We start from the raw sequence: 893,077 nt of genomic DNA, 5'->3' as shown, positions 1-893,077 counted from the left end.
GCCACGGTCTATGCGGCCTACGACGCCGCCCGGCGCGCCGGCACGGCCGAGGCGTACCGCGACTTCGCCCGGACCTATGCGAACCATCCGCTCGCGGCGGAAGCGAACCGGCAGATCCGCGCGCCGCAATAGCGGTCAGAGGTCCTTCTCGGCGAGTTCGCGGAATGCGTCGGGGACGGATCGCGACGGTCCCAGCACGACCGAACCGTAGCCGACCGCCTGCCAGCCGAACCGCTCGCGGATCGCGTCGACGGCCCGGTCCGCCTTCCAGCGCGCCAGCCCTCTCCCGGTGCCGGGCCGGCGCCGCTCGTCGGCGAGCCCGAGCGGCAGTTCCAGCTGCAGCTGCGGCCGGTCCTGGAGATGCGACACCGAGATCGCGAGCAACGAGATCGTCTTCTCCTCGGGATGCTGCGCCAGCACCCCGCGCACCAGCTCCTCGGCGATCTCAGCCAGGATCGTGGTCGCCGAGACCGGCGCGTCGAGCGTCACCGCGCGCGTGACCGAGCGCAGATCGGCGAAACGGACGCGGACGGTGACGGTCCGGCCGGGCCGGGACTTGGCCCGCAGCCGGGTGGCGACCCGGTCGGCGAGATGGCGCAGCGCGGGCACGAACACCCGCTCCTCGGCCGGCTTCCGGCCGAGCGCGGATTGCGCCCCGGCCGACCGCGACCGCCGCCGCGTCTCGATCGCCCGCGGATCGCGGTTCCGGGACAGCGCCGACAGCTTCTCTCCGGCCGCGCGGCCGAGCAGCCGCTCCAGCGACCAGCCCGGCATCGTCGCCAGCTGGCCGATGGTGCGGACGCCGCTCTCCGCCAGCCGCGCCCGCGTCACCGGGCCCACGCCCCACATCAGCTCGACCGGCAGGTCATGCAGGAAGGCAGGCTCCGCCTCGGGATCGACGACGACCAGCCCGTCCGGCTTGGCCACCTGCGAAGCGATCTTCGCCAGATGCTTGGTGCGCGCCACGCCGATCGAGATCGGCAGGCCGAGCTCCGTCCGCACCCGCCGCCGGATGGTCCGGGCGATCTCGGCCGGCGGGCCGAACAGATGGGTGCATCCGGCGACGTCGGCGAAGGCCTCGTCGATGGAGATCCGCTCGACCAGCGGCGTGAAGTCGCCGAGCACCCCGATCGCCGCATCGCCCAGCCGCTGATACTCCCGGAAATGGCCGGCGACGAAGACCAGCTGCGGGCACAACTCGCGCGCCTGTCGCCCCGGCATGCCGCCGCGAACGCCGAAGGCCTTGGCCTCGTAGGAAGCGGCCAGCACCACCCCGCCACCGACCGCGACCGGCCTGCCGCGCAGCGACGGATCGAGCAGCTGCTCGACCGACGCGTAAAAGGCGTCGAGATCCGCATGGAGGATGGTGGCCGTCGAGTCGATCCCAACCGTCACCTGCGGGCTCCGAAGCGGGTGGATGGCAGTCGATCTGCCGAGGATGGAACATATAGCGAACATTCGCTTGAAATTGTCAAGCTGCGGGCATCATTGCCGGCGCCCAAGCCCTTGCATTTGCGCGAAATAGGCGCACCATCCTGTGATGTGGCCAAGGAGGAGGCTGCGATGGGAAACGCTCATCTGGAGAAGTGGCGGTCCCTGGTCGACGAGTTCCGGCAGAAGGCCGGCGAGCTCGAGCGGGAGGAGCGCGACGCGTGCCTCGCCTGCACCGCGGCCGATCGGGCCAAGGTCGCCGAGGCGCAGCAATTCATGGAGAGCAGCGGCATCGGGGAGGCGCTGTGCGCGCTGGTCTGGGACGTCCGCCGCTACGCCGCCTGGTCGGGCCATGGCAAGCCGGTCCCGCCCGGATTCACCGATCTCGCCCTGGTCGCGGATCACATGAAGGATTTCGCCGTCGACTTCGCCTATCGCGGGCGGCGATACGGCGTCACCTTCAAGGAGCGGTCGCTGCATCCGGACCCGCGCGGGGACAGTCAGGGCGAGGTCTATCTCTCGGCGGCCGGCGAGACGGTGCTCGGCGTGTCGATGGTGAACCGGGCGGGCGCCGCCTATGACGACTGGCACCCGACCACGATCGAGGCCTTCCGCCCGGGCGGCTGGATCGCCGACCTGCTGGAGATGCACCGGGAGCACCGGCGCGCCAAGGCGGCCGCCGAGGCCAGGGCGCGGGATGAGGTCATCAGCCGGCGCGCCGCGATGATCTCGCTGGAGTGAGGCGGCGGCGCTCGCCCCTCAGCGCTGCCGCAGGACGGCCGCCAGGTCGACCGGTCCGGCCTCGGCCGGGGCCAGGTCGAGGTCCTGCTCGATATGGGTCAGATGGGCCAGCATGGCGGCGCCGGCGCGCTCCGCGTCGTGCCGCGCCAGGGCCTGCAGGATGGCCCCGTGCTCGGCGTTGCCGCAGGCCGAGGCGCCGCTGCGGCCGTAGAGGGCGATGACCAGCGAGGCGCGCGACACCAGCTCGCGCAGGAACCGCTCCATCACCCGCTGCCGGGCGATCTCGGCGATGCCGAGGTGGAACAGGCCGGAAAGCTGGATGGCGCGCGGCCGGTCGCCCCGGCGCAGCGCCTCCGCCTCCTCGGCCAGGTGCCGCTCCAGCCGGCCGATATCGGCCGGCATCGTCCGCTCCGCGGCGCGGCGGGCGATCGTGGCCTCCAGCGTGCGCCGGGCCTCGAACACCTCGCGCGCCTCCTCGACCGACGGCGCCGCGACGAAGGCGCCGCGGTTCTTCTCGATCACCACCATGTGCTGATGCGCCAGTGCCTGCAGGGCGGAGCGGACGATGGTGCGGCTGACGCCGAAGGCGGTGCCGATCTCGTCCTCCGACAGCTTGGTGCGCGGCGGCAGCCGGTGCTCGACGATGGCGTCCAGGATCGAGCGGTAGATCGCCGCCGCCCGGGCGCCGCGGTCGGGGATGTCGCGGCTTCCGGCCAGGGTGCCGACGGTCTCGATCGTGTCCATGTTTCCGCTCCGGCGCGGCGCGGCCGCGACTTGTCCGTCCCACCATCCCATGCGGCCCGGCGACGCTCAAGATTGTATTCTTGTGAAATCGCGATTGTGCACAATCTTCGGGCTGGGTGTATGCGGTTGCCCAAAGCATAGGCGGTTGCCGGCCCGCGGCGCGTCTCTGCACGGGCGAAGCCGCGCCATCCGGCGCTTGGCACGGCGCTTGCTCCTCCCTCGTCCGAAAGGGAGAGCGGATGCGCGGCGCAGATCTTGAGCTGGTAAAGGTGACCAAGCGCTACGGCGGCACCGTTGCCGTGGACGGCATCGACCTGAGGATTCCGGCCGGCACCTATTGCTGCCTGCTGGGCCCGTCCGGCTGCGGCAAGACCTCGACCCTGCGCATGGTCGCGGGGCACGAGGCGGTGTCGGACGGCGATATCATCCTAGGCGCCACCAACGTCACCGACCGGCCGCCGGCCAAGCGCGGCACGGCGATGATGTTCCAGTCCTACGCCCTGTTCCCGCATCTCACGGTCGTCGACAACGTCGCCTTCAGCCTGAAGATGCGCGGCGCGGCGAAGGCCGAGCGCCGGGCCAAAGCGGCGAATCTCCTGGCCCTGGTGGCGATGGAGGCCTATGGCGAGCGCCTGCCGGCCCAGCTGTCGGGCGGGCAGCAGCAGCGCGTGGCGCTGGCCCGGGCGTTGATCACCCAGCCGCAGATCCTGCTGCTGGATGAGCCGCTCTCCGCCCTAGACCCCTTCCTCCGCATCAAGATGCGGGCCGAGCTGAAGCGGCTGCAGGCCGAACTCGGCATCAGCTTCATCCACGTCACCCACAGCCAGGAGGAGGCGATGGCGCTGGCCGACCTCGCCGTGGTGATGAAGGGCGGGCGGATCGAGCAGGCGGGCCCGCCGCAGGATCTCTTCGCCCGGCCGGCCACCGAATTCGTCGCCCGCTTCATCGGCGGCCACAACGTCGTCACCCTCGGCGGCCGCCTGGCCACCCTGCGCGCCGACCGGCTGCGGCTGTCGCGGCTGAGCGGCGGCCCGGCGCCGGGCCAAGTCGAGGCGGTGGTGCAGGGGGTGGAGTATCAGGGCGCCACCGTCCATGTCGCCTTCGCCTGCGACCTGGCGCCCGACATGCTGGCCTGGCTGCCCGAGGCCGACTTCTTCGCCGACCCGGTGACGCCGGGCGACCGCGTCGCCGTCGCCTGGGCCGACCGGGACATCCATCCCCTCGACGCCGCGGGGCGCGGCGACCATCGCCCCCAACCCTAAGGAGGCTCACCATGGCGGATACCACGAACACTAAGCCCCCGCGCGGCCTCTCCCGCCGCGCCCTGCTGAAGACCACGGCGGCGACGGCCGGCGCGCTGGTCGGCAGCCGCGCCATCACCGGCTTCCCGGCGATCATCGCGGCCGAGCCTGTGACGCTGCGCTATCTCGGCACCGCGGTGAACCAGAGCGCCGACATCGCCCGGAAGGCGAAGGAGGATCTCGGCATCACCATCGAATACGTGCCGGTGACGACCGACGAGGTGACCAAGCGCATCGTCACCCAGCCGAACTCCTTCGATCTCGTCGACAGCGAATACTTCTCGCTGAAGAAGCTGCTGCCCTCCGGCAACCTGCAGGGCATGGACGCGAAGCGGATCAAATATGTCGACCAGATCTCGCCGGTCTTCACCAAGGGCGAGCTGAACGGCAAGAAGATCGGCGACCAGGGCACCGCGCCGAAGAAGGTGTTCTACCTGACCGAGAAGAACGGCAAGACCTTCGCCGCCGAGCCGACCGAGTGGATCACCCTGATCCCGACCACCTACAACGCCGACACGCTCGGCATCCGCCCCGACCTGATCGGCCGTCCGGTCGAGAGCTGGAAGGAGCTGCTGAACCCCGAGTTCAAGGGCAAGGCCTCGATCCTGAACATCCCGTCGATCGGCATCATGGACGCGGCGATGGTGGTTGAGTCGGCCGGCCTCCACACCTATGCCGACAAGGGCAACATGACGAAAGAGGAGATCGACCTGACCATGAAGGTGCTGACCGAGGCCAAGCAGGCCGGCCAGTTCCGCGCCTTCTGGCAGGATTTCAACGAGAGCGTGAACCTGATGGCCTCGGGCGAGACGGTGATCCAGTCGATGTGGTCGCCGGCCGTGACCAAGGTGCGCTCGATGGGCATCCCCTGCACCTTCCAGCCGCTGAAGGAGGGCTACCGCGCCTGGGCCTCCGGCTTCGGCCTGCCGAAGACGCTGAAGGACCGGAAGCTCGACGCCGCCTACGAGTTCATCAATTGGTTCCTGTCCGGCTGGGCCGGCGCCTATCTCAACCGCCAGGGCTACTACTCGGCGGTGCTGGAGACAGCCAAGGCCAATATGGAGCCGTATGAGTGGGCCTATTGGATGGAGGGCAAGCCGGCGGCCCAGGACATCAAGGCGCCGGACGGCACGGTGATGGAGAAGGCCGGCGCGGTGCGCGACGGCGGCTCCTACGACCAGCGCATGGGCGGCGTCGCCTGCTGGAACGCGGTGATGGACGAGAACGACTACATGGTCCGCAAGTGGAACGCCTTCATCGCCGCATAGCATGATCGTCCGCGTAGGTTGGGTTCGCGGTCCGCGAACCCAACAGCGTCGATCGCCCTTGCCGTTGGATGTCGGGTTCGCCTCGGCGAACCCGACCTACGCCGCAGAGAGACGCCTTCGATGACCGCCATCCCCGCGGAAGACGCACCCGCCCGCACCGCCGCGGCGCCCCGGGCCCCATCCTCCGGCCGGCTGGCGGCGTTCCTGCAGGCGGCGCCGATGATGCTGGTGTTCCTGCTGTTCTTCGTGCTGCCGCTGGCGGTGACGGTGGTGGTCAGCTTCTGGGACTACACCGAATACTCGATCGTCCCGGACTTCACGGTCCGCAACTATGTCGAGGCCTTCGACGGCTGCCTGACGTCGCTGCCGGAGCTGTGCACCACCTTCAAGACCTATCTCTCGACCCTGAAGATCGGGGCGATGGTCTGGGCCATCACCCTCGTGCTCGGCTTCACCATCGCCTATTTCCTGGTGTTCCACGTGCGCAGCACGGCGATGCAGATCGTGCTGTGCCTGCTCTGCACCATCCCGTTCTGGACCTCGAACGTGATCCGGATGATCTCCTGGATCCCGCTGCTCGGCCGCAACGGGCTGGTCAACCAGGGGCTCATCGGCCTCGGCCTGATCGACCGGCCGATCGACGGGCTGCTCTATTCCGAATTCTCGGTGGTGCTGGCCTTCGTCCATCTGTTCACCGTGTTCATGATCGTGCCGATCCTGAACTCGATGCTGCGCATCGACCGGTCGCTGATCGAGGCCGCGACCGACGCCGGGGCCAGCGGCTGGCAGATCCTGTGGAACGTGATCGTGCCGCTGTGCAAGCCCGGCATCGTCATCGGCTCGATCTTCGTCGTCACCATCGTGATGGGCGACTTCGTCACCGTCGGCGTCATGGGCGGCCAGCAGATCGCCTCGGTCGGCAAGGTGATCCAGGTCCAGCTCAGCTACCTGCAGTTCCCGGCTGCGGCGGCCAACGCCGTGATCCTGCTGGCTGTCGTCATCATGATCATCGTCGCCCTGACCCGGCTGGTCGACATCCGCAAGGAACTGTGATGCGCGAAGGCCGTCCTCTCTCCTTCTACGTGCTGGCCGCCGTGTTCGGCCTGTTCGTGCTGTTCCTTTACGGCCCGACGCTGACCATCTTCGTGCTGTCCTTCCAGGGTCCGCAGGGCGGGCTGACCTTCCCGATGAACGGCGTCTCGACCTACTGGTTCAGCAGACTGTGGGACGGGATGGGGGTGGTCGACATCGGCGCCGCCTTCTGGCGCTCGCTCAAGCTCGGCCTGGTGGTCATGGTGCTGACCATGGCCTTCTCGGTCTCGGCGGGCCTGGCCTTCCGCCGGCGCTTCCCGGGCCAGTCGGCGCTGTTCTACACCGCCATCGCCAGCCTGATCATGCCGTCGATCGTGGTCTCGCTCGGCATCGCGCTGGAGTTCCGGCTGCTCGACGAGGCGATCAAGAGCCTGGGCGAGAGCTGGGACATCGCCTGGATCAACGACGAGTTCACCACCGCGATGGGGCTGTTCCGCTCCGGCCTCGGCGCGCATCTGACCTGGACCATGCCCTTCGGCCTCCTGATCATGTTCGCGGTCTTCAACCGCTTCGACCGCCGCTACGAGGAGGCCGCGCGGGATCTGGGGGCTTCATCCTGGCAGAGCTTCCGCCACGTCGTGCTGCCGATCATCGGCGCCAGCGTGGTCGGAGTCGGGCTGTTCGGCTTCACCTTGTCCTGGGACGAAATCGCCCGGTCCTCCCAGGCGATCGGCGAGCAGAACACGCTGCCGCTGGAGCTGCAGGGCCTGACCACCACGGTGACGACGCCGGAGATCTACGCCCTCGGCACGGTGACCACGGCGGTGTCGCTGGCGGTGGTGCTGACCGCGCTCGGCCTGATCGCGCTCTTGCGCCGCCGCCGCGGCCGCCACGCCTCCGACGCCGGCCAGGGGCTGGTGTGAGGATGATGCAGAAGACCGGCTTTCTCTCATTGTCATTGCCGGGCTTGACCCGGCAATCCAGAAGGTCTCGACGCTCTCTGGATGCCCGGGTCAAGCCCGGGCATGACAAGGTCGGGAAGGTTGCCGCTCCCACACGCGCTGCGGCCTGACCCATGGAAATCCTCGTCGTCAACCCGAACACCACGGCCGGCATGACCGCCAAGATCGGGGCCGCCGCCGCGGCCGCCGCGGTGCCGGGCACGCGCGTCACCGCGGTGAATCCGGAGATGGGGCCGGCCTCGATCGAGGGCTGGGTCGACGGCGCCCTGGCCGTGCCCGGCCTGCTGCAGGAGATCGCCCGCGGCGAGGCGCGCGGAGTCGCGGGGCACGTCATCGCCTGCTTCGACGACACCGGGCTCGACGCCGCCCGCAGCCTCGCCATGGCGCCGGTGGTCGGCATCGGCGAGGCCGGCTTCCATGTCGCCTCGCTGCTGGCCGGCCGCTTCTCGGTGGTGACCACGCTGGCGCGCTCGATCCCGGTGATCGAGGCCAATCTCCAACGGTACGGCCTTGCTGCCCGCTGCACCCGGGTGCGGGCGGCGGAGATCCCGGTGCTGGACCTGGAGCGCCCGGGCTCGGATGCCGAGCAGCGGATCTCGGCCGAGATCGCGGCGGCGCTTGAACTCGATCGGGCCGAGGCGATCGTGCTGGGCTGCGCCGGCATGGCCGACTTGGCGGCGCGGCTGTCGGCCCGCCACGGCGTGCCGGTGGTCGACGGCGTCGCCGCCGCGGTCACGCTGGTCGAGGGTCTGGCCCGGCTCGGCCTGCGCACCGCCAAGACCGGCGGCTACGCCCCGCCGCGGCCGAAGCCCTATGCCGGTGTCCTGGCGTCTTTCGCTCCGGCCACATCGGGAAACACCTCGATGACATAGCGGCTCAGCTTGTGCCGTTGGGGCAGCCCCATAACGTGGAATGCCACTTCATAGGCGGCCTTCCAGGCCTCGGGAGTGGTTGGCCCGTCCATCTCGGCGTCGTTGAGAAAGTTCACCAGGACCAGATAGGCGGGCTGGCCCTGGTTTCTCAAGAACTGGAGATGCGCGAGCCGGTTGGCCAGTTGGTAGAAGAAATCGGTCCAGGCCGCGCCTGTGCTCCGGACGCCGAGTGTGCCGGCAACCTCTTTCAATCGAGCTGTGATCCGTTCCTTGGAAGCCGCGGCCGCGGCCGTGCCAGGGGAGCACATCTCGGCGACATGCGATTTGGCTTCGAGGAGAAGCAGGTCCCCGGTATCAGTTCGGCCGAGTGCATCCCATTGCGGGCCGCGGTTGGGCCAGAAATCGCGCAACTCCGCGGCGAGATGGACGATGTCCAATCGCGTGAGAAAGTCTTCGTCTCGATACTCCGCGTAGTCGTCCGCCGCGAGAGGCGACCGCCAGTCGATCGACCGGGCGCCCGGGATCCCGGCCAGGATCGGATCATCGAGGCTGGGCCAGCGTTCCCCGACCGCCCGCTGGATCCACTTGAGGCTGCCTTTCGAGCCCGGCTTCTGCACGATCCGCGACATGCGACACTGCTCCGAGTGATCCACGGACGCCGTGGATAGCCGGTTTGCCTGGCTCAAAGCGGATCACAAATGCCGCCGCACATCCATCCGCCCGTACAGAACCCGAACCACGACGATCCCGGCGTCGATCTCCCGGAAATACACGACATGGGCTCCGACGGCATATTTCAGGTAACCGGGACGCACATCTACCGTGCGTCCGAGCTTCCGGCCCGTCGCAAGCCCCTCGATTGCCGCAACAAGATCACGGTGGTAGCTGTCCGCCTGCTCGATTGACCAGTTGCGAAGCGTGTAGAGCCAGATTTCCTCCAGATCGGCTTCCGCCAGCGGCGTGAGCTGGTAGAGCCTACCCCGCATGCTTTGCCCGCATCCGGGCTAGAAACGCCTCGCTATCGAAGGGCTGAGGTTCGCCTGACGCCTCGCCCGCGACCAGCGCATCCTGCAACGCCTTCACTCTCGCTTCATGTTCTTCCAGCAGTCGCAGCCCGGCGCGGACAACGTCGCTAGCCGAGCCGTACCGGCCGCTCTGCACTTGCGCGTCGATGAAGCTGGCGAAGTGATCGCCGAGTGAAATCGACGTGTTCCGTGCCACCTGGGATCTCCCGAAGCCTATTACCAATATCTACCATAAAACAATATCCTGGGCGCGTCTCCACCTCCGTCTACGCGTCGCCTTTAAAGCCGATATCACGGCCGCGCGATCCGCAGATGGGCGAACCGCGCCTCGTAGCCGGCGTCCTTCGGGCTGCAGGCGTAAAGGCCGGCCAGCACCGGGCCGGCGCCGTCATCGGCGTGCAGCCGGGCGATGCGCAGCTGCACCCAGCGGTCGTCGCCCTCCGGCGCCGCCTCGACGATGTAGTCGGCGCCGGTGCGGCGGATGCGGAAACCGGTGGTGCCGCCCGGCCGGGTCGGCACGTCCTGGGTCGACCAGTCGGACCAGCCGGCATTGGTGACCACGGCGCCGAGACGGCTGTGCGCCGCCGTCTCGAACTCGACCGAGGTCTTGATCCAGCTCTCCGGCGACTGGCGCACGATCAGCCCGGCCTGGTCGTACTGGTGCAGGGGGGTGCCGCGCACCACCGTCTCCATCACGAAGTCGCCGGCCACCGGCAGCGCCAGCACATGGCCGTTGTCGACCCGGAAGCCGTAATGCGTGCCCTGCCAGAAATCGGTCCCGGCGGCGGTGCGCAGCCTCAAGCCCTCCGGCCCGATCGACCAGTCCGGCGGCGGGTTGGTCCAGGCCAGGCGCGGGTCGAGGGCAGGGGACAGGAAGGTCTCGTCCAGGATCTTCATTGCCTCTCTCCCCTTTGCCATGCTTGCCGCCATGAGACGCGAGGCCGGCGAGCCGGGCAAGGGTGGATTCAGGAGGCAGAGGCCTTGCCGAGCCCGAGCCAGATCTCCAGGATTCCGAGCCGCGGCTTGGGCGAATAGCTGAGAAGCGGGCGGATCGTGACCGCGATGTCGCCATAGCCGAGCTGCGCGAGAGCCGCTTCGGTGTCGGTCTCCAACGCCTTCGCCCGCTCGCAATCCTCTTCGTAATAGCACCGGATCTCGCTCAACCCGGCCGCACTGTCGATCCGCTCCTCCCCGGGAATGCGCCAGCCGCGCGCCTGAAGCTGGGCGCTGACGGCCTTGGCGCTGTCCCGGCTCAGTCTCGCGAATTGGAGATAGACGGTCTGGGTCGAGGCGGCTTCCTGGACTTTTGCGGCATTTTCACCGGTGCTCTGCTGCAATGTGGAAAGCTGCACCGCCCGGCTTTCTTCATCGACTGTCATCGGCTGGGAGCCGCTCTGCTGGGCTATCGTCTTCACGGTGAGGTCGAGCTGCTTCACCTGCTCGACCACCACGTTGAGGTCGTGGGCCAGGGACGCGACCACGCCGGCGTCCGGGATCGCCGTGCGCAGACGGTCGGACAGGGCCTGTGCCTGGTCACGAGCCTCGTCCAGCCTCTGCTTTACCTGATCGAGCTGCGCTGCCATCTCCTCCGACCGCGCCTGCATCTCGCCGCGCAACGTGCCGAGCCTCTCGGCCGCGCCGCTCGACTTCGCCTGGATATCCTCCAGGTCGGCCGCGAGCGCGGCGCGCTTGACGTCGATCTCGGTCAGAGCCTTGTCCACGTCCCGCCGCGCGCTTTCGGCGATCTGTCGCGCCTGGTCGGTGACTGCCTTTGTCTCCGCAACCCTCTGTTCGACGGCGTTCTGGATTTTGTCGTCGATGTATGAGACTGCCCAGGGAAAGCCGATGATCCCGACGCCACCGAGGAAAGCGGCGCCGATGATCGTGTAGAGCTTGAATAGTCGCGATTCGAGGTTCTGCTTTATTTCGTTTTCTATGTTCTGTCGCAGGTAGACGAGAGTATCCCTATCGATCGTCATATAAGCCCCCAGGGGGAGAAGTGAAATCGATATGAAAAAGAAAAGTTAACGCGCCTTTGATGGCAGGAATGGGGCCAAGGTCCATCGCCTCCGATTGATGCATGCAGGGCATCGATCGATGCCGTCTTGGACATGGAGTCGGATCGGTCTCCTCCGTACCGTCCGCCTAAGCCCGCCGCAAGACGAGCGACCGGACGATTCATCAGGGGGAGGACCAACCATGATCACCAGACGCAGCGCGCTCGCGCTCGCCGCCGGCCTCGCCGTGCTCGGGACCGCCGTCGGCCCGGCCGCAGCACAGAATTTCGAACGCACCGTCCGCATCATCGTCCCCTACGCGCCGGGCGGCACCTCAGACACGCTGGCGCGCATCATCGCGCCGAAGCTGTCCGAGGCCATCGGCCAGACCGTGGTGGTCGAGAACAAGCCGGGCGCGGCCGGCAATATCGGCGCCGACGCGGTGGCCAAGGCCGACCCGGACGCGCACACGCTGCTCCTGGCCGATGTCGGCTCGATCGCCACCGCGCCGGGCCTGTTCAGCGACCTGTCCTACGATCCGCTCAAGGATTTGGCGCCGGTCGGCATGATCATGTTCGTGCCCTATGTGCTGGCGGTGAACAAGGACCTGCCGGTGACCAATGCGGCCGAGCTGGTCGACTACGCCAAGGCCAACCCCGGCAAGCTGGCGGTGGCCAATTCCGGCATCGGCGGCGTCAACCACATCACCGCCGTCGCCATGGCGAAGGATCTCGGCATCCAGTGGAAGACCGTGCCCTATCGCGGCGGCTCCGCGGCCACCCAGGCCGTGGTCTCGGGCGAGAGCAAGGTGATCATCAACGGCGCCACCGCGACCCTGCCCTTCGTCGCCAACGGGCAGCTGCGCGGCATTGCGGTGACCGGGAAGGACCGGATCGCCAGCGCGCCCGACATCCCGACCTTCACCGAGGCCAAGCTGCCCTCCGCCGATGTCGGGTCCTGGCAGGGCCTGCTGACCACCGCCGGCTCGCCGCCCGCTTTGGTCGACAGGCTGAACCAGGCGCTCGGCGAGATCCTGAAGCAGCCGGAGGTGGCGGAGCGGATCGCCCAGCAGGGCGGCCGGGTCGTCGCCGGCCCGCCGGCGGATCTCGGCTCCTGGCTCGCCACCAACACCGCGGCCTGGGGCAAGGTGATCGCCGACGCCGGCATCAAGGGCGAGTGACGGGGTGACGCGCATCAACTGGCCGGACCTGCTGTTCGGCCTTTTCCTCTGCGCCGTGGCGGCCGTCGTCCTGGTCGCCACCCGCAAGCTCGGCTTCGGCAGCCCGGCCGATATGGGGCCGGGCTTCATGCCGCGGGTGCTGTCGGTCGGCGCCGCCGGCTTCGGCCTCGTCTTCGCCCTGCGCAGCCTGGCGATCGGCGGAGAAGGGATCGAGGCGCCGAAGCTGCGGCCGATCCTCGGCATTCTCGCCGCCGTCGCCGTCTTCGCCCTGCTCGCCGCCAAGGCCGGCCTGGCCATCGCCGCCTTCGCGACCGTCATCGTCGCCGGCCTCGCCAGCCGCGAGACGCGGCTGCGCGAGACCGCGGTCTTCGCCGTCGCACTCGCCGCCGCTGCGGTGATCCTGTTCATCGTGCTGCTGGACCTGCCGGTGCCGGTCTGGCCGCGTTTCTAGGCCGCACCATGGACCTGTTCGACAACCTGCTTCTCGGCCTGGCCACGGCGCTGCAGTGGCAGAACCTGCTGTACTGCCTGTTCGGCGTGCTGATCGGCACGGCGATCGGCGTGCTGCCCGGCATCGGGCCGATCCCGACCGTGGCGCTGCTGCTGCCCTTCACCTTCGGGCTCGAGCCGGCCTCGGCCTTCATCATGCTCGCCGGCATCTTCTACGGCGCGCAGTACGGCGGCTCGACCACGGCGATCCTGGTCAATGTGCCGGGCGAGACCTCGTCGGTCGTCACCTGCCTCGACGGCCACCAGATGGCGCGCCAGGGCAAGGCCGGGCTGGCGCTGGCCATCGCCGCCATCTCCTCCTTCTTCGCCGGCTCGGTGGCGACGGTGGTGATCGCCGTCCTTGCCCTGCCGCTCGCCGCCCTGGCGCTCGAGTTCACCGCGGTCGAGTATTTCAGCCTGCTGGTGCTCGGCCTGATCGCGGCGGTGATCCTGGCGCACGGCTCGGTGGCCAAGGCGCTGGCCATGGTGGTGCTGGGCCTGCTGCTCGGCACCGTCGGCATCGACGTCTCCTCCGGCGCCTCGCGCCTGACCTTCGGCATCCCGGAGCTGGGCGACGGGCTCGACTTCGTGCCGATCGCCATGGGCCTGTTCGGGCTCGGCGAGATCATGGCCAATCTCGACCGGCCGCAATCGCGCCAGCTGGTCAGCCGGAAAGTGCGGGACCTGATGCCCCGCCGGGCCGATCTGCGCCAGGCTTTCCCGGCGATGCTGCGCGGCACCGCCATCGGCTCCTTCCTCGGCGTGCTGCCCGGGGGCGGGGCGGCGCTGCCGCCCTTCACCGCCTATGCCATGGAGAAGAAGCTGGCGCGCGACCCCGGCCGCTTCGGCAAGGGCGCGATCGAGGGCGTGGCGGGGCCGGAGGCGGCGAACAACGCCGGGGCGCAGACCAGCTTCATCCCGCTGCTGACGCTGGGCATCCCGTCCAACGCCCTGATGGCGCTGATGATCGGGGCGCTGATGATGCACGGCATCCAGCCCGGCCCCCAGATCATGACCGAGCAGCCGCAGCTGGTCTGGGGCGTGGTCGCCAGCATGTGGGTCGGCAACCTGATGCTGCTGGTGATCAACCTGCCGCTGATCGGCATCTGGATCTCGATGCTGAAGATCCCCTACCGGCTGATGTTCCCGGCCATCGTGCTGTTCTGCTGCATCGGCACCTACGGCATCGCCAACAGCATGTTCAATGTCTGGCTGATGCTGGGCTTCGCCGTGGTCGGCTATGTCTTCGTCAAGGTGAAGGCCGAGCCGGCGCCGCTGCTGCTCGGCCTGGTGCTGGGGCCGCAGCTGGAGGAGAACTTCCGCCGCGCCATGCTGCTGTCGGACGGCGACTTCACCGTGTTCCTGACCCATCCGATCAGCGCGGTGCTGCTGGCCATCGTGGCGATCCTGCTGCTGGCGATGCTGGTCCCGGCGGTCACGCGCAAGCGCGAGCAGGCGCTGGCGGAGTAGGCTTCCCAACGGCGGGGCAGGGCGGCATCGTGATCCGTCTCGCCTCTCGCCGAAGGGTCAACATGCGCCTTGCCGTCCTCGCCGACATCCACGGCAATCTCCCGGCCCTCGAGGCCGTGCTGGCCGATCTCGGCCGCCGCGGCGCCGACGCCGTCGTCAATCTGGGCGACTGCGTCTCCGGCCCCCTCTGGCCGCGCGAGACGCTCGACCTGCTGATGGCCAAGGGCTGGCCGACCGTGCGCGGCAACCACGACCGCTGGGTGTGGGAGGACCGGGACGAGCCGACGAGCACCTCCGACGGCTATGCCCGCCGCGCGCTCGACGCCGCCGGCCGGGCCTGGCTCGGCGCCCTGCCGATGCGGCTCGACCTGCCGGGCGGCATTGTCGCCTTCCATGCGAGGCCGGAGGACGACAACGCCTATCTGCTGGAGGATGTCGAGGCCGGCCGGCTGGTGCGCGCCCCGGCCGCCGCCATCGCCGCGCGGCTGGACGGCGTCGCCGGCCCGGTCATCCTGTGCGGCCACAGCCACCTGCCGTGGCTGCTGCGCCTGCCGGACGGGCGCTGGGTGCTCAACCCCGGCAGCATCGGCGCCCCGGCCTATGACGATCCCACTCCGCCGGCCCATGTCTCCGAATCGGGATCCCCAGCCGCCCGCTACGCGATGCTGGAATTGAGCGGCGACACGGTGGCGGCCGAGCTGATCGCCATCCCCTACGACCACGATCGCGCGGTCCGAAGGGCGGCGGAGAACGGCCGTCCGGACTGGGCGCATCAATTGGCGACCGGCTTCGCGCGGCGGCCTGAGATTTGAAGCAACGATCGATCATCTAAACCGACACATGTTTTCCACTCTCCCCCTCCCGTCGCGGGAGGGGGTAGGGGGAGGGGGCTGCGCGCGTCCGCGCGCGAATGGGTAGGTACTGAACTCGCGTCCGTGCCGGTTTGTGGCAGTCTAGGCCGGCTCGATCCGAGAGAACCCCCTCCCCCTTGCCCCCTCCCGCAAGGGGAGGGGGAGGATAGAAGAGATAGGCCGGCACAACGGCGGTGTTTTGAAAAGGCTCGTAAGTGGGGAGAGGCAACGCAAGAACTGTCTGTTCTGTGCGATCGATCGTGCTATCCCGGCGATGAGTATGTCCTGACCAGCTGCGGAGCCGGGTGCCCATGTCGCGTGCAAATGTCGTGTCGTTCCGTCGGGCGGCGCCGTGGTGGACCGCGTCGGCGGCCGGCCGGCTGGAGATCGACGGCGGCGTGCCCCTCAGGGGCGAGATCGCCGTCGCCGGCGCCAAGAACGCGGCGCTGCCGCTGATGGTCTGCGCCGCCCTGACCGACGAGCGGCTGACGCTGCGCAACCTGCCGCGCATCCTCGACGTCGCCATTCTGGCCGGCATCCTGGCCGAGCTCGGCTGCGAGGTCTCGTGGGACGAGAGCGGCCCGGCCCTGTCCGGCACCATGGGCGGCGCCGGCTTCGGCACCGGCCGGGTCGACTCGGCGCTGGTCGCCCGCATGCGCGCCTCCTTCCTGATCGCCGGCGCGGCGCTGGCCCGGCTGGGCCGTATCGCCCTGCCGCTGCCGGGCGGCGACGCCATCGGCCTGCGGCCGGTCGACTTCCATCTCGCCGGCTTCCGCCAGATGGGGGCGGCCGCCGAGATCGAGGGCGGCGAGGTGGTGCTGAACGCGCCGGGCGGGCTGCGCGGCGCCGCCATCGTGCTGCCGTTCCCGTCGGTCGGCGCCACCCAGAACCTGATGCTGGCGGCGACGCTGGCCAAGGGCGAGACCAGCATCACCAACGCCGCGCGCGAGCCGGAGGTGACCGACCTGGCCCGCTGCCTCGCGGCGATGGGCGCTCGCATCGACGGCATCGGCACCGACACGCTGCATATCACGGGCGTCGACCGGCTGCACGGCGCCGACTACGACGTGCTGCCGGACCGGATCGAGCTGGGCACCCTGATCTGCGCCGCCGCGGCCACTGGCGGCGAGCTGCGCCTGGCCGGGGCCTCCACCGAGCTGCTGAGCGCCGCCCTGCCGGTGTTCGAGGAGGCGGGGATCGACATCGCGGCGGCCGACGGTGCCATCATCGCCCGGCGCGGCGCCGGCGGCCTCGTCGGCGTCGACATCATGACCCAGCCCTATCCCGGTTTCGCCACCGACCTGCAGCCCCAGGCCATGGCGCTGCTGTCCTGCGCCGAGGGCGCGGCCATGGTCACCGAGACCCTGTTCGAGAACCGCTTCCGCCATGTGCCGGAATTGCAGCGCATGGGCGCCAACATCCGGGTGGTGCGCAACCACGCCGTGATCCGCGGCGTCCCGGCGCTGCACGGGGCGGAGGTGACGGCGACCGACATCCGCGCCGGCGCCGGCCTGCTGATCGCGGCGCTGGGCGCCGGGGGCACCAGCACGCTGCACGGGGTCGAGCATGTCGACCGCGGCTATGACAGCCTGGTCGACCGGCTGCGCCGCTGCGGCGCCCGGATCCGGCGTGTCGACCTCTGATACCGGCAGCCTTCGAGATCGACTCTTCGGTCCCTTCCCCGTCATGGCGCTGCGCGCCTCGCCATGACGGATCAATGTTTCGGGCGGCTGGCTTGACGTAGCGGAACGCATCGCCCCGGGGTCTCGTTGCCATAACGAGCGCCACGGGAGCGATGGGATGATCGTCAAGCAGCTGCACGCGGCCGACGGCCAGAGGGTCTTCGCCGTCATCCTCGAGACCGGGGAGGCGGTGATGGAGAACCTGCAGCGCTTCGCCGAGGCGGAGCGGCTGACCGCGGCCCAGATCACCGGCATCGGCGCCTTCAGCGAGGCCGGGCTGCGCTATTTCGACTGGGAGCGGAAGGAGTACCTGCCGATCCCGGTGAAGGAGCAGGTCGAGGTGGCGTCGCTAATCGGCGACGTCGCGGTGTCGCCCGAAGGCAAGCCGGCGCTGCATGTGCATCTGGTGCTCGGCCGCCGTGACGGCACGGCCCTGGCCGGCCACCTGGCCGAGGCCCGGGTGCGGCCGACGCTGGAGCTGATCGTGACCGAGGCACCGGCCCATCTGCGCAAGGCGCTCGACCCGGACAGCGGGCTCGCTTTGATCCGGGCGTGACCACCTCACGACAGGAGATCGCGATGAACTGGGATCAGATTTCGGGACAGTGGAAGCAGATGAAGGGCAAGGCCAAGGAGCAGTGGGGCAAGCTGACCGACGACGACCTCGACGTCCTCGACGGCCAGCGCGACCAGCTGGTCGGGCGGATCCAGGAACGCTACGGCATTGCCAGGGACGAGGCCGACCGGCAGGTCGACGCCTGGTCGCGCAACCTGCACTGATCCACGCCGCAAGCGCGAAGGACCTGGGGCCGGCTTTCGCCGGCCCTTGCTTTGTCAGGCAACCGGCTTCGCCCGCTCCGGCCGGGCGGCGTTGACCCGGCGCAGCACCAGATCGCGGTCCTCGCGCACCTGGATCTCGCGGCCGCGGGCCAGAAGGATCGTCCGGGCCTTCGGATGGTGCCAGCTCTGGGCCGCCCGCACCGCCTCGACCCGGGCGGCGACGACGTGCACCGGGGTGCCGGACGGCGTGGTCAGACGGGCGACGGAGACGCCGTTGCCGAGCTTCTTCAGCACCGTCGTCAGCGAGTCGACCAGATAGGCCTCCTGCTCGTCGGCGGCGGCGGTGCCGAAATCGATCTTGGTGCGGCCGGGGATCTCGCCCGACCGGTAGGATTCGCGGATGAAGACGATGTCGCCCTTCGGGATCGACACGGCGCCGCCCTGGTCGTCCGTCCCGGTCAATACGGCCTTGACCATGGGTTCCCTCCCAGCTTGCGGTTGGCTCCTTGCGGAACCTGTTGCCGGCAGGATGGAATCAACTCGCGGCGGGATGCAAGCCTTTGTGGCCTCAGGCAAAACCCCGCACCGGCATCTCCGGCCCGCGGCGCAGCCAGTTGCGCGGCGAATAGGCAGTGCGGCCGTCGGTGACGTGCAGCGTATAGGCGTGGCGCGACACCGGCGACCGGTTCGGCGCGCTGTAATGCGGCAGCTTGCCGTGGAAGCAGACCAGGGCGCCGGCCTTGACCTCGACCGGCACGGCGGTGGCGTCGGTCGGCCAGGGCGTCGTGTCCAGCGTCTCCATCCGCGTCGCGCCGTCCTCCAGCAGGAAGCGCTCGCGCAAGGGGCTGCGGTGCCCGCCCGGCTCCACCCACAGGCAGCCGTTCGACCGGTCGGCATCCTCCAGCGCGAACCAGAAGGTGGTGACGCTGATCGGGGTGGTCTCGAAGAAGCTGGCGTCCTGGTGCCAGCGCACCTCGCCGCCGATGCCGGGCTGCTTGAAGATGTACATCGACTGCCAGATCTGCGGCTCGGCCAGGCCGAGATCGGCGGCGAGGTCGGCCAGCTTCGGGTCGCGCGAGAAGCGGTCGAACACCGGGTCCAAATCGTGCAGCGCATGGCCGATCTTGTTGATCGACAGCGCCTTGGCCTGGCGCAGCCGGCCGGCTTCGTCGAACGCCTCCTCCTCGAAGAAGCAGCGGATCTTGTCGCCCGAGGTCAGGAAATACTCGTCGGATTTCCGTTCCTGGTCCCTGGTGGTGAAGATCGAGACGGTGTCGCCGGGGTCGAAGGCCTCGACGATCGCCTCCGCCCGGGCGCGGACGACGCGGATCTCCTCGATCGGCTTGAAGCCCTCCAGCACCAGATAGCCGTCGCTCTCGTACTGCGCCTTCTGCGTCCCGCTCAACATCGCCGGTCCTCGCTCCCGATTCCGCGGGCAGTCTAGCGCGATCCGAGCTCCTGGCACCGGTCTTGCTTGCAATCGAACTGAAACAATGCTCGGACAGCGGCGGGACCGGGGCAGGGGACGGCGATGGCGACGACCGAAATCGGAATGGCGGCAGGCGGCGTGGCGGCGGACCGGCCGGATGCGACGGCGCGGCGGGCGCTGATCGCCTCGGCGGTCGGATACGCCATGGACGGGTTCGACCTGCTGATCCTGGGATTCATGCTGTCGGCCGTGGCCGCCGGGCTGGCGCTGAGCCCGGCCGAATCGGGGTCGCTGGTGACCGCGACGCTGATCGGCGCGGTGGCCGGCGGCATCCTGTTCGGCATGCTCAGCGACCGCCTCGGCCGGGTGCGGGTGCTGACCTGGACCATCCTGCTCTTCGCCGTCTTCACCGGCCTCTGCGCCCTGGCCCAAGGCTACTGGGACCTGCTGGCTTACCGGACCATCGCCGGGCTCGGCCTGGGCGGTGAGTTCGGCATCGGCATGGCCCTGGTGGCGGAGACCTGGCCCGCCCGTTACCGGGCCCGCGCCTCCTCCTATGTCGGGCTCGGCTGGCAGGCCGGCGTGCTGGCTGCGGCCCTGGCCACGCCACTGCTGCTGCCGCTGATCGGCTGGCGCGGCATGTTCGCGATCGGCCTGCTGCCGGCCATCGTGTCCTTCATCGTCCGCCGCACCATCGGCGAGCCGGCGCTGTTCCTCGACCGCGCCGCCCGGCCACGCCAGGGCAATGCGCTGCGCCTCCTGGTCAAGGACGCCCGCACCGCCCGGATCAGCTTCGCCGTCTTCATCCTCTGCTCGGTGCAGAACTTCGGCTATTACGGGCTGATGATCTGGCTGCCGAGCTACCTGTCGACGGCCATGGGCTATTCCCTGACCAAGTCGGCGCTGTGGACGGTGGTGACCATCCTCGGCATGTGCGTCGGCATCGGCGCCTTCGGCCATCTCGCCGACCGGATCGGCCGGCGCCCGACCTTCATCCTGTTCCAGGCTGGCGCCGCGATCATGGTCCTGGCCTACGCCCAGCTCGACTCGCCGGCGGCGCTGCTGGTCGGCGGCGCTGTGATGGGGCTGTTCGTCAACGGCATGATCGGCGGCTACGGCGCGCTGATGTCGGAGCTGTACCCGACCGAGGCGCGCGCCACGGCCCAGAGTGTGCTGTTCAACCTCGGCCGCGGCGTCGGCGGCTTCGGCCCGCTGGTGGTCGGCGCGCTGGCCTCGCAATACTCCTTCAGCCTGGCGATCGCGCTGCTGGCGGTGATCTATGTGCTCGACATCGGCGCCACGCTGCTGCTGCCGGAGACCAAGGGCGTGGAGCTGGAGTAGGGCGGCGCTGCCGGCACCCACCCCCATCTGTCGTTGCCGGGCTTGACAGAAAAGCTATCCGACCGGCCTTGTCGCCTGCTCCAGCCAGGCGCGGTCCTCGCCCTCCAGCTGCGGGCCGACGATGTCGCGCACCTGGGCGTGGTAGGCGTCCAGCCAGGCGCGCTCCTCCGCGGTCAGCAGCGCCGGGTCGACCAGGTTCAGGTCGATCGGGGCGAAGGTGATGGTCTCGAACTCGTAGAAAGTCCGGGTGTCGTCGCTCAGCTCCGCGCAGGGCTGCACCACCACCAGCGTCTCGGTGCGGATGCCGTAGCGGCCGGCGGCGTAGTAGCCGGGCTCGTTCGACAGGATCATGCCCGGCTCCAGCGCGATCGTGTTCGGCGTCTTGGCGATCCGCGCCGGCCCCTCGTGAACGCTGAGATAGCTGCCGACGCCGTGGCCGGTGCCGTGGTCGTAGTCGAGGCCATGCTCCCACAGCGGCCGGCGGGCGAAGGCGTCGATCTGCGAGCCGGTGGTGCCCTTCGGGAAGCGCAGGGTCGAGATCGCGATATGGCCCTTCAGCACCAAGGTGAAGTTGCGCCGCATCTCCTCCGTCGGCGATCCCACGATGATGGTGCGGGTGATGTCGGTGGTGCCGTCGCGGTACTGCCCGCCGCTGTCGACCAGATAGACGTTGCCGGGCTCGATCCGCCGGTTGCTCTCGGCGCTGAAGCGGTAGTGGGGCAGGGCGGCGTTCGGCCCGGCGGCGGAGATGGTGTCGAAGCTGAGGTCGCGCAGCGCGCCGGTGGCCACCCGGAACTCCAGCAGCTTCGCCGCGGCGCCGGCCTCGTCCAGTTTGCCGGACGGCGCCTCGCGCGCCAGCCAGGCCAGGAAGCGGCTGACCGCGGCGGCGTCGCGGCGATGGGCTTCGCGGGTGCCCTCCAGCTCCACCGCGTTCTTGCGGGCGCGGGGCAGGGCGCAGGGGTCGGCGCCGACATCGACCTTGGCGCCCTTCAGCCGGTCCTGCACCCAGGCGCTGGCCGAGGCGGCGTCGATCCGCACCGCCTTGCCGGCGCGGCCCAGGCCTTCCAGCGCCTGGCCGAGGCTGGACGGCGGCTGAATCGCCACCTCGTTGCCGAGATGGGTGTCGACGCCCGGCACCAGCTTGCGCCGGTCGATGAACAGGTCGACCAGCCCGTCGGAATGCAGCACGGCGAAGGACAGGGGCAGCGGCGTGTGCGGCACGTCGGCGCCGCGCAGGTTCAACAGCCAGGCGACGCTCTCCGGCGCGGTCAGCACCACCGCGTCAAGCCGGTCGCGCCGCAGCGCCTCGGCGATCTCGGCCCGCTTGTCGCGCGCGTCCTTGCCGGCCACATCCAGCGCCTGGACGATGGTGGGGGAAATCGGGGCCGGCGGCTGGTCGGTCCACAGCGTGTCGATCGGGTTCTCCTCGACCGCCACCAGAGAGCCGCCCGCGGCCTCCACCGCCTTGCGCGCCTTCTCGACCCAGGAGACCGTGACCAGGCGCGGGTCGTAGCCGGCGCGGCCGCCCTTCGGCAGCGCCTCGGCCAGCCAAGCCTCGTGCGGCTCCTGGTGCAGGTGCCGCCGCTCCCACAGCGCCGGGTCGGTCTGCTGCTCGGCCTGGATGGTGTAGCGGCCGTCGATGAAGATCGCCGCGCGCTCGGCGGTGACGACGGCGATGCCGGCGGAGCCGGTGAAGCCGGTCAGCCAGGCCAAGCGCTCGGCCCGGGCCGGCAGGTACTCGCCCTGATGCTCGTCGGCATGCGGCACGACATAGGCGTCAAGGCCGAGGCGCGCCAGCACGCCGCGCAGCGCGGCCAGCCGCTCCGCCGGCTTCGGCCCGGCCGGCCGGCGGGCGGCGGCGACCGCGGCTTTTGCGGCGCGCAGCCGCTTGGCCTGGGCCTCGGTCGCGCCCGGCACCGCCAGCTCCATCCACTCCCGGTCGTCCAGCGCCGCGGGCGCGGCGATCACGCCCTCCAGCAGCTCCTGCAGCCCGGCGGCGTCGTAGCGGCCGCCGGTGTCGGCAGCCGCGGCGGCGAGGGCATCGGCGAGATCGGTGGTCATCGGCAGCGCGTCCGTCAGCGGGGGCGGCCCGGTCGTCGGCGCGCCGGGCGGGATGACTCCTTATCGCGCATCGGGCGGGGCGGGGGAAGCGGCGGGCACCGTCCCGTTCAACCTCCAGACGGCCGCGTAAACGGATATGTTGCTATGCACAAATTCGATGTTGCGATGCACAAGAAAGCGCGCATTCTATCAAAGTGAGATCGCCGTCCTGGTGATCCCTCCATCAACGACAATCTCGGAAACGTCTCCCGGAAGCAGCGTTCCTCCACGCCGTCACGGCAGGGCCGCGGCGGATGTTGCAACGCAATAACCTGCGCCAGCAGGAAGCGGAAACACGGGACACACGATCATGGGATACCAGCTTCTCGCCACTCTCATCCGCGGCTTCTTCCGGATCCGCGGTGGCATCGACCGCAGCCTGACCTATCACGAGCTGATGGAGCTGACCGACCGGCAGCTCGAGGACATCGGCTTGACCCGCAACCTGATCGAGACGGTGCTGGTGCAGGGCGACGACGATGTCGCCGCCATGCTGCCGGAAGGCGCCGTGCGCGCCTCGCTGCAGCGCGCCGCCAACACCAACCGGCTCGCCAGCGTGGCCTGACCGGGCCGGCTGATCAGCGTTCGGCGGCCTCGGCGGCGGGCGTCTCCGGCGCCCGCGGGTCGAGCCCGATGGCGCCCTGGGTCGCCGGCTGCACCGACACGAAGCCCGGCCGTGCTTCGGCCGGGGCGCGGGCCCGCCGCCCCATCCGGTACAGGGTGAAGGCGACCAGCGCCAGGTTCACCGCGCCGACGAAGGCGAACAGCGTCGGGTATCCCAGCTGCACCATCAGCAGGCTGGCCGGCACCGGCCCGACCACGGCGCCGACGGCGTAGATCAGCAGCAGGCCGCTCGAGGTCTCGACGAACTCCCCGGCCTTGACCTGGTCGAAGGTGTGCGCCAGCGCCAGCGGATACAGCGGCAGCGAGAAGGCGCCGTACAGGAAGGCGAGGCCGATCACCGCCGTCTCCGGCAGCCCGTCGACCGCCAGCAGCGCCGCGCCGGCCGCGGCGGTGCCGATCCCCGAGATCACGATCGTCCAGCGCCGGTCGACCCGGTCGGACAGCCGGCCCAGCGGCCATTGCCCGACGGCGCCGCCCAGCACCCCCACGCTCATGAACAGCGCCACGGTCGCGGCGTCGAAGCCGCGCGCCTGGGCGAAGACCGGCCCCAGCGACCAGAAGGCGGCGTTGGCGATGCCGACCACCAGGCAGGCCGCGGCGCCGACCGGCGAGGTCGCGGCCAGCCGGGCCAGCCGCAGCCGCACCGTCTGCGGCGGGGGCGGTGCGGCGACGCGGGTCATCGCGATCGGCAGCACCGCCAGGCAGATCATGATCGCGATCCAGGTGAAGGCGGCCATCGGGTTGCCGGCCTCCACCCCCAGCAGCATCTGGCCGATGGTGATCGCGACCAGGGTGACGATGGTGTAGAGCGACAGCACGGTGCCGCGGGTGCGGCTGGTCGCCTGCTCGTTCAGCCAGCTCTCGATCACCATGAACACCACGGCGAAGCAGAAGCCGGTGCCGCCGCGCAGCACGATCCAGGGCGCCGGATGGACCAGCTGCGGGAAGGACAGGGCGACCGCCGCCGCCAGCGCCGCCACCGCCGCGAAGGTGCGGACATGGCCGGCGCGGCGCACCAGATGGGGCCCGAAGAGGCAGCCCAGCACGAAGCCGGCATAGTAGCCGGAGCCGAGCAGGCCGGTGACCACGGTGCCGAAGCCGGCGTCGGTCGCCCGCACCGCCACCAGCACCGCCTGCAAGCCATTGCCGCACAGCATCAGCCCGACCCCGGCCAGGAGCGCGGCGACGGAAGAGAGGACGGCGGTCATCGGGGAACCTCGGCGGCACCGGCGGCGGACGATCCCGCAGCCGGAACCCCAGCCTAGGCCGGCCGCGGGCCGCGATTTTGTCCAGGAGCGACGGCCGCTGCAGCGGGCGCGCTGTGCGGCCTCAACCCAGGATCAGCGTCGGCCAGCCGCGGATCGAGATCTTGTCCTGCAGCGTCAGCCGCTGCAGCCGGTGCGCGGCCAGCACCTGGGGTGCCTGGCGGTCCAGCAGCCCGGCCAGGATCGCCACCCCGCCCGGCGCCAGGTGGCGGCGCAGGTCGTCGGCCATGGCCATCAGCGGCCGGGCCAGGATGTTGGCGATGATCAGGTCGTAGGGGCCGTGCTCGGCCACCACCCGGCTGGCATAGCCGTTCGAGACCACGGCGGTGATCCGGTCCGACAGCCGGTTGATCCGGGCGTTGATCCGGGTGACGCGGATCGATTCCGGGTCGATGTCGGCGGCCAGAACCGGGGCGTGGAACAGCCGCGCGGCGGCGAAGGACAGGATGCCGGTGCCGCAGCCCATGTCGAGGATGCGGCGGAAGCGGCGGCGGCGCGACAGCCGGTCCAGCGCCCGCAGGCAGCCCTCGGTGGTCGGGTGCTCGCCGGAGCCGAAGGCGGTGGCGGCGTCGATGCACAGCGGGATGGTGCCGGGCGGCGGCGCCTCCTCGATATGCGAGCCGTGGATGAAGAAGCGGCCGATGCGCAGCGGCGGGAAGGCCTGGTAGGTCGCGGCCAGCCAGTCGGTCGGCGGCACCTTCTCCACCACCGGCGCCGGCAGGGCCACGCCCAGCATGACCTCGACCAACGCCAGCCGCGCGGCCAGCGCCGCCTCGTCCGGCGGGGTGCGGTCGATCCCCTCGATCACCCAGTCGCCGCCCTCCTCGATCTCGAAGGCGGCGACCGAGGCGAAGATGTCGTCGAAGGCGGTCTGCACCTCGTCGCCGATCTCGGGGCTGACGACGATGCTGGTGCGCCAGGCGGCGGCGGCTTCGGAGGGGACGGTGCGGCTCATCGAGGGTCCGGAGGGCAGGGGTCTGTGCTCGGCCGCACAGTATCGGGCCGGCCGCCGGATTGCATCCGCGATGTCGCTCCCGTCCGTTCCGGCGATTTGATTGATATTTCCCACAACTTATAGGTGTTGACGACGAGCGGCCGTGCGAGCGGTCATGGATGCGCCCGGCCCGCTTCGCCGCGCAGGCGGAAGACCGGCGCCCCAAGACCCGCGCGGACATCAGGAGGCGTCATGACACCGGAGCAGATCAGGCAGGGTGCCACCGGCCAGGCCGGCACCTCGCCCACGCCCTTCGCGATCAGCTATCTGCAGCTGTGCCAGATCTCATACTTCTCGACCGACCAGATCGCCGAGGCGGTCCCCGGGGTGCCGCCGCCGGGGGAGAACGCGCCGGACTCCTCGATCGGCAGCTGGAGCGTCGTCTGGGGCCCGGCCAAGGACTGGGACGACAGCAACCTCGCCTACGCCGCCGCCTACACCGACGCGGCGTCGAACCTGCCGGTGCTGCTGGTCGTCTGCCTGCGTGGCACCGATGTCCATGTCGACGACCCCTGGGGCATCCTCAAGCAGCTGTTCGAGGACCTGCGGGTGCCCGACCAGGTGGCGCTGCCCTGGGCGTCGACGAGCTCGGCGCGGATCGCCAAGGGCACCCTCTCGGCGCTCGAGGTGATCCAGAAGCTCAGCTCGAACGGCCAGACCCTGTCGGACTTCGTGCCCGGCTATCTGAACGACAACCAGCAGCCGGTGCTGGTCGTCACCGGCCACAGCCTGGGCGGGGCGCTGACCACCGTCGTCGCGCCCTGGCTGCAGAGCCTCGGCACCATCTCCACGCCGGTCGTCCCCGCCACCTTCGCGGCGCCGACAGCCGGCAACGAGGATTTCGCCGCGCTGTTCGCCCAGGACTTCACCTATTCGATGCGCTACTGGAACGACTACGACATCGTCCCGAACGCATGGTGGAACCTGCCGGGCATCGCCACGATCTACCAGCCCTGCAACCTGGCGCCGCCCGGCTATGTCACCGACGGGCTGACACATTTCGAGAACGAGCTGCAGGGCGTCAGCTATACCCAGCCGGCCTTGAACACTCAGCTCTCCGGCTCCTGCAGCAGCCTGGCCAAGACCTGGATCGACCAGGCCGGCGTGCAGCACAGCACCCACACCTACATGGCCCCGCTGGGCGGTACCAACATCATGCCGCCGGGCGGAACGGGGGTGCCGCCGATCGTCGACTACAAGCCGGGCTGAGCGGGCTGATTGGGATCGCTTACACAGTGATGGGCCGTCATCCCGTGCGCGCTGCGGCGCGAAGTGCCGCTGCGCAGACACGGGATCTCGGCGTCAGTCCCGAGAGATCCCGGTTCTGCGGCGCACCGCTTCGTGCTGCGCCGCGCCCGGGATGACGAGATGGAGTCGCTGATATCAGGAACTGCTGGCGGCCGCCGTCACAGTCGCCGGCGTGCCCTGATCCTCGGTATCGCTTGGTCCGAAGGCCTCGTCGAAGAAGGCGATCAGCCGCTCGTACAGCGCCCGGCAGTTGCCGGGCTTGACGATGCCGTGGCCCTCGTCCGGGAACAGCAGCGTCTCATAGGGGATGCCGCGGGCGTCCAGCTCCGCCCGCATGATCTCGACATGCTCCGGCGTCACGTTGGGGTCGGTCAGGCCCTGGACGATCAGCAGGCGCCCCTCGATCCGGCCGACGGCATGGATCGGCGACCGCTCGCGGTACTTCTCCGGCAGCTCGTCGGGCGTGCCGCCCATCATCGCCTCGGAATAGGGGCGCAGGTCCGGCCGGGTGGTCCAGTAGTCGGTGACCAGGTCGGTCATGCCGCAGATCGGGGCAGAGGCGGCGGTCACCGCGCGCGGGAAATGGGTGATCGCCCACCAGGCGGAATAGCCGCCATAGGACAGGCCGGTGATGCCGACCCGGCCCGGCTGCGCCAGGCCGGCATTCATCAGCGCCAGGATGCCGGTGCGGATGTCCTCCTGCTCGCGCCCGCCCCAGCCGTCTTCCTTGATCGCCTCCTGGAAGGCGAGGCCGAGGCCGGTGCTGCCGCGGTAATTCGGCTGCAGCACGTGAAAGCCGGCGCGGCACAGCGCCTGCGGGATGGGATCGAAGCGGCCGTCATAGTGGGCGGTCGGCCCGCCATGGACATGGACCACGGCGCCACGGGCCTCGCCTCGGGCGCGGTAGAGCCAGCCCTGGATTCGCAGCCCGTCGACCGAATGCCACCAGAAGGGCTCGGCCGGGCTCAGCTCCGCCGGGTCGGGCAGGGTGCCTTCGGGCAGCGGCGACAGCATATGCGCGGTCAGCTGGTCGGGCGCCTCGGCCGCCAGGGTGACGATATCGGTCGGCGCCGTGGCCCGGCCGCGCTCCAGCACCCAGCGGCCGTCGGGCAGCGGCGCGATCGGGCGCAGGATGTCGCCGCCGCGGAACACCGGGGCATAGGCGCCGGTCGAGACCATCAGGAACCCGGCCTCGTCCCGCGCGGCGCGGGATTCGATCACCACCAGCAGGTCCTGGCCGCCATCGGCCTGGCGCGGCCATCGCACATGCTCGACCGGGATCGCCGGGGTGTCGATCAGCCAGCGCAGATCGTCGGTCGCCGGGTCGATCAGCCCCAGCCGCTTGTGCGACGGCCCCTCGGCGACGAAGGCCACGCGGGACCCGTCCGGCGACCACACGCCCTCGGCCTTGGCCGGGCCGCCGGGGCTGTACAGCTCGCGGTCCGCGCCGGTCTCCAGGTCGTACACCCACAGCGACCGGCCGCTCGGATGGTGGTCGTTGCGCAGATACAGGATCCGGCGCCCGGTCGGGTCCAGCTTCGGCATCAGCTTGCAGGAGCGCAGCGGCGAGGCCAGGACGCGCTGCACTCCGGTCGCGATGTCGTGCTCGTACAGGTGCAGGATGTCGCCGCCCAGCCCGGTGGCCGGGTCGCGGCTGGCGGCATAGACCAGCCGCCGCCCGTCCGGATGCTGCTGCGCGGAGTAGACGTAATAGCCCGGCCGGTCCGGCAGCAGCGCCTCGGCGGGGCGCGCCGGGTCCAGCCAGACCCGCTGCAGCCCGACCTGCTCCTCGCCGTCGCGGCGGCGGGCGACGATCAGCGCCTGGCTGTCCGGGGCCCAGCTGAAGCTCTCGCAATCCCAGCCGGAGAACGGCTCCAGCAGCAGGCGCAGCGGCGCGTCGCCCGCGGTCGGGGCGACCCAGGGGCCGTTGCCCTCCTCCTTGCCGTTCCACAGCCAGGCCACCCAGCGCCCGTCCGGCGACACGGCCGGGAACAGCAGCCGCGGCGCGGCGATCAGGCGGTCCAGGAAGCCGGGATCGATGCTCATGACGGAAATCTTACCCCAGCACCGCTTCGGTGTGATCCGCCGCCGGCGCATAGCCCAGCTCCTCGACCCGGTGACAGGCGGCGCGGTGGCCGGGGCCGAAGTCGCGCAGCACCGGCACGGCGCGGGCGCACAGCTCCGCCGCATGCGGGCAGCGGGTGCGGAAGGCGCAGCCGGAGGGCGGGCCGATCGGCGACGGCGTGTCGCCCTGCAGCACCATCCGCCGGCGCTGCCGCGCCCGCACCGGGTCCGGCACCGGCACGGCGGAGAGCAGCGCCTGGGCATAGGGGTGCAGCGGCCGGGCGAAGAAGGCGTCGCGCCCGGCGATCTCCGCCTCGCGCCCCAGATACAGCACCATCACCCGGTCGCTGATGTGCCGCACCACGCTCATGTTGTGGGAGATGAAGATCAGCGCCATGCCCATCTCCTGCCGCAGCCGCATCAGCAGGTTCACGATCTGCGCCTGGATCGAGACGTCCAGCGCCGACACCGGCTCGTCGCAGACGATCAGCTTCGGCCGCAGGATGATGGCGCGGGCGATGCCGATGCGCTGGCACTGGCCGCCGGAGAATTCGTGCGGATAGCGATGGGCCAGGGCCGGGGACAGGCCGACCTGGCGCATCGCCTCGTTCACCCGGGCCGCGACCTCGGCCCGCTTCAGCTCCGGGTGGAAGGTGCGCAGCGGCCGGCCGATGATCTGGGCCACGGTCATGCGCGGGTCCAGCGAGGCCAGCGGGTCCTGGAAGATGATCTGCATGTCCCGCCGCCGCGGCCGCAGCGCGTCCTCGGGCAGGCCGGTGACGTCGCTGCCGTTCCAGGCGACGGTGCCGGCGGTGGGCGGGATCAGCTTCAGCACCGCCCGACCCAGGGTGGACTTGCCGCAGCCGGATTCGCCGACCACCGCCAGCACCTCGCCGGGGGCGAGGTCGAAGGACACGTCGTCCACCGCCTTCACCACCAGGGGCGGCCCGCCCAGCAGCCCGGCCGACAGCGGGAAATGGACCTTCAGGTTGCGGACCGACAGCACCGGGGTCATGGCACCAGCTCCGGCACGGCGGCTTGCTGCGGCAGCGGCCGGTGACAGGCGACCACGCGGCCGCTCCCGTCCCGGGCCGGCAGCAGCGGCGGCATCTGGGCGGTGCAGGCCTCGACCCTCCGCTCGCAGCGCGGCGCGAAGGGGCAGCCCGGCAGGTCGCCGGCGGCGGCGCGCGGCTGGCCCGGGATCACCCGCAGCTCGCCTTCGCGGCCCTCCAGGTCGGGCGTCGAATCCAGCAGGCCGCGGGTGTAGGGGTGTGCCGGGTCGGCGAACAGGGGCTCGACCGGCGCCGCCTCCATCACCTTGCCGCCATACAGCACCAGCACCCGGTCGCACATCTCGGCGACGACGCCGAGGTCGTGGGTCACCAGGATCACCGCCGTTCCCAGCTCGCGCACCAGGCCGCGCAGCAGGTCCAGCACCTGGGCCTGGACGGTGACGTCCAGCGCCGTGGTCGGCTCGTCGGCCAGGAGGATGCGGGGATTGCACAACAGCGCCATGGCGATCATGACGCGCTGCCGCATGCCGCCCGACAGCTGGTGCGGATACTGCCGCATGCGGCGCTCCGCATCGGGGATCTTCACCCGGTCCAGCATCCGCGCCGCCGTCTCCCAGGCGTCCTTCTTCTTCAACCCCTGGTGCCTGATCAGCACCTCGGTCAGCTGCGTCCCGACCCGGTGATAGGGGTTCAGCGAGGTCATCGGGTCCTGGAAGATCATGGTCATGGCCGACCCGCGCAGCCGGTCCAGCCCGCGCCGGTCCAGCGCCAGCAAATCCTGCCCCTCGAAACGGATCCGGCCGGTCGCGGTGCCGTTGCCGGCCAGCAGGCCCATGATCGACAGCAGGATCTGGCTCTTGCCCGACCCGCTCTCGCCGACGATGCCCAGCACCTCGCCGCGACGAACGGTGAAGTCGACGCCGTCCACCGCCACGGCCTCGCCCCGGCGCGTCCGGAAGCGGATCGCCAGGTTCTCGACGGCGAGCAGCGGGTCAGCGCTCATTGGGGTCGAAGGCATCGCGCAGCCCGTCGGCGACGAAGTTCATGCAGAACAGGGTCAGGGCCAGGGCCAGGCCCGGCAGGATCAGCATGTGCGGGTCGGTCTCGATCTTGGCCTGGCCCTCGCTGATCAGCACGCCCCAGCTGGTCTCCGGCGCCTGCACGCCGAGGCCGAGGAAGCTGAGCAGGGATTCGCTCAGGATCACGTCGGGGATCAGCAGGCTGGAATAGACGATCACCACGCCGACGCAGTTCGGCATGATGTGCTTCAGCACGATCTGGCGCTTGGTCATGCCGCCGGCCCGCGCCGCCTCGATGAACTCGCGGTTGCGCAGGGCGATCGCCTGGGCGCGGACGATGCGCGACGGCGTCAGCCACAGCGACAGCACCACGGCGATGATCACGGCGGTGCTGCCGCGCCCCAGCGCCATGCTGATCAGGATGACCTGGAAGATGTAGGGGATGCCGTACAGCACGTCGACGATGCGCATCATCACCTGGTCGACCACGCCGCCGAGAAAGCCCGCGACCGACCCCCAGGTGACGCCGATGGCGACCGCGATCAGCGTCGCCACCAGGCCGATGATCAGCGACACCTGGCCGCCGGCCATGATCCGTAGCAGCAGGTCGCGGCCCAGATCGTCGGTGCCGAAGGGATGCGCCGAGAACAGGTCCAAGGGCGCGTTCATCGCCTCGAAATTGGCGTCGTCCGGCTCGTAGCCGTACAGCAGCGGCCCGCCGAAGCAGAAGACCACGATCAGCACCAGCATGACCAGGCTGGCCACGGCGGCCCGGTTGGCACGGAACCGGCGCAGCGCCTCGCGCAGCGGGCTGACGCCCTCGGCGCCGTCTTCCTGTGGCGCGGCGAGATCGGCAGGGACGTCGGTCATGTGCGCGACCTCGGGTCCAGCAGCATCTGCGCCACGTCGGTCACCATGTTGAACAGGATGATGCAGCTGCCGTAGACCAGCGTGACCCCCATCACCATGGTGTAGTCGCGGCTGATCGCGCTCTCGACGAAGTAGCGGCCGATGCCGGGCACGGCGAAGATGGTCTCGATCACCATCGACCCGGTGATCAGCCCGGCGGTGGCGGGACCCAGATAGGCCACCACCGGGATCATGGCGCCGCGGATGGCGTGGTGGGTCAGCACCCGCCACTCGCCCACGCCCTTGGCCCGGGCGGTGCGGATGTAGTTGCTGCGCAGCGTCTCGATCATCGCGCCGCGGGTCAGCCGGGCGACATAGGCGATGTTGGGCAGCGCCATCGCCACCACCGGCAGCACCATCGACCGCCAGCCATTGTCCCAGCCGGCCACCGGCACCAGGCTCAGCATCAGGGCGAAGACGATCTGCAGGATCGGCGCCATCACGAAGGTCGGCACCACGATGCCGCCCATGGCGACGGCGCTGACCAGGTTGTCCAGGATGCCGTTGCGCCGCAGCGCCGCGACCACGCCCAGGGTGACGCCGGCGACGGCGTAGAGCAGCGTGGCCCACAGCCCGATCTGCAGCGAGATCGGCAGGCCGTGGCCGATCAGCTGCGTCACCGTGTATTCGCGGTAGTACATCGACTGGCCGAAATCCAGCCGCGCGACGTCGCCCAGGAAGCGCAGATACTGCTGCCACAGCGGCTCGTTCAGGTGGAACTGCGCCTCCATCCGGGCGATCAGGGCCGGCGGCAGCTTCTTGTCGTCGTCGAAAGGACCTCCCGGCGCGAAGCGGATGACGAAGAAGGTGATCGTCGCCAGCGCGAACAGCGTCGGCACGCTGCCCAGCATGCGGCGAAGGACGGACAAGACCATCGGCCCTGGTGGCTCCCCTACGGCCTGTTTTCCCGCGCTATCCTATTAAAATCCTCCCCCTCCCCCCGCGGGAGGGGGAGAGTGAAACAGCAGGCCCCGCCTCCGACTACTTCTCGATGCTCAGATATTTCGACATCGGGTGGCCGATCGGGTTGGCGCCCCAGCCCTTGACGTAGGTCTGGACCAGCAGGTTGTCGCTCGACACCGTGATCGGGATGAACACGTACTGGTCCAGCATCCGCTGCTCGGCGCGGCCCAGGATCTCGTAGAACTTGGCCTTGTCCGCCGCGTTGGCGTTGGCCTCGTCCATCAGCTTCTCGTACTCGTCGTCCTTCCAGTGATAGCTGGGCGTGCCGGTGTAGCGCAGCGAGTCCAGCCAGGTCTTGGCCTGCGGATAGTCGCCGCCGTAGCTGTCCATGCAGACCTGCCAGGTGCCGGTGTGCAGCTTCTCCAGCCAGGTCTTCACCTCGGTCAGGTCCAGCTTGGTGCGGACGCCCAGGTTCTGCTTCCACATCGCGACGATGCCCTCGACCCGCCGCTTGCTGGCGGCGCTGGACGGGCCGATGATCTCCAGCTCCAGCGGCTTGTCCGGGCCGTAGCCCGCCTCGGCCAGCAGCTTCTTCGCCTCGGCCAGGCGCTCCTCCCTGCTCAGCCCCGCCTCCTGGACCTTGCCGGGCTTGTAGCTGGGGTCCTGGTTGATCGAGAAGGTGTACATCGGCACGTTGCCGGCCTTCTCGATCTTCTCCTGCAGGAAGTCGCGGTCGATGGCATAGGCCAGCGCCTTGCGCACGCGGATGTCGGACAGCGGGCCGGCATCGGGCTGGAAGCTCAGGTACTTCATGCCCAGCGTCGGGTTCTGGTGCAGCTCCTGCGGCCGCTCGGCCTTCAGCTTCTCCAGCTGCTCGACCGGCACCGTCATGGTCGTGTCCAGCTCGCCCGCCAGATAGCGCTTCAGCTCGGTCGAGGCATCCTCGGTGACGTGGTAGACGACCGTGTCGATCTTGACGTTGGCCGCGTCCCAGTAATGCGGGTTCTTGACCAGCACCACCTTCGACTGCGGCACGTATTCCTTCAGCATATAGGCGCCGTTGCCGACGAACAGCTCGGGCCGGGTGTAGTCCAGCTTGTTGCCGGCGGCCTTCAGGCTCGGCTCGTGCACCGGCGCCGTGGTGTGGAAGTCGAGGATGTAGGGCGCGTCCGGCATCGGGTAGTCGAGCGTCAGCACGACCGTGCGGTCGTCCGGCGCCGCGGCGCCCAGCTGGCCCGCATCCTTCAGATTGCCCTCGTTGAACGCCTTGCCGTTCTTGATCGGCAGGACCGAGGTCAGATAGTAGGCGTGGTTCGAGGCCATCTCCGGATCCAGCGCGCGGACGATGCCGCGCACGAAATCGGCCGCCACCATCGGGTCGCCGTTCGACCATTTGAGGCCGGGCCGCAGATGGAAGGTCCAGGTCAGGCCGTCGGCGCTGGTCTCCCATTTCTCGGCCGCGCCCGGCTGCGGGTTGCCCTGCGGGTCCAGCACCAGCAGCGCCTCGAACAGGTCGGCGACGATGTAGTTCTCGCGCGCGCCGGTGTTCAGCTGCGGGTCGAGGGTGGAGGGCGCGCTGCCGAAGCCGCGGTTCAGCACCGTCTCCGCCGCCGCCGGGCCGGCCAGCGCGCCCACCCCGGACACCGCCAGGCACAGGGCCAGGGCCATGGCCGATTTGTTCAGAAAGCTCATGCGATCCCCCAGATCCGTGATCCCCCTCCGCCGAGGCAGCTTTGACGGTCCCGGCTTGGCCGGCCCGATGCTTGTGTGCCTTCCTGCCTCATGCGTGCGCGGGAACGTTCCGCCCCGCCGGTCGCGATTTGGGCAGGCCCCCGTCGCTCCTGACAAGGCACGAAAGCGACGGAGGCCTGAACTTCAGGTTATCGGGCGAAGCCGCGGCATGTCGGGCCTGGGACTGGGGCGACCTGTCCGCTAGGGTTTCGCCGGACGATTCGCGAGGAGCCGGGAAGATGAAGACGCGTGCCGCCGTAGCCGTCGCCGCGGGGAAGCCTCTGGAGATCATGGAGGTGGACCTGGAGGGCCCGAAGTTCGGTGAGGTTCTGGTCGAGATCAAGGCGACGGGGATCTGCCACACGGACGAGTTCACGCTGTCGGGGGCGGATCCGGAAGGTCTGTTCCCGTCGATCCTGGGGCATGAGGGCGCGGGGGTGGTGGTCGATGTCGGGCTGGGGGTGACCAGCCTCTCGAAGGGCGACCATGTGATCCCGCTGTACACGCCGGAATGCCGGCAGTGCCCGTCCTGCCTGTCGCGCAAGACCAATCTGTGCACGGCGATCCGGTCGACCCAGGGTCAGGGGCTGATGCCGGACGGCACCAGCCGGTTCTCGGTCGGCGGCGAGCGGATCTTCCACTACATGGGCTGCTCGACCTTCTCGAACTTCACGGTGCTGCCGGAGATCGCGCTGGCCAAGGTCAACCCGGACGCGCCGTTCGACAAGATCTGCTACATCGGCTGCGGCGTGACCACCGGCATCGGCGCCGTGATCAACACGGCGAAGGTGGAGGAGGGCGCGACCGCGATCGTGTTCGGGCTCGGCGGCATCGGGCTGAACGTGATCCAGGGACTGCGGCTGGCCGGGGCCGACATGATCATCGGCGTCGACCTGAACAATGCGAAGAAGGAGTGGGGCGAGCGCTTCGGCATGACCCATTTCGTCAACCCCAGCGAGGTCGAGGGCGACCTGGTGCCCTATCTGGTGAACCTGACCAAGCGGGGGGCGGACCAGATCGGGGGTGCGGACTACACCTTCGACTGCACCGGCAACGTCAAGGTGATGCGGGCGGCCTTGGAGAGCGCGCATCGCGGCTGGGGCCAGAGCATCGTGATCGGCGTGGCGGGGGCGGGGCAGGAGATCTCGACCCGTCCGTTCCAGCTGGTCACCGGGCGGGTGTGGAAGGGCACGGCCTTCGGCGGCGCCCGCGGCCGGACCGACGTGCCGAAGATCGTCGACTGGTACATGTCGGGGAAGATCGAGATCGACCCGATGATCACGCACAAGCTGCCGCTGGAGCGGATCAACGAGGGCTTCGACCTGATGCATGAGGGCAAGTCGATCCGCACGGTGGTGGAGTTCTGATGTCGGGCGAGATCACCACCCGGAGCAGGCACCGGGCCTTCGCGGGCGAGGTCGGGTTCTACAGCCACGCCTCGGCCGAGATCGGCGGCGAGATGCGCTTCGCGGTCTACGTGCCGCCGCAGGCGCAGGAGCGTCCGGTGCCGGTGCTGGTCTACCTCGCCGGGCTGACCTGCACCGAGGAGACCTTCATCATCAAGGCGGGCGCGCTGCAGCATGCGGCGGAGTTCGGGCTGATGCTGGTGGCGCCGGACACCAGCCCGCGCGACCGGCGGCACCCGGGCGACGACGAGAGCTGGGATTTCGGGCTCGGGGCCGGGTTCTACCTCGACGCGACCGAGGCGCCCTGGCGCGACGGCTACCGGATGCATGCCTATGTGACGCGGGAGCTGCCGGAGGTGATCGGCAAGCACTTCCCGGCGCGGCGCAGCGCGATGGGGATCTTCGGGCATTCGATGGGCGGGCACGGGGCGCTGGTGGCGGCCTTGCGCAATCCGGGGCTCTATCGCTCCGTCTCGGCCTTCGCGCCGATCGCGGCGCCGTCGCAGTGTCCCTGGGGGCAGAAGGCGTTCTCGCGCTATCTCGGCCCGGACCAGTCCACATGGGCGCAATGGGACGCGACGGCGCTGGTGGAGGGCGGGGCGCGCTGTCCGGACCTGCTGATCGACCAGGGCGAGGCGGACCAGTTCCTGGAGCGCGAGCTGCCCCCGCATCTCCTGGAGGCCGCCTGCCGCAAGGCCGGCCAGCCGCTGACCCTGCGCCGCCACCCCGGCTATGACCACGGCTACTACTTCATCTCCACCTTCATCGCCGACCACATCCGCCACCACGCCGGGGTGCTGAACGGGTAGGCCGGAGCCGCCCCCTCACCCGAAATCGCTGCGTGATTTCGACCTCTCGCCGAGGGAGAGGTGAACCACCCCTCTCCTCGGGGAGAGGGAGGGGCCCGATGCGAAGCAGCGGGAGGGTGAGGGGGAGAACCGGCCCAGGGGACTTGACCAGGCCGGGCAGACGGTGTCGACAGTCTTCTCTCCACCATGACCCAGGGAGTCCCGCCATGACCGAACCGGTGCGCGTCCTCGTCGTCGGAATCGGCCATATGGGCCTGTCGCACGCCCTGGCCTATCACCGGCTGGAGGGGTTCGAGATCGTCGGCCTCGTCGCCCGCTCGATCGCCAAGGCCGACCTGCCGGCCGAGCTGGCGGACTATCCGCGCTTCGCCGATTACGGCGCGGCCCTGGCCGAGACCCGGCCGGACGCCGTGTCGATCAACACCTGGTCCGACACCCATGCCGCCTTCGCGCTGCAGGCGTTGGATGCCGGCGCCCATGTGTTCATGGAGAAGCCGATCGCCACTACGGTCGAGGATGCCGAGCGCGTCGTCGCCCGGGCGAAGGAGACCGGCCGCAAGCTGGTGGTCGGCTACATCCTGCGCGTGCACCCGTCCTGGATGAAGTTCATCGAGGTGGCGAAGACGCTCGGCAAGCCGCTGGTGATGCGGATGAACCTGAACCAGCAGAGCTCCGGCCCCTCCTGGACCTGGCACAAGAACCTGCTGCAGTCGCTGTCGCCGGTGGTCGATTGCGGCGTCCACTATGTCGACGTGATGTGCCAGATGACCGGGGCCAAGCCTGTGCGGGTGCACGGCATCGGCGCCCGCCTGTCCAGCGAGGTGGCGATCCACAATTACGGCCATCTGCACGTCGTCTTCGACGACGGCTCGGTCGGCTGGTACGAGGCCGGCTGGGGCCCGATGATGAGCGAGGTGGCCTATTTCGTGAAGGACGTGGTCGGGCCGAAGGGCTGCGTCTCGATCGTGGTGCCGCAGGACGGGCAGGGCGAGGCCAGAACCGACGCCATCTCCGATTCCGCCGACATCGACCGGCACACCAAGACCAACGCGCTGAAGCTGCACTCCGCCGCGATCGACGCTGACAACCACTTCGTCGACAAGGACCGCTGGATCACCATGGCCGACGAGCCCGGCCACCAGGAGCTGTGCGACCGCGAGCAGGAATTCTTCCTGCGTGCGATCCGCGAGGACCTGGACCTGACCGACTCCATGCAGGCGGCGATCGACAGCCTGCGCATCGTGCTGGCGGCGGATGAAAGCTTCCGTACCGGCGAAGTCGTGAAGCTCAGCTGAGGACATGCCCATGCCGGCCGCGGACGCGACCCAAATTTCGGACTCCGGCCGCGGCGGCCCGCCCGGCGTGGTCATCGTCATGGGCGTCTCCGGCTCGGGCAAGACCACGATCGGCAAGCAGCTGGCCCGGCGCATGGGCGGGGTCTTCGCCGATGCCGACAGCTTCCACCCGCCGGCCAACATCGAGAAGATGAAGGCCGGCCACCCGCTGACCGATGACGACCGCTGGCCCTGGCTCGACGCCATGGCGGCGCAGATCGGGCAGTGGCTGGCGGATGGCCAGCCGGCGGCGCTGGCCTGCTCCGCCCTCAAGCGGGTCTATCGCGACCGGCTGGTGGCCGGCCGCCCGGGCGTCGCCTTCCTCTACCTCTCGGGGTCGGAGGCGGTGATCGCCACGCGCCTGGCCAACCGCAAGGGCCATTTCATGCCGCCCTCGCTGCTGCGCAGCCAGTTCGAGACGCTGGAGCCGCCGGGCGACGGCGAGCGGGTGGTCACGGTCGACATCCGCCACCCGCCGCGCCGCATCGTCGACATCGCCGCCCGCAGGCTGGGGCTGGGGGCGCAGGTTTCCCGCTTGGCCGACGGGGCGTGATCTCTTTGCCGAATGCGGCCTCTTCGAAAACGTGCGAGCCCACATCTTTAATCCTCCCCCTCCCCTTGCGGGAGGGGGCAGGGGGAGGGGCTGCGCGCGTCCGCGCGCGAATGGGCAGGGCGCCGAACTCGCCGTCCGTGCCGGTTTGAGACAGTCTGTGCCCGCTCCAGCCGAGAGAACCCCCTCCCCCTAGCCCCTCCCGCAAGGGGAGGGGGAGAGTGATATGTTGCGGTGTGGCAAGCTGAGGAAGTATCGGCCGTCACCCCGCCGCCATCGGCACCACCTCCGGCGCCAGCCGCTGCCGCAGTTCGTCCTCCAGATGATCGACCGCGCGGTCCAGCCGGCCGAGATGCGGCGCCCGCACCACGCTGATGGCGAAGTCGAAGCGGAAGCCGGGCAGGTCGATGCGGCGCAACTCGTCCCGCGCGGTGAAGGGGGCGCTGCGCCGCGCCGGCAGCACGCCGAGGCCGAAGCCGGAGCGGATCAGCGACTGCTGGATCGCCAGGTCGTGCACCTCGGCCGAGATCCGCAGCTCCAGCCCCTCCCGCGCGAACAGCGCCTCCAGCGCCGGCCGCACGTCGCAGGATTCGCGCGGGCTGACCACCCAGTCGCAGGCGGCCAGGTCGGCCAGCGACGGCCGGCGCGGCAGGGCCAGGCCGCGGGCGCCGACCACCACCAGCTTCTCCTGACCCACCACCCGGCCGGGATAGGGGGCGGCACTCTCCTGCAGCAGCACCACCGCGGCGTCCAGCCGGCCGCGGTCGAGATCGGCCAGCAGGGTGTGCGCCAGCCCGCCGGTCAGGCGCAGCGACAGGCGCGGCCAGCGCTGGCGCAGGCCGCGCAGCAGCGCCGTGAAATCCGCCTCGGCGAAGGCGTGCAGCACGCCGACGCCGAGCCGCAGATCCCCCTCCGGCTCGGCCGCCTCGCCGGCGCTGTCCTTGAGCTCCTGCACCGCCGCCAGGATGGCGCGGCAGCGCTCCAGAGCCGCCAGGCCGGCCGGGGTCAGCCGCGGCGGCTTCACCCGCCGGTCCAGCAGGGTGGTGCCGAGATGCTGCTCCAGCCGCTGAATCTGCCGGGTCACCGCCGGCTGGGTCAGGGGCAGCCGCTCCGCCACCCGCTGGATCGAGCCGGTCTCGGCCAGCAGCACGAAGGCACGCATCTCGTCCAACATCATGCCGCTCCGTCATGAAGTTTCTGAAAACAATGAATTTGAAGATTAGCGAAGGCCGGGCGATCTCTCCAGCGCAACATCCTGGAGCGAAGCGATGAAGGCATTCGTGATCGAAGAGGGCGAGGGCATCGACCGGCTGCGCCCGGTGGAGCGGCCGGTGCCGGAACCGCGGCGGGGCGAGGTGCTGCTGCGGATGCGCGCGGCCTCGCTGAACTACCGAGACCTGGAGATCGTGCGCGGCAACTACCATGCCGGCTTCGAGCTGCCGATGGTGCCGCTGTCCGACGGCGTCGGCGAGGTCGCGGCGGTGGGCGAGGGCGTCACCCGCGTCAAGCCCGGCGACCGGGTGGCCTCGACCTTCTGGCAGGGCTGGATCGCCGGCGATTTCGAGGGCATCGAGCGGGCGGTGCCGCTCGGCGGACCCGGTCCCGGCATGCTGGCGGAATATGCCGGGCTCGACGCCGAGGGCGTGGTCCCGGTGCCGGCGCACCTGACCGACGAGGAGGCGGCGACGCTGCCCTGCGCCGCCCTGACCGCCTGGACCTCTCTCGTGACTGAAGGCGGGATCAAGCCCGGCGACACCGTGCTGGTCCAGGGCACCGGCGGTGTCGCGGTGTTCGCCCTGCAATTCGCCGTCGCCGCGGGCGCCCGGGCGATCGTCACCTCCTCCAGCGACGAGAAGCTGCAGCGGGCGCGGGCGCTCGGCGCCGCCGGCACGGTGAACTACCGGACGACTCCGGGCTGGGATGCGGCGGTGCGCGACCTGACCGGCGGCCGCGGCGTCGACCATGTGATCGAGGTCGGCGGCCCCGGCACCTTCGCCCGCTCGCTGGCGGCGATCCGCATCGGCGGCCAGATCAATGTGATCGGCTATCTCGGCGGCAAGTCGGCGGAGATCAACCCGGTCGAGATCATGTTCCGCCGCGCCCGCATCCGCGGCATCCCGGTCGGCTCGCGCGACAGCTTCGAGGCGATGAACCGGGCCGTCGCCGCCACCGGGCTGCGGCCGGTGATCGACCGCAGCTTCCCCTGGACCGAGGCGCGCGAGGCCCTGCGACATCTGGAATCAGGCCGGCATTTCGGCAAGGTGGTGCTGGCGTTCTGAGCGGCCGGCCGCGCCCAGGCGGAAATTGTCACAATTCAAGGGGTTGGCAGACACAGCCGGATCCCTCCTCTGGGGGGGAAGCCCCCATCCCCCCAGGGAGAGACAGCCCGCCGATGCCGCGGACCTGCCACCCCTTTTTGCTGCGTGCCGCAGCCGCCGTCGCGCTGATCCCGACGGCGATGCCGGCCGCCCAGGCCCGGCCGGACGAGGATTTCGGCGCGGCCGCGGTGCCGCAATCGCCGATGCCGGGCTTCGTCTCCGGCGCCGGCGTGACCTTCGACATCCCCGCCGATGCCCTCCCGGTTCCGCGCCGGGACCGACCGGGCACGGGGCGCGGCTCGTCGCGGGTGTCGACCGCCTATGTCGGCCTCGATCCCGGCGTCTCCACGGTCACCGGGCAGCGCGACGTGACCGGCGCCGGCTCGGTCGGCGCGACGCTGCAGTCCCAGGCCCCCGGCTTCATCGTCAAGACCGGCGTCACCTTCGACATCCCGGCTGACCCCTATCCCGGCTTCGCCCAGCGCTGGGACCGGCTGGAGATGGCGCGGCGCACCGCCACCGGCAAGGCGCAGGCCAGCATCGGCCTGACCGAGCTGCCCTGGTTCGTGCCGTTCTGGCAGTCGGCCCGGATCGAGGCCAGCTTCGAGCCGCAATCGGGCGAAGGCACCGGGCAGCTGGCGGCGGTGCTGTCGCGCGCCTGGTCCTTCCTCGGCCTGTCGGGATCGTCGGAGGACCGCTACGCCGTGACCCGCGGCGGGCTGCTCGGCCCCGAGGCGCCGGTGACCAGCTGGGAGATCGACCGCAACGCCCGGCTGGAGCTGCCCTGGCACACCACCGCCCTGCTGGTCGGCAGCCAGTTCACCAGCACCGACCGGCACCTGACCGGCAGCGTCGGCGCCGAGCAGACGCTGCTCGGTCCGCTCAAGGCCAGCGCCTCGCTGGTCGACCTCGGCACCGACCAGCCGGGCGTCAAGTTCACCGCCGGCTTCTCCTTCAGCTGGTAGCGGCCGGTCCCGGCCGCGGCGCCGGTTGCCTCGAACCGTCCTTCCGGCGGGCCGGACAGGATCATCTTGCGCTGCGCGGGCAACTCTGAGAGAGTGGTCTAGACCACTCATCCAGGCCAGCGATCGAGACGCATGGGAACCGAGACCGCATCACGCCGCTTCAGGGGCATCGACGCCTGGGAGGATGCGGAGATCCTCGACGCGCTGCTCGAATCCCAGCTCGCCGCCGTCGCCTCGGTGCGGCCGGCCCTGCCGGCCCTGGCCGCCGCCGCCGCCGATGCGGCGCCGCGGCTGCGCCGCGGCGGCCGCCTGGTCTATGCCGGCGCCGGCACCTCCGGCCGGGTCGCGGCCCAGGACGGGTCGGAGCTGTTCCCGACCTTCGGCCACCCGCAGGACAAGCTGGCCTATCTGATCGCCGGCGGCGCCACGGCGCTGAGCCGGCCGGTGGAGAACGCCGAGGACGACGCCGACGCCGGCCGGTCCGAGGCCGCGGCCCTCCGGCTCGGCCCCGACGACGTGGTGATCGGCATCGCCGCCAGCGGCGGCACCCCCTACACCCGCGCCGTGCTGCAGGAGGCCGCCCGCGCCGGCGCGCTGACCATCGCCGTCGCCTCCAACCCCGGCGCGCCGATCTTCGGCGACGCCGCCCATGCCGTGCTGCTGGCGACGGGGGAGGAGCCGATCGCCGGCTCCACCCGGCTGAAGGCCGGCACGGCGCAGAAGGTGGCGCTCAACCTGTTCTCGACCCTGGTGATGACCCGGCTCGGCCATGTCTATGACGGGCTGATGGTCGACATGCAGCCGACCAACGCCAAGCTGAACGACCGCTCGGTGCGCATGCTGCGCGCCATCGTGCCGGTCGACGAGGCGGCGGCGCGGGCGGCGCTGGACGCGTCGGGGCAGAACGTCAAGCTGGCCGCCCTGGTGGCGCTGGGCGACAGCGCCGAGGACGGGCGCCGGCGCCTGGCCGCCGTCGGCGGCGATCTCCGCCGCGCCCTGGCGGCGAAGCAGGGTTCCTAGAGAGACAGCGGGCGGGCTGCCGCCCGCGGGCAACGGCGAAACGCCGAACAGAGGAGGCCATTGCACATGTCCCATTCGTTCCTGCGCGGCGCGTTCCTGGCCGGGGCGGCGCTCTTCGCCCTGGCGGGCCAGGCGGCCGCCGCCGATGTGACCCTGACCATCGAGAGCTGGCGCAACGACGACCTGAAGGTGTGGCAGGACACCATCATCCCGGCCTTCGAGAAGAGCCATCCGGGGATCAAGGTCGTGTTCTCGCCGTCGACGCCGACCGAGTACAACGCGGCCCTCAACGCCAAGCTCGAAGGCGGCACCGCGGGCGACCTGATCAGCTGCCGGCCGTTCGACGCCTCGCTGGCGCTGTTCCAGAAGGGCTACCTCACCCCGGTCACCGACCTGAAGGGCATGGACACCTTCTCCGAGGTCGCCAAGAGCGCCTGGATCACCGATGACGGCAAGACGCTGTTCTGCGTGCCGATGGCCTCGGTGATCCACGGCTTCCTCTACAACAAGGACATCTTCGACGCCGAAGGGCTGACCCCGCCGAAGACTGAGGCCGAGTTCTTCGCCCTGCTCGACAAGATCAAGGAGAAGGGCGAGGTGGCGCCGCTCGACATCGGCACCAAGGACCAGTGGGAGGCCGCGACGATGGGCTTCCAGAACATCGGTCCGAACCTGTGGAAGGGCGAGGAGGGCCGCAAGGCGCTGATCGCCGGCACGCAGAAGTTCACCGACAAGCCCTATGTCGAGGCGTTCGAGGAGCTGGCGAAGTGGAAGCCGTATCTGCCGGACGGCTATGAGGCCCAGGCCTATCCGGACAGTCAGAACCTGTTCACCCTCGGCCGCGCGGCGATCTACCCAGCCGGGTCCTGGGACATCGCGGTGTTCAACCAGCAGGCCGATTTCAAGATGGGCGCCTTCCCGCCGCCGGTCGAGAAGGCCGGCGACAAGTGCTACATCAGCGACCACACCGACATCGCCCTCGGCATGAACGCCAAGACGAAGAACCCGGAGGCCGCCAAGGCCTTCCTGGAATGGCTGGCGACGCCGGAATTCGCGGACATCTACTCGAACGCCCTGCCGGGCTTCTACTCGCTGTCGAACCACCCGGTCACGATCAAGGACCCGGTGGCGGCGGAGTTCGCGGCCTGGCGCAAGAGCTGCGAGTCGACCATCCGCAACTCGTACCAGATCCTGTCGCGCGGCACGCCGAACCTGGAGAACGAGCTGTGGAACGTCTCGGCCCAGGTGCTGAACGGCACCATGACCGCGCAGCAGGCGGCGGAGAGCATCCAGAAGGGGCTCGACTCCTGGTACAAGCCGGCCGCCAAGTAACGTGATCCCCGGCGCGGGACGCGCGGCCCGGCCGTCCCGGACCGCGCGGTCCCGCGCCCGTATCGATAGGCTGCTCCCATGGCCAGCACCCAGACCGCCGAGCTGCCCCGCGCCCAGATCGCGGGCCGCCGCGGCCGCTTTCCCTGGCACGTCGTCGTCTTCCTGGCGCCGGCGACGCTGATCTACACCGTGTTCATGATCTACCCGCTGCTTGACAGCCTGCGGCTCAGCCTGTTCACGCGGGACGAGGCGGGGGCGGAGAGCTTTGCCGGGCTGGCCAACTACGCGGCCCTGTTCTTCGACCCGCAATGGGCCGACCGGTTCTGGAACGCGCTCGGCAACAACGTGCTGTTCTTCGCCGTGCACATGCTGGTGCAGAACCCGATCGCGATCGGCCTGGCGGCGCTCTTGGCCCTGCCCAATCTGCGCTTCACCAACACCTACCGCACCCTGATGTTCACCCCGACGCTGCTGTCGGTGGTGATCATCGGCTTCATCTGGAAGCTGATCCTGTCGCCGACCTGGGGCGTCGCCAAGTCGATGCTGGGCACGGTCGGCCTCGGCTCGCTCTTCGCCCCCTGGCTGGGGCAGGAGGGCTCGGCCCTGTTCACCCTGGCCCTGGTCTCGGTCTGGCAGTGGGTGGGCATGCCGCTGCTGCTGACCTATGCCGCGCTGCTGAACATCCCGGAGAGCCTGACCGAGGCGGCGCGGGTCGACGGCGCCGGCCAGATGACGATCTTCTGGCGCATCAAGCTGCCGCTGATCTGGCCGACCATCGGCATGGTCACGATCCTGACCTTCGTCGGCAACTTCAACGCCTTCGACCTGATCTACGTCTCCCAGGGGGCGCTGGCCGGGCCGAACTTCGCGACCGACATCCTCGGCACCTTCTTCTACCGCACCTTCTTCGGCTTCCAGTTGCAGCTGGGCGATCCGACCATGGGGGCCGCGGTGGCGACGATCATGTTCCTGATCATCCTGGCCGGCGTCATGACCTATTTCTACCTGGTCCAGCGCCGCCTGCAGCGCTACGAGCTCTGACCATGGCCGCCAACCGTTCTCCCCGCATCTCGACCGCGGCCGTGCACGCGGTGCTGCTGGCCTACACCGTGATCGCGCTGTTCCCGATCGTCCTGGTGCTGTTCAACGCCTTCAAGTCGCGCAAGGCGATCTTCAGCCAGCCGCTGGCGCCGCCGATGTCCGACACCTTCAGCCTGATCGGCTTCGACACGGTGCTGACCCGGTCCGATTTCGGCCTGTATTTCGGCAACAGCCTAACGGTGACGCTGGCGACCCTGTTCCTGGTGGTGTTCCTCGGTGCCATGGCCGCCTGGGCCCTGTCGGAATACAGCTTCAAGGGCAACGCCGTGCTGGCGCTGTACCTCGCCGTCGGCATCATGATCCCGATCCGGCTCGGCACCGTCTCGATCCTGCGCCTGGTCGTGTCGCTCGACCTGATCAACACCCTGGCGGCGCTGATCCTGGTCTACACCGCGATGGGCCTGCCGCTGTCGATCTTCATCCTGTCGGAGTTCATGCGCCAGATCCCGAAGGAGCTGAAGGATTCCGCGCGCTGCGACGGCGTCGGCGAATACCGCATCTTCTTCCGCATCATCCTGCCGCTGGTGCGGCCGGCGCTGGCGACGGTGGCGGTGTTCACCATGGTGCCGATCTGGAACGACCTGTGGTTCCCGCTGATCCTGGCGCCGGGCGACAGCACCCGCACCATCACCCTCGGCGTGCAGCAATTCGTCGGCCAGTACGTCACCGACTGGAACGCGGTGCTGGCCTCGCTGACGCTGGCCATCATCCCGGTGCTGGTGCTCTACGCCTTCTTCTCCCGCCAGCTGATCGCCGGCCTGACCCAGGGCGCGGTGAAGGGATAGGGGCGGGCGGCATCCGCGCCCGGCGCGGGCGGGCTCCCGAATTTTCGCAACGCTCGCGGCTTGTCGCTGGGGCCGGGCCGGGTCTACCGTCCCCCGCTTCCAACTTTCCGGGATCCGGACCCATGGTCTTCCTCGCCGCCTCGCTCGCTCGCGTCAAGCCGTCCCCGACCATCGCCGTCACCACCAAGGCGGCCGAGTTGAAGGCCGCCGGCCGCGACGTCATCGGCCTCGGCGCCGGCGAGCCGGATTTCGACACGCCGGACAACATCAAGCAGGCGGCGATCGCGGCGATCCAGGCCGGCAAGACCAAATACACCGCGGTCGACGGCACGCCGGAGCTGAAGAAGGCCATCGCCGCCAAGTTCCTGCGCGAGAACGGCCTGAAATACGAGACCAGCCAGGTCACCGTCGGCACCGGCGGCAAGCAGGTGCTGTACAACGCGCTGCTGGCCACGCTGGACCCGGGCGACGAGGTGATCATCCCCGCCCCCTACTGGGTCAGCTACCCCGACATAGTGCTGCTGTGCGGCGGCACGCCGGTGCCGGTGGTCTGCCCGGCGGAGCAGGGCTTCAAGCTGCAGCCGGCCGATCTCGAGGCCGCGATCACGCCGAAGACCAAGTGGCTGATCCTGAACTCGCCGTCGAACCCGACCGGCGCCGCCTACAGCTTCGCCGAGATGAAGGCGCTGACCGACGTGCTGCTGCGCCACCCGCATGTGCATGTCCTGACCGACGACATGTACGAGCACCTGGTCTATGACGACTTCAAGTTCGTCACCCCGGCCCAGGTCGAGCCGAAGCTGTACGACCGCACCCTGACCCTGAACGGCGTGTCCAAGGCCTATTGCATGACCGGCTGGCGCATCGGCTACGCCGCCGGGCGGCCGGACCTGATCAAGGCCATCGCCAAGGTGCAGAGCCAGTCGACCTCCAACCCCTCCTCGATCAGCCAGGCCGCGGCGGTCGAGGCGCTGAACGGCCCGCAGGACTTCATCCCGCGCCACAACGTGGTGTTCCAGCAGCGCCGAGACCTGATCGTGTCGATGCTGAACCAGTCGGCCGGGCTGACCTGCCACCGGCCGGAGGGCGCCTTCTACGTCTTCCCGTCCTGCGAGGGGACGCTCGGCAAGAGGACCCCGGACGGCAAGGTGATCGAGACCGACGAGGATTTCGTCACCTATCTGCTGGAATCCGAGGGCGTGGCGGTGGTGCAGGGCTCGGCCTTCGGCCTGGCGCCCTTCTTCCGCATCTCCTATGCGACGGCCACCGAGGCGCTGCAGGACGCCGGCGAGCGCATCCAGCGCGCCTGCGCCGCGCTGCGCTGAGTTGAGCGAGAAGCGGCGCCGGGTGCGTCCCGGCGCCGCTGGCCGCTGCCGAAGGGCCGCCGTAACGTCGGCCTGTCCCGCCGCGAACTACAGGTGAGACCGCCTCGCGGTCGGATGGTTCGGGTCAAGGAGGACAGGCCGATGCTGATCAAGCGCAATCCGGGGTGGCGGATCCCCGAAAGCCGGGCGACGCCGGAATCGGTGTATCTGGACCGGCGGCGGCTGCTGCAGGCGATGGGCCTCGGCGCCGGCCTGCTGGCCACCGCCGGCGCGGCGCTGGAGCTGCGCCCGGCCCGGGCGGCGGATCCGGACCCGACCGCCGATCTCTACCCGGCCAGGCGCAACGACCGCTACGCGCTCGACCGGCCGCTGACGCCCGAGCAGGACGTCACCACCTACAACAACTTCTACGAGTTCGGCTCCGACAAGGACATCTGGGAGGCGGCGCAGGCGCTGAAGATCCGCCCCTGGACCGTCAGGTTCGAGGGCATGGTCGAACAGGAGCGGGAGGTCGACATCGACACCCTGATCCGCGCCATGCCGCTGGAGGAGCGGCTGTACCGGCACCGCTGTGTCGAGGCCTGGTCGATGGCGGTGCCCTGGACCGGCTTCCCGCTGAAGGCGCTGGTCGACTACGCCCGGCCGCTGTCCTCGGCGAAATATGTACGCATGCAAACATTCCAGGACGACGAGGCGCCGGGCTTCGGCCAGGTCTTCTACCCCTGGCCCTATGTCGAGGGCCTGACCATGGCCGAGGCGACCAACGAGCTCGCCTTCATGGTCACCGGCCTCTACGGCAAGCCGGTGCCGCGGCAGAACGGCGCGCCGCTGCGGCTGGTGACGCCGTGGAAATACGGCTTCAAATCGATCAAGAGCATCGTCCGCATCGCCTTCACCGACGAGCGGCCGGTCAGCTTCTGGGAGCAGCTGCAGAGCAGCGAGTACGGCTTCTGGGCCAATGTGAACCCGGAGGTGCCGCATCCGCGCTGGAGCCAGGCGATGGAGCGGGTGCTGGGCACCGGCGAGCGGGTGCCGACGCAGCTCTACAATGGCTACGGCGAATACGTCGCCGACCTCTACAAGGGGCTGCAGAACGAGCGCCTCTTCGCCTGACCGGCGCGGGCGTTCCCGGCAGGGGGGACGCCACCCCCTTTATGCGATGGGATCATGGCACCGGCCGCAGCCGGACCATGGTCCCGCGGCCGCGCCCCGGATTCTGCACAAAAAAAGGGCCGGAAACGCGTTCCGGCCCGAGTCAAACAGGGAGGCTTCACGTCTGGGAGACGCAAGGAGCCGGCAGTGCCGGACCCTTGTTCTGCTGCGCTGCAGCACGAACGCTCTTAAGATAGGCATTCTGTGAGCGATTGGTAACCAGTTTCTGCCATTGCTTTTATGCGCGCATTGCATAGCTCGCTGTGGCGCATGCAACCCCCAGGAAATCCGCCATTTTTCCGTGGGGTTTTGCACAGATTTCGGACATTTGCCGTCTTTTTCGCGGTTTCAAGGCCTGGAAATGCGGGTGGGGAGCCCTAAAGGCAGCCCGCGCGCTCCTCGCAGTGCCATTTTCCGGCAAGCCCGCAGACCCCAATCGCGCCTTCTCAAGCCGTCATGGCAGGAGGCGAAGCCGCTCTTTGCGTTCAGAGGAGGCCGTCCAGGGGCCGGTGCGAGCGGCCCTGGATGGCCACAGAGTGTCAGAGACCGTTTTGGAAATGCGCTGGCGTGAGTCGGCTGGCGGTGGTTTCGAGAACCGGAGCGCAGCGCACATTGGTGCGTGAGCACCGGAAGCGCTCGAGCCCGCCGTCAGACGGCCGCACCAGGTGCATTTACAAACGGTCTCTCAGAACTTGCTCTCGGCCACCTTGCGCACGAGGAAGTCGCGGAACACCGAGATGCGCTTGGAATGGCGCAGCTCCTCGGCATAGACGAAATAGGCCTCCGTGGTCGGGCCGGTCACCTCGGGCAGCACCCGCACCACGTTCAGGGTCGGGTCGACCATGAAGTCGGGCAGGGCGGCGAGGCCGAGGCCGCTGCGCACCGCGCGGTAGATGGCGTACTGGTTGTTGACCCGGAGCGCGATCTTGCGGCCGCCCGGCGGCGGGCTGCCGACATGGGCCAGCCAGTTGATGTCGGCGATCGGCCCGCGCGCATCCTCGCCGTAGATGATGATCGAATGCTTGTTCAGGTCGTCCAGCGTCTGCGGGATGCCGTTGCGCTTCAGGTAGTCGACCGACCCGAAGATGTGGATCTTCACCGTCATCAGGTGGCGCTGGATCAGGTCCGGCTGGCGCGGCGGCGTCATGCGGATCGCCACATCGGCCTCGCGCATGCCCAGGTCCAGCTCCTCGTCGTCGATCAGGACGGTCAGATCTATGTCCGGATAGGCGGTCAGGAACTCGCGCACCCGCGGCGTCAGCCAGGTCGAGCCGAAGGCGACGGTGGTGGTGATCTTCAGCGGGCCGCGAGCGTGGTCCTTGCTCTCGCTCAGCTGCGCCTCGGTCATCGACAGCTTGGCGAAGACCTCGCGCGCGGTGCGGAACAGCAGCTCGCCCTGCTCGGTCAGGATCAGGCCGCGGGCATGGCGGTGGAACAGCGGGACCTTGAGGCTCTCCTCCAGCGCGCTGATCTGGCGGCTGACCGCCGACTGGCTGAGGTTCAGCTTCTCGCCCGCATGGGTAAAGCTGCCCGCGTCAGCGACGGCGTGGAAAACGCGCAGCTTGTCCCAGTCCATTCTCCGGCACCCGTTCGTTTCTTGCGCGGGCGACAAGGGCGGGATGGTCGATATACCAGCGCTCGGCGTCGCGCCTGCGAATCACACTATATACACTATGAGGGGCACCCCCGATCCAACGCAAGCAAAGCTTGGGCCGGCCGGGAACAATATTTCATCCGGATTTCACCGATAGGGGGGACGGCCCCCCTATCGTCATCGTCCTTATGAAAGGGATGCCGGTGCCTCGCCCGCACGGGCGGGCTCAGCCCGCGGCTGCGGCGGGCTCGGCGACCGGGCGGGTGTCGCGGTCGGCGATCCGGGCCAGATGGCCGGTGCCGGCGTGCTCGGACAGGAAGCGCTCGGCCTCCAGCGCCGCCATGCAGCCCATGCCGGCCGCGGTCACCGCCTGGCGGTACACCCGGTCCTTGACGTCGCCGGCGGCGAACACGCCGGGCACGTCGGTCGCGGTCGAATCCGGCGCGGTCAGGATGTAGCCGTCGGCATCCATGCGGACATGGCCCTTGAACACCGCGGTCGCCGGGTCATGGCCGATGGCGACGAAGACGCCGTCGACCGGCAGCACGCGCTCGGCCCCGGTCTTCGTGTCCCGCAGCCGGGCGCCGGTCACGGCCTCGGGCGTGCCGCCTCCGACGATCTCCTCGACCGTGTGGTTCCACACCACCTCGATCTTGGGATGGGCGAACAGCCGGTCCTGCAGGATGCGCTCGGCGCGCAGCTGGTCGCGGCGGTGCACCAGCGTCACCTTGGTGGCGTGGTTGGTCAGGTACAGCGCCTCCTCGACCGCGGAGTTGCCGCCGCCGATCACCGCCACCTCCTTGCCGCGGAAGAAGAAGCCGTCGCAGGTGGCGCAGGCGGAGACGCCGCGGCCCTGGAACTGCTGCTCGCTGGGCAGGCCCAGCCAGCGCGCCTGGGCGCCGGTGGCGATGATCACCGAATCGGCCTCGTAGACCGTGCCGGAATCGGCGGTGCAGACGAAGGGCCGGCGCGAGAAGTCGACCTGGGTGATCAGGTCGAACTCGAGGCGCGTGCCGCAGTGCCGGGCCTGGGCCTCCATCTGCTCCATCAGCCAGGGGCCCTGGATCACGTCGGCGAAACCGGGATAGTTCTCGACATCGGTGGTGATGGTCAGCTGCCCGCCGGGCTGCAGCCCCTGCACCAGGATCGGCTCCAGATTGGCGCGCGCGGCATAGATCGCGGCGGTGTAGCCGGCCGGGCCGGAACCGATGATCAGGACCTTGGTGCGATGGGTGGCCGGCATGGGGCGACAATCCGCTCGAGGGGAAGTGTCATCGATAGATAGCCACCGCCGGCGGCCGGGGCAAGGCGACGCGGACCAGGGCTGCAGGCGAGGCGTCAGCCCGTGGCGAACAAAGCCCGCACCCGCTCCGCCGCCCGGGCGGTGTCGTCCAGCGGCGCGTAGGACCACTGCTCCAGCCGGCCGGCGAAGGGGCGGGTGATGCCCGCGGCCGCCAGCGCGTCGTGGAAGCGGCGGTGTTTCGGCGCCAGCTGCGCCCATTCGACGACATGCACCGGCTTGCCGGTGGTCGCCGCCTCCGAGGTCATGTTGATGCTGTCATGGGTGACGATCACGGCGTCGGCCAGGGCCAGGAAGCCGAAATAGGGGTTCGGGCCGGCGCCGTCCCAGATCCAGGCCGGCAGCCCCTCCAGCGCCCGGCGCAGCGCCGCCGCCTCGCCCTCCGGCGTGCGCCGGCTGGTGGTGACCATCAGCCCCGTCCCGCCGCGCGCCAGATCGGCCAACTGGCCGGCGAGTCGGGCGACCGCGCCTTCCGGCACCGCCACCGACTTGCTGCTGCCGCCGATCAGCACCGCGGCGCGTGGTCGCGGCAGGCCGCCCAGCACCGGCTCCCACTCCGCCGCCGCGGCGGCGAGGCGGGCCGGGGTGACGAGGTTCAAGGCGCCGCTGGTGGCGCAGACGTTGGATCCTTTCAGGCCGTCATGCCGGGGCGTGACGATCAGATCGAAACGCCGCGGGTTGACGCCGGGACGAAATATTTGCACAAGGCGCGTCCGATGACCGCTGGCCCGCTTCACCGCAAGGGCGGGATACACGCTCTGCCGGCCGGCTGCGATCAGCAGGTCGGGCCAGGGCGGCCCGTCCAGGCCGAAGCCGGCGGCGGGCCGAACGGGATCGAGAAGCCGATGCCAGCCTTGCCGTGCGCCGAGTCGGACCACCTCCGGGACGATGCCGAGCGCTTCCGCCAGGCCCAGGCATTGGTTCTCGTTCGCCGGACGGCCGTCCGACACCACCCACACCCGCAGGGAGCCGATGCCGCTCGTCCCCGCGCGCGCCGTCGCGCTCATCCTGCCAAACCCTCCCCGCGAAACAGGATTGCGCTTGCGCCCGGCGAAAGTCCGGCAATATCCTTGCGCGTAATCACGGAAGCCCTTTCATGAGAGAACCCATGCGCCGTGTGAAGCTCGACCGCATCGACCGCCGTATCCTCCGCGACCTCCAGGACGACGGTCGGATGACGAATGTCGAGCTGGCGCGCCGTGCCGGCATCTCCGCCCCGCCCTGCCTTCGCCGCGTCCGGGCGCTGGAGGAGGCACATTACATCCGCGGTTACCACGCCGACATCAACCCCGAGGCGCTGGGCTTCGGCGTCACCGTCTTCGCCCAGGTCGGTCTGACCAGCCAGGCCGAGGCCGATCTGCGCAAATTCGAGGATCTGGTCGGCAGCTGGCCGCTGGTCCGCGAATGCCACATGCTGGCCGGCGAGACCGACTTCCTCCTGAAGATCGTGGCCGAGGACTGGGACAGCTACCAGCGCTTCCTTACCACCCAGCTGACCTCGGCGCCGAACGTCAACCACGTCAAGTCGGCGCTCGCGATACGCACCGCCAAGCACCTGCCGGGCGTGCCGATCGACGTCGACGCCAAGGACCATCATCGCGAGGAGTGATCCGCGGCGCCGCCGCTCCCCCCTCACCCTCCCGCCGCCTTCGGCGTCGGCCCTCTCCCTCTCCCCGAGGAGAGGGGATTTTCACCTCTCCTCGGGGAGAGGTCGAAATCGCGACAGCGATTTCGGGTGAGGGGGCGGCTCCGACCCATCCGGTCAGCTGCGCATTGAAAGTTCCAACGGGGGCCGGCCTCACGCCGTGCCCCCGTTTTTCATGGGCCCACCCTCCGCCGCCACCCTTGTGCCGGGCGGCGGGTGGTCGAGCAGGACGCGGCGCAGCGACTCGAACTGCTCGGCCCGCGGGTCGCTCTGGCGCCAGGCCAGGCCGACCATGCGGCCCGGCGCCGTGCCGTCGAAGCCGGCATAGCTGACCAGGCCGCCGACGCTGGCCTCACCCAGCGTCGCCAGCCGCGGGAACAGGCTGTAGCCGGCGCCGGCCGCGATCATCTGGCGCAAGGTCTCCAGGCTGGTGCTGTGGCGCTTGCCGCCGGCGCCCAGCGTGCCGCAGACCTCCAGCGCCTGGTCGCGCAGGCAGTGCCCGTCCTCCAGCAGCAGCAGACCGTCGCGCGGCAGCTCGGCGACCCGTGCGGCGCCGTCGGCCGCCACCGGCCGGTCGGCCGGCTGGGCCAGCACGAAGGGCTCGAAGAACAGCGGCGCCGTCGCGATCTGCGGGTCGGCCACCGGCAGCGACAGGAACACCAGGTCCAGCGCGCCGTGCCGCAGCGCCTCGACCAGCTGGTAGGTGCGGCCCTCGTGCAGCACCAGCTCCAGCTTCGGGAAGGCCCGGCGCAGCGGCCGCAGCATGTGCGGGAACAGGTAGGGGCCCAGCGTCTCGATCGCGCCCACCGCCAGCGGGCCGGACAGCGGCGCATCCAGCTCCTGGGCCAGCGCCATCAGCCGCCGCGCCTCCAGCAGCACGCGGCGGGCCTGCGCGAGGATGACCTCGCCCTTGGCCGTCACCAGCACCGTCTTCGGCCCGCGCTCGAACACCGCCAGCCCCAGAGTCTCCTCCAGCTTGCGGATCTGCATGCTCAGCGCCGGCTGGCTGACGCCGCAGCGCTCCGCCGCCTGGCCGAAATGGCGCAGCTCGGCCACGGCGACGAGATATTCGAGATCGCGGAGGGAGAGGCCGGAGAGGGTCATGCCGAAAAGATAGGATAAGGCCTGTGTATTTCCCAGCGAGGATCAATCAGTGATGTTTATCGTCCGCCAAGCTTGCCGGCTTGTCCGGCGCGTTCGGCGATCGCGGCGTGCACGGCCTCGAAGCTGGCCCGGTCGGGGAGCATCTTCTCCATGATGTTGAGCGCACCGCCACGGTGCCGGACCAGCAGCATGCGCTGCCCGGAAATCGTCCGCAGTCGGATCTCGCTGATGTCGGAGATCGAAACGACGATCGGCGCGCTGGCCCAGAGATAGCTCGGCGCCGACAGCTCGGAGTCGGACACCTGCAGCGACCGTTGGCTGAACAACCCCACGGCGATGCTGAACAGGCCCGCCGCCACGAACGCGGCAGAGAGCCCGGCAAGGACCCAATAGAAGGTCCGGGCCCCGCCCGCCGAGAGCTCCACCAAGCCGTTCAGCACAACTCCGTGGTCGGCGGTGGCGGCCTTGCTCCCGAGAACCGCGGCACAGACCGCAAAGAACAGGGTGGCGAGCACCATTAGCCCTATTCTCGGCTTGTACGGGTAGCTCAGCGGCATCGAAGCTCGCTCCATCGGCAGAGCTCGATCGTATCATCGCGGCGCCGGGCGGCCGGAGACGAAAAGCGGCTGCTGCCGCGAGGCGCGATAAGATTTCTCTATCTTTAGAATAGTTCTAATCGATTGGATCTTATCGAAGCGGTGCGAGAGGCTCGGGCCAGCCACAGGAGCCAGCCATGCCGCCTTTGCCCGTCCTCGTCGCCCGCCGCCGGATCGCCCTGGTGCTGCTGCAGATCGGCGGCCCGGACCGGCTCGAGGCCGTCGGCCCGTTCCTGCGCAACTTCTTCTCCGACCCCGAGATCATCCGCCTGCCGCGCCTGCCGCGGGCGGTGGTGGCGCGGCTGATTGCCCGGCGCCGCACGCCGGTCGCGACCGAAATCTACCGACAGCTCGGCGGCGCCTCGCCGATCCTGGCCCAGACCCGGGCGCAGGGCCGGGCGGTGGCGGCGCGCCTCGGGGACCTCGGCGAGGTCCGGTCCTTCGTGGCGATGCGCTATTGGCACCCCTTCGCGGCCGAGACGGCGGCGCAGCTGCGGGCGTGGCGGCCGGACGAGATCGTGCTGCTGCCGCTGTATCCGCAATATTCGACCACCACCACCCGGTCGGCCCTGACCGACTGGGCCGCGGCCGCCCGCGCCGCCGGCCTGTCCGCCCCGACCTGGGCGGTCGAGGCGGCGCCGGCGGAGCCCGGCTTCATCGCCGCCCAGGCCGACCTGATCCGGCGCGCCTGGCCGGCCGCTGGCGGGCTGCACCGGCTGCTGTTCACCGCCCATGGCCTGCCGCTGCCGATCGTCCAGGCCGGCGACCCGTATCCCGGCCAGGTCCGCGCCTCGGCCGAGGCGGTGGTGGCGGCGCTCGGCATTCCCGGCCTCGACTGGCGCATCGCCTTCCAGAGCCGGGTGACGCCGCAGGAATGGCTGAAGCCGGACACGGAGGAGGAGGTGAAGCAGGCCGGGCGCGACGGCGTCGGCCTGGTGCTGGTGCCGATCGCCTTCGTGTCCGAGCATTCCGAGACACTGGTCGAGCTTGATCGCGAATACCGGGCCGTGGCCGGAGCATCCGGCGTGCCGTCCTTCGTCCGCGTCCCGACCGTCGGCGTGCACCCGGCCTATGTCGCCGGCTTGGCGGCCCAGGTACGGCAAGCCCTCGGCGCCGGGCCGATGCGGAGGGCGGCCTGATGCGTCCTTCCCTGAACGCGCTGCTCGCCGATCTCGCCCGCCACGGCGCCAGCCTCACCCTCGAGAACGGCCGCGTCGGCGTGCAGGGCGACCTGCCGCCGGAGCTGCTGCTGCGGCTGCACCGGCATCGCCGCGACCTGCTGCCCCTGGTCGAACGCGGCGTTCACTTATCGCGCCGATAAGAACGATCGATTTCCCTGATCGAAGCGCAACGGCGACCCTCTCCCCACGGCGGAATTCCCGCCCCGACAGGAGCCCTCGATGACCACCCTGACGACGACCTTCGGCGCCCCGGTTCCGGACAACCAGAACTCCCTGACCGCCGGCCCGCGCGGCCCGGTGCTGATCCAGGACTTCCACCTGATCGAGAAGCTGGCGCATTTCAACCGCGAGCGGATCCCGGAGCGGGTGGTGCACGCCAAGGGCGCCGGCGCCTACGGCACCTTCCGCGTCACCGCCGACGTCACGAAATGGACCAAGGCGCGGTTCCTGTCCGAGGTGGGCAAGGAGACCGAGGTGTTCCTGCGCTTCTCCACCGTCGGCGGCGAGAAGGGCTCGGCCGATGCGGAGCGCGACCCGCGCGGCTTCGCCCTGAAGCTGTACACCGAGGACGGCAACTACGACATCGTCGGCAACAACACGCCGATCTTCTTCATCCGCGACCCGCTGAAGTTCCCGGACTTCATCCACACCCAGAAGCGCAACCCGGCCCCCAACCTGAAGGACCCGACGGCGGTGTGGGACTTCGCGTCCCTGTCGCCGGAGACGCGGCACCAGTTCACCATCCTGTTCAGCGCCCGCGGCACGCCGCGCAGCTACCGCCACATGGACGGCTTCTCCAGCCACACCTTCAGCTGGATCAACGCCGCTGGCGAGCGGGTGTGGGTGAAGTATCATTTCAAGACCAGGCAGGGGATCCAGAACTTCACCGCCGAGCAGGCGCAGGCGATGACCGGCATCGATCCCGACCATGCCACCCGCGACCTGTTCGCTTCGATCGAGGACGGCGATTTCCCGGCCTGGACGGTGTCGGTGCAGATCATGACCGAGGCGGAGGCCGAGGCCTTCCCGATCGACCCGTTCGACCTGACCAAGGTCTGGCCGCATGCGGCGCACCCGCTGATCGAGATCGGCGAGCTGGTGCTGAACCGCAACCCGCAGAACTACTTCGCCGAGGTCGAGCAGTCGGCCTTCAGCCCGGCCAATGTGGTGCCCGGCATCTCCTTCAGCCCGGACAAGATGCTGCAGGGCCGGCTCTTCGCCTATGGCGACGCGCATCGCTACCGCCTGGGCGGCAACCACGGCCTCTTGCCGGTCAACCGGCCGCACGCCGCCGTGGCCAGCAACTACCAGCGCGACGGGGCGATGCGCTTCGACGACAACGGCAAGGGTGCGGTGAACTACGAGCCGAACAGCTTCGGCGGGCCGCGGCAGGACCCGGCGGCGGCCGAGCCGGCGCTGCCGCTGCGCGGCGCGGCCGACCGTTACGACCACCGCGCCGGCAACGACGACTACAGCCAGGCCGGCGACCTGTTCCGGCTGCTGGATGACGGCGCCCGCGCCCGGCTGATGGACAACATCGCCGGCTCGATGCGCTCGGTGCCGGAAGCGATCCAGCGCCGCCAGATCGCGCATTTCGCCAAGGCCGACCCGGCCTATGGCGCCGGCGTCGCCGAGCGGCTGGGTCTGAGCATCGCGGCCGCAGCCTAAGCGTCCGACCCGATCCGAAAGGGCGGCGGCCATTGCTCTGTGGGGCCGCCGTCCGGACTGGCCCGCCATCCTCCGGGATGGCGGGTCTTTTCGTGTCGGCTCCGGCGCGCGCGTGATCGCAGTAGTATTATCGGCCGTCTGTGTTCATGCTATGTTCCATGGACGCGACGCAGACCGACCAGGACCTGGACCCGGCGGCCGCTCCCGCAGGGGAGCGGACGGCGGATCTGCGCGTGCTCGACCGGCTGGTCGAGATGGGCATGGAGATCGCCGAAGCCACCCGCACCGAGGCGGTCGAGGCGCCGCAGCCCGGCATCGACTACTGCCAGAGATTCGCCGTCGCCGCCCGCGCCGTGCGGCTGACCCTGCTGCTGAAGGACAAGCTGTCGCGGCAGGCGGAGGAGAAGCGCAAGGCGGCGGCGCAGCGCGAGGCGGCGCAGGAGGACTGGCACGGGCTGCGGGTGCAGCTGGCGATGATGGCGGCGGCCTATGAGGTGTCCGAGGACGGCGAGGAGGCCGACCGCCGTGAAGCCGAGATGCATGAGCGGCTGGAGCGGCCGGAGGTGGTGGAGCTGATCGAGGCCAGCCGTCCGGAGGTGGCGGTGGCGGCGCTGTGCCGGCGCTGGGGCTATCCGGTGCGGGTGGAGCAGTGGCTGGAGATGGCCGACGAGGCGATGGAGGAGCTCGGCTTCCTGCCGCCACAGGACGGCGAGGACGCCGCGGACCCGCCCAAGCCCCGCTCGGCCGCCCCCGCCCGCCGCAAGCCGCCGGACACGGGCTGACCGCGTCGGTCGGGTTCGCCCGTGGCGAACCCGACATCCCGCCGCCCTCGCGGCCCCGAACCTGTTGGGTTCGCGTGCCGCGAACCCAACCTGCGAAACCGACCGCCGCAGCCTTCCATTCTCCCCCTCCCCTTGCGGGAGGGGGCAGGGGGAGAGGTCTGCGCGCGTCCGCGCGAGTGGCCGTGGGCACAACTCGCCATCCGCGACGGCTTGCGACGATCAAGGTCGGATCGAGCCGAGAGAGACCCGCAAGGGGAGGGGGCGGATCAAAGGGCAGAGTCGAGGGAGCGGCAGGGTTCCGAACGCGCCTCGCAAGCGGGAGAGGCAACGAAAAGGACGTATGGCGTTCCTGCGATCCGTCTCAGTCCCGGAACCGCAGCACCGGCAGGAAGCGGTGCAGCGTCTCGAACACGCAGAATTCCGGCGGGCCGAGCTCCAGCACCGGATGGGCCTGGATGAAGGCCTCGCCGAGGCGCTGATGTGCGGCCAGATGCTGCTCCGCCTCCGCCGCGCTCAGCCATTCCAGCAGGTAGCTCAGCGTGATGTGGAAGCGGTAGGCGTCATGGTTCGGCTTGCGCAGGCCCAGGATCAGGGCGAAGGCTTCGCGCAGGCCGCGGATCTGGCGGGCGGCGTCCTCGTCGGCCGGCTCCAGCCCCACCACCGTGCCGCCGGTTCCCATCGGCACCAGCCCCACCGGGCGCATGGCGAAGCGCTGCGGCACCGAAAGGCCGCGCAGCCGGTCGATGAAACGGCGGGTGATCTCCTCCAGCGGCGCGTCGGGCGCGACGCCCTCCGGCCAGCGCTCGGGCGACCGCTCGGCATAGGTCACGCCCTCGAACACGGTCATGTGGTAGCTGGAGGCCGGCAGATAGGCGAAACGGCCGCCCCAGGGCAGGTCGCGCAGCCGGCCCGCCAGCTCGGCCAAAGCCGGCAGCTCCGGCGCGGTCGCCGGGATATGGCAGATGATGGTGTTGCCGCGGAAGGGCAGGGGCGACCCGTCGCGCGCGAATTTGTAGCCCAGCGTCGGGTTCGGCGCGCCTTCCGAGGGCGCGATCAGGCGCGAGGCCAGGTCGGTCCGGTCCAAGTCACTCTCCGTAGATGATTCCGCGCCGGGGCGTAGCAGCCGGATCGCGACAGGATGATGACGGTCTCACCCGCCCGGCAACACCTTCTCCATGAACACGCTCAGCGGGTCGGGGCCGTAGGCGCCGAAGGGACCGATCTCGCGATAGCCGAAGCGGCGGTAGAGGCCGAGCGCCTCGGCCGACTTTACCCCGGTCTCCAGCCGCAGCAGCCGGATGCCGGCACGGGCTGCGTCCGCCTCGAGGGCTTCCAGCAGGGCGCGGCCGATGCCGAGGCCGCGGGCCTCGGCGGCGACGAAGATCCGCTTCAGCTCGGCCGTGCCGTCGCCCTCCGGCGCATAGCCGCCGCAGCCGACCGCGCGCCCGTCGAGGCGGGCGACCAGGAAATGCACGCGCGCCGCCAGCAGCGCGACGACACTTAGCCCGTGCCGGCTCTCCGCCGGATAGAGGCCGGCCGAGCGGCGGTCGGCCTGCTCCAGCAAGGCATGGACCTCAGGCTGGTCCGGCGTCTCCCGGGCGATCGTCAGGGCTATCTCAATCATCGTCCTTCCAGCAGCGCCGGACCGTGCCGGCAGGGTCGATGTGGAACACGTCGGGGTTGCTCAGGGCCGCCCAGGCGGCGAAGCCGTCGCGGCCGTCCAGGCTGTGCAGCAGCAGGGCCAGCAGGTTGCCGTGGCTGACGACAGCCGCCGGCCCGTCCGCGCCGGCCGCGGCATCGGCCAGCGCCGCCAGACCGCGCCGGGTCGCCGCAGCGCCGGATTCGCCGCCGGGCCAGGCCAGGGCCGGGTCGGCGAAGGAGCGACGCAACCGGTCCCGCCAGTCCTCGGCCGGTTCTCCCGCCAGCACCCGCTCCGCCAGCCGGTCGTCGATCCGGACCGTCAGCCCCAGCCGCTCCGCCAGCGGGGCAACGCTGTCGCCGGCGCGGCGGAAGGGGCTGGAGACGATGCGTACGATCGGCAGCCCGGCCAGCCGGTCGCGCAACCGCAGCGCCTGGTCGCGGCCTTCCGCCGTCAACGGCGCCTCCGGCTCCTGGCCGGCGGCCCGGCAGTGGCGGATCAGGTAGAGCTCCGCGGTCACGATCGTCCCTTCCGCTGTGTCCGTCCAGTCTAGCCCGCCGCCGGATTGACCGGCTCGCGGGACAGCGATGCGCCGATGGCGGCCTCGGGGCGGCGCGACTCGTGCTAGGGGAACGGAAACCGAACGCTTCCCGCCGCCCTGGCGAGGCCCCATGCCCTTCGATGCCTGCCCCGACCGCGCCACCCCGGCGCGGCGCGCCGCCCGCCTCGCCGCGCTCAGCCTCGGCGTCGTGGTGGTCCAGATCGACGTCACCGTCGTCAATGTCGCGCTCGACCAGATCCAGGCCCTGATGCAGGGCGGTGTCGCCGCGCTGCAATGGGTGGTGAACGGCTACACCCTGGCCTTCGCCAGCCTGCTGCTGACCGGCGGCGCGCTGGGCGACCGCTTCGGCGCGCGGCGGCTGTACCTGGCTGGCTTCGCCCTGTTCACCCTGGCGTCGGTGGCCTGCGGCCTGGCGCCGACCGGCACGGTGCTGATCGCGGCGCGCGTCGCCCAGGGGCTGGGCGGGGCGCTGCTGATGCCCTGCTCCCTGGCCCTGGTCGCCCATGCCTATCACGATCCGGCGGAACGCATGCGGGCGATCGGCGTCTGGGCCGGGGCCGGCGGCATGGCAATGGTGGCCGGGCCGGTGGTCGGCGGCGTGCTGATCGCGCTGCTCGGCTGGCGCAGCATCTTCCTGATCAACCTGCCGATCGGCGTGATCGGCCTCTGGCTGACCCTGCGCTTCACCACCGAGACCGAGGGCCGGCCCAACCGCGCGCTCGACCTGCCGGGCCAGTTCCTGGCCATCGTCGCGCTGGTGGCGCTGACCGGGTCGATCATCGAGGGCGAGCCGCTGGGCTGGACCCACCCGCTGGTGCTGGGCGGGGCGGCGCTGTTCGTGCTGGCCGGCGCCGGCTTCTTACTGGTCGAATCCCGCAGCCCGGCGCCGATGATGCCGCTCGGCCTGTTCCGCCACCCGGTGTTCTCGGCCATCTCGCTGATCGGCTTCCTGCTGAACGCCGGCTATTACGGCGCGACCTTCCTGCTCAGCCTCTATTTCCAGGGGCCGCTCGGTCTGTCGCCGCTGCTCACCGGCCTCGCCTTCGTGCCGATGACCGGGCTGATCGCCGTCGTCAACGTCTTCGCCGGCCGCATCGCCTCGCGCCATGGGGCGCGGCTGCCGATGGTGTCGGGGCTGTGCATCGCCGTCGCCGGCTTCGGCGCCCTGGCTCTGGCGCTGACCCCGTCGACCGATTACGGCGGCCTCTGGTGGACGCTGCTGCTGATCGGCTGCGGCACGGCGCTGACCGTGCCGCCGATGACCGCGGCGCTGCTGGCGACGGTCGACCGCGCCCGCTCCGGCATCGCCTCGGGCGTGCTCAACTCGCTGCGCCAGACCGGCGGCGCCCTCGGGGTCGCCGTGCTCGGCGCGATCGGCGGCGGCGGGATGTCGGTCGAAGGCATGCGGCTGGCGATAGGGCTCGGCGGCGGCGTGCTGATCCTCGCCCTGCTGGCCGCGGTGATCTGGGTCCGGAAGCCCGCCTAGGCCAGGGCGGGGCGGCGCGCCTTGCTCTTCTGCAGCCGGCGTAGCGTCGCCAGCAGGGTGACGGCCAGGCCGGCGCCCAGCACGATCCAGGCCGGGCGTGGGCCGAAGGCGAAGCTCAGATCGGCGCGCAGCACCCGCATCGGGTCGACGCCGGTGAACAGCCCGTACATCGCCGCCTCGCCGCCGGCCGTGACCAGGGCGACGGTCACCGATAGCACGGCCAGCGACCACGGCGGCAGCCCGTCGCCGCGGCCGAAGCGGCTGTCCAGCACCCGCCAGGCCAGCAGCCAGATGGTGAAGCCGGCCAGCGTGGTCGGGATGGCGACATCGACCTTGGACTGCATCACACCGTGGATCAGCCCCAGCACCACGATCGGATAGACCAGCCGGTGCAGCCGCTGCCAGGTCTTGCCGCCCAGGCGCTTGACCATGGCGTCGGTCGAGGTGGCCAGGAGCGGCATCAGCCCCAACAGCGCCAGGAAGCCGATGGTCAGGTACAGGCGCTTCACGATCTCCGACGCCACGAAGCCCAGGTCGAAATGCTGGGTGGCGGTGTAGCCGGTCAGGTGGATCAGGACATAGGTGGCTGTGGCGACGCCGATCATGCGCCGCACCTGGATCAGCTGCGGCCAGCGCAGCGCCCGCTTCAGCGGCGTGATCGCCAGGCCGATGACCAGGAAGTACAGCGTCCACAGGCCGATGGCGCGCTGGAAGGTCTGCACCGGGTCGGCGCCCAGGTCGCCGGCCACGAGGCGCCCGCCATACCACAGGCCGGGCAGGAGCAGCAGGACGAAGACCACGGTCTTCAGCCAGGAGAAGCGGCCGGCACGGTCGGTGAAAGGCGAACGCATCAGATCCTCGGTGGACGCGGTCGGGGTCGCGGCCACGAAGAGAATAGCGCGGCCATCCCTCTATACGGAGCGGATGGCCGGGACGTTTCATGACAACGGGTTTATGTGGGCTGGTCGTTCCGATGCTATTCGGATAACCGGCACCGCCAACGATCGAGCAGCCCGATCGCAGTCTGGCGCGACTCCTCGTCGCCGATCCAAGTGATTTCCGCCCGACTCAGGCCACAGACCGGCAACATATCTTCGACGATCTCCGGGGCTCCATGCATGGCGACATCGTGACCGTCGGCACAAGCTTCGAAGCTCGGCGGATATAACCCATGGAGAGAGTGGTGGAACTCTCTCAGGAGCAGAAGGCGTCCGGATGGCAGGCGCAGGAACAGCCCCGTGACGTCGCCGAGCCCATCCTCCTCCCAGACTTGCAGCTCAAGGCCCAAATGTTCGGCGACCACGGACACGTGAAGGCCGAACTGGGCCACTCTCCAGTCTAGTCCGCTGGGGAAGCGATGTTCGAAAAGCTGTTCGACCCGGGCCATGCTTCAGCATCCCGCAGCGGCACCAATTCCGTCCAGCAGACTTTCGGAAGGCTAAGCCTCAGCCCCGGCCGCGACCACCCGCTCCGCCGCCGCGCCGGTCAGCACCGTCGCCGCCACCACGTCGTGGTCGGAGATCGCGGCGCCGGCAGCGTCGACCGCGGCGATGGTCTCCGGCGCCTCGGCCGCGACATGGCGGGTGAACAGCCAGTCCAGCCTGGCGAAGGGCGGAAGCGGCGTGCCGTCCGGGCGGGTGCGTTGGGTCGGGCCGGGCGCGTTGCAGCGGCGCCAGTCGAAGCCGGCGTCGCGCAGCACGGCGAACAGCGGCTCCTCCGGCGCCTCCAGGGACCCCGACGCCTCCTTGGTGTTGAAGTCGCCGCCCAGCACCACCCCGGCGCCAGCCGGCACCAGCCGGTCGACCGCGGCGACAAGCCGCTCGCCCTGGCGGCAGCGGTCGGCGGCGTCGCTGTGGCTCTCGAGATGGGCCGCGACCAGCCACAGCGGCCGCGGCGCGTCGAGCCGGGCGGCGATCGCCATGCGCCCGCCCAGCCGGCGCTGGTTGCCGCTGCGGCCGGCGAACCAGGTGCCGCCGGCGTCCAGCGGGATGACCACCGGGTCCAGCAGCGGGTGGCGGCTGAGGATGGCGTTGCCGTGCAGCCCGACGCGGTTGTCCTCGTCGGCATGCCACTCGGATTCGCGGGCGTCGCCGAGGCCGAGCTCGACGAACTCGACGCCATAGGCCCAGCCCATGCCCAGCGCCTCGGCCAGGTCGCGCACCGTGTGCCGGTTGCCGGACCGGGCCATGCCGATATCGGCCTCGGTCAGCAGCACGACGTCGGCGTCCCGCAGCAGGGCGGCGGAGGGGGCATGGTACTTCAGCCGCTCGGCGTTCCAGGCGGCGACGCGCAGCCGGGCCCCGACCGGCCGGTGCACCGGCGCCGGGCGCTGCTCGATCGCGCCGAGCGCCGGCACCTGGGCGGCGAAGCGGTCATGCGCATCGTCCGGCGCCAGGGCGGCGTCGGCCAGCAGGATCGGGTCGGGGGCCGGCAGCACGCCGGCCCGCCGCGTGATCATGTCCCGCATCGGTCCGGTCAGGCCGCGAGCGCGCGCTGGTTGACCAGATCGGCCAGGCGGCGGGCGCGGGCCAGGCTGTCGGCCAGCTCGCCGTCGTAGCGGTCGCCGTTCAGCTCCAGGATCATCACCGTGTCGGGCTGGAAGCGCAGCTCGGTGAAGATCTCGTCCCAGGGGATGTCGCCCCAGCCCAGCGGCAGGTGCAGGTCGCCGATGCCCAGCGCCACGGCCTCGGACGGCTCGTAGAACCTGGTCATGGTGTAGGGGCGGCCGAAGCTGTCATGGACGTGCAGATGGCCGGTGGCCGGGGCCATGCTGCGGATCTGGGCGCGCCAGTCCAGGCCGCGGCGGGTGCATTCGATATAGGCGTGGCTGAAATCGATCAGCGTGCACAGGTTCGGGTGGCCCACCGCCCGCACCGTGTCGGCGACCTCGGCCGGGGTCTGGCGGTACTCGTTGTCGTCCATGGCGAAGATGTTCTCGAAGGCCAGCTTGACGCCGTAGCCGCGGGCGGCCTCGGCCAGCTCGGCCAGCGCCTCGCGCTCCATCGCGTCCAGCCGGTCGCGGCCGGCCTGGTCGGTCATCGCGGCCTTGCCGGCGTGGTGCACCAGCACACCGGCGCCGACCTGGTCGCACAGCTCCAGCATCGCCCGCACCACCGCCTTCTGCAGATGCAGGTTCTGCTCGTCCATGAAGTTGGAGACGATCTGGCCGTGCACGGTGTAGCGCAGGTCGTGGCGGCGGACGATCTGCTCCAGCTTGTGCACCCGCTCGGGCAGCAGCCGCCCGCCGGCGATCAGGTCCTCGCCGTACAGCGACAGTTCGGCCGCGTCGGCGCCGATCTCGGCGATGCGGCCCAGGCTGGCGTCCAGCCGCGACAGGTCGCCCTTGCCGCTGACGCCGGTGGAGAAGCCGATGGCGGTGATGATCTCGGTCATGATGGTCTCTCGATCTCAGGCGGCGGTGGCGACGGCGAAGCGATGCTCGGCCGGCAGGTCGGCATCGAGCCGCAGCCCGGTGTGCGGGTCGAAGAAATGCAGCTGCGACGGCGGCAGATACAGGCCCAGCGGCTGGCCGGGGGTGTAGTCGGCCCCGTCGCCGGTGGTGACGGCGAAGGACAGGCCGTCGATGTCGGTGTGGATCACCCGGCCGGCGCCCAGCTCCTCGATGAAGTCGACGGTGGCGACCAGCGCGCCCGGATGGTCGACCGGCACGATCTCCACCAGCTCGGGCCGGATGCCCAGCGCGGCGGAGCGCTCGACGAAGCGGCCGCCATAGGCGGGGTCGATCGCGACCGTCTTGGTCTCGTCGAAGCCGAACTGGCCGGGGGCGAAGATGCGGCCCTCGATGAAGTTCATCGCCGGCGAGCCGATGAAGCTGGCGACGTAGCGGGTGCGCGGGTGGTTGTAGATCTCCGCCGGCCGGCCGATCTGCTCGACCACGCCCTTGTTCATCACGATCAGCACGTCGGCCAGGGTCATCGCCTCGACCTGGTCGTGGGTGACGAAGACCGAGGTGGCGCCCAGGCGCCGGTGCAGGCGGCGGATCTCGACCCGCATCTGCACCCGCAGCTTGGCGTCCAGGTTGGACAGCGGCTCGTCGAACAGGAACACCTCGGGCTCGCGGATGATGGCGCGGCCCATGGCGACGCGCTGGCGCTGGCCGCCGGACAGGGCCGCCGGCTTGCGGTCCAGGAAATCCTCGAGCCCGACCAGCTTCGCCACCTCGCGCACCTTGGCCATCCGCTCGGCCTTCGGCACGCCCGCCACCTTCAGCGCATAGCCCATGTTCTGGGCCACGGTCATGTGCGGGTACAGGGCGTAGTTCTGGAACACCATGGCGCAGCCGCGCTCGCGCGGCTCCAGCTGGTTCACCACCCGGCCGCCGATCGCGATCTCGCCGGCGGTGATCTCCTCGAGGCCGGCGATCATGCGCAGCAGGGTCGACTTGCCGCAGCCGGACGGGCCGAGGATCACGGCGAAGGTGCCCGACGGCAGGTCCAGGTCGACGCCGTGCACCACCGGCGTCTTGCCGTAGCTCTTGCGCACGCCGCGGATGGCGATGTGGGCCATGGGGTCTCTCCTTACTTGTCGGTGGCGATCAGGCCGCGCACGAACCAGCGCTGCATCAGCGCGACGACCAGCAGCGGGGGGATCATCACGATCAGGGTGCCGGCCATGGCGATGTTCCATTCCGGCAGGCCGCCCTGGTTGGTCGGGATCAGGCGCTTCAGCTCGACCACCGCGGTGCTGAAGGACTGGTCGGTGGTGACCAGCAGCGGCCAGAGATACTGGTTCCAGCTGTAGACGAAGAGGATCGCGGCCAGCGCCAGCATGTTGGTGCGCGACAGCGGCATCAGGATCTCGGCGAAGAACCGCATGGCGCCGGCGCCGTCCATCTTCGACGCCTCCAGCAGCTCGTCCGGCACGGTCAGGAAGAACTGGCGGTAGAGGAAGGTGCCGGTGGCCGTGGCGATCAGCGGCAGGATCAGGCCGGTGTAGGAGTTCAGCAGGTTCCACTGCAGGTCGACCTGCAGCCCGATGGCCGCAACGATGCTCTGGAACGGCGACAGCGCGTTGGCCGCGATCGAATAGGTCGGCACGATGCGGACCTCCAGCGGCAGCATCAGCGTGGTGAAGATCAGCCAGAACACCACCATCCGCGCGCGGTAGCGGAAGAACACGATCGAGAAGGCGGTCAGCGCCGCCAGCACGATCTTGCCGACGGTGACGCCGACCGCGACGATCAGGCTGTTCAGCAGCTTCGGGCCGAACTCCGCCTGGTCCCACGCGGCGGCGAGGTTGTCGATCAGGTGGCCGCCGGGGATCAGGCTCATCGGCACCTGGTTGACGCCCTGGATGTCCTTGGTCGCGGCGGCCAGCACGATGGCGAAGGGCAGCAGCACGAGGACCAGCCCGACGATCAGGATCAGATGCGTCAGCGCGTTCAGGATCGGGGTGCGTTCGATCATCGCATCCTCCCTCAGCTGTAGTGGACGCGGCGTTCGACCCAGCGGAACTGGACGAAGGTGAGGACCATGACCAGCAGCATCAGCACGATGCTCTGGGCGGCGGCGCCGGAGTAGTCGAGGCCTTTGAAGCCGTCGAAATAGATCTTGTAGACCATGACCTCGGTGCCACGGGCCGGGCCGCCCTCGGTCATGATGTCGACGATGCCGAAGCTGTCGGTGAAGCTGCCGGTGAGGTTGATCACCATCAGGAAGAACAGGGTCGGCGCGATCAGCGGCAGCTGGATGTCGCGCATCCGGCGCAGGGCGCCCGACCCGTCCATGGCGCTGGCCTCGATCAGGCTCTTCGGGATCGACTGCAGCGCCGCCAGGAAGAAGATGAAGTTGTAGCCGATCCAGATCCAGGCGTGGCACAGCACGACCATGATCAGGGCCTGGGTGGCGTTCAGCACCGGGTCCCACAGGCCGGGCCACAGGGCGTTCAGCGCGCCGATCATCCCGCTCTCGGGCGCGAAGATGAAGCGGAAGGCGATGGCCGCGGCGGGCGCCGCGATGGCGTAGGGCCAGACGAAGATCGAGCGGTAGGCCTGGAAGCCACGCAGCTGCCGGTCGACGAACAGGGCCAGGACCAGGGCGCCGGCCATGGCGATGCCGGTGGCCAGGACGGCATAGGCGAAGCTGACGCCGACCGAGCCCCAATAGGCGCTGTCGCCCAGGAGCGCCCGGAAGTTCTCCAGCCCCACCCATTCATTGCCGCCGCCCCAGGGCTGCTCCAGCGTGAAGGCCCAGTACAGCGCCTCGCCGGCCGGCCAGTAGAAGAACAGGAACACCAGCAGCAGCTGCGGCGTGATCAGGAGCCAGGCCAGCGTCCGGTTCTTGAAGAAGGCGCGTTTTTCCATCGGGTCCGAGGCGGCTGGTGAGGAAGGACGGGACCCCCTCGCCCTCCCGTGGGCCGGGAGGGCGAGGGGCTGCGCCGGGTCAGAGCAGCTGCTTGCCGGCGTAGGTCTTCTCGAAGCGGCGCAGGATCGCGTTGCCGCGCTCCACCGCCTGGTCGAGGCCGTCCTGCACCGACACCTTGCCGCTGATGATCGCCTGCAGCGCGTCCTGGACTTCCTTGCGGATCTGGATGTAGCCGCCGAGGCGGATGCCGCGGGAGATCGGGGTGGTCGGGGTGAAGGTCAGGCTCTCGATCGCCAGCTCGCGGCCCTTGTAGGGCGCCTTGTCGTAGAAGCCCTCGGCCTTCATCGCCTGGAAGCCGGAATTGGTCACCGGGATGTAGCCGGTGACGGTCGACCACCACTCCACCGAGGAGGGCTGAGCCAGGAAGTTCAGGAACGCCGCGGCGCCCTTGTACTCGGCGCCGGACTTGCCGGCGAGGACCCACAGCGAGGCGCCGCCGACCAGCGAGTTCTTGCGCTCGGTACCGGCCCAGACCGGCAGCTTGACCACGTCCCAGTGCATGTCCGGGGCGGCCAGCTTGCCGATGGTACCGTGATCGGCGACCGAGGACTGCGTCATCTGGCAGGTGCCGGAGGCGAAGGCCGGGACGACATCCTGGCCGCCTTCCTTGGTCTTCAGCACGAACAGGCCTTCGTCGTACATCTTCTTGATGAAGGCGACATGGTCGACGAATTTGGTCTTGTTGAAGACCAGCTCGGCGTCGAGCCCGTCATAGCCGTTGTTCTTGCTGGCGATCGGCTGGTTGTGGATGGCCGAGAACTGCTCCAGCGTCGGCCAGGGATCGAAGTTGAAGGCCAGCGGGCAGTCGTAGCCGGCGGCCTTCAGCTGCCGGGCGATCTGCTCGACGTCTTCCCAAGTCTCCGGGCCCTTGTCGCGGCCGATCTTGGCGAAGGCATCCTTGTTCCAGTAGAACAGCGCCGTCGAGGAGTTGTAGGGGAACGACATCAGCTCGCCCTTCGACGTCGCGTAGTAGTTCGCGATGCCGCCGAAATAGTCGTCCCACTTGATGTCGTAGCCGTTGTCGGCCATCAGCTTGCGGGCCGGGACATAGGCGCCGGACAGCATCAGATCCAGCGTGCCGGCGTCGAACACCTGCACCACGGTCGGCTGCTTCTGGGCGCGGTAGGCGGCGATGGCGTTCTGCACCGCGTTCGGATAGCCGCCCTGGCCGACGCAGACGATCTCGTAATCGGCCTGGCTGTCGTTGAAGCGCTTGCAGGTGTCCTGCACCCGCTGCTCCAGGTCGCCCGTCAGCCCGTACCAGAACTCGAACTTGGTGCGCTCGGCCTGGGCCGGCTGTGCGAATGCCGCGGCGGCGGCCAGCGCGAAGGCGGCCGCCGACAGCTTGGTCACGACGGTCATGTGTGTCTCCCGTTTGGCCGCCCCTGCACGCCCCACGGCGGCGGCGACGGGATCGTTCCCTACAAGGGGAAGATGACGGTTCGGTTTAACATCGGTATCGCCGGGATGACATTTGCTCCTCCAGCCTGTGGATTCCGGCGACAACCGCAAGGAATTAGACGAAAATCCGATAGGTCCGTACCAGCCGAAGCCTTGTATCGATCCCATATTTCTGCAATTCTAGAAATATGGATGAGATGACAGCGATCGAAGGTCTTGGAGCGCTTGCCCAGTCGACCCGGCTGACGGTGTTCCGCCTGCTGGTCCAGGCCGGGCCGGACGGGGTGCCGGCCGGAACCGTGGCGGAGCGGGTCGGCGTGCCCGCCACCACGCTGTCGACCCATCTCGGCATCCTCAGCCGCGCCGGCCTGATCCGGCCCCGGCGGGACGGCCGGTCGATCCTCTACTCCGCCGATCTCGACGGCGTGCGGGCGCTGCTGTCCTTCCTGGTCCAGGACTGCTGCAGCGGCCGGCCGGAGATCTGCGCGCCGCTGATGGACATCATCGAACAGGCGGGCTGCGGCTGCCAGCCACCCGCCCGAAGCCAGGGAGAACCGGCATCCTCATGAGCGCGGTCACGATCTACCACAACCCGGCCTGCGGCACGTCGCGCAACGTCCTCGGCCTGATCCGCAACGCCGGCATTGAGCCGACGGTCATCGAATACCTGAAGACACCGCCGAGCCGGGCCGAGCTGGCCGATCTGATCCGGCGCATGGGCGTCCCGGTGCGGGCGGTGCTGCGCGAGAAGGGCACGCCCTATCACGAGCTCGGCCTGGACGACCCGGCCCTGACCGACGGCCAGCTGCTCGACGCCATGATCGCGCACCCGATCCTGATCAACCGGCCGATCGTCGTCACCGAGCGGGGCGTGACGCTGGCCCGCCCATCGGAGACGGTGCTGGATATTCTGCCGGCGCCGCAGCGCGGCGAGTTCCGCAAGGAGGACGGCGAACTGGTCGTCGACGCCTCGGGCAAGCGCGCCTGATCCTCCCCTCCGACCGATCGGATCCGTGATGACCGCCGAAACCACTGTGGCCAGGCTCGCGCCGGCAGCCCCGGCCATGGGACTCTTCGAACGCTATCTCAGCCTCTGGGTCGCGCTCTGCATCGTCGCCGGCATCGGCCTCGGCGCGGTGGCGCCGGGCTTCTTCGCGCTCGTCGCCTCGGCGGAGGTCGCGAAGGTCAACCTGCCGGTGGCGGTGCTGATCTGGGCGATGATCGTGCCGATGCTGCTGAAAATCGACTTCGCCGCGCTCGGCGAGGTGAGGGCGCATTGGCGCGGCGTCGGCGTCACCCTGTTCGTCAACTGGGGTGTCAAGCCGTTCTCGATGGCGCTGCTCGGCAGCGTCTTCATCGGCTGGCTGTTCGCGCCCTGGCTGGCAGCGGACCAAGTCCCGTCCTATATCGCGGGGCTGATCCTGCTGGCCGCCGCGCCCTGCACGGCCATGGTGTTCGTCTGGTCGAACCTGTGCGAGGGCGAGCCGCATTTCACCCTGAGCCAGGTGGCGCTGAACGATCTGATCATGGTCTTCGCCTTCGCGCCGCTGGTCGGCCTGCTGCTCGGCGTCGCCTCGATCACCGTGCCCTGGGACACGCTGCTGCTGTCGGTCGTGCTGTACATCGTCGTGCCGGTGGCGGCGGCGCAGCTGTGGCGCCGGTCGCTCCTGGCCGCGGGCGGCGAGCCGGCGCTGCGGCGGACCCTAGCCGTGCTGCAGCCGCTCTCCCTTACCGCTCTGCTGGCGACGCTAGTATTGCTGTTCGGTTTCCAGGGCGAGCGCATCCTGGCCCAGCCGCTGGTGATCCTGCTGCTGGCCGTGCCGATCCTGATCCAGGTCTATCTCAACGCCGGCATCGCTTATTGGCTGTCCCGGCGCCTCGGCGTCGTCTGGTGCGTCGCGGCGCCGGCGGCGCTTATCGGCGCCTCGAACTTCTTCGAGCTGGCGGTGGCGGCCGCGATCAGCCTGTTCGGCCTTGATTCCGGCGCCGCCCTGGCCACCGTGGTCGGGGTGCTGGTGGAGGTACCGGTCATGCTGTCCGTCGTGCGCCTGGTGAAGGCGTCGCGCGGCTGGTACGAGCGCCGGCCGATCTGATCAATCGAACACCTCGGTGACCGGCCGCGGCTCGGCCGGGTGGTCCGGGCGGCCGCCGATCGGGCGCTGCCACCAGCCGACATCGTGCCAGGCGCCATGCTTGAAGCCGACGTCGCGGTACACGCCGAGCGGCACGAACCCGACCGCCTCGTGCAAGGCGACGCTGGCCGGGTTCGGCAGGGCGATGCCGGCAAAGGCGGCGTGGTAACCCTGCCGCAGCAGCAGCACGAACAGCCGCTCGTACAGCGCGCGGCCGATGCCCTGCCGCCGCCCGGCCTCGGCGACATAGACGCTGACATCGACCGACCAGCGATAGGCCGGCCGGGCCCGGTGCGGGCCGGCATAAGCATAGCCCAGGATCCGGCCGTCCCGCTCCAGCACCAGCCAGGGATAAGCCGGAATGGTCTTGCGGATCCGGTCGGCCATCTCCGCCGCCGTAGGCGGCGCCAGCTCGAAGGAGATCACGGTGCCGGCGACGATCGGGGCGTAGATGGCCTGGAGGGCTGGGGCGTCCTCCGGCGTGGCGAGGCGGATCATCGGGTCTTCCGGCAGTTGGGCTGTCGATACATTATCCCTTGACTCATCGACCATCAAGGTATGAGGATCGGGCGATGACCGAAGCCCGCAAGCTCTCCGCCATCGCCCGACCCGCGGTCGACTACACCAGCCGCTCCTACTGGGCCGGCACGATCAAGATGAGCCTGTCCAAGTTCTTCATCCTGCGCGTGCTGCACGACCGGCCGATGCATGGCTACGACATCGCCCGCGCGGTGGAGCTGACGACGAATGGCTGCTGCTCCCCGACCGAGGGCACGATCTACCCGGTGCTGCGCGAGTTCGAGGAGGGCGGCTACGTCACGGTCGAGAGCAGCGTCGTCTCCGGCCGCCCGCGCAAGACCTACACCCTGACCGACAAGGGACGGGAAGCCTTCCGGGTCGGCGTCGAGGCCTGGCTCGAGGTCACGCAGGTGCTGACCGAGACCGGCCAGGTGATCGAGCGGCAGGGCAGCGGCGGAGAGTGCTGCGGATAGCAGCCTCTCTTTTTTGCCCCAATGCATCGACCATCAATGCCTAGAAGCTAGAGGAGATGCGAGATGAATCGTCCCCTTGTCTCGTCGGACCGTATGGCGCTCGAGACCGCCGCGCCGTCGGAGCTGCCGGCCGCCATCATCGGCGCGGGACCGGTGGGCCTGGCCGCCGCAGTCCATCTGCTCGGCTACGGGATCGAGCCCGTGATCCTGGAGGCTGGCGCAGTGGTCGGCGCCGCGGTGCGCGACTGGGGCCATGTGCCGATGTTCTCGCCCTGGGCCTACAGCACCGACCGGACGGCGGTGGCGCTGCTGCAGCGGCACGGCTGGATTCATCCGGACGGGGCCGGCTATCCGACCGGTCTTGACCTGGCCGAACGCTATCTCGATCCGCTGGCGGCAACGCCGGAGATCGCCGGCCGCCTTCGCCTCGGAACCCGTGTCACCGGTATCGCCCGCGCCGGCCACGGCAAGGTCCGCACCGCCGGGCGGGATGGCCGGCCCTTCGAGGTCCGATATGTTGACGGCGGCGGGCGGGAAGGCCGGATCTTCGCACGGGCAGTGATCGACGCCTCCGGCACCTGGTCCTCGCCGAATCCGGCCGGCGCCGGCGGCCTGCCGGCGGTCGGCGAGCGCGCGGCCGCATCCCGCATCCGCTACGGCATGCCCGATGTTCTGGGCCGCGAGCGTTACCGTTATGCCGGCCGCCGTATCCTCGTCCTCGGCAGCGGCCATTCCGCCACGGGCACGCTGCTCGACCTCGCCGATCTGGCCCGGGAGGCGCCGGGCACGAGCATCGTCTGGGCCTTCCGCAATACCGACCGGGCGAGGCTGTTCGGCGGCGGCGAGGCCGACCAGCTGCCGCGCCGCGGCGCCCTCGGCCTGCGCCTGCGGGCGCTCGCGGAGGCAGGGGCCTATGAGATCGTCGCGCCCTTCGCGGTCGATGCGATCGAGGCGGCCGGGAACGGCCTGCGCGTCCTCGGCGACCAGGACGGGGCCGTGCGCGGCATCGAGGTGGATGAGATGGTCGTGGCGACCGGACTGCGGCCGGACCTGTCGATCCTCGGCGAGCTGCGCCTCGACCTCGACCCGGCGCTCGACTGCCCGCGGGCGCTGGCGCCGCTGATCGATCCCAACGAGCACAGCTGCGGCACGGTCCGCCCGCATGGCGCGGCCGAGCTGGCGCAGCCGGAGCCCGGGCTGTTCATCATCGGCATGAAGGCCTATGGCCGTGCCCCGACCTTCCTGCTGGCCACCGGCTATGAGCAGGCCCGGTCGGTCGCTGCCCATCTCGCCGGAGATCACGAGGCGGCACGGCGGGTCGAGCTGGTGCTGCCCGAAACCGGCGTCTGCAGCGGCCCGGGGCGCCGGGAGGCACAGCCGACATCCTGCTGCGATCCCGCCGCCCGGGCCGTTTCCGCCGAGGCTTCCGCCTGCTGCTGAGCGACGGGAAAGACATCATCATGGCTGAGGCGACCGGCGCGGCCGGTCCGGTCTCCGGACGGTGCCTCCTCGGGGTCATCGCCGGGCTCGGGCTGACCCAGATCATCGGCTACGGCACGCTCTACTACAGCTTCAGCATCCTGGCCGCCGGGATGGCCGCCGATATCGGCTGGTCGCAGGACGCCGTGTACGGCGCCTTCTCGGCGGCGCTCCTGGCGGGGGCGTTGCTCGGCCCGCGCTGCGGCCGCTGGGTCGACCGTCACGGCGCCGGCCGGGTCATGGCCCTGGGCTCGGTCGCCGCGGCCGCCGCGCTCGTCGCCTGCACCGCGGCACCCGGGCCGCTGGGCCTGGCCCTGGGGCTGGTCGCGATCCAGCTGGCCGCGTCCTTCGTCCTCTACGAGGTTGCCTTCCCGGCACTGGTCCAGGTCGTCGGCTTCGGCGCCCAGCGCAGTATCACCCATCTGACCCTGATCGCCGGCTTCGCCTCGACCCTGTTCTGGCCGGCCACCGCCGCGCTGCAGGACCACCTGACCTGGCGCGAGGTCTATCTGGTCTTCGCCGCGCTGCATCTGCTGCTGTGCCTGCCGATCCATCTCTGGCTCCGCAGCCTGGCCCGGACGGTCGTTCCGACGGTGCATCCGGCCGCCGCCGTGGCCCTCGAGGACGCCGGAGATCGGCGTCAGGACCGCCGCGCCCTCCTGGTGCTGGCCACGATCGGCTTCTCCCTGGCCGGCTTCGTCTCCTCGGCCGTGCTGGTACACATGGTCCCGCTGCTCGGGGCGCTCGGCCTCGGCGCCGGCAGCCTTCTGGTCGGCAGCCTGTTCGGCCCGGCCCAGGTGCTGAGCCGGTTCCTGACCATGACGGCCGGCCGCCGCGCCAGCCCGGTCGGCCTCGCTACCGTCGCCGTCGGTCTGCCGTCCTTGGCGCTCGGGCTGCTGCTGCTCGGCGCGCCCGCCCTGGCGGCGGCGATCGGTTTCGCAATCCTGTTCGGCCTGGGATCCGGCCTGAACAGCATCGTCCGCGGCACGGTGCCGCTGGCGCTGTTCGGGCGCGCCGGCTACGCCGAGCGGCTCGGCTGGATCTCCAGCGTCGTCCACATCGTGTCCGCCCTGGCGCCGTTCCTGTTCGCCGCGCTGCTGGGCCGGCTGGGGCCTGCGCCGGCCCTCTGGCTGACGGCCGGTCTCGGCAGTCTGGCGGGTCTGGTGTTTCTGGAGATCCTGCGGCGGACGGGCACCGCGACTGGCCGCATCACAGCTGTCGTCAAGGCAACCGACCCCGCCGAAGCGGGGCACAGGTGATGCGGTGCAGACGGCCGGGTCGAACGGCGCGTCAAGGTTCCGGCGCGCCGCCCTTACGGCCTGCCTGCACCGCCGATGACGACAAGGGACGGCGCGACGTCCCTCGACGGTGTCGCCGCGCCGGAATTCGCCATCGATCCTGTCCTGTCGGATCCGCCAGGCGGATCCGGGAGGTCTGGTCCACGGGGATGGAGTCGAACCACCACAGCGCGAGCGGGGCGTTTACAGCGCCTTGCCTTCACCGGTGGGCGAGCCCGTGGGCCGCGGAAGGCTGGCGGAGAAGTCGGAGCCGGCCCGGCGGCCGCACCCTTCCCGGACAGGGAAAGGGCATCGGATTCTCGCTGGGGCTGAATGTTAACTACGGCTTGGAAAACCGACACACGACCGCTCTGCCACCCTTCCGATCAGAAGGTGGATTTTTCGCATGGATATCGCAGAGCGTGGGTCATGCGCGCCGTATAGCACAGGCCCCGTCCGGTGGGAATGGCGGGTCGCCCGCATCGGCGCAGCGTGAAGGCGAACGGCCCCGCCGAGAGGCGGGGCCGTCGCGAAATCTGGAGAAAATCGGGGGTCAGACGAACTGGACCGCGACGATCTCGTAGCTCTTGGAACCGCCGGGGGTGGTGACCTCGACCTGGTCGCCCTCGGCCTTACCGATCAGCGAGCGCGCCAGCGGGGCGGTGATCGACAGGCGGCCTTCCTTGATGTCGGACTCGTCCTGTCCGACGATCTGATAGGTGATCTCCTCGTCGGTGTCCTCATCCGCCAGCGTCACGGTGGCGCCGAACTTGACGGTGTCGCCCGACAGCTTGGAGGTGTCGATGATCTCGGCCCGGCTGATCCGGTCCTCCAACTCCATCACCCGGCCTTCGATGAAGCTCTGGCGCTCGCGCGCCGCGTGGTATTCCGCGTTTTCGGACAGGTCACCATGCTCGCGCGCCTCCGCGATCGCCTTGATCACCTCGGGCCGCGCCACGCTCTTCAGATGCTTCAACTCTTCCTGCAGCCGGTTGTATCCCGCCGCGGTCATCGGCACCTTTTCCATCGCGCTCCAGTCCCAAAAAGCCAAAAAGCGGTACGCCCGGCGTCAAGGACGCCGGCCTCCAGACCTGCTCGTATCCCTGCCCCCGGTGCTACCGCGCCGAACCTAGGTAGGATTGCAGCGGGGCGACTTCAAGCGCCCCGGCCTTCAGCGCGGCGATCGCCTCCACGGTCGCGCGTGCCCCGGCCACGGTCGTCGAGTAGGGGATGTTATTGACCAGCGCGGCGCGGCGCAAGCCGAAGCTGTCGCGCACCGTCTGGGCGCCGTCGGTGGTGTTGAACACCAGCTGGACCTCGCCGTTCAGGATGGCGTCGACGATATGCGGCTGGCCCTCCATCACCTTGTTGATGCGCCGGACCTTGAGGCCGCCCTCCTCCAGCGCCTTGGCGGTACCGGTCGAGGCCAGGATCTCGAAGCCCAGCTCGGCGATGCGGCGCGCGACGGCAAGGATCGCCGGCTTGTCCCGGTCCTTGACCGAGACGAAGACGGTGCCGGACAGCGGCACCTTCTGGTTGGCGCCCAGCTGGCTCTTGGCGAAGGCGCGTCCGAAGTCACGGTCCAGGCCCATGACCTCGCCGGTCGACTTCATCTCCGGCCCGAGGATGACGTCGACGCCGGGGAAGCGGTTGAACGGGAACACCGCCTCCTTCACCGCCGTGTAGGGCGGGGTCGGGCCGGTCAGGGGGAAGTCGGCCAGCTTCTCGCCGGCCATTACCCGCGCCGCGATCTTGGCGATCGGCGTGCCGGTGGCCTTGGCCACGAAGGGCACGGTGCGGCTGGCGCGCGGATTGACCTCGATGACGTAGACCTCGTTGTCCTTGACCGCGAACTGGGTGTTCATCAGGCCGATGACGCCGAGCCCGTCGGCCAGCATCCGGGTCTGGCGCTCGATCTCGCGCACCACGAAGGCGGGCAGGGAATAAGGCGGCAGGGCGCAGGCGCTGTCGCCGGAATGGATCCCGGCCTCCTCGATATGCTCCATGATGCCGGCGACATAGACCTGCTCGCCGTCGCGCACGGCATCGACGTCGACCTCGATCGCATCCTGCAGGTAGCGGTCGATCAGCACCGGGTTGCGGCCGGAGACCTTCACGGCCGTGGTGATGTAGCGACGCAGGCCCTGCAGGTCGTGCACGATCTCCATCGCCCGGCCGCCCAGCACGTAGGACGGGCGCATCAGGCAGGGGAAGCCGACCTCCTGGGCGATCGCCTCCGCCTCCTCGGCGGAGCGGGCGATGCCGCTCTTCGGCTGGCGCAGGCCCAGCTTGTCCAGCAGGTCGCGGAAGCGCTCGCGGTCCTCGGCCAGGTCGATCGCATCCTTCGGCGTGCCCAGGATCGGGATGCCGGCCGCCTCCAGGTCGTGCGCCAGCTTCAGCGGGGTCTGGCCGCCGAACTGGACGATCACGCCCTTGACCGTGCCGCGCTCCTGCTCGACCCGGATCAGCTCGATCACGTCCTCGGCGGTCAGCGGCTCGAAGTAGAGGCGGTCCGAGGTGTCGTAGTCGGTCGACACCGTCTCCGGGTTGCAGTTGACCATGATGGTCTCGTAGCCGGCCTCCTTCAGCGCATAGGCGGCGTGGACGCAGCAATAGTCGAACTCGATGCCCTGGCCGATCCGGTTCGGGCCGCCGCCGAGGATGACGATCTTCTCGCGGTCGGTCGGGTCGGATTCGCACTCGCCCTCGTCGAAGCCGGCCTCATGCGTCGAGTACATGTAGGGCGTGGCCGACGCGAACTCGCCGGCGCAGGTGTCGATCCGCTTGTAGACCGGGGCCACGCCCAGGCCGCGGCGGGCCGAGGCGGCCTCTGCCTCGGACACCCCCGCCAGCCTGGCGAGGCGGGCGTCGGAGAAGCCGAGGCGCTTCAGCCGGGCGAAGCCCTGCGCGTCCTCGGGCAGGCCGTAGCGCCGCACCTCCTCCTCCGCCGCGACGATCCGCTCGATCTCGCGCAGGAACCAGGGGTCGAACTTGCAGGCGGCGCGGATCTCCTCGACACCGAGGCCGAGGCGCATCGCCTGGGCGATGACCAGCAGCCGGTCATGGGTCGGGCGGGCGAGGGCGGCGCGGATCACCTGCGGGTCCGGCGCGTCCATGGCCAGGCCCGGGATCTCGATCTCGTCCAGGCCGGACAGGCCGGTCTCCATCGACCGCAGCGCCTTCTGCAGCGCCTCGGGGAAGCTGCGGCCGATCGACATCGCCTCGCCGACCGACTTCATGCTGGTGGTCAGGGTCGGCTCGGCGCCCGGGAACTTCTCGAAGGTGAAGCGCGGCATCTTGACGACGATGTAGTCGATCGTCGGCTCGAAGCTGGCCGGGGTCACCTTGGTGATGTCGTTGGCCAGCTCGTCGAGGGTGTAGCCGACCGCCAGCTTGGCCGCGACCTTGGCGATCGGGAAGCCGGTCGCCTTCGACGCCAGGGCGGAGGACCGGCTGACCCGCGGGTTCATCTCGATCACGACCATGCGGCCGGTCTCGGGGTCGACCGCGAACTGCACGTTCGACCCGCCGGTGTCGACGCCGATCGCGCGCAGCACCGCGATCGAGGCGTCGCGCATCCGCTGGTATTCCTTGTCGGTCAGCGTCAGGGCCGGGGCCACGGTGACGCTGTCGCCGGTGTGGATGCCCATCGGATCGACGTTCTCGATCGAGCAGATGATGATGCAGTTGTCCGCGCGGTCGCGGACCACCTCCATCTCGTATTCCTTCCAGCCGAGGACGGATTCCTCGATCAGCACCTCGCGGGTCGGGCTGGCGGCCAGGCCGGAGCGGACGATCTCCTCGAACTCGACCCGGTTGTAGGCAATGCCGCCGCCGGTGCCGCCGAGGGTGAAGGATGGGCGGATGATCGCCGGCAGGCCGACATTGGGCAGCGCGTCGAGCGCCTCGGACAGGCTGTGCACCACCGCGCTCTTCGGCGATTCCAGGCCTATCTCGTCCATGGTCTCGCGGAACTTGGCGCGGTCCTCGGCCTTCTCGATGCTCTCGCGCTTGGCCCCGATCAGCTCGATCCCCAGCCGTGCCAGCGTGCCGTTCTCGGCCAGCGCCATGGCGGTGTTCAGCGCCGTCTGCCCGCCCATGGTCGGCAGCAGCGCGTCCGGCTTCTCCTGCTCCAGGATCCGGGCCACGATCTCCGGCGTGATCGGCTCGATATAGGTCGCGTCCGCCAGCTCCGGATCGGTCATGATCGTCGCCGGGTTGGAGTTGACCAGGATGACGCGGTAGCCCTCCTGCTTCAGCGCCTTGCAGGCCTGGGCGCCGGAATAGTCGAACTCGCAGGCCTGGCCGATGACGATCGGTCCGGCGCCGATGATGCAGATCGAGCGGATGTCGGTGCGCTTGGGCATGGGGGCGGCCTGCTGGGTACGGGGGGCACGCTCCCGAAGGAGCGCGCTCTTATAAGGAAGGAACGCGCGCGGGGAAAGCCCCGGGGCGACCGCATGGCGCAGGGCAGGGGCGACCTGTCGTCATCCGGACCCTGGCGAAATCCACAGGGAGGCCCCATTTCCTGCGCATCATCGGGTGGAGGGCGGCATGGCGAAACCGGCGCAGGCGGCGCCCGTTGGCATCCGGGGGGCCATGGAGCGGGAGGAGCGGGACGGCCTGTCCTACGTCTTCTACGGCCGCGTCCTGGTGCTGGCGCTGCTGGCCGTCTATGTCGCGATATGGATCCCGGTCGAGCGGTCGTTGGCCTATATCGCGCTCATGGCCGTCTTCCTCGTGCTCGGCCTGATCCCCTATCTGCTGCAGCGACGTGGCAGCATCGGCGTCTGGGGTGTCGGCGCCTTCCTGGTGCTGGACGCGGCGGTGCTGACCTTCGTCATGGTGGCGCCGAACCCGCTGTTCAGCTCCGACCTGCCGGTCCAGTTCACCCAGCGGATCCCGAACTTCCTGTTCCTGCTGCTGTTCCTGTGCGGCGTGGCGCTGAGCTATTCGCCCAAGCTGGTGCTGCTGGTCGGCGGGGCGCTGACGGTCTCCTGGTCGCTCGGCTTCGCCTGGCTGGCGACGCGGCCCGACAGCATCGTCACCAGCGCCAACGACGTGGTCGACGGTCCGAACCCCGACGTCATGCGCATCGCCATGTCGCTCGACCCGCACGCCGTCAGCAGCACGCTGTGGATGATCCAGACCGTCGTCCTGGTGCTGATGACGCTGGTGCTGGCGCTGGCCGTGTGGCGGTCGCGCCGGCTGGTCGGGCGGGCGGCGCGGATGGAGGCGGCCAAGGCGTCGCTGTCGCGCTACTTCTCGCCCAACCTGGTCGGCCGGCTGGCCGCTTCGGCCACGCCGCTCGGCGAGATCCAGCGCCAGCCGGCGGTGATCCTGTTCGTCGACATCGTCGGGTTCTCCGGCCAGGCCGAGGGGCTGGCGCCGGAGCGGGTGGTGGCGCTGCTGCGCAGCTTCCACCGCCGCATGGCCGAGCAGGTCTTCGCCCATGAGGGCACGATCGACAAGTATATCGGCGACTGCGTCATGGCGACCTTCGGCACGCCGCAGCCCGGCCCGCGCGACGCTTCCAACGCGCTCAGCTGCGCCCGGGCGATGTGCGCCGAGGTGGAGCGCTGGAACGCCAAGCGGCAGGCCCGCGGTGCGGCGCCGGTCGAGGTCGGCATCGGCCTGCATTACGGGCTGGTGGTGATGGGCAATATCGGCGACGAGCGGCGCCTCGAATTCGGCGTCGTCGGCGACACCGTCAACGTTGCCAGCCGGCTGGAGCGGCTGAGCCGCCGCCTGGCCGCCCGGGTGGTCGCCAGCGACGCCGCGGTGTCCCAGGCAGGCCGCGAGGGCTGCCCGCGGGAGGTGCTGGACGCCTTCGGCCCGGCCGGCGAGGCGGAGATCCGCGGGCGGCAGGGCGCGCTGGCGATCTGGACGCTGGCCGGCGCGGTGCCGCAGGATCGGATGGCGATCGCGGAATAGGAGGCATGGAATGACCGGCACAGACGGGCTGCGCCGCCGGCCGGCGGGCGAGACCACGGTGGCGCTGCCCTCCGGCGCCGCCATGCCGATCCTGGGGCAGGGCACCTGGGGCATGGGCGAGGACCGGCGCCGGGCGAAGGAGGAGGCGGCGGCGCTGGCCGCTGGCCTCGATCTCGGCCTGACCCTGATCGACACTGCCGAGATGTATGGCGAGGGCGGGGCCGAGGAGGTGGTGGGCCAGGCCATCCGCGGCCGCCGCGACGGCGTGTTCCTGGTCAGCAAGGTCTATCCGCACAATGCCGGCCGCACCGCGGCGATCGAGGCCTGCGAGCGCAGCCTGCGCCGGCTCGGCACCGACCGGGTCGACCTGTACCTGCTGCACTGGCAGGGCCGCACGCCCTATGCCGAGACCATCGAGGCGTTCGAGCGGCTGCGGCAGGACGGCAAGGTGGTCGACTGGGGCGTCAGCAACTTCGACCTCGACGACATGCAGGCCTGGACCGGCCAGGCGGATGGCGAGCGCACGGCGACGAACCAGGTCTGCTACAGCCTGTCCGCCCGCGGCATTGAATGGGACCTGCTGCCCTGGTGCCAGGGCCGGGGCCTGCCGGTGATGGCCTATTCGCCGCTCGGCCAGGGCCGGCTGCTTGGCAACGCCGCCCTCGGCAGCGTCTCCCGCCGGCACGGCGCGGCGCCGGCCACGGTGGCGTTGGCTTGGCTCCTGACCCGGCAGGGCATCGTCGCCATCCCGAAATCCAGCCGGGTCGAGCGGCTGCGCGACCATCGCAAGGCGTTGGACGTCGTCCTCGACGAGGCCGATCTGACGGCGCTGGACCAGGCTTTCCCGCCGCCACGGCGGAAGATGCCGCTCGCCATCCTCTGACCGCTCCGGGGCCGGCTCATCCGTGCCTTTCCGGTGAACATGCCGGCCGGGTTCGTTTCCGCGCCGGTGCCTGCTCGTCCATATTCGTCTATTGATAATTGAGTCCCGGATTGGAATTGCAATTGGAGACAAGATCGGATTGTGACTTCATTGTGATCTCTTCGTGTTCGAAAAGGAATTCTGCGGCTCGACAGCTCGGGTTTTTGATGCAGGCTTTCGGGGACTGTCCGGGAGGGCGACGGAATCTTCAGTGTGGGGCGTGAAGTGTGGGAGCCGGCTGTTCCCCAGGGAGCATCGCCGGTTGATGGAAGAGGGATCAGCCCTATGTTGTCTCGTATGAAGCGTGTTCTCGTGGCCGCTTCGGCGGCTCTGCTGCTCGGCGCCTCCGGCGCCGCCATCGCCCAGGACCGGGCGCCCGCGCCCGTGGCCGCGCCGGCGGTGTGGCACGGGGACGCGACTCTCAACACCAAGGTGGACTGGCGTGACCATCGCAACTGGCGCGACCGCCGCGACTGGCGGCGCGATCATCGCGACTGGCGACGGGACTGGCGCCACGACCGCCGGCACTGGTACCGCGACAGCTGGCGCCGCGACCACCGGTACTGGTACCGCGACGACTGGCGCTGGCGCGACGGCCGTCGCCCCTACCGGTACGACTGGCGCTACTGACCGCGCCACGATCTGAGGACGATGAAGGCCGGCACTCGCGGGTGCCGGCCTTTTTCATGCCCGGAACCGGACCGGATCCGGCAGGGGCGGTTCGGCCGGGCCGTCCGGCGGTACCTCGGGCGGCGGCTGGCCCGGCTCGTTCGGCGGCGTGTCCGGCCGCGGATTGGGCATCGGCGGGCGGGTGGGATCGTCGGGGGGCGGCTTCGGATCGCTCATCGTCGCGGCCTCGCATCTGCGGGATCGGCAGTCTCCTGGTCAATTGCCCGCCGCCGCCTCCGGTTCCGGGGAACCCGCGGCCCGTCCGGGCCATTTCCTGGATGAGACCACCATTGTGGGAGAGCGACATGCAGGCCCAGGCAGCCCGCGATCTCAGCGCGCGCGAGACCGAGCGGCTGATCGCCAGCGACAAGGTCGAGAACACCCCGGTGCGGCGGCCGAACGGCGACCGGATCGGCACCATCCAGCGGGTGATGATCGACAAGCGGACCGGCCGCGTCGGCTATGCGGTAATGACCTTCGGCGGCTTCCTCGGCATCGGCGAGGACTACTACGCCCTGCCGTGGTCGATGCTGACCTACAACGAGGCGCTCGACGCCTATGAGCTGGACATCACCGAGGATCAGCTGCGCGGCGCCCCGGCGCATGAGGCCGGCGACAGCTTCGACTGGGACGACCGGCAATGGGCGCGGCAGGTGCACGACTACTACCGCGTGCCGCCCTATTGGCTGTAGCGGCGACATCAGGCTGGGAAGACTCGGGGCGGCCCCGCGGCCGCCCCTTCTTTGTGTCCGTCAGAACACCCACCAGAGCAGGATGATGGCGAAGGCCACGACCACGAGGCCCATCGAGGCGTGAAGCACCCAGCGCATGCGGCCGCTGGTCTCGCCCTGGCGGGCCTCGGGCTTGTTGAGCGTGGGCGGGCGCCCCTGGGGGCTGTCCTCCGGCATGTCGCCTCCTCGCTGCGATGGGCCTGGTGAAAAGGCAACGGCGGGGAGGGGAGGCAGGTTCCGGGCTACGCCGTCGGCGGGTCGACCGGATCGGGGTTGGTCAGCGCCGTCAGCACGTGGTCGCGCCAGGCACCGCCGATGAACAGATAGTCCTTGGCATAGCCCTCGCGGACGAAGCCCAGGCGCTGCAGCAGCGCCGCGCTGCGGGCGTTCTCCGGCAGGTGGTTGGCCATCAGCCGGTGCAGGCCCAGGGGGCCGAAGGCGTAGGAGATCGCCATCTCCAGCGCCTCGCGCATCAGCCCCTGACCCTGCTGCGCCGCCGCCATGTGATAGCCCAGCGTCGCAGCCTGGAAGGCGCCGCGCGCCAGCATGTTCAGGTTCAGCTGCCCGACGATGCCGGCCTCCGGCCGGTCGACCCGGCGCAGTACCAGCCGCACGCCCCGGTCCTCGAGGAACAGGTCCTCCGCCTCGGCGCCCCAGCGGCGCCAATGGGCCTCGGTGCGCCAGGCGGCGCTGCGCGGCGGCATCCAGGGACCGAGATGATCCCATTCCCGGTCGTGGAAGACAGCGAGGTCCGCGCCATCGGCCGGCCCGGCCAGGGTCAGGAAGACCCTGGGGCCGAGCAGGCGCGGCGGCTCACGCTGCGGCATCAGCGCTTGTGCGCGTCGATCAGGTCGACGAAGCGCTGGAACAGGTAATGGCTGTCCTGCGGCCCGGGGCTGGCCTCGGGGTGGTACTGCACCGAGAACACCGGCCGGTCCTTCAGCCGCAGCCCTTCGTTCGAGCCGTCGAACAGGCTGACATGGGTGACCTCGACCGTGTCCGGCAGGCTCTCCGGCAGCACCTGGAAGCCGTGGTTCTGGCTGGTGATCTCGACCTTGCCGGTGGTCAGGTCCTTGACCGGGTGGTTGGCGCCGCGGTGGCCGCGGGCCATCTTGCCGGTGGTGCCGCCCAGCGCCAGGGCCAGCATCTGGTGGCCGAGGCAGATGCCGAACATGGGCAGGCCGGTGTCGAGCAGCGCCTTGATCGTCGGCACGGCGTAGGTGCCGGTCGCCGCCGGGTCGCCCGGGCCGTTGGCCAGGAACACCCCGTCCGGCTTGTGGCTCAGAACGTCCTCGGCGGTCGCCGTCGCCGGCACCACGGTGACCTCGCAGCCGGTCGAAGCCAGGCAGCGCAGGATGTTGCGCTTGGCGCCGAAATCGATCGCCACGACCTTGCGCTTCGGGCTCTCCAGCGTGCCGTAGCCGGTGCCCAGCGCCCAGCGGGTCTGGTCCCAGCGATAGGTCTGGGTGCAGGACACCTCCTTCGCCAGGTCCATGCCCTCCAGCCCCGGCCAGGCCTGGGCCTCGGCCAGGGCGGCGCCGATGTCGAAGGCGCCGTCGGGGGCGTGGATCACCACCCCGGTCGGGGCGCCGGCGTCGCGGATCCGGCGGGTCAGGGCGCGGGTGTCGACCCCGGCGATGCCGATCAGGCCGAAGGACTGCAGCCAGTCGTCGAAGTCGCGCACCGCGCGCCAGTTCGACGGCTCGGTGATGTCGTCGCGCAGCACCAGGCCGCGCGCCGCGGTGGTCCCGGTCTCCACGTCCTCCGGATTGGCGCCGACATTGCCGATATGCGGGAAGGTGAAGGTGACGATCTGCCCGGCATAGGACGGATCGGTCATGATCTCCTGGTAGCCGGTCATCGAGGTGTTGAAGCAGACCTCGCCGATCGCCCGGCCGGTGGCGCCGATGCCTCGGCCCCACAGCACCGTGCCGTCGGCGAGCACGAGCGCCGCAGTGGCGCCGGGAGGCGGAGCGGTGTGGGTCATGGCAACCTCGGAATGAATTTCCAGGCATAAAGCACGGACGGCCGACGGATTCCAGCCCCTCTTGCCCGCGCTGGCGGAATGGCGGCCTCCATCTCTTGCCTATCTCGGCCGGATGGCGGACAGTCCGCGCCGCTTCTGTCAGGAGGATCCGACCATGCTGCGCGCCCAGTTCACCGACACGCTGAAAGAGGCGATGAAGGCCAAGGACGAGCGCACGCTCTCGACCGTGCGGATGATCATCGCCGCGCTCAAGACCAAGGACATCGACGCCCGCGGCAAGGGCAACGCCGACGGCATCCCGGAGGAGGAGATCCTGTCGATGCTGCAGACCATGGTGAAGCAGCGGCGTGAGAGCATCGCCCTCTACCAGCAGGGCAACCGGCAGGATCTGGTCGACAAGGAGCAGGCCGAGATCGCGGTGATCGAGCGCTTCCTGCCCAAGGCGATGGACGAGGCCGAGACTGCGGCGGCGATCGGCACGGTGATCCAGGATCTCGGCGCCGCCGGCATGAAGGACATGGGCAAGGTGATGGCCGAGCTGAAGTCGCGCTACGCCGGCCGGATGGACTTCTCGAAGGTCTCGGCGGCGGTGAAGGCGCAGCTGAGCTGAGGCGGGTGGTCCGTCGACCCAAAGATGCCTATATTGGCGTCTATGAGAAAGACAGCGCCCGTCCAGATCCCCGATGATCCAGAGACCGCCGCCAAACGAGCCGCGATCCGGGAGGGCATAGCCTCCGCCGATGCGGGGCGGATGGTCCCTCATGAGGAGGTGCGGCGTTGGCTGCTCTCCTGGGGAACCGGCAAGCGGTTGCCCAAGCCCGAGTGCAAGTAGCCTGGACGCCCGAGGCGCTGGATGATCTCGACCGGGTCGTGACCTATGTCGAAGCGGCCAACCCTTGGGCCGCTTCGCGCCTTGCCGTGCAATTGATCGCGGCTGCGGACAGCTTAGAACGGCTGCCGCGACGCGGACGGCCGGGGCTGGAGCTTGCGACGCGGGAGCTCGTCGTCGCGCCCTACGTGATCGTCTACCGGGTGACCGGACAGGTCGAAATCCTGCGCATCTGGCACGGTGCTCAGAACCGCTGAGCCGACGACGGGAATCGCGCTAAGCTGATTTGTTTCCCGCCCGCCAGAACCGTTGCATGTCCCTTCCTCCCGGTTTCCTCGAAGAGCTGCGCACCCGCCTCCAGGTGTCCGATGTGGTCGGCAAGCGGGTGCCGCTGCAGCGCAGCACCAAGGGCGAGTTCAAGGCCTGCTGCCCGTTCCACAAGGAGAAGACGCCCAGCTTCACGGTCAACGACCAGAAGGGCTTCTTCTACTGCTTCGGCTGCGGCGCCACCGGCGACGTCATCAGCTTCGTCATGCAGCACGACCGCCTGTCCTTCATGGAGGCGATCGAGACGCTGGCATCCCAGGCCGGGCTGGAGGTGCCGAAGGCCGCGCCGGAGGATCGGGCCCGGTTCGAGCGGCAGAAGACGCTGTACGACGTGGTCGAGGCGGCCTGCGCCTTCTTCGAGGCCGAGCTGCGCGGCGCCGCCGGTCGGGCGGCGCGAGAATACCTCAAGGGCCGCGGCCTGGACGGCGACACGGTCTCCCGCTTCCGCCTCGGCTTCGCCCCCGGCGACGGCGGCAAGCTGATCAAGCATCTGCGCGGCCAGGGCTTCCAGGACGCGATGATCGAGGAGGTCGGGCTGGCCCGCCGGCCGGATGACGGTCGCGACCTCTATTCCTTCTTCCGCAACCGGGTGATCTTCCCGGTCGCCGACAAGCGCGGCCGCATCGTCGCCTTCGGCGGCCGGATCATGGAAGGGGACGGGCCGAAATACATCAACAGCCCGGACAATCCGCTGTTCCACAAGGGGAGCCTTCTCTACGGCATGTCCCGCGCCCGGCAGGCGGCCTCGCAGGGCCAGACCGTGATCGTGGCCGAAGGCTACATGGACGTGATCGCCCTGGTCCGGGCCGGCTTCGAGGCGGCGGTGGCGCCGCTCGGCACCGCTTTGACTGAGGAGCAGATCGTCGAGCTGTGGAAGATGGCGCCGGTGCCGGTGCTGTGCTTCGACGGCGACGAGGCCGGGCGACGGGCGGCCTGGCGGGCGATGGACCGGATCCTGCCGCAGCTGAAGCCCGACCATTCCGCCCGCATCGCCTTCCTGCCCCAAGGCGAGGACCCGGACAGCCTGATCCGCGGCTCCGGCGGCGGCGCGGCCATGCAGGCGGTGCTGGAGGGGGCGCTGCCGCTGGCCCGGGTGCTGTTCGACCGCCAGACCACGATGCACCGGCTGGATACGCCGGAGGGGCGGGCAGGCTTGCGTGCCGGGGTCGAGGCCCAGGCCCGGCGGATCGCCGACCCGGCGGTGCAGGGGCAGTACCTGGCCGAGCTGCGGGCCCGGTTCGAGGAAGCGTTTCCCTGGAGGCCGAAGCGGCAGGAGTGGCGGCCGGGCGGCAAGCCGCCGGCGCCGGCCGGGCCCAAGCCGCAATCGATCCGCGACGAGCAGGACGACCGCCTGGCGATCTGCGTCCTGTTGTGCCTTCTCGCCGCTCATCCCGCCCTCGGCGAGGAGGTCGGCGAGGGCTTCGCCATGATCGAGATCCCCGATTCGGGCCTCGATTCGCTGCGCCAGTCCCTGCTGGCGCGACTCGGCGATTCGCAAGACCCCGACTCGGACTCCGACTCGGCCGGGCTTGATTCGCAGCGGTCTCGGCCCTACCTGACTGTTCCCGAAGCCGATGGATTGCCGCCGGCATTGGTCGACCGCATTCGCAGGAAATGGCCCTTCACCCGGCCGGAGGCCCCTCTGGAGGAGGCGCGTGCCGGCTGGGCCATGGTCATGGGGCATCTCGAGTTGCGCGCCCTCCGGCGCGAATTCGCGGATGCGGCGCGCGACTTGGCCCGGCAGGGCAGCGAAGCCGCGCTGGAGCGCTGGCGCGGGCTGCGGCAGGAGATCGAGCGTCGGCAGGCGGTGCCGGGTGGGTTCTGACCCGGCGGCCGGAATGGAATCGAGGCCGCGGCGCGGTCGGGGCAGGCATGATTCGAGTCGTGGCCCTTCCTTGCGCGCGGAAGCTTAGGTATGAGAGCCAACTTCGGGTCACTCCCGACGGCGGCGGGTGAAGGGGCACGGGTGCAGATGGCAACCAAGACAGCGACGGCGGCGGGCGAGGCCGAGACGCGCGAGGACAGCGCGGACGGCGCCATGATGGATGTCACCGTCCAGGCGGTGAAGAAGCTCATCGCCAAGGGCAAGGAGCGCGGCTACGTCACCATCGACGAGCTGAACGCCGCCCTGCCGCCGGACCTGACCTCGTCCGAGCAGATCGAGGACGTGACCTCGAACCTGTCCGAGATGGGCATCAACGTCGTCGAGAACGAGGAGTCGGACGACACTGCGGCGGCCGGCGGCGATGCCGACGGCGAGGGCCGCAACGCCGGCAACCTCGATGACGACGATGTCGGCCGCACCGACGACCCCGTGCGCATGTATCTGCGCGAGATGGGGTCGGTCGAGCTCTTGTCGCGCGAGGGCGAGATCGCCATCGCCAAGCGCATCGAGGCCGGCCGGGAGATGATGATCGGCGGCATCTGCGAGAGCCCGCTGACCATCCGCGCGATGATCGAGTGGCATTCCGCCCTGAAGGACGGGAAGATGCTGCTGCGCGACATCATCGACCTCGACGCCACCTACGGCGCCAGCCCGGAGGGCGAGGCGCTGGCCATGAGCGAAGGCGAGAGCGAGGCCGAAGAGGAGGCCGAGGCCGAGCCGGAGGGCGAAGGCGAGGCCGCGTCCGGTGGCTCCGGCGAGGACGACGACGGCGGCATCTCCCTCTCCGCCATGGAGGAGGCGCTGAAGCCGCAGGTGCTCGAGACCTTCGAGGCGATCGAGCAGACCTACCAGAAGATGCACAAGCTGCAGGAGCAGCGCCTGACCCATATCCAGAAGGGCGAGGCGATCTCCAAGCAGGCGGATTCGAAGTACGACAAGCTGAAGGAGGACATGGTCCGCCTGATGGAGGGCGTGCACCTCAACAATGTCCGGATCGAGCAGCTGGTCGAGCAACTCTACGCCCAGAACCGCAAGCTGATGGGCCTGGAAGGCCAGCTCATGCGCCTGGTCGTCGAGGGCGGGGTTAGCCGCGAGTCCTTCCTGCAGAATTATTTCGGCCATGAGCTCGACCCGAACTGGATCGAGCGGGTGCGCGGCCTGGACAAGAAGTGGGCCAAGTTCGTCGAGAAGAACGGCGCCGCGGCCCAGCGGGTGCGGGCCCAGATCAGCCAGATCTCGGACGAGGTCGGCCTGCCGATCTCGGAGTACCGCCGCATCGTCTCGACCGTGCAGAAGGGCGAGAAGGAGGCCGGGCGCGCCAAGAAGGAGATGGTCGAGGCCAATCTCCGCCTGGTGATCTCGATCGCCAAGAAGTACACCAACCGCGGGCTGCAGTTCCTGGACCTGATCCAGGAGGGCAACATCGGGCTGATGAAGGCGGTCGACAAGTTCGAATACCGCCGCGGCTACAAGTTCTCGACCTATGCCACCTGGTGGATCCGGCAGGCGATCACCCGCTCGATCGCCGACCAGGCGCGGACCATCCGCATCCCGGTGCACATGATCGAGACGATCAACAAGCTGGTCCGCACCAGCCGGCAGATGCTGCACGAGATCGGCCGCGAGCCGACCCCGGAGGAGCTGGCCGAGCGGCTGCTGATGCCGCTGGAGAAGGTGCGCAAGGTCCTGAAGATCGCCAAGGAGCCGATCAGCCTCGAGACGCCGATCGGCGACGAGGAGGACAGCCATCTCGGCGACTTCATCGAGGACAAGAACGCGGTCCAGCCGCTGGACGCCGCGATCCAGGCCAATCTGCGCGAGACCACCACGCGCGTCCTGGCCTCGCTGACGCCGCGCGAGGAGCGGGTGCTGCGCATGCGCTTCGGCATCGGCATGAACACCGACCACACGCTGGAGGAGGTCGGCCAGCAGTTCTCGGTGACGCGCGAGCGTATCCGCCAGATCGAGGCGAAGGCGCTGCGCAAGCTGAAGCACCCGAGCCGCAGCCGCAAGCTGCGCAGCTTCCTGGATACCTGAGCAAACGCCAGGCTTCGGCGGTGGACGGGCAGCCTTCGGGCTGCCCGTTTTCGTTTGGGTCCGGGTTGCCGCGCCGTAAGCTGCCATACTAGGATCGCAGCGGATTCGAGAGGTTGTGTCCGGCATCGATCGGCGCACCCGCAGGGAAGACGAGGGAGAGGGCGCCGTCGATGCTGCTTTGGGATCACTCCGGTCGCCGGGGGCGCGGCGCATGACCAAATCCTCACGGCGCCTCGGCACGGCAGCCCTGGCCGGGCTGCCTGCATCTGTGGCGCGGCCGGGCTATGACCGCGACGCGGTCGCCACCGGCATCGTCCATCTCGGCATCGGGGCCTTCCACCGCGCCCGTCAGGCGGTCTGCACCGACGATGTGCTGGCGACAGGCGACCGGCGCTGGGGCATTCTCGGCGCCAGCCTGCGCAGCCCGGACACGCGCGACGCGCTGGTGCCGCAGGACGGGCTCTACACCCTGTCGGTCCGCGACAGCGACGGCGAGGCGCTGCGCGTGATCGGCGCCGTCCGCGACGTGCTGGTGGCGCCGGAGAGCCCGGCGGCGCTGCTCGACGCGCTGTGCCGGCCCTCGGTCGCCATCGTCAGCCTGACCGTGACCGAGAAGGGCTATTGCCACGACCCGGCCACCGGCCGGCTGGACGAGGGCCACCCCGACATCGTCCACGACCTCGCCCACCCCGAGGCGCCGCGCTCGGCCATCGGCATCCTGGCCCGGGCGATCGCCCGCCGCCGGGCGGAGGGGCTGGCGCCCTTCACCCCGCTGTGCTGCGACAACCTGCCGGCCAACGGCCGTACCCTGCATCGCATCCTGTCGCGCTTCGCAGCACTGGTCTCGCCCGATCTCGGCGCCTATGTCCAGGGCGAGATCGCCTGTCCCGAGACCATGGTCGACCGCATCGTGCCGGCCACCACCGACGAGGATCGCGGCCGGATCGCCGCCGCGCTCGGGGTCCAGGATGCCTGGCCGATCGTCACCGAGCCCTTCCTGCAATGGGTGATCGAGGACCGCTTCCTGTCCGGCCGCCCGGCCTGGGAGGCGGCGGGGGCGACGCTGGTGTCCGAAGTCGCGCCCTATGAGACGATGAAGCTGCGGCTGCTCAACGGCAGCCACTCCTCGCTCGCCTATCTCGGCTACCTCTCCGGCTGCGAAACGGTGGCGGCGGCGATGGCGGAGCCGGGCATCGCCGCCTTCGTCGAGGCGCTGATGGAAGATTCCACCCCGACCCTGACCCTCCCGCCCGGTGCCGATGTCCCGGGCTACAGGCGCTCGCTGATCGACCGCTTCCGCAACAAGGCTTTGAAGCACCGCACCTGGCAGATCGCCATGGACGGGTCGCAGAAGCTGCCGCAGCGGCTTCTCGGCACCGTGCGCGACCGGCTGGCGCGCGGCCTGGCGGTCGACCGTCACGCCCTCGGCGTCGCCGCCTGGATGCGTTATGTCGCCGGCACTGACGAGGCCGGCAAGCCGATCGATGTGCGCGACCCGCTGGCCGCCGATCTCGCCGCCATCGCGCGCGAGGCGGGGCCGGTGGCGGAACGGCTGGCGCCGGCGCTGCTCGGCATGCGGGCGGTGTTCGGCGACGACCTGCCGGGCCAGCAGCAGTTCCGCGCTGCCGTGACCCGTGCGCTCGACGCCCTGTACCGCGACGGCGCCAAGGCGACCGCCGCGGCCTATGCACGCCTGGAGGGCTGAAATCCGGGCGTGACACATCCCGCGGGCACACGCTCCGCGGAATGGTTTACCGGGAGGTAAAATTTTTTTGGCCGGGATGTCGATTCCCGGCCGGCCCGTTCGTCTTCAGCATGAGAGCCGGCGCTGCGGGGCGGGATGGTCCCGTCCGCGATGTGGCCGGCGCCATGCGGAAGAGGCCCCTATGTCGCAACCGCGGACGGAAAATCCCTATCGCTGGGTCATCATCGGTGTCGGCGCGCTCATGACCTGCGTCGGCATCGGCGCGATGTTCTCGCTGGCGATCTTCCTGCAGCCGATGTCGGCCGACACCGGCTGGAGCCGCGCCGGCATCTCCAGCGCCATGACCCTCAACTTCCTGGTCATGGGCGCCGCCGGCTTCGCCTGGGGCGCGATCAGCGACCGGCTCGGCGCCCGGATCGTGGTGCTCAGCGGCGCGGCGCTGCTGGGCCTAGCCCTGGTCCTGGCCAGCCACGCCACCACGCTCGCCGCGTTCCAGCTGATCTACGGCACGCTGGTCGGGCTGGCGGCCGGGGCCTTCTTCGCGCCGATGGTGGCTGCGGCGACCGGCTGGTTCGAGACCAACCGCGCGCTGGCCGTGTCGCTGGTCTCGGCGGGCATCGGCGTGGCGCCGATGACGGTCTCGCCCTTCGCCGCCTGGCTGGTGGCGGCCTATGACTGGCGGACGGCGATGATGGTCATCGGCATCGCCGCCTGGGTCCTGCTGCTGCCGGCCGGGCTGCTGGTGCGCCGGCCGCCCGCCGCGGCCGAAGCCGGGGCTCCGTCGCCGGCCGGCGAGATCGGCAACCTGTCCGCCGGCCGGGCCTTCCGCACCCCGCAATTCGCGATCCTGGCGGGGACCTTCTTCCTGTGCTGCGCCGCCCATTCCGGGCCGATCTTCCATATGGTCAGCTATGCCATCACCTGCGGGGTCGCGCCGCTGGCCGCCGTCACCATCTACAGCGTCGAGGGGCTGGCCGGGCTGGGCGGGCGGCTGCTGCTCGGCGTCCTGGCAGACCGGCTCGGCGTCAAGCGCGTGCTGGTCGCGGGCCTGCTGGTGCAGGCGGTCGTGATCGGCGCCTACCTCTTCGTCGCCAATCTCGGCGAGTTCTACCTGCTGGCCGTGATCTTCGGCACCGCCTATGGCGGGGTGATGCCGCTCTATGCCGTGCTGGCGCGCGACTATTTCGGCCAGGCGGCCATGGGCACCGTGTTCGGCGCCGCGACCATGGCCTCCAGCATCGGCATGGCGCTGGGCCCCTGGGCCGGCGGCTGGGTGTTCGACACCTTCAGCGTCTACAGCTGGATGTTCATCGGATCGTTCGGCATCGGGCTCGCGGCCGTCGCCATCGCGCTGGCCTTCCCGCCCCTGCCGTCGCGGCAGAGCCGGCAGCTCCAGCCGGCGTGAGCGCTCGGCGCGCCGTCCCCGCCCTGCCGCGGCGGGGACGGCGCAGCCGTCGTCAGGCCGCCGCCCGGTCCCGCGGGCCGATCGGCCGGTCGCCCTTCACCGTGGTGCGGTACAGGGTGCGGGCCAGATGCGGCGGGCAGCCGGTGGCCAGGTGGATGGTGGCGCGGTTGTCCCAGAACACCAGGTCGTGCGCCTGCCAGCGGTGCCGGTACTGGAACTGCGGCTGGATCATGTGCTCGAACAGCCGGCGCAGCAGCGCGTCGCTCTGCGGCCGCGGCAGCTCGACGATATGGGTGGTGAAGCCCTCGTTGACGAACAGCGCGCGGCGGCCGGTCGCCGGGTGGATCCGCACCACCGGATGGGTCACCGGCGGCACCGTCTTCGCCTGGTCCGCGGTCAGGCCCGGCCGCAGCGAACTCTTGGCCTGCTGCGCCACATTGCGGGCGCTGTAGTCGTGCACGGCCGTGAGGCCCTCGATCTGCGCCTTGGTGGCGTCGTCCAGCGCGTCATAGGCCGCGGCCATGCTGACGAACAGCGTGTCGCCCTCGACCGGCGGCAGCGTCTGCGCGTGCAGCAGCGACCCCAGGCTCGGCTCCGCCTTGTAGGACAGGTCGGAATGCCAGTAGCGGCCGGCATCGGCCAGGCCGATCGGCTTGCCGTCCCGCATCTCGTTCGAGACGATCAGGATCTCCGGGTGCCCGGCCAGGTGGAAATGGTGCTGCACATGGATCTCCAGCTCGCCGAAGCGGCGGCTGAAGTCGATGTGCTGCTGCGGCGTGATGCGCTGGTCGCGGAACACGACCAGGGAATGCGCCTCGAACAGCGACCTGATCCGGGCGAAGGTGGCCTCGTCCGGCGGGGTGGCGAGGTCGAGCCCGGTGATCTCGACGCCCAGCAGCTCGGACAGGGGACGGGTGGTGAAGGACATGGCGGCGTTTCCGTTTCCGTCGATCTCAGGGGTTCTGCGTGCCCCAGCGCTCGACGGTGAGCCGGGACAGGGTGCGGAACAAGAGGCTTTCGACCAGCAGGCCAATCAGGATGATGGCCAGCAGGCCGGCGAAGACGTTGGCCGTCTCCAGCTGGTTGCGGTTGACGTAGATGAACCAGCCGAGCCCGCCGGAGCGGGATGAGACGCCGAACACCAGCTCGGCCGCGATCAGGGTGCGCCAGGCGAAGGCCCAGCCGATCTTCAGCCCGGCCAGGATCGCCGGGAAGGCGGCCGGCACCAGGATCCGGGCGACATAGGCGATGCCGCCGAGGCCGAGATTCTGCCCGACCATCGCCAGCGGCCGCGGCACGGCGCGGAAGCCGGAATGGGCGGCCAGGGCCAGCGGCCACAGCACCGAATGGACGATGACGAACAGCAGGCTGGGCGTGCCCAGGCCGAACCATAGAAGGGCGATCGGCAGCAGCGCGATGGCCGGCAGCGGGTTGAACATCGCGGTCAGCGTCGACAGCAGCTCGGCGCCCAGGCGGCTGGCCGTGGCCAGCCCGGCCAGGATCGCCGCCGCGACGACGCCGATCGCGTATCCCGCGACCAGCACCTGCAGCGAGGCCAGGGTGCGCAGCGGCAGCTCGCCGCTGGCCACGCCCTGGCCGAAGGCGGCGAGGGTGGTCAGGAAACCCGGCAGCAGCAGCGGGCTGCCGACGATCCGCGCCGCGGCCTCCCACACCGCGGCCAGCGCCGCCAGGATCAGCAGGCGGCGCCAGGCGCCGGTGCCGATCCAGCGCCGCGCCGGCGCCTCGGCCCTGGCCGGGCGCAGCGGCGACCCGGCCTGCAGCAGGCCCTGATAGTCAACCATCGGCGCTCTCCGCCTCTGCGCGGCCGATCTGGTCGGCGATCAGCCCGCCGATCCGGGCCTCCAGCGCGGCGAAGGCCGGGTCGCCCCGGTCCGGGCCGCGGCTCTCCGGCAGGTCGATCACGGCACGGATCCGGCCGGGATGCGCGGTCATCACCACGATCCGGCTGCCGACCACGATCGCCTCGTCGATCGCATGGGTGACGAACAGGGTGGTGACGCCGGTCGCCTCGCACAGCGCCAGCAGCTCCTCCTGCATCCGCCGCCGGGTCATGGCGTCCAGCGCGGCGAAGGGCTCGTCCATCAGCAGCACCTCGGGCCGCAGCGCCAGGGCGCGGGCGATGGCCACGCGCTGCTTCATGCCGCCCGACAGCGTGCTCGGATACTGGTCGGCCACCCGCGCCAGGCCGACCCGCTGCAGCATGTCGTCGGCGATGGCCTCGGCCTCGCCCCGGCGGGCGCGCTTCGCCCAGGACAGGGCCGCGACCAGGTTGCGCCGCACCGTCAGCCAGGGCAGCAGCTGCTCGAAATCCTGCAGCACCATCATCCGGTCGGGCCCGGGGCGCGACACCGGCCGTCCGTCCAGCAGCACCCGGCCGGATGCCGGCGGCAGGAAGCCGCCGACGCTCTTCAGCAGGCTCGACTTGCCGCAGCCGGACGGGCCCAGCAGCACCAGCCGCTCGCCGCGGCGGACGTCCAGGCTGACATTCTCGACCGCCGTCACCGTCCGGCCGTCGACGGCGTAGGACAGGGTGACGCCCTCGACCCGCAGCGCCAATGGCGTCGCCGTCTCGGGATCTAGGGCCAGGGCCGGGACGCTCATCTCAGCTGCCCTGCCGGTCGTGCAGCGGCGGGAAGAACAGGTCGCGCCAGTCCGAGGTGCTGGTCGCGATCTGGCCGATGCGGTGCTGGAAGTCGACGAATTTCAGGATGTTCTCGGGCGCCACGGTGTAGCGCGTGTCCGGGGCGGTGATCAGCGCCTCGACGAAGGGCTCCGGCAGCTTCGAGGATTCGGCGGCGATGTACAGCTTCGCCGCCTCGGCCGGATGCGCCTGGATGAACTGGTCGGCGCGGTCCAGCGCGGTGACGATCGCCGCCACCGTCTTCGGGTTCTCGGCATAGAAGGCGCCGGTCGCGTAGATCACGTTGAAGGTGTGCGGGCCGCCCAGCACGTCATAGCTGCTCAGCACCCGGTGGATCTTCGGGTCCTGCAGCTGCTGGTTCTGGAACGGCGGGGCGCCGAAATTGGCGGTGACCTCGGAGCTGCCGGACAGCAGGGCCGCGGTCGCGTCCGGATGCGACATGCTGACGGTCAGGTCGTCCAGCTTCGTCGCCTCGTCTTCGCCGAAGGCCTGGGCCGCCGCCATCTGCAGCACCACCGCCTGGAACCCGACCTTCACCGCCGGCAGCGCGATCCGGTCCCTGTCGGTGAAGTCGGCCAGCGACTTCACCTGCGGGTTGGTGGTGGTCAGGTAGATCGGCATCGAGCCGAGCGCGGCGATGCCCTTCACGTCGATCGAGCCGCGGGTCTTGGCCCACAGCGTGATCGCCGGCGGCGCCCCGGCCGCGGCCACGTCCAGGCTGCCGGACAGGAGGGCCTCGTTCATCGCCGCGCCGCCGCTGACCTGGATCCATTCGATCTCCGGCGCCGGCAGCCCGGCTTCGGTCACCGCCGCCTCGATCAGCTTCTGCTGCTTGGCCACGATCATCGGCAGGTAGGAGATGCCGAATTGCTGCGCGATCCGCAGCGTCGCCGTCTCGGCCTGCGCCGGCTCGGCGAGGGCGAGCAGCGTCGCCGCGGCGACGAGGAGGGAAAGGCGGGGACGCATGGCGATGGTCTCTGGCTGGGCGGCAATAGGACAAAGATTCGGAGGAAAGACGGAAATATCAATCCAATTAGTTTGTGTTATATGGTTTATAGCAAAATTAAGACGTTATTTCCTTTCTGCCCAACCCGGTGTCCGGACTCCTCTGGGCCCGAACCGATACCGTCCGGTTCCGTAACGAGGGTGTAAATCCGACAATAGAATCGCCGAAATCCTTCGTAGACGACACGGCGTCTTCTTCGGCTGCAAGACGGCAGTCTCCGTCCGTTCCCAAATATCTCTTGAGGCGGGACGGGTCGAAGCGCATCATTATTTATGCGGTGCCGATGATTCGGCGAGTCGGTTGTCTCATGCGCCGCACCGCCCGACGGCGCTCCATCGATCGGAAGGAGATCCGATGGACATCGTGACCCTGATTATCCAGCTCGTGGCAGGTGCGGTCGGCGGCAATGTGGCCGGCGCCGCGGTCAAGCAGTACAGCCTCGGCACGGTCGGCAACTCCATCGCCGGGATCGTCGGCGGCGGCATCGGCGGCCAGATCCTGACCGCGATCATCCCCGCCCTCGGCGCGGCGGCGGCCGGCGGCGGCCTCGACATCGGCGCGATCATCGGCCAGATCGTCGGGGGCGGCGTCGGCGGCGGCGTGCTGATGGTCATCGTCGGCATCATCAAGCAGATGATGGCCGGCGGGCAGAAGGCGCAGTAACCGGGGCGCAGTAACCGGGGGGCGGTGCCCGGCGGCCCACGCCGGGCACCGCAACCCGCTTTTCCCCGCCGGCGCCGCTTGCTAGAAGAGGCGCCGGACGGGCCTGTAGTTCAGCGGTTAGAACCCGCCGCTCATAACGGTGTTGTCGCAGGTTCGAATCCTGCCGGGCCCACCACGCTTCGCCCTTCGGGCTTCGCGTGGCGCAGCCACGCGGAGGCCGTTTAGGGCGAAGCAGTGTCCGGCGTAGCTGGAGCGAAGCGAAAGCGAAGACGGACTGGCGCCGTGTGATACGTCGATCGCGATCGCGCCCGACATAGTTTGGGATCAGGTGTCCACATCCCGGACTGACGGGGACCGAGCGGCAGGTCCTGATTCGCTGTACATGCGCTTCCATAGGTCGACACCTGAGGCCCACATCCCGATCCACTCGTCGAGTCCGCAGAATTCTTCGGAGAAGGCGTCGCTCCAGTCGCCCTCGCGGTGGGCGTTGGGGTCGAAGATGCGCATGCGGAAATGCGGATCCGCGCAGTCGACGCAAGACAGGATGGCGCATCCCCAATGGCAGATGGGCAGCAGACCTGCCGGCCATTGCCAATATGGATCTTCGGGATCCGTGTGGCGGAGTTCCTCGTAGATGGTGGGACTAGTCTTGCCGGTGTCGTCTGGTGCGCCGCCGGTCAGGCCGATCAGCCCATAGCCTGGGCCGAAGCCCCCGTTGCCGATCTCTGTGTAGAGGCGCTTCAGCAGATCTGGCAGCGAGAAGCCCAGTTGCCGCTCATCATTCGCCACCCGCTCTGGATCAGCGGGCTGCAATCGGATCGGCGAGACGTTCCCCAGATCCGTGGGTTTCGTCCTGATCCGTCGTCGAACCGCGGCAAGCAGGAGATCGTTCATCGAGTTCGGGTCCTCCTGCCTTCCCATCCACTTCAGTTCCGCGCCGCCTCGTACAGCGCGATGGCGGCGGCGTTGGAGACGTTCAGGCTGCCGATCGGGCCCTGGGTCGGCAGGCGGGCCAGCACGTCGCAGGTCTCGCGCGTCAGGTGGCGCAGGCCTTCGCCCTCGGCCCCCAGCACCAGCGCCACCTTGTCGCCCTGCATCGCCTCGGCCAGCGTCGCCTCGCCCTCCTCGGCCAGGCCGATCCGGCGGAAGCCCCATTGCCCGAGCGATTCGAGGGCGCGGGCCAGGTTCTTCACCCGCACCAGCGGCACATGCTCGACCGCGCCCGACGCGGTCTTGGCCATCACCCCGGTGATCTCCGGCGCGTGCCGGTCGGTGACCACCACCGCCAGCGCCCCGAAGGCGGCGGCGGACCGCAGGATCGCGCCGATATTGTGCGGGTCGGTCACCTGGTCCAGCACCACGACGATGCTGCGCGCCGCCGCGCCCGGCTCGCCCTCAGGCTCGCGCAGCGAGGCCTGGCGGCCGATATCGTCGATGTCCGGCGCCTCCAGCGGCTTGATCTCCAGTGCGATGCCCTGGTGGACGGCGCCCTTCAGGAACCGGTCCATCAGCGCGCGGTCGACGATCTCCGGCTGCGGCCGGTCGAGGCCGGCCTGCGCGGCCTCGGCCAGCGCCTCGGACAGATTCGCGAGGCCGGCCTCGGTGCACTGGACGCGGGTGATCACCCGTTCGGGGTTCAGGATCGCGGCTACGGCGGCGTGCACGCCGTAGAGGTAGCGGTCGGGCTCGCGCGCCGGCGGGCGCCCGGCGGGCGGGCGGCCGCCGGGGCCGCGCTGATCCGGGCGCTGGCCCTGGTATGGGCCGGGCCGCGGGCCGTGGGGCGGGGCGGCGCGGGGCGGGCGGTTCTGGGGTGTGCGGGTCATCGCCGTCCTGTGCGCTGTGCGGCGGGCGGGGTCAAGTTTACGATTTTCGCATCACGCATGCTTGACTTCCTCGCCGGGATGTCGATATTCCGCCCCGCCATTCGCCGAGCCGTGCGGCGAAGCCCTGTGGAGGGGTGGCCGAGTGGTTAAAGGCAGCAGACTGTAAATCTGCCCGCATTGCGTACGCTGGTTCGAATCCAGCCCCCTCCACCATAGCCCGCCTGGCTTCGTGGTCACGGTCAAGGACATGGCGCGTCCCGGACCACGGGCGGGTGTAGCTCAATGGTAGAGCAGCAGCCTTCCAAGCTGAATACGAGGGTTCGATTCCCTTCACCCGCTCCATCCGGGATCCACTGGTCCCAACCGCGAACGGATTAAGGTCTTAAGGAATGGCGAAGGCGAAGTTTGAGCGGACGAAGCCGCACTGCAACATCGGCACGATCGGTCACGTGGACCATGGGAAGACGTCGCTGACGGCGGCGATCACGAAGGTGCTGGCGGAGAAGGGCGGGGCGACGTTCACGGCGTACGACCAGATCGACAAGGCGCCGGAAGAGAAGGCGCGCGGGATCACGATCTCGACGGCGCATGTGGAGTACGAGACGGACAACCGTCACTACGCGCATGTGGACTGCCCGGGCCACGCGGACTACGTGAAGAACATGATCACGGGCGCGGCGCAGATGGACGGTGCGATCCTGGTGGTGTCGGCGGCGGACGGCCCGATGCCGCAGACGCGCGAGCACATCCTCTTGGCGCGTCAGGTGGGCGTTCCGGCGCTGGTGGTGTTCCTGAACAAGGTCGACATGGTCGACGATCCGGAGCTCCTGGAGCTGGTGGAGCTCGAGGTCCGGGAGCTGCTGTCGAGCTACGACTTCCCGGGGGACGACATTCCGATCGTGCCGGGCTCGGCGCTGGTGGCGCTGGAGGACGGCGACGCGAAGCTGGGGCGTGACGCGATCCTGGAGCTGATGAAGCAGGTGGACGCGTACATCCCGCAGCCGGAGCGTCCGAAGGACAAGCCGTTCCTGATGCCGATCGAGGACGTGTTCTCGATCTCGGGGCGCGGCACGGTGGTGACGGGTCGCGTGGAGCGCGGCGTGGTGAAGGTGGGCGAGGAAATCGAGATCGTCGGGCTGCGTCCGACGGTGAAGACGACCTGCACCGGCGTGGAGATGTTCCGCAAGCTGCTGGACCAGGGCGAGGCGGGCGACAACATCGGGGCGCTGCTGCGCGGCACCAAGCGCGAGGAGGTCGAGCGCGGCCAGGTTCTGGCCAAGCCCGGCTCGATCACGCCGCACACCGAGTTCAAGGCCGAGGCGTACATCCTGACGAAGGAAGAGGGCGGCCGTCACACGCCGTTCTTCACCAACTACCGGCCGCAGTTCTACTTCCGGACGACGGACGTGACCGGCGTGGTGGAGCTGCCGGAGGGCACCGAGATGGTGATGCCCGGCGACAACATCTCGATGACGGTCAAGCTGATCGCCCCGATCGCCATGGACGAAGGCCTGCGCTTCGCCATCCGCGAGGGCGGCCGCACCGTCGGCGCCGGCGTCGTCGCCTCCATCATCAAGTAACTCGGGCGCCGCGACTGCGGCATCCGATCGCGACAAGCGGAAGGGCGGGGATCTCTCCCCGCCCTTTCGTCGTCTAGGATGGGCCCATGGTGATCCGTCTCGACCGCGACGCCCCGCTGCAGACCCAGATCTACGACCAGCTCAAGGCCTCGATCCTGAGCGGCGACGCCGCGCCCGGCAGCCGGCTGCCCTCGTCCCGCGCCCTGGCCGACCAGTTCGCGATCTCGCGCAACACCGTGCTGCTGGCCTATGAGCAGCTGCTGGCCGAGGGCTATCTCGAGAGCCGGCCGGGCGCCGGCACCTTCGTCGGCGCGGCCCTGCCGGCCGGCGCCGCGCCGCGTCCGCCCGCCGCGGCGGTCCCGGCCGAGACTCATCGCGCGCCCCGGCTGTCGCGGTACAGCGAGCGGCTTCGCGGCCTCGACATCGACAGCCTGACCCGCCGCGGCGGGCTGCGCTACAGCTTCCACTACGGCACCGTCAGCGCCGCCGACTTCCCGGCCGACATCTGGCGCCGCCTGCTGCTGCGCGAGATCCGCCGCCGCGCCGGCAAGCCCTATCTCTACGAGAACCCGCAAGGCCTGCCGGAGCTGCGGGCCGCTCTCTCCGACTATCTGGCCCGGGCCCGCGCGGTGCGGGCGCGGCCGGAGCAGATCCTGATCGTCAACGGCTCGCAGCAGGCGGTCGACCTGGCGCTGCGCGTGCTGGTCGACCCCGGCGACACGGTGGTGGTCGAGGATCCGGGCTACAGCGGCGCCCGCCTGGCGGCGGAGGCGATCGGCGCCCGGCTGCTGCCGGTGCCGGTCGACGCCGACGGGCTCGACACCGCCCGGCTGCCTCCGCCCGAGGCCGGGGCGCGGCTGGCTCATGTCACGCCAGGCCACCAGTTCCCGACCGGCGGGGTGATGCCGGCGGCGCGCCGCCTGGCCCTCCTGGACTGGGCCGAATGCGGCGGCACCTACGTGTTCGAGGACGATTACGACAGCGAGTACCGCTACGAGGGCCGTCCGGTCGAATCGCTGCAGGCGCTCGACCGGGCCGGGCTGGTGATCTACTCCGGCACCGTCTCCAAGGTGCTGTCGCCCGGCCTGCGCCTCGGCTACATGGTGCTGCCGCCGGAGCTGGTGGAGCCCTTCCTGCGGGCCAAGCAGCTGACCGACCGCCACACCGCCTCGCTCGACCAGGCGGTGTTCGCCCATCTCATCCGCGACGGCCATTTCGAGCGCCACATCCGCCGCACCCGCCGGCGCAACCAGCGCCGCCGCGACGCGCTGGCGGCGGCGCTGACATCGGCCTTCGGCGCGGCGGTGGCGATCGAGGGGGCGAAGGCCGGCCTGCATCTCGTGGTCCGCTTCCGCGACATCCCGGCCGGCCTGGCCGGCAGCGTCGCCGAGGCCGCGGCGCTGCGGTCGGTCGGCATCGTCCCGGCCGAGACCGGTGCGGCGGGAACGGAGGGCGGTGCCGGCTTCCTGATGGGCTACGCCGCGCTGGATGAGGCGGACATCCGCCAGGGCGTCGCGCTGCTGCGGGAGGTGGTGCAGTCCTTCCGCCGCGGCGGTGCGGCCTGACTGGATCCATCGTTTCTGCAGAAATCCGAATCCACTGCCCTGGAGACCGCACTCTCTCGGCGGAGAACTGGATCCATCAAATTGCCGGTTCAGTGGATCTTATCCGACCAGTGCCGAGCGCCTAGCTTCTCCAGCGAATTCGATTGGAGAGGATCATGACCACCAACGGCCCCAACGGACTCCATTCCCCGCAGGCCCTGCGCCTGAAGACCGGCCTGGCCGAGATGCTCAAGGGCGGCGTCATCATGGACGTCACCGATGCGCGCCAAGCCGAGATCGCCGAGCGCGCCGGCGCCGTCGCGGTGATGGCGCTGGAACGGGTGCCGGCCCAGATTCGGGCCGAGGGCGGTGTCGCCCGCATGGCCTCGCCGGTGAAGATCCGTGAGATCATGGGCGCGGTGTCGATCCCGGTCATGGCCAAGTGCCGCATCGGTCATTTCGCCGAGGCCCAGGTGCTGCAGTCGCTCGGCGTCGACTTCATCGACGAATCCGAGGTGCTGACCCCGGCGGACGAGGCGCACCACGTCGACAAGCAGGCCTTCGTCACCCCCTTCGTCTGCGGCGCCCGCAACCTGGGCGAGGCGCTGCGCCGGATCGCCGAGGGCGCGGCCATGATCCGCACCAAGGGCGAGGCCGGCACCGGCGACGTGGTTCATGCCGTGCAGCATCTGCGCCAGATCAGCCGGGACATCCGCGGCCTGACCGTGCTGCGGCCCGAGGAGCTGTACACCACGGCCAAGGAGCTGGGCGCGCCCTATGAGCTGGTGCGGCTGGTGGCCGAGACCGGCCGGCTGCCGGTGCCGAATTTTTCCGCCGGCGGCATCGCCACCCCGGCCGACGCCGCGCTGGTGCGGCAGCTGGGGGCGGAGGCGGTGTTCGTCGGCTCCGGCATCTTCATGCAGGATTCGCACAACTTCGCCGAGCCGGAGGAGGCGGAGCGCCGCGCCCGCGCCATCGTCCGCGCCACCACCCATTTCGAGGACGCGGCGATCCTGGCGGAGGCCAGCGCCGAGTGCCAGGGCGCCATGAAGGGGCTGGCGGTGGCGGCGCTGGAGCCCGCCCAGATGCTGCAGACCCGCGGATGGTGAGCGGGCGCAACGAGGCCGCCGGCGCGCCGCGCATCGGCGTGCTGGCGCTGCAGGGCGATGTCGAGGCCCACGCCCGGGCGCTGCGCGAAGCCGGGGCGGAGCCCGTCCCGGTGCGCCTGCCGGCCCATCTCGACGGCCTCGCCGGGCTGGTGATCCCGGGCGGCGAATCCACCGCCCTGCTGAAGCTGGCGGCGCGCGACGGGCTGCTCGACCCGCTCAAGCGCTTCGCCGGGACCAGGCCGGTCTTCGGCACCTGCGCCGGCTGCATCCTGCTGGCCCGCCGGGTGCGGCATCCGGAGCAGGAGAGCCTCGGCGTGCTCGACGCCACGGTCGAGCGCAACGCCTATGGCCGGCAGAACGATTCGGCGATCCTGGAGACGCCGACGGCGCTGCCGGGCGGGCCGCTGGAAGCGGTCTACATCCGGGCGCCGCGCATCGCCGCGATCGGCCCCGGCGTCGAGGTCCTGGCCGAGCGGGGCGGCGACCCGGTGCTGGTGCGCCAGGGGCGGCTCCTGGCCGCGACCTTCCACCCCGAGCTGTCCGCCGACCGGCGGGTGCACCGGCTGTTCCTGGACATCGCGGCCGCCGCGGGAAACGGGGCGGACCAGGCGGCCTGAGAGAAATCCGACGAGGGCCCCGAACAGGGTGTTGATTCTGTCCGGCGCTTCCGCTAAAAGGCCGTTCGCTCCGCGGTCAGGGCGGCGAGCGTGCCTCGTCGCGTTTCCTGAAGGCAGGGCGGTCCCCGGAGGAGTGTAGCTCAACTGGTAGAGCGTCGGTCTCCAAAACCGAAGGTTGGGGGTTCGAAACCCTCCACTCCTGCCACGCCCGCCTGACCGGCGATTTGATTGGTAGACATGGCCAAGACCAGCCCCGTCCAGTTCTTCAGGCAGGTCCGCCAGGAGACCGCGAAGGTCACCTGGCCGACACGGAAGGAGACCGCGATCACCACCGGCATGGTGTTCGTGTTCGTCACCCTCATGTCGATCTTCTTCCTGCTGGTGGACTGGGTCGCCGGCTGGGCGGTGACGTCCATCATCGGCATGGGGAGCTGACCCATGGCGATGCGTTGGTACGTGCTGCACGTCTATTCGAATTTCGAGAAGAAGGTCGCGGAGTCGATCCGCGAGCAGGCCGAGCAGAAGGGCCTGTCCGACCATTTCGAGCAGATCGTCGTGCCGACCGAGGAGGTCGTCGAGATCCGCCGCGGTCAGAAGGTCAACACCGAGCGCAAGTTCTTCCCGGGCTACGTGCTGCTCAAGATGGAGCTGTCCGACCGGGCCTGGCATCTGGTCAAGAACACGCCGAAGGTCACCGGCTTCCTCGGGTCCGGCAACAGGCCGATCCCGATCAGCGAGACCGAGGCGATGCGGATCATGCAGCAGGTCCAGGAAGGGGTGGAGCGGCCGAAGCCCTCCATCAGCTTCGAGGTCGGCGAGACGGTGCGCGTGGCCGACGGTCCCTTCACCAGCTTCAACGGCGTGGTGGAGGAGGTGGACGAGGAGCGCTCGCGGCTCAAGGTCGCGGTGTCGATCTTCGGCCGTGCGACTCCGGTGGAGCTGGAGTACACGCAGGTCGAGAAGGTTTCGTGACGATCCGTTGATCGTCGCCGATACCCCGCGCTCCAGGGCGCGGGGGTGCGGCGCGGGAGACCCTCCCGGGAAGTCCTCCGGGGGTCGTGACCGCGCTTCCCAATCCCTCCGGTTCCGCCGGAGGGATCAGTTGTTGAGGGATATGAGATGGCAAAGAAGGTCGTAGGACAGATCAAGCTGCAGGTGCCCGCGGGCGCCGCCAACCCGTCGCCGCCGATCGGTCCGGCGCTGGGTCAGCGCGGTCTGAACATCATGGAGTTCTGCAAGGCGTTCAACGCCCAGACGCAGAACCTGGAGAAGGGGATGCCGATCCCGGTCGTGATCACGGCCTATGCGGACCGGACCTTCACCTTCGTCACCAAGACGCCGCCGAACACCTACTTCATCAAGAAGGCCGCGGGGCTCGACAAGGGCAGCCAGACGCCCGGCAAGGGCGCCACGGTCGGCAAGATCACGATGAAGCAGGTCCGCGAGATCGCCGAGATCAAGATGAAGGATCTCAACGCGAACGACGTCGAGGCGGCTGCCCAGATGATCAAGGGCTCGGCCCGGTCGATGGGCATCGAGGTGGTGGAGTAATCGGGATGGCCAAGATTTCCAAGCGCCTGCGCGCCGCGACCAAGGGGCTGAACCCCGAGGCGTCCTATGACCTGACCCAGGCGGTCAAGCTGCTGAAGGCCTCGGCCACGGCGAAGTTCGACGAGACCGTCGAGATCGCGATGAATCTCGGCGTCGACCCGCGCCATGCCGACCAGATGGTCCGCGGCGTGGTCCAGCTGCCGAACGGCACCGGCAAGACCGTCCGCGTCCTGGTGTTCGCCAAGGGCGACAAGGCCGAGCAGGCCCTGGCCGCCGGGGCCGACATCGTCGGCGCCGACGAGCTGGCCAAGGAGATCCAGGACGGCCGCAGCGACTTCGACCGCTGCATCGCCACCCCGGACATGATGGGCGTGGTCGGCCGTCTCGGTAAGGTGCTGGGCCCCCGCGGCCTGATGCCGAACCCGAAGCTGGGCACCGTCACCCCCGACGTCGCCGGCGCCATCAAGGCGGCCAAGGGCGGCGCGGTGGAGTTCCGGGCCGAGAAGGCGGGCATCGTCCATGCCGGCGTCGGCAAGGCCAGCTTCACGGAAGAGGCGCTGATCGGCAACATCCGCGCTTTCGTCGAGGCGATCCAGCGCGCCAAGCCCAGCGGGGCGAAGGGCACCTACCTCAAGAAGGTGACCGTCACCTCGACCATGGGCCCGGGCTACAAGCTGGACCTGGCGAAGCTGCACGAGGGCGCCGGCGCCTAAAGGAATACGCTGCTCGTGAGAGCGGCGGACAGGGTGGGGCCTCGGCCCTGCCCGAACCTGTCCGAGACTGCAGGGGCGTCGCGAGGCGCTTAAAACCCACCTGCATAGACGGGAGTCGAACCCAATCAACGGCGGCGGCCGGGCCTCGGCCCGGGTGCCGTACGGGGCTTGGACTTCTGGGACAGGAGAGCGGATCGGTACCGGATCTTCGGATCCAAGGGCCGGTCCAATGTGGACTGGGGCTCCATCCCCGGCTTCGGCCGGGCGGGGCCCCGACAACGGAGGCGATCCGTGAACCGTACACAAAAGACCGAGAAGATCGCCGCGCTGCAGGAGTCGTTCCGGACGGCGAACATGGTCGTCGTCACCCGCCAAGGCGGGATGACGGTGGCCGAGTCGACCGATCTCCGGCGGCAAATGCTCGCGGCGGGCGCCTCGTTCCGCGTGACCAAGAACCGGCTCGCCCGCATCGCCCTTCAGGGCACCCAGTTCGAGCATCTGGCCGACCTGTTCACCGGCCCGACCGCCATCGCGTTCTCCCAGGACCCGGTGGCTGCGGCGAAGGTGGCGGTCGATTACGCCAAGAAGAACGAGAAGCTGCAGATCATCGGCGGCGGTCTCGGGACTCAAACGCTCGATCCCAAGGGTGTCGAGGCTCTCGCCACGCTGCCGTCGCTCGACGAGCTGCGGGCGAAGCTGGTGGGCATGATCCAGACCCCGGCGACCCGTATCGCCGGTGTTCTGCAGGCTCCGGCCGGGCAGCTCGCCCGCGTCTTCGGGGCCTATGCCAAGAAGGACGAGGCGGCATAGAGCCGCACCTGTTGAAACCGTACCCAGAAGACCCAAGTCTTAGGAGAACGAAATGGCTGATCTTGCAAAGCTTGTCGACGAGCTGTCGAGCCTGACGGTCCTCGAGGCCGCCGAGCTCTCGAAGCTGCTCGAGGAGAAGTGGGGCGTTTCCGCCGCCGCTCCGGTCGCGGTTGCCGCGGCTCCGGGCGCGGCCGGTGGCGCTGCTGCCGCCGCTCCGGCTGAGGAGCAGACCGAGTTCACCGTCGTCCTGGCGGACGCCGGCGACAAGAAGATCAACGTGATCAAGGAGGTCCGTGCGATCACCGGCCTCGGCCTCAAGGAGGCCAAGGACCTCGTCGAAGGCGCGCCGAAGCCCGTCAAGGAAGGCGTGTCGAAGGACGAGGCCGCCAAGATCAAGAAGCAGCTCGAAGAAGCCGGCGCCAAGGTCGACGTCAAGTAAGACCCGCGTGGCACTTCAAGCTGTTTTGTCACTGTAGTCCGGGCGCGGCCGATCCCCAGGGGTCGGCCGCGAACGGGCGTTTGTGTTCCGTACCTGTTCGGCATTTGTTGGAAACGAGGGGCTCACATGGCTCAGACCTTCACCGGCCGTAAGCGCGTCCGCAAGAGTTTCGGGCGGATCCCCGAGGTCGCCCAAATGCCAAACCTGATCGAGGTGCAGCGCAGCTCCTACGATCAGTTCCTGCAGATGAACGTCAAGCCGGCGGCCCGGGCCGTGGTCGGCCTGCAGGAGGTGTTCCGGTCGGTGTTCCCGATCAAGGACTTTTCTGAACGCGCCGAGCTCGATTTTGTTTCCTACGAGCTGGAAGAGCCGAAATACGACGTCGAGGAGTGCCAGCAGCGGGGCATGACCTTCGCCGCGCCGCTCAAGGTGACGCTGCGCCTGACCGTGTTCGATGTCGAGGAGGACACGGGCCTGCGCTCGATCCGCGACATCAAGGAGCAGGACGTCTACATGGGCGACATGCCGCTCATGACGGCGAACGGCACCTTCATCATCAACGGCACCGAGCGCGTCATCGTCTCCCAGATGCACCGCAGCCCGGGCGTGTTCTTCGACCACGACCGCGGCAAGACCCATTCCTCGGGCAAGTACCTGTTCGCCGCCCGCGTGATCCCCTATCGCGGCTCCTGGCTCGACTTCGAGTTCGACGCCAAGGACCACCTCTATGTCCGCATCGACCGCCGCCGCAAGCTGCCGACCACGACGCTGCTGATGGCGCTGGATTCGGCCGAGACCGCCGCGCTGCGCGAGGCCCGGGCGAAGGAGGGCCGCGGCCTGCAGCCCTATGAGGCGCAGGGCATGAGCCGGGAGGAGATCCTCGGCTTCTTCTACGACAGCGTCACCTACAAGCGCGCCAAGGACGGCTGGAAGACCGCCTTCGACGGCGAGCGCCTGAAGGGCGTCAAGCTGACGGCCGACCTGGTCGACGCCGCCTCGGGCGAGGTGGTGGCCCAGGCCGACACCAAGATGACCCCGCGCGTCATCAAGAAGCTGGCCGAGCAGGGCGTCACCGAGATCCTGGTCCCGGCCGAGGACCTAGCCGGCCGCTACCTGGCCGGCGACGTGATCGACGAGCAGACCGGCGAGGTCTTCTTCGAGGCCGGTGACGAGGTCACCCAGGCCGTGCTCGACCTGTTCGAGGAGAAGGGCTTCGACACCCTGACCGTGCTCGCCATCGATCACGTCAATGTCGGCCCCTATCTGCGCAGCACCCTGGCGATCGACCGCAACGCCAGCCGTGAGGACGCGCTGATCGACATCTACCGCGTCATGCGCCCGGGCGAGCCGCCGACGCTGGAGAGCGCCGAGGCGCTGTTCAACGGCCTGTTCTTCGACCAGGAGCGCTACGACCTCTCGGCCGTCGGCCGGGTGAAGATGAACGCGCGCCTGGGCTTCGAGACCGACGACCAGCTCCGCGTCCTGCGCAAGCTCGACATCCTCGAGATCCTCAAGATCCTGGTGGAGCTGAAGGACGGCCGCGGCGAGATCGACGACATCGACAATCTCGGCAACCGTCGCGTCCGCTCGGTCGGCGAGCTGATGGAGAACCAGTACCGCGTCGGCCTGCTGCGCATGGAGCGCGCGATCCGCGAGCGCATGTCGTCGGTCGATATCGACACGATCATGCCGCACGACCTGATCAACGCGAAGCCGGCGGCGGCGGCGGTGCGGGAGTTCTTCGGCTCCTCGCAGCTCAGCCAGTTCATGGACCAGACCAACCCGCTGTCCGAGATCACGCACAAGCGGCGCCTCTCGGCCCTCGGGCCGGGCGGTCTGACCCGTGAGCGCGCCGGCTTCGAGGTGCGCGACGTGCACCCGACCCATTACGGCCGGATCTGCCCGATCGAGACGCCGGAAGGCCCGAACATCGGCCTGATCAACTCGCTCGCCACCTATGCCCGGGTGAACAAGTACGGCTTCATCGAGAGCCCGTATCGCCGCGTGGTAGAAGGCCGCGTCAGCGACGAGGTGATCTATCTCTCGGCGATGGAGGAGAGCCGCTACACCATCGCCCAGGCGAATGCCGAGCTGGACGGGGAGGGCCGCTTCGTCGGCGACCTCGTCTCCTGCCGGCAGGGCGGCGACTACATCATGTCGAAGCCGGAATCGATCGACCTGGTCGACGTCTCGCCGAAGCAGATCGTCTCGGTGGCCGCGGCGCTGATCCCGTTCCTCGAGAACGACGACGCCAACCGCGCGCTGATGGGCTCGAACATGCAGCGCCAGGCGGTGCCGCTGGTGCGCGCCGACGCGCCCCTGGTCGGCACCGGCATGGAGGGCACGGTGGCTCGGGATTCCGGCGTCACCATCGTCGCCCGCCGCGCCGGCATCGTCGACACGGTCGACGCCACCCGCATCGTGGTGCGGGTGACCGACACCGAGGGCGCCGCCTCGACCGTCGACATCTACAACCTGCTGAAGTTCCAGCGCTCGAACCAGAGCACCTGCATCACCCAGCGGCCGCTGGTGAAGGTCGGCGACCGGGTGCGCAAGGGCGACATCGTGGCCGACGGCCCGTCGACCGAGCTCGGCGAGCTCGCGCTCGGCCGCAACGTGCTCGTCGCCTTCATGCCCTGGAACGGCTACAACTTCGAGGACTCGATCCTCATCTCCGAGCGCATCGTCAAGGACGACGTCTTCACCTCGATCCACATCGAGGAATTCGAGGTGATGGCGCGCGACACCAAGCTCGGCCAGGAGGAGATCACCCGCGACATCCCGAATGTCGGTGAAGAGGCGCTGCGCCATCTCGACGAGGCGGGCATCGTCTATATCGGCGCCGAGGTGAAGCCGGGCGACATCCTGGTCGGCAAGGTCACGCCGAAGGGCGAGAGCCCGATGACGCCGGAGGAGAAGCTGCTCCGCGCCATCTTCGGCGAGAAGGCGTCCGACGTCCGCGACACCTCGCTGCGCCTGCCGCCGGGCGTCACCGGCACGATCGTCGAGGTGCGGGTGTTCTCGCGCCGCGGCGTCGACAAGGACGAGCGTGCGCTGGCGATCGAGCGGGCCGAGATCGAGCGGCTGGCCAAGGACCGCGACAGCGAGCGCGCGATCCTGGAGCGCAGCTTCTTCGCCCGCCTCAAGGAGCTGCTGCTGGGCCAGACCTCGGTCTCCGGGCCGAAGGGCTTCGCCACCGGCGGCGAGATCACCGAGGCGCAGCTGAAGGACTTCAGCCGCGGCCAGTGGCGCCAGATCACCATCGCCGACGAGGCGCGCATGGCCGACATCGAGGCCATGGGCCGTCACTTCGACGACCAGGTGAAGGGCCTCGAGGCGCGGTTCGACAACAAGGTCGAGAAGCTGCAGCGCGGCGACGAGCTGCCGCCCGGCGTGATGAAGATGGTCAAGATCTTCGTCGCGGTGAAGCGCAAGCTGCAGCCGGGCGACAAGATGGCCGGCCGCCACGGCAACAAGGGCGTCGTGTCCAAGATCATGCCGATCGAGGACATGCCGTATCTGGAGGACGGCACCCATGTCGACCTGGTGCTGAACCCGCTCGGCGTGCCCAGCCGCATGAATGTCGGCCAGATCCTGGAGACCCATCTCGGCTGGGCCGCCGCCGGCATCGGCCGCCAGATCGGCGAGGTCGTCGACCAGTACCAGGCCCAGGCCCGGCGCGGCGAGGACACCGCCAAGACGGTGAAGGCGCTGCAGGGCAAGCTGCAGGACGTGTACGGCGCCGCCCAGTACGGCGAGGACATCGAGAACATGTCCGAGGAGGAGCTGGTCGAGATGGCCGGCAACCTGCGCAAGGGCGTGCCGATGGCGACGCCGGTGTTCGACGGCGCCCGCGAGGACGATATCGTCCACATGCTGGAGAAGGCCGGCCTGGCCTCCTCGGGCCAGGTCACGCTGCATGACGGCCGCACCGGCGAGCAGTTCGCCCGCAAGGTGACCGTCGGCTACATCTACATGCTGAAGCTGCACCACCTGGTGGACGACAAGATCCACGCCCGGTCGATCGGCCCGTACAGCCTGGTCACCCAGCAGCCGCTGGGCGGCAAGGCCCAGTTCGGCGGCCAGCGCTTCGGTGAGATGGAGGTGTGGGCGCTCGAGGCCTATGGCGCGGCGTACACGCTGCAGGAGATGCTGACGGTGAAGTCGGACGACGTGTCCGGCCGCACCAAGGTCTACGAGGCGATCGTCCGCGGCGACGACAACTTCGAGGCCGGCATCCCCGAATCCTTCAACGTGCTGATGAAGGAACTGCGGTCGCTGGGCCTCAATGTCGAGCTCGAGCAGCGCACCTACTGATCCGTCTCCGGCGGCCGGTCCGACAGGGCCGGCCGCCGCTGAACCCTATTTGTCCGTCCCTACCCCCGGGGGAGCAGGTACATGAACGAGTTGATGAATCTCGTCGGCCAGGTCTCGACGCCGCAGAGCTTCGACCAGATCAAGATCCAGATCGCCAGCCCGGAGCGCATCCGCTCCTGGTCCTATGGCGAGATCAAGAAGCCCGAGACGATCAACTACCGGACCTTCAAGCCGGAGCGGGACGGCCTGTTCTGCGCCCGGATCTTCGGTCCGATCAAGGACTACGAGTGCTTGTGCGGCAAGTACAAGCGCATGAAGTACCGCGGCATCATCTGCGAGAAGTGCGGCGTCGAGGTCACGCTGTCGAAGGTCCGGCGCGAGCGCATGGGCCATATCGAGCTGGCCTCGCCGGTGGCGCATATCTGGTTCCTGAAGTCGCTGCCGTCGCGCATCGGCCTGATGGTCGACATGACGCTGAAGGATCTCGAGAAGGTCCTGTACTTCGAGAGCTTCGTGGTGGTCGAGCCCGGCCTGACCGCGCTGAAGAAGAACCAGCTCCTCACCGAGGACGAGTATCTTCGCGCCCAGGACGAGTACGGCGAGGACGCCTTCACCGCCAAGATCGGCGCCGAGGCGCTGAAGGGCATGCTCTCGGGCATGGACCTGGAGGAGGAGCGCGTCAAGGTCCGTGAGGAGCTGCGCGAGACCGGCTCCGAGGCCAAGCGCAAGAAGCTGGTCAAGCGGCTGAAGCTGATCGACGCCTTCCTGGAGTCCGGCTCGCATCCGGAGTGGATGGTGCTCGACGTCGTTCCGGTGATCCCGCCGGAGCTGCGCCCGCTCGTTCCCCTGGACGGCGGCCGCTTCGCGACGTCCGACCTGAACGACCTGTACCGCCGCGTCATCAACCGCAACAACCGCCTGAAGCGGCTGATCGAGCTGCGCGCGCCCGACATCATCGTGCGCAACGAGAAGCGCATGCTGCAGGAGGCGGTCGACGCGCTGTTCGACAACGGCCGCCGCGGCCGCGTCATCACCGGCGCCAACAAGCGCCCGCTGAAGTCGATCAGCGACATGCTGAAGGGCAAGCAGGGCCGGTTCCGCCAGAACCTGCTCGGCAAGCGCGTCGACTATTCGGGCCGTTCGGTCATCGTCGTCGGGCCGGAGCTCAAGCTCCACCAGTGCGGCCTGCCGAAGAAGATGGCGCTCGAGCTGTTCAAGCCGTTCATCTACCACAAGCTCGAGCTGTACGGCATGGCGTCCACCATCAAGGCCGCGAAGCGGATGGTGGAGAAGGAGCGGCCGGAGGTCTGGGACATCCTCGAGGAGGTGATCCGCGAGCACCCGGTCCTGCTGAACCGCGCCCCGACGCTGCACCGCCTGGGCATCCAGGCCTTCGAGCCGACCCTGATCGAGGGCAAGGCGATCCAGCTGCACCCGCTGGTCTGCACCGCCTTCAACGCCGATTTCGACGGCGACCAGATGGCCGTGCACGTGCCGCTCGCGCTCGAGGCCCAGCTCGAGGCCCGCGTGCTGATGATGTCGACCAACAACATCCTCAGCCCGGCCAACGGCAAGCCGATCATCGTGCCGTCGCAGGACATCGTCCTCGGCATCTACTACCTGTCGATGGAGCGCAACGACCGTCTGGGGCCGGCGATCTCGATCGACGGGATCGAGGCGCTGACCGCCGCGATCGGCAACGACGACATCATCCTGCAGAACCCGGACAAGCCGGCGGAGGTGGTCGACGCCTCCGACGTCAAGGCGGTGTTCGAGAAGCTGAAGGCCGGCAAGCTGACCGCCCATCAGGTGCCCCGTTTCGCCTCGATCGGCGAGATGGAGCAGGCGATGGCGGCCGGCGTGATCGGCATGCACAGCCGGATCAAGACCCGCTTCAAGACCGTCGACGAGAACGGCCAGGAGATCATCCAGCGCGTCACCACGACGCCGGGCCGGATGCTCCTGTCCGAGATCCTGCCGCGGCACCCGGCGGTGCCGTTCTCGCTGGTCAACCGGCTGCTGACGAAGAAGGACGTCACCAACGTCATCGACATCGTCTACCGCCACTGCGGCCAGAAGGAGACGGTGATCTTCTGCGACCGGCTGATGGGCCTGGGCTTCGCCCATGCCTGCCGCGCCGGCATCTCCTTCGGCAAGGACGACATGGTCATCCCGCAGGCCAAGGAGAAGCTGATCGCCAAGGCGTCGGAGCTGGTGAAGGAGTACGAGAACCAGTATCTCGACGGCCTGATCACCCGCGGCGAGAAGTACAACAAGGTGGTCGACGTGTGGTCGAACACCACCGACGAGGTGGCGCGTGAGATGATGGCCGAGATCCAGGCCACCCTCACCGACCCGAGCCGGCAGGTGAACTCGGTCTACATGATGGCCCATTCCGGCGCCCGCGGTTCGGCGGCACAGATCCGGCAGCTCGCCGGCATGCGCGGCCTGATGGCGAAGCCGGACGGCTCGATCATCGAGACGCCGATCATCTCGAACTTCAAGGAAGGCCTGACCGTTCTCGAGTACTTCAACTCGACGCACGGCGCCCGCAAGGGCCTGGCCGACACCGCGCTGAAGACCGCGAACTCCGGCTACCTCACCCGCCGCCTGGTCGACGTCGCCCAGGACTGCGTGGTGATCGAGGAGGATTGCGGCACCAAGAACGGCATCACCACCGGCGCCGTGATCGACGGCGGCGAGGTGATCGTGCCGCTGGGCGAGCGCATCCTCGGCCGCTGCGCCGGCGAGGACGTGCTGCACCCGCTGACCGGCGACGTGGTGGTCAAGCAGGGCGAGCTGATCGACGAGGCGCTGGTCGAGGCGGTCGAGGCGGCCGGCATCGACCGGGTGCTGATCCGGTCGGCCCTGACCTGCGAGACCAAGGGCGGCATCTGCGGCAAGTGCTACGGCCGCGACCTGGCCCGCGGCACCACCGTGAACATCGGCGAGGCCGTCGGCGTCATCGCGGCGCAGTCGATCGGCGAGCCGGGCACGCAGCTGACGATGCGGACCTTCCACATCGGCGGCGCCGCCCAGCGCGGTGCGGAGCAGTCGGCGATCGAGGCGGCGTTCGACGCCAAGGTCCAGATCAAGAACCGCAACGTCGTGAAGAACAGCCAGGGCATCCTGGTGGTGATGAGCCGGAACTGCGAGCTCCAGCTCGTCGACGAGCAGGGCCGCGAGAAGGCGCGCCACCGCCTGCCCTACGGCGCCAAGCTGCTGGTCGATGACGGCGAGCGGATCGAGCGCGGCCGCAAGATGGCCGAGTGGGATCCGTACACCATGCCGATCATCACCGAGAAGGCGGGCACGGCGACCTACATGGACCTGGTCGAAGGCGTCTCGATGCGCGAGGTCGTCGACGAGCAGACCGGCATCTCGGCCAAGGTGGTGGTCGACTGGCGGCAGCAGCCGCGCGGCGACCAGCTGAAGCCCCGCATCGTCCTGCGCGACGAGAAGGGCGAGGTCATCCGCCTGCCGAACGGCCTGGAGGCGCGCTACTTCCTCTCGGTCGACGCCATCCTGCAGGTCGAGAACGGCGCGCAGGTCCAGGCCGGCGACGTGCTGGCCCGTATCCCGCGCGAAGGCTCGAAGACGCGTGACATCACCGGCGGTCTGCCGCGCGTCGCCGAGCTGTTCGAGGCCCGCAAGCCGAAGGACTACGCCATCATCTCGGACCTCGATGGCCGGGTCGAGTTCGGCAAGGACTACAAGACCAAGCGGCGCATCGTCGTGCGGAACGAGGAGTCGGGCGAGGAGCGCGAATACCTCATTCCGAAGGGCAAGCACATCTCGGTGCAGGAAGGCGACTACGTCCTCAAGGGCGACCAACTGCTGGACGGCAACCCGGTGCCGCACGACATCCTGTCGGTCCTCGGCGTCGAGGCGCTGGCGGACTACCTGGTCAATGAGATCCAGGACGTCTACCGGCTCCAGGGCGTGAAGATCAACGACAAGCACATCGAGGTGATCGTCCGCCAGATGCTGCAGAAGGTCGAGGTGACGGAGGTGGGCGACACCACCCTCCTGATCGGCGACCAGATCGACCGCGAGGACTTCGAGGAGGAGAACGAGAAGACGATCCGCGAGAACCTGCGGCCGGCCAAGGGCGTCTCGGTGCTCCAGGGTATCACCAAGGCCTCGCTGCAGACCAAGTCGTTCATCTCGGCGGCCTCGTTCCAGGAGACCACCCGCGTCCTCACCGAGGCGGCGGTCTCCGGCAAGGTCGACGACCTGGCCGGCCTCAAGGAGAACGTCATCGTCGGCCGCCTGATCCCGGCGGGCACCGGCTCGGTGGTCAACCGCCTGCGGCAGATCGCCGGCGAGCGCGACCGCCAGGCCCGGCTGCAGCACGAGGAGCAGACGGGCGAGGAGCCGGCGCTGCCCTCGGGCGAAGCGGCCGCCTGATCAAGGCGTAGCGTTTCCGATCCAACCCCCTCCGGTCCGCCGGAGGGGGTTTTTCTTTGGTCGAACCTCAACAGCTCCTGTCATGCCCGGGCTTGACCCGGGCATCCAGTCTGTCGAAACCCACTGGATTGCCGGGTCAAGCCCGGCAATGACAGATTGGGGTACGGCAAGCCATGCGGGTCCTGTTCAGCTTCGCCGGCGGCAGCGGCCACTTCCTGCCGTTGGTGCCGCTCGCCCGGGCGGTGCGGGCCGCCGGCCACGAGATCGCTTTCGCCGGCCAGCCGGCGATGACCGAAACGGTCGGGACCGCCGGCTTCGCCGCCTTCGCCACGGGCGGGGAGACGCTGCGGACGGCCCCGGCCCGAACGCCGCTGCTCGCCTACGACGCGGCGCGCGAGGATCGGGCGGTGCGCGACGGCTTCGCCGGAACGGTGGCGCGCGACCGGGCCGGCGCTCTTCTGGATCTCTGCGGCCGGTGGCGGCCGGATCTGCTGGTCTGCGACGAGATGGATTTCGGCGCCATGGTCGCGGCCGAGCGCCTGGGCCTGCCGCATGCCTCCGTGCTGGTCATCGCCGCCGGCGCGCTGGTCCGGCCCGATCTGGTGGCGGCGCCGCTGAACGCCCTGCGCGCGGCCCACGGCCTCGCGCCCGATCCCGATCTGGCGATGCTCCATCGGCACCTGGTGCTGTCGCCGGTGCCGCCGTCGTTCCGCAACCCGGCCCATCCGCTGCCGGCCGCGGCGCGGCTGATCCGCCCTGCGGCGGAACAGGCCGTCGCGGACGGGTCGACCTGGCTCGCCGCCCTTCTGACGGACCGGCCGGTCGTCTACGCCACGCTCGGCACCGTGTTCCACCTCGAATCCGGGGACCTGCTCGAGCGGGTGGTTGCGGGGCTTCGCGATCTGCCGGTCAATCTGATCGTGACCGTCGGGCGCGAGATCGACCCGGCCGCCTTCGGCCCGCAGCCGGCGCATGTCCGGATCGAGCGCTATGTGCCGCAGTCGCTGCTGCTGCCGCGCTGCAGCCTGATGGTCTCGCAGGCCGGGTCGGGCGGTGTGATCGGGGCGCTGGCGCATGGCGTGCCGATGGTCCTGCTGCCGATCGGGGCGGACCAGCCGGCGAATGCCGAGCGCTGCGCCGCGCTCGGCGTCGCCCGGGTGCTCGACCCGGTCGGCTGCTCGCCGGAGGCGGTGCGCGAGGCGGCACGGGCGGTGCTGGCCGACCCGGCCTGCCGGCTGGCGGCAGCGCGGGTGGCGCGGGAGATCGCCGCCATGCCGGACCCGGCGCAGGCGGTGCCGCTGCTGGAAGGTCTCGCCGCCGGGGATCATGGAAATGCCGCAAAGCGGCAATAGTGCTTGACCCTGCCGGGCACGGCTGGGCCGTGCTGGGAGGGGGACGGGAATGCGGAAGCAGTGGATCCTCGGCGCGCTCGCCATGCTCTCGGTGGCTCTCGGAGCCGGAACCGCGTCGGCGCAGCGGCAGGCCCAGTATGACTCGGCCGGCCGCCTGATCGGATATGATCTCCAGGACGGCAACCGCACCGTCCACTACGACTCCGCGGGTCGGATGAAGGGGTATGACCGGCAGGACGGGTCCCGCGTCGTCCGCCACGATTCCGTCGGCCGCACCACCGGCTATGACCGGCAGCAGGGCAACCGGACGTTTCACTACGACTCGATCGGCCGCTTCATCGGCACCAGCGAGAAGGAAGACTAGGCGCCGGGCCTCAGCCGGCCGGCGGCAGCACCGCGCCGTCGCGGGCGTAGACGAGGGAGATGCGGCACGAGGTCGGCTCGAACTGCACCACGACATTGCCGCCGCCGGCCATCTTGAGCCAGGCCTGGCGCTGCAGGTTCCGCCGGGTGCCGCCGCTCCGCCGGCCGCCCGTCGCCGCCGGCGCCAGGTCGTAGTCGCTGATCCGGTCGGCCGTAATCCCCGCCGCGGTCAATGCCCCCGCGATCCGGTCGCTGCAGGCGTTGTTGTCCGAGAGCTGCCGAACCTTCGCCGCCAGCGCCGGGTCGGGCGTGGCCTCAGGCGGTGCCGCGCCGATGCAGCCGGTCAGGACGAAACCGGCGACGACAAGGGTTCTGATCGGATGCATGGCCGTCTCCCGTCGATCGAGCGGCCGGTCCACCGGCCACGCTCCCGATGCGATATGGGACGCCGGCCGCCCTGCTCAATGCTCGGATCAGGCGGCCGTGGGAAGCACCGCGCCGTCGCGCGCGTTGACGTCCGTCACCCAGCACTGGTCTGCGTCGTAACCCAGCACCAGGCTGCCGCCGCTGGACAGCTTGAACCAGGCCTGGCGCAGCAGCGGCAGGCCGGGATGGTCATGCGCCACCGTCGGCAACACGAAGCCGGTGAGGTTGTTCGGCGGGATGCGGAAGGCCGTCAGCACCCCGGCGAAGGCGTCGCTGCAGGGATCGTCGCCCGACAGCGATCTCACCCTGGCCGCCACCGCCGGATCCGGCGGGGCCGATGGCGGCACGCCACCGCCGCAGGCGGACAGCAGCACGGTACAGGCAAAGATGGATCGGATCGCGGTCATGGCCGCCTCTCCAGAGGATCGCGCGGCCGGCGGAGGATCGGGCCGGCGCCCCCGCGATATGGGGCGCCGGCCGCTCCGCTCAATGTTTCTTGCCGAAGGAGAACAGCTTCTTCAGGAAGCTGGACTGGCCGTGACGCTTGCGCTTGCGGGCGATCGCCTCCTCGTTGACGCACCAGGCGATCTGCAGCACCCGGCGCTCGCCCTTGAACGGCAGGTGGCCGTGCCAGGAATGGTCGGAACGCTGGAACGCCAGGAAGTTGCCGAAGGTCGGCGCCACTTCCCGGGCGCCCGGGCTGTTGATGTCCTGGCTCGGCAGGATGCGCAGGCAGCCTTCGGTCGAGGCCCATTCCTGGTTCAGATAGACCAGCGCGGTGACGATCTTGTCCGGCCCGTCGGTGTGCGGCCGCCCGGCCGCCGGCTCGGACCATTTGCGCACCGTCACCAGGGTCGGCTTCGACGCCAGGTCGAGGCCGAACTTGGCGCCCAGCATGGTGGCGAATTCCTTGCTGGTGACGTCCGACACCAGCTCCTTGAACGCGGCGCCGGCCGGGTACTCGTCCGGCGGCACGAAGCCGGTGATCGGGATGTCGGGGAAATCCTTCTCCAGCTCGGCGCGCCGCGCCTCGGGCAGCACGTCCCCGGAAATCACATGCGGGAACGGCGTCCGGTCCACCGTCGCCTGTTCGAGCACATCGTAGCGAAGCATCACACCGTTCTCCTGCAGCGCGGCCCGCGGCCCCGAGCAAGGCCGGCCGCGCGATCTCGCGGCGGAGAATAGGCCCGGGGCCGGCTGCGATCAACTCGCAGCGCGGTCGCAGCCCAGCAGAACCCTGGCGTCGGGGGCGCCGCATCGTCATAAAGGGCGCCCGGAGGTATCCATGGGTCCCATCGTCATCGTCCTGCCGCGCAAGATGAAGTTCGGCGCCGTCGGCGCCAGCCCGGTCGATCTCTATGCGCGCGACACCGTCACCTTCAGCCGCTACGCGCAGGACATCGTCGTGGTCGGGCAGGATGCGGGCGAGCCCTTTCCAGGCATCCGCTTCCACCCGATCCCGCTGGAGGAGGGGGAGCCGCACCGCCGCTGGATGAAGCGGGCGCTGCCGCAGATCGCGGCGCTGAACCCGTCGCTGATCGAGGTCCACGCCCACCGGGTGACGGCCTCGGCCCTGGCCCGGGCGCTGCCGCGGGTGCCGCTGCTGTACTTCCGGCACAACTTCATCCGCTTCCACAAGGGCCTGCTGTGGCGGCTGCACTACCGCGCGGCGGTGTCCCGCTTCGCCGGCTTCGTCTTCGTGTCCGAGGCGCTGCGCCGGCACTTCCGCGAGCACGCGCCCTGGTACAAGGGCACGCTCGACGTGGTCTACAACGGCCTCGACATGGACGCGCCGGCGCCGCCGCCCGAGGCCAAGGAGAACATCATCATCCAGGTCGGGCGGGTGATCCCGGACAAGGGGCCGCTGGAATTCGCCCGGGCGATGAAGCCGGTGCTGGCGGCGCATCCCGACTGGCGGGCGGTGATGATCGGCCGTGGCCGCGACCCGGCCTTCGTCGAGCAGGTTAAGGCCACCCTCGCCGAGGCCGGCGACCGGGCGCAGTTCCTGCCCTTCATGCCGCATGACGAGGTGATGGGCTGGGTCCGCCGCGCGGCCATCGCCTCGGTGCCTTCGGTCTATGAGGAGCCGTTCGGCCGCACCGCGCTGGAGGCGCTGACCTGGGGCGCTGCCCTGATCTGCTCAGGCACCGGAGGTTTGCGAGAGATCACGGCCGATAAGGCTGTGATCCTGCCCAGGGTGACGGCGGAGGCGATCCAGGCCGCGGCCGAGACCCTGATCGGCGACCCGGTGCTGCGCCGCCGGTTGCAGATCGAGGGGCCGGTCCGGGCGAGGGCGCATTTCGACGCCCGCAGCATCGTCGCCGGGCTCGACGAGATCCGTGCCCGCCATTTGGCGGCCGTGCGCTGAGTCACATTTGCAGACGCTGTTCCGTCTTGTCTTCGTCACCCTTCGCCACCGGGACGCAGATGGACCACGCCCATGCCCGCTCCGACGCCGCGGATTTCGAAGCCAGCCGCCGGGTTCTCTGGGGGCTGGCCTACCGCATGCTCGGCTCGCGCGCTGACGCCGAGGACGCAGTGCAGGAGACCTGGCTGCGCTGGCAGGCGGCCGACCGCGGCAAGATCGACAACGCCCGGGCCTGGCTGGTCACCGCCTGCACCCGGCTGTGCATCGACCAGCTCAGATCGGCCCGGCACCGGCGCGAGACCTATGTCGGCCCCTGGCTGCCGGAGCCGCTGGTGACCGAGACCGCCCCCTCCGCCGCCGATGAGCTGGAGCGCAGCGAGACCCTGACCACCGCCTTCCTGCTGCTGCTGGAGAAGCTGACCCCGGTCGAGCGTGCGGCCTATCTGCTGCAGCATGTCTTCGGCCTGGAGCATGCGGCCGTGGCGACGGCGCTCGACCGCAGCGACGCGGCCACCCGGCAGCTGGTCAGCCGGGCCCGGCGCAAGCTGGAGGGCGGCGGCCTCGCCGCCGAGCCGGTGCCGCAGCCGCAGCACGAGGCGATGGTGGCGGCCTTCCGCGACGCGCTGCGTTCCGGCGACCTGGCGCGGCTGACCGCGCTCCTGGCCCGCGACGCCAAGCTCTACAGCGACGGCGGCGGCAAGGTGCGCGCGGCGATGAACGTGATCGAAGGCGCCGAGAGGGTGGCGCAGTTCCTGCGCGGTATCTGGCGCAAGTTCGGCCGCGACTTCGTGTATCTGCCGCGCTGGATCAACGGCCAGCCGGGCTGGCTGGTGATGAAGGACGACGAGGTGATGGGCACCATCGATCTCGCCGTCGGACCCTCCGGCATCACCGGCGTGTTCTGGACCCGCAACCCCGACAAGCTGGGCTCGGTTTCGCTGCCGGAACGCGGTGGGGAGTAATCGTTCCGGAGGCGATCGATGCGGCTTGACGGGGCAGGGGGGCATCCGTATAGTCCGCGCGCTTTTCCGGGAGCCGGCTGTAATCCGTCGCAGGGCGGGTTAGACGCGCTTTCCGCAGAGACAGACGACCGCGGATGCATCTGGGATGCGGCCGCGACAAGCGAAGGACTCCGGTTGGCCCCGCAGGTGTGGGCGCCTCGGGGTCCTGTATCGTTTGCGTCATCCTTCTCTCGGAATGGGTGTCTGACGGTGGAACCCGGAGGGGTGGGCCGCTTTGCCGGGCCGTTTTTGTCGAAGAACCAAGAAGGGCAGATATGCCGACGATCAACCAGTTGATCCGTAAGCCGCGCCAGCCGCAGCGGGCGCGCAACAAGGTGCCGGCTCTCCAGGCCTGCCCGCAGAAGCGTGGCGTTTGCACCCGTGTCTACACCACGACCCCGAAGAAGCCGAACTCGGCGCTTCGTAAGGTGGCGCGCGTGCGCCTGACCAACGGGTTCGAGGTCACCAGCTACATCCCGGGTGAAGGCCACAACCTGCAGGAGCACTCGGTCGTCATGATCCGCGGCGGCCGCGTGAAGGACTTGCCGGGCGTGCGCTACCACATCATTCGCGGCACGCTCGATACGCAGGGTGTCAAGGATCGTCGCCAGCGCCGGTCGAAGTACGGCGCCAAGCGTCCGAAGTAAGGAGGTCTCCCATGTCCCGTCGCCATCGCGCCGAGAAGCGTGAGATCCTGCCGGACCCGAAATTCGGCGATGTCATCCTGTCGAAGTTCATGAACAACCTCATGTACGACGGCAAGAAGTCGGCCACCGAGAGCATCGTCTACGGCGCCCTCGACAAGCTGCAGGCCCGCACCAAGGGCGACCCGATCGTGGCCTTCCACGAGGCGTTGGCGAATGTCCGCCCGCATGTCGAGGTCCGGTCGCGCCGCGTCGGCGGCGCCACCTACCAGGTGCCGGTCGAGGTTCGTGCCGAGCGTGGCCAGGCCCTGGCCATCCGCTGGTTGATCCAGGCCGCGCGCAAGCGTTCCGAGACCACCATGGTCGACCGCCTCTCGAACGAGCTGCTGGACGCCGCCAACCAGCGCGGCGCCGCGGTGAAGAAGCGCGAGGACACCCACAAGATGGCGGACGCCAACAAGGCGTTCTCGCACTACCGCTGGTAACCCAGCCTCCGGCCCGAGAGACCGATCATGCCGCGTAGCCACGCGATCGAGAAGTACCGCAACATCGGCATCATGGCGCACATCGATGCCGGTAAGACGACCACGACCGAGCGAATCCTGTACTACACCGGAAAGTCGTACAAGATCGGCGAGGTGCATGAAGGCACCGCGACGATGGACTGGATGGAGCAGGAGCAGGAGCGCGGCATCACCATCACTTCGGCTGCCACGACCGCGTTCTGGCGCGACTACCGCATCAACATCATCGACACGCCCGGCCACGTCGACTTCACCATCGAGGTGGAGCGCAGCCTGCGCGTGCTCGATGGCGCGGTGACGGTGTTCGACTCGGTCGCCGGCGTTGAGCCGCAGTCAGAGACCGTCTGGCGCCAGGCCGACAAGTACCACGTGCCGCGGATCTGCTTCGTCAACAAGATGGACCGGATCGGCGCCAACTTCTATCGCTGCGTCGACATGATCAAGGACCGGCTGGGCGCGACCCCGCTGGTGCTGAACATGCCGATCGGCATCGAGAGCGACTACGCCGGCATCGTCGACCTGGTGGAGAACCGGGCGGTGATCTGGGAGGACGACAGCCTCGGCGCCAAGTTCCACTTCGAGGACATCCCGGCCGACCTGAAGGACCGGGCGGCCGAGCTGCGCCAGATCCTGATCGACACTGCGGTCGAGCAGGACGACGCGGTGATGGAGGCCTATCTCGAGGGCAACGAGCCGACGCCGGAGCAGCTGCGCGCCTGCATCCGCAAGGGCACGCTGTCGTTCAAGTTCGTGCCGGTGCTCTGCGGCTCCGCCTTCAAGAACAAGGGCGTGCAGACCCTGCTCGACGCCGTGGTCGACTTCCTGCCGTCGCCGCTCGACGTCGCCGAGGTCCAGGGCCACAAGGTCGATTCGGACGAGGTCGACACCCGGCCGACCAATGACGAGGCGCCGTTCTCGGCGCTCGCCTTCAAGATCATGACCGACCCGTTCGTCGGCTCGCTGACCTTCGCCCGCATCTATTCGGGCACGCTCCTGGCCGGCTCCTACGTCCAGAACTCGGTCAAGAACCAGAAGGAGCGGGTGGGCCGCATGCTGCTGATGCATGCGAACAACCGCGAGGAGATCAAGGAAGCCAGCGCCGGCGACATCGTCGCGCTGGTCGGCCTGAAGTCGACCACCACCGGCGATACGCTGTGCGACCCGGCCAAGCCGATCGTGCTCGAGCGCATGGAGTTCCCGGAGCCGGTCATCGAGGTCGCGGTCGAGCCGAAGTCGAAGGCCGACCAGGAGAAGATGTCGACCGCGCTGCAGCGCCTGGCGCAGGAGGACCCGTCCTTCCGCGTCGCCGTCGACGCCGAGAGCGGCCAGACCGTGATCAAGGGGATGGGCGAGCTCCATCTCGAGATCCTGGTCGACCGCATGAAGCGCGAGTTCAAGGTCGACGCCAATGTCGGCGCGCCGCAGGTCGCGTATCGCGAGACGATCACGCAGAAGGCCGAGATCGACTACACGCACAAGAAGCAGACCGGCGGTTCGGGCCAGTTCGCCCGCGTCAAGCTGACCTTCGAGCCGCTGCCGGCGGGCTCGGGCTATCAGTTCGAGAGCGCCATCATCGGCGGCTCGGTGCCGAAGGAATACATCCCCGGCGTCGAAAAGGGCCTGAACTCGGCCAAGGACACCGGCGTGATCGCCGGCTTCCCGGTGATCGACTTCAAGGCCACCCTGACGGACGGCGCCTTCCACGACGTCGACTCCTCGGTGCTGGCCTTCGAAATCGCCTCCCGCGCGGCGTTCCGCGAGGGCCTGCCGAAGGCCCGGCCGGCGCTGCTCGAGCCGATCATGAAGGTCGAGGTGGTGACGCCCGAGGACTACATGGGCGATGTCATCGGCGACCTGAACAGCCGGCGCGGCCAGATCCAGGGCATGGACAGCCGGGGCAACGCCCAGGTCATCTCCGCGATGGTGCCGCTGGCCAACATGTTCGGCTACGTCAACACCCTGCGGTCGATGAGCCAGGGCCGCGCCCAGTACACCATGCATTTCGATCACTACGAGCCTGTGCCCCAGGCGATCGCCGACGAAGTCCGCGCCAAGCTGGCTTGATGCGCGCGTAAGAAGAACGGAGAGAGAGAATGGCGAAGGCGAAGTTTGAGCGGACGAAGCCGCACTGCAACATCGGCACGATCGGTCACGTGGACCATGGTAAGACGTCGCTGACGGCGGCGATCACGAAGGTGCTGGCGGAGAAGGGCGGGGCGACGTTCACGGCGTACGACCAGATCGACAAGGCGCCGGAAGAGAAGGCGCGCGGGATCACGATCTCGACGGCGCATGTGGAGTACGAGACGGACAACCGTCACTACGCGCATGTGGACTGCCCGGGCCACGCGGACTACGTGAAGAACATGATCACGGGCGCGGCGCAGATGGACGGTGCGATCCTGGTGGTGTCGGCGGCCGATGGCCCGATGCCGCAGACGCGCGAGCACATCCTCTTGGCGCGGCAGGTGGGCGTTCCGGCGCTGGTGGTGTTCCTGAACAAGGTCGACATGGTCGACGATCCGGAGCTCCTGGAGCTGGTGGAGCTCGAGGTCCGGGAGCTGCTGTCGAGCTACGACTTCCCGGGGGACGACATTCCGATCGTGCCGGGCTCGGCGCTGGTGGCGCTGGAGGACGGCGACGCGAAGCTGGGGCGTGACGCGATCCTGGAGCTGATGAAGCAGGTGGACGCGTACATCCCGCAGCCGGAGCGTCCGAAGGACAAGCCGTTCCTGATGCCGATCGAGGACGTGTTCTCGATCTCGGGGCGCGGCACGGTGGTGACGGGTCGCGTGGAGCGCGGCGTGGTGAAGGTGGGCGAGGAAATCGAGATCGTCGGTCTGCGTCCGACGGTGAAGACGACCTGCACCGGCGTGGAGATGTTCCGCAAGCTGCTGGACCAGGGCGAGGCGGGCGACAACATCGGCGCGCTGCTGCGCGGCACCAAGCGTGAGGAGGTCGAGCGCGGCCAGGTTCTGGCGAAGCCCGGCTCGATCACGCCGCACACCGAGTTCAAGGCCGAGGCGTACATCCTGACGAAGGAAGAGGGCGGCCGTCACACGCCGTTCTTCACCAACTACCGGCCGCAGTTCTACTTCCGGACGACGGACGTGACCGGCGTGGTGGAGCTGCCGGAGGGCACCGAGATGGTGATGCCCGGCGACAACATCTCGATGACGGTCAAGCTGATCGCCCCGATCGCCATGGACGAAGGCCTGCGCTTCGCCATCCGCGAGGGCGGCCGCACCGTCGGCGCCGGCGTCGTCGCCTCCATCATCAAGTGATGATGGCGTGAAGGATCATGGGGCGGGGGCTTCGGCTCCCGGCTCGTGAAGGACCAAGGACCGTACCTCCGTGACCCGCCGAGAGGCGAAGCGGAAAGGGCGGCCCGGGATGAGAGGGGCGACGGGCCACGAGCCTTGAGCCCCGCGCATGGCGGGCCCGATCACGAAATCGTCACAACCCGGATTCCGGGCGTGACATTCGGGGCGGGCTCGGTTATGAAACGCGCCTCACCCGAGCCCCCTCGCGGCTTGGGTGAGTTTTTTTTTGGACTGTTCGCGATGTGGGGGCCGGAATGAGCCGGTTTTCCACCTCTCGGCAAGAACACTCGGATACAGAACGATGGACAGTCAGAACATCCGTATCCGCCTCAAGGCGTTCGATCATCGCGTACTCGACCAGTCGACCAGCGAGATCGTCAACACCGCGAAGCGGACCGGTGCTCGGGTGCGCGGGCCGATCCCGCTGCCGACGAACATCGAGCGCTACACCGTCAACCGCTCGCCGCATGTCGACAAGAAGTCGCGCGAGCAGTTCGAGATCCGCACCCACAAGCGTCTGCTCGACATCGTCGACCCGACGCCGCAGACCGTCGACGCTCTGATGAAGCTCGACCTCGCGGCCGGCGTCGACGTCGAGATCAAGCTCTGAGGCGGTGACGATGCGCTCCGGATTGATCGCCCAGAAGCTGGGCATGACACGAATTTTCGACGCCGAGGGCCAGCACGTCCCGGTCACGGTCCTCAAGCTCGATGGCGTCCAGGTCGTCGCGGTGAAGACCGAGGAGACCGACGGCTACACCGCGGTGCAGCTCGGTGCCGGCAAGGCCAAGGTCAAGAACGTCTCCAAGGCGGTTCGCGGCCACTACGCCAAGGCCCAGGTCGAGCCGAAGAAGAAGCTGGTCGAGTTCCGCGTCAGCGCCGATGCGCTGCTGGCCGTGGGTGACGAGCTGACCGCCGACCATTTCCTGGCCGGCCAGATCGTCGACGTCACCGGCACCTCGATCGGCAAGGGCTACGCCGGCGTCATGAAGCGCTGGAACTTCGGCGGCCTGCGCGCCTCGCACGGCGTGTCCGTCTCGCACCGATCGCATGGTTCGACCGGCCAGCGGCAGGACCCCGGCAAGGTGTTCAAGAACAAGAAGATGGCCGGCCATCTCGGTGATGAGCGGGTGACGGTGCAGAACCTCACCGTCGTCACCACTGATGTCGAGCGCGGCCTGATCATGGTCAAGGGTGCGGTCCCGGGCGCCGAGGGCGGCTGGGTGCTGATCCGCGACGCGGCCAAGCGGCCGGCGCCGAAGGACGTCCCGTTCCCGGGCGCGGTCCGCAAGGCTGCCGCTGCGGCGACCGAGGCGCCTGCTGCCGAGGCTCCGGCTGCTGACGCGCCCGCGGCCGACACCGCCGGCCAGGAGGGTTAAGCGATGAAGATCGCCGTCAAGACGTTCGACAACACCAGCGCCGGTGAGATCGACCTCGACGATTCCGTGTTCGGTCTCGAGGTGCGCACCGATCTGCTCTTCCGCATGGTGAACTGGCAGCTGGCCAAGCGCCGCTCCGGCAACCACAAGACCAAGGGCATCAGCGAGATCAGCGGCACGACCAAGAAGCCCTACAAGCAGAAGGGCACGGGTCACGCCCGCCAGGGCTCGATGCGGTCGCCGCAGTTCCGCGGCGGCGCCCGGATCTTCGGGCCAGTCGTCCGCAGCCATGCGCATGACCTGCCGAAGAAGGTCCGCAAGCTGGCCCTGCGCCACGCGCTGTCCTCCAAGGCGGCCGAAGGCAAGCTGGTGGTGGTCGATGCGGTCGTGGCCGACAGCCACAAGACCAAGGGCCTCGCCGCCAAGCTGTCCGCGCTGGGTCTCGACTCCGCGCTGATCCTGGCCGGCGAGCAGATCGACACCAACTTCGCGCTCGCCGCCCGGAACCTGCCGTTCATCGACGTGCTGCCCAGCCAGGGCGCCAACGTCTACGACATCCTGCGCCGTGACACCCTCGTGCTGTCGCGCCAGGCGGTCGAGCAGCTCGAGGCTCGCCTGAAATGATCCGCTCCCGCAAGAAGAAGGCCGACACGGCCGTCACCCCGCGGATGTACGACATCATCCGCGCGCCGGTGATCACCGAGAAGGCGACGCTGGCCGCCGGCCACAACCAGGTCGTGTTCAAGGTGCCGCTCGACGCCACCAAGCCCGAGATCCGCAGCGCGGTCGAGGGTGTGTTCGGCGTCAAGGTCACCGCGGTGAACACCCTGATCGCCAAGGGCAAGACCAAGCGCTTCCGGGGTCTCCCGGGCAAGCGCTCGGACGTGAAGAAGGCCGTCGTGACGCTCGCCGAAGGGCAGCAGATCGACGTGACCACGGGGGTTTGATCCGATGGCCTTGAAGACCTTCAATCCCATCACCCCGGGCCTGCGCCAGCTGGTCCAGGTGGATCGCTCCGACCTGTGGAAGGGCAAGCCGGTCAAGACCCTGACCGAAGGCCTGACCAAGAAGGGCGGTCGCAACAACACCGGCCGGATCACCGCCTACCATCAGGGCGGCGGTCACAAGCGCACCTACCGGATCATCGACTTCAAGCGCCGCAAGCTCGACGTCGTCGGCACGGTGGAGCGCCTGGAGTACGACCCGAACCGGACCGCCTTCATCGCCCTCGTGACCTACGAGGACGGCGAGCAGGCCTACATCCTGGCGCCGCAGCGCCTGGCCGCGGGCGACAAGGTCGTCGCCGGCGAGAAGGTGGACATCAAGCCGGGCAACGCCATGCCGCTGCGCAGCATGCCGGTCGGCACGATCGTCCACAATGTCGAGCTGAAGGTGGGCAAGGGCGGCCAGCTGGCCCGCTCCGCCGGCACCTACGCCCAGCTCGTCGGCCGCGACATGGGCTACGCCCAGCTGAAGCTGGCCTCGGGCGAGCTGCGCGTCGTGCGCGGCGAGTGCTTCGCCACGGTCGGCGCGGTCTCGAACCCGGACCAGTCGAACGTCTCGATCGGCAAGGCCGGCCGCAACCGCTGGCTCGGCAAGAAGCCGGTCACCCGCGGCGTCGCCATGAACCCGGTCGACCACCCGCATGGTGGTGGTGAGGGCCGGACCTCGGGTGGCCGTCATCCGGTCACCCCGTGGGGCAAGCCGACAAAGGGCCGCAAGACCCGCAGCAACAAGGCGACGGATAAGCTCATTATCCGCCGTCGCAAGAAGTAAGGGAGAGCGACGGTGGCACGCTCCGTTTGGAAGGGCCCGTTCGTCGACGGCTATCTGCTGAAGAAGGCGGACAAGTCGCGCGCGTCGGGCCGGAACGAGATCATCAAGATCTGGTCGCGTCGCTCGACCATCCTGCCGCAGTTCGTCGGCCTGACCTTCGGTGTCTACAACGGGCAGAAGTTCCTGCCGGTCGTGGTCAACGAGAACATGGTCGGCCACAAGTTCGGCGAGTTCTCGCCGACGCGGACCTACTACGGTCACGCGTCGGACAAGAAGGCGAAGAGGAAGTAAGCGATGGGACAGGAGAAGAACCCCCCTCGCCTTGCGGAGAACGAGGCGCGCGCGTTCGCCAAGACGCTGCGCACCAGCCCCCGCAAGCTGAACCTCGTCGCCCAGTCGATCCGCGGCAAGGACGCGGCCAAGGCGCTGGCCGAGCTCACCTTCTCCCGCCGTCGCATCGCCGACGATGTGAAGAAGGTGCTGCAGTCGGCGATCGCCAATGCCGAGAACAATCATCAGCTGGACGTCGACAGGCTCTACGTGGCCGAGGCCTATGTCGGGCGGCAGATCGTCATGAAGCGGTTCCACGCCCGCGCCCGCGGCCGTGCGTCCCGCATCGAGAAGCTCTGGTCGAACCTGACGGTCATCGTCCGGGAGCGGGAGACGGCGTAATGGGTCAGAAAGTCAATCCGATCGGCCTTCGGGTCGGCATCAACCGGACCTGGGATTCGCGCTGGTTCGCGACCAAGGACTACGCCGGCCTGCTGCATGCCGACCTGAAGATCCGCGAGTTCCTCGAGAAGCGCTTGGCCCAGGCGGGCATCAGCCGCATCGTCATCGAGCGGCCGGCGAAGAAGGCGCGCGTCACGGTCTACACCGCCCGTCCGGGCGTGGTGATCGGCAAGAAGGGCGCCGACATCGAGAAGCTTCGCCAGGAGCTGGCGAAGATGGCCGGCAGCGAGGTCAGCCTGAACATCGTCGAGATCCGCAAGCCGGAGATCGACGCCAAGCTGGTCGCCGAGAACATCGCCAGCCAGCTGGAGCGCCGCGTCGCGTTCCGCCGCGCCATGAAGCGCGCGGTGCAGAACGCGATGCGCCTGGGCGCCCAGGGCATCCGCATCAACTGCGGCGGCCGCCTCGGCGGCGCCGAGATCGCGCGCACCGAGTGGTACCGCGAGGGCCGCGTGCCCCTGCACACGCTGCGCGCCGATGTCGACTACGGCACGGCGACGGCGAAGACCACCTACGGCACCTGCGGCGTCAAGGTCTGGGTGTTCAAGGGCGAGATCCTCGCCCATGACCCGATGGCCCAGGACAAGCGGGCGGCCGAGGCGGCCACCGGCCCGTCTTCGGCCCGGCCGGAGCGTGGCGAGCGTCGTGACGACCGTCGTGGCCGCGATCGCGATCGCGACTCGCGCCGGGAGGGCTGAGGATCATGCTGAGTCCCAAGCGCACCAAGTACCGTAAGCAGCACAAGGGCCGGATCCATGGCGTCGCCAAGGGCGGCACCACGCTGAACTTCGGCGCCTACGGCCTGAAGGCCCAGGAGCCGGCCCGCCTGACGGCGCGGCAGATCGAGGCGGCCCGCCGCGCGATCACCCGCCACATCAAGCGTCAGGGCCGCGTCTGGATCCGCATCTTCCCGGACGTGCCGGTCTCGACCAAGCCCGCCGAGGTCCGCATGGGCTCGGGCAAGGGCTCGCCCGAGTTCTGGGCGGCCAAGGTGAAGCCCGGCCGCGTCATGTTCGAGCTCGACGGCGTGCCCGGCGACCTGGCGAAGGAAGCCTTCGCGCTTGCCGCCGCCAAGCTGCCGATCGCCTGCAAGTTCATTGCCCGCCTTGGAGAGGAGGTCTGACCATGGATATCGAAGACGTCCGCGCCAAGACGCCGGACCAGCTGAAGGACGATCTGCTGGCGCTGAAGAAGGAGCAGTTCAACCTGCGCTTCCAGGCGGCCTCGGGGCAGCTCGAGAACACGGCGCGGGTCCGCGTCGTGCGCCGCGACATCGCGCGCATCAAGACCGTCATGGGCGAACGCGGCAAGTCTGCCGCGTCCGCCAAGTAAGAGGATAGTGAGCCATGCCGCGGCGCGTGCTCATCGGGACGGTTGTGTCCGACAAGACTGACAAGACCGTCACGGTCCTCGTCGAACGCAACCTGATGCACCCGGTCTACAAGAAGTTCATCAAGCGGACCAAGCGGTACCTCGCCCATGACGAGGCCAACGCTTGCAAGGTCGGCGACCGCGTCTCGATCATCGAGACCCGCCCGATCAGCAAGCGGAAGTCCTGGCTCGTCCTGTCCGAGTCCGAGGCCAGCGCCCTGGGCGTGTCGGCCGACCCCGCTGTTTCGGGAGCGTAAACCATGATTCAGATGCAGACGAACCTGGACGTCGCCGACAATTCCGGCGCCCGTCGGGTGATGTGCATCAAGGTGCTGGGCGGTTCCCACCGCCGGACCGCCACTGTCGGCGACGTCATCGTCGTGTCGATCAAGGAGGCGATTCCGCGGGGCCGCGTGAAGAAGGGTGACGTGCACCGCGCCGTCATCGTTCGGACCGCCAAGGAACTGCGCCGCCCGGATGGCTCGACGATCAAGTTCGACCGCAACGCGGCCGTGCTGATCAACAAGCAGGGCGAGCCGGTCGGCACCCGCATCTTCGGGCCCGTGACGCGCGAGCTGCGGGCCAAGAAGTTCATGAAGATCATCTCGCTCGCTCCCGAGGTGCTGTGATGGCTGCGAAGATCAAGAAGGGCGACCAGGTCGTCGTCCTCGCCGGCCGTGACAAGGGCAAGAAGGGCGAGGTCATCGAGGTTCGTCCGGCCGACGATCGTGTCGTCGTCCGCGGCGTGAACATCGTGAAGCGCCACACCCGCCAGTCCGCGAAGACGCAGGGCGGGATCGTGGAGCAGGAGGCTGCGCTGCACGTCTCGAACGTGGCGCATGTCGACCCGAAGAGCGGCCAGCCGACCCGCGTCGGCTTCAAGACGCTCGAGGACGGCCGCAAGGTCCGGGTCGCCAAGGCCTCCGGCGAAGTGATTGATCGGTGAGGATGGCCATGCCCCGTCTCAAGGACCATTACGACAAGGTCGTCCGGCCGAAGCTGAAGCAGGACTTCGCCTACAAGAACGACCTGCAGGTGCCCCGGATCGAGAAGATCGTCATCAACATGGGTGTCGGCGACGCCGTTGCCGACAGCAAGAAGATCCAGGCGGCCGTGTCCGAGCTGACCGCGATCTCCGGCCAGAAGCCGGTGACGACCAAGGCCCGGAAGTCGATCGCGACCTTCAAGCTGCGTGAAGGCATGTCGATCGGCACCAAGGTGACTCTGCGCCGCGACCGGATGTACGAGTTCCTCGACCGTCTGGTGAACATCGCCCTGCCGCGCGTCCGCGACTTCCGCGGGCTGTCGCCGAAGGCGTTCGACGGCCGGGGCAACTATGCCCTCGGCATCAAGGAGCAGATCGTGTTCCCCGAGATCGACTACGACAAGATCGAGACGGTCCGGGGAATGGACATCGTTATCGTGACGACCGCGAAGACCGACGACGAGGCGCGTGCGCTCCTCAAGGGCTTCGATTTCCCGTTCGTCAGCTGAACGAGCAAGGATTAGATCATGGCCAAGAAGAGCTCGGTCGAGAAGAACAAGCGCCGCGAGAAGCTGGCGAAGGCGTTCGCCGGCCGCCGCGAGCGCCTGAAGGCGGTCGCCAACGACCAAAGCCTGCCGATGGAAGACCGTTTCGCCGCCCGCCTGAAGCTGGCGGAGCTGCCGCGGAACTCCTCCCCGGTGCGCATCCACAACCGGTGCGAGCTGACCGGTCGTCCGAAGGCGTTCTACCGCCGCTTCAAGCTGAGCCGTATCGCGCTGCGTGAGCTGGCCTCGCGCGGGCAGATCCCCGGCATGGTCAAGTCGAGCTGGTAAGGAGTACGGACCATGTCGCTGAGTGATCCGTTGGGCGATCTGCTCACCCGCATCCGCAATGGCCAGCGGTCCGGCAAGTCCGTGATCGAGACGCCGGCGTCGAAGCTGCGGGCCAATGTCCTCGACGTGCTGAAGCGCGAAGGCTACATCCGCGGCTACGAGACCCACGAGGTCCAGCCCGGCATCGCGCAGATCAAGGTCGAGCTGAAATATGCCGAGGGCCAGCCGGCCATCAAGCGCATCGACCGCGTGTCGAAGCCGGGCCGCCGCGTCTACTCCGGCATCAAGGACCTGCCGAAGGTGTACAACGGGCTGGGCATCTCCATCCTGTCGACGCCGCGCGGCGTGATGTCCGATGTCGAGGCCCGCGCCGCCAATGTCGGCGGCGAGATCCTCGCCCGCGTGTTCTGAGGAGACCGGCGATGTCACGAATCGGCAAGCACGCGGTCAAGGTCCCGGCGGGGGTCCAGGCCGCCGTCCAGGGCCAGGACGTCTCGGTCAAGGGCAAGCTCGGCCAGCTCAAGCTCGTCGTCAACGACGAGATCAAGGTCACGATGGAAGACGGCGCGATCAAGGTCGAGCCGAAGAGCCAGTCGCGCCTGGCGCAGACCATGTGGGCCACCAGCCGCACCCTGATCAACAACATGGTCGTGGGTGTCAGCGAGGGCTTCACCACCAACCTCGAGATCAACGGCGTCGGTTACCGCGCCGCGGTCCAGGGGAAGGAGCTGGTGCTGACCCTCGGCTTCAGCCATGAGGTGCGCTATCCGATCCCCGAGGGGATCGCGATCAAGTGCGAGAAGCCGACCTCGATCTCGATCACCGGCTTCGACAAGCAGCGCGTTGGCCAGGTCGCCGCGGAGATCCGCGGGTACAAGAAGCCCGAGCCGTTCAAGGGCAAGGGCATCAAGTACGAGACCGAGACCATCCTGCGCAAAGAAGGCAAGAAGAAGTAAGGACGGCCGGGATGACCACCAAGACCAACGAGCTGCGCGAGCGCCGCAAGGGGCGTCTCCGCCACAAGCTGAGCCAGGCCCGCTATGGCCGGGTTCGCCTGTCCGTGTTCCGGTCCTCCAAGCAGATCTACGCCCAGGTCATCGACGACCAGGCCGGCAAGACCCTTGCCGCCGCCTCGTCGATCGAGAAGGACCTGCGCGGGTCGCTGAAGACCGGCGCCACCATCGAGGCCGCCGCCGCGGTCGGCAAGCTCCTGGCGGAGCGCGCCAAGGCCGCCGGGGTCGACAAGGTCGTGTTCGATCGTGGGCACTACCTGTATCACGGCCGGGTCAAGGCCCTAGCCGATGCCGCCCGTGAGGGCGGCCTGGACTTCTGAGGAGGACGCGCATGGCACGCGAAAGCAGAGACACGCGCGGTCCGCGGGATCGTGGCGACAAGCGCCCGAGCGAGCGCGAGGCGGGTGAGGAGCTGATCGAGAAGCTCGTCTCCATCAACCGCGTCGCGAAGGTGGTGAAGGGCGGGCGGCGCTTCGGCTTCGCCGCGCTGGTCGTGACCGGCGACGGCCGCGGCCGGGTCGGCTACGGCTCGGGCAAGGCCCGCGAGGTGCCGGAGGCGATCCGCAAGGCGACCGAGCAGGCGAAGCGCAGCATGATCCGCGTTCCGCTGCGCGAGGGCCGGACGCTGCATCATGACATCCTGGGTCACTTCGGCGCCGGCAAGGTCCAGCTCCGCAGCGCCACCCAGGGCACCGGCATCATCGCCGGCGGTCCGATGCGCGCGATCTTCGAGGCGCTGGGCGTCCAGGACGTCGTCGCCAAGTCGATCGGCACGTCGAACCCGCACAACATGATCAAGGCGACCTTCGAGGCGCTGCGGACGATCGAGGGCCCGCGGGCCGTCGCCGCCCGGCGCGGCAAGCGCGTCGCCGACATCATCGGCACCCCGGGCAAGCGCGAGGGTGGCGTCGAGGTGGTGGAGGCCGCGAATGGCTGAGAAGGCGACCGTGATCGTCACCCAGATCGGCAGCCCGATCGGCCGTCGCGAGGATCAGCGCCAGACGCTGATCGGCCTCGGCCTCAACAAGCTGCATCGCACGCGCGAGCTGGAGGACACTCCGGCGGTGCGCGGGATGATCGAGAAGGTCAAGCACCTGGTGCGGGTCGAGCAGGCGGGCTGAGGCCCGCCGCTCACGGCTTAGATGTCACGAGCGGCGCCGGTCCCTCCGAGGGACCGGGATCGCTCTAGGAGCGAACATGACGAAACTCAACGATCTCCGCGACAATGCGGGCGCGCGCAAGTCGCGCATCCGCGTCGGCCGCGGCATCGGCTCCGGCAAGGGCAAGACCGGCGGCCGTGGTGTGAAGGGACAGAAGAGCCGTACCGGCGTCGCCCTCAAGGGCTTCGAGGGCGGCCAGATGCCGATCTACATGCGGCTGCCGAAGCGGGGCTTCAACAACAAGAAGTTCCGGTCGAACTACGCCGTGGTCAATCTCGGCCGCCTGCAGAAGGCGATCGAGGCCGGGCGCATCGACGCGGCCAAGCCGGTCGACGCCGAGGCGCTGGTCGCCGGCGGCCTGATCGCCAAGTCGCTGGACGGCGTCCGGCTGCTGGCCAAGGGCGAACTCTCGGCCAAGGTCACCCTGCACGTCCACAGCGCCTCGGCGGCTGCGGTCGCGGCGGTGGAGAAGGCCGGCGGCTCGGTGGTCCAGACCAGCCCGGCCCCGGCCGAGGCTGTCGACAGTGACGCAGGGGCGTCGTCCCAGGCTTAACGCCGCCGTCCAACGCGGGTAAAACAGGGGCGGGGACCGCGCATGTTCGCAGTCCCCGCCTTTTTTCATTCGAGGCCTTGCATGGCATCTGCTGCAGAACAGCTCGCTGCGAACCTGAACTTCGGCGCCTTCGCCAAGGCGACGGAGCTCCGCAAGCGCATCTGGTTCACCCTTGGCGCGCTGATCATCTACCGCATCGGCACTTATGTGCCGATTCCGGGCATCGATCCCCGCGTGCTGTCGGAGATCTTCACCCAGCAGGGCGGCGGCCTCCTCGGCATCCTCAACATGTTCGCCGGCGGCGCGCTGGGTCGCATGACGATCTTCGCGCTGAACATCATGCCGTACATCTCGGCCTCCATCATCATCCAGCTCCTGACGGCGGTGTCGCCGACGCTCGAGGCGCTGAAGAAGGAGGGCGAGGCCGGGCGCAAGAAGATCAACCAGTACACCCGCTACTTCACCGTGGTCCTGGCCACGGCCCAGGCCTATGCGCTGGCGGTCGGGCTCGAGAGCGTGCACGGCTCGATGGGCGCGGCGGTGGTGGACCCCGGCTGGTACTTCCGCTTCACCACGGTGGTCACCATCGTCGGCGGCACCATGTTCCTGATGTGGCTGGGCGAGCAGATCACCTCGCGCGGCGTCGGCAACGGCATCTCACTGATCATCTTCACCGGCATCGTCGCCTCGCTGCCGCACGCCCTGGTACAGATGCTGGAGCTGGGCCGGACGGGCGCACTGTCGCCCTTCGTTATCCTGGTGCTGCTGGTGCTGTGCGTGGCGGTGATCTTCTTCATCGTCTACATGGAGCGGGCGCAGCGCCGCCTGCTGGTGCAGTACCCCAAGCGCCAGGTCGGCAACCGCATGTTCGGCGGCGAGAGCTCGCACCTGCCGCTCAAGCTCAACACCTCGGGCGTGATCCCGCCGATCTTCGCCTCGTCGCTGCTGCTGCTGCCGGCGACGCTGATCGGCTTTGCCGGCAACCAGGCCGAGGGCGCCGGTGGCTGGGTGTCCTGGATCGCGACGCAGCTGGCGCATGGCCAGCCGCTGTTCATGGCGCTCTATGCCGCGCTGATCATCTTCTTCTGCTTCTTCTACACCGCGATCGTCTTCAACCCGGAGGAGACGGCCGACAACCTGAAGAAGTATGGCGGCTTCATCCCCGGCATCCGCCCGGGCAAGTCGACCGCCGACTACATCGACTATGTGCTGACCCGGATCACCGTGATCGGCGCCGCCTATCTGACGGTGGTCTGCCTGCTGCCGGAGTTCCTGACGTCGCAATACGCGGTGCCGTTCTACTTCGGCGGCACCAGCCTGCTGATCGTGGTCACGGTCACCATGGATACGGTGGCCCAGGTCCATTCCCATCTCCTGGCCCATCAGTATGAAGGGCTGATCAAGAAATCGAAGCTGCGGGGGAGCCGTCGATGAATTTGATCCTGTTGGGCCCGCCCGGGGCAGGGAAGGGGACGCAGGCGAAACGGCTGGAGGATCGGTACGGGCTGAAGCAGCTCTCGACCGGCGACATGCTGCGGGCGGCGATCGCCGCCGGCACGCCGCTGGGCCGGCAGGTGAAGGAGGTCCTGGACCGCGGCGATCTGGTCACCGACGAGACCATGCTCGACATGATCGCGGAGCGGATCGCGCAGCCCGACTGCGACCGCGGCTTCATCCTCGACGGCTTCCCGCGCACCGTGCGCCAGGCCCAGGGGCTGGACGAGATGCTGGGCCGGCACGGCAAGTCCCTGGCCGTGGTGATCGAGATGAAGGTCGACGAAGCGGCGCTGTTCGCCCGCGTCGCCAACCGCGCCGCCCAGTCGGCCGAGAAGCGCTCCGACGACACCGAGGAGACGCTGCGCAAGCGCCTCGCCGTCTATCGCGAGCAGACCGCGCCGATCATCCCCTATTACCGTGACAAGGGGCTCCTGAAGGCGGTCGACGGCATGGCCGACATCGATACGGTGACGCGGGAGATCGAGACCATCCTCGGCCTGCAGCCGGCAGACGCCTCGGCGTCCTGACCGGAACGCCGGCGAAGGATCGGGGCGGCCTTGGGGCCGCCCTTTTTTCATGGCCTCGAACCCGCGGCGGCTGCTGCGACGATCCAGTCTCGGAAGGCGCGGATCTTGGGCCGATGACGCTGGTCCGCGGCGTAGACCAGCCAGTAACCCTTGGCGCGGTCGACCAGAAGCGGAAAGGGCGCGACCAGCCGTCCAGTGGCCAGATCCTCGGCGAAGAAGTCGGGCGTGACCAGGGCCGCGCCCAGCCCGCCCGCGGCGGCCTGCGCCGAGGCCGCCTGGTTGTCGAAGCGCGGCGCCGGCTTCCGAATGGCCGTCGGGGCCTCGACGCCGGCCGCCTCGAACCAGGCGTCCCAGCTCATGCTCATGCCGATCAGCGGTAGCGACAGCACATCCGCCGGTTCGCGCAGCCCGGCCGCGAGCCGCGGCGCCACCACGCAGGCGAGGCGAACCTCCAGCAGTTGGTGGGCGATGAAGCGCGGCGGAAAGCCGCTTGGCCCGGCACGGATCTCGATATCGGCGGTCAGCTCGCCTTCGATGCTGTCGCCGAGCTCGGTGCTGGTGGCGAGCTTGACCGTCAGCTCCGGATGCGCGGCCTGGAAGGCGCCCCGGCGCGGCGCCAGCCAATGGGTGGTGAAGGTGGGCACCGAAACGATCGTCAGGGTGCGACCCGCCGCATCCACCTCGCTGCCGACCGCGGCGCGCAGCCGGCCGAAAGCGTCGACCACCTCGGCCGCCAGCCGCTCCCCGGTCTCAGTCAAGGCTAGGCTGCGGCCGCGGCGGGCGAACAGCGGCGCGCCCAGCCGTTCCTCCAGCCGCTTGACGTGGTAGCTGACGGCCGCCTGGGTCAGCCCCAACTCCTCCGCCGCGCGGGTGAAGCTGACATGCCGCGCCGCTGCCTCGAAGGCGTGCAGGGCGGGCAGGGGCAGGCTGTCGGTCGTCATGGCTCAGTATAAGCCGGGCTTATGATTTGCCGCGAGGCCCTGCGTGGTTCGGCCGAGCGGAGCGGCGCATCGTCCGCCCATCCCTTCCAGACGGATGGCCACGATGTCTTCAAATCTTCCTATCTTCTTCAACCCCGAGACCATGCCGGCGCCGAACGGCTATTCGCAGGTGGCTATGATCCCGGCCGGCGCCCGGCTGGTCCAACTCGCCGGCCAGGTCGGCATCCGCCCGGACGGGACGATCACCGGACCGGATTTCGCCGCCCAGGCCGAACAGGCCTTCGAGAACGTCAAGGCCGGCCTGGCCGCCGCCGGCAGCGGCTTCGAGCATGTGATCCGGCTCGGCATGTTCGTCACCGACTTCGCCGCCCAGGGGCCGGCCCTGCGCGCGGTGCGTGACCGCTACGTCAACATCGCGGCGCCGCCGGTCAGCACGACGCTGCAAGTGTCGCGATTCTTCCGTGAAGGGCTGCTGTTCGAGCTCGACGTGCTCGCCGTGGTGCCGGGGTGAGCGCCGTGCCGGCCGTCCTTCCGGCACGGCTGCCGATGGCGCTGCGCCGCCTCGCCGGAACGATTCTGTCGTTCGCGTCGCTGCTGCGGCGCCGTCGTCCCGTGCTTCGCCCGGGCGACCTCTCTGAGCATGTCCGGGCCGATCTGGGGCTCGAGAGGTGGCGGGGCTGGCAAAAGCCGCCCCGGGGCTTCCTCTGAGGTCACCCGATCGCGAGGACGTCCAATCGTTGCGTCTGGACGACCTATCCGCCCAGCTGCAGGCCGATCTGGCTTCGAGAAGACGCACTTGCAGCTCCTTAGACGCCAGCCGACATCCTGGCTGATCGAAACCGGCGTGATACCCTTCTCCGACCGGTTGCGCCGATAGGCCCGCCAGCCGGAATTTCGAGGAGGATTTCATGAAGCTTTTGGAAAAGGGCGCCGGTCTGGCCGTCGCGCTCCTGCTTGCCGCATGCAACACCGCAACGCCTAAGGCCCAGTCGTCGGCATCGGCTGCCGACGCCGGCGTGGTGGCGTCCTCGGCTCAGCCGGCGACCGGGACGGTCCGGGGACGCGGCTATGTTATCCTGCCCACCGGCGACATGGTCACTTGTGCCCGGCTGAAGGTACTGGCCGTCGGGCCGAACGCTCCCAAGGATCGGGGAGTTCAGCGGGACGCCATATGCAATTCACAGGGATATTTCGAGTTCACCGACTTGCCGGCCGGGGTGTGGGATCTGAAGACGGTCGCCTTGTGGCGGATCCGGGACACGGACACAGCGCAGGGGATCGAGCTGTGGGAGGACGGTGTGCGGGTCAAGGCGGGTCAGGAAACGAATGCGACCGTCGCCCGAATCCTGTGCTGCAGCCGTGATGCCAGCAATGTCGGTTGGGTAGATTTCTTCACGGTCGACTTGAAGACTGGAAAGGTCGGCGGGTCGCTCTGGTGAGTTGAACTGGCGGCCGGACTGGCCCGTTGCGGGTCAGGCCCGACCGCCGCTTCGTCACCCGATTGCGATCACGATCTTGCCGACATGGCCGGCCGCTTCGAGGTGGCGGTAGGCGTCCTTGGCCTGCTCGAACGGGAAGACCCGGTCGATCACCGGGCGGATGCCGGCCTGCGCGATGTGCCGGTTCATCGCCTCGAACATCTGGCGCGAGCCGACATAGAGGCCGCGCAGCGTCACCGACCGGCCGATCAGGGGCGTCGGCTCGAACGGGCTGCCGGCGGTCAGCACGCCGATCAGCTGCACGAAGCCGCCGATCCGGGTGGCGGCGATCGACTTCGGCACCGTGCCGGCGCCGCCGACCTCGATGACATGGTCGACGCCGCGCCCGCCGGTCAGGCGCAGCACCTCCTTCTCCCACTCCGGATGGCGGCGGTAGTTGATCAGCTCGGCTGCGCCCAGCGCCTTCGCCTGCTCCAGCTTGGCGTCGCTGGAGGAGGTGGCGATCACCCGGGCCCCGGCGGCATGGGCGAATTGCAACGCCAGGATCGAGACGCCGCCGGTGCCCAGCACCAGCACGGTCTCGCCCGGCTGCAGCGGATGCTGGCCGCCATAGAGCGCGTTCCAGGCGGTCACCCCGGCGCAGGGCAGGGCCGCGCCCTCTTCGAAGGACAGATGGTCGGGCAGGTGCACCAGCCCGTCCTGGTCGAAGACCCGGTATTCGGCCAGCACGCCATGGGCCGCGCCGCCCAGGGCGCTGGCGTGATCGGCGGCGTCGATCTCGCCGCCGATCCAGCTCTGCATGAAGATGCCGGCGACGCGGTCGCCGACCTTGACCCGGGTCACGTCCGGGCCGACCGCCACCACCTCGCCGGCGCCGTCGGACAGCGGCACCAGGTCGGGCAGCGCCGGGCCGCGGCTGTAGCGGCCGGTGGCGACCATCAGGTCGCGGTAGTTCAGCGACGCCGCGCGCAGCCGGACCAGCGCCTGGCCGCGGCCGGGGACCGGCGTCTCGGTCTCGGCGAGGGTGAGGTCGTCGATGCTGCCGATGCGGGGGAAGCGGTACTGGCGCATGGCTCGAATCTCTCCGATGAGGGCTCGGGATCGCCGCCGGACCGGCGGCATGGACGCCATGTTGCGGCTTGCAGGCCTTTGCGCAAGAAGGCAACATTTCTTGCCATAGGATACTCTTTTGCACCTATGGAGACGAAATGCCGCCACGAGAACAGGCCCGCCGGCCCTATGGCTGTGCGGTCGAGGTCACGCTCGCCGTCATGGGCGGCAAGTGGAAGCCGGTGATCCTGTACCAGTTGCTGGAAGGGCCGAAGCGCTTCGGCGAGCTGCGGAAGACCGTCGGCGGCGCGACGCAGCGCTCGCTGACGCTGCAGCTGCGCGAGCTGGAGGCGGACGGCATCCTGCACCGGCAGGTCTTCGCCGAGGTGCCGCCGCGGGTGGAGTATTCGCTGACCGAATACGGCCGCACCCTGGCCCCGGTGCTCGACGCCATGAAGGCCTGGGGCCAGAGCTTCCGGGACCGGGTGGAGGGAACGGGGGAGACAGGAAGGACTGCTGTCAGGCCCTTGGCCGAGGCAGCGGCCTGACGGGTCCCTCAGCCCCAGACACTGTCATTGGGGGCGGCGCGGCCCTCGTACAGCCCGAAGCGCAGATAGTGCTCGAGAGGGTCGATCCGGGCGGCGGCGATGTCCGGGTTCGCCGCCAGATAGGCCTGGGTGTCGAAGGCGGCCGATGGGTCCCGCCCCTCCTTCCATCCGAAGAGATGGTAGTGCTCGAGCGGATTGATTCTCGCCGCCGCGACGTCCGGATTGTGCGCGAGATAGCCGTCCGTGTCGAAAAACGCATTCGGGTCGCGGCCTTCGCGCCAGCCATTCCGCGCATAGTGCGTGTCCGCGTCGGCCCGTGCCGCCCAGACATCGGGATTCCTGCTGTAGTAGAACAGGTCGTCGACCTCGTAGTTGCCGTCGCGCTGGTCGATCGAGCCATCCCGGAACTTGTACTGCTCCAGCCCGGCGCCATCGTGAGACCCGGTCGAATCCCGAAGAGTCACCTCTGGCCCGGAGAAGGAGATGGTGACGGCGCGAAGATTGCTGGCGCTGGCGAACACCTTGTAGCTGCGCCCTTCGGATGCCCCGGCGCTGAGATAGTGCTCGAGCGGGTCGATACGGGCCGCCGCGACATCGGTGTTGATGGCCCGATAGGCGCTGCTGTCGAACTGCGCCGAGGGATCGCGGCCCTCTTTCCAGCCGAAGAGATGGTAGTGCTCGAGCGGATTGATCTTCGCTGCCGCGATGTCCGGATTGTGGGCCAGATAGTAGTCCGTGTCGAACAGGGCGTTGGGGTTGCGCCCCTCCTTCCAGCCGGACCGGGCGTAATGGATCTCCGGGTCGACATGGGCGTTCCAGACGTCGCGATTCGCGTCGTAGTAGAACAGGTCGTCGACCTCGACATTGCCGTCGGCCTGGACGACGGTCCCGTCGTCGAACCTGTACTGCTCGACGTCGACCAGGGTGTCGTGCCCCTGGGGCCCGTCGAGGACGGGGCGGCCCTGGCTGGAGGATACGGCGGTCTGCGTCAGCCGGGCATGGATCACCGCCGTGTCGGTGCCGGTGCCGCCGTTCAGGACGTCGCTGCCGGCGCCGCCGTCGAGCGTGTCGTTTCCGGCCCCGCCGAAGAGCTGGTTGTTCGCTTGGTTGCCGACGATCGTGTCGTTGCCGCCGCCGCCGCGAGCGTTCTCGATCAGCGATCGCGGGTCGTTGTCATGCAGGAGGGCGTTGTAGACGTTGCCTTTCGCCCGATGGTCGTTTCCCAGGTCGGCGATTTGCTCCGACGACAACCTCGAATAGCTCCCCGGCCGCAGATCCACCGTCAGATTGGTGCCATAGTTCGAGAAGTCATAGGTGTCGTTGCCGCCGCCGTCCCAAACCGTCAGGAAGATGCGGTTGCCGGCCGGCGTGCCCTGGCTGCGCCCGTCGATGAACATCGTGCCGCTGGTCGGCGAGAAGGTGTAGACATTGTTTCCGGAATTGGTGTTGTAGTCTGCGCCGTACATCTCCTGCAGTGCAGCGATGTCGTACATCATGTAAGTTTGCGCGAAGCTGTGATCTTCGTTGTAGACGTAGTCCGTCGGAGCGCCGACATAGCTCCGATACGTCATCAGGGAATATTCCTGCGCGTCATAGGCGTACTGCATCGCGACGCCCGCCACGCCGCCGGCCTCATTGCCATGCTTCAGGCCGAGCGCGTGCCCGATCTCGTGCAGCATGGTGAACCAGGCATAGTTTCCGCGGGCTGGGGCGTCATAGTCCGTGCCGGAAAACCAGATGTCGCCCGCCTTGGTGCCGGTGCCTGGGTAATAGGCATAGGCGGTGGGTTCGGCATCGGACGAATGCGCCAGCCGGATATTGGCCGTCGAATGCTGGCTGGTCTCGGAGATGCCGAGATTGGTGAAGGTCATCACTTGGCCGAAGACGACACGGGCCGCGTTGACCATCGCGCTCGTCACCGGCCGGAACTCGTGAAGGGCCTCCGAGTACCCCGATCCGTAGGCGCTGGCCGTGCCGGGAAACGAGACGGTGATCGTGCTGGCGCTCCATTTGACGCCGGACAGCAAGGCGTCGATGTTCTGCACGCCGGTCGCGCTCACCGTCGTGCTTCGTCCCCAGCCGCCGGTGGACACCGGCATTTCGGATATGCTGTCGCCGATACCGGCCGCTTGGCTTGACGACATCGGATGGTCTCCCCCAGGCGCGACCGCGACAGGGTCGCAAGCATAAGTGTGTCGGAAAATTTCCCTAAATATTTATCGAATGTATCGGATCTTGTAATGCCTGGGAAGACCTGCCGCTCGCTGCGTCGGGACGGGGGTGGCCCGCCCCGACGCAGCGTCTCAGTACATATGCTGGCCGCCGTTGATCGACAGGGTCGAGCCGGTGATGAAGCCGGCCTCGTCGTCGACCAGGAACAGCACGCCGCGGGCGATCTCCGACGCCTTGCCCAGGCGGCCGACCGGCACCTTGGCGACGATCTTCTCCAGCACGTTCGGCGGCACGGCGCGGACCATGTCGGTGTCGATATAGCCCGGCGCAATGGCGTTGACGGTGATGCCCTTGCCGGCGCCTTCCTGCGCCAGCGCCTTGGTGAAGCCGTGGATGCCGGACTTCGCCGCGGCGTAGTTCACCTGGCCGTACTGTCCGGCCTGGCCGTTGATCGAGCCGATGTTGACGATCCGGCCGAAATTGCGGGCGCGCATGCCGTCGATGACGCAGCGGCACATGTTGAAGCAGGAGCCGAGATTGGTGTCGATCACCGCATCCCAGGCGTTCCGGTCCATCTTGTGGATGGTGCCGTCGCGGGTGATGCCGGCGTTGTTGACCAGCACCTCGACTGGCCCGAGATCGGCCTCGATCTTCGCGATCGCGGCCTGGCACTGCTCGAAATCGGCGACGTCGAACTTGTAGACGCTGATGCCGTGCCGCTCGCTGAAGGCGCGGGCGGCGTCATCGTTGCCGGCATAGGTCGCGGCGACCTTGTAGCCCTTCTCCTTCAGGGCCAGCGAGATCGCCTCGCCAATCCCTCTCGTCCCGCCGGTCACAACCGCTACACGTCCCATAGCGTCCTCCCAGGGTTGGATTGAAGGGCCGCCGGCCGCGACGAGAGAGATCGGCGGGCGGCCCCGGAAACGGCGCCTCGGCAGGGAGGCGCCGGGCTCAGCGCTCGACGCAGAGGGCGATGCCCATGCCGCCGCCGATGCACAGGGTGGCCAGGCCCTTCTTCGCGTCCCGCCGGCCCATCTCGTAGAGCAGGGTGGTCAGGATCCGGGCGCCCGAGGCGCCGATCGGGTGGCCAATGGCGATGGCACCGCCATTGACGTTCACCTTGGCCGGATCCCAGCCCATGTCCTTGTTCACCGCGCAGGCCTGGGCGGCGAAGGCCTCGTTGGCTTCGACCAGGTCCAACTGCTCGGCGGTCCAGCCGGCCTTCTTCAGCGCCGCGCGGCTGGCCGGGATCGGGCCCGACCCCATCACCGCCGGGTCGACGCCGGCCGTGGCCCAGGAGGCGATGCGGGCGAGCGGGGTGATGCCCCGACGCGCCGCTTCCTCCTCGGTCATCAGCACCAGCGCCGCGGCGCCGTCATTGAGGCCGGAGGCGTTGCCGGCGGTCACCGTGCCCTCCTTGTCGAAGGCCGGGCGCAGCTTGGCCAGCACCTCGATCGTGGTGTCCGGCTTCAGGTACTCGTCGGCATCGATCACGGTGTCGCCCTTGCGGCCCTTGACCGTGACCGGGGTGATCTCGTCCTTGAACCGGCCCTCGCGCTGCGCCGCCGCCGCCTTCTGCTGCGACGCCAGGGCGAAGCGGTCCTGCTCGTCGCGGGTGATCTGCCACTTCCGGGCCACGTTCTCCGCCGTGTTGCCCATGTGGTAGCCGTTGAAGGCGTCCCACAGCCCGTCGCGGATCATGGTGTCGACCATCTTGGCGTCGCCCATCTTGGTGCCGGCGCGCAGATGCAGCGCGTGCGGCGCCAGCGACATGCTCTCCTGCCCGCCGGCGACGACGATGCGGGCGTCGCCCAGCGCGATCGACTGGCTGCCGAGGGCGACGGTGCGCAGGCCGGAGCCGCAGACCTGGTTGATGCCGTAGGCCGTGGCCTCCTGCGGGACGCCGGCGGCGATCGCGGCCTGGCGGGCCGGGTTCTGGCCGGCGGCGGCGGTCAGCACCTGGCCCAGCACCACCTCGTCGACCTCGGTGGCCTCGACCTTGGCCCGGCCCAGCGCCGCGGTGATCGCGGCGGTGCCCAGCTCATGCGCCGGCACGGCGGCGAAGGCGCCGCTGAAGGCCCCGACCGGCGTGCGCGCGGCTGCGGCGATGACGACATTGGCCATAAGGCGTTTCCCTATGCTGTTCGGCGCGGCCGGGCCGCACCGGTCGAATTGCGCTAAGGTGACGATAGCCACTGCCCTTCCGCCTGTGCAACCGCGACGGGAGGGGCTGGCCAAAGGGGGGAGGGATCGATGCGCAAGTCGTTGTTGCGGGCCGTCGTGCTGGCCGCGCTGGTGGGAACGATGCCAGCGCTGGCGGCCGAGGATTGCGCGGTCATTGCCGCCCGCGCGGCCGCGGCCTGGCGGGCGAAGACGGTCGTGACCGGCCTCGCCGGCATCGACGGCGCCACCGCCGCCTGCGTCCAGAAGACGCTGGTCCGGGATCTCGCCCCGGATGCCGGTCCGCCGGTCGGCTACAAGGTCGGCCTGACCGGCAAGGCGATGCAGGAACGGCTGGGCGTCAGCCACCCGGTCTCGGGCGTGCTGCTGCAGCGGATGTTGCTCGAAATCGGGGCGCCGGTCCCGGCCGGCTTCGCCGCCAGGCCGCTGGTCGAGGCCGACCTGATCGCCGTGATCGGCGACGCCGGCGTCAACCAGGCGAAGACGCCGGCCGAGGTGCTGGCGCATCTTTCGGCCCTCCGACCCTTCATCGAACTGGCCGACCTCGCTTTGGCGCCGGACGAGAAGCCGACCGCGGCCTTGATCGCCGCGATCAATGTCGGCGCCCGCCTCGGCGTGCTGGGACAGCCGATCGCGGTCGAGCCCGGCTTCGCCGAGCGGCTGGCGACCATGCAGGTCTCGCTCACCGACGGCTCCGGCAAGGTGCTGGCCGAGGCGCCGGGCGCCGCCATCCTCGGACACCCGCTGAACGCGGTGATCTGGCTGGCCCAGGACCTCGCGGCGCGGGGCGAAGCGCTGCAGCCCGGCCAGCTGGTCAGCCTCGGCTCCTTCGGCCCGCCGGCGCAGCCGGTGCCCGGCGGGACCGTGACGGTGCGCTACGACGGGCTCTCGGCCGCGCCGGTGTCCCTGTCCGTCCGGTTCGAATAGCGCCTTCCAGCCATCCCGCCAGCGGCCGCCACACCTGCGCCTCGGCGCCGCCGGCCACCACCATGCCGATATGGCCGAGCGTCGGCTCGATCCGCTCGGCGCCCGGCATGCGCTCGGACAGGGCGCGGGCGCTGGCCGGCGGCACGATGCGGTCGCGGGCCGGGATCAGGTGCAGGCTGGGCCGGCGGATCGTTTCCGGCCGCACCGCAGCGCCGTCGATCCGCCAGGCGCCGCGGCCGGGCATGTTCTCGCCGTACCAGCCGGCCAGGCATTCCAGCGCCACCGGCCCCGGCAGCGGGATGCCGTCGTTCAGCCAGTCTTCCAGCGCCACGAAGCGCGCCGCCTCCGCCGAGCCGGGGTCCAGCCGGCCGAAGGCGCTGAACTTGCGCAGCGCGGTCAGCGGGTCGAGCGTGGTGAACAGCGCCTGGATGCCGTCGACCGGCAGCACGCCCAGCGAGGCGACGACGGGCAGGCTGGCCGCCGCCGCCATCCGGCCGATCTCGGCCTGGTGCGGGGCGTCGGCATGGAAATCCCAAGGGGCGGCCATGAGGGCGATGCCGGCGATGTCGTCCGGCCGCCGCGCCGCCAGCGCCGCCGCCAGCGTGCCGCCCATGCAGTAGCCCAGCAGCCCGATCGGTCCTTTCGCAGCCGCGAGAACGGCGTCCAGCGCCGGCTCCAGCCGCCGCAGGATCACATCGGTCAGGGTGACGTCGCGCTCGGCCGCGTCCGGCACGTCCCATTCCAGCAGCAGCGGCCGCACGCCCTGCGCCGACAGGAAGCGCAGCAGGCTTCGCTCCGCCGTCAGGTCCAGCACATAGGCGCGGTTGACCATCGACGGCACCACCAGCAGCGGCAGCCCGTCGGCGGGGCCGTAATCGCGCAGCTTGGCGGATCCGCCCCGCCATAGCACCGGCGGTACCGGCAGGTCGCGGCGATAGGGATGGCGGATGTAGCGCTCCAGCCCGGTCAGGAAGGCGCCGGCGCGCCGCGTCGCCTCCCGCGCCAGGGCCGCGCCGGCGGCGTCAGGGGGCAGGCTTGCGAGGCGTTCGGCGGCGCGGCGCAGCGGTTCCGGCCACAGCGGCTTCGAGCCGGGCGACGCGCTCCTCGAGAGCGGCAATGCGGCGATCCCGCTCGTCAGGCTCGCCGCCGCCGCGGCCAGATGTAGCGGCAGAGGCCGGGGGCCGAGGCGCAGCGTCATCGCCGGCCCTCCCGCCCAGGCCCGCCACGATCCGCGACACATGGCCGGGATCCAGCAGGGCGGCCCAGCCGCGCAGCGTCTCGGGATCGGTCAGGGTTGCGGTCCAATGCTCTTGCCAGAGATCGAGGAAGCGGCGGGCCAGGTCGTCCGGGGTGTCGCCGTCGCCGGGCGGCGGGTCATGGGGCGGTTTCGGCGCAGTCATCGGCGGCGATCATAGTCGGCCCCGCCGGGCCTGCCTATGCCCGGCGCGTGTTGCGATGCGAAAGGATCGTGACATGCCGCGCCGGTCGGACCAGTATAGGCCCCAATTCAGTGAAAGCGGCCGTGAGCCCGCGGCCGGAAGAAGCGATAGGGACACCCATGCCGACCAGTCAGGCCGCCCCTGGAACCGCCCCGTCGGCCGAGGAGCCGAAGAGCGCTCCCATCACCATCAAGAAGTACGCCAACCGCCGGCTCTACAACACCGCGACGTCGAGCTATGTGACGCTCGAGAACCTGGCCCAGATGGTCAAGGACGGCACGGAATTCGTGGTCTACGACGCCAAGACCGGCGAGGACATCACCCGCTCGGTGCTGACCCAGATCATCGTCGAGGAGGAAGGCAAGGGCCAGAACATGCTGCCGATCGGCTTCCTGCGGCAGCTGATCAGCCTGTACGGCGACAACCTGCAGTTCATGGTGCCGCGCTACCTCGAATCCTCGATGGAGGCCTTCGCCCGCAATCAGGACCAGATGCGCCAGTACTTCAAGGACGTCAGCGGGGTCTTCCCCTTCGGCGCCTTCGAGGAGATGGGCAAGCAGAACATGGCGCTGTTCGAGCGGGCGATGCAGATGTTCACCCCCTTCGCCGCCGGCAAGGGGGGCAAGCCGCCCGCCGCCAACCCGGCCGAGGCCGCGGCCGGACCAGCGCCGTCGGAGCAGGGATCGATCGACACGCTGCGCCAGAAGCTGGACGACCTGCAGCGCCAGATCGAGGAGATCACCAAGCCGAAGCGGTGACCTGACCGGACCGGCTTCAGCCGTAGGCGATCAGCCGGCCGAGCGCGCCGGCGAAGAACCACAGCACGATCGACCCCGCCGCCTGGATCCGCCCGAGCAGCGGCGGGGTATGGTCCCAGTCGGGCAGCGAGCGCTGCCACAGCCAGCGGAAGGCGATCGCATTGGCCAGCGCCGCCGCGATCACCAGGATCTTCAGCTGGAAGATGTCGGTCGCGGCCAGCGGCCCGGCATCGGCGGCGAACAGCATCGCGCCGGTCGCGGCCATCAGCACCAGGCCGGCCAGCGCGACCCGGGTCAGCAGGCGCGACACGATGCGGACCGGCAGGGCGCGGCCGAAGCCGACGAGGCGGAGGTCGAGCAGCCCGATGCCGCCGACCAGCAGCACCAGCCCGAGCAGATGCAGCAGGTTGGCGGCCGGGTAGAGCCACAGCGAATCGCGCATCAGCGCGCCGAAGGCGGAATGCTCGAGCAGCGCCGCGCCCTCGGCGAGAAGGCCGCTGCCCCTGGGGCCGTGCTCCATCGGCTCAGCGCAGCTCGACGGTGCGGCCGCCGATGGTGATCCGCTCGGCCCGCATCTCGTCCGCGACCACCCGGCTGGGATAGCCGACCACGGTCACGGGCGTGCCGACGGTCAGGTCCTCGCGCGGCAGGCCGCGCCGGTCCATGCGCGACGGCGGCGACAGCACCACCTGCCAGGTCTTGCCGTCCTGGGTCAGGGTGATCAGGCCGTGCGGGTTCTGGTAGCTCGCGGTCTCGATCGGGCCCGAGAGCGTGAGCGTGGTGTTGGCGTCGTAGGAGCTCCAGCCGTGATGGGCCAGGGCCGTGGCGGGCACCAGCGCCGCCAGCAGGACGATCGGCACGCTACGGGGCATCGGTCTTCTCCCGGCGCTGACGAACCTCCGTATCAGGTTGGGTGCCGGGCCCGCGATGCAATCACCCGGGCAGAAAAAAGCCCCGCCGAAGCGGGGCCGTGGAAGCGGGAAGAGACGATCCCGTCACTCCTCGTCGGTCGACACCAGCTGGATGTAGTTCTGCAGGCCCATCTGGCTGATCAGGTATTGCTGCGATTCGAGCCAGTCGATGTGCTCCTCGGTGTCGCCGAGGATCTTCAGCAGGATGTCCTTGGAGACGAAGTCGCGCACCGATTCGCAATGCGCCATCGCCTCCTTCACCGTCTTCTGGTTGAAGGTCTCGAGGCCGAGGTCGGATTCCAGCATCTCCGGCACGTTCTCGCCGATGCCGAGCTTGCCGAGATCCTGCAGGTTCGGCAGGCCCTCCAGCACCAGGATGCGCTCGATCAGCAGATCGGCGTGCTTCATCTCGCCGATCGATTCCTCATACACCTTCTTGGCCAGGCGCTTGATGTCCCAGTTCTTGAGCATCCGCGCATGCAGGAAATACTGGTTGATCGCGGTCAGCTCGTTCTTCAGCACCGCGTTCAGGTGGGTGATGACTTTCTTGTCGCCCTGCATCGTCGCCTCGGCCGGTGTTCGTCAATTCGCGGAGCGCACCTTAGAACGATTACAGGAATCCGTAAAGTTTTACTTCTGTGATTGAGAAACAGTCGCAGCTTTATTGCAAGTCATTCTTGATCTCCGCCGGCGAGGCGGCTCCGAGCGCCAGGAGAGCCAGGCTTTCCGCCATCAGCGGATAGGTCGCCGCATCCAGCCGCGGCACGGCAGGCGTCCGCGCCGTGTCGAGCCAGGGGTGCCAGGCGCCGAGGGACGGCAGGGCGAAAGGGATGTCCGCCGGCCCGGGGTTGAGCAGCAGCAGCAGCGGCGGCGTGCCCGGCTCGCTCAGCAGCACGCCGAGGGCGAAACCGGCCGGATCGTCCCAGTCGGCCGGGGCCATGGCCTCGCCGTCCGGCCGCAGCCAGGCGATGTCGGGCAGGCCGTCCTTGCCGTTCGGCGCGCCGTGCAGGAACTGCGGCTGGCGCAGGGCCGGATGCGCCCGGCGCAGCGCCACGACCCGGGCCGCGAAGTCGAGGAAGCCGGGGTCGGCGGCGTCCCAGTCCAGCCAGGTCAGTGTCCCGTCCTGGCAATAGGCGTTGTTGTTGCCCTGCTGGCTGTGGCCCAGCTCGTCGCCGCCCAGCAGCATCGGCACGCCCTGGCTGAACAGCAGCGTGGCCAGCAGGTTGCGCCGCCGGCGCAGCCGCCGCGCCAGGATCGCCGGGTCGTCGGTCGGCCCTTCGGCGCCGAGGTTGTCGGAATGGTTGTCGCCGGTGCCGTCGCGGTTGCCCTCGCCGTTGGCCTCGTTGTGCTTCCGCGCATAGGAGGCGAGGTCGGCCAGGGTGAAGCCGTCATGGGCGGTGACGAAGTTGACGCTGGCCCGGGCGCCGCGGCCGCCATGGTCGAACAGGTCGGCGGAGGCGGAGAGGCGCCTTGCCAGCTCCGGCCGCTGGCCCGGATCGCGGCGCCAGGTTCGGCGGACGCCGCCGCGGTACCGGTCGTTCCACCCCGACCAGCCCGCGGGGAACTCGCCGACGCGCCAGCCGCCCGGCCCGATGTCCCAGGGCTCGGCGATCAGCTTGCACGGCGCCAGCACCGGATCCTGCGCCACCGCCTGCAGGAAGGGAGCGGCGGGGGTGAATTCGCCGTCCACCCGGGCCAGGGTGGGGGCGAGGGCGAAGCGGGAGCCGCCGACATGCGCCGCCTCGACCCACCAGCGCAGGCTGTCCATCACCATCTGCAGCACCCGCGGATGGCCGAGGTCGAGGGCATTGCCGGTGCCGGTGGGGTTGAACGGCTCGCGCCGGTCATGCGGCGCGTGCTGGTAGTAGGACAGGTTGTCGATGCCGCGGAAGTTCAGGGTCGGGCCGAAGACGTCGCTCTCCGCCGTGTGATTGTACACGACGTCGAGGATCACCTCGATGCCGGCCCGGTGCAGCGCCTTGACCGCGTTGCGCAGCGCCTCCAGGGGCGGCAGGGCGCCGGCATAGGCGGGGTGGACGGCGAAGAAGGCGGCGGTGTTGTAGCCCCAGTAGTTCCTCAGGCCGCGTTCGACCAGCGCCCGCTCGTCCAGGAAGGCGTGCACCGGCATCAGCTCGACCGCGGTGACGCCCAGCCGGCGCAGATGGTCGACCATCACCGGATGGGCCAGCCCGCCCAGCGTGCCGCGCAGCGGTTCCGGCACGCCCGGATGGCGCATGGTCAGGCCGCGGACATGGGCCTCATAGATCACGGTGTCGGCCCAGGGCGTGCGCGGCGCCTCGTCGCCCTCCCAGTCATGGGCCGGGTCGACCACCACCGATTTCGGCACGAAGGGGGCGCTGTCGCGCGGGTCGAAGGACAGGTCGGCCGCCGGGTCGCCGCGGGTGTAGCCATGCACCGAATCATCCCAGCGGAAGCCGCCGGCCAGGCCGCGGGCATAGGGGTCCAGCAGCAGCTTGTTCGGGTTGAAGCGGTGGCCGTCCAGGGGCGCGTAGGGGCCGTGGACGCGGAAGCCGTAGACCGTGCCGGCCCCGGCGCCGGGCAGGAAGCCGTGCCAGACCTGGTCGGTGCGGGCCGGCAGGTCGCGGCGCGCGACCTCCTGTCGCCCCTCGGCGTCGAACAGGCACAGCTCGACCCGCTCGGCATGGGCGGAGAACAGGGCGAAGTTCACCCCGTCCTCCGTCAGCGTGGCGCCGAGCGGCCAGGGGCGGCCGGCCGGAATCCGATCGGGCAGCGGCATTGCGGGGTTCCTTCGATCCTGTCCCGCGGGCAGGATGGGGCGCGTGGGCGGCGGTCGTCCACCGGCCATCGTGCCGCCCCGACCGCCGACACGTTTTCACCAAGTTTCGCCGCTAGGCGTTGCCCAGCCGACCCGCCGAAAGGACCGACCGCGTGACGACCCTCGCCGATCCCGATCACAGCCCGGCCGCGCCGACCGATCCGCACCCGGTTCCTTCGCGCGATCCGGAAGGGCCGCGAATCGCCGTCATCGCCGCGATCATCGTCGCCTTCGTCGCCCTGGTCGCGGCGATCTATCTCGGCGTCGAAAGCCGCAGCGCCGGCCAGTCCCGCGACGGGCTGCAGGCACGGCTGGAGGCGGCGGAGCAGGAGCTGGCGGCGCTGAAGCGGGCCGGCGCCGACCGCGACGCGCTGAAGGCCGAATCGGAACAGCTGCAGGCTCTGCTGCAGCAGGGCCGGGCCGCCCTGGCCGAGGCCACCCAGCGCCGCGACCAGGCCGCGCAGGAGGCCGACGCGGCCGCGGCGCGGGTCCAGGCGACGCAGGACCAGGCGAAGGCAGCCGATTCGCAGCTCGCCGCGAAGCAGGGCGAGATCGCCGATGCCAGCGGCCGGCTGGAGCAGCTGCGCGCGCAGGAGGCGGCGCAGCGCGACAGCTACGGCAAGCTCAACGCCGACGCCGCGGCGGTGAACGGCCAGCTGGCGCAGGCGACCGAGCAGCTGGGCAAGACCCAGGGCGACCTCGCCGCGGCCCGCCAGCAGCTCGCCGACCTGCAGGCCCAGATCGCCCGTACGCAGGAGGAGCTGAAGCGCCAGGCCGAGGCGCAGAAGCCGTAGCGGCGGGGCGGCCTCACCGCCCATTCGACCGAGCATCGTAGGTTGGGTTCGCCTTGGCGAACCCAACGCGCGACCTGTGTCTGTTGGATTCGCGACCGCGAACCCAACCTACCTCGGATGGGACCGCCGCCTCACCCCGCCCATTCGAACAGCACGGTCGCCAGCGGCGGCAGGGTCAGCAGCATCGAGCAGGGGCGGCCGTGCCAGGGTGAGGCCTCGGCCTCGACCCCGCCGAAATTGCCCATGCCGGAGCCGCCGTAGATCTGGGCGTCGGTGTTCAGCCGCTCGACCCAGCGGCCGCCCTGGGGCACGCCGATGCGGTAGCCCTGGCGCGGCACCGGGGTGAAGTTCGACACCGCCAGCACCGGCCGGTCGCCCTCCTTGCCGCGGCGCAGCCAGACCAGGATAGAATCGGCGCTGTTGCTGGCGTCGACCCAGTCGAAGCCCTGCGGCTCGCAGTCATGCACATGCAGGGCCGGCAACTCGCGGTACAGGCGGTTCAGGTCGCCGATCAGCCGCTGCACCCCGGCATGGCGTTCGGCGTCCAGCAGGTGCCAGTCCAGGCTGCGGTCGTGGCTCCATTCGTTGCGCTGGGCGAACTCGCCGCCCATGAACAGCAGCTTCTTGCCCGGATGGGCCCACATGAAGCCGTAATAGGCGCGAAGGTTGGCGAATTGCTGCCAGTCGTCGCCCGGCATCTTGCCCAGGAGCGACCCCTTGCCGTGCACCACCTCGTCATGGCTCAGCGGCAGCACGAAGTTCTCGCTGAAGGCGTAGAGCAGGCCGAAGGTGAGGTCGGAATGGTGCCAGGGACGGTGCACCGGGTCCTTCTGCATGTAACGCAGGGTGTCGTTCATCCACCCCATGTTCCACTTGTAGCCGAAGCCCAGGCCCCCGAGATGGGCCGGGCGCGACACCGCCGGCCAGGCGGTCGATTCCTCGGCCACGGTGGTCACGCCCTCGTGCCGGCCGAACGCCTCGATGTTGGTCTGGCGCAGGAACTCCACCGCCTCCAGGTTCTCGCGGCCGCCGAAGCGGTTCTGCACCCATTCCCCGGCCTTGCGGCTGTAGTCGAGGTACAGCATCGAGGCCACGGCATCGACCCGCAGCCCGTCGACATGGAAACGGTCGAGCCAGTAAAGGGCGTTGCCGAGCAGGAAGTTGCGCACCTCGGCCCGGCCGTAATTGTAGATCAGCGTGCCCCAGTCCTGGTGCATGCCCTGGCGCGGGTCCGCGTGCTCGTAGAGCGCGGTGCCGTCGAACCAGGCCAGTCCGTGCTCGTCCTTGGGGAAATGCCCGGGCACCCAGTCCAGCAGCACGCCCAGCCCGGCGCGGTGGCAGCGGTCGACGAAGGCGGCGAAATCCTCCGGCGGGCCGAAGCGGCTGGTCGGGGCGTAGAGGCCGATCGGCTGGTAGCCCCAGGATCCGTCGAACGGATATTCGCTGACCGGCAGCAGCTCGATATGGGTGAAGCCGAGGCCGGCGGCGTAGGGGACCAGCTGGTCGCCCAGCTCGCGCCAGGACAGCGGCCGGCCGCCTTCCTCCGGCACGCGGCGCCACGAGCCGGGATGGACCTCGTAGATGCTGATCGGGGCGTCGCGCCGCTGCGCCGCCGCGCGCCCGGCCAGCCATTCGCCGTCGTCCCAGCCGTGCTCCGGCAAGCCGTGCACGATCGAGGCGGTCTTCGGCGGATGCTCGGCCCGGAAGGCGAAGGGATCGGTCTTCAGCGGCAGCAGCTCGCCGCCGCGGCCGCGGATCTCGAACTTATAGGCCGCGCCGGGCCCGACGCCCGGCAGGAAGATCTCCCACACGCCGATGCCGGGGTGCAGCCGCATCGGGTGCAGCCGCCCGTCCCAGCTGTTGAAGTCGCCGACCACGGCGACGCGGCGGGCGTTCGGCGCCCAGACGGCGAAGACGGTGCCGCCCACCCCCCCCAGCGTCCGCGGATGGGCGCCGAGCCGCCGGTAGAGCTCCAGATGGGTGCCCTCGCCGAGCAGATGCAGGTCGATCTCGCCGAAGCTGGAGGGGAAGCGGTAGGGGTCCTCGATCTCCCAACCCCCGCCGGCCGTGCCGTAGTCGATGCGCAGCCGGTAGCGCTGCGGGAAGGGGCGGTCGATCCGGCCGTCGAACACCCCGTCGGGATGCCGCCGGGCCAGCCGCGCCAGCACCGCGCCGCTGTCCGGGTCGATCGCCTCGACCGCCACGGCGTCCGGGCGGAAGCAGCGCAGCACCGTGCCGCTTCCGGCGGGATGGGGGCCGAGCACGCCGAACGGGTCGCGGTGGTCGGACGCGACCAGCGCCGCGATGTCGGCCGGCTCGGTCAGGCTGTCCCGGGCATCCGTCTCGGCCGTGGAGCGAGGGGGCACGGCATGGGTCATGAAGCCTCCATCCTCCCGTGATCTTGACCGGTTCCTGCCCGAAACAACAAGGGCGGATCCGGGATGGATCCGCCCTCGCGTCGTGCCGTGGTGGTTTCGGTCAGCCGCCGGAGCCGGGTGCGGCCGCTGGCGGCTGCGTACCCTCGGCCGGCGGCGTCGCCGGCGCGGCGGGCGCCGCCGGGGCGGTCTGGCCGGCGTCCGGCGCCGTGCCCTGCGGGGCCGCCTGGCCGTTCTCCTGCTTCTGCCGCTCCGCCTCGACCGCCGCCATCTGCGTCTGGATGAAGGTGGCCAGCTTGCCCGAGGCGTCGTCCGCCAGTGCCTTGTCGGTCTGCAGTGCCTGGTGGAAGAAGGCGCTGTAGTAGTTGTCGTCGAGGGTGAAGACCAGCGAGGCGGCGATCTTCTGCTGGTTCATCGTGCAGCTCAGCTCGGCCCGCTTGACGGCGTAGGGACCTTCGATCACGGCCGGCTGGTCGCTGCTCTGCCAGTCGGTGCCGCAGACCGACTTCATGATCTCCAGATAGCGCTTGGCGAACTGGTCGATCTCGACCGCGTCGCCGCGCGGCTCCTGGTGCAGGCCGCCGACGACCTTGCCGTCGGTGCCCACCTGCCAGGCCTGGTTGATCTGCAGCGGGTCGCGCGGCAGCTTGCGCGGATCGGCGATGCCGACATCCTTCAGCCCGGCGCCGACCAGGATGTCCTGCAGCGCGCCAACCGGCATGCCGAAGCCCTGCGCGCCGATCAGGGTGCGGGGGTCGGCCGGTGGATTGTTCGCCCGCGCCTGGGTCAGCAGCTTGCGCGCGGCGTCGATGCAGCTCTTCAGCGCGCCGAGGCCGGCTCCCGTGCCGGTGAGCGCGAAGGTGTACTCGCCCTTCGGGGTGGTCACGATCGCCTTGTTGCCCTTGGCCAGCGCCTGGAACAGGTCCCCACTCTGCGCCGCGGCCGGCAGGACGAAGGCCTCGGGGTTGACCGGCAGCGCCTCGAAGCTCTTGTCGAAGCTGCCGTCGACCCGGATGCGGCCCTGGCCCTTATCGCCTTCCTTCAGCCCCCAGTCCTTCCGGATCACGGCCACGTTGAAGGCGTAGTCCGGCGCCATCTGGAAGGACAGCAGCTGGTTGCCGTCATAGGGCTTCTGGATGCCGCAATAGGCGAACTGCCCGTTGCTCGGGTTGGGAACGGCGCCGCCCTTCCAGCCGCCCGCATCGATCTTGAATTCCTTCGGCAGCGGGACCTGCTGTCCCTGCGGCGCGGCCTGCGCCGGCTGGCCTTGCGCCGGCGCCGGCTGGGCGGCCGGGGCCGCGGGTGCCTCCGCCGGCTTGGCGGGCGGTGCCGGGGGCGCGGCCTGCTGCGCGATCGCCGGGGCGGCGAACAGAAGCGGGAGCAGCGCCACGCCGGCGCGGAGGATCGAAAGATTCATACCAGGACGCGTCCGTTCAGTTCTCCGGGCGGGACGTCTCGAGCCTTTCCCGCAGGGCGGGCCACACTCGTCCAAGGCGGCGCGGCTTGTCAATCCGCGAGAACGCAGCGCAGCGGCAGCGGCTACCAGCGCAGCCACAGGGCCAGGAACATGTAGGCGGCGAACAGCAGCAGCAGCACCCCGGCGACACGGTCGATCCACAGCAGCGTCCGCGGCGTCAGGCGGCCGCCGGTGGCGGAGACGACGAAGCTCAGCGTCGTGAACCAGGAGGCGGAGCCGAGCAGCACGCCGGCGACCAGGATCAGGCCGGAGGCGAAGGACAGCGTTTCCGCCAGCCCGACCGCGGTGAAGGCGGTGGCGAAGGTCAGGATCGTCATCGGGTTGCTGAGGGTCAGCAGGAAGGCGGTGACCACCGCGGTGATCTCGCTGCCCTCGGTCCGCCCGGTCTCGGGGTCGCGCTCGATATGGCCGGCATGCAGCAGGGTGCGCACGGCCAGCACGGCCAGCACGGTGCCGCCGATCAGGTGCAGCGCGTCCTTCAGCGTGATCAGCCAGGCGCTCAGCGCCACCATGCCGAAGGCGGCGATCAGGCCGAACAGCCCGTCCGCGAAGGCGGCGCCGATGCCGGTCAGGATGCCGAAGCGGGGGCCGTGGATCAGCGTCCTGCGGATGCAGAGGACGCCGATCGGGCCGACCGGCGCGGCAATGGCGATACCGAGCGCGACGCCTTTGGCGAACAGGAAGGGATCGGTCATCACGTGTTGGGTGCCGCCGGCCTCGTGTCAGAAACAGAACGATCGCGAATGGTGGTTCGCCGGCCCTTCGATTAAACCAATGCGGGATTGAAACCAACGGGGGCGATTCGGATGGATGCGAAACTCCGCCTCGATGCCATCGGTCGCACCCTGGTGCTGGCGCTGCAGGAGAATGCCCGCGCCAGCTATGCCGAGCTCGGCCGGCTGGTCGGCCTGTCGCCGCCGGCGGTGGCCGAACGGGTGAAGCGGCTGGAGGACCAGGGCGTGATCAAGGGCTTCCGGGCCGAGATCGACCGCGCCCGGCTCGGCTACGGCCTGTCCGCCTTCGTCCGCCTGCGCTGCCGGGCCGAGACGTTCCCGGCGGTCGAGGCCTTCGCCCGCACCGTGCCCGAGGTGGTGGAGTGTCACGAGGTCGCGGGCGAGGACGCCTATGTGTTCAAGGTCGTCGCCCGATCGATCCAGCATCTCGACGAGATCCTGCTGCGCCTGGCCGCCTTCGGCGCCACCACCTCCTCCCTGATCCTGTCGTCGCCGGTCGCCGGCCGCGTGCTGCCGCCGGCGGGGGAATAGGCGGAAGCGGGGCGCCCCACCGCTTTCCTGTTGCGGCGCGGCACGGCTGGGACGCAATCTTGCGCCCATGGCCCGACCGCCTCCGAAGGGACGATGTTCGACAAGATCCTGATCGCCAATCGCGGCGAGATCGCCTGCCGCGTCATCCGCACCGCGCGGCGCATGGGCATCAAGACCGTGGCCGTCTATTCCGAGGCCGACGCCGACGCGGTGCATGTCCGCATGGCCGATGAGGCCGTGCCGATCGGCCCGGCGCCCTCGGCCCAGTCCTATCTGGTGATCGACCGCATCGTCGAGGCGTGCCGCGCCACCGGCGCCCAGGCGGTGCATCCCGGCTACGGCTTCCTGTCCGAGAACCCGCGCTTCTGCGCGGCGCTGGAGGCCGCGGGCATCGCCTTCATCGGTCCGGGCGTCCACGCCATCGAGGCGATGGGCGACAAGATCGAATCGAAGAAGCTGGCCCAGGCCGCAGGCGTCTCGACCGTGCCCGGCCACCTGGCGCCGATCGCCGACGAGGAGGAAGCGGTCGAAGTCTGCCGCCGCATCGGCTACCCGGTGATGCTGAAGGCCTCGGCCGGCGGCGGCGGCAAGGGCATGCGCGTCGCCGGCAACGACGACGAGGCGCGCGAGGGCTTCCGCTCCGCCCGCAACGAGGCGCGCTCCGCCTTCGGCGACGACCGGGTCTTCGCTGAGAAATTCATCGAGGAGCCGCGGCACATCGAGATCCAGGTGCTGGCCGACGCCCACGGCAACACCGTCTATCTCGGCGAGCGCGAATGCTCGATCCAGCGCCGCCACCAGAAGGTGATCGAGGAGGCGCCGTCGCCCTTCCTCGACGAGGCGACCCGGCGGGCGATGGGGGCCGAGGCCTGCGCTCTGGCCCGGGCCGTCGGCTACCGCTCGGCCGGCACGGTCGAGTTCATCGTCGGCGCCGACCGGTCCTTCTATTTCCTGGAGATGAACACGAGGCTGCAGGTCGAGCATCCGGTGACCGAGGCGGTGACCGGATTCGACCTGGTCGAGCTGATGATCCGCATCGCCGCGGGCGAGGGGCTGCCGTTCCGGCAGGAGGATGTGCGGCTGGACGGCTGGGCGATCGAGGCCCGGGTCTATGCCGAGGACCCGCTGCGCGGCTTCCTGCCCTCGATCGGCCGGCTGACCCGCTACCGCGCGCCGGAGGAAGGGCCGCAGGTCCGCGTCGACACCGGCGTCGACGAGGGCGGCGAGATCTCGATGCATTACGACCCGATGATCGCCAAGCTGATCGGCATCGGGGCGAACCGGACCGGGGCCATCGCCTCGATCCGCAGCGCGCTGGACGGCTTCGTGATCCGCGGCGTCAACCACAACATCCCGTTCCTGGCGGCGCTGATGCACCACCCGCGCTTCGTCGAGGGGCGGCTGACCACCCGCTTCATCGCCGAGGAATTCCCGGACGGCTTCCATGGCACCGCCCCGTCGGGGGAGGCCGCCGACCGGGTCGCCGCGCTCGGCGCCGCCATGCTGCACCGCCAGGCGCTGCGCGGCGCGGCCCACGGCGCGCGCGACTGGGTGCTGCGCGCCGGCCGGCAGAACCGGCCGGTGACGGTGGCGGAGGATGCCGGCGGCTGGCGGGTGACGCTGGACGGCCGGTCCTTCGCCGTCCAGGGCCATTGGCGGCCGGGCGCGCTGCTGTTCGACGGCACGGTGGACGGCGCGCGGATGGTGGCGCAGGTCGACCGCCGCCCGGTGGGGCTGCGCCTGACCCATGCCGGCGGTGAGGCCGACCTGGTGCTGCTGACGCCGCGCGCCGCGGCGCTGGCCGAGCTGATGCCGGTCAAGGCGCCGCCCGACATGTCCCGTTTCCTGCTGTCGCCGATGCCCGGGCTCCTGGTCTCGGTCGCGGTCGCCGCGGGCGACCCGGTGCGCGCCGGGCAGGAGCTGGCGGTGGTCGAGGCGATGAAGATGGAGAACATCCTGCGGGCCGAGCGCGACGGCGTGGTCGGGGCCCTGCATGCCAAGCCGGGCGACAGCTTGGCGGTCGACCAGAAGATCCTGGAATTCGCAGCGGCCTGAGGGCCGGGAGAACGCCATGAACCGAGTCCTCCGTATCGTCCTGCCGGTGCTGCTCCTGGCGGGCTGCGGCGACGGCTTCACCCCGCCGGAGAATCCGGGGCCGCCGCCGCCGATCGCCCAGATTCGCGACGACGACCTGCATCCGCCGCCCGGCCCGACCGATCCCTTCATGATCCGGGTCGACGACCGGGCGCTGGGCGCCTGGGCCGACTACTGCACCCGGATCAAGGACCTGGCCGGCCCGAACCGCCCGCCCAGCGCGGAGAAGACGCGGATCGAGGGCGACCTGAAGAAGTGCGAGGAGATCTTCGCCCAGTGAAAGCCGCCGGCGACGAGAGCGAGGTTCGCACCCGCTGGTTCGCCGACGTCATGGCCGGCCGCGGGGCCGGGGAACGGCGGGATCCTGCCGTTGCGGTGGGTGACCACACCCAGGCGCTGCTGGTCGAGCTCGAGACCGTGTTCGGCGCTGGCGCCTGGGTCGCGACCGTGATCCTCGCCGTCGCCGTGATCGAGGCGCATCTGCGCGAGCAGGCGATGGCATCCGGCCGCGCCGTCGACCCTTATCTCAACGCCGGGACGCTGTTCGCCGAGGCCGGGCTGGACGAACGCTTCGACCTGCTGCGCCGGGCCCGCAACCGGGCGCTGCACGTCTCCGACCCGCCGACGCTGACGGTCGACATGCACTGGTTCGAGGCCGAGCGGCTGGAAACCGAGGCGCGCTATGCCGTCCGCCTCGTCGCCGCCGCTCTCTACGGCGGCGATCTGCCGGAGGAACCGGAGGAGGAGGAATGAGCGGGGATCGCAAGACGCTGTCGCTGCGCATCACCGGCCGGGTCCAGGGCGTCGGCTACCGCGCCTGGCTGGCCGGCCAGGCCGCTTCGGCCGGGTTGGACGGCTGGGTGCGCAACCGCCGCGACGGCTCGGTCGAGGCGCTGCTGTCCGGCCCGGCCGACGCGGTCGACCGGGTGGTGGCCGCCTGCCGCCGCGGGCCGAGCGTGGCGCTGGTCGACCGGGTGCAGGCGGAGGAGGCCGAGCCGCCGGACCATCCCGGCTTCGCCCAGTGGCCGACGCTGTGACCGGAGAGCCCGCCCCGCGGCTCGGCGTCGGCGCCTTCATCCGCGACGATGCCGGCCGGCTGCTGCTGGTGCAGCGGCGGCGGGAGCCTGAGGCCGGGCATTGGGGCCTGCCCGGCGGCAAGGTTGATTTCGGCGAGACCGTCGAGGCCGCGGTGGTGCGCGAGATCGAGGAGGAACTCGGCGTCGCGCTGCGGCTCGACGGTCTGCTCTGCCTGGTCGACCAGATCGACCGCGCCGCCGGCAGCCACTGGGTGGCGCCGGTGTACCGCGCCGCCATCGCCGCCGGCGAGCCGGTCAACCGCGAGCCGGCGGCGCTGGCCGCGATCGGCTGGTTCGCCCTCGACGCCCTGCCGAAGCCGCTGACCCTGGCCACCCGGGTGGCGGTGGAGGCGGCGAGGTCGGCCTAGACCTCGCCGATACGGTTCAGAACACGACACGCTGCGGGAATCGGGCCATCACCCCGTCGAGGTGCTCCCTGGCGCAGCGCCGGATGTCGTCCGGGTCGCTCACCGTCCGGTCGGCCCGTCTGAACGACAGGTCGCCCTTCGCGACACAGTCGACGAGCCGATCGACCAGCTCCTCTTCCCCCTGCGTCCCGTCGAGATGCGCGATCAGGCAGCGTTCCACCACGTCAAGGACGACCGACTCGTGCCAGGCGTTGGTGATCCGGGCCGTGCCTGCCTCCGTCGTGCAGGCCGCATAGCGCCGCCAAGCTTCTGGCACCGCGGCCGTGGACCCGGGCTTCGCCACCGGGCTCAGCCGGATCTTCCCGCGATCGAGCATTACCAGCAATTCGATGAGATCGGTCACCTCGGCTTCCGCTTCGGCCGGCATCTCGCCCGGGAGGGCGGCCTCGACCGCTGCCATCAGCGACCGGAAATCCAGCGTCCCCGGCCAGGCCGCGGTCAGCGCCGCAGCCGCGGCCTTGACCGATCGCCGCGGCAGTATCACGGGACGGAGGCTCGGCGGGCCGTAGGGCCGCGGCGCATCGTCCAGCAAGGCCTCTCCCTGGGGCGGAAGGAAGGCGGCGACATGGAGCGCCCGCAGCCGCTCGCCGTCGAGCCGGTAGCGGATATCCCCGGCCCGATCGGCATGGACCAGGAGGGTCTGGCGGAACGTCCGGTTGCTGACGAAATCGAGATACTGCTCGAGCCGGACTTGGCTGTCGCCGCATTCCCGCAGCAGCGGACCGGCGACGGATTCGCCGAAATTGGCGGCGAACATCGACGCAGGCACCGCATCGCCGAGATAGGCCAGCCCGGTCTTCTCCGCCGCCGCGACGAAATCCCCGAAATAGCAGGGCGCGTTGTAGAGCTCGAGGAACTCGTGCTGGAGGTAGGATTCGTGGAACGATTTCAGGGCGCCGCTCTGCTCGGCCACGATGCGGCCCATCAGGCTGTCGGGGGCGGTGACGCCGGAGAGGAAATCGATCATCCCCCGGGCGTAGGCCAGCGGCTGTTCCTTCGATCCCGCATGGCGGCCGCGCAGGATCATGGCGTCGCGGACGACCTCCTTCGCCTTCCAGCCGGGATAGCAGTTGTAGCTGACGAAGGCGACGCCGTCGGGGGCGAGGTTCTCGCGGCAGACGCGAAGGATCGCCTCCCGCACCTCCGGCGGCACCCAGCTGTAGACGCCGTGGCAGATGATGTAGTCGAAGACCCCGAGCGCCGGGGCGATCTCGCTCAGATCGCCCTGGTGCAGCTCGATGTTGGTCAGCCCGAGTGCGGCGATGGCTCTCCGTCCCGCGTCGATCTGGACCGGCGACAGGTCGATGCCGACCACGCGGCTCTCCGGATAGCGCAGCGCGAGCGGCAGGATGTTGCCGCCGGACGCGCAGCCCAGCTCCAGCACCCGGCTGGTCGCGACCTTCGGGGCCGACAGGCCGAAGAGATGCGCGACCGTCTCGAGGTGGTCGGGGGACGTGGTCGGGAAGGAATGGGACTCGTACGGGACCGTGTCGTAGGCGTCCCTGATCTGATCGATGATGTCGGACATGCGCACTCCGTCGGCTCGAAATCGCCGGCGGGTTTCCCCGCCCGGCAGGTTCAGGCTGGCAGCCGTTCGGTGGCCCGTCCGAAAGGATGGTCGCCCCTCAAATGACCCTATCCTAACAGCAGGGCGGAGATCCTTCCTAGCCGGCACATGCGGTGGGCGACGGCAGCGTTCGGGGACGTCTCTCCCGCCGAATCAGGCCGCGGCCGCCGCGCGCTCCAGGAACTCGTCCGGGCCGTCGACCTCGACCAGCCGGCGGTTGCGGATCTCCAGATAGCGAGTGCCGATGCCGCGCAGCATGCGCCGGTCGTGGGTGACGAAGACGCAGGTCGTGTCGTCGCGCGACAGCAGGTCCTCCAGCCGCTCCCGCCCGGCGATGTCCAGGTGGTTGGTCGGCTCGTCCAGCAGGTAGATGTTGGGCTGGCGCAGCCGCAGCAGCAGGAAGGTGACGCGCAGCTGCTCGCCGTAGCTGAGATGGGCGATCGGCGTCGCCTGCTTCTCGATCGGGATGCCGATGTTGTGCAGCTCGCGCACCAGCTCGGCGTCGCGCAGGGTCGAGGCCGCCTGCAACGCCCGGTTCACCGGCATCTGCCGCGGCAGGTCGGCCAAGTGCTGGTCGAGATAGCCGGGCCGCAGCTGCGGGTTGGCGGTGATCGGCTGGCCGATCGGCGCGTCGCCCGCCGCCGCCAGCGTGATCGCCGCCATCAGGTCGCGGATCAGATGCGACTTGCCGGTGCCGTTCAGGCCCAGGAGGGCGATGCGGTCGCCGCGGCGGATGAACTCCTGCTCGATGCGCAGCAGCTCGCGCCCGGTCTCGGTGCGCACGACGTGGTCCTTCAGCCGCACCAGCGTCTCGCGCTGCACCGCGCCGGTGTCGAGGTTGATGTCTCGCCGCGCCTCGCGATGGGCCACCGTGGCGCGCGCCCGCTGCTGCTCGGCCCGGGCCGCCACCGCCTTGGCGCGCCGGGCCATATCGGGATTATGCCCCTTCAGGTTGGACCAGATCGCCAGCCGTTTGGCCGCGCGCTCCAGCCGCTCGACTTCCTTCTCGTCGCGCTCGGCCTGCTGCAGCGCCGCCAGGTCCTCGCGGATCAGCTCCTGCCGCGCCTGGGAGAAGGAGGTGCCGTAGACCCGCACCCGGTCGCCGCGCAGGATGATGGTGCGGTCGGTCACCCGGTCCAGGAACTCGCGGTCGTGCGACACCAGGATGAAGGGCAGGCGCAGATGCTCGGTCAGCCACCGCTCCAGCCGCATCACCTTGCCGACGTCGAGATGGTTGGTCGGCTCGTCCAGGATCAGCAGGTCGGGGTCGGCCAGCGTCGCCCGCGCCACCAGCAGCAGCCGCTGCCAGCCGCCGGACAGCTCTGCCACGGTCTGGGCGTGCCACAGCTCGGGGGCGAGGCCCAGCTCGTCCAGCACCACGTCGGCGCGCCAGGCCTGGTCGTCGCGCGTGGCTTCGGGCAGGGCCCGCACCATCGCCTCATGCAGCGTCAGCGGCAGGATGTCGGCCGGCACCGCCTGCGGCACATGGCCGATCAGCAGGCCACGCCGGCGCACGATGCGGCCGCGGTCCAGCTCGATCTCGCCCAGCAGCGCCTGGATCAGCGTCGACTTGCCGCTGCCGTTGTCGCCGACCAGGCCGATCCGGTCGTCGGGATGGACGGCGAAGCTGGCGTCCTGGAACAGCGCCCGGCCGCCGATCCTGAGGGTGATGGCTTCGGCCTGGAGGAGCATGATGGGACTCGGATTCGGCGATCGGACCGGGGAGGGTACCAGATGCCCGATCGGAACAAGACGAAAGATCGTGACTCGCAGGATGCGGCCGACGAGGCCAAGCGCCGGGACGAAGCGGCCCGCTGGAAGGAGGAGAACGCCGAGGCGATCAAGGCTTACAACGAATGGGTTGAGCGGGACGGCCTTCCCTTCGCGAGGTTTCGGCAGTTCTGATGCGATCCATCGCGGGCGGAAGCGTTGAGCTTGCAATGCGCATCTTGAATGCGCATATTGTGTCTATGGCAATGATCGATGAAGGGCGCACTCCGCGCCGGGCAACCAATCTCACCCTCTCGGCGGAGGCGACCCGCCGGGCGAAGGAATACGGCCTGAACATCTCCAGGATTGCCGAGGACGCCATCATCGAGGCGGTGCGCCGCCACGAGGGCGAGCTCTGGAAGCAGCGAAACGCCGAGGCGATCAAGAGCCACAACGAATGGGTCGAGCAACACGGGCTGACCCTGGAATCGCTGCGACTCTTCTGATGCGGTTCGACGTGCACCGGGTGAGCAGGCTCGGCGGCACCTTGGTGCTGAATGTGCAATCGGAATTCCACGACCATCTGGCCACACGGGTCGTGGTGCCGTTGATCCCGCTATCTGCCTATCCGGGCGGGCAGCAGGAGCGGCTGGAGCCGATCTTCTCGATCGATGGCCGACGATACTTTCTGCAGACGACCCATATGGCGGCGGTTCAAGCTTCCGAACTTGGTGACCGCATCGCCTCACTGGCCGATCAGCACTCGATCATCGTCGACGCCCTGGATTTCCTGTTCCAAGGCTTCTGAGGCTTACCCCTCGAACACCTCGTCCCAGGCCTCGCGCAGGGCCAGGTCGACATCCGCCATGGTCACCGGCAGGCCGAGATCGACCAGCGAGGTGACGCCGTATTGCGCCAGGCCGCAGGGCACGATGCCGGCGAAATGCGACAGGTCGGGGTCGACGTTCAGCGCCACGCCGTGGAAGGTCACCCATTGCCGCACCCGCACCCCGATCGCGGCGATCTTCTTCTCGAACCCGTCGCGCTCGACCCAGATGCCGACCCGGCCCTCGCGCCGCTCGCCCTTCACCTGGAACCGCGCCAGGGTGCGGATCAGCCACTCCTCCAGGGAATGGACATAGGCGCGGACGTCCGGGTTGCGCCGCTTCAGGTCGACCATGACGTAGCCGACCCGCTGCCCCGGCCCGTGATAGGTGTACTGGCCGCCGCGGCCGGTGCGGTAGACCGGGAAGCGGTCGGGCGCCAGCAGGTCGCCGTCCTGGGCGCTGGTGCCGGCGGTGTAGAGCGGCGGGTGCTCCAGCAGCCACACCAGCTCCGGCGCGGTGCCGGCGCGAATCGCCGCGACCCGGGCCTCCATCGCCGCCAGCGCCTCGGGATAGGGCACGGCGCCGTCGTCGATGCGCCAGTCGGGCACGGGCCGCGCCAAGGCGCCCGGCACGGCGGTTTCGGCGACGGCGGGGGACGGAATCGCGATCATCTCATCGGGCTGCTTGATCGGGCGCATGCGATCTGCTAATCCCCCCGCACCTCGGAAGGCAAGGCCCCTCGTGGGCACGCCTGCCGTGCGGTCGTGGCGGAATTGGTAGACGCGCAGCGTTGAGGTCGCTGTGGGCTAACCCCCGTGGAAGTTCGAGTCTTCTCGACCGCACCATTCTTCGCAAGGCCCGCCCTCACCGGCGGGCCTTTCGCGTTTCGGGAGGCAGCCTCCCGCGCCGGCCCTTCCGCCCGGGCGGAACGCTGCCTATAACGGCTCGACCCGTAACGCTGTCCGGATCCCCTGATGTCCAGCGATCTGCGCGAAGCTGCCCTCGACTACCACCGCCTGCCGACCCCCGGAAAGATCGCGGTGGCCCCGACCAAGCCGCTGGCCACGCAGCGCGACCTGGCCCTGGCCTATTCCCCCGGCGTCGCCGCGGCCTGCGAGGCGATCGTCGCCGACCCGCAGGAAGCCTCCCGCGTCACCAGCCGGGCCAACCTCGTCGCCGTGATCTCGAACGGCACCGCCGTGCTCGGCCTCGGCAACATCGGCCCGCTGGCGTCCAAGCCGGTGATGGAAGGCAAGGGCGTCCTGTTCAAGAAGTTTGCCGGCATCGACGTCTTCGACATCGAGGTCAACGAGACCGACCCGGACAAGCTGGTCGACATCATCGTGGCGCTGGAGCCGACCTTCGGCGGCGTCAACCTCGAGGACATCAAGGCGCCGGAGTGCTTCGAGGTCGAATCCAAGGCCCGGGCGCGGATGAAGATCCCGGTCTTCCATGACGACCAGCACGGCACGGCCATCATCGTCGCCGCCGCCATCACCAACGGACTGCGCGTCGTCGGCAAGGACCTGAAATCGGTCAAGCTGGTCACCTCCGGCGCCGGCGCCGCGGCGCTGGCCTGCCTCGACCTGCTGGTCGATATGGGCCTGCCGATCGAGAACATCTGGGTCACCGACATCGCCGGCGTGGTCTGGGACGGCCGCAACGAGCTGATGGACCCGCGCAAGCAGCGCTACGCCCGGAAGACCGAGGCGCGGACCCTGGCCGAGGTGATCGGCGGCGCCGACATCTTCCTCGGCCTCTCCGCGCCGCGGGTGCTGACCGGCGAGATGGTGCAGCGCATGGCCGACCGGCCGATCATCATGGCGCTGGCCAACCCGACGCCGGAGATCATGCCGGAGGAGGTCAAGGCCATCCGCCCCGACGCGGTGATGGCGACCGGCCGGTCGGACTATCCGAACCAGGTCAACAACGTCCTCTGCTTCCCCTTCATCTTCCGCGGCGCGCTCGACGTCGGCGCCACCGCGATCAACGAGGCGATGAAGATCGCCGCGGTGCAGGCCATCGCCGACCTGGCGATGCAGGAGGGGTCGGACATCGTCGCCACCGCCTATGGCGACCAGCAGCTCAGCTTCGGCCCGGACTACCTGATCCCGAAGCCCTTCGACCCGCGGCTGATCATCAAGATCGCGCCGGCGGTGGCGAAGGCGGCGATGGAGTCCGGCGTCGCCACCCGGCCGATCGAGGATTTCGACGCCTATGTCGGCAAGCTGGAGGAGTTCGTCTTCCGCTCCGGCCTGGTGATGCGGCCGGTGTTCAACCTGGCGAAGGCGGAGCCGAAGCGCGTCGTCTACGCCGAGGGCGAGGACGAGCGGGTGCTGCGCGCGGTCCAGGTCGTGCTCGACGACCAGCTGGCCAGGCCGATCCTGATCGGCCGCCGCGGCGTGGTCGAGCGCCGGATCGAGAAGCTGGGCCTGCGCCTCAAGCTCGACCGCGACGTCGAACTGGTCGATCCCGAGGACGATCCCCGCTACACAGAATACTGGCGCCTGTACCACCAGCTGCTGGCCCGGCGCGGCGTCTCGCCCGACGTCGCCCGCACGGTGGTGCGCACCAACTCGACCGTGATCGCGGCGCTGATGGTGCAGAAGCAGGAGGCCGACGCCATGGTCTGCGGCAGCTACGGCCCGTACCGGCCGCATCTGCGCGACGTGCTCAGCGTCATCGGCCTGGCGCCGGGGGTCACCACCCCGGCGGCGCTCAGCGCGCTGGTGCTGCCGCGCGGCACCTTCTTCCTGGCCGACACCTACATCACCCCGGACCCGACGCCGGAGCAGATCGCCGAGACCACGCTGCTGGCGGCGGAGGAGATCAAGCGCCTCGGCATCGTGCCGAAGGTGGCGCTGCTGTCGCATTCCAACTTCGGCACCATGGACGGGCCGTCGCCGGTGAAGATGCGGCACGCCCTGTCACTGATCCGCGAGCAGGCGCCGGACCTCGAGGTCGAGGGCGAGATGCATGCCGATGCCGCGCTGTCGGAGGAGATCCGCCAGCGGATCTTCCCGGACAGCAAGCTGACCGGCAGCGCCAACCTCCTGGTGCTGCCCTCGCTCGACGCCGCCAACATCGCCTTCAACATGCTGAAGGTGCTGGGTGAGGCGATCTCGATCGGCCCGATGCTGCTCGGCGTCGCCCGGCCGGCCCATATCGTCACCCCGTCGGTGACCGTGCGCGGCCTGGTCAACGTCACCGCGATCGCCACGGTCGACGCCCAGCTGGCGGGGGCGGTCTGCCCGATCGACGCCCATGCCCGGCAGGCGTCGCATCTGGCGCTCGAAGCCCTGTCGGTGTGAGGTGACGGCGGCGCCCGAAGGCGACAAGGCGCCGGCCGAGGCCCAGGAATACGGCCTGCCGCCCGGCTTCGTGCAGGAGATCGAGGAGGCGCTGGACGACCATCGTCTGGCCGAGGTGGAGGAGCGGCTGGCGCCGCTCCACTCCGCCGACCTGGCGGCGCTGCTCGAGGCGCTGCACCCGGACGACCGCCGCGTCGTCGTCGGGCTGATCCGGGTGCAGCTGACCACCGACGCCGAGGCGCTGGCCTGGCTGAACGAGGACGTCCGGCAGGAGGTGCTCGACCTGCTCGGGCCGCAGGATGTCGCGGCGGCGCTGCAGGAGCTCGATTCCGACGACGCCCTGGCCCTGATCGAGACCCTCGACGAGGGCGGGCGCGACGCGGTCCTGGCCAACATCCCGGCCGAGGAGCGGCGGCTCCTGCTCGAAGGGCTCGACTTCCCGGAATACTCCGCCGGCCGGCTGATGCAGCGCGAGCTGGTGGCGGTGCCGGACTACTGGACCGTCGGCAAGACCATCGACTGGCTGCGCACCGCCGAGGACCTGCCGGACGAGTTCTACAGCCTGTTCCTGGTCGACGCGCACGGCCTGCCGACCGGCCAGCTGCCGCTGTCGCGCTTCCTGCGCGGCCGCCGTCCGGCCAAGCTGGCGGAGCTGGGGCTGGAGGACATCCATCCGATCCCGGCGGAGATGGACCAGGAGGAGGTGGCCCTCCTGTTCCGGCGCTACGGCATGGTCTCGGCGCCGGTGGTCGACCGCAACGGCAAGCTGCTCGGCGTCATCACCCTCGACGACGTGGTCGACGTCATCGACGAGGAGGCGGAGGAGGACATCTTCCGCCTCGGCGGCATCGGCGAGCAGAGCGATCTCTACCGCGACGTCGCCGCCACCACCCGCTCGCGCTTCTCCTGGCTGTTCGTCAACCTGCTGACTGCGGTCCTGGCCTCGTCGGTGATCGGCCTGTTTGAGGACACGATCAGCAAGGTGGTGGCGCTGGCCGTGCTGATGCCGATCGTCGCCTCGATGGGCGGCAATGCCGGCACCCAGACCCTGACCGTCGCGGTGCGCGCCCTGGCGATGCGCGAGCTGACCGACAGCAACGCCGTCCGCATCCTGTGGAAGGAGGTGCTGGTCGGCACCATCAACGGCCTGCTGTTCGCGGCCATCGCCGGCGGGGTGGTGTGGCTGTGGTTCGCGGACCCGCGGCTGGCGGTGGTGATCGGCGCGGCCATGATCATCAACCTGCTGGCCGCCGCCTTCTCGGGCACGGTGATCCCCTTGGCGCTGCAGCGCTTCGGGGTCGACCCGGCAGTGTCCAGCGGCGTGTTCCTGACCACCGTCACCGACGTGGTCGGATTCTTCGCCTTCCTCGGCCTGGCCGCCCTGATCCTGCTCTGACCGCCGCAAGCCTGCGGCCTGATCATCTCTCAGCTGTCATGCCCGGGCTTGACCCGGGCATCCAGGTGGCGTCGACAACCTCTGGATTGCCGGGCCTGACCCGGCAACGACAGAACAGAAATCCTCGACTCTCAGGCGGTGCCGGAGCTCTTGGCCTCGGCGGCGGCGGTGATCACGTTGCGGGCGATGTTGATCGCCGGGATCTTCAGGTTCTGGCCGCCGGGCACGCCGCGGGTCAGCCGCTCGACCACCGCCTCGACCTTCTCGACGGGGATCGACTCGACGCCCGGCAGCAGCGCCACCACGGCCGCCAGCCCGACCACCTGGCCGAAGCGCAGGTCGCTCGCCACCGCCAGCTTCTTCAGCGCCTCGCGCAGATCGGCTTCGCTGATGCCTGTGGATTCTACGCTCAATATGCCCTCCCTCACCGGTTCGGGGGCCACTGCTCAATTGCAGTGAATATCCCGTCATGAATACCCTGGGTTGTACGAGGCGATCCCGGCCGCTGTCCAGCCGTTCTCACGGAGTCTCGCGAGTCTACCCCTTCGGCGGCGGCAATGCGACCGCCGCTCACGGCTCCGTTCCGGTCCGTCGCCGCCTGTCCGGCGTGCCGGCCTGATGGCGGTCCTGTCCAAGGCCCGCAGTCGTCGCGGCCGGACCGGCCGGTCGCCGTTCTCCTGTCTTCACCCGTCAAGCAAGGCCGGGGGCGCGCAGCCTATTCACGCGCGGCCGCCAAGCAATCGGTGGTTCAATCCTTGCGCGAATGCCTGCCGATCCGGTCCTCGGCCTGCCGGTCCGGCCGCCGAAGGCGGGAGCCGCCGCGCCCGGATCATGTGATTCGGACGGTGCCGCGGCCCGGCGCCACCGGCTCGGCCTATCCTGTTGAGGCAGGAGGCATATTTCGCGTACCAAACGAACATATCGAAGTTTTTGATGAAAATTAAATTTCCGCATTCTAGTAATGAAATATCATTATTGGTGAAATTATAAAACCTTATAAGCTGAATGAACTTATATAGGGCAAAATTCATCCGTCTATTTCGTCATTGAAAAGTAAAAAACGGGAATTTCCATGGACAGATCTATCGTTTTTTGCCTGAATGCCGGCTGCTTCGCCCGGTGGGCGGCGGCCGGGCTGTCGGCTTGGCAAGTGTTTCTTGGAGGAGGAAAACATGGGTCTTCTTGACGGCCTGCTCGGGGATGACGGATTGCTCGGCGGTCTGCTGGGCAATGACGGTCTCCTTGGCGGCCTGCTTGGCAGCGACGGCCTTCTCGGCGGGCTGCTCGGCGATGACGGTCTGCTCGGGAACCTGCTCAGCGAGGATCTCCTCAGCGGCGTGATCGGCACGGTGAAGAGCGTCCTGGGCTCGCTGGACGGCCTGGTCTTCGGCGGCGGCGAGGGCGAAGGGCTCCTCGGCGGCGTCTTCGGCCTGGTCGACGGTCTGCTCAACGGCCTGCTCGGCGGCGCGCTCGGCGGCGATCTCACCGGCGGCCTGCTCGGCTCGGTCGAGGATCTGCTCGGCAACCTGCTGCATGGCGACCTGCTGGGCGGCGTCCTCGGCGGCGTGCTCGAGACGGTCAGCGGCCTGCTCGGCGGCATCCTCGATGGCGATCTGCTCGGCGGGGTGCTGGGCGGCAACGCCGGCGGCATTCTCGGCGGCCTGCTGGAGACCGTCGACGGCCTGCTTGGCGGCATCCTGGGCGGCAGCGACCTGCTCGGCGGCCTGCTGGACGGCGGCCTGCTCGGCGGCGTGCTCGGCACGGTCGGCAGCCTGCTGGAGGGCGTGCTCGGCGGCGACCTGCTGGGTGGCGACCTGCTTGGCGGCCTGCTGGGCGGCGACCTGCTCGACGGTCTGCTCGTCTCGGTGAACGGCCTGCTGGGCGGCATCCTCGGCGGCGACCTGCTGGGTGGCGACCTGCTCGGCGGCGTGCTCGACCTGGTCCAGGGCCTGCTCGGCGGTGTTCTGGGTGGCGACGACCTGCTCGGCGGCCTGCTGGGCGGCATCCTCGGCGGCGACGACCTGCTCGGCGGCCTGATCGGCGCGGTCGAAGGCATCGTCGGCGGCCTGCTCGGCGGCGACCTGCTGGGCGGCGACCTGCTGGGCGGCCTGCTCGGCTCGGTCGGCGACCTGCTGAACGGCCTGCTGGGCGGCGACCTGCTCGGTGGCATCGGCGGCGGCATCCTCGACGGCGATCTGCTGGGCGGTCTGCTCGGCACCGTCACCGGTCTGCTGGACAACATCCTCAGCGGCGACCTGCTGGGCGGCGACCTGCTGGGCTCCATCACCGACACGCTGGGCGACCTGCTGGGCGGCCTGCCGATCGGCGGCGACCTGCTGGGCGGCATCCTGACCCCGGTGGAAGGCCTGCTGGGCGGCCTGCTCGGCGGCGATCTGCTGGGCGGCGACCTGGTCGGCGGCCTGCTCGGCACCGTCACCGGCCTGCTGGACGGCCTGCTCGGCGGCGACGTGCTGGGCGGCGGCCTCGGCGGCATCGACCTCGGCAGCGTCGGCGGCGTGGTCGAGGGCATCCTCGGCGGCGTCCTGGCGACGGTCGAGGGCGTGCTCGGCGGCCTGCTGGGCGGCGACGGTCTGGGCGGCATCATCGACCTCGATGGCGTGCTGGGCAGCCTGCTCGGCGGCGGCGTCAGCCTCGAGGCTGCGCTCGACACCATCCTGTCCTCGCTCGGCGACGCGGTGTTCAGCATCGATGTCAGCGGCCTGACCAATGTCGGTCCGCTCAGCGTCGTCGGCGGCCTGCTCGGCTCGGTCCTGAACGTCGTCGGCCTGGGGGCGAATTCCCTGGCCAACATCGTGGGCGACGTGGCCGGCTCGGCCGACAACGTCAACGGCACCGCCAATGCCGACATCCTGAACGGCTATCTCGGCAACGACCGGATCCACGGCAATGCCGGGGACGACCGCATCGACGGCGGCACGGGCAACGACACCGTCTACGGCGATGCCGGCAATGACATCGTCACCGGTGGCATCGGCAACGACGTGATCGTCGGTGGCACCGGCGCCGACATCATGATCGGCGGCGTCGGCAACGACACCTACTACGTCGACAACTTCGGCGACCGGACCCAGGAACAGGCCAATGGCGGGACCGATTGGGTGGTCGCGACCAAGAGCTGGACCCTGGCCGACAACGTCGAGAACCTGATGCTGGCGCAGGGCGCGGGCTCGCTCGGCACCGGCAATGCCGCGAACAACAGGATCCAGGGCAACGAGCTCGCCAACGGCCTGCTCGGCATGGCCGGGAACGACGTGCTCGACGGCAAGGCCGGGAACGACACCCTCGACGGCGGCTGGGGCACCGACGCCCTGACCGGCGGCGCGGGCGCCGACACCTTCCGGTTCATGGCGATCGGGCAGTCGACGGTCGGCTCGGGCCGGGACGTGATCGCCGATTTCAGCCATGCCCAGGGCGACAAGATCGACCTGCACTACATCGACGCCAGCACCAAGGTGGCCGGTGACCAGGCCTTCACCTTCATCGGGTCGGCCAACTTCACCGGCGTGGCCGGGCAGCTGCACTTCCAGGGCGGGATCCTGAGCGGCGACGTCAATGGCGACGGCCGTGCCGACTTCGAGATCCAGGTCAAGGGCGCAGCGCAGCTGCTGGTGAACGACTTCGTGCTCTGACCGGCTTCGGCCGGTCGGGGGGATCGGCCCGGACGCTTGGCCCACGGGCGTCCGGGACACCGATCCGCCAGTGAGGGCAGCCCCGCGGTGCTTCGGCATCGCGGGGCTTTTCTTTTGCGGCGACGGCTGCCGTAGCCCGGATATCTCACACCCCCTGCGTCCTGCGCCGGTTCAAAATGCCGACGGGGCAGGAGAGCGGCCTTTGCATCGGGCAAGCCGTTCGACGCACCCTGTCGGCATTTTCAACCGGCCCGAAGGGTCGCCTTGCGGCCGCCTGCGGGGACGGGCCGCTCGACCGTATGTCCCGATACGCTTTTCGCGCCCCGCCCCGCATCCGACTCACCGAAAGGCGACGCAGGGCGTAGGGGGTATGAGATTTCCGGGCTAGAGTGCCGGAAACATGCCACCGGGAGCGACGCCCATGATCCCCAATGAGCCGCAGGGCCTCGATTTCATGCTCGGCGACACCGCCGACATGCTGCGCGATTCGGTGCGCGGCTTCGCCGAGGCCGAGATCGCGCCGCGCGCCGCCACGATCGACCGCGACAACCAGTTCCCGATGGATCTCTGGCGCAAGATGGGCGATCTCGGCGTCCTCGGCGTGACGGTCGAGGAGGAGTACGGCGGCGCCGGGATGGGCTATCTCGAGCATATGGTGGCGATGGAGGAGATCTCCCGCGCCTCGGCCTCGGTCGGCCTGTCCTACGGCGCCCATTCCAACCTCTGCGTCAACCAGATCCGGCTGAACGGCACCGAGGGCCAGAAGCGCCGCTACCTGCCGAAGCTGGTGGCGGGCGAGCATGTCGGCGCCCTGGCGATGTCCGAGCCGGGGGCCGGCTCCGACGTCGTCGGCATGAAGCTCAGGGCCGAGAAGAAGGGCGACCGCTGGGTCCTCAACGGCAACAAGATGTGGATCACCAACGGGCCGGACGCCGACACGCTGGTGGTCTACGCCAAGACCGACCCCGCGGCCGGCCCGCGCGGCATCACCGCCTTCCTGGTGGAGAAGGGGTTCAAGGGCTTCTCCACCGCGCAGAAGCTCGACAAACTCGGCATGCGCGGCTCCAACACCTGCGAGCTGGTGTTCCAGGACTGCGAGGTGCCGGAGGAGAACGTGCTCGGCCGGGTCGGCGAAGGCGTGCGCGTGCTGATGAGCGGCCTCGACTACGAACGCGCGGTGCTGGCCGGCGGCCCGCTCGGCATCATGCAGGCCTGCCTCGACATCGTCCTGCCCTATGTCCGCGACCGGCAGCAGTTCGGCCGGCCGATCGGCGAGTTCCAGCTGATGCAGGGCAAGGTCGCCGACATGTATGTCGCGCTGAACGCCAGCCGTGCCTATGTCTACGCCGTCGGCCGGGCCTGCGACCGGGGGCGGGTGACGCGGCAGGACGCGGCCGGTGCCATCCTCTACGCCGCCGAGAAGGCGACCTGGATGGCGCTGCAGGCGATCCAGGCGCTCGGCGGCAACGGCTACATCAACGAGTTCGCGACCGGCCGCCTGCTGCGCGACGCCAAGCTCTACGAGATCGGCGCCGGCACCTCCGAGATCCGGCGCATGCTGATCGGCCGCGAGGTGATCGGGCTGAAGAGCTAGGGCGGCCGGCGGCCTTCGGGCCCTATTTGTCGTAGGTCGTCAGCGTGGCGCCCGTATCGCCGACCGCGACCACCACCAGCTTCGCCGGCTCGGTCGCGCTGGCGTTCCCGCTCACACCATGGGTGGAGCCCGGCGGTTCGACCCAGAACTGGCCGGCCTTGAACACCTCGGTCGGGCCGCCATTGACCTGCGACCGGATGGCGCCCGAGACGACATAGGCGAACAGCGTTGCCGAGGCGTGGTGGCGATGCGCCGGCGAGGTGCCGCCGGGCGCGTAGTCGACGGTCAGCGCGGTCAGCGACTTGCCGGGGATGTTGGCCAGCGCCTGCACCATCAGCGGCGTGACGCTGTCGCCCTGTCCCGCCGCCCGGTCGGCCGTCCAGGCTTGGCCGCCGGCGAAGCCGAAGGCCAGCGTTCCGGCCAGGACCGCAACCGCGGCGATCTTCCTGGAAACGTAGGTCATGGTGCTTCTCCATCTCGGCGGCCGATCCCATGCGGGGCCGCCCCGGAGACAGGACGAGGCAGCCGCCGCGGATGTGACGGCCGGTTGCGTCTTCATCCGTCGCTGCAGCAGGCCCTAAGAGACCATGGTTTCGAGAATCGGAGCATGAAGGTCCGTGAGCACCGAAATAGAGCCCTGCGCTCCGAAATTCTTCCGCCGGTTGCTGTTGATCCTTAACCGGACAGCCGTGGGCTTGACCCGAGGATCCAGGGGCCGCCGGAGCGGCTCTCGGTGGCCCCTGGATTGCCCGGTCAAGCCGGGCAATGACAGAAAAGGGAGCGACGTTCTGGTCTCTGAAACTTGATTCGGAGCCCTGGATCATTCCGCCTCTTGCTTAACTCGAAACGAATGTTCATGATATGTTCCATGACCATGGCGCAGACCGATGCTGATTCCGGCGAGGCCCGGCCGTCCGATCCCGATCTGAACTGGACGGGATGGGCGCTGGAGAAGCTGCGCGAGGTGGTCGAGATCGATGCCCGCTGCAAGCGGCTGACCGAGCGGCAGCAGCAGGCGACCCCGGCAGGGTCGGAGACGCCGTCCGATTTCCCGCTGATGCAGTCGCGCCTGTCGCGCTCGATCCGGCTGTCGATCGCCATGGCCGAGCGGATCCGGGGCGACTACCTGCACCGCCGGGCCGAAGGCGAGGCGTCCGGGGCGCTGGAGCGCCGCCGCCGGCGGCGCGAGCAGGCCGTGCAGGCGGTGGTCGAGGCGGTCGGGGCGGCCGAGGCGGCCGAGGCCGCGGATCCTGCTGCGGCCGTCGATCCCGAGGAGACCGAGCGCCTGCGGTCCGAGGTGTGGGAGCGGCTGACCGAGGACGAGGTGCTGGACGTGCAGCTCGACACCCTGCCGGCCGGCGAGTTCGTGCGGGAGGTCTGCCGCTGGCTCGGCCGCCGGCTGGACCCGAGCCGGCTGCCGCAGGGCTGGGACGACGTCCTCGGGGCCAACGACAATGCCGGCTCGTCCGGTGACGGCATGGCTGCCGTCGCCATGGCTTCCGACGCCGGGGATGGCTGGCCCGAGCAGCCGGACGAGTCCGAAGACGGCCGCCCGCCGCCCGGTCTCCCGAAGCCGGACAGCAGTTGAGCCCTGGCACGGGTTGCATCAGCCATTCCATCTTTCTGCCGGCCTTCCACTCTCCCTTCCTTGCCGGAGGGGGAGGGGGCTGCGCGCGTCCGCGCGCGAATGGCGGCCTCGCTCTCCGGCCTGTTGCGCCGCGCGCCGCTTTCTGCACATTTGACCGGCGAGCCAAATCACAAGAAGGGGGCATTCATGCTGGGACGTTGGAGTCGCCGGGCGCTGCTCGGCGCGGCGGCGGCGATGCTGGGCGCGGCGGCGCTGCCGCAGGCCCAGGCGGCGGAGAAGCTGGCGGTGGCGGCGGTCTACACCGTGCCGGTCGAGCAGCAATGGGTCAGCCGCATCCACAAGGCGCTGAAGGCCGCGCAGGAGCGCGGCGAGATCGACTACGTCTATTCCGAGAACACGTCGAACACCGACTATGAGCGCGTCATGCGCGAATACGCCGAGGCCGGCAAGAAGCTGATCATCGGCGAGGCCTTCGGGGTCGAGCGCGGCGCCCGGGCGGTGGCCAAGGACTATCCAGACACGGCCTTCCTGATGGGCTCCAGCCTGCCGCCGGCGGAGCCGAACTTCTCGGTCTTCGACAACTACATCCAGGACGCCTCCTACCTCACCGGCATGGTCGCCGGGCTGAAGACGAAGTCGAACAGGATCGGCATGGTCGGCGGCTACCCGATCCCGGAGGTCAACCGGCTGATGCACGCCTTCATGGCCGGGGCGCTGGAGGTCAACCCGCAGGTCAAGTTCTCGATCACCTTCATCGGCTCCTGGTACGACCCGCCCAAGGCCAAGGAGGCGGCCTTCGCCATGGTCGATGCCGGCGCCGACGTGCTGTATGCCGAGCGCTACGGCGTCTCCGATGCGGCCAAGGAGCGCAAGGTGCTGGCCATCGGTAACGTCATCGACACCCAGTCGGAATATCCCGGCACGGTGGTGGCCAGCGCCCTGTGGCATATGGAGCCGACCATCGACCGGGCGCTCAAGGCGGTGGCCGACGGAAGCTTCAAGGCCGAGGATTACGGCCCCTACAGCGCCATGAAGGCGGGCGGCGCCACGCTGGCCCCGCTCGACCCGAAGCTGGTCGACCAGGCGATCATCGACAAGGTGGCCGCCCGGCAGAAGGAGATCGAGAGCGGCGCCTTCACGGTCAAGGTCGACGACAGCGAGCCGAAGCCGACGCTGTGACGCCGAGCTTCGATTCGACCGGCTCCGCGGATGCCGCGCCGGCTTCGCAGGCCGCGCCGGCCTTGCGCCTGCGCGGCATCACCAAGCGCTTCGGCGCGCTCCTCGCCAATGACGGCATCGATCTCGACCTCGCCCGCGGCGAGGTGCTGGCGCTGCTGGGCGAGAACGGCGCCGGCAAGACCACGCTGATGAACATCCTGTTCGGCCATTACGTGGCCGATGCCGGGACGGTCGAGGCGGCGGGGCCGGACGGCGGCCTCGTGCCGCTGCGCCCGGGCTCGCCCCAGGCGGCGCTGGCCGCCGGCATCGGCATGGTGCATCAGCACTTCGCCCTGGCCGACAACCTCAGCGTCTTCGACAACATCGTGCTCGGCTCGCAGCCGCTGTGGCGCCCGGCGCTGCGGCGGCGCGAGGCGCGGGCGAAGCTGGCGGCGCTGATCCAGGCCTCGGGCCTCGCCGTGCCGCTCGACGCGATGGTGTCCGGCCTGTCGGTCGGCGAGCGGCAGCGGGTCGAGATCCTGAAGGCGCTCTACCGCGACGCCCGGATCCTGATCCTGGACGAGCCGACGGCGGTGCTGACCCCGCAGGAGGCCGACGGGCTGTTCGCAGTGCTGCGCCGGCTGGCGGGGCAGGGGCTGGCGATCGTCTTCATCTCCCACAAGCTGGCCGAGGTGCTGGCGATCAGCCGCCGCGTCGTGGTGCTGCGCGCCGGCCGGGTGGTGGCGGAGATGGCGACGGCCGGGGTCGACCGCGCCGCCCTGGCCGAGGCGATGGTCGGCCGCGCCGTGCCGGAGACACACAGGCGCCCGGCAGCACCCCGCGGCCCGGTGCTGGCGCTGGAGGGCGTCACCCTCGGCGGCCCCGGAGGCCGGAAGCGGCTCGACGGCGTGTCGCTCGAGCTTCGCGGCGGCGAGGTGATCGGCATCGCCGGCGTCTCCGGCAACGGCCAGGCGGCGCTGGCCGAGCTGGTCTCGGGCCTGGCCGCGCCGGAGGCAGGCCGTGTCACCCTGTTCGATCGCCCGGCGCCGCTCGGCTCCCCCGCCGCCATGGTCGCGGCCGGGGTCGGCCGCATCCCGGAGGACCGCCATCGCGACGGCGTGGTCGGCGACATGGCGGTGTGGGAGAACGCGGCGCTGGAGGATTACCGCCGGCCGGAGGCGCAGCGAAACGGCCTGCTGCGCCGCGCCGCCCTGCGCGACCGGGCGCGGCGGCTGATCGGCGCCTATGACGTGCGCTGCCCGGGGCCGGAGGCGCGCACCCGGCTGCTCTCCGGCGGCAACATGCAGAAGCTGATCCTCGGCCGGGTGCTGGAGCGGTCGCCCGGCCTGGTCCTGGCGTGCCAGCCGACCCGCGGCCTCGATGTCGGCGCGGTGGCGGAGATCCACGGCAGGCTGCTGGCCGCGCGCGACCGAGGCGCCGGGGTGCTGCTGGTGTCGGAAGATCTCGACGAGTTGTTCGCTTTGTCCGACCGCATCGCCGTGATCTATCGCGGCCGCCTCACCCAGCCCTGGCCGGCGGAGCGGCTGACCATCCGTGCGCTCGGCCTGATGATGGCGGGGCAGGAGCCGGCCGATGCGGCTTGAACCCCGGGAGCGGGCCTCGCCGCTGCTGATGATCGGCGCCTCGGCCGGCGCCGCCTTGTTGGCGCTGCTGCTCTGCGCCGTCCCGCTGCTGTGGGCGGGGGCACCGGTGCTGCAGGCCTATGGCGTGATGATCCAGGGCGCCTTCGGCTCGCGCTTCGCCATCGCCGAGACGCTGTCCCGCGCCACGCCCTTGGTGCTGACCGGCCTGGCCGCCACGGTCGCCTTCCGGGCCAAGCTGTGGAACATCGGGGCGGAGGGGCAGCTTTATCTCGGCGCCCTGGCCGCGACAGCGCTGGGCTCCGGCGCCCTCGACTGGCCGGCCTGGGCCCTGCTGCCGCTGATCCTGCTGGCCGGGGCACTGGCCGGCGGGCTGTGGATGGCGGGGCCGACCCTGCTCAAGACCCGGCTCGGCGTCGACGAGGTGGTGACGACGCTGCTGCTCAACTTCATCGTGCTGCTCTTCGTCTCGATGATGCTGGAAGGGCCGATGAAGGACCCGATGGGCATGGGCTGGCCGCAATCGGCGCCGATCCTCGACGCCGCGGCGCTGCCGAAGCTGATCCCGCGCACCCGCATCCATGCCGGGCTGGTCATCGCCGTCGTCGCTGCCGTCCTGGTCTGGCTGATGCTGGCACGCACCACCTGGGGCTTCGAGATGCGGGCCACCGGCGCCAACCCGTCCGCCGCGCGCTTCGCCGGCATGCCGGTCGGCCGGGTGATGCTGCGCGTCGGCCTGATCTCCGGCGCCCTGGCCGGCCTGGCCGGGGTGGGGGAGGTGGCGGGGCTGAAGGGCTATCTCACCCAGGACCTGTCGCCCGGCTACGGCTATGCCGGCATCGTCGTCGCCATGCTGGCGCAGCTGCACGCGCTCGGGGTGCTGCTGGCGGCGCTGTTCGTGGCCGCGGTCTTCGTCGGCGCCGACAGCATGAGCCGGGCGATCGGCGTCTCCAGCTACATCGCCAACCTGGTGGTCGCCACCTCCCTGCTGACGGTGCTGCTCTCCGGCATCGTCCTGCGCTACCGGGTGAGGTGGCGATGAGCGAGATCCTCGACATCCTGCTGGCCGCCAGCTTCTGGGCGGCAGCGCTGCGCATCGCCACGCCGCTGGTCTTCGGCACGCTGGGCGAGCTGATCTGCGAGCGCGCCGGGGTGCTGAACCTGGGCATCGAGGGCATCTTCACGGCCGGCGCCATGGCCGGCTGGATGTGGGTGTACCAGGGCGGCGACCTGTGGACCGGAGTGCTGTTCGCCGCCGGCGTCGGGGCCGCCTTCGGCCTGCTGCACGCGCTCCTGACCGTGCCGCTCGGCCTGTCGCAGCACGTCACCGGCATCGGCGTCACGCTGCTGGCCACCAGCCTGTCCTATTTCACCTACCGCATGGTGCTGCCGAACGCCTCGACCCCGCCGCGGATCGATCCGTTCCAGCCGGTGTCGCTGCCCGGCCTGTCCGACCTGCCCTGGATCGGGCCGGTGCTGTTCCAGCAGTCGCCGCTGACCTACCTGGCCCTGGCCGCCGTCGCCGTCACCGCCTGGGTCCTGTACCGCACGCCGCTCGGCCTGGCCCTGCGCGCGGTCGGCGAGAACCCGGCAGCGGCCGAGGCGCAGGGGCTCGACGTCGTCGCCATCCGCCTCGGCGCGGTGATGGCCGGGTCGGCGCTGATGGCGGTCGGCGGCGCTTTCCTGACCATGTCGGCCTTCAACGCCTTCTTCTTCGAGATGGTGGCCGGGCGCGGCTGGGTGTGCATCGCCCTGGTGGTCTTCGCCTCCTGGCGGCCGGGCAAGGCGCTGCTCGGCGCCCTGCTGTTCGGCGCCTTCGACGCCTTCCAAGTGCGGCTGCAGCAGCTGGCCGGCGGGGCCGTGCCCTACCAGATCTTCCTGATGCTGCCCTATCTGCTCAGCATCCTCGCCCTGATCGCCATGTCACGCCGCGCCGCGGTGCCGAAGGCGCTGATGGTGCCGTACCGGAAGGGCGAGCGTTAGACTGCGGCCCGCGCCCGTGCTAGGGAAGGGGCGTTGCGAGCCGGTCGCAAATCGGGAGCATGGGAATGAGCGAAGCGCTGCGCCTCTATGTCGGTTACGATTCGCGCGAGGACATCGCGTGGCAGGTCTGCCGTCATTCGGTGCTGCAGCACGCGTCGAAACCGGTCGAGGTCACGCCGCTGAAGCTGCCGGAGCTGCGGGCGCAGGGCATCTACACCCGCCCGGTCGACACGCTGGGCTCGACCGAGTTCACCTTCAGCCGCTTCCTGGTGCCGGCGCTGGCCGGATACAAGGGCTGGGCGGTGTTCTGCGACTGCGACTTCCTGTGGTTCGCCGACATCGCCGACCTCTTTGCCCAGGCGCAGGACCGCTACGCGGTGATGGTCGTGCAGCACGACTATCAGCCGAAGGAGGCGGTGAAGATGGATGGCAAGCCGCAGACAGCATATCCGCGCAAGAACTGGTCCAGCCTGATGCTGTTCAACTGCGCCCATCCGGCGAACGCGACGCTGACGCCGGAGGTGGTGAACCGCGAGACCGGCGCCTTCCTGCACCGCTTCCAGTGGCTGACCGACGACCAGATCGGCTCGCTCGACACCGGCTGGAACTGGCTCGAGGGCTGGTACCCGAAGCCGGAGACGGGCTATCCGCAGGCGGTGCACTACACCCGCGGCGGTCCGTGGTTCGAGAACTACCAGGATGTCGACTACGCCCAGGAATGGCGCGACGCCGCGGCGGAGGTGCAGCGGCTGGGGATTCACGCCTGACGGGCGCGGCTATTCCACCACGCTCCGCCAGCCCTCGGTGATCGGCAGCAGCAGCGCCGCGGCCTGGGGCAGGTACTGCTCGGCGAAGAAGCGGGCATGGGCCAGCTTGGTCGCGCGGAACGCGGCGTCGTCGTCCTCGGCCAGCGCCGCCCGGGCCATCAGCCAGCCGCCGGCCACCAGGCCGAACATGCGCAGGTAGTGGACCGAACTGGCGGCGACGGCGGCGGGGTTCCCGGCCGCGGTCTCGACCACCCAGTCGGTCGCCGCCATCAGCGCCGCCAGGCTCTCCACCAGCCGGTCGCGGATCGGCGCCGCGCCCGGGTGGGCGGCCAGCTCCGCCTGGGTCCGCGCCATCTCCTCGAACAGCTGCCGGGCGGCGACGCCGCCGTCCCGCGCCACCTTGCGGAACGCCAGGTCGTTGGCCTGGATGCCGTTGGTGCCCTCATAGATCGGGGTGATCCGGGCGTCGCGCAGGAACTGGGCGGCGCCGGTCTCCTCGATATAGCCCATGCCGCCATGCACCTGGATGCCGGTCGAGGCGACCTCGCAGCCGACATCCGTGCTCCAGCCCTTCACCACCGGGGTCAGCAGGTCGACCCGGGCCTGGGCGCGGGCACGCTCGATCGGGTCGGGATGGCCGCGAGCGAGGTCCAGTGCCGCGCCGGCGCTGTAGGTCAGGGCCCGCGCCGCCTCGGTCAGGCTGCGCATCGACAGCAGCATGCGGCGGACATCGGGATGGGCCGAGATCGGCGCACCGTTGTCCGCGCCGATCGGCTTGCCTTGGATCCGGGTGGCGGCATAGGCCTCGGCCGCCTGGGTGGCGCGCTCGGCGATCGCCACGCCCTGCAGCCCGACGGTCAGCCGGGCGTTGTTCATCATCGTGAACATGTACTCGATGCCGCGGTTCTCCTGGCCGATCAGGAAGCCGGTGGCGCCGCCCTTGTCGCCATAGGCCATGACGCAGGTCGGGCTGGCATGGATGCCCAGCTTGTGCTCGAGGCTGACGCAGCGCAGGTCGTTGCGCTCGCCCGGGTTTCCGTCGGCGTCGGGCAGCAGCTTCGGCACCAGGAACAGGCTGATGCCCTTGATCCCGGCCGGCGCGTCCGGCGTGCGGGCCAGCACGAGATGGACGATGTTCTCGGCCATGTCGTGGTCGCCATAGGTGATGAAGATCTTCTGGCCGGTGATCCGGTAGCTGCCGTCCGCCTGCCGTTCCGCCTTGGTCCGCACCGCGCCGACGTCCGATCCCGCCTGCGGCTCGGTCAGGTTCATGGTGCCGGTCCAGACGCCGGAGACCAGCTTCGGCAGGTAGGTGCGCTTCTGCTCGTCGGAGCCGTGCGCCTGCAGCGCCTCGACCGCGCCCTGGTTCAGGACCGGGCACAGGCCGAAGGCCAGGCTGGCCGACTGCCACATCTCCGACACCGCCATCGCCACCGCCCAGGGCAGGTCCTGGCCGCCCCATTCCGCCTCGAAGGGCAGCGCGTTCCAGCCGCCGTCGCGATACCGGGCATAGGCCTCACGGAAGCCGGGGGCGGTGCGCACCACGCCGTTCTCCAGCCGCGCGCCCTCGCGGTCGCCGATCGCGTTGAGGGGGGCGATGACCTCGGCCGCCAGCCTGCCCGCCTCCTCCAGCACCGCCTCGACCAGCTCCGGCGTGGTCTCGCCTTTACCGGGCAAGGCGGCGATACTGTCGAGTCCGACCAGATGCCGCAGCACGAAGCGCATGTCGGAGATCGGCGCGGCATAGGCGGTCATCGGACGACTCCCTGGCTTCCGGTCTGGTTCGAGTTTCCGTTTACGTAAAGGGGAGATTTCACCGAACCGGCGCCCAAATCAAGCCCCAGCCGCTTGTCGAGGAAGCTCAGGGCGCGCAGCTCGGCGTCGTCGACCGGGGTCCAGCTCGGGCTCAGCGCCGGCGGATCGGCGATCGGCTGGGTCCGGTCCAGCATCGCCGTGGTCGGGGCGGTGAAGTCGAAGTTGTGCTGCATGCCGGGATAGACGATCAGGCTGACCGCGGCGCCCTTGGACAGCCAGGCGTCGAACAGCGTGTCGCAGGCTGCGGCCGGGGTCACGCTGTCGGCCGCCCCCATCAGCACCAGAAGCGGCGTGTCGCCGACCGGCTGGGCGTCGGTCATGTACTGGTTGCAGCGGGGGTACAGCGCGATCGCCGCGGCGAAATGCGGCGCCGTCTTGGCGATCAGGGACTGCCGCATCGTCGCCGCGGTGGCGACCGCGGTGGTGCCGCCCTGGGACCAGCCGAGGACGGCGATCTGCTTGGGATTGATTTCCTTGCGGGTCTGCAGGTATTCCAGGGCGCCGACCGCGTCCTTGACGCGCAGCTCGACCGGGATCGTCGACAGGCCGACCGAGACGATCTCGCGATAGCCGCGCGGCGTGTAGCTGTCGACCAGGAACATGGCGTAGCCGCTGGCGGTCAGCCGGGTCGCCCAGCGGTCATGCGCCGGGGCGTAGCCGCCGGATCCGTGCAGCCCGACCACGGCCGGGAAGGGGCCCGTGCCCTTGGGCAGGAACAGGCGTCCGGTGATCACCTCGCCGGACAGGCTCTTGAACATCACGGTCTCGGCCGGCGCCATGCCCTGGGCCCGGGCAGGCCGGTGCAGGACCGGCCCGACCGCCAGCAGCAGGATCGCGATGCACAGGCGAAACATGCTCAATCCGCCCCTCCGTGCGGCAGTGTTTCACGACTCGGTTTTCGAGGGAACCTCGTCCTGTATGAAGCGTTCCCCAATTGCATCGCCTCGTCGGGTTGATGCAGTCGGAGAGATGAAATGACCGCACAGACGCCGGTGCGGGACGTTCGGATCGATTTCTTCCGTGGTCTCGCGCTGATCATCATTTTCATCAACCATACGCCCGGGAACATTGCAGGAATGTTCACGCCGCGGATGTATGGGCTGAGCGACGCGGCGGAGATCTTCATCTTCCTGGCCGGCCTGTCCTCGGCGATGGCGTTCGGCCGCAGCTTCGGCCGGGCCGGGTTCCTGGCCGGGCTCGGCCGGGTGGCGCAGCGCGTCTGGCAGCTCTATCGCGCCCATATCGGCCTGTTCATCCTCATCTGCGGCGTCATCGTCGTGGCAAACCGGATGTTCGCCGAGCCGAACTACATCTCCCGCCTCGGCATCGACCGGTTCTTCCAGGATCCTGGCGCGTCGCTGGTCGCCCTGCTGTCGCTGCACTATGTGCCGAACTACTTCGACATCCTGCCGCTCTACATGGTGCTGCTGGCTGCGATCCCGGCGATGGTGCTGCTGGCGCGCCTATCGCCGGCCATCGTGGTCGCGACCTCGGCGGTGCTCTATGTCGGCGCGATCGTGGGCGACTGGAACCTGATCGCGGATTCCACCACCGGCCGCAGCTGGTTCTTCAATCCCTTCGCCTGGCAGGTCCTGTTCGTCGCCGGCTACGGCTACGGTGCCGGCTGGTTCGACGTGCCACAGGCGACGCGCGGCCGCATCACCGCGGCGGTGGTCTATCTCGTCTTCTGCGCCGCGCTGGCGCTGTCGCTGGTCCGGCTGGACGGCGGCCTGTTCGCCGGCATGCGCGACATCCTGGAGCCGCTGGCGCGCAAGACCGATGTCGGCCCCCTGCGGCTGCTGCATTTCTTCGCCCTGGCCTATGTCGTGGTGTCGCTGCTGCGCGCCGCGCCGGGCCTGATCACCCCGCGGGGGGCGGAGCCGGTGGCGATCATGGGCCGGCACTCGCTGTCGGTGTTCCTGCTCGGCATGGCCCTGTCCTTCGTCGGCGGCATCGTCCTCGACCAGACGGGCGCCGGGTTGCTGCCGCATCTCGTGGTCAATCTCGGCGGCATCGCCCTGCTCTGGGTCTGGGCCCGCGGCGCCGCCTGGTTCAACGGTCAGCCCTGGAAGCGCGGCCGCGATGGCGCGCCCCGGCCGGTCCTGGCCCATCGGGTCCGGCCCGCCCGCACGCAGCCGATGCCGGCCCCGGCAATGGTCCGGCTGCGCCTGGCCCCGCGGCGGGCGCTGTAGCCGGACCCGCGGCGCCGAACGGCGACAGCCGTCGGGTTCCGCTCAGTCGATCGACGGAATGATCCAAGTCGCCCGTGTATTGGGATGGAAGGGGCGTTGGGTCCGGTAAGTCATCCCGCCGCCCTGTGGGTAATTCCAAGGTTCGCCGTGAAGTTGCCATGGAATTGCCTCAATTGGAAAACGGCGTGCCGACTGGAGAAGGCCTGGTCGGCTGGAGATGAATATGGTTGCCGGTTCGTTGGGGTCTCGACTCTCGCGGGTTGGTATCGTTGGACTCTTGGTCGCCCTGGCGGCCTGCGGGCCGACCCCGAGCGAGATGCAGCTGAACTACGCCTCGCAGCAATGCTCCTACGGCGATCCCTATGCCTGCGACTCCGTCGGCCCGCTGTCGTACCAGGCCCAGGCGGAGCGGCAGCAGCAGGACACCAACGCCGCTCTGGCGGCCGGCCTGCTGGCGGTCGGCGGCATCGCCCTCGGCGCGGCGCTGGCCGATGACGATGACGGCTATCGCCATCACCGCCATTACCGCGGCGGCTGGGGGCGTCGCGGGCACTGGTGAGGCGGGCGCGGCCGGAGCGGCCGCGCCCGGCCGCTCTTCTCAGTCGTAGCTCAGCTTCGGGTACCAGTCGGCGCCCCGGCCCTCCGGCGTGCAGTCCAGCACCATCCACAGCGGCGCCGGGTCGGGGGCGCCGCGTGGGTCCTGGCCGGGATCGGCGGTGGCGCCGGTCATCTCGCCGGCCCAGAAATGGCGGATCGTGCCGTCGCGCCGGGTGAACACGTTCAGCGCAGGGATGTCCGAGCCGTCGGGCGCGACGCCGAAATAGTCGCGCGAATAGGCCCCGTTCAGGTCGCTGTAGAGGCGCAGGTCGCGCCAGCCGCGCTCGCGCTTCCATGCGGCCAGCCGTGCGAAGGGCGAGCGCGCGACCACGGCCAGCGAGACGCGCTGGCCGATATCGGCGGCGTTGCCCTCCCACGCCCCCAGCAGGTTGGTGCACATCGGGCAGGGGCGCTCGCGCTGCGGCCCGAACATGTAGCTGTAGACCACCAAGGTCTGCTTGTCGCCGAACAGCCCGGCCAGATCGGTCAGACCGTCGGCGCCTTCGAAGCGATAGTCGCCGGTTACCGCGCCGCCGGGCGGCAGGGCGCGGCGCTGGGCGGCGACCCGCTCGATATGGCGCCGCAGCTCGATCTCCTCGGCCAGCAGCGCGGTGCGGGCGGCGCGGTACTCGGCGCTCTCGTTGGGGATGCGGACGGGGTTGGCGCGGGCCAGCTCGGCCGCGGGAGTAAGGGTGTCGCTCTTGGCCATCGGGCGGTCCTCCTCATGGGTCGACACACCTAGTCGCCTGCGCGATGCCGGATTCGACAGCGGTGGAGGTTTTTGTCGACGCGCTGTCCCAATTTCCTGTCATGCCCGGGCTTGACCCGGGCATCCAGAGAATGTCGACGCTCTCTGGATTGCCGGGTCAAGCCCGGCAATGACAGAATTGGGAAGTTAGAGCAAGCGACCGCGAATCCAGACTAAGCCTCGATCACCTTGCCCGGATTCATGATCCCGGCCGGGTCGATCGCCCGCTTGATCCGGCGCATCAGCTCGATTTCGACCGGCGATTTGCGCTCGGCGATCTCGTCGCGCTTCAACAGGCCGACCCCGTGCTCGGCGCTGATCGACCCGTCCAGGGCGACCACGATGTCGTGCACCCGGTGGGCGATCTCCTCCCAGCGCGCCATGAAGGCGTCACGGTCGGCGCCCACCGGCTGGTTCAGGTTGAAGTGGATGTTGCCGTCGCCGAGATGGCCGAACCCCACCACACGCACGCCCGGCACCATGGTTTCGGCCAAGGCCGTCGCATGCTCCAGGAACTCCGGCACCTTCGCCACAGGCACGGCGATGTCGTGCTTGATCGCCCCGCCCTCGAAGCGCTGGCCTTCGACGATCGCCTCGCGCAGGTGCCAGAACGCCTTGCGCTGCGCCTCGCTCGACGCGATCGCGGCGTCCGCCACCAGCCCGGCCTCGAAGCCCTCGGCCAGGATCGCCTCCAGCTGATCCGCCAGCTTCGCGTCGGCGGCGGGGGAGGACAGCTCCAGCAGCACGTACCAGGGATGCGGCTCCGCCATCGGGTCAACCACGCCCGCGACATGGCGCAGCGCGAAGTCGATCGCCAGGCGCGGCATCAGCTCGACCCCGGTGACCGACCCGCCGGCCTCGGCCCGGGCGCGGCCGAACAGGGCCACGGCGGCGGCCGGGTCCGGCACCGCCACCAGCGCCGCGGCGACGCTGCGCGGACGCGGGAACAGCTTCAGCACCGCGGCGGTGATCACGCCCAGCGTGCCTTCGGCGCCGATGAACAGCTGCTTCAGGTCGTAGCCGGTGTTGTCCTTGCGCAAAGCCCGCAGCCCGTCCCAGACCCGGCCGTCGGGCAGCACAACCTCGAGGCCCAGCACCAGGTCGCGGGTGTTGCCGTAGCGCAGCACCGCGGTGCCGCCGGCATTGGTCGACAGGTTGCCGCCGATCCGGCAGCTGCCTTCGGCGCCGAGGCTCAGCGGGAACAGCCGGTCGGCCGCCTCCGCCGCCGCCTGCACCTGGGCCAGGATCACGCCGGCCTCGACCGTGATGTGGTCGCCCTCGGCGTCGATCTCGCGGATCCGGGTCAGACGGTCGGTCGACAGCAGGACCTGCCCGGCCGCGGCCACGGCGCCGCCGCACAGGCCGGTGTTGCCGCCCTGCGGCACCACGCCGATGCCGCGTTCGGCGCACAGCCTGACCACCGCGGCCACCTCGGCGGTCGATCCCGGCCGCACCACGACACCGGCCGTGCTCCGGTACTTGCCGCGCCACTCCTTCAGATAGGGCGCGATGTCCGCCGCCTCGTGCAGCACGCCCTGCGGGCCGGTGATGGCGGTCAGGGCGTCCAGCAGCGCGGCGTCGGTCATCGTTCGCTCCCTAGGGTCGTGGGGCCGCGGCGCGGCGCAGCCGGTCGTTGATCGCGGCGCCCAGGCCGGATTCGGGGATCGGCGCCACGGCGATGGTGCCGGCGCCGGTCTTGTCCAGGGCCCGCAGCATGGCGAACAGGTTGGCGGCCGCCTCGGCCAGGTTGCCCTTCTCGCTCAGGTTCATCACCTTCGGCCCGCTGCGCAGGTCGGGGCCGAAGGTCAGCAGCACCTCGTCCGGCCCGATCGCGCCGGCGTTCAGCCGCACCTGCGCCCGCGGCGCGTAGTGGCTGGCCAGCTGGCCGGGCGAGGCTGGCCGCTCCGGATCCTTCTCCGGCAGGGCGATGGGGCCCAGCAGGGCGGTCAGCTCCTCGACCGTCACCCCGCCGGGGCGCAGCAGAACCGGCCGCTCGCCGGTCAGGTCCAGCACCGTCGATTCCAGCCCGACGGCGCAGCGCCCACCGGCCACCACCAGCGACACCCGGCCGGACAGCCCGTCCAGCACGTGCTGCGGCGTTGTCGGGCTGACGGCGCCGGAGACATTGGCGCTGGGCGCCGCCACCGGCCGGCCGACCGCGGCCAGCAGGCGCCGGGCCGCCGGATGCGCCGGCACCCGGATCGCCAGGCTGTCCAGCCCGGCCGAGGCCAGCAGCGACACTGGGCAGCCCTCGCGCCGCGGCAGCACCAGGGTCAGCGGCCCCGGCCACAGCGTCTCGGCGACGCGGCGGGCACGCTCGTCGAACAGCACCAGATCCTCGGCCTGCCCGGCGTCGGCCAGGTGGCAGATCAGCGGGTTGAAGCTGGGCCGCCGCTTGGCTTCGAAGATCGCGGCCACGGCGCGGTCGTTGGTGGCATCGCCGCCCAGGCCGTAGACAGTCTCGGTCGGGAAGGCGACCAGCTTGCCCTCGCGCAGCAGCGCCGCGGCGCGGGCGATGCCGGCGGGGCCGTCATCGACGATCTCGGGCTTGATCGGGGCGGTGTCCATGCCCGCTCTAATAGCTCGATCCGCCGTCGGGGGGCCAATGCGCTCAGGGGAAGGCCGCCATCTCCCGGCCGGACATCTCATGTTGCGCTGCAGCAAAAGCCGGGCGACACTTCCGCGAAACGGAGGGTGCGAAATGGCCGGTCGAACGATCACCGTGGCGCAGCAGAAGGGCGGGGCGGGGGAGACCACGCTGGGAGCGCCTCTCGCCGCCGCCCTCGTCCACTCCGGCCTCCCGGTCGCGACCGTCGACATCGATCCGCAGGGCAGCCTCAGCCGCTGGGTCGAGGCGCGCGGCGACGATCCCGGCTTCACCCATCTGCGCATCACCGGATGGCGGGTGCCGGCCGAGGTCGACCGGGCACGGGCGAAGCACGACCTGGTGCTGATCGACAGTCCGCCGCATGCCGCCTCCGACGCCCGCATCGCGGTACGGGCGGCGCAGCTGGTCCTGGTGCCGATCCAACCCAGCCCGATGGACCTCTGGGCCACACAGCCGACGCTGGACCTGGCGGCGGAGGAGAAGGTGCCGGCCCGCATCGTGCTGAACCGGGTGCCGTCGCGCTCCAAGGTCGCCGACGCGCTGGAGGTCGAGATCGGCCGGCTCGGCATCCCGGTGCTGCCGGCGCGGATCGGCAACCGAACCGGCTTCGCCGCGGCGATGCTGTCCGGCCGCACCCTGGTCGAGACCGCGCCGAGCACGAAGGGGGCGGAGGAGATCGCGGCATTGGCGGCGGCGCTGCGGACGTAGGCTTGCCTGCCGGCTCGTTTCCGGCGAGGCTGCGGCCCCGCCCGTCGTTCCGAGCCCTCGCCATGACCGCCAATTCCCTCGTCGCCTTCGCCGAAAGCCTGGCCGACGCCGCCCGCCCGGCGGCGATGCGCTGGTTCCGCACCGGGCTCGCGGTCGAGGACAAGGCCGACGACTCGCCGGTCACCATGGCCGACCGCTCGGTCGAGCAGCTGATGCGACAGATGATCAACGGCCGCTACCCCGATCACGGCATCCTCGGCGAGGAGCATGGTCGCGAGGGCCTCGACCGCGACCTGGTCTGGGTGCTGGACCCGATCGACGGCACCCGCGCCTTCATCGCCGGCGTGCCGACATTCGGTTCGCTGATCGCCCTGGTCGAGAAGGGGCGGCCCCTGGTTGGCGTGATCGAGATGCCGGCGCTGGGCGAGCGTTTCGTCGGCCATGCCGGCCACCCGTCGCTGGCCGGCGGCAAGCCCTGCCGCACCCGCGACTGCGGCGGCCTCGGCAACGCCATCCTTACCACCACCTCGCCGGAGGTGTTCTCCGGCGACTCCCTCGAGGCCTTTGGGCGGCTGGCCGGGGCGGTGAGGCATCGCCGCTACGGCCTCGACTGCTACGGCTATGCCCTGGTCGCGCTGGGCTGCATCGACCTGGTGATGGAGCGCGGCCTGCAGCCCTACGACTACATGGCGCTGGTGCCGGTGATCGAGGGCGCCGGCGGCGTCGTCACCGACTGGCAAGGCCGGCCGCTCGGCCTCGATTCCTCCGGCGAGGTCCTGGCGGCCGCCACCCCGGCGCTGCACCAGGCGGCGCTGGACGTGATCGGCCGCGGCTGATGCCGCGCCTGTACTTCGCCGGGCCGCTGTTCTCGGCCGCCGAGCAGGTGTTCAACGCCGTGCTGGCCGAGCGGATCGAGGCGCTGGGCTTCACCGTCTTCCTGCCGCAGCGCGACGGGGTGGAGAGCAGCCGCGAGCCCTGGGCGGCGATGACGCCGGAGCAGCGGCGCCGCGCCATCTTCGAGCTCGACCGCGACCAGGTCTTCGCCTGCGACGTGCTGCTGTTCGTGCTCGACGGCCGGGTGCCGGACGAGGGCGCGGCGCTGGAGCTCGGCATGGCCTATGCCCATCGCCAGCTGGCCAAGCCCGGGCGCCGGCTGGTCGGGCTGCACACCGATTCCCGCGCCGCCTTCCTCGGCGCCCGGCTGAACCCGATGCTGGCGGTGCCGCTCGACGCCGTGTTCGACGACGCGGATTCGCTGCTGGGCTATCTCGCCGGCATCCGCTGACCGGCCTTTGACAGGCTGGGGCCGACGCGCGAAGGTTCCGCGCCACTGCCGCGGGAGGCCCCATGCGCATCCCCCGGATCGCCGTCCCCCAGGTGGACCTGCCGCTGCACGAGGGCAGCTACAGATGGTCGGGCGGCAACGCCGTCACCGTGTTCGACAGCACGCTGGTGCGGATCGACACCGATGCCGGCCTGACCGGCTGGGGCGAGGTCTGCCCGCTCGGCCCCGCCTATCTGCCGGCCTATGCCGAGGGGGCGCGGACCGGGCTGCGCGAGCTGGCGGCGGGGCTGATCGGGCTCGACCCGCGGCAGCTCGGCGTGCTTGACCGCCATCTCGACCGGTCGATGCGCGGCCACCCCTACGTCAAGTCGGCGGTCGACATCGCCTGCTGGGACATCCTCGGCAAGGCCGCCGGCCTGCCGGTCTGCGATCTGCTGGGCGGCCGGTACGGCGACGACTTCGCCCTCTACCGCGCCATCAGCCAGGAAAGCCCGGAGGCGATGGCCGCGCGGGTCGCGGAATACCGCGCCCAGGGCTACACCAAGTTCCAGCTCAAGGTCGGCGGCGACCCGGACACCGACATCGCCCGCATCCATGCCGTGGCGGCAAAGCTGCAGCCGGGCGACGTGCTGATCGCCGACGCCAACACCGGCTGGCTGATGCACCAGGCGGCGCGGGTGGTCGACGCCGTGCGCGATGTCGACGTGTATATCGAGCAGCCCTGCCGCAGCTACGAGGAGTGCCTGACGATCCGCCGCCGCACCGCCCGGCCCTTCGTGCTGGACGAGGTGATCGACGGGCTGCCCGCGGTGCTGCGCGGCGCGGCGGACGGCGCCATGGACGTGATCAACCTGAAGATCTCCAAGGTCGGCGGCCTGACCCGGGCGCGGCAGATCCGCGACCTCTGCGCCGCCCTCGGCATCGCCATGACGATCGAGGACACCTGGGGCGGCGACGTCGCCACCGCGGCGATCGCCCATCTCGCCCATTCGACCCCGCCGGAGCTCCTGTTCTCGGCGACCGACTTCAACTCCTACGTCACCGTCTCGACCGCGCCCGACGCGCCGCGCCGCAAGCACGGCCGGATGGCCGCCGGCACCGCCCCGGGCCTGGGGGTGACCCCGGACCCGGCGGTGATCGGCGACCCGGTCTTCGTGGTCGGGTAAGAGACCATTTGGAAATGCGCTGGCGTGAGTCGGCTGGTGGTGGTTTCGAGAACCGGAGCGCAGCGCACGTTTGATGCGTGAGCACCGGAAGCGGAAAAACCGCCATCAGACGGCCGCGCCAGGTGCATTTCCAAACGGTCTCTCAGGCCCCGCTCACCAGACGTGATAGTACGGATGATAGTAGTACGAGTGGTAATAGACCGGGTGCGGATAGGCGGGATAGACGACGCAGCTGGCCAGTGAGGCGGCTGCGATCAGGGCCGCACCGGTCTTGAGCAGGCGGGCGGAGAGACGCGACATGGCGAACATCCTCTGCTGACGTCCGCGTCCGGTCGGGACGCGGTGTCGTTTCCACGCCCCCGAGATTTCGTCCCGTCGCCAGTATCTGTCATCTTACGATAAGTTCATTCGAAGGATAGTGCCGCCGTATGGCCGTTCGATCTCCGGATGGTTTGAGATTGATGAATAATTTGAAAGGTGGAAGCGGTTGAGAATTACGGTTGTTCTGTATGAGCTTTCGAATACCCGTTTCTGATTTGGGTGGAATTGAGGCGATCAGCTCTTGATCGTCTTCGGCGTCTCGAACGCCACCAGCCGCCCGCCCGGGCCGGCCTCGGCCCAGCGATCGACCGGCAGCTCGATCACCGCCAGGCCGGCGGTCGGATATTTCTCCGCCAGCCGGGTCCGCGCCGCCTCGTCGCCCGTCGCCGCCAGCCGGCGCGCCAGCTGCTCCAGGTCCGGGTTGTGGCCGACCAGCAGCACCGTTTCCGCCTCGTCCGGCGCCCGGCGCAGCCGGGCCAGCACCCCGGCGCCGCCGGCCAGGTACAGGCCGCGATCGAAGCGGGTCTCGGGGGCGGCGCCCAGCGCCTCCAGCGCCAGCGCCAGCGTCTGCCGGGCGCGGGTGGCGGTCGAGCACAGCGCCAGATCGGGCATCGGGCCGTGCGCCTTCAGCCAGGCGCCCATCCGGGGCGCGGCGTCGCGGCCGCGCGCCGCCAGCGGCCGGTCGTGGTCGGCCAGGGTCGGGTCGGCCCAGTCGGATTTCGCGTGCCGCAGCAGGATCAGGGTCTTCATCGTACCTCTCAGCGGACATACCCTGCGCAACATCTGGCGCCGCGTCCAGGCGCGAGGCACCATGCGGATGATGCGCCCGTTATGCCGGGCTGCGGGCCGAGGAGACGGACATGACCGACGGACTCTACTTTGCCAAGGGCCAGCGCGAGCACCGGCTGCTGCTCGGCCTCGGCAACCGCCACGGACTGATCGCCGGCGCCACCGGCACCGGCAAGACGGTGTCGCTGAAGGTCCTGGCCGAGGGCTTCAGCCAGGCCGGCGTGCCGGTCTTCGTCGCGGATGTGAAGGGCGACATCGCCGGCATCAGCCAGCCCGGCGCGGCCAATCCGAAGATCGAGGAGCGCGCCAAGACGCTCGGCCTCGGCGAGCTCAAGTACCAGGGCTTCCCGACCGTGTTCTGGGACCTGTACGGCAAGCAGGGCACGCCGGTCCGCGCCACGGTGGCGGAGATGGGGCCGCTCCTGTTGTCCCGCCTGCTGCAGCTCAACGACACGCAGGAGGGCGTGCTCAACATCGCCTTCAAGGCGGCGGACGAGGAAGGGCTGCTGCTGCTCGACCTCAAGGACCTGCAGGCGCTGCTGGCCCATATGGCCGAGAACGCGTCGAAGTTCACCGGCGTGTACGGCAACGTCTCCAAGGCTTCGGTCGGCAGCATCCAGCGCCAGCTGCTGGTGCTGGAGCAGCAGGGGGCGGAGGCCTTCTTCGGCGAGCCGGCGCTCGACCTCACGGACCTGATCCGCACCGGTCCCGACGGACGCGGCGTGATCAACGTGCTGGCGGCGGAGACGCTGATCCAGGCGCCGCGGCTCTACGCCACCTTCCTGCTTTGGCTCCTCTCCGAGCTGTTCGAGCGCCTGCCCGAGGTCGGCGACCCGGACAAGCCGAAGCTGGTGTTCTTCTTCGACGAGGCGCATCTGCTGTTCGACGACGCGCCCAAGGCGCTGGTCGAGAAGGTCGAACAGGTGGTGCGGCTGATCCGCTCCAAGGGCGTCGGCGTCTACTTCGTCACCCAGAATCCGATCGACGTGCCGGACAAGGTGCTGGCCCAGCTCGGCAACCGGGCGCAGCACGCGCTGCGCGCCTTCACCCCGCGCGACCAGAAGGCGCTGAAGGCCAGCGCCGACACCTTCCGCACCGAAGCCGGCCTCGACGTCGCCCGCGCGTTGCAGGAGCTGGCGGTGGGCGAGGCGCTGGTCTCCTTCCTCGACCCCAAGGGCATCCCCGAGGTGGTCGAGCGGGCGCTGGTCTGCCCGCCGGTCTCGCGCCTCGGCCCGATCACCGATGCCGAGCGCCAGGCGGCGATCGCGGCCGGCGGGATGAGCACGAAATACAGCACCGCGGTCGACCGCGACTCCGCCTATGAGAAGCTGAGCGCCAAGGCGGCCGAGGCGCAGCAGCAGGCGGCGGAGGCCGCCGAGACCAAGGTCGAGGCGAAGGCCGAGGCCAGGGAAGGCCCCAGCATGGCGGAGACCATCTTCCGCGACGTCATCCGCAACGCCGGCAGCTCGGTCGGCACCCAGCTGGGCCGCAGCCTCGGCCGCAGCGTCGGCGGTTCGGGCGCCAGCACGCTCGGCGGCACCATCGGCCGCGCCGTGGTCCGCGGCATCCTCGGCTCGCTCTTCGGCGGGAGGCGCTGAGGCGAAGCGTCCGGACGAGGGGCACGGGGAGCGCGACCGGCGGCGCTGTCACCAAACTGCATAAGCTTCCGGGTACACGGGTGGGGCAGCAGGAGACAGGCACATGGCTGAGCTGAAAGACACCGAGACCCGCAGCTGGCTCGAGATCGAACTCGAGGACGACATCGACGAGGAGCTGGAGCAGGCGGTCGACGACGCCCGCGTCCCGCCCGAGCTGCGCGCCCTGCTCGAGACGCGCCGGAAGAACACCCTCGACCGACGCACCTATTTCAACGAGCTGCTGCGCCTTCAGGGCGAGCTCGTGAAGCTGCAGGACTGGGTGCAGTACAACGGCCTCAAGATGGTTGTCCTGTTCGAGGGCCGTGACAGCGCCGGCAAGGGCGGCGCCATCAAGCGCATCACGCAGCGCGTCAATCCGCGCACCTGCCGGGTGGTGGCGCTGCCGGCCCCTTCGGACCGCGAGAAGACCCAGTGGTACTTCCAGCGCTACGTGCCGCACCTGCCGGCGGCCGGGGAGATCGTGCTGTTCGACCGCAGCTGGTACAACCGCGCCGGCGTCGAGCGCGTCATGGGCTTCGCCAGCGAAAGCCAGGTGGAGGATTTCTTCCGCGACGTGCCGGAGTTCGAGCGCATGCTGGTGCGCTCCGGCATCATCCTGGTGAAGTACTGGTTCTCCATCACCGACGAGGAGCAGCAGCTGCGCTTCCTCATGCGTATCCACGACCCGATCAAGCAGTGGAAGCTCTCGCCCATGGACCTGCAGTCCCGGGTGCGCTGGGAGCAGTACACCAAGGCCAAGGAGGACATGTTCGAGCGCACCAGCATCCCCGAGGCGCCGTGGCACATCGTGGAGGGCAACGACAAGAAGCGGGCGCGCCTGAACTGCATCTCCCACCTGCTCTCGATGGTGCCTTACGGCGAGGTGCCGCACGAGGAGATCACGCTGCCGGAGCGGATGTTCGACCCGAACTACGAGCGCCGCACGCTGCCGGCCGAGCTCTATGTGCCCCAGCGCTACTGAGGGGCGGGGACCGGGCGCGGCAACCCGCGCCCGGCCATGGCGTTTCCGGTTCGGGCTTGTGTATAGTGGCGCCGACATCGGGCTTGGTAAGGGCTTGATATTACAGTTTTGTTACGATCGATGAAGGTGAGGCGATCCGTGAGCATGTTGCAGAGCACCGCCGAGGCTGTTCCCGCCGAGGCGCCGGAGGCCGTCCGCGCTCCCGCCCTGCCTGCGATCCCCGCGGATTCGCCCGACCGCTTCATCAACCGGGAGCTGTCCTGGCTGGCCTTCAACCAGCGCGTGCTGGAGGAGGCCTACAACACCCGCTACCCGCTCCTGGAGCGGCTGCGCTTCCTGTCGATCTCGGCCTCGAACCTTGACGAGTTCTACATGGTCCGCGTCGCCGGGCTGAAGGCGCAGGTGGCGCTCGGCGTCGTCTCGCCCAGCCAGGACGGGCTCAGCCCGGCGCAGCAGCTCGGCGAGATCACCGCCCGGGTGCAGGAGCTGATGCGCGACCAGCAGCATTGCTGGCGCGCCCTGAGCGAGGAGCTGCGCGCTGCCGGCATCGCCGTGGTCGGGCAGGACGAGCTGACCAGATCGGAGAAGGCCTGGCTGGAGGAACGGTTCCTCAGCGAGATGTTCCCGGTGTTGACGCCGCTCGCGATCGATCCGGCGCATCCCTTCCCCTTCATCCCCAATCTCGGCCTCTGCCTGGCCCTGACCCTGGTCAACACCGGGGAGGAGACGCAGGACGAGATGGAAGCGATCGTGCCGCTGCCGCCGCAGCTCGACCGCTTCACCCGGCTGCCCGGATCGCCGATCCGCTTCGTGCTGATCGAGGACATCGTCAAGCTGTTCCTCGACCGCCTCTTCCCCGGCTACACGCCGCGCGCCAGCGGCGTGTTCCGGGTCATCCGCGACAGCGAGATGGAGATCGATGAAGAGGCGGAGGACCTGGTCAAGACCTTCGAGAGCGCTCTGAAGCGCCGGCGCAAGGGCGTCGTCATCCGCCTTGCCGTCTCCTCCGACGTGCCGGAATCGCTGCGCCGCTTCGTCTGCGAGAAGCTGAAGGTGAAGGAGGACGACGTCTTCGCCATGGACCGGCTGCTCGGCCTCAGCGACACGAGGAAGCTGATCGTCGACGAGCGGCCGGAGCTGCTGTTCCCGCCCTACAACGCCCGGTTCCCGGAGCGGGTGCGGGATTTCGGTGGCGACAGCTTCGCCGCGATCCGGGCCAAGGACATCATCGTCCATCATCCCTATGAGAGCTTCGACATCGTCGTCCAGTTCCTGCGCCAGGCGGCGCGCGACCCCGACGTCGTGGCGATCAAGCAGACGCTCTACCGCACCTCGAAGGACTCGCCGATCGTCCAGGCCCTGGTTGAGGCGGCGGAGGCCGGCAAATCGGTCACCGCGATGGTCGAGCTGAAGGCCCGCTTCGACGAGGAGGCCAACATCCGCTGGGCCCGCGACCTGGAGCGGGCGGGCGCGCAGGTGGTCTACGGCATCATTCACCTGAAGACCCACGCCAAGGTCTCGATGGTGGTGCGGCGCGAGCAGGGCGGCCTGCGCACCTATACCCATTTCGGGACCGGCAACTACCACCCGATCACCGCCAAGATCTACACCGACCTGAGCTTCTTCACCTGCGACCCGGCGCTCGGCCGCGACGCCGCGGCGATGTTCAATTACATGACCGGCTACGCCAAGCCGGCGAAGCTGGACAAGCTGTCGATCGCGCCCCTGTTCCTGCGCGACCGGATCATGGAGCTGATCGAGGCCGAGATCGAGAACGCCAAGGCCGGCAAGCCGGCCCAGATCTGGGTCAAGCTGAACGCCCTGGTCGACGCCACCATCATCGACAAGCTGTACCAGGCCTCCCAGGCCGGGGTGGAGATCGACCTGGTGATCCGCGGCATCTGCTGCCTGCGCCCCGGCGTGCCCGGCCTGTCGGAGAACATCCGGGTGCATTCGATCGTCGGCCGATTCCTGGAGCACGCCCGCATCCTGTGCGTCGCCAACGGCCAGCGGCTGCCCTCACGCCAGGCCAAGGTGTTCCTGTCCTCGGCCGACTGGATGCCGCGCAACCTCGACGGCCGGATCGAGAGCCTGGTGCCGCTCGAGAACGCCACCGTCCGCCAGCAGGTGATGGAGCAGATCATGCTGGCCAATCTGAAGGATGAATCGAACACCTGGATGCTCGCCCCCGATGGCCGCTATCATCGGATCGACGCGCCTGAGGACGCTTTCAGCGCGCATATGTACTTCATGACCAACCCCAGCCTGTCCGGCCGGGGCAGCGCCTTGAAGGATGCGAAACGGGCGCCGCGTCGCCTGGTCAAGCCCGCGGAATGAGGATCTGAGGCTAGGTGTTCCGTATCGGACCGATCGTGCCGTCCCGGCCGGGGCGGGTGGGCGTCATCGACATCGGCTCGAACTCGATCCGTCTCGTCGTCTATGACCGGGTCACCCGGTCGCCCGTCCCGGTGTTCAACGAGAAGGTGATGTGCGGGCTCGGCCGCGGCCTGGGCCAGGCCGGCCGGCTGTCGCCCGAGGGCGTCGTCCAGGCGCTCGACAACCTCTCCCGCTTCACCCGGCTGCTCGAGGGCATGGGCGTCGACCGGGTCGACGTGCTGGCCACCGCGGCGGTGCGCGAGGCCGAGGACGGCGCCGATTTCGTCGCCGAGGTCGAGCGCCGCTGCGGCCTGCCGGTCACCGTGATCAGCGGGGTGGAGGAGGCGCGGCTGTCCGCGCTCGGCGTCCTCTCCGGCATCCGCGACGTCGACGGCGTGATGGGCGATCTCGGCGGCGGCTCGCTCGAGCTGGTCGGCCTCGACCGCGGCGAGATCGACGAGCAGGTGACCCTGCCGCTCGGGCCCTTCCGGCTGATGGACGAGACCGGCGCGCGCAAGGAGGCGCGCAGCGTCGTGCTCGATACGCTGGGCCAGCAGGACTGGCTGCCGGCCTATGCCGGCCGCAGCTTCTACCCGGTCGGCGGCGCCTGGCGCGCCATCGCCAAGCTGTACATGGAGCGGGTGAACCACCCGCTGCACATCATTCATCAGTACACGGTGCCGACCGGGCCGCTCGCCGAGTTCGTCGGGCTGGTGGCGAAGCAGAGCAAGGGGGCCCTGTCCGGCGCCTCGATCTCGCGCCGCCGGATCGAGATGCTCCCGATGGCGGCGCTGGTGCTGGAAGGCGTGCTGAAGACGCTGAAGCCGGCGCGGGTGGTGTTCTCCGCCCTCGGCCTGCGCGAGGGGCACCTGTTCGACCTGCTGCCGCCGGAGGACCAGGCGCGCGACCCGCTGATCTTCGCCGCCGCCGAGCTGGCGCACCGGCTCGACCGCTTCGGCCATGCCGAGGTGGTGGCGGAATGGACCCGGTCGGTGTTCCCGGACGAGACCGCCGACGACGCGCGGCTGCGCCAGGCGGCCAGCCTGCTCTCCGACATCGGCTGGTTCGAGCATCCCGACTATCGCGCCGAGCACGCCTGGCTGCGGGTGCTGCGCATGCCGGTCGCAGGCCTCGATCATGCCGAGCGCGTGTTCCTGGCGGCCGCCGTCTATGTCCGCTACGGCGGCAGCCTCGGCGACGCGCTGACCGGGCCGGTGCTCGAGTTGCTGACCGAGGCGATGCGCGGCCGGGCGCTGCTGCTCGGCCAGGCCCTGCGCCTGGCCCATACCCTGACCGGCGGCGCCACCTCGCTGCTCGAGCGCACCAGCCTCTCGGTGTCGGGGGAGGCGGTGGTGCTGACCCTGCCGGCCGACGAGGAGGCGCTGACCGGCCTCGCCGTCGACCGCCGGCTCGATGCCGTGGCCAAGGCGCTGGGCAAGCCGGGCCGCGTCGTGATCGAGGAAACGCGCCGGGCGGCGGGGTAGGGAGGCCGGCTCAGGCCTCCACCACCTCGAACGCCCGGTCGTGCCTCAGCGTCGGCAGGGCCGCGCGGGCGGCGCGGACCCGGTCGAGGTCGAGATCGGCCAGCACCAGCCCGACCTCGGTCCTGGCGTCGGCCAGCACCTCGCCCCAGGGCGACACGATCAGCGAATGGCCCCAGGTGCGGCGGCCCAGGTGATGCGTGCCGGTCTGGGCCGGGGCCAGGACGAAGCAGCCGGTCTCGATCGCCCGGGCCCGCAGCAGCACCTCCCAATGCGCGGCGCCCGTGGCGCAGGCGAAGGCGGCAGGCACCGCCAGGATCTCCGCCCCCGCCTTGGCCAGGGCGCGATGCAGCTGCGGGAAGCGCAGGTCGTAGCAGATGGTCAGGCCCAGCCGGACGCCGCCCGGCAGCCGCGCCACCACCCCGGTGCCGCCGGGCGCGAACTGCGCGCTTTCGCGATGCACCTCGCCGTCCGGCAAATCGGCGTCGTAGAGGTGGATCTTGTCGTAGCGCGCCAGGATCGCCCCGTCGGGGCCGAGCAGGTAGGAGCGGTTGGCGAAGCGCGGCTCCTCCGTGCGGACGACGGCGGAACCCAGCAGCAGCGCCGTCCCGGTCTCCCGCGCCAGGGCGCGGTAGGCGGCCAGCGCCTCGTGCCGGTCCTCGGGCTGCGCGCGCTCCCGCAGCAGCGCCGGGTCCTCGATGATCGCATCCGCCACCTCCGGCAGGGCGATCAGCGTTGCCCCGCGGGAAGCGGCGTCGCGGACCAGGGCGCCGGCGGCGGCGATGTTGGGGCCGACCTCCGGCCCGACATTCAGCTGGATGCAGGCGGCGCGGATCACGGTCATTTCGCCACCGACACGTTCCAGTAGCGCGGCGCATCGGCCGGCCACACCTTGAAGCCCTGAATCCGTTTGGCCACGGCGTAGTCCGAGGCGTGCAGATACAGGCTGGCGGCCGGCGCCTCCTCGGTGAACAGCCGGCCGATCCGGTCCAGCACCGACTGCATCTGCGCCCGGTCGGTGGTGGCGTTGGCCTGGGCCAGCAGGTCGATGGCGCGCGGGTCCTTCCAGATCTTGCGCGGCTGCAGGCCGATGATCCGCTCCCACTGGCCCAGCGGGTCGAGCCGCGGCGAGTAGGAGAAGGACTGGGTCTGGAACTTGCCGGTCTGGTAGGCGTCGAGCTGGGCGGTCCATTCCAGTACCTCAAGCTCGACGTTCAGCCCGACGCCGCGCAGCATGTCCTGCATCAGCACGCCGCAATCATACATCTCGGCGTAGCGCTTGTTCGCGGTCATGACGATGCGCTGGCCCTTGTAGCCGGCCTCGGCCAGCAGGGCCTTGGCCCGCTCCGGGTCGTAGGGCAGGGCGTCGGTCTGGGCCTGGGAATGGTAGGGGCTGAACTCCGGCACCGGCGTCGCCTGGAACTTGGAGCCGCCGAAGGTGACGGCCTCGGCGATGGCGGCGCGGTCCAGCGCCATCACGATCGCCTGCCGCACCCGCTTGTCCTGCAGGATCGGGTCCTCGGACTGCAGGATCAGCGCCTCCCAGCCCGGGGTGATGCTGGACTCGACCGTGAAGGCCGGGTTGTCCTGGATCTGGATCCGGTCCTGCGATTCCAGGGGCGCGGTGTCCAGCGCGCCGGCCTGCAGCGCGGTCAGCTTCGCCGTGGAATCGGGCATGATGTTGAAGCGGACCTTGTCGACGAACACCTCCTTGCGCCCGACATAGCCGCTCATCGCGTCGTCGCGCGGGGTGTAGCCGTCGAAGCGGGCCAGCTCGATGTACTGCCCCGGCCGCCAGTCGGACAGGATGAAGGGGCCGGTGCCGACCGGCTTGTCCCAGCTGCCGTCCGGCTTCACCGAGGTCGGGTGCAGCACCGGCGTGCCGCCGCAATCCATCCGCGCCAGGTTGTACAGGAAGCCGGCGCTCGGCCGGTCCAGCACATAGACCACGGTGTCCGGGTCGGGCGCCGTCACGCTCTCGACCTTCAGCCCGTTGTCGCCGGCGTAGACGTCGCGGCAGCGCCATTTCGTCGCCGGGTCCATCAGCCGGTCCCACGACCATTTCACCTCGGCCGAGGTCATGGTCGCGCCGTTCTGGAACCTGACGCCGCGGCGCAGCTGAAAGGTGTAGGTGCGGCCGTCCGGCGACACGTCCCAGCGGTCGGCCAGCATCGGCCCGACCTCCAGGTCCTCGCGGAAGCCGACGAGCCCCTCGACGATGTGCTGATGCACGATGTCGGTGGCGCCGTCGCGGTCGACGCCGGGATTGGTGCTGCGGATGTCGGCTGACAGCACGGTGTTGATGGTGCCGCCACGCGGCGTCTCGGCCGCGGCGGGAACCGCGACCAGCACCGCCGCCGTAGCCAGAAGCATGAGCCGGTTCATTCTGCCCCCTGTCTGTTCGTGGTTATGCGCCGAAGGCGGTGGCCCGGCCGGGGCCGAGCACGTCGTGGAAGAAGTCGCGCGCCCGCTCCGCCACCGCCGCGAAATCGTGGGCGGCGCCGGGGATGATGTCGTGCCGCACCGCCAGGCCATGCGCCTGCAGGTTGCGGCGCAGGCTGGTCAGCCGGGTGATCCGATTGGCTCCGGCCCGGTTGGCGTCCTCCATCCAGTGCCGGCTGCCGGGGCGATGGGTGATCGACACCGTCTCCAGGTCGCTGTCGCCGACCGCCAGATGCACCGGCACGCGGCGCAGCGCCTCCAGGTCCGGGGTGCGGCCGAAGATCCGTTCCATGTCCCGCGTGCCCACCCACCAGCTGCGCTTCGGGTCGATCAGCGTGACCGACCCCGGAGCGCCGATCGACACGGCGCGCAGCCGCTCCGGATGCAGCAGCAGGAAGCGATGGGCGAAATGGGCGCCGCCGGAGAATCCCGCCAGGCAGAAGCGGTCAAAGCCCAGTCCGGTGCGCGCCTCGGCCTCCGCCACCATTGCCAGCAGCAGCCGGTCGTACCGGATGTCGCCCTCGGCCAGGTATTTGTAGCCGTCCTCGTTGCCGTCGCCGAGCGGATCGGCCGGGAACAGCGGCGCCAGCACCACGGCGCCGTGCCAGCGGGCGAAATCGGCGAAGGCGTCGCGGCTCGACTCCACGCCCCGCAGGCTGCCATGCACCGACACCAGCAGCGGCACCCGCTCGGTCCCGCGCAGCTGGGGCGGCACGAACAGGCTGTAGCCGAAGCGCGGATCGGCCCGGCAGGAGAGCAGGGGTGTGGTGCCGGTGCGGCGCGGAACTGCCGACGCCGGCTGCGCCGCCGTTCCGGAGGCTGCCATAGAAGCTGATTCCAAATCCGCCTTCAGCACGCCGCCGTCCGCCATTTGGCTTTCTCCAAAATTGGCGCCAATTTTTCCATGACGATAGACGTCAAAATCGCGGACGGCAACCCGGCATGCTACAACGGCGGCTGGCGCGCCGGAGCGCGCACGGAACAAGACACCGAAGGGCGATGAAGCGGCAGGACACGGATCAAGGGCGGGTCGGGACGCTGGTCGAGGCGATCCGGGACGACATCCTCTACGGCGTCTACCGGGCGGGGGAGTGGCTGAAGCAGATCGATCTGCAGGAGCGCTACGAGGCCAACCGCTTCGAGGTGCGGCAGGCGCTGGTCGAGCTGAAGAATCGCCGGCTGGTGGAGCACAAGGTCAACAGCGGCTTCCGGGTGGCGGCGCCCGATCCGGAGGAGCTGCTGCATCTGAAAGCGGTGCGGACGATCCTCGAGACCGGCGCGGCGGAGCCGGTGGTGGCGCGGGCGACGGCGGCCGACCTGGCCGAGCTCGACGACATCGCGGCGCGGTTCGAGCAGGCGATCGAGACCGGCGATCCGCCGACCCGGACCGAGCTGAACTACGCCTTCCACCGCCGGCTCTACGACATCGCCGGCAATCCGGTGCTGGCGGCGCTGATCCACGACATGCGCGAGCGTGGCCAGTCCGGCACCACCGGCCGCTGGTTCACCCTGGCCGGCTTGCGCCTGAGCGCGCAGGAGCACCACGCCATGATCGCCGCCATCCGCGCCCGCGACGCGGCGGCGCTGAGGCAGCTGATCGACCACCACATCAACCGGCGATAGCGCTAGCGGCCCGGCAGCTTGTAGCCCTCCTGCTTCGCCCAGGCCAGGAAGTCGTCGATCGATTCGATCTCGCTGCGCTGGATGCCGGGGGCGTCGAAACCGCCGCCGGCATAGGGGTTATAGCCGCTCGATTTCCGCTTCGTCCGCTCGACGGGGTAGTTCCCGTCCTTGTCCGGCTTCACCTGCAGGGCATAGTCGATGAACCTGTCCCGCTCATCGACCTTCAGCCCGGCGACGTAGTTGGTCATGGCCGCCGGATCGATGCCGAGCCGCCGGGCGATCTCGGGCTGCAGCGCCAGGTAGGGCCGGCCGTCCTCGTCGCAGTTGGCGAAGCTCTCCGGCTTCTCCACTCCCGGCAGCGCGCCCTTCATGTAGGCACCGAACATCGGCTCGCGCCGGTTCGCCTCCTGGACGTGGCGGTACTGCGAGATCGCGGTCACCAGCACCGCGGTCAGGAGCCACCCCGCGGCGCCGGCCATCGGCCCGCCCAGGCCGGTGATGCGGCCGACCGCCGCCGCCGGCCCCGAGAAGCTCATCACCGTGCCCGGCACCCAGGCCGCCGCCATGGCGACGTCGCCCTTCCGCAGCTCGTTGGCGACGTACAGGACCGACAGCGCCTGGAAGCTGTAGGTCAGCCCGCGCGTTACCCATTCGTAGCGGGGCAGGCCCTGGATCGCCGAGAAGCTCGGCTCCTTCCGCAGGCTGTCGGCGAAATGCAGCATCTGGTCCGCCGCCGAGGCCGAGAACCACCAGCCCCAGGCCTGGTCCAGGATCGGGTATTTCTGGTCGGTGTACATGACGCCCCAGGCCTGCAGCCCGGCGGTCAGCAGATGCGACCCCGGCCCGACCAGGCCGGGGCGCGCCACGATCTCCATCGGCGGATTGATCGTCTGCCAAGTGCCGCGGGCCATGTCGGCCAGCCGCGCCCAGTTGCCGGTGCGGTTGGGGTCGAAGCCGCGCGCATATTCCGACAGCGCCTGCCGGGTGGCCTGGTTGGACGCGGCCGCCTCGGCGGCGGCGACGGCGCCCGGCTTGGGCTCCAGCGGCAGCCCGGGGGCGAAGCCCCTGCCGTTCTCCTTGCGCGACCCGATGATCTCGTAGATCGCCCAGCGGCCCATGCGCGAGACGAAGCCGAGGTCCGGCGCCCCCGGGACCTGGGGCGACCCCTCCGTCGGCGGCTGCTGGGTCTGGGCGACATGCTGGAACAGCGCCAGCGTCGTCACCGCGTCCTCGCGCAGCGCCTGCCGCGCCGGTTCGCCCGTGCCCAGGCGCCGGGCGATCTCCGAGACCGGGTCCGAGGGCGGCAGCTGGCCCAGCCGGTCGATCAGCTTGTCCAAATCCTCGTCCGGGATCTTCTCCAGCAGGGCATGCTCGCGGTCGCTGTCGATCCGGTTCAGCTGGATCGCCGCCTTGGGGCTGGCCATCAGCAGGACGGAGATGTCGCCATCCTCCTGCTTCAGGCTGTCCTGCAGCTCGTCGCGGGCGTGGAACAGGCGGCCGCCGCCCGGCTGCTTGCGCCACTCCTCCGGCAGATCCTTCAGGGCGTCGAGCGTCAGCACCGTCAGCTCGCCGGTCCGGTCGACCTTGTCCAGAAGACCCTTGTGATGCTCGGACAGCGCCTTCACGCCGTCGGCATGGGCTTCCGGCGAGACGTTCTGACCGCCGGTGCCGGCGACGCCGAGGAAGTCGGTCTTCAGGGACTTTCCGGTGTCGCCGGCCGACGCCATGATCTTCTCGACCCCCTGCCCGGCGAGGTCGAGGATCTTGTCGGCCTCCGCGGTCCGGCCCATGCCGCGCAGCTTCTCGGCCAGCGCCACCGCCAGCTTGGGCGAGCTGCGCATCTCCTTCATCGATTCGCGCAGGGCCACGCCGGTTTCGCCGGCCAGCCGCATGCCGGCGTCGCCGGATTTGCGGGCCACCTCGTCGATCGGCTTGGCCAGGATCTCGGCCATGCGGTCGACCGCGGGCTCGCCGCTGCCGTTCTTCGCCTGGGCCAGCCGATCGGTGACGACGGCCAGGGTGTCGACCGCGCGGTTGAACTTGACCTCGCCCGGCATGGTCCGGGTCGACATTCCCTGCTCGGTGGTGAAATGCAGCATGTCGGCCACCGCGCGGTCGGCGATGTCGCCGGCGCCCGGGATGGCGCGCTCACCGGGCGCCGCCTCCTTGCCCATGACCACCCGCACGGCCAGCTCGGGCGACAGCTTGGCGGTCTCGGCGTCCAGCGCCGTCAGCACCGGCACGCCGTCGGGGTCCTTCAGGGCCTCGTCGATGTTGTTTTCCTTGCCCTGGATCGCCTGGACATGCGGCAGGGTCAGGACGCTGTCAGCGGCATCGCGGATGGCGGCGGAGTAGGGGCTGCCCGCGTCGGCGCCGCCGGCCGTGATCAGGATGTCGCCGATGTCGCGCACGGCCCTCTCGCGGTCGGGGCTGTCCTTGGTCAGCGCTTGCATCTGCCGGATCGCGGCGTCGCGCAGCGGCGCCCAGTCGTTGCTCTGCTTCGCCCTGGCATAGCTGTCGCGCAGCGGCCCGAAGATGCGGTCCAGCTCGTCCAGCGTGTCCTGGCGGGCGCCGTCCACGATCTCGGCGAAGCCGGGCTGGCCCCGGCCCGTGGCCTTCACCGGCGCGGCATGCGCATCCAGCGCAGCGGGCAGGGCGGACGGGTCCAGGGCCACCGGCAGGCCGGCCTCCAGGAAGCCCTGCTTCAGCAGGTCCTTCGCCTCGCTCTCCTTGGCGCTGGCGTTGTTCTGCACGTTCGGCAATTCCATCTGGTACTGCTTGCGTTCGCCCGGCTCCATCGGCCCGGCCAGACTCCGCTGCATGTCCGCCGCAGAGTTGCGGGACGCCAACGCCTCCTGCGTCGTGGCCACGGCCTTCTGGACGGTGTCGAACAGCGGCTTCTCCAGGAACTCCAGCGTGTCGCCGGCCTGGATCAGGTTCGGATTGTCCTTCAGCCGCGGCAGCATCAGCAGCATCTGCTCGCGGGTGAAGCCGTGCTCGCCGCCGATGCCGATCACGGTGTCGCCGTAGCGGATCTGGCGGACGATGACCCCGCCCGGATTGGTCTGTTCGGCCGGGCCCTGAACGTCGCGCCGCGCCCGGTCGACCGCCGCGGTGAAGCCCGCTCCCTGCGCGGGTTGCACCGGCGCAGCCTTGGCGGGCTGCGGGGTTCTACGATGGCCGGACAGCGGCGTCAGCATGGCGGACCTCTCCCTCAAAGAGAAAGCGCATCCACGCCGCCTGGGTCACGGTCCTTAGCGACGTTGGGTTACCAGAAACACTCTATCAGCACGCTGCTTATTCCGGTCACGAAAGCGTCATCAACAATCGGCGCGACGACATCCGGCCTGTCGACAGGCCGGTGAAGGCGATCAACTCACGCGCATCGGGCCGGTCGGGAGCGGCATGGCCGGCCCGCCCGTCCGGTAGGCTTCCGGGGCCTCACGATGTCGGCGCGCAAAAGAAAAGGGCCCAGCGCTGCCGGCTGGGCCCTTGATTTGGTGGAGCCAAGGAGGATCGAACTCCTGACCTCTACAATGCCATTGGGGAACAATGGCAAGAAGACCAAAGGCTTGACCTAGCAAAGCACCGCAATTCGACGCACGAAATCGCAGGAGTCTGCGAGTGTTGCGTGCGAATAGCGTGTTAGCACAGACCCGGCCCGCCGGCCAGAGGGACGGCGAGTCCGTGCCCGACCGCCTGCGCTCGATCGCCCGGCAGGTGGACCGGCTGAGCCGGCTCTACGGCGGCGATCCCGAAACCCTGTTCGCGGAGAAGGAGGACGCCGTCCGTGAGCTGCGCCGGCTCGCCGCCGCTATCGAGCGGAGGGCGGCATGAAGGGCCGCGGCGTCAACGCGACCGGCCGCAGCAAGGCCGAGCCGTTCGTCCGGCTGCCGATCTGGATGCTGAAGTCCGAGGCTTGGCGGACCCTGACCCCGAACGCGGTCAAGTTGCTGATCGACCTGTGGTCGCGCCACAACGGCCAGAACAACGGCGAGATCGCCTATGCCGTGCGCGACGCCGAGGGGATCGGCTTGGCGAAGTCGCCCGCGGCACGCGCCTTCGAGGAGCTGGTGGAGCGCGGCTTCCTGAAGGTCCGGCGGGCCTCGACCTTCGACCAGAAGAACATGGCTCGTACTTGGGAGCTCACGGCGGAGCCGGTGGGCGGGAAGCTGGCGACGAAGGATTTCATGCGATCCGCGTCCCCCCAGCGGGACACGAACGGTAAGATGAAATCCAAAAGCCAGTCCCCCCAGCGGGACACCCAGTCCCCCCAGGAGGACACGGAACGGCCGAACCTTCGAAACGAAGGGTCTATAGTCCCCCCAGAGGGACTGTCAGGGCCGAATTCGCCCCCGTCACAGTCCCCCCAGAGGGACACTTCTAATATACCAGGGAGTGTTGAGCCGGCCGCAGTGCGCGGCGACGGCGTCGGCCCCCGACAGCCAGAGCCGGCGACGCGCACGGATGCAGCAGAGCCGAGGCACGTCGGCGGCCATGTCGACCTGATCGTCGAGCGGCTGGCCGCGTCGTCGTCGTCCCTCCCGCCGTTTGGGTCCCCTCTGTCGTCGCCGCCGGCCAACCCACACGACAAGCAATATTGTTACCCTCCGGCGGCCGATTGCGAACGGCTCGCAACAAGCGTCTCCAACCCTGAGACGTTGGACGGCGCGACGTTCGCACACTGGCTGAGCGATCTGCTCGACGCCGGCATCGACATCGAGGCGCTGGGAACCGCATCCGGGCTCGGCACTGGCGGCATCCGCAACATCGCGACCGGCAAGGCGCGTGGGACCCGGCCGAGCCAGAAGCGGATCGTCGGCGCCGTCATGGCAGTGATCGGCAGGAGGGCGGCATGAGCGGCGATCCCTACTACAAGACGGCCGAATGGAAGGCGCTGCGGGCGGCGGTGCTGAAGCGCGACCCGATCTGCCGGATGCCGGGCTGCACGGCGCGCTCGACCATCCCGGATCACATCGTGCCGCGGCGCAGGGGAGGGGCCGACAGCATGTCGAACCTGCGCGGCGTCTGCCATGCCTGCCACAACCGGATCACGGCGCACGGCCAAGCGATGCGGCCGAAGGGGTGCGATGCCCAAGGCTGGCCGATCGACCCCGACCATGCATGGAACCGCAACGGAGGGGCATCGTGACGGTCCGGCTCGGACGAAAAATGTCTCACGGCTGGGCCTTGGGACCGGCGCGGGCACTCTTTCGAGAGTTAGTTACTGAAGGTAACCAGCCATGGGCCTGAGGGGACCGGGCGCCAAGCCGGTGAAGTCTCGGCTGAAGGGCGGCAAGCCGGCGAAGAAGGCGGCGCAACCCTGGACCAAACGGGGCCTGTCCCGCTCGGATCGGGTGACCGTCTTCATTGAGAGCCTGCCGATCACCTCGGGCGTGCTCGCGGGCGAGCGCATGCGCCTGCGCGAGTGGCAGCGGGCGATCATCCGGGCGATCTATGACCCGGTGCGCGACGACGGCCTGAGAGTGGTCAGGACGGCTCTGCTGACGATGCCGCGGAAGAACGGCAAGACCGGGCTGGCGGCAGCGCTGGCGCTCTGCCACCTGTGCGGGCCGGAGGCCGAGGCGCGCGGCCAGGTCTATTCGGCGGCGGCGGACAAGAACCAAGCCGCGCTGCTCTACGCCGAGATGAAGGCGATCATCGAGGCGGTGCCCTGGATGGCCGAGCGCATCGTGGTCCGCGACTTCAACAAGCACCTCGAGGACGCCGAGACCGGCTCGATCTATCAGGCGCTGTCGGCCGAGGTGCGGAGCAAGCACGGCTTCTCGGCCAGCTTCATCGTTTACGACGAGCTGGCGCAGGCGCCCGACCGGCACCTCTACGACGTGCTGACGACCTCGACGGCGGCGCGGGCCGAACCCCTGACGGTGGTGATCAGCACGATGTCGCCGGACCCGCTGCACATCATGTCGGAGCTGGTCGCCTACGGGCGCCAGGTGCTCGACGGCGTGATCGTCGACCCGACCTTCCACGCCTCGATCTTCTCGGCGCCGATGGAGGCGGACCCGTGGTCGGAAGACACGTGGCGGGCCTGCAACCCGGCGCTGGGAGATTTCCGGTCGCTGGACGAGATGCGGACCAGCGCCATGCAGGCGCGGCGCATCCCCGCGCGCGAGACGGCGTTCCGGAGCCTGTACCTGAACCAGCCGGTGAACGACGAGAAGGGGCTGATCAAGCGGGCCGACTGGCTGGTCTGCCAGGTCGAGGCGATCGACGCCACGGCGCTACGCGGCCGGCCCTGCTGGGGCGGGCTGGACCTGTCGAGCACGACGGACCTCACGGCGCTGGTGCTCTATTTCCCGGACGATGGCGGGGCCGTCCTGCCGTGGTTCTGGCTGCCGGGCGACAACCTCCAGGATCGGGCCGACCGGGACAAGGTGCCCTATGTCGAGTGGCGGGACGCCGGCTACCTGGAGACGCCGGCGGGCCGGGCTGTGAACAAGCTCGCGGTGGCGCAGCGACTGGCCGAGATCGCGGCCGAGTTCGACCTGCAGGGCATCGCCTTCGACCGCTGGAGGATGAAGGACCTGCAGCAGATCCTCGATGGCGAGGGCATCGACCTGCCGCTGGTGGAGTGGGGGCAAGGGTACGTCAGCATGGGGCCGGCGCTGGACGCCTTCGAGACAGCGATCTTGAACGGCAACCTGAAGCACGCCGGGCACCCGGTGCTCACCTGGAACATCGCCAATGCCGTCGTGACCAGCGACCCGGCCGGTAACCGGAAGCTGGACAAGGACAAGGCCCGGACCCGCATCGATGGCGCCGTCGCGCTGGCGATGGCCTGCGGCCTGCACGCCAAGACGCCGCCGGTCCCGGTCTTCGAGTTCGGCGGCGATCGCGTGCTGGTGGCTTAGGCCGACAGAGATGTTATTCTCACGATGGCGAACCGTGGCAATTACAGCTGCGGAGCCATTCTAGGGAGATATTTTATGGCGACTCTTTTGATAAGCTATGATTTGGTCAGAGAAGGATCAAATTACGAAAAGAAGAGGGATGCAGTCGTTAAGGAGATTGAGGGTATTGGTACAGAACGATGGCATATGTTGACTACTACATGGTTGGTGGTCACGTCCGAAACACCAGAGCAGGTTCGGAACAAAATCGGAAAACATCTCGACTCAAACGATAAGCTCATTGTGTTGACGGCGAATGCGCCGGCGGCCTGGAAGGGATTTAACGACGCAGGATCTGCTTGGCTCAAAAAAGTCCTGAAATGATCCTCGGGGGACGGGCGGCGGCGCCGCCCCTCCTTCTAATTCGTGCACCGATCGCCTAGCCAACCCATGCCATCGTGCTGTCATAACCACTATCCGGCTCGTCCTTGCCCTCGGCGATCACGGCCTCGATTGCCTGAATTGCCACCTGCAGTTTGGAAAGCTTCTCCAGCTGTGTTTCATGGTGAGGTCCAGCAAGCCGATAGGCTTCGATTGCCCTCTGCTCAATCAATGCGCTATGCAAATTCTTAAGATCTTCAATCGTCTTCTTCGGCATTAGCTTTTTTCCTGCGGTTGGGTGAAATTTGGTACCCACGCTCGACCAATTGCCGGATGGCATTCGGTCGCGTCGGTTTCGGCTCCGGCTGGCCCTCGATCCAGGCATCGAGCCGGGCCAGATCTTCCGGCGGCATGCGGACGCCAACCAGTATCGCGTCGACGCGCGGTCGACCTCTCGATTTTCTGTTAACAGATATTGTCTTGGCCATGAATATCTGATAACAGAAAAGTCGGGCCGGAACAAGGGTGGCACCCCTCGCTCCGGTCCTGACCACCAACCTCACGCATGGAGTGAAGGCAATGGCTGACACCATTCATACCACGCATCAGGACGATCACATCTGCACGGCCGAGGAGGCGGCGGCGCTGGAATTCGAGCCGTGGCGGGAGGAGGAGACGCCCGACATGCCGCGCAGCGCGATGGAGTGGCTGGAGTTTCTCCGTACTCATGCGCCAATTCTCACCCTAGCCGGGGCGATGATGTTCCGGACGAAGACGCAGTTGATCGATGCTGCAAGGGAGATCGACGGAGGGCATTTCGATGATTTCCACGACGCGTTGCGTCGGACCATCGGTTCGTTTGAGGCCATCGTCGAGATGCTAAACGCGACCGAGGCACGATTTCTTGTAGCCGGATCGGCAGCGGTGCTGCAGGCGGAGGGGCGGCGATGAGCCCGTTGCACGACGCCGTTTCGGCGCTGGAGGGCGACCTGCTCGCCACCAGAGAGCTGGTCCATGCTCTAGCGATGATGACCGAGGCTATGGTCGCCGCCGACGACAGCGACCGAGGCGCCATCGGACAGGTGGTGAATTGCGCCGAGATGCGGGTGGACGCCTTGATGGAGCACTGGAAGCGGCTGTTTGATCTGTCGCGTCAGACCATGAGCTGAGCAGCTCCGGGGAGCAGCGAGGAGGGCGGCCGGGGCAACTCGGCCGCTTTTGTTCTTTCCTGCATCAACCGATTAAGGTATACCTTCATCATCTGATGGAGGTGCGAATGAGCGTCAGCGAGACCGAAACCCTTCTGAGCGACCCGCGGTTCACGATCTCGCAAGCCGCTGCGGTGGCGGGCGTCGAACCGGGCGCTGTGAGGAACTGGTTCCAGCGTGGGCACCTGATCCTCGCCGACGAGGACCGCAAGGCCATGGAGGCCGGATACGCCCACAAGCTGACGCTGCGGCGGGTGCTGCAAATCGCAATCGCGGCCGAGCTTGTCGCATTCGGGATTTCGCCAAGCAAAGCCGGATGGTTCGCGGCGAAGTTCACGGATCTCGGGGAAGGAGATGCCGGGTGGGAAGGTGAACCTTCGTTTCACCGTCCGGTCATCACCCGGCGGCCCGGCCATCTGTTCAATGATGGCATGACAGTGCTTCAGATTTCCCGAACCGCCCTGGAGCTCAGGGCAGAAGTCGTCAACATCCACTCGAAGACGAATGCGTTGAGTTTCTTCACCAAAGGTGGCGCCGTCCTTCTTCTGGACCTCACCGATCTCGTCTTTCAGGTGCGGGCCAAACTCGGGTTGCCGCGCTGATGAATCCCCTCTCGTCCGGTTCCTGGCGGCTGCGCGGTCCAGCCGGGCGTCCCAAGCCCCGTCCCCTGGGCGAGAGGGCTCGAAGCTTTGGTCTTGGGCTTCGGGATGCTCATTGGGGGAAACGGGGCAAGGCCGCACCTATTCACCAATCGGGTCCGCGCCGCGACGGGCGACCATCGGACCCGACGCCCCCGCCGCCGCGTCTGGCACTGGCGGGGGCTCCTATCCCGCGCTGATGGCGCAACCCGGATTGAGCGTCGGACGACGGCCAGTCCCTTAGATGGAGCATCTTCATGACCCTTCGAGAGCTGCGAGCCAAGTTGGAAGGCACCACCACCAAGCTGAAGGAGATCCGCGACGCGGCCCTCGCGCGCGGCGGCGACCTGACCGAGGACGAGACCCGGCAGGCCGAGCAGCTGGAGACCGACTATCGCTCGACCGAGCGGCTGATCCGCGTGCAGGAGATGACGGACGAGCACGACCGTCGCGCCGCCGGCCAGCCGATCGGCGGCACCGGCGACGACCGGCTCGACGCCGAGCTGCGCGGCTTCAGCCTGACCCGCGCCATCGCCTCCCAGGTGCCGAACCTCGGCGTTGATGCCGGCCGTGAGCGCGAGCTGTCGGCCGAGCTGGCACGCCGCGCCGGCCGGTCCTTCCAGGGCATGGCGGTGCCGCTGTCGGTTTTCCACCAGCCGATGGAACAGCGGGTCATCACCACGACGGCGCCGGCCGGCGGCCCTGGGTCCAACCTGATCGCGACCGATCACCGGGGCGACCTCTACATCGACCGGCTGCGCGCCGCCCTGCGGGTCCGCCAGCTCGGCGCGACCGTCCTGTCGGGCCTGACCGGCAACGTCGATATCCCGAAGCTGAAGGCCAGCGCCACGGCCGGCTGGGTGGCCGAGAACTCGGCCCTGACGCCGAGCGATCAGCAGTTCGCGAGCGTCGGCCTCCTGCCGAAGCACGCCGGCGCGATCACCGAGTTTTCGCGGAACATGCTGATGCAGTCGTCGCCGGACATCGAGCAGCTGATCCGCGCCGACTTCGCCGCCATCCTGGCCGAGGCGGTGGACCGCGTGGCGATCCTTGGCGGCGGCACCAACGAGCCAACCGGCATCCTGGCGACCTCCGGCATCGGCAACGTGGCGATCGGCACCAACGGCGGCCCGATCACCTGGAGCGCGGTCATCGACCTCATCGCCCAGATCGAGGTGGCCAATGCCTCGGCGACGGCCTTCCTGACCAACCCGAAGGTGGTGAAATCGGCCCGCAAGACGCCGAAGGTGTCGAGCACCGACTCGGTGATGGTCATGGAGGCGCCCAACAGCCTCGCCGGCTATCCGCTGGCCAGCACCAACCTCGTCCCGTCGAACCTCGACAAGGGCACCTCGGCGGATGTCTGCTCGGCCCTGATCTTCGGCAACTGGGCTGACCTGCTGCTCGGCTACTGGTCCGAGTTCGACCTGTTGGTCAACCCGTATGAGAGCACTGCCTACAGCAAGGGCAACGTGCAGGTTCGCGGCATGCTGACGATGGACGTGGCGGTTCGGCACCCCGAGTCGTTCGCCGCGATCCAGGACCTGACCACGCCGTGAGCGCGACGCTGGAGAGGCGGCGGGCCATCGAGTTCCGCTCGGACGGGCGGAAGCTGGTCGGCTATGCCGCGACCTTCGGCACGGAGGCGAAGCTGGGCTCGATCGTCGAGACGATCCGGCCCGGCGCCTTCCGGGCCTCGCTGGTGGCGGGTCGGGACATCCTGGCCCTCGCCGATCACGACCCGTCCAAGGTCCTGGCGCGGACGCGCAGCGGCACCCTGCGGCTGTCGGAGGACGCGCGGGGCCTCGCCTTCGAGCTGACCCTGCCGGACACGCAGGCCGGCCGCGACGTGCTCACGTTGGCCGAGCGCGGCGACCTCGGCGGCATGTCGTTCGGCTTCGTCGCCACCGACGCCGCCTGGCCGGAGAAGAACCGGCGCGAGCTGCGGGCGGTGGAGCTGCACGAGATCAGCGTGGTGAGCGCCTGGCCGGCCTATCAGGGCACCGAGGTGCAGGCGAGGGCCGCGAGGCCGTCTACGCCTCGCCTGGACGCGCTGCGGACCTTCCTGGAGGGCGCGCGATGACGATGCTCACCCGGATCGCTGCGGCCGTCCTGGGCCGCGAGACGCGCGCCGATCCGCCGCCGCCGACCAATGCCGAGGCGCTGGCGCCCTACCTGGGCAACTTCGGCTCGGGCGGGCGCTATGTCTCGGCGCACACGGCAGAGAACCTGTCCGCTGTCCTGGGCGCGGTCGGAGCCATCTCGACGGCGCTGTCGAGCCTGCCGGCAATCGTCTACCGCCAGGAGGGCGCCGACCGCATCGAGGCGCCGACGCATCCCCTGGCACGCCTGATCGCCGCCGGTCCGAATGCATGGCAGGATTGGCCGGACTTCATCGAGTGGACGGCGGCGCAGGCTCTGCTGCACGGCAACGCCCTGGCCGAGATCGTCACCGATGGCCGCGGCGCCGTCGCGCAGCTGGTGCCGATCCCCTGGGGCAATGTGTCGGTGCAGATGCTCCAGAACGGCCGGCTGGTCTACGACGTGGTGGCCTATCAGGGGCCGTTCGGCGGGACCGGCCGCATGCGCCGACTGCTCGACAGCGAGGTGGTCCACATCCGCGACCGCAGCGACGACGGGCTGATCGGACGGTCCCGGCTGAGCCGGGCGCGGGCGACGTTCTCGACCGCGCTGGCGGCGCACGAGTATGCGGCGGCGACCTACGAGAATAAGGCGGCGCCGTCCGGGGCCCTGATGGTCAAGGGCAAGGCCAACGGCGACGCGCTGAAGCGTCTGCGCGAGCAGTTCGAGGCAGCCTTCGCCGGCCCTTCCCGTGCGGCCCGGGCGCTGGTGCTCGACCAGGAAACGAGCTGGAGCCAGTTCCAGATCATGTCTCCGGAGGACGCCGAGCTGCTGGCCAGCCGGAAGTTCTCGACCGAGGAGATCGCGCGGATCTTCAACGTCCCGCCGCCGATCATCCAGGACTATTCGCACAACACCTTCACCAACAGCCAGGCGGCCGGCCGCTGGTTCGCGCAGTTCACCCTGTTGCCCTGGGTCAAGAAGCTGGAGGCCGGGTTCCGGCGGGCGGTGCTGGGGCAGGGCTACAGCATCTCGCTCGACCTGTCGGAGTTCATGCGGGGCGACGACGCTGCGCGGTGGGCGGCACACAAGATCGCCGTCGACGCCGGCATCCTCGAACCCGACGAAATCCGGGAGATCGAAGGCTGGAACCCGCGCGGGAGGGCCGCGGCATGATCACGCTGGCCGAAACGAAAGAGTACCTGCGGGTGGACGGCAGCTATCAGGACGAGATGATCCAGCGGCTGATCGACGCCGCCGAGCAGTTCGTCCGGGACTACACCGACCAGGATTTCGCGGACGGGGCGCCGGAGCCGGTGAAGACCGCGGCGACGCTCTATGTGTCCGCGCTGTTCGACGGCGAGCTGGACCCGGCGATGACGCACATCCGGCTGCTGCTGAACCCGCACCGGCTGTTGGGGCTGGCGTGATGGCAGAGCCGATCCGCCTTCCCCGGCTGCTGAAGGAGCGCGAGGCCGCTGATGCCCTTGGGGTGTCGGTGGACACGTTGCGACGGGAGCGGCGCCGGAACAGGATCGGCTTTACCATGATCGGCGGCAGGGTCCGCTACACCGAGGGGCATCTGGCCCGCTACATCGAAGATCGGAGCATCGAGCCGTGCGGCGGAAGGGACAGGACCAGCGCTTCCAGATCGGAGAATACTGGCTCTCTCGGAGGCCCAACAGCCGCGCCTGGTGCCGGACCTGGTTCGACGAACGGGCTCGACAGACATGCCGCGCATCTCTCGGCACGGATGATCTTGAGCGGGCGAAGCTGATGCTCGCCGGCTGGGTGCAGGAGAACGCCGAGATGCGGCATCAGCGGCCCGAAGCGGTGCCGTTGGCGACGGTGATGCTCCGGTGGTACAGCCAGCACGCGAAGAAGCTGCCGAGCGGCGAGGCGTACCGGTACGCGCTCCTCCGCTGGTCCGACTTCTTCGGCCCGGCTCTGGTCTCCGAGGTGACGCCGGCCCGCATCCGCGAGTTCATCGGCGCCATGCGGGCCGAGAAGCTGTCCCCGAGCTACATCCGCCGGACGCTCGCCGCCGGCAAGGCCGCACTGTCCTGGGCAGTGAAGGAAGGCGAGATCACCGCCGCCCCGTTCATTCAGCTGACCGAGGAGTCGGAGGCGCGCGAGCGGGTGATGACGATTGAGGAGGCGCGCCATCTGCTCCGGGCCGCGGCACTGGAGCCGCTGCACGTTCGCCGGTATCTGATGCTCGCCTTCGCGACCGCCGCGCGGCCGGCGGCGATCCTTGAGCTGACGACCTGGCAGTGCAGCGTCGCCGATCGGACGATCCATCTGAACCCGCGCGGCCGGAAGCAGAACAAGAAGCGCCGGCCGTCGATCCCGATGGCGGAGACGATCGTCCCGATGATCGAGGAGGCCGGGGCTGGCCTGCTGGTCCAATGGAACGGCCAGCCCCTGCAGTCAATCCGCTCGGCCTTCGAGCGCATGGGCCGCCGGGCTCGCACGCTGTTGCGTGTGGAGGCTGCGCCGGCCGTGCTGGCCGCTGTGGAGGGCAGGGGAGCGAGAGGCTGCCATTGCGGCGCTGAAGCGCGCCAAGGCCGCCGGGGACGCGATGCTGGACATCACGGCCTATACCGTTCGCCACACCATGGCGACCGAGATGCGGCGCCGCGGTGCTCCAGTCTGGGAGATCGCCGGCTTCCTCGGTCATTCGAGCGGGTATAAGACGACAGAACGGTACGCAAAGATAAGCCCGGACCACCTGGTGGGGTGTGTCCGGGCTATCGATGCTTACTTCGCGGACCTTGGCCCCGTGGTTGGCGCCCTCGGCCTCGGTCCTTCTATCAACCCCGGTGCGTGCGAGTTGCGTGCTACCCGGGTCAAGTCCGGGGGACTGGAGCCCCCGGTTTCTTTGGTGGAGCCAAGGAGGATCGAACTCCTGACCTCTACAATGCCATTGTAGCGCTCTCCCAGCTGAGCTATGGCCCCGAAACTCTGGGCGACGCACCGTCCGGCGTGTTTTCCGGGGGGCGTCGGCGGGGGCGGATATTATTCAACCGCCCCGCCTATGCAAGAGGTTTTTTGCAGGTTTTTTGCAGAGCCCGCGATCAGCGGTTCCGCTCCTCGCCGTCGTCCTCGATTTCGACGTCGACATCCTCCTCGCCGAGGTCGTCGGCGTCCTCGATCAGGACGTCCTCGTCCTCGCCGAGATCCTCCTCGGCATCGAATTCGTCGGCCGGAGCCTTGTCCTTGCCGGGGACGTCGTCCTCCTCGTCCTCGGTCAGGGTCTCGTCGAGGTCGCCCTCGTCGATCACCTCGACCTCCTCGGCCGCTTCCTCGGCGCCGCTCTCCTCGTCGGACTCCTCCTCGAGCAGCGCGTCGCTGTCGTCGTCATTGACGGCGCGGGCCTTCTCGACCGGCTCGTCGATGATGGTCGAGCGCGACCGGCGCGACTTCAGGAAAGCCTCCGGGTCGAACTCGGTGCCGCATTTCGGGCAGATGATCGGGTCGCGCTGCAGATCGTAGTAGCGGGCCCCGCAATTGTGGCAGATGCGCTTGGCGCCCCATTCAGGCTTCGCCACGCCGAGCCTCCTCGGGTCATGTCGGGATAGAGGGCGCCATCTGCCACGCGAAATGCCGCCTGTCAAAAACAAAACGTCGCCGATCTGGCCGGTCGCCGTTCCACCGTCGTCCCGGCCATGCTATCAGCCCGCGGTTCGGCAGTTCTCGCCCCGGGGCGCAACCCGGGGCCGGTGATGGGGATGGTCGCCTTGCATCTCGTGATCTCGCGCCCGGCGACATCGGGTGCCCGGAATTCGGCGGCATGACCGTCATCGCCATCGACGGCACCGCTGCCTCGGGCAAGGGCACGCTGGCCCGCCGCCTGGCCGCCGCCTACGGCTTCGACCATCTCGACACCGGCCTGCTGTACCGCGCCGTGGGCGTCGCCGTGCTGCGCGCCGGCGGCAGCCCGGACGACCCGATCGCCGGCCTCGCCGCGGTGCTGGCGCTCGATCCGGCGGCGCTCGGCGACCCCGATCTGCGCGGCGACGCCGCGGCCCAGGCGGCCAGCCGGGTCTCCGCCATTCCCGGGGTGCGCACCGCCCTGCTCGACTTCCAGCGCCGCTTCGCCGCGCGCCAGCCGGGGGCGGTCCTCGACGGCCGCGACATCGGCACGGTGATCTGCCCGGACGCCCCGGCCAAGATCTTCGTCACCGCCACTCTCGAAACCCGCGCCGCGCGCCGGTGGAAGGAGTTGCGGGAGCGCGGCCACCAGTCTATATACGACGAGGTTCTCGACGACCTGAGACAGAGAGACGAGCGCGACCGTCGCCGCGCCGTGGCCCCCTTGGTCCCGGCGAGCGACGCTTTTCTGTTGGATACGAGCCAGCTGACGGCGGACCAGGTGTTCGATCAGGCTCTGGCTTATGTGTCCCGCCGGATCGGCCCCCCGCGCGACGCTGTCTGACTTTCGGGCCGTCGTCGAACACATGATGGAGATTCGGGCATCGGGCCCGACCCGGCCATCGCGCTCTCCCAGGCGGGACGACCCGCCGGCGCGGCGACCGGTTTGTCTCTAACGGGAGTTTTCATGGCTACTAGTTCCGCCGCCGTCAAATCGACCGAGAAGGAAAGCTTCGCCGCCCTTCTCGAGGAATCGCTCGGCCAGTCCGAGAGCTTCGAGGGTACCGTCGTCAAGGGTCGGGTGATCTCGATCGACAACGACATGGTGCTGATCGATGTGGGGCTGAAGTCCGAGGGGCGCGTGGCGCTCAAGGAATTCGCCGTCCCCGGCCAGCCGGCCACGCTGGCCGAGGGCGACACCGTCGAGGTGTTCATCGAGCGTATGGAGGACAAGAACGGCGAGGCCGTCCTGTCCCGCGAGAAGGCCAAGCGTGAAGAGGCCTGGACCGCGCTCGAGAAGTCGTTCACCGATCAGCTGCGCGTCACCGGCGTGATCTTCGGCAAGGTCAAGGGCGGCTTCACGGTCGACCTGAACGGCGCCGTCGCCTTCCTGCCGGGCAGCCAGGTTGACATCCGGCCGGTGCGCGACATCAGCCCGCTGATGGGCACGCCGCAGCCGTTCCAGATCCTCAAGATGGACCGCTCGCGCGGCAACATCGTGGTATCGCGCCGCGCCGTGCTCGAGGAGAGCCGCGCCGAGGCCCGCTCCGAGCTGGTCGCGAACCTCAAGGAAGGCCAGGTCCTCGAGGGCGTGGTCAAGAACATCACCGACTACGGCGCCTTCGTCGATCTCGGCGGCGTCGACGGCCTGCTGCACGTCACCGACATCGCGTGGCGCCGCATCAACCACCCGTCCGAGGCGCTGCAGATCGGCCAGGCCGTCAAGGTCCAGGTCGTCCGCTTCAACCCGGAGACCCAGCGCATCAGCCTCGGCATGAAGCAGCTCGAGGCCGATCCGTGGGAGGGCGTGGTCGCCAAGTACCCGGCGGGTGCCCGCTTCCGCGGCCGCGTGACCAACATCACCGACTATGGCGCTTTCGTCGAGCTGGAGCCGGGCATCGAAGGCCTGGTCCATGTCTCGGAGATGAGCTGGACCAAGAAGAACGTCCATCCGGGCAAGATCGTCTCCACCTCCCAGGAGGTCGAGGTGATGGTGCTCGACGTCGATCCGGTGAAGCGCCGCATCAGCCTCGGGCTGAAGCAGTGCCTGCCGAACCCGTGGGAGGTGTTCGCCGAGAAGTACCCGGCCGGCACCGAGCTCGAGGGCGAGGTCAAGAACATCACCGAGTTCGGTCTGTTCGTCGGCCTGCCGGGCGAGATCGACGGCATGGTCCACCTCTCCGACATCGCCTGGGACCGTCCGGGCGAAGAGGCGATCCAGGACTTCAAGAAGGGCGACCAGGTCAAGGTCAAGGTCCTCGACGTCGACGTCGAGAAGGAGCGCATCAGCCTCGGCATGAAGCAGCTCACCGAGGACACCTTCGAGAAGGCGGCCACCACCGGCGGCCTGCGCAAGGGTGAGATCGTCACCGGCACGGTCACGGAAGTGAACGACGGCGGTGTCGAAGTCTCGGTCGGCGACGGCCTCGTCGGCTTCATCCGCAAGTCCGACCTGTCGCGCGACCGGTCGGAGCAGCGCCCGGACCGCTTCGCCGTCGGCGACAAGGTCGACGCCAAGGTGATGCAGGTCGACCGCGCTGCCCGCAAGGTCTCGCTCTCCATCAAGGCCAAGGAGGTCGAGGAGGAGAAGCAGGCGATGGCCGAGTACGGCTCGTCCGACTCGGGCGCCTCGCTGGGCGACATTCTCGGCGCCGCCCTGCGCAAGGCGCGCGAGAACACCGAAGAGAAGTAAGCCGCCGGCCCCACGGCCCCGGCCGGGCCCGCCTCCTCCGGGAGGCGGGCCTTTTCTTTGGGCTTTCGCGGATCGGGCGTGTGTGCGCCCATCCCAATCTGCTCATTGACAACCGGCCTCCACTGGCCGAGGGACGGGGCGGGGGGAAGAGAAAGCGCCGGATCCGATTCAGAAAGGCCCTTCTATGAGCGCTGCCGTGACCTCCCCATCCAAGGCGATGGCCGTCATCCGCGTCTCCAGCGGCAACTTCCTGGAGATGTACGACTTCATGGTCTATGGCTACTACGCCGCGTACATCGCCAAGGTCTTCTTCCCGACCGGCAGCGAGTTCGCCTCGCTGATGCTGTCGCTCGGCACCTTCGGGGCGGGGTTCCTGATGCGGCCGCTCGGCGCGCTGGTGCTCGGCGCCTATATCGACCGGCACGGGCGGCGCGCCGGCCTGCTGCTGACGCTGGCGCTGATGGCGGTCGGCACCCTGACCATCGGCCTTCTGCCGGGCTACGAGACCCTGGGCCTGCTGGCGCCTGTCCTGGTCCTGCTCGGCCGGCTGCTGCAGGGCTTCTCGGCCGGGGTTGAGCTCGGCGGCGTCTCGGTCTACCTGACCGAGATCGCGACCCCGGGGAACAAGGGCTTCTACGCCTCCTGGCAGTCGGGCAGCCAGCAGGTGGCGGTGATCGTCGCCGCCCTGCTCGGCGTGCTGCTCAGCGCGCTGCTGCCGCCGGAGGAGGTCGCGCTGTGGGGCTGGCGGGTGCCGCTCCTGGTCGGCTGCCTGATCGTGCCGCTGATCTTCCTGCTGCGCCGCTCGCTGCAGGAGACCGAGGCTTTCCAGGCGCGGGCGCACCGCCGCCCGACCGTGTCGCAGATCCTGCGCTCGCTGGCCGACAACTGGGCCATCGTCCTGCTCGGCATGATGCTGGTGACGATGACCACGGTCAGCTTCTACCTGATCACCGCCTACACCCCGACCTTCGGCAACCAGGCGCTGCACCTGGCCGGCATCGACAGCCTGGCGGTGACGCTGTGCGTCGGCATCACCAACCTGATCTGGCTGCCGCTCTCGGGCGCGCTGTCCGACCGCGTCGGCCGCCCCCCGATCCTGGTCGCCTGCACCGTGCTGATGCTGGTCACCGCCTATCCGGCGATGCTGTGGCTGGTCGACGCCCCGTCCTTCGGCCGGCTGCTGGAGGTCGAGCTGTGGCTGTCCTTCCTCTACGGCAGCTACAACGGCGCGATGATCCCGTTCCTGACCGAGATCATGCCGGAGGATGTGCGCACCAGCGGCTTCTCGCTGGCCTACAGCCTGGCCACCGCGACCTTCGGCGGCTTCACCCCCGCGGTCTGCACCTGGCTGATCCACGCCACCGGCAATTCGGCGATGCCCGGGCTGTGGGTGTCCTTCGCCGCGCTGTGCGGCCTGGTCGCGACCCTGCTGGTGGTCCGCGGCCGCCGCGGCACGGCCCCGGAGATGCGCCCGGCGGAATGATCCCTCGGGGCGGAAATCCCTTTGTCCAGAAGCACTTGTCCTTGATTTCGGCCGGCCGGGCTGGCACCATCCCGGCTTGCCGTCAACTCAAGCGAGGCGATGCGGCTATCCGTGTCGACAAAAAGGCGGCGGACAGGGATTCGGGAGACATGACCAAGTCCGAACTGATCATGCGGCTTGCCGAGCGCAATCCGCACCTCTACCAGCGTGACGTCGAGCGCATCGTCACCACCATCTTCGACCGGATCACCGCGGCGCTGGCGGAAGGCCAGCGGGTCGAGCTGCGCGGCTTCGGCGCCTTCTCGGTGAAGCGCCGCGACGCCCGCACCGGGCGCAACCCGCGCACCGGCGTGGCGGTCGACGTGTCGGAGAAGCTGGTGCCGTTCTTCAAGACCGGCAAGCAGCTGCGCGAGCGGCTGAACACCGAAGACTGACGGGCCCGCGGCCCGGCCATCACGAGGGATAGCCCGTGCGGTACATCGCCTGGATCGTCACCATCCCCTTCGCCCTGCTGCTGCTGTCCTTCGCGATCAGCAACCGCGAGCTGGTGACGCTCGGCCTCTGGCCGCTGCCGTTCCGGATCGACGCGCCGGTGTATCTGGTGGCGCTGCTGCCGCTGCTGCTCGGCGTGCTGATCGGCGGCCTCGTGCTGTGGTTCGGCCGCTTCGCCACCGGCCTGCGCATGCGCCGGCTGGAGACGCGCCTGGCCGCGACCCAGAAGGATCTGGAAGGGCTGAAGGCGCGGCAGCGCCCCGGCGTCCCGGCGACCGCCAACCGCAACGGCGAGCCCGCGCGCCCGGCCCTGCCCGCCGCCGGCCAGCGCTGAAGACATCATCATGCTAGCGATCGATGCCGCCGCCCTGGATCGGGCGATCGACACGCGCGCCCTGATCGAGGCGCTGCGCCAGGCTTTCCGCCGCGAGGTCGAAGCGCCGCTGCGCCACCACCACACCGTGCCGACCGCGGCCGGCGACGCCACCTTGCTGATCATGCCGGCCTGGGAGCGGGAGCAGGCGATCGGCATCAAGCTGGTGTCGCTGATGCCGGGCAATCCGGCGAAGGACCTGCCCTTCATCGTCGGTTCCTACCTGCTGCTCGACGGCGCCACCGGCGTGCCGCGGGCGATCATGGACGGGCCGACCCTGACCAACCGCCGCACCGCCGCGGCCTCGGCCCTGGCCGCCGACTACCTGGCCCGGCCGGACGCCTCGCGCATGGTGATGGTCGGCGCCGGTGCCCTGGCCCCGCATTTCATCCGCGCCCATGCCGCCGTGCGGCCGCTGTCCGACATCGCCGTCTGGGCCCGACGGCCGGAACAGGCGATGGATCTCGCCGCGCGGCTGGCGGCGGAAGGGCTGCCGGTCCGCGCCGTTGCCGATCTCGAAGCTGCGGTGCGTGAGGCCGACATCGTCTCCTGCGCCACGCAGTCGCGGGCGCCGATCGTGCACGGTGCCTGGCTGAAGCCCGGCGCCCATCTCGACCTCGCCGGCGCCTATATGCCGGCGATGCGCGAGAGCGACGACGAGGCGGGGCGCCGCGCCCGCCTCTTCGTCGATACCCGCGCCGGCGCGCTGGCCGAGGCCGGCGACCTGCTGCAGCCGATCCGGGCCGGGGTGATCGGCGAGGATTCGATCCTGGCCGACCTGCACGACCTGACCCGCGGCACCGCGCCGGGCCGCGGCGCGCCGGACGAGATCACCCTGTTCAAATCGGTCGGCACCGCCCTCGAGGACCTCGCCGCCGCCCGGCTGGCGGTCGCGGCGCTGGAAGGGCAGGGGGCATAGCCCAGGCCTTCCGCTTTCTGTCATTGCCGGGCTTGACCCGGCAATCCAGAGGGTGTCGACAGTCTCTGGATGCCCGGGTCGAGCCCGGGCATGACAGCGTAGGGCGTGAAGGACTCACAGCATGACCAGCATCGTCGTCGGCGCCGGGGTGATGGGGCTGGCCGCCGCCTGGCACCTGGCCCGGGCCGGAGAGGCCGTCACGCTGCTGGAGCGAGGGCCGATCCCCAATCCTTCGGCCGCGTCCTGGGACAATCATCGGCTGATCCGCGCCCTCTATCCCGGCTCGCCCGGCTACACCCGCATGGCGATGGACGCCTATGCCGCCTGGGACGAGGTCTGGGACGCCGCCGGGGTATGCCACTACGAGAATTGCGGCTCGGTCGCCTTCAGCCGGGCCGAGGGCGACTGGGCCGATGGCTGCCGCGCCCCGCTCGACGCGCTCGGCGCCGCCTATGAGCTGCTGCCGCCGGACGAGCTGGCGCGCCGCTTCCCGTTCCTGATCCCGGACGGCATCCGCTGGGGCCTGTTCACGCCCGAGGGCGGCGTGCTGTTCGCCGACCGCATCGTCGCGACCCTGGTCGATCTGTGCCGCGCCGCCGGCGTGACGCTGCGGCCGGACGCGCCGGTCCGGGCGGTCGATGCCGGGGCCGGCACCGTCACCCTGGCCTCTGGCGAGATGCTGCGCGCCGAATCGGTCGTGGTCACGGCCGGCGCCTGGGTCGGCGGACTGTTCCCGGACCTGGCCGGGCGGCTCACCCCCTACCGTCAGCTGGTGGTCTATCTCGACCCGCCGGCGGAGCACGCCGCCGCCTGGGCCGCGGCGCCGGGCATCATCGATTGCGGCTTCCCGGACGACCATTGGGCGATCCCGCCGGTCGGCGGCACCCGGCTGAAGATCGGTGTCGGCGCCTGGAAGCGCCGGGCCGACCCCGAGGCCGATCCCGCCGTGGCTGCGGGGGAGGCGGAGGCCTTCCGCGAGCGCTGGCGCCCGGTGCTGCGCAGCCTTGACGACTATCGCATTCTCGAAGCCCGCCCCTGCCGCTATATCTTCACCGCGGACAGCCGCTTCGTGCTGGAGCGGCGCGGCCGGGCCTGGCTGGTCAGCCCCTGCTCGGGGCACGGCTTCAAGTTCGGGGCGCTGATCGGCCGGGCGGTGGCCGACGGCGTGCTCGGCCGGCGCGCCGTCGACGAGCTGACGTCCTGGGCGGCCGGCCACCTGCCGGCGGAGGGAGATCGAGCATGACCACGAACCCTGTCTACGTCGCCATCGACGCGCCGACGCTGGACGAGGCGAAGCGCCTGACCGGCCTGGTCGCGGGCGCTGTCGGCGGCATCAAGCTCGGTCTCGAATTCTTCATGGCGGAGGGGCCGGACGGGGTGCGGGCGGCCCGGCCCACCGGCGTGCCGCTGTTCCTCGACATCAAGCTGCACGACATCCCCAACACCGTGGCCGGCGCCATCCGCTCGGTGGTGCCGCTGTCCCCGACCTACATCACCATCCATGCGTCCGGCGGCCGGGCGATGATGCAGGCGGCCGCCGAGGCCGCGCGGAGCGAGGCGGACAAGCTGGGTGTTCCCCGGCCGAAGCTGCTCGGCGTCACCGTGCTGACCAGCCTCGACGTCGCCGACCTCGAGGCGGTGGGGCAGGGGGTGGAGGTCTCGGCCCAGGTCGAGCGCCTGGCCCGGCTGGCCGAATCGAGCGGCCTCGACGGCGTGGTCTGCTCGCCGCGGGAGATTGCGCGGCTGCGCCGGGTTCTCAAGCCGTCCTCGGTGCTGATGGTGCCCGGCATCCGCCCGGCCGGGTCGGATGCGGGCGACCAGAAGCGGGTGATGACGCCGAAGGAGGCGATGGAGGCCGGGGCCACCCATCTCGTCATCGGCCGGCCGATCACCGCCGCCCCGGATCCGGCGGCCGCGGCCCGCGACATCGCCGGCCAGCTCGGCCTGGCGCTTGATGCCGAGGCCGCGGCCCCTAAATCTCCGGTATCATGACCATCGAAGCGAAGATCTGCGGCATCCGCACGCCCGAGGTGCTGGAGGCGGCGGCGAAGCACGGGGCCCGCTGGGTCGGCTTCAACTTCTACCCGCCCAGCCCGCGCTCGGTGGCGCCGGATCTGGGCGCCGAGCTGGCCCGGATGGTGCCCACCGGGCTGCGCAGCGTCGGCCTGTTCGTCGACCCGACGGAGGACGAGCTCGGCGCCGTGCTTGGCCGGGTGCCGCTCGATGTCATCCAGCTGCACGGCTCCGAGACGCCGGAGCGGGTGGCGGAGATCCGCGGCCGCTGGGCGATGCCGGTGATGAAGGCGATCAAGATCGCGACCGTCGAGGATCTGGCCGCGGTGCCCGCCTATGAGGCGGCGGCCGACCGCCTGCTGTTCGACGCCAAGCCGCCGCAGGGCGTGACCGCGCTGCCGGGCGGCAACGGCTTGGCCTTCGACTGGTCGATCCTGTCCGGCCGGACCTGGTCGAAGCCCTGGATGCTGGCCGGCGGCCTGACCGAGGCCAATGTCGCCGAGGCCGTCGCCCGCACCGGCGCCACCACGGTCGACGTGGCCTCCAGCATCGAGGAGCGCCCCGGCCACAAGACGCCGGAGCGGGTGGAGCGCTTCCTCGCTGCGGTCCGCGCGCTCACCGACGCCAAGGTCTGATCGTCCGCTCTGCACTCCGTGCGGGTCTGGAATGCGTGCGCGCCGGGCATTCGCGACAAATGTTTGGCGCGCGCCGCGGTCGCCGGTAAGGTCACGGCTCTTCGCCCACATTTCGCCACGATCAGCGCCGGGAGCCGCCCCGCTTGACCGAGACCGCACCCTTCCAGCCCCGTCCGAACAGCTTCCGCACGGGCCCGGACGAGAACGGCCGCTTCGGCCTCTATGGCGGCCGCTTCGTCGCCGAGACGCTGATGCCGCTGATCCTGGAGGTCGAGCGCGCCTACGCCTCGGCCCGCAAGGACGCCGAATTCGCCAGCGAGCTGCGCTATTACCTGACGCATTACGTCGGCCGGCCCAGCCCGCTCTACTTCGCCGAGCGGATCACCGAGCATCTCGGCGGCGCTCGCGTCTACTTCAAGCGCGAGGAGCTGAACCACACCGGCGCGCACAAGATCAACAACTGCATGGGCCAGGTGCTGCTGGCCCGGCGCATGGGCAAGACCCGGATCATCGCCGAGACCGGCGCCGGCCAGCACGGCGTCGCCACCGCCACGGTCTGCGCCCTGTTCGGCCTGCCCTGCACCATCTATATGGGCGAGGTCGACATCGAGCGGCAGAAGCCGAACGTGTTCCGGATGAAGCTCCTGGGCGCTGAGGTGGTGCCCGTCGTCTCCGGCAGCCGCACGCTGAAGGACGCGATGAACGAGGCCCTGCGCGACTGGGTCACCAATGTCGAGGACACCTTCTACATCATCGGCACGGTCGCCGGCCCGCACCCCTATCCGCTGCTGGTGCGCGACTTCCAGTCGGTGATCGGCAACGAGACGCGCGAGCAGATCATGCAGGCCGAAGGCCGCATGCCGGACACGCTGGTGGCGGCGATCGGCGGCGGGTCCAACGCCCTCGGCCTGTTCCACCCCTTCCTCGACATGCCCGAGGTCGCGATCCATGGCGTCGAGGCGGCGGGCCACGGCCTCGAGAGCGGCAAGCACGCGGCGTCGCTGACCGGCGGCCGGCCCGGCGTGCTGCACGGCAACCGCACCTATCTGCTGCAGACCGAGGACGGCCAGATCGAGGAGGCTCATTCGATCTCCGCCGGTCTCGACTATCCCGGCATCGGGCCGGAGCACGCCTGGCTGCACGATGTCGGCCGGGTGAAATACGTCTCGGTGACCGATAAGGAGGCGCTGGAGGCGTTCCAGCTCTGCGCCCGGCTCGAGGGCATCATCCCGGCGCTCGAATCGGCGCATGCGCTGGCGCATGTGATGAAGATCGCGCCCGACCTGCCCCAGGACAACCTGCTCGTCATGTGCCTCAGCGGCCGCGGCGACAAGGACATCTTCACCGTCGCCGACGCGCTCGGAGTGCAGATCTGATGACCCGCATCGCCGCGCGCTTCGCCGAGCTGAAGGCGCAGAACCGGGCCGCCCTGGTCGCCTTCGTCACCGCCGGCGATCCGGACCCGGAGACCAGCTTCAGGATTCTCGAAGGCCTGCCCGAGGCCGGCGCCGACCTGATCGAGATCGGCATGCCCTTCACCGATCCCATGGCCGACGGCCCGGCGATCCAGGCGGCCGGGCTGCGGGCGCTGGCCGCCGGCATGACGCTGGCGAAGACGCTGGACCTGGTCCGCCGCTTCCGTACCGGCGACCGGGCCACGCCGGTGGTGCTGATGGGCTACTACAATCCGATCTACTCCTACGGGGTCGAGCGCTTCCTGGCCGACGCCAAGGCCGCCGGGGTGGACGGGCTGATCGTGGTCGACCTGCCGCCGGAGGAGGATGCCGAGCTGTGCCTGCCGGCGCTCGCGGCGGGGATCGACTTCATCCGCCTGGCGACGCCGACCACCGACGACGCCCGGCTGCCGGCGGTGCTCGCGAACACCTCCGGCTTCATCTACTACGTCTCGGTCACCGGCATCACCGGCGCGGCCGCGGCCAACGCGGCGGCGGTGCAGCCGGCGGTCGACCGGCTGCGGCGCCACACCGACCTGCCGGTGGCGGTGGGCTTCGGCATCCGCACCCCGGAGGCGGCGGCCGCCATCGCCCGCATCGCCGACGCCGCCGTGGTCGGCTCCGCCATCGTCGAGGAGATCCGCCATTCGCTGCATGCCGACGGCCGCCCGACCGCGGCCACGGTCGAATTGCCGCTGGCGCTGGTGCGCCGCCTGGCCGAGGGCGTGCGCGGGGCGCGGTGAATGCCGGACGCCCGCGCACTCGGCGGGCCGTCCTCGTTCAGGCTTCGGATAAAAGCAACGCCGTCGTGCCGGTGGAGTCGATCGTCGCGGCCGCCTTGCGGTCGAAGGTCACGAACACCTCACCGCCCAGACGACGTCCTTCGAAGGCGATAACGCCGTCGGCGAAGTCACCGCCGGTTTCCAGAATGGCCAGGCCGGCATCGACGGCCGGCCTGTCGACTGTCACGCTCGATATCGTCAGTAGCTGGCGTATTGCCCGGCTGACGTCGCTTGACGGCTTCTTGTAGGTGCGTGTGAGGACCCAAGCGAATTCGCAAAGCGTCACGGTCGTGACGGCAACGCTATGAGCTTCGCGAAGCGATGCCTCCGCCAGCGCCGCCTGCGCCGGATCGTCGCGTGTTGCGACTCGGATCAGCAGATTGGTGTCGGCGATGATCTTCACGTCTCACCGGCCCATGCCGCGGCGGTGGCTTCGTTGATCTCCTCGATCGACAGCCTTGGTGTTCCTGGTCCAGCGAGGCATCCGAAGAAGTCTTCGATGGTGCCGGATGCCTTTGCCGACCGAATCTCGGCACGGCCGTCGGGAAGCAGGTCGACAGTGATCTTGTCCCCGGGTGCCACACCGAGATGCTGCAGCAACTCCTTGCGCAAGGTCACTTGGCCTTTTGTCGTGACGGTCAGGAGCGTCATCATGGCGGGCAATCTGTAAGGCTTGACAGCCTTACATATAAGGCACTGTCTCCTTACCCTCAAGCTGCTGCCCTCATCTTGACCTTCCGGTCCGAAAGGCGGACAACCGCGCCATGAACTGGCTGACCAACTACATCCGCCCGAAGATCCGGGCCCTCGTCTCCTCGTCCCGGCCGGAGACGCCGGACAATCTGTGGACGAAGTGCCCGAATTGCGAGGCGATGCTGTTCCACCGCGACCTGGAGGCCAACCTCCATGTCTGCCAGCATTGCGGCCACCACATGCGCCTGTCGCCGACCAAGCGGCTGGCCATGCTGTTCGACGACGGCAAGTACGAGACCATCGAGCTGCCGAAGCCGGCCGTGGACCCGCTCAAGTTCCGCGACACCGAGCGCTACACCGACCGGCTGAAGAAGGCGCAGGCCAAGAGCGGCGCCAGCGACGCCATCGTCGTCGCCCACGGCAAGATGGGCGGCCGCGACGCTGTGATCGCCGCCTTCGACTTCGGCTTCATGGGCGGGTCGATGGGCATGGCGGTGGGCGAGGGGCTGGTCGCCGCCGCGAAGCTGGCGGTGATGCAGCACGCGCCGCTGGTCGTGGTGCCGGCCTCGGGCGGCGCCCGCATGCAGGAAGGCATCCTGTCGCTGATGCAGATGCCGCGCTCGATCATCGCGGTCGAGCAGGTCAAGGAAGCCGGCCTGCCCTATATCGTGGTGCTGACCGACCCGACCACGGGCGGCGTCACCGCCTCCTTCGCCATGGTCGGCGACATCCATATCGCCGAGCGCGGCTCGCAGATCGGCTTCGCCGGCGCCCGGGTGATCGAGGAGACCATCCGCGAGACCCTGCCGGAGGGCTTCCAGCGCGCCGAATACCTGCTCGACCACGGCATGGTCGACGTGGTGGTGACGCGCAAGGAGCTGCGCGAGACGCTGATCCGCACCCTCGGCCACCTGACGGGCGGGCTGCATCCGGCCACGGCCGACATCGTGGTCGACCCGGCCGACATCGCGGCCGCGGCCGCGATCGAGGGCGAGCCCGCCTATCGTGCCGGATGACCGTGCGCAGCAGGTCGAGGCCGCGCTCGACCGGCTGACCCATCTGCATCCGAAGCGGATCGACCTGTCGCTGGGCCGCACCGAAAGGCTGCTGGCGGCGCTGGGCGGCCCGCAGCTGCGCCTGCCGCCGGTCGTCCATGTCGGCGGCACCAACGGCAAGGGGTCGACCACCGCCTTCCTGCGCGCCTTCCTGGAGCAGGCGGGCTATCGCGTCCATGTCTACACCTCGCCGCATCTGGTCCGCTTCCACGAGCGCATCCGCCTGGCCGGATCGCTGATCGAGAGCGGCGCACTGGTCGACCTGCTGGAGCGGGTCGAGACCGCCAATGCCGGCCAGCCGGTGACCTTCTTCGAGGCGACCACCGCCGCCGCCTTCCTGGCCTTCGCCGAGGTGCCGGCCGATGTGGTGCTGCTCGAGGTCGGACTCGGCGGGCGCTACGACAGCACCAATGTGGTGCCGCGCCCGGCCGCGACCGCGGTCACCCGCATCTCCATGGACCACATGCAGTTCCTGGGCGACACGATCGAGGCGATCGCGGCGGAGAAGGCGGCCATCGCCAAGCCCGGCGTGCCGATGGTGGTGGCGCCGCAGCAGAGCCGTGCGGCCGTGTCCGTGCTGACCCGCGAGATCGAATCGGCCGGGGCGCCGCTGCACCTCGCCGGCCGCGACTGGTCGGTCGAGTCGGCCTCCGACGGCTTCGTCCTGCGCACCGCCGGCGGCGAGCGGCACTATCCGCGGCCAGCGCTGCCCGGCGACCATCAGTTCGCCAACGCCGCCACCGCGATCCGCCTGCGCGATCTGCTGGCCGGTTTCGACATCCCGGAGGAGGCGGTGCGCCGCGGCCTCGCCGCGGTCGAATGGCCGGCGCGGCTGCAGCGCCTGACCCGCGGCCCGCTGCCCGCGTCGCTGCCGCCGGGCTGGGAGCTTTGGCTCGACGGCGGCCACAACGACAGCGCCGGCGAGGTGCTCGGGCAGTGGCTCGGCGGGCTCGACCCGCGGCCGCTGCACCTGGTCTGCGGCATGCTGGAAAGCAAGCAGCCGCGGGAGTTCCTGCAACCCCTGGCGCCCTTCGTCCGGTCGATCCGCACCGTGCGGATCCCCGGCGAGGACGCCAGCCTGCCGGCCGAGGCCGTCGCCGGCCACGCCCGCGCCGCCGGCCTGGCCGATGTCGCGGTGGCCGAGGATGTCGAAGCCGCCGTCGCCGCCGCGGCCCGGCCCGGCGACCCGCCCGGCCGGGGGCTGATCTGCGGCTCGCTGTATCTCGCCGGCCGGGTGCTCGCCGCCAACGGCTGAGCCCCCGTTGCCTCTTTCCTTCCCCGCGCCTATTGTCGCCGCCCGAAGCAGAACGGACAGCCCATGGCCGCCCGCCCCACCCCCGCCGACATCGCAGGCCTGAGCTTCGAGGACGCCCTCGCCGAGCTGGAGACGATCGTCCGACAGCTCGAGGCGGGGCAGGGAAAGCTCGACGACAACATATCGGCCTATGAACGTGGTGCCTTGCTTCGCGCCCCTTGCGAGGCGAAGCTGCGCGAGGCGCAGGCGCGGGGCGAGATGGTCTCGCGCGCCGCCGACGGCACCGTCACCGCCCAACCCGCGACTTTCGATTGAGGCCGTGTCTTGTCGATTGATCTGAGCCGAGCCATGGCCGAGACGGGCGCGCAGGTCGAGCGCGTCCTGGACCGCCTGCTGCCCAAGCCCCAGGCCGGGGAGCCGCCGCTGGCCGAGGCCATGCGCTACGCCTCGCTGGGCGGCGGCAAGCGGCTGCGCCCGTTCCTGGTGGTGTCGTCCTCGCGGCTGTTCGGCGTCGCCGAGAGCTGCGCGCTGCGCGTCGGCGCGGCGGTGGAGATGATCCATTGCTACTCGCTGGTCCATGACGACCTGCCGGCGATGGACAATGACGACCTGCGCCGCGGCAAGCCGACCACGCACAAGGCCTATGACGAGGCCACCGCGATCCTGGCCGGCGACGCGCTCCTGACCCAGGCCTTCGAGGTGCTGGCCGACAGCGAGACCCATGCCGACCCGAAGGTCCGCATCGCCCTCGTCGCCGCCCTGGCCCGGGCGGCCGGCGCCGCCGGCATGGTCGGCGGCCAGGCGCTGGACATGCAGGCCGAGCAGACGCCGCTGACCGAGATCGGCTCCATCACCCGGCTGCAGCGGCTGAAGACCGGCGCGCTGTTCGAGTTCTCCTGCGAGGCCGGGGCGATCCTCGGCAAGGTCGAGGATTCGCGGCGCGGCGCGCTGCAGGCCTATGCCCACGACATGGGCCTGGCCTTCCAGATCGCCGACGACCTGCTCGACGTCCGCGGCCGGGCCGAGGAGATCGGCAAGACCCCGGGCAAGGACCAGGCGGCGGGCAAGGCGACCTTCGTCTCGATCCTCGGCCTCGAGCGCGCCGAATCCCAGGCCCGGATGCTGGCCGACCAGGCCTGCCGCCATCTCGACGTGTTCGGCGACCGGGCCGAGGCGCTGCGCGCCGTCGCCCGCTTCGTGGTCGAGCGCAAGGCCTGAGCCGGACTTAGGACCGCCGTCCCGCTTCGCTGCGTTGACGATTCCCTCGAATTTCGGATAACTGCTCCGGGGTTCGAGGGGGGACGGCCATGCCGTATCTCGGCATTCTCATCTATGCCTGCCAGCTCGGCTGCCTGGTCCACGCGCTGCGCACCGGCCGGCCGAACATCTGGTTCTACATCCTGCTGTTCGCCCCGGGGCTGGGCATCGCCGCCTATCTGCTGGTCGAGCTGCTGCCGGAATGGCTGAACCTGCGGCCGGTGCGCGACGCACGCAAGCAGCTGGTCGATTCGGTCGATCCGGAACGGCGGCTGCGCGCCCTGCGCCAACTGCACGAAGATCAGCCCAGCACGGCCAACAAGGTGCCGCTGGCGGAGGAGCTGATGCATCTCGGTCGCCCGGCGGAGGCCCTGCCGCTGCTGGAGGAGGCGATGGTCGGGCTGCATGCCGACGACCCGACCTTCGGCCGGCTGCGGGCCGAGGCGCTGCTGATGCTCGGCCGGCCGCAGGATGCGATCGACGTGCTGGCCGAGGTCGCCGAGACCAATCCGGAGGCCGCGGATTCCAAGCGCCGGCTGATCCGGGCGCGGGCCCTGTGCATGATGGGCCGCTACGACGACGGCGTGACCCTGCTGCGCGCTCTGCTGCCGATCTTCGCCGGCGAGGAGGTCCGCGCCTGGCTGGCCCGGGCCGAGGCGGAGCGCGGCGACCGCGCCGCCGCCGAGACGCTGTGGCGCGAGATCCTGACCCGCGCCGGCAAATCGACGCGCAGCTACCGGGCGATCAACAAGACCTGGATCGACGAGGCACGGGAAGGGCTCGGCCAGCCCGCCTGACCGGCCGAGGCCCCCATACCGACGCATGCCCGGCCCGTGCCCTTACCGCTTCCGTCCGACAAATTCCTCGGGCAGAGAAGGGCGAACGGAACGGGGGAACGCGGGAATGGCGGCGATCGGCGCCCAGAAGCTGGACGGTCGGACGGAAGGCGGGCACGGGCCCGGCATCCTGCTGTTCTTCCTCGGCATGTCGCTGTTCACCTTCAACGACGCGCTGGGCAAGTGGCTGGTCGCCGACTACACGGTCGGCCAGGTGCTGCTGATCCGCAGCATCGGCGCCTTCATCCTGCTGCTGCCCTGGGTGATCCGCGGCTTCCGCGGCCTGCTGACGCCCGACCAGCCCTGGATGAACCTGCTGCGCGTCGTCCTGATGGCGGCCGAGGTCGCGACCTTCTACTTCGCCGTGCGCGGCCTGCCGCTGGCCGACGTGATGACCTTCTACATGGCCGCGCCCCTGATCGTGACCGCGCTGTCGGTGCCGCTGCTGGGCGAGAAGGTCGGGCCCCGGCGCTGGGCGGCGGTGCTGATCGGCTTCGTCGGCGTGCTGATCGTGCTGCGCCCGACAGGGGCGGCGCTGTCCTCCTCGGCCCTGATCGCGCTGGCCGGCGCTACCCTGTTCAGCCTGATCCTGATCGTCCCCCGCCGCGTCCGTCACACCGGCGGGCTGGGCCTGATCACGTACCAGATCGTCGGCACCGGCCTGGCCGGCGCCGCCACCGTGCCCTTCGCCTGGGTGCCGCCGACTCCGTTCGACTGGGCGCTGCTGCTCGGCCTCGGCGTGGTGGCGATGGGCGCCCATCTGTGCATGAACAAGGCGCTGTCGCTGGCCCCGGCCGCGGTGGTGGCGCCCTACCAGTACTCCACCATCGTCATCGCCGCGGCGCTCGGCTGGGCGGTCTGGGGCGACGTGCCGACGACCAACATCGTCGTCGGCAACCTGGTGATCATCGCCTCCGGCCTGTTCATCTACTACCGCGAGCGGCAGCTGAAGGGGGAGTAGGCGTCCCCTTGCCTCCCCCTCACTGTCATGCCCGGGCTTGACCCGGGCATCCAGGGAAATGTCGATGCCGTTCCAGGTGGCCCCTGGATTGCCGGGTCAAGCCCGGCAATGACAAGGAAGGACACCGCCCTCGATCCAGGTGAAGGGCTCGCCGTCCACGCTCAAATCCCCTGCCCGCCGGACACCTCGATCCGCTGGGCGTTGACCCAGCGATTGTCCTCGGTCAGCAGGCTCGCGATCATCGGCCCGATGTCGTCCGGCAGGCCGGCCCGGCCCAGCGCGGTCATGTCGGCAAAGACCTTGTTGATCTCCGGATTGTCGCGGACCGCGCCGCCGCCGAAATCCGTCTCGATCGCGCCGGGCGCCACCGTGTTGACCGCGATCCCGCGGCCGCCCAGCTCCCTGGCCATGTAGCGGGTCAGCACCTCGACCGCGCCCTTCACCGCCGCATAGGCGGCATAGCCGGGGAAGGTCGTCCGGGTCAGGCCGGAGGACAGGTTCACGATGCGGCCGCCATCCGCGATCAGCGGCAGCAGCGTCTGGGTCAGGAAGTAGACGCCTTTGAAGTGGACGTCGACCAGCCTGTCGAACTGCGCCTCGGTGGTCTGGCCGATCAGGGCGTAATCGCCGTGCCCGGCATTGTTCACGAGATGGTCGAAGGTCTCGCGCGACCAGGTCTCGCGCAGGGCTGTCCGCAGCCGCTCGGCGAAGGGCACGAAGGCGGCGACGTCACCGGTGTCGAGCTGCAGGGCGATGGCCTTGCGGCCCAGGGCCTGGATCTCGGCGACCGCGTCCTGCGCGTCGTCGGCCCGGCTCTGGTAGGTGAGGACGACGTCGCCGCCGCGGCGGGCGATGCCGAGCGCAGTGGCGCGGCCGAGCCCGCGGCTGCCGCCGGTCACGAGGGTGATCTTGGTCATGGTCGGTCTCCCGTGGAATGACCGCCCCGATATCGGGCCTGGGAGCCGGCGGTTGTTGCCGGAACCTCGGTGTTCTTTGCCTGATCCTCCAGAAATGGCGCCGCTTTCCCGCCGCGACGGGGTAGGCTCGCCCCATGACTGCTCTGCTCGATGCCGTCCGGCGCCACGCGGAGGCCCATGCCGGCGCGACCGGCACGGCGCAGACCCCGATCCCGGGCCTGACCACCGTGCGCGCGACCGCGCCCAGCGGTCTCGATTATGCGATCTCCCGGCCGCTGGCCTGCCTCGTGGTGCAGGGCAGCAAGCACGTCTCGATGGGGGCCGAGGGCTTTGACTTCACCGCCGGCGATACGCTGCTGATCGCGGCGGACGTCCCGACCGTCAGCCGGATCACGCGGGCAAGCATCGCCGCGCCCTACCTCTCGCTGGTGCTGGAGCTCGACCCGGCGGTCATCGCGGATCTGGTGATCCAGATGGGCGTGGCGGCCGGGGCCGATCTCCCGCCCGTGCGGGTCGAGCCGACCGACGCCGAGGTGGCCGACGCGGCGCTGCGGCTGATGCGGCTGCTCGACCGTCCGGCGGCGGTGCCGGTGCTGCAGGCGCAGCTGGTGCGCGAGCTGCACTACTGGCTGCTGGCCGGCCGGCACGGCCCGGCGATCCGGCGCCTCGGCTGGCCGGACGGCCCCGCCCGGCGCGTGGCGCGCGCGGTCGCGCTGCTGCGGGCCGAGTTCGCGCGGCCGTTGCCGGTCGAGCGGCTGGCGGCCGCGGCCGGGATGAGCCCGTCCTCGTTTCACCATCACTTCCGTGCCGTGACCTCGCTGTCGCCGCTGCAGTTCCAGAAGCAGCTGCGCCTGATCGAGGCACGCCGGCTGATGCTGTCGGAAGGCGCGTCGGCCGGCAGCGCCGCATTTGCGGTCGGCTACGAGAGCGTGTCGCAGTTCACGCGGGAATACGGCCGGATGTTCGGCGCGCCGCCGGTCCGGGATGCCAAGGCGGCGAGGGACAAGGCCCGGGATGCCGAGTCACGACCGGACCCGTGACAGGCCGGCGGGCTCAAAGGTTGCCGGGGTTCCCCGGCTTCAGCTCCCCGACCGCGACCAGCGACCCGTCGTCGCCGAGCAGCTGCACCTTGGTGCCGTCCAGCTGGATCTTGTCGCATTCCTTGGTTTCGCCCAGGTCGAAGCACATCCGGTCGCCCTCGATCGACCACTGCCCGGCATAGGGGCCGTCGTCGCCCAGCCCGTGGATGGTGCCGTCCGCGGCGTAGAACTCGGTGTATTCGACGTCGCCGGCCGTGCCCTCGATGGTGTTGCCGACGATCCGGGCCTGGATCTCGGCGGCGGTCAGCGCATCGGCGGCCAAGGCTGCGGCCGGCAGCAGCAGCGGAAGGACGATCGCCAGGGGTCGAATCATGGGCACGCTCCGCGAAGGACGCGCGATCATAGTCGTGTCGCCGCGGCAGGGGGAGGGCCGTTCGACGGCCGCGGTTGCGTCATGGTTTCGACGCGATCTCGCGTATAGTTTGTCGCAGGGGCCTCGCCTGTCCGGGGCGCCGTGACGGGGGACTCTCATGGCCTTGAAGCTGCGTTTCGCCACCTTTGCCGCGGCGGCGGCGCTCCTGACCGCGACCTTGGCCTTTCCCCCTGCCGCCTCCGCCTACCAGGCGCCCGGCTTCGCCGCCGGCGCCGCGGCCTACGCCAAGAGGCTGGAGCAGCAGGCCAGCGCCGTCCCCGCGGACCAGCGCGAGGATCTGAAGGTGCTGCGGTCCCGCGCCGCCGACGCCGCCCAGGGCGAGCGCTGGGGCGATGCGGTCACGGCGTATCAGCTGATCCTCGGCCAGCGCCCCTCCGATGCCGGCGCCTGGTACGGGCTGGCCCAGGCGCTGCAGCAGACCTCCCCCTATTCGCAGGACGGGCTGAACGCCGCCTTCGCCGCCTACAGCAACGCCGGCACCGACAAGCTGCGCGGCGCCGCCCTGATCCTGCTGGCCCGGGGGCTGGAGCAGCAGGACAAGGGCCGCGAGGCGATCAAGGTCGCGGCCGAGGGCGCGCAGCTGGCGCCGACCGACGACAACACCGAATACGCCGCCAATCTGCGCGAGCAATACGGCTTCCGCGTCACCTCGACCTACGCCCAGAACGACCGCGACGCGCCGCAGCTCTGCGCCGACTTCTCCGACCCGATCGTCGACGGCCGCACCGTCCGCTACTCCGACTATGTCCGGATCGAGCCGGCGGTGCCGGTCGAGGTGATCCCGTCGGACCGGCAGCTCTGCCTCGAGGGCGTGTCCTTCGGCCAGACCTACACCGTCACCCTCCTGGCCGGCATCAAGTCGGTCGACGGCGACACGCTCACCGCCGACGACAGCTTCGACCTGATGGTCGAGGACCGTCCCGCCAGCGTGGTGTTCCGCGGCAGCGCCTATGTCCTGCCCAAGGGCGGCGAGGGCACGGTGCCGCTGACCACGGTCAACGTCTCCGAGGTCAAGCTGCGCCTGCTGCGCATCAACGACCGCAACCTGATCGACCAGGTGGCGCAGGGCCGCATCGGCCAGATGCTGGAGAGCTACGACGTCGAAAGCCTGGCCCAGGATGCAGGCGAGGAGGTGTGGTCCGGCACCATGCCGGTCGAGGGCGAGACCAACAAGGCGGCCATCACCGGCGTGCCGATGGACACGCTGCTGCCGCAGCCGAAGCCGGGCGTCTACCTGCTCTCGGCGCTCGACGCCAAGGCCGACGAGGACAGCTACCAGACCCCGGGCACGCAGTGGATCGTGGTCACCGATCTCGGCCTCGCCACCTTCTCCGGCCAGCAGGGGCTGACCGTGGCGGCACGCTCGCTGTCCTCGGCCAAGGCCCAGCCGGGCGTGAAGCTGGCGCTGCTCGCCCGCAACAACTCGGTGCTGGGCGAGGCGCAGACCGATGCCGGCGGCCTCGCCGTCTTCCCGGCCGGGGTGATGGCCGGGCAGGGCGGCAACCGGCCGGCCGCGGTCTACGCCTACGGCTCCGGCGACTTCACCTTCCTCGAGCTCACCGGCCCGGCCTTCGACCTGTCCGACCGCGGCGTCAGCGGCCGGCCGGAGCCGGGGCCGCTCGACGCCTTCCTGTACCCGGAGCGCGGCGTCTACCGCCCGGGCGAGACGGTGCATCTGACCACGCTGCTGCGCAACGAGCGCGCCGCGGCGATCGACGGCGTGCCGCTGACGGTCAAGATCAGCCGGCCGGACGGGGTCGAGGCCCGGGTCCAGCAGGTGTCGGACCAGGGCGGCGGCTCCTACAGCCTCGACGTGCCGCTGGCCGACAGCGCCTATACCGGCACCTGGACCGCCGAAGCCTATGTCGATCCCAAGGGCCAGGCGATCGGCAGCACTGTCTTCCAGGTCGAGGACTTCGTGCCGGCGCGGATCCGCGTCGACCTGAAGACCGAGGCCAAGGACCTGCGCGTCGCCAAGCCCGCGGTCGTCACCATCGATGCCCAGTTCCTGTACGGCGCCCCGGCGGCCGACCTCGCCACCGAGGCCAGCCTGACCCTGCGCCAGGCGGCGCAGCCCTTCCCGGACTATGCCGACTACCGCTTCGGCCTGGTGCAGGACGCCTTCTCGCCGCGCACCCGTCCGATCACCACCCCGGCCACCGACGCCGCGGGCCAGAGCCGTGTCGACATCCTCCTGGATGGCCTGCCCGACACCACCGTGCCGCTCGAGGCGGAACTGCGCACCGCGGTGTTCGATTCCAGCGGCCGCACCGCCAACGAGACCATGACCCTGCCGGTCCGGCAGGAGCATCCCTGGATCGGCGTCAAGCCGCTGTTCTCGGGCTCGCTGCAGGAGGGCGCCGACGCCCGCTTCGAGGTCATCGGCCTCGACGCCGGAGGCCGCCCGGCCGCCATCAAGGGGCTGCGCTGGGACCTGGTGGAGGAGATCCACGACTACCAGTGGTATTCGACCGACGGCCGCTGGGACTACAAGGTCGTCACCCGCGACCGCAAGGTGGCGGACGGCACCGTCGACGTGGCCCCGAACGCGCCGGCGGCGATCCGCCAGGCGGTCGGCTGGGGCAATTTCCGGCTCGACGTCTACGACCCGAAGGGCGGCGGCGCCACCTCGGCCCGGTTCTATGCCGGCTGGTGGGTGTCGGACGATCCGAACCCGACCCCGGACAAGCTGACCGTCGCCCTCGACCGCACCAGCTACAAGGCCGGCGACACCGCCCGGGTGCGGATCGAGCCGCCCTTCGCCGGCGACGTGCTGCTGTTCATCGCCAATGACCGGGTGCTGGAGACGCGCGACGTCTCGGTCCCGGCCGACGGCGCCACGGTCGAGATCCCGGTCTCGTCCGACTGGGGCGCGGGCGCCTATGTCCTGGCCACCGCCTTCCGCCCGTCGGGCGAGGGCGGGCAGCGCCGCCACGGCCCCGGCCGCGCCGTCGGCGTCGCCTGGTTCGGCATCGACGTCACCGAGCGGATGCTGGGCGTCTCGATCGACGCTCCGGCCGAGATCCGCCCGAACCAGCGGCTCGACCTGCCGCTCACCGTCACCGGCGTGCCGCAGGGGCAGAGCGCCTGGGTCACCCTGGCCGCGGTGGACGAGGGCATCCTGCTGCTCACCGACTTCCAGTCGCCGGACCCGACCGACCATTACTTCGGCCGCCGCGCCCTCGGGGTCGAGATGCGCGACGCCTATGGCCGGCTGATCGTCAGCGACGGCCGACGCGGCCAGGTCCGCACCGGCGGCGACGCCGCGGCCTCGCAGATGTCCGGCCTGCCGAAGCGGTCCACCCGCACCGTCGCGCTCTACAGCGGCATCCTGCCGGTCGGCGCCGACGGCCGCGTCTCCGTGCCGCTCGACCTGCCGGATTTCGACGGCGAGCTGCGGCTGATGGCCGTGGCCTGGACGCCGACCGCGCTCGGTGCCGCCTCCACCGCGATGAAGGTGCGCGACCCGGTGATCGCCGAGATCGGCGTGCCGCGCTTCCTGGCGCCGAAGGACCAGGCGCAGCTGACCTTCTCGCTGCGCAACCTGTCCGGCCCGGCCGGCGATTACGGCGTGCGCGTCTCGACCGAGGGGCCGCTCTCGGTCGCCGCCGACGCCGCCCAGTTCACCCAGGCCGTGGCCCCGGGGGCGGAGGCGCGGCGGGCGATCCCGCTGACCGCGACCGCCGTCGGCGTCGGCAAGATCCGGATCAGCGTCACCGGCCCCGACGGCTTCCGGCGCGACCGCGACTGGGACCTGTCGGTGCGCCCGGCCCAGGCGCTGACCACCGACCGCATCGCCACCATCGTCAAGCCCGGCCAGTCGGCGGTGCTGAACGCCGACCTCGTGAAGGGCTTCCTGCCCGACACGGTGCAGGTCTTCGCCAGCTTCTCCACCCGCCCGACCTTCGACATCCCGGGCCTCTTGAAGTCGCTGGACGAATACCCCTATGGCTGCGTCGAGCAGACCACCAGCCGGGCGCTGCCGCTGCTCTACGTCTCCAAGGTGGCGGAGAAGGTCGACAGCGGCTTCCGGCCGGACGATGTTCGCCGCCGGGTGCAGGGCGCGATCGACCGGATCATGACGGCGCAGCAGCCGGGCGGCGGCTTCGGCATGTGGTCGCCCTTCGGCAACGCCAACCCCTGGCTCTCCGCCTATGCGCTCGACTTCCTGACCCGGGCGCGGGCCGAGGGCGGCTACCGGATCCCGGAGCGCGCCTATCAGCGCGGCATCAAGTTCCTGTCGAACTACCTCGACTGGTACGAGGCGCGCTCGGAATGCACCCCGGCCAGCGCCTACGCGCTCTACGTCGTGGCCCGGGCCGGCGGCGGCGATGTCGGCACCATGCGCTACTACGTCGACAACTGCCTGCCGAAGTACCAGACCCCGGTCTCGCAGGCGCAGATCGCCGCGGCCGCCGCCCAGTTCGGCGACACGGCGCGCACCGCCAAGGCCTTCGCCGCGGCGACCTCGACCGAGCGTCCCGCCAACTTCTATGGCGACTACGGCTCGCCGCTGCGCGACCACGCCGCCACCGCGGCGCTGCTGCACGAGGCCAGGCAGCCGCAGGAGGAGGTGCTGCAGCAGGTCGACATCGCCGCCGACCTGTTCGCCAAGGACAGGTGGTGGAGCACCCAGGACATGACCTGGATGCTGATCGCGGCCGACGCGGCGCTGGACGGCGCCACGCCGCTGTCGCTCGACGTCGCCGGCCGCGCGGTGGCGGATCCCGGCACGGTCTACCGCTTCAACCCGGACGCCACGGCCCTGGCCGCCGGCATCCCGGTGAAGAACACCGGCGACGGGCCGATGCGCCAGGTGCTGACCGTTCGCGGCGTGCCCTCGGCGCCGCTGCCCGCGGGCGGCGACGGCTTCGAGATCACCCGCACCTATCTCGACCGCGACGGCCGTCCCTTCGACCCGGCCAAGACGGCGGTGAAGCAGGGCGACCTCGTCACCGTGCTGCTGCGCGGCCGGGCCACCGACGACCTGGACCACCAGACGCTGATCGTGGACCTGCTGCCGGCGGGGCTGGAGATCGAGAACCCGTCGGTCGGCAAGGGCGCGCAGCTCGGCGACATCGCCGACACGCTGTCGGACACGCAGCATGTCGAGATGCGCGACGACCGCTACGTCGCGGCGATCGACCTCGGCAGCGACAGCCGGTACTTCACGGTGGCCTATCTCGCCCGCGCCGTGACCCCGGGCCGCTTCGCCCTGCCGGCGCCCTATGTCGAGGACATGTACCGGCCCCAGTACAACGCCCGCGGCGGCTTCGGGGCGCTGACCATCGAGGCGCGGAAGTAGCCGGGCCTGCCGTCCATCCTCCCCGTCCCGCGACGGGGAGGATGCGTCAGCGCGAGGGGGGAGGCATGAGCTCAAGCCTCTCGCCGACCGGGACGACGGCCGGCCCGGGACCGAGCTCAGCTTCAAGTTCTATCGCCAGGCGACCAACAAGATCGTCGGCCTCTCGGCCGAGGCGGCCGCGTTCTTGGACGGATTCTTCTTGCGCGGCGCGCGGCATCCGGCGATCCGCCGGCCATGGGGAGTCTGACGTGCTCCAGACTCGACATTTCGCGTCGACTCCGACAAAGATCGTACACGAAATCGGGAGGATCGCGTGTCGGCCACCAGGCTGGACATCGACGGCGGCATGGACGCGCAGGCCATGAGCACCAGTCCCGGCCTGGACCTGCCGGCCTTCCAGGGGCCGGACCGCGAGGCCTCGGTCTATGAGGCGATCCGCGAGGACATCATCTCGGGCCGCATCCCGGCCAATGCCCGGCTGATCGTCGCCGATCTCGCCGAGCGGCACGGCACCTCGACCAACCCGGTGCGAGAGGCGCTGCAGCAGCTGCGCGGCGAGGGCTTCGTCGTGATGACGCCCAACCGCGGCGCGCGCGTGCGGCCGATCGACGAGGACTTCATCCGCGACGTCTACGAGATCGAGGTCCTGATCGAGCCGGCGCTGACGCGCTGGTTCGTCGGCATCGCGACCGAGGCCGACATCGCCATGCTGGAAATGCTCCACGCCGAGATGTTGCGGCTCAACTATTCGGACCCGGCGCGCCACGGGCTGCTCGACACGCAGTTCCACCACACGATGTACGAGCGCCACTACAACCGGCACGCTGTCGATCTGTGGTGGAAGCACCGCGAGATCCTGCGCGCGATCAGCCGGCGGCTGCCGATCTCGCTCGGCCGCCAGGCCGCGGTGATGCGGGAGCATCAGGAGGCGCTGGACGCGATCAAGGCCCATGACGCGGATGCGGCGGCGGCCGTGATCGCCCGCCATGTCGAGGGATCGGGCCGCCACATCATCGAACAGATGCGCGCGTCGCGCCGCAACAGTCGGAAAGAGTTGAGCGGGTCGGGAAACTGACTTAGGCTGTCGCAAAATATACAAGATGCGAATTGCTTGACGAAGGCAATATCGCCGCAGAAGGAGGAAAGCAGGAAGCTGCCGGACATCGCGTTTCCGGATTGGAAACATACCTGGGCTCGATCAATTATTGATGGTCGGGCGGTGAGATCTTTTGGCTTTGTGAAAGGGCGCGCAGGAACGGCGCCGATGAGGTGCAAACACGACCTTGCACCATTCGACAATCACAGGGAGGAGATCTGTCTATGGTCCATCTGAAACGCCTTGCCGGCCTCGTGCTGGCCGCGGCGGCGATCATCGCGCCGGCCGCGGCCTTCGCGCAGGGCGCGGGCCTGCCGGCCGCGCAGGAGATCACGCCCAAGAGCCCGCTGCCGGACGTGCCCCGCAACCGGACGCTGATCCTCGGCTGGGGCGTCGCGGGCGGCACCTCCGTCGGCACCACCAACCCCTGGGTGCTGCCGGGCTACACCCATCAGGAAGGCAACAACCTGCTGTTCGAGCCGCTGATGTATTTCGCCATCTTCAAGGGCGAGTTCATCCCGTGGCTCGCCGACAGCATGGAATACACGCCGGACTTCAAGTCGCTCGAGATCAAGCTCAACAAGGATGCGAAGTGGAGCGACGGCAAGCCGGTCACGTCGAAGGACGTGGTCTACACCTTCGAAGGGCAGATGAAGTATGAGACGCTGCCCTACCACGCGCATTTCGTGCAGTTCGTCGACAGCGTCAGCGCCAAGGACGAGCTGACCGTCGAGGTCAGGTTCAAGCAGCCGGCGCCGCGCTTCAAGTTCGAGGTGCTGACCGAGAAGTTCGACACCGGCCTGCCGATCGTGCCGGCGGAATGGGAATCGGCCCAGCCGAACCCGACCGCGGCCGTGGGGCTCGACCAGATCCCGCATTCCGGGCCCTACGACGTCGTCGCCTGGAACGCGAACCAGAAGATCCTCGACCTCCGTCCCGACTGGTGGGCGGTGAAGGCCGGGCGGATCGCCCAGCCGGCGGTCAAGCGCGTCGTCATCGTCAACGTGCTGAACCAGCCGATCGACACCGTGGCGCAGCGGCTGGTGAACAACGAGTTCGATTCCTCGGTCGACATGCGGGCCCAGGTGATCGGCAACATCGTCGAGCAGAACAAGGACATCCAGTCCTGGACCGGCGCGGAATCGCCCTATGGCTATCTCGACTGGTGGCCGAACTCGCTGTGGATGAACACCCAGCTCGAGCCCTACAGCGACGTGCGGGTGCGCAAGGCGATCAGCCGCGCCATCGACCGCGACCGCATCGACGAGGTGCTTTACGACGGCGCCGAGATCGCCACGATCTACCCGTTCCCGCTCTACCCGAACCTGCAGAAATTCGCCGAATCCCCGGCCGTGAAGGCCGAGGAGGCGAAGTACGAGCCGGGCAAGTTCGACCCGGACGAGAGCGAGAAGCTGATGACCGAGGCCGGCTTCGCCAAGAACGGCGACGGCCTGTGGGAGAAGGACGGCAAGACCTTCGACGCCACCATCCAGGCCTTCGAGACCATCCACGGCGACATCGCCCCGGTGCTGGCGGAGATGCTGCGCCAGGCGGGCTTCGACGCGAACGTCAATTTCGGCACCGACGCCTTCCAGAACATGGTGGACGGCAAGCCCGGCCTCTATCTCTTCGGCCACGGCGCCAGCCTGTACGATCCGTTCGAGGCCATGAACCTCTATCACGGCAAGTACAGCAACACGATCGGGTCGGCGGCCGGCAACAACCGCTTCTCGCGCTATAAGAATCCCGAGCTCGACAAGATCCTCGACGAGATCTCGCCGCTCGACTCCAGCGATCCGAAGTTCCAGGAGGGCGCGGCGAAGGCCCTGGGCATCTACTGGCGCGACGTGATCGACGTGCCGGTCATCCAGTGGCTGCACCGGATCCCCTACAACAACCACTACTGGAAGAACTGGCCCAGCGCCACGAACCTCGCCTCGGGCACCAACGGCGCGTTCTGGGCCCATACCGGCCTGCTGGTGATCGCGTCGCTGCAGCCGACCGGCGCGCAGTAGTCGTCCGACTGTGACGGGTGCGCGCCGCCGGGCGCGCACCTCCCGAACGGCAACAGCACCAGGATCGCCCCCGTGATGCTATCGGCCCGAAATACAAAGCCGTCATGGCGAGCCCCGCCCCTGAGTCCAATTGGGGGGCGTGGCCATCCAGGGCGGCTCGCAGCGGCCCCCGGATGGCCACGGCGCTCCGCGCCTCGCCATGACGAAGGAAGGCCGGAAGGTCGATCCCAAAGGCCGCTGACATGACCCTCAAGCTCGTCATCCGCCGTCTGCTCTTTCTCGTCCTGGTCATCTGGGCGGCCTCGACGATCGTCTTCTTCATCCCGCGCCTGTCCAGCCGCAACGCGCTGCGCGAACGTTTCGGCGAGCTGGCCCGCACCGGCGGCTTCTCGCCGGCCGATCTGGAGAAGATCATCGCCTCGATGCAGCAGCAGTTCGGGCTCGATCAGCCGCTGTACCAGCAGTACTGGCACTTTCTCGGCAACATCCTGCGGATGGATTTCGGCTATTCGCTGTACCGCTACCCGTCGACCGTGGCCGAGGTGATCGCCCAGTCGCTGCCCTGGACCATCGGCCTGCTGCTGGTCACCACGATCCTCAGCTTCGTCATCGGCAACCTGCTGGGCGCCGTCGCCGCCTGGCCGCGGGCCCCGCGCTGGCTGCGGGCCTTTGCGGCGCCCTTCATCCTGCTGACCGGCGTGCCGCCGGTGATCATGGCCATCCTGCTGCTGTTCTTCGTCGGCTTCCGGCTGCAATGGCTGCCGCTCGGCGGCGCCTATTCGGCCGGGGTGGTGCCGAACCTCTCCCTGGATTTCGCCCTCGACATGCTGCGGCACCAGGTGCTGCCGGCGCTGGCCCTGATCCTCGGGTCGGTCGGCGGCTGGGTGCTGTCGATGCGGGGCATGGGCGTCACCATCCAGGGCGAGGACTATGTCAACTTCGCCGAGCACAAAGGCCTGACCGGCGGCCGGATCTTCCGCGATTACTATCTCCGCAACGCGCTGCTGCCGCAGGTGACGGCGCTGGCCTTGGCGCCCGCGGCGGTCGTCACCTCGGCGATCATCGTCGAGGGGCTGTTCGGCCTGCCAGGCATCGGCAGCGTGCTCAACCTCGCCATCCGCGCGAACGACTTCCCGACCATCTACGGCATCGTGCTGTTCATCACCATCGCCGTGGCGGTGCTGATGACGGTGGTCGAGTTCCTCTATCCGCTGCTCGACCCCCGAATCCGCCATTCGTGAGGAGCGAGAGACATGTCGATCGCCGCGCTCTCGCCGCCCGCCGAACCCGGGATCGAACGTCCCGGCAGCCTGGTCCTGGTGCTGCGCTATCTCCGCCGCAACAAGGGGCTGGCCCTCGGCGTCCTGATCCTGCTCGGCCTCGCCGCCTTCACCGTCATCGGGCTGATGACGGTCAACCCGAAGGCCGCTTATCCGCTGTCGGTGGCAGTGAAGAAGCCGCCCAGCCTGCGATATCCCTTCGGCACGGATTTCTTCGGCCGCGACCTGTTCGCCGCCATGGTCGTGGGCATGTGGCAGACGGCCTTCATCGGCTTCGTCGCCGGCGGCCTCGGCACGCTGATCGGCGTCGTGCTCGGCTTCATCGCCGCCTATTTCCGCGGCTGGACCGATGCCGCCATCCGCACGGTCTGCCAGATCCTGACGCCGATTCCGGTGCTGCTGATCCAGGTCGTGATCGCCGGCTCGCTCGACAAGCGCGACGTCACCATCCTCACCATGGCGCTGATCGTGGTGCTGCTGGCCTGGATGGGGCCGACGCTCGTCATCCGCGCCCAGGTGCTGACGATGAAGGAACGGCAGTTCGTCGCCGTCGCCAGGCTGTCCGGCGTCAGCGACCTCGGCATCATCTTCAAGGAGATCCTGCCCTGCCTTCTGCCCTTCATCGCGGCGGCCTTCGTGGCGCAGGTGTTCTCGGCCGTCTTCGCCTCCTTCTACCTCGCCGTGCTGGGGCTCGGGCCGCTGCGTGAGCCGCTGCTGGGCAACATCATCTGGGCGGCGCAGTCGCAGGGCGCCTTCTTCAACGGCTGGTGGTGGTGGCCGATCATCCCGTCGGTGGCGATGATCCTGATCCTCGGCTCGCTGGCCCTGATCAACATGGGCCTCGACGAGCTGGCCAATCCCCGCGTGCGGAGGACGGAGTGACGGCGATGGATGCGACGCTCGCGCCGCCCCTGGAAAGGGCAGGGACCATGAACCGGCCCGCTGCGGCGATGCAGCCGGTCCTCGATGTCCGCAACCTCGCGGTGACCTACTACACCGACTCCGGCCGCGCCCGGGCGCTGGACGATGTCAGCTTCACCCTGAATGCGGGCGAGAAGCTCGGCATGGTCGGCGAATCCGGCTCGGGCAAGAGCACGCTGGCGCTCGCCATGATGCGAATGATCAAGCCGCCGGGCCGGATCGAGGGCGGGGAGGTGATCGTCGGCGGCGCCGACCTGATGGCGCTCGACGCCGAAGGGATGCGCCAGGCGCGGCTGTCCCGCATCGCCTATATCCCGCAGGGCGCCATGAACTCGCTGAACCCGGTGATGCGGATCGGCGCCCAGATGGTCGACGCGGTGAAATCGCATCTGCCGGGCGAATCCCGTGCGTCCATCGAGGCGCGCTGCAAGCGGGCGCTGCAATCGGTCGACCTCGATCCCGGCGTCTTCCGCATGTACGCGCATGAGCTGTCGGGCGGCATGAAGCAGCGCGTCTGCATCGCCATCGGCATCCTGCTCGACCCCCATGTGATCATCGCCGACGAGCCGACCAGCGCGCTCGACGTCGTCACCCAGCGCCAGGTTATGGAGACGATCGACGCCGTCCAGAAGGCGATCAACGCCGCGGTCATCCTGATCGGCCACGACATGGGGCTGATGGCGCAGTTCGTCGACACGGTCGCGGTGATGTATGCCGGCCGGCTGGTCGAGGTCAGCACGGTCCGCGAGATGTTCATGGACCCGAAGCACCCTTATTCCCAGGCGCTGATCGACAGCCTGCCCAGCCTGGAGAACAAGGGCGTGTTCCGCGGCATCCCCGGCCTGGCGCCGTCGCTGCTGCGGCTTCCCGGCGGCTGCGCCTTCCACCCCCGCTGCGCCAGGGCGATGGAGATCTGCGGCACGCTGCGGCCGGAGGAGCGGATCCTGGCCGGCGGCCGCGGCGTGACCTGCCACCTCTATGACGGGGAGGGCTGAGATGGCCGACCTGCTGCGGCTCGAGAACGTCTCGAAGACCTACACGCGCGGCCTAGTCCATGCCCATGTCACCATGGCGCTGCGCGACATCACGCTGACGCTGAAGGAGGATGAGCCGACGATCCTGACCGTGGCGGGGGAGAGCGGCAGCGGCAAGACCACGCTGGCCATGCTGCTGCTCGGCTTCATCGCCCCGACGACCGGCCGGATCGTCTATCGCGGCCGGGACGTCTCAACCCTGCGCGGCCGGGAAAAGATGGCCTATCGCCGCGAGGTGCAGGCGGTGTTCCAGGACCCCTTCGCCGTGTTCAACCCGTTCTACACGGTCGACCACCTGCTGACCGTGCCGATCCGGAAATTCGGGCTGGCGAGATCGAAGGCGGAGGCGCGCGGCAAGATGGAGGAGGCGCTGACCGCCGTCGGGCTGCGGCCGGAGGACATCCTGGGCCGCTTTCCGCACCAGCTGTCCGGCGGGCAGCGCCAGCGCATCAACGTCGCCCGCGCTTTGCTGCTGAAGCCGCGGCTGCTGATCGCCGACGAGCCGGTGTCGATGGTCGACGCCTCGCTCCGCGCGACGATCCTCGAAACGCTGCGCAACCTGCAGCGCGACCACGGCGTCTCGATCATCTACGTCACGCATGACCTGACGACCGCCTATCACATCGCCAGATCGATCATCGTGCTCTATCGCGGCTCGGTGATGGAGGCGGGGGATGTCGACCGGGTGATCAAGGATCCGCAGCACCCCTATACGCAATTGCTGGTGGATTCGATCCCCTGGCCCGATCTCGACCGGCGCTGGGGCGCCCAGCCGATCAAGGCGCGAGACGCTGCCATCGGCACCGGCGGCTGCCGCTTCCGGCCCCGCTGCCCCAGGGCGATGGAGGCCTGCGGGGCGGAGCCGCCGCTGTTCCGCATCGGCGATCGCCAAACCGCCTCATGCTTCCTCTACGATCGGCAGCCCCAGGTGGCGCAGGAGCGCCTGTCCGAGCTGCTGCCCGCCTGAGCTTCGATGACACTCGTGATCAGACTCTCTCCTCCCCCACGAAAGAACCGTCATTGCGAGCGCAGCGAAGCAATCCAGGGGCCAGCGCGAACCGACCCCTGGATTGCTTCGTCGGCTTCGCCTCCTCGCAATGACGATCTTTTCTTAGCCCACCGGACCGCACGGAACGACACGACCATGCTCGAAATCGCCGAATACATCAGCCCCACGCCGACGCCCGTCTGGAAGCTGGCGAAGCAGGCCGGGGTCGACCTCGCCGTCGGCGGCCTGCCGCCCGACGACCTGCTGCAGGGCGAGGCGCCGTGGGATTTCGGGCCGCTGCAGCGCCTGAAGCAGCGCTACGAGGACGCCGGCTTCACCCTGAAGGTGGTCGAGGCGCGGCCGCCGCTGAACAAGGCGAAGCGCGGCCTGCCGGGGCGGGACGAGGAGATCGCGACGGTCTGCACGCTGCTGCGGAACATGGGCCGGCTCGGCATCCCGGTCTGGTGCTACGAGTGGATGACCGACTTCAACTGGGTGCGCACCAACCTGGCCACGCCGTCGCGCGGCGGGTCTGTGGTCACCAGCTTCAACATCGCCGACGTTCCCGAGGATCTGACCGGCAACCCGCCGATCGGCGAGGATGAGCTCTGGGCCAATCTCGACTATTTCCTGAAGAAGGTGCTGCCGGTTGCCGAAGAGGCGAAGGTGAAGATCTCGATGCACCCGGACGACCCGCCGCTGTCGCCGATCCGCGGCGTCGGGCGGATCATGCGCAGCATCGACAACTACCGGCGCCTGGTCGAAAGCGTGCCCAGCCCGATGAACACGATCACGCTGTGCCAGGGCAACTTCACCCTGATGACCGACGACCTGCCCGGCGCCATCCGGTCCTTCGGCAAGGCCATCTCCTTCGTCCATTTCCGCGACGTCGAGGGCACGCCGGAGGCGTTCCGGGAGACATGGCACGACGCCGGCAAGACCGACATGCTGGCCTGCATGCGCGCCTATCGCGACATCGGCTTCGACGGCGTGCTGCGCCCCGACCATGTGCCGACCGTGGAAGGCGACAGCAACGAGAATGCCGGCTACTCCGCCTTCGGCCGGCTCTATGCCATCGGCTACATCCGCGGGCTGCACCAGTCCGTCTACGGCGCTTGAGCGAGGCAACGATGGACACTCTGGAGACCGGCAAGCCCGTCCGCACCCGGACCCGGACGAAGACGATCGCCCTGACCGGCGGCAGCGGCCGGATCGGCCGCGCCATCGCGGCGGCGGCGCTGCGCCGCGGCCATCGCGTCGTCAGCATCGACCGCGCGGCACCGGCGGAGGCGCAGGAGAACCTCCGCTTCGTCCAGGCCGATATCGGCGACTACGACGCGCTGGTCGAAGCCTTCCGCGGCTGCGACGCGCTGATCCACATGGCCGCGATCCCGTCGCCGGGTCACCATCCCGACCATATCGTCCACAACAACAACGTCACCGGCAGCTACAACGCGATGCGCGCCGCGATCGAGGTCGGGATCACCCGGATCGTGCAGGCGTCCAGCGTCAACGCGATCGGCCTGTCCTTCAGCCGCGAGGCGCATTTCGACTATCTCCCGCTGGACGAGGCGCATCCGAACTACACCGAGGAGCCGTACGGGCTGTCGAAATGGATCTGCGAGCAGCAGGCCGACACCTTCGCCCGCCGCTACAGCCGCCTCAGGATCGCCAGCCTGCGCTTCCACCTGGTGGTGGAGGAGCGCGCCCAGGCCGCCGCGGTCTACGGCTTCGTCACCAAGGCGGCGTCGAAGCATCTCTGGGCCTACACCCTCTACGACGCGGCGGCGCGGGCCTGCCTGCTGGCGCTCGACGCGCCGTTCAAGGGCCATGAGGTGTTCTACATCGTCGCGCCGGACACGGTGATGGATATGCCGAGCCTGGAGCTTGCCGGCCGCTTCTTCCCCGACGTGCCGGTGCGCGGCGACCTGAGCGGCAACCGCGCCTTCTTCTCCTCCGCCAAGGCCGAACGGATGCTCGGCTGGCGCCACGATTCCGACTGAGGACGGGTGCCAACCATTTCACCCTGATTGTCATTGCCGGGCTTGACCCGGCAATCCAGGGGCCACCAAGAGCCGCTCTGGCCGCCCCTGGATCCTCGGGTCAAGCCCGAGGATGACAGTCGGAAACAGATGACAGGGCTTTGTTGGTCGCCGAACAGCGATCCCACTTGAGGTGATTTCATGAAGATCCAGGACGTCAAGGTCATCGTCTGCTCGCCGGGGCGGAACTTCGTCACCCTGAAGATCGTCACCGACCAGGGCCTGTACGGCATCGGCGACGGCACGGTGAACGGGCGCGAGCTCGCGGTCGTCAGCTATCTGCAGGACCATGTCGCGCCGCTGCTGATCGGCCGCGACCCGGCGCAGATCGAGGACATCTGGCAGTATCTCTACAAGGGCGCCTATTGGCGGCGCGGGCCGATCACCATGGCCGCGATCTCGGCCGTCGACATGGCGCTGTGGGACATCAAGGCCAAGGCGGCGAACATGCCGCTGTACCAGCTGCTCGGCGGCGCCTCGCGGCAGAAGGCGATGATCTACTCGCACGCCCAGGGCATGACGATCGAGGAGGCCGTCGACGCCGTCGGCCGGAAGCGCGACGAGGGCCATGTCGCGATCCGCTGCCAGGTCGGCATCCCCGGCCTGCCGGCGATCTACGGCACCGGCAAGGGGTCGAAGCAGGGCACCGGCGGCATGGTCGAGGCTTTGCCGCATGAGGAGGTGTGGTCGACCGCGAAATACATGAACCACATCCCGAAGCTGTTCGCGCGGTTGCGGGACGTCTATGGCGACGACCTGCACCTGCTGCACGATACGCATCATCGCCTGACGCCGATCGAGGCGGCGCGCCTGGGCAAGGACCTCGAGCCGTTCCGGCTGTTCTGGCTGGAGGACCCGGTGCCGGCCGAGCTGCAGGAGGGCTATCGCCTGATCCGCCAGCACACGACGACGCCGATCGCGCTGGGCGAGGTGTTCAACACGATCTGGGATGCGCGGCTGCTGATGGAGGAGCAGCTCATCGACTACATCCGCGTCACCTCGGTCCATGCCGGCGGCGTGACCGGGCTGCGGCGCATCTTCGACTTCGCCTCGGTCTACCACATCCGCACCGCTTGCCACGGGCCGATGGACGTGTCGCCGGTGGCGATGGGCGTCAACGCCCATATCGACCTCTGGGTGCCGAATTTCGGCATCCAGGAATTCTCCGGCTACACGCCGCTGATGCACGAGGTCTTCCCGCATTCCTGGACGCAGGAGGGCGGCTATATCCATCCGGGCGAGGCGCCGGGCCACGGCGTCGACATCGACGAGGATCTCGCCGCCAAGCACCCCTATCAGCGCGCCTACCTGCCGGTGAACCGGCTGGAGGACGGCACTCTGTGGCACTGGTGACCGGTATGAAGATCTCAGCCATCCGCGCCTATCCGGTCTGGGTCGGCACGCGCAACCAGCTGATCGTCAAGGTCGAGACCGACGAAGGCCTGTTCGGGTGGGGCGAAAGCGGCCTCTCCGGTCGCGAGAAGGCCGTGGTCGGCGCGATCGACCATTACCGCGAGTTCCTGGTCGGCCGCGATCCGTTCCGGATCGGCGCCCTGTGGCAGGAGATGTATCGCAGCCAGTATTTCGAGGGCGGCCGCGTGCTGCAGGCGGCGATCTCGGCGATCGACATCGCCCTTTACGACATCCTCGGCAAGGCGCTCGGGGTGCCGGTCTACCAGCTGCTGGGCGGCAAGCAGCGGGACCGGATCCCGACCTTCGCCACCACCTCCGCGCCGCCGGGCGAGGAGATGATCGAGCAGGCGCGGGCGCTGATCGCGGCCGGCTGGACCGCGATGCGCCTGTCGCCCTCCGGCCACCGGGACGGCGAGATCTACGAGCCGCGCGAGCACATCGCCACCACAGCGAAATGGTGCGTCCGGGCGCGCGAGGCGCTGGGCGGCGACGTCGTGCTCGGCATCGACCTGCATCACCGCCTGTCGGTGGCGGAGGCGGCGAGCTTCTGCCAGAAGATGCCCTCCGGCACGCTCGATTTCCTGGAGGAGCCGATCCGCGACGAGACGCCGGAGGCCTATGAGGCGTTGCGGCGGATGGTCGACGTGCCCTTCGCGATCGGCGAGGAGTTCGCCTCGAAATGGCAGTTCCTGCCCTACATCGAGCGCGACATCCACCAGTTCAACCGCATCGACATCTGCAATGTCGGAGGATTCACCGAGGCGATGAAGGTCGCGGGGTGGAGCGAGGCGCATTACGTCGACATGATGCCGCACAACCCGCTCGGTCCGATCTGCACGGCGGCGACGGTGCATTTCGCCGCGGCGGTGCCGAACTTCTCCTGGCTCGAGACCCGGACCTCGACGGCCGAGCAGCTCGGCTTCGATGATGCCGAGCTGTTCCCGGTCCAGCCGCGGATCGAGAACGCGCATTATCCGGTCACGAACGCGCCCGGCCTCGGCGTCGAGGTGAACGAGGAAGCGATCAGGAAGCAGAGCTTCAAGTTCTGGGAAGCGCCGCATCTGAAGCGCAAGGACGGATCGGTGACGAACTGGTAGGGACGGCCTTCGCCCGACCTACGTCGCCGGCGCAGCCTCCCCGACCGGCTCGCGGTCCGGCGCTGCGCCGCCAGCCGGGCCAGCTCGGCCCGGCTCGTATGCGTCTCCGGCCGGCGGACGCTGTCACGGCCGGCCGCGGCAGGGCACACAATGTTCATTGCGTGCATCCGCGACTTCTGTTCATGATACGTTCCATGGACGAGGCGCATTCCGAACCGGACCGGCCGACCGATCCCGACATGAACTGGACGGGCTGGGCGCTGCGCCTGCTGCGCGACGCGGCCGAGATCGACATGCGCTGCAAGCGGATGACCGAGCGGCAGCAGGAGCGGGCGCATCCGGACCCGGAGGCGTCGACGGATTTCGGGCCGATCCAGGCGCGGCTGACGCGCTCGCTGCGTCTGACGATCGCCCTGACCGAGCGGATCCGCACCGGCTTCATGGAGCGGCGGCAGGAGCGCACGGCGTCGGGGGAGGAGCAGCGCCGGCGGGAGCGGCGGGAGCGCGCGGCCGGGATGGTGGCCGCGGCGGCGGCGCGGCCCGAGGCGGGGCTGGACGCCGAGTGCATGCGGTCGCTGGCGTGGGAGCGGCTGGTCGAGGACGAGATCCTGGACGCGCAGCTGGACACGCTGTCGGCGGCGGAGTTCGTGCAGGCGGTGTGCCGCAGGATCGGCCACCCGCCGGACCCGATCCGGCTGCCGCGCAGCTGGGACGAGATCCTCGATCCGCCGGCCGCCACGCCGCCGGCCCCGGCGGAGCCCGAGACTGCTGAGCGCGAGACCGTAGAGGATTGGCCTGAGGCATCGGACGCGTCCGACGCCGGCCGGCCCGTGCCGGAGCCGTCCAAGCCGGACAGCAGCTGAGCGCCCGGGTCGCGCATCCCTGCACCGTCATGGCGAGGAGGCGAAGCCGACGAAGCCATCCAGGGGCCACGCCAAACGGCCCTGAATCGCTTCGCTGCGCTCGCGATGACGGCACTGCCCATTGCGAGCGCGTCACCGGCCTGCCCGGCCTTCCACTCTCCCCCTCCCCTTGCGGGAGGGGGGAAGGGGGAGGGGCCTGCGCGCGTCCGCGCGTGAATGGCTTGCCCGACCTCCAATCATCCCCCTGCGGGCTGGCATCCGGCCCGGCGTTTCGTAGGATGTAATCCGGGGCGGGGCCGTGGCGGTCCCGCCGCATGGTGACGGAGAGGGCAGGAGCATGGCCGACATCGCCTATATCGGTCTCGGCCTGATGGGCCGGGGCATGGTGCGCAACCTGCTGAAGGCGGGGCACCGCGTGCAGGCCTGGAACCGCAGCGCCGTGGAGCTGCCGGAGGAGATCACCGCCCATCCCGGCTTCGCCCGCGCCGCGTCGGTGGCGGAGGCCGCCGCCGGCCGTGACCGGGTCATGCTCTGCGTCACCGGCCCCGATGCCCAGCGCGCCGTGCTGCTCGGCCCCGACGGCGTCTTCGTCCATGCCGCGAAGGGCGCGGTGGTCGTCGACAGCACCACCACCGATCCGGCGGTGTCGCGCAACCTGGCGGAGGCGGCGTCGCAGGCCGGACACGCCTATCTCGACGCCCCGGTCTACGGCAGCAAGGACCAGGCCTGGGACGGCAGCATCGGCTTCATCGTCGGCGGCGACGCCGCGGTGCTGCAGGCGGTGCGCCCGATTCTCGAGGCGGTGTCCGGCGGCGTGCACCATCTCGGCCCCAACGGCGCCGGCGCGGTGATGAAGCTGATCGGCAACCTGCTGTCGGCGGCCCAGACCGCGGCGCTCGGCGAAGGCCTGGCGCTGGCCCGCAAGAACGGGCTGGCGGCGGAGGGGATCATCGAGGTGCTGGACCGGTTCGGCGGCTCCTCCGGCGTCATCCGGGGCGCCGCACGCAAGACCCTGGCCAACGACTTCTCGCCGGCCTTCCACCTCAAGAACATGGCCAAGGACATCGGGCTGATGCTCGATCTCGGCCGCGCCAGCGGCGTGCCGATGCCGGGCACCGCCCTGACGGCGGAGCTGTACCGCGCCGCGCTGGTGGCCGGCTATGGCGAGCTGCAGGCCAATGCCGTGCACAAGCTGCAGTTCCGCCTCGCCGGCATCGAGGAATGAGCCTCTCGGGTCCTCCGCATCCGGCGACGGCCGGCGGCGTCCGCACCCAGCTGGCGGTGCTGGCCGACGGCCGCCCGATCCGCTATCGCCGCATGGGCGCGGGCGGCGGCGCCCCGATCGTCATGGTGCACGGCTTCGCCGGCGAGCTGTTGACCTGGGCCGCCAACCAGGTGCCGCTTTCGGCCCGGCGCACGGTCTATGCGCTCGACCTGCCGGGCCATGGCGGCTCGTCGAAGGATCTCGGCGCGGGCGGCGTGCCCGGCCTGGCCGAGGCGCTGCTGGCCTTCCTCGACGCCGTCGGCATCGGCCGCGCCCATCTGGTCGGCCATTCCCTGGGCGGGGCGGTGGTGCTGCAGGCGGCGCTGTCCCGGCCGGGCCGCGCCGCTTCGCTGACCCTGGTCGCCCCCGGCGGGCTGGGTGAGGAGGCCGACACCGGCTTCATCGACCGGCTGCTCGGCGCCGACGATCCGGCGGCGCTGGCGGCGGCGCTGCGGCCGCTCTATGCCGATCCCCGGCTGGTCACCCCGGCGCTGGGCGAGCTGGTGCTGACGGCCCTGCGCGGCCCCGGCGTGCGCGAGACGCTGCGCCGCCTGGCCGACCAGTGCTTCGCCCCGGGCCGCCAGCGCCTGGTGCTGCGCGACCGGCTGGCGGAGCTGGCGGTGCCGGCGCAGGTGCTGTGGGGCACCGACGACGCCATCCTGCCGGCGCGCCAGGCCCGCGGCCTGCCGCCCGCGGTGGCGGTGCATCTGCTCCCCGGCCAGGGCCACATGCTGCCGATCGAGGCGGCGGCCGAGGTCAATCGCCGGATCGAAGGGATCTCGGCGGGCGGGTGATTCTGTCGCGGCAGGCGGCGCTTGCCGCGACCGGCCGGACGGGCTTGAGTCGGACGGCAGTCGGAACGCGGCGGAGGCCGCATGGACACTCTCGAGCAGCTCAACGATCTGATCGGCCGCATCTATGATGCCGGGACCGATCACGCGGCCTGGCGGCATGTCCTCACCGACATCTGCCGCTGGACCGGCGGCGACGTGGCCCAGATCCTGGTGCTGGAATCCACCGCGGCCGTCCCCTTCTTCAACGTCGCCGTCGGCTACGACGCGGCCGCCCATGCCCGCTATCTCCGGGACTATGCGCTGGAGGATCCGCGCCTGCCGGCCTGGCGCCGCTTGCCGCCGACCGTCCATCTCTGCCACGAGGTGGTCGACCCGGCCTGGTTCGACCGCCAGGATTTCGGCGCGTTCCTGGACGAGAACGGCTGCCGCTGGGCGATGGGCGCCATCGACCCCGCCTTCGACGGCGTCGCCGGGATGAGCGTGCGCCGGCCCCGCCGCGCCGGGCCGTTCACGCCGGAGGAGGGGCGCCGCTTCGGCCTGCTGGTGCCGCATATCCGCCGCTCGCTGGCGCTGGTCCAGCGGCTGGACGGGCTCGCGGCCCGGGCCCGGCTCGCCGAGGACGTGCTCGACCGGCTCGACCGGGCCGTGGTCCTGCTGGCCGCCAATGGCCGGGTGGTGCATGTCAACGCCATGGCGGACCGGCTGTTCGAGAGCGGCCGGTTGCAGCTGCGGGGCAACCGGCTCGACTCCGCCGACCCGGCCGAGGCGGCGGCCCTGCGCGGGTTGATCGCGGCGACGCTGGACCCGCGGCCCGGCGGCGGTTCCTTCAAGCTGCTGTCCGGCACCGTCGGGGCGACGCCGCTGATCGCCAGCGGCTGCCGTCTGCCGGATCGGCGTCCCGCCGCCGTCGCCGCGCCGCAGGCCGTGGCGGCGCTGTTCCTGACCCAGCTCGGGGCCAGCCGGGACGATTTCGGCCAGGTGCTGCCGGCGCTGTTCGGCCTCAGCCGGGCCGAGGTACGGCTGGCGGCGGCGCTGCATGAGGGCCTGTCGCTGTCCGAGATCGCGGAGCGGCTGGATCTCAGCCGCGAGACGCTGCGCACCCAGCTGCGGTCGGTCTTCGACAAGACCGGCACCCGGCGTCAGGGGACGCTGATCCGGCTGCTGGGCGATCTCGCCCGCGAGAGCCGGCTGGCGCGCCGCGCCGCAGCTGTGACGGCGGACACGGCGCGGCCACAATGATGCGGTTACCTTGGGGGCATAACGACAGCACAAGCGAACCGTTTCATGTCCTCAACCATGGTCATACGCAACACCGAGCGGAATTCAGGGCTCGACCTCGTCCAGCTCGCCGGGCGCCTCTGCCTGGCGCTGGTGTTCTTTGCCGCCGGCATCTCCAAGGTCCCGGAATGGGACTCGATGGTGGCGATGGTGCAGAGCCGCGGCCTGCCGGAGCCCGAGCTGCTGCTCGCCGCCGCCGCGGCGCTGCAGATCGTCGCCGGCGCCCTCCTGCTGCTTGGCTGGCACACCCGGCTCGCAGCCCTGGCCCTGGCCGGCTTCACCATCGTCGCCACCGTGCTCTTCCACGGCTTCTGGGATGCGCCGCCGGACCGGTTCGAGCTCGACTTCGCGATCTTCATGAGCAACCTCGCCGTGCTCGGCGGGCTGCTGTTCATCGCCGGCACCGGCGGCGGCCGCCACTCCCTCGACAGCGGCCCGGGCGAGGGCTGACCGGCCAAGACAAAGGGCGCGCGACCCGTGGCCGCGCGCCCTTTGTCGGATCTTCTTCGCGCTTACCAGCTGGCGATGACCGCGCCCTTGAACCGTTCGGCCAGGAACTGCTTCACCGCGTCGGTGTGGTAGCTCTCGACCAGGGTCTTGACCCAGGGCTCGTCCTTGCGCGCGGTCTGCACCGCGATGATGTTGACATAGGGACCGTCGGCCGCCTCGCGCAGGATCGCGTCCTTGGCCGGGTCGAGACCGGCCTCGACCGCGTAGTTGGTGTTGATCGCCGAGATGTCGGTGTCGTCCAGCGACCGCGGCAGCTGCGCCGCGTCCAACTCGACGATCTCCAGCTTCTTGGGATTCTCGGTGATGTCGGCCACGCTCGGTTTCAGCCCGACGCCGTCGGCCAGCTTGATCAGGCCGGCGGACTGCAGCAGCAGCAGGACGCGGCCGCCATTGGTCGGGTCGTTGGGGATGCCGACGGCGGCGCCGTCGCGCAGCTCGCCGATCGCCTTGATCTTCTTCGAATAGATGCCGATCGGGAAGGTGACGGTGCTGGCCACCTTGCTGATCTTGTAGCCGCGCTTGTCGATCTCGTTCACGAGATACGGCTCGTGCTGGAAGGAATTGGCGTCGAGCTCGCCGGAATCCAGCGCCGCATTGGGCACGACATAGTCCGAGAACTCGACGATCTCGATGTCCAGGCCCTTCTCATGGGCGATCGGCTTCACCTGCTCCAGGATCTCGGCATGCGGCCCCGGCGTGACGCCGATCTTCACGGTCTCGGCCACGGCCGGCTGCACGGCCAGGGCGAACGCCGCCGCGGCCAGAATCGTCTTCAGGCTCATTGTATCCCCCTCGGATGGAACGGTTCAGGCGGCGCGCTGCCGCTTGTTGACCCGGCGGGCCAGCCGGTCGCCGGCCATCTGCACCGCCTGCACGAACAGGATCAGCACGATCACCACCGCCGCCATCATGTCGGGCATGAAGCGCTGATAGCCGTAGCGGATGCCGAGATCGCCCAGCCCCCCGCCTCCGACCGCGCCGACCATGGCGGAATAGCCGATCAGGCTGACCACGGTCAGGGTCAGGCCCAGCACGATGGCGGGCATCGCCTCCGGCACCAGCACCTTGCGCACGATCTGCAGCGGCGAGGCGCCCATCGCCTTGGCCGCCTCGACCAGGCTCTGGTCGACCTCGCGCACTGCCGCCTCGATGATCCGGGCGATGAAGGGCACGCAGGCGATGGTCAGCGGCACGATCGCCGCGGTGGTGCCGATCGAGGTGCCGGCGATCAGCCGGGTGAAGGGGATGATCGCCACCACCAGGATGATGAAGGGGGTGGAGCGGGTGGCGTTGACCACCAGGCCGACGATGCGGTTGGCCGCCGGCGCCGCGAACAGCTCGCCCTTGCCGCTGGTCGCCAGCCAGATGCCGATCGGGCCGCCCAGGAGGGTGCCGATCGCGGCCGAGACCGCGACCATGTACAGCGTCGCCCAGGCGGCGTCAGCCAGCAGCGCGAAGAGTTGCGGGGACATGGCCCAGGACCTCGACGGAAAGCTTGAGGGAGGAGAGGAAGTCGATCGCCGACCGGGCGGCCTCGGGCCCGCCCGGCACGGCGACGATCAGGGTGCCGAAGGGGGCGCCCTGCACGCTGTCGACCCGGCCGTGCAGCAGCGCCGCGTCGATGCCCAGGCGGCGGGCCAGCTGGCCCAGCGCGGTGGTGCCGGCCTGCGACCCGGCGAAGACGAGGCGCAGCACGGTCTCGCCGCCGGCCAGCGGCGCCTCGGACAGCTTGGCCGCCAGGGTCTCCGGCAGCTCGGCGCCGGTGACGCTGGCGACGAAGGCGCGCGCCGTCGCCGTCTGCGGCCGGGTGAACAGGTCGAACACCCGCGCCTCCTCGATCACCCGGCCCTGCTCCAGCACCGCGACGCGGTGGCAGATCGCCTTGATCACCGCCATCTCATGGGTGATCAGCACGATCGTCAGGCCCAGCTCGCGGTTGATCCGGGCCAGGAGCTGCAGGATCGAAGCCGTGGTCTCGGGGTCGAGGGCGGAGGTCGCCTCGTCGCACAGCAGCACGCTGGGCTCGCTGGCCAGCGCCCGGGCGATGCCGACGCGCTGCTTCTGCCCGCCCGACAGCTCAGCCGGGTAGCGGTCGCGCTTGTCGGCCAGGCCGACCAGCTCCAAGAGCCGGTCGACGCGCGCGGCGATCGTCCGCCGGTCGAGCCCGGCCAACTCCAGCGGCAGCGCCACATTGTCGAACACGGTGCGGGAGGAAAGCAGCGCGAAATGCTGGAAGATCATGCCGATCTTCCGCCGTTCGGCCCGGAGCGCCGTCTCCGGCAGGGCCGTCAGCTCGGTGCCGTCGACGGTGACGGTGCCGCTGGTCGGCCGCTCCAGCAGGTTGATCAGGCGGATCAGGGTCGACTTGCCGGCGCCGCTGGGCCCGATCACGCCGAAGATCTCGCCGCGCTCGATGGTCAGGGAGACGTCGGCCAGTGCCGTCACCTGGGCCTGGCCCGCGCGGGTGAAGGTCTTGGAGATGGAGTCGAGGCGGATCATGGGTGGTGCCGGATCAGTGGATCGGTGCGGGGACGAAGATGGCCGCCGCGGGCAGGGCGGCAAGGGGCCGGAGCCCGGCTCAGGCGCGGCGACAGCGCATCGGCGCCGCGGCCGCCCGCCCTGTGGCAAGCGTCCGGTGCGCGAAAGGGCTGTGAAGGGCCGTCCTGGTCATCGTCGTGTCCTGCCTCGTCTCTTCGAGGGAACCACGACCTGCATCGTGGCGCTTTAGCGGTTGTTGACGCGGGCGCAAGCTGCTTCCCATCAAATCGCCGCGGGCCCGTTGGCGGTGGGCCGGTCCGTCGCCCCTTAAATATCGCGCTGCACCAGGCGGGTCAATAAACTGCGCCATGCGGTCTGTGGATTGCTGATTTTCACAGTGAAATTCAGGATTATCGGGGCGGCGCCGGCCAGACCCTTTGCCTAGGGCGCGGGCAAAGTGGCAAGTTCATGGCATGCATGCTTACCATTGCTGCACTGCAAAAAGGCTGATCCTGGCCTGAAGCGGACGTCTTACATTAGGGGTACATGAGGAAAGCACAGAGAGGCCGGTCTCGCCGGCAGATGAGGTAAGTATGCATATCGACGTTCTGGACTTCGCTCCTGCCACCACCCGTCCCGCCGGCGCCTTCGCCCGCCTCCGCGCGGCCGTCGCCCGCCGCATCGCCGAGCGCCGCGAGTACAAGCGGGTCTATGACGAGCTGCTGAAGCTCGACCGGCGCGAGATGGACGAGCTGGGCATCGGCCCGGGCGATTTCGACGCCATCGCCCGCGGCACCTTCAGCCGCTGAGCCTTCTCATCGGGGCGCGGCCGCCCGTTGCAGGGCAGGCCCCGCCACCGAACGCATCAGGGCGCCCGCCTGCCGCAGCCGCGTGAGACGGCTCTCGGCCGGCCGTGGCGCCCTTTGCATCGGCGCCTGACGCGACTGTCATTTGGCGGATCGGCCGGACGGCGCTATATGAGCACCCCATGAGCAAGAGAGCACGCGCCGAAGGGCAGCCATCCGACTGGCAGATCGCGAAGCGGATGATGCGCGAGCACATGAAGGGCCATTTCTGGCGCTTCGTGCTGGCCTTCCTGTGCCTTGGGGCGACGGCAGCGGCGAGTTCGGCCATCCCGTTCGTCAGCCAGCACATCCTGGACGGCATCTTCACCAACCGGCAGTCGGACCTTCTGGTGCCGATCTCGCTCCTGGTGATCGCCGTCTTCTTCGTGCGCGGCGGGGCCACCTACGGCTTCACCGTGGTGATGAACAGCATCGGTCGCCGCATCGTCGGCGACCTTCAGATGCGCATGTTCCGCAGCAAGATCTGGGACGATCTCGCCAGCTTCCATGCCACGGCGTCGGGTCATCTGGTCAGCCAGTTCACCTTCAACGTGCAGGCGGTGCTCGGCGCGGTGTCGACCAGCGCGGCCGCGATCGGCCGCGACGCGATGACGCTGGTCGGCCTGATCGTGGCCATGTTCTACCAGGACTGGAGGCTGGCGCTGATCGCCTCCGTCACGTTCCCGATCTCCGTCTATCCGCTGATCAAGGTCGGGCGCGACCTGCGCAAGGTCACCCGCAAATCGCAGTTCGGCATGGGCGAGATGACCAGCTATCTCACCCAGGTGTTCCAGGGCATCCGCCATGTGAAGGCGTACAACGCCGAGCAGCGGACCATCGCCGCCACCGAGAAGATCGTCTGGTCGGTGTCGCGCGTGATGCAGCGCATGACCAAGATCAAGTCGTACAACGCACCGTTCATGGAGGCGCTGTCGGGCGTTGCCATCGCCGCCGTGATCTATTACGGCGGCTCGCAGGTGATCGCCGGCAGCCGGACCACCGGCTCTTTCTTCGCGTTCGTCCTGGCCCTGATGCTGACCTACGATCCCTTGAAGCGGGTGGTGAACACCTGGGGGTCGGTGCAGCAGGGGATCACCGCGGCGGAAGGCATCTTCGCCATGATCGACACGCGGCCCAGCATCGTGGATGCGCCGGGCGCCGCCGTGCTCGACCGGGTGTCCGGCGCGATCCGGCTGGAGGACGTGCATTTCTCCTATGGCCCCGCCATTCCGGCCCTGCGCGGCATTTCGGTCGAGATCCCGGCCGGCAAGACGGTGGCTCTGGTCGGTCCCTCCGGCGCCGGCAAGTCGACGCTGCTCAACCTGATTCCGCGATTCTACGACCCGTCCTCCGGCACGGTCCGGATCGACGGTCACGACATCCGCCAGGTCACGCAGCACTCCTTGCGTGAGCAGATCGGCCTGGTCAGCCAGGAGACGACGCTGTTCGACGCGACGGTGCGCGACAACATCGCCTATGCCCGTCCGGGGGCGAGCCAGGAGGAGATCGAAGCGGCGGCCCGGGCCGCGGCGGCGCACGACTTCATCCTCGCCCTGCCGCAGGGTTACGATACCCAGATCGGCGAGCACGGCGTGCGCCTGTCCGGCGGCCAGCGTCAGCGCCTGTCGATCGCCCGCGCCATGCTGAAGAACGCGCCGATCCTGCTGCTCGACGAGGCGACCTCGGCGCTGGACACGGAGAGCGAGCGCCAGGTGCAGGACGCACTGACCCGCCTCATGGTCGGCCGCACCACGCTGATGATCGCGCACCGTCTCTCGACCGTGCGCGGTGCCGACCTGATCTACGTCATGGACCAGGGCCAGGTCGTCGAGACCGGCAGCCACGCCGAGCTGCTGCAGCGCGGCGGCCTCTACGCCCGGCTGTGGACGATGCAGACGGCGGATGACGACCAGACCGAGGTCGAGGCGACACCGGCCGTGGCGGTGGCGGGGTAGGATGGGGGCTCGGGCCCCCGCGGCGGGTAAGCCGTCGCCGCGCCTGTTCTGCGACATGACGCCGGTCCTGGCGCATGCGCGCGGCCACACCACCGTGACCGGCGTGCAGCGCGTGGTGCTGCGGGTGGTGGGCCATCTGGTGGCGACGCATGGGGCGGACGCGATCCGCGGCATCGCCTGGCATCCGAAGCTGCGGCAGGCGGTCGAGATCGACCTGTCCTTCCTCGGCCCGGACTACAGCTTCGAGGCCAACCACGCCGAATTCGTCCGCGACATGGCAATTCCCTACGACGCGGGGGAAGCAGACCGGGCGCCGCTGCGCCGGCTGGCAGCGAAGCTCGGCCGGCTGCGTTGGCGGCTGGGGGCTGCGTCTGGTTTCGGCCGGCGCCTGTCCCGGCCCACCCTGACGCCGTCCGACCGCATCTTCCTGCCGGTGCCGACGCTGCGCAACGACCCCTACATCGCCTTCCTCACCGCGCGCAAGACGGCGGGCAATCCGGTGTTCCAGCTGATCCACGACGTCATTCCGGTGAAGCTGCCGGAGCTGGCGAAGCCGGGGCACGAGGCCGAGTTCCGCCGTTTCCTCGATCGCGTACCGGACTACGTGTCCGTCTTCCTCTGCGTTTCTGACCAGACGGAGGCGGATCTCCGCGAGTTTCTGCCGGCTGCTGGAGCAGCTATCCCGACCAGGGTCACCCCGCTGGCCCATGAGTTCGCCGGCGATGCGGCGGACGACGCTGCGATCGGGCCTGTTGTGCGCGCGATTGCCGAGACGCCGTTCGTGCTGTGCGTCGGCACGATCGAGGTGCGCAAGAACGCCTACGCCCTGGTCCAGGCGTGGGATCGGCTGCGACCGGAACTGGGCGATCGGATGCCCCGTCTGGTGCTGGCAGGCCAGCGCGGCTGGCGGACGGAGGATCTGTTCGACCTCCTGTCGAAGACGAACAACCTCGGCGGCACCGTCGCCGTGGCGGAGACGCCGACGGACGCCGAATTGGCCTTTCTTTACCGACATTGCCTGTTCACGGTTTTTCCAAGCCTCTACGAAGGTTGGGGCCTGCCGATCGGTGAAAGCCTTTGGTTCGGCAAGCATTGCATTGCCTCGAAGACATCCTCCATGCCGCAGGTGGGAGGTGACCTCGTGGATTACGTCGATCCGCATGATCCAGACGATCTGTGTCAGGCGATGACGAAGGCCATCCGACAACCGGATTATGTCCGGACGCGTGAGGGGCGAATTCGTGACACGGCCCGGCGCAGATGGGCCGAAACTGCGCGCGACGTCTACTCTGCTGTCTGGGATGACATGAGCGCGGAGAACCCTTTAGATGGGCTCGCGGCAGTTTTCCCTTCCAGGGGATAAAGAGGTGTCGCGCCGCAAGATCAGCGTCGCTGTTACCTTCCCTATCTGGCCGCCACGGGGGGGAGGACAGAGCCGCATTTTCCATCTCTATCGGCATCTGGCAAAGACCCACCCGATCGAGGTCGTTTGCATCACCAATGCCAACGACCTGCCCTCGGACCGTGAGGTAGCCCCAGGACTTCGAGAAATTCGGGTCCCGAAGTCACGTGCCCATCGCAAGGCGGAATTGGAGTTGACGCGTGCCGTCCCTGGCGTTCCTCTCTCCGATGTAGCCATGCCCAGGCTGGTTCATCTCACCCCGGACTATCGACGGGCTTTGGAAACTTCGGTGGCGGATGCCGGGCTTGTGATCGCATCGCATCCATATCTGTTTCCTCTCCTGCGCGAATTGACCGGCGGACCGATCTGGTACGAGGCGCACAATGTCGAGACGACGCTCAAGCGCATGATGCTGCCCGACACGTCGCAGGCACGTGCGCTGCTGACGGAAACGGAGCGGGTTGAGCGCGCCTGTTGTGACGCGAGCGAGCGCCTGATTGTGTGCGCGGCAGATGATGGCAGGACATTCCATCAGGATTTTGGTGTGCCGCAGCAGCGGATCATTGAAGTTCCGAACGGAGTCGACCTTGAGGCCGCCGAATATGTCGACCAGGAGGCGCGGCTGGCAGCCAAAGCTCGACTCGGATTGGAGAAGACATTCACGGTCCTGTTCATGGGCAGCCGGCACAAGCCGAACTGCGACGCGCTCGATGTTGTCCTTCGGTTCGCGCCGAGTTGCCCCGATATGCGTTTCTTGATCCTCGGGAGCGTCTGCGGACATCTCGAAGGACGATCGGTTCCGTCGAATGTCGGTTTGATGGGCGAGGTCGACGACGTGGTCAAGGTCACGACATTGGGTCTGGTCGACGGTGCCCTGAACCCGATGGCGAGTGGGTCCGGAACCAATCTGAAAATGCTGGACTATTTCGCCGCCGGAGTGCCGGTTATCTCGACCCGGCACGGGGCCCGCGGCCTAGCCGTCGCGGACGGCGTCCATCTGCAACTGAGCGAGATTGACGACTTCCCGGCCGCCCTGCAGCGGCTGCGGGCGGAGATCGGCGGCCTCGAACTGGCGGAACGCGTCGCGGCGTCCCGGCGGCTGGTGCAGGACCTCTATGATTGGGCGAGGCTTGCCGAGCGGTTAGCCGGGCACATTCGCCTCGTCGCAGGGTTGAGAGGATGATGGAGCCGGATCGGCCACTCCAGGTCGATGAGATCATGCGTCGGATCCAGGCGGAAGCCGCTCGCCGGCGACCGCTCGGACACGCCTCGACGATGGAGGTGTTCCCGGCGAAACGGAAATATGCGCTGGAGGAGTTCCTACGGCTCGAAGATGAGGCCTTTGTCCGAGCGGTCCATCAAGGGCTTCTGCGACGAGAAGTCGAGCCGCACCGACGTAACGCCTATGTCGAAGCTCTCAGATCAGGCCATATATCCAAAATCGATCTGCTGATCTCCGTCAGATGGTCAAAGGACGGGCGGCGGAATGCTGTAAAGGTCGCTGGCCTCCACCGCTTGCGCCGTCTCCGATGGCTCGAGAAGGTACCGCTGCTGGGGCGCAGAGGCTGGTGGCACCGGGCGTAGACGGGAACGCTGCTGGCGTTCAGGGATTATAGCGGTGCCGTCATGTTGTGGGAGAAGCTGGACGTCCCACAACTTTGGCGTGATACAGATGACGGCCTGAACCAAGCATGGCCTTCGTCCGACAGCAGGAAACTTCTTAGAGACCCTATGAGCTCGCTTCAACCTGTGACACCCCAGATCCTTGGCCATGCACTGCCTGTGACGCAGCCGGACTACCTTCCGTTCTCGGCCTGGGTCGGTCACCTGCCGTTTGCCTCGTGGCTTGTGGACGTTCTGAGGCCCCGAGTGTTGGTGGAACTTGGGGTTCACAACGGAGCATCGTACTGTGCCTTCTGCGAGGCGGTGGTGCGGCATGGTCTGCCCACGGCATGTTTTGGAGTCGACAGCTGGGCGGGCGATCCCCACGCGGGGCACTATGATGGGGAGGTTTTGGCGCAGCTACGGACCTATCACGACCCGCGATACGGGGCATTTTCCCGTCTGGTCCATTCGACTTTCGATGAAGCGCTGGAGCATTTCGCCGATAGCTCGGTGGATTTGCTGCACATCGACGGTTTTCACACCTATGAGGCCGTGCGGCACGATTTCGAGAGCTGGCGGCCAAAGCTGAGTGATCGGGCAGTAGTGCTGTTTCACGATACCAATGTTCGGGAGGGCAGCTTCGGAGTCTGGCGGTTTTGGGACGAGATACGTCGAGGTCATCCGAATTTCGAGTTTTTGCACGCTCATGGGCTAGGTGTGCTCGGGATTGGGTCTGAGCAGCCGGAAGTGCTACGTCGGCTATTCTCGGCAAGCGACGAGGAAGCGGGGGCGATCCGATCCGTGTTCGGTCATATCGGTCAGCGTCTCGTTGACCTTCACGATTTGCGGCGGACGGTCGAGGCACAAGGGGCAGCACTGGCCAGTCAGGGCGAGGAGTTGCGGCGGCATCAGGAAGCGCTGGTGCGGGCGGAGCAGGCTTTGGAGCAGCGTCAAGCTGACTTGGAGCAGCGTCAGACTGATCTCGCGGGGCTGAAGTCCGAGTTGGAGCAGGCCGCTCGCGAGTTGACGGTCGCGACGACGGCGCGGTCGGCCCTTGAGGATGATCTGCAATTGCAGATGACGGAAGTGGCGCGGGTCCGGGATCTGATTGAAGACAAGGACGCGAAGCTGGCGAGGTTGGAGCATCGGCTAGGGGAGGCGATGGATCTGGCGGAGCGAAGCAAGCGGCTTCTGAACGCGGTGAAGCGATCGCGATCCTGGCGATTGACGGCGCCGTTGCGCCGCGCCGGTCTGTTGGGACGCCGCGACAAGCGCCTCTTCAAACGCCATAAAAGCAAGGCTGGCGCTCCACATTTGCCGAATGCCAGTAGCCGTCACCAGGAGATGACCGATCTGCGAGCGCTGTTCGATCCGGCATGGTACGTTGATCGATACAAGGATGTCGCTGCTTGGGGAGGAGACCCTTGGCAGCATTACCTGGAGAGTGGCGCCGCGGAACGGCGCGATCCGAACCCGTTCTTTGCTGCTCAATGGTATCTTGAGAACAATAAGGACATCGCAGCGGCTGGTATCGATCCATTTGTTCACTATGTTCGGTTCGGTGCCGCCGAGCTGCGCGATCCCCATCCGCAGTTCGATGCACTCTTCTATGTTAAAGAGCATCCTGAAGCACGGGCGAATCCGCTGGCCTTTCATCTGAAGACTGGGGCGGCTCTGGGGTGGCCGACCCAGCCAGATGTGGATATCTCGGAGTATCTTCCCTCGACCGGACGGGTTCCGGTGCTGCCGGTTGGTGTCGAGGTCGACATCGTGATCCCGGCCTACCGCGGGCTCGACGAGACCCGTCGCTGCGTTGAAACCGTCCTCGCCGATCCAGACCGTCCGCCCGGCCGAGTGGTGATCATCGACGATTGTTCGCCGGAGCCTGAACTCTCGACATGGCTCGACGAGATTGCTGCCACGGGAGCGATCGAGCTTCTGCGCAATGAACAGAATCTCGGCTTCGTTGCCTCGGTTAACCGCGGCATGGTCGCTGCCGGGCGCCGGGATGTGGTGCTGCTCAACAGCGACACTGAAGTGCCGCATGGCTGGCTCGCCCGGATGGCCGGTCACGCCTATTCCGATCCTCAGATCGGTACGGTCACGCCGTTCTCCAACAACGCCACGATCTGCAGTTATCCGGTGATCGACGGCGGACCGCTGCCGTTCGGCCGCTCGCTCGCCGAAATCGATAACGCCTGCCGCGCCGCGGGGGCGGGACGGCTGGTCGACGTTCCGACGGCGGTCGGCTTCGCCATGTACATTCGTCGGGATTGCCTCGATGCCGTCGGGTTGTTCGACGTGGAGACGTTCGGCACGGGATATGGCGAGGAGAACGACTTCTGTCTGCGGGCCACGGCAAAGGGCTGGCGTCATGTGCTCGCCTGCGACACCTTCGTCTATCATGCCGGTGAGGTGAGCTTCGGCAAGAACTCGCCGAAACGCGCCAAGGCATGGGATCTCCTTTGCGAGCGCTATCCCTTCTATCCAGCGTTGGTGGAGCGGCACATCCGTCTCGACAAGGCCGGCCCGTATCGCTTCGCCACGACAGCCGCATTGTTCCGCCAGGCCGCCGAACCGGTGATATTGTTCGTCTGCCACCGCCTGGGCGGCGGCACGGAGCGGCACGTGCAGGAGTTGATCCGGTCGGTCGAAGGGAAGGCGAACATCCTGACGCTGCGGCCTGGTTCCGGCGGTGTAACCCTGTCAGTGCCGGCCATTCCGAACCATCCGGAATTATGGCTGCCGAACGGCCGGGTGGAGGACCTCGCGGCCGTGCTCCGCTCCTGCGGGCTTCGCCGAATTCACATTCACCATTGGCACGGGCTCGAGCTGGACTTGCGGTGGCTCGTCCGGCAGTTGAACATCCCGTTCGATATCACTGCGCATGACTATTTCGCCATCTGTCCCCAGATCACGATGCTGCCGCAACCCGACGGCGAATTCTGTGGGGAGCCGGGGCCTGCAGTCTGTAACGCATGCATCGCACGGCGACCGAACTACGGAGCGCGGGACATAGAGACTTGGCGTCGGTCGCACGAATGGCTTCTCGCGGAAGCCGATCGGATCATCTGTCCTTCGAATGACGTAAAGTCGCGGCTGTCCCGCTATGGCTTCGGCACTCGCTGCGTGGTGGTGCCCCATGAGCCCGTTACTGATGTCAAGTGGCCTCTGGCCGTTCCTTCTCTTCAACAGGGAGAGCGGCTCCGGATTGCCCTTATAGGGGGGATCGCCGAGAGCAAAGGTGGGGCGACGCTGCGCGCCTGTCTTGCCGCGATTGAGCCTGGTGCCTATGAGTTCATCATCATCGGCTGGCGCGAAATTGCCTCTCCTCCGCCGCGCGGAACGAAGCTGACGGAGACCGGCGCCTATAAGGAGAAGGACCTGCCGGACCTGATCGCGAAGGCCCGGCCGCATCTGTTATGGTTCCCGGCGCCATGGCCGGAAACCTATAGCTATACCTTGAGCGCCGGGATAGCTTCGGGGCTTCCGATCGTCGCTGCCGATATCGGCGCCTTCCCGGAGCGTCTTGAGGGGCGTCCCTGGACGTGGATCGTGCCGCCAAAGGTGGAAGCAAAGGTCTGGATCGACGCGTTCAAATCGGTCCGGGAGGCTCTTCTCGCCGGACGATCGCCGAATCCGGAGCAGCCGCGGTTCGTCGGTGAATCCGCCTTCTATCCGGATGCCTATCTCGCACCGGCGCTGACTTCCCGGCCGGATGATACGTGGACGAGTTCTACCGCTTCCCGAAGCGGGAATGCAGTTGCCGTATCGGTCGCAGGGGCGCAACAGATCGCTTCGCTTTAGCGACAGACGAGCGCGCGGTTGTCGTGCTCGGCTTCGTGCGAATGCAGGACCGTGGCCGGCTGAAGCGGAAGCTTGCCCGTCCTCATTCCCCGACTGGCGGCAGCCGACTGGCCAACCGCGACTGCAATGTTGTCTCGCTGAAGAAGATGCGGGGGCGATGGCCGAGTTGCCGGGGCTGGTCAAAACATCACCGGCATGCCTATAGGTGAGGGGGCGGCCGGCCAGATTGTCCTTCGAACCAGGAGTTACGCTCAATGAAAGGCATCATCCTCGCCGGTGGCAGCGGCACCCGCCTGCATCCGCTGACGCTCGCCACCTCCAAGCAGCTGATGCCGGTCTACGACAAGCCGATGATCTACTACCCGCTCAGCGTGCTGATGCTGGCCGGGATCAGGGAGGTGCTGGTCATCTCTACCCCGCACGACATGCCGCAGTTCCAGCGGCTGCTCGGCGACGGCTCGCAATGGGGCATGGCCTTCGAATACGCGGTGCAGCCGAGCCCCGACGGGCTGGCCCAGGCCTATATCATCGGTGCCGACTTCGTCGCCGGCGGCCCTTCGGCCCTGATCCTCGGCGACAACATCTATCACGGCCATGGCCTGCCGGAGCTGCTGGCCTCGGCCGCCGGGCAGCCGTCCGGCGCCTCGGTCTTCGCCTATTACGTCGACGATCCCGAGCGTTACGGCGTGGTCAATTTCGGAGCCGACGGCCGGGCCGCGGCGATCGAGGAGAAGCCGCGCAACCCGACCTCGAACTGGGCGGTCACCGGCCTCTACTTCTATGATGCCGACGTGGTCGACATTGCCGCGAATCTCAGGCCCTCCGCCCGCGGCGAGCTCGAGATCACCGACGTCAACCGCGTCTATCTCGAGCGCGGCCGGCTGAACGTCGAGCGGATGGGCCGCGGCTTCGCCTGGTTCGACATGGGCACGCATGACAGCCTGCTCGAGGCCGCCAGCTACGTGCAGACGCTCGAGCGGCGCCAGGGCCTGCGCGTCGCCTGCCCGGAGGAGATCGCCTATCTCCAGGGCTTCATCGACCGTGAGCAGCTGATCGCCCAGGGCCGGAAGCTGGAGAAGAGCGGCTACGGCAAGTACCTGATCAAGGTGGCGGAGACCGAGGCCGTCGGGGCGACCCCGGGCAATCCGTCGGGCTTGTGAGGCGGCCCTGCCGGGCGGTGCAACTGGAAGGGTGTCGGCTTCCCTGAAGGGCAAGGTCCGGCGCGTGCTGCGCTGGGGCCAGGGCGGCGCGGGCGGGCTGAGGATCCTGACGCTGATGGCCCGGCACGGCACGGAGAAATACGCCGAGGCCCTGCCGCGGATTGACGAGATCTTCCGCCGTCGCATGCCCGGTGCTGCCCGCCGAACTGTGGTGATCGACAACGCCATGCCGCAGGGCCAGGTCGAGCCAGGGCCAAGCGGCGTCACGGTGATCGGCGGCGACAACTCGGCCTGGGAATTCTCCGCCTGGGACGAGGGGCTCCGCTTCGTCGGTCCCGAGCTCGACGGCTACGACCTCGTCCACCTCGCCACCTCGGCCTTCGACACGCTCTACACCGGCTACCTCAAGCGCTTCGATGATGCCCTTCTGGCCGAGGTGGCGAGGCTGCGCATGGCCTGCGGCCATATCGACTACTATGACGAGCCGGTGACCTTCCTGGCGGATGTGTCGCAGCACTGGGTTCGTTCCTCCTTCCTGTTCCTGGCTCCGACGGAGCTGCGGCGGCTGGGGTCGCTGGTCTCGGTCGGCCCGGCGCAGCGGGCCGCGCTTTTCTCGGGTGATCCGGCGGCGCCGTTCCGGGCCGATGCGCCTATGTCCGAAAACTACAAGCGCTATGTGGCGGACTGGCTGCTCGGCACTGGCACCGGGCAAGGGACGGAATGGCATTCGCGCTTCGAGCTGACGGCCGGCACGCTCGATTTCTTCGAGCAGAAGGCGATCGCGATCTTCAACGAGCACATGTTGTCGGTCCGGCTGCGGGCCCAGGGCTGTGCCCTGGCCGACACAATCTGGGCCGCTGCCACGCTGGCGCGGGACGGGCGCCTGCCGACCCCGGTGCCGACCTGGCGCCTGCAGCTCGCCGGTCGCGACCGCAACGCCGTGCCGCTGGAGAAAACCGCAGGCCTCGATGGGGAAGGCGGCGTCACGCCTCGGTCGGCGCCGCCGTGACCAGGGCGGCGAGATGGAGGCCGATCCCGAACACTGCATGGGTCATCAGGCTGCGCAGCCTCGCCGCGGCCGGGTTCGGCGTCCTCGACGCCGCGATGCCGGCGCCCAGGGCCGGCTGCATCAGCAGGAAGGGCGCGGCCACGGTGGCGAGGCCGAAGGCCAGCGCCGGCGTCGGCGTCGGATTGCGCGCCCAGCCCAGGCCGCACAGCGCCAGCAGCAGCGCCGCGAAGACGATGCCGGTGCCGTAATGGACGGCCCAGCCGAGGGCGCGCTCGCCCGCGACCGGCGCCGCCCGGCCGATGCCGTCATGCCTGAAGCGGCCGCGCGGGAAATGCCCGACCCAGCGGCCGACCATGGCCCAGTCCAGCCCCGGCACGCCGGTCAGCCGCGCCAGCAGCACCGTCCACAGATCGACGACGGCCGTGGCGCCGGCCCCGATCGCCACCGCCCGCAGCCCGAATTCCAACCCTTCGCCCATCTGGGAGTCCTTCCGTCGGGAATCATTCAATGATTTGCTTGATTGATTGCGCGATGATAGCCTCCTGTCAATGATCGACGCCCAGACCCTGATCTATGCCGAGCTGGCGGAGCTCGCCCGCACCCTCGGCCACGCCCATCGCCTCATGCTGCTGGAGCAGATCGGCCAGGGCGAACGGCCGGTGGAGCGGCTGGCCGAGCTCTCCGGCCTCTCCATCGCCAACGCTTCGCAGCATCTGCAGCATCTGCGGCGGGCCGGGCTGGTCGAATCGCGGCGGGACGGCAAGCGCGTGCTGTACCGGCTGGGCGGCGGCCCGATCGTGCCGCTGCTCGCCGCCCTGCGCCGGCAGGCCGAGCATCGGCGGGCGGAGATCCGGGACGTTCTCGCCGACAGCATCGGCCGGCCGGAGCGGCTGGAGGGCATCTCGCGCGAGGAGCTGGTGGAGCGGCTGCGCGAGGGCGGGGTGACGCTGCTCGACGTGCGGCCGGAGGAGGAGTTCGCGCTGGGCCATCTGCCCGGTGCGCTGAACATCCCGGTCGAGTCGCTGGAGCGCCGCCTGGCCGAGCTGCCGTCCGGGCAGGAGATCGTCGCCTATTGCCGCGGCCCCTATTGCGTCCTGTCGGTCGAGGCGGTCGCCGCGCTGCGCGCCCGCGGCTTCGCGGCCCGGCGGCTGCGCGACGGCTTCCTCGACTGGAAGGCGGCGGGGATGGCGGTCGAGGCGGCGGGGTAGGCCCGGCCGGCCAGAGGTCAGGCGTCCCCGCCCTTGTGATAGGCGTCGGCCTTGATGATCTCCACGCCGCGCCAGCCCCAATAGACGCGGTGCTGGCGGATCAGCCCGTCCTCGATCTCCATCACCTCGAAGAAATCCATCTGCTCGCCGTCGGGCGTGGCCCGCGGGTATTCCCACACCAGCGTCCGGCCGTCGGTGAAATAGCCGCGGCGGTGGAAGCTGCGCCGGTCGGGCTTGCGCGGCGCGGCCTTGTCCAGCAACGCCTTGATCTGGTCGCGGCCGCGCAGCACCCCGTCCGGGCGGCCCAGCAGATGGGCCACCAGTGGGCTCTCCAGCACCGCGTCGGGGGCGTAGAGGGCGATCATGGCCCCGAGGTCGTCCTCGGACCAGGCGCGGTCCCACTCGCGGTAGACATGCTCCAGCATCCCTTCGAGCTCCTTCGGGAGGGATGCGCGGCTCAGATTCTCGCTCACCGTCGTCTCCTCGGTTCCGGGGCCCCTTCCACCCGGGACAACGGCGCCCGCGAAAACGGCGTTCCGCCCGGCGGCTGCGCCGAAATGCCCGGCATGGCCGGCAGTGGCCCGACGCCGATGAAAGAATTCATGGTCGTGAATTCCGAAAATGCATTTTCAATTCCGTCACAGAATATTTTTCAATTGAATTATTTGTTGACAGATTTTTTGAATCCCCCGCTCTTGTCATAGCTCAATTCTGAATTTGGAGGTGCGAAAACATGGCGCATGTCCCCTATATCGGCTCCGGTCCCTATTGCTATGCGAATTCTTTCGCGATGATGTTCGGCGACCGCGCGCCGTCCACCGCGGTGATCGAGTTCGCCGCCGGCGGCCCCTTCGGCATGCAGCTGGTCGGCGGCACCCTGCCGTTCTTCGATCCCTATGGCTGGACGCCGGAGGCCGGCTTCGACGGGGCCCTGGCCGCGCTGGGCTGGGCCTCCTCGGTGCGCCGCGGCGGCACGGCGGAGCAGGCGCTGGCGGCGCTCGCGGCGGCGCTGGCCGACGGCCCCGTCTGGGTCGGCCCGGTGGAGATGGGGCATCTGCGCCACCAGCCCGGCATGACCGGGCCGATCGGCGCCGACCACTATGTCGTCGTCATCGGCGTGGCCGAGGGGCAGGTGCTGATGCACGATCCGCAGGGCTATCCCTACGTCACGCTGCCGGTGGACGATTTCGTCGCCGCCTGGCGGGCCGAATCGGTCGACTACGCCACGCCCTTCACCCTGCGCACGGGCTTCCGGCAGCTGCGGGCGGTGCCGGAGGAGGAGGCGATCGAGGCCTCGCTGCCGGCGGCGCTGCGGTGGCTGGCGATGGTGGAGGGGCGCCACCTGCCCGCCGGCACGGTCGGCAACGCCGAGGCGGCGGAGCGCCTGGCCGGGATGATCGAGGCCGGCTGCGACCGCGGGCTGCGCAGCCATCTGGTCGATTTCGCCGTCCAGGTCGGCGCCCGCCGCGTCGCCGACGCCGCCAGCTGCCTGGCGCGGATCGGGCGAGGGGAGGCGGCGCGGATCATGGACGGCCAGGCCCGGCTGATCGGCGCGCTGCAGCACCCGCTGGTGACCGGCGACGACGCCGCGGCCGCCGCCCTGTTGCGGGCCCTGGCGCCGAGCTACGCCGAGCTGTCGGCGGCGCTGCAGGCGGGCTGAAGCGGTGGCATCTCAGTTCGCGACGCTCGCCCACCGCCTCTCCTGGGCCGACCGTCCGATCGCTTCGCTCACCCGTTCCAGCGCGGCGGCCGCGGCGAAGTCCGGATAGGCAGCCGGGCCGCCTGCGATCGCCTCCAGCAGCTGGGCCACCTCGATCACCTTGAGATCGTTGAAGCCCAGGCCGTGGCCGGCGGCGGGGCTGAAGGCGCCGTAATGCGGGTGGGCCGGGCCGGTCAGCACCGTGCGGAAGCCGTTGCGGTCGCTTGGCACCGCGCCCGGCTGGTACAGCTGCAGCTCGTTCATCCGCTCCTGGTCGAACAGGATCGCGCCCGCGGTGCCGAACACCTCGAAGGCCAGGTGGTTCTTGCGGCCCCAGGCCACCCGGCTGGTCGCCACCGTGCCGATGGTGCCGTCGGCGAAGCGCAGCAGGGCGTGGGTCTGGTCCTCATTCTCCACCCTGGCCATCTCCGCCGTCACCGCGGCGGCGCCGTCGCGGCGCTCGCGGCCCTCGCCGGCAGCGGGCAGGGGGCGCTCGGCGATCACCGTGCGCTGGTCGGCCGAGACCTCGGCGATCGGGCCGATCAGAGCCAGCGCGACGCTCAGGATGTGCGAGCCGATGTCGCCCAGGGCGCCGCTGCCCGCCTGGTCGCGCCGGCAGCGCCAGGACATCGGCACCGCCGGGTCGGCCATGTAATCCTCGTCGCTGACGCCGCGGAAATAGGTGACGCGGCCGATCGCGCCGTCGCGGATCAGCTGGCGGGCGAAAGAGACGGCCGGGCTGCGCAGGTAGTTGTAGCCGACCATGGTGACCGTGCCGGCCTCGGCCGCGGCCGCCGCCATCTTCGCCGCGTCGGCGGCGTTCAGCGCCAGCGGCTTCTCGCAATAGACATGCTTGCCGGCCCTGAGCGCCGCCAGCGCCATCGGCTTGTGCAGCAGGTTGGGGGAGGTGACGGCGACGAGGTCGACCTTCGGGTCGGCGACCAGCGCCTGCCAGTCACCGGTGGCGCGGGCAAAGCCGAAGCGGTCGGCGGCGCGCTGCGCGGCGCCGGCATCGATGTCGGCCACCATCTCGAGCCGGGCGTCGAGCCGGGTGCGGAACACCGCCGGCGCGGCCCGGAAGGCCAGGGCATGGCACTCGCCCATGAAGCCGGTGCCGATCAGCCCGACGCCGATGCTGCTGGTCATTCTGGAACCTCGATCCGCCTTTGTGCCCTGGTGGGGAGCGTTCAAAGAGTGCTGCTTCTGCTGGTTCTTTTCTGTCATGTCCGGGCTTGACCCGGGCATCCAGAAGGCGGCGCCACCCATTGGATTGCCGGGTCAAGCCCGGCAATGACAGGAAAGGGCAAACAGAAAGCCCTACGCCGCCGCGTCGCTGCGTTCGAACTCGGCCAGTTCGGCGGTCAGGCTGGCCAGTTCCTGGCCGCCGGCCATCATCTCCAGCACCTGCTCGCGGCTGATCTCGCTCTTCGGGAAGGTGCCGAGGCAGCGGCCGCGGTTCAGCAGGGTGAAGGTGTCGGCCACCGGATAGGCGTGGTGGACGTTGTGGGTGATGAAGATCACCCCCAGGCCCCGCGCCCGCGCCTGCACGATGTAGCGCAGCACCACCGAGGCCTGCTTGACGCCGAGGGCCGAGGTCGGCTCGTCCAGGATCAGCACCTTGGCGCCGAAATGCACGGCCCGGGCGATGGCGACGCATTGCCGCTCGCCGCCCGACAGGGTGCCGACCGCCTGGCCGGGGTCGCGCACGTCGATGCCGATCTCGCGCATCGCCGCGCGGGCGATGGCGTTGGCCTTGTCCATGTCGATGCGCCGGGTCGGGCCCCAGCCGACCGTCGGCTCGCGGCCCATGAAGAAGTTCCGGGTGATACTCATCAGCGGCACCATCGCCAGGTCCTGGTAGACCGTGGCGATGCCGTGGTCGAGCGCGTGGCGCGGCGAGGTGAAACGCACCTCGCGGCCTTCCACCAGCATCTGGCCTTCGCTGGGCTGGTGCACGCCGGCCAGGGTCTTGATCAGGGTCGATTTGCCGGCGCCATTGTCGCCCAAGAGGGCCAGCACCTCGCCGGGGCGGACCGAGATGGTGATGTCCTTCAGCGCCACCACCGAGCCGAAATACTTGCAGACGCCGCGCAGCTCGACGAGGGGCGCGGCCCCGGCGGGCGGAGTGGATTGGGCGTTCACGACCGGCCTCCCGTCACCTTGCGGCGGATGTAGTTGTTCACGATCACAGCCAGCAGCAGCATCACCCCGAGGAAGACCTTGAACCAGTCGGTGTTCACGCCGGAGTAGAAGATGCCCATCTGCACCACGCCGAAGATCAGCGCGCCGAAGGCGGCGCCAATCACCGAGCCGTAGCCGCCGGTCAGCAGCGTGCCGCCGATCACCACGGCGATGATGGCCTCGAACTCCTTCAACAGGCCGCGGTCGGCGGCGGCGGAGCCGAACTCCATCACCTGGCAGGCGGCGAAGACGGTGGCGCAGAAGGCGGTGCCCATGAACAGCAGAACCTTCACCCGGCCGACCGGCACGCCCATGTTGCGCGCCGCGGTGTTGTCGCCGCCGACGGCGAAGATCCAGTTGCCGAAGCGGGTGCGAAGCAGGATCCAGGCGCCGATCGCGGTCAGCGCCAGCCACCACACCACCAGCACTGGCAGGCCGGGGACGACCGGGCTGCCGTCCGGGAAGGTGTCGATCAGGCCGATGCCGCCGGCCCAGCGGTAGAGCCCGTCCAGCACCGTGCCGGTGAACAGCGGCGCCAGCCAGTCGGCCGCCGCCGGGTCCTTGACGCCGCCGACGATGGTGCGGTTGGTGAACAGGATCGACAGCGCGATGGTCATGCCGCGCAGGATGAACAGGAAAGCCAGGCTGACGATGAAGCTGGGCAGGCCGGTGCGCACCACCAGCCAACCGTTCAGGGCGCCGATGGCGAGGGCGCCGGCGAAGGCGAAGACCAGCGACAGCCAGACCGGCCAGCCGAAGAACACGGTCGGGATCGCGATCATCATGCCGGCGAAGCCGATCATCGAGCCGATCGACAGGTCGAACTCGCCGGCGATCATCAGCAGGCTGGCGCCGACCGCGAGGATGCCGAGTTGGGCCGAGACCACCAGCCAGTTCGAGATGCCGTCGGCGCTGAACATGCCAGAGCCGCCGGCGGTGAGACCGAAGAAGACGAAGACCAGCACGGTGCCGGCCATGGCGCCGAGCTCGGGGCGCGAGAGCAGGCGCGAGGCTAGGGAGACCGAGCGCAGCCGTTCGTCGCCCGCGGGGCGCGGACCGGGCGCCCGGCCCTGCGGCATCCTGGTGTCTGTCTGGAGGGTGGTCATGGCGTCTTCCGGGCTTGGGGCGGGAAGAGGGGGGGCCGGTCGGGGGCCGGGGCGTCTCCGGGAGTCCTCGTTCCTTCCCTGTCATTGCCGGGCTTGACCCGGCAATCCAGAGGGTCTCGACAGTCTCTGGATGCCCGGGTCAAGCCCGGGCATGACAGGAAAAGTTACGGAGTGGGTAGGAGTTCTTGAACTTACCGGTATTCGCCGGCCAGCTTTTCGACCAGGGCGATGTTGTCCTTGGTGATGAAGCCGGGGCCGGAGTTGATGTTGTTGCTGGGGATCACGCCGTAGCGGACGTAGTTCGCCAGCAGCACCACCGGCAGATACCCCTGCAGATAGGGCTGCTGGTCGATGGCGAAAGTCACCGTGCCGTCCTTGATGCCGGCAGCGATCGCGGCGCTCAGGTCGAAAGTGGCGAAGAAGATCTTGCCGGCCTGCTTGTTGGCCTGCAGCACCGCGATGGTCGGCTCGGCCGAGTTCGGGCCGAGGGTCAGGATGCCGTTGGTGTCCGGGTTGGCGCGCAGATAGGCCGAGACCTTGGTTTGCACCTCGCCCGGATCCATGCCCGAATCGATCATCTGGTTGCCCAGCGGCACGCCGAGCGCGTCGGCGAAGCCCTGGCAGCGCTCCACCGAGGCAGGGTTGGTGATGTAGTGGTTGACGCAGAGGAACTTGGTGACGCCGGCGGCCTTGGCCTTCTCGCCCGCGCCCTTGCCGGCGTCGTATTCCGGCTGGCCGATATGCATCAGCGCGCCGAGCTCTTTGCTCTGCTCCGCCGTGCCGGAGTTGATGGTGATGACCGGGATGCCCTTCTTCACCGCATCGGTGATCGGGCCCTTCAGCACGTCGAAATCGGCGATGGTGATGATGATGCCGGCGGGCTTCGACGCGGTGGCCTGCTGCAGGATGCGGGCCATGTCGGCGAGGTCGCCGGTCGACGGGTTCTGGTAGTCCACGGTGGCGCCGACCTGCTGCCCCGCCTCGCGGATCGCGGTCTTGATCGTGTTCCACCAGCTGTCGGAATCGGGCGCGTGGCTGATCAGCACGAAGCGCTCATTGGCCGCCTGCGCCGCCTGGGACGCGGCCGCCAGGCCCAGCACCATGGCGGCGCCCATGGCCGCGCCGCACAGCAATGTCCGAAGCATTCCTGGTCCTCCCTCGGTTTCGTCGCCCGATTCATCGGGGCCGGGGAGGGGCGTCCGCCCGGGTCCGGCGCCGAAGTCGTTCGATCGCTGGAATTGAACAGGATTTTTAATGGCAACGCAATTCAGAATTTCTGTTCTATTTCCGATTCGGCCGTTTCAGGGTGCGCCGGCGCCGCGCAGCCCGGCCTCCAGGATCGCCCCCACCCGGCCGGCCAGCGCGTCCAGCCCGCTGTCGCTCACCAAGTCGTCGGCCAACTGGCCGGAGATGATCAGCAACGCCAAGCCGTGCAACTGAGCCCAGGCGGCCACCACCGCGGCCCGGTCCGCCCCCGGCGCCAGGCTCAGGACAGCCTGGCGCAGCCCGTCATAGGCGCGCTCGCCCACGGTCCACAGGGCCGGGTCGGCCGATTTCCGCAGCCCGCCGTCGAACATCAGCCGGTACAGCCCCGGCTGCTCCCGCGCGAAGCCGAGATAGCCGCGGAACCCCGCCGCCATCCCGGACCCTGCCGGGATCTTCGCCAGCCGGGCGGACAGAATGGCGAATCCGTCCGCCGCCACCGCGGCCAGCAGCGCCTGCCGGGTCGGGAAATGCCGGTAGGGCGCGTTGTGCGAGACGCCGACGCGGCGGGCGACGTCGCGCAGGCTCAGCGATTCCGGCCCGGCCTCTTCCAGGATCTCGCGCGCCGCCGTCACCAGTGCCCGGCGCAGGTCGCCATGATGGTAGGGCTGCCCGCCCCGTTCCGATGTTGACACGGTCCACATCCAACCTTATGTTGCTAATGTCAACATCGACCGGATCGGTCCTGCTGTAAAGGCCGCAACGATGCTTTCCCTCGCCCTCGCCGCGCTGTTCTGGGTGGTGCTGCATCTCGGCGTCGCCGGTCCCCTCCGCCCCGCCCTGGCTGTGCGGCTGGGGGAGATGGGCTATCGCGGCCTGTTCTCGGCGCTCAGCGCCGTCGGCCTGGTCTGGCTGATCCTCGCCTATCGCGGCGCGCCTTACGATCCGCTGTGGGACCCGGCGCCCTTCTGGGTGCCGGCGGTGCTGGTCCTGCTCGGCTTCGTGCTACTGGCTTACAGCCTCGGTCCATCCAACCCGACCCAGGTGGGGGCGGAGCGGCTGGGCAGCGAGCTTCCGGTCGCCGGCATCACCCGCATCACCCGCCACCCGATGCTGTGGGCGTTCACGCTCTGGGCGCTGGCGCATCTGACGGTGAACGGCCATTGGGCCGGGGTGCTGCTGTTCGGCGCCATCCTGGTCACCGCCGTGAACGGCATGGTCTCGATCGACCGCAAGCGGGCGGCGCGGCTGGGGCCTGCCTGGGGCGACTTCGCCCGCCGCACCTCGCGCCTGCCCTTCGCTGCCATTCTGTCCGGCCGCGGCCGGCTCGCGCTTGGCGAGCTGGCGCTGTGGCGGCTCGACCTCGGGGTCCTGCTGTTCGTCGCCGCGCTGTGGCTGCACGGGTTCCTTTAGGACAGCCTAGCCGATCACTTCCCTCAGGGCGCTGACCACGCGTTCGACATCGCCGTCCTGCATGGCCGGGAACAGCGGCAGCGACAGGCAGCGGGCGTAGAAGGACTCGGCACCGGGCAGGGGCCGGCGGCCGTAGAGCTCCTCGTAATAGGGCTGCCGGTTCACCGGAATGTAGTGTACCTGGGTGCCGATCCCCCTGGCGTGCAGGGCGCGCACCACCTGGCCGCGGGTCTGGCCGATCGCGGCGAAGTCGATCAGCACCTCGTAGAGATGCAGCACCGGGTCGCAGCCGGGCGCCTTGGCGATCGGCCGCACCGCCGGGGCCAGTGGCGCCAGCGCGTCGTCGTAGCGCGCGGCCAGCGCCCGGCGCCGGGCCTTGAACCAGTCCAGCTTGCGCAGCTGGCTGATACCGAGCGCCGCCTGGATGTCGGTCAGCCGGTAGTTGAAGCCGATCTCCTGCATCTCGTAATACCAGGGGTTCACCCCGGCCTGGGCAGGGTCGACCGCCAGATCGGTGTTGATGAAGGCGTCCGGGTCCCGGGTCATGCCGTGCGAGCGCTGCCGCGCCAGCTTCTGCTGCAGCGCCGGATCGGCCGAGGTGACCATGCCGCCCTCGCCCAGCGCGATGGTCTTGACCGGATGGAAGGAGAAGCAGGCGAGGTCGGAATGGGTGCAGGTGCCGACCTGGACCCGGCCCCCCGCCATCTCGTATTCGGTGCCCAGCGCGTGGCAGGCATCCTCGATCACGAAGGCGCCATGCCGGCGGGCGATCTCGGAAATCGGCGCCAGGGCCACGGTCTGGCCGGCCAGATGCACCGGCAGGGCGGCACGGAACCGGCCCTCCGGATGGATCTGCGGGATCCGGGCGATCGCCGCCTCCAGGTCCTCCGGCCGCATCAGCCCGGTCTCCGGGTCGACATCGGCGAAGACCACGTCGGCGCCGACATAGCGGGCGCAGTTGGCGGTGGCCAGGAAGGTCACGGCCGGGACGATGCAGACATCGCCGGGCCCGAGACCGAGCGCCAGCGTCGCCAGATGCAGCGCCGCTGTGCCGTTCGAGCAGGCGGCCGCGAAGGGCGCGCCGGTGGCGGCGCAGAAGGCGCGCTCGAACTCGCCGACCGTCGGGCCGGTGGTCAGGTAGTCGGCCTGCAGCGCCCGGGCGACGGCGTCGATGTCGTCCTGGTCGATGTACTGGCGGCCATAGGGCAGGAAGGTCACGATGATCGCCTCCGAACCGCGCGGGCCTCGGGGAAGGGGACGGGGAGACGGCCCCGGCGGGCCGTCAGTTCGCGTGCCGCTCCAGGATCTCCAGCAGCCCGCGGTCGTCCAGCCATTCGGTGTTGTTGTCGCTGCAGTAGCTGAAGCGGTCGGGCACCGGCCGGCCGCCGCCCTCCTCGGTGAAGGAGGTGCGGGTGTATTCGCCGAACTGCGGCTCGATCACGTAGCGGTCCGGCAGCTCCACCGTCGCATGGGCATCGTCGACCGCGATCATCGCCTCGTGCAGCTTCTCGCCCGGCCGGATGCCGACGGTGCGGTGCGGCAGCTTCGGCGCCAGGGCGCGGGCCAGCTCGGTGATCTTCATGCTCGGGATCTTCGGCACGAAGATCTCGCCGCCGCGCATGATCTCGAAGTTCGACAGCACGAAGTTCACGCCCTGCTGCAGCGTGATCCAGAACCGGGTCATGCGGTCGTCGGTGATCGGCAGGTATTCCGCCTTCTGCTCCAGAAGCTGGCGGAAGAACGGCACGACGCTGCCGCGCGAGCCGACGACGTTGCCGTAGCGGACCACGGCGAAGCGGGTGCCGATGTCGCCCGACAGGTTGTTGGCGGCAACGAAGGTCTTGTCCGACGCCAGCTTGGTGGCGCCGTACAGGTTGACCGGATTGCAGGCCTTGTCGGTCGACAGGGCGATGACCTTCTTGACCCGGTTCTGCAGCGCCGCCCAGACCACGTTCTCGGCGCCCATGATGTTGGTGTGGATGCATTCCGACGGGTTGTGCTCCGCCGCCGGAACCTGCTTCAGCGCCGCCGCATGGATGATGTAGTCGACGCCGCGGGTGGCCAGCGCCAGCCGCTCGCGGTCGCGCACGTCGCCGATGAAGAAGCGCATGCAGCTGTGGACCTCGGCCGGGTAGGCGGCCCGCACGGCGTTCTGCATGTCGTACTGCTTCAGCTCGTCGCGCGAGAAGATGATCAGCTTCCGCGGACGATAGCGCTGCAGGATGGTGGAAACGAATTTGCGCCCGAAGGAGCCGGTGCCGCCCGTGACGAATAGGACCTTGCCGTTCAGGTCGACGAGATTGTCGTCAAAAGTACGGTACATGAATCACCAGCGCTGTTGAAAAGGACGGACAGCTACATGAAAGCTTGGGAGGACCGGTCCGAAACCGTTCCGGCCCCGTGCGCGAACACTTCAGCCTATAGCCATATGCATGGTGATTTGCAACGCGGTCCGGCCGGCTGCCGGCCGTGGTTACCGCTTTGGGAAGGCGGCACAATTTTTGACCACAGATCTCCCGTTTGGCGGGTGAGGGCCGACCTCTCAATCCGCCGGCGGGACGGCCGCTCCAGATCGCAGCCGGGGCGGCGTCTCGGCGGCGCGGGCGCCGACGACGCCGGATCCGCCGATGACGAGAACTGGTTTCTGCCGGGTCACGGGCATTACCATGGCTCCCGATGAGGCTCGGACCGGCCCGCCCTTGCAGTCGGCCGAGTGAACTTACATCTGGTAAGTTGCCGGTGGTAATTTCAGGGACGGGGCGAGCAGCCCGGCCGAGGAGCGCGGATCAGGAGATGAGCCCAGCCCCAGCCAGGAAGCTGCCGAAGGCGGAGCGGCGCGACCAGCTGCTCGACACCGCGCTTGCGATCGTGCGCGAGGAGGGGACCGACGCGCTGACCCTCGGCCGTCTCGCCGAGCGCGCCGGCGTCAGCAAGCCGATCGCATATGAGCATTTCGGCACCCGCTCCGGGCTGCTGATCGCCCTCTACGAGCGCATCGATGACCATCAGGTGGCGGCGCTGCTGCAGGCACTCGAGCGCACGCCGCGGCGGCTCGAGGATGTCGCCCGGGTGATGAGCGGCGCCTACATGGCCTGCTATCTCACCGCCGGGCCGGAGGCGCACGCCATCACCGCCGCGCTGAGCGGCGACGGGCAGATGGAGGCGTTCCACCAGCGGCTGCTGGACCGCTACGTCGCCTTCTACCAGGACGCGCTGGCGCCGTATTCGGCCCTGCCGCCCGACGAGTTGCACCTTCGCTGCGTCGGCCTGATCGGCGCGGCGGAGGCGATCTCGCGCGACATGCTGCGCGGGCGGATGGACGAGACGAGGGCCACGGCGGCCCTGGCCGCGCTGATCGTCGGCGGGCTGGCGAAAGCCTGAGCCGCAGCCTCATTCGCTGCTGCGGTCGGCTCCGAGCAGGCGGATGGAGCTGGCCTGCGGGCCCATCGGGCCTTCGCCGGTGGCCCGGGTCAGGTGCACCATCATGCCGACCGCCAGCTCGTCGAAGCGGCCGTCGACCACGGCGTTGCGGGTGAAATAGAGGCTGCCGGCCGCCTTGGCCTCGACGAAGCCATAGCTCTGCTCGGGGAACAGGCGGGTGATCGTCCCGGTCTCGCCCGCCGCCTCATGCGTCTTCACCTCGCCCTGGGCGATGTTGGAGGCTTCGTCCAGCTTCCGCTCCACAACGTCAAAGCTGCGGTTGACCACGGCAGCCTGGTCCCGCGAATTGCGCCGCTCCTCCATATCCTTGACCACGATCTTGGGCTTGCCCGGGATCTCGGCCTCGACCGCGATGCCGAGCGGCGGCCTTGCGCCCCCGCGGGCCGGACGATGGGGGGCTTCGATCACCACGCGGCAGCCGCTCAGGTTGGGATAGAGCCGGTCGAGCCGGTCGACGCGGTCGCGCACCATCGCCTTCATGGCGTCCGATCCTTCGATGTTCTTGAAGGAAAGCTGCAACGGCTTCTGCATTTTTGGCCTCCACCACGTTTATCCGGCGGGCTGCCGCCCTCTCTGGCGAACCGCTCCGGGCGTCCGCGAGTTCCCGGGATGACGCGCGGATGCCGCCGATCAGGCCGGGGCCGCGGCGGGCCAGCGCCAGGCGATGATGAAGCAGGCCGCGGCTGCCGCGCCAGTCGCCGTGCGCACATGGTTCCAGGCGGTCCAGGTCGAGAGATAGCGGGCCCAGACGGCGGCGCCTTCGGTGCTGGCCGGTTCGACCGCCGCCAGGGCATTGTTCAGCGGCACGTTGCCCGCCATCGTCACCGCGATGTTGCCGATGACATAGAGCGCGGCCCCGGCCAGCACCAGGGTCGGGTGGGGCCCGGCCCAGCCGAGCAGGGCTCCGATCGCCACGATGATGCACAGCGCCGCGGTGCCCATGAAGGCACCGAGGAAGACCGGATTCAGCACCACGATGTTGATCGACTGCATGGCGGAGATCCCCTGCGGCGCCGGCAGTCGGGCGAGGGCGCCCATCACGAAGGTCGAGAAGGCGAAGAAGATGCCGCCGACCAGGCCGGAGCCCAGCGCCGACAGCAGCACCAGGACCGACATCAGACGCTCGCCCATTTCAGCTCTCCGTCGTCGGGTGGCAGGGGAGGGATCCGGCGACTCAGCGGCTTGCGTGCTTGCATCACACTCGCCCACGGGGCCATGATCGCTCTTAATGTGAGTGTTTGTCACTTCTTTGAAAGTGATAATTCCTCACATTCGTTGCGTCAAGAGGATTTGCGAGGACCCGTCATGGCCAGTTCTGCCACCACCCAGGCCGCCGATCCGGCGGGCCCGCTGCGCCGCGCGCCGAGCCAGCGCCGCAGCCGCGAGCGGGTGGAGCGGATCCTGGCGGTGGCGACGGAGCTGATCGCGGCGCAGGGCAGCGACGCGCTGCGCATGGCCGAGGTGGCGGCGAAGGCCGGCATCTCGATCGGTTCGCTGTATCAGTACTTCCCGGACAAGGCGGCGATCATCCGCACCCTGGCCGAGCGCATCAACGCCGAGGGGCGGGCCTGCATCGAGGAGGGACTGCGGGGCGTGCGCGACGCTGCCGGGCTGCGCGATGCCTTCGGCCGGCTGATCGATACTTATTACGGGCTGTTCCTGGCCGAACCGGTGATGCGCGACATCTGGTCGGGCCTGCAGGCCGACAAGGGGCTGCGCGAGATCGACCTGGAGGACAGCCGAATCAACGGCAGGGTCCTGGCCGAGGTGCTGGCCCGGATCGACCCCGGCGCCGACCGGGCCGGGCAGTTCATCCGTGCCTTCCTGGCGATGCAGCTGGGCGAGGCGACGATGCGGCTCGCCATCTCGGTCGGCCGCGACGAGGGCGACGCGCTGGTCGAGACCTATAAGCGCATGGCGCTGCGCGAACTGGCGCCGGAACGGGACGCGGATCGCCCGAAATGATCATCGAGACGACAGACCGTCTGTCGGCTGCCGATGTCTCGAACTGTGACTTCTCGCGCTGCGGCACGAGGTGGCGCTGTTCTGGTACCTGGTGTTCCCGAAGGAACCATAAAGCTGGGTGGTGGTGCGGGCGGTCGGGGTCGAACCGACACTCTGTCACCAGAACTGGATTTTGAGTCCAGCGCGTCTGCCAATTCCGCCACGCCCGCGCGGGGCCGCATCATAGGGAGCGGCGGAGTCCCGTCAACGAAATTGCGCGGCTGCTCAACCTTCGGTGCCGGCGGTCGGCAGGGCCAGGCCGGTCTTCACCGCGTCGAACACGAAATGGGTGTCGAAGCGCCGGATGTTCGGATCGGTCATGAACAGCCGGTCGACGGCCTCGCGACTGGCCCGCATGCCGGTGACGGCGATGATCACCAGATAATCCCGGCTGCCGGCCAGGTCGTAGCATTGCTGCACCTCCGGCGCCGCCCGCATGCGGTCCTTGAAGGCGCGGTGCAGGGCAACCGATTCCTGCTCCAGCGTCACGAACACCGCGGCCAGCACCACGCCGCCGAGCCGTCCCGGATCAAGCACAGCGATCTGCCGCAGCAGCAGGCCGTCGGCGCGGTAGCGGGCGATCCGGCGCTGCACCGCGCTGGGCGACAGGCCGACCGTGTGGCCAAGCTCCTCCAGCGTCCGGCCGCTGTCGGCCTGCAGCAGCGCCAGCAGCTTGTGGTCGAGGCGGTCGAGGGCGGGGTTGGTGCTCATGCAAGAATTTTGCGCATCGGCGCATGACATTTCAACAACAGCCGGAGCGGCGGCGGCTAGAGTCCCGGCATCTCAACCGGGAGACGATCCATGGACGCGCAACCACCGATCACGCCGCAGCAGATCCTTGCCGCCCGGGCCGCGATCGACCCCGTCTTCCTCGATTCGCCGGCGATGCGGCACGGCGCGCTGGACGAGGCGCTGGGCTGTGCCTGCCTGCTGAAGGTCGAGACGCTGAACCCGATCCGCTCCTTCAAGGGGCGCGGCACGGAGGCCGTGATGGCGGCCCTCGACCCGCGCCCTGCTGCCGTGGTCGCCACCTCCAGCGGCAATTTCGGCCAGGGGCTGGCGCGGGCGGCCGCCCGGCGCGGCATTGCCGCCACCATCCTGGCGCCGGCCTGGGCCAATCCGCTGAAGCTCGAGGCGATGCGCCGGCTCGGCGCCACGGTGCGGCTGGCCGACCCGGAGGACGGAGCGGGCAAGGACCTGGCCCGCCGCATCGCCGCGGAGACGGGGGCGCTGTTCGTCGAGGACGGCGGCCACCCGGTGATCTCCGCCGGGGCCGGCGTGATCGCGCAGGAGCTGACCGCCGCCGGCCATGAGGTCGACGATGTTGTGGTCCAGATCGGCGACGGCGCGCTGGCGACCGGCATCGGCTCCTGGTTCAAGGCTCATCTGCCCCAGGTGCGGATCGTCGGCGTGGTGGCGCGCGGGGCGCCCGCCATGGCGCAATCCTTCGCGGCGGGCCGCGCGATCGACACGCCGGGCACCGATACCATCGCCGACGGCATGGCCATCGCCCGCCCGGTGCCCTCGGCCGTGGCCCAGCTGCGGGCCTGCGTCGACGAGATCCTGCTGGTGGACGACGACGCCATCCTCGACGCGGCCCGGCTGCTGCTGCGCACCGCCGGGGTGCTGGCGGAACCCTCCGGCGCCGCCGGCCTGGCGGCGGTGATGACCAACCGCGACCGCTTTGCCGGCCGCCGGGTGGCGACGGTGATCACCGGCAGCAATCTCGACGCCGCCTTCCAGGCCCGGCTGCTGGGCGGCTGATCGCGACATTTGGGCGCTAGGCGGCGCACTGGCCGCGCGGCATGATCCGCGCCATGTTGCGCCGCCTCGACCTCCTCTCCTGGCTCACCGCCGCCCTCGGCATCGTGGTGCTGGGCACCGTGCTCGCCTCGCAGTATCTCGGCGGGCTGCAGCCCTGCGAGCTCTGCCTGTACCAGCGCTGGCCCTGGGGGGCCGCGATTGCGCTCGGTGTGCTGGCGGCGGTGATTCGCCCGGCGCGGCGCGTTCTGGTGCTGCTCGCGGGTCTGGTGATCCTGCTCGGCGGCCTGCTCGCGGCCTATCACGCCGGCGTGGAATATGGCTGGTTTCCGGGCTTCACCGCCTGCACCAGCACCATCTCCCTCGGCAATGGCGACGTCGCCTCCCTGCGCGACCAGCTGCTGAACGCGCCGGTGGTGCGCTGCGACGTGCCGGGCTTCGTCCTGTTCGGCATCTCGATGGCGGGATATAACGCCATCCTGTCGGTGGTCGCCGGGCTCGTCCTGCTGGCCGCCGCGATCCGTTCGAGGGCCGCATGACCGTCTCCCGCCGCCGCGCCCTGCCGGGCGATCTTTCCCGCCGCGAGCGGATCGCCCGCATGATCCGGGTCGACCATGCCGGCGAATACGGCGCCAAGCGCATCTATGAAGGCCAGCTCGCCGTGCTCGGCCGCGGCCCCAAGGGGCCGGTGATTGAGCATATGGCGGAGCAGGAGCGCGAGCATCTCGAGACCTTCGACCGGCTGGTGGCGGAGCGCGGCGTGCGCCCGACGCTGCTGCACCCGCTCTGGCATGTCGGCGCCTTCGCGATGGGCGCGGCCACCGCGCTGCTGGGCGACCGCGCGGCCATGGCCTGCACGGTGGCGGTCGAGGAGGTGATCGACGACCACTATGCCCGCCAGGCCGAGGCGCTGGGCGAGGACGAGCCGGAGCTGAAGGCGGTGATCGAGCGCTTCCGGGCGGAGGAGCTGGAGCATCGCGACATCGGCCTGGAGCACGAGGCCGAGCAGGCGCCGGGCTACCGCCTGCTGTCCGGCGCGGTGAAGGCGGCGACGCGCACCGCGATCTGGCTGTCCGAGCGGGTGTGACCATGCGGCTGCCCGCCTTCGTCGTGGCCGCGGCGGCGCTGCTCGCCGCCTCCGGCGCCCGGGCCGAGGATGTCGGCTGCGTCAACACCGCCTTCAAGCTGATCGGCCCGGACCACAAGGTCTGCGTCGAGGCCTTCACCGACCCCGACATCCCGGGCGTCGCCTGCTATCTCAGCCAGGCCCGCACCGGCGGCGTCTCCGGCTGGCTCGGCCTGGCCGAGGACCCGTCGCGCTTCGCGCTCGCCTGCCGCCAGGTCGGCCCGATCACCCTGCCGGACCGCATCGACCGGCAGAAGGAGGTGTTCGACAGCTCGACCTCGATCCTGTTCAAGGAGACGCAGGTGGTGCGGATGTACGACCGGCCGCGCAACACGCTGGTCTACCTGTCCTATTCGACCAAGCTGGTCGACGGCTCGCCGATGAACAGCGTGGCGGCGGTGCCGGTGATGCCGTGGGCACAGGAGCCGGCGCCGGGCAAGTGAGCGTCGGGTTCGCGGCCCGCGAACCCGACGCTCAATGTTCCAGCTCGGTGTCCCAGTACAGGAAGTCGCGCCAGCTCTGGTGCAGAAAATTGGGCGGAAACGCCCGCCCATTCTCCTGCAGCTCATAGGTCGTGGGCTGTTGCGGGGGCGTCAAAGGGTGCATGCCGCAATGGTCGGGCATCTGGTGCCCCTTGCGCAGGTTGCAGGCCGAGCAGGCCGCGACCACGTTGGTCCAGCTGGTGCGCCCGCCGCGGGCGCGCGGCACGACATGGTCGAAGGTCAGCTCCTGCGACGGGAAGCGCCCGCCGCAGTACTGGCAGCTGAACCGGTCGCGCAGGAACACGTTGAACCGGGTGAAGGCGGGGCGCCGCGCCGAGGGGATGTACTCCTTCAGCGAGATCACGCTGGGCAGCCGCATCTCGAAGGACGGGCTGCGCACCACCCGGTCGTATTCGGCGATGATGTTCACCCGGTCGAGGAAGACCGCCTTGATCGCCTCGTACCAGGGCCACAGGGACAGCGGGAAGTAACTCAACGGACGGAAGTCGGCGTTGAGGACGAGAGCCGGGCAGTTGTCGGGTGGGGGAGACACCATCCCACTCCTTCGCCATCACCTCGTGTCCCGCGGGGTCGCGGATGCGCCCATGGATAACCGCAGAAGCGCACTTGACGCAATATCCTGCGCCCAAAGGGCAGGAAATGTCACGATCTCGTCACGCCGCTCCGCTCGCCGCCTGCGGCAGGTGCCGGCGCAGCGCGGCGAGACCGGCGACCAGGCCCTCGGGATCGATGCCGTGGCCCAGGCCGGGCCGGGCCAGGGTCTCCACATCCACCCCGGCGCCGCGCAGCGCCTGGGCCGCCGCGGCCATGGCGGCGAACGGCACCACCGGGTCGTCCTCGCCATGCACCAGAAGCACCGGCGGGCGCGAGACGATGTCGCGGGCCAGGGCCTGGGCGCCCAGCAGCGCGCCGGAATAGCCGATCACCGCGGCGCAGGGTCGCGGCCGCCGCAAGGCGGTGTAGAGCGAGGTCATGGTGCCCTGGCTGAAGCCGACCAGCGCCAGGTCGGCGTCGGTCAGGCCGCGCTCCGCCAGCGCCTGGTCGAGGAAGCCGTTCAGGACCGGCAGCGTCGCCTGCAGCCCGGCCTCCATCACCGAGGCCGTCCGGTCCTGCAGGCTGAACCATTGCCGGCCGTAGGGCGCCATGTCGCAGGGCTCCGGCCCGTCCGGCGCCAGGAACTCGGCCTCGGGCAGGTGGGCGGCCCAATGCGGCGCCAGCCCGATCAGGTCCTGCCCGTCGGCGCCGACACCGTGCAGCAGGACGACCAGGGCCTTGGGCGCGCGGCCGCTGGCCGGGGCGAGGCGGGGGCCGAAGAGGGTGCGGCCGGAGGAGGGGCGGGTCGTATCCATGCGCCATCTGTTCCGGCGCCGCCGTCTCTTGTCAACCGCGGCCGAGGTTCCTTAGTGCTGTCAGCCATGACCGTCGTGACCCGCTTCGCCCCCAGCCCGACCGGCTTCCTGCATCTCGGCCACGCCCATTCGGCGCTGGCCGGCTGGCGCCGCGCGCGTGAGGCGGGCGGGCGTTTCCTGCTGCGGATCGAGGACATCGACCAGGGCCGCTGCCGGCCGGAATTCGAGGCTGCGATCCTGGAGGACCTGGCCTGGCTCGGCCTCGACTGGGACGGGCCGGTGCGGCGCCAGTCGGACCACTGGGACGACTACCGCTCGGCGCTCGCCGTGCTGGAAGGGCAGGGGCTGATCTATCCCTGCTTCTGCACCCGGCGCGAGATCCTGGCCGAGATCGCGGCGATGCAGAGCGCGCCGCACGGCCCGGCGGACACGCCGGACGGATCGCCGCTCTATCCCGGCACCTGCCGCCGCCTGTCGCCGCGGGAACGGGCCGGCCGCCTGGCCGAAGGCCGTCCCTACGCGCTGCGACTCGACATGGCCGAGGCGATTCGGCGCGCCGGGCCGCTATGGTGGACCGACGAGCTGGCCGGCGAGCAGGTGGCGCGGCCGGAACGGCAGGGCGACGTGGTGCTGGCGCGCAAGGAGACGCCGACCAGCTATCACCTGGCAGTGACGGTGGACGACGAGATCCAGGGCGTCACCGTCGTCACCCGCGGCCTTGACCTGTTCGAGGCCACCCATGTCCACCGGCTGCTGCAGGCGCTGCTCGGATACCGGGTGCCGGTGTGGCGCCACCACGCGCTGCTGACCGATGCGGCCGGCAAGCGCCTGGCCAAGCGCAGCGACGCAGCGTCGATCCGCGCCTACCGGGCGCAGGGCAGCTCCGCCGCCGAGGTGCGGGCGCTGGCCGGGTTTCCGGACTAGCATCGGCCGCTGGACCCATCGACTCCGGAGCCGATATGACCGCCGCACCGACGATCCGCTTCGTCCGACCGACAGATTTCGACCAGTGGCTGCCGCTGTGGGACGGCTACAACGAGTTCTACGGCCGCGTCGGTGAGACCGCGCTGCCCGCCGAGATCACGCGGGCCACCTGGGCGCGCTTCTTCGACGCCTATGAGCCGGTGCATGCGCTGGTGGCGGAGGTCGACGGGCAGTTGCTGGGCCTGACCCATTACCTGTTCCACCGCAGCACCACCATGCTGGGCCCGACCTGCTATCTGCAGGACCTGTTCACCAGCGCGGCGGCGCGCGGCCGGGGCATCGGCAAGGCGCTGATCGAAGGCGTGTACGAACAGGCCAGGGCCGCCGGCGTCACCCGCGTCTACTGGCAGACGCACGAGACCAACCAGACCGCGATGCGGCTCTACGAAAATGTGGCCGACCGCTCGGGATTCATCGTCTATCGCGGGCGGCTGTAGAGACCGTCTGCAAATGCTACTGGCGCGGCCACCTGACGGCGGTTTCTGCGCTTCCGGTGCTCACGGACTATAACGTCCGCTGCGCGCCGGTTCTCGAAACCACCGCCAGCCGACTCACGCCAGCGCATTTCCAGACGGTCTCTGACGCCGCCTATCGGTCCAGGATCTTCTCGCGCTGCTCTTCGTACTCGTCCTGGGTGATCGCGCCCTGGCGATAGGCGTTGTCCAGGTCGATCAGCTCCTGCCCCGTCGTCGCGCCGGCGCGGCCGGGCGGCGGCGTGTGGCTGCCGCCGCCGCAGGCGGCAACCGGAAGGGCCAGGGCGAGGGCGAGCGGCAGGAATCGCATGGAGGCTCCAGGGTCGACATTGGCTGTTGAACGCCACGCAACGATGTTTGTTCCGGTCAGCGGGCGCCGCCGCCGGAGGGCGGATCCGTAGGCTCGCGCAGGCCGCGGCACAGCGCCAGATAATCCGGCATGTCCGGCCCCACGACCCCGCGCCGGATCGCCAGATCGATGATCACCAGGGCGACGTTGAACTTGAAGTCCTCGGTGTCGCGCACCCGCTCCAGCACCGTCGCCAGCGGCCAGCGCTCGAAGCTTTCGACCTCGCCGTCGGTGTTGCGCGGCGCGAAGCCGGGCGCCAGCGCCAGGTCGTAGACGAACAGCGTGTCCCGGCGCAGGCCCTCGGCCGTCTCCATCATGTAGGTGATGGCGCCGGTCGGCACCGCCTGCCGTGCCAGCTCCGGCGGGATCGCGGCTTCCTCGGCGCATTCCTTGACCACGTTCTCGGCCAGGCTCAGCCCGTCCGGCTGGCCGCCGGCGACGATGTTGTCGAGCTTGCCGGGCGCCAGCGCCCGGTCGGCCGCGCGCTTCGCGATCCACAGCAGCGGGCCGTCCGGCGCCTCGACCAGGCCGTTGAGATGGATGCCGAAGGACTTGATGCCCAGCGCCACGGCGGCGCCGCGATCGACCGTGGCCAGAAGCGGCGCGCCCCATTCGGCCAGCACCGGATAGCGCTCGTTCCGGCGCTTGCGCACCAGCCCGGCCTCGATCAGCCGGTCGGTGACCTCCTCCAGCGCCTCGGCCCGCGCCTCGGGCCCGGACAGGCGCTCGTCCAGCCGCCAGCCGCGCCCGTCCAGCCGCCAGCCGCGCCCGTCCGGCCGCAGCGGCCCGGGCCGCCGGTCGAGCAGGTCGGCCACGGGCGGGGTGACCCAGCCGGCGACAGCGTCGCCGATCCGCCACGGACGCAGCCGGGCGGGATCATGGGCGGTGCAGGTGCGGATTCGGTCGAGCAGGCTCATGGTCCCGGTCTAGAGCATGTCGGGCGCCCGGGAAACGACGATCCTTCGGCGCCGGGTCCGGGCCGGCACGGGAGGCGTGCAACCGGCGGCGGGAAGGCTTACCTTGGCGCGACCGCGGCCTCGACGGCCGGATCGGGGATGAAAGGAGTTGCGGGTGCGGCAGGTGGGGATCGGTCGGATCGCGACGACAGGCGGCGCGGCGCTGCTGCTGCTGGCCCTGGCCGGGCCGGCTGGGGCGGCAGTCGATCTCGGCAACCTGTCGGCGGACGACATGCGGGCGCTGCAGCGCATCCTCGAGACCGAACGGACCAACGCGCCGAAACGCCTGCCTTCCGGCCTCTCCGTCACCGTGATCAAGACCCAGACCTCGCCGCGCGTCTGCCGCGTCTTCCGCATCGGCCGCCAGGGCCAGGAAGGACAGGCCGTGGGCTGCCGTGTCGGCGCCCAGCGCTGGGCGCTGAACGCCTCGATCGACGCGGCCCAGGCCGCCCCGGTCGACCCGTCGCCGGAGGAACCGGCGGTGCGGCCCAAGGTCGTGGCCCAGTCGCGGCCGGTCCAGAATTCCGAGGACGAGGGGGGGGAGGAGGCCGGGGCGGCGGCCGCGCCGGCGGCGCCGGCCCGCGGCGTGGCGCCCCAGGCCCCCGCGCGCGATGCCGCCGCACCGCCGAAGGAGACCCAGGTGGCGGCGCTGCCGCGGGCGCCGTTCCAGGCGCCGAAGCCGCTGGCCCGGCCGGATGCCCCCGTCGCGCCCGAGCCGGCGGCCGCAGGCCCGACCCAGGCGCCCGTGCCGCGCGCCCGGCCGGCCGCAGGCGGCCCGGCTTCCGCCGCGGCGGCCGCCCCGCAGCCGGCCGCGCCCCTGGTCGGGATCGACCCGAGCCTGCGGGTGCTGACCTCGCCCCCGGCCGTTCCGGCGCCGCGGCCACGCCCGGGCTCGGGCCAGCCGGTCGCCGTCGCTGCGGCGCCGCCCGCAGCGCCCGCACCGGCGGCTGCGCCCGCGGCGCCGGTCGCGTCGGCCGCCCCGACTCCCGCGGCGGCAGCGCCCGCGCCGGCGGGTCCGGAATCGCTGATCAACGTGCCGCCCGCGGCCTTCGTGCAGCCGCCGGCGGTGGAGGCGCTGCTGCCCCGGGCAGACGCCCCGGCGACGGGGCCGGCGCCCATCACCGTGCCGCCGCCGCGGTCCCGGCCGGTCGTGGCCGCGGCCCACCCGGCCCAGGGCGCCGCGACGCCCGCGACCCGGCCGCCGCCGCCCGGTGCCGCGGATGTGCCGGTGCCGCGCCGCCGCCCGGGCTGATCCCCGGTCGATGACGGTTTCGCGCAATCGCTCTGGGCGACGCCCCGGGCGCGCCCTATAGTCCTTGCATGAGCATCGTCTTTCTCGTCCTGGCCGTGGTCTGCATGCTCGGGGTGGTCGCCTCGCTCGCGACCGGCGTGTTCGGGATGGCCCAGAACGGGCCGTTCAACCGGAAGTGGGGCAACAAGCTGATGCAGGCCCGCATCGGCTTCCAGGCCCTGGCCATCCTGTTCTTCGTGCTGGCCCTGTGGACCGCCTGAGCGACCCGGCCCTGCGGCAGCCATGGTCACGCTGACCCGGATCTACACCCGCGGCGGCGACGCCGGGCAGACCTCGCTGGTCGGCGGCCGGCGCGTGGCCAAGCACGACCTGCGGGTCGAGGCCTTCGGCACGGTGGACGAGGCCAATGCCGTGATCGGCCTGGCCCGGCTGCAGACGGCCCGATCCGATCCGGGGGGCGAAGCCGACGCCATGCTCGGCCGGATCCAGAACGATCTGTTCGATCTCGGCGCCGACCTGGCGACGCCGGAGGAGCCGGCGCCGAAATATCCCCCGCTGCGGGTCACGGCGGCGCAGGTGGAGCGGCTGGAGCGCGAGATCGACGCCATGAACGCGTCCCTGGCGCCGCTGAACAGCTTCGTGCTGCCGGGCGGCAGCGCCGCCTCGGCCCATCTGCACCATGCCCGCACCGTGGTACGCCGGGCGGAGCGGCTGGTCTCGGCCCTCGGCGCGGCGGAGCCGGTCAACCCCGAGGCGCTGAAATACGCCAACCGCCTGTCCGACCACCTGTTCGTTCTGGCCCGCCATCTGAACGGCGACGGCAAGGAGGATGTGCTGTGGGTCCCCGGGGCGCACCGATGAGCGCCCGCGCGATAACGCACCTGCTGCGGCCGCCTGACGGCGGTTTCTGCGCTTCCGGTGCTCACGGACCCTCATGTCCGCTGCGCTCCGGTTCTCGAAACCACCGCCATCCGGCTCGCATCAGGCGCGCTCTCGCACGGGCTTCGAGCCGATCTGCCCAGAGCTTGGGCAAGATGCTTGCGCCGGCGGCAGTCGCGTTGACAAGCTCTGTCGGACATCACTATCGTTCGACCTCTTTGCTGCACCGCACCAATGCGGGCGGCCGGCGGGACAGGGACGTTCGGAGCGGAACCCAGGCATGATCCAGACGATCGGCGTCATCGGCGCAGGGCAGATGGGCAGCGGCATTGCCCAGGTCGGCGCCCAGAGCGGCTTCACCATCCGGCTCCTGGACGTCGATCCGAAAGCCCTGGAGCGGGCGCGGGAGTCGATCGAAGGCCATGTCGACCGCCTGATCGGCCGCGGCAAGCTGACCGCCGAGGAGAAGCCGGCGGTGCTGGCCCGGATCCACACGGCGTCGGAGTACCAGGCGTTCAAGGATTGCGACCTGGTGATCGAGGCGGCGACCGAGAGCGAGCCGATCAAGCGCGAGATCTTCAAGCAGCTGGTGCCCCATCTGAACGAGCGGGCGATGGTGGCGACCAACACCAGCTCGATCTCGATCACCCGCCTCGCGGCCACGACCGACCGGCCCGAGCGCTTCATCGGCATGCATTTCATGAACCCCGTGCCGGTGATGAAGCTGGTGGAGATCATCCGCGGCATCGCCACCGACGACGCCACCTACGAGGCGATCCGCGACCTGGCGCTGAAGCTGGGCAAGACCCCGGCGGTGTCCGAGGATTTCCCGGCCTTCATCGTCAACCGCATCCTGCTGCCGATGATCAACGAGGCGGTCTACACCCTCTACGAGGGGGTGGGGTCGGTCGAGGCGATCGACACCTCGATGAAGCTGGGCGCCAACCACCCGATGGGCCCGCTGGAGCTGGCCGACTTCATCGGCCTCGACACCTGCCTGTCGATCATGAACGTGCTCTACGACGGGCTGGCCGACAGCAAGTACCGGCCTTGTCCGCTGCTGGTGAAATACGTCGAGGCCGGCTGGCTCGGCCGCAAGACCAAGCGCGGCTTCTACGACTATTCCAAGGACGTGCCGGTCCCCACGCGGTGAGACCATCCGAGAACACACCCGGCGCGGCCGCCTGACGGCGGACGCGCGCAGACCCCTCCCCCTTGTCCCCTCCCGCAAGGGGAGGGGGAGTGTGGGAAGGCCGGGTGGGGAATGGCAGGCGAGCGTGGGCGGTCGGCGGGTCAGCCGCCGCCGGGCTTGAGCAGCCAGGGGGCGCGGTCGAGGCGTTGGCCGGTTTCGATGTCGTACCAGCCCTGGACCGGGATCTTGTCGCTTTCGTCGAGATGCCAGTAGCGGGCGGTGTCCGGGCCTTCCTCCGGCCACCAAGAGCGGGGGGCTTGTCCTCTCCGTCCTTGGGCTTCTTCCGCCGTCCGAACCAGTCGGCGCCGGAATAGTCCGGGTTGATCCAGGCCGGGTCGGGGCGGATGCCCATGTCGCGGCAGAGGTGGAAGACGATCTCCTCCAGCGCATGCCCGGAACGGGAGAGGTCGGCGTCGATTCCCGGATCGTCGACCAGCCGCCGCCACATCGCGGCGATCTGCGCCTCGCAGGTCTCGGCGTCGAGGTCGCGGTTGGCGGCGACCGAGCAGGCGATGGCGCGGGCTACCCGGAAGCGGCGGGTCTCCTTGGCCGCGGCGCTGTCGCGGGCGTGGACAGCGGCCTTCTCCGCCATTTCCTGGCGCTTGCGGGCGAGGTGGAGCTTGAGCGCCAGCATGTGGCGGACGGCACGGCCGGCGCGGTCGAAGGCCAGACCATACTCCTTGGCCCTGGCGGCGTCGTCGGCCTGGACGGCGGCCATGGTGGCCCGGTGCATCGCCTCCGCCTGCTCCATCGCCATCTCGGCCAGCCGGTCAAGCATGCGCGCGGCCTGCTCGGCCTCGGCCTGAGTGAGGCCCGGTGCGGCGGCAGGCGGGGAGACGGAGTGCGGCTCGTTCATGGAACATATCATGAACTAGCCGCGGCCGGTTAAGCAATGAACATTGTGTTCACCGGGATCGAGTGTCCGGTCGGCACGGTCATCGGCCATAACCGGGATCGCCCCGGCTGACGATGGGCTGCATCGCCACGACGGGAGGCGGCGCGGGGGGCAGGGCCGCGGCGGCCGGCAGTGCGGAGACCGTCGCCACCTTCGGACGGTCGATGATGCACGGGCGGCCGACCCGGGCGAAGGCCGACCGCACCACGTCGTCCTCGCACAGCACCTCGCGCGCCGCGTCGGCTTCGCCCATCTGCTGCAGCACGGCGGCCATGTTCCGGCGTTCGCATCCCTCGTCGACGACGGTGCCGCCCCCGGTCAGGCCGAATCCGGCAACGGCCACGCCCGCGGCGTAGGAGCCGGCGCATGTGTTCAGCCCCGCCGTCAGGCCGGGCGCGACCACGTCCGGCACGTTGTTGACGGTGTAGGCCCCCTTGTATCTCAAGGTGCTGTCGCCCGGCGCGCCGTTGACGATGCTCACGGTGCCGCCGGCCGAGATGGCGCCGGCCGTGGCCCCCGCATTGTTGACGGCGCTGGAATTGGCGCTGCCGGTGGCGTTGGCGCTCGACGTCGATTGCGCCAGGCATGGCCCGGCCGGAACCGCGAGGAGCGAGGCGACGAAGAGGATCCGCAGCATGCTGACTTCTCCTGAACAGGACCGCCCGCGAACGGAAACCCATCTGGAACGCAAACTGGCGCGGCCGACCGGCGGCGGCCTCGAAGCTTCCGGCGTTCGCGGACCTCATATCCGCTGCGCACCGGTTCTCGGACCCACCACCAGCCGACTCGCGCCAGCGTTTTTTTTGAACGTTCATCTACTAACGAACGTGACCGAATGCGCGTTCCCCTCCATCGCCCCGAATTCTCGGCCGTCCGGGCGTAGCGGCCGCACCCGGGTTGGTCCCGCGCCTGGATGTTTCAGCGACGAACGCCGAGGGCGATGGCGGCAGAAACCAGGCAGTATTATCGCGAATCGCGTTGTCGCTTCGCTTGGATGGGAACATTCCACGATAGGACTTGCAGTTGCCAAACGAGGTTGCTGCCATTCATTCGAGGACTCCTGAGAACGCTATTTCGGAATGATTGCGTTCTGCGGGTTCGATCGCATCACGAGTGCCGCTGAAGCCGCGGACTGATTGCAAGGCGGTTCATGAATTTTTGGAGAATCATCCGAAATTTGCGCAGATCGCTCCGTCCGGTTCGTGATCTGCGCAGAACCGGCCGGCCATCGGCTGTCATGATCCGGGCGTGATGAACAATCACCTCACCAGGGGCAGGTGCCCTTGATGAGAGAGTGTATGTGTCAAGAGGAGAGTGAGAATTGAAGAAGCTTCGTATGGCGCTTCTGGCCTCATCGATCCTGATCATCGGCGGCGGCTCTGCCTTCGCCTTCGATTTGAGCAATGCCGGCGCCTCGGGTGACGGCAGCGGGGCGGCTTCCACTGTGTCGAATGCGCTCGGGGCCGCCCAGGGCGAAGGCGTGGGCACCGGCGTGGGCATCGGCACCGCAGGCACCAACACCGCGACCGGCTCGGGCGGGGCCTTCGCGTCCGGCTCCTCCGCGGTGGACAGCGTTCTCGGTGGCACCGCCCGGAGCGTCAGCCACGGCATGGCGGACGGGCTCGGCTTCGGCACCAACGAGAACGACCTGAGCGGTGCGACCCGGTCGACCGAGGCCGGCGGCCTGGGCAGCGCCTTCGGCAACGGCACCGCGGCATCGCAGGGGGCTGCGTCCGCCTTGGGCGAGGGATCCGGCCTTGGGCTGGGTTCGGGCAGCGCCAACGTGGACGGCACCTCGGCGTCCGCCAGCGCCATCGGCGACAGCCGGGCCCAGGCGACGTCCGAGGGCGGCTCGGCTGCGGCCACCGGCCGTGGCGAGGCGACCGGAGAGGGCACGGCGTCGCGGGACTGATGCCGCGGCCGACCGTTCACAAGGGCCGGCGCGCCATGGGCTGCGCCGGCCCCCCCCCGTTCCCGCCGAACCCGTCCCGGACTGCCCGGGCCAGGATCCAGGCGGGGCGGGCCACGCCTTCCACAACTGGAGACCAGGGTCATGAACAGATCCGTCTTCCTGACCTCGGCCGTCGCTCTCTGCCTCGCGGGTGGTCCGGCGGCCGCCTTCGATATCTCGCATTCGATCAGCCGCGGTGGCAGCCTGGGCACCGCCGGAACGGTGAGCAGCGGCGGCGCCGCCGGCACCGCCGAGGGCTTCGGCACCGGGATCGGCGCGAGCACCGCCTCGACCGACAACGCGGCCGGGTTCAGCGGCGCCGCATCGAACGGCTTGGCGACGGCCAGCGGCGACCCCGGCGGCTTCGCGGCCTCGCTGGGCGCCAGCTCCAGCTTCGGCGTCAGCGGCGCGCTGAACGTCAACGACACGTCCGGCCCGGTGCATGTGACCGGCGCCGGGGGCATGAGCGTCTCGACCAGCATGGGCGGCGCCGCGGTCGTCGGCGATGCCGATGCGTCCGGGTCGAATTCCGGCATCACGGTCGGCGGCGGCACCGCCGGGCCGGACGGCACGTCCGCCCTGTCGTCCGGGATCTCGTCGTCGCGCGCCACATCGACCTCGAGGGACGGGACCGGGACCGCGTTCGGCGGCGGCTTCTCCAGGAGCGCCGGCAGCGCCTTCCGCAACTGAGTCCCGGGCAGGTTTGCGCAGATTGCGCCATCCGTTTCGCGATCTGCACAGAACCGGCCGGCATCATCGATCATGATCCACCATGAGAAGAGATGCGGCCGCGATGCCGATCCGGGCCGGTGCCGAACCGTCTCCCGGGCTGGTGGCCGGCGCCGCTCTCGCCGCCGGAGCCAGGCGCTTCGGTCGCGGGCCGCCCTTCGCGGCGGAGCGTCCGGGACAGGCGGCCGGGGCCGGGGCGGCAGGCGAGGCGATGCATGGCGCGCGGCGAGGCCGGGTCCGGGAGGGACGATGAGACACGCGTTCATCACATCCGCGGCGGCCGCCCTGGTTCTGTCGGCCTGCGGCCAGCCCGCGCCGCGGCAGGAGACCGTCGCGGTCGAAACCGCGGGGTCCACCGTGATCGTCCCCGAAGGAACCCCGATCATCACGCCGGGGCCGGGGATCAACCCGGGGACGCAGGTCGTGCTGGTCACGCCCGGGACCCCGGTCTCCGCGGCGGGCAGCCCGGTCTTCGCTCCGGTGCCGTCGACCTCCGCTCCGCGGACCCCGGCTCCCGCCGCGGCGACCCCGGTGTCCGCCGCAGGAACCCCGGTTTCCACCGAGCAGATCGTCTCCCTGCTGTCGAACCGGACGGTCTATGCCCGCTACGCCATCGATACGGGGAGGCTGCGGGCGGGCGACCCGTGGGTCGAGTACTATCGCCCGGACGGCCAGTACTACTACAAGGACGGGCGGCGATCGTTCGTCGGCCGCTGGTCCGTGGCGAACGGGAAGCTGTGCTATTCCGAGAACGCGTCCACGGTCTGCGGCCCGGTCTACACGGCGGGCGGGACGATCTATTTCACCCAGGACGGCAAGGTCGTCGGCAACAGCACCCGGGTCGTGCCCGGCGACGCCGAACGGCTGGCCGGGGGCTTCGGCCAGTCATAGGCGGGGCGGCGACCTCGAAGGCGGACGGCGAGTATTCGCGGATATCCCGATGGTGTCGCCGCGATCCATGTAAGGTCGATCCCGGCCTGGGTGAGAAAATGTCAGTATTCCTAAAATAAAGAATATAGTTCTATCAACTTCACCTGCCCTTTCCTTTGCGGCGATCCGATATAATCTATGTCGTCCGGCCCGCGACGGCGCGGTCGGCGACCCGAAGCCGGGAGAGCATTCGGTCGAACCCAGGTCCAGGATGGTGGCGTTCGAATCCCGTCAACCATCCGCATCCGCCCGGCCCGGCCGGCGATGTGGCCACAAGGGTCAGGACAGCCGATGCTCGATCAGCGGTCACTGCGGGTCTCCGCCAGGAAGGCGGAGGAGATCTGGACGACCGATTCGGTGCCGGAACCGGAGCGGGGGGACTACTGGCGGACGGCGCTCCGCCATCTCTATCCCGGTCTGACGAAGGCGGAGCCGGTCGACGGCGGGGCGGTGCATGGCCGCTTGGTCGTCCGCAGCTTCGCGGACGGGCAGGCGAGCGAGTGCCAGCACAGCGGGGCCCGCCTGATCGGGGCCGGGTGCGACCCCGCCGGGGACGGGTGGGACGGCTACAACCTCACCCTGCAGATCTACGGCGTCGGGCGTGTCAGCCAAGCTGGCCGGACGTTTCACCGGCGGTTCGGGGAGATGACGCTGACGGACGCCGCGCTGCCCTTCGAGGAGGTCGGGCTGGACGACCCGCATGTGCAGGTGTGGAGCCTGCCGCGCCATATCCTCGAGCCGATGCTGGTCGCGCCCGACCTCTCGATCGGGCAGGGGATCGGCAGCCGGCACGGCACCGGCGCCCTGCTGCTGAGCCTGCTGCAGACGACCTGGCGCGAATGCGGCGGCCTGGCGCGGCCGATGCAGCACCGGATCCAGGATTCGATCTGCCGCCTGGTCGCGCTGGCCTTCGGCCCGGCCTCGGCCGCGCGGGCCTCCGGCCGCAACGGCGCGCGCCCCGCATCGCTGCCGGAGGCCTGCGCCTATATCGAGAGCCGGCTGCAGGACCCGCGGCTGAGCGTGGACGAGGTGGCCGAGTGGCTGCACCTGTCGCGCCGCAAGCTGGAGATGCTGTTCGCGGAGACCGGCATCGGGGTGGCCGGCTGGATCGGCCGGCGCCGGGTGGAGGAGTGCCGGAAGATGCTGGCGGCCCCGGCGTGGCGGCCCCTCTCGATCCCCGGGGTGGCCTTCCCCTGGGGGTTCCGCGCCCTGTCCCCCTTCAACCGCCGCTTCCGGGCCCAGTTCGACATGGCGCCGAGAGAGGTGCGGCGGGAGTGCGACGGCGCCGGTCCGGGGCAGGAGCTGGAGGTGCCGCCGGCGGTCTTGACCATCGGCCCGTTTCGTTCGCGGACGCCACAGGGGAGGGGGTGAGGGCAGCGCTCCATTCTCGTAGGTCAGTGCCGAAAACATGCTTTTTGATCATGACTGCGGGCGTCGTCGGTGACGATCTCCGTAACGTCTTCGCCGGCCGCTCGCCGTGATGGCTCAAGCATGATCAACTGCCTTGAGCCGAAAATTCTCCCACGCCCATGTTGCAAATGTAGCCGGCTTCTTGCCTGCCACTTTGTTTGCAAGCGCGATCTCATCGTCGAATGAACGCGGACCGAGGTAGGTATAAGTCTCGAAGTAGGCCAACGTCTCGCCTAGCGCAGCGGCCCCGGGGAAGAAGCCTGCGAAGATCTCCTGAGGGACCCGGGTGAACGAGAGCTCATGGCCCTGCTGTCTCAACGTGCCGACGATGTCGTTGAAGCTCAGGAAGTCGCCGACCAACGGCAGATACGCGCCATTGCCAGTTTCATCCGGGTGAGCGAACGCGCCGGCCACGATGTTGCCGAGCTCGCTGATGTCACCCATGTGAAAGCAACGCACAGCTGGATCTATGGGCAGCACCCAGCCAAAGCTTCCGTCGGGTTGCTTTTGCGGACCGAATTCCCCCGAGAAGTTCTGATAGTAGCAAGGCGGCATGACGAAGGTGTGGTACGGAAATCCAGCATCTTTTACGATCGAATCAACCTTCGCCTTCCCGGCGAACTGGGGGGCGTTGATCTTGCCGCCGCTGATCGCCTCGACATCGGGAAGAGTCGACCAGATCAGATGGTTGATGCCCGCAGCTTTCGCGGCCTGAACTGCCGTTGTCGCCTGCCGGATTTCATCTGTGCCTTCTTGCCAGAAATTGGTGACGAGAAAGACGCCGTGCGCGCCTTCGAGTGCCGCTGCAAGCGTCTCTGGCCGTTCCAGATCCGCTGCGACAACTTCGTCGGCGAGGCCTTGATACTTGCCCGGGGCGCGCGAGAGCGCGCGCACCTTGAATTGGCTCTTGGCCTTCAGGGCGCGCACCACGCCGGCTCCCTGGTTTCCCGTTGCGCCGAACACGGCGATCAGTTTCTTGTCGTTGGATATCATTTTCAGCTCTTTCTGTTTCGGCTTCAGGCGTTCGCGTATACGCGGGAGCGCTCCTGTCGGAATCTTCGAGAGCATCTTGCGCCTGATCGAAATTCGTAACACTGCTTCAACAGTTGGCATCATTCGCTATATTTTGATTCATATGAGCGATCCCGTGGAAACCTCGGAACTCGTCGCCTTCACCAAGACGGTCGACGCCAAATCCCTCTCACGCGCCGCCGCCGAGCTACGCGTCCCGCGCGCGACCGTGAGCCGCCGCCTCGCTCGCCTCGAGGAGCGTCTCGGCACGCGTCTCCTCCGCCGCACCACGCGAAGCCTCGTCCTCACCGATGTCGGTGAGGTGTTCTATCGGCAGGCCTGCATCGCGCTTGAGGCCGTGCGCCTCGCCGAGCAGAGCGTGCGGATAACCGACGATGTCGTGCGCGGCGATTTGCGCGTCTCAGTGCCGCCGATGATGAGCGCCAGCTTCCATGCGATGCTCTGCGAGTTCGCGACGCGCTATCCCGAGCTGCGCGTCCATGTCCACACGTCGAGCCAGCTCGTTGACATCCTCCGCGACGGCTACGACGTCGCGCTCCGCGCTAGCAGCCAGATCCAGCCCGGCCTCATCGCGCGTACGCTCTTCCGCGATCCGATGATCGCCGTCGCATCGCCCGCCTACCTCGCCGATCGCGGTGCGCCGCGCACGCGCCGCGATCTCCGGAACCACCGCTGTCTCCTCGGCTTCGCGCGCGGCGAGCTGCCGGAGACCCACTGGCCCGTTGTCTCCGGAGGCAAGATCCACGTCGACGGCGCATTCTTCTCGAATGACATCGACCTCTTGTGTGACGCTGCCGTGGGCGGGCTCGGCATCGCGCTCCTCCCGCGCGCCCTCGTGGCGCCGCACCTCGAGAGCGGCGCGCTCGTGCAGGTGCTCGCCGGCGTCGTCGGCACCGAATTGCAGATCGCGCTCGTCTACCCTGAGCGCACATTCTTGCCGCCGCAGGTGCGCGCATTCATAGATGCGGTCGCCGCCTGGGTACCGCGCGAACTTGCGGCGAACCAGCGCCCGTCCCTGCCCGAGCCGTCGGGCGCGGTTACGAAGAAGGCCGCGCGTCGCTCTCCGCGCAAGAGGGGGGCTGGCGCTTAGCTGTCATTGGCTAGCGACTGTCGGTACGACCGCTTTCCACAAATCTCAGCCGTTCGCGTTTATGGGGTCACGGCCTGATTGCCTTGTTCCATCGAACGCTTTCTATCCGGCTCCCGACAATCCAGCCCCGCTCCCCGTGCATCGCACCCCTCCTTGTCCCGATTGTCCCGATCGTGCTCTGATACGGATCGAGACAATCGGGACACAATCGCGCCAAGCAAGGAGGCCGCCATGTGGATGCCGTCGCTGGTCGACCGCGCGGGGCCGAAATATCTCCGCATCGCCGACGCCATCGCCGAGGACGTCTATGCCGGCCGGCTGAAGGTCGGCGAACGGCTGCCCACCCATCGCGACCTCGCCTGGCGGCTCGGCGTCACCGTCGGCACCGTCAGCCGCGCCTATGCCGAGGCCGAGCGCCGCGGCCTGGTCGCCGGCGAGGTCGGGCGCGGCAGCTTCGTCAAGGCCGGCGCCCGGTCCCAGGCCACGCTGGACATGCCCGCCGTCGGCGGGCCGCAGACCATCGAGCTGGGCGTCAACCGGCCGCCCACCCATGTCATCGCCCCGGAATACGCCGAGGCCATGCGCCGCATCGCCGGGTCCAACGCGCTGGGCGAGCTGATCAACTACCAGGCCCATACCGGGCGGTGGGAGCACCGCGCCGCCGGGGCGCAATGGATCCGCCGCCGCGGCATCGAGGTCGGGCCCGAGCGGGTGCTGGTCACCAGCGGTGCCGAGCACGCCATCACCGCCGCGCTGATGGCGTTCAGCGACCCCGGCGACCCGATCCTGGTGGAGGAGCTGACCTGGTCCGGCGTCCGCGCCCTGTCCAGCCTGCTGCGCCTGTCGCTGCGGCCGGGGGCGATGGACGGGGAGGGGATGACGCCGGAGGCGCTGGAGGCCGCGGCCCGCGCCTCGGGCGCGCGGCTCCTGTACACCACCCCGACGCTGCACAACCCGACCACCAAGACCATGTCGGTCGAACGCAGGAAGGCGATCGCCGAGCTGTGCCGCGACCTCGGCATCACCATCATCGAGGACGACATCTACGGCACCATCGCCGAGGACCCGCCGCCGGCGCTGTCCAGCTTCGCGCCGGAGCGCAGCATCTACATCACCGCGGCGTCGAAGAGCATGGCGCCGTCGCTGCGCATCGGCTTCGCCGCGATGCCGTCCGACCGGCTGGGGCGCTTCAGCTCCGCCGCTCGCGCCACCAACTGGATGGCGCCGTCGGTGATGGGGCAGATCGTGGCCGACTGGATCGAGGACGGCACCTGCGACGTGCTGGCCGACCGCATCCGGCGCGAGACCAAGGCGCGCCAGGCCGTGGCGGCGCGGGCGCTGGAGGGGCTGACCTGGCACACCAAGCCCGGCTGCTTCCACATATGGCTCGAGCTGCCGGAGCCGTGGCGGGCGCAGGACGTGGTGGCGGCGGCGCGGCAGCGCGGCCTGGCCATGACCTCCACCGAGCTGTTCGTGCCCGGCCGAGCCGAGGCGCCGCACGCCATGCGCATCACCCTGACCGCCGCCGCCGACGCCGAGGAGCTGGAACGGGGGCTGCGCGCGCTGGTGGATCTGCTGCGGAGCGATCCGGATTTGAGCCTGGCCGCGGCGTGATGACACCGCTGTCTGGCATCCTCTCACATTGCCTCTCCCGCCTGGCGGGAGAGGCAAGGGGTATCGTCTCCCGCCGCCTCTTCGCCTATTCCTAGCCGCCCGCAACCAGAAAGCCGCCCCGTGACCGCCATCCTGTCGATCCAGTCCTCCGTCGCCTACGGCCATGTCGGCAACAGCGCCGCGGTGTTCCCGCTCCAGCGCCTCAGCATCGACGTCTGGCCGGTGCTGACCGTGCATTTCTCGAACCACACCGGCTATGGCAGCTTCCGCGGGCCTGTGCTGCCGGCCGACCAGATCGCCGAGGTGCTGCGCGGGGTGGAGGAGCGCGGCGTGCTGCCGGGCTGCGATGCCGTGCTGTCGGGCTATATGGGCGACGTCTCGCTGGGCCATGTCGTGCTCGACGCGGTGGCCAAGGTGAAGGCCGCCAACCCGAAGGCGATCTATTGCTGCGACCCGGTGCTGGGCGATGTCGGCCGCGGCTTCTTCGTCCGCCCCGGCCTGCCGGAGTTCATGCGCGACCGGGCGGTGCCGCAGGCCGACATCATCACCCCGAACCAGTTCGAGCTCGAATACCTGTCCGGCTTCAGCGCGCAGGGGCGCGCGGTGGCGACGCTGGCCGACGCGCTGGAGGCTGCCCGCACGGTGCAGGCGACCGGGCCGAGGATCGTGCTGGTCACCAGCCTGACCCGTGGCGACGCGCCGGAGGGGGTGATCGAGATGCTGGCGGTGGCGCCGGAGGGGGCGTGGATCGTGGCGACGCCGCGGCTGCCGATCACCGTCAACGGTTCGGGCGACATCACCGCGGCGCTGTTCCTGGCGCATTACCTGCGCAGCGGCGACCCGGGCCTCGCGCTGGGCCGCACCGCCGGCACCGTCTATGCGGTGATGGAGGCGACGCATCTGTCGGGTAAGCGCGAGATCCAGCTGGTGGCCGCCCAGGACGCCATCGCCAACCCGCCGGAGAGGTTCGAGGTGACGAAGGTGCAGGGGTAGGGATTCCGACCTCGCCATTCCCCCGACCGTCATCGCGAGGAGGCGAAGCCGACGAAGCGATCCAGGGCCAGGCCAAACGGCCCTGGATTGCTCCCCCGGGCTCAAGGCCGGGGTCGCAATGACGGAGGAGGGGTGGGAGAGGCCGCGTGAAAGCCGCTGCTTTCGCCAACAGTGACCGCCATCACCGGCGACAGGCGGCGCGGGTCGTGTAGTATCGCGGGGCCGGGCGGGGGGACGCCCGACTCTGCCGATGGGAAGCCATGCCCGATATCGCCCTGGCGGTGCTCGCCATATCCGTCCTGATCGTGCTGGTGGCGCTGCTGCAGCCGCTCGCCACACGCCTGTCGCTGCCGCATTCGGTGCTGATCGCCGCGCTCGGCATCGCCATCGGCAGCATCGGCAGCGTCACCGGCGCGATCGGCGGCGGCGGGCCGCTCTCCGAATTCGCCCATGCGGTGACCGGCGGCGAGATCCGGTCCGAGGCCATCCTGCACATCTTCCTGCCGATCCTGCTGTTCGAGGCCGGGCTGCACATGGATGTGCGGCGGATGATGGATGACGGGGCGACGATCCTGACCCTCGCCGTGGTCGCCGTGCTGGTGTGCAGCCTGGTGGTCGGGATCGCGCTGTGGGGCACGTCGAGCCACAGCCTGGTGCTGTGCCTGCTGCTGGGCGCCATCGTCGCAACCACCGACCCGGCGGCGGTGATCGGCATCTTCCGCGACGCCGGCGCGCCGCGGCGCCTGACCATCCTGGTCGAAGGCGAGAGCCTGCTGAACGACGCCGCCGCCATCACCCTCTACATCGTGCTGGTCGGCCTGCTGACCGCCGGCGCCGGCCACGCCGAGGGCGATGCCGCCGGCGCGCCGCTGTTGTTCCTGCGCTTCTTCATCGGCGGCGGGCTGTTCGGCTTCATCGCCGGGCGGCTGGCCTTCATGGTGATGCGGCCGCTGAATCGCTACCCGGTGGCCGAGGTCGCCTTCACCCTGGCGCTGCCCTACATCGCCTATGTCGTGGCCGAGCGCTACCTGCACGTCTCCGGCGTGGTCGCGGTGGTGACGGTGGCGCTGGTGGTGGGCTCCACCGGCCGGGTGCGGATCTCGGCCGAGGGCTGGGAGGGGCTGGAGAAGGTGTGGGCGCTGCTCGGCTTCTGCGCCTCGACCCTGATCTTCATCTTCGCCGCCATGCTGGTGCCGGAGTTCTTGCGCGACGCCACGGTCGAGGACGGCGTCCTGCTGCTGGTGCTGGTCTCCGCCGCCTTCATCGCCCGCGCCATCGTGCTGTGGGGGCTGCTGCCGCTGCTGACCTGGCTCAAGGTGGCGCAGCCGGTCAGCACGCCCTACCGCCTGGTCATCCTGTGGGGCGGCCTGCGCGGCGCCGTCACCCTGGCCCTGGCGCTGGCGGTCAGCGAGAACCCGCTGCTCGGCACCGAGGCGACGCATTTCGTGGTGGTCCTGGCCACCGGCTTCGTGCTGTGGACCCTGCTGATCAACGCCACCACGCTGCGGATGGTGATGCGGTCGCTGGGCCTGAACGCGCTGAGCGCGACCGAACTGGCGCTGCGCGACCGCGCCCTGCACCAGGCGCGCGAGGGCATCGCCGAGCGGATCGAGGAGATCGGCGCGGAGCAGCACCTGTCGCCGGAGGTGGCGAAGGAGGCGGCCGAGGCCTATCGCAGCCGGCTCAGCGGCCTGGCCAGCCGGCCCTTCATGCTCGACCCGAAGGAGCGCGAGCGGATGGGTCTGATGGCGCTGGCCAACCGCGAGCGCGACCTGGTGGTCGAGCATTTCGACCAGAAGCTGATGTCGCGCCGCACCACCGCCGACCTGCTGGCCCAGGTCGGGCGGCTGCACGACGCGGCGATGACCGGCGGCCGCGCCGGCTATCTCGCCGCGGCCTCCCGCAACATCGATTTTGGGCCCGGCTTCCGCCTCGCCATCCTCCTGCAGCGCAGCACCGGCTGGGAGGGGCCGCTGTCCAGCCGCATCGCCGACCGGCTGGAGATGCTGAAGGTGGCGCGGATGATGATCGAGATGCTGAAGCGCCACGCCGAGGCCGAGATGCGCCGGCTGCTGGGCGCCGAGGTGTGGCAGTCGCTCGACGCGGTGCTGACCACGCGGCTCGACGCCATCATCGCCGCGATCGAGGCGCTGCGGCTGCAATATCCTGACTATGAGCGGCGGATGTCCGAGCGCTTCCTGCGCTGGGCGGCGCTGCGGCTGGAATCGGCGGAATACGACGAGCTGCGCAACCAGCAGTTCATCAGCGGCGAGATCTACGAGGACCTGCAGCGCGACGTCGGCCGGCTGTACGAGACGCTGCAGCGCCGGCCGCAGCTGGACCTCGGCCTCGGCACCGCCGAGCTGGTGCGGCGCCTGCCGTTCTTCCAGGGCCTGTCGGAGGAGCGGATCGAGCAGATCTGCAAGCTGCTGAAGCCGATCTTCGCGGTGCCGGGCGAGACCATCGTCCAGGCCGGCGACCGCGGCGACACCATGTATTTCATCTCCTCCGGCGCGGTCGAGATCGGCCGCGGCGGGCGCAAGTTCCGGCTCGGCCGCGGCGACTTCTTCGGCGAGATGGCGCTGCTGATCAGCGGCCGCCGCACCGCCACGGTGACCGCCATCGCCTTCTGCAAGCTCCTGGCCCTGACCGCCCGCGACCTGTCGGTGCTGGCCAGCGCCCATCCCGACCTGCGCCGCACCATCGCCGAGATCGCCCGCGCCCGCAGCGCCGAGACCGAGCGGACCATATCGGCGCTGGGGGAGGAGGAGGCCGTGTGAGGCCGTCCCGAAACTCCACTGCGGCGGCCATCTGACGCGGTTTTCTGCGCTTCCGGTGCTCACGGACTTGAACGTCCGCTGCGCTCCGGTTCTCGAAAACCACGCCAGCTGACTCGTCGCGGCGGGTTTCAAAACGGCCTCAGGACAACTGTTTAATCTTTATCATTCAATTGTTTTATTGAATGATATGTCGACAGATTCCGGCCCGAGGGTCGGGCCCAGCTTCTGGAGACACGGAATGACCGCACATCGATCGTCCGATGACGCCGCCTCGCCATCGAGGACGAGGATCGGCTTCACCATCCTCGCAGTGGTGCAGGGGACGCTGATCTTCACCATCGCCCTGATCATGGTGCCGCTGCCCCGGATCGCCGCCGAGTTCGCCCTGATCCCGGCGGACCTGCTGCTGCTGCAGGTGGCCTACGGCCTGCCGTTCAGCGGGCTGCTGCTGTTCGGCGGACGGCTGGCGGACCGCTACGGCGGGCGGCGCATCTTCGCCCTGGGGCTGACCCTGTTCGGCGCCGCCTCCCTGGCGGCCGCCGCGGCCCCCGGCTTCGCGGTGCTGGTCGGGGCGCGCTTCGCCCAGGGCGTCGGCGGCGCGCTGACGGCGCCTGCCGCGATGGCGGTGCTGCGCGCGCTGTTCCCGGAGTCCGCGGCCTATGGAAGGGCGATGGCGGCCTGGGGCGGCGTGTCGGTCCTCGGCGCGATCCTGGGATTCGTCGCCTCGGGCATCCTGACCACCTGGGTGTCGTGGCGCTGGATGTTCGCCGTCCCGGTCCTGGTCGCCCTGGCCGGGCTGGCGTCGACGCGGGGCCTGCTGCCGGCCGGCCGGGCCGATGCGTCCGCCCACCGGCCGGGCCTGGATCCGGCCGGGGCGCTGCTGGCCACCGCGGGCATCGTGCTGGCGAGCTACGGCCTGATCGCGAGCGGCGAGCATCCTTGGTCGTCCGCCGGCGTGTGGGGACCGCTGGCCGCCGGCGCCGCGCTGCTGGCCGGGTTCCTGGGCGTCGAGCGCATCGTCCGGGACCCGCTGCTGCCGCCTGGCTTCCTGGCGAGCGGCTGCCGCGTCACCGGGCTGCTCGGCATGCTGCTCGCGGCCGCCGGCTCCGCCCTGATCGAGTTCATCCTGTCGCTGTATCTCCAGGGCGCGAGGGCATGGACACCGCTGGCCACAGCGCTCGCCTTCCTGCCCTTCGCCGTCGCCCTGATGGCGACGAACCACGTCGCGCCGGCCCTGGTCGGCCGCTTCGGCCCCGCGCGGGTCACCGTGGCGGGCCTGCTGGTCGCGGCCGGCGGGCTGGGGCTCCTCGCCAGCCTCGGCCACGACACGGGCTATGCCGCCGGCCTGCTGCCGGGCATGGTCCTGCTCGCCGCCGGCCTATCGCTGATGTTCTCCGGCTCCGCCGTGCTGTCGACGATGAACGTGCCGCAGCAGCAGGCCGGCCTCGCCGGCGGCGTGATGAACCCGGCGATGGAGCTGGGGCCGACCGTCGGGCTGGCCGCGCTGATGTCCGTTGCCGCGGCCCGGCCGGATGCCGTCGACGGCTACGCCTGGGCCTTCGGCGCCGGCGGTGCCGCCTTTCTGGTCACGGCCATCGTCGCGGCGCCGCTGCTGTTCCGCGCGGCCTGCGCCGCGCCGCAGGCGGAGCCTTCCCCCTCGTACTGAGCATCTCACCTGCTGTCCCGGCGGTCCGCCTCGGTTAGAGTGGCGGAATGGCGCGATTCCTCCCCCGCCGCCGCTGGGCCATCGGCCTCTCGGCGCTGCTTGCTGCCCTGGTCGGGCTCGCCATCGCCGGGCGGCAGCTGCTGCCCGGCTGGGTGGAGGCGGAGGCGATCGCCCGGCTCCGGGCCGAGGGCGTGCCGGTCGAGCGGCTGACCGTGTCCAGCGTCGATCTCGGCTCGGCCGAGATCGGCGGGATCGCGGTGGCGGAGGGGCGGATCACGATCGACCGCATCTCCCTCGGCTTCAACCCCTGGACGCTGATCCGCGAAGGCCACCTGTCCTCGATCGAGCTGTCCGGCGTGTCGATCCGCCTCGGCATCGACCGGTCCGGCACGCTGGAGCTGCCGCGGATGGAGGTGCTGGAGGGCGGCGGCGGGGAGGAGGCGGGGGCTGGGCGCGATTCCGTTCCAGACCATCTCGGTGCGCGACAGCACGATCGTGATCGACACCCCCTGGGGCCGGATCCAGACCCCGGTCGAGGCCGAAGGCGCGGTGAACGAGCTGGGGCGGCTGGTGTGGAGCGGAAAGCTGCGCCCGGCCGGCGCCGGCGGCGTGGCCCAGGCCAAGTTCGACCTGACCAACACGCCCGAGGGCCAGGTCTATGGCGGCGTGCAGCTGGAGCAGGCGAGCTTCCGGTCGGAAGGGCTGGCGCTGAACGGGGTCAGCGGCTGGATCGCCTATGGCGGCGAGCGCGACAGCAGCGGCGAGATCCAGGGCGCGCTGACGGTCGCCGAGGTCGAGCGCGGCGCCGCCCGGTTCCGCGATTTTGGCGTGCAGGGCAACGGCACGCTGCAGCGGCTGCAGCAGCTGATCATCGGCGCCAAGATCGGCAGCGGCGACGGCAGCCTGGGGCTGCAGCTGCAGGGGGCGAAGCAGGGCGAGGGCACGGACCTGGCGCTGCAGGTCGCCGCCGACAATCTCGGCGCGGTGGCGCCGGCCCTGGGCTTCGAGGGCGGCGTCACCGGCAAGGCCAACGTCAATGCCTGGCTGACGCTGCGCACGCCCGGCCTGCCCAGCCTGGACGAGCTGCCGAAGCTGCTGGCCGACGGCTTCATCCGGGTCTCGACCGACGGAGTCCAGGCGGGCACCGGCGTGGCGCTGCAGACCGGGCAGCTGAGCGCCACCATCGATCTGTCCGGCGGCACGCTGACGCTGGCGGGCAGCCGGCCCTGGAAGGTGGCCGGGCGCTTCGCCTCCGGCAAGCTGTCGGTCGACCTCGACTGGCTGCCCGGCGACGGCGGTCCGCAGCGGCTGGAGTTCAGCCGCGAGGCCGACACCTGGTGGACCCGGCTGGCCGGCGCGACCAGGGGCAATGTCGCCGGCTTCGACGTCGCCGGCTCGATCGACGCCGAGCTCGGGCTGAACGATGCCGGCCAGGCCAAGGTGCGGGTGCCGGAGGCGGTGCTGGACCTCGATCCCTTCGAGGCGATCGGCCTGACCATCGACCCCGGCCCGATGACGGTGTCGGGCGAGACCACTGACACCGGCTGGACCGCGACGCTGTCGGGCAGCTCGGCCATCGGACTGCCGGGCAAGGAGGGCGGCAACGCCACGGCGCAGGGCACCGTTCGCGTCGACACCGTGGGCCAGCACCTGACGGTGCGGCCGGTGCATGGCGAGTGCCTGTCGCTGATCCTGCCGGCGCAGGACTTCACGCCGCGGCTGCGCCTGGCCCAGCCGGCATCGGCGCTGCTGTGCCCGGATGCGGAGGGAAGGCCGCTGCTGGAGACCGATCTCGACAGCGACCGGCCGCCCCTGGTGCGGGCCGCCATGCCGGCCCTGGCCCTGGACCTGTCGATCGGCGCCGGCGCGGACGCCACCCGGCTGACCGCGACCACCCCGGTCCTCGCCATCGCCCCGGCGGCGCAGCCCGAGGGCAGCTACCGCCTGACCGCGTCGGACGGCAAGCTGGCGCTGCCCGATGCCGGGCTGTCGGTCGAGGACGTCGACGCCGAGGCCGCGGTCGTCCCCGGCGCGACAGTCCCGGTCGACGCCACCCTCACCGCGGCGCGGCTGGCGATCGAGGGCAATCCGGTGGTGCCGATGAAGGCGCAGCTGCGCAGCCGGCTCGACGCGTCCACCGACGTCCTGTCATTGGAGGCGGAGCTGACCGATCCGGAGGGCCGGGCCCGCGCTGCCGGTACCGGCCGGCACGACCTGACCACCGGCGACGGCGGGCTCGACCTGGTGCTGGACCCGTTGCGGTTCCGGCGGCGCGGGCTGCAGCCGAAGGACGTGGTGCCGGCCCTGGCCGGGCTGCCGCTGGCCTGTGTCGACGGCCGGATGGAGGGCAGCGGCCGGATCGCCTGGGGCAGCGCCGCCGAGACCTCGCTGGGCCTGCGGCTGCGCAACGCCGCCTTCCGCACGCCCTGGGGACGGGCCGAGGCGGCGGCGGCCGAGCTGCGGCTCGACCGGTTCTCGCCGCTGCGCCTCCCGGCCGGGCAGCGGGTCCGGATCGGCCGCTTCCTCGTCGACGACGAGACGCCGCCCCTGACCGATGTCGACGCCCGCTTCGGCTGGAGCCAGGCCGGCGGCGTCGACCTGCGGCGGCTGGCGCTGGACTGGACCGGGGCGAAGGTCAGTGTCGAAGGCGGCGCCGGCCGGCGGCGGCCCTCGGTGCTGCGGATCGAAGGGCTGGACCTCGCCCGGGCCGTGGCCGCGGCCGGGCTGGACGATGTCCGCGCCACTGGCATTGTCGACGGCACCATCCCGTTCCGCCTCGACCGCGACACGATCGTGGTCGAGAACGGCGTGCTGGCGACGCGCGGCCCGGGCGAGATCCGCTACGGCGGCGCGACGGCGCCGGACGAGATCAAGGCGGCGGCCGCCGCCGAACCGGGCATGGACACGCTGATGACGTCACTGCGCAACTTCCAGTACCAGTCGCTGCGGGCGACGCTGGACGGCCGCAGCGACGGCGAGGCGAATGTCCGGCTGGCGGTGCGCGGCTCCAACCCCGATCTCTATGGCGGCTTCCCGATCGCGCTCAACGTGAACCTGTCGGGCGCGCTCTACGTCATCGCCCGGCGCAGCCTGGCGCTGGCGCGGATCGGCGACCGCATCCGGGACTATTATGTGGAGCGGCTGGGGCGCCGGGCCGGGCCACCGTGTTGAAGGAAAGGGGCCTGATGACCGACCGATCCCGCGCCGCTTGCGCCGGCCTTTCTCTCGCCGCGCTGCTCGGCGCCTGCTCGCCGGTGATCCGGGTCGAGGCGCCGGACAAGCCGATCGAGATCAACCTCAACGTCCGGGTCGAGCAGGACGTCAAGGTCCAGGTCGACCGCGAGCTGCAGAAGGTTGTCGGCAAGAACCCGGCGGCGCCCTAGCCCGGATCTCTCATACCCCCTACGCCCTGCGTCGCCTTGCGGCGAGTCGGATGCGGGGGCGGGACGCGAAAAGCGTATAGGGACATACGGTTGAGCGGCCCGCCCCCGCAGGCGGCCGCCGCAAGACGACCCTTCGGGCCGGTTGAAAATGTCGACAGGGTGCGTCGAACGGCTTGCCCGATGCAAAGGCATCGCGCTGCGCCGCTCTCCTGCCCCGTCGGCATTTTGAACCGGCGCAGGTCGCAGGGGGTGTGAGAGATCCGGGCTGGGGGCGGGTCATCCGCCGCGTCTCCCGGCGGCGTAGGGGAGCACGAACATGTACAGCCCGGTGAACAGCAGCAGGAAGAGCGGCAGCAGCGGCGCGTACACCACCCATGCGGGAGGCTCTCCCAGCCCCATGGCCGCGAAGTTGGCGACGACCGTCGCCGTGAAGGCGATGGACAGCCAGCGGTGAATCTGCCGGACCCACAGGCTCAATGAGACCTCCTGTCGAAGATGGGGCGGATCGGGAACTCTGGCCTTACTCCTGGCGTGCCAGGACCTGCTCCAGCTTGGCGAGGAACTGCTGCCACCCGGCCTTGGCACCGCCATAGGCCTGCTTCTGGTCCGGCCGGAAGCCCGACTGCTCCATACGCAGATGCGTCCCCGTGCTCGTCGGGGTGAGGGTCCAGATCACCACGCTCTTCAGATCGTAAGCCGGATCGTCATGCGCGAAGTCCCAGCTGTAGGACAGCGTCCGGTTCGGCTCGATCGCGAGGACCTTGCAGTCCAGCACGCCGCCCCAGTCGCCGCGAAGATTGAAGCGGTGGCCCACCACGGGGCTGAAGTCGTTCTTCATCAACCACTCCTCGATCAGGTGCGGCTGCGTCAGGGCGCGCCAGATCTTCTCCGGCGGATAAAGGATCTCCCGTTCGACGACGACGGAGCGGGTTTCGGCCGCGGCATTGGTCATTGATCCATCCTCTTGAGCAGATCCTCGAGATCGTCGAACCGGCTTTCCCAGAACCCGGCCATCCGGCTGGTCCAGTCGACCAGGGGGGCCAGGGCGCCGCGCTGCGCGCTGTAATGCGTCTGGCGGCCCTCATGACGGTCCCGCACCAGCCCGGCCTGCTTCAGGACGCCGAGATGCTTCGAGACCGCCGGCTGCGAGATCCCGGCGCCAGCCGTCAGGGTCCCGACGGTCAGCTCTCCTTCACGGCACAGCCGCTCGAAAAGAGCCCGCCGGGTCGGGTCGGCGAGCGTCCTGAAGAGCAGGTCGTGGGCGGTCGACATCCGAACTCATAACTCGTTGGCTATGTTTTTCTTATAACCGGCGAGCTATATGAGTCAAGCGAGGTCCGCGAGGCATGATCGTCCGGACGCGATCTTCAGCCTTGGGGGAGGGGCTCCAGGAACGGTTTTTCGAATGGTCGTGTTCCCGTTCCATGTTCGTTTCGGATGGTGTTCTGACGGAGCATATGGCGGCGCATATCGCCGCGATGAATGTGCTGGCGCCGCTGGGCGCGGCCGCGTGGGATCGCTCGGCCGGCGGCCGCGGGGCGGCGAAGGCCGTGCCGCTGCTTCCCGCGACCGCCGTCCAGGTGGCCCTGATCTGGGGCTGGCATCTGCCGGCCGTGTTCGCGGCCGCCTGCCGCAGCCCGGCGCTGACGGTGGCGATGCATGTCTCGCTGGTCCTGGCCGCCTTCTGGTTCTGGTCCGCGGTGATCAGTGGAGCCCGGCGCGCCGGCTGGACGCCGCTGGCGGCGCTGCTGGCCACCGGCAAGCTGTTCTGCCTTCTCGGCGTTCTCTTCACCTTCGCGCCGCGTGCAATCCTCGCATCGCCGGCGCTGCCGCCGACCTGCTTCGATCCGGACTCGCCGCGTTCACTGGTGGAGGATCAGCAGCTCGCCGGGCTGCTGATGCTGACGGCCTGCCCGCTGGTCTACGGGGGCGCGGCGATCGCCATCGCGCGCCGCCGGCTCGCCGCGGTAGCCCGCGACGGCGGCTGGAGATTCTCCCGGAGGGCGGGCTAGATGCCCGTTCCTGCGGCGGCGCGCCGCCGCGCCATGGCGTTCGGCGCGCTGATCGCGGTGGCCGGCGCCGTGGCTCTCGGTGCGGTTCTGGTTCTCTCAGGGATCTACAATGTCGGCGCGTCGGCCGGGCATCTCCCCCTGACCGACCGGCTGCTCAAGCTGGTGCTCTGGCGCTCGGTTGACACCCACAGCGCCGGCATCGAGGCGCCCGACCTCGCCGATCCCGGCCTCGTCCGCCTGGGCGCCCGGCACTTCGCCGCCGGCTGCGAGCCGTGCCACGCCGGGCCCGGAATCCGCCAGAGTCCCGTCGCCGCCGCCATGGTTCCGGCCCCCCCTGCGCTCGACGACAGCGGCGCGGCCTGGGAGGCGAGGGAGCTGTTCTGGATCGTCCGCCACGGCTTCAAGTTCACCGGCATGCCGCAATGGCCGGGCGACGGCCGCGACGACGAGGTCTGGCCGGTCGTCGCCTTCCTCCGCCGGCTGCCCGGCATGTCGCCCGGCGACTATGCCGCGCTGACCGGACGCGAGACCGCCGGATCCGGCACGGCCGGCTGCGCCCTGTGCCACGGCGATGCCGGCCGGGTCCCGGTGGCGGATCCGGCGCCGGCGCTGCAGGGGCAGAACGAGGCCTATCTTCGGCGGGCGCTGGAGGAATACGCCGTCGGCGCGCGCCAGAGCGGCATGATGGAGGCGATCGCCGCGGGCCTGCCACCCGGCGAACGGGACAGGCTGGCCCGGGACTTCGCGGCCATGCCGCCCCCGGCCGGTGGCGACACGGCACGGGATCCCGAGGCGGTCGAAAGAGGGGCGGCGATCGCCCTCCACGGCGCAGCCCGGCAGGCCGTTCCGCCCTGCCTCGCCTGCCATTCCGGGCAGAGGTCGTCGCAGTTTCCCCGGCTGGACGGGCTGTCCGCCGGGTACGTCGCCGGCCAGCTGCGGCTGTTCCGCGACGGGGTCCGGGGCGGCACCCCCTACGGCGCGATCATGGCGCCGATCGCCGGGCGCCTGACCGACCGGCAGATCGAGGACGCCGCCGCCTATTTCGCCAGCCGCGACAGGCCCGGAATGGCGGCCGGCACCGGCGAGGCGGCGCGATGAGGCGCCGGGCGATACCGGCGGGCGCCGCGCCGCCCGGCGGTTGCGCGGGTGTCCAATCCGCGCTCGTTCCGCGCGGGACGGAGGCGCAGGAGATCGACGCGCTGTTCTGGACCGTCACCGCCATCTCGGCCGCCGTGACGGTCCTCGTCCTCGTCGTCACCGCCGTCGCCCTGCGCGGACCGGGCGGCTGGCGCCGGGTCCTGGCCACGGACCGGATCGTCGTCGGCGGCGGCATCGTGCTGCCGGTCGTGGTGCTGAGCGCCCTCCTGGTCTACGGCCTCCTGGTGATGCAGGCGGGCGCCGCCCGGTCCCGGAGCGCCGAGGGGCCGGGGGTGACGATCACCGGCAAGCGCTGGTGGTGGCAGGTCGTCTACCAGGACCGCGACGGGCGCGAGATCGTCAGCGCCAACGAGCTGCGGCTCCCGGTCGGCCGGCCGGTGGCCGTCCGGCTCGAAACCGACGATGTGATCCACAGCTTCTGGGCGCCGCAGCTGGGCGGCAAGCTCGACATGATCCCGGGCCGCAGCAACACCCTGACGCTGGAAGCCACCGAGGCCGGTGTCAGCCGGGCGCAGTGCGCGGAATATTGCGGCGGCGCCCATGCGCTGATGTCGATGCATGTCGTGGCGCTCGAACCAGACGCCTACGACTCCTGGCTCGCTGCCGAGGCCGCGCCAGCCCGCGAGCCCGCCTTGGAGCCGGCGAGGCGCGGCAGGGATCTGTTCCTGCGGAACGGCTGCGGCGCCTGCCATGCCGTGCGCGGCACGGAGGCGGGCGGCACCATCGGCCCGGACCTGACCCATGTCGGCGGCCGCCTGTCGCTCGGCGCCGCGGCGCTGCCGAACGATGCCGAGGCCTTCGCGCGCTGGATCGCCGACAACCAGCACGTCAAGCCGGGCAATCTGATGCCGCCCTACCACAGCCTGTCGCCCGACGACCTTGCCGCGATCGCCGCCTATCTGGAGGGGCTGGACTAGGTGAAGGACGATGCCCGAACCCAGCTGCCGAACCCGGAGCCGCGCCCCGAGGGCGAGGAGGACCAACTGCTGCGGATCTGGGCACGGCCCCGGGGCTGGCGGATCCTCTCCGACGTCAACAACATCACCGTCGGCATCGCCTATCTGGGGGCGGCCTTCCTGTTCTTCCTGCTGGCCGGGATCCTCGGGCTGCTCATGCGCACCCAGCTGGCCGTGCCCGGGAACGACGTGATCGGCCAGGACCTCTACAACCAGATCTTCACCATGCACGGCACGACGATGATGTTCCTGTTCGCCGTGCCGGCGGTCGAAGCGCTGGGGGTGATGCTGCTGCCGCAGATGCTGGCCGCCCGCGACCTGCCGTTCCCGCGGCTCAGCGCCTTCGCGATCTGGGCCTATGTCGTCGGCGGCCTGGTCTTCTTCTCGACCATCCTCTACGACCTCGCGCCGTCAGGCGGCTGGTTCATGTACACGCCGCTGACGCTCAAGGAGTTCTCGCCGGGCGACAACGCCGATTTCTGGCTGCTCGGCATCGGCTTCATCGAGATCTCGGCGATCGCCGGCGCGGTCGAGATCGTCGTCGGCACGCTGAAGACGCGGCCGCCGGGAATGTCGCTGGCCAAGATGCCGATCTTCGCCTGGGCGATGCTGATCTTCGCGGCGATGATCATCTTCGCCTTTCCGGCCGTCATCCTCGGCACCATGCTGCTCGAGATCGAGCGGTCCTTCGGCTGGCCCTTCTTCACCGCGGCCAAGGGCGGCGACCCGCTGCTGTGGCAGCACCTGTTCTGGTTCTTCGGCCATCCCGAGGTCTACATCATCTTCCTGCCCGCGGCGGGGCTGGTCTCGATGATCGTATCGACCATGGCGCGGCGGCCGCTGGTGGGGCACGACCTGATCGTGGTGGCGCTGATCGGGACCGGCTTCTTCTCCTTCGGCCTGTGGGTCCACCACATGTTCACCACGGGCATCCCGTCGCTCAGCCTGGCCTTCTTCTCCGCCGCCAGCATGGCGGTGGCGATCCCGTCCGGCATCCAGGTCTTCTCCTGGATCGCGACGATCGCGGCGAGCCGGGGCCGGTTCCGCATCACCACGCCGTCGCTGTTCGTGCTCGGCTTCCTCGTCATCTTCACGATGGGCGGGCTGACCGGCGTCATGGTCGCCCTGGTCCCGGTCGACTTCCAGGTGCACGACAGCTATTTCGTCGTCGCCCATCTCCATTACGTGCTGATCGGCGGGATGGTGTTCCCGCTGTTCGCGACCTTCTATTACTGGGCGCCGATGGTGAGCCGGAGGATGCTGTCCGAGCGCCTCGGGCGCTGGGTCTTCGGGCTGATGTTCACCGGCTTCCACATCGCCTTCTTCCCGATGCATCTGGCGGGGCTGCTGGGGATGCCGCGGCGCGTCTGGACCTATCCCGGCGAGCTCGGCTGGAACACGCTGAACCTGGTCTCGACCATCGGCGCCTATGTCCTCGCCGCCGGCGTGCTGCTGTTCCTGATCGATCTCTGCCGCAACCTCCGGCCGTCCGTCGGCGCCTCCGGCGGGCCCGACAATCCCTGGGGCGCGGGCACGCTGGAGTGGCTGCCAAACGACGTCTACTCGACCCGCAGCATCCCGCTGGTGACGAGCCGCGAGCCGCTGTGGGACCAGCCGGACCTGCCTGAGGACGTGAAGGAAGGCCGGCATTTCCTGCCCAATGCCCCGACCGGCGGCCGCGAGACCATCGTCACCAGCGCCGTCGAGGGCCGGCCGCAATATGTCATCCGCATGCCCGGGCCGGGCTTCGCCCATGTCATCGCCGCCGTGTTCACGGCAGCGTTCTTCCTGCTGCTGACCGTCAAGCTGGTCACCATCGCGATCGCCTGCGGCGCCGTCGCCGTCGGCGCCTGCCTGGTCTGGGCCTGGGCGCTCGACAAGCCGCCCGGCCGATCCGTCGACATCGGTGGCGGCATCCGCCTGCCGACCTACCAGACCGGCCCGATGTCCCATTCCTGGTGGGCGACGGTGGTGCTGATCCTCGTCGCCGGCTCGCTCTACCTCGCCTTCGTCTTCTCCTACCTCTATCTCTGGATCGTCTCGCCCGACGTCTGGGCGCCGCGGGGCTCGCCGGAGCTGCCGCATCCCGCCTGGGCCTTCGCCGCCGCCGGCCTCGCCTTGGCGGGGACCGCAGCGACCTTCCTCGCCGGACGGCTGCTTCCCGCACCCGGCCGGCGCGGCTTCGGCGCACCCCTTCTGTTCGCGCTGGCCGCCGCCTGCCTCGCCGGCGCGGTGGCGCTCAATATCGGCAGCCACTGGCAAACCGGGCTGCGCCCCACCGACAACGCCTATGGCGCGATGGTCTATATGGCCGGCGTGCTTGACGCCCAGCTCGCCGTCGCTGTCGCCATGCTCTTCGGGTTCGCCGTCGCCCGCGCGGCGACCCGTCGCCTTGACCGCGAGCGGCGGGTCGGCTTCGAGGTCGCCGCGCTGCTCTCGGCCTACACCGCCGGACAGATCGTGTTCGGCCTCCTGCTCGTGCACGGCTTTCCCAGGGTGGCGGGCTGATGCGGCGGCGCGAACCTTCGACCATCGGCACGCTGGTCTTCGTGATGTGGGGACTGATCGTCTGGGGCCTGCAGTTCACCGCGATCTATCTCGGCCACACCTGGTTCTGCGCGCTCGGCGCCGCGCCGGGGGCGACCACCGCGCTCGCGGCGATCCTGACTGCCGCCGCGACCGTCGCGATGCTGCCGGTGGCGTGGGCGCCGTCCCGGCCGGCCGCGCTCGTCGGGCTCGACGGGCCGGACGACGATCCGCGGCATCTGCTTCTGATCGCCCGCGTCGTCGCGCTGCTGTCGATCGTCGCCGCGCTGTGGACGGGTGCGACCGCGATCGCCGTCGGGGCCTGCGAACTGGCCCGATGATCGGCGTGACTGCGATCCGATGCTCCGGAAGCCCCTGAAAAAAGGGGATGCGCGGCCGGCAGCGCCGCGCATCCCCATCGACCGGACGCGATCTTCAGCCTAGGAGGGAACGAGACAGAGGCCGTTAGGAAGCGGTCTGTCGCGTCCGGGTCGACCCGGAACCTCAGAAGGCCAGATTGATGCCGGTCAGCAGATTGGCGTTCTCGAAATCCTTGCCCTCGCGGAAGTTCTGCTTCTCGTAAATCACTTCCGCATAGGTGTTCAGGCCCGGCGCCAGCGTGTAGGTCAGGTTCACGCCGGCGATGTGGTTGTCCTGCAGGTTGGTGGCGCCGGTGTAGGGCTGCTCCAGGCCGTTGTTGTTGCCGGCCCAGGTATAGGCATAGGACACCGAGGTCAGGAACGGACCCCACTGATAGCTCAGATCGCCGATGACGGTGTCCACCGGCTTGCTCGTCAGGTACAGGCTGGAATAGTGGGTCCAGTTCACGCTGGCGGCGATGCCGCCCGACTTCACCCGGCCGCCGAGGGTATAGGCCTCAAGGTCGTGATGCTCCGGATTGTTGTCGGTGGTGACGCCGTTGCCGTAGGCGGCGGTGGCGGCGAGGCGCAGGCCGACGCCGCCGCCGATGTCGCCGTCATAGCCGACGCCGCCGGTGACGACGTTCTCGTACAGCGTGCTGCTGTCGTTGATCAGGTCGTTGCGGCCGCCTGGGCCGGCATGGGTCGACCCGCCCACGACCGGGGTGAAGTCGACGCCGAAGCTGAAGCCGTTGATCGTCGGCGAGGTGTATTTGATGCGGGTGTCGTCATTCGTGAGGCCGCCGAGATAGGTGGCGTCGATCGAGTAGAAATTGCCGCCGCCCAGGGGGAAGTCGCCGTCCAGCAGGTCGCCGAAATCCATGCCGCCGGCACCGACGGCGCCGGCCAGCTCGTCATGGGCGTAGATATAGCCGAAGTCGTCGGCGACGGTCGGCCCGTCGCCGAAGGTGATGGTGCCGAAGCTGCCCTTCACATAGACATAGGTGCGGTCGACCTGGACGCCGTCCCGCCGATTCACCGAGTCGAAGCGGATTCGGCCGCCATATTCCAGGCCGGAGTCGGTGACATTCTTGACGTCGAACTGCATCCGCGCGTTGGACTGAAAGTCGTAGTCTCGGTCGAAGCCCGAGTGTTGGGTGTCGGTGAGCACCAGCGCGGACTGCGCGGCGATGAACCCGGTGATCTTCAGCTGCAGGCCGGACGTCACATTCGCATCGGCCGCCGACGCCGGCATGGCCCCGATCAACGCAGCAGCGGCCAGCGCCGTGCCCACCAGCAGTACCTGCTTCATTCTGCCTCCCTCTGCCCGCACCGACGCGGGGCGATTCACGCGAGACGCCCGCCCGTTGGCCGAGCCCTGTGTCGTCGAAGGCACAGTCGATCGGGCTTGGTGGCCGCTCTGGCCGGGGCGCCTGAGACAGGAGGGACCCTAGGCCTGCGCAAAAACGTAACATACATACAAAAATGTATAGTTTGCGGTAACGACGCTCTGTTGCGGGCCGGCCACACCCGCTGCCGGCGGCCCAGGCGTGGAATGTCATCGGGGGAGGGCGCGCGGGTCGCGTCTCTCAGGCGCGGCAGCCGCCGAGACTCAGCCGGGCGGCTCCTCGCCGTCCCAGTACTGCCGCAGCCCCGACATGTCGAAGATGTCGTCGCGCGTGCGCAGGGCGCCGACCGCCATCTTGTTCGAATCCGGATAGACGCAGACCTCGTTCGGATTGCGTTCGCCGATCATGAGGTATCTGCAGGGACCGGGGCCGCTGTTCAGGAAGGAATGGCCGACCTTTCGGCCGGCAGGGAAGCAGACATAGTCGCCGGCCCTCAGCTCGTGGCGCTCGTCGCCGAGGATCAGCGTCACTTCCCCTTCGAGGATCAGCGCGTGCTCCTCCTCCAGCATGTGGTAGTGCGTCGGGCACAGGCGCTTGCCGGGCGCCGGCGACTCGATCAGCACGCCGACCCGGTAGCCCGCCCCGACCGCCGCATGGGTCAGGTGCTTCGAGCGGCCGCCGAACCGCGCGCTGCCGGGCACGCCGTCTTCGTGCCACTCGACCGATGCCTCGGCGATCGGCGGTTTCGGCGCCACCGCGGCGTCGGCCACCGCGGCATCGGCGGGCGGGGTGACGCCCGGCGGCAGGCCGGTGTCCTCGCCGTCCCAGTAATTGCGCATCGCCGCCATGTCGAAGATCGCCCGCCGCCCCAGGGGGCGCACCAGCACCTTGTTGGTGTCGGTGTAGACGCAGACCTCGTTCGGGTTCTTCTCGCCCACCACCACATAGCGGCAGGTCGTGTCGCCGGTGTTGACCAGGCAATGCCCGGCCTTCTGCCCGGCCGGGAAGCAGACGTAGTCTCCGGCCTTCATCTCATGGCGGTCGGCGCCGATGCGCGCGGTGACCGTGCCTTCGAGGATATAGACATGCTCCTCTTCGAAGATGTGGTAATGCGCCGGGCAACTCTGCATGCCCGGCCCCAGCTCCTCGATGGCGACGCCGACATGATAGTCGTCGCCGAGCACGGCCCGGGTCAGGTGCCGATAGCGGGTGACGAAGCGGGGGATATCGGACCATTCCTCCCACGCCACGTCGGATGACGAGATCGGCTTCGGCGTTTCCATCGACATCGGCCGGCTCCTCCCTGCGATTGATCTTGGACCAGATGCGGCGGCGGTCAAAGACCGGACGGTCAGCCCCAGGTCAGCGGGTCGAGGCGGAGATAGAAGGCGAGGCGGCCCGCATCCGGCGGGATGGCGAGGACCTCGAACAGGCGGTCATGGGCGGCCTGTTCCTGCTCCGGTCCGGTCCAGGTCTCGCGGGCGTTGGCGAGCATCAGGGCGAGGTCGACATGGCGGTCGGCCGTGCCGAGCCGCCCCAGGTCGATCAGCCCGACGCAGCGCAGCGTCTCCGGATCGACCATCAGGTTCGGCATGCAGGCGTCGCCATGGCAGACGACGCGGTCGGCCGCCTCCTGCGCCAGACGAAGCGGCAGCTCCGCCCGCAGCCGGTCGAGCAGGGCGGAGGAGGGGACGTCCCGATCCTCCTCTGCCAGGAAGTCGGGATTGACCGCGTCGCGCGCCACCACGTCCTCGGCCCTGGCGAACATGCCCACCAAGCCGCGGTCGAACGGGCAGTCGACGGCCGGCAGGGCGTGCAGCGCCCCGATCCGTTCGGCGATCGACGGCCAGATCCGGGCGAGGTCCGGCGCCGCTAGCTCGCTGGCCGGCACGCCGGGCACGGCGCTCATCACCAGGCAGGCGGCGTCGCCGGCCGCGGTCCAGTCGAGCACCGACGGGGAGCCAAGGCCGGATCCCGCCAGCCAGTCGATGCGGCGGCGCTCACCGTCCAGCAGGGCGGCGCCGGGACCGGTGGAGAGCTTGGCGAAGGCGACGCCGTCGCTGCGGCGGTAGACCCGATCGCCGGATTCGCCGTGGCGGACGGGGATCCACTCGCGCCCGGCGGGCAGACGCGGCAGCAGGCGGTCGGGTCCGCTCACGGGAACGCGCAGACCTCGTTGGTGACGCGGACGAAGCTGCGTTCGCCCTCGACCAGGCTGAAGCGGTACTCCTTGTCGCCCATGACGATGGTCTGGAACAGCGGCAGCACGCCGGTGGCGGTGGCCTGCTTGCCGTCGATGCCGCGGAAGTTCACGGTCACGCTCTTGGCCGGATCGAACCAGGCCTGCGCCTTGCCGTTGTCGTCCACCGCGCTCTCGCCGCGGCCGGTCACGGCGATGGTGTTGTTGGCGAAGGCGACGGAGCTGTTGGATCCCGTCGCGTTCTGGGTCGGCAGGATGAAGCGCTTGCTCTCGCCCGGCTTGCAGTCGCGCGGCGCCGAGGCCTGGTCGATGTAGAAAGCGAGGCGCTGCGGGTCGAGCCCGGTCTGCAGCCGCTGCGCCACCTTGTCGGCCAGGTCGCGATAGACCCCGGTGGGCACCTCGCGCTCGAATCGGGTCATCAGCTCTCGGTACTGGATCTGCGCCGTCTGCGCCGCCGCCTGCAGCCGCACCCGGTCCTGCTCCAGCCCGCTCTTGTCCTGGGTCAGCGTGCCGACCTGGGCCTGCAGCGTCGCGATCTGGCCGCGGGTCCGTTCGACCCCGATCTGATAGGCGAAGGCCGCCACCACCACCAGCACGGTGATCGAGAAGAAGACGCGGATGATCGCGCCCCAGACGCGCCGCCGGTAGCGGCGCTCCGGATCGTAGAGACCGAGACCCATGAACCCTATCCTGACCCTTTGCCGGCGAAGCCTGCCGCCGTAGCATGGCCCGACTGTTACGACAGGGGGCCCCCGGCCGCCAAGCCCGTCGCGAGGGGCGCGGCAAATCGGCGACTGCCCGGCCTGTCGGCGAGAAAATTCTGTTCTGGAGGAGCGCAGCGTGGGTTCGATCCATCACTTCATCGACGGCAAGGCCGCGCCCGGCCGCAGCGGCCGGGCCGGGGACGTGTGCAACCCGGCGACGGGCGAGGTCTCGGGCCGCGTCGACTTCGCCTCGGCCGAGGAGGTCGGCGCCGCCATCGCCTCGGCCCAGAAGGCGCTGCCCGGCTGGGCCGCGACGCCGACGGTGATCCGCGCCCGCGTGATGTTCCGCTTCAAGCAACTGATCGAGGAGAACATCGAGGAGCTGGCGCGGATCGTCACCGCCGAGCACGGCAAGGTGCTGTCCGACGCCAAGGGGTCGATCCAGCGCGGCCTCGAGGTGGTGGAGTTCGCCTGCGGCATCCCTCACCTGCTGAAGGGCGAGTTCAGCGAGAATGTCGGACGCGAGATCGACAGCTTCTCGATCCGCCAGCCTGTCGGCGTCTGCGCCGGCATCACGCCGTTCAACTTCCCGGTGATGGTGCCGCTCTGGATGTTCTCGATCGCCATCGCCTGCGGCAACACCTTCGTGCTGAAGCCGTCGGAGAAGGACCCGTCCGCCGCCAACTGGCTGGCGGCGAAGCTGATCGAGGCCGGGGCCCCTCCGGGCGTGCTGAACGTAGTGCATGGCGACAAGGTCGCGGTCGACACGCTGCTGACCCATCCGGGCGTGGCGGCGGTCAGCTTCGTCGGCTCGACCGCGATCGGCGAGTACATCTATGCGACCGCGGCGGTGCACGGGAAGCGGGTGCAGGCGCTGTGCGGCGCCAAGAACCATATGGTGGTAATGCCGGACGCCGACCTGGACAAGGCGGTCGACGCGCTGATGGGCGCGGGCTACGGCTCGGCCGGCGAACGCTGCATGGCGATCTCGGTGGCGGTCGCGGTCGGCGATGTCGGCGACAAGCTGATCCAGAAGCTGGAGCCGAAGGTGCGGGCGCTGAAGGTCGGCCCCGGCACCGATCCGGACGCCGAGATGGGGCCGCTGGTGACGAAGCAGCACTACGACAAGGTGCGCGGCTATGTCGACATCGGCGTCCAGGAGGGCGCCAAGCTGGTGGTCGACGGCCGCGGCCTGAAGCTGCAGGGCTACGAGAACGGCTACTTCATCGGCGGCTGCCTGTTCGACCAGGTGCAGCCGGAGATGCGGATCTACAAAGAGGAGATCTTCGGGCCGGTGCTGTCGGTGGTGCGGACGCCGGATTTCGCCACGGCGCTGGACCTCGTCAACAAGCACGAATACGGCAACGGCACCGCGATCTTCACCCGCGACGGCGACGCGGCGCGGACCTTCGTCAGCAACTGCAATGTCGGCATGGTCGGCGTCAACGTGCCGATCCCGGTGCCGATGGCGTTCCACACCTTCGGCGGCTGGAAGCGCTCGGCCTTCGGCGATCTCGGCATGTACGGGCCGGACGGGGTGCGCTTCTATACCAAGCTGAAGACGGTGACCGAGCGCTGGCCGACCGGCATCAAGGGCGGGGCGGAGTTCACCATGCCGGTCATGAGATAGGCAGTGCAGACGCAGGTTGGGTTCGCTGGCGCGAACCCAACCTGCGAAGCAGGCTTCTCAGGCGGCCGCGGCCAGATCCGGCGAGGCCTTGGCCTGCTGGTGTGCCTCGGCCACCGCGCGGTCGCGATGCTCCGGGCCGTAGCCCAGGCCCTCGGCGCGGACGAAGTCGATGTCGGTGACGCCGATGAAGCCCAGAATGGCGCGTAGATAGGCCTCCTGGTGATCCAGCGCCTCGAGGCCCGCGGTGTAGATGCCGCCGCGCGACGAGACCACGATCACCTTGCGGCCGCCAGCCAGGCCGACCGGGCCGGTCTCGGTGTAGCGGAAGGTGCGGCCGGCCTGGGCCAGGCGGTCGATCCAGGCCTTCAGCTGGGTCGGCACGGTGAAGTTATACATCGGCGCGCCGATCACCACGACGTCGGCCGACAGGAACTCCCCGACGATCGCATCGATCAAGGTGCGCTCCTCGGCCTGCGCCGGCGTCAGGTCGGCATCCTTGCCGAACTTGACCACCGCGGCGCGTTCGGCCGACAGGTGCTCCGGCGGGGCGGCGGCGAGATCGCGGTACACCAGCTCGGCCTGCGGGTAGCGGGCCTTCCAGGCGTCGACGGTTGCCTTGGTCAGCTGGCGCGACACCGAGGCGTCGCCGAGCACGCTGGAATCGATCTGCAGGATCTTCATGGACCCCTCCATGTTGCAAATAACATCGGAATTGCATTTACGGACGAGGGTAATCCGTCTGTAGTCTGGAATTTCGCGATGGATCGTTCTATGAATGGGACAATCCAGTTCGGATGAAAGCCATGCTCGACCTCAACGACCTCCGCCTTTTCGCCAAGGTGGCGCAGCTGGGCGGCTTCACCGCCGCCGGCCGGGCGCTGGGCCTGCCCAAGTCGCGGCTGAGCCGCCGGATCGCGGCGCTGGAGGAGGAGCTGGGCGTGCGGCTGCTGCAGCGCTCCACCCGCCGGCTGTCGCTGACCGATGTCGGCGAGACCTTCCTGCGCCATTGCGAGGCGCTGCTGGCCGAGGCCGAGGCGGCGGAGCAGGCGGTGGCCCAGGCGCGGTCGGAGCCGAGCGGCCTGGTGCGCGTCACCTGCCCGCACATCCTGGCGCAGACCATGATCGCGCCGCTGATCAACAGCTTCCTGGCCGACCATCCGGCGGTGCGGATCTCGATGGAGCTGACCGGCCGCCGCGTCGACGTGATCGAGGAGCGGGTCGACCTCGCCTTCCGCGTGCGCCGGCCGCCGACCGAGCCCTCGGACGTGGTGGTGCGGGTGCTGGCCCACAGCCGGGCCGTGGTGGTGGCCGCGCCGGACCTGCTGGACCGCGTCGGCCGGCCGGTGGAGCCGGTCGACCTGATCCGCCTCGGCACGCTCGACCTGCATCGCGCCGACGGCCGCCATGTCTGGACCCTGGCCGACGCCGCCGGGGCCACCCAGTCGGTGCCGCATGTGCCGCGGCTGGCCAGCGACGACATGTTCACCCTGCGCCAGGCCGCGATCGACGGGCTCGGCGCCGCGCTGCTGCCGGACTATATCTGCCGGCCGGCGGTGCAGGCCGGGCTGCTGGAGCATGTGCTGCTGGACTGGCGTATGCCGGAGGGCGAGGTGCAGGCGGTGTTCGCCTCGCGCCGCGGCTTGGTGCCGGCGGTGCGCGCCCTGGTCGACCACGTCGTCCGCTGGGTGCCGCGGATGGTGGCGATCTGCGACAGCGAGCTGCGCGAGGAGGACCGGCTGCCGCCCTATCGGGATTCCGGCGCCAATGCCGCCGCGCTCGGCCTCGATGCGCTGTTGACGGCGCGGCCGGCGGCCCACTAGCTTCGCCGCGACGGTTCCTTCGGGATCAAATGGGAACGCAGTGCGGGCCTCGGCCCAATGCTGCGGCTGCCCCCGCAACTGTGAGCGGCGAGCGCTCCGCCATCAGGCCACTGGGCCCCTCGGGGCCCGGGAAGGCGGCGGAGAGGCCGTGACCCGCAAGCCAGGAGACCTGCCGTCGGTCGTGGTCACGCGCGAGCACGCCGGGCGGGGTGCCCTGGTGGTTGCCGAACCGGCGAGGCCGGGGAGACAGCGTTCGCGGTGACGTGCCACAGGCGTGTCCCCCGAGGTCTCCATGCCCGTTCCGTCCCGCTGCATCCTGGTCCTGCTCGCGACAGGCGCTGTCGTGCCCGCAGAGGCCCAGGACACCCCTTCGGCCCTGACGCTCGAGCCGATCGTGGTGACCGCCAACCGCATGCCGACGCCGTCGGCGGAGGTCGGCAGCGCCGTCACCATGATCACGCGGCAGGAGCTGGAGGACCGGCAGATCCGCCAGCTCTCCGACGCGCTGCGCCAGGTGCCAGGCGTCGCCGTCAGCCGCACCGGGCCGGCCGGTCAGACGACGCAGATCCGCATCCGCGGCTCCGAGAGCAACCAGACGCTGGTGCTGATCGACGGGGTCGAGGTCAACGACCCGTCATCGGAGTCGGAGTTCGACTTCGCCCATCTGATGGCCGACGACATCGAGCGGATCGAGGTGCTGCGCGGGCCGCAGAGCGCGCTGTACGGATCGGACGCGATCGGCGGCGTGGTCAACATCGTCACCCGGCGCGGCGAGGGGCCGGCCGCCGGGACCGCCTCGGTCGAAGGCGGCGGCTATGGCACGCTGCGCGGCCACGCCTCGGTCAGCGGCGGCAACGACGACATCGACTACCTGATCGGCACCGCCGGGCTGCGCACGGACGGCGCCTCGGCCGCGCGCCGGGGCAGCGAGGCCGACGGCACCCGCAACGGCACGGTCTATGCGAAGATCGGGCTGCATCCGGGCGAGTTGGTCGACATCGACGTGGTCGGCCGCACCACGCGCTTCAACACCGACCTCGATGGCTTCCTGGGCGGCGTCGGCGCGATCGACAGCAAGGACGATGTCGACGGCTCGACCTTCCTGGGCCGCATCCAGGGCAGGCTGAAGCTGCTGGACGGGCGGTGGGAGCACATCGTCGGCCTGTCCTATCTCGACGACAGCCGCGACTATCACGACAGCGACGACGCCATCACCGCCAGCTATCGCGGCAAGACCACGCGGGTCGACTACCAGACCAATCTGACGCTGGACAGCGAGGCGCTGCTGCCGGCCGAGCACCGCCTGACCTTCGCCGTCGACCATGAGGAGCAGCAGGCGGACAGCGATAGCGGCTTCGCCGATTTCAGCCGCCGCATCGGCACGACCGGCCTGGTCGGGCAATATCAGCTGGGGCTGTTCGACAGCCTGTTCCTGACCGGCAGCGTGCGCCGCGACCTGAACGACCTGTTCCGCGACACCACCACCTGGCGCCTGACCGCGGCCTACAAGGTCGACGCCACGGGCACCAAGCTGCGCGCCTCCTACGGCACCGGGGTGAAGAACCCGACCTTGTTCGAGCTGTACGGCTTCACCAACACCTATCGCGGCAACCCCGACCTGAAGCCGGAGCATGCGGAGGGCTGGGATGCCGGCTTCGACCAGGAGATCTGGGGCGACCGTGTGGTGCTGGACGCCACGTATTTCGAGCAGCGGATCGGCGACCTGATCGTCGGCAGCGGGCAGGGTTCGGCCAACCTGCCGGGCACGGCGACGGCGCGCGGGGTGGAGCTGGGCCTGTCGGTGACGCCGGTCGACGACCTGACCATCCGCGCCGCCTACACCTATACCGACGCGGAGGATGCGACGGGGGCGGAGCTGGTGCGCCGGCCGCGCAACATCGCCAGCCTCGACGTCAGCTACCGCTTCCTGGACGGCGCGGCGACCGTCAATCTCGGCGTGGACTATAACGGTCCGCAGAAGGACCTGGCCTTCGACGAGGCTTACAATTCGTCGCCGGTGACGCTGGACGGATATACGCTGGTGAACCTGGCGGCGTCCTACCAGGTGACCGACAGGGTGCAGGTCTATGGCCGGATCGACAACCTGCTGGACGAGGATTATGAGGAGGTCTGGTCCTACGGCTCGCTGCGGCGGGCCGGCTATCTCGGCATGAAGGTCAGCTTCTGATCGCGATGCGCCGCCCTGCCGTGATCCCGCTGCTCCTGGTCCTCGGTCTCGCGGCGATGCCCGCCATGGCCCGGCCGCATCGGGTCGTCTCCCTCAATCTCTGCGCCGACGCGCTGGTGCTGCGCCTGGCCGACCGCGCCGACGTGCAATCGGTGACCTGGCTGGCGCGCGACCCGGAGAACTCGGTGGTCGCGGCCGAGGCGGCCTCGGTGCCGGTCAATCGCGGCCTGGCGGAGGAGGTCGCGGCGTTGGATCCGGACCTGGTCGTGGTCGGGGCCTTCACGCCCCGCGGCACGGTGGCGCTGCTGCGCCGCCTGGGAATGCCGCTGCTGGAGCTGGGCGTGCCGGAAAGCCTGGACGGGATCCGGGCCCAGATCCGCCAGATGGCGGCGGCGCTGGGCCAGGCGGAGCGCGGCGAGCAGATGATCGCGGCGATGGACGGCCGGCTGGCGGCCGTTCGAAGCCCGGCATCGCCGCCCCTGGCAGTGGTGCTGCGCCCGAACGGCTTCACCGCCGGCCGCAGCTCGCTGGTCGACGAGATCCTGCGCCGGGCCGGTGTCCGCAACCTCGCCGCCGAACGGGGGCTGGAGGCTTACGGCGAGATCCCGCTGGAGACCGTGGCCCTGGCCGGGGTGCGGCTCCTGATCCTGAACCAGCCGGAGAACGGGGCGCCATCCCTGGGCGAGGCGATGCTGGACCATCCGATCCTGGCGGCGCTGCCGGGGCTGCGCGTGGTCCGGGTGCCGTCGCGGCTGTGGACCTGCGGCGGGCCGGAGGTGGCCGAGGCCGCCGCCCTGATCGCCGACGCCGCCCGCGAGGCGACGGGAGAGGGGAGGTGACCGCTGTGACCGCAGGCCGCCGCGCCATAGCGCCATCCTACGGGGGTCTGGCCGCCGGCCTGGTGCTGGCGGTGCTGGCCTGCTTCGCCGGGTCGGTCGCCACCGGCTACGCGCCGCTCGACCTGCCGGTCGCGATCGGCGACGTGCTGGCCGGGCGGCAGAGCCTGCCGGCGCTGGTGCTGTTCGAGCTGCGGCTGCCGCGGGCGCTGCTCGGCCTGCTGGTCGGGGTCAGCCTCGGCATCGGCGGCGCCGCGATGCAGGGGCTGCTGCGCAACCCGCTGGCCGAGCCCGGGGTGATCGGCGTCTCGGCGTCGGCGGCGCTCGGCGCGGTGCTGGTGTTCTACACCGGGCTCGCCGGCAGCTTCGCCCTGGCCCTGCCGCTGGGCGGCATCGCCGGGGCGGTGGCGGCCACGCTGCTGCTGCTGGCCCTGGCCCGTCGCGGCGCCGGCACCACGACGGTGATCCTGGCCGGCGTTGCCATCAGCAGCGCCGCCGGCGCCCTGACCGCCCTGGCCCTCAACCTGTCGCCGAACCCTTATGCCGCGCTGGAGATCGTGTTCTGGCTGATGGGATCGCTGGCCGACCGCAGCCTGGACCATGTCTGGCTGGTGCTGCCGCCGATGGCCGTCGGCTGGGCCCTGATCCTGGCCGGGGCGCGGGCGCTGGACGCGCTGACCCTAGGCGAGGACACGGCGGCTAGCCTCGGCTTTGACCTCGGCCGGCTGCGGCTGCAGCTGATCGCCGGCACGGCGCTCGCGGTCGGCAGCGCCGTGGCGGTGACCGGGGCGATCGCCTTCGTCGGCCTCGTGGTGCCGCATCTGCTGCGCCCGCTGGTCGGGCACCGGCCGGGGCGGCTGCTGTTCGTCAGTGGGCTGGGCGGCGCCGTGCTGCTGCTGCTGGCCGATGTCGGCCTCCGGCTGGTGCGGGTGCAGCCGGAGCTGAAGCTGGGCGTGGTCACTGCGGTGATCGGCGCACCCTTCCTGTTCGGCCTGATCTGGCGGCTGCGGCGGAGCGCCTGATGCGGATCGACGCGACGGGCCTTCACCTCGCCCTCGGCGGCCGGCCGGTCCTCGCCGGGATCGACCTGGCGCTGGCGCCGGGCGAGCTGGTCGGACTGATCGGCCCGAACGGGGCCGGCAAGACCACGCTGCTGCGCGTGCTGGCCTCGTTGCAGGCGCCGGATGCGGGCACGGTCCGCTACGACGGCCTGTCGGCGCGCCAGCTCGGCCGCGATCGGCTGGCGCGGGGCCTGGCGGTGCTGATGCAGGGCGACGAGGTGCAATGGCCGCTGCGGGCCGACCACTTGGTGGCGCTGGGGCGGCTGCCGCACCGCCGGTTCCCGGGCGGGATGTCGGCGGCGGACCACGCGGCGGTGGCGCGGGCGCTGGACGCGGCGGACGCGGCGCATCTGCGGCTTCGCACGGTCGCCATGTTGTCGGCCGGCGAGCGCATGCGGGTGCTGTTCGCCCGGGCGCTGGCGGTCGAGGCGCCGCTGCTGTTCGCGGACGAGCCGGTGGCGGCGCTGGATCCGTTCCACCAGCTGCAGATCATGGAGCTGCTGCAGGCCCGCGCCCGGGGCGGCGCCGGCGTGCTGGTGGTGCTGCACGACCTAGCGCTGGCCGGCCGATTCTGCGACCGGCTGGGGCTGCTGCAGGAGGGCCGGGTTCTGGCCGACGGCCCGCCGGTCGAGGTGCTGACCGACGACCATCTCCGCCGCGCCTATGCGGTGGAGGTGCAGCGCGGCGCACGCGACGGGGTCGACTATGTCCTGCCCTGGTCCCGCATCGCGGCGCCGGGGCGGGACGGTTCATGAGACCGGCGGCCGCTCAGGTGCCCGGAGTGCGGCTCTGCTCGCCGCTGAGCTTCAGCGGCACCTCGCCCAGATTCTTCAGGCTCAGCGTCAGGAAGAAGGAATAACCCTCCTTCTGATCCTCGGCGGTGGTGAACCGGCGCTGCGCCGTGACGCCGAAGGTGAAGCACTCGTCCTGGTACTGCGCCCCGAGGCTGTAGGTGAACGGGCGCATGGCCTCGATGTCGTAGGTCATCCCGGTCGACACCGACCAATAGTCCGAGATCTTGGCGGTGCCGCCGGCGCCGAGCTGCTGCTGGTTGAAGATGTTGCCGTCGTCGTCCGGCCCCTTGTCGTCGAGCAGGCTGTAGTTGACGTTCAGGTTCAGCCAATCCGCGGGGGTGGTGCTGGCCTGGATGTATTGCCGGCGGCTGTAGAAATTGTCCTTGTCCAGCCGGAACCGCCAGTCGAGGTTCAGATACGGCCCCGGATGCAGGGTGACGCGGCCGACATAGTCCGACACCTTGTCGCGCAGGCCGGAGCTCTCCGGGAAGTCGTCATCCTCCTCGAAGCGGTAGCTCTGGCCCAGGAAGAAGGTCGCCGAAGCGCCGTCCGGAGCATAGAGGCCGTAGCGGAAGCCGTAGGAGACGTGCTGGCCGCCCTCGACCCGGTCGAGGCCAGGGAAGCGGTTCTCGCTGAACAGGTTGATCTCGTCGAACTCGATGTCGGCGCTGTCGTTGTTCGGGATCTTGTTGCCGTTGCTGATCTTCGGCGCGGCGCTGAAGCTGACGATCGGCTCCAGCAGCTGCTGGTAAGTCCCGATCTGGCCGACGAACGGATAGCGCGCGGTCAGGGTGGCCGTCGGGAACAGGCGGGCGGCGCCGACGCCGTCCTTGGTCAGGACCTCGTCGGGCCCGCCGTTCACCACGTTGATGCCGTCCGGCATGCCGTCCGACTGGTACAGGTCGCCGCGCAGATAGGTGCGCGCGTTCAGCACGATGCCGCTGTCGGTGTAGAACTCGCGCTGCCAGCCCACCTGGGCGGACAAGCGGCGGGTGTCGATGCCGCGGCCCGGATCGCTGGTCACCGCGTCGAAGTCGCGCAGCAGGCTGATGGCGCTGGCATTGGCGAACCACTGGCCGCCGAGAATGGTGTTGGGCTCGCTGACGTAGTTGGCCTGGGCCCAGGGCAGGACGGTGGGCGAGAAGCCCTTGTTGCCGATCCCGGTGCCCGGGGTGCGCAGGTCCTGCCAGTCCAGCGCCTCGATCGAGATGTAGCTCAGGCCGTAGAAGCCCTCGGCATAGGCCCGGCTCTGCAGCACGTCGGCGCCGGAGATGTTGAAGTTGTCGAGATAGGTCCGGTCCGAGGTGCGCTGGATGTCGGCCCCGAACCGCCAGTTCTGGTCGAAGTCGTAGCGGGCCGACCCGAAGAAGTGCCAGCGCACCTGCTGCGAGCGGAAGTCGAGATTGGTGCCGTTGGGTCCCGAATTGTCGTTCAGGATCTTGCTGTAGCCGCTCTGGTTGATGCTGCCTTCGAGGGTCACGAGCCCCTTGTCGAAGCGCTTGCGGTACTGGCCGCTGAACATCGGGCCGGCATCACGCGTGAGCAGGGCGCCGAGCGTGGCGTCCTGGTCCGGCGAGATGTCGAAGTAGTATTGCAGCCCGAAGAACGGCCCGACATCGGAGGTGGCGCCGAAGGTCGGGAACAGGAAGCCCTGGCGCCGGTCGACCGAGGGGTCGGGCATCGAGAAGTAGGGCGTGTAGAACAGCGGCACGCCGAACAGGTCGATGAAGGCGTCGTGATAGATGATGTCCTTCGACACCGCGTCGTTGGTCACCCGTACGGCCCGGATCTGCCACAGCGGTGGCTGGGTCGGATCGTCCTTGCACAGCTCGCAGGGCGAGTAGACGGCGCGGTCGATGGTGGTGACCTCGCCGCGCTCGCGCACCGCGCTGTTGCCGACCATGCGCGAATTGTCCGACAGGATCAGCGACACCTGCTGGATGAAGCCGTCCTTCAGGTCATCGGTCAGCTCGGCATAGTCGCCGAACATCACCTCGCCGCCCGGCTGCACCATGGTGACGTGGCCGCTGGCGGCGACGACCTGGGTCTTCTGGTTGTAGGTGACCTGGTCGGCCCGAACGATCTGGTGATTCTGGTGAATCTCGACCTTGCCGCGGGCGGTGACGAGACCGAGCGTCTGGTCGTAGATCAGCTCGTCGGCGCTGATCACCGGCGGCTGCTGCTGCCCGGCGGGCTGCTGCTGCGCGGCCGGTGCGGCGGGCGGCGTCTGCTGGGGGGCCTGTTCCTGGGCCGAGGCGCCGATCGCCGTGAGCATGGCTGTCACGGAAACGGCGCCGAGAAAGGTCGATAACCGATTGATTCGCTTCACTGCCGCTTCCACGCTCCGACGCGAGCCGTCGCCCCTTGTGCCGAAAGCGAAGGGGCGAAGTCAACGCCGGTTACGGCGGTGCGGTAATTCAGGCGGCGGTTTCGGTGACCTCCGCCGCGCTGCGTTTCCGTTGCGGAACGGGCCGAAGCAGGAAGGCCGGGACATGATCGCCGAGGCCAAGCACCGGCACGTCGTCATGATCTTCGCGGTGCCGCCGCCGGTCGCGCTCGCGATCCTCACGCCGCGGCCGATCGCCGCCGCGCCGCGTTTCGTCGGAACGCGGCCGGTCCTCGACCGGACGCGGCGCCGCCTCGGCGCGCTCCTCGCGGCGCGACTCCGGCGCCGAGTCGCGGTCGCGGCGCCGGGCCGGCTCCGAACGCTCGCCGCGCTTGGCGGCCTCCGGGCGCTCGCCGCGCCGGCGGGCCTTGCCGCGCTGCTTGATCTCGTCCTCGGACAGGAAGCCCTCGACCCCGATCTCCGGCAGCACCAGCAGCGGGATCTGCTTCTTGATCAGGGTCTCGATCGCCTTGACGAAGCGGCCCTCCTCGGGCGTGGCGATCGAATAGGCCTTGCCGGTCTTGCCGGCGCGGCCGGTGCGGCCGACGCGATGGACGTAGTCGTCGGCATGGATCGGCACGTCGAAGTTGAAGACGTGGCCGATGTCGCTGACGTCGATGCCGCGCGCCGCGACGTCGGAGCAGACGAGCGTGGCGATCTCGCCGCGGCGGAACCGGTCTAGCGTCTCGTTGCGCATCGACTGGACCATGTCGCCGTGCAGCTGGCCGACGTTGAAGCCGTGCTTCTGCAGCGACTTGAACACCACCGAGACGTCGCGCTTGCGGTTGCAGAAGACGAAGGCGCTCTTGACGTCCTCCTGCCGCAGCAGGTGGCGCAGCGCCTTGCGCTTGTCCTCAGCCTCGACGATCACGACGCTCTGCTCGACCGTGTCGGCGGTGGTGGCCGGCGGGGCCACCGAGATCTGCTTCGGATTGCTGAGGAAGGCGTCCGACAGGCGCCGGATCTCCGGCGGCATGGTGGCGCTGAAGAACAAGGTCTGCCGCAGCGGCGGCAGCAGGCCGACAATGCGCTCGATATCCGGGATGAAGCCCATGTCGAGCATGCGGTCGGCCTCGTCGATCACCAGGATCTTGACGTCGGCCAGCAGGACCTTGCCGCGCTCGAACAGGTCGAGCATCCGGCCGGGCGTGGCGATCAGCACGTCGACGCCGCGGTCCAGCTTCTTGATCTGGTCCTCGAAGCTCTCGCCGCCGATCAGGAGAGCGTAGGACAGCTTCTCGTACTTGCCGTACAGCTCGAAATTCTCGGCCACCTGGGCGGCCAGCTCGCGCGTCGGCTCCAGGATCAGCGAGCGGGGCATGCGCGCCCGGGCCCTGCCGGACGCGAGGATCTCGATCATCGGCAGGGGGAAGCCGGCGGTCTTGCCGGGTCCGGTCTGCGCAATGCCGAGGACGTCGCGGCCCATCAACACATAGGGTATGGCCTGGGCCTGGATCGGGGGCGGCGTGGTGTAGCCGACATCGTCCACGGCGCGCAGGATTTCGGGCTTCAGCCCAAGATCCGAAAAGAGCATCGTACAGGAATCTTACCTAATGGGGGCGCGCCGAGCGGCCCGCCGCAGGCCCTTTAAATGGGAAAAACCAGCGTCAAGTCAATTGAAACTATCGAGACTCCTGGGCATGGCTCACCCTAGCCGGGCGCGACTCGCAGGGCCGCAGCGACGAATGGGAACGAGGTGACGAATGCTGCTCGATCGGAACGACGGCGTCCTTCTGGTGGTCGACGTGCAGGAGAAGCTGGTGCCGGCGATGCACGATTTCGCCGCGGCGCGGAAGGGCATCGAGACGCTGATCCGCAGCGCGGTGGCGCTGGACGTGCCGGTGCTGTTCGCCGAGCAGTACCCGAAGGGGCTGGGCCCGACGCTGCCGGATCTCACGGCGCTGGCGCCGGATGCGCCGGTGGTGCCGAAGGTCCGGTTCTCCGCCGTCGGGGAGCCGGCGCTGCTGGACCATCTCGAGGGCATCGGCCGCCGCACGATCGTGCTGTGCGGCCTGGAGAGCCATGTCTGCGTATTGCAGACCGCCTTCGACCTGCATGATGCCGGCTTCCGGCCGGTGGTGGCGATCGATGCCACCACGGCGCGGGCGCCGCGCAGCACGGCGGTGGCGGAGCTTCGGCTGGTGCAGGGCGGCATCGAGATCGTGACCGCCGAGATGGTCTGCTTCGAATGGCTGGGCGAGGCCGCGACCGACGATTTCCGCAAAGTCAGCGCCTTTCTGCGATGACCCTGCCGATCCTGTTCCTGCCCGGCCTCCTGTGCGACGCCGATCTGTGGACGGCGCAGCTCAACGCCTTCTCGGCCGAGCGGCCGGTGGCGGTGGCCAGCCTGGCTGGGTCCGACTCCGTGGCCGGGCTGGCCGAGGCCGCCCTGGCCGCAGCGCCGCGGCGCTTCGCCCTGGCCGGGCTGTCGATGGGCGGCTATGTCGCGCTCGAGATCATGCGCCGGGCGCAGGAACGCGTGGCCGGGCTGGCGCTGATCGACACCTCGGCCCGGCCGGATACGGAGGAGCAGAGCCGCCGCCGGCGCGCCCTGATCGCGCTGGCCCGGACCGGCAAGTTCAAAGGGGTGACGCCGCGGCTGCTGCCGCTGCTGCTGCATCCTTCGCGGCTCGAGGACCCGGTGCTGACCGGGCGGGTGATGGCGATGGCCGCGCGGATCGGCCGCGACGCCTTCCTGCGGCAGCAGACCGCGATCCTGGGGCGGCCGGACAGCCGGCCCGACCTGTCGCGGATCGGCTGCCCGGCCGTGGTGGTGTGCGGCCGGCAGGACGAGCTGACGCCGCTGCCGGTGTCAGAGGAGATGGCCGGGCTGATCCCCGGCGCGGATCTCGTCGTGGTCGAGGACAGCGGCCACCTCTCGACCATGGAGCAGCCGGAGGCGGTCAACGCCGCACTGGCCGCGTGGCTTGGGCGTTTGCCGGCCTAGGGGAAGTCCGGCCGGCCGAAGGGCAGGGGCGAGACGTAGGGGAAGAGCTGGATCGTGAGGTGGCGGATCAGGGAGACGAATTGCGGGTCGTCCGGCCCGGTCGCCTGGTCGAGATAGCCCGCCACAGCCGACTGCTCGCGCCCCAGGATGCAGAAGGCAGCGCGCACCACGATCGGCCGCTTGGCCGGCGCCGTGGTCCAGGTCTTGCGGTCGCACAGATCGAACGGGTTGACCTCGGGCTGGGCGTTGAACACCACGGAGACGAAGTAGTTGCGGTTCTCCGTCGGCCCGGGCGTGGTGGTGAAGCGGGTCCTGGGCCCGACATAGGTGCCGGTCATGATCTCCGTCACCCACTGGTCGAAGCCCGGCGCGCCGAAGGGGTTGCCCTGGACCACGGTGCGCAGGTCGCGGCCGTCGGCGGCGGCGAACAGCTCGCCGGTCGAATACATCATGCCGAGATCGCTGCGCACGATCCGCGGCCCGGAACAGGCGGCCAGCGCCAGCACCGCGACGGCGGCGAGAGCGCATCGGAGCAGGACCATGGCGTTCTCCCCTTCAGGCTTGCGCGGAGGGCGCCGGCCCGGCCGGCGCCGCGTCGCGATCAGTACGGGAACATCGCCAGCATCATGTGCTGGATCATGCTGACGAAATTCGGGTCGTCCGGTCCCGTGACGTTGTTGACATAGCCGGTGACGGCCGTGGCCTCGCCGCCGGTGATGCAGAAGGCGGCGCGGGCGGTGATCCGGCCCGGATTCGGCGCTGCGGTCGGGATCGGAGCGCTGTTGCACAGCGCGAAGGGTGTGACGTCCGGGGACGGGTTGAACACCAGCGAGACGAAATAGTCGCGCTTGGCCGTCGGGCCGGGGTTGGTGGTGAAGTTGGTGCGCGGTCCGACATAGGTGCGGTTCATGATCCGGGTCACCGCCTGGTCGAAGCCCGGCGTGCCGAAGGGATTGCCCTGGACCACGGTGCGCAGGTCGCGGCCGTCGGCCGCCGCCGAGAACTCGGCCCGGGAATAGCGGATGCCGATGTCGTCGACCACCACCCGGTCGCCGGCACAGCCGGCCAGGATCGGGACGGTCAGGGCGAAGGCGACGAGAGGCGGGAGGCGATGCTGGGTCATGTCCGTTCTCGATGCGGCCGGTCTCGATGATATGGCGTGAAGCGGAGAGTCGCCAATCGGCAGGCTCCGCCGTTCTACGCTGACCGTTCGGTCCCGCTTGTGCCCCGGGTCACAGCCTGCGGCCGGATGTCCTGGACGACCTTGAACTTCATGCCGATGAAAGGATCGTCATTGCGAGCGCGGCGAAGCAATCCGGGGCCGCTTGGCGTGGCCCCTGGATTGCTTCGTCGGCTTCGCCTCCTCGCAATGACAATTCTCTTGCAGGACAGCCCGCTCGGGCGTCGTCGCCTCAGATGTCGAGCTCGGTCGCCTTGTCCGCGTTCTGCTGGATGAAGCGCAGCCGCAGCTCCGGCTTGCGGCCCATCAGCTGTTCGACCAGGTCGGCGGTGCGGCGGCCGTCGATCTCGTCGTCCGGATCGTCCGCCAGCTCGACCCGCAGCAGCGACCGCTTGGCCGGGTCCATGGTGGTGTCGCGCAGCTGCGCCGGCATCATCTCGCCGAGGCCCTTGAAGCGGCTGATCTCGACCTTCTTGCCGGCGAACTGGGTGGCCAAAACCTCGTCCTTGTGCGCGTCGTCCCGGCAGTAGACGGTGGTGGTGCCGGCCTGCACCCGGTACAGCGGCGGCTGCGCCAGGAACAGGTGGCCGTCGGCGATCAGGCCGCGCATCTCCTTGTAGAAGAAGGTCATCAGCAGCGACGCGATATGGGCGCCGTCGACATCGGCGTCGGTCATGATGATGACCCGCTCGTAGCGCAGCTTGTCGCTGGAATACTGGCTGCGGGTGCCGCAGCCCAGCGCCAGGGTCAAGTCGGCGATTTCCTGGTTGCCGGCCAGCTTGTCGGCCGAAGCGCTGGCCACGTTCAGGATCTTGCCGCGCAGCGGCAGGATCGCCTGGGTCTCGCGGCTGCGCGCCGCCTTGGCCGAGCCGCCGGCGCTGTCGCCCTCGACCAGGAAGATCTCAGTGCCCTCCGGCGCGGTGCGGCTGCAATCGGCCAGCTTGCCGGGCAGGCGGACACGGGCGGTCGGGGTCTTGCGGCCGTTCTCCTTGGCCTGCTTGCGGCGCAGCCGCTCCTCGGCCCGCTCGGTCAGGAACTCCAGCAGCCCCTCGGCCGATTTCGGGTCGGCCGACAGCCAATGGTCGAAGTGGTCCTTGATCGCGCCCTCGACCAGCTTGGCAGCCTCGGGCGAGGCCAGCCGGTCCTTGGTCTGGCTCTGGAACTGCGGGTTCGGGATGAAGATCGACAGCAGCACCGCGACGCCGGACATGACGTCGTCGGCGATGATCTGGCCGGCGCGCTTGTGGTTGGCCAGCTCGGCGAAGCCGCGCAGGCTGCGCAGCAGGCCGCTGCGCAGGCCCTGCTCATGGGTGCCGCCCTGCGGCGTCGGGATGGTGTTGCAATAGGTGTGGACGAAGCCTTCGTCGTCGTCCTCGGGCCAGGCCACCGCCCATTCCAGCTGGCCGCCGCCGTCCGGGAAGGTGGCGGTGCCGGCGAAGGCGGTCGGGGTTCGCATCGGCCGGTCGTTCAGCGCCGCCTTGAGGTAGTCGGACAGGCCGCCCGGGAAATGCAGCACCGCCTCGGCCGGGGTGCGGTCGTCGCCCGCCACCAGCGCCGGGTCGCAGCGCCAGCGGATCTCGACACCGCGGAACAGATAGGCCTTGGACCGGGCCAGCCGGTACAGCCGGCCGGGCTGCAGCCGGGCGTCGGCGCCGAAGATCTCCGGGTCCGGGTGAAAGCTGATGGTGGTGCCGCGCCGGTTCTGCACCGCGCCGCCGCGTTCCAGCGAGCCCTGCGGCAGGCCGCGGGAATAGCGCTGCAGGTACAGCTGGCGGTCGCGCGCGACCTCGATCCGCAGCTCGTCCGACAGGGCGTTGACCACCGACAGGCCGACGCCGTGCAGGCCGCCCGAGGTGGCGTAGATCTTGTTCGAGAACTTGCCGCCGGAATGCAGCGTGGTGAGGATCACCTCCAGCGCCGACTTGCCGGGATATTTCGGGTGCTCGTCGACCGGGATGCCGCGGCCGTTGTCGCGGATGGTGACGAAGCCGTCGGCGTCGAGCGACAGGTCGATCGTGTTGGCATGGCCGGCCACCGCCTCGTCCATGGAGTTGTCCAGCACCTCCGCCACCAGATGGTGCAGGGCACGGTCGTCGGTGCCGCCGATATACATGCCGGGCCGGCGGCGCACCGGCTCCAGACCTTCCAGGACCTCGATGTCGCTGGCGGTGTAGCGGCCGTTGGAGTTGGTGCCGGGCTCGAACAGATCTGCCATGATCCGGATTCGGGGTCTTCTCGTGGATGTGCGGGCTGCCTCCATCATATAGACACTTCCGGCCTCTGCGTAACCAAATCTAGGATTCCCTCCGTGACCACCCTGCTGCTGCCGCCCGGGATGCCGGCCCTCCGCACCATCGCCATGCCGAAGGACGCCAATCCGAACGGCGACATCTTCGGCGGCTGGCTGCTGTCGCAGATGGATCTGGCCGGCGCGGTGGTGGCGCATGAGCGGGCGCGGGGCCGCACGGCGACGGTGGCGGTGGAGGCGATGAGCTTCCTGGCCCCGGTCAGGATCGGCGACACCGTCTCCTGCTATGCCGAGCTGGTGTCGACCGGCCGCAGCTCGATGAAGGTGCGGATCGAGACCTTCGTGCAGCGCCGCACCGACCACAGCGTGGTCAAGGTCACCGACGGCACCTTCACCTATGTCGCGATCGACGGCGAGGGCAAGTCCCGCCCCCTGCCGCCGGAGCAGACCGCGATCGGGTAGGGCGGGCTCACAGGCCCCAGGCGTAGCCGACGACGGCCAGGCCGTAGCAGGCGCCGAACAGCAGGGTGAGGGTCACGGTCTCGCGGATGAAGGTCCAGTCGCTCATGATGTTCCCTTTATGTTCCTTGCGAGGTCAAGAGAACATATGCGGAACATCAGGTCAAGAGGGATCGATGGGCGGTTCAGGCCGTCTGTGCGCGGCGGCTGTGGACGGCGGCGATGCGCTCGGCCAGCAGCGCGGCGGGGGCGACCGCTGCCATGGCGGCGGCGAAAGCACGAAGCCGCCGATCGGCACCGGCCGGCGGCCGAACCGGTCGCTCAGGGGGCCGATCACGATCTGCCCGGCGGCGGAGCCGAGCAGATAGACGCTCATGGTCAGCTGCACCCGGTCCGGCCCGGCCGCGTACTCCGCCCCGATGGTCGGCAGCGCCGGCAGGTACATGTCGACCGCCAGCCCGCCCAGGGCGACCAGGGCGGCGAGCAGGACCAGGAAGGGCAGGCTGCGGGGGCGGATCACGGGTCCCGTGGCTTAACGATCAGCGGCGAGCAGGAGGAACGCCGGGCGCTCGCGCTCGATCGCGTATTCCGGATGCTCGGCGATCTGCTCCGCGGTCGGGCCCCATTCCTCGAGATGCGACAGGGTGAAGCCGGCGCGCAGCAGCAGCCCGGCATAGCTGCCGATGGTGCGGTGCTGCTTGACCACGCCCTTGACCAGCCAGTCGGTGACTCGCGGCCCCTCGTCCAGGTAGCGGTCGACCGGCCAGACGTCGCGCCCGGCCTCGTCCCGCACCCATTTCGGATCGGAGGGGGCGGAATAGATCGGGTGCTCGACCGAGGCCACCAGCCGGCCGCCCGGCGTCAGCGCCCGGTGCAGCCGGGCCAGCAGCCCCTCCAGGTCGGCGATGTAGTGCAGCGCCAGCGAGCTGTACGCGACGTCGAAGGACGCCGGCGGCAGCTCCAGCCGCTCCAGGTCCTCGCGGCGGTACGTCACGGCGGCGTCCGGATCGGCGGCCCGGGCGCGGGCCAGCATGTTCTCCGAGACGTCGAGGCCGAGCACCTCGGCGGCGCCGGCCTGCCGCGCCCAGCGGCAGAACCAGCCGAAGCCGCAGCCGAGATCGACCACGCGGCGGCCCGTGAGATCCGGCACCAGGGCGCGCAGGGCGGGCCATTCCGGGGCGCCGCCGAGACCCTCGACCGACCGGCGAAGGCGGCTGTATTCGGCGAAGAAGGCGGGGTTGTCGTAGATGTTCTGGGTCATCTTGCGGACTCCATCTGAAACGGGCGGACGGGGTGCGCGATGGCCAAGAAAAAGCCCCGTCCGTTTCCGGCGGGGCTGCATGGGATCAGGTGCCGACCAAGGGCCGGCACACGCAGAGTCCGGGCGTCCCGCCGACGGTTATGCGGCTGCGTCTGACGACGATGTGGGACACGATCTCGGACATCGCATCTGTATCGCGGGCAAAAGGCTTCGCGTCAAGGACAGGCTTCGGATGGATGGATAACGATCCTATCACTTGCCTTTTCCCTTGCCCTTGCCTTTGGCCTCGATCGCGGCCGGCTTCACGGCCGCGACGCTGTCCATGGTGACGGAAACCGGCTTGCCGAGGCCTTCGAGCCTGCTCTCACCGGCCTTCGCGGCACCTGCCGCAAGGCCGATCCCGGCCAGGGCGGCCAGCACAAGACATGCGCGCATCATTCGCCCTCCTGCTGTCGGTTGAAATGGGCGCGGCCCGCCGGCGCGGCGGACCGCGCCGGGCGTCCCCAGTAACCCTTGCCCTTGAGATTGCCGGCGATGGCCCCGGCCGCCCCGCCGATCAGGGCGCCGACGCCGGCATTGCCGCCCGCGAGCGCGCTGATCGCGGCGCCGCCGGCGGCGCCGATCGCACCGCCGCTGAGCGTGCTCTGCTCCTCGCGGGTCATGTTGCTGCAGGCCCCGGCGAGCAGCGCGCCGCACAGCGCCGCGGGCAGAAGAATCCGCTTCATCATCGCGCCCTCCCTATTTCCGCCGGGGTTCGATCTTGGCCACGTCGGTGACGATAACCTCGACCACCGCCCGCGACAGCTGGTCCGGATGGGCGGTGTAGTAGTCGTCGATGCCTTTGGAGATGTCGGTCAGCGACATCGGCTGCAGCTTGGTGATCAGGGCGTTGATCATGCCCGGCCGGGTGCGGCGGTCGTCCTTCCGCAGCTCGTATTCGACCGAGATGACGTTGGCGGCGCCGACCAGGAAGGCCTTCTTCTCGGCCTCGGACGCCTTGGTCCAGTGCTCCCCGGTGACCAGCGGGACATCCCCGGCCCGGGCCGGCATCGCCGCCGCGGCGACGATCAGCGCGGCCCCCAGAAGCAGGGGTCTAATGGATATTGATACCATTATTTCCTCCCGACTGAATTGGCGGAACGAGTATTCCGCCTTCTGGGGGGATAATCAAACACTCATTCGCAGGACCGGGAAGGTTACTGGCGGCGAGGATCGAAGCGCCCTGCCGCCGGTCCGGCTACCAATAGCCCTTGCTCTTCAGATTGCCGGCCACGCCGCCGGCCGCGGCGCCGATCACGCCGCCCGCCAGCAGGCTGCCGCCGGTCAGCGCGGTCAGCGCGACGCCGCCCGCCGCGCCGATGCCGGCGCCGCTGAGCGTGCCCTGGGCCTCGCGGCTCATATTGGTGCAGCCGGCGGCGAGCAGGGCGGCGGCGAGGGCGATCGGCAGGAGGCGGCGGGTCATCGGACTCTCGGGACGGGACGGAACGAGGCGGGCAACCCGCGGCGCCCGCGCTTTGTTCCGTCCCGCTGCCGGCGCTACAGCACGAAGTCGTCGGCGACCGGATCCTGGCCGCCGATCAGCGCGATCGACAGGTCGGCCTGGCCGTCGCCGTCGATATCGGCGACGACCGCGGTGAGCCCGCCGGCAGATGCGAAGCGCAGCTCGCCGGCCTGGCCGGAGAAGGCGGCCTCGCCGATGAAGGTGAAGGCGGTGTCGCCGTTGCCGGCATCGCCGTCGGCATCGATCCCGGAGAGGTCGATCTTGTCGCCATCGGCCGATGAGAAGTCGCCGATGACGTCGCGGGTGGTGATATCGGCGCCGGTGTCGCCGGCCGCGGCATAGACGAAGCGGTCGGCGCCGGCGCCGCCGTAGAGGGTGTCGGCGCCGGCGCCGCCCTCGATCCGATCGCTGCCGTCGCCGCCGACCAGGCGGTCGGTGCCGGCATCCCCAGCCAGCGTGTCGTCGCCGCCCAGGCCGCGCAGGATGTTGTCGCCGGCGTCGCCGGTCAGCGTGTCGCCGAAGCGGCTGCCATGGATCGTCTCGATATCGCCGGCGATGACGTCGCCCTCGGCGTTGCCGCCGTGGTTCACATGCGTCGCCAGGTTGATCGAGACCGCGGCGTCGCTTTCGGCATAGCTGGCGATGTCGAGTCCGTCGCCGCCGCTGAGGATGTCGGGCCCGGCGCCGCCGCGCAGCAGGTCGTCGCCCGCGCCGCCGTCCAGCGTATCGGCGCCGTTGCCGCCGGCGATCCTGTCATGGCCTTCGCCGCCGGTGACGACATCGCCGCCATTGCCGCCGCGGAGCCAGTCGGCGTCGCCGCCGCCATCGATGACGTCGAAGCCCTCGCTGCCGTCGATGACGTCGTCGCCGGCGCCGCCGGTGATCACGTCGAAGCCGTTGCCGCCGTTGATGACGTCGTCACCGCCGCCGCCGCTCACCACGTCGTTGCCGTTGCCGGCATCGATGACGTCGTCGCCCGGCGTGCCGATGATGATGTCGGAATTGTCGCTGGTCGCAGTCATGTCCATGTCCCCCTTGCATGTCACACGCGTCGTCCGAAGACGGTGCCCGTCGCGGGGCAAGGGCCTTGGAGGCCGCTGCTCGCCCGGCCGGGATGCGGCCCCACCGAAGGAAAGGCCGCGGGCGACCACGAAGGATGGCGGAGCCGGGGCTGAAAAGATTTCGCCGGCTTCTGGCTGACTTCGTGGCCGATTCGAAGTCTATATAGACTCGATCCCGTCGGAATAGGGAGTGGATTCTATCTATCGAAATCTTGTTCTCCGACATGACAAAATTGAACCAAATGATCTGCATCGGATTTCAAGTTGGATCTTGCATAAACAGGTAATATTTATTTGAGGCAATTTTGGAGAGAATGGGATGTCTTGCGGCAGCGCATCCCGCCGCCCGGGTGGTCACTTCAGGGCGGTGCGGCGGGCGAGGGTCTTGCCGAGGCGCTCGATGGCGAAGTTGACGACGAAGTAGACCACCGCGGCGAACAGGTAGAACTGCAGGCTCATATAGTTGCGGCTGATCACCTCCTTGGTGGTCAGCAGCAGCTCGGTGACGCCGATCACCGACAAGAGGGTCGAGGCCTTGACCATCTCGGTGCCGGTGTTGACCCAGCTGGGCAGGATCTGGCGCAGCGCCTGCGGCAGCAGGACCAGGACGACGGTCTGGCGGAAGCCGAGGCCGAGCGACTTCGCCGCCTCGGTCTGGCCCGGCGGGATCGCCTGCAGCGCGCCGCGCACGATCTCGCCGACATGCGAGCTGCAGAACACGGCCAGCGCGAAGATGCCGGCCTGCACCGCGGTCAGCTGGATGCCGACGACGGAGAGGACGTAGAAGGCGGCCAGCACCAGGACCAGCACCGGCGTGCCGCGGATGAAGTCGACGAACAGCCGCGCCGGCCAGCGCAGGACGCGGCCGCCATAGGTCAGGGCCAGCCCGACCAGCACGCCGAAGACGGTGCCGGCGGCGATCGACACGACGGAGATCTGCACCGTCAGCCAGGCCCCGTCGAGCAGGGCCCAGCGGGCGGCCCAGAGCTGCTGCAGGAAGGCGTCCATCGGCGATCCCTCAGGGCAGCCGCAGCCGCGCCTCGAGCCGGCGCAGCAGGAAGGCGATCAGGGTGCAGGCGCAGACATAGAGCAGGCTGGTCACCAGCCAGGTCTCGATCACGCGGAAGCTCTCGGTGTTGATCTTGCGGGCGTAGAAGGTCAGCTCCGGCACCGCGATGGCGGCGGCCAGCGAGGTGTCCTTGAACAGCGAGATGAAGTTGCTGCCCAGCGCCGGCAGGATGTTGCGCAGCATCAAGGGCGCCACCAGCAGCCGGCGGATCTGCATCGGCCGCAGGCCCAGCGCGGTGCCGGCCTCGACCACGCCCTTCGGCACCGACTGGATGCCGGCGCGGAACACCTCGATCAGATAGGCGCCGGCATAGACCGAGAGCGAAGCGACGAAGCTGTCGATCTTGTCCAGGCGGATCCCGGCCCGCGGCAGGGCGAAGAACACGAACAGCAGGATCACCAGGATCGGCAGGTTGCGGAAGAATGTGACGTAACCGGAGGCGAGGCCGCGGGCGACCCGGCTGCGCGAGGTGGCGGCGAAGGCGCCGACCAGGCCGATGACGCAGCCGATCAGGATCGACACCACGGCGAGGCCGAGCCCGAGCGCCAGGCCGCTCAGCAGCAGGTCGCGGCTGTCCCAGACCGCACCGAAATTGAACTGGTAGTTCACCCTGTATTCTCCGCGGATCCGCCTTCCCGACCCCGTCATCCCCGCGCAAGCAGGGATCTCTTCGCCACAGGAGCGGGACGAGATTCCCGCTTTCGCGGGGATGGCGAGGAAGGTTTGGGCGAGGGCTCAGCGCATCTCGGTGGGAAACCCGATCGCGGGCGCCGGCGGGCGCTGGCCGAACCACTGCTCGAAGGAGGCGGCGTAGGTGTCGAACTCGACCCCGGTCATCGCCTCGTGCAGCGCGGTGTCGACGAAGTTCAGCCAGTCCTGGTCGCCCTTCTTCACGGCGCAGGAATAGGTCTGCGGGTTCCAGCCATAGCCGGCGTCGACATAGCGGTCCGGGTTCTGCTTCATGAACCAGCGCAGCGACGACATGTCGGTGGCGGCGGCGTCGGCGCGGCCGGAGTTCAGCGCCTCGTACATCAGGTCGGTGCTTTCGTACTGGTCGACCGCCGCCTCCGGCAGCGCCGCATGCACCATGGCCTCGGCATAGACGTTCTGCAGCACCGAGACGGTGACGCCGCTGCCCGCCGCCTTCAGCTCGTCATAGCTCTTGTAGCGGCCGTCCTTCATCAGCAGCAGGCCGACGCCTTCCCGGTAGTAGGGGATGGTGAAGTTCACCTGCTGCGCCCGGGCGGCGGTGACGGTGATGAACTGGCAGGTGATGTCGACCTTGTCGGTGGTCAGGTTCGGGATCCGGGCGTCGGAGGACTGGACCACGAACTCGACCTTGCTGGGGTCGTTGAACAGCCCCTTGGCGATGATCCTGGCGATGTCGATGTCGAAGCCGGCGAGGTCGCCCTGCTCGGTCTTGAAATGCCAGGGCGGGTTGGTGCTGCCGGTGCCGACGATCAGCTTGCCGCGGCTCAGCACCTCCTGGAGCTTGTCGGCCGCCAGGGCGCCGCCGGCGGTGCCCAGCAGCAGGGCGGCGGCGCAGACTGACGTCAAAGTGTGGGCGGACAGCAGGGTCCGGGTCACGATGCGCATCTCAGCCTCCACGTTTTCTGTCCGGTATATCGGACAATGATCTTGTATGTCGGACAATCGGTACGATAGGCTCGGCTCGAGGCGAATGCAATCGAGCGCGGCGAAGGGGGGAGCCATGGCAACCAGCCGGGAGCGGGGGATCGACCGGGTGGTGGCGATCCTGGAGCATCTGCAGGCGCGGCGCGGGCCGGTGCGGATGGGCGAGCTGGCCAAGGCGACCGGCGCGCCGCGCTCGACCCTCTACGAGATCGTCGGCCGGCTGACCGCGGCGCGGATCCTGGAGCCGGCGGGCGACGGCGGGGCGGTGTTCTTCGGCCGCGCCGTGCACTACTACGCCCAGACCTATGTCGCCGGCGTCGACCTGCTGAGCCGGGCCCGGCGCGAGGTGCTGGGGCTGGCGACCGAGACCGGCGAGACGGCGCAGTTCTGCATGCTCGACGGCGACAAATACGTGGTGATGCTGAACGAGCCGGGGCGCCGCACCTTCCGCATCACCTCGGAGGTCGGGATCCGGCTGCCGATCCCCTGGACCGCGTCCGGCCGCCTGCTGGTCGCCCACATGACCGCGGCTGAGATCGCCGGCTTCGTCCCGGCCGAGGACTTCACGCTGCCCTCGGGCGAGCGGATCGAGCCGAAGGATTTCGTCGCCGAGACCGAGGCGGCGCGGGCGCGCGGCTATGCCGTGACCCAGGAGCTGGTCGACCGTTTCACCCGCTGCCTGGCGGCGCCGGTGGTGGACCGGGACGGGCGGGCGGTGGCGACGCTGTGCCTGGTCACGCCGCTGGACACGCCGGAAGAGCGGCAGGGCGCGCTGCTCGACACCCTGCTCGCCGCCGCCCGCCGCCTGTCGCTCGCGCCGCCGGGGGCGGTGGGGCTGTAGGGTAGAGGCAGTCGGGGAGACACCTCTGTCGACCCCTTTACAGTCGAGCGTAGGTCGGGTTCGCCGCAAGCGAACCCGACATCCCACCGCTCAGCGGCACCCATTGTTGTTGCGTTCGCATGCCGCGACCCAACCTACGAACTTGGGTGAACGGATCCGCTTATTGGACGATGGGCGCTGATCGGGCCGCTCTACGGCGCTGGGTCGAAACCGGGTCTTTGACGCCATGCTGGGGACATTGGCCGAGATGGCCGGGCGGGACGTTCGTCCGGTTCTGGAGCAAATGCGCACAAATGGTCGATCCTGATCCTCCGCCGGCTGCGCCCGAGGGTGAGCCCGTCAATTGGCGGATGGACAACACGGACGGCTACAACAATCGACCGGGATTGAGAATTCCCCTGGGATCCAGCGTCGACTTGATGACACGCATGAATTCGATCTCTTCCGCTGTGCGGCTGAACTGCAAGTACGGCCGCTTCCAGCGCCCGATTCCATGTTCGGCCGAGATCGTTCCGCCGAGCGAGGCCGTGACCGCGTATACCAGTTCCTCCGCCTCGGCATCGAAGCCGGACGGGTGCCCATTCGCGAAGAGGACGATATGGAGGTTGCCATCCCCGAGATGGCCGAAGAAGAGCGTCGTTGCCTCGGGCCATCGTCCCTGCAATGCGGCCCGCAGCGCGTCGGTGGCCTCGCCCAAGCCGGGCGGCCGAAAACCGATATCAAATGAAGCATGGCCTGGCAGGTACTGGTTGAAGTATGCCGTCGCATCGCGAAATTTCCAAAGCCGCTGGCGCTGCGCCTCCGAGTTGGCGACCACTGCCTCGGCGATCAGATGCTGCTCGTGCAGCTCCATGATCAAGGCGTCGAACGCATCCGAGCTGGTTTCGCCAAGCGGACAGTCGCACTCCACGAGCAGGCACAGTTGATGCTGCGAGGCGAGCGGGAACGTGTTTCCGGTCGCACGCGCCGCAAAGGAGCAAAATTCGGGCCACATTCCTTCAAAAGCGACCAGCGTCCCGGGCAAGCCCTGCTCAATACGCTTGAGCACGGCCATCGCTGCGTCCACGCCAGACACTCCGCACAGCGCCGTTCGCGGCCGCCCCGGCGCCGGATGAAGCTTCAGCACGACTCGCGTGATAACGCCGTGGATGCCCTCGCTGCCGATGAAGACGTGCTTCCAGTCGAAGCCGGCATTGTTCTTGGGGATCTTGTTCAGCGAGCGAAGCACGGTGCCGTCGGCCAACACGGCTTCCAGACCCAGCACGTTTTCGCGCGTCATGCCGTATCGCAGCACCTTGGATCCGCCGGCGTTGGTCGCGACATTCCCGCCGATTGTGCACGCGTCACGCGCGCCGATATCGATGCCGCATTGCCAGCCGGCAGATCGCGCGGCTTCCTGGACCGCGCTCAACGGAGTGCCGGCCAGGGCGACGAGCGTCCCGCCGACGGCATCGACGTCCTCGACGCCGGCCAAGCGCCGCAACGAAAGGACGACGTCGTCCGGGTCGGGCCGAGTTCCGCCCGTTAGTCCGGTCCCTCCCCCCTCCACCGTGACGCACTGGCCGTACTCGTGGCACACCGCCAAGGCTCGGCAGACGTCCTCGACGCTGCGGGGCGACACCAGGGCGCGCGGCAAAATGAAGGGCAATCCATTGTAGTCTCGGCCGTGACGGTTCTCGATGCGATCGCCGAACCGCACGACATCAGGGCCGAGCACATTCGCGAGCGCCTGCAAAGCGTCGCGACTCATTTTGCCTCGATGGCTGGCCACGGATGGTTCACCGCTAGGCGGGTTCATGCGCGCTGTCCGCCGCACTGCGCCGCACCTCGATCCGGCGCCGCTTGCCAATGTTGGTACAGGAAAAGGTCGCAGAGCCTTCGCTTGAGCGTGCGATCAGTTCCAGGATCTGGCCTTCCTCGTTGCGGAGGAACCATTGTTCCAGCACGCCATCCGACACCGGCTCTTCCGACATCGGCTTCCAGCCTTGCGCTGTCAGCGTCTCGGCCAAGGACGTGAGCGAGTCCGTGTGAATCGCGACGTGATGGACGGCGTCGCCGCCGCGCGCAGCCCGCCAGCGATCGAGTTGATCTCCCGCAGCGACGGGCGCTGAGATCACCAGCAGGCCGCCGCTTTCGAGCTTGACGGTCGCGAACCGCATGCTGAGGTCGGGCGAGACATGCTCTAAATGTTCGCAAAAGTCGTCGGGCCAGATTCCCGGCCCCTCTAGGATCACGCCACCATGCGAAACGAGATCGGCAACCAGTTCCTCGTAAGCCGCAGCGCTTCCCAGGACAATGGCGACGTGATCCACGCCGAGCACTTCCGTCCCGATACGGACAACGAACGATGCTTCATTCCAACGCCGTGGGTTGAGGTGGTCTATATTGAATCGGAAAAGACCATCTCGAAGAATGACCGCACTCTCCAAGATGTCGCCGAACGTGACCACGAACTGCTGCACCGCCTGAAGATTCGGTGTCGAAATGCGGAGCCATTGCCGGAGGCGCGGATGAGACGATGCATGGACCAGGACGTTGCGCCGCCCGAGCTCTTCCGCGAGCCTTTTTGCGCCATCGCCCAGCCGTGCCAGGATCCAGTTCCCTGTCGGTCGGGCTATCTCGAAATTCTGCCGCGTCAACTCGGACGACAAGAAATCCCGGGCCTGCTGCTGGCGCTCGACGTTGGCCTCGATCAGCCGGACAAAATCCGGCCGCCCGATCAGCCGCTCCGCCGCGGCCAAACTCGGACCCGCCACGGCGAAGGGCGAAACAAATTTGCGCATGCGTTCGACGAGCTCGGGTGCGCCAATCGCAAATCCTACCCGCAAACCCGGAAATCCGATCTTCGAGAAGGAGCCCAGCATGACCGTATTCGGGGTATGCACAGCCCATTCGTGACAAGTCTTTCCCAGGAAAGCGCCGTAACAGTCGTCGAGGCATATCACGAGATCGGGGTGCAAGCGGCGGAGGGTGACGAGAAAATCGTCCGGTATCGTGTAGCCGGTTGGATTTCCCACCGTGCTGAACATCGCCAATCTTGCATCGGAGGCCGCGGCAATGATCTCCGCTTCCGGGAAACTGTCGCCGCGTACCGCTAGTTCAACCTTCAACAGGGGGATCAGGGCGTTTTCTGCATGTTCGGCGTAACGAGAGAAGTCCGGATCCAGCACCAGAACTGGTCCGTTCACCGAGCGCATTACGCTCTCGATTCGCTGATCGCTACCGGCTGTGATCAACAGGTTTTCTGGATCGAGGTTGAACAGATTCGCCAGCCTGTCTCTCAACGGCTCCGTATCGGGATACGTCGACCAGTCTGAACCCAAATCATCCCATGGCTCATTTAGATGAAGCCGGATACTTACCTCACTTTTATTTGCCATTTTTGTCACAATTCGTCTCTGATTTAGCCAAAGATTCCTATCGCATACAATACGGATATTTAATTTCGATTAAGGCACTATGACAAATTTGAAACCGCAGATCGATCGGGGCGCCAAGTTCGGCTCTGGTGCAGGTTTGATGGAGCTCGGCTCTGTCGTGCCGGTGCCGCGGCCCCAGAGGAGGTCGGACGCAGCCGACGCCGCAGCTCGACCTGGCATAGTTACCTCATCAAGGATGCCTATGCCTTTCCTCGGCGGACGCGCCGAGGATACGACGCCGGTCGGCGGAGCGGCGAGATATCGCCGCTCGCGACGCTTGTCCTCAGCCCGCCATCGTGAGCGCCGCCGGCGGGTTTACATTCGCAGAGACGGCCAGGCCTCTGCCAAGGGCCAGCAGCCGGGCCGGCGTGCCGCCGCAGGTGATCTTGTAGACGAAATCGCGCCGCAGGCGGTGATAGCTCGCCCCCGGATCGTCGAAGGTCGCCTTCATCCGCCGCAGTTCCTCCTCGCGATAGGACTCCAGGGGGCGCCGGGCTTCGTCCGCGGCGCGGTTCCCGGCCTTGGCCGCGAGCCGGCGCCGGAACGTCTCGTCGCCCGCGAGGGTCCGGCAATGCCGGGCCAGCACGTCATGATACTGGCGCCAGTCCTCCGGCAGCACCCGGTCGACGAGACGGAGGCGCAGCGCGTCGTCCGCCAGCACCGGCAGGCAAGACGTGGTCAGCGCCTCGGCGCAGGGGAGGCCGACGCGGCGGGGCAGCAGATAGGTCCAGTATTCGGAGCCGTACAGCCCCATGGTCTGGTAGTGCGGGTTGAGGACCACGCCGCTGCGCGCGACCACGACGTCGCAGGCCAGCGGCAGGATCGCCCCGCCGGCGCCGGCATTCGTGCGCAGCGCCGCGACGGTGATCTTGTCCGGGGTCAGGATGATCTCGCGGACCAGGTCGTTCATCGCATTGATGTTGCGCCACGATTCCAGGGCCGGGCTGTCGGCGACCTCGATGCAGTTGAGATGGATGCCGTTGCTCCAGAAATCCTGCCCGCCCATCAGCACGATCACGCGCACGTCGTCCCGGCGCTTGACCGCCCGCAGCGTTTCGGCCAGCCGGTCGCACTGCTCGGTGCTCATCGCGCCGTTGTAGAAGTCGAACTCGATGTGGGCGACGCCGTCGTCGAGCCAAACGCGGATCTCGTCGGCAGGCGATGGATCGAGCGGCGCAAGAGTGTCGGCCAACCCCGGAACGATCGAGCCGAGGGCGAGCATCGCCGGCAGCTTGGCGAAGCGCCGCCCGTCCCTGGTTGCCTGCCGGAGCTGGCGGATCCACACCGCGCCATCCCGCGTCGCGCGGCAGATCGCGCCGTGGCGCTGGCCGAGCAGCTCGCCCGGCGCCCTGTCGTGCCGGACGCCCGGATCGGCGACGGCACCGAAGAGGTGCACCGCCTCGCCGCCGATCTGGTCGAGCACGCCGGGGAAACCATCGGCCGCCTGGATCTTGGTCACGATCTCGGCGGTCGAATCGCGGCTCCAGTCGATGCGCCGCGACGCCTGGCGGATCGGTTCGTGCAGCCGGCCCTGGACCTGCGGCCGGGCATAGTCCAGCGGCCTCGGCCGGAAGTCCGGGTCGAGGCGGTCCTCGAGCGCCTGGCGGATGAGATCGGCCGCGGCGCCGATCACCTCCCGACGATAGAGGCTGCCCTTGCCGGCCGGGCGCATGTCGAACTCACGCGTCCCCCAGATGTCCCCGGCATCCATCTCCCGGTCGGCCTGGAGCAGGGTGACGCCCCAGCGATGCTCGCCGCGGGTCAGCGCCCAGTCGAGCGATGACGGGCCGCGATCCCCCTCGATCCCGGGATGGACGATCAGGCAGGTATAGGACTGCCAGACGCGGTCCGGCACGCGGTGCTTCAGGAACGGGCAGATGATCAGATCGGGGGCGACCGCCTCCGCCCGCCGGACCATCGTGGCCTCATTGTCGGAGAGCTCGATCGAGACGTCGTGGCCGAGCGCTTCCAGTTCGCAGTGAACGCGCTGGACCATGCCGTTATAGGCCGAGGCGAAGAGCAGGATATCCACGGGGCCCTCTTGTCGGTTGCGGCAGCCGATGCGGCGGCGGGGCTCCTGGAGGCGACGTCCCGAGCCGGACCCATCATGTCCCGGACGGGGCGCGGCAGCGCCATGCGCTTGCGTTATGGAGTCAGGCGTCGGGCGTATGCCGTCCGCGCACGAAACCTGCCTGACACGCGGCGTCTTACCGGCGAGTCAGGATTTCGTCGCCTCCAGCCGGAAGATCTCGATCTCCATCCGGCGTCCCGGGACAGCCCGGGCGCCGAGGCTGCGCAGGTCCGACCGGTCGTCCGCGGCCAGGGCCACGGTCTCGCCGCTGGCCAGCACCACGATCTCGTCGGCCGGCGCCACGGCCTTGCCCAGCTGCTCCAGCCGGTTGCCGAGATTCACCGCGTCGCCGACGATGGTGTAGCCCGACCGGCCGCTCATCCCGATGTTGCCGGCCACCACCCGGCCGCTGTGGATGCCGATGCGCAGGCGCAGTGGGGCCAGGCCGCGACCGCGCCGGGCGGCGTTGTCGGCCGCCACCGCCGCGGCGATGGCGCGGGCGGCGCGCAGGGCCCGGTCGGCGTGGTCCGGCTGGTCGTCCGGCGCGCCCCAGAAAGCCATGACGCAGTCGCCGATGAACTTGTCGATGGTGCCGCCCTCGGCCTCGACGCAGCGGCCCAGCAGGTCGAAATGGGCGTTCAGCATGGACGCGACCTCGGCCGCCGGCATCCGCTCGGCCGTGGCGGTGAAGTCGACGATGTCGGTGAACATCACCGTCACCATCCGTTCCGCCGAGGGCACGGCGCCGCCGCTGCGCAGCAGGCGCCGCACCAGCGCCTTCGGCACATAGGTCTCGAGCCAGCGCAGCCCGGTCAGCATGGTGTTGTAGGCGCGGGCCTGCTCGTTCAGCTCCGAGAACAGGCTGCCGGGCAGGGGGCGCAGGGACGCGAAGTCCAGCGAGCCGACGGCGCGCACCTCCCGCGCCATGGCGCCGACCGGGCGGGCGATGGCGCGGCTGACCAGGATCGCGATTCCGATGGCGATCGCCAGCACGGCCAGCCCGGCCAGCCCGGCGCGCAGCAGGTCCGAGTCCGGCTTGTCCAGCACCGCGACCGGTACCTCGACGCCGACGATCAGCGGCGCCGGGGCGTAGCCGTCGATGGTCCGGGTGAGGATGACGCGGCCGTCGTCGCCGAGGCGCACGACGCGGACCTCCAGGTCGCCCTCGACGGCGTCGGGCCGGTCCTCGGTCCACAGCGCGGCGAGGAACCGGTCGCCGACCTCGTCGAGCGAGGGCAGGGGATGCTCGGGCGACAGCGCCGGGCGCTGCGTCGCCATGGCCGGATGCGCCAGCACCCGGTCGCGGCCGTAAAGGATGAAGGGCGTGGTGCCGGGATTGGCCTCGGCGATCGTGCGCAGATGGTCGGACAGAGCGTCGACCGTGATCGTGGCCCGCAGCACCCCGGCGAAGCGGCCCTCGGCCTGGACCGGCCGGCGCAGATTGGCGACCGAGGTGCGCATCGCCTCCGCCGGCACGAAATAGACCGGGCCCCAGATGGCCTCGTCGCTGCCGCGCGCCGCGTCGATCTCGTGCCGCTCATTGTCGGTGCGGATCGTGTCGGTGAAGGCGAAGACGCCGTGCGGGCCCTGGGTGACGCCGCGGATCTTGCCGTCGGGCGCGGTCAGGGACAGGACCCGGACCTGCGGCGTCCCGGCCAGGGCACCGGTCATCAGCCGTTCCAGCGCCACGCCGTCCGCCGGGTCCACCCGCCCGGACGCGATCTCCCGCGCCAGGAAGGCGAGCTGGTCCTCGACCGGGGTGAAGCGGTCGCCGATCCGGGCCTGGACCGAGTCCAGCCCGAGCTGCGCCGTCCGGACCAGCAGGTCGCGCGTCGTGCCGGCGGTCATGCACCAGAACACCGCCAGCACGTCGATCGTGGTCAGCGCCACCAGCCCAGCCATCACCACGGCCAGCGTGCCGGACAGCGGGATGGTGCGGCGCCGGGCGGGCACGGCGCGCCGATCCGTCGTGGTCTCCGCCTCCGTCGCCAATCCGCTGCCTCCCTCCGCTGGCGGCACCTTACACCACGCCGACGGAAATCCCCGCCGGGGTGTTGATTGCAGGATGACCGACGCCCCGACCCATATCGGCACCGCCGGCTGGAGCGTGCCGTCGCGCTATGCCGGGCAGTTCCCGGCCGAAGGCTCGCATCTCGAGCGCTATGCCCGACGGCTGAACGCGGTCGAGATCAACACCTCCTTCTACCGCCCGCATCGGCGGGAGACCTACGAACGCTGGGCTGCCAGCGTGCCTGACGATTTCCGCTTTGCCGTGAAGGTGCCGCGTACCGTCACCCAGGAGCGGCGTCTGAAGGATTGCGGCGACCTGCTCGACCGCTTCGTCGCCGAGGCCGAAGGGTTGGGACGCAAGCTCGGCGTCCTGCTGGTGCAGTTGCCGCCGAGCCTGGTCTTCGAGGCGGAGGTGGCGGAGGGATTCTTCACGGGGCTGCGCCGCCGGACCGATGCGGCGGTCGTCTGCGAGCCGCGCCATGCCGGCTGGTTCGAGCCGGAGGCGGAGGATCTCCTCGAGAGGCTGCGGGTCGCCCGCGTCGCCGCCGACCCGGTCCGGGCCGCCGGGGCAGGGGAGCCGGGGGCTGGGGCGGGCTGGTCTATTACCGGCTGCACGGGTCGCCGCGGATCTACTACTCCGATTACGACGAGGCCGTGCTGGCGGGGATGCGGCGGCGGCTGCAGGCGCATCGGGCGGCGGGCGTGCCGGCCTGGTGCATCTTCGACAACACCGCCGCCTTCGCCGCCCTCGGCAACGCCCTCACCGTCGCGGGGCTGTAGCAGCATCGGCCACAGCCGTCCCGGCCGCCACCTCCTCCGCCTCCACCAGGTAGCGATAGGGGCCGCGGGTGGTGGCGTCGAAGGGCCAGCAGGTGGCCAGCACCAGGTTGCGGCCGGGCGCCCGCGGGTCGATGCCGGAGACGTCCCAGGTGGCCACCCGCGTGCCGGTCACCTTGAAGGTGACGCGGCGCCCGTCGCGGCGGGTGACGGCGATCTCGTCGCCCACTTTGACGTCGCGCAGCACCCGGAAATGGGTGTCGCGGTGGGCGGCGTAGACCGCGGTGCCGGGGTCGCCGGCCTCCGGCGTGTCCTGGACATGGCCGGGGCCGAAGGCCAGGGCCTGGCCGCTGGCGCCGGCCAAGGCGATGGCGCTCTCGCCCAGCCGCGGCAGCTCGATCCGGGCCACCGGCCAGGTGTCGGCCCAAGGCCAGGGCTTGACCGACCGGCCGGTCGCCAGGGTCTCGGCGAAGGCGCGGTCCAGCAGCACCTGCGCCAGCATCGCCTTGGCATGGATCCAGACGCCCTGTCCGGCCAGCACCAGACCGGCCAGGACGAGGAGGAGGGCGACGAAGCGGGATCTCGACCGGCGCTGCCGCGGCAGGTTCTGCCTGCGGGGCAGGCGCTCGCCGGCCAGCGGATGGGACAGCGGCAGGGTCGCGCTCATGCCTCACCTCTCTTCGACCGGCGGCCGAACCCGAAGGCTGCCAACCCGGCCAGCAGCAGCAGGAGACCGGCGATGATCCGCAGTTCGGCGTCGGTCGCGGTCTGCGGCAGCACCACCTCCTCGACCGGCTGCGGCCTGCCCGCGGCGGCCGGGGCGTCGGAGCGGGCGGCGGCGGGCAGCAGCAGGCCGGCCTGGCGGAACTCGGGCTTCGGCCTGGCCTCGCCGAAGACCTTGTCGAAATCCCAGCCGGCGGGGAGGTTCAGCGGGATGTCGTTGCGGCTCAGCGTCGTCCCCTCGGGCCGGCGCGGCGTCCGGTCGACCGCGACCAGGCTGGTCAGCCGCGTCACCAGATGGTGCTGCAGCGCCAGGAACAGGATGCGCTGGTCGGCCTGCTCAGCGCTGATCTGGCCCAGGGTCTGCGCCACCTCGGCATCGGCGATCCTGCGCCGCGCCCACAGCTTGGACAGGCCTTCGCCCTTCGCCGCCTGCGCCACCGGCAGGGTGACGATCCACGGCCGGTCGCCGATCATGCCCTTGACCTCGATCGTGCCGGACAGCGCGGCCAGCTTCGCCGCCAGAACCACCGGCTCGCCGCAATACAGGTCGGGCAGCGTCTCCGGCGTCGCGTCGGCGCCGCCGGCCGAGAAGCGGGCCGACAGGTTGGTGACGACCGGGCTTTCCAGCTTCTCGAACAGGCTGCGCATCCGCTCCTCCACCTGCTCGGGCGCGCCGATCTGGGTGAAGGTGCCGCGGCCCAGCTCGGCGGCGCGGGTCATCAGATAGGTGTTGGGGGCGGAGCCGATGCCGACCATGAACACCCGCGACCGGCCGCGCATGCCGGCGACGGTGTCGAACAGCTGCTGCTCGTTGCCGATGGCACCGTCGGTCAGGAACACCACCTGGCGCAGGCGCGGCGCACCGTCGGCGCCGTGATCCGTCAGGGCCGCCTGCATCGCCGGCACCATCTCGGTGCCGCCCGAGGCTTCCAGCGCGGAGACGAAGGACTTCGCCCGGCCGACATGCCCGGCATCGGCCGGCACCACGTCGGGGAACAGCACGTCGAGCGTATCGTCGAAGCGCACCACGTTGAAGCGGTCGGCGGGGGACAGGCGGCCCAGGGCGTAGAGCAGGCTGGCCTTGGCCTGGTCCATCGAGGCGCCGCCCATCGAGCCGGAATTGTCGATCACGAAGACCACGTCGCGCGGCCGCTTGTCGTCCGCCTGCTGCAGGGCGGGCGGGGTGACGAAGGCCAGGAGGTAGTCGTCGCCGGCGACCCTCTCGCGGAACAGCCCGACCGAGGGGGCGGCGCCTGCCGCCGGGGTCCAGCTCAGCTCGAAGTCGCGATTGGCCGGGACCGGGCCTTTCATCGTGATGACGCGGCTGTCCGGGCCCTGCGCCTCGGTGTCGACCGCATGGTTGGCGCTGACCACCTCGCCCAGCGGGAAGCCGGCCTGCAGCCGCACCTTCAGGGTCACCGGGTTGACCGGGGCATTCTCGCGCGGGTCCAGCACCGGCGGCGTGATGCGGTCGCGGTCCGGCACCGGGTCGGTGGTCTGGCCCCAGCCGCCCTGGCCGGGGGTGAAGTCGACCGACTGCCGCACCGGCGCCGGGTTGTAGCGCGGCGCGACCACCAGCGGCACGCGCAGCGAGAAGCGGTCGCCCGACTGGTGCACGCTCTCCTGGTACTCGATCTGGATCAGCACGGTCTCGCCCGGGCCGACATTGGCGACCGAGGTGGTGAACAGGTTCGGCCGCTCCTGCTCGACCAGCCCGGCGGTCTGGCCGGCCTGCTTCGCCGCTTCATAGGTGCGGCGGGCCTCCTCGCGGGCGGCGATGTCGCCGGTGATGACGCGGTCGCCGACCACCATCTTCAGCGTGTCGACCGCGCCGTCCTCCGGCAGCGGATAGACATAGACCGCCTCGACCCACTGGTCGGTCGGGTTCTGGAACACCTGGGTGACATGGGCCCGCGCCGTCGGCCCGCTGACCGTCAGGTCGACATCGGTGCCCAGCCGCGGCGCCTCGACGTAGCGGCCCTTCTCATTGGCGCGGAACAGCAGCGCGCCGGACTGCATCTCGCCGGGCGTCACCAGCGCCGGCCCGGCCTCGGCCCGGGCGGTGCGGCCGCCGACGGCCAGGGTCAGAACGGCCAGCAGCAGGGAGAGCAGCAGCGGCGCCGCATGCCAGAACCGGGATCGGAGCGCCGGCCGCAGCCCCGCCGGCGTCTCCCTCGTCATGGAATTCATCGAACCCTCCGTGAACCTCGGCCGGCGTCCGTCCGGCCTGGGTTTTTTGTCGGTCCGAGGGGCTTTGTCCGGCCACGGTGATGATCCGGCTTGTTCCGCAGGCGGCGGCCGGGATAGGTCTTGCTGCGCACCGCCCTGTGCGGATCGGTGCGGATCTGTGCGGAGGAGGGCGCCTTGGTCGGGTTGTCGACGCACCCAGCCGAGCACGAGCTGTCGGAGGAGCAGAGCCACGCCGTCGCTGGGCTGGTGCGGGAGGAGCTGGCGCGCCGCCGCATCTCCCGCCAGTTCCTGGCCGACCAGGCGAAGATCAGCCTGTCGACGCTGGAGAAGGCCTTGTCCGGGCGTCGGCCCTTCACCCTGGCGACGCTGATCCGGCTGGAGGAGGCGCTGGGCGTCAGGCTGCGCCACCCGGAGCCGCGGCCGGTCGCCCCCGTCGTCGCCGCGCCGGCGGCCCTGCCGGTCGGGGTCGCCGCGGCCGATCTCGGCTCCTACGCCCGGCCGGCCGTGTCCTGGATCGAGGGCGTCTACCTGACGCTGCGGCCGTCCTTCGGCGACCGCCGGGCGATCTATGCCTATCGCACCGAAATCCACTGGGACGATGCCGGGTCGCGCCTGGCGTTCCGGGAATCCGAGCGGGTCGACGCGGCCTTCACCCAGCACGGCGTCGTGTCGGTGCCGAACCAGTCCGGCCACATCTATCTGGTGACCAACACCCACGGACAGTACCGGATGGCGATCCTCGGCCGACCGACCATCACCGGCGAGATGCACGGCATCCTGACCACGCTGCAGGCCGGCCCCGGATCGCAGTTGACGCCGGTGGCGTCACCGATCGTGCTGGTGCCGATGGCGGCTGCCGGATCGGCGGCGGAGTTCGGCCGCATCGGGCCGGACCAGCCCTGCCATCCCCGCTACCGCGACATCCTGCGGCGGACGGTGGAGGAGCCCTTCGCCCGCTTCCTGCCGGTGACGGCGGAATAGCCATCCGGCGTTTGCCGCCCCGGCCCCGCGTCCTATCATCGCCCGATCGGCGCCCGAGTCTTCACGGGATCCGCGGGCGCGGGGAACACGGAGCCGACATGCGCTTTCACGCCGATCTGCACGTCCATTCCAAGCATTCGCGGGCGACAAGCCGGGATCTCGACCTGGAGCATCTGGCGCATTGGGCGGCGCGGAAGGGCGTCGGCGTGGTCGGCACCGGCGACTGCGTGCACCCGGCCTGGCTGGCCGAGTTGAAGGACAAGCTGGTGCCGGACACGCCGGGCCTGTTCCGGCTGCGCCCGGACCTCGAGGCCGCGGTGATGGCGACGCTGCCGGCGCCGTGCCGGACGCCCGTGCGCTTCATGCTGTCGACCGAGATCTCGACCATCTACAAGAAGGGCGACCGCACCCGGAAGATCCACCACCTGATCTACGGGCCGGATTTCGACACGATCGACCGGCTGCAGGCCAGCCTGGCGCGGATCGGCAACATCGCCTCCGACGGCCGGCCGATCCTCGGCCTCGATTCCCGCGACCTGCTGGAGATCACGCTGGCCTCAGGCCCCGACGCATACTTGGTGCCGGCCCATATCTGGACCCCCTGGTTCGCCGCGCTGGGGTCGCAGTCGGGCTTCGATTCCATCGCCGAATGCTACGGCGACCTGTCGGACCATATCTTCGCAGTCGAGACCGGCCTGTCCTCCGACCCGGCGATGAACTGGCGGATCTCCTTCCTCGACCGCTACCGCCTGACCTCGAACTCCGACGCGCATTCGCCCGGCAAGCTGGGGCGCGAGGCCACGGCCTTCGACTGCGACCCGGACTACCACGCCATCCGCCGGGCGCTGGAGACCGGCGAGGGCTACGTCGGCACCGTCGAGTTCTTCCCGGAGGAGGGCAAGTACCACGCCGACGGCCACCGCAAATGCGATGTCCGGCTGAGCCCGCAGGAGACGCTGGCGCTGGACGGCCGTTGCCCGGTCTGCAGCCAGCCGGTCACGGTCGGCGTGCTGCACCGGATCGAGACGCTGGCCGACCGCAGCGAGGAAGAGGCGGTGCCGCCGCCGACGGCGGGCGAGATCGCCAGCCTGGTGCCGCTGCCGGAGATCCTGTCGGAGCTGCTGGCGACCGGTCCGTCCAGCAAGGCGGTGGAGCGCAGCTACGACCGCTTGGTCGGCACGCTGGGGTCGGAGCTGGCGATCCTCGGGGAGATCCCGGTCGAGGACATCGCCCGTGCCGAATCCGAGCTGCTGGCCGAGGCGGTGACCCGGCTGCGGAAGGGGCAGGTGATCCGCGACGCCGGCTATGACGGCGAATACGGCGTGATCCGCCTGTTCGAGCCGCAGGAGCTGAAGAGCCGCACCGCCGGCGGGCTGCTGTTCGACCTGCCGCAGAGGCGGACGGAGGCGAAGGTCGAGGTGGCGCCATCGGTTTCCAACCTCGACGAACCAACGCGCAACCTCTCCCGCCTGGCGGGAGAGGTCGGGCGTCCGCAGGACGACCGGGTGAGGGCGGGCCCCGGCCTCGACGAAACCCCCTCACCCGGAGCCGCTGGCGCGGCTCCGACCTCTCCCGCAAGCGGGAGAGGCACACAAACGGCCAGCTCCAGTAACCTCCTCGACCGCCTCGACCCCGACCAGCGGGCGGCGGCTGAGCGGGTCGAGGGGCCGCTGCTGATCGTCGCCGGGCCGGGATCGGGCAAGACCCGGACGCTGACCCATCGCATCGCCCATCTGGTCGCCAGCGGCGCTGCGCCCGAATCCTGCCTCGCCATCACCTTCACCCGACGGGCGGCGGCGGAGATGCGCGAACGGCTGGAGGCGCTGCTGCCCGGCGCGGCGGCGCGGATGCCGATCCACACCTTCCACTCGCTCGGCCTCGCTTTGCTGCGCGAGCATGGCGAGGCGGCCGGGCTGCATCGCGATTTCCGGGTGGCGGGGGAGGCGGAGCGCGCGACCCTGCTGCAGGAGGTGCTGGAGGTGTCCCGCACCAAGGCGGAGCGGCTCTTGCGCGCCATCTCCCGCGCCAAGCGCACCGGGACGCCGGCCGATCTCGACCTCGCCGAGGCGCTGGCCCGCTACGACGAGGCGCTGGCGCTGCGCAACTGGATCGATTTCGACGACCTGGTCGGCCGCAGCATCGCGGCGCTGGAGGGCGATCCCGGCCTGGTCGCCCGCATGCGCGACCGGTTCCGCCATGTCTCGGTCGACGAGTTCCAGGACGTCGACGACAGCCAGGTGCGCCTCCTATCGCTGCTGGTGCCGTCCGGCGGCAACCTCTGCGTCATCGGCGACCCGGACCAGGCGATCTACGGCTTCCGCGGCGCCGACGCCTCCTGCTTCGACCGGTTCCACCAGGACCATCCCGGCGCCGCCATGATCCGGCTGCGGCGCAACTACCGCTCCACCGGCACCATCGTCACCGCCGCCTCGCGCTTCATCTGCGCCGGCCGAAACGCCAATGGGGGCCGTGCGGAGCCGGCGGCAGAGATCGTGCGGGCGATGCAGGACCGCATCTCGGTCCACGCCGCCGCCAGCGACAAGGCCGAGGCCGAGTTCGTGGTGGCGGAGATCGAGGCCCTCCTGGGCGGCCACAGCTTCTTCTCGATCGACAGCGGCCGTTCCGATGGCATGGCGCGCGACCAGCTCGGCTTCGGCGACATCGCCGTGCTGTACCGGACCGACGCCCAGGCCGAGGCGGTTGCGGAGGCTCTGGCCCGCGGCGGCATGCCGTTCAAGAAGAGCTCGCTGGCGCCGCTGTCGGAAGACCCGGCGGTGCGCGCCCTGCTGGCGGCGCTGGAGCCGGAGGCGGGGGAGGGGCCGCTGCCGCGGCAGCTGCAGCGGGCGGCCGAAGCGCTGCGCCGCGACGGCGCCGACCCGGCGGCGACCACGGCGGCGCTGCAGCGCCTGTCGCTGATCGCCTCCCGCCAGGCCGAGGCTTCAGGCATCGACGACCGCGCCGGATTCCTGGCCGCGGTGGCCCTGGCGGCCGAGGCGGATTTCTGGGACCCGCGCGCCGACCGGGTCTCCCTCCTGACCCTGCATGCCGCCAAGGGGCTGGAGTTCCCGGTGGTGTTCATCCTCGGCCTGGAGGACGGCGTGCTGCCGCTGCGCTTCGGCGAGGCGGATCCGGCGGCGACGGCGGAGGAGCGGCGGCTGTTCTATGTCGGCATGACCCGGGCGATGGACCGGCTGTTCCTGTGCCGGGCGCGCGAGCGGCGCTGGCGCGGCGGCACGGTGCGGCTGGAAGCGTCGCCCTTCCTCGGCGAGATCGAGGCCGAGCTCCTGGCCCATCGCCGCCCGGACCCGGCGCCGCGCCGCCCGGCCGAGCGGCAGCTGAGCCTGTTCTAGCCACGAGAAGACCGCAATCCGGCGCGGTCCGGCGCAAATGCGGCCATGATTGCCTGCTGTGATGGCGTCATTCGTGCCGTCCCCGGCAGCCGCTTATTTGAGAAGGTCCATTCGCCGTGCGCACCTCTCCCCGTCAGATGCAGGGACTCGCGCTCTATGCCCTGGGCGTCGGCGCCTTTGCGACGATGGACGCCTTCGCCAAGTATCTCAGCGGCAGCTACCCGGTCGCCGAGATCATCCTGATCCGGGCCCTGTTCGGGTACATCCCGATCCTGGTCCAGTACCGCATGGGCGCCGAGAGGGGGATGCAGGCGGTGCGGTCGCGCAGGCCGCTGCTGCAGCTGCTGCGGGGCGGCTGCGTCCTGGCCGCCGGCGCCACCTTCTTCCTCAGCCTGTCCGGCCTGTCGCTGGCCGATGCGACCGCGATCTCCCTGGCCGCGCCGGTGTTCATGGCGCTGTTCGGCATCACCGTGCTGCGCGAGCCCGCGGGGCGGGAGACCATTGTCGCGATCGCCGTCGCCCTGGCCGGCGGCCTCCTGATCGTGCGGCCGACCGACGGGATCAACCTCTATGCCCTGATCGCCGTGGCGTCGGCGCTGTTCTACGCCCTGGGCGTGGTGGCGACGCGCCGGGCCGGGCAGGCGGACCCGCCGATCGTGACCGCGATCTGGGGCAACACCGTCATGGTGGCGGCCTCCGCGGCCATGATCCTGCATTCGGGATGGGTCTGGCCGACGGCCGAGGACTGGCTGCCCTTCATCGGCGTCGGGCTCGCCGGCGGCCTGGCCAACCTGCTCTATATCGGCGGGCTGCGGCTGAGCGGCGTCTCCGACGTCGCGGCGATCGACTATTCGATCTTCGCCTGGGCGGCGGCCTTCAGCGTCTTCGTCTTCCACGAGGAGATCCCGGCCGCCAGCCTGATCGGGGCGGGGCTGATCGTCTGCGGCGGGGTGTACAGCGCCGTGGCGAAATGGCTACGGTCACGCGACGAGCCGGCGGACGCGCCGCTGGCCCTGGGGATGGGGCCGACCTCCTGACGGTCTGCCGCCTCGCTTGCGTCCGCCGGCCGCTGTAGAGACGCCCATCGAGGTCTGAGTGCGGGCGACCGAAATGCCCGTTTGACTATCGACGACCTCAAATCACCCTTGTTCGAAACGAGCCCTCGTCAGGCCCGATGGGCGTACCATCCGGGTGGATAGCCTGGTCAGCATAGCCGGCCCGCGTGAATCGATCGTGAAATCGTTTCGCGATGGCGTTCGTCAGCGAAAGGATGTTGCGGATGACCTATGAGCTCTACTACTGGCCCGAGATCCAGGGGCGCGGCGAGTTCGTCCGGCTGGCGCTGGAGCAGGCCGGCGCCGACTATGTCGACGTCGCCCGCGAGGAGGATGACGACCGGCCCGGGCTGATGCATTTCCTGCAGGACAGGTCGGTGGCCGAGCCGCCCTTCGCGCCGCCCTATCTCAAGGCCGGCGACCTGCTGATCGGCCAGACCGCCAACATTCTGCTGTTCCTCGGCGACCGGCACGGGCTGGCACCGGCGGAGGAGGCGGGGCGGCTGTGGACGCACCAGCTGCAGCTGACCATCGCCGATTTCCTGGTCGAGGTGCACGACACCCACCACCCGATCGGCAGCGGCCTGTACTACGAGGACCAGAAGGCGGAGGCGAAGCGCCGGACCGAGGATTTCCTGGCCCATCGCCTGCCGAAGTTCCTCGGCTATTTCGAAAGGGTGCTAGCCCGCAACCCCGCCGGCGACACGCATATGGTCGGGGGCCAGGTCACCACCGCCGACCTGTCAATGTTCCAGATGATCGCCGGGCTGCGCTACGCCTTCCCGAAGGCGATGGCACGGGCCGAGCCGAAACATCCGCGCCTCGCCACGCTGCACGACCGCGTGGCGGCGCTGCCGCGCATCAGGGCCTATCTCGCCTCGCCGCGGCGCATCCCGTTCAACCGGATGGGCATCTTCCGCCACTATCCCGAGCTCGATCCCTGACCTATATTGTCAGACAATAGTTCGGCGAGGGAGGAGTGGATGATCATCGTCACCGGCGGCAGCGGCCAGGCGGGGCGCGCCTGCCTGAAGGACCTGATCGCGCATGGCTACGACGTCTGCTCGGTGGACCTGGCTCCGCCGGCGGACCCGTCGGTCCGGCACAGCCGGGTCGACCTGACCGATTTCGGCCAGACCATCGCCGCCTTCTCGGCGATCGACGACCGGGTGTCGCAGGTCACCGGCATCGTCCATCTGGCGGCCATCCGCGCCCCCGGGCTGGCGCCGAACCACGTTATCTTCGAGACCAACACGGTCAGCACCTACAACGTGTTCGAGGCGGCGCGGCAGCTGAAGATCCGCAACATCGTCTGGGCCTCGAGCGAGACCGTGCTGGGCCTGCCCTTCGAAAATCCTCCGCCCTATGTGCCGGTGGACGAGGAGTACCCCGGCCGGCCGGAGACCGCCTATTCCCTGTCCAAGCTGATGGGCGAGGAGATGGCCAAGCAGTTCTGCCGCTGGGATCCCGCGGCCAAGATCATCGGCCTGCGCCTGTCCAACGTCATGGACCCGGAGCGCTACGCCGAGTTCCCGGGCTTCGACGACGATCCGCGCAAGCGGAACTGGAACCTGTGGGCCTATATCGACGCGCGCGACGCAGCTCAGGCGATCCGGCTGGCGCTGGAATCCGGGCTGACCGGGGCCGAGGTCTTCGTCATCGCCAATGCCGACACGGTGATGAGCACGCCGAACGACGCGCTGCTCGATGCCGTCTATCCCGGCGTGCCGCGCAAGCGCGCCTTCGGCCCGAACGAGACCCTGCTGTCGATCGAGAAGGCCCGCCGGGTGCTCGGCTACGAGCCCCGCTACAGCTGGCGTGATCCGCGCCCGGCTTAGAGACGAGCTCAGTTCGCGGGGACGAACCCGTCCTCGGTCAAGGTCATGGCAGCGAGATCCAGGTTCATCCCGCGCGCACCCTGCGACACCGCTGCAGCGAGCTGGCGGCCGAGCTCGGGACTGCTCTTGCTCTGCTCCATTGCCGCCGCGATCAGCGCCGCCTGGATCAGCAGGCTTTCGGCCATCTCCTGCTTGGCGGCGTCGCTCGCTCCGCGCAACGCGCCGGTGGACGCCATCACGCCGGCCACCTGGTTCCTGACCGCCGTCGCCATGCGGCGGCTGACGTCGTCGTCGACGCCGCGGCTGGCCTGCCAGGCATTGATCCAGTAGACGGCATAGGCATCGGCGACATCGTCGATCCGCAGCCCGGCCTCGGCCAGCGGGGCCCGCATGGCCTCGACCACGTCGGTGGAGGCGAACAGCCTTTCGAGATCCGCGGCGCCCTTCGGATCGTTCTGCCGGCTTTTGGCTACGAACTGCGCCAGGTTGGCGGCACGACGCCGGGGCGACGGGGTGTAGCGGAAGGCCGTGGCGGAGGGGGCGGGGGCCGGCTGCGCGCTCTGCCGACTCCCGTCTTGCTGCTCCCTCAGGCTGCGCAGGTGAAGGCCGAGCGTATCGGTGCCGGTGATCGCAGGCAGGGTCGTCGACCAGAACATGTCCTGCGCCTGACCCGCCGCCGGCCAGATCGCGGCCATCCAGATGAAGGCGCACAGTAGGATCCGCTGCATCATTCCCCCCCGATCAGACGAACACTGCCCGCGCAGGCCGGCTCATCCACGGTTCGGGCAGAGCCGCCCCTGCTCACCTGCATCCACCTGTACCATCATTCCATGGCGGTTGTGAGGCTGGCTCCGGCACGCCGGTCGGCTTGCCCCCGTCTATGTTGCGGTGCACAATACCTACGTCGTGAAGGCGATCATCGCGGCCGCGGAGGAAACCAGCCTTCGCGCGGATCGGTTGTCGATCCAGGACCAATGTGCCGGAGGAAGCCCCGGGGTGGTGCGCAACCCAGGGAGCGGAAGCATCATGGACATGTTCACGACCCTCATCCTCGTCTGCGCCACGGCGATGCCGCAGCGCGACTGCAACCGGGACACCGCGGTCGATGTCGTCGCCGGTCCGGCGGCGCCGTCGCCGCTCGGCTGCGGCTTCACCGGCCAAGCGATGCTGGCCGGCACCGCGCTGGGGCCTGAGCTGGGCGAGGGCCGCTATCTCAAGGTCGTCTGCGACCGGCGGCAGGAGAAGGGCTGACGCCGCTACCGCACCTCGGCGGCGAAGGCGGAGGACGGGACCGCGAAGTTCAGGGCCAGCCGGTCGATCGAGCCAGCGACGGCGATGCCCACCACCTGCCAGTCGCCGTCCCGCAGCTCGAGCAGCGGGCTGCCGCTGGTGCCGCGGGTGCCGTTGCAGTCGTGGATCAGCACCGGCCCCTTGGTCGTGCGGTCGGTGCCCAGCACCATGCAGGCGGTGTCGGCGGTGATGATCTGCGCCTTGTCCTGGCTGTAGCCGCCCAGAACGACCGCCGTGCCCGGCTGCGGCATCGCATCCGCGACCAGGAGCGGCGGCGCCTGTGGCGGCGCATCGGCGGCGAGCACCAGGATCGCCCAATCCGCCGCATAGTCCTCGCGCGGCCGCTGCGGGTCATAGGCGTCGGCACGGATCACCCGGGTGACCAGGGCGTGCTCGAGGAACTCCCCGCGCTCGTAGCCGAACAGCACATGCAGCGACGAGGCCGGCAGGAAGCGCTGGGTCCGCGGGTTGAACAGGCAGTGCGCCGCGGTCAGCACGCGGCGGGGGCCGATCAGGGCCCCGGTGCAGCGGCCGCCGATCCCGGTCTGCACCTTGGTCAGGCTGCGCCAGGGGGCGGCGGTGCCGTCCACCGGCACGCGCCGATCGTCGGGACCGAGCCCCGGCAGCAGCGGGGCGGCGGCCGAAGCGGCCAGGGCGGAGAGAGCGAGAAGCGCGCCCGCGAGCAGAGCTGATGTGAGCCGCATCCCCGTTCCGCCTCTCCCGCGACCGGTCCCGGCCGGCCTGCCGAAGCGGAGTATCCGCCACAGCACCGGCCCGGGCCAAGCTGCGCGTACCGCCGCCGGGGAGCAGGACAAAAAAGCCCCACCCTGCCGGAGCAGGGCGGGGCTGTGCCCGAGGGGACTCAGAGCACGAAGTCGCTGGCGGTCAGGGTGTGGTCGGACAGGACGACGATGGCGATGTCGGCGACCTTGTCGCCGTTGGTGTCGCCATAGACCGCCTGGTAGCCGTGGGGGATGGCCACCACCCGCAGCTCTCCGGCCACACCGGTGAAGTTGCCGGTGCCGAAGGTGAAGGCCCCGCCCGAGCCGTTGGCGTCGATCGCGGACAGGTCGATCCGGTCGCCGGTCGAGAAGTCCTCGATCGTGTCGCGGCCTGCCGCGGCGAGGGTGCTGTCGCCGACCGCGGTGTAGACGAAGCTGTCGTTGCCGGCGCCGCCCTTCAGCGTGTCGGCCCCGGCGCCACCCGTCAGCACGTCGTCGCCGCCATTGCCCCAGAGCCGGTTCCTGCCGGTGTCGCCGGTCAGCGTGTCGACGAAGTTCGAGCCGTAGAGCTGCTCGATATTGTCCAGTGTGTCGCCGGTGGCGTCGCCGCCTGAGGCGGTGTCCGCCGTCAGGTTGACGGTCACGCCCGAGGCGCTGTCGATGTAGTAGGCGGTGTCGATGCCGGCGCCGCCGTCGATCGCGTCGGCCCCGGCGCCGCCGTTGACGATGTCGTTGCCGTCCTTGCCGTTGATCGTGTCGGTGCCGGCGCCGCCGGCGCGCGCGTCGGCCCCGGCATCGCCGTTGATGGTGTCGTCGCCGGCGCCGCCGTCGACCGAGTCGGCGTTGGCCCCGCCATTGGCGATGTCGTTGCCGGCGCCGCCGACGAGGCGGTCGTTGCCGTCGCCGCCGTCGAGGTTGTCGTTGCCGTCCTCGCCGGAGAGCGCGTCGTCGCCGCCATTGCCGACGAGCGTGTCGTTGCCGATCTCGCCGCCGAGGATGTTGCGCGCGTTGTCGCCGGTCAGGGTGTCGTCGAAGCTCGACCCGTACAGGTTCTCGATATTGGTCAGCACGTCGCCGGCCGCGTCGCCGCCGCTGGTGGCGCCGGTCAGCAGGTTGACCGAGACCGCGGCCGCCGAGCCCTGGTAGTTGGCGAAGTCCGAGCCGGCCCCGCCGTCGATGGCGTCGCCGCCGCCGCCGCCGCGGAGCGTGTCGTTGCCGTCGAGGCCGAGGATGGTGTTGGCCGACGCGTTGCCGTAGAGGTGGTCGACGAAGTCGGTGCCCGTCAGGTTGCTGATGCCGTTCAGCGTGTCGCCTTCGGCGTCGCCGCCGCTGGCGGTGCCGTTCTGCAGATCGACATCGACGCCGGCGCCGGAGCCGGAGTAGTCGGCCGTGTCGACGCCGCCGCCGCCGGTGAGGGTGTCGGCCCCGGCGCCGCCGACGAGCGTGTCGTTGCCCGCCGATCCGGTGAGGTTGTCGTTCCCGGCCGTCCCGATCACGCGCTCGATGCCGGTCAGGGTGTCGCCCTGGGCGTCGCCGCCGCTGCCGGTGCCGGTGGTCAGGTTCACGGTCACGGGCGTGGCGGAGCCGGAATAATCCGCGGTGTCGTTGGTGCCGGCCCCGCCCTGCAGCGAATCGGCACCGCCGCCGCCGACCAGCAGGTCGTCCCCGACGCCGCCGAGGAGGATGTCGTTGCCGCCCTGGCCGTCGAGAGTGTCGTCGCCGGCCTGGCCGTTCAGCGTGTTCGCCGCGGCGCTGCCGCTGAGATTGTCGCCTCCGGTGTTGGAGCCGATCAAGTTGACGATGCCGACCAGGTAGTCGCCCTGGGCGTCGCCGCCGAAGCCCTGCGAGGCGCCGGTGAGCTGGATGTTGATGCCCAGGATCGGCAGGGTCAGGCTGACCAGCACCGACAGGTCGACCGTCACGCCGTCGACCGAGGTGGTGTAGTCCGCCGCATCGATGCCCGAGAGGGTGATGACGCCGGCGGCGTTGAGCAGACCGCCGATGATCACGTCGGCCCCCGCGCCGCCGCGGATCACGTCGTCGCCGGACCAGCCGATGGCGACGTCGTCGCCGCCGAGCGCGTTGACGAAGTCGTTCCCGATCGCCTGGACGGGTCCGATGACGAGGTTCGGTATGATCTCGGCGTTGTTAGAGCCGTCAAAAGTGGCCATGAAATTCCTCCCCCTATATGAAAATGGGCCCGATATGAAGAGGGCGTCACAGTTGGGCATTTCTTCTCAGGATGTTCAACAAAAATGCGCTTGTGGTGGTTGTTGATCAGTCGTCCGATCGTCGGACATTAACCGGTCGTGTGATCTTGAAATTTAAGTAAAACTTTGTGTGATCGATATCATCATGCGCATACGACATTGATATGTACGATGTATGGCAGAGGTGATGGTAGGAATTGAGCCATGCTCGGCATGGCTTGTTCTTCGATGTCAATTCAGACGGGGTGAATTGAACGAGGATCAGTTCATGCCGATGGCTCGCCGGGATCGGCATCGGACATGATCTGCCTGGGAACACGGTCGCCGTCATGCGCGTTTTCCGATCACCGACGTCGACCGGATGCGGTGTCCCGCATCCCGAACCAGGAGAGATCGCCATGGATCGCGATTTCACGCGCCAGGTGGCGCGGGCCAAGGACGCGGCGCGGGCGACCAGCCGGGCGCGGCAGGCCTTCCGCCACGACGACCCGGCAGCTCCGTCCGGCATCACCGGCGCGGCCTATGTCGCGGAGAAGCGGCGCGCGCTCCGCACCGCGGTGGCCGAGGCGGCGGCCTTCGATCAGATGGTGGATCCGGTCGTCCGCGACCTCGCCGCCCGGCGCCGTTAGGTCAGGGCCTCAGGCGGTCCAGCCGAGCAGCCGCTCGATCCGGCTGGCCGCCTCCTGCACCGCGACACTGTAGGTGCGCTCGCGTTCGCGTGCCTTCTGCTCCGGCAGCACGACGCTGATCGTGGCCTCGCAATCGCCGTTCGGGGTGCAGATCGGCGCGGCGATACAGGCCACGGCGAAGTCGGATTCGCTGAGCTGGATCGCCAGCTTTTCGGCCAGCGCGGTCTCGCCGGCCCGGCACAGCGCCTCCGGGTCGGTCTCGGCCATGCCGGTGGGGGAGGGCTGGGCGGCGCGGCGCATCAGCTCGATCCGCTCGGCCCAGGGCAGGTGGCCGATCAGGAGGCGGCCGGAGGCGGTCCAGTTCAGCGGCACCCGGGTGCCGACCTTGGACGAGACCCGGAAATGCCCCGGCGGCTCGGCCATCGCCAGCACCACCATATGGCCGTCGTCGCGGCCGCAGACCTGGACGGTCTCGCCCAGCAGGCGGCTCAGCTCCCGCATCTCCTGCGACGCCGTTTCCAGGAGGTTCAGGCTGCGGCCATAGGCCAGGCCGTAATGGTAGAGCCGGGGGCCGAACCACAGGAGGCCGTCGCCGTCGCGCGACAGCAGGTCCTGACGCAGCAGCGAATCCACCACGCCGTAGATCGTCGACATCGGCGCGCCCAGCGCCTTCGACACGTCATAGGCGGTGAGGGGGCGACCCACGGCCAGCAGGTGGTCGCAGATCTGCACTGCGCGCTCGATGCCGCTGACCCGGCTGCGCTCGCTCGCCTTCTCGGCCTTGGCCGCCGCTGCTTCCGCCATGATCCCGTCCCGTCTGGTCCCGGCCGGTGCTCCGGCCGAGTGGTATAGCCCTCACAGGCTTGAAGCTAGGCTTTGTCCCGCATTGCGGTCAATCGCCGAGCGATTCCGCCATTCGACCTGATCGGACAGGGTTGACGTCCCGGTCATGATAGCACTAGCGTATTCCGCAACGGAAGATGTTACTTCCTAATAACGGAATATTAGAGACTCACGACAGGGGGAGTCAATGCTGCGAATCCTGTGCTTGGTGGCGCTCGCGATCCTGCCGGTCTCGTCCGGCGCCACGGCCGCCCCGGCCAAGGGCGGGGCGATCACCGTGGCGACGATCGGCGAGCCGCCGACGCTGGACCCGATGGTCAGCACCGCCGATCTGGTCGGCATCATCACCCAGCACATCTTCGAGACGCTCTTCACCTTCGATGCCAACTGGAACGTCACGCCCCTGGTCGCCGATGCGATGCCGGAGATCAGCGCCGACGGCCGCGTCTACACCATCAGGATCCGCCAGGGCCTAACCTTCCACGACGGCTCGGCGCTGGACGCCGACGACGTCGCCGCCTCGCTGAAGCGCTGGACGGAGGTGGCATCGCGCGGGAAGCTGGCCGCCGCCAACATCGAGGCGATCGAGAAGGTCGACGCCTCGACCATCAGGATCTCGCTGAAGCAGCCCTTCGCCCCGCTTTTGGCCCTGCTGGCCTTCAACAACAGCGCCGCGGTGATCCTGCCGTCGGAAAAGATCGCGCCGGAGCTGAAGGACATCGTCGGCAGCGGCCCCTATATGCTGAAGGCGCGGGTGCCCGACCAGTACATCCAGCTGGTCCGCTTCGACGGCTACAAGCCGCGCGAAGGCGACCCGGACGGCTATGGCGGCGCCCGCAAGCAGTATCTCGACGAGATCCGCTTCACCCCGGTGCCGAACGCCAACACCCGGGTCGAGGGCGCGGTGGCCGGGCAGTACGACTACACCGACTCCCTGCCGGTCGAATCCTTCGACAAGGTCAAGGTCGGCGCGTCGGAGCCGATCATCCTGAAGCCCTTCGGCTGGCCCGTCTTCGTCATGAACACCAAGCAGGGCCTGCTCAGCGACGTGAAGCTGCGCCGCGCGGTGCAGCTGGCGCTGAACGAGGAGGACATGCTGGCCGCCGCCTTCGGCAGCACCGACTTCTACGCCCTCGACGCCGCCATGTACCCTGAGGGCTACCCCTGGCGGACCGAGGTCGGCACCGAGGTCTACAACAAGGGCGATGCCGAGGGCGCGCAGAAGCTGCTGGAGGAGGCGGGCTATGACGGTCAGACGCCGATCCGGATCCTGACCAGCCGGCAATACGAGTTCCATTACAAGATGGCGCTGGTCGCGGCGGAATACCTGAAGGCCGCCGGATTCCAGGTCCAGCTCGACGTCACCGACTGGGCGACGCTGACCCAGCGCCGGACCGATCCGGCCCTGTGGGAGATCTATATCAGCCACAGTCCGTTCCTGCCGGAGCCGGCGCTGATCGGCGCCCTGGCCAAGGGCTCGCCCGGCTGGTGGGACACGCCGGCCAAGGATAAGGCGGTCGGCGCCTTCAACCAGGCGCTGACGCAGGAGGAGCGGGTGAAGCTGTGGGCCGGCGTGCAGCAGGTGATGGCCGACGAGGTGCCGCTGATCAAGGTCGGCGACTTCAACGCCCTCTCGGCCAAGGCCAAGACGCTGCAGGGCGTGACCCCGGCCCCCTGGCCGTATTTCTGGAACGCCTATGTGGAGAAGTAGCGGCGGCTGAGACACCCCCTCACCCGAAATCGCTCCGCGATTTCGACCTCTCCCCGGGGGAGAGGTGAATTCCCTCTCCTCGGGGAGAGGGAGGGGCCCGACGCCGAAGGCGGCGGGAGGGTGAGGGGGAGAGCCGCCGTCAACCGAAGGAACCGAAAGCCAGCCGATGCGCCGCCTGCTGCTCTCCCTCCTCGTGGCCGCCGCCCTGGTGCCGGGCGCGGCCATCGCCGACCCGGTGAAGGGCGGCAAGATCGACGTCGCCACCATCGGCGAGCCGCCGACGCTCGACCCGATGGCGAACACCGGCGACCTGCTGGGCATGATCACCCAGCATATCTACGAGACGCTGTTCACCTTCGACGGGGAATGGCGGCTGCAGCCGCTGCTGGCCGAGGCGATGCCGGCGATCTCCGCGGACGGCCGCACCTACGACATCAAGATCCGTTCCGGCGTCACCTTCCATGACGGCGAGAAACTGACCGCGGCCGACGTCGTCGCCTCGCTGGAGCGCTGGATGCGGGTGGCCTCACGCGGCAAGCAGGCGGCGCCGATGATCGAGAGCGTGACGGCGACCGGTGACCTCTCGGTCCGGATCACGCTGAAGCAGGCCTATGCGCCGCTGCTGTCGCTGCTGGCCTTCAACAACAGCGCCGCGGTCATCATGCCCAAGGCGCATATGGACGAGCCGCTGACCGATGTGGTCGGCACCGGCCCCTACAAGCTGGCCGAGCGCAAGCCCGACCAGTACATCCTGCTGACCCGCTTCGACGGCTATGCCGCCCGGACGGAAGAGCCCAGCCGCTATGCCGGCCGGCGCACGGCGTATCTCGACGAGATCCGCTTCCTCCCGGTGCCGAACGCCAACACCCGGATCGAGGGCGCGATTTCCGGCCAGTACGACTTCTCCGACCTGCTGCCGGTCGAATCCTACGACAAGCTGACCGGCCTTTCGACCACCGAGCCGGTGATCCTGAAGTCCTTCGGCTACCCGATCATGATGCTCAACACCAGGCAGGGGCCGCTGGCGAAGCCGGAGCTGCGCCAGGCGGTACAGGCGGCGCTGAGCGAGAGCGACATGATGCTGGCCGCCTTTGGCAAGCCGGAATTCTTCACTGTCGACGGCGCCATGTATCCGGAGGGCTTCCCCTGGCGCAACGACGCCGGGGTCGACACCTACGACCAGGGCAACCCGGAGAAGGCGCAGGCGCTGATGGAGAAGGCCGGCTATGCCGGCGAGCCGATCCGGATCCTGACCAGCCAGCAATACGAGTTCCACTACAAGATGGCGCTGGTGGCGGCGGAGTACCTGAAGGCGGCGGGCTTCAAGGTCGACCTGCAGGTGTCGGACTGGGCGACGCTGACCCAGCGCCGCAACGACCCGGCGCTGTGGGATATCTTCTTCACACACAGCCCGTTCCTGCCGGAGCCGGCGCTGAATCTCGGCATGTCCGAGAGCGGCCCGGGCTGGTGGTCGACCGAGCGCCGCCGCACCGCCTTCGACGCCTTCAACGCGGCGTCCGACCCGGCACAGCGGGCGAAGCTCTACGCGGACGTCCAGGCCGCGATCATGGCCGAGGTGCCGTTCATCAAGGTCGGCGACTTCAACGCCCTCTCGGCCAAGTCGCCGAAGCTGAAGGGCTACGACCCGTCGCCCTGGCCGTCCTTCTGGAACACCTGGGTGGAGAAGTGAGGGCCGTGCCGGTGTCTCAAGGCGCTGTCGGCGGATGGGCCGGTGCCACCCCCTCACCCGGAACCGCTGCCGCGGTTCCGACCTCTCCCCGGGGGAGAGGTGAAGTTCCCCTCTCCTTGGGGAGAGGGAGGGGCCCGGCCCGCTTGGGCCGGGAGGGTGAGGGGGCGGCGCCGGCCGATCCAGGCGCTCGTAGGTTGGGTTCGCCCCGGCGAACCCAACATCCCGCCGCCCCGCATCGCGTTGGGTTCGCTGTCGCGAACCCAACCTACGATTCCTCCTTATTGTCATCCTCGGGCTTGATCCGAGGATCCAGGGCGGCAAGAGCCGCTCTTGGTGGCCCCTGGATTGCCGGGTCAAGCCCGGCAATGACAGGAGAGGAGAGGCCTTCCATGCTCCTCGGAGCGCGCTGACCGCCATGCTCTCCTACATCGTCAATCGCCTGATCGGCATGGTCGCGGTGATGTTCATCGTGGCGACGGTCGTCTTCGTCATCATCCGGGTGACGCCGGGCGACCCCGCCGCGGTGATGCTGGGCCCCGACGCGCGGCCGGAGGACGTGGTCGATCTGCGGGCCAAGCTCGGTCTCGACCAGCCGCTGCCGGTGCAATACGTCACCTGGCTCGGCCAGATCGCGGTCGGCGACCTGGGCCAGTCGATCTTCCTGAACCAGCCGGTCCTGAGCGCCATCGGCGACCGGGCCGAGCCGACGCTGATGCTGACCGTCCTGTCGATCCTGATCGCGGTGGCGATCGCGCTGCCGGTCGGCATCGCCTCCGCGGTCTGGCGCGGCTCGGCGCTGGACCAATCGGTGCTGACCCTGTCGATGTTCACCGCCAGCATCCCCAGCTTCTGGCTAGGGCTGATCCTGATGCAGGTCTTCGCGGTCAAGCTGGGCTGGTTCCCGGTGGCGGGCTATGGCGGGCCGGGCGCCACCTTCCTGGAGCGGATGAGCCACCTGGTGCTGCCCGCGATCGTGCTGGGCCTCGTCAACTCCGCCCTCATCACCCGCTTCACCCGGGCCAGCATGCTGGACGTGCTGAACGACGACTATGTCCGCACCGCCCGGGCCAAAGGCCTGCCGGAGCGGCGGGTGGTGCTGAAGCATGCCCTCAAGAATGCGCTGATCCCGATCCTGACTGTGATCGGCCTGACCACGGCGCTGCTGGTCTCCGGCGCGGTCGTCACCGAGACGGTGTTCGGCCTGCCGGGCGTCGGCAATCTCGTGGTCAACGGCGTGCTGCGGCGCGACTACCCGGTGATCCAGGGGGCGCTGCTGGTGATCGCGGCGCTCTATGTCCTGATCAACCTCGCCATCGATCTCCTCTACCTCTTCGTCGACCCGAGGGTGCGCACCTGATGGCCGCGACCGCCTCCGCCTCCATGGCCGGCGAGCGCATGAAGCTCGCCCGCCTGCTGCTGCGCCGCAAGACCGCGATGATCGGGCTGGCGATCCTGGTCGTGCTGGTCCTGGCCGCGGCCTTCGCGCCCTGGATCACCGGCTACGCGCCGCAGAAGCTGTCGATCGTGAACAGGTTGAAACCACCGAGCGCGGCGCATTGGTTCGGCACCGACGAGTTCGGCCGCGACGTCTTCACCCGCGCCGTCTATGGCGGAAGGCTGTCGCTGTTCGTCGGCTTCGCGGTGGTCGTCCTGTCCTCGGTGCTGGGCATCGTGCTCGGCCTCGTCGCCGGCTTCTTCCGGCCGGCCGACAAGGTGGTGGCCCGGGTGATCGACGCGATGATGGCCTTCCCGGACATCCTGCTGGCGATCTCGCTGGTCGCGGCGCTGGGGCCGTCGCTGGTCAACGTCATCGTCGCGCTCGGCATCGTCTACACGCCGCGGCTGGCCCGCATCGTCCGCGCCTCGACCCTGGTGATCCGGGAGCTGCCCTTCGTCGAGGCGGCGCGGGCGCTCGGCGTCTCCACCTGGCGGATCGTCACCGCCCATGTCCTGCGCAACCTGTGGTCGCCGATCCTGGTGCAGGGCACCTTCATCTTCGCCTACGCCATCCTGGCCGAGGCCGGCCTGTCCTTCCTCGGCGTCGGCGTCTCGCCCGAGATCCCCACCTGGGGGACCATGATCAATGCCGGCCAGCAATATATGGGCACGGCCGACTGGATGATGGTCTTCCCCGGCCTCGCCATCGTGCTGTCGGTGGTGTCGCTGCAGATGGTCGGCGACGGCCTGCGCGACATCCTCGACCCCCGCCTGCGCAAGGAACTGTGATGCCCGTCCTGATCCGCGCCGCCCGCCCGGTCGGCTTCCCCGATCACCCCGGTGACACCCCGATCGACATCCTGATCGCCGATGGCCGGGTGGCCGCGGTGGGGCAGGGGATCAACGCCCCCGCCGGGGCCGAGATCGTCGACGGCCGTGGCGGCTGGGTGTCGCCCGGCTGGGCCGACCTGCACGCCCATGTCTATCACGGCGGCACCGACATCTCGATCCGCCCGTCCCAGGGCGGGCTGGCGCATGGCGTCACCACCATCGTCGATGCCGGCTCCTCCGGAGAAGGCAACTTCGTCGGCTTCCGCGAGTTCATCGCCGAGCCGGCAGCGGAGCGGGTGGTCGCCTTCCTCAACATCGGCTCGATCGGCCTCGTCGCCTGCAACCGGGTCAGCGAGCTGATCGACCAGCGCTCGATCGACATCACCCGCACGCTGAAGGTGATCGAGGCCAACCGCGACATCATCCGCGGCATCAAGTGCCGGGCCTGCAGCACGGTCACCGGCGCCTGGGGCATCACCCCGGTGAAGATCGCCAAGAAGGTGGCCAAGATCAGCGGCCTGCCGCTGATGGTCCATGTCGGCGAGCCGCCGCCGCTGCTGGAGGAGGTGCTGGCGGTGCTGACCCCCGGCGACGTGCTGACCCACTGCTTCCACGGCAAGCCGGGCGGCAACATCCTGGAGGACGAGGAGCTGTTCGGCATCGCCAGGCAGGTGGCCGAGGCCGGCGTGCGGCTCGATGTCGGCCATGGCGGCGCCTCCTTCTCCTTCAAGGTGGCGCGGGCCGGGATTGAGCGCGGCCTCTATCCCTTCTCCATCTCCACCGACCTGCATCTGCGCTCGATCGAAGGTCCGGTCTGGGACATGGCGACGACCATGTCGAAGCTGCTGGCCGTCGGCATGCCCTTCGCCGAGGTGGTGGCCGCCGCCAGCACCCGCCCGCGCTCGGTGATCGGGCTGGCGGGGGAAGGCAACCTGCGGGTGGGGGCAGAGGCGGATTTCACCGTCTTCGGGCTGGAGGATGCGTCGGTGACGCTGCCGGATTCCTCCGGCGACAGCGCCACGCTCGACCGGCTGTTCGCGCCGCGCCACGCCGTGCTCGGCACCAAATCGGTGGCGGCGGCCCGGCTGTTCGACCCGGCGGCGCACGAATGAGTGCGTCCACCCGCGATATCGTCCTCGCGGTCGAGGATCTGCGGACCTGGTTCCACAGCCGGGACGGCGTCGCCAAATCGGTCGACGGCGTGACCTTCGACCTGGCGCGCGGCGAGACGCTGGCGATCGTCGGCGAAAGCGGCTCCGGCAAGTCGGTGACCAGCCTGTCGATCATGGGACTGCTGCCGAAGCCGGCCGGCCGGATCGAGAGCGGCGCCATCCGCTTCCGCGACCGCAAGGGCACGACGCACGACTTGGCGCACGCCTCCCAGGCGCTGCTGCGCCGCTTGCGCGGCGCCGAGATCGCGATGATCTTCCAGGAGCCGATGACCAGCCTGAACCCGCTGTTCACCGTCGGCGACCAGATCGCCGAGGCGGTGCAACTGCATGAGGGCGTCGGCCGCGCCGAGGCGATGGCGCGGGCCAGGCGGATGCTGGAGCTGGTGGAGATCCCGGCGGCGGCGTCGCGCCTCGACGACTATCCGCACCAGATGTCGGGCGGCATGCGCCAGCGGGTGATGATCGCGCTGGCCCTGTCCTGCAACCCGTCGGTGCTGATCGCGGACGAGCCGACCACGGCGCTGGACGTCACCATCCAGGCCCAGATCCTGGACCTGCTGCGCCGGCTGCAGGCCGAGATCGGCATGTCGATCCTGTTCGTCACCCACAATATGGGCGTGGTGGCCGAGATCGCGCACCGCGTGGCGGTGATGTATGCCGGACGGGTGGTGGAGGAGGCGCCGGTGCTCGAGCTGTTCGACCGGCCGCGCCACCCCTATACCAGCGGCCTCCTGTCCTGCATCCCGAACGCCCGCACCGGCGGAAGGCACGACGACGCAAGGCTGCAGCCGATCCCGGGCACCGTGCCCAGCGTCATGGCCTTGCCGCCCGGCTGCGCCTTCGCCCCGCGCTGTCCGCTGACCGAAGCGCCCTGCGAGGCTGCGGTGCCGGACCTCGCCGCGGTGCAGCCGGGCCACCGCTCCCGCTGCCGGAGGACCGACCAGCTGTGACCGCCGCCGCCCTCCGCATTGCTCCTCAAGCCGATCCCGCCGCGCCGCTGCTCGATGTGCAGAACCTGTCGGTGCATTTCCCGATCGGCGGCGGCCGCGTCGTCCGCGCGGTCGACGGCGTCAGCCTGTCGATCCGGCGCGGCAGCATCGTCGGGCTGGTCGGCGAATCCGGCTCCGGCAAGACCACCACCGGCCGTGCCGTGCTGCGGCTGATCGAGCCGACCGGCGGCCGCGTGCTGTTCGACGGCACCGACGTCACGGCGCTGCCGGAGAAGCAGTTCCGCGCCTGGCGCCGGCGCATGCAGATCGTGTTCCAGGACCCCTATGCCAGCCTCAACCCGCGCATGAGCGTGGCCGAGATCCTGGGCGAGGCGCTGGACACGCACGGCCTCGCGAAAGGCCGCCGCAGCCAGCGGATCGGCGAACTCCTGGAGCGCGTCGGCCTCAACGCCGACCATCAGCGCCGCTTCCCGCACGAATTCTCCGGCGGCCAGCGCCAGCGCATCGGCATCGCCCGGGCGCTGGCGGTGGAGCCCGACTTCATCGTGGCGGACGAGCCGGTCTCGGCCCTCGACGTCTCGGTCCAGGCCCAAGTGCTGAACCTGATCCAGGACATCCAGCGCGACCTCGGCCTGACGCTGCTGTTCGTCGCCCATGACCTCGCCGTGGTCGACTATCTCTGCGACGAGATCGTGGTGATGTATCTCGGCCGGATCATGGAGAAGGGGCCGACCCGCCTGGTCTACGACCGGCCGCGCCACCCCTACACCAAGGCCCTGCTGTCGGCCGCGCCGGTGCCGGACCCGCGGGCGAAGCGCGACCGCATCATCCTGAAGGGCGATATCCCGAGCCCGATCGCGCCGCCCTCTGGCTGCGTCTTCCGCACCCGCTGCCCGATGGCGGTCGAAGCCTGCGCCCGGGCGGTGCCACCGCTGGCCGAGCGCGAGCCCGGCCGCTTCGTCGCCTGCATCCGCGATGCCGAACTGAACGACCAAACGACGGACTGACCATGCCCAACGTCTACGACCGCCTTGCCGCGCTCGGCATCACGCTGCCCAAGGCGCCGCCGCCGGTCGCGAATTTCGAGACCCACCGGGTCTCCGGCCAGCTGCTGTTCCTGTCGGGGCAGGGACCATTGGAGGCCGACGGCACCCTGCACCGCGGCAAGGTCGGCGCCACGGTCGACCGCGAGACGGCCTACCGCCACGCCCGGCTGACCGGTATCAACCTGCTGGCGGTGATGCAGGAGGCGTTGGGCGACCTGAACCGCGTCACCGGCATCGTCAAGCTGCTCGGCATGGTCAATGCGGTGCCGGAGTTCGAGCATCATCCGGAGGTGATCAACGGCTGCTCCGACCTCTTCGTCGAGGTGTTCGGGCCCCAGATCGGCCGCCACGCCCGATCGGCCGTCGGCATGGGATCGCTGCCGCGCCAGATCACCGTCGAGATCGAAGCCGTCGTCGAATTCGCGCGGTGATGCCGATGGACTTGACCCGGTTCCGCCTATTGTCATGCCCGGGCTTGACCCGGGCATCCAGAGGGTCTCGACATCTTCTGGATTGCCGGGTCAAGCCCGGCAATGACAGCGGGGGAGTAGCGCCAGAACCCATCCCGTCCGCCAGCCCGTCCGAGGAAGTGCAGCCATGAAGTCGAACGAGGATATCCGCCGCCGCCTGGGCCTGCGCCCGGTGATCAACGTCTCAGGCACCATGACCTCGCTGGGCGCCTCGATCGTGGTGCCGGAGGCGGTGCAGGCCGTATCCGAGATCCTGCCGCAATTCGTCGAGATCACCGACCTGCAGCGCAAGGCCAGCGCCCGGATCGCCAAGTCCTGCGCCGCCGAGGCCGGCTTCGTGACCGCCTCGGCCTCGGCCGGGATCAGCCTGGCCGTGGCCGGCGCCATGACCGGCGACGACCTGCTGGCGATCGAGCGGCTGCCGGACACCACCGGCCTGCCGAGGACCGAGGTGCTGCTGCAGGTTGGCCACATGGTCAGCTACGGCGCCCCGGTCGACCAGGCGGTGCGGCTGGCCGGCGCCAGGGTGGTGCCGGTCGGCACCGCCACCTCGGCCGCGGGCTACCAGCTGGACGGGGCGATCACCGAGCGCACGGCCGCGGCGCTCTACGTCGTCTCGCATCATGTCGTGCAATACGGCCAGATCCCGCTCGAGGAGTTCGCCGAGATCTGCCGTGCCAAGGGCGTGCCGGTGATCGTCGACGCCGCCTCGGAATACGACCTGACCGGCTTCCTGGCCCGGGGCGCGGACCTGGCGATCTACAGCGCGCACAAATTCCTCGGCGGGCCGACCGCCGGCATCGTCGCCGGGCGCGAGGATCTGGTGCGCGCCGCCTTCCTGCAGAACCGCGGCATCGGCCGCGGCATGAAGGTCGGCAAGGAGGGCGTGGTCGGCACCATCGCCGCGCTCGGCGCCTGGGAGACGCGCGACCACGCCGCGGCGCGGGCGCGCGAGGACGGCCATCTGAAGCTGTGGCGCGAGGGCCTGGCCGGGCTGCCCGGCGTGACCGCAGTGGTCGAGCCGGACCCGACCGACAACCCGCTGGACCGGCTGCGGGTCACGATCGACCCCGCCAAGGCGGGGCTGGCTGCCTGGGACGTGGCCGACCGGCTGGCGGCCGGCGACCCGCCGGTGATCGTGCGCGACCACGAGGTCGAGCACGGCTATTTCTACCTCGACCCCTGCAACCAGCATGACGGCGAGGCGCAGGTCGTGCTGGAGCGGCTGCTGGCGGTGCTGCGCGGCGCCGCCGGCGACCCGCCCCAGGGCGACGCCCGCGACCGCCTGCTGGCCCGGGGACGGAAGGGTCTGGAATCGCTGCTGCGGTTCCCGCGATAGGAGACGTAGGTTGGGTTCGCGAATGCGAACCCAACATTCAACCGCCCGAGCCGGTGTTGGGTTCGCCATGGCGAACCCAACCTACGGATCCTGGACGGCCGGTGCCCTTACACCGGATCCTCCAGGCTGAACTGGCCGCTTTCGCCGTCATACGCGAAGAGCTCGGCGTAGCGGCCCCAGGAGATGGCGGCGCGCAGCGTCTCCTCCGCTCGGTCCTCGGACATGAAATCCTCCAGCTCCTCGCTGAAGCGCAGCCGCGGGGCGCGATGGCTCGGCCGCTCGTCCAGCACCCGCCGGATCAGAGCCGCGATCGGCACATGCGCCAGCAGATGCGCGGCGAACAGCCGCTTGCGGTGGTCGACGTCGGAGTCCACGAACAGCCGGCCCTGCTCGGTCAGGTGGATGTCGCCGTCGGCCAGATCGGCGAAGCGCAGCAACTGCAGCGTCTCGGCGATCGGGAACAGCTCGTCCGCCTCCATCTGCAGGGTTGCCGCCAGGTCCGGCAGGTCGGCCCGGCCGTTATAGGGCGGCGCGGCCAGCGCCTCCATCAGGCCCGACATCAGGTTGGTCGAGACATGCGGCAGCTCCATGCCGATGCCGGTGCCGTGGAATCCCGCCTTCGGCCCGGCCTTCTCTGCCGGCCCGCGATTGGTCATGCGGGCATAGATGTCGTCGACCATGCGCCGGAACTCAGGGTCCAGGCGGTTGCGCGGATGCGGCAGGTCGATGCGGATCTCCGCCGCCACCCGGCCGGGGTTGGAGGAGAAGATCAGGACGCGGTCGCACATCAGGATCGCCTCCTCGATGTTGTGCGTCACCATCAGGATCGACTTGATCGGCAGCCGGCCCTCCATCCACAGGTCGATCAGGTCGGTGCGCAGCGTCTCCGCCGTCAGCACGTCCAGCGCCGAGAACGGCTCGTCCATCAGCATCAGACGGGGATGCACGACCAGGGCGCGGGCGAAGCCGACGCGCTGGCGCATGCCGCCCGACAGCTCCTTCGGATAGGCGCTCTCGAACCCGTCCAGGCCGATCAGGTCGATCGCCTCCAGCGCCCGGCGCCGCCGCTCGGTGGCCGGGATGCCCTGGGCCTCCAGCCCGATCTCGACGTTCTGCAGCACGGTCAGCCAGGGGAACAGGGCGAAGCTCTGGAACACCATCGACAGGCCCTCGGACGGACCTTCGACCGGCCGGCCGCACCAGCTGACCTTGCCGGCGCTGGGTGGCACCAGGCCGGCGATGATCCGCAGCAGCGAGGACTTGCCGGAACCGGAGCGGCCGAGCAGCCCGACGATCTCGCCCTCGCGGATGGTCAGAGAGACGTCGTCCAGCACCAGCAGGTCGGCGCTGTCGCCCTTGTGATAGGCCTGGCGGACGCCGGCGATGTCGATCAGGACGGGGTTGTCGTTGGCGACCGAGGTGGTCGGGGCGTGGGCAATGGTCTGGTACATGGTCGTGGCCCTCAGTCGAGGCGCAGCCGGCGGGCGGCGTAGGTGAAGAGCGGCCGCCACAGCAGCCGGTTGAACAGGGTGACGAAGACCGACATCACGGCGATGCCGAGCACGATGCGCGGATAGTCGCCGGCGCTGGTGGCCTGGGCGATGTAGGCGCCGAGGCCGTGGGCGGTCAGGGTGGTGTCGCCCCAGCTCGCCACCTCGGCGACGATGCTGGCGTTCCAGGACCCGCCCGAGGCGGTGATCGCCCCGGTGACGTAGTAGGGGAAGATCCCGGGCAGGATGACCTTGCGCCACCAGTTCCAGCCGCCGATGCGGAAGCTGGCCGCCGCCTCCCTCAGGTCGGTCGGGAAGGCGCTGGCGCCGGCGATGACGTTGAACAGGATGTACCACTGGGTGCCCAGCACCATCAGCGGCGCCAGCCAGACATCCGGGTCCAGGCCCAGCCGGACGATCGCCACCACCGCGAAGGGGAAGGCGATGTTGGCCGGGAAGGCGGCCAGGAACTGGGCCAGCGGCTGCACCCGCTCGGCGACGCGAGGGCGCAGGCCGACCCAGACGCCGACCGGCACCCAGACCAGCGTCGCCAGCGCGATCAGCACCACCACCCGGATCAGGGTGTAGACGCCGAGCAGCAGCACCTCGCCGGCATCGCCCCAGCTCAGCTCCGTCGCGACGAAGCCGATGATTTGCCACAGGGCATAGGCGATCGCCGCCGCCAGCAGGGCGAAGAACCCCCAGTCGGCCCAGCGGCTGGACCAGATGCGGGCGACCATGCCGTCGTCGACGGTCCCGGCCGGGATGAAAGCGAAGCGTCGGCGCGACACGGTGCGCACCAGGACGCCGACCGGCGACAGCGCCAGCTGGAACAGCCGGGTGCGCTGCACCAGGGTCAGCAGCCAGGAGCGGGGGGCGCTGGTGCCGGCCGACTGCTCGAACCGGAACTTCTCGGCCCAGGCCACCAGCGGCCGGAACAGCAGCTGGTCATAGGCCAGAATCACCGCCCCCATCACCAGCACGGCCCAGCCGACGGCGGCCAGGTCGCGCTGGTCGATCGCCCGGGCGACGTAGGAGCCGACGCCGGGCAGGGTGATGGTGGTGTCGCCGACCGAGATCGCCTCCGACGCCACCACGAAGAACCAGCCGCCCGACATCGACATCATGGTGTTCCACACCAGACCGGGCATGGCGAAGGGCACCTCCAGCCGCCAGAAGCGCTGCCAGGACGAAAGGCGGAAGCTGCGGCTGGCCTCGTCCAGGTCGCGCGGCACGGTCTTCAGCGATTGGTAGAAGCTGAAGGTCATGTTCCAGGCCTGGGAGGTGAAGATGGCGAACACCGCGGCACATTCGACGCCCAGCACCTGGCCCGGGAACAGGGCCATGAAGCCGACCACGGTGAAGGACAGGAAGCCCAGCACCGGCACCGACTGCAGGATGTCGAGCAGCGGGATCAGCACCATCTCCGCCCGCCGGCTCTTGGCCGCGGCGGTGGCGTAGACGAAGGTGAAGACCAGCGAGGCGACGATCGCCGCCAGCATGCGCAGGGTGGTGCGCAGCGCGTAGTCGGGCAGGGCCAGCGGGTCGAGCGAGATCGGCGTCTGCTCGAGGCCGGCCAGCGGCGCCAGGGTGGCGCGGCCGCCATGGGCGACCAGCACGATGGCGCCGAAGACGAGAGAGAACGCCACCAGGTCCCAGAGATTGGGCAAGGCGCGGGGACGCTCCGCCGTGAGGGCGGGAGTGTGAAAGGCCATGATGTCCGTCCGGAAGGCAGGCAGTCGCGGTCGCCGCGCGTCGTTGGGACGCGCGGTGCGGAACGGCCGGCGGAGTGCCGGCGTCAGCCTTGCCTTCGGTCGTCACCCTCCAGGGTGGCGCGCCGATAGGACGGACGATGGTTGAAAGACTGGTGCTTCATGGTTCACCTCGCACCGGCGCGGCCCGGCCGCGCGACGGGGTGAACCGGACCCCGGGGGTCAGGCTCGCTGCGTCGGCGCCGGCAAGGTCGCGCTAGGTCGACTGGGCGTGCTCATCGGAGCGGTGGGTCCTTGGTTGCGTCGGGGAGCTTGTCCCGACGAGGGCGATATCGCTCCGCGGAGCGAAACGGTCAAGCCGTTTTCCGGTCCTGTACGATTTGTAAGGAAGGGGTCATGCGCGGCCGGCCGGCGCGGCCTCCAGCCGCTTCAGGAAGCGCAGCAGCGCGGCCTCGCCGCGGCGGCCGTCCGGATCGTCGCCGGGCGGCCAGCGCAGGGTCGCCGCCAGATCGCCGTCGAGGAAGGCGCCGACCACGCCCGGGTGGACGTAGCAGGCTCGGCACACCGCCGGCGTGTTGCCCAGCTGCACCGCCACCTGCTCGATGCAGCGCACCACCGCGACCTTGGTGGGCGGCGCGTCCGGCTCCGACTCCGTGGCCAGGATCTTCGCGGCCAGCAGCGTGCCGGCCCAGGTCCGGAAATCCTTGGCGGTGAAGTCCTGGCCGGAGATCTCGCGCAGATACTCGTTGACGTCGTCCGACCCGACCGAATGCCGCTCGCCCTCGTCGTCGACATACTGGAACAGCCGGTGGCCGGGCAGGTCCTGGCAGGACCGGACGATGCGGGCGATGCGGCGGTCGCGGAAGGCGGCGCGGTGCAGCCGGCCGCTCTTGGCCTTGAACTCGAAGCGCACGGCGCCGCCTTCGACGTCGACATGGCGCTTGCGCAGCGTGGTCAGGCCGAAGCTCTTGTTGGTCCTGGCGTATTCGTCGTTGCCGATGCGGATCAGCGTCGCCTCCAGCAGGCGGACGATCGCGGCCAGCACCTTGGCCCGGGTCAGGCCGCGCTGCGCCAGATCGGCGTCGACCTGCTTGCGGATGCGGGGCAGGGCGCGGCCGAAGGCGACCATGCGGTTGTACTTGGTTTCCGCCCGCGCCTCCTTCCAGCGCGGGTGGTAGCGGTACTGCTTGCGGCCGCGCTGGTCGCGCCCGCTGGCCTGCAGATGGCCGCGCGGGTCGAGGCAGATCCAGACATCGGTGTAGGCCGGCGGGATGGCCAGCTTGCGGATCCGGGCCAGCGTGTCCCGGTCCCGCACCGGCTGCCCGTCCGGCAGGCTATAGGCGAAGCCCTTGCCGGACCGGCGCCGCCGGATCCCCGGATCGGTGTCGGAGACGTAGCGCAGCCCGTGGGCCTTGGCCTCCTCGGGCGGGGACGGGTTGGGCGGCGCGCCCGGGACTGCGGCTGTGTCGGCCATTCGGGGTGGGCGGGTCCTTCGGCGGGGAACAGCGCTTGGACCAACGGCGCCGCCGCCGCTATGGTTCCGGTCCCGACCGCAACCGCGCCGCCGCCTGTGACCGACCCGATCCGCATCCTCGTCGACGCCGATGCCTGCCCGGTGAAGGCCGAGATCTACCGCGTCGCCGAGCGCTACGGGCTCGAGGTGTTCGTTGTCACCAATGGCGGGGTGCTGGTGCCGCGCGACCCGCGCATCCGGCTGGTGATCGTGAGCGACGGCTTCGACGCGGCCGACGACTGGATCGCCGAGCGCGCGGGCCCGGCGGACATCGTCGTCACCGCCGACATCCCGCTGGCCGACCGCTGCCTGAAGGCGGGTGCCACGGTGATCGGCCCGACCGGCCGGCCCTTCACCAGGGATTCGATCGGCATGGCCCTGGCCAGCCGGGCGCTGATGGCCGACCTGCGCGCCATGGGCACCGTCAGCGGCGGCAACAAGCCGATGTCGGGGAAGGACAAATCCGCCTTCCTGTCGGCGCTGGACGCCGCCGTGGTCCGGCTGCGGCGCAGCCCGCCGCCCCGGCCGGCCTGAGGCTCAGGGCGCGTCGTCCCGGCGGTCCGGGACATGGCCGATCGCGGCCAGCGCCGGCTCGTCCAGCATCTCCAGCCGGCCGCGCTTCAGCCGCACCAGGCCTTCGCGCTGCAGCTGCCGCAGCATCCGGTTGACATGGACGACGGACAGGCCCAGCGCGTCGCCGACATGCCGCTGGGTCAGGGGGAAGGGCAGGAGGGCGCCGGACACCAGCCCGGCCTGCACGCCCCGCCGGAACAGCGTCGTCAGCAGGAACGCCACCTTGCCCAGGCCGCCGTCCTGGCCCATGGCCAGCAGCTGGTCCTCGAGGTCGCGCTTCTCGCGCGCCGCCAGAAGGCCGATCTCGTAGCCGAGCTCGGGGATCTGCCGGATCTGGTCGCGCAGCCGGCCGGGGCGGATCTCCACCAGCGACACGTCGGTGATGGCCTGCAACGCGCTGATCGAGGCCCCGAGGAACTGGGAATGGAGCCCGGCGATATCGCCCGGCAGCAGGAAGCGGACGATCTGCCGTGCCCCGCCGGGCAGTCGCCGGATGCGGGCCGCCCAGCCCGCGGTGATGTGGATGACAGGCGGGTTCGGCCGCCCCTCGGGCCAGATCTCCTGGCCGGCCCTGGCCATCGTCTGCCGCGGATCGGCGGCGGAGAGGCGCAGCAGCGAGACCAGATTCCGCGACGGCTCAGGCGAACCCGGATTCCGCGCCCCCAGACTATTCTCCAACGAACGCCCCGTTGCGGCTTGCAGGTCCCGAATATCGTCAGCCGGCGCAGAGCATCCGCTGCGAATTCCTGATTCGAACGCGTCACAATAACGTCACCGCTCTCGGCGCCGCATTGTTTCGGATTATCCGGGATCGATGGCAGGTATGTTGTTGAAGATCCTGTACCTCGCAAGTATAAGGGCGATAGCTGTGGTTTTCAGAAGCAGATTTTCAGAAATTAACTTAGGATAATTTTGGATATCGGCGATCGATATCGACCGATCGCAAGCGGGATGATGAATGAAGATCCGCCCATCGGCGGCCCGGGACGGTGACACGGCGCTCCCGGCGGGCGCGGCGAACAGGGGTGACTGGCCCACGACAAGGGGGGAATGGTGCCGGATGCAGGGGTCGAACCCGCGACCTTCGGTTTACAAAACCGCTGCTCTACCGACTGAGCTAATCCGGCGCCGGCCCATTCCCTATCGAGTCCCGCCGCCTCTGTCCAGCGGCAGCAGGGCCATCCGGCAATTCCGGCGGCCTGCTGCCGCGACAGGACGGTGCCGCCCGGGGGAGAGCTTCCCCGGGCGGCTTCGGAGACGTCATTCCAGCAGGAAATCCGATTGGGCCAGCGTGGTGATGCCGGTCAGGGTGACGACCAGCCCGGCTTCCGCCTCGTTGCCGGCGCCGTCGGCGTCGAACCAGAGCCGGCCGGTGTTGGTCTCGAACAGGAATTGCGGCCCGTTGCCGGTGGCCTGCGGGTCGGCGCCGGTGACCAGCGACAGTTGGTAGCCGGCGTCGAGCCCGAAGCCCGACCGCTCGATCACGATCCGGTCGGTGCCTCGCGTGAAGTCGGTGATCTGGTCGCCCGAGGCGGTGGCGTCCGCGCCGAAGACGAACCAGTCACGGCCGGCGCCGCCGGTCAGCAGGTCGCCGCCGGCGCCGCCCTCGAGAACGTCGTCACCGGCCCGGCCGTCCAGGGTGTCGTCGCCGGCATCGCCCGAGAACGACTCCGCGACCGCGGCGCCGCGGATATCGTCGTCGTTGATGCTGCCGTTGACGATCTCGAAGCCCGACACGGTCAGCCCCTTGGCCAAGCCGTTGTTCTTGCTGCTGTCGGCCAGGTCCAGGATCACCGACAGGAAGATGTCGCCCATGAAGGACAAGGTGTCGATCCCGTCGCCTCCGGCAAAGCGGTCGAGTTCGCCGCTGGTGCTGTAGTCGCGCGTGATGCTGTCATTGCCGGCATCGCCGAACAGCTGGTCGCTGCCGGAGCCGTCGAACATCGTGTCGCCGCCGGCGCCGCCGCGGAGCACGTCGTTTCCGCCGTTGCCCTCGAGCCGATCGTCCAAGGCCCCGGCGGTGACCGTGTCGTTGCCCCGGCTGCCGTCGAATTCCAGCGACTCCATGCCGCTGAAGCGGGTGGTGGCGTCCACGTTGACCGTGCCGGTGGTGAAGGCGAAGGTCACGCCCGCATTCTCGTCCCGAAGATCGATGAAGATGCGGTCGTTCCCGGCGCCGCCGGCGGCGGTGTCGCCCTTGTTGATGTGCAAAGCGTCGTCGCCGGCGCCGCCGTCGAGCGAGTCGGCGAAAGCGTCGCTGAGCCCGTCTCGGCCCCAGAGCACGTCGTTGCCGTCGCCGCCGAGCAGCGTGTCCGCGCCATCGCCGCCGAGCAGCGTGTCGTCGCCGCCGAGCCCGTTCAGGACATCGTTGCCGCCGAAGCTCTTGAACTCGTCGTCCAGCGCGCCGCCGGTCAGCCGGTCGGCGCCCGAGCCCGTTTCGATATGAACACGCTCGACGTTGAGCAGGGTGACGCCACCATTGACCAGGGCCGCATTCGCCGACAGCGTGAAGGTCATGTTCGCCGTGCCGTCGTTGCGGTCGATCCAGGCGTAGTCCGTGCCCGTCCCGCCGTCGGCCCGGAACGTCGCGCTGACGCCGGTTCCGTTGACGCCGAGATAGATCTCATCGTTGCCGGCGCCGGCGACGATGCTGCTGGCATTGGTTCCGGCGGCGGTGACGTCGACCTGGATGTCGTCGTCGCCATTGCCGGCATTGATGGTGTTGGTGCCGCCGGCGTCGCGGATGGTGTCGTCGCCGTCGCCGCCGCCGATGGTGTCGTTGCCCGCGCCGCCGGACAGCCTGTCGTCACCCGTGCCGCCGCCGAGGATATCGTTGCCGGCCCCGCCGGTGAAGTCGACCTGCTGCGCGGTGCCGGCCCTGAGCGTATCGTTGCCGGATCCGGTCGTGATCAGGAAGATCTCGCCGTCGGAGATCACGCTGCCCTCGGACAGGGTCGCGGGGGCGCCCGAGACGGTGAAGGTCAGCGCCGTGGTAAAGGCGCTGCGGTCCAGTTCGATCGTGTCGACGCCTGCGCCGGCACGGATCGTGTCGGCACCGCCGCCGGCGGCGATCAGCCGGTCGTTTCCGTCCGCGCCGTCGAGGACGTCGATGCCGGTCCCGCCGTCGAGCACGTCGTCGCCGGCCCGTCCTGCAAGCGTGTCGTTGCCGCCCAGGCCCTTCAGGACGTCGTCCAGGGCATAGCCGCGGATGGTGTTGGCCCCCGCCGTCCCGCTGATCGTATAGGCTTCGAAGCCGACGAAGCGTGTTCCGTCGGCGAGCTGGCCGGTCACGTTGGACGCCTGTGCCGTGAAGTTCCCGGCCAGGCCGGTCACGACCAGCCGGTCGGTGCCGCCGCCGCCGTTGATCTGGTCGGCGCCCTGGCCGATCGCCCCCGTCGCCGTGTCGTCCCCGCCGCCGGCCGAGATCGTGTCGGCGCCGGCGCCGCCCGTCGGGTCGTCATCGCCGTCGCCCCCGCCCAGCCTGTCGTCCCCGGTGCCGCCGGACAGGGTATCACCCCCGGTGCCGCCATCGAGCAGGTCGGCATCGTCGCCGCCATAGATCCAGTCGGTCCCCGCCTCGCCGTAGAGGCTGTCGGCCCCGGCACCCCCCGTGATGTAGTCCCAGCCGTAGCCGCCGCGGGCGGAATCGGCGCCCCCTCCGCCCGTCAGCACGTCGGCGCCGTTGCCGCCTTCCAGGATGTCGTCGCCCGCCTCGCCGTCGAGCTGGTCGGACCCGCCGCCGCCGCGCAGCGTGTCCCTGGCGTCGCCGCCGAGGAAGATGTCGGTCCAGCGGCCACCCGTCAGCGTGTCGGCGAAATCCGTTCCCGTGATGTTATACTGTTCGATGTTCACGATCCTGGCGCTGCTCGGCAGCGTTCGCGCAGCGACCGGATCGGTCACGGCGAAGGACAGCCCCGCCGAGCGGCCGGAATAGTCGATCATCAGCATGTCGAAGCCGAGGCCGCCGTCGACCTGGTCGCCGACGCCTTCGGCCGGATCGTCGATGATGACGATGTCGTCGCCGGTGCCGGCCCGCACGATGTCGGCGCCTTCGCCGCCCATCAGGGTGTCGACGCCGGAGCCGCCCTGCAGGATATCGGCGCCGGCATCCCCCATCAGGAGGTCGCCCTGGAATCCGCCGTTGAGGGTGTCGTTGCTGTCGCCGCCGAGTGCGGTATCGGACGCCAGACCGCCATTGAGCGTGTCGTTGCCGCCGAGGCCGTAGAGATTGTCGCGAAAGCCGTACAGGGAATCGCCGTCGCCGGTGAGCGTGTCGGCGCCTTCGGTGCCGGTATAGGTGGCCATGGATGAAATCCGCTCCGTTGAAATCGCAGAAGCCGGCGCCCACTCCCGATCCGCAAACGGCACGCGCCGCGATCCGGATGCCCGCCGAGCCGGATCGGCGGGAGCGGCAGGATCGATGCGCGCGCATCCGGGAGTGGACGCGGCCCATGCCGCGGCAACCGCCGCGGTGGCCGCCATACGACCATCGGGCCCGGGGGGTCGTCACCCCCCGATTGGAGGGGCAAATCTAACTTTCTGGGCGGTTAGGGGCTATTTGACGTCGTCGATGAACTCGGACCCCGGCTTCAAGCCGGACACGAGCAGTCGGTCGCGCGCCCGGGTGAAGGCGACGTAGAGGAGATGCCGCTCGGTGTCGTGGACCGCCTCCAGATCCGCACTGTCTCCCACCGCGGCGAGGCGTGCTGGATCGGGGATCACGTCCTCGTCGCAGGCCATCACCGCCACGGCGCGGAACTCCAGCCCCTTGGCGTCGTGCATGGTGGCGATGACGACGCCCGGCTCTCCCGCCCCCTCCGCCGCAGCCCTGGCTCGATCGAGTTGCCCGGGGCCGCGCACCAGCACCCCGATCTCGCCCGGGCGCATGCCGCTCTCGAGACAGCCGCGCAGGAAGCCGGCGACCCGCGCCGTCTCCTCCGCCTCGTCCTCCGCCAGAGCGATCTCCGGCGGCGGGCCGTCGAAGACGGAGACCGTGCCGCGCCGGCCCTCCTCGATCCCGTCCAGGTCGGCGATGGCACTGGGCAGCAGCCGGTCAGCGGCCGTGCGGATCTGGTGCGAGGTGCGGTAGCACACCTTCAGCGTCTGCGACCGGCCGCGGATGTCGATGCCCAGCCGCGCCCAGGAGAAGGGCAGGTGGAAGATGCGCTGGCCCAGATCGCCGGCGAAGAACAGCGCCTCCGCCCCGCCTTGGCCCGCCGCGGCGAGGAAGCGCGCCTGCGCGACCGTCAGGTCCTGCGCCTCGTCGACGACGATGTGGGTGTAGGGGAACGGGCTGCCGCCGGCCAGCCGGTCCGTCAGCCGTCCGTAGAGCGCTGGCCAGGTCAGCAGCGCCTGCTCGGCCAGCCGGGCGCGAAGGAAGGCGAAGACCGCCCAGGCTTCGGCGCGCTGCTTCGCGCCCAGCCGCGTCTTCCGGCCGAGCCGCGGCACGGTGGCATAGCTCTCCTCGTCGGCCAGCGCCCAGGCGTCGACCACCTCCTCCCATTCCTCGAACAGGAATTCGGGCGTGAGTCCGGCGCCGAGACCCTCATCCTTCGCCGCTTTGATCGCGGCGCGGATCTGGTCGGCCGAGGCGAGCGTCGCCGGGCCGAAGGCGCGCTCATGGATCTCCAGCGCCGCCCGGTCGAGCGCGCGCACGGCGATGCGGGCGCGCAGTGCCGGCTCCGCCGCCGTCAGGATCTCGACCTTCGCGGCCAGCGCCGCGGCGAGCGAGTCCGAGAAGGTGGTGAGCAGAACGCTGGCATCCGCATTGCGGCGCGCCAGATGGACGGCGCGGTGCAGCGCCACGATCGTCTTGCCCGTCCCGGCGCTGCCGGACACCCGGACGGGGCCGGACCAGCGCCGCTCGACCGGGGCGCGCTGGGTGGGATGCAGGAACACCGCCCATTGCTCGAACGGCGCGTCCAGCGCGGCCCGCAGCTCCTCCACGCCGTCCACGGCGCGGAAGCGGCGCTGCGCGTCCGGATGGGCGAAGGGGTCGGCATGCGGCAGCGCCATGAAGGCGACATGATCCTCGATCCGGCCGCCGGCGGCATAGTCGAGCAGCGCCTCGGAGGCTTCGGCCGGCAGCGCCTCGAGCAGCGTGAAGAGGTCGTCCTCTGTGGTCTCCCGCACCGCCGCTAGCCACTCGCGCGGCACGCCGACGTCTAGCAGCTGGTCGTCGGTCAGCGCGGCGAAGAGGCGCCGGGCCGGCGCCATCCGGACGGGGGCGGAGACCCGTTCCTCCTCCACCACCTCGCGGATCTCGACGAACTGCATCGCCCCGGTGCGCTCATGCGGCACCAGGCGCCGCCGCTCCGCCCAGCGGTAGGCGGCGTCGTGGTGGTCGACATAGGCGAGCAGCGTGGCGTCGCCCGCCTTGTGCAGGATGATGCGCAGGTCCTGGCTGACCCGCACCGACCAGAAGCCGTCTGTCTTCTCGATCCGGTGCATCTGCAGCCCGTTGCCGCGCGGGTCGAGCATCAGGTCGAACGTGGTGACCTTAACCTGCTTCTGCTCCTGCGCGGTCAGGCGACCCAGCGCGGCCTGGAAGGTGGAGGCGTAAAGGAGGGTCATACTGGCGGCGGTGGAAGTGGAAAGTGCCTGTCCTCGCCGTCATCCTCGGAGGAGCGCGGGCCATATAACTTCAGCGGCAGAAACGGGAGCGCCTCGGGTAGTGTCTCCAGGCTTTCAGCGACGACAATCGGCAGCCGTCCGGGGAATCGTTCCAGGTGGCTGAGCAGATCGGCAAGCCAACCGGCATATCGCCAATCGCTTCCGCACATCGAGCGAATCAGCTCTGGAAAGCGAGCGACAAATTTGTCCGCGAGCTGACGGGCGTTGTCGGCTTCGGCGTCTTTCCATCCAAAGTAGTGATTCTCATCGGCGCTGCTGTATCTGGCGAAGTTTCTCGATGGTCCTTCGTTGAAGTAGGCGCCGTTCATCAGCGAGAACTCGGATCGAGGCGCTATCACAATCCGATACGCCAGCGGATACTCATAGGGCATGATCCTGGCGTGCTGGTAGCCCATGCGATGCAGCTCGCTGACCATCCGGATCAGTCGGCCAGAACGGCGCACCCAGGCCAGGTCGGACTGCATCACACCCCCACCACCTTCATCACCTCGTCGCCGAGATGGTTGATCACCTTCACCGCCACGCGACCGGAGGCCGGCCTGGGGAAGGGGCGCGAGCGGGTGCGCTTCAGGCTGGCCCAGGCGTCCTCATCGATCTCGGCCTTCAGCGTGGTCTTCAGTGCCTTGTAGGGGTCGTTCGCGCCGGGGAAATAGGCGTGGCGGACGAAGAAGCTCTCGTAGTTGTAGTCGGTGTCGAGGAACCACACGGCGATGTCGTCGGCATCGGCGCTCTCGATCTGGCCGCCCTTGTACATGTCGATGCCGGCGACCTCGATCGAGATCAGCCTCTCGCCGTCCGGTCCCTCGCCCTCGTCATGCACCGCGATGTCGGGCTCGCCGAATACGGTGAACAGGTTGCCGGCGCCGGTCGCGGCCAAATCGGGCATGTGCAGGTCGGGGTTGATCCGGGCCTGCAGCACCGGCAGCCGGCCGATCCGCTCGAACTCGCTGGCATGGGCGTCGAAGTTGAAGGCGGTGGCGATCAGCAGGTCGAAGCCGGCATCCGCCGCCTCTCGCGCCGCCTCGACCAGGTCGACGCGGGCGACGGTGCCGTATTCGGGGCCGACCAGGATGGCGGCACGGCGCGGCGGCGTGTCCTCGGCGTCGGAAGCCTGCCGCACCATGCCCTCGGCGCAGATGAACCGGCCGGGCCAGCCCTTCAGCGAGGCGAAGACCAGCCGGTCCTGCCGGTCGCGCTGCTGCACGCCCGATTTGCGCAGGTTCTCCAGCACCATCCCGGCGAAGTCGAAGCTTTCGTTCGCCGTGGACGGGTCGGCCTTCCTCCGCCGCCCCTCCGCGGCCTCCAGCTCGTCGAACAGGCTGTCGTCGGTGTCGACGGCCGGCACGCGGTGGGGCGACAGGCTCTCCACCGTGAACGGCCCGGCGACGCGCACCCGGCCCTTGTCCTCATAGGGCTGGTCGTAGAGGTATTCCGTCTCGGCCTTGGCGGCGATCGAGGCGTCGATCTCCTTCTGCCGGGCGATCCGCGCCTGCCACCAGGCCGCATGCGCCGCCGTCGCCGCTTCCGGCCAGCCGGCGCCGGCCTCGCGCGGGATCTCCCATTCCTGCCAGTCCTGGCCCAGGCTCTGGTTCAGCGCGGCGCGCAGCGGCTCCAGCGTCTGCTGATACCGCTCCCAGATCGTGTCGATCTCGGCGTTGTTGGCGATGGATTTCAGCGTGATGTGCGGCACGCGCCTGTAGACGAAGCCCTGGCGGATGCGGCCATGGGTCGGGGCGTCGCGAGGCGGCGTGCGTGTGACCTCGGCCTCCTTCAGTTGCCCCTCGCGGCTGTCGGCCAGCAGATACCAGGGATAGCGCGCACCCATGATCCGCGCCCGGGCGAGCGCCAGCGCCACCCGGCTGGTGTCGATCGTGATCCACCGCCGCCCCCATTGCTCGGCGACGTAAGCCGTCGTGCCTGACCCACAAGTAGGATCGAGCACGAGGTCGCCGGGATCGGTGGTCATCAGGATACAGCGTTGGATCACCGCCGCTCCAGTCTGGACCACGTATGCCTTATCCCGCCCGGCACCGGCGATTATGTCATCCCAGAAATCAGTCACCACCTGACCTGGCGCGTCGTCCAGATACTTCTTCAATCGAATGTTCGACCCGGACCGTGCAATTCGGCAGGCTAAGTCAAGCCGCTTCATACCTTCCTTGGTCGTCGTCCAACCCCGGCCTTTCGAAGGTCGATAGTCGATGCCTCGAAAGGGAAAGGCATATCCCATTGCCGAAGCTTCAGACGTGTCACGCCCCTGCCGTTGGCTGGTCAGCGTAATGAGCTGTAGTGCCCGACCACTAAGACCATTTGCCTCGGCCTCGGTCGCCGTTGCCCACTGATCGATGCCAAACTCAATAAGTCCATAATCCTCATCCCGACGTGATCCATCAGCCTGATAGATAGTTCTATATTTGAGTTTTGATCTATCTTTCGCAAACCAACACAAGAAATCGGTAATGCCAGGCAAGAAGGAGCTGGTAGCGCCGCCAGACTTTTTCATCTGTATCTGAGAAACAAAGTTTTCATTCCCAAACACCTCATCCATCAGCGCCCGCACGCGATGGACGTTTTCGTCGCCGATCTGGACGAAGATCGAGCCGCTCTCTGACAGCAGGTCGCGCGCCACGGTCAGCCGGTCGCGCAGATAGGTGAGATAGGAGTGGATGCCGTCCGCCCAGGTGTCGCGGAATGCCTTCACCTGCTCAGGCTCGCGCGTCAGGTGGTCGGCCTTGCCGTCCCTTACGTCGCGGCTGGTGGTCGACCACTGGAAGTTGGAGTTGAACTTGATGCCGTAGGGCGGGTCGATATAGATGCACTGCACCTGCCCCTTCAGCCCCTCGCGCTCCGCCAGCGACGCCATCACCTGCAACGAATCGCCCAGGATCATCCGGTTCGACCAGTGCTGGTCGTGCTGGTAGAACTCGGTGCGCTGCTCGGGGTCCAGGCCGTTGAAGTCGGCGAACAGGTCGGCCATCGGCTCCGGTTCGGCCTTGCGCCTGGCGGCACGCTTCAGGTCCTCGATGATCGCCTTGGGGTGGATCTTCTCCTGGATGTAGAGCGGCGGCGCGTTGACCACCAGGTCCGACCAGTCCGCCACATCCTTCCCACGCCAAACCAGCTGGGGGTCGAGATCGGGGTCGCGCCGCCGATAGACCGCCAGGATCGGCCGCTTGATTTCGTCATCGACGAACGGCTCCAGCTCCGCCGTCGGCGCATTGCGGCGGGTCGCCTCCTTGTGGGTCAGCGCCTCGACTTCGAGGGGGGACTTGGCCATCAGGCGACCTCTTCCAGCGATTCTTCTTCGTCGACGGTCATTCCGTCGTCATCGGCGAAGCCTTCGGGCGGCGCAGCATCGACCATCACCGGCTTGCCTTGTGCTTCAGCAGCGAGGCTGGCCAGCGCAGCTTTGCGGGCCTTGTAGAAGGCTTCGAAGTCATCGGCGCGCAACGCAGCGGGATCGATCAGGTGCGATCGCAGAATCTCATCGAGATCATCGGAGGAGATTCCGGACCTGGTCTCGATGCGGGCGAGATACCGGCTGGGTGCATCCCCGCCGATCGTCCGGTTCGATGCGGCCGAAAGGGCGGTCTTGTTGACGATGCTGTTGTAGACAGATGGCGGAATCTTCCGATCCTCGCACCACCGCCGCGGGAAGATGTGGTGGATGTCCAGCGCATCGGCATAGACCGTCATCACCTCCACACCCTTGCCGCTGATGAAGTCCCGGCAGCCGCGCCGCATGAGCAGGGCGTGAAATCCCTTGTAGGCCGCTGAGAGCCGTGACCGCATCGTATCCAGGCGGGAGACCTGGAAGAACGTCTCGGCGATCGTGCGGGGCTGTGGTCCGCCCTCCAGCCACGCCAGAAGGTCGGGTACATCCCGGGCGATCTTGGTTTCCGTCGCCGATCCGTAGAATTCCCCCAGGACGCCCGACCAGTACCATTCGGCGAGGCGAGCATAGGCAACGGCAGTCCTTCGCTCCGCCGGAAGCAGCGCGAACAGCGCCGCCATCGCCACCATCTGCGGCGGATAGGGCAAGTCCCGTCCCCACAGGATCTTCTGCTCGTTGAGGAACTTGGCCGCTTCGACAAACCCCTTCTCGACCGCATCGGCATGCTTGCGATAGGCCAACAAGGGCAGGCCCAGCAGGGCTTCGCGCGTGCAACTGACCGGCGGAAGCTCCTTGCCGGCCTTCCCCTCGGCAATGGCCGTGTTGCGGAGGTCCAGGGTATGAAGAATCGTGCAGGCCTGAAGGAAGTCGGTGCTGGCCAGATCCGCGAAGACGCCCTTAGCAGGGAGATACGCTCTCATGCGGCCCAGGCGTCCGTGCTTTTCTTTCGTGCCGGCCCAGTCTTCCCGAAGGTCGAAGCTGGACGCGGCATAGATCGCCGTCACGAGTTCGAAGGCGTCGAGCTTCTTGCCTCCGACGTTGACCTTCTCGAAGACCGTGCAGATCGCTTCCCGGCTATTCGCCTTGGACAGCCTGATGACCGGCATCGCGTAAGATTGAATTGGGCTGAGGACGGATTTCCGGAAATCCGTCAGCAGCGATCTGACTGTCGAATCCCGGTCGGCCCAATACTCCTGGCAGGCGAAGATCCAATCGACGGGATCGAGAGCCTGGTCGAGGGGAAACAGGAGATTCTCGTATTCACGTTCGATCGAGGAGAGGTCGAGCTCGATCTCCTTGGCGAAGTTGACACGACGGATCCGGTCGGCCGGAACGGTTTCGATCGCACTTTCGAATTCGACCAGGGGGCCGAGCGTGGCAGGAATCCTGAGATAGAAGTGGCGCTCGACCACCTGGCCCTTCGCTGTCCGGACGCGGGCAGGCTCTTTGGAATAGATGGTCTTATACAGGGAGGTCATCCGCTGCTGGCCGTCGAGGAGCAGAAGCTCGGGTTCAATACCCTCGACCTTCGTGCCTTCGATGCCTCGTGGCTTGAACGCAACGTCTCCGCCGCGCTCGAGCATCAGAAGCGCGCCCACCGGGAAGCCCTTCGCGATGCTGGCGATCAGGCTGCAAACATCGTCCTCGTTCCACACGTAATCGCGCTGGAACTCCGGCAGCTGGATTTTGCCCTCGTCGATATCCTCCAGGAGATCCTTGAGGTTCGTCTTCGTCGTATCGAAGCTCACGCCGCCGCCTCCGTCACCGTCACGCCCGTCACCTGATCCAGCCATTTGCGGATCACCGCCTCGAACTCGCTCTGGATCGTCCAGACCTCCTTGAATTCCCTGAACGCCCAGCGGCCATAGGTGCCGAGGCGGTTCACGCCGGGCACCCAATAGGTCTCCATCGTCGCCGCCTTATCCTTGGCGTCTTCCTTGCGATAGCCCTTGGTCTCGATGACGAGGTTCAGCGGATCGTCGGAGCCGCGGCCGTCATCCACCCGGACGATGAAGTCGGGGCGATAGCGCCGCACCTCGCCGCCGCACTGGTAGGGCACCTCGAAGCCGAGATTGTGGTTCTTCACATAGGCCAGGACGCGCGGGTGCAGCTCCGCCACCCGGCAGAACTCGGCCTCCCAGTCGCTGTCCAGGACGCAATAATTGACGTGGCATTTGTCGGGCGCGGTCTGGAACCGGTCGCGCGAGGTCATGAAGCCGACATGCCGGGTCGAGCCGGTCGGGTTATAAGGATCCAGCATCACCTTGACGACCCCGCCGCCCTCCTGGCCGCGGGTGATCGCGGCCATGATGCGCTCCGCCGCCCGGTCGGCGATGTTGTAGTAGAGCAGCTGCGCCGGATAGGTGCCGCCCGAACAGACCAGGTGATCCGTCATCCAGCGGCGGACGATCGACTTCAGCGGCATGATCAGATGCTGCTGCGGCACTTTGTCGGCGTCGGTCAGGTGCCGCTGCAGGATGCGCACGGCAAGCTTGAGGGCGATCGTTGCCGGGCGCTGCTCGGCCAGGTGTTCGAGCGTCAGGTCCGCCTGCTCGCCGATGATGCCGGCGTTGATCGTCTCGGTCGCCCCGACCAGCTCGGGCGTCAGCTCCAGCGTGCTGTCGGCCGTGAATGCGGCGGTCAAGGTGTCCTGCGGCAGCTCGGCGCGATAGCCTTCGACCCGCGGGAAACGGATCTCCAGCGCGTCGCGCTCAGGGCTGACGGCATGGACGCGCACCATGTCGTCCGGCTTCGACGGCTTCGACACCACCGGCTGGGCGGTGAAGTCGAAGGGGATGCCCAGCACGTCGGCGTATTCGACCTTGAACTTGCCGTCCGGTTGCAGGGCGTAGGATTGGCGGCGCAGCGCCCGGCCGATCACCTGCTCGCACAGCAGCTGGGTGCCGAAGGCGCGGACGCCCAGCACATGGGTCACGGTGTTGGCGTCCCACCCCTCGGTCAGCATCGACACCGAGACGACGCAGCGGATGCCTTCGCCCAGCGCGCCCTTGCGGCCGACGGTGTTCATCACCTCGCGCAGGATCGCGTCGTCGCCGACCGCCTCGGCTGCCCTGCGGTCGCCTGTGCGCTGGATCAGCTCCTCCTTGAAGCGGGCGATCTCCTCCTTCGCGGCCTCCTTGAACTCGGCCGAGATCGCCTCGCCCGATTCCAGCTGCTGGCTGTCGATCAGCAGGGTGCGCATGCGCGGCAGAGCGGCGCCGTCCGGATCGAAGTTGCGGAACAGCGGGCAGCGGCCGGCGACCGGCGTCTCGGTGCCGTCGCCGTTGTCGCGGACGTAGCCGGCGATGTAGTCGTGCACCAGCTTGGAGGTGGCGGTGTTGTTGCACACCACGATGAAGACCGGGTCGACGCTGATCCCGGCCTCCCGCCACAGCTTATGGGTCTTCTCGTAATGGCCGTAGAGCGCGTCGATCGCGGTCAGCAGCTGGTTCGGCAGCTTCTGCGGGTCCAGCCCCTTCTCGCTGGCGCGCCCCTTCTTCGGCAGGTGCTTGCCGACATGCTCCCACAGGTTGCGGAACAGGGGCGTGTCGCCGCCCGGCACGTTGTCCATGATCGGCACGCGCGGCAGCTTGACGATGCCGCACTCGATCGCATCCATCAGCGAGAAGTCGCTCATCACCCAGCCGAACAGCGACCCCTCGCGGTAGCCCGAGCCCTTGAGGAAGAAGGGCGTGGCCGACAGGTCGTAGACCATCTGCAGGCCGAGCTCGCGCTTCACTGCCTCGAGGCCGGAGATCCACAGCCGTGCGGCCTCGTTGTTCTGCTTCGCCGCGGCGAGGTCGTCGCCCTTCAGCGCGGCCTGCTCCTCCGGCGTCAGCGGGCGCTCGCGATAGCAGTGATGCGCCTCGTCGTTCAGCACGACGATGTTCTTCAGCCCCATCAGTTCGCCCGCCACGCGGCGGATCATCGCACCATCGCTCTCGGGCCTGGGCGTGGCGCGCAGCGCCGCCTGCTGTACCTTGTTCAGCGGCAGCTCGTCCTTTTTCTTGAAGGCGTGATAATTGATGATGACGATCTTGGCGCGGCCGAGGTCGGGCAGCATGTCCTCGGGCACGATCTCGCGCGACTTGTAGTAGCTGTCGGGATCGTTGGGCAGCAGGACCCGCAGCCGGTCCTTGATCGTGATCCCGGGCGTCACCACCAGGAAGCCCTTGGAGAAGCGCCGCGCATTGGGGTGGCGCACCGCGTTCACCGTCTGCCAGGCGATCAGCATCGCCATGACGGTGGTCTTGCCCGCGCCCGTCGCCAGCTTCAGCGCCAGGCGCAGCAGTTCGGGGTTCGACGCGGCGTTGGCAGCGTCCAGATGCGTCCAGAAGCGGCGCCCCTGGGAGGAGTTGCGCGGCGCCACCTCGGTCAGCCAGATCACCGTCTCGACCGCCTCGATCTGGCAGAAGAAGGGGCGCTGGTTGGCGAACTCGTGGCTGCGCCAGTGACGCAGCAGCCGGGCCGTAGACGGCGTCACCTGCCACTGGCTCTCGGGCAGCGTGCGCCAGCTTTCCACCGCCGAGCGGATGCCGTTGATGACCTCGGTGGGGTTGTATTCCTGGCCGGTGTCGGCATCGGCCAGCAGGTCGGGCTGCACCGCCTTGCCCCTGACCTTCTTCGGCTTCGGGATCGGCGAGACCAGCGCGCTGGGGCGCCGGCGCGGCACGATCAGCGTCGTCGGCTGGCCGTTGGCGTCGAGCTCCCAATGGCGGCCCGGCGCCTCGTAGGGCGAGTTGAGGATCGGTGACTCGAAAAACTGGCTCATGTGCCTGTCGAAGCAGAATCGGAATGGGCTTGCGCAGGCCGTGGGCACCATCGGTGCACGCACCGCCTGCGGCTCCGGGGTCTCGCTCTTACGACGGACGACCGACAGCCGCGCTTATGCGGAAAATAGTCTTCAAGCCGAGCAAATGCATGAACGGAATTCCCCTCCCTCAAATTCGCTCGATTTGTGACACAGGGCGACACGAAGCGCCAGTTCGGCGCCGATCGGTCGCTTCACAATACAGTGGGGGGCTTGTTCCTGCGGAAGGCCGTCCCGAGAATCGGAGCTGGGCCGATACTGGTACTCGAAGGTGGACGCTCTGGATTTCAGCAGCCCACGAATGCGGGTCGATGACACAGAACAAGCCGGATATGGGAAAACCGCAACCTCCGGCTTACAAAACCGCTGTTCCAAGGCCGAGCGAGCCTGCCGGCGTTGGCTGCCGGATCAGATGGCCTGCCATCCGAAGCCGCAGGCATAGGATGGCGGAGGGACCGGGATTCGAACCCGGGCACGGGGTTTCCCCCGTGGACGGTTTAGCAAACCGCTGCCTTCAGCCACTCGGCCACCCCTCCGTCCAGCGGCGGTGCCGCTCGGTCCGGGGTTCTTAAGGGGGCGGGCGGGGCTTGTCAATCACGGCCCGCGGCCTGGACGGATTCGGGCGCCGAACACGATACCAGTTGCTTTAATTTGCAAGTATGTTCATGATATGTTCCATGACCATGGCGCAGACCGATGCTGATTCCGGCGAGGCCCGGCCGTCCGATCCCGATCTGAAGTGGACGGGATGGGCGCTGGAGAAGCTGCGCGAGGTGGTCGAGATCGACGCCCGCTGCAAGCGGCTGACCGAGCGGCAGCAGCAGGCGACCCCGGCGGGGTCGGAGACGCCGTCCGATTTCCCGCTGATGCAGTCGCGCCTGTCGCGCTCGATCCGGCTGTCGATCGCCATGGCCGAGCGGATCCGGGGCGACTACCTGCACCGCCGGGCCGAAGGCGAGGCGTCCGGGGCGCTGGAGCGCCGCCGCCGGCGGCGCGAGCAGGCCGTGCAGGCGGTGGTCGAGGCGGTCGGGGCGGCCGAGGCCGCGGATCTTGCTGCGGCCGTCGATCCCGAGGAGACCGAGCGCCTGCGGTCCGAGGTGTGGGAGCGGCTGACCGAGGACGAGGTGTTGGACGTGCAGCTCGACACCCTGCCGGCCGGCGAGTTCGTGCGGGAGGTCTGCCGCTGGCTCGGCCGCCGGCTGGACCCGAGCCGGCTGCCGCAGGGCTGGGACGACGTCCTCGGGGCCAACGACAACGCCGGCTCGTCCGGTGACGGCACGGCTGCCGTCGCCATGGCTTCCGACGCCGGGGACGACCGGCCCGAACAGCCGGACACGCTCGACGCCGGCCGTCTGCCATCCAGTCCTCCGAAGCCGGACAGCAGTTGAGCGCTGGCGCCGCCACAAGATGCTTCTGCTGACAGGTTCGTATGGCTCTTGCCTTTCCCGCGCGGCGGGAGGGGAGGAGGCGCTTGCGTTTTTGAGGGATCATGTCGAGGACGGAATCGGACTTTATCCGGTTCCACGGGCTCGCGAGCTGCGCCGGCGTCTTCCTGGGCTTGAGCAGAGAGATCGGCGGGACAACAGTGGAAAACAGCATCCGCCGCCACACGTGGCGCAGCCGCCTCAGCCTGTGGCAAATCGGCATCCGGTCATGGGCCCGTCACCGGATTTTCTTGATCGCGCCATCGCTCCCCTATAGTGCTGGAAAGACTACCGGGCAGGAAAATTGTTGGGTGCTTCGGCCGAATGTCTGCCGTCACGGTGCAAGAGAGACCGACGCCGATGCCGCCCGAACCGCTGGATCAAGCCTGCCGAAAGCGAAGCTGAATGAAGCCAGTCACGCCGCTGCTCGACACCATCCATACCCCCGAAGACCTCCGACTCCTGCCGGCTTCCGACGTGAAGCAGGTCGCCGACGAGCTGAGGGCCGAGACCATCGACGCGGTCTCGACCACGGGCGGCCATCTCGGCGCCGGGCTCGGCGTGGTCGAGCTCACCGTCGCCCTGCACCGGGTGTTCGACACGCCGCGGGACAAGCTGATCTGGGATGTCGGCCACCAGGCCTATCCGCACAAGATCCTGACCGGGCGGCGCGATCGCATCCGCACCCTGCGCCAGGGCGGCGGCCTGTCCGGCTTCACCAAGCGGTCGGAGAGCGAGTACGACCCGTTCGGCGCGGCGCACAGCTCGACCTCGATCTCGGCCGGCCTCGGCATGGCCGTGGCGCGGGACCTGAAGGGCGAGGACTTCCGAGTCGTCGCCGTGATCGGCGACGGCGCGATGAGCGCCGGCATGGCCTATGAGGCGATGAACAACGCCGGCGCACTGAAGAGCCGCCTGGTCGTCATCCTCAACGACAACGACATGTCGATCGCCCCGCCGGTCGGCGCCATGAGCGCCTATCTGTCGCGGCTGATCTCCTCGCGCTCCTACCGCTCGCTGCGGCACCTGATGCGCGACGTCACCGCGGTGTTCCCGAAGCCGGTGGCGCGCGCCGCCAAGCGGGCCGAGGAATACGCCCGCGGCTTCGTCACCGGCGGCACCATGTTCGAGGAGCTGGGCTTCTACTATGTCGGCCCGATCGACGGGCACAATCTCGACCACCTGCTGCCGGTGCTCGAGAATGTCCGCGACGCCGATGACGGCCCGGTGCTGGTCCATGTCGTCACCCAGAAGGGCAAGGGCTACGGCCCGGCCGAGGCGGCGCCGGACAAGTATCACGGCGTCACCCGCTTCGACGTCATCACCGGCGCCCAGTCCAAGCCGAAGAGCAACGCGCCGAGCTACACCGGCGTCTTCGCCCAGGCCCTGATCCAGGAGGCGGAGGAGGATGAGCGCATCGTCGCCGTCACCGCCGCCATGCCCTCGGGCACCGGCCTTGACAAGTTCGCCCAGCGCTTCCCGAACCGCAGCTTCGACGTCGGCATCGCCGAGCAGCATGCGGTGACCTTCGCGGCGGGCATGGCGACCGAAGGCTTCAGGCCGTTCTGCGCGATCTATTCGACCTTCCTGCAGCGCGCCTACGACCAGGTGGTGCACGACGTGGCGATCCAGCACCTGCCGGTGCGCTTCGCCATCGACCGGGCCGGGCTGGTCGGCGCCGACGGCGCCACCCATGCCGGCGCCTTCGATATCTCCTATCTCGGCTGCCTGCCCGGCATGGTGCTGATGGCCGCGGCCGACGAGGCCGAGCTGGTGCATATGGTGGCCACCGCTGCCGCGCTGGACGACCGGCCCTCTGCCTTCCGCTACCCCCGCGGCGACGGCGTCGGCGTCGAGCTGCCGGCCCGCGGCCGGCCGCTGGCGCTCGGCAAGGGCCGCGTGCTGCGCGAAGGCACGACCATCGCGCTGCTCAGCTACGGCACCCGGCTGCAGGAATGCCTGGCGGCGGCCGATGCCCTGGGCGGGATGGGCCTGTCGACCACCGTCGCCGACGCCCGCTTCGCCAAGCCGCTCGACACCGAGCTGGTCGGTCAGCTGGCCCGCCACCACGCCGTGCTGATCACGGTGGAGGAGGGGGCCGAAGGCGGCTTCGGCAGCATCGTGCTGCATCACCTGGCCCGCGCCGGCCTGCTGGACAACGGGCTGAAGGTTCGGCCGATGACGCTGCCGGACCGGTTCCAGGACCACGACAAGCCGGAGCTGCAATATGCCGAGGCGGCGCTGTCGGCGCAGGACATCGTCGCCACCGCCGCGGCGGCGCTCGGCCTTGACGCTCCGGCCACGGGCGTCATCCGGGCCTGACGTTCTCCTCCGACGCGCGACAAGCGGCCGTCCCGACCCGTCGGGGCGGCCGTTTTGCTTTGCGGCGGGCCGATTTCCCGTGCGGCAGAGGCGCCGCATCGGCGATGATGGCGGCCGAATCGATCCCGAGGGGACGGGAAGGGGGACAGAATGAGGCTGCGGCACGCCATCCTGGGGGTGGCTGCGATCACGGCGCTGGGCGCCTGCGTTCCGGCATCGGGGGAGACCAGGCCGCCAGCCGCTCCGGTCGCTGCGGCACCGGCGGCCGAGGCCACCGGGATCGCGGCGTTCCGCGGCTCCTGGGTCGGCGCCAGCCAGGGCGAGGGCGACACCCGCCGGGCCGCGGCGCTGGTGATCGACGCCTCGGCCGATGGCGGGCTGTTCCTGCGCTGGCGCAGCGCCGAGGGGCCGCGCGACGGCGAGACCAATGACGACCAGCTCAAGATGCGCGAGAACACAGCGGTTTTCGCACCCGGCAAGACCCCGAATGTCTGGTCGGCCAGGCTGGACAGCGGCGCCCAGGCCAAGGCGCGGCTGGAAGGATCGGTGCTGACCGTCGAGCTGACGGCGAAGGCCGGGGGCAAGACGGAGCTGCAGACCTACCGCCGCACCCTGATCGCGCCCGGCAAGCTGTCGCTGCACTACACGCGGGCGGTGAACGGCAAGATCGAGACCACGATCGACGCGGATTTCGTCAGGCTGCCTTAGACGAAGGGCCGGCTCGTACTTTTGCGTTGCCTCTCCCGCGGGGCGGGAGAGGTCGATAGCGCGCAGCGCTGGCGGGTGAGGGCCGGCACCGGCCTCGACAAAATCCCCTCACCCGGAGCCGCTTCGCGTCTCCGACCTCTCCCGCAAGCGGGAGAGGCAACGCTTGTTGCCTTCGGTATTGCCCAGCCTCATTCTGTCTCTGTCTTGATATGGACTGATCATGACGACCGATCCGGATCTGACGTCGAAGCTCGAAGGCTTTGCCTACAAATCTGCTGAGGAGCGCCGCCGCGCCTTCATGGAGATGCTCCGGCAAGTCGAGAAAGAGACCAATTGCGAGGGGGCGGTGACGCTGGACGAGGCTTTGGCGGAGATAGACGGGATCATCGCTGAAGCCGAGCAGTGCAGCCCCGGCTGACCGACCCCGGACCGCCGCATCCCGCTCACCCCGCTCGTTTCCCGATCGGCTCCGCCCGGTAGTCGTTCGGGTCGATGCCGTGGCGGGTCAGCTTGTCGTAGAAGGTCTTGCGCGGCAGGCCGAGGGCCTCGGTGGGGGCGCGGGCATCGCCCCTGTGCGCCGCCCGCGCCTCGCGCAGCCGGGCGGCCTCGTAGCGCTCGACCCGCTCCGGCAGGCTGGCCGGCGCCTCGGGCGGCGGCGGTGCGTCGATGCCGCCGAGGCCGAGCGCCACCCGGTCGGCGAAATGCGCCAGCTCGCGGACGTTGCCCGGCCAGTCATGGTCCAGCAGGTGCCGCCGCACCGCGTCGCCCAGCGGCGGCGGGTCGCGGCGGAAGCGTTCGGCGGCGCGGGCCAGGAAATGCGCGAACAGCAGCGGGATGTCGGCCCGGCGCTCGCGCAGAGGCGGGATGCGCAGCGTCACCACGTTGAGCCGGTAGTAGAGATCGGCCCGGAACGTCCCCTCCTGCGACGCGGCGGCGAGGTCGGTCTTGGTGGCGGCAACCACGCGCAGGTCCAGCGGCCGGCGCTCATTGGTGCCCAGCGGCTCCACCGCCCGCTCCTCCAGCACCCGCAGCAGCTTCACCTGCAGCGCCGCCGGCATACTCTCGACCTCGTCGAGGAACAAGGTGCCGCCATCGGCGTGCTCGATCCGGCCGATGCGGCGCTTCTGCGCCCCGGTGAAGGCGCCGGCCTCGTGGCCGAACAGCTCGCTCTCGATCACGCTCTCCGGCAGCGCGCCGCAGTTCAGCGCCACCAGCGGCTTCGACCGGCGGCGGCTCCAGCGGTGCAGCGCCTCTGCCACCACCTCCTTGCCCGACCCGGTCTCGCCCAGCACCAGCACGTCGACATCGGCGTCCGCCACGTTGCGCACGGTATCGCGCAGCCGCTCCATCTCGGGCGTGTCGCCCAGGAAGGCGAGGTCGTCGGCCGCTTCCAGCGCCGCGCGCAGCCGCCGGTTCTCGATCACCAGGCGCCGCTTCTCCACCGCCCGGCGGACGCTGTCGACCAGCCGCTCGGCCGGGTAGGGCTTGGCCAGGAAGTCGTAGGCGCCGTCCCGCATCGCGCCGACCGCCATGGCGATGTCGCCGTGGCCGGTGATCAGGATCACGGGCAGGTCGGGGTCGCGCTCACGGAGCTGGCCGAACAGCGCCAGCCCGTCGGTCTCCGGCATGCGGATGTCGGTGACCACGGCGCCCGGGAAGTCGCGGTCGACCGCGGCGAGGGCGGCGCGGGCGGAGTCCAGCGCCGTGACCTCGAAGCCGGCCAGCTCCAGGCTCTGCACATTGGCATGCCGGATCTCGGCCTCGTCGTCGACGAAGACGACCTGCCCCGCGCTCATGCGGCCCGTTTCCCGGGCGCCCTCATTGCGCCCGTCTCAGCGTCACGGTGAACACGGCCCCGCCGCCGTCCCGGTTGGCGGCGGCGATGCTGCCGCCGAACTCGCGCGCGATGTCCTGGCAGATCACCAGGCCGAGGCCCAGCCCGGCCGGCTTGGAGGTGGCGAAGGGGATGAACAGCGCCTTCATCGTGTCGGGGTCGAGGCCCTTGCCCGTGTCGGAAACCGCGATCCTAACCTCCTCGACCCCCCCTGCGTCCACGGTGGCGTCCACTGCGATGCGGATCTCGGGCTCGGGCAGGCCGGCGACGGCATCGAGCGCATTCTGCAGCAGGTTGACCAGGATCTGTTCGAGCCGAACCCGCTCCGCCACCACCCGGACGTCTTCCCGCGGCAGGTCCTGCACCAGCCGCACCGACTGGCGGCGGATCCGCGGCCGGGTCAGGATCAGCGCGCCCTCGACCGCATCGGCGCAGGAGGTGGCCTCGATCCGGTTGGTCGCCTTGCGCGAGAAGGCGCGGAGGTGCTGGGTGATGGTGCCGACCCGCTCGGTCAGCCCGGCGATGGTCGACAGGTTCTCGCGCACCGCCTCCCGCTTGTCGCGGTCGAGGAACACCGACGCGTTGTCCGCATAGGCGCGGATCGCGGCCACTGGCTGGTTGATCTCATGCGCCACGCTGGCCGCGACCTGGCCCAGGATGGCCAGGCGGTTGGCCTGGGTCAGCTCCTCCTGCAGCTGTTGTCGCCGCTGCTCGGCCCGGCGCCGCTCCTCGATCTCCTCGGTCAGGCGCTGGTTGGCGTCGTTCAGCGCCCGGGTGCGCTCGGCGACGCGGCGCTCCAGCTCCGCCCGCGCCGCCGCCTGCCGCGCCGCGTTGGTCAGGGCGCGGTTGCGGCGGTAGAGCAGGGCGGCGGCGGCGGCCAGGGCCAGCAGCGTCACCAGCCCGGCGATCAGCCGCGTGTCCATCACGGCGCGGCCGACGGCGGGCGAGGTCGGCGCCAGCAGATGCAGGCTCCAGCCGGTGGTCGGCACCGGGGCCGAAAGGGCGAGGAAGCGGCCGGGCATGCGCGCGCCCGGCAGCGTCGCGGTCACCGCCCCGGGCCGGGGCGAGGCCGCATCCGGCGTGATCGGCAGCGGATCGAGCGGGGCGGCGCCGTATTGCAGGCTCTCGCGCACCGCCGCGCGCTCCGCCTCCGGCAGCGGGCCGAAGCTGCGGAAGCGCCATTCCGGCACGTCGGTCAGCAGCACGACGTTGCGCTCGTCGGTGACGAAGGCGGTCTCGGCGAAACGGCCCCAGGCCTCCTCCATCTCGTCGAACTCGACCTTGACCACGATCACGCCCAGCAGGCCGGTGGGGCCGTCGATCCGGCGCGACAGGTATGAGCCCGGCTTGCGGCTCATCGTGCCCATGGCGAAGAACTCGGCCGAGCCGGTCTCGACCGCACGCTGGTAATAGGCGCGGAAGGCGTAATGCTGGCCGACGAAGCTGATCGGCTCGCGCCAGTTGCTGGCCGCGATCGCGGTGCCGCCGCGGTCCAGCAGATAGATCACCGCCGCCCGCGTGCCCTGGCTCAGCGCCTCGAACTTGGCGTTGATCCCATCCAGCCGCTGCCGGTCGTTCGACGCGGTCAGCGCGGCGCGGACATCCGGGTCCTGGGCCAGGACGAAGGGCAGGGAGCGCTGTTTCTCCAGCTCGCTGCGCAGCATCGCCACATGCAGGCCCAGCGCCGCCTCGGCCGAGCGCGCGATCTCGCCCAGCGCCCGGTCGCGCCCGACCGGCCCGGCCAGCCAGACCACGGCGGCGAACAGGGCGGCGCCGAACGCCGCGAAGACCGCCCAGCTGCGCCACCGGTGCGGCGCGGCGGGCCGGGCTGCTGGGGCGGCGATCGGGTGGCGCTCAACGGCGGTCATGCCGGGAGTCTAGCACCGCGAGGTCGGGATGACTGCGGCGACGGATGTGCGGATCTCCGCCCGGCTCGGGCCAGACTTGTGCGGGATTCCGCACAGATTGGCGGTCGGCGAGGAGCGCCCTCGGACCCGTAATTCTTTCCGATCAACAAGATGGCGGAACTCAGGCAGGTACACGCTTCGGCTGGCACGGCGATTGCACCCTCTCCGGCGCCGTCCGCAAGAAGGGGCATCCCCGGGGCGGCAGGAAACCCCATGCCGGCGTCGCCGCGGTCATCGCGGTCCACGCCCCGAGGAGTGTGTGCCATGGCCACTGCCGACGCCGCCCCGCGTCCCATCCCCTTCTACCGCCATCTCTACGTCCAGGTCCTGATCGCGGTCGTGATCGGCGTCCTGCTCGGCCATTTCTACCCCGAGACCGGGACGGCGCTGCAGCCGCTCGGTGACGGCTTCATCAAGCTGGTGAAGATGATCATCGCGCCGGTCATCTTCCTGACCGTGGTCACCGGCATCGCCGGCATGCACGACCTGGAGAAGGTCGGCCGGGTCGGCGCCAAGGCGATGATCTATTTCCTGGTGTTCTCGACCCTGGCGCTGATCGTCGGGCTGGTGATCGCCAACCTGGTGCAGCCCGGCTCGGGCCTGCACATCGACCCGGCGACGCTCGACCCGAAGGCGGTGGAGAAATACACCACCCAGGCGCATGACCAGTCGATCCAGGGCTTCCTGCTGAACGTCATCCCGGCGACGATGTTCAGCGCCTTCGTCGGCGGCGACATCCTGCAGGTGCTGTTCGTCTCGGTGCTGTTCGGCGTCGGCCTCGCCATGACCGGCGAGAAGGGCGCGCCGGTGCTGAACTTCCTGAAGGCGGTGTCGGGCGCCGTGTTCAAGGTCGTCGCCATCCTGATGAAGGTGGCCCCGATCGGCGCCTTCGGCGCCATGGCGTTCACCATCGGCAAGTTCGGCATCGGCTCGATCGCCAACCTGGCTTATCTGGTCGGCACCTTCTATGTCACCGCGCTGATCTTCGTGCTGGTCGTGCTCGGCGCCGTGTGCCGCTACAACGGCTTCTCGATCCTGGCGCTGATCCGCTACATCAAGGCCGAACTGCTGCTGGTGCTGGGCACCAGCTCCTCCGAGGCCGCGCTGCCGGCGGTGATGGAGAAGATGGAGCGGGCGGGCTGCGCCAAGCCGGTGGTCGGGCTGGGGATCCCGACCGGCCACTCCTTCAACCTCGACGGCACCAACATCTACATGACCATGGCGGCGCTGTTCATCGCCCAGGCGACGGACACGCATCTGTCGCTCGGCGACGAGATCCTGCTGCTCCTGGTGGCGATGCTCAGCTCCAAGGGCGCGGCCGGCGTCACCGGCTCGGGCTTCATCACCCTGGCGGCGACGTTGTCGGTGGTGCCGACCGTGCCGGTCGCCGGCATGGCGCTGATCCTCGGCATCGACCGTTTCATGTCGGAATGCCGGGCACTGACCAACTTCATCGGCAACGCTGTGGCCGCCGTCGTCGTCGCCCGCTGGGAAGGCGCGCTGGACGAGACCCGGCTGAAGGCCGCCCTGTCCGGCGACCCGCTGCCGGCGCCGGACGAAGGCACGGTCCCCGCCCCGGCGGAGTGAAGCGGCAGGGCGGGCGGCTGCATCATCGCCGTCCGCCCCGCCGGCCGCGGCTTCAGGCGGCGGCCTCCTCGACCTCCTCGATCGTGTCGGCCACGGTGGTTTCCGCCGCTTCGGCCAGGGCCCGGACCCGCGCCTCGGTCGGCTCGATGCCGTGCTCCTCCAGATAGAACCTCGCCGTGGCGAGGGTGGAGGCTGGAAGGTCGGGTGCGGCGTCGTCGGTCGCGCGGTTCACCAGGACGAGGAAGTCGATGGTCTCCTCGAAAGTGACCTTGCCGTCAGCGTGGGCCGCCTCGATGAAGGTGCGGATCTCACGCTCCTGCTTCCGCGTCAGGCCCTTGTATTCATGCCCGTCGAGGCCGCCGAGGACGATCCGGAGCTGGTTGTCGGCGGAACCCGCGTCGGTGGCGGCGGTATCGAGCATGCAGAAGTAGCTCGCCTTGAGGAGGATGGCCCGCACCCGGTCCCGGCGGGTGTCCTCGTCGAGTTCCGGGGGCAGGGACAGCTCGGTTCCCGTGCTCAGGATCCGTGCATATCGGGCGAGATCCGCCCGCACCTTCGCCTGATCGAGCGGCTGGTCGGATTCGATGTCCACAGTCTCGATGATGTCGTCGATCGGGGAACGCTGCGCATCGGTCATCGACTCGGTCTCCTTCGTCTGAGGTCGGGGCGGGTGAAGCGAATATTGCCCGCGCGTCTCCGGACGGCGCATGACGATGTCTGATGAAGATATGTGCAAGGGGCATGGGGCCGCGCCGGCAGCAGGCCGGTCCACCGTGTAAGGGCCGCGTGGCGAGGCGGCGATAGCTGTCTGATTCTGAGAACCAGGTCTTGAAACCGTCTCGTGCGTCTGTGCTTCGAGTTGAGGGTGGCTGGCGAAGGCAGCGCATCAGGGCGGAGATCAGTAGAGCCTCTCCTGCCGTACTTCCGCCCGCGGCGTTGCCGCGCTATGGCTTGGCGGCAGGCAGAGAGGAGAGGCCCGTGACCGCTGCGTCGATCGCCGTGATGACCGAGACCGCGATGGTGGTGCGCTTCGGCGAGACCATCGACGCCGCGATCGCCGACGCGATCCACGCTTTGGCCCTGTCGCTGGAGCGCGATCCGTTCCCCGGCTTCGTCGAGGCCTCGCCCGGCTTCGCCACGCTGGCCGTGTTCTTCGACCCCGACGCCGTGCCGCGCGACCGCGACGAGCCGCCGGCGGCCACGGTGCAGCGCCTGCTGGAGGCGCGGCTCGGCGGCCTCGATCCCGCAGCGCTGGGCGAGCCGCGGCTGGTCGAGATCCCGGTCGCCTATGGCGGCGCCTTCGGTCCGGACCTGGCCGAGCTGGCGCAGCATCACGGCCTGACCGAGGAAGAGGTGATCGCCTTGCATTCCGGCGGCGAGTACCGGGTGCACATGATCGGCTTCAGCCCCGGCTTCCCCTTCCTCGGCGGGCTGGCCGAGCGGCTGGCGACACCGCGCCGGGCCTCGCCGCGGCTGAAGATCCCGGCCGGCTCGGTCGCGATCGGCGGGCCGCAGACCGGGATCTACCCGGTCGAATCCCCGGGCGGCTGGAACCTGATCGGCCGCACGCCGCTGGCGCTGTTCCTGCCGGGGCAGGACCCGCCCTGCCTGCTGCAGGCGGGAGACCGCATCCGCTTCCGCCCGATCGCGGCGGAGGAGTTCGAGGCCCCGGCCGGAGACGCCAAGTGAGCATTGCCGTTCTCGAACCCGGCCTGCTGTCGACGGTGCAGGATCTCGGCCGCTTCGGCCATCGTCGCCACGGCGTGGTGGTGGGCGGGGCGATGGACCGGCGCTCGCACGCCGTGGCCAACATCCTGGTCGGCAACGCCCCCGACGCCGCCACGCTGGAGATGACGCTGATGGGGGCGGCGCTTCGCTTCGAGGCCGACGCGCTGATCGCGCTGGCCGGCGGCGGCATGCGCGGGACGGTGGGCGGCGAGGCGGTGCCGCCGCGCCGGCCGGTGCTGATGCCGAAGGGGGCGGAGCTGCGCTTCACCCCGACCAATATCGGCTGCCGCACCTATCTGGCGGTGGCCGGCGGGCTGGACGTGCCGCCGATGCTGGGCAGCCGCTCGACTTATCTGCGGGCGGGCCTCGGCGGATTTGAGGGGCGGGCGCTCAAGGCGGGCGACCGGCTGCCGGCCGGCGCGCCGACCGCGCTGGGCGAGCGCCTAGCCAGGCTGCTGGCGGCGGAGCGCGGCGACCGGCCCTTCGCCACCACCGGCTGGTCTGCCGCCGCCGATCTCGACCCATCGCTGCGGCGGTCGCCGCATGTCCGGGTGCTGCCCGGGCTGCAGGCGACCGCCTTCGACCGCGACAGCCTGGCCGCCTTCCACGGCGAGCGCTTCACCGTCAGCCCGCGCTCCGACCGCATGGGCTACCGGCTGGACGGACCGGCGCTGACCCTGTCGCAGCCGCGCGACCTGCTGTCCGAGGCGGTGACCACCGGCACGGTCCAGGTGCCGCCCGAGGGCAAGCCGATCGTGTTGATGGCCGATGCCCAGAGCACCGGCGGCTATCCCCGCATCGCCCAGGTGATCGAATCCGACCTGCCGGTGCTGGGCCAGCTGCGCCCGGGGGACGTGCTGCGCTTCGTGCCGGTCGGGCTGGCCGAGGCCGAGGAGCGGCGGCGGCAGGCCCGGCTGGACCTGCGCCGCCTCGCCGCCGGCGTCGCCGTCCACGCAGGGTTGTGAGGAACGGCGGCATGCGCGCGAAGATCCGCGACACCGAGATCTGGTTCGACATCGACGGCGCCGGGCTGGTGCCGGACGGCGGCGCGATGCGGCAGCGGCCGACCGGCTTCCTGGTCCATGGCGGCCCGGGCTCCGACCACAGCGGCTTCAAGCCGAGCATGAGCCTGGTGGCCCAGCACATGCAGCTGGTCTATTTCGACCATCGCGGCCAGGGCCGCTCCGCCCGCGGCGATCCGGCGCGCTACACGCTGGACGAGAATGTCGAGGACATGGAGGCGCTGCGCCGCCATCTCGGGCTCGGGCCGATCGCCAGCATCGGCACCAGCTATGGCGGCATGGTCGCGATGGCGCATGCGGCGCGCTATCCGGAGGCGGTGTCGCATCTGGTGCTGATCGTCACCGCCGCCCATGCCGGCTTCATCCCGCGGGCGCAGCAGATCCTGCGCGAGCGCGGCTCGGCCGAGCAGGTCGCGGCCGGGGAGGTCCTGTGGGCCGGCGGCTTCCGCAGCGAGGCGGATCTCGAGGCCTATTACGAGGCGATGGGTTCGCTCTATTCCCGCCGGTACGACCCGGCGGCGGCCGCGGCGACACGGGGGCGGGCGATCCATTCGCCCGAGGCGATCAACCGCGCCTTCGGCCCCGACGGCTTCCTGCGCCGGCTCGACCTGCGGCCGGAGCTGGCGCGGATCACCGCCCCGACCCTGATCCTGGCCGGCCGCTACGACTGGATCTGTCCGCCGGAATTCTCCGAGGAGATCCACCGCCTGATCCCGGGCTCGACCCTGCGCATCTTCGAGGACAGCAGCCATTCGATCCGCGTGGACGAGCCGGAGGCGCTGCGGGCCGCGATCACGGAGTTCGTGGCGGGCTGAAGGTTCTTCCCCCGCTCCCACTGTCATCCTCGGGCTTGACCCGAGGATCCAGGGGCTTTCAAAACAGTTCTCGGTGGCCCCTGGATTGCCGGGTCAAGCCCGGCAATGACAGCAAGGGAGGTGGTTGGCTAATTTTGCAAAAAATATACGTAGTTGATCCGAATTTCACATGATGGCACGGCTTCGTCCAACAGAAGGAAGGACGATTCGATGCGCCATCACATCCTCATCGGTCTGGCCGCCGCCGCGCTGTGGAGCGGCGCGGCCGGGGCCGAGACCATCCTGTCCCGCGGCAATGGCGGCCAGCCGGAGACGCTGGACGTGCACAAATCCGTCGGCATCCCGGAATCCTGGATCGAGCTCGACCTGTTCGAGGGGCTGCTGGCGCCGGGGCCGAAGGGCGAGCTGGTGCCCGGCGCGGCCGAAAGCTGGACCGTCTCCGACGACGGCAGGACCTACACCTTCAGGCTGCGCGCCGACGGCAAATGGTCGGACGGCAGCCCGGTGACCGCCCAGGACTTCGTCTATTCCTGGCGCCGGCTGGTCGACCCCAAGACCGCCGCGCCCTACGCCTATTTCCTCGACCGCATCGTCGGCGCCAGGGAGGTGCGGCTAGGGCAGAAGCCGCCCGAGGATCTCGGCGTCCGCGCGGCCGACGACCGGACCTTCGAGGTCAGCCTGGTCGGCCCGACCTCCTATTTCCTGTCGATGCTGGTCAACAACTCGACCTTCCCGGTCAACCGGGCGAACGTCGAAAAGTTCGGCGACGCCTTCGCCCGGCCGGGCAACCTGGTCTCGAACGGCGCCTATGTGCTGGCCGAGGACGTGCCGCAGTCGCACATCACACTGCGCCGGAACCCGCAGTTCCACGACGCGGCGAATGTGAAGATCGACGCGGTGCGCTATGTCGTGACCGAGGATGTCGACAGCGAGCTGTCGCGCTTCCAGGCAGGCGAGCTCGACGTCACCACCGAAGTGCCGAGCCAGCAGGTGCCGGCGCTGAGGCAGAGCCATCCCGACGAGCTGCACATCGCGCCCTATCTCGGCATCTACTTCTACGCCATCAACCTGAACCACGAGCCGTGGAAGAGCAGCCCGACGCTGCGCCGCGCCCTGTCGCTGGCGGTCGACCGCGACGTCATCATCGGCAAGGTGGCGCAGGGCAACCAGACTCCGGCCTACAGCTTCGTGCCGCCGGGGACCGAGGGCTTCCCGGCCTGGCAGCCGGAGGAGGCGGGCTGGACCCAGGCGCGCCGTGACGAGGAGGCGAAGGCCCTCCTGGCCCAGGCGGGTTACGGCCGGGACCGGCCGCTGCAGGTGAAGATCACCTACAACACCTCGGAGAACCACAAGAAGATCGCCGTCGCCATCGCCGCGATGTGGAAGCAGAAGCTCGGCGTCGAGACCACGCTCGAGAACCTGGAATGGTCGACCTACCTGACCCAGCACCACCGGAAGGAGTTCCAGGACTTCGCCCGCACCGGCTGGATCGGGCAGTACAACGACGCGAACTTCTTCCTGGAGCTGCAGCGCAGCGGCATCGGCGAGCTCAGCACCTCCGACTATTCCAACCCGGCCTATGACGCGCTGCTGGACCAGGCCTCGGCCGAGACCGACGCGGCCAAGCGGGCCCAGATCCTGCAGCAGGCGGAGCAGCTGATGATCGCCGACACGCCGGTGATCCCGCTGTTCTTCTACACCAGCCGGCACCTGGTCTCGCCGGCGGTGAAGGGCTGGGAGGACAACCTGCGCGACCAGCACCCGACGCGCTGGCTGTCGGTCGAGCGATAAGCGCCGCGGGGGAGGCAGGGCGGCATCCGGCGCGGTTGACACGGGCCCGCTCCGCCGGGTCATCTGCGGGCCATGACTTCGGCCCGTCGCACCACCCTGCCGCGCCTGCTGCACCGCGCCCACAACGCCTATCTGCGCCTGCGCAAGCCGCTGACCCTCGGCGCCCGCATGGTGGTGCGGGACGGGGAGGGGCGCTTCCTGCTGGTGCACCATACCTACCGTCCCGGCTGGTTCTTCCCCGGCGGCGGGGTCAAGAAATGGGAGAGCTTCGAGGCCTGCGCCGTGCGCGAGGCGCGCGAGGAGGCGGCGGTCGAGGTCGAATCGGGCGCCAGGCTGTTCTCGGTCTACGCCCATTTCGACCAGCTGCGCTGCGACCATGTCGCGGTGTTCCTGGCCGACCGCTGGCGCCCTTCCGGCGGCCGGCTGTCCTACGAGATCGCCGAGGCCCGCTTCTTCCCGGCCGACGACCTGCCGCGCGACATCCACGGCGCGACCCACCGCCGGATCCAGGAGATCCTCGGTCAACGCAGCATCGATCCCGTCTGGTGACCTCCATGAGCGAAACGCCCCCGCCCGCCGCCCCGATTCCTGGCGACCGCCTGGCCCGGATCCAGGAGTTCCTGCTGGTCTGCGACCGGTTCAAGCAGGTCACCCGGCAGAACTATCTGACCGACGGCAGCCGGCGCGAGACCGACGCCGAGCACACCTGGCACATGGCGCTGTACGCCCTGCTGCTGAAGGACGAGATCGGCTTTGAGGTCGACATCGCCAAGGTCCTGTCGCTGGTCCTGGTGCACGACCTGGTCGAGATCCATGCCGGCGACACCTTCGCCTATGACGATGTCGGCCGGCAGGACCAGGCGGCGCGCGAGGCCGAGGCGGCGGTGAAGCTGTTCGGCCTGCTGCCGCCCGACCTGCGCGACAGGGTGCATGGCTGGTGGACCGAGTTCGAGGCCGGCGAGACGCCGGAGGCTCGCTTCGCCCGAGCCCTCGACCGGCTGCAGGCCTTCGCCCAGAACGTCATGAGCGGCGGCAAGTCCTGGCACGAGCACGGCGTCACCCGGACCCGCACCTTCAGCCGGATGCAGGAGGCGCTGGACAGCGACCCGACGGTCCGGCTGCTGGTCGAACGCCTCTACGGTCACGCCGACCGGGAGGGCAGCTGGGTTCAGGAGCCGGATCCGGTCTGAACGCCCTCCAGCCGGACGCGGTCTTCCGCAAGCGCGGCCGCCAGCCAGTCGGCCACGGTGCGGATGCGCGGCACGTCCCTGGCCGGGCCGGGCAGCAGCAGCCACAGCTCGCGCGTGACGACCGGGACGGGGCCCGACAGGCGCTCCAGCCCCGGTTCCTCATCGGCCATGAAGCAGGGCAACATGGCGCGGCCGAGACCGGCCTGCACCGCGGCCAGCAGCTCGATGCCGCCGCTGACCCGAAGCAGCGGGTCGCGGCCGCCGGGCTGGTCGCGCAGCCAGACGCTCTGCGGCAGCTCCTCATGCGCCTCGTCGAGGGCGATCCAGCCAGCAGCATCGGTGCCCCGCGCGCGATAGACGGCGTGGCCGACCCGGGCCGCCAGCCGCGCCGCCAGGTCGCCGGCGCGCGGCCGGGCCAGGCGCAGGGCGATGTCGGCGTCGCGGCGCTCCAGATCCGCATTCGTCTCTGCGCTCAGGATCGTCGGCCGCAGCCCGGCATGGTGCCGGTACAGCGCGCCGAGGCGCGGGATCAGCCAGGAGGCGAAGCTGGGAAGCGCCGCGATCCGGATCGGGCCGGAGACCGCGGCATCACGGTCGCGCGCGGCGTGCTCGATGGCCGCCGCGGCGCGCTCCATGACCTCCGCCTGGGCCGCGACCGCGGCGCCGACGCTTGTCGGCCGGAAGCGCCGGTCGACCCGTTCGAACAGCGGCGTGCCAAGGGCGTCCTCGGCGGCGGCGAGGCGGCGCGACACGGTGGTCTGGTCGACCCCGAGCGCCTGCGCGGCGGCGGAGGCGGTGCCGTGCCGGGCGAGCGCCAGGACGAAGCGGGCGAGATCCCAATCCATGCCTGCAGTATTGCAGAATGCTTCGGCAGAATCTCGGCTTTCCTGCAGGCTGGGCGCCGGCCAAATCTGAGTGCGTGAACCGCCGCGCTCCCTGCGGCGGCCTGATGCCGGAGTGTCCGATGAAGCTGTACTACGCCCCCGACACCTGCTCGCTGTCGCCGCACATCGTGCTGCGTGAGCTCGGCCTGCCCTACACCCTGGTCCGGGTCGACAACCGGACCAAGAAAACCGCCGACGGCGGCGACTTCCTGGCGGTCAACCCCAAGGGCTATGTCGCGGCGCTGCAGCTCGACGACGGCCGGGTGCTGACCGAGGGGGCGGTGATCGTGCAATACCTCGCCGATCTCAAGCCCGAAGCCGGTCTGGCGCCGGCCAGCGGGACGTGGGAGCGGGTGCGGCTGCAGGAATGGCTCAGCTTCATCACCAGCGAAATCCATGCCGGCTTCAGCCCGCTGTTCAACCCGGCGCTGCCGGAGGAGGCGAAGGCGATCCTGCGCGACAAGCTGTTCCGCCGCCTTGCCGTGGTCGAGGACGCGCTGCAGGCCCGGGATTACCTGCTCGAGGGCGGCTTCAGCGTCGCCGACGTGTATTTGTTCACGCTGCTCGGCTGGACCCGGTTCTTCGCCATCGACCTCGGCCGCTGGCCGGCGATCGCGAAGTATGTGCAGCGCATCGGCGCCCGCCCTTCGGTGGCCGCCGCGCTGGCCGCCGAGACGTCGGCGCAGGCCGCCTGATTCCCTGCCATCCAGGAGACGATCCATGCATCCCAAGACCCTGCTCGACCACGCCGGCGCCAAGCTGGAGCCTGCCGCCCTGTCGGAGTCGGTGCTGGTCCTGATCGACATGCAGCGCGAATACAGCGATGGCGGCTTGGCCCTGCCGGGCGTCGGCCCGGCGGTGGAGGAAGCCGCGGCCCTGCTGGCCCGGGCGCGCCGCCTGGGCACCCCGGTCATCCATGTGTTGAACGAGCGCAAGGGCGGGTTGTTCGACGTCGACGGCCCCTATGTCGCGCCGATCGCGGCGGTGGCGCCGGCGCAGGGTGAGGTGGTGGTGAAGAAGGGCCTGCCCAACGCCTTCGCCGGCACCGACCTGGCCGAGCGCATCGCCGCGACCGGCCGCAAGACGCTCGTGACGGTCGGCTTCATGACCCATATGTGCGTCGACGCCACCACCCGCTCGGCGGTTGATCACGGCCTGTTCAGCACGGTGGTGGCCGCGGCCTGCGCCAGCCGCGACCTGCCGGACCCGCTGGGCGGCGTGCGGCCGGCGGCGGAGGTGCACCGGGCGGCGCTGGCCGCCCTGGCCGACCGCTTCGCCGTGGTGGCGGCGCGGGGGGATGCCGTCCGCGACTGACGCACTATCCTTGCGGGAAGGGGCGGCCCGCCGGGGCCGCCGATCCACCAGGAGAACCGCGATGGCCGCCAAACCGCACGCCTATCCGCCCGCGGAGGTCGAGGCCCGCCTGGCCCGCGACCTGCCGCGCTGGCGTTTCGAGGGCGGCACCATCCGCCGACGTTACGAGACGCATGGCTGGAAGGGCACGATGCTGGCCGTCGGCGCCATCGGCCACCTGGCCGAGGCCGCCTGGCACCATCCGGAGATCGCCGCCTCCTGGGGTTGGGTCGAGGTGCGGCTGAACACGCACGATGCCGGCGGCGGCATCACCGACCGCGACTTCGCCCTGGCCCGCAAGATCGAGGAGGTGGTGGCTTGGCAGCCGGCCCGCGACGGCGCCGGGCTGGACGGCACGCCGTCCGACCCGCGCTTCGCCTACCTGAAGTACGACTGAGGGGCTCAGCCCTCGCGGCGGCGCTCGAAGCGGACGCCGATGGAATCGGCTTCGGGGAAGACGTCGAGCTTCTCGACCTCGGCCACCGCCCGCAGCACCATCGGATGGGCCATGGCGAGGTCCAGCACATGTTCGGCGACGGTCTCGATCAGCCGGACATGCTCCTTCTCGGCCAGCGCCTGCAGGCCCTGCACCAGCCCCTCATAGGAGGGGACGCGGCCGATGTCGTCACCGATGCCGCCGGCCGGCAGCTCGACCTCCATCTCGACGCTGATGCGGACGCGCTGGCGCCGCTCCTCCTCATGGGCATAGACGCCGATCGACATCGGCACGACGAAATGGCGCAGCCGGATCAGATAGGTGGCCGCGCGGGCGGTCTCGGCCGCCGGAAAGGATGATGTCGGCTTCGATCCGGCGCGCGTGACGAGCGGGATCGGGGAACGGTTCGGGGCACTCATGGGGCGATCCGATTGGCGGAGACCTGGGCCGTGACTCTGCCGGCCGAGGGTCCGATGGCGAGGCACGGGCAGTCTGGCCGTGCAATGGCCCAAGCAGGAGCATCCTGCCGTGATCGGCCGGGGAAGGCGAGAGGGAAGTGCACGCATGGCGTGCATGGCTCCCGCCACCGCGGCGAGGCGGATCCGGGACGGATCAGGTCGTGAGCAGGATGGCCCCGCGGCCCTCGATCGGCTCGGCGCCGGCGATCTTGGCGACGATGTCGCCGGGCCGCACCAGGCGGTGCAGGCACTGCGACCACAGCACCCCATCGACCCCCGCGTGGAGCGGCGTGCGCCCCTGCGCCGGATCGGCGGTCGGGTCGACGATGTCGGCGACGTGCTCGCCGCGGCGCAGCCGGGCGCCGAGCGGCCGGGAATAGGTCACGATGCCGGCGACCGGGGCGCGCAGCATCTCGTTGCCGGCCAGCGGCGTGGCGTCGCACCGCGCCGCGGGCAGCGGGCCGGGGTCGCCGGCCAGCACGCCGCGGCGCTGCAGGAAGCGGATCAGCGCGTCGGCGTCGGCCCCGGCCGTGTCGTCGTCGACATTGGCCTGGCCGCGCAACTCGATCGTCGCCGCCAGGCAGGCGGGCGGCAGCGGATGCTCGTCGCCGAGCAGCCGGCGCAGGATCCACCACGGCGCCGAATTCGCCTCGTCGAACGGGTTGTCGCCGGATTCCTCGCCCAGCAGCACCGCCTCGGCCCCGAACTCGCAGGCCAGGTCCTCGGCGTCCGGCCACAGCGGAGTGCCGAGATAGACATGCACCGGCGCCCGGTTGTCGCAATGCAGGTCCAGCACGAGATCGGCGTCGATCGACAGGCCCAGCAGCGTCTTGCGCAGGGCGCCGGTCTCGTCGACCGGCTGCTGCTCCGCCAGCGCCGCCAGCAGGGCAGCGCGCACCAGCCGGACGTTGCGGTCGGCGTCGCCGGTTAGTTGCCCGGCGATGCGCGGCGCCACGATCGGGGCCAGGTCCGGGTAGTGGCGGTTGAAGTTGCCGCGGCCATCCAGGGCGAAGCGGCCGACATGATACTCCAGCACCGACTGCGACAGCCCGATCGGGTTGGCGGCGGGCACCACCACGATCTCGCCTTCGATCGCCCCGGCGGCGTCCAGCGCGTCCAGGCGGCGCAGCAGATGATGGGCGGCCAGCATGCCCGGCAGCTCGTCGGCGTGCAGCCCGGCCTGGACATAGGCCTTGGGGCGCGCTCCGGGCCGGCCGTAGCGGTGCACGGTCACGGTGCGGCTGGTCCCGGGGCTGGGAGAGGGCAGCGGAATCTGGCTGACGGTCTTGCTCATGGCGGCACTCTGGCTAAGGGCGCGGCACCCTAGCGCAGCGGCCGCAGGAAGGCATCCGCCACGATGCTGTCCAAATTTTCGTCAGCGCTGCATTCATTGCCTAAAATTTGACCAGCCATGATCTGCTCGTCGATGAAGAGGCTCGCCTTCGCTCACTCCGGCAAAATCGGCACGACACTTGCTTGGACCGGGGCGAAGGGCGGTTCGTGCCGGTGCCGACAGGGCGGCTGCCGACCGTCAGCCGGAAGGACGTAGGCTGGAGAACACTCAATGAAGCGGACGTTTTGGGGGATAGGAACAATCGGGGCGGCCTTGCTGCTGGCCCTGCCGGCGCTGGCGCAGGACGCGCCGGCCACGCCGGATGCGGGGGCGACGGCCTGGATGCAGACCTCCACGCTGCTGGTCCTGATGATGGCCATTCCGGGCTTGGCCTTGTTCTATGGCGGCATGGTGCGCAAGGCGAACGTGCTGTCGATGCTGATGCAGTGCTTCGCCACGACCTGCCTGATCAGCATCGCCTGGATGGTGCTCGGCTACAGCCTCGCCTTCACCAATGGCGGTCCCTATCTCGGCGACCTCTCGCGCTTCTTCCTCAACGGCCTGCCGGTCTCGGGCGTGTTCACGCTCGGCGAGGGCGGGGCGGCGACGCCGGTGGCCACGGTCATCCCGGAATCGGTCTACATGATGTTCCAGATGACCTTCGCCGCGATCACGCCGGCGCTGATCGTCGGGGCCTTCGCCGACCGCATGAAATTCTCGTCGCTGCTGGTCTTCATGCTGCTCTGGTCGCTGCTCGTCTACGCGCCGGTGGCCCATTGGGTGTGGCAGCCGAACGGCTGGCTCTTCGGCCTGGGCGTGCTCGACTTCGCCGGCGGCACCGTGGTGCACATCAACGCCGGCATCGCCGGGTTGGTCGCCTGCATCGTGATCGGCAAGCGCAAGGGCTACGGCACCGGCGCGGCGCATGCCTTCGCGCCGCACAACCTGGTCTACAGCGTGATCGGCGCCTCGCTGCTGTGGGTGGGCTGGTTCGGCTTCAACGCCGGCTCCTGGCTCGCCGCCGACGGCCGCTCCGGCATGGCGTTCGCGGCGACGCACATCGCCACGGCGGCGGCGGCGCTGGCCTGGATGTTTGTGGAATGGGCGGCCAAGGGTAAGCCGAGCGTGCTCGGCGTCATCTCCGGCGCGGTGGCCGGCCTGGTCGCGATCACCCCGGCCTGCGGCTTCGTCAACCCGACCGGGGCGCTGGTGATCGGCATCGTCGCCGGCATCGTCTGTTTCATCGCCTCGACCTCGGTCAAGAAGGCGTTCGGCTATGACGACTCGCTCGACGTGTTCGGCGTCCATGGCGTCGGCGGCATCGTCGGCGCCCTGCTGACCGGCGTCTTCGCCGACCCGGCGATCTCGGCCGGGGCGGGCGACTATGCCGGCCTGCTCTACGGCAATCCTGCCCAGCTCTGGGTCCAGGCCGAAGGCGTGATCGCGACCCTGGTCTGGAGCGGTGTCGTCACCCTGGTGCTGCTGTTCCTGATCAAGGCGGTCATGGGCCTTCGGGTCTCGGAAGAGGCGGAGCGCGACGGCCTCGACCTCGCCCTGCACGGCGAGGCGGTGCAATAGCGCGTCGCAAAGTGGCGGCCAGACTTGGGGCGTCCCTCGGGACGCCCCTCTTTTTTGCCCATGGGGCGGACTGCCGATTTCTTGGGCAAAAAAGGAAGAGGGCGGCCGAAGCCGCCCTCCCGCAGTCCTGAACCGCGTCCGCGTCAGCGGACTTGCGGTACGGCATCCGTGTCAGCGGGCCTGGGACATGGCGATCGCCGTGTCGCCCATCCGGTTCGAGAAGCCCCATTCGTTGTCGTACCAGCTCAGCACCCGGACGAAGGTGCCGTCGATGACCTTGGTCTCCTTGATCGCGAAGATCGAGGAGTGCGGGTCGTGGTTGAAGTCGGTCGACACCAGATCCTCCTCGTAGAAGCCGAGGATGCCCTTCAGCTTGCCGCCGGCGGCCTGCTTGATCGCCGCATTGATCTCCTCGACCGTGGTCGGGCGCTTGGCGACGAACTTGAAGTCGACCACCGAGACGTTCGGCGACGGCACGCGGATCGAGGTGCCGTCCAGCTTGCCCTTCAACTCCGGCAGCACCTTGCCGACGGCCTTGGCGGCGCCGGTCGAGGTCGGGATCAGGTTCAGCGCCGCGGCCCGGGCCCGGTGCAGGTCCTTGTGCATCGTGTCGACGATGCGCTGGTCGCCGGTGTAGCTGTGGATCGTGGTCATGAAGCCGTGATCGATGCCGATCGCCTCGTGCAACACCCAGGCGACGGGCGCCAGGCAGTTGGTGGTGCAGGAGGCGTTGGAGACGATCTTGTGCTCGGCCGTCAGCTTGTCGTGGTTGACGCCGTAGACGACGGTCAGGTCCTCGTCCGTCGCCGGGGCCGAGATCAGAACCTTCTTGGCGCCGGCCGTCAGCTGCTTGGCGGCGTCGTCGCGCTTGGTGAAGATGCCGGAGCATTCCAGCGCGATCTCGACGCCGAGCTCGCCCCAGGGCAGCTGGGTCGGGTCGCGCTGCTGCACCGCCTTGATGCCGTGGCCGTTGACGATCAGCGTGTCGCCCTCGACCTGGACGTCGAACGGCGCCCGGCCGTGCACGCTGTCGTATTTCAGCAGATGGGCATTGGTCTTGACGTCGGCGAGGTCGTTGATCGCGACCACCTCGATGTCCTTGCGTCCGGATTCGATCAGCGCCCGCAGCACCAGGCGCCCGATGCGCCCGAACCCGTTGATGGCAACCTTCACGGCCATGTCGTCTTCTCCGATCCGATGGTCTCGTACCGATAGCGGATGGGAAACCAACCCGTTCCCTTCCGTCTGGGAAGGGCTGGTTCCCGGCCTCGGCGTTACAGCTTGGCCTTGGCGGCGGCGACGACCGCCTCGGCCGTGATCCCGAAATGCTTGTACAGCTGGTCGTAGGGGCCCGAGGCGCCGAACCCCGTCATGCCGACGAAGCCGCCCTCCGGCCCGATATAGTGGTCCCAGCCCTGGCGCACGCCGGCCTCGACCGCGATGCGGACCACGCCCTGGCCCAGCACCCGGCGGCGATAATCCGACGGCTGGCGGTCGAACAGCGCCGAGCAGGGCATGGAGACGAGGCGGGTGCCGATGCCCTCGGCCTCCAGCGCGTCGCGCGCCTCCTTGGCGATCGACACCTCCGAGCCGGTGGCGACCAGCAGCACGCGCGGCGTGCCGGTCGCCTCCTCGAGGATGTATCCGCCCTTGGCCGACAGGTTCTCGGCATTGGCGTTGCGGCGCAGCGTCGGCAGGTTCTGCCGGGTCAGCGCCAGCACCGACGGCGCGTCCTCGGTCTCCAGCGCGATCTGCCAGGCCTCGGCGGTCTCGACCGCGTCGCAAGGGCGGAACACCAGGAGATGCGGGATCGCCCGCAGCGCCGCGACATGTTCGACCGGCTGGTGGGTCGGGCCGTCCTCGCCGAGGCCGATCGAGTCATGGGTCATGACGAAGACGACGCGCTGGCGCATCAGCGCCGCCAGGCGGATCGACGGGCGGCAATAATCGGTGAAGGTCAGGAAGGTGGCGCCGTAGGGGATGATGCCGCCATGCAGCGCCAGCCCGTTCATCGCCGCCGCCATGCCGTGCTCGCGCACGCCGTAGCGGACGTAGCGGCCGCCGTACTTGTCGGGCTCGATATCGGTTGAGGCCTTGGTCTTGGTGTTGTTCGACGGCGTCAGGTCGGCCGATCCGCCGATCAGCTCCGGAATGGCCGGCACCAGCAGCTCCAGCACCTGGCCGGAGGCGACGCGGGTGGCCAGGCTCGGCCTGGTCTCCGAGATCTCGGCCTTGAACTTGGCCAGGATGCCGTCGAGGCCGGAGGGCAGGGCGCCGGTGTTGGCCTGGCGGAAGGCGGCGCGGATCTCGGCCGGCGTCTTCAGGAGGCGCTGGTCCCAGGCCAGGCGCTCGGCCTCGCCGCGCTTGCCGATCTCGCGCCAGGCCGCGATCGTGGCCTCCGGCACCTCGAAGGGCGGGTAGGGCCAGTTGAGGTGCTCGCGGGTCGCGGCGACCTCGTCCTTGCCCAGCGGCGAGCCGTGGGTGGCGCTGGTGCCCTGCTTGTTCGGGGCGCCCCAGCCGATGATGGTTTTGCAGGCGATCAGGCTCGGCCGGTCATCGGCCAGCGCCGCGTCGATCGCGGCGGCGATCGCGTCGGTGTCGTGGCCGTCGATGCGCTGGACGTGCCAGCCATAGGCCTCGAAGCGCTTCTGGGTGTCGTCGCTGAAGGACAGCTTGGTCGGGCCGTCGATGGTGATGTGGTTGTCGTCGTACAGCACGATCAGCCGGCCGAGCTTGAGATGACCGGCCAGCGAGCAGGCCTCGTGGCTGATGCCCTCCTCGAGGTCGCCGTCGCCGCAGGTGACCCAGGTGTGGTGGTTCACCAGATCGTCGCCGAAGCGGGCGTTCAGGATGCGCTCCGCCAGGGCGAAGCCGACGGCGTTGCCCAGGCCCTGGCCCAGCGGCCCGGTGGTGGTCTCGATCCCGGCCTCGTGGTCGACCTCGGGATGGCCCGCAGTGTGGTGGCCGAGCTGCCGGAAATGCTTGATCTCGTCGAGCGTGATCTTGCTGTTGCCGGTCAGGTACATCAGCGAATAGAGCAGCATCGAGCCGTGGCCGCCGGACAGGATGAAGCGGTCACGGTCGGCCCAGGTCGGGGCGGCGGCGTCGAACTTCAGGTAGCGGCTGAACAGCACCGTGGCGACGTCGGCCATGCCCATCGGCATGCCGGGATGGCCGCTCTTCGCCGCCTCGACCGCGTCCAGGGACAGGAAGCGGATGGCGTTCGCCATGTCTGAGTGGGTCACGGTCCGGGGGCTGTCGCTCATGGCATCGATCCGTTGCGGGGCACGGGGACCCCCGACGAGAACCCGCGCGTGGTTCTCGTCGGGGCGGCGGCACCATGCAGCCCCGGTGCCCTCGCGTCAATGCCACCAAATGCCCAATTCGGGCCCGAAATGCCGGCGGAAAGGTCGGACATTGGCGAAGCGGAATTTCCCGGTCACGCATGGCTGATTGCCGGCTTCACTGGTTCGAAAACATAAAGTTTTAGAGAATTCAAATCGAAATCTTTGATCCTCTCTGCATAAACATTCACGGTCTCGGATTTGAATTGATGAAATGTGGAATCGCTCTATAGCCAACGAAGACATCGGAGGAGGGGAGAGCAATGAAATTGTCCCGTTTCTGGCCTGCCGCGGCCGCGATCGGCCTGGGTGGATGGCTGGCCTGCGGCCCGGCCCTCGCCGATTCCATGCCGGCCCTGGCCGCGCGCTCGGCGCCGCTGCTGGCGGAGCGCGGCTTCCCGTACAAGGACCTGAACCGCAACGGCCGCCTGGATCCCTATGAGGACCGCCGCCTGCCGCCGGCGGTACGGGCGCAGGACCTGGTCCGGCGCATGACGCTGGAGGAGAAGGCCGGCCAGATGCTGCACGCCACGCCGGTCTCGACCGCGACCGGCGACGGCTGGACCGCGGAGTCGCTGTCGGCGCTGATCGGCGGCCGGCATGTCGGCGCCATGATCAGCCGCCTGGCCGGCACGGCGCAGGCCCAGGCGCTGGCCGCCAACCAGGCGCAGGCGGCGGCCGAGCAGACCCGGCTGGGCATCCCGGTGATGCTCGCCTCCGACCCCCGCAACCATTTCCAGTACGTGCCCGGCGCCAGCGTCGAGAACACGGCGTTCTCGCAATGGCCGGAGACGACCGGGCTGGCAGCGATCGGCGATCCCCGGCTGGTGCGCCGCTTCGGCGACATCGCCCGGCAGGAATACGAGGCGATCGGCCTGCGCATGACCCTGTCGCCGCAGGCCGACCTGTCGACCGAGCCGCGCTGGCCGCGCATCAACGGCACCTTCGGCGAGGATCCGGACCTGGCGAGCCGCCTGGTCGAGGCCTATGTCGCCGGCTTCCAGAACGGCGAGCGCGGCCTCAACCGCGGCAGCGTCGTCGCCGTGGTGAAACACTGGGTCGGCTACGGCGCCGCGGTCGACGGCTTCGACGGCCACAACCACTACGGCCAGGACCTGACCTTCCCGGCCGGCCGCTTCCAGGACCATGTCCGGGCCTTCCGCGGCGCCTTCGCCGCCGACGTGGCCGGGGTGATGCCGACCTATTCGGTGCCGCCGGCGGGGCTGACCCTGTTCGGCCGGCCGCTGGAGCGGGTCGGCGCCGGCTTCAGCAAGCAGCTGCTGACCGACCTGCTGCGCGGCCGCTACGGCTTCGACGGTCTGATCCTCAGCGACTGGGCGATCACCCAGGACTGCGACGCCCACTGCCGCGACGGCTGGCCGGACGGGCAGGCGCCGGGCTTCGCCGGCTTCGGCACGCCCTGGGGGATGGAGCAGGCCACGGTCCAGCAGCGCTTCGTCAAGGCGATCGACGCCGGCATCGACCAGTTCGGCGGCACCAGCGACGATCCGGCGCCGATCGTGCAGGCGGTGCGCGATGGCCAGGTCAGCGAGCGCCGGATCGATCAGTCGGTGGTCCGTATCCTGGTGCAGAAATTCGCCCTCGGCCTGTTCGAGAACCCCTATGTCGACGAGGCGGCGGCCGGCCGCATCGCCGGCAACGCCCGCTTCGTGGCGGAGGGCAAGGCCGCCCAGCAGGCCTCGCTGGTGCTGCTGGAGAACAGGCCCGCGGCGGTGCGCGGCGCCGGCCGCGGCCGGCCGATGCTGCCGCTGAACCCCTCGCTGAAGCGGGTCTGGCTGCACAATGTCGACGCGGCGGCGGTGCGCGCCCGCGGCTTCACCGTGGTCGACGACCCGGCCCTGGCCGATTTCGCCCTGGTGCGGACGGCGACGCCCTATGAGATCCTGCACCCGAACTACACCTTCGGCAGCCGGCAGCATGAAGGGCGGCTGGACTTCCGCGACGGCGATGCCGATTACGAGGCGATCAAGCGCGCCTCGGCCGTGGTGCCGACGGTGGTTACGGTCTATCTCGACCGGCCGGCGGTGCTGACCAACGTCGCCAGCCGCGCCGCGGCGCTGCTGGGCAATTTCGGCGTCACCGACGACGCCCTGCTGGACGTGCTGCAGGGCAAGGCCCGGCCGCGCGGCCGGCTGCCCTTCGAGCTGCCGTCCTCGATGGCGGCGGTGCTGGCCCAGGCCTCGGACGCGCCCTATGACAGCCGGGCGCCGCTGTACCCGTTCGGCTTCGGCCTCCGCTACGGCGGGCCTGTCGCGTCGGCCGAATAAGTCTGGAGACCGTCCCGGCGCCGCGCTACATACGTCGGACATAACGGCGGCGGCGCCGGCGAGAGGGTTTTCGGAGACGAGGGATGGAGCGTTTCGACGGGGTGCGCCTGACGCGGGCGGCGCTGGAGGACTTCGCGGCGGCGCTGCTGCGCGGCGCCGGGATGTCGGAGGACAGCGCGGCGGCGACGGCGCGGGCGATGACCGACGCCTCGGCCCGCGGCGTCGACACCCATGGCGTGCGGCTGGTGCCGTTCTATCTCGACCAGCTGCAGAACGGGCGTGTGAATCCGGCACCGGCGGTGACCGCCACCCGAACCGCGCCGGCCTGCGTCGTGGTCGACGCCGATGGCGGGCTCGGCCACCTCGCCAGCTACCGCGCCATCGAAGAGGCAGCAAGCCTGGCGGAGGGGACCGGACTGGCCGCCGCCGTGGTCACCCGCTCCTCCCATCACGGCGCCACCGGCGTCTACACCCTGGCGGCGGCGAAGCGCGGCTTCGTCGCCTTCGGCTGCACTCATGCCGATGCGCTGGTGGTGCCGCATGGCGGGGTGAGGCCGTTCTTCGGCACCAACCCGATCAGCTTCGCCGCCCCGGCGCGGGACGAGGAGCCGGTGCTGCTGGACATGGCGACCAGCGCCATCCCGCTGAACCGCGTGCATCTGCGCCGCGACACCGGCACCCCGCTGCCGCCGGAGGTCGCGGTCGGCGACGACGGCATCGCCACCACCGATCCGCATGTCGCCACCGGCCTGATCCCGGTCGGCGGCCTGGGCTACGGCTACAAGGGCGCCGGCCTGGCGATGATGGTCGAGATCCTGTGCGCCAGCCTGACCGGCATGCCGCACGGCTTCCGCATGACCAAGTTCACCGGCCCGGGCCAGCCGGTGCAGATCGGCCATTTCTTCCTGCTGCTGAAGCCGCGGGCCTTCGCCGCCGGCGGCTTCGAGGAATCGCTCGCGGCGATTCTCTCGGACCTGCGGACGCAGCCGGCCCAGGCCGGGCAGGAGGTGATGGCGCCGGGCGATCCGGAGAAGCGCGAGGCGGCGGAGCGTGCCCGGCTCGGCGTGCCGCTGGACCGCCGCACCTGGGAGCGTCTCGTAGCCTTCGCCGGCACCGTCGGCGTCGCGGTACCGGAGGCTTCCGTTGACGGGGCGCAGGCCGGCGCATAGTTTCACCCGGATGACGCTGGATCTGGAGTCCCGCCCATGAGCGGGTTGACCGCGGAGCTCGACCGCCTGGAGCGCGCCCTGGAGCGCCTGGACGCCGCCGTGGCGGCCCAGGAGGAGCGTCGCCAGACGCAGATCGACGAGATCGCGGACCGCGTGCGCTCGCAGGCGGTGACCGAGATTGAGACCGAGCTGCGCGAGGACACGGCGACGGTGGCGGCGCGGGTCAACCAGGTGATCCAGCGCATCGAGACCCTTTTGGAAAAGTAGCGCCGTGGCCCGGGTCGAAATCACTCTGAACAACCGTCCGTATCCGATCGCCTGCGAGGACGGGCAGGAAGGTCGCGTCCGCGAGGTCGCTGCCTTCGTGGCGGAGCGGATCCGCGAGATCCAGGGCTCGGTGCGGACCGCGACCGACACCCATCTCCTGGTCATGGTCGCGCTGATGCTGGGCGACGAGCTGCTGGACCTGCGCGAGGGCAAGGTCCCGGGCGCGCCCGCCCCGGCGCCGTCGCCGCTGGACGACCCGGAGCTGGCGTCGCGGCTGCAGAAACTCGCCGATCGGATCGAGGCCATTGCAGCCCGGGTCGAGACGCCCTAAATCTGTTCGCGGAGCGGGGCTGCGCGGTGCGACAGGTCGCTTTGTCCCTGGGGCCGATGCGCTTCTCTTAGGGGGCTGTCCCTGCCGGGATCGTGGTCCTGGACACACGGCACCCACCTGCTGTTGCAGGGCCCAAGAGGAGACGATATGACCACCGGCCGATGCGGCTCCGCTGCCACTTCTTTTTCCTTCTCTCCCAGCCGCCATGCCTGACGGGACCGAGCTGCGCGACGCCAAGAGGGCGTTCCGGGCCGTGGCGCGTGAGCGGCGTGCGGCCTACCACCGGGACCACGGCGCCGAGGCGGGCGAGAGGCTCCGCGACATCGTCCTGCAGGCGATTCCCCTGCCGCCGGGCGGGGTGGTCAGCGGCTACCTGCCGATCGACGACGAGCTCGACCCGCTGCCGCTCCTGCGCGCCGCGATCGACCGCGGCCATGCCGCCTGCGTGCCGGTGGTTCAGGGCAAGGGCCAGCCTTTGATCTTCCGCGACTGGACGCCCGAGGCGCCGCTGGTCGAGGGCGTGTTCGGGGTGTCGGTGCCGGCGCCTTCGGCGGCCGAGCGGGTGCCCGACCTGCTGTTCGTGCCGCTGCTCGGCTTCGACCGCAAGGGCTTCCGCATGGGCTACGGCGCCGGCTTCTACGACCGCACCCTGGCGGGGCTGCGGGCGCAGCGGCGGGTGGTCGCGGTCGGCATCGGCTATGCCGGGCAGGAGGTCACGGCGGTGCCGGTCGGCCTGCACGACGAGGCCCTGGATTGGATCGTGACGGATCGCGAGGCGATCCGCATCGCTGTTTGAGACGGATTTCGGATGCGCATTCTTTTCCTGGGTGACGTCGTCGGCCGCGCCGCCCGCCTGGCGGTGATGGAGCAGGTGCCGCGGCTGCGGCAGCGCCTCGACCTCGATTTCGTCGTGGTCAACGGCGAGAACTCGGCCGGCGGCTTCGGCATCACCCAGAAGATCGCCGAGGAGTTCTACGAGTCGGGTGTCGACTGCCTGACCACCGGCAACCATGTCTGGGACCAGCGCGAGCTGCTGGGCTCGATTGACCGCGACCCGCGGATCGTGCGCCCGGCCAATTTCCCGGCCGGCACGCCCGGGCGCGGCGCGACCCTGCTGCAGGCCCGCGGCGGCCGGCAGGTGCTGGTGATCAACCTGATGGCGCGGCTGTTCATGGACGCGCTGGACGACCCCTTCGCCGCGGTCGACCGGCTGCTGGCCGACATGGCCATGCCGGGCGTGGTCGACGCTATCATCGTCGACTTCCACGGCGAGGCTTCGAGCGAGAAGATGGCGATGGGCCACCATCTCGACGGCCGGGTGACGCTGGTGGTCGGCACCCACACCCATGTCCCGACCGCGGACCTGCACATCCTGCGCGGCGGCACCGCCTATCAGACCGATGCCGGCATGTGCGGCGACTACGACAGCGTCATCGGCATGGTGAAGGAGCCGGCGATCGCCCGCTTCATCCGCAAGATGCCGACCGAGCGGCTGACCCCGGCCGACGGCCAGCCGACGATCTGCGGCCTGGTGCTGGAGACCGACGAGACCACGGGACTCGCCCGAAGGGCCGAGCCTCTGCGCCTCGGCGGACGGTTGGCCCCGGCTTGGCCGGCCGGCTTCGCCCCTGCCGACTCGGCAAGCTGATCCTATTCACCTTGTTTCTCTACAATTGCGTCTATCCGATTGCTGGGAAACGGAATATCCGGGACCGGAAATTTTCGTGTCCCTTTCCTCCGGGCCACAAAAGCGCCATAGTCTGGGCCTAACGCGGCGCGGGTGACCGTGCGGTGGCGCTTGCCGTCGCCGGGCCGGCCGCATATGTCTCCCGCCGCGAGTTCTCCAAGTCAGTCAGGCGCAGCCCCATGGCCGGTCATTCACAGTTCAAGAACATCATGCACCGCAAAGGCGCCCAGGACGCCAAGCGGGCCAAGATCTTCACCAAGCTCCAGCGCGAGATCACCGTTTCCGCCAAGCTCGGCCTGCCCGACCCGGCGATGAATCCGCGCCTGCGCGCCGCCATCCAGGCCGCGCGCAAGGAGAACATGCCGAAGGACAATATCGAGCGGGCGATCAAGCGCGCCACCGGCGACGGCAACGACAGCGACTATGTCGAGATCCGCTACGAGGGCTACGGCCCGGCCGGCATCGCCGTGATCGTCGAAGCGCTGACCGACAACCGCAACCGCACCGCCGCCGAGGTCCGGTCGATCTTCGCCAAGCATGGCGGATCGCTGGGCGAGACCAACTCGGTCAGCTTCATGTTCAACCGGGTCGGCGAGCTGGTGTTCCCGGCCAAGGCCGCCAGCGCCGACGCGATGTTCGAAGCGGCGCTGGAGGCCGGCGCCGACGACGTGCAGAGCGACGACGAGACCCATACCGTGACCACCACGGTCGAGGGCTTCGCCGCGGTGCGCGACGCGCTGGAGGAGAAGTTCGGCACGCCGGATTCCTCGGGCCTGGTCTGGCGGCCGCTGAACAGCGTGGCGCTGAACGAGGAGCAGGCGGCGTCGCTGCTGAAGCTGCTCGACACGCTCGAGGACAGCGACGACGTGCAGCGGGTCTCGGCCAATTTCGAGATCCCGGACGAGATCATGGCGCGGCTCACGGCCTGAGCCGGCGGAGGGGTGATGGAATTTCGGGGGATGGCGAGGGCAGGGGGGATGGAGCGCCGATGAGGATCCTCGGCCTCGACCCCGGGTTGCGCCACACCGGCTGGGGCGTCCTCGATGTCGACGGCAACCGGTTGCGCTACATCGCCGACGGCAGCGTCGATTCCGACGACAAGGCCGATCTCGCCACGCGGCTTGTGCAATTGCATGACGGGCTGGCCTCGGTGCTGCGGGAGTGGACGCCGGATGAGGCGGCGGTCGAGGAGACCTTCGTCAACAAGAACCCGACCTCGACCCTGAAGCTGGGCCTGGCCCGCGGCGTGGTGCTGCTGGTGCCGGCCCTGGCCGGAATCCGGGTCGCGGAATACGGCGCCAACCACATCAAGAAGTCCGTGGTCGGCGCCGGCCATGCCGACAAGACCCAGGTCCAGCACATGGTGCGGATGCTGCTGCCCGGCACCACCTTCCGGACCCCGGACGCGGCCGACGCCTTGGCGGTCGCGATCTGCCACGCCCATCACCGCCAGACCGAGGCCAGCATCGCCGGCATCCGGCTGCAGGTGGCGCGATGATCGCCCGGCTGCGCGGCCTGCTGGACAGCGCCGGGGCCGATCATGCGGTCATCGACTGCAACGGCGTCGGCTATCTGGTCTTCTGCTCGCGCCGCACCCTCGGCCTGCTCGGCGGCCCGCGCGAGGCTGTGGCGCTGCACGTCGAGACGCATGTGCGCGAGGACCACATCCATCTCTACGGCTTCGCCGATACGGCGGAGCGGGACTGGTTCCGCCTGCTGACCACGGTGCAGGGGGTGGGCGCGAAGGTGGCGCTGGCCATCCTGTCGGTGCTGTCGCCGGACCAGGTGGCGACCGCGATCGCCGCCGGCGACAAGGCGATGCTGGCCCGGGCCGAGGGCGTCGGGCCGAAGCTGGCCGGCCGGATCGCGTCGGAACTGAAGGACAAGGTCGGCGGCATCGCCCTCGGGCCGGCCGTCGCCGCCTTCCATGGCGGCGGCGCTGCAGCCCCTGCCGCGCCGGCCGAGGCGGGCGCCGCGGCCGATGCGGTCTCCGCCCTGGTCAATCTCGGCTACGGCCGGGCCGAGGCCTTCGCCGCCGTGGCCAGGGCCGGCGGCAAGCTGGGGCCCGAGGCGACCGTGTCGGCGATCATCCCCGCCGCGCTGCGTGAGCTGGCGTCATGACCGGCGACACCGACCGCATCGTCACGGGCGAGCGCCAGGGCGACGACGACTCCTCCTTGCGGCCGCAGACGCTGGAGGATTTCGTCGGCCAGCGCGAGGTCTGCGAAAATCTCCGCGTCTTCGTCACCGCCGCCCGCAGCCGGGCCGAGGCACTGGACCACGTCTTGCTGTTCGGTCCGCCCGGCCTGGGCAAGACCACGCTGGCCCAGATCGTATCGCGCGAGCTCGGCGTCGGCTTCCGCGCCACCTCCGGCCCGGTGATCGCCCGCGCCGGTGACCTGGCGGCGATCCTGACCAACCTGCAGCCGCGCGACGTGCTGTTCATCGACGAGATCCACCGCATGAACCCGGCGGTGGAGGAGATCCTCTACCCGGCGATGGAGGACTTCCAGCTCGACCTGATCATCGGCGAGGGGCCGGCCGCGCGGTCGGTCCGCATCGACCTGCCGCCCTTCACCCTGGTCGGCGCCACCACCCGGTCGGGGCTGATCACCACGCCGCTGCGCGACCGCTTCGGCATCCCGCTGCGGCTGAACTTCTACGGCACGCCGGAGCTGGAATCGATCGTCAGCCGCGGCGCCCGGCTGCTCGGCTGCCCGCTGACCGGCGAGGGGGCGCACGAGATCGCCAAGCGCTCCCGCGGCACCCCGCGCATCGCCGGCCGGCTGCTGCGCCGGGTGCGCGATTTCGGCGCGGTTGCCGGGCTGGCGCAGATCGACGCTCGCGCCGCCGACCAGGCGCTGCGCCGCCTCGACGTCGACGAGGCCGGGCTGGACGCCATGGACCGGCGCTATCTGCGCCTGATCGCGGAGCATTACGGCGGCGGCCCGGTCGGGGTCGAGACGCTGGCGGCGGCGCTGAGCGAGCAGCGCGACATGATCGAGGACGTGATCGAGCCCTATCTGCTGCAGCAGGGCCTGGTGCAGCGCACGCCGCGCGGCCGCGTCCTGGGCGACCGCGGCTACCGCGCGCTCGGCCTGGCCGAGCCGAAGCGTGCCGCCTCCCAGCTCGACCTGCTGGAAGACGAGCCGTGACCGCAGCGCCGCACAGCTTCCCCGTCCGGGTCTATTGGGAGGACACGGACGGATCGGGAATCGTCTACCACGCCTCCTATCTGCGCTTCGCCGAGCGGGCGCGGACCGAGCTGCTGCGCGCGGCGGGGTTCGAGCAGTGGTCGATGCTGGCAGAGACCGGCATCGCCTTCGCCGTGCGCCACTGCGCCATCGATTTCCGCCGTTCGGCCCGCCTGGACGACCAGCTTCTGGTCGAGACGCGGGTGACGGCGATCGGCGGCGCCAGTCTCGAAATGTCGCAGGCGATCCGGCGCGATGGGGACGACATCGTCACATTGCTGCTGAAATTGGCCTGCATCACTCGTGACGGCCGGGCGGCGCGGATGCCGCCGCGGCTTCGCGAGGTCTTCAACGCGATCAAGGACCAGACCGCGTCGCACGCGGCGGAGTGAAGGGCGAAGGTATGGAGCAGTCGGTGATCGAAACCGCCCAGGCGGTCGGGCAGGGTGCCGTGCACAACATGAGCATGTGGGGCTTGTTCCTGCAGGCCGACGTGATCGTCAAATTCGTGATGCTGCTGCTGCTGGCGGCATCCGTCTGGTGCTGGGCGATCATCTTCGAGAAGTGGATCCGCGTGCGGCGCCTGAACCGCCAGGCCGATGCCTTCGAGGATGCGTTCTGGTCCGGCGGGTCGCTCGACGACCTGTACGACCAGGTCGGCGCCAACCCGCCCGACCCGATGGCCGCCACCTTCGCCGCCGGCATGAAGGAATGGCGCATCGCCGCCGACCGCGGCCTCAGCCAGTCCGGCAGCATGCGTGCCGGGCTGCAGCAGCGCATCGACCGGGTGATGCAGGTGACCATGACGCGTGAGCTGGGCCGGGTCGAGCGCGGCATGACCGTGCTGGCCTCGGTCGGCTCGACCGCGCCCTTCGTCGGCCTGTTCGGCACGGTCTGGGGCATCATGAACTCGTTCCAGTCGATCGCCGCCCAGGCCGACACCAGCCTCGCCGTGGTGGCGCCGGGCATCGCCGAGGCGCTGTTCGCCACCGCCATCGGCCTGTTCGCCGCCATCCCCGCCACCACCGCCTACAACAAGTTCTCGAACGACCTGAACAAATACGCCGAGCGGCTGGAGAACTTCGCCGGCGAGTTCGGCGCGATCCTGTCGCGCTATCTCGAGGACCGCAGCTGATGGGTGTCTCGCTCTCCCACGCCACCGGCCGGGGGCGCGGCGGCCGCCGCACCCTCCGCCCCAACGCCGACATCAACGTCACGCCTTTCGTCGATGTCATGCTGGTGCTGCTGATCGTGTTCATGGTCACGGCGCCGCTGCTGACCGTCGGCGTGCCGGTCGACCTGCCGCAGACCCGGGCCCAGAACATCCCGACCAAGGAGGAGCCGCTGCAGGTCACCATCGACGCCCAGGGCCAGATCTACGTGCAGAAGAAGCAGGTGGCGATGGAGGACCTGGTGCCTATGCTGACCGCGATCGCCAAGGCCCAGGCCTCGGCCGCGGGCGGCGGCCCGAACGAGACCCGGATCTTCGTGTTCGGCGACCAGGCGTTGGCCTATGGCCGGATCATGCAGGTGATGGGCGCGATCACCTCCGCCGGCTTCACCCGGGTGGCGCTGATCTCCGAGACGCCGAAGGGGCAGGCTGCCCTGACGCCGGCTCCGGCGGCCGCCGCACCGGTACCGAGGCGCTGACAAGAGCCCCATGCGTCCCAGTCTCATCATCTCCCTGGCCCTGCACGCGATCCTGCTGGTCGTGCTGATGTTCGGGCTGCCGCTGTTCCGGCGCGACGCGCCGGCGATCGCGGTCGTGCCGGTGGAGATCGTCAGCGCCGACGCGGTCGGCGCAGGCGCGACCGGCGAGATCGCGCCGGACCGCCCGCCGGCCCCCGAGGCCACGGGCGACGCCGATGCGCCGCCGCCGCCGGCCGCGGCCAAGACCCCGCCGGCGCCGAAGCCGCCGGCGCAGCGGCCGGAGCCGCCGAAGGTGGCGCAACTGCCGCAGCCGCGCCAGTCCGAGCCGACGCCGCAGGCGCGGCCGGCGCCGGAGCCCGAGCCGGCCTCGCCGCCGCCTCCGCCGCCGACCCCGCCGACGCCCAAGGCCACGCCGCAGGCGCCGGAGCTGCCGACGCCGCCGACCCCGACTCGCCGCCGCCCGCGCCGCCGCCACCGCCGGTGCAGGCGCCGTCGCCCGAGGCAACGCGCCCGCCGCCGCCACCTCCGCCGACGACGCAACCGCCGCCCCCCCCGCCGCAGCAGCGGCCGAACCCGCCCTCGGGCAAGCCGCAGGCGGAGCCGACCCCGACGCCGTCGCCGCCGACCCCGCCGGCCGAGACGGCGCAGGCCGACCCGATGGCGATCTCGCCGACCGAGGCGCCGCGTCCGGGATCGCGCCCGAAAGCGCCGCCGCCGGCGCCGACGCAGCAGGGCGCGGCCACGCCGACGCGGTCGACTGCGCCGTCGCAGCCGCAGAACGACGAGATCGCGGGCCTTCTGGACGGCCAGACCGGCGGGCGCCAGTCCAGCCGCCAGTCGAACCGCCAGCAGCGGGCGGCAGGGCAGGGCGGCCGCGAGACCCGCCTGTCGCGCGGCGACGAAGGCGCCATCCGCGACACGGTCAAGCAGTGCTGGAACACCGGCCCACTGGAAGGCGCGATGAACAAGCCGGTCGTCCAGATCCGGGTCGCCCAGGTCCAGCCCGACGGCACCATCCGGCCCCAGGACATCACTGTCGCCGACGATGGCGGCGATCGCGCCTGGGCCAATGCCGCCCGGCGGGCCGTCGCGAACCCGACCTGCCAGCCCTGGCCGATGCCGAGCGGCGGGTGGCCGAACGATTCGTTCCTTCTTGTGTTCGATCCCAAGGACATGTTCTGACCAGCCAGGAACCGAGGTGCAGAGAATGAAACGAGGCTTCCTCCAGACCACGCTGGCCGCCCTGGCTGCGGTCGTATCCCTCTCCCTGACGGCGGCGCCGGCCCAGGCCGAGATCCGGATCGACATCAACCAGGGCGTGACCCAGCCGATGCCGATCGCGATCACCGACTTCCCCGGTGACTCGGTCGGCAGCCAGATCAGCCAGATCATCACGGCGGATCTGCAGCGCTCCGGCCTGTTCGCGCCGATCGACCCGCGCGCCTTCACCCAGGATGCGGCCTCGCTGCAGCAGGGTCCGCGCTTCGCCGACTGGAAGGTGCTGGCGGCCCAGGCGCTGGTCACCGGCCAGGTCCGGCCGCGCGGCGACGGCCGCTTCGACGTCGACTTCCGGCTCTGGGACGTCGCGGCCGAGCAGCAGTTGACCGGCCTGACCCTGACCGGCGACAGCGCCCTGATGCGCCGCGTTGCCCACAAGATCGCGGACGAGATCTATCGCGCCGTCACCGGCGAGGATGGCTATTTCGACACCCGCGTCGTCTACGTCTCCGAGACCGGGCCCGAGACCAACCGAGTCAAGCGCCTGGCGATCATGGACCAGGACGGGGCCAACCATCAGTTCCTGACCGATGGCTCCCAGCTGGTGCTGACGCCGCGCTTCTCGCCCAACACGCAGCAGATCACCTACCTGGCCTATGTGAACAACAAGCCGCGGGTCTATCTGCTCGACCTCGGCAGCGGCCGGCAGGAATCGCTGGGCGACTTCGCCAACATGACCTTCTCGCCGCGCTTCAGCCCGGACGGCAACCGGGTGATCTTCAGCATGGCGCAGGCCGGCAACACCGACATCTACGTCATGGACCTGCGCACCCGGTCGGTGCAGCGCCTGACCTCCGACCCCTCGATCGAGACCTCGCCCTCCTATTCCAAGGACGGGTCGCAGATCGTGTTCGAGAGCGACCGCGGCGGCAGCCAGCAGCTCTACATCATGAACTCCGACGGCTCCGGCGTGCGCCGCCTCAGCTTCGGCCAGGGCCGCTACGGCACCCCGGTGTGGTCGCCGCGCGGCGACCTGATCGCCTTCACCAAGATCACGGGCGGCAGCTTCTCGGTCGGCGTGATGCGCCCGGACGGCACCGGCGAGCGGGACCTGGCCTCCGGCTTCCTGGCGGAAGGCCCGACCTGGGCGCCGAACGGCCGCGTGCTGATGTACACGGCCAGCGGCGGCGGCAGCAGCAAGCTGGTCACCGTCGACATCACCGGGCGGGTCAGCGCCGCGGTGCCGACGCCCTTCGACGCGTCCGACGCCGCCTGGTCGCCGCTGCTGCCGTGACGACAAGCCGCAGAAATGCTAGAAATACCGCAAGAAATACCTTGCGGAGCGGGCAGTAACCTGCTTTTCCCTCAACCGCTTTCCGAATCGTAAAGTCGGATCCACGTCAGGGGCAAAGAACCATGCGTCTCAAGATTGTGTCCCTCATGGGGGCTCTGCTGCTGGCCACCGCCTGCAGCTCCACCCAGAACGCCGGCACCGGTGCCGGCGCCGGCGGCCTCGGCACGGGCGGCACCGCCGTTCCCGGCTCGCAGCAGGATCTGGCTCAGAACATCGGCGACCGGGTGTTCTTCTCGCTCAACGGCTTCGACCTGAGCCCCGAGGCCCAGGCCACGCTGAACAAGCAGAGCGGCTGGCTGCAGCAGTACCAGAACGTCGCCGTGACCGTCGAAGGCCACGCCGACGAGCGCGGCACCCGCGAGTACAACCTCGCGCTCGGCGACCGCCGCGCCAACTCGGTGCGCAACTACCTGATCGCCAATGGCGTGGCTCCGTCGCGGGTCACCACCATCAGCTACGGCAAGGAGCGTCCGGCGGTGCCGGGCCACGACGAGTCGGCCTGGGCGCAGAACCGCCGGGCGGTCACCGTCGTCAACTGATCGCCGCCGGGACGGCGGGCGGCGCCTTCGCGGCGTGGCCCGCCGGCCGGTCGGACGACTTGCGCGCCGGGCGGCGGCAGCGGCATTGCCGTTGTCGCTGCGACCGGCGCGTCTTATTTTCGCCGCTGGGATCGGCTCAGGATCGGTCCTGCGGCCAAGACCGAACCCGTGCCCCGAACCAGGAGGTGGAGGCGACATGCCGGTTTCGCAGAGGCGATGGAGTATTCTTGCGGCCGCGGCGCTCGCCGTCGCGGTCCTGGCCCCGTCCGGGCCCGGACGGGCGCAGAGCTACGAGGCCCAGCTCGAGGTCCGGGTCAGCACGCTGGAGCAGCAGATCTCGCAGCTGACCGGCCAGATCGAGCAGCTGCAGTATCAGAACCAGCAGCTCGCCGATCAGCTGAAGCGGGCCCAGGCCGATATCGAGTTCCGGCTGAACGAGCTCGAAGGCGGCGGTGGCGGCAGCACCAAGGCTGCCCCGGCCCCGGCTCCCGCCAAGCGGGCGCCGGCCCAGACCGCCCCGGCCGCGCCACGGACGCCGCAGCCCTTCACCCCGACGCCGCTGGTGCCGCCGAAGCGGTCCGACGCCGAGCCGCGGCCCCCGGTCTACGACGGCCAGGGCGACAGCCTGGGCGCGCCGCAGGAGATGGGCGCGGCCGATCCGGGCTCCGCGCCCCCGGTCCCGGCCTTCGCCTCGACCGAGCCGCAATCCTACGGCTTGGGCGGGGCGGCGCCGGGCGACGCCACGGCCTGGTACAACCAGGCCCAGGGCCTGTACAACCAGGGCGACTATGACGGCGCCATCGCTGGATTCAGCCAGGTCATCGCCGCCGACCCCGGCGGCGGCCTGGCCGGCAACGCCAATTACTGGCTCGGCGAGTCCCTGCTGGCCAAGGGCCGGCCGGGCGAGGCGGCCAACGCCTTCAACGCCGCCTGGTCGATGGATCCGCGCGGACCGCGGGCGCCGGACGCCCTGATGCGCCTGGGCCAGTCGCTGGTCGCCGCCCGGCAGGAGCGTTCGGCCTGCGACGCCTTCGCCCGGCTGGTGGCGGATTATCCCGACGCCCCGGCGCAGATGCTGCGCCGTGCCAAGGACCAGCAGCTGCTGATGCGCTGCTGATGCATGAAGCCTGCATATCCCACCCCCCTTACGTCCTGCGCCGGTTCAACATGCTGGCAGGGCAGGAGAGCGGTGCAGCGCGATGTGATACATCGCGGAAGCCGTTCGACGCACCCTGCCGGCATGTTCAACCGGCCCGGAGGGTCGCCTCGCGACGGCCGCCTGCGGGCGCGGGCCACTCGCCCGTATAACCCGATACGCTCTTCGTGGCCCGCGCCCTCATCCGACTCGCCGCAAGGCGACGCAGGGCGCAAGGGGGGTGAGATATGCAGGCCAACCCGGTCGTCGCCGAGCCCGTCTCGGATGAGGAATTCGCCGCGCGGCTCGACCGCCTCGGCCCGTTCGACCGGCCTTTCCGCCTTGCCGTCGCCGTCTCGGGCGGCCCCGACAGCATGGCGCTCAGCCTCCTCGCCGCACGCTGGGTCCGGCAGAGGGGCGGCCAGATCCTGGCCCTGACCGTCGACCACCGGCTCCGCCCGGACTCGACCGCCGAAGCCGCCGCCACAGGCGCTTCCCTGACCCGCCACGACATTCCGCACCGGATCCTGACCTGGACCGATGCCCCCGCCCGGGCCTCGCAGGACCAGGCGCGTTGCGCCCGCTACGCCCTGCTGGACCGGGCTTGCCGTGAGGCCGGCATCCGCGACTTGGCTGTCGCCCATCACCGCGAGGACCAGGCCGAGACCGTGCTGCTGCGCCTGGCCAAGGGCAGCGGCGTCGACGGGCTGGCCGGCATGGCCGCCTGGCGCCCGGCGCCCTGGGGCCGGCTGCTGCGGCCGCTGCTGGACCTGCCGAAGGCCCGGCTGGTCGCCACCTGCGCCGGGTTCGGCGTGGTCCCGGCCGACGATCCCTCCAACCGCCGCAGCCGCTACGCCCGCGCCCGGCTGCGGGCCGCCCGCGAGGTGCTGGCGGCGGAAGGGCTGACCGACGACCGGCTGTTCGCCCTGGCCCGCCGCGCCGGCCAGGCCCGGGCGGCGCTGGAGCGTTTCACCGCCGAGCTGGGCGCGCGCATCGTGCGGCTGGACCCCGCCGGCTATGCCGCGATCGACCTTCCGGCCCTGCGCCAGGCGGATCCGGAGATCGCCCGCCGGCTGCTCGCCTCCGTCACCGCCTGCATCGGCGGCGGCACAGAGGCCCGCTTCGACGCGCTGGAACGGCTGGCCGGCGCGGTGCAGGGCGGTGCGCTGCTGGGTCGCACCCTCGGCCATTGCCGCCTTCGCGCGGCCGGCGACCGGCTGCTGGTGTTCCGCGAGCGCCGCCGCCTGCCCGAGGTGGCCGGCCCGCTGCCCGGCACATCCTTGCTCTGGGACGGCCGTTTCCGCATCGAAACGCCTGCGGATGCCGCGCCGGACGATCGGATCGCAGCCTGGGGCGACGCCGCGGCCGGGGAGGGGCGTCCCGAGGGCCTGCCCTTCGACGCCGCCGCGGTGCTGCCGGCGCTGTGGCGGAACGGCCGTGTGCTGCGCCGGCCGGTCATGGAAGCGACCGAAACCGGCCTGTTCCTGCGGTTCGAGCCGCTTCGGCCGCTGCTGCCGAATGGATTCCCGGTTGTTTAGAGGCGGCGCTATATTATCTACTAGCCAGCCCCCGGAGCGTTCCGGGGACCCACGACGCCGTGGCGCCGCGCAAGCGGTATGCGCGGGACATGAGGCGACCGTCCGTGAACAATTTCGGCAAGAACTTTGCGCTCTGGATCATCATCGGCCTGCTCCTCCTGGCGCTGTTCAACCTGTTTCAGAGCTCCGGCGGCCGCAGCCCGCAGGGTGAGCTGGCCTATAGCGACCTGGTGACCGCGGTCGAGAAGGGGCAGGTCCTGGACGCCAAGGTCCAGGGCAACACCGTCATCGGCCACTACAACCAGAACGGCGGCGGCGGGTCGTTCCAGACCTATGTCCCGGACGGCGCGGACATCGTCAACAAGATGATCCAGGCCGGCGTGCGCGTGCAGGCCGCCGCGCCCGAGGGGCCGAACCTGCTGCTGACGACGCTGATGTCGTGGCTGCCGATGCTGCTGCTGATCGGCGTCTGGATCTTCTTCATGCGCCAGATGCAGTCCGGCGGCGGCAAGGCCATGGGCTTCGGCAAGAGCCGCGCCCGCCTGCTGACCGAGCGCACCGGCCGCATCACCTTCGACGACGTCGCCGGCATCGACGAGGCCAAGCAGGAGCTCGAGGAGATCGTCGAGTTCCTGAAGGACCCGCAGAAGTTCCAGCGCCTGGGCGGCAAGATCCCGAAGGGCGTGCTGCTGGTCGGCCCGCCCGGCACCGGCAAGACCCTGACCGCCCGCGCGGTCGCGGGCGAGGCCAACGTGCCGTTCTTCACCATCTCGGGCTCGGATTTCGTCGAGATGTTCGTCGGCGTCGGCGCCTCCCGCGTCCGCGACATGTTCGAGCAGGGCAAGAAGAACGCCCCCTGCATCATCTTCATCGACGAGATCGACGCGGTCGGCCGCCATCGCGGCGCCGGTCTGGGCGGCGGCAACGACGAGCGCGAGCAGACGCTGAACCAGCTGCTGGTCGAGATGGACGGCTTCGAGGCGAATGAGGGCGTGATCCTGATCGCCGCGACCAACCGTCCGGACGTGCTGGATCCGGCGCTGCTGCGCCCCGGCCGCTTCGACCGCCAGGTGGTGGTGCCGAACCCGGACATCATGGGCCGCGAGAAGATCCTCAAGGTCCATATGCGCAAGGTGCCGCTGGCGCCGGATGTCGACCCGCGCGTCATCGCCCGCGGCACGCCCGGCTTCTCCGGCGCCGACCTCGCCAACCTCGTCAACGAGGCGGCGCTGCTGGCCGCCCGGCGCGGCAAGCGCGTGGTCTCCCATGCCGAGTTCGAGGAGGCCAAGGACAAGGTCATGATGGGGGCGGAGCGCCGCTCGATGGTCATGACCGACGAGGAGAAGAAGACCACCGCCTATCACGAGGCCGGCCACGCTATCGTCGGGCTGTACGTGCCCGAGCACGATCCTATCCACAAGGCGACGATCATCCCGCGCGGCCGCGCCCTCGGCATGGTGGTCAGCCTGCCGGAGAACGACCGCATCAGCTGGGCCAAGATCCAGATGGAATCCCGCCTGGCCATGACCTTCGGCGGCCGTCTGGCCGAGGAGCTGATCTTCGGGCCGGAGCGGGTGACCAGCGGCGCCGCCAGCGACATCCAGGCGGCGACCAACCTGGCCCGCGCCATGGTGACCGAATGGGGCATGTCGCCCAAGCTGGGCCGGCTGCGCTACAGCTCGAACGGCCAGGAGGTGTTCCTCGGCCATTCGGTGACCCAGACGCAGAACGTCTCGGAAGAGACCGCCAAGATCATCGACGAGGAGATGCGTCGCCTGATCGAGGAGGCCGAGACCAAGGCCCGGACCATCCTGACCGAGCATATCGACCAGCTGCATCTGCTGGCCAACGCGCTGCTCGAATACGAGACGCTGACCGGCGACGAGGTGCGGGGCCTGATCCTGCGCGGCGAGCCGATCGTGCGGCCGGAGCCGAACGACGAGCCGCCGCCGCCGAAGCGCCCGACCAGCGGCAAGCGCACCTCGGTGCCCTCGGGCGGTGCCAAGGGCATCGATCCGGAGCCGCAACCTGGTACGTAACCGGGCGGGAACCTGACCGGGTGACGACCCAGACCGACCACGGGCCGCGTTCCGACGCGGCCCGTGCCGTTTTCTTCTCCGACGATTTCGCGCCCTGGGCCGGAAAGCCCGGGGTGCGACTGTATCTGCGCCCTCCCGGCCTGGCCGACGCCGCGCCCGGCGCGCTGCCGCTCGCCGGCGGGCCGCTGTCCTTCGACCGGGTCGAGCTGATCCTGCGGCGGGAGTCCCCCTCACCCTCCCGTTCGCCAACGCGAACGGGCCCCTCCCTCTCCCCGAGGAGAGGGGAACCGTCACCTCTCCCCCGGGGAGAGGTCGGAACCGCGTCAGCGGTTCCGGGTGAGGGGGTGGCGCCGGCCTATCCGTCGTCGGAAACCGTCCGCGCGGTCGCCGATCTCTCCACGCTCCGCCGCTGGGCCGGGCGCCACGGCCTTGGCGCCGCGGTCGACGATCGGCTCGACCGGCTGAGCCGTCCGCGTCCGGCCTTCGCCGGGCTCGATCTCGACCGGCCGCGGCTGATGGGCATCGTCAACGTCACCCCCGACAGCTTCTCCGACGGCGGCGACTTCGCCGACGCCCGCCGCGCGGTCGCGCACGGCCTGGCCCTGGCCGAGGCGGGGGCCGAGATCCTCGACATCGGCGGCGAATCCACGCGGCCGGGATCCGCCCCGGTGTCGCCGGCGGAGGAGATTGCCCGGATCGAGCCGGTGATCCGTGACCTGGCCCATCGCGGCCTGACGGTATCGGTCGACACCCGCCATGCGACGGTGATGCAGGCGGCGCTGGCCGCCGGCGCCCGGATCGTCAACGACGTCACCGGCCTGACCGGCGATCCCGCCAGCCTCGGCGTCGTCGCCCGCGCCGGCTGCCCGGTGGTGCTGATGCACATCCGGGGCGAGCCGCGGACGATGCAGGAGAACCCCGTCTACGACGACGTCCTGCTCGACGTGTTCGATTGGCTGGAGGAGCGGGTCGCGGCCTGCGCGGCCGCCGGCATCCCGCCCGGCCGCATCGCGGTCGATCCCGGCATCGGCTTCGGCAAGAAATCGCTGACCCACAATCTGCCGCTTTTGCGTGGTCTCTCTCTGCTGCACGGACTCGGCTGCGCCGTGCTGCTGGGCGTGTCGCGCAAGCGCTTCATCGGCACCCTCTCCGGCGCCGCGGATCCGAAGGGGCGGGTATCGGGGTCGATCGCAGCGGGGTTGTACGGCGTGGCCCAAGGGGTGCAGATTCTGCGGGTACATGATGTCGCGGAGACGCGGCAGGCGTTGGCCGTGTGGTCGGCGCTGCAGGTGGGGACGGAGCTGGAGGCAGGGGATTAGATGACGCGCAAGCTGTTCGGGACCGACGGCATCCGCGGTCGCGCGAATGTCGAACCGATGACGGCTGAGACGGCGCTGAAGGTGGCGACGGCGGCGGCGGCGCAGTTCCGCCGCGGCGACCACCGCCACCTGGTGGTGATCGGCAAGGACACCCGCCTGTCCGGCTATCTGCTGGAGCCGGCGCTGACCGCGGGCTTCATCGGCGCGGGCATGGACGTCACCCTGGTCGGCCCGATCCCGACCCCGGCCATCGCCATGCTGACCCGGTCGCTGCGCGCCGATCTCGGGGTGATGATCTCGGCCTCGCACAACCCGTTCGAGGACAACGGCATCAAGCTGTTCGGGCCGGACGGCTACAAGCTGTCGGACGAGGTCGAGAAGGCGATCGAGGACCGCATCGCCCAGCCGACCGAGGACCAGCTGGCGCCGCCGGCCCGACTGGGCCGCGCCCGGCGGCTGGACGACGCCTCCGGCCGCTACATCGAATACGCCAAGAACACCTTCCCCAAGGGCCTCCGCCTCGACGGGCTCAAGGTGGTGGTCGACTGCGCCAACGGCGCCGCCTACAAGGTCGCCCCCGCGGTGCTGTGGGAGCTGGGGGCCGAGGTCGTGACCATCGGCGTCTCGCCGGACGGCCTCAACATCAACAAGGGCTGCGGCGCCACCGCGACCGACGTGATGCAGCAGGCGGTGGTGGCCCATGGCGCCCATCTCGGCCTGTCGCTGGACGGCGACGCCGACCGGCTGATCATGGCCGACGAGACCGGCCGGCAGATCGACGGCGACCAGCTGATGGCGATGATCGCGCGCGACTGGGCGACGGGCGACCGCCTGGCCCAGCCGGCCGTGGCCGCCACGGTGATGTCCAACCTGGGCATGGAACGGTTCCTGGACGGGCTGGGCATCAGCCTGATCCGCACCGCCGTGGGCGACCGCTACGTCGTCGAGACCATGCGCGAGCGCGGCCTGAACCTGGGCGGCGAGCAGTCCGGCCATATCGTCATGAGCGACTACGCCACCACCGGCGACGGGCTGATCGCGGCGCTGCAGGTGCTGGCGGTGATCCAGCAGTCCGGCCGGCCGTCCAGCGAGGTGTTCCGGGTGTTCGAGCCGATGCCGCAGCGGCTGCGCAGCGTGCGCTTCACTCCGGTGCCGGGCGCGCCGTCGCCGCTGGAGCAGGCGCCGGTCAAGCAGGCGATCGCCGCGGCCGAGGCCAGGCTGGGCAAGGACGGCCGGCTGTTGATCCGCAAGTCGGGGACCGAGCCGGTGATCCGGGTGATGGCCGAGGGCGAGGATGCCGGGCTGATCGAGACCCTGGTCGGCGAGATCTGCGCCACGATCGAGACCGCGGCGGCGTAACGTTTCTTCGTATCAGCACTCCGGGCGCGGCTGCTCTCGATCGCACAGGTGAGCCTGGGCGAGGAGTTCCGCTGCGCCTTTGCGTGCCTGTTCCGGCAGAGTGATCTCTCGGGAGTCAGCGACGGGAGGAACCCTCCACGCATACTGCAACTGATAAAAGCCGTATTTTCCTTCGATCATCTTGTAGATCAGGATTTCTCCTTGGCCGAAACTCTTGGTCCTACCGCATATCGCCGTCTGCATTCCGGCTGGATGCGGGCCGTCGACAAAGCGTCGCGGTGACTCTACGATCGCTTCCACAGCACATCCTGAACGCAGCCTGTCCGACGCGGTCCGGAAGAATTCATCTATATCGGAATGTGAGCTGCGGTTCAGGGCCAATAACGTGATCATGGCTGTCCATTTGTGGACGGATTCATTGTTTTTTATGTATTCCACAATGTGGAGAGAGGAATTGTAGGCCTCGTATCCAATTTTTGAATCGGTGGGAACGGTGAATTTCATATATTCTGATTTGGTGTCGAGGTTTTGCGATGATTGTTTTTTCGCATTTGTTTGGATCGAATTTTGGCAACCGAAGAGAAAAATTGTTAATATTAAAACGATTCGAATTTTCATCTTTATTCGCCTTCATTGATTTTTATTCCACGTCCTATGTGGCTCAAGCATAGAGCGCGCAAGGCTCTGGTTTGTACGCTCGGTACGGACCGATCGCCGTTACTTCGGATACGATGCCTGGAAAGCGGCTTTTGGAGGGCATGATCGATGAGATGCCGGCAAATCGGACCAAGATCCTGCCAGCGGCAGCCTTGCGCAAAATTGCGCAACCTGACCTGCGCCGGACGCTTTGCAGATAGCGATTGACGCGGACCCGCCGATCCATATGCTCGGCGGCGGGCCACGTCCCCCCACCGGGACGCTGCTATCTGGAAGGATAGACATGACTGCGAGTGCGCTCGCCCCTACGCCCGGACTCCGTCCGCGCAACCCCAATTTCTCCTCCGGTCCCTGTGCCAAGCGTCCCGGCTGGTCGCTCGAGGCGCTGCAGAACGCTGCCCTCGGCCGGTCGCATCGCGCCGGCATCGGCAAGGCCAGGCTGGCCGACGTGATCGAGCGGTCGAAGCGCGTGCTGCGCATGCCCGCCGGCTGGCGCCTGGCCATCGTGCCGGGATCGGACACCGGCGCCGTCGAGATGGCGCTGTGGACCCTGCTCGGCGCCCGCGGCGTCGACCTGCTGGCGTGGGAAAGCTTCGGCGAGGGCTGGGTCACCGACGTCGTCAAGCAGCTGAAGCTGCCGGACGTCCGCACCTTCAAGGCGCCCTATGGCGAGCTGCCGGACCTGGCGCAGGTCGATTTCGACCGCGACGTGGTCCTGACCTGGAACGGCACGACCTCCGGCGTCCGCATGCCGAGCGGCGACGCCATCCCGGCCGGTCGCCAGGGCCTGGTGATCTGCGACGCCACCTCGGCCGCCTTCGCCATGGACCTGCCCTGGGACAAGCTCGACGTCGTCACCTGGTCCTGGCAGAAGGTGCTGGGCGGGGAGGGCGCGCACGGCATGCTGGCCCTGTCGCCCCGCGCGGTGGAGCGGCTGGAATCCTACACCCCGGCCTGGCCGCTGCCGAAGGTGTTCCGCCTGACCTCCAAGGGCAAGCTGGCCGAGGGCCCGTTCAAGGGCGAGACCATCAACACCCCGTCGATGCTGTGCGTCGAGGACGCGATCGACGGTCTCGCCTGGGCCGAGGAGATCGGCGGCCTGGACAAGCTGATCGAGCGGTCGGAGGCCAACCTCGCCGCCGTCGCCGCCTGGGTCGCGCGCACGCCGTGGGTCGACTTCCTGGCCGCGGATCCGGCGGTCCGGTCCTGCACCTCGATCTGCCTGAAGATCGTCGATCCCGCGGTCACGGCGCTGGACGCCGACGCGCAGGCCGCGGTGCCGAAGAAGATCGCCTCGCTGCTGGAGAAGGAGGGCGTCGCCTTCGACATCAACGGCTATCGCGACGCGCCCCCGGGCCTGCGCATCTGGGGCGGCGCCACGATCGACACCGCCGATCTCGAGGCGCTGCTGCCCTGGCTGGACTGGGCCTTCGACCGCGCCCGGGCCGAGCTGAAGCTGGCCGCCTGATTCCTTCTCCCGTTTTTTCGTCATCGCGAGCGCAGCGAAGCGATCCAGGGCCGCACGAGCCGCCCTGGATCGCCACGCCCCTTCGGGGCTCGCGATGACGGCCGAATTCATGGAGCACACCGATGCCCAAGGTTCTCATTTCCGACAGCCTGTCCCCGGCCGCCGTCGCCATCTTCCGCGACCGCGGCGTCGAGGTCGACGTCAAGACCGACCTGAAGCCCGAGGAGCTGCGCGCGATCATCGGCCAGTATGACGGCCTCGCCATCCGCTCGGCCACCAAGGTGACCAAGGAGGTGCTGGCCGCCGCGACCAACCTCAAGGTCGTCGGCCGCGCCGGTATCGGCGTCGACAATGTCGATGTCCCGGCCGCCACCCAGCGCGGCGTGGTGGTGATGAACACGCCCTTCGGCAACTCCATCACCACCGCCGAGCACGCCATCGCCATGATGTTCGCGCTGGCCCGGCAGCTGCCGGACGCCAACGCCTCGACCCATGCCGGAAAGTGGGAGAAATCCCGCTTCATGGGCGTCGAGCTGTTCGGCAAGACGCTGGGCCTGATCGGCTGCGGCAATATCGGCTCGATCGTCGCCGACCGCGCCATCGGGCTGAAGATGAAGGTGATCGCCTACGATCCGTTCCTGTCGCCGGAGCGGGCGCTGGACCTGGGCGTGGAGAAGGTCGAGCTCGACGGGCTGTTCCAGCGCGCCGACTTCATCAGCCTGCACACGCCGCTGACCGACCAGACCCGCAACATCATCGACGCTGCGGCGATCCAGAAGATGAAGCCGGGCGTGCGCATCATCAACTGCGCCCGCGGCGGGCTGATCGTCGAGGAGGATTTGCTGGCGGCGCTGAAGTCCGGTCATGTCGCCGGCGCCGCGCTCGACGTCTTCGCGGTCGAGCCGGCGAAGGAGAGCGCCTTCTTCGGCCTGCCGAACGTGGTCTGCACCCCGCATCTCGGCGCCGCCACCACCGAGGCGCAGGAGAATGTCGCCCTGCAGGTGGCCGAGCAGATCTCGGATTTCCTGCTCTCCGGCGCCGTGACCAACGCGCTGAACATGCCGTCGGTGACGGCGGAGGAGGCGCCGAAGCTGAAGCCGTATCTCGCCCTGGTCGAGCAGCTCGGCAGCTTCGCCGGGCAGATCACCGAGACCCGGCTGAAGGCGGTCAATATCACCTATGAAGGCGACGTCGCCCAGCTCAACACCAAGCCGATCACCAGCGTGATCCTGGCCGGGCTGCTGCGGCCGCTGCTGGACAGCGTGAACATGGTGTCGGCGCCGGTGGTGGCGCGCGAATACGACATCGACGTCAGCGAGACCAAGCGCGAGACCTGCGAGGACTACCACACGCTGGTGCGGCTGACGGTAACGACGGAGCGGCAGACCCGGACCGTCGCCGGCTCGCTCTTCGCCGGCACCAAGCCGCGGATCGTCGAGGTCGAGGGCATCGCGCTGGAGGCCGAGGTGGCGCGCAACATGCTGTTCGTGCGCAACGAGGACAAGCCGGGCTTCATCGGCCGCCTCGGCACGGTGCTGGGCGACGCCAAGATCAACATCGCCAACTTCAACCTCGGCCGCCGGCCGGAGGGCGGCAGCGCGCTGGCCCTGGTCTCGGTCGACAGCCCGGTGCCGGAGGAGATCGTCAAGACCGTGCTGGGCCTGCCCAGCGTGGTCCAGGCCAAGGCGCTGAACTTCTGAAAGGAAAACCCCGGCCTCGGGCCGGGGTTTCTGTCTTGATCACTCCACCCTGCCATTACCGGGCTTGACCCGGCAATCCAGAAGATGTCGACGCTCTCTGGATGCCCGGGTCAAGCCCGGGCATGACAACAGGGGCAGGGGACAGCCTCAGAACGGCGAGTCCGGGTAGTAGAACTCCTTGGCGTTCTCCTTGGTCACCAGCGTGGCGTCCAGGATGTAGCGGCCGCGGACCGGCAGATGGTCGTAGAGGTTGGCGGCGGTCAGATCCATGGCAACGGCGACCATCGCCGGCGGGGACAGCACGTCGACGGGGGTCATCTTGTCGCCGTCCATCACCCGCTTGACCATGTCCTTCATGCCGGCGCCGCCGACCACGAACTTGATGTCGGTGCGGGTGGCCTGCTGGATCGCCCCCAGCACGCCCACGGCCATGTCGTCGTCCTGGCACCACACCGCGTCGATCTTCGGGTACTTGGCCAGGTAGTCCTGCATCACCTTGAAGGCGTCGTCGCGGCTCCAGTTGCCGAACTGCTTGTCCAGCACCTTGATGCCGCTGCCGGCGATCGCCTCGTCGAAGCCCTTGATCCGCTCCTCGTCGATCACGATCGGCAGGCCGCGGATGACCACGACGTCGCCGGTGCCCAGCGTGTCCTTGATGTACTTGCCGGCGACGCGGCCGAGCTCCGGATTGTTGCCGGCGACGTAGAGGTCCTGGATCGACTGGTCGCTCAGCGCCCGGTCGACCACGGTGACGAAGACGCCCTTGTCCTTCACCTGGCGGATCGGGTCGGTCAGCTCGTCGGAGTTGTGCGGCAGCGCCACCAGCGCGTTGATGCCCTGGGTGGTCAGGTCCTCCAGTGCATTGGCCTGGGAGGCGCCGTCCGGCGAGGTCTTGACGATCACCTTCAGCCCCGGATAGCGGGCCTCAAGCGCCTTCGCCTGCTCCTGCGCATGATAGACGACACCGCCGGTCCAGCCGTGGTCGGCGGCCGGGATCGACACGGCGATGGTCTTGTTCTCCTGCGCCTGGGCGGCGCCGAAGGCCAACAGGGCCGCGGCGGCCAGGCCAATCAATTTGAGATGCATGAATTCCTCCCCTGGAATCGAGCCCCTTGCGGACGGGCGGCTCTGCCCCGCTTACGTGCCCGGCCGGCGCAGCAGCGACCGCTGCACCAGCATGGCGATGATGATGATGGCGCCCTGCACCGCGCCGATCAGGTATTCGCTGACCAGGTTGGACAGGGTCATGATGTTGCCGACGACCTCGAGGATCAGGGCACCGCAGATCGTGCCCCAGATCCGGCCGACGCCGCCGCGCAGCGCGGTGCCGCCGACCACCACGGCGGTGATCGCCTGCAGCTCCCACAACAGCCCGGTGGTCGAGGTGGCGGAGCCGAGCCGCGGCACATAGACCAGCACCGCCACGGCGACGCAGACGCCCTGGATGACGTAGGTCAGGGTGCGGATCCGGTCGACGGCGATGCCGGAATAGCGGGCGACATCCTCGTTCGACCCGACGGCGCGGACATGGCGGCCGAAGGCGGTGCGGTACAGCACGAAGGCGCCGAGCGCGCCGACCGCCAGGATCACCAGGATCGGCACGGGCACGCCGAACACGGTGCCGAAATAGACCGGGCGGTACAGCGCCCGCAGGTCCGACGCCTTCATCGCGATCGAGCCGCCCTCGGCCAGCCAGATCAAGAGGCCGCGGAAGATGCCCATGGTGCCGAGGGTGACGATGAAGGGCTCGATCCGCCCGACCGTGGTGATCAGCCCGTTGCCCAGGCCGCACAGCGCGCCGAGCATGATCGCGGACGCCATGGCCAGCGCGATCAGGCTGACCCCGTCGCCCAGCGGCGCCGCGTTCATCAAGAGGATCATGGCGCCGGCGACGAAGCCCGACATCGACCCGACCGACAGGTCGAGCCCGCCCGCCGTGATCACGAAGGTGGCGCCGACCGCGATGATGGCGATGAAGGCGCTGCGCGTGGCGACGTTCAGCAGGTTGTCGGCGCTGAGGAAGTTCGGGTTCAGCAGGGCGCCGACGACGATCAGCACGGCCAGCGCGAAGAAGGGCGCAGCAGTGCGGATGTCGAACTTGAAGCCCCGTCCGGCGGATGTCGTGGAGGTGGTGGTGCTCATGCCTGTCCCATCGGCGCTGGCGCCGGTTCCATGGTTTTCACGCCGGTGGCGTAAGTCACGATCTCGTCTTCGGTCATCGCCTCGCCTGCGACCTCGCCGACGATGCGGCCGGACCGCATCACCAGGATGCGGTGGCACAGGCCGATCAGCTCCTGCATCTCCGAGGAGATCACGATCACCGACTTGCCCTGGGTCGCCAGCTCGGCGACAAAGCGGTAGATCTGCTGCTTGGTGCCGATGTCGATGCCCCGCGTGGGCTCGTCGATCACCACGATCTCCGGCTCCAGCAGCATCATCTTGCCGAGCAGCAGCTTCTGCTGGTTGCCGCCGGACAGCTGCCCGGCCAGCAGGTCCTTCCGGCGGGTGCGCACGTCGAAGTCGGCGATGGCCCGGTCCAACTCGGCCCACTCCTTCGCCGTGTCGATCACCGGCCCGCGGGGGAAGCGCTTCAGCGCCGCCAGGGTCAGGTTGATGCGCAGGTCCTGGGCCAGCAGCAGGCCTTTGCCCTTGCGGTCCTCGCTGAGATAGACGATGCCGGCCGCCATGCTGTCGCGCACCGTGGCGAAGCGCACCGGCCGGCCGTCGCGCCGGACCTCGCCATGGGCCGTGCGCAGCCCCAGCACGCCCTCCAGCAACTCGGTCCGGCCGGCGCCGACCAGCCCGGCGAAGCCCAGGATCTCGCCGCGCCGCAGGGTGAAGGACGCATCCTCGGCATGGCGCGGCACGGTCATGCCCCGGACCTCCAGCACCGGATCGCCGGCGGGCGCGTCGGTGCGCGGCGGGTAGAGATTGGCCATGTCGCGGCCGACCATCATCCGAGCCATGTCGAGCGGCTCCAGCCCCGCGGCGGGCCGGGTGCCGACCAGCCTTCCGTCGCGCAGCACCGTGACCCGGTCGGCGATCGCCTTCACCTCCGGCAGACGGTGCGAGACGTAGAGCACGCCCACGCCTTTGGCGCGGATGTCGTGGATGACCTGGAGCAGCGCGTCGGTCTCGTGCGTCGTCAGCGACGCCGTCGGCTCGTCGAAGATCACCACGCTGTGCGGCACCAGGAGCGCCCGGGCGATCTGCACCAGCTGGCGCTGGGCGATCGACAGCTGGGCGACGATGGCTGCCGGGTCGATCTCCGCCCCCAGCGACCGCACCGCTTCGGCCGCGCGGGCGTTCATGGCGCGGTCGTCGACCGCCAGTCCGCGCCGCAGCTCGCGGCCCAGGAACAGGTTCTCGGCGACGGTCAGGTGCGGCGCCAGCAGGATCTCCTGATGCACCAGCACGATGCCGTGCCGCTCGGCGTCGACCGGGCCGGCGAAGCGGATCGGCGCGCCGTTCATGCTGATGGCGCCGGCGGTCGGCGCCAGATGGCCGGCCAGGATCTTCATCAGCGTCGACTTGCCGGCGCCGTTCTCGCCGATCACGGCGTGGACCTCGCCCGGCTGCAGGTCGAAGCCGACCTCCTGCAGCACGGCCACGGTGCCGAAGGTCTTGCGGAGGCCCTGGACGGACAGCACCGGCCCGGACGTCGCAGGGGAGGGGGCGGCGGTCATGGCATGTTGTCCCGGATGAAGATGTCGATCCGGATCCGCTCCTGGTCCGGCACGATCGGCGCGCCCTCGCGCAGGGCCAGCAGCACGCGGATGCTGCTGCGCGCCATGTGGCCGGCATCCTGGTTGATGACGGCGTCGATGGTGCCGCGGATCAGGTGGCGGCGGGGGAATTCGGTCAGCTCGTGGCCGATGAAGACGACGTCGCGGGCGCGGCCGGTCGCCTCCAGCGCCGCGACCACGCCCTGCTGGCCGCCGCCGACATTGTAGAGGCCGACCAGGTCGGGGTTCTCGTCCAGCAGGGTGCGGGCGGCGGCCTCGACCCGGCCGGGATCGTCCCGCGCCTCGCGCAGCGGCAGCACCTCAAGCTGGGGGTATTCGCGGGCGATGACCTGCTCGAAGCCGAACTGCCGCTCGATATGGTCGCGCAGCTGCAAGGAGCCCGCGATCAGCCCGACCTTGCCGCGGCGGGAACCGAGAAAGCGGCCCAGCAGGCTGGCGGCGGTGCGGCCGGCGGCATGGTTGTCGAGGCCGACATAGTGGCGCCGCTTCGCGCTCGGCAGGTCGGAGACCAGCGTCACGACCTGGGTGCCGCGGGCGGCCAGGGCGTTCAGCGCCTCGGCCACCGCCGGATGGTCCAGCGCCACCACGGCGACGCCGTCCAGCCCCGCCGGCAGCCTTTCCAGCGCCTCGGCCAGGGCGTCGCCGTCGAAGACGTCGACCTGCAGCACGTCGATCGCCACCCGCTCGGCCTCGTAGCGGCGGGCGAGGGTGCGGAACTCCCGCTCCAGATTGTCCATGAAGTCGTTGGTGCCGGCCGGCAGGATCGCGGTGAAGCGGAAATCGCGCGCCCGCGACAGGCGCGAGGCCAGCCGGTCCGGCTCGTATTGCAGCCGTTCGACCGCCGCCTTCACGCGGTCGACCATGCGCGCATGGATGCCGGCGCGTCCGTTCAGCACGCGATCGACGGTCGCGACGCTGACGCCGGCTTCCCGTGCGACGTCTTGCAGCGTCGTCCTGGCCACGGAAGCCCCTCCCTCGATTGAAGGGATATCATCAAAATTTGATGAAGGGAAATCAAACCGGATCGGCAACACCCGGCACGCTCGCTGACCCGGCTCGGACTATCGGTTCACAGGACGAAGTCGGCGGCCACCAGAGAGTGTTTCCCCTGCAGCTCGATCTGGAAATCCGAGACGCCGTCGCCATCGACGTCGCCGCCGATCACCGTCTTCTCGCCCGAGACGGTGTAGCGAAGCTGCCCGGCCTGATCGGTGTAGGCGGCGGTGCCGATGAAGGTGAAGGCCTGGTTGTCGGTGACGCGGCTGTTCGCATCGATCGTCGACAGGTCGATCCTGTCCGCCTGGACATGGCTGAAATCCGTGATCAGGTCGCGGCCCGAGGCCGGGCTGGTGGCCACGGAGGCATAGAAGAAACGGTCGGCGCCGGCGCCGCCGGTCAGCGTGTCGCGGCCCATTCCGCCGGTCAGGACATTGGCGACGTCATTGCCGGCCAGCGTGTCCGCGAAGCCGCTGCCGGTCAGGTTCTCGATCGACGTGTAGACGTCGCCTGTGGCGGTGCCGGCCGATCCGACGCCGGCCGTGAGGTTGGCGATCACGCGGACGGTGCTGTCGGCGTAGATGGCGGTATCGGCGCCCTCTCCGCCGTCGAGGCGATCGGCGCCTGCCCGGCCCATGAGGGTGTCGTTGCCGCTTCCGCCCGTCAGGACGTTGACACCGCTGGTTCCGGACAGCTTATCCGAGACGCTGGTGCCGATCGCGTTCTCGACCGAAAAATAGACGTCACCATCGTAGAGGCCGGTGCCGTAGCGCCCCCATACGGTCCGCTCCAGGTCGATGATCGCTCCTCCGGTTTGGGCGCTTCCGATGGAATAGTCGACGGTGTCGATGCCTGCGCCGCCGTCGAAGTGTTCGGCGCCCAGATTGGCCTTTATGATATCGTTGCCGGCGCCGCCGAACAGGTCGGCGTGAGGATCCAGCCACTCGCCGTCGTGTTCGCCACTGATCAGGACGTCATCGCCGGCTCCGCCGCCCAACGAGTAATATCGGTCCTCGCCAGCTGTCAGGGTATCGGCAAAATTGCTGCCGACGACATGGACAATAGCGTTGAAGGAGTTGTCTTGATTGTTGAAGGTGTCGCCTTCCGCGGTGCCGCCCGAAGCGGTTCCCGTGGCGAGATTGACAGCCACGCCAACGAGGCTGTCGACGTAGCTGACGGTTCCGTTGGTGAAGTGATCGGCGCCGGCGCCGCCGATGAGAAGATCGGTGCCGTCGCGGCCGTCGAGATTGTTGGCGCCGCTGTCGCCGATCAGCGTGTCGTCGAAATCGCTGCCGAAGACAGTCTCGATCGAAGCATAGGCATCGCCCTCGGCAGTGCCGCCCGACCCGGTCCCGGTCAGGTCGACGGTCACCCCGACCGCGCTGTCGTCATAGGAGATGGTATCGCTGCCGGTACCTCCGTCGAGATGATCCGCACCCGCACCGCCGCTCAATCTGTCATCGCCGGCGCCGCCCGCCAGGGCATCGGCGCCGGCATCGCCGGTTACGGTATCGTTCGCGGCCCCGCCCCGCAGCGTATCGTCGCCATCCCCGCCGGTGATGTTCGTGACGCCGGCACCGGCGATGACGATGTCGTTGCCGTTCTCGCCGGAGAGGATGCCGTACGTGTTGCCGCCGGTCAGCCTGTCATCGTGATCGCTGCCGACGATGTTCTCGATCGAGAAGAAGGTGTCGCCATAGGCCGTGCCGGTCGTGCCGACCCCGGTCGTCAGGTTGACGGTCACCCCCACCGTGCTGTCGGTGTAGACGGCCGTGTCGTAGTCATTGCCGCCGATGAGATAATCGGCCCCGGCTCCGCCGGTCAGCATCCCGCCGCCGTCGCCGGCTTCGAGAATGTCGGCTCCGGCTCCGCCCTCGAGGATGTCCTGGCCATCCCCGCCGGAAAGAACATTCGCGCCGTCGTCCCCGGTCAGGGTGTCGGCGAAATCGCCGCCGACGATGTTCTCGATCGAGACGTAGGTGTCTCCTTCGGCCGAGCCGCCTGATCCGGTTCTGGTGATCAGGCTGACAATCACCGCGGCCGTGCTGTCCGCATATCTCGCCGTATCCTTCCCGGCACCACCGTTGAGATGATCGGCACCGGCGCCGCCGGTGAAGCTGTTGTCCGCACCGTTGCCGGTCAGGTTGTCGGCAAAGGCGCTGCCGACCAGGTTTTCGACCGAGGTGTAGGTGTCGCCGGTGGCCGTGCCGGTCGATCCGGTCCCGGCCAGGCTGGTGGTCACTCCGACGGCGCTGTCGTCGTAATAGGCCGTGTCGATGCCGGCGCCGCCGTCGAGATGATCGGCGCCGGCGCCACCGCGCAGCACATCGTCTCCCTCCAGGCCGTTGAGGGTGTCGCTGCCGCCGAAGCCGAAGATCTCGTCGGGGCCGCCGGTGCCGTCGAGCACGTCGTCGCCAGGGGTGCCGAAGATCGACATGACGGATCCCTTGAAGCCTGTGTTGCCGATTTGACGTTGGCGACAAAAGGTGGCCAAATTCAGCCGACGTCTCCTGTCTTGATACCACCTTCTTTGGGCCGGGCGCAGCGGCGGCCGGCCGACGCAGAGCTACCGCCGCACCAGGCACCCGCGCAGGAAGATTTCCACTGCCTCGTCGACCCGGCGGTCGATCTCCGCCGGCGTCGGCAGTGGGGCGACGCCGAGCGTGGCGGCGCGCAGCGGCTCGGCGATCGTCATCGAGACCAGCATCCGGGCCGTCTCCATGGCGTCGCCGAAGCGCAGCACGCCGTGGCGGCGCTGTGTCTCCAGCCACGCCGCGAGCGCCTCGGCGTTGCGCACCGGGCCGGCCTGGTAGAAGGCCTTCGCCATCTCCGGGAAGCGCAGCGACTCGGCGTAGACCAGCCGGTTCAGCGCCACCGTCTCCTCCGACAGCACCAGCCGCGCCAGCTCCTGCAGGAACTGATGCAGGGCCCGCTCCATGCCTTCCGGATCGGCGCCGGCGTCGTGCCCGATCGGCGAGCGCAGCGCTTCCGACCGGGTGTCGATCACCGCCTCCAGCAGATGCTCCTTGGTGTCGACGAAGCGGTAGATCGTCTTCTTCGACACGCCGGCCGCCTGGGCCACCGCCTCCATGCTGGTGGCGCCGAAGCCCTGCGCCAGGAAGATCCGGGTCGCCGCCGCCAGGATCAGGCGCCTGGTCTCCTCGTCGCTCCGCAGCTGCGGCCGCCCCCGCGGCCGTTTCGGCGTTTCCTGCATGTCTGGCCCCTCGGTCGCGCATTTGCGCAATTCGCTTCCCTCTCCCATCTTCTGACGGAAACCGTCAAGTTTCCTAAATCGCCTCGACGATCCGCCGCCCTCGAAGACGGCCGGCGCCCCGGCGGTTTCCGCTTTGGAGGGCAAAAGTCATGACGCATCAGGTTCAGCCGGCCCAGCTCCGCACCGCGCCGGCGCCGGAGGCCAGCGAGACCGCGGCCACGCCCGCGGCGCCGCGACGCCGTCTCGGGCGCCGGCTCCTGCTGCTGCCGCTCGGGGTCGTCGTCCTGGCCGGCGCCGCATGGTTCGGCTGGAACTGGTGGACCGTCGGGCGGTTCCAGGAATCGACCGACGACGCCTATGTGAAGGCCGACTCGACCACGATCGCGCCGAAGGTCTCCGGCTACATCGCCGAGGTCCTGGTCCAGGACAACCAGGCGGTGACGGCGGGCCAGCCCCTGGCCCGGATCGACGACCGCGACTATGCCGTGGCGCTGGACCAGGCCAAGGCCAATGTCCTCGCCGCCCAGGCCGATATCGCCGACGCCGAGGCCGCGATCCAGCAGCAGGCGGCGGCGATCGACCAGGCCCGCGCCACCGTCGGGGTGGACCAGGCGTCGGTCACCTTCGCCCAGCAGCAATACGACCGCTACATCGCCCTGGCCCGGACCGGCAACGGCAGCGTCCAGCAGGCCCAGCAGGTCACCTCCAATCTGCAGTCGGCGACCGCGACGCTGCAGCGCGACCAGGCGGCGGTGACCGCGGCGGAGAAGCAGCTCGACGTGCTGCGCGCCCAGCTGGAGAAGGCGAAGGCCGCGCTCGCGGCCGACCAGGCGGCGCAGCGCCAGGCCGAGCTGAACCTCGGCTACACCACCATCACCGCGCCGGTGGCCGGCACGATCGGCAACCGCAGCCTGCGGGTCGGCCAGTACGTCCAGGCCGGCACCCAGCTGATGGCGGTGGTGCCATTGGCCGAGACCTACGTCGTCGCCAACTTCAAGGAGACGCAGCTGACCGACGTGCATCCGGGCCAGCCGGTCGACATCGCGGTCGACATGTTCCCGGATGCCGACATCCACGGCCGTGTCGACAGCCTGTCGCCGGCCAGCGGCCAGGAATTCGCCCTGCTGCCGCCGGACAACGCCACCGGCAACTTCACCAAGATCGTGCAGCGCATCCCGGTGAAGATCGTGCTCGAGCGCGACGACCCGCTGGCGGGCCAACTGCGCCCCGGCATGTCGGTGATCGCGACGATCGATACCAAGCAGGACGCCGCCGCGCACTGAGTGCGGCGGAGCCCCGGCCCGGAGGGCCCAGCCCATGTCTTCCGCAAGCATAACTGCCGGCGCCCAGCCGACCAGTCCCGGCGACCGCGCCAGCCTGACCACCTGGATTTCGGTGTTCTCCGGCCTGCTCGGCGCCTTCATGGCGGTGCTGAACATCCAGATCACCAACGCCTCGCTGCCGCAGATCGAAGGCGGTATCGGCACCGGCGTCGACAACGGCGCGTGGATCTCGACCTCCTACCTGATCGGCGAGATCATCGTCATCCCGCTGACCGCCTATCTCAGCCAGGTCTTCTCCTTCCGCCGCTTCCTGCTGGTCAACACCACGCTGTTCCTGGTGTTCTCGGTGGCCTGCGCCTTCGCCACCAGCCTGGACGAGATGATCCTGCTGCGCGGCATCCAGGGCTTCACCGGCGGCGTGCTGATCCCGATGGCCTTCACCCTGGTGATGACCAGGCTGCCGCTGTCGCAGCGGCCGATGGGCATGGCGCTGTTCGCCATCACCGCCACCTTCGCGCCGGCGATCGGCCCGACAATCGGCGGCTGGCTGACCGACAATTACGGCTGGCAGTACATCTTCTACATCAACCTGGTGCCGGGCGCCTTCATGCTGGCCGGGCTGGCCGCGACGCTGGAGCGCGAACCGATGCGGCTTTCCCTCCTGAAGGAGGGAGACTGGTTCGGCATCGGCACCATGGCGATCGGCCTGGCGGCGCTGCAGACGGTGCTGGAGGAGGGCAACAAGGACGACTGGTTCGGCTCTCCCTTCATCGTCCGCCTGACCGTGATCGCCGCCGTCTTCCTGTCGCTGTTCATCTGGATCGAGCTGACGGTGAAGAAGCCGGCGGTCGATCTGCGCCTGCTGACGCGGTGGAACTTCGGCTTCGGCACGCTGGCGAACATCTTCCTGGGCTTCGCCCTCTACGGCAGCGCCTATCTGCTGCCGCAGTACCTGGCCCAGGTGCAGGGCTACGACTCGGAGCAGATCGGCATGGTGGTGGCCTGGACCGGCTTGCCGCAGCTGCTGATCATCCCGCTGGTGCCGATGCTGATGGGGCGGTTGGACGCGCGCTGGCTGGTGGCCGGCGGGCTGCTGGTCTTCGCCGCCAGCTGCTTCATGAACACCCACATGTCGCTGGTCTATGGCGGCGACCAGCTGTTCGCGCCCAACATCGTCCGCGCCATCGGCCAGGCGGTGGTGATGGCGCCGCTGTCGGCCATCGCCATGGCCGGCATCGCCCGGCACGAATCCGCGGCGGCCTCGGGCCTGTTCAACATGCTGCGCAACCTCGGCGGCGCCTTCGGCACGGCGCTCCTGGGCACCATCGTGACCAAGCGCGAGCAGTACCACTCGAACATCATCGGCCAGTCGGTGACGCTGTTCCGGGAGGAGACGCGCGCCCGGATCGACCAGCTGACCCAGTACTTCCTGTCGAGCGGCGTGTCCGACCCGGCCACCGCCAAGCACCAGGCGGTGATCGCCATCGGCAAGACCGTCAGGGCGCAGTCGCTGGTGATGGGCTTCAGCGACACCTTCGCCGTGCTGGGCGTGATCCTGCTGGCCTCCGCCGCCTGTGTCTTCATCATGAGGAAGGGCGCGGCCGGCGGGGGCGGTGGGGCACATTGACCCCGCATCCGGCCGCCGGACCGAGCCGGCGGCCGGGCAGGGCGATCAGTTCACCAGCTTGCGGTACAGGTGCCAGGTGGCGTGGCCGAGCACCGGCATGACCACGATCAGCCCGACGAACAGCGGCAGCGACCCGACCACCAAGCCGGCGGCGACGATCAGGCCCCAGGCGGCCATCGGGATCGGGTTGGCGGCCACGGCCCGGACCGAGGTCCAGATCGCGGTGTCGGCGCCGACGTCGCGGTCGAGCAGCAGCGGGAACGACACCACGCCGATCGCCATCGCCGCCACGGCGAAGACGAGGCCGACGCCGCAGCCGACCACGATCAGGGTCCAGCCGGCGGTGGTGCCGAACACCTCGCCGAGGAAGGTGCCGAGCGAGGCCGGCTCATCCGGGCCGAGGGTCGCGTTGTAGATCACCTGGGCCATCACCATCCACAGCACGAAGATCGCCGCCAGGATGGCGCCGACCGTGAGGATGACGCCGAAGCGGGGCGTGCGCAGCACGCCGAAGGCGGCGCCCCAGCTGGACGGCTGGCCCATCTCGCGCCGCCGGCTCATCTCGTAGAGGCCGATCGCGGCGAAGGGGCCGATCAGGGCGAAGCCCGAAGCCAGCGGGAACAGGAGCGGGATCATGTCCTGCCCGACCATGGCCCGGGCCAGCACCAGCCCGACCACCGGATAGATCAGGCAGAGATACAGCACGTCGGTGCGGTAGTGGCCGAAATCCTCGAAGCCCTTGGCCAGGGCCTCGCGCAGGTCCCGCAGGCCGATGCGGTGCACCGCCGGGGCCAGGGCGTTGAGGTTCTCATCGGCGTGGAACACGGTGCGGCCGCCGGTGCGCAGGGCGTGGCTGCCGAATTTGAGCTGGTCCGCTCCCCACTCCAGGGGGTTTCGGATGGTCATGTCCGTTCCTCCCGAACTTCTGTTCGAGGGGGTTCGCTCGACCGTGGCAGTGCGGCCGGGATGGCCGCCGGTCACGCCGACGCGACCCGCCATGGACCAAAGTATAACCCGGCTGCGACATTCCGTCCCCTGTCTTTGTCGCGCGGCGTGAAGCAGCCGAGACGTGGCGAATCGCGCGGCCCTTGAAGGCGGCGGCGGAAAGCCGGAGTATCGGGGCATCGGCAACGCCCGATGCAGCCAGCCAGGAGGAAGCGTGATGATGCGTTCGACCCTGATCGGTGTCCTCGCCCTGACAGCTCTGACCACCACCGCGGCCTGGGCGGATGGCGACCCGGCGGCCGGCGAGAAGGTGTTCACGCAATGCAAGGCCTGCCACCAGATCGGCGAGACCGCCAAGAACGGCGTCGGGCCGAAGCTGAACGGCCTGTTCGGCCGCCATTCCGGCTCGGTCGAGGGCTACAACTATTCGGACGCGAACAAGAACTCGGGCATAACCTGGGACGAGACAGTGTTCCGCGAATACATCAAGGCCCCGCGCACCAAGATCCCGGGCACGAAGATGGCCTTCGCCGGCATCAAGGACGACCAGAAGATCACCGACCTGATCGCCTTCCTCAAGCAGTACGACGCCGACGGCAAGAAGAAGTGAGGCGGCGGGCCCTGTCGGCCGAGAGCGTTGACAATCGAGCGGGCTGACCCGCATCATCAATTTACAGGCCAAGGCCGGACAAGTCTGATGCTGCAGGGGTCGTCTTCGCGTCGACCGTGACGCGGGACGGCCGGGCCAGACGAAGAAGCCGGCCGGCCTCGACGACTGCGAAGGCCGCCATCGATGAGGATGTGGCCAACACCAGGGGGAGAACGCCGCGCCGGCCCGACGGGTCAGGGCGCACGGGTCCCCCGCGCTGTGCCGCCGCATCCGCTTTCCGTCCCAGGACGACCGTCCGCCGGCCTTCCCGTCCCAGCACAAGACGGGGGTGACCGGAGATGAAGACCGCGCTCGTCCTGGTTCTGGTCGCCGTCGGCTCGGTGGTGTTCCACCTGCTGAGCCCCTGGTGGTGGACCCCGATCGCCTCGAACTGGCACTACATCGACGGCACGATCGAGATCACCTTCTGGATCACCGGCGTGGTGTTCACCGCGATCGTGCTGTTCACCGCCTACTGCGTCTGGCGCTTCCGCCACCGCGAGGGCAACGTCGCCGACTACAAGCCGGAGAACAAGCGGCTGGAAGGCTGGCTGACCATCGCCACCGCGGTCGGCGTGGCGGCGATGCTGGCGCCCGGCCTTGTGGTCTGGGCCCAGTTCGTCACCGTCCCGGCTGACGCCACCGAGGTCGAGGTGGTGGGCCAGCAGTGGCAATGGAGCTACCGGCTGCCGGGCCAGGACGGCAAGCTCGGCGCCGCCTCGAACCGGGCAATCACGGCGGAGAACCCGCTCGGCGTCCATGCCGACGACCCGGCCGGCCAGGACGACGTGCTGATCCAGGGCGGCGAGCTGCACCTGCCGGTCGACAAGCCGGTCAAGGTCCTGCTGCGCGCGGTCGACGTGCTGCACGATTTCTACGTGCCGCAGTTCCGGGCGAAGATGGACATGATCCCGGGCTCCGTCACCTATTACTGGTTCACCCCGACCCGCACCGGCACCTTCGAGGTGCTGTGCGCCGAGCTGTGCGGCACCGGCCATCCCTATATGCGCGGCATCGTCATCGTCGACGCCCAGCCCGACTACGACGCCTGGCTGGCGCAGCAGGCGACCTTCTCGCAGATGTCGGCGCTGCCCGGGCCGGCCGACCGCGAGGTGGCCGCCGCGAACTAGGTCCGGCCTCGCCAAGGGGAGGGGCCGCGAGAGGAACATCATCCGGCCGGGACGATCCCCGTCGAGCCCGGCCGCGGAGGAAGCAGGAGGACACGCCCATGGTGGACGTCATCCGCGAACCCGTCGAACCGGTCCCGCCGCTCGAAGTGCCGGATGTCGAGCTGTACCATCCGAAGAGCTGGCTCACGACCTGGGTGTTCTCGCAGGACGCCAAGGTCATCGCCATCCAGTATGCCGGGACGGCGCTGGCGATCGGCTTCGTCGCCCTGGTCCTGTCCTGGATGATGCGGCTGCAGTTGGCCTTCCCCGACGACTTCGCCTTCATCGACGCCACCGGCTATTACCAGTTCATCACCATGCACGGCATGATCATGGTGATCTACCTGCTGACGGCGCTGTTCCTGGGCGGCTTCGGCAACTACCTGATCCCGCTGATGCTGGGCGCGCGGGACATGGTGTTCCCCTATGTCAACATGCTCAGCTACTGGATCTACCTGCTGGCGGTGCTGGTGCTGGTGGCCAGCTTCTTCGCCCCCGGCGGGCCGACCGGGGCCGGCTGGACCCTGTACCCGCCGCAGGCGATCCTGTCCGGGACGCCGGGCGGGCGCGAATGGGGCATCCTGCTGATGCTCGGCTCGCTGACCCTGTTCATCATCGGCTTCCCCATGGGCGGGCTGAACTACGTCGTCACCGTGCTGCAGGCGCGGGCGCGGGGCATGACGCTGATGCGCATGCCGCTGACGGTGTGGGGCATCTTCACCGCCACGGTCATGGCGCTGCTGGCCTTCCCGGCGCTGTTCGTGGCCTGCGTGATGATGCTGATCGACCGGCTGCTCGGCACCAGCTTCTTCATGCCGGCGCTGGTCGAGATGGGCGAGCAGCTGAAATACGGCGGCGGCAGCCCGATCCTGTTCCAGCACCTGTTCTGGTTCTTCGGCCACCCCGAGGTCTACATCGTCGCGCTGCCGGCCTTCGGCATCGTCTCCGACCTGATCAGCACCCACGCCCGCAAGAACATCTTCGGCTACCGCATGATGGTGTGGGCCATCGTCGGCATCGGCGCCTTGAGCTTCATCGTCTGGGCGCATCACATGTATGTCAGCGGCATGAACCCGTATTTCGGGTTCTTCTTCGCCACCACGACGCTGATCATCGCCATCCCGACGGCGATCAAGGTCTACAACTGGGTGCTGACGCTGTGGCGCGGCGACATCCACCTGACCACGCCGATGCTGTTCGCCATCGCCTTCATCGTTACCTTCGTCAATGGCGGGCTGACCGGGCTGTTCCTCGGCAATGTCGTGGTCGACGTGCCGCTGTCCGACACCATGTTCGTGGTCGCCCATTTCCACATGGTGATGGGGGTGGCGCCGATCTTCGTAGTGTTCGGCGCGATCTACCACTGGTACCCGAAGATCACCGGCCGGATGCTGGACGACCTGGTGGGCAAGATCCACTTCTGGGTCAGCTTCGTCGGCGCCTACGCGATCTTCTTCCCGATGCACTATATCGGGCTGATCGGCGTGCCGCGGCGCTATTTCGAGCTCGGCGAGACCGCCTTCGTCCCGGCCTCGGCCCACGACCTCAACATCTTCATCACCGCCGCGGCGCTGACCGTCGGCGCGGCCCAGCTGCTGTTCCTGTTCAACCTGATCTGGAGCCTGCGGCACGGCCGCGAGGCCGGCGGCAACCCGTGGCGCGCGACGACGCTCGAGTGGCAGACGCCGACCACCCCGCCGCCGCACGGCAACTGGGGGCGCGAGCTGCCGGTGGTCTATCGCTGGGCCTATGACTACAACGTGCCGGGTGCGCCGCAGGACTACCTGCCGCAGAACATGCCCGGCGCCGCACCGCGGCACGGCTGAGGGCGCCGGCCATGGTGGTCGTCACCCTGTTCATGCTGGCGCTCGGGGGCCTCATCCTGTGGTGGCTGGCCCGCCAGGGGCTGATGACCAAGCCGTGGCTGGAGGAGAGCACGGTCGGCAACGTGCCGGCGACCGGCGCCTCGCCGCGGCCCACGGCCCTGATCGGGCTCGGCGTGTTCCTGGTCGTCGCCGGCGCGCTCTTCGCCCTCCTGGTCAGCGCCTATTCGATGCGGATGGCGCTGCCGGACTGGCGGGCGCTGCCGGTGCCGCTGCTGCTGTGGATCAACACCGCGGCGCTGATCGCCGCCAGCATCGCCCTGCAATGCGCCCAGGCCTCGGCCCGGCGCGGCGACCTGGCCGACACCCGCACCGGCCTGCTGGCCGGGGGCGCCGCGTCGCTGGTGTTCGTGGTCGGGCAGCTCCTGGCCTGGCAGCAGCTGCACATGCTGGGCTATTTCCTGGCCAGCAACCCGGCCAACTCGTTCTTCTACCTGGTCACCGCGGTACATGGCGTGCACGTGCTGGGCGGCCTGGTGGCCCTGGGCCGCACCGGCGCCCGGGCTTGGCGCGGAGACGAACCCGACAGGCTGCGCCTGAGCGTCCAGCTGTGCACGCTGTACTGGCATTTCCTGCTGCTGGTCTGGCTGATCCTGCTCGCCCTGCTGACCGGCTGGGCGGACCGCTTCGCCGAGATCTGCAGCCAGCTGCTGACCTAGGGGAGGTCGCCGATGGCCGAAACCCATATCGCCGGATCGCTCGAGCGCGCCAAGGGCTGGCGCGGCGTGTCCGAGGACTGGTCGTCCGACCAGCGCGCCTTCAAGAGCGCGTCCTGGGGCAAGGCGATGATGTGGATCTTCCTGCTCAGCGACACCTTCGTGTTCGGCTGCTTCCTCCTGTCCTACATGACGGTGCGGATGTCGACGGCCGAGACCTGGCCGAACCCGAGCGAGGTGTTCGCGCTGACCATCGGCGGGGAGTCGGTGCCGCTGATCCTGATCGCGATCATGACCTTCGTCCTGATCAGCAGCAGCGGCACCATGGCGATGGCGGTCAATTACGGCTACCGCCGCGACCGGGTGAAGACGGCGGTGCTGATGCTGGTGACCGCGGCCTTCGGCGCCACCTTCGTCGGCATGCAGGCCTTCGAATGGACCAAGCTGATCCATGAAGGGGTGCGGCCCTGGGGCAATCCCTGGGGCGCGCCGCAATTCGGCTCGTCCTTCTTCATGATCACGGGCTTCCACGGCACCCATGTCACCATCGGGGTGATCTTCCTGCTGATCATGGCCCGCAAGGTGCTGCGCGGCGATTTCGAGACCGGCCGGCGCGGCTTCTTCACCAGCCGCCGGGGCAACTACGAGATCGTCGAGATCACCGGCCTGTACTGGCACTTCGTCGATCTGGTCTGGGTGTTCATCTTCGCGCTGTTCTATCTGTGGTGAGGGACATGGCACACGCCGCGCATATCGACGAAGGGCATGGGCAGCCGCAAGCCGTCGCCCACGCCGAGGGCCAGCAGCACCCGATCAGGCTGTACCTGGTGGTCTGGGGCTGGCTATTCGTGCTCAGCGCCGCCTCCTACATGGTCGACTACTTCGCCCTGCAGGGGCTGCTGCGCTGGAGCCTGATCCTGATCTTCATGATGCTGAAGGCGGGGCTGATCGTCGCCGTGTTCATGCATATGAAGTGGGAGCGGCTGGCCCTGGTCTACGCCATCATCCTGCCGCCCCTGGCGCTGCTGGTCTTCGTCGCCATCATGGTGGCCGAGTCCGACTACACGCTGCTGACCCGGATGCTGTTCCTGGGCGGGGAGTAGGACGAAGGAGTCCCGTAGGTTGGGTTCGCAATGGCGAACCCAACACGGCGCCGCCCAATCGATTGTTGGGTTCGCAAGAGCGAACCCGACCTGTGTCAATCCTTCAGCACCCCATCCGCGATCTCGCGGATCAGCTCCGGCAGCACCTGGAAGGCGTAGGGCCCGTAGATGCGCTCCAGCGGCGTGTGGTAGTCGCGGCCCTAGGGGCCGGCGTCGACGATCGGGATCTGCGCCAAGGCCGGGCCGTCGGGCCAGGGCAGGCCGGCGCCCCAGGCCGGGGTCTCGGCGGCGATGGCGGCGACCGAGCCCTCGTCGCCCGTGCCGAGGAAGCTCATGTCGGAGATGCCGGGGAACCAGGGCTCGAGCCCGATGGTGGTGCCGTGGCGCGCTGCGACCCTGGCCGCGGCCTCGCGCGTCGCCCGCTCCAGCCTCTGGCCGCCCTCGTCGCCGCCCAGCGACACCGGCAGATAGGGCATCGAGGCCAGGCCCAGCACCACCGCCGGGCCGCTGCGGCCGCTCAGCCGCCACAGCGCCTCGGTGATCCGGCGGCACTGCTCCGGCAGGTCGAGGCCGGCCTGCGCCGCCTCGGCCGCCACCGCAGCCAGCGCCGCCCCGGCCTGGGGCGAACGCGCCAGCACCTCGCGCTTCAATTCGGCGAAGCGCAGCACCGGCACGTCCGGCACGTCGGCCCCGCCTCGCTGCCGCAGCTGCGCCGCGACGCCGGCGGCGGCGTCCCCGATCAGCCGGGCCAGCGGCGCCAGCACATCCTCCGGCCCGCGCCGGTACAGCGCGGTGTTCCAGAACATCCAGACCGTGCCTGGGGTGGTGACGTCGTAGCCGGCCTTGCCGTCCTTCATGCCCAGCAGCGTCGCCGGCGTGCCGGAGGCGTTGCCCAGGCTCTCGGTCAGCTCGGGCGCCCATTCCACCGCGGCGGCGATGGCGCCGGCCAGGGCGGCGGCGCTGACCCCGCGGATGGTGTCGGCGACATGGGTGGCGCGGCCGATCACCAGCGCGCTCGGCAGCAGCTTGCCGACGCTGCCCAGCGCCACCGACCGGCCGAAGCGGCCGTCGCCGGTGTCGCCCAGGCAGTCGAGGTTGATCGCGGCGTCGAGGCTCAGCCCCAGCCGCCCGGCCAGGCCGGGCAGGGCGCGGGCGGCGCTGCGGGCGCCGGCGGAGTTGACCTCCTCGTCCGGCACGGCGAGGAACAGCAGGTTGCCCTCGCGCTCCGGCTCCACGGCGGCCGCCTCCAGCACCGCGAGACCGGCGGCGAGGCCGCCTTTCATGTCGAGCAGGCCGCGCCCGGGCAGGAAGTCCGGCCCGGACAGGTCGGCCAGGGCCAGCTGTTCCGCCTCGGTGGACGCGTCCCGCCGCAGCCGGGCCAGCAGGGCGTCCTTCAGCCGCTCCGGCTCGGTCGCCAGCGGTTCGAGGTCGCCGTAATCGGCCGTCGTCACCGTGTCGAAATGGCCGGTCAGCACCACGGTGCGGCGGCCGCGGCCGCGCAGCAGGGCGGCGACGCTGGCGCGGCCCAGCCGGTCGCCCGTCGGGATGGTCCAGACGTCGTCGGGCCGGCCGCGGAAGGCCGGGCTGGCGCGCAGCAGGCCGCACAGCGTTTCGGCGAAGGCGACCTCGTCCGGCGTGCCGGTGACGCTGGGGATGCGGGTGAGGGTCAGCGCCCAGTGCTCGGCGCGGGCGGCGAGGTCGGTCATGGTCGTCTCAGCTCTTGCCGGCGAAGGCGTTGAAGGTGATCAGCGTCATGGTGTCCTTGATGTGCGGCAAGGCGTGGATGCGGCTGTTGACGAAGCGGCCGACATCGACGTCCTCCGGCAGGTAGCACTTGATCATCAGGTCGAACTGGCCGGAGATCGAATAGATCTCCGACACCTCCTCGATCTCGTCCACCGCATGCTCGGCCGTGTCATAGGCGTGGCCCAGCTCGCATTTTACCATGATGAAGATCGGACGCATCCAGCGGCCTCCGTGACTCGGGGTTCGGGCCGATCCTAGCCCGGCCGCGGCACGAGGTCATGCGGGGATGGTCGTCCTATGAAATGGTCCGCCGACCACAATTCGGGCACAGTTTCATAAAAAAATATGCACCGTCCCGTATTTTCGAGCGAATCCGGCCATATCGGATCCCGGCAGGTTCCGGCCACCAGGGAGGAGCTTCAGATGCCGATGCTTCTCTTGGTCCAATCAAGTGCGGCAGGACCGGCGAAAGAAAACCACCATGAGCAATGAAGAGCCATTCAGCCGAGACTTCGTGTCGCGGCCGATTGGCATGGTCCGGCGACAGGCATGAGTCGACCTGAAACTTGAGCAGAAGGGGGAATCATGGCCACGGTCACCTATTCATGGGTCCACATTCTCGAATTCACCTTGAACGGCCAGACGGCCGGCGATCAGTCGGATGTCGCCATCACCGCGACCGCCGACGGGGGCTATCTCGGGGCCTGGAGCGTCGGCAGCGACTTTGTCCGGGGCCGATACGTCGATGCCGGCGGCACGCCGGGCGAAGAGTACGACCTCAACACTACGCTGACCGGCCTTCAGTTCGACGCCAGCATGGCACTACTGGGCAACGGCCACAACGTGGTGACCTTCACCGACAGCAGTTCGGGCACCGATACGGTCCGGGTCCGCATCCTCGGCGATGGCGCCCCGTTCCTGGATTTCGCAGTGACCGCCAGCGACAAGCCCCTGCGAGAATCCGACATCACGGCGCTGGGGTCCGATGGCTTCGCGGTGGCCTACACGCGCGACTTCGGTGGCGGCGACACCGATATCTGGGTTCAGCGATACGAAGCGGACGGAACCAAGATCGGGGGCGCGATCGCCGTCGACGGCAGCGTCGCCCGGGCCACCGACCATGCTTCAATCACCGGCCTCGCTGGCGGCGGCTTCGTCGTGGCCTGGGAGCAATCCGCGACCGCCGGCGGCAACCATTCCGTCTGGTTCCAGCTCTATGACGCACTGGGCCTTCCCGTAACCGTCGCGGGCGACCCGCCCAACGGCCACCACGTGATCGACGACACCGGCTCGATCAACCAGGACATCCAGGTCGCGGCCCTGCACGATGGCGGCTTCGTCGTCGCCTATGTCGACAACGGTTTGGGCGGCCCCACCGGCACCGAGATCACGACGCGCGTCTACAATGCCGACGGAACGGGACGCAGCGGCTATATCCGGGTCAACGACGACACCGCGGGCAATCAGGACCACCCGACGATCACCGTCCTGTCCAACGGCTATTTCGTGGTCGGCTGGCGAGACAACGGCATTTTCTACTATCAGGCCTACGACCCGAGTGGCGCCACCATCGGTGCCAATGAGGGGAACAGCAATGGCATCTATGAAGGCGAGATCCTGGGGCTGGCCGGTGGCTTGGTGGCCAGCGTGCAGCAGAGCGGTTACACCGATGGCGATGGCAATTCGATCCAAAGCTCGGTCGACGCGCTGATCCGCACCACCCTCGGAACCACGGCTGATGACACCCTGACCGGTGACTCTCTGCGCGACGTCATGCAAGGCTATGGCGGCGACGACACGCTCAATGGCGATGCCGGCAACGACACGCTCTCCGGCGGCAATGACGACGACATCCTTCGCGGCGGCGCCGGGGCCGACGCGCTTGACGGCGGCACTGGCACCGACACTGTCAGCTACTACAGCGGTTCGGTCGGGGTCACGGTCAGCCTCGCTGCTGGCACCACCACCGGTGGTGACGCCGAGGGCGACACGCTGACCGGGATCGAAAATCTCTCCGGCAGCCAGGGCAACGACGATCTCACCGGCAATTCCGGTGCCAACACGTTGCAGGGATGGAGCGGTGACGACGCGCTCCGCGGCAGCGCCGGGGCCGATGTGCTCGACGGCGGCGCCGGCATCGACGCTGCCGTCTACCTCGCCAGCGTGGCCGGGGTCACGGTCGACCTTGCCGCCGGCATCGCCAGCGGCGGCGATGCCGCGGGTGACACGCTGATCGGCATCGAGAATGTCCAAGGCGGAAAGGGCAACAACACCTTGATCGGGAACAGCGGTGCCAACACGCTGTGGGGTTGGATCGGCGACGACCTGCTCCGCGGCGGCGGCGGGGCCGATCATCTCGTGGGCAGCGCCGGCGTCGACATCGCCAGCTACTACGACGGCTCGACCGGGGTAACGTTCGACCTCGCCGCCGGCACCGGCAGCGCCGGCGACGCTGCGGGCGACACGCTGGCCGGGATCGAGAACATCTCCGGCAGCCAGGGCGACGACACCCTCCTGGGCAGCGTCGATGCCAACTGGCTGCGGGGCTGGAACGGCGACGACGTGCTGCGCGGCGGCGCCGGGGCCGACACGCTCGACGGCGGCGCCGGCATCGACACCGCCAGCTACTACGACGGTTCGGCCGGGGTCTCGGTCAATCTCACCACCGGCGCCGGCAGCGGCGGCGATGCCTCGGCCGACATCCTGTCCGGGATCGAGAACGTCTCCGGCAGCCAGGGCAACGACATCCTGGTGGGAAGCGCCGGCGTCAATGCGCTGCGGGGCTGGAACGGCGACGACGTGCTCAACGGCGTTGCCGGGCAGGACACGCTGACCGGCGGCCTCGGCGCCGACCGCTTCGTCCTGAGCGGCCCGGCGCACAGCCCGGTCGGGGCCGGGGCGGACCGGATCACCGACTTCAGCCATGCCCAGGCGGACAGGATCGACCTGCACCTGATCGATGCCAACACCGATGCCGGCGGCAACCAGGCCTTCAGCTTCATCGGCACCGCCGCCTATGGCGGCGTCGCCGGCCAGCTGCGCTATGCCGTCTCCGGCGGCGTCACCACGATCGCCGGCGACGTCGATGGCAACGGCACGTCCGACTTCCAGATCAAGCTCACCGGCAGCATCGCCCTGGTGGCCGCCGACTTCGTGCTCTGAGCCGTCCCGTCCACACCACGCTCGGCCGTGTCGCAGGCACGGCCGAGCCCGCATGTTCTCCATCATGAAGATCGGACCCGCCCCATGGCCTCCGTGACCCGGGTTCGGGCCGATCCCGGCGGCCGGAAGACGATGTGTCGGTCAGACCGAGTCGGCGGCCTTTGCCGGGGCCGACCGGATCACCGATTTCAGCCATGCCCAGGGCGACAGAATCGACCTGTCGGCGATCGACGCCAGGACGGCGGCCGCCGGCAACCAAGCCTTCAGCTTCGTCGGCGCCGGCGCCTACACCGGTGTCGCCGGGCAGCTGCGCTATGTCACCGTCGGCGGGGTCACCACCATCGGCGGCGACGTCAACGGCGACAAGGTGACTGACTTCCACATCACCCTGACCGGCGCCATCGCCCTCGCCGCCGCCGACTTCGTCCTCTGAGCCCGCCTCAGCCGGCCCGGTCCGGCGCCGGGCCGCGTACGGTGCGGCGCCAGACCAGCGGTGCCGGGATCGTCAGCCGCAGCGGCGCCGCGCCCTCCGCGTCCAGGGCGGCCATCACCGCGTCGCCGGTGGCGTCCACCGACTGGTCGAAGGTGGTCAGGTCGTAGGCCGACCAGCCGGCCTGTTCGGTGTTGTCGAAGCCGATGACGCAGAGATCCTCGGGCACGCGCAGGCCCAGGTCGTGGCGCGCGGCGTCGAGGAAGCCGAACGCGACCAGGTCGCTGATGCAGAAGGCGGCGTCCGGCCGGTCCGGACGCAGCAGCAGGTCGTGCGCCGCCGCCCTTCCGGTGGCATACACCGTGCGGCCGCCGCGCCAGACCGCCGGCTCGATCCCCTCTGCCCGGGCGGCGGCCAGAAAGCTGGCCTCGCGCGCCAGGAGCGCGGGCGTACCCTGGGCCGAGGTCACCAGGCAAAGCCGGCGGCAGCCGGCGCGGCGGAAGGCGGCCACCGCCACCCGGCCGGGCAGGGCGCTGTCGATGGCGATGTTGTCCGGGCCGTCGATCCGGTCGTCGCGGTTGATCAGCACCACACGCTGCCCGGCAGCGATGCACAGCCGGGTGATCTCCTCCGACGGGGTGCCGGACAGCACGATGGTGGCGTCGGCGCGGTAGTTCAGGATCTGCCGCAGCGCCGATTGCGCATCGGCGTCGCCGCGGCCGCTGGTGCCGATCAGCATGGCGACGCGGCCGCTGTGCTGCAGCCGGTCGGTCAGGGCGCCGACCATCCGCGACCGCAGCGGCGTCTCCAGGTCGGACGCGACGATGCAGACGATCCGGCTCGACTGCCGGGTCAGGCCGCGGGCCAGGTGGTTGACGTGGTAGCCCAGCGCCTCCGCCGCCTCCAGCACCCGCCGGCGCGTCTCGGCCGAGACGCTGGCGCCGGGGGTGAAGGTGCGCGAGACGGCGGACCGGGAGACGCCGGCCCGGTCGGCCACCTGCTGGGCACTGGCGAAGCTGCGGCGACGCGTCACGAAGGATCCTGGGTGGAGCGCCCGTCAGGGCGCGACAGAAGGCCGATTTTATGCACAGCCGTGCAGATGACAAGCACCAGGGCTGGCGTGGGTGCACTGCCGATGAGCTATGGATGGTTGACAGGCCGGCTGTTTCGTGTCGAGCTTGCACAGCCGTGCAAATATCCGGCGCGGGCGCGGACGGTCGCAGTCCGGTCGCATCCTGAACAGCCCGGGACCACGGCCTGACGGAAGGAACATCCTGCTGCCGTCATTGCGGCGCAGGATCCCGCGAGGGCCGTTGGAGGCGGTTCCCGGAGGGAAGCGGAAGGGATCGATGATGGGGCATCAGACCACGCTCGGATGGGACCGGCTGCAGGCTCTGGCGGAGGATCTGCGGGAGCGCCGGTCGCGCAGGCAGTTCAGCCCGCGTACGGCCAAGCTGATCGACAGCGGGGTGCCGAAGATGGCGCAGAAGCTGGTCGAGGAGGCGGCGGAGGTGGCGATCGACGCCGTCCAGGGCGAACGCCAGGCCGTGATCGAGGAGGCCGCCGACCTGATGTTCAACCTGACGGTGCTGCTGACCGAGCTCGAGATCCGGCCCTGCGAGGTCTGGGAGGAGATGGATCGCCGCCAGAAGCTGTACGGCATCGCCGAGAAGCTGCCGAAGGACCGGTAAGGCCGGCGGGACGGAGTCCCGTTCGCAAAAGAATGGGGCCGCCCGACGGACGGGCGGCCCGGCGAAAGGATCGGGCGGCTACAGGACGAAGTCGCTCGCCGTCAACGTGATCGAACCGAGCAGGTGGATCTGCACATCGGCCCAGCCATCGCCATTGGCATCGATATAGACGTTGGTGTCGGTAGCCCCTGCAATGAAGCGGACCTCGCCGGCGGTATGGCTGAAGGCCGACGAACCGATGAAGCTGCCCTCGCCCCCGGTGATACCCGACACGTCTATCTTGTCACCCTGGGCGTGAGAGAAGTCGTCGATCCGGTCGAACGTGAGCTTGGCGAGAGAGTCGTTGACGGCGTTGAAGACGAAGGTGTCCGCGCCGATGCCGCCGTTCAGGCGATCTGCTCCGCCTCCGCCGACGAGCGTGTCGTCGCCGCGCCAGCCGATCAGATAGTTGGAGCTGCTGTTGCCGGTCAGCGTGTCGCCGAACCTGCTGCCGAAGAGGATTTCGATGCTGGAGTAGGTGTCGCCGGCCGCCTGTCCGGTGTTGGACGCCGGGTTGGCCAGGCTGACGGTCACGGCGGCGGTGGCGGTGTCGTACGCGGCGGTGTCGAAGCCGGCCCCGCCGTTCAGCTGGTCCGCGCCGGCATCACCGACGAGCTTGTCGTTGCCGTCGCCGCCCTGGAGGGCGTCGTCTCCGGTGCCCCCGTTGAGGATGTCGTTGCCTGCGCCGCCGTCGAGTGTGTCGTTGCCGGCCCAGCCGATGACAAAGTTGGCGCCGGAACTGCCGGTCAGGTTGTCGCCGAACATGGAGCCGAAAAGATTCTCGATGCCGCTGTAGCTGTCGCCAGCCGCATCGCCGGTATTGACCGCGGCGTTGCCCAGATTCGCCGTCACGCCGGTCAGGGCGTTGTCGTAGAGAGCCATATCGGCGCCGGCGCCGCCGATCAGGGTGTCGGCTCCGGCGCCGCCGATCAGCCGATCACTGCCGGCGCCGCCGTCGAGCACGTCGACGCCGTCCGCCCCCGACAGGCGATTGTCGCCGGTGTTGCCGGTCAGGGTATCGTTGAACAAGGAGCCGCGTAGATACTCGATGCTGGTCAGGACGTCGCCCTGCGCGTGGCCTCCGCTGGCCGTTCCGAGGGCCAGGTTCACCGTCACGGCCGCGTTGGAGACGATGTAGTCGGCCATGTCCAGCCCGGCGCCGCCGTTCAGGATGTCGGCCCCTTGTGCGCCGGCCAGGCCGTCGTTGCCGGCGCCGCCCAGCAGAGTGTTCGCGCCGGCATTGCCGCCCAGATAGTCGCCGAAGGCCGACCCGGTGAGATTGGTGATGCCGACGAGGCGATCGCCCTCGGCGTCACCGCCATGGCCGGTGGTGACGCCGGTCAATCCGACGCTGAGCCCCAGCAGCGTAATGTTGATGTTGGACGTCTCATAGAGAAGGACCGCGACACGGGACGAGGACGAGGAGTAGTCCGCCGTGTCGATGCCGGAAACGGAGAGGATGCCGGTGGTGGACAGCACGCCGCCGATCAGGAGATCGGCGCCGGTGCCGCCGATGAGAACGTCGTCGCCGCCATACCCCATCAGGGTGTCGTCGCCGCCCCGGCCGTCGAAATGGTCATCGCCCATTGCGGTGAGCAGAGCGTTGACAATGTTGGATGGATGGGTATCCGCACCATCGGTGCCGACATAAGTGGCCATGAACATCTCCAATGCGAGATCAAAACTATACAAATTTGATCATCCAGCCTGCCGTTCTTCAACGAGGAATTGCAAGCTTTTCAAAGTTAGACGCATTGTTGGGGATCTGCGTGGTAAAGTTTCAGGTGCACATCCGCAAAATTTCATTGATCAGGAATATAATTTCTTCAGGGAAAAATTTTATTATATACTGGTTGAATTTCATTTCCACCGATCTGCTGTCCGAAGATATTCTTGATGGCTGCCGTGCTTGCTGTGCCGACAGGCGGAGGGACGGTGTCGCGGCCCGTTGACAGGGCCACGCCTGTATCGATGCGCGGGCAGGGCAGCAGCGGCTCGGCCTGGCGGGGTTGCCTGCCGGCGGGAATTTCCGGGCGAATCGATTCGCGGCACCGGCCTCGACCCCGACAGATCCCGGCATGGACCCCAAGGCGGTCCACCGGCAGCCCGCTTTCGCCAGAGGGGAAGGGAGCCGCGGCACCGGATCGGCGCCGCGGCTCCGCGTGTCTCTAGACCGTCTCGACGGCCGGGCCGCCGATCTTCGGGTCGGTCAGGCCGGGACGACCGGTTTCGACATGGCCGGCAAAGCGGCGAAGGAAGTCGTCCCCGGTCCCGGCCGTGATGCTCAGGTCGAACCAGCCGAAGCTGGACCGCAGCGACCAGCGGTCGCGGACCAGGGCGCCCGGGCGGAGGTAATGGTGCCGCGCCGGCTCGCTGCTGTAGCCGTTGACGACGGTCAGATAGCAGGGCCGGAAGCCGATATTGCTCAGCAGCAGCGTGACGTCGCCCGACAGGCCGTCCTGCATCAGCCGCGCCTCGGGCCGGGCGGTGCCCGACAGCATCGGGGTCAGGCGGCCCTTGAACCGGTTCAGCATGCCGTTCGGCCCGTAGACCGACAGGTCGTAGCTGCCGGGGCGGTCCGGCGTCCAGCTGTCGGACAGCGTGTCGCCGGCCCCGACCGTATACTGCCACGGCCCGCGCCGGTCGGCGGTCGGCTGCATCGGCCGGTCCGGGAACACGGTGTCGTCCGGCTCGTAGGGCTTGCCCGACTCGTTGAAGGTCGCACCGCCGCCGGCATGGACGATGAAGCAGGCGCCGGCCGACCCGGCATTGGCGAAGTCGATCCAGAACCGTCGCCCGTCCGGGTCGACGCGGCCATGGGCGCTGAGGCGATAGGGCAGGGGCCGGGCGCGGCGCTGGCCGCGCTGCTGCACCGGCCGCGACGGCTTCGCCGGCGGCACCGGTCCGGGCCGGCCGGCGGCGGCGTCGGCCTCGGCCTTGTAGCGGCGGGTGTCCGGCAGCGGCGGCAGCGCGGCATCGGGGGTGCGGAAGTCGAAGGCCGAGGTCAGGTCGCCGCAGACCGAACGGCGCCAGGGCGAGATATAACGGCAGGGCACGCCGAAGCGCCGCTCGATGAACTGCAGCACCGAGGTGTGGTCGAACAGCTCGGAGCAGACCCAGCCGCCCTTGCTCCAGGGCGACACCACCAGCATCGGCACCCGGGGCCCGAGGCCGATCGGCACGCCGTTGTAGTTCTCGTCCCCGACGGGGACCGTGCTGCGGCCCTGATAGCCGTAGAAGCGGGTGTTCACCGGCGGCACCGGCGCCGGCACATGGTCGAAGAAGCCATCATTCTCGTCGTAGTTCACGATCAGGACGGTCTTGGCCCAGACCTTCGGGTTGCTGGTCAGGGCCTCCAGGATCTTGTCGACGAACGCCTGGCCGGCGGCGGGGGAGGCGTTGGGATGCTCGCAATAGGCGTCGGGGCAGATCACCCAGGACACCTGGGGCAGCCGGTCGGCCTTGACGTCCTCGGCGATCGCCCGCGCCAGCACGGCGTCGTAGGGATCCTCGTTCGAGGCCAGCTTCGGCCCGACATAGGCGCGGCCGCGCTTGTACAGGTCCGAGCTCTTGTCGAGCCTGCGGAAGTCGCGGTGATAGGCCAGCGAGTTGCAGCCGTAGTTGGAATAGGCCTGGTACACCCGCCAGTCGATGCCGTGCCTCTCCAGCGTCTCGGCATAGGCTTCCCAGGCCAGCCCCTCCCAGGGCTCGTCCAGGTCCATGTCGCCGGTCCAGTTGTTGTCCAGCTCCTGGCCCTTCAGCCGGCGCTTCGGGTTGTTCGGGTCGCGGCCGCTCAGGGTATAGACGCTGGCGCCGCCGGTGAAGTACTGCCGGTTCGGCTCGGTGTTGGCGAAGATCGAGCAGTGGTTGGCGTCGCAGATGGTGAACGCATCCGCCAGATGGGCGTAGAAGGGCAGGTCGGAGGCGGTGTCGTAATAGCCCATCGACATCCGGCTCTTCAGCGGCACCCAGGTGTCCCAGCTCTTCCACAGCGACTGGTCCAGCTTCCAGCTGTGGTCGGTGCCGTCCATGTGCTGGGCGCTGGTGCTGCCGGTGTCGAGCCGGAACGGCAGGACGTAGTCCAGCTTCGCCTGGGCCGCGGGGTCGGCCTCGTACCAGCGCTCCCGCTCGTGCCAATGATCCCAGCCGACATTCTGGTAGCCGGTGCGGCTGGCGCCGTTGCGGCCGACGCTCTGGTACCAGACCGGCCGGCCGCTCGGCAGGGGCGCCGGGCGCGGATCGCCGAAGCCGCGGACACCGTTCAGCGTGCCGAAGTAGTGGTCGAAGGACCGGTTCTCCTGCATCAGCACCACGATGTGCTCGACATCGCGCAGGGTGCCGGTGACGTTGTGGGCGGGGATCGCCAGGGCCTCGCGGATGCTGGCCGGCACGGCCATCGCGGCCGCGGCGGCGAGGCCGGCTTTCAGGAATTGGCGGCGGCTGTCGGAAGTCACGATCGGTGTCTCATGGCAACGGGGGAATCGGACGCCGCTCCTAATAGCAGCGGACCGTGACGGACCGGTGAAGCCGGCTTCGGGAAATGCCGGAGCGGGTGGATCGCGGTTGCACCGGCCGCGGCCGCGGCGCAGTCTGGCGCCGAACGCCGCGGGAGTTTCCGGACGGACCGAACATGACCGACCATCATCATCACGAGACGCCCGACTGGCGCCTGAACGGGGTGCGCGTGATCCGCGGCACCGATCTCGACCCCAACACCGCCCAGACCCCGGGCATGGACCGCAAGGCGGCGATCAACGCCGCCCGGGTCGGGGCGCAGAAGATCTGGGCCGGCACCGTCACCATCCACCCGGACGCCAAGACCGGCGCGCATCACCACGGCCCGCTGGAGAGCGTGATCTACGTCGTCCGCGGCCGCGCCCGGATGCGCTGGGGCGAGAAGCTGGAATACGTGGCAGAGGCGGAGGCCGGAGACTTCATCTTCGTGCCGCCCTATGTGCCGCATCAGGAGATCAACGCCTCGACCGACGAGCCGCTGGAATGCGTGCTGGTGCGCAGCGACAACGAGGCGGTGGTGGTCAATCTCGACATCGAGCCGGTGGAGAAGCCGGAAGCCGTCTACTGGGTCGACCCGATCCACAAGCATCCGTGACGGACGGCGGAGCGGGGGACAGGGAATGAGGATCGCGGTCGGCGGGTTCCAGCACGAGACCAACAGCTTCGCCACCGCGAAGGCCGGCTTCCCGCAGTTCGAGACGGCCGACGGCTGGCCCGGCCTGTCGCGGGGCGAGGCCATGGCGCCGGCCCTGGCCGGGATCAACCTGCCGGCCGCCGGCTTCCTCGACGCCGCCGCGGCTTCCGGCCACGAGATCGCGCCGCTCCTCTGGTGCTCGGCCTCGCCCTCGGCGCCGGTGACCGACGATGCCTTCGAGCGGATCACGGCGATGCTGGCCGAGGACCTGCGCGCCGCCGGGCCGGTCGACGCCGTCTATCTCGACCTGCACGGCGCCATGGTCACCGAGAGCGTGCCGGACGGGGAGGGCGAGATCCTGGCCCGCATCCGGGCGGTGACCGGACCGGACGTGCCGGTGGTGGCCAGCCTGGATCTGCACGCCAACGTCACGCAGCGGATGGTCGACCTGTCCGACCTGCTGGTGCCCTACCGCACCTATCCGCATGTCGACATGGCCGAGACCGGGGCGCGGGCGGCGGCGCTGCTGGACCGCGTGCTCTCCGGCTGGCGGCCGGGCAAGGTGTTCCGGCAGGCGGAGTTCCTGGTCTCGCTGGTGGCGCAATGCACGCTCAGCGACCCGGCGCGCCGCCTCTATGCGCTGCTGGCGGAGCTCGAGCGCCGGCACGACGTCTCGCTCGGCTTCTCCATGGGCTTCCCGGCGGCGGATTTCGCCGATTGCGGGCCCAGCCTGGTCGGCTACGGCGCCGATCCCGCGGCGCTGGCCGCGGCGGTCGACGAGATGGCGGCGGCGATCGCGGCGGCCGAGCCGGAGTTCGTGCCGGCGCTGCTGCAACCCGATGCGGCGGTGGCCGAAGCCCGGCGCCGGGCGGCCGGGGCGAAGCGGCCGGGGGGGCTGGCCGACACCCAGGACAATCCCGGCGGCGGCGCCGAATCCGACGGGGGGCTGCTGCTGGAGGCGCTGATCCGCGGCGGGGCCGAGGGCGCGGTGCTGGGCCTGCTGGCCGATGCGGCCACGGCCGGGGCGGCGCATGCGGCGGGCGTGGGCGCGGTGCTGGACCGCGGCATCGGCGCCGGCAGCGCCTATCGCGGGCAGCAGCCGGTGCGGGCGGCCTGGACGGTCGAGGCGCTGGGCGACGGCCGCTTCACCGGCACCGGTCCGTTCTACGGCGGCAACCGGATGCAGCTCGGGCCGATGGCGCTGCTGCGCCACCCGGGCGGCGTCCGCGTCGCCGTGAGCAGCCGCAAGCAGCAGGCGGCCGACCAGGCGATGTTCCGCCATCTCGGGGTCGAGCCGGCGGAGCAGAGGATCCTGGCGCTGAAGAGCTCGGTGCATTTCCGCGCCGATTTCGAGCCGATTGCCGAGGCGGTGCTGGTGGTCGAGGCGCCGGGCCCGAACCTGGCCGACCCCGCGGCCCAGCCCTTCACCCGGCTGCGCGACGGCGTCCGGCTGCGGCCGCTGGGGCCGGCGTTCTTTCGGCGGCCGTGAGATCGGTCGTCGAGTGTCGCGTTGCCTATTCCGCCTGGCGAGACCTTTTCAGAGATGCCTCTGGAGGCTGCTCCGTCCCTTTGCCGACGTAAGGAACCCTTTCAAGCTTCTCTGGAGCGGACCATTCTGGCGATCCGTCTGCGCCCTAAAGCCATTGATGGCACGGGGGCTGTATCGCCCCCGTAGCCGGCCTTCGATTCGCGATCCGGTCATGGACAACGGAATTCAACCGGCCCGTCGTCCTGATGCGTTCCAGTCCGCGACGGACTCTTATTGGGCGGCCAGGTTTGGAGGCCCTTCCTGGAGACGTGTCACCAACGGCGGATTCCACCGGCCAGTGAGAGCGTCGGACTTCGGGGCGTAGAGCCGCATGGTCAAGTTGAATGGACCCTTTGGCGCGGGGAGCCAGTTGGCTTCGTTGTCCTTGCCGGGGCTCTCGTTCTGGATATGGAGAGTCAGCGACCCATCCGGATTCGTCCTTAACGGCATCCAGCTGCTGATGGCGAAGCGGTCGAGGCTGTTCGCCACCTGGAAACCCTCCCGATCATAGAGCGTGATAGACCAGAAGGCGTCGACCGGTGGCGCAGAGTCCTTCTCGAACGTGATCGTATAGTCGTATGCACCGTCGAGCGGCCTTCCGCTTTCGTCAGCGAGATTCAGCGGATAGATCGCATCCTCCGGGAGGTTCGCCCCCAGGCCCAGCTGCGCGACGATGGCGCGCTTGAGGTAATAGTTGCCGTAGACCCCCATCGTGTCGGTGTTGATGGACCAATGATTCGCGACCCGGGCAAGGGTCGGGACCTTCCAGGCCATCAGATGCTGCGCCGCCACCGGCGCCGCCTCGAGCGCAGCCTTCACCGTGGGGGAAAGACTGTCGAAGTCGAAGCTCTTCCCGGGCTCGATGCCGATACGCCTCATCTGGGCGATGATCGGCTGGTCGGTGTCGTGCGGCGGGTGCAGCTTGAGCAGCTCGGCCGCGTATACGAAATACTTCCCGGCCGGCATGGTGTCGACCTGGACCTTCGGGGGCGTCTTCATATCGACGTCGGGGTCGATCCTGACCTCGACGGGTTTCGCCGGCTTGCCCCATTCGGACAGGGGCGTGACCTTGTAGCCCGCCTGGATCTTGTGCACGGTGTCGTAGTCCGGCGGCCCGTCGGTTTTGGTGCGGCCGATGACCCAGACATACGGCGTCGGAGCCTCGATGAGCTGCGTGCCCTCCGGCAATCCAAGCTCCTCGATGGATTTATCGCGCAGTTCGGGCCGCCAGCCGGGCGGCGTCACCAGAAAGTTGACGGCCTGCGTGCCCGTGGTGCGCCAACCGGGTGACGCAAAGACGTCGGTCCACATATCGAGCATCGGCAGCAGGTAATAGCGCCCGTTCGTGTCCGGTGCCGAGACCACCACCGGCTCCTTCGTCAGATCGAGCCAGGCGGAAGAATAGAGCGTATCGAAGTTGGGCCGTACCACCGCCTTCATATCAGCGGCCGGAAATGCCGGGACATTGTCGAACGTGTTGATCGGGCCGCCGATCGCTGCCGTGCCTGGCTTGACGTTGGTGAGCTTCTTGCGAGTCACGTCCATCGTCACGAGGGGATAAAAGTAAATGTACGCGTCGACGGCGATGGAATGCGCCTCCTGCTCGGAGATCGGCGGCGCGGGATTCTGAGCTTGCGCCGACGAAATATCGACCGTCGCCAGAACGGCGAACAAAGACAATATGGGAACAAATGATCTGATGATCTGCATTGAAGATCTCCTTGTTCTATATCGAAGATTCGATCACTGAAGAAACTTGCTAATGTCGGCGGACGGAGGATGAGCCGTCGGTCAGAACCGGATCGTGACGCCGACGATCGGGCCGTAGAGCGCCAGATCGTCGAGCGGCGCGTGGCCGCCGAAGTCATAGCCGAGATAGCGGTAGCCGATCGCGCCCGAGACCGAGTTGCTGAAGGAGTATTCGACCGCGCCGAGCACCTGCCAGGTGAGGTCGGAGTTGCCGGCGCCGATATCGGCGTAGCCGATCAGCGAGAAGCCGTCGCCGAGCTCGACGCCGGCGCGGACACCGACCAGGCCGTCGACGATCGTGGCGCTGTCGCTGAAGCCGCGAGAGCGCCCGAACGGGCCCTGGCCCTTGAAGTCGCTGTCGACCCACAGGCTCAGAATGCGGGCGCCGACCAGAAGGTCGACGCCAAGCTTCGGGTCGTCGACCACCCGGGCGGTGGCGCCGACCGTCGCCACAAGAGCTTCCAGGTTCGTGTGGTACCGGGTCCTGAACGGACCGGACAGGTTGCCGTCGGCGCTGAGGGACACGTAGTCGAGGTCGACGAGCAGGCCGACCCGGTCGTAGCGCACCGTGCCGACGATCATGCCGGCGAAATCGAGATCGCTCAGGATGTCCGAGAAGTCCTTGTCGATCGACAGCGCCGGGACACGGCGGTCCCCCCGGGTGCTGCCGCTGACCGAGGGCAGCCAGGCATAGGGCGTGATCCGGACGAACCACGGCCCGGCCTCCGCGCTCGCGGGCGGCGGCGCGGTCATGTCCTGGGCCGCGGCCGGACCGCCGAAGGCGGCGCACCACAGAACCCCGAAGAGCCTGCCGATCGCACATGCTCGTCGGGCGGCACCGGCAAGGACTGTCGGCATTCGGGCTTCCCCTCTCTCGCTTGCGCCAAGTCGCCGTCGCGATGTCATCGGCCCATGGTGATCTGGACCGCATCGGCACCGAGGCTCAGCATCAGTCCTTCCCGCTTGGCGACCAGATGCATGACGACGCCGGCTTCGTTCTTCAGCCAGAGATCGCCCCCGCTCGCGGTGCCGATGGCGAAACCGTAACGGCCCTGGGCATAGGTCCCTGGAAACCGCTCGATGCTCTGCAGATTGTAGACCTCGCCGTGGGCTTCGACCGTCGACAGGCCGATGCCGCCGATGCCGACCCCGCCGACCCTGAACGGGTGGCTCCGGCCGCGGAAGAACAAGGTGCCGCTGCCGCCGCTGCCGCTGCCGATATAGGCGGCCTGGACCTCATGCAGCTCCACCGTGGCATCCGGCGCCTGACCCTGAACTGACGCGGCAGCGCTTCCTGAAGCCTGGTTCGAGCACCCCGCAAGCAACATCGCGGCGACTGCCAGCCCCGCGCCGAGCTGCATCATCCGCCGAGGGCAGGCCGGGGCTTGTTGAGATGTCGAATTCATCACAGCAATCGCTCCATGAAAAAAGTCAGCAAGGTGAGTCAGGGCCGTACCGGCACCGTTGTGCGGATCTGACGGAGGCCGGCTGGACTGACGTGGCGCCGGTTCGCCGGCCCTTGAGGTCGGCCGTGGCTCATGGGCATCTGTAGATGATCTGCCCATAGGCGTTCACGACCTGTACGCAGGCGGGTGCGGGGGCGACCACGACAGGCGCGGCTGTCGCGGCACCCACAGCGACGGCCCGGCGTGTCGTGCGCCGGGCGACCCCGGCGTAGCTCAGCGGCGTCAGCGGGCGTCCGATACGGGCGTGGGCCTGGGTCATCAGCGTGGGACCATGGCTCAGCGAGATCTCGCCGCTCCACAGGAGCCCGACCGCGCCTGCAACCACCACAAGCGGCATATGAACCAGAACCCTGGCGAGAGGTGTCATGGCTGGCCTCCTGTCGCGGCGCCGGGCGGGACCTCGTCGAGATGTTCCAGCGCATCCATGCCGATCTTCTTGGCGTCGGGCGGGAGATCGAGCGCGAATTGCTCCGCCTCCGCCGGCACGTCCGTCTTCCACGTCTTGATGCGCAGCGTGTATTGCGGCGCCGCGGCGATCGCCTTGCTGGTGATGACGAGCTTGCGCGGGATCGGCCGCGCGCCGATCTCGACCCAGAGCTGCCAGTCGGTGTCCTGGTTGCGGAACGCCAGATGCTCGCATTCGATGCCGTCGATGACGCCTTGGCCGATGTGCTTCGCCTCGATGACGTCCGCCATCAGCTCGTCATAGACGCGCGAGAGCAGGAGATCGGCCCCCGGCGCCGAGACCGAATACTCGGTCCGCAATCTGTCGATGAGCTGATCGACCGTCCCCGGCGTGTCCAGCTGCGCGAAGGCGTTGATGCTCCTGCCATAGACGGTGAGCGTCTTGCCGTCGAAGGACTGCTCGACATCGGCGTAGCCACCCGTCCGCCGCATGCGCAGCTTGTCCGGACGGCTCAGCAGCGCCTCGCCCGAGCTGGTGAACTGAATTTTCTCGAGCTGCGGCGTGATCACCTCAATGTCGGCATCGAATGTGATCGAAAGCGTCTTCTGGCTCGTCACATAGTCGGCCATCGCTCTGAGGATGGCGGCGGCATCATCGTCCTGGGCCTGGACGGGCAGCACGACCGACGCGCTCAGCGTCAGAACCGCAATAGCCAGCGCAGCGAGCCGCCCGCGAGAATGGCGGGCAGAGATCGAATAAGCCCTGTGGTCCATTGACGGCCTCCGAGCGACGCGTCGGGTCGAACGGCGTAACGGGCCTGATGATCGCCGGGTCGAACCGCACGCCTCAATGTCAGCGGGAGAGTGCCGGCGGCGGCAGTGCCTGGGCAGGTAGCTGCGGGTAATTTACCGTTGCTGCGGCCGATGCGGCCCAGCGAAGCGGCTAAATTCCCGCCTGAGGAACGTTGAGCCCGGCCTTGCGTAGCCCGTCGATGACTGCGCGAATGATCTCCGGTGCCACGTTCCGGGCCTGCAGGTCGGTCACGGCCCGGTCGCCGTAACCGGGGTTGAGCTTCAGCAACAGGCCGATTTCCTCCGCCGCCTGCTCTTTCCGCCCGAGCTGGGCATAGGCGATCGCATGGGCCACATGGGTGAACCGATTGTGCCGCTGATCGATCTTCAAAGCCTCGGTCAAGGCATCCTCGTACTGTCCGGCCATGTAGTGCGCCAGGAAGAAGCCGAGGCGATAGACCGTCGGCTGGCCCGGGTTGCGGGCGAAGGCTTCGGTCAGCAGCGGCAGGCCCTCGGCGAACTGCCCCGCGAGGCACAGACGGCCTCCGAGATCTGCCAGGAGCTCCGTATTGTTCGGGTTGCGGGCCAGGCCGGCACGGGCGGCCGCAAAGCTCTGCTCGACATCACGCCTCAACCAGAGCACGAGATGTTGCGCCTGATAGCCGAGCGGCGCATCGGGGGCCAGCGCGACAGCGCGCTGCGCCAGTGCCCACGCGCGCTCAAGCGGGTCGAAAGTAACGGAATCAGCGTATATGCCGAAACGCAGCACATCGGCATAGACCAAGGCCAGCGCGGCCCAGGCGTCGGCGTAGTCCGGGTCGTCGACGATCGTCCGCTCCAGGCAATTGCGCGCGGAAGGGTAGAGGGCACTCTCCGTCCGGCGCCAATAGGCATAGAAGAGCAGGACACACTCATAGGAACTGAACTGCTCCGGCGCCTTGGCGGTCAATCCGGTGATCTTGTCCCCGTAGATGGCGCCATAAGGCTGTGCCACGCTGTCGACGACACGTCGCGCGATCTCCGCCTGGATGTCGACGATCCGGGCGGGAACGACCGGGCTCTCATAGGATTGCGACCAGAGATGACGGCTCGTCTTGCCGTCGATCAGCGAGACCAACAGCCGGATTCGGTCCGGCGTCGCGCTGACGCTTCCGGACAGCACATAATCGGCCGATAGCTGCCGTGCGAGGGCGTCGGCGCTGTTCCCCGGGCCGAGCCCCAGGCTGGTGTCGGCGCCGAACACAAAGAGGTTTCTATAGCGGCTCAGTGCGGCGATGATTTCGTGGGTCAGGCCCGCCCCGAGATGAAGGCGGGCGGCGTCAGGATCGCGCTCCTCAAGCTGTGCCACCACCACCGCCGGGCCGCGTCGCATGGTCGCCTCGGTTTGCGCATTGGGCCGTGTGAGCGTATCCAGGCGCCAGACGGCGCCGAGCACAATGACCGCGACCACGATCAGAATGCCGCTCAGCGGAAACCGGCCTAACCGACTGAGCCTATCCGCAAGACGGTGGATCTTGGGCGGTGCAATCGATGCCGGGCCCGTCGGGCCCGACGGCGATAGGGGTGGTCGGACTGAAGGTGGGTCGATCGTCGGCCCCACCGCTTCTCTGGCGGTGAAGGTCGGGACATAGGTGCCTTTCGGGATGATGATACGGATCGCGTCGTCCTGGCCGCCGGTGAGATAATAATGGTCTAGCGAACGCCGCAGCCGGCCGGCCTCGATCCGGACAATTGGGTCGACCTGCGGGTCGAAGCTCTCATCGCGATCGAACACCGCCACGGCGATGCTATAGCCCTTGATGCGATCGGCCCGCCCCGCGAGCGTCTCTTCAACGACATACCGGAGGAAGCGGCGATTCCGCTCAGACGCCCTGAAATCCGCATTGGTGAGAATGCGTTCGAGCGCCTCGCGGATCGCCTCGGCTGGCCGAGAGGGAGAACTCGCGTCCGGCATCACGGCGGATTTCGAAGTGCGGCAATCGTGGCCGCGGGGCGGGCAGCGACCGTGTGCCAGCCATCCGGGAATCGTGATCCCCTCGGACGTGCGGCGACGACGCTCCGCTCGACCTCGTTGCGCTGGCCTTGCACGGCTACGCTCGAGCGTTGTCGGGTTGACGCTTGCGCCATGTGACCGCCTCCCCCGGCGACACCTCGAGTTATACCGTAGAATACTCCTGCTCGCTCGACTCCTATTCTATTATGACTAAGGCAGTAGTCGTTCGGCTCGGCTGTGAACGGCCGCCGTCGGTTCTCGCAGCTTGAGAGGGCTGCCGACGCGATGAAGAAGGCCATTGAGCGGTTCCCGGAACTGGCGCATCTGATCGGCCCCCTCGCCGAACAGAATGAGCCATTTCGCTCACTCTGCGAAGACCACCAATTGGCGGTGGAGACCCTGGACACCCTCATCGCTAGACGTCCGGCGGACGACAAGGTGGTTCGTGAATACCGTACGCTCGTGGAAGAGCTCGAAGCGGATATCGCGGTAGCCCTGAAAAATTGGAGCGGCGACGCAGATCACTAGATCGTCGGTATCAACCCTGCCGAGCACAAGGATTTCGCTTGATCGAGTGTTCTCTTTTTGTTCTAGTTCGGGGGTGGTCGATGGTGCCTCACAGCCGGGACTCCCGCCGCCGTTTCGCCGGCCACGGACGAGGCCACCCAGGACGCTGCGATGCTGTCCCGCCTAGCCGATCTCGCCCTTGAGCTGGCCTCGGGCTTTCAGACTCAGGGCGTCGCCGCCCTCAAGGCCGGAGACATCGATCGCGCCGGACAGGCGGAGATCCGCTTCAGCGATCGCCGTCGACTGGCTGATGATTGGGCGGAAGGATGCCGGCACGGTAACCCGTGCCGGGCGCCGCCGGCTGTCTGCGCCAGGCGTCACACCCCGCCTGCTGGGGCCGGCCTTCTTCCATCGATTGTAACCCCCGTCTTTCTCTCCGTCATTGCGAGGAGGCGAAGCCGACGAAGCAATCCAGGGGCCGGTGCGAGCGGCCCCTGGATTGCTTCCCGGCTCGAGGCCGGGGTCGCAATGACGGTGTGGGGAGTTCCGAGGAAGTTCTTTGTTACTCCGCCGGAGCGTGACCAGGCACGACGCTGCCCTTGCCGCCCCTCCGGAGCCAGCGGCCGAAGGACAGGGCGCCGTGGGTCAGGTCCTCGACATAGAGGTACAGCACCGGGGTGATGTAGAGCGTCAGCATCTGCGACACCACCAGGCCACCGACCACGGCGAGGCCCAGCGGCTGGCGCAGCTCCGCGCTGGCGCCCTGGCCGATCGCGATCGGCAGCGCGCCCATCAGCGCCGCCATGGTGGTCATCATGATCGGCCGGAAGCGCAGCGTGCAGGCGCGGGTGATCGCGTCGCGCGCCGCCAGCCCCTCGCCGCGCTGCGCGTTCAGCGCGAAGTCGATCATCATGATCGCGTTCTTCTTGACGATGCCGATCAGCATCAGCACGCCGATGATCGCGATCACCGACAGGTCGGTGCGGAACAGCATCAGCGTGCCCAGCGCGCCGATCGCGGCCGAGGGCAGGCCGGAGAGGATCACCAGCGGATGGGTGAAGCTTTCGTAGAGAATCCCGAGCACGATGTAGATCGTCAGCACCGCGCCGAGCAGCAGCAGCCCCTGGTTCTGCAGCGACTGCTGAAACACCTGGGCGTTGCCGGCATAGGCGGTGGTGATGGTCACCGGCAGGCCGATCTCTGTCTTGATCCGGTCGATCTCCGCCGTCGCGTCACTGAGGGATTTGCCGGCGGCGACGTTGAACGAGATGGTGACGGCCGGCAACTGCCCCTGCTGGTTGACCGACAGCGGCCCGGCCGTGCGCTCCACCGTGGCGAAGGCGCCGAGCGGCACCAGGTCGCCGTTGGAGGAGCGGACATAGATCCTGTCCAGCGAATCCGCCGACCAGGGGAAGGAGGGGTCGAGCTCGAGGATCACCTCGTAGCTGTCGACCGCGGTGAAGATGGTCGAGATCTGCTCGGTGCCGAAGCCGCCATAGAGGGTCGAGCGCAGCGCGTCGCTGGTGACGCCCAGCTGGGCCGCCTTGTCGCGGTCGACCTTCAGCGTCGCCTGCAGGGCGTTCAGCTGCAGGTCGCTGACCACGTCCTGCAGCACCGACGACTTGCGCATCCCGGTCGTCATCTTGCCGGCCCAGTCGTACAGCTCCTGCTGGTTCAGGCCCTGCATCACGAACTGGTACTGGGCGGAGGAGGTGCGGCCGCCGACGCGCAGGTTCTGCACCGGCACCATGTAGCTGTCGATGCCGGAGATCTGGCCGAGCCTGCGCCGCAGGTCCGAGATCACGGTGTCGAGCGGCGGGCGCTCTTCCTTCGGCTTCAGCTGCACGAACAGCCGGCCGGAGTTCAGCGTGCCGCCATAGCCGTTGGCGCCGACGCTCGACACCACGTCCTGGACGTAGGGCGAGGTGCGGAACACCTCGCGGACCTGGTTCTGCAGCCCGATCATGGCGTCGAAGGACACGTCCTGCCGGGCCTGGGTGGTGACCTGCAGCTGGCTCAGATCCTCGGTCGGGAAGAAGCCCTTCGGGATCGCCTGGAACATCAGCGCGGTGCCGGCGATGGTGCCGAAGAACACCAGCAGCATCACCAGGCGGTGCGCCAGGCACCAGCGCAGCGTCCGCGAATAGAAGCCGAGGATGGCGTCGAAGCCGCGCTCCAGCGTCCGGCCCAGCAAGCCCTCCGGCTTCTCCTCCTCATGTCCGTGCAGGAAGCGCGAGCACATCATCGGCGTCAGCGTCAGCGACACGAAGGCCGAGGCCGCGATCGACATGGTCACGACGACCGCGAACTCGTTGAAGATCCGTCCGACCACGCCGCCCATCAGCAGCACCGGGATGAACACCGCGACCAGCGACAGGGTGATCGACAGGATGGTGAAGCCGATCTCGCGGCTGCCCTTCAGCGCCGCCTCGAAGGGCTTCATGCCCTCCTCGATATAGCGGACGACGTTCTCCAGCATCACGATCGCGTCGTCGACCACCAGGCCGACCGACAGGGTCAGGCCCAGCAGCGAGATGTTGTCGATCGAGAAGCCGCAGAGATACATGCCGGCGACGGTCGCGATCAGCGAGATCGGCACCGTCACGGTCGGGATGATGGTGGCGGACAGGCGGCGCAGGAACAGGAAGATCACCATCACCACCAGGGCGATGGTCAGGCCGAGCGTGAACTGCACGTCGGTGACCGCCTGGCGGATCGAGGTCGACCGGTCGTTCAGCACGTTGATCTTCACCGAAGGCGGCATGTCGGCGCTGAACTTCGGCAGCAGCTCCTTCACCGCATCGACGATGGCGACGGTGTTGGCGTCGGGCTGGCGCTGCACCGCCAGCACGATCGACCGGTTCTGGTCGAACCAGCTGGCGGTCTGGTCGTTCTCGACGGAATCGATCACCTTCGCCACGTCGCCGAGGCGCACCGGCATGCCGTTGGGCGACGCCACGATCAGGTCGGCGAAGGCCTTGGCGTCGTACATCTGCGTGTCGGCCTGCAGGATCAGCTGCTGCTGCGGGCCCTGCAGGGTGCCGACCGGGGTGTTGACGTTGGCGGCGGCGACCGCGTTCTGGACGTCGTCGACGCTGATGCCGCGGTGGTTCAGCGCGTCGGGGTCGACCTGGATGCGGACGGCGTATTTCTGGCTGCCGTAGATCGACACCTGGGCCACGCCGGTCAGGGTCGACAGGCTGGGCGAGATCACCTGCTCGGCATAGTTGTCGAGGGTCGACAGCGGCAGCGTGTCGCTGCTGACCGACAGCAGCATGATCGGCGCGTCGGCCGGGTTGACCTTGCGGTAGCTCGGCGGCGAGGTCATTTCCGGCGGCAGCTTGCGCTGCACCGCGGTGATGGCCGACTGGACGTCGGCGGCGGCCGCGTCGATGTCGCGGTTCAGGTCGAATTCCAGGGTGATGGTGGTCGACCCCTGGGTCGAGGTCGCGGACATCGACTGGATGCCGGCGATGGTCTCGAACTGCTTCTCCAGCGGCGTCGCCACCGAGCTCGCCATCGTGTCCGGGCTGGCGCCGGGCAGGCTGGCCGAGACGTTGATCACCGGGAAGTCGGTGTTCGGCAGCGCCGCGATCGGCAGCTGGCCGAAGGCGACCAGCCCCGCCATGACCATGGCGACCGTCAGCAGGGTCGTCATCACCGGGCGGCGGATGCAGAGCTCGGAGAGGTTCATGGCCCTTGTCCCCGCGCCCGGATCAGTTCGGGCTGACGGCGGAGGCGACGCCGTCCGCGCGCGGCGCCGCCGGGGCCGTGCCGGCCGCCTTCTCGGTGATCCGGCTGCCCTGCATCAGCCGCAGCTGGCCCTCGGTCACCACCTTCTCGCCCGGCGTCAGGCCCTGGGCGACCACCGCGATGTCGCCGGCGGTGCGCGTCACCGTCACGGGCCGCACCTCGGCGGTGCCGTCCGGCCTGGCGACGAAGACGAAGGCGCCGTCCTGGCCGGCCTGCAGCGCCACCGTCGGCACGGTGATGGCATTGTCCTGGGTGCCGAGCCGTAGCGCCACCCGCACGAACTGCCCCGGCCACAGGGCGAAGGCGGCGTTGTCGAAGGTCGCCTTCAGCGGGATGGTTCCCGACTTGGTGTCGACCGTGCTGTCGATGAAGCTCAGCTGGCCGCTGGCGATGCGGCGCCGGCCATCGCTGTCGAAGGCCTCGACCGTCGGCGGGGTCGGGCCGGTCATGGCCGCGCGGATCGCGTCCAGGTTCCGCTCCGGCACCGTGAAGGCGATCCGGATCGGCGTCATCTCGGTGATGGTGACCAGGCTGGTGACGGCGCCGCTGGTGGCGTTGCTGTTGGTGGTGTTGGCCTTGACCAGGTTGCCGGCGGTGACCGAGACGACGCCGAGCCGGCCGGTGATCGGGGCCCGGATCTGGGTGTAGGACAGGGTCAGCTGGGCCTGGTCGAGATTGGCCTGGTCGGCGGCGACGCTGGCCTCGGCCGCCTTGGCGGCGGCCACGGCCTGGTCGTAGGCCTGCTGCGAGACCGCGCCGGTCTTGACCAGCGGCTTGTCGCGTTCGACATCGGCCGCGGTCTGGTCCCGCGTCGCCTGGTCCTTGGCCAGGTTGGCCTGGGCCAGGGCGACCGCGGCCTTGGCCGGCTTGTCGTCGAGGGTGAACAAGAGGTCGCCGGCCTGGACCGTCTGGCCGTCGGCGACATGCACCTGCATCACCTGGCTGTCGATGCGGGAGCTGACCAGGACGGTCGAGATCGGCTCGACCGTGCCGATGGCGGAGATGGTGGTGGCGACCGATGTCTGCTCGACCGGGGCGGTGACAACCGGGATGGGCCGGCCGGCATTCTTGCCGCCGGACTGGCCCGCGGCCTCTGCGGTCCTGCCGCTGCGCTCGATCGCGTCGGCGTTGCCGAAGCGTTGCCATGCGACGGCGGCAACGGCGATGCCGAGGACCGCGACGACCCCCAAAACCGAGCGCTTCATGGCCTGATTCCCGCAGCCGGACCGCACCGGAAAAGGCCTGCCGCCCCCGGTGCCTCACCGACATGTAAGACTTTTGTGCAGTGCGATGGGGTTAATAATTTTCAATGCGACAGATGCGACGGAAAGCAAAATGCCGCACGAGTAGAGGGCTTCCGGCGCAGCCGTATCCGAGGAAAAAGAAGACGGATGGTCGCCTGAATCCTGATCCCCAAGCTGTCATGCCCGGGCCTGACCCGGGCATCCAGAGACTGTCGACGCCCACTGGATTGCCGGGTCAAGCCCGGCAATGACAGCGTGGGGGAAGGCAGGGCGCCGGCCTTACAGCCGGCCGTTCACCGCATCCACGAACACGGCGCGCAATTCGTCGGCCTTGACCGGCTTCGCGTTGCTGCCGGTGGAGGGGTCGGCCTCGGCCATGCGGCCGATCTCCTCGGCCCGGTTGTCGCCGATGCCGATCTCCTTCAGCGTGTGCGGGATGCCGATCTCACGGCGCAGGTCCAGCACCCACACCAGCACGGTGTCGAAGCTGGGCTTCGACAGGCCGATAGTGCGGCCCAGGCGCTCCATCCGATCCTCGATGGCGTCGCGGTTGTGGACCATGCAGTAGGGCATCAGGATGCCGTTCAGCAGGCCGTGATGGGCGTCGTACAGCGCGCCGAGCGGATGGGCGAGGGAGTGGATCGACCCCAGCCCCTTCTGGAAGGCGGTGGCGCCCATGCTGGCGGCGACCAGCATGTTGCCGCGCGCCTCCAGGTCCTTGCCGTCCCTGACCGCGACCGGCAGCCATTCCCGGATCAGGCGCATACCCTCCAGCGCGATGCCGTCGGCCATCGGGTGGAAGCCGGGGGCGCAGAACGCCTCCAGGCAATGGGCCAGCGCGTCCATGCCGGTGGCGGCGGTGACATGCGGCGGCAGGCCGACGGTCAGCTCCGGATCGGCGATCACGACGACCGGCATCATCTTCGGGTGGAAGATGATGCGCTTCACATGCGCCTCCTCGTCGGTGATGACGCCGGCGCGCCCGACCTCCGACCCTGTGCCGGCGGTGGTCGGGATCGCGATCACCGGGGCGATCCTCGACGCGTCGGCGCGGGTCCACCAGTCGCCGATATCCTCGAAATCCCACAGCGGGCGCGACTGGCCGGCGTGGAAGGCGATGGCCTTGCCGGCGTCCAGCGGGCTGCCGCCGCCGAAGGCGATGACGCCGTCATGGCCGCCGGCCTTGTAGGCGGCGACGCCGTCGGCGACGTTCTTCCCGGTCGGGTTCGGCTTGACGTCGCTGAACACGGCGGTCGGGATGCCGGCGGCCTCGTTGGCGGCCACGGCGTCCGTGATCATCGCCAGCTTCGCCAAGCCGGGATCGGTGACCAGCAGCGGCCGCGTCAGGCCATGGGCCTTGCACAGGTCCGGCAGCTCCTTGATCCGGCCGGGGCCGAACTTCACCGCGGTCGGGTAGTTCCAGTTGCCTTTGAGCATTCTTGGTCTCGCGGAAAAGGGCGCCGGTCAGGGAAGCCGCAGGTGGAAGGATTTCGGCCGGGTCAGGTAGTCGTAGCCGAGGGTCGAGAGGGTGCAGCCGCGGCCGGAGTCCTTGACGCCGGTCCAGGCCAGGGCCGGGTCCAGATAGTCGCAGCGGTTCAGGAACCAGGTGCCGGTCGCCACCTGGTCGCCGATGGCGATGGCGGCGTCGACGTCGCGGGTGAAGACAGATGCGGTCAGGCCGTAGGGGCTGTCGTTCATCAGCCGCACCGCTTCCTCGTCCGACGCCACCTTCATGATGCCGACGACGGGGCCGAAGCTCTCCTCGGTCATCACCCGCATCGAATGGTCGACCTGGGTCAGGATCTGCGGCGCCAGATAGGGCGTGCCGGGCTTGTCCGCCGCGAAGCCCTTGGCGTCGATCAGGGCGCGAGCGCCCTGGCGCACCGCCTCCGCGGTCTGGCCGCGCACGAAGTCGGCGGCGGAGGCCCGGACCATAGGGCCGAGGGTGGTCGCCTCTTCGGTCGGGTCGCCCAGCACGTATTGCTTGGTCAGCTCGACCGCGCCTTCGACGAAGGCATCGTAGACCGAGGCGTGGACATAGATCCGCTCGATGCCGCAGCAGGACTGGCCGGAGTTGAAGAAGGCGCCGTCCACCAGCGTCTCGACCGCGTGCTTCAGGTCGGCGTCGGCGCGGACATAGCCGGGGTCCTTGCCGCCGAGCTCGAGCCCGACGCCGACGAAGCGGCCGGCGGCGGCGTCCTCGACCGCGCGGCCGCCGGGCACCGAGCCGGTGAAGGCGACGAAGTCGACCGCGCCGCTGCCGATCATCTTCGCCGTGGTGTCGTGGTCGGCATGGATGTGCTGGAACACGCCCGGCGGCAGGTCCCGCAGCGCCTCGGCGAAGCGCTCGGCGCACAGCGGCGTCTGGTGCGAATGCTTCAGGATCACCGCATTGCCGGCCATCAGCGCCGGGACCACGGCGTTGACCGCGGTCAGATACGGGTAGTTCCAGGGGGCGACGACGAAGACGGTGCCCAGCGGCTCGCGCCGGATGAAGCGGCGGAAGCCTTCCTTCGGCCCGACATCGATGTCGGCCAGCGCGCCTTCGGCCACCGAGATCATGTAGCGCGCCCGCTCCTCGAAGCCGCGGACCTCGCCGGGGGTGTAGCGGACCGGCCGGCCCATCTGCCAGGTGATCTCGCGCGCGATCTCCGGCCCGGCGGCGACGAAGGCGTCGACCGCGGCGGACAGGAGACGCGCCCGCTCCGACACCGGCACGCGCCGCCATTCGGCCTGGGCGGTGCGGGCGCGGGCCAGCGCCGCCTCGGCCTCGGCGGGCGTCGCCAGCGGCCGCTCGACATAGATGCCGCCGTTCACCGGCGTGATGGTCTTCAGAACCTGGGTCATTCGGGATCTCGGGACTGCCTCTCTGCGGCGCGCATCTTGCGGCCATCGTCCCGGATTTCCCAAGAGGGATCGCGACCCGCCCCGGGCCGCGTCCCGCGCATGGCCGGCCGTCAGGTCGCCGGCTTGATCGGCACCGGCCGGGTCATCAGGTCGACATAGAGGTCGAAGAAGCGGCGGTTGTCGAACTGCTTCCCCCCCTTGATCTTCTGCAGCAGCTTCGTCGGCTGCTCCTGCCAATAACCGAAGGTGCGGCCGTAGCCGGGGCCGAAGGCGATGTCGACGTCGACGAACAGGTCCTCGACCCTGGTCGCGTAGCCGGGGTCGACCAGATAGGCGAGGGCCAGCGTGTCGAAGACGTTGACCGTCGCCTTCGGGTCCCCGGCGAAGGCCTTCGCCATCCAGCTGTCCTTGAACAGTGCCGGGATCGGGCCGCCGGCGGCCATGATGCGGTCGAAATCCGCCTTGCCGAGCTGGGTGATGTCGGTGACGTCGAGCGGGATGATCGCCTGGTCGATCGGCTCGCGCATGACGATGCGCGCGGCCTCGGGGTCGATCCAGACGTTCATCTCGGCGGCCGGGGTGGTGTTGCCGCGGACGTCGAAGGCGCCGGCCATGTAGACGATCTTCTTGATCAGCGGCACGATCTCCGGGTTCTTGCGCACCGCCAGCGCGATGTTGGTCGCCGGGCCGATCACCAGCAGCGACACCTCGTGCGGGTTGGCCTTGACCGTGTCGACGATGAAGTCGACCGCGTCCCGGTCCTGCAGCTTCGCCGTCCGGGCAAAGCCGTCCGGCGGCGCCACCAGATCGGCATCGGCCGGCTGCGGCCGGTGGAAGGCGGTCTTGTAGCTCTCGCCGAAGCCGAACAGGGTGCGCTCGCTCTCGAAGCTCTCGGGATCGTGCACCAGCGGCAGGTTGGCGCCGGCATGGACGCCGACCTTGTCGGCGACCCCTAGGCGCTCGACCGCGCGCAGCGCGTCCGCCACCTCCTGCTTCAGCCAGTTGTTGCCGGTCACCACGGTGACGCCCAGCAGGTCGATCACGCCCTGGCGGTCGAGCTGCGCGGCCATGATCAGGACCTGGCCGTCATCCCCGGCGGTGCTGAAATCGGTGTCGAGGATGACCTTCTCGGCGGCCACGGCCGGTGCCGCGGCCAGCGCCCATGCCACCACGGCGGCGGCGATCCATCGCTGCATTGCTGTGTCTCCTCCTGCGCGGACCTGCGTCCTTCGATCCGAGTCGCCGGCGATCCGCTGTCCCACGATGGCACGACCGGCCGCCGGCTGCAGCGCGGATGGTGATCGGACGCGATGGATCGGCTCGGCGACTCGGTGCCGGCCGACGACGACCTCGTGCTGTGGCTGATCAAGCGGCTGTGAGCGCCCAAAAGGCCGGCATCGGCCTCGGAAAAGGGCAAAATTTGGGCAAATCTCTCTGTGACCAATTTTTAATCTGATTTCGCTTGCAGCGGCCGCCGCGACATGCTTATGTTGCAGTGCGATATGCAGTGATGAGCTGCTGTCGTAACGCACTTCTTGGGCGTTTCCTCCCTAAACTCGGGCCGCAGCGATGCGGCCTGTTTTTCTTTGGGGGCAGGCTGGCCCGCATTTCTCACACTCCCTATGCCCTGCGCCGGTTCAAAATGCCGACGGGGCAGGAGAGCGACGCAGCGCGATGCCTTTGCATCGGGCAAGCCGTTCGACGCACCCTGTCGGCATTTTCAACCGGCCCGAAGGGTCGTCTTGCGGCGGCCGCCTGCGGGAGCGGGCCGCTCAACCGTATGTCCCCTATACGCTTTTCGCGTCCCGCCCCCGCATCCGACTCGCCGCAAGGCGACGCAGGGCGTAGGGGGTGTGAGAATTCCAGGCTGGCCCCGATCCGCCGCTCAGCTTCGGGCCGAAGCCGTCACGAAGGCGGCGAGCTCCCGCCCGAACCGGGCCGGCTCCTCATAGAAGGGGCTGTGGCCGCTCTCCGCATAGACCGACAGGCGGCTGCCGGGATGCAGCGCCTTGATCCGCTCCGACATCGCCAGGCGGACCAGCCGGTCATGCACGCCATGCGTCAGCAGGATCGGCCCGGCATAAGCCTGGAAGACGGGTTCGAGGTCGGGCGTGTCCGTCCGGACGAAGCCTTCGCCGACCGCCCTCGGGGTCATGCCGTTGACGACCAGCATGTGCTGCAGCTCGGCCTCCGTCGGCCGCTGGTGGAAGCAGGCTTCGAGGAAGCGCGCCGTCTCCGCCGTCCGTTCGGCCAGGTCGGGCGAGGTGGTGCTGCGGGCGAAGGTGCCAGCCAGCGGCGTCAGCAGCTCCGGCGACAGCTTGCTCACCGCGTCGACCAGGTTGATCCCCGCGACCCGCGCGCCGCCATATTTCCGCAGATAGGCGCCGGCCACGTAGCCGCCGAGCGACCAGCCCACCAGGACAGGGCGGCGCAGCTTGGCGCCGGCGATCGCGGCGGCGACGTCGTCCGCCCACAGATCGGCATCCGCATAGGCGTCGGGGGAGGGCGGCTTGTCCGAATCGCCATGGCCGCGCAGGTCGAAGCGGACCAGGCGGAAGCCGGCCAATGCCGGATCGGCGAACTGCTTGTCCCAGCTCAGCCGGCTCTGGCGCAGGCCGTGGATGAACAGGATCTCGGGCGCCTGCGGGTCGCCCTGCGCGTCGCCCGTCAGCACCGTGCCGTCCGAGGACCGGACGGAGAACGTTTCCCGCGGCTGCGGCGCCGCGAATCCGAATCTGGCTTGGACGGCCAGGGTGGCGAAGCCGGCGGCGCCGGCCAGGAAGCTGCGTCGTGAGGGGTTCATCAGTGCCATCCATGTTGTTTATCGATCACTAATCAACCTGTTTGACGCCGGCCGTCAAGATGTTGTTTAGTGGCCGATATGGAACCGGATGCGAAATCCCGCGGCGGGCGGCCGTGGAGCTTCGATCGTGACAAGGCGGTCGAGACCGCCATGCGGCTGTTCTGGCGGCACGGCTATGAAGGGGTGTCGATCGGCGACCTGACCAAGGCGATCGGCATCGCGCCGCCGAGCCTCTATGCCGCCTTCGGCAGCAAGGCCGGACTCTATCGGGAAGCCCTGGACCGCTATGAGAGCAGCACCGTCTCCCTCGATGCCGACCTCGTCGCCTCCGCAGCCACGCTGGCGGAGGCGGTGCGGCGGCTGCTCGAGACGGCGGTCCGGTCGGTCACCCACCCCGATCGCGAGCGCGGCTGCATGGTCTCCAGCGGGATGATCGCCTGCCATCCGGAGCATGCCGCGCTGGCCCGCGATCTGGCCATCCGGCGCGACGCCATGCGCGAGCGGATCGCGCTGGCGCTGCAGCCCTTCGCCGGCGCGGAGGAGGGCGGCCGCCTGGCCCGCCACCTGGCGGCCGTCATGCAGGGCATCTCGATCCAGGCCCGGGACGGCGCGGCGCCGGCGGAGCTGCAGGAGATCGTCGACGACGTGGTCGCGGGCGTCGCGGCGCGGTCTTCCCGCTAGGACCCGCCCTCCGGCACCGCGATCCGCACCCCGGCGGCGTCGCAGCGGCGGGCGAAGTCGGGCGGGGGCGGGCGGTCCGTCAGGACCAGGTCGACATCGGCCAGGCTGCACACCTTCACCGGCGCTTCGCGGCCGAACTTGCTGTGGTCGGCGATCACCCAGGTCTCCGCCGCCTGGGCCATCGCCGCATGCGAGAACTCGGCCTCGAACAGGTGGAAATCGACCAGCTCGCCGCGGCCGTTGATGCCGCCGACCGACAGCACGGCGCAGCGCACCTGGAACTGGCGGACGAAGGCGATGGCCGAGGGGCCGAAGGCCGCGACGTCGTCGCCGTTGACCTCGCCGCCGCACAGGAAGACGCGGTTGTCGTTGCGCGGCGCCAGGCGGCAGGCGATCTCCGCCGAATTGGTCACCACCACCAGCCGGGAGTGATGCGCCAGGGCCTGGGCGACATAGGCCGAGGTGGTGCCGTTGTCGAGGATGATCGGGTCGCCGTCGGCGATGCGGGCGGCGACCAGGGCGGCCACCGCCTGCTTGGCCTCGCGGTTGCGCTGCATCCGGCGCTGGAACGGCGGTTCCTCCAGCCCGGCCCGCAGCATCACCCCGCCCTGGAAGCGGACCACGGCGCCGGTCTCGATCAGCGGCTTGACGCTGCGCCGGGTGGTCTCGGTCGAGACCGCGAAGCGGCGCGCCAGATCGGCGATGCTGCAGCTGCCGGATTCGCGCACGGCGTGCAGGATCTCGCCCTGCCAACGGTTGGACAACATCGGCCCTGCGGCGTTCCCTCGCTTGGACATTGGGCCTATCCTATCGGCGGGGTCGCACGCCCGGTCCAGCTTCGATCGTATCCCGCCGCGAAATCGCGGTGGATTGTCACGCAATGATCATGGATTCCAACAAGAAGCCACGGGATCGATTGGCTTCGTGTGGATTTCGGGGGCTTCGGCATTGACGGGCGGCGCCCGACGGCCTATCCGTCGATCAGGGAGGCGGGAATGCCGGAGGCGTCGGATATCATCGCCGGGCTGGGCTGCTGGAGCGGGCGCGTCACCGTCGCCCCCCTGACCGGCGGGCTGACCCACCGCAACTACCGGGGCGACGATGCCGCCGGGATCCATGTCGTGCGGCTGGGCGCCGACATCCCGCATCACCACATCCTGCGCTTCAACGAGCTGGCGGCCAGCCGCGCCGCCGCGGATGCCGGTATTTCGCCCGCGGTCGAGCACGCGGAGCCGGGCATCCTGGTGACCCGCTTCGTCGAGGGCGAGACGCTGACGCCCGAGCGGGTGCGGCAGCAGGCGCCGCGGGTGCTGGCGCTGGTGCGGCGCGTGCATCGCGACATGCCGGCCCATCTGCGCGGCCCGGTCCTGGCCTTCTGGGTCTTCCACGTACTGCGCGACTATGTCCATGCGCTGGACGGGCGCCGTCCGGCGGCGGAGCTGGCCGGGCTGCTCGACCGCGCCGCGCGGCTGGAGGCGGCGGTCGGGCCGGTCGAGCTGGTGCTGGGCCACAACGACCTGCTGGCCGCGAACTTCATCGACGACGGTCGGCGGCTCTGGCTGGTCGACTGGGACTATGCCGGCTTCAACAGCCCGCTCTTCGACCTCGGCGGCCTGGCCTCGAACAACGGCTTCCCGGCGGCGGAGGAGGCGGCGATGCTGGAGGCCTATTTCGGCGCCCCGGCCTCGCCCGATCTGCGCCGGCGCTACGCCGCGATGAAGGCGGCGTCGCTGCTACGCGAGGCGATGTGGAGCATGGTGTCGGAGATCCACTCGACGCTGGACTTCGACTACGCCGCCTACACCGGCGAGAACCTGCGGCGCTTCGAGGGCGCCTGGGACGATTTCCAGAGGATGTGAGAGCGTCATGACCGCCTTTCCCACCCAGGCCCGCGCCGTGGTCATCGGCGGCGGCATCGTCGGCGTCTCGACCGCCTATCACCTGGCCCGGCTGGGCTGGGCGGACACGGTGGTGATCGAGCGGCACAAGCTGACCTCCGGCTCCACCTTCCACGCCGCCGGTCTGGTCGGGCAGCTGCGCTCCAGCGCCAGCATCACCCAGCTGCTGGGCCATTCCGTGCGGCTTTACACCGAGCTGGAGCGCGAGACCGGCCTGGCCACCGGCTGGAAGATGAACGGGGGCCTGCGCCTGGCCTGCACCGAGGCGCGTTGGACCGAGCTGAAGCGCCAGGCCACCACGGCCCGCAGCTTTGGGCTCGAGATGCACCTGCTGTCGCCCCGGGAAGCACAGGATCTGTGGCCGCTGATGCGGATCGACGACCTGGTCGGCGCCGCCTTCCTGCCGACCGACGGCCAGGCCAACCCGTCCGACATCACCCAGTCCCTGGCCAAGGGCGCGCGCATGGCCGGCGCCGCGATCTGGGAGGACACCGAGGTCACCGGCATCGAGACCAGGGACGGGCGGGTGGCGGCGGTCGTCACCAGCCGCGGCCGCATCGCCTGCGAGGCCGCGGTGAACTGCGCCGGGCAATGGGCGCGCGAGCTCGGCCGCAAGGTCGGGGTCAACGTGCCGCTGGTGTCGGTCGAGCACCAGTACATGGTGACCGAGCCGATCGAGGGCGTGACCCGCACCCTGCCGACCCTGCGCGACCCGGACCGGCTGACCTACTGGAAGGAGGAGGTCGGCGGCCTCGTGATGGGCGGCTATGAGCCGAATCCGATCGCCTGGGCCGTCGACGGCATCCCGGAGGGCTTCAACTTCCAGCTGCTGCAGCCGAACTGGGATCATTTCCAGCAGATCGTCGAACTGGCGATGGGCCGCGTGCCGGCGCTGGAGACGGCGGGGGTAAAGGAGCTGATCGCCGGGCCGGAGAGCTTCACGCCGGACGGCAACTTCATCCTCGGCGAGGCGCCGGAGCTGCGCGGCTTCTATGTCGGCGCGGGCTTCAATGCCTTCGGCATCGCCTCGGGCGGCGGCGCCGGCAAGGCGCTGGCGGAATGGATCGCGGGCGGCGAGCCGCCCTACGACCTTTGGCCGGTCGACATCCGCCGCTTCGGCCGGGCCCAGGCTGATGTCAACTGGGTGCGGAAGCGGACGCTGGAGCTGTACGGCAAGCACTACAGCATCGCCTGGCCGAATGAGGAGCATGCCAGCGCCCGGCCGCTGCGCCGGTCGCCGCTCTACGACCGCCTCAAGGCCCAGGGCGCTTGCTTCGGCGAGAAGCTGGGCTGGGAGCGGCCGAACTGGTTCGCGGCGGCGGGCGAGGCGGCGGAGGAGATCCCGGGCTTCGGCCGGCCGAGCTGGTTCGCGGCGGTGGCGCGCGAGCACCGGGCCGTGCGGGAGGCCGTCGCCGTCTTCGACCAGTCGTCCTTCGCCAAGTTCCAGCTGGTCGGCCGGGATGCCGAGGCGGCGCTGTCCTGGATCTGCGCCAACGACGTGTCGCGGCCGCCGGGCGCGCTGACCTACACCCAGATGCTGAACGCCCGGGGCGGCATCGAATGCGACCTCACCGTCGCCCGACTGGCCCAGGACCGCTACCACATCACCACCGGCACCGGCTTCGCCACCCACGACTTCGACTGGATCGAGCGCAACATCCCGGCCGGCGCCGACGCGCATCTGGTCGACGTCACCTCGGCCTACAGCGTGCTCAGCCTGATGGGGCCAAGGGCGCGGGACGTGCTGCAGGCGCTGACCCGCGACGACGTCTCGAACGCCGGCTTCCCCTTCGGCCGGGTGCGGCGGATCGCGGTGGCCGGCGCCCCGGTGCTGGCGTTGCGCATCACCTATGTCGGCGAGCTGGGATGGGAACTGCACGTCCCGACCGAATTCGCGGTCGGGGTCTATGAGGCGGTGATGGCGGCGGGGGCGGCGCACGGCATCGCCAATGCCGGCTACCGCGCGATCGAGACGCTGCGGCTGGAGAAGGGCTACCGCGCCTGGGGCAGCGATATCGGGCCGGACCACACGCCGCTGGAGGCGGGCCTCGGCTGGGCGGTGAAGCTGAAATCGAGCATCCCGTTCCAGGGGCGGGAGGCGCTGGAGGCGCAGCGCGGGCAGCGGCTCAGGAAGATCCTCGCCACCTTCACGGTCGACGACCCGGGGGTGGTGCTGCTGGGGCGCGAGACCATCCTGCGCGACGGCAATCCTGTCGGCTGGCTGTCCAGCGGCGGCTTCGGCCACACCCTCGGCAAGCCGATCGGCCTCGGCTACGTCCGCGACTCGGCCGGGCTGGACCGCGAGGCGCTGCTGGCCAGCCGCTACGAGCTGGAGGTCGCGACCGAGCGCGTGCCGTGCCGCGTGCATCTGGAGCCGCTCTACGACCCACGGATGGAGCGGGTGAAGGGGTAGGCCCTCAGATCGCCTCGGCCCCCAGCGCTGCCTGCCAGTGCTCCAGCCGCTGCTTCAGGCGCTTGTCGCGGAAATGGGTGGCGTCCTCGTCGGACAGGGTCTCGACCACCTCGAAGGTGAAGGTGCCTTCGCCATGGGCGCGCCACGCCTGCTGCAGGCCGGGATGCGAGTGGCTGCCGAAGCGCAGCATGAACCAGACGCGGTTTCGCGCGGTGGCCAGGTTGGGGCTGCGCCCGACCCAGGTCTCGCCCGACGCGACGCAGCGCACCGCATAGATCCCGACGGACACCTTCTGCTCCTTCCAGGCGGCGACGGCCGCCTTCCTGTCCTCGCGCTTCATCGGTCGATCCCGTTCCGTGGCGGCGCGAGATTATTGCCCGGGTGATATTGACGCAAGATATTTTGCCCGGGTATAAATCAGCACGCCTCGCCATTTGGGATCCTGTTGCCGTGACCGCGACCGCCTCCACGCCCTGCACCGCCTTCGAAGGCCACACGCTGCTGCTGTCCGGCCCCTTGGCCGAGGTCGCGCGGGCGGCCAGGGCCGCGTCCGGCCCCGTTCTCGTCTTCGACGACACGACCGGACGGGTGGTGGATCTCGACCTCCGCGGCAGCGAGGCCGAGATCGTCGCGCGGCTGGCGCCGGCGGACAGTGCCGAGCCGGCCGAGCCCCGCGGGCGGGGACGGCCGAAGCTCGGCGTGGTCGGGCGCGAGGTCACCCTGCTGCCGCGGCACTGGGAGTGGCTGGCGGCACAGCCGGGCGGCGCCTCGGTGGCGCTGCGCCGGCTGGTGGACGAGGCCCGGCGGACCGGCGGCGCAACGCAGCGGATGCGCGCAGCGCAGGAGGCCGCCTATCGCGTCATGTCGGCGATGGCGGGCGACCTGCCCGGCTTCGAGGAGGCGTCGCGCGCCCTGTTCTCCCGCGACCGCGCCCGCTTCGGGCAGGAGACCGCGACCTGGCCCCCGGATCTGCGAGGCTATATCACGCGCCTCGCCTTCGGCGGGCCGGCAGACGACCCGGCGAAGGCTCCCTGAGTCCGTCCGCACGGAAATCGCTTGAACTAAAGCTGACTTGAACTTGTAGGTTGCCCTCGACTCATCATCAGCGAGAGGCATCATGGACACTCTGCGCATCGGCCTGATCTACGGCAGCGTCCGCGACGGCCGGTTCTGCGACACCGTCGCCGGCTGGGCGGCCGGCGAGATCGAGCGGGCCGGCGGCTTCGCGCTCGACCCGATCGACCCGCGCACGCTCGGCCTGCCGGACTGGAGCGGCCGGCGGGACGGGGAGGGCGTCACCGCCTTCCGCGAGCGCATCGACCGGGCCGACGGCTTCGTCGTGGTGACGCCGGAATACAACCACGCCTATCCGGCGGTGCTGAAGTTCATGATCGACTGCGCCTATGCCGAATGGCAGGCCAAGCCGGTGGCCTTCGTCTGCTATGGCGGCATCTCCGGCGGCTTGCGGGCAGTGGAGCAGCTGCGCCTGGTGTTCGCCGAGCTGCATGCGGTGACGCTGCGCGACACCGTCAGCCTGGCCTTCGCCCCGCGCCGCTTCGACGCGTCCGGCCGGCTGGTCGAGCCGGAGCAGACGACCGCCGCCATGACGGTGATGCTGAAGGCGCTGCGCTGGTGGGGCACGACGCTGCGCCAGGCCCGCGCCGTCGCCCCCTATGCCGAGGCGCTGGCGTAGGCGGGCCCGATGTCGAGCCGGGATGTTCGTCCGATCGAGAGGAACGCGGCCATGGCGGTCGTTCCGATCCGGTCACTCTACGAAACGCATCTGACCGTCAGCGATCTCGATCGCTCCATCGCCTTCTATCGGGATGTGCTGGGGCTCGAATTGGCCCACAGGGTGCCCGACCGCCATGCTGCGTTCTTCTGGGTCGGCGCCAGGGAACGCAGCATGCTGGGGCTGTGGTCGATCCATTCGTCGCCCCTGCGGTTCCGGCTGCACATCTCCTTCAAGGTCGATCTGGAGGACGTGAAGCGCTCGATTCCGGCCCTCCGCGATGCCGGTGTCGAGCCGAGGCCGGCATTCGGCCTCCCCGCCGCGGAGCCGATCGTCTTCTCCTGGATGCCGGCCGCCAGCGTCTTCTTCGATGATCCGGACGGCCATTCGCTGGAGTTCATCGCCAGCCTCCCGGAGCCGCCTCGCCCGGAGCTCGGGGTCATGTCTCTCAGCCGGTGGCGGATGCTCCAGCAAGCCGGCAACGCCGGGCCGCCCGGGTAGACGCTTCCGGCCGGCAAAAAGAACCCCGCCGGAGGAGGCGGGGCTGAGGGGTCCAGTGGTGGAAGGGAGCTCTCGCACCCCCCGAGAGAGAGACGATGCCGGGGCGTGCCCTATTCCGGAATTTTCTTGAGCCTCGGATTCACGCGGCGGGATGCCGGTCGCCGGCGCGGACCTGCCGGTGCGGCCGATGACCCTTGCCCCGGTCGAAATGGAAGCGGAATGGACGAAGACGACATCAAGCGGACCCTCGCCGTCGGCGACGTCGCCAAGCGCAGCGGCATCGCGGTCTCCACCGTCCATTTCTACGAGGCGAAAGGGCTGATCGAAGGGTGGCGGACGCCGGGGAACCAGCGCCGCTACCACCGCGCCGTGCTGCGCCGCATCGCCATCATCCGCATCGCGCAACGAGCCGGTATCCCGCTGTCTACCATCCGCGGCGCGCTCGCCGACCTGCCGCACGACCACGTGCCGAACGCCCGTGACTGGCAGCGTTTCACCGATGCCTGGCGGGACATGCTGCAGGAGCGGATCGTCAGCCTGATGCAGCTTCGCGACCAGATCGCCAGCTGCATCGGCTGCGGCTGCCTCTCGCTCGAGGAATGCCCGCTGCGGAACCCCGGGGACGCGCTCGGCAGGGAGGGGGCGGGCCCGCGGCGGCTGATCCCGAAGCCGTAGCCGGGCTATTGACCTCAATCATTGTTGAGGTCCTATAAGGCGTGTCGGTCGCGACCAGCATTCGCAGAGGGAGCCCGACATTGCGCAGCCATATCGACGATTCGGAGTCGCCGGGACCCGCCGGCGCCGGGCCCATTCCCGTGGCAGCCCCGGCGGGCTGGGCCGATCTGGTCCGCGGCAGGAACGGCGTCTATGCGCTCGCCCTCGCCGGCGGCGTCACGCTGCACGCCGTCAACATGTACATCGCGACCACGGTGATGCCGACCGTGGTGGTCGATATCGGCGGGCTGGATTTCTACGCCTGGGCCACGACGCTGTTCGTGGTGACGTCGATCCTCGGCGCCGCCCTGACCGCGACGCTGCTGAAGACCGCCGGCCCGCGCGGCGCCTATGTCGTCGCCACCCTGCTGTTCGCCCTGGGCACGCTGGTCTGCTCGCTCGCGCCGGACATGGCGGTGATGCTGGCCGGCCGCAGCGTGCAGGGGCTCGGCGGCGGCTTCCTCTACGCGCTGGCCTACGGGCTGACGCGGGTGGTGCTGCCCGAGCGGCTCTGGGGCCGGGCCATCGGCCTGATCTCCGCCATGTTCGGCGTGGCGACGCTGATCGGTCCGGCGATCGGCGGCGTCTTCGCCGAACTCGGCGCCTGGCGCGCCGCCTTCTGGTCGCTGCTGCCCTTCGCCGCCGGCTTCGCGCTCCTCGCCGCCGCCACGCTGCCGCGCACCAGCCCGGACCGGAACGAGCGGTCCGCTCTGCCGCGGCTCCAGCTCGTGCTCCTGACCGCGGCGGTGCTGGCCGTCTCGGCCGGCAGCCTGGCCTCGGACAGGGCGTGGATCATCGCCGGGCTCGCCGTCGGCGTCGCCCTGGTCGCGGCGATCGCAGCGGTCGAGGCGCGGGCCGGGGCAAGGCTGCTGCCCCGCCGGTCCTTCGGCACCGCCACGCCGCTCGGCGCCCTCTACCTGATGATCGCGCTGCTGATGCTGAGCATGCAGCCGGAGATCTTCGTGCCGTATCTGCTGCAGCAGCTGCACGGCCAGTCGCCGCTCGGGGCCGGCTATCTCGCCGCCCTGATGGCGATCGGCTGGACGGTGGCGTCGTTCCTCAGCTCGCGCTGGCAGGAGCGCGGCGGCGACCGCCTCGTCATCGCCGGGCCGGCGCTCGCCCTGGCCGGCCTCGTCCTGCTCGCCGCCGTCCTGCCGGCCGAAGGGGCGGGCGACTGGTTGCTGCTGGCCCCGATCTGCCTCGGCCTGATGCTGATCGGCGTCGGCATCGGCCTGGCCTGGCCCAGCCTCGTCACCCGCGTCTACCAGAGCGCCCCGGCCACCGAACAGGACCTGGCGGCGGGCGGGATGACGACCGTCCAGCTCTTCGCCATCGCCTTCGGCACGGCCTGCGCCGGGATGGTCGCCAACCTCGCCGGCATCGCCGAGCCCGGCGGCCTCGCCGGGGCGTCCAGCGCCGCCTTCTGGCTTGCCGCTGCCTTTGCCGCCGCCCCTGCGCTGGGGATTGCGGTCGCGGTGAAGGTCGTGCGCCTCACCGGCCGGACGGGGCGGGCATGATCGCGGCGATCCTCGACTCCCGCGCCTTCGCCGTCCTGGCGCGGGTGGTGCTGACCTTCGTCTTCTGGTCCAGCGGCCTGGCCAAGCTGGTCGATTTCAGCGCCAGCGCGGCCGTGATGGAAGGCTTCGGCCTCACCCCCGGATGGGCGGTGAACGCGGCCACGCTGGCGCTGCAGCTCGGCGCCTCGCTGGCGATCGTCGCCAACCGCTGCGTCTGGCCGGCGGCGGGGGCGCTGGCGGTCTTCACCCTCCTGACCATCCCGGTGGCGCATCCGTTCTGGGCCAAGGAGGGCGAGGATGCGTTCTGCGACATGACGGTCGCGCTCGAGCATGTCTCCCTGATTGGCGGGCTCGCCCTGGCCGCGATCCTGTCGCGGCGATCGGCGCCGGACCGGAGATAGCGCGTCAGCGGGCGAAGGTGGCCAGCGCGACGCCGCCGAGGGTGAGGGCCAGGGCGCCGATCTCGCGCAGGCCGAACGGGTCGCCCAGCAGCGCCACCGAGGCGAGCACGCCGATCACCGGCGTCACCAGCGCCCCGATGGTGGCGACCGAGGCCGGCAGCCGGCGCAGGGCCGCGAACCAGGCGACATAGGCCAGGCCGAAGGCGAGGGCGCCGCCATAGACCAGCGCCAGCCAGTGGCCGGCGTCCAGCGCCGCGAAATCCGGCTGCTCGAACAGCAGCCAGAACAGCAGCAGCGGCAGCAGGCCGAGCCCGGTCTGCCAAGCCACCAGGGCCATCGGCGGCATCGCCACCGGCGCCCGCTTGGCCAGCACGGTGCCGAGCGCGAACAGCATCGACCCGGCCAGGGCGAAGGCGACGCCGGGCAGCTTGGCGGCGATATCGGCCTCGCCAGGCGTGCCGTGCGCCACCAGCAGCACGATGCCGGACAGGCCGAGCACCAGGCCGATGCCGCGGGCCGGCGTCGGCCGCTCGCCCAGGAGCGGCCAGGCCAGAAGCCCGGCCCAGATCGGCGGGGTGTAGGCCAGGATCGTCGTCTCCGACGCCCGCAGCCACAGCAGCGACAGGGTGGTCAGCGCCATCCAGGCGGTGACGTTGAGCGACGCCGCTAGGCACAGCCGGCCCCATTGGCCGCGCGGCGGCATCAGGGATTCGCGCCGGGCCAGGGCGATCGCCAGCACCAGGGCGGTGCCGATCAGGCCGCTCGCCGCCCGCACCGAGAAGGGCGGCAGCACCGCCACCAGGTACTTCACCAGGGGCCAGTTGAAGCCCCATATCAGGCTGGTCGCGACCAGGAATCCCAGCCCCTGGACCGACAGGCCCGGTGCCTTGGACGCGGCGTTCGTCACCATCCGGCCGGCCGCTAGACGACCACGGGGCTCTGCAGCCCATCCATCGTGATATTGACGCCGGTGATGTAGCTCGCCTTGGCCGAGGCCAGGAACAGCACCGCGTCGGCGATCTCCTCCGGCTGCGCCCCGCGGCCGAGCGGGATGCGCGACACCGCCCGTTGCCGAGCCTCCTCCAGGGTGATGCCGTGCAGCCGGGTCTCGGCCTGCAGCCCTTCGGCCACCCGCTCGGTTTCGGTCAGGCCGGGGTTGACGCCGACCACGCGGACGCCCTTGCCGGCATAGGCGGTGGCGAGGCCGGCGGTGGCCAGCATCAGCGCGGCGTTGGCGGCGCCGCCGGCGATGTGGACGGTGGCCGGCACCTTGCCGCCATTGCCGATGACGTTGACCACCACGCCGGCGCCGCGCGCGGCCATGCGCTTCACCACCGGATCGATGACGTTGATGTAGGAGAAGAACTTGGCGTCCATCGCCGCCTTGTAGGCGGCCGGGGTCAGCTCCTCCACCGGGGTGCGCCGGGCGGCGCCGGCCGAATTGACCAGCACGTCGATCGGGCCTAGCGCGCGCTCCGCCGCCTCGACCGCCGCCAGCGCCGCCGCGGCGTCGGTCAGGTCGGCGGCGATGGCGACGCTTCCGGGCAGTTCCGCCGCGGCGCGGTCGAGATTGGCTCGGGCGCGCGACACGATGGCGACGCGCGCGCCCTCGGCCAGGAAGGCCCTGGCGCAGGCCAGGCCGATGCCCTTCGATCCGCCGGTCACCAGCACGGTCTTTCCGGTCAGGCCGAGATCCATGGAACGCTCCTCAATGACAGCGTCGCCGGCCCCGGTCCGTCATTGCGAGGAGGCGAAGCCGACGAAGCAATCCAGGGGCCGGAGTGAGCGGCCCTGGATTGCTTCGCTCCGCTCGCAATGACGTGTTGGGAGGCGCAGCCGGTGCGGCGACTCAGATGATCTCGAAGTACCGTGCCAGTTCCCAATCGGTGATGTGCTTGCGGAATTCGCGCTCCTCCCATTCGCGGGTCGCGGCGAAATGCTCCACCCAGTCGTCGCCGAACAGGCCGCGCGCGGGTTTCGACGCGCGCAGCCGCTGCGCCGCGTCCCACAGCGTGCGCGGCAGCTCCATCCGGCGCGGGAAGGTCTTGGCATAGGCGTTGCCCTTGACCGGCTCGCCCAGCTCCAGCTTGCGCTCGAGGCCCCACAGGCCGGCGCCCAGCGCCGCGGCCAGGACGATGTAGGGGGTGGCGTCGGCGGCGGCGATGCGGAACTCGACCCGCTGGCTCTTCGGCCCGCCCTGGATCACGCGCAGCGCCGTGGTCCGGTTCTCCACCCCCCAGGTCGCCGAGGTCGGCGCCCAGAAGCCCGGCACCAGCCGGGAATAGGCGTTCACCGTCTGCGCGATCATGGCCAGGAGCTCCGGCATCAGCGCCTGCTGGCCGGCCACGAAATGGCGCATGACGGCGCTCATCCCGTGCGGGTCCTTCGGGTCGTGGAAGGCCGGCTTGCCCTTGCCGTCGACCAGCGACATGTGGATGTGGCCGCTCTGCCCAGGCACCTCGTTCGACCACTTCGACATGAAGGTGGCCATCAGGTTGTTGCGCTGGGCGATCACCTTGGTGAAGGTGCGGAACAGCGTCGCCTTGTCGGCGGCGGCCAGGCCGTCATCGACGGCGATCGCCGCCTCCAGCACGCCCGGCCCGGTCTCGGTGTGCAGCCCCTCGATCTCGCAGTCCAGCGCCTGCATGGTGGACAGGATCTCGTGGTACAGGTCCGACCACACCGTGTTGCGCAGCGTCGAATAGCCGAAGAAGCCGGGCGTCAGGCTGGTCAGGTTGCGGTAGTGCTTCTCGCGCACCGAATGCGGCGTCTCGTCGAACAGGAAGAACTCGTATTCGAACGCCGCCTTCAGGCCGAAGCCCATGCCGGCGGCCTTGTCCAGCATCCGGCGCAGCAGGGCGCGCGGGCACACCGCCTCGGCCTGGTCGGCCAGCTCGCACAGGAAGAAGGGCAGGTCGTTCTCGAAGGGCAGGCGGCGCATCGTCTCCGGCAGGATGCGCACCGGCGCGTCGGGATAGGCGGTGTGCCAGCCGGTGTAGCGGGCGTTGTCGTAGAGCTGGTCGTGGCTGTCCCAGCCGACGATCACGTCGCAGAAGCCGAAGCCCTTCTCCAGCGCCGACAGGAACTTGTCGCGCGAGATGTACTTGCCGCGCAGGATGCCGTCGACATCGGTCAGCGCCACCTTGACGTGGTTGTACCCGCCCTCCTGCACCAGCTTGCGGGCGTCGTCGCCAGTAACGCGTGGGGCGGTGAAGCGGGCAGGGGCTGCGGTGCGAGAGCTCGCGGCCCGGGATGAGGGTTGCGCCATGATCGCTCGAAGTCTCCCGTTTCCTGTCGCCCGCCGCTTGGCCCGGAGGATCCGGTGCGGGTCGAGTTGCGGAGACTATTCAGAGCATGCCTGACGAAGCGGCGGCAAGACGGGCCGCGACGCAGCGTGCAATACCCTTGTCGGCGTTGTGGTTCGGTGAGACAGTTTCTGCCGGATCCGGGCGCGTCCCGTGTGGGATCATGCCCGTTCTTGTGAGGGAGCGATCCAGGAAGCAGTCCAGAACGACAACAGGGAGCGCGCATCGATGTCCCAGGACGCTCGCGGTCCGGGAAGCCCGCACGACATCTCCGACGATGTGAAGGTCCTGCACAGCATGGGCTATGCCCAGGAGCTGCTGCGGCGGATGTCCGGCTTCTCCAACTTCGCCATCTCCTTCTCGATCATCTGCATCCTGTCCGGCGGCATCAACTCGCTGGGGCAGGGCATCGGCGGCGTCGGCGGCGCCGCGATCGGCATCGGCTGGCCGCTCGGCTGCCTGGTGTCGCTGATCTTCGCCCTCGGCATGGGCCAGATCGCCTCGGCCTATCCGACCGCCGGCGGCCTCTACCACTGGGGCTCGATCCTCGGCGGCCGGGCGCTGGGCTGGTTCACCGCCTGGTTCAACCTGATCGGGCTGATCGCGGTGCTGGCGGCGATCAATGTCGGCACCTTCCTGTTCGTGGTCGGCGCCTTCGGGCCCCAGCTCGGGCTCGAGGCCAATGCCTGGACCCAGTTCATCTTCCTGGCGCTGCTGACCGGCAGCCACGCGCTGTTCAACCATCTGGGCATCCGGGTGACGACGCTGCTGACCGACCTCAGCGGCTATCTGATCTTCCTGGTGGCGGTGGCGCTGACCATCGCCTTCCTGGCCTATGCCCCGGCGATCGACGTCTCGCGGCTATGGACCTTCACCAACTACAGCGGGCCGGCCGGCGGCGACGTCTGGCCCCAGCACAGCAGCCTGCTGATGGTGTTCCTGCTCGGCCTGCTGCTGCCGATCTACACCATCACCGGCTTCGACGCCTCGGCCCACACCTCCGAGGAGACGGTGCAGGCGTCGCACAACGTGCCGCGCTCGATGGTCCGGTCGGTGGTGCTGTCCGCGGTGTTCGGCTACGCCATGCTGGTCGCCTTCGTGCTGGCGATCCCGAACATGGACGAGGCGGCCGCCCAAGGCTGGAACGTGTTCTTCTGGACCTCGGACGCGGTGCTGCCGGCCGGGCTGAAATACACGCTCTATTTCGGCATCGCCGTCAGCCAGTACCTGTGCGGCCTGGCCACCGTGACCTCGGTGTCGCGGATGATCTTCGCCTTCGCACGCGACGGCGGCCTGCCGGCCTCCGGCACGCTGCGCAAGGTCAGCCCGACCTTCCGCACGCCGGTCGCCGCGATCTGGACCGGCACGGTGCTGGCCGTGCTGCTGACCGTCTATGCCGACCTCTATTCCATCGTCGTCTCGGTGGCGGTGATCTTCCTGTTCATCTCCTACGGCCTGCCGGTGGCGCTCGGCGCCTGGGCCTATGGCCGGACCTGGACGCAGATGGGGCCGTGGACGCTGGGCGGCGCCTACCGGCTGGTGGCGGTGCTGTGCGTCGCGGCGGCGGTGCTGATCTTCATCATCGGCGTGCAGCCGCCGAACGAAAAGGCGCTGTACATCACGCTGGCCTTCCTGGTGATCACCGCGATCGTCTGGTTCGGGCTGGAGAACCGGCGCTTCCAGGGGCCGCCGATCGGCGACGCCATCCGCCGGCGCCAGGCCGAGATCGCGGCCGCCGAGCAGGCGGTGGGCGAGGCGGCCGGCACCGCGGTCGGCGAAGCCGGCAAGGCCTGATCCGGACCGCTGTCATCGAAGGGGCGCCCGGCCGGGCGCCCCTTTTTCTTGCCGTCGGGACGGGGCCGATCTAAACCGTATAAGTCGTACAATACGGCCGCCGGTCGACGGCGGCAGGTTCAGGGGAAACGCAGGATGAAGGTCGTCATCACCGGTGGTCTCGGTTTCGTCGGGCTGAACCTCGCCCGGGCACTGCTGAAGCGGGGCAGCCTCACCGGCATCTCCGGCCAGCAGGAGCCGATCGACGCGATCACCCTGTTCGACATGTCGGCGCCGGCCGAGCGGCCGGAGGGTCTCGACGACCGGGTGTCGATCGTCACCGGCGACATCTCCGACCGCGCCACCGTCTTCGGCCTGGTCGACCGCGACGACATCTCGGTGTTCCACCTCGCTTCGATCCTGTCGGGCGGCGGCGAGAAGGACTTCGACCTGGCGCTGAAGGTCAATCTCGACGGCGGGCTGAACGTGTTCGAGGCGGTGCGGGCGCGGCAGGGCGGGGCGCAGCGCCTGGTCGCCGCCAGCTCGATCGCCGTGTTCGGCGGCTCGGTCATGCCGAAGGTCGTCACCGACGAGACCAAACAGACCAGCCAGACCACCTACGGTATCACCAAGACGATCTGCGAGCTGCTGGTCAACGACTACAGCCGCAAGGGCTTCTTCGACGGCCGTTCGGCCCGGCTGCCGACCATCTTCATCCGCCCGGGCAAGCCGAACTCCGCCGCCTCCAGCTTCTGCTCCGGCGTGTTCCGCGAGCCGCTGAACGGCGAGGAATGCGTGCTGCCGGTGACCCGGGCGCAGCTGCCGATGCTGGGCTACCGCAACTGCATCGCCAGCTTCATCGGCCTGCACGAGGCGCCGGCCGCGGCGCTGGGCGACGACCGTGCCGTCAACCTGCCCAGCCGCGCCTATACGGTCGAGGATATGGTCGCCGCGGTGAAGCGGGTGGCCGAGAAGTACCAGATCAAGCTCGGACCGATCACGACGAAGCCGGACCCGGTGATCCAGGCGATCGTCGACGGCTGGGCCACCGACGCCTCCTGGGACCGCGCCAAGGCCCTGGGCCTGCCGATCGACGAGAGCATCGACCGTGTGGTCGAGGACTACATCGAGGACTTCCTGCCGAGCCGGCACTGAGGCCGCTTTTCCCCTGCTGTCATCGCCGGGCTTGACCCGGCGATCCAGGGGCCACCCAGAGCGGCATTGAGATTCCTGGATGCCCGGGTCAAGCCCCGGGCATGACAGTTGGGGGCGTGGGGCTAACCGTCTCACGCCGCGCCGGCGGCCTCCAGGATCAGCGCCGCGATCTCCTTCGGATGCGAGACAATGCCGAGATGGCTCGACGGCAGCTCGATCGTCTTCGCGTTCATCCGCCTGGCCATAAAGCGCTGCAGGTCGGGGTTGATCGTCCGGTCCCGGGCCGAGACTTGGTAGAAGCTCGGCTTCGACCGCCATGCCGCCTGCGTCACCTTGGCCGTGAACAGCGTGTCGGAGACGCGGCCCTGGACGGCGTAGAGCACCCGCGCCCTGGCCGGGTCGACGTCGCCGGCGAAGTCGCGCAGGAACGCCTCCTCGTTGAGCCAGAGATAGCCGCCGGCATGCACTAGCCCGGCGCTCGCCGGCGGGGTCGGGTAGGTCTTGGCCAGCGCCGTGTAGTCCTCCTCCGCGTCCGGCGCGCGGGCGGAGCAGTAGACGAGGGCCGAGACCTTCGGATGCACGCCGGTCTGGGTGATCACCTCGCCGGCATAGGAATGGCCGACCAGCACGGTCGGGCCGTCCTGCAGGTCCAGGATGCGCTGAGTGAAGGCGCAGTCCTCGATCAGGGACTGCAGCGGGTTCTGCACCGCCGTCACGGTCAGCCCGGCCTGTTGCAGCCGGGGGATGATCTCCACCCAGCAGGATCCGTCGGCATAGGCACCGTGCACCAGCACGACGTTGCGGGCGCGCGGCGCCGCGACCGGCATAGCCGGTGCGGCCGCCGCCGCGGCGCGGGCATGACCCGCCGCCAACACGGCCGCGCCGCCGGCGGCCAAGCCCATCAGAAACTCACGGCGATCGATGGCGTTCAGCATGGTCTTCTCTCCGCAATGCAAGGGCGCCTCCGGTCCCTCCGGAAGCGGCGCTCGACCGCCTCCGTATGTGGATAGTGCGTCTGAGCGGTATCTGCGTATTCGAATGTCGGCCGAAGATAGTTTCATGAATACATGGCAATGATCGTCGTCGGCCGAGGCCCTTCGCGACGGAGGGGCTGCCGAGGCTGGTTTTCGGGTTCCCGCGCCGCTATCGGGGCGACCATCTCGGCGCCCTGCGTCATGAGCGACTGATACCGGTACCAGATTTGTACGATCAAACCGCCGAATCCGTTTGACCCGCCCGGACCATCGGCTACCCTCTGCGGCAACGATCGGCGGCCAGGATGCCTCCGGCAGCGCTCAGAGGGAGGGGGCATGGCCTCGGTTTCGATCCGTGGTGTCACCAAGAGCTTCGGCACCGTTCCGATCATCCATGGCGTCGACATCGAGATTGGCGACCACGAATTCGTGGCGCTGGTCGGCCCCTCCGGCTGCGGCAAGTCCACCCTCCTGCGCATGATCGCGGGGCTGGAGCGGATCACCGGCGGCGACATCTCCATCGCCGGCCGCCGCATCAACGACGTCCCGCCGAAGGAGCGGGACATCGCCATGGTGTTCCAGAACTACGCGCTGTATCCGCACATGACGGTGCGGGACAACATGGCCTTCGCCCTGATGCTGGCCAAGACCGACAAGGCCGAGATCGACCGGCTGGTCGGCGAGGCCGCGGGCATTCTCGGCCTGTCGGCGCTGCTCGACCGCTATCCGCGGCAGCTGTCCGGCGGGCAGCGCCAGCGCGTCGCCATGGGCCGCGCCATCGTGCGCGACCCGCAGGTGTTCCTGTTCGACGAGCCACTGTCCAACCTCGACGCCAAGCTGCGGGTGCAGATGCGCACCGAGATCAAGCTGCTGCACCAGCGGCTGAAGACCACCTCGATCTACGTCACGCACGACCAGGTCGAGGCCATGACCATGGCCGACCAGATCGTGGTGATGCGCGACGGGCGGGTGGAACAGGCGGGCGCGCCGCTGCACCTCTACGACAACCCGGCCAATGTCTTCGTCGCCGGCTTCATCGGCTCGCCGGCCATGAACTTCATCGACGGCACCGTGGCCGATGGCGGCGTTCGCGCCGGCGACGGCACGCTGCTGCCGCTGCCGCCGAATGCCTCGGTCGCGCATGGTCAGCGGGTGCGCTACGGCGTGCGGCCGTCGCATCTGCGCGTCGCCGCCGACGGCGCCGGGCTGCCGACCGAGGTCGAGGTGATGGAGCCGACCGGCGACGACACCTTCGTCTACGGCCGCATGGCCGGGCAGGAGATCTGCGCCATGTTCAACGAGCGCCAGAGCTTCGGCCCCGGCGACACCATCCGGCTGCAGCCCGATGTCGGGCGGATCCACCTGTTCGACGCGGAGACCGAACGCCGCCTCTGACGGCGGCGGCTTTCAGACAGGATTTTCAAGCAAAGACAGACGGGAGAGGAAACATGGCTGAGTTCACGCGGCGCGACGTTCTGAAGACCGGGGCGGGGCTTGCCGCGGCCGGCGCCCTCGGCACCTCCGGCCTGGTCCGGCCGGCCCATGCCCAGGACCTGTCCTACACGCCGGAATCGGGCGCCTCGCTGCGGGTGCTGCGCTGGGCCAAGTTCGTGCAGGGCGACGAGACCCAGTGGCTCGCCAACACCAAGGCGTTCAGCGACAAATACGGCGTCCCGGTGCGGGTCGACAGCGAAGGCTGGGAAGACATCCGGCCGAAGGCGGCGGTCGCCGCCAATGTCGGCAGCGGGCCCGACATCGTGCTGGTGTGGTTCGACGACGCCCAGCTCTATCCCGACAAGCTGCTCGACGTCACCGAGCTCGCCAACTATCTCGGCAACAAATACGGCGGCTGGTACGAGGGCCTGCAGGGCTATGCCCAGCGCGACGGCAAGTTCATCGGCCTGCCGCTGGCCGCGATCGGCAACGCCATCTGCTACCGCGAGAGCTGGGTCAAGGAAGCCGGCTTCTCCGAGTTCCCGAAGGACACCGACGGCTTCCTGGCGCTGTGCCGCAAGCTGAAGGAGAACGGCCATCCCGCCGGCTTCACCCTCGGCAACGGCGTCGGCGACGGCAACAATTTCGGCCATTGGATCATGTGGAGCCATGGCGGCAAGATGGTCGACGAGCAGGGCAACGTCGTCATCAACAGCCCGGAGACGATCGCCGGGCTGAAATATGCCGCCGAGCTGTACAAGACCTTCATCCCCGGCACCGAGGCCTGGCTCGACACCAACAACAACCGGGCCTTCCTGGCCGGCGAGGTCAGCGTCACCGCGAACGGCGTGTCGCTCTACTACGCCGCCAAGAACGACGCCAATCTGAAGGAGATGGCCAAGGACATCCGCTGCGTGCCGCTGCCGATCGGCCCGGTCGGCAAGTCGGTCGAGCTGTGCCAGACCACCTCGGCGATCGTCTTCAACTACACCAAGTACCCGAACGCGGCGAAGGAGTACTTGCGCTTCATGTGGGAGAAGGAGCAGTTCTTCCCCTGGATGGAGCAGGCCAGCGGCTATTGCTGCCAGCCGCTGAAGGGCTATGCCGACCACCCGATCTGGAAGGCCGACCCGAACCACGCCGCCTATGCCGGCGCGTCGGAGCGGTTGCGGCCGAACGGCTATGCCGGTCCCCTCGGCTACGCCTCGGCCGCGGCGATGGCGGACTACATCGTCGTCAACATGGTCGCCGAGGCCGCCACCGGCCAGCGCACGCCGGAGGAAGCGGCGGCGCGGGCCCAGAAGCGGGCCGAGCGCTACTACCGCGTCTGAGTCGTAGGTTGGGTTCGCGACCGCGAACCCAACATTGTTTCCGCGGCCCGATGTTGGGTTCGCCTCGGCGAACCCAACCTACGGCACATCTCCTGAGGGAGAACTGATGTCGACGATCGCGCAGCGAAGATCGCCGCCCCCGACCGCGTCGTGGATGGCGCGGATGATGGAGAGCCGCAACGCGCTGGGGCTGGCCTTCCTGCTGCCGGCCGCGGTGATCCTGCTGCTGTTCCTGACCTATCCGCTCGGCCTCGGCGTCTATCTCGGCTTCACCGACACGCGGCTCGGCCGGCCCGGCATCTGGATCGGGGCCGAGAACTACGAGTTCCTGTACGAGGATTCGATCTTCTGGCTGTCGGTGTTCAACACGATCCTCTACACGGTCGTCGCCAGCATCTTCAAATTCGTGCTCGGCCTGTGGCTGGCGCTGCTGCTGAACCGGCACCTGCCGTTCAAGGCCTTTCTGCGCGCCATCGTGCTGCTGCCCTGGGTGGTGCCGACCGTGCTGTCCGGCATCGCCTTCTGGTGGATCTTCGACGCCCAGTTCTCGGTGATCTCCTGGGCCCTGATCCAGCTCGGGCTGATCGACACGCCGATCAACTTCCTGGGCGACGTCGCCAATGCCCGGGCCTCGGTGATCGCCGCCAACATCTGGCGCGGCATTCCCTTCGTCGCCATCACCCTCCTGGCAGGTCTGCAGACCATCCCGCAATCGCTGTACGAGGCGGCGGTGCTGGACGGCGCCAGCAACTGGCAGCGCTTCCGCTGGATCACCCTGCCGATGCTGTCGCCGATCATCGCCGTGGTGATGACCTTCTCGGTGCTGTTCACCTTCACCGACTTCCAGCTGATCTATGTGCTGACCCGCGGCGGACCGCTGAACGCCACCCATCTGATGGCGACGCTGTCCTTCCAGCGCGCCATCCCCGGCGGCCAGCTGGGCGAGGGGGCGGCGATCGCCTCGGCGATGATCCCGTTCCTGCTGGCGGCGGTGATGTTCAGCTATTTCGGCCTGCAGCGGCAGCGCTGGCAGCAGGGAGGGCGCGACTGATGGCCGTGAAACAGGACGCCGTCGCCGACGAAGGCGGCATGGGCTATCTGGAGCGGCTGCCGCGCCGGGTGGTGACGGTCTACCTGCCGCTGGCCGTGTTCGTCTTCGTGCTGCTGTTCCCGTTCTACTGGATGGCCGTCACCTCGGTGAAATCGAACGCCGAGCTCTACAACTACAAGGACTTCAACCCGCTGTGGGTGGCCGAACCGACGCTGCGGCACATCCGGTTCCTGCTGTTCGAGACCTCGTACCCGGCCTGGCTGTGGAACACGATGGTGATCGCGGTCGGGTCGACCCTGCTGGCGCTGGTCTGTTCGGTCCTCGCCGCCTATGCGATCGAACGGCTGCGCTTCACCGGGGCGCGCTTCGTCGGCCTCGCCATCTTCCTGGCCTATCTGGTGCCGCCCTCGATCCTGTTCATTCCGCTCGCGGTCCAGCTCGGCGAGCTGGGTCTGCTGAACAGCCAATGGGCGCTGATCCTGACCTATCCGACCTTCCTGGTGCCGTTCTGCACCTGGCTCTTGATGGGCTATTTCCGCTCGATTCCCTTCGAGCTCGAGGAATGCGCCATCATCGACGGGGCCTCGCGGCTGCAGATCCTGCGCCGCATCACCCTGCCGCTGGCCGTGCCCGGCCTGATCTCGGCCGGGATCTTCGCCTTCACCCTGTCCTGGAACGAATTCATCTATGCCCTGACCTTCATCTCGGATTCCGAGCGCAAGACCGTGCCGGTCGGGGTCTTGACCGAGCTGGTCCAGGGCGACACCTACCAATGGGGCGCCCTCATGTCGGGGGCCCTGCTGGGCTCGCTGCCCGTGGTGCTGCTCTACTCCTTCTTCGTCGAGCACTACGTCTCCAGCATGACCGGCGCCGTGAAGGAATGATCCCGGAACCAGGGAGAAGGCCGTGACCCGGACCGCGTCCGTCGACACCCCGCTGCTGCGCGTCGCCTACGAGGAGTCGGGACCGGCGGATGGCCCGCCGCTGATGCTGCTGCACGGCTGGCCGGACCATCTCCGCACCTGGGACCGGATGCTGCCGACGCTGCACGAGGCCGGGTTCCGAACCCTGGCGCCGAACCTCCGCGGCTTCGGCGGCACCGCCTTCCGCGACCCGGGCACCATGCGCTCGGGTCAGCTCTCGGCGCTCGGGCAGGACGTGCTCGATTTCGCCGACGCGCTCGGCCTCGATCGCTTCGCCGTGGTCGGGCACGACTGGGGCGCCCGCGCGGCCTATATCGCCAGCGCCCTGGCGCCGCAGCGGGTGTCGCACTGCATCGCCATGTCGGTCGGCTGGGGCACCAATTCGCCGGACCAGGAGCTCAGCCTGACCCAGGTCCAGAACTACTGGTACCACTGGTACATGGCGCTCGACCGCGGCGCCGATCTGGTGCGCCGCGACCGCCGCGGCTTCACCCGCCACATCTGGCGGATCTGGACCCCGGGCTGGGAGCTGTCCGACGCGGAGTTCGACGAGACGGCCGCGGCCTTCGACAACCCGGACTGGGCCGAGGTGGTGCTGCATTCCTACCGGGTGCGCTGGGGCCTGGCGCCGCGCGACCCGCGCTACGACGCGCTTGAGCAACGCCTGGCCGCAAATCCGGAGATCGACGTGCCGACGCTGGTCCTGCACGGCGGCTCCGACCCCTGCAACGACCCCTCGACCTCGGCCGGGAAGGAGAAGTTCTTCCGCGGCCGCTACGAGCGCGATGTGCTGCCCGGGATCGGCCATTTCCCCCAGCGCGAGGCCCCGAACGTCGTGGCCGAGGCGATCCTGCGGTTCATCCGGTCGGAGGGCTGAGCGCGATCTCCCGGACGATCGGCCTTGCCTGCATGGGAGCGCCCGCCTATGCCACAATTCCGGGCCAATCGGCCGCTAGCTGTAGCGGTCGGGGGACGGGCAGGGCGGATGGAGGACGGGTTGAGAGCGGCAACGGGCGTGTTTCTGGCCTTCACCGGCCTTCTCGGCGTGGTCGTGCCGGCGCTGGCCGCAGCGCCCGACCTGCCGCTCTACCGGGAATTCCGGGACTGGCAGATCGCCTGCGACAACACAGGGCGCTGCGAGGCGAGGGGCTTCAGCCGGGAGGATAGCCCCGACGCCATCGCGGTGATCCGGGTGACGCGCGAGGCCGGACCGGACGGGGCGCTCGTGGTCAGCCTCGAAAGCGAGGGCGCGCTCGATCGCGCCGATGTCCGGATCGTTGGCGGCGCCGCGAAGCGGGGCGGCCTCGGGTCCGGCGCATGGACCGGCGGCGGGGACCAGGCCCTGGTGCTGCGTGACCCGGCCGGCGCCGCCGCCTTCCTGAACGGCCTGCGGAACGCGGACAGGCTGAGCCTGGGCAAGGCGGGGACCGTGTCCCTGGACGGCATGACCGCCGCCCTCCTGGCCATGGACGACGCCCAGGGACGCGTCGGCACCACGACCGCCCTGGTCCGCCCGGGCAGCAAGCCGGCGAGCGCGGTTCCGGCCGCCCGCCCGCTGCCGGCGATGCCGGTCGCGCCGCCTGCGCCGCCGGCCATCCCCGATGCCGTCGCATCCCGGATCGCCGCCGAGGTGCGCGCGGCGCAGAAGGATTTGCTGTCGGCCTCGGGTTGCTTGTCGCCCGACGCTCCCCACGACCAGGTCGTGCCGCTGACGGCCACGGAGGCGTTGGTCATGCTGCACTGCGGCCTCGGCGCCTATCAGTCCGCCTATCTGCTGTTCCGGACGCCGCAGCAGGATCCGGGCGCGGCCCGCCACCTGGTGCTGTCGACCCCGAAGGCCGGCTGGGCCGGCGACGTCGACGATTCGTCCGGAACCCTGATCGACCCCGACTACGACCCGGCGACCGGGACGCTGATGTCGGCCGGCCGGGGCCGCGGCATCGGGGATTGCGGCTCCTCGGCCCGCTGGGTGTTCGACGGCAAGGACTTCCGGATCGCGCGATACAGCTTCCAGGACAGCTGCCGCGGCTTTCCGGGCGACTGGCCTGTCCTGTGGCGGACCACGGCGGCGGACTGATCCGCCCCAAGCCGGGCTGAACGACGAAGCGACGGCTCCGCCTGCACGGCGGGCAGGGCATTGACATCTCCGTGCGCCTCAGCATAGTTAGTTAACGATCGCTAACATCTTGAGTCGCGATATGGCCGGCAAGGGCAGGGACACCAGGGCGCGGATGGAGGAGGCGGCCATCCGCCTGTTCGCCGAGCGCGGGGTGGAGGGCACCTCGGTGCGCGACATCGCCGCCGCGGTGGGGGTTACCGAAGCGGCGCTGTACCGCCACCTGACCTCGAAGGACGAGTTCGTGGCCGGGCTGTTCGCCGACCGCTATGTCGAGTTCGGCCGTCAGGTCCATGCGGCGCAGGACGGGCTGACCGGCTTCGCGGCGCGGATGCGCGCGATGGTCGAGGCCTGCTGCCGGCTGCACGACCGCGATCCGGCGCTGTTCCGCTTCCTGCTGATCGTCCAGCACCGGGCGTTGCCCAGCTTCACGGTCGGCGAGCCCAACCCGGGCGACGTCATCGGCGCCGTGGTCGCCGACGGCATCCGCGAGGGCGCCGTGACCATCGCCGACCCCCGGCTCGCCACCGCCATCGCCTTCGGCTGCGTGCTGCAGCCGGCGGTCTTTCTTCTCTACGGCCGGCTCGACGGCGGCCTGGCCGACCGCGCGCCGGAGATTGCCGGCGCCGTGCTGCGGGCGCTCGGCGCCCCGACCGCCTGACCTCCATCCGTCTCAGCGCAAGGAGACGTCATGATCGACCCGATCGTGTTCCTGCTGATGATCGCCGCCATGATCTGGCTCGGCGTCCAGGTCCTGACCCAGCGCAGCGCCATCCGCGAGCTGGAATCGCGCCTCGACCTCATCGACGAAGAGGTGCCGCCCCGGCGGCCATCGCAGGCTGCGAGACCTTGACCGATCCGCGATGCTCTTCATATATACGTCATGATATTTGTATCATGACGTATATATGGAGTGATCGCGATGCCGCTCAGCATCCGGGACGAGCTCACGGATAGGTTGGTCCGGAAGCTCGCCAAGCGGAAAGGTCTCGGCCTCACCGAGGCCGTGCGTCTGGCGGTCGAAAACGAGTTGCGCCGGGATGAGGAGGCCGTTCCGCTTCGCGAGCGGTTGCGGCCGCTGCAGCACCGCATCGCCGCCCGGCCGGCGACCGGGCTCGAGGCGGACAAGGCGTTCTACGATGAGCTGAGCGGCGACCTCTGATGTTCATCGACGCCTCCGCCATCGTCGCCATCCTGACCCGGGAGGACGACGCCGACGTGCTGGCCGATCGCCTCGAGGCGGCACCGCAGCCGATCACCTCGACGGTCGCGGTCTTCGAGGCGGCGCTGGGGATCTGCCGGAAACGCCACGCGAGCGTCGCCGAGGCAGAGGCCGATGTTCGGGAGTTCCTGGAGACGGCGAAGGTGAGCGTTGTCGCGATCGATGCCGCGGAAGCATCGGCAGCACTGAAGGCGTTCGACCGCTACGGCAAGGGGAGAGGGCATCCGGCCCAGCTGAACATGGGCGATTGCTTTTCCTATGCCTGCGCCGCCACCCGCGACGCCCCCCTGTTGTGCAAGGGCGAGGATTTCGCGAAGACCGACATCCAGCTTGCCTGACGGCGGACTTCGCCTCCGCCGACAGCCTCAGCCCGCCCGGTCCTTGTCGATCTGGCTCTTCAGCGCGTCGAAGCCGACGGCGCCCGGGATGATCTGGTCGTTGATGACGAAAGCCGGCGTGCCCTGCACGCCCAGCGCCTCGGCCAGGTCCATGTTGGCGCGCAGCTCCGCCACCACCGACGGGTCGTTCATGTCCTGCTTCAGCTTGTCGAGGTCGAGCCCGACCTGCTGGGCGGTGTCGTAGATCACCTGGTCGGTCAGCTGGCCCTTGAAGCCCATCAGCTTGGTGTGGAAGTCCAGGTACTTGCCCTGCTTCTGCGCCGCCAGCGAGGCGCGGGCCGCGGTCACCGAGGCGGGGCCGAGGATCGGGAACTCCTTCAGCACCACCTTGAGCCCGCTGTCCGCCTTCATCAGGCGCTCCAGGTCCGGCTGGGCCCGCTTGCAGTAGCCGCACTGGTAGTCGAAGAACTCGACCAGCGTGACGTCGCCCTGGGCGTTGCCGATCACCGGCGAGGTCGGGCTGCGGAAGATCTCGTCGGCCCGGCTGGTCAGCGTCTTGGCCTGGCTGGCGCGCTCCTCCTCGTCCTTCTTGGCCTGATAGGCGTCCAGCGCCTCGACCACGATCTCCGGATGGGCGCGGATGTAGTCGCGCACGACCTGTTCGATCGCCTCCTTCTGGGCCGGATCGATCGCGGGCGTGCTCTGCTGGGCCGAGACCGACGGCGACGCAACCGCCACCGCGGCGAGGACGGCCAGGCTGGCGAGGCGGGGGCGGAGCATCGGGGTATCCTTTCGCTGAAGCATGTCCCACTAGTCGCCTTTCGCGACGGGATGATCAAGCGTTACACGGTTTCGGCGACAATTCGACCGCAAGGCCATGCGCTAACCAGGCCGGTCCTCGGCCTCCCGCTGCAGATCCTGGGCGCGGCGCCAGCCGGGGGAGCCGCGCGGCAGCAGTTGCAGCGCCCGGTCGACCTGGGCCCGGGCGTTGCGCTTGTCGCCGCGGGCGAGGTTGTCCTCGGCCAGGGCCAGCGCCGCCTTGCCCATGTCGCCGACCTTGCCGTAGGCGGTGCCCAAGAGCCGCCAGACGATCGGCGGCGTCTTCTCCGGCTCGACGCTGGCCCGCTCCAGGTCGCGGATGGCGCTGCGCAGCTCGGCGTCCGAGCCGCGGTCGATCTTGGTCTGGGCCAGCGGGATCAGCAGCAGCGGCTCGCCGGGCAGGAGGGCCAGGGCGCGCTCGTAATACGGGCGGGCCTCGGTCAGCCGCCCGGTCTCCAGCAGGATCTGGCCGCGCAGCTCGAGGAAATAGGGGTTGCGCGGCTCGGCCTTGATCAGCGCGTCGGTGCGGCCGAGCGCGTCGGCGAAGACGTTGTTGCGATAGGCCGCGATCGCCCGGGCGTATTGCGCCGGGATGCTGGTGTCGCCGGGCGGATAGACCCGCGCCACGCCCATCGGCTGGGTGAAGCCGAACAGCTTCGCCCGCATCCGCGCGAACATGTCGTCGTAGCCGGGCGGCATGGCGCCGCCGCGCAGCGGCGACTTGTCGACCGCCTCTTGCACCGCCTCGATCCGGTCCTGGGTCAGCGGATGCGTGCGGGTGTATTCCGAGCCGCTCGGGCGGGCCAGCTCGGCATCCTGCATGCGCTTGAGGAAGCTGAGCATGCCGTCAGCCGGGATCCCGGCCTGGGCCAGGAAGCGCAGCCCCGCCTGGTCGGCCGAGCTCTCGATCCCGCGGGTGAAGTTGACCATGTTCTGCCGGACCATGTCCTGGGCGGTGACGGCCCCGGCCATGGCGGCGTCGCCGCGCCCGGCCGCGGCCCCGGCGGCGGCGCCGAGCAGCGAGCCGATGGTGGCGATCAGCCGGCTGCGCTCCATCTGCTCGGCGCCGCGCACCAGATGACCGCCGGCGATGTGCCCGGTCTCGTGCGCCAGCACGGCCAGCAGCTCCCCGGCGTTGCGGGTCTGCAGGATCAGCCCGGAATGGACGAAGATGTTCTGGCCGCCGGCGACGAAGGCGTTGGCGTCGTCGTCATTGACCAGGAAGATGCCGACGGCCTCCGGGTTCAGCGACGCCGCCCGGAAGATTGGCGTCATCATCCGGCGGATGCTAGTTTCGATCTCGGCGTCGCGGACCACCGGAATGCGTTGCGCCTGGGCCGCCGCGAGGGGCCCGACGATGACCGTCGCCAGGGCCAGCATCAAGATCCGAATGACCCGTCCCAACGCTCCGCTCCCTCCGTGCCGGCGATCCGTTCCGATGGATCATCACGCTAGAGGCCGACTGTGTCGACCCGGTGGCGCCGTGCCGCCCCGGACCGTTCCCGAGACCCGACCGTCATGAAGATCTCCCGCCGCGGCCAGGTGCCGCCCTTCATCGTCATGGATGTGATGACCGCCGCCGCCGCGCGCGAGAAGACGCATGGCGACGTGCTGCATCTCGAGGTCGGCCAGCCCTCGACCCCGGCGCCGGCCGGCGTGCTGGCCGCGGCCCAGGCGGCGCTGGGCCAGGACAAGATCGGCTACACCGTGGCGCTCGGCATCCCCCCGCTGCGCCAGGCGATCGCCGGCCATTACGGCCGGGCCTACGGCACCGCGGTGACGCCGGAGCAGGTGGTGGTCACCACCGGCTCCTCCGGCGCCTTCCTGCTGGCCTTCCTGGCCGCCTTCGACGCCGGCGACCGGGTGGCGCTGGCGGCGCCGGGCTACCCGGCCTACCGCAACATTCTCACCGCCCTCGGCATCGAGGCCGTGGAGATCCCGGCCGGGCCGGACACCCGCTACCAGCCGACGCCGGAGCTGCTGGAGAAGCACGGCGGCAGGCTCGACGGGCTGATCGTCGCCAGCCCGGCCAACCCGACCGGCACCATGCTGTCGCCCGAGGCGCTGGCCGAGCTGACGGCTTATTGCGAAGCGAAGTCGATCCGCCTGGTGTCGGACGAGATCTATCACGGCATCACCTACGGCATGGGCACGGCCACGGCGCTGGAGACCAGCCGCAGCGCCATCATCGTCAACAGCTTCTCGAAATACTATTCGATGACCGGCTGGCGCCTGGGCTGGCTGGTGCTTCCGGAGGACCTGCTGCGGCCGGTCGAATGCCTGGCGCAGAACCTCTACATCTCGCCGCCCTCCCTGTCGCAATACGCCGCCGTGGCGGCCTTCGATTGCGGCGAGGAGCTGGACCGCAACGTCGCCCGCTACGCCCGCAACCGCAGCCTGCTGCTGGAGGCGCTGCCGCGCGCCGGCTTCGACCGGCTGGCCCCGGCCGACGGCGCCTTCTACCTCTATGCCGAGATCGGCCACCTGACCAACGACAGCGTCGAGTTCTGCCGGCGCATGCTGGCCGAGACCGGCGTGGCGGCGACGCCGGGCGTCGATTTCGACCCGGTGCGCGGCCACGCGACCATGCGCTTCTCCTTCGCCGGCGCGACCGAGGAGATGGCCGAGGCGGCGGACCGGCTGCATCGCTGGCTGCGCTGACATGGCACGGGCGGCGCGGCGCCGGGCGACGTCCCGCTGGCGGCTGCCGCGCCTGCCGCTGCCGCGTCTCGCCCTGCCGGGCGCGCTCGGCCGCTGGTGGAGCCGGCGGCGCTGGTGGTCGAAGATCCTGTGGGGCCTGTTCGCGCTGCTGGTCCTGGCGCCGCTGGCGCTGACGGTCGTGTACCGCGTGCTGCCGGTGCCGGCGACGCCCCTGATGGTGCTGCGCCTGTTCGAGGGCGAGGGCTGGCACCGCGACTGGGTGCCATGGAGCGGGATCGCCCCGGTGATGGCCAAGGCCGCGGTGGCGGCGGAGGACAACCTGTTCTGCCGGCATGACGGCTTCGACTGGGACTCGATGCGCAAGGCCTGGGACCGCTACCAGTCCGGCATCGGCAGGCTGCGCGGCGGCAGCACCATTTCGAACCAGACGGCGAAGAACATCTTCCTCTGGGATGGCCGCACCTTCATCCGCAAGGGCCTCGAGGCCTATCTGACGGTGATGATCGAGGCGCTGTGGCCGAAGCGCCGGATCATGGAGGTCTACCTCAACGTGGTCGAGCTCGGCCCCGGCATCTACGGGGTCGAGGCCGCGTCGCGGGCCTATTTCGGCAAGAGTGCCGGCCAGCTCTCGGCACGCGAGGCGTCGCTCTTGGCCGCGGTGCTGCCGAACCCGCGCGGCTGGTCGGCGGGCAAGCCGTCGCGCTACGTCGCCGGCCGCGCCGCCACCATCCAGCGCCGCATCGGCCAGCTCGGCGACCTGCTGGACTGCGTGTCCTGACCCGGATCTGCAATCTTTCGTTCCTATAGTCGGTCCGTTGAGCGAGGAGGGGGAGCGCATGGCCAACGACATCATCCTCAACACCAACACCGAGTATTCGCAGTCCGAGCCCGCGACCGCGGCGCTGGCCGGCGGCGGCTTCGTGGCGGTGTGGGACGACGGCAACCAGGATGACGGCTTCGACGGCTTCACCGGCGTCTATGGCCGGGTCTTCGACGCGCAGGGGCGGGCGCTGACGCCCGAATTCCACATCCCGATCGACCATGTCGACCAGCAACTGCACGCCAAGGTCGTCGGCCTGCCCGACGGCGGCTTCGTCGTCGCGTGGGAATCGGACGGGGTCGACCACACCGGCGCCGACAACAACGACTTCAACATCTTCATGCAGCGCTTCTCGGCCACCGGGCAGCGCATCGGCGGCCAGGTCCAGGTCACGCCGGATCGCGAGCTCGACCAGAGGCTCGAGGATCTGGTGGCGCTGCCCGATGGCGGCTTCCGCATCGTCTATGCCGCCTCCGACATCCGCACCGAATGGGACGTCTACACCCAGCGCTTCAGCGCCACCGCCGCGCGGGTCGGAGGCGAGGTGATGATCAACACCGAGGTCGATACCGGCCTTCCCTTCGTCGGCGGCTACGCGACCCCCGACTATCAGCTGCTGCCGCTGGCCGATGGCGGCTTCATCGCGGCCTATTGGGAGGAGCCGGAGAGCGTCAACGGCCGGCAGGTCTATACCCAGCGCTACGACGCCGCGGGCCACGCGGTCGGTGCGCGCAATCTGGTGTCGACCCTGGCGGGGCAGGACGACAACTGGCGCCCGCGCATCGCCGCGCTCGAAGGCGGCGGCTATGCGGTGGCCTGGACCCAGCGCGACGGCGAGGATCTCGACGACTCCGACGTGTGGCTGCGCACCTATGACAGCCAGGGCCGCGCCCTGACCGGCCCGGTGCAGGTGAACACCGACACGGCCGAGGGGCAGTATCTCGGTGAGATCGTGGCGCTGCCGGGCGGCGGCTTCCTGGTGACCTACGCCGCGTGGGCGTCCGACGTCAGCGAGTTTCCCTACGACTATTACGGCGCGAACGGGCGCACCTACGACGCCGCCGGCCGGCCGACGAGCGACATCTTCTACATCTCGGAATTCGTCTACGAGGACATGGGAAGCCTCGGCGCGATCCGGCTGCGCGACGGCGGCATCGTCGTCAGCTGGCACGGCGGCGCACTGGTCGAGGAAGACATCTTCGCGACGGTTCTCGGCCAGGGCACCGGCGGAAACGACGTCATCGCGGCGGTGGTCCCCGGCAGCTGGCGCGGTTTCGACGGCGACGACCGCATCACCGGCACGGCCTTCGCCGACACCTTGTCGGGCGACGCGGGCAGCGACATCCTCCGCGGCGGGGTCGGGGCGGACACTCTCGACGGCGGCGCCGGCTTCGACCTCGTCACCTATGTCGACAGCGCCAGGGGCGTGACGGTGAACCTGGCCGCCGGCCGCGGCAGCGGCGGCACCGCCACCGGCGACACCCTGGTCTCGATCGAGGCCGTCAACGGCTCCGCCTATGCCGACACCCTGGTCGGCGGCAGCGCCGCGGAGATTCTGCGCGGCGGCGCCGGCAACGATGTCCTCCGGGGCGGGGCCGGGGCAGACACCCTCGACGGCGGCGCCGGCTCCGACCTCGTCACCTATGTCGACAGCGCCAAGGGCGTGACGGTGAACCTATCCGCCGGCAGGGGCAGCGGCGGCACCGCCACCGGCGATACCCTGGTCTCGATCGAATCCGTCAAAGGCTCCGCCCATGGCGACGCCCTGATCGGCAGCAGCGCCGCCAACGTCCTGACCGGCGGGGCCGGGGCAGACGTGCTGACCGGCGGGGCCGGCGCCGATCGCTTCGTCTTCACCGCCCTCGGCGAGAGCGTTGTCGGGGCGAATGCCGACCGGATCACCGATTTCAACCACGGCCAGGGCGATCGCATCGACTTGGCGGCGATCGACGCCAACGCCGGCCTCGTCGGCAACCAGGCCTTCAGCTTCATCGGCAGCGCGCTGTACACCGGTATGGCCGGCCAGCTCCGCTACGTCGTGAGAGACGGCGTCACCACCATCGGCGGCGATGTCGACGGCGACAAGGTCTCCGACTTCCATATCACCCTGACCGGCGCCATCGCCCTCGTCGCCGCCGACTTCGTGCTGTAGCCGGATCCTAATCGCCCTCGGCGCAAGCCGGCTCGGTCGTGACGGACCCGGCGGTCTCCCCGTCGAAGTCCGCATAGATCCGGCCGAGCGGGGTCAGCGCCCCGCTGTCGTCCACCAGTCGGGAGGTGACGGTGGCCTCCCGGTAGGCGCCGGCGCCCATCCAGGCGTAGCGCTCGACATAGGGGCGGCGCTCCAGCTCGGGCAGGACGGTCCGCATGAACCGTTCCGTCGCCTCGGTGCTGTACCGGTTCCTGCGCCCGTCCCGCGCGGCCCAGTCGGAGACGGCGAATTCTGTGATCCAGATCGGCTTCCCGTAGGCCGCGTGGATGTCGTCGATCTTGCGCAGGAAGCTCCTGGCCGACGGCGCGCCGTACCAGTGGACGGCGACGAAATCATAATCCTTGCCCTGTTCGGCCATCCGGGCCGCGAAGCCCTCGAACCAGGGGCCGAGCGCGTTGACGGCTGCCGGGCTGCCGATGCGGCGGGCGAGGGGCCGGAGCCGGTCCCAGGCGCCGACCGCCTCGTCCACCGACATGTCGGCCTGCCGCCGTCCGTCCGGCTCGTTGAAGGCCAGCAGCGCGCAGGGCCTCGGTCCGGCCTCGAGCTGCGCGACCTGCCGATCCATCTTCGCGCCGTCCGACCAGATCATCGGCACGAATTGCGCGGACCCCGCGCCGTCGATGGGTGTCGTGTTCCAGGTGTAGTACCAGTTGGCGTCGAGTCGCTGGATCGTCCCGGCCGCATCGGCGTCCCGTGGACCGATCGCCACGCCCTTCTTCCCGCCGGCGACCGACGGCGCGGCGGCCGCGATCGCGAGCGTGCAGATGACGGCGCAGAAAAGGGCGGCCCGTCTCATATCGACCTCGACGGCGATGGTTCCGGGAATCGGTCGGTCAGGCGTAGCATCTTTGTCCTCCCGTACAAACCTCGCGGAATTCGGACTGGAATCCGGACCGGTCGCACCGCTATCCTGGCAAGGCCTGCGCCCGTCCGGGGGGAGCGTCGCCGAAACGCCGCCTCTCATCCGCCCGGGACCCGCCCCTCATCTGATCCGCCCTCTCTCGAGCCTTGGCAGACGCCTCGTTCTTGAGCGTGACGCCTTGGCTCCCTCCGCAGCGATCGAGGCTTCGCCGATGAACGATGTCTTCAAGGCCGAGGATTCCGCCGCGCTCCAGTTCGGCATCGGCCAGCCGGTGTCCCGCATGGAGGATCCGGTCCTGCTCCGGGGCGAAGGCCGCTACACCGACGATGTCAGCCTGCCGGGCCAGGCCTATGCCGCCTTCGTACGCAGCCCCCATGCCCATGGCGTCATCGCCGGCATCGACGCCGAGGCGGCCCGCGCGATGCCGGGCGTGCTCGCGGTCTACACCGCTTCCGACCTGGCCTCGATGGGCTATGGGCCGCTGAAATGCCTGTTCGCGTTCCAGAACCGTGACGGTTCGCCGATGACGAGGCCGCTGCGCCACGCGCTGGCCTCGGACAAGGTGCGTTTTGTCGGCGACCCGGTCGCGGTCGTGATCGCCGAGACCGCCCATCAGGCGCGCGACGCGGCCGAGGCCGTCGCGCTCGACATCGACCCGCTGCCGGCGGTGACGCGGGTCGCGGAGGCGGTCGCGCCCGGCGCGCCCCAGCTTTATGACGACGCGCCCGGCAACCTGGTGCTCGACTACCACTATGGCGACGCCGAGAAGGTGGCCGAGGCCTTCGCCGAGGCGGCCCACGTCACCCGGCTCGTGCTCCTCAACAACCGCGTCGTCGTCAACGCCATGGAGCCGCGCGCGGCGGTGGCGAGCTACGACGCCGGCACCAGGCGCTTCACGGTCTATGCGCCGAGCCAGGGCGTGTTCGGCAAGCGCAACAACCTGGCCGAGGCGATGGGCGTCCCGGCCGATCGGATCCACCTGATCACCGGCCATGTCGGCGGCTCCTTCGGCATGAAGGGCGCGGTGTTCCCGGAATATGTCTGCCTGCTGCACGCCGCGCGGGCGCTCGGCCGGCCGGTGAAGTGGACCGACCAGCGCTCCGACAGCTTCGTCTCCGACCATCACGGCCGCGACATGGAGGTGGTGGCCGAGCTGGCGCTGGACGCCGAGGGCCGCTTCCTCGCCACCCGCTTCACCGGATACGGCAATCTCGGGGCCTATGTCTCGCAGGTCGGCCCGATGATGACGACGCTGAACATCGCCAAGAACTCGATCGGCATGTACCGCACGCCGCTCGTCGAGGTGAACACGATCTGCGCCGTCACCAACACCGTGCCGATCGGCGCCTATCGCGGCGCCGGGCGGCCGGAGGGCAACTACTACATGGAGCGGCTGATCGACACGGCCGCCGCCGAGCTCGGCATCGACCGGGTCGAGCTGCGCCGCCGCAACATGGTGGCGCCGGACCAGCTGCCCTGGAAGACCCCGGCCGGGACGGCCTATGACAGCGGCGACTTCCCGGGCCTGCTGGCCCGCGCGATCGAGGCCGCGGACTGGGACGGCTTCCCGGCCCGGCGGGAGGAGAGCGCCGCCCGCGGAAAGCGGCGCGGCCGCGGCATCGGCTGCTATCTCGAGGTGACGGCGCCGCCGGCGAACGAGATGGGCGGCATCCATTTCGAGCCGGACGGCACCGTCACCATCGTCACCGGCACGCTCGACTACGGCCAGGGCCACTGGACGCCCTTCGCCCAGGTGCTGCATTCGAAGCTCGGCATCCCGATCGACCGCATCCGCCTGGTCCAGGGCGACAGCGACCGGCTGATCGCCGGCGGCGGCACCGGCGGCTCGAAATCGATCATGGCCAGCGGCGCCGCGATCCTGGAGGCGGGCGATCTGGTGATCGAGAAGGGCCGGCAGATCGCCGGCCACCTTCTGGAGGCCGGCACCTTCGACGTCGAGTTCCGGGACGGCCGCTTCACCGTGGCCGGCACCGACCGCGGCATCGGGCTGATGGAGCTCGCCGGCCGGATCTCCGCGGGGCTGGAGCTGCCGCCCGACGTCCCGGAGTCGCTCGACGTCGACCATGTCTTCAAGCAGGCGCCGTCGGCCTATCCGAACGGCTGCCACATCGCCGAGGTCGAGATCGACCCGGAGACCGGCGCCACGTCGGTGGTGCGCTATGTGATGGTCAACGATTTCGGCACGGTGGTGAATCCGCTGCTGGTCGAGGGCCAGCTGCATGGCGGCGTGATGCAGGGCGTCGGCCAGGCGCTGATGGAGCGCACCGTCTATGATGCGGAGGGCCAGCTGACCACCGGCTCCTTCATCGACTACCAGATGCCGCGCGCCGCCGACGCCCCGCCGGTGTTCACTTTCGAGAGCCGCCCGCAGCCCACCGCGACCAACCCGCTGGGCGCCAAGGGCTGCGGCGAGGCGGGCTGCGCCGGGTCGCTGCCGGCGGTGATGAACGCCGTGGTCGACGCACTCTCCGGCCTCGGCATCCGCCACATCGACATGCCGGCGACGCCGCTCGCGGTGTGGGAGCAGATCGCGACACGGCGGGCTTAGTCCCGCCGCAGCCGCCTCAATCCTCTTCCGCCGCCAGCTGCGCCAGGATCCGGCCGCGGCCCATCTGGCGCAGCACCATCGGCACCACCACGACCAGGACGGTGATCGCCAGCAGCGTGATCGAGATCGGCGAGGAGACCAGGATCATCGGGTCGCCCCTGCTGTTCTGCAGCGCCCGGCGCAGCGGCAGCTCCGCCATCGGGCCCAGGATGAAGCCGACGACCACCGGCGCGATCGGGTAGTGGAAGCGCCGCAGCAGGTAGCCGAGCAGACCGAAGGCCAGCAGCAGCCCCAGCTGGAACGACGACGGATTGGCCCCGATGGTGCCGAGCGTGGCGAAGACCAGGATGCCGCCATACAGCCAGGGGCGCGGGATCGACAGCAGCCGGACCCACAGGCCCACCAGCGGCAGGTTCAGCACCAGCAGCATCGCATTGGCGACGAACAGGCTGGCGATCAGCCCCCAGACCAGGGCCGGGTTGCTCTCGAACAGCAGCGGGCCGGGCTGGATGTTGTACTGCTGGAACCCGGCCAGGAGGATCGCCGCGGTGGCCGAGGTCGGCAGGCCCAGGGTCAGGAGCGGCACCAGCGTGCCGGCGGCCGACGCGTTGTTCGCCGCCTCCGGCCCGGCCACGCCCTCGATCGCGCCCTGGCCGAACTCCTCGGGGTGCTCCGACAGCTTCTTCTCGGTGGCATAGGACAGGAAGGTCGGGATCTCGGCGCCGCCGGCGGGCATCGCCCCGATCGGGAAGCCGAACAGCGTGCCGCGCAGCCAGGGCTTCCAGGACCGCTTCCAGTCCGACCGGCTCATCCAGATCGAGCCGCGGATCGCCTCGACATGCTCCTCGGTGCGGCCCTGGCTGCCGGCGACCGACAGGGATTCGCCGACGGCGAAGAGCGCGACCGCCAGGATGGTGACGCCGATGCCGCCCAGCAGCTCCGGGGCGCCGAAGGTCAGCCGCGCCCGGCCGCTCAGCTCGTCCAGGCCGATCAGGCCGATGGCGAGGCCGATCGCCAGCGAGGTCAGGCCCCGCATCGGCGAATCGCCGAAGGCGGCGGAGACGGTGACGAAGGCCAGGATGATCAGCGCGAACTTCTCCGGCTCGCCGAAGGAGATCGCGATCTTGGCCACCTCGGGCGCGACGAAGGCCAGGGCCGCCGTGGCGATCAGCCCGGCGACGAAGGACCCGATCGCGGCGGTGGCCAGGGCCGGCCCGCCGCGGCCGGACCGGGCCATCTTGTTGCCCTCCAGCGCCGTGATGATCGAGGCGCTCTCGCCCGGGGTGTTCAGCAGGATCGAGGTGGTCGACCCGCCATACATGCCGCCGTAATAGATGCCGGCGAACATGATCAGCGACCCGCCGGGGTCGAGGGAGTAGGTGACCGGCAGCAGCAGCGCCACGGTCAGGGCCGGGCCGATGCCGGGCAGCACGCCGACCGCGGTGCCGAGGGTGACGCCGATCAGGGCGTAGAGCAGGTTGACCGGCTGGAGGGCGACGGCGAAGCCCTGGGCGAGGAAGCTGAAGGTGTCCATGGCGTCGGGCCCTTACGAGAACAGCCGTTCCAGCGGTCCCGCCGGCAGGGTCAGGTCCAGCCCCTTGGAGAAGATGAACCAGACCACGAAGGCGAAGACGATGCCGATCGGGATGGTCCGCCACAGCGGGCCTCGGCCGAAGCCCCGGACGGTCGCGGCGAACAGGAGGCCGGTCGCGATCGAGAAGCCGGCCGTGGTCAGCAGCAGCATCTGGGCGGCCAGGCCGCCGACGATCCAGGCGATGGGCGGCAGGTCGTCCTTCTCGCGCGGCGGCGGGTTGCCGCGCCAGGCGTCGATCGCCGTCCACACCGCCAGGATCAGCAGCAGCCCGCCGATCAGGCGGGGGAAGATCGCGGGCCCGAACCGGGCCGCGAACCCCCTGACATTGAGCTGGCCGGCGTCCCAGAACAGCACCGCGGCGACGACGGCCAGGGCCGCGGCGATGCCCAGGACCGGCCAGTCCGGCCGGCGTTTCGCGGCGTGTTCCGGGGCGGTGCTCATTCGGCCAGACCGACGTCCTTGAGGATCTGCTCGGTGGTGCTGATGTCGGTGGCCAGCTGCTTGTCGAACGCGTCGCCGGCCAGGTAGGTGTCGGTCCAACCCTTGGTCTTCAGCGTCTCCTGCCAGGTCTTGGACTTGGCCAGCTTCTCGATGTCGGCGGCGACGGCGGCCTTCTGCTCGGCGCTCAGCCCCGGCGCGGCGGCGACCATGCGCCAGTTCTGCACCACCACGTCCAGCCCGGATTCCTTCAGGGTCGGCGCGTCGACGCCGGGCAGCCGCTGCTCGCTCGACACCGCCAGGACGCGCAGCGCCCCGGCCTTCACCTGGGCCTCGAACTCGCCATAGCTGGAGATGCCGGCCGTCACCTGGCCGCTCAGCACCGCCGCCAGCGCCTCGCCACCGCCGGAATAGGCGATGTAGTTGATCTCGGTCGGGTCCACCCCGGCCGCCTTGGCGACGAGGCCGACCGTGATGTGGTCGGTGCCGCCGGCCGAGCCGCCGGCCCAGGTCACGCCGCCCGGGTCCTTCTTCAGGCTCTCCACCAGCTCCTGCACCGATTTCAGCGGCGAATCCTTCGGCACGACGATCGCCTCGTACTCGCCGGTCAGGCGGGCGATCGGGGTGACGTCGGCCAGGGTCACCGGCGACTTGTTGGTGATGATGCCGCCGACCATGACGTAGCCGCCGACGATCAGGGCCTTCGGGTCGCCCTTGTTCTGGCTGACGAACTGGGCCAGGCCGACCGTGCCGGCGGCGCCGGGCACGTTGACGACCTGGACGCTGCGCGAAATGCCTTCGGCCTGCAGCGCCTGCTGCATCGACCGCGCGGTCTGGTCCCAGCCGCCGCCGGGGCCGGCCGGCGCCATGATGGTGTAGTCGTTGGCCCGGGCCGCCAGCGGCAGCGCCAGGATGGCCGCCACAGCGGCGATCGCCAGTCTCTTCATGGGTGTCCTCCCCCTGATCGGTTTGGTTTTGGCCGAAAGCATAGCATCCCGCGCCGTCAGGGCGCAGGCCGGTCGCTTATCGGCCGCTGGTGATGGATGGAATTCGGATCGGCCGCCGGTCGCGGCGCTCTGGCATCTCGGGTGAAATCGGGACCTCCCTGGCCTGTTGCTTCCGCCCGGGCATCGCGATCGGCCCGGTTCCAGGGATCAGTCTAGCCGCCGAACCTGTCAGCGTCCTGTCATCGGGTCCAGGCCGTCCGACACCAGGCGCCGCCAGGTCTGCAGGAACCGCTCGCGCCGGCGCTCGTCCAGTGCCACCAGCAGCGACGGGCCCAGCGGGATCGGCTGCAGCGCGCCCTCGGCCTTGCCGGCGATGCTGCCGGCGGTCCAGGGGCCGGAGATGTCGGGCATGATCGCGCCGAGGCCGGTGACGCCCGCCGCCAGGGCCTGGCCGCGCGGCGACAGCAGGTAGTCGACGAAGGCGCGGGCCAGCTCGGCGTCCGGTGCCGTGCGTGGGATCAGCGCCACCCGGGTCATGACCAGGGCGTAGTCCTCGGGCACCACCACGCCCAGGCGCTTGCCGGCGCTCTGCCGCGCGAAGGCGTAGGAGCCGAGCAGGTTGTAGCCGAGGATCAGCTCGCCGTTGACGATCCGGTCCAGCATCTCCGGGCTGCTGCCGCTCAGCTTCGCGTCGACCCGGCCGAAGGCCGCGGCCAGCCGCCAGAAGTTGGAGGAGATCAGCGCATCCTGGCTGGCCAGCAGGTGGCCGATGCCGCTGATGGCGATGTCGTAGGTCGCGACCTGGCCGCGGAACCGCTCCGGCTGCGCCTCCAGCAGCGCGATCAGCTCGGCATGCGACCGCGGCACCTCCGCCTCGGGCAGCAGGTCGGGATTGTAGGCGATCACTGCCGGCTCGAAGGTGAAGCCGATCGCCTCGCCCCGCCACTGCGCCCAGTGCGGCAGCCGGTCGAGCCAGGGCGAGGCATAGGCCTGGGCGAAGCCGTCATTGGCCAGCTTCACCTGCAGGTCGGGGGCGGAGCTGATCAGCAGGTCGGGCACGGGCGACAGCTGCCCGCTCGACGCCGCCTGGTACATCGGCAGCGTGTCGGTCTCCCGGTACACCACCCGGATCTCCGGCCGCAGCGCCTGGAAATCGGCGATGAAGCGGGCGAAGAGCGGGGTGTCGGTGGCGCCCAGGATGGTCAGCGTCCGCTCGCCGCCGTCCGGCGCCGGGTAGACGGTGGTGCCGGGCGCGGCCCGGCTCGGTTCGATCGTCATCGCCAGCAGCGCCCCGGCCAGCAGCAGTGCCGCAGCCGGCCCGTGCGGCCGTCGCCGCACGGCCTCGGCGACCGGCAGCGCGACCTCGACCCGAAGCCCGCCGCCCGGGCGGTCCAGCAGGGCCAGCGTGCCCCCATGCGCCTCGGCCACGGTGCGGACGATCGACAGGCCCAGGCCCGACCCCGGCCGGTCGCGGCTGCCCTCGCCGCGGGTGAAGCGCTCCAGCACCAGCGCCTTCTCGGCCTCCGGGATGCCCGGGCCGCGGTCGGAGACGCGGATCACAGCCCGGCCGCGATCCAGCACGGCCTCGATCTCGACCGCGCCGCCGGGCGCATGGGTCAGGGCGTTGTGCACCAGGTTCCACAGCATCTCGCGCAGGGCCACGCGGTCGCCGCTGATCCCGGCCCGCGCCGCCTCCGGCGTCAGCGCGACCGACAGCCGTGCAGCCTCCTCGGACTCCAGGCGCTGGCGCACATCCTCGATGATGGCGTCCAGCGGCACGACCGTGGCCTCCCGCGCCTCGAGGCGATGACGCACGGTCGCGTCCATCAGCAGCTGGTTGACCAGGTGGCTGGCCTGCACGGCATTCTGATGGATGCGGACGACGCGGTCGCGCAGCCGGTCGGGATCCTCCTCGTCGACCGCCACCTCGGCCTGGGCGCGCAGTGAGGCCAGCGGCGTGCGCACCTGGTGGGCGGCGTCGGCGACCAGGCCGCTGACCCGCTCCATCACGCTGCGCAGCCGGGCGATGAAGTCGTTCAACGCCCCGGCCAGCTGCTGCACCTCGACCGGCACCGGCACCTGCACCGGCGACAGGTCCTCCGGCGCGCGGCGGCGCAGCTCCCGCTCCATCACCACCAAGGGCGCGAAGGCGTAGCGGATGCCGAACCAGACCAGGCCGAGGGCGACGAGGCCGAGGGCGGCGAGCGGCAGGGCGGCCTGGCCCAGGATCTCCGACGCCAGCGCGGCCCGGGCGCCGCGGGTCTCGGCGACGCGGATGGTGGCCCAGCCGGCCTTGCCCTCGACGAAGACCAGCCGGCCGACCGTGGCGATCCGCACCGCCTCGCCGTGATAGGTGCCGTCGGTGAAGCCGGGCGTGGCCGAAGCGGCCGGCGGCAGCCCGGCGCCGAGGTCGCGATAGCCGGTGACGAAGGCGCCGTCCGGCGCCGCGACCTCGTAGAACACCCGGTCGTCGTCGGAGAAGTCGAGCATCGCCAGCGAGGCGGTGGGCAGCTCCACCGTCACCGCGCCGTCCTCGATCTGCACCGCGCCGGCGATGGTGAAGGCCGAGGCGGCGAGCAGCCGGTCGAAGGCGCTGTCCGACGCGCCGCGGGCATAGTCGCGGATCAGGGCCACCAGCCCGATCCCGGCCAGCAGCAGCGCCAGCACGGTCAGCGCCAGCATGCGCCGCCGGATCGAGGCGCGGCCGGCTTTGGCGGTCACTCTCGGTGTCCGCGCGGCTGAACGCGATAGCCGGTGCCGCGCAGAGTGACGATGTCGATGTCCGCGCCCTCCAGCTTGCGGCGGACGCGCGAGACCAGCAGCTCCAGCGCATTGACCGAGACATCGGCCTCGTCGCCGAACAGCTGGATCATCAGCCGGTCCTTGGCCGCGACCTGGCCGGCGCGGGTCAGCAGGATCTCCAGCAGCCGGAATTCGCGCCGGCCGAACTCGACATGCTGGCCGGCGACGGTGACCGCCTGGCCGGCCAGGTCCAGCGTGACGTTGCCATGCGCCACGGTGCTGCTGGTCTGGCCGGCCGGGCGCCGCAGCAGGGCGCGCAGCCGCGCCTCCAGCTCGCGCAGGTCGAAGGGCTTGACCAGGTAGTCGTCGGCGCCGAGGTCGAGCAGGCCGACCTTGTCGTCGATCTCGGACCGGGCGGTGACCACCAGCACCGGCGCGTCGACGCCGCGCCGGCGCAGGTCGCGCAGCACGGCGAAGCCGTCCTGGCCCGGCAGCATGATGTCCAGCAGCACGGCGTCGAAAGCGTCATGTGCGGCGGCTTCGACCGCCGCCAGCCCGTCGCGCACCCATTCCACCGAATGGCCGGACTTGCGCAGCCGGTTCTCCACCGCCTCCCCGAGATCGGGATTGTCTTCGACCAGAAGGATCCGCATGCGCTCTTCTTGTCGGAAAGCACAGGCGCCGGCAAGGCGATCGCGCAGAAGATCTTGTCAGGCAGCGTCCAGCAGATGGCCCGACGGCCCGTACCCCACCTTCCAATCGGCGATGCAGCCGAGCGTGCCGCATTTACGGCACCGGAGCCCGACATAGAGCCAGCGCACGTCTCCGTTATCGTGCAGCGAGAAGCCGACGCCAATATTGGCCTGGTCGGAACGGCATTTACAGCGCCACGGTTTCAGCTCCGCCTCGGCCCCATACTCTTCGCTGTCGCAGACGAAGTGCGCAGTCGAGCATCGCGTGCAGCTGCGCCGCACGCACCCTTCGTCGGCATCGGCTTCCACCCTGAAGTCGATCGATGAGCACGGGCATTGCGCCAGGCGGAATGCCGAAATCGGCGTGCTCTCCACGTACGCCCGCAGATAGGCCTTGATGTCCAACGGATGCGTGCCGACCCAGTATTTTTCCGTCTTATCGATGGTCATGATCGGCCCCTCACCATCTCCCAGAAGCATCGTATTGGATGTTGGGCAGGCACCAAATGTGTGCCGCGCGTCTACCGGCGAGCATGTAGTTTTCCTAACCCGCAGGCAAAGAACTTCCCGTTTGTCTCCTCCGCCCGACGGGCGCATCTGTCGGGGACAACGGAAGGAGAATCGAGGATGAGCACGACCGAACGGGTGGCGATCGTCACCGCTGCCAGCAAGGGCATGGGCGCCGCGATCGCGCGCGAGCTGGCGCGGCGCGGCTACCGGCTGGCGCTGTTCGCCACCTCCGACGCGGTGGACGCGCTGGCGGGGGAGCTGGGCGGCATCGCCGTGCGCGGCTCGGTGACCGAGCCGGCGGACCTGCAGCGCCTGGTCGACGCGACGCTGGAGCGCTATGGCCGGATCGACGCGCTGGTCAACAACACCGGCCATCCGCCCAAGGGCGACCTGCTGGCCATCCCGGACGCCGACTGGCATCTCGGCCTCGACCTGATCCTGGTCAATGTCGTGCGGCTGGCCCGGCTGGTGACGCCGGCGATGGAGAAAGCGGGGAAGGGCGCGATCGTCAACATCTCGGCCTTCGGCGCGGCGCAGCCCGGTGCGGCCTTCCCGGTGTCCTCGGTGCTGCGGGCCGGGCTGTCTGCCTTTACCAAGCTCTATGCCGACCGCTACGCCGAAGCCGGCATCCGCATGAACAGCGTGCTGCCCGGCTTCATCGACAGCTATCCGGAGAAGCCGGAGCTGATCGCCCAGATCCCGGCGAAGCGCTTCGGCACGGTCGATGAGATCGCCGCGACCACGGCGTTCCTGCTGTCCGACGAGGCCGGCTACATCACCGGCCAGAACCTGCTGGTCGATGGCGGGCTGGTGAAGGGGATTTGAGCGAGGCGGGCGCACACCCCTCATTGTCATCCTCGGGCTTGACCCGAGGATCCAGGGGCCATCAAGAACCGTTCTTGAAAGCCCCTGGATTGCCGGGTCAAGCCCGGCAATGACAGGGAAGGGGGATGGCCGTTTGAGCCGTCACTCCTCACGCGATATCGGCCGAGACGATCTTCTGCACCCCGGCCGCGGTCATCGCGGTCCACGCCTTGGCCAGCGACCCCTCGGCGTCGATGCCGCGGCAGGCGTCGTCGACGACGAAGGCCTCGAACCCTGCCTTGCGGGCGTCGATGGCGCTGAAGCAGACGCAGAAATCGGTGGCCAGGCCGACCGCGAAGACGCGGCGGATGCCGCGCTCCTTCAGATAGCCGGCCAGGCCGGTGGCCGTGCCGTCGGCCTCGTTGAAGGCGGAGTAGCTGTCGAGCTCGTGGTGGTAGCCCTTGCGGATCACCAGCTGCGCGGTCGGCAGCTTCAGTTCGGCCGCCAGGTCGGCGCCCGCCGTGCCCTGGACGCAGTGGTCGGGCCACAGCACCTGGTCGCCATACGGAAGCTTGGCCATGTCGAAGGGCTTTGCACCTGGATGTGCGGAGGCGAAGGAGACATGGCCCGGCGTGTGCCAGTCCTGGGTCACGACGATATTGCGGAAGCGGTTCGCCAGGGTGTTGATCACCGGCACCACCTTGTCGCCGCCGGTCACCGCCAGGCTGCCGCCGGGCAGAAAGCAGTTCTGCACGTCGATGACCAGCAGCACGTCGGCGTCGCCCGGCGTGATGGTCGCGGCGGCGGCGACGCCGGGCCGCAGCCAGGCGCTCGCGGCGACGGCGCCGGCAGCGGTCAGGAATGCGCGGCGGCTGATCCGGGACATAATTTCCCCTCCACGTCATGCAATGCCGGAAGGCTCGCATGGCGGTGGAGAGGTTAACAAGTCCTGAAGCTGGAGCGTCAGGCCGCCTTCGCTGTCTGGCCGCGCGCCGGCGTCCCGGCCTTGTCCTTCTTCGTGGCCTCGCGCGCCTCCGCGTCGGTCATCGGGCGGGCGGCGAGGCGGCCGGCGATGACGCTGACCGCCATCAGCTGGAAGAAGTGGAACAGCATGACCGGCGCCAGCACCAGGCCGAGCTGCGGCGAGGTGCCGAACATCAGCCGGGCCAGCGGCACGCCAGTGGCCAGCGACTTCTTCGAGCCGCAGAAGGTCGCGGCGATGGTGTCCGGCAGGTCGAAGCCGATCAGGCGGCAGACGCCCCACATCACGGCGAAGGCGGTGCCGAACAGCAGCACCACGCCGGCGACGATCTCGACCAGCACGATCGGATCCTGCTGCGACCAGATGCCGGACGCCATCGAATCGGCGAAGGAGCCGTAGACGATCGCCAGGATGATCACCCGGTCGGCCATCTTGATCCGGGCGTAGTGGCGGTTGGCCCAGGCGCTGAGCAGCGGCCGCACCAGCTGGCCCAGCACGATCGGCAGCACCACCAGCAGCGCCACCTTCAGCAGCACCGGGCCGATCGGCATCGGCGCGCCCTGGCTGTGGGTGTACCAGGCCATCAGCAGCGGCGTGATCGCGACGCCGAGCAGGCTGGACAAGGTGGCGTTGAAGATCGAGGCCGGCAGGTTGCCGCGCGCCAGCGAGGTCATCGCCACCGAGGAGGAGATGGTCGAGGGCAGGACGGCCAGGAAGAAGAAGCCCAGCAGCAGGTCCGGTTGGATCCAGCCCTCGCCCAGCGCGCCCGCGCCCAGAACCAGGGCCGGGAACAGGATGAAGGTGCCGGCGGTGGCCACCAGATGCAGCCGCCAATGCGACGCGCCGGCCTTCATCTTTTCCGGCGCCAGGGTCAGGCCGTAGAGGAAGAAGACGACCGAGACGCCGTAGGTCGAGATCCAGTCCCAGTGCAGGGGGCCGCCCGTGAGGCCCGGCGTGGGCCAGAGACACGCCGCGAGGGCGACGAGGGGAAGGGCGATCATGAACCAGTCGGGCTTAGCCCGGCGTGCCTTGCTCATCACTCACTCGCGTCTTGCTCGGGTGACCCGTGCATTCCGTATACAAGATAGGATGGAGCGCGCCCGGACCACCCCCGATCCGGCATGGGTGTGTTGCAGTGCGGAACTGCTGCTGCGGATGCGAAAAGTTAGGATACCCGCAATGACTATCCGTCGTCGTCATTGCGGGCCCGCAGGAGCGTGGCGATCCGGCAGCTTCGGCCCTATGGATCGCCACGTTCACGGCTCAAGGCCGGATGCCCACATCAACAACGAATTCGTGCACTCACGGAATTGAGCACGGGTCTGGTGTTGTTGGGGCTGGTGCCTCTGCCGCCACCGTTGCTTTGCATGCGCCGGCGTCAATATAGGCGATGGATGGTGTCCAACTGACCACGTCGTTGATATTGTTCCCGGCTCCGCCGTCGTCGACAACGAAGAGCACCCTGTCGCCCGCGGCGACGTTGAGGCTGTTGACGGTGGTTCTAAAGCCGCGGTCATCGGAATTGCTGCCGATTGGCCGCGTCTCGAACACGGTCTCCGTGGTCGTCGCGCCATTGGGACTGGTGTGCTTGAGAACCACCTGCACACCTACTCCATCGCCTATTCTGCTCGGCTGGTCGACGTCCAAAGGGCTGATGACGGCAAAGCCGCGTATCGTGACGGTGCCCGCTTTCGGAGCCCTCCAGACCCGCGCCACCGGGATTCCGGGCCCAGGTTGCATGGTCCATTCATCAATGAACGGCGGAGCGTCCATGTTGCCCATCTGCCAGCGCTTGGTGTTGGGATTATAGGTCATGCTACCGAAATCTTGGCCATCCCTGGAATATGCATAGCCCCAGTTCCGAACCCACTGCGTGGAATCGAAGTCCCGCGCGCCAAACCATACTTCTGTTTCGGTCTCTGGTATCTTGCAGTTGTCAGAAATGTCAAATTTATAAAAGGTCATAAAAGTGCCATTGTTGATAAATTTACTGCCGTAAAGATAGCCATTAGGATGGTTGTTGCTAGTATTGCCGTAAATATTGTTGCTAAGAACGCCGGTCGGGGCCGATGTTCCCAATCCTGGCACCGGCATCCCGTCGGGATCCAATTTGCACTCCCTGTCTCCCTCGGTTAAGAAGGCCACCTCGTTGTGGGGCAAGACTCTCTCGCCGAACCCATAGTTGACCACCACGTTTGACGAAACAGTTGCATTGGCATTATTCCCTTTGAAGCCGAGGACTTCGATGCCTGCCCCTGCCGTGGTGCCAACATAATTCCCGATGGTAGACACGTTGCTCGTCCACGCCTGATAGGCCACGCCAGTCATGTCGGTGGATCCGGAGTCTTGGGTGTCGACGATAATGTTGTTGACGACCCGGGAGTCCCTGGTGTTTTGGATAAGGATAGCAGCGGTTCCCTTTGGTGCATAACAGCCAACAGCCCCGCTGATCCGCGAATTGATCACCGTCGCGTTTTCGACGAAGTTGAGCTGCAGCGCATTATCGCAGGTCGATTCGATGAGTCTGGGCTGACCATCGTCATTGATCAGAGATAGCTGACTGAACACTGCATCTTCGACGACCGGCGTGAACTCTAAGCCTTTTCCCAATCCTTCGTAACGAGTCGTCGTGATCGACTGTTCATTGTTCTCGCCCCTCACGCCCACGACCTGAAGCCCGGTCAGCGGTATCTCTTCCGGCGGCAGAACTGAAAACCCCGCGATCAGTATTCCAATATTGTTGTGGTGCACATACACGTTTTCGATACGAAGGTTACGCTTCCCTGGATTGGTATAGTATATGTGGATGCCGTACTTGAGTTTCGCCGTGTTGTCTTTTCTGCCGTCGACCTCCAGATCGCGCACCACGAAATTGCTCGGGTTGAGCAGGGCGATACCGACCTCTTGCAGGGGGCGGGACCCACCGACATCAATAGCGTCGCTGTTGTACGCGATCACCGGTGGTTGTTCACTGTCTTTGCCATAGGCATCCAGCACGATGGGGGCGGTATCCGCGCCCTCGCCCCGCAGCCATAGCATCTTGTTCCATCGTGCGCCCCGGGCCAACCGGACCCGGTCGCCCGGGCCGAGCGTCTTCCTGCTGATCCAGGTGAAGTCGCACCATGCAGTATCCTCGGTGCGTCCACCGTTTGTTGCGTCGCTACTGCAACCAGGCAGCTTGTTGTTGATGTAGTATGTCGTTCCTGCGTTCGCCGCGTCGGTCGGCACGGCCGCGATTGCCGCCGCCAGGGCGGACGCTGGTATCAGGCGACACACAACTTTTGGGATGATGCAGTGTTTCATCGTTCTTCCTTTCGGCGCCAATCGATGGTGCAAATGGACAAAAAGTTCATGTAAGCAATAATTTCTAAGCGAGGAGATTTATAACAATAATATCAATATTGATCAATAATAACTCTCTATTTCTGATCGAGCCATTGAATGCGAGTCGGAAGGTCGACAGCATGGGGAGGCGCATTGTTGAATCTGTAGGGTTGTGTCGGTGTGCTGATTGTCGTCATGGAGGCGCTATTGATGCTGTGAAATGGCCGTTCGTCTCTCCCGGTATGCCATATATCACAATTCCTCTTATGAGAATATATTGGCAACGCCGCAGTTTGGAAATATAGTTTAAATGGCAGTCTCTATTGTGAAATGCTGGATCTCTTAACGGATTCGAGATCATCAGTCGACCCGACACAGGAAATAGGCAGTCCGGCGTGTCGAAGGGCAGGCGGTTCAGCGCGCCGCCTGCATCGGTAGGTCGCTGACCGCCAGACCTCCGAGAGCCATCAGCCGGTCGATCAGCCGGCCCGCCGACCGGCCCGGACGGTCTTCAAGATCCTCACCGGGCCTTCTTCTCCTCGCTGTTCAGCAGTTCGACCATGGCCTTGCCGCGATCGAGGGATCCGGGACGCAGCACATCGACCAGCGCCTGGCGCAGTACCTGGTCGCCGCCGCTCTCGTCCAGCCTCGAGAACACCACGGCCGGGTCGATCTCATGCTCCTTCATGAAATCCCAGGCGCCGTCGCTGCCCTTCTGTCCGGCGACGCCGGCCAGGATGCCGACCATGTCCTTCGCCTCGTCATGGGTCAGGGCGATGTACTCCGTCGGCTCGGGCCCGCCCGGGAAATAGATCGTCATCTCCTTGGTGTATTTCTCCGAGGCCTCCTTCGCCAGCTGATCGAGGGGCTTGGCGCGGCGGCTCTCGATCTCCCGCGGCGCCTGTCCCTGGAAGCCGGTCTGGGCCAGAAAGGCCTCGCGCGCGCCCGGGTCCTTCACATCCTCCGACAGGAAGCGGACGAATTCGACGGTCGGGTCGTCGGTGTACACGACGCGGTCCAGCCCGAGATCCCGCCTGCCGAGATCCTTCTTGTCGATGCCCGGGCCGGAATTGGTGTTGCCGAAGATCGGGAACTCGGCCTCGGCGATGCCGTCGATGACCCGCCGGAACATGTCGGACCGCCGGTCTTCCGATTTGACCGCCGAGATCAGGGCGACGGTCTCATAGGGCGAGTGGTCGGCCGATGCCGTCATGGCCGTGAGATCGAGGAAGGCGTCCTGCTCCCTGTCGCTCAGCGCCGCGAAGGCTTCCGGCGAGGTCACGCCCTCAAATGTCCTCGCCAGGGCGGATTTGTCTCCCAGCCCGTGCTTTTCCAGGACGTCCTCCGCGTCGCGGGACAGCTTCAGCAGGTCGCCGTTATTGTCCCGGTATTCGAGGTTCTTCTGCAGGAACCGGTCGTCCAGCGCCCCGGATGCGCGGCCGGCGAAGGAGGCCCAGAGCCTCTTCCCGTCCTCGCCGCGGCTGAGCGACTGGCCGAGGCCGACGATCTGGGCGTCGGTGAACTGCACCGAGAGCGTGCCCTGCTGCTCCCCCTGCTTCTTCAGGGCGGCCTGCCACAGCGGCTCGTAGACCGACAGGTTCTTCAGGTCCTTCAGCACGGGGATGGGCAGGTAATGGCTGATGTGCCCCTCGTTGTAGGCGGCCATGCCGGTGCTGGAGAGCTGATAGATATCGTTGTTCTGCCCGGTCCGCTGGGCGTGCTGGTTCTCGTAGTCCCAGCCGATCAGCGGTTTCCGGCTCAGCTCGTAGGTATGGACCGTGTTCTTCTCGGTCCTGGTCTCGCCGCGCGTGATCGTCTTGCTCTCCAGCGGGACCAGGAAGGACGGGCGGCTGCCCTTGGTGTCGCGCCTGGTGACGGACTCGATCTTGATCCCGGGCATGATCTCGTCCCCGGGCTTGAGCTGGCCGCGCAGGAAGTCGTTCAGGTCGCTGCGCGCGTCGGCATAGGCGCCTTCGGCCCGTGCGATCGCGTCCTGCCGCTCCTGTTCGTCCTCCGGGTCCGTGGAGACGGGCTTCGCCTTGGCGTCCGCCAGCGTCCGCTCGGCGCCGGTGAAGGCGTCGCGCACGGTCCTGTAGGTCTCGCCCGTGCTGCCGCTGAAGCGCCCGTCCATCCCGGTCGCGCCGGGGATCAGGCCTTCGGTCAGGTAGCGGTCCAGCGCGGCGCGCGTCCCGGCGTCCAGCGCCGGCTTGCCGTCGGGGCCGGGCGGCGCCGTGATGGCCAGGGACTCGCCGCGAAGCTTCGAATCCCAGAAATGGCCGCCGGGGCCGACGCCGAAGATGCCCGCGTTCCAGGACCAGTCGCTCTTCGGCTCGTCGTAGCGCGCGACGGTCCAGCGGCCGTCGCCGGCGCGGCTGATGTCGGTGGTGACGTTCATCCCGCTGCCGCGGCTGTAGCCGGCGTTGACATAGGCGTAGAAGCCCATGGCGCGGAACGAGGCCGAATCCTGCGTGGTCGACGCGACGCGCACGCCCTGCGGCAGGTCCAGCGCGGTGATCTCGCCGGCGGCGAGCCTGCGGTGATAGTCCTTCGCCTTCCGCTCGGCCGCCTCGACGTCGCCACCGACGACGTCGACCGAGACCTCGACATTGCTCGATTTCCCGGCGCTGATGCCGAGGCCGGCGGACTTGCCGCTCTTGCCGTACATGCCGCCGAGATCGAAGGCGAAGACCGAGGGATCGGCATAGCTCACATTCGGCGTCCGGCCGTCGGTGCCGCCGCCCATCAGGTTCAGGCGGGTGGTCGGCCGGCTCGGATCGTAATGCACCCCGACCTGGCCCAGCGTCCAGCCGGTGCCGCCCCAGAGCGTGCCGCCGGTCAGCCCGCCGCCATCCGGATCCCAGGTCACCATCGGCCAGACCTGGTAGCGGTTGGTGCCCCATTCGGTCAGCGCGCCGATGCCGCTCGGCACCCACTCGCCCGACTGGGTCTTGCCCATCTGGAACTGCAGCCCATAGGAGTGATAGGGCTGGGTGCTGAGCGGCATCTTCGGCCCCAGCCCGCCCAGCGGGCCGCCCAGCGCCCCGCCGAAGCGCTCGACGGTGCCGTCGGGCGCGTTGGCCCAGTTCATGCCGAGGACCGTCGGCCTGCGCCCGCGGCTGCCATCCGCCTCGTCGGTCTTGCCAAGGAAGAGATTGACCCCGCCGCCGAGCGCGCTCCAGTTCCCCCAGATCTTGCCGAAGCGCGAGTTCGGATCCTGCTCCTCTCCCTTCAGCGCCCGCGGCTGGCGCTGGACCTTGGTCAGGAAGTAGGTCTCGCCCGTATCGGGGAAGACCTGGAAGAAGCCGTGCGCCTGGTATCGGATCCGCCGCTCGTCCTCGCCCTGCTGCGGCAGCCGGCCGGCGGCCTTGTCCGCCGCGCCCTGGCCCGGCAGGTTGTGCTTGTCGAGCCAGTTCCCGAACGCCTTGAGCTTGCCGCTGGTGCCGTCGATCACGGTCTGGGGATAGCCCTTTACCAGCCCGAACAGCCCGACGCCGCCCAGCGGATCCGTCATGCCCTTCGTCATGACGTTGCCGCCCATCATCACCAGCGAGTTCTGCAGGCTGGGGGTCTGCGCATACATGATCGGGTTGACGTATTTGATTTGCTTCTCGCTGCTCGGCGTGGTGAAGCCGAGCGCGATGGTCTCCGCGTCCTCGGCCGACACCACCGACTTCATGCCCGGCAGCACGTCGGTCCCGAGGATGTCCTGGGCCGTCTTCAGCTGCTGCGCGCCGTAGATCTCGGCGGACTGGTCGCCCCAGGGCGCCTTCACGGCCTGGCCGGTGGCGGGATTCTTGCCGCCGGCCAGGTCGGAGATGGCGATGGCGGCCGCCGGGGTATCGACGAACATCTCCTGCAACTGATCCACCGAGCCGAGGCCCCAGCGCTCCCAGACCGGCTTGAGCTTCGCCTGGCTGACCGGATCGTAGCCGCCGTGGAAATGCGCGCTCCAGGTCGCTTGGATCGACAGCGCCGTGCGCGGGTCGACGCCCATGTTCAGCATATGGCCGAGCGGGCCGTCGATCTTCTGCAGCTTCGCATAGTCCGCGGCGGAGATGTCGCGGCCCAGCTGGTGCGAGGCGACCTCCCACGGGCGCTCGACCAGCGTCCGCCGCAGCTCCTCGCGCGAAACCCCCATCTGCTCCCAGAGCGGCTTGCGCGACTGCCCGGTCAGCGGATCCTTGCCGCCATACATGCTGACGAAGGCCGCCTGGTCGAGCGGATTGCCGTCCGCCATGGTCTCGGCCAGCTTATCGGTGGGAACGCCGTAGAGCTGCTCCGGCGTCTGGCGGTCCTTGCCGTTGGCCGTGCCGCCCAGGTAGCGGGCCGTGAGATCCGCCCTCAGGGCGAGGTCCGGCTCGGTCTTCGGGTCGTAGCTCGGGGCATAGGGCTGCGGCGCATCGGGCTGCGCGGCCTTCTCGACGAAGACGACCTGGCCGACGTCCAGCTCTCCCAGGTCGACATGCGGGTTATGCTCATGGGCCTTTTTCAGGTCGCCGTCGAAGAGCTCCCAGGACGTGTCGTCCGGGACGACCTTGTGGGCCTCCTCGTCCGGCCGCAGCTCCGGCTTCTTCCCGTCGACGGCGGCGCGCTGTGCCAGGGCATCGCGCACCGCCCTCTGCCAGTCGGCATCCGGCTGACCGCTCCCCCGGTTCGGCTGCGAGGCGCGACGGATCGCGTCGAGGGAGCGGATGCTCATCTGGGTGATCTCCTGTCTGGCCGCTGCCCTGGGCGCCTGAACCGCATATCAAAATAGGATCGGATGCCTTCTGACCACCCGCGATCCGGCATAAACGATTTGCAGCGCGCAGATGAGATTGCGGTAGCGCCTGACGCGATGATGCGTTCTCAGCCGACTCGCCAGAGGAAATACGGCCAGTCCGACGTGTCGAAGGGCAGGGCGGTCCAGCGCGGGGCCTGCATCGCCCGGTCGCTGACCACCAGGCCGCCGGGCGCCATCAGCCGGTCGATCAGCGCCGCCAGCCAGCCGGCCTGGGCGGCGTCGCGGGCCTTGTCCTCGCTGCCGAAATCGGCGTGGGCGAGCGCGGCGAGAGGATGGCCGGGCAGGGCGGATAGCGTATCGCGGAAATCGCCCAGCACCAGGTCGGCCCCGGCCGGCGCCGCATCCGCCGGCGCGTGCAGGTCGCGGTCGAAGGCGATGATCTGCCGCTCCGGGAACAGCTTGCGCAGATGGCTGTAGGTGCGGCCTTTGCCCAGCCCGATCTCCAGCACCGGGCCGGGCATCCCGCGGATCTCCTCCGCCGCCCGCTCCAGCGCCCGGCGCTGGGTGGTGAGGCGGGCGATCATGCGGTCGAGACGGCTGTCCATGGGCGGCTCCGGTCGAAGGGCGGGGCGGGTGGCAGCGGAGCACAGTCGGCACCGGATCGCCATCGTTTCGGACGCCCCTTGATCAGAGAGCGGCTCTAACCATATGGCTGAGCAACCACTCACTCATTCTGGATCATGGCCCGTCCTCTCAGCGAAGAAAAGCGCGACGCCATCCTGGCCGCCGCCGCCGAGCTGATCGCCGCGCTGGGGCTCGGCGCCTCGACCGCCAAGATCGCGAAGGCGGCCGGCGTCGCGGAAGGGACGCTGTTCACCTATTTCCCGACCAAGGACGATCTGCTGAACCAACTCTTCCTCGAGATCGAGACCGATCTCGCCGCTGCGGTGCTCGCCGCCGGCCCGGCGGGCAGCGATCCGCGCGACCGCGTCCGGCAGCTCTGGGACCGGATGATCGACTGGGGGCTGGCCAACCCGGTCCGGCGCAAGGCACTGCGCCAGCTCAAGGTGTCGGGCCGCATCCGGGCCGACATCCTGCGGCGCTTCGACGTCCAGTTCCGCGAGGCCCGCGCGGTGGTCGAGCAGAGCCTCGCCGGCCACTGCGATCCGGCCCGGATGCCGTTCTACATCGACACGGTCCTGCTCGGGCTGGCGGAGATCGTCATGGACGCGATCACCGCGAATCCCAAGGACCAGGAGCCGATCCGGCAGGCCGGCTTCGACCTGTTCTGGAAGGGCACGGCCGCCTGATTCGTTTGCTCGAATAATGAGCGCGGACTCACTCAACAAAGGAGCGATCTCATGCCGAACCGCAACGGTTTCACCGAAGCCGATGTGCCCGCCCAGTCGGGCAAGTGCCTCATCGTCACCGGGGCCAACACCGGCATCGGCTTCGAGGCGTCGCGCGTGCTGGCGGCGCGCGGGGCCCGGGTGCTGCTGGCCTGCCGCGACCGGGCGAAGGCCGAAGCCGCGATGGCGCGGATCCGCCAGGCCAGCCCGCAGGCCGACCTGGCCTTCCTGCCGCTCGACCAGGCGGATCTCGCCAGCGTCCGCGCGGCGGCGGAACTGGCGGCGCGGGAGCCGCGGATCGATGCCCTGGTCAACAATGCCGGCGTCATGGTCCCGCCGCTGACCCGCACGAAGCAGGGCTTCGAGCTGCAGTTCGGCGTCAATCATCTGGGCTGCTTCGCGCTCACCGCGCTGCTCCTGCCCAAGCTGGCCGAGACGGAGGGACGGGTCGTCGTGACCTCCAGCATCGCCCATCGCGGGGCGGCGCTCGACTGGGAGGATCTCAACGCCGAGAAGGGCTACGATCGGTTCCGGCGCTACGGCGCCAGCAAGCTCGCCAATGCGCTGTTCGTCTTCGAGCTGGACCGGCGCTTGCGCGCCTCGGGTTCTCCTGTCACGGCAGTGGGCTGCCATCCAGGCATCGCGAAGACCGACCTGGGGCGCCATTTGGGAGCGCTCCACATCCTGCTGTCGTTGATGAGGCTCTTCCTCAACAGCACCGCGATGGGCGCCTGGCCCACCCTGCAGGCGGCGACCGGGCGTGTGACGCCGGGCGGCTATTACGGGCCGACCGGCATCCGGGAACTCAGGGGCGTCTCCGGCGAAGCCTCGCTCGCCGCACAGGCTCGCGATCCCGGGCTGGCGCGGCGGCTGTGGGACGTCTCGGTCGCGATGACCGGGATCGACCCGGGCCTGCCGGCGGCGGAATGAGAAGGCCCAGCCCGGGCTTGGCTTCCCGCCGCTCGGCTTGGTAAGGAAAGCGGCGCCTCGCCGCCCGGAGGCCGCAGCGAAAGGACCGATATGCTCGACCGCCGTACCCTGCTGAAGCTGGCCGCTGCCACCCAGATGTTCGGGATGTTCGGAGGGGCCACGGCCCTGGCCGCGCCGCCGGCCGGGCTGCGCTACGGCGAGGCCGGGCCGTTCTCCTATGACTGGCTCAAGAACCGCGCCCGGACGATGGCCGCCGGCCCCTACACCCCGCCGCCGCGGCCGGACCCGGCGATCGTGGAAGCGATCGACTACGACGCTCACGGCAAGCTGAAGTACAAGCCGGAATACGCCCTCTACGGCGACGGCCAGCCCGGCGCATATCCGGTCACCTTCCAGCATGTCGGGCGGTTCTTCCCGAAGACCGTGAAGATGCACGCGGTCGACCCCGCCGCCGGCACGGCGCGCGAGATCCTGTACGACCCGCAATACTTCACCGTCGGCCCGGACAGCCCCGCCGCCAAGCTGGCGCCCGAGCCCTCCGCCTTCGCCGGCTTCTGGATCCAGGAGGCCAAGGACAAGACCGACTGGAAGACCGAGGAGCCCTGGGTGGCTTTCCTCGGCGCCTCCTATTTCCGGGCCAAGGGCGAACTCGGCCAGGTCGGCCTGTCGGCCCGCGGCATCACCATCACCCCCGGCTCGGGCGGGCCGGAGGAGTTCCCGGACTTCATCGGCTACTGGTTCGAGCCGGCGAATTCGGACGCCGACGCGGTGACGGTCTACGCCCTGCTCGACGGCCCCAGCCTGACCGGCGCCTACCGCTTCCTGATGCGCCGCACCGCCGGGGTGGTGATGGACGTCGAGACCACCTTGTTCCTGCGCCAGCCGGTCGAGCGCCTGGGCGTGGCGCCGCTGACCTCGATGTTCTGGTACTCCGAGACGGTGAAGAAGACCGCGATCGACTGGCGGCCGGAGGTGCATGACAGCGACGGGCTGGCGATGTGGACCGGCAGCGGCGAGCACATCTGGCGGCCGCTGAACAACCCGGCCCGGATCGTGATCTCCAGCTTCTCCGACCAGTCGCCGCGCGGTTTCGGCCTGCTGCAGCGCGACCGCAACTTCGACCACTATCAGGACGGCGTGCGCTACCATCTGCGCCCCTCGGCCTGGGTCGAACCGCTGGGCGACTGGGGCCGCGGCCAGGTGCAGCTGGTCGAGCTGCCGACCGACGACGAGATCCACGACAACATCGTCGCCTACTGGCACCCCGAGGCGCCGACCAAGGCGGGCGACGAGCTGCCCTTCGCCTACCGCATCCACTGGATGGCGGACGAGCCCTATCCGACGCCGCTGGCCCGGGTGGTGGCCACCCGTCTCGGCCGCGGCGGCCAGCCCGGCCAGCCGCGCCCGGAAGGCGTGCGCAAGTTCATGGTCGAGTTCCTCGGCGGCCCGCTGAAGGATCTGCCCTTCGGGGTGAAGCCGGAGCCGGTGTTCTGGGCCTCGCGCGGCACCTTCTCCTCCTACACCCTGATGGAGGCGGTGCCGGACGACGTGCCCGGCCATTGGCGGGTTCAGTTCGACCTGGCGGTCGACGGCGACGACCCGGTCGAGATGCGGCTGTTCCTCAAGGCCGGCGACCAGGTCGCGTCCGAGACCTGGCTGTTCCAGTACCGCCCCTTCGTCTCGGATGCGAGGCCGGTGGGGAACTGACCGGGAGCGGCCGGGCTACAGCGCCTGGCCGCTCTCCTGGCTGTCGGGCCACCAGATGCGCCAATCGCTCTGGCCGACGCGGCAGGCGATGCCGCCGCCCCTGCGCGGGCCGTCCGGCCCCTCGACCGCCTCGACGAACTCGCGGCAGAAGCGGCCGGAGGCGTCGACGAAGGTCGAGACCGGGCGGACCCGGCCGGTCGAGGCGCCGTCGCGCCACGGCGTCTCGACCCCGTTCGGCGCCCGTTCCAGCACCTCGGCCCGCCGCGTCTCGATCGCCTGCTGGGCCGCCAGGCGGATCTGCTCCGCCGCCTCGATCCGGGCCATCCGGTCCTCCAGCCGGTCGATCACGCTGAGCGCGGTCCAGCCGCCGCCGATGACGACCAGAACCGCTGCGGCGGCCGCGATCCGGCCCAGCCAGCGGACGGCCGGGCGGCGCCGTGGCGTCGGAGCCGCCATCGGCCGCGGCGCCAGCAGCCCGGCCAGGGCCGGCGGCAGCGGTTCCTCCACCGGGGGAAAGGCGGCCGCCAGCAGCGCGGTCATGTCGCGTTCGTGCCGCAGCGTCGCGGCCAGGGACGGGTCGCGGGCCAGCGCGGCCTCGACCAGCCGGCGGCGTTCCGGCTCCAGCGTGCCGTCCGCGTATCCGGCGATCCAGTCGGTGTCGATCGTCATGGTCGCCTCCATCACCGTCGGGCCGCCATCGCCATGGCGGCGACCGGGCGCCGCGACAGCAGATGCTGCAGCGCCTGCCGGCCGCGATGCAGCCGGCTCATCACCGTGCCAACGGGCAGGTCCAGCGCCTCGGCCGCGGCGGCATAGCTGAGGCCGCCGGCCGAGACCAGCAGCAGCACACTGCGCTGTTCCTCCGGCAGCCGGTCGATGGCCCGCTGCACCGCCGCCAGCATCAGCGTCGCCTCGACCTCGGCCTCGGCGTCGCCGCCCGGCAGCGTGTCCGGGTCGACCGGCTCAGCCATGTCGCCGCGGCGGCGCCCGGCCCGCAGCCGGTCGAGATGCAGGTTGTAGGCGATGCGGAAGATCCAGCCATGCAGGGTGGCGGCTGCGGCGGCCTGATGGGCCCGTTCCAGCGCCCGCTCGCAGGTCGCCTGCAGCAGGTCGTCGCCCTCGGGGGCGGAGCCGGCGAGCGCGCGGGTGAAGGCGCGCAGCCGCGGCAGCGAGGCCAGCAGCGCCCCTCTCACATGCTCCGCCGGATCGGACATTCCACCACCCTCTTGTTGCGGACGGCATGCCCGCATGCGCGTATTAACGCGTGGCACGGCAGTCCGGCGCGACCCGGATCTGAAAATTTTTGCAAAGTTTCGCGGAATGACTGCGGCGCCCCGGGCGTCACAGATGTGACACGGGCCGTCGCGGCCCGCTTCGATATCACGGCCCTGGAGTACCCTATGCGTATCCGTTCTGCTGCAACGCTGCCCATCGTGGCGGCCTTCGGACTGCTCTACGCCACGGCGGCGAGCGCAGCCGCCTGGGGGGACCTCAAGGACGTCTCCAAGCCGCAGTTCATCACCGTCAAGGACAATGGCGGCGGGAATGGTGGTGGCAACGGCGGCGGGAATGGCGGGGGCAACGGAGGCGGCAACGGCGGAGGCAACGGCGGCGGGAATGGTGGCGGCAACGGCGGCGGAAATGGTGGTGGGAACGGCGGAGGCAATGGGGGCGGGAACGGAGGCGGCAACGGCAACGGAAACGGAAACGGGGGCGACAAAGGCGGAAATAGCGGCAACGGCGGCGGAAACGGCAACGCCGGCGGGAAGGCCAGCGGCGACGGCAGCGGCGGCGGGAAGGCCAGCAGCGACGGGAACGGCGGCGGCAACTCCCGGAGCGGCCCCGGCCCCGGCAACAGCGGCAAATCCAAGGGCAATGGGAACGGGAGCGGCGTCAACGCCACGGATGATACGGACGCCCCCGGCAACAGCGGCAAGGCCAGGAGCAAGGGGCCCGGCAAGGTCGACACCATCTCGCTGGATGATGACACCACCGCCGCGCTGATCGGCTCCGGCTGGTCGCCGACGGTCGGCAACGGGCCGTTCCGCAATCACGGCGCGCGCGTCTCCACCCTGGTCGGGCTGGCCAAGGAGCTTGGCTACGGCGCCAATGTCGGCGCCATGCAGGCCAATTTCGGCACGCCGCAGGAGACGGGAATCCGCGCCCTGCAGGAGCGGATCGCCGATCTCAAGGCCGATCCGCTGGCGGACCCGGACCGGATCGCCGCCCTCGAGGCGGAGCTCGCCGACCGGATCGAGCAGGTCAAGCCCGGCGCCGGGCCGGTGGGCGACTGGGAGACGGCCAATCTGGACGTCGACGGCAACGGCGTGGTCGACGACCGTGACTTGGCCCTCGCCCGCCAGGGCTTTCGCCCGTTCGACTGAGGACATCGTGATCGCCAGGCGGGCCCGTGTTCCGGGGCCGCCGGCGATCGGGCGGGTTTTCAGCTGCGCGCTCAATCCGTCAGGATGTCGACGATGATGCCGGTGGCGATGGCCATCAGCACCACGTCCGACCCGACCATGTAGTAGTCATAGCCGTCGTAGCGGGGCAGCCGGGCCAGCAGGTCCGGCGGCAGGCCCCGCTTGGCGATGCCCGGCGGCAGCGGCTTGCCCCGCGCCAGGTTGCGGGCGATGCCGGGCGGCAACGCCTGAGCGCGCGGCCAGCCGCCGTAGTAGTCGACGATCACGTCGCGGTCCCGCGGCTGGAACGACACTGTCGGCGTGCTGGCATTGCCCTGGCGATGGGACTTGCCCTGGCCCTGGCCGGGATTGCCGGGCACGATCACGGTCTGCTTCTTGCCGTGACCCTGACCCTGCCCTTGGCCATGGGGCGCCGCCAAGGTGGGGCCGGCCGCAAACAGGCTGAGCGCGGCGGCCGCGAGCAGCAGTGTCCGGGCCGTGCCGGCCCGGGACTTTCCTGGAATCACCTGTGTCATCCTGGTGCGCCGCCGATCAATCGAACCGCAGCGGGATGTTGATGCTGACCCCGGGAGGCGGGGCGTAGTAGTAGGGCGGCGGCTCGGCATAGACCGGGGCCGGCCGGCGATAATAGTAGGGCCGCCCGTAATAGCCGTAATACGGCCGTTCGTAGACGACCACCGGCGGCCGCGGCCGCGCATAGTAGTAGCTGGGGCCGTGATAGGGCCGGGCCCAGGGCGGCCCGCCGCCATGCCAGGGCTTGTGATGGGCCAGGGCCGGCCCGGCGGTGGCCAGCACCGCCAGGGCGGTCAGTGCGGGCACGAGGATGCGTCGTCCGGTGCTCATCTCGATCAATCCCCTTTCCGGGCGTCTGGACGGACGCCCCTCAGACCAGGGACGATCGAACCGGGCGGTCTATTCCATCGATCAGGCGGCGAAGCCCGGATCCTCGCGCATCAGCACCCGCTTGACGCTTTCCAGATGCAGCCGGGCGCTCTCCGGGTCGCCCTCTCGCATCTGCCGGGCGGTGCGGCGGGCGATTTCGGCCGGCACCGGTCGCAGCGGCCGGCCGGGGCTCAGCGCCTTGACCTGCACCTCGGCGGCGCGCTCCAGGGAGTACAGGTCGTCCCAGGCCTCGGCGATGGTCGGGCCGCACACCATCACGCCGTGGTTGCGCAGGAACACCACGTCGGCGTCGCCCAGGGTCGCCGCGATCCGGTCGCCCTCGGCCTCGTCCAGCGCCAGGCCGTTATAGGCGTCGTCGACGGCGGTGCGGCCGTAGAACTTCAGCGCCGTCTGCCCGGCCCAGGCCAGCGGCTCGCCCTCGACCATGCTCAGCGCCGTGGCGTTCGGCATGTGGGTGTGGAAGGCCGCCCGCACCCGCGGCACCTGCCTGTGCAGCCGGGCATGGATGTAGAAGGCCGTCGCCTCCGGCTTGCCGTCGCCGTCGACGACGTTGCCGTGGAAGTCGCAGACCAGGAGGCTCGAGGCCGTGACCTCGGCGAAGGCCAGGCCGTAGGGGTTGACCAGGAACAGGTCGTCGCGGCCGGGCACCATGGCCGAGAAATGGTTGCAGATGCCTTCCTCCAGCCCCAGCCGCGCGGCCATGCGGAAGCAGGCTGCCAGGTCGATCCGGGCTTGGCGCAGCGCCGCCCAGTCGATCTCGCCGATGTTCGACAGCCGGGACGGGTCGGCGGCGTGCAGCTCATGGGCCATGGCGGGTCCTGTCGGGCAGCGGGAAGATGGCGCATCCTTCAACAGCCGGCCCGGCGGCGCAATCGCGATCAAACGGGCGGCGTCCGCCGTCGGCACAGTGCCGGCGAACGCATCGGGAGAGGGGCATGGGCGCGGTCGAGCGGGCGGTCTGGTTCATCGAGAACCGGTTCTCGGCGGAGGTCACGCTCGACGCGATCGCCGAGGCCGCCGGCGTGTCCCGGTTCCATCTGTGCCGGCTGTTCGGCGTGGCCACCGGCCGTTCGGTGATGCGCTATGTCCGCGGACGCCGCCTGACCGAGGCGGCCCGGGCCCTGGCGGCCGGCGCCACCGACATCCTGGCGGTGGCGCTCGACGCCGGCTACGGCTCCCACGAGGCGTTCACCCGGGCCTTCCGCGACCAGTTCGGCCTGACGCCGGAGCAGGTTCGCGGCCAGGGTCATGTCGACAACCTCGCGCTGGTGGAGCCGATCCGCATGGACGACACGCTGATCATCGACCTCGAAGTCCCGCGCTTCGAGACCGGCAAGACCCTGCTCGTGGCCGGGCTGGGCGGCCGCTACACCTTCGAGACCAACGAAGGCATCCCGGCGCTGTGGCAGCGCTTCGGGCCGCAGATCGGCCATGTGCCGAACCAGCTCGGCGACGCCACCTACGGCGTCTGCTGCAACGCCGACGACGCCGGCAATTTCGACTACATCGCCGGGGTCGAGGTCGCCAGCTTCGACGAGCTGCCGGCGGAGCTCGCCCGGGTGCGCATCCCGGCGCAGCGCTACGCGGTGTTCAGCCACCGCGGCCACATCTCCCGGATCCGGGCGACGCATTACACGATCTGGACCCGCTGGCTGCCCGAATCCGGCCACGCCTTCGCCGACGCGCCGAACTTCGAGCGCTACAGCGCCGATTTCGATCCCTGGACCGGCACCGGCCTGGTCGAGATCTGGATGCCGGTCAGGAGCTGATCCGGGCGGCGAAGGCCGGCGCGCGGTCGCCGCGGTCCCGCCCGGGCGGCGGCCAGCCGCCGGACGGCGCCAGCCGGTCGCACTGCATCAGCAGCCGCACCAGCTCCGCCTGGCGGCGGGTGCCGGTCTTCTCGAAGATGCGGGTCAGGTGGGTCCGCGCGGTGGTGGGCGCGATCGCCAGGCGCTCGGCGACCGCCTGCAGCCCGTCGCCGCGGCTGATCTCGGCGGCGAACACGGCCTCCGCTGCGGTCAGCCCGAACAGCTCCTGCAGCAGGGCCGGGGACGGCGTGCTCGCGCCGCCGGGATCCATGACGAACAAGGCCACCCAGGGGGCCGCCGGCCGGCCATCGGCATCGCCGCCGGGGCGGACCGGGATCACGGTCACCAGCAGCGGCGGGGATCCCGACGGGCGCGTCAGCCGCAGGCGGGCCCCGCCCGTCGTCGCCATGGCGATGGCCTGGCGCAGCCTGGCGGTCTCTTCCGGAACGGCCGTGGTGATGCCGAACGGCGTGGCGTACAGCCCGTCCGCCCGCGCCACGATCGCCCCGGCGCGGCGGTTCAGCCGGATCGGCCGGGCCGCCGCGTCCGCGATGATCACGCCGAGGTCGAGCCAGTCCAGCAGGTCCTCGATGCCGTCGTCCCGGTCGTCGCGGCTCCGAACGGTGGGAGTGTCCCGTTCATCCTTGTCGTCGTTCTGGCCCGTCCAGGTTTCCACGCCGGCCGCGCGGGTCGAGAGGACGGCAGCCAGGCCGTCATCCATCGTCAGGGAGTAGTCGAGATCCGCAGCGCTGTCGATCCCCGCCATGACCTGTGCCTTCTTGTGCTCGACGCATTGTCCGCCCTGCGTCGATGTCCGGCATGGTTCGGGGGCGGCACCGCGAGTGACACCCTAGGCGCCGGGCGGGCACCGCGCTTCGGGGCGGTCGCCCAATTTTCAGGGGGGCGACTACCTAGTTTTCGCCGGCGGAGAGCAGCCAGGGCTCGCTGTGCAGGCGCAGGACGACGTCCATGCGGCTGCTGGCGTTCAGCTTGCCCAGCACCGCCGAGACATGGTGCTCGACGGTGCGGGGGGACCGCACCAGCCGGCGGGCGATGTCCTGGTTGCCCATGCCCTGGGCCAGCAGGCGCAGCACCTGCAGCTCGCGCCGGGTGAGGCCGAGCGGGTGACGGCGGGCGGCGGAATAGGGGCCGCGGCGCGCCCGCGGCAGCTGGTCGGCCACGCCCAGGCGCTGCGCGGTCCTGCGGGCCAGGAGCGCGGCGGGGCGCGCCTCGATCTCCTCCAGCATCGCCACGGCGCGGGCCAGGGCCGGCCCGGCCTCGCCGCCGCGGACCTGGGTCAGGGCTAGCGCCGCCTCATAGGGCAGGCCCAGCCGCGTCCACTCCGCCGCGGCCGCCGCCGGATCGCCTGCCAGCTCGGCCGCCCGCGGCGCCGGGGCCCGTGCCGTCGCCACCGCCGGCGGCGGCGCCGTCATCCCGCAGCGCCGCCACCACACGGCCAGTTCGCCGAGCGCCCAGGGGTCGAAGCTGTCGAGGTCCATCGCCGCCACGGCCGCCAGCGGCTCATGCGCGGCGGCGGGTTCGCCCGCCAGCCACGCCGCCTCGGCCAGGGCGAAGCGCACCGGCGCGATCAGGTGCAGGTCGCCGGTCTCCAGCGCATGCCGCAGCGCCTGCCGCAGCAGGTCGGGGGCGTCCGGCTCGCCCAGCCGCATCCGCACCCGGCCGAGCACGATCAGGGCGGGCAGGCGGATGGTCGGCGCCAGCAGGTCCAGGCCGACGACGCCGCCGGCGATCGATTCGGCCTCGCGGAACCGGCCCTGCTCGAGGCGCAGCCGCGCCTGCCAGCCGACCTGGTAATGGGTCCAGGAATCGAGATCGTGCCGGGTCTGGTAGGCGATGCCCTCGGCCAGCACCCGCTCGGCCAGGGTGAAGTCCTTGAACGTCACCGCATACTCGGCGAGGTTCATATAGGCCCGGGCGGCGTGCTCGCGGAAGCCGTGCTCCAGGGCGAGCGCCAGGCTCTCCTCCATCATCTCCAGCCCGCCGGGGCGGTCGACGAAGAGGAGGGCGGTGGCGACGTTGTTGAGCGCATGCACCCGGGTCTCGACATCGCCCAGCCGGTCGGCCAGCGCCATCGCCCGCCGGCCCCATTCGACCGCCTCGTCGACATGGCTCTGCTGCATGTGCAGCTGCGAGCGCACGCTGTAGGCCATCGCCAGCTCGGGGCCGGGCGGCAGGCGCTCCAGCTCGCGGATCGCCTCGTCGACGCAGTCGCCGGCCTGCCGCACCTCGCCGCGCGACCACAGCAGCCGGGCCAGCGCCCGCAGGTTCAGGCCCACCTTGTCCATGCGGCCCAGCTCGCGCCACAGCGCGATGGCGTGCTGCCGCGCCTCGATCACCGTGTCGTCGATGCGCAGCGCCAGGCCGGCCTCGTTGGCCCAGTCCTCGTGCAGCTGCGCCGCCACCGCCTTCGGCGCCTGGTCGGCATAGCGCAGGGCGGTCGCCAGATGCGCCGCCGCCTGGTGATGCGCGCCCAGGCGCGAGGCCTGCGCCGCGGCCTGCGGCGCCAGGGCCAGCACGCGCTCGCCGTCATCCGCCGCGGCGGCGTGGTGCACCTGGCGCGGTAGCAGGGCGATCGCCTGCCGGGCAGGGGCCTCGGCCATCGCGGTCTCGACCCGGGCGTGCAGCGATTGCTGGACGGCCGGGGTCAGCTGGTCGAGCGTGGCCAGCCGTGCCAGTTCGTGGCGGAAGCCGATCGCGCCCTGGTCGTCGCGCACCAGCATGCCGCGGGCGATGCAGCGGTCGACCGCGGCGTCGGCCCTGCCGCCCAGCAGCGCCCGCGCCAGCCAGGGCTCGACGCTGCCCGGCACGATGCTGACCGTCTCCAGCGCCTCGCGCTCCTCCGGCGACAGCCGCGACAGCCGCGACCACACCGCATCCCGGATCGAGGCCGGCACGCTGCCGGGGGCGGCGTCCTGGCTGGCCAGAAGCTCGGTGACGAAGAAAGGGTTGCCTGCCGTGATCCGGTGCAGCTCGGCGGCGGGGCGGCCGCCCTGCCGGGCCAGCGCGGCGACCGCTTCGGGCGACAGCGGCTGCATGGCGATGCGGACGGCCGTGGCCGGCAGGTCGCCCAGCACTTGGCGCAACGGATGGTCGGGGCCGACCTCGTCGCTGCGGTAGCTCAGCACCAGCAGGGTCCGCAGCACCGGCATGCGGCGGCCGAGATACTTTACCAGGTCGAGCGTCGCATTGTCGGCCCAGTGCACGTCCTCGAACACCAGGACCGTGGTCTCCGGCAGTTCCTGCAGCGTGTTCAGCAAGGCGGGGAACAGCCGCTCCGGCGCCGCCGCCTGGTCCAGCAGGGCCGCCATGCGGGGGCCGAGGGCATGGGCCATGTCCTGCAGCGGACCCAGGGCGCGCGGCGTGAACAGCGCCTCGGATCCGCCCCACAGCACCCGGTGGCCGGGGCCCAGGCGTTGCGTGAACTCGTGCAGCAGCGCGGTCTTGCCGATCCCGGCCTCGCCGCCCAGCACGACCGTGCCGCCGTGCCCCTCCGCGGCGCGCCGGGCCAGGTCGATCAGTCGGTCAAGCGGCTCCTCGCGCTCGATCAGCATGAATTCGGCGACTCCCCTGTGCCTGCAGGGATTTCAGGCCAAGGGGGTGTCGAAAACAAGGCTTCATGTCCGATTTTTGCTGCATTGCACCGAGATCGGCCTCAGCTCTGCAGCATCGAGGCGCCCATCCCGACCAGCGCGCCGCCGAACAGCCGGTTGCACAGCCGGGCGCGGCTCGGCTGCTGCAGCCAGCGCCGCAGCGCATGGGCGGCGACCGCATTGGTGAGGATCCCGAGGAAGCTGATCGCGGTGAAGCTGGCGGCCAGCAGGGACAGCTGCGGCGTCGCCGGCAGGGCCGGGTCGATGAATTGCGGGAAGAAGGCCGGGAAGAACAGCAGCGTCTTCGGGTTGGTGGCCGAGATCAGGAACCCCTTCCAGAACCGTTGCCCGACCGGGATCGCGCCGCCGGCCTCGATCGCCATGCCGCCGCGGGCCCGCCACTGCTGGATGCCGAGATAGACGAGATAGCCGGCGCCGGCCCAGCGCAGCAGGTCGAACCACTGGCCCAGCAGGGCCAGGAACGAGCCGATGCCGACCACGGCCAGCGCCGCCTGGATGGCGATCGCCAGGGTCGCGCCCGCCACCGTCGTCACCGTGCGGGCCCAGCCCAGCGCCAGCGCATGCGACAGCGCCAGGATGTTCACCGGCCCCGGCGTGACGCTCAGGATCAGCGCGGTGACCAGGAAGGTGCCGTACAGATGCCAGTTCATGGCGGGTCTCGGGGAGCGGGTGCGAGGCCGCTCGGCCGTCCCCGGGCCGCTGCGGCGAGTTGGATAATATTGTTGCGATAGGTAACATAATTACCCGGACCGTGAGGCCTGTCGTCTCGCGGAGGAGCCATGCGAATTTGCCGTGCTCCACGGCTCCAAGTCATGTTTCACCGGAATGCCGTATCGCTAGGAACCTCTTCCGCATTGCCGTGTTTTCGCCACGATCTGGTCCGGGGAGGGAAGGGCATGAGCCTGGCGCCGCTGCGTCGCGGGGAGTTCGAACGGGCGCCGCAGCTCCGCGGTCCGGAGATGGGCTTCGCCTCGGCGGTGGACCGCGCGAAGGCGGCGAAACCGGTGCCGGCGGCGCGGGCGCGCGAGATCGACGAATGGGTCCGGGACAGGGTCAAGGACCACACGCTGCGCTTCTGGAAGGATGACGGCGCCGAGACGGCGGCCAAGGCGCTGAAGGGCGACAGCGATCTCGGCGAGCTGACGGCGGCGGAGCAGGCGCGGCTGGTCGACCGGGTGCTGCGCAAATGGCAGGGCGATGGCGCGGCCTCGGCGCAGGACTTGGCCGGGCGGGTGCGGGGGAACCGGGACCTGGCCCGGCTGGTGGCGGACCGTCTGGCGGCGCGCTCGGTCGAGCTGCAGGCCGGCAAGCGCGGCGACGAGAAGCTGGACCCGGCGCTGACGACCGCCCGCGTCTATGCCGAGGCGGCGGTGCTGGCGCTGGGCTACGACCCGGAGCGGCCGGACTTCACGGCGAAGCTGGACGCGGCCGGGCTGCGGGCGCTGGTCGGGTCGCAGTCGCGCGACCAGGCCTCGGCCTTCGCGGCGATGCTGGCGCACCAGCCGCGGGCGCTGGCCTCGGCCGTGTCGGCAATGGCCGATGCGCCGGATGGCGAGGCGCGCGATGCCTTCACGCTCGGCGCCTTCGCCCAGGCGCGGGAGCGCACCTATTTCGAGGCGCTGGGGCTGCCGCAGGACATGGGCCGGGCGCTGGCCAGGGCGCTCGGCCAGCCGGGCGAAGGTGAGCGGCTGGGCGGGATCCTGGCGACGCCGGAGGGCCGCAGGCTGCTGGTCGAGCAACTGCCTTTCCCGCAGCAGGGCAAGACCACGCCGGAGGCACGGGGCCAGTTGCTGGGCCTGGTGCTGCAGCACCGCGAGATCACGGCGGATGTGCTGCAGCGCTCGCCGGGCGGCGACCCCTGGGCCTCGCCGGCGGTGGCGAAGCCGATGGCGCAGGCGGCGGCGGACCAGGCGCTGCAGGCGTCCGGCGGCAAGGGCCACGGCATAGAGCTGGCGGGGGCGGAGGCGCTGGAAAGCCGGGTGGCCCGGGCGCTGGGGCTCAGGCACGAGGGCGAGGACGGCAGGACCATCGACAGGATCGCTTCGGCGATCCGCAGCCAGGGCGGCACCGACGGCAAGGTCACGGTGCTGCCGATCCAGTTCTCCAGCAGCGAGAGCGGAGCGGCGCGGCTGCCGCTGTTCCGGGTCGCGGGCAAGGACGGGGCGGTGCGCTTCGTCGACAACCAGGGCGGCCGCTACGCCGACTTCGCCAGCTGGAAGCGGGAGAACCGGCTGCCGCCGGGCGCCATGACCTATCCGCGCAGCGGCGTGCTGCAGGAGAAGGACGGCCGCGCGGTGCTGGACAGCGCCGCCACCCCGCGCACGCCGGACAGCTTCGGCGAGCATGTCGAGGAGGCGCTGGACAAGGCGGCGCTGTTCGGCGGCGTCGTCGCCGGCGGGGCAATGGTGCTGGGCTCGGGCGGCACCGCGGCGCCGGCGGTGGTGGCCGGAGCGGGAGCGTGGTTCGCCTGGCGCGGGGCGGAGGAGGCGGGGGCGCTGCGGGGGCACGGCCTGGATCAATGGGACAATCCGGAATACCGGATGGCGCTGTTCAACACGGTCGCGGGCGGCGCAAGCATCCTGCCCTTCGGCCGGCTGGCCTACCTCTCGCAGACCGGCAAGGCGGCGGAGGCGGGCCGGGTGTGGTCCGGCCTCAACGGCACGGCGATGGCGGCGGACGGCGCCGCGGCCGCCAACACCGGCTACACCCTGGCCACGGGCTGGGACGGCCTCTCCCCCGGCCAGCGCCTGGAGATGGGCCTCGGCGTCGCCCTCTGGGGCGGCATGACCCTGGCGGTCGGCCGCTCCGGCCGGGCGTCGTCGGCCGACCAGCCGCGGGCCGACGGGACGGACGGAGCGGAAAGCCCCGGCTCGGCCGACGGGCCCCAGGTCCCGCTCAACCCGACATCGCCGCTGCCGCAGCGGCCGACCTGGAAGACCAGGGCGGCCGAGGAGCTGGATGTCGGCATCTCCGATCTCCACTTCGTCGAGATCCGGCGGACGAACGGGAACGGGGAAGGTGTGCTCGCGGACGGGGCGGCCGTGTCGCCGCATGAGGAGGTGATCCGGATGGACAATGACGGCCGCGAGGGCCGCTCGATCGTCCTGGATATGTCCGACGCCACGACCGGGAACCGGCGCTTTGCTCAGAGCCTCGCCGACACCGCCCAGGCTCCGGTCTATCTCCGGCGTGAAGCCGGAGGATGGACGGCGCTCCGGCCCGGCAAGTCGACGCAGGACTGGTCGGTCGAGGTGGAGGGGCGAACGCTCTACCGGGTCGACCCGGACGGCGCCCGGCACCGGATCGAGTCCGTGGAGGATCACCTTGGGCCGCGGCTCGGGGCCGGCCTGTCCAAGACGGCCTTCGCCTTCGGAGACAAGGCGGTGGTCGTGATCCGCGACGGCGATCTCCTGCCCGGCTTCAAGGAGATGGCGATGCTCAACCGGCTGGAGGAGGCGGGGCTTCCGGTCGCCCGGCCGCTGGGGCTGACGCGGGTGGGCGGTCAACCCGCACTGCTGGTCGACCGCTATGCTGCCAACAGCAAGGACATGATGAACCGCCCCGGCGGCGAGGAGGTCGTCGACACCTCCCGCCTGAATCGGAACAGCCTGTCCAGCCTCCAGCGGATCAAGGCGACGATGTTGGAGCGGAAGATCGACATCAAGGATCTCCAGTTCCTGATGAAGGAGGATGGCAGCTTCGTCGTCGCCGACCCGCAGGAGATCTATTTCGGGTATGAGCCGTCGTGGAAGCGCATCGCGGTCATCGACAGATTCATCGATGCGGCCGAGGCGAAGCTCGGCCGGCACGGGTAAGACCGCCACGATCGGCTTGATTTTCTCAATATGAGAATTAAGTTGAAGGCGGCACCTTCAAGCCGGTGCGGACGGCTGCTAGGGTGCCCCGACCTTCATCCGTGGACCCTGTCATGACCGATCGTCTCGTCATCGCCCTCGCCCAACTGAACCCGACGCTCGGCGACGTGCGCGGCAACATCGACAAGCTGCGCCGCACCCGGGACGAGGCGCGTCAGGCCGGCGCCGACCTCATGCTGGCCAGCGAGCTGGCGGTCAGCGGCTACCCGCCCGAGGACCTGGTGCTGAAGCCGTTCTTCCTCGACGCGGTGGAGGAGGGAGTGCGCGAGCTGGCGGCCGAGACCACCGAGGGCCCGGCGCTGCTGATCGGCACGCCCTGGCGCGACAACGGCCGCATCCACAACGCCGTGCTGCTGCTCGACGGCGGCAAGATCGCCGCGTCCCGGTTCAAGCACGACCTGCCCAACTACGGCGTGTTCGACGAGAAGCGGGTCTTCGCCGCCGGTCCGATGCCCGGGCCGATCCCGTTCCGCGGCGTGCGCCTGGGCGTGCCGATCTGCGAGGACATCTGGACCCCCGACGTGGTCGAGTGCCTGCAGGAGACCGGGGCCGAGCTGCTGCTGGTGCCGAACGGCAGCCCCTACGAGGCCGGCAAGGCCGAGCAGCGGCTGCAGATCGTGCTGAACCGGGTGACCGAGAGCGGCCTGGCCATGGCCTATCTCAACCAGGTCGGCGGCCAGGACGAGCTGGTGTTCGACGGGGCCTCCTTCGTCATCGGCCGCAACGGTGCGCTGCGCCGCCAGCTGCCGTCGTTCCGCGAGCACGTCGCGATCACCGAATGGGTGCGCGGCGAGGAGGGCTGGGACTGCGTCGAGGGCGAGCGCATCGCCCCGCCGGACGGCGTCGAGGCGATCTACGGCGCGATGATGCTGGGCCTCAGAGATTACGTGAACAAGAACCGCTTTCCTGGTGTTCTGATTGGACTTTCCGGCGGCATCGACTCCGCGCTTTCGGCCGCGGTGGCGGTCGATGCGCTGGGCGCCGACCGGGTCCATTGCGTGATGCTGCCCTCGCCCTACACCAGCCAGGACAGCCTGGACGACGCGGCCGGCTGCGCCCATGCCCTCGGCGTGCGGCTCGACAGCATCTCGATCGCGCCGGCGATGCAGGCCTTCGACGCCATGCTGGCGCCGCTGTTCGAGGGCACCACGCCCGACATCACCGAGGAGAACATCCAGTCCCGCGCCCGCGGCGTCACCCTGATGGCGCTGTCGAACAAGTTCGGCAAGATGGTGCTGACCACCGGCAACAAATCCGAGATGTCAGTCGGTTACGCGACGTTGTACGGCGATATGTGCGGCGGCTATTCGGTGCTGAAGGACGTCTACAAGACCACGGTCTACGAGCTGTCGCGCTGGCGCAACCAGGTGCATCCGGAGGGGGCGATGGGCCCGGCCGGTCGGGTGATCCCGGAGCGGATCATCACCAAGGCGCCGACCGCCGAGCTGAAGCCGAACCAGACCGACCAGGACACGCTGCCGCCCTACGACGCGCTGGACGACATCCTCAATTGCCTGGTGGAGGAGGAGATGGGCGTCGACGAGATCGTCGCCCGCGGCCACGACCGGGCCACGGTGGCGCGGGTGTGGCGCCTGCTCGACCGCGCCGAATACAAGCGCCGCCAGGCCCCGCCGGGGGTGAAGCTGACCCGCCGCAACTTCGGCCGCGACCGCCGCTACCCGATCACCAACTCGACGCTGAGCCTGATCTAGGAGGAGACCGTGGCCGATCTCGTCGCACCGGGCATCTACACGGTCCAGGGCTGCTTCAGCCCGGCGGAATGCCAGGGGTGGATCGCCGGAGCGGGCGATTACGAAGCGGCCACGATCGCCACCGCCAAGGGCGTGGTGCGGGACGCCGGGTTACGCAACAATAGCCGCGCGATCCGCGACGACCCCGCCTTGGCCGCCGATCTCTGGCAACGGCTGCGGCAGCACGTGCCGCCCTTCCTCGACGGGCGCCAGGCGATCGGCGTCAACGAGAGGTTCCGCTTCTACCGTTATGACCACGCTCAGTATTTCGGCGGTCATGTCGACGGCGTGTTCCGCCGCGGCAATGGCGAGGAGAGCCGCCTGACCCTGATGGTCTATCTCAACGACGACTTCGCCGGCGGCGAGACGGTCTTCGCCGAGACGGTCGTCGTGCCGTCGACCGGCATGGTGCTGCTGTTCCGGCACGAGCTGTTCCATGAGGGGCGGCCGGTGACAGCGGGCGTCAAGCATGTGCTTCGCTCGGATGTGATGTACGGACCCGTTGGTCGGCTGCACATATGAGGACCGTTGCCGCTGCTTCCCCCGACGATGGGCCGGCCCGAGCGTTGCTCGACCATCCGGAGACTTATCCGGGTCTGATCGAGCACGGGAGCGCCCGTCAGTTGCTACGCCTGTGGCGCTATCCGTCCTTCGCGCCCTGGTGCTCCTGGGCGGTCATCGAGGCGCGGTCAGGCCTGTTTCTCCGCCGCGTGGTCTGGGATCGGCACGATCGCTCCGGGAAGCCCCAACCCGTCACCTATGGTTGTGAAGCGCCGCTTCGGCCGGAAATGCTTGCGACGGTGCTCGGCGAGCTCGCCGTCATCCGGCTCACTCCATTTCCGACGGTCAGGATCCTCGGTCTCGATGGCACCGGTTGCGGCGTCGAGCAGGGCGACCTCTTTGGGTTCGCCAGATTCGAATGGTGGGATGTTCGCCATCCCGAAGATTGGGGTCCACTTCATCAATGGCATGAGCGGACAGCCGGCCGGCTTGACGCGCTGCTGCCGGCCCGTTCCATCGTCGGGTGACTGCCGGCGCTCTGAAAGCTGTAGGTTGGGTTCGCGGCACGCGAACCCAACAATGGCTCCGGCCACACGATGTTGGGTTCGCCCCAGGGAGAACCCAACCTACGGGCTGCGCTCGACGGTCCTACTCGAACATCCCCTTCGGCGTCTCGCCCTTCAGGAAGGGCTCGATTACGGCCAGCAGCAGGTCGGTCTGGCCGATTACGGCGGTGTGCGAGGTCGCCGGCAGCACGGCGAGGCGCGAAGCCGGCAGGGGCTTGCCCATGTCGCCCATGACGCCGCCGCCGAGCAGCCGGAACAGCGCCACCGAATGCTCCAGCGTCGCCACGTCGGCATCACCGGTGATGATCAGCACCGGCGTCTTCAGCGCCTTGACCTCCGCCTCCCACGCCATCGGCTCCTTCTCCAGCGCGATCAGCTTGCGGACCAGCTCGGGGAAGCCGTCGGGATTGGCGGCGAGCTTGCGGTACGCCTCGGCGAACACCGGCATGTCGACGAACATCTCCACCGTCATCTGCGGGATGAACTCCCGGAACGCCGGCTGCCAGCCCTCGGCGTCATAGGCGACCGAGGCGGCGACGAGCTTGTTCACCTTGTCCGGATGCCGGATGGCCAGCTGCAGCCCGGCGATGGCGCCCATCGAATAGCCGAACACGTCGGCCTTCGGCAGCTCCACCGCGTCCATGAAGGCGGCCACGTCGTCCGCCAGGGCGGGGTAGGTGATCGGCCGGTCGATGTCGGTGGTGCGGCCGTGGCCCTGGAACTCGATGGCATAGACCTTGCGGGTCTCGGCCAGCTTCGGGATGACCGCGCCCATCGACGGGATGTTCATATAGCCGCCGTGCAGCACGACCAGCGGGTCGCCGCTGCCGGAGACCTCGTAGTACATCTGCATGCCGTTGACCTCGACCCGGCTGCCTTCGGCGAGGACGGGGCCGGCGGCGAGCAGGGTCGCGGCGGCGAGGACGGTGCGGATCATGGTGGTCTCCATCCGGTTTCGTTGACGTTGACGATAAGACGAAGCAGCCCCGCCGCGCGCCGACAGAGGCCGGCGGAAATTTTTTGTCGATCGGCTCCGTGCCTATCCGCCCCGCCGCCCGCGTCGGCTTCCGTAAACGCAATGTTCATTGCTTGACCGCCTGCACCTCGTTCATGATATGTTCTATAGACACAGGCGCGGACTCCGATCTCGACATCCAGGCCACCTGCCGCAGCCTCGCGCTGCAGCAGGTCCGGATGCTCACCCGCCTGGCCGAAATCGCCATGCAGCTGGCCGAGGCCGAGGGCACCCGCGCCATTGAAGCGCAGGCCCGGGCCGCCCAGCCCGAGGCCGACGAAGCTTCTGTGCAGGCGGCCCGGGCCGAGGCGCAGGAGGCCGGGATGGCCTTCGGCCGCTTCTCCCGCTCGGTGCAGCGCTCGCTCGACCTCCGCTCCCGCGCCGCCGCCGACCTCTGCGCCCGCGACGGGGCCGCCCGGCGTGTCCGCCGGGCCCGCCAGCGCAACCACGTCACCGAGGCCCTCTACGCCCTGATCTGGGACCCCGCCCAGTCGATCGAGGAGCTCGACGAGGCCGACCATCGCACCGGCATGCTGCACCAGAGGCTCGACGCGCTGTACGAGGACGAGGAGGACCGGATCGAGGACCGGCCGGTGGGCGCGGTGATCACCGGCCTGGCCTGCGGCCTCGACCTGTCCGACGAATGGCGCCGCCGGGCGGCCGACTGGTCGGGCCCGCCCTATCCGCCGCCGCCGACAGGCAGCCCGGGCGAGATCCGGGCGCGGCGCCGGGCCCGGCTGCACGAACTGATGAAGCGGACGCTCGGGGCCATCGATCCTGCCAAGGCGCCCGGCCTCAAGGCCGGGATCGAGGCCCGGCTGCAGGAGCCCGATGCCGGGGCCCTGATCGACGCCGAGCCGCCGGCCGGGGCCGCCGCCCGCCTCTGCCGCTCCCTCGGCGTCGACTTCGCCGGCGACTACGAGGAGCCCCCCGAACCCCCCGAACCAGGCAAACCCTGCGGACCCGACACCGGGTGATGGGCCGTCATCGGCGCCGGATGCGGCTTCGCCAAACTCTCGACCTCGCTTCCCTTCACTGTCGTTGCCGGGCGTGACCCTTCTGGATGCCTGTCCTCGGGCTCGGCCCGAGGACAGGCCCGGGCATGACGGAAAGGGATGGCGGGAGAGAACGCTGGCCCAACCCCGGCCCGGCACCGAAAAAGATGCGTCGGGGCCTGTCCCCGGCGCAGCCCAGGGAATCCGCCCGCCGCCGCTTCCGCACGGCCGCGCGGTGCATGGCATCGGCAACGTTTCACCCGCGTCCCTTCCTGGACAGCGGTCGCCCCGGCGCGCTACAAGCGTCGGCTCGGCCGTCCGGATCTCCGGGGCCGCACCGCCCAAGACGCCCAGGCCGACCATCCGCGATGCAGACCGTCAACGACATCCGCTCCACCTTCCTCGACTTCTTCGGCGAGAACGGCCACGAGGTGGTTGCGTCCAGCCCGCTGGTGCCGCGGAACGACCCGACGCTGCTGTTCACCAATGCCGGCATGGTGCAGTTCAAGAACGTCTTCACCGGCATGGAGACGCGCCCCTACCAGCGCGCGGCCACGGCGCAGAAATGCGTGCGCGCCGGCGGCAAGCACAACGATCTCGAGAATGTCGGCTACACCGCCCGGCACCACACCTTCTTCGAGATGCTGGGGAACTTCTCCTTCGGCGATTATTTCAAGGAGCGGGCGATCGATCTGGCCTGGCGCCTGATCACGCAGGAGTTCGGCCTGCCGAAGGACAAGCTGCTGGTCACGGTGTACCACACCGACGACGAGGCGGCCGGGCTGTGGCGGCGCATCGCCGGCCTGTCGGACGACCGGATCATCCGCATCCCGACCTCGGACAATTTCTGGGCGATGGGCGACACCGGCCCCTGCGGCCCGTGCTCGGAGATCTTCTACGACCACGGCCCGGAGATCGCCGGCGGCCCGCCGGGCAGCCCGGACGAGGATGGCGACCGGTTCATCGAGATCTGGAACCTGGTCTTCATGCAGTACGAGCAGGTCACCAAGGAGACGCGGGTCGACCTGCCGCGGCCGTCGATCGATACCGGCGCGGGGCTGGAGCGCGTGGCCGCCGTGCTGCAGGGCAAGCACGACAACTACGACATCGACCTGATGCGGGCCCTGATCGAGGCCTCGGCCGATGCCACCAACAGCGACCCCGACGGCCCGCACAAAGTCAGCCACCGGGTGATCGCCGACCATCTCCGCGCCACCTCGTTCCTGATGGCCGACGGTGTCATGCCGTCGAATGAGGGCCGCGGCTACGTGCTGCGCCGGATCATGCGCCGGGCCATGCGCCATGCCCATCTGATCGGCGCGCGCGACCCGGTGATGTACCGGCTGGTGCCGGCGCTCGTGCGCCAGATGGGCGCCGCCTATCCCGAGCTGGTGCGGGCCGAGGCGCTGATCACCGAGACGCTGAAGCTGGAGGAGTCCCGCTTCAAGCAGACCCTCGACCGCGGCCTGCGCCTCTTGGAGGACGAGACCGGCCGCCTCGGCGCCGGCCAGGCCCTGCCGGGCGACGTCGCGTTCAAGCTGTACGACACCTACGGCTTCCCGCTCGACCTGACCCAGGACGTGCTGCGCGGCCAGGGCCGCACGGTCGACACCGCCGGCTTCGAGACGGCGATGGAGCGGCAGCGCGCCGAGGCCCGGAAGAACTGGGCCGGCTCGGGCGAGGCGGCCACCGGCGCCTTGTGGTTCGAGTTGAAGGAAAAACTCGAACCCACTGAATTCCTTGGCTATGATACCGAGGTCGCCGAGGGTGTCGTCACCGCGCTGGTGGTCGACGGCCAGGTCGTCGACCAGGCCGGTCCGGGCGCCGAGGTCGTGATCGTGGTCAACCAGACCCCGTTCTATGCCGAGAGCGGCGGTCAGATGGGCGACGCCGGCACCATCACCGCGCCGGGCGGCGTCACCGTCGCGGTGCGCGACACCCAGAAGCAGGCCGGCGTGCTGTGGGCCCATATCGGCACGGTCGAAGCCGGCACGCTGAAGGTCGGCGAGGCGGTCGAGCTCAAGGTCGACCATGCTCGCCGCAGCGCGCTGCGCGCCAACCATTCGGCCACCCACCTGCTGCACGCGGCGCTGCGCCGCCGGCTGGGCGAGCACGTCACCCAGAAGGGCTCGCTGGTGGCGCCGGAGCGGCTGCGCTTCGACATCAGCCAGCCGCGGCCGCTGACGTCCGAGGACATCGCCGCGGTCGAGGCCGAGGTCAACGCCCGGATCCGCGAGAACGCCGAGGTCACCACCCGGCTGATGACGCCGGAGGACGCGATCGCCGCCGGCGCCATGGCGCTGTTCGGCGAGAAATACGGCGACACGGTGCGCGTCGTCGGCATGGGCCAGGACGGCAACCGGGTCTATTCGCAGGAGCTGTGTGGCGGTACCCATGTCGCCCGCACCGGCGACATCGGCGCCTTCCGGCTGGTCTCGGAAGGGGCCGTCGCCGCCGGCATCCGCCGGATCGAGGCGGTGACCGGCGAAGGTGCGGTGTCCTATGCCGCCCATCGCGACGCGCTGCTGGCCGAGGCCGCCGGCGCGCTGAAGGGGACGCCGGAGGAGCTACCGGCGCGCCTCGCCGCCCTGGTCGAGGAGCGGCGGCGGCTGGAGCGCGAGGTCTCCGACCTGCGGCGCAAGCTGGCGACGGCGGGCAGCGGCGGGGCCGCGCCCGAGGTCAAGGAGATCGCCGGGGTCAAGTTCACCGGCCGGATCGTCGACGACCTGCCGGCGCGCGAATTGAAGCCGATGGCCGACGCGCTGAAGCAGCAGCTCGGCTCCGGCGTGGTCGCGCTGGTCGGCCGGGCCGAGGGCAAGCTGTCGGTCTGCATCGGCGTGACCGAGGACCTGACCGGGCGGTTCGACGCGGTGGCGCTGGTGCGCGCCGCGGCCGAGGCGGCCGGCGGCAAGGGCGGTGGGGGTCGCCCGGACATGGCGCAGGCGGGCGGGCCGGATGCGGCCCGTGCCGACCAGGCACTGGCAGCGGTCGAGGCGGCGCTCGCCGCCTGACCGGAGGGGCTTGAAAGGATCTGTCGCGGCTGTCCCGGATGTGGTAGCGTCCGTGGACGAAGCCGCAATATGTGGTACGCGCAGTCGATGCGCGTGATCTTGGGAGAAGCGGATGTCTTGGACCGAAGAAAGGGTGGCGCAGCTGCGCCAGCTCTGGGGAAACGGGAAGAGCGCAAGCGAGATCGCCGAGATCCTGGGGGGCGTCTCTCGCAACGCGGTGATCGGCAAGGCGCATCGGCTGGAGCTGTCCGGCCGGCCGTCGCCGATCAAGCGCAAGGAGGATGAGGAGGAGGAGGTCGCGGTCACCGCCGCCGCCGAAGCTCCGCCGGCGGTGGAGAAGGTGCCGGCCAAGCCGGTGCCGGAGCGCAAGTCGGGCGGCGCCACGATCCTCAACCTGACCGAGCGGATGTGCAAATGGCCGATCGGCGATCCGCGCGACAAGGACTTCCACTTCTGCGGCAAGGCCGCCCACGGCAACCTGCCGTACTGCGCCGAGCACGCCGCGATCGCCTACCAGCCGCCCGGCAAGCGGCGAGACGAGGACCGCGCCATCCTGCGGGCGTGAGTTGTCGGTGATTTGACGAATCTTCTCGCCAACCGGCCGCAGCTCCGGCATTAATTCCTCCCGGATATTCGGGGGAATTTGATGAAGCGAGGCATTTCATCCTGCGCCGCCGGGCTGTTCGCCCTGGCGGCGTTTTGCTTGCCGGCACGGGCCGAAGACTCGGTGATCTCCTTTGTGTCCGGACCGTTCGCCGGAGCTGCGGCCGAAGATGTCAGGCGCGACGAGGACAACAATCTGGCGGAGCGCGGAACCCGCATCGGCGAATCCGCGGTGTTCCGCAGCAACGGCATGGTGGCCTATGTCAGCTGGGCCCGGCTGGGCGGCAACTACGTCTGGCAGGACACGGGCCTGAACGGGTTGACGGAGAACGTCCGCCAGGCCTTCGACGCGACCAGCGTGACCGTCCTGTCCGGTGATCGTGACACGGTCAACGGATTCAAGACGCAATATCGGGATGTCCGCCTTGCCGGTCCGCCGCGGCGCTGCGGCGTGTTCACGCTGCAGCGGGCGATGAACAGCATCGTCGGTTTCGCCTGCCGCAGGGAAGACCGGGCCGTGCCGATCCTCACGATCCTGGAGGGGCTGTCGATCGACGGGGTGATCGGCCCCTGAAAGGCAGGACCGTACGGGGCGCAGCCGTTGGCCCGGACGGCCCGCACCGGTGCGATCACGGGCGGAGGGGGGAATCATGTTCAATCGAGCGATACGGTGTGCCGCGGGCGCGATCGCCGCGACCGTGTTGTCCTGGCCGGCATTGGCCGAGGAGTCTCCGATCAGCTTCGTCTCGGGCCCGTTGCAAGGCGCGGCGGCGGAGAACGTCAAGCACAAGGAGGAGTCTCTCGCCCACTCGGCCTTCGGTGCGGTGAAGTCGGACAGTGCGGTGTTCAAATCCGGCCCGATGCTCGCCTGGGTCGACTGGTCGCGCCTGGGCGGCCACTACCGCTGGCGGGACAACGATGTCGGTTCCTTGTCGAACGAGGTGAAGGACATCTTCGACGTCACCGGCTTCACCATCCTGGAAAGCGATGGGATCACGGTGAATGGCTATGCCGCGCAGTACCGGAAGATCAGCCTGATCGGCATCGACCGCCGCTGCGGCGTCTTCGCGATGACGCGCACGAGCCACCTGATCCAGGGCTTCGCCTGCGCTCCGGCCGCCCGCGCCTTCCGGGTTCAGGACGTCATGGAGGGCATCTCGATCAACGGCGTGATCGGGCCCTGAGCGGCCGGCGACCGAAACAGGCAGAGCGCTTCAGTGGCCGCTCAATCAATCCAATGGAGGGGGAATCATGTTCAATCGCGTGATGCGGTGCGCCGCAGGGCTTCTTGTCCTCGCGGCGGCGTCGTGGCCCGCATGGGCCGAGGAGTCGCCGATCCGCTTCGTCTCGGGACCGTTCGCCGGCGTCGCCGCCAAGGATGCGAAGCATACGGAAGATATGGCCTCGGAGGGCAGCGGCACCGTCCGCACGGACAGCGCGGCATTCTCGACGCGGCAACTCTTCGCCCATGTCGAATGGGCGCGGCTGCCCGGCGGCTATCGCTGGCGGGATTCCGACCGCATCGCCTCGCTCTCCCAGTGGGTCCAGAGGGCCTTGAAGGCGACCGCATTCACCGTGGTGCGGGGAGACAGCACGAGCGTGAACGGATATCGCGCTCAGTACCGGATCATCACCCTGACCGGCGCCGATGAGCGCTGCGGCGTCTTCGACCTGCAGCGCGCAAACCATCTGATCCAGGGCGTGGTCTGCGGGGTCGGGGGCGAGGTGCCGCTGATGGCCGTGCTGCAGGGGCTGTCGATCGACAACGTGATCGGCCCCTGACGGCAGAAGGGCCGGCACGAGCCGGCCCTTCGTCGCTTCGGCTGTGGGTGGCAGACGTCAGCCGATCGCCGCCTGCAGGTTCTGGTCCAGCTTGTCCAGGAACTGCTCGGTGGTCATCCAGGGCTGATCCGGCCCGATCAGGATGGCGAGGTCCTTGGTCATCTGGCCGGCCTCGACCGTCTCGACGCAGACCTTCTCGAGCGTCTGGGCGAAGCGCAGCAGCTCGGGGGTCTCGTCGAAGCGGGCGCGGTAGGTCAGGCCCTGGGTCCAGGCGAAGATCGAGGCGATCGGGTTGGTCGAGGTGGCGCGGCCCTTCTGGTGCTCGCGGTAGTGGCGGGTCACCGTGCCGTGCGCCGCCTCGGCCTCGACCGTCTTGCCGTCGGGGGTCAGCAGCACCGAGGTCATCAGGCCGAGAGAGCCGAAGCCCTGCGCCACCGAATCCGACTGCACGTCGCCGTCGTAGTTCTTGCAGGCCCAGACGAAGCCGCCCTCCCACTTCAGGGCCGAGGCGACCATGTCGTCGATCAGGCGATGCTCGTAGACCAGGCCGGCCTTCTGGAACCGGTCCTTGAACTCGGCGTCGTAGACCTCCTGGAAGATGTCCTTGAACCGCCCGTCATACCCCTTGAGGATGGTGTTCTTGGTCGACAGGTAGACCGGCATGTTGCGCAGCAGGCCGTAGTTCAGCGACGACTGGGCGAAGCCGCGGATGGATTCGTCCAGGTTGTACATGCTGAGAGCGACGCCCGCGCCCGGGAACTTGAACACCTCGAGCTCGACCGGCTGGCTGCCGTCGGCCGGGGTGTAGGTCATGGTCAGGGTGCCCGGGCCGGGGACCTTCAGATCGGTGGCGCGGTACTGGTCGCCGAAGGCGTGGCGGCCGACCACGATCGGCTTGCGCCATCCGGGCACCAGGCGCGGCACGTTGCGGCAGATGATCGGTTCGCGGAAGATGGTGCCGCCGACGATGTTGCGGATCGTCCCGTTCGGCGACTTCCACATCTTCTTGAGGTTGAACTCCTTCACCCGGGCCTCGTCCGGGGTGATGGTGGCGCATTTCACGCCGACGCCGAACTGCTTGATCGCCTCGGCCGCGTCGATCGTCACCTGGTCGTCGGTCTGGTCGCGGTACTCGATCCCGAGATCGTAGTAGCGGAGATCGATGTCGAGATACGGCAGGATCAGCTTGTCCTTGATGAACTGCCAGATGATGCGCGTCATCTCGTCGCCGTCGAGCTCGACGACCGGGGTCTTGACCTTGATCTTGGCCATGTCGGGATCTTTCCGCTTCGGACAGGAATGGTCGGGCTTATAGCACCCGGCCGCAGGGGACGAAAGGCGCGGGGGCTACACCCATTTGTCGCTGGCGCGGCCGGCGACCGGCTGCGGCGCGGCGATGGCGCCGAACACCTCCTCGACCGTCTCGACCACCTGGAACAGGTCGCGATGCTCCTTCCGGCAGAAGCCCTGGGCGACCATGTGGTCGACCAGGCGCAGGAACGGGCGCCAGTAGCCGTCGATGTCGACGAAGACGACCGGCTTGTCGTGCAGCTTGAGCTGCCGCCAGGTCAGCATCTCGAAGGTCTCGTCCAGCGTGCCCAGGCCGCCCGGCAACACGACGAAGGCATCGGAGCGGTCGAACATCATCCGCTTGCGGGTGTGCATGCTGTCGACGACGTGCAACTCGGTCAGGCCGGTGTGCTCGACCTCCAGCGCCTGGATGTGCTCGGGGATGATGCCGACGACCTTGCCCCCGGCGCCGAGCGCGGCGTCGGCGACGATGCCCATCAGCCCGACCCGGCCGCCGCCATAGACCAGCTGCAGGCCGCGGGCGGCGATCAGGGCGCCGAGGTTGGCGGCGGCGGATTTGTAACGCTCGTCGACGCGGGAGGAGGAGCCGCAATAGACGCAGAGGGAACGGATGTCGGCCATGAGATCGCACGGAGGTGGATACGGGGCCGGCACGGCCGGCGCGCGACATTAGGAAGGGATCGACTTCGGGGCAAGTTTCGATGCGGCCGCAGCAGCGGTTTGTTGCGAGTCGATGACTGCGCGGATAACGTGGCGCGAATAATTTCGGGGCGGTTCTGACGTTGAAAAAACTCCTGTTGATCGGCGGCATTGCGGTCGCTGTGCTTGCGGCTATCCTCGCCGTGGTCGAATACACCGGGCAGCCCCGCCGGGATGCGGCCCCGCCGAGCGTGGCGACGGCCGCTGCTCCGGCCACTCCGCCCGTGGCCGCCGAGCCGAAGCCGTCGGCGCCCGCGGCAGTGCCGAAGCCTGCCGTCCCGGAGCCTGCGGCTCCCGTCGCGCCGCCGTCGCCGCGGGTCCTGGGCAGCGGGTTTGAGGAACCAGCCAAGATCGCCGGTGCGCCGGCCGCGGTCGCCTTGGCACCGGATACGCGCCAGGAGGACACATCCCAGGCCCCGGCCCAGCCGCCTCAGCCTCCAACCCAACCGCAGGCTTCGACCCAGCCGCCGCAAGCCCCGGCCGAGCCGCAGGCCTCGATCCAGTCGCAGGTTCCGGCCCAGCCCGCTGCCGCCGGGCCGGCCACGCCAGAGCCGTCGGCGGCTCTGGGCTTCGACGCGATCCGGGTGAATTCGGACGGCGGCGTCACCATCGCCGGGCGCGGCCCGGCCGGGGCCCGCATCCTGCTGATGGACGGCGACCGGCAGATCGGGTCGGCCCAGGCCGATAGCTCCGGCAACTGGGTCTTCGTCTCGGACGCGCCGATCGCGGCCGGCGACCATCAGCTGTCGCTGCGTCTGGCCGACGGCAGCACCGCCTCGGGCGAGGTCGCCACGGTGGTGGTGCCGGAACGCGGTCGCGACATCGCCGGCCGGCCGGCCGCCGGCAGCGGCAGCAGCCCTCTGGTGCTGTTGACGCCGCAGCAGGGGCAGGGCGCCTCGACCGTGCTGCAGGCCCCGCTGTCGACGCCGAGGCCCGCTGCTGCGGCGCCGGGCGGGGCCGGCGGCGCGCTGTCGATCGACGTCATCGACTATGGCGAGGGCGGCACCGTCATCGTCAGCGGTCGCGGCAAGGCCGATGCCACCGTCCGGCTCTATCTCGACAATCGGCCGATCGGCGAGGGCCGGACCGACGGCAAGGGCCTGTTCCGGATACAAGCCGAGGGAAGGATCGCGCCGGGCATCTACCGCCTGCGGGCCGACCTGCTCGACGCCGCGGGCAAGGTGACGGCGCGGGCCGAGACCCCGTTCCAGCGGGCGGCGCCGGCCGAGATCGCGGTGGCCGAGGGGCGGGTCGTGGTCCAGCCCGGCAACAGCCTGTGGCGGATCGCCCGCCGGGTCTATGGCGAAGGGCTGCGCTACACCGTGATCTACCAGGCCAACCAGGAGCAGATCCGTGATCCCGACCTGATCTATCCCGGGCAGGTCTTCACGACGCCGGCGGCTCCGGCCTCGGCGGCTCCCGGCTGACGGTGGAACGCCGTGTCGCGTGACGTCCGTCACAGCGGACGGCTGCGGAGCAGAGTAGGGTGGGGGCAGCTCGATAGCGTCTCCCGCTCGAGCAAGCCTCCCTGTTCGCCTCGCGGGCCCCGGTCTTCCGGGGCCTCTTTTTTGCCGTCACGCCAGCAGCGCCGCCATCACCGTCCGGTAGCGCGCCGCCACCGCGGCTTCGTCGGCATGGCGGCCGTCGCGGACACGCCAGCGGCCGCCGGCCATGACGTGGCGGATCGGCGGGTCGTTGCCGGCGAAGACGAAGCTGTCGAGCAAGGCATCGCCGCGGCGACCGATCAGCGCCGGATGGTCGCGGTCGAGCACGACGAGATCGGCTCGTGCGCCGGCCTCGATCCGGCCGGTGGCGCGGCCGACCGAGCGGGCGCCGCCGTCGATCGCGGCCTGGAACAGCGTGGCGCCGACCGAAGGCCGGTCCGGCCCGGCGGCGACAGCGCGCCTCCGGTGGGCCAAGCGCTGGCCGTATTCCAGCCAGCGCAGCTCCTCGATCACCCCGACCGAGATGTGGCTGTCCGAACCGATGCCGAGCGCGCCGCCGGCGGCGAGATACGGGGCGAGGGGGAACAGCCCGTCGCCGAGATTGGCCTCGGTGGTCGGGCACAACCCGGCGACCGCGCCGCTGGCCGCGAGATCCGCGGTCTCGGCTTCGGTCAGGTGGGTGGCATGGACCAGGCACCAGCGGTTGTCGACCGCGGCGTGGCCGAGCAGCCATTCGACCGGTCGGGCCCCGCTCCAGGCCAGGCATTGCTCGACTTCCTTGACCTGCTCGGCAATGTGGATGTGGATCGGCGCCGCCGGATCGGCCGAGGTCATCCCCGACACCGCCGCCGCCAGCATCTCGGGCGGCACCGCGCGCAGCGAATGCGGGGCGACGCCGATGCGGACATCCGGGTCGCCGGCATGGTCGGCGCGCAGCCGGCCGATGATGTCGAGGATGCCGTCGACGTCGTTCAGGAAGCGGCGCTGCCCCTCGCCGGCCTTCTGCCCGCCGAAGCCGCCGGTGGCGTAGAGCACCGGCAGGTGGGCGATGCCGATGCCGGTCGCCTTCGCCGCCGCGATCACCCGGCGCGACAGCTCCGCCCGGTCGGCATAGGGGGTGCCGTCCGGCTGGTGGTGCAGGTAGTGGAATTCGGCCACGCAGGTGTAGCCGGCCTTCAGCATCTCGACATACAGCTGGGCGGCCACCGCCTCGACCTGGGCGGGGTCGAGCACGCGGACGAAGCGGTACATCTGCTCGCGCCAGCTCCAGAAATCGTCGCCGGGACCCGACGCGGTCTCGGCCAGGCCGGCCATGGCGCGCTGGAAGGCGTGGCTGTGCAAGTTGGCCATGCCCGGCAGGACGACGCCCGCGACCGGCTCCGCATCCCCTCGCGCCGCCCCGGCCGAGACGCGAACGATGTCGCCCCCGGCGTCGACCTCGATCAGGACGTCATCGGCCCAGCCGTCGGCCAGCAGGGCGGTCTCGGCGAAATAGCGCGTGGTCAAGAGGCGGCATCCCGTGAGATGAAACGCGGTGCGGCAGAATAGACCCGGATTGCCGAAGGGAAAGAGGGATGTGGGACCGCCTGTGGATCAATGCGCGGCTGGCGACCATGGACGGGGAGGGCTATGGCACCATTCCCGAGGGCGCGATCGCGATCGAGGGCGACCGGATCGCCTGGGTCGGACGGCAGGAGGACCTGCCCGGCGCGCCGGATCGGCTGGCCGCGGCCGTGGAGGACGCCGGCGGCTCGTGGGTCACGCCCGGGCTGATCGACTGCCACACCCATCTGGTCCATGGCGGCGACCGGGCCCGCGAATTCGCGATGCGGCTGCACGGCGCCAGCTATGAGGAGATCGCGCGCGCCGGCGGCGGCATCGTCTCGACCGTCGCGGCCACCCGCGCCGCCAGCGAGGACGAGCTGCTGGCGTCGGCACGCAGGCGGCTCGACGCCCTGGCGGCCGAGGGCGTCACCACCGTCGAGATCAAGTCCGGCTACGGGCTGGACCTCGCGACCGAGGCGAAGATGCTGCGCGTCGCCGGCCGGCTGGGGCAGGAGGCCGGGATCCGGGTCCGGCGAAGCTTCCTCGGCGCCCACGCCGTGCCGCCGGAGGACCGCGACCGGCCCGACCGCTATCTCGACCGCGTGGTCGAGGAGATGCTGCCGGCGATCGCACGGGACGGCCTCGCCGATGCGGTCGATGCCTTCGGCGAGAGGATCGCCTTCTCGCCGGCGCAGGTGGAGCGCGTGTTCCGCGCCGCCCGGGCGCTCGATCTGCCGGTGAAGCTGCATGCCGACCAGCTCTCGGATCAGGACGGTGCCGCGCTGGCGGCCCGGTTCGGCGCGCTGTCGGCGGACCATCTCGAATATACCAGCGAATCGGGGGCGAAGGAGATGGGGCGGGCCGGCACCGTCGCGGTGCTGCTGCCCGGCGCCTTCTATTTCCTGCGCGAAGCGCAGCTGCCGCCGGTGGCGGCGTTCCGGCGGCATGGCGTGCCGATGGCGCTGGCCACCGACAACAATCCCGGCACCTCGCCCGCGACCTCGCTGCTGCTGATGCTGAACATGGGCTGCACCCTGTTCCGCCTGACGCCGGAGGAGGCGCTGGCGGGCGTCACCCGCAACGCCGCGCGGGCGCTGGGCCTGGCCGGGGAATGCGGCCGGCTGGCGCCGGGGCTTGCGGCCGACCTGGTGTTCTGGGACGTGGCCGATCCGGCCGAGCTGTCCTACCGCATCGCCTACAACCCGTGCCGCGCGATCATCCGCGCCGGCCGGCCGGTCTGATGCGGCGGCAGTCCTCCGATACGCCGGTATTCTGCCGACTCGATGCTCTGTGCTAGAAGCCTTGCATCGATTGGCGGGGGAAGCCGGTTGCGTTGGTGAGGGGATTCGGTCGGATCGCGGGGCTCGCGGTGCTCCTGCTCGGCTTGGCCGCGGCGGCGCGGGCAGAGGAGAGCTGCACGCCCTATATCCTGGCGATGGAGGGCGCCTTCGGCATTCCGCGCGGCATGCTGCTGGCGATCGCGCAGACCGAATCGGGCGGCAAGGGCGATCCCTATCCCTGGGCCCTCAATGTCGGCGGCACGCCGATGTTCCCGAGCAGCCTGGCCGCCATGAAGGCCGCGATCGAGGAGAATGGCGGCGGCGAAAGCCCAAATATCGACGTCGGCTGCATGCAGATTTCGCTACGCTATCACAAGCAGACGCTGCCGGACTACACGCTCATCTTTCAGCCACAATACAATGTGATCTACGGCGCGTATTTCCTGCGGCGTTTGTTCAACCAGTATGGAAACTGGCTGGAAGCGATCGCGCATTATCATTCGAGCAACCCGGATCGGCAGTTCGCCTATGCCTGCCGGGTCCTGGAACGGCTGAAGAAGATCCGCGGCCAGGGGGAAAGGCCGATCGAAGTCTGTGTATCCGGTTGAGAGGTCCAGGGGTGAATTCCGGTTTTCTTTGTCCGCCAGATCGTCCAGAAGAGGGGATATTGGGGGGCGTTGGCTCGATCAGCGCCGCGATCGGGCATTTGAGTGAAGCGGGGGACTATGAAGCCTGTGCAGAGTGAACGTCGCCGCGACGAGCGGGGCGAGGGGCGCCGACTGCGATGGACCCTTCGTTATGGCATCGGTCCGGCTCTTCTGGCCTGCGGCGTTCTGGTGCTGACTCCGGTCGCCGGCCATGCCCAGCTGAACGCCTTGGTCGACCAGCTGCAGCAGCTCGGCATCAGCCCGTCGCAACTGCAGCAGCAGGGCATCCAACCCGACGGCACGACGATCCCGAGCGGGCCGCGCGTCCCGACGACGACGCCCGCACAGGTCACGGAATCCTCGGTCCTCTCGCCGGTCCTGCCGGGCTCGACCGTCACTGCCGCGCCCGTCTCGCGCATCGAGGCCGACTACCAGCGGCGCCTGAGCGGCGACATCAACCAGTTCGGCTATGACGTCTTCACCGGCGGGGCGGTGGCGAGCCAGGTGGTCAGCGGCGCGGTCAGCGAGAACTACATCATCGGCATCGGCGACCAGATCGTGGTCACGCTGCGCGGCCAGGTGAATCAGGGCATCAGCGCGACGGTCGACCGCGAGGGGCGGCTGATCCTGCAGGACCTGCCGCCGATCCCGGCGGCCGGCCGCTCCTTCGGCGACCTGCGCCGCGAGATCGAGACCCGGGTCAAGGAGAACTACGTCTCGACCGAGGCCTTCGTGTCACTCGGCGACGTCCGCGCGATCTCGGTGACGCTGACCGGCGAGGTGGCCAAGCCCGGCACCCAGACGCTGACCAGCTTCTCGACCCTGGTCGATGCGTTGACCGCCGGCGGCGGCATCCGGAAGACGGGATCGCTGCGCACCGTCGCGCTGATCCGGCAGGGCCAGACCAAGGTGGTCGACCTGTACGGCTTCCTGATGGGCTACAGCAACGAGGCCGACCTGCTGCTGCAGGACGGCGATCGGATTTCCGTGCCGACGGTCGGGCGCACCGTCGCGGTCGCCGGCGATGTGGTCCGGCCCGGCATCTTCGAGATGCCGCCCGACGCCGCCGGCCCGCTCAGCGTCGCCGAGATGCTGGACTATGCCGGCGGGCCGATCCGTCCGTCCGGCAACCGGTTCAACCTGCTGCGGCTCGACCGCAACGGCCAGGACCAGGTGCAGAACCTGTCGGGCCAGACCTCGGTGCCGGTGCAGACCGGCGACATCATCCAGGTATCGCTGGCCCAGGATCTGCGCGTGGGCAGCGTCTCGGTCACCGGCAACGTCACCGTCACCGGCGTCCGGCCGCTGAGCAGCGCGCCGACCCTGCGGGCGCTGTTGTCCGATCCGCCGATCCTGGCGGATGACGCCTATCTACCCTTCGGCGTGATCCAGACCACCGACGCGAACTCGCGGATCCGCAAGTTCGTGCCGGTCAACCTGGCCGTGGCGCTGCGGGGCGGCGGCAACTTCCGCCTGCGCGATCGCGACAAGCTGATCGTCCTGTCGCGCGAGGACATCCGCTATCTCGGCTCGGACGACGTCCAGAACATGCTGTCGGGCATTCAGCCGGCGCAGGCCCGCTCGGCGGCGCCGGACCAGTCCCAGAACGTCCAGGACCAGAACCAGACCCTGACGGCCGGTTTGCCGACGGGCGTTGCGGTCAGCAGCTCCTGCCTCGGCCTGCGGTCCCTGGCGGAGGCGGTCCGCAACGACTCGACCGGACGCTTCCGCAACGCACGGCAGACGTTCCAGAACACAGAGACGGGCAGCTCCCTGCCGGTCAACCGCGCCTGCCCGCAGATCTTCGACGACTTTCCGGACCTGCTGCCCTTCGTGATCGAGCACGTCGTCTCGCTCGAAGGCCAGGTGCGGGTGCCGGGCAGCTACCCGATCATCCCGGGCACTTCGCTGGCCACCGTGCTCGACGTCGCCGGCGGTACGACGGTCGAGGCCGACCGCCGCGCCATCGAAGTCGGCTACTTCTCCACCCTGTCGCCGTCCAATCTCAGCGGCTCCTGGCGCTCGGTACAGAGCCTCGGCGCCACCACCGCGTCGATCAAGCTGAATCCCGGCGACAGCATCCGCATCCCGCAGAATCCGCAGCTGCGCGAGGAGGGGACGGTCACCCTGGCCGGCGAGTTCACCCACCCCGGCCGTTACGTGATCCGCCGCGGCGAGACCCTGCTGCAGCTGATCCAGCGGTCCGGCGGCTACACCAACCAGGCCTTCCCCTATGGCGCGGTGTTCACCCGCGTGGCCGTGCAGCGGCAGCAGCAGCAGGGCTATGAGCGCACCGCCCGCGAAATTCAGGCCGGGCTGCCGCAGCTGATCCAGGAAGCCCAGAGCAGCGGCAGCAGCAGCAGCAACACCGCCGCGGCCCTGCCGGCGATCCAGAGCCTGATCTCCGAGCTGAAGAGCATCCCGGCCGCCGGCCGGGTGGTGATCGAGGCCGATCCGACGGTACTGGCGGCCAGGCCCGAGCTCGACTTCACCCTGGACGCGGGCGACCAGCTGTTCGTGCCGAAGCGGCCGCTTTTCGTCACCGTTTCGGGCGAGGTGCTCAACCCGGGCACGGTCCAGTACGACGGCAAGCTGACCGCCGACGACTATGTCGACTTCGCCGGCGGCACGACCAAGGCGGCGGATACCGGCCGTGCCTTCGTCATCATGCCGAACGGCCAGGCGCAGCCGCTCGACCTGTCGTCCTGGAGCTACAGCTCGGTCAAGGTGCCGCCGGGGTCGGTCATCATCGTGCCGCGCGACCTGACCCCGTTCGACATCTCCCGGCTGATTCGGGACGTCGGCTCGATCGTGCAGAGCCTGGCGATCTCAGCCGCCTCGCTGGTGGTCATCAGCCGGAACAACAACTGATCCAGGGAAAAGCACGTGGGAAAGGGCGGCGCCACCAGCGCCGCCTTTTTTGTATTGGCGGGATCGCTGGCATACGCCGGGCGACATTGTCCCATGGGCGGGAAGCGCACTAGCCTGACCGGGTCTGGTGGAAGCGGAACGGGCACCTCATGCAGATCACCGACCTGATCAACTCGATCGCCGATCGCGGCCTCGAGCTCTTCGCCTTCGGCCGCGGCCGGCCCCTGCCGCGGGATCCTGGCGGCCTCTGTCGCGCGCTGCTGTCCGAACGCGGCGAGGCCTCCGGAATCGCCCTGGCGCGCGAGCTGGTGGCCTTCTATCGCGGCCTGGATGCGGCCGGGCGGGAGGCGTTCTTCACCATGCTGGGGCGCGAGTTCGGGCCCGACCACGCGGCCATCGCCGCCGCCGCCCGAGCTTTCGTTGCGGAGCCCAGCGCCGCCGGCGCCCTGGCCCTGGCCGAGGCGGCGGAACCGCCGCGGCAGGAACTGCTGCGCCGCATCAACATGTTGCCCGAGGGCACGGAGTTCGTGATCGGGCTGCGCGCCGACGCGCTCGACCTCGCCGACGGCAAGCCGGAGCTGCGGATCGTGGATGCCGATCTCAAGCATGTCCTGACCTCCTGGTTCTCCGGCGGCTTCCTGGAGCTGCGCCGGATCACCTGGGAGACGCCGGCGATCATCCTGGAGAAGCTGATCCAGTACGAGGCGGTGCACGCCATCCCGGGCTGGGAGTTCCTGCGCCGGCGCCTGGCCGAGGACCGCCGCTGCTACGCCTTCTTCCACCCGGCCCTGCCGAACGAGCCGGTGATCTTCGTCCAGGTGGCGCTGGTGCGCGGCCTGGCGGGCGAGGTGGCGCCGCTGCTGGACCCGGAGGCCCCGGTCGGCGATCCTGCCGCCGCCGACACGGCGATCTTCTACTCGATCACCAACACCCAGAAGGGGCTGCGCGGCATCTCCTTCGGCAGCTTCCTGCTGAAGCAGGTGGTGGCGGACCTGCAGCAGACCCTGCCCAACCTCACGACCTTCTCGACCCTGTCGCCCATTCCGGGGTTCCGGCACTGGCTGGAGACGGCGGCGCCGGAGCATGAGCATCCTGCGGTGCAGGCCTCGGCCGAGGCCCTGCTGCCGGTGTTGGCGGAGGGCGGGATCGACGCCGTCGGCGCGGACAAGGCCCTGAAGGCGGCGTTGATCGGCCTCTGCGCCCGCTATCTCGCCGCCGAGCTGCGGCCCAACGGGCGGCCCGTCGATCCGGTGGCGCGGTTCCATCTCGGCAACGGTGCCCGGCTGGAGCGGCTGAACTGGGCCGGCGACGCCGCGCCGAAGGGGCTGGAGCAGAGCTGGGGACTTCTGGTCAATTACCTCTATGATCCGGTCGAGCTGGAGCGGAACCACGAGGCCTTCGTCAACGCCGGGAAAGTGGCGACGAGCCGCGCGGTGGCGCGCCAGCTGAAGCCCTATCTCTGACCCGCCGAGCCGAATGACCAATCTCTACCACGCCCTGTCCGCCCGCTTCCCCATCGACCGGAGCAAGCCGGCGCTCGAGCTCGCCGACGGCCGCCGCATCTCCTATGCCGGGCTCGAGGCGGCCAGCGCCCGCTACGCCAACCTGCTGCGGCGCCTGGGCGTGGCACCGGGCGACCGGGTGATGGTGCAGGTGGACAAGTCGCCGGAGGTGGTGGCGCTCTATCTCGGCTGCCTGCGCGCCGGGGCGATCTACCTGCCGCTCAACACTGCCTACACCAAGGGCGAGGTCGCCTATTTCGCCGGCGATGCCGAGCCGGCGCTGGTGGTGTGCCAGCCGGCGCGGCTGGCGGAGATCGAGGCGGTGGCCCGGCCGACCGGCGCCAAGGCGGTGCTGACGCTGGGGGCGGCCGGGGAGGGGACCCTGGCCGAGGCCGCGGCGCAGGAGCCGGACGGGTTCGAGACATTGGCGCGCAAGCCGGACGACCTGGCCGCGATCCTCTACACCTCCGGCACCACCGGCCGGTCCAAGGGGGCGATGCTCAGCCACGACAACCTGCTGTCGAACGCCCTGACCCTGCACGATTACTGGGGCTTCCAGCCGGGCGACGTGCTGCTGCACGCCCTGCCGATCTTCCACACCCACGGCCTGTTCGTCGCCACCAACTGCGCGCTCCTGGCCGGCGCGACCATGCTGTTCCTGCCGAAGTTCGATGCCGCCGAGGTGCTGCGCCTGCTGCCCGGGGCCAGCGTGATGATGGGGGTGCCGACCTTCTACACCCGGTTGCTGGAGCAGCCCGGCCTCACCGCCGAGCTGTGCCGGCACATGCGGCTGTTCATCTCCGGCTCGGCGCCGCTCCTGCCTGACACCTTCGAGCAGTTCCGGCAGCGCACCGGCCACACCATCCTCGAACGCTACGGCATGACCGAGACCAACATGAACACCTCGAACCCGCTCGAGGGCGAGCGGCGGGCGGGGACGGTCGGCTTCCCGCTGCCCGGCGTGTCGCTGCGGGTCGTGGGCGAGGATTCGAAGCCGCTGCCGCCGGGCCAGATCGGCGTGATCGAGGTCAAGGGCCCGAACGTGTTCAAGGGCTATTGGCGGATGCCGGAGAAGACCGCGGCCGAGTTCCGGGCCGACGGCTTCTTCATCACCGGCGATGTCGGGGTGGTGGACGACCGCGGCTATGTCTCGATCGTCGGTCGGGCCAAGGACCTGATCATCTCCGGCGGCTTCAACGTCTATCCGAAGGAGGTCGAGAGCCTGATCGACGCCATCCCGGGCGTCGAGGAATCGGCGGTGATCGGCCTGCCGCATCCGGATTTCGGCGAGGCGGTGGCGGCGGTGGTGAAGATGCGGGCGGGTGCTGCGCCGCTCGACCCCGCGGCGATCCAGGCGGCGCTGCAGGACCAGCTGGCGCGGTTCAAGCAGCCCAAGGCGGTGTTCGTGGTCGCGGAGATTCCGCGCAACGCCATGGGCAAGGTGCAGAAGGCGGCCTTGCGCGAGCAGTACAAGGCGACGTTCACCCCGGCGTAGGCCTACAGCGGGTCGCGCTTCGGATTGCTGAGCAGGCCCTCGCGTTGCGACACATGGTTGCGGCCGGCAGCCTGCGCGATCGCGTCGTGGTCCGGCGCGGGCTCGATGCGGACGAGGTCGGGTTCGTGCCACGGCGATCCGGTCTCCCGGAGGGGCGGCTTGTCGGGCGAGAAGCCGGTGGCCAGGAAGGTCGCGTCGAGATAGCGGCGGGCATCCTCGGGACTCTCCGCGAACACCATCATGTCCTTCACGAAATCGGCGCCGTTCTCGGGATCGACGGCGCGCCACAGCGGGTCCCGGCGCCGGGCAGGGTTGATCCGGACGGAATAGGCGTGCATCGGCGGGGTGCCTCCTTCACACCCGGCCAACGCCGCCGCGGCGGCACCGGTTCCGCGAATCAGCGGCAGGCGGCCTCGCTGGTCTCGATATGGAAGCGGCGCGGGCCCGGCACCGCCGGCTGGCCGCTATCGGGGGGATCGTCGACGATGCGGATGTCGAGCGAGCAGGGCCCCGCCTGGATCCGGTACAGATCCTCGCCCGGCCGCTCGATCCGGTCGATCGGCGTATCGCGCAGCCTCTGGGCCAGCTCGTTGCTGTCCAGGATGGCCTGGATCTCCCGCAGGCGCTGCCAGTAGGGCGGCAGCGCCGCGCGGGCTTCGGCGGCTGCGCCGAGCAGCAGGAGCGCCGCAGCGCAGGCCGCCGTGATGCGGTGACGGGGGCCGAGAGATGATCGGGTCATGTCATGCTCCTCGCCGCGCCCCCGAGTCAGGCGCCGACATTCGGGATGAAGAAGCAGCGCATCGACCCGTCGGGCTTGCGGCAGAGCCAGTATTTCTCGTCTTCGCTGAACTGGGCCTGGTCGGTCGGCACCAGCAGGCCGAGCGGCCGGACCATATAGCCGTCGGGACGAACCTGGACATCGCGGGAGGAGAAGGCGGCACAGTCGTTCGGGCCGCAGCAATGCTCATGCGTGCCGGTCAGGTTCCGGTAGTGACCGTTCTGGATCCACGCCGCCGGTCCATGGGCGGCCGCGCTGCCGCCGGCGATGGCGAGCGCGGCCGCGAACGGGAAGAGGATGCGCATCGCGCGACCTCCTGGCCAGGGTTGCGGGCGACCGGGCTCGGCACCCGGTCGGCTGGCCCATTGCGTCCGTCTGCAGCGGACCGTGCAGAAGAACAATGGAACTTACCCGCATCCTCGTTCCATTCGACCATGGGCCATTGGACCATCGGATGGATTCGGTGCCGTGCCGGTTGACGGCGACTCCGGTTGCGGCCGGACCTCCGGCAGCACGGTTCCCGCCGGCTCCGAAGGCCGCCCAACCCAGGCATTCCGCGGCGTTCGCTTTGAACTTGACTCTCCGGGGACGCGGGCATACATGGCCGGTGACGCCGGACGAGCCCAGGCCCGCCCGGCGCCAATCTCACAACGAGAGACAGATGGACGACCACCCTAGTCGTGGCGTCGCCAAGGCCGATCCGGCCGCGGTGACGTCGCCCGAACATCACTGGATCGCACTCGGCCTCGGCCGGGTGGATGGCGTGAGCCGGACCTAGGGTCGGAGCGCCGTTCGCCCCGCTTCCGCCGCGTGCGGGAACGGAGCGAACGATGAACCTCGCTTTTCTCTCCTGCTTCGATCGCCGCCTGCGCCTGGCGCTGGGCGCCGTGATCTCCCCGCGTGCCGAGGCGCTTGTCGCCCTGCCGTGTTTCCGCAACCGCGACCTGCGCCACGACCCGATCCGGGACGAGGAGAAGGTGCTGTTGCGCTGGATCCGTGACCCCGAGACCGGCAAGCTGGCCGCCCGCTGGGACGAGCCGGCTGCTGCGGCGCCGGCCTCCGTTCAGCCCGCCGCGCCGGTCGACGACCTGGCCGGGCACCGCGCCCGACGGGCGCAGCGCTACCGCTCGCGTTTCGTCTGGCCGGACCGCCGCAGCGCCTGAGTTGCGGTCGCCGACGCCGATCCGGGCGTTTGGGTGACTCCCGCACGCGAAAGTCCCCCAACCGCCCGACTTGCATTTCCCGGGCGCAGGGCGTATCAACCGCGCCGTCGTCAATCCCACACGCGGGCATCGCGGCCTGCCACGGCAGTGGCTCGGGCGCTCCGGTGCCTTTCGCCATATCCGCAATCCGCGGTGCGGCGGGAGGCAAGGCCCGCGGCGGAACAACCGGAAAAAGGACCTTCCGACCATGGCTACGCCGACCTTCACCATGCGCCAGCTCCTCGAAGCCGGCGCGCATTTCGGCCACCACACCCGCCGCTGGAACCCGAAGATGGCCCCGTTCATCTTCGGCGTGCGCAACGGCGTGCACATCATCGACCTCGAGCAGACTGTGCCGATGCTGCACCGGGCGCTCGACGCGGTCCGCGACGTCGTCGCCAATGGCGGCCGCGTCCTGTTCGTCGGCACCAAGCGCCAGGCGCAGGACAAGATCGCCGACGCGGCCAAGCGCTGCGGTCAGTACTACGTCAACCACCGCTGGCTCGGCGGCATGCTGACCAACTGGAAGACGGTGTCGCAGTCGATCCGCCGCCTGAAGGAGATGGACGAGCAGCTCGCCCAGGGCGCGGTCGGCCTGACCAAGAAGGAGCAGCTGACCCTGACCCGCGAGCGCGACAAGCTCGAGAAGGCGCTGGGCGGCATCCGGGACATGGGCGGCCTGCCCGACATCCTGGTGATCATCGACACCAACAAGGAAGCGATTGCGGTCCAGGAAGCCGCTAAGCTCGGCATCCCGGTCGTGGCCGTGCTGGACAGCAATTCCAGCCCCGACGGCATCACCTTCCCGGTGCCGGGCAATGACGACGCGCTGCGCGCGATCGAGCTCTATTGCGAGCTGTTCTCCGGCTCCGTCATCGCCGGCATTCAGGCCGAGATGAGCGCGAGCGGCGCGGATGTCGGCGCGCTGGAGGAGGCCCCGGCCGAGGAGGCGCTGCCGCCGCCGGCCGAGACCGGCGAGGCGGAACAGCCGGCCGCCTGAGCCGAGAGCGAAGCAGGGGCGGCCCAGAAAGCCGCCCCTTTCTGTCGATGAGGGCGCCTGCGACCGCATGGGCGCGGTGCCGAACGAACGGATGCGAGGACGATATGGCGGAGATTACCGCAGCGCTGGTGAAGGAGCTTCGTGAGAAGACCGGCGCCGGCATGATGGATTGCAAGAAGGCGCTGGGCGAGAGCGGCGGCGATCTCGAGGCCGCGGTCGACTGGCTGCGCAAGAAGGGCTTGGCCGCTGCCGCCAAGAAGGCCGGCCGCGTTGCCGCCGAGGGCCTGGTCGGCGCCGCCGTCGAGGGCACCCGCGGCGTGCTGGTCGAGGTCAATTCCGAGACCGACTTCGTGTCGCGCAACGACAAGTTCCAGGGTCTGGTCTCGACCCTGGCCGACCTCGCCCTCAAGGCGAATGGCGACGTCGAGGCACTGGCCGCCAGCCCGTATCCCGGCACCGGCCGTACCGCCGCCGAGGAGGTGACCCATCTGGTCGCCACCATCGGCGAGAACATCAGCCTGCGCCGCAGCCAGGCCCTGAACGTCTCGAATGGCGTCGTCGCCGCCTATATCCACAGCCCGGTCGCGCCGGGCCTGGGCAAGATCGGCGTGCTGGTGGCGCTGGAATCGACCGGCGACAAGGCCAAGCTCGAAGCCTTCGGCAAGCAGATCGCGATGCATGTCGCGGCGGCCCGGCCGGAGGCGCTGCACATCGCCGATGTCGACGCCAGCAACCTCGAGCGTGAGCGCGCCGTGCTGGTCGAGCAGGCCCGCGCCAGCGGCAAGCCCGAGGCGATCATCGAGAAGATGGTCGAGGGCCGGCTGCGCAAGTACTACGAGGAAGTGGTGCTGCACGAGCAGGTCTGGGTCCTGGACGGTGAGACCAAGGTCCGGAAGGCGATCGAGGATGCCGCCAAGGATGTCGGCGCCCCGGTCAGCGTGACCGGCTTCGTCCGCTTCGTGCTCGGCGAGGGCATCGAGAAGGAGCAGGGCGACTTCGCGGCGGAAGTGGCGGCCACGCTGGGCCGCTGAACCGGAACCAGATCGGCGGCGCTGAGGGGAGTGGAGCGACATGGCGAAGGCGGCCCAGTATCGACGGGTGCTGTTGAAGATTTCCGGGGAAGCCCTGATGGGCGACCAGGACTACGGCATCGACCCGAAGATCGTGGATCGCATCGCCGATGACGTCGCGCAGGTCCACGCCCTCGGCGTCGAGGTCTGCATGGTGGTCGGCGGCGGCAACATCTTCCGCGGCATCAGCGGCGCCGCCTCGGGCATCGAGCGCGCCACCGCCGACTACATGGGCATGCTGGCCACGGTGATGAACGGCCTGGCGCTGCAGAGCGCCTGCGAGCACAAGGGCCTGCACACCCGCGTGGTGTCGGCCATCCCGATGCAGACGGTGTGCGAGCCCTACATCCGGCGCCGGGCGATCCGGCACATGGAGAAGGGCCGCGTCGTCATCTTCGTCGCCGGCACCGGCAACCCGTTCTTCACCACCGACACCGGCGCCGCGCTGCGGGCCTCCGAGATGGGCTGCGACGCCATGCTCATGGGCAAGCAGGTCGACGGTGTCTACGACGCCGACCCGCTCAGGGTCGCCGGGGCCAAGCGCTTCGATCGCTTGACCTATATGGACGTGCTGGCGAAAGATCTCCGCGTCATGGATCATGCGGCGATCTCGCTGGCCCGTGAGAACAAGATCCCGATCCTGGTCTTCTCCATCAACGAGCATGGCGCGTTCGCGGAGGTGGTCGCAGGGCAGGGACGCTACACCATCGTGACCGAGGAGGGCTGAGCGTGGCCAAAGCCGATCTCGACGACATCTCCCGCCGCATGGCGGGTGCTCTGGAGTCCCTGCGCAAGGATCTTGCCGGACTGCGCACCGGCCGCGCCAGCATCAGCCTGCTCGAGCCGATCACGGTCGACGTCTACGGCGCCCAGATGCCGCTGAACCAGGTCGGCACCATCGGCGTGCCGGAGCCGCGGATGCTGACGGTGACCGTCTGGGACCGCAGCGCGGTCAAGTCGGTGGAAAAGGCGATCCGTGATTCCGGCCTGGGCCTGAACCCGCAGACCGAGGGCCAGACCGTCCGCGTCCCGCTGCCGGAGCTGAGCGAGGAGCGCCGGCGCGAGCTGACCAAGGTCGCCGGCAAATATGCCGAGGCCGCTCGCGTCGCTGTGCGCAACGTCCGCCGCGACGGCATGGACGCGCTGAAGCGGGCGGAGAAGGACCACGAGATCTCCGAGGACGAGCACAAGCGCCTGGCCGACAAGATCCAGGCCTTGACCGACGCCCGGATCCGCGAGATTGACGAAGCGGCGGCGCAGAAGGAAAGAGAAATCCTCCAGGTCTGAGCAGCGGGATGCACCGTTTCGCCCCCAAGACCGAGGACCAGCCCGCGCTCCATGTCGCGATCATCATGGACGGCAACGGCCGCTGGGCGACCGCCCAGGGCCTGCCGCGCGCGATCGGCCATCGCCAGGGTGTCCATGCCGTCCAGCGGACGATCGACGCCGCGATCGCGCTCGATGTCGGCTATCTGACGCTGTTCGGCTTCTCGACCGAGAACTGGCGCCGGCCGATCCTCGAGGTCGGCGAGCTGATGAAGCTGCTGCGCTTCTTCCTGCGCGGCGAGCTCAAGGCCCTGCACAAGAAGGGCGTGCGGCTGCGCTTCATCGGCGACCGCGGCCGGCTGGCCCCGGACATCGTCGATCTCCTGGCCGAGAGCGAAGCGCTGACCCAGGACAACACCCGCCTCAACCTCACCGTCGCGCTCAGCTACGGCGCCCGGCAGGAGATCAGCGAGGCGGCGCGCCGGGTGGCGCGCGAGGTCGCGTCGGGCGCCCTGTCGCCGGACGCCATCGACGAGCAGCTGTTCGCCGACCGGCTGTTCACCGCCGACCTGCCTGATCCCGACCTGATCATCCGCACCAGCGGCGAGCAGCGGATCAGCAACTTTCTGCTGTGGCAGGCGGCCTATGCCGAGCTGATCTTCGTCGACACGCTGTGGCCGGATTTCGGCCATGCCGACCTGGAGGCCGCCCTCGCCGAGTTCCGGCGGCGGGAACGTCGCTATGGCGCCGTCGGTGGCCAATAGCCCGCAGGCCAAGCGCAGCAACCTCTCGCTGCGGATCCTCTCCAGCCTCGTTCTCGGACCGCTGATCCTCGCCGCCGTCTATGTTGGCCAATGGGAGTTCGCGGTCATCGTCGCGCTGCTCGGCGTGCTCGGCGTCGACGAATGGCTGCGGCTGGTGCTGCGGCGGCCGCCCCCCGGCTGGGCCCGGCTGTGCGCTGGCGTGGGCATCGTCGCGGTCACCATCGCCACGGGCTGTGCCGGCGCCGTCGCCGGCCTGATCGTGCTGGCCGCGGCGACGGCGGCCTTCGATATCGCCGTCAACCTGCGCCTCGGCACGCCCGGCCGGATGCCGGCGCTGGGGCTGCCCTATCTCGGCCTGACCGTGGTCGCACTGCTGCATCTGCGCCAGGACGGCTGGCAGCCGGTGATCTGGCTGCTGCTGGTGGTCTGGGCCACGGATATCGGCGGCTACATCTTCGGCCGCTGGATCGGCGGCCCCAGGTTGGCGCCCCGGCTGAGCCCGAAGAAGACCTGGGCCGGGCTGATCGGCGGCGCCGGCCTGGCGGCCGTGGCCGGAGCCGCCGCGATCGCCGTGCTGCACCGCGCCGGCGCGACGATCCTCGCCGTCCCCGGTGCCGCGCTGCTCGCCCTGGTGGCGCAGGCCGGAGACCTCGCCGAATCCGCGATCAAGCGCCGCTACGGCGTCAAGGACAGCGGCGACCTGATCCCCGGCCATGGCGGCGTGCTCGACCGGATCGACGGCCTGCTGGCTGCGGCGCCGCTCTTCGCCTTGTTCACAGCCCTTCTGGATATGTCCTTCAGATGATCTCCGCCCCATCCCCGGACGCTCCGCGCTCCGTCACCATCCTCGGCGCCACCGGCTCGGTCGGCGCCAGCACCGTCGACCTGATCGGCCGGTCGCCGGAACGCTTCACGGTCGAGGCGGTGACGGCCAACAAGGATGCGGAGCGGCTGGCGGCGATCGCCCGGCAGCTCGGCGCCCGTTACGCCGCGGTGGCCGACGAGGCAGCCTATCCGGCGCTGAAGGCCGCCCTGTCCGGCAGCGGCATCGAGGCCGCGGGCGGGGCGGAGGCGGTGGTGGCGGCTGCGGCCCGGCCGGCGGAATGGGTGATGGGCGCGATCGTCGGCGCCGCCGGCTTGCAGCCGATCCTGACCGCGATCCGGCGCGGCGCCATGGTCGCCTTCGCCAACAAGGAGTGCCTAGTCTGCGCCGGCGGGCTGATGATGGCCGAGGTGCGGAAGCACGGCGCCACGCTGCTGCCGGTGGACAGCGAGCACAACGCCATCTTCCAGGTGTTCCAGCCCGGCGAGAAGGTGCGGCGGCTGATCCTGACCGCCTCCGGCGGGCCGTTCCGGGAATGGAGCCGCAAGCGCATGGCGGCGGCCACGCCGGCCCAGGCGGTGGCGCATCCGAACTGGAGCATGGGCGCCAAGATCTCGGTCGACAGCGCCACCATGATGAACAAGGGGCTCGAGCTGATCGAGGCCTCGCACCTCTTCGCGATGCCGGAGGACCGGATCGAGATCGTGGTCCATCCCCAGTCGGTGATCCACAGCCTGGTCGACTACGCCGACGGCTCGGTGCTGGCCCAGCTGGGGGTGCCCGACATGCGGGTGCCGATCGCCTACACCCTGGCCTGGCCGGAGCGGATGGAGACGCCCTGCGCCGCGCTGGACCTGGCCCGGATCGCCCGGCTGGACTTCCAGCAGCCGGACCCGGAGCGGTTCCCGGCGCTGCGGCTGACCCGGGAGTGCCTGCGGCAGGGCGGTTCGGCCGCGACCGTGCTGAACGCCGCCAACGAGGTGGCGGTGGCGGCGTTCCTGGAGGGGCGGATCGGCTTCCTCGACATCGAGCGCATCGTCGAGAGCACCCTTGCCATGATTCCGGCACAAGCTGTGGCGACTCTGGACGAGGTGTTCGCCATCGACGCAGAGGCGCGACGGCACGCCGCTGCGCTTTGAATTCGCGGGCGAGCGGGCCTACATAGGCTCTCTGGCCGAGAGGACCGTATGACGCTGTTCACCTATCTGATCCCGTTCTTGGTCGTGCTGACCGTCCTGGTCTTCGTGCACGAGTTCGGCCACTACTGGGTCGCCCGCCGCAACGGGGTCCGGGTCGAGATCTTCTCGATCGGCTTCGGGCCGGAGCTGTTCGGCTTCAACGACCGGCACGGCACCCGCTGGAAGTTCAGCGTCGTGCCGCTCGGCGGCTATGTGAAGATGTTCGGCGACGCCGACGCGGCCTCCAGCCCGGCGAGCGCGGCGCTGGACGGCATGAGCGAAGACCAGCGGGCGGTGTCGTTCCACCACAAGCCGGTGGGCCAGCGCGCCGCCATCGCCGCCGCCGGGCCGATCGCGAATTTCCTGTTCTCGATCGTCGCCCTGTTCTTCCTGTTCCTGATCGGCGGCCATCCCTTCCCGCCGGCGGTGGTGGGCGAGGTGTCGCCGGGCGGCGCCGCGGCCGAGGCGGGGGTCCGGTCGGGGGACCGGATCACCAGCATCGACGGCACCGCGGTCGACCGCTTCGCCGAGCTCGGCATCGCCATCCGCAACGGCAACGGCAAGGCCGTGACGATCGGCGTCGACCGCGACGGCGAGGCGCTGAGCTTCGCCCTGACTCCGCGGCAGGAGACGGTGCCGACGACCGATGGCGGTTCGGCCACCATCTGGCGCCTCGGCATCGCCGCCGACACCGGGCCCTACGGCGTCGCCGAAGCGGCGCGGATGGCGGTCACCGAGAGCTGGGAGATCGTGTCGATGACCGCCTCGGCGCTCGGCCAGATGGTCTCCGGCCAGCGCGGCACCGAGGATCTCGGCGGCCCGATCCGCATCGCCCAGATGTCGGGCGAGGTTTACCAGGTCGGCATCGTGGCGCTGCTCTGGTTCATGGCGATCCTGTCGATCAATCTCGGCCTGATCAACCTGGTGCCGATCCCGATGCTCGACGGCGGCCATCTGCTGTTCTGCGCCATCGAGGCGATCCGCGGCCGTCCGCTCGGCGCGCGCGCCCAAGAATACGGTTTCCGCCTTGGGCTTGCTTTGGTATTAACCCTGATGCTCTTCGCGACCTGGAACGACCTGGTCCAACTCAAGGTTGTGGCCTTTTTCAAAGGCTTGGTGTCCTGAGCCGGGACGTGTTACCGGATCACGGCGGGGGTGACTCGCCGGGTCCGCAGCCGCTGATGCTGGGGGGCGGCGGTCGTTCGTCAAACCTTTCGCGTCCGACCGGTCGGGGGCGAGAGGCATGGGTGTGAGTTTGAGGGGAAAGCAGAAACCGATGTCGACCGTGACCTCCCGACTCTGGCTCGCGGCCGTGGCGGCTGTCGCTCTTGGTACCGCGCCCATGGCGGCGCCGGCGCAGACCCGCGGCGGAGGGACCATCGCCGACGTCAAGGTCGAGGGATCGCAGCGGATCGAGCCCGCCACCGTGATCTCCTACATGGCGATCAAGCCGGGTGACGACTACAGCGACCGCGGCGTCGACGAATCCGTCAAGAGCCTGTTCGCGACCGGCCTGTTCTCCAACGTCCAGATCCGGCGCGAGGGCTCCAGCCTCGTGGTGACTGTCGAAGAGAACCCGATCATCAACGAGATCGCGTTCGAGGGGAACGACCGCTTCGACGACACCAAGTTGACGGCGGAGATCGAGGAGCGCCCGCGGCAGGTCTATACCCGGACCAAGGCGCAAAGCGACGCCGACCGCATCCAGCAGCTCTATCGCCGCAGCGGCCGCTTCGCCGTCGCGGTCGAGCCGAAGATCATCAAGCTCGACCAGAACCGCGTGAACCTGGTGTTCGAGATCCGCGAGGGCGACCTCGCCAAGATCGAGCGGATCAACTTCGTCGGCAACCGTGCCTTCTCCAACAGCGAGCTGCGCGACGAGATCCTGACCAAGGAGACCGAGTGGTGGAACATCCTCGCCTCCAACGACACCTATGACCCGGACCGCCTCGCGGTCGACCAGGAGATGCTGCGCCGCTTCTACCTGAACCGCGGCTATGCCGATTTCCGTGTGGTCTCGGCGGTGTCGGAGCTGGCGCCGGACGGCGAAGGCTTCTTCATCACCTTCACGGTCGACGAGGGCGAGCGCTACAAGTTCGGCAAGATCGACGTCAACAGCGCCCTGCCGGGCGTGACGCCGGAGGAGCTGCAGACCGTCATCGTCAGCCAGGAAGGCGACTGGTACTCCAGCAAGTCGGTCGAGGATTCGATCCAGGCCCTGACGACCTATCTCGGCGACCGGCAATATGCCTTCGTCGACATCCAGCCCTCGGTGCAGCGCAATCGCGAAGAGAAGCTGATCGCGATCACCTACGAGATCTCCGAGGGGCCGCGCGTCTTCGTCGAGCGCATCGACATCAGCGGCAACGTCCGCACCGCGGACGAGGTGATCCGCCGCGAGTTCGAACTGGCCGAAGGCGATCCGTTCAACGCCTCGCGGCTGAAGCGGTCCGAGACCAACATCCGCAACCTAGGCTTCTTCAGCAAGGTCGACATCAAGCCGACCCCAGGCACGGCTCCGGACCAGACGGTGATCCAGGCCGCCGTGGCTGAGCAGTCGACCGGCGAATTGCAGCTCGGCGTCGGCTACTCGACCAGCGACGGTCCGCTCGGCGACGTCACCATCCGCGAGCGCAACCTGCTCGGCCGTGGCCAGGACCTGCGGCTGTCGACCTCGCTCAGCGGCGTGTCCTCGCAGATCGACCTGAGCTTCACCGAACCGTATTTCCTCGGCCGCAACCTCGCGGCGGGCTTCGACCTGTTCCGGACCACCCGCGACAACCAGAGCTTCAGCTCCTACGACGAGACCAACACCGGTTTCGCGCTGCGCATGGGTTATCCGCTGAGCGAGAACCTGCGGCAGACCCTGCGCTACCGCCTGAACTACCGCCAGGTCTCGGACGTCAGCGACGACGCCTCGCGCTTCATCAAGGAGCAGGAGGGCAACACGCTGTCCTCCGCGGTGCAGCAGACCCTGACCTATGACCGGCTGGACAGCCGCATCAACCCGACCGACGGTTACCGGATCACGCTCTCGAACGAGGTGGCGGGCCTTGGCGGCGACGTGCACTACTTCAAGACCCAGCTCAGCGCCGACTGGTACTACCCGGTCACCGAGTCCATGGTGCTGAACATCGGCGGCCAGGTCGGCAACATCTTCGGCCTTGGCGAGGACGTCCGGATCAACGACCGGTTCTTCCTGGGCGGCAACTCGTTCCGAGGCTTCCAGACCGGCGGCCTCGGCCCGCGCGACTTGAGCTCCGACGACAAGGACGCGCTGGGCGGCAACAACTTCGCCCTCGGCTCGATCGAGCTCAGCTTCCCGCTCGGCCTGCCCAGCGAGTTCGCCCTGCAGGGGCATGCCTTCACCGATGTCGGCACGCTGTGGGGTTCGGACGACCACGGCGCCGGCATCGTCGACGACGCGGCGCTGCGCGCCTCGGCCGGCCTCGGCGTGTCCTGGGCCTCGCCCTTCGGCCCGATCCGCCTTGATTACGCCTATCCCTTCGCCAAGCGCGACTACGACAAGCAGGAGCAGTTGCACATCAGCTTCGGCACCAGATTCTGATCGATGCGGCGGCGGCCCGTTCCTGCGGTCGCGCGGCTACCCGCGGCGCCGGCGAAGGCCGGCGCCGCTTTCGTTGAACGGCGCGGGATGGCCGCTGCCCGCCGGCCGTGAACAGAGAGAGCGCCCATGCCCGATCCGCGATTCTTTCGCAGCGCCGGTCCGTTCCCGCTCGGCCGCCTCGCCGAGATCGCCGGCGCGACCCTGGCGCAGGGGGCTGACCCGGACCGGCCGATCGCCAGCGTCGCGCCCCTCGACGCCGCAGGCCCGGACGACATCAGCTTCCTCGACAACCGCAAATATGTCGACGCCTTCGCCGCCAGCAGGGCCGGCGCCTGCGTCGTCGCGCCGGCCCTGGCCGACCGGGCGCCGGCCGGCATGGCGCTGTTGCTGACGCCGAAGCCCTACAAGGGCTATGCGCTGATCGCCCAGGCCTTCTTCCCGTTACCGCTGGCGCGCCCCGGCATCGCGGCCTCCGCGACGGTCGACCCGGCGGCCCGGATCGGCGAGGGGGTGGAGATCGGGCCGGGGGCCGTGATCGAGGCCGGGGCCGAGATCGGATCCTTCTGCCGGATCGGGCCGAACGCCGTGGTCGGCGCCGGCGTGGTGCTGGGCGAGCGCAGCGTGATCGGGGCGGGGGCATCGCTCAGCCATTGCCTCGTCGGAGCGCGGGTCACGATCTATCCCGGCGCCCGCATCGGCCAGGACGGCTTCGGCTTCGCCATGGACGCCGAGGGGCATGTCCGCCTGCCGCAGCTGGGCCGCGTCATCATCGAGGACGATGTCGAGGTCGGGGCGAACTCCACGATCGACCGCGGGGCCGGCCCGGACACGGTGATCGGCCGGGGAGCGATGATTGATAATCTGGTGCAGATCGGGCACAACGTGCAGGTCGGACGAGGCGCCGTCATCGTCGCGCAGGCAGGCGTGGCGGGGAGCACCAAGTTGGGCGATTTCGCCGTTCTGGCTGCCAAGGCTGGTGTCGCGGGCCATCTCACCATAGGTGCAGGGGCGAAGATCGCCGCGAATGCGGGGGTGATGCGCGATGTCGAGCCCGGCGCGGAGGTGGTGGGCGCCCCCGCGATCCCGAAGCGGCAGTTTTTCCGGCAGCAGGTCATGCTAGCGCGTCTAGCCGAAGGGAAGGGCGACTGAGATGGACGGAGCCGCCAGCGACAAGAAGAACGTGTCGCAGCTGGACATCCTCAAGATCATGGAGATGATCCCGCATCGCTATCCGATGATCCTGGTGGATCGCGTGATCGATGTGGTGCCGGACGAAAGCTGCACCGGGATCAAGAACGTCACCATCAACGAGGGCTTCTTCCAGGGGCACTTCCCGCGCTACCCGGTCATGCCGGGCGTGATGATCGTCGAGTCCATGGCGCAGACCGCCGCCGTGCTGGTCGTCGCCACGCTGGGCGAGGACGCCAAGGGCAAGCTGGTCTACTTCATGACCGTCGACAGCGCCCGATTCCGCCGGCCGGTGACGCCGGGCGACAGCCTTCGGGTCCATGTCCGCAAGCTGCAGCAGCGCCGCAACGTCTGGAAGTTCTCCGGCGAGGTGAAGGTCGACGGCACGTTGGTGGCGGAGGCCGAGTTCGCCGCCATGATCATGGACGATCTATGAGTTCTGCCACCATTCATCCGATGGCCCTGGTCGACCCCGCGGCGAAGCTCGGGGCCGGCGTCAGGATCGGTCCGTTCTGCACCGTCGGCCCGGAGGTCGAGCTCGGCGACGAGGTCGAACTGATCTCGCATGTCGTGGTCGCGGGGCGCACCAGCATCGGCCCGAAGACCCGTGTCTTTCCCTTCGTCTCGCTCGGCCTGCCGCCGCAGGACCTGAAGTTCTCCGGCGAGAAGTCGCAGCTGATCATCGGCGCCAACAACGTGATCCGCGAGCACGTGACCATGAATCCGGGCACGCGCGGCGACAAGATGAAGACCGTGGTCGGCGACAACTGCATGTTCATGGTGAACACGCATGTGGCCCATGACTGCATCCTCGGCAGCAACATCATCATGGCCAACAACGCCGTCCTGGCCGGCCATGTGACGATCGAGGACCACGTCATCATCGGCGGCAACAGCGCCATCCATCAGCATCTCCGGCTGGGCGCCCACAGCTTCGTCGGCGGCATGACGCCGGTGCGCAACGACATCATCCCCTTCGGCCTGGCGATCGGCGAGACCGCGACGCTGAACGGGCTGAACCTGGTCGGGCTGAAGCGCCGCGGATTCACCAAGCCGCAGATCCAGTCGCTGCTGGCCGCCTACCGCACCCTGTTCGAGGGAGAGGCCCAGTTCGCCGAGCGCATCGAGGCCACTCGGCAGAAGTTCGGCGACAACGAGGTGGTGCAGCGCATCCTCGCCTTCATCGACGCCGATTCCGGCCGCAACGTGATGCAGCCGGCCCGCCGACGGCATGCCGGATAAGCTCGGCATCCTGGCCGCGGCGGGCCCGCTGCCCGGTCGGCTGGTCGAGGCATGCCGCCAGGCCGGGCGGGACTTCGTCGTCGTTGCCTATCGCGGCATGACCGACCCGGCCCTGGTCGAAGGCGACGCGGTGCCGCATTTCTGGACCCGGCTGGGCGCCGCAGGCCGCTGGATCGACGAGCTGAAGCGCCAGGGCGCCCACACGCTCTGCCCGGTCGGCAACATCCGCCGGCCGAGCCTGTTCGAGCTGATGCCCGACTTCAAGGCGGTGCGGATCCTGACCCGCATCGGCTTCTCCTCGCTCGGCGACGACGCGCTGCTGACGGCGCTGCGCCGGGTGCTGCAGGAGGAGGGGTTCCACCTCGTCGCATTGCATGAGGTGATCGACGACTTCCTGGCCCGGCCCGGACTGCTGACCAGGACCGCGCCGGACGAGTTGGCCCGGGCCGACATCGCCAAGGCGCGCGAGATCGCCCGCGAGATCGGGCGACTGGACATCGGCCAGGGCGCGGTGGTGCAGCACGGCTACGTCCTGGCGGTCGAGGCGGCGGAGGGCACCGATGCGATGCTGCGACGATGCGGCCCGCTGGCCCGGCCCGGCCCGGGCGGCGTGCTGGTCAAGGCCAAGAAGCCGCAGCAGGACGTGCGATTGGACCCGCCGACGATCGGCGTCACCACAGTCGAGCTCGCCGCCGCCGCCGGGCTGCGCGGCATCGTGGTCGAGGCCGGCGGCGCCATGATCATCGACGCCGAGACGGTGCGGCAGGCGGCCGACCGGCACGGCCTGTTCGTGCTGTGCCTGGCGGAGGGCGAGTGATGGCGCCCCACGTCTTCCTGGTGGCGACCGAGCCGTCGGGCGACCTGATGGGCGCCAGCCTGATGGCGGCGCTGAAGCGGCGTTGCGGCGACGGCGTGCGCTTCAGCGGCGTCGGCGGCGCCCGGATGGCGGCGGAGGGGCTGGAGAGCCTGTTCCCGCTGGCCGACATCGCGGTGATGGGCGCGGTCGAGCTGGTGCCGCAGCTGCCGCGGCTGTTCGACCGGATCCGCCGCACCGCCGAGGCGGCGCTGGCGGCGAAGCCGGACGCGATGGTGTCGATCGACGGGCTGGCCTTCAACGCCCGGGTCGCGGCGCGGCTGGCCGGGCGCAGCTTCCCGATCGTGCATTTCGTCGCCCCCAAGGTCTGGGCCTGGCGGCCGGGCCGGGCGCGCAAGCTGGCGGAGCTCGTCGACCATCTGATGGTGCAGCTGCCCTTCGAGCCGCCCTGGTTCGAGCGCCACGGCCTGCCCACCACCTATGTCGGCCATCCGATCATCGAGACCGCGGCGGGGCAGGGGGATGGCGCCCGGTTCCGGCAGGCGCACGGCATCGCTCCGGACGTGAAGCTGCTGACCGTGCTGCCCGGCAGCCGGCGCGGCGAGATCCAGCGGCTGCTGCCGGTGTTCAGTGAGACGGTGCGGGCGCTGGCGTCGCGCCACCCCGGGCTGCGCCTGGCCGTGCCGACGGTCGAGACGGTGGCGGCGCCGGTGCGCGAGGCGGTGCGGTCCTGGCCCGGTGAGCCGATCGTGATCGAGGGCGATGCCGAGAAATACGACGCCTTCGCCGCCAGCGACGCGGCGCTCGCCGCCTCCGGCACGGTGGCGCTGGAGCTGGGCCTAGCCCGGGTGCCGAGCGTGATCGCCTATCGCGTCAACCCGCTCTCGGCCTTCGTCGTGCGGCGGATGCTCACGACCAGATATGCCAATCTGGTCAACATCATGCTGGACCGCCCGGCAGTGCCGGAGTTGCTGCAGGAGAACTGCACGGCGGAAAAGCTCACGGCCGCGATCGACAGTCTGCTGACCGATCCCGCGGCCCTGCCGCCCAACGCGAGGCCTATGACGAGGTGGCGCGGATGATGCTGCTGCCGGACGGCGCCGTGCCGGGCGACCGGGCGGCGCAGGTGGTGCTGGACGTGATCCGGCAGGGGCGGCGGCGCGAAAAAATCAAAGCGTAGGTTGAGTTCGCGTCGCGAATCCAACCTACATCAATGCGAAATCAGGAAAACAGCCAGGTCAGCAGCGCCGCCCCGCCCAGGACCGCGAGGATGGCGGCGGCTGTGCGCAGCTTGGCGCGCAGCGGCGCCCGGTTCGTGTTCGCGGCCCGGGGCACCGGCCGCGGTATGGTCGAAATGCCGACCGGCCGGCCCGGGCGCCCCGTGGCGCGCGGGCCGGTGCGGTCGATCTGGGTGCCTCGCCTAGCCACGCTCGCTCAGCGGCACGAAGTCGCGCGGCGTGTGGCCGGTGAAGAGCTGGCGCGGCCGGCCGATCTTCTGGTGCGGGTCGCCGATCATCTCGGTCCACTGCGCGATCCAGCCGACGGTGCGGGCCACGGCGAACAGCACGGTGAACATGCTGGTCGGGAAGCCCATCGCCTTCAGGATGATGCCCGAATAGAAGTCGACATTCGGGTACAGCTTCCGCTCGACGAAGTACTCGTCCTCGAGCGCGATCTTCTCCAGCGCCATGGCGAGGTCGAGCAGCGGGTCCTTGATGCCGAGCTCCTCCAGCACCTCGTAGCAGGTGGCGCGCATCACCTTGGCGCGCGGATCGTAGTTCTTGTAGACGCGGTGGCCGAAGCCCATCAGGCGGAACGGATCGTCCTTGTCCTTGGCCCGCTTGACGTATTCGCCGACGCGGTCCTTGGTGCCGATCTCGCCCAGCATCTTCAGCACCGCCTCGTTGGCGCCGCCATGCGCCGGGCCCCACAGCGAGGCGATGCCGGCGGCGATGCAGGCGAAGGGGTTGGCGCCGCTGGAGCCGGCGAGGCGCACGGTCGAGGTCGAGGCGTTCTGCTCGTGGTCGGCGTGCAGGATCAGGATGCGGTCCATGGCGCGGGACAGCACCGGGTTCACCTTGTACTGCTCCGCCGGCACGGCGAAGGTCATGTACAGGAAGTTCTCGGCGAAGCTGAGGTCGTTCCGCGGGTACATGAAAGGCTGGCCGACCGAGTACTTGTAGGCCATGGCGGCCAGCGTCGGCAGCTTGGCGATCAGCCGGTGCGACGCGACCTCGCGCTGGCGCGGGTCATGGATGTCGGTCGAGTCGTGGTAGAAGGCCGACAGCGCGCCGGTGACGCCGCACAGCACCGCCATCGGGTGGGCGTCGCGGCGGAAGCCGCGATAGAAATGGTGGATCTGCTCATGCACCATCGTGTGGCGGGTGATGGTGTGCTCGAACTCGGCGGCCTGGGCCGGGTTCGGCAGCTCGCCATGCAGCAGCAGGTAGCAGACCTCGAGGAAGTTGCTCTTCTCCGCCAGGTCGTCGATGGCGTAGCCGCGGTGCAGCAGGACGCCCTCGTCGCCGTCGATGAAGGTGATCTGGCTGTCGCAGGAGCCGGTCGAGGTGAAGCCGGGGTCGTAGGTGAACATCCCGGTTTCCGCATACAGCTTGCGGATGTCGATGACGCTCGGGCCCATGGTCCCGTCGATCACGGGCAACTCCACCGACTTACCGGTCGAGTTGTCGGTCAGCGTGACGGTCTTCTGCGCCACGGGGGTCTTCGTATCGGGCATGACGATGTCCTTGAGCGGGGGCTTCGTACTGGAAACGCAGATCGTCCGCTCCGTCGGTCGCGAGGATAGTCGGCCGGCGGAGCAAGATCAACGCGACTTGGGTCCTCCCGACGACGGATTCCGATCGCCTGTTTTTTAGGCGTTCTCTGAATTATCGAACCGGATCAAGTTGTTGCAGATGCCCTTTAAGAGGCGCTTGCAACATCCCGGATCCGCCGCAGCGTCTCGTCCCGGCCGAGGATCGCGGCCACCTCGAAGATACCTGGTGACACGTTCGATCCGGTCAATGCCGCACGCAGCGGCTGGGCCACCTTGCCCAGCTTCAGCCCCTCGGCCTCGGCGAAGCGGTTGACCTCGGCCTCCAGCGCCGCCTCGGTCCAGTCGTTCAGGCTGGACAGCGCCGCCAGCAGCCGGCCCAGCAGGGCGCGGGCGTCGTCGGTCAGGATCTTCTGCGCCGCCTCGTTGATCGGCAGCGGGCCGGAGCGGAGATAGAACAGTGCGCTGTCGGCCAGCTCGACCAGCGTCTTGGCCCGCTGCTTCAGCCCGGTCATGGCCAGCAGCAGGATGGCCCGGTCGGCGTCGTCGAGCGAGCGGCCCAGCGCCGTCTCCAGATTCGCTGTGATCCGCTCCAGGAGCTCGGCGTCCGGCGTCTCGCGCATGTAGATGCCGTTCAGGTTCTCAAGCTTGGCGAAGTCCAGGCGCGAAGGCGAGCGGCCGACGCCGTCGAGGTCGAACCACTCGATCGCCTTCTCGGTCGGGATCACCTCCTCGTCGCCATGGCCCCAGCCGAGCCGCAGCAGATAGTTGCGCAACGCCGCCGGCAGGTAGCCCATGTCGCGATAGGCCTCGATGCCGAGCGCGCCGTGCCGCTTCGACAGCTTGGCCCCGTCCGGCCCGTGGATCAGCGGGATATGGGCGAAGTCCGGCGGGGTGGCGCCGATGGCGTTGTACAGCTGCACCTGGCGGAAGGTGTTGGTCAGGTGGTCGTCGCCGCGGATGATCTGGGTGATGCCCATATCGATGTCGTCGACCACCACCGACAGCATGTAGACCGGCGTGCCGTCGGCCCGCAGCAGCACCATGTCGTCGAGCTGGTCGTTCTGCACCGTGACCGTGCCCTGGACCTTGTCCTGGACCGTGGTCTCGCCGTCTCGCGGCGCCCGCAGCCGGATCACCGGCTCGACGCCCTTCGGCGCCTCGGCCGGATCGCGGTCGCGCCAATAGCTGGTGTAGTACGCCCAGGGCTTGCCCTCGGCCTTGGCCTTCTCGCGCAGCGCCTCCAGCTCGGCCGGCTGCAGCCAGCAGTGATAGGCCTTGCCCTCGGCCAGCAGCTTGCGCGCGACCTCGGCATGCCGCTCCCGCCGCTCGAACTGCGACACGATCTCCTCGTCCCAGTCCAGCCCGAACCAGGCCAGCCCGTCGATGATCTTGCGCACCGCATCCTCGCTGGAGCGGGCGCGGTCGGTGTCCTCGATGCGCAGGCGGAACACGCCGCCGTGATGGCGGGCATAGAGCCAGTTGTACAGGGCCGTCCGGGCCCCGCCGATATGCAGGTAGCCGGTCGGGGATGGGGCGAAGCGGGTCACGACCGTCATGGGTCAAATTCCACAGGGCTGCTAGGATCAGTGCGAGAGGTCCATAGCATAGGCCTTCGGGCGATGGCTAATGCGGGGGCATCGGTCGGAGGTCCGAGATCCGTGCGGGCGTCGCTGCGGCGGCTTGGCCCCGGCGGATGGGGGATCACCCGGCCGGATTGGGCGGGGCTGGCGGATGCACTGGCCGGCGGCGTGCGGCGCCGGCTGGTGCTGCTGGTGCCCTGCGGCCTGGGCGCCGGCATCGGCGTCTACTTCGCCCTGCCGTCGGAGCCGCCGCTGGCCGCGGGGCTGGGCGCGCTGGTCCTGTCCGCCCTGCTGGTGCTGCTGCTGCTTCGGCGTCCGCGGGCGCTGTGCTTCGCCGCGCTGCTGCTGGCGGTCGCCGTCGGTTTCCTGGCGGCGGAGCTGCGCACCCGGGCGGTGGCGGCGCCGCTGCTCGACCGCGAGCTCCGGGGCCTGGTGACCGGCACGGTGAAGACGGTCGACCTGCTGCCGCATGGCGTGCGCATCGTGCTCGCCGACCTGACCCTCGAGGGGCTGGCGCCGGAAGCGACGCCGGCGGCGGTGCGGCTGCGGCTGCTCGGGGCCGAGGCGGTGCCCGCGGCCGGCGACCGGATCCGGGTGCGGGCGACGCTGGCGCCGGTGGACGGGCCGGCCTATCCCGGCGGCTTCGATTTCCGACGGCAGCTGTTCTTCCAGGGCATCGGCGGCACCGGCTTCGCCATGGGCCGGGTGGAGCGGCTGAACGAGGCCGACCCGACGCCGTCCCGCCTGGCCCGGCTGCAGGACGGGATCGCCACCCGGGTGCGGGCACAGGTGGAAGGCGACGCCGGCGCCATCGCCGTCGCCTTCCTGACCGGCGAGCGCGCCGGCATCAGCGACCAGGCCAATGAGGCGATGCGCGATTCCGGCCTGGCCCATCTGCTGTCGATCTCCGGCATCCATATCAGCCTGGTGGCGATCCTGCTGCTCGGCGGGATCCGGCTGGCCCTGGCGCTGATCGAGCCGGTGGCGCTGCGCTGGCCGATCAAGAAATGGGCGGCCGGCATCGCGCTGCTCGGCATCGTCGGCTACACGATCCTGGTCGGCGCGTCGGTGCCGACGGTGCGGTCCTGCGTCATGACCGGCGTGGTCCTGTTGGCGGTGATGGCCGACCGCGTGGCGATCTCGATGCGGCTGGTCGCCCTGGCCGCCACGGTGGTGCTTCTGGTGGTGCCGGAGGCGCTGCCGGGGCCGAGCTTCCAGATGTCCTTCGCCGCGGTGATCGCGCTGATCGCGGCCTATGAGGCGCTGCGGCCCTATCTCGCCGGGTGGCGGGCCGACGCCGGGCCGGCGCGCCGGGTGCTGTTCTATCTCGGCAGCATCGTGCTGACGACGCTGGTCGCCACGGTCGCGACCACGCCTTTCGCCATCTTTCATTTCCAGCGCTTCGCCCCGCTGGCCGTGGCCGCCAATCTGATGGCGATCCCGCTGACCTCGCTGTGGATCATGCCCTGCGTGCTGCTGGCCTATCCGGCCATGCTGTTCGGCCTCGACGGCTGGGTGCTGCCGCTGCTGGGCTGGGGCATCGAGGCGATGCTGTGGGTGGCGAACACCGTTGCCGCCTGGCCGCTGGCCGCCTTCTCGGTGCCGGCGATTCCGGCCTGGGGGCTGGTCGCCGGCGCCGTCGGCGGGCTGTGGCTGTGCCTGGCCGGGGGACGGATGCGCCTGCTGGGGCTGCTGGCCCTCCCGCTGGTGCTGGTGGCTGCGCTGACCGCGCCGTCGCCGCAGATCCTGGTCGACGGCACCGGCCGGCTGGCGGCGGCGCGGGCGCCGGAGGGCGGGCTTTCCTTCTCCACCCGCCGCAGCGAGCGCTTCATCCGCGAGATCTGGCTGCGGGCGGAGGCCGCGGCGGAGGATGCGCCCTGGCCGCAGCAAGGGACGGCCGCCGGCGACCGGCTGGCCTGCGACCCGCGCGGCTGCCTCTACCGCTTCGGCGGCCGGACGGTGGCTTTCGTCCGCAGCGGCGAGGCCTTCGACGACGACTGCGCCGGCACCGACCTCGTGGTCACCGATCTGGTGGCGCCACGCTGGTGCCGCCCGCGCTTCGGCGCCTGGGACCGCTTCGCCCTGCGCCGCGCCGGCGGCCTCGCGGTCGACCTCTCCGGCCCCGAGCCGGAGATCGCCACGGTGACCGAGGCGGTGGGCGACCGTCCCTGGGCGCCGGCCCCGTTCCGGGCGGCGGCGCGCGAGTGACCGGTCAGCGCACCGTTGCCATCGTCCGGCCTTCGGCATTGCCGGCCTTGGCCGCGTCCAGCACCTCCGGATAGGGGTAGTTCAGCCCCAGCAGCTGGCGCAGGTCGGGGCTGGCCTGCTCGACGAAGGCGCGGGGCAGGGCGGCCGGCATGTCCTCCATCGGCTTCACGAATTTCGGCAGGTACTGGATCAGGATCGCCGACCGGTCCTGCCGCGACCGGTTCGGCATGGCGCAGTGCCAGACCGCGCCGAAGAACACCACGGTGTCGCCCGGCTCGCCCAGCATGCGGCTGCAGCGCTCGTGGAAGCGGTCGCCCTCGGCCGGGTAGCGCAGCGCCTTCTGCGTCCCCGGCACATAGGCGGTGGCGCCGGTCTCCTCGGTGAAGGGGTCCAGCAGGATCGTCGCCTGGGCGTTCAGCGGGAAGGAGCCGTTGATCCGCACCGGATGCGACTCCGGCTTGTGCATGTCCCAGTAGGGGTAGTCGATATGCGGTTCCTGGCCCGGGCCGCCCGGCAGGATGCGGTTGGCCGCGATCGATCCCATGATGAACTCGCTGCCCAGGAAGGCGCGCATCACCGCCATCAGCGCCGGATGCGCCGCCATGCGCGAGAACACCTCGCCCTTGGCCAGCAGGTTCCACACCCGGCGCTGCAGGTCGATGCGGCCCTCCTGCTCGGCCGCGCCCTGGAAATGCGTGACCTTCGGGGCGCTGCCCTCGGATTCGCGCATCACCACGGCGCGCGCGTCGGCGATCTCGGCTGGCGTGAACAGGCCGCGCAGCAGCACCGCGCCCGGGCCGTCCAGCAGCTCCGCCACGATCGCGCCCGGGTCGATCGTGTCCGGTGTGTAGGTCTTCATGCCGTTCCTCCCTGTCGGACGCCGCAGCGTAATCCGATTTGCAAGCGCTTGCAAATCGGATCGGGGCTCGTAGAGTTCCCGTGGGGTAGGATCACGCGGACCAGGGAGGATGCAGATGACGGGGACGCTTCGGATCGGGCTGGTCGGCGCCGGCTACATGGGCAAGGCGCACAGTATCGGCCTGCAGCTGGTGCGCACGGCGTTCCAGCCGCCGCTGATCCCGGTCTGCGAGATGATCTGCAGCACCACGGAGGAGGGGGCGGCCGCCCATGCCCGGGCCTGGGGCTGGAACCGGTCGACCGCGGACTGGCGGGCGCTGGTCGCCGACCCGGCGGTCGACGCGGTGATCATCGCCACCCCGCCGCGCACCCATCTGGCCATGGCGACCGAGGCGCTGCGCCTGGGCAAGCCGGTGTTCTGCGAGAAGCCGCTGGGCTGCGACCCGGCCGAATCCAGGGCCATGGTCGACGCAGCCGAAGCCGCGGGCCTCGCCACCATGGTCGGCTTCAACTACATCCGCACCCCGGCGAGCCAGCTGGCGAAGCAGATCATCGATGCCGGCGAGATCGGCGAGGTGATCCAGGTCACCGCCGAGCATGTCGAGGACTATCTGCACGACCCGCGGGCGCCGGCCTCGTGGCGTACCCGGATCGCCACCGGCACCGAGGCCGGGGCGCTGGGTGACGTCGCCCCGCACATCGTCAATGCCTGCCTGCGGCTGGTCGGGCCGATCGAGTCGCTGGTCGCCGACCTCAATATCGTCCAAGTCACGCGGCCTGGGCCCGAGGGCGAGGAGCGGGTGGAGAACGACGACCAGGGCCAGATGCTGCTGCGCTTCGCCAACGGCGCCACCGGCTCGCTCAGCTTCAGCCGCGTCGCCGCCGGGCGGAAGATGGGCTACACCTACCGCATCACCGGCACCAAGGGCGCCCTGGCCTTCGACCAGGAGAACCAGAACGAGCTGTGGCTGTACGACGCCGCGCGGCCGGCCGCGCGCCAGGGCTTTCAGCGCCTGCTGACCGGGCCGGCGCATCCCGACTACCTGGCCTTCAACCAGGGCGTCGGTCACGGCACCGGCTACAACGAGCAGATCGCGATCGAGGCGCGCGATTTCCTCGAGGCGGTGGCGACCGGCCGGCCAGTCTGGCCGACCTTCCGCGGTGGCTGGGAGGTCGACCGCGTCACCGCCGCGGCCCTGCGCTCGGCCCGCGAGCGGGCGTGGGTGCGGATCGCCGATGTGTGAGCTTCAGCCGCGCAGCCGCGACCGGGCGGTCGGCGACAGCAGCGCGACTTCCGGCGGCCGGGCCAGACGCGGTTGCAGCGCTTCGGGGACGGCGGCGTGGCGCTCGAAGGCCCTCCGGTCCGGGAAACGGGAAAACCAGACGAAGACGTGAGCATCTTCGCGCACCGGCAGCGCCGGGAAGCCGTTCTCGCCGTGCTCGCTCACGAAGCTCGCCAGGACCGGCACGCCGGCATCCCTCAGCATCGGCGCCAGGACGGTCTTGAACACCTCCGGAAACCCGCCCTCGGCTTCCGGCCGCAGATGCCAAGTGGTGGCCACGATGATCCCGCCCGCTTCGCCGCCCGGGGCAGGGCGGTCGCGGCTGAGCCGGAATCCCGACCCCGGATGCGCCGGCCGCAGCAGCAGCACGTCGTCCGAATCGATCATGGTGGCGTTGGCGGCGCCGCGATGCGCCTGCCACACCGGCCCGCCGTAGAAGGCGCGCAGCGAATCCGTCCGCGCCTCCAGGTCGGGAAAGCCGCGCAACCAGACAAACTGGTCGGGCGCCTCCAGGTCGCGGAACTGGCCGATAACGTCGATCCCGACCGCCTCCTGCGTCTCGATGAACTCCCGGTCGAACAGCGTGATGAGCGTCTCGCGCTGTCCCGGATGCAGCGTGTAGCGCCGCAGCTCCACGATCGGGCTGAAGGTCCGGTTCCCGGTGTCCATGATTGCCTCCAAAACAGACCGGTTGTCCGGTTTTAAAACAGACTGATTGTCCGGTTAAGTCAATCTGCTATGGTTGGGCATGGCCGAGACCGACAGCAGGCGGAAGCGCAGCTACGACCCCGAGGGCACGCGCCGGCGCCTGCTGGATGTGGCGGCGGAGGCGTTCCAGTCGCGCGGCTTTCAAGCCACCGGCATGCATGAGCTGATGCGCGAGGCCGGGGTGACAGGCGGTGCGCTGTACCACCATTTCCCGACCAAGAAGGCGCTTGGCCTCGCCGTGATCCGCGACCGGGTGGCGGCCGAGGTGGAGGAGACCTGGATCGAGCCCGTCCGCAGGGCGCCGGATGCGGTCGACGGCATCGTCGAGGTGTTCGACCGGATCGCCGCCGGGCTGCGACGGCGCGGCGCCGTCTCCGGCTGCCCGCTGAACAATCTGGCGCTGGAGCTGTCGCTGGCCGATCCGGAGTTCCGCGCGGCGATGGATGCGGTGTTCGCGGCCTGGCGGGCGGCGATCGCGGCGCGGCTGCGCGCCGACCAGGCGGCCGGCCGGCTGGCCGCGGCGGATGCCGACGACCTCGCGGCCTTCATCGTCGCCGCCTATTCGGGAGCGATGGCCCAGGCCAAGGCGCAGCAGGACGCCGCCCCGCTGGAGGCCTGCGCCCGGCAGTTGATCCGGTGCCTGGAAGGGCTGCGGACCGGCGCCTAGAGGCTGTCGCGCTCGACCAGCTTGATCTCGAACAGCCGGCCTTGGATCGGGTGATCCGGGTCGGCTAGCCGGGCGGCGATCTGGCCGATGGCGTGGCGCACCATCTCGGCCATGGGCTGGCGGACCGTGGTCAGGCGATAGCCGGGCCAGGCGGCCAGGGGCATGTCGTCGAAGCCGACGATGCCGATCTCCTTCGGCACGGCGAGACCGCGCTCGCGGCAGGCGTCGACGGCGCCGAGCGCCAGGATATCGTCGCCGCAGAACACCGCCTGCGGCCGGTGACGGTCGAGCAGCGCATGCATGCCGCGGCGGCCATGCTCATGCGAATAGTCGCCGGCATACTCCACGGCCAGGGGCTGCAGGCCTGCCGCCGTCAGCCTCTGGGTGAAGCCCGCGGCGCGGTCGATCGATGACGAATCGGTCGCGGCCCCGCCCAGGAAGGCCAACTGCCGCAGGCCGCGCGCCAGCATCGCTTCGGCGACCAGGCGTCCGCCCGCGACATTGTCGACCGTCACCGCCGGCACGGTCTCCGGCCCGGCCCGGCCGAACACATGCACCACCGGCAGCCCGGCGCGGGCGCAGGATTCGGCGAAGCCCTCGGGGGGCGCGGAGGTGGCGATCAGCACCGCGTCGACGCTGTACTGCAGCATCATGTCGAAGGCGGAGCCGGCACCGCCATCCTCCGACAGATTGGCGATCAGCGGCCGCAGCCCGCGGCGCTGCAGCTCCCGCGTGAACAGGTCGAACACGTCCATGAAGGCGGGATTGGCGAAATGGCTCGACACCAGCCCGACCAACTCCGTCCGGCCGGTCATCAGGCTGCGCGCCAGCTGGTTGGGGCGATAGCCCAGCGCCTCGGCCGCCGCCAGGACGCGGGCCCGCATCCGGGGCGAGACGCTGGCGTCCTTGGTGAAGGTGCGGGAGACGGCCGAGATCGACACGCCGGCCGCCGCGGCGACCTGCTGCGCCGTGACCCGGTCGGCGCCGCCGGCTCGATGCCTGGTCCGGCCGCTCACGGCCCGCCGCCCGGAAGGTTACGCCCGATCAAGGCGACGCGGCCGGCCGGACGCGGGCGAGGCGCAGCAGCGTCCCGTTGTGGTCCTCGCTGATCAGGACGCTGCCATCCGCCATCTCGGCCAGCCCGACCGGTGCGCCCTGCGGCCTTATGCCTTTGGCGGCGTCCCAGCCGGAAACGAGCGGCTGCGGCTGGCCCTGTGGAAGGCCCCGATCGTCGATCGCCAGCGCCATGACCCGGTGCCCGGTGTCGCGATAGCCGTGATAGGTCATCAGCACCCGGCCTTCGAGTCCCGGCAGCGCCGATCCGCGATAGACGAGCATGCCGAGGGGCGCGGCATGCGGCGGCAGCAGCAGGATCGGCACTTCGACCCGGCCGCAGTCGAAATGCGGGTATTCGGGGCTGGACTTGCGGTCGTCGTAGCAATAGGGCCAGCCGTAATCGGCGTTTTCGCGAAGCACGGTGTAGACATCGTGCGGCAACGCCTCGTCGGACAGGCTGGGATCGGCCTGGTCGATGGCGTCCCGCGCATTCACCAGCGCCAGCGGCGTGCCGTTCGGCAGCGCCGCGAGCGCCATGCTGTTGCGCAGCCCGCGGGCGAAGGGGGCGAGCGTGCGGGCATCCACAGGAAGGGCGTCGGCCGCCACGCGCAGGACGCTGCCGCGTGGCGGCGTGCCTTCGGTCTCCGGGCAGGGCTTGGCGGGATCCGGGGCCGAATCGTCGGCGCGTTCGCAGTGATCGGTCGCGGAGCCGACATTGACGAAGAGGGCGCCGTCCGGCGCCAGGGCCAGGGCGGCGAGGGGATGGCGGCCATCGTTCGGCAGGCCGGTCACCACGTCGCGCAGCGCGGCGGCCGGCGGATCCGCCTTCGGATCGACCGACACGATCCGTCCGGCCAGGCCCAGCAGCAGCTTGCCGTCCGGCGTCGGCACCAGGCCGTTCGGCCGGTCCAGCTTGGTCAGCAGCACCTGCGGCGCCCCGCGACCGCCCTCGGGAAGGCGCAGCAGCCGGCCGCGCCCTTTCTCCCAGCTGCCCATGTCGGCGACGTAGATATCGTCACCGATCACGGCCACGCCGCGCGCGAAGCGGAGCCCGGCGGCGACGAGGCCGACGCAGAGCCCGTCCGGAGTGCGAAGCGAGACCTTCGGAAAGCCGTCGCAGTCGCCGGAGGTGCGGTAGCCGCCGGCGGCCTGCGCCGGAACGCCGGCGCAGATGCCGAGACAAAGCAAGGCGAGGGCCAGCAGGCGAAGCAGCGATCGACACAGAAGCATGCACGGACGTCCGGTGCGTTGCGGGACGCTGCAAGAGGACCGGACAAAGCGCCAACCGGCAAGCCCGGACTGCGCCTGCAGGCAGCCTGCTGAGGCCCGTCGGAACGGTCGCCGTCGGATCTTACGAGTAGGTCCGCAGCAGCCCGATCAGTCGCCCCTGGATGCGGACGCGGTCAGTGGGCAGGTAGCGGGTCTCATAGGCCGGGTTGGCGGCCTCCAGCCCGATCGAGGCGCCCTTCTTGCGCAGCCGCTTCAGCGTCACCTCGTTGTCGTCGACCAGGGCGACGACGATGGTGCCGGCATCGGCCGCGTCGCAGCGCTTGATGATGACGGTGTCGCCGTCCAGGATCCCGGCCTCGACCATGCTGTCGCCGGCGACCTCCAGGGCGTAGTGCTCGCCCGGGCCGAGCAGCGAGGCCGGCACTTCGGCATAGTTGGAATGGTCGCGCAGCGCCTCGATCGGCATGCCGGCGGCGATCCGGCCGTAGAGCGGCAGGCGGACGCCGTGCTCGGGATTGCTGAGATCGGCGCGTTCCAGCTTGCGGCCGGGCAGGGCGGCATCGGACCGCACGGGCCGGAAGGGAACGACATTGTCATCCTCGGCCGCTGCCGTCGCCGGCGCGTCCGACTTCAGGCAATCGGGCAGTCGAAGCACCTCCAGCGCCCGGGCCCGATGCGGCAGCCGCCGAATAAAACCGCGCTCCTCGAGCCCGGTGATCAGTCGATGGATGCCCGATTTGGACTTCAGGCTCAGGGCGTCCTTCATCTCATCGAAGGATGGACTGACGCCGTCCGCCTCCAGGCGGCGGTGAACGAACAACAACAACTCCTGTTGCTTTCGCGTCAGCAAGGCATCCTCCGTTCGCAGAGGCCGCGGCGCGGCCGAATCCCTGACGGAGAAGATAGGAGGAACAAAACAAAAACACAAGCGGCTAACTGTGTCGCGCCCGGTTCTTTACTTCCTTGTAACGATCGGCGGGGTCAGATCCCGTCGCCGAACAGCACCGCATCGACCGTATCGCCACGCATCGCAGCCGGCGCGTGGGGCGGCCGGACCACCAGCCCGTCGGCCGCGGCCAGCAGCGACAGCATCGAGCTGTCCTGGGTCGGGTACGGAGTGGCGACATAACCGGACTCCGACCGTTCGATCCGCGCCCGCAGATAATCCTCGCGCCGGTCATTGGCCGGCAGGTCGCGGCCCAGCGTCGCGGCGATTCGGTTCTCCGGCGCCTCGGCCCCCTGCAGGGCCCAGACCGCCGGGCGCAGGAACAGCCAGCCGCAGACCACGGTCGAGACCGGGTTGCCGGGCAGGCCGAGCAGCGGCGTGTCGCCGAGCCGGCCGAAGATCAGCGGCTTGCCCGGCCGCATCGCGATCTTCCAGAAATCGAGCGCCAGGCCGCGTTCGCCCAGCACCGACCGGATCAGGTCGTGCTCGCCGACCGAGGCGCCGCCGGTGGTGACGATCAGGTCGGCGCCGTGGGCGCCGGCCGCCAGCGTCGCCAGCGATTCGGCGTTGTCGCGGGCGATGCCGAGATCGACCGGCTCGCCGCCGCAGCTGCGGATCAGCGCGGCCAGGGCATGGGTGTTGGAGCTGACGATCTGGCTCGGCCCCAGCGCCTCGCCCGGCAGCACGATCTCGTCGCCGGTCGCCAGCACCGCCACCCGCGGCCGGCGGCGCACCCGCAGCCAGGGATGGTTGGCCGAGGCGGCGATGCCGATGTCGCGCGCGGTCAGGCGCCGGCCGGGCTGCAGCAGCAGCTCGCCGGCGCGGAAGTCCAGCCCGGCCTTGCGCACGTGGCGGCCTGCGGCGACGCCCTCGCGCCCCGTGACCCGGTCGCCCTCGGACTCGGCCTCCTCCTGCAGCACCACGGCGTCGGCGCCGTCCGGCAGCGGCGCGCCGGTGAAGATGCGGACGCATTGCCCGGGCCCGACGGTGCCGTCGAAGCGACCGCCGGCCGGAACCTCGCCGATCCGCCGCAGCGACGCCGGCACCGCGGCGACATCTGCGGCCCGCACCGCCCAGCCGTCCATGGCCGAGACGTCGAGCGGCGGCTGGGTCAGCCGTGCCACCACCGGCTCGGCCAGGACCCGCCCCAGCCCGGCGGGCCGGGGCACGGTCTCGGCCGGCAGGGCGGAGAAGGCGGCGAGGATGCGGCTGCGGGCCTCGGCAACCGGGATCATGGCTGGGCCTCGTAGGAGCCGGAGCGGCCACCCGATTTGTGCAGCAGCCGCAGATCGGTCACCACCATGCCGCGGTCGACCGCCTTGCACATGTCGTAGACGGTCAGGGCGGCGACCGAAGCGGCGGTCAGCGCCTCCATCTCCACCCCGGTGCGGTGGGTGACCTTGACCGTGGCCTCGATCTCGACCCGGCTGTGCTCCGCGTCGCAACGCAACGCCAGCTCGACGCTGGACAGCGGCAGCGGATGGCACAGCGGGATCAGATCGGCGGTGCGCTTGGCCGCCATGATGCCGGCGATGCGGGCGATGCCCAGCACGTCGCCCTTGGCGTGGCCGCCGGAAGCGATCAGCGCCAGCGTCTCGGGTTTCATCTCCACCCGGCAGCCGGCCCGCGCCACCCGCACCGTCGCCTCCTTGTCGGAGACGTCGACCATGCGCGCCTGGCCGGCCGCGTCGAAATGGGTCAGCTCGCCAGTCATGCCGCCGACGACTTCACGTCCGGCGTGAGCAGAGCGCGGGTGGCGGCGGCGACGTCGTCGTGGCGCATCAGGCTTTCGCCGATCAGGAAGGTGGTGGCGCCGACGCGGGCCATCCGGGCCAGGTCGGCCGGGGTGAACAGGCCGCTCTCCGCCACCAGCAGCCGGTCGCCGGGCACCTGCGCCGCCAGAGCCTCGGTGGTGGCGAGGTCGACCTGCAGGGTCTTGAGGTTGCGGTTGTTGATGCCGAGCAGCGGCGAGCGCAGCCGCAGCGCCCGGTCCAGCTCGGCCGCGTCATGCACCTCGACCAGCACATCCATGCCCTGGTCGATCGCTGCCTGCTCCAGATCGCGGGCGGTGGCGTCGTCCAGCGCCGCCATGATCAGCAGGATGCAGTCGGCGCCCAGCGCCCGGGCCTCGATCACCTGATAGGGGTCGATCATGAAGTCCTTGCGCAGCACCGGCAGCTCGACGGCGTTGCGGGCGGCGGTCAGGTACTCGTCGGCACCCTGGAAATAGGGCACGTCGGTCAGCACCGACAGGCATGTGGCGCCGCCGTCGCGATAGGCGCGGGCGAGGGAAGGAGGGTCGAAATCCGGGCGGATCAGCCCCTTCGACGGCGAGGCCTTCTTGATCTCGGCGATCAGGCCGTAGCGGCCTTCGGCCTGCGCCCGGCGCAGCGCCGCGACGAAGCCGCGCGGCGGCGCGGCCCGGTCGGCCAGATCCGCCAACCGGCCGATCTCGGCGAGGGGCACCGCTGCCTTGCGGGCCTCGACGTGCCGGCGCTTGTCCGCGACGATGCGGGTGAGGGTGTCGCTCATGCCGTTCCCCCGGTGGCGTTTCGGGCGCTCGTGATCCGGGCCAGCCGCTCGAGGACATGGGCGGCCGACCCGTCGTCGATGGTGCGGGCCGCGAGGGCGGCGCCGTCGGTCAGTGTAGAGACCCGGTCGGCGACGATGAAGCAGGCTGCGGCATTCAGCAGCACGATGTCGCGATAGGCGCCGTGCGCTCCGCCCAGCACGGCGCGCAGGGCAGCGGCGTTGGTGGCGGGATCGCCGCCCTTCAGGTCTTCGGGCACCGCACGGCGCAGCCCGGCATCCTCGGGCGTGACGGTCAGGCGCCGGACCTGGCCGCCGCGCAGCTCCGCCACCGCGGTCGGGCCGGTGGTGGTCATCTCGTCGAGGCCGTCGCTGCCATGGACCACCCAGGCGGTCTCGCTGCCAAGCTGGTTCAGCGCCTGGGCCACCGGCTCGACCCAGGCCTCGGCGAAGACGCCCAGCAGTTGGCGCTTCACCCCGGCCGGGTTGGCCAGCGGGCCGAGCAGGTTGAAGATGGTGCGGGTGCCCAGCTCCTGCCGGGCCGGGCCGACATGGCGCATGGCGCTGTGGTACAGCGGCGCGAACAGGAAGCCGATCTGGGCCTCCCACAGCGCCTCGCGCATCACCTCGGGCGGCGCCTCGACATTGACGCCCAGCTCGGCCAGGACGTTGGCCGCCCCGGTCAGGCTGGACGCGGCGCGGTTGCCGTGCTTGGCCACCGGCACGCCGGCGCCGGCCAGGACGAAGGACACGGCGGTCGAGACGTTGAAGGAGCCGGAATTGTCGCCGCCGGTGCCGCAGCAGTCGATGGCGCCGTCCGGCGCGTCGATCGTCACCGCCTTGTCCCGCATCACCCGGGCGGCGGCGGCGATCTCCTCCGGCGTCTCGCCGCGGACCCTGAGGGCCATCAGGAAACCGCCGATCTGCGCCGGCGTCGCCTCGCCCGACATGATGATCTCGAAGGCGGCGCGGGCGTCGGCGGCGTCCAGCGGGCGACCGAGCGCGGCCTTGGCGATGAAGGGTCGCATCTCGGTCGTCATGCCGCGTTCCGCCGCTCCGCGATGGCCAGGAAGTTCTGCAGGATCTTGTGGCCGTATTGCGAGGCGATGCTCTCCGGATGGAACTGCACGCCGTGAATCGGCAGCGTCTTGTGCCGCAGCGCCATGATCACCCCGTCCTCGGTCCAGGCCGTGGCCTCCAGGCTGTCCGGCATGCTGTCGGGCTCGATGGTCAGCGAGTGGTAGCGGGTGGCCTCGAAATTGTCGGGCAGCCCGGCCAGCACGCCGCCGCCATGGTGGTGCACCGGGCTGATCTTGCCGTGCATCGGCACCGGCGCGCGGACGATTCGGCCGCCGAAGACCTGGCCGATCGCCTGGTGGCCCAGGCAGACACCGAACACCGGCACCCGGCCGGCCGCGGCCTGGATCAGGTCCATGCAGATGCCGGCCTTGTCCGGGTCGCAGGGGCCGGGGGAGATGACGATGCCGTCGGGCCGCAACGCCAGCGCCTCGTCGACCGTCAGCGCGTCGTTGCGGCGGACCTCGGGGTCCGCCCCGAGCTCGCCGAGGGAATGCACCAGGGTGTAGGGGAAGCTGTCGTAGTTATCGATCAGCAGAAGCATGGAGATTGCCCTTTCGAGGCATGGGAATGGGGAGGAACGGCGGGAATCCGGCCGGCCTCACCATCGATGCTGCTGCGAAGGGATACGGATTCTAGACATGACCCATGGGCCGGTTGCCGTTGCGCGGCCGGTTGGCGAAGCGTACCGCATCTTCGGCGGCACGCACCAGCGCCCGCGCCTTGTTGCGGGTCTCCTGATACTCGCCCTCCGGGCTGCTGTCGGCGACGACGCCGCCGCCGGCCTGGATATAGAGCGTGTCGTCCTTCACCACCGCGGTGCGGAGGGCGATGCAGGTGTCCATGTCGCCATTGGCGCCGAAATAGCCCATCGCCCCGGCATAGATGCCGCGCCGCGCCACCTCCAGCTCGTCGATGATCTCCATCGCCCGCACCTTCGGCGCACCGCTGACCGTGCCGGCCGGGAAGCCCGCGGCCAGCGCCGCCACCACATCCTTGTCCGGCGCGATCCGGCCGACGACGTTGGAGACGATGTGCATGACGTGGGAGTAGCGCTCGACGATGAAGCGGTCGGTCACCTTGACGGTGCCGATCTGCGACACCCGGCCGACATCGTTGCGGCCGAGGTCGAGCAGCATCAGGTGCTCGGCCCGCTCCTTCGGGTCGGCCAGAAGGTCCTGCTCCAGCGCCACGTCCTCCTCCGGCGTGGCGCCGCGCGGGCGGGTGCCGGCGATCGGCCGGATGGTGACCTCGCCGTCGCGCAGCCGCACCAGGATCTCCGGGCTCGAGCCGACGATGGCGAAGTCGCGGAAGTTCTGGAACACAAGGAAGGGCGACGGGTTCAGCCGCCGCAGCGCCCGGTACAGGGCGAAGGGCGGCAGGGTGAAGGGCAGGGAGAAGCGCTGCGACAGCACCACCTGGAAGATGTCGCCGGCGCGGATGTACTCCTTCGCCCGCTCGACCACCGCGTGATATTCCTCCCGCGTCATGTTCGAGCTCGGCTCGGGCAGGGCGGGAAGGGTGCCTTCGGCCGCCGCCTCGCGGTGCGGCAGGCTGGATTCGAACCGGGCGACCACGTCCGACAGCCGTTCGCAGGCCGCCTCATGCGCCTGCTCCGCCGACAGCACCGGGTCCGGGAACACCGGCGTGACGATGGTGACCACGTCGGCGATCGTGTCGAACACGCAGACGATGGTCGGCCGCATCATGATCGAATCCGGCACGCCCAGCGTGTCCGGATTTGTGTCCGGCAGCGCCTCCATCTGGCGGACCATGTCGTAGCCCAGATAGCCGAACAGCCCGGCGGCCAGCGGCGGGAAGCCGCGCGGCAGGTCGATGCGCGATTCCGCGATCAGGTCGCGCAGGCTGTCGAGCGGCCTGCGGTCGACCGGCGTGAAGGTGTCGAGATCGGCGAGCGCCTTGCGGTTGATCTCGACCGTCTCGCCGCGGCAGCGCCAGATCAGATCCGGCTTGAGGCCGATGGCGCTGTAGCGGCCGCGGATGGCTCCGCCTTCGACCGATTCGAGCAGGAAGGAGTACGGCTCGTCCCCGGCCAGCTTGAGCATGGCCGAGACCGGGGTGTCTAGATCGGAGACGAGACGGGTCCAGACGACCTGGGGCTTGCCGGCGCGATAGGTGTCGGCGAAGGCGTCAAAAGCCGTGGAATCCGGCATGATTGTGACCTGCGATCAGGGGAGCGGGATGGGCGAGGGCGGGACGGTCGCCGCCACGCCATCGCTCCCCGCCGCCCGCCCGGCGCCAGCCGGCCGCAGCCCTCGCGCCCGCCGGCCAGCGCCAGCCCATCGCCTCTCCGCACGGAGAGGAGGGGGCCGCCGGACCAGGTCCGGCGCAGGGGCGCAGCGACGCCGCGAGGGAAATCATCGACATCATTCCTGGTAGTTCAGCCGGGCGAGGACCGCCTGGTCAATGGTGACTCCATAGCGGGCACGCAACGCCTGGTCCAGGCCGTCGCCGATATCGACCGCGAGGCCCCGCCGCAGGTCCTGCTTGACCGCGGCTTCGGCCGCGGTGTCGGGCTTGGCCGGCTCGACCTTGGTCAGGCGGGCCACGACGCGGCCGCCCGGGGTCTCCGCCGTCGCCGTGCCGCCGACCTGGGCGGCGAACAGGTCGCGCACCAGCGCCGTGGGAACGGCGCCGGCATTGCTGCCGTCGCGCAGCAGCGCCGGGGTCTCGGCATACTGCCCGCCGACCGCCTTGGCGATATCGGCCGCGGCCTCGCCGGCCGACAGGCGCTTGGCGATATCGGTCGCCAGGGTCGCAGCCGCATCGGCCTGCTTCTGCTCGGTCCAGGCGGCGGCGACCTCGTCCCGCACCTTGGCCAGCGGCTCGGTCGCCGGCGGCACGATGCTGTCGACCCGCACGATGAAGGAGGTCTTGTCGTCGACCGTGCCCATCGGGCTGACGTCGCCCTGCTGCGCCTGGAACGCGGCCTGCAGGATCTGCGCCTGGCCGGGCAGCGGCGGCAGCGGCTGGCCGCTCTGGGTGGTGCCGTCCTGGGCCACGGCCGGAACCGCGGTGACGGTGAAGCCGAACTCCTGCGCCGCCTTGTCGATCGGCACGTTGTCGGCCAGCGCGTCCTCGAATTTGTTGGCGGCGTCGTACAGCGCGTCGGCCGCCTTGCTCTGCTTCAGCTGGGCCTCGATCTCGGCCCGCGCCTCCTCGAACGGCACGGTGCGGGCCGGCTGGATGCCGGTCAGCACCAGAACGTGCCAGCCGAAGGGCGACTGCACCGGGTCGGTCGCCTGGCCCTCGGCCAGGGTGAAGGCGGGGTCGGCCAGGGCCGGGATCGGCATCGCCGATTTGGCGGTGAAGTCGACCGGGATCAGCTTCACGGCGGCGTTGCCGGACTCGTCCACCGCCTGCTGCACCGCCTTGCCGCCGCGCACCGCCGCGGCGATCTGGTCGGCCAACTCCTTGGTCGGGGCGATCACCTGGTCGAAGCGGCGCATCTCCGGCTTCTGATAATTCGCCGGGCTCTTGTCGTAGGCGGTGCGGGCCTCATCCTCCGACACCGTCACGGTCTTGGCGAATTCGTCGGTGTTCAGCAGCACGACGCTCAGCGTCCGGTACTCGGGCGACTGGAACTTGTCGCCATGTTCCTTGTGATAGGACTCGAGATCGGCCTGGGTCGGCTGCGGCACGCCGGTCTGGTCGGCGTTGCGCAGCGTGATCGTGTCGGCCACCCGCGCCTCGCGGCGGTAGCGATAGATCGGGTCGACCAGCGCCTGCGGCGGCTCGGCGCCGCTGAACAGCGCCCGCATCACGCCCTGCTGCTGCAGCTGACCGCGCTGGCCGGCGATGAAGGCGGCTTCGGTGGTGCCGCCGGCCTGCAGCAACTGCAGGAAGCGGTCGCGGCTGAACTGGTTGGTGGTCGGATCGCGGAACATCGGGTTGTTGCGCACCGCGTCGGCGACCGCGTCGGTCGAGAGGTCGTAGCCGAGATCGGCGGCCAGTTGGTCGTACAGGAAGCCGGAGATCATGCCGTCCAGCACCTGGCGCGGGAGGCCGAGCTGCTGGGCGACGGAGAGCGGGATCCGCTGGTTCTGCGCCACGGAGCGGAACTGGCTGTCGAGCTGCCCCAGGCTGATCGTGTGGTCACCGACCGTCGCCACCGTGTCGGACTGGCCCCGGTTGCGGAAGATGTCGCCGATGCCCCAGACCGCGAAGCTCAGGATCAGGAGGACGAACAGCACCTTGACGATGATGGAGCCGGCCTTGTGGCGGAGGATCTGCAGCATGACGACCGTAAACAAAGGGCAAGGCCGCGCCGGTCTCCCGGGCGGTTGGGCGGCGCATCATAGGTGCGGCCTTGCCGGGCAGCAATGCTGAAGCCTGCCTGCCTCGCACCCCTTGCGCCCTGCGTCGCCTTGCGGTGAGTCGAATGAGGTCGCGGGCCGCGAAGAGCGTATCGGGACATACGGTCGAGCGGCCCGCGCCCGCAGGCGGCCACCGCAAGGCGACCCTCCGGGCCGGTTGAAAATGCCGACAGGGTGCGTCGAGCGGCTTGCCCGATGCCACCGCATCGCGCTGCGCCGCTCTCCTGCCCCGTCGGCATTTTGAGCCGGCGCAGGGCGCAAGGGGTGCGAGGCAGGCAGGCTTGGGCGTGACCGTAGCGTCATGGCGCCGGGGTTGGTACATGAAGGGCGACACTGAGGACCAGCCGGAGAGAGGCCGATGGCGCGGAAGCTGATCGCGGGCAACTGGAAGATGAACCTGCTGCGGACCGAGGGCACGGCGCTGGCCCGCGATCTCGCCCTGCGGCTGGCCCGCACCGTCGACCCGGCCTTCGACCTTCTGATCTGCCCGCCGGCCACGATCATCGCGCCGATCGCCGATGCGGTGCAGGGCAGCGGGTTGGCGGTCGGCGGCCAGGATTGCCACACCGCGCAGGACGGCGCCCACACCGGCGACATCGCGGCGCGGATGCTGGCCGATCTCGGCTGCAGCCACGTCATCGTCGGCCATTCCGAGCGGCGCCAGGACCATGGCGAGATCGATCTGGTGGTGGCCGAGAAGGCGGCGGCGGCCCAGGCCGAAGGGCTGGTGGCGATCATCTGCATCGGCGAGACCGAGGCCGAGCGTAACGAGGGGCGGGCGCTGCAGGTGTGCAGCCGCCAGATCGCCGGGTCGCTGCCGCGCGGGGCGACGGCGGAGAACACGGTGATCGCCTATGAGCCGGTCTGGGCCATCGGCACCGGCCGCACCCCGACCGCGGCCGACGTGGCCGAGGTGCACGCCCATATCCGCGCCGCGCTGGGGGCCCATGTCCCGGCCGAGGCGGCGGGCATCCGCATCCTCTATGGCGGCTCGGTCAAGCCCGGCAATGCGGCCGAGCTGCTGGCGGTGCCCAATGTCGACGGCGCCTTGGTCGGCGGCGCCAGCCTGAAGGCCGACGATTTCTGGGCCATCGCCGAGGCCAGCGCCGGCTGACCGGATTTCTCCAGCATCGCCGTTGCATAGGGGCGGGTCGGTGGCTATAGTCCCGCCCGCTCACCGCCTGGCCTACCCGGCGGTGGCCCCGGTCGGAGCGTAGCGCAGCCTGGTAGCGCACTTGCATGGGGTGCAAGGGGTCGCGAGTTCGAATCTCGCCGCTCCGACCATTTTCTTCCGGATCCAAGTCATGATCGTCGCCCTCGACTGGGGAACCTCCTCGCTCCGCGCTTGGCTGCTCGACGCCGACGGCGCCGTGCGGGACGAGGCCGCGGCCCCGCTCGGCATCCTCAAGGTCCCCGGCGGCGACTTCGACGCCGTGTTCCGGCAGATCGCGGAGCGGTGGAGCCCGACCGCCGCCATCGCCTCCGGCATGATCGGCAGCCGCCAGGGCTGGGCCGAGGCCCCCTATGCCGACTGCCCGGCCGACGAGGCCGCGCTGGTCGCCGGGCTGATCGAGGTCCCGACCTCGCTCGGCATCAGCCTGCGAATCGTCCCCGGCGTCAGCCGCGTGGATTCCGACGGCATCCCCGACGTGATGCGCGGCGAGGAGGTCCAGATCCTCGGCGACGCGCCCGCCGCCGGCCGCCGCCTCTACGTCCTGCCCGGCACGCACAGCAAATGGGCCCTGGCCGAGGACGGCCGGATCGCTTGGTTCGCCACCTCGATGACCGGCGAGGCCTTCGCCGTCCTGGCCGAGCACAGCATCCTCGGCCGGCTGATGGACGGCCGCGCCTATGACCAAGCCGCCTTCCGCCGCGGCCTCGCCGTCGGCGGCTCGGCCGGCGGCGGCCTGCTGCGCCGGCTGTTCAGCGCCCGCACCCTAGGCCTGTTCGGCGAGCTGGAGCCGAAGGCGGCGGGATCCTACCTCTCCGGCCTGCTGATCGGGGCCGAGGTGACCGACGCCCGCGCCACCGTGGCGGCCGCCACCGGTGCCGCGCCGGAGGAAGTGACCATCGTCGGCGGCGCCGAGCTGTCGGCCCGCTACGCCGAAGCGATCGAGGCCGCGGGGCTGAAGAGCCGCATCGCCCCGGCCGACACCACGGTCAGGGCGCTGTGGCGCCTGGCCAAGCATGCGGAGCTGGTGTGAGATGAGCGTGTCCCTGCACGACGCCCTTGCGGGCCTGCCCCTGGTCGCCATCCTGCGCGGCGTGACGCCGGAGGAGGTCGAGGCCATCGGCGCCGCCCTGGTCGAGGCCGGGTTCCGCAGCATCGAGGTGCCGCTGAACTCGCCCCGGCCCTTCGACAGCATCCGCCGCCTGGCCGAGCGCTTCGGCCGGCAGGCGCTGATCGGCGCCGGCACGGTGCTGAAGCGCGAGGACGTGGCCCGGGTCCAGGCCTCGGGCGGCAATCTGATCGTGATGCCGCATGCCGATATCGAGGTGATCGCCGAGGCGAAGCGCCTCGACCTGGTCTGCGCCCCCGGCGCCGCCACCCCGACCGAGGCCTTCGCGGCGCTGAAGGCCGGCGCGGACGCGGTCAAGATCTTCCCGGCCGAGGCGATCCCGCCGGCCGTGGTCAAGGCCTGGCGCGCCGTCGTGCCGGCTTCGGTGCCGCTGATCGCGGTCGGCGGCATCACGCCGGACCGGATGGCGGCCTATCGCGACGCCGGCACCACCGGCTTCGGCCTCGGCTCCGCCCTCTACAAGCCCGGCATGACCGCGGCCGAGGTCGCCGCCACCGCCGCCGCCTTCGCCCAGGCTTGGCGGGCGCTGCAGGGCTGACAGGGACGCCGCCACCGCCTTGACGGCTGTTCCCTTGCGGGACGCCTGGCCGCACACTCCATGTGGCGAGGCCGAAGGGTCAGGGGGGCTCCGGCGATGGCGGACGGCATCATCTACGCGCATTCCCTTCCCGGCGCAGCGATGGACCGCTGGGAAAGCCTGTCGGATCACCAGGAGGCGGTCGCGGCCCTGGCGGCCGAGTTCGCCGCAGTGTTCGGCTGGGCGGAGGCTGCCCGCCTCGCCGGCCGCCTGCACGACATCGGCAAGCTCTCCGCCGCGTTCCAGGCCTATATCGCCGGGCAAAGGGAGTCGGGCGGCGATCATTCCTCGGCCGGGGCGCGGATCGCGCTCGACGCCTATAACTCCCCGCTCGGGACGATGCTCGCCGCCATCATCGCGGCGCATCACGCCGGCCTCGCCGACGGCGTCGACCTGGCCCGCCGGCTGGAAGGGGCCGGAGGCCTGGTCCCCGCCGGATGGCGGGCGCAGGTCGGGCCGCTGCCGCCCCAGCCGGCGCTAGGGCCGGCGCGGCCCTTCGACCTGCGCGTGGGGCGGAAGGGCTTTGCCGCCAGCTTCCTGGTGCGGATGCTGTTCTCGTGCCTGGTCGACGCCGACTTCCTGGCGACCGAACGTTTCTACGCCGAGGCGGAAGGCGTACCGGTCGAGCGCGGCGGCCATACGGGTCTCGCCGTGCTGCGCGACCGGCTGCGCGCCCATATGGCGGAGAAGCGCGCGGAAGCCGAGCCGACGCCGCTCAACGTCCTGCGCGCGGCCATCCTCGATCATACGATCAGGAAAGCCGAACTGACGCCGGGCCTGTTCACCCTGACCGTCCCGACCGGGGGCGGCAAGACGCTGGCTTCGCTCTCCTTCGCGCTGGAGCATGCGGTCCGCCACGGGCTGCGCCGCGTCGTCTACGTCATCCCCTACACCTCGATCATCGAGCAGACGGCGGAGGTGTTCCGCCGGGCGCTGGGCAGCCAGGACGACATCCTGGAGCACCATGCCAGCTTCGACTGGGAGCGGGCGCGGCGGACGCCCCGCGCCGACGACGAGGCGCCGGACGCCGTCTCCAAGCTGCAGTGGGCGGCGGAAAACTGGGACGTCCCGATCGTCGTCACCACCGCGGTGCAGTTCTTCGAGAGCCTGTTCGCCGACCGCCCGTCGCGCTGCCGCAAGCTGCACAACATCGCCGGCAGCGTCGTCGTCCTGGACGAGGCGCAGACCATGCCGATGCAACTGCTGCGGCCCTGCATGGCGGCGATCGACGAGCTGGCGCGGCACTACGGGGCAAGCATCGTGCTGTGCACCGCGACCCAGCCGGCGCTGCGGGTGAAGGACGGATTCGAGAAGGGCGGCTTCGCCATCGACGACACGCGCGAGCTGGCCCCCGATCCGCAGGATCTCTACCGCAGGCTGAAGCGCGTTGCCGTCGAGCGGATATCGGAACCGGTCGCCGACGCCGTGATCGCAGACCGCTTCGCCGAGCAGCCGCAGATGCTGTGCATCGTCAACCGGCGCCAGCATGCGCAGCTTCTGTTCGCGGCCATCCGCGACCTGCCGGGCGCGGTGCATCTCTCCACCCTGATGTGCCCGCGCCACCGCCGGCAGGTGCTGGCCGGCCTGCGCGACCGGCTGCGCCAGGGACAGCCGGTGCGGCTGGTGGCGACCTCGCTGATCGAGGCCGGGGTCGATATCGACTTCCCCGAGGTCTGGCGCGCCGCCGCCGGCATCGATTCGATCGCCCAGGCCGCGGGCCGCTGCAACCGCGAGGGCGTGCTGACGGACGGCGAGGGCCGGCCGCGGCTCGGGCGGGTCGTGGTGTTCGAGCCGGCCGAGGCGACGGCGCCGCATGATCTGAAGGTCCGCTGGCAGGCGGCGCAGCCGGCCCTGGCGAAGCATGCCGACCCGCTGGGGCTCGACGCCGTGCGCGACTTCTTCGGCGAGCTCTACTGGCGGAAGAGCGAGGCGGCGCTGGACGCGGCGAAGGTCGGCGGCATCCCCGGCGTCCTCGCGGCGATCCGCGAGCGGGCCGCTGATTGGGCCTTCCCCTTCGCCTCGATCGCGCAGGCCTTCCGCCTGATCGACGAGGTGATGGAGCCGGCGATCGTGCCCTGGCGCGCGGATGACGCCGACCGGGAGGCGGATGAACTGCTGGCCCGGATCGCCGCCGCGCAGCCGAAGCCCTCCGGCCGGGACCTGCGGCGGCTGCAGCAATACGCCGTGCCGATCCCCAGGGACAAATGGAAGGACTGGCTGGCGCGAGGCGTGCTGACACAGGTTCATCCGGCCCTGGGTGGGGCGATGCTGCGATTCGTGGATCTGGCCCATTACCGGCCGGACACCGGCGTGGACCTGGAGGAACCGACCTATCGCGACGCCGAGTGGAATGTGTTTTGAGGCCGGGCGTTGTTGACGCACAAAGATGATCTTCAGGTCGACCGTTATTGAGTTTCACTGACGCGCGATGAGAGCGCGACTAGCGTACCGCTAAAGAGGTAATTGATGGGCGTGTTCTAATTTTGGCATTCTCCTGGCTGGAGGTAAGAAGTCATGGGGAGCCGTAAATCCATCACGCTGTGTATCAGTATTCATGGATTTACAATCAAAATTGGCATAGAGATTCGGTATCCGACAGTCACTCGATAACTAGAACATCGAGTGCGGATCGAAACACTGAAGCGCGTTGGGATGCGACTTGCCCCCGGTGCTCGCCGGGGGCCCTATTGTCCGAGCTACGAAGATGTGCTCATATCGAGCCGTTCAGGTTCGGATTATAGCTGCACATTCCTGCCAAGTGATTTCAATCCGCCTCCCGGCCGTTATTGAGGGAGCCCATGAGTTACGGCATCAGGCTGCGCGTCTGGGGTGAGCGCGCGTGCTTCACCCGCCCGGAAATGAAGGTCGAGCGCGTCTCCTACGACGTGATGACGCCGTCGGCCGCCCGCGGCATCCTGGAGGCGGTCCACTGGAAGCCGGCGATCCGCTGGGTGGTCGACCGGATCCATGTGCTGAAGCCGATCCGCTTCCAGTCCTTCCGGCGCAACGAGGTCGGCGCCAAGGCCAGCGCCGCGACCGCCGAGCGCGCCATGCGCGGGGGTACCGGCGCCGGGCTGGGCCTCGTCGTCGAGGATCACCGGCAGCAGCGCGCGACGACGCTGCTGGTCGATGTCGACTACGTCATCGAGGCGCATTTCGAGCAGACGGCGAAGGCCGGACCCGAGGACACCGACGCCAAGCACATCAGCATGTTCAACCGGCGCGCGGCGTCCGGCCAGTGCTTCCACCGGCCCTGCCTCGGCACGCGGGAGTTCGCGGCCGATTTCGAGCTGGTCCCGGAGGGCGCGCCGCTGCCCGCCGGCGCCCTGCCCGAGGAGCAAAGGAACCGCGACCTGGGCTGGATGCTGCACGACATCGACTTCGCCAACGACCACGCCTCGCGCTTCTTCCATGCCCGGCTGACGGACGGCGTGCTCGACGTGCGGCGCTGCCTGGCCGAGGGCCTGGTGTCGTGACCGTCCTGCAGGCGCTCGACCGCTATTACGAGCGCATGGCCGAGCGGGGAGAGGCCGAGCAGCCCGGCTTCTCGCGCGAGAAGATCGGCTTCGCCATCACGCTGTCGGAAGAGGGCGAGCCGGTCGATGTGGTCGACCTGCGGAGCGCGAGCGGCAAGAAGCTGGTGCCGCGACTGCTCTCCGTCCCCGCGGCGGTCAAGCGGACGGTCGCGATCCTGCCGAACGCCTTCTGGGACAAGAGCGCCTATCTGCTCGGCCGCACGGCAGGCGAGGGCGGGCGCACGGCGCAGGAGCATGCGGCGTTCAAGACGATGCATCTGAAGATGCTGGCGGGCAGCAACGATCCGGGCCTGGTGGCGCTGCAGCGGTTCCTGGAAGGCTGGACGCCCGAGCGCTTCGACGCCCCGCCGTTCCACCCGGAGATGCTGGACGCCAACATCGTCTTCCGGCTGGACGGCGAGCAGCGTTTCCTGCACGAGCGCGAGGCCGCCCGTGCCCTGCTGGCCCGCCGTGCCGGGGGTGAGGGCAAGCGCGCCTTCTGTCTGGTCACCGGACAGGAGGCTCCGGTGGCGAGGCTTCACCCCACCGTCAAGGGCGTCGTCGGCGCGCAGTCCTCGGGCGCCGCGCTCGTCTCCTTCAACCTCGACGCCTTCACCTCCTACGGGAAGGAGCAGGGCGACAACGCGCCGACCTCGGAGGCGGCGGCGTTCCGGTACGGCGCGGCGCTCAACGGCCTGCTCGACCGGTCCGGCCGCAACCGCCTGAAGCGCGGCATCGGCGACGCGACGGTGGTGTTCTGGGCCGACACGGCCGGGGTCGGCGAGGCTGCGGCGCAGGCTGCCGAGGACTTCTTTGCCGCCAGCATCGAACCGCCGGACGACGAGAGCGAGGCGGCGAAGCTGCGCGACCAGCTCGACCAGGTCGCGTCCGGGCGGCCGCTTGCGGCGCTCGACGCCGGGCTGGACGAGCACACGAGGTTTCACGTCCTCGGTCTCGCCCCCAACGCGGCGCGCCTGTCCATCCGCTACTGGCTGACCGGCGATCTCGGCGAATTCGCCCGGCGGCTGGCGGAGCATCATCGCGACCTGACCATCGAGCCGCTGCCCTGGCGCCGGCCGCCCTCGATCGCGTGGCTGCTGGTCAAATGCACGGCGCCGCAGGAGAAGGCGGAGAACGTGCCGCCGCTGCTGGCCGGCGAGATGGCGCGCGCCGTACTGGCGGGCACGCGCTATCCGCGCACGCTGCTGTCGGCCGCGGTCATACGCCTGCGCGCCGGCGACGACCCGGGCGCCGGCTGGCACGCCGCCGCGATCCGGGCGGTGCTGCTGCGCGACCGCCGCCTGAGCGGCGCCCCCATTTCCGACCCCGCCGATCTTTCCAGGGAGGGACTGCCCGTGGGCCTCGACAGGGATAATCCGCATCCCGCCTATCAGCTCGGCCGCCTGTTCGCGGCGGTGGAGACGGCGCAGCGCATGGCGCTGGGCCGGGTGAACGCGACCATCCGCGACCGCTATTTCGGCGCGGCCTCGGCGACGCCCGGGAGCGTCTTCCCGCTGCTGATGCGCGGCGCCCAGAACCACCTGGGCAAGCTGCGCAAGAGCGGCAAGGGCGGCTGGCTGGAGCGCGAGATCGAGGAGATCCACGCCAAGCTGCCTCCGGCACTGCCGCGGTCGCTGAAGCTCGAGGCGCAGGGGCGCTTCGTGCTGGGCTATTACCACCAGCGCCGGGGCCAGTTCGCCAGCCGCGAAGCCCAGGCCGAAATCGACAGCATGGATGGGGAGGAGACCGGCGGTGACGACGAATAATGGGGCGGGCTTGGCGCGGCGGCACGAATTCGTGCTGTATTTCGACGTCGCCAACGGCAACCCGAACGGCGACCCCGACGCCGGCAACCTGCCGCGACTGGATCCGGAGACCAATCAGGGCCTGGTGTCGGACGTGGCGCTGAAGCGCAAGGTGCGGAACTACGTCGCCATGGCGCGGCCGGAGGCGCCGGGCCACGAGATCTACATGCGCGACGGGGCGACGCTGAACAACGAGCACAAGCGCGCCTGGGCCGCGGTGCTGCCCGATGTCACCAAGGCCGATGAGCTCAAGAAGCTGCCGAAGGACGAGGCCAAGGCGCGCGAGCTGACCCGCTGGATGTGCGCCAATTTCTGGGACATCCGCGCCTTCGGTGCGGTGATGGGCACCAGCGTCAATGCCGGCCAGGTGCGCGGGCCGGTGCAACTGGCCTTCGCCCGCTCGGTGGAGCCGATCCTGCCACTCGAGATTTCGATCACCCGCCTCGCCGCGACCACGGAGGCCGACGCGGAGGCCAAGGGCGGCCGCACCATGGGCCGCAAGCATATCGTGCCCTACGGCCTGTACCGCGCCCACGGCTTCGTTTCGGCGCCGCTGGCCTCGCATCCGGTCAAGGGCACCGGCTTCTCCGACGCCGATCTCGGCCTGCTGTTCGAGGCGCTGACCAACATGTTCGAGCACGACCGTTCGGCCGCGCGCGGCGAGATGGCGACGCGCCGGCTGGTGGTGTTCCGCCACGCCTCGGCGCTGGGCAACGCCCGGGCGCAGGACCTGTTCGCCCGGGTGAAGACCTGGCGGCGCTTCAAGGGCGAACGGCACAGCCCTGGCGACGACCGGCTGGACAACGCGCCGCCGGCCCGCGGTTTCGACGATTACGAGATCACGATCGACAGGGACGGCCTGCCGGACGGGATCGAGATCATCGAGCACTGAGGCATGCCGCCGGCCCCGCCCATCCTGGATCGGGAGGTCGAGGATGCGCTGATCCCGCTGTCGGCGCTGCAGCACCATCTGTTCTGCCCGCGGCAATGCGCGCTGATCCATGTCGAGCAGCTGTGGGCCGAGGACGCGGCGACCGCGGAAGGCCAATTGCTGCACGCGAAGGCGGACGCCGCCCGGCCGGAGACGCGGCCGGGCGTGCGGGTGGCGCGCGGGCTGGCCGTGCGGTCCCTGGCGCTCGGCGTTGCCGGCCGGGCGGATGTGGTGGAGTTCAGCGACGCCGGCGCGGCCGGGCGCGGCCAGCCGTTCCCGGTCGAATACAAGCGCGGCCGGCCGAAGGCGCACCGGGCCGACGAGGTGCAGCTCTGCGCCCAGGCGATCTGCCTCGAGGAGATGTTCGGCACCGCCGTTCCCGAAGGGGCGCTGTTCTACGGCGAGACGCGCCGGCGGCACCCCGTGGCCTTCGACGGAGAGCTTCGCGCCCTCACGGCGCGGGTCGCCGCCGAGACGCGGGCGATGATCGCCGCGATGAGGACGCCGCCGCCCGTCCGCACCCCGGCCTGCAAACGCTGTTCGCTGCTGACGCTGTGCCAGCCGGCGCGGCTGGAGAAGGCGCCCTCGGTCCGGCGCTGGCTCGCGGCGCAGATCGGCGGGTGAGGGGGGCGCATGCGGCGCATGCTCAACACCGTCTACGTGACCAGCGAGAGCGCCTGGCTGCGCAAGGACGGCGAGAACCTGGTGATCGAGGTCGAGGGCGCCGAGCGCGGCCGGGCGCCGCTGCACATGCTGGACGGCATCGTCAGCTTCGGCCGGCCGGGCGCGTCGCCGGCGCTCCTCGCGGCCTGCGCGGCCGCCGGGATCACCGTCTCGCATCTCGATCCCAACGGCCGGTTCCTGGCCCGGGTGGAGGGCCCCCGTTCCGGCAACGTGCTGCTGCGCCGCTCCCAGTTCCGCGCCGCCGACAATCCGGCGCGCGCCGTGCCGATCGTGCGCGGCATCGTCGCCGCCAAGACGGCGAACCAGCGCACCGTCATCCGCCGCGCCTTGCGCGACCACGGCGATGCCATGCCGGCCCAGGACAGGGATGCGCTGGCGGCGGCCGAGCGCAGACTGACCGACATCGCCCGCCGCACGCTTGCCGCGGCCGAGGTGGAGGCGCTGCGCGGGCTAGAGGGCGAGGCGGCGCTGGTCTATTTCGGCTGCCTGAACCGCATGGTGCGGACGGGCGATCCCGCCTTCGCCTTCGGCGGCCGGTCGCGCCGCCCGCCGCTCGACCGCATCAACGCCCTGCTGTCGTTCCTCTACGCCATGCTCGGCCATGACTGCCGGTCCGCGCTCGAGGCGCACGGGCTCGATCCCCAGGTCGGGTTCCTGCACGCCGACCGGCCGGGCCGGGCGGGCCTGGCGCTCGACCTGATGGAGGAACTGCGGCCCGTGCTCGCCGACCGGCTGGTGCTCAGCCTGGTCAACCGGCGGCAGCTGGCGCCGGAGGATTTCACGGTCGAGGAGGCCGGCGGGGTGCGGCTGACCGACGACGCCCGCAAGCGCGTGCTCGTGGCCTGGCAGGAGCGGAAGCGGGACGAGCTTCGCCATCCCTTCCTGGACGAGCCGATGCCGCTCGGCCTCGTTGCTCATGCCCAGGCCCAGCTTCTGGCGCGCCATCTGCGCGGCGATCTCGACGGATATCCGGGCTTCGTGTGGAAATGAGCCGTGCTGATGCTGATCACCTATGACGTGAGCACGGCGACGAGCGCCGGCCGAAGGCGCCTGCGGCGGGTGGCGCGGGCGTGCCTCGATTATGGCCAGCGGGTCCAGAACTCGGTGTTCGAATGCGAGGTGGACCCGGCGCAGTGGACTGCGCTCAAGGCCAGGCTGATCGGCGAGATCGACCCGGCGGCGGACAGCCTCCGCTTCTATCGATTGGGCGCAGAAGGCCATCGGCGGGTGGAGCATGTCGGCGCGAAGCCGACGCTCGACCTGGAAGGGCCGCTGGTGTTCTGATCCGCCCCGCGAACCCTGAGCGGACATGGCATCGCCGGGAGGTTCGCGCTGGCTCCAACCCCTTGTGGCGTGCCGGTTTTCTCCCTTGCGGAGGAGCTCTCCTCTCGTCTTGCCGTGAGACGATGAGCGGGTTCGCGCGGTCGTTGGAATTTCGTGTGGTCCGGCAATGTGTTATCAGCGCACGGTCGCCCCCCATGCGGGGGCGTGGATCGAAACACGTTGGCGGGTTGATTTTTATTGAGCGTCTGTCGTCGCCCCCCATGCGGGGGCGTGGATCGAAACATCGAGACGCCGAGCTGGTCGGCGTAGTCCTTGAGTCGCCCCCCATGCGGGGGCGTGGATCGAAACCTGCTGATCCCAGCCCGTCTTGGTCCTCTGGACCACGTCGCCCCCCATGCGGGGGCGTGGATCGAAACACAATGCGCAGAGTGAGGCGGGTTCCGCGGCAAACCGTCGCCCCCCATGCGGGGGCGTGGATCGAAACTCAGGCCCTCGGACGCTCGGGCCTCCCGCCAGCAGGTCGCCCCCCATGCGGGGGCGTGGATCGAAACTCGTCTTTCAGCACGGCACGCTTGTCTTCGGCATCGTCGCCCCCCATGCGGGGGCGTGGATCGAAACTCCAACAGCTCGGCGGCTCGACGCCCACGCTCGGGTCGCCCCCCATGCGGGGGCGTGGATCGAAACAGCGTCGCGATGGCGTTGGCGGCCGACGCGATGTCGTCGCCCCCCATGCGGGGGCGTGGATCGAAACCGCGGGACGCCTGTCGCGCCGGGCGGGATGGTGCGCGTCGCCCCCCATGCGGGGGCGTGGATCGAAACTGCAGCGCCAGGTCGACATCCGCCTGCAGGATGCGGTCGCCCCCCATGCGGGGGCGTGGATCGAAACATTCGACCACCTGCTGCACCGAGAGGGCGATCGCCGTCGCCCCCCATGCGGGGGCGTGGATCGAAACAACCGCCCGCTGCTGGTCACGCCGGCACGGGCCCGTCGCCCCCCATGCGGGGGCGTGGATCGAAACCTTCGGATGGAGAGATTCCTGTCGGTCTCCAACGACGTCGCCCCCCATGCGGGGGCGTGGATCGAAACTTCATGCCGGCGCCTATGACCCGGCGACGCGGATCGTCGCCCCCCATGCGGGGGCGTGGATCGAAACCGCGCCGCCCCGGTGCCGACGGCAACCGGCCGGAGGTCGCCCCCCATGCGGGGGCGTGGATCGAAACATCTCGATCCTGTCCGGACCGTCACAACCGGCGTGGTCGCCCCCCATGCGGGGGCGTGGATCGAAACAGGGCCGCCCGCTGGGCACCGTTCGCCACCGAAGCGTGTCGCCCCCCATGCGGGGGCGTGGATCGAAACTCGCCGAAGGCGCTCAACGGCGTGCGCGAGTGGAGTCGCCCCCCATGCGGGGGCGTGGATCGAAACAGTGCCACATTGGCCGTTGTGGTGCCGGCCGCGGTCGCCCCCCATGCGGGGGCGTGGATCGAAACAGCAGCTTGGCCCGCTGCGACGCCGCACGGCGCCGGTCGCCCCCCATGCGGGGGCGTGGATCGAAACCCTCAGACGTTGCAGCCGGTCTCCGACGGCCGGCGTCGCCCCCCATGCGGGGGCGTGGATCGAAACATCTCGCCGGCCTCGCGCCGGGTCCAGGCATGGAGTCGCCCCCCATGCGGGGGCGTGGATCGAAACACCAACTGGCAGGGCACCGGCAAGGGCCTGTCGTGTCGCCCCCCATGCGGGGGCGTGGATCGAAACCTCAGCACTGAGAAGATCCTCCGGGACGGCGAGAGTCGCCCCCCATGCGGGGGCGTGGATCGAAACTTGATCATCTCCAGCGTGACGGACTCGGTGCCGCGGTCGCCCTCCATGCGGGGGCGTGGATCGAAACATCCTCTCGGCTCGGCATGGCCTCCTCCACCCGCGTCGCCCTCCATGCGGGGGCGCGGATCGAAACGCCGAGGTGCAGGCGGACAACTCGACCGGCCTTGTCGCCCTCTATGCGGGGCGTGGATCGAAACCTGTTCGCCGTCGAGGACCGAAAGAGCGTGACCCAGTCGCCCTCCATGCGGGGGCGTGGATCGAAACAACGGGGTGCCCTACGACCATGCCCATGGTTGCCTGTTGCTCCCCTGCGGGAGCGTGGATCGAAACGCCGGCGGCTTCCGCCGCTCCGAGCTGGCCGCTTGTCGCTCCCTCTCGCGCGGCGTGGATCGAAACGAGGAAGTCGTCTTCATGTTCGACATAGACGACCCTGGACGTCACCCTTCTCGCGGGGGCATGGATCAAAACTCGGTCGCCGATCCCAGATCGACGGTCATCCGGTCGTCCTCCTTGTGAGGGCGTGGATCGAAACCGCTCGGGGGTCCGATAGCCGGAGAGAAGTTCGGTCGCCCTCCATGCGAGGGCGTGGATCGAAACGCGGAGGTGACGGTTGATGCCAAGGACCTAGTCGGTCACCCCTTGCGTGGGAGGATGGGGATCGAAACATCTATGGTTTCCTGTACGGTGCCGGGGATCTCAAGTCGTTCCCGTCGCGGGGACGTGGATCGAAACTTCCGAAGCACGCCCCAGAACGCGCGCCGAGCTCGTCGCCCCTCCGGGGCATGGATCGAAACGCGAGCAAGCTGCTCGAGTAGATGTCGCTGCTCGTCGCCCTCTGGCAGGGGCGTGGATCGAAACGGGATCACCTGGCCGGGCACAGACGGCGCGAACCACGTCGCCCCTCTCGCAGGGGCGTGGATCGAAACCTGTTGCGGACCCTGCGAAAGCTGGACGAGCAGGAGTCGCCCTCCGTGCGAGGGCGTGGATCGAAACCCGCATCGGAGGCAACGATGCTCAGTCGTGGGCTGGTCGCCCCTCTCGCAGGGTGTGGATCGAAACTGGGACCTGGGTACCGACGCGACCCAGGACGAGCGGTCGCCCCTCTCGCAGGGGCGTGAATGTCGAGATTCCCTGGATGCCCGGGTCAAGCCCGGGCATGACAGTCTTGGGGGAAGGCGGCTGCAGTTTGGGGAAGCCGGCTTCGGAGCCTACCTCCATTCCCACCCGTGACACCGGCCCTGCCGCCGTCTATGACCATCGCAGGAGCGACCGGGCAGAGGATCAGCGCGTGGTGCAGGACGGGGGCGTTCAGGCCGGGGTCGAGCCGCCGGGCTTCATCCGGCGGCAATACGACCGGCTGATCCGGGCGGCGCACGGGCCGCGGGCGCAGTGGACGCTGGCCGGCGTGTCCTTCGCCGAGAGCTCCTTCTTCCCGATCCCGCCCGACGTGGTGCTGATCCCGATGATGCTCGCCAACCCGCGGCGGGCGTGGTGGCTGGCGGGGCTGTGCACCATCGCCTCGGTGCTGGGTGGCCTGGTCGGCTACGCCATCGGCTACTTCCTGTTCGAGACCGTCGGCTCGTGGCTGATCAACCTCTACGGGCTGCAGGCCGGGTTCCAGGAGTTCCAGCAGAAATACGCCGAATGGGGCAGCTGGATTATCCTGGCCAAGGGGGTGACGCCGATCCCCTACAAGCTGGTGACCATCACCAGCGGCGTGGCCCAGTTCCCGATCGTGCCCTTCATCCTGTCCTCGCTGGCCTCGCGCGGCCTGCGCTTCTTCCTGATCGCGGTGCTGATGCGGATCTACGGCGACCAGGTGCGCTACTATCTGGAGAAGTACCTGAACTGGGCCTTCTGGGGATTCCTGGCCCTCGTCGCCCTCGGCTTCGCGGTGATGACGCAGGTGTGAGGCGGACGACGCCGCACCCCTCACGGCGGCTTGACGCTTGTCGGACAAGTGGTAGCGTCCGGGTATACGGCATGTCAGGGGAGGGGGCGCATGTCATTTCTGCCACGACGATCGATTCTGGCCGCCGCCATGGCCGCCGGCCTGGCCCTGCCGGCCTTCGCCGACGACGCGGCGACGCAGGCGGCGGCGCAGATCCAGACGGTGCGGGAAAGCGCCGCCTACAAGGCCGCGGTCGAGCACATCGACCGGAACTACGAGCCCTATGTCGCCGAGGGGATCAAGCTCGTCGAGATCCCGGCCCCGCCCTTCAAGGAGGAGGCGCGGGCCAAGGCCTATGCCGAGCTGTTCAAGGGCGCCGGCCTGGCCGAGGTCGAGATCGACGAGGAGGGCAACGTCCTGGGCCTGCGGAAGGGCACCGGCGCCGACGACCGCGTCGTCGTCGTCTCCGCCCATCTCGACACCGTGTTCCCGGAGGGCACCGACGTCACCGTGCGGCGCGACGGCACCCGGCTGAACGCCCCGGGCGTCAGCGACGACACCTTCAGCCTGGCGGCGCTGCTGTCCTACATCCGCGCCATGGACGCGGCCGGGATCAAGCACAAGGACACCATCCTGTTCGTCGGCACCGTGGGCGAGGAGGGGCTGGGCGACCTGCGCGGCGTGCGCCACCTGTTCACCGAGGGCAAGTACAGGGACCGGATCAAGGCCTTCTTCTCGATGGAGGGCGGGTCGGCCGACACCTTCACCAACCAGGGCGTCGGGTCGAAGCGCTACCGCATCGCCTTCAAGGGGCCGGGCGGCCACAGCTTCGGCGCCTTCGGCCTGGTCAATCCGAGCTATGCGCTGGCGGAGGCGATCTCGCTGCTGGCCCGGACCGAGGTTCCGACCGACCCGAAGGTGACCTACAATGTCGGCGTGCTGAAGGGCGGCACCTCGGTCAACTCGATCCCGCTCGAGGTGTCGATGGAGGTCGACATGCGGTCCGGCGACGCCGCGGAGCTGACCAAGATGGAGCAGCGCCTGCTGGCCATCATCCAGCAGGCGGCGGACACCGAGAACTTCGCCCGCTCGACCAAGGAGGGCAAGATCACGGTCGAGGCCACGGTGATCGGCGACCGGCCGCCGGGCACCATCGCCGAGACCGAGCCGCTGTTCCAGCTGGCCAAGGCGTCGATCCTGGCCGCGGGCTACGAGTTCAAGGGGCCGCGCGAGGGCTCGAACGATTCGAACATCCCCTGGAGCCTCGGCATCCCCGCCGTGACCCTGGGCAAGAACGGGCCGGACAAGAACGGCCGGTCGCATTCGCTCGACGAATGGCTCGACATCGAGAAGGAGCCGATGGTCAAGGGCATGGCGACCAGCCTGGCGACCATCCTGGCCGCGGCCGGCATGGAGTGAGAGACCGCCTGTAAATGCTACTGGCGCGGCCGTCTGATGGCGATTTCTCCGCTTCCGGTGCTCACGGACTTGACCGTCCGCTGCGCTCCGGTTCTCGAAATCACCACCAGCCGGCTCGCGCCAGCGCATTTCCAGACGGTCTCTGATCCGCAAGGTCTCTGAGGCCCATAGCAGACGGAGGGCACCGGAATGATCACGCGACGTGGATGGCTGACCCTGGCCGGGACCGCCGGGCTGGCGCTCGCCGGCCGGCCGGGCCGCGCCGAGGAGCCGCGGGTCCGCATGTTCGAGCTCTACGGCCGCGACATGAGCTTCTCGCCCAAGGCGGAGGAGCTGGCCGGCAGGCGGGTCTCGATCCAGGGCTTCATGGCGCCGCATCTGAAGGTCGATTCCGACTTCTTCATCCTGTCCAACGCGCCGGTCGAGACCTGCCCGTTCTGCGCCTCGGAGGGCGACTGGATCGACAGCATCGTCTTCGTCCGCATGCGCGAGCGGGAGGAGGCGGTGGACCCCGGCGCGCTGATCGTCGCCAGCGGCGTGCTGGAGATCGGCCCGGCCACCGACGCCGCCACCGGCTTCGTCAGCCGGGTCCGGCTGGTCGACGCCACCTTCGCGCTGTCGTGATGCCGGACGCCGCCGGGCCGCCGGATCTCCTGGCCCGCGGCGTCTCCGCCCGCTTCCGCGACCGGACCGGCGCGCCGATCGAGGCGCTGCGGTCGGTCACGGCGCGCTTCCCGGCCGGCCGCCTGACAGCCGTGGTCGGGCCGTCCGGCTCGGGCAAGACCACGCTGATCCACACCCTGGCCGGGATCGTCCGCCCGGCCGCGGGCGAGGTCGGCTTCGGCGGCACGGTCGTCAGCGCCCTGGCCGAAGGCGCCCGCGACGCCTGGCGCCGGCGGCATTGCGGTCTGGTGTTCCAGCAGTTCCGGCTGGTGGAGGAACTGGGGGCGCTGGCCAACGTCACCCTGCCGGCGCTGTTCTCGCGCTCCCGCCTCGACCCGGCCCTGCGGGCGCGGGCGCGCGAGCTGCTGGCGCGCTTCGAGGTGCCCGACCGGCCCGTCCCCGCCGCGCGGCTGTCGCGCGGCGAGCAGCAGCGCGTGGCCCTGGCCCGGGCGCTTTTGCTGGACCCGCCGATCATCCTGGCGGACGAGCCGACGGCAAGCCTGGATTCCGGGAACGGCGAGCGCGTCGCCGCGGCGCTGGCCGAGCTGGCCGGGGAGGGCAGGATCGTCGTCTGCGCCACCCACGACCCGGCGCTGGCCGGCCGGGCGGCGGCCGTCCTGACGCTTCGGGCCGGCGTCCTGGCCGACAATGCGGAGGCCGTGCCGGCGGCCGGAGCCGGCCGGTGAATCCGGGACCGGTGATCCGGGCGGCGCTGCGGCGCTACCGCGTCACGGCGCTGGTCTTCGTGCTGCTGGTCGCGGTCGGCGTGGCCCTGTCGGTCGCCATCCTGTCGCAGGAGCGCGCCCTGCGCACCGGCAGCGCCCGGGCCGCGGACCGGTTCGACCTGGTGGTGGCGGCGCCGGGCAGCCAGACCGACGCGCTGCTGACCGCGGTCTATCTGCAGCCCGGCGCGGTCCGGCTGCTGGCGCCGGAGGTCACGGCGGCGCTGCTGAACGACGACCGCCCCGCCTTCGCCTCGCCGCTCGCCTTCGGCGACAGCCTGCGCGGCAGCCCGGTCGTCGGCGCGATCCCGGCGCTGGTGGCCCATCTCTCCGGCGGGCTGGCCGAGGGCCGGGTCTTCGCCGCGCGGACCGAGGCGGTGGTCGGCGCCGCGTCGCCGCTGCGCCTCGGCGACCGTTTCCGGCCGACGCACGGCGTCCATGCCGGGGCCGAGGAGGAGCACGACGGCGATGACGGCCACGAATCGGAGGAGGGACATGCCGAACACGGCGACGGCCACGACGTCGAGCTGACCGTGGTCGGCCGGATGCAGCCGACCGGCTCGCCCTGGGACCGGGCGATCGTGGTTCCGGTCGAGCTGGTCTGGGCGGTGCACGGCCTGCCGGACGGCCATGCCGAGGGCGAGGCGCGGATCGGCCCACCCTTCGACCCGGCCCGCACCCCGGGCATCCCGGCGGCGGTGCTGCACGCCAGGGACGTCGCCGGCGCCTACCGGCTGCGCCAGGCCTATGCCACCGACGAGTCCATGGCGTTCTTCCCGGCCGAGGCGCTGATCAGGCTGTACGGCATCCTCGGCGACCTGCGGCGGCTGATGGCGCTGCTGGCGATCGTCACCCAGGCGCTGGTGCTGCTGGCGCTGGTGGCCAGCACCGTCATCCTGCTGCGCCTCCTGACCCCGCAATTCGTCACCCTGCGGGCCCTGGGCGCGCCGCGCCGCTACGTCTTCGCCGTCGCCTGGGGCTTCACCGCGGCGCTGGTCGCGGCGGGCGTGCTGCTGGGCCTGGGCGGCGGCTGGGCCCTGTCCTTCGCGATCAGCCGGGCGCTCGCGGCCCAGACCGGCATCGCCCTGCAGCCGACCCTGGGCGCGGCCGAGCTCTGGGTCGCGCTGGCGGTGCTGCTGACCGGCTTCGCCCTGGCCGCGCTGCCCGCCTGGCTGATCCAGCGCCGGCCGCTGGCCGAGGCGCTGGCGGTGGAGTGATCATGGGTGCGAGGGGCATCGGGAACCGGCGTATGATCTCGTATCGTACCCGGCCTTCCGGGGCCGCCCGAACCGCGGAGACGCCATGTCCGTGCAAGCCATCCTCCTGCCGGTCTTCGTGCAGGTCGCGCTGATCTTCCTGCTGGCGGTCTGGATGCTGCAGCAGCGCCATGGCGCGCTGCGGCGGGGCGAGGTGCGCGTCGGCGACGTCGCCCTCGGCCAGCCGGCCTGGCCGGCGCGCGCCACCCAGGTCTCGAACAGCTTCCACAGCCAGCTGCAGCTGCCGCTGCTGTTCTTCGTGCTGGTGATCCTGGCGATGATGACGAGGAAGGCGGACCTGCCGTTCGTGGTGATGTCCTGGCTGTTCGTCGCCACCCGGATCCTGCATGTGGCGGTGCACACCGGCTCGAACCGCCTGGGTCCCCGCTTCGCCGCCTTCGCCGCCGGCTTCGTGCTGCTGCTGGCGATGTGGGTGATCTTCGCGCTTCGCATCCTGCTGGCGGGAGAGGGGGCGGCTTGAACCCGGCACCCGCAGTCGGTCATTCCCGGGTGATGAGATGGGGCATGGGCTTTCCCAGCGGTTCCGGTGCAACCGGGCTGTAATAGATCATCATATGGCCTGGGATGACGCGGCTGATCCAGACGTCCCCCAGCTTGGCTAGCTCTGGTATCGGAACCGCGACGGCATGAGTCCCGTCGAACCGGTATAGCACGCCATACCCGAGGATCCAGAATTCACCTTGGGCTCCGTCGGCCAATCCGTAGAAGGCTTCGCTTTGCCGGAACACCCCTCCGGGAAATTGTTGCATCCACGCCTTCTCCCAGACGACTGAAACCTGGTCTTCGCACAGCTTCAGGATGGCACCCTGCTGCAAGACCATGTGCGCCAGCCCGGTGGAAGCCAGGATACAACCCGGCTCACCGGAGGCTTGAATCAGCCCGGTGATAGGAAGACCGCACAGGTGGCCGGTGCACCCTCCGTTGCTGTCCCGCCCGATGTCGGTGACGACGCCGGTCGCCAGGTCCAGACGCTGCAGGCCGCCACCCCATTCGCCGAAGTCGTGGCCGATGTACAACTGCCCGTTGACCGCCAGGACGATCGGGGAGTCGGCAGTCGGATGACCCCGGATCTCGCCCTTCAGGGGCTTTGACGTCCAGCGTCCGTCGGCGCCCTGGATATCTATCCGGCGGGGCGACAGCACCATCGGGCGCCCGTTGACGATGATCAGCGCTCGCGGCATCAGTGGCAGCTTGAGGGGTTCGGAATCCTTGAACACGTCCCCTGTCCACGACGACAGGACGAAGGTGCCGCCGGCCGGCCGGAACGTCTCCTCCATATCGAACGGGTTGAGGGAGAGCGATCGCAAGACGACCGGTTTTCCGTCCGACACGGCGAGGTCGATCACACCGTCGGTGAAATGGGGCGTGCGCACGCCGCCGGGCAGCGTCAGGGAAGCCAGGCTGCCATCCTCGTTGCGCAGCCACAGCCGGCCGCCCAGGCTCAGGCCCCGGCTGTAGTTTCGATATTCGCCTGTCGTCGCCACCTGGCCCGGCCCAGAAGTGCGCTCTGCAGCCATGGCAACGTCGGTAGAGCCTCCCGATCGCCCTGGCGAGCCGCTGCATCCTGCAAGAAGCAGAAACGGCACCACGGTCGTGGTGACGATAAGCATCCGGAAGCCGTGCACGATGCTGCCTTCCTCAAAGCGACGCGACGATCCAGATCGCGCCGCCGATCGCGATCGCGTCCTCCAGCAGGGCGATCGGCAGGTCGCGGCCCGCGGCCCGGGCCAGCCGGGACCGCAGCTCGTACCCCACGAGTGTCCCGACCACCGCGCCGGCGATGCCCGCGGCGATCCCGCCGATCACCGAGCCGCCGACGATGCCGAAGGCGGCGCCGCAGACCGCGCCGCTGACGATCCGGGCGCCGAACTGCACCGGCACCTTCCGGCTCGGCGTGCGTGGCAGCTGGTCGGCGACCAGCTCGGCGATCGCGGCGAGGGTGAGCAGCCAGGGCGTGACCGCGGCGCCGAGAAAAGCCAGCCCGGTGCCGTCGAGCGGCAGCCAGCCGAGATGGGCGGCCCAGCTGACGGCCGCCGGCCCGGTCATCGTCCGCAGCCCGGCGACACAGCCGATCAGGAATGCCAGGACCAGCATCGGACTCTCTCCCGGAAATGCGCAGCTAAAAAAATCGGCGACCAGCATCGGCGATCACCGCCGGCCTGTCGATCCCGTCCGGCTCCGGTCCGCTTGGCTGACATTCGGAAAGGATTCGAAGCCCATCGAGATTGTCCGGCAAAACCGACGGATGCTAGCGTTGCCTCTCAAACAGCCAAGGGGGAAACGATGGCGTTGATGAGTCGAGCCGCGATTCGCGCGGCGGCGAGCGCGGCCGGGTTGTCAGCCATGGCCAGCGCAATCGGGATCCCCGCAGGCCCGGAGAGGCGTTCACGGCCCGGACGACCGCTCCGGCGCCCCCTGCTGATCTCCGCCCTCGCCGCGGCATCGCTGTGGCCGGCCGGCGCCTCTGCCGCCGAGCGCGACGAGTTCTTCTGGCTCGGGGAGATCAACAAGGCGACCGCCGTCATCAACACCGATGAGGGCTTGCTGGACAAGCAGCTGGCGCCGGGCATCGCGGCGGCCATCGCCAAGGTCATCGAGGACGGCAACAAGGAAGGGGCCCGGCGGCCTAGCAGCGTGATCACCTTCGAGCCGCTGCTGATCAAGGCTGGCGGCGTGGATGTCACCCTGCTGCATGCCGGTCGCTCCAGCCAGGACATGCACGCCACCTACCGCGCGGCGATCCTGCGCGACGACCTGCTGGACCTGGCCGAGCAGCTCAACGTCACGGCCGCGACGCTGGTCGAGCTGGCGGCCAAGCATGCCGACACCGTCGTTCCCAACTACACCAATGGCGTCGCCGCCCAGCCGAACAGCTTCGGCCACTATCTGCTGGGCCATGCCGCCGGCTTCGCGCGCGATGCCGAGCGCATCCGCCAGGCCTATGCGCGCATCGACCGGTCGGCGATGGGCACGACGGTGCTCAACGGCACCGGCTGGCCGCTGAACCGCCAGCGCATGGCCGACTATCTCGGCTTCGCGCAGCTGGTCGACAACGCCTATGACGCCTCGCAGATCTCCTCGATGGACGAGCCGGTCGAGGTCGGGGCGGTGGTCACGGCGATCGCCCTGCACACCGGCAATTTCGTCGAGGACGTCATGACGCAATATGCCGGGCCGCGGCCCTGGATCCTGCTGGAGGAGGGCGGCGGCAACACCTATGTGTCGAGCGCGATGCCGCAGAAGCGCAATCCGGGCCTGCTCAACTCGACCCGCAGCGATGCGTCGACGGCGGTGACGCTGGCGCTCGGGCCGATCATCCAGACCCACAACATCACGCCGGGCATGCCGGACCCGAAGGATGTCGACCAGAACACGGCGATGGTCGAGGCCGGCATCAAAACGCTGAAGGGTCTCGACCGCGTGCTGAAGGCACTGGTGATCAACCGCGACCGGGCGCTGGAGGAGCTGAACAGCGACTGGACGGCCTCGCAGGAGCTGGCCGACATCCTGATGCGCAAATACGGCCTGCCCTTCCGCGAGGGCCATCATTTCGCGTCGGAGGTGGTGGACTACGCCCGGCAGAACGGCATCAAGCCGCTGGATTTCCCCTATGCCGAGGCGCAGCGGATCTATGCCGAGGCCGTCGCCGGCACGAAATACCCGCAGGCGCTGCCGATGGCCGAGGCGGAGTTCCGCGCCGCGCTCGACCCGGTGGCGATCGTGAAGGCCCGTGCCACGACCGGCGGCCCGCAGCCGGCGGAGATGGAGCGCATGATCGCCAAGGCCCGGGCCGGGCTGGCGGAGCAGGATGCCTGGATCAAGGAGCGGCGCGGCGTGATCGATGCCGCGCTGGCGAGGCTGGATGGGGATTTCGCCAAGCTGATGCGGTGAGGGAAGGGGGGCGGCCGTCTGCCCCAGGCTTGGGCGGCGGCCTGCCCTGACACAAGCTCCGCTGTCAATCCAGGGGGACGAGCATCGGTGTCGTGCCGCTCAGGGAAAAGGCCTGGTTCGCATTGGTATAGACAATGATGACGCCGGGAAGATCGCGGTTAATGACCAAGCCGTCGGCGGTCTTGGGCTCAGACAGAGGGTATTCCTTCGGATCCTGACCCTCGAACCGGTAGAGCGTCCCGGGGGCGATCGCCCAGAAGCCCCCGGGCGGTGCCGCTGCGATCCCGAAGAACGGCACGGTCATCTCTATCGACTTCCTGCCCCAGTCGACCGTGAAGGTCTTCTCGAATTTGACTGTTGCCCGGTCGCCGCAGATCTGAGAGATCCGGCCCCAGGACATCATGTGGATCAGGCCGGCCGAGATCAGGATGCAGTCTGGGGAGGCCGGGTCGGCGATGATGCCGGTGATCGGTTCGCATCCCTGACAGGGCGTTTGGCCGTATTTGTAGACGATGTTGCGGGCGACGCCGGTTGAGAGCGAGACCTTTCGAAGGCCGCCGCCGAACTCGCCGAAATTGAAGCCCAGATAAAGGTCGTCGCCGATCATCGCGATCGCTGGCGTGGAGGGTGGGTGCAGAGGCTCGGCGGGTCCTTTCAGCTTGCGGGAGGTCCAACGACGGGATCCGCCCGGAAGGTTGCTGATCCGGCTGGGCGAGACGACGAGACGAGACCCGTCCTGGGAAATGGCCAGGGCCGTCGGCATTTCGGACAGCCTGAGCGGGGCCGAATCCTCGAACGCCCCTCCGGCCCATTTTGAGACGACGAAGGTGCCTCCGATTGGGATGCGTGTCGGAGGATCTTCTACCTCGCGATACCGCACTTCGGTCGATCGCAGCACCCAAAGCGTTCCGCCAGACTTCGCGGCGAACAACACATCGCTGGCAAAGGTGCCGTTCCGGAAGTCGCCCTCGAGTCCGAAGGACGCCAAGCCTCCACCTCTGCCGACCAGCCAGAGACGGCCTGCCGCAGCCAAGGCTTGGGTCGCCCCGATCTCCCGCACGGGGTTCTCGGAAGGGAGGTCATAGGAGACAAGCTTCGGCTTCGAGGCCCCGGCATCCGGATCTCTTGCGCAGCCCACGAACGCGAGGAAGCAAAGGCAGACTGCCTGCCACTGGCGCAGAGCGGTTCTTCTCATCCGGAACACAACCATGACTCCCCCTTCGACATGGCCGTCGAAGGATCATAGTTGCGCCGACAGTGACCCGCCAGACGTACCGAAGCGACGCCGGCTAGACCTTGTCCCAGGATGGCAGTGCCCAAGGATGACAGCCTTGGGGTCCGAACGGATCCTACCCCCGCGCCAGCAGCCGCCCCGCCCGGTCGACCTCGGTCTCTCCCGCGCGCCAGGACATGCAGCCGTTGACCAGCACGAAGTCGAGGCCGCGGGACGGGGTCTTCGGGGCCTCGAAGGTGGCGGCGTCGGCGATGTGGTGCGGGTCGAACACCACCAGGTCGGCGGCGTGGCCCTCGCGCACCAGGCCGCGGTCCGGCAGGTTGAAGCGCATCGCCGACAGGCCGGTCATCTTGTGCACCGCCGTCTCCAGCGGGAACAGGCCGAGGTCGCGGCTGTAATGGCCCAGAACGCGCGGGAAGGTGCCCCACAGGCGGGGATGCGGGTGGCTGTCATGCGGCAGGCCGTCTGAGCCGATCATGGTCAGCGGGAAGGACAGGATGCGGCGGACATCGGCCTCGTCCATCTGGAAATAGATGGCGCCGGCCGGATGCAGCCGCACCGCCGCCTCCTTCTCGGTGCAGCCCCATTCGGCGGCGATGTCGGCCAGGTCGCGGCCCGCCATCTCCGGCTTCGCCTTGGACCAGGCGACCATGATCCGGATGTCGCCGGTGACATGGTCCGGATCCAGCACGGTCGAGCCGGCGGTGTAGGGATAGGCGTCCAGGCCGACCGGCTGGGTCTTGCTCGCCGCCTCGATCACCGGCAGGGTCTCGCGGCTGCGGCCCCAATTGTGCGGCCCGGCGCATTTGTGGTGCGAGATCACTACCGGCACCTTGGCGCGGCGGGCTGTGCTGAAGCTCTCCTCCAGCGAATCCAGCACCTTGTCGTGCTCGTCGCGCATATGGGTGGCGTAGACGCCGCCGCGGTCGGCCAGCAGCTCGGCCAGCGCCGCCACCTCGTCGGCGTCGGCCGCGGCGTTCGGCTTGTAGTAGAGGCCGGTGGAGAAGCCGATGGCGCCCGCATCCAGGCTGTCGGCCAGCAGGCGGCGCATGGCGTCGATCTCGCCGGCATCCGCCTTGCGGCCGACATCCGCCATGGTGCCGATGCGCAGCGAGGAATGGCCGATCAGCGCCGCCACGTTGACGCCCGGCACCACCCGGTCCAGCCGGGCGCGGTAGTCGGCGAAGCTCGGGAACTCGTAGGCGGCCTGGTCGCCCAGCAGGTTCAAGGGCGGCGGCGGGGCGCGGTCCAGGGTCAGCGGCGACAGGCTGATGCCGCAATTGCCGACCACCACGGTGGTCACGCCCTGGCTGATCTTCGGCAGCATGTCCGGGCCGTCGATCCCCGCCCGGTCGTCATGGGTGTGCACGTCGATGAAGCCGGGGGCGATCACCCGGCCGGCGACGTCGATGCTCTCCCGCGCCCGCTCGGGCGCGATGCCGCCGGTCGGGGCGACGGCGGCGATGCGGTCTCCCAGGATCGCGACATCGGCCTGGATGCGGGGGGCGCCGGACCCGTCGATCACGGTGCCGTTGCGGAGCAGGAGGTCGTAAGAGGCGCGGTCAGGCATGGATGGTCTTCCGTCGGGCGGAGGGGGGCGGCGCGGGCGTCGCCGGCTCGTCGATGGTGGGGATCTGGCTCAGGCTCAGCTTGACCCGGCGCAGGCTTTCCAGCGCCGCCGGGCCGCGGCGCATGGCGACGCCGGTCGCGACCACGTCGATCACCGCCATATGGGCCAGGCGCGACGCGGTCGGCTTGAAGATGTCGCTGTCCTCCGGCGGCGCCGCCGCCAGCACGATCTCGGCGGCCCGGGCCAGCGGCGTGTCCGGCCGGGTGAGGGCGACGGTGGTGGCGCCGTATTGCCGGGCGGTCTCGACGCTCTCCACCAGGTCGCGGAAGCGGCCGGAATTGCAGATCGCCAGCACGCAGTCGTCGGGGCCGAGCGTCGCGGCGGACATGCGCTGCAGCTGGGTGTCGGCATGGAAGTCGGTCGGCAGGTCGAGGCGGAAGAAGCGCAGCCAGGCGTCGTGGCCGACGGCATGCGAACCGCCGCCGACGCCGTAGATGTCGAGCCGGCGCGCCCTGGCGATCGCCTCGATCGCCTGGCGCAGCGGCTGCGGGTCCAGCTGGTTGCGCACGGCGGTCACCGCCTCGATCACGCTGTCCAGCACCCGGTCGGCCAGCTGGGCGACGTCGTCCGGCGGCGCGCCGGCCTGCGGGCGGCGCTCCAGATAGGGGCTGGCGACGGCCAGGTCCTGCGCCAGCCGCACCTTGAAGTCGCGCACGCTGTCGCAGCCGAGGGCGCGGCAGAAGCGGGTGACCGAGGGCTCGCTGACCCGGGCGCGGCGCGCCAGCTCGGCGATGCTGGCGCGGGTGGCGAAGCCGGGATCGGCCAGCACCGCCTCGGCCACCCGCTGCTCGGACGGCCGCAGCGAGGCCTCCATGCGGCGCAGGCGCGAGACGATGTCGACCACATAGGCCATCAGAAGAACGTCCGGATCGCGCCGGAGACGCGGTAGTCGTCCTCCACCACCATCATCACCTGCCATTTGTCGAAGGTGGTGCAGGGGTGGGAGATGCCGCAGCAGACCAGGTCGCCGACCTGCGGGTCGAAGCCCTCCGGCAGCTTCAGATAGGCGTGCTGGTCGTTCATCGCGCTCAGCACCGCGCCGGCCAGCACCGGCTGCGGCGCCGCGGCGCCGGCGGGGCGCCAAAGGGTCGGGATCGGCAGCTCGATGTCGTAGGACACGTCGCGCTTGCCCATGGTCAGCAGCGCCAGCCCAGGCTCCGGCCGCGACTGCACCATCGACCAGACCTCCAGCGCCGGCTCCAGGTCGCCGTGCCGGCGCCAGTCGGCCGGGATGCGGCGGACGATGTGCTCGAACAGCCGGGTGTACTGGCCGGAATCATGGGTCAGGTAGCAGCCGCTGCGCACCACCACCTGGGTCGGGCGCGACAGCCGGACCTCGGACAGCCTGCGGGCGACGATGTCGTAATAGGCCGAGCCGCCGGCGCTCAGCAGCACCGGCTCGGTGGAGAACAGCCCGGCGCCGTCGATTTCCGCCGCCAGCGCCGCCAGCCGGTCGAGGAAACCGCTGACGGCGATCTCGTCCGCCGCCGCGTCCCTGGTGACGACCAGACCCTCATAGCCCTCGACGCCGCGCAGGGCGAGGCCGGGGGCATCGGCCGCGGCCCGGGCCACCTCCAGCGCCTCGGCGGCGGTGCGGCAGCCGGTGCGGCCTCCGGCCATGCCGATCTCGACCAGCAGGCCCAGCGGGCGCCGCGGCGGCGTGGCCCGCGCGGCCTCGGCCAGGCGGCGCACCCCGGCAACGGAATCGACCAGGCAGAAGGCCTCGAGATCCGGATCGGCGGCCAGCGCCGCCAGCACCGAGCGCATCGCCGCGGCGTCGACCAGCTGGTTGGCGACCAGGATCCGCTTCACCCCGTAGCGGCGGCACACCTCGAACTGCTGGGCGGTGGCGACGGTGATTCCCCAGGAGCCGTTGGCGAGCTGCAGGTCGAACAGCTGCGGGCTCATCGTGGTCTTGCCGTGCGGCGCCAGGGCGACGCCGGTCTCGGCCAGGATGTCGCGCATCCAGCGGGCATTGCGCTCCAAGACCGACCGCTTCAGCAGCGCCTGCGGGAAGGGCAGGTCGCCCGACAGCGCGTTCCAGCCCTGGTCGCCGATGCTGCGGAACGGGATCGGCTTCAGGCCGGGCGGCAGGCCCTTGCTGGCGCCGTCGATCGGGGCGTCGAGGATCGGGGCGAGGGCAAGGACGGAGGGGGTGAACATCAGGCGATCTTTCGCTGGAGGACCGTCGCGCTGACGGCGAGGCCGGCGCACCCCCTCACCCGAAATCGCTGGCGCGATTTCGACCTCTCCCCAAGGAGAGGTGAAGGGGCAGCGCACAGCATCCCTCTCCTCGGGGAGAGGGAGGGGCCCGACGCCGCAGGCGGCGGGAGGGTGAGGGGGTGGCTCGGTCTCACCGCGACATCTCCTACAGCCGGCGGCCGGAGGCCGCGTCGAACAGGTGGGCGTGGGCGGCGAGGGGGGCGAGCGGCACCACGTCGCCCGGCGCCACCGGACGGCGGCCATGCATCACCGCGGCGATGCGGGTGCCGGCCAGGGTGCCGTAGAGATGGGTCTCGGCGCCGGTCGGCTCCACGAGATCGATCGTCACCGGCACGCCGCCGGCGCCTTCGGCCAGGGTGAAATGCTCCGGCCGCACGCCCAGCAGCACCGGCTGGTCGTCCTCGGCGCCGCGATCGGGGGCGGGCAGGCGGGTGCCGTCCTCGGCCTCCACCACCGGCCCTTCGGCACCGCGGCGGTAGCGGCCGGGCAGGAAGCTCATGGCCGGGGAGCCGAGGAAGCCGGCGACGAAGGTGTTGGCCGGCAGGTCGTAGAGATCGAGCGGCTTGCCCTGCTGCTCGATCCGGCCGCCATTCATCACCACGATGCGGTCGGCCAGCGTCATCGCCTCGATCTGGTCGTGGGTGACGTAGACGATGGTGGTGCCCAGGCGCCGGTGCAGCGCCTTGATCTCGGTGCGCATCTGCACCCGCAGCTTGGCGTCCAGGTTCGACAGCGGCTCGTCGAACAGGAACACGGCGGGGTCGCGCACGATCGCCCGTCCCATGGCGACGCGCTGGCGCTGGCCGCCGGAGAGCTGGCGCGGCAGCCGCTCCAGATAGTCGAACAGGTTCAGGATGCCGGCGGCCTTGCCGACCTTGGCCTCGATCTCCGGCCTCGCCTCACCGCGCAGCCTGGGGCCGTAGGCGATGTTCTGCCGGGCGGTCATGTGCGGGTACAGGGCGTAAGACTGGAACACCATGGCGATGTTCCGCTTCTGCGGCGGCACCTCGTTGGCGCGGGCGCCGCCGATCACGAGCTCGCCGCCGGAGATCGTCTCCAGCCCCGCGATCATGCGCAGCAGGGTGGACTTGCCGCAGCCGGACGGCCCGACCAGGACGACGAACTCGCCATCGGCGATGTCGAGGTCGATCGCATGGATCACCTGCGCCTCGCCGTAGCGCTTCACCACCCCGTCCAGCCGCACCGTCGCCATGGATCAGAACTCCTCCAGCGTCAGCTCCCCGGCCATCACCCGGTTGCCGGCGGTCAGGCCGCCATCGACCGGCAGCATGGCGCCGGTGATGAAGCCGGCCAGCTCGTCCGAGGCCAGGAAGGCCACCGCCTTGGCGATGTCCGCCGGCTCGGCCACGCGCTGCAGCGGGTACCATTTGCGCAGGGATTCGAAGATCTCCGGCTTCTTGTCGACCCGCGCCTGCCAGATCGGCGTGCGGACGGTGCCGGGGCAGATCACGTTGGCGCGGATGCCGAAGGGCCCGTATTCCACCGCCAGGGCGCGGGTGTAGCTGATCAGCCCGGCCTTGGCCGCGCTGTAGGCCGGGTGGCCCAGCGCCTGCAGCGCGTTGACGCTGCTGATGCTGACGATGCTGCCGCGGCGGCGCGCCTTCATGCCGTCGATCACCGCGGCGACAACGTGGTAGGCGCCGTTCAGGTTCAGCTCGACATCCGCGGCCCAGCTCTCGGCCGTGGTCGAGGCCAGGCTGCCGCGGTCGCCGCCGCCGGCATTGTTGACGACGACGTCGACCGGGCCGGTGCGGGCGACCGCGGCCTCGATCGCGGCGCGGGTGGCCTCGGCGTCGCGCAGGTCGGCCGGCGCGGCGGCGGCCTTGGTGCCGGTCTCAGCCAGCGCGGCGACACGGGCGTCGAGGGCTGCGGCGTCGCGATCGGACAGGATCAGCGTCGCCCCGGCCGCCGCGAAATGATCGACGATCGCCCCGCCGATGCCGCCGAGCGCCCCGGTGACGAGAACGGTCTGGAAGCGCGTCATGGCTGTGGTTCCGGCATGGGGCGAGGGGTGATGGACCGATGGTAGCTCAATGTTTGAAACTTACAAGACAGCCTTCGTGCGTGTGCGGTGCAGCATCGGTGGAGAGCCGCGAATTGGCCGAAGGTTTCAGCATTGCTGCGGAATAGCGGAAGAAAATGGGCCGCCGTCCCACTTCCGAATTGCGCCCCGCCGGGGATTGTAAGAGAGTTACATCCAGGGCGGTTCCGGCGGAAAGCCGGGCGCGGCCGTCCCCCGGCTTTCCGGTTCCAATTGCGACTTCGCGCGGCCTCGCCGCCGAAACAGGAGGCTCTCCATGCAGCATGCGTTCCGGTCCGTGCTCCTCGGCGCGGGCGCCTCGATCCTGGCGGCGCTGGCCGCCGCCCCGTCCGTCGCCGCCGAGGTGCGGGTGACGGTGGCCGAATACAGCTCCAAGACCGGGCCCTATTTCGAGGAGGCGGCGAAGGCCTTCGAGGCCAAGAACCCCGGCACCGACATCAAGATCGAGGTGGTGCCCTGGGACGTGCTGCAGCAGAAGCTGACCACCGACATCTCCGGCAACGCCAATGCCGACCTGGCCATCATCGGCACGCGCTGGCTGGTGGATTTCGTGCAGCAGGGCGTGGTCGCGCCCCTCGACAGCTACATGACCGACGACTTCAAGGCGCGGTTCATCCCGACCTTCTTCGCGCCCGGCGTGCTGGACGGCAAGACCTATGGCTTGCCGATCGCCTCCTCGGCCCGCGCCATGTACTACAACAAGGAGATCTTCGAGAAGGCGGGCCTCTCCGCCCCGCCGGCGACGTGGGACGAGCTGATCGAGGACGCGAAGAAGATCAAGGCGCTGGGCCTCAAGGACACCTATGCCTTCGGCCTGCAGGGCAAGGAGATCGAGACCGACGTCTATTTCTACTATGCAATGTGGAGCTTCGGCGGCGACATCGTGGTGGACGGCAAGAGCGGGCTGGACAGCGAAGCCGCGGTCAAGGCCGCGACCCTCTACAAGCAGATGATCGACGACGGGCTGACCGAGCCGGGCGTCACCGCCTACAACCGCGAGGATGTGCAGAACCTGTTCAAGCAGGGCCGCATCGGCATGATGTTCACGGCGCCGTTCCTGGCCAGCCAGATCAAGGCCGAGGCGCCGAACCTGAAATACGGCGTGGCGCCGGTGCCGAAGGGCACGACCTCGGCCACCTACGCGGTCACGGATTCGATCGTGCTGTTCGACAACTCCAAGGTGAAGGACGAGGCCTGGAAGTTCCTGGACTTCCTGTTCCAGAACGACTGGCGCGAGAAGTTCACGGTCAATGAGGGCTTCCTGACCGAGAACCAGGCGGTGGCCAAGCTGCCGTACTTCACCGACGACCCGAACCTCAAAGTGTTCAACGCGATGCTGCCGAACGCCAAGTTCGCCCCGACCATCGCGGGCTGGGAGGAGATCGCCGACGCCACCGGCCGGGCGCTGCAGAAGATCTATCTCGGCGAGGCCAAGCCGGAGGAGGCGCTGAAGGCCGCCGCCGAGCAGGCGAATGGGGTGCTGGGCGCGAAGTAGAGGCTCTGCCTTTCCTTCTTCTGTCATTGCCGGGCTCGACCCGGCAATCCAGAGGGTCTCGACAGACTCTGGATGCCCGGGTCAAGCCCGGGCATGACAGCTTGGGACAATGCGGGCGGCGCTGAACCGGGCCGCGCATATCAGGGACAGGCAGTGACGACCGAGACCGAGAGGCAGACCATACCGATGTCGGCGCCCCTGGCCGCGCGGCTGCCCGGGCTGACGCCGATCCTGCTGATCCTGCCCAGCTTCCTGCTGGCGGCCTTCATCATCGCCTATCCGGTCTGGGACCTGCTGACGGTCGCCTCGCACCAGGTCAACCGCTTCGGCCAGCTGCGCGACTTCACCGGCCTGGCCAACCTGAACAGCGTGCTGGCCGACCCGCTGTTCCTGGACAGCCTGTGGCGGACGCTGATCTGGACCGCCGCGGTGGTGGCCGGCACCGTGCTGGTCTCGGTGCCGGTGGCGCTGATCCTGAACACCGAGTTCCACGGCCGCGGCCTGGCCCGGGTGATCGTGATGCTGCCCTGGTCGGTGTCGCTGACCATGATGGCGATCGTCTGGCGCTGGGCGCTGAACGGCGAATCCGGCCTCCTGAACCTGACCCTGCAGGATCTCGGCATCACCGACCACAACGTGATCTGGCTGGCCTCCGCCGCCACCGCCTTCCCGATCCAGATCCTGATCGGGATCCTGGTGTCGATCCCGTTCACGGTGACGATCTTCCTGGGCGGGCTGTCGTCGATCCCGAACGACATCTACGAGGCGGCGTCGACCGACGGCGCTTCTTCCTGGCAGCGCTTCCGCACCCTGACGCTGCCGCTGATGCGGCCCTTCATCAACATGGCGGTGGTGCTGAACATCATCTACGTCTTCAACTCCTTCCCGATCATCTGGGTGCTGACCGGGGGCGGGCCGTCGGATTCGACGCAGATTCTGGTCACCTACCTGTACAAGCTGGCGTTCCAGCTCGGGAAGATGGGCGAGGCGGCGTCGATCTCGCTGATCATGTTCGCCATCCTGCTGGTCTTCACCCTGATCTATCTGCGCATGGCGATGAAGGGCGAGCGCCATGCTTAAGAAGAGCATCCTGTGCTGGCTGGCGCTGTCGCCGCTGATCCTGGTGGTGCTGTTCCCCTTCGCCGTGATGGTGGCCACGGCGCTGAAGCCGGCGGCGGAGGTGCTGTCGGCCGACCCGTCCTGGCTGCCCAGCCGGATCGCCTGGGAGAACTTCGCCACCATGTGGCAGGCGACCGGTTTCGGCACCGCGCTGCTGAACAGCCTCTACGCCTCGACCCTGGCGACGCTGCTGGCGCTGGCGGTCAGCATCCCCGCCGCCTACGCCATGTCGCGCTACCGCTTCCCGGGGCAGGGCCTGTACCGCGACTTCCTGCTGGTCACCCAGATGCTGTCGCCGATCGTGCTGGTGATCGGGCTGTTCCGCCTGGTCGCCTGGCTCGGCCTCGTCGGCTCGGTCGATTCGCTGGTGCTGGTCTATGCCGGCTTCAACATCGCCTTCGCCGTCTGGATGCTGCAGAGCTATTTCGCCACCATCCCGCTGGATCTGGAGGAGGCGGCGTGGCTGGAGGGCGCGTCGCGCCTGCGCACCGTGATCCGCGTGTTCCTGCCGCTGGCGGCGCCGGCCATGGTGGTGACCGCGATCTTCACCTTCATCAACGCCTGGAACGAGTTCGCCGTCGCGCTGAGCCTCTTGCGCGCGCCGGAGACGCACACCCTGCCGATCAAGATTTTCTCCCTGGTCGCCGGCCGCTATACGATCGAGTGGCATCACGTCATGGCCGCGACGTTCCTGGCGACGATCCCCGTCGCCATCGTCTTCGCCTGGCTGCAGCGCTACCTGGTGCGCGGCCTGGCCCTCGGCGCCGTCAAATAGGAAGAACCATGAGCAGCAAGCGAGAGCATTTCGGAACCACCGTCACCGGCGCCGGCGGGCAGAAGCTGCCCTTCTCCAAGGCCGTCCGCGCCGGCGACTATGTCTATGTCTCGGGCCAGGTGCCGTTCGACGAGAACGGCGTGGTCGTGACCGGCGGCATCGAGATCCAGACCCGCCAGACCATGAAGAACGTCCAGGCGGCGCTGGAGCTGGCCGGCTGCACGCTGGACGACGTGATCAAGGTCACGGTCTGGCTGGCGGACACCCGCGACTTCGCCGCCTTCAACCGCACCTATGACAGCCACTTCACCGGCGACCGCCCGGCGCGCTCCTGCGTCCGCGCCGACATGATGGTCGACTGCAAGGTCGAGATCGAGGCGATCGCGTACAAGCCGCTGTGAGATCGTTCGATACTGCTACTGGCGTGGCCGTCTGACGGCGGGCTCGAAGCTTCCGGTGCTCACGCACCAATGTGCGCTGCGCTCCGGTTCTCGAAACCACCGCCAGCCGACTCACGCCAGCGCAGTCTCAAACGATCTCAATGTCTCCGTGGTATTGCCGGGACCGGCCGTTCGCCTTGCACCATGGTGCGGTACAGGAGCCGGTCCTGGCCGTCATAGTCGTTGACGGCATAGTGCAGGGTGCAGCGGTTGTCCCAGATCGCCAGGTCGCCCGCTGTCCAGCGCAGCCGGCAGGTGAATTCCGGCCGGACCGCATGGGCGTAGAGGAAATCGAGCAGCGGCCGGCTCTCCTCCACCGTCATGCCGGCGAAGCGGATGGTGTAGATCGGGTTGACGAACAGCGCCTTGCGGCCGGTGCCGGGATGGACCCGCACCACCGGATGCGCGACCTCGCGGTCCGCCTCCGGCCGGTTGCGCTCGATGCCGATCGAGCGGGAGACGGCGATGGTGCCCGGCACGCCGCCGGTGCCGTAGGGCCTGCCGGCATGCATGGCGTCCAGGCCGTCCAGCACCGCCTTCAGCCCATCCGACAGCGCGTCGTAGGCCTCAACCATGTTGGCGAACAGCGTGTCGCCGCCATGGCTCGGCACTTGGCGGGCATAGAGCAGCGACGCCATCGGCGGCTGGTCGAGGAAGCTGAAATCCGAATGCCAGGCGTTGCCGAAGGTGCTGACCTTGCGCTCGTCGGCCGCTTTCTTCACCGCGACGATGTCCGGGTGCGTGTCCATGTGCTTGATGTAGGGTGCCCGGCTGATGGTGCCGAAGCGGCGGGTCAGCGCCACCAGCTCTTCCGGCGCCAGGTCGAGCCCGTGCAGATGGATCACCAGGTAATGGTCCAGGGCCTGACGGATCGCGGCAAAGATTCCATCGTCGACCGGGCCGGCGAGGTCGATGTCGGCGCCGAGCGACCCGGCCATCGGCCGGATGGTGATGCGCGAGTCGGGGCTGGTCATGGCGGGAGTATGGGCTTCGATCCGGCCGGCCGGAAGACCATCCGCCCCGAATTTTCGCCTCTCCTGATCCCCGAAATTTCTTACACCGTCATTGCGAGCGCAGCGAAGCAATCCAGGGGCCAACGCGCACCGGCCCTGGATTGCTTCGTCGCTGCGCTCCTCGCAATGACGGCGGGGAAGCGGCCGGCATCAGGGTCAAGCCCAGCTGGTCACGACGCGGCGAACAGGGCGTTGATCTCCTTGTGCGGCACGGCGTCGTCGGCATAGCCGAAGCTGCCCTGGTCCTTGATCTCGCGGGCGGCGCGCAGGAAGCCGCCCAGCGCCGCCCGGGCCAGCGATCCGCCGACACTGATCCGCTTGACCCCGATCTGGCCCAACTCCTCGACCGTGAAGCGGGCGCCGACCAGCCCCATCACCACATTCACCGGCCGGTCGACCGCGCGCACCACCGCCTCGATCTCCTCCCGCGTCGCCAGGCCGGGGGCGTAAAGCACGTCGGCGCCGGCCTCCTGGAAGGCCTGCAGCCGCCGGATCGTATCGGCCAGGTCGCGGCGGCCGGGCAGGAAGTTCTCGGCCCGCGCCGTCAGGGTGAAGGGGAAGGGCAGGGACCGCGCCGCCGCGACAGCGGTCCGCACCCGCTCCACCGCCTGGTCGAAGCCGGAGATCGGATCGTCGTCGCGGCCGGTGGCGTCCTCGATCGAGCCGCCGACCAGCCCGGCTGCGGCGGCCTGGCGGATGGTCTCCGCCGCCGCCTCGGGCGCGTCGCCGAAGCCGTTCTCGAGATCGGCGGAGACGGGCAGGTCGACGGCCTCGACGATGGCCCGCGCATTGGCCAAGGTCTCCTCCCGGCTCACCTTCCCAGCGCCGTCGCTGCGGCCGAGGGTGAAGGCGTAGCCGGCGCTGGTGGTGGCCAGCGCCTCGAAGCCGAGCCCGGCCAGGAGCTTTGCGGTTCCGGCGTCCCAGGGGTTGGGGATGACGAAGATGCCGGGCCGGGCATGCAGGCGCTGGAAGGCGAGGGCCTTTTCGGTCTGGCTGGGCATGGGTTCCTCCCGATGGGTTGTAACCCATTGTTCCTCTTTTGTTCGGATGCGGTCAAGGCGCCTCAGGGCCCGGCGGCCAGCTCGCCGATATAGGCGCGCAGCGACCGCGGGTCGCGACCGAGCACGGCGCGCGCAACCAGGCTGTTGCCCGGCTGGCCATGGTCGGCATAGTGGGCGAAGACCTTCTCCAGCAGCGCCAGCTGCCGCGATTCATAGGGCGGCCGGGCGGCGGCCACCCAGTCGGCGAAGCGAGGCTCGCCGGCCGCGACCGGGCGGCCCAGCGCCGCGCTCATCAGGCCCGCGATCTCCTCGCGGTCCGGCAACCCGTCGGCGCAGAGCTCGAAGCTGCCATAGGCCAGGCGGTCCCCGGTCAGGGCGATCGCGGCAGCCTCGGCCACGTCTCGGTAGTCGACCCGCGCCACCCGGGCGGTCTTCGGGAAGGGCTCGGCGAAGATTCCGGTGGCCAGCACGCCGGGCCAGGCGGCGCCGATGTTCTGCATCAGGTTGGTCGGCTGCAGGATCGTGTGCTGCATCCCGGAGCCGTGCAGCGCCGCCTCGACCGGGATCTTGCTGGCGTGGTTGGCCAGCGCGGTGTTGGTGGCCTGGATCACCGAGGAGAAGACGAAGCGCCGGACGCCGGCCCGGCGCGCGGCCTCGACCATGCGGACGCCCAGCTCCGCCTCGTCCGCCGCGAAGGCCGGGCCGATGTGGAAGACGCCGTCGACGCCGCGCAGGGCGGCGTCGAGACTGGCCCGGTCGCGCAGGTCGCCGAGGGCGATCTCGGCGGCGCCGCCGGCCCGGGCGATCGCGGCCTTGGCGTCGTCGCGCACCAGACCGCGGACGGTGGCGCCGCGGCGGGCGAGCTCGGGCACGACGAGACCGGCGAAGCGGCCGGCGGCGCCGACGACGAGAACGGTGGAGGCGGTCATGTCGATCTCCTGCAGGCGAAGCTGGGATCGATTTTGGGAAGACCGGCATGCGTGAGAATAGGCAGCTCTCGTGATACATTCTCTCGCGACCCGAGAGGAATGTGCATGGACCGGCTGGACGATCTCGCCGCCTTCGTCGCCGTGGTCGAGGCCGGCGGGCTGAGCGCGGCGGCGCGCGATCTGCGCCGGTCGCTGCAATCGGTCAGCCGGTCGCTGGCGACGCTGGAGCAGGGGCTGGGCGTGGCGCTGGTGCAGCGGACCACCCGGCGGTCTACGCCGACCGATGCCGGCCTCGCCTTCTACCGGCGGGTGGAGCCGGCCCCGGCGGAGATCCTGGAGGCGCGGGCCGAGGCGGCGGAGCGGCGGGCGGAGCCGTCCGGCCTGCTGCGGATCAGCGCTTCGGTGCTGTTCACGCCGCCGCATCTGGTGCCGGTGGTGGCCGGCTTCATGCGGCGCCATCCGCGCATCGAGGTGGAGCTCAGGCTGTCCGACCGCTTCGTCGACCTGACCGACGGCGGCTTCGACCTGGCGGTGCGGATCGGCGAGCTGCCGGATTCCGCGCTCAAGGCCCGCCGGCTGGGTGCATTGCGGCGGGTGGCGTTCGGCGCCCCGTCCTATTTCGAGCGGCACGGCCGGCCGCAGCATCCGGACGATCTGGCCCGGCACCAATGCGTGGTGCGGACGGCCGAAGGCGAGGCCTGGCCGTTCCGGATCGGCGGCCGGACCCGCATGGTCCGCGTCAACGGCCGGTTCCGAGCCGACAACACGGCGGCGGCCCATGCCGCGGTGGCGGAAGGGCTCGGCATCGGCTTCACGCCGCTGTGGCAGATCCGCGATCTGGTCGACCGGGGCGTGCTGGAGCCGGTCCTGACCGACTACGAGGTGCCGAAGGTGCCGATCCATGCGGTCTGGCCGGCGCCGCGGCTGCCGCCGGCCAAGACCCGCCTGTTCGTCGACTATCTCGCCGAGACCCTGAAGCTGGACCGTCTCTAGCCGATCCGGTCGTAGCGCAGGCGGCGGGCCAGCCAGCAGCCGACCTCGACGTCCTTCACCCGGCCGGCGTTGTCGCGGCGGAAGGCCAGGGTCCAGTCGCCCGGCGGGGTGTGGTCCAGCGCGCGCGGGCAGGGCAGGGCCCAGACATCCGGCCCGATCGGGTCCAACAGCTCCATGCGGCCCTGGCCGAGGAAGCCGGAGAAGCCGCCATACAGCACGCCGCCGGCATCGGTCACCTCCAGCTCGGCCTCCAGCTCGTCGCAGCGGTAGCGGCCGCCGAGATCGAGGGCGGGCTCACCGTTGCAGGGGACGAGGCGCGAGCTCTGGTTCTCCTGCGGCCGGTCCAGCCACAGTCCGTCCGCGGCGGGGCGCAGCCGGGTGCGGCCGTTGCCGGCGCCGCCGTCGGGCTGCAGGTCCAGCCGCTCCGCCGAATGGCCGAAGCGCAGCCGCACCCGGCCGTCGACCATATCGGCGCGGGCCGAGAGCCCCGTTTCCGGCCCGATGTAGCTGCCGAGCCAGTCCGGCGCGGGCAGGTCGGCGGCCGGCCTGGCGCGCTCCTCGCCCAGCACGGCGGCCAGCAGGTCCAGCGCCGCGGCATTGGCGTCGGAGAGGTGGTTGAACATCACCACCACGGAGACCCGCTCCGACGGCACGTACAGCCGATGGCTGCGCCAGCCGCGCAGGGCGCCGCCATGGCCGGTGATCGCGCGTCCGAACTCGGTCGCCCGATTCAGGCCGAAGCCGTAGGGGGCCGGGGCGCCGTTCGAGAAGGCGACCGGCGCGGACAGGCGGCTGTACAGCGCCTCGGAATCGTCGCGGGTGGCGTCGATGTGGCGCTCCCAGGCGATCATGTCGTCCAGGCTGGCGCCCAGCCCGGCGTCGCCGGTCCACAGCACCCGGTTCTCGGCGGCGCGGAAGCCGCCGGCCTGGGTGCCCTCATAGCCTTCGGTGCCGTCCGGCATGGCGCGGGTATCGGCGGCCAGGAAGGCGCTGCCCATGCCGGCGTGGTCGAAGATCCGCGTGCGCAGCAGCTCGCCGAAGCCGCGGCCGGTGCGGGCCTCGAGGATATCGGAGAGCAGGCGGAAGTTCTGGTTGACGTAGGAGTAGCGGCTGCCGGGCGCGAAATGCAGCGACCGGGTGCCGGCGATCACCTTCTCCGCCTCGCGGTCGCCGAAAGGCGACTCGGCCGGCGCGCCGTGCAGCATCGCCACCGCCCAGTAGTCGCGCAGGCCGGACTGGTTGTGGCAGAGGTGCAGAGCGCCCGGCGCCTCGCCCTCCAGCCGCGGCAGCCGGGCGCGCACGTCGCCGTCCAGCACCGTCGGGTCCGGGAAGGCGTCCAGCACCAGGCCGCAGGTGAACTGCTTGGTGATCGAGCACATCCGGAACAGCGTCCGCGGCGTGAACGGGATGCGCCGCTCGGCGTTGGCCCAGCCCCAGGCGTGGCGGGCGAGGATCTCGCCGTCCCGCAGCACGGCGGCGGCGCCGCCCGGTCCGGGGAAGCTGCGGGGAAGGGCGGCGAGGGCCCGGTCGAGGCGGGGGAGGGCGGGCGGCATGATGGCCGCCACCCCGGCGCCCCGGCCCGGGTGGGTAAAGATGGCCGCGGCCGGGATTGCGGGTGGCAGCCGCCCTCCTGCGATTTATCAGACATAAAACGTGCCTTAGAAGACTCTTGGCCCGAAGAACCTGCCTCTATGCCCACGATCACCAACATCCAGGACCTGCGAGCGCTGGCGGCCCGGCGCATCCCGCGCGCGATCTTCGACTATGCCGACCGCGGCTCCTACGACGAGGTGACGCTGCGGGCGAACCGGGCGGACCTGGCCGCGATCGGTCTGCGCCAGCGGGTGATGATCGACGTCGACAAGCGCTCGGTCGCGACCACGATCCTGGGCGAGGACGTGGCGATGCCGCTGGCGATCGCGCCGACCGGCCTGACCGGCCTGTTCCACGGCGACGGCGAGATCCACGGCGCCCGCGCGGCCCAGGCCTTCGGCATCCCGTTCTGCCTGTCGACCATGTCGATCTGCTCGATCGAGGATGTGCGCGGCGCGGTCCAGAAGCCGTTCTGGTTCCAGCTCTACGTCATGCGCGACCGCGGCTTCTCGCAGTCGCTGATCGAACGCGCCAAGGCGGCGCAGTGCTCGGCCCTGGTGCTGACGCTCGACCTGCAGATCCAGGGCCAGCGCCACCGCGACCTGAAGAACGGCCTGGCCGTGCCGCCGCGGCTGACGCTCGGCAACGCGCTCGACATCGCCACCAAGCCGGCCTGGGCGATGAAGGTGCTGTTCGGCAAGCGCCGCAGCTTCGGCAACCTCGAGGGCCGGGTGAAGGGGGCGGACAGCCTGACCACCCTGTCGCAATGGACCGCCAGCCAGTTCGACGCCTCGCTGAGCTGGAAGGACGTCGAATGGGTGCGCAGCATCTGGCCCGGCAAGCTGATCCTGAAGGGCGTGCTGGACGAGGAGGACGCGAAGATCGCGGCCTCGACCGGCGCCGACGCCGTGGTCGTCTCCAACCATGGCGGCCGGCAGCTGGATGGCGCCCGATCCTCGATCTCGGCCCTGCCGGGCATCGTCCAGGCGATCGGCGACAGGACCGAGATCCTGTTCGACGGCGGCGTGCAGTCCGGCCAGGACATCCTGAAGGCCGTGGCGCTCGGCGCCCGCGGCTGCCTGATGGGCAAGGCCTTCCTCTACGGCCTGGCGGCGATGGGCGAGGCGGGCGGGACCAAGGCGCTGGAGATCATGCGCAAGGAGCTGGACATCAGCATGGCGCTGACCGGCACCGGCGACATCAGGAAGGGGGATCGCAGCAGCCTGGTGATCCGGGGGTAGAAGCGCGTAGGTTGGGTTCGCTGGAAGCGAACCCAACATCCCACCGGCTTGTGAGGCCCTGGAGTGTTGGGTTCGCGCGCCGCGAACCCAACCTACGACTTGGTCAGTTCCCCCGCAGCTCCAGCTCCTTGTTGACCCTCAGGGCGGCCAGGGTGCAGACGGCGCCGGACAGGAGATAGGCGCCGACCAGGGCCAGGCCGAACTGGCTGGCCAGCGCCAGCGCGACCAGCGGGGCGAAGCCGGCACCCACCATCCAGGCCAGGTCCGAGGTCAGGGCCGAGGCGGTGTAGCGGTGGTTGTTCGGGAAGTTCGACGCCACCGCGCCGGCCGCCTGGCCGAAGGACAAGCCGAGCAGGCCGAAGCCCAGGATCACGAACAGCGACCGCGCCGTCGGCCCGCCGCCCAGCAGCAGCGGCGTGACGAAGCTGAAGATCGCGATCAGCACGGCACAGCCTGCCAGCAGGGTGCGCCGGCCGGTGCGGTCGGCGATCAGTCCCGACACCACGATCATCGCCGTGCCGAGGATGGCGCCGGCGAACTCCGTCATCAGGAAGGTGCCGGCGTTGTGGTCGGTGTAGAGCGTCACCCAGCTCAGCGGGAACACCGTGACCAGGTGGAACAGGGCGAAGGTGGCCAGCGGCACGAAGGCCCCGACCAGGATGTTGTGGCCCTGGTGCTTCAGCGTCTCGGGCACGCTCAGCGCTTCCAGGTCCTTGCTCTCGTACAGCCGCTCGAACTGCTCGGTCGCCACCAGGCGCAGCCGGGCGAACAGGGCCACCACGTTGATCGCGAAGGCGACGAAGAAGGGATAGCGCCAGCCCCAGTCGAGGAAGTCCGCCGTCGGCAGGTTGACCAGGAAGAAGGCGAACAGCGCGCTGGCCAGCATGAAGCCGAGCGGGGCGCCGAGCTGCGGCATCATCGCGTACCAGCCGCGGCGGTTCTGCGGCGCGTTGAGCGCCAGCAGCGAGGCCAGGCCGTCCCAGGCGCCGCCCAGCGCCAGGCCCTGGCCGATGCGGCACAGCGCCAGGAGGGCGATGGCGGCGGTGCCGATGTCGGCGGTGCCGGGCAGGAAGGCCATCGCGGCGGTCGAGCCGCCGAGCAGGAACATCGCCGCGGTCAGCTTGACGCTGCGGCCGTGCCGCCGGTCGATCTCCATGAACAGGACCGACCCCAGCGGGCGCGCGACGAAGGCGAGGGCGAAGACGGCGAAGGAATAGAGCATCGCGTCCAGCGGCGCCGCCTGCGGGAAGAAGAACCGCGGGAACACGAGCACCGAGGCGATGGCATAGACGAAGAAGTCGAAGAATTCCGCGGTCCGGCCGATCACGACGCCGATCGCGATCTCGCCGGGGGGGACACCTGCGCGGTGCCGTGGCGCGGCGGTCGGGGGCTGGGACCCGAAGTCTCGACTGACAGTGGCCATAAATGTTCCTCCTGGGTGGGCCGGGCCGAGATGCCGCTGTTTTTTCTTTTGAGTATGGCCCAGGATTCCGGTGCGTCAAATCGTGCCAAGCGGACCGAAGCGGGGTCGGAACCGCCCGGAACCCCGCCGTCAACCCCCGTGCGACAATGTTGCACTGCAACCATCGGGCATCTGGTAGGACAAACTGTCCACTGTTGGTTCACGGTGCGCTCCGGTAAGGCAACGCCGCCCAATCGTTTTCTCTCTTCCAGGCAACGGCATGCCCATCAAAGCTTTAGGCCGCCTCGCTGCGCTTCCGCTCCTGATCCTTCTGGGCGGATGCAACATGGTGGTCATGTCTCCGTCCGGCGATATTGCAGTGCAGCAGCGGGACCTGATCGTGATCTCCACGATCCTGATGCTGCTGATCATCGTGCCGGTGATCGCGCTGACGCTGTTCTTTGCCTGGAAGTACCGGCAGTCGAACAAGGACGCCCCCTACGACCCCGACTGGCACCATTCGACTCAGCTCGAGGTGGTGATCTGGTCGGCGCCGCTGGTGATCATCATCGCGCTGGGCGCCCTGACCTGGATCAGCACCCACACGCTCGACCCCTACCGGCCGCTGGATCGGATCGACTCGGAGCGTCCGGTGGCGGCCGACGCGAAGCCGCTGACCGTCGAGGTCGTGGCGCTCGACTGGAAGTGGCTGTTCCTCTACCCGGAGCAGGGCATCGCCACGGTGAACGAGCTGGCGGCGCCGGTCGACGTGCCGATCCAGTTCAAGATCACCTCGGCCACCGTGATGAACTCCTTCTTCGTGCCGGCGCTGGCGGGGCAGATCTACGCCATGGCCGGGGTGGAGACCAAGCTGCACGCGGTGATCAACCGGCCCGGCGAGTATGAGGGCTTCTCCGCCAACTACAGCGGCGCCGGCTTCTCCGGCATGCGCTTCGCCTTCCACGGCCTCAGCGCCGGCGACTTCGACGCCTGGGTGCAGAAAGTCAGGTCCGGCGGCGGCAATCTCAGCCGCGAGGAGTACCTGACGCTGGAGCGCCCGAGCGAACGCGAGCCGGTCCGCCACTACGGCACGGTTGCCCCCGACCTCTACGCCGCCATCCTCAATATGTGCGTCGACCGCTCGAAGATGTGCATGAACGAGATGATGAGCATCGACGCCCGCGGCGGCGGCGGCATGGCGGGCCTCGACAACGTCATGGCGCTGACCCACGACAAGGATGTCCGGCGCGGCGCCGGGCCGGTCCGGACCTATGTCGCGGCGATCTGCACCACCGAGGGCGACATGGCCGACAGCCGCCCGGCGGACGGGCTGCTCAGCCGCTGGATGGCGCCCCGTCGCGTGGAGTGAGGACGCCGATGCCTGCCGCCGGCCCGTCCGGGGCCGCACAAATGACACACTGGCGGAGGCCGTCGCCCACAGCGGCGGCCTCCGGAACGACAGAGTAGCCCGATGTTCTCAAACCTAGATCTCCAGACGCTGGTCTTCGGCAAGCTGACATGGGCAGCGCTGCCGTTCCACGAGCCGATCCTGGTCGTCACCTTCATCGCGGTGGCGCTCGGCGGCATCGCGGTGCTCGGCGCCGTCACCTATTTCCGCCTGTGGGGCTATCTCTGGCACGAGTGGTTCACCAGCATCGACCACAAGAAGATCGGGATCATGTACGTGATCCTGGCGCTGGTCATGCTGCTGCGCGGCTTCGCCGACGCGATCATGATGCGGGCACAGCAGGCGATCGCCTTCGGCGCCAATGAGGGCTACCTGCCGCCGCATCACTACGACCAGATCTTCACCGCCCACGGCGTGATCATGATCTTCTTCATGGCCATGCCCTTCGTCACCGGGCTGATGAACTTCGTGGTGCCGCTGCAGATCGGCGCGCGCGACGTGGCCTTCCCGTTCCTGAACAACTTCAGCTTCTGGATGACCACCGCCGGCGCGGTGGTGGTGATGATCTCGCTGTTCATCGGCGAGTTCGCGAAGACCGGCTGGCTGGCCTATCCGCCGCTGTCGGGCATCGCCTACAGCCCGGATGTCGGGGTCGACTACTACATCTGGGGATTGCAGGTCGCCGGCATCGGAACGCTGTTATCGGGCGTCAACCTGGTCGCCACCATCGTCAAGATGCGGGCGCCGGGCATGAAGATGATGCAGATGCCGGTCTTCACCTGGACCGCGCTGTGCACCAACGTCCTGATCGTCGCCGCCTTCCCGGTGCTGACCGCCGTCCTGGCCCTGCTGTCGCTCGACCGCTACGTCGGGACGAACTTCTTCACCAACGACTTCGGCGGCAGCCCGATGATGTATGTGAACCTGATCTGGATCTGGGGGCATCCGGAGGTCTACATCCTCATCCTGCCGGCCTTCGGCATCTTCTCCGAGGTCGTGTCGACCTTCTGCGGCAAGCGCCTGTTCGGCTACACCTCGATGGTCTACGCCACGGTGGTGATCACCATCCTGTCCTACCTAGTGTGGCTGCATCACTTCTTCACGATGGGCTCGGGCGCCAGCGTGAACTCGTTCTTCGGCATCACCACGATGATCATCTCGATCCCGACCGGGGCGAAGATGTTCAACTGGCTGTTCACCATGTATCGCGGCCGCATCCGCTTCGAGGTGCCGATGCTGTGGACGATCGGCTTCATGGTGACCTTCGTCATCGGCGGCATGACCGGCGTGCTGCTGGCGGTGCCGCCGGCCGACTTCGTGCTGCACAACAGCCTGTTCCTGATCGCCCATTTCCACAACGTCATCATCGGCGGCGTGGTGTTCGGCCTGATGGCCGGCGTCACCTACTGGTTCCCGAAGGCCTTCGGGTTCAAGCTCGACCCGTTCTGGGGCAAGATGTCGTTCTGGTTCTGGCTCACCGGCTTCTACTTCGCCTTCATGCCGCTCTACGTGCTGGGCCTGATGGGCGTGACCCGCCGGATGAACCATTTCGACGACCCGTCGCTGCAGATCTGGTTCGTCATCGCCGCCTTCGGCGCGGTGCTGATCGCCATCGGCATCGCGTCCTTCCTGATCCAGCTGGTGGTCAGCTTCCTGAAGCGCGAGCAACTGCGCGACCTGACCGGCGATCCGTGGGACGGCCGTACCCTGGAGTGGTCCACCTCGTCGCCGCCGCCGGAGTACAACTTCGCCTTCACCCCGCTGGTGCACGACCACGACGCCTGGTGGGACATGAAGAAGCGCGGCTATGCCCGGCCGCTGGCAGGCTTCAAGGCGATCCACATGCCCAAGAACACCGGCACCGGGATCATCCTGGCCGGGATCAGCGTGGCCTTCTCCTTCGCCATGGTCTGGCACATCTGGTGGCTGGCCGCGCTCACCTTCTTCGCCATGCTGGTGGTGGCGATCGGGCACACCTTCAACTACAAGCGCGACTACCACATTCCGGCCGAGGTCGTGACCAAGGCCGAGAATGAGCGCAGCCGCGTGCTGGCCCGGGCGGGAGCCGCTTCGTGATGACGCCACTCGATCAAGCTGCAAACGGCGCGGTCCGCTTCCACGTCGAGGAGGAGCACGAGCATTCGGGCGGCAGCACGATGCTCGGCTTCTGGATCTACCTGATGAGCGACTGCCTGATCTTCGCAGTCCTCTTCGCCTGTTACGGCGTGCTCGGCCGCAGCTATGCGGCCGGCCCGTCCGGCGCCGACCTGTTCGACCTGCCGCTGGTGGCGGTCAACACCTCGATGCTGCTGCTCTCCTCCATCACCTGCGGCTTCGCCATGCTGGAGATGGAGCGGAACCGGAAGGGCGCCACCCTGTTCTGGCTGGCGGTCACCGCCCTGTTCGGCGTCGCCTTCGTCGGCCTCGAGCTCTACGAGTTCGCCCATCTGATCCATGAGGGGGCGGGGCCGTGGCGCAGCGCCTTCCTGTCGTCCTTCTTCACCCTGGTGGGGACGCACGGGCTGCACGTCACCGTCGGCATCGTCTGGATGGTGACGATGATGGTTCAGGTCGCCCAGCACGGGCTGATCCCGGACAACAAGCGGCGGCTGATGTGCCTCAGCCTGTTCTGGCACTTCCTGGACGTCATCTGGATCGGCGTCTTCACCTTCGTCTATCTGATGGGATCCATGGCATGAGCGCCCACGCCCACACCGATCACCATCACGGCGACCACCATCATGGCGACGCCAGCGGCCACGGCACGCTGAAGGGCTACGTCACCGGCTTCGTGCTGGCGGTGATCCTGACCGTGATCCCGTTCTGGCTGGTCATGGGCGACGTGTTCGCCGATCCCCAGACCACGGCGCTGGTGATCATGGCGCTCGCGGTCGTCCAGATCGTCGTGCACATGGTCTATTTCCTGCACATGAACACGAAGTCGGAGGGCGGCTGGACCATGCTGGCCCTGATCTTCACCGTGGTGCTGGTGGTGATCACGCTCGCCGGCTCGCTGTGGGTGATGTACCACCTCAACACCAACATGATGCCGGTCTCCGCCCACGACATGCGCAACATGCCGTGACGCAGGGCGAGGCACATCGGCCTCGCTCGACCGCCGCCCTGGTCGTCCTCGGGGCGGCGGCGCTCGCTGTGTTCCTCGGCCTCCTGGCGCTCGGCGTCTGGCAGGTCGAGCGGCGGGCCTGGAAGCTCGACCTGATCGCCCGGGTCGACCAGCGCGTCGCGGCCGAGCCGTCGGCCCCGCCGGGCCCGGCCGACTGGGCCCGGGTCACCGCGGACCGGGACGAGTACCGGCATGTCCGCGTCTCCGGCCGTTTCCTGAACGACCGCGAGGCCCAGGTCGTCGCCTCGACGGCCAAGGGGGCCGGCTACTGGGTGATGACCCCGCTGCAGACGGCGGACGGCACGGTGGTCCTGGTCAACCGGGGCTTCGTGCCGACGGAGAACCGCGACCCGGCGACCCGGGCGGCGGGGCAGGCCGAAGGCCCCGTCACCGTCACCGGGCTGCTGCGCATCACCGAGCCGAAGGGCGGCTTCCTGCGCTCGAACGAACCGGCGGAAGAGCGCTGGTACTCCCGCGACGTCGCCGCCATCGCCGCGGCCCGCGGGCTGACGAATGTCGCGCCCTATTTCATCGACGCCGACGCCGCGCCCAATCCGGGCGGGCTGCCGATCGGCGGGCTGACGGTGATTTCCTTCCCGAACAGCCACCTGGTCTACGCCGTCACCTGGTTCGGCCTGGCGGCGCTGCTGCTCTTCGGCGTGGGATACGCCGTGCGGTCGGAGCGGGCCCGGCGCAAGCAGGCCGAGGCGACCTGACGGGCACAGGGCAGGGCGCGCGCATGGCCGCTCATCACCGCCGGAGCTTCCCCGCCCCCCGAAGCCTGTTCTAACGTTCCTCAGCCCGTCGCGGGAGGCGACGGAAGCGACGGAGGGCAGGGCCTTCGGCTCCCCTCCGCCCCACGACCGAACGAGGTTCTGATGGCGCACGAACTGCAATTCTACATCGACGGCGCATGGGTCGACCCGGTCACGCCGAAGACGCTCGACGTGATCGACCCCTCGACCGAGGAGCCCTTCGCCCAGATCTCGCTCGGCTCGGCCGCCGACGTCGACCGCGCGGTGGCGGCGGCGAAACGGGCCTTCCCGGCCTTCGCCCGCACCAGCCGCGAGGAACGCCTGGCCCTGCTGCGCCGGATCCTCGAGATCTACAAGCGCCGCGCCCCCGACATCGCGCTGGCCGTGTCGCGCGAGATGGGCGCGCCGCGGAAGTTCGCGCTCGATTCCCAGACCTGGGCCGGCGAGGCGCACCTGACCCGGATCATCGAGGCGCTGGAGACCTTCCAGTTCGAGCGGCCCAAGGGCACCTCGATGGTGGTGAAGGAGCCGGTCGGCGTGGTCGGCATGATCACGCCCTGGAACTGGCCCCTGAACCAGATCACCTGCAAGGTCGGCCCGGCTTTGGCGGCCGGCTGCACCATGGTGCTGAAGCCGAGCGAGATCGCGCCGCTGGACGCCGTCATCTTCGCCGAGATCCTGCACGAGGCCGGCGTGCCGAAGGGCGTGTTCAACCTGGTGAACGGCGACGGGCCGACGGTCGGCGCCGCGATCTCCAGCCATCCCGACGTCGACATGGTGTCCTTCACCGGCTCGACCCGCGCCGGCATCCTGGTGGCCAAGGCCGCGGCCGACACGGTCAAGCGGGTGCATCAGGAGCTGGGCGGCAAGTCGGCCAACATCATCCTGTCGGACGCCGATCTGAAGCGGGCGGTGACCAAGGGCGTCGCCGGCTGCTTCGGCAACAGCGGCCAGTCCTGCAACGCCCCGACCCGGCTGTTCGTGCCGCTCGACCGCGAGGACGAGGCGATCGGCTATGCCAAGGCGGCGGCCGAGAGCTTCAAGGTCGGCCCCGCCGACGCGCCTGACACCCAGCTCGGCCCGGTGGTCAGCCAGCTGCAATACGACAAGATCCAGCGCTTGATCGAGGCCGGCATCGCCGAGGGGGCGGAGCTGGTAGCCGGCGGCCCCGGCCGGCCGGAGGGGCTGAACCGCGGCTATTTCGTCCGCCCGACCGTCTTCGCCCGGGTGACGCCGGACATGACGATCGCGCGGGAGGAGATCTTCGGCCCGGTGCTGTCGATCCTGACCTACGAAACCGAGGAGCAGGCGATCGAGCTGGCCAACGACACCCCCTACGGCCTCGCCGCCTATGTCCAGTCGGGCAGCCTGGAGCGGGCGCGCAAGGTGGCGTCGCAGCTGCGCGTCGGCAATGTCCACATCAACTACCCGGCCTGGGACACCGCCGCGCCTTTCGGCGGCTACAAGCAGTCGGGCAACGGCCGCGAATATGCCGAGTTCGGCCTCGAGGAGTTCCTCGAGATCAAGGGCGTGATCGGCTACGAGGCCGCCTGAGTCCTTGCCGGAGCCCTCCTGCGGGAGGGCTCCGGCCATGTGCGAACGAGTTCAGGCGGTGCGGCGGGACCGCTGCTTGCCGGCGCGGCGGCGGAGCTTCTCGGTGCCCAGGCCCTGGGCCTTGGCATAGACCGACTTCGACCGGGCGTAGTTCGGCGCCACCATCGGATAGTCCGCCGGCAGGTTCCACTTGGCGCGGTACTGCTCCGGCGTCATGCCGTAGGTGGCGCGCAGCCAGCGCTTCATCATCTTGAAGGGCCGGCCATCCTCCAGGCAGATGATGTAGTCCGGGGTCACCGACTCCGCGATGGGCACGGCCGGAACGGGGTGAATCGAAGTGGCCGCGGGGGTGTCCTGTATCCTGCCGCTCTCCTTGGCGTTTGCAGCCGGCTCGATGTCCGAAACCATCGCCGGATCCCGCTGGATGGCCGCATTGCGGGCTTCGATCAGCGACAGGTGCACGTTCCGGATGAGATCTGGCAGGCTCTCGCTGTCCACCGCGTTGTGGGAAACGTGGGCAACGATGATCTCCTTGGTGAACTTCAGAATCTCGTCGCTCAGCGTCGACATCACGTTTCTCCCATCCTGCCCTGCAGTCCCGCGGTCGAGCACCGGGTTGTCCTTACAGCCATGAGGTTGCTCTGCTTGCGATCAATGCCACAAGCCGAGAACAGCCATAAGGTTCCATGGGATTCAGAAAAAAGTTTTCGGTCCTGTCCCTGTTTCCTTCAAAATCCGATCGGGATCGAATTGTAATCGACTCGCAGCATGATTGTTGCTTGACTTCTGCTCATTCAACCCGGTTCCGCCGCTCGCGGCGACTGAATCGGTTCGGGAGACTCCGTCCGTGCGGGACGGAGTCCTTGTCGGGGGGCCGCCAGTCCTCCATCCATGCGGCCGGTCGATGCGGGAAGTCCCCGACGGCGGAGAGGAGTCGGCGGAGGCGGCGGTGCGAATCCGATCCCGGCCCGGCGTGACCGTTCCCAGGCCCGACCGGGCAGGCCTTCAGCGATCGAAATCCACCGCGGTGGTGTTGCCGCCGCTGACCACGACGCCGACCCGCTCGCCCGGGGCCGGACGGTAGCGGCCGGACAGCAGCGCCGCGAAGGCGGCGGCCCCGCCCGGCTCGGCGACGATTCGCAGACCCTGCCACAGGGCCCGCTGCGCCTCCCGGATCGCCTCGTCCGTGACCAGCACCGCGGCCGTCCCATGCTGCCGCAGCACCGGGAAGATCCGCTCGCCGATCCGCTTCGGCGCAAGGCTGTCGGCGGCGATGCCGCCGGTCTCGGCATCGACCGGCCGGCCGGCCGCGAAGGCGCGGTGCAGGGTGGGCGAGGCCTCCGGCTCGACCCCGACCACCTTGACCCGCCCGGCATACCAGGCGGCGATGCCGCCGATCAGCCCGCCGCCACCGACCCCGACCAGGACCGTGTCGAGATCCGGCGCCTGGCTCTCCAGCTCCAGCGCCAGCGTGCCCTGGCCCAGCATGGTCTCCGCCTGGTCGAAGGCGTGGACCGACAGCGCGCCGGTGGCGGCGACCCAGGCGTCGCAGGCGGCCAGCGCATCGGCATAGCGGTCGCCGCCGACCACCAGCTCGGCGCCGGTGCGGCGGATCCGCTCGATCTTGGCGGGGGAGGAGATGCTGGGCACGAAGATCCGCGCCGGCAGGCCCAGCGACGCCGCGGCATGGGCCACCGCCGCGCCGTGATTGCCGCCCGACGCCGCGGCGACACCGGCCGCAGGCACGTCGCGGGTCAGCAGGTTGGCGAAGGCGCCGCGGGTCTTGAACGACCCGGCATGCTGCAGCAGCTCTAGCTTCAGCGTGATCGGGCCGGCGTCGATGCCGAAATCGCGTCCCGCCGTCTCGACCGCCGGCGTCCGACGGATATGCGGCCGGATCAGCGGCTCGATCCGAGCGATGCCGTCCCGGTCCACCCGCAGCTCGGCCATCTCGTCTCTCCTGGTTTCGGAACTTAGCCATATTGCTAATTATCCGAACCGGCGAAAGCAAGGGCGGAGCCGGGCGGCCGGATCGCGGCGTCAGGGGGCCAGCGAATGGACGAAGTCGCTGATGCCGCCCAGCGTGATCTGGGTGCCGACGCACAGCAGCAGGAAGGCCATCAGCCGGGACAGCACCCGGACCTGGGACTGCCCGAGCAACGCGACCAGCCGGTCGGCCGAGGCGTAGGCGATCCAGACGCCGATGGCGATCACCAGGGCCGCGGCCGAGGCGCCGAGCACGAAGGGCAGGAAATTCGGCTCACCGACCGGCAGGTTCGAGCCGATGGCGATCGCGACGGAGATGGTGCCGGGGCCGGTGGTGAAGGGCATGGTCAGCGGGTAGAAGGCGACCGCGTCGATGCCCTCGGCCTCGGATGCCTGCTCCTGCTTGCGCTCCTCCTGCTGCTCGGGCGACTGCAGCAGCCGCCAGGCGCTGGCGGCGACGATCAGCCCGCCGGCGATGCGCAGCGCCGACAGGCTGATGCCGAAGAAGCTGAGGACGTAGGCGCCGCCCCACAGCGCCCCCAGCATCACCAGGGCGGAGTAGACGCCGATCTTGCGCGCCAGCCGCAGGCGCTCGCCATGCGACCGGTCGGCGGTGATCTGGCTGAAGATCAGGGCGGCCCCGATCGGGTTCACGATCGAGAACAGGGCGGAGAGGGTGAGCAGAAAGGTCTGGATCGAACCGCTCATCCGCGACTCCCGGCTGTTGGCGACAGCCTGACCGATCTGCCGGGCGGGCCGCAACTGTCGGATCGGTCGCGGCCCACCCGACCTTGGAGCGACGCGGCCCGTCCCGGACGGCGGGCTTGCACTGCGCCGCCGCCTCGCCTTAGGTGAGGACATGGCTTCGTCCGACTGGCCCGACCCGAATGCGCTGCGCTTCTCGCCGCACGGCGCACAGCGCCGCGCATCGGCGCTGACGAAGGCCGATCTGGACGGTCTCGAGGCCACGTTCGCCGGCCTGCCGACGAACCGCGCGGGCATCCGGCTGCGGGGACTCCCCGCCCTGCGGCCCCTTCTGGCGGCGGATGGGCCGGTTGGGGCGGCGGCCGCCGCGGTCCTGGGCAGCGCGGCGCGCCCGGTCCGCGCGATCCTGTTCGACAAGACTCCGGCCGCCAACTGGGCGCTCGCCTGGCATCAGGATCGAACCGTCTCGGTGATGCGGCGCGTCGAGGTCGACGGCTTCGGCCCCTGGACGGTCAAGGACGGCCAGCTCCATGTCGCCCCGCCTTTCGCGGTGCTGGCAGGCATGGTGACGCTGCGCGTCCATCTCGATCCGGTGCCGGTCACCAACGCACCGCTGCTGGTGGCGCCCGGGTCGCACCACCTTGGCCGAGTCCCGGAAACGGAGATCGCAGGCGCCGTCCGCCGCTGCGGCATCGCGGCATGCGTCGCCGAGGCCGGCGACATCTGGATCTACGCGACGCCGATCCTGCACGCATCGGAGGCGGCCCGGCAGCCGGCCCGCCGCCGGGTGCTGCAGGTGGATTTCGCCGCAGGGGCGCTGCCCGGCGGCCTGGAGTGGGCGGGCCTTTAGGCCGGGAAGCGGGAGCAGGCGAATGGCCCAGGAGCCTGGATGGATCGTCGTCCTCAACGGCGCGCCTCGCTCGGGCAAGTCGAGCATCGTCGCGGCGATGCAGGAGTGGGACGACGGCCCCTGGATGAATCTGGGCGTCGATGTTCATGCCCGGCACATGACGCCGCCGCGCTGCCGGCCCGGGATCGGGCTGCGGCCCGGAGGCGAGCGGCCGGAGATCGAGGCGTGGGTGCAGGTATTCTATGCCGCACTCGTCGAATCGGTCGCGGCGCACAGCCGGCTCGGGCTGAACGTGGTGGTCGATGTCGGCTTCCACGACGCCTATGCCGTGCCCCGCGGCGTCCTCCGCGACTGTGCCCGGCGTCTGCTCGGCCTGCCGGCGCTCCTGGTCGGGATCCGTTGCCCGGTCGAGGAGATCATGCGCCGGCACCGGGCGGGGCAGCCGGGGCGTGAGGGCGAGTACGTGGCCGGCCCCGCGGAGGACCCGGTGCCGGAGGCGGTGCTGCGCTGGCAGCGCGAGGTGCATCGCCCCGGGATCTACGATCTCGAGGTCGACACTTCCGTGCTCAGCCCTCTGGATTGCGCCGCGGCGATCCGCCGGCGCCTCGACGACCCGACGCGGCCTTCGGCCTTCCGCCGGCTGGCTTGCCGGGGCTGAGGGCTGTGGCCTGCCGCGGCGATGTTCAGCCCACCTGCAGCGTTCGTTCCGACTTGACCGAAGGGATGCTGCCGGGGCGATGCTTAAATTCGCGTTTCGGCGGGGACATCGGGCCTCATGCCGGAACCGCCGCCGACGCCAGACGTTGGCGGGGACAGGGGGAGCAGCCCATCTTCCGACCCGGACGCGTGCCCGGGCCGTCCCGCAACAGGCCGAAGGCCGATCCGGACCCGGAGTGGAGACGTCACCATGCCCCAGAAGCTCTGCGACATCTGCCAGGAGCGGCCCGCCACCGTGCGCGTCACGGTGCTGCAGAACGGCCAGCGCCGGCAGCTCGATGTCTGCGACTATCACTACCAGCAGCTTGCCCGCCACCAGCGCTACGTCTCGCCGCTGGAGGCGCTGGTCCGCGGCTCCGGGCTGGAGGATTTCTTCGGCCAGACCGTGCCCGCCGGCGGCGTGCCGCGGCGCGGCCCGCCGGGGCCCGAGCGCGCGGCCCTGAACCTGCAGAGCCATTTCAGCGAGCAGGCGAAGGAGCTGCTGCAGCGCGCCGCGGAGCGGGCGGTCAAGTTCGGCAAGCGCGAGGTCGATACCGAGCACCTGCTCTACGAGCTGCCGGAGAGCGACGTGGTCCAGGCGATCCTGCGGCGCTTCAAGATCTCGCCGGAGGATCTGCGCGGCTACATCGACCAGAACGCCCTGCGCGGCACCGAGGAGGCCGGGCCGCGCACCGAGATCGGCGTCTCGCCGCGGATGAAGGCGGCGCTGGACCAGGCCTTCCTGATCTCGCGCCAGCTCGGCCACTCCTATGTCGGGCCGGAGCACATGCTGCTGGGCCTCGCCCAGGTGCCGGAGAGCTTCGCCGGCAACCTGCTGCGCAAATACGGGCTGACCCCGCAGGCGCTGCGGCAGCAGACGGTGCGCACCGTCGGCACCGGGGCGGAGGAGGGGCGGGTCGAAGGCCCGTCCAACACCCCGCAGCTCGACAAGTACAGCCGCGACCTGACCGCGCTGGCGCGCGAGGGCAAGCTCGACCCCGTGATCGGCCGGTCGAAGGAGGTCGAGACGACGATTGAGATCCTGGCCCGGCGCAAGAAGAACAACCCGGTGCTGATCGGCGAGCCCGGCGTCGGCAAGACCGCGATCGTCGAGGGGCTGGCGCAGCGCATCGTCAACAACGAGGTGCCGGACACGCTGCGCGACAAGCGGCTGGTCGAGCTCAGCGTCAACAGCCTGGTCGCCGGCTCCAAGTTCCGCGGCGAGTTCGAGGAACGGGTCAAGCAGGTGATGGACGAGATCGCCGAGCACCGCGACGAGCTGCTGCTGTTCATCGACGAGGTCCACACCATCGTCGGCGCCGGCCAGGGGGGCGGCGAGGGCGGGCTGGACGTCGCCAACGTGTTCAAGCCGGCGATGGCGCGCGGCGAGCTGAACCTGATCGGCGCCACCACGCTGAACGAGTACCAGAAGCACATCGAGAAGGACGCGGCGCTGGAGCGGCGCTTCCAGCCGGTCTTCGTCGCCGAGCCGACGGTGGAGCAGACGGTCAACATCCTGCGCGGCCTGCGCGACCGCCTCGAAGGCCACCACAAGGTGACGATCCAGGACCAGGCCTTCGCCGCCGCCGCCGAGCTGTCGGACCGCTACATCTCCGGCCGCTTCCTGCCGGACAAGGCGATCGACCTGATCGACCAGGCGGCGGCCCGGGTGCATCTGTCGATCACCTCGCGCCCGGCCGAGATCCAGGAGCTGGAATCGGAGATCGCGCAGCTGAAGCGGGAGCAGGCCTACGCCAATTCACGCAAGCGCTTCGACCGTGCCAAGGCGTTCGAGGAGCAGGTCGCGGAGAAGGAGAAGACGCTGGCCGAGCTGACCGACGCGTGGAAGCACCGCATCGGGTCTAGCACCGCCGAGGTCACGGTCGAGCACATTGCCGAGATCGTGTCGAAGCTGACCGGCATCCCGGTCACGGAGCTGACGGCCGAGGAGAAGGCCAAGCTGCTGCAGATGGAGGAGCGGCTGCACCGCCGCGTGATCGGGCAGGAGGAGGCGATCCAGGCGGTCAGCGACGCCGTCCGCCTGTCCCGCGCCGGGCTGCAGCGCGGCCACCGGCCGATCGCCAACTTCCTGTTCCTGGGCCCGACCGGCGTCGGCAAGACCGAGCTGGCCAAGGCCCTGGCCGAGGTGGTGTTCGGCGACGAGGACGCCATCATCCGCGTCGACATGAGCGAGTACATGGAGCGGCACGCCGTGTCCCGGCTGATCGGCGCCCCGCCGGGATATGTCGGCTACGACGAGGGCGGCCAGCTGACCGAGCGGGTGCGCCGCCGGCCCTACAGCGTGATCCTGCTGGACGAGATCGAGAAGGCCCACCCGGACGTCTATAACGTGCTGCTGCAGGTCTTCGACGACGGCCGCCTGACCGACGGCAAGGGGCGGGTGGTCGATTTCAGCAACACGCTGATCATCGCCACCTCGAACCTCGCCTCCGAGATCATCATGGGGCGGCAGAGCCGGATCGGCTTCAACGCCGGCGCCGGCGGGGTCCGGGACGACGTCATGGGCGTGCTGCGCCAGCACTTCCGGCCGGAGTTCCTGAACCGCATCGACGAGATCATCATCTTCCACGGCCTGACCACCGACCAGATCAAGCAGATCGTCCGGCTGCAGCTGGATGCCGTCATCGGCACGGCGCGGGGGCAGGACATCGAGCTGGTGATCGACGACACGCTGGTCGACCACCTCGCCGCCGAGGGCTACCAGCCGGAATACGGCGCCCGCGAGCTGCGGCGCCAGATCCGGCAGCTGGTCGAGACCCGCCTGGCCAAGGCGATGCTGAAGGGCGAGGTGAAGGAAGGCGACCGCGTCGTCTTCCGCTTCGACAAGGGCGAGGTCGCCTACACGGTCGGGGCCCCGAAGCCGGCCAAACCCGCGAAACCGGCCGGCGCGAAGGCGACGAAGGCGAAGTCCGCCAAGGCTGCGAAGCCTGCCGCCAAGAGCGGGAACGGCAAGGCGGCCGCGGCGAAGCGCACCGCTCCGGCCAAGGGCAGAGCGAGAACCGCCAAGGGCAGGGGGGCGGCCAGAAACGGGCTGTCGCCGCGCGCCCGGAACTGATTTCTGGGCATCTGCCCAGCGTTTGGGCAAGCGCGGGGCGGCGACGGGCCGCACCCGCGCCTGACTCAACCGACGCATGCGCCGGGCCGGCCCTCGGCCCGCATTTCCCGCTGGCACTCGGCCGCCGACCCGTCGATAACAGCGGCTCGATGTGATCGAGGGTTGGATACATGATCGCGCGCGTCATCGCCGTGGAGCCGTTCGACATCGTCGTGTTCGGCGCGACGGGAGACCTGTCCCAGCGCAAGCTGCTGCCGGCGCTCTATGAGCGCGACAAGGCCGGGCAGGTGCCGCCGGGGGCGAGGATCATCGGCACGTCGCGGCGGCCGATGTCGGATACGGAGTTCCGCGACTTCGCCCGCAAGGCGATCCTGGAGCATGTGCCGTCGGCGGAGCGGGCCGGCACGGTGCTGGACGAGTTCCTGGCGCGGCTGTCCTATGTCGCGGTCGATGCGACGGCCCAGACGGGCTGGCCGGACCTGGCCGAGGCGCTACAGGGCAACGCCGACCGCATCCGCATCTTCTATCTCGCCACCTCGCCCGACCTGTTCGAGGAGATCTGCAGCCAGCTTGGCCAGCACGGCCTCGTGACCGAGCGGGCCCGCGTCGTGGTCGAGAAGCCGATCGGCAAGGACCTGGAGTCGGCCCGGGCGCTGAACGACGCCATCGGCCGCGTCTTCCCCGAGGAGTCGATCTACCGGATCGATCACTACCTCGGGAAGGAGACGGTGCAGAACCTGATGGCGCTGCGCTTCGCCAACGCCCTGTTCGAGCCGCTGTGGAACGCCTCGCACATCGACCATGTCCAGATCACCGTGGCCGAGAGCCTCGGGGTCGAGGGCCGCGCCGGCTACTATGACGGCGCCGGCGCGCTGCGCGACATGGTGCAGAACCACATGCTGCAGCTGCTCTGCCTCGTCGCCATGGAGCCGCCGACCTCGATGGACGCGGATTCGCTGCGCGACGAGAAGCTGAAGGTGCTGAAGGCGCTGAAGCCGATCTCCGACGCCACGGTGAACACCATCACCGTCCGAGGCCAGTACCGCGCCGGCGCCTCGGCCGGGGGCGCCGTGCCCGGCTATCTCGACGAGCTCGGCAACCCCTCCAGCCACACCGAGACCTTCGTCGCGCTGAAGGCGGAGATCGAGAACTGGCGCTGGGCCAACGTCCCGTTCTACCTGCGCACCGGCAAGCGCCTGGCGGCGCGGATGTCGGAGATCGTCGTCACCTTCCGCGCCATCCCGCATTCGGTGTTCGACAGCTCGGCCGGCACCATCTCGCAGAACCACCTCGTCATCCGGCTGCAGCCCGACGAGGGCGTGAAGCTGTGGCTGATGATCAAGGATCCGGGCCCGGGCGGCATGCGCCTGCAGCACGTGCCGCTGGACATGAGCTTCGCCGAGGCCTTCAACGTGCGGAACCCGGACGCCTATGAGCGGCTGGTGATGGACGTGGTGCGCGGCAACCAGAGCCTGTTCATGCGCCGCGACGAGGTCGAGCAGGCCTGGACCTGGGTCGACCCGATCATCGAGGCCTGGAGGGCGTCGAAGGAGCCGCCGAAGCCCTACACCGCCGGCACCTGGGGGCCGTCCGCCGCGATCGCCCTGATCGAGCGCGACGGCCGCACCTGGCATGAGGACGAGGACTGATGTCCATCGCGCGTCACGACTTCCCGACCAAGGAGGCGCTGGCCGACGCCCTCGCCGGGCATGTCGCCGACGCGCTGACGGCGCGGCTGTCCCGATCCGGTCGGGCCGCGCTCGCCGTCTCCGGCGGGCGCACCCCGACCCGGTTCTTCGAGGCGCTGTCGAAGAAGCCCGTCGAATGGACGCGGATCGACGTCACCCTGGTCGACGAGCGCTGGGTGGGGGAGGATTCCGACCGCTCCAACGCCGCCCTGGTCCGGGCGCATCTGCTGCAGGGCCCGGCCGCGGCGGCCGGCTTCGTGCCGCTGCATGTCGACGTGCCGACGCCCGAGGACGGGCTGGCGCAGGTGACGGCGCGGATCGCCGCCCTGCCGCTGCCCTTCGCCGCGGCGGTGCTGGGCATGGGCGACGACGGCCACACCGCCTCCTTCTTCCCCGGCGGCGACCGGCTGGCCCGGGCGATGGACCCGGCCCCCGGCCAGCTGCTGGAGACCATGCGGGCGCCGGCGGCAGGCGAGCCGCGCATCACCCTGACGCTGCCGGTCTTGCTGGCGGCGGAGACTCTGTGTCTTCATATCGAAGGGGCGGGGAAGCAGCGCGTGCTGGAGGCGGCCCTGGTCTGCGGCCCGGCCGAGGCGATGCCGATCCGCGCCGTGCTGACCCGGTCCGAGCGCCCGGTCGAGATCTTCTGGTGCCCGTAGAGGCACCGCCGGAAGGCTAAGAAAAAACTTCAATATAGTGTGCTAACGTATTGATCATGGTGCATGATCGGGTCGGAGGATGCTGTCTGGCCCGGTCGGCGGCGAGACAGTGACCAAGGAGCCAGCCCGATGGTGCAAGCCCGCATTGCCGAGGTGACCGAGCGGATCGCGCGGCGCAGTCACGACGCCCGGTCCGCCTATCTCGACCGTATCGCCGCGGCGGCGGAGCAGGGCCCGGCCCGCCGGCGCCTGGGCTGCGCCAACTTCGCGCATGGCTTCGCCGCCTGCGGCATCGACAAGGGGGCGCTGCGCGAGGGCGAGGGGCCGAACCTCGCCATCGTCACCTCCTACAACGACATGCTGTCGGCGCATCAGCCCTTCGAGCGCTTCCCGGACCTGATCCGGCAGGCCGCGCGCTCCGTCGGCGGCACGGCGCAGGTCGCGGGCGGCGTGCCGGCGATGTGCGACGGCGTCACCCAGGGCGAGGCGGGGATGGAACTGTCGCTGTTCTCGCGCGACGTCATCGCCCTCTCGACCGCGGTCGCCCTGTCGCACCAGATGTTCGACGCCGCCGTGTTCCTCGGGGTCTGCGACAAGATCGTGCCGGGGCTGGTGATCGGCGCGCTGTCCTTCGGCCATCTGCCGGCGGTGTTCATCCCGGCCGGGCCGATGACCTCCGGCCTGCCGAACGATGAGAAGGCCAAGGCCCGCCAGCTCTACGCCGAGGGCAAGGTCGGGCGCGACGCTCTCCTGGAGGCCGAGGCCAGGTCCTATCACGGGCCGGGCACCTGCACCTTCTACGGCACCGCCAACACCAACCAGATGCTGATGGAGATCATGGGCCTGCACCTGCCGGGCTCCTCCTTCGTCAACCCGAACACGCCGCTGCGCGACGCGCTGACGCTGGAAGCGGCGAAGCGGGCGCTGGCGATCACGGCGCTGGGCAACGAGTTCCTGCCGGTCGGCCGGCTGCTCGACGAGCGCGCCTTCGTCAACGGCGTGATCGGGCTGCACGCCACCGGCGGGTCGACCAACCACACCATCCACCTGATCGCCATGGCCCATGCGGCTGGCATCACCCTGACCTGGGACGATTTCTCCGACCTCGCCGAGGTCACGCCGCTGCTGTGCCGCGTCTATCCGAACGGCAAGGCCGACGTGAACCACTTCCATGCGGCTGGCGGCACCGGCTTCCTGATCCGCGAGCTGCTCGGCGCCGGCCTGCTGCACGACGACGTCGCCACCATCTGGGGCGGCGGGCTGGACCGCTACACGGTCGAGCCCGGCCTCGACGGCAACGGCGAGGTGGTGTGGCGCGACGCGGCGGTGACCAGCGGCGACACGGCGGTGCTGCGCGGCGCGGCCGAGCCGTTCCAGGCCACCGGCGGCCTGCGCGTGCTGGACGGCGATCTCGGCCGGGCGGTGATCAAGACCTCGGCGGTGGCGCCGGAGCGGCATGTGATCGAGGCGCCGGCGAAGATCTTCCATTCGCAGGAGGAGCTGCAGGCCGCGTTCCGCGCCGGGGCACTGGACCAGGACTTCATCGCCGTGGTCCGGTTCCAGGGCCCGAAGGCGAACGGCATGCCCGAGTTGCACAAGCTGATGCCGCCGCTCGGCGCGCTGCAGGACCGCGGCCGCAAGGTCGCGCTGGTCACCGACGGCCGCCTGTCCGGCGCCTCGGGCAAGGTGCCGGCGGCGATCCATGTGACGCCTGAGGCGGCGGTCGGCGGCCCGATCGCCAAGCTGCGCGACGGCGACATCCTGCGCCTCGACGCGGTGACCGGCCGGCTCGAGATCCGCGACATCGACGCCGAGGAATGGGCCGCGCGGGAAGACGCCACGGCCGACCTGGCTCCGTCGCATGTCGGCGTCGGCCGCGAGCTCTTCGCCGCCTTCCGCCACGCCGCCGGGCGGGCGGATGCGGGGGCGTCGATCTTCTGAGACTCCGCGCGCGCAGGTTGGTCGCGGACTGTCCTTTCCTGTCATCGCCGGGCTTGACCCGGCGATCCAGGGGCCACCCAGAGCGGCATCGACATTCCTGGATGCCCGGGTCAAGCCCGGGCATGACAGTTTAGGATTGATCCGCTGACGGCTCGATCCCGCTGTCGGCCTCACACGATCCCGAGCAGTCGGATCAGCCCGAAGCTGATGGCGCCCAGCACCAGCAGCGACAGGGTCACGGCCGCGGTGACCCGGCCGCCGGCCCTGGCGACGCTGCCGAGGTCGGTGCTGAGGCCGAGCGCGGCCATCGACAGCACCGTCAGCCAGGTCGCCGCCGTGGCGGCCGGGGCCAGCACCGCCTCGGGCAGCAGCCCGAAGGAGCGCAGCACGGCCAGCAGAAGGAAGCCGTCGATGAACCAGGGCACCAGCTTGTGCCAGGGCATGCGGCCGGAGGTGGAGGCGCTGCCCTCGTTCCGATGCCGCGTCACCAGCGTCAGGACCAGGATCATCGGCCCCAGCATCAGCACGCGCACCAGCTTGACCAGGGTGCCGAGCTGCAGCGCGATCGCCCCGATCGGCGCCGTGGCGGCCAGCACCTGCGGCACGGCATAGACGGTCAGCCCGGCCAGGACGCCGTACTGCACCTCGCTGATCTGCATCAGCGCCGGCAGGAAGGGCAGGCCCAGCACCACCAGCACGCCGAGCACGGCGGTGAAGGCGATCGACGCCGCCACCTCCTTGCCGTCGGCGCCGATCACCGGGGCCACGGCGGCGATGGCGGAGTTGCCGCAGATCGAGTTGCCGCAGGCGACCAGCACGGCCATGCGGTGCGGCAGGCCGAGCAGCCGCCCCAACCCGTAGCTGGCGGCAATGGCGATCACCACCACGGCGGCGATGCCGACCAGCAGCAGCGGACCCGCGGACACGATCGCACCGACGCTGACCGAGGCGCCGAGCAGGACGACGGCGATCTCCAGCAGCGTCTTGGCGCCGAAGGCGATGCCGGGCGTCCAGCGCTGGCTCGGGCTCCACAGCGTGCGCACCAGGGCGCCGACCAGGATCGCCAGCACCAGCGCCTCCAGCCAGGCATGGCCGAACAGCCCGGCCTCGACCCGCTCCAGCCCCAGCGCGGCCAGGGTCACCGCGCCGCAGAGGAGCAGGCCGGGCACCAGCCGGGCGCCCGGGATCGACCCGAGGACGGCCGTCGGGCGGTTCGTGGCAGGAAGGGAGGACCGGGCCGGATCGACGATCGCCATGACAGTCTCGTTGCAGAACTGTCACGAAGATGACCTTCGGCGTTCAACCGATCCAACGCATTCATCTTTTGAAACTGATCGATTTTGTCGATCGATCTGTACTTTCTGCGTACCAAGATACCGCTCGAGAGGATGGCCGGGCGCATGAACCCGGCCGTCCTGGCAACCTCAGGCTGTCTGCTCCTTGGTCTTCAGGAAGCGCAGCGCCGGGTTCTCCTTGGTCACCGTGTCCAGGTGCCAGGCGTTGCGGGCCAGGAACACCGGGGCGCCGTCATGGTCCTCGGCCATGGCGCTGCGCACGCCGTCCTGGAACGACTTCAGCGCCGCGGCGTCGTCCGACTCGACCCAGCGGGCGGTGTAGTAGGGTGCCGGCTCGAAATGCACCGGGATGCCGTATTCCGTGCGGATCCGGTCGGCCAGCACCTCGAACTGCAGCGCGCCGACCACGCCGACGATCCAGTTGGCGTCCAGCAGCGGCTTGAACACCCGGGCGGCGCCTTCCTCGGCCAGCTGCTCCAGCGCCCGGCCGAGATGCTTGGCCTTCATCGGGTCGTCCGGCCGCACCCGCTGCAAGAGCTCCGGCGCGAAGCTGGGGATGCCGGTGAAGCGCAGGTCCTCGCCCTCGGTCAGCGCGTCGCCGATGCGCAGGTTGCCGTGGTTGGGGATGCCGACGATGTCGCCGGCCCAGGCCTCCTCCGCCAGCTCGCGGTCCTGGGCCAGGAACAGCACCGGGTTGTGCATGTTCATGACCTTGCCGGAGCGGACATGCTTCAGCTTCATGCCGCGCTTGAAATGGCCCGAGGCGAGGCGGACGAAGGCGATGCGGTCGCGGTGCTTCGGATCCATGTTGGCCTGGATCTTGAACACGAAGGCCGAGACGTTGTCCTCGGTCGGCTCCACCAGCCGGTCCGCCGTCGGCTGCGGCCGGGGCGAGGGGGCGAGGGCGCCCAGCCCGTCCAAGAGCTCGCGCACGCCGAAATTGTTGACCGCGGAGCCGAAGAACACCGGCGTCAGATGGCCCTCGCGGAACATCTGCAGGTCGAAGTCCGGGCACAGGCCGCGCGCCATCTCCACCTGCTCGCGCAGCGTGGCCACGGCGTCGGCCGGCAGCAGGCGGTCCAGCTTCGGGTCGTCCAGGCCGGTGCAGGTCTCGCCCTCTGCCGGCAGGGCGCCCTTGGCGCCCTTCTCCATCAGCACCAGCCGGTCGTGGAACAGGTCGTAGCAGCCCAGGAAGCCGCGGCCGCTGCCGATCGGCCAGGTCGCCGGCGTCACGTGCAACTGCAGCTCCTGCTCGATCTGGTCCAGCAGCTCGAACGGGTCGCGGCTCTCCCGGTCCATCTTGTTGATGAAGGTGGTGATCGGCACGTCGCGCATGCGGCAGACCTCGAACAGCTTCCGGGTCTGGTCCTCGATGCCCTTGGCGGCGTCGATCACCATCACCGCGCTGTCGACGGCCGTGAGCGTGCGGTAGGTGTCCTCCGAGAAGTCCTCGTGGCCCGGCGTGTCCAGGAGGTTGAAGGTGCGGCCGGCATAGTCGTAGGTCATCACCGAGGCGGTGACCGAGATGCCGCGCTCGCGCTCCACCTTCATCCAGTCGGAGCGGGCACGGCGCTGCTCGCCGCGGGCCTTGACCGCGCCGGCCATCTGGATGGCGCCGCCGAACAGCAGCAGCTTCTCGGTCAGCGTGGTCTTGCCGGCGTCCGGGTGGGCGATGATCGCGAAGGTGCGGCGGCGGTCGATCGGGTCGATGTTCGAAGGCATGGTCGTGACAATGACATTCTTTATTGTCATTGCCGGGCTTGACCCGGCAATCCAGAGGATGTCGACAGCTTCTGGATGCCCGGGTCAAGCCCGGGCATGACAGGGAGGGAGAAGGGCGAACCGCTCTGTCGGCGAACCGCTACATCAGCCCGTCCCGCCGCAGCAGCGCGTCCGGGTCCGGTTCGCGGCCGCGGAAGCGCTTGTACAGCTCCATCGGATGCTCGGTACCGCCGCGTTCCAGGACGTTCTCCTTGAAGCTGCGCGCGGTCTCCGGGTCGAACAGGCCCTTCTCGCGGAACAGCTCGAAGGCGTCCGCGTCCAGCACCTCGGCCCATTTGTAGCTGTAGTAGCCGGCGGAATAGCCGCCGCCGAAGATGTGGCTGAAGCCGGAGGAGGTGTTGGCCTCCGGGATCGGCGGCAGCACCTGGGCGCGGGCGACGGCGCTGCGCTCGAACTCCGGCACCGACTCGATCGCGGTCGGGTCGCCGTCGTGCCATGCCATGTCGAGCAGGCCGAAGGCGGTCTGGCGCAGCGACTGCCAGCCGGCCATGAAGCGGGCGCTGTCGCGGATCTTCTGCACCAGCTCGGCCGGCATCTTCTCGCCGGTGCGGTAGTGCCGGGCGAACAGGTCCAGCCCGTCCTTCTCCTGCACCCAGTTCTCGAAGATCTGCGACGGCAGCTCGACGAAGTCCCAGTACACGTTGGTGCCGCCGAGCGAGCGGTAGGTGCAGCGCGACAGCAGGCCGTGCAGGGCGTGGCCCATCTCATGGAAGAAGGTCCGCACCTCGTCATAGGACAGAAGCGAGGGCCGGTCCGCCGTCGGCTTCGTGAAGTTGCAGACGATGGCGACATGCGGCCGCTTGATGCCGTCGCGGTACAGGCCCTGGTCGCGGTAGGTCGTCATCCAGGCGCCGTTGCGCTTGGACGCGCGCGGGAAGAAATCGGCGTAGAACAGGCCGACATAGCGGTCCTCGGCCTCGTCATAGACCTCATAGACCTTCACGTCCGGGTGCCAGACCGGATAGGCGTCGGACGGTCGGAACACCAGGCCGTAGAGGCGCCGGCAGTGCTCGAACACGCCGTCGATCACCTGCTGCAGCGGGAAGTAGGGACGCAGCGCTTCCTCGTCGAAGGTGAAGCGGTGCTGCTTCAGCTTCTCGGAATAGTAGCCGACATCCCAGGGCTGCAGCGGCTCGGGGCCGCCGAGGCTCCTGGCGTGGGCCTGGATGTCGGCCAGGTCGCGCTCCGCCGCCGGCTTGGAGGCGGTCAGCAGCCGGTCGAGGAAGGCATGCACCGCGGCCGGCGTCTCCGCCATCCGCTTCTCCAGCACGAAGGCGGCGTGGGTCGGATAGCCCAGCAGCTTCGCCCGCTGGAAGCGCAGCGCCGCGATCTCTTTGATCAGCGGCTGGTTGTCGAACTCGCCGCCGAAGGCGCGCGAGTTGAAGGCGCGCCACAGCTGCTCGCGCAGCTCGCGGCGGTCGGCATAGGTCATGAACGGGACGTAGTTCGGCGCGTCGAGCGTGATCAGCCAGGCCTCCGGCCGGCCGCGCTCCTCCGCCGCCAGCTTCGCCGCCTTGACCGCGCCTTCCGGCAGGCCGGCCAGATCGGCCTCGTCCTCGATCCACAGGGCGAAGGCGTTGGTCGCCTTCAGCACGTTGTGCTGGAAGTCGGGGGTCAGCTTGGCCAGCCGCTCGTCGATCGACCGCAGCTCGCCCTTCTCGTTGTCGGAAAGCAGGGCGCCGTTGCGGACGAAGCCGGTGTAGGTGTCGTCCAGGAGGCGCGCCTTCTCGCCGGACAGGCCCAGGGCCTCCCGCCTGTCCCACACCGCCTTGACCCGGGCAAAGACGCGGGGGTTGAGCGAGACGTCGGAGGAGAAGTTGGCGCTCTTGCCGCCGAAATCGGCGGCCAGCGCCTGCAACTCGTCCGAGGTCTTGGCCGAGAGCTGGTTGTAGAAGACCGAGGAGACGCGGTCGACCTCCTGGCCCGCCTGCTCCAGCGCCACGATGGTGTTCTCGAAGTCCGGCGCCGCCGGATTGGCCAGGATCTCCTCGATCCGGGCCTTCGCCTCGGCGATCGCATGGTCCAGCGCCGGCAGGTAATGCGCGACCTCGATGCGGTCGAACGGCACCGCCTGGTCCTGCAGCGGCGAGGGCGCGATCAGCGGGTTGGCGCCGGTGTCGAGGGTGTCGTTCGCGTGCGAGTCCATGCGGCCGGGTGTGTCCAGATGTCGGGAGGAAGATCGGACGGTGCAGAGGCAATATAGGGATGGGCACTCCCCTCTGCCAGCGGAACGCCGCCGCGGCGGGCGGCGTCTTAACGGAACGGTCATCTCCGTCGTTTAGACTGGGTTTCTAGTAAAAATATATGCAACCGACGAGGCGATTTTGGTCTCGACATTCCTTCGTCTCCGGCCTGGCGCGGCGCCCCGCCGGCTCGCGGCGGCCGCAGTCTTCGCGCTGGTCGCGGCGGCGTTGATGGCGCCGGCCCGGGCGGAGCCGATCCGCGGTTCGGGATCGACCTTCGCCTTTCCCATCATCGCCGCCTGGTCGGACGGGTTCCTGCGCGATCGCGCCGGCGACGGCGACTTCGTGAACAACGACGCCGGGGTGGATTACGAGCCGGTCGGATCCCTCGGCGGGATCATGCGGCTCGGCCAGCCCGAGATCGACTTCGCCGCCTCGGACGCGCCCCTGCCGCCCGCGGAGACGAACAAGCGCGGCCTGGCCCAGTTCCCGATCGTCCTCGGCGGCATCGCGCCGGTGGTCAATCTCGACGGCATCGCGCCGGGACGGCTGAAGCTGACGGGCGGCGTCCTCGCCGACATCTATCTCGGCCGGGTCGAGCGCTGGAACCATCCGGCCATCGGCGCGCTCAACCCGGACCTGGCGCTGCCCGACCTGCCGATCGCGGTGGTCCACCGGTCGGACGGATCGGGATCGACCCTGACCTGGACCCGGTTCCTGTCGCGCACGAGCCCTGAATGGCGGCAGCAGGTCGGCGCCGACACCCTGGTCGCCTGGCCCCGCGGCGCCGGCGCCAAGGGCAGCTCCGGCATGATCGAGGCCGTGCAGCGGACCAAGGGGGCGATCGGCTATGCCGAATTCGGGCAGGTCCAGCGCAGCGGGCTCGCCTTCGCCCAGGTCCAGAACCACGCCGGCGCCTTCGTGACGCCGGGGCCGGAGGCCTTCGCGGCCACCGCCCGGGCCGTCCGCTGGGATCCCGGCCGGGACTTCCATGCCGATCCAGGCGAGGTCGACGCGGCCGGCGCCTATCCGCTCACGGCCGCGACCTTCATCCTGATGCACAAGCGCGACCGGTCCGAAGGGCGCACGCTGCGGACGCTCTATTTCCTGACCTACGCGCTCGACAAGGGATCGGAGGAGGCGGCGGCGCTCGGCTACGTGCCGCTGCCCGAAGAGCTGGTCGGGATGATCAAGGACTACTGGCGCGCCTCGCTTCCCGGCGGCGCAGGCCTCTAGCAAACCGGGCGAAGCGCCGGCGACAGGCGCGGCCCGTCCGATTTCGACATCCTGAGGGGGATACCGTGCAGGTGGATTATTTCCGGGACATGATCGTCCCCATCATCGGGGGGCTGGGCGTCTTCCTGCTCGGCCTCGAATTCATGTCGAACGGGATCCAGGCGCTGGCGGTGAACCGCATGCGCGACCTTCTGGCGAAGTTCGCGGGCACGCCGTCCAAGGGCGTCGTGGCGGGAACGGTCATCACCGGCATCCTGCAATCCTCCACCGCCATGACGGTGATGGTCGTCGGCCTGGTGAATGCCGGGGTGGTGGCGCTGCGGCCCGCGATCAGCGTGATCATGGGGGCCAATATCGGCACCACCCTGGGCAACGGCCTGATCGCGCTGCCGCTCGGCCCGCTCGGCCTGCTCGGCGCGGGCATCGCCGCCCTGTTCTACGTGTTCGGGAAGAGCGAGAAGACGCGCAACATCGCGCTGGCCTGCATGGGCTTCGCCCTGATCTTCTACGGCCTCAACCTGATGACCGGCGGCCTCAAGCCCCTGCGCAACATGCCGGAGATCATGGAGGTGATCTCGAGCCTGCGGGCCGACAGCTTCGGCGGCCTGATCGCCTGCGTGCTGATCGCGGCCGCCATCACCGCCCTGATCCATTCCTCCTCCGCGACGATCGGCATCGTCATGGGGCTGGGGGCCTCCGGCATCCTCGACTGGCAGACCGCGGTCGCCTTCTCGCTCGGCGCCGATCTCGGCACCACCATCACCTCCTGGATGGCCTCGCTCAACCTGTCGAAGAACGCCAAGCGCGCGGCCTACGCGCACATCTCCTTCAACTTCATCGGCGTGGCGGTGGTGCTGCCGCTGTTCTTCCTGTCGATGCCGGTGCTGGGATATGTGATGGGCTGGTTCGGCGGCGACCCGGGAAAGCCGGTGATGATCGACGGCAAGGAGACCTACCCCCTGGTGCCGGTGGCGATCGGTCTCTATTCGACCGCCTTCAACATCTTCAACACCCTGCTGCTGTTCCCCTTCGTCGGCGTGTTCGAGCGGTTCCTGTCCCGCATCGGCCGCACCGAGGCCGAGGAGATCGAGGATTATTCGACCCCGAAATATCTCGACCGGTCGATCGCGGGCGACCTGATCCGTGCCGTGCCGGCCGTGCAGAAGGAGACGCTGCGCGACCTGCAGGCCGGGGCGGTCTTCCTCGACATCGCCCGCGGCAAGAAGGGCGTGCCCGAGGATCCCGGCGAGCACTACGCCGCGGTCGACATCCTGAACCGGGACATCCGGTCCTATTCCGCGTCGCTGTTCCGGCCGGATATGTCCTATGACCAGCTCGACCTGGTGGCGAGCCTGATCGAGGAGGCGGACTTCACCGCGAGCCTGGCGGAGGCGCTGCATCAGGTCGCGCGCCGGACGAAGCGGCAGAAATTCGGGGCCGAGGCCCAGGCCATCGTCTCCGCCGCGCTCGACAAGCTCGATCTGGCGCTGCGCCCGATCCTGCCGACCGGCCCGCTCGAGCCCACGCTGCCGGCCGGCCATGTCCAGAGCCTGCCGGTGGAGGAGCTGCGCCTGCGGACCCTGAAGGCCGGCGGCATCACCCCGGACGAGCGCGGCGCGATCCTCGCGATCCTCGGCAGCGTCGAGCGGGCGGAGCTGCTGATCGCGCGCATCGATGCGGAGCGCCGGTCGGTGGACCGGGCCGCCGTCCTGGAGCGGGTGCAGAAGCTGTCCGCGGCCGGCAGCCGGCCCGCCGCCGGGGAGCCGGGGCTGGTTCCGGCGCAGTAGGGAGGCCCGCCGCCTAAGTCAGGACGCGTCCCTCGAAGGGATGCCGGCCCTCGCGGTCCTCGATCTCGACCACCCACAGGTCGGGATCGCGCTGGACCGCGCGGGCGATATAGGCGTCGGCATCGGCTTCCGGCAGCAGCTCCCCGCCCTTGGCGGGCAGCCAGGCGAGCGCGCCGTCCAGGTCGCGCGACTGGCTCAGCACCCGGCAGCCCGGCAGGCCCAGGTTGAGCTTCAGGATCAAGAGGCCGGCCCGCGGGTCGCCCTTGCGGACGACGTAGGCGGGGATGGCCTGTTGCCCCAGCTGCCGCAGATGGGCCTGGACCCACAGCTCGGTCGGAAGACGGTCGGTCGACATGGGGCTGGGTATAGCAGAGATGGGCGGACATGGGGTGTAGGACCGGCCCCTGATACCTCTCAACTATCATTGCCGGGCTTGACCCGGCAATCCAGGGGCCACGCAGAGCGGCATCGACATTCCTGGATGCCCGGGTCAAGCCCGGGCATGACAGTGAGAGGGGATGGTGAAGGCCGGCGACGCCAAGCCCTACTTGAACAGCCCCAGATCCACCGCGTTCGCCATCGCCTCGTAGCCGGCGGCGTTCGGGTGCAGGTGGTCGCCCTCGTCGAACTCCGCCTTCAGCGTCGACGGCTTGGCCGGGTCGCGCACCGCGGCGTCGAAGTCGATCACCGCGTCGCAGCCCTTTCCGGTGCGGATCCACTGGTTCACCGCCTGGCGCTTGGTCTCGCCCTCGGCGCTGTAGTAGTTGGCGAAGACCGTGCCTTCATAGGGCGTCAGCGTGGCGCAATAGGCCTTCAGCCCGGCGCCACGGGCGCGCGCCACCAGCTGGCGCAGCCCGCCGATGATCTCCTCGGCCGACACCGCCTGCTCGGGCAGCCCGGCGGAGCCGGAATGGCCGATGTCGTTGATGCCTTCCATGATCACCACCCAGCGCACGCCGGGCACCGACAGCACGTCGCGGTCGAAGCGCGACAGGGCGCCGGGGCCGAACATCTGCTCCGGCAGGTCGTGCAGGATGCGGTTGCCGCTGATGCCGGAATTGACCACCCCGACCGCAGGCCCGCCGGCCTTCGCCAGCCGCTCCGCCAGGATGTCGGGCCAGCGCCGGTTGCCGTCGACGCCCGAGCCGTAGCCGTCGGTGATCGAATCGCCGAGGGTCACCACGGTGCCGCCCTCGGCCGCCACCTCGACCCGGGACAGCAGGTAGCGCATGGTCGATTCGGTCGGGTCCGGCAGAGTCGGCGCCGTGGTGCTGTCACCGGCGAGCGAGATCCAGGCGGTCTGCACCCCCAGCGGATGCACCACCGACGGGCCGGTCCAGCGCGACACGAACAGGCTGATCGACAGGCTGTCGAGCGGCGAGACGGCGAGGTCGATCGGGTCGGAGAGCGCGGGCGCGCCGGGCGGTATGGTGATCGAGGCGGCGCCGCCGAAGGTCAGGGCTTTGCTGCTGGCCGGGTCGATCGACCCGGGGGTGTTGCCGGGCCGGGCGATGGCGGCGGCGCCGATCACCAGTGGCTGGGTGCCGGTCTCGTTGGTGAAGCGCACCCGGACCTTGCTGCCGCCGGCGCTGATCCGCACCAGCTGGCGGATGGTGGCGTTGTTCAGCTCCGGCCCCACCGGAAAGGCCGGGCTGGCGCCCCAGCTGCCGATCCAGCTGTCCTGCGCCCAGGCGGCGCCGGGCCCGGCCAGGGCGGCCGACAGGATGGCGGCGGCCAGCCAGGACCGGCCGATGGCGTTGCGTCGGATCATTCGGCTTTTCCTCCCGCTGCGGCCGCCGACGGATTCGGCGGCCCGCCGGACCTGCGCCGGCGATGGAAGTATGAGGAAGGAAAGCCTGCCGGGGCAACGCCGGACGGACATGAGCGCGGGCGTGGAGAGGCTCCACGCCCGGCGATCAGTCCCCCCGGATATCGGCGTCTAGCGGAAGCGCCGCAGCGCCGCCACCTGGTGCGAGGCGTCCTCGCCGTCGGCCAGCTTCTCCAGCAGGCCGGACAGGCGATCCATCTCCTGCCGGGTCAGCGGCGTCATGCCCATCGGCCCCATATACGTCTCGCGCCGCCGGTCGATCGGCAGGTTCATCGACTTCCAGCAGGCGATCGCGCCGGTGGCCGAATCGCGGGCCAGGAAGTTGCAGCCGCTGCGGAAATAGTCCGCTTCCCAGGGATCGAGAGGCTGGTCCAGACGCTGCAGGTAGCGACGGGCCCATTCGGCGGTCATCCGGGTGGGCGGAGGTTGTTCGATACTGCGCATGATCAGTCCCCGAATTGATCGATGGTTTCGGTCGATATCGGGCGGACGGTAGATCCTTGCGCGTTAATGAAACGTGATTGGATGGATCACGGTGATGCTCGGACGGGTGGCGTAGGCACTGACTCCGCCCTCGCGCCGTCATGGCGAGCCCCAAGGAGCCTCGCCATGACGCTGGAGAGTCGGGCAGGCACTCTGCCGCTGGTTCAGACCGTGACCACGATCTTGCCGATCTGCTGGTTGGATTCGAGGTAGCGATGGGCTTCGACGATCTGGTCGAGCGGGAAGACCCGGTCGATCACCGGCTTCAGCGACCCGTCGGCCAGCCCCTCGACGATGAAGCGCTTGGCCCGCTCCAGCTTGGCCGGGTCGCCGACGATCTCCTTGTACTGGTAGCCCCTGACGCTCAGCCCCTTGACCAGGGCCGGGAACAGCGGGAAGGGCGTCGGCTCGGGGCTCAGCGCGCCGTATTCGACCAGGATGCCGCCCTGGCCCAGCGCCTCGGCCAGCACATTCACGGCCGGGCCGGCCACCGGGTCGAACGCCGCCCGGACCCCGGCGCCGCCGGTGATGGCCTTGGCCCGCCCGGCAAGGTCCTCCTCGTCGGTGACGACGACATGGGCGGCGCCGGCATCGCGCAGCGCCGCGGCCTTGGCGGCGGTTCGGGTGGCGGCGATGGACGTCGCGCCGAGCCGGTTGGCGATCTGGATCGCGGCCAGCCCGACGCTGCTGGAGGCGGCGGTGATCAGCACCGAATCGCCGCGGCTCAGCCCGGCGATCTCGACCAGCGCGCCATAGGCGGTGACGTATTGCATCCAGACCGCGGCGGCCTCGGTCCAGGACAGGTTGGCCGGATGCTTCACCGTCACCTCGGCCGGCACATTGGCGACCTCGCCATAGGCGCCCCAGCGGGTGATCGACAGCGGCGGCACGATGCTGACCGCGTCGCCCACGGCGAGGCCGGTGACGCCCGGGCCCAGCGCCTCGACCGTCCCGGCAGCCTCGTAGCCCAGCCGGGCCGGGAAGTCCGGCGCTTCCGGATAATAGCCGGTGCGGAACATCGATTCGGCGCGGTTGATGCCCAGCGCCTTCACTTGCAGGCGGATCTCGCCGGGGCCGGGCGGCGGCACCTCGACCTCCTCGAGGCGAAGGACCTCGGGGCCGCCGAGCTCGTGGATGCGGACGATGCGGGCCATGTCGGGCTCCTGTGGATGGGACGCCCTCCGATATGATTACTTCGCAAAAGAAGATAAGTATCGAATCCGACGCAACAGTCGAAACCGTTGGTTTCCAATCATGGACCGTCTCACCAGCATGGCGGTGTTCGTCCGGGCCGTCGAAACCGGCTCCTTCGCCGCCGCGGCGGAGGCGCTCGGCCTGTCGGCGCCGATGGTCGGCAAGCATGTCCGGTTCCTCGAGGATCGCCTCGGCGCCCGGCTGCTGGCCCGCACCACGCGGCGGCAGAGCCTGACCGAGGTCGGCCGCGCCTTCTACGAGCGCTGCCGCAACGTGCTGGCCGAGGCCGAGGCGGCGGAGGCGCTGGCCGAGGACCTGCGCGCCGTGCCGCGCGGCCGGCTGCGGGTCAACGCGCCGGTCACCTTCGGCGCGCATGAGCTGATGCCGATGGTGGCGCGCTATCTGCGGGCGAATCCCGAGGTCAGCATCGAGGTGACGCTGAGCGACCGCATCGTCGACCTGGTGGAGGAGGGGTACGAGGCGGTGATCCGGATCGCGCCGCTGCCCGATTCCAGCCTGATCGCCCGCCGGCTGCGGCCCTACCGCCTGGTCGCCTGCGCCGCGCCCGCCTATCTCGCCGAACGCGGCGCGCCGGCGCGGCCGGAGGATCTGGCGGGCCATGAATGCCTCGGCTTCGCCCATTGGATGCCGCGCGACCTGCTGCAGTTCATCGGCCCGGACGGGACCCTGCATTCGGTTCAGGTTCGCGGCCGCTTCTCGGTGAACAGCGGCCAGGCGCTGCGCAGCGCGGCGCTGGAGGGGCTGGGCATCATCCTGCAGCCGGAGGGGCTGCTGCGCGACGACATCGCCGCCGGCCGGCTGGTGCGCGTGCTGCCGGGCTACGACCCGCCCTCGCGGCCGATGCACATCCTGTTCGCCCCCGACCGCCGCCCGACCCCGAAGCTGCGCAGCTTCATCGACGCGGTGGTCGAGGCGTTCGGGTAGGGGGCGATGACAATGTGCGCCTGCTCTTTGCTATTCTGCTCCCCGTCACGAGACTTTCAGAGTTCCCAACGCCGTCATTGCGAGCGCAGCGAAGCAATCCAGGGCCGCACGCATTGGCCCCTGGATTGCTTCGTCGGCTTCGCCTCCTCGCAATGACGGTAGAGGCGGAGCCTCCAAAGTCCCGCATCATGGAGGATATCGTGATGACCGGCAGCGATCGTCCGGCCGAGGGGCTCGAGGAGAAGCTGCGAGCGCTGAAGGAGACGCTCGATCGCTCAATCGCCGAAGGTGGCGAGGCCAGTGAGGCCGATCTTGACAAGGTGCTGGCGGGGAAGGCGGCGGAACTGGCCCCAGGCGACCAGGGCTAAGAAAACCGCGGGATCCGGATGTTCGGCGAGGGCCGGTAGCCGGCCGGCCGCTCGGGCCAATCCGGGAGCCGGTCGAGCAGGGCGTCGAGGCCGACTTCGGCGATCGCGGCGGCGATGGCGTCGCCGGGGCAGGCGTGGCGGCCATGGCCGAAGCTCAGACTCCGCCGGTCCGGCCGGGCAGGATCGAAGCGGTCCGGATCGGGGTTCAGCGCCGGGTCGCGGTTGGCGGCGGCGAGGACGACCAGCACGGCATCGCCCGCCCGCAGCGTCCGGCCGGCGATCTCGGTGTCCTCGGCGACGAAGCGGCGGGTGTTCTGGGCCGGCGGGTCGCAGCGCAGCACCTCCTGCACCAGGCCTGGCAACAGCCCTCGATCGGACATGGCCTTGCGGCGCAGCTCGGGACGGGCGCCGAGCGCCGCGACGGCATTGCCGAGCAGCCCGGCCCCGGCGTCGCGCGCCTGGAACAGGAAGCCGACGGCATTGGCGGTGACCGCAACCGGGTCGATGCCGCCTTCCCGCTCCGCCACGTCGCGCAGGCGCCGGGCGAGACCGTCTCCGGCAGATCCGATCACGGTCTCGGTCAGGGCGACCATCCTCGCGGCCGCTTCGTGTCCGCGCCGGATCTCCTCGAAGGTAGCGTCCGGAGCGATGGCGGCGACAACGTCGCGCATCCGGTCGGCGACCTCGGGCAGCCGGTTCGCGGCGAAGCCCAAAAGCGCGCCGACCACATGCGTCGGCAGGGCGAAGAGGAACGCGTCGAGGCCGGCGCGATTGTCGGCCAGGGCGGCGGCTCGGCGCCGGGCCTCGGCCAGGACGATCTCGGGCGGGACGTCCAGCGCCGCCGCGACGGCCCGCTTGGCGTAGGCCTGGGCGTCGCCGTCGGTCATCCGCACCAGCCGGCCGAACAGGTCGCCGACGGCGCTGCCCAGCAGCGGCCGCGGAATTGGCTCGGCCGGCGGCCGGACCCGGCAGGCGGGGTTGGCCAGCACCGCTGCCGCAGCCTCGGCGTCCGCCGCGACCCAGAGGCCGAGGGCCTCGTCATGCTGGAAGGGCCGCCGCCGCAGTCCGGCGTAGTAGGGGTAGGGATCGGGATGGGTCACGGCGGCGACGGGATCGCACGGCGGCTGCATGATCGGTCCCTCGGCTGGAGTGGCCGTCATCATAGCCGGCCGATCCGGTCCGGAGGCCGAAGACGCTTCGGCCTCGGTCGAAGCGACGCCTACTCGGCCGCCGCGACTCCGGCCGCCCGGCCGCGCGGCTCGCGGATGAAGACCAGCGACGCCAGGGCGCCGAGCACGGCCAGACCGCCGGCCAGCACGAAGGCGCTGGTGTAGACGCCGCCGGTGGCCTGGACGATGAAGCCGGTCACCGCCGGGCCGATGATGCCGGCGAGATTGGCCAGGAAGTGGATGAAGCCGCCGACGCCGCCGACATTCTCGCCGCGCACCGCGTCCTGGATCACCGCCCAGTAGATCGACCCGGTGAGGTAGAGGCCGAAGATCGACACCGACATCAGCGCCACCGCGCTGCTGACATCGGCCACGTCGCCGGCCAGGGCGACGCCCACCGCGGCGACGCCGAGCCCGCCGATCAGCACCAGCTTGCGCGACAGCAGCGCCCGGCCGGTCAGCCGGAAGATGCGGTCTGAGACGAAGCCGCCCAGCGCCAGGCCCAGGAAGCCCAGCACCCAGGGGATCACCGTGGCCAGGCTCATGTCCTTGATGCCGAGCTTGTGCACCTCGGTCAGGTAGCTCGGGAACCAGGTCAGGAAGAAGAACAGCACGTAGTTGTAGGTGAAGAAGGCGAAGGCGGTGGCCAGCACGATCGGCTGGCGCAGGTAGAAGCCCAGCCCCTGCGCCGGCAGCTGCGCTGCCGGATCGATCTGCGCCTGGCCCTCCTCGATCAGCCGGCGCTCGGCGTCGCTGATGCGCGGATGCTGGCTGGGGCGGTCGGTCGACATCCGCAGCCAGAACACCAGCCAGACGAAGCCGAGCAGCATGATGATGACGAAGGCCAGCCGCCAGCCGAAGGCCAGCGCCAGATAGCCGACGATCGGGCCGGCCACGGCGCCGCCCAGGGGCGTGCCGGAATTGACGATGCCGATCGCCGTCGCCGCCTCGCGCCGCGGGAACCAGTTGCTGACCGTCTTGCTCATGGTCGAGCTCAGCGGCCCTTCGCCGACGCCGAACAGCACGCGCAGCACGATCATCGAGACGAAGCCGGTGGCGACCGCGGTCAGGCCGCAGAACAGCGACCACAGCCCCATGGCGCCGCTGAAGACGGCCTTCGGCCCGATCCGGTCCGACAGCCAGCCGCCGATGAAGTTGAACACGGCGTATCCGGCGAAGAAGCTGCTGAAGATCACGCCCATCTGGGCGTGGTCCAGGCCGAGATCCTGCTGGATCAGCGGCGCCGCGATCGACAGCGCCGAGCGGTCGAGATAGTTGATCATGCCGGCGATGAACAGCAGGCCGACGATCAGCCAGCGAACGCTTCTGAACATGGTGGTCCTTCCGCTTGCGGGGGCGGCTTGGTGGCCGCTCAGAGGTCCAGGAGATGGACCTTCATCGACTGGTTGCGGTCGAGGGCGACCTGGAAGGCCTGGTCCGCGTTGCGGACCGGGAAGCGGTGGGTCATCAGCGGCGTCAGGTCGATCCGCCGGCCGGCGATCATCTCCACCGCCAGCGCGTATTCCTCGGCGAAGCGGAAGGAGCCGCGATACTCCAGCTCCTTCGCCATCACCAGGTTGGCCGAGACCGGCGACTGGCCGCTCGGCAGGTTGCCGAGCTGGACCACCCGGCCGCGGGCGCGGGCGGCGCGCAACGCAGTGTCGAGGCCGGCCGGGGCGCCCGAGGCCTCGATCGTCACGCCGAAGCGGCCGCGGTTCCGGCTCCAGGCCGCGATCCGCTCCTCGTCCCGGGCATCGACCGCCTCGTCGGCGCCCAGGCCCAGCGCCGTCTCGCGCGCCTTCTCGGCCAGGTCGACCACGGTGATGCGGCGGGCGCCGGCCTGGCGGGCGACCAGCAGCACCAGGGCGCCGATCGGGCCGCAGCCGACGATCAGCACGTCCTCGCCCAGGATCGGGCCGGCGCGGCGCACGGCGTGCAGCGACACCGCCAGCGGCTCGGCCATCGAGGCCTCGGCGAAGCTGACATGCTCCGGCACCGGGACGCATTGCCGGGCCGGCACGGTCAGGTATTCGCGGAAGGCGCCCTGCATGTGCGGGAAGATCGAGGCGCTGCCCAGGAACCGCATGTTCAGGCACTGGTTCTCCAGCCCGGCCATGCAGTACTCGCAGCGGCCGCAGGCCCGGCTCGGGTTCACCGCGACCGGCTGGCCGACCGACAGGCCCTCGACGTCCGGCGCCACCTCGGCGACCTCGCCGGCCATCTCGTGGCCGAGGATCAGCGGCTCGCGCAGATAGAAGTCGCCGGTCTTGCCCTTGGAGTAGTAGGCAAGGTCGGAACCGCAGATGCCGCCGGCGCGGAACCGCACCTTGACCTCGCCGGGGGCGACGCTCGGCGGCTCGCGATCCTCGATCCGCAGATCCTTGGCCTGGTGCAGCACGGCGGCGAACATGGGCGTCTCCTGGGTCAGGAATGGGCGGCGGCGGGGCCGCCGATCAGGTCCCCGGTGCGGGACAGGCGTGGCGCCGTCTCGGGCAGCGCCCGGGCGCAGAGCAGGGTGATGACGCAGCCCAGGGCGATATAGGCGCACAGATACCAGGGCGTGCCGTCGCCGATCTCCAGCAGCCAGCCCGCCGCCAGCGTGCCGGCAGACCCGATCAGCGCGCCGATCTGCTGCACGAAGGACACGCCGCTGGCCCGCACCTTGGTCGGGAACAGCTCGGAATAGAACGCCGCCTGCGGTCCGTACATGGCGCTGTGGCCGATGGCGAGCGCGGCGATCAGGCCCAGCCAGACCAGCCCGTCCATCCGGGCATAGACCAGGCCGAAAACGGGGAAGGTCGCGACGAGGACGACGGCGGCGCCGAACAGGTAGACCGACTTGCGGCCGATCCGGTCCGACAGCGCGCCGAACAGCGGCAGGGTCACCAGCTCCAGCAGGATGGCGATCAGCATCGCCGTGGTCATGGTCGGCCGGTCGATGCCGCGGCTGGTGGCGTAGGCGGCGATCAGCACGGCGAAGCTGGTGAAGGCGATGCTCTCGGCCAGCTTGCTGCCGCAGCCCAGGATCAGCTCCCGCGGCTGGCTGCGCACCACCTCGACCAGCGGATGCGCATCCTCGGCCCGGCGCTTCCGCATCTCCAGGAACAGCGGCGATTCGGTCAGCTGCAGGCGGATGTACATGCCAATGCCGACCAGCAGGATGCTGAGCAGGAAGGGGATGCGCCAGCCCCAGCTCAGGAATGCCTCCTCCGACAGGGTCGAGGTCAAGAGCGCGAAGATGCCGAGCGGCAGCACGAAGCCGGCCGGCGCGCCGATCTGCACCCAGGATCCGAAGAAGCCGCGGGCGCGCGACGGCGCGTGCTCGCACATGATCAGGATGGCGTTGCCCTGCTCGCCGCCGATGCCGAAGCCGTGCAGCAGGCGGATGAACAGCAGGGCCAGCGGCGCCCAGATGCCGATCTCGGCATAGGTCGGCATCAGCCCGATGACGAAGGTGGCGATGCCGACGATCAGCAGGGTGATGACCAGCGCCTGCTTGCGGCCGTAGCGGTCGCCGATGGCGCCGAACAAGAGGCCGCCCAGCGGCCGGGTGAAGAAGCCGGCGGCATAGGTGCCGAGCGCCGCCAGGGACCCTGCCAACGGATCGATGCTGGTGAAAAACAGCTTGTTGAACACAAGCGCCGAGGCGGTGGCGTAGATGAAGAAATCGTACCACTCGACCGTCGTGCCGATGCAGGACGCGATCGCGATCCGCCGCATCATCGCCGGTGACGTGGTGTTCTGCTGCCCTTCCATCCTCTCCTCCCGTCCGGGCCGTCCTCGGCCTCTTCGATCGCGGTTGCCGCGTCACCAGCTGGTCAGCGTGCCGTCCTCGAGCCGCGCCACCGGCAGATAGGCCGGCTCGTAGGGGAAGCGGGCGGCGAGATCCTCGTCGATGTCGACGCCGTGGCCGGGCGCCTCGCCGGGATGCATGTATCCGTCCTGGAACGACCAGGCGTGCGGGAACACCTCCAGCGCCGGCTCGGGATAGCCCATGTATTCCTGGACGCCGAAATTCGGCACCCACAGGTCGAAATGCAGCGCCGCGCCCATGCACACCGGCGACAGGTCCGACGGGCCGTGGCAGCCGGTGCGCACATGGTGCAGGGCGGCGAAATCGGCGATCCGGCGCAGATGGGTGATGCCGCCGGCATGGGTCAGCGTGGTGCGGATGTAGTCGATCAGCTGCTCCTCGATCAGCAGCTTGCAATCCCAGATGCTGTTCAGCACCTCGCCGACCGCTATCGGGGTGGTGGTGTGCTGCCGGATCAGCCGGAAGCCTTCCTGGTTCTCCGCCGGGGTCGGGTCCTCCAGCCAGAACAGGGCGTAGGGCTCGACCGCCTTGCCCAGCCGCGCCGCCTCGATCGGCGTCAGCCGGTGGTGGATGTCGTGCAGCAGATGGGTGTCGAAGCCGAAGGTCGCACGCACCGCCTCGAACAGCTCGGGCACGAAGTTCAGGTACTTCTCGGTCGACCAGGGCTGCTCCTCGGGCCAGCCCTTGGTCGCCGGCTCATAGGCGTCGCCGCCCTTGCTGACGCCGTAGACCGAGGCCATGCCGGGCACGCCGCACTGCACGCGGATCGCCTTGTAGCCCTTCTCCTGATAGGCGGCGAAGCGGTCCAGCGCCTCCGGAATGTCGCGGCCGGTGGCGTGGCTGTAGACCATCACGCCCTCGCGCGAGGCGCCGCCCAGCAGCTGGTACAGCGGCAGCCCGGCGACCTTCGCCTTGATGTCCCACAGCGCCATGTCGACGGCGGCGATCGCGCTCATCGTCACCGGGCCGCGGCGCCAATAGGCGCCCTTGTACAGGTACTGCCAGATGTCCTCGATGCGGTGCGGGTCGCGCCCGACCAGGAGAGGGCAGACATGGTCGCGGAGATAGCTGGCCACCGCCAGCTCGCGCCCGTTTAGCGTGGCGTCGCCGATGCCGTGGACGCCCTCGTCCGTGACCAGCTTCAGCGTGACGAAGTTGCGCCCGGGGCAGGTGACGATGACATCGGCGCGGACGATCTTCATGGCGCGTTCTCTCCCGGTGGCTTGCCCATCGCCGCGTTCTCGCAGCGGGAAGCGATGCGATCCATAGCGCAACTTGAATCACCATACAAGTATGGCGAACATCCTCTGGCGGGTCGGCTGATCCCCTGTATGCTGGGGGCACAACGAACCGGAACGGGAGGAACGATGGCCGGACGACGAAGGGCGCAGGAGGCCGAGACCCTGCCGCGAAGCATCCCGCTCAGCGGCGAGGGGCCGATCGGCCGGCAGGTCTATGAGGGGCTGCGCCAGGCGATCATCACCGGCCTGCTGCCGCCCGGCACGGCGCTGTCCGAGAAGGACGGGTCGGAGATGTTCGGCGTGTCGCGCCAGCCGGTGCGCGAGGCCTTCATCAAGCTGGTCGAGGCCGGGCTGCTGCAGGTGCTGCCGCAGCGGGGCACCCGGGTGCGCAAGATCTCGAGGCGGCAGGTCGAACAGGGCCGCTTCATCCGCGAGGCGGTGGAGGCCGCGGTGGTCCGGCTTGCCGCCGAGAGCATCGACGACCGCGCCCTGCGGCGGCTGGAGGGCAACCTGGAAGCCCAGCGCGATGCCGCCCGGCGGCACGACCATGCCGGCTTCCTGGCGCTGGACGAAGGCTTCCACCGCCTGATCATCGAGGCGATCGACTGCCTGCCGGCCTGGAGCACGATCGAGCACATGAAGGCGCAGATGGACCGGGTGCGCTATCTCAGCCTGCCCGACGTCTCGCCGCTGGAGATGCTGATTTCGCAGCATGAGGAGATCGTGGCCGGGCTGCGGGCGCACGACCCCGACGCCGCCGAGGCGGCGATGCGCCGGCACCTGCGCGAGATCCTGTCGTCGCTCGGCCCGATCGCGCAGCGGCGGCCGGAGCTGTTCGAGCTGGATGGCTGAAGGAGGCCGGAGATGATCGTCCGAATCTGGCGCGGCTATGCCGCCTCGTCCAACCCGTCGGCCTATCCCGAGCATTTCCGCGGCGCGGTGCTGCCGGCGCTGCGCGGCATCGCCGGCTTCCGGGGCGCCTCGCTGCTGCGCCGGGACCGGCCGGACGAGATCGAGTTCATGGTGCTGACGCGCTGGGAGTCGTTGGACGCGATCCGCGCCTTCGCCGGCGACGATCCGGAGCAGGCGGTGGTCGAGCCGGCCGCCGTCGCGGCGCTGACCCGGTTCGATGGCAGGGTCCACCACTACACGGTTGTCGAGGAGGGGCCGGGTCCCGGATGATCCCGGCCTTCCGAAGTGACAGGAGTGCGCGGTGAGCGACCAACAGACCCTCGCCCTGATGCGGATCGTGGCCGAGGCCCTGGCCCGGGCCGGCGGCCGCCTGGCCCTGGCCCAGTTGGCCGAGCGCCGGGACCTCGCGGTCGAGGCCAAGGGGCCGCAGGATTTCGTCACCGCGGTCGACAAGGCGGTCGAGACCCTGATCCGCGGCCGGCTGCGCGAGATCTTCCCCGACCACGCCGTGCTGGGGGAGGAGTTCGGGCTGGACCGGCAGGGCGCCCGCATCGTCTGGGGGCTGGACCCGATCGACGGCACCGCGAACTTCATGCGCGGTCGGCCGATCTGGTGCGTCTCGATCGGTGCCACCGTCGACGGCAAGCCGGCGCTGGGCGTGATCTACGACCCGGTGCATGACGAGCTGTACAGCGCCGTGGCGGGGCAGGGGGCCACCCGCAACGGCACGCCGATCGCGGTCAACGCCGCCGCCCGGCCGGAGGCGGCGGTGATCGGTGTCGGCTATGCGCCGGGCCGGAAGGTCGACGCGCATGTCCGCCAGATCGACCACCTCCTGTCGCACGGCGCGGAGTACCGGCGGATCGGCTCCTCGGCCCTGCTGCTGGCCTATACGGCCGACGGCCGGGTCGACGGCTTCTCCGCCGCCCCCATCAACGCCTGGGACGTGCTGGCCGGGCTGGTGCTGGTGCGCGAGGCGGGCGGCGTCACCGACGATTTCATCGAGAGCGGGGCGCAGAGCGGCCCGGTCACCGCCGTGGCGCCGGGCGTCGCGGACCTGGCGCGCCAGCTCCGGGCGCTGGTTTGAGCACCTCGCCCAGGTTGTAGCGCGGCGGCGGGGCCCCCGCCGCCAGCCAGTCCGCGATCTCGGGCATCGTCGCGAAGGTCCGGCCGGCGCCGGCCGCCCTCAGGCGCTGCCCCAGCTCGGGGTCGGCATGGCCGCCGCCGGTGAAGCCGACCACCTTCATGCCGGCCCGGCGGGCGGCGGTGACGCCGTGGATTGAATCCTCGATCACCAGGCAGTCCGCCGGGTCGGCGCCCATCTGCGAGGCGGCGTAGAGGAAGACGTCCGGCGCCGGCTTGCCGCGCGCCACCTGGCTGGCCGAGAACACATGCGGGTCGAGCCGCGGCAGCAGCCCGGCGATCTCCAGGTTGCGGCGCAGGTTCGGCAGGCCGGTGGAGGAGGCGACGCAGGCCGGGTGGCCCAGGCCTGCGGCGGCCGCGACCGCCTCGGCGGCGCCGGGAATGGCGCGCAGCTCGGTGACGAAGCGCCGGGCGCTCTCCGCCCGGATCTCCTCGATCATCCGCTCCTCGACGGTGAAGCCCAGCTCCGCCGCCAGCGTGCTCCAAGCCACGTGGTGCGGCGTGCCGCAGAACCGCCGGGCGATCTCGCTCGGCGCCACCGCGTGGCCCAGCCGGGCCAGCGCCTCGGAATCGATGGCGCAGAAGATCACTTCCGAATCGATCAGCACGCCGTCGCAGTCGAAGATCACCAGCATGGCAGGCCCGGGCAGAAGAAGGCGGCGGGAAAGGCGGGGCGACAACACCATGCCGCTGCGCTATGTGCAAGGCAGACGGCGGGGGACGGAGGCGATCATGGCGCCCAGGCGCATCCACATCACCGGCGCATCCGGATCCGGCACCACGACGTTGGGCCTGGCGCTGGCCGCCGGGACCGGTGCGCTGCACCTGGACACCGACGATGTCTACTGGCTGCCGACCGATCCGCCGTTCCAGGAGAAGCGGCCGGTTCCCGAGCGGCTGGCCCTGCTGGAGCAGGCGTTCGCCCGGGCCGATCGCTGGGTGCTGACCGGCTCGCTGATCAGCTGGGGCGACCCGCTGATCCCGCGATTCGACCTGGTGGTCTTCCTCGCCATTCCGCCGGCGCTGCGGATGGCGCGGCTGCGGGCCCGCGAGGTCGAGCGCTACGGCGCCGCGGCGCTGGCCCCCGGCGGGAAGATGCACGCGATCCACCACGCCTTCCTCGACTGGGCGGAGGCCTACGATGTCGGCACCCGGGTCGGCCGCAACCGCGAGGCGCACGAGGCCTGGCTGGCCCGGCTGCCCTGCCCGGTGCTGCGCATCGAGGGCGACACCACGGTCGAGGAGCGGGTGCGGCGGGTGCTGTCGTTCCGGGTCCTCGAGGGCCGGGCGTGGCAGGGGTGAGCGTCCGGGATAGACTGTGCGAGACGAAGAAGGGATGCACGACCATGACCGAAGCTGACGCGTTCCGCCTGGACGGGGAGGTGGCCCTGGTCACCGGGGCCAGCCGCGGCATCGGCGCCGCGGCGGCGCGGGCGCTGGCGGCCCGGGGGGCGGCGGTGGCGCTGACCGCCCGCTCGGCCGGGGAGATCGATGGCCTCGCCCGCGAGCTGCGCGACGCCGGCGGCCGGGCCGTCGCCATCGCCGGCGACATCGGCGACGTCGCCTGGGCCGGCACGCTGGTGCGGCAGGCGGCCGAGGCGCTGGGCGCCCCGACCATCCTGGTCAACAACGCCGGCATGGTCGGGCCGATCGGGCGGCTGCTCGACTGCGATCCCGCCGACTGGGCCCGCAACGTCACGGTCAACCTGCTCGGCGCCTACGCCGTGCTGCGCGCGGTGCTGCCCGGCCTGGTGGCGCGCGGCGGCGGCACCGTGGTCAATGTCAGCTCCGGCGCCGCCGAGAACGCCTATGAGGGCTGGAGCGCGTATTGCGCCGGCAAGGCCGGGCTGGCGATGCTGGCCCGGTCGCTGCACCTGGAATATGGCGGCCAGGGCATCCGCGCCTTCGGCTTCCGCCCGGGCACCGTCGACACCCGTATGCAGGGCGAGATCCGCGCCTCCGGCATCAACCCGGTCAGCCAAATGCCGCGCGAGGCGCATGCCCCGCCGGAGCATCCGGCCCGGGTCATCGCCTGGCTGTGCGGGCCCGAGGCGCAGGACCTGGTCGGCCGGGAGCTCACCATCCGCGACCCGGAGCTGCGCCGCCGGGTCGGTTTGCCATCGGGGGGGCTGCCGTCATGAGCGCTGCGAAGGAGACAGGCTTCGCCCTCGACCCGCGGATCGCCGCTTCGACCCTGGAATGGCGCGACTGGTCGCTGTCGCAGCTGCGGCTGATGAACGACCGCCGCTTCCCCTGGCTGCTTCTGGTGCCGCGCCGGGCCAAGGCGGTCGAGTGGCACACCCTGGCGCCGGAGGACCAGGTGGCGCTGCATCAGGAGACGATGCTGGCCGCCTGCGCCCTGGCCGCGGTGTTCCCGGCGATGAAGATCAACATCGGCGCGCTCGGCAACGTCGTGCCGCAGCTGCATGTCCATGTCCTGGCACGGCAGCCGGGCGATGCCGCCTGGCCCGGGCCGGTCTGGGGCGCCGGCGCCGCCGAGCCCTACGGCCCCGGCGAGGCCGAGGCGCTTCTCGCCCGGCTGGCGGCCGTCCTCGACGAGGCGACGTGAGCCATGCGCGGCGGCGACCTTGCATTTCGCCGCCGGTTTGGCTATACGGCCCCCTCGTTTGTGCGGAGCCCCCGGCCATGAAGACCGAAATTCACCCCGACTACCATGAGATCACCGTCGTCATGACCGACGGGACCGAGTTCAAGACTCGCAGCACCTATGGCAAGGCGGGCGATACCCTCCGTCTCGACATCGACCCGAAGTCGCACCCGGCCTGGACCGGCGTGCAGAAGCTGGTGGACCGCGGCGGCCAGGTCGCCAAGTTCAACAAGCGCTTCGAGGCGTTCGGCCTGAAGAAGTCCTGATCGCGCGGCGCCCGGACGGGCGCCTGCCGATACCGGTCCGCGAGCCGGCCCCCGCGAGGGAGGCCGGCTTTTCGCATTTGAGCTGCAGGACGGACGGGCGCGGATTGTCTCTTGTTGTCATTGCCGGGCTTGACCCGGCAATCCAGGGGTCACCCGGAGCGGCATCGGCATCTCTGGATGCCCGGGTCAAGCCCCGGGCATGACAAAAAGGGGGGGCGACCTACGATTCACGCCCCGTTACCGTCTGAGCTTCTTCCGGTCCAGGAACGCCTCGTTGACGCAGTTGCGCAGGGCGCCGCTGCGCAGATAGGCGACCGTGGTCTCGGCCGACAGGCGGCGGGCGTCGGCCTGGCTCTCCGGGCTCGACCAGGCGGCGTGCGGGGTCAGGATCAGCCGGCCGCGCAGCCACTCCGGCTGCTCGCGATAGGCGGCCAGCAGCGCCGGCAGCGGCTCGGGCGGCGGCTCCTCCGGCAGCACGTCCAGCGCGGCGCCGGCGATCCGCCCCGCCTGCAGCGCGCCGTGCAGCGCGTCGAGGTCGACGATGGCGCCGCGGGCGGTGTTGATCAGCACCGCATGCGGCCGCATCACCGAGAAGGCGGCGTCGCCGAACAGCCGGTGCGTCTCCGGCGTCAGCGGCGCGTGGATCGACACGATGTCGCTGGCGGCCAGCAGGTCGGACAGGATCTCGACCCGGGTGATGCCCAGCGCGATCTCCTGCCCCCGCGGGATGTAGGGGTCGTAGGCCAGGATCTCCAGCCCGAAGGCCCTGGCCCGCATCGCCATGGCGGTGCCGATCCGGCCCAGCCCGACGATGCCGAGGCGGGTGCCTCGGATCCGCCGGGTCAGGCGCCCGGCCTCCAGCGTGTAGCGGCCGGCCGGGTCGGCCTGCAGCGCCTGGTCGTAGGCCGGGATGCCGCGCAGCAGGGCCAGCATCAGGCCGATCGCATGGTCGGCCACCTCGCTGGTGCCGTAATCCGGCGTGTTCGCCACCGGGATGCCGGCGGCCCCCGCGGCGGCCAGGTCGATATGGTCGAAGCCGACCCCGGCGCGGACGATGATCCGGCAGCGCGGCATCTTGTCGATTACCGACTGGTCGACCTTGAGCTCGTGCCAGGTCAGAAGCGCGTCGGCGCGGGCATAGACCTCGTCCGGGATCTTCTTCCGGTCGCGCTCGCGCCGGATCACGAACTCGACATCGGCGCCGCCGACCTGCCGTTCGATCACGGCGTCGTCAGCATATTGCGCGTCGGGCGTCAGGATGGTGAAGCGGGGCGCCATCGGGACCGGCCGGTCAGTGGTCGGCGCGGTGCAGGATCGTGCCGGCCAGCCCGGTGTCATAGGCCAGGCCGTCGGCGGTGACGATGGCGGCGCCGGGGAAGCCGGAGCGGATCAGCCCCTTGCGCTCGAGCGCCGCGAACACCGCGACGTTGTGCAGCCCGGTCATGTCCCGGCCCATCACCACCGCGTCGCCGACATGATAGTGGTCGCCATGCGGCGGCGGGAAGCTGGAGACCAGCACCGTGCCGTCCTCCTGCTGCGTGGCGAAGCGGGGCGTCTGCGCCATCTGCTGCAGCACGGTCAGGGTCTTCAGCTGCAGCGGGTTGAGGCCGAGCGGATTCTTCTTGGCGGGCATCGGAAGGTCGTCGGTTGTGAAGCGGGCGGGCCGTCGCGGCCCGTCACGGAACGGTAGCAGTGCCCGCCGCCCGCCGCCACCGTCCTGCCGTCGGATGTCAGATCCCGCCCGGCGCGATGCCTTCCCGCATCAGCAGGCGGCGCAGCGGCGCCACCCGCTTCACCGCCTGCAGCGCCAAAGCGCGCAGGGCGAGGGCAGGGGCGGCGTCGGTCAGCAGCGACCGGTTCAGCAGGTCGACCCCGGCGCTGCGGCTGGCGACGTCGCCGCGCCGCCGGGCCTCGTAGCGCGCCATCATCGCCGCGGCGCCCGGATCCGTGCCGCCGCGGACGGAAGCGGCCGCGACCTCGGCGACGGCACCGGCGTCGCGGAAGCCGAGGTTCAGGCCCTGGGCCCCGATCGGCGGCAGGGCATGCGCCGCCTCGCCGACCAGCGCCACCCGCGGCAGCGCCAGGCGCCGCGCCGCCAGGCCGGACAGCGGGAACACCTGGCGCGGCCCGTCCAGCGTCACCGCACCCAGGATCGGTTCGGCCCGCCGCCCGATCGCCCGGGCCAGGGCCGCGTCGTCCAGCGCCGCCAGCGCCGCGGCCTCGGCCGGGCGGGTCACCCAGACCAGGCTGGACCGCCGCTCGCCCAGCGGCACCAGGGTGAAGGGGCCGGCGGCGGTGTGGATCTCGGTGGAGACGTCGTCATGGCCGCGGGCGTGGCGCAGCGTCGTCACCAGCGCCGCCTGGTCGTAGCCCCAGCGCCGCACCCCGATGCCGGCCGCCGTCCGGACCGCGGAATGGCGGCCGTCGGCCCCGACCGCCAGCCGGCCGCGAACCGTCTCGCCGGCGCCGGTCCGCACTGTCACGCCGCCCTGGCCGATCCGGATCTCCGCGGCCGTGTCCGCCACCCGGCGCAGGCCCGGCGCCGCGGCGACGGCCTCGGCCAGGGCGGCGACCAGGTCCCGGTTGGCGACGTTGTGCCCGAAGGCCTCCAACCCGATCTCGGCGGCGCGGAACACCACCTCCGGCCCGCGGATCCGCCGCCCGCCGTCGTCGATCAGCCGGATCGCCCGCATCGGCGCCGCCACGGGCCGCAGGGCCGGCCAGATCCCGGCCCGCTCCAGGATCGCGACCGATCCGGCCAGGAGGCCGGTGGTGCGGTGGTCCTCCGGCGCCGGCGGGGCGACCAGCACGGTGTCGACGCCGCCCTGCGCCAGCAGCAGCGCCGCCAGCAGCCCGGCCGGGCCGCCGCCGACAACGATCGCGTCGGCTTCGTGTGTCCTGGACGTGCGAGTCATGCGCATTACATAGCAGGCGGCGGGCGCCTGTGCTGCTGCGGCATTGCCGCCGTGCTGGCCATCGCCGCCCCCATGGGCTAAAACCCGGGCCTCCCACGACCGGTTTGCGAACGGAGCGGCTTCCGATGGCCTCCTACCAGTACGTCTTCGTGATGAAGGACATGACCAAGGCCTATCCGGGCGGCAAGGTCGTGCTGGAGAAGATCTGGCTGTCCTTCCTGCCCGGCGCGAAGATCGGCGTGCTGGGCCCGAACGGCTCCGGCAAGTCGACCCTGATGAAGATCATGGCCGGCATCGACAAGGAGTTCACCGGCGAGGCCTGGGTGGCGCAGGGCGCCACCGTCGGCTACCTGCCGCAGGAGCCGGAGCTCGACCCGGCCAAGACCGTGGCCGAGAACGTCATGGAAGGCTTGGCGCCGATCAAGGCGATGGTCGACCGCTTCAACGCCGTCAGCGAGGCGATGGGCGAGCCCGACGCCGATTTCGACGCGCTGATCGCCGAGCAGGCCGAGCTGCAGGAGAAGATCGACGCCGCCGACGCCTGGGACCTCGACCGCACCGTCGAGATCGCCATGGACGCGCTGCGCTGCCCGCCGGGGGACAGCCCGGTGACCCATCTCTCGGGCGGCGAGCGGCGCCGCGTGGCCCTGGCCAAGCTGCTGCTGGCCAAGCCGGACCTGCTGCTGCTCGACGAGCCCACCAACCATCTCGACGCCGAATCCGTGGCCTGGCTGGAGCGGCATCTGGAGGACTATGCCGGCACCGTGGTGATGGTCACCCACGACCGCTACTTCCTCGACAACGTCACCGGCTGGATCCTCGAGCTCGACCGCGGCCGCGGCATCCCCTACGAGGGCAACTACTCGGCCTATCTCGACGCCAAGGAGAAGCGCCTGGCCCAGGAGGCCAAGGAGGAGTCGAGCCGGCAGAAGACGCTGGCCAGCGAGCTGGAGTGGATCCGGCAGGGCGCCCGCGGCCGCCAGGCCAAGCAGAAGGCCCGCATCCACGCCTATGAGGAGCTGCTAGCGCAGAGCCGCGAGCAGGCCCCGGGCCAAGCCCAGATCCTGATCCCGACGCCGGAGCGGCTGGGCGACAACGTGATCGACGCCCAGGGCCTGTCCAAGGGCTTCGGCGACCGGCTGCTGATCGACAACCTCAGCTTCCGCCTGCCGCGCGGCGGCATCGTCGGCGTGATCGGGCCGAACGGCGCCGGCAAGTCGACCCTGTTCAAGATGATCACCGGGCAGGAGACGCCGGACGGCGGCGCGCTGAAGGTCGGCGAGACGGTCAAGCTCGGCTATGTCGACCAGAGCCGCGACGACCTCTCCCCGAACAAGACGGTGTGGGAGGAGATCTCCGGCGGCCTCGACGAGATCGACCTCGGCAAGCGCAAGATGCCCAGCCGCGCCTATGTCGGCGCCTTCAACTTCAAGGGCGGCGACCAGCAGAAGAAGGTCGGCCAGCTCTCGGGCGGCGAGCGCAACCGCGTCCACCTGGCAAAGATGCTGAAGTCCGGCGCCAACGTCCTGTTGCTCGACGAGCCGACCAACGACCTCGACGTCGAGACGCTGCGGGCGCTGGAAGAGGCGCTGCTGACCTTCCCGGGCTGCGCCATCGTGATCAGCCACGACCGCTTCTTCCTCGACCGGCTGGCCACCCACATGCTGGCCTTCGAGGGCGACAGCCAGGTGGTGTGGTTCGAGGGCAACTACGAGGATTACGAGAAGGACCGCCACCGCCGCCTGGGCACCGAGGCGGACCAGCCGCACCGTATCAAGTACAAGCCGCTGACGCGCTGAGGCGGACGGCATCCGCAGGTCGGGTTCGCGGCACGCGAACCCGACACCCTGTTGCTGCCGCCCCGGGTCGCTTCGCTGTGCCCGCGATGACGATTCCGTCGCTGCCGCTGTCCGCGGCGTCGGGCAGACATCGGAAAAAATCCCCGACAGTTCCGCAGGTCACACCGGATCGCGGACCGTCCTGTCAGAACGAAGCCTGCGGGGCCAATCGCGGCGCATCCGCACCAGCTCGTCACAGCCACTCGGAAGGGGAGGGGACCGGTGCTCATCGACAGGACAGCGAACCGCCACGGCGACATGTCGTCCGACGCTTCTTTCCCGACGGTCGTCGCGGGGGCGCCGGCCGGATCTCAGGCGGCGCCGGGCGGAGGGGAAACCCCGCCGATCATCCCGGCCGAGGATGAGCCTGCGCCGGCGGCCGTGTCACCGGTGTTCCATCCGGCTTCGGGCACGCTCACGGTCATCGGCGACGCTCTCGACAACGCCGTGGTCATCGGCCGCGACGCCCGCGGGTTCATTCTCGTCAACGACGCGATCGTCCCCGCGGGCGGCGTGAAGGGCGCCGTTCCGACGGTCTTCAACACCAAATCGATCTCGCTGTTCGGGCTCGGCGGCAACGACATCCTCTCGCTGGACGAGACGAATGGCCCGCTGCCGGCCGCGCAGCTCCTCGGCGGCCTGGGCAATGATGTCCTGATCGGCGGTTCCGGCGCGGACTCGCTGTTCGGCCAGGACGGCAACGACACGTTGCAAGGGGGAAGCGGCGGCGACCAGCTTTTCGGCGGCGCCGGCAACGACCTTGTCATCGGCGGGCGTGATGCCGACCGGATTGCCCTCGGCGACGGAAACGACACGGCCCGATGGATGCCGGGGGACGGCTCGGACCGCATCGAGGGCGAGGCGGGCTTCGACACGCTCGCATTCGACACCTCGGGCGCCGACGAGGCCATCGCCGTCTCGGCCGACGGCCCGCGGGCGGTGCTGACCCGCGATGTCGGCGGCATCGCGATGGACGTGAACGGTCTCGAGCGGATCGACGTGCAGCCGGTGGGCGGTGCCGACAGGATCGCCGTCGGCGACCTGACCGGAACCGGCGTCCAGGAGGTGAGGATCGACCTCGAGGGCGTTGACAACGGCGGCGTCGGCGACGGCAAGGTCGACAGCATCACCCTCGACGGCACCGGCCTCGGCGACGTCGTCAGCGTGCTCGGCCATCCTTCCGGCCTCTTCATCCTCGGCCTGCCGAGCTTCGTGACCGTGCAGCGTGCCGACGCCACCGACACGATCGCGATCAACGCCGGGGCCGGCAACGACCGCATCGAGGCGGGCTCGATCGCGGCCGGTGCCGGCACCTTCGCGTTCGATGGCGGCGACGGCAACGATGTCGTCTTCGGCACCCGGGGCCACGACGTGCTGCTGGGCGGTGCCGGCAACGACTTCATCGACGGCGGGCGAGGCAGCGACGTCGCCCTGCTCGGCGCCGGCGACGACACGTTCGTCTGGGAACCGGGCGACGGCAACGATTTCGTCGAAGGCGGCGCCGGCTTCGACGGGGTGCGCCTCTCCGGCAACTCGGCCAACGAGGTGTTCGCGGTTTCGGCCCTCGGCGGCCAGGTCGGGATCTCGCGCGACGTCGACGGCGCCAGGCTGGACACCGACGATGCCGAACTGATCAGCCTCCTGTCTTTCGGCGGCTCGGACAGGTTCGAGATCCATGACCTCAGCGGGACCGGCGTCCAGGCCGTCGAGATCAGCCTGTTCGATTTCGCGGTCCCCGGCGGCGCCAGCGACGTGGTCGTCATCGACGGCACCGCCGGCGACGACACCATCAGGATCGTCGAAGATGCCGGCGTGATCACGGTGTTGGGCCTGGCCGCGACGATCCGGATCACCGGGACGGATGCGGCGGGCGACCGGCTCGAGATCCGCGGGCTCGGCGGCAACGATTCCATCGATGCATCCGACGTTGGGACTCTGGAGATCCGGGTCCTGGCCGATGGCGGCGCCGGCAACGATACGATCCTCGGCGGTGCGGGCGACGACGTGCTGTCGGGGGGAGACGGCGCCGACGTGGGGTTCGCCGGCTCCGGCGACAATGTCGCCTTCGGCGGCGGTGGCGACGACGTCCTCCGTGGCGAAGAGGGCGACGATGTCCTCGACGGCGGCGCAGGGAGCGACATCCTGATCGGCAATGCCGGTACCGACGTGCTGCTCAACGGCGAAGTCGTGTTCGACCAGGGCAGGGCCTCGCCGTCCGAGTTCCTGCTTTAGCCGGCACGAAGCCGCGCGACGCCGATCCGTAGGTTGGGTTCGCGGCACGCGAACCCAACATGGCTACGCGGTCGGGGACGGTTGTAAACGCAATGTTCATTGCCTTAACTCGCGCATCTTGTTCATGATGTGTTCCATGGACACAGGCGCGGACTCCGATCTCGACATCCAGGCCTACTGCCGCAGCCTCGCGCTGCAGCAGGTCCGGATGCTCACCCGCCTGGCCGAGATCGCCATGCAGCTGGCCGAGGCCGAAGGCACCCGCGCCATTGAAGCGCAGGCCCGGGCCGAGGCGCAGCAGGCCGGGACGGCCTTCGGCCGCTTCTCCCGCTCGGTGCAGCGCTCGCTCGATCTGCGCTCCCGCGCCGCCGCCGACCTCTGCGCCCGCGACAAGGCCGACCGGAAGGCCCGCCGGGCCCGCCAGCGCAACCATGTCACCGAGGCCCTCTACGCCCTGATCTGGGACCCCGCCCAGGCGACCCGGGAGCTCGACGAGGCCGACTACCACACCAACAATCTGCACGAGCGGCTCGACGCGCTGTACGAGGACGAGGAGGACCGGATCGAGGACCGGCCGGTGGGCTCGGTCATCACCGGCCTGGCCTGCGGCCTCGGCCTGTCCGACGAATGGCGCCGCCGGGCGGCCGACTGGTCGGACCCGCCCTATCCGCCGCCGCCGACCGGCAGCCCGGCGGAGGTTCGGGAGCGGCGCCGGGCCCGGCTGCACGAACTGATGAGGCGGGCGTTCAAGGCCGTCGATCCCGGCAAGGCTCCCGGCCTCGAGGCCGGGATCGAGGCCCGGCTGCAGGAGCCCGACGTCCCGGCCCTGATCGACACCGAGCCGCCGGCCCGGGCCGCCGCCCGCCTCTGCCGCTCCCTCGCTGTCGATTTCGCCGGCGACTACGAGGAGCCCCCCGAACCCCACGAACCAGGCAAACCCAGCGGACCCGACACCGGATAGCGGTCCGGCGACCGCGTCCCCCAAGGACCGTCGATTTCCTCTGGATCGGCGCGGATGAAGGGGGTCTCCTGTCCGCCGGCGCCGAACCGAGGGAGGCGGGCATGGGGGATTTCGCGACGATCGTCGCGCTGGCGGCCGAGCGCCGCGGCGGCATGGACGTGCTCGAACGCGCGCTCGCCGAAACGAAATCGCGGACGCCCGCCGAGATCGCCGCCACGCCGGACGACCGCATCCTGGCGGAGATGACGCGGCGCGTCTTCAATGCCGGCTTCGCCTCCAGGGTGATCACGGCCAAATGGGACGGATTCGAGGCCGCCTTCGACGGCTTCGATCCGCGCCGCTGCGCCGCGCTGTCGGAGGAGAAGCTCGACGCCCTGCTGAAGGACGACCGGATCGTCCGGCACGGCGCCAAGATCCAGTCGGTCGTCGCCAATGCCCGCTTCCTGCTGGACCTGGCGGCCGAGCACGGCAGCGCCGCCGCATTCCTGGCGGGCTGGCCGGATGCGGACTATGTCGGCCTACTCGAGATCCTGAAGAAGCGCGGTAACCGCCTGGGCGGCGACACCGGCATGCGCTTCCTGCGGGCGATCGGCAAGCCGGCCTTCATCCCGACCGGCGACGTCGTGGCGGCGCTGATCCGCGAGAGCGTGCTGACCAGGGCGCCGGGCGGCAAGGGCGACTTCAAGACGATGCAGCAGGCCTTCAACCGCTGGTCGGCGGAATCGGGCCGCGACCTGACCGAGATCAGCCGCATCCTCGCCATGAGCATCGGCGATGTCGGCCACGGCCGGCCGGGGCGGCATTGAAGGCCGCGACAACGCCACGCTCGCCGATGAGACCTCTTCGTGCTCATCCTTTACGTCATTGCGAGCGCAGCGAAGCAATCCAGGGGCCGGTGCGCACCGGCCCCTGGATTGCTTCGTCGGCTTCGCCTCCTCGCAATGACGGTGAAGAGGTTTGAAAGAGACCTTGCCTGCGGGAGCGCACCTCCCACACCGCTGGAGCCGACATGCACCCGATCTACGTGACTTTCCTCAACGGCCTCGACATCGAGGCGCTGGCGATCACCGACGACGAGATCCTGCAGGCGATCGAGACCAGCCTGGCGGCGCAGGGCCGTGGCGAGACCGTGATCGAGCCGCGGGTCCACCTCAAGCCCGACCCGCAGGTGCACGGCCATTTCAACGTGCTGCGCGGCGCCATCGGCGCGCCGGTCAACGCCGCCGGGGTCAAGGTGGTCGGCGACTATGTCGACAACTACAAGCGCGGCCTGCCGTCGGAGATGGCGATCCTGAACCTGTTCGACCCGGCGACCGGCATGCCGAAGGCGATCCTGGACGCGACCGCCATCACCGACATGCGCACCGGGGCGGTAACCGCGATTGGCGCCAGGCACCTGGCCCGCAAGGGCAGCCGCGTGCTCGGCCATGTCGGCGCGCGCGGCACCGCCTATTGGAACGTCCGGCTGCTGGACAGGCTGTTCGACTTCGACGAGATCCGCGTCCATTCCCGCCGGCCGGAAAGCCGCGAGGGCTTCGCCGAGCGGCTGACGCGGGACCTCGGCAAGCCGGTCCGCGCCATGGCGGACTGGGAGTCGACCGTGCGCGGCGCCGACATCGTGGTCGAGGCCTCGCGCCTGCTGCAGCCCGAGCCGCTGCTGCGGACCGAGTGGATCAAGCCCGGCGCGCTGGTGGTGCCCTACGGCACGATGAGCGCGGTCGAGCTGTCGCTGACCGACATCATGGCCAAGATGGTGGTCGACGATTGGGGTCAGTGCCGCAGCGGCCAGTTCGGCTCCCTGCGCGCCCATGTCGAGGCCGGCAAGCTCTCCGAGGCGACGCTGCATGCGGAGCTGGGCCAGGTCGTCGCCGGGCTGAAGCCGGGCCGGGAGCGCGAGGACGAGACCATCCTCCTGTGGCACCGCGGCCTCAGCCTCAGCGACATCGCCCTTGGCCACGCCATGCTGGAGAAGGCGAAGCGGCTGGAGATCGGCCAGCGGCTGCGCTTCGCATGACGATCCGCCTCGGCGCCGGCCCGCTCTCCACCCGCGACATCCTCGCCATCGCCCGGGAAAGCGCGGCCGTCGAGCTCGACGCCGCCGCCCTGCAGCGGATCGAGGCCGGCCACCGCGCCCTGGAGGCGCTTGCCGCCGCCGGGACCGCGATCTACGGCGTCAGCACCGGGCTGGGCGCTGCCGTCGACACAAGGATCGCGCCGGACGCCGCGGTGGTGCAGCGCCGGATCCCGATCGGCCGCGCCGTCGGTGTGGGGCGGGACGCGCGGCGAGACCAGGTGCGGGCGATCGTCGCAGCCCGGCTGGCGGGGCTCTGCGCCGGCCGATCGGGAGCGTCGCGCGCCGTGGCCGAGGCGCTGGCGGCCCTGCTGAACTGGGGCGTGCACCCGGTGGTGCCAATGACGGGCTCGGTCGGCGAATCCGACCTGCCGCCGCTGTCGCACATCGCCCTCGTGCTGCTGGGCCAGGGCGAGGCCGAGCTGCAGGGCGAGATCCTGCCGGCGGCCGAGGCGCTGGCTCGCGCCGGCATCGCGCAGCCGGCCTTCGGCCTGAAGGACGGGCTGGCCCTGGTCTCGGCCAACGCCGCCTCGGTCGGCGCCGGCGCGCTGGTGGTCGAGGACGCGGCGCAGGCGCTGCGGGCGATGCTCGCCGCCGCCGCGCTGTCCTTCGAGGGCTTCCGCGCCGGCGTCGCACCGTTGGACCCGCGCGCCGCTTTGCTGCGGCCGGCGCCGGGGCAGGCGGAGGCGGCGCGGGCGATGCTCGCACTGCTGCAGGGCGGCGATCTGGCGCGGCCGGGCGCGGCGAGGAAGCTGCAGGACCCGCTCAGCTTCCGCTGCGCGCCCTCGGTGCTGGGCGCCGCCCTGGCCGCGGTACAGGCGGCGCGGGCTTCGGTCGAGCTGGAGCTGGCAGGGGCCGGGGACAACCCGGCGGTGATCGCCGAGGACGGCGTCGCCCTGCCGAACGCCAATTTCGACCCGACCCATCTGGCCCTGGCCTTCGAGGCGCTGGGGGCAGCGCTGGCGCGGGCAGCGGCGATCTCGGCGGCGCGGGTCGTCAAGCTGATGTCCCCGGCCGCCAGCGGCCTGCCGCGCTTCCTGGCGCCGGTGCAGGACGGCAGCGCCGGCTACGGCCCGGCGCAGAAGACCGCCGCGGCGCTCCTGGCTGAGATCGGCCACCTGGCGGCCCCAATGCCGGTCGCGGTGCTGCCGGTCGCCGACGGGGTCGAGGACTACGCCACCATGGCGACCGCGACCGTCGACAAGACGGCGGGGATCGTCGAACGGCTGCGTCTGCTGGCGGCGCTGGAGCTGATCGTGGCGGCCCAGGCGGTCGACCTGCGGGGCGCCCCGACGCTCGGCCGGGGCACGGCGGCGATCCACGCGGCCGTGCGCGGCCTGGTGCCGCGGCTGGAGGCCGACCGCCCGGCCGCGCCGGACATCGCGGCGGCGGCCGGCCTCATCGCTTCGGGCGAGCTGGAATCCGTCTTCAGGGAGCAAATCGCGTGAAGACGTAGTCATGGTCCTTCACATTGGCCTGGTGGCAGGCCCAGCAGGTCTCGTGCTGGGCCTGGTCGACCGGCTTGCCGTCGATGAAGCGGCCGAAGCCCCAGCCGCCGGTGGCGGCGTAGCGCTTCGAATCCTTGACCATGACCTGCACCGTCGTCGCCGCGCCGGGGACATAGGCGGGTGCGAACTCGGTGGACTGGACGTGCTTCCAGGCCAGCTTGACCAGGATGGTGCCGTCGGGGAAGGGCAGGGTGCCGTCCTGGTAGGCCTTGACCGCCGTGGGGTTGCCGACCACGACGCGCAGCTCGTTCAGCGGGTCGGTCTCATGCGCCGGCGCGATGAACGGCCACTGCCGGTAGCCCTCGGGGATGGTGACCCCGTAGATCGGCGAGGCATTGTCAGCGCCGCGGCCCGGCGCGGCCAGGGCGGCCGCGGCGACGACGGAGGAGGCGAGGACGGCCCCGAACAGGGCGATGCGGGCGGGCTTCATCAAGGGACTCCTGCTTGGCGTGCGGCGTGCATCCAAGCAGGAGCGGGGAAGAACCGCCCGTTAGGAGTTGTGAGCGGCGTTGGCCGCCGCTCAGTTCAGCGGGATCGAGAGGTTCAGCGTCAGGGTCTCGACGCCCGGGTTCACATCGCCGATGCCGGCGTTGGAGATGTGGTGGAAGGCGGCGCCGATCCGCATCCGGTTGTCGAATTCCCAGGCCGCCTCGATGCCCGTCCGGAACTCGAGGGTCGAGCCCATGTCCCGGCCGTCGCCGTTGAAATAGGCGCCGACCGCGGCGTTCGGCGACAGGATGAAGTGCTCGCCGAAGCGGACGTCGAACATGCCGCCGCCATAGATGTAGGCGGCCGAATCCGTGGTGCCCTCGATGCCGATGAAGGGCCGGATGCGCAGGAACTCCTGGTTGAAGCGCAGCTCCACCCGGCCGATGCCGGCGCCGCCCTTGTCGCGGTCTTCGTGGTCCTTGTCGCCCTTGTCGTTCAGGATGTTGTAGTAGCCCGCGCCGAGCGTTAGCGACATCGGCACGCCGGTGGCGCCGTTGCCGACCCGGATGTCGCCGATGTCCGAGCTTTCGCCGAGGATGCCGGCGGCGAGGACCGCGGCCGAGCCGATGCCGATCCAGATGGGCACCGACGCGGCCTGCGCCGCCTGCACGGATCCGAGCACGACGGCAGCCGCCGCGACGCCGGTCAGGAGCTTCTTCATTCTGCACCCTTCATTCCTGCCGGGGTCGGGCCCCGGGGTCCGGGATGATTACGGGCGCGCGAAACCCGACGCAACGCTTTTCCGCCGGCTCACTGCGCGACGGCCGCGGTGTCCGGGCCGCTGTCGCCGCGCTGGTCGAGCCGCAGCTCGATGCGGCGGTTGCGGCGATAGGCCTCGGGCGTGTTGCCCGGATCGAGCGGCTGCCACTCGCCGAATCCCGCGGCCGCCATGCGCTGCGGCGGGATGCCCTGGCTCGACAGGAAGTTCAGGACCGACAGCGCCCGGGCGGTCGACAGCTGCCAGTTGGTGGGGAACGGGCCGCCCGTGATCGGCTGCCGGTCGGTATGGCCGTCGATGCGCAGCAGCCAGTCGACATCGGGCGGGAACTGGGCAGCGATTCGCTTCAGCGTCGCGGCGAAGGCGGCCAACTGCTCCTCGCCGCCCGGCTGCAGCTCGGCCGAGCCGACCGGGAACAGCACCTCGGACTGGAACACGAAGCGGTCGCCGACCACGCGGACATCCTGCCGCTCGCCGAGCACGTCGCGCAGCTTGCCGAAGAACACCGAGCGCGAGCGGCTGAGCTCGTCGACCCGGCGCACCAGCGCCTGGTTGAGGCGCGAGGTCAGGTTGGCGATCTCGACATCCTTGTCGCTGACCGTCTTCTCCGAATCGCGCAGCGTGCTCTCGATGTCGGACAGCTGCCGGCGCAGCGCTGCCGCCTCGGCGGCCAGCTGTTCGCCGCGGCTGCGCTCGCTCTCGCTGGTCGACTTCTCGGTCGCCAGCGCCGCGGTGGCGCGGTCGAGCGTGCCGCTGAGCTCGGCGATGCGGGCGTCGAGCTGCGCCACCCGGGCGGTCAGGTCCTGCACGTCCTTCTGCGAAGCCGCTACCTGCTGCTCCAGCGCCCGGGCACGGTCCTGCCCGGCCTTCACGTCCTGTTGCGCGCGGTCCCGCTCGGACCGGGTGCGGTCGAGCTCGGCCCCGAGATCCGAGGCCTCCTTGCGGCTCTGCTCCAGCGCGGTCGACAGCTGGCTTGCCGTCAGGTCGCGGTCCTGGGTGCCGGTGCGCAGCGTCGCCAGGTCCGACTGCAGCTGCGCCAGTTCGCGCCGCTGCCGCTCGATCGTCGCCTGGTTGTCCTGGATCACCCGCGCCGCCTCCTGCAGCTGCGCGTCGCGGTCGGTGGTGCCGCCGGTCAGGGTCTCGATCTGGGTCAGGGCGGTGCGCAGTTGCCGGTCGATGGCGTCGCGGTCCTGCTGCACGGCGGCGAGGCGGTTGCCGAGATCGGTCCGCTCGCGGGCGCTGCCCTCGAGATCGGCGGACAGGCGGTCGATGCGGGTCTTCAGGTCGCGGCCGCTGTCCTGCTCCAGCGCCAGCCGGTCGGTCAGCTCGGACACCTGGCGGTTCAGCCGCCCGACGGTCTCGTCGCGGCCGCTGACCACGGTCGACAGGTAGAACTGCGAGGCCAGGAACACCATCAGCAGGAAGATGACGACCATCAGCAGGGACGACAGCGCATCGACCCAGCCCGGCCAGACATCGACCTGGCGCCGTTCGCCGAAGGAGTACCGGCCGCGCATCGCCATGCGTCAGCGCCCCTCGGTGCCTTCGGCCAGGGCGGCGATGGTGCGGGCCAGCAGCTTGATCTCGCCGCGGATCTCGCCGGAGAGCTGCATCCGGCCGGTCGACATCTCCTCGATCATCCGCCGCACCGTGGTGTCCAGGCTGCGGATGTGCTGGCGGGTCGGCTCGTCGATGCCGAAGCGGGCGGATTCCAGCGCGGTGGCCAGGCGGGCCAGCACCGCGGCGGTCGCCGCCTGGCCCCCGGCCAGCCTGGCCGTCAGCGCCTGCTGGTTCTGCAGATGATCGTCGATCGCCGCCAGCTGGGGGGCGACGGGGCCGAGCGCGCCGCCCTGGCCGCGGCGCTCCTCCCCCGCCTGGACCGTCAGGCGGCGCAGCGCGTCGAGGTTCTCCGCCGTCTGCGCCACCACCGATTCGATATAGGCGGGGAACACCGGCTCGCCCGCCTCGATCTCGATGCCGCCGTTCTGCGGGGCGGCGGGAAGGCGGGTGTTGGCCGACAGCCAGTCCTCGAGCTCGTTGTAGAAGCGGTTCTGCGCCTGGCTCGCCTGCAGCTCGAGGAAGCCGAGAGCGAGCGAGCCGGCGAGGCCGAACAGCGAGGCGCTGAAGGCCGTGCCCATGCCCATGAGCGGCGCTTCCAGCCCGTGCTTCAGCGTGGCGAAGGCGGCGCTGGGATCCGCCGCCTCCATGTCCAGCCCGGCGATCACGCCGCTGGCCGAGCGCACCGTCTCGAGCAGGCCCCAGAAGGTGCCGAGCAGGCCGAGGAAGATCAGGAGCCCGATCAGGTAGCGCGAGATCTCGCGGCTTTCGCTGAGCCGGGCGCCGATGGCGTCGAGCAGCGAGCGCATCGCCAGCGGCGACAGGCTGAGCTCGCCCTGCTGCTCGGCGATCACCCGGGCGATCGGGGCCAGGAGGCGCGGCTGCACCGGCGCCATCCGGCCGCCCTGGACGCGCTGCGCCAGATGGGCCTCGATCCAGCGGATGTCGGGCTCGAGGTTCAGCACGGCCCGGAACGAGAAGACGATGCCGAACAGCGTGGCCGCCAGGATCACGCCGTTCAGCGCCGGATTGGCCATGAAGGCGGAGGCCACGCCCAGCCCCAGCACGGCGGCGACGATGGCGACGACGATGACGAAAGCCGTCATCCGGATCAGGTACCGCCGCGGGCTGGACATCGCCGGGCGCATCGAGGACGGGCGGGATGCCAGGGCGGTGATCGACATCAGGAGGGCCTTCTACTGGATCCGGAGGTCGACGCGATCCGCGGGCTGGTCCGGCGGCGAGGTGTTGCCGAGCGCGCGCAGGGCGATGCGCTTGCTGTCGATGCCGCGGTCGATCAGGAAGGACCGGATGTTGAGCGCCCGGCTGAGCGAGAGGCGGCGGGCATTGGCCGGGTCCGGCTTGGCCCCGGCATAGGCGCGGATCTCGATCTGGCTGCCGCCGTCGGCGGCCAGCTTCTCGACCAGGCCGGACAGCAGGTCGCCGGCCTCGGTGCCGATCTCCTCGGCGCCAGGGGCGAAGCGGATGCGGAAGCCGTCGCCGACGACCAGACCGACCATGTCGCCGGGGGCCATCCCGGGCATGGCCTTGACCTTGACGTTCGGGTCGGCGAAGCCGGCGCCCCTGACCACCACGTCGGCGTCATAGGCCGGCGCCGGCTCGTCGACCAGGCCGGGCAGGGACGGGATGGCGGGCCGGGACGGCTGCACGAACGGGATCGGGCCGGTCACCGGCCCGGCCGAGGTCGGCACCGGCAGCGGTGCCGGCGGGGCGGTCTCGCCGCGGGTCAGGATGCGGGTGTCGAGCGGCAGGTCGCCGGAGGCCAGCGGATCCTCCGCCATGGCGGCCGCCGCGCCCAGGATCAGGACGGCGGGAAGAACCATGACCGCCAAGCGGGGCCACGCCCGCCGGCCGGTCTGCTGACGATGGGCCAAGCCGAACCTCACAACGCTACGGACCATGGATCATACACCCGCATGCAACGGGGCGGACCATAGCTCAGCGGAGGAGGGCGAAACAATCGCCAACCAGCGACAGGACGAGGCTATCGGTCGAAGGACGATAGCCTTACCCCGCTTTTCACTGCCGCAGCAAGCAGCGTCAGGACGCGGCCGCGGCCTTCGGCGCGCGCGGGGCACGGGCCTTGGCGATCGCCATCGCCAGGGTCTTGTGGATCAGCGCGTTGCCGGCGACCGCCGTCTCGGCGGTCAGGGCCGGGCCCTTGCCGTCGATGTCGGTGACGAAGCCGCCCGCCTCCTGCACCAGGACGATGCCGGCGGCGATGTCCCACGGGTTCAGCCCGGTCTCCCAGAAGCCGTCGAAGCGGCCGGCGGCGACATAGGCGAGGTCGAGCGACGCGGCACCCATCCGGCGGATGCCGGCGACATGCGGCATGATCATCTGCAGCTCGCGCTGATACGCGATGCTGTCGCCGCGGCCCATGAAGGGCATGCCGGTGCCGATCAGCGCGTCGGGCAGGTTCTTGCGGCTGGAGACGCGCAGGCGCCGGTCGTTGAGGAAGGCGCCGGCGCCCTTCTCCGCCCAGTACAGCTCGTCGGCCACCGGGTTGTAGATCACCCCGGCCACCGGCACGCCTTCCTGCTCCAGCGCGATCGAGATCGCGAAATGCGGGATGCCGTGCAGGAAGTTGGTGGTGCCGTCGAGCGGGTCGACGATCCAGCGCCGGTCCTTGTCCTCGCCCTCGATCACGCCGCCTTCTTCCATGACCCAGCCGAAGCGCGGGCGGGCGCGCGTCAACTCCTGGCGCAGGGTCTCCTCGGCCTTCAGGTCCGCGGCCGACACGAAGTCGGCGGGGCCCTTGCGGCTGACCTGCAGGTTCTCGACCTCGCCGAAATCGCGGACGAGACCGCGCCCGGCCTTCTGGGCCGCGCGGATCATGACGGTGATGAGGGGGGAACGTCCGGCCATCGGGGAGGATCAGTCCTTCGCGCGCTCGAGATAGGTGCCGTCGGCCGTGTTGATGACGATCCGGGTGCCCGAGGAGATGTGCGGCGGCACCATCACGCGCACGCCGTTCTCCAGCACCGCCGGCTTGTAAGAGGAGGAGGCGGTCTGCCCCTTCACCACCGGATCGGCCTCGGTGATCTGCATGGTGACGGTCTGCGGCAGCTCGACCGACAGGGCCGAGCCCTCATACATGGTCACGGTGCAGACCATGCCTTCCTGCAGGAAGCGCGCCGGCTCGCCGACCACGTCGACCGGCACCTGGGTCTGCTCGAAGCTCTCATTGTCCATGAAGGTGAAGTGATCGCCTTCCTGGTACAGGAACTGCATCTCGTGCTCGTCCAGGCGGGCGCGCTCTACCGTCTCCTGGGTGCGGAACCGCTGCTGCGTCTTGGTGCCGGTGCGGGCGTCGCGCATCTCGACCTGGATGACGGCGTTGCCCTTGCCCGGCTGAATGATCTCGATCTTGGTCACCAGCATCAGCTTGCCCTCGTATTCGAGGACATTGCCCGGCCGGATCGTGATGGCGTTGACCTTCATGGCGGATCTTCTGCAGATAAATGCGTTTCGCGCCCCACTGGCGCGCCGGGGCGGCACGACAGGGTGGCGCGATGGGCGCGGACCCTAGCAGCAAGTCCCGCCAAGGGCAAATGCCGAGTCGGCTGCGCCGGCCGGCACGACCTGCTATCGAAGCGGCATGACTGGATCGGACAGGACCATGACGACGGAACCGGGCATTCGGGGCTTGCGCGGCCGCTGGTGGCAGAGCGGCGTCTATGCCCGCAAGCGGCCCTATCTGGAGGCGCGGGCGCGGATCACGGCCGCGGTCCGGCAGGTCTTCGCCGAGCGCGGCTTCCTCGAGGTCGACACCCCGGCGCTGCAGGTCTCGCCCGGGCTGGAGCCGCATCTGGTCGCGTTCGCGACCGAGCTGCGCGGGCCGCATCCGGACGACGCCCAGCGGCTGTACCTGCACACCAGCCCCGAATTCGCGATGAAGAAGCTGCTCGCGGCCGGGCTGGAGCGGATCTTCCAACTGAGCCACGTGTTCCGCAACGCCGAGCGCAGCGCCACCCACCATCCGGAATTCTCGATGATCGAATGGTACCGGGCGGGGGAGGGTTATAGGACGCTGATCGACGACTGCCGCGCCCTGTTCCAGGCGGCGGCGCGGGCCGCGGGCCGCGACCGGCTGAGCTGGCGCGGGCAGGAGTGCGACCCCTTCGCCGAATGGCGGGTGCTGACGGTGCAGGAGGCGTTTCTGGAGTTCACCGGGATCGACCTGCTGGCGACGGCGCCGGACCCGTTGAACCCGGACCTGACCCTGCTGAACGCGGCCACCACGGCCATCGGCATCCCGGCGCGCGAGGGCGATCGCTGGGACGACCTGTTCTTCCGCGTGTTCCTGGAGCGGATCGAGCCCCGGCTCGGCCTCGGCAGCCCCTGCGTGCTGACCGAGTATCCGGTGTCGATGGCGGCGCTGTCGCGGCCCAACCCGGCCGACCCGCGCACCGCCGAGCGATTCGAGCTCTATGTCGCCGGACTGGAGCTGGCGAACGCCTTCGGCGAGCTGACCGATGCCGCCGCGCAGCAGGCGCGGTTCGAGGCCGACATGGACCTGAAGCAGCAGCTCTACGGCGTGCGCTACCCCATCGACGAGGACTTCCTGGCGGCGCTGGACCCGGACCGCGGCGGCGGCCTTCCCGACTGCAGCGGGATCGCGCTAGGCTTCGATCGCCTGGTGATGCTCGCGACCGGGGCGGACCATATCGATGACGTGCTGTGGGCGCCCGTCATTGGAACGATGACAACTCGATGACGTCATCGGAACGATGGTCGCTCGCCGAGCGTTTCGGCCGGGCACCCAGAGCGCGATCGTTTCAGACCGAAGCGCCTTCGCTTCGGTCTGAAACGTGAATCGCGCTCTGACTCTGAGGTGTAGAGCCGGATTCAGATTTGAGATGGAATCGCATGGCGATTCCATCTCAAATCATCCGGCTCTAGGGGCCGTTCCGTCGATCCGGAGTTCTTGATGATCCTGCACCCCGATTGCGAGGCGTATCTGGAGGCGGTGGAGCGGTGGCGGGAGAAGACGAGCATCCAGTCCTGGGCCGATATCGGGGCGGACAGGGCCAAGGCGGTGTTCAGCGAGCTGAAGCTGTCGCGGATGCCGACGCTGCCGGAGATGGACCTCGTCGAGGACTATGAGATCGAGGGCCGTGCCGGCCCCCGCCGGCTGCGCATCCTGCGGCCGAAGGGGACGGGGGGGCGCCCGCTGCCGGTCGCGCTCTATTTCCACGGCGGCGGCTATGTCCTCGGCGGCATCGAGGAGAGCGAGGACGAGGCCCGGCGGATCGCCGCCAACACCCCGGCCCTGGTGATCTCGGCCAGCTACCGCCTCGGCCCCGACCACCCGTTCCCGGCGGCGATCGACGACGCCTATGACGCACTGCTCTGGACCGCGCATCACGCCGCGGGCTTCGGCGGCGACCCGCGCCGGCTGATGGTCGGCGGCACCAGCGCCGGCGCCGGCCTTGCTGCCGCGATCAGCCGGCTGGCGGCGACCGAGAACGGACCGCGCATCGCCCTGACCTATCTGCTGTGCCCCTGGCTCGACCTGACCCTGAGCCAGCATTCGGTGCTGGACTACGGTGAAGGCTACGGCCTCGACCGCACCGACCTGGAGTGGTTCCGGCAATGCTATCTCGGGCCGGACGAGGCGCCGGACCATCCGCTGGCCTCGCCGATCCTGCACCCGGTGCCGCCCCGGCTGCCGAAGACCTTCGTGCTGGCGGCGGAATGCGACCCGCTGCGCGACGAGGCGCGGGTCTACGCCCGGATGCTGAAGGAGGCGAAGGTGCCGGTGACCTATGTCATGGCGCCGGGCATGATCCACGCCTTCAATGCCCTGATCCACCTGATCCCCGGCGGCCTGCCGCAGATCGCCGCGATCGACGAGGCGCTGAGGGGGGTATGAGGGCCGCCGGACGGGCGGGCCGAGATCGGCATTGATGCCGCCCGGGCGTTCGGGCAACTCTCGTCGGTCCGGTGCACCTCCGTCGGTCCGCCCGAGCGATGCGACTCAGACCCGATTCGCCGATCTTCACCGTGCTGCTGGGCGGGCTTGCGGCGCTGCCGTCCTGGGCGATCGACACTGTCCTGCCGGCCGTTCCGGCGATCGGGCAGCAGCTGGCGGCATCGTCCGCGCAGATCGGTTTCACCATCGCGGCCTTCATGGCCGGTCTCGCCGTCGGGCAGCTGATCTTCGGGCCGCTGTCCGACAGGTTCGGCCGTCGGCCCAGCCTGCTCGCCGGCCTGGCGCTGTCGGTGCTGTCGTCGCTGGCCTGCGCGCTGACGCAATCCGTCGCCGCGATGATCCTGTGGCGCCTGCTGGGTGGGCTCGGAGCCGCCGCCACGGTGACGATCGTCTTCGCCATCGTCCGGGACCTCTTCGACGGCCCCCAGGCCCGGGCGAGATTCGCCATAGTGAACATGGTCTTCGGCGTGGCGCCCGTGGTCGCCCCGGCCATCGGCAGCTGGATTCTGGCGTCCTTCGGCTGGCGCGGGATCTTCGGGGCGCTGGCGATCATCGGATCGGCGCTGGGCGTGCTGGTTCTGGCTGCCTTCGGCGAATCCGCCGCCCGGGCGACGAAAAGCGTGAGCATCGCCGGCCGGTACGCCCCGGTTCTCGCAAACCGCGCCTTCGTCGCACGCGTGCTGGTCGACGCCCTCAGCTTCGGGGCCATGTTCACCTTCGTGGCCGGCTCGTCGCTGGTCCTGATGACAGGCTTCCATGTCGACGCAGGCACGTTCAGCCTGCTGTTCGCCTGCGCCGCGCTCGGCGGCATGACCGGGGCCTGGGTCAACCGGCCGCTGAGCCGGCGCCGGGTCCGCGCCGGCGCGATCGTCGATTGGGGGCTGGGCCTGTCCGCCGCCAATGCCGTGCTCCTGGTGGCGCTGTGGTCCGCCGGGTTGGCTGGCGTCGCGACGATGATGCCCGGCATGGTGCTGGCCCTGTTCTGCCGCGGCCTGGTGATGCCGAGCCTGACGGAGGCGGCGCTGGAGCCCATGGGCGACCGGGCCGGGGCCGCCTCCGGCGTCCTGGGATGTTTCGAGATCATCGCCGGGACGACGGCCAGCGCCCTCGTCTCGCTGCTCTTCAGCAGTCTCGGGGCCGGCAGCATGGCGCTGACCATGGCCTTGTTCGCCTGCGCGGCCCTGGCTCTCTGGCGCCTGCTGGTCCGTCCGGGCCTCGGGCGCCCCGGCCGCGTCCAGGCCGAGCGGCCCGGAGTTCAGTAGGTCTCGAAATACTCCTGGTGCTCCCAGTCGGTGACGCTCGCCAGGAAGCGGCCGACCTCGAACTCCTTCAAGGCGGCGAGATAGGTGCCGAGATGCCGGCCCAGCGCGGCCTGCAGGATGTCGTCCTGCCGGAACGCGTCGATCGCCTCCATCAGGCTGCGCGGCAGGCGCGGCTGCCCGCCCTCGTAGCCCGCGCTCGCCGGCGGTCCGGCATCGAGCCCGCGTTCGATGCCGTCGAGCCCGGCGACGAGCTGCGAGGCGATGTAGAGATAGGGATTGGCGCAGGGCTCCCCGACGCGGTTCTCGATGTGGATCTGGCCGCTCTGTCGCGCGCCGACGATGCGCAGCATGGTGCCACGGTTCTCATGCCCCCAATTGGCGTGGCACGGCGCCAGGCTGTCCGGCCGGTAGCGCTTGTATCCGTTGATCGTCGGCGTGGTCATGAGCGCAGTCCCCGCGGCATGCGCCAGCAGCCCGGCGAGATAGCGCATGCCGACGCCGGACAGCGGGCCCGGACCGCTGCCGTCGCCGGCGAAAGCGTTGGAGCCGGTCTGGAGATCCTGGAGCGACTGGTGCAGGTGCCAGCCGCTCGCCAGCGCGTTCGGGATCTTCGGAAGGGTCATGAAGGTGGCGTGGCAGCCGCGGCGACGGCACAGCTGCTTGATCGCGCCCCGCAGCAGCAGCATGGCATCCGCGGCGGCGAGCGCCGGCATCGGCTGGAAGGTGATCTCGCACTGCCCGGGGCCCCATTCCGCGTCGAGGCCGGCGAGCGGCAGCCCCATGTCGAGCATCGCGGAGCGGATCGCCGCCAGCACGTCCTCAAGCTCGTCGGTGCGGTTCTCGGACATGTACTGGTAGCCATGCGCGAGATTCGCGACCGCGGGAGGAGCGGGGGGATTGCCGGACTCCTCCGGGCCGAGGCGGGCGTCGGCCAGCCTGAAGACGTGGAACTCGACCTCCAGGCCGATGATCGGCTCGAAGCCGGCCTGGTTCAGCCGCGCGATCTGGCGCTTGAGGAACTGGCGGGTGCACAGCGGGTCAGGCTCGCCGTCCTGCAGATGCATGTCGCCGAGCACCCAGGCGGTGCCGTCCAGCCAGGGCAGCCTGCGGCAGGTCGACGGGTCCGGCATCAGTACCACGTCCGGCAGCCCCGATATTCCCGGCAGGTCCAGGTGATTGCCGGCGGTGAACGGGTAGAGGATCGGGTGGTTGGTCGTGTCGAAGATGGTGAGGCTCGGGAAGTCCTTGCCGGTCTCGACGCAGGCGAGGAACTCCCCGGTCGTCAAGGTCTTGCTGCGGACGATGCCGTGCTGGTCCCCCCAGCCGAGCCGGACCTGGCGGATGGCGTGTTCCTGCAGGTCGCGCTCCAGCCGAGCAAGTGGCGAGGTGGAATCGTCCTGGTTCCGAGGCATGGTCGACCCTCTGTCCATCCCGCGGGCCCGGTCCCAGCTGTCCGCCTATGGGACGGGACTCCCATCCGGCAGTCTCGCAGATCCCTCCGCGAATGCCAGACCCTCAGTCGGCCGACCGGTCCGTCGTTGGAGCAGCCCTCGGCACCGATCCTGCGCCGGATGGAGGAGGCAGCCGGCTATCCGAAATCCTGCTCGACCCGGAACCGCGTGCCGACCACCGCGGCGATGCGGATGCGGGTGCCGGCGGGCAGGTCCGGGCCCTCCACGCCCCAGGTCGCGTCCGCGATCCGGATGCGGCCGACGCCGTTGGCGATCGGTTCGGTCAAGGTCACGATGCGGCCGACATACTGCTCGCCGCGGCGGTTCAGCGTCGGCTGGTCGCTGGCCTCGGTGTGCGGCTTCAGCCAGGCGCGCCAGGCCACGACGCTGATCACCGACAGCATGGCGAAGATCAGCACCTGGAACTCCCAGCCGATCGGGAGCAGCCAGGACAGCAGGCCGACGACGCCGGCGGAGATGGCGAGCCAGAGGAAGAAGGTGGCGGGCACCATCACCTCGAGGATCAGCAGCACCACGCCGGCGATCCACCACCACCAGAATTCCGGGCCCTGGACGATCATGCCTTCGGCCCCCACGGCCCGCCCTCGGGCACTGGCGCGGCCGGATCGGCGGGCGGCGTCGGCCGGCGGGGAGGGGGGGCGGGCGGGGGCGCCCCGTCACGGCCGAAGGCCTCGCGCGCGATCTCGGCGATGCCGCCGATGGCGCCGATCACGCTCGACGCCTCGACCGGCATGAACAGCACCTTCTGGTTCGGTGCGGCGGCGATCGACTTCAGCGCGTCGACATACTTCGTGGCGACGAAATAGTTGATCGCCTGCACGCTGCCGGAGGCGATGGCGTCGCTGACCGCGGCGGTGGCCTTGGCCTCCGCCTCGGCGGAACGCTCGCGCGCCTCGGCGTCGCGGAACGCCGCCTCGCGGCGGCCCTCGGCCTCCAGGATCGCGGCCTGCTTCAGGCCCTCGGCGCGCAGGATCTGCGCCTGCCGGGTGCCTTCGGCCTCGAGGATGGTGGCGCGGCGGTCGCGCTCGGCCTTCATCTGCCGGGCCATGCTGTCGACCAGGTCGCGCGGCGGGGTGATGTCGCGGATCTCGATGCGGGTGACCTTGACGCCCCAAGGCTCGGTCGCGTCGTCCACCACCTTCATCAGCCGCGCGTTGATCTGGTCCCGGTTGGACAGCAGCTCGTCCAGGTCCATCGAGCCCATGACCGTCCGGATGTTGGTCATGGTCAGGTTGATGATCGCGGTCTCGAGATTGCCGACCTCATAGGCCGCCTTGGCCGCATCCAGCACCTGGTAGAAGATCACGCCGTCGACCGTCACCATGGCGTTGTCCTTGGTGATGACCTCCTGCTGCGGCACCTCCAGCACCGTCTCCATCATCGACAGCTTGGCGCCGATCTGGTCGACGAACGGAACGATCAGGTTCAGGCCGGGGCGCAGGGTGCGGGTGTAGCGGCCGAACCGCTCCACCGTCCATTCGCGGCCCTGGGGCACCGACTTGACGCCCATGAAGATGACCAGGACCGCCAGGACCAGGATGGCCAGGACGATGATCGCAAAGGGCGAGACCGACATGATGGAATTCCGCTCCTCTTGGCGCCGTCGTGCTGTGCCGCAAGCCGCCACCCAATAATTCGACTGGAACTTTATGGCAAAAACGCAGCGATTCGATGAACGGAGGCTAGAGTTGAAGCACGACCAGGGCGGCGAACTCATGTGACAGGCGACACAGAGTTATGCTGAACGCTGATTGATGGAAAGCTTCTTGTCATGCCAAGACTCGATCGTGGCGTCCAGGGTGGCCCGAACCGCTCTCATGGCCGCCGGATCGCCCCGGTCGAGCTGGGCAATGACAGAAAAGCAGCAGGGTCGCCTCAATGCCGTAACTGGAATCGTTGCCTAGCAGGGAAAACAAAAGCGTCGAGCCTCCTCGCCGGATTTGCTTTATTTCTAAGCTTTCCCGTGTTAGATGAAATTCTGCATTATCTCCGCGTATGGGCGTGGTTTCAATATTCACCGATTCGGACTCGTGGGCTTGCCGTCATTGCGGTGAGGCAAAGTAGAGCAACCGTGGATCGCATCTCCGGACTTAATGGCCCGGCGTCAGAGTGATCATGGTTGTGGGTCAATATCGATCAAGCTTGACATGATTTCGTAGGATCATTCTTGTTGGGGGAGAGATATGACGACAAAGGCCAAAGTTAAAGCGGTGGTTGGGCTGACGCTAAGGCGGGTTGGTTTATTTGAATTTGCAGATAACGTCCGAGGAAAGTTGCATAATCGATCGATCAAGAAGCAAATAATAGAATTCGAGAAACAGAATCCGCATTTCGTGTTGCCACCGTCTGATCTGGCCTACGATGCCTATCGTCGGTGGACGCCGGAATCCTATAGGAATATCGGCTTTGAACACGCCAAGTATCTAGCAGGGCTCATAAAGCGACATCAGCCCGGTGTGCGCTCCGTTGCCGAGTGGGGTTGTGGCCCGATGCGGATTCTGCGCCATATGAGCAGCCTGCTCCCCGGTGTCCGACTTGTCGGGCTGGATTACAATCCGGATACGATCGCTTGGGCGAAGAATCAGCCCGAGTTCAACGGCATCGAACTCCATCGGAACGATCTCCGGCCGCCGCTTCCGTTGCCTGATGGCGAGATCGATGCAATCTACAATCTTTCCGTCTTTACGCATCTGTCCGATGCACTGCATCACGCCTATATCCGCGATCTGCAGCGCTGTTTGGCTCCCGGCGGAATCCTGATTTCGACTTTTCAGGGTGATTGGTACAAGTCCAAGTTGTCTCCGGCCGAGCTGCAACTCTATGAGCAGGGGAAAATCGTCGTGCGCGACCAGGTGATGGAGGGGAAGCGGGGATACGCTGCATTCCATCCGCCGGCCTTCGTGCGTCGCCTTCTCGAGAACTGGGAGATCTTGGAGCACATAGAATCGCCCGATGTGGCAGGGCTGTTCCAGGATGTCTGGGTGGCCAGGAAGCCGGCCTGAAGCGGGCCAAACCAGTTCGGAAATTCGGCCGGCAGCGAGCCGGGCAGTTCAAAATGTCCTGCACATTATCTCCATCGTGGGCGGGGTCCGTCGAGCAGCAAGGCTGCTGCTCGACGGATCGGCAATCGAGCGAGCCAGGTTCAGATGATCGTGGAGAAGCCGCCGCGTAGAGCTACGGCTCGAACTGCTCCTTCAGAATCCGCTCCTCCAGCGTCTTGCCGGGGTCGAACAGCAGGTGCAGCGACACCGACCGATCCTCGGCGATCTCGACCCGCGCCACGTCGCGCACCTCGGTCGAATCGGCGACGGCGCTGACCGGGCGCTTCGCCATCTCCAGGATGTCGAGGACGATCTTCGCCCGGTGGGGCAGCAGGGCGCCGCGCCAGCGCCGCGGCCGGAACGCGCTGATCGGGGTCAGCGCCAGGATGCCGGCACCGAGCGGGATGATCGGGCCATGCGCCGACAGGTTGTAGGCGGTGCTGCCGGCCGGCGTCGAGACGATGGCGCCGTCGCAGATCAGCTCCGGCATCCGCACCACGCCGTCGACGGTGATCTGCAGCTTCGCCGCCTGCCGGGTCTGGCGCAGCACCGAAACGTCGTTGATGCCGAGCGCCTCGTGCACCGTGCCGTCGGCGGTGGTCGCCCGCATCCGCAGCGGGTGCAGGATCACGGTGCGCGCAGCCGTCACCCGGCTGGCCAGATCCTCCTCCTGGAAATCGTTCAGCAGGAAGCCGACCGAGCCGCAATTCATGCCGTAGATCGGCCGGCGCCGCTCGACGCAGCGATGCAGCGTCTCCAGCAGGAAGCCGTCGCCGCCCAGCGCGACGATCACATCCGCCGCTTCCGGCGGATGCTGGCCCCAGCGGGCGACGAGCCGCGCCTGGGCCGCCAGGGCCTCGGCGGTGTCGGCGGCGAGAATCGCCATGCGCGGCGGGGCCGGATCGGGGGATGCGAGTGTCATGGCCGGTGACTGTAGCCGAAGCGGAGCCGCGGTCTACCCCGGCCGTGAAGCAGCGTGAAGGGGCCGTTCACGCTCGCTTCACGGTGGATGGGGGAGAGTGGCCGGGTCATCAACGGAGGAAAGCCGCAGAGGGGGTGGGGATGATGATTCCGGCTTTGGTGGGAGTGTTCGCGACGATCGCCGTCCTGCTGTCGCGGTGCGGCCTGCGCTTCGCCATGGTGACTGCTGGCACGGCGCTGTCGGGGACCATCCTGATGCTGACGCTGTGACCGGCGGGATCAGCCGCCGGTCACGCTCATGTGCCGCGCCACCGCGGGCTGCGTGTGGCGGCGGGCGATGGAGAAGTCGTGCCCCTTCGGCTTGCGCAGGATGGCTTCGCGAATCGCGGCCTCCAGCGCCGCGTCGGTCGGGTCGGCGCGCAGCGGCGCCCGCAGATCGGCCGCGTCGTCCTGGCCGAGGCACATATAGAGGGTGCCGGTGCAGGTCAGCCGCACCCGGTTGCAGCTTTCGCAGAAATTATGGGTGAGCGGGGTGATGAAGCCGAGCCTTCCGCCCGTCTCCTCCACCCGCACATAGCGCGCCGGCCCGCCGGTGCGATAGTCGGTCTCGGTCAGCGTCCAGCGCCGGGCGAGGTCGGCCCGCACCTGCGACAGCGGCAGGTACTGGTCCAGCCGGGCCTCGCCGCCGATGTCGCCCATCGGCATCACCTCGATCAGCGTCAGGTCGTGGCCGTTCTCGCCGCACCAGCGGATCAGCGTGTCGAACTCGTCGTCGTTGACGCCCTTCAGCGCCACCGCGTTGATCTTGATCCGGATCCCGGCCGCCTTCGCCGCGGCGATGCCCTCCATCACCTTCTCGAACTTGCCCCAGCGGGTGATGGCGAGGAACTTGGCCGGGTCCAGCGTGTCGAGGCTGACATTGATCCGGCGGACGCCGCAGGCGGCCAGATCCTCGGCATGGCGGGCGAGCTGGCTGCCGTTGGTGGTCAGCGTCAGCTCCTCCAGCGCGCCGGTGCCGAGGTGCCGCGCCAGGCTGCGGATCAGCGTCATCACGTCGCGCCGGACCAGGGGCTCGCCGCCGGTCAGGCGCAGCTTGCCGACGCCGAAGCGGATGAAGGCGCTGCACAGCCGGTCCAGCTCCTCCAGCGTCAACAGCTCCGCCTTCGGCAGGAAGGTCATCTCCTCCGCCATGCAGTAGACGCAGCGGAAGTCGCAGCGATCGGTCACCGAGACCCGCAGATAGCGGATGGCGCGGCCGAACGGGTCCACCAGCGGGGCCGTGGAGGCGGGCGACGGATCGATCCTGGGCGTCGGCGTCTGGAGCGTCATATACGACAATATAGGACGCTCCCCCCGGGAACGCGATAGGCCACCCTTCGCCGAACGCGTATGCTTTTCCGCGATGTGAGAAGACGGCAGGGACCGATGATCCGCAGACTGGTGGGCGTGCTGCTGCTGGTGATCGGCGCGTTCCGCGTGTTCGGCGCCGGCGAGGCGGCCTGGGACCGCGAGCAATGGCGCGAGGCGGCGGTGGAGGTGCAGGGGCTGGTGCTGCCGCCCGGCGCCGGGGATCGCTCGACGCCGACCTTGGCCGCGGCGAAGACCGTGGTGCGCCTGGGCACGCTGCGCGCCGTCTATGCCGCCGTCGACACCGGCCTGGCGGCGGCGCCGCAGCCGGGCGAGCGGGTCGCCATCCTGATCGACCCCGAGCGGCAGGACCGCGCGGTGCTGGACCACCCGCTGGCGATCTGGGGCGATCAGCTTCTGGCCGGCGGCATCGGTGCCGTTCTGGCGCTCGTCGGGCTGGCGCTGATGCGGGCCCGGCCGCAGCAGCCGGCAAGGGCCGGCGACGCGGCGGCGGCGATCACGACGGTGCTGCGCCAGGTCGCGGCGCGGCGGATGGAGGCCAGATCGGCGCCGCAGCAGCAACAGGCTGCCGCGTCGTTCCGCGTCGCGCGCCCGGCTGCCTCGGGGGGCGTGGTCCAGCGCATGCGCGACAGCCCGGTCACGGTGCAACGGGCCGGCGGGCCGGCCGTGACCCGCATCGTCGAACGGCCGAGCAATGCCATCCCGATCCTGATCTTCGTCGTCGTGGTGCTGGCCCTGGCCGTCTATCTGGTCGCCGCGGCGTGAGCCCGTTCGGCGTGATCCTGGCCGGCGGCCTGGCCCGGCGCATGGGCGGCGGCGACAAAGCGCTGCGGCCGCTCGGCAGCATGACGCTGCTCGACCGCGTGATCGCCCGGGCGGCGCCGCAGGTGTCCGCGCTGTGCCTCAACGCCAATGGCGACCCGTCCCGCTTCGCCCGGTGGGGCCTGCCGGTGGTGCCGGACGACGTGCCCGGCGCGCCCGGGCCGCTGGCCGGCATCCTGGCGGCGCTGGATTGGGCCGCCGCGATCCGGCCGGAGGTCGACCTGGTGGCGAGCTTTCCCTGCGATGCGCCGTTCCTTCCGCGCGACCTGGTGGCCCGGCTGGCGGCGGCACGGCGGGAGCAGGGGGTGGAGATCGCGGTCGCCGCCTCGGGCGGCCGGACTCATCCGGTGGTGGCGCTGTGGCCGGTGGCGCTGCGCGGCGACCTGCGGCGGGCCCTGGTCGAGGAGGACATCCGCAAGGTCGGGCGCTGGATGGCGCGCCACCCGACCGCGGTGGTCGAGTTCGGCTGCGACCCGGTCGACCCCTTCCTCAACGGCAACACGCCGGAGGATCTGGCGGAGGCGGAGCGGCTGCTGGCGCGGCATCCGGAGCTGGCATGACGGACGAGCCGGTCTGCGCCGGCGATGCGCCGATCCCGGTCGAGTTGGCGGAAGGCCAGGCGGTGCGCTGGTGCGCCTGCGGCCGCAGCGCCGCCCAGCCCTTCTGCGACGGATCGCATGAAGGCTGCGGCATCGGCCCGGTCGCCTTCGTGGCGCCCCGGGCCAAGACCTATTTCTTCTGCACCTGCAAGCGCAGCGGCCGGCAGCCCCTCTGCGACGGCCGCCACAACTTCGTGGGGCCGGCGCAGGGCTGACGCGGATCAGCGCGGATCGATCTGGAAGGGAATCGGCTGCCTCGAGATGCGGGACGGCGGGGGCGGCAGGGGAGAGGCGCCGTTGACCCGCCGAAGGATCTCGCGATCGACCGAGGCGGAGCCGGATGACCGGGAGATCTCCGCCGAGCTGATGGTCCCGTCGAGCTCGATCGTCACGGTGACGGTCACCAGGGCCGATTCCCGGACCATCGACGCCACCCGACTGATCCGTCGCTGGAGATGCCCACGCAACATGGCAGCGTAGTCGGCCGAGCGAATGCCCCCACCGGCCGCAGCGGGCGGCGGCGGAGGGGATGGGTTGGCGGGAAGCGCCGCCTGCTGCGAGGCCGTGGGCGGGGTCTCCGCCGGCTGTTGGACCCGGCGGGGTTGCTGGCGTTGCGGCCGCCGCTCGGCCGGCGGCTTCGGCCTGGTCGGCGGCGGCTGCACGATCTCCGGCTCCTCCGCCTGGACGGTCTCCGGCACGGCGGCGACCACGGCCTCGGTCTGGCCGGTCGTGGTCACGAGCTCCGGCGGCGGGGTCTCCGGCGCCGGTTCCGGCGGCTCGATCTCCGTCGTCTCGGTCACCGGCGCCTCGGCCGGCAGGGGCGGCTCCTCGACGACGGTCTCGACCGGCTCGGCCTGCGCGGTCTCGACGGGCACCGCCTCGGTCGGCTCGACCTGTTCCGGCTGCGCGGTCTCGACCGGTTCGGCCGTGTCCACCGCCTCCGCGGGGCCGCCGAAGCCGGCCATCTCGACCACCATCGGCGTCTCGGCCGGCGTCGGCGCCGCCGCTCCGGTCAGGCTGGGCAGCAGCGCCACCACCACCCCGCCGTGAATCAGCGCGGACGCGGCATAGGCAATGCCGCGTCCCGACAGGCGCAGGCGGGTCATGGCGCGGTCGGCGCGGCGCCGGCCCCGGCTGCGGCAGGAACGCCGGCGGCGGCCGGCTGGGTCGGCGCGCCCTGGGCGATCAGCGACACCTTGGCGAAGCCGGCCTGACCGACCACGCCCATCGCCTCCATCACCTTGCCGTAGGGCACCTCGCGGTCGCCGCGGACATAGACCACCGCCTCGGGGTTGGCCTGATAGGCCGCCTGCAGCGCCGCGGGCGCCGTCTCCGGCGTCAGCACCTGGCCGTTGTCGATCGACCAGGTCCCGGCCTTGTCGACGGTCAGGATCACCGGCTTCTGCGGCTGGCCGATCTTGGTGGCACTGGTCTTCGGCAGGTCGACCGGCACGCCCACCATCATCAGCGGCGCCGCGACCATGAAGATGATCAGCAGCACCAGCATCACGTCGACCAGCGGCGTGACGTTGATCTCGGCCAGCGGCGCGTAATCGTCGCCGTCGCCGGAATCGAGCAGGGCGCCGGCCATTACTCGGCGGCCTCGCGCCGGGCGGCCGCAGCGCGCCGCGTGCCGGACAGGTGCTCGGCCATCTGGCCGATCGCGGTGACGAAGGTCTGGTTGATCCGGCGCAGATCGGTGGAGAACTTGTTGTAGGCCATCACCGCCGGGATCGCGGCGACCAGGCCGATCGCGGTCGCGAACAGCGCCTCGGCGATGCCCGGGGCCACCACCGCCAGGCTGGTGTCCTGCGAGCTGGCGATCGAGGTGAAGCTGTTCATGATGCCCCAGACCGTGCCGAACAGCCCGACGAAGGGCGCGGCCGAGCCGATGGTGGCCAGGAAGGGCAGGCCCAGCTCGCGCCGGCGCACCACCTCGCCGGCGGCACGGCGCATCGCCCGCTCGATCCGGTCGCGGTATTCCGCCCGGCTTTCCTCCGGATCGGCCGCGTGCCACTGGGCCAGGCCGGCCTCGACGATCGGCTTCGCCGGATCGGCCGGAATCAGGTCGACCTCATGCTCGGTGTCCATGCGACGGCGCATGGCAGCCGCGGCGCGGCGCAGCCGGCCGATGGTGAACAGCTTGTCGAGGATGATGCCCCAGCAGCCGATCGAGGCCAGAACCAGCAGCGCCAGCACGCTCTGGACGATGACGTCCGCCTGCTGCACCAGGGTGAGGATCGAGAGATCGTGCGACATCGATGGCCTCCTCAGCGCATCAGGGCGACGGGCAGGCGGGACTTGGTCTCGACTCGGTCGATGCAGTCGGCGACCGCGCCGGCCTCGGTGCGGCAGTCGAGCACGTCGTTGACCAGGACCGAGCCGATCGCGTCGCAGGCCAGGCCCGAGACCTCGAAGGCCTTGACGCTGGTCTTGCGGGCGCGCAGCGGCGCCGCATCGACCGCCAGGCGCTTGCGGATGGCGCCGTCGGTGCCGAAGAAGACGAGGTCCAGCTTGAACGACTGGTAGGCGTCGTCGCCGGTGCCGAACACCATATTCACGGCGCAGTTCTGGCCGCGCGGCTCGAGCGTGTTGAGCTCCAGGCTGACGCCGTTCGGGGCCGCGTTGGCGGCGATGGCCGGCGCGGCGGAGAGGGCCAGGAGCAGGGCGGAGAGCGCGGACACTGATTGGCGTCGGCTGGTCATGATGTCCTCAGAGCGGAACAAGGAAGGGCCTGTCGGATTGCGGGTGGGGAACGATCTCGACCGGGCAGCCGAACACGGCCTCCACGGTCGCGGCGGTCAGCACCCCGGCCGGCGGGCCGGCGGCGAAGACGCGGCCGCGGCGCAGCAGCACGATCTCGTCGGCGAAGCGGGCGGCCTGGTTCAGGTCGTGCAGGATCGCCAGCACGCCGGTGCCGGCATCGGCCAGGCCGCGGGCGACGCGCAGCACCGCGGATTGATGGGCCAGGTCGAGGCTGGCGGTCGGCTCGTCCAGCAGCAGATAGGTCGGCGCCGCGGCGGCCGCGCCCCCGCCGAGCTGGGCGAGCGCCCGGGCGAACTGGACGCGCTGCTGCTCGCCGCCGGACAGGCTCGGATAGGAGCGGTCGGCCAGGACCGCGACATCGGCGGCGTCCAGCGCCGCGTCGACGGCCCGGCGATCGGCGGCGGCATCGGCGACGCCGCGATGCGGACCGCGCCCGAGGGTCACCACCTCGCGGACCGTCAGCGGGAAGTCCAGCGTCACCTGCTGCGGCAGCACCGCCCGGCGGCGGGCGAGGGCGACCAGGTCCCAAGAAGCGATGAGTGTGCCGTCGAGGGTGACCCGGCCGGAGGCCGGCGCGATCTCGCCGGCGAGGCAGCGCAGCAGCGTCGACTTGCCGGCTCCGTTCGGGCCGATCACGGCGGTGAAGCGGCCGGGGGCGACGGTGAGGTCGACGCCGTCGAGCAGCAGGGCCCGGCCGATGCGCACGGCGAGGGAGTCGGCCCGGATCATGGCTCGGACCTCCGCCGGCGCAGCAGCAGCGCCAGGAACACGGGGGCGCCGAGACCGGTGGTGACGATGCCGATCGGCAGCTCGGCCGGGGCGACCGCGACGCGGGCGACGAGATCGGCGCCGAGCAGCAGGGCGGCGCCCAGCAGGGCCGAGGCCGGCAGCAGGCCGCGATGGTCGGCGCCGATGCCGAGCCGCAGCATGTGCGGCACAAGAAGCCCGACGAAGCCGATCATGCCGCTGACCGCGACGGCGGAACCGACCGCGAGAGCGACCGTTCCGACCAGGAGGCGCGTCACCTTCTCGACCGGGAAGCCCAGATGCAGCGCCACCGCCTCGCCCAGCAGCATGCCGTTCAGCGCCCGCGCGGCCAGGGCGACGGCGGCGAGCAGGACGGCGGCGAAGGGCAGCACGGCGAGCACCGAGGTCCAGGTCGCGCCGCTGAGGCTGCCCATGGTCCAGAAGGTGATGGTCCGCATCGCGTTCTCGTCGGCCTTGAACACGACATAGCCGGTGCCGGTAGCGACCAGCGCGTTCACCGCGATGCCGGCCAGCAGCATCATGGTCACCGAGACCCGACCCTCCCGCCTGGACAGGCGGTAGACGGCGACGGTGGTGACCAGGCCGCCGAGGAAGGCGGCGAGCGGCAGGGCGTAGATGCGGAGCAGGGGGATGCCGGCCAGCGCCGCCGGCAGGCCGAGCGAGATCACCGACACGCCGGCAAAGGCGGCGCCGCCGCTGACCCCGATCAGGCCCGGATCGGCCAGCGGGTTGCGGAACAGCCCCTGCATCATCGCCCCGGACACGGCGAGCACGGCGCCGACCATGGCGCCGAGCAGCGTCCGCGGCAGCCGGATGGCGTCGACGATGGCGGCATCGCGCGCGGTCACCGCGTCGAGGCCGCCGAGCCCGAGATGGTGGCCGAGGATCGCGAGCACATGGCCGACCGGGATGTCCGCCGGCCCGATGCTGATGCTCGCCAGCACCGCCACTGCCAGCAGCAGCGCCAGCCCCGCCAAGGTCAGCGACAGGCGTCGGGCCTGCCGCCGCTCGGCCGGGACCCGGATGGCGCCGCTGGCGGCCAGCACGGTCACGAGCCCGTGCTCCAGGCCCGGTCGGGCAGGGATGGCGGGGTCCAGCCCGGATGGATCGCCGCCGCAAGGTCGCGAACCGCCTGCGGCGTGCGCGGCCCGAAGCCGAGCAGGTAGAGCGAGTCCATCGCGATGATCCGGCCGGTCCTGGCGGCCGGGGTCTGGGCGAAGACCGGCAGCGCGGCGATCTTCTCGATTCCGCCGTTCGGCTCGACCGCGTGGCTGGCGATCACCACCAGCTCCGGGGCCGCGGCGGCCACCACCTCGGGCGACAGCGGCTTGTAGCGTTCGGCCTCGCCGACCGCGTTGGTGCCGCCGGCCAGGCGGATCATGCCGTCCGCCGCGGTACCGCTGCCGCCGCCGAGCGGTGTGCCGTTGGTGATCGACAGCACGAACAGCACGCGCGGCTTGGCCGGCAGCTTGGCGACCGCGTCGGCCACCGTCGCGAAATCGGCGCGGACCGCCTGGCTCAGCCCCTGGTCGGGCAGGCCCAGCGCCGTCTCCACGCCCTCGATCTTCGCGAGCACGCCCTCCGCCGTGAAGGCCTCGGGCAGGATCTCGACCGGCGTGCCGGCGGAGCGGATCTGCTCCAGCACCGGCGGCGGCCCGGCCGACACCGTGGTCAGCACCAGGTCGGGGCTCAGCGACAGGATGCCTTCGGCCGACAACTGGCGCAGATATCCGACATCCGGCCGCTCCCGGGCTGCGGGCGGGTACAGGCTGGTGGTGTCGACCCCGACGATGCGGTCCTCGGCATGCAGGGCGTAGACGATCTCGGTCAGGTCGCCGCCGGCGACGACGATCCGCTTCGGCTCCGCCCGGGCGGGCAGGGCGACCGCAACCAGCGCCGCAGCGGCGAGGGCCAGGAGCGGGCGCATCAGGCGGCGCCCAGGGCGCTGACCCGGGCCACCAGCTCCCGCCAGTCGGCGCGTTCCGGCTGGCCGGGCTTGCGGGCGCCGAACAGCATCGCCATCAGCGTGCCGTCGATGTCGAACAGCTCCAGCGAGGTGACGACGCCGTCCTTGGTCGGCTTGCGCACCACCCAGGCTGTGTCGATCCGGTCTTCGCGCAGATGCAGGTTGAAGCCGGGGTCCAGCACGTTCAGCCAGGGCCCGGCATCCTGCAGACGGTGCACCGGGCCGGTGTGGATCTGCAGGCAGCCGGGATTGCCGACGAAGACCATGATCGCGGCGCCCGTCTCGGCCGCCCCGGTCAGCACCCGGCGCAGCGCGTCGCGGCCGACCGGCTCGGCCCGCTGCGGCCCGGCCAGGCGCATCGCCTGCAGCCGGTCGAGCCGGTGCGACTTCAGCAGGCCGAAGAACTGGTGCGTGTCCTCCATCGCGTCCCAGCCGGCGCGGAAGCCGGCGACGTCGATCTCGCCGTCATCGAGGATCGCCGGACGGACGATCTCCTGCGGCGCCAGCACCGGTGTCTGGTCGGCATGGCGGAAGCGCTCGACCAGGGTGGCGAAGGCGGCGCGGTCGCTGCCCTCGGTCAGGAAGATCTTGTGGATCGCGGTGCCGGCGGCGTCGAAGAACTGCAGGCTCGGTTTGGGGTGGTCTGCGCCGCCCACCGCGAAGCCGTGCGCCCAGCGCGTGTAGAACAGCCGCAGGTCGATGTCGGGGCCCAGCGCCAGGCCGACATGGCTGCCGGCCGAGACGTTCTGATAGGTGCCGGTCTTCTCGTGCACCACGCTCTCGTTGCGGGTCAGCGCCATCACCGGGCCGAGCGCCTCGACCGCCTGCAGGATCGTGCTCCAGTCCCCGCCGATCCTGGTGGTGCCGGCGCCGGCCTGGGAGGCGACGAGCTCGCCCTCGCTGACGCCCAGCGCCGCCGCGGCATCGCGGGCGCGGAGCTGTGGCTGCTCGGCGCGCAGCGCCGCCCAGCGCGCGGCGAGGGCGGTCGGCGGGACCGGACGGTCAGGATCGAGGCTCTGCATCATGCTCTCCGATCACCGGTGACGAGGGGCGCCGGCGGCCGGCGGGTTGCGACAGGACATGCGAAAACGCGGCCGAAACATGGGCCGCCAGGGATGCGAAGCATGACGAGAACCTGTGCGGGCGACGGGTCCTCGCGCAAACCTGGCGGCGGGCGGCTGCCCGGCTGGCTGGGGGCGCGAGCCGAGGGAAGGGCTACTTGGTGAGGATGAGCTTGCTGTTGCGGGTGATCCGCAGGCGGTAGACGTCGTCGCCGTGTTGGATCGTCAGCTCGCGGCGGGCGCCGAACAGGTCGCGCGTGTCAAGGCTGGCCGGGGCGGGCCGCTGCGGCGGCTCGACGGCATGCGCTGTGGGTTGATCCAGCATGGTCCCCATCCACGGTGAGATTGATCGGACAAGACGATGTTGAGAGTCATTCTCATATCCCTGTGCGCCGGTCAAGCAAATGCGTGTCATTCCTAATTGCATTTATCAAAAATATTTCACATGGCCACGGGGCGGGGGCCGGAAACCTCCGGAAACGCGATGCTTGGTGCGGACCGCACCAGGGCGCATATAATGCAGGCACCAGCGGATGCCGCGAGCGCGAGGACGAATGCGGATGGAGTCAGGGGCCGGACGATGACCGAAGTGCAGGAGATCGAGCGCAGGCCGGCGGACCGGCCGACCCAGCCTTCAACCGGCCTTTCCGTCTGCGAGGATCGCGTGGTCGAGCGCTTCCTCGACCGTCCCGCGGCCCCGAGCAGCGACGCCGACTTCCTGCGCCGGCTCAACCGCAGCCTGTTCGACGAGCCGGAGTACAGGCCGAGCGTGCCGAGCCTGCGCAGCCTGGTCGTGGTGGCGATCGTGGCGCTGTCCGCAGTTGGCGCGGCGGCGCTGATCGGCACGGCCTGGCACGATCTCAGCGGCGATCGGGCCGCGGAGCAGGCGGTCCGCTGAGCCGCCCGCCCGATCCGATGGCCTCAGCTGTCGTATTGCAGCAGCGAGGCCAGCGGCGCGTCGATCTTGTCGCGGCCGCCGAGGAAGGACAGCTCGATCAGGCAGGCCGCGCCGCGGACATCGGCGCCCACCCGGCGCAGCAGCTGGATCGCCGCCGCCATGGTGCCGCCGGTGGCCAGCAGGTCGTCCAGCACCACCGCCTTCATCCCGGGCTTGATCGCGTCCGCCTGGATCTCGATCGCGTCCGACCCGTATTCGAGTTGGTAGAGATGGCCGATCGTCTCGCCCGGCAGCTTGCCGCGCTTGCGGCACATCACGAAGCCGCAGCCTAGCACATAGGATAGTGGTGCCGCCGCTAGGAACCCCCGAGATTCGATGCCGACCAGGATGTCCGGCTGCCATTCGCGGACCTTGGCCGCCAGGCTGTCGACGGCATGCCGCCACGCTTGCGGGTGGGCCAGGAGCGGCGAGATGTCGTAGAAGAGGATGCCTGGCTTGGGAAAATCCGGGATGCCGCGTATGTGCGACTTGAGATCCATGAGACGTCCTTGGTTGCGGGCCGGAGCGACCCTGCATCGTAGTGCCTGCGGCCCGAAAGGCAATTCGCAGGTGCGGGAACCGGCCGGCCCGGAGGCCGCGCGGTGACCACGGCGGCGGCGGCCACGGACGCCGAGGCCCGGATCGACAGCCGCGTCGAGCGCGGCGTCACCCGGCTGCACCTGGAAGGACCCTGGGTGACCCGGGCGGCGGCGCCTCTCGATCGCGAGCTGTCGGAACTGGTGCGGACTTCGGTGAAGGGCGAGGTGGTGCTGGACCTGTCCGGCGTCACCCGGCTCGACACCGTCGGCGCCTGGCTGGTGCACCGCACCCAGGAGGATCTCGCCGCGGCCGGCGCCACGGTCCGGGTCGAGGGCGTTTCGGACAACCAGAAGGGCCTGCTCGAGGCCGTGTCGCGGGTCGAGCGCGACGAGCCGATCAAGCACCCCGAGCGCAACATCCTGTACGAGCTGGCGTTCCGCACCGGCAAGGCGACCTACCATTTCCGCGACGAGGCCCTGGCGCTCCTCAGCTTCCTCGGCATGCTGGTGGTCAAGAGCGTCGCCACGCTACTGCGGCCGCGCCGGATCCGCTTCACGGCGCTGGCGCACAACATCGAGGCCACGGGCCTCAACGCCCTGCCGATCGTCGGCCTGCTGTCCTTCCTGATCGGCGTGGTGCTCGCCTATCAGGGGGCGGACCAGCTCAGCCGCTTCGGCGCCCAGATCTTCGTGGTCAACCTGCTCGGCGTCTCGGTGCTGCGCGAGCTCGGCGTGCTGATGACGGCGATCATCGTCGCCGGCCGCTCCGGCTCGGCCTTCACCGCGCAGATCGGCACCATGCAGGTGAACCAGGAGGTCGATGCGATGGAGACGCTGGGCCTTGACCCGATCGAGGTGCTGGTGATCCCCCGCGTCTTCGCCCTCGCCATCACCCTGCCACTTTTGAGCTTCTATGCCAGCATGATGGCGATCCTGGGCGGCGCGTTCATGTCGTATTTCGCTCTGAACATCAGCTTCGTGCAGTTCCTGAACCAGTTCCAGGCCGCGATCGGCATCAACACCTTCTGGGTCGGCATGGTCAAAGCCCCGGTCTTCGCCTTCACCATCGCCATGGTCGGCTGCTATGAGGGGCTGAAGGTCTCCGGCAGCGCCGAGAGCGTCGGCCGGCTGACCACGCAGTCCGTCGTCGTCTCGATCTTCCTGGTGATCGTGCTCGACGCGCTGTTCTCCATCCTGTTCGCCACCCTGGGGGTCTGACGATGAGCGAGGATCCCCGGGCGCCGGGCCAGGCGCCGGACGAGGATGCGGTGATCCGCGTGCGCGGGCTCAGGACCCAGTTCGGCACCCAGGTGATCCATGACGGGCTGGACCTCGACGTCCGGCGCGGCGAGGTGCTGGGGGTGGTCGGCGGCTCCGGCACCGGCAAGTCGGTGCTGCTGAAGGAGATCATCGGCCTGATCCGGCCCGCCGCGGGGTCGATCGAGGTGCTCGGCGTCGACATGGACCAGGCGGACGAAGCGGAACGCCGGGCGGTGCAGCGGCGTTGGGGGGTGATGTTCCAGGACGGCGCCCTGTTCAGCTCGATGACCGTGGCCGAGAACATCCAGGTGCCGATGAAGGAATACACCCACCTGTCGCACCACATGATGGACGAGCTGGCGCGGGTGAAGATCGCCATGGCCGGCCTGGCCTGCAGCGCCGGCATCAAGCATCCTTCCGAACTGTCCGGCGGCATGCGCAAGCGCGCCGCCCTGGCGCGGGCGCTGGCGCTGGACCCGGAGATCATCTTCCTCGACGAGCCGACCGCCGGCCTCGACCCGATCGGCGCCGCCGCCTTCGATCAGCTGATCTCGGAATTGCAGCGCAGCCTCAAGCTGACGGTGTTCATGGTCACCCACGATCTCGACAGCCTGGTCACGATCTGCGACCGCATCGCGGTGCTGATCGACAAGAAGATCCTGGTCGACACCTACGAGAACCTGCTCAAGGTCGACCACCCCTGGATCCAGGAATATTTCCACGGGCCGCGCGGCCGCGCGGCGGCGGCCGAGCATGCCGCCCTGGAGCAGGCGCAGACGGGGGTGGAGGGCTGAGATGGAGACGCGTGCGAGCTATGTCGCCGTCGGCAGCTTCGTTCTGATCCTGATGGTCGGGCTGGTGGTGTTCGCCGTCTGGCTCGGCGGATCGGGGCTGCGCGAGAACGCCGAGCGCTACCTGATCTACTTCTCCGGCAACGTCACCGGCCTGCAGGAGGGCAGCCAGGTCCGCTACCGCGGCATCCCGGTGGGCACGGTCGAGGACGTGCAGATCGACCCGTCCAATGTGGAGCGGGTGCAGGTCCGGATCGCGGTCCGGCCGAACACGCCGATCGTCAAGGGCACCGTGGCGTCGCTCGAGATCCAGGGCCTGACCGGCGGCGCCTTCATCCTGCTCAGCGGCGGGGTCCAGGGCGCGCAGCGGCTGGAGAAGGAGGAGGGCAAGGCCTATGCGGTGATCCCGTCGCGCCAGTCCGGGCTGCAGGCGATCGTCGACACCGTGCCGCAGCTCCTCGACCGGCTGTCGGACATCTCGCGCGAGGTGCAGCGGATCTTCTCGGAGGACAACGTCCGGAACATCTCCGAGGTCCTGACCAATGTGAACACCCTGACCGCGGCGCTGGCGCAGCGCTCGACCCAGCTCGCGAGCACGATCGAGCAGATCGATGCGCTGACCCGGAACATCGACGGCCTGGTGACCGAGGCGCGGACCGACCTGGACCGCATCACCACCGGCGCCACCGGCTTCATGTCGACCACCAACACCCAGGTCAATGCCGCGGTGGCCGACGCCCGGGCGATGATCGCGTCGCTGCGCCAGAGCGCCGACGGCGTGGCCCGGCTGCTGAAGCAGTCCGGCCCGGGGGTGGAGAGCTTCTCCACCGACGGGCTGTACGAGATCACGCAGCTGATCACCCAGCTCCGCCAACTGACCGACAACCTGAACCGGACCCTGTCGCGGCTCGACCGCAGCCCGGCGCAGTTCCTGTTCGGCGGCTCGTCCGGCGGCGTTGCGCCGGAAGGTACTTCGAGGTGAAGATGAGCTTCTCTCCCCTGTCCCGGCGCCTCTTCCTGCGGCAGGCCGCCCTCTCCTCGGCCACGGTCGGCCTGGCCGGCTGCGGCGGGATCAGCGCCCTGGCCCCGCCGGCGCCGCAGGTCTACGAGCTGACGCCGAAGAACACCTTCGATCCGGGTCTGCCGAAGGCGTCATGGCAGCTCCTGGTCGACATGCCGACGGCCAATGCCGGCATCGACACCGACCGGATCGCGATCAGCGAAAGCCCGACCTCGCTCGACTATTTCGCCAAGGTGGCCTGGGTTGACCGCGCCCCGGCGATGATCGTCGGCCTCCTGGTCGAGAGCTTCGAGAACACCGGCAAGATCGTCTCGGTCGGCCGGCAGATCTCCGGCCTGCGCGCGAACTACGTGCTGCAGCCCGAGATCCGCGAGTTCCGGGCCGAGCGCTGGGCGGGCGAGCCCTACCGCGTCCGGGTGCGGATCGGGGCCAAGCTGGTGCGCTTCCCGCAGCGAACGATCATCGGCGGCGAGAGCTTCGAACGGGTGGTCGAGGTGCAGGGCCCCGAGTTCTCGGCGGTGATCCGGGCCTGGGACGACGCCCTGGGCGGGGTGATGAAGCAGGTGGTGGAGTGGACGCTGCGCACCGGCGAGCGCGACGACCGCGCCGCGGGCCGGCCGCGGCGGTAACAGCAGAAGGGCAGTCGAAGATCGCGTCGGTCCCTTTGGGGCCGGCGCCGTGCGTCAGCGGGTCGGCCGCGTCCTCAGCGAGTGACGGTCTGCCAGAAGAAGAAGGCGATGACGCCGATGATGATGACCCACTCTGCACCCATGATCCGGTCCATCCCCATGTTTCCTGCCGTCCTTCATAGCACGGGACGGCCCGATCGCAAGGGCGTCGCCGCGGGCGGCGTGCCGGGCCGATGTTCGCAAATGAAAATATTGGCGTCGTTTCCGCTTCCCCATTAGCATTCTTTTTCGTCCAGCCACGGAAGAAGAGCGGCCATGAACGCCACGGCGCGGCAGAACCAGATCGTCGAGCTGGTCCGCCAGGAGGGCTATGTCACGGTCGAGACCCTGGCCGACCGGTTCCAGGTGACGCCGCAGACGATCCGCCGCGACATCTCGCTGCTGCAGGACCGGGCCCTGCTGCGGCGTTTCCACGGCGGCGTCACCGCGCCCGGCAGCGTCGAGAACTTCGCCTATTCCACGCGCCAGGTGCTGTGCCTGGAGGAAAAGCGCCGGATCGCCCGGCTGGTCGCGCGGCAGGTGCCGGACAACGCCTCGCTGTTCCTCAACATCGGCACGACGACGGAGGAGGTGGCGCGCGCGCTGCTGGGCCATCGCGGCCTGCGGGTGATCACCAACAACATCAACGTCGCGAACATCCTGTATTCGAATGCGAGCTGCGAGGTGATCGTCGCCGGCGGCGTGATTCGCGCGCGTGACGGCGGCATCGTCGGCGAGGCGACGCTCGACTTCGTCCGCCAGTTCAAGGTCGATGTCGGGATCATCGGGATCAGCGGGATCGACGAGGACGGCACGCTGCTGGACTACGACTACCGCGAGGTGCGGGTCGCGCGGGCGATCATCGACAATTCACGCCAGGTGTTCCTGGTGGCCGACCACACCAAGTTCGGCCGCAACGCCATGGTGCGGCTGGCCTCGATCGGCGAGGTCCATGCCCTGTTCACCGACCGGGTCCCGCCGGCGCCGTTTCGCGAGGCGATCGCCGCCACCAGCTGCCGCATCCACGTCGCCGATTGACGCCGATTCGGGCACGAACCGGATGCCGGGCGAGCCTCAGATCACCTTGTCCTGCTGCAGTCGGGCGACCAGGTCCTTGGCCGCCCGGGCGGCGAGATCGGCGAAGTCGGTGCTGGAGCCGCCGCGGGCGGTGGCCTCGCCCGTCCAGATGACGGCACCATCGCCGGCCTGCTGCAGCCTGGCCTCGTAGCGGGCCGCCGGCTCGTCGACCCAGCCGCCGCCGGTCGCCGGGCCGGCGAAGGGGCCGCGGCCGTACCAGTACCCACCATAGGGCCAGGGGCCGCCATACGGCCAGAAGGGATCCCCGACATAGGTCGGTGGGATGTAGCGGGCGACCATGGCCCGCTGGTCGACGGTGATGCGCAGCACGGCGCCGACGCCAGCCGTCCGGATCGCGGCCGCCTCGGCGGCCGGGCCGCCGGGCCGGGTCGGCGGCACCAGGTCGATCATCCGTACCGCACGGACGCCGCGGGCCGTGAGCTCCGCCACGGCCGCGCTTTCGAGCGCTTGGCGCTCCGCCAGCCGCGGCGTGTCCGCGGCCACGGCGATCGACCGGATGGCCGCGCCGCCGCGATAGGCCGGGTCGACATAGCCGGCGACCCGCGTCTGCACGCAGGCGGCGAGGAGGAGGGAGGTGAGGGCGAGGAGAAGGGCGCGCATGACGCCTCCTGAGAATCGATCTCACAGAGATGGCGCAGCGGATCGCGGCCGCCAAGGATCTCCGTTACGGTTGTGACAAATTTGTCTCTCACCCGAGCGGACGGAAGCGGGGAACCGCATATCGCCTCATGCGGCGGCTGGGCTTCCGGGAGCGTCTTGTGTATTGAGGGCAGGGTGTCGGGGGCCGTCCGGGGGGAATAATGGCCGTTGCGAGGAAGATTGCCATTGCCGTTGCTGCTGCCGTCATTGCGGGCGGCACTCTCGCGGCGACGACGGGAACGGCGACGGCCAGCCCATGGGCGGAGCCGGGCGATTCGACCCTGCGCAACGACATCCACATCCTGGAGAACTTCCGCCTGATCGACGGCGTGCTGAACGCCTGGCCGATCCCCTGGGCGCAGATCACCTATCGCCTGGCGAAGGCCGACCGCGACCTGCTGCCGCCCTATGCCCAGGCGGCGCTCGACCGTGTCCGCGCCCGGGCCGCGGCCGAGACCCGGCAGGGCCAGCTGCATGCACAGCTGCGGGCCGACCTGACCAACCAGCCGGCCCTGGTGCGCGGCTTCGAGTACACGGCGCGGCAGCGCGGTGAGGTCACCGCGTCCTTCGAATACATGGGCGATTCGACGGCGCTGCGGCTGTCGGTCGGCGCCTATTCCCGCTTCGTCAAGGGCGACAGCCCCTGGTACTATGCCGGCGAGGATTCGTTCCAGCCGTCGCTGGACGGCACCTATCTCGCCCAACGGGTCGACAACTGGATCCTCTATGCCGGGTGGCTCGACCAGTGGTGGGGGCCGGGCGAGACCACCAGCCTGATCCTCTCGACCAATGCGCGGCCGTTCCCGAAGGTCGGCTTCATGCGCTCCAACCCGCATGCCTTCGAGACGCCGTGGCTGAGCTGGATCGGCCCCTGGCAGATCACCGGCTTCCTCGGCGTCCTGCCGGACGACCGGATCGTCTCCAACACCCTGATGTTCGGGCTGCGGGCCTCGGTCAGCCCGATCCCGGGGCTGGAGCTCGGCGCCTCGCGCATCATGATGTTCTGCGGCAGCGGGCGGCCCTGCGGCTTCCGCGCCTTCATCGACGGCTTCTTCGGCAACACCAACTTCGAGGCCGCGCAGCAGGCCCAGGATCCGGCGAACCAGATCGCCGGCTTCGACGCCCGCTACAGCGCCCAGCTGTTCGGCCAGCCTTTCGAGATCTATGGCGAGCTGACCGGCGAAGACGCCGCCTATTCCGACATCGGCATCCCGCTGCCGTCGCGCAACGCGGCCGTGATCGGCGCGTCGCTGTGGAACGGCTGGGGTGGCGACGGATCGATGTGGAAGGTCAATGTCGAGTACTCGAACTCGACCGCGAACTTCCTCGACAGAAAGATCTATGGATACTTCTATGAGAGCTTCGCCTATCGGGACGGTTACCGGTTCTACGGCCGTTCGATGGGCGACAGCCTCGATGGCGATGCCGAGCTGTTCGGCATCACCGGCACCTTCGTCGACAGCGACAACTGGACCTACAAGGCGGCCTATTATCACGCCTTCCTGAACCCGAAGAACAACCAGCGCAATACGGTCAGCCAGAGCAAGGAAGACATCAACATCGTCGATCTCGGCGTCTCGATCCCGATGCGGCGCAACACGGTCGGCATCAACCTGCGGCTGCAGGACGATTCGCCGAACAGCCCGGGCGAGCAGAAGCCGATGGCGGCGCTGGGGGTTTCGACGACGATCCGGTTCTGACGGCGCGGGGCAGAGCCTCAGGGCTCCTCGAGGCGGACGACGTCGTCCTCGCCGAGATAGGGGCCGGTGCGGACCTCGATGAGCTCGAGGTCGATCTTGCCGGGGTTCTCGAGCTTGTGGTCGGTGCCGATGGGGAGGTAGACGGCCTCGTTCTCGCGCAGGATGCGGGACTGGCCTTCCATGGTGACGCGGGCGGTGCCGGAGAGCACGACCCAGTGCTCGGAGCGGTGGTAGTGGCGCTGGAGGGCGATGGCCTGGCCGGGATGGATCAGGACGCGCTTGACCTGGAAGCGGTCGCCGGCATGCAGCGACTTGACGGTGCCCCAGGGGCGGTAGATCTCGCGGTGGATCACGGCCTCGGGGCGCCTGGCCTTCTTCAGCGCGTCGGTGACGGCCTTGACGTCCTGGACCTGGTCCTTGGCGGCGACCAGGACGGCGTCGTCGGTGGCGATGACGATGGCGTCGTCGAGGCCGATGACGGCGGTGAGGATGCCGTCGGAGCGGACCAGGCAGTTGCGGGAGGCCAGAGCCAGGGCGTCGCCCTGGGTCAGGTTGCCGTCGGCGTCGCGGTCGCCGATCTCCCAGAGCGAGGACCAGGAGCCGACATCGGTCCAGCCGATCGAGGCGGGGACGATGCCGGCGCGGGCGGTCTTCTCCATGACGGCGTGGTCGATCGAGATCGAGGGGGCCTGGACGAAGGCAGCAGGGTCGAGGCGCAGGAAGGTGAGGGCGCGCGAGGCGGCCTTGAGCGCGGCGTCGGCGGCGGCCAGGACCTGGGGGGCGTGGCGGGCGCATTCGGCCAGGTACTGGCCGGCGGTGAACAGGAAGATGCCGGCGTTCCACAGGTGCCGGCCTTCGGCCAGGAAGCGCTCGGCGGTCTCGCGCGGCGGCTTCTCGACGAAGCGGGCGACGGTGCGGGCGCCGGGGGCCTGTGCGATGGCGTCGCCCGGCAGGATGTAGCCGTAGCCGGTCTCGGGCGCGGTCGGCTGCATGCCGAAGGTCATCAGATAGCCCTGGCGGGCGGCCGGCGCCGCGGCGGCGATGGATGCCCGGAAGCCCTTGGGGTCGGCGATGTGATGGTCGGCGGGCAGCACCAGCATCAGCGTGTCTGGGTCGCGGTCGGCCAGGAAGCGGGCGGCGACGGCGACGGCCGGGGCGGTGTTGCGGGCCGAGGGCTCGAGGATGATGGCGTCCGGCGCCACGCCGATCTGGCGCATCTGCTCGGCGACGATGAAGCGGTGGTCGTCGGCGCAGATGAACACCGGCGGGGCGAAGCCGTCGGCCTCGCCGACCCGGGACACCGTCTCCTGGATCATGGTGCTGCCCGACACCAGCGGCAGGAACTGCTTGGGATAGCCCGCCCGCGACAGCGGCCACAGCCGCGTCCCCGACCCGCCCGACAACACCACCGGCACCACAGCCTGGCCGGCGGCCTCCGCCGTGGCTACCGGCCGTTCGACCGTCTTCGCCTTTGCCATCACCGTCTCGCCCTGCCTGAAACTCGACTCTGCCGCAGATCCGGCGGCCTGTCTCGCAACCTTTAGGGGATCCCTCGGTCCGTTGACAGTCTCTCGGCAATGATCCGACAATTCTCCCCATATCGAAGAGTCGGGATCGCGGCGCGGCACCGTCCCGACAACCAAATCGCCGTGGAGGAGAGCTCATGACTGGTACGTTGCAGCGCGCCCTGCTGGGCGCGGTCCTGGCTGTCGCGGTCGTCCTGCCGGCGGCGGCGCAGGACAAGAAGACCATCCTGACATCGGTGCCCAGCCTCGGCTTCCCGTTCTTCGTCCACATGATGAACGAGCTGAAGGCGGAGGCGCAGAAGCTGGGCGTAGCCTCGGTCGAATCCGACGGCCAGAACAGCGCGCCGAAGCAGACCGCCGATGTCGAGGCGGCGCTGGTACAGAAGGTCGACGGCATCGTCATCAGCCCGATCGACGTCAACGCCATGGCGCCGGTGCTGACCGAGGCGGTGGAGGCCGGCGTGCCAGTGGTTACCATCGACCGCCGGGTCACCGGCGTCGACGGCATCCTGGCCCATGTCGGCGCCGACAACGTGCTGGGCGGCGAGGCCCAGGCGAAATGGCTGATGGAAACCTATCCGAACGGCGCCACGATCGTGAACCTGCAGGGCCAGCCCGGCGCCAGCCCCGCGATCGACCGCAACAAGGGCCTGCACAACGTCCTCGACCAGCATAAGGACAAATACAAGTTCGTGGCGGAGCAGACCGCCAACTTCGCCCGTGACCAGGGGCTGAGCATTACAGAGTCGATCCTGGCAGGGCTGTCGACGCCGCCCGACGTGATCGTCGCCGCCAATGACGACATGGCGCTCGGCGCGCTGGAGGCAGTGCGCGGCCGCAACCTGCAGGACAAGATCAGGATCATCGGCTTCGACGCGCTGCCGGAAGCGCTGGGCAGCATCCGCGACGGCGGCCTGGCCGGCACCATCGAGCAGTTCCCGGGCGGCCAGAGCCGCAAGGCGGTCGAGGTGCTGGTCGACTATCTGAAGACCGAGAAGAAGCCGGATCCGTCGCTGATCCTGCTGACCCCGATCGCCATCACCAAGGCCAATCTCGACAAGGCCGAGCGCATCGGCGAGGTGAAGTAGGGCATGGGTTCACCCGTGACCGAACCGTTGCTGCGCATGACCGCGATCACCAAGCGCTTCCCGGGCGTCGTCGCCCTGGACGGCGTCGGGCTGGAGGTCGCGGCCGGAGAGGTGCACGGCCTGCTGGGCGAGAACGGCGCCGGCAAGTCGACGCTGCTGAAGATCCTGTCCGGGGCGCAGGCGCCGGATGGCGGCAGCATCGTCTTCGCCGGCGAGGCGGTCAGCTTCGCCGCGCCTTACGAGGCGCAGCGGCGCGGCATCGTCACGATCTACCAGGAGTTCAATCTGATCCCGAGCCTGACGGTCGGGGAGAACATCCTGATCGGGCGCGAGCCGGGGCGGGCCGGGCTGGTCGACTGGGGCGCGATGCACCGGGCGGCCAAGGCGGCGCTGGACCGGATCGGTCTGGCCATCGACCCGCGCCGGCTGGTGCGCGACCTCAGCGTGGCCGAGCAGCAGATGGTCGAGATCGCCCGCGCCCTGTCGATGGAATCGCGGCTGATCGTGATGGACGAGCCGACCTCGGCGCTGAGCGCCGCCGAGGTCGACCGGCTGATGGCGATCATCCGCACGCTGCGCGGCCAGCGCATCGCCGTGATCTACGTCACCCATCGCCTCGACGAGGTGATGGCGGTCTGCGACCGGATCACGGTGCTGCGCGACGGCCGGCTTGTCGGCGGCGCGAATGTCGCCGAGATCACGGTCGACGACATCATCCGCATGATGGTCGGCCGCGACCTCGGCGCCCTGGCCCGGATCGAGGGCGGCGCGGCACAGGACGGCCCGCCGGCGCTGCGGGCCGAGGGTATCGCCACCGAGCGCAGCGCGCTGAACCCGCATGCAACGGTGTTGCATGACGTTTCGCTGGCGGTGCGGCGCGGCGAGATCCTGGGCATCGCCGGTCTGGTCGGCGCCGGGCGGACCGAGCTGGCCCGCGTCCTCTTCGGCGCCGACGCCCGGACCGGCGGACGCATCCTGGTCGAGGACCGGCCGGTCGAGATCCGCAGCCCGGCCGACGCGATCCGCCACGGCATCGGCCTGGTGCCGGAGGATCGCAAGCAGCAGGCGCTGTTCCTGTCGCTGGCGATCCGCAGCAACCTCGCCATCGCCGCGCTCGGCAAGCTGGCGGGGCTGTTCGGCTATGTCCCGGACAGCCGCGAGCGCGGGCTGGTCGAGGAGTACCGCCGCGCGCTCGGCATCCGCATGGCGGGGCCGGAGCAGCAGATCGCCAACCTGTCCGGCGGCAACCAGCAGAAGGTGGTGCTGGCCCGCTGGCTGGCGCTGCGGCCGAAGGTGCTGATCGTCGACGAGCCGACCCGCGGCATCGACGTCGCCGCCAAGGCCGAGGTGCACCAGCTGCTGGGCCGGCTGGCGCGGGAGGGCATCGCGGTCATCGCCATCTCCTCCGAGCTGCCGGAGGTGCTGGCGATCAGCGACCGCATCGTCACCATGTGCGAGGGCCGGATCACCGGCGAGCTCGACCGGGCCGAGGCCGACGAGGAAACGCTGATGCGGCTGATGACGCGCCGCCGGGCGGCATAGGAAGGACGAGAATGGCGCAGGGCACCACGCTTCCGGACCGCGGCGGCTTCGACCTGTTCGGACTTCTGGCGCGGTTCGCGCCGCTGATCTTCCTAGTGGTGCTGATGGCCGGCTTCGCCATTGCCGAGCCGCGCTTCATCTCCACCGTCAACCTGCTGAATGTGCTGCGCCAGGTCTCGATCTACGGGCTGCTGGCGATCGGCATGACCTTCGTCATCCTGACCGCCGGCATCGACCTGTCGATCGGCGCGGTCCTGGCCTTCTGCGGCCTGGCCGCCGCGATCGTGGCCAAGGGCAGCGCCACCGGCAATTTCGCGCTCGGCACCGAGGAGGTCCAGGGCTGGGGCTGGGGCGCGGCCGCGCTGGTCTCGATCCTGCTGGGCATGGCCGCGGGGGCGATCCAGGGCTTCGGCATCACCCGGCTGAAGGTCCCGCCCTTCGTGGTCACGCTGGGCGGCATGTCCGCCTTCCGCGGCGCCGCGCTGCTGTTGTCCGGCGGCGGCCCGATCAGCGGCTTCGACGCGGATTTCCGCTATTGGGGCCAGGGCAAGATCCTGGAGATCCCGGTGCCGGTTCTGGTCTTCCTGGGGTTCGCCGTGCTGGCCCATCTGGTGCTGCGCTACAGCCGCTTCGGCCGCCAGGTCTATGCCGTCGGCGGCAATCCGGAGGCGGCGCGGCTGTCCGGCCTGAAGGTGCGGCGGGTGCTGCTCAGCGTCTACGTCATCATGGGCTTCTTCGTCGGGCTCGGCGCCTTCGTCCTGTCGGCCCGGCTGAACTCGGCCGAGGCGGTGGCCGGGCAGGGCTACGAGCTGACCGTGATCGCCTCGGTGGTGATCGGCGGCACCAGCCTGTTCGGCGGCATCGGCACCATCTTCGGCACGGTGATCGGCACGGTGCTGATCGGCGTGCTGCTGAACGGCCTCGTGCTGATGAACGTCTCCTCCTACATCCAGCAGATCATCATCGGCGTGATCATCGTGCTGGCGGTGGCCTTCGACACCTTCGCCAAGTCGCGCCGCCGGCGGGTCTAACCCGCACGGATTTTTTCACGGACGATGTCGAAAGGCCTGCCGACGGCCCGTCATGGGGGTGAGCGAGACGCGCTCGACCCATGGAATGGAGACGATCATGCAGTACGCCCTGCTGTTCCAGCAGACCCCCGAGGAGTTCGCCAATCGGCGCGACCCGGAGAAGCACGCCGCCTTCTGGGCCGCCTTCATGCCCTATATGACGGCGCTGAAGGAGGCTGGCATCGTGGTCGCCGGCGCCGGGTTGGAGCCGCCCGCCACCGCAACCTCGATCCGCATCGGCGGCAGCGGGCGGCAGGTGCAGGACGGTCCCTTCGCCGACACCAAGGAGCAGCTCGCCGGCTTCTTCATCATCGAGGTGCCGAACCTGGACGCGGCGCTCGACTGGGCCTCGCGCTATCCGGGCGGCCCGGGCGGCGGGGTCGAGGTGCGGCCGGTGGCGCCGCCGAAGCCGCAGCAGTGAGCATGGACACGCGCCGCGCGGTCGAGCGGGCGGCGCGTGACTCCTATGGCCGGCTGGTGACCTTCCTCGCCGCCCGCTCACGCGACATCGCGGCGGCCGAGGACGCGCTGGCCGACGCCTTCCGCGCGGCGCTGGAGACCTGGCCGCGCGACGGCGTGCCGGACCGGCCGGAGGCTTGGCTGCTGACCGCGGCGCGGCGCCGGCTGATCGACGGCGCCCGCCACGTCCAGGTACGGGTGGAGGCTGTCCCCGACCTCCGCATCGTGGCGGAGGAGGCGGCGGCCTTGGCCGAGGCCGACAGGTTTCCGGACGAGCGGCTGACACCGCTCTTCGTCTGCGCCCATCCTGCGATCGACCCGGCGATCCACACCCCGCTGATGCTGCAGACCGTGCTCGGCCTCGACGCCGCGCGCATCGCCTCGGCCTTCCTGGTCAGCCCCGCCGCCATGGGCCAGCGCCTGTCGCGCGCGAAGGGCAAGATCCGCGACGCCGGCATCGGCTTCGAGCTGCCGGAGGCGAAGGAGCTGCCGCCGCGCCTCGACGCGGTGCTTGAGGCGATCTATGCCGCCTATGGCAGCGGCTGGGACGATATCGCTGGCGCCGATCCGCGCCGCAAGGGGCTGGCGGTGGAGGCGATCGACCTCGGCCGGATGCTGCGGCCGCTGCTGCCGGCCGAGCCGGAGGTCGAGGGCCTGCTGGCCCTGATGCTGTATTGCGAGGCGAGGCGGGGCGCGCGCCGCGGCCCGGCCGGAGAGTACATCCCGCTGTCGGAGCAGGACACGGCGCGGTGGTCGAAGCCGATGATGGCGGAGGCGGAGCGGATCCTGGCGGCTGCCGCCCAGGACCGGCGCTTCGGCCGGTTCCAGCTCGAGGCCGCGATCCAGTCGGTGCACGCCCAGCGCGCCCGGACCGGCCGGACCGACTGGGAGGCGATCGCCCTGTTGTATGAGGGGCTGGTGCGCCTGGCCCCCACCATCGGCGCCCTGGTCGGCCAGGCCGCCGCCGTCGCCGAGGCCCGCGGCGCCGCGGCGGGATGGGCGCTGCTGAATGCGATCCCGGCCGAGGCGGTGGCGAGCTACCAGCCCTATTGGGCGCTGGCGGCGCATCTGCTGCGTCGGCTCGGCCAGCCGGCGGGCACGGCCTATGACCGCGCGATCGGCCTGTGCGAGGATCCGGCGATGCGGGCCTTCCTGCTGCGGCGGGCCGCCGAGGATTAGGTCCACATCGCCATCGTCTGCGTGATCCGCTGCCGGGCGGTGGCGATCACCGCATCGGAGACAGTCGGGCGGGTCAGGAACTCGGCCCAGCTGAACAGGTCCGCCAGCGCCGCCATCCGGCGCCATTCCGGCGGCAGCGTGCCGCCCGCCGCGCGGTAGCCGTCGACGACGGAATCGGCGAAGCCCGGGCGCGGTCCGAGCGGCGGCCGCAGCAGGTTGCCGAGATCGAAGAACGGGCTGCCGGCGAAGGCGAATTCCCAGTCCAGCACCGCCGCCACGGCCCAGCCTTCCGCTCCTCGGTGGACCAGGATGTTGGTGCCGCCGAAATCGGAATGGGTCAGGCAGGGCGGGCCGGGCCAGCGGTCGAGCAGCCCGGCCTCGCGCTCGGCGAAGGCCACCAGACGATCGGCGAGGTCGCGGCCGAGGCGGTCGCCGCCGGGACCGTCGATCAGCACGTGGCGCAGGAATCCGATCAGTCCGGCGCCGCCGGCATCGGCCGGTTCGGCCACGGCCAGCGACGCGTCGAGGAAACCGGTGCGCTCGAAGGTCACGGCATGGATCGCCGCCAGCGCCGAGCCGACGGAGCGGCCCAGCGGCGGCAGCGCCGCGTCGTCGAGGCCGCGGGCGGCTTCGTCCAGGCGCTGCCCGTCGATCCATTCCAGCAGGGCGAAGGGCAGCCCCGTGGCCGGATCGTCGCCGCTGCCCAGGAGCTTCGGAGCGGGAAGGCCGCGCCCGGCGGTGAGGGCGTGGATCGCCCGTTCCTTCACGGCCTGCGCGGGGTCGCGCTGGAACAGCCGCAGCACCACCGGCGGGTGACCGTCGAGGTCGAGGCGGAGATTGGTGTTGGCCAGCCCGCCCGACAGTTCGGTCACCCGCAGCACCGCCGGCTGGCCGGGCAGGGACCGCACCAGCGCAGACGCCTGGTCCGGGCTGAGAAGGGCGGCCGGATAGGGCCTCGACCAGTTCTCGCGCATGCTACCGGCCCAGGGCGCGGGCCACCCGCCCGGCCATGGCCGGCACCTCCGCCAGGTCGTGATAGAGGCCGAAGCCGAAGCGCAGCCGGTCGTCGCGATGGTCGACGACGATGCCCGCCGCGCGCAGCCGGTCGTCGATCGCGCCGGCCTGGTCGGTGCGGTAGGTCAGGAAATGGCCACGCGCCGGCGTGTCCAACGGCACCAGCAGCCGGCCGCGTGCGAGATCCGGAATCCTGGCCCGGTCCAGCGCCTCGGCGAAGGCCTCCTGCAGCGCCAGCACATGGGCGTGGATCGCCGGCACGCCGATGCCGCGCCCGGCCAGGAGGTCGAACACGGCGAGCAGGCGGTAGAGGCCGGAGGGGTCGAAGGTCGAGCCGAGGAAGCGGCTGCCGTCGATGCCGTAGGGCACGCGCCCGTCCTGCGCCCCGGCCAGCGCGCCGAAGGCGGCGTACCAGCCGGGATCGCGCGGCCGCGGGCCATAGCCGGGCGGCACATGGAGGAAGCAGGCGCCCTCGCCGGCCATGGCATATTTGTAGCCGCCGGCGATGTAGAAGGCGCGCCCGGCGATGACCGACAGGTCGGTCGGCAGCGCCATGAAGCCGTGATAGCCGTCGACCGCGACCAACGTCTCCGGGTCCGGCACCGCCGCCACAAGCGCCGCCAGGTCCGGTACGGCGTAGCCGGAGTTGAAGAACACCTGGCTGAAGAATACCAGGTCATGGCCGCCGGCAGCCGCTGCCGCGGCGAAGCGGGTGGGGAAATCCGCTGTCGGCTCCTGAGGCACGCGGGTGACCTCGACCAGCCCGTCCTCCTCGAGCCGCGCCAGCTGCCGGCGGAAGCTGTGGAACTCGGAATCCGTGGCCAGCACCCGCGCCGGCCGGTCCGCCGGCAGGCAGGACAAGAGGCGCTTGACGAATTCATGCGTGTTCGGCGCGAAGGCGAGGGAGGCCGGGTCGGGCAAGGACAGGATCGCGGCGATCCGCGCCTGCAGCCGCGGCACCACATCGCCGAACACCAGCTCCCATTTGTGGTCGGCCAGGCGGGCGGTGTCCTCGACATAGCGCAGCTGCGCCTCGAACACCGTGTCCGGCCACAAATGGTGGCTGTGCGCGGCCAGGTGCAGCCGCTCCGGCGCCGCGGCCAGGAAGCGGGAGAACAGCGGCTTGAAGCTCACTTGCCGGCCTCCTCGCCATAGGACAGGCCGGTGCGGCGGGTGATCTCCTCCGGCAGCGGCGGCAGGGCCGACCGCGGGGTCAGATAGGTGGAGAGGGTGAACAGGTCGCCGAACACCCGGTGTCGCTCGGCGGTGCGGGCCAGGTAGTCGTGGCCGGAGGAGCCGCCGGTGCCGGTCTTCAGCCCGATCATGCGCTGGACCATCAGGGCGTGGCGGTAGCGCCACAGCGTCATGGTCTCGTCGATGTCCATCAGCAGGCTCAAGAGGCCGAACGGCACCTGCAGCGCCGGCTCGTCGCGGTAGAGGGTGATGAACAGCGCTGCCTGCAAGGCTCGCCAGGACATCCGCCAGGACCCCTGCGCCGCCTCCTCGGCATGGCGGGTCTCGTCGAACAGCGCGGCGAAGCGGGACAGCGCCTGGCGCAGCGCCGCGACCTCCTTCTCCCCCGCCGCCTCGTCCAGCGTCGGATGGGCGGTCAGATGGCCGATATCGCCCTCCAGCATCGCCACCACGGCCTGGCGATAGGCCTCGCGGAAGCGGGAGCCCCCGAGCTCGATGAAGGGCGGGCGGGCCAGCCCGGCGTCGAGCTGCTCGAACAGGCTGGGCCGGCCGGCCGTCGCCTCGATCTTCTCGCGCCCCGAGGGGTCCAGCCGCGCCTCGAAGGACCGACCCTCATAGGCCAGCCGGTCGGCCGCGCGCAGGCCGAGGCGGATCTCGATCAGCCGGAACTGCGCGCTCTGGAAGCCCGAGGCCGGGCGCAGCAGGTCGCGGAAATCGAGGAAGTCGAGCGGCGTCATGGTCTCGAGCACGTCGAGCTGGTGCACGCCGAGCTTCAGGATCTCATGGATGCGGTGCAGGGCGCGGGTGGCGCGGGCGATGGCGCGGTCGTCGACCCGGTCGGCCGCGAACACCGCCTGTACGGCGTCGAGCTCGAACAGGATCTGCTTGAACCACAGCTCATAGGCCTGGTGGATGACGATGAACAGCATCTCGTCATGCGCCGGCCGCCCGGCCTTCTCGCTTTCGCGGTCCTGCAGGGCGAGCAGCTGGTCGAGCTGGAGATAGGATGCGTAGTGGACGCCTGGTTCGGCCATGGCGCGTCTCCCGGTGGCTGTGCCTGCCGGTTGCCGACCGGAGTCGACCGCGGTCCAGTGCTGATGGTGATGGAAGGCTAGCGCGGCGGCGCGGGAGACGGCAAGCCGTCAGGGCCAGGGGTAGCCGGCGACGGGGATCCCGGCCCTGGTCAGATCGGCCGCCACCTCGCGGCGATAGGCGACGACGTCCGGCACCGGGACGGCGCGCAGCCGGCCGACCTCCTCGGCCGTGAAAGGCCGGACGCTGGACCGGGTCGCGGGCGCGCCGAAGCTGGCCACGACATAGTTCATGACGGCAGCGATCCGGGCGTCCGACAGGCTGGAATTGACCACGCCCGGGACATGCATGACGTAGGTGCGGCCTGCCTCGGTCCGCCCGAAGCCGTCGACATAACCGCGGAAATCGGGGATGCCGCGGTCCGGGCTGCCGGAGCCGTCGGCGCCGTGGCAGCCCGAGCATTTCAGCATGTAGTCGATATGGGCCGGACGAGCATCCTGTGCCCGGGCGGAGGTGGCCGGCAGCAGCACGGCGAGAAGCATCAGGATCGGCCGCAGGGCCGTCATGATCCCTTGCGCAGCTTCTGCAGCGCCGAATGGGACGGCGGCGCCTCGCGGGTCTTCGCGATCAGGCCGGGGTCGATCGCCTGGCCGGTCCGGGCGAGCGTGCCGAGCAGGTAGGTGCCGATGGCCGCCAGCTCCTCGTCGCTCATTGCCTGGGGCGGCATGACGAGGCCGGCATAGACATGGCCGCCCGACATGATCGTGCCGGACAGGCCCGAGGTCATGACCCCAGCGACGTAGCCGGGGGCCCGGTCACCCAGGCGCTGCCAGAAGGCGGCGTCGTTGAGCGGCGGGGCGATGCCCGGATTGCCGACGCCGCCGGCCTGGTGGCAGGCGGCGCAGACGGAATCGAACAGCGCCTTGCCGTCCTGCGCGCTTGCCGCCGGCGCGGCCGCGACCGCCGCCAGCAGCAGGATCGAGCCGAGCCTCATTCCGCGATGCCCACCAGCGCGGCGACGGTGCAGTGATAGCCCTGCGAGGTGTTGGCCATGCACCAGTTGATGTCGTTGTGCAGCCCCATGCGATAGCCCGGCCGTTCGCGCTCATTGCTGTTGCAGAACGGGGCGTTGTCGCAGATCGCCCGGCCGCAGCAGTCGTTGTACGACACCAAGTAGTCCTTGCCGTCCGCCGGGTTGCGGCAGGTGCCGACCCAGGTGACCTTGGAGATCTCGGCCCCCGGCGGGCATTGGCTCACCGAGCCGCCGCAGCTGCTGCACAGATTGCCGTCCAGCGCGCAGTAGCGCCAGTACTCGCAGGCCGTCGGATCGTCGACCGCCCCGACGGCGGCGAGGGCCTGGCCGAAGGTGCGGTCGAAGGGCAGGGCCGGCAGCAGCATGCCGCCGACCAGCGCCGTGCCGGACCTGGCCAGGAAGGAGCGGCGGCTGCTGCCCAGCGCCAGCCGGCGGCTGCCCCGCTCGGCGATCCGGTCGATGAAGCCGGTGAGCGTGTCGAAGAGCGCGATCATGGAAGGCTCCTTGTCCGGCGGTCAGCCATGGGCCGGGGCGCGGCCGTCCAGAAAATCCTGGATCGAGGTCACGCCCATCTCCTTGGCGTTGAACAGGCTCTCGAGCTGCTCGCGGTTGTTCACCAGCCCCTTGGACAGGACGGTGCCGTCCTCGCCCAGCAGCACGGCGAAGGGCAGGCGCGAGACCCGGTAGGCGAGGCCGAGCTCGGTCGAGTTGACGTAGTCGAACTCGGCCAGCCCGGCGGTCTGGACGAAGCGGCGCTGCTTCTCCTCCTCGCCGTCGCTGGCCAGCACCACGTCCAGCCACGGCCGCTCCGCCGCCCGCACCGAGCGCAGAACCGGCAGCAGCTTCTTGCAGATCGGGCAGGTCGGCGACAGGAAGAAGACCAGGGTCGAGCGGCCGGGCCGCGGCCCGATCGCCACCGTGCCGCCGTTGAGGCTCTCCAGCGCGAAGCGCGGCGACAGGTCGCCGATCTTCGGCCCGGAATCGTTGACCAGGGCGCCGAGCGGGCTGACGCGCTCATACAGCACGCCGATCTGCCGCGACAGGGCGAACAGGGCGACGACCAGGCCCAGCATGACGACCCAGAGCAGGGCCAGCGCGAAGATCATCAATGTCATGGAATGGCCCCTTCCTTGAACGTCAGCGCCGGGCGCCGATGAGGGCGGCGTTGGCCAGGATCTGCTCTGCCAGCAGATAGGCGGCGAACACGGTCAGCCCGCCGAGGGTGACGACCAGCGTCCCGGCCAGGCCGGGGACGGAGAGCGGCACAGCCGCCGCGGCCCCGGCGATCGCGGCCAGCACCAGGTTGCGGCCGGCCAGCGGCCAGCCCAGCGGCTGGGGCGTGCCGCCGCAGCCGCATTCGATCCGGTCGCGGCCGCGCCGCAGGTTCACCGCCATGCCGGCGGCATAGGCCAGCAGCAGCGCGGCGGCCAGCCCGGCGCCCGCGGCCTGACCGCCGGGCACGATCAGCGCCAGGACGACGGCGACCTCGGCCGCGGCGACCACCGCCGCCAGCGGCCGCGCCATCGCCTCCGGCACCAGCCGGTAATCGGCGACGAAGCCGGTGAAGGCGGTGAAGTCGAAGACCTTGTGGATCGCGGCCCGGGCGAAGAGCAGGGCGATGAAGGCGATCGCCGTCGCCGGGGCGAGAAGGGCGGCGTCCATCACTCCGCCACCGCCAGCGACATCGGGAAGCCGGTGACCTTGGCCTCGCCGGCGGCCTTCAGGGCATATCCCGCGGCCGGGTCGGTGGTGAAGCGCAGCAGCGACCCGGTCTCGGTGGTGCCGAACAGGACCGGCACGTCGCCGCCGCTGGCGGCGATGGAGACGACATGCTCGACCGGCGACCGCGACAGCAGCTTCCCGGCCTTCAGGTCATAGGCCCAGATCTCGTGGGCGGCGGCCTTGTGGCTGCCGTCCTTGGCGTCCGGATGCATGGTGACGAACAGGATGTTCCCGGCAGCCGCGGCGATGCCGTAGCCGCCCGGCGCCCAGCCGCCCGTCACCCCGGCGGTCAGGTCGAAGCTCCCGGCCGCCTTCATCGGGCCGCCATCGTCCTTCAGCAGCAGCGCCTTGCCGCCATAGGTCACGAACACCCGGCCGCCATCATAGGCGGCGGGGGCGATGAAGACCGGGTCGGCGTCGGCGTCGAACAGCGCCGCGCTCTTGGCCTTCTCGCCAGCCTTGCCGTCGGGGCCGATGGCGATGTCCTGGAAGGTGCCGTCGCCGCAGGCGGTGGCGAAGCGGTCGCCCTGGGCCGAGGGATAGATGCCGTAGCAGCCAGGCGTCGGGATCTCCTCGGTGACGCTGCCGGCGGTCAGGTCGACGACGGTGACCGAGGTCGCCGGGGTGGCGTTCTGCACCAGCAGGAACCGGCCGGTCGCCGTCCGCTGCAGCAGCGGGGCGTAGCCCAGCGCCATGGCGGCCTTTGCCGGCAGCGCGATCTCCTTGGTCAGGGACAACTTGGGCACGTCGTAGATCTCCACGACCTGCTCGTTGGGCCCGTGGGTGATGCGCTTCAGGTAGCTGGACTGGCCGTAGACCGTCTTGCCATCCGGCGCGACCAGCATCTGGCCCATCGAGCCGGAGGTCATCAGCCCCTTGAAGGCGAGGTCGCCCTGGCCGAAGACGGCGATGCTGCCCGCGCCCTTCCATTCCTGCTGGTAGACGAAGACGTTCGGCCCCGGGTCGATCGCCGCCTTGGCGGTCACGACCTCCGGCGTGAACTCCGCCGCGACGGCGGCGGGCGCCAGGAGCGCCGAAGCGGCGACGAGGACAAGTCGGATCGGAGTGGCCACGGCGTGATCTCCCCCTCGGTCGGTCGCGGCAACGATAGCGACGGGTTTTCGGCCGCCGCTATCCAGTTTCCCGGGCGAGATTGCCCAAGAATTGGGCTGTCATCCGCATTGACCAGATTCTGGGCTCGTGTTCCGATCATGCCGATTGGCTGGACGAGCGGCCCCGATGCCCGAGGTCGTCTACACGCGTCGCGATTACACCGACGCCTGCGCGCAGGAAGGCGCGCTGCTGGGCTGGCAACAGCGCTATGCCCAGCTGAATCCCGGCCCCTATCGCGGCGCGGTCGAGATGCTGCGGCTCGATGGCGTGTGCCTCTGGCGCGAGCGGGTCAGCGTCGCGGTGGAAGAGGCGACCGCCGCCCCGGACGGGCAGGTCGTGTTCGTGCGCGCTCTGCAGGACAGGAACCGCTATCGGACCAATGCGCTGCCGATCGGCGATCAGGAGCTGCTGGTGCTGCGGGGCGGCGAGGAGATCCATGTCAGCCTGGCACCGGACAGCGACATGCTGCTGATGTCGATCGAGCCGGGAGGGTTCGGCGAGCTGCCGGCCCCGCGCGAGCCGGTGATGGCGACGCCGACCTTCCCGGCCATGGAGGCGGCGGCGCAGTGGTTCGTCGGGCTGATGGTGCTGTTCTCCGGCGCCATGTCCCTGCCGGGGGACGAGCTAGCCCGGCTGCTGCCGGAGCTGATCGCCGACAAGCTCGGCTTCCTCTACGCGCAGATTCTGCACCGGACGCAGGGAACGCGGCCGCTGCGGTCCGGCGACCACAGGCTCTATCGCCGGGCGCGGGAGATCGTCGAAGACCAGCCGGACGAGCCGATCGGCGTGACCCAGCTCGCCCGCCGGCTGGGCGTCCCGAGCGAAGCGCTGCGCTCCGCCTTCAAGGAGACGGTGGGGATCGGCCCGGGCGTGTGGCTGCGGTTGAAGCGGCTGGACGGCGCGCGGCGGGACCTGCTGGCGGCCGAGAGCTCGGATAGCCCGGTCTCCGACATCGCCATGAAATGGGGCTTCTGGCACCTCGGCCGGTTCTCGGCCTACTACGCCGCGCTTTACGGCGAATCCCCGTCCAGGACGGCGCGTCGCCGCGGCTGAGCCGCAACGCCGCTCACTCGAACTTACGGCTGTCGTCGATCACCTTGCCGTCGTTCGGCAGGCTGCCCGGCGGCACCGCCGCCACCGCGGCGCGCAGCTTGGTGACGTCGAGCACGGTCTCGGCGACGGCATCGGCCACCGAAGCGTCGGCGCTCTCTACCTGCAGCGACACGTCGTCGATGCCCTGGCGGCTCGACACCAACAGCCGGCCGCGCTCCAGCCCGTGGCGCTTCAGCACCTCGGCGATCTGGCCGGGATGGACGAACAGGCCACGCACCTTGGTGCTCTGGTCGGCCCGGCCGAGCCAGCCGCGCAGCCGCGGCGCGGTGCGGCCGCAGGGGCTCTTGCCCGGCAGGATGGCCGAGAGGTCGCCGGTGGCGAAGCGGATCCAGGGCGTGCAGCGATCGAAGCTGGTGACCACCACCTCGCCGACCTCGCCCTCCGGCACCGGGTCGCCGGTGCCGGGGCGGACGATCTCGACCAGGATGCCCTCGGCCAGCACCAGCCCCTCATGCGCCTCGGTCTCATAGGCGATCAGGCCGAGATCGGCGGTGCCGTAGCTCTGGAACAGGTCGATGCCGCGGGCCGAATAGAATTCGCGCAGCGGCGGCAGCAGCGGCCCGCCGGAGACGTGGGCCAGCGTCACCGAGCCGGTGTCGTGGCCGAGCTGGTCGGCCTTCTCCAGGATCAGCTTCAGGAAGTCGGGCGTGCCGACATAGCCGCGCGGCTTCAGGTCGGCCATGGCCCTGGCCTGCAGCTCGGTGTTGCCCGTGCCGGCCGGGATCACGGCGCAGCCCAGCGCCTCGGCCCCGGTCTCGAACATCGCCCCTGCCGGGGTGAAGTGGTAGGAGAAGCAGTTCTGGATGATGTCGCCTTCGCGGAAGCCGCTGGCGAACAGGGCGCGGGCGGTGCGCCACATGTCGAGGCCGTGCGCCTCGCCCTCGTAGATCGGGCCGGGGGAGGCGAAGATCCGACGGAACTGACCCGGCGCGATCGTGGTCAGGCCGCCGAAGGGCAGGTCGACCGCCTGGATCGTCGGCAGCTCGGACTTCCGGGTCAGCGGCAGCTCCGCCAGCTCGGCCCGGCTGGTCACCGCCGCCGGGTCGATCCCGGCCAGGCGCTTGGCATAGCCGGGGGCGGAGGCCTTGGCATGGGCGATCTGGGCCGGCAGCTCGGCCAGCAGCGCCGCCTCCCGCTCCTCGGCCGGACGGGTCTCGAGATCGTCGTAATGCTCGGCCATGGGATTTCCCTGTTCCGACTGATGCCGGGGCGATGACTCGCGCCCAGCATGACGCCGCCCGAAGGGCCGCACAATGCCGGGAGGCAAAGCGTCCTACAGCCAGCGCTTGCGGCGCTTGAAGCTCTTCAGGTTCTTGAAGCTCTTGCGCTGCTCGCCGGCGCCGCCGAGGTAGAACTCCTTGACGTCCTCATTGGCCGCCAGCGCCTCGGCGGTGCCGTCCAGTACCACCTTCCCGTTCTCCATGATGTAGCCGTATCCGGCGCAGGACAGCGCCATGCGGGCGTTCTGCTCGACCAGCAGGATCGAGATGCCGAGATCGGCGTTGAGCTGGCGGATGATGCCGAACACCTCCTTCACCATCAGCGGCGACAGGCCCATCGACGGCTCGTCCATCAGGATCAGCTTCGGCCGCGCCATCAGCGCCCGGCCGATCGCCAGCATCTGCTGCTCGCCGCCCGACAGGTAGCCGGCCAGGCCGTTGCGCTCGCGCAGCCGCGGGAAATAGCCGTAGACCCGGTCGATGTCGTCGGCGACCTCGCGGTCGCGCCTCGTGTGGGCGCCGAGCCGGAGATTCTCCAGGCAGGTCATGTCGGCGACGATGCGGCGTCCCTCCATCACCTGGAAGATCCCCCGGCGCACCACGGCGCCGGGGTCGAGATGGTGGATCGGCTGGCCGTCATAGGTGACGGCGCCGCGGGTGACGGCGCCGTCCTCGGTGCGCAGCAGGCCGGAGATCGCTTTCAGCGTCGTCGACTTGCCGGCCCCGTTGGCGCCGAGCAGCGCCACGATCGCCCCCTGCGGCACCGCGAGGCTGAGGCCGCGCAGCACCAGGATGACGTCGTTGTAGACGACCTCGATGTTCTCGACCGAGAGGAGGGGCGGGGCGGTCATGCCGGCGGGCTCAGTAACCCAGCCATTCCGGACGGCGAGGCAGGGTGATCTCCGCCACCTTCTCCAGCGACATGGTGCCGTCGGCCATCAGCGCCGTGACCTCCTTGCCCTGCGTCGCGCCCTTCACATGGCCCTGATAGATCGGCACGGTCATCAGCCCGCGATGGTCGGCCGGGGTCCAGGTCGAGGGCAGGCATACCCCTTCGAGGCCGGCCGGCACCCAGTCCTTCTTCTCGTACATCGCGTCGCGGATGGCGAGGCCGGTGACCTCGCCCTTGGCCTTCGCCGCCTTGATCGCCTCGACCATGTAGGAGGTGGCGCAGACGCCGGCGATGTAGCTCAGGGGTCGATAGGCCTCGCCGCTGGAATCGCTGATCTTCGAGATCTCGCGCACCCGGTCCATGCCGGCATTCTTGTCGGTCCAGATCGACCCGGTGCGGACCGCCACGACCACGCCGTCGGCGTTCTGGCCGGCCGCCTTCATCACGTTCTCGTCATAGCCCCAGACATTGGCCACGAACTGCACCTTGGTGCCGGCGGTGGCGCAGGCGTTCAGCAGCGAGGTGGTGGAGCCGGCGATGTTGGCGACATAGGCGTAGTTGGCGCCCTTCTCCTTCAGCGTCAGGCATTGCGGCGTGAAGTCGCCCGGCGCCATCGTGTACTGGATCGGGTCCAGCACCTCGAAGCCCAGCTCCTGCGCGTATTCGCTGCAGGCGACCTTGGGCGAGTTCGGGTAGGGGTGGTTGTCGCCCATATGGACCCATTTCGGCTTGCCCTGGCCGCCCTTCTTCTTCCAGTCTTCCGCCGCCCATTGTGCCAGCGCGCGGCAGGCGTCGGAGTAGGACGGGCCGTAGAAGAAGTTGAAGGGCGTCGCCTTGGTCGCCTTCGGCGCCTTGCCGGTCGGGTCGGTCAGCGCCCCGGAATAGGAGCCGGAATAGTAGGGGATCTGGTCCTTGCCGACGAACTCGATCAGCGCCTCGGTGTCGGCGGTGCCCCAGCCTGCGATCGCCACGACCTGTTCGTTCGCCACTAGGCGCTGGTATTCCGAGACCGCCTGCGGCGCCTTGTAGGCGTAGTCGTAGGTCTCGAAGGCGATGTCGTCGCCGTCGACCCCGCCGTTCTCGTTCACCCAGTTCAGTGTATCGGCGACGCCGTCGGCATAGGGCACGCCGATCGAGGCGGTGGCCCCGGTCAGGTCGGCGATGTGGCCGACCGGGATGTCGTCCGCGAAGGCGGGGGCGGCGCAGAGGCCGATGAGCGCGGTGGCGGTGATCAGGGATCGTCTCGACATCGGTGTCTCCTCCAGGTCGCGGCCGTTCTGTCGCGGCCGATGAGCGGTCAGTACGAGAAGGGGTACAGCTTCCACCAGGCCTTGATCTGGCGCCAGCGATGGGCCAGCCCGTCCGGCTCGAAGATCAGGAACAGGATGATGGCGACGCCGACCGCCATCTCCTTCAGGAAGTTGATGCCGACGCGCAGGTCGAGCGTCTTGTACAGCCAGGTGCCGCGGATCAGCCGCACCAGCCAGTCCATCACGTCCGGCAGCGACACCATGAAGACGGTGCCGAGGATGGTGCCCATGATCGAGCCGAGGCCGCCGATGATAATCATGCCGAGGAACTCGATCGACTTCAGGATGGTGAACTCCTCGACGGAGACCACCTGCAGGTAGTGGGCATAGAGCGCACCGCCGACCCCGGCGTAGAAGGCGGCGATGCCGAAGGACAGCACCCGGTACCGGGTCAGGTTGATGCCCATGATCTCGGCGGCCAGGTAGTGGTCGCGCACGGCGACGAAAGCGCGGCCGTCGCGGGACCGCATCAGGTTGGTCGCGGCCAGGTACAGCAGCGCCGCCCAGAACAGCACGACGTAGAAGTAGTTGACGCGGTCGACCTCCCAGCCGAACAGGGTGACCGGGGCGGCATGGGCGCCGGCGACGCCGCCGGTGAACCAGCCGGCGCGGGCGAAGAAATCCTCCAGGATCATCTGGGCGGCGAGGGTGGCGATGGCCAGGTACAGGCCCTTGATCCGCGCCGCCGGCACGCCGAAGACGAGGCCGACCGCTGCGGTCATCAGCCCGGCCAGCGGGATGCAGAAGAACACCGGGATGCCGGTGGTGCGGTTCAGCCAGGCCGAGGCGAAGGCGCCGAAGCCGAAGAACACGGCATGGCCGATCGAGATCTGGCCGGTGAAGCCGACCAGGATGTTGAGGCCGAGCGCGGCGACGGCGAGGTAGCCGATCTCGATGAAGCTGTCGATCCAGCCCTTGGACAGCCAGCCGAGCTGCACCGCGATCGGCGAGAACGCCAGCAGCGCCAGGATGACGACGACGCTGCGCCGGCTGAACGCGTCGTCGAAGATGGTGGTGTCGGCGCCGTAGCTGGTGCGGAAGTCGCCGCAGGGGCGGGCATAGGCGTTGGCCATTCAGGGGGCCTTTCCGCGTGCGGGAACACCCACCTTCTTGTCATGCCTGGGCTTGACCCAGGCATCCAGGGACACCGGGGCGGGCGTCGACAGTCTCTGGATCGCCGGGTCAAGCCCGGCGATGACAGTTTGGGGAAGGGCGGCTAGGCGAGGGGCGGCGGGCAGCTTCATCCTCACACCCTCTCGATGTCCCGGGTGCCGAACAGGCCGTAGGGCTTGATCATCAGGATCACGATCAGGACGTAGAAGGGGGCGATCTTCAGCATGTTGCCCCAGCCCAGGAAGGTGACGTCCAGCCAGTGGGCGAAATGCTCCAGCACGCCGATGATCAGCCCGCCCAGCACCGCGCCGACGATGCTGTCGAGCCCGCCCAGGATCACCGCCGGGAACACCTTGATGCCGAAGACGGAGAGGGCGGAGGACACGCCGTTGACCACGCCGACGACGATGCCGGCGACCGCCGAGACCATGGCCGAAATCGCCCAGGCCATGGCGAAGACCTGGCGGACCGAGATGCCCATCGATTGCGCCACCTGCTGGTCGAAGGCGGTGGCGCGCATCGCCAGGCCCATGCGCGAGAATTTGAAGAACCAGGCGAAGCCGCCCATGATGAACAGGCTGATCGCCATCGACAGGATGTAGACCGTCTGCACCTGCAGCCCGAGGATCTCGACCGACTGGGTCTCGAACACCGGCGGGAAGGGCTGGGCCGAGACGCCGAAGATCCAGGCCATCAGCGGCTGGAACACCAGCGACAGACCAATCGTGACCATGATGACGGAGATCACCGGCCCGCCGATCAGCGGCCGCAGCACCACCACCTGCAGCAGGATGCCGAAGACCAGCATGAAGGCGAGGGGGATGGCGAAGCCCAGCACGAAGGGCACCTGGTACTTCGTCAGCACCCACCAGCAGATCCAGGCGCCGATCAAGAGGAACTCGCCCTGGGCGAAGTTCACCACCCGGCTGGCCTTGTAGATCAGCACGAAGGACATGGCGACGACGCCGTAGAGCGTGCCGACGATCACGCCGTTGACCAGCAGCTGGAACAGGAAGGCGAGGTTCATGGACTCACTCCGCCGCGTGGCGCTGCCCGGCGCGGCCGGGCGCGAGGTCGACCACCTTGAGCGTGGTGCGGATCCGCTGCCGCGTGCCGTCCTGGAAGGCGATGGTGGTGTCGACCGGGATCGCCGGGTCGCCGCGATAGACCGCGTCGATGATGTCGCCGTATTTCTCGCCGATCACGCCGCGACGCACCTTGCGGGTACGGGTCAGCTCGCCGTCATCGGCGTCCAGCTCCTTGTACAGCAGCAGGAAGCGGCGGATGCGCTGCGCCTCAGGCAGGCCGGCGTTCACCGTCTCGACCTCGCGGCGGATCAGGGCATGGACCTCCTCCCGCGCCGACAGGTCGGTGTATGTCGTGAAGGCGATGCGGTTCTTCTCCGCCCATTTCGAGACGATCGGGAAGCGGATGCAGATGATCGCCGCCAGGTCCGGCCGGCCATGGCCGAGGATCACCGCCTCGGCCACGAAGGGCGAGAATTTCAGCTTGTTTTCAATGTATTGCGGGCTGAATCTGTCGCCGCCGCTGGTGACGGCGAGGTCCTTCATCCGGTCGATTACGACCAGGTGCCCCTTGCCGTCGATGTAGCCGGCGTCGCCGGTGGCCAGCCAGCCGTCGCGCAGGTCGGCCTTCGATGCTTCCTCGTTGCGGTAGTAGCCGAGGAACATGTTGGGGTGGCGCGTGAAGATCTCGCCGACGCCGTTCTGGTCCGGCGCCTCGATCCGCAGTTGGATGCTGTCGTCGAAGGCGACGCCGACCGTGTCGAAATCGACATCGCCCGGCCGGTGGATGGTGTAGGCGCCCAAGAGTTCGGTCTGGCCGTAGAGCTGGCGCAGCGGCACGCCCATGGCGAGGAAGAAGCGGAAGGTCTCCGGCCCCAGCGCCGCGCCGCCGGTCGCCGCCGAGCGCAGGCGGGAGAAGCCCAGACGGTCGCGCAGCGCGGCGAAGAGCAGGATTTTCGAGAGGAAGGATTTCTTCTTCTGATCAAGCGCTTTCAGGCCAATCTTCATGCCGAGGTCGAAGAGGCGGCGCTTGAGCCAGGAGGCATCCATCATCCGGCTTCGGACATCGGCGGCCAGCCCTTCCCAGACCCGCGGCGCCAGCAGCACGAAGGTCGGGCCGATCTCGCGGAAATCCGCCCAGCTGGTGCTCTGCTCCTCGACGAAATTCACCGTCATCCGGCACTGCAGCGCCTTCCCGAAGACGTAGACCTGCTCCATGATCCAGGGCAGGGGCAGCACAGAGACGTACTCGTCCTGCGGCCCCTGCGGGTCGACGGCGAGATAGCTGACGGTGTGCCGGATCACCGCCCCGGCCGAGAGCATGGCCAGCTTCGGATGGGCGGTGGTGCCGGAGGTGGTGCAGAGCACCGCGACATCCTCGCCGCGGGTCTCCGCCACCATGCGGTCGTAGAGGCCGGGATCGGCCTGGAGCAGCGGGGCGCCGAGGGCGATGAAGTCCGCGACCGGCAGCAGCCGCGGATCCTCGTATTTCCGCATGCCGCGCGGGTCGGAATAGACGATGTGGCGGACGCTGGGGATGCGGTCGCCCAGGCCCAGCAGCTTGTCGACCTGCTCCTCATCCTCCGCCAGCACGATGGCGACCGAGGCGTGCCCGATCAGGTAGGCGAGCTCCTCGTCCAGCGCGTCGCGGTACAGGCCGAGGCTCATGGCGCCGACGGCATGGGCGGCGATCTGGCCAGCCACCCAGTCCGGCCGGTTGTCGCCGATCAGCCCGACCACGGCGTCCGGCCCGATGCCGAGGGCGCGCAGCGCCAGCGCGAAGTCGCGCACCCGGGCATGGAAGCCAGCCCAGGTGATCTCCTGCCAGATCCCGAAATCCTTCTCGCGCAGCGCCACCTCGTCCGGCCATTGCGCGGCGTTGCGGGCCAGCAGCTTGGGGAAGGTGTCGAGCGCGGCCTCGGTCAAGCCGCCGCCTCCGTGCTCTCGTCGTCGACCTCGCCGAGATAGGCGCGGCGGACATGGCTGTCGGCCAGGACCTCCTCCGGGCTGCCCTCGGCGATCTTGCGGCCGAAATCCAGCACCATGACGCGGTGCGAGATGTCCATCACCACGCCCATGTCGTGCTCGATCATGATCACCGTCATGCCCCATTCGGCGTTGAGGTCGACGATGAACCGGGCCATGTCCTCCTTCTCCTCGAGGTTCATCCCCGCCATCGGCTCGTCGAGCAGGATCAGGTCGGGCTTCAGCGCGATGGCGCGGGCCAGCTCCACCCGCTTGCGCAGCCCGTAGGAGAGGGTGCCGGCGAGGGCGCGGCGGACATGCTGGATCTCGAGGAAGTCGATGATCTCCTCGACCGCGCGGCGGTGCTCCAGCTCCTCCTGCCGCGCCCCGCCGAGCCACCACAGAGCGCCGGTCAGCACGTTGTTCTTCAGCAGGTGGTGGCGGCCGACCATGATGTTGTCGAGCACCGACATATGGGCGAACAGAGCCAGGTTCTGGAAGGTGCGGCCGAGGCCGAGTTCGGCCCGGGCGCTGGGCTTCAGCCGGGTGATGTCGTGGCCCTTGTAGTGGATGCGGCCCGATGTGGGGCTGTAGCGGCCGGAGATGCAGTTGACCATCGAGGTCTTGCCGGCGCCGTTCGGGCCGATGATCGAGAACAGCTCGCCGCGCCGGACGGTGAAGCCGACATCGGTCAGGGCCTTGACCCCGCCGAAGGCGAGGTTGACCGAATCCGCGGTCAGAAGCGCATCTCCCGGTGCGGGCGGCGTGGCCGCAGCCTGCATGCTCTCTCCCCCTGTTGGCCTCGAGCACCTCTGGCGGGTGCCTTGCCCTATCAATGTCGCGGAAGCGGCGGGAAAGGCAATCGGCAAAACGTCTAGAGCATGCCGATCGCGATATCGCCGATGGCGTGGTCGTCCTCCGCCCCGGCGCCGGCGATGCCGAGGGCGCCGACCACCGCGCCGGCGTCGCGCCAGGGGAAGCCGCCCGGCTGCACCAGGATCTCGCCCAGCCCGGCCAGCTGCGCCGCCTCGGCCGGGTCGCGGGCGAGGCGAAGGGCTGGCTCTCGGGTCGGCTCGCCCAGATAAAGGGCCGCGGCCGCCCGGCGCCGGGCGATCTCCAGCGCCTGGTACCCGACGCCGTCCATCCGCGCCGCGGCGACGAGGTGGCCGCCGCGATCCACCACCACCGCCGCGATCTGCTGCTCGCGCCGTCCGGCCTCGGCCAGGGCAGCCGCCAGCGCGGCCTGGGCTTCGGCGAGGGCGGGGGCGAAGTCGGGCATGGCAGTCTCCGGGAAGTCAGAAAGGAGAATAGCGCAGCGTATCCCCCCTCTGTCATGCCCGGGCTTGACCCGGGCATCCAGGAATGTCGACGCCGCTCTGGGTGGCCCCTGGATCGCCGGGTCAAGCCCGGCGATGACAGACTGGTCTCGCGAAAGAATCGTACACGCTGCCACTTGATCCGGCGGCCGGTTGCGGCCACGCTCATTCCATGAGCTTCACGCTGACCGCCGAACAGGAAGCCATCCGCGATGCCGCGCGCGCCTTCGCCGCGGAGCAGATGGCGCCCCACGCCGCCCGCTGGGACGAGGAGCAGATCTTTCCGGTCGAGACGCTGCGACAGGCCGCGGCGCTGGGCTTCGCCGGCATCTATTGCGGCGAGGCGCATGGCGGCAGCGGCCTGACCCGGCGCGACGCCGCGATCGTGTTCGAGGAGCTGGCGACGGCCTGCGTCTCCACCGCCGCCTACATCTCGATCCACAACATGGTCGGCTGGATGATCGACAGCTTCGGGTCGGAGGAGCTGAAGGCGCGCTTCCTGCCGTCGCTGATGACGATGGAGCGCTTCGCCAGCTACTGCCTGACCGAGCCCGGCTCCGGCTCCGACGCCGCATCGCTGCGCACCCGCGCGGTGCGCGACGGCGACCACTACGTCCTGAACGGCTCCAAGGCCTTCATCTCCGGCGGCTCCACCTCCGACGTCTATGTCGTGATGGTGCGGACCGGGGAGGCGGGGCCGAAGGGTATCTCCGCGGTCGTGGTCGAGAAGGGCACGCCCGGCCTGTCCTTCGGCAAGAAGGAGAAGAAGCTGGGCTGGAACAGCCAGGTCACCACCATGGTGATCTTCGAGGACTGCCGCGTCCCGGTCGCCAACCGGCTGGGCGAGGAGGGCGAGGGCTTCAAATTCGCGATGAAGGGGCTGGACGGCGGCCGGGTCAATATCGGCGCCTGCTCGGTCGGCGGCGCCCGCGCCTGCCTGGAGGCGGCGCGCGGCCACATGCTGCAGCGCAGCCAGTTCGGCCGGAAGATCGCCGAGTTCCAGGCGCTGCAGTTCAAGCTGGCCGACATGGCGATCGACCTCGACGCCGCCCGGCTGATGATCCATCGCGCCGCGGATTCGCTCGACCGCCGCGACCCGGACGCGACCCAGCATTGCGCCATGGCCAAGCGCTTCGCCACCGACGCCGGCTTCCGGATCTGCAACGATGCGCTGCAGCTGCATGGCGGCTACGGCTACATCAAGGAGTATCCGGTGGAGCGCTTCCTGCGCGACGTCCGCGTCAACCAGATCCTGGAAGGCACCAACGAGATCATGCGCCTGATCGTGGCCCGCCGCCTGCTGGCGGAGTGATGGGCCGGAAGACACTGCCATGACCGACGAGATCCTGATCGACCGCGAAGGGCCGATCGCCATCGTGACGCTGAACCGGCCGAAGGCGCTGAACGCGCTGACGCTGGCGATGTGCCGGGCGCTGCTGCCGAAGCTGGCGGAGTGGGAAGAGGATCCGGGGCTGCACGCCGTGGTGCTGCGCGGCGCCGGCGACCGCGCCTTCTGCGCCGGCGGCGACATCCGCGCGGTGTACGAGCGGGGGCCGCAGGGCGGCATACCGGTTGGCGATGCGGACCAGGATTTCTTCTGGGTCGAGTACCGGCTGAACCACGCCATCCATCATTTTCCGAAGCCCTGGATCGCGCTGCTCGACGGCGTCACGATGGGCGGCGGGCTCGGCCTGTCGGTGCATGGCTCGCACCGGGTGACGACCGAGAAGACGCTGAGCGCCATGCCGGAATGCGGCATCGGCCTGTTCCCGGATATCGGCGGCGGCTGGTTCCTGTCGCGCTGCCCGGGCGAGATCGGCACCTATCTGGCCCTGACCGGCGCCCGCATCGGCGCCGCCGACATGCTCTTCACCCGGATGGGCACGCATCACGTCGCCTCGGCCAAGGTCGACGACCTGGTCGCGGCGCTGGCCGATGCCGGTTGGATCGGCAATGGCGGGCTGGTGGCGGAATCGGTGCTGCAGCGCTTCGCCGCCGATCCCGGCGAGCCGACCCTGGCGCCGCTGCGCCCGGCGATCGACCGCTGCTTCGGCCACGATACGGTGGAAGAGGTCCTCGCGGCGCTGGACGCCGAGGAGGGCGACTGGGCGAAGGCCGCGGCAGAGCAGATCCGCGCCGGATCGCCGACCAGCCTGAAGGTCACCCTGCGCCAGATCCGCCAGGGCAAGACCATGATCTACGACGCAGTGGCGGCGATGGAGTTCCGAATGGTCCATCGCTTCCTGGCGAAGCCGGACTTCTTCGAAGGCGTGCGGGCGCAGCTGGTCGACAAGACCCGCGACCCGAAATGGCGGCCGGCGACGCTGGCCGAGGTGGACGACGCCGCCGTCGCCGCCTATTTCCAGCCGCTGTCCGGCCGCGAGCTGAGCTTCGACTGATGAACGACAGGACGGGCGGTCCACGCCCGATGTGAGGAGGCCCCGATGTCGCTGCGTATCGCCTTTCTCGGGCTCGGCCATATGGGCCGGCCGATGGCGCTGAACCTGGTCAAGGCCGGCCACCGCGTGTCCGGATTCGACCCGGTGGACTCGGTGCGCGAGGCAGTGGCGAAGGAGGGCATCGCCGCCAAGCCGTCGATCGCTGCCGCGGTCGACGACGCCCAGGTGGTGATCAGCATGCTGCCGACCGGCGCCCATGCCCGTGATGCGTATCTCGGCGACAACGGCGTGTGCGCCAGCGCGCCGGCGGGCTCGCTTCTGATCGACTGCTCGACCATCGATGTCGACAGCGCCCGTCTGATCGCGAAGGAGGCGGCGGCCCGCGGCTTCGCCATGGTCGACGCGCCGGTCTCGGGCGGAACCGGCGGCGCCGCGGCCGGCACGCTGACCTTCATGGTCGGCGGTCCGGACGAGGCGTTCCATCGCGCCGAGCCGGTGCTGCAGGCGATGGGCAAGGCCGTGATCCACACCGGCGGGCCCGGCACCGGCCAGGCCGCGAAGATCTGCAACAACATGGTGCTCGGCATCTCGATGATCGCGGTGTCGGAGGCCTTCGCCCTGGCCGACAAGCTGGGGCTGGAGCGGCAGAAGCTGTTCGACGTGTCATCGAAGAGCTCCGGCCAGTGCTGGTCGCTGACGACATACTGTCCGGTGCCGGGACCGGTGCCGACCTCGCCGGCCAACCGCGACTACAAGCCCGGCTTCACCGCGGCGATGATGCTGAAGGATCTGCGCCTGTCGCAGGCGGCGGCCCAGGCCGCCGGCGCCGCCACCCCGCTCGGCGCCGCGGCGGCCGCGCTCTACACCCTGTTCGTCAACGAGGGCGCGGCCGAGACCGATTTCTCCGGCATCTTCAAGATGATCTCCGCCGAGAAATAGCGCCGGTTCCTTCCGGTTCGTCGGGCATAATCGCAGCCCAACGACTCGGGAGGGAGCCGGTGCGCAAGATCTCTGCGTCTATTGCCGTTGTTGTCCTGTCGCTGAGTGGAGCGCCGTCGATGGCCGCAGACTCCGGCATTCCCGCCCTGCCGCCGACCGACCAGCCGCTGCGCGACTTCGTCACCCGGGTCGAGGCGGACCGCCGCATCACCTTCCGGCTGTTCGCGCCGGAGGCGAAGGCCGTCTCGGTCGTGTTCGGCTCCATGGACCCGGCCAAGGTCAAGGCGACGCCGATGACCAAGGACGGGCGCGGCGTCTGGTCCGTCGTGGTCGGCCCGGTCGACCCCGACCTCTACGAGTACTACTTCAACGTCGACGGTTTCCGCGCGACCGACACCGGTACGAACGCGCCGAAGCCGCAGCGCCAGGTCAACACCAGCCTGATCCTGGTGCCGGGCAGCATCGTCGACACCAGGCCGGTGCCGCATGGCGACCTGCGGGTCGTGACCCTGACCAGCAAGGCGCTGGGCTCCGAACGGCAGATGCTGGTGTGGACGCCGCCGGGCTATGGCGACGGCTCGGCGCCGCTGCCGGTGCTGTACCTCTATCACGGCTTCGGCGACACGGTGTGGTCCTGGGTCACCCAGGGCCGGGCGCCGCAGATCCTCGACAATCTGCTGGCCGAGAAGAAGATTGCGCCGATGATCGTGGTGATCCCGGACACCGAGACCGACATCCCGGCGGCAGTGCCGGAGGATTTCCCGGGCAACACGCGGCGGCAGACCTTCTATCCGCCCAACGCCGCCGCGGCCGACCGCGAGCTGATCGAGGACATCATCCCGTATATGGAGGCGCATTACCGCGTGCGCACCGACGCGGCCGGCCGGGCGCTCGCCGGCCTGTCGCAGGGCGGCTACCAGGCCCTGGTCTCGGGCCTCGGCCATCTCGGCACCTTCGCCTGGCTGGCGACCTTCAGCGGCGTGTCGCAGACCACGGTGCCGGATGCCGGCATCGCCAAGGCGCTGGCCGACCCGGCCAAGGTGAATGCCAGCCTGCGCGGCTTCACTGTTACGGTCGGCAGCGACGACACGATCACCGGCAAGGACATCGCCGGGCTGCGGAAGGACCTCGACGCCGCCGGCATCCGCTACGACTACAAGGAATATCCCGGCCTCTATCACGAGATGGCGGTGTGGCGCCCCTCGCTGGCCGATTTCCTGCAGAAGATCTTCCGGGAATAACAAAGCGGTATGGAGATAAGTTCACCGTCATTGCGAGCGCAGCGAAGCAATCCAGGGGCCAGTGCGAACCGGCCCCTGGATTGCTTCGTCGGCTTCGCCTCCTCGCAATGACGGTGTGACTTAGGAGTCAGTCCCAGTCCGCGGCCTTGCCGGGGGCGAGGCCGTCTTCGCCCAGCAACCGGGCGACCAGGCGATCGGCCGCCGCATCGGGCGCCGGCTGGGTACCCGCGGCCTCGCCCGGGAAGCCCTGCTCGCGCAGGCGGGTGGCCATCGGGCCGGGATGGAACAGCGCCACGCGCAGCGGCGTCTTCGCCGTCTCGGCCGCATAGAGCCCGGCCAGGGTGTCCAGCCCGGCCTTGGCCACGGCATAGGCGCTCCAATAGGCGATGCCGCTGCGGGCGATGCGATCGGTGACGAAGACCGCGCGGGGCGCCGCGGCGGCGCGCAGCAGCGGGTCGACCGAACGGATCAGCCGGTAATTGGCGTTGAGGTTGAGGTCGAGCACCCGGGCCCAGACCTTTTCGTCGCTGTAGGCGACCGGGCCGAGATGGCCGAGCATGGCGGCGTTGGCGACCAGCAGGTCGAGCTTGCCGAAGCGCTGCGCCAGCGAGCCGCCGAGCAGGTCGATCTGCTCGAACTTCGACAGGTCCATCGGCACCAGCGTGGCGCTGCCGCCCGCGGCCTTGATGGCGTCGTCGGTCTGCTCCAGCCCGCCGACGGTGCGGGCGGCGCAGACGACATGGGCGCCGGCGGCGGCAAGCCGGACCGCGACCGCGGCGCCGAAGCCGCGCGACGCACCGGTCACGAGCGCGATCCGGCCCTCCAGAGGCCTGCTGGTCTCGGCCATCGGGTCAGACGCGCTCGGAGAGGGCGGAGCTGCGGCGCGGCGCCGCCGTGTGGTCGGTCAGCGGCGTCGGATAGTCGCCGGTGAAGCAGGCGTCGCAGAACTGGCGGGCATTGCCGGCCCGCTTCGGCGCGCCCATGGCGCGGTAGAGGCCGTCGATCGAGATGAAGGCCAGGCTGTCGACGCCGATCAACTCGGCCATCTGCTCGACCGAGTAGTTGTGCGCCAGCAGCTTCGACTTCTCCGGCGTGTCGATGCCGTAGAAGCAGGGATTGGTCGTCGGCGGGCTGGAGATCCGCATATGGACCTCCTTCGCGCCGGCGTCGCGCACCATCTTCACGATCTTTTGGCTGGTGGTGCCGCGCACGATCGAATCGTCGACCAGCACCACCCGGCGGCCCTCGATCATTGCCCGGTTGGCATTGTGCTTCAGGCGCACGCCGAGATGGCGGATCTGGTCGGTCGGCTCGATGAAGGTGCGGCCGACATAGTGGTTGCGGATGATGCCCAACTCGAAGGGCACGCCGCTCTGCCCGGCGAAGCCGATGGCGGCGGGCACGCCCGAATCCGGCACCGGGATGATGACGTCGGCCTCGACCGGCGATTCGACCGCCAGCTCGGCGCCGATCCGCCGCCGCGCCTCGTAGACCGAGGAGCCCTCGACCACGCTGTCGGGACGGGCGAAGTAGATGTATTCGAAGATGCAGAAGCGCCGCTCGGCCGGCTGGAACGGCTTGATGCTGCTGACGCCGCCGTCGGCGGTCAGCACCACCATCTCGCCCGGCTCGACGTCGCGGATGAACTCGGCGTCGATGATGTCGAGGGCGCAGGTCTCCGACGCCAGCACATGGCTGGTGCCCGACGCGGTCTCCAGCCTGCCCAGCACCAGCGGGCGAAAGCCCATCGGGTCGCGGATGCCGATGACGTGCTCGGGCGACAGGGCGATCAGCGAATAGGCGCCCTCGACCTGGCGCATCGCCTCGACCAGCCGGTCGATCACGTTGCCGCCGCGGGCGGTCGCCATCAGGTGCAGGAACACCTCGGTGTCCGAGGTCGACTGGAACAGGCAGCCGCGGCTGACCAGCTGGTGCCGCAGCCGGCCGGCATTGGTCAGGTTGCCGTTGTGCGAGATGGCGAAGCCGCCGAACTCGAAATCCGCGAACAGCGGCTGGACGTTGCGCAGCCCTGCACCGCCGGTGGTGGCGTAGCGGTCATGGCCGATCGCGGCGTTGCCCTTGAGCTGGCCGACGACCGATTGCGATGAGAAGGCATCGCCGACCAGGCCGTTGGCACGGTGGGCATGGAACTGCTCGCCGTCATGGGAGACGATGCCGCAGGCTTCCTGTCCGCGGTGCTGCAGCGCGTGCAGCCCCAGCGCGGTCATCGCGGCAGCCTCGGGATGCCCCATGATGCCAAAGATGCCGCACTCCTCACGGAGCGTGTCGCCGTAGAGGTCGAAAGGATCGGTCGTCAGCATGCCGCCGCGGAGGGTCCTGGGCCCTGGGCGCCATGGGCGCCGTTGGAGGTCTTGGCGCCTATATAGTGTCAACCGCCACCGGTTGCACCCGCGTTCGACGGGGGGGCCGGATGCGTCTGCGTCGGGTGTGTCGGGGTGATGCCGGGCACAGGCGGAGCGGAGGCCGGCGGCTGTGTCTGTTGCGGCTGCGCCGGTTGCGGCTGGGCTGGGGCGGGTGCCTGGTTCTGGTTCAGCAGGCTGCCGATCGGATCGGTGATGGTCTTCGGCGTCAGGGCCGGGGCCTCCTGCTTGGCCTTGTCGATGGCGCCGGCCAGCGCTTCCTGCGGCACCAGGCTCTTCAGATATTCGGCGCCGGCCTGCACCCAGGGCAGCATCCGGGCGTTCTCCAGCCAGGGCGGCCGCCGGGTCTCGGGGAACACCCAGGTCAGCAGCAGATAGGCGAGGCAGACCAGAACGGCGCCGCGCACCACGCCGAAGACGAAGCCGAGCGAGCGGTCGACGGCGCTGAGCGCCGAGCCCTTCACCACCCGGGCGACCAGGTGGCTGATGGTGGAGAAGATCACCAGCGCCACGACGAAGATGCCGACCCCGGTGAGGATGTCGGCCAGCAGCTGCATCTCGATGTACTGGCGCAGATAGGGCTTGGCGTCGCCGAAGGTCCACAGCGTCACCAGCGCGGCGCCGAGCCAGCCGGCGATCGACAGCACCTCGGCCACGAAGCCGCGCGCCAGCGCCAGGAAGGCCGAGATGGCGAGGATGATCAGGATCGCGATGTCGCCGGCGGCGATGGGAAGGCTATCCAGGATCGGTCTCCTCGAAACTCCTGCGGCGCCCGGCCGAGCCGGAACGGCCGTCGACATGGAACAGGGCCACAAGCTCCTCCAGCCGAGCGATGCTGCGCCGCTCGATGGGCAGCGCGTCGCGGCTGGGGGCACGGCCCCGCTTCGGGTGACCTTGTGGCACGATCGCGGCGGCGAATCCAAGCTTCGCGGCTTCCTTTAGCCGCGCGTCGCCTTGCCCCACCGCCCGGATCTCGCCGGACAGGCCGATCTCGCCGAACACCACGGTGTCGCGCGGCACCGGCACGCCGGTGAGGGAGGAGAGCAGGGCGGCCGCCACCGCCAGGTCGGCCGCCGGCTCGGCGATGCGCAGGCCGCCGGCGACGTTGAGATAGACGTCGTTCATGCCGATGGCGACGCCGCAGCGCGCTTCCAGCACCGCAAGCACCATAGCCAGCCGCGCATTGTCCCACCCGACCACGGCGCGGCGCGGGGTACCGAGGGGCGAGGGCGCGACCAGGGCCTGGATCTCGACCAACACCGGCCGCGTGCCCTCCAGCCCGGCGAAGACGGCAGCGCCGGAGACGTCGCCGCTGCGGTCGGCCAGGAACAGCTCGGACGGGTTGCTGACCTCGGCCAGGCCGCCGTCGGTCATCTCGAACACGCCGATCTCGTCGGTCGCGCCGAAGCGGTTCTTCACCGCGCGCAGGATGCGGAACTGATGGCCGCGCTCGCCCTCGAAATAGAGCACGGTGTCGACCATGTGCTCGAGCACCCGCGGGCCGGCGATAGCGCCGTCCTTGGTGACATGGCCGACGATCAGGAGCGCGGTGCCGCGGCGCTTGGCGTGGCGGATCAGCTCGGCGGCTGAGGCGCGGACCTGGGCGACGGTGCCCGGCGCGCTCTCCAGCGCGTCGAGGAACATGGTCTGGATCGAATCGATCACCACGATCTTCGGTCCGTCCGGCCGATCCATCGCGGCGATGATGTCGCGGACATTGGACGAGGCGGCGAGGCGCACCGGCGCCTGCGACAGGCCCAGGCGCTGCGCCCGCATGCGGATCTGGTCGACCGCCTCCTCGCCCGAGACATAGGCGCATTCGATGCTGCCGGCCAGGCGGCACAGCACCTGCAGCAGCAGGGTCGACTTGCCGATGCCGGGGTCGCCGCCGATCAGGATGGCCGAGCCGGGGACGATGCCGCCGCCGCAGACCCGGTCGAACTCGTCATTGCCGCTGCGCCAGCGCGGCTCGTCGATCGTGGCCGCGGCCAGGTCGGTGAAGGCGATGGCACGCCCGCCGCCGGCCTTGGCCCCGCCGAACGCCTTCGGCGCGGTCTCGACCACCTCCTCGACCAGGGTGTTCCACTCGCCGCAGGAATCGCAGCGCCCGGCCCAGCGCGAGTAGCTGGCGCCGCAGTTCTGGCAGATGTAGCGGGTCGCGTTCTTCGCCATGGCGAACCCTAAATCAGGACACCCGGACCTGCATCTGAATCGGACCGTCCGCGCGGCCGTGCACGAACTGGTCGACATAGGGATTGCCGGAGTCGTTCACCTGCGCCGCCGGCCCCGCCCAGATGATCCGGCCCTCGTAGATCATGGCGATGCGGTCGGCGATCTTGCGGGCGCTGGCCATGTCGTGGGTGATCGACAGGGTGGTGGCACCCAGCTCGCGCCGGCATTTCACGATCAGGTCGTTGATCACGTCGGCCATGATCGGGTCGAGGCCGGTGGTCGGCTCGTCGAAGAAGATGATCTCCGGCTCCGCCGCGATGGCACGGGCCAAGCCGACGCGCTTCTGCATGCCGCCGGACAGCTCGGCCGGGAACAGGGCGGCGACGTCGGGCCCGAGCCCGACCTGGGCCAGCTTGTCGACCGCGATCTCCCTGGCCCGCTTGCGGGATTCGCCGCGGCCCTGAATCAGGCCGAAGGCCACGTTCTCCCAGACGGTCAGGCTGTCGAACAGGGCGGCGCCCTGGAACAGCATGCCGAAGCGCTTCATCAGGTCGACCCGGTCGCCGCCGGACAGGTCCTGGGCCTCGGCGCCGTCGATCAGAATGCGCCCGCGGTCCGGGCGGATCAGGCCCAGGATCGACTTCAGCAGCACCGACTTGCCGGTGCCGGAACCGCCGATCACCACCAGGGATTCGCCGGACGCGACCTCCAGATCGATGCCGCGCAGCACCTGCTTCGGGCCGAAGGCCTTGTGCACGCCTTCGAGTTTGATCTTTGGGGTGGTGGTCGCCATCGCCGTCACCCCACGTAAAGGCCGGTGATCATGAAGTCGAACAGCAGGATCAGGATCGAGGCGGAGACCACCGCATTGGTGGTCGCCGCGCCGACGCCCTGCGCTCCGCCGCGCGAGTTGTAGCCGTGGTAGCAGCCCATCAGCGCGACGACGAAGCCGAAGGCCGCGGCCTTCATCAGGCTCAGCACGACATCCTCGACCTCCAGCGCCTGCCAGGTCGCCGTCATATAGGCCGACGGGTTGTCGCCCAGCCGGTAGACGCTGATCAGGAAGCCGCCGAACACGCCGATGATGTCGGCCACGATCACCAGGCAGGGCAGCATCAGCAAGCCGGCGATCAGCCGCGGCGCCACCAGGTACTTGTAGGGATTGGTCGACAGGGTGCTGAGCGCGTCGATCTGCTCGGTCACCCGCATTGTGCCGATCTCGGCCGCCATCGAGGCGCCGATGCGGCCGGCGACCATCAGCCCGGCCAGGACCGGCCCCAGCTCGCGCACCACCGACAGGAGGACGACGCTGGCGCCGAAGCCGCCGGCGCCGAAACGGCTGAACCCGGCCTGGGTCTGCAGCGCCAGCACCATGCCGGTGAACAGCGCCGTCAGCCCGACCACCGGCAGCGAATAATAGCCGATGTCGATCACCTGGCGCAGGAACAGCCGGGGATAGAAGGGCGGCTTCAGGCACTGCGCCAGCGCGGTCAGGGTGAAGAGCGCAAGGCGGCCGACCGCGGCGAGGAAGGCCAGGAAGGTGCGCCCGATCGTGGCGAGGAAGTTCATTCCGCGCCGCCGAGATAGCGCCGGACGTAGCGCCGGCCGAGGCTGGTCAGGATCTCGTAGCCGATGGTGCCGGCGCTCTCGGCCACGCGGTCGGGCGGCAGCTCCGGGCCGATGACCTCGGCCAGGGCGCCGGGCGCGGCCAGCGTTTCGGGAATGTGGGTCACGTCCACCGTGATCAGATCCATCGAGATGCGGCCGGTGATCGGCGCGGTGAAGCCTGCGATGCGCACGGCGCCGCGACCACTGGCGGCCCGCGGAACCCCGTCGGCATAGCCCACGGCGATCGTCGCGAGCCGGGCCGGACCCTCCACGCGGTGCGCGGCACCGTATCCAACGGTCATGGGGGTGTCAACGCGGCGGGTCTGCAGGATCCGGGCCTCGAGCCGCACCACGTCGGCCATCGGATTCGGCCGGCCCGGCGTCGGGTTGATGCCGTAGAGGGCGGCCCCCGGCCGGGTCAGGTCGCCGTGGAAGCCGCGGCCGAGGAAGATGCCGGAGGAGTTGGCGATGCTGACCGGCGCCTTCGGCAGCTTGCCCAGGGTGCGGCGGAACCGGTCGAGTTGCGCCTTGTTCATCGGGCTTCCGGCATCCTCGGCGCGGGCGAGGTGGGTCATCCAGGTGACCGGCGCGATGCCGTCCAGGACGCCCGGATCGGCGGCCAGCCGGTCCTGGTCCTCGGGCGCGAGGCCGAGCCGGTTCATGCCGCTGTCGAGATGAACGAAGCCGGGCAGGGCGGTGCCGAGAGCCCTGGCGTGCCCGGACCAGGCGGCGATCTCCCCGGGATCGTTCAGCGCCGGGATCAGGTCGTGGGCGGTGTAATCGGCGGCCAAGCCGGGCAGCAGGCCGTTGAGGACGACGATGCGCGCCTCACCGAGCACCGCCCGCAACGTGATTCCCTCCTCCAGATGGGCGACGAAGAAGCTGCGGGCGCCGGCGGCGAAGAGGGCGCGGCCGACCGGTGCGGCGCCGAGGCCGTAGGCGTCGGCCTTGAGCACGGCACCGCATTCCGCCGGGGCGCCTTGCGCCTGGAGGCGGCGCCAATTCTCCACGATGGCGTCGAGGTCGATGGTCAGCAGGGCGTTAGCCCGGCCGAACGCCGCCGCCTCACTGGTCATCGAAGCTGGGATCGGACTGCAGGTTGGAGAACTTGGTGTACTGGCCCTCGAAATGCAGCCGCCGCGTGCCGGTCGGGCCGTGGCGCTGCTTGGCGACGATGACCTCGGCGATGTTGTGCACCCGGTCCATCGCCGCCATCCAGTCCTGATGCTCCGGCGTGCCCTCGGGCGGCTCGGCCTTCGACAGGTAGTAGGCCTCGCGGTACACGAACATGACGACGTCGGCGTCCTGCTCGATCGAGCCGGATTCGCGCAGGTCGGCCAGCTGCGGCCGCTTGTCCTCGCGGTTCTCGACCTGGCGCGACAGCTGGGACAGGGCGATCACCGGGATGCTGAGGTCCTTGGCCAGGATCTTCAGGCCGCGGGTGATCTCCGAGATCTCCTGCACCCGGTTGTCGGTCTTCTTCGAGCCGCCGGCGCTCATCAGCTGGATATAGTCGACCACCAGCAGGCCGAGGTTATGCTGCCTCTTCAGGCGCATCGCGCGCGTTCTTAAGGTGCTGATCGAAACGCCGGCGGTGTCGTCGATGAAGAACGGCGTCTGCCGGATCAGGTTCGCCGCCTCGACCACACGCGGGAAGTCGGACCGCTTCATGTCGCCCTTGCGGATCCGTTCCGACGCGATCTCGGCGACTTCGGACAGGATACGGACGGCCAGCTGCTCGGAGGACATTTCCATCGAGAAGAAGCCGACCACGGCGCCTTCCTTGCCGTGCTTGCGCAGATAGGCGGTGGCGGCGTTGAAGGCCATGTTGGTGGCCAGCGCCGTCTTGCCCATGCCCGGCCGGCCGGCCAGGACGATCAGGTCGGACGGCTGCAGGCCGCCCATCATCTTGTCGATCTCGGCCAGGCCGGTGGTCACGCCGGTCAGCGGCGTGTCGCGTTCCAGCGCCTTGCCGGCCGCATCGACCGCACGCGCCAGGATGTCGCCGAAAGCCTCGAAATCCTTGCGCAGAACACCTGAGCTGGACAGGCGGTACAGCTTCTCCTCGCCCTCCTGGATCTGGGCGGGGCCGTCCATCTCGTTGTCGAGGCGGTAGGCGTCGTTGACGATCTCCTCGCCGGCCAGGATCAGCTGCCGCCGCAGCGACAGGTCGTAGATGGTCTGGGCATAGTCCTCGGCGTTCATCACCGAGACCACGCTGGCTGCCAGGTCAGTCAGGTACTGGGCGCCGCCGACGCCCTCCAGCTCGTTGTCGGTCTCGAAATACTGCTTCAGGCTGATCGGGTCGGCGACCCGGTTCTGCTCCGCGAGTCGCAGCGCCGCGGCATAGATCCGGCCATGGGCCGGGACATAGAAATGCTCCGGCCGCAGGAAGTCCGACGCCTTCTCCAGCGCGGCGTTGTTGGCCAGGATGGCGCCGAGAAGCGCCTGTTCGGCCTCCTCGTTCGCCGGCATCCGCCGGTAGGTCGGGCTCGCCATCGGGTCGGCGTTGTGAACGAGGGTGAGGGGGGATTCGGGACGCGACTTCTCCATCGGCCCAACCTACCGCAGCCGGTCGGTGAATCGCCAGCCATGCCCTGCTGTGGATATCGGGACCCGATTGTGGACGGATCTGTGGACAACCGGAATCCAGATATTGGATCAAGGGGTTGTCGGTTTGGTTGTCGACGCCGAAAAGCCCGCCTGCTGCCGTTTCGCGGCACCGTCCATGATGATGCGCGCGAGGCTGTCGTAATCGCCGTCGAAATGATGCCCGCCGGTGGTCTTGATCACCTCGGCGCCGGCCATGGCGGGGGTCGGGCAGACGGTGTCGTCCTCCTCCTCGCCGTAGAAGCACTGGATGCGGGCGGGATCGATCGACTTCAGCTCCGGCGCCACCGGCGGCGCGTCGTCGGCGGCGCTGACGCCGAGCCAGCCGGTGACGCGGATCTCGAAGTCGGTGCGCTCGGCCAGCCCCAGCAGGCTGATCTGGTCGACCTTGTCCTTCTCGGCCGCGGGCAGCCGGTTGTAGGCGAAGGGCAGGACGTTGGCGCCGAAGGAATAGCCGATCAGGATCACCCGCTGGGCGCCCCAGGCCTTGCCGTAATGGTCGATGATATGGGCCAGGTCCCTGGCCGTCTGCTCCGGCGTCTGCTGGCTCCAGAAATAGCGCAGGCTGTCGACGCCGACGACGGAAACCCCTTTGCTCTGAAGGGCTTCGCCGATGGTCTTGTCGAGATCCTGCCAGCCGCCGTCGCCGGAATAGATGATCGCCAGGGTGGGTGAGGGGCCGTCGGCCTTCAGCTCCTCCAGCGGCAGGCTGCTGACGGCGGAGGAGTCGGCATCCGCGGGCGCGTCCTGGTGCAGCATCGCCACGACCTGGTCGGCCAGCGGCGCATCCTTCGGCAGCGTCACCACCTCGCCGCCCGACTTCGTCGCGAGGTCGCTCGCAGCCGCATCCGGCTGCTGCAGGCCAATGCGCCACCAGCCGGGGATGTGCGGCTGCGGCCCGTAGGTGAAGCCGCCGCCCGGGGCCGGCGTCGCCACCGGCGTGTCGGCCGGGCCGGTACACAGCGGCAGCTTCGTCTTCAGCGGCGGCAGCGGGCCGATGCTGGCGCCGCCTTCGATCGTGGTCCTGGCCGCCGCCTGGGCGACCGCGCCATAGGCCACGGTCGCGCCCTGGCCTCGGCCGACCACGATCGGGGCGTGATAGGCGGAGAACTTGAACTCGCGCTCCAGCCTCTGGCTCAGATCCTCGAAGTCGCCGGCCGGGGAATGGCAGTCCTCATCGTCGCTGTGCTCCAGCCCGTCGAGATAGCTCTTCAGGTCGACTCCGACGACAAAGGCGCCGTTGCCCTGCAGCCGCTGCGCCGCCGCGTCGAACTCCGGGCTCCAGCCGGTGTCGTCCGACAGCAGGAAGACCATGGAGCCGGGCTGGCCCTCCGGCTGCCACAGCCGGACCGAGCCGAGGGTGCCGCCGTCATAGCTGCGCGCCGGCGCGGCCGAGGCGCGCTGGTCGGGGATCAGCCAGGCCGCGACGGCCAGGGCGGCCGCGGCGGTCACCGCCAGCCCGGCCGCGGCCAGCCAGGAGGTGCGTCTCATCGTGCCACCAACCCCTTGATCCCGCCGCCGATCAGCGCCGCGATGTCCGAGATCGCCAGGGCCGGGGCCAGGCCGCTCGGCGTCGCCAGGTAGCGCGGCTCCCACACCGGGTCGAACTTCTGCTTGAAGGCGCGCAGACCCTCGAAATTGTAGAAGCGGGCGCCGCTGCGATAGACGAAGCGGCCGATGCGGTGCCACAGCGGCGCCAGCGGGTGGCTCTCCATGCCGGACAGCGGCGCCATGCCGAGGCTGAACGTCTCGTAGCCCTGCTCCTTGTAGTGCACGATCAGCTTGGTGATCAGGTACTCCATCACCAGCTTGGAATTCGCCTCGGTGTGGCGCATCAGGTCGATGGCGACCTCGCTCTTCTCGTCGGTCACCATCAGCGTGGCGAAGGCCACCAGCCGGCCATGCTCGCGCACCAGGGCCGTGGGCGAGCCGTGGACGTAGTCCGGGATGAAGGCGCCGAGCGAGAAGCGCTTTTCCTTGGCCGCCTGCTTGTGCAGCCAGTCGTCGGAGACGGCGGCGAGTTCGCTGATCAGGCCCGTGCCGCCGCTGGCCGGCACGATCTCGAAGGTCAGCCCGTCCTTCTCGCCGCGTGACAGGGCATAGCGCAGCGCCTTCTTGCGGCTGCCGCCTTCGAGCGTGAAGGCGCGCAGCGGCACCCGCGCCTCTTCGCCCAGCTTCGACAGGGTCATGCCGGTGTCGAGATAGAGCGGCAGGGTCTCGGCCCGGACGCCGTAATAGGCCGGGCGGCCGCTGGCGGCCTCGGTCATCTCGCGAAAGCGCCAGATCAGCTCCGGCCAGTCCTCCCGCGCGCCGACCGGGTCGCCCAGCGCGGCCCAGGTGCGGCCCTGGATGGCGTACATCAGGAAGGCGCGGCCGCTGTCCGAGAACAGCAGCGCCTTATCGCCCATGCGCACCAGATTGGCCTCGGCGCGGGGCTGCTGCCGCAGGATCTGCTCGGCCTGGTGGAGCTCGGCGGCGGTGGGCGCCGCCATCCGGCCGCGATGGGCACGGACCAGGTGCCACAGGCCGTATAGCGTGGCCAGCAGGCTGACCGCGACCATGGCGCGCAGCGCGCGCGACGCCTCGTCATGGACCTCGAAGGTCCACCACAGGTCGTTGGCGTAGGCGACGTGGCGGAAGGAGAAGAAGGTCAGCCAGGCCATGCCGCCGACGACGCTGCCCAGCGCGATCAGCCAGCCCGGCGTCATCGGCTGGTCGAACAGGGCCGAGCGGCGCCAGAACTCCTCCCGGCAGGGCAGCATGATGACGAGGCAGAGCAGCAGCAGCAGCGCCTCGCGCCAGGCGAAGCCCTTGCCCAGCGCCAGCACGGCGCTGACCGCGAGCAGCAGCAGGGTCAGCCAATAGGCCGCGATCAGCCGCCGGAACAGGCCCCAGGCGACGACCAGCAGCGCCAGCCCGGTCATGGCGGCCAGGATGTGCGACAGCTCGACCACCGCGATCGGCAGGGCCTCCAGGATCTCGATGCGGCTCTTCAGCGTCGGCGTGGCCGCCGAGACCAGCAGCAGCGTGCCGACGACGAAGATCAGCGCCGCCATCACCGACGGCATCAGCCGGCCGGCGACATCGAGGGTCAGCCGGGTCGGCGCGTGGCTCTGCAGCCGGCGCAGACCCCGCGCCGTCTCGGCGCTGGCGAGGATGCCGACGGCCAGGATCACCGGGATCAGGAAATAGACTGCGCGGTAGACGACCAGCGCCGCGGCGATCGCCTGCGGCGGCAGCACCGGCCCCAGGCCGAGCAGCATCACCGATTCGAACACGCCGACGCCGCCCGGCACATGGCTGATGATGCCGGCCACGGTGGCGACGACGAAGACGACGAAGAAGGCGCTGAACGACACGCTGCCATGCGGCAGCAGCACCCAGAAGGCGAAGCCGGCGAACAGCAGCTCGACCGTCGAGATCACCAGCTGGCCCGCGGCGATGCCGAAGCTGGGCAGCGGGATCCGACCAAGAAGGGCTTGGTCCGGGCGGCGCAGGGCGCAGAGCAGCAGGAACAGGGCGGCGCCGGCCAGGATCACGGCGGCGCCGGCGCTGGTCCAGATGGTGTGGACGCCGAGCGCGCGGGTCAGCAGATGCGGCTGCAGCAGCACCGCCGCGGCGCCGACCGTGACGATGCCGAGGCCGAAGGCGAGGGCGCAGAAGCCGGCGACCCTGGCGATGTCGCCGAATTCCAGCCCGGTCGCGGTGTAGACGCGGTAGCGCACCGAGCTGGCGGTGACGAGGCCGCCGATGGTGTTGCCGACGGCATAGCCGCAGAAGCTGGCCAGCGCCATGGTCCGCAGCGGCACCCGGGCGCCGACATAGCGCAGCGCCGACCAGTCGTAGCCCATCAGGGCGATGAAGCTGCCGATCGTGCCCAGCAGTGCCAGGCCGGCCGAGGTCCAGGGCAGGGCGCGGATGCGGGCGATCAGGTCGTGCCAGCTCATCGCCGCCAGCTCCTGCCGGATCGCGTAGGCGGCGCCCGCGAACAGCAGCAGGGTGACGATGGTCAGCAGGGCCGGCTTCAGGCGCTGATGCATGGGCCGAAGGGTCACGGTGCCGGTGACGTCGGCCGCGTCGGCAGTCGGAACGGAAACCGCCTGCGGCTGTGCCGTGGACATGGACGGGAACTCGATTGGACCGGATCGGCCGGACGCTAATCCCACCCCGGCCCCGGATCACGTTAAGAGTTTGCAACCTGTTGTTCAGGTTGGGCGGAGAGCGCGCCCCAACAAAAAAGCGCGGACCCGAAGGTCCGCGCCTCTTCGATACAGGACCGAGCCCGACGGATTACGCCGGCTCTCCCTCGGTGCCCTCGGTCTCGGCCTCGGCGATGGCGGCCGCGGCAGCGGCCTCGGCCGCCGCTTCTTCCTCCTCGAGGACCGAGGCGACGACCATGCCGCCGCGCTCGCGCTGCATCTCGGCCTCTTCGGCCGAGCGGGCGACGTTCACGGTGACGATGACGCTGACCTCGGGATGCAGCCGGATCCGGACCTTCTCCAGGCCCAGGGTCTTGATCGGATGCTCGATCGCGACCTGGCCGCGCGAGACGGTGTAGCCGGCCTCGGTCAGGGCCTCGGCGATGTCGCGGGCAGTCACCGAGCCGTAGAGCTGGCCGGTGTCGCCGGCCTGGCGGATGACGACGATGTGGACGTCGTCCATGCGCCCGGCGACCTTCTCGGCCTCGCCCTTCAGCTTGAGGTTGTTGGCCTCGATCTGCGCCCGCTGCTTCTCGAACACGGCCAGATTGGCCTTGGTCGCGCGCAGCGCCTTCTTCTGCGGCAGGAGGTAGTTGCGGGCGAAGCCTGGCTTCACCTTCACCACGTCGCCGATCTGGCCGAGCTTCTCGACCCGCTCCAGCAGGATGATTTCCATCGGACCCTCTCCCTTACTTCACGATGTAGGGCAGGAGGCCGAGGAAGCGCGCGCGCTTGATGGCGCGGGCCAGCTCACGCTGCTTCTTGGCCGAGACCGCGGTGATGCGGCTCGGGACGATCTTGCCGCGCTCGGAGATGAAGCGGCCCAGCAGCTTGGTGTCCTTGTAGTCGATCTTCGGCGCGTTGGCGCCGGAGAACGGGCAGGTCTTCCGGCGGCGGAAGAACGGACGGCGTGCACCCATCGCGCTCATGCCTGGGCTCCTTCACCTTCGGCCTGGTCGCGGCCGAAGCCACGGTCCCGGCGCTCGCCACGATCACCGCGGTCGCCCCGACCGTCGCGATCGCGGCCATCGCGATCGCGGCCGTCGCGGTCACGGCCGGCCCGGCTCTGCATCATCACCGACGGACCCTCCTCGAGGGCGTCGACGCGCAGGGTCAGGGTACGCAGCACGTCCTCGTTGATGCCCATCAGGCGCTCCATCTCGGCCACGGCGGCCGCGGGGGCGTCGATGTTCAGCAGGACGTAGTGGCCCTTGCGGTTCTTCTTGATCCGATAGGCGAAGCTCTTCAGGCCCCAATACTCGGTCTTGGTGACCTTGCCGCCGTTCTCGGTGATGATGTTGGTGAAGCCCTCGGTCAGGGCCTCCACCTGCGCGGCGGACACGTCCTGCCGCGCGATGTACACGCTCTCGTAAAGTGGCATGGTGACTCCTTATGGCTGTTCCCGGCATGGCGCTGTGCGGCGGACCGCCAGCCGCCCATGCCAAAGCCGGCCGCTATGCCGCGCGGCCGGCAAGGAGCATCGACGAAGGCGCGCACTATACTCAGGAGCGAGCGGAGATCAAGCGCGATCGGAACCCTGTATCGTCGATCAGGCTTGACTTGCAGTGGCGAGGCTCTAAGACCAGCGCCCTCATTGTGATGCGGGGGAACGCCGCCATGGCGCGCGCTTTCGTGTTTCCGGGACAGGGCAGCCAGGCTGTCGGCATGGGCAAGGCGCTGGCCGACGGGTCGGCCGCCGCCCGCGATGTCTTCGCCGAGGTCGACGCGGCGCTGGGCCAGAAGCTGTCCGAGCTGATGTTCGGCGGCGACATCGAGACGCTGACCTTGACCGAGAACGCCCAGCCGGCGCTGATGGCGGCCTCGGTCGCCGCGGCGCGGACGGTGGCTGAGCGGTCGGGCAGGTCGCTGGCGGATTTCGCCGGATTCGTCGCCGGCCATAGCCTGGGCGAGTATTCGGCCCTGGCCGCGGCCGGGGCGGTCAGCGTCGCCGACGCGGCCCGGCTGCTGCGCCTGCGCGGCCAGTCGATGCAGAAGGCGGTGCCGGTCGGCGTCGGCGCCATGGCGGCGCTGCTGGGCCTCGACCTCGACCAGGCGCGCGACGTCGCCGCCCGCGCCTCGACCGCGGACTCGATCTGCACCGCGGCCAACGACAACGCGCCCGGCCAGGTCGTGGTCAGCGGCCACAAGGAAGCGGTCGAGCGGGCGATGGCGCTGGCGGCCGAGCTCGGCGCCAAGCGCAGCATCCTCCTTCCCGTCAGCGCGCCCTTCCATTGCCCGCTGATGGCGCCGGCGGCCGAGGCGATGCGCGCGGCGCTGGCCGAGGTCGAGATCAAGGCGCCGGCCGTGCCGGTGGTGGCCAATGTCACCGCAGCGCCTGTGACCGCGCCGGACGAGATCCGCCGCCTGCTGGTCGATCAGGTGACCGGCACCGTGCGCTGGCGCGAGAGCGTGCTTTACATGAAATCCGCGGGCGTGCAGGAACTGGTCGAGCTCGGGGCCGGCAAGGTGCTGGCCGGCCTCGCCAAGCGCATCGACCGCGACCTCGCCGCGGTGTCGCTGCAGACGCCCGAGGAGATCGACGCCTGGATTGCGTCGACCGGCGCCTGAAACAGAGGCCGAAGCACAAGGGATGGAGAGCATGTTCGATCTGAACGGCAAGTCGGCGCTCGTCACCGGCGCCTCGGGCGACATCGGCCGCGCCATCGCGACCCTGCTGCACGCCCAGGGCGCCGTCGTGGCGCTGTCCGGCACCAAGGTCGAGAAGCTGGAGGCGCTGGCCCGGGAGCTGGGCGGGCGGGCGCATGTGACCCCGGGCGACCTGTCGAGCGCCGAGGGCGCCGAATCGGTGGCGAAGGCGGCCGAGGCCGCGACCGGCGGCCTCGACATCCTGGTCAACAATGCCGGCCTGACCCGCGACGGCCTGGCGATGCGGATGAAGGATGAGGATTTCGAGACCGTCCTCGACGTCAATCTGGTGTCCGGCTTCCGCCTGGCCCGTGCGGCGCTGCGCGGCATGATGAAGAAGCGCTGGGGCCGGATCGTGTCGATCACCTCGATCGTCGGCCACACCGGCAATCCGGGGCAGGCCAACTACGCGGCCTCCAAGGCCGGTCTGACCGGCATGACCAAGGCGCTGGCGCAGGAGGTGGCGAGCCGCGGCATCACCGTCAACTGCGTCGCGCCGGGCTTCGTCACCAGCGCCATGACCGATGCGCTGAACGACGAGCAGAAGGCGCGGATCTCGGCCACGATCCCGATGGCGCGGATGGGCGAGCCGGCCGAGATCGCGGCCGCGGTCCTGTATCTCGCCAGCAACGAGGCGGCCTATGTCACCGGCCAGACCATCCATGTGAATGGCGGAATGGCGATGGTTTGACGTCGCCAGGGCTGGACATGGCCAGATGCTTGGCCATGTTCGATCAGGTGTGTTATGTGACCGCGGGTTACGGGGCGGTCACTCGTGCGGGGGTTCAGCACTGCGGAATTCAGCCCCGTTCCGCTCTCTTGAAAGGTAGAACGAATGAGCGACATCGCCGAGCGCGTTAAGAAGATTGTCGTCGAGCATCTCGGCGTCGAAGAAGGCAAGGTCACCGAGTCGGCCAGCTTCATCGACGATCTGGGCGCGGACAGCCTCGACACCGTCGAGCTGGTCATGGCGTTCGAGGAGGAGTTCGGCTGCGAGATTCCGGACGACGCGGCCGAGAAGATCCTGACGGTGAAGGACGCGATCCAGTTCATCGAGCAGCACTCGGCCGGCTGATCGCAGGCCCTTTGCCACACGTTCCGCCGCAGAACCGGATGAAATGATGCGACGTGTCGTAATCACCGGCATGGGGATGGTCACGCCTCTCGGTGCCGGTGTGAAGACCAACTGGGATCGACTGATCGCCGGCCAGTCCGGCATCGGGGCGATCTCGACCTTCGACGTCTCGGATCTGCCGGCGCGGATCGCGGGCATGGTGCCGCGCGGCACCGGCCCGGGCGATTTCGACGTCGACAGCGCGGTTCCGCCCAAGGACCAGCGCAAGAACGACGTCTTCATCCACTACGCGATCGCCGCGGCCAATGAGGCGATCGCGAATTCGGGATGGGTGCCGCCGACCGACGAGGCGCGTGACCGCACCGGCGTCATGATCGGCTCGGGCATCGGCGGCCTGCAATGGATCGCCGAGGGCTCGCTGACCCTGGAGGAGAAGGGGCCCCGCCGGATCTCCCCCTTCTTCATCCCGGCGGCGCTGATCAACCTGGCCTCCGGCCAGGTCTCGATCCAGCACGGCTTCCGCGGACCGAACCATGCCGTGGTCACGGCCTGCTCGACCGGCGCGCACGCGATCGGCGACGCGGCGCGGCTGATCATGTGGGACGATGCCGACGTCATGGTGGCGGGCGGGGCGGAGGCGGCGGTGTGCCGGCTCGGGCTCGCCGGCTTCGCCGCGGCGCGGGCGCTGTCCACCGCCTACAACGACACCCCTGACCGGGCCTCGCGCCCCTATGACAAGGGCCGCGACGGCTTCGTCATGGGCGAGGGGGCCGGCGTGGTCGTGCTGGAGGAGCTGGAGCACGCCAAGGCGCGCGGCGCCACGATCTATGCCGAGGTGGTGGGCTACGGCCTGTCGGGCGACGCGCATCACATCACCGCCCCGCCGGACGACGGCAATGGCGGTTTCCGGGCGATGTCGGCGGCGCTGAAGCGGGCCGGACTGAGCCCGTCGGACATCGACTACGTCAACGCCCACGGCACCTCGACGCCGCTCGGCGACGAGATCGAGCTCGGCGCGGTCAAGCGCCTGTTCGGCAATGCGATCGAGACCGTGTCCATGTCCTCGACCAAGTCCGCGATCGGGCATCTGCTCGGTGCGGCCGGCGCGGTCGAGGCGATCTATTCGGTGCTCGCGGTCAACCACGACGTGGTGCCGCCGACCCTGAACCTCGAGGATCCTTCGGACAGCTGCCTCGGCGTCGACCTGGTGCCGAGGCAGGCCAAGGAGCGGCCGGTGCGCGCCGCGCTGTCGAACAGCTTCGGCTTCGGCGGGACCAACGCGTCGCTGATCTTCCGCGAGTACGTCTGAGTTCATGCTTCGGGCACTCGCCCGCGCGCTCGTCTTCCTGGTGGTCCTGGCGGCCGTCATCGGTGGCGGCGTCGCGTGGTTTCTTCATGAGTATCGCTCGCCGGGGCCGCTGACAGCCCCGGCGACGCTCGTCATCGAGCGCGGCAGTGGCCTGACCGCGATCGCGGCGCAGCTCGAGGCGGCGGGCGTCGTGGAGAACCGCTGGGTGTTCCTGGCCGGGACCGCGCTGGACGGCGACGACCGCGTCCTGAAGGCCGGGGAATACGCCTTCGCGCCCGGAACCTCCCCGGCCGGGGCCGCCGACCTGCTGGCCCGCGGCAGCAACGTCTCGCACAAGATCACCGTGCCGGAAGGCTTGACCTCGACCGAGATCGTGGCCCTGGTGCAGGCCGAGCCGCTCTTGACCGGCGAGGCCGGGGATGTCCCGCCCGAAGGCTCGCTGCTGCCGGAGACGTACCAGTTCATTCGCGGCGACACCCGCGCGGCCGTGATCGAGCGGATGCGCAAGGCGATGCGGCAGGAGGTCGACACGCTCTGGGCCAGGCGGGCGAACGGGCTGCCGTTCAAATCGCCGCAGGAGGCCGTCACCCTGGCGTCCATCGTGGAGAAGGAGACCGGCGTGCCGGCGGAACGGCCGGCGGTCGCCAGCGTGTTCCTGAACCGGCTGCAGGCCGGCATGCCGCTGCAGGCCGACCCGACGGTGATCTATGCCCTGACCCAGGGCAAGGAGCCGCTCGGCCGCCCGCTGACCCGGGCCGACTGGAAGCTCGACTCGCCCTACAACACCTATATCGTGACCGGCCTGCCGCCGGGGCCGATCGCGAATCCCGGGCGCGACGCACTTGCCGCAGTGCTCAAGCCGGCGGTTACGGACTATTATTACTTCGTGGCCGACGGGTCCGGCGGGCATGTCTTCGCCCGGACGCTGGAGGAGCACAATCGTAACGTCGCCGAATGGCAGAAGCGACGGCAGTCCTCACCGCCGACCCCCGGCGATGCGGCCCCGGCAAGCGGAGACAAGACGCCTTGAACGACGACCCCCATCTTCTGCATACGATCCGCGGGGTCCTGGTGCCGATCCATCCGGCCGGCTACCCGTTCATCGGCGTGTTCGCCGTGGTCACGGTGATCCTGTTCCTGATCTGGGAGCCCCTGGGCTGGCTCGGCGTGCTGGCGACCGCCTGGTGCATCTACTTCTTCCGCCATCCGCCGCGGGTGACGCCGACCCGGCCTGATCTGGTGGTGGCGCCGGCCGACGGCGTGGTGCAGATGCTGGTGCAGGCGGTGCCTCCGGCGGAACTCGGCCTCGGCAACCGGCCGCTGACCCGGGTCAGCATCTTCCTCAACGTCTTCAATGTGCATGTGAACCGGGTCCCGGCCGACGGGGCGGTGGTCGACGTGAAATACCGGCCGGGCAAGTTCCTGAACGCCAATCTGGAGAAGGCCAGCGAGGAGAACGAGCGCTGCGCCGTCTCGCTGCGCCTGCCGGACGGGCGGATCCTGGTCTTTGTCCAGATCGCGGGCCTGGTGGCCCGGCGCATCATCTGCGACCTGTCGCCCGGCCAGCCCGTGGTGGCGGGCGAGACCTACGGGCTGATCCGCTTCGGCAGCCGGACCGACATCTACCTGCCGGACGGGGTTGAGCCGCTGGTCTCGGTCGGCCAGACCATGGTCGGCGGCGAGACCGTGCTGGCCGACCTGGCGGCCGCGGCCGTCGCCAACCCGGTCGCCGTCGCGCGATGATGAAGCCCGAGCACCGGCGAGGCCCGCGGCCCTTCCGCCGCCGCCCGGTCGTCCGCATCCGCGGCCTGACGATCAACCGGCTGCTGCCGAACATCCTGACCACGCTGGCGCTGTGCGCCGGGCTGACCGCGATCCGCTACGCCGTGCATGAGCGCTGGGAGCAGGCGGTGACGGCGATCCTGGTGGCCGCGGTGCTGGACGGGCTGGACGGCCGCGTCGCCCGGCTGCTGCGCGGGTCGAGCAAGTTCGGGGCCGAGCTGGACAGCCTGGCCGACATCGTCAGTTTCGGCGTCAGCCCGGCGATCATCCTCTATCTCTGGATGATGCAGGATGCCGGCAGCCTGGGCTGGCTGGCGGTCATGGCCTACGCCGTCTGCGCCGCGCTGCGCCTGGCGCGCTTCAACACGGCGCTGGACGACACCACCCTGCCGCCCTTCGCCTACAACTACTTCACCGGCGTGCCGGTGCCCGCGGGCGCCATTCTGATCCTGATGCCGCTGATGATCAGCTTCGAGTTCTCGTCCGGCTTCTGGGCGGCGCCGCTGCTGGTCGGGCTGTGGACCGTCTTCGTCGCGCTGCTGCTGGTCAGCCGGATTCCGACCTTCTCGATGAAGGTGGTGCGGATCCCGCAGGAATACATCGTGCCGGTGCTGGTCGGGGTCGGGCTGGTGGCCACGCTGCTGGTCACCGCCACCTGGCCGACGCTGGTCGCGCTCGGCCTGATCTATGTCGGCAGCATCTTCTTCAGCATCCGGCGCTACGCGCATCTCAAGCGCCAGGCCGCGCTGATGATGGGGGATCTGGACGAGGAGGCGCCGGCTGCCGCTTCGGCGCAACAGCCCCCCGACCGGCCGGATCAGCCGAACGCGGCGTAGGCGACCAGCAGCAGGGCGAAGGTGGTCGCGACCCAGCCGACGATGGTCACGATCTCGCGGACCAGGTCGAACGGGCTGTCGGTATCGTCGTCGTCGTGGATCAGATGCATGGTGTCGTGCTTTCTGACTGCATGGTGCGACCATGCCCGATCCGGCGTGAGCGCACCGTGACGGCAGTCACACCCGCACGAAACGGCGGATGAGCGCATCGGCCCAGGCGGTCGGCAAGGCGGCCAGCAGCCGCGAGCCGGCATGGATCGGCCAGGGGAAGGCGATCAGCGGCCGGCTGCGTTCCAGGCCGCGCCGGATCGCCGCCGCCGCGTCCTCGACCTCCATCAGCATCGGCATCGGGAAAGGGGCGCCGTCGGTCATCGGCGTGCGCACGAAGCCGGGGCAGATCACCGAGACCCGGACGCCGCGCGGCCGCAGCTCGACCCGGAGCGCCTCGCCATGGACCCGCACCGCGGCCTTCGAGGCCGCATACGGCCCCATGCCGGGAAAGCCGCGGAATCCGGCCAGGGAGCTCATCAGCGCGATCTGCCCGGAGCCGCGCGCCGCCATGCGCGGACGGATCGGGTCGACGGTGTTGAGGACGCCGTCGAGATTGACCGCCAGGATCCGGCGGGCCTTCGTCGCCGCGTCGGCGCCCTCGGCCCCGCCCGGGGCGACACCGGCATTGGCGATGACGAGGTCGAGCGGCCCGGCGTCGTCGGCCGCGACCACCGCCGCCGCCATTGCCGTCCGGTCTGTGACGTCGACTGCCACCGTCTCCACCGAAGCGCCGAGGGCGCGGGCCGCCCCGGCCACCGTCTCCAGCCGGGCCGTATCGCGACCGAACAGCACCAGCCGCACGCCGGGCGCGGCATAGCCCTTGGCCAGCGCGGCGCCGAGCCCGCTCGAGGCGCCTGTGATCAGGATCGCGGCCGGTCCCGCCATGGTGTTCTCCTTGTTGGCGATCCGGGCGACCGCTATAAGCCCGCTATGACTCAGGATAAGACCGCCTCGGCCCAGCTTTCCAGCATGACCGGCTTCGCCCGCAGGGAAGGCGGCGTCGAAGGCGTGTCCTGGGTGTGGGAAGCGCGCAGCGTCAACGGCAAGTCGCTGGACCTGCGCCTGCGCACGCCGGCCGGTTTCGAGCGGCTGGAGGCCGCCGCGCGGATCGAGCTGGCCAAGCGCTTCCGCCGCGGCAACGTCACCCTCAACCTGTCGCTCGGCCGCAGCGAGGCGGCGCCGCAGCTGCGCATCAACCGCGAGGTGCTGGACCAGCTGATCGCGCTGGTGCGCGAGGTGAACGGCGACAGCGCGCCGGTGCAGGTCGACGCGCTGCTCGGCGTCCGTGGCGTGGTCGAGAACGGCGATGCCGCCTCGGCCGATCTGAACAGCGCCGTCGAGGCCGAGGCCGGGGCGGCGATCGCGCCGCTGCTCGACGACCTGCTGGCGACGCGGCTGGAGGAGGGGGGCCGCCTGCGCGACGTGCTGGCCGGCCAGATCGACCATATCGCCGAGCTCGTCGGTCAGGCCCGCGCCTCCGCCGCCGCCCAGCCGGAGGCGCTGAAGGCGCGGCTCAAGGCCCAGCTCGACCTGCTGCTGGAGGCCCGGCCGCCCCTGGCCGAGGACCGGCTGGCGCAGGAGGTGGCGGTGCTGGTCGGCCGCTGCGACGTGCGCGAGGAGCTGGACCGCCTCGACGCCCATATCGGCCAGGCGCGCGGCCTGCTCGCCGCCGGCAGCGGCGTCGGGCGCCGGCTCGATTTCCTGTGCCAGGAGTTCAACCGGGAAGCCAACACGCTGTGCTCGAAGGCGGCGGATGTGGCGCTGACCCGGATCGGCCTCGACCTCAAGGCCGTGATCGAACAGTTCCGCGAGCAGATCCAGAACATCGAATGACCACAGAGATTGCCCGACGCGGGCTCATGCTCGTCCTGTCCTCGCCCTCGGGGGCGGGGAAGACCTCGATCACCCGGGCCGTGCTGGCGCAGGACCCGAACCTGACGATCTCCGTCTCGGTCACCACCCGCGCCCAGCGGCCGGGCGAGATCGACGGCACGCATTACCATTTCATCGACCAGGCGGCTTATGACGCCATGGTCGCCAATGACGAGCTGCTCGAACGCGCCAAGGTCTTCGGCAACGGCTACGGCACGCCGCGCGCGCCGGTCGAGGCGGCGCTGAATGCCGGCCGCGACGTGATCTTCGACATCGACTGGCAGGGCACGCAGCAACTGGCGCAGAAGGCGCGGACCGACCTGGTCAGCGTCTTCGTGCTGCCGCCGACGGTGGAGGCACTGGAGGAACGCCTGCGCGCCCGCGCCCAGGACAGCGACGAGGTGATCGCCGGCCGCATGGCCAAGGCGGCGGACGAGATGAGCCACTGGCCGGAATACGACTACGTGATCGTCAACCGGGATCTCGACGCCAGCATCGCCCAGGTGCAGGCGATCCTGGCGGCGGAACGGCTGCGCCGCAGCCGCCAGACCGGCCTGCCGGACTTCGTCCGCTCGCTGCAGGCGAGGCTTTAGAGCGAGACGAATTGAGGTCCGGTCGCATCATGGCCTGACAGGATGGCGAGCGCCTCCGGCCCCTCCCGCGGGGCGGGAGAGGCGAGAGGAACCGGATTTCGTAGGCTGGGTTCGCGGCACGCGAACCCAACAGGATCATGGGGCCGCGACGGCGGCGGGATGTCGGGTTCGCCACGGGCGAACCCAACCGACGCGGTCATCCCGTGTCCGGTGCTCTGGGTCTGCGGCCGGGAGCAGCAGCCGGGCGGGGCTCGGGCGGATCCGCGGCGTCCTCGCCGCCCTGCGGCGGCAGGAAGCCGAGCTCCTCCATCGCCTCGTCGGCCATCTCCAGCCACTGCTCCACCCGCACCGGGTAGCCCCAGCGCCGGCACAACGCCGCCACCGCCTCCGGCCGGCTGGCCTCGATGAATTCCACCACCTCCGGCCGCTCCAGCCGCTCATGCATCTCGGCTTCACGGCGGTCGGCCTCCTCGCCGTCCCCGGACACCTCATAGGCTGCCGCCATCATCGCCAGCTGCACCCGCAGCCCGTGCCAGTCCTCCTGCGCCGCCTCCCGCTGCGCCGCCGCCTTGCGCTTCTCCTCCGCCTGCCGCGACAGCTTGTCCTCCAGCAGCAGGGTCAGACGCAGCGACCGGGTGACGACGGCGATCCGCTGGCCATAGTCGACCCCGGGCTGCGGCGCCTCCACCGCTTCCGTGCGGGTGGCCTCGATGATCTCCATATGGACGTCCGCCGCCCGGGCCAGCATGCGCAGATGCCGTGCCGTCCGCTCCTCCTGAAGAGCGGGCGCGGCCTCCGGTGCCTGATCGGTCTGCGTCGCGTCCATGGAACATAACATGAACGAGCGCAGCCGATAATACTACTGCGATCGTGGTCCCGGCCTGCAGGCTGGATTCCGGCGTCCGGTCCGGCCATGGATGGCCGATCCAGCCCGCTTCAGCCTTTCGCCGGCTGGGCCGCCACCGCCCGGGCCAGGCGGACGAAGCCGGCGATGTCGATCTCCTCGGCCCGCGCGGTCGGCGGCAGGCCGGCCTCGGCCAGCAGCGCCTCGGCCTCGCCCAGGCTGCGCAGGCTGGCGCGCAGCATCTTGCGGCGCTGGCCGAAGGCGGCGGCCGTCACCGTCTCCATCGCTGCGAAGGGCACGTCCTCGCGGTCCCGGCGCGGCCGCAGCCGGACCACGGTCGAATCGACCTTGGGCGGCGGCGTGAAGGCGCGGGCCGGCAGGGTCAGCAGCGGGTCGACCTCGGCCCGCCACTGGGCGATCACCGACAGCCGGCCGTAGGCGCCGCTGCGGGGGCCGGCGACCAGACGGTCCGCCACCTCCTTCTGGAACATCAGCGTCAGCGACCGGAACTCGTCGATCCGGCGCAGCCAGCCGATCAGAAGCGGCGTCGCCACGTTGTAGGGCAGGTTGGCGACCACCGCGCGCGGCGCCGGCACCAGCGCCGGGATATCGGTGTCCAGCGCATCCGCCTCGACGATCCGCAGCTTGCCGCCGGCGACCGCCGCCAGCTCCTCGAGCGCCGGCCGGAAGCGCCGGTCGCGCTCGACCACCGTGACGCTGCCGGCGGCGGAGGCCAGCAGCGCCCGGGTCAGCCCGCCCGGGCCCGGCCCGATCTCGACCACATGCGCGCCGGAGAGGTCGCCGGCCTCCCGCACGATCCGGGCGGTGACGTTGAGGTCGAGCAGGAAGTTCTGCCCGAGCGACTTCTTCGCCGCCAGATCGTGCCGCGCGATCACGTCGCGCAGCGGGGGCAGGGCGGCGATCGCGTCGCGGAGCGTGTCGTCCGACAGGGTCAGAGCCGGATGTCGATATAGGCGTTGCCGCGCAGGTCGCGCAGCAGCCGGCGCTGCATCATGTCCAGCTTCTGCTCGGCCAGGCCGGACCGGATCTGGTCGCGATCGACGCCGTCGCCGCCGGCATCCTGGCGTGAGCAGATCATCATCACGGCGACGCCGTCCGGCCCGCGGATGGGCGAACTGACCTGGCCGTCGGGCAAAGCGCTGGCCACCTGGCGCATGCCGTCGGGCAGGCGGCTGAGCAGCACGTCGCCCAGATCCGGATTGGCCGTCACGCCCAGCTCCTTGGCCTTGGCGCGGAACGCCTCGCAGCCGTTGACGCCGGAGAAGTCCTTGCGCATCTGCGCCACCACGGTCTGCACCCGGTTGGCCGGCGCGGTCGGCGGCACCGGCACGACGATCTGGTTCAGCCGGACCTTGACGCCGGCCGCGGTGTTGGCGTTGACCAGCCGCTTGTCGCGCAGGAGCAGGATATTGTAGCCGCCGAGGGTGCGGATCGGGTCCGACACCTGGCCCTGCTGCATGGTGCCGAGCACCTGGTCGAGCGCGGGCTCCAACTGGCCGGCCAGGACCCATCCCATGTCGCCGCCGTTCTGGGCCCCGGCCGCCTGGCTGAACTGGCGGGCCACGGCCGGGAAGGGGGCGCCGCGGCGGATCTCCGAGACCAGGCGGTCGGCCAGGGCCTTGACCTGGCCCTCGCCCGCATCCTGGTCGACCGCGAGGAAGATCGAGGCGACGAGAAACTGCGGCTTGCCCTGGTTGGCCTTCAGCCGCTCGACCACCTCGTCGACCTGGGTGTCGGAGACCTCGACCTGGGAGACGAAGCGTCGCTGGATCAGCTGGCGCCAGGCCAGCTGGGAGCGCACCTGGTCCTCCAGCGCGCTCTGCGGCACGCCGGTGGATTTCAGCATCGTGAACAGCTGCTGCGTCGACATCCGGTTCTGGCCGGCGATCGCCGCCAGCGCCCGGTCCACGTCCTGGGCCGGAACGCTGATGCCGGCGCGCTTGGCCTCCTGGCCCTGCAGCTTCTCGTCGATCAGCAGACGCAGCACCTGGGGCAGCATCCGCTGCTGGGCGTCCGGCGTCGCCGGCAGGCCGCTGCTCATCAGCGCCAGGCGCAGGCGCATCTGCAGGTCGGCCACGGTGATCACGTCGTCATTGACCACCGCGGCGATCTTGCCGACGGCTGAGGCCGGGGCAGGGCGGGTCTGCGCCACGGCGGCAGGAGCGACGAGGGAGGTGATCGCCAGGACCAGGGCGACGATCGGGGCCGACAGACGACGGATCATGAGGGCGACACGGCCTCGCTGTTGAAAGGCGCAGATACAGCACGTGACTTTGGCCGACTCAAGGCAAAAGCGGCCGGAACCCGCGGGCGCATGGCAGGCTCAGCCATCCTCGAGATGGAGCAGCGCGGCGGCGCCGAACAGCAGGGCGACGCAGGAGGTGGCCCAGGCGGCCATCGGCACCGGCAGGGTTCCGGCCCGGCCGAGCGCCGCCACGATGTCGCCGAGCACGAAGATCGAGAAGCCCGTGACGATGGCGCCGACGATCATCAGCACGGTGTCGACCCGGCGCCCCGGCCGCAGGCTGAAGGCCGCGGCGACCAGGATCATCGCCGCCATCAGCAGCGGCTGCGACAGCAGCCCCTGGTAGGCGATGCGGTAGCGGGTCGACGAGAAGCCGGTGGCCTCGAGGTTGCGGATATAGTCCGGCAGGTCCCAGAACGAGATGGTCTGCTGCGAGGCGAACCGCTCCTGGATCCCGTTGCGGGTCAGGTTGCTCGGGATCGAGGTGGTGTCGACGTGCTGCGCCGGCTGGCTGCCGTCCATGACCCAGGCATCGTCGATCACCCATTTGCCGTCCTGCAGATGGGCGCTCGCCGCGTCGATCCGGCCGCGATACGTCTCGTCCGGGTTCAGCAGCAGGAACATCGCGTTCTGCAGCTCGTCGCCGTTGCTGCCGACCTTCTCGGCATGGATGACGACGATTCCGCCCTCGTCCTTCTGGCGCAGCCAGAAGCCCGTCTTGGCCACCTTCATGACGTCGCCGGTGCCGCCCAGGAAATCGAGGTCCAGGCGCTCGAAGCGGCTGTACATCGCCGCCGAGATCGGGTTGACGACGGTGATCTTGACCACGCCCAGCACCATCGCCGCGGCGATCACCGGGGCCAGGAACTGCCAGGCCGACAGGCCGGCGGCGCGCGCCACCACCAGCTCGCGGCTGCGGGTCATGCGCCAGAAGGTCACCATCGCCGCGATCAGCACGGCGAAGTGGAACAGGATCTCGACGTCGCTGGGCAGCTTGAAGGCGGCCAGGGTGAAGGCCAGGCTGACCGGCAGCTCGGGGATGGAGCTGACCTGGCGCACGAACTCGACGAACTCGAACACCGCGATCACGCCGCTCAGCACCAGCAGCACGGCCAGGAACCAGAACAGGAACTGCCGCACGATATAGGCATAGAGGGTGGGAGAGCGGAGCATCGGGTGCGGCTGGCCTGTGGTGCCGAAGGCGGTTGGGCGGTTCTTCTACATCAGACGGCCCGCCGCCGCGACCATCAAGGAGTCGCAGCCGGGCGGCAGCGCCGTTTTCGACCGGTGACGGCTGTGAAACCCGCTGTTACTTTGCAGGTTCCGCCGCTTCGGCCGCGGTCATCGGAAATCGCCCGGAAGACGACAAGATGCAGATCTCCTTTGCTCCGCCTGCTTCGGTGGAAGCCGGCGCCCTGGTGCTCGGCGTGTTCGCCGACGGCGTTCTCTCGACGGCCGCCGCCGCGGCCGACAAGCGGTCGAAGGGGGCGCTGTCGCGGGCGCTGAAGGCCGCGCCGAAGTTCAAGGGCGGCCGCGACGAGACGCTGGCGCTGTACGGCATCGCCGGCATCGGCGCGGATCAGGTCGTGCTGTTCGGCCTCGGCAAGCCGGAGGAGGTCGATGCGGTCCGGCTGCAGCGGGCGGGCGGCGCGGTCGCCGCGCTGCTGAACCAGGCCCGGATCGGCACGGCGACGGCCCAGCTCGAGGGCATCGTCCTGGCCGGCCAGGGGGCGGGCGTCGCGGCCGCCGAATTCGCCTTCGGCGCCCGGCTGCGGGCCTGGCGGTTCGAGCGCTACCGCACCAAGGAGAAGCCCGAGGCCAAGCCGACGCTGAAGAGCCTGACGGTGCAGACCGGCGAGGCCGCGGCGGCGAAGAAGGCCTTCGCCCGCGCCGATGCCGTCGCCCAGGGCGTGTTCCTGGCCCGCGAGCTGGTGTCCGAGCCGGCCAATGTCCTCCATCCGGAGAGCTTCGCCGCCAAGGCGAAGGAGCTGGCGGATCTCGGCGTCGAGGTCGAGGTGCTGGGCGAGAAGCAGATGCGCAAGCTGGGCATGGGCGCGCTGCTCGGCGTCGGCCAGGGCTCGGCGCGCGAGAGCCAGCTGGTGGTGCTGCAGTGGAAGGGCGCCGGCGGCAAGCGCAAGGACGAGGCGCCGGTCGCCTTCGTCGGCAAGGGCGTCACCTTCGACACCGGCGGCATCTCGCTCAAGCCCGGCCAGGGCATGTGGGACATGAAGTGGGACATGGGCGGCGCCGGCGTGGTCACCGGGCTGTTCAAGGCGCTGGCGCTGCGCAAGGCCAAGGTCAACGCGGTCGGCGTGCTCGGCCTGGTCGAGAACATGCCGTCCGGCGACGCGCAGCGGCCGGGCGACATCGTCACCTCGATGTCCGGCCAGACCATCGAGGTCTGGAACACCGACGCCGAGGGCCGGCTCGTCCTGGCCGACGCGCTCTGGTACACGCAGGACCGGTTCAAGCCGAAGGCGATGATCAACCTGGCCACCCTGACCGGCGCGGTGATCATCGCGCTGGGCAGCGACCATGCCGGCCTGTTCTCGAACGACGACGCGCTGGCCGAGAAGCTGACCGCGGCAGGCAAGGCGGTCGAGGAGAAGCTGTGGCGCCTGCCGCTGGGCGACGCCTATGACAAGCAGATCGACAGCGACATCGCCGACATGAAGAACATCACCGGCAGCCGCGACGCCGGGTCGATCATCGGCGGCCAGTTCCTGCAGCGCTTCGTCAACAACGTGCCCTGGGCCCATCTCGACATCGCCGGCACCACCTGGTCCAGCAAGGACACGCCGACGGTGCCGAAGGGCGCCACCGCCTTCGGCGTGCGGCTGCTGGACCGCTTCGTGACCGACAACTACGAAGGCTGATGCCCGAGATCCGCTTTTATCACCTGACCGCGCGGACGTTCGAGCAGACCCTGCCGGTGCTGCTCGACCGGACGCTGCAGCGCGGCTGGCGGGCGGTGGTCTGCGTCGGCTCGGAGGAGCGGGCGGAGAGCCTAGCCGGCCATCTCTGGACCTATTCCAAGGAAGGCTTCCTGCCGCACGGCACCAAGCGCGACGGCTTCGCCGAGGAGCAGCCGGTCTGGATCAGCGACCGGGTCGAGAACCCGAACGCCGCCCAGGTCCTGTTCCTGGGCGACGGCGCGGATTCGGACGGCGAGGGCGCCTTCGCCACGGTCTGCGACCTGTTCGACGGCAACGACCCGGACGCGGTGCAGGCCGCGCGCGGCCGCTGGAAGCGGTTCCGGGACGCCGGCCATACCCTGGTCTACTACCAGCAGGACGAGGCGGGGGCCTGGAGCGAGAAGCAGCGGGTGGGCGGGTGACGCCGCGCATCGCGCTGTGGCTCGTGGTCGCGGTCGGTGCCCTGCTGGTCCTCGCGCCCGGGATCGATCTCGTCGTCTCCGGCTGGTTCTACGCCCCGGACGGCGGCTTCGCCTGGGACGGCGCGCCGCTGGCCGAGGCGATCCACGAGGTGGTCCAGATCCTGGTCCGAACCGCCGCCGTGCTGCTGCTGCTCGCAGCGCTCTGGACCTGGCTGCGGCAGCGGCGGCTGCTGGGCCTCGACCCGCGGCGCTGGACCTTCCTGGCCCTGGCGCTGGCGATCGGGCCGGGGCTGGTGGCCAACGCCGTGCTGAAGGACCATTGGGGCCGGGCCCGCCCGCGCCAGGTCGAGGCCTTCGGCGGCACCGCGGTCTTCACGCCGCCGCTGATCCCGGCGGGCCAGTGCGCCCGCAACTGCTCCTTCGTCGCCGGCGACCCGACCGTCGGCTTCGTCGTCCACAGCGTCGCCTATGTCGTGCCGGCGCGGCGCCGGCGCCGGATCTTCTGGGGATCGATGGCGCTGGGCGTGCTCCTGGGGCTGCTGCGCATCGGCATGGGCGGGCACTTCTTCAGCGACGTGGTCTTCGCGGCCGCGGTGACCCTGCTGGTCAGCGCCGGGCTGCACGCCCTGCTGTTCGACCGCTGGAGCACGGCGGCCGCGTGGCGCGACTTCACCCGCGGCCTGATCCGCTGGCCTCAGCCGGGGTGAGTCGCCACCGCAGCCTTTTTGTCCGGCCCGTGATGCACGGGTGCTGTTCACGACCATATAGACTGACAGCCAAGGCCGCCGGATCGGGCATCCGGGCGGTTTCCCAGCCAAGGTGACGAATGATGACGGACGGATCGACTGTCGGACGGTTCGGCAGCGGGCGCGAGGTGCGGCGGATCGAGGATGCCGGGCTGCTGGCGGGCGCCGGCCGCTTCAGCGACGACATCTCCCTGCCGGGACAGACCTATCTCGGTTTCCTGCGCTCGCCGCATCCGCACGCCCGGATCGTGTCGATCGACGCCTCCGAGGCGTTGGCGATGCCGGGCGTGGTGGCGGTGATCACCGGTGCCGACCTGGTCGCGGACGGTGTGAAGCCGCTGCCGCTGGCGCCGATCTTCAAGCGGCCGGACGGGTCGCCCGGCGCGTCGCCGCTGCGGCCGGCGCTGGCGCGTGAGGTGGTGCGCTTCGTCGGCGAGGCCGTGGTCGCCTTGGTGGCCGAGAGCCGCGCCCTGCTGAAGGACGCGCTCGACGCCGTCGTGGTCGAGTACGAAGACCTTCCTGCCGTCACCGGGCTGGCGCAGGCCGTGGCACCGGATGCGCCCCAGGTCTGGCCGGCGGCGACCGGCAACGTCGCGGCGCAGATGCGGCACGGCGATGCGGCGGCGACCGAGGCCGCCTTCCGAGGCGCCACCCATATCGTCTCGCTCGACCTCGTCAACCAGCGGCTGGCGCCGACGCCGATGGAGCCGCGCAGCTCCCAGGCCGAATACGACGCCGCGGCCGACAGGCTGACGCTGCGCCTGTCCAGCCAGATGCCGTCCGGCGCCCGCGACACGCTTTGCGACGCGGTACTCGGCATCCCGCGCGAGAAGGTGCGGGTGGTGGTCGACGATGTCGGCGGCGGCTTCGGCATGAAGACCGGCCTCTACCCCGAGGACATCCTGGTCGCCTATGCCGCGCGGAGGCTGCGGCGCCCGGTGAAATGGACCGCCGAGAGGATCGAGGAGTTCCTGGCGGCGACCCACGGCCGCGATATCGAGAGCCATGCCGAGCTGGCGCTGGACGAGACCGGACGCGTCCTCGGCTACCGCATCCGGACCCATGCCAATGTCGGCGCCTATGCCACCACGGCCGGCATCATCATTCAGCTGATGATCGGCCCCTGGGTGTCGACCAGCATCTACGACATCCGGCCGATCGACTTCGAGTTCACCGCCATCCTCACCAACACCGCCCCGACCGCGGCCTATCGCGGGGCCGGGCGGCCGGAGGCGATCTACCTGATCGAGCGGCTGTTCGACGCCGCGGCACGCCAGCTGGGCATGGACCCGGTCGAGATCCGGCGGCGCAACCTCGTCCGGCCCGAGCAGATGCCCTACACCAACGCCATGGGCCAGACCTATGACAGCGGCAAGTTCGGCTCGATCATCGACCAGGCCGTGGGCCTGGCCAACTGGGACGGCTTCGCGGCGCGCGAGGCCGAGTCCCGGGCCCGCGGCAAGCTGCGCGGCCGCGGCCTGGCCTCGTTCCTGGAATGGACCGGCGGCAACGCTTTCGAGGAGCGGGTGACGGTCCAGGTCTCGGGCGACGGCGAGATCGAAGTCTACGCGGCAACCATGCCGATGGGGCAGGGGATCGCGACCTCCTATGCCCAGCTGGTGGTCGACGTGTTCGGCGTGCCGATCGACCGGATCCGCATCGTCATGGGCGACACCGACCGCGGCCAGGGTTTCGGCAGCGCTGGGTCGCGGTCGCTGTTCACCGCCGGCTCGGCGATCCGCCACGCCTCCGAGCGCGCGGTCGACACCGGGCGCGAGCTAGCCGGCGACGCGCTGGAGGCCGCTGCGGCCGACATCGAATATGCCGAGGGCGTGTTCCGGATCGCCGGCACCGACCGCGGCATCGGCCTGTTCGAGCTCGCCGACCGCCAGCCCGGCCGGCGCATCTTCATCGACGCGACCAGCACGGTGAAGGGGCCGAGCTGGCCGAACGGCTGCCATATCTGCGAGGTCGAGCTGGACCCGGAGACCGGTACCGTTGAGATCGTCTCCTACGTCTCGGCCAACGATGTCGGCCGGGTGGTCAACCCGATGATCGTGCGCGGCCAGCTCGACGGCGGCGCGGTCCAGGGCATCGGCCAGGCGCTGGGCGAGCGGATGGTCTACGACCCGGAGACCGGGCAGGTGATGACCGCCACGCTGATGGATTACGGCGTGCCGCGCGCAGACGTAATCCGCGGCTTCGTCCATGTGCTCGACGAATCGACGCCGTGCCTGAACAACCCGCTGGGCGTGAAGGGCGTGGGCGAACTCGGCACCATCGGGGCGACGCCGGCGGTGGTGAATGCCGTCGCCGATGCCCTGGCACGTGCTGGTCATGGCGTGGCCGCCGACCGCCTGCAGATGCCGCTGACCCCGGCGACGGTCTGGCAGGCGCTGCAGTAGCGGAGGGGGCGGAGCCGCCCCCTCACCCGAAATCGCTGCGCGATTTCGACCTCTCCCTAAGGAGAGGTGAATAGGGCGATGGCCTTGTTTTCCCTCTCCTTTGGGGAGAGGGAGGGGGCCCGCCGCGTTGGCGGCGGGAGGGTGAGGGACGGCTCCGCCTATCCCGCCAGCGCCTGCGCCTCCTCCAGCTTGCCGTTGGCCTCCAGCCAGGCTTCCTCGGCGGCGTCGAGCTTGGCTTGCACATCGTGCAGCGCGATCTGCTGCTCGGTCGCCGCGGCCGGGTTGCTGTAGAGCGCAGTGTCGGCCAGCTTCGCCTCGATCTTCTGCTTGTCCCGCTCCAGCGCCTGGATCCGCTTCTCGATCTCGCGGATCTCCTGACGCAGCGGCGCCAGCTGGGCGCGGGCCTCGGCGGCGGCGCGGCGCTGCTCCTTGCGGTCGGCCTGGCTCTGCTTCTCGGCCTGCCGCCCGGCGCGCTCCTGCCGGCGCTGCTCGGCCAGGAGGCGGCGGTAGTCGTCGAGGTCGCCCTCGAAGGGGCTCACGGCCCCGTCCTTGACCAGCAGCAGCCGGTCGGCGGTCAGCTCGATCAGATGCGGGTCGTGGGTGATCAGCACCACCGCGCCGTCATACTCGTTCAGCGCCTGCACCAGGGCCTGGCGGCTATCGACGTCGAGATGGTTGGTCGGCTCGTCGAGCAGCAGCAGCTGCGGCGCCTCGCGGGCCATCAGGGCCAAGAGCAGCCGCGCCTTCTCGCCGCCCGACATGTCGCCGATCCGGGTCTCCGACCGGCGCTGGACGAAGCCGAAGCGGCCGAGATGGGCGCGGATCTTCTCGTCGGTCGAGTTCGGCATCACCCGCCGCGCCTGGGCGATGGCGTTCAGCGACAGGTCCAACTCCTCCGCCTGGTGCTGGGCGAAATAGCCGACCTTGAGCTTGTTCGACTTGCGCAGCTGCCCGGCCATCGGCTGCAGCCGGCCGGCGAACAGCTTGACCAGGGTCGACTTGCCGTTGCCGTTGGCGCCCAGGAGCGCGATGCGGTCGTCCATGTCGATCCGCAGGTCGAGATTCTTCAGCACCGGGCGCTCGTCATAGCCGACGGTCACCTTGTCCAGCACCAGGATCGGCGGCGCCAGTTCCTCCGGCTTCGGGAAGTCGAAGCTGATCGACTGGTCCTCGACCAGGGCCACGATCGGCTCCATCTTCTCCAGCGCCTTCACCCGGCTCTGCGCCTGGCGGGCCTTGGTGGCCTTGGCCTTGAACCGGTCGATGAAGCTCTGCATATGTGCGCGCTGGGCGATCTGGCGCTTCTGCAGCGCCGCCAGATGCTCCAGCCGCATGCGGCGCGTCTGCTCGAACTGGTCGTAGCCGCCGCTATAGGCGGTCAGCTTGCCGTTCTCGAGATGGATCGTCGTGTCGACCACGCGGTTCAGCAGGTCGCGGTCGTGGCTGACCATCAGGATGGTATGCGGATAGGCCTTCAGCCAGGTCTCGAGCCACAGCGTCGCCTCGAGGTCGAGGTGGTTGGTGGGCTCGTCGAGAAGAAGCAGGTCCGGCTGGAGAAAGAGCGTCGCGGCCAGGGCCACGCGCATGCGCATGCCGCCCGACAGGTCGCCGACCGGCCGCGCCTGGGCCTCGGTGTCGAAACCGAGGCCGGCCAGGATGGTGGCGGCCCGAGCCGGGGCGGTGTGGGCGTCGATATCGGCCAGGCGGGTGTGGATCTCGCCGATGCGGTCCGGGTCCTCGGCGGTCTCCGCCTCCTCCAGCAAAGCGGCACGCTCGACGTCGGCGGCCAGCACGGTGTCGAGCAGGCTGGCCGGCCCTTCCGGCGCATCCTGCGCCACGCTGGCCATCCGCCATCGCCCGGGATAGCTGATCTGGCCGCCGTCGAGCCCGATCTCCTTGCGGATCGCGCGCAGCAGCGTCGACTTGCCGGTGCCGTTGTGGCCGACGAGGCCGGCCTTGTGCCCGGCCGGCACCGACACCGAGGCGGAGTCGAGCAGCACGCGGCCGGCGATGCGGATGGTGATGTCCTGGATCTGAAGCATGGCGGCGCGGTCATAGCATGACAGCGCGGAAATCGCGCGCCTCGGTTGCCGGATCGGGGCGGCCCGTCTATAAGGCCGCGCAATTCCGATCGCCAACGCCTGCAAACCGAGGATCCAATGGCCGAGCGCACCCTGTCCATCATCAAGCCGGACGCCACCCGCCGCAACCTGACCGGCAAGATCAACGCCAAGTTCGAGGAGGCCGGCCTGCGCATCGTCGCGCAGAAGCGGATCCAGCTGAGCCGCGCCCAGGCCGAGGCCTTCTACGGCGTGCACAAGGAGCGGCCGTTCTTCAACGACCTCTGCAACTTCATGATCTCGGGCCCGGTCGTGGTCCAGGTGCTGGAGGGCGACAACGCCGTGGCCCGCAACCGCGAGGTGATGGGCGCCACCAACCCGGCGAACGCCGCCGAGGGTACCATCCGCAAGGAGTTCGCGGAATCGATCGAGGCGAACTCGGTGCACGGCTCCGATTCGCTGGAGAACGCGGCGATCGAGATCGCCTTCTTCTTCGCCGGCACCGAGATCGTCGGCTGATCGAGGCGCCGTTGCCGTCCCCGCCCCGGCGGGGATGGCCGGACGCCGCCTTCGGGCAACAAAAAAGGCCGGTCCCCGCGGGGCCGGCCTTTTTCGCGCCGATGGCGAAAATCAGAGCAGGAACAGCGCCATGCCGATCAGCAGGATGGCGACGGCGACGATGCCCCAGGTGCTGAAGCGCACGAAGCTGGCATACATCTGCTTGCGCGAAGCCAGCAGTTCTTCCGGAACCTGATTCGTGCCTTCGCTGGCCATCGCGCCCATCCTCGTCACGCTTTCGTATGTTTGCGATCGAGGCACCATTTACGGGTGCCCCCCGGCCTTGTCCAGTGAAATAGGGTTTAATTGTCGCAGCGTCTATTGGGCTTTGTGACAATTATCACAAGGGGTTGCGGATCGCGCCTGCGGCGGCGTCCGCACCGGTGATCCGGACCCGCCCGTCCTCGATCCGGACCCGCCCCTCGGCGACCCAGCGCAGGGCCAGCGGATAGCAGCGATGCTCCTCCACCAGAATGCGCGCGGCGAGGCTGGCGGCATCGTCGCCGTCGAGCACCGGCACCGCGGCCTGGACCAGGATCGGCCCGTCATCGACCACCGGCCGCACGATGTGCACGGTGCAGCCGGCGAGCCTGACGCCGGCGGCCAGCGCCCGCTCATGCGTGTGCAGGCCGGGGAAGGCCGGCAGCAGCGACGGGTGGATGTTGAGGATGCGGTCGTGCCAGCGGCCGACGAAATCGGCGCTCAGCACCCGCATGAAGCCGGCCAGGCAGATCAGCTCGACCCCGGCGGCGCGCAGCGCCTCGTCCATCGCCGCCTCGAAGGCGGCCCTGGACGGATGGGCCTTGCGGTCGATCGTGGCGGTGGCGAGGCCTCGGCCCTCCGCGACGGCCAGGCCGCCGGCGCCCGGGATGTCGGACAGCACCAGCGCGATCTCGGCCGGGAAGTCCGGCGCGGCGCAGGCCTCGGCCAGGGCCGCCATGTTGCTGCCCCGGCCGGAGATCAGGATTCCGACCTTAACCCGCATTTCCCAGACCCCTTGCGCCCTGCGTCGCCTTGCGGTGAGTCGAATGAGGGCGCGGGCCACGAAGAGCGTATCGGGCCATACGGTCGAGTGGCCCGCGCCCGCAGGCGGCCGCCGCAAGGCGACCCTCCGGGCCGGTTGAACATGCCGACATGGTGCGTCGAACGACTTGCGCGATGCGCTGCATCGCGCTGCGCCGCCCTCCTGCCCTGTCGGCATGTTGAACCGGCGCAGGGCACAACGGGTCTAGGAAATGCGGGTTTAGACGGCCCATGCCGCCTCCGTGCCCGCGATGGCCACGGAATGCCCGGCATCGGCGACGACCCGGCCGATCCGGTGCACCGTTTCGCCCTGGCCGGCCAGGATCGTCGAAACGGCGTCCGCCTGCCCGGGCGCGACGATCATCACCATGCCGATGCCGCAGTTGTAGGTGCGGGCCAGCTCGACCGCATTGAGGCCGCCCTGGGCCTTCAGCCAGCGGAACACCGGGGGCAGGGGCCAGGCGCCGGCGTCGAGGGCGACGCCCAGCCCGTCCGGCAGCACCCGCGGGATGTTCTCGGTCAGCCCGCCGCCGGTGATGTGCGCCAGGGCGTGGACGCCGCCCGCGCGGATGACCGCGAGGCTGCTCTTCACATAGATCCGGGTCGGGGTCAGGAAGGCCTCGCCGAGCGATCGGTCGCCGGCGAAGGGCGCCGGCTGGTCCCAGGACAGCCCGGCCTCGGCGACGGTGCGGCGGACCAGCGAATAGCCGTTGGAATGGACGCCGGTCGAGGCCAGGCCCAGCACCACGTCGCCGTCGCGCACGTCGCGGCCGGTCAGGGCCTGGTCGCGCTCGACCGCGCCGACGGCGAAGCCGGCCAGGTCGTAGTCGCCGGCGGCGTACATGCCCGGCATCTCCGCCGTCTCGCCGCCGATCAGGGCGCAGCCAGCCTGGCGGCAGCCCTCGGCGATGCCGCGCAGCACGCCGCCGCCGACCGAACGGTCGAGCCTGCCGGAGGCGAAGTAGTCGAGGAAGAACAGCGGCTCGGCGCCCTGCACCACAAGGTCGTTGACGCACATGGCGACGAGGTCGATGCCGACCGTGTCGTGCCGGCCGGTCTCGATCGCCACCTTCAGCTTGGTGCCGACGCCGTCGGTGGCGGCGACCAGGATCGGGTCGCGGAATCCGGCGGCCTTCGGGTCGAACAGCGCGCCGAAGCCGCCCAGCCCCTCCATCATGCCCTTGCGGCGCGTGCTCTCGGCCAGGGGCTTGATGTCGCCGACGAAGGCCTCGCCTTCGGCGATGTTCACACCGGCCCGGGCATAGGCGTCGGAGGGATGCTTGGAGTCGGCCGACGGGCACATGATGACCTCGCAGAGAGGGGTGCTATATAAAGGCGGATTATCCGTGCGGATGGGCGCGGACCATAGCGGAACCGGAAGGCTTTGCAATGATGCTTCGCATCGGATCGACCCTGGCTCTGGCGGCCGCGCTTCTCTGCGCCGGGCTGGTGCCGGTGCGTGCCCAGACCCCCGGCGGGGCGCCGATCGCGGGCAGCGCCTCCGGCTACTCGGTCGACAGCGTCGCGGTCGAGGCGACGGCGGCCAACGCGACCGAGGCCCGCACCAAGGCCTTCGCCCAGGGGCCGCGCAAGGCGCTGCAGCAGCTGCTGCAGCAGATCGGCGCCGATCCGAACCGCGTCTCCGGCATGTCTGACGCCGATGTCGAGCGGCTGGTGCAGAGCTTCCAGGTGAAGTCCGAGCAGGCCTCGCCCGGCCACTACGCGGCCAATCTCGCCTATACCTTCCGCAGCGCCGGCGTGCAGCAGCTGCTGGCCGGCGGCGGTGCCGCGCCGCCGGCCATCGCGACGGCGCCCGGCACGGCGCCGGGAACCTTGCCTCAGCCGGGCTTCGCGGCGCGGGGATCGGTCACCGTCACCGTGCCGATCGCGGCACCGGCCGACTGGTACGACGTGCAGGGCCGGCTGACCCGCCTCGGCGGCGTGGTCTCGTCCTCCCTGGTCAGCCTGACGGCGCGGCAGGCGGTGCTGGAGCTGCGCTTCCCGGGCGACCAGGCCCAGCTCAACCAGATCCTGTCGCAGCAGGGGCTGACGGTGCAGCAGGGCGCCCAGGCGCTGGAGCTGCACCGAACCGGCGGGATGTAGCCCCGGCGTGACGACACTCTTGGCATCGAGGTCAGGCCCTTTGCGCCGTATGCTCCGATACCTGCCGAACCTGCTCAGCCTGGCCCGGCTCGTCGTCGCCCCGGTCACCATCTGGCTGATCCTGGACGGCCGCCTGGTCACGGCCTTCTGGATGTTCTCGGCGGCGGCGCTGACCGATGCGATCGACGGCATCCTGGCCCGCTGGCTGCAGGCGCGCACGGCGCTGGGCAGCTATCTCGACCCGATCGCCGACAAGTCGCTGCTGGTCGGGACATATCTCGCCCTGACCTGGATGGCGGCGCTGCCGGTCTGGCTGGTGGCGCTGGTGGTGGCGCGCGACATCGGCCTGGTCCTGGGCGTGGTGGTGCTGCATTTCGCCGGCCGCGGCACCCGTTCGCTGACTCCATCGATGATCAGCAAGCTGAACACGGTGATGCAGATCGCGCTGGTGGTGCTGGTGATGGCGGCGCCCGGGCTGCATGTCGACGCCAGCGGCGCGATCGCGGTCCTGGTCTGGGTCGTGGCCGGCACCACCACCCTGTCGGCGCTCGGCTATCTGCGCGAGACCATCCGCCGCTTCTTCACCCCGGCCGGGGCGCACGCGTGAACGGATCCGCCCAAATCCGCTTCTGGCTGATCGGCTTCGTCGTCTTCTGCCTCCTGGTCTGGCTGCTGAGCGGCGTGCTGGCGCCCTTCGTCACCGGCATGATCATCGCCTATCTGCTGGACCCGGCCTGCGACCGGCTGCAGCGGCTGGGCCTGCCGCGCTGGCTGGCGACCACGGTGCTGCTACTGCTGTTCGTCATCCTTGCGATCCTGGCGGTGCTGATCGTGGTGCCGATCCTGGTGAACCAGGTCACCGGGCTGGTCTCGGCGGTGCCCGACTACGTGGCCCGGGCGGGCACGCGGCTGCAGCCGCTGATCGCCGAGCTGCGCCACCGCGTCTCGGAATCCGACTTCAACGAGATCCAGCGCGCGGTCAGCCAGTATGCCGGCAACGCCGTGTCCTGGATCGGCACCGTGCTCCGCAGCCTGTGGCAGGGTGGCATGGCGCTGATCGACCTGCTGTCGCTGGTCTTCATCACCCCGGTGGTCGCCTTCTACATGCTGCGCGACTGGGACCACATGGTCGGGGTGATCGACCAGAACCTGCCGGTGGCGCAGCGCGAGACCATCCGCGGCCTGGGGCGCGAGGTGAACCGGACCATGTCCCGCTTCATCCGCGGCCAGCTCACCGTCTGCCTGCTGCTCGGTCTGTTCTACGCCATCACCCTGTCCATGGTCGGGCTGAACTTCGGGCTTCTGGTCGGGCTGATCACCGGCGTGCTCTCGATCATCCCCTATGTCGGCTCGCTGGTCGGCCTCGTCAGCTCGGTCGGCATCGCGCTGGTGCAGTACGACGACTGGACCATGTGGGCGCTGGTGCTGGGGATCTTCGTGCTCGGCCAGTTCCTGGAGGGCAATTTCGTCACCCCGAAGCTGGTCGGCGATTCGGTCGGCCTGCACCCGGTCTGGGTGATCTTCGCGCTGCTCGCCGCCGGCAGCCTGTTCGGCTTCACCGGCGTGATGCTGGCGGTGCCGATGGCGGCGGTGATCGGCGTGCTGACCCGCTTCGCCCTGCACCGCTACCGCCAGAGCGCGCTGTACGGCCCGCCGCCGCCCGCCGACCCGCCGGACATGGACCTCCCCACCGTCTCATGAGCAAGAGCGCCAGCCCGGTGGCCCAGTTCGTCTTCGACCTGTCGCTGCCCCCCGCCCTGGGGCCGGAGGACTTCATCGTCGCCGACAGCAACCGCGAGGCCGCGGAGTGGATCGCGCGCTGGCCGGGCTGGCCCGGGCCGGTGCTGGCCCTGCACGGCGCGCCGGGGGCGGGGAAGAGCCATCTGCTCGGCATCTGGGCGCAGCGCGCCGGCGCCCGGATCCTCGCGGGCGGCGCGCTGGCCGCGGCCGATCCGGCCGAGCTCGCCGCCGAGGGGGCGGTGGCGCTGGACGATGCCGACCGCGTGGCCGGCGACGCGGCGGCGGAGCGGGCGCTGTTCCACCTGCGCAACCTGCTGAAGGAGGCCGGCGGCTTCCTGCTGCTGGCGGCCCGCGAGCCGCCGGCGCGCTGGCCGGTGGCGCTGCCCGACCTCGCCTCGCGGCTGAAGGCGGCGCCGGCCGTGGGGCTGGGCGAGCCGGACGACGTGCTGCTGGCCCAGGTGCTGGCCAAGCTGTTCGCCGATCGCCAGCTCGCGGTCGGGCCGGAGATCGTGCAGGCGATGCTGGCGCGGATGGAGCGCAGCTTCGCCGAGGCGCGGCGGCTGGTGGCCGAGATCGACGCCGCCAGCCTGGCGCAGGGCCGGTCGATCACCCTGCCGCTGGTGCGATCGATCCTGGCGGAGCAGCGCTAGGCGACGCTGTCGATGTATCGCAGGGCGATCGGCGACAGGCGGGCGCCGGGGAAGCGGTGCAGCCCGGCGCGGCCGATCAGCCAGACGTGGAAGAGGGGGCCGAGCAGCCCACGGATCGCGGGGTCGAGCACGTCGAGCCCGCCGGTGTAGGCGCCGAAGGCCGGCAGCACCAGCCGGTGCTCGTCGGCGACGAAGCAGCGCCCGGTCACCCGCCCGGCGCGGCCGCTGACCGCCGCCTTGGGATGGTAGTGGCCGGAGATCTCGCCGGACGCCGACGGCCGGGCGGCGTGGCGGCAGACGAGACCGTCGACCTGCAGTTCCTCCGTCCGGTCGCCGGGCAGGGACGCCGGCAGGTCCGGATCATGGTTGCCGAGCACCCAGATCCAGTCGCGGCCCCGTGCCAGCCGGATCAGGGTCGCGAGGTCGTCGGCGGCGAGGCGGTCCGCCCCCTCCGAATCGTGGAAGCTGTCGCCCAGCGCCACCACGGCCGCCGGATCGAGCCGGTCGATCGCGGCGCCGAGCCGGGCCAGGGTCGCGGTGCTGTCATAGGGCGGCAGCAGGCGGCGCGAGCGCTGCGCCAGCGCCGTCGCCTTCTCCAGATGCAGGTCGGCGACCAGCAGCCAGCGCCGCTCCGCCCACCACAGCACGCCCGACGGATCGGGCCGGAAGGCGTGGTCGCGGAGCGGGATGGTGCGGGTCGGCATCGCCCGGATGTAGACCCGGCACCGGAGCGGCGCAACGGTTTTGTTCGATTTATGTTCTTTGACCTCGGTCCGTCCGATTTTCGCGTAGGGACCCCTCTCTGCCGGCGTTCAAGGGCGCGTGATCCGGAGATGCCGGATGCGCAGAGCAGGAGATGGAGACCATGTCGATCGCCCGAAGCCTCGTGATCGTCCTTGCCGCGACCGTCCTGGGCGGCGACGCCGTACAGGCGCAGGAGCAGGGCCGGTTCGCGGACCGGATGTTCGACCGGATCGACGCCGATCACGACGGCGTCGTCACCCGGGCCGAGGTCCAGGCGGCGGGCGGCCGGATGTTCGACCGCCTCGACACTGACCACGACGGCGTCGTGACCGCCCCCGAAGCCGAGGCAGCCCGGAGCCAGGCGCAGGCGCGCGCCGCCGGGCGGCTCGCCCGCTTCGCCGAACGCCGCGCGCAGATGCCGACCCGGAGCGAGCGCCTGGCCGGCCTGGACCGGAACGGCGACGGCCTGGTCTCGCGCGACGAGTTCGTGGCCGGGACATCCTGGTTCGATCGCCTCGACACGACCGGCCGCGGCGTCACCAAGGCGCAGTTCGTGGCCTTTCTGAACCAGGCCCGCTGAGACGGGCGGAAGGAGGGATGATGATCAGGCTCAGCATGGCGGCCGTCGCGGCGGCGCTTCTTCTGACCGCGGGTCCGGCCGGCGCCGAGGACTGGTCCCGCAGCTGGACCGGCCCGCATGGCGGAACCCGGACGCTCAGCGGACAATGCGGCAACCATTCCTGCAGCCGCACCGTCGATGTCACCGGCCCCGGCGGCCGGTCCTGGTCCCGCTCCAGCGGCGTGGTGCAAGGCCCGTTCCGCAGCTACGGTTACCGCAGCGTCACCGGGCCGGCAGGCCGCAGCATTGCGGCAGGGCGGGTCTGGCGCCGGTTTTGACGCATCGCGGACGCACGGCATGGCGGAGGGGGCGGGCGAGGAGGCGCTGGCCGACGCAGATCTCCTGGCCCGCATTGCCGCCGGGGATCGGCGTGCCTTCGCCGTGCTCATGCGCCGCCACGGCGACAGGGTGCGAGGGCTGGCGCTGGGGTTCGGCGGCCGGGCGGATGAGGCCGACGACATCGCGCAGGACGTGTTCCTGATGCTGTGGCGGCGGCCCGATGCGTGGCGGCCGGGCCAGGCGGCGTTCACCACCTGGCTCTACCGCGTGGTCGCCAATCGCTGCCTCGACCGGGCGCGGCGGCGGCGCCTGCGGCGCTGGCTGCCCTTCGGGAACGGGCCGGAGCCGGCCGACGACGCGCCGACCGCGCTGACAACCCTGTCCGGCCGCGACCGCCTCGCGGCGGTCGCCCGGCTGATCCGGACCCTGCCCGAGCGGCAGCGGCTGGCGCTGCTGCTGGCCGTCCAGGGCGGGCGGAGCAATGCCGAGATCGCCGCCATCCTAGGCATCAGCCAGGGGGCGGCGGAGCAGCTTCTGGTCCGTGCCCGGCGCACGCTGCGGGCCGTGATCGACGAAAGGGAGACGAGGTCATGACCAGGGCCGAACTCGACGAGGCGCTGCTCCGTTTCGGGGCCGATCTCGACCGCTGGCCACGGAAGCTGGCCGACTCCGCCCGCCGGCTTGTGGCCGAGGATGCCGAAGCGGCGGAGATGCTGGCGCGGTTCGCCGCCCTCGAACGGACGCTGGGCGCCGCGGTCCGCCCGCCGCCCTTCGGCGCTGCGGAGATCGGCCGGATCCTGGCGGCCGTCGAGGCGGAGGAGGAGGCGGCTTGGCGGCCGACATGGCGCTTCTGGACTGCGAGCGCGGGCGCCTCGCTGCTGTCCCTCGCCGCCGGCGCAGTGGTGATGCTGGCAACACTGCCCGGCGGTGCCGATCTCGACGTCGCGCTGTCGGTACTGGCGCTGATGTCCGGCCAGGGTGATCTCGGAGGCTTGCTGTGACCACGGCATTGCGGCGGCGAACCACGCTGATCCTCGCCATCGTCCTGTCGGCCTCGCTATGCCTCAACCTGTTCCTGGGCGGCGCCTGGCTGGCCGGCCGCTGGTTCGAGCGGCGCGTGGAGACGGTGGCCGCCTCGGTGATGCGGGCCTATCCGCCGGAGCTGCGGCGGGACGTGCTGCGCCGGCTGCTGCAGGACCGGGCGGAGCTGCGGTCCGCGGTCGGCGGCCTGCGCGAGGCGCGGCAGCGCATGTTCGCGCTGATGCGGGCCGACCCGCTCGACCTCGGCGCACTGGAAGCTGCCATGGCCGAGGTCCGGTCCAGGACCGGGGACGTGCAGGCGCTGCTGCAGTCGGCCCTCGCCGCCAGCCTGGCGGAGATGCCCGCCGCGGACCGCGCGGGAATCCAGCCCCCCGCGGGCGGCTTGGGGCTGCTGGGCGACCGCGGGCCTTGACGGCCATGCGTCGGATCAGGCTTTCGGCTCCAGGATGTCCCCGATCTCCCGCGCCTTGCTGTGGCCGAGCCAGAACAGGCCGGAGGCGAGGCCGACGAACACGGCGAGGAAGACCCACAGCGCGGTCGCCAGATAGTCGTACATCGGGTCGGCGGCGGCCGGGCGGATCATCAGCAGCCCCAGCACCAGGATGAACAGCACGAAGGCGATCACGCTCGCGTTGACGACATAGATGTGCCAAGTCGCCAGCCGGCGGTATTCGATCCGGCATTCGGCGATGGCGCGCTTTTGCGCCTCGTCGCCGGCGAAGCGGTTCAGCTCGACCTTCTGGCGCAGCGCCACCAGATCGCGCAGCCATTGGCTGAGCTGGATGTAGAAGAAGCTGCCGACGAGGCCGGCCAGGGTCAGCAGCGGGCTGAGCAGCGACAGCGGGTTGGTCATGGCCGGTCCTCCCGGCGCAGGGCATCGAGCAGGGCCAGGATCGTCTCCGCCGTGATCGAGAACCAGGTCAGGGTGGGGGAGGAGGGTTTCTTCGCCGGCGGCGCCGGCCGGTCGCCGTCGGCCACCGCCGCCGCGACCGTGTCGTAGAGGGTGACGAGCTCGTCATAGCCGCCGCGCGACAGGCTCAGCTCGAAGCGCTGCACCTGGGCCCGGCCGGCCGCGGCGGCGGCGCGGGCGTCGGCCTCGGCCCGCTCCAGTCCCTGGCGCAGCTCGGCCCGGGCGGCCGTCCGCCATTGCGCCGTGCGGCGGGCGCGCAGCAGCCGCGCCAGATACTGCGCCCGCGGCAGGCCGAGCTGGTAGCGGGCATAGATCCGGTTCGCGTCCGGCTGCTCGTCGCTGTGCAGCGCGTCGTAGAACCGGGCGATCCAGGCCTCGGCCTGCTGCCCCTGGCTCTCGTAGCGGCGCTCGCCGAGCACCCATTCGCTGACCAGGTCGACGCACAGCGCCTCGTAGCCGCAGTCGATCCGCGCCCGGCTGGCCGGCGAGGCGTCGATCGCCAGCGCCGCCTTGGCCCGGGCCAGGCGATCCCGTCGTTCCGCATCCTCCGCCATGGTCTCCCCCGATTCCGCCGTGTGGATCGATCGTAGCGAATCCCTCAGGCGGGGGCAGGGCACATCTCGTGAGCTCAGGACCCGGCGGGCAGCCCGGCCTTGAGCAGGCCGTCTCGGCAGTGGGCGCGGTCCTCGTCGCCCTTGTAGTGCAGGGTCGCCAGGAACGCCTCCGCCGTGAAATCGGGGTTGGTCCGCAGCACCGCCTGGGCATGGGCGCCGGCGGCCGTGGCATCGCCCATCCAGGCCAGCGCGGCGGCGAGGAAGGCGTGGTGGGTGTGGTCAGGCCTGGTGATGTGGCTGTAGGCCTCCACCGCCTCGGCGTAGCGTTTGGCGGTATAATAGGCCCGGCCGAGATGGCTCCAGAACCGCTCCGGGTGATGCGGGTTGAGCCGCATCGCCTTGCGGATCCAGTCGATGCCTTCCTCCGGCCGGCCGAGCCAGGTCAGGATCTCGCCCTGCTGCACCACGATCAGGTCGTGATTCGGATTCAGGGCGATCGCCCGGTCCTGGTGGTACATGGATGGTTCGAATTCGTGCCGCGTCAGGGCGACCGCGGCGAGGATGCGGTGGACGTCGGCGTCGTTGTCGTCGAGGGCGACGGCGGTCTCGAGCTCGCCGACCACGGCGTCCCAGGTGGCGTCGCGATCGGCGCACCAGCCGTTGACCCAGCTCTGGCCCAGCACGCAGGCCCGCCAGGCGTGGGCGTGGGCATATTTCGGGTCGAGGGCGACGGCGCGGTCGAGCAGCGCCAGCGCCTGGGCGTTGTCGTCGCGTGTCGACCGGTGGTGCAGCACCTTGCCGGCCAGCAGGCATTCATAGGCTTCCAGATTGCCGGTGGTCTTCCGCTTCGCCCGGTCGCGCGCCGCGGCTTCGACCCGGCCGGGCAGGGTGGCGGCGATCGCCGAGGTCACCTCGTCCTGGATGGCGAAGATGTCGGCCAGATCGCGGTCGTAGCGCTCGGCCCAGATGTGCCGGTCGGTCTCGGCGTCGATCAGCTGCACCGTGACCCGCACCCGGCCGCCGGCCTTGCGGACGCTGCCCTCGACCACGTAGTGGACGCCGAACTCGCGGGCGACGTCCTGCACCTTCACCGCCTTGCCCTTGTGCACGAAGGCGGAGTTGCGGGAGATCACCAGCAGCTCGTGGAAGCGCGACAGCTCGGTGATGATGTCCTCGGTCAGCCCGTCGGCGAAGAACTCCTGCTCCGGATCGCCGCTCATGTTGTCGAAGGGCAGCACGACGATGGAAGGCTTGATCGCGGCCGGAGCCGCGGCGGCGACCTCGGGCGGGGCCTCGGCCACCACCGTGTCGAGCCGGACCCGGTAGACGCGGATCGGCCGTGAGATGTTCTTGACCGACTGCTCGCCGAGATCGTCGAAGCCGAAATCGAGGCGGTCGCCGACCTGGTCGCGCACCGCGCCCGAGACGCAGATCCCGCCCGGCTCCGCCAGCGCCTCCAGCCGCGCCGCGACGTTGACGCCGTCGCCGAACAGGTCGCCGTCCTCGACGATCACGTCGCCGAGATTGATGCCGATGCGGAACTGGATCCAGCGGGCCGGCGAGACGTCGCTGTTGCGCCGGGCCATGCGACGCTGGATCTCGGTGGCGCAGGTCAGGGCGTCGACGATGCTGGCGAATTCGACCAGCAGGCCGTCGCCCGTGGTCTTGACGATGCTGCCGCGGGTCTTGGCGATCGCCGGGTCGATCAGCTCCAGCCGGTGGGTCTTCAGCCGCGCGAGGGTGCCGGCCTCGTCGGCCTCCATCAGCCGGCTGTAGCCCACCATGTCCGCCGCCAGGATCGCCGCCAGCCTGCGCTGGACCTCCGGCCGTTCCATGGGCCTGTCCTCGCCCCGAAGGATGCAATTTTAGCAAATCCGGGCGGGGCTCACAAACGGTGTCGCCCGGTCACGCAGGGCGATCGCGTGAATGTAGCGCGATGTTGACGGCCTGGCATTGCCTCTCCCGCCGGACGCGGGAGAGGTCGGGCTCGCGCAGCGAGACCGGGTGAGGGCTGGCCCAGGCCTCGACGAAATCCCCTCACCCGGAGCCGCTTCGCGTCTCCGACCTCTCCCGCAAGCGGGAGAGGCAACGTGTGTGACCGCTGCTGCGAGTCACCCGTTCACGCGCGCTTTCGCCCGCGCTCGCCCCGCTTCGGCGTCGCCTCGGCGATCATCTCGGCGGCGGCTTCCTCCAGCATCAGGTCGATGGCGCCGTCGGCGATGCTGACGCGGCCGATCTCCAGCAGCACCGGCACGGCCAGGGGTGAGATGCGGTCAAGGGCGCGCAGCGTCAGCTTGCGCCGGGCGCGCTTCAGCAGCAGGGCGACACGGCCGAGGTCGACCAGACCGCGGGCCGCGTCGGCGCGGGTGGCGCGCAGCAGCACATGGTCCGGCTGGTGCCGGCGCAGCACGTCGTAGATCAGGTCGGCGCTGACCGTGACCTGGCGGCCGGTCTTGCGCTCGCCGGGCATGCGGCGCTCGATCAGCCCGGCGATCACGGCGACGTTGCGGAAGGTGCGGCGCAGCAGGCTGGATTCGCCCATCCAGGCCTCCAGGTCGTCGCCAAGCATGTCCTCGTCGAACAGCGGCGCCGGGTCGGTCACCGGCTCCAGGCTCCAGGTCGCCAGCACGTAGTCGGTGGCGACGAAGCCGATCGGGCCCAGCCCGGCGCGCTCCATCCGCTTGGTCACCAGCATGCCCAGCGTCTGGTGCGCCTGCCGGCCCTCGAAGCAGTAGGCGACCATATAGTGCCGGCCGCCGCGCGGGAAGGTCTCGATCATCAGCTCGCCGGGTCCCGGCAGGCCGGAGCGGTCGCGCTGCAGCTCCAGCCACTCCCGCGCGTCATCCGGCAGCCCGGCCCAATGGGCGGGGGTGGACAGCAGCCGCCGCACCCGGTCGGCCAGATGGGTGGTCAGCGGCATGCGGCCGCCGGCATAGGCCGGAACCTTGGGCTCGCCGTTGGCGGCGCGGCTGCAGATCACGCTCATCTCGCGGATGCCGATGAAGCGCAGCAGCTGCCCCGCGAACATGAAGGTGTCGCCCGGCACCAGCCCCTGGGCGAAATACTCCTCGACCTCGCCGAGCACCTTGCCGAAGCCGCCGGAGAGGCGGACCTTCAGCATCTCCTCCTCGACGATGGTGCCGACATTCATCCGGTACTGCCGGGCGACCACGGCGCTGGCCACCTTCCAGCGCCCCTCGGCGTCCTGCCTCAGCCGGTGGAAGCGGTCGTAGTTGCGCAGCGCGTAGCCGCCATGGGCGACGAACTCCAGCACGTCGTCGAAGTCGCGGCGGGTCAGGGCGGCATAGGGCGCGGCGCGGCGCACCTCGGCGAACATCGCACGGGCGTCGAACGGGGCGGAGCAGGCGCAGCCCAGCAGGTGCTGCGCCAGCGTGTCGAGCGTGCCGGGGGCGGGCGGATCGCCGTCCAGCGTCATCGCCTCGATGGCGTCGGAGGCGGCGCGGCACTCCAGCACCTCGAAACGGTTGGCCGGCACCAGCACCGCGACCGAGGGCGCGTCGAAGCGGTGGTTCGACCGGCCGATGCGCTGCAGCAGGCGGCTGGCGCCCTTCGGCGCGCCGATCTGGATCACCAGGTCGACCGCCGCCCAGTCGATGCCGAGGTCGAGCGAGGATGTGGCGACCACGGCGCGCAGCTCGCCCCGCGCCATCGCCGCCTCGACCTTGCGGCGCTGCTCCGCCGCCAGGCTGCCGTGATGCAGGGCGATCGGCAGCACCTCGTCGTTGATCCGCCACAGCGCCTGGAACACCAGCTCCGCCTGCGCCCGGGTGTTGACGAAGAGCAGCGTGGTGCCGGCCCTGCGGATGCGGTCGTAGAGATCCTGGGCGGCGTAGGTGCCCATGTGCCCGGCCCAGGGCAGGCGGCTCTCGGTCTCCATGATCTCGACGATCGGCTTGATCCCGGGCGGGCCGCGCACCGTGCGCACCAGCGCCGGGTCGGCATGGCCGGTCGGCGACAGCCAGGCGACCAGCGCGTCCGGATGCGCGACGGTGGCCGACAGCCCGACCCGGCGGGCCTCCGGCGCCAAGGTGGCCAGGCGCGCGAGGCCGAGCGCCAGCAGGTCGCCGCGCTTGGTGCCGGCCAAAGCGTGCAGCTCGTCGACGATGACGCACCGCAGGGACCCGAAGATGCGGTCGGCGTCGGTGTAGGACAGCAGCAGCGCCAGGCTCTCCGGCGTCGTCATCAGGATCTGCGGCGCATGGCGGCGCTGACGCTCGCGCTTTATCTGCGGCGTGTCGCCGGTGCGGGTCTCGGCCCGGATCGGCAGCCGCATCTCGGCGATCGGCTGCTCCAGGTTGCGGTGGATGTCGACCGCCAGGGCCTTGAGCGGCGAGATGTAGAGCGTGTGCAGCCCCTCGCGCGGCCGCTCCGCCAGCTCGGTCAGCGTCGGCAGGAAGCCGGCCAGGGTCTTGCCGCCGCCCGTCGGGGCGATCAGCAGGGCATGGGTGCCGTCGCGCGCCGCCTGCAGCATCTCCAGCTGGTGCGGATGCGGCGTCCAGCCCTTGTGCCGGAACCAGCCCTGGAAGGCCGGCGGCAGCAGTGGTTCGGCGGTCTCCGCCAATGCGGTCATGAACCTGCGCCTCGACATCCAACCGCCACGGCACTGCGCCGTTTCGGCCATGATCCGGGGCCAGCCTGCGCCGCCCCGCCACCCGGACAGATCAGCCCATGACCCGCCGGACACGCAAGCGTTTAGTGTTTGTTCTCGTCGTCCTGGCGGCGTTCGCTGCCTTCGTCTTCGCCAAGAACAGCTCCTGGCTTTACGGCGCGCCGGGCGGAACGCCGGTGCTGCTGGCCCATCGCGGCCTGGCCCAGGGCTTCGACCGGACGGGGCTGACCGGCGACACCTGCACCGCCGCCCGGATGCTGCCGCCGGAGCATCCCTATCTGGAGAACACCATCGCCTCGATGCGCGCCGCCTTCGACCTGGGCGCCGGGGCGGTCGAGCTCGACATCCAGCCGACCACCGACGGCCGCTTCGCCGTCTTCCACGACTGGACGCTGGATTGCCGCACCGACGGGCGCGGCGTCACGCGCGAGCACAGCCTGGCCGAGCTGCAGGCGCTGGACATCGGCCACGGCTACACCGCGGATGGCGGCAGGACCTACCCGTTCCGCGGCAAGGGCATCGGGCTGATGCCGTCGCTGGACCAGGTGCTGGCGACGTTCCCCGACCGCCGTTTCCTGCTGAACATCAAGAGCAACGACCCGGCGGAGGGGGAGATGCTGGCCGCATATCTCGCGGCCCTGCCGGCGGAGCGCCGCGACCGGCTGGCCGCCTATGGCGGCGCCCGGCCGATCGCGGTGCTGCGCGAGAGGCTGCCGGATGTCCGCGCGATGTCCCGCGCCTCGATCAAGGACTGCTTCATCACCTACATCGCAGTAGGCTGGACCGGCCATGTGCCGGAGTCCTGCCGGCGGTCGGTGCTGCTGGTGCCGTCGAACGTCGCGCCCTGGCTGTGGGGCTGGCCGCACCTGTTCGTCGCCCGGATGCAGGCGGCGGGCACGCCGGTCTTCCTGATCGGCCCGTGGCGCGGCGGCTTCTCCGAAGGCATCGACGATCCGGCGCAGATTGCCGACCTGGTCGCCGACGGCTATGCCGGCGGCATCGAGACCGACCGGATCGACCGGTTCGCCGCATCGCCGATCCCAGGCCCATAGTCCGCCGGCCCCCTCATCCGACCCCGATCGAGGCCCGGATGCGCGCGTCGTGAGATTTGACACCCATCGGTCTGGACACCACACTCCGCGTCATAAAACGGTAACGCGGGCCCGGCCTCCCGGCAGCCTGCGGCGGCTGGAGGAAACGGCGATGTCCTTGACCCCGCGGATCGGCTGGCGGACCGAACCTCCCCTCGTCGTGCGGCGGCCGCCCGCGGTCACCGATTTCCAGGCGACGCTGGCGCAGTATCGCCAGCAGCCGGTCCCGCCCGATCCGCCGTCGCCGACCCCGGCCGCCAAGGCCGATGCCGGCCGGAGCTTCTACGACGTGAAGCTGGGCGACACCCTGACCTGGGTCGCCCGCGACCACGGCCGGACGATCGCCGATATCCGCGCGGCCAATCCGACCCGGTTCCCGCCCGAGGGCGACCCCGACGTCATCCATCCCCATGACCGCATCACCATCCTGGACGACGAGCGCAGCCGCATCGTCCGGAACCAGGCCGATCTGCTGGCGAAGGGCCAGGACGTGCGTCCGGCGGTCGTCGAGGAGATGTATTACGCGACCCGCGAGGCGGCGGTGCCGGCGGATGCGCTGGAGACGCTGACGGCGGAGCTGAAGGCCCGGCGGCCCGGGGACGCGGCTTTCGCTGCCGCCGTCGACGATGCCGGCAAGACGGCCACCCAGGCGTGGGAGGCGCAGGGCCGCACCCATGCGGTCTTCGACCCGCTGTACCGGCTGGCCGGCACCGATCCGAAATCGATCCAGGATTTCCGCAAGGAGGTCCGCAACCAGCTCGCCGCGGTCGCCGTGACCACCCCGACCACGGCCGCGGTCGAGGGCCACCGGGACCTGCTGCTGGCCTATGGCCCGCAGGACCCGAAGCTGCAGGAGGCGATCAAGGCCGAGACCAAGGACTACCTGGTCGACGGGCCGCAGCGCGCCGCGGCCGAGATCAAGAAGGCCTATGACGAGCCCCGCCAGGGCGAGAACGGGCCGACCGGCGCCTACAAAGCAGCAGCCAAGCTGCGGGAGCTGACCGACCCGGAGAAGGTCGACCCGCTCACCGCCGCGCTGATCCTGGACAAGGCCAGCGATACCGTCGGCAGCATCACGACCGATTTCGTCAATCCGGAATCCCAGCTCTGGCACGACGAGCAGGGCACCGGCGTGGTCGGCGAGTACGGCGAGATCTACCGCAACCTCAGCGCCGCGGCGGACAGCGCCGACCGCAGCCCGGAGGGCGAGGGTTCGATCGACTTCATGGCCCGCACCCTGCAGGCCTGGGGGGCGCCGAACGTCAATGCGAAGACATCGGCGGCCGACGGCTCCGGCTCCGTCCTCTCCCTGGCGATCGCCCGCGAGCTTCGCCTCCAGGGCGACGACAAGAACGCGGACCGGATCGAGCAGGGGGTGATCGACGGCGTCGGCGAGCTCAAGGGCCGGATCCGGGATTCGGTCACCGAGCTGGGCCAGACCGCGATCCCCCTGACCAATCCGCCGGCCAACTGGGACGCCTTCCTGCCCGCCGACGACGCGCCGCCCGGACAGCCCTTCAAGACCGGGGCGCAGACCCGGCAGCAGCGGATCGGCGACCAGGAGGGCGTGGTCAAGGACGTCGATGCCGACCTGCGGCGGATCAACCGCGACGGCTATCAGCTGACCCGCGCCATGGCCGCGCTGTCGGAATACGCGCCGCAGCTGGCCGGCTCGCCGAAGCAGGACGAGCTGCTCAAGCAGGCGGCGGCCCCGGACCCGAACGGCGACCCTAAGCTGTCGCTGGCGCTCGCCGTCAGCTCGGCCGGGATGACCGAGGCGGCGCGCATCTTCAACCTGGAGGGGATGGAGAAGGGCACGCTGGCCGATCCCAGCAAGATCATCGTCGACATCAGCTGGCCGGCGCGCATGGCGCGGAACCACGTCCAGGCCGACGTCAAATGGGCGACCGGGACGAAGCCGTTCGGCCTCGGCCTCAGCCTGTACGGCACCGGCACCTATCTCTGGGGCGTGCACAACCAGGCCGACCGGTACGGCCGCAACATCGGCGATCCCGGCTATTTCGAGGAGCAGGGCTGGCGCAATCTCGGCTTCCTCGGCCTCTATGCCGCCGGCACGGCGATCGAGGGCACCCAGGTGATCAGCCAGATCATGAGCGCAAGGCTGGGGCTGGACGGCAGCGAGGCCGGGGTCAAGGGCTTCCTCGGCCGCGTCGCGGCGGACAAGGGGGTGTGGAGCAAGGTCTTCTCCAACCACCTGAAGGTGTTCGGCTGGTGGAATGCGCTCGGCACCGTCAACTATGTCGCCCAGGGCGACTGGCCGAAGGCGCTGGCGCTGGGCACCGCGGCCACCGGCACCTTCATCTCGAGCTATCCGGGCCTGGCCAACCTGCTGCGGATCGGGAAGGTCGGCGGGCCGGTCGGGACGCTGATGACCCTGGTGGGCTCGAGCGCGCTGGCGCTGATCGATTCGCACGAGAAGGCGAAGGCGGCCGCCGCCACGGTGCCCGACAACCGGGCCTATCTGATCGCGGCCGGGGTGGAGCCGGGCATCGCGGAGGCGCTGACGCAGAACGACAGCGAGGGCCTGATGCCGGCCGGCCGGCTGCTGGCCCTGGCCGAGTACCGGAACGTCGATCCGCGGACGGTCCTCGAATATCTGAACCGGCAGAAGCCGAGGGAGGTGTTCGAGATGATCTATGCTGCCAAATACGTCAAACCGGACGAGAACGGCCGCTATCCGATCGGCCAGCCGGCGAACCAGTGGCGGGACAAGTTCGCCGGAGGCTGGGACGACAAGGCCATGATCCGGCCGCTCAACATCGCCGAGCTCAACGAATTCGTCGACCACTTCATGCCGGACTTCCCGAAAGGCTGAGCCTGGTCTTCTCATCGTCTCGTGAAGGTTTCATCGATTGCGTCGATACAATTCACGGCCTGCTTCTGCGGCAGGCCGCTTTTGTATTACTTGTGGCGCGAACGGAAACGAAGGATTTTAGCGATAATGATGGCTTAATGTTCTGGGTGTCCAGCGCAATACGAAAGGAAAATCGCTAACAAGGCGGATGAGTTTTTTTGTTTCCCTCCTAAGATGCCGGCCGACGGGCCATAGCCCCGAAGAAGGACATCAGGAGGAAGCGCGATGGGCCATATGAGCCAATCGTCCGGCGCCGCGGCCGAGGGCGGCGATCTCGCCCGCCGGCTGAAGAGCCGCCACATCCATATGATCGCGATCGGCGGCGCCATCGGCGTCGGGCTGTTCCTCGGCTCCGGCAAGGCGATCGCCAAGGCCGGGCCGGGGTTGCTGCTGAGCTACGCCATCGGCGGCATCGCCATCTTCTTCATCATGCGGGCGCTGGGCGAGCTGCTGCTGCACAAGCCGGTCGCCGGGTCCTTCGCCACCTATGCCGAGGAGTTCGTTGGCCCCTTCGCCGGCTTCGCCACCGGCTGGTCCTACTGGTTCATGTGGGTGGTGATCGGCATGGCCGAGATCACCGCCGTCGGCGTCTATGTCCATTACTGGCTGCCGGAGGTGCCGCAATGGGTGCCGGCGCTGGCGACGCTGGCGGTGCTGACGCTCGTCAACATCGTCGCGGTGCGGCTGTTCGGCGAGCTGGAGTTCTGGTTCGCGCTGATCAAGGTCGTGACCATCGTCGCGCTGATCCTCGGCGGCCTCGCCGTGATCGTGTTCGGCGTCGGCGACCTGGGGCAGGGGGCCGGCGTCTCCAACCTGTGGTCGCATGGGGGCTTCCTGCCCTTCGGCGTGCTCGGCGCCGTGCTGGCGCTGCAGATGGTGATGTTCGCCTATCAGGGCGTGGAGCTGATCGGCGTCACCGCCGGCGAGGCCGAGAACCCGGCCCAGGTGCTGCCGCGCGCCACCAACGGCATCATCTGGCGCATCCTGATCTTCTATCTGGGCGCGCTGGCGGTGATCATGTCGCTGCTGCCCTGGACCCAGCTGGACCCGAACGCCAGCCCCTTCGTCTTCGTGTTCGACAAGCTGGGGCTGAGCGCCGCGGCCGACGTGATCAACCTCGTGGTCATCACCGCCGCCGCCTCCTCCTGCAACAGCGGGCTGTTCAGCAACGGCCGGATGCTGTTCACCCTGGCCCGGTCCGGCCAGGCGCCGCGCGCCTTCGCCCGGGTCAGCCGCAACCACGTGCCGGTGGCGGGCATCGCCGCCTCGGCCGCGGTGATGCTGATCGGCGTCGGCCTGAACTACGTCGTGCCGGAGGAGGCCTTCGTCTGGGTCACCAGCGTCTCGCTGGTCGGCAGCCTGTGGACCTGGGGCATCATCATGATCGCCCATCTCGGCTACCGCCGCGCCGTGGCCCGGGGCCAGGCCGCGCCGGTCGCGTTCCGCATGCCGGGCGCGCCGGTCGCCAACTGGCTGGTGGTGGCGTTCCTGGTGCTGGTCGCGGTGTTCCTCGGCTTCGACCCGTCGACCCGGGTGGCGCTCTATGTCGCGCCGGTGTGGTTCGCGCTGCTGATCGCCGGTTACGTGCTGACCGGCGGCCGGCGCCGACCGGCGCTCGGCCTGTCCTGACCGTCGCACCCCTTTGCGCCGGCCGTCCGACCGGCGCATAAGGGGCGGCGGCAAGAGCGGAGGACAGCGATGCGTGCGGACGGACCGATCGGGCTGATGGCGGCGATCCCGCAGGAGCTGGCGGCGCATGACGATCTGGTGGTGCGCACCGAGCGCGAGATCGCCGGCTGCCGCTTCCGCCTCGGCCGTCTCGGCACCCGCGACCTGGTGGCAGTCGAGGCCGGCATCGGCAAGAGCCACGCCGCCATGGTCGCGACGCTGCTGCTGCAGGAGTTTAAGTGCAGTTCGCTCCTGTTCTCCGGCGTCGCCGGCGGCCTCGACCCGGACCTCGCCATCGGCGACGTGGTGGTGGCCGACCGGCTGGTGATGCACGACTACGGCGCCCGGGTCGGCGGCCGGCTGAAACCCTACCAGCCCGGCGTGCCGCCGCTGCCCGGCTTCCCGGAAGAGGCTGGCTACAGCCTGGACCGGGGCCTCAGAGAGAAGATCAAGGATGCTCTCGAAGGCCTTGATATCGGCGGATTCGGCGCCGCCGCGACCGGCGGCGAGCCGCACCGGTCGCGGCTGATCTTCGGCACCATCCTGACCGGGGACATCTTCCTCAACGACGCGCAGGAGCGCGAGCGCCTGCAGCGCGAATTCGGCGGCGTCGCGGTGGAGATGGAGGGCGCGGCGGTGGCCGCGGTGGCCGAGCGCTTCGGCGTGCCGGTGGTGGTAGTCCGGGCGCTCAGCGACCTCGCCGGGACCGAAAGCCACATGGATTTCCGCGCCTTCCTCGACGCCGCCGCCCGCATCGCCGCCCGCGTCGTCGGGCGGATCTCGACGGTGCTGTAGCCGGACGGATTCCATATCTCCGCCGGGATCTCCCCATGGCTTGGCGGCGCGGCCCGTCCGGGCAGTGGCAGATCATCCGCAACCTGAACTTCTGACGGAGTCGGCCTGTTTTCTTCCGGAACCGAAGGAGACGGGGCATGCGTCCGATCCTGCAGGTGCTCAGCCTCTGCCTGGTCGCGCTGGCGATGACACCGGCCCTGGCACACGCGCTGGAACGACCCGGCAAGATGCGCCTCGACAAGGAGGCGTATCTGGCCGTGCAGCCGATCTACTATCCCGGCTTCACCTGGGCCGGCGGCCTCGGCGAGGCCGCCGGCATCGTGGTCGTGCTGGTTCTGCTGCTGCTGACGCCGGCCGGCGGCACCGAGTTCTGGTGGGTGGCGGCGGCCTTCGCCGCCCTGGTCGCGATGCACGCCGCATACTGGCTGCTGACCCATCCGGTGAACGGGTTCTGGCTCCGGAACCGGGACCTGAATCGGATGGGCAAGGGATTCTTCGCCTTCGACCCGCTGCACCGCGGCACGTCCGGGGCGTCGATCAAGGAGAACTGGACGGTCTATCGCGACCGCTGGGAGCGCTCGCATGTCCTCCGCGCCATCCTGGCGGCGATCGGCTTCCTGGCGCTGGCGATCAGCGTGGCGCTCTGAAGGAGGCAGCGCGCGGCTTTGTTCGGCGCGGTCTCGACAGGGCCGCTGCAGATGACATCATGGTCCCGGCCGTCAGCCTGAAACGGTTCGGTGCGGAGGAGGCCATGGACGCAGCGATCATCGAGGAATACGCCCAGAAGCTCCGGGCCGCCGGCGCGAGGGCGACGCTGGTGCTGTTCACCCGCAGCGGGCACGAGCATCCCGCCCATGAGGTCCGGACGGCGCGCGATCTCGTCTACCTGACGCATGACGGCGCCGAGACCGTGATCCTGCGGTCGGAGATCGTCGCGATCCGCTTCCGCGACGCCGGGGCGGGGTCGTCCCGGGTGGGGTTCTGACCGGCAGGGGGGGCATGGCGTCCGGCCCGTCTTGAATCCCAGGCGCCGGATCCTCTTCTATCGAGGTCCCGGAATCGCGAGATCATCCATGGACTACGAACCCCGGCTGCGCAACCACGGCCTGCCGCACGACCCGTTCAAGGCGCTTGTGGTGCCGCGGCCGATCGGCTGGATCAGCACGGTCAGCCCGGAGGGCGTGGTCAACCTGGCGCCCTACAGCTTCTTCAACGCCGTGGCCGACCGGCCGCCGATGGTGATGTTCGCGCCGAGCGGGCCGAAGGATTCGCAGCGCAACGCCGAGGCGACCGGAGAGTTCGTCGCCAGCCTCGCCACCTGGGATCTGCGCGAGCAGATGAACATGACCTCCGCCTCGGTCGGGCCGGAGGTCAGCGAGCCCGAGCTGGCCGGGCTGGAGATGGCGCCGTCGCGCCTGGTCAGGCCGCCGCGGGTGGCGGCCGCTGCCGCCGCGCTGGAATGCCGCTGGGTCAAGTCGGTGCCTCTGACCACCGCGGCGGGCGAGACGGTGCCGGGCGCCATCGTGATCGGCGAGGTGGTGTCGATCCATATCGACGAGTCGGTGATCGTGGACGGCCGCATCGACCTGTCGTCCCGGCGCGCGATCTCGCGGCTCGGCTACATGGACTACGGCGTGCTCGACACCGTGTTCAGCATGCAGCGCCCGCGCTGACCGCTTCCGACCGGTCCCGCCGGTCTCATCCATGCTATCCTTTCCGCAAGCTGCCGGGGAACCCGTCGCGCTGTCGTACCGTTCCGTTTGCCGGGACGCCTGCCGGGACGCCTGCCGGGACGCGGCGGGGTCGAGTGGGAAAGGGAGACAGCATGGCTTTGCGCACCGGGTTCTGGTGGTGTTCGGTTTCAGTCGCGGCCGGCCTCGTGGTGCTGCCGGCCGCCGCCGCGGCCCAGGAAGTCCCGGCCGAGCCGAAGCGATCGGCGGTCATTACCTCCACGCCGCAGGCGCCACGGCCGTTGAGCGAGGACCCGGGAGCCTTCATCAGCTTCAGCCTCGAGAACGACGTCTTCGCCAACACCGACCGCGGCTACACCAACGGCTTCCGCTTCGCCTTCACCAGCTCGGAGACCTGGACGCCCGACTGGCTCGCCACCGCGGCGCGCGCCTTTCCGCTGTTCCCCGACGCCGCGCCGATCCGGTCGACCCTGTCCTTCGGCCAGAGCCTGTACACGCCCAAGGACATCTCGCGGCGCGACCCGGACCCGAACGACCGGCCCTACGCCGCCTGGCTCTACGGCAGCGCCGCGGTGCTGGCGGATTCGGGCGACCGGCTGGACCGGCTGGAGCTGCAGATCGGCGTCGTCGGCCCCTATGCGATCGGCGAGCAGGTGCAGAACACAGTGCACAGCATCATCGGCTCGCAGAAGGCGCGCGGCTGGAAGCACCAGCTGAACAACGAGCCGGGCGTGATCCTGAGCTACGAGCGCACCTGGCGCAGCCTCTATGCCGCGGCACCGCTCGGCATCGGCTTCGACCTGTCGCCCTATGTCGGCGCCAGCCTCGGTAACGTGCTGACCCAGGCCTCGGTCGGCGCCACGGCGCGGCTCGGCTTCGACCTGCCGGCCGATTACGGGCCGCCGCGGATCCGGCCCAGCGTGCCGGGGTCGGACTTCTTCATCCCGACCAGCGGCTTCAGCTGGTACCTCTTCGCCAGCGTCGAGGGCCGGGCCGTGGCCCGCAACATCTTCCTCGACGGCAACACCTTCGAGGACAGCCCGCACGTCACCAAGAACCCGCTGGTCGGCGACCTTCAACTCGGCATCGCGATCCAGATCGACGACATCCGGATCGCCTACACCCATGTGTACCGGACGCAGGAGTTCGAGGAGCAGAAGAACCGCTTCAGCCAGTACGGGGCGTTCACGCTGTCCTGGAGGTTTTAGGACAGGGCGGCCAGTGCTTTGGCGATCCGTGCCCCCACTCGGGCGTTGTTCTCGACCAGCGCGATGTTGGCGGTCAGGCTGCGGCCCTCGGTGAGGGCGACGATCCGGGCCAGCAGATAGGGCGTCACCGCCTTCCCGGCGATGCCGTCGCGGTCAGCGTCGGCCAGGGCGCTGGCGATGGCGGCGTCGATCTCCGCCTCCGGCAGGGCATGCGCCTCCGGGATCGGGTTGGCGATCACCGCCCCGGCCGGGAAGCCCAGCGCCGCCTGGGCGGCCAGCACGGCCGCGACCTCTTCCGGCGTGTCGCGGCGCAGCGCCAGGGCCAGTCCGCTCGACCGGCAGAAGAAGGCGGGCAGGGTGTCGGTGCAGTAGCCGATCACCGGCACGCCGCGGGTTTCCAGGTATTCCAGCGTCTTCGGCAGGTCGAGGATCGACTTGGCGCCGGCGCAGACCACGGCCACCGGCGTGCGCGCCAGCTCCTCCAGGTCGGCGGAGATGTCGAGGCTGGTCTCGGCGCCGCGATGGACGCCGCCGATGCCGCCGGTGGCGAACACCCGGATGCCGGCCAGGTGGGCGGCGATCATGGTCGCCGCCACGGTGGTGGCGCCCAGCCCGCCCGAGGCCAGGATCGCGCCCATGTCGCGGCGCGACAGCTTCGCCACGTCCTTCGCCGTGGCCAGGCGCTGCAGCAGCGAGTCGTCGAGGCCGACATGGATGCGCCCGTCGGCCACCGCGATGGTGGCCGGCACTGCGCCTTCCTCGCGGATGATCGCCTCGACCCGCCGTGCCATCTCCAGATTCTGCGGGTACGGCATGCCGTGCGAGATGATGGTGCTCTCCAGCGCCACCACCGGCCGCCCGGCGGCCAGGGCGGCGGAGACCTCGGGGGCGATCGACAGCAGGCGGTTCATCGGAATCCTCACGCGACAGTCAGGGCGCGCCGGCGCAGCGCGTCGGCGGTCAGGGTTTCGGGCACGGCGGTCGGCGCCTCCAGCGCCAGGGCCGCGGCGGCGCGGCCCAGCCGGGCGGCCTCGGCCAGGGGCAGGCCGGTGACCAGGCCGTAGAGGGTGCCGGCCACGGCAGCGTCGCCGGCGCCGGTGACGTCGACCACCTCGGCCGGGCAGGCGGCGACCGTGGCCTCGCCCGCCGCATCGGCGATCAGCGCGCCGGTGCTGCCGCGGTTCAGCACGACGCGGCCGACGCCTTCGGCGCGCAGCCGGCGCAGCGCAGCCCAGGCCGTGGCCTCGTCGGTCACCGGCTGGCCGGTGATCGCCTCGGCCTCGTCGCGGTTGAGGCACAGCAGGTCGATGCGGCCCAGCAGGCCGCGCAGCTTCTCGGCTTTTGGCGAGGACACGGCGTCGACCGCCACCAGCGCCGGCCGGCCCGGGTGGGACAGCACGGCCGCCAGCCCTTCGGCCGGCAGGTTGGCGTCGACAAACCACGCGGAGGCCGGCCGCGCCGCCGCCAGGGCGGGGGCGAGGGCCTCAGGCCCCATCTCGTCATAGATGCCCATGTCGGCGATCGCGACCGCCATCTCGCCGCCCGGCTCCAGCACCGCGGTGTAGCTGGCGGTGCCGCTGGTCTCCGACCGGCCGACCAGGGACAGGTCGAGCCCCAGCCGTGCCATCTCCGCCAGGATCCGCTCGGCCGAAGGATCGCGGCCCATGCGGCTGACCAGCCCGACCGGCAGGCCCAGCCGGGCCAGGGTCTCGGCGACATTGCGGGCGACGCCGCCCAGGCTGGTGCGGATCGTCACCGGGTTCGAGGTGCCGAGGCGCACGGCGCGATGGGCGCGGGCCTGGCGGTCGATATGGGCGGCGCCGAAGCACCAGACGGGCAGGGACATGCGGTCTCTCTCGCGAACGGCCGCACCCTGCTTCGACTGCTGCTGAAAGGCAAGATCCGGGCTTGCGAAGCACCGCCGCAGCCGGCAGCATCCCGGGCCATGCGACGCATCGCCTGCCTGATCGTTCTACTGTTCGGCTTCGCCATCCCCGCCCTGGCGGCGGATCAGGCGGTGCCGTCCGGCACCTATCGCGGGCAGGTGACCTCGGGCGGCGTCCTGGCGCCGTCGGTGCTGACCTTCCTGCCGGAGCGGCGCGGCGGCTGCTATCACGTGATCGACTCCACCGCCGGCCCCTATGACGGCCAGCTCAGCGACGGCGAGGCCCTGGGGGACGGCCTCTATCGCTTCACCTGGAGCGACAAGTTCGGCATCGGCACCGTGACCTTCGCCTTCAAGGATGGAGGGGCCGGGTTCAGCGGCAAATGGTACTTCGCCGACCGGCTCGCCGGCGTCTGGATGGCCAAGCGGGCCGAGGGCGAGGATCTCCCGTGCAAGCAGATCCCGGTGGCGTCGCTGGGTTGACGGGAACGGCAATCAGATCGTCACAGCGCTCCGTATGTCGGTCTGGGCAAAGTCGTCGCCTTTGTAAAGCAGCGGCACCCCCCTGATCTTGGCGAGCGCATAGCTGAAGACATCGCCGAAGTTGAGCTGGGCCGGATGGCCGCTGCCCCGCCCGAAGGCGACGAAGGCGGAATAGGCGGCATCCATTTCCGACATGTCGGGAGCGACGAATTCGAACGGAGGCTGGCGCAGCAGATCGTCCAGGAAGGTGACGGCCCTCGGTCCGCGGCGACCGAAAACCACCATGCGGGACTCGACCACGGATACCGTGCTGATCAAGGCCCGATCGGCCTGCCGGATCACCTCGACGAAGGCTTGGCGTTCCGGCTCGCCAAAGGCGATCGCGACGATCGCCGAGGTATCGACCACGATCACTTCGGGAGACCCTGCGCATCCCAGCCCAGCGGATCGAAAGCATCGGGGCGATCGGGGATGCGATCCAGCTGCGACAGCAGCGACGCAAAGCGATCGGCATCAGCGGTGATCCCGATATCTTGGGCGAGGCGGTCGACCGCCCGTTCGACCAGGGCCGTTTTGCTCAGTCCGGTTGCTCGGGCCAGCCGCTCCACCTTTTCCACCACCTTGGGATTCGCGATCTGGAGTGCCATGGAGATGACCTGGATGTTTATATAAACATTGTCAATATACATCTTCGGATTGCCAGTGTTCAACAGCTTTGGACCGGGATTCGAACCGGAGGTCTGGCCGCGTCCCGGTCGACGTCCTATCGTCGCTGTCATGCCGACCCTGCGCCCCGACCAGTGGATTCGAGTGCAGCCCGAGGGCCTGCTGGTGGTGCCCGGCGGATTCCATGTCGACCCGGTGCGGCCGGTCGAGCGGGCGCTGGTCACGCATGGCCATTCCGACCACGCCCGGCCGAACAACCGCGCCGTGCTGGCGACGGCGGAGACGCTGGCGATCATGCGCGCCCGCTACGGCGAAGAGGCCGGCCGCAGCCTTCAGCCGGCGGCGCTGGGCGAGACCATTCGGATCGGCGAGGTCGACGTCACCTTCGTGCCGGCGGGCCATGTGCTGGGCTCGGCCCAGATCGTGCTGGATCATGCCGGCAGCCGGGTGGTGCTGTCCGGCGACTACAAGCGCCGGCCGGACCAGACCTGCCTGCCGTTCCAGCCGGTGGCCTGCGACGTGTTCGTTACCGAGGCGACCTTCGGCCTGCCGGTGTTCCGCCACCCGCCGGACGAGGAGGAGATCGGCAAGCTGCTGCACTCCGTCGCCCTGTTCCCCGAGCGCTCGCATCTCGTCGGCGTCTACGCCCTCGGCAAGTGCCAGCGGGTGATCCGGCTGCTGCGCCAGGCCGGATGGGAGCGGCCGATCTACATCCACGGCGCGCTGCAGGCGCTGTGCGATCTATACGAATCGCTGGGCGTGCCGCTGGGGCCGCTGCTGCCGGCCACCGAGGCGTCGAAGGCCGAACTGGCCGGACAGATCGTGTTGGCGCCGACCTCGGCCAGCGCCGACCGCTGGTCTCGGCGCCTGCCGGATCCGGTGGTGGCCGCCGCCTCGGGCTGGATGCGGGTGCGCCAGCGCGCCCGGCAGGGCGGGGTCGAACTGCCGCTGATCATCTCCGACCATGCCGACTGGGACGAGCTCTGCGCCACGATCGAGGAGGTCGAGGCCGGTGAGGTCTGGGTGACGCATGGCCGGGAGGAGGCGCTGATCCACCAGGTCCGCAAGTCGGGCCGCGCCGCGCGGGCCCTGGCGCTGATCGGCTTCGAGGAGGACGACGCGGCATGAAGGCGTTCGCCGCGCTGATCGAGGGGCTGGTCTACATGCCGTCGCGCAACGGCAAGATCCGGCTGCTCACGGATTATTTCGAGCACACGCCGGACCCGGACCGCGGCTGGGCGCTGGCGGCGCTGACCGGCGCCCTGAGCTTCGCTGCCGCCAAGGCCTCGACCATCCGCAACCTCGCGGTCGAGCGCGTCGACGAGGCGCTGTTCGGCTGGTCCTACGACTTCGTCGGCGACCTGGCGGAGACGGTGGCGCTGATCTGGCCCCGGAAGCCGGGCGCGAACCGCGAGCCGAGCATCACCGAGGTGGTAGAGGAGCTGCGGGCCACCTCGCGCGCCGCGGCGCCGCTGCTGATCGCGCGCTGGCTCGATTCGCTTGAGGCGTCGGAGCGCTTCGCGCTGCTGAAGCTGATCACCGGGGCGTTGCGGATCGGCGTCTCCGCCCGCTTGGCCAAGGTGGCGCTGGCGGAGTGGGGCGGCCAGCCGGTCGACGAGATCGAGGAGCTGTGGCACGCGCTGGAGCCGCCCTATGAGGAGCTGTTCGTCTGGCTGTCGGGGCAGGGGCCGAAGCCCGAGATCGGCGACCGAGCCACCTTCCGGCCGCTGATGCTGGCGCATCCGCTGGAGGCGGAGGACATCGCCGGGCTGGACCCCGCCGCCTATCGGGCCGAGTGGAAATGGGACGGCATCCGGGTGCAGGTGGTCGGCCGCGGCGACCGGCCGCCGCGGATCTATTCGCGCAGCGGCGACGACGTCACCGGCGCCTTCCCGGACCTGGCCGACACCATCCGCTTCCACGCCGTGCTGGACGGCGAGCTGCTGGTGGCGCGGGACGGGGTCGTCGCCCCGTTCAACGACCTGCAGCAGCGGCTGAACCGCAAGGTGATCACCGCCCGCATGATGGAGGAATATCCGGCCTGGGTGCGACTCTACGACATCCTGTTCGAGGGCGAGGAGGATCTGCGGCCGCTGCCCTTCGATGCCCGGCGCATCCGGCTCGACTCCTGGGTCGCACGGGAACGGCCGCCGCGCATGGACCTGTCGCCGATGATCCCGTTCGAGAGCTGGGACGAGCTGGCCGCCCTTCGTGACAATGCCCGGGCCCAGGCAATCGAGGGGCTGATGCTGAAGCGCGGCGACAGCGACTATGTCGCCGGCCGGCCGAAAGGGCCGTGGTTCAAGTGGAAGCGCGGCGCCCTGACCCTCGACACCGTGCTGATGTACGCCCAGCGCGGCCACGGCAAACGGTCGTCCTTCTATTCCGACTACACCTTCGGAACCTGGCGGACGGAGGAGGAGGGCGAGCGGCTGGTACCGGTGGGCAAGGCCTATTTCGGCTTTACCGACGAGGAGCTGGCGCAGCTGGACCGCTGGGTGCGCAACCACACGGTCAAGCGCTTCGGCCCGGTGCGCGAGGTCGAGCCGCGGCTGGTGCTGGAGGTGGCCTTCGACAGCGTCCACCGCTCCACCCGCCACAAATCCGGAGTCGCGATGCGGTTCCCGCGAATCCACCGCATCCGCTGGGACAAGCCGGCGGCGGAAGCCGATCGACTGGAGACATTGGAGCGAATGATCGTCGAGTAATACTTCGATTTCACATCACATTCACTTGACAATGAATTTTATGCGCATTGCCCACGTATTAAGCGTTGACAGTCATGGCCTGTTGCGCGAGGGTCGACGGCAAGAGTGGCCCCTCACGAAGGCCGCCGAGCACTTGATGCCAGCAGACGAGTCGTGCCCCGCAGAGGGCGAGGAACCGTGCGCTTTCTTCCGGAGGGGCGCGGCAAGGACACGGAAGGATGAGATGTTGGCAACGCGCATCAGACCACCTGTCCCGACCTCGGATCAACCGGCCGGGCGATGGTGGAACTGACGGTTCGTCCGTCCCGTTCCCCCTTCGCTTTCGTCATTGCCCGGCGCGCCTCGCGCCGTCTCCCCAGAGGTCCATCATGGTTCGTTCCGAAGCGTTCACGATCGAAGTCGCGGGCGAGGCGATCGGTATCGTCGTCGCCCAGAAGCGCGGCTTCCGCTTCTACGCTTCCGATTCCCGTTTCCAGCACCTCGAAGGACAGGATTTCCGCACCGTGGCGGATGCCGAGCGTGCTGCCCGCGACCTCGGGCGCGCGGCGCCGCTGCCGCGGGCCGTGGGCATCGCCAGCTGAAGGCCGATGGCGCAGGAGCCGTTGTCGCGGCCGTGATGCGCCTGGGATCTGGCGCCATGACACAGACGCATTGGGCGGCCTGAGGCACGACGGCCAGAATGGGGGCATGATCCCTGGGGCGAGCGACCCGACGTATGCCGTCCGGGGCGCTGTGCCTGCACACTGCGGGTGCTTGGCTGAGATGACGAACAACGCGGCAGAGCGATACGGCCTTGCGCCCAGCCGGAGGAAGTGCAGGCTCGCCGATGCGGTCTCGCGCATGGCCGGCTGCCCCGTCCGTCGGATTGGCCCGTCGCTGCCATGGCATCGGCAATCGCATCGAGTTGCCGATGCCCTCTGAGCGATTCAAGCGATGGCTGGAGGCCGTCTGCCAGATCCCGTTTCAGGCCGAACTAGACCAGCCGGGGCAGGCCCATCCGACCCAACCGGGAGCCGCGGGCTCCGCCGATCCGCAGCATGCGCAGCCTGCAGGCCTGGACCTCGCAGGCCGTATCGGAAGTAGATTCGCCCAGGCCCGTAATCGGGCTCAAGCTTTGGAGGCTGCACACCAAGCGATAACCTTCATCACGACAAATTCAAATTCTATCAATATTCCTCTCCGAGAGGGCCGATTGACTCCAGAGTTGATCAGATTCCGTAATGCTGCCGACTATGCGATTCAAAATGCTTCGGACTATGGAGCGCTTCGCCAATTGGACAGGCGGGTTGACTTCTCACTGGAGTTTCTGCAGCGGATCCTGCAGGACCAGGAGCTGACGGACGCCGCTTTCACCAGCACCTCCGCCATGCCGATGGATCCAAGCGTGGATAGCCCGTTCCGGAATACGCTGCTTCATATCCAGGCCCGGTGGGCGGCCGATGTATCCGGACTGTCTCCGAATCCTCATTTCCAGGAGCATCTACTCCCGTCCAACTCCCGCTTTAAGATTCTGAAAGGCCACATCGACCGCCGTGACGACGCCGATACAGATTACTCTCAGCCTTTCAAAGCAGAGCTATGGCTCGAGCAGATTGAACCGACGCAAGCCAGTATCGTTGGCGATCCCTGGAAGCGCAGGCAGCGATAGCGGCGCCACGAGCATGCATCTGCATTGCCACGGACAAGGCCCTCTCGGGCACGACCGCCTGAATTGCTTGTGATGGGGCTGAAAGCCTCGGGTTGCTGGTGCTGCCGCTGAGGATTGAACTCAGGACCTCTCCCTTACCAAGGGAGTGCTCTACCACTGAGCTACGGCAGCCCGCCCGTCCAAGGCGGCGCGGAACCTGCCATAGCGTCGGGGGTGGTGCAAGCGCTTTTCCGAGATCGATTTCGATATTCTCCGGGCCGGCGTTCATCAGCCGCTCTGCTCCGGTTGCGTAACGGCGTCGCATCGGCCATACCAAAGCCGAAATGACCGATCAGCGTCGTCCCCCGACCGCCAAGCCCGCATCCGCGTCGCGCCAGGAGCGCGAGGCGGCGGCGCTGCGCGCCAACCTGGCGCGGCGCAAGGCGCAGAGCCGGGGGCGGACGGCGGTCGAGGGCGAGGCGAGCGCGCAGGACCAGGAGTCCGGCCGCGATGATGAGGCGAGGGGTTAGGCCGTGACGATCATGTCCGATATCTGGATCCGCGAGCGGGCGCTCCAGGACAAGATGATCGACCCCTTCGTCGAGCGGCAGAAGCGCGAGGGTACGATCTCCTACGGCCTGTCGAGCTACGGCTACGACGCCCGCGTCTCGGACGAGTTCCTGGTCTTCACCAATGTCGACAGCGCCCTGGTCGACCCGAAAAACTTCGACCCGAAGAGCTTCGTCGAGCGCAAGGGGCCGGTCTGTATCATCCCGCCGAACAGCTTCGCCCTGGCGCGGACGGTCGAGTATTTCCGCATCCCGCGCGACGTGCTGGTGATCTGCCTGGGCAAGTCGACCTATGCCCGCTGCGGCATCATCGTCAACGTCACGCCGCTGGAGCCGGAGTGGGAGGGCCATGTGACGCTGGAGTTCTCCAACACCACGCCGCTGCCGGCCAAGATCTACGCCAACGAAGGCGCCTGCCAGTTCCTGTTCCTCAAGGGCGACCAGCCCTGCGAGGTCTCCTATGCCGACCGGGCCGGCAAGTATATGGGCCAGCGCGGCGTCACCCTGCCGAAGCTGTAACGTCACCTCATTCCAGGGCCCGGGGGAGCCAAGATGGACAAGATTCGGATCCGGGGCGGGCGGCCCCTGCAGGGCCGGCTTCCGATCAGCGGGGCGAAGAACGCGGCGCTGCCGCTGATGGCGGCGGCGCTGCTGTCGGACGAGACGCTGACGCTGACCAACCTGCCGCATCTGGTCGACATCTCGACCCTGGCGACCCTCCTGGCCCAGCACGGCGTCGAGATCGCGCTGAACGGCGCCGATTCCGACGGGGCGCAGGGCCGGGTGATCGAGCTGACGGCCCGCCGCATCCGCAGCACCACCGCCCCCTACGACTTGGTGCGGAAGATGCGCGCCAGCGTGCTGGTGCTCGGCCCCCTGGTGGCGCGCGAGGGCCACGCCAAGGTGTCGCTGCCCGGCGGCTGCGCCATCGGCACCCGGCCGGTCGACCTGCACATCATGGGGCTGGAGCAGCTGGGCGCCGAGATCGAGGTGGCCGAGGGCTATATCAACGCCCGCGCCCCGAACGGGCTGCAGGGCACCCGGATCGTGTTCCCGAAGGTCTCGGTCGGCGCCACCGAGAACCTGATGATGGCGGCTTCGCTGGCCCGCGGCGAGACCGTGCTGGTCAACGCCGCCCGCGAGCCGGAGATCGTCGACCTCGCCGCCTGCCTCACCGCCATGGGCGCCGAGATCGAAGGCGCGGGGACCGACACCATCCGCATCCAGGGCCAGGAACGGCTGCACCGGGCGACGCACCGCATCGTCGCCGACCGGATCGAGACCGGCACCTATGTCATGGCCGCGGCCGCGACCGGCGGCGAGGTCGAGCTGGTCGGCACCAGCCTGCACCTGATCGAGGCGGCGGCCGACGTGCTGCGCGGCGCCGGGGTCGAGTTCGAGCAGACCGCCGACGGCTTCAAGGTCCGCCGCAGCGGCGAGCTGATCGGCGTCGACGTGATGACCGAGCCCTATCCGGGCTTCCCGACCGACCTGCAGGCCCAGATGATGGGGCTGATGACGGTGGCCAGGGGCGCCTCGATGATCACCGAGACGATCTTCGAGAACCGCTTCATGCATGTGCCGGAGCTGGCGCGGATGGGCGCCAACGTCACCATCCACGGCGCCTCGGCCCTGGTGCGCGGCGTGCCGAAGCTGACCGGCGCGCCGGTGATGGCGACCGACCTGCGCGCCAGCGTCTCTCTGGTCATCGCCGGGCTGGTGGCCCAGGGCGAGACGGTGCTGAACCGGGTCTACCACCTCGACCGTGGCTATGAGCGGCTGGAGGAGAAGCTGGCCGCCTGCGGCGCCGACATCACCCGGCTGAAGAGCGACTGAGATGGCGGCCGACACGACCGTCCCCCTGCGCCTGCGGGCCCGCGACGCCGACGACCTCGCGGTCCTGTCCGCGGCGCTGCAGGATGCGATCGTGCCGGTGCACGACATGACCTTCCTGCGGCCCGAGCGCTGCTTCGTCATGGCGCTGAACCGCTTCTGCTGGGAGCAGCCGGCGCAGCTGGTCGAAGGGCAGGAGGTCTGGCAGCGCACCCTGTGCGGCGTGCGCTTCCAGGGCATCGATTCGGTCCGCAGCCGGAACCTCGACCTCCGCGACCGGGCGCGGATGCTGGACCTGCTGGCGATCACGGCGGAGGAGGGCGGCATCCTGCTCACCTTCGCCGACGACGCGGCCCTGCGCCTGTCCGGCGCGGGCATCGACGTGCTGCTCGAGGACCGCGGCGAGCCCTGGCCGACGCCGCAGAAGCCGCAGCACCCGGATTAGTCGTCGGGGCTCATGTAACGGTCCCGACAATTCCCACCGTCATGGCGAGCCCCGAAGGGGCGTGGCCATCCAGGGCCGCTCGCACAGCCCCCTGGATGGCCACGGCGCTATGCGCCTCGCCATGACGAAGACAAAGGGGGCAGCATTTCAGCCAGCCTTCAATCGAGCCCGCCCTGGGCGCGGAAATGGCCACGGATGCGCTGGGTCAGCTCGACGAAGCGCGGGTCGCCCATGACGTCGAGCGAGCGCGGCTTCGGCAGCGGCACGTCGTAGATCGCCGCGATCGACCCCGGCCGCTCCGTCATCACCAGCACCCGGTCGGCCAGGAACACCGCCTCCGGGATCGAATGGGTGATCAGGAGGATGGTCTTGCGCGTCTCGCGCTGGATCCGCTGCAGCTCGACATTCATCCGCTCCCGCGTCATGGCGTCGAGCGCGCCGAAGGGCTCGTCCATCAGCACGATCGACGGGTCGGTCACCAGCGCCCGGCACAGCGACACCCGCTGCTGCATGCCGCCGGACAGCTGCCAGGGCAGCTTGGCCTCGAACCCCTCCAGCCCGACCATGCGCAGCAGCCGGTGCGCCCGGTCCAGATGCGCGGCGCGGGGCAGGCGCTTGACCTCGACCGGCATCATGACGTTGGCCAGCACGCTCCGCCAGGGCAGCAGCAGCGGGCTCTGGAACACGATGCCGGCGTCGCCGTGCGGCCGGTCGACCGCGCGGCCGCCGAGGCGGATCCGGCCGGTGCTGGGCGGCAAGAGGCCGGCGATCATGCGCAGCAGGGTCGACTTGCCGCAGCCGGACGGGCCGACCAGGACCAGGAACTCGCCCTCGTCGATGGTGAAGTCGAGCGGCGCCAGCGACGGCACCTCGCCGTCGCGGCTGCGATAGGTCTTCGACACACCCTCGACGGCGATGACGGCGGACCGCGATGCCTCCGCCGTCTCCACCAGGTGCAGCCTCGCCTTGCCCATGCCCCCGCTCACTTCGGCAGGAAGTCGTTGGTGTAAAAGGCCTTCGGGTCGCTGGCCGCGCCGGCGTCGACGCCGCCGTACTCGATCAGCAGCTTCACCGTCTCGGCCATGTTGGCGTCGGTGACGCGGAACGGCCGCTGGCCCTGCGTCTCCTCGGTCCGGTACAGCGGGATGGTGCGCTCGAAGCCCTCCTGCAGCGTCTCCGGCTTGCCTGCCTTGGGCAGCGCCGCCAGAGTCGCGGCGGTGGCCTCGGCCGGCGCCTTCTCGGCCGCCTCGACCGCCTGCGTCGTCGCCGCCATGAAGCGGCGGATCAGGTCGGGGTTCTCGGTCAGCAGCTCCTTCTGCACGACGATGCCGGAGGACACCATGTTGACCCCGTAATCGGCGAACAGGATCGGGGTGACGTCCTTTCCGGTGGCGTCCTTGATCTTCATGCTCTGGTCCATGGCATAGCCCAGCAGCAGGTCGGCCTGGCCGTTGATCACGGCGTTCAGCTTGGTCTGGGCGTCGCCGGAGACGGTGCGGAAGTCGCTCTCCGACAGGCCGGTCTTCTGCAGGAAGAAGGGCCAGATCTGCGACAGCGAATCGCCGGGCGTGGTGGCCACGGTCTTGCCCTTGATGTCCTCCGGCTTGCGGATGTTCTTGTCGGTGAAGCCCATCACCGACATCGGGCTCTTCTGCAGCAGCACCCCGACCGAGACCAACGGCGCGCCCTTGGCCGCGGCCTTGATCATGGTCGGCACGTCGAAATAGCCGAAGCCGACGGTGCCGGCGGCGACGGCCTGGGCGGTCATGGCCGAGCCGCGGCCCTCCTGGATCTCCAGGTCGATGCCCTGCTCGGCATAGAAGCCCTTGGCCTTGCCGTAGAAGAACGGCGTGTGCTCGCCATAGACGTACCAGTTCAGCATCAGCACGACCTTGTCGGCCGCCTGGGCCGAGCCGGCCGCGAGCAGGACGCCGAGGGCGACCAGCAGGCTGCGGATCATGGTTTTCCTCCCCTGTTGTCTGTTTGCCGCGTCAGGCGGCGACGATCAGCTCGCGGCGCCGGCTGGCGTGCCACGGGATCACCAGCCGCTCGACCAGGTCGACCAGCCAGAACAGCACCACGCCCAGCAGCGCCAGGATCATCAGCGCCGCGAACATGGTCGGCAGCTCGAAATTGCCGATCGATCGCTGCAGCACGAAGCCGATGCCGGAATTGGCGCCGACGAACTCGCCGACCACGGCGCCGACCACGGCCAACGTCACCGAGACCTTGAGGCCGGAGAAGATCGCCGGCATCGCCGCGGGCAGCCCGACCATGCGGAACACCTGCCAGCGGCTGGCGGCCATGGCCCGGGCCAGGTCGAGCGTGTCCGGGTCGAGCGACTTGAAGCCCTGCACCGCCGAGACCACCACGGGAAACACGCCGAGCAGGAAGGCCGAGATCACCTTAGGCTCGAGCCCGAAGCCGAACCAGACGACGAAGAGCGGCGCGACCGCCACCTTCGGGATCGACTGCGAGAACACCAGCAGCGGGTAGAGATAGGCCTCGATCGTGCGCGAGCCGGCGATCAGCATCGCGGTCGGGATGCCGATGGCGGCCGACAGCAGGAAGCCCAACACGGTGGCGATGGTGGTGGGCACCGATTGCGACAGCAGCTCCGGCCCGTCGCGCCACAGCGTGACGATCACGTCCCAGGGCGCCGGCACCTGGTAGGGCGGCAGGCGGAACACCCGGATCGCCAGGTCCCATAGCACGATGATGATCAGCAGCAGGATGACGGGCCTGACCCAGCCGGCCTGCAACAGACCAACAGCGCGGTCGCGGGCGCTTCGCGGTCCCATCGGCGTCTCCCGGTCCCGGGCTTCGGATCGGCCCAGCAGAAATTAACTCGTTGGTTAAAATCCTGCTGTGGAGCGGGGCGGGGGTCAAGAGGGGGAAGCGGGGAAGTCGTATCCCGGGCGTTTCGTTGCGTGACCCCGCGGGTCGGGAATGGCAGGCGGGCGTGGGCGTCCGGCGACGGTTGTGACCGCTTCCGTTGCGCTTCGAGCCGGCGAGCCGGAGCCTCAATCCGCCGGAGCCAGGGTCCTCAGCCCGGTCAGGATCGGCTGCACCATCGCGGCCCCCAGGGCGTTGGCATAGGCCTCGGCCGCGTCGCCCGTCCACAGGCCGCTGCCGGCCAACTCCTGCGACGCCAGGTCCGGGCCTAGCCGCCGCGTGTCGAAGCGGATGGTCCCGACCGCCGCGCCGGCGGCATCGCGCAGCACGGCCGATTGCAGGGAATGGAGGGAGTCGCCGAACACCAGCGGCACCTCCGCGGACAGCGTCGGGATCGGCGCGCCGTCGATCGTGGCGGCGAAGGTCAGCCGGAGGGGCCTGTCTTCCCCCGCCATGTCGAGATGGACGATCTGGTCGAAATAGTGATGGAACCGGGTGTTGGCCCGCCCGCGGCGGTCCCACATGCGGCTGCCCGCCGATGATGCCCGGCCGTCCACGGCGAGGTCGAGCCGGATCGGCGTGTCGGCGGGAATCGGGTTTGCCGGGGTCAGCGCGAGGTCGAAGACCGTCACCGCCAGCACGTCGCCGCCCAGGTTGAGCGACGTCCGCCAGCCGGTGGCGACGATCGAGGCCAGCCATTGGCCGACCGTGGACATCAGCCCGTCGAACAGGGCCGCCACCATCGCCGCCGAATCCGCCGTCGCGGCGTCGAGGCTGCCGTAGAGGCGGCCGATGCGGGCGTCGAGCGGGGCCGACGGGGCCGGGGCGCCGAAGGAGGGGGTGGTGGCGAGGCCTTCCCTCAGCGCCCGGTAGAAGACGCCGACGCCGAAGCCATTGATCACGTCGACGATGCCCGGCGGCCATCTGGACGGGTCCAGCCCGCGGCCGCGGACAGGCCTTCCATGATAGCGACCATCGTGATGGCCGCCGCGCCCGCCTCCTCGATCACCGGGAATTCGGGCGAGACCAGATAGAACGTGTCGCCGTCTCCGGCCCAGAACTCCTGCCTCGCCCCCGAATCCGTGGCCAGGTTCAGGTCGAAGAGGCCTTCATCGCCGGCGTCCTCGACCTCCTCGATCCTGCCGGCCGCAGCCGGCACGGGCAGCCGGTCGGCGCCGGCGGCGCGGGTCCACAGGAGGCTGCCGGCCTCCAGCGTCCCGATGCCGTTCTCGCCGAGGGTGGGGACGTCCCACGCCAGGCGCCGCGGGTCGAGCGCCAGCAGCATCGGGACGGAAACCGCCGGGTCCGGCGGCGCCGCGTTCAGGAACGGGTGGGTCTCCGTGAACACCGGGCCTTCCCCCGCGAACCGGTAGAGCCGGCGGCCCGCCCGCAGGGGCCGCGCGACGAAGGCCACGGTGGCCGTGCCGTCACGGGTCAGGACCTTGTCGCCCGGCTTGACCTGCCACAGCGGAACCGGCGTGCCGTCCTGGCCCAGCACCCGGGTGTTCCCGGTGAAGCAGCAGCCGCTCGGCGAACCGCGGTAGCTCGTGCCGGGCTGGCTGCTGGCGGTGAACTCGTAGCAGTTGCCGTTGGGCAGGGAGGCAGGCATGCCCCCGCCGAAATTCGGCAGATATGTCGTCCGGCCGATCGGGCCAGCGGTTTCGCCGCGGATGTCGTTCACATCGACGTTCGGCTTGTTCCGCAGCTCTTCCGCATAGCTGCGCCAGCCCTCCTGGTTCACCTGCGAGGGAACGGGAAGGCCCGCGGCCTGCAGCTCGCCGATCAGGGTGTCCACCTCGGCGTCCGAGGCGCCCAGGGCGATGTATTTGGCGTACTGGTTGAACATCTCCCAATCGGGGCTCGTCCACATCCCGGCCTGGTACCAGAGCTGCCGGTTCAGGACGTTGCTCAGGAGAGACTCGCGGAACTGCTGCCTGGCGGTGTCCCGGTTCACCTGCTGGAGCAGCGAGACGAGGGGGGCATAGGTCGTCGCCAGGACCTGCGCGTAGACGCGGGACGACCGGGCGCGCAGCGTGCCGTTGAAGGACGACACGTCGGCGTTGATCTTGTCGGTCAGCATCTGGCCGCGGATGCGGCTGCCCATCTCCGCGATGGCCTGGCACAGGACGGCGACCGAGAAGCCGCTCCACCACCCGTCGTCCAGGCCGGTGTTCCCGACCAGGCTCAGCAGCGGGTCCGGCTGCCAGTCCGGAAAGAAGATGCTGCGGAAGGACGGGCCCGAGCCGATGAGCTGCGAGTAATTGCCCGGCAATGCGGAACGCAGCTTGTTGACGTAGAGGTCGTGCAGCCGCCCGCCGGCGCTGTAGTCCGGCATCAGGTTGACCATGGCCTCGATCACCGGGTCGTCCGTCTCCGCGACGGCGATGGCCGGACGTGCGATGTGGAGCAGCATGGCGCTGACCGTCCTGTCTTGCGTTTTTCCCGAAGAAGGCGAGGGGCCGAGCCGGACAGGCCGGCCCGGCCATGGCCGTCAGGCGGCGCGGGCGAAGCCCCGCGCGACCATGGGGCCATCGACGAACTCGGTGATCGGATCGGGCGGCGGCTTCGGCGGATCGATCAGCCCCCAGATGAACTGGACCAGGATGACGATGACGCCCACCACGGCGATGGCGAGGCCCACCGGCCCGGCCCAGCCGACGCTCAGCAGCTCGAGGCCGATGAAGACGACGTCCGCCAGGGCGAAGAAGGTGTTCAGCGCCTCGAAGACGATATCGCGGACGGTCCCCGACTTGATCGCGTCGTACAGCATGAAGGCCGACAGCACCATGCCGGCCACCGCCATGGCCGGGCCGATGCGCCGGGCCATGAACTCCGCCGAGCTCTCGCCGAAGATCGTCACGAAGGCCTTGCCCAGCTTGCCCTCGGGGACGATCTTTCCGCCTTCCTTGAACCAGGTGGCGATGTCGCCCGCGAAGGTCCGGAAGGCGCCGCCCTCGCCGGCCGCGGCGAAGGTCTCGAGGAAGCGGCCCACCCCCAGGGACATCATCTTCTGGACGCCCTTCACCAGGATCGCCAGGGCCAGGATGCCCATGTTGATCTCTTCGATGATCTGCCGGGGCGTGAGCGGCTTCTTGGCGTTGTCGGCGATGGAATAGATCAGGTACCCGGCCGTGGCGCCGTAGAACAGCATGCTCAGGAGGCCGCCGGCCTTGCCCTTGCGGGTCAGCTCGTTCCAGGCCTGGTATTGCGGGCCCTGGAGCTGCTGGCCGATCAGCGCCTGCGCCGCCGGATCCTGGGCCAGCTGCTGCAGGCTCTTCTTCAGCTGGTAGGCGGTCAGGGCCGCGGCGATGCCGTCCACCAGGCTGTTGATCTCGTCCTGCGTGGTGATCAGCGTCCGCAGCAGCTCCTGGTTCTCCTGCGCCGCCTGCTGCTGGATCTCGTCCATGATCGACGGGTCGACCTTGCCGGCAATGGCCTGCTCGATCAGGCTCTTCAGGAAGGGCTTCAGGTCCTCCGACCACTGGGATTTCGAATAGTTCACGCCCAGCAGCGCCGCATAAGCGATGGTCATGAAGCGCTGGCCGTAATCCTTGTCCGGCGCCAGGACCTGCAGCTTCACGTACCACTCGTACATGCGGGTCTTGACGTTGTCGAACATGTGGCTGGCGACCTGGATCTGCCAGGTCAGCAGGTTGGCGGCGTCGGACAGCCAGTTGAAATAATCCTCGGCCCATTTCTCGGGATTATCCTGCAGGTAGGGCTGCATCTGCGCGACGCCGTCGCGATAGCCCTGGATGTAGAGCGCGCTGCTCGCCTCCTGGTAGGCGACCCCGGCCGTGTCGCTCTTGCCCATATCGGTCCAGACGGTCTTCATCGCCTGGCTGTTGATGCGCTTGATCAGGTCCTGGTAGTTGGGGCTGGTCCCGAGATTGTCGTACAGCATCTGCCCGGTTCCGAGGACCGCGTTGTCCTTGAAGAACGGCTTGGATTTGTCGAAGACCTTGGTCACGCCGCCGGGCAGGTCGAAGGCGTGGCCGTAGATCCCGTCGATCCACTTCTGGTCGAGGGCGTTGACCAGGCACTTGTTGAAGTATCCGCCGCAGGTGATCTGGGCGAAGTCCACGGTCTGCTGGTTGCCCTTGGAATCCGTGACGATCTGGATCGAGGAGATGTTGTCCAGGTCCTGGAGCGACAGCGTCGGCCCCGTGGCTTCCGCCGCCATCGCAGCGAGGGCCGTGCGCCGGCTGGCGTGGGCCGCCCGGAACACCGCGGTGTGAGCCTCCAGGATGGCGGGCGCGGTGCCGCCGCGCCAGGCATAGGCGACGCCGTCGTCGTCCGTATAGGTGCCGCCGAAGGAATGATTGCCCGATTGCAGGGTGATGACGAAGGTGTCCTGCCGGAACGGCGGGTTGAACTCGGGCGTCATCTCGAGCCAGGTCTCGCCCTTGGGGCGGTCGACCTTGGTCACGCGGACCCGGTTGCTGACGTCGTCGGTGCCGAGCAGGTAGGTGATCTTCAGCTCGTTGTCGACCCATTCGGATTTGATCGTGAAGTCTTCCCAGGGCCGGAACGGCGCCTCGGGGTCGGCCGCGAGATGGCGCTGCGTGTGGTAGACCTGCTCCAGGGCCGTCCCCCGCACCGCCTGGGGAACGCCGCCGCCGGTCGAGACCGTGCCGATGAAGCCCCTGCCGCATTCCGTCAGGTTGAGGCGGGCCTGGACCGAGGGATCGCCGGCCTTGCCCCGCAGGAGCAGGGCATGGTTCGCGCCGTGATAGTCGATCGAGCGGACATGCCGCTCGTCGAGGGTCACGGCGTCCCGCATCACCGCCAGTCGGCCGTAGGGTTTCCACGAAACCCCGTCATGGATCTCGACATCGTAGATGCGCGAATGAGCAGCCCGGCAATCGGCAAGGCTGTGCTTGATCAGGGTCAGCGCCATCGTGTCACCTGAAGAGTTTGATGGAATTTCTGAAGATCGGTCTGCCGTTGCCCGCCGGATCTTTCTTGTAGACGGCGGGTGCGGTCGACGGATCGAGGAAATGCTCTGAACGGAAGATATTTTCAGTATTCGCGAACGAATATAACGACGAAGCGGCATGAGATTGCGAATGGGGCATGAACAATCATTCGCAAGATCGGAGGATTTATCGGAAATCCGACCGGCCGGCGCCGGCCGTAGGCCACAGCCTCACGGCCTGAGCGCCGCCAGCACCAGGTCGGTCATGTGGGCCAGCCGGTCGGCGCGGGCCTGAGGCTCGAACAGGTCGCGGTCGAAGATGACGCCGAGCGTCCAGCGGTTCGAGACGTAGAAATAGGCCAGGCCTGCGATCGAGATGTAGAGCTGCACCGGGTCGATCCCCGCCCGGAACGCGCCGGCCGCGACGCCGCGGTCCAGCACCTCACCGATCATCTCGACGAAGGGGGAGTGCAGGGGGCGGACATTGGGCGACTTCTTCAGGTGCCGCGCCTGGTACAGGTTCTCCTGGTTCAGCATGATCAGGAATTCCGGGTGCTCCAGGAAGTAGCTCCAGGTGAACTCGACCAGCCGGGCGATGGCCGCGTCCGGCGCCAGGCTCTCCAGGTTCAGCGCGCGCTCGGCGGTGCGGATGCGGGCATAGGTCGCCTCCAGCACCGCCAGGTACAGCGTCTCCTTGTTGCCGACGTGATAGTAGAGCATCCGTTTGTTGGCGCCGGCGGCCGCGGCGATGCGGTCGATCCGGGCGCCGCCGAAGCCGTGCCGGGTGAACTCGGCCAGCGCCGCATCCAGGATGCGCTGGCGCATGCCCTCCGGGTCGCGCTGCCAGCGCGCCCGCGTCCTGCCCTCGCTGCTCTCGATCCGGTCCAAGGCGTCGCCCCTGCTGCCCCGTCCATTTGCCCGCACCCGGCGGGCGGACGAAAGCGAAAACCGAGGCGCCGCCTCCTCGACAGACGCCGCCGGCTGGCGCAATTTGCCGGTGATACGAACATTGGGAGGCGCAGATGGTCAGCCCGCTCGCAGGAAAGCCCGTCGATCCGTCGGACCTCGTGAATCTGCCGCGGCTGATCACGGCGTATTTCACGACGAAGCCCGATCCGGCGAACCCGGCGCAGCGCGTCGCCTTCGGCACCTCCGGCCATCGCGGCTCGGCCTTCGCCGGCAGCTTCAACGAGGACCATATCCTCGCCATCACCCAGGCGATCTGCCTGCACCGCAAGCGCGCCGGGATCGACGGGCCGCTGTTCATCGGCATCGACAGCCATGCGCTGTCCGAACCGGCGCTGGCCAGCGCGCTGGAGGTGCTGGCGGCGAACGGCGTCGAGACCATGATCGATCGGGATGGCGGCTACACGCCGACGCCGGTGATCTCCCACGCCATCCTGACCTACAACCGCGGCCGCACTTCCGGACTGGCCGACGGCATCGTCGTCACCCCGTCGCACAACCCGCCGGAGGATGGCGGCTTCAAGTACAACCCGCCGAACGGGGGCCCGGCCGACACCGAGGTGACCGGCTGGATCGAGCGAACCGCGAACGAGCTGATCGGCAAGGGGCTGGACGGGGTGCAGCGCGTGCCGCTGGCGCGGGCGCTGAAGGCCGCAACCACGCATCGCCACAACTACATCGATCACTATGTCGGCGACCTGAGCAGCGTCGTCGATCTCGAAGCGATCCGCGCCTCCGGTGTCAGGATCGGCATCGACCCGCTGGGCGGCGCGGCGGTGGGCTACTGGAAGCCGCTGATCGACCGCACCGGCATCGCCGCGACCTTGGTCAGCGACCTGATCGACCCGACCTTCCGCTTCATGACGGCGGATTGGGACGGCAAGATCCGCATGGACTGCTCCTCGCCCTACGCCATGACCCGGCTGCTGGGGCTGCGGGACAGGTTCGACGTGGCTTTCGCCAACGACCCCGACGCCGACCGCCACGGCATCGTCACCCGCACCGCCGGGCTGATGAACCCGAACCACTTCCTGGCGGCGTCGATCGCCTATCTGTTCCAGCATCGCAAGGGCTGGCGGGCCGACAGCGCCGTCGGCAAGACCCTGGTCAGCAGCAGCGTGATCGATCGCGTCGCCGCCAAGCTGGGCCGCCGCCTGCTGGAGGTACCGGTCGGCTTCAAATGGTTCGTCGACGGGCTGAGCGACGGGTCGGTCGGCTTCGGCGGGGAGGAGAGCGCCGGCGCGTCGTTCCTCCGTAAGGACGGCACGGTGTGGACCACCGACAAGGACGGCATCATCCTCGGCCTGCTGGCGGCGGAGATCACCGCCGTCACCGGCCGCGACCCGAGCGAGCTCTACACCGGCCTGACGCAGGAACTGGGCACCGCCTGGTACGCCCGCACCGACGCGCCGGCCAGCAGCGCGCAGAAGCAGGTGTTCAAGACCCTGACGCCAGAAGCGCTCGGGGCGACGCAACTGGGCGGCGACCCGGTGACGCAGACCCTGACCAAGGCCCCCGGCAACGGTCAGCCCTTCGGCGGCATCAAGGTGGCGACCGCGAACGGCTGGTTCGCCGCCCGGCCCTCGGGGACGGAGGAGGTCTACAAGATCTATGCCGAGAGCTTCCGCAGCGAGGACCATCTGCGGCAGGTCCAGGACGACGCCAAGGCGCTGATCGGCCGGGCCTTCGCGGCGGCGGGGCAGGGGTAGGGGCCGGCGGCGCCTCCGGGCTTTGATACCAGCGCCGAAATCCTGATCCGTCATGGCGAGCCCCGAAGGGGCGTGGCCATCCAGGAGCCGCTCGCATCGGCCTCTGGATGGCCACGTCGGCTTCGCCTCCTCGCCATGACGGGGAAGGGGACGGGGAGCCGATCTCAGAGGCTGATCTTCGCGCATGGGCGAGTCGCGGCCTCTTCTGGTCTCGCGCCGCCGCTTTCGGCTATGGTGCCGGCCGTTCCCGCGGAAGCCGGCGCCATGACCGTACCCGATCCCCTGACCATCGCCCTGCCCAAGGGCCGCATCCTGGACGAGCTGCGCCCGCTGATGGCGCAGGCCGGGCTGGAGCCGGAGCCGGCCTTCGACGACCCGCGGCACCGCGGCCTGTCCTTCGCCACCAACCATCCGCATATCCGGCTGATCCGGGTGCGGTCCTTCGACGTCGCCACCTTCGTCGCCTTCGGCGCGGCGCAGCTGGGCGTCGCCGGGAACGACGTGCTGATGGAGTTCGACTATCCCGAGCTCTACGCCCCGCTCGACCTCGGCATCGGCGCCTGCCGCCTGGCGGTGGCCGAGCCGGTGGACCTGGCCGAGACCGACGACCCGCGGCGCTGGAGCCATATCCGCGTCGCCACCAAATACCCGCATGTCACCCGCCGGCACTTCGCCGCCCGCGGGGTGCAGGCCGAGTGCATCAAGCTGAACGGGGCGATGGAACTGGCGCCTTCGCTGGGCCTGTGCCGCCGCATCGTCGACCTCGTCTCCTCCGGCGCAACGCTGGAGGCGAACGGGCTGCGAGAGATCGAGCACATCGCCGACGTCACCTCGCGGCTGATCGTCAACCGCGCCGCCTTCAAGACCCGGCCGGAGGAGATCGCCGGCTGGGTCGACCGTTTCCGGAACGCCGTCCATGCCGCTGCGTCTTGATGCCCGCTCGCCCGGCTTTGCCGAGGATTTCGAGGCCTTCGTCTCCGCCCGCCGCGGCGCCCATGCCGATGTCGCCGGCGCCGTCGCCGCCATCGTGGCCGAGACCAGGGCGCGCGGCGACGCGGCGCTGATCGACTACACCGAGCGCTTCGACCGTGTCCGCCTGACGCCGGAGACGCTGCGCATCGGTGCCGAGGAGATCGCCGCCGCCAAGGCCCGGGTGGATGCCGAGACCCTGGCGGCGCTGGACCTCGCCGCCCGCCGGATCGAATCCTTCCACGAGCGGACCGAACTGCCGGCCCTGTCCTATGTCGACGAGGACGGCATCGGCCTCGGCGCCCGGTGGACGCCGATCGACGCGGTCGGGATCTATGTGCCGGGCGGCCTCGCCAACTATCCGAGCTCCGTCCTGATGAACGCGATCCCGGCCCGGGTGGCGGGGGTCGGCCGCATCGCCATGGCGGTGCCGGCGCCGGACGGGGTGCTGAACCCGCTGGTGCTGGCCGCGGCCGAGCGGGCCGGGGTGACCGAGATCTGGCGCATTGGCGGCGCCCAGGCGGTGGCGGCGCTGGCCTATGGCACCGCCAGCATCCGCCCGGTCGACAAGATTACCGGCCCCGGCAACGCCTATGTCGCCGAGGCCAAGCGCCAAGTCTTCGGCGCCGTCGGCATCGACATGATCGCCGGCCCGTCCGAGATCCTGGTGGTGGCCGATGCCGGCAACGACCCGGAATGGATCGCGGTCGACCTCCTGTCCCAGGCCGAGCACGACACCCATGCCCAGTCGGTGCTGATCACCGACGACGCGGCCTTCGCCGATGCGGTGACCGTGGCGGTCGACCGCGTGCTGGCCCGGCTGCCCAAGGCGGAGATCGCCGGCGCCAGCTGGCGCGACCAGGGCGGCGTGATCGTGGTCGGGTCGCTGGACGACGCGGCGCCGCTGGTCGACCGGCTGGCGCCCGAGCATCTCGAGCTCGCGGTCGCCGATCCGGACCGCCTGGCCGACCGGGTCCGCCACGCCGGCGCGATCTTCCTGGGCCGCCACGCGCCGGAGGCGGTGGGCGACTATGTCGCCGGGCCGAACCATGTGCTGCCGACGGCGCGCAGCGCCCGCTTCGCCAGCGGCCTCAGCGTCTTCGACTTCGTCAAACGGACCACGCTGGTGCGCTGCGACGCCGCGGGCCTCGCCAGGGTCGGCCCGGCGGCGGTGCGCCTGGCCCGGGCCGAGGGGCTGGAGGCGCATGCGTTGTCGATCGCCCAGCGGCTGAAGGCGGCCGGATGAACCGCGCGGCCGGCGACGCGGAGGAGGGGCGCCTCGTCGAGGTCGTGATCGACGAGAGTGCGGCCGTTCGCCGGTCGCCGGAGGTGGCGCATGAGCGCCGGGTCGCGATCCACGACCTGATCGAGCAGAACAGCTTCCGCCTGGTCGAGGGACCGCCGGGGCCCTACCGCCTGCGCCTGCGCATGGAGGAGAACCGGCTGATCTTCGAGGTCGCGACCGGGACCGAGGGCGAGCCCGAGCGGGTGGCCCTGCCGATCCAGCCCTTCCGCCGGATCATCAAGGACTATTTCCTGGTCTGCGAGAGCTACTACGCCGCGATCAAGACCGCGCCGCCCTCCAGGATCGAGGCCATCGACATGGGCCGCCGCGGGCTGCACGACGAGGGCTCGGTGCTGCTCGGCGAAAGGCTGGCCGACCGGATCGCGATGGACCACGCGACGGCGCGGCGGCTGTTCACGCTGCTCTGCGTCCTGCAGATCCGCGGGTGAGCGATGGCGGGGCCGACCAGCGTCCTCTTCGCCTGCACCCAGAACGCGATCCGCTCGCCGATGGCCGAGGCGATCCTGAAGCATGTGGCGGGGTCGCGCATCTTCGTCGACAGCGTCGGGGTGCGGCCGGACGAGCTCGACCCCTTCGCCGTGGCGGTGATGAAGGAGATCGGCATCGACCTCAGCCGCCACCGCCCGAAGGGCTTCGACGACCTCGAGGACGACAATTTCGACCTGGTGATCTCGCTGTCGCCCGAGGCCCAGCACCGGGCGGTGGAGATGACCCGCACCACCGCCTGCGACCTGGAGTTCTGGAACACCTTCGACCCGACCGCGATCGAGGGCAACCGCGAGGCCCGGCTGGCCGCCTTCCGCCAGGTCCGCGACATGCTGCTGGCCCGCATCCGCGAGCGCTTCGGCGACCTGGAGCAGGAGCGGGCGTGACGAGTTTGAGCAACCGCTCCTCTTTTGTCATTGCCGGGGCTTGATCCGGCAATCCAGAAAGTCTCGACATTCTCTGGATGCCCGGGTCAAGCCCGGGCATGACAAACAGAGGGGGACATATGCTCCCGAATAAACCTCATCCGCTGGCCAACTTGCCGGTCTGAACATTCAAAGACGCCGAGGCTGAATTCGGTGAGGTCGTTCGGCGCGCCCGGGAGATCGGGCCGCAGCGCGTCACTCAGGATGGGCAGGATGCCGTCATCGTCCTATCTGCCGCCGACTACATCCATCTCGCGCCCACTGCAGCCGTCAGCCCAGCCGCCCTGTTCGGAGAATGGCCCTTCGCGGCGCTGGACGAGTTCGAGCCACTCCGGGAATTGTCGCCCGTGCGCGACCTGTCGTCTGAGGCCTGAGCCAGCCGCGAAGACATCGTGGAAACGCGGCGCGAAACCGCACAAAATTCTTGACCCGGCAGGTCCGGTCGCCCACTTCTTGGGCGGATTCCCAAAATGGCGAGTTTGGATGGCCAAGGAAGATTTGATCGAGTTCTCGGGCACCGTGACCGAGCTGCTCCCCAACGCGATGTTCCGGGTGAAGCTCGACAACGACCACGAAGTTCTCGCGCACACCTCGGGCAAGATGCGCAAGAACCGCATCCGGGTGCTGGCGGGCGACCGGGTCAATGTCGAGATGACCCCATACGACCTGACCAAGGGTCGCATCACCTTCCGCTTCAAGTAACAGCCGTGCCCGGTCCGGACCGGACTGGCACGCCCCCGGTGATTGCTGGCGACGTGCTTGTTCTCGCCTCGGCCTCGCCGAGGCGTCTCGATTTGTTGCGCCAGATCGGCATCGTGCCGGACCAGGTCCTGCCCGCCGATCTCGACGAGACCCCGCTGAAGCGCGAGCTGCCAGGCCCCCACGCCAAGCGACTGGCCCAGGCCAAGGCCGAGGTGATTCGGGCCCGGGCGCCCGGCGCCTTCGTCCTGGCGGCCGACACCGTGGTCGGCTGCGGCCGGCGGATCCTGCCCAAGGCCGAGACCGACGCCGAGCTGCGGCAGTGCCTGGAGCTGCTGTCCGGCCGGCGCCACCGCGTCCATGGCGGCGTCTGCCTGATCGCGCCGGACGGCACCCTGCGGCTGCGGCTGGTGCAGAGCAGCGTTATCTTCAAGCGCCTGACCCCGGAGGAGATCGACGCCTATGTCGCCTCGGGCGAGGGCCGCGGCAAGGCCGGCGGCTATGCCATCCAGGGCCGGGCGGCGACCTTCATCCGGGCGATCGAAGGCTCCTATTCCAACATCGTCGGCTTGCCGCTGTTCGAGACCTCGCAGCTGCTGCGCGGCGCGGGCTTCCGCTGGTGAAGACGGTCGAGATCACCGCGACGGACGGCGTGCTGCTGGCCGGCGTGGTGATCGACGGCCGCCTGGCCGACCTCGCCGCCGAGCGCCTGTCCCGGCCGAGCCTTTCGGGCGCAGTGATGCTGGCCAGGGTCGAGAAAGTCGACCGCGTCTCCGCCGCCGCCTTCCTCGACATCGGCACCGGCCGCAGCGCCTTCCTGCCGCTGCGCGGGCCGGAGGCCGACTCGCTGCGGGCCGGTGCGCCGGTGATCGTGCAGATCCTTGCGGATCCGCGGGCGGAGAAGGGGGCGGAGGCCACGCGCGACGTGGCGCTGCCCGGCGCCGGGCTGATCCATCTGCCGTTCTCGGCCGGCGTGGCGGTGTCGAGCCGGCTGGGACCCGCGGCGAAGCGGGAGTGGCAGCAGCGCCTCGAAGGCGGCTGGATCGTGCGCGCCGCCAGCGCCGGCATGGCGACCGACGCGGTGCTGGACGAGGCGACGCGGCTGGCGCGGCGCTGGGAGGCGATCGCCGACCGCGCCGAGGCCGCCCGCGCCCCGGCGCTGCTGGAGCCGGCGCCGGGCGCCGCCCGCCGGCTGGTCCTGGACCATCCGGATGCTGCCCGGATCGTGGTCGACGGCGCCGCCCTGCTGCCGCCGCTGCAGCGCTGGGCCGCCACGGCGGTGCCCGACCTCGCGCCCCGCATCGCGGCCGGCGCCGCGCCGCTGGGCGACGCGCTGGATTCGCTGCTGAGCCCGACCGTGCCGCTGCCCTCCGGCGGCAGCATCACCATCGAGGCGACGCGCGCGCTGACCGCGATCGACGTCGATGGCGGCCGCGCGCCGGACCATGTCCGCGCCAACCGCGAGGCGGCCCTGGAGATCGCCCGGCAGCTGCGGCTGCGCAACATCGGCGGCACCGTGGTCGTCGACTTCATCTCGATGCGCCGCGGCGGCGACCGGGCGGCGCTGCTGAACGCCTTCCGCGGCGCGCTGGCCGACGACCCGCTGCGGGTGCAGCTGAGCGAATCGCTGTCACCGCTGGGCCTGGCCGAGCTGGCGCGAGAGCGGCGCGGCCAAGCCCTGGCCGAGGTCGTCCACGGCTGAGTCTATGGGCTTGAACCCGCGCCTTCACGAACCGATTCTGTGAGCATGCCCACGACGACTCCCGAGCCCCGCGGGCGCTGCCCGATCTGCCGCAAGCCGACGGTGCAGCAGTACCGTCCGTTCTGCTCCCGCCGCTGCGCCGACATCGATCTGGGCCATTGGTTTTCAGAGGCTTACACGATCCCGGCGAAGCCCGAGGACGAGGCCGAAGAAACATTGCAGTCGGATGAAGATCAGCGCTAGACAGCCGGCCTCCGGTTTCCTATAAGCACGGCCTCCGCACCGCGGAGCCAACGGCGCCCAGGTAGCTCAGTTGGTAGAGCAGGGGACTGAAAATCCCCGTGTCGGCAGTTCGATTCTGTCCCTGGGCACCATTCTCTCTTCTCATCAGCGACACAGGCGGCTTGCGAGCCAGCCGATTTGGCCGTGGCCCGATCGGCCGATCGGATTAGCAGCCCGCGATGATCTGTTGTCGTCAGAGCAGAAAGGCGTCGGCCGTCAGTTCCTGCGTGACGCCAGCGAGATGGATGGAAACCAATCCCTCGCTTCCCATATCGATCACGACGTCGGTGCCATCCCCGGATCGAACGAGGCGAACTTCGCGGCCCGCGCCGCTGAATTCATCGTATCCGATGAAGGTGAGGTTCGAGGGCAAGCCGTCGATCGGAGGGCGCCAGTCGGCAAATTCACTGAGGATGGACAGGTCGATCTTGTCCTGCTCCTGCGCGTTGAACGTGAAATCGGTGATCACGTCCGCGTCGGCCGGACGGCTGGCTTCGATCCAATTGAAGACGAACACGTCATTTCCGGCGCCGCCGGTGATCTGGTCCGAGCCTCTGGAGTTGGACATGATGGTGTCGTTCCCGTCCCCACCATCGAGTTCGAAATGTGTTCCGCTCGGAGTGTCTATGATGCTGCCACCGAGGAAGATCATATCGTCGCCGCCATCGCCGTAGACGCAGCCGTTATCCGTCGGAGCTCTCCCGTCCACACCTGCATACAGCAGGTCGTTGCCGGCCCCGCCGTGTACGAGCGTATTGTCGCCGATGAAGTTGATCGTGTCGTTGCCGTCGCCGCCATAGAGGCGGTCATTCGCCACGACCGCGTGGGTTTGCGTGTCGATAACATCGTCTCCGGCACCGCCAAAGACCGTGTTGCCTCCACTCCGATAGGCTTCGACGCGCAGGGTGTCGTTACCATCGCCGAGCAAGACCGTGGTGGACTGTGTGATCCAGGCGAGATCGTCGCCGGAGCCGGCGAGAACAATTGCATTGTCGCCCGTATGGATCGTGTCGTTGCCGCGTCCCGCGAGGATGATGTCGGCCTCTGCATCTATGCCAAAGTCTTCCCTCGCGTCGATCACGTCGTTGCCATCGAGCCCGAGGATCAGGTCCGAGGCAGCCGTGCCGGTGAGGCTGTCATCCGCCATGGTCCCGATGATCAGGTTCGGCAAGGCGGCCAAGGCGTTGTCGGTATAGTCCCGGATGTCCGTGCTATCGAACAGCAGTGCGGATTCGGGTGCTGAAATGCGCATCGACGTTTCCCCCTTCTGGCTTGCCGCCGGCTCACCTCACGGGAAAGGCCTTTTATCCCGGCCGATATCGGCGGCTTCGATTTCAGACGCTCATTAGGACCGCGATCGATCCAATTTGATTTTATTCTGTCCGGTGGTGGCCGGCAATGGGGGGCACTGTGGAGGGGCGGAAACAGACGCCGGCGATTCTGCCGGCGTCCGCTTCATCGGCAATCCCGCTACTCCGCCGGCGCGGCAGCCACCCGCCGCGGCCGCTCGAGGTCGGGCAGGAAGACCGTGAGCAGCCCGATCAGCGGCAGGAAGGCGCAGATCCGGTAGACGAAGCCGATGCTGGTCAGGTCCGCGATCTCGCCCAGCACCGCGGCGCCGATGCCGCCCATGCCGAAGGCGAAGCCGAAGAACAGCCCGGCGATCGTGCCGGTCTTGCCCGGCACCAGCTCCTGCGCATAGACGACGATGGCGGAGAAGGCCGAGGCCAGGATCAGGCCGATGATGATGCTGAGGACCACCGTGCCGGTCAGCCCGACATAGGGCATGGCCAGGGTGAAGGGCAGCACGCCCAGGATCGACCCCCAGATCACCACCTTCCGCCCGAAGCGGTCGCCGATCGGGCCGCCCGCCACCGTCCCCACGGCGACGGCGCCGAGGAAGATGAACAGGTGGATCTGCGCCTCCTGCACCGACACGCCGAAGGTCTGGATCAGGTAGAAGGTGAAGTAGCTCGTCAGGCTGGCCAGGTAGATGTACTTGGAGAACACCAGCATGCCGAGGATGCCCAGCGACATCCCGACCTTGCCGCGCGACAGGGCAACCGGAACCACCGGGCGGCGCGGCTTGGCGGCCATGCTGCGCCGGTGCCGCTGGTACCAGGCGCCGACGCCGGTCAGCACCAGGATGGCGAGCAGGGCGGCGGCCGAGAACCAGCCGATGCTGCCCTGGCCGCGCGGCAGCACGATGAAGGCGGCGAGCAGCGGCCCGATCGCCGACCCGATATTGCCGCCGACCTGGAACAGCGACTGGGCGAGGCCATGCCGCCCGCCCGAGGCCAACCGGGCGATGCGCGAGGATTCCGGATGGAACACGGCGGAGCCCATGCCGACCAGCGCCGCGCCCAGCAGCAGGATCGGGAAGGTCGGCGCGACCGAGAGGATGACGAGGCCGACCAGGGTGAAACCCATGCCGAGCGGCAGCGAATAGGGCTGCGGCTTGCGGTCTGTGTAGAGGCCGATCGCCGGCTGGAGGATCGAGGCGGTGAGCTGGAACACGAAGGTGATGAGGCCGACCTGGCCGAAATCGAGGCCGAAATCCGAGGCGAGCATCGGATAGAGCGCCGGCAGCAGCGACTGCATCATGTCGTTGAGCAGATGGCTGAAGCTGATCGCGGCCAGGATCGTGAAGACCGTTCCGTCGGTTTCGGGCCTTGGGCCCGTGGTCAGTGTTCCACTCGTCATTCCCGGTCGTCCCGATGACCGCTGAGCGGCCATCACCAAGGCACCCGGAGGCGGGAGTGCCTCCGGTTTGGGCAAAGATACGCCTTTCGGGACGCCCTGCTTTCGTGGTTTGGTCTATTAACTTCGAGACTGGGCCATGGTCCGCAACACCACCCCCTTCGGCTATGAGGACACGCCTCGCGCGGTCGTCGCGGTCGGCAACGACTATCCGGCGCATTACGTGATCCTGCCGCATCGCCATCGGCGGTCGCAGCTGCTGTACGGCAGCAACGGCGTGCTGATGGTCCGGACCGAGGCGGGGCGCTGGGTGGTGCCGCCGGAGCGCGCGGTCTGGATCCCGGGCGGCATCACCCACGACGTGCAGCCGATCGGGGCGGTGAAGGTCCGCAGCGTCTATGTCGAGCCCGACGCCGTGCCCGGCCTGCCGGCCGAATGCCGGGTGGTCGGCGTCTCGGCCCTGATGAGCAGCCTGCTGATGGAGGCGGTGGACCTGCCGCTGGAATACGACCTCGACGGCCGCGACGGGCTGGTCATGGCGCTGATCCTGCAGGAGATCGCGCGCATGCCGGTGCTGCCGCTGAACCTGCCGCTGCCGGGCCATGCGGCGCTGGCGGCGCGCTGCCGGCGGTTCCTGGAGGGGCCGACGCCGCATGACACGATCGACGACTGGTGCGGCGCGCTGGGCATGAGCCGCCGCGCCTTCACCCGGCTGTTCCGGCAGGAGACCGGCCTCAGCCTCTCCGCCTGGCGGCAGCAGGCGTGCCTGTTCGCGGCGCTGCCGCGGCTGGCGGCGGGCGAGGCGGTGACGACCGTCGCCCTCGACCTCGGCTATGACAGCGCCGCCGCCTTCACGACCATGTTCAAGCGCCTGCTGGGCGCGCCGCCCAGCCGCTACTTCGCGGCGGGCGCCGAGGCCGGCGCGTCGGGGCCGAGCCCGTAGGAGGTGACGCGCAGCGCCTCGCGAATGTCGGGGATCGCAGCCTCCGCCGCCTCGTAGCCCAGCGCGATCAGCTCTTCCGCCCGGTCGAACTCGGCGGCGCCGATATGGCCGAGCTTCGGGTCGATCGCCACGTCCGGCGGCTCGGCGGCCAGGCGGGTGCGGCCCATGCGGTCGAGGATGATGTTGAGCGAGGCCATCATCACCCCGAACAGGCTCGGCATGTCCGGGTCGCGCCGGAACAGCTTGCGGGCGACGCCGTTGATGCCGCCCAGCAGCGTGCCGCCGGGCATCAGCTCGAGGATGTCGAAGCCGGCGATGCGGGCATAGCCGCCCTCGGGCACCCGCGTCCGGCCCATGATGTCGCCGTTGAGGTTGACCGCGATCACCACCTCGGCCCCGAGGGCACGGCAGACCGAGACGGGCACCGGGTTGACCAGCGCGCCGTCCACCAGCATGTGGCGGCCGATGTGCCGCGGCGGGAACACGCCGGGCAAGGCGTAGGAGGCCTGGATCACCTCCGACACCCGGCCCTCGCGCAGGCAGACCTCATGGCCGGTGAACAGGTCGACACAGACCGCGCCGAAGGGCACGCCGAGATCCTCGATCCTGAGGTCGCCGAAGCTCTGGTCCAGGAGCCGCCCGAGCTTGCGGCCGCTGATCAGGGCGGGCAGGCCGAGGCCGAAATCGAGATAGGAGACCATGCGCTGCCGGTTCAGCCCGCGGGCCCAGGATTCGAGCATGTCGAGCCGGCCGGAGAGATGGGCGGCGCCGGCCAGGGCGCCGACCGAGGTGCCGCACACCACCTGCGGGCGGATGCCGGCGGCGTCCAGCGCCCGCAGCACGCCGATATGGGCCCAGCCGCGGGCGATGCCGCCGCCGAGCGCCAGTCCCAGGACCGGCGGGGCTGTGCCGCCGGAATCCATGTTCATGAGGCCCGCCGGATTCGGCCGTCGACCTTCGGCGACACGGTCTTCATCGCGGTGACGTAGTCCATCACCACCGTCGCCATCAGCCGTGCGGCCGAAGCGTCGATCAGCACCTTGCCCTTGGTGAAGGCGGCGTAGCCGTCGCCGCCGCCGGCCATGTAGTCGTTGGTGGCGACGCGATAGACCGCGGCGTCGTCCAGCGGCTTGCCGTCGAAGGTGATCGAGACCACCCGGCTGCCCGCCGGCTTGGCCGGGTCCCAGACGAAGGAGAGGCCGGAGACCTGCGGGAAGCGGCCGGCGACGCCCTCGACCTGGGACACGCCGTTCTCCAGCGCCGCGCGGATCTCCGCGCCGGTCAGCTCCAGCAGCACCGCGACATTGCCGAAGGGCAGTTCGGTCAGGATGTCCTTGCGCGTCAGCTGGGTGCCGGCCGCGATCAGCCGGTCGCCGCGGATGCCGCCGCCGTTGACGATCGCCATCTGGGCGCCGGAGACGCCCCAGCGCAGCCCGTCGGCGATCAGGTTGCCCATCGTCGTCTCCTGGGTGCGGACCGCGCCGCGCTGGCTGTCCAGTTCGACCGAGGTGGTGCCGATGACGATGCCGAGCGCGTCGTCCAGCGCCTTGTTGAAGGCGTCGACCTTGCCCTGGATCTCCGGGTCCGGCTCGACCCCCGCGGTCGGGCGCACCTCCCAGCTCGGCAGCACCGCGATCACCGGCCCGTCCTTGGTCTCGCGGGTCGAGATCTCCAGCTCGACCACGCCGAGATAGTGCGAATCGTAGCCGGCTTTGAAGATCAGGACGTTGTTCTCGTAGAACATGATCGGGTCGTGGTCGTGCCCGCCCAGCACCAGGTGCAGCCCCTTGACCGACTGCGCCAGCTGCCGGTCCTGGGCGATGCCGAGATGGGTCAGCGCCACCAGGATGTTGGCGCCCTCGGCCTTCAGCGCCTCGACCGCCTGCTTCGCGGTGGTGATGATGTCGGGGAAGCTGATGTCCGGCCCGGGGCTGGACAGCGTCGCCGTGTCCGGCGTCAGGATGCCGAGGAATCCCACCGTGTAGTCGCCGACCTTGCGGGTCGCGGTGGCGACGCCGCCGCCGAAGGGCTTGCCGTCCTTGCCCAGGACATTGGCGCCGAGCCAGGGGAACTTCGATTCGCCGATCCGCTGCGACGCCAGTTCGGGCCCGTAGTCGAACTCGTGGTTGCCCCAGACCGCGTAGTCGACGCCGACGGCGTTGAACAGGTCGATCATCTGCGAGCCCTTGGTCAGGCCCGACATCACCGAGGGCGACAGCGTGTCGCCGCCGAAGGTGGTGATGGTGTGCGGGTTCTCGGCGCGGGCCTGCTTCAGCAGCGTGGCCAACTGGCCGAAGCCGCCCTGGCCGCGCACCGGGCCGATCTCGTAGACGTCGTTGACGTGCAGGAAGGTCAGGCGCAGCGGGGCGGCCGCCGCCCATCCGGGCAGCGGGGCGGCGGCGAACACGGTGGCGAGCATGACCTGGCGGCGCGACGGGCCCTGCATGGCTGGATCTCCCTCCGGATGGTCGTGCCAGAATGGACCGGCCCGCGGCCCGGTGTCATCCTCCGCCGCGTTGCGAAGCGGTGACAAGTGAGCGGATCGGATGAGCCAGGACAGTCTTTACCATCCGGCCACCGCCGACACCGCCCGCACCGTGCCGAGCTACTGGGAGGACACCGCCGGCCCGGCGCCCGGGGGCTGCGTGCCGCTGGCCGGCGACGAGGCCTGCGACGTCGCCGTGATCGGCGGCGGCTACACCGGCCTGTCGGCGGCGCTGCACCTGGCCCGGGACCTCGGCGTCGACGTCCGGGTGCTGGAGGCGGGGCCGATCGGCTGGGGCGCCTCCGGCCGCAACGGCGGCTTCAACTGCGTCGGGGCCGCCAAGCTGTCCGGCCCGGCGATGCTGAAGCGGGTCGGCCGCGACGAGGTGCGCCGCTACTACGCCGCCCAGGTCGAGGCGACCGAGCTGGTGGCGGCGCTGGCGCGGGACGAGGGCATCGACCTCGACCGCCAGGGCGACGGCGTCATCAGCGTCGCCCACAAGCCGAGCCGGATGCGCGAGCTGGAGGAGGATGCGCGCTGGGACCGCGAGGTCTCCGGCCTCACCTCCACGCTGTGGAGCCGGGAGGAGCTGCGCGATCGCGGCCATGCCGGGCCGGAGGCACATGGCGCGCTGCACCACGCCGCCGGCTTCGGGCTGCACCCGCTGAAATACCATCGCGGCCTGACCCGTGCCGCACTGGCCCGCGGGGCGAAGATCCACGACCGCAGCCGCGTCACCGGCTGGCAGAGGGAAGGGGGCGGGCACCGGCTGGTCACGCGCGGCGGCTCGCTGCGGGCGAAGCGGGTTCTGATCGCCACCAACGGCTACACCACCGACGGGCTGCACCCCTATCTGGCCGGCACATTCCTGCCGGCCCTGTCGAACATCGTCGTCACCCGGCCGCTGACCCAGGCGGAACGGCAGGCCCAAGGGTGGACCACCGAGACGCCCCTGTCCGACACCCGCAACCTGCTGTTCTACTTCCGGCTGCTGAAGGACGGCCGGTTGCTGCTCGGCGCCCGTGGCGGCACCTGGGGCAGCCCGGAGGCGGCGGCGCGCTACCGACGCTGGCTGGAGGGCCGGATCGGCATCGCCTATCCCGCCTGGCGCGGCGTCGAGACCACGCATTTCTGGTCCGGCCTGGTCTGCCTGTCGGCCAATTTGACGCCGATGCTGGGTCCGGTGCCGGACGATCCCGGCGTCTGGTACGCGCTGGCCTATCACGGCAACGGCGTCGCCAGCGCCGGCTGGGCCGGCCGCGCCGTCGCCCATGCCATGACCGGCAGCCCGGTGCCGGGTGTCGGCATCCCGGCGCTGATGGCGACGCCGCCGACACGCTTCCCGCTGGGCGCCCACCGGCGCTGGCTGCTGAAGGCCGCGTATCTGAAATTCATGATCCAGGACGCCCTGTGAGAGCCTGAACCCTGACGCCGGGGCTGCCCCGCATTCTGCGCATTTGGTCGTCGGCCGCCCCGACCGTAGCCTTTCTGCGCGCTGACCTGCGGAGCGACGCCGTGAAGATCCTGACCCTGCAGAACAACGACCGCACCCCCTCGGGCCTGATCGGCGCGGCGATCGCGGAGGCGGGCGGGGTCGAGGACACGCGGTTCCCGGAGCGTGGCGATGCCGTGCCGGCCGACGCCTCCGGCCATGACGGGCTGCTGGTGCTGGGCGGCGGCCAGTTCGCGGGCGACGACGTCGCGCATCCCTATCTGCCGGCGGAGCTGGCCGCGATCCGCGCCTTCGCCGCGGCCGGCAAGCCGGTGCTGGGCATCTGCCTCGGCGCCCAGCTGCTGGCCCGGGCGCTGGGCGGGACGGTGCGCCGCCACCACACGCCGGAGGTCGGCTTCACCGCGATCGCGGCGACCGAGGCGGCCGAGGCCGACCCGCTGCTGCGCGGCCTGTCGCCCCTGCCGCGGCTGATGCATTGGCACTACGACACCTTCGACCTGCCGCAGGGCGCGACGCTGCTGGCGACCACCCCCGTCTGCGCCAACCAGGCCTTCACCGCCGGGCCGGGCCTGTACGGGCTGCAGTTCCATCTCGAGGTCACCGCCGGAATCGTCGAGGGCTGGGTCGACGCCTTCCCGGACTGGACGCGGGACCGGTTCCCGGATTTCTTCGCCACCTATCGCGATCAGCTGGCGAACGACCTGCCGGGCGCCGACCGTTTCGCCCGCCAGGTCGGGCTGCGCTGGATGGAGATGGTCCGGGCGGCGCGGGCGGGGAGCCAGCGGGCGGCCTGAGGCCGGAGAGGGCGGGGGATGACCTTCGACGATGTCTGCGCCATCGCCCTGGCCTGGCCCGGCGTCGAACGGTCGACCTCCTACGGCACGCCGGCGCTGAAGGTGAAGGGCAAGCTGCTGGCCCGGCTGCGCGAGGACGGCGAGACGCTGGTCGTGCCCGGCGTCGGCTTCGACGAGCGCGAGATGCTGATCGAGGCCGAGCCCGAGGTGTTCCACCTCTCCCCGCATTACCGCGACTGGCCGATCGTGCTGATGCGCCTGCCGAAGGCCGGCGCGGATGCGGTCGAGGCCCTGCTGCTCCGGCGCTGGCGCGAGGCCGCGCCGAAGCGGCTGGTGAAGGACTTCGACGCGGCGCGGGTTGATCAATAAGTGACTGACTCAGCTCTTCGGCTTTTGATCAGGAAGTTGAGATCCCTTTATTGTCATTGCCGGGCTTGACTCGGCAATCCAGAAGATGTCGACATTCTCTGGATGCCCGGGTCAAGCCCGGGCATGACAGTATAAATTGACTAGATTGCTCTGAACCGACATCTGGTTGCTCGTTCCCTCAACCGAGCAGCATCCGGCGCAGCACGTCGTCGCGCAGCGCGTAGTGGTGGATCAGCGCTGCGGCCGCATGCAGCCCGGCCAGGACGATGATGGCCCAGGCAACGGTGTCGTGCAGCCCGCCGATCCGGTGCGCCAGGTCGGGATTGGGCGCGAAGGCCGCCGGCACGTCGAACAGGCCGAAGAACCGGAACGGCTCGCCCTGCGCCCAACGGAACAGGAAGCCCAGCACCACCTGTGCCGCCAACAGCAGGTACAGCGCGTGATGCGCCGCCTTGGCCGCCAGGTGCTGCAGGCCGGTGTTCGCCGGCGGCAGGCGGCGACCCCGGCTGCCGCGCCAGAGCAGGCGCGCGATCAGCACCGCCGTCAGCAGCAGGCCGCAGGAGATGTGCAGTGACTGCGCGCCCTTCCGCAGCGGCGTGCCGCGCGGCAGGAAGCCCAGATCTCCGCCAGCGCGAACAGCAGGATGACGAGCGCCGCCGTCAGCCAGTGCAGCAGGATGGTCGCCCGGTCGTAGCGGCTTGCGGGCCGGTCGGTCTGGGCCGCGGTCGCGGCGGCTTGCTGGATCGTCATTCGGATGCTCGTGGCTGTGTCTGTCGTGGGCCGATGAGGGCCCCAGCCTTTTCGCTCAAACAGCCGGCGGAAGTACGATTAATAAAAAGAC

844 protein-coding genes, 13 tRNA genes, 1 other RNA gene, 4 pseudogenes, 1 CRISPR repeat array and 1 riboswitch (1 of these 864 running past the window's edge) are annotated in these 893,077 nt (G+C 69.7%); of the genes and pseudogenes, 503 read left to right on the top strand and 359 right to left on the bottom strand.

Going from position 1 to position 893,077, the window contains the following annotated elements; genetic code table 11:
- On the top strand, nucleotides 1-132 hold the final stretch of the coding sequence (locus LG391_RS06665; protein WP_225767189.1) for a hypothetical protein. Its footprint begins 342 nt before the window's first position; 132 of the gene's 474 nt are visible here — the last part of the coding sequence; its start codon lies off the left edge, out of view; the stop codon is at nucleotides 130-132.
- A gap of 3 nt (nucleotides 133-135) precedes the next feature.
- On the opposite strand, the gene dinB is transcribed toward LG391_RS06665, so the two are convergent.
- Complete coding sequence (gene dinB / locus LG391_RS06660) at nucleotides 136-1,395, bottom strand: DNA polymerase IV (protein WP_225767188.1); 1,260 nt, start codon at nucleotides 1,393-1,395, stop codon at nucleotides 136-138.
- 168 nt (nucleotides 1,396-1,563) lie between these two features.
- On the opposite strand from dinB, the gene LG391_RS06655 reads away from it, so the two are divergent.
- Nucleotides 1,564-2,172: a hypothetical protein gene (locus tag LG391_RS06655; protein WP_225767187.1), complete on the top strand. Its 609-nt coding sequence runs from the start codon at nucleotides 1,564-1,566 to the stop codon at nucleotides 2,170-2,172.
- A gap of 18 nt (nucleotides 2,173-2,190) precedes the next feature.
- On the opposite strand, the gene LG391_RS06650 is transcribed toward LG391_RS06655, so the two are convergent.
- A complete protein-coding gene (locus LG391_RS06650; protein ID WP_225767186.1) occupies nucleotides 2,191-2,916 on the bottom strand; it encodes a GntR family transcriptional regulator in 726 nt (241 codons plus the stop codon).
- Between the two features lie 239 nt (nucleotides 2,917-3,155).
- On the opposite strand from LG391_RS06650, the gene LG391_RS06645 reads away from it, so the two are divergent.
- From LG391_RS06645 to LG391_RS06625, 5 genes are all read left to right on the top strand, one after another.
- Nucleotides 3,156-4,178: an ABC transporter ATP-binding protein gene (locus LG391_RS06645; protein WP_225767185.1), complete on the top strand. Its 1,023-nt coding sequence runs from the start codon at nucleotides 3,156-3,158 to the stop codon at nucleotides 4,176-4,178.
- Between the two features lie 11 nt (nucleotides 4,179-4,189).
- On the top strand, nucleotides 4,190-5,485 hold the full coding sequence (locus tag LG391_RS06640) for a PotD/PotF family extracellular solute-binding protein (RefSeq protein WP_225767184.1): 1,296 nt from the start codon (nucleotides 4,190-4,192) through the stop codon (nucleotides 5,483-5,485).
- 120 nt (nucleotides 5,486-5,605) lie between these two features.
- The gene (locus LG391_RS06635; RefSeq protein WP_225767183.1) at nucleotides 5,606-6,538 is read left to right on the top strand and encodes an ABC transporter permease; all 933 of its coding nucleotides are present in this window, start codon (nucleotides 5,606-5,608) and stop codon (nucleotides 6,536-6,538) included.
- Nucleotides 6,538-7,440 (top strand): ABC transporter permease, encoded by a 903-nt coding sequence (locus LG391_RS06630; protein ID WP_225767182.1) that lies wholly within the window; start codon nucleotides 6,538-6,540, stop codon nucleotides 7,438-7,440. Before LG391_RS06635 ends, LG391_RS06630 begins: the two co-directional genes overlap by 1 nt.
- Before the next feature lie 152 nt (nucleotides 7,441-7,592).
- The gene (locus LG391_RS06625; protein WP_225767181.1) at nucleotides 7,593-8,351 is read left to right on the top strand and encodes an aspartate/glutamate racemase family protein; all 759 of its coding nucleotides are present in this window, start codon (nucleotides 7,593-7,595) and stop codon (nucleotides 8,349-8,351) included.
- Here LG391_RS06625 and LG391_RS06620 read toward each other — a convergent pair.
- The 5 genes from LG391_RS06620 to LG391_RS06600 form a co-directional block, all read right to left on the bottom strand.
- Nucleotides 8,291-8,980, bottom strand: a complete 690-nt coding sequence (locus LG391_RS06620) for a hypothetical protein (RefSeq protein WP_225767180.1) — start codon at nucleotides 8,978-8,980, stop codon at nucleotides 8,291-8,293. The two genes, LG391_RS06625 and LG391_RS06620, sit on opposite strands and share 61 nt — an antisense overlap.
- A gap of 63 nt (nucleotides 8,981-9,043) precedes the next feature.
- A complete protein-coding gene (locus LG391_RS06615) occupies nucleotides 9,044-9,337 on the bottom strand; it encodes a type II toxin-antitoxin system RelE/ParE family toxin (RefSeq protein WP_225767179.1) in 294 nt (97 codons plus the stop codon).
- Nucleotides 9,327-9,572 carry a type II toxin-antitoxin system ParD family antitoxin gene (locus tag LG391_RS06610; RefSeq protein WP_225767178.1) on the bottom strand — a complete coding sequence of 82 codons (246 nt, stop codon included), beginning with the start codon at nucleotides 9,570-9,572 and terminating at the stop codon, nucleotides 9,327-9,329. The genes LG391_RS06615 and LG391_RS06610 overlap by 11 nt, the downstream gene beginning before the upstream one ends.
- 95 nt (nucleotides 9,573-9,667) lie before the next feature.
- Nucleotides 9,668-10,273 (bottom strand): DUF1349 domain-containing protein, encoded by a 606-nt coding sequence (locus LG391_RS06605; RefSeq protein WP_225767177.1) that lies wholly within the window; start codon nucleotides 10,271-10,273, stop codon nucleotides 9,668-9,670.
- Nucleotides 10,274-10,341: 68 nt separating this feature from the next.
- Complete coding sequence (locus LG391_RS06600) at nucleotides 10,342-11,355, bottom strand: hypothetical protein (protein WP_225767176.1); 1,014 nt, start codon at nucleotides 11,353-11,355, stop codon at nucleotides 10,342-10,344.
- Between the two features lie 220 nt (nucleotides 11,356-11,575).
- Between LG391_RS06600 and LG391_RS06595 the strand changes: the two genes are divergently transcribed.
- The 7 genes from LG391_RS06595 (at nucleotide 11,576) to LG391_RS06565 (ending at nucleotide 17,825) form a co-directional block, all read left to right on the top strand.
- On the top strand, nucleotides 11,576-12,553 hold the full coding sequence (locus tag LG391_RS06595) for a tripartite tricarboxylate transporter substrate binding protein (protein ID WP_225767175.1): 978 nt from the start codon (nucleotides 11,576-11,578) through the stop codon (nucleotides 12,551-12,553).
- A gap of 4 nt (nucleotides 12,554-12,557) precedes the next feature.
- Entirely contained in the window at nucleotides 12,558-13,004 is a 447-nt protein-coding gene (locus LG391_RS06590; protein WP_225767174.1) for a tripartite tricarboxylate transporter TctB family protein, read from the top strand.
- A gap of 8 nt (nucleotides 13,005-13,012) precedes the next feature.
- A complete protein-coding gene (locus tag LG391_RS06585; protein WP_225767173.1) occupies nucleotides 13,013-14,512 on the top strand; it encodes a tripartite tricarboxylate transporter permease in 1,500 nt (499 codons plus the stop codon).
- Between the two features lie 62 nt (nucleotides 14,513-14,574).
- On the top strand, nucleotides 14,575-15,324 hold the full coding sequence (locus LG391_RS06580; RefSeq protein ID WP_225767172.1) for a metallophosphoesterase: 750 nt from the start codon (nucleotides 14,575-14,577) through the stop codon (nucleotides 15,322-15,324).
- A gap of 350 nt (nucleotides 15,325-15,674) precedes the next feature.
- Complete coding sequence (murA, locus tag LG391_RS06575; protein WP_225767171.1) at nucleotides 15,675-17,006, top strand: UDP-N-acetylglucosamine 1-carboxyvinyltransferase; 1,332 nt, start codon at nucleotides 15,675-15,677, stop codon at nucleotides 17,004-17,006.
- 157 nt (nucleotides 17,007-17,163) lie between these two features.
- Complete coding sequence (locus tag LG391_RS06570; protein ID WP_225767170.1) at nucleotides 17,164-17,601, top strand: PPC domain-containing DNA-binding protein; 438 nt, start codon at nucleotides 17,164-17,166, stop codon at nucleotides 17,599-17,601.
- A gap of 23 nt (nucleotides 17,602-17,624) precedes the next feature.
- Entirely contained in the window at nucleotides 17,625-17,825 is a 201-nt protein-coding gene (locus LG391_RS06565; protein ID WP_225767169.1) for a CsbD family protein, read from the top strand.
- Between the two features lie 54 nt (nucleotides 17,826-17,879).
- Here the strand turns inward: LG391_RS06565 and LG391_RS06560 are convergent, their stop codons facing one another.
- Together LG391_RS06560 and LG391_RS06555 are read right to left on the bottom strand one after the other, a co-directional pair.
- Nucleotides 17,880-18,302, bottom strand: a complete 423-nt coding sequence (locus tag LG391_RS06560) for a hypothetical protein (RefSeq protein ID WP_225767168.1) — start codon at nucleotides 18,300-18,302, stop codon at nucleotides 17,880-17,882.
- 91 nt (nucleotides 18,303-18,393) lie between these two features.
- The gene (locus LG391_RS06555) at nucleotides 18,394-19,233 is read right to left on the bottom strand and encodes a phytanoyl-CoA dioxygenase family protein (protein ID WP_225767167.1); all 840 of its coding nucleotides are present in this window, start codon (nucleotides 19,231-19,233) and stop codon (nucleotides 18,394-18,396) included.
- 123 nt (nucleotides 19,234-19,356) lie between these two features.
- Between LG391_RS06555 and LG391_RS06550 the strand changes: the two genes are divergently transcribed.
- Nucleotides 19,357-20,595, top strand: coding sequence for an MFS transporter (locus LG391_RS06550; protein ID WP_225767166.1), 1,239 nt, complete (start codon nucleotides 19,357-19,359; stop codon nucleotides 20,593-20,595).
- A 54-nt stretch (nucleotides 20,596-20,649) separates the two neighbouring features.
- Here the strand turns inward: LG391_RS06550 and LG391_RS06545 are convergent, their stop codons facing one another.
- On the bottom strand, nucleotides 20,650-22,656 hold the full coding sequence (locus LG391_RS06545) for an aminopeptidase P family protein (RefSeq protein ID WP_225767165.1): 2,007 nt from the start codon (nucleotides 22,654-22,656) through the stop codon (nucleotides 20,650-20,652).
- A 349-nt stretch (nucleotides 22,657-23,005) separates the two neighbouring features.
- Here LG391_RS06545 and LG391_RS06540 point away from each other — a divergent pair, with 349 nt between their 5' ends.
- A complete protein-coding gene (locus tag LG391_RS06540) occupies nucleotides 23,006-23,260 on the top strand; it encodes a DUF1127 domain-containing protein (RefSeq protein WP_225767164.1) in 255 nt (84 codons plus the stop codon).
- A 13-nt stretch (nucleotides 23,261-23,273) separates the two neighbouring features.
- Here LG391_RS06540 and LG391_RS06535 read toward each other — a convergent pair whose 3' ends face one another.
- Both LG391_RS06535 and LG391_RS06530 read right to left on the bottom strand, forming a co-directional pair.
- Nucleotides 23,274-24,527 carry an MFS transporter gene (locus LG391_RS06535; RefSeq protein WP_225767163.1) on the bottom strand — a complete coding sequence of 418 codons (1,254 nt, stop codon included), beginning with the start codon at nucleotides 24,525-24,527 and terminating at the stop codon, nucleotides 23,274-23,276.
- 121 nt (nucleotides 24,528-24,648) lie between these two features.
- Complete coding sequence (locus LG391_RS06530) at nucleotides 24,649-25,539, bottom strand: 50S ribosomal protein L11 methyltransferase (RefSeq protein ID WP_225767162.1); 891 nt, start codon at nucleotides 25,537-25,539, stop codon at nucleotides 24,649-24,651.
- Between the two features lie 231 nt (nucleotides 25,540-25,770).
- On the opposite strand from LG391_RS06530, the gene LG391_RS06525 reads away from it, so the two are divergent.
- Complete coding sequence (locus tag LG391_RS06525) at nucleotides 25,771-26,787, top strand: lipase family protein (protein WP_225767161.1); 1,017 nt, start codon at nucleotides 25,771-25,773, stop codon at nucleotides 26,785-26,787.
- A 174-nt stretch (nucleotides 26,788-26,961) separates the two neighbouring features.
- On the opposite strand, the gene LG391_RS06520 is transcribed toward LG391_RS06525, so the two are convergent.
- The 6 genes from LG391_RS06520 to LG391_RS06495 form a co-directional block, all read right to left on the bottom strand.
- Nucleotides 26,962-28,872 carry a S9 family peptidase gene (locus LG391_RS06520; protein ID WP_225767160.1) on the bottom strand — a complete coding sequence of 637 codons (1,911 nt, stop codon included), beginning with the start codon at nucleotides 28,870-28,872 and terminating at the stop codon, nucleotides 26,962-26,964.
- Nucleotides 28,873-28,882: 10 nt separating this feature from the next.
- The gene (locus tag LG391_RS06515) at nucleotides 28,883-29,905 is read right to left on the bottom strand and encodes an ABC transporter ATP-binding protein (protein ID WP_225767159.1); all 1,023 of its coding nucleotides are present in this window, start codon (nucleotides 29,903-29,905) and stop codon (nucleotides 28,883-28,885) included.
- Nucleotides 29,902-30,906 (bottom strand): ABC transporter ATP-binding protein, encoded by a 1,005-nt coding sequence (locus tag LG391_RS06510; protein ID WP_225767158.1) that lies wholly within the window; start codon nucleotides 30,904-30,906, stop codon nucleotides 29,902-29,904. The genes LG391_RS06515 and LG391_RS06510 overlap by 4 nt, the downstream gene beginning before the upstream one ends.
- Nucleotides 30,896-31,792 carry an ABC transporter permease gene (locus tag LG391_RS06505; RefSeq protein WP_225767157.1) on the bottom strand — a complete coding sequence of 299 codons (897 nt, stop codon included), beginning with the start codon at nucleotides 31,790-31,792 and terminating at the stop codon, nucleotides 30,896-30,898. Before LG391_RS06505 ends, LG391_RS06510 begins: the two co-directional genes overlap by 11 nt.
- Nucleotides 31,789-32,706: an ABC transporter permease gene (locus tag LG391_RS06500; RefSeq protein ID WP_225767156.1), complete on the bottom strand. Its 918-nt coding sequence runs from the start codon at nucleotides 32,704-32,706 to the stop codon at nucleotides 31,789-31,791. The genes LG391_RS06505 and LG391_RS06500 overlap by 4 nt, the downstream gene beginning before the upstream one ends.
- A 106-nt stretch (nucleotides 32,707-32,812) precedes the next feature.
- Nucleotides 32,813-34,426 (bottom strand): peptide ABC transporter substrate-binding protein, encoded by a 1,614-nt coding sequence (locus tag LG391_RS06495; protein WP_225767155.1) that lies wholly within the window; start codon nucleotides 34,424-34,426, stop codon nucleotides 32,813-32,815.
- A gap of 278 nt (nucleotides 34,427-34,704) precedes the next feature.
- On the opposite strand from LG391_RS06495, the gene LG391_RS06490 reads away from it, so the two are divergent.
- The 4 genes from LG391_RS06490 to LG391_RS06475 all read left to right on the top strand — a co-directional run bounded on the left by LG391_RS06490 (nucleotide 34,705) and on the right by LG391_RS06475 (nucleotide 38,567).
- Nucleotides 34,705-35,832 carry an S-(hydroxymethyl)glutathione dehydrogenase/class III alcohol dehydrogenase gene (locus LG391_RS06490; protein WP_225767154.1) on the top strand — a complete coding sequence of 376 codons (1,128 nt, stop codon included), beginning with the start codon at nucleotides 34,705-34,707 and terminating at the stop codon, nucleotides 35,830-35,832.
- Nucleotides 35,832-36,680, top strand: a complete 849-nt coding sequence (fghA, locus tag LG391_RS06485) for an S-formylglutathione hydrolase (protein ID WP_225767153.1) — start codon at nucleotides 35,832-35,834, stop codon at nucleotides 36,678-36,680. Before LG391_RS06490 ends, fghA begins: the two co-directional genes overlap by 1 nt.
- Before the next feature lie 206 nt (nucleotides 36,681-36,886).
- Entirely contained in the window at nucleotides 36,887-37,975 is a 1,089-nt protein-coding gene (locus LG391_RS06480) for a Gfo/Idh/MocA family protein (RefSeq protein ID WP_225767152.1), read from the top strand.
- 10 nt (nucleotides 37,976-37,985) lie between these two features.
- Nucleotides 37,986-38,567: a gluconokinase gene (locus tag LG391_RS06475; protein WP_225767151.1), complete on the top strand. Its 582-nt coding sequence runs from the start codon at nucleotides 37,986-37,988 to the stop codon at nucleotides 38,565-38,567.
- Between the two features lie 259 nt (nucleotides 38,568-38,826).
- Here LG391_RS06475 and LG391_RS06470 read toward each other — a convergent pair whose 3' ends face one another.
- Entirely contained in the window at nucleotides 38,827-39,741 is a 915-nt protein-coding gene (locus LG391_RS06470; RefSeq protein ID WP_225767150.1) for a LysR family transcriptional regulator, read from the bottom strand.
- 91 nt (nucleotides 39,742-39,832) lie between these two features.
- Between LG391_RS06470 and LG391_RS06465 the strand changes: the two genes are divergently transcribed.
- The 8 genes from LG391_RS06465 to msrP all read left to right on the top strand — a co-directional run bounded on the left by LG391_RS06465 (nucleotide 39,833) and on the right by msrP (nucleotide 48,523).
- On the top strand, nucleotides 39,833-40,843 hold the full coding sequence (locus LG391_RS06465) for an NAD(P)-dependent alcohol dehydrogenase (RefSeq protein ID WP_225767149.1): 1,011 nt from the start codon (nucleotides 39,833-39,835) through the stop codon (nucleotides 40,841-40,843).
- Between the two features lie 113 nt (nucleotides 40,844-40,956).
- Entirely contained in the window at nucleotides 40,957-41,847 is an 891-nt protein-coding gene (locus tag LG391_RS06460) for a hypothetical protein (RefSeq protein WP_225767148.1), read from the top strand.
- A 132-nt stretch (nucleotides 41,848-41,979) separates the two neighbouring features.
- Nucleotides 41,980-42,867 carry an N-acetylmuramic acid 6-phosphate etherase gene (locus LG391_RS06455; protein WP_225767147.1) on the top strand — a complete coding sequence of 296 codons (888 nt, stop codon included), beginning with the start codon at nucleotides 41,980-41,982 and terminating at the stop codon, nucleotides 42,865-42,867.
- A gap of 66 nt (nucleotides 42,868-42,933) precedes the next feature.
- Entirely contained in the window at nucleotides 42,934-44,199 is a 1,266-nt protein-coding gene (locus LG391_RS06450; protein WP_225767146.1) for an ABC transporter substrate-binding protein, read from the top strand.
- 78 nt (nucleotides 44,200-44,277) lie between these two features.
- Entirely contained in the window at nucleotides 44,278-45,240 is a 963-nt protein-coding gene (locus tag LG391_RS06445) for a carbohydrate ABC transporter permease (protein WP_225767145.1), read from the top strand.
- A gap of 2 nt (nucleotides 45,241-45,242) precedes the next feature.
- The gene (locus tag LG391_RS06440; RefSeq protein WP_225767144.1) at nucleotides 45,243-46,085 is read left to right on the top strand and encodes a carbohydrate ABC transporter permease; all 843 of its coding nucleotides are present in this window, start codon (nucleotides 45,243-45,245) and stop codon (nucleotides 46,083-46,085) included.
- A gap of 122 nt (nucleotides 46,086-46,207) precedes the next feature.
- Nucleotides 46,208-47,410 carry a pyridoxal phosphate-dependent aminotransferase gene (locus LG391_RS06435; RefSeq protein WP_225767143.1) on the top strand — a complete coding sequence of 401 codons (1,203 nt, stop codon included), beginning with the start codon at nucleotides 46,208-46,210 and terminating at the stop codon, nucleotides 47,408-47,410.
- A 141-nt stretch (nucleotides 47,411-47,551) separates the two neighbouring features.
- Nucleotides 47,552-48,523: a protein-methionine-sulfoxide reductase catalytic subunit MsrP gene (msrP, locus tag LG391_RS06430; protein WP_225767142.1), complete on the top strand. Its 972-nt coding sequence runs from the start codon at nucleotides 47,552-47,554 to the stop codon at nucleotides 48,521-48,523.
- Nucleotides 48,524-49,247: 724 nt separating this feature from the next.
- Here msrP and LG391_RS06425 read toward each other — a convergent pair.
- The 3 genes from LG391_RS06425 to LG391_RS06415 form a co-directional block, all read right to left on the bottom strand.
- Nucleotides 49,248-50,138, bottom strand: a complete 891-nt coding sequence (locus LG391_RS06425) for a LysR family transcriptional regulator (protein WP_225767141.1) — start codon at nucleotides 50,136-50,138, stop codon at nucleotides 49,248-49,250.
- Nucleotides 50,139-50,382: 244 nt separating this feature from the next.
- On the bottom strand, nucleotides 50,383-51,399 hold the full coding sequence (gene trxB / locus LG391_RS06420; protein WP_225767140.1) for a thioredoxin-disulfide reductase: 1,017 nt from the start codon (nucleotides 51,397-51,399) through the stop codon (nucleotides 50,383-50,385).
- Nucleotides 51,400-51,494: 95 nt separating this feature from the next.
- Complete coding sequence (locus tag LG391_RS06415; protein WP_225767139.1) at nucleotides 51,495-52,463, bottom strand: mitochondrial fission ELM1 family protein; 969 nt, start codon at nucleotides 52,461-52,463, stop codon at nucleotides 51,495-51,497.
- A 101-nt stretch (nucleotides 52,464-52,564) separates the two neighbouring features.
- On the opposite strand from LG391_RS06415, the gene LG391_RS06410 reads away from it, so the two are divergent.
- Complete coding sequence (locus LG391_RS06410; protein ID WP_225767138.1) at nucleotides 52,565-53,065, top strand: Lrp/AsnC family transcriptional regulator; 501 nt, start codon at nucleotides 52,565-52,567, stop codon at nucleotides 53,063-53,065.
- Between the two features lie 189 nt (nucleotides 53,066-53,254).
- On the opposite strand, the gene LG391_RS06405 is transcribed toward LG391_RS06410, so the two are convergent.
- Nucleotides 53,255-54,205, bottom strand: a complete 951-nt coding sequence (locus LG391_RS06405) for a LysR substrate-binding domain-containing protein (RefSeq protein WP_225767137.1) — start codon at nucleotides 54,203-54,205, stop codon at nucleotides 53,255-53,257.
- Between the two features lie 56 nt (nucleotides 54,206-54,261).
- The gene (locus tag LG391_RS06400; RefSeq protein ID WP_225767136.1) at nucleotides 54,262-54,762 is read right to left on the bottom strand and encodes a hypothetical protein; all 501 of its coding nucleotides are present in this window, start codon (nucleotides 54,760-54,762) and stop codon (nucleotides 54,262-54,264) included.
- Nucleotides 54,763-54,938: 176 nt separating this feature from the next.
- Here LG391_RS06400 and hemH point away from each other — a divergent pair, with 176 nt between their 5' ends.
- From hemH to LG391_RS06380, 4 genes are all read left to right on the top strand, one after another.
- Nucleotides 54,939-55,940 carry a ferrochelatase gene (hemH, locus tag LG391_RS06395; protein ID WP_225767135.1) on the top strand — a complete coding sequence of 334 codons (1,002 nt, stop codon included), beginning with the start codon at nucleotides 54,939-54,941 and terminating at the stop codon, nucleotides 55,938-55,940.
- Nucleotides 55,940-56,122 carry a hypothetical protein gene (locus tag LG391_RS06390; protein WP_225767134.1) on the top strand — a complete coding sequence of 61 codons (183 nt, stop codon included), beginning with the start codon at nucleotides 55,940-55,942 and terminating at the stop codon, nucleotides 56,120-56,122. Before hemH ends, LG391_RS06390 begins: the two co-directional genes overlap by 1 nt.
- 79 nt (nucleotides 56,123-56,201) lie before the next feature.
- Nucleotides 56,202-57,650: a catalase gene (locus LG391_RS06385; protein ID WP_225767133.1), complete on the top strand. Its 1,449-nt coding sequence runs from the start codon at nucleotides 56,202-56,204 to the stop codon at nucleotides 57,648-57,650.
- Between the two features lie 158 nt (nucleotides 57,651-57,808).
- Nucleotides 57,809-58,432 (top strand): hypothetical protein, encoded by a 624-nt coding sequence (locus LG391_RS06380; protein WP_225767132.1) that lies wholly within the window; start codon nucleotides 57,809-57,811, stop codon nucleotides 58,430-58,432.
- 361 nt (nucleotides 58,433-58,793) lie between these two features.
- Here the strand turns inward: LG391_RS06380 and LG391_RS06375 are convergent, their stop codons facing one another.
- From LG391_RS06375 to LG391_RS06365, 3 genes are all read right to left on the bottom strand, one after another.
- On the bottom strand, nucleotides 58,794-59,516 hold the full coding sequence (locus LG391_RS06375; protein WP_225767131.1) for a DUF1868 domain-containing protein: 723 nt from the start codon (nucleotides 59,514-59,516) through the stop codon (nucleotides 58,794-58,796).
- A 66-nt stretch (nucleotides 59,517-59,582) separates the two neighbouring features.
- Nucleotides 59,583-60,056: a GNAT family N-acetyltransferase gene (locus LG391_RS06370; RefSeq protein ID WP_225767130.1), complete on the bottom strand. Its 474-nt coding sequence runs from the start codon at nucleotides 60,054-60,056 to the stop codon at nucleotides 59,583-59,585.
- Nucleotides 60,049-60,591 carry a histidine phosphatase family protein gene (locus LG391_RS06365; protein ID WP_225767129.1) on the bottom strand — a complete coding sequence of 181 codons (543 nt, stop codon included), beginning with the start codon at nucleotides 60,589-60,591 and terminating at the stop codon, nucleotides 60,049-60,051. The genes LG391_RS06370 and LG391_RS06365 overlap by 8 nt, the downstream gene beginning before the upstream one ends.
- Before the next feature lie 151 nt (nucleotides 60,592-60,742).
- Between LG391_RS06365 and LG391_RS06360 the strand changes: the two genes are divergently transcribed.
- Nucleotides 60,743-62,119, top strand: a complete 1,377-nt coding sequence (locus LG391_RS06360) for an MFS transporter (protein ID WP_225767128.1) — start codon at nucleotides 60,743-60,745, stop codon at nucleotides 62,117-62,119.
- Here the strand turns inward: LG391_RS06360 and LG391_RS06355 are convergent.
- The 8 genes from LG391_RS06355 to LG391_RS06320 all read right to left on the bottom strand — a co-directional run bounded on the left by LG391_RS06355 (nucleotide 62,116) and on the right by LG391_RS06320 (nucleotide 69,864).
- Nucleotides 62,116-62,970 carry a sulfite oxidase heme-binding subunit YedZ gene (locus LG391_RS06355; RefSeq protein ID WP_225767127.1) on the bottom strand — a complete coding sequence of 285 codons (855 nt, stop codon included), beginning with the start codon at nucleotides 62,968-62,970 and terminating at the stop codon, nucleotides 62,116-62,118. The genes LG391_RS06360 and LG391_RS06355 overlap by 4 nt on opposite strands.
- 125 nt (nucleotides 62,971-63,095) lie before the next feature.
- Nucleotides 63,096-63,506, bottom strand: a complete 411-nt coding sequence (locus tag LG391_RS06350) for a hypothetical protein (RefSeq protein ID WP_225767126.1) — start codon at nucleotides 63,504-63,506, stop codon at nucleotides 63,096-63,098.
- Nucleotides 63,507-63,557: 51 nt separating this feature from the next.
- Nucleotides 63,558-64,577: an endonuclease/exonuclease/phosphatase family protein gene (locus LG391_RS06345; RefSeq protein WP_225767125.1), complete on the bottom strand. Its 1,020-nt coding sequence runs from the start codon at nucleotides 64,575-64,577 to the stop codon at nucleotides 63,558-63,560.
- 17 nt (nucleotides 64,578-64,594) lie between these two features.
- Complete coding sequence (locus tag LG391_RS06340; RefSeq protein ID WP_225767124.1) at nucleotides 64,595-65,512, bottom strand: sugar phosphate isomerase/epimerase; 918 nt, start codon at nucleotides 65,510-65,512, stop codon at nucleotides 64,595-64,597.
- Between the two features lie 15 nt (nucleotides 65,513-65,527).
- The gene (ugpC, locus tag LG391_RS06335; RefSeq protein ID WP_225767123.1) at nucleotides 65,528-66,646 is read right to left on the bottom strand and encodes a sn-glycerol-3-phosphate ABC transporter ATP-binding protein UgpC; all 1,119 of its coding nucleotides are present in this window, start codon (nucleotides 66,644-66,646) and stop codon (nucleotides 65,528-65,530) included.
- A gap of 11 nt (nucleotides 66,647-66,657) precedes the next feature.
- A complete protein-coding gene (gene ugpE / locus LG391_RS06330) occupies nucleotides 66,658-67,545 on the bottom strand; it encodes a sn-glycerol-3-phosphate ABC transporter permease UgpE (protein ID WP_225767122.1) in 888 nt (295 codons plus the stop codon).
- An 11-nt stretch (nucleotides 67,546-67,556) separates the two neighbouring features.
- Nucleotides 67,557-68,441: a carbohydrate ABC transporter permease gene (locus LG391_RS06325; RefSeq protein WP_225767121.1), complete on the bottom strand. Its 885-nt coding sequence runs from the start codon at nucleotides 68,439-68,441 to the stop codon at nucleotides 67,557-67,559.
- 79 nt (nucleotides 68,442-68,520) lie between these two features.
- Entirely contained in the window at nucleotides 68,521-69,864 is a 1,344-nt protein-coding gene (locus LG391_RS06320; protein WP_225767120.1) for an extracellular solute-binding protein, read from the bottom strand.
- Nucleotides 69,865-70,100: 236 nt separating this feature from the next.
- Here LG391_RS06320 and LG391_RS06315 point away from each other — a divergent pair, with 236 nt between their 5' ends.
- The 3 genes from LG391_RS06315 (at nucleotide 70,101) to arsB (ending at nucleotide 71,996) form a co-directional block, all read left to right on the top strand.
- Nucleotides 70,101-70,472 carry a metalloregulator ArsR/SmtB family transcription factor gene (locus LG391_RS06315; protein ID WP_308013028.1) on the top strand — a complete coding sequence of 124 codons (372 nt, stop codon included), beginning with the start codon at nucleotides 70,101-70,103 and terminating at the stop codon, nucleotides 70,470-70,472.
- Nucleotides 70,469-70,891, top strand: a complete 423-nt coding sequence (gene arsC, locus LG391_RS06310; protein ID WP_225767118.1) for an arsenate reductase (glutaredoxin) — start codon at nucleotides 70,469-70,471, stop codon at nucleotides 70,889-70,891. The genes LG391_RS06315 and arsC overlap by 4 nt, the downstream gene beginning before the upstream one ends.
- Nucleotides 70,892-70,967: 76 nt before the next feature.
- Nucleotides 70,968-71,996 (top strand): ACR3 family arsenite efflux transporter, encoded by a 1,029-nt coding sequence (arsB, locus tag LG391_RS06305; RefSeq protein WP_225767117.1) that lies wholly within the window; start codon nucleotides 70,968-70,970, stop codon nucleotides 71,994-71,996.
- Here arsB and LG391_RS06300 read toward each other — a convergent pair whose 3' ends face one another.
- The gene (locus tag LG391_RS06300; protein ID WP_225767116.1) at nucleotides 71,997-72,533 is read right to left on the bottom strand and encodes an arsinothricin resistance N-acetyltransferase ArsN1 family B; all 537 of its coding nucleotides are present in this window, start codon (nucleotides 72,531-72,533) and stop codon (nucleotides 71,997-71,999) included. It abuts the gene before it with no gap.
- Between the two features lie 74 nt (nucleotides 72,534-72,607).
- On the opposite strand from LG391_RS06300, the gene LG391_RS06295 reads away from it, so the two are divergent.
- From LG391_RS06295 to arsK, 3 genes are all read left to right on the top strand, one after another.
- Nucleotides 72,608-73,027, top strand: coding sequence for a PadR family transcriptional regulator (locus tag LG391_RS06295; RefSeq protein ID WP_225767115.1), 420 nt, complete (start codon nucleotides 72,608-72,610; stop codon nucleotides 73,025-73,027).
- Nucleotides 73,028-73,090: 63 nt separating this feature from the next.
- Nucleotides 73,091-74,467: an NAD(P)-binding domain-containing protein gene (locus LG391_RS06290; protein ID WP_225767114.1), complete on the top strand. Its 1,377-nt coding sequence runs from the start codon at nucleotides 73,091-73,093 to the stop codon at nucleotides 74,465-74,467.
- Nucleotides 74,468-74,487: 20 nt separating this feature from the next.
- Nucleotides 74,488-75,765 (top strand): arsenite efflux MFS transporter ArsK, encoded by a 1,278-nt coding sequence (arsK, locus tag LG391_RS06285; protein ID WP_225767113.1) that lies wholly within the window; start codon nucleotides 74,488-74,490, stop codon nucleotides 75,763-75,765.
- Nucleotides 75,766-75,941: 176 nt separating this feature from the next.
- On the opposite strand, the gene LG391_RS06280 is transcribed toward arsK, so the two are convergent.
- From LG391_RS06280 to carB, 3 genes are all read right to left on the bottom strand, one after another.
- A tRNA-Tyr gene (locus LG391_RS06280) sits at nucleotides 75,942-76,025 on the bottom strand.
- 311 nt (nucleotides 76,026-76,336) lie between these two features.
- Nucleotides 76,337-76,810, bottom strand: coding sequence for a transcription elongation factor GreA (gene greA / locus LG391_RS06275; protein WP_225767112.1), 474 nt, complete (start codon nucleotides 76,808-76,810; stop codon nucleotides 76,337-76,339).
- Between the two features lie 88 nt (nucleotides 76,811-76,898).
- Entirely contained in the window at nucleotides 76,899-80,150 is a 3,252-nt protein-coding gene (gene carB, locus LG391_RS06270) for a carbamoyl-phosphate synthase large subunit (RefSeq protein WP_225767111.1), read from the bottom strand.
- A gap of 187 nt (nucleotides 80,151-80,337) precedes the next feature.
- Between carB and LG391_RS06265 the strand changes: the two genes are divergently transcribed.
- From LG391_RS06265 to LG391_RS06255, 3 genes are all read left to right on the top strand, one after another.
- Nucleotides 80,338-81,717, top strand: a complete 1,380-nt coding sequence (locus LG391_RS06265) for an adenylate/guanylate cyclase domain-containing protein (protein ID WP_225767110.1) — start codon at nucleotides 80,338-80,340, stop codon at nucleotides 81,715-81,717.
- 10 nt (nucleotides 81,718-81,727) lie between these two features.
- A complete protein-coding gene (locus LG391_RS06260) occupies nucleotides 81,728-82,600 on the top strand; it encodes an aldo/keto reductase (protein ID WP_304608398.1) in 873 nt (290 codons plus the stop codon).
- 336 nt (nucleotides 82,601-82,936) lie between these two features.
- Nucleotides 82,937-83,269 (top strand): hypothetical protein, encoded by a 333-nt coding sequence (locus LG391_RS06255; RefSeq protein WP_225767109.1) that lies wholly within the window; start codon nucleotides 82,937-82,939, stop codon nucleotides 83,267-83,269.
- A gap of 54 nt (nucleotides 83,270-83,323) precedes the next feature.
- On the opposite strand, the gene LG391_RS06250 is transcribed toward LG391_RS06255, so the two are convergent.
- Nucleotides 83,324-83,485: a hypothetical protein gene (locus LG391_RS06250; protein WP_225767108.1), complete on the bottom strand. Its 162-nt coding sequence runs from the start codon at nucleotides 83,483-83,485 to the stop codon at nucleotides 83,324-83,326.
- Between the two features lie 128 nt (nucleotides 83,486-83,613).
- On the opposite strand from LG391_RS06250, the gene LG391_RS06245 reads away from it, so the two are divergent.
- Entirely contained in the window at nucleotides 83,614-84,000 is a 387-nt protein-coding gene (locus LG391_RS06245) for a PRC-barrel domain-containing protein (RefSeq protein WP_225767107.1), read from the top strand.
- 60 nt (nucleotides 84,001-84,060) lie between these two features.
- Here the strand turns inward: LG391_RS06245 and LG391_RS06240 are convergent, their stop codons facing one another.
- The 3 genes from LG391_RS06240 to carA all read right to left on the bottom strand — a co-directional run bounded on the left by LG391_RS06240 (nucleotide 84,061) and on the right by carA (nucleotide 86,026).
- On the bottom strand, nucleotides 84,061-84,216 hold the full coding sequence (locus LG391_RS06240) for a hypothetical protein (protein ID WP_225767106.1): 156 nt from the start codon (nucleotides 84,214-84,216) through the stop codon (nucleotides 84,061-84,063).
- A 65-nt stretch (nucleotides 84,217-84,281) separates the two neighbouring features.
- Complete coding sequence (locus tag LG391_RS06235; protein WP_225767105.1) at nucleotides 84,282-84,866, bottom strand: GNAT family N-acetyltransferase; 585 nt, start codon at nucleotides 84,864-84,866, stop codon at nucleotides 84,282-84,284.
- Nucleotides 84,866-86,026, bottom strand: coding sequence for a glutamine-hydrolyzing carbamoyl-phosphate synthase small subunit (carA, locus tag LG391_RS06230; protein WP_225767104.1), 1,161 nt, complete (start codon nucleotides 86,024-86,026; stop codon nucleotides 84,866-84,868). The genes LG391_RS06235 and carA overlap by 1 nt, the downstream gene beginning before the upstream one ends.
- 154 nt (nucleotides 86,027-86,180) lie before the next feature.
- On the opposite strand from carA, the gene LG391_RS06225 reads away from it, so the two are divergent.
- The 6 genes from LG391_RS06225 to LG391_RS06200 all read left to right on the top strand — a co-directional run bounded on the left by LG391_RS06225 (nucleotide 86,181) and on the right by LG391_RS06200 (nucleotide 94,214).
- Nucleotides 86,181-86,636 carry a GatB/YqeY domain-containing protein gene (locus LG391_RS06225; protein WP_225767103.1) on the top strand — a complete coding sequence of 152 codons (456 nt, stop codon included), beginning with the start codon at nucleotides 86,181-86,183 and terminating at the stop codon, nucleotides 86,634-86,636.
- 167 nt (nucleotides 86,637-86,803) lie between these two features.
- On the top strand, nucleotides 86,804-87,112 hold the full coding sequence (locus LG391_RS06220; protein WP_225767102.1) for a type II toxin-antitoxin system RelE/ParE family toxin: 309 nt from the start codon (nucleotides 86,804-86,806) through the stop codon (nucleotides 87,110-87,112).
- A 56-nt stretch (nucleotides 87,113-87,168) separates the two neighbouring features.
- Entirely contained in the window at nucleotides 87,169-89,007 is a 1,839-nt protein-coding gene (gene dnaG, locus LG391_RS06215) for a DNA primase (protein WP_225767101.1), read from the top strand.
- 147 nt (nucleotides 89,008-89,154) lie between these two features.
- Nucleotides 89,155-91,104: an RNA polymerase sigma factor RpoD gene (gene rpoD / locus LG391_RS06210; RefSeq protein ID WP_225767100.1), complete on the top strand. Its 1,950-nt coding sequence runs from the start codon at nucleotides 89,155-89,157 to the stop codon at nucleotides 91,102-91,104.
- Between the two features lie 211 nt (nucleotides 91,105-91,315).
- Nucleotides 91,316-92,809, top strand: coding sequence for a mannitol dehydrogenase family protein (locus LG391_RS06205; RefSeq protein WP_225767099.1), 1,494 nt, complete (start codon nucleotides 91,316-91,318; stop codon nucleotides 92,807-92,809).
- Between the two features lie 181 nt (nucleotides 92,810-92,990).
- The gene (locus LG391_RS06200; RefSeq protein ID WP_225767098.1) at nucleotides 92,991-94,214 is read left to right on the top strand and encodes an MFS transporter; all 1,224 of its coding nucleotides are present in this window, start codon (nucleotides 92,991-92,993) and stop codon (nucleotides 94,212-94,214) included.
- A gap of 52 nt (nucleotides 94,215-94,266) precedes the next feature.
- On the opposite strand, the gene LG391_RS06195 is transcribed toward LG391_RS06200, so the two are convergent.
- The 4 genes from LG391_RS06195 to LG391_RS06180 are packed head-to-tail and all read right to left on the bottom strand — an operon-like array spanning nucleotide 94,267 to nucleotide 97,842.
- Nucleotides 94,267-95,142, bottom strand: a complete 876-nt coding sequence (locus tag LG391_RS06195) for a TauD/TfdA family dioxygenase (protein WP_225767097.1) — start codon at nucleotides 95,140-95,142, stop codon at nucleotides 94,267-94,269.
- 25 nt (nucleotides 95,143-95,167) lie between these two features.
- Complete coding sequence (locus LG391_RS06190) at nucleotides 95,168-96,016, bottom strand: ABC transporter permease (RefSeq protein WP_225767096.1); 849 nt, start codon at nucleotides 96,014-96,016, stop codon at nucleotides 95,168-95,170.
- Nucleotides 96,009-96,836: an ABC transporter ATP-binding protein gene (locus tag LG391_RS06185; RefSeq protein ID WP_225767095.1), complete on the bottom strand. Its 828-nt coding sequence runs from the start codon at nucleotides 96,834-96,836 to the stop codon at nucleotides 96,009-96,011. Before LG391_RS06185 ends, LG391_RS06190 begins: the two co-directional genes overlap by 8 nt.
- A 1-nt stretch (nucleotide 96,837) precedes the next feature.
- Nucleotides 96,838-97,842 (bottom strand): ABC transporter substrate-binding protein, encoded by a 1,005-nt coding sequence (locus tag LG391_RS06180; protein WP_225767094.1) that lies wholly within the window; start codon nucleotides 97,840-97,842, stop codon nucleotides 96,838-96,840.
- A gap of 394 nt (nucleotides 97,843-98,236) precedes the next feature.
- Between LG391_RS06180 and LG391_RS06175 the strand changes: the two genes are divergently transcribed.
- Both LG391_RS06175 and LG391_RS06170 read left to right on the top strand, forming a co-directional pair.
- Nucleotides 98,237-98,545 (top strand): hypothetical protein, encoded by a 309-nt coding sequence (locus LG391_RS06175; RefSeq protein WP_225767093.1) that lies wholly within the window; start codon nucleotides 98,237-98,239, stop codon nucleotides 98,543-98,545.
- A gap of 99 nt (nucleotides 98,546-98,644) precedes the next feature.
- Nucleotides 98,645-98,720: transfer RNA gene (locus LG391_RS06170), tRNA-Ile, on the top strand.
- A gap of 149 nt (nucleotides 98,721-98,869) precedes the next feature.
- Here LG391_RS06170 and LG391_RS06165 read toward each other — a convergent pair.
- Both LG391_RS06165 and rlmB read right to left on the bottom strand, forming a co-directional pair.
- Nucleotides 98,870-99,439, bottom strand: coding sequence for an SMI1/KNR4 family protein (locus LG391_RS06165; RefSeq protein WP_225767092.1), 570 nt, complete (start codon nucleotides 99,437-99,439; stop codon nucleotides 98,870-98,872).
- Nucleotides 99,440-99,471: 32 nt separating this feature from the next.
- Complete coding sequence (rlmB, locus tag LG391_RS06160; protein ID WP_225767091.1) at nucleotides 99,472-100,368, bottom strand: 23S rRNA (guanosine(2251)-2'-O)-methyltransferase RlmB; 897 nt, start codon at nucleotides 100,366-100,368, stop codon at nucleotides 99,472-99,474.
- Nucleotides 100,369-100,496: 128 nt separating this feature from the next.
- On the opposite strand from rlmB, the gene LG391_RS06155 reads away from it, so the two are divergent.
- The 17 genes from LG391_RS06155 to LG391_RS06075 all read left to right on the top strand — a co-directional run bounded on the left by LG391_RS06155 (nucleotide 100,497) and on the right by LG391_RS06075 (nucleotide 119,174).
- Nucleotides 100,497-100,581, top strand: a tRNA-Tyr gene (locus LG391_RS06155).
- Between the two features lie 55 nt (nucleotides 100,582-100,636).
- Nucleotides 100,637-100,710, top strand: a tRNA-Gly gene (locus tag LG391_RS06150).
- A 47-nt stretch (nucleotides 100,711-100,757) separates the two neighbouring features.
- Nucleotides 100,758-101,948 carry an elongation factor Tu gene (tuf, locus tag LG391_RS06145; protein ID WP_225767072.1) on the top strand — a complete coding sequence of 397 codons (1,191 nt, stop codon included), beginning with the start codon at nucleotides 100,758-100,760 and terminating at the stop codon, nucleotides 101,946-101,948.
- 86 nt (nucleotides 101,949-102,034) lie between these two features.
- Nucleotides 102,035-103,513: a PLP-dependent aminotransferase family protein gene (locus LG391_RS06140; RefSeq protein WP_225767090.1), complete on the top strand. Its 1,479-nt coding sequence runs from the start codon at nucleotides 102,035-102,037 to the stop codon at nucleotides 103,511-103,513.
- A gap of 155 nt (nucleotides 103,514-103,668) precedes the next feature.
- Nucleotides 103,669-104,601 carry a pyridoxal 5'-phosphate synthase lyase subunit PdxS gene (gene pdxS / locus LG391_RS06135; RefSeq protein ID WP_225767089.1) on the top strand — a complete coding sequence of 311 codons (933 nt, stop codon included), beginning with the start codon at nucleotides 103,669-103,671 and terminating at the stop codon, nucleotides 104,599-104,601.
- Nucleotides 104,595-105,218: a pyridoxal 5'-phosphate synthase glutaminase subunit PdxT gene (gene pdxT / locus LG391_RS06130; protein WP_225767088.1), complete on the top strand. Its 624-nt coding sequence runs from the start codon at nucleotides 104,595-104,597 to the stop codon at nucleotides 105,216-105,218. The genes pdxS and pdxT overlap by 7 nt, the downstream gene beginning before the upstream one ends.
- Nucleotides 105,219-105,347: 129 nt before the next feature.
- Nucleotides 105,348-105,423 (top strand) — tRNA-Trp (locus tag LG391_RS06125).
- 32 nt (nucleotides 105,424-105,455) lie between these two features.
- Nucleotides 105,456-105,653 carry a preprotein translocase subunit SecE gene (gene secE, locus LG391_RS06120; RefSeq protein ID WP_225767087.1) on the top strand — a complete coding sequence of 66 codons (198 nt, stop codon included), beginning with the start codon at nucleotides 105,456-105,458 and terminating at the stop codon, nucleotides 105,651-105,653.
- A gap of 3 nt (nucleotides 105,654-105,656) precedes the next feature.
- Nucleotides 105,657-106,190, top strand: coding sequence for a transcription termination/antitermination protein NusG (gene nusG / locus LG391_RS06115; RefSeq protein ID WP_225767086.1), 534 nt, complete (start codon nucleotides 105,657-105,659; stop codon nucleotides 106,188-106,190).
- Nucleotides 106,191-106,337: 147 nt separating this feature from the next.
- The gene (gene rplK / locus LG391_RS06110; RefSeq protein WP_225767085.1) at nucleotides 106,338-106,769 is read left to right on the top strand and encodes a 50S ribosomal protein L11; all 432 of its coding nucleotides are present in this window, start codon (nucleotides 106,338-106,340) and stop codon (nucleotides 106,767-106,769) included.
- A 5-nt stretch (nucleotides 106,770-106,774) separates the two neighbouring features.
- Nucleotides 106,775-107,482 (top strand): 50S ribosomal protein L1, encoded by a 708-nt coding sequence (gene rplA, locus LG391_RS06105; protein WP_225767084.1) that lies wholly within the window; start codon nucleotides 106,775-106,777, stop codon nucleotides 107,480-107,482.
- A 291-nt stretch (nucleotides 107,483-107,773) separates the two neighbouring features.
- Complete coding sequence (gene rplJ / locus LG391_RS06100; RefSeq protein WP_225767646.1) at nucleotides 107,774-108,292, top strand: 50S ribosomal protein L10; 519 nt, start codon at nucleotides 107,774-107,776, stop codon at nucleotides 108,290-108,292.
- Between the two features lie 52 nt (nucleotides 108,293-108,344).
- Nucleotides 108,345-108,731, top strand: coding sequence for a 50S ribosomal protein L7/L12 (gene rplL / locus LG391_RS06095; protein WP_026873035.1), 387 nt, complete (start codon nucleotides 108,345-108,347; stop codon nucleotides 108,729-108,731).
- 126 nt (nucleotides 108,732-108,857) lie between these two features.
- Nucleotides 108,858-113,048: a DNA-directed RNA polymerase subunit beta gene (rpoB, locus tag LG391_RS06090; RefSeq protein ID WP_225767083.1), complete on the top strand. Its 4,191-nt coding sequence runs from the start codon at nucleotides 108,858-108,860 to the stop codon at nucleotides 113,046-113,048.
- An 81-nt stretch (nucleotides 113,049-113,129) separates the two neighbouring features.
- The gene (gene rpoC / locus LG391_RS06085) at nucleotides 113,130-117,458 is read left to right on the top strand and encodes a DNA-directed RNA polymerase subunit beta' (protein ID WP_225767082.1); all 4,329 of its coding nucleotides are present in this window, start codon (nucleotides 113,130-113,132) and stop codon (nucleotides 117,456-117,458) included.
- 173 nt (nucleotides 117,459-117,631) lie between these two features.
- Complete coding sequence (locus LG391_RS06080) at nucleotides 117,632-118,810, top strand: glycosyltransferase (RefSeq protein WP_225767081.1); 1,179 nt, start codon at nucleotides 117,632-117,634, stop codon at nucleotides 118,808-118,810.
- Between the two features lie 49 nt (nucleotides 118,811-118,859).
- Nucleotides 118,860-119,174 carry a hypothetical protein gene (locus tag LG391_RS06075; RefSeq protein WP_225767080.1) on the top strand — a complete coding sequence of 105 codons (315 nt, stop codon included), beginning with the start codon at nucleotides 118,860-118,862 and terminating at the stop codon, nucleotides 119,172-119,174.
- Nucleotides 119,175-119,184: 10 nt separating this feature from the next.
- Here LG391_RS06075 and LG391_RS06070 read toward each other — a convergent pair whose 3' ends face one another.
- The 3 genes from LG391_RS06070 to LG391_RS06060 all read right to left on the bottom strand — a co-directional run bounded on the left by LG391_RS06070 (nucleotide 119,185) and on the right by LG391_RS06060 (nucleotide 120,712).
- On the bottom strand, nucleotides 119,185-119,559 hold the full coding sequence (locus tag LG391_RS06070; RefSeq protein ID WP_225767079.1) for a hypothetical protein: 375 nt from the start codon (nucleotides 119,557-119,559) through the stop codon (nucleotides 119,185-119,187).
- A gap of 87 nt (nucleotides 119,560-119,646) precedes the next feature.
- On the bottom strand, nucleotides 119,647-120,006 hold the full coding sequence (locus tag LG391_RS06065; RefSeq protein ID WP_225767078.1) for a hypothetical protein: 360 nt from the start codon (nucleotides 120,004-120,006) through the stop codon (nucleotides 119,647-119,649).
- 79 nt (nucleotides 120,007-120,085) lie between these two features.
- The gene (locus LG391_RS06060) at nucleotides 120,086-120,712 is read right to left on the bottom strand and encodes a 2OG-Fe(II) oxygenase (protein ID WP_225767077.1); all 627 of its coding nucleotides are present in this window, start codon (nucleotides 120,710-120,712) and stop codon (nucleotides 120,086-120,088) included.
- A gap of 172 nt (nucleotides 120,713-120,884) precedes the next feature.
- Here LG391_RS06060 and LG391_RS06055 point away from each other — a divergent pair, with 172 nt between their 5' ends.
- The 29 genes from LG391_RS06055 to LG391_RS05915 all read left to right on the top strand — a co-directional run bounded on the left by LG391_RS06055 (nucleotide 120,885) and on the right by LG391_RS05915 (nucleotide 139,285).
- Nucleotides 120,885-121,967: a glycosyltransferase family 4 protein gene (locus tag LG391_RS06055; protein WP_225767076.1), complete on the top strand. Its 1,083-nt coding sequence runs from the start codon at nucleotides 120,885-120,887 to the stop codon at nucleotides 121,965-121,967.
- 59 nt (nucleotides 121,968-122,026) lie between these two features.
- Nucleotides 122,027-122,929, top strand: coding sequence for an RNA polymerase sigma-70 factor (locus LG391_RS06050; RefSeq protein ID WP_225767075.1), 903 nt, complete (start codon nucleotides 122,027-122,029; stop codon nucleotides 122,927-122,929).
- A gap of 314 nt (nucleotides 122,930-123,243) precedes the next feature.
- A complete protein-coding gene (gene rpsL, locus LG391_RS06045; RefSeq protein WP_026873043.1) occupies nucleotides 123,244-123,615 on the top strand; it encodes a 30S ribosomal protein S12 in 372 nt (123 codons plus the stop codon).
- A gap of 11 nt (nucleotides 123,616-123,626) precedes the next feature.
- Complete coding sequence (gene rpsG, locus LG391_RS06040; RefSeq protein WP_225767074.1) at nucleotides 123,627-124,097, top strand: 30S ribosomal protein S7; 471 nt, start codon at nucleotides 123,627-123,629, stop codon at nucleotides 124,095-124,097.
- A 27-nt stretch (nucleotides 124,098-124,124) separates the two neighbouring features.
- Nucleotides 124,125-126,200 carry an elongation factor G gene (gene fusA, locus LG391_RS06035; RefSeq protein WP_225767073.1) on the top strand — a complete coding sequence of 692 codons (2,076 nt, stop codon included), beginning with the start codon at nucleotides 124,125-124,127 and terminating at the stop codon, nucleotides 126,198-126,200.
- A 29-nt stretch (nucleotides 126,201-126,229) separates the two neighbouring features.
- Nucleotides 126,230-127,420, top strand: a complete 1,191-nt coding sequence (gene tuf / locus LG391_RS06030; RefSeq protein WP_225767072.1) for an elongation factor Tu — start codon at nucleotides 126,230-126,232, stop codon at nucleotides 127,418-127,420.
- A gap of 340 nt (nucleotides 127,421-127,760) precedes the next feature.
- The gene (rpsJ, locus tag LG391_RS06025) at nucleotides 127,761-128,069 is read left to right on the top strand and encodes a 30S ribosomal protein S10 (protein ID WP_026873858.1); all 309 of its coding nucleotides are present in this window, start codon (nucleotides 127,761-127,763) and stop codon (nucleotides 128,067-128,069) included.
- A 10-nt stretch (nucleotides 128,070-128,079) separates the two neighbouring features.
- A complete protein-coding gene (gene rplC, locus LG391_RS06020; RefSeq protein WP_225767071.1) occupies nucleotides 128,080-128,838 on the top strand; it encodes a 50S ribosomal protein L3 in 759 nt (252 codons plus the stop codon).
- A 3-nt stretch (nucleotides 128,839-128,841) separates the two neighbouring features.
- Entirely contained in the window at nucleotides 128,842-129,462 is a 621-nt protein-coding gene (gene rplD / locus LG391_RS06015) for a 50S ribosomal protein L4 (protein ID WP_225767070.1), read from the top strand.
- Nucleotides 129,459-129,785, top strand: a complete 327-nt coding sequence (locus tag LG391_RS06010) for a 50S ribosomal protein L23 (protein ID WP_052120541.1) — start codon at nucleotides 129,459-129,461, stop codon at nucleotides 129,783-129,785. Before rplD ends, LG391_RS06010 begins: the two co-directional genes overlap by 4 nt.
- Before the next feature lie 4 nt (nucleotides 129,786-129,789).
- A complete protein-coding gene (gene rplB / locus LG391_RS06005; RefSeq protein WP_225767069.1) occupies nucleotides 129,790-130,614 on the top strand; it encodes a 50S ribosomal protein L2 in 825 nt (274 codons plus the stop codon).
- A gap of 12 nt (nucleotides 130,615-130,626) precedes the next feature.
- Nucleotides 130,627-130,905, top strand: coding sequence for a 30S ribosomal protein S19 (gene rpsS, locus LG391_RS06000; RefSeq protein WP_225767068.1), 279 nt, complete (start codon nucleotides 130,627-130,629; stop codon nucleotides 130,903-130,905).
- Between the two features lie 3 nt (nucleotides 130,906-130,908).
- Nucleotides 130,909-131,286: a 50S ribosomal protein L22 gene (gene rplV, locus LG391_RS05995; RefSeq protein ID WP_034837015.1), complete on the top strand. Its 378-nt coding sequence runs from the start codon at nucleotides 130,909-130,911 to the stop codon at nucleotides 131,284-131,286.
- A complete protein-coding gene (gene rpsC / locus LG391_RS05990; protein ID WP_225767067.1) occupies nucleotides 131,286-132,044 on the top strand; it encodes a 30S ribosomal protein S3 in 759 nt (252 codons plus the stop codon). Before rplV ends, rpsC begins: the two co-directional genes overlap by 1 nt.
- A 5-nt stretch (nucleotides 132,045-132,049) precedes the next feature.
- Nucleotides 132,050-132,469, top strand: coding sequence for a 50S ribosomal protein L16 (rplP, locus tag LG391_RS05985; RefSeq protein WP_026873850.1), 420 nt, complete (start codon nucleotides 132,050-132,052; stop codon nucleotides 132,467-132,469).
- A 2-nt stretch (nucleotides 132,470-132,471) separates the two neighbouring features.
- Nucleotides 132,472-132,678, top strand: a complete 207-nt coding sequence (gene rpmC, locus LG391_RS05980) for a 50S ribosomal protein L29 (protein ID WP_225767066.1) — start codon at nucleotides 132,472-132,474, stop codon at nucleotides 132,676-132,678.
- Between the two features lie 14 nt (nucleotides 132,679-132,692).
- Complete coding sequence (gene rpsQ, locus LG391_RS05975) at nucleotides 132,693-132,974, top strand: 30S ribosomal protein S17 (protein ID WP_034837000.1); 282 nt, start codon at nucleotides 132,693-132,695, stop codon at nucleotides 132,972-132,974.
- Between the two features lie 3 nt (nucleotides 132,975-132,977).
- Nucleotides 132,978-133,346: a 50S ribosomal protein L14 gene (gene rplN, locus LG391_RS05970; RefSeq protein ID WP_026873847.1), complete on the top strand. Its 369-nt coding sequence runs from the start codon at nucleotides 132,978-132,980 to the stop codon at nucleotides 133,344-133,346.
- Complete coding sequence (rplX, locus tag LG391_RS05965) at nucleotides 133,343-133,663, top strand: 50S ribosomal protein L24 (RefSeq protein WP_225767065.1); 321 nt, start codon at nucleotides 133,343-133,345, stop codon at nucleotides 133,661-133,663. The genes rplN and rplX overlap by 4 nt, the downstream gene beginning before the upstream one ends.
- Nucleotides 133,664-133,671: 8 nt before the next feature.
- Entirely contained in the window at nucleotides 133,672-134,211 is a 540-nt protein-coding gene (gene rplE, locus LG391_RS05960) for a 50S ribosomal protein L5 (RefSeq protein ID WP_225767064.1), read from the top strand.
- An 18-nt stretch (nucleotides 134,212-134,229) separates the two neighbouring features.
- On the top strand, nucleotides 134,230-134,535 hold the full coding sequence (gene rpsN / locus LG391_RS05955; RefSeq protein ID WP_225767063.1) for a 30S ribosomal protein S14: 306 nt from the start codon (nucleotides 134,230-134,232) through the stop codon (nucleotides 134,533-134,535).
- A gap of 12 nt (nucleotides 134,536-134,547) precedes the next feature.
- Nucleotides 134,548-134,946, top strand: a complete 399-nt coding sequence (gene rpsH, locus LG391_RS05950; protein WP_225767062.1) for a 30S ribosomal protein S8 — start codon at nucleotides 134,548-134,550, stop codon at nucleotides 134,944-134,946.
- Between the two features lie 11 nt (nucleotides 134,947-134,957).
- Nucleotides 134,958-135,491 (top strand): 50S ribosomal protein L6, encoded by a 534-nt coding sequence (gene rplF / locus LG391_RS05945; RefSeq protein WP_225767061.1) that lies wholly within the window; start codon nucleotides 134,958-134,960, stop codon nucleotides 135,489-135,491.
- 11 nt (nucleotides 135,492-135,502) lie between these two features.
- On the top strand, nucleotides 135,503-135,868 hold the full coding sequence (rplR, locus tag LG391_RS05940) for a 50S ribosomal protein L18 (RefSeq protein ID WP_225767060.1): 366 nt from the start codon (nucleotides 135,503-135,505) through the stop codon (nucleotides 135,866-135,868).
- Nucleotides 135,869-135,879: 11 nt separating this feature from the next.
- Nucleotides 135,880-136,485, top strand: a complete 606-nt coding sequence (gene rpsE, locus LG391_RS05935; RefSeq protein WP_225767059.1) for a 30S ribosomal protein S5 — start codon at nucleotides 135,880-135,882, stop codon at nucleotides 136,483-136,485.
- Nucleotides 136,478-136,669 carry a 50S ribosomal protein L30 gene (rpmD, locus tag LG391_RS05930; RefSeq protein ID WP_225767058.1) on the top strand — a complete coding sequence of 64 codons (192 nt, stop codon included), beginning with the start codon at nucleotides 136,478-136,480 and terminating at the stop codon, nucleotides 136,667-136,669. The genes rpsE and rpmD overlap by 8 nt, the downstream gene beginning before the upstream one ends.
- Nucleotides 136,670-136,745: 76 nt before the next feature.
- A complete protein-coding gene (gene rplO, locus LG391_RS05925; protein WP_225767057.1) occupies nucleotides 136,746-137,261 on the top strand; it encodes a 50S ribosomal protein L15 in 516 nt (171 codons plus the stop codon).
- Nucleotides 137,262-137,342: 81 nt separating this feature from the next.
- Nucleotides 137,343-138,695: a preprotein translocase subunit SecY gene (secY, locus tag LG391_RS05920; RefSeq protein ID WP_225767056.1), complete on the top strand. Its 1,353-nt coding sequence runs from the start codon at nucleotides 137,343-137,345 to the stop codon at nucleotides 138,693-138,695.
- A complete protein-coding gene (locus LG391_RS05915; protein ID WP_225767055.1) occupies nucleotides 138,692-139,285 on the top strand; it encodes an adenylate kinase in 594 nt (197 codons plus the stop codon). Before secY ends, LG391_RS05915 begins: the two co-directional genes overlap by 4 nt.
- 47 nt (nucleotides 139,286-139,332) lie before the next feature.
- Here the strand turns inward: LG391_RS05915 and LG391_RS05910 are convergent, their stop codons facing one another.
- Entirely contained in the window at nucleotides 139,333-140,226 is an 894-nt protein-coding gene (locus LG391_RS05910; protein WP_225767054.1) for a LysR substrate-binding domain-containing protein, read from the bottom strand.
- A 103-nt stretch (nucleotides 140,227-140,329) separates the two neighbouring features.
- Here LG391_RS05910 and LG391_RS05905 point away from each other — a divergent pair, with 103 nt between their 5' ends.
- Together LG391_RS05905 and LG391_RS05900 are read left to right on the top strand one after the other, a co-directional pair.
- Nucleotides 140,330-140,737 carry a RidA family protein gene (locus LG391_RS05905; protein ID WP_225767053.1) on the top strand — a complete coding sequence of 136 codons (408 nt, stop codon included), beginning with the start codon at nucleotides 140,330-140,332 and terminating at the stop codon, nucleotides 140,735-140,737.
- A 397-nt stretch (nucleotides 140,738-141,134) separates the two neighbouring features.
- Nucleotides 141,135-141,665 (top strand): carboxypeptidase-like regulatory domain-containing protein, encoded by a 531-nt coding sequence (locus LG391_RS05900; RefSeq protein WP_225767052.1) that lies wholly within the window; start codon nucleotides 141,135-141,137, stop codon nucleotides 141,663-141,665.
- 54 nt (nucleotides 141,666-141,719) lie between these two features.
- Here LG391_RS05900 and LG391_RS05895 read toward each other — a convergent pair whose 3' ends face one another.
- The gene (locus LG391_RS05895; RefSeq protein WP_225767051.1) at nucleotides 141,720-142,736 is read right to left on the bottom strand and encodes an NAD(P)-dependent alcohol dehydrogenase; all 1,017 of its coding nucleotides are present in this window, start codon (nucleotides 142,734-142,736) and stop codon (nucleotides 141,720-141,722) included.
- Nucleotides 142,737-142,873: 137 nt separating this feature from the next.
- Here LG391_RS05895 and LG391_RS05890 point away from each other — a divergent pair, with 137 nt between their 5' ends.
- Nucleotides 142,874-143,263, top strand: a complete 390-nt coding sequence (locus tag LG391_RS05890; RefSeq protein ID WP_225767050.1) for a helix-turn-helix domain-containing protein — start codon at nucleotides 142,874-142,876, stop codon at nucleotides 143,261-143,263.
- An 8-nt stretch (nucleotides 143,264-143,271) separates the two neighbouring features.
- Here the strand turns inward: LG391_RS05890 and LG391_RS05885 are convergent, their stop codons facing one another.
- The 3 genes from LG391_RS05885 to LG391_RS05875 form a co-directional block, all read right to left on the bottom strand.
- Nucleotides 143,272-145,362 (bottom strand): M10 family metallopeptidase, encoded by a 2,091-nt coding sequence (locus LG391_RS05885; protein ID WP_225767049.1) that lies wholly within the window; start codon nucleotides 145,360-145,362, stop codon nucleotides 143,272-143,274.
- 204 nt (nucleotides 145,363-145,566) lie between these two features.
- On the bottom strand, nucleotides 145,567-146,289 hold the full coding sequence (phbB, locus tag LG391_RS05880) for an acetoacetyl-CoA reductase (RefSeq protein ID WP_225767048.1): 723 nt from the start codon (nucleotides 146,287-146,289) through the stop codon (nucleotides 145,567-145,569).
- Between the two features lie 97 nt (nucleotides 146,290-146,386).
- Nucleotides 146,387-147,559, bottom strand: a complete 1,173-nt coding sequence (locus tag LG391_RS05875) for an acetyl-CoA C-acetyltransferase (protein ID WP_225767047.1) — start codon at nucleotides 147,557-147,559, stop codon at nucleotides 146,387-146,389.
- A gap of 129 nt (nucleotides 147,560-147,688) precedes the next feature.
- On the opposite strand from LG391_RS05875, the gene LG391_RS05870 reads away from it, so the two are divergent.
- Entirely contained in the window at nucleotides 147,689-148,543 is an 855-nt protein-coding gene (locus tag LG391_RS05870) for a 2-keto-4-pentenoate hydratase (protein ID WP_225767046.1), read from the top strand.
- Here the strand turns inward: LG391_RS05870 and LG391_RS05865 are convergent.
- A complete protein-coding gene (locus LG391_RS05865; protein ID WP_225767045.1) occupies nucleotides 148,431-149,741 on the bottom strand; it encodes an alpha/beta fold hydrolase in 1,311 nt (436 codons plus the stop codon). The two genes, LG391_RS05870 and LG391_RS05865, sit on opposite strands and share 113 nt — an antisense overlap.
- A 360-nt stretch (nucleotides 149,742-150,101) precedes the next feature.
- Here LG391_RS05865 and phaR point away from each other — a divergent pair, with 360 nt between their 5' ends.
- Nucleotides 150,102-150,740 carry a polyhydroxyalkanoate synthesis repressor PhaR gene (phaR, locus tag LG391_RS05860; protein ID WP_225767044.1) on the top strand — a complete coding sequence of 213 codons (639 nt, stop codon included), beginning with the start codon at nucleotides 150,102-150,104 and terminating at the stop codon, nucleotides 150,738-150,740.
- Nucleotides 150,741-150,756: 16 nt separating this feature from the next.
- Here phaR and LG391_RS05855 read toward each other — a convergent pair whose 3' ends face one another.
- The 4 genes from LG391_RS05855 to glgX form a co-directional block, all read right to left on the bottom strand.
- Nucleotides 150,757-151,260, bottom strand: coding sequence for a hypothetical protein (locus LG391_RS05855; RefSeq protein ID WP_225767043.1), 504 nt, complete (start codon nucleotides 151,258-151,260; stop codon nucleotides 150,757-150,759).
- A 4-nt stretch (nucleotides 151,261-151,264) separates the two neighbouring features.
- The gene (locus LG391_RS05850; protein ID WP_225767042.1) at nucleotides 151,265-151,612 is read right to left on the bottom strand and encodes a DUF6152 family protein; all 348 of its coding nucleotides are present in this window, start codon (nucleotides 151,610-151,612) and stop codon (nucleotides 151,265-151,267) included.
- Between the two features lie 123 nt (nucleotides 151,613-151,735).
- Nucleotides 151,736-152,212, bottom strand: a complete 477-nt coding sequence (gene bfr, locus LG391_RS05845; protein ID WP_225767041.1) for a bacterioferritin — start codon at nucleotides 152,210-152,212, stop codon at nucleotides 151,736-151,738.
- 100 nt (nucleotides 152,213-152,312) lie between these two features.
- On the bottom strand, nucleotides 152,313-154,409 hold the full coding sequence (glgX, locus tag LG391_RS05840) for a glycogen debranching protein GlgX (RefSeq protein ID WP_225767040.1): 2,097 nt from the start codon (nucleotides 154,407-154,409) through the stop codon (nucleotides 152,313-152,315).
- A gap of 152 nt (nucleotides 154,410-154,561) precedes the next feature.
- On the opposite strand from glgX, the gene LG391_RS05835 reads away from it, so the two are divergent.
- Nucleotides 154,562-155,242 (top strand): hypothetical protein, encoded by a 681-nt coding sequence (locus tag LG391_RS05835; protein WP_225767039.1) that lies wholly within the window; start codon nucleotides 154,562-154,564, stop codon nucleotides 155,240-155,242.
- A gap of 131 nt (nucleotides 155,243-155,373) precedes the next feature.
- On the opposite strand, the gene glgB is transcribed toward LG391_RS05835, so the two are convergent.
- From glgB to LG391_RS05820, 3 genes are all read right to left on the bottom strand, one after another.
- Nucleotides 155,374-157,620, bottom strand: a complete 2,247-nt coding sequence (glgB, locus tag LG391_RS05830; protein ID WP_225767038.1) for a 1,4-alpha-glucan branching protein GlgB — start codon at nucleotides 157,618-157,620, stop codon at nucleotides 155,374-155,376.
- A 100-nt stretch (nucleotides 157,621-157,720) separates the two neighbouring features.
- Entirely contained in the window at nucleotides 157,721-159,034 is a 1,314-nt protein-coding gene (locus LG391_RS05825) for a hypothetical protein (protein ID WP_225767037.1), read from the bottom strand.
- Between the two features lie 122 nt (nucleotides 159,035-159,156).
- Nucleotides 159,157-159,789: a LysE family translocator gene (locus tag LG391_RS05820; protein WP_225767036.1), complete on the bottom strand. Its 633-nt coding sequence runs from the start codon at nucleotides 159,787-159,789 to the stop codon at nucleotides 159,157-159,159.
- Nucleotides 159,790-159,900: 111 nt separating this feature from the next.
- On the opposite strand from LG391_RS05820, the gene LG391_RS05815 reads away from it, so the two are divergent.
- From LG391_RS05815 to LG391_RS05790, 6 genes are all read left to right on the top strand, one after another.
- Nucleotides 159,901-160,359, top strand: a complete 459-nt coding sequence (locus tag LG391_RS05815) for an Lrp/AsnC family transcriptional regulator (RefSeq protein ID WP_225767035.1) — start codon at nucleotides 159,901-159,903, stop codon at nucleotides 160,357-160,359.
- Between the two features lie 93 nt (nucleotides 160,360-160,452).
- Nucleotides 160,453-162,414, top strand: a complete 1,962-nt coding sequence (locus LG391_RS05810) for an acetyl/propionyl/methylcrotonyl-CoA carboxylase subunit alpha (RefSeq protein WP_225767034.1) — start codon at nucleotides 160,453-160,455, stop codon at nucleotides 162,412-162,414.
- A gap of 16 nt (nucleotides 162,415-162,430) precedes the next feature.
- Entirely contained in the window at nucleotides 162,431-162,733 is a 303-nt protein-coding gene (locus LG391_RS05805; RefSeq protein ID WP_225767033.1) for a hypothetical protein, read from the top strand.
- Nucleotides 162,730-163,206, top strand: coding sequence for a hypothetical protein (locus LG391_RS05800; RefSeq protein ID WP_225767032.1), 477 nt, complete (start codon nucleotides 162,730-162,732; stop codon nucleotides 163,204-163,206). Before LG391_RS05805 ends, LG391_RS05800 begins: the two co-directional genes overlap by 4 nt.
- The gene (locus LG391_RS05795) at nucleotides 163,203-163,490 is read left to right on the top strand and encodes an acylphosphatase (protein ID WP_225767031.1); all 288 of its coding nucleotides are present in this window, start codon (nucleotides 163,203-163,205) and stop codon (nucleotides 163,488-163,490) included. Before LG391_RS05800 ends, LG391_RS05795 begins: the two co-directional genes overlap by 4 nt.
- Nucleotides 163,475-163,897: an NUDIX domain-containing protein gene (locus LG391_RS05790; protein WP_225767030.1), complete on the top strand. Its 423-nt coding sequence runs from the start codon at nucleotides 163,475-163,477 to the stop codon at nucleotides 163,895-163,897. The genes LG391_RS05795 and LG391_RS05790 overlap by 16 nt, the downstream gene beginning before the upstream one ends.
- A 16-nt stretch (nucleotides 163,898-163,913) precedes the next feature.
- Here LG391_RS05790 and LG391_RS05785 read toward each other — a convergent pair whose 3' ends face one another.
- Both LG391_RS05785 and LG391_RS05780 read right to left on the bottom strand, forming a co-directional pair.
- The gene (locus tag LG391_RS05785) at nucleotides 163,914-165,485 is read right to left on the bottom strand and encodes a methyltransferase regulatory domain-containing protein (RefSeq protein WP_225767029.1); all 1,572 of its coding nucleotides are present in this window, start codon (nucleotides 165,483-165,485) and stop codon (nucleotides 163,914-163,916) included.
- A gap of 192 nt (nucleotides 165,486-165,677) precedes the next feature.
- Complete coding sequence (locus LG391_RS05780) at nucleotides 165,678-167,216, bottom strand: ATP-binding cassette domain-containing protein (protein WP_225767028.1); 1,539 nt, start codon at nucleotides 167,214-167,216, stop codon at nucleotides 165,678-165,680.
- A 42-nt stretch (nucleotides 167,217-167,258) separates the two neighbouring features.
- Here LG391_RS05780 and LG391_RS05775 point away from each other — a divergent pair, with 42 nt between their 5' ends.
- From LG391_RS05775 to LG391_RS05765, 3 genes are read left to right on the top strand one after another with little or no spacing between them, the layout of a single operon-like run.
- A complete protein-coding gene (locus LG391_RS05775) occupies nucleotides 167,259-167,429 on the top strand; it encodes a type II toxin-antitoxin system CcdA family antitoxin (RefSeq protein WP_225767027.1) in 171 nt (56 codons plus the stop codon).
- Nucleotides 167,429-167,740 carry a type II toxin-antitoxin system CcdA family antitoxin gene (locus LG391_RS05770; RefSeq protein WP_225767026.1) on the top strand — a complete coding sequence of 104 codons (312 nt, stop codon included), beginning with the start codon at nucleotides 167,429-167,431 and terminating at the stop codon, nucleotides 167,738-167,740. Before LG391_RS05775 ends, LG391_RS05770 begins: the two co-directional genes overlap by 1 nt.
- The gene (locus LG391_RS05765; protein WP_225767025.1) at nucleotides 167,740-168,042 is read left to right on the top strand and encodes a CcdB family protein; all 303 of its coding nucleotides are present in this window, start codon (nucleotides 167,740-167,742) and stop codon (nucleotides 168,040-168,042) included. The genes LG391_RS05770 and LG391_RS05765 overlap by 1 nt, the downstream gene beginning before the upstream one ends.
- Before the next feature lie 3 nt (nucleotides 168,043-168,045).
- Here LG391_RS05765 and lipB read toward each other — a convergent pair whose 3' ends face one another.
- A complete protein-coding gene (gene lipB / locus LG391_RS05760) occupies nucleotides 168,046-168,732 on the bottom strand; it encodes a lipoyl(octanoyl) transferase LipB (RefSeq protein ID WP_225767645.1) in 687 nt (228 codons plus the stop codon).
- A gap of 87 nt (nucleotides 168,733-168,819) precedes the next feature.
- Here lipB and LG391_RS05755 point away from each other — a divergent pair.
- The 3 genes from LG391_RS05755 to mgtE all read left to right on the top strand — a co-directional run bounded on the left by LG391_RS05755 (nucleotide 168,820) and on the right by mgtE (nucleotide 172,768).
- Nucleotides 168,820-168,906, top strand: a tRNA-Leu gene (locus LG391_RS05755).
- Between the two features lie 129 nt (nucleotides 168,907-169,035).
- Entirely contained in the window at nucleotides 169,036-171,372 is a 2,337-nt protein-coding gene (locus tag LG391_RS05750; RefSeq protein WP_225767024.1) for an NADP-dependent malic enzyme, read from the top strand.
- A gap of 1 nt (nucleotide 171,373) precedes the next feature.
- Nucleotides 171,374-172,768, top strand: a complete 1,395-nt coding sequence (gene mgtE, locus LG391_RS05745) for a magnesium transporter (RefSeq protein ID WP_225767023.1) — start codon at nucleotides 171,374-171,376, stop codon at nucleotides 172,766-172,768.
- Between the two features lie 131 nt (nucleotides 172,769-172,899).
- Here mgtE and LG391_RS05740 read toward each other — a convergent pair whose 3' ends face one another.
- The gene (locus tag LG391_RS05740; protein ID WP_225767022.1) at nucleotides 172,900-173,181 is read right to left on the bottom strand and encodes a hypothetical protein; all 282 of its coding nucleotides are present in this window, start codon (nucleotides 173,179-173,181) and stop codon (nucleotides 172,900-172,902) included.
- 759 nt (nucleotides 173,182-173,940) lie between these two features.
- Here LG391_RS05740 and LG391_RS05735 point away from each other — a divergent pair.
- Together LG391_RS05735 and LG391_RS05730 are read left to right on the top strand one after the other, a co-directional pair.
- Nucleotides 173,941-176,418, top strand: a complete 2,478-nt coding sequence (locus LG391_RS05735; protein WP_225767021.1) for a calcium-binding protein — start codon at nucleotides 173,941-173,943, stop codon at nucleotides 176,416-176,418.
- Nucleotides 176,419-176,839: 421 nt separating this feature from the next.
- Nucleotides 176,840-178,012: an isovaleryl-CoA dehydrogenase gene (locus LG391_RS05730; protein ID WP_225767020.1), complete on the top strand. Its 1,173-nt coding sequence runs from the start codon at nucleotides 176,840-176,842 to the stop codon at nucleotides 178,010-178,012.
- Between the two features lie 22 nt (nucleotides 178,013-178,034).
- Here LG391_RS05730 and LG391_RS05725 read toward each other — a convergent pair whose 3' ends face one another.
- Nucleotides 178,035-178,475 carry a cupin domain-containing protein gene (locus tag LG391_RS05725; protein WP_225767019.1) on the bottom strand — a complete coding sequence of 147 codons (441 nt, stop codon included), beginning with the start codon at nucleotides 178,473-178,475 and terminating at the stop codon, nucleotides 178,035-178,037.
- Nucleotides 178,476-178,880: 405 nt separating this feature from the next.
- Between LG391_RS05725 and LG391_RS05720 the strand changes: the two genes are divergently transcribed.
- From LG391_RS05720 to LG391_RS05695, 6 genes are all read left to right on the top strand, one after another.
- Complete coding sequence (locus tag LG391_RS05720) at nucleotides 178,881-179,600, top strand: hypothetical protein (protein ID WP_225767018.1); 720 nt, start codon at nucleotides 178,881-178,883, stop codon at nucleotides 179,598-179,600.
- A gap of 186 nt (nucleotides 179,601-179,786) precedes the next feature.
- Entirely contained in the window at nucleotides 179,787-180,779 is a 993-nt protein-coding gene (locus tag LG391_RS05715; protein WP_225767017.1) for a BMP family protein, read from the top strand.
- Entirely contained in the window at nucleotides 180,776-182,362 is a 1,587-nt protein-coding gene (locus LG391_RS05710) for an ABC transporter ATP-binding protein (protein ID WP_225767016.1), read from the top strand. Before LG391_RS05715 ends, LG391_RS05710 begins: the two co-directional genes overlap by 4 nt.
- Nucleotides 182,352-183,401, top strand: coding sequence for an ABC transporter permease (locus LG391_RS05705; RefSeq protein WP_225767015.1), 1,050 nt, complete (start codon nucleotides 182,352-182,354; stop codon nucleotides 183,399-183,401). The genes LG391_RS05710 and LG391_RS05705 overlap by 11 nt, the downstream gene beginning before the upstream one ends.
- The gene (locus tag LG391_RS05700) at nucleotides 183,398-184,342 is read left to right on the top strand and encodes an ABC transporter permease (RefSeq protein WP_225767014.1); all 945 of its coding nucleotides are present in this window, start codon (nucleotides 183,398-183,400) and stop codon (nucleotides 184,340-184,342) included. The genes LG391_RS05705 and LG391_RS05700 overlap by 4 nt, the downstream gene beginning before the upstream one ends.
- A 65-nt stretch (nucleotides 184,343-184,407) precedes the next feature.
- On the top strand, nucleotides 184,408-185,109 hold the full coding sequence (locus tag LG391_RS05695) for a hypothetical protein (protein ID WP_225767013.1): 702 nt from the start codon (nucleotides 184,408-184,410) through the stop codon (nucleotides 185,107-185,109).
- Between the two features lie 9 nt (nucleotides 185,110-185,118).
- Here the strand turns inward: LG391_RS05695 and LG391_RS05690 are convergent, their stop codons facing one another.
- Together LG391_RS05690 and LG391_RS05685 are read right to left on the bottom strand one after the other, a co-directional pair.
- Nucleotides 185,119-186,864, bottom strand: a complete 1,746-nt coding sequence (locus LG391_RS05690) for an acyl-CoA dehydrogenase (RefSeq protein WP_225767012.1) — start codon at nucleotides 186,862-186,864, stop codon at nucleotides 185,119-185,121.
- On the bottom strand, nucleotides 186,861-187,778 hold the full coding sequence (locus tag LG391_RS05685) for a dienelactone hydrolase family protein (protein WP_225767644.1): 918 nt from the start codon (nucleotides 187,776-187,778) through the stop codon (nucleotides 186,861-186,863). The genes LG391_RS05690 and LG391_RS05685 overlap by 4 nt, the downstream gene beginning before the upstream one ends.
- A gap of 120 nt (nucleotides 187,779-187,898) precedes the next feature.
- On the opposite strand from LG391_RS05685, the gene LG391_RS05680 reads away from it, so the two are divergent.
- Nucleotides 187,899-189,116 (top strand): OpgC family protein, encoded by a 1,218-nt coding sequence (locus LG391_RS05680; RefSeq protein WP_225767011.1) that lies wholly within the window; start codon nucleotides 187,899-187,901, stop codon nucleotides 189,114-189,116.
- A gap of 277 nt (nucleotides 189,117-189,393) precedes the next feature.
- Nucleotides 189,394-189,675: a hypothetical protein gene (locus LG391_RS05675; protein ID WP_225767010.1), complete on the top strand. Its 282-nt coding sequence runs from the start codon at nucleotides 189,394-189,396 to the stop codon at nucleotides 189,673-189,675.
- Between the two features lie 39 nt (nucleotides 189,676-189,714).
- On the opposite strand, the gene LG391_RS05670 is transcribed toward LG391_RS05675, so the two are convergent.
- From LG391_RS05670 to LG391_RS05660, 3 genes are all read right to left on the bottom strand, one after another.
- Complete coding sequence (locus tag LG391_RS05670) at nucleotides 189,715-190,422, bottom strand: DUF899 family protein (protein ID WP_225767009.1); 708 nt, start codon at nucleotides 190,420-190,422, stop codon at nucleotides 189,715-189,717.
- A 212-nt stretch (nucleotides 190,423-190,634) separates the two neighbouring features.
- Entirely contained in the window at nucleotides 190,635-192,047 is a 1,413-nt protein-coding gene (locus LG391_RS05665) for an FAD-binding oxidoreductase (RefSeq protein WP_225767008.1), read from the bottom strand.
- Nucleotides 192,048-192,057: 10 nt separating this feature from the next.
- Complete coding sequence (locus LG391_RS05660; protein WP_225767007.1) at nucleotides 192,058-193,029, bottom strand: L-threonylcarbamoyladenylate synthase; 972 nt, start codon at nucleotides 193,027-193,029, stop codon at nucleotides 192,058-192,060.
- Between the two features lie 133 nt (nucleotides 193,030-193,162).
- Between LG391_RS05660 and parA the strand changes: the two genes are divergently transcribed.
- From parA to LG391_RS05640, 4 genes are all read left to right on the top strand, one after another.
- On the top strand, nucleotides 193,163-193,777 hold the full coding sequence (gene parA / locus LG391_RS05655) for a ParA family partition ATPase (protein WP_225767006.1): 615 nt from the start codon (nucleotides 193,163-193,165) through the stop codon (nucleotides 193,775-193,777).
- 62 nt (nucleotides 193,778-193,839) lie between these two features.
- Nucleotides 193,840-194,613, top strand: a complete 774-nt coding sequence (gene hisN / locus LG391_RS05650) for a histidinol-phosphatase (RefSeq protein ID WP_225767005.1) — start codon at nucleotides 193,840-193,842, stop codon at nucleotides 194,611-194,613.
- The gene (locus LG391_RS05645) at nucleotides 194,613-195,062 is read left to right on the top strand and encodes a nucleoside 2-deoxyribosyltransferase domain-containing protein (RefSeq protein WP_225767004.1); all 450 of its coding nucleotides are present in this window, start codon (nucleotides 194,613-194,615) and stop codon (nucleotides 195,060-195,062) included. The genes hisN and LG391_RS05645 overlap by 1 nt, the downstream gene beginning before the upstream one ends.
- Before the next feature lie 62 nt (nucleotides 195,063-195,124).
- Nucleotides 195,125-196,228: a cis-3-hydroxy-L-proline dehydratase gene (locus tag LG391_RS05640; protein ID WP_225767003.1), complete on the top strand. Its 1,104-nt coding sequence runs from the start codon at nucleotides 195,125-195,127 to the stop codon at nucleotides 196,226-196,228.
- A 153-nt stretch (nucleotides 196,229-196,381) separates the two neighbouring features.
- Here the strand turns inward: LG391_RS05640 and LG391_RS05635 are convergent, their stop codons facing one another.
- A complete protein-coding gene (locus LG391_RS05635; protein ID WP_225767002.1) occupies nucleotides 196,382-196,528 on the bottom strand; it encodes a hypothetical protein in 147 nt (48 codons plus the stop codon).
- A gap of 255 nt (nucleotides 196,529-196,783) precedes the next feature.
- Entirely contained in the window at nucleotides 196,784-197,299 is a 516-nt protein-coding gene (locus LG391_RS05630) for a histidine phosphatase family protein (protein WP_225767001.1), read from the bottom strand.
- A 110-nt stretch (nucleotides 197,300-197,409) separates the two neighbouring features.
- Between LG391_RS05630 and LG391_RS05625 the strand changes: the two genes are divergently transcribed.
- The 4 genes from LG391_RS05625 to LG391_RS05610 all read left to right on the top strand — a co-directional run bounded on the left by LG391_RS05625 (nucleotide 197,410) and on the right by LG391_RS05610 (nucleotide 203,817).
- Nucleotides 197,410-198,936: a helicase HerA-like domain-containing protein gene (locus tag LG391_RS05625; RefSeq protein WP_225767000.1), complete on the top strand. Its 1,527-nt coding sequence runs from the start codon at nucleotides 197,410-197,412 to the stop codon at nucleotides 198,934-198,936.
- A gap of 103 nt (nucleotides 198,937-199,039) precedes the next feature.
- Nucleotides 199,040-199,957 carry a polyphosphate kinase 2 gene (ppk2, locus tag LG391_RS05620; protein ID WP_225766999.1) on the top strand — a complete coding sequence of 306 codons (918 nt, stop codon included), beginning with the start codon at nucleotides 199,040-199,042 and terminating at the stop codon, nucleotides 199,955-199,957.
- A 144-nt stretch (nucleotides 199,958-200,101) separates the two neighbouring features.
- Nucleotides 200,102-202,294: an RNA degradosome polyphosphate kinase gene (locus LG391_RS05615; RefSeq protein WP_225767643.1), complete on the top strand. Its 2,193-nt coding sequence runs from the start codon at nucleotides 200,102-200,104 to the stop codon at nucleotides 202,292-202,294.
- Between the two features lie 14 nt (nucleotides 202,295-202,308).
- On the top strand, nucleotides 202,309-203,817 hold the full coding sequence (locus LG391_RS05610) for a Ppx/GppA family phosphatase (RefSeq protein ID WP_225766998.1): 1,509 nt from the start codon (nucleotides 202,309-202,311) through the stop codon (nucleotides 203,815-203,817).
- Between the two features lie 10 nt (nucleotides 203,818-203,827).
- Here the strand turns inward: LG391_RS05610 and LG391_RS05605 are convergent, their stop codons facing one another.
- From LG391_RS05605 to LG391_RS05595, 3 genes are read right to left on the bottom strand one after another with little or no spacing between them, the layout of a single operon-like run.
- A complete protein-coding gene (locus LG391_RS05605; RefSeq protein WP_225766997.1) occupies nucleotides 203,828-204,658 on the bottom strand; it encodes a carbon-nitrogen hydrolase family protein in 831 nt (276 codons plus the stop codon).
- The gene (locus tag LG391_RS05600; protein WP_225766996.1) at nucleotides 204,655-206,199 is read right to left on the bottom strand and encodes an ABC transporter substrate-binding protein; all 1,545 of its coding nucleotides are present in this window, start codon (nucleotides 206,197-206,199) and stop codon (nucleotides 204,655-204,657) included. Before LG391_RS05600 ends, LG391_RS05605 begins: the two co-directional genes overlap by 4 nt.
- A gap of 22 nt (nucleotides 206,200-206,221) precedes the next feature.
- Nucleotides 206,222-207,082, bottom strand: a complete 861-nt coding sequence (locus LG391_RS05595; RefSeq protein ID WP_225766995.1) for an alpha/beta hydrolase — start codon at nucleotides 207,080-207,082, stop codon at nucleotides 206,222-206,224.
- A gap of 173 nt (nucleotides 207,083-207,255) precedes the next feature.
- On the opposite strand from LG391_RS05595, the gene LG391_RS05590 reads away from it, so the two are divergent.
- Nucleotides 207,256-207,879, top strand: coding sequence for a GntR family transcriptional regulator (locus LG391_RS05590; protein WP_225766994.1), 624 nt, complete (start codon nucleotides 207,256-207,258; stop codon nucleotides 207,877-207,879).
- A 2-nt stretch (nucleotides 207,880-207,881) separates the two neighbouring features.
- Here the strand turns inward: LG391_RS05590 and LG391_RS05585 are convergent, their stop codons facing one another.
- The gene (locus LG391_RS05585; RefSeq protein WP_225766993.1) at nucleotides 207,882-211,079 is read right to left on the bottom strand and encodes a hypothetical protein; all 3,198 of its coding nucleotides are present in this window, start codon (nucleotides 211,077-211,079) and stop codon (nucleotides 207,882-207,884) included.
- Between the two features lie 487 nt (nucleotides 211,080-211,566).
- Here LG391_RS05585 and LG391_RS05580 point away from each other — a divergent pair, with 487 nt between their 5' ends.
- The 5 genes from LG391_RS05580 to LG391_RS05560 all read left to right on the top strand — a co-directional run bounded on the left by LG391_RS05580 (nucleotide 211,567) and on the right by LG391_RS05560 (nucleotide 215,117).
- The gene (locus LG391_RS05580) at nucleotides 211,567-211,716 is read left to right on the top strand and encodes a hypothetical protein (RefSeq protein ID WP_225766992.1); all 150 of its coding nucleotides are present in this window, start codon (nucleotides 211,567-211,569) and stop codon (nucleotides 211,714-211,716) included.
- Entirely contained in the window at nucleotides 211,713-212,738 is a 1,026-nt protein-coding gene (locus LG391_RS05575; protein WP_225766991.1) for a hypothetical protein, read from the top strand. The genes LG391_RS05580 and LG391_RS05575 overlap by 4 nt, the downstream gene beginning before the upstream one ends.
- Complete coding sequence (locus tag LG391_RS05570; protein WP_225766990.1) at nucleotides 212,735-213,031, top strand: HNH endonuclease; 297 nt, start codon at nucleotides 212,735-212,737, stop codon at nucleotides 213,029-213,031. The genes LG391_RS05575 and LG391_RS05570 overlap by 4 nt, the downstream gene beginning before the upstream one ends.
- Nucleotides 213,032-213,122: 91 nt before the next feature.
- Nucleotides 213,123-214,754: a terminase large subunit gene (locus tag LG391_RS05565; RefSeq protein ID WP_225766989.1), complete on the top strand. Its 1,632-nt coding sequence runs from the start codon at nucleotides 213,123-213,125 to the stop codon at nucleotides 214,752-214,754.
- Nucleotides 214,755-214,829: 75 nt separating this feature from the next.
- Complete coding sequence (locus LG391_RS05560) at nucleotides 214,830-215,117, top strand: hypothetical protein (RefSeq protein WP_225766988.1); 288 nt, start codon at nucleotides 214,830-214,832, stop codon at nucleotides 215,115-215,117.
- A gap of 55 nt (nucleotides 215,118-215,172) precedes the next feature.
- On the opposite strand, the gene LG391_RS05555 is transcribed toward LG391_RS05560, so the two are convergent.
- Nucleotides 215,173-215,391, bottom strand: coding sequence for a hypothetical protein (locus LG391_RS05555; RefSeq protein WP_225766987.1), 219 nt, complete (start codon nucleotides 215,389-215,391; stop codon nucleotides 215,173-215,175).
- A 302-nt stretch (nucleotides 215,392-215,693) separates the two neighbouring features.
- On the opposite strand from LG391_RS05555, the gene LG391_RS05550 reads away from it, so the two are divergent.
- From LG391_RS05550 to LG391_RS35005, 10 genes are all read left to right on the top strand, one after another.
- The gene (locus LG391_RS05550) at nucleotides 215,694-216,065 is read left to right on the top strand and encodes a hypothetical protein (RefSeq protein WP_225766986.1); all 372 of its coding nucleotides are present in this window, start codon (nucleotides 215,694-215,696) and stop codon (nucleotides 216,063-216,065) included.
- The gene (locus LG391_RS05545; RefSeq protein WP_225766985.1) at nucleotides 216,062-216,283 is read left to right on the top strand and encodes a hypothetical protein; all 222 of its coding nucleotides are present in this window, start codon (nucleotides 216,062-216,064) and stop codon (nucleotides 216,281-216,283) included. Before LG391_RS05550 ends, LG391_RS05545 begins: the two co-directional genes overlap by 4 nt.
- Before the next feature lie 107 nt (nucleotides 216,284-216,390).
- A complete protein-coding gene (locus LG391_RS05540; RefSeq protein ID WP_225766984.1) occupies nucleotides 216,391-216,924 on the top strand; it encodes a hypothetical protein in 534 nt (177 codons plus the stop codon).
- Between the two features lie 293 nt (nucleotides 216,925-217,217).
- The gene (locus LG391_RS05535) at nucleotides 217,218-218,519 is read left to right on the top strand and encodes a phage major capsid protein (RefSeq protein WP_225766983.1); all 1,302 of its coding nucleotides are present in this window, start codon (nucleotides 217,218-217,220) and stop codon (nucleotides 218,517-218,519) included.
- On the top strand, nucleotides 218,516-219,043 hold the full coding sequence (locus LG391_RS05530; RefSeq protein WP_225766982.1) for an HK97 family phage prohead protease: 528 nt from the start codon (nucleotides 218,516-218,518) through the stop codon (nucleotides 219,041-219,043). Before LG391_RS05535 ends, LG391_RS05530 begins: the two co-directional genes overlap by 4 nt.
- Entirely contained in the window at nucleotides 219,040-220,218 is a 1,179-nt protein-coding gene (locus LG391_RS05525) for a phage portal protein (protein ID WP_225766981.1), read from the top strand. Before LG391_RS05530 ends, LG391_RS05525 begins: the two co-directional genes overlap by 4 nt.
- Nucleotides 220,215-220,472, top strand: a complete 258-nt coding sequence (locus tag LG391_RS05520; RefSeq protein ID WP_225766980.1) for a head-tail connector protein — start codon at nucleotides 220,215-220,217, stop codon at nucleotides 220,470-220,472. The genes LG391_RS05525 and LG391_RS05520 overlap by 4 nt, the downstream gene beginning before the upstream one ends.
- On the top strand, nucleotides 220,472-220,819 hold the full coding sequence (locus tag LG391_RS35010; protein WP_225766979.1) for a helix-turn-helix domain-containing protein: 348 nt from the start codon (nucleotides 220,472-220,474) through the stop codon (nucleotides 220,817-220,819). The genes LG391_RS05520 and LG391_RS35010 overlap by 1 nt, the downstream gene beginning before the upstream one ends.
- A complete protein-coding gene (locus tag LG391_RS05510; RefSeq protein ID WP_225766978.1) occupies nucleotides 220,819-221,736 on the top strand; it encodes a tyrosine-type recombinase/integrase in 918 nt (305 codons plus the stop codon). The genes LG391_RS35010 and LG391_RS05510 overlap by 1 nt, the downstream gene beginning before the upstream one ends.
- Nucleotides 221,624-221,974, top strand: coding sequence for a tyrosine-type recombinase/integrase (locus LG391_RS35005; protein WP_225767642.1), 351 nt, complete (start codon nucleotides 221,624-221,626; stop codon nucleotides 221,972-221,974). The genes LG391_RS05510 and LG391_RS35005 overlap by 113 nt, the downstream gene beginning before the upstream one ends.
- Here LG391_RS35005 and LG391_RS05500 read toward each other — a convergent pair.
- Nucleotides 221,925-222,000, bottom strand: a tRNA-Ala gene (locus LG391_RS05500). The genes LG391_RS35005 and LG391_RS05500 overlap by 50 nt on opposite strands.
- 119 nt (nucleotides 222,001-222,119) lie before the next feature.
- Nucleotides 222,120-222,593: a TIGR02300 family protein gene (locus tag LG391_RS05495; protein ID WP_225766977.1), complete on the bottom strand. Its 474-nt coding sequence runs from the start codon at nucleotides 222,591-222,593 to the stop codon at nucleotides 222,120-222,122.
- A gap of 242 nt (nucleotides 222,594-222,835) precedes the next feature.
- On the opposite strand from LG391_RS05495, the gene LG391_RS05490 reads away from it, so the two are divergent.
- The 11 genes from LG391_RS05490 to trpA all read left to right on the top strand — a co-directional run bounded on the left by LG391_RS05490 (nucleotide 222,836) and on the right by trpA (nucleotide 233,440).
- Entirely contained in the window at nucleotides 222,836-223,480 is a 645-nt protein-coding gene (locus tag LG391_RS05490) for a d(CMP) kinase (RefSeq protein WP_225766976.1), read from the top strand.
- Nucleotides 223,481-223,603: 123 nt separating this feature from the next.
- The gene (gene rpsA / locus LG391_RS05485) at nucleotides 223,604-225,328 is read left to right on the top strand and encodes a 30S ribosomal protein S1 (protein WP_225766975.1); all 1,725 of its coding nucleotides are present in this window, start codon (nucleotides 223,604-223,606) and stop codon (nucleotides 225,326-225,328) included.
- A 196-nt stretch (nucleotides 225,329-225,524) separates the two neighbouring features.
- Nucleotides 225,525-226,811: an MFS transporter gene (locus tag LG391_RS05480; protein ID WP_304608395.1), complete on the top strand. Its 1,287-nt coding sequence runs from the start codon at nucleotides 225,525-225,527 to the stop codon at nucleotides 226,809-226,811.
- 149 nt (nucleotides 226,812-226,960) lie between these two features.
- Complete coding sequence (locus tag LG391_RS05475; RefSeq protein WP_225766973.1) at nucleotides 226,961-227,245, top strand: integration host factor subunit beta; 285 nt, start codon at nucleotides 226,961-226,963, stop codon at nucleotides 227,243-227,245.
- Nucleotides 227,246-227,280: 35 nt separating this feature from the next.
- Nucleotides 227,281-227,637, top strand: a complete 357-nt coding sequence (locus LG391_RS05470; protein WP_225766972.1) for a lipopolysaccharide assembly protein LapA domain-containing protein — start codon at nucleotides 227,281-227,283, stop codon at nucleotides 227,635-227,637.
- A 10-nt stretch (nucleotides 227,638-227,647) separates the two neighbouring features.
- The gene (locus LG391_RS05465; RefSeq protein WP_225766971.1) at nucleotides 227,648-228,595 is read left to right on the top strand and encodes an ornithine cyclodeaminase family protein; all 948 of its coding nucleotides are present in this window, start codon (nucleotides 227,648-227,650) and stop codon (nucleotides 228,593-228,595) included.
- Between the two features lie 121 nt (nucleotides 228,596-228,716).
- The gene (locus LG391_RS05460) at nucleotides 228,717-229,838 is read left to right on the top strand and encodes an FAD-binding oxidoreductase (RefSeq protein WP_225766970.1); all 1,122 of its coding nucleotides are present in this window, start codon (nucleotides 228,717-228,719) and stop codon (nucleotides 229,836-229,838) included.
- Nucleotides 229,835-230,587: an orotidine-5'-phosphate decarboxylase gene (gene pyrF, locus LG391_RS05455; RefSeq protein ID WP_225766969.1), complete on the top strand. Its 753-nt coding sequence runs from the start codon at nucleotides 229,835-229,837 to the stop codon at nucleotides 230,585-230,587. Before LG391_RS05460 ends, pyrF begins: the two co-directional genes overlap by 4 nt.
- Entirely contained in the window at nucleotides 230,584-231,243 is a 660-nt protein-coding gene (locus LG391_RS05450; RefSeq protein WP_225766968.1) for a phosphoribosylanthranilate isomerase, read from the top strand. Before pyrF ends, LG391_RS05450 begins: the two co-directional genes overlap by 4 nt.
- A gap of 143 nt (nucleotides 231,244-231,386) precedes the next feature.
- A complete protein-coding gene (gene trpB, locus LG391_RS05445) occupies nucleotides 231,387-232,619 on the top strand; it encodes a tryptophan synthase subunit beta (protein ID WP_225766967.1) in 1,233 nt (410 codons plus the stop codon).
- Nucleotides 232,619-233,440 (top strand): tryptophan synthase subunit alpha, encoded by an 822-nt coding sequence (trpA, locus tag LG391_RS05440; protein ID WP_225766966.1) that lies wholly within the window; start codon nucleotides 232,619-232,621, stop codon nucleotides 233,438-233,440. The genes trpB and trpA overlap by 1 nt, the downstream gene beginning before the upstream one ends.
- A gap of 37 nt (nucleotides 233,441-233,477) precedes the next feature.
- Here the strand turns inward: trpA and LG391_RS05435 are convergent, their stop codons facing one another.
- Both LG391_RS05435 and LG391_RS05430 read right to left on the bottom strand, forming a co-directional pair.
- Complete coding sequence (locus tag LG391_RS05435) at nucleotides 233,478-233,882, bottom strand: type II toxin-antitoxin system VapC family toxin (protein ID WP_225766965.1); 405 nt, start codon at nucleotides 233,880-233,882, stop codon at nucleotides 233,478-233,480.
- A complete protein-coding gene (locus LG391_RS05430; protein WP_225766964.1) occupies nucleotides 233,879-234,133 on the bottom strand; it encodes an AbrB/MazE/SpoVT family DNA-binding domain-containing protein in 255 nt (84 codons plus the stop codon). Before LG391_RS05430 ends, LG391_RS05435 begins: the two co-directional genes overlap by 4 nt.
- A 110-nt stretch (nucleotides 234,134-234,243) precedes the next feature.
- On the opposite strand from LG391_RS05430, the gene accD reads away from it, so the two are divergent.
- From accD to LG391_RS05400, 6 genes are all read left to right on the top strand, one after another.
- Nucleotides 234,244-235,188, top strand: a complete 945-nt coding sequence (gene accD, locus LG391_RS05425) for an acetyl-CoA carboxylase, carboxyltransferase subunit beta (protein WP_225766963.1) — start codon at nucleotides 234,244-234,246, stop codon at nucleotides 235,186-235,188.
- Nucleotides 235,178-236,482: a folylpolyglutamate synthase/dihydrofolate synthase family protein gene (locus LG391_RS05420; protein ID WP_225766962.1), complete on the top strand. Its 1,305-nt coding sequence runs from the start codon at nucleotides 235,178-235,180 to the stop codon at nucleotides 236,480-236,482. The genes accD and LG391_RS05420 overlap by 11 nt, the downstream gene beginning before the upstream one ends.
- 63 nt (nucleotides 236,483-236,545) lie before the next feature.
- The gene (locus LG391_RS05415; protein WP_225766961.1) at nucleotides 236,546-236,797 is read left to right on the top strand and encodes an exodeoxyribonuclease VII small subunit; all 252 of its coding nucleotides are present in this window, start codon (nucleotides 236,546-236,548) and stop codon (nucleotides 236,795-236,797) included.
- Nucleotides 236,798-236,830: 33 nt separating this feature from the next.
- Entirely contained in the window at nucleotides 236,831-237,700 is an 870-nt protein-coding gene (locus tag LG391_RS05410) for a polyprenyl synthetase family protein (protein WP_225766960.1), read from the top strand.
- An 89-nt stretch (nucleotides 237,701-237,789) separates the two neighbouring features.
- A complete protein-coding gene (locus tag LG391_RS05405; protein ID WP_225766959.1) occupies nucleotides 237,790-238,536 on the top strand; it encodes a tetratricopeptide repeat protein in 747 nt (248 codons plus the stop codon).
- A 106-nt stretch (nucleotides 238,537-238,642) separates the two neighbouring features.
- The gene (locus LG391_RS05400; protein WP_225766958.1) at nucleotides 238,643-239,536 is read left to right on the top strand and encodes a DMT family transporter; all 894 of its coding nucleotides are present in this window, start codon (nucleotides 238,643-238,645) and stop codon (nucleotides 239,534-239,536) included.
- 161 nt (nucleotides 239,537-239,697) lie between these two features.
- Here LG391_RS05400 and LG391_RS05395 read toward each other — a convergent pair whose 3' ends face one another.
- On the bottom strand, nucleotides 239,698-240,453 hold the full coding sequence (locus tag LG391_RS05395) for an SDR family NAD(P)-dependent oxidoreductase (protein ID WP_225766957.1): 756 nt from the start codon (nucleotides 240,451-240,453) through the stop codon (nucleotides 239,698-239,700).
- A gap of 134 nt (nucleotides 240,454-240,587) precedes the next feature.
- Here LG391_RS05395 and LG391_RS05390 point away from each other — a divergent pair, with 134 nt between their 5' ends.
- Nucleotides 240,588-241,493: an AraC family transcriptional regulator gene (locus tag LG391_RS05390; RefSeq protein ID WP_225766956.1), complete on the top strand. Its 906-nt coding sequence runs from the start codon at nucleotides 240,588-240,590 to the stop codon at nucleotides 241,491-241,493.
- A 13-nt stretch (nucleotides 241,494-241,506) separates the two neighbouring features.
- Here LG391_RS05390 and LG391_RS05385 read toward each other — a convergent pair whose 3' ends face one another.
- Nucleotides 241,507-241,866, bottom strand: a complete 360-nt coding sequence (locus LG391_RS05385; protein ID WP_225766955.1) for a hypothetical protein — start codon at nucleotides 241,864-241,866, stop codon at nucleotides 241,507-241,509.
- A 157-nt stretch (nucleotides 241,867-242,023) separates the two neighbouring features.
- Here LG391_RS05385 and LG391_RS05380 point away from each other — a divergent pair, with 157 nt between their 5' ends.
- From LG391_RS05380 to LG391_RS05305, 16 genes are all read left to right on the top strand, one after another.
- On the top strand, nucleotides 242,024-247,231 hold the full coding sequence (locus tag LG391_RS05380) for an alpha-2-macroglobulin (RefSeq protein WP_225766954.1): 5,208 nt from the start codon (nucleotides 242,024-242,026) through the stop codon (nucleotides 247,229-247,231).
- Between the two features lie 313 nt (nucleotides 247,232-247,544).
- Complete coding sequence (locus tag LG391_RS05375; RefSeq protein WP_225766953.1) at nucleotides 247,545-248,306, top strand: GntR family transcriptional regulator; 762 nt, start codon at nucleotides 247,545-247,547, stop codon at nucleotides 248,304-248,306.
- 245 nt (nucleotides 248,307-248,551) lie between these two features.
- Entirely contained in the window at nucleotides 248,552-250,342 is a 1,791-nt protein-coding gene (locus LG391_RS05370) for an ABC transporter substrate-binding protein (protein WP_225766952.1), read from the top strand.
- Between the two features lie 242 nt (nucleotides 250,343-250,584).
- Complete coding sequence (locus LG391_RS05365) at nucleotides 250,585-251,583, top strand: ABC transporter permease (RefSeq protein ID WP_225766951.1); 999 nt, start codon at nucleotides 250,585-250,587, stop codon at nucleotides 251,581-251,583.
- Nucleotides 251,584-251,595: 12 nt separating this feature from the next.
- A complete protein-coding gene (locus LG391_RS05360) occupies nucleotides 251,596-252,504 on the top strand; it encodes an ABC transporter permease (RefSeq protein WP_225766950.1) in 909 nt (302 codons plus the stop codon).
- 47 nt (nucleotides 252,505-252,551) lie between these two features.
- Nucleotides 252,552-253,538 carry an ABC transporter ATP-binding protein gene (locus tag LG391_RS05355; protein WP_225766949.1) on the top strand — a complete coding sequence of 329 codons (987 nt, stop codon included), beginning with the start codon at nucleotides 252,552-252,554 and terminating at the stop codon, nucleotides 253,536-253,538.
- 1 nt (nucleotide 253,539) lies between these two features.
- On the top strand, nucleotides 253,540-254,544 hold the full coding sequence (locus tag LG391_RS05350) for an ABC transporter ATP-binding protein (RefSeq protein ID WP_225766948.1): 1,005 nt from the start codon (nucleotides 253,540-253,542) through the stop codon (nucleotides 254,542-254,544).
- Between the two features lie 177 nt (nucleotides 254,545-254,721).
- A complete protein-coding gene (locus LG391_RS05345) occupies nucleotides 254,722-255,684 on the top strand; it encodes a mannonate dehydratase (protein WP_225766947.1) in 963 nt (320 codons plus the stop codon).
- 11 nt (nucleotides 255,685-255,695) lie between these two features.
- Nucleotides 255,696-256,568 (top strand): NAD(P)-dependent oxidoreductase, encoded by an 873-nt coding sequence (locus tag LG391_RS05340; protein ID WP_225766946.1) that lies wholly within the window; start codon nucleotides 255,696-255,698, stop codon nucleotides 256,566-256,568.
- A gap of 180 nt (nucleotides 256,569-256,748) precedes the next feature.
- Nucleotides 256,749-257,960: a D-mannonate dehydratase ManD gene (gene manD / locus LG391_RS05335; protein ID WP_225766945.1), complete on the top strand. Its 1,212-nt coding sequence runs from the start codon at nucleotides 256,749-256,751 to the stop codon at nucleotides 257,958-257,960.
- Between the two features lie 5 nt (nucleotides 257,961-257,965).
- Nucleotides 257,966-259,117, top strand: coding sequence for a mandelate racemase/muconate lactonizing enzyme family protein (locus LG391_RS05330; protein WP_225766944.1), 1,152 nt, complete (start codon nucleotides 257,966-257,968; stop codon nucleotides 259,115-259,117).
- Between the two features lie 194 nt (nucleotides 259,118-259,311).
- Nucleotides 259,312-259,980: a hypothetical protein gene (locus tag LG391_RS05325; protein WP_225766943.1), complete on the top strand. Its 669-nt coding sequence runs from the start codon at nucleotides 259,312-259,314 to the stop codon at nucleotides 259,978-259,980.
- 337 nt (nucleotides 259,981-260,317) lie between these two features.
- Nucleotides 260,318-261,205 carry an NAD(P)-dependent oxidoreductase gene (locus tag LG391_RS05320; RefSeq protein WP_225766942.1) on the top strand — a complete coding sequence of 296 codons (888 nt, stop codon included), beginning with the start codon at nucleotides 260,318-260,320 and terminating at the stop codon, nucleotides 261,203-261,205.
- Complete coding sequence (locus LG391_RS05315) at nucleotides 261,202-262,038, top strand: alpha/beta fold hydrolase (protein ID WP_225766941.1); 837 nt, start codon at nucleotides 261,202-261,204, stop codon at nucleotides 262,036-262,038. Before LG391_RS05320 ends, LG391_RS05315 begins: the two co-directional genes overlap by 4 nt.
- 81 nt (nucleotides 262,039-262,119) lie before the next feature.
- A complete protein-coding gene (locus LG391_RS05310; RefSeq protein ID WP_225766940.1) occupies nucleotides 262,120-263,277 on the top strand; it encodes a helix-turn-helix transcriptional regulator in 1,158 nt (385 codons plus the stop codon).
- A gap of 45 nt (nucleotides 263,278-263,322) precedes the next feature.
- A complete protein-coding gene (locus LG391_RS05305) occupies nucleotides 263,323-263,766 on the top strand; it encodes a DoxX family protein (RefSeq protein ID WP_225766939.1) in 444 nt (147 codons plus the stop codon).
- A 62-nt stretch (nucleotides 263,767-263,828) separates the two neighbouring features.
- Here LG391_RS05305 and LG391_RS05300 read toward each other — a convergent pair whose 3' ends face one another.
- Genes LG391_RS05300 through LG391_RS05290 form a run of 3 tightly spaced genes read right to left on the bottom strand, consistent with a single transcriptional unit; the run spans nucleotide 263,829 to nucleotide 266,325 of the window.
- On the bottom strand, nucleotides 263,829-264,608 hold the full coding sequence (locus LG391_RS05300) for a MetQ/NlpA family ABC transporter substrate-binding protein (protein ID WP_225766938.1): 780 nt from the start codon (nucleotides 264,606-264,608) through the stop codon (nucleotides 263,829-263,831).
- 24 nt (nucleotides 264,609-264,632) lie between these two features.
- Nucleotides 264,633-265,298, bottom strand: coding sequence for a methionine ABC transporter permease (locus tag LG391_RS05295; RefSeq protein ID WP_225766937.1), 666 nt, complete (start codon nucleotides 265,296-265,298; stop codon nucleotides 264,633-264,635).
- Nucleotides 265,267-266,325: a methionine ABC transporter ATP-binding protein gene (locus tag LG391_RS05290; protein ID WP_225766936.1), complete on the bottom strand. Its 1,059-nt coding sequence runs from the start codon at nucleotides 266,323-266,325 to the stop codon at nucleotides 265,267-265,269. Before LG391_RS05290 ends, LG391_RS05295 begins: the two co-directional genes overlap by 32 nt.
- 572 nt (nucleotides 266,326-266,897) lie before the next feature.
- Between LG391_RS05290 and LG391_RS05285 the strand changes: the two genes are divergently transcribed.
- The 7 genes from LG391_RS05285 to LG391_RS05255 all read left to right on the top strand — a co-directional run bounded on the left by LG391_RS05285 (nucleotide 266,898) and on the right by LG391_RS05255 (nucleotide 278,087).
- Nucleotides 266,898-267,113, top strand: a complete 216-nt coding sequence (locus LG391_RS05285; protein WP_225766935.1) for a hypothetical protein — start codon at nucleotides 266,898-266,900, stop codon at nucleotides 267,111-267,113.
- Between the two features lie 179 nt (nucleotides 267,114-267,292).
- Nucleotides 267,293-269,104, top strand: a complete 1,812-nt coding sequence (locus tag LG391_RS05280; RefSeq protein WP_225766934.1) for an ABC transporter ATP-binding protein — start codon at nucleotides 267,293-267,295, stop codon at nucleotides 269,102-269,104.
- Between the two features lie 55 nt (nucleotides 269,105-269,159).
- Nucleotides 269,160-270,467: a glycosyltransferase family 1 protein gene (locus LG391_RS05275; RefSeq protein ID WP_225766933.1), complete on the top strand. Its 1,308-nt coding sequence runs from the start codon at nucleotides 269,160-269,162 to the stop codon at nucleotides 270,465-270,467.
- On the top strand, nucleotides 270,433-271,689 hold the full coding sequence (locus LG391_RS05270; protein WP_225766932.1) for a glycosyltransferase family 4 protein: 1,257 nt from the start codon (nucleotides 270,433-270,435) through the stop codon (nucleotides 271,687-271,689). The genes LG391_RS05275 and LG391_RS05270 overlap by 35 nt, the downstream gene beginning before the upstream one ends.
- A 548-nt stretch (nucleotides 271,690-272,237) precedes the next feature.
- Nucleotides 272,238-275,918 carry a class I SAM-dependent methyltransferase gene (locus LG391_RS05265; RefSeq protein ID WP_225766931.1) on the top strand — a complete coding sequence of 1,227 codons (3,681 nt, stop codon included), beginning with the start codon at nucleotides 272,238-272,240 and terminating at the stop codon, nucleotides 275,916-275,918.
- A gap of 254 nt (nucleotides 275,919-276,172) precedes the next feature.
- Entirely contained in the window at nucleotides 276,173-277,078 is a 906-nt protein-coding gene (gene rfbA, locus LG391_RS05260; RefSeq protein WP_225766930.1) for a glucose-1-phosphate thymidylyltransferase RfbA, read from the top strand.
- A gap of 31 nt (nucleotides 277,079-277,109) precedes the next feature.
- On the top strand, nucleotides 277,110-278,087 hold the full coding sequence (locus LG391_RS05255; protein WP_225766929.1) for a hypothetical protein: 978 nt from the start codon (nucleotides 277,110-277,112) through the stop codon (nucleotides 278,085-278,087).
- Here LG391_RS05255 and LG391_RS05250 read toward each other — a convergent pair.
- Nucleotides 278,062-278,565, bottom strand: coding sequence for a DUF2938 domain-containing protein (locus tag LG391_RS05250; RefSeq protein ID WP_225766928.1), 504 nt, complete (start codon nucleotides 278,563-278,565; stop codon nucleotides 278,062-278,064). The genes LG391_RS05255 and LG391_RS05250 overlap by 26 nt on opposite strands.
- A 70-nt stretch (nucleotides 278,566-278,635) precedes the next feature.
- On the opposite strand from LG391_RS05250, the gene LG391_RS05245 reads away from it, so the two are divergent.
- Nucleotides 278,636-279,295 carry a metalloregulator ArsR/SmtB family transcription factor gene (locus tag LG391_RS05245; protein WP_225766927.1) on the top strand — a complete coding sequence of 220 codons (660 nt, stop codon included), beginning with the start codon at nucleotides 278,636-278,638 and terminating at the stop codon, nucleotides 279,293-279,295.
- Nucleotides 279,296-279,312: 17 nt separating this feature from the next.
- Here LG391_RS05245 and LG391_RS05240 read toward each other — a convergent pair whose 3' ends face one another.
- A complete protein-coding gene (locus LG391_RS05240; RefSeq protein WP_225766926.1) occupies nucleotides 279,313-279,768 on the bottom strand; it encodes a nuclear transport factor 2 family protein in 456 nt (151 codons plus the stop codon).
- Between the two features lie 260 nt (nucleotides 279,769-280,028).
- Here LG391_RS05240 and LG391_RS05235 point away from each other — a divergent pair, with 260 nt between their 5' ends.
- Complete coding sequence (locus LG391_RS05235) at nucleotides 280,029-280,955, top strand: hypothetical protein (protein ID WP_225766925.1); 927 nt, start codon at nucleotides 280,029-280,031, stop codon at nucleotides 280,953-280,955.
- 12 nt (nucleotides 280,956-280,967) lie between these two features.
- Here the strand turns inward: LG391_RS05235 and LG391_RS05230 are convergent, their stop codons facing one another.
- The 5 genes from LG391_RS05230 to LG391_RS05210 all read right to left on the bottom strand — a co-directional run bounded on the left by LG391_RS05230 (nucleotide 280,968) and on the right by LG391_RS05210 (nucleotide 286,179).
- Nucleotides 280,968-282,140, bottom strand: a complete 1,173-nt coding sequence (locus tag LG391_RS05230) for a Gfo/Idh/MocA family protein (RefSeq protein ID WP_225766924.1) — start codon at nucleotides 282,138-282,140, stop codon at nucleotides 280,968-280,970.
- Nucleotides 282,141-282,311: 171 nt separating this feature from the next.
- On the bottom strand, nucleotides 282,312-283,136 hold the full coding sequence (locus LG391_RS05225; protein WP_225766923.1) for an ATP-binding cassette domain-containing protein: 825 nt from the start codon (nucleotides 283,134-283,136) through the stop codon (nucleotides 282,312-282,314).
- Entirely contained in the window at nucleotides 283,133-284,281 is a 1,149-nt protein-coding gene (locus LG391_RS05220) for an ABC transporter permease (RefSeq protein ID WP_225766922.1), read from the bottom strand. The genes LG391_RS05225 and LG391_RS05220 overlap by 4 nt, the downstream gene beginning before the upstream one ends.
- Before the next feature lie 191 nt (nucleotides 284,282-284,472).
- Complete coding sequence (locus tag LG391_RS05215) at nucleotides 284,473-285,426, bottom strand: sugar ABC transporter substrate-binding protein (RefSeq protein ID WP_225766921.1); 954 nt, start codon at nucleotides 285,424-285,426, stop codon at nucleotides 284,473-284,475.
- 156 nt (nucleotides 285,427-285,582) lie between these two features.
- Entirely contained in the window at nucleotides 285,583-286,179 is a 597-nt protein-coding gene (locus LG391_RS05210) for a TetR/AcrR family transcriptional regulator (protein ID WP_225766920.1), read from the bottom strand.
- Nucleotides 286,180-286,249: 70 nt separating this feature from the next.
- Between LG391_RS05210 and LG391_RS05205 the strand changes: the two genes are divergently transcribed.
- Nucleotides 286,250-286,897: an NnrU family protein gene (locus tag LG391_RS05205; RefSeq protein WP_225766919.1), complete on the top strand. Its 648-nt coding sequence runs from the start codon at nucleotides 286,250-286,252 to the stop codon at nucleotides 286,895-286,897.
- 6 nt (nucleotides 286,898-286,903) lie between these two features.
- Here the strand turns inward: LG391_RS05205 and pseC are convergent, their stop codons facing one another.
- The gene (pseC, locus tag LG391_RS05200) at nucleotides 286,904-288,115 is read right to left on the bottom strand and encodes a UDP-4-amino-4,6-dideoxy-N-acetyl-beta-L-altrosamine transaminase (RefSeq protein ID WP_225766918.1); all 1,212 of its coding nucleotides are present in this window, start codon (nucleotides 288,113-288,115) and stop codon (nucleotides 286,904-286,906) included.
- A 64-nt stretch (nucleotides 288,116-288,179) separates the two neighbouring features.
- Nucleotides 288,180-289,220 (bottom strand): UDP-N-acetylglucosamine 4,6-dehydratase (inverting), encoded by a 1,041-nt coding sequence (pseB, locus tag LG391_RS05195; protein ID WP_225766917.1) that lies wholly within the window; start codon nucleotides 289,218-289,220, stop codon nucleotides 288,180-288,182.
- 470 nt (nucleotides 289,221-289,690) lie between these two features.
- Here pseB and LG391_RS05190 point away from each other — a divergent pair, with 470 nt between their 5' ends.
- A complete protein-coding gene (locus tag LG391_RS05190; RefSeq protein ID WP_225766916.1) occupies nucleotides 289,691-290,278 on the top strand; it encodes a TetR/AcrR family transcriptional regulator in 588 nt (195 codons plus the stop codon).
- Between the two features lie 9 nt (nucleotides 290,279-290,287).
- On the opposite strand, the gene LG391_RS05185 is transcribed toward LG391_RS05190, so the two are convergent.
- Together LG391_RS05185 and LG391_RS05180 are read right to left on the bottom strand one after the other, a co-directional pair.
- On the bottom strand, nucleotides 290,288-290,869 hold the full coding sequence (locus tag LG391_RS05185) for an HPF/RaiA family ribosome-associated protein (protein WP_225766915.1): 582 nt from the start codon (nucleotides 290,867-290,869) through the stop codon (nucleotides 290,288-290,290).
- Nucleotides 290,870-290,968: 99 nt separating this feature from the next.
- Nucleotides 290,969-291,469, bottom strand: a complete 501-nt coding sequence (locus tag LG391_RS05180) for a DUF1772 domain-containing protein (RefSeq protein ID WP_225766914.1) — start codon at nucleotides 291,467-291,469, stop codon at nucleotides 290,969-290,971.
- A gap of 174 nt (nucleotides 291,470-291,643) precedes the next feature.
- Here LG391_RS05180 and LG391_RS05175 point away from each other — a divergent pair, with 174 nt between their 5' ends.
- Nucleotides 291,644-292,303 (top strand): TetR/AcrR family transcriptional regulator, encoded by a 660-nt coding sequence (locus LG391_RS05175; RefSeq protein ID WP_225766913.1) that lies wholly within the window; start codon nucleotides 291,644-291,646, stop codon nucleotides 292,301-292,303.
- A gap of 122 nt (nucleotides 292,304-292,425) precedes the next feature.
- Here the strand turns inward: LG391_RS05175 and LG391_RS05170 are convergent.
- Both LG391_RS05170 and LG391_RS05165 read right to left on the bottom strand, forming a co-directional pair.
- Nucleotides 292,426-292,512: transfer RNA gene (locus tag LG391_RS05170), tRNA-Leu, on the bottom strand.
- A 55-nt stretch (nucleotides 292,513-292,567) separates the two neighbouring features.
- Nucleotides 292,568-293,053, bottom strand: coding sequence for an Lrp/AsnC family transcriptional regulator (locus tag LG391_RS05165; protein WP_225766912.1), 486 nt, complete (start codon nucleotides 293,051-293,053; stop codon nucleotides 292,568-292,570).
- A gap of 90 nt (nucleotides 293,054-293,143) precedes the next feature.
- On the opposite strand from LG391_RS05165, the gene LG391_RS05160 reads away from it, so the two are divergent.
- The 4 genes from LG391_RS05160 to LG391_RS05145 are packed head-to-tail and all read left to right on the top strand — an operon-like array spanning nucleotide 293,144 to nucleotide 295,672.
- Entirely contained in the window at nucleotides 293,144-294,106 is a 963-nt protein-coding gene (locus LG391_RS05160) for a threonine/serine dehydratase (protein WP_225766911.1), read from the top strand.
- 53 nt (nucleotides 294,107-294,159) lie between these two features.
- A complete protein-coding gene (locus LG391_RS05155) occupies nucleotides 294,160-294,642 on the top strand; it encodes a disulfide bond formation protein B (protein WP_225766910.1) in 483 nt (160 codons plus the stop codon).
- Nucleotides 294,639-295,190: a demethoxyubiquinone hydroxylase family protein gene (locus LG391_RS05150; protein WP_225766909.1), complete on the top strand. Its 552-nt coding sequence runs from the start codon at nucleotides 294,639-294,641 to the stop codon at nucleotides 295,188-295,190. The genes LG391_RS05155 and LG391_RS05150 overlap by 4 nt, the downstream gene beginning before the upstream one ends.
- A gap of 2 nt (nucleotides 295,191-295,192) precedes the next feature.
- Nucleotides 295,193-295,672, top strand: coding sequence for a CreA family protein (locus LG391_RS05145; RefSeq protein ID WP_225766908.1), 480 nt, complete (start codon nucleotides 295,193-295,195; stop codon nucleotides 295,670-295,672).
- Between the two features lie 31 nt (nucleotides 295,673-295,703).
- Here the strand turns inward: LG391_RS05145 and LG391_RS05140 are convergent, their stop codons facing one another.
- Together LG391_RS05140 and LG391_RS05135 are read right to left on the bottom strand one after the other, a co-directional pair.
- The gene (locus tag LG391_RS05140; RefSeq protein WP_225766907.1) at nucleotides 295,704-296,267 is read right to left on the bottom strand and encodes an HNH endonuclease; all 564 of its coding nucleotides are present in this window, start codon (nucleotides 296,265-296,267) and stop codon (nucleotides 295,704-295,706) included.
- 118 nt (nucleotides 296,268-296,385) lie between these two features.
- The gene (locus LG391_RS05135) at nucleotides 296,386-297,081 is read right to left on the bottom strand and encodes an alpha/beta hydrolase (RefSeq protein WP_225766906.1); all 696 of its coding nucleotides are present in this window, start codon (nucleotides 297,079-297,081) and stop codon (nucleotides 296,386-296,388) included.
- A 66-nt stretch (nucleotides 297,082-297,147) separates the two neighbouring features.
- Here LG391_RS05135 and gluQRS point away from each other — a divergent pair, with 66 nt between their 5' ends.
- Both gluQRS and LG391_RS05125 read left to right on the top strand, forming a co-directional pair.
- Nucleotides 297,148-298,005, top strand: coding sequence for a tRNA glutamyl-Q(34) synthetase GluQRS (gluQRS, locus tag LG391_RS05130; RefSeq protein ID WP_225766905.1), 858 nt, complete (start codon nucleotides 297,148-297,150; stop codon nucleotides 298,003-298,005).
- Between the two features lie 35 nt (nucleotides 298,006-298,040).
- Nucleotides 298,041-298,502 carry a GNAT family N-acetyltransferase gene (locus LG391_RS05125; protein WP_225766904.1) on the top strand — a complete coding sequence of 154 codons (462 nt, stop codon included), beginning with the start codon at nucleotides 298,041-298,043 and terminating at the stop codon, nucleotides 298,500-298,502.
- A 151-nt stretch (nucleotides 298,503-298,653) separates the two neighbouring features.
- Here the strand turns inward: LG391_RS05125 and LG391_RS05120 are convergent, their stop codons facing one another.
- Together LG391_RS05120 and LG391_RS05115 are read right to left on the bottom strand one after the other, a co-directional pair.
- Nucleotides 298,654-298,848, bottom strand: a complete 195-nt coding sequence (locus tag LG391_RS05120; protein WP_225766903.1) for an SHOCT domain-containing protein — start codon at nucleotides 298,846-298,848, stop codon at nucleotides 298,654-298,656.
- Nucleotides 298,849-298,904: 56 nt separating this feature from the next.
- Nucleotides 298,905-299,804, bottom strand: coding sequence for an NUDIX hydrolase family protein (locus LG391_RS05115; RefSeq protein ID WP_225766902.1), 900 nt, complete (start codon nucleotides 299,802-299,804; stop codon nucleotides 298,905-298,907).
- Between the two features lie 154 nt (nucleotides 299,805-299,958).
- On the opposite strand from LG391_RS05115, the gene LG391_RS05110 reads away from it, so the two are divergent.
- From LG391_RS05110 to LG391_RS05090, 5 genes are all read left to right on the top strand, one after another.
- Entirely contained in the window at nucleotides 299,959-301,095 is a 1,137-nt protein-coding gene (locus tag LG391_RS05110) for a hypothetical protein (protein ID WP_225766901.1), read from the top strand.
- A 68-nt stretch (nucleotides 301,096-301,163) separates the two neighbouring features.
- Nucleotides 301,164-301,355 carry a twin transmembrane helix small protein gene (locus LG391_RS05105; RefSeq protein ID WP_225766900.1) on the top strand — a complete coding sequence of 64 codons (192 nt, stop codon included), beginning with the start codon at nucleotides 301,164-301,166 and terminating at the stop codon, nucleotides 301,353-301,355.
- A 22-nt stretch (nucleotides 301,356-301,377) separates the two neighbouring features.
- Complete coding sequence (locus tag LG391_RS05100; protein ID WP_225766899.1) at nucleotides 301,378-301,956, top strand: cob(I)yrinic acid a,c-diamide adenosyltransferase; 579 nt, start codon at nucleotides 301,378-301,380, stop codon at nucleotides 301,954-301,956.
- A gap of 298 nt (nucleotides 301,957-302,254) precedes the next feature.
- A complete protein-coding gene (locus LG391_RS05095; protein WP_225766898.1) occupies nucleotides 302,255-303,127 on the top strand; it encodes a 3-hydroxybutyryl-CoA dehydrogenase in 873 nt (290 codons plus the stop codon).
- A gap of 403 nt (nucleotides 303,128-303,530) precedes the next feature.
- Nucleotides 303,531-304,055 (top strand): hypothetical protein, encoded by a 525-nt coding sequence (locus tag LG391_RS05090; protein WP_225766897.1) that lies wholly within the window; start codon nucleotides 303,531-303,533, stop codon nucleotides 304,053-304,055.
- A 46-nt stretch (nucleotides 304,056-304,101) separates the two neighbouring features.
- Here the strand turns inward: LG391_RS05090 and LG391_RS05085 are convergent, their stop codons facing one another.
- Nucleotides 304,102-304,698, bottom strand: a complete 597-nt coding sequence (locus LG391_RS05085) for a hypothetical protein (protein WP_225766896.1) — start codon at nucleotides 304,696-304,698, stop codon at nucleotides 304,102-304,104.
- A 699-nt stretch (nucleotides 304,699-305,397) separates the two neighbouring features.
- Here LG391_RS05085 and LG391_RS05080 point away from each other — a divergent pair.
- The 4 genes from LG391_RS05080 (at nucleotide 305,398) to LG391_RS05065 (ending at nucleotide 309,042) form a co-directional block, all read left to right on the top strand.
- Nucleotides 305,398-305,973 (top strand): hypothetical protein, encoded by a 576-nt coding sequence (locus LG391_RS05080; protein ID WP_225766895.1) that lies wholly within the window; start codon nucleotides 305,398-305,400, stop codon nucleotides 305,971-305,973.
- A gap of 141 nt (nucleotides 305,974-306,114) precedes the next feature.
- On the top strand, nucleotides 306,115-306,702 hold the full coding sequence (locus LG391_RS05075; protein WP_225766894.1) for a hypothetical protein: 588 nt from the start codon (nucleotides 306,115-306,117) through the stop codon (nucleotides 306,700-306,702).
- Nucleotides 306,703-306,990: 288 nt separating this feature from the next.
- Entirely contained in the window at nucleotides 306,991-307,632 is a 642-nt protein-coding gene (locus LG391_RS05070) for a hypothetical protein (protein ID WP_225766893.1), read from the top strand.
- Nucleotides 307,633-307,962: 330 nt separating this feature from the next.
- The gene (locus tag LG391_RS05065; protein ID WP_225766892.1) at nucleotides 307,963-309,042 is read left to right on the top strand and encodes a helix-turn-helix domain-containing protein; all 1,080 of its coding nucleotides are present in this window, start codon (nucleotides 307,963-307,965) and stop codon (nucleotides 309,040-309,042) included.
- Between the two features lie 114 nt (nucleotides 309,043-309,156).
- On the opposite strand, the gene LG391_RS05060 is transcribed toward LG391_RS05065, so the two are convergent.
- The gene (locus LG391_RS05060) at nucleotides 309,157-310,149 is read right to left on the bottom strand and encodes an NmrA/HSCARG family protein (RefSeq protein WP_225766891.1); all 993 of its coding nucleotides are present in this window, start codon (nucleotides 310,147-310,149) and stop codon (nucleotides 309,157-309,159) included.
- A 1-nt stretch (nucleotide 310,150) separates the two neighbouring features.
- On the opposite strand from LG391_RS05060, the gene LG391_RS05055 reads away from it, so the two are divergent.
- The 5 genes from LG391_RS05055 (at nucleotide 310,151) to LG391_RS05035 (ending at nucleotide 318,256) form a co-directional block, all read left to right on the top strand.
- The gene (locus LG391_RS05055) at nucleotides 310,151-311,203 is read left to right on the top strand and encodes a LysR family transcriptional regulator (protein ID WP_225766890.1); all 1,053 of its coding nucleotides are present in this window, start codon (nucleotides 310,151-310,153) and stop codon (nucleotides 311,201-311,203) included.
- 231 nt (nucleotides 311,204-311,434) lie between these two features.
- Nucleotides 311,435-312,817, top strand: coding sequence for a PLP-dependent aminotransferase family protein (locus LG391_RS05050; RefSeq protein WP_225766889.1), 1,383 nt, complete (start codon nucleotides 311,435-311,437; stop codon nucleotides 312,815-312,817).
- A gap of 120 nt (nucleotides 312,818-312,937) precedes the next feature.
- A complete protein-coding gene (gene pdxY / locus LG391_RS05045; RefSeq protein WP_225766888.1) occupies nucleotides 312,938-313,810 on the top strand; it encodes a pyridoxal kinase PdxY in 873 nt (290 codons plus the stop codon).
- Nucleotides 313,811-314,070: 260 nt separating this feature from the next.
- Nucleotides 314,071-316,590, top strand: a complete 2,520-nt coding sequence (locus tag LG391_RS05040; RefSeq protein ID WP_225766887.1) for a cation:proton antiporter — start codon at nucleotides 314,071-314,073, stop codon at nucleotides 316,588-316,590.
- A gap of 238 nt (nucleotides 316,591-316,828) precedes the next feature.
- The gene (locus LG391_RS05035; RefSeq protein ID WP_225766886.1) at nucleotides 316,829-318,256 is read left to right on the top strand and encodes an MFS transporter; all 1,428 of its coding nucleotides are present in this window, start codon (nucleotides 316,829-316,831) and stop codon (nucleotides 318,254-318,256) included.
- A 5-nt stretch (nucleotides 318,257-318,261) separates the two neighbouring features.
- On the opposite strand, the gene LG391_RS05030 is transcribed toward LG391_RS05035, so the two are convergent.
- Complete coding sequence (locus LG391_RS05030; protein ID WP_225766885.1) at nucleotides 318,262-318,762, bottom strand: hypothetical protein; 501 nt, start codon at nucleotides 318,760-318,762, stop codon at nucleotides 318,262-318,264.
- Between LG391_RS05030 and LG391_RS05025 the strand changes: the two genes are divergently transcribed.
- Both LG391_RS05025 and LG391_RS05020 read left to right on the top strand, forming a co-directional pair.
- Nucleotides 318,734-321,427 (top strand): YdbH domain-containing protein, encoded by a 2,694-nt coding sequence (locus LG391_RS05025; RefSeq protein ID WP_225766884.1) that lies wholly within the window; start codon nucleotides 318,734-318,736, stop codon nucleotides 321,425-321,427. The genes LG391_RS05030 and LG391_RS05025 overlap by 29 nt on opposite strands.
- Nucleotides 321,428-321,441: 14 nt before the next feature.
- Complete coding sequence (locus tag LG391_RS05020) at nucleotides 321,442-321,639, top strand: YnbE family lipoprotein (RefSeq protein WP_225766883.1); 198 nt, start codon at nucleotides 321,442-321,444, stop codon at nucleotides 321,637-321,639.
- A gap of 276 nt (nucleotides 321,640-321,915) precedes the next feature.
- Here LG391_RS05020 and LG391_RS05015 read toward each other — a convergent pair whose 3' ends face one another.
- Genes LG391_RS05015 through LG391_RS05005 form a run of 3 tightly spaced genes read right to left on the bottom strand, consistent with a single transcriptional unit; the run spans nucleotide 321,916 to nucleotide 322,911 of the window.
- A complete protein-coding gene (locus tag LG391_RS05015) occupies nucleotides 321,916-322,116 on the bottom strand; it encodes a hypothetical protein (protein ID WP_225766882.1) in 201 nt (66 codons plus the stop codon).
- A 43-nt stretch (nucleotides 322,117-322,159) separates the two neighbouring features.
- Entirely contained in the window at nucleotides 322,160-322,591 is a 432-nt protein-coding gene (locus tag LG391_RS05010; RefSeq protein WP_225766881.1) for an SRPBCC domain-containing protein, read from the bottom strand.
- Entirely contained in the window at nucleotides 322,588-322,911 is a 324-nt protein-coding gene (locus tag LG391_RS05005) for a helix-turn-helix transcriptional regulator (RefSeq protein ID WP_225766880.1), read from the bottom strand. Before LG391_RS05005 ends, LG391_RS05010 begins: the two co-directional genes overlap by 4 nt.
- Before the next feature lie 74 nt (nucleotides 322,912-322,985).
- Between LG391_RS05005 and LG391_RS05000 the strand changes: the two genes are divergently transcribed.
- From LG391_RS05000 to LG391_RS04980, 5 genes are read left to right on the top strand one after another with little or no spacing between them, the layout of a single operon-like run.
- On the top strand, nucleotides 322,986-323,651 hold the full coding sequence (locus tag LG391_RS05000; protein WP_225766879.1) for a cytochrome c oxidase assembly protein: 666 nt from the start codon (nucleotides 322,986-322,988) through the stop codon (nucleotides 323,649-323,651).
- Complete coding sequence (locus LG391_RS04995; RefSeq protein WP_225766878.1) at nucleotides 323,652-324,749, top strand: c-type cytochrome; 1,098 nt, start codon at nucleotides 323,652-323,654, stop codon at nucleotides 324,747-324,749.
- Entirely contained in the window at nucleotides 324,746-325,726 is a 981-nt protein-coding gene (locus tag LG391_RS04990) for a c-type cytochrome (protein WP_225766877.1), read from the top strand. Before LG391_RS04995 ends, LG391_RS04990 begins: the two co-directional genes overlap by 4 nt.
- On the top strand, nucleotides 325,727-328,273 hold the full coding sequence (ctaD, locus tag LG391_RS04985) for a cytochrome c oxidase subunit I (RefSeq protein ID WP_225766876.1): 2,547 nt from the start codon (nucleotides 325,727-325,729) through the stop codon (nucleotides 328,271-328,273).
- Nucleotides 328,273-328,632: a hypothetical protein gene (locus LG391_RS04980; protein WP_225766875.1), complete on the top strand. Its 360-nt coding sequence runs from the start codon at nucleotides 328,273-328,275 to the stop codon at nucleotides 328,630-328,632. The genes ctaD (LG391_RS04985) and LG391_RS04980 overlap by 1 nt, the downstream gene beginning before the upstream one ends.
- A gap of 163 nt (nucleotides 328,633-328,795) precedes the next feature.
- On the opposite strand, the gene LG391_RS04975 is transcribed toward LG391_RS04980, so the two are convergent.
- The 4 genes from LG391_RS04975 to LG391_RS04960 all read right to left on the bottom strand — a co-directional run bounded on the left by LG391_RS04975 (nucleotide 328,796) and on the right by LG391_RS04960 (nucleotide 332,879).
- Nucleotides 328,796-329,962 (bottom strand): porin, encoded by a 1,167-nt coding sequence (locus LG391_RS04975; RefSeq protein ID WP_225766874.1) that lies wholly within the window; start codon nucleotides 329,960-329,962, stop codon nucleotides 328,796-328,798.
- 300 nt (nucleotides 329,963-330,262) lie between these two features.
- Nucleotides 330,263-331,288 carry a cupin domain-containing protein gene (locus LG391_RS04970; RefSeq protein WP_225766873.1) on the bottom strand — a complete coding sequence of 342 codons (1,026 nt, stop codon included), beginning with the start codon at nucleotides 331,286-331,288 and terminating at the stop codon, nucleotides 330,263-330,265.
- 62 nt (nucleotides 331,289-331,350) lie between these two features.
- Nucleotides 331,351-332,157, bottom strand: coding sequence for an APH(3'') family aminoglycoside O-phosphotransferase (locus tag LG391_RS04965; RefSeq protein ID WP_374200724.1), 807 nt, complete (start codon nucleotides 332,155-332,157; stop codon nucleotides 331,351-331,353).
- Nucleotides 332,154-332,879, bottom strand: a complete 726-nt coding sequence (locus LG391_RS04960; RefSeq protein ID WP_225766872.1) for a hypothetical protein — start codon at nucleotides 332,877-332,879, stop codon at nucleotides 332,154-332,156. Before LG391_RS04960 ends, LG391_RS04965 begins: the two co-directional genes overlap by 4 nt.
- A 160-nt stretch (nucleotides 332,880-333,039) precedes the next feature.
- On the opposite strand from LG391_RS04960, the gene LG391_RS04955 reads away from it, so the two are divergent.
- Nucleotides 333,040-334,533 carry a CoA-acylating methylmalonate-semialdehyde dehydrogenase gene (locus tag LG391_RS04955; RefSeq protein ID WP_374200723.1) on the top strand — a complete coding sequence of 498 codons (1,494 nt, stop codon included), beginning with the start codon at nucleotides 333,040-333,042 and terminating at the stop codon, nucleotides 334,531-334,533.
- 57 nt (nucleotides 334,534-334,590) lie between these two features.
- Here the strand turns inward: LG391_RS04955 and LG391_RS04950 are convergent, their stop codons facing one another.
- On the bottom strand, nucleotides 334,591-335,214 hold the full coding sequence (locus LG391_RS04950) for an FMN-dependent NADH-azoreductase (RefSeq protein WP_225766871.1): 624 nt from the start codon (nucleotides 335,212-335,214) through the stop codon (nucleotides 334,591-334,593).
- A gap of 122 nt (nucleotides 335,215-335,336) precedes the next feature.
- Between LG391_RS04950 and LG391_RS04945 the strand changes: the two genes are divergently transcribed.
- The 5 genes from LG391_RS04945 to LG391_RS04925 all read left to right on the top strand — a co-directional run bounded on the left by LG391_RS04945 (nucleotide 335,337) and on the right by LG391_RS04925 (nucleotide 341,193).
- Entirely contained in the window at nucleotides 335,337-336,353 is a 1,017-nt protein-coding gene (locus LG391_RS04945) for a LysR family transcriptional regulator (protein WP_225766870.1), read from the top strand.
- Nucleotides 336,348-336,545, top strand: a riboswitch (cobalamin riboswitch). (Overlaps the previous gene by 6 nt.)
- A gap of 100 nt (nucleotides 336,546-336,645) precedes the next feature.
- Nucleotides 336,646-338,541 (top strand): TonB-dependent siderophore receptor, encoded by a 1,896-nt coding sequence (locus LG391_RS04940; protein ID WP_225766869.1) that lies wholly within the window; start codon nucleotides 336,646-336,648, stop codon nucleotides 338,539-338,541.
- Nucleotides 338,542-338,546: 5 nt separating this feature from the next.
- The gene (locus LG391_RS04935; RefSeq protein ID WP_225766868.1) at nucleotides 338,547-339,380 is read left to right on the top strand and encodes an ABC transporter substrate-binding protein; all 834 of its coding nucleotides are present in this window, start codon (nucleotides 338,547-338,549) and stop codon (nucleotides 339,378-339,380) included.
- A 5-nt stretch (nucleotides 339,381-339,385) separates the two neighbouring features.
- Complete coding sequence (locus LG391_RS04930) at nucleotides 339,386-340,399, top strand: FecCD family ABC transporter permease (RefSeq protein WP_374200733.1); 1,014 nt, start codon at nucleotides 339,386-339,388, stop codon at nucleotides 340,397-340,399.
- Complete coding sequence (locus LG391_RS04925) at nucleotides 340,399-341,193, top strand: ABC transporter ATP-binding protein (RefSeq protein WP_225766866.1); 795 nt, start codon at nucleotides 340,399-340,401, stop codon at nucleotides 341,191-341,193. Before LG391_RS04930 ends, LG391_RS04925 begins: the two co-directional genes overlap by 1 nt.
- A gap of 13 nt (nucleotides 341,194-341,206) precedes the next feature.
- Here the strand turns inward: LG391_RS04925 and LG391_RS04920 are convergent, their stop codons facing one another.
- Together LG391_RS04920 and LG391_RS04915 are read right to left on the bottom strand one after the other, a co-directional pair.
- Nucleotides 341,207-343,507: an LPS-assembly protein LptD gene (locus LG391_RS04920; protein WP_225767639.1), complete on the bottom strand. Its 2,301-nt coding sequence runs from the start codon at nucleotides 343,505-343,507 to the stop codon at nucleotides 341,207-341,209.
- 142 nt (nucleotides 343,508-343,649) lie between these two features.
- Nucleotides 343,650-345,152: a DEAD/DEAH box helicase gene (locus tag LG391_RS04915; protein WP_225766865.1), complete on the bottom strand. Its 1,503-nt coding sequence runs from the start codon at nucleotides 345,150-345,152 to the stop codon at nucleotides 343,650-343,652.
- Between the two features lie 169 nt (nucleotides 345,153-345,321).
- Here LG391_RS04915 and LG391_RS04910 point away from each other — a divergent pair, with 169 nt between their 5' ends.
- Both LG391_RS04910 and LG391_RS04905 read left to right on the top strand, forming a co-directional pair.
- Nucleotides 345,322-345,864 carry an isochorismatase family protein gene (locus LG391_RS04910; protein ID WP_225766864.1) on the top strand — a complete coding sequence of 181 codons (543 nt, stop codon included), beginning with the start codon at nucleotides 345,322-345,324 and terminating at the stop codon, nucleotides 345,862-345,864.
- Nucleotides 345,861-346,565 (top strand): alpha/beta fold hydrolase, encoded by a 705-nt coding sequence (locus LG391_RS04905; RefSeq protein ID WP_225766863.1) that lies wholly within the window; start codon nucleotides 345,861-345,863, stop codon nucleotides 346,563-346,565. The genes LG391_RS04910 and LG391_RS04905 overlap by 4 nt, the downstream gene beginning before the upstream one ends.
- On the opposite strand, the gene LG391_RS04900 is transcribed toward LG391_RS04905, so the two are convergent.
- The 3 genes from LG391_RS04900 to parE all read right to left on the bottom strand — a co-directional run bounded on the left by LG391_RS04900 (nucleotide 346,562) and on the right by parE (nucleotide 349,960).
- Nucleotides 346,562-347,107: a hypothetical protein gene (locus LG391_RS04900; protein WP_225766862.1), complete on the bottom strand. Its 546-nt coding sequence runs from the start codon at nucleotides 347,105-347,107 to the stop codon at nucleotides 346,562-346,564. The two genes, LG391_RS04905 and LG391_RS04900, sit on opposite strands and share 4 nt — an antisense overlap.
- Before the next feature lie 59 nt (nucleotides 347,108-347,166).
- Complete coding sequence (locus LG391_RS04895) at nucleotides 347,167-347,688, bottom strand: hypothetical protein (protein WP_225766861.1); 522 nt, start codon at nucleotides 347,686-347,688, stop codon at nucleotides 347,167-347,169.
- 289 nt (nucleotides 347,689-347,977) lie between these two features.
- Nucleotides 347,978-349,960 carry a DNA topoisomerase IV subunit B gene (gene parE / locus LG391_RS04890; protein ID WP_225766860.1) on the bottom strand — a complete coding sequence of 661 codons (1,983 nt, stop codon included), beginning with the start codon at nucleotides 349,958-349,960 and terminating at the stop codon, nucleotides 347,978-347,980.
- Between the two features lie 93 nt (nucleotides 349,961-350,053).
- On the opposite strand from parE, the gene LG391_RS04885 reads away from it, so the two are divergent.
- Entirely contained in the window at nucleotides 350,054-350,455 is a 402-nt protein-coding gene (locus LG391_RS04885; RefSeq protein ID WP_308013026.1) for an acyl-CoA thioesterase, read from the top strand.
- Between the two features lie 160 nt (nucleotides 350,456-350,615).
- On the opposite strand, the gene LG391_RS04880 is transcribed toward LG391_RS04885, so the two are convergent.
- The 10 genes from LG391_RS04880 to LG391_RS04835 all read right to left on the bottom strand — a co-directional run bounded on the left by LG391_RS04880 (nucleotide 350,616) and on the right by LG391_RS04835 (nucleotide 356,940).
- Nucleotides 350,616-350,972: an MFS transporter gene (locus LG391_RS04880; RefSeq protein ID WP_225766859.1), complete on the bottom strand. Its 357-nt coding sequence runs from the start codon at nucleotides 350,970-350,972 to the stop codon at nucleotides 350,616-350,618.
- A gap of 12 nt (nucleotides 350,973-350,984) precedes the next feature.
- Nucleotides 350,985-351,713, bottom strand: coding sequence for a bifunctional 2-polyprenyl-6-hydroxyphenol methylase/3-demethylubiquinol 3-O-methyltransferase UbiG (locus tag LG391_RS04875; RefSeq protein WP_225766858.1), 729 nt, complete (start codon nucleotides 351,711-351,713; stop codon nucleotides 350,985-350,987).
- 252 nt (nucleotides 351,714-351,965) lie between these two features.
- Nucleotides 351,966-352,133: a hypothetical protein gene (locus LG391_RS04870; RefSeq protein WP_225766857.1), complete on the bottom strand. Its 168-nt coding sequence runs from the start codon at nucleotides 352,131-352,133 to the stop codon at nucleotides 351,966-351,968.
- A gap of 14 nt (nucleotides 352,134-352,147) precedes the next feature.
- Nucleotides 352,148-352,438, bottom strand: coding sequence for a hypothetical protein (locus tag LG391_RS04865; RefSeq protein WP_225766856.1), 291 nt, complete (start codon nucleotides 352,436-352,438; stop codon nucleotides 352,148-352,150).
- Nucleotides 352,439-352,451: 13 nt separating this feature from the next.
- Nucleotides 352,452-352,826 (bottom strand): hypothetical protein, encoded by a 375-nt coding sequence (locus tag LG391_RS04860; RefSeq protein WP_225766855.1) that lies wholly within the window; start codon nucleotides 352,824-352,826, stop codon nucleotides 352,452-352,454.
- Between the two features lie 124 nt (nucleotides 352,827-352,950).
- Nucleotides 352,951-353,175 (bottom strand): hypothetical protein, encoded by a 225-nt coding sequence (locus LG391_RS04855; protein WP_225766854.1) that lies wholly within the window; start codon nucleotides 353,173-353,175, stop codon nucleotides 352,951-352,953.
- 74 nt (nucleotides 353,176-353,249) lie between these two features.
- Complete coding sequence (locus tag LG391_RS04850; RefSeq protein WP_225766853.1) at nucleotides 353,250-354,236, bottom strand: calcium-binding protein; 987 nt, start codon at nucleotides 354,234-354,236, stop codon at nucleotides 353,250-353,252.
- 393 nt (nucleotides 354,237-354,629) lie between these two features.
- Nucleotides 354,630-355,283, bottom strand: coding sequence for an amino acid ABC transporter permease (locus LG391_RS04845; protein ID WP_225766852.1), 654 nt, complete (start codon nucleotides 355,281-355,283; stop codon nucleotides 354,630-354,632).
- 10 nt (nucleotides 355,284-355,293) lie between these two features.
- Nucleotides 355,294-355,953, bottom strand: a complete 660-nt coding sequence (locus tag LG391_RS04840) for an amino acid ABC transporter permease (protein WP_225766851.1) — start codon at nucleotides 355,951-355,953, stop codon at nucleotides 355,294-355,296.
- A 126-nt stretch (nucleotides 355,954-356,079) separates the two neighbouring features.
- Nucleotides 356,080-356,940, bottom strand: a complete 861-nt coding sequence (locus LG391_RS04835; RefSeq protein ID WP_225766850.1) for a transporter substrate-binding domain-containing protein — start codon at nucleotides 356,938-356,940, stop codon at nucleotides 356,080-356,082.
- 115 nt (nucleotides 356,941-357,055) lie between these two features.
- On the opposite strand from LG391_RS04835, the gene LG391_RS04830 reads away from it, so the two are divergent.
- Nucleotides 357,056-357,820 (top strand): IclR family transcriptional regulator, encoded by a 765-nt coding sequence (locus LG391_RS04830; RefSeq protein WP_225766849.1) that lies wholly within the window; start codon nucleotides 357,056-357,058, stop codon nucleotides 357,818-357,820.
- A gap of 367 nt (nucleotides 357,821-358,187) precedes the next feature.
- Here LG391_RS04830 and LG391_RS04825 read toward each other — a convergent pair whose 3' ends face one another.
- The 4 genes from LG391_RS04825 to LG391_RS04810 all read right to left on the bottom strand — a co-directional run bounded on the left by LG391_RS04825 (nucleotide 358,188) and on the right by LG391_RS04810 (nucleotide 365,302).
- The gene (locus tag LG391_RS04825; RefSeq protein WP_225766848.1) at nucleotides 358,188-359,570 is read right to left on the bottom strand and encodes an FAD-binding oxidoreductase; all 1,383 of its coding nucleotides are present in this window, start codon (nucleotides 359,568-359,570) and stop codon (nucleotides 358,188-358,190) included.
- A 34-nt stretch (nucleotides 359,571-359,604) separates the two neighbouring features.
- Complete coding sequence (locus LG391_RS04820) at nucleotides 359,605-361,143, bottom strand: aminotransferase class I/II-fold pyridoxal phosphate-dependent enzyme (RefSeq protein ID WP_225766847.1); 1,539 nt, start codon at nucleotides 361,141-361,143, stop codon at nucleotides 359,605-359,607.
- Between the two features lie 379 nt (nucleotides 361,144-361,522).
- Complete coding sequence (locus tag LG391_RS04815) at nucleotides 361,523-363,271, bottom strand: enoyl-CoA hydratase-related protein (RefSeq protein WP_225766846.1); 1,749 nt, start codon at nucleotides 363,269-363,271, stop codon at nucleotides 361,523-361,525.
- 186 nt (nucleotides 363,272-363,457) lie between these two features.
- Nucleotides 363,458-365,302 (bottom strand): adenylate/guanylate cyclase domain-containing protein, encoded by a 1,845-nt coding sequence (locus tag LG391_RS04810; protein WP_225766845.1) that lies wholly within the window; start codon nucleotides 365,300-365,302, stop codon nucleotides 363,458-363,460.
- Here LG391_RS04810 and LG391_RS34935 point away from each other — a divergent pair.
- Nucleotides 365,241-365,822 (top strand): annotated as a pseudogene (locus LG391_RS34935) (DUF72 domain-containing protein); the annotation flags it as partial. The gene LG391_RS04810 and the pseudogene LG391_RS34935 overlap by 62 nt on opposite strands.
- On the top strand, nucleotides 365,744-366,100 hold the full coding sequence (locus tag LG391_RS34930) for a DUF72 domain-containing protein (protein WP_308013035.1): 357 nt from the start codon (nucleotides 365,744-365,746) through the stop codon (nucleotides 366,098-366,100). The pseudogene LG391_RS34935 and the gene LG391_RS34930, both read left to right, overlap by 79 nt.
- Here the strand turns inward: LG391_RS34930 and LG391_RS04800 are convergent.
- Together LG391_RS04800 and LG391_RS04795 are read right to left on the bottom strand one after the other, a co-directional pair.
- The gene (locus LG391_RS04800; RefSeq protein WP_225766844.1) at nucleotides 366,081-366,764 is read right to left on the bottom strand and encodes a class GN sortase; all 684 of its coding nucleotides are present in this window, start codon (nucleotides 366,762-366,764) and stop codon (nucleotides 366,081-366,083) included. The two genes, LG391_RS34930 and LG391_RS04800, sit on opposite strands and share 20 nt — an antisense overlap.
- Nucleotides 366,761-369,010 (bottom strand): marine proteobacterial sortase target protein, encoded by a 2,250-nt coding sequence (locus LG391_RS04795; RefSeq protein ID WP_225766843.1) that lies wholly within the window; start codon nucleotides 369,008-369,010, stop codon nucleotides 366,761-366,763. Before LG391_RS04795 ends, LG391_RS04800 begins: the two co-directional genes overlap by 4 nt.
- Nucleotides 369,011-369,130: 120 nt before the next feature.
- On the opposite strand from LG391_RS04795, the gene LG391_RS04790 reads away from it, so the two are divergent.
- The 5 genes from LG391_RS04790 to LG391_RS04770 all read left to right on the top strand — a co-directional run bounded on the left by LG391_RS04790 (nucleotide 369,131) and on the right by LG391_RS04770 (nucleotide 376,234).
- Complete coding sequence (locus LG391_RS04790; protein ID WP_225766842.1) at nucleotides 369,131-369,991, top strand: helix-turn-helix transcriptional regulator; 861 nt, start codon at nucleotides 369,131-369,133, stop codon at nucleotides 369,989-369,991.
- Between the two features lie 98 nt (nucleotides 369,992-370,089).
- A complete protein-coding gene (locus LG391_RS04785) occupies nucleotides 370,090-373,341 on the top strand; it encodes a UvrD-helicase domain-containing protein (protein WP_225766841.1) in 3,252 nt (1,083 codons plus the stop codon).
- A 116-nt stretch (nucleotides 373,342-373,457) separates the two neighbouring features.
- Nucleotides 373,458-374,378, top strand: a complete 921-nt coding sequence (locus tag LG391_RS04780; RefSeq protein ID WP_225766840.1) for a DMT family transporter — start codon at nucleotides 373,458-373,460, stop codon at nucleotides 374,376-374,378.
- Between the two features lie 242 nt (nucleotides 374,379-374,620).
- Entirely contained in the window at nucleotides 374,621-375,340 is a 720-nt protein-coding gene (locus tag LG391_RS04775) for a glutathione S-transferase (RefSeq protein WP_225766839.1), read from the top strand.
- Between the two features lie 39 nt (nucleotides 375,341-375,379).
- Entirely contained in the window at nucleotides 375,380-376,234 is an 855-nt protein-coding gene (locus tag LG391_RS04770) for an NAD(P)-dependent oxidoreductase (protein ID WP_225766838.1), read from the top strand.
- A gap of 8 nt (nucleotides 376,235-376,242) precedes the next feature.
- Here LG391_RS04770 and LG391_RS04765 read toward each other — a convergent pair whose 3' ends face one another.
- Nucleotides 376,243-376,965 carry a DUF6683 family protein gene (locus LG391_RS04765; RefSeq protein WP_225766837.1) on the bottom strand — a complete coding sequence of 241 codons (723 nt, stop codon included), beginning with the start codon at nucleotides 376,963-376,965 and terminating at the stop codon, nucleotides 376,243-376,245.
- A gap of 295 nt (nucleotides 376,966-377,260) precedes the next feature.
- On the opposite strand from LG391_RS04765, the gene LG391_RS04760 reads away from it, so the two are divergent.
- On the top strand, nucleotides 377,261-377,485 hold the full coding sequence (locus LG391_RS04760) for a hypothetical protein (RefSeq protein WP_225766836.1): 225 nt from the start codon (nucleotides 377,261-377,263) through the stop codon (nucleotides 377,483-377,485).
- A gap of 5 nt (nucleotides 377,486-377,490) precedes the next feature.
- Here LG391_RS04760 and LG391_RS04755 read toward each other — a convergent pair whose 3' ends face one another.
- Together LG391_RS04755 and LG391_RS04750 are read right to left on the bottom strand one after the other, a co-directional pair.
- Complete coding sequence (locus tag LG391_RS04755) at nucleotides 377,491-378,228, bottom strand: serine protease (protein ID WP_225766835.1); 738 nt, start codon at nucleotides 378,226-378,228, stop codon at nucleotides 377,491-377,493.
- Nucleotides 378,229-378,386: 158 nt separating this feature from the next.
- Nucleotides 378,387-380,417: a calcium-binding protein gene (locus LG391_RS04750; protein WP_225766834.1), complete on the bottom strand. Its 2,031-nt coding sequence runs from the start codon at nucleotides 380,415-380,417 to the stop codon at nucleotides 378,387-378,389.
- A gap of 437 nt (nucleotides 380,418-380,854) precedes the next feature.
- Between LG391_RS04750 and LG391_RS04745 the strand changes: the two genes are divergently transcribed.
- Nucleotides 380,855-381,085, top strand: coding sequence for a hypothetical protein (locus tag LG391_RS04745; RefSeq protein ID WP_225766833.1), 231 nt, complete (start codon nucleotides 380,855-380,857; stop codon nucleotides 381,083-381,085).
- A gap of 9 nt (nucleotides 381,086-381,094) precedes the next feature.
- On the opposite strand, the gene LG391_RS04740 is transcribed toward LG391_RS04745, so the two are convergent.
- Nucleotides 381,095-381,889 (bottom strand): IclR family transcriptional regulator, encoded by a 795-nt coding sequence (locus LG391_RS04740; protein ID WP_225766832.1) that lies wholly within the window; start codon nucleotides 381,887-381,889, stop codon nucleotides 381,095-381,097.
- 226 nt (nucleotides 381,890-382,115) lie between these two features.
- Between LG391_RS04740 and LG391_RS04735 the strand changes: the two genes are divergently transcribed.
- The 9 genes from LG391_RS04735 to LG391_RS04695 all read left to right on the top strand — a co-directional run bounded on the left by LG391_RS04735 (nucleotide 382,116) and on the right by LG391_RS04695 (nucleotide 392,574).
- Nucleotides 382,116-383,639 carry an ABC transporter substrate-binding protein gene (locus LG391_RS04735; RefSeq protein WP_225766831.1) on the top strand — a complete coding sequence of 508 codons (1,524 nt, stop codon included), beginning with the start codon at nucleotides 382,116-382,118 and terminating at the stop codon, nucleotides 383,637-383,639.
- Nucleotides 383,640-383,805: 166 nt separating this feature from the next.
- Nucleotides 383,806-385,329: an ABC transporter substrate-binding protein gene (locus tag LG391_RS04730; protein WP_225766830.1), complete on the top strand. Its 1,524-nt coding sequence runs from the start codon at nucleotides 383,806-383,808 to the stop codon at nucleotides 385,327-385,329.
- Between the two features lie 415 nt (nucleotides 385,330-385,744).
- A complete protein-coding gene (locus tag LG391_RS04725) occupies nucleotides 385,745-386,686 on the top strand; it encodes an ABC transporter permease (RefSeq protein ID WP_225766829.1) in 942 nt (313 codons plus the stop codon).
- Entirely contained in the window at nucleotides 386,686-387,555 is an 870-nt protein-coding gene (locus LG391_RS04720) for an ABC transporter permease (RefSeq protein WP_225766828.1), read from the top strand. The genes LG391_RS04725 and LG391_RS04720 overlap by 1 nt, the downstream gene beginning before the upstream one ends.
- A complete protein-coding gene (locus LG391_RS04715; RefSeq protein ID WP_225766827.1) occupies nucleotides 387,555-388,709 on the top strand; it encodes an amidohydrolase/deacetylase family metallohydrolase in 1,155 nt (384 codons plus the stop codon). Before LG391_RS04720 ends, LG391_RS04715 begins: the two co-directional genes overlap by 1 nt.
- A complete protein-coding gene (locus LG391_RS04710; RefSeq protein WP_225766826.1) occupies nucleotides 388,706-389,719 on the top strand; it encodes an ABC transporter ATP-binding protein in 1,014 nt (337 codons plus the stop codon). The genes LG391_RS04715 and LG391_RS04710 overlap by 4 nt, the downstream gene beginning before the upstream one ends.
- Nucleotides 389,716-390,726, top strand: coding sequence for an ABC transporter ATP-binding protein (locus LG391_RS04705; protein ID WP_225766825.1), 1,011 nt, complete (start codon nucleotides 389,716-389,718; stop codon nucleotides 390,724-390,726). The genes LG391_RS04710 and LG391_RS04705 overlap by 4 nt, the downstream gene beginning before the upstream one ends.
- Before the next feature lie 2 nt (nucleotides 390,727-390,728).
- Entirely contained in the window at nucleotides 390,729-391,196 is a 468-nt protein-coding gene (locus LG391_RS04700; RefSeq protein WP_225766824.1) for a RidA family protein, read from the top strand.
- A gap of 166 nt (nucleotides 391,197-391,362) precedes the next feature.
- On the top strand, nucleotides 391,363-392,574 hold the full coding sequence (locus tag LG391_RS04695; protein WP_225766823.1) for an aminotransferase class V-fold PLP-dependent enzyme: 1,212 nt from the start codon (nucleotides 391,363-391,365) through the stop codon (nucleotides 392,572-392,574).
- A gap of 107 nt (nucleotides 392,575-392,681) precedes the next feature.
- On the opposite strand, the gene LG391_RS04690 is transcribed toward LG391_RS04695, so the two are convergent.
- The 3 genes from LG391_RS04690 to LG391_RS04680 all read right to left on the bottom strand — a co-directional run bounded on the left by LG391_RS04690 (nucleotide 392,682) and on the right by LG391_RS04680 (nucleotide 397,250).
- On the bottom strand, nucleotides 392,682-394,025 hold the full coding sequence (locus LG391_RS04690; protein ID WP_225766822.1) for an AAA-associated domain-containing protein: 1,344 nt from the start codon (nucleotides 394,023-394,025) through the stop codon (nucleotides 392,682-392,684).
- A gap of 11 nt (nucleotides 394,026-394,036) precedes the next feature.
- Entirely contained in the window at nucleotides 394,037-395,779 is a 1,743-nt protein-coding gene (locus LG391_RS04685) for an ABC transporter permease subunit (RefSeq protein ID WP_225766821.1), read from the bottom strand.
- Between the two features lie 391 nt (nucleotides 395,780-396,170).
- A complete protein-coding gene (locus tag LG391_RS04680; protein ID WP_225766820.1) occupies nucleotides 396,171-397,250 on the bottom strand; it encodes a DNA topoisomerase IB in 1,080 nt (359 codons plus the stop codon).
- A gap of 108 nt (nucleotides 397,251-397,358) precedes the next feature.
- On the opposite strand from LG391_RS04680, the gene LG391_RS04675 reads away from it, so the two are divergent.
- A complete protein-coding gene (locus tag LG391_RS04675) occupies nucleotides 397,359-397,823 on the top strand; it encodes a YaiI/YqxD family protein (RefSeq protein ID WP_225767637.1) in 465 nt (154 codons plus the stop codon).
- Between the two features lie 3 nt (nucleotides 397,824-397,826).
- On the opposite strand, the gene LG391_RS04670 is transcribed toward LG391_RS04675, so the two are convergent.
- The 9 genes from LG391_RS04670 to LG391_RS04630 all read right to left on the bottom strand — a co-directional run bounded on the left by LG391_RS04670 (nucleotide 397,827) and on the right by LG391_RS04630 (nucleotide 413,235).
- Nucleotides 397,827-398,441 (bottom strand): Crp/Fnr family transcriptional regulator, encoded by a 615-nt coding sequence (locus LG391_RS04670; RefSeq protein ID WP_225766819.1) that lies wholly within the window; start codon nucleotides 398,439-398,441, stop codon nucleotides 397,827-397,829.
- A 472-nt stretch (nucleotides 398,442-398,913) separates the two neighbouring features.
- Nucleotides 398,914-398,989 (bottom strand) — tRNA-Thr (locus LG391_RS04665).
- Between the two features lie 133 nt (nucleotides 398,990-399,122).
- On the bottom strand, nucleotides 399,123-402,167 hold the full coding sequence (locus tag LG391_RS04660; RefSeq protein ID WP_225766818.1) for a calcium-binding protein: 3,045 nt from the start codon (nucleotides 402,165-402,167) through the stop codon (nucleotides 399,123-399,125).
- Nucleotides 402,168-402,416: 249 nt separating this feature from the next.
- Nucleotides 402,417-404,435 (bottom strand): 3'-5' exonuclease, encoded by a 2,019-nt coding sequence (locus LG391_RS04655; protein WP_225766817.1) that lies wholly within the window; start codon nucleotides 404,433-404,435, stop codon nucleotides 402,417-402,419.
- Nucleotides 404,432-404,959 (bottom strand): hypothetical protein, encoded by a 528-nt coding sequence (locus tag LG391_RS04650; RefSeq protein ID WP_225766816.1) that lies wholly within the window; start codon nucleotides 404,957-404,959, stop codon nucleotides 404,432-404,434. The genes LG391_RS04655 and LG391_RS04650 overlap by 4 nt, the downstream gene beginning before the upstream one ends.
- Entirely contained in the window at nucleotides 404,959-407,772 is a 2,814-nt protein-coding gene (locus LG391_RS04645) for a site-specific DNA-methyltransferase (protein WP_225766815.1), read from the bottom strand. The genes LG391_RS04650 and LG391_RS04645 overlap by 1 nt, the downstream gene beginning before the upstream one ends.
- Nucleotides 407,772-409,637, bottom strand: a complete 1,866-nt coding sequence (locus LG391_RS04640) for a DUF262 domain-containing protein (protein ID WP_225766814.1) — start codon at nucleotides 409,635-409,637, stop codon at nucleotides 407,772-407,774. Before LG391_RS04640 ends, LG391_RS04645 begins: the two co-directional genes overlap by 1 nt.
- Nucleotides 409,634-412,660, bottom strand: coding sequence for a BPTD_3080 family restriction endonuclease (locus tag LG391_RS04635; protein ID WP_225766813.1), 3,027 nt, complete (start codon nucleotides 412,658-412,660; stop codon nucleotides 409,634-409,636). Before LG391_RS04635 ends, LG391_RS04640 begins: the two co-directional genes overlap by 4 nt.
- A gap of 483 nt (nucleotides 412,661-413,143) precedes the next feature.
- Nucleotides 413,144-413,235, bottom strand: a tRNA-Ser gene (locus LG391_RS04630).
- Nucleotides 413,236-413,376: 141 nt separating this feature from the next.
- On the opposite strand from LG391_RS04630, the gene LG391_RS04625 reads away from it, so the two are divergent.
- The 4 genes from LG391_RS04625 to LG391_RS04610 all read left to right on the top strand — a co-directional run bounded on the left by LG391_RS04625 (nucleotide 413,377) and on the right by LG391_RS04610 (nucleotide 417,571).
- Nucleotides 413,377-414,087 (top strand): hypothetical protein, encoded by a 711-nt coding sequence (locus tag LG391_RS04625; RefSeq protein WP_225766812.1) that lies wholly within the window; start codon nucleotides 413,377-413,379, stop codon nucleotides 414,085-414,087.
- Nucleotides 414,088-414,528: 441 nt separating this feature from the next.
- Nucleotides 414,529-416,445 carry a 1-deoxy-D-xylulose-5-phosphate synthase gene (gene dxs, locus LG391_RS04620; RefSeq protein ID WP_225766811.1) on the top strand — a complete coding sequence of 639 codons (1,917 nt, stop codon included), beginning with the start codon at nucleotides 414,529-414,531 and terminating at the stop codon, nucleotides 416,443-416,445.
- A gap of 150 nt (nucleotides 416,446-416,595) precedes the next feature.
- Entirely contained in the window at nucleotides 416,596-417,153 is a 558-nt protein-coding gene (locus LG391_RS04615) for a hypothetical protein (protein WP_225766810.1), read from the top strand.
- 220 nt (nucleotides 417,154-417,373) lie between these two features.
- A complete protein-coding gene (locus tag LG391_RS04610; protein ID WP_225766809.1) occupies nucleotides 417,374-417,571 on the top strand; it encodes a hypothetical protein in 198 nt (65 codons plus the stop codon).
- A 25-nt stretch (nucleotides 417,572-417,596) separates the two neighbouring features.
- On the opposite strand, the gene LG391_RS04605 is transcribed toward LG391_RS04610, so the two are convergent.
- Both LG391_RS04605 and LG391_RS04600 read right to left on the bottom strand, forming a co-directional pair.
- Entirely contained in the window at nucleotides 417,597-418,949 is a 1,353-nt protein-coding gene (locus tag LG391_RS04605; RefSeq protein ID WP_225766808.1) for a sigma-54 dependent transcriptional regulator, read from the bottom strand.
- 22 nt (nucleotides 418,950-418,971) lie between these two features.
- Nucleotides 418,972-420,855 (bottom strand): ATP-binding protein, encoded by a 1,884-nt coding sequence (locus tag LG391_RS04600; protein ID WP_225766807.1) that lies wholly within the window; start codon nucleotides 420,853-420,855, stop codon nucleotides 418,972-418,974.
- Nucleotides 420,856-421,158: 303 nt separating this feature from the next.
- On the opposite strand from LG391_RS04600, the gene LG391_RS04595 reads away from it, so the two are divergent.
- Nucleotides 421,159-422,481, top strand: a complete 1,323-nt coding sequence (locus LG391_RS04595; RefSeq protein WP_225766806.1) for a dicarboxylate/amino acid:cation symporter — start codon at nucleotides 421,159-421,161, stop codon at nucleotides 422,479-422,481.
- 52 nt (nucleotides 422,482-422,533) lie between these two features.
- Here the strand turns inward: LG391_RS04595 and LG391_RS04590 are convergent, their stop codons facing one another.
- Nucleotides 422,534-423,118, bottom strand: a complete 585-nt coding sequence (locus tag LG391_RS04590) for a hypothetical protein (RefSeq protein ID WP_225766805.1) — start codon at nucleotides 423,116-423,118, stop codon at nucleotides 422,534-422,536.
- 341 nt (nucleotides 423,119-423,459) lie between these two features.
- Between LG391_RS04590 and pxpB the strand changes: the two genes are divergently transcribed.
- The 6 genes from pxpB to LG391_RS04560 all read left to right on the top strand — a co-directional run bounded on the left by pxpB (nucleotide 423,460) and on the right by LG391_RS04560 (nucleotide 429,027).
- Complete coding sequence (pxpB, locus tag LG391_RS04585; RefSeq protein ID WP_225766804.1) at nucleotides 423,460-424,170, top strand: 5-oxoprolinase subunit PxpB; 711 nt, start codon at nucleotides 423,460-423,462, stop codon at nucleotides 424,168-424,170.
- Nucleotides 424,167-425,174 (top strand): biotin-dependent carboxyltransferase family protein, encoded by a 1,008-nt coding sequence (locus tag LG391_RS04580; protein WP_225766803.1) that lies wholly within the window; start codon nucleotides 424,167-424,169, stop codon nucleotides 425,172-425,174. The genes pxpB and LG391_RS04580 overlap by 4 nt, the downstream gene beginning before the upstream one ends.
- A gap of 11 nt (nucleotides 425,175-425,185) precedes the next feature.
- On the top strand, nucleotides 425,186-426,046 hold the full coding sequence (locus tag LG391_RS04575; RefSeq protein WP_225766802.1) for an alpha/beta fold hydrolase: 861 nt from the start codon (nucleotides 425,186-425,188) through the stop codon (nucleotides 426,044-426,046).
- A gap of 210 nt (nucleotides 426,047-426,256) precedes the next feature.
- Nucleotides 426,257-427,837, top strand: coding sequence for a peptide ABC transporter substrate-binding protein (locus LG391_RS04570; protein ID WP_225766801.1), 1,581 nt, complete (start codon nucleotides 426,257-426,259; stop codon nucleotides 427,835-427,837).
- A 72-nt stretch (nucleotides 427,838-427,909) separates the two neighbouring features.
- Nucleotides 427,910-428,386, top strand: a complete 477-nt coding sequence (locus LG391_RS04565) for an NUDIX domain-containing protein (protein ID WP_225766800.1) — start codon at nucleotides 427,910-427,912, stop codon at nucleotides 428,384-428,386.
- A gap of 5 nt (nucleotides 428,387-428,391) precedes the next feature.
- Entirely contained in the window at nucleotides 428,392-429,027 is a 636-nt protein-coding gene (locus tag LG391_RS04560) for an HD domain-containing protein (protein WP_225766799.1), read from the top strand.
- Here the strand turns inward: LG391_RS04560 and LG391_RS04555 are convergent.
- Nucleotides 429,006-429,872 carry a LysR family transcriptional regulator gene (locus tag LG391_RS04555; RefSeq protein ID WP_225766798.1) on the bottom strand — a complete coding sequence of 289 codons (867 nt, stop codon included), beginning with the start codon at nucleotides 429,870-429,872 and terminating at the stop codon, nucleotides 429,006-429,008. The genes LG391_RS04560 and LG391_RS04555 overlap by 22 nt on opposite strands.
- A gap of 119 nt (nucleotides 429,873-429,991) precedes the next feature.
- Here LG391_RS04555 and gstA point away from each other — a divergent pair, with 119 nt between their 5' ends.
- The 3 genes from gstA to LG391_RS04540 all read left to right on the top strand — a co-directional run bounded on the left by gstA (nucleotide 429,992) and on the right by LG391_RS04540 (nucleotide 431,661).
- The gene (gstA, locus tag LG391_RS04550) at nucleotides 429,992-430,606 is read left to right on the top strand and encodes a glutathione transferase GstA (protein WP_225766797.1); all 615 of its coding nucleotides are present in this window, start codon (nucleotides 429,992-429,994) and stop codon (nucleotides 430,604-430,606) included.
- A 25-nt stretch (nucleotides 430,607-430,631) separates the two neighbouring features.
- Nucleotides 430,632-431,225, top strand: coding sequence for an isochorismatase family protein (locus LG391_RS04545; protein ID WP_225766796.1), 594 nt, complete (start codon nucleotides 430,632-430,634; stop codon nucleotides 431,223-431,225).
- 61 nt (nucleotides 431,226-431,286) lie between these two features.
- Nucleotides 431,287-431,661 carry a 4a-hydroxytetrahydrobiopterin dehydratase gene (locus LG391_RS04540; RefSeq protein WP_225766795.1) on the top strand — a complete coding sequence of 125 codons (375 nt, stop codon included), beginning with the start codon at nucleotides 431,287-431,289 and terminating at the stop codon, nucleotides 431,659-431,661.
- Between the two features lie 5 nt (nucleotides 431,662-431,666).
- Here the strand turns inward: LG391_RS04540 and LG391_RS04535 are convergent, their stop codons facing one another.
- Nucleotides 431,667-432,119, bottom strand: a complete 453-nt coding sequence (locus tag LG391_RS04535) for a dihydroneopterin aldolase (RefSeq protein ID WP_225766794.1) — start codon at nucleotides 432,117-432,119, stop codon at nucleotides 431,667-431,669.
- A gap of 193 nt (nucleotides 432,120-432,312) precedes the next feature.
- Nucleotides 432,313-433,452, bottom strand: coding sequence for a succinylglutamate desuccinylase/aspartoacylase family protein (locus tag LG391_RS04530; RefSeq protein ID WP_225766793.1), 1,140 nt, complete (start codon nucleotides 433,450-433,452; stop codon nucleotides 432,313-432,315).
- Nucleotides 433,453-433,722: 270 nt separating this feature from the next.
- Between LG391_RS04530 and LG391_RS04525 the strand changes: the two genes are divergently transcribed.
- Nucleotides 433,723-435,069: an ammonium transporter gene (locus LG391_RS04525; RefSeq protein ID WP_304608394.1), complete on the top strand. Its 1,347-nt coding sequence runs from the start codon at nucleotides 433,723-433,725 to the stop codon at nucleotides 435,067-435,069.
- A 171-nt stretch (nucleotides 435,070-435,240) separates the two neighbouring features.
- Here LG391_RS04525 and gap read toward each other — a convergent pair whose 3' ends face one another.
- Complete coding sequence (gene gap / locus LG391_RS04520) at nucleotides 435,241-436,248, bottom strand: type I glyceraldehyde-3-phosphate dehydrogenase (protein ID WP_225766792.1); 1,008 nt, start codon at nucleotides 436,246-436,248, stop codon at nucleotides 435,241-435,243.
- Nucleotides 436,249-436,343: 95 nt separating this feature from the next.
- Nucleotides 436,344-438,335: a transketolase gene (tkt, locus tag LG391_RS04515; protein ID WP_225766791.1), complete on the bottom strand. Its 1,992-nt coding sequence runs from the start codon at nucleotides 438,333-438,335 to the stop codon at nucleotides 436,344-436,346.
- Nucleotides 438,336-438,676: 341 nt separating this feature from the next.
- Here tkt and LG391_RS04510 point away from each other — a divergent pair, with 341 nt between their 5' ends.
- From LG391_RS04510 to glmM, 22 genes are all read left to right on the top strand, one after another.
- A complete protein-coding gene (locus LG391_RS04510) occupies nucleotides 438,677-440,701 on the top strand; it encodes a glycoside hydrolase family 3 N-terminal domain-containing protein (RefSeq protein WP_225766790.1) in 2,025 nt (674 codons plus the stop codon).
- Nucleotides 440,702-440,784: 83 nt separating this feature from the next.
- Nucleotides 440,785-441,870 (top strand): Ldh family oxidoreductase, encoded by a 1,086-nt coding sequence (locus tag LG391_RS04505; RefSeq protein WP_225766789.1) that lies wholly within the window; start codon nucleotides 440,785-440,787, stop codon nucleotides 441,868-441,870.
- A gap of 36 nt (nucleotides 441,871-441,906) precedes the next feature.
- Entirely contained in the window at nucleotides 441,907-442,137 is a 231-nt protein-coding gene (locus LG391_RS04500; RefSeq protein ID WP_225766788.1) for a hypothetical protein, read from the top strand.
- Nucleotides 442,138-442,141: 4 nt separating this feature from the next.
- Nucleotides 442,142-442,468 carry a cell division protein ZapA gene (locus LG391_RS04495; RefSeq protein WP_225766787.1) on the top strand — a complete coding sequence of 109 codons (327 nt, stop codon included), beginning with the start codon at nucleotides 442,142-442,144 and terminating at the stop codon, nucleotides 442,466-442,468.
- A 13-nt stretch (nucleotides 442,469-442,481) separates the two neighbouring features.
- Nucleotides 442,482-442,642, top strand: a non-coding RNA gene (ssrS, locus tag LG391_RS04490) — 6S RNA.
- 31 nt (nucleotides 442,643-442,673) lie between these two features.
- Nucleotides 442,674-443,264, top strand: coding sequence for a 5-formyltetrahydrofolate cyclo-ligase (locus LG391_RS04485; RefSeq protein WP_225766786.1), 591 nt, complete (start codon nucleotides 442,674-442,676; stop codon nucleotides 443,262-443,264).
- A gap of 12 nt (nucleotides 443,265-443,276) precedes the next feature.
- The gene (locus tag LG391_RS04480) at nucleotides 443,277-444,116 is read left to right on the top strand and encodes a TIGR00282 family metallophosphoesterase (protein ID WP_225766785.1); all 840 of its coding nucleotides are present in this window, start codon (nucleotides 443,277-443,279) and stop codon (nucleotides 444,114-444,116) included.
- Nucleotides 444,117-444,334: 218 nt separating this feature from the next.
- The gene (locus LG391_RS04475; RefSeq protein ID WP_225766784.1) at nucleotides 444,335-445,084 is read left to right on the top strand and encodes a YebC/PmpR family DNA-binding transcriptional regulator; all 750 of its coding nucleotides are present in this window, start codon (nucleotides 444,335-444,337) and stop codon (nucleotides 445,082-445,084) included.
- 59 nt (nucleotides 445,085-445,143) lie between these two features.
- Nucleotides 445,144-445,653, top strand: a complete 510-nt coding sequence (gene ruvC / locus LG391_RS04470) for a crossover junction endodeoxyribonuclease RuvC (RefSeq protein WP_225766783.1) — start codon at nucleotides 445,144-445,146, stop codon at nucleotides 445,651-445,653.
- Complete coding sequence (ruvA, locus tag LG391_RS04465) at nucleotides 445,650-446,276, top strand: Holliday junction branch migration protein RuvA (protein ID WP_225766782.1); 627 nt, start codon at nucleotides 445,650-445,652, stop codon at nucleotides 446,274-446,276. The genes ruvC and ruvA overlap by 4 nt, the downstream gene beginning before the upstream one ends.
- Nucleotides 446,273-447,310, top strand: a complete 1,038-nt coding sequence (ruvB, locus tag LG391_RS04460) for a Holliday junction branch migration DNA helicase RuvB (protein WP_225766781.1) — start codon at nucleotides 446,273-446,275, stop codon at nucleotides 447,308-447,310. Before ruvA ends, ruvB begins: the two co-directional genes overlap by 4 nt.
- Nucleotides 447,307-447,741 (top strand): tol-pal system-associated acyl-CoA thioesterase, encoded by a 435-nt coding sequence (ybgC, locus tag LG391_RS04455; protein WP_225766780.1) that lies wholly within the window; start codon nucleotides 447,307-447,309, stop codon nucleotides 447,739-447,741. Before ruvB ends, ybgC begins: the two co-directional genes overlap by 4 nt.
- An 11-nt stretch (nucleotides 447,742-447,752) precedes the next feature.
- Complete coding sequence (gene tolQ / locus LG391_RS04450; protein WP_225767635.1) at nucleotides 447,753-448,484, top strand: protein TolQ; 732 nt, start codon at nucleotides 447,753-447,755, stop codon at nucleotides 448,482-448,484.
- Complete coding sequence (tolR, locus tag LG391_RS04445; RefSeq protein WP_225766779.1) at nucleotides 448,484-448,999, top strand: protein TolR; 516 nt, start codon at nucleotides 448,484-448,486, stop codon at nucleotides 448,997-448,999. Before tolQ ends, tolR begins: the two co-directional genes overlap by 1 nt.
- Nucleotides 449,000-449,656: 657 nt before the next feature.
- Nucleotides 449,657-450,181, top strand: a complete 525-nt coding sequence (locus tag LG391_RS04440; protein ID WP_225766778.1) for a hypothetical protein — start codon at nucleotides 449,657-449,659, stop codon at nucleotides 450,179-450,181.
- Nucleotides 450,182-450,197: 16 nt separating this feature from the next.
- Entirely contained in the window at nucleotides 450,198-451,511 is a 1,314-nt protein-coding gene (gene tolB, locus LG391_RS04435; RefSeq protein ID WP_225766777.1) for a Tol-Pal system beta propeller repeat protein TolB, read from the top strand.
- A gap of 122 nt (nucleotides 451,512-451,633) precedes the next feature.
- On the top strand, nucleotides 451,634-452,110 hold the full coding sequence (gene pal, locus LG391_RS04430) for a peptidoglycan-associated lipoprotein Pal (protein ID WP_225766776.1): 477 nt from the start codon (nucleotides 451,634-451,636) through the stop codon (nucleotides 452,108-452,110).
- Nucleotides 452,111-452,306: 196 nt separating this feature from the next.
- Nucleotides 452,307-453,227: a tol-pal system protein YbgF gene (ybgF, locus tag LG391_RS04425; RefSeq protein ID WP_225766773.1), complete on the top strand. Its 921-nt coding sequence runs from the start codon at nucleotides 452,307-452,309 to the stop codon at nucleotides 453,225-453,227.
- Between the two features lie 266 nt (nucleotides 453,228-453,493).
- Nucleotides 453,494-454,783, top strand: a complete 1,290-nt coding sequence (tilS, locus tag LG391_RS04420) for a tRNA lysidine(34) synthetase TilS (RefSeq protein ID WP_225766771.1) — start codon at nucleotides 453,494-453,496, stop codon at nucleotides 454,781-454,783.
- A gap of 89 nt (nucleotides 454,784-454,872) precedes the next feature.
- Nucleotides 454,873-456,822, top strand: a complete 1,950-nt coding sequence (ftsH, locus tag LG391_RS04415) for an ATP-dependent zinc metalloprotease FtsH (RefSeq protein ID WP_225766769.1) — start codon at nucleotides 454,873-454,875, stop codon at nucleotides 456,820-456,822.
- 344 nt (nucleotides 456,823-457,166) lie between these two features.
- On the top strand, nucleotides 457,167-458,141 hold the full coding sequence (gene folP / locus LG391_RS04410; protein ID WP_225766766.1) for a dihydropteroate synthase: 975 nt from the start codon (nucleotides 457,167-457,169) through the stop codon (nucleotides 458,139-458,141).
- Nucleotides 458,142-459,500 carry a phosphoglucosamine mutase gene (gene glmM / locus LG391_RS04405; RefSeq protein ID WP_225766764.1) on the top strand — a complete coding sequence of 453 codons (1,359 nt, stop codon included), beginning with the start codon at nucleotides 458,142-458,144 and terminating at the stop codon, nucleotides 459,498-459,500.
- Nucleotides 459,501-459,512: 12 nt separating this feature from the next.
- Here the strand turns inward: glmM and LG391_RS04400 are convergent, their stop codons facing one another.
- Complete coding sequence (locus tag LG391_RS04400) at nucleotides 459,513-460,118, bottom strand: hypothetical protein (protein WP_225766762.1); 606 nt, start codon at nucleotides 460,116-460,118, stop codon at nucleotides 459,513-459,515.
- 322 nt (nucleotides 460,119-460,440) lie between these two features.
- On the opposite strand from LG391_RS04400, the gene LG391_RS04395 reads away from it, so the two are divergent.
- Nucleotides 460,441-461,625: a phosphoserine transaminase gene (locus tag LG391_RS04395; RefSeq protein WP_225766760.1), complete on the top strand. Its 1,185-nt coding sequence runs from the start codon at nucleotides 460,441-460,443 to the stop codon at nucleotides 461,623-461,625.
- Nucleotides 461,626-461,747: 122 nt separating this feature from the next.
- The gene (serA, locus tag LG391_RS04390; protein ID WP_225766758.1) at nucleotides 461,748-463,325 is read left to right on the top strand and encodes a phosphoglycerate dehydrogenase; all 1,578 of its coding nucleotides are present in this window, start codon (nucleotides 461,748-461,750) and stop codon (nucleotides 463,323-463,325) included.
- A 147-nt stretch (nucleotides 463,326-463,472) separates the two neighbouring features.
- On the opposite strand, the gene LG391_RS04385 is transcribed toward serA, so the two are convergent.
- The 6 genes from LG391_RS04385 to LG391_RS04360 all read right to left on the bottom strand — a co-directional run bounded on the left by LG391_RS04385 (nucleotide 463,473) and on the right by LG391_RS04360 (nucleotide 471,281).
- The gene (locus tag LG391_RS04385) at nucleotides 463,473-464,411 is read right to left on the bottom strand and encodes an ABC transporter substrate-binding protein (RefSeq protein WP_225766756.1); all 939 of its coding nucleotides are present in this window, start codon (nucleotides 464,409-464,411) and stop codon (nucleotides 463,473-463,475) included.
- A 51-nt stretch (nucleotides 464,412-464,462) separates the two neighbouring features.
- Nucleotides 464,463-465,467, bottom strand: coding sequence for an ABC transporter permease (locus LG391_RS04380; protein WP_225766754.1), 1,005 nt, complete (start codon nucleotides 465,465-465,467; stop codon nucleotides 464,463-464,465).
- Complete coding sequence (locus tag LG391_RS04375) at nucleotides 465,464-467,011, bottom strand: sugar ABC transporter ATP-binding protein (protein WP_225766752.1); 1,548 nt, start codon at nucleotides 467,009-467,011, stop codon at nucleotides 465,464-465,466. Before LG391_RS04375 ends, LG391_RS04380 begins: the two co-directional genes overlap by 4 nt.
- A complete protein-coding gene (locus LG391_RS04370) occupies nucleotides 467,008-468,033 on the bottom strand; it encodes a LacI family DNA-binding transcriptional regulator (protein WP_225766750.1) in 1,026 nt (341 codons plus the stop codon). The genes LG391_RS04375 and LG391_RS04370 overlap by 4 nt, the downstream gene beginning before the upstream one ends.
- 107 nt (nucleotides 468,034-468,140) lie before the next feature.
- Nucleotides 468,141-470,504, bottom strand: coding sequence for a calcium-binding protein (locus tag LG391_RS04365; RefSeq protein ID WP_225766748.1), 2,364 nt, complete (start codon nucleotides 470,502-470,504; stop codon nucleotides 468,141-468,143).
- A gap of 129 nt (nucleotides 470,505-470,633) precedes the next feature.
- Complete coding sequence (locus LG391_RS04360; RefSeq protein ID WP_225766746.1) at nucleotides 470,634-471,281, bottom strand: TetR/AcrR family transcriptional regulator; 648 nt, start codon at nucleotides 471,279-471,281, stop codon at nucleotides 470,634-470,636.
- A 149-nt stretch (nucleotides 471,282-471,430) separates the two neighbouring features.
- Between LG391_RS04360 and LG391_RS04355 the strand changes: the two genes are divergently transcribed.
- Both LG391_RS04355 and LG391_RS04350 read left to right on the top strand, forming a co-directional pair.
- Nucleotides 471,431-472,564, top strand: coding sequence for an HlyD family secretion protein (locus LG391_RS04355; RefSeq protein WP_225766744.1), 1,134 nt, complete (start codon nucleotides 471,431-471,433; stop codon nucleotides 472,562-472,564).
- A gap of 34 nt (nucleotides 472,565-472,598) precedes the next feature.
- The gene (locus LG391_RS04350; RefSeq protein WP_225766742.1) at nucleotides 472,599-474,191 is read left to right on the top strand and encodes an MDR family MFS transporter; all 1,593 of its coding nucleotides are present in this window, start codon (nucleotides 472,599-472,601) and stop codon (nucleotides 474,189-474,191) included.
- Nucleotides 474,192-474,236: 45 nt separating this feature from the next.
- Here LG391_RS04350 and LG391_RS04345 read toward each other — a convergent pair whose 3' ends face one another.
- Complete coding sequence (locus LG391_RS04345; RefSeq protein WP_225766740.1) at nucleotides 474,237-475,097, bottom strand: DUF2189 domain-containing protein; 861 nt, start codon at nucleotides 475,095-475,097, stop codon at nucleotides 474,237-474,239.
- Between the two features lie 256 nt (nucleotides 475,098-475,353).
- Between LG391_RS04345 and LG391_RS04340 the strand changes: the two genes are divergently transcribed.
- The 6 genes from LG391_RS04340 (at nucleotide 475,354) to LG391_RS04315 (ending at nucleotide 480,596) form a co-directional block, all read left to right on the top strand.
- On the top strand, nucleotides 475,354-475,746 hold the full coding sequence (locus LG391_RS04340; protein ID WP_225766739.1) for a cytochrome c family protein: 393 nt from the start codon (nucleotides 475,354-475,356) through the stop codon (nucleotides 475,744-475,746).
- 338 nt (nucleotides 475,747-476,084) lie between these two features.
- Entirely contained in the window at nucleotides 476,085-476,915 is an 831-nt protein-coding gene (locus LG391_RS04335; protein WP_225766737.1) for a cytochrome c oxidase subunit II, read from the top strand.
- Nucleotides 476,916-477,013: 98 nt separating this feature from the next.
- Nucleotides 477,014-478,780 carry a cytochrome c oxidase subunit I gene (ctaD, locus tag LG391_RS04330; RefSeq protein WP_225766735.1) on the top strand — a complete coding sequence of 589 codons (1,767 nt, stop codon included), beginning with the start codon at nucleotides 477,014-477,016 and terminating at the stop codon, nucleotides 478,778-478,780.
- A gap of 11 nt (nucleotides 478,781-478,791) precedes the next feature.
- The gene (locus LG391_RS04325) at nucleotides 478,792-479,496 is read left to right on the top strand and encodes a cytochrome c oxidase subunit 3 (RefSeq protein ID WP_225766733.1); all 705 of its coding nucleotides are present in this window, start codon (nucleotides 478,792-478,794) and stop codon (nucleotides 479,494-479,496) included.
- 12 nt (nucleotides 479,497-479,508) lie between these two features.
- Complete coding sequence (locus LG391_RS04320; protein WP_225766732.1) at nucleotides 479,509-480,222, top strand: heme-copper oxidase subunit III family protein; 714 nt, start codon at nucleotides 479,509-479,511, stop codon at nucleotides 480,220-480,222.
- Between the two features lie 5 nt (nucleotides 480,223-480,227).
- A complete protein-coding gene (locus LG391_RS04315; protein WP_225766731.1) occupies nucleotides 480,228-480,596 on the top strand; it encodes a cytochrome C oxidase subunit IV family protein in 369 nt (122 codons plus the stop codon).
- Nucleotides 480,597-480,796: 200 nt separating this feature from the next.
- Here the strand turns inward: LG391_RS04315 and LG391_RS04310 are convergent, their stop codons facing one another.
- Nucleotides 480,797-482,302, bottom strand: coding sequence for a M20/M25/M40 family metallo-hydrolase (locus LG391_RS04310; RefSeq protein WP_225766730.1), 1,506 nt, complete (start codon nucleotides 482,300-482,302; stop codon nucleotides 480,797-480,799).
- 7 nt (nucleotides 482,303-482,309) lie between these two features.
- The gene (locus LG391_RS04305; RefSeq protein ID WP_225766729.1) at nucleotides 482,310-482,561 is read right to left on the bottom strand and encodes an Lrp/AsnC ligand binding domain-containing protein; all 252 of its coding nucleotides are present in this window, start codon (nucleotides 482,559-482,561) and stop codon (nucleotides 482,310-482,312) included.
- Between the two features lie 366 nt (nucleotides 482,562-482,927).
- Between LG391_RS04305 and LG391_RS04300 the strand changes: the two genes are divergently transcribed.
- Both LG391_RS04300 and LG391_RS35000 read left to right on the top strand, forming a co-directional pair.
- The gene (locus tag LG391_RS04300) at nucleotides 482,928-485,504 is read left to right on the top strand and encodes a calcium-binding protein (protein ID WP_225766728.1); all 2,577 of its coding nucleotides are present in this window, start codon (nucleotides 482,928-482,930) and stop codon (nucleotides 485,502-485,504) included.
- A 112-nt stretch (nucleotides 485,505-485,616) separates the two neighbouring features.
- Nucleotides 485,617-485,937, top strand: a complete 321-nt coding sequence (locus LG391_RS35000; protein ID WP_225767634.1) for a M10 family metallopeptidase C-terminal domain-containing protein — start codon at nucleotides 485,617-485,619, stop codon at nucleotides 485,935-485,937.
- A 7-nt stretch (nucleotides 485,938-485,944) separates the two neighbouring features.
- Here LG391_RS35000 and LG391_RS04290 read toward each other — a convergent pair whose 3' ends face one another.
- A complete protein-coding gene (locus LG391_RS04290) occupies nucleotides 485,945-486,967 on the bottom strand; it encodes a LacI family DNA-binding transcriptional regulator (RefSeq protein ID WP_225766727.1) in 1,023 nt (340 codons plus the stop codon).
- Nucleotides 486,968-487,283: 316 nt separating this feature from the next.
- Here LG391_RS04290 and hisE point away from each other — a divergent pair, with 316 nt between their 5' ends.
- Entirely contained in the window at nucleotides 487,284-487,625 is a 342-nt protein-coding gene (gene hisE / locus LG391_RS04285; RefSeq protein ID WP_225766726.1) for a phosphoribosyl-ATP diphosphatase, read from the top strand.
- A gap of 78 nt (nucleotides 487,626-487,703) precedes the next feature.
- Here the strand turns inward: hisE and LG391_RS04280 are convergent, their stop codons facing one another.
- Both LG391_RS04280 and LG391_RS04275 read right to left on the bottom strand, forming a co-directional pair.
- Nucleotides 487,704-489,323 carry a calcium-binding protein gene (locus tag LG391_RS04280; protein WP_225766725.1) on the bottom strand — a complete coding sequence of 540 codons (1,620 nt, stop codon included), beginning with the start codon at nucleotides 489,321-489,323 and terminating at the stop codon, nucleotides 487,704-487,706.
- A gap of 509 nt (nucleotides 489,324-489,832) precedes the next feature.
- On the bottom strand, nucleotides 489,833-492,118 hold the full coding sequence (locus LG391_RS04275; RefSeq protein ID WP_225766724.1) for a phosphocholine-specific phospholipase C: 2,286 nt from the start codon (nucleotides 492,116-492,118) through the stop codon (nucleotides 489,833-489,835).
- 176 nt (nucleotides 492,119-492,294) lie between these two features.
- Here LG391_RS04275 and LG391_RS04270 point away from each other — a divergent pair, with 176 nt between their 5' ends.
- Nucleotides 492,295-492,774, top strand: a complete 480-nt coding sequence (locus tag LG391_RS04270) for a cupin domain-containing protein (protein WP_225766723.1) — start codon at nucleotides 492,295-492,297, stop codon at nucleotides 492,772-492,774.
- A gap of 25 nt (nucleotides 492,775-492,799) precedes the next feature.
- Complete coding sequence (locus tag LG391_RS04265) at nucleotides 492,800-494,302, top strand: M81 family metallopeptidase (protein WP_225766722.1); 1,503 nt, start codon at nucleotides 492,800-492,802, stop codon at nucleotides 494,300-494,302.
- A 270-nt stretch (nucleotides 494,303-494,572) separates the two neighbouring features.
- Here LG391_RS04265 and LG391_RS04260 read toward each other — a convergent pair whose 3' ends face one another.
- From LG391_RS04260 to LG391_RS04235, 6 genes are all read right to left on the bottom strand, one after another.
- Entirely contained in the window at nucleotides 494,573-496,051 is a 1,479-nt protein-coding gene (locus LG391_RS04260; protein WP_225766721.1) for a DUF1254 domain-containing protein, read from the bottom strand.
- A gap of 81 nt (nucleotides 496,052-496,132) precedes the next feature.
- On the bottom strand, nucleotides 496,133-496,843 hold the full coding sequence (locus tag LG391_RS04255; RefSeq protein ID WP_225766720.1) for a hypothetical protein: 711 nt from the start codon (nucleotides 496,841-496,843) through the stop codon (nucleotides 496,133-496,135).
- 149 nt (nucleotides 496,844-496,992) lie between these two features.
- Nucleotides 496,993-497,340: a hypothetical protein gene (locus LG391_RS04250; RefSeq protein WP_225766719.1), complete on the bottom strand. Its 348-nt coding sequence runs from the start codon at nucleotides 497,338-497,340 to the stop codon at nucleotides 496,993-496,995.
- 286 nt (nucleotides 497,341-497,626) lie between these two features.
- Complete coding sequence (locus LG391_RS04245) at nucleotides 497,627-497,923, bottom strand: hypothetical protein (protein WP_225766718.1); 297 nt, start codon at nucleotides 497,921-497,923, stop codon at nucleotides 497,627-497,629.
- Complete coding sequence (locus LG391_RS04240) at nucleotides 497,920-498,735, bottom strand: DUF2092 domain-containing protein (RefSeq protein WP_225766717.1); 816 nt, start codon at nucleotides 498,733-498,735, stop codon at nucleotides 497,920-497,922. Before LG391_RS04240 ends, LG391_RS04245 begins: the two co-directional genes overlap by 4 nt.
- A 169-nt stretch (nucleotides 498,736-498,904) precedes the next feature.
- A complete protein-coding gene (locus tag LG391_RS04235) occupies nucleotides 498,905-500,710 on the bottom strand; it encodes a hypothetical protein (RefSeq protein WP_225766716.1) in 1,806 nt (601 codons plus the stop codon).
- Between the two features lie 321 nt (nucleotides 500,711-501,031).
- Between LG391_RS04235 and LG391_RS04230 the strand changes: the two genes are divergently transcribed.
- Nucleotides 501,032-501,274 carry a hypothetical protein gene (locus tag LG391_RS04230; RefSeq protein WP_225766715.1) on the top strand — a complete coding sequence of 81 codons (243 nt, stop codon included), beginning with the start codon at nucleotides 501,032-501,034 and terminating at the stop codon, nucleotides 501,272-501,274.
- Nucleotides 501,275-501,436: 162 nt separating this feature from the next.
- Here LG391_RS04230 and LG391_RS04225 read toward each other — a convergent pair whose 3' ends face one another.
- The 7 genes from LG391_RS04225 to LG391_RS04195 form a co-directional block, all read right to left on the bottom strand.
- Nucleotides 501,437-501,589: a hypothetical protein gene (locus LG391_RS04225; protein ID WP_225766714.1), complete on the bottom strand. Its 153-nt coding sequence runs from the start codon at nucleotides 501,587-501,589 to the stop codon at nucleotides 501,437-501,439.
- 226 nt (nucleotides 501,590-501,815) lie between these two features.
- Complete coding sequence (locus LG391_RS04220) at nucleotides 501,816-504,947, bottom strand: efflux RND transporter permease subunit (RefSeq protein ID WP_225766713.1); 3,132 nt, start codon at nucleotides 504,945-504,947, stop codon at nucleotides 501,816-501,818.
- A 22-nt stretch (nucleotides 504,948-504,969) separates the two neighbouring features.
- Nucleotides 504,970-506,211, bottom strand: coding sequence for an efflux RND transporter periplasmic adaptor subunit (locus LG391_RS04215; RefSeq protein ID WP_225766712.1), 1,242 nt, complete (start codon nucleotides 506,209-506,211; stop codon nucleotides 504,970-504,972).
- Between the two features lie 318 nt (nucleotides 506,212-506,529).
- Nucleotides 506,530-507,687, bottom strand: a complete 1,158-nt coding sequence (locus tag LG391_RS04210) for an iron-containing alcohol dehydrogenase (RefSeq protein ID WP_225766711.1) — start codon at nucleotides 507,685-507,687, stop codon at nucleotides 506,530-506,532.
- A gap of 27 nt (nucleotides 507,688-507,714) precedes the next feature.
- Nucleotides 507,715-509,097 carry an aldehyde dehydrogenase family protein gene (locus LG391_RS04205; protein WP_225766710.1) on the bottom strand — a complete coding sequence of 461 codons (1,383 nt, stop codon included), beginning with the start codon at nucleotides 509,095-509,097 and terminating at the stop codon, nucleotides 507,715-507,717.
- A 110-nt stretch (nucleotides 509,098-509,207) separates the two neighbouring features.
- Nucleotides 509,208-510,293 (bottom strand): nucleoside hydrolase, encoded by a 1,086-nt coding sequence (locus LG391_RS04200; RefSeq protein WP_225766709.1) that lies wholly within the window; start codon nucleotides 510,291-510,293, stop codon nucleotides 509,208-509,210.
- Between the two features lie 689 nt (nucleotides 510,294-510,982).
- Nucleotides 510,983-511,900: an alpha/beta fold hydrolase gene (locus LG391_RS04195; RefSeq protein WP_225766708.1), complete on the bottom strand. Its 918-nt coding sequence runs from the start codon at nucleotides 511,898-511,900 to the stop codon at nucleotides 510,983-510,985.
- Between the two features lie 78 nt (nucleotides 511,901-511,978).
- Between LG391_RS04195 and LG391_RS04190 the strand changes: the two genes are divergently transcribed.
- Nucleotides 511,979-512,581, top strand: a complete 603-nt coding sequence (locus LG391_RS04190; RefSeq protein WP_225767633.1) for a TetR/AcrR family transcriptional regulator — start codon at nucleotides 511,979-511,981, stop codon at nucleotides 512,579-512,581.
- Here the strand turns inward: LG391_RS04190 and LG391_RS04185 are convergent.
- Nucleotides 512,578-513,378, bottom strand: a complete 801-nt coding sequence (locus LG391_RS04185; protein WP_225766707.1) for a DeoR/GlpR family DNA-binding transcription regulator — start codon at nucleotides 513,376-513,378, stop codon at nucleotides 512,578-512,580. The two genes, LG391_RS04190 and LG391_RS04185, sit on opposite strands and share 4 nt — an antisense overlap.
- Before the next feature lie 198 nt (nucleotides 513,379-513,576).
- Between LG391_RS04185 and LG391_RS04180 the strand changes: the two genes are divergently transcribed.
- Nucleotides 513,577-514,440 carry a choline/ethanolamine kinase family protein gene (locus tag LG391_RS04180; protein WP_225766706.1) on the top strand — a complete coding sequence of 288 codons (864 nt, stop codon included), beginning with the start codon at nucleotides 513,577-513,579 and terminating at the stop codon, nucleotides 514,438-514,440.
- Between the two features lie 7 nt (nucleotides 514,441-514,447).
- Complete coding sequence (locus LG391_RS04175) at nucleotides 514,448-516,892, top strand: FAD-dependent oxidoreductase (protein ID WP_225766705.1); 2,445 nt, start codon at nucleotides 514,448-514,450, stop codon at nucleotides 516,890-516,892.
- 4 nt (nucleotides 516,893-516,896) lie between these two features.
- Here LG391_RS04175 and LG391_RS04170 read toward each other — a convergent pair whose 3' ends face one another.
- Nucleotides 516,897-517,232, bottom strand: a complete 336-nt coding sequence (locus LG391_RS04170; RefSeq protein ID WP_225766704.1) for a GIY-YIG nuclease family protein — start codon at nucleotides 517,230-517,232, stop codon at nucleotides 516,897-516,899.
- Nucleotides 517,233-517,342: 110 nt separating this feature from the next.
- Here LG391_RS04170 and LG391_RS04165 point away from each other — a divergent pair, with 110 nt between their 5' ends.
- From LG391_RS04165 to LG391_RS04140, 6 genes are all read left to right on the top strand, one after another.
- Complete coding sequence (locus tag LG391_RS04165) at nucleotides 517,343-517,927, top strand: DUF2239 family protein (RefSeq protein ID WP_225766703.1); 585 nt, start codon at nucleotides 517,343-517,345, stop codon at nucleotides 517,925-517,927.
- 82 nt (nucleotides 517,928-518,009) lie between these two features.
- A complete protein-coding gene (locus tag LG391_RS04160) occupies nucleotides 518,010-518,585 on the top strand; it encodes an NADPH-dependent FMN reductase (protein WP_225766702.1) in 576 nt (191 codons plus the stop codon).
- A 51-nt stretch (nucleotides 518,586-518,636) separates the two neighbouring features.
- Nucleotides 518,637-519,125, top strand: coding sequence for a VOC family protein (locus LG391_RS04155; protein WP_225766701.1), 489 nt, complete (start codon nucleotides 518,637-518,639; stop codon nucleotides 519,123-519,125).
- 219 nt (nucleotides 519,126-519,344) lie between these two features.
- Complete coding sequence (gene soxR, locus LG391_RS04150) at nucleotides 519,345-519,800, top strand: redox-sensitive transcriptional activator SoxR (RefSeq protein ID WP_225766700.1); 456 nt, start codon at nucleotides 519,345-519,347, stop codon at nucleotides 519,798-519,800.
- Between the two features lie 140 nt (nucleotides 519,801-519,940).
- A complete protein-coding gene (locus LG391_RS04145; RefSeq protein WP_225766699.1) occupies nucleotides 519,941-521,356 on the top strand; it encodes an MFS transporter in 1,416 nt (471 codons plus the stop codon).
- On the top strand, nucleotides 521,353-521,757 hold the full coding sequence (locus LG391_RS04140; protein WP_225766698.1) for a DoxX family protein: 405 nt from the start codon (nucleotides 521,353-521,355) through the stop codon (nucleotides 521,755-521,757). The genes LG391_RS04145 and LG391_RS04140 overlap by 4 nt, the downstream gene beginning before the upstream one ends.
- 4 nt (nucleotides 521,758-521,761) lie before the next feature.
- On the opposite strand, the gene LG391_RS04135 is transcribed toward LG391_RS04140, so the two are convergent.
- The 3 genes from LG391_RS04135 to LG391_RS04125 form a co-directional block, all read right to left on the bottom strand.
- A complete protein-coding gene (locus tag LG391_RS04135; protein WP_225766697.1) occupies nucleotides 521,762-522,667 on the bottom strand; it encodes a DMT family transporter in 906 nt (301 codons plus the stop codon).
- 11 nt (nucleotides 522,668-522,678) lie between these two features.
- Nucleotides 522,679-523,455 (bottom strand): SDR family oxidoreductase, encoded by a 777-nt coding sequence (locus tag LG391_RS04130; RefSeq protein ID WP_225766696.1) that lies wholly within the window; start codon nucleotides 523,453-523,455, stop codon nucleotides 522,679-522,681.
- 151 nt (nucleotides 523,456-523,606) lie between these two features.
- A complete protein-coding gene (locus LG391_RS04125) occupies nucleotides 523,607-525,025 on the bottom strand; it encodes a glutamine synthetase family protein (RefSeq protein WP_225766695.1) in 1,419 nt (472 codons plus the stop codon).
- A gap of 265 nt (nucleotides 525,026-525,290) precedes the next feature.
- On the opposite strand from LG391_RS04125, the gene LG391_RS04120 reads away from it, so the two are divergent.
- Nucleotides 525,291-526,856, top strand: coding sequence for an amino acid permease (locus LG391_RS04120; RefSeq protein WP_225766694.1), 1,566 nt, complete (start codon nucleotides 525,291-525,293; stop codon nucleotides 526,854-526,856).
- Nucleotides 526,857-526,991: 135 nt separating this feature from the next.
- Nucleotides 526,992-527,990, top strand: coding sequence for a D-erythronate dehydrogenase (gene denD, locus LG391_RS04115; RefSeq protein WP_225766693.1), 999 nt, complete (start codon nucleotides 526,992-526,994; stop codon nucleotides 527,988-527,990).
- Nucleotides 527,991-528,121: 131 nt separating this feature from the next.
- Here the strand turns inward: denD and LG391_RS04110 are convergent, their stop codons facing one another.
- Nucleotides 528,122-528,925, bottom strand: a complete 804-nt coding sequence (locus tag LG391_RS04110; protein WP_225766692.1) for an alpha/beta hydrolase — start codon at nucleotides 528,923-528,925, stop codon at nucleotides 528,122-528,124.
- A 375-nt stretch (nucleotides 528,926-529,300) separates the two neighbouring features.
- Here LG391_RS04110 and LG391_RS04105 point away from each other — a divergent pair, with 375 nt between their 5' ends.
- The 10 genes from LG391_RS04105 to LG391_RS04060 all read left to right on the top strand — a co-directional run bounded on the left by LG391_RS04105 (nucleotide 529,301) and on the right by LG391_RS04060 (nucleotide 537,379).
- On the top strand, nucleotides 529,301-530,359 hold the full coding sequence (locus tag LG391_RS04105; RefSeq protein WP_225766691.1) for an ABC transporter ATP-binding protein: 1,059 nt from the start codon (nucleotides 529,301-529,303) through the stop codon (nucleotides 530,357-530,359).
- Nucleotides 530,360-530,412: 53 nt separating this feature from the next.
- Nucleotides 530,413-531,729, top strand: a complete 1,317-nt coding sequence (locus LG391_RS04100; protein ID WP_225766690.1) for an ABC transporter substrate-binding protein — start codon at nucleotides 530,413-530,415, stop codon at nucleotides 531,727-531,729.
- Between the two features lie 106 nt (nucleotides 531,730-531,835).
- On the top strand, nucleotides 531,836-532,780 hold the full coding sequence (locus tag LG391_RS04095) for a carbohydrate ABC transporter permease (protein ID WP_225766689.1): 945 nt from the start codon (nucleotides 531,836-531,838) through the stop codon (nucleotides 532,778-532,780).
- Nucleotides 532,780-533,664 carry a carbohydrate ABC transporter permease gene (locus LG391_RS04090; protein ID WP_225766688.1) on the top strand — a complete coding sequence of 295 codons (885 nt, stop codon included), beginning with the start codon at nucleotides 532,780-532,782 and terminating at the stop codon, nucleotides 533,662-533,664. The genes LG391_RS04095 and LG391_RS04090 overlap by 1 nt, the downstream gene beginning before the upstream one ends.
- Before the next feature lie 22 nt (nucleotides 533,665-533,686).
- Complete coding sequence (locus LG391_RS04085; RefSeq protein WP_225766687.1) at nucleotides 533,687-534,580, top strand: alpha/beta fold hydrolase; 894 nt, start codon at nucleotides 533,687-533,689, stop codon at nucleotides 534,578-534,580.
- A gap of 120 nt (nucleotides 534,581-534,700) precedes the next feature.
- Nucleotides 534,701-535,780, top strand: a complete 1,080-nt coding sequence (locus tag LG391_RS04080; protein ID WP_225766686.1) for a DUF1176 domain-containing protein — start codon at nucleotides 534,701-534,703, stop codon at nucleotides 535,778-535,780.
- A 121-nt stretch (nucleotides 535,781-535,901) separates the two neighbouring features.
- Nucleotides 535,902-536,480 (top strand): TetR/AcrR family transcriptional regulator, encoded by a 579-nt coding sequence (locus LG391_RS04075; RefSeq protein ID WP_225766685.1) that lies wholly within the window; start codon nucleotides 535,902-535,904, stop codon nucleotides 536,478-536,480.
- A gap of 30 nt (nucleotides 536,481-536,510) precedes the next feature.
- Nucleotides 536,511-536,672, top strand: coding sequence for a hypothetical protein (locus LG391_RS04070; protein ID WP_225766683.1), 162 nt, complete (start codon nucleotides 536,511-536,513; stop codon nucleotides 536,670-536,672).
- A 69-nt stretch (nucleotides 536,673-536,741) separates the two neighbouring features.
- Nucleotides 536,742-536,981 (top strand): type II toxin-antitoxin system VapB family antitoxin, encoded by a 240-nt coding sequence (locus LG391_RS04065; protein ID WP_225766681.1) that lies wholly within the window; start codon nucleotides 536,742-536,744, stop codon nucleotides 536,979-536,981.
- A complete protein-coding gene (locus LG391_RS04060; RefSeq protein ID WP_225766679.1) occupies nucleotides 536,981-537,379 on the top strand; it encodes a type II toxin-antitoxin system VapC family toxin in 399 nt (132 codons plus the stop codon). Before LG391_RS04065 ends, LG391_RS04060 begins: the two co-directional genes overlap by 1 nt.
- 27 nt (nucleotides 537,380-537,406) lie before the next feature.
- Here LG391_RS04060 and LG391_RS04055 read toward each other — a convergent pair whose 3' ends face one another.
- A complete protein-coding gene (locus tag LG391_RS04055; protein WP_225766677.1) occupies nucleotides 537,407-538,159 on the bottom strand; it encodes a DsbA family protein in 753 nt (250 codons plus the stop codon).
- Nucleotides 538,160-538,261: 102 nt separating this feature from the next.
- Nucleotides 538,262-539,602: a M48 family metalloprotease gene (locus LG391_RS04050; RefSeq protein ID WP_225766675.1), complete on the bottom strand. Its 1,341-nt coding sequence runs from the start codon at nucleotides 539,600-539,602 to the stop codon at nucleotides 538,262-538,264.
- Nucleotides 539,603-539,716: 114 nt separating this feature from the next.
- Here LG391_RS04050 and LG391_RS04045 point away from each other — a divergent pair, with 114 nt between their 5' ends.
- The 3 genes from LG391_RS04045 to LG391_RS34850 are packed head-to-tail and all read left to right on the top strand — an operon-like array spanning nucleotide 539,717 to nucleotide 543,831.
- A complete protein-coding gene (locus LG391_RS04045; RefSeq protein WP_225766673.1) occupies nucleotides 539,717-540,859 on the top strand; it encodes an aminotransferase class I/II-fold pyridoxal phosphate-dependent enzyme in 1,143 nt (380 codons plus the stop codon).
- A 1-nt stretch (nucleotide 540,860) separates the two neighbouring features.
- Nucleotides 540,861-541,637: a monofunctional biosynthetic peptidoglycan transglycosylase gene (mtgA, locus tag LG391_RS04040; RefSeq protein ID WP_225766671.1), complete on the top strand. Its 777-nt coding sequence runs from the start codon at nucleotides 540,861-540,863 to the stop codon at nucleotides 541,635-541,637.
- A gap of 58 nt (nucleotides 541,638-541,695) precedes the next feature.
- A complete protein-coding gene (locus LG391_RS34850; protein WP_225766669.1) occupies nucleotides 541,696-543,831 on the top strand; it encodes a calcium-binding protein in 2,136 nt (711 codons plus the stop codon).
- Nucleotides 543,832-543,838: 7 nt separating this feature from the next.
- Here the strand turns inward: LG391_RS34850 and LG391_RS04030 are convergent, their stop codons facing one another.
- Nucleotides 543,839-544,687, bottom strand: coding sequence for a glycosyl hydrolase (locus LG391_RS04030; RefSeq protein WP_225766667.1), 849 nt, complete (start codon nucleotides 544,685-544,687; stop codon nucleotides 543,839-543,841).
- Nucleotides 544,688-544,964: 277 nt separating this feature from the next.
- Between LG391_RS04030 and LG391_RS04025 the strand changes: the two genes are divergently transcribed.
- A complete protein-coding gene (locus LG391_RS04025; protein ID WP_225766665.1) occupies nucleotides 544,965-547,322 on the top strand; it encodes a xanthine dehydrogenase family protein molybdopterin-binding subunit in 2,358 nt (785 codons plus the stop codon).
- A 16-nt stretch (nucleotides 547,323-547,338) separates the two neighbouring features.
- On the opposite strand, the gene LG391_RS04020 is transcribed toward LG391_RS04025, so the two are convergent.
- From LG391_RS04020 to LG391_RS03995, 6 genes are all read right to left on the bottom strand, one after another.
- Complete coding sequence (locus LG391_RS04020) at nucleotides 547,339-548,856, bottom strand: tripartite tricarboxylate transporter permease (RefSeq protein ID WP_225766663.1); 1,518 nt, start codon at nucleotides 548,854-548,856, stop codon at nucleotides 547,339-547,341.
- A 12-nt stretch (nucleotides 548,857-548,868) separates the two neighbouring features.
- A complete protein-coding gene (locus LG391_RS04015) occupies nucleotides 548,869-549,357 on the bottom strand; it encodes a tripartite tricarboxylate transporter TctB family protein (RefSeq protein ID WP_225766662.1) in 489 nt (162 codons plus the stop codon).
- Nucleotides 549,354-550,301 (bottom strand): tripartite tricarboxylate transporter substrate binding protein, encoded by a 948-nt coding sequence (locus tag LG391_RS04010; RefSeq protein WP_225766660.1) that lies wholly within the window; start codon nucleotides 550,299-550,301, stop codon nucleotides 549,354-549,356. The genes LG391_RS04015 and LG391_RS04010 overlap by 4 nt, the downstream gene beginning before the upstream one ends.
- A gap of 228 nt (nucleotides 550,302-550,529) precedes the next feature.
- On the bottom strand, nucleotides 550,530-553,022 hold the full coding sequence (locus LG391_RS04005) for an extracellular solute-binding protein (protein WP_225766659.1): 2,493 nt from the start codon (nucleotides 553,020-553,022) through the stop codon (nucleotides 550,530-550,532).
- Nucleotides 553,019-553,696 carry a response regulator transcription factor gene (locus tag LG391_RS04000; protein ID WP_225766657.1) on the bottom strand — a complete coding sequence of 226 codons (678 nt, stop codon included), beginning with the start codon at nucleotides 553,694-553,696 and terminating at the stop codon, nucleotides 553,019-553,021. The genes LG391_RS04005 and LG391_RS04000 overlap by 4 nt, the downstream gene beginning before the upstream one ends.
- Nucleotides 553,697-553,753: 57 nt before the next feature.
- Nucleotides 553,754-554,185: a hypothetical protein gene (locus tag LG391_RS03995; protein ID WP_225766655.1), complete on the bottom strand. Its 432-nt coding sequence runs from the start codon at nucleotides 554,183-554,185 to the stop codon at nucleotides 553,754-553,756.
- A gap of 177 nt (nucleotides 554,186-554,362) precedes the next feature.
- Here LG391_RS03995 and LG391_RS03990 point away from each other — a divergent pair, with 177 nt between their 5' ends.
- Nucleotides 554,363-555,070: an SDR family oxidoreductase gene (locus tag LG391_RS03990; protein WP_225766653.1), complete on the top strand. Its 708-nt coding sequence runs from the start codon at nucleotides 554,363-554,365 to the stop codon at nucleotides 555,068-555,070.
- 148 nt (nucleotides 555,071-555,218) lie between these two features.
- Here LG391_RS03990 and LG391_RS03985 read toward each other — a convergent pair whose 3' ends face one another.
- The 5 genes from LG391_RS03985 to LG391_RS03965 all read right to left on the bottom strand — a co-directional run bounded on the left by LG391_RS03985 (nucleotide 555,219) and on the right by LG391_RS03965 (nucleotide 564,683).
- Nucleotides 555,219-555,935, bottom strand: coding sequence for a nicotinamidase (locus LG391_RS03985; RefSeq protein WP_225766651.1), 717 nt, complete (start codon nucleotides 555,933-555,935; stop codon nucleotides 555,219-555,221).
- Between the two features lie 77 nt (nucleotides 555,936-556,012).
- Entirely contained in the window at nucleotides 556,013-557,068 is a 1,056-nt protein-coding gene (locus tag LG391_RS03980; RefSeq protein WP_225766650.1) for a bile acid:sodium symporter family protein, read from the bottom strand.
- A gap of 265 nt (nucleotides 557,069-557,333) precedes the next feature.
- Nucleotides 557,334-559,334 (bottom strand): hypothetical protein, encoded by a 2,001-nt coding sequence (locus LG391_RS03975; RefSeq protein WP_225766648.1) that lies wholly within the window; start codon nucleotides 559,332-559,334, stop codon nucleotides 557,334-557,336.
- 541 nt (nucleotides 559,335-559,875) lie between these two features.
- Nucleotides 559,876-564,054: a hypothetical protein gene (locus LG391_RS03970; protein WP_225766646.1), complete on the bottom strand. Its 4,179-nt coding sequence runs from the start codon at nucleotides 564,052-564,054 to the stop codon at nucleotides 559,876-559,878.
- 149 nt (nucleotides 564,055-564,203) lie between these two features.
- Nucleotides 564,204-564,683, bottom strand: coding sequence for a class I SAM-dependent methyltransferase (locus tag LG391_RS03965; protein ID WP_225766644.1), 480 nt, complete (start codon nucleotides 564,681-564,683; stop codon nucleotides 564,204-564,206).
- A 135-nt stretch (nucleotides 564,684-564,818) separates the two neighbouring features.
- Between LG391_RS03965 and LG391_RS03960 the strand changes: the two genes are divergently transcribed.
- From LG391_RS03960 to LG391_RS03950, 3 genes are all read left to right on the top strand, one after another.
- On the top strand, nucleotides 564,819-565,388 hold the full coding sequence (locus LG391_RS03960; protein ID WP_225766642.1) for a TetR/AcrR family transcriptional regulator: 570 nt from the start codon (nucleotides 564,819-564,821) through the stop codon (nucleotides 565,386-565,388).
- A gap of 51 nt (nucleotides 565,389-565,439) precedes the next feature.
- Nucleotides 565,440-566,357, top strand: coding sequence for an oxidoreductase (locus tag LG391_RS03955; protein ID WP_225766640.1), 918 nt, complete (start codon nucleotides 565,440-565,442; stop codon nucleotides 566,355-566,357).
- 90 nt (nucleotides 566,358-566,447) lie between these two features.
- A complete protein-coding gene (locus tag LG391_RS03950; protein ID WP_225766638.1) occupies nucleotides 566,448-568,064 on the top strand; it encodes a glucan biosynthesis protein in 1,617 nt (538 codons plus the stop codon).
- A gap of 15 nt (nucleotides 568,065-568,079) precedes the next feature.
- On the opposite strand, the gene LG391_RS03945 is transcribed toward LG391_RS03950, so the two are convergent.
- Together LG391_RS03945 and LG391_RS03940 are read right to left on the bottom strand one after the other, a co-directional pair.
- Nucleotides 568,080-568,733 (bottom strand): hypothetical protein, encoded by a 654-nt coding sequence (locus LG391_RS03945; protein ID WP_225766636.1) that lies wholly within the window; start codon nucleotides 568,731-568,733, stop codon nucleotides 568,080-568,082.
- Nucleotides 568,734-568,744: 11 nt separating this feature from the next.
- A complete protein-coding gene (locus LG391_RS03940; RefSeq protein ID WP_225766634.1) occupies nucleotides 568,745-569,278 on the bottom strand; it encodes an RNA polymerase sigma factor in 534 nt (177 codons plus the stop codon).
- Between the two features lie 186 nt (nucleotides 569,279-569,464).
- On the opposite strand from LG391_RS03940, the gene LG391_RS03935 reads away from it, so the two are divergent.
- Nucleotides 569,465-570,448: a hypothetical protein gene (locus LG391_RS03935; protein ID WP_225766632.1), complete on the top strand. Its 984-nt coding sequence runs from the start codon at nucleotides 569,465-569,467 to the stop codon at nucleotides 570,446-570,448.
- A gap of 71 nt (nucleotides 570,449-570,519) precedes the next feature.
- Here LG391_RS03935 and LG391_RS03930 read toward each other — a convergent pair whose 3' ends face one another.
- The 3 genes from LG391_RS03930 to LG391_RS03920 all read right to left on the bottom strand — a co-directional run bounded on the left by LG391_RS03930 (nucleotide 570,520) and on the right by LG391_RS03920 (nucleotide 572,200).
- Nucleotides 570,520-570,993, bottom strand: a complete 474-nt coding sequence (locus LG391_RS03930; RefSeq protein ID WP_225766630.1) for an anti-virulence regulator CigR family protein — start codon at nucleotides 570,991-570,993, stop codon at nucleotides 570,520-570,522.
- 25 nt (nucleotides 570,994-571,018) lie between these two features.
- Nucleotides 571,019-571,330, bottom strand: coding sequence for a hypothetical protein (locus LG391_RS03925; RefSeq protein WP_225766628.1), 312 nt, complete (start codon nucleotides 571,328-571,330; stop codon nucleotides 571,019-571,021).
- Nucleotides 571,331-571,411: 81 nt separating this feature from the next.
- Nucleotides 571,412-572,200 (bottom strand): aldolase, encoded by a 789-nt coding sequence (locus LG391_RS03920; RefSeq protein ID WP_225766625.1) that lies wholly within the window; start codon nucleotides 572,198-572,200, stop codon nucleotides 571,412-571,414.
- Between the two features lie 125 nt (nucleotides 572,201-572,325).
- Between LG391_RS03920 and LG391_RS03915 the strand changes: the two genes are divergently transcribed.
- Nucleotides 572,326-573,159: an AraC family transcriptional regulator gene (locus tag LG391_RS03915; protein WP_225766623.1), complete on the top strand. Its 834-nt coding sequence runs from the start codon at nucleotides 572,326-572,328 to the stop codon at nucleotides 573,157-573,159.
- Here the strand turns inward: LG391_RS03915 and LG391_RS03910 are convergent.
- The 3 genes from LG391_RS03910 to LG391_RS03900 all read right to left on the bottom strand — a co-directional run bounded on the left by LG391_RS03910 (nucleotide 573,149) and on the right by LG391_RS03900 (nucleotide 577,480).
- A complete protein-coding gene (locus LG391_RS03910) occupies nucleotides 573,149-573,964 on the bottom strand; it encodes a helix-turn-helix transcriptional regulator (RefSeq protein ID WP_225766622.1) in 816 nt (271 codons plus the stop codon). The genes LG391_RS03915 and LG391_RS03910 overlap by 11 nt on opposite strands.
- A 145-nt stretch (nucleotides 573,965-574,109) precedes the next feature.
- Nucleotides 574,110-576,770: an AAA family ATPase gene (locus LG391_RS03905; RefSeq protein WP_225766620.1), complete on the bottom strand. Its 2,661-nt coding sequence runs from the start codon at nucleotides 576,768-576,770 to the stop codon at nucleotides 574,110-574,112.
- Between the two features lie 101 nt (nucleotides 576,771-576,871).
- Complete coding sequence (locus LG391_RS03900) at nucleotides 576,872-577,480, bottom strand: LysE family translocator (protein WP_225766618.1); 609 nt, start codon at nucleotides 577,478-577,480, stop codon at nucleotides 576,872-576,874.
- Between the two features lie 246 nt (nucleotides 577,481-577,726).
- Between LG391_RS03900 and LG391_RS03895 the strand changes: the two genes are divergently transcribed.
- The 4 genes from LG391_RS03895 (at nucleotide 577,727) to LG391_RS03880 (ending at nucleotide 583,484) form a co-directional block, all read left to right on the top strand.
- Nucleotides 577,727-580,645: a DUF4781 domain-containing protein gene (locus LG391_RS03895; RefSeq protein ID WP_225766616.1), complete on the top strand. Its 2,919-nt coding sequence runs from the start codon at nucleotides 577,727-577,729 to the stop codon at nucleotides 580,643-580,645.
- A 113-nt stretch (nucleotides 580,646-580,758) separates the two neighbouring features.
- A complete protein-coding gene (locus LG391_RS03890) occupies nucleotides 580,759-582,417 on the top strand; it encodes an NAD+ synthase (RefSeq protein WP_225766614.1) in 1,659 nt (552 codons plus the stop codon).
- 9 nt (nucleotides 582,418-582,426) lie between these two features.
- Nucleotides 582,427-582,978, top strand: a complete 552-nt coding sequence (locus tag LG391_RS03885) for a 2OG-Fe(II) oxygenase (protein WP_225766612.1) — start codon at nucleotides 582,427-582,429, stop codon at nucleotides 582,976-582,978.
- On the top strand, nucleotides 582,975-583,484 hold the full coding sequence (locus LG391_RS03880) for a hypothetical protein (RefSeq protein ID WP_225766610.1): 510 nt from the start codon (nucleotides 582,975-582,977) through the stop codon (nucleotides 583,482-583,484). The genes LG391_RS03885 and LG391_RS03880 overlap by 4 nt, the downstream gene beginning before the upstream one ends.
- Before the next feature lie 121 nt (nucleotides 583,485-583,605).
- Here the strand turns inward: LG391_RS03880 and LG391_RS03875 are convergent, their stop codons facing one another.
- Nucleotides 583,606-584,460, bottom strand: coding sequence for an alpha/beta fold hydrolase (locus tag LG391_RS03875; RefSeq protein ID WP_225766608.1), 855 nt, complete (start codon nucleotides 584,458-584,460; stop codon nucleotides 583,606-583,608).
- Nucleotides 584,461-584,717: 257 nt separating this feature from the next.
- Between LG391_RS03875 and LG391_RS03870 the strand changes: the two genes are divergently transcribed.
- The 6 genes from LG391_RS03870 (at nucleotide 584,718) to LG391_RS03845 (ending at nucleotide 590,929) form a co-directional block, all read left to right on the top strand.
- Complete coding sequence (locus tag LG391_RS03870; protein WP_225766606.1) at nucleotides 584,718-585,515, top strand: hypothetical protein; 798 nt, start codon at nucleotides 584,718-584,720, stop codon at nucleotides 585,513-585,515.
- A gap of 386 nt (nucleotides 585,516-585,901) precedes the next feature.
- Entirely contained in the window at nucleotides 585,902-588,544 is a 2,643-nt protein-coding gene (alaS, locus tag LG391_RS03865) for an alanine--tRNA ligase (RefSeq protein ID WP_225766604.1), read from the top strand.
- Between the two features lie 112 nt (nucleotides 588,545-588,656).
- Nucleotides 588,657-589,109 (top strand): GcrA family cell cycle regulator, encoded by a 453-nt coding sequence (locus LG391_RS03860; RefSeq protein ID WP_225766602.1) that lies wholly within the window; start codon nucleotides 588,657-588,659, stop codon nucleotides 589,107-589,109.
- A 138-nt stretch (nucleotides 589,110-589,247) separates the two neighbouring features.
- Nucleotides 589,248-589,721, top strand: coding sequence for a hypothetical protein (locus LG391_RS03855; RefSeq protein WP_225766600.1), 474 nt, complete (start codon nucleotides 589,248-589,250; stop codon nucleotides 589,719-589,721).
- Nucleotides 589,722-589,797: 76 nt separating this feature from the next.
- Nucleotides 589,798-590,331, top strand: a complete 534-nt coding sequence (locus LG391_RS03850; RefSeq protein WP_225766598.1) for a hypothetical protein — start codon at nucleotides 589,798-589,800, stop codon at nucleotides 590,329-590,331.
- Between the two features lie 67 nt (nucleotides 590,332-590,398).
- Nucleotides 590,399-590,929, top strand: coding sequence for a hypothetical protein (locus tag LG391_RS03845; protein WP_225766596.1), 531 nt, complete (start codon nucleotides 590,399-590,401; stop codon nucleotides 590,927-590,929).
- 57 nt (nucleotides 590,930-590,986) lie between these two features.
- Here LG391_RS03845 and LG391_RS03840 read toward each other — a convergent pair whose 3' ends face one another.
- Both LG391_RS03840 and LG391_RS03835 read right to left on the bottom strand, forming a co-directional pair.
- Complete coding sequence (locus LG391_RS03840; protein ID WP_225766594.1) at nucleotides 590,987-592,201, bottom strand: NADP-dependent isocitrate dehydrogenase; 1,215 nt, start codon at nucleotides 592,199-592,201, stop codon at nucleotides 590,987-590,989.
- A gap of 75 nt (nucleotides 592,202-592,276) precedes the next feature.
- A complete protein-coding gene (locus LG391_RS03835) occupies nucleotides 592,277-592,861 on the bottom strand; it encodes a TIGR00730 family Rossman fold protein (protein WP_225766591.1) in 585 nt (194 codons plus the stop codon).
- Nucleotides 592,862-593,316: 455 nt separating this feature from the next.
- Here LG391_RS03835 and LG391_RS03830 point away from each other — a divergent pair, with 455 nt between their 5' ends.
- Complete coding sequence (locus tag LG391_RS03830) at nucleotides 593,317-594,366, top strand: LysM peptidoglycan-binding domain-containing protein (protein WP_225766590.1); 1,050 nt, start codon at nucleotides 593,317-593,319, stop codon at nucleotides 594,364-594,366.
- A 147-nt stretch (nucleotides 594,367-594,513) separates the two neighbouring features.
- Here the strand turns inward: LG391_RS03830 and LG391_RS03825 are convergent, their stop codons facing one another.
- Nucleotides 594,514-595,890: a formimidoylglutamate deiminase gene (locus tag LG391_RS03825; protein ID WP_225766589.1), complete on the bottom strand. Its 1,377-nt coding sequence runs from the start codon at nucleotides 595,888-595,890 to the stop codon at nucleotides 594,514-594,516.
- 68 nt (nucleotides 595,891-595,958) lie between these two features.
- Here LG391_RS03825 and hutI point away from each other — a divergent pair, with 68 nt between their 5' ends.
- The 5 genes from hutI (at nucleotide 595,959) to LG391_RS03800 (ending at nucleotide 603,724) form a co-directional block, all read left to right on the top strand.
- Entirely contained in the window at nucleotides 595,959-597,170 is a 1,212-nt protein-coding gene (gene hutI / locus LG391_RS03820) for an imidazolonepropionase (protein ID WP_225766587.1), read from the top strand.
- A 128-nt stretch (nucleotides 597,171-597,298) separates the two neighbouring features.
- Nucleotides 597,299-597,817 carry a lytic transglycosylase domain-containing protein gene (locus tag LG391_RS03815; protein ID WP_225766585.1) on the top strand — a complete coding sequence of 173 codons (519 nt, stop codon included), beginning with the start codon at nucleotides 597,299-597,301 and terminating at the stop codon, nucleotides 597,815-597,817.
- 228 nt (nucleotides 597,818-598,045) lie between these two features.
- Entirely contained in the window at nucleotides 598,046-600,727 is a 2,682-nt protein-coding gene (locus tag LG391_RS03810) for an SLBB domain-containing protein (protein WP_225766583.1), read from the top strand.
- Nucleotides 600,728-600,876: 149 nt separating this feature from the next.
- A complete protein-coding gene (locus LG391_RS03805) occupies nucleotides 600,877-602,190 on the top strand; it encodes a malonyl-CoA decarboxylase (RefSeq protein WP_225766581.1) in 1,314 nt (437 codons plus the stop codon).
- A 13-nt stretch (nucleotides 602,191-602,203) separates the two neighbouring features.
- A complete protein-coding gene (locus tag LG391_RS03800) occupies nucleotides 602,204-603,724 on the top strand; it encodes a malonyl-CoA synthase (RefSeq protein ID WP_225766579.1) in 1,521 nt (506 codons plus the stop codon).
- Between the two features lie 2 nt (nucleotides 603,725-603,726).
- Here the strand turns inward: LG391_RS03800 and LG391_RS03795 are convergent, their stop codons facing one another.
- Genes LG391_RS03795 through LG391_RS03785 form a run of 3 tightly spaced genes read right to left on the bottom strand, consistent with a single transcriptional unit; the run spans nucleotide 603,727 to nucleotide 604,807 of the window.
- Nucleotides 603,727-604,062 carry a hypothetical protein gene (locus tag LG391_RS03795; RefSeq protein WP_225766578.1) on the bottom strand — a complete coding sequence of 112 codons (336 nt, stop codon included), beginning with the start codon at nucleotides 604,060-604,062 and terminating at the stop codon, nucleotides 603,727-603,729.
- 59 nt (nucleotides 604,063-604,121) lie between these two features.
- Nucleotides 604,122-604,463: a hypothetical protein gene (locus LG391_RS03790; RefSeq protein WP_225766576.1), complete on the bottom strand. Its 342-nt coding sequence runs from the start codon at nucleotides 604,461-604,463 to the stop codon at nucleotides 604,122-604,124.
- A 26-nt stretch (nucleotides 604,464-604,489) separates the two neighbouring features.
- Nucleotides 604,490-604,807, bottom strand: a complete 318-nt coding sequence (locus LG391_RS03785; RefSeq protein WP_225766574.1) for a hypothetical protein — start codon at nucleotides 604,805-604,807, stop codon at nucleotides 604,490-604,492.
- A 525-nt stretch (nucleotides 604,808-605,332) separates the two neighbouring features.
- Here LG391_RS03785 and LG391_RS03780 point away from each other — a divergent pair.
- From LG391_RS03780 to lpxB, 15 genes are all read left to right on the top strand, one after another.
- On the top strand, nucleotides 605,333-605,665 hold the full coding sequence (locus tag LG391_RS03780; protein ID WP_225766572.1) for a hypothetical protein: 333 nt from the start codon (nucleotides 605,333-605,335) through the stop codon (nucleotides 605,663-605,665).
- 247 nt (nucleotides 605,666-605,912) lie between these two features.
- Complete coding sequence (gene rpsB, locus LG391_RS03775; RefSeq protein ID WP_225766570.1) at nucleotides 605,913-606,704, top strand: 30S ribosomal protein S2; 792 nt, start codon at nucleotides 605,913-605,915, stop codon at nucleotides 606,702-606,704.
- A gap of 104 nt (nucleotides 606,705-606,808) precedes the next feature.
- Nucleotides 606,809-607,735 carry a translation elongation factor Ts gene (gene tsf, locus LG391_RS03770; RefSeq protein WP_225766568.1) on the top strand — a complete coding sequence of 309 codons (927 nt, stop codon included), beginning with the start codon at nucleotides 606,809-606,811 and terminating at the stop codon, nucleotides 607,733-607,735.
- Between the two features lie 40 nt (nucleotides 607,736-607,775).
- Entirely contained in the window at nucleotides 607,776-608,501 is a 726-nt protein-coding gene (gene pyrH, locus LG391_RS03765; protein WP_225766566.1) for a UMP kinase, read from the top strand.
- 38 nt (nucleotides 608,502-608,539) lie between these two features.
- The gene (frr, locus tag LG391_RS03760; protein ID WP_304608421.1) at nucleotides 608,540-609,061 is read left to right on the top strand and encodes a ribosome recycling factor; all 522 of its coding nucleotides are present in this window, start codon (nucleotides 608,540-608,542) and stop codon (nucleotides 609,059-609,061) included.
- 8 nt (nucleotides 609,062-609,069) lie between these two features.
- Nucleotides 609,070-609,804, top strand: coding sequence for an isoprenyl transferase (locus LG391_RS03755; protein WP_225766561.1), 735 nt, complete (start codon nucleotides 609,070-609,072; stop codon nucleotides 609,802-609,804).
- Nucleotides 609,794-610,609 (top strand): phosphatidate cytidylyltransferase, encoded by an 816-nt coding sequence (locus tag LG391_RS03750; RefSeq protein WP_225766559.1) that lies wholly within the window; start codon nucleotides 609,794-609,796, stop codon nucleotides 610,607-610,609. The genes LG391_RS03755 and LG391_RS03750 overlap by 11 nt, the downstream gene beginning before the upstream one ends.
- Nucleotides 610,606-611,766 (top strand): 1-deoxy-D-xylulose-5-phosphate reductoisomerase, encoded by a 1,161-nt coding sequence (locus LG391_RS03745; RefSeq protein ID WP_225766558.1) that lies wholly within the window; start codon nucleotides 610,606-610,608, stop codon nucleotides 611,764-611,766. Before LG391_RS03750 ends, LG391_RS03745 begins: the two co-directional genes overlap by 4 nt.
- Nucleotides 611,767-611,814: 48 nt before the next feature.
- Nucleotides 611,815-612,930 carry an RIP metalloprotease RseP gene (gene rseP, locus LG391_RS03740; protein ID WP_225766556.1) on the top strand — a complete coding sequence of 372 codons (1,116 nt, stop codon included), beginning with the start codon at nucleotides 611,815-611,817 and terminating at the stop codon, nucleotides 612,928-612,930.
- Nucleotides 612,931-613,081: 151 nt separating this feature from the next.
- Entirely contained in the window at nucleotides 613,082-615,373 is a 2,292-nt protein-coding gene (gene bamA / locus LG391_RS03735) for an outer membrane protein assembly factor BamA (RefSeq protein ID WP_225766554.1), read from the top strand.
- Between the two features lie 126 nt (nucleotides 615,374-615,499).
- The gene (lpxD, locus tag LG391_RS03730) at nucleotides 615,500-616,522 is read left to right on the top strand and encodes a UDP-3-O-(3-hydroxymyristoyl)glucosamine N-acyltransferase (protein ID WP_225766552.1); all 1,023 of its coding nucleotides are present in this window, start codon (nucleotides 615,500-615,502) and stop codon (nucleotides 616,520-616,522) included.
- Between the two features lies 1 nt (nucleotide 616,523).
- Complete coding sequence (fabZ, locus tag LG391_RS03725; protein WP_225766549.1) at nucleotides 616,524-616,997, top strand: 3-hydroxyacyl-ACP dehydratase FabZ; 474 nt, start codon at nucleotides 616,524-616,526, stop codon at nucleotides 616,995-616,997.
- Nucleotides 616,994-617,803 carry an acyl-ACP--UDP-N-acetylglucosamine O-acyltransferase gene (lpxA, locus tag LG391_RS03720; RefSeq protein ID WP_225766548.1) on the top strand — a complete coding sequence of 270 codons (810 nt, stop codon included), beginning with the start codon at nucleotides 616,994-616,996 and terminating at the stop codon, nucleotides 617,801-617,803. Before fabZ ends, lpxA begins: the two co-directional genes overlap by 4 nt.
- On the top strand, nucleotides 617,793-618,620 hold the full coding sequence (locus LG391_RS03715) for an LpxI family protein (protein WP_225766546.1): 828 nt from the start codon (nucleotides 617,793-617,795) through the stop codon (nucleotides 618,618-618,620). Before lpxA ends, LG391_RS03715 begins: the two co-directional genes overlap by 11 nt.
- Complete coding sequence (gene lpxB / locus LG391_RS03710; protein WP_225766544.1) at nucleotides 618,620-619,699, top strand: lipid-A-disaccharide synthase; 1,080 nt, start codon at nucleotides 618,620-618,622, stop codon at nucleotides 619,697-619,699. Before LG391_RS03715 ends, lpxB begins: the two co-directional genes overlap by 1 nt.
- 139 nt (nucleotides 619,700-619,838) lie before the next feature.
- Here the strand turns inward: lpxB and LG391_RS03705 are convergent, their stop codons facing one another.
- The 3 genes from LG391_RS03705 to gltX all read right to left on the bottom strand — a co-directional run bounded on the left by LG391_RS03705 (nucleotide 619,839) and on the right by gltX (nucleotide 622,949).
- Nucleotides 619,839-620,045, bottom strand: coding sequence for a hypothetical protein (locus LG391_RS03705; RefSeq protein WP_225766542.1), 207 nt, complete (start codon nucleotides 620,043-620,045; stop codon nucleotides 619,839-619,841).
- A complete protein-coding gene (locus LG391_RS03700) occupies nucleotides 620,038-621,354 on the bottom strand; it encodes a citrate synthase (RefSeq protein WP_225766540.1) in 1,317 nt (438 codons plus the stop codon). Before LG391_RS03700 ends, LG391_RS03705 begins: the two co-directional genes overlap by 8 nt.
- A 185-nt stretch (nucleotides 621,355-621,539) precedes the next feature.
- A complete protein-coding gene (gene gltX / locus LG391_RS03695; protein ID WP_225766538.1) occupies nucleotides 621,540-622,949 on the bottom strand; it encodes a glutamate--tRNA ligase in 1,410 nt (469 codons plus the stop codon).
- A gap of 102 nt (nucleotides 622,950-623,051) precedes the next feature.
- Between gltX and LG391_RS03690 the strand changes: the two genes are divergently transcribed.
- Nucleotides 623,052-625,181: a ComEC/Rec2 family competence protein gene (locus LG391_RS03690; protein WP_225766536.1), complete on the top strand. Its 2,130-nt coding sequence runs from the start codon at nucleotides 623,052-623,054 to the stop codon at nucleotides 625,179-625,181.
- A 4-nt stretch (nucleotides 625,182-625,185) separates the two neighbouring features.
- On the opposite strand, the gene LG391_RS03685 is transcribed toward LG391_RS03690, so the two are convergent.
- Nucleotides 625,186-626,040: a phytanoyl-CoA dioxygenase family protein gene (locus LG391_RS03685; protein WP_225766534.1), complete on the bottom strand. Its 855-nt coding sequence runs from the start codon at nucleotides 626,038-626,040 to the stop codon at nucleotides 625,186-625,188.
- 115 nt (nucleotides 626,041-626,155) lie between these two features.
- Between LG391_RS03685 and LG391_RS03680 the strand changes: the two genes are divergently transcribed.
- Nucleotides 626,156-627,283 carry a Gfo/Idh/MocA family protein gene (locus LG391_RS03680; RefSeq protein ID WP_225766532.1) on the top strand — a complete coding sequence of 376 codons (1,128 nt, stop codon included), beginning with the start codon at nucleotides 626,156-626,158 and terminating at the stop codon, nucleotides 627,281-627,283.
- 3 nt (nucleotides 627,284-627,286) lie between these two features.
- Here the strand turns inward: LG391_RS03680 and LG391_RS03675 are convergent, their stop codons facing one another.
- Entirely contained in the window at nucleotides 627,287-627,991 is a 705-nt protein-coding gene (locus tag LG391_RS03675) for an NIPSNAP family protein (RefSeq protein ID WP_225766530.1), read from the bottom strand.
- Between the two features lie 79 nt (nucleotides 627,992-628,070).
- Here LG391_RS03675 and LG391_RS03670 point away from each other — a divergent pair, with 79 nt between their 5' ends.
- Entirely contained in the window at nucleotides 628,071-628,697 is a 627-nt protein-coding gene (locus LG391_RS03670; protein WP_225766528.1) for a TetR/AcrR family transcriptional regulator, read from the top strand.
- Here LG391_RS03670 and LG391_RS03665 read toward each other — a convergent pair.
- From LG391_RS03665 to LG391_RS03620, 10 genes are all read right to left on the bottom strand, one after another.
- The gene (locus tag LG391_RS03665; protein WP_225766526.1) at nucleotides 628,694-629,713 is read right to left on the bottom strand and encodes a LacI family DNA-binding transcriptional regulator; all 1,020 of its coding nucleotides are present in this window, start codon (nucleotides 629,711-629,713) and stop codon (nucleotides 628,694-628,696) included. The genes LG391_RS03670 and LG391_RS03665 overlap by 4 nt on opposite strands.
- Nucleotides 629,714-629,741: 28 nt before the next feature.
- On the bottom strand, nucleotides 629,742-630,983 hold the full coding sequence (locus LG391_RS03660) for a sorbosone dehydrogenase family protein (RefSeq protein ID WP_225766525.1): 1,242 nt from the start codon (nucleotides 630,981-630,983) through the stop codon (nucleotides 629,742-629,744).
- A gap of 121 nt (nucleotides 630,984-631,104) precedes the next feature.
- Complete coding sequence (lexA, locus tag LG391_RS03655; RefSeq protein WP_225766524.1) at nucleotides 631,105-631,833, bottom strand: transcriptional repressor LexA; 729 nt, start codon at nucleotides 631,831-631,833, stop codon at nucleotides 631,105-631,107.
- 131 nt (nucleotides 631,834-631,964) lie between these two features.
- Nucleotides 631,965-633,164, bottom strand: a complete 1,200-nt coding sequence (glp, locus tag LG391_RS03650; RefSeq protein ID WP_225766522.1) for a gephyrin-like molybdotransferase Glp — start codon at nucleotides 633,162-633,164, stop codon at nucleotides 631,965-631,967.
- Nucleotides 633,161-633,643 (bottom strand): cyclic pyranopterin monophosphate synthase MoaC, encoded by a 483-nt coding sequence (moaC, locus tag LG391_RS03645; RefSeq protein WP_225766520.1) that lies wholly within the window; start codon nucleotides 633,641-633,643, stop codon nucleotides 633,161-633,163. Before moaC ends, glp begins: the two co-directional genes overlap by 4 nt.
- Nucleotides 633,640-634,461: an indole-3-glycerol phosphate synthase TrpC gene (trpC, locus tag LG391_RS03640; protein ID WP_225766518.1), complete on the bottom strand. Its 822-nt coding sequence runs from the start codon at nucleotides 634,459-634,461 to the stop codon at nucleotides 633,640-633,642. Before trpC ends, moaC begins: the two co-directional genes overlap by 4 nt.
- Nucleotides 634,458-635,498 (bottom strand): anthranilate phosphoribosyltransferase, encoded by a 1,041-nt coding sequence (gene trpD / locus LG391_RS03635; RefSeq protein WP_225766516.1) that lies wholly within the window; start codon nucleotides 635,496-635,498, stop codon nucleotides 634,458-634,460. Before trpD ends, trpC begins: the two co-directional genes overlap by 4 nt.
- Entirely contained in the window at nucleotides 635,495-636,079 is a 585-nt protein-coding gene (locus LG391_RS03630; RefSeq protein ID WP_225766514.1) for an aminodeoxychorismate/anthranilate synthase component II, read from the bottom strand. The genes trpD and LG391_RS03630 overlap by 4 nt, the downstream gene beginning before the upstream one ends.
- A 91-nt stretch (nucleotides 636,080-636,170) precedes the next feature.
- Nucleotides 636,171-637,709 (bottom strand): anthranilate synthase component I, encoded by a 1,539-nt coding sequence (gene trpE, locus LG391_RS03625; RefSeq protein ID WP_225766512.1) that lies wholly within the window; start codon nucleotides 637,707-637,709, stop codon nucleotides 636,171-636,173.
- Nucleotides 637,710-637,922: 213 nt separating this feature from the next.
- Entirely contained in the window at nucleotides 637,923-639,794 is a 1,872-nt protein-coding gene (locus LG391_RS03620; RefSeq protein ID WP_225766510.1) for a peptidyl-prolyl cis-trans isomerase, read from the bottom strand.
- A gap of 436 nt (nucleotides 639,795-640,230) precedes the next feature.
- Here LG391_RS03620 and tpiA point away from each other — a divergent pair, with 436 nt between their 5' ends.
- The 17 genes from tpiA to LG391_RS03535 all read left to right on the top strand — a co-directional run bounded on the left by tpiA (nucleotide 640,231) and on the right by LG391_RS03535 (nucleotide 659,219).
- Nucleotides 640,231-640,986, top strand: coding sequence for a triose-phosphate isomerase (gene tpiA / locus LG391_RS03615; protein WP_225766508.1), 756 nt, complete (start codon nucleotides 640,231-640,233; stop codon nucleotides 640,984-640,986).
- A 93-nt stretch (nucleotides 640,987-641,079) separates the two neighbouring features.
- A tRNA-Pro gene (locus LG391_RS03610) sits at nucleotides 641,080-641,156 on the top strand.
- A 20-nt stretch (nucleotides 641,157-641,176) separates the two neighbouring features.
- Nucleotides 641,177-642,076, top strand: a complete 900-nt coding sequence (locus LG391_RS03605; protein ID WP_225766506.1) for a 2-dehydro-3-deoxygalactonokinase — start codon at nucleotides 641,177-641,179, stop codon at nucleotides 642,074-642,076.
- 1 nt (nucleotide 642,077) lies between these two features.
- Nucleotides 642,078-642,710 (top strand): 2-dehydro-3-deoxy-6-phosphogalactonate aldolase, encoded by a 633-nt coding sequence (locus LG391_RS03600; RefSeq protein ID WP_225766504.1) that lies wholly within the window; start codon nucleotides 642,078-642,080, stop codon nucleotides 642,708-642,710.
- A gap of 96 nt (nucleotides 642,711-642,806) precedes the next feature.
- Nucleotides 642,807-645,110, top strand: coding sequence for a CRISPR-associated endonuclease Cas3'' (locus LG391_RS03595; protein WP_225766503.1), 2,304 nt, complete (start codon nucleotides 642,807-642,809; stop codon nucleotides 645,108-645,110).
- A 437-nt stretch (nucleotides 645,111-645,547) separates the two neighbouring features.
- Nucleotides 645,548-646,225 (top strand): type I-C CRISPR-associated protein Cas5c, encoded by a 678-nt coding sequence (cas5c, locus tag LG391_RS03590; RefSeq protein ID WP_225766501.1) that lies wholly within the window; start codon nucleotides 645,548-645,550, stop codon nucleotides 646,223-646,225.
- Nucleotides 646,222-648,030: a type I-C CRISPR-associated protein Cas8c/Csd1 gene (gene cas8c / locus LG391_RS03585; RefSeq protein ID WP_225766500.1), complete on the top strand. Its 1,809-nt coding sequence runs from the start codon at nucleotides 646,222-646,224 to the stop codon at nucleotides 648,028-648,030. The genes cas5c and cas8c overlap by 4 nt, the downstream gene beginning before the upstream one ends.
- On the top strand, nucleotides 648,017-648,961 hold the full coding sequence (gene cas7c, locus LG391_RS03580) for a type I-C CRISPR-associated protein Cas7/Csd2 (protein ID WP_225766499.1): 945 nt from the start codon (nucleotides 648,017-648,019) through the stop codon (nucleotides 648,959-648,961). Before cas8c ends, cas7c begins: the two co-directional genes overlap by 14 nt.
- A gap of 3 nt (nucleotides 648,962-648,964) precedes the next feature.
- Nucleotides 648,965-649,624, top strand: coding sequence for a CRISPR-associated protein Cas4 (cas4, locus tag LG391_RS03575; RefSeq protein ID WP_225766498.1), 660 nt, complete (start codon nucleotides 648,965-648,967; stop codon nucleotides 649,622-649,624).
- Nucleotides 649,625-649,633: 9 nt separating this feature from the next.
- Nucleotides 649,634-650,674 (top strand): type I-C CRISPR-associated endonuclease Cas1c, encoded by a 1,041-nt coding sequence (cas1c, locus tag LG391_RS03570; RefSeq protein WP_225766497.1) that lies wholly within the window; start codon nucleotides 649,634-649,636, stop codon nucleotides 650,672-650,674.
- Nucleotides 650,675-650,677: 3 nt separating this feature from the next.
- Nucleotides 650,678-650,968 (top strand): CRISPR-associated endonuclease Cas2, encoded by a 291-nt coding sequence (gene cas2, locus LG391_RS03565; protein WP_225766496.1) that lies wholly within the window; start codon nucleotides 650,678-650,680, stop codon nucleotides 650,966-650,968.
- 184 nt (nucleotides 650,969-651,152) lie between these two features.
- Nucleotides 651,153-653,384: a CRISPR direct-repeat array (repeat unit 32 nt; unit sequence GTCGCCCCCCATGCGGGGGCGTGGATCGAAAC).
- A 691-nt stretch (nucleotides 653,385-654,075) separates the two neighbouring features.
- On the top strand, nucleotides 654,076-654,699 hold the full coding sequence (locus tag LG391_RS03560) for a YqaA family protein (protein ID WP_225766495.1): 624 nt from the start codon (nucleotides 654,076-654,078) through the stop codon (nucleotides 654,697-654,699).
- A gap of 90 nt (nucleotides 654,700-654,789) precedes the next feature.
- Nucleotides 654,790-656,097, top strand: coding sequence for a M20/M25/M40 family metallo-hydrolase (locus LG391_RS03555; RefSeq protein WP_225766494.1), 1,308 nt, complete (start codon nucleotides 654,790-654,792; stop codon nucleotides 656,095-656,097).
- A gap of 189 nt (nucleotides 656,098-656,286) precedes the next feature.
- Nucleotides 656,287-656,721, top strand: a complete 435-nt coding sequence (locus LG391_RS03550) for a hypothetical protein (protein WP_225766493.1) — start codon at nucleotides 656,287-656,289, stop codon at nucleotides 656,719-656,721.
- Nucleotides 656,721-657,446 carry an ABC transporter ATP-binding protein gene (locus tag LG391_RS03545; protein WP_225766492.1) on the top strand — a complete coding sequence of 242 codons (726 nt, stop codon included), beginning with the start codon at nucleotides 656,721-656,723 and terminating at the stop codon, nucleotides 657,444-657,446. Before LG391_RS03550 ends, LG391_RS03545 begins: the two co-directional genes overlap by 1 nt.
- A complete protein-coding gene (locus LG391_RS03540) occupies nucleotides 657,443-658,699 on the top strand; it encodes an FtsX-like permease family protein (RefSeq protein ID WP_225766491.1) in 1,257 nt (418 codons plus the stop codon). The genes LG391_RS03545 and LG391_RS03540 overlap by 4 nt, the downstream gene beginning before the upstream one ends.
- Nucleotides 658,700-658,784: 85 nt before the next feature.
- Nucleotides 658,785-659,219: an MAPEG family protein gene (locus LG391_RS03535; protein ID WP_225766490.1), complete on the top strand. Its 435-nt coding sequence runs from the start codon at nucleotides 658,785-658,787 to the stop codon at nucleotides 659,217-659,219.
- 19 nt (nucleotides 659,220-659,238) lie between these two features.
- On the opposite strand, the gene LG391_RS03530 is transcribed toward LG391_RS03535, so the two are convergent.
- Together LG391_RS03530 and LG391_RS03525 are read right to left on the bottom strand one after the other, a co-directional pair.
- Nucleotides 659,239-660,384, bottom strand: a complete 1,146-nt coding sequence (locus tag LG391_RS03530) for a hypothetical protein (RefSeq protein ID WP_225766489.1) — start codon at nucleotides 660,382-660,384, stop codon at nucleotides 659,239-659,241.
- Between the two features lie 13 nt (nucleotides 660,385-660,397).
- Nucleotides 660,398-660,853 carry a DUF4126 domain-containing protein gene (locus tag LG391_RS03525; protein ID WP_225766488.1) on the bottom strand — a complete coding sequence of 152 codons (456 nt, stop codon included), beginning with the start codon at nucleotides 660,851-660,853 and terminating at the stop codon, nucleotides 660,398-660,400.
- Between the two features lie 249 nt (nucleotides 660,854-661,102).
- Between LG391_RS03525 and LG391_RS03520 the strand changes: the two genes are divergently transcribed.
- Nucleotides 661,103-662,650: an argininosuccinate lyase gene (locus tag LG391_RS03520; protein WP_225766487.1), complete on the top strand. Its 1,548-nt coding sequence runs from the start codon at nucleotides 661,103-661,105 to the stop codon at nucleotides 662,648-662,650.
- A gap of 64 nt (nucleotides 662,651-662,714) precedes the next feature.
- Here LG391_RS03520 and LG391_RS03515 read toward each other — a convergent pair whose 3' ends face one another.
- From LG391_RS03515 to LG391_RS03490, 6 genes are all read right to left on the bottom strand, one after another.
- Nucleotides 662,715-663,860, bottom strand: coding sequence for a hypothetical protein (locus LG391_RS03515; protein WP_225766486.1), 1,146 nt, complete (start codon nucleotides 663,858-663,860; stop codon nucleotides 662,715-662,717).
- A 139-nt stretch (nucleotides 663,861-663,999) separates the two neighbouring features.
- Complete coding sequence (locus LG391_RS03510; RefSeq protein WP_225766485.1) at nucleotides 664,000-665,454, bottom strand: amidohydrolase family protein; 1,455 nt, start codon at nucleotides 665,452-665,454, stop codon at nucleotides 664,000-664,002.
- Complete coding sequence (locus LG391_RS03505; RefSeq protein WP_225766484.1) at nucleotides 665,447-666,367, bottom strand: MurR/RpiR family transcriptional regulator; 921 nt, start codon at nucleotides 666,365-666,367, stop codon at nucleotides 665,447-665,449. The genes LG391_RS03510 and LG391_RS03505 overlap by 8 nt, the downstream gene beginning before the upstream one ends.
- Complete coding sequence (locus LG391_RS03500) at nucleotides 666,367-667,677, bottom strand: amino acid deaminase (RefSeq protein WP_225766483.1); 1,311 nt, start codon at nucleotides 667,675-667,677, stop codon at nucleotides 666,367-666,369. Before LG391_RS03500 ends, LG391_RS03505 begins: the two co-directional genes overlap by 1 nt.
- Before the next feature lie 205 nt (nucleotides 667,678-667,882).
- The gene (locus LG391_RS03495) at nucleotides 667,883-668,950 is read right to left on the bottom strand and encodes an ABC transporter ATP-binding protein (RefSeq protein WP_225766482.1); all 1,068 of its coding nucleotides are present in this window, start codon (nucleotides 668,948-668,950) and stop codon (nucleotides 667,883-667,885) included.
- Between the two features lie 3 nt (nucleotides 668,951-668,953).
- Nucleotides 668,954-669,742: an SDR family oxidoreductase gene (locus LG391_RS03490; protein WP_225766481.1), complete on the bottom strand. Its 789-nt coding sequence runs from the start codon at nucleotides 669,740-669,742 to the stop codon at nucleotides 668,954-668,956.
- Nucleotides 669,743-670,055: 313 nt separating this feature from the next.
- Here LG391_RS03490 and LG391_RS03485 point away from each other — a divergent pair, with 313 nt between their 5' ends.
- The 4 genes from LG391_RS03485 (at nucleotide 670,056) to LG391_RS03470 (ending at nucleotide 673,589) form a co-directional block, all read left to right on the top strand.
- A complete protein-coding gene (locus tag LG391_RS03485; protein ID WP_225766480.1) occupies nucleotides 670,056-671,294 on the top strand; it encodes a sugar ABC transporter substrate-binding protein in 1,239 nt (412 codons plus the stop codon).
- A gap of 186 nt (nucleotides 671,295-671,480) precedes the next feature.
- Nucleotides 671,481-672,374, top strand: coding sequence for a carbohydrate ABC transporter permease (locus LG391_RS03480; RefSeq protein ID WP_225766479.1), 894 nt, complete (start codon nucleotides 671,481-671,483; stop codon nucleotides 672,372-672,374).
- Nucleotides 672,367-673,188 carry a carbohydrate ABC transporter permease gene (locus LG391_RS03475; protein ID WP_225766478.1) on the top strand — a complete coding sequence of 274 codons (822 nt, stop codon included), beginning with the start codon at nucleotides 672,367-672,369 and terminating at the stop codon, nucleotides 673,186-673,188. Before LG391_RS03480 ends, LG391_RS03475 begins: the two co-directional genes overlap by 8 nt.
- Nucleotides 673,189-673,196: 8 nt before the next feature.
- Nucleotides 673,197-673,589, top strand: coding sequence for a RidA family protein (locus tag LG391_RS03470; RefSeq protein WP_225766477.1), 393 nt, complete (start codon nucleotides 673,197-673,199; stop codon nucleotides 673,587-673,589).
- Between the two features lie 137 nt (nucleotides 673,590-673,726).
- Here LG391_RS03470 and LG391_RS03465 read toward each other — a convergent pair whose 3' ends face one another.
- The 3 genes from LG391_RS03465 to LG391_RS03455 form a co-directional block, all read right to left on the bottom strand.
- Complete coding sequence (locus tag LG391_RS03465; protein ID WP_225766476.1) at nucleotides 673,727-674,602, bottom strand: TauD/TfdA family dioxygenase; 876 nt, start codon at nucleotides 674,600-674,602, stop codon at nucleotides 673,727-673,729.
- Between the two features lie 209 nt (nucleotides 674,603-674,811).
- A complete protein-coding gene (locus tag LG391_RS03460) occupies nucleotides 674,812-675,642 on the bottom strand; it encodes an oxaloacetate decarboxylase (RefSeq protein WP_225766475.1) in 831 nt (276 codons plus the stop codon).
- A gap of 62 nt (nucleotides 675,643-675,704) precedes the next feature.
- Entirely contained in the window at nucleotides 675,705-676,571 is an 867-nt protein-coding gene (locus LG391_RS03455; protein ID WP_225766473.1) for an NmrA family NAD(P)-binding protein, read from the bottom strand.
- A gap of 105 nt (nucleotides 676,572-676,676) precedes the next feature.
- Here LG391_RS03455 and LG391_RS03450 point away from each other — a divergent pair, with 105 nt between their 5' ends.
- Complete coding sequence (locus LG391_RS03450) at nucleotides 676,677-677,564, top strand: LysR family transcriptional regulator (protein WP_225766471.1); 888 nt, start codon at nucleotides 676,677-676,679, stop codon at nucleotides 677,562-677,564.
- On the opposite strand, the gene LG391_RS03445 is transcribed toward LG391_RS03450, so the two are convergent.
- Nucleotides 677,561-679,117 carry a D-aminopeptidase gene (locus LG391_RS03445; RefSeq protein WP_225766469.1) on the bottom strand — a complete coding sequence of 519 codons (1,557 nt, stop codon included), beginning with the start codon at nucleotides 679,115-679,117 and terminating at the stop codon, nucleotides 677,561-677,563. The genes LG391_RS03450 and LG391_RS03445 overlap by 4 nt on opposite strands.
- A 138-nt stretch (nucleotides 679,118-679,255) precedes the next feature.
- Here LG391_RS03445 and LG391_RS03440 point away from each other — a divergent pair, with 138 nt between their 5' ends.
- Nucleotides 679,256-680,398, top strand: coding sequence for an alpha-hydroxy acid oxidase (locus LG391_RS03440; RefSeq protein ID WP_225766467.1), 1,143 nt, complete (start codon nucleotides 679,256-679,258; stop codon nucleotides 680,396-680,398).
- A gap of 103 nt (nucleotides 680,399-680,501) precedes the next feature.
- Here the strand turns inward: LG391_RS03440 and LG391_RS03435 are convergent, their stop codons facing one another.
- The gene (locus LG391_RS03435; RefSeq protein ID WP_308013025.1) at nucleotides 680,502-681,725 is read right to left on the bottom strand and encodes an MFS transporter; all 1,224 of its coding nucleotides are present in this window, start codon (nucleotides 681,723-681,725) and stop codon (nucleotides 680,502-680,504) included.
- A gap of 355 nt (nucleotides 681,726-682,080) precedes the next feature.
- On the opposite strand from LG391_RS03435, the gene cyoA reads away from it, so the two are divergent.
- From cyoA to LG391_RS03405, 6 genes are all read left to right on the top strand, one after another.
- Nucleotides 682,081-683,169, top strand: a complete 1,089-nt coding sequence (cyoA, locus tag LG391_RS03430; protein WP_225766462.1) for a ubiquinol oxidase subunit II — start codon at nucleotides 682,081-682,083, stop codon at nucleotides 683,167-683,169.
- Nucleotides 683,170-683,271: 102 nt separating this feature from the next.
- The gene (cyoB, locus tag LG391_RS03425) at nucleotides 683,272-685,284 is read left to right on the top strand and encodes a cytochrome o ubiquinol oxidase subunit I (protein ID WP_225766459.1); all 2,013 of its coding nucleotides are present in this window, start codon (nucleotides 683,272-683,274) and stop codon (nucleotides 685,282-685,284) included.
- Nucleotides 685,284-685,907: a cytochrome o ubiquinol oxidase subunit III gene (cyoC, locus tag LG391_RS03420; RefSeq protein ID WP_225766457.1), complete on the top strand. Its 624-nt coding sequence runs from the start codon at nucleotides 685,284-685,286 to the stop codon at nucleotides 685,905-685,907. Before cyoB ends, cyoC begins: the two co-directional genes overlap by 1 nt.
- Nucleotides 685,904-686,293: a cytochrome o ubiquinol oxidase subunit IV gene (gene cyoD / locus LG391_RS03415; protein WP_225766455.1), complete on the top strand. Its 390-nt coding sequence runs from the start codon at nucleotides 685,904-685,906 to the stop codon at nucleotides 686,291-686,293. The genes cyoC and cyoD overlap by 4 nt, the downstream gene beginning before the upstream one ends.
- Entirely contained in the window at nucleotides 686,290-687,048 is a 759-nt protein-coding gene (locus LG391_RS03410; RefSeq protein ID WP_225766454.1) for an SURF1 family protein, read from the top strand. Before cyoD ends, LG391_RS03410 begins: the two co-directional genes overlap by 4 nt.
- Before the next feature lie 162 nt (nucleotides 687,049-687,210).
- Entirely contained in the window at nucleotides 687,211-688,641 is a 1,431-nt protein-coding gene (locus tag LG391_RS03405; protein ID WP_225766451.1) for an aldehyde dehydrogenase family protein, read from the top strand.
- A gap of 51 nt (nucleotides 688,642-688,692) precedes the next feature.
- Here LG391_RS03405 and LG391_RS03400 read toward each other — a convergent pair whose 3' ends face one another.
- The 3 genes from LG391_RS03400 to LG391_RS03390 all read right to left on the bottom strand — a co-directional run bounded on the left by LG391_RS03400 (nucleotide 688,693) and on the right by LG391_RS03390 (nucleotide 691,335).
- Nucleotides 688,693-689,211 carry a MucR family transcriptional regulator gene (locus tag LG391_RS03400; RefSeq protein ID WP_225766426.1) on the bottom strand — a complete coding sequence of 173 codons (519 nt, stop codon included), beginning with the start codon at nucleotides 689,209-689,211 and terminating at the stop codon, nucleotides 688,693-688,695.
- Nucleotides 689,212-689,646: 435 nt separating this feature from the next.
- Entirely contained in the window at nucleotides 689,647-690,591 is a 945-nt protein-coding gene (locus tag LG391_RS03395; RefSeq protein WP_225766408.1) for a threonine/serine dehydratase, read from the bottom strand.
- Between the two features lie 90 nt (nucleotides 690,592-690,681).
- Entirely contained in the window at nucleotides 690,682-691,335 is a 654-nt protein-coding gene (locus tag LG391_RS03390) for a MarC family protein (protein ID WP_225766405.1), read from the bottom strand.
- Nucleotides 691,336-691,486: 151 nt separating this feature from the next.
- Here LG391_RS03390 and LG391_RS03385 point away from each other — a divergent pair, with 151 nt between their 5' ends.
- The 6 genes and pseudogenes from LG391_RS03385 to edd all read left to right on the top strand — a co-directional run bounded on the left by LG391_RS03385 (nucleotide 691,487) and on the right by edd (nucleotide 700,242).
- Nucleotides 691,487-692,182, top strand: coding sequence for a phytanoyl-CoA dioxygenase family protein (locus LG391_RS03385; protein ID WP_225766403.1), 696 nt, complete (start codon nucleotides 691,487-691,489; stop codon nucleotides 692,180-692,182).
- Between the two features lie 22 nt (nucleotides 692,183-692,204).
- Nucleotides 692,205-692,840, top strand: coding sequence for a chloramphenicol phosphotransferase CPT family protein (locus LG391_RS03380; protein WP_225766401.1), 636 nt, complete (start codon nucleotides 692,205-692,207; stop codon nucleotides 692,838-692,840).
- Between the two features lie 249 nt (nucleotides 692,841-693,089).
- Nucleotides 693,090-695,855: pseudogene (locus LG391_RS03375) on the top strand (AAA family ATPase); the annotation flags it as partial.
- Nucleotides 695,856-696,124: 269 nt separating this feature from the next.
- On the top strand, nucleotides 696,125-697,603 hold the full coding sequence (zwf, locus tag LG391_RS03370) for a glucose-6-phosphate dehydrogenase (protein WP_225766399.1): 1,479 nt from the start codon (nucleotides 696,125-696,127) through the stop codon (nucleotides 697,601-697,603).
- On the top strand, nucleotides 697,603-698,301 hold the full coding sequence (gene pgl, locus LG391_RS03365; protein ID WP_225766397.1) for a 6-phosphogluconolactonase: 699 nt from the start codon (nucleotides 697,603-697,605) through the stop codon (nucleotides 698,299-698,301). Before zwf ends, pgl begins: the two co-directional genes overlap by 1 nt.
- A 132-nt stretch (nucleotides 698,302-698,433) precedes the next feature.
- Nucleotides 698,434-700,242: a phosphogluconate dehydratase gene (gene edd / locus LG391_RS03360; RefSeq protein WP_374200732.1), complete on the top strand. Its 1,809-nt coding sequence runs from the start codon at nucleotides 698,434-698,436 to the stop codon at nucleotides 700,240-700,242.
- 170 nt (nucleotides 700,243-700,412) lie between these two features.
- On the opposite strand, the gene LG391_RS03355 is transcribed toward edd, so the two are convergent.
- The 3 genes from LG391_RS03355 to LG391_RS03345 all read right to left on the bottom strand — a co-directional run bounded on the left by LG391_RS03355 (nucleotide 700,413) and on the right by LG391_RS03345 (nucleotide 705,465).
- Complete coding sequence (locus tag LG391_RS03355) at nucleotides 700,413-701,498, bottom strand: YeiH family protein (protein ID WP_225766376.1); 1,086 nt, start codon at nucleotides 701,496-701,498, stop codon at nucleotides 700,413-700,415.
- 168 nt (nucleotides 701,499-701,666) lie between these two features.
- Nucleotides 701,667-703,259, bottom strand: a complete 1,593-nt coding sequence (locus tag LG391_RS03350; protein WP_225766374.1) for a peptide chain release factor 3 — start codon at nucleotides 703,257-703,259, stop codon at nucleotides 701,667-701,669.
- A gap of 139 nt (nucleotides 703,260-703,398) precedes the next feature.
- Entirely contained in the window at nucleotides 703,399-705,465 is a 2,067-nt protein-coding gene (locus LG391_RS03345) for a M3 family metallopeptidase (protein ID WP_225766372.1), read from the bottom strand.
- A gap of 178 nt (nucleotides 705,466-705,643) precedes the next feature.
- On the opposite strand from LG391_RS03345, the gene pstS reads away from it, so the two are divergent.
- Nucleotides 705,644-706,738, top strand: coding sequence for a phosphate ABC transporter substrate-binding protein PstS (gene pstS / locus LG391_RS03340; RefSeq protein ID WP_225766370.1), 1,095 nt, complete (start codon nucleotides 705,644-705,646; stop codon nucleotides 706,736-706,738).
- A gap of 89 nt (nucleotides 706,739-706,827) precedes the next feature.
- Nucleotides 706,828-708,525, top strand: coding sequence for a Na/Pi cotransporter family protein (locus LG391_RS03335; RefSeq protein WP_225766369.1), 1,698 nt, complete (start codon nucleotides 706,828-706,830; stop codon nucleotides 708,523-708,525).
- A 13-nt stretch (nucleotides 708,526-708,538) separates the two neighbouring features.
- On the opposite strand, the gene LG391_RS03330 is transcribed toward LG391_RS03335, so the two are convergent.
- The 4 genes from LG391_RS03330 to LG391_RS03315 form a co-directional block, all read right to left on the bottom strand.
- Complete coding sequence (locus LG391_RS03330; RefSeq protein ID WP_225766366.1) at nucleotides 708,539-708,880, bottom strand: DUF1491 family protein; 342 nt, start codon at nucleotides 708,878-708,880, stop codon at nucleotides 708,539-708,541.
- Nucleotides 708,881-709,069: 189 nt separating this feature from the next.
- Entirely contained in the window at nucleotides 709,070-710,296 is a 1,227-nt protein-coding gene (locus tag LG391_RS03325; RefSeq protein WP_225766365.1) for an SGNH/GDSL hydrolase family protein, read from the bottom strand.
- Nucleotides 710,297-710,464: 168 nt separating this feature from the next.
- A complete protein-coding gene (locus tag LG391_RS03320; protein WP_225766363.1) occupies nucleotides 710,465-710,797 on the bottom strand; it encodes a hypothetical protein in 333 nt (110 codons plus the stop codon).
- 203 nt (nucleotides 710,798-711,000) lie between these two features.
- Nucleotides 711,001-711,990, bottom strand: a complete 990-nt coding sequence (locus tag LG391_RS03315; protein WP_225766361.1) for a zinc-dependent alcohol dehydrogenase family protein — start codon at nucleotides 711,988-711,990, stop codon at nucleotides 711,001-711,003.
- Between the two features lie 100 nt (nucleotides 711,991-712,090).
- Here LG391_RS03315 and LG391_RS03310 point away from each other — a divergent pair, with 100 nt between their 5' ends.
- Nucleotides 712,091-712,975: a LysR family transcriptional regulator gene (locus tag LG391_RS03310; RefSeq protein ID WP_225766359.1), complete on the top strand. Its 885-nt coding sequence runs from the start codon at nucleotides 712,091-712,093 to the stop codon at nucleotides 712,973-712,975.
- Nucleotides 712,976-713,178: 203 nt separating this feature from the next.
- The gene (locus tag LG391_RS03305) at nucleotides 713,179-713,343 is read left to right on the top strand and encodes a hypothetical protein (RefSeq protein ID WP_225766357.1); all 165 of its coding nucleotides are present in this window, start codon (nucleotides 713,179-713,181) and stop codon (nucleotides 713,341-713,343) included.
- Here the strand turns inward: LG391_RS03305 and LG391_RS03300 are convergent.
- The 5 genes from LG391_RS03300 to manD (LG391_RS03280) all read right to left on the bottom strand — a co-directional run bounded on the left by LG391_RS03300 (nucleotide 713,340) and on the right by manD (LG391_RS03280) (nucleotide 719,528).
- The gene (locus LG391_RS03300) at nucleotides 713,340-714,473 is read right to left on the bottom strand and encodes a cytochrome P450 (protein ID WP_225766355.1); all 1,134 of its coding nucleotides are present in this window, start codon (nucleotides 714,471-714,473) and stop codon (nucleotides 713,340-713,342) included. The genes LG391_RS03305 and LG391_RS03300 overlap by 4 nt on opposite strands.
- 89 nt (nucleotides 714,474-714,562) lie before the next feature.
- On the bottom strand, nucleotides 714,563-715,846 hold the full coding sequence (locus LG391_RS03295; protein ID WP_225766353.1) for an MFS transporter: 1,284 nt from the start codon (nucleotides 715,844-715,846) through the stop codon (nucleotides 714,563-714,565).
- Between the two features lie 38 nt (nucleotides 715,847-715,884).
- Nucleotides 715,885-716,922: an L-idonate 5-dehydrogenase gene (locus LG391_RS03290; RefSeq protein WP_225766351.1), complete on the bottom strand. Its 1,038-nt coding sequence runs from the start codon at nucleotides 716,920-716,922 to the stop codon at nucleotides 715,885-715,887.
- 14 nt (nucleotides 716,923-716,936) lie between these two features.
- A complete protein-coding gene (locus LG391_RS03285) occupies nucleotides 716,937-718,268 on the bottom strand; it encodes an MFS transporter (RefSeq protein WP_225766349.1) in 1,332 nt (443 codons plus the stop codon).
- A gap of 51 nt (nucleotides 718,269-718,319) precedes the next feature.
- A complete protein-coding gene (gene manD / locus LG391_RS03280) occupies nucleotides 718,320-719,528 on the bottom strand; it encodes a D-mannonate dehydratase ManD (protein ID WP_225766347.1) in 1,209 nt (402 codons plus the stop codon).
- A 165-nt stretch (nucleotides 719,529-719,693) separates the two neighbouring features.
- On the opposite strand from manD (LG391_RS03280), the gene LG391_RS03275 reads away from it, so the two are divergent.
- From LG391_RS03275 to LG391_RS03265, 3 genes are read left to right on the top strand one after another with little or no spacing between them, the layout of a single operon-like run.
- Nucleotides 719,694-720,419 (top strand): GntR family transcriptional regulator, encoded by a 726-nt coding sequence (locus tag LG391_RS03275; protein ID WP_225766345.1) that lies wholly within the window; start codon nucleotides 719,694-719,696, stop codon nucleotides 720,417-720,419.
- A gap of 12 nt (nucleotides 720,420-720,431) precedes the next feature.
- Nucleotides 720,432-720,749, top strand: a complete 318-nt coding sequence (locus tag LG391_RS03270; RefSeq protein WP_225766343.1) for an antibiotic biosynthesis monooxygenase — start codon at nucleotides 720,432-720,434, stop codon at nucleotides 720,747-720,749.
- A gap of 31 nt (nucleotides 720,750-720,780) precedes the next feature.
- Nucleotides 720,781-721,566, top strand: a complete 786-nt coding sequence (locus LG391_RS03265) for an inositol monophosphatase (RefSeq protein ID WP_225766341.1) — start codon at nucleotides 720,781-720,783, stop codon at nucleotides 721,564-721,566.
- Here LG391_RS03265 and LG391_RS03260 read toward each other — a convergent pair.
- Nucleotides 721,508-722,257 (bottom strand): HAD family phosphatase, encoded by a 750-nt coding sequence (locus LG391_RS03260; protein WP_225766338.1) that lies wholly within the window; start codon nucleotides 722,255-722,257, stop codon nucleotides 721,508-721,510. The genes LG391_RS03265 and LG391_RS03260 overlap by 59 nt on opposite strands.
- 97 nt (nucleotides 722,258-722,354) lie before the next feature.
- On the opposite strand from LG391_RS03260, the gene LG391_RS03255 reads away from it, so the two are divergent.
- The 4 genes from LG391_RS03255 (at nucleotide 722,355) to rpmE (ending at nucleotide 724,496) form a co-directional block, all read left to right on the top strand.
- On the top strand, nucleotides 722,355-722,924 hold the full coding sequence (locus tag LG391_RS03255; protein ID WP_225766326.1) for a hypothetical protein: 570 nt from the start codon (nucleotides 722,355-722,357) through the stop codon (nucleotides 722,922-722,924).
- A 44-nt stretch (nucleotides 722,925-722,968) separates the two neighbouring features.
- The gene (locus tag LG391_RS03250; RefSeq protein WP_225766324.1) at nucleotides 722,969-723,763 is read left to right on the top strand and encodes an SDR family NAD(P)-dependent oxidoreductase; all 795 of its coding nucleotides are present in this window, start codon (nucleotides 722,969-722,971) and stop codon (nucleotides 723,761-723,763) included.
- Nucleotides 723,760-724,191 carry an HIT domain-containing protein gene (locus LG391_RS03245; protein ID WP_225766321.1) on the top strand — a complete coding sequence of 144 codons (432 nt, stop codon included), beginning with the start codon at nucleotides 723,760-723,762 and terminating at the stop codon, nucleotides 724,189-724,191. The genes LG391_RS03250 and LG391_RS03245 overlap by 4 nt, the downstream gene beginning before the upstream one ends.
- A 77-nt stretch (nucleotides 724,192-724,268) precedes the next feature.
- Nucleotides 724,269-724,496 carry a 50S ribosomal protein L31 gene (rpmE, locus tag LG391_RS03240; protein ID WP_225766319.1) on the top strand — a complete coding sequence of 76 codons (228 nt, stop codon included), beginning with the start codon at nucleotides 724,269-724,271 and terminating at the stop codon, nucleotides 724,494-724,496.
- A gap of 237 nt (nucleotides 724,497-724,733) precedes the next feature.
- Here the strand turns inward: rpmE and LG391_RS03235 are convergent, their stop codons facing one another.
- The 3 genes from LG391_RS03235 to LG391_RS03225 all read right to left on the bottom strand — a co-directional run bounded on the left by LG391_RS03235 (nucleotide 724,734) and on the right by LG391_RS03225 (nucleotide 727,411).
- Nucleotides 724,734-725,774 (bottom strand): C-terminal binding protein, encoded by a 1,041-nt coding sequence (locus tag LG391_RS03235; RefSeq protein ID WP_225766306.1) that lies wholly within the window; start codon nucleotides 725,772-725,774, stop codon nucleotides 724,734-724,736.
- A 13-nt stretch (nucleotides 725,775-725,787) separates the two neighbouring features.
- Nucleotides 725,788-726,129, bottom strand: coding sequence for a hypothetical protein (locus LG391_RS03230; protein ID WP_225766304.1), 342 nt, complete (start codon nucleotides 726,127-726,129; stop codon nucleotides 725,788-725,790).
- A 97-nt stretch (nucleotides 726,130-726,226) separates the two neighbouring features.
- Nucleotides 726,227-727,411, bottom strand: coding sequence for a UbiH/UbiF family hydroxylase (locus LG391_RS03225; RefSeq protein WP_225766302.1), 1,185 nt, complete (start codon nucleotides 727,409-727,411; stop codon nucleotides 726,227-726,229).
- A 125-nt stretch (nucleotides 727,412-727,536) separates the two neighbouring features.
- Here LG391_RS03225 and ettA point away from each other — a divergent pair, with 125 nt between their 5' ends.
- The 6 genes from ettA to LG391_RS03195 all read left to right on the top strand — a co-directional run bounded on the left by ettA (nucleotide 727,537) and on the right by LG391_RS03195 (nucleotide 735,961).
- On the top strand, nucleotides 727,537-729,210 hold the full coding sequence (ettA, locus tag LG391_RS03220) for an energy-dependent translational throttle protein EttA (protein WP_225766299.1): 1,674 nt from the start codon (nucleotides 727,537-727,539) through the stop codon (nucleotides 729,208-729,210).
- 261 nt (nucleotides 729,211-729,471) lie between these two features.
- Entirely contained in the window at nucleotides 729,472-731,481 is a 2,010-nt protein-coding gene (locus LG391_RS03215) for a calcium-binding protein (RefSeq protein ID WP_225766296.1), read from the top strand.
- Between the two features lie 136 nt (nucleotides 731,482-731,617).
- The gene (locus LG391_RS03210) at nucleotides 731,618-732,442 is read left to right on the top strand and encodes a hypothetical protein (RefSeq protein ID WP_225766294.1); all 825 of its coding nucleotides are present in this window, start codon (nucleotides 731,618-731,620) and stop codon (nucleotides 732,440-732,442) included.
- Between the two features lie 101 nt (nucleotides 732,443-732,543).
- The gene (locus LG391_RS03205; protein WP_225766283.1) at nucleotides 732,544-733,248 is read left to right on the top strand and encodes a DNA-3-methyladenine glycosylase I; all 705 of its coding nucleotides are present in this window, start codon (nucleotides 732,544-732,546) and stop codon (nucleotides 733,246-733,248) included.
- Nucleotides 733,249-733,451: 203 nt separating this feature from the next.
- Nucleotides 733,452-734,456: an ornithine cyclodeaminase family protein gene (locus tag LG391_RS03200; RefSeq protein ID WP_225766280.1), complete on the top strand. Its 1,005-nt coding sequence runs from the start codon at nucleotides 733,452-733,454 to the stop codon at nucleotides 734,454-734,456.
- Complete coding sequence (locus LG391_RS03195; protein WP_225766278.1) at nucleotides 734,453-735,961, top strand: aromatic amino acid lyase; 1,509 nt, start codon at nucleotides 734,453-734,455, stop codon at nucleotides 735,959-735,961. Before LG391_RS03200 ends, LG391_RS03195 begins: the two co-directional genes overlap by 4 nt.
- On the opposite strand, the gene LG391_RS03190 is transcribed toward LG391_RS03195, so the two are convergent.
- The 7 genes from LG391_RS03190 to efp form a co-directional block, all read right to left on the bottom strand.
- Nucleotides 735,942-736,451: a cytochrome P460 family protein gene (locus tag LG391_RS03190; protein ID WP_225766276.1), complete on the bottom strand. Its 510-nt coding sequence runs from the start codon at nucleotides 736,449-736,451 to the stop codon at nucleotides 735,942-735,944. The genes LG391_RS03195 and LG391_RS03190 overlap by 20 nt on opposite strands.
- A 90-nt stretch (nucleotides 736,452-736,541) precedes the next feature.
- Complete coding sequence (locus LG391_RS03185; protein ID WP_225766274.1) at nucleotides 736,542-737,171, bottom strand: acyloxyacyl hydrolase; 630 nt, start codon at nucleotides 737,169-737,171, stop codon at nucleotides 736,542-736,544.
- A gap of 89 nt (nucleotides 737,172-737,260) precedes the next feature.
- Entirely contained in the window at nucleotides 737,261-738,751 is a 1,491-nt protein-coding gene (locus LG391_RS03180) for a peptidoglycan -binding protein (RefSeq protein WP_225766272.1), read from the bottom strand.
- Nucleotides 738,752-738,754: 3 nt separating this feature from the next.
- The gene (locus LG391_RS03175) at nucleotides 738,755-739,969 is read right to left on the bottom strand and encodes a flagellar motor protein MotA (protein WP_225766269.1); all 1,215 of its coding nucleotides are present in this window, start codon (nucleotides 739,967-739,969) and stop codon (nucleotides 738,755-738,757) included.
- A 12-nt stretch (nucleotides 739,970-739,981) separates the two neighbouring features.
- Nucleotides 739,982-740,629 (bottom strand): OmpA family protein, encoded by a 648-nt coding sequence (locus LG391_RS03170; RefSeq protein ID WP_225766267.1) that lies wholly within the window; start codon nucleotides 740,627-740,629, stop codon nucleotides 739,982-739,984.
- Nucleotides 740,630-740,846: 217 nt separating this feature from the next.
- Nucleotides 740,847-741,674 carry an inositol monophosphatase family protein gene (locus LG391_RS03165; protein ID WP_225766265.1) on the bottom strand — a complete coding sequence of 276 codons (828 nt, stop codon included), beginning with the start codon at nucleotides 741,672-741,674 and terminating at the stop codon, nucleotides 740,847-740,849.
- Nucleotides 741,675-741,683: 9 nt separating this feature from the next.
- Entirely contained in the window at nucleotides 741,684-742,250 is a 567-nt protein-coding gene (gene efp / locus LG391_RS03160) for an elongation factor P (RefSeq protein WP_225766263.1), read from the bottom strand.
- A 178-nt stretch (nucleotides 742,251-742,428) separates the two neighbouring features.
- On the opposite strand from efp, the gene epmA reads away from it, so the two are divergent.
- From epmA to LG391_RS03145, 3 genes are all read left to right on the top strand, one after another.
- A complete protein-coding gene (epmA, locus tag LG391_RS03155) occupies nucleotides 742,429-743,526 on the top strand; it encodes an EF-P lysine aminoacylase EpmA (RefSeq protein WP_225766261.1) in 1,098 nt (365 codons plus the stop codon).
- 213 nt (nucleotides 743,527-743,739) lie between these two features.
- The gene (locus LG391_RS03150) at nucleotides 743,740-744,684 is read left to right on the top strand and encodes an alpha/beta hydrolase (protein ID WP_225766259.1); all 945 of its coding nucleotides are present in this window, start codon (nucleotides 743,740-743,742) and stop codon (nucleotides 744,682-744,684) included.
- Between the two features lie 98 nt (nucleotides 744,685-744,782).
- Nucleotides 744,783-746,006, top strand: coding sequence for a multidrug effflux MFS transporter (locus LG391_RS03145; protein ID WP_225766257.1), 1,224 nt, complete (start codon nucleotides 744,783-744,785; stop codon nucleotides 746,004-746,006).
- Here the strand turns inward: LG391_RS03145 and LG391_RS03140 are convergent.
- From LG391_RS03140 to LG391_RS03130, 3 genes are all read right to left on the bottom strand, one after another.
- Entirely contained in the window at nucleotides 746,000-747,418 is a 1,419-nt protein-coding gene (locus tag LG391_RS03140; RefSeq protein ID WP_225766255.1) for a glutamine synthetase family protein, read from the bottom strand. The two genes, LG391_RS03145 and LG391_RS03140, sit on opposite strands and share 7 nt — an antisense overlap.
- Nucleotides 747,419-747,594: 176 nt before the next feature.
- Entirely contained in the window at nucleotides 747,595-748,038 is a 444-nt protein-coding gene (locus LG391_RS03135; protein WP_225766253.1) for an NfeD family protein, read from the bottom strand.
- Nucleotides 748,035-749,054 (bottom strand): SPFH domain-containing protein, encoded by a 1,020-nt coding sequence (locus LG391_RS03130; RefSeq protein ID WP_225766251.1) that lies wholly within the window; start codon nucleotides 749,052-749,054, stop codon nucleotides 748,035-748,037. Before LG391_RS03130 ends, LG391_RS03135 begins: the two co-directional genes overlap by 4 nt.
- Before the next feature lie 607 nt (nucleotides 749,055-749,661).
- Here LG391_RS03130 and LG391_RS03125 point away from each other — a divergent pair.
- Nucleotides 749,662-750,480, top strand: a complete 819-nt coding sequence (locus LG391_RS03125; RefSeq protein ID WP_225766249.1) for a bifunctional 2-polyprenyl-6-hydroxyphenol methylase/3-demethylubiquinol 3-O-methyltransferase UbiG — start codon at nucleotides 749,662-749,664, stop codon at nucleotides 750,478-750,480.
- 172 nt (nucleotides 750,481-750,652) lie between these two features.
- On the opposite strand, the gene LG391_RS03120 is transcribed toward LG391_RS03125, so the two are convergent.
- Nucleotides 750,653-751,405 (bottom strand): NAD kinase, encoded by a 753-nt coding sequence (locus LG391_RS03120; protein ID WP_374200721.1) that lies wholly within the window; start codon nucleotides 751,403-751,405, stop codon nucleotides 750,653-750,655.
- 314 nt (nucleotides 751,406-751,719) lie between these two features.
- Nucleotides 751,720-752,769, bottom strand: a complete 1,050-nt coding sequence (moaA, locus tag LG391_RS03115; RefSeq protein WP_225766243.1) for a GTP 3',8-cyclase MoaA — start codon at nucleotides 752,767-752,769, stop codon at nucleotides 751,720-751,722.
- A 96-nt stretch (nucleotides 752,770-752,865) separates the two neighbouring features.
- Between moaA and LG391_RS03110 the strand changes: the two genes are divergently transcribed.
- The 3 genes from LG391_RS03110 to LG391_RS03100 are packed head-to-tail and all read left to right on the top strand — an operon-like array spanning nucleotide 752,866 to nucleotide 754,444.
- Entirely contained in the window at nucleotides 752,866-753,573 is a 708-nt protein-coding gene (locus LG391_RS03110; protein ID WP_225766241.1) for a DUF3592 domain-containing protein, read from the top strand.
- Nucleotides 753,570-754,190 carry a molybdenum cofactor guanylyltransferase MobA gene (gene mobA / locus LG391_RS03105; protein WP_225766230.1) on the top strand — a complete coding sequence of 207 codons (621 nt, stop codon included), beginning with the start codon at nucleotides 753,570-753,572 and terminating at the stop codon, nucleotides 754,188-754,190. Before LG391_RS03110 ends, mobA begins: the two co-directional genes overlap by 4 nt.
- Entirely contained in the window at nucleotides 754,187-754,444 is a 258-nt protein-coding gene (locus tag LG391_RS03100; protein ID WP_225766228.1) for a CDGSH iron-sulfur domain-containing protein, read from the top strand. The genes mobA and LG391_RS03100 overlap by 4 nt, the downstream gene beginning before the upstream one ends.
- A gap of 6 nt (nucleotides 754,445-754,450) precedes the next feature.
- Here LG391_RS03100 and LG391_RS03095 read toward each other — a convergent pair whose 3' ends face one another.
- From LG391_RS03095 to LG391_RS03055, 9 genes are all read right to left on the bottom strand, one after another.
- Nucleotides 754,451-755,335 carry a TonB family protein gene (locus tag LG391_RS03095; RefSeq protein WP_225766226.1) on the bottom strand — a complete coding sequence of 295 codons (885 nt, stop codon included), beginning with the start codon at nucleotides 755,333-755,335 and terminating at the stop codon, nucleotides 754,451-754,453.
- Entirely contained in the window at nucleotides 755,332-755,820 is a 489-nt protein-coding gene (locus LG391_RS03090) for an ExbD/TolR family protein (protein WP_225766213.1), read from the bottom strand. The genes LG391_RS03095 and LG391_RS03090 overlap by 4 nt, the downstream gene beginning before the upstream one ends.
- Nucleotides 755,820-756,488: a MotA/TolQ/ExbB proton channel family protein gene (locus tag LG391_RS03085; protein ID WP_225766211.1), complete on the bottom strand. Its 669-nt coding sequence runs from the start codon at nucleotides 756,486-756,488 to the stop codon at nucleotides 755,820-755,822. Before LG391_RS03085 ends, LG391_RS03090 begins: the two co-directional genes overlap by 1 nt.
- Nucleotides 756,489-756,499: 11 nt before the next feature.
- Entirely contained in the window at nucleotides 756,500-756,934 is a 435-nt protein-coding gene (locus tag LG391_RS03080; protein WP_225766200.1) for a Tat pathway signal sequence domain protein, read from the bottom strand.
- A gap of 7 nt (nucleotides 756,935-756,941) precedes the next feature.
- Nucleotides 756,942-757,724: a heme ABC transporter ATP-binding protein gene (locus LG391_RS03075; protein WP_225766199.1), complete on the bottom strand. Its 783-nt coding sequence runs from the start codon at nucleotides 757,722-757,724 to the stop codon at nucleotides 756,942-756,944.
- Nucleotides 757,721-758,815 carry an iron ABC transporter permease gene (locus LG391_RS03070; RefSeq protein WP_225766196.1) on the bottom strand — a complete coding sequence of 365 codons (1,095 nt, stop codon included), beginning with the start codon at nucleotides 758,813-758,815 and terminating at the stop codon, nucleotides 757,721-757,723. The genes LG391_RS03075 and LG391_RS03070 overlap by 4 nt, the downstream gene beginning before the upstream one ends.
- Entirely contained in the window at nucleotides 758,812-759,690 is an 879-nt protein-coding gene (locus LG391_RS03065) for a hemin ABC transporter substrate-binding protein (protein WP_225766194.1), read from the bottom strand. The genes LG391_RS03070 and LG391_RS03065 overlap by 4 nt, the downstream gene beginning before the upstream one ends.
- Nucleotides 759,690-760,751 (bottom strand): hemin-degrading factor, encoded by a 1,062-nt coding sequence (locus LG391_RS03060; protein ID WP_225766191.1) that lies wholly within the window; start codon nucleotides 760,749-760,751, stop codon nucleotides 759,690-759,692. Before LG391_RS03060 ends, LG391_RS03065 begins: the two co-directional genes overlap by 1 nt.
- 193 nt (nucleotides 760,752-760,944) lie before the next feature.
- Complete coding sequence (locus tag LG391_RS03055) at nucleotides 760,945-761,115, bottom strand: hemin uptake protein HemP (RefSeq protein WP_221938508.1); 171 nt, start codon at nucleotides 761,113-761,115, stop codon at nucleotides 760,945-760,947.
- A gap of 255 nt (nucleotides 761,116-761,370) precedes the next feature.
- Between LG391_RS03055 and LG391_RS03050 the strand changes: the two genes are divergently transcribed.
- Complete coding sequence (locus tag LG391_RS03050; protein ID WP_225766189.1) at nucleotides 761,371-761,688, top strand: hypothetical protein; 318 nt, start codon at nucleotides 761,371-761,373, stop codon at nucleotides 761,686-761,688.
- A 23-nt stretch (nucleotides 761,689-761,711) separates the two neighbouring features.
- Here the strand turns inward: LG391_RS03050 and LG391_RS03045 are convergent, their stop codons facing one another.
- On the bottom strand, nucleotides 761,712-762,227 hold the full coding sequence (locus LG391_RS03045; protein ID WP_225766187.1) for an adenine phosphoribosyltransferase: 516 nt from the start codon (nucleotides 762,225-762,227) through the stop codon (nucleotides 761,712-761,714).
- Nucleotides 762,228-762,329: 102 nt separating this feature from the next.
- Between LG391_RS03045 and LG391_RS03040 the strand changes: the two genes are divergently transcribed.
- The 5 genes from LG391_RS03040 (at nucleotide 762,330) to LG391_RS03020 (ending at nucleotide 767,044) form a co-directional block, all read left to right on the top strand.
- Complete coding sequence (locus LG391_RS03040) at nucleotides 762,330-763,484, top strand: ABC transporter permease (RefSeq protein ID WP_225766185.1); 1,155 nt, start codon at nucleotides 762,330-762,332, stop codon at nucleotides 763,482-763,484.
- 2 nt (nucleotides 763,485-763,486) lie between these two features.
- Nucleotides 763,487-764,320, top strand: coding sequence for an ABC transporter ATP-binding protein (locus LG391_RS03035; protein ID WP_225766183.1), 834 nt, complete (start codon nucleotides 763,487-763,489; stop codon nucleotides 764,318-764,320).
- Nucleotide 764,321: 1 nt separating this feature from the next.
- Nucleotides 764,322-765,299 carry an MlaD family protein gene (locus tag LG391_RS03030; protein ID WP_225766181.1) on the top strand — a complete coding sequence of 326 codons (978 nt, stop codon included), beginning with the start codon at nucleotides 764,322-764,324 and terminating at the stop codon, nucleotides 765,297-765,299.
- Between the two features lie 2 nt (nucleotides 765,300-765,301).
- Nucleotides 765,302-765,967, top strand: coding sequence for an ABC-type transport auxiliary lipoprotein family protein (locus tag LG391_RS03025; protein ID WP_225766172.1), 666 nt, complete (start codon nucleotides 765,302-765,304; stop codon nucleotides 765,965-765,967).
- Nucleotides 765,968-766,282: 315 nt separating this feature from the next.
- On the top strand, nucleotides 766,283-767,044 hold the full coding sequence (locus LG391_RS03020; RefSeq protein ID WP_225766171.1) for a DeoR/GlpR family DNA-binding transcription regulator: 762 nt from the start codon (nucleotides 766,283-766,285) through the stop codon (nucleotides 767,042-767,044).
- Between the two features lie 36 nt (nucleotides 767,045-767,080).
- Here LG391_RS03020 and LG391_RS03015 read toward each other — a convergent pair whose 3' ends face one another.
- Entirely contained in the window at nucleotides 767,081-767,704 is a 624-nt protein-coding gene (locus tag LG391_RS03015) for a hypothetical protein (protein WP_225766169.1), read from the bottom strand.
- A gap of 200 nt (nucleotides 767,705-767,904) precedes the next feature.
- Here LG391_RS03015 and LG391_RS03010 point away from each other — a divergent pair, with 200 nt between their 5' ends.
- Nucleotides 767,905-769,443 carry a capsule assembly Wzi family protein gene (locus tag LG391_RS03010; protein WP_225766167.1) on the top strand — a complete coding sequence of 513 codons (1,539 nt, stop codon included), beginning with the start codon at nucleotides 767,905-767,907 and terminating at the stop codon, nucleotides 769,441-769,443.
- A 17-nt stretch (nucleotides 769,444-769,460) separates the two neighbouring features.
- Here the strand turns inward: LG391_RS03010 and LG391_RS03005 are convergent, their stop codons facing one another.
- A complete protein-coding gene (locus tag LG391_RS03005; protein ID WP_225766165.1) occupies nucleotides 769,461-770,921 on the bottom strand; it encodes a mannose-1-phosphate guanylyltransferase/mannose-6-phosphate isomerase in 1,461 nt (486 codons plus the stop codon).
- A 185-nt stretch (nucleotides 770,922-771,106) separates the two neighbouring features.
- Between LG391_RS03005 and LG391_RS03000 the strand changes: the two genes are divergently transcribed.
- The 5 genes from LG391_RS03000 to LG391_RS02980 all read left to right on the top strand — a co-directional run bounded on the left by LG391_RS03000 (nucleotide 771,107) and on the right by LG391_RS02980 (nucleotide 776,307).
- Nucleotides 771,107-772,057: a substrate-binding domain-containing protein gene (locus LG391_RS03000; RefSeq protein WP_225766163.1), complete on the top strand. Its 951-nt coding sequence runs from the start codon at nucleotides 771,107-771,109 to the stop codon at nucleotides 772,055-772,057.
- Nucleotides 772,058-772,060: 3 nt separating this feature from the next.
- Nucleotides 772,061-773,599, top strand: coding sequence for a sugar ABC transporter ATP-binding protein (locus LG391_RS02995; RefSeq protein ID WP_225766161.1), 1,539 nt, complete (start codon nucleotides 772,061-772,063; stop codon nucleotides 773,597-773,599).
- Between the two features lie 11 nt (nucleotides 773,600-773,610).
- A complete protein-coding gene (locus tag LG391_RS02990; RefSeq protein ID WP_225766159.1) occupies nucleotides 773,611-774,630 on the top strand; it encodes an ABC transporter permease in 1,020 nt (339 codons plus the stop codon).
- 97 nt (nucleotides 774,631-774,727) lie between these two features.
- Complete coding sequence (locus LG391_RS02985) at nucleotides 774,728-775,090, top strand: YciI family protein (RefSeq protein ID WP_225766157.1); 363 nt, start codon at nucleotides 774,728-774,730, stop codon at nucleotides 775,088-775,090.
- A gap of 2 nt (nucleotides 775,091-775,092) precedes the next feature.
- A complete protein-coding gene (locus LG391_RS02980) occupies nucleotides 775,093-776,307 on the top strand; it encodes an RNA polymerase sigma factor (protein ID WP_225766155.1) in 1,215 nt (404 codons plus the stop codon).
- Here LG391_RS02980 and LG391_RS02975 read toward each other — a convergent pair.
- The 9 genes and pseudogenes from LG391_RS02975 to LG391_RS02935 form a co-directional block, all read right to left on the bottom strand.
- On the bottom strand, nucleotides 776,304-777,281 hold the full coding sequence (locus LG391_RS02975; protein WP_225766153.1) for a phosphotransferase family protein: 978 nt from the start codon (nucleotides 777,279-777,281) through the stop codon (nucleotides 776,304-776,306). The two genes, LG391_RS02980 and LG391_RS02975, sit on opposite strands and share 4 nt — an antisense overlap.
- 1 nt (nucleotide 777,282) lies before the next feature.
- A complete protein-coding gene (locus tag LG391_RS02970) occupies nucleotides 777,283-778,455 on the bottom strand; it encodes a hypothetical protein (protein ID WP_225766151.1) in 1,173 nt (390 codons plus the stop codon).
- Nucleotides 778,452-779,552, bottom strand: a pseudogene (locus LG391_RS02965) (tryptophan 2,3-dioxygenase family protein); the annotation flags it as partial. The pseudogene LG391_RS02965 and the gene LG391_RS02970, both read right to left, overlap by 4 nt.
- 105 nt (nucleotides 779,553-779,657) lie before the next feature.
- Nucleotides 779,658-780,113 (bottom strand): cytochrome c, encoded by a 456-nt coding sequence (locus LG391_RS02960; RefSeq protein ID WP_225766148.1) that lies wholly within the window; start codon nucleotides 780,111-780,113, stop codon nucleotides 779,658-779,660.
- The gene (locus LG391_RS02955) at nucleotides 780,110-780,541 is read right to left on the bottom strand and encodes a cytochrome c (RefSeq protein ID WP_225766137.1); all 432 of its coding nucleotides are present in this window, start codon (nucleotides 780,539-780,541) and stop codon (nucleotides 780,110-780,112) included. Before LG391_RS02955 ends, LG391_RS02960 begins: the two co-directional genes overlap by 4 nt.
- Entirely contained in the window at nucleotides 780,538-781,074 is a 537-nt protein-coding gene (locus LG391_RS02950) for a methylamine dehydrogenase light chain (protein WP_225766135.1), read from the bottom strand. The genes LG391_RS02955 and LG391_RS02950 overlap by 4 nt, the downstream gene beginning before the upstream one ends.
- A 21-nt stretch (nucleotides 781,075-781,095) precedes the next feature.
- Complete coding sequence (gene mauD, locus LG391_RS02945; RefSeq protein ID WP_225766133.1) at nucleotides 781,096-781,695, bottom strand: methylamine dehydrogenase accessory protein MauD; 600 nt, start codon at nucleotides 781,693-781,695, stop codon at nucleotides 781,096-781,098.
- 22 nt (nucleotides 781,696-781,717) lie between these two features.
- Entirely contained in the window at nucleotides 781,718-782,242 is a 525-nt protein-coding gene (locus tag LG391_RS02940) for a MauE/DoxX family redox-associated membrane protein (protein ID WP_225766131.1), read from the bottom strand.
- Nucleotides 782,242-783,375, bottom strand: a complete 1,134-nt coding sequence (locus LG391_RS02935; protein WP_225766120.1) for an amine dehydrogenase large subunit — start codon at nucleotides 783,373-783,375, stop codon at nucleotides 782,242-782,244. Before LG391_RS02935 ends, LG391_RS02940 begins: the two co-directional genes overlap by 1 nt.
- A gap of 166 nt (nucleotides 783,376-783,541) precedes the next feature.
- Between LG391_RS02935 and LG391_RS02930 the strand changes: the two genes are divergently transcribed.
- Nucleotides 783,542-784,468, top strand: coding sequence for a helix-turn-helix domain-containing protein (locus LG391_RS02930; protein ID WP_225766117.1), 927 nt, complete (start codon nucleotides 783,542-783,544; stop codon nucleotides 784,466-784,468).
- Nucleotides 784,469-784,481: 13 nt separating this feature from the next.
- On the opposite strand, the gene LG391_RS02925 is transcribed toward LG391_RS02930, so the two are convergent.
- From LG391_RS02925 to LG391_RS02890, 8 genes are all read right to left on the bottom strand, one after another.
- Nucleotides 784,482-785,708 carry a phenylacetate--CoA ligase family protein gene (locus LG391_RS02925; RefSeq protein WP_225766115.1) on the bottom strand — a complete coding sequence of 409 codons (1,227 nt, stop codon included), beginning with the start codon at nucleotides 785,706-785,708 and terminating at the stop codon, nucleotides 784,482-784,484.
- Between the two features lie 93 nt (nucleotides 785,709-785,801).
- A complete protein-coding gene (locus LG391_RS02920; protein ID WP_225766113.1) occupies nucleotides 785,802-786,599 on the bottom strand; it encodes an ABC transporter ATP-binding protein in 798 nt (265 codons plus the stop codon).
- A gap of 10 nt (nucleotides 786,600-786,609) precedes the next feature.
- Nucleotides 786,610-787,890, bottom strand: coding sequence for an ABC transporter substrate-binding protein (locus LG391_RS02915; protein ID WP_225766102.1), 1,281 nt, complete (start codon nucleotides 787,888-787,890; stop codon nucleotides 786,610-786,612).
- A 47-nt stretch (nucleotides 787,891-787,937) separates the two neighbouring features.
- Entirely contained in the window at nucleotides 787,938-789,023 is a 1,086-nt protein-coding gene (locus LG391_RS02910; RefSeq protein ID WP_225766101.1) for a branched-chain amino acid ABC transporter permease, read from the bottom strand.
- Nucleotides 789,024-789,196: 173 nt separating this feature from the next.
- Complete coding sequence (locus LG391_RS02905) at nucleotides 789,197-790,090, bottom strand: branched-chain amino acid ABC transporter permease (protein ID WP_225766098.1); 894 nt, start codon at nucleotides 790,088-790,090, stop codon at nucleotides 789,197-789,199.
- A 4-nt stretch (nucleotides 790,091-790,094) separates the two neighbouring features.
- The gene (locus tag LG391_RS02900; RefSeq protein WP_225766097.1) at nucleotides 790,095-792,014 is read right to left on the bottom strand and encodes a long-chain fatty acid--CoA ligase; all 1,920 of its coding nucleotides are present in this window, start codon (nucleotides 792,012-792,014) and stop codon (nucleotides 790,095-790,097) included.
- Nucleotides 792,011-792,835, bottom strand: a complete 825-nt coding sequence (locus LG391_RS02895; protein WP_225766095.1) for an ABC transporter ATP-binding protein — start codon at nucleotides 792,833-792,835, stop codon at nucleotides 792,011-792,013. Before LG391_RS02895 ends, LG391_RS02900 begins: the two co-directional genes overlap by 4 nt.
- Nucleotides 792,836-792,927: 92 nt before the next feature.
- The gene (locus LG391_RS02890) at nucleotides 792,928-793,332 is read right to left on the bottom strand and encodes a heme-binding protein (RefSeq protein WP_225766093.1); all 405 of its coding nucleotides are present in this window, start codon (nucleotides 793,330-793,332) and stop codon (nucleotides 792,928-792,930) included.
- 209 nt (nucleotides 793,333-793,541) lie between these two features.
- On the opposite strand from LG391_RS02890, the gene LG391_RS02885 reads away from it, so the two are divergent.
- The 4 genes from LG391_RS02885 to LG391_RS02870 all read left to right on the top strand — a co-directional run bounded on the left by LG391_RS02885 (nucleotide 793,542) and on the right by LG391_RS02870 (nucleotide 797,948).
- Entirely contained in the window at nucleotides 793,542-794,681 is a 1,140-nt protein-coding gene (locus tag LG391_RS02885) for an acyl-CoA dehydrogenase family protein (RefSeq protein WP_225766091.1), read from the top strand.
- Between the two features lie 19 nt (nucleotides 794,682-794,700).
- Nucleotides 794,701-795,768, top strand: a complete 1,068-nt coding sequence (locus LG391_RS02880; RefSeq protein ID WP_225766090.1) for an enoyl-CoA hydratase/isomerase family protein — start codon at nucleotides 794,701-794,703, stop codon at nucleotides 795,766-795,768.
- 45 nt (nucleotides 795,769-795,813) lie between these two features.
- Nucleotides 795,814-796,707: a 3-hydroxyisobutyrate dehydrogenase gene (gene mmsB / locus LG391_RS02875; RefSeq protein ID WP_225766088.1), complete on the top strand. Its 894-nt coding sequence runs from the start codon at nucleotides 795,814-795,816 to the stop codon at nucleotides 796,705-796,707.
- A 119-nt stretch (nucleotides 796,708-796,826) separates the two neighbouring features.
- A complete protein-coding gene (locus tag LG391_RS02870; protein WP_225766086.1) occupies nucleotides 796,827-797,948 on the top strand; it encodes an alpha/beta hydrolase-fold protein in 1,122 nt (373 codons plus the stop codon).
- A 127-nt stretch (nucleotides 797,949-798,075) separates the two neighbouring features.
- Here the strand turns inward: LG391_RS02870 and LG391_RS02865 are convergent, their stop codons facing one another.
- From LG391_RS02865 to rpsF, 13 genes are all read right to left on the bottom strand, one after another.
- On the bottom strand, nucleotides 798,076-798,795 hold the full coding sequence (locus LG391_RS02865) for an SDR family NAD(P)-dependent oxidoreductase (RefSeq protein WP_225766085.1): 720 nt from the start codon (nucleotides 798,793-798,795) through the stop codon (nucleotides 798,076-798,078).
- Nucleotides 798,796-798,799: 4 nt separating this feature from the next.
- A complete protein-coding gene (purF, locus tag LG391_RS02860) occupies nucleotides 798,800-800,269 on the bottom strand; it encodes an amidophosphoribosyltransferase (RefSeq protein ID WP_225766082.1) in 1,470 nt (489 codons plus the stop codon).
- Between the two features lie 68 nt (nucleotides 800,270-800,337).
- Nucleotides 800,338-801,129 carry a CvpA family protein gene (locus LG391_RS02855; protein ID WP_225766080.1) on the bottom strand — a complete coding sequence of 264 codons (792 nt, stop codon included), beginning with the start codon at nucleotides 801,127-801,129 and terminating at the stop codon, nucleotides 800,338-800,340.
- Complete coding sequence (gene radA, locus LG391_RS02850; protein ID WP_225766078.1) at nucleotides 801,065-802,501, bottom strand: DNA repair protein RadA; 1,437 nt, start codon at nucleotides 802,499-802,501, stop codon at nucleotides 801,065-801,067. The genes LG391_RS02855 and radA overlap by 65 nt, the downstream gene beginning before the upstream one ends.
- 13 nt (nucleotides 802,502-802,514) lie before the next feature.
- Nucleotides 802,515-803,294, bottom strand: coding sequence for an ABC transporter ATP-binding protein (locus LG391_RS02845; RefSeq protein ID WP_225766066.1), 780 nt, complete (start codon nucleotides 803,292-803,294; stop codon nucleotides 802,515-802,517).
- Nucleotides 803,295-803,299: 5 nt separating this feature from the next.
- A complete protein-coding gene (locus tag LG391_RS02840) occupies nucleotides 803,300-804,070 on the bottom strand; it encodes an ABC transporter permease (RefSeq protein WP_225766064.1) in 771 nt (256 codons plus the stop codon).
- Nucleotides 804,067-805,185 carry an alanine racemase gene (alr, locus tag LG391_RS02835; RefSeq protein WP_225766062.1) on the bottom strand — a complete coding sequence of 373 codons (1,119 nt, stop codon included), beginning with the start codon at nucleotides 805,183-805,185 and terminating at the stop codon, nucleotides 804,067-804,069. The genes LG391_RS02840 and alr overlap by 4 nt, the downstream gene beginning before the upstream one ends.
- Nucleotides 805,175-806,662 (bottom strand): replicative DNA helicase, encoded by a 1,488-nt coding sequence (locus tag LG391_RS02830; protein WP_225766060.1) that lies wholly within the window; start codon nucleotides 806,660-806,662, stop codon nucleotides 805,175-805,177. The genes alr and LG391_RS02830 overlap by 11 nt, the downstream gene beginning before the upstream one ends.
- A 108-nt stretch (nucleotides 806,663-806,770) precedes the next feature.
- Complete coding sequence (locus tag LG391_RS02825; protein WP_225766058.1) at nucleotides 806,771-808,210, bottom strand: virulence factor family protein; 1,440 nt, start codon at nucleotides 808,208-808,210, stop codon at nucleotides 806,771-806,773.
- The gene (gene mprF, locus LG391_RS02820) at nucleotides 808,207-810,840 is read right to left on the bottom strand and encodes a bifunctional lysylphosphatidylglycerol flippase/synthetase MprF (RefSeq protein WP_225766056.1); all 2,634 of its coding nucleotides are present in this window, start codon (nucleotides 810,838-810,840) and stop codon (nucleotides 808,207-808,209) included. The genes LG391_RS02825 and mprF overlap by 4 nt, the downstream gene beginning before the upstream one ends.
- A gap of 169 nt (nucleotides 810,841-811,009) precedes the next feature.
- A complete protein-coding gene (rplI, locus tag LG391_RS02815) occupies nucleotides 811,010-811,594 on the bottom strand; it encodes a 50S ribosomal protein L9 (protein ID WP_225766054.1) in 585 nt (194 codons plus the stop codon).
- A gap of 13 nt (nucleotides 811,595-811,607) precedes the next feature.
- Nucleotides 811,608-811,847: a 30S ribosomal protein S18 gene (rpsR, locus tag LG391_RS02810; RefSeq protein ID WP_026872743.1), complete on the bottom strand. Its 240-nt coding sequence runs from the start codon at nucleotides 811,845-811,847 to the stop codon at nucleotides 811,608-811,610.
- The gene (gene rpsF, locus LG391_RS02805) at nucleotides 811,844-812,299 is read right to left on the bottom strand and encodes a 30S ribosomal protein S6 (RefSeq protein ID WP_225766043.1); all 456 of its coding nucleotides are present in this window, start codon (nucleotides 812,297-812,299) and stop codon (nucleotides 811,844-811,846) included. The genes rpsR and rpsF overlap by 4 nt, the downstream gene beginning before the upstream one ends.
- A gap of 236 nt (nucleotides 812,300-812,535) precedes the next feature.
- Here rpsF and fabD point away from each other — a divergent pair, with 236 nt between their 5' ends.
- The 7 genes from fabD to pssA all read left to right on the top strand — a co-directional run bounded on the left by fabD (nucleotide 812,536) and on the right by pssA (nucleotide 818,566).
- Entirely contained in the window at nucleotides 812,536-813,486 is a 951-nt protein-coding gene (fabD, locus tag LG391_RS02800) for an ACP S-malonyltransferase (RefSeq protein WP_225766041.1), read from the top strand.
- Between the two features lie 31 nt (nucleotides 813,487-813,517).
- A complete protein-coding gene (gene fabG / locus LG391_RS02795) occupies nucleotides 813,518-814,255 on the top strand; it encodes a 3-oxoacyl-[acyl-carrier-protein] reductase (RefSeq protein WP_225766030.1) in 738 nt (245 codons plus the stop codon).
- A 144-nt stretch (nucleotides 814,256-814,399) separates the two neighbouring features.
- Complete coding sequence (locus LG391_RS02790; protein WP_225766028.1) at nucleotides 814,400-814,639, top strand: acyl carrier protein; 240 nt, start codon at nucleotides 814,400-814,402, stop codon at nucleotides 814,637-814,639.
- Nucleotides 814,640-814,685: 46 nt separating this feature from the next.
- Entirely contained in the window at nucleotides 814,686-815,948 is a 1,263-nt protein-coding gene (fabF, locus tag LG391_RS02785) for a beta-ketoacyl-ACP synthase II (RefSeq protein WP_225766026.1), read from the top strand.
- 4 nt (nucleotides 815,949-815,952) lie between these two features.
- Nucleotides 815,953-816,978, top strand: a complete 1,026-nt coding sequence (mltG, locus tag LG391_RS02780; protein ID WP_225766024.1) for an endolytic transglycosylase MltG — start codon at nucleotides 815,953-815,955, stop codon at nucleotides 816,976-816,978.
- Nucleotides 816,975-817,691 carry a phosphatidylserine decarboxylase gene (locus LG391_RS02775; RefSeq protein WP_225766021.1) on the top strand — a complete coding sequence of 239 codons (717 nt, stop codon included), beginning with the start codon at nucleotides 816,975-816,977 and terminating at the stop codon, nucleotides 817,689-817,691. Before mltG ends, LG391_RS02775 begins: the two co-directional genes overlap by 4 nt.
- Complete coding sequence (gene pssA / locus LG391_RS02770; protein ID WP_225766019.1) at nucleotides 817,688-818,566, top strand: CDP-diacylglycerol--serine O-phosphatidyltransferase; 879 nt, start codon at nucleotides 817,688-817,690, stop codon at nucleotides 818,564-818,566. Before LG391_RS02775 ends, pssA begins: the two co-directional genes overlap by 4 nt.
- On the opposite strand, the gene LG391_RS34660 is transcribed toward pssA, so the two are convergent.
- Nucleotides 818,548-818,676 carry a hypothetical protein gene (locus tag LG391_RS34660; protein ID WP_255646373.1) on the bottom strand — a complete coding sequence of 43 codons (129 nt, stop codon included), beginning with the start codon at nucleotides 818,674-818,676 and terminating at the stop codon, nucleotides 818,548-818,550. The genes pssA and LG391_RS34660 overlap by 19 nt on opposite strands.
- A 67-nt stretch (nucleotides 818,677-818,743) precedes the next feature.
- The gene (locus tag LG391_RS02765) at nucleotides 818,744-819,502 is read right to left on the bottom strand and encodes an SDR family oxidoreductase (protein ID WP_225766017.1); all 759 of its coding nucleotides are present in this window, start codon (nucleotides 819,500-819,502) and stop codon (nucleotides 818,744-818,746) included.
- A gap of 45 nt (nucleotides 819,503-819,547) precedes the next feature.
- Between LG391_RS02765 and LG391_RS02760 the strand changes: the two genes are divergently transcribed.
- Complete coding sequence (locus LG391_RS02760) at nucleotides 819,548-820,450, top strand: YicC/YloC family endoribonuclease (protein ID WP_225766015.1); 903 nt, start codon at nucleotides 819,548-819,550, stop codon at nucleotides 820,448-820,450.
- Nucleotides 820,447-821,082, top strand: coding sequence for a guanylate kinase (gene gmk / locus LG391_RS02755; protein ID WP_225766012.1), 636 nt, complete (start codon nucleotides 820,447-820,449; stop codon nucleotides 821,080-821,082). Before LG391_RS02760 ends, gmk begins: the two co-directional genes overlap by 4 nt.
- Nucleotides 821,083-821,278: 196 nt before the next feature.
- On the opposite strand, the gene LG391_RS02750 is transcribed toward gmk, so the two are convergent.
- From LG391_RS02750 to lptG, 4 genes are all read right to left on the bottom strand, one after another.
- On the bottom strand, nucleotides 821,279-821,908 hold the full coding sequence (locus LG391_RS02750; RefSeq protein WP_225766010.1) for a hypothetical protein: 630 nt from the start codon (nucleotides 821,906-821,908) through the stop codon (nucleotides 821,279-821,281).
- Between the two features lie 110 nt (nucleotides 821,909-822,018).
- Nucleotides 822,019-822,882, bottom strand: coding sequence for a 16S rRNA (adenine(1518)-N(6)/adenine(1519)-N(6))-dimethyltransferase RsmA (gene rsmA / locus LG391_RS02745; protein ID WP_225767632.1), 864 nt, complete (start codon nucleotides 822,880-822,882; stop codon nucleotides 822,019-822,021).
- A complete protein-coding gene (locus LG391_RS02740) occupies nucleotides 822,879-824,171 on the bottom strand; it encodes a peptidylprolyl isomerase (RefSeq protein WP_225766008.1) in 1,293 nt (430 codons plus the stop codon). The genes rsmA and LG391_RS02740 overlap by 4 nt, the downstream gene beginning before the upstream one ends.
- 99 nt (nucleotides 824,172-824,270) lie before the next feature.
- The gene (gene lptG / locus LG391_RS02735) at nucleotides 824,271-825,365 is read right to left on the bottom strand and encodes an LPS export ABC transporter permease LptG (RefSeq protein WP_225766006.1); all 1,095 of its coding nucleotides are present in this window, start codon (nucleotides 825,363-825,365) and stop codon (nucleotides 824,271-824,273) included.
- 197 nt (nucleotides 825,366-825,562) lie between these two features.
- Here lptG and LG391_RS02730 point away from each other — a divergent pair, with 197 nt between their 5' ends.
- From LG391_RS02730 to LG391_RS02715, 4 genes are all read left to right on the top strand, one after another.
- Nucleotides 825,563-827,068, top strand: a complete 1,506-nt coding sequence (locus LG391_RS02730; protein WP_225766004.1) for a leucyl aminopeptidase — start codon at nucleotides 825,563-825,565, stop codon at nucleotides 827,066-827,068.
- A complete protein-coding gene (locus tag LG391_RS02725; RefSeq protein ID WP_225766002.1) occupies nucleotides 827,068-827,529 on the top strand; it encodes a DNA polymerase III subunit chi in 462 nt (153 codons plus the stop codon). Before LG391_RS02730 ends, LG391_RS02725 begins: the two co-directional genes overlap by 1 nt.
- Nucleotides 827,526-828,236, top strand: a complete 711-nt coding sequence (locus tag LG391_RS02720) for a phosphatase PAP2 family protein (protein ID WP_225766001.1) — start codon at nucleotides 827,526-827,528, stop codon at nucleotides 828,234-828,236. The genes LG391_RS02725 and LG391_RS02720 overlap by 4 nt, the downstream gene beginning before the upstream one ends.
- A 122-nt stretch (nucleotides 828,237-828,358) precedes the next feature.
- Nucleotides 828,359-830,680: a xanthine dehydrogenase family protein molybdopterin-binding subunit gene (locus tag LG391_RS02715; RefSeq protein WP_225765999.1), complete on the top strand. Its 2,322-nt coding sequence runs from the start codon at nucleotides 828,359-828,361 to the stop codon at nucleotides 830,678-830,680.
- 158 nt (nucleotides 830,681-830,838) lie between these two features.
- Here the strand turns inward: LG391_RS02715 and LG391_RS02710 are convergent, their stop codons facing one another.
- Entirely contained in the window at nucleotides 830,839-832,722 is a 1,884-nt protein-coding gene (locus LG391_RS02710; RefSeq protein WP_225765997.1) for an ABC-F family ATP-binding cassette domain-containing protein, read from the bottom strand.
- A 117-nt stretch (nucleotides 832,723-832,839) separates the two neighbouring features.
- Here LG391_RS02710 and ndk point away from each other — a divergent pair, with 117 nt between their 5' ends.
- Nucleotides 832,840-833,259, top strand: a complete 420-nt coding sequence (gene ndk / locus LG391_RS02705; RefSeq protein WP_225765994.1) for a nucleoside-diphosphate kinase — start codon at nucleotides 832,840-832,842, stop codon at nucleotides 833,257-833,259.
- A gap of 111 nt (nucleotides 833,260-833,370) precedes the next feature.
- On the opposite strand, the gene LG391_RS02700 is transcribed toward ndk, so the two are convergent.
- The 3 genes from LG391_RS02700 to purM form a co-directional block, all read right to left on the bottom strand.
- A complete protein-coding gene (locus LG391_RS02700) occupies nucleotides 833,371-833,514 on the bottom strand; it encodes an aa3-type cytochrome c oxidase subunit IV (RefSeq protein ID WP_202964615.1) in 144 nt (47 codons plus the stop codon).
- 124 nt (nucleotides 833,515-833,638) lie between these two features.
- Nucleotides 833,639-834,283, bottom strand: a complete 645-nt coding sequence (purN, locus tag LG391_RS02695) for a phosphoribosylglycinamide formyltransferase (RefSeq protein ID WP_225765991.1) — start codon at nucleotides 834,281-834,283, stop codon at nucleotides 833,639-833,641.
- A gap of 258 nt (nucleotides 834,284-834,541) precedes the next feature.
- Entirely contained in the window at nucleotides 834,542-835,624 is a 1,083-nt protein-coding gene (gene purM, locus LG391_RS02690; protein ID WP_225765989.1) for a phosphoribosylformylglycinamidine cyclo-ligase, read from the bottom strand.
- Nucleotides 835,625-835,710: 86 nt separating this feature from the next.
- Between purM and LG391_RS02685 the strand changes: the two genes are divergently transcribed.
- From LG391_RS02685 to LG391_RS02670, 4 genes are read left to right on the top strand one after another with little or no spacing between them, the layout of a single operon-like run.
- Nucleotides 835,711-836,424 (top strand): hypothetical protein, encoded by a 714-nt coding sequence (locus LG391_RS02685; RefSeq protein WP_225765987.1) that lies wholly within the window; start codon nucleotides 835,711-835,713, stop codon nucleotides 836,422-836,424.
- A gap of 49 nt (nucleotides 836,425-836,473) precedes the next feature.
- Nucleotides 836,474-837,031, top strand: a complete 558-nt coding sequence (locus tag LG391_RS02680; RefSeq protein ID WP_225765985.1) for a CDP-alcohol phosphatidyltransferase family protein — start codon at nucleotides 836,474-836,476, stop codon at nucleotides 837,029-837,031.
- On the top strand, nucleotides 837,028-838,125 hold the full coding sequence (locus LG391_RS02675; RefSeq protein ID WP_225765983.1) for an AI-2E family transporter: 1,098 nt from the start codon (nucleotides 837,028-837,030) through the stop codon (nucleotides 838,123-838,125). Before LG391_RS02680 ends, LG391_RS02675 begins: the two co-directional genes overlap by 4 nt.
- Nucleotides 838,122-838,814 (top strand): DNA replication protein, encoded by a 693-nt coding sequence (locus LG391_RS02670; protein ID WP_225765981.1) that lies wholly within the window; start codon nucleotides 838,122-838,124, stop codon nucleotides 838,812-838,814. Before LG391_RS02675 ends, LG391_RS02670 begins: the two co-directional genes overlap by 4 nt.
- On the opposite strand, the gene pdeM is transcribed toward LG391_RS02670, so the two are convergent.
- Complete coding sequence (gene pdeM, locus LG391_RS02665; RefSeq protein WP_225765979.1) at nucleotides 838,811-839,518, bottom strand: ligase-associated DNA damage response endonuclease PdeM; 708 nt, start codon at nucleotides 839,516-839,518, stop codon at nucleotides 838,811-838,813. The genes LG391_RS02670 and pdeM overlap by 4 nt on opposite strands.
- Before the next feature lie 161 nt (nucleotides 839,519-839,679).
- On the opposite strand from pdeM, the gene LG391_RS02660 reads away from it, so the two are divergent.
- Genes LG391_RS02660 through LG391_RS02640 form a run of 5 tightly spaced genes read left to right on the top strand, consistent with a single transcriptional unit; the run spans nucleotide 839,680 to nucleotide 841,909 of the window.
- Entirely contained in the window at nucleotides 839,680-840,138 is a 459-nt protein-coding gene (locus LG391_RS02660) for an EF-hand domain-containing protein (RefSeq protein ID WP_225765977.1), read from the top strand.
- A 17-nt stretch (nucleotides 840,139-840,155) separates the two neighbouring features.
- Nucleotides 840,156-840,455 (top strand): hypothetical protein, encoded by a 300-nt coding sequence (locus LG391_RS02655; protein WP_225765975.1) that lies wholly within the window; start codon nucleotides 840,156-840,158, stop codon nucleotides 840,453-840,455.
- 19 nt (nucleotides 840,456-840,474) lie between these two features.
- Nucleotides 840,475-841,050: a sigma-70 family RNA polymerase sigma factor gene (locus LG391_RS02650; protein ID WP_225765973.1), complete on the top strand. Its 576-nt coding sequence runs from the start codon at nucleotides 840,475-840,477 to the stop codon at nucleotides 841,048-841,050.
- Nucleotides 841,047-841,457 carry a hypothetical protein gene (locus tag LG391_RS02645; protein ID WP_225765971.1) on the top strand — a complete coding sequence of 137 codons (411 nt, stop codon included), beginning with the start codon at nucleotides 841,047-841,049 and terminating at the stop codon, nucleotides 841,455-841,457. Before LG391_RS02650 ends, LG391_RS02645 begins: the two co-directional genes overlap by 4 nt.
- Nucleotides 841,454-841,909: a periplasmic heavy metal sensor gene (locus LG391_RS02640; protein ID WP_225765969.1), complete on the top strand. Its 456-nt coding sequence runs from the start codon at nucleotides 841,454-841,456 to the stop codon at nucleotides 841,907-841,909. The genes LG391_RS02645 and LG391_RS02640 overlap by 4 nt, the downstream gene beginning before the upstream one ends.
- A 15-nt stretch (nucleotides 841,910-841,924) precedes the next feature.
- Here the strand turns inward: LG391_RS02640 and LG391_RS02635 are convergent, their stop codons facing one another.
- The 4 genes from LG391_RS02635 to LG391_RS02620 form a co-directional block, all read right to left on the bottom strand.
- A complete protein-coding gene (locus tag LG391_RS02635; protein WP_225765967.1) occupies nucleotides 841,925-842,350 on the bottom strand; it encodes a hypothetical protein in 426 nt (141 codons plus the stop codon).
- Nucleotides 842,347-842,961 carry a hypothetical protein gene (locus tag LG391_RS02630; protein WP_225765965.1) on the bottom strand — a complete coding sequence of 205 codons (615 nt, stop codon included), beginning with the start codon at nucleotides 842,959-842,961 and terminating at the stop codon, nucleotides 842,347-842,349. Before LG391_RS02630 ends, LG391_RS02635 begins: the two co-directional genes overlap by 4 nt.
- Before the next feature lie 74 nt (nucleotides 842,962-843,035).
- The gene (locus LG391_RS02625) at nucleotides 843,036-844,796 is read right to left on the bottom strand and encodes an adenylate/guanylate cyclase domain-containing protein (RefSeq protein WP_225765963.1); all 1,761 of its coding nucleotides are present in this window, start codon (nucleotides 844,794-844,796) and stop codon (nucleotides 843,036-843,038) included.
- A gap of 284 nt (nucleotides 844,797-845,080) precedes the next feature.
- The gene (locus tag LG391_RS02620) at nucleotides 845,081-847,552 is read right to left on the bottom strand and encodes a ligase-associated DNA damage response DEXH box helicase (RefSeq protein WP_225765961.1); all 2,472 of its coding nucleotides are present in this window, start codon (nucleotides 847,550-847,552) and stop codon (nucleotides 845,081-845,083) included.
- Nucleotides 847,553-847,650: 98 nt separating this feature from the next.
- Here LG391_RS02620 and LG391_RS02615 point away from each other — a divergent pair, with 98 nt between their 5' ends.
- The 8 genes from LG391_RS02615 to LG391_RS02580 all read left to right on the top strand — a co-directional run bounded on the left by LG391_RS02615 (nucleotide 847,651) and on the right by LG391_RS02580 (nucleotide 856,919).
- A complete protein-coding gene (locus LG391_RS02615; RefSeq protein WP_225765951.1) occupies nucleotides 847,651-848,643 on the top strand; it encodes a glycerophosphodiester phosphodiesterase family protein in 993 nt (330 codons plus the stop codon).
- Nucleotides 848,644-848,794: 151 nt separating this feature from the next.
- Nucleotides 848,795-851,518, top strand: a complete 2,724-nt coding sequence (locus tag LG391_RS02610) for a LysM domain-containing protein (protein ID WP_225765950.1) — start codon at nucleotides 848,795-848,797, stop codon at nucleotides 851,516-851,518.
- A gap of 273 nt (nucleotides 851,519-851,791) precedes the next feature.
- A complete protein-coding gene (locus LG391_RS02605; protein WP_225765947.1) occupies nucleotides 851,792-853,186 on the top strand; it encodes an amino acid permease in 1,395 nt (464 codons plus the stop codon).
- A gap of 69 nt (nucleotides 853,187-853,255) precedes the next feature.
- A complete protein-coding gene (locus tag LG391_RS02600; RefSeq protein ID WP_225765935.1) occupies nucleotides 853,256-854,020 on the top strand; it encodes a 5'-methylthioadenosine/adenosylhomocysteine nucleosidase in 765 nt (254 codons plus the stop codon).
- A gap of 137 nt (nucleotides 854,021-854,157) precedes the next feature.
- The gene (locus LG391_RS02595; protein WP_225765933.1) at nucleotides 854,158-854,667 is read left to right on the top strand and encodes an anthrone oxygenase family protein; all 510 of its coding nucleotides are present in this window, start codon (nucleotides 854,158-854,160) and stop codon (nucleotides 854,665-854,667) included.
- A 104-nt stretch (nucleotides 854,668-854,771) separates the two neighbouring features.
- Nucleotides 854,772-855,005: a hypothetical protein gene (locus LG391_RS02590; RefSeq protein ID WP_225765931.1), complete on the top strand. Its 234-nt coding sequence runs from the start codon at nucleotides 854,772-854,774 to the stop codon at nucleotides 855,003-855,005.
- An 88-nt stretch (nucleotides 855,006-855,093) separates the two neighbouring features.
- Nucleotides 855,094-855,693 (top strand): flavin reductase family protein, encoded by a 600-nt coding sequence (locus LG391_RS02585; protein WP_225765929.1) that lies wholly within the window; start codon nucleotides 855,094-855,096, stop codon nucleotides 855,691-855,693.
- A gap of 152 nt (nucleotides 855,694-855,845) precedes the next feature.
- Nucleotides 855,846-856,919, top strand: a complete 1,074-nt coding sequence (locus LG391_RS02580) for a lipid A deacylase LpxR family protein (protein WP_225765927.1) — start codon at nucleotides 855,846-855,848, stop codon at nucleotides 856,917-856,919.
- Here the strand turns inward: LG391_RS02580 and LG391_RS02575 are convergent.
- Both LG391_RS02575 and LG391_RS02570 read right to left on the bottom strand, forming a co-directional pair.
- Nucleotides 856,916-857,830, bottom strand: coding sequence for a pseudouridine-5'-phosphate glycosidase (locus LG391_RS02575; RefSeq protein WP_225765925.1), 915 nt, complete (start codon nucleotides 857,828-857,830; stop codon nucleotides 856,916-856,918). The two genes, LG391_RS02580 and LG391_RS02575, sit on opposite strands and share 4 nt — an antisense overlap.
- Before the next feature lie 8 nt (nucleotides 857,831-857,838).
- Nucleotides 857,839-858,765, bottom strand: coding sequence for a carbohydrate kinase family protein (locus LG391_RS02570; protein WP_225765923.1), 927 nt, complete (start codon nucleotides 858,763-858,765; stop codon nucleotides 857,839-857,841).
- Between the two features lie 99 nt (nucleotides 858,766-858,864).
- Here LG391_RS02570 and LG391_RS02565 point away from each other — a divergent pair, with 99 nt between their 5' ends.
- The gene (locus LG391_RS02565) at nucleotides 858,865-859,287 is read left to right on the top strand and encodes a hypothetical protein (RefSeq protein WP_225765921.1); all 423 of its coding nucleotides are present in this window, start codon (nucleotides 858,865-858,867) and stop codon (nucleotides 859,285-859,287) included.
- A gap of 12 nt (nucleotides 859,288-859,299) precedes the next feature.
- Here the strand turns inward: LG391_RS02565 and LG391_RS02560 are convergent, their stop codons facing one another.
- Nucleotides 859,300-859,701, bottom strand: coding sequence for a type II toxin-antitoxin system VapC family toxin (locus LG391_RS02560; RefSeq protein ID WP_225765919.1), 402 nt, complete (start codon nucleotides 859,699-859,701; stop codon nucleotides 859,300-859,302).
- Nucleotides 859,698-859,934: a type II toxin-antitoxin system VapB family antitoxin gene (locus tag LG391_RS02555; RefSeq protein ID WP_225765916.1), complete on the bottom strand. Its 237-nt coding sequence runs from the start codon at nucleotides 859,932-859,934 to the stop codon at nucleotides 859,698-859,700. The genes LG391_RS02560 and LG391_RS02555 overlap by 4 nt, the downstream gene beginning before the upstream one ends.
- 130 nt (nucleotides 859,935-860,064) lie before the next feature.
- Here LG391_RS02555 and LG391_RS02550 point away from each other — a divergent pair, with 130 nt between their 5' ends.
- The 4 genes from LG391_RS02550 (at nucleotide 860,065) to LG391_RS02535 (ending at nucleotide 864,309) form a co-directional block, all read left to right on the top strand.
- Nucleotides 860,065-861,081, top strand: a complete 1,017-nt coding sequence (locus LG391_RS02550; protein ID WP_225765904.1) for a ligase-associated DNA damage response exonuclease — start codon at nucleotides 860,065-860,067, stop codon at nucleotides 861,079-861,081.
- Nucleotides 861,078-862,661 carry a cisplatin damage response ATP-dependent DNA ligase gene (locus LG391_RS02545; protein ID WP_225765903.1) on the top strand — a complete coding sequence of 528 codons (1,584 nt, stop codon included), beginning with the start codon at nucleotides 861,078-861,080 and terminating at the stop codon, nucleotides 862,659-862,661. Before LG391_RS02550 ends, LG391_RS02545 begins: the two co-directional genes overlap by 4 nt.
- A gap of 368 nt (nucleotides 862,662-863,029) precedes the next feature.
- Nucleotides 863,030-863,242: a hypothetical protein gene (locus tag LG391_RS02540; protein WP_225765901.1), complete on the top strand. Its 213-nt coding sequence runs from the start codon at nucleotides 863,030-863,032 to the stop codon at nucleotides 863,240-863,242.
- A gap of 329 nt (nucleotides 863,243-863,571) precedes the next feature.
- A complete protein-coding gene (locus LG391_RS02535; RefSeq protein ID WP_225765899.1) occupies nucleotides 863,572-864,309 on the top strand; it encodes an ADP-ribosyltransferase in 738 nt (245 codons plus the stop codon).
- Nucleotides 864,310-864,405: 96 nt separating this feature from the next.
- On the opposite strand, the gene LG391_RS02530 is transcribed toward LG391_RS02535, so the two are convergent.
- Nucleotides 864,406-864,480, bottom strand: a tRNA-Thr gene (locus LG391_RS02530).
- Nucleotides 864,481-864,632: 152 nt separating this feature from the next.
- On the opposite strand from LG391_RS02530, the gene LG391_RS02525 reads away from it, so the two are divergent.
- The 4 genes from LG391_RS02525 to LG391_RS02510 are packed head-to-tail and all read left to right on the top strand — an operon-like array spanning nucleotide 864,633 to nucleotide 867,135.
- Entirely contained in the window at nucleotides 864,633-864,818 is a 186-nt protein-coding gene (locus LG391_RS02525; protein ID WP_225765897.1) for a hypothetical protein, read from the top strand.
- A gap of 12 nt (nucleotides 864,819-864,830) precedes the next feature.
- Nucleotides 864,831-865,376 (top strand): dCTP deaminase, encoded by a 546-nt coding sequence (gene dcd / locus LG391_RS02520; protein WP_374200720.1) that lies wholly within the window; start codon nucleotides 864,831-864,833, stop codon nucleotides 865,374-865,376.
- Between the two features lie 33 nt (nucleotides 865,377-865,409).
- A complete protein-coding gene (gene murA / locus LG391_RS02515; protein ID WP_225765892.1) occupies nucleotides 865,410-866,693 on the top strand; it encodes a UDP-N-acetylglucosamine 1-carboxyvinyltransferase in 1,284 nt (427 codons plus the stop codon).
- Nucleotide 866,694: 1 nt separating this feature from the next.
- On the top strand, nucleotides 866,695-867,135 hold the full coding sequence (locus LG391_RS02510; RefSeq protein WP_225765890.1) for a DUF2948 family protein: 441 nt from the start codon (nucleotides 866,695-866,697) through the stop codon (nucleotides 867,133-867,135).
- Between the two features lie 158 nt (nucleotides 867,136-867,293).
- Here LG391_RS02510 and LG391_RS02505 read toward each other — a convergent pair whose 3' ends face one another.
- The 7 genes from LG391_RS02505 to LG391_RS02475 form a co-directional block, all read right to left on the bottom strand.
- A complete protein-coding gene (locus LG391_RS02505) occupies nucleotides 867,294-868,109 on the bottom strand; it encodes an ABC transporter ATP-binding protein (protein WP_225765888.1) in 816 nt (271 codons plus the stop codon).
- 8 nt (nucleotides 868,110-868,117) lie between these two features.
- Nucleotides 868,118-869,095 (bottom strand): ABC transporter substrate-binding protein, encoded by a 978-nt coding sequence (locus tag LG391_RS02500; protein ID WP_225765886.1) that lies wholly within the window; start codon nucleotides 869,093-869,095, stop codon nucleotides 868,118-868,120.
- A gap of 31 nt (nucleotides 869,096-869,126) precedes the next feature.
- Entirely contained in the window at nucleotides 869,127-869,936 is an 810-nt protein-coding gene (locus LG391_RS02495; RefSeq protein ID WP_225765884.1) for an ABC transporter permease, read from the bottom strand.
- A 222-nt stretch (nucleotides 869,937-870,158) separates the two neighbouring features.
- Complete coding sequence (locus LG391_RS02490) at nucleotides 870,159-870,932, bottom strand: hypothetical protein (protein WP_225765882.1); 774 nt, start codon at nucleotides 870,930-870,932, stop codon at nucleotides 870,159-870,161.
- A complete protein-coding gene (locus LG391_RS02485; RefSeq protein ID WP_225765880.1) occupies nucleotides 870,929-872,443 on the bottom strand; it encodes a Hint domain-containing protein in 1,515 nt (504 codons plus the stop codon). Before LG391_RS02485 ends, LG391_RS02490 begins: the two co-directional genes overlap by 4 nt.
- Nucleotides 872,444-872,521: 78 nt before the next feature.
- Entirely contained in the window at nucleotides 872,522-874,930 is a 2,409-nt protein-coding gene (locus LG391_RS02480; protein ID WP_225765861.1) for a hypothetical protein, read from the bottom strand.
- Nucleotides 874,931-875,179: 249 nt separating this feature from the next.
- Nucleotides 875,180-875,836, bottom strand: coding sequence for a TetR family transcriptional regulator (locus LG391_RS02475; RefSeq protein ID WP_225765859.1), 657 nt, complete (start codon nucleotides 875,834-875,836; stop codon nucleotides 875,180-875,182).
- A 134-nt stretch (nucleotides 875,837-875,970) separates the two neighbouring features.
- Here LG391_RS02475 and pgm point away from each other — a divergent pair, with 134 nt between their 5' ends.
- The 11 genes and pseudogenes from pgm (at nucleotide 875,971) to LG391_RS02420 (ending at nucleotide 883,584) form a co-directional block, all read left to right on the top strand.
- On the top strand, nucleotides 875,971-877,623 hold the full coding sequence (gene pgm, locus LG391_RS02470) for a phosphoglucomutase (alpha-D-glucose-1,6-bisphosphate-dependent) (RefSeq protein WP_225765857.1): 1,653 nt from the start codon (nucleotides 875,971-875,973) through the stop codon (nucleotides 877,621-877,623).
- A 264-nt stretch (nucleotides 877,624-877,887) separates the two neighbouring features.
- Nucleotides 877,888-878,556: an ATP phosphoribosyltransferase gene (gene hisG / locus LG391_RS02465; protein ID WP_225765855.1), complete on the top strand. Its 669-nt coding sequence runs from the start codon at nucleotides 877,888-877,890 to the stop codon at nucleotides 878,554-878,556.
- Entirely contained in the window at nucleotides 878,540-879,838 is a 1,299-nt protein-coding gene (gene hisD / locus LG391_RS02460; protein WP_225765852.1) for a histidinol dehydrogenase, read from the top strand. The genes hisG and hisD overlap by 17 nt, the downstream gene beginning before the upstream one ends.
- A complete protein-coding gene (locus tag LG391_RS02455) occupies nucleotides 879,835-880,326 on the top strand; it encodes a UPF0262 family protein (protein ID WP_225765842.1) in 492 nt (163 codons plus the stop codon). Before hisD ends, LG391_RS02455 begins: the two co-directional genes overlap by 4 nt.
- A gap of 3 nt (nucleotides 880,327-880,329) precedes the next feature.
- Entirely contained in the window at nucleotides 880,330-880,770 is a 441-nt protein-coding gene (locus tag LG391_RS02450) for an arsenate reductase ArsC (RefSeq protein ID WP_225765840.1), read from the top strand.
- A 185-nt stretch (nucleotides 880,771-880,955) separates the two neighbouring features.
- Nucleotides 880,956-881,183, top strand: a pseudogene (locus LG391_RS34995) (type II toxin-antitoxin system prevent-host-death family antitoxin); the annotation flags it as partial.
- Between the two features lie 109 nt (nucleotides 881,184-881,292).
- Complete coding sequence (gene infA / locus LG391_RS02440; RefSeq protein WP_026870679.1) at nucleotides 881,293-881,511, top strand: translation initiation factor IF-1; 219 nt, start codon at nucleotides 881,293-881,295, stop codon at nucleotides 881,509-881,511.
- Nucleotides 881,512-881,549: 38 nt separating this feature from the next.
- On the top strand, nucleotides 881,550-882,131 hold the full coding sequence (locus LG391_RS02435; protein ID WP_225765837.1) for a nucleoside triphosphate pyrophosphatase: 582 nt from the start codon (nucleotides 881,550-881,552) through the stop codon (nucleotides 882,129-882,131).
- A complete protein-coding gene (locus tag LG391_RS02430) occupies nucleotides 882,128-883,210 on the top strand; it encodes a ribonuclease E/G (protein WP_225765835.1) in 1,083 nt (360 codons plus the stop codon). Before LG391_RS02435 ends, LG391_RS02430 begins: the two co-directional genes overlap by 4 nt.
- A 45-nt stretch (nucleotides 883,211-883,255) precedes the next feature.
- Entirely contained in the window at nucleotides 883,256-883,453 is a 198-nt protein-coding gene (locus LG391_RS02425) for a DNA gyrase inhibitor YacG (protein ID WP_225765832.1), read from the top strand.
- 55 nt (nucleotides 883,454-883,508) lie between these two features.
- A tRNA-Phe gene (locus LG391_RS02420) sits at nucleotides 883,509-883,584 on the top strand.
- Nucleotides 883,585-883,685: 101 nt separating this feature from the next.
- On the opposite strand, the gene LG391_RS02415 is transcribed toward LG391_RS02420, so the two are convergent.
- Entirely contained in the window at nucleotides 883,686-884,744 is a 1,059-nt protein-coding gene (locus LG391_RS02415) for a calcium-binding protein (protein WP_225765829.1), read from the bottom strand.
- A 218-nt stretch (nucleotides 884,745-884,962) separates the two neighbouring features.
- Nucleotides 884,963-886,195 carry an MFS transporter gene (locus LG391_RS02410; RefSeq protein ID WP_225765827.1) on the bottom strand — a complete coding sequence of 411 codons (1,233 nt, stop codon included), beginning with the start codon at nucleotides 886,193-886,195 and terminating at the stop codon, nucleotides 884,963-884,965.
- Nucleotides 886,196-886,331: 136 nt separating this feature from the next.
- Here LG391_RS02410 and LG391_RS02405 point away from each other — a divergent pair, with 136 nt between their 5' ends.
- Nucleotides 886,332-887,135 (top strand): helix-turn-helix domain-containing protein, encoded by an 804-nt coding sequence (locus LG391_RS02405; RefSeq protein ID WP_225765816.1) that lies wholly within the window; start codon nucleotides 886,332-886,334, stop codon nucleotides 887,133-887,135.
- Here the strand turns inward: LG391_RS02405 and LG391_RS02400 are convergent.
- Both LG391_RS02400 and LG391_RS02395 read right to left on the bottom strand, forming a co-directional pair.
- On the bottom strand, nucleotides 887,087-888,064 hold the full coding sequence (locus tag LG391_RS02400; RefSeq protein WP_225765814.1) for a patatin-like phospholipase family protein: 978 nt from the start codon (nucleotides 888,062-888,064) through the stop codon (nucleotides 887,087-887,089). The genes LG391_RS02405 and LG391_RS02400 overlap by 49 nt on opposite strands.
- The gene (locus tag LG391_RS02395) at nucleotides 888,061-889,581 is read right to left on the bottom strand and encodes a bifunctional UDP-sugar hydrolase/5'-nucleotidase (protein ID WP_225765812.1); all 1,521 of its coding nucleotides are present in this window, start codon (nucleotides 889,579-889,581) and stop codon (nucleotides 888,061-888,063) included. Before LG391_RS02395 ends, LG391_RS02400 begins: the two co-directional genes overlap by 4 nt.
- 100 nt (nucleotides 889,582-889,681) lie before the next feature.
- Here LG391_RS02395 and LG391_RS02390 point away from each other — a divergent pair, with 100 nt between their 5' ends.
- From LG391_RS02390 to LG391_RS02380, 3 genes are all read left to right on the top strand, one after another.
- The gene (locus LG391_RS02390; protein WP_225765810.1) at nucleotides 889,682-891,034 is read left to right on the top strand and encodes an FAD-binding oxidoreductase; all 1,353 of its coding nucleotides are present in this window, start codon (nucleotides 889,682-889,684) and stop codon (nucleotides 891,032-891,034) included.
- Nucleotides 891,035-891,135: 101 nt separating this feature from the next.
- A complete protein-coding gene (locus LG391_RS02385; RefSeq protein ID WP_225765799.1) occupies nucleotides 891,136-891,867 on the top strand; it encodes a type 1 glutamine amidotransferase in 732 nt (243 codons plus the stop codon).
- A gap of 18 nt (nucleotides 891,868-891,885) precedes the next feature.
- Nucleotides 891,886-892,236 (top strand): MmcQ/YjbR family DNA-binding protein, encoded by a 351-nt coding sequence (locus LG391_RS02380; protein ID WP_225765797.1) that lies wholly within the window; start codon nucleotides 891,886-891,888, stop codon nucleotides 892,234-892,236.
- Between the two features lie 178 nt (nucleotides 892,237-892,414).
- On the opposite strand, the gene LG391_RS02375 is transcribed toward LG391_RS02380, so the two are convergent.
- Both LG391_RS02375 and LG391_RS02370 read right to left on the bottom strand, forming a co-directional pair.
- Nucleotides 892,415-892,801 (bottom strand): cytochrome b, encoded by a 387-nt coding sequence (locus LG391_RS02375; RefSeq protein ID WP_374200731.1) that lies wholly within the window; start codon nucleotides 892,799-892,801, stop codon nucleotides 892,415-892,417.
- On the bottom strand, nucleotides 892,780-892,986 hold the full coding sequence (locus tag LG391_RS02370) for a hypothetical protein (RefSeq protein ID WP_225765795.1): 207 nt from the start codon (nucleotides 892,984-892,986) through the stop codon (nucleotides 892,780-892,782). Before LG391_RS02370 ends, LG391_RS02375 begins: the two co-directional genes overlap by 22 nt.
- Between the last annotated feature and the right edge of the window lie 91 nt (nucleotides 892,987-893,077).

Source organism: Inquilinus sp. Marseille-Q2685 (assembly GCF_916619195.1).
GTDB lineage: Bacteria > Pseudomonadota > Alphaproteobacteria > DSM-16000 > Inquilinaceae > Inquilinus.
Note: the sequence above shows the minus strand (reverse complement) of the source record. Positions and strands in the feature narration are given on the sequence as shown.

Excerpts from the sequence above, each read along its gene's own strand:
- LG391_RS06655 (WP_225767187.1), top strand. The coding sequence starts at position 1,564 with ATGGGAAACGCTCATCTGGAGAAGTGGCGGTCCCTGGTCGACGAGTTC.
- LG391_RS06650 (WP_225767186.1), bottom strand. The coding sequence starts at position 2,916 with ATGGACACGATCGAGACCGTCGGCACCCTGGCCGGAAGCCGCGACATC.
- LG391_RS06645 (WP_225767185.1), top strand. The coding sequence starts at position 3,156 with ATGCGCGGCGCAGATCTTGAGCTGGTAAAGGTGACCAAGCGCTACGGC.
- LG391_RS06640 (WP_225767184.1), top strand. The coding sequence starts at position 4,190 with ATGGCGGATACCACGAACACTAAGCCCCCGCGCGGCCTCTCCCGCCGC.
- LG391_RS06635 (WP_225767183.1), top strand. The coding sequence starts at position 5,606 with ATGACCGCCATCCCCGCGGAAGACGCACCCGCCCGCACCGCCGCGGCG.
- LG391_RS06630 (WP_225767182.1), top strand. The coding sequence starts at position 6,538 with ATGCGCGAAGGCCGTCCTCTCTCCTTCTACGTGCTGGCCGCCGTGTTC.
- LG391_RS06625 (WP_225767181.1), top strand. The coding sequence starts at position 7,593 with ATGGAAATCCTCGTCGTCAACCCGAACACCACGGCCGGCATGACCGCC.
- LG391_RS06620 (WP_225767180.1), bottom strand. The coding sequence starts at position 8,980 with ATGTCGCGGATCGTGCAGAAGCCGGGCTCGAAAGGCAGCCTCAAGTGG.
- LG391_RS06615 (WP_225767179.1), bottom strand. The coding sequence starts at position 9,337 with ATGCGGGGTAGGCTCTACCAGCTCACGCCGCTGGCGGAAGCCGATCTG.
- LG391_RS06605 (WP_225767177.1), bottom strand. The coding sequence starts at position 10,273 with ATGAAGATCCTGGACGAGACCTTCCTGTCCCCTGCCCTCGACCCGCGC.
- LG391_RS06600 (WP_225767176.1), bottom strand. The coding sequence starts at position 11,355 with ATGACGATCGATAGGGATACTCTCGTCTACCTGCGACAGAACATAGAA.
- LG391_RS06595 (WP_225767175.1), top strand. The coding sequence starts at position 11,576 with ATGATCACCAGACGCAGCGCGCTCGCGCTCGCCGCCGGCCTCGCCGTG.
- LG391_RS06585 (WP_225767173.1), top strand. The coding sequence starts at position 13,013 with ATGGACCTGTTCGACAACCTGCTTCTCGGCCTGGCCACGGCGCTGCAG.
- LG391_RS06580 (WP_225767172.1), top strand. The coding sequence starts at position 14,575 with ATGCGCCTTGCCGTCCTCGCCGACATCCACGGCAATCTCCCGGCCCTC.
- murA (WP_225767171.1), top strand. The coding sequence starts at position 15,675 with ATGTCGCGTGCAAATGTCGTGTCGTTCCGTCGGGCGGCGCCGTGGTGG.
- LG391_RS06570 (WP_225767170.1), top strand. The coding sequence starts at position 17,164 with ATGATCGTCAAGCAGCTGCACGCGGCCGACGGCCAGAGGGTCTTCGCC.
- LG391_RS06565 (WP_225767169.1), top strand. The coding sequence starts at position 17,625 with ATGAACTGGGATCAGATTTCGGGACAGTGGAAGCAGATGAAGGGCAAG.
- LG391_RS06560 (WP_225767168.1), bottom strand. The coding sequence starts at position 18,302 with ATGGTCAAGGCCGTATTGACCGGGACGGACGACCAGGGCGGCGCCGTG.
- LG391_RS06555 (WP_225767167.1), bottom strand. The coding sequence starts at position 19,233 with ATGTTGAGCGGGACGCAGAAGGCGCAGTACGAGAGCGACGGCTATCTG.
- LG391_RS06550 (WP_225767166.1), top strand. The coding sequence starts at position 19,357 with ATGGCGACGACCGAAATCGGAATGGCGGCAGGCGGCGTGGCGGCGGAC.
- LG391_RS06545 (WP_225767165.1), bottom strand. The coding sequence starts at position 22,656 with ATGACCACCGATCTCGCCGATGCCCTCGCCGCCGCGGCTGCCGACACC.
- LG391_RS06540 (WP_225767164.1), top strand. The coding sequence starts at position 23,006 with ATGGGATACCAGCTTCTCGCCACTCTCATCCGCGGCTTCTTCCGGATC.
- LG391_RS06535 (WP_225767163.1), bottom strand. The coding sequence starts at position 24,527 with ATGACCGCCGTCCTCTCTTCCGTCGCCGCGCTCCTGGCCGGGGTCGGG.
- LG391_RS06530 (WP_225767162.1), bottom strand. The coding sequence starts at position 25,539 with ATGAGCCGCACCGTCCCCTCCGAAGCCGCCGCCGCCTGGCGCACCAGC.
- LG391_RS06525 (WP_225767161.1), top strand. The coding sequence starts at position 25,771 with ATGACACCGGAGCAGATCAGGCAGGGTGCCACCGGCCAGGCCGGCACC.
- LG391_RS06520 (WP_225767160.1), bottom strand. The coding sequence starts at position 28,872 with ATGAGCATCGATCCCGGCTTCCTGGACCGCCTGATCGCCGCGCCGCGG.
- LG391_RS06515 (WP_225767159.1), bottom strand. The coding sequence starts at position 29,905 with ATGACCCCGGTGCTGTCGGTCCGCAACCTGAAGGTCCATTTCCCGCTG.
- LG391_RS06510 (WP_225767158.1), bottom strand. The coding sequence starts at position 30,906 with ATGAGCGCTGACCCGCTGCTCGCCGTCGAGAACCTGGCGATCCGCTTC.
- LG391_RS06505 (WP_225767157.1), bottom strand. The coding sequence starts at position 31,792 with ATGACCGACGTCCCTGCCGATCTCGCCGCGCCACAGGAAGACGGCGCC.
- LG391_RS06500 (WP_225767156.1), bottom strand. The coding sequence starts at position 32,706 with ATGGTCTTGTCCGTCCTTCGCCGCATGCTGGGCAGCGTGCCGACGCTG.
- LG391_RS06495 (WP_225767155.1), bottom strand. The coding sequence starts at position 34,426 with ATGAGCTTTCTGAACAAATCGGCCATGGCCCTGGCCCTGTGCCTGGCG.
- LG391_RS06490 (WP_225767154.1), top strand. The coding sequence starts at position 34,705 with ATGAAGACGCGTGCCGCCGTAGCCGTCGCCGCGGGGAAGCCTCTGGAG.
- fghA (WP_225767153.1), top strand. The coding sequence starts at position 35,832 with ATGTCGGGCGAGATCACCACCCGGAGCAGGCACCGGGCCTTCGCGGGC.
- LG391_RS06480 (WP_225767152.1), top strand. The coding sequence starts at position 36,887 with ATGACCGAACCGGTGCGCGTCCTCGTCGTCGGAATCGGCCATATGGGC.
- LG391_RS06475 (WP_225767151.1), top strand. The coding sequence starts at position 37,986 with ATGCCGGCCGCGGACGCGACCCAAATTTCGGACTCCGGCCGCGGCGGC.
- LG391_RS06470 (WP_225767150.1), bottom strand. The coding sequence starts at position 39,741 with ATGATGTTGGACGAGATGCGTGCCTTCGTGCTGCTGGCCGAGACCGGC.
- LG391_RS06465 (WP_225767149.1), top strand. The coding sequence starts at position 39,833 with ATGAAGGCATTCGTGATCGAAGAGGGCGAGGGCATCGACCGGCTGCGC.
- LG391_RS06460 (WP_225767148.1), top strand. The coding sequence starts at position 40,957 with ATGCCGCGGACCTGCCACCCCTTTTTGCTGCGTGCCGCAGCCGCCGTC.
- LG391_RS06455 (WP_225767147.1), top strand. The coding sequence starts at position 41,980 with ATGGGAACCGAGACCGCATCACGCCGCTTCAGGGGCATCGACGCCTGG.
- LG391_RS06450 (WP_225767146.1), top strand. The coding sequence starts at position 42,934 with ATGTCCCATTCGTTCCTGCGCGGCGCGTTCCTGGCCGGGGCGGCGCTC.
- LG391_RS06445 (WP_225767145.1), top strand. The coding sequence starts at position 44,278 with ATGGCCAGCACCCAGACCGCCGAGCTGCCCCGCGCCCAGATCGCGGGC.
- LG391_RS06440 (WP_225767144.1), top strand. The coding sequence starts at position 45,243 with ATGGCCGCCAACCGTTCTCCCCGCATCTCGACCGCGGCCGTGCACGCG.
- LG391_RS06435 (WP_225767143.1), top strand. The coding sequence starts at position 46,208 with ATGGTCTTCCTCGCCGCCTCGCTCGCTCGCGTCAAGCCGTCCCCGACC.
- msrP (WP_225767142.1), top strand. The coding sequence starts at position 47,552 with ATGCTGATCAAGCGCAATCCGGGGTGGCGGATCCCCGAAAGCCGGGCG.
- LG391_RS06425 (WP_225767141.1), bottom strand. The coding sequence starts at position 50,138 with ATGGACTGGGACAAGCTGCGCGTTTTCCACGCCGTCGCTGACGCGGGC.
- trxB (WP_225767140.1), bottom strand. The coding sequence starts at position 51,399 with ATGCCGGCCACCCATCGCACCAAGGTCCTGATCATCGGTTCCGGCCCG.
- LG391_RS06415 (WP_225767139.1), bottom strand. The coding sequence starts at position 52,463 with ATGAGCGCGACGGCGCGCGCGGGGACGAGCGGCATCGGCTCCCTGCGG.
- LG391_RS06410 (WP_225767138.1), top strand. The coding sequence starts at position 52,565 with ATGCGCCGTGTGAAGCTCGACCGCATCGACCGCCGTATCCTCCGCGAC.
- LG391_RS06405 (WP_225767137.1), bottom strand. The coding sequence starts at position 54,205 with ATGACCCTCTCCGGCCTCTCCCTCCGCGATCTCGAATATCTCGTCGCC.
- LG391_RS06400 (WP_225767136.1), bottom strand. The coding sequence starts at position 54,762 with ATGCCGCTGAGCTACCCGTACAAGCCGAGAATAGGGCTAATGGTGCTC.
- hemH (WP_225767135.1), top strand. The coding sequence starts at position 54,939 with ATGCCGCCTTTGCCCGTCCTCGTCGCCCGCCGCCGGATCGCCCTGGTG.
- LG391_RS06390 (WP_225767134.1), top strand. The coding sequence starts at position 55,940 with ATGCGTCCTTCCCTGAACGCGCTGCTCGCCGATCTCGCCCGCCACGGC.
- LG391_RS06385 (WP_225767133.1), top strand. The coding sequence starts at position 56,202 with ATGACCACCCTGACGACGACCTTCGGCGCCCCGGTTCCGGACAACCAG.
- LG391_RS06380 (WP_225767132.1), top strand. The coding sequence starts at position 57,809 with ATGGACGCGACGCAGACCGACCAGGACCTGGACCCGGCGGCCGCTCCC.
- LG391_RS06370 (WP_225767130.1), bottom strand. The coding sequence starts at position 60,056 with ATGATTGAGATAGCCCTGACGATCGCCCGGGAGACGCCGGACCAGCCT.
- LG391_RS06360 (WP_225767128.1), top strand. The coding sequence starts at position 60,743 with ATGCCCTTCGATGCCTGCCCCGACCGCGCCACCCCGGCGCGGCGCGCC.
- LG391_RS06355 (WP_225767127.1), bottom strand. The coding sequence starts at position 62,970 with ATGCGTTCGCCTTTCACCGACCGTGCCGGCCGCTTCTCCTGGCTGAAG.
- LG391_RS06350 (WP_225767126.1), bottom strand. The coding sequence starts at position 63,506 with ATGGCCCGGGTCGAACAGCTTTTCGAACATCGCTTCCCCAGCGGACTA.
- LG391_RS06345 (WP_225767125.1), bottom strand. The coding sequence starts at position 64,577 with ATGATCACGCGGCGGGCCGGCGTGCTGCCGGCCCCCGACCCGATCCTG.
- LG391_RS06340 (WP_225767124.1), bottom strand. The coding sequence starts at position 65,512 with ATGACCGAGATCATCACCGCCATCGGCTTCTCCACCGGCGTCAGCGGC.
- ugpC (WP_225767123.1), bottom strand. The coding sequence starts at position 66,646 with ATGGCCCACATCGCCATCCGCGGCGTGCGCAAGAGCTACGGCAAGACG.
- ugpE (WP_225767122.1), bottom strand. The coding sequence starts at position 67,545 with ATGATCGAACGCACCCCGATCCTGAACGCGCTGACGCATCTGATCCTG.
- LG391_RS06325 (WP_225767121.1), bottom strand. The coding sequence starts at position 68,441 with ATGGAAAAACGCGCCTTCTTCAAGAACCGGACGCTGGCCTGGCTCCTG.
- LG391_RS06320 (WP_225767120.1), bottom strand. The coding sequence starts at position 69,864 with ATGACCGTCGTGACCAAGCTGTCGGCGGCCGCCTTCGCGCTGGCCGCC.
- LG391_RS06315 (WP_308013028.1), top strand. The coding sequence starts at position 70,101 with ATGACAGCGATCGAAGGTCTTGGAGCGCTTGCCCAGTCGACCCGGCTG.
- arsC (WP_225767118.1), top strand. The coding sequence starts at position 70,469 with ATGAGCGCGGTCACGATCTACCACAACCCGGCCTGCGGCACGTCGCGC.
- arsB (WP_225767117.1), top strand. The coding sequence starts at position 70,968 with ATGGGACTCTTCGAACGCTATCTCAGCCTCTGGGTCGCGCTCTGCATC.
- LG391_RS06300 (WP_225767116.1), bottom strand. The coding sequence starts at position 72,533 with ATGATCCGCCTCGCCACGCCGGAGGACGCCCCAGCCCTCCAGGCCATC.
- LG391_RS06295 (WP_225767115.1), top strand. The coding sequence starts at position 72,608 with ATGACCGAAGCCCGCAAGCTCTCCGCCATCGCCCGACCCGCGGTCGAC.
- LG391_RS06290 (WP_225767114.1), top strand. The coding sequence starts at position 73,091 with ATGAATCGTCCCCTTGTCTCGTCGGACCGTATGGCGCTCGAGACCGCC.
- arsK (WP_225767113.1), top strand. The coding sequence starts at position 74,488 with ATGGCTGAGGCGACCGGCGCGGCCGGTCCGGTCTCCGGACGGTGCCTC.
- greA (WP_225767112.1), bottom strand. The coding sequence starts at position 76,810 with ATGGAAAAGGTGCCGATGACCGCGGCGGGATACAACCGGCTGCAGGAA.
- carB (WP_225767111.1), bottom strand. The coding sequence starts at position 80,150 with ATGCCCAAGCGCACCGACATCCGCTCGATCTGCATCATCGGCGCCGGA.
- LG391_RS06265 (WP_225767110.1), top strand. The coding sequence starts at position 80,338 with ATGGCGAAACCGGCGCAGGCGGCGCCCGTTGGCATCCGGGGGGCCATG.
- LG391_RS06260 (WP_304608398.1), top strand. The coding sequence starts at position 81,728 with ATGACCGGCACAGACGGGCTGCGCCGCCGGCCGGCGGGCGAGACCACG.
- LG391_RS06255 (WP_225767109.1), top strand. The coding sequence starts at position 82,937 with ATGAAGCGTGTTCTCGTGGCCGCTTCGGCGGCTCTGCTGCTCGGCGCC.
- LG391_RS06250 (WP_225767108.1), bottom strand. The coding sequence starts at position 83,485 with ATGAGCGATCCGAAGCCGCCCCCCGACGATCCCACCCGCCCGCCGATG.
- LG391_RS06245 (WP_225767107.1), top strand. The coding sequence starts at position 83,614 with ATGCAGGCCCAGGCAGCCCGCGATCTCAGCGCGCGCGAGACCGAGCGG.
- LG391_RS06240 (WP_225767106.1), bottom strand. The coding sequence starts at position 84,216 with ATGCCGGAGGACAGCCCCCAGGGGCGCCCGCCCACGCTCAACAAGCCC.
- LG391_RS06235 (WP_225767105.1), bottom strand. The coding sequence starts at position 84,866 with ATGCCGCAGCGTGAGCCGCCGCGCCTGCTCGGCCCCAGGGTCTTCCTG.
- carA (WP_225767104.1), bottom strand. The coding sequence starts at position 86,026 with ATGACCCACACCGCTCCGCCTCCCGGCGCCACTGCGGCGCTCGTGCTC.
- LG391_RS06225 (WP_225767103.1), top strand. The coding sequence starts at position 86,181 with ATGCTGCGCGCCCAGTTCACCGACACGCTGAAAGAGGCGATGAAGGCC.
- dnaG (WP_225767101.1), top strand. The coding sequence starts at position 87,169 with ATGTCCCTTCCTCCCGGTTTCCTCGAAGAGCTGCGCACCCGCCTCCAG.
- rpoD (WP_225767100.1), top strand. The coding sequence starts at position 89,155 with ATGGCAACCAAGACAGCGACGGCGGCGGGCGAGGCCGAGACGCGCGAG.
- LG391_RS06205 (WP_225767099.1), top strand. The coding sequence starts at position 91,316 with ATGACCAAATCCTCACGGCGCCTCGGCACGGCAGCCCTGGCCGGGCTG.
- LG391_RS06200 (WP_225767098.1), top strand. The coding sequence starts at position 92,991 with ATGTCGCAACCGCGGACGGAAAATCCCTATCGCTGGGTCATCATCGGT.
- LG391_RS06195 (WP_225767097.1), bottom strand. The coding sequence starts at position 95,142 with ATGTCCTTCACCACCCGTCCCCTGTCCGAGCTGCTGGGCGTCGAGATC.
- LG391_RS06190 (WP_225767096.1), bottom strand. The coding sequence starts at position 96,016 with ATGGTTGACTATCAGGGCCTGCTGCAGGCCGGGTCGCCGCTGCGCCCG.
- LG391_RS06185 (WP_225767095.1), bottom strand. The coding sequence starts at position 96,836 with ATGAGCGTCCCGGCCCTGGCCCTAGATCCCGAGACGGCGACGCCATTG.
- LG391_RS06180 (WP_225767094.1), bottom strand. The coding sequence starts at position 97,842 with ATGCGTCCCCGCCTTTCCCTCCTCGTCGCCGCGGCGACGCTGCTCGCC.
- LG391_RS06175 (WP_225767093.1), top strand. The coding sequence starts at position 98,237 with ATGGACATCGTGACCCTGATTATCCAGCTCGTGGCAGGTGCGGTCGGC.
- LG391_RS06165 (WP_225767092.1), bottom strand. The coding sequence starts at position 99,439 with ATGAACGATCTCCTGCTTGCCGCGGTTCGACGACGGATCAGGACGAAA.
- rlmB (WP_225767091.1), bottom strand. The coding sequence starts at position 100,368 with ATGACCCGCACACCCCAGAACCGCCCGCCCCGCGCCGCCCCGCCCCAC.
- tuf (WP_225767072.1), top strand. The coding sequence starts at position 100,758 with ATGGCGAAGGCGAAGTTTGAGCGGACGAAGCCGCACTGCAACATCGGC.
- LG391_RS06140 (WP_225767090.1), top strand. The coding sequence starts at position 102,035 with ATGGTGATCCGTCTCGACCGCGACGCCCCGCTGCAGACCCAGATCTAC.
- pdxS (WP_225767089.1), top strand. The coding sequence starts at position 103,669 with ATGACCACCAACGGCCCCAACGGACTCCATTCCCCGCAGGCCCTGCGC.
- pdxT (WP_225767088.1), top strand. The coding sequence starts at position 104,595 with ATGGTGAGCGGGCGCAACGAGGCCGCCGGCGCGCCGCGCATCGGCGTG.
- secE (WP_225767087.1), top strand. The coding sequence starts at position 105,456 with ATGGCCAAGACCAGCCCCGTCCAGTTCTTCAGGCAGGTCCGCCAGGAG.
- nusG (WP_225767086.1), top strand. The coding sequence starts at position 105,657 with ATGGCGATGCGTTGGTACGTGCTGCACGTCTATTCGAATTTCGAGAAG.
- rplK (WP_225767085.1), top strand. The coding sequence starts at position 106,338 with ATGGCAAAGAAGGTCGTAGGACAGATCAAGCTGCAGGTGCCCGCGGGC.
- rplA (WP_225767084.1), top strand. The coding sequence starts at position 106,775 with ATGGCCAAGATTTCCAAGCGCCTGCGCGCCGCGACCAAGGGGCTGAAC.
- rplL (WP_026873035.1), top strand. The coding sequence starts at position 108,345 with ATGGCTGATCTTGCAAAGCTTGTCGACGAGCTGTCGAGCCTGACGGTC.
- rpoB (WP_225767083.1), top strand. The coding sequence starts at position 108,858 with ATGGCTCAGACCTTCACCGGCCGTAAGCGCGTCCGCAAGAGTTTCGGG.
- rpoC (WP_225767082.1), top strand. The coding sequence starts at position 113,130 with ATGAACGAGTTGATGAATCTCGTCGGCCAGGTCTCGACGCCGCAGAGC.
- LG391_RS06080 (WP_225767081.1), top strand. The coding sequence starts at position 117,632 with ATGCGGGTCCTGTTCAGCTTCGCCGGCGGCAGCGGCCACTTCCTGCCG.
- LG391_RS06075 (WP_225767080.1), top strand. The coding sequence starts at position 118,860 with ATGCGGAAGCAGTGGATCCTCGGCGCGCTCGCCATGCTCTCGGTGGCT.
- LG391_RS06070 (WP_225767079.1), bottom strand. The coding sequence starts at position 119,559 with ATGCATCCGATCAGAACCCTTGTCGTCGCCGGTTTCGTCCTGACCGGC.
- LG391_RS06065 (WP_225767078.1), bottom strand. The coding sequence starts at position 120,006 with ATGACCGCGATCCGATCCATCTTTGCCTGTACCGTGCTGCTGTCCGCC.
- LG391_RS06060 (WP_225767077.1), bottom strand. The coding sequence starts at position 120,712 with ATGCTTCGCTACGATGTGCTCGAACAGGCGACGGTGGACCGGACGCCG.
- LG391_RS06055 (WP_225767076.1), top strand. The coding sequence starts at position 120,885 with ATGGGTCCCATCGTCATCGTCCTGCCGCGCAAGATGAAGTTCGGCGCC.
- LG391_RS06050 (WP_225767075.1), top strand. The coding sequence starts at position 122,027 with ATGGACCACGCCCATGCCCGCTCCGACGCCGCGGATTTCGAAGCCAGC.
- rpsL (WP_026873043.1), top strand. The coding sequence starts at position 123,244 with ATGCCGACGATCAACCAGTTGATCCGTAAGCCGCGCCAGCCGCAGCGG.
- rpsG (WP_225767074.1), top strand. The coding sequence starts at position 123,627 with ATGTCCCGTCGCCATCGCGCCGAGAAGCGTGAGATCCTGCCGGACCCG.
- fusA (WP_225767073.1), top strand. The coding sequence starts at position 124,125 with ATGCCGCGTAGCCACGCGATCGAGAAGTACCGCAACATCGGCATCATG.
- tuf (WP_225767072.1), top strand. The coding sequence starts at position 126,230 with ATGGCGAAGGCGAAGTTTGAGCGGACGAAGCCGCACTGCAACATCGGC.
- rpsJ (WP_026873858.1), top strand. The coding sequence starts at position 127,761 with ATGGACAGTCAGAACATCCGTATCCGCCTCAAGGCGTTCGATCATCGC.
- rplC (WP_225767071.1), top strand. The coding sequence starts at position 128,080 with ATGCGCTCCGGATTGATCGCCCAGAAGCTGGGCATGACACGAATTTTC.
- rplD (WP_225767070.1), top strand. The coding sequence starts at position 128,842 with ATGAAGATCGCCGTCAAGACGTTCGACAACACCAGCGCCGGTGAGATC.
- LG391_RS06010 (WP_052120541.1), top strand. The coding sequence starts at position 129,459 with ATGATCCGCTCCCGCAAGAAGAAGGCCGACACGGCCGTCACCCCGCGG.
- rplB (WP_225767069.1), top strand. The coding sequence starts at position 129,790 with ATGGCCTTGAAGACCTTCAATCCCATCACCCCGGGCCTGCGCCAGCTG.
- rplV (WP_034837015.1), top strand. The coding sequence starts at position 130,909 with ATGGGACAGGAGAAGAACCCCCCTCGCCTTGCGGAGAACGAGGCGCGC.
- rpsC (WP_225767067.1), top strand. The coding sequence starts at position 131,286 with ATGGGTCAGAAAGTCAATCCGATCGGCCTTCGGGTCGGCATCAACCGG.
- rplP (WP_026873850.1), top strand. The coding sequence starts at position 132,050 with ATGCTGAGTCCCAAGCGCACCAAGTACCGTAAGCAGCACAAGGGCCGG.
- rpmC (WP_225767066.1), top strand. The coding sequence starts at position 132,472 with ATGGATATCGAAGACGTCCGCGCCAAGACGCCGGACCAGCTGAAGGAC.
- rpsQ (WP_034837000.1), top strand. The coding sequence starts at position 132,693 with ATGCCGCGGCGCGTGCTCATCGGGACGGTTGTGTCCGACAAGACTGAC.
- rplN (WP_026873847.1), top strand. The coding sequence starts at position 132,978 with ATGATTCAGATGCAGACGAACCTGGACGTCGCCGACAATTCCGGCGCC.
- rplE (WP_225767064.1), top strand. The coding sequence starts at position 133,672 with ATGCCCCGTCTCAAGGACCATTACGACAAGGTCGTCCGGCCGAAGCTG.
- rpsN (WP_225767063.1), top strand. The coding sequence starts at position 134,230 with ATGGCCAAGAAGAGCTCGGTCGAGAAGAACAAGCGCCGCGAGAAGCTG.
- rpsH (WP_225767062.1), top strand. The coding sequence starts at position 134,548 with ATGTCGCTGAGTGATCCGTTGGGCGATCTGCTCACCCGCATCCGCAAT.
- rplF (WP_225767061.1), top strand. The coding sequence starts at position 134,958 with ATGTCACGAATCGGCAAGCACGCGGTCAAGGTCCCGGCGGGGGTCCAG.
- rplR (WP_225767060.1), top strand. The coding sequence starts at position 135,503 with ATGACCACCAAGACCAACGAGCTGCGCGAGCGCCGCAAGGGGCGTCTC.
- rpsE (WP_225767059.1), top strand. The coding sequence starts at position 135,880 with ATGGCACGCGAAAGCAGAGACACGCGCGGTCCGCGGGATCGTGGCGAC.
- rpmD (WP_225767058.1), top strand. The coding sequence starts at position 136,478 with ATGGCTGAGAAGGCGACCGTGATCGTCACCCAGATCGGCAGCCCGATC.
- rplO (WP_225767057.1), top strand. The coding sequence starts at position 136,746 with ATGACGAAACTCAACGATCTCCGCGACAATGCGGGCGCGCGCAAGTCG.
- secY (WP_225767056.1), top strand. The coding sequence starts at position 137,343 with ATGGCATCTGCTGCAGAACAGCTCGCTGCGAACCTGAACTTCGGCGCC.
- LG391_RS05915 (WP_225767055.1), top strand. The coding sequence starts at position 138,692 with ATGAATTTGATCCTGTTGGGCCCGCCCGGGGCAGGGAAGGGGACGCAG.
- LG391_RS05910 (WP_225767054.1), bottom strand. The coding sequence starts at position 140,226 with ATGACGACCGACAGCCTGCCCCTGCCCGCCCTGCACGCCTTCGAGGCA.
- LG391_RS05905 (WP_225767053.1), top strand. The coding sequence starts at position 140,330 with ATGTCTTCAAATCTTCCTATCTTCTTCAACCCCGAGACCATGCCGGCG.
- LG391_RS05900 (WP_225767052.1), top strand. The coding sequence starts at position 141,135 with ATGAAGCTTTTGGAAAAGGGCGCCGGTCTGGCCGTCGCGCTCCTGCTT.
- LG391_RS05895 (WP_225767051.1), bottom strand. The coding sequence starts at position 142,736 with ATGCGCCAGTACCGCTTCCCCCGCATCGGCAGCATCGACGACCTCACC.
- LG391_RS05890 (WP_225767050.1), top strand. The coding sequence starts at position 142,874 with ATGCCGCCACGAGAACAGGCCCGCCGGCCCTATGGCTGTGCGGTCGAG.
- LG391_RS05885 (WP_225767049.1), bottom strand. The coding sequence starts at position 145,362 with ATGCCGGTGTCCACCGGCGGCTGGGGACGAAGCACGACGGTGAGCGCG.
- phbB (WP_225767048.1), bottom strand. The coding sequence starts at position 146,289 with ATGGGACGTGTAGCGGTTGTGACCGGCGGGACGAGAGGGATTGGCGAG.
- LG391_RS05875 (WP_225767047.1), bottom strand. The coding sequence starts at position 147,559 with ATGGCCAATGTCGTCATCGCCGCAGCCGCGCGCACGCCGGTCGGGGCC.
- LG391_RS05870 (WP_225767046.1), top strand. The coding sequence starts at position 147,689 with ATGCGCAAGTCGTTGTTGCGGGCCGTCGTGCTGGCCGCGCTGGTGGGA.
- LG391_RS05865 (WP_225767045.1), bottom strand. The coding sequence starts at position 149,741 with ATGACGCTGCGCCTCGGCCCCCGGCCTCTGCCGCTACATCTGGCCGCG.
- phaR (WP_225767044.1), top strand. The coding sequence starts at position 150,102 with ATGCCGACCAGTCAGGCCGCCCCTGGAACCGCCCCGTCGGCCGAGGAG.
- LG391_RS05855 (WP_225767043.1), bottom strand. The coding sequence starts at position 151,260 with ATGGAGCACGGCCCCAGGGGCAGCGGCCTTCTCGCCGAGGGCGCGGCG.
- LG391_RS05850 (WP_225767042.1), bottom strand. The coding sequence starts at position 151,612 with ATGCCCCGTAGCGTGCCGATCGTCCTGCTGGCGGCGCTGGTGCCCGCC.
- bfr (WP_225767041.1), bottom strand. The coding sequence starts at position 152,212 with ATGCAGGGCGACAAGAAAGTCATCACCCACCTGAACGCGGTGCTGAAG.
- glgX (WP_225767040.1), bottom strand. The coding sequence starts at position 154,409 with ATGCCGCTGCCCGATCGGATTCCGGCCGGCCGCCCCTGGCCGCTCGGC.
- glgB (WP_225767038.1), bottom strand. The coding sequence starts at position 157,620 with ATGACCCATGCCGTGCCCCCTCGCTCCACGGCCGAGACGGATGCCCGG.
- LG391_RS05825 (WP_225767037.1), bottom strand. The coding sequence starts at position 159,034 with ATGAATCTTTCGATCCTCCGCGCCGGCGTGGCGCTGCTCCCGCTTCTG.
- LG391_RS05820 (WP_225767036.1), bottom strand. The coding sequence starts at position 159,789 with ATGACCGATCCCTTCCTGTTCGCCAAAGGCGTCGCGCTCGGTATCGCC.
- LG391_RS05815 (WP_225767035.1), top strand. The coding sequence starts at position 159,901 with ATGGATGCGAAACTCCGCCTCGATGCCATCGGTCGCACCCTGGTGCTG.
- LG391_RS05810 (WP_225767034.1), top strand. The coding sequence starts at position 160,453 with ATGTTCGACAAGATCCTGATCGCCAATCGCGGCGAGATCGCCTGCCGC.
- LG391_RS05805 (WP_225767033.1), top strand. The coding sequence starts at position 162,431 with ATGAACCGAGTCCTCCGTATCGTCCTGCCGGTGCTGCTCCTGGCGGGC.
- LG391_RS05795 (WP_225767031.1), top strand. The coding sequence starts at position 163,203 with ATGAGCGGGGATCGCAAGACGCTGTCGCTGCGCATCACCGGCCGGGTC.
- LG391_RS05785 (WP_225767029.1), bottom strand. The coding sequence starts at position 165,485 with ATGTCCGACATCATCGATCAGATCAGGGACGCCTACGACACGGTCCCG.
- LG391_RS05780 (WP_225767028.1), bottom strand. The coding sequence starts at position 167,216 with ATGCTCCTCCAGGCCGAAGCCATCACCCTCAGGATCGGCGGCCGGGCG.
- LG391_RS05775 (WP_225767027.1), top strand. The coding sequence starts at position 167,259 with ATGCCCGATCGGAACAAGACGAAAGATCGTGACTCGCAGGATGCGGCC.
- LG391_RS05770 (WP_225767026.1), top strand. The coding sequence starts at position 167,429 with ATGCGATCCATCGCGGGCGGAAGCGTTGAGCTTGCAATGCGCATCTTG.
- LG391_RS05765 (WP_225767025.1), top strand. The coding sequence starts at position 167,740 with ATGCGGTTCGACGTGCACCGGGTGAGCAGGCTCGGCGGCACCTTGGTG.
- lipB (WP_225767645.1), bottom strand. The coding sequence starts at position 168,732 with ATGATCGCGATTCCGTCCCCCGCCGTCGCCGAAACCGCCGTGCCGGGC.
- LG391_RS05750 (WP_225767024.1), top strand. The coding sequence starts at position 169,036 with ATGTCCAGCGATCTGCGCGAAGCTGCCCTCGACTACCACCGCCTGCCG.
- LG391_RS05735 (WP_225767021.1), top strand. The coding sequence starts at position 173,941 with ATGGGTCTTCTTGACGGCCTGCTCGGGGATGACGGATTGCTCGGCGGT.
- LG391_RS05730 (WP_225767020.1), top strand. The coding sequence starts at position 176,840 with ATGATCCCCAATGAGCCGCAGGGCCTCGATTTCATGCTCGGCGACACC.
- LG391_RS05725 (WP_225767019.1), bottom strand. The coding sequence starts at position 178,475 with ATGACCTACGTTTCCAGGAAGATCGCCGCGGTTGCGGTCCTGGCCGGA.
- LG391_RS05720 (WP_225767018.1), top strand. The coding sequence starts at position 178,881 with ATGACCATGGCGCAGACCGATGCTGATTCCGGCGAGGCCCGGCCGTCC.
- LG391_RS05715 (WP_225767017.1), top strand. The coding sequence starts at position 179,787 with ATGCTGGGACGTTGGAGTCGCCGGGCGCTGCTCGGCGCGGCGGCGGCG.
- LG391_RS05705 (WP_225767015.1), top strand. The coding sequence starts at position 182,352 with ATGCGGCTTGAACCCCGGGAGCGGGCCTCGCCGCTGCTGATGATCGGC.
- LG391_RS05700 (WP_225767014.1), top strand. The coding sequence starts at position 183,398 with ATGAGCGAGATCCTCGACATCCTGCTGGCCGCCAGCTTCTGGGCGGCA.
- LG391_RS05695 (WP_225767013.1), top strand. The coding sequence starts at position 184,408 with ATGAGCGAAGCGCTGCGCCTCTATGTCGGTTACGATTCGCGCGAGGAC.
- LG391_RS05690 (WP_225767012.1), bottom strand. The coding sequence starts at position 186,864 with ATGACCGCCTATGCCGCGCCGATCTCCGACATGCGCTTCGTGCTGCGG.
- LG391_RS05685 (WP_225767644.1), bottom strand. The coding sequence starts at position 187,778 with ATGTTTCGCCTGTGCATCGCGATCCTGCTGCTGGCGGTCGGGCCGGTC.
- LG391_RS05680 (WP_225767011.1), top strand. The coding sequence starts at position 187,899 with ATGACCGCACAGACGCCGGTGCGGGACGTTCGGATCGATTTCTTCCGT.
- LG391_RS05670 (WP_225767009.1), bottom strand. The coding sequence starts at position 190,422 with ATGGCCAAGAGCGACACCCTTACTCCCGCGGCCGAGCTGGCCCGCGCC.
- LG391_RS05665 (WP_225767008.1), bottom strand. The coding sequence starts at position 192,047 with ATGACCGACGCCGCGCTGCTGGACGCCCTGACCGCCATCACCGGCCCG.
- LG391_RS05660 (WP_225767007.1), bottom strand. The coding sequence starts at position 193,029 with ATGGACACCGCCCCGATCAAGCCCGAGATCGTCGATGACGGCCCCGCC.
- parA (WP_225767006.1), top strand. The coding sequence starts at position 193,163 with ATGGCCGGTCGAACGATCACCGTGGCGCAGCAGAAGGGCGGGGCGGGG.
- hisN (WP_225767005.1), top strand. The coding sequence starts at position 193,840 with ATGACCGCCAATTCCCTCGTCGCCTTCGCCGAAAGCCTGGCCGACGCC.
- LG391_RS05645 (WP_225767004.1), top strand. The coding sequence starts at position 194,613 with ATGCCGCGCCTGTACTTCGCCGGGCCGCTGTTCTCGGCCGCCGAGCAG.
- LG391_RS05640 (WP_225767003.1), top strand. The coding sequence starts at position 195,125 with ATGCGCATCCCCCGGATCGCCGTCCCCCAGGTGGACCTGCCGCTGCAC.
- LG391_RS05635 (WP_225767002.1), bottom strand. The coding sequence starts at position 196,528 with ATGTCGCGTCTCTCCGCCCGCCTGCTCAAGACCGGTGCGGCCCTGATC.
- LG391_RS05630 (WP_225767001.1), bottom strand. The coding sequence starts at position 197,299 with ATGAAGACCCTGATCCTGCTGCGGCACGCGAAATCCGACTGGGCCGAC.
- LG391_RS05625 (WP_225767000.1), top strand. The coding sequence starts at position 197,410 with ATGACCGACGGACTCTACTTTGCCAAGGGCCAGCGCGAGCACCGGCTG.
- ppk2 (WP_225766999.1), top strand. The coding sequence starts at position 199,040 with ATGGCTGAGCTGAAAGACACCGAGACCCGCAGCTGGCTCGAGATCGAA.
- LG391_RS05615 (WP_225767643.1), top strand. The coding sequence starts at position 200,102 with ATGTTGCAGAGCACCGCCGAGGCTGTTCCCGCCGAGGCGCCGGAGGCC.
- LG391_RS05605 (WP_225766997.1), bottom strand. The coding sequence starts at position 204,658 with ATGACCGTGATCCGCGCCGCCTGCATCCAGCTGAATGTCGGGCCGGAG.
- LG391_RS05600 (WP_225766996.1), bottom strand. The coding sequence starts at position 206,199 with ATGAACCGGCTCATGCTTCTGGCTACGGCGGCGGTGCTGGTCGCGGTT.
- LG391_RS05595 (WP_225766995.1), bottom strand. The coding sequence starts at position 207,082 with ATGGCAGCCTCCGGAACGGCGGCGCAGCCGGCGTCGGCAGTTCCGCGC.
- LG391_RS05590 (WP_225766994.1), top strand. The coding sequence starts at position 207,256 with ATGAAGCGGCAGGACACGGATCAAGGGCGGGTCGGGACGCTGGTCGAG.
- LG391_RS05585 (WP_225766993.1), bottom strand. The coding sequence starts at position 211,079 with ATGCTGACGCCGCTGTCCGGCCATCGTAGAACCCCGCAGCCCGCCAAG.
- LG391_RS05575 (WP_225766991.1), top strand. The coding sequence starts at position 211,713 with ATGAAGGGCCGCGGCGTCAACGCGACCGGCCGCAGCAAGGCCGAGCCG.
- LG391_RS05570 (WP_225766990.1), top strand. The coding sequence starts at position 212,735 with ATGAGCGGCGATCCCTACTACAAGACGGCCGAATGGAAGGCGCTGCGG.
- LG391_RS05565 (WP_225766989.1), top strand. The coding sequence starts at position 213,123 with ATGGGCCTGAGGGGACCGGGCGCCAAGCCGGTGAAGTCTCGGCTGAAG.
- LG391_RS05560 (WP_225766988.1), top strand. The coding sequence starts at position 214,830 with ATGGCGACTCTTTTGATAAGCTATGATTTGGTCAGAGAAGGATCAAAT.
- LG391_RS05555 (WP_225766987.1), bottom strand. The coding sequence starts at position 215,391 with ATGCCGAAGAAGACGATTGAAGATCTTAAGAATTTGCATAGCGCATTG.
- LG391_RS05550 (WP_225766986.1), top strand. The coding sequence starts at position 215,694 with ATGGCTGACACCATTCATACCACGCATCAGGACGATCACATCTGCACG.
- LG391_RS05545 (WP_225766985.1), top strand. The coding sequence starts at position 216,062 with ATGAGCCCGTTGCACGACGCCGTTTCGGCGCTGGAGGGCGACCTGCTC.
- LG391_RS05540 (WP_225766984.1), top strand. The coding sequence starts at position 216,391 with ATGAGCGTCAGCGAGACCGAAACCCTTCTGAGCGACCCGCGGTTCACG.
- LG391_RS05535 (WP_225766983.1), top strand. The coding sequence starts at position 217,218 with ATGACCCTTCGAGAGCTGCGAGCCAAGTTGGAAGGCACCACCACCAAG.
- LG391_RS05525 (WP_225766981.1), top strand. The coding sequence starts at position 219,040 with ATGACGATGCTCACCCGGATCGCTGCGGCCGTCCTGGGCCGCGAGACG.
- LG391_RS05520 (WP_225766980.1), top strand. The coding sequence starts at position 220,215 with ATGATCACGCTGGCCGAAACGAAAGAGTACCTGCGGGTGGACGGCAGC.
- LG391_RS35010 (WP_225766979.1), top strand. The coding sequence starts at position 220,472 with ATGGCAGAGCCGATCCGCCTTCCCCGGCTGCTGAAGGAGCGCGAGGCC.
- LG391_RS05510 (WP_225766978.1), top strand. The coding sequence starts at position 220,819 with ATGCTCGCCGGCTGGGTGCAGGAGAACGCCGAGATGCGGCATCAGCGG.
- LG391_RS35005 (WP_225767642.1), top strand. The coding sequence starts at position 221,624 with ATGCTGGACATCACGGCCTATACCGTTCGCCACACCATGGCGACCGAG.
- LG391_RS05490 (WP_225766976.1), top strand. The coding sequence starts at position 222,836 with ATGACCGTCATCGCCATCGACGGCACCGCTGCCTCGGGCAAGGGCACG.
- rpsA (WP_225766975.1), top strand. The coding sequence starts at position 223,604 with ATGGCTACTAGTTCCGCCGCCGTCAAATCGACCGAGAAGGAAAGCTTC.
- LG391_RS05475 (WP_225766973.1), top strand. The coding sequence starts at position 226,961 with ATGACCAAGTCCGAACTGATCATGCGGCTTGCCGAGCGCAATCCGCAC.
- LG391_RS05465 (WP_225766971.1), top strand. The coding sequence starts at position 227,648 with ATGCTAGCGATCGATGCCGCCGCCCTGGATCGGGCGATCGACACGCGC.
- LG391_RS05460 (WP_225766970.1), top strand. The coding sequence starts at position 228,717 with ATGACCAGCATCGTCGTCGGCGCCGGGGTGATGGGGCTGGCCGCCGCC.
- pyrF (WP_225766969.1), top strand. The coding sequence starts at position 229,835 with ATGACCACGAACCCTGTCTACGTCGCCATCGACGCGCCGACGCTGGAC.
- LG391_RS05450 (WP_225766968.1), top strand. The coding sequence starts at position 230,584 with ATGACCATCGAAGCGAAGATCTGCGGCATCCGCACGCCCGAGGTGCTG.
- trpA (WP_225766966.1), top strand. The coding sequence starts at position 232,619 with ATGACCCGCATCGCCGCGCGCTTCGCCGAGCTGAAGGCGCAGAACCGG.
- LG391_RS05430 (WP_225766964.1), bottom strand. The coding sequence starts at position 234,133 with ATGATGACGCTCCTGACCGTCACGACAAAAGGCCAAGTGACCTTGCGC.
- accD (WP_225766963.1), top strand. The coding sequence starts at position 234,244 with ATGAACTGGCTGACCAACTACATCCGCCCGAAGATCCGGGCCCTCGTC.
- LG391_RS05415 (WP_225766961.1), top strand. The coding sequence starts at position 236,546 with ATGGCCGCCCGCCCCACCCCCGCCGACATCGCAGGCCTGAGCTTCGAG.
- LG391_RS05410 (WP_225766960.1), top strand. The coding sequence starts at position 236,831 with ATGGCCGAGACGGGCGCGCAGGTCGAGCGCGTCCTGGACCGCCTGCTG.
- LG391_RS05405 (WP_225766959.1), top strand. The coding sequence starts at position 237,790 with ATGCCGTATCTCGGCATTCTCATCTATGCCTGCCAGCTCGGCTGCCTG.
- LG391_RS05400 (WP_225766958.1), top strand. The coding sequence starts at position 238,643 with ATGGCGGCGATCGGCGCCCAGAAGCTGGACGGTCGGACGGAAGGCGGG.
- LG391_RS05395 (WP_225766957.1), bottom strand. The coding sequence starts at position 240,453 with ATGACCAAGATCACCCTCGTGACCGGCGGCAGCCGCGGGCTCGGCCGC.
- LG391_RS05390 (WP_225766956.1), top strand. The coding sequence starts at position 240,588 with ATGACTGCTCTGCTCGATGCCGTCCGGCGCCACGCGGAGGCCCATGCC.
- LG391_RS05385 (WP_225766955.1), bottom strand. The coding sequence starts at position 241,866 with ATGATTCGACCCCTGGCGATCGTCCTTCCGCTGCTGCTGCCGGCCGCA.
- LG391_RS05380 (WP_225766954.1), top strand. The coding sequence starts at position 242,024 with ATGGCCTTGAAGCTGCGTTTCGCCACCTTTGCCGCGGCGGCGGCGCTC.
- LG391_RS05370 (WP_225766952.1), top strand. The coding sequence starts at position 248,552 with ATGGTCCATCTGAAACGCCTTGCCGGCCTCGTGCTGGCCGCGGCGGCG.
- LG391_RS05365 (WP_225766951.1), top strand. The coding sequence starts at position 250,585 with ATGACCCTCAAGCTCGTCATCCGCCGTCTGCTCTTTCTCGTCCTGGTC.
- LG391_RS05360 (WP_225766950.1), top strand. The coding sequence starts at position 251,596 with ATGTCGATCGCCGCGCTCTCGCCGCCCGCCGAACCCGGGATCGAACGT.
- LG391_RS05355 (WP_225766949.1), top strand. The coding sequence starts at position 252,552 with ATGAACCGGCCCGCTGCGGCGATGCAGCCGGTCCTCGATGTCCGCAAC.
- LG391_RS05350 (WP_225766948.1), top strand. The coding sequence starts at position 253,540 with ATGGCCGACCTGCTGCGGCTCGAGAACGTCTCGAAGACCTACACGCGC.
- LG391_RS05345 (WP_225766947.1), top strand. The coding sequence starts at position 254,722 with ATGCTCGAAATCGCCGAATACATCAGCCCCACGCCGACGCCCGTCTGG.
- LG391_RS05340 (WP_225766946.1), top strand. The coding sequence starts at position 255,696 with ATGGACACTCTGGAGACCGGCAAGCCCGTCCGCACCCGGACCCGGACG.
- manD (WP_225766945.1), top strand. The coding sequence starts at position 256,749 with ATGAAGATCCAGGACGTCAAGGTCATCGTCTGCTCGCCGGGGCGGAAC.
- LG391_RS05330 (WP_225766944.1), top strand. The coding sequence starts at position 257,966 with ATGAAGATCTCAGCCATCCGCGCCTATCCGGTCTGGGTCGGCACGCGC.
- LG391_RS05325 (WP_225766943.1), top strand. The coding sequence starts at position 259,312 with ATGGACGAGGCGCATTCCGAACCGGACCGGCCGACCGATCCCGACATG.
- LG391_RS05320 (WP_225766942.1), top strand. The coding sequence starts at position 260,318 with ATGGCCGACATCGCCTATATCGGTCTCGGCCTGATGGGCCGGGGCATG.
- LG391_RS05315 (WP_225766941.1), top strand. The coding sequence starts at position 261,202 with ATGAGCCTCTCGGGTCCTCCGCATCCGGCGACGGCCGGCGGCGTCCGC.
- LG391_RS05310 (WP_225766940.1), top strand. The coding sequence starts at position 262,120 with ATGGACACTCTCGAGCAGCTCAACGATCTGATCGGCCGCATCTATGAT.
- LG391_RS05305 (WP_225766939.1), top strand. The coding sequence starts at position 263,323 with ATGTCCTCAACCATGGTCATACGCAACACCGAGCGGAATTCAGGGCTC.
- LG391_RS05300 (WP_225766938.1), bottom strand. The coding sequence starts at position 264,608 with ATGAGCCTGAAGACGATTCTGGCCGCGGCGGCGTTCGCCCTGGCCGTG.
- LG391_RS05295 (WP_225766937.1), bottom strand. The coding sequence starts at position 265,298 with ATGTCCCCGCAACTCTTCGCGCTGCTGGCTGACGCCGCCTGGGCGACG.
- LG391_RS05290 (WP_225766936.1), bottom strand. The coding sequence starts at position 266,325 with ATGATCCGCCTCGACTCCATCTCCAAGACCTTCACCCGCGCGGGCCAG.
- LG391_RS05285 (WP_225766935.1), top strand. The coding sequence starts at position 266,898 with ATGCATATCGACGTTCTGGACTTCGCTCCTGCCACCACCCGTCCCGCC.
- LG391_RS05280 (WP_225766934.1), top strand. The coding sequence starts at position 267,293 with ATGAGCAAGAGAGCACGCGCCGAAGGGCAGCCATCCGACTGGCAGATC.
- LG391_RS05275 (WP_225766933.1), top strand. The coding sequence starts at position 269,160 with ATGACGCCGGTCCTGGCGCATGCGCGCGGCCACACCACCGTGACCGGC.
- LG391_RS05270 (WP_225766932.1), top strand. The coding sequence starts at position 270,433 with ATGGGCTCGCGGCAGTTTTCCCTTCCAGGGGATAAAGAGGTGTCGCGC.
- LG391_RS05265 (WP_225766931.1), top strand. The coding sequence starts at position 272,238 with ATGAGCTCGCTTCAACCTGTGACACCCCAGATCCTTGGCCATGCACTG.
- rfbA (WP_225766930.1), top strand. The coding sequence starts at position 276,173 with ATGAAAGGCATCATCCTCGCCGGTGGCAGCGGCACCCGCCTGCATCCG.
- LG391_RS05250 (WP_225766928.1), bottom strand. The coding sequence starts at position 278,565 with ATGGGCGAAGGGTTGGAATTCGGGCTGCGGGCGGTGGCGATCGGGGCC.
- LG391_RS05245 (WP_225766927.1), top strand. The coding sequence starts at position 278,636 with ATGATCGACGCCCAGACCCTGATCTATGCCGAGCTGGCGGAGCTCGCC.
- LG391_RS05235 (WP_225766925.1), top strand. The coding sequence starts at position 280,029 with ATGGCGCATGTCCCCTATATCGGCTCCGGTCCCTATTGCTATGCGAAT.
- LG391_RS05230 (WP_225766924.1), bottom strand. The coding sequence starts at position 282,140 with ATGACCAGCAGCATCGGCGTCGGGCTGATCGGCACCGGCTTCATGGGC.
- LG391_RS05220 (WP_225766922.1), bottom strand. The coding sequence starts at position 284,281 with ATGACCACCCTCCAGACAGACACCAGGATGCCGCAGGGCCGGGCGCCC.
- LG391_RS05215 (WP_225766921.1), bottom strand. The coding sequence starts at position 285,426 with ATGCTTCGGACATTGCTGTGCGGCGCGGCCATGGGCGCCGCCATGGTG.
- LG391_RS05205 (WP_225766919.1), top strand. The coding sequence starts at position 286,250 with ATGCTTTCCCTCGCCCTCGCCGCGCTGTTCTGGGTGGTGCTGCATCTC.
- pseB (WP_225766917.1), bottom strand. The coding sequence starts at position 289,220 with ATGTACCGTACTTTTGACGACAATCTCGTCGACCTGAACGGCAAGGTC.
- LG391_RS05190 (WP_225766916.1), top strand. The coding sequence starts at position 289,691 with ATGAGCCCAGCCCCAGCCAGGAAGCTGCCGAAGGCGGAGCGGCGCGAC.
- LG391_RS05185 (WP_225766915.1), bottom strand. The coding sequence starts at position 290,869 with ATGCAGAAGCCGTTGCAGCTTTCCTTCAAGAACATCGAAGGATCGGAC.
- LG391_RS05180 (WP_225766914.1), bottom strand. The coding sequence starts at position 291,469 with ATGGGCGAGCGTCTGATGTCGGTCCTGGTGCTGCTGTCGGCGCTGGGC.
- LG391_RS05175 (WP_225766913.1), top strand. The coding sequence starts at position 291,644 with ATGGCCAGTTCTGCCACCACCCAGGCCGCCGATCCGGCGGGCCCGCTG.
- LG391_RS05165 (WP_225766912.1), bottom strand. The coding sequence starts at position 293,053 with ATGAGCACCAACCCCGCCCTCGACCGCCTCGACCACAAGCTGCTGGCG.
- LG391_RS05160 (WP_225766911.1), top strand. The coding sequence starts at position 293,144 with ATGGACGCGCAACCACCGATCACGCCGCAGCAGATCCTTGCCGCCCGG.
- LG391_RS05155 (WP_225766910.1), top strand. The coding sequence starts at position 294,160 with ATGTTGCGCCGCCTCGACCTCCTCTCCTGGCTCACCGCCGCCCTCGGC.
- LG391_RS05150 (WP_225766909.1), top strand. The coding sequence starts at position 294,639 with ATGACCGTCTCCCGCCGCCGCGCCCTGCCGGGCGATCTTTCCCGCCGC.
- LG391_RS05145 (WP_225766908.1), top strand. The coding sequence starts at position 295,193 with ATGCGGCTGCCCGCCTTCGTCGTGGCCGCGGCGGCGCTGCTCGCCGCC.
- LG391_RS05140 (WP_225766907.1), bottom strand. The coding sequence starts at position 296,267 with ATGGTGTCTCCCCCACCCGACAACTGCCCGGCTCTCGTCCTCAACGCC.
- LG391_RS05135 (WP_225766906.1), bottom strand. The coding sequence starts at position 297,081 with ATGGATACGACCCGCCCCTCCTCCGGCCGCACCCTCTTCGGCCCCCGC.
- gluQRS (WP_225766905.1), top strand. The coding sequence starts at position 297,148 with ATGACCGTCGTGACCCGCTTCGCCCCCAGCCCGACCGGCTTCCTGCAT.
- LG391_RS05125 (WP_225766904.1), top strand. The coding sequence starts at position 298,041 with ATGACCGCCGCACCGACGATCCGCTTCGTCCGACCGACAGATTTCGAC.
- LG391_RS05120 (WP_225766903.1), bottom strand. The coding sequence starts at position 298,848 with ATGCGATTCCTGCCGCTCGCCCTCGCCCTGGCCCTTCCGGTTGCCGCC.
- LG391_RS05115 (WP_225766902.1), bottom strand. The coding sequence starts at position 299,804 with ATGAGCCTGCTCGACCGAATCCGCACCTGCACCGCCCATGATCCCGCC.
- LG391_RS05105 (WP_225766900.1), top strand. The coding sequence starts at position 301,164 with ATGAGCATCGTCTTTCTCGTCCTGGCCGTGGTCTGCATGCTCGGGGTG.
- LG391_RS05100 (WP_225766899.1), top strand. The coding sequence starts at position 301,378 with ATGGTCACGCTGACCCGGATCTACACCCGCGGCGGCGACGCCGGGCAG.
- LG391_RS05095 (WP_225766898.1), top strand. The coding sequence starts at position 302,255 with ATGATCCAGACGATCGGCGTCATCGGCGCAGGGCAGATGGGCAGCGGC.
- LG391_RS05085 (WP_225766896.1), bottom strand. The coding sequence starts at position 304,698 with ATGCTGCGGATCCTCTTCGTCGCCTCGCTCCTCGCGGTTCCGGCCGGG.
- LG391_RS05080 (WP_225766895.1), top strand. The coding sequence starts at position 305,398 with ATGGCGCTTCTGGCCTCATCGATCCTGATCATCGGCGGCGGCTCTGCC.
- LG391_RS05075 (WP_225766894.1), top strand. The coding sequence starts at position 306,115 with ATGAACAGATCCGTCTTCCTGACCTCGGCCGTCGCTCTCTGCCTCGCG.
- LG391_RS05070 (WP_225766893.1), top strand. The coding sequence starts at position 306,991 with ATGAGACACGCGTTCATCACATCCGCGGCGGCCGCCCTGGTTCTGTCG.
- LG391_RS05065 (WP_225766892.1), top strand. The coding sequence starts at position 307,963 with ATGCTCGATCAGCGGTCACTGCGGGTCTCCGCCAGGAAGGCGGAGGAG.
- LG391_RS05060 (WP_225766891.1), bottom strand. The coding sequence starts at position 310,149 with ATGCTCTCGAAGATTCCGACAGGAGCGCTCCCGCGTATACGCGAACGC.
- LG391_RS05050 (WP_225766889.1), top strand. The coding sequence starts at position 311,435 with ATGTGGATGCCGTCGCTGGTCGACCGCGCGGGGCCGAAATATCTCCGC.
- LG391_RS05040 (WP_225766887.1), top strand. The coding sequence starts at position 314,071 with ATGCCCGATATCGCCCTGGCGGTGCTCGCCATATCCGTCCTGATCGTG.
- LG391_RS05035 (WP_225766886.1), top strand. The coding sequence starts at position 316,829 with ATGACCGCACATCGATCGTCCGATGACGCCGCCTCGCCATCGAGGACG.
- LG391_RS05020 (WP_225766883.1), top strand. The coding sequence starts at position 321,442 with ATGACCGACCGATCCCGCGCCGCTTGCGCCGGCCTTTCTCTCGCCGCG.
- LG391_RS05010 (WP_225766881.1), bottom strand. The coding sequence starts at position 322,591 with ATGACCAATGCCGCGGCCGAAACCCGCTCCGTCGTCGTCGAACGGGAG.
- LG391_RS05005 (WP_225766880.1), bottom strand. The coding sequence starts at position 322,911 with ATGTCGACCGCCCACGACCTGCTCTTCAGGACGCTCGCCGACCCGACC.
- LG391_RS05000 (WP_225766879.1), top strand. The coding sequence starts at position 322,986 with ATGATCGTCCGGACGCGATCTTCAGCCTTGGGGGAGGGGCTCCAGGAA.
- LG391_RS04995 (WP_225766878.1), top strand. The coding sequence starts at position 323,652 with ATGCCCGTTCCTGCGGCGGCGCGCCGCCGCGCCATGGCGTTCGGCGCG.
- LG391_RS04990 (WP_225766877.1), top strand. The coding sequence starts at position 324,746 with ATGAGGCGCCGGGCGATACCGGCGGGCGCCGCGCCGCCCGGCGGTTGC.
- LG391_RS04980 (WP_225766875.1), top strand. The coding sequence starts at position 328,273 with ATGCGGCGGCGCGAACCTTCGACCATCGGCACGCTGGTCTTCGTGATG.
- LG391_RS04975 (WP_225766874.1), bottom strand. The coding sequence starts at position 329,962 with ATGAAGCAGGTACTGCTGGTGGGCACGGCGCTGGCCGCTGCTGCGTTG.
- LG391_RS04970 (WP_225766873.1), bottom strand. The coding sequence starts at position 331,288 with ATGTCGATGGAAACGCCGAAGCCGATCTCGTCATCCGACGTGGCGTGG.
- LG391_RS04960 (WP_225766872.1), bottom strand. The coding sequence starts at position 332,879 with ATGGGTCTCGGTCTCTACGATCCGGAGCGCCGCTACCGGCGGCGCGTC.
- LG391_RS04950 (WP_225766871.1), bottom strand. The coding sequence starts at position 335,214 with ATGAAGATCCTGCAGATCGATTCCAGCGTGCTCGGCGACGCCTCGGTG.
- LG391_RS04945 (WP_225766870.1), top strand. The coding sequence starts at position 335,337 with ATGCTCGACCTCAACGACCTCCGCCTTTTCGCCAAGGTGGCGCAGCTG.
- LG391_RS04940 (WP_225766869.1), top strand. The coding sequence starts at position 336,646 with ATGCCCGTTCCGTCCCGCTGCATCCTGGTCCTGCTCGCGACAGGCGCT.
- LG391_RS04935 (WP_225766868.1), top strand. The coding sequence starts at position 338,547 with ATGCGCCGCCCTGCCGTGATCCCGCTGCTCCTGGTCCTCGGTCTCGCG.
- LG391_RS04925 (WP_225766866.1), top strand. The coding sequence starts at position 340,399 with ATGCGGATCGACGCGACGGGCCTTCACCTCGCCCTCGGCGGCCGGCCG.
- LG391_RS04920 (WP_225767639.1), bottom strand. The coding sequence starts at position 343,507 with ATGCTCACGGCGATCGGCGCCTCGGCCCAGGAACAGGCCCCCCAGCAG.
- LG391_RS04915 (WP_225766865.1), bottom strand. The coding sequence starts at position 345,152 with ATGCTCTTTTCGGATCTTGGGCTGAAGCCCGAAATCCTGCGCGCCGTG.
- LG391_RS04910 (WP_225766864.1), top strand. The coding sequence starts at position 345,322 with ATGCTGCTCGATCGGAACGACGGCGTCCTTCTGGTGGTCGACGTGCAG.
- LG391_RS04905 (WP_225766863.1), top strand. The coding sequence starts at position 345,861 with ATGACCCTGCCGATCCTGTTCCTGCCCGGCCTCCTGTGCGACGCCGAT.
- LG391_RS04900 (WP_225766862.1), bottom strand. The coding sequence starts at position 347,107 with ATGGTCCTGCTCCGATGCGCTCTCGCCGCCGTCGCGGTGCTGGCGCTG.
- LG391_RS04895 (WP_225766861.1), bottom strand. The coding sequence starts at position 347,688 with ATGACCCAGCATCGCCTCCCGCCTCTCGTCGCCTTCGCCCTGACCGTC.
- parE (WP_225766860.1), bottom strand. The coding sequence starts at position 349,960 with ATGGCAGATCTGTTCGAGCCCGGCACCAACTCCAACGGCCGCTACACC.
- LG391_RS04875 (WP_225766858.1), bottom strand. The coding sequence starts at position 351,713 with ATGACCCAGAACATCTACGACAACCCCGCCTTCTTCGCCGAATACAGC.
- LG391_RS04865 (WP_225766856.1), bottom strand. The coding sequence starts at position 352,438 with ATGAAGCGGATTCTTCTGCCCGCGGCGCTGTGCGGCGCGCTGCTCGCC.
- LG391_RS04860 (WP_225766855.1), bottom strand. The coding sequence starts at position 352,826 with ATGGTATCAATATCCATTAGACCCCTGCTTCTGGGGGCCGCGCTGATC.
- LG391_RS04855 (WP_225766854.1), bottom strand. The coding sequence starts at position 353,175 with ATGACCCGCCGCCTCCTGCCGATCGCCCTCGCCGCCGCCCTGCTCGCC.
- LG391_RS04850 (WP_225766853.1), bottom strand. The coding sequence starts at position 354,236 with ATGACTGCGACCAGCGACAATTCCGACATCATCATCGGCACGCCGGGC.
- LG391_RS04845 (WP_225766852.1), bottom strand. The coding sequence starts at position 355,283 with ATGGACGCCTTCCTGCAGCAGCTCTGGGCCGCCCGCTGGGCCCTGCTC.
- LG391_RS04835 (WP_225766850.1), bottom strand. The coding sequence starts at position 356,940 with ATGCGCATCGTGACCCGGACCCTGCTGTCCGCCCACACTTTGACGTCA.
- LG391_RS04830 (WP_225766849.1), top strand. The coding sequence starts at position 357,056 with ATGGCAACCAGCCGGGAGCGGGGGATCGACCGGGTGGTGGCGATCCTG.
- LG391_RS04825 (WP_225766848.1), bottom strand. The coding sequence starts at position 359,570 with ATGAGTCGCGACGCTTTGCAGGCGCTCGCGAATGTGCTCGGCCCTGAT.
- LG391_RS04800 (WP_225766844.1), bottom strand. The coding sequence starts at position 366,764 with ATGAGCGCGACCCTGCCGCTGTCCCATCCGCTGGCCGGCGAGCGCCTG.
- LG391_RS04795 (WP_225766843.1), bottom strand. The coding sequence starts at position 369,010 with ATGAATTCCATGACGAGGGAGACGCCGGCGGGGCTGCGGCCGGCGCTC.
- LG391_RS04785 (WP_225766841.1), top strand. The coding sequence starts at position 370,090 with ATGCGCTTTCACGCCGATCTGCACGTCCATTCCAAGCATTCGCGGGCG.
- LG391_RS04775 (WP_225766839.1), top strand. The coding sequence starts at position 374,621 with ATGACCTATGAGCTCTACTACTGGCCCGAGATCCAGGGGCGCGGCGAG.
- LG391_RS04770 (WP_225766838.1), top strand. The coding sequence starts at position 375,380 with ATGATCATCGTCACCGGCGGCAGCGGCCAGGCGGGGCGCGCCTGCCTG.
- LG391_RS04765 (WP_225766837.1), bottom strand. The coding sequence starts at position 376,965 with ATGATGCAGCGGATCCTACTGTGCGCCTTCATCTGGATGGCCGCGATC.
- LG391_RS04760 (WP_225766836.1), top strand. The coding sequence starts at position 377,261 with ATGGACATGTTCACGACCCTCATCCTCGTCTGCGCCACGGCGATGCCG.
- LG391_RS04755 (WP_225766835.1), bottom strand. The coding sequence starts at position 378,228 with ATGCGGCTCACATCAGCTCTGCTCGCGGGCGCGCTTCTCGCTCTCTCC.
- LG391_RS04750 (WP_225766834.1), bottom strand. The coding sequence starts at position 380,417 with ATGGCCACTTTTGACGGCTCTAACAACGCCGAGATCATACCGAACCTC.
- LG391_RS04745 (WP_225766833.1), top strand. The coding sequence starts at position 380,855 with ATGGATCGCGATTTCACGCGCCAGGTGGCGCGGGCCAAGGACGCGGCG.
- LG391_RS04740 (WP_225766832.1), bottom strand. The coding sequence starts at position 381,889 with ATGGCGGAAGCAGCGGCGGCCAAGGCCGAGAAGGCGAGCGAGCGCAGC.
- LG391_RS04735 (WP_225766831.1), top strand. The coding sequence starts at position 382,116 with ATGCTGCGAATCCTGTGCTTGGTGGCGCTCGCGATCCTGCCGGTCTCG.
- LG391_RS04730 (WP_225766830.1), top strand. The coding sequence starts at position 383,806 with ATGCGCCGCCTGCTGCTCTCCCTCCTCGTGGCCGCCGCCCTGGTGCCG.
- LG391_RS04725 (WP_225766829.1), top strand. The coding sequence starts at position 385,745 with ATGCTCTCCTACATCGTCAATCGCCTGATCGGCATGGTCGCGGTGATG.
- LG391_RS04720 (WP_225766828.1), top strand. The coding sequence starts at position 386,686 with ATGGCCGCGACCGCCTCCGCCTCCATGGCCGGCGAGCGCATGAAGCTC.
- LG391_RS04715 (WP_225766827.1), top strand. The coding sequence starts at position 387,555 with ATGCCCGTCCTGATCCGCGCCGCCCGCCCGGTCGGCTTCCCCGATCAC.
- LG391_RS04710 (WP_225766826.1), top strand. The coding sequence starts at position 388,706 with ATGAGTGCGTCCACCCGCGATATCGTCCTCGCGGTCGAGGATCTGCGG.
- LG391_RS04700 (WP_225766824.1), top strand. The coding sequence starts at position 390,729 with ATGCCCAACGTCTACGACCGCCTTGCCGCGCTCGGCATCACGCTGCCC.
- LG391_RS04695 (WP_225766823.1), top strand. The coding sequence starts at position 391,363 with ATGAAGTCGAACGAGGATATCCGCCGCCGCCTGGGCCTGCGCCCGGTG.
- LG391_RS04690 (WP_225766822.1), bottom strand. The coding sequence starts at position 394,025 with ATGTACCAGACCATTGCCCACGCCCCGACCACCTCGGTCGCCAACGAC.
- LG391_RS04685 (WP_225766821.1), bottom strand. The coding sequence starts at position 395,779 with ATGGCCTTTCACACTCCCGCCCTCACGGCGGAGCGTCCCCGCGCCTTG.
- LG391_RS04680 (WP_225766820.1), bottom strand. The coding sequence starts at position 397,250 with ATGGCCGACACAGCCGCAGTCCCGGGCGCGCCGCCCAACCCGTCCCCG.
- LG391_RS04670 (WP_225766819.1), bottom strand. The coding sequence starts at position 398,441 with ATGGCCAGGGCCGGCCAGGAGATCTGGCCCGAGGGGCGGCCGAACCCG.
- LG391_RS04660 (WP_225766818.1), bottom strand. The coding sequence starts at position 402,167 with ATGGCCACCTATACCGGCACCGAAGGCGCCGACACGCTCACCGGCGAC.
- LG391_RS04655 (WP_225766817.1), bottom strand. The coding sequence starts at position 404,435 with ATGACCCTCCTTTACGCCTCCACCTTCCAGGCCGCGCTGGGTCGCCTG.
- LG391_RS04650 (WP_225766816.1), bottom strand. The coding sequence starts at position 404,959 with ATGCAGTCCGACCTGGCCTGGGTGCGCCGTTCTGGCCGACTGATCCGG.
- LG391_RS04645 (WP_225766815.1), bottom strand. The coding sequence starts at position 407,772 with ATGGCCAAGTCCCCCCTCGAAGTCGAGGCGCTGACCCACAAGGAGGCG.
- LG391_RS04635 (WP_225766813.1), bottom strand. The coding sequence starts at position 412,660 with ATGAGCCAGTTTTTCGAGTCACCGATCCTCAACTCGCCCTACGAGGCG.
- LG391_RS04625 (WP_225766812.1), top strand. The coding sequence starts at position 413,377 with ATGACCATGGCGCAGACCGATGCTGATTCCGGCGAGGCCCGGCCGTCC.
- dxs (WP_225766811.1), top strand. The coding sequence starts at position 414,529 with ATGAAGCCAGTCACGCCGCTGCTCGACACCATCCATACCCCCGAAGAC.
- LG391_RS04615 (WP_225766810.1), top strand. The coding sequence starts at position 416,596 with ATGAGGCTGCGGCACGCCATCCTGGGGGTGGCTGCGATCACGGCGCTG.
- LG391_RS04610 (WP_225766809.1), top strand. The coding sequence starts at position 417,374 with ATGACGACCGATCCGGATCTGACGTCGAAGCTCGAAGGCTTTGCCTAC.
- LG391_RS04605 (WP_225766808.1), bottom strand. The coding sequence starts at position 418,949 with ATGAGCGCGGGGCAGGTCGTCTTCGTCGACGACGAGGCCGAGATCCGG.
- LG391_RS04600 (WP_225766807.1), bottom strand. The coding sequence starts at position 420,855 with ATGACCGCCGTTGAGCGCCACCCGATCGCCGCCCCAGCAGCCCGGCCC.
- LG391_RS04595 (WP_225766806.1), top strand. The coding sequence starts at position 421,159 with ATGGCCACTGCCGACGCCGCCCCGCGTCCCATCCCCTTCTACCGCCAT.
- LG391_RS04590 (WP_225766805.1), bottom strand. The coding sequence starts at position 423,118 with ATGACCGATGCGCAGCGTTCCCCGATCGACGACATCATCGAGACTGTG.
- LG391_RS04575 (WP_225766802.1), top strand. The coding sequence starts at position 425,186 with ATGCGCGCGAAGATCCGCGACACCGAGATCTGGTTCGACATCGACGGC.
- LG391_RS04570 (WP_225766801.1), top strand. The coding sequence starts at position 426,257 with ATGCGCCATCACATCCTCATCGGTCTGGCCGCCGCCGCGCTGTGGAGC.
- LG391_RS04565 (WP_225766800.1), top strand. The coding sequence starts at position 427,910 with ATGACTTCGGCCCGTCGCACCACCCTGCCGCGCCTGCTGCACCGCGCC.
- LG391_RS04560 (WP_225766799.1), top strand. The coding sequence starts at position 428,392 with ATGAGCGAAACGCCCCCGCCCGCCGCCCCGATTCCTGGCGACCGCCTG.
- LG391_RS04555 (WP_225766798.1), bottom strand. The coding sequence starts at position 429,872 with ATGGATTGGGATCTCGCCCGCTTCGTCCTGGCGCTCGCCCGGCACGGC.
- gstA (WP_225766797.1), top strand. The coding sequence starts at position 429,992 with ATGAAGCTGTACTACGCCCCCGACACCTGCTCGCTGTCGCCGCACATC.
- LG391_RS04545 (WP_225766796.1), top strand. The coding sequence starts at position 430,632 with ATGCATCCCAAGACCCTGCTCGACCACGCCGGCGCCAAGCTGGAGCCT.
- LG391_RS04540 (WP_225766795.1), top strand. The coding sequence starts at position 431,287 with ATGGCCGCCAAACCGCACGCCTATCCGCCCGCGGAGGTCGAGGCCCGC.
- LG391_RS04535 (WP_225766794.1), bottom strand. The coding sequence starts at position 432,119 with ATGAGTGCCCCGAACCGTTCCCCGATCCCGCTCGTCACGCGCGCCGGA.
- LG391_RS04530 (WP_225766793.1), bottom strand. The coding sequence starts at position 433,452 with ATGAGCAAGACCGTCAGCCAGATTCCGCTGCCCTCTCCCAGCCCCGGG.
- LG391_RS04525 (WP_304608394.1), top strand. The coding sequence starts at position 433,723 with ATGAAGCGGACGTTTTGGGGGATAGGAACAATCGGGGCGGCCTTGCTG.
- gap (WP_225766792.1), bottom strand. The coding sequence starts at position 436,248 with ATGGCCGTGAAGGTTGCCATCAACGGGTTCGGGCGCATCGGGCGCCTG.
- tkt (WP_225766791.1), bottom strand. The coding sequence starts at position 438,335 with ATGAGCGACAGCCCCCGGACCGTGACCCACTCAGACATGGCGAACGCC.
- LG391_RS04510 (WP_225766790.1), top strand. The coding sequence starts at position 438,677 with ATGAAATTGTCCCGTTTCTGGCCTGCCGCGGCCGCGATCGGCCTGGGT.
- LG391_RS04505 (WP_225766789.1), top strand. The coding sequence starts at position 440,785 with ATGGAGCGTTTCGACGGGGTGCGCCTGACGCGGGCGGCGCTGGAGGAC.
- LG391_RS04500 (WP_225766788.1), top strand. The coding sequence starts at position 441,907 with ATGAGCGGGTTGACCGCGGAGCTCGACCGCCTGGAGCGCGCCCTGGAG.
- LG391_RS04485 (WP_225766786.1), top strand. The coding sequence starts at position 442,674 with ATGCCTGACGGGACCGAGCTGCGCGACGCCAAGAGGGCGTTCCGGGCC.
- LG391_RS04480 (WP_225766785.1), top strand. The coding sequence starts at position 443,277 with ATGCGCATTCTTTTCCTGGGTGACGTCGTCGGCCGCGCCGCCCGCCTG.
- LG391_RS04475 (WP_225766784.1), top strand. The coding sequence starts at position 444,335 with ATGGCCGGTCATTCACAGTTCAAGAACATCATGCACCGCAAAGGCGCC.
- ruvC (WP_225766783.1), top strand. The coding sequence starts at position 445,144 with ATGAGGATCCTCGGCCTCGACCCCGGGTTGCGCCACACCGGCTGGGGC.
- ruvA (WP_225766782.1), top strand. The coding sequence starts at position 445,650 with ATGATCGCCCGGCTGCGCGGCCTGCTGGACAGCGCCGGGGCCGATCAT.
- ruvB (WP_225766781.1), top strand. The coding sequence starts at position 446,273 with ATGACCGGCGACACCGACCGCATCGTCACGGGCGAGCGCCAGGGCGAC.
- tolQ (WP_225767635.1), top strand. The coding sequence starts at position 447,753 with ATGGAGCAGTCGGTGATCGAAACCGCCCAGGCGGTCGGGCAGGGTGCC.
- tolR (WP_225766779.1), top strand. The coding sequence starts at position 448,484 with ATGGGTGTCTCGCTCTCCCACGCCACCGGCCGGGGGCGCGGCGGCCGC.
- LG391_RS04440 (WP_225766778.1), top strand. The coding sequence starts at position 449,657 with ATGGCGATCTCGCCGACCGAGGCGCCGCGTCCGGGATCGCGCCCGAAA.
- pal (WP_225766776.1), top strand. The coding sequence starts at position 451,634 with ATGCGTCTCAAGATTGTGTCCCTCATGGGGGCTCTGCTGCTGGCCACC.
- ybgF (WP_225766773.1), top strand. The coding sequence starts at position 452,307 with ATGCCGGTTTCGCAGAGGCGATGGAGTATTCTTGCGGCCGCGGCGCTC.
- tilS (WP_225766771.1), top strand. The coding sequence starts at position 453,494 with ATGCAGGCCAACCCGGTCGTCGCCGAGCCCGTCTCGGATGAGGAATTC.
- ftsH (WP_225766769.1), top strand. The coding sequence starts at position 454,873 with ATGAGGCGACCGTCCGTGAACAATTTCGGCAAGAACTTTGCGCTCTGG.
- glmM (WP_225766764.1), top strand. The coding sequence starts at position 458,142 with ATGACGCGCAAGCTGTTCGGGACCGACGGCATCCGCGGTCGCGCGAAT.
- LG391_RS04400 (WP_225766762.1), bottom strand. The coding sequence starts at position 460,118 with ATGAAAATTCGAATCGTTTTAATATTAACAATTTTTCTCTTCGGTTGC.
- LG391_RS04395 (WP_225766760.1), top strand. The coding sequence starts at position 460,441 with ATGACTGCGAGTGCGCTCGCCCCTACGCCCGGACTCCGTCCGCGCAAC.
- serA (WP_225766758.1), top strand. The coding sequence starts at position 461,748 with ATGCCCAAGGTTCTCATTTCCGACAGCCTGTCCCCGGCCGCCGTCGCC.
- LG391_RS04385 (WP_225766756.1), bottom strand. The coding sequence starts at position 464,411 with ATGCATCTCAAATTGATTGGCCTGGCCGCCGCGGCCCTGTTGGCCTTC.
- LG391_RS04380 (WP_225766754.1), bottom strand. The coding sequence starts at position 465,467 with ATGAGCACCACCACCTCCACGACATCCGCCGGACGGGGCTTCAAGTTC.
- LG391_RS04375 (WP_225766752.1), bottom strand. The coding sequence starts at position 467,011 with ATGACCGCCGCCCCCTCCCCTGCGACGTCCGGGCCGGTGCTGTCCGTC.
- LG391_RS04365 (WP_225766748.1), bottom strand. The coding sequence starts at position 470,504 with ATGTCGATCTTCGGCACCCCTGGCGACGACGTGCTCGACGGCACCGGC.
- LG391_RS04360 (WP_225766746.1), bottom strand. The coding sequence starts at position 471,281 with ATGCAGGAAACGCCGAAACGGCCGCGGGGGCGGCCGCAGCTGCGGAGC.
- LG391_RS04355 (WP_225766744.1), top strand. The coding sequence starts at position 471,431 with ATGACGCATCAGGTTCAGCCGGCCCAGCTCCGCACCGCGCCGGCGCCG.
- LG391_RS04350 (WP_225766742.1), top strand. The coding sequence starts at position 472,599 with ATGTCTTCCGCAAGCATAACTGCCGGCGCCCAGCCGACCAGTCCCGGC.
- LG391_RS04345 (WP_225766740.1), bottom strand. The coding sequence starts at position 475,097 with ATGACCATCCGAAACCCCCTGGAGTGGGGAGCGGACCAGCTCAAATTC.
- LG391_RS04340 (WP_225766739.1), top strand. The coding sequence starts at position 475,354 with ATGATGCGTTCGACCCTGATCGGTGTCCTCGCCCTGACAGCTCTGACC.
- LG391_RS04335 (WP_225766737.1), top strand. The coding sequence starts at position 476,085 with ATGAAGACCGCGCTCGTCCTGGTTCTGGTCGCCGTCGGCTCGGTGGTG.
- ctaD (WP_225766735.1), top strand. The coding sequence starts at position 477,014 with ATGGTGGACGTCATCCGCGAACCCGTCGAACCGGTCCCGCCGCTCGAA.
- LG391_RS04325 (WP_225766733.1), top strand. The coding sequence starts at position 478,792 with ATGGTGGTCGTCACCCTGTTCATGCTGGCGCTCGGGGGCCTCATCCTG.
- LG391_RS04320 (WP_225766732.1), top strand. The coding sequence starts at position 479,509 with ATGGCCGAAACCCATATCGCCGGATCGCTCGAGCGCGCCAAGGGCTGG.
- LG391_RS04315 (WP_225766731.1), top strand. The coding sequence starts at position 480,228 with ATGGCACACGCCGCGCATATCGACGAAGGGCATGGGCAGCCGCAAGCC.
- LG391_RS04310 (WP_225766730.1), bottom strand. The coding sequence starts at position 482,302 with ATGACCGACCTCGCCGCCCGCGCCGAGCACTGGGCGCTGACCCTCACC.
- LG391_RS04305 (WP_225766729.1), bottom strand. The coding sequence starts at position 482,561 with ATGCGTCCGATCTTCATCATGGTAAAATGCGAGCTGGGCCACGCCTAT.
- LG391_RS04300 (WP_225766728.1), top strand. The coding sequence starts at position 482,928 with ATGGCCACGGTCACCTATTCATGGGTCCACATTCTCGAATTCACCTTG.
- hisE (WP_225766726.1), top strand. The coding sequence starts at position 487,284 with ATGATGGGGCATCAGACCACGCTCGGATGGGACCGGCTGCAGGCTCTG.
- LG391_RS04280 (WP_225766725.1), bottom strand. The coding sequence starts at position 489,323 with ATGGCCACTTATGTCGGCACCGATGGTGCGGATACCCATCCATCCAAC.
- LG391_RS04270 (WP_225766723.1), top strand. The coding sequence starts at position 492,295 with ATGACCGACCATCATCATCACGAGACGCCCGACTGGCGCCTGAACGGG.
- LG391_RS04265 (WP_225766722.1), top strand. The coding sequence starts at position 492,800 with ATGAGGATCGCGGTCGGCGGGTTCCAGCACGAGACCAACAGCTTCGCC.
- LG391_RS04260 (WP_225766721.1), bottom strand. The coding sequence starts at position 496,051 with ATGCAGATCATCAGATCATTTGTTCCCATATTGTCTTTGTTCGCCGTT.
- LG391_RS04255 (WP_225766720.1), bottom strand. The coding sequence starts at position 496,843 with ATGACCGCGCCGCCGCCCGCGAGCGCGGAGGCCGGGCCGTGGTTCGTC.
- LG391_RS04245 (WP_225766718.1), bottom strand. The coding sequence starts at position 497,923 with ATGACACCTCTCGCCAGGGTTCTGGTTCATATGCCGCTTGTGGTGGTT.
- LG391_RS04240 (WP_225766717.1), bottom strand. The coding sequence starts at position 498,735 with ATGGACCACAGGGCTTATTCGATCTCTGCCCGCCATTCTCGCGGGCGG.
- LG391_RS04230 (WP_225766715.1), top strand. The coding sequence starts at position 501,032 with ATGAAGAAGGCCATTGAGCGGTTCCCGGAACTGGCGCATCTGATCGGC.
- LG391_RS04220 (WP_225766713.1), bottom strand. The coding sequence starts at position 504,947 with ATGAACCTCTCCGAGCTCTGCATCCGCCGCCCGGTGATGACGACCCTG.
- LG391_RS04215 (WP_225766712.1), bottom strand. The coding sequence starts at position 506,211 with ATGAAGCGCTCGGTTTTGGGGGTCGTCGCGGTCCTCGGCATCGCCGTT.
- LG391_RS04210 (WP_225766711.1), bottom strand. The coding sequence starts at position 507,687 with ATGCTCAAAGGCAACTGGAACTACCCGACCGCGGTGAAGTTCGGCCCC.
- LG391_RS04205 (WP_225766710.1), bottom strand. The coding sequence starts at position 509,097 with ATGACCCAGGTTCTGAAGACCATCACGCCGGTGAACGGCGGCATCTAT.
- LG391_RS04200 (WP_225766709.1), bottom strand. The coding sequence starts at position 510,293 with ATGCAGCGATGGATCGCCGCCGCCGTGGTGGCATGGGCGCTGGCCGCG.
- LG391_RS04195 (WP_225766708.1), bottom strand. The coding sequence starts at position 511,900 with ATGAACCCCTCACGACGCAGCTTCCTGGCCGGCGCCGCCGGCTTCGCC.
- LG391_RS04190 (WP_225767633.1), top strand. The coding sequence starts at position 511,979 with ATGGAACCGGATGCGAAATCCCGCGGCGGGCGGCCGTGGAGCTTCGAT.
- LG391_RS04185 (WP_225766707.1), bottom strand. The coding sequence starts at position 513,378 with ATGTCCAAGCGAGGGAACGCCGCAGGGCCGATGTTGTCCAACCGTTGG.
- LG391_RS04180 (WP_225766706.1), top strand. The coding sequence starts at position 513,577 with ATGCCGGAGGCGTCGGATATCATCGCCGGGCTGGGCTGCTGGAGCGGG.
- LG391_RS04175 (WP_225766705.1), top strand. The coding sequence starts at position 514,448 with ATGACCGCCTTTCCCACCCAGGCCCGCGCCGTGGTCATCGGCGGCGGC.
- LG391_RS04170 (WP_225766704.1), bottom strand. The coding sequence starts at position 517,232 with ATGAAGCGCGAGGACAGGAAGGCGGCCGTCGCCGCCTGGAAGGAGCAG.
- LG391_RS04160 (WP_225766702.1), top strand. The coding sequence starts at position 518,010 with ATGGACACTCTGCGCATCGGCCTGATCTACGGCAGCGTCCGCGACGGC.
- LG391_RS04155 (WP_225766701.1), top strand. The coding sequence starts at position 518,637 with ATGGCGGTCGTTCCGATCCGGTCACTCTACGAAACGCATCTGACCGTC.
- soxR (WP_225766700.1), top strand. The coding sequence starts at position 519,345 with ATGGACGAAGACGACATCAAGCGGACCCTCGCCGTCGGCGACGTCGCC.
- LG391_RS04140 (WP_225766698.1), top strand. The coding sequence starts at position 521,353 with ATGATCGCGGCGATCCTCGACTCCCGCGCCTTCGCCGTCCTGGCGCGG.
- LG391_RS04135 (WP_225766697.1), bottom strand. The coding sequence starts at position 522,667 with ATGGTGACGAACGCCGCGTCCAAGGCACCGGGCCTGTCGGTCCAGGGG.
- LG391_RS04130 (WP_225766696.1), bottom strand. The coding sequence starts at position 523,455 with ATGGATCTCGGCCTGACCGGAAAGACCGTGCTGGTGACCGGCGGATCG.
- LG391_RS04125 (WP_225766695.1), bottom strand. The coding sequence starts at position 525,025 with ATGGCGCAACCCTCATCCCGGGCCGCGAGCTCTCGCACCGCAGCCCCT.
- LG391_RS04120 (WP_225766694.1), top strand. The coding sequence starts at position 525,291 with ATGTCCCAGGACGCTCGCGGTCCGGGAAGCCCGCACGACATCTCCGAC.
- denD (WP_225766693.1), top strand. The coding sequence starts at position 526,992 with ATGAAGGTCGTCATCACCGGTGGTCTCGGTTTCGTCGGGCTGAACCTC.
- LG391_RS04110 (WP_225766692.1), bottom strand. The coding sequence starts at position 528,925 with ATGCTGAACGCCATCGATCGCCGTGAGTTTCTGATGGGCTTGGCCGCC.
- LG391_RS04105 (WP_225766691.1), top strand. The coding sequence starts at position 529,301 with ATGGCCTCGGTTTCGATCCGTGGTGTCACCAAGAGCTTCGGCACCGTT.
- LG391_RS04100 (WP_225766690.1), top strand. The coding sequence starts at position 530,413 with ATGGCTGAGTTCACGCGGCGCGACGTTCTGAAGACCGGGGCGGGGCTT.
- LG391_RS04095 (WP_225766689.1), top strand. The coding sequence starts at position 531,836 with ATGTCGACGATCGCGCAGCGAAGATCGCCGCCCCCGACCGCGTCGTGG.
- LG391_RS04090 (WP_225766688.1), top strand. The coding sequence starts at position 532,780 with ATGGCCGTGAAACAGGACGCCGTCGCCGACGAAGGCGGCATGGGCTAT.
- LG391_RS04075 (WP_225766685.1), top strand. The coding sequence starts at position 535,902 with ATGGCCGGCAAGGGCAGGGACACCAGGGCGCGGATGGAGGAGGCGGCC.
- LG391_RS04070 (WP_225766683.1), top strand. The coding sequence starts at position 536,511 with ATGATCGACCCGATCGTGTTCCTGCTGATGATCGCCGCCATGATCTGG.
- LG391_RS04065 (WP_225766681.1), top strand. The coding sequence starts at position 536,742 with ATGCCGCTCAGCATCCGGGACGAGCTCACGGATAGGTTGGTCCGGAAG.
- LG391_RS04060 (WP_225766679.1), top strand. The coding sequence starts at position 536,981 with ATGTTCATCGACGCCTCCGCCATCGTCGCCATCCTGACCCGGGAGGAC.
- LG391_RS04055 (WP_225766677.1), bottom strand. The coding sequence starts at position 538,159 with ATGCTCCGCCCCCGCCTCGCCAGCCTGGCCGTCCTCGCCGCGGTGGCG.
- LG391_RS04045 (WP_225766673.1), top strand. The coding sequence starts at position 539,717 with ATGAAGATCTCCCGCCGCGGCCAGGTGCCGCCCTTCATCGTCATGGAT.
- mtgA (WP_225766671.1), top strand. The coding sequence starts at position 540,861 with ATGGCACGGGCGGCGCGGCGCCGGGCGACGTCCCGCTGGCGGCTGCCG.
- LG391_RS34850 (WP_225766669.1), top strand. The coding sequence starts at position 541,696 with ATGGCCAACGACATCATCCTCAACACCAACACCGAGTATTCGCAGTCC.
- LG391_RS04030 (WP_225766667.1), bottom strand. The coding sequence starts at position 544,687 with ATGAGACGGGCCGCCCTTTTCTGCGCCGTCATCTGCACGCTCGCGATC.
- LG391_RS04025 (WP_225766665.1), top strand. The coding sequence starts at position 544,965 with ATGAACGATGTCTTCAAGGCCGAGGATTCCGCCGCGCTCCAGTTCGGC.
- LG391_RS04020 (WP_225766663.1), bottom strand. The coding sequence starts at position 548,856 with ATGGACACCTTCAGCTTCCTCGCCCAGGGCTTCGCCGTCGCCCTCCAG.
- LG391_RS04015 (WP_225766662.1), bottom strand. The coding sequence starts at position 549,357 with ATGAGCACCGCCCCGGAACACGCCGCGAAACGCCGGCCGGACTGGCCG.
- LG391_RS04010 (WP_225766660.1), bottom strand. The coding sequence starts at position 550,301 with ATGAAGAGACTGGCGATCGCCGCTGTGGCGGCCATCCTGGCGCTGCCG.
- LG391_RS04000 (WP_225766657.1), bottom strand. The coding sequence starts at position 553,696 with ATGCGGATCCTTCTGGTCGAAGACAATCCCGATCTCGGGGAGGCGGTG.
- LG391_RS03995 (WP_225766655.1), bottom strand. The coding sequence starts at position 554,185 with ATGACCATCGATAAGACGGAAAAATACTGGGTCGGCACGCATCCGTTG.
- LG391_RS03990 (WP_225766653.1), top strand. The coding sequence starts at position 554,363 with ATGAGCACGACCGAACGGGTGGCGATCGTCACCGCTGCCAGCAAGGGC.
- LG391_RS03985 (WP_225766651.1), bottom strand. The coding sequence starts at position 555,935 with ATGTCCCGGATCAGCCGCCGCGCATTCCTGACCGCTGCCGGCGCCGTC.
- LG391_RS03980 (WP_225766650.1), bottom strand. The coding sequence starts at position 557,068 with ATGAGCAAGGCACGCCGGGCTAAGCCCGACTGGTTCATGATCGCCCTT.
- LG391_RS03975 (WP_225766648.1), bottom strand. The coding sequence starts at position 559,334 with ATGAAACACTGCATCATCCCAAAAGTTGTGTGTCGCCTGATACCAGCG.
- LG391_RS03970 (WP_225766646.1), bottom strand. The coding sequence starts at position 564,054 with ATGAGCATCCGCTCCCTCGACGCGATCCGTCGCGCCTCGCAGCCGAAC.
- LG391_RS03965 (WP_225766644.1), bottom strand. The coding sequence starts at position 564,683 with ATGGACAGCCGTCTCGACCGCATGATCGCCCGCCTCACCACCCAGCGC.
- LG391_RS03960 (WP_225766642.1), top strand. The coding sequence starts at position 564,819 with ATGGCCCGTCCTCTCAGCGAAGAAAAGCGCGACGCCATCCTGGCCGCC.
- LG391_RS03955 (WP_225766640.1), top strand. The coding sequence starts at position 565,440 with ATGCCGAACCGCAACGGTTTCACCGAAGCCGATGTGCCCGCCCAGTCG.
- LG391_RS03950 (WP_225766638.1), top strand. The coding sequence starts at position 566,448 with ATGCTCGACCGCCGTACCCTGCTGAAGCTGGCCGCTGCCACCCAGATG.
- LG391_RS03945 (WP_225766636.1), bottom strand. The coding sequence starts at position 568,733 with ATGACGATCGACACCGACTGGATCGCCGGATACGCGGACGGCACGCTG.
- LG391_RS03940 (WP_225766634.1), bottom strand. The coding sequence starts at position 569,278 with ATGTCCGATCCGGCGGAGCATGTGAGAGGGGCGCTGCTGGCCTCGCTG.
- LG391_RS03935 (WP_225766632.1), top strand. The coding sequence starts at position 569,465 with ATGCGTATCCGTTCTGCTGCAACGCTGCCCATCGTGGCGGCCTTCGGA.
- LG391_RS03925 (WP_225766628.1), bottom strand. The coding sequence starts at position 571,330 with ATGAGCACCGGACGACGCATCCTCGTGCCCGCACTGACCGCCCTGGCG.
- LG391_RS03920 (WP_225766625.1), bottom strand. The coding sequence starts at position 572,200 with ATGGCCCATGAGCTGCACGCCGCCGACCCGTCCCGGCTGTCGAACATC.
- LG391_RS03915 (WP_225766623.1), top strand. The coding sequence starts at position 572,326 with ATGGGCGCGGTCGAGCGGGCGGTCTGGTTCATCGAGAACCGGTTCTCG.
- LG391_RS03910 (WP_225766622.1), bottom strand. The coding sequence starts at position 573,964 with ATGGCGGGGATCGACAGCGCTGCGGATCTCGACTACTCCCTGACGATG.
- LG391_RS03905 (WP_225766620.1), bottom strand. The coding sequence starts at position 576,770 with ATGCTGATCGAGCGCGAGGAGCCGCTTGACCGACTGATCGACCTGGCC.
- LG391_RS03900 (WP_225766618.1), bottom strand. The coding sequence starts at position 577,480 with ATGAACTGGCATCTGTACGGCACCTTCCTGGTCACCGCGCTGATCCTG.
- LG391_RS03895 (WP_225766616.1), top strand. The coding sequence starts at position 577,727 with ATGAGCCTGGCGCCGCTGCGTCGCGGGGAGTTCGAACGGGCGCCGCAG.
- LG391_RS03890 (WP_225766614.1), top strand. The coding sequence starts at position 580,759 with ATGACCGATCGTCTCGTCATCGCCCTCGCCCAACTGAACCCGACGCTC.
- LG391_RS03880 (WP_225766610.1), top strand. The coding sequence starts at position 582,975 with ATGAGGACCGTTGCCGCTGCTTCCCCCGACGATGGGCCGGCCCGAGCG.
- LG391_RS03875 (WP_225766608.1), bottom strand. The coding sequence starts at position 584,460 with ATGATCCGCACCGTCCTCGCCGCCGCGACCCTGCTCGCCGCCGGCCCC.
- LG391_RS03870 (WP_225766606.1), top strand. The coding sequence starts at position 584,718 with ATGCTCACCCGCCTGGCCGAAATCGCCATGCAGCTGGCCGAGGCCGAG.
- alaS (WP_225766604.1), top strand. The coding sequence starts at position 585,902 with ATGCAGACCGTCAACGACATCCGCTCCACCTTCCTCGACTTCTTCGGC.
- LG391_RS03860 (WP_225766602.1), top strand. The coding sequence starts at position 588,657 with ATGTCTTGGACCGAAGAAAGGGTGGCGCAGCTGCGCCAGCTCTGGGGA.
- LG391_RS03850 (WP_225766598.1), top strand. The coding sequence starts at position 589,798 with ATGTTCAATCGAGCGATACGGTGTGCCGCGGGCGCGATCGCCGCGACC.
- LG391_RS03845 (WP_225766596.1), top strand. The coding sequence starts at position 590,399 with ATGTTCAATCGCGTGATGCGGTGCGCCGCAGGGCTTCTTGTCCTCGCG.
- LG391_RS03840 (WP_225766594.1), bottom strand. The coding sequence starts at position 592,201 with ATGGCCAAGATCAAGGTCAAGACCCCGGTCGTCGAGCTCGACGGCGAC.
- LG391_RS03835 (WP_225766591.1), bottom strand. The coding sequence starts at position 592,861 with ATGGCCGACATCCGTTCCCTCTGCGTCTATTGCGGCTCCTCCTCCCGC.
- hutI (WP_225766587.1), top strand. The coding sequence starts at position 595,959 with ATGTGGGACCGCCTGTGGATCAATGCGCGGCTGGCGACCATGGACGGG.
- LG391_RS03805 (WP_225766581.1), top strand. The coding sequence starts at position 600,877 with ATGCAGATCACCGACCTGATCAACTCGATCGCCGATCGCGGCCTCGAG.
- LG391_RS03800 (WP_225766579.1), top strand. The coding sequence starts at position 602,204 with ATGACCAATCTCTACCACGCCCTGTCCGCCCGCTTCCCCATCGACCGG.
- LG391_RS03795 (WP_225766578.1), bottom strand. The coding sequence starts at position 604,062 with ATGCACGCCTATTCCGTCCGGATCAACCCTGCCCGGCGCCGGGACCCG.
- LG391_RS03790 (WP_225766576.1), bottom strand. The coding sequence starts at position 604,463 with ATGACCCGATCATCTCTCGGCCCCCGTCACCGCATCACGGCGGCCTGC.
- LG391_RS03785 (WP_225766574.1), bottom strand. The coding sequence starts at position 604,807 with ATGCGCATCCTCTTCCCGTTCGCGGCCGCGCTCGCCATCGCCGGCGGC.
- LG391_RS03780 (WP_225766572.1), top strand. The coding sequence starts at position 605,333 with ATGAACCTCGCTTTTCTCTCCTGCTTCGATCGCCGCCTGCGCCTGGCG.
- rpsB (WP_225766570.1), top strand. The coding sequence starts at position 605,913 with ATGGCTACGCCGACCTTCACCATGCGCCAGCTCCTCGAAGCCGGCGCG.
- tsf (WP_225766568.1), top strand. The coding sequence starts at position 606,809 with ATGGCGGAGATTACCGCAGCGCTGGTGAAGGAGCTTCGTGAGAAGACC.
- pyrH (WP_225766566.1), top strand. The coding sequence starts at position 607,776 with ATGGCGAAGGCGGCCCAGTATCGACGGGTGCTGTTGAAGATTTCCGGG.
- frr (WP_304608421.1), top strand. The coding sequence starts at position 608,540 with ATGGCGGGTGCTCTGGAGTCCCTGCGCAAGGATCTTGCCGGACTGCGC.
- LG391_RS03755 (WP_225766561.1), top strand. The coding sequence starts at position 609,070 with ATGCACCGTTTCGCCCCCAAGACCGAGGACCAGCCCGCGCTCCATGTC.
- LG391_RS03745 (WP_225766558.1), top strand. The coding sequence starts at position 610,606 with ATGATCTCCGCCCCATCCCCGGACGCTCCGCGCTCCGTCACCATCCTC.
- rseP (WP_225766556.1), top strand. The coding sequence starts at position 611,815 with ATGACGCTGTTCACCTATCTGATCCCGTTCTTGGTCGTGCTGACCGTC.
- bamA (WP_225766554.1), top strand. The coding sequence starts at position 613,082 with ATGTCGACCGTGACCTCCCGACTCTGGCTCGCGGCCGTGGCGGCTGTC.
- lpxD (WP_225766552.1), top strand. The coding sequence starts at position 615,500 with ATGCCCGATCCGCGATTCTTTCGCAGCGCCGGTCCGTTCCCGCTCGGC.
- fabZ (WP_225766549.1), top strand. The coding sequence starts at position 616,524 with ATGGACGGAGCCGCCAGCGACAAGAAGAACGTGTCGCAGCTGGACATC.
- lpxA (WP_225766548.1), top strand. The coding sequence starts at position 616,994 with ATGAGTTCTGCCACCATTCATCCGATGGCCCTGGTCGACCCCGCGGCG.
- LG391_RS03715 (WP_225766546.1), top strand. The coding sequence starts at position 617,793 with ATGCCGGATAAGCTCGGCATCCTGGCCGCGGCGGGCCCGCTGCCCGGT.
- lpxB (WP_225766544.1), top strand. The coding sequence starts at position 618,620 with ATGGCGCCCCACGTCTTCCTGGTGGCGACCGAGCCGTCGGGCGACCTG.
- LG391_RS03700 (WP_225766540.1), bottom strand. The coding sequence starts at position 621,354 with ATGCCCGATACGAAGACCCCCGTGGCGCAGAAGACCGTCACGCTGACC.
- gltX (WP_225766538.1), bottom strand. The coding sequence starts at position 622,949 with ATGACGGTCGTGACCCGCTTCGCCCCATCCCCGACCGGCTACCTGCAT.
- LG391_RS03685 (WP_225766534.1), bottom strand. The coding sequence starts at position 626,040 with ATGAAGACCTACACACCGGACACGATCGACCCGGGCGCGATCGTGGCG.
- LG391_RS03680 (WP_225766532.1), top strand. The coding sequence starts at position 626,156 with ATGACGGGGACGCTTCGGATCGGGCTGGTCGGCGCCGGCTACATGGGC.
- LG391_RS03675 (WP_225766530.1), bottom strand. The coding sequence starts at position 627,991 with ATGGACACCGGGAACCGGACCTTCAGCCCGATCGTGGAGCTGCGGCGC.
- LG391_RS03670 (WP_225766528.1), top strand. The coding sequence starts at position 628,071 with ATGGCCGAGACCGACAGCAGGCGGAAGCGCAGCTACGACCCCGAGGGC.
- LG391_RS03660 (WP_225766525.1), bottom strand. The coding sequence starts at position 630,983 with ATGCTTCTGTGTCGATCGCTGCTTCGCCTGCTGGCCCTCGCCTTGCTT.
- glp (WP_225766522.1), bottom strand. The coding sequence starts at position 633,164 with ATGATCCCGGTTGCCGAGGCCCGCAGCCGCATCCTCGCCGCCTTCTCC.
- moaC (WP_225766520.1), bottom strand. The coding sequence starts at position 633,643 with ATGACTGGCGAGCTGACCCATTTCGACGCGGCCGGCCAGGCGCGCATG.
- trpC (WP_225766518.1), bottom strand. The coding sequence starts at position 634,461 with ATGAGCGACACCCTCACCCGCATCGTCGCGGACAAGCGCCGGCACGTC.
- trpD (WP_225766516.1), bottom strand. The coding sequence starts at position 635,498 with ATGACGACCGAGATGCGACCCTTCATCGCCAAGGCCGCGCTCGGTCGC.
- LG391_RS03630 (WP_225766514.1), bottom strand. The coding sequence starts at position 636,079 with ATGCTTCTGCTGATCGATAACTACGACAGCTTCCCCTACACCCTGGTG.
- trpE (WP_225766512.1), bottom strand. The coding sequence starts at position 637,709 with ATGCCGGATTCCACGGCTTTTGACGCCTTCGCCGACACCTATCGCGCC.
- LG391_RS03620 (WP_225766510.1), bottom strand. The coding sequence starts at position 639,794 with ATGCTGCAGATCCTCCGCCACAAGGCCGGCTCCATCATCGTCAAGGTG.
- tpiA (WP_225766508.1), top strand. The coding sequence starts at position 640,231 with ATGGCGCGGAAGCTGATCGCGGGCAACTGGAAGATGAACCTGCTGCGG.
- LG391_RS03605 (WP_225766506.1), top strand. The coding sequence starts at position 641,177 with ATGATCGTCGCCCTCGACTGGGGAACCTCCTCGCTCCGCGCTTGGCTG.
- LG391_RS03600 (WP_225766504.1), top strand. The coding sequence starts at position 642,078 with ATGAGCGTGTCCCTGCACGACGCCCTTGCGGGCCTGCCCCTGGTCGCC.
- LG391_RS03595 (WP_225766503.1), top strand. The coding sequence starts at position 642,807 with ATGGCGGACGGCATCATCTACGCGCATTCCCTTCCCGGCGCAGCGATG.
- cas5c (WP_225766501.1), top strand. The coding sequence starts at position 645,548 with ATGAGTTACGGCATCAGGCTGCGCGTCTGGGGTGAGCGCGCGTGCTTC.
- cas4 (WP_225766498.1), top strand. The coding sequence starts at position 648,965 with ATGCCGCCGGCCCCGCCCATCCTGGATCGGGAGGTCGAGGATGCGCTG.
- cas1c (WP_225766497.1), top strand. The coding sequence starts at position 649,634 with ATGCGGCGCATGCTCAACACCGTCTACGTGACCAGCGAGAGCGCCTGG.
- LG391_RS03555 (WP_225766494.1), top strand. The coding sequence starts at position 654,790 with ATGTCATTTCTGCCACGACGATCGATTCTGGCCGCCGCCATGGCCGCC.
- LG391_RS03550 (WP_225766493.1), top strand. The coding sequence starts at position 656,287 with ATGATCACGCGACGTGGATGGCTGACCCTGGCCGGGACCGCCGGGCTG.
- LG391_RS03545 (WP_225766492.1), top strand. The coding sequence starts at position 656,721 with ATGCCGGACGCCGCCGGGCCGCCGGATCTCCTGGCCCGCGGCGTCTCC.
- LG391_RS03535 (WP_225766490.1), top strand. The coding sequence starts at position 658,785 with ATGTCCGTGCAAGCCATCCTCCTGCCGGTCTTCGTGCAGGTCGCGCTG.
- LG391_RS03525 (WP_225766488.1), bottom strand. The coding sequence starts at position 660,853 with ATGCTGGTCCTGGCATTCCTGATCGGCTGTGTCGCCGGGCTGCGGACG.
- LG391_RS03520 (WP_225766487.1), top strand. The coding sequence starts at position 661,103 with ATGGCCAGCGCAATCGGGATCCCCGCAGGCCCGGAGAGGCGTTCACGG.
- LG391_RS03515 (WP_225766486.1), bottom strand. The coding sequence starts at position 663,860 with ATGGTTGTGTTCCGGATGAGAAGAACCGCTCTGCGCCAGTGGCAGGCA.
- LG391_RS03510 (WP_225766485.1), bottom strand. The coding sequence starts at position 665,454 with ATGCCTGACCGCGCCTCTTACGACCTCCTGCTCCGCAACGGCACCGTG.
- LG391_RS03505 (WP_225766484.1), bottom strand. The coding sequence starts at position 666,367 with ATGGCCTATGTGGTCGACATCGTCTCGCGCCTGCGCCGCATGGAGGCC.
- LG391_RS03500 (WP_225766483.1), bottom strand. The coding sequence starts at position 667,677 with ATGTTCACCCCCTCCGTCCTTGCCCTCGCCCCGATCCTCGACGCCCCG.
- LG391_RS03495 (WP_225766482.1), bottom strand. The coding sequence starts at position 668,950 with ATGGCGACGGTGCGGCTGGACGGGGTGGTGAAGCGCTACGGCGAGGCG.
- LG391_RS03490 (WP_225766481.1), bottom strand. The coding sequence starts at position 669,742 with ATGACGCGCTTCCAGACCGTTCTCGTCACCGGGGCGCTCGGCGGCATC.
- LG391_RS03485 (WP_225766480.1), top strand. The coding sequence starts at position 670,056 with ATGCAGCATGCGTTCCGGTCCGTGCTCCTCGGCGCGGGCGCCTCGATC.
- LG391_RS03480 (WP_225766479.1), top strand. The coding sequence starts at position 671,481 with ATGTCGGCGCCCCTGGCCGCGCGGCTGCCCGGGCTGACGCCGATCCTG.
- LG391_RS03475 (WP_225766478.1), top strand. The coding sequence starts at position 672,367 with ATGCTTAAGAAGAGCATCCTGTGCTGGCTGGCGCTGTCGCCGCTGATC.
- LG391_RS03470 (WP_225766477.1), top strand. The coding sequence starts at position 673,197 with ATGAGCAGCAAGCGAGAGCATTTCGGAACCACCGTCACCGGCGCCGGC.
- LG391_RS03465 (WP_225766476.1), bottom strand. The coding sequence starts at position 674,602 with ATGACCAGCCCCGACTCGCGCATCACCATCCGGCCGATGGCCGGGTCG.
- LG391_RS03460 (WP_225766475.1), bottom strand. The coding sequence starts at position 675,642 with ATGCCCAGCCAGACCGAAAAGGCCCTCGCCTTCCAGCGCCTGCATGCC.
- LG391_RS03455 (WP_225766473.1), bottom strand. The coding sequence starts at position 676,571 with ATGACCGCCTCCACCGTTCTCGTCGTCGGCGCCGCCGGCCGCTTCGCC.
- LG391_RS03450 (WP_225766471.1), top strand. The coding sequence starts at position 676,677 with ATGGACCGGCTGGACGATCTCGCCGCCTTCGTCGCCGTGGTCGAGGCC.
- LG391_RS03445 (WP_225766469.1), bottom strand. The coding sequence starts at position 679,117 with ATGCCGCCCGCCCTCCCCCGCCTCGACCGGGCCCTCGCCGCCCTTCCC.
- LG391_RS03440 (WP_225766467.1), top strand. The coding sequence starts at position 679,256 with ATGCCCACGATCACCAACATCCAGGACCTGCGAGCGCTGGCGGCCCGG.
- cyoA (WP_225766462.1), top strand. The coding sequence starts at position 682,081 with ATGCCCATCAAAGCTTTAGGCCGCCTCGCTGCGCTTCCGCTCCTGATC.
- cyoB (WP_225766459.1), top strand. The coding sequence starts at position 683,272 with ATGTTCTCAAACCTAGATCTCCAGACGCTGGTCTTCGGCAAGCTGACA.
- cyoC (WP_225766457.1), top strand. The coding sequence starts at position 685,284 with ATGACGCCACTCGATCAAGCTGCAAACGGCGCGGTCCGCTTCCACGTC.
- cyoD (WP_225766455.1), top strand. The coding sequence starts at position 685,904 with ATGAGCGCCCACGCCCACACCGATCACCATCACGGCGACCACCATCAT.
- LG391_RS03405 (WP_225766451.1), top strand. The coding sequence starts at position 687,211 with ATGGCGCACGAACTGCAATTCTACATCGACGGCGCATGGGTCGACCCG.
- LG391_RS03400 (WP_225766426.1), bottom strand. The coding sequence starts at position 689,211 with ATGTCGACGCTGAGCGACGAGATTCTGAAGTTCACCAAGGAGATCATC.
- LG391_RS03395 (WP_225766408.1), bottom strand. The coding sequence starts at position 690,591 with ATGGCCGAGCTGCGGGTGGACCGGGACGGCATCGCTCGGATCGAGCCG.
- LG391_RS03390 (WP_225766405.1), bottom strand. The coding sequence starts at position 691,335 with ATGAGCGGTTCGATCCAGACCTTTCTGCTCACCCTCTCCGCCCTGTTC.
- LG391_RS03385 (WP_225766403.1), top strand. The coding sequence starts at position 691,487 with ATGGCTTCGTCCGACTGGCCCGACCCGAATGCGCTGCGCTTCTCGCCG.
- LG391_RS03380 (WP_225766401.1), top strand. The coding sequence starts at position 692,205 with ATGGCCCAGGAGCCTGGATGGATCGTCGTCCTCAACGGCGCGCCTCGC.
- zwf (WP_225766399.1), top strand. The coding sequence starts at position 696,125 with ATGATCGCGCGCGTCATCGCCGTGGAGCCGTTCGACATCGTCGTGTTC.
- pgl (WP_225766397.1), top strand. The coding sequence starts at position 697,603 with ATGTCCATCGCGCGTCACGACTTCCCGACCAAGGAGGCGCTGGCCGAC.
- LG391_RS03355 (WP_225766376.1), bottom strand. The coding sequence starts at position 701,498 with ATGGCGATCGTCGATCCGGCCCGGTCCTCCCTTCCTGCCACGAACCGC.
- LG391_RS03350 (WP_225766374.1), bottom strand. The coding sequence starts at position 703,259 with ATGCCTTCGAACATCGACCCGATCGACCGCCGCCGCACCTTCGCGATC.
- LG391_RS03345 (WP_225766372.1), bottom strand. The coding sequence starts at position 705,465 with ATGGACTCGCACGCGAACGACACCCTCGACACCGGCGCCAACCCGCTG.
- LG391_RS03335 (WP_225766369.1), top strand. The coding sequence starts at position 706,828 with ATGATCGTCCCCATCATCGGGGGGCTGGGCGTCTTCCTGCTCGGCCTC.
- LG391_RS03330 (WP_225766366.1), bottom strand. The coding sequence starts at position 708,880 with ATGTCGACCGACCGTCTTCCGACCGAGCTGTGGGTCCAGGCCCATCTG.
- LG391_RS03325 (WP_225766365.1), bottom strand. The coding sequence starts at position 710,296 with ATGATCCGACGCAACGCCATCGGCCGGTCCTGGCTGGCCGCCGCCATC.
- LG391_RS03320 (WP_225766363.1), bottom strand. The coding sequence starts at position 710,797 with ATGCGCAGTATCGAACAACCTCCGCCCACCCGGATGACCGCCGAATGG.
- LG391_RS03315 (WP_225766361.1), bottom strand. The coding sequence starts at position 711,990 with ATGGCCCGCATCGTCCGCATCCACGAGCTCGGCGGCCCCGAGGTCCTT.
- LG391_RS03310 (WP_225766359.1), top strand. The coding sequence starts at position 712,091 with ATGGACCGTCTCACCAGCATGGCGGTGTTCGTCCGGGCCGTCGAAACC.
- LG391_RS03305 (WP_225766357.1), top strand. The coding sequence starts at position 713,179 with ATGACCGGCAGCGATCGTCCGGCCGAGGGGCTCGAGGAGAAGCTGCGA.
- LG391_RS03300 (WP_225766355.1), bottom strand. The coding sequence starts at position 714,473 with ATGCAGCCGCCGTGCGATCCCGTCGCCGCCGTGACCCATCCCGATCCC.
- LG391_RS03295 (WP_225766353.1), bottom strand. The coding sequence starts at position 715,846 with ATGTTCAGAAGCGTTCGCTGGCTGATCGTCGGCCTGCTGTTCATCGCC.
- LG391_RS03290 (WP_225766351.1), bottom strand. The coding sequence starts at position 716,922 with ATGTTCGCCGCCGTGCTGCACCAGGCCAAGGATCTGCGGATCGAGGAT.
- LG391_RS03285 (WP_225766349.1), bottom strand. The coding sequence starts at position 718,268 with ATGGAAGGGCAGCAGAACACCACGTCACCGGCGATGATGCGGCGGATC.
- manD (WP_225766347.1), bottom strand. The coding sequence starts at position 719,528 with ATGAAGATCGTCCGCGCCGATGTCATCGTCACCTGCCCCGGGCGCAAC.
- LG391_RS03275 (WP_225766345.1), top strand. The coding sequence starts at position 719,694 with ATGGCCGGACGACGAAGGGCGCAGGAGGCCGAGACCCTGCCGCGAAGC.
- LG391_RS03270 (WP_225766343.1), top strand. The coding sequence starts at position 720,432 with ATGATCGTCCGAATCTGGCGCGGCTATGCCGCCTCGTCCAACCCGTCG.
- LG391_RS03260 (WP_225766338.1), bottom strand. The coding sequence starts at position 722,257 with ATGCTGGTGATCTTCGACTGCGACGGCGTGCTGATCGATTCGGAAGTG.
- LG391_RS03255 (WP_225766326.1), top strand. The coding sequence starts at position 722,355 with ATGGCGCCCAGGCGCATCCACATCACCGGCGCATCCGGATCCGGCACC.
- LG391_RS03250 (WP_225766324.1), top strand. The coding sequence starts at position 722,969 with ATGACCGAAGCTGACGCGTTCCGCCTGGACGGGGAGGTGGCCCTGGTC.
- LG391_RS03245 (WP_225766321.1), top strand. The coding sequence starts at position 723,760 with ATGAGCGCTGCGAAGGAGACAGGCTTCGCCCTCGACCCGCGGATCGCC.
- rpmE (WP_225766319.1), top strand. The coding sequence starts at position 724,269 with ATGAAGACCGAAATTCACCCCGACTACCATGAGATCACCGTCGTCATG.
- LG391_RS03235 (WP_225766306.1), bottom strand. The coding sequence starts at position 725,774 with ATGGCGCCCCGCTTCACCATCCTGACGCCCGACGCGCAATATGCTGAC.
- LG391_RS03230 (WP_225766304.1), bottom strand. The coding sequence starts at position 726,129 with ATGCCCGCCAAGAAGAATCCGCTCGGCCTCAACCCGCTGCAGCTGAAG.
- LG391_RS03225 (WP_225766302.1), bottom strand. The coding sequence starts at position 727,411 with ATGACTCGCACGTCCAGGACACACGAAGCCGACGCGATCGTTGTCGGC.
- ettA (WP_225766299.1), top strand. The coding sequence starts at position 727,537 with ATGGCCTCCTACCAGTACGTCTTCGTGATGAAGGACATGACCAAGGCC.
- LG391_RS03210 (WP_225766294.1), top strand. The coding sequence starts at position 731,618 with ATGGACACAGGCGCGGACTCCGATCTCGACATCCAGGCCTACTGCCGC.
- LG391_RS03205 (WP_225766283.1), top strand. The coding sequence starts at position 732,544 with ATGGGGGATTTCGCGACGATCGTCGCGCTGGCGGCCGAGCGCCGCGGC.
- LG391_RS03200 (WP_225766280.1), top strand. The coding sequence starts at position 733,452 with ATGCACCCGATCTACGTGACTTTCCTCAACGGCCTCGACATCGAGGCG.
- LG391_RS03195 (WP_225766278.1), top strand. The coding sequence starts at position 734,453 with ATGACGATCCGCCTCGGCGCCGGCCCGCTCTCCACCCGCGACATCCTC.
- LG391_RS03190 (WP_225766276.1), bottom strand. The coding sequence starts at position 736,451 with ATGAAGCCCGCCCGCATCGCCCTGTTCGGGGCCGTCCTCGCCTCCTCC.
- LG391_RS03185 (WP_225766274.1), bottom strand. The coding sequence starts at position 737,171 with ATGAAGAAGCTCCTGACCGGCGTCGCGGCGGCTGCCGTCGTGCTCGGA.
- LG391_RS03180 (WP_225766272.1), bottom strand. The coding sequence starts at position 738,751 with ATGGCGATGCGCGGCCGGTACTCCTTCGGCGAACGGCGCCAGGTCGAT.
- LG391_RS03175 (WP_225766269.1), bottom strand. The coding sequence starts at position 739,969 with ATGTCGATCACCGCCCTGGCATCCCGCCCGTCCTCGATGCGCCCGGCG.
- LG391_RS03170 (WP_225766267.1), bottom strand. The coding sequence starts at position 740,629 with ATGGTTCTTCCCGCCGTCCTGATCCTGGGCGCGGCGGCCGCCATGGCG.
- LG391_RS03165 (WP_225766265.1), bottom strand. The coding sequence starts at position 741,674 with ATGGCCGGACGTTCCCCCCTCATCACCGTCATGATCCGCGCGGCCCAG.
- efp (WP_225766263.1), bottom strand. The coding sequence starts at position 742,250 with ATGAAGGTCAACGCCATCACGATCCGGCCGGGCAATGTCCTCGAATAC.
- epmA (WP_225766261.1), top strand. The coding sequence starts at position 742,429 with ATGACGACGGAACCGGGCATTCGGGGCTTGCGCGGCCGCTGGTGGCAG.
- LG391_RS03150 (WP_225766259.1), top strand. The coding sequence starts at position 743,740 with ATGATCCTGCACCCCGATTGCGAGGCGTATCTGGAGGCGGTGGAGCGG.
- LG391_RS03145 (WP_225766257.1), top strand. The coding sequence starts at position 744,783 with ATGCGACTCAGACCCGATTCGCCGATCTTCACCGTGCTGCTGGGCGGG.
- LG391_RS03140 (WP_225766255.1), bottom strand. The coding sequence starts at position 747,418 with ATGCCTCGGAACCAGGACGATTCCACCTCGCCACTTGCTCGGCTGGAG.
- LG391_RS03135 (WP_225766253.1), bottom strand. The coding sequence starts at position 748,038 with ATGATCGTCCAGGGCCCGGAATTCTGGTGGTGGTGGATCGCCGGCGTG.
- LG391_RS03130 (WP_225766251.1), bottom strand. The coding sequence starts at position 749,054 with ATGTCGGTCTCGCCCTTTGCGATCATCGTCCTGGCCATCCTGGTCCTG.
- LG391_RS03125 (WP_225766249.1), top strand. The coding sequence starts at position 749,662 with ATGACGACAAAGGCCAAAGTTAAAGCGGTGGTTGGGCTGACGCTAAGG.
- LG391_RS03120 (WP_374200721.1), bottom strand. The coding sequence starts at position 751,405 with ATGGCGATTCTCGCCGCCGACACCGCCGAGGCCCTGGCGGCCCAGGCG.
- moaA (WP_225766243.1), bottom strand. The coding sequence starts at position 752,769 with ATGACGCTCCAGACGCCGACGCCCAGGATCGATCCGTCGCCCGCCTCC.
- LG391_RS03110 (WP_225766241.1), top strand. The coding sequence starts at position 752,866 with ATGATCCGCAGACTGGTGGGCGTGCTGCTGCTGGTGATCGGCGCGTTC.
- LG391_RS03100 (WP_225766228.1), top strand. The coding sequence starts at position 754,187 with ATGACGGACGAGCCGGTCTGCGCCGGCGATGCGCCGATCCCGGTCGAG.
- LG391_RS03095 (WP_225766226.1), bottom strand. The coding sequence starts at position 755,335 with ATGACCCGCCTGCGCCTGTCGGGACGCGGCATTGCCTATGCCGCGTCC.
- LG391_RS03090 (WP_225766213.1), bottom strand. The coding sequence starts at position 755,820 with ATGGCCGGCGCCCTGCTCGATTCCGGCGACGGCGACGATTACGCGCCG.
- LG391_RS03085 (WP_225766211.1), bottom strand. The coding sequence starts at position 756,488 with ATGTCGCACGATCTCTCGATCCTCACCCTGGTGCAGCAGGCGGACGTC.
- LG391_RS03080 (WP_225766200.1), bottom strand. The coding sequence starts at position 756,934 with ATGACCAGCCGACGCCAATCAGTGTCCGCGCTCTCCGCCCTGCTCCTG.
- LG391_RS03075 (WP_225766199.1), bottom strand. The coding sequence starts at position 757,724 with ATGATCCGGGCCGACTCCCTCGCCGTGCGCATCGGCCGGGCCCTGCTG.
- LG391_RS03065 (WP_225766194.1), bottom strand. The coding sequence starts at position 759,690 with ATGCGCCCGCTCCTGGCCCTCGCCGCTGCGGCGCTGGTTGCGGTCGCC.
- LG391_RS03060 (WP_225766191.1), bottom strand. The coding sequence starts at position 760,751 with ATGCAGAGCCTCGATCCTGACCGTCCGGTCCCGCCGACCGCCCTCGCC.
- LG391_RS03055 (WP_221938508.1), bottom strand. The coding sequence starts at position 761,115 with ATGCTGGATCAACCCACAGCGCATGCCGTCGAGCCGCCGCAGCGGCCC.
- LG391_RS03050 (WP_225766189.1), top strand. The coding sequence starts at position 761,371 with ATGACCGAAGTGCAGGAGATCGAGCGCAGGCCGGCGGACCGGCCGACC.
- LG391_RS03045 (WP_225766187.1), bottom strand. The coding sequence starts at position 762,227 with ATGGATCTCAAGTCGCACATACGCGGCATCCCGGATTTTCCCAAGCCA.
- LG391_RS03035 (WP_225766183.1), top strand. The coding sequence starts at position 763,487 with ATGAGCGAGGATCCCCGGGCGCCGGGCCAGGCGCCGGACGAGGATGCG.
- LG391_RS03030 (WP_225766181.1), top strand. The coding sequence starts at position 764,322 with ATGGAGACGCGTGCGAGCTATGTCGCCGTCGGCAGCTTCGTTCTGATC.
- LG391_RS03025 (WP_225766172.1), top strand. The coding sequence starts at position 765,302 with ATGAGCTTCTCTCCCCTGTCCCGGCGCCTCTTCCTGCGGCAGGCCGCC.
- LG391_RS03020 (WP_225766171.1), top strand. The coding sequence starts at position 766,283 with ATGAACGCCACGGCGCGGCAGAACCAGATCGTCGAGCTGGTCCGCCAG.
- LG391_RS03015 (WP_225766169.1), bottom strand. The coding sequence starts at position 767,704 with ATGCGCGCCCTTCTCCTCGCCCTCACCTCCCTCCTCCTCGCCGCCTGC.
- LG391_RS03010 (WP_225766167.1), top strand. The coding sequence starts at position 767,905 with ATGGCCGTTGCGAGGAAGATTGCCATTGCCGTTGCTGCTGCCGTCATT.
- LG391_RS03005 (WP_225766165.1), bottom strand. The coding sequence starts at position 770,921 with ATGGCAAAGGCGAAGACGGTCGAACGGCCGGTAGCCACGGCGGAGGCC.
- LG391_RS03000 (WP_225766163.1), top strand. The coding sequence starts at position 771,107 with ATGACTGGTACGTTGCAGCGCGCCCTGCTGGGCGCGGTCCTGGCTGTC.
- LG391_RS02995 (WP_225766161.1), top strand. The coding sequence starts at position 772,061 with ATGGGTTCACCCGTGACCGAACCGTTGCTGCGCATGACCGCGATCACC.
- LG391_RS02990 (WP_225766159.1), top strand. The coding sequence starts at position 773,611 with ATGGCGCAGGGCACCACGCTTCCGGACCGCGGCGGCTTCGACCTGTTC.
- LG391_RS02985 (WP_225766157.1), top strand. The coding sequence starts at position 774,728 with ATGCAGTACGCCCTGCTGTTCCAGCAGACCCCCGAGGAGTTCGCCAAT.
- LG391_RS02980 (WP_225766155.1), top strand. The coding sequence starts at position 775,093 with ATGGACACGCGCCGCGCGGTCGAGCGGGCGGCGCGTGACTCCTATGGC.
- LG391_RS02975 (WP_225766153.1), bottom strand. The coding sequence starts at position 777,281 with ATGCGCGAGAACTGGTCGAGGCCCTATCCGGCCGCCCTTCTCAGCCCG.
- LG391_RS02960 (WP_225766148.1), bottom strand. The coding sequence starts at position 780,113 with ATGACGGCCCTGCGGCCGATCCTGATGCTTCTCGCCGTGCTGCTGCCG.
- LG391_RS02955 (WP_225766137.1), bottom strand. The coding sequence starts at position 780,541 with ATGAGGCTCGGCTCGATCCTGCTGCTGGCGGCGGTCGCGGCCGCGCCG.
- LG391_RS02950 (WP_225766135.1), bottom strand. The coding sequence starts at position 781,074 with ATGATCGCGCTCTTCGACACGCTCACCGGCTTCATCGACCGGATCGCC.
- mauD (WP_225766133.1), bottom strand. The coding sequence starts at position 781,695 with ATGACATTGATGATCTTCGCGCTGGCCCTGCTCTGGGTCGTCATGCTG.
- LG391_RS02940 (WP_225766131.1), bottom strand. The coding sequence starts at position 782,242 with ATGGACGCCGCCCTTCTCGCCCCGGCGACGGCGATCGCCTTCATCGCC.
- LG391_RS02930 (WP_225766117.1), top strand. The coding sequence starts at position 783,542 with ATGCCCGAGGTCGTCTACACGCGTCGCGATTACACCGACGCCTGCGCG.
- LG391_RS02925 (WP_225766115.1), bottom strand. The coding sequence starts at position 785,708 with ATGGCCGAGCATTACGACGATCTCGAGACCCGTCCGGCCGAGGAGCGG.
- LG391_RS02920 (WP_225766113.1), bottom strand. The coding sequence starts at position 786,599 with ATGACCGCCCCGCCCCTCCTCTCGGTCGAGAACATCGAGGTCGTCTAC.
- LG391_RS02915 (WP_225766102.1), bottom strand. The coding sequence starts at position 787,890 with ATGTCGAGACGATCCCTGATCACCGCCACCGCGCTCATCGGCCTCTGC.
- LG391_RS02910 (WP_225766101.1), bottom strand. The coding sequence starts at position 789,023 with ATGGCCAACGCCTATGCCCGCCCCTGCGGCGACTTCCGCACCAGCTAC.
- LG391_RS02905 (WP_225766098.1), bottom strand. The coding sequence starts at position 790,090 with ATGAACCTCGCCTTCCTGTTCCAGCTGCTGGTCAACGGCGTGATCGTC.
- LG391_RS02895 (WP_225766095.1), bottom strand. The coding sequence starts at position 792,835 with ATGCAGGCTGCGGCCACGCCGCCCGCACCGGGAGATGCGCTTCTGACC.
- LG391_RS02890 (WP_225766093.1), bottom strand. The coding sequence starts at position 793,332 with ATGCCCGACTTCGCCCCCGCCCTCGCCGAAGCCCAGGCCGCGCTGGCG.
- LG391_RS02885 (WP_225766091.1), top strand. The coding sequence starts at position 793,542 with ATGAGCTTCACGCTGACCGCCGAACAGGAAGCCATCCGCGATGCCGCG.
- LG391_RS02880 (WP_225766090.1), top strand. The coding sequence starts at position 794,701 with ATGACCGACGAGATCCTGATCGACCGCGAAGGGCCGATCGCCATCGTG.
- mmsB (WP_225766088.1), top strand. The coding sequence starts at position 795,814 with ATGTCGCTGCGTATCGCCTTTCTCGGGCTCGGCCATATGGGCCGGCCG.
- LG391_RS02870 (WP_225766086.1), top strand. The coding sequence starts at position 796,827 with ATGGCCGCAGACTCCGGCATTCCCGCCCTGCCGCCGACCGACCAGCCG.
- LG391_RS02865 (WP_225766085.1), bottom strand. The coding sequence starts at position 798,795 with ATGGCCGAGACCAGCAGGCCTCTGGAGGGCCGGATCGCGCTCGTGACC.
- purF (WP_225766082.1), bottom strand. The coding sequence starts at position 800,269 with ATGCTGACGACCGATCCTTTCGACCTCTACGGCGACACGCTCCGTGAG.
- LG391_RS02855 (WP_225766080.1), bottom strand. The coding sequence starts at position 801,129 with ATGTCGACGGCCGTTCCGGCTCGGCCGGGCGCCGCAGGAGTTTCGAGG.
- radA (WP_225766078.1), bottom strand. The coding sequence starts at position 802,501 with ATGGCGAAGAACGCGACCCGCTACATCTGCCAGAACTGCGGCGCCAGC.
- LG391_RS02845 (WP_225766066.1), bottom strand. The coding sequence starts at position 803,294 with ATGGCGACCACCACCCCAAAGATCAAACTCGAAGGCGTGCACAAGGCC.
- LG391_RS02840 (WP_225766064.1), bottom strand. The coding sequence starts at position 804,070 with ATGAACTTCCTCGCCACGATCGGGCGCACCTTCCTGGCCTTCCTCGCC.
- alr (WP_225766062.1), bottom strand. The coding sequence starts at position 805,185 with ATGACCAGTGAGGCGGCGGCGTTCGGCCGGGCTAACGCCCTGCTGACC.
- LG391_RS02830 (WP_225766060.1), bottom strand. The coding sequence starts at position 806,662 with ATGGAGAAGTCGCGTCCCGAATCCCCCCTCACCCTCGTTCACAACGCC.
- LG391_RS02825 (WP_225766058.1), bottom strand. The coding sequence starts at position 808,210 with ATGAGACGCACCTCCTGGCTGGCCGCGGCCGGGCTGGCGGTGACCGCC.
- mprF (WP_225766056.1), bottom strand. The coding sequence starts at position 810,840 with ATGTCCACGGCACAGCCGCAGGCGGTTTCCGTTCCGACTGCCGACGCG.
- rplI (WP_225766054.1), bottom strand. The coding sequence starts at position 811,594 with ATGGAAATCATCCTGCTGGAGCGGGTCGAGAAGCTCGGCCAGATCGGC.
- rpsR (WP_026872743.1), bottom strand. The coding sequence starts at position 811,847 with ATGAGCGCGATGGGTGCACGCCGTCCGTTCTTCCGCCGCCGGAAGACC.
- rpsF (WP_225766043.1), bottom strand. The coding sequence starts at position 812,299 with ATGCCACTTTACGAGAGCGTGTACATCGCGCGGCAGGACGTGTCCGCC.
- fabD (WP_225766041.1), top strand. The coding sequence starts at position 812,536 with ATGGCGCGCGCTTTCGTGTTTCCGGGACAGGGCAGCCAGGCTGTCGGC.
- fabG (WP_225766030.1), top strand. The coding sequence starts at position 813,518 with ATGTTCGATCTGAACGGCAAGTCGGCGCTCGTCACCGGCGCCTCGGGC.
- LG391_RS02790 (WP_225766028.1), top strand. The coding sequence starts at position 814,400 with ATGAGCGACATCGCCGAGCGCGTTAAGAAGATTGTCGTCGAGCATCTC.
- fabF (WP_225766026.1), top strand. The coding sequence starts at position 814,686 with ATGCGACGTGTCGTAATCACCGGCATGGGGATGGTCACGCCTCTCGGT.
- mltG (WP_225766024.1), top strand. The coding sequence starts at position 815,953 with ATGCTTCGGGCACTCGCCCGCGCGCTCGTCTTCCTGGTGGTCCTGGCG.
- pssA (WP_225766019.1), top strand. The coding sequence starts at position 817,688 with ATGATGAAGCCCGAGCACCGGCGAGGCCCGCGGCCCTTCCGCCGCCGC.
- LG391_RS34660 (WP_255646373.1), bottom strand. The coding sequence starts at position 818,676 with ATGCATCTGATCCACGACGACGACGATACCGACAGCCCGTTCGACCTG.
- LG391_RS02765 (WP_225766017.1), bottom strand. The coding sequence starts at position 819,502 with ATGGCGGGACCGGCCGCGATCCTGATCACAGGCGCCTCGAGCGGGCTC.
- LG391_RS02760 (WP_225766015.1), top strand. The coding sequence starts at position 819,548 with ATGACTCAGGATAAGACCGCCTCGGCCCAGCTTTCCAGCATGACCGGC.
- gmk (WP_225766012.1), top strand. The coding sequence starts at position 820,447 with ATGACCACAGAGATTGCCCGACGCGGGCTCATGCTCGTCCTGTCCTCG.
- LG391_RS02750 (WP_225766010.1), bottom strand. The coding sequence starts at position 821,908 with ATGGACGCGACGCAGACCGATCAGGCACCGGAGGCCGCGCCCGCTCTT.
- LG391_RS02740 (WP_225766008.1), bottom strand. The coding sequence starts at position 824,171 with ATGATCCGTCGTCTGTCGGCCCCGATCGTCGCCCTGGTCCTGGCGATC.
- lptG (WP_225766006.1), bottom strand. The coding sequence starts at position 825,365 with ATGCTCCGCTCTCCCACCCTCTATGCCTATATCGTGCGGCAGTTCCTG.
- LG391_RS02730 (WP_225766004.1), top strand. The coding sequence starts at position 825,563 with ATGCAGATCTCCTTTGCTCCGCCTGCTTCGGTGGAAGCCGGCGCCCTG.
- LG391_RS02725 (WP_225766002.1), top strand. The coding sequence starts at position 827,068 with ATGCCCGAGATCCGCTTTTATCACCTGACCGCGCGGACGTTCGAGCAG.
- LG391_RS02715 (WP_225765999.1), top strand. The coding sequence starts at position 828,359 with ATGACGGACGGATCGACTGTCGGACGGTTCGGCAGCGGGCGCGAGGTG.
- LG391_RS02710 (WP_225765997.1), bottom strand. The coding sequence starts at position 832,722 with ATGCTTCAGATCCAGGACATCACCATCCGCATCGCCGGCCGCGTGCTG.
- ndk (WP_225765994.1), top strand. The coding sequence starts at position 832,840 with ATGGCCGAGCGCACCCTGTCCATCATCAAGCCGGACGCCACCCGCCGC.
- LG391_RS02700 (WP_202964615.1), bottom strand. The coding sequence starts at position 833,514 with ATGGCCAGCGAAGGCACGAATCAGGTTCCGGAAGAACTGCTGGCTTCG.
- purN (WP_225765991.1), bottom strand. The coding sequence starts at position 834,283 with ATGCGGGTTAAGGTCGGAATCCTGATCTCCGGCCGGGGCAGCAACATG.
- purM (WP_225765989.1), bottom strand. The coding sequence starts at position 835,624 with ATGTGCCCGTCGGCCGACTCCAAGCATCCCTCCGACGCCTATGCCCGG.
- LG391_RS02685 (WP_225765987.1), top strand. The coding sequence starts at position 835,711 with ATGATGCTTCGCATCGGATCGACCCTGGCTCTGGCGGCCGCGCTTCTC.
- LG391_RS02680 (WP_225765985.1), top strand. The coding sequence starts at position 836,474 with ATGCTCCGATACCTGCCGAACCTGCTCAGCCTGGCCCGGCTCGTCGTC.
- LG391_RS02670 (WP_225765981.1), top strand. The coding sequence starts at position 838,122 with ATGAGCAAGAGCGCCAGCCCGGTGGCCCAGTTCGTCTTCGACCTGTCG.
- pdeM (WP_225765979.1), bottom strand. The coding sequence starts at position 839,518 with ATGCCGACCCGCACCATCCCGCTCCGCGACCACGCCTTCCGGCCCGAT.
- LG391_RS02660 (WP_225765977.1), top strand. The coding sequence starts at position 839,680 with ATGTCGATCGCCCGAAGCCTCGTGATCGTCCTTGCCGCGACCGTCCTG.
- LG391_RS02655 (WP_225765975.1), top strand. The coding sequence starts at position 840,156 with ATGATGATCAGGCTCAGCATGGCGGCCGTCGCGGCGGCGCTTCTTCTG.
- LG391_RS02650 (WP_225765973.1), top strand. The coding sequence starts at position 840,475 with ATGGCGGAGGGGGCGGGCGAGGAGGCGCTGGCCGACGCAGATCTCCTG.
- LG391_RS02645 (WP_225765971.1), top strand. The coding sequence starts at position 841,047 with ATGACCAGGGCCGAACTCGACGAGGCGCTGCTCCGTTTCGGGGCCGAT.
- LG391_RS02635 (WP_225765967.1), bottom strand. The coding sequence starts at position 842,350 with ATGACCAACCCGCTGTCGCTGCTCAGCCCGCTGCTGACCCTGGCCGGC.
- LG391_RS02630 (WP_225765965.1), bottom strand. The coding sequence starts at position 842,961 with ATGGCGGAGGATGCGGAACGACGGGATCGCCTGGCCCGGGCCAAGGCG.
- LG391_RS02625 (WP_225765963.1), bottom strand. The coding sequence starts at position 844,796 with ATGGAACGGCCGGAGGTCCAGCGCAGGCTGGCGGCGATCCTGGCGGCG.
- LG391_RS02620 (WP_225765961.1), bottom strand. The coding sequence starts at position 847,552 with ATGACCGCATTGGCGGAGACCGCCGAACCACTGCTGCCGCCGGCCTTC.
- LG391_RS02615 (WP_225765951.1), top strand. The coding sequence starts at position 847,651 with ATGACCCGCCGGACACGCAAGCGTTTAGTGTTTGTTCTCGTCGTCCTG.
- LG391_RS02610 (WP_225765950.1), top strand. The coding sequence starts at position 848,795 with ATGTCCTTGACCCCGCGGATCGGCTGGCGGACCGAACCTCCCCTCGTC.
- LG391_RS02605 (WP_225765947.1), top strand. The coding sequence starts at position 851,792 with ATGAGCCAATCGTCCGGCGCCGCGGCCGAGGGCGGCGATCTCGCCCGC.
- LG391_RS02600 (WP_225765935.1), top strand. The coding sequence starts at position 853,256 with ATGCGTGCGGACGGACCGATCGGGCTGATGGCGGCGATCCCGCAGGAG.
- LG391_RS02595 (WP_225765933.1), top strand. The coding sequence starts at position 854,158 with ATGCGTCCGATCCTGCAGGTGCTCAGCCTCTGCCTGGTCGCGCTGGCG.
- LG391_RS02590 (WP_225765931.1), top strand. The coding sequence starts at position 854,772 with ATGGACGCAGCGATCATCGAGGAATACGCCCAGAAGCTCCGGGCCGCC.
- LG391_RS02585 (WP_225765929.1), top strand. The coding sequence starts at position 855,094 with ATGGACTACGAACCCCGGCTGCGCAACCACGGCCTGCCGCACGACCCG.
- LG391_RS02580 (WP_225765927.1), top strand. The coding sequence starts at position 855,846 with ATGGCTTTGCGCACCGGGTTCTGGTGGTGTTCGGTTTCAGTCGCGGCC.
- LG391_RS02575 (WP_225765925.1), bottom strand. The coding sequence starts at position 857,830 with ATGAACCGCCTGCTGTCGATCGCCCCCGAGGTCTCCGCCGCCCTGGCC.
- LG391_RS02570 (WP_225765923.1), bottom strand. The coding sequence starts at position 858,765 with ATGTCCCTGCCCGTCTGGTGCTTCGGCGCCGCCCATATCGACCGCCAG.
- LG391_RS02565 (WP_225765921.1), top strand. The coding sequence starts at position 858,865 with ATGCGACGCATCGCCTGCCTGATCGTTCTACTGTTCGGCTTCGCCATC.
- LG391_RS02555 (WP_225765916.1), bottom strand. The coding sequence starts at position 859,934 with ATGGCACTCCAGATCGCGAATCCCAAGGTGGTGGAAAAGGTGGAGCGG.
- LG391_RS02550 (WP_225765904.1), top strand. The coding sequence starts at position 860,065 with ATGCCGACCCTGCGCCCCGACCAGTGGATTCGAGTGCAGCCCGAGGGC.
- LG391_RS02545 (WP_225765903.1), top strand. The coding sequence starts at position 861,078 with ATGAAGGCGTTCGCCGCGCTGATCGAGGGGCTGGTCTACATGCCGTCG.
- LG391_RS02540 (WP_225765901.1), top strand. The coding sequence starts at position 863,030 with ATGGTTCGTTCCGAAGCGTTCACGATCGAAGTCGCGGGCGAGGCGATC.
- LG391_RS02535 (WP_225765899.1), top strand. The coding sequence starts at position 863,572 with ATGCCCTCTGAGCGATTCAAGCGATGGCTGGAGGCCGTCTGCCAGATC.
- LG391_RS02525 (WP_225765897.1), top strand. The coding sequence starts at position 864,633 with ATGACCGATCAGCGTCGTCCCCCGACCGCCAAGCCCGCATCCGCGTCG.
- dcd (WP_374200720.1), top strand. The coding sequence starts at position 864,831 with ATGTCCGATATCTGGATCCGCGAGCGGGCGCTCCAGGACAAGATGATC.
- murA (WP_225765892.1), top strand. The coding sequence starts at position 865,410 with ATGGACAAGATTCGGATCCGGGGCGGGCGGCCCCTGCAGGGCCGGCTT.
- LG391_RS02510 (WP_225765890.1), top strand. The coding sequence starts at position 866,695 with ATGGCGGCCGACACGACCGTCCCCCTGCGCCTGCGGGCCCGCGACGCC.
- LG391_RS02505 (WP_225765888.1), bottom strand. The coding sequence starts at position 868,109 with ATGGGCAAGGCGAGGCTGCACCTGGTGGAGACGGCGGAGGCATCGCGG.
- LG391_RS02500 (WP_225765886.1), bottom strand. The coding sequence starts at position 869,095 with ATGATCCGCAGCCTGCTGGTCGCCCTCGGCGTCCTGCTCGCGGCCGGC.
- LG391_RS02495 (WP_225765884.1), bottom strand. The coding sequence starts at position 869,936 with ATGGGACCGCGAAGCGCCCGCGACCGCGCTGTTGGTCTGTTGCAGGCC.
- LG391_RS02485 (WP_225765880.1), bottom strand. The coding sequence starts at position 872,443 with ATGCTGCTCCACATCGCACGTCCGGCCATCGCCGTCGCGGAGACGGAC.
- LG391_RS02480 (WP_225765861.1), bottom strand. The coding sequence starts at position 874,930 with ATGGCGCTGACCCTGATCAAGCACAGCCTTGCCGATTGCCGGGCTGCT.
- pgm (WP_225765857.1), top strand. The coding sequence starts at position 875,971 with ATGGTCAGCCCGCTCGCAGGAAAGCCCGTCGATCCGTCGGACCTCGTG.
- hisG (WP_225765855.1), top strand. The coding sequence starts at position 877,888 with ATGACCGTACCCGATCCCCTGACCATCGCCCTGCCCAAGGGCCGCATC.
- hisD (WP_225765852.1), top strand. The coding sequence starts at position 878,540 with ATGCCGCTGCGTCTTGATGCCCGCTCGCCCGGCTTTGCCGAGGATTTC.
- LG391_RS02455 (WP_225765842.1), top strand. The coding sequence starts at position 879,835 with ATGAACCGCGCGGCCGGCGACGCGGAGGAGGGGCGCCTCGTCGAGGTC.
- LG391_RS02450 (WP_225765840.1), top strand. The coding sequence starts at position 880,330 with ATGGCGGGGCCGACCAGCGTCCTCTTCGCCTGCACCCAGAACGCGATC.
- infA (WP_026870679.1), top strand. The coding sequence starts at position 881,293 with ATGGCCAAGGAAGATTTGATCGAGTTCTCGGGCACCGTGACCGAGCTG.
- LG391_RS02425 (WP_225765832.1), top strand. The coding sequence starts at position 883,256 with ATGCCCACGACGACTCCCGAGCCCCGCGGGCGCTGCCCGATCTGCCGC.
- LG391_RS02415 (WP_225765829.1), bottom strand. The coding sequence starts at position 884,744 with ATGCGCATTTCAGCACCCGAATCCGCACTGCTGTTCGATAGCACGGAC.
- LG391_RS02410 (WP_225765827.1), bottom strand. The coding sequence starts at position 886,195 with ATGACGAGTGGAACACTGACCACGGGCCCAAGGCCCGAAACCGACGGA.
- LG391_RS02405 (WP_225765816.1), top strand. The coding sequence starts at position 886,332 with ATGGTCCGCAACACCACCCCCTTCGGCTATGAGGACACGCCTCGCGCG.
- LG391_RS02400 (WP_225765814.1), bottom strand. The coding sequence starts at position 888,064 with ATGAACATGGATTCCGGCGGCACAGCCCCGCCGGTCCTGGGACTGGCG.
- LG391_RS02395 (WP_225765812.1), bottom strand. The coding sequence starts at position 889,581 with ATGCAGGGCCCGTCGCGCCGCCAGGTCATGCTCGCCACCGTGTTCGCC.
- LG391_RS02390 (WP_225765810.1), top strand. The coding sequence starts at position 889,682 with ATGAGCCAGGACAGTCTTTACCATCCGGCCACCGCCGACACCGCCCGC.
- LG391_RS02380 (WP_225765797.1), top strand. The coding sequence starts at position 891,886 with ATGACCTTCGACGATGTCTGCGCCATCGCCCTGGCCTGGCCCGGCGTC.
- LG391_RS02370 (WP_225765795.1), bottom strand. The coding sequence starts at position 892,986 with ATGACGATCCAGCAAGCCGCCGCGACCGCGGCCCAGACCGACCGGCCC.